The 922,746-nt window shown below is 33.6% G+C and carries 756 protein-coding genes, 7 tRNA genes, 3 pseudogenes and 1 riboswitch (2 of these 767 only partly in view); of the genes and pseudogenes, 365 read left to right on the top strand and 401 right to left on the bottom strand.

Annotated features, from left to right (window positions below):
- Positions 1-527, top strand: the final stretch of a protein-coding gene (locus ACUN3A_RS11770) for an AsmA family protein (protein WP_445551484.1). The gene continues 2,101 nt to the left of window position 1, outside the view; the window shows 527 of its 2,628 coding nt (coding positions 2,102-2,628); the start codon falls outside the window, past its left edge; the stop codon is at positions 525-527.
- Between the two features lie 75 nt (positions 528-602).
- Here the strand turns inward: ACUN3A_RS11770 and ACUN3A_RS11765 are convergent, their stop codons facing one another.
- Both ACUN3A_RS11765 and ACUN3A_RS11760 read right to left on the bottom strand, forming a co-directional pair.
- Complete coding sequence (locus ACUN3A_RS11765; RefSeq protein ID WP_445551483.1) at positions 603-1,187, bottom strand: VOC family protein; 585 nt, start codon at positions 1,185-1,187, stop codon at positions 603-605.
- Between the two features lie 67 nt (positions 1,188-1,254).
- Positions 1,255-2,049, bottom strand: a complete 795-nt coding sequence (locus tag ACUN3A_RS11760) for a DUF2797 domain-containing protein (RefSeq protein ID WP_445551482.1) — start codon at positions 2,047-2,049, stop codon at positions 1,255-1,257.
- A 252-nt stretch (positions 2,050-2,301) separates the two neighbouring features.
- On the opposite strand from ACUN3A_RS11760, the gene ACUN3A_RS11755 reads away from it, so the two are divergent.
- Positions 2,302-3,828, top strand: a complete 1,527-nt coding sequence (locus ACUN3A_RS11755) for a GH3 auxin-responsive promoter family protein (protein ID WP_445551481.1) — start codon at positions 2,302-2,304, stop codon at positions 3,826-3,828.
- A gap of 36 nt (positions 3,829-3,864) precedes the next feature.
- Here the strand turns inward: ACUN3A_RS11755 and ACUN3A_RS11750 are convergent, their stop codons facing one another.
- The 8 genes from ACUN3A_RS11750 to ACUN3A_RS11715 all read right to left on the bottom strand — a co-directional run bounded on the left by ACUN3A_RS11750 (position 3,865) and on the right by ACUN3A_RS11715 (position 10,886).
- Complete coding sequence (locus ACUN3A_RS11750) at positions 3,865-4,401, bottom strand: SRPBCC family protein (RefSeq protein WP_445551480.1); 537 nt, start codon at positions 4,399-4,401, stop codon at positions 3,865-3,867.
- Between the two features lie 12 nt (positions 4,402-4,413).
- The gene (locus ACUN3A_RS11745) at positions 4,414-4,848 is read right to left on the bottom strand and encodes a VOC family protein (protein ID WP_445551479.1); all 435 of its coding nucleotides are present in this window, start codon (positions 4,846-4,848) and stop codon (positions 4,414-4,416) included.
- A 100-nt stretch (positions 4,849-4,948) separates the two neighbouring features.
- On the bottom strand, positions 4,949-5,362 hold the full coding sequence (locus ACUN3A_RS11740) for a VOC family protein (protein WP_445551478.1): 414 nt from the start codon (positions 5,360-5,362) through the stop codon (positions 4,949-4,951).
- Between the two features lie 18 nt (positions 5,363-5,380).
- On the bottom strand, positions 5,381-5,785 hold the full coding sequence (locus ACUN3A_RS11735; RefSeq protein ID WP_445551477.1) for an SRPBCC family protein: 405 nt from the start codon (positions 5,783-5,785) through the stop codon (positions 5,381-5,383).
- A 119-nt stretch (positions 5,786-5,904) separates the two neighbouring features.
- Complete coding sequence (gene clpX, locus ACUN3A_RS11730; protein WP_445551476.1) at positions 5,905-7,137, bottom strand: ATP-dependent Clp protease ATP-binding subunit ClpX; 1,233 nt, start codon at positions 7,135-7,137, stop codon at positions 5,905-5,907.
- A gap of 78 nt (positions 7,138-7,215) precedes the next feature.
- The gene (gene clpP / locus ACUN3A_RS11725; protein ID WP_445551475.1) at positions 7,216-7,890 is read right to left on the bottom strand and encodes an ATP-dependent Clp endopeptidase proteolytic subunit ClpP; all 675 of its coding nucleotides are present in this window, start codon (positions 7,888-7,890) and stop codon (positions 7,216-7,218) included.
- A 408-nt stretch (positions 7,891-8,298) separates the two neighbouring features.
- Positions 8,299-9,624: a trigger factor gene (locus tag ACUN3A_RS11720; protein WP_445551474.1), complete on the bottom strand. Its 1,326-nt coding sequence runs from the start codon at positions 9,622-9,624 to the stop codon at positions 8,299-8,301.
- Between the two features lie 125 nt (positions 9,625-9,749).
- The gene (locus tag ACUN3A_RS11715) at positions 9,750-10,886 is read right to left on the bottom strand and encodes a glycosyltransferase 61 family protein (RefSeq protein ID WP_445551473.1); all 1,137 of its coding nucleotides are present in this window, start codon (positions 10,884-10,886) and stop codon (positions 9,750-9,752) included.
- Positions 10,887-11,592: 706 nt separating this feature from the next.
- Between ACUN3A_RS11715 and ACUN3A_RS11710 the strand changes: the two genes are divergently transcribed.
- The 3 genes from ACUN3A_RS11710 (at position 11,593) to ACUN3A_RS11700 (ending at position 13,496) form a co-directional block, all read left to right on the top strand.
- Entirely contained in the window at positions 11,593-11,964 is a 372-nt protein-coding gene (locus tag ACUN3A_RS11710) for a hypothetical protein (RefSeq protein ID WP_445551472.1), read from the top strand.
- A gap of 78 nt (positions 11,965-12,042) precedes the next feature.
- Positions 12,043-12,222: a hypothetical protein gene (locus ACUN3A_RS11705; RefSeq protein WP_445551471.1), complete on the top strand. Its 180-nt coding sequence runs from the start codon at positions 12,043-12,045 to the stop codon at positions 12,220-12,222.
- 212 nt (positions 12,223-12,434) lie between these two features.
- Entirely contained in the window at positions 12,435-13,496 is a 1,062-nt protein-coding gene (locus ACUN3A_RS11700; protein WP_445551470.1) for a TlpA family protein disulfide reductase, read from the top strand.
- A gap of 104 nt (positions 13,497-13,600) precedes the next feature.
- Here ACUN3A_RS11700 and ACUN3A_RS11695 read toward each other — a convergent pair whose 3' ends face one another.
- From ACUN3A_RS11695 to ACUN3A_RS11685, 3 genes are all read right to left on the bottom strand, one after another.
- Positions 13,601-14,425 (bottom strand): MOSC domain-containing protein, encoded by an 825-nt coding sequence (locus ACUN3A_RS11695; protein WP_445551469.1) that lies wholly within the window; start codon positions 14,423-14,425, stop codon positions 13,601-13,603.
- 224 nt (positions 14,426-14,649) lie between these two features.
- Positions 14,650-14,994 carry a phage holin family protein gene (locus ACUN3A_RS11690; RefSeq protein WP_445551468.1) on the bottom strand — a complete coding sequence of 115 codons (345 nt, stop codon included), beginning with the start codon at positions 14,992-14,994 and terminating at the stop codon, positions 14,650-14,652.
- 54 nt (positions 14,995-15,048) lie between these two features.
- The gene (locus ACUN3A_RS11685) at positions 15,049-15,810 is read right to left on the bottom strand and encodes an alpha/beta fold hydrolase (protein WP_445551467.1); all 762 of its coding nucleotides are present in this window, start codon (positions 15,808-15,810) and stop codon (positions 15,049-15,051) included.
- 204 nt (positions 15,811-16,014) lie between these two features.
- On the opposite strand from ACUN3A_RS11685, the gene ACUN3A_RS11680 reads away from it, so the two are divergent.
- A complete protein-coding gene (locus ACUN3A_RS11680) occupies positions 16,015-17,337 on the top strand; it encodes a hypothetical protein (protein ID WP_445551466.1) in 1,323 nt (440 codons plus the stop codon).
- Between the two features lie 55 nt (positions 17,338-17,392).
- Here ACUN3A_RS11680 and ACUN3A_RS11675 read toward each other — a convergent pair whose 3' ends face one another.
- From ACUN3A_RS11675 to ACUN3A_RS11665, 3 genes are all read right to left on the bottom strand, one after another.
- Positions 17,393-18,247 (bottom strand): DUF4249 domain-containing protein, encoded by an 855-nt coding sequence (locus ACUN3A_RS11675; protein ID WP_445551465.1) that lies wholly within the window; start codon positions 18,245-18,247, stop codon positions 17,393-17,395.
- A gap of 3 nt (positions 18,248-18,250) precedes the next feature.
- Positions 18,251-20,530, bottom strand: a complete 2,280-nt coding sequence (locus ACUN3A_RS11670; RefSeq protein ID WP_445551464.1) for a TonB-dependent receptor plug domain-containing protein — start codon at positions 20,528-20,530, stop codon at positions 18,251-18,253.
- Positions 20,531-20,610: 80 nt separating this feature from the next.
- On the bottom strand, positions 20,611-21,324 hold the full coding sequence (locus ACUN3A_RS11665; RefSeq protein WP_445551463.1) for a pyridoxine 5'-phosphate synthase: 714 nt from the start codon (positions 21,322-21,324) through the stop codon (positions 20,611-20,613).
- 115 nt (positions 21,325-21,439) lie between these two features.
- Between ACUN3A_RS11665 and ACUN3A_RS11660 the strand changes: the two genes are divergently transcribed.
- From ACUN3A_RS11660 to murI, 8 genes are all read left to right on the top strand, one after another.
- Positions 21,440-22,099 carry a CBS domain-containing protein gene (locus tag ACUN3A_RS11660; protein WP_445551462.1) on the top strand — a complete coding sequence of 220 codons (660 nt, stop codon included), beginning with the start codon at positions 21,440-21,442 and terminating at the stop codon, positions 22,097-22,099.
- A gap of 51 nt (positions 22,100-22,150) precedes the next feature.
- Positions 22,151-23,035, top strand: coding sequence for an NAD kinase (locus ACUN3A_RS11655; protein WP_445551461.1), 885 nt, complete (start codon positions 22,151-22,153; stop codon positions 23,033-23,035).
- 156 nt (positions 23,036-23,191) lie between these two features.
- Positions 23,192-23,869: a type IX secretion system protein PorG gene (gene porG / locus ACUN3A_RS11650; RefSeq protein WP_445551460.1), complete on the top strand. Its 678-nt coding sequence runs from the start codon at positions 23,192-23,194 to the stop codon at positions 23,867-23,869.
- 7 nt (positions 23,870-23,876) lie between these two features.
- The gene (locus ACUN3A_RS11645) at positions 23,877-24,614 is read left to right on the top strand and encodes an isoprenyl transferase (RefSeq protein WP_445551459.1); all 738 of its coding nucleotides are present in this window, start codon (positions 23,877-23,879) and stop codon (positions 24,612-24,614) included.
- Entirely contained in the window at positions 24,547-27,288 is a 2,742-nt protein-coding gene (locus ACUN3A_RS11640) for a BamA/OMP85 family outer membrane protein (protein WP_445551458.1), read from the top strand. The genes ACUN3A_RS11645 and ACUN3A_RS11640 overlap by 68 nt, the downstream gene beginning before the upstream one ends.
- Before the next feature lie 35 nt (positions 27,289-27,323).
- The gene (locus tag ACUN3A_RS11635) at positions 27,324-28,490 is read left to right on the top strand and encodes an OmpH family outer membrane protein (protein WP_445551457.1); all 1,167 of its coding nucleotides are present in this window, start codon (positions 27,324-27,326) and stop codon (positions 28,488-28,490) included.
- 37 nt (positions 28,491-28,527) lie between these two features.
- Positions 28,528-29,028, top strand: a complete 501-nt coding sequence (locus ACUN3A_RS11630) for an OmpH family outer membrane protein (RefSeq protein ID WP_445551456.1) — start codon at positions 28,528-28,530, stop codon at positions 29,026-29,028.
- A gap of 159 nt (positions 29,029-29,187) precedes the next feature.
- On the top strand, positions 29,188-29,964 hold the full coding sequence (gene murI / locus ACUN3A_RS11625; protein WP_445551455.1) for a glutamate racemase: 777 nt from the start codon (positions 29,188-29,190) through the stop codon (positions 29,962-29,964).
- 1 nt (position 29,965) lies between these two features.
- Here the strand turns inward: murI and ACUN3A_RS11620 are convergent, their stop codons facing one another.
- Complete coding sequence (locus ACUN3A_RS11620) at positions 29,966-31,204, bottom strand: aromatic hydrocarbon degradation protein (RefSeq protein WP_445551454.1); 1,239 nt, start codon at positions 31,202-31,204, stop codon at positions 29,966-29,968.
- Positions 31,205-32,527 carry a DUF4270 family protein gene (locus ACUN3A_RS11615; RefSeq protein WP_445551453.1) on the bottom strand — a complete coding sequence of 441 codons (1,323 nt, stop codon included), beginning with the start codon at positions 32,525-32,527 and terminating at the stop codon, positions 31,205-31,207.
- A 230-nt stretch (positions 32,528-32,757) separates the two neighbouring features.
- Here ACUN3A_RS11615 and ACUN3A_RS11610 point away from each other — a divergent pair, with 230 nt between their 5' ends.
- From ACUN3A_RS11610 to ACUN3A_RS11590, 5 genes are all read left to right on the top strand, one after another.
- Positions 32,758-33,621 carry a DUF6268 family outer membrane beta-barrel protein gene (locus ACUN3A_RS11610; RefSeq protein ID WP_445551452.1) on the top strand — a complete coding sequence of 288 codons (864 nt, stop codon included), beginning with the start codon at positions 32,758-32,760 and terminating at the stop codon, positions 33,619-33,621.
- A gap of 17 nt (positions 33,622-33,638) precedes the next feature.
- Positions 33,639-34,634: a kelch repeat-containing protein gene (locus ACUN3A_RS11605; protein ID WP_445551451.1), complete on the top strand. Its 996-nt coding sequence runs from the start codon at positions 33,639-33,641 to the stop codon at positions 34,632-34,634.
- Positions 34,635-34,722: 88 nt separating this feature from the next.
- Positions 34,723-34,983: a DUF4907 domain-containing protein gene (locus ACUN3A_RS11600; protein ID WP_445551450.1), complete on the top strand. Its 261-nt coding sequence runs from the start codon at positions 34,723-34,725 to the stop codon at positions 34,981-34,983.
- Positions 34,984-36,075 (top strand): sensor histidine kinase, encoded by a 1,092-nt coding sequence (locus ACUN3A_RS11595; RefSeq protein ID WP_445551449.1) that lies wholly within the window; start codon positions 34,984-34,986, stop codon positions 36,073-36,075.
- 134 nt (positions 36,076-36,209) lie between these two features.
- The gene (locus ACUN3A_RS11590) at positions 36,210-36,923 is read left to right on the top strand and encodes a LytR/AlgR family response regulator transcription factor (protein WP_445551448.1); all 714 of its coding nucleotides are present in this window, start codon (positions 36,210-36,212) and stop codon (positions 36,921-36,923) included.
- Between the two features lie 26 nt (positions 36,924-36,949).
- Here the strand turns inward: ACUN3A_RS11590 and ACUN3A_RS11585 are convergent, their stop codons facing one another.
- Positions 36,950-37,462 (bottom strand): gamma carbonic anhydrase family protein, encoded by a 513-nt coding sequence (locus tag ACUN3A_RS11585; RefSeq protein ID WP_445551447.1) that lies wholly within the window; start codon positions 37,460-37,462, stop codon positions 36,950-36,952.
- Between the two features lie 14 nt (positions 37,463-37,476).
- On the bottom strand, positions 37,477-38,472 hold the full coding sequence (locus tag ACUN3A_RS11580) for a PorP/SprF family type IX secretion system membrane protein (protein WP_445551446.1): 996 nt from the start codon (positions 38,470-38,472) through the stop codon (positions 37,477-37,479).
- Positions 38,473-38,594: 122 nt separating this feature from the next.
- On the opposite strand from ACUN3A_RS11580, the gene ACUN3A_RS11575 reads away from it, so the two are divergent.
- The 3 genes from ACUN3A_RS11575 (at position 38,595) to ACUN3A_RS11565 (ending at position 41,097) form a co-directional block, all read left to right on the top strand.
- Positions 38,595-39,488 carry a NifU family protein gene (locus ACUN3A_RS11575; RefSeq protein ID WP_445551445.1) on the top strand — a complete coding sequence of 298 codons (894 nt, stop codon included), beginning with the start codon at positions 38,595-38,597 and terminating at the stop codon, positions 39,486-39,488.
- A 198-nt stretch (positions 39,489-39,686) separates the two neighbouring features.
- Positions 39,687-40,118, top strand: coding sequence for a YtxH domain-containing protein (locus ACUN3A_RS11570; RefSeq protein ID WP_445551444.1), 432 nt, complete (start codon positions 39,687-39,689; stop codon positions 40,116-40,118).
- Positions 40,119-40,233: 115 nt separating this feature from the next.
- Positions 40,234-41,097: a mechanosensitive ion channel family protein gene (locus tag ACUN3A_RS11565; RefSeq protein ID WP_445551443.1), complete on the top strand. Its 864-nt coding sequence runs from the start codon at positions 40,234-40,236 to the stop codon at positions 41,095-41,097.
- Here ACUN3A_RS11565 and tsaB read toward each other — a convergent pair.
- The 7 genes from tsaB to ACUN3A_RS11530 form a co-directional block, all read right to left on the bottom strand.
- The gene (gene tsaB, locus ACUN3A_RS11560; protein WP_445551442.1) at positions 41,094-41,768 is read right to left on the bottom strand and encodes a tRNA (adenosine(37)-N6)-threonylcarbamoyltransferase complex dimerization subunit type 1 TsaB; all 675 of its coding nucleotides are present in this window, start codon (positions 41,766-41,768) and stop codon (positions 41,094-41,096) included. The two genes, ACUN3A_RS11565 and tsaB, sit on opposite strands and share 4 nt — an antisense overlap.
- 165 nt (positions 41,769-41,933) lie before the next feature.
- Positions 41,934-43,229, bottom strand: coding sequence for an efflux RND transporter periplasmic adaptor subunit (locus ACUN3A_RS11555; protein ID WP_445551441.1), 1,296 nt, complete (start codon positions 43,227-43,229; stop codon positions 41,934-41,936).
- Between the two features lie 6 nt (positions 43,230-43,235).
- Entirely contained in the window at positions 43,236-44,621 is a 1,386-nt protein-coding gene (locus tag ACUN3A_RS11550) for a TolC family protein (RefSeq protein ID WP_445551440.1), read from the bottom strand.
- 85 nt (positions 44,622-44,706) lie between these two features.
- Positions 44,707-45,822: an efflux RND transporter periplasmic adaptor subunit gene (locus ACUN3A_RS11545; protein WP_445551439.1), complete on the bottom strand. Its 1,116-nt coding sequence runs from the start codon at positions 45,820-45,822 to the stop codon at positions 44,707-44,709.
- A gap of 43 nt (positions 45,823-45,865) precedes the next feature.
- The gene (locus ACUN3A_RS11540; protein WP_445551438.1) at positions 45,866-47,131 is read right to left on the bottom strand and encodes an ABC transporter permease; all 1,266 of its coding nucleotides are present in this window, start codon (positions 47,129-47,131) and stop codon (positions 45,866-45,868) included.
- A 2-nt stretch (positions 47,132-47,133) separates the two neighbouring features.
- Complete coding sequence (locus ACUN3A_RS11535) at positions 47,134-48,378, bottom strand: ABC transporter permease (RefSeq protein ID WP_445551437.1); 1,245 nt, start codon at positions 48,376-48,378, stop codon at positions 47,134-47,136.
- A complete protein-coding gene (locus tag ACUN3A_RS11530) occupies positions 48,371-49,072 on the bottom strand; it encodes an ABC transporter ATP-binding protein (RefSeq protein WP_445551436.1) in 702 nt (233 codons plus the stop codon). The genes ACUN3A_RS11535 and ACUN3A_RS11530 overlap by 8 nt, the downstream gene beginning before the upstream one ends.
- A gap of 169 nt (positions 49,073-49,241) precedes the next feature.
- Here ACUN3A_RS11530 and ACUN3A_RS11525 point away from each other — a divergent pair, with 169 nt between their 5' ends.
- On the top strand, positions 49,242-50,657 hold the full coding sequence (locus ACUN3A_RS11525; RefSeq protein WP_445551435.1) for a DUF4403 family protein: 1,416 nt from the start codon (positions 49,242-49,244) through the stop codon (positions 50,655-50,657).
- 111 nt (positions 50,658-50,768) lie between these two features.
- Here ACUN3A_RS11525 and ACUN3A_RS11520 read toward each other — a convergent pair whose 3' ends face one another.
- The 31 genes from ACUN3A_RS11520 to ACUN3A_RS11370 form a co-directional block, all read right to left on the bottom strand.
- Positions 50,769-51,032 (bottom strand): hypothetical protein, encoded by a 264-nt coding sequence (locus ACUN3A_RS11520; protein ID WP_445551434.1) that lies wholly within the window; start codon positions 51,030-51,032, stop codon positions 50,769-50,771.
- Complete coding sequence (locus tag ACUN3A_RS11515; RefSeq protein WP_445551433.1) at positions 51,025-51,564, bottom strand: DUF420 domain-containing protein; 540 nt, start codon at positions 51,562-51,564, stop codon at positions 51,025-51,027. The genes ACUN3A_RS11520 and ACUN3A_RS11515 overlap by 8 nt, the downstream gene beginning before the upstream one ends.
- Before the next feature lie 35 nt (positions 51,565-51,599).
- The gene (locus ACUN3A_RS11510) at positions 51,600-52,286 is read right to left on the bottom strand and encodes an SCO family protein (RefSeq protein ID WP_445551432.1); all 687 of its coding nucleotides are present in this window, start codon (positions 52,284-52,286) and stop codon (positions 51,600-51,602) included.
- On the bottom strand, positions 52,273-52,926 hold the full coding sequence (locus ACUN3A_RS11505; protein ID WP_445551431.1) for a hypothetical protein: 654 nt from the start codon (positions 52,924-52,926) through the stop codon (positions 52,273-52,275). Before ACUN3A_RS11505 ends, ACUN3A_RS11510 begins: the two co-directional genes overlap by 14 nt.
- Positions 52,927-53,009: 83 nt before the next feature.
- Entirely contained in the window at positions 53,010-53,360 is a 351-nt protein-coding gene (locus tag ACUN3A_RS11500) for a cytochrome C oxidase subunit IV family protein (RefSeq protein WP_445551430.1), read from the bottom strand.
- A 17-nt stretch (positions 53,361-53,377) separates the two neighbouring features.
- Complete coding sequence (locus tag ACUN3A_RS11495) at positions 53,378-54,352, bottom strand: cytochrome c oxidase subunit 3 (protein WP_445551429.1); 975 nt, start codon at positions 54,350-54,352, stop codon at positions 53,378-53,380.
- A gap of 42 nt (positions 54,353-54,394) precedes the next feature.
- The gene (locus tag ACUN3A_RS11490; RefSeq protein ID WP_445551428.1) at positions 54,395-54,982 is read right to left on the bottom strand and encodes a cytochrome c oxidase subunit 3; all 588 of its coding nucleotides are present in this window, start codon (positions 54,980-54,982) and stop codon (positions 54,395-54,397) included.
- A gap of 2 nt (positions 54,983-54,984) precedes the next feature.
- A complete protein-coding gene (cyoE, locus tag ACUN3A_RS11485; protein ID WP_445551427.1) occupies positions 54,985-55,887 on the bottom strand; it encodes a heme o synthase in 903 nt (300 codons plus the stop codon).
- A 155-nt stretch (positions 55,888-56,042) separates the two neighbouring features.
- Positions 56,043-58,157, bottom strand: a complete 2,115-nt coding sequence (locus ACUN3A_RS11480) for a gliding motility protein RemB (protein ID WP_445551426.1) — start codon at positions 58,155-58,157, stop codon at positions 56,043-56,045.
- A gap of 16 nt (positions 58,158-58,173) precedes the next feature.
- A complete protein-coding gene (gene deoC / locus ACUN3A_RS11475; protein WP_445551425.1) occupies positions 58,174-58,917 on the bottom strand; it encodes a deoxyribose-phosphate aldolase in 744 nt (247 codons plus the stop codon).
- Positions 58,918-59,016: 99 nt separating this feature from the next.
- Entirely contained in the window at positions 59,017-59,271 is a 255-nt protein-coding gene (locus tag ACUN3A_RS11470; RefSeq protein ID WP_445552835.1) for a VanZ family protein, read from the bottom strand.
- 130 nt (positions 59,272-59,401) lie between these two features.
- Positions 59,402-59,782, bottom strand: coding sequence for a glycine cleavage system protein GcvH (gene gcvH / locus ACUN3A_RS11465; RefSeq protein ID WP_445551424.1), 381 nt, complete (start codon positions 59,780-59,782; stop codon positions 59,402-59,404).
- Between the two features lie 84 nt (positions 59,783-59,866).
- Positions 59,867-67,021, bottom strand: a complete 7,155-nt coding sequence (gene sov / locus ACUN3A_RS11460) for a T9SS outer membrane translocon Sov/SprA (RefSeq protein ID WP_445551423.1) — start codon at positions 67,019-67,021, stop codon at positions 59,867-59,869.
- 21 nt (positions 67,022-67,042) lie between these two features.
- Positions 67,043-67,624, bottom strand: a complete 582-nt coding sequence (gene ruvA / locus ACUN3A_RS11455; protein ID WP_445551422.1) for a Holliday junction branch migration protein RuvA — start codon at positions 67,622-67,624, stop codon at positions 67,043-67,045.
- A 148-nt stretch (positions 67,625-67,772) separates the two neighbouring features.
- Positions 67,773-70,058: an NADP-dependent malic enzyme gene (locus tag ACUN3A_RS11450; RefSeq protein ID WP_445551421.1), complete on the bottom strand. Its 2,286-nt coding sequence runs from the start codon at positions 70,056-70,058 to the stop codon at positions 67,773-67,775.
- Between the two features lie 150 nt (positions 70,059-70,208).
- Positions 70,209-70,634, bottom strand: coding sequence for a CBS domain-containing protein (locus tag ACUN3A_RS11445; RefSeq protein ID WP_445551420.1), 426 nt, complete (start codon positions 70,632-70,634; stop codon positions 70,209-70,211).
- A 112-nt stretch (positions 70,635-70,746) separates the two neighbouring features.
- Positions 70,747-72,690, bottom strand: a complete 1,944-nt coding sequence (locus tag ACUN3A_RS11440; RefSeq protein ID WP_445551419.1) for an OmpA family protein — start codon at positions 72,688-72,690, stop codon at positions 70,747-70,749.
- Positions 72,691-72,701: 11 nt separating this feature from the next.
- Positions 72,702-73,628, bottom strand: coding sequence for a PorP/SprF family type IX secretion system membrane protein (locus ACUN3A_RS11435; protein ID WP_445551418.1), 927 nt, complete (start codon positions 73,626-73,628; stop codon positions 72,702-72,704).
- A gap of 38 nt (positions 73,629-73,666) precedes the next feature.
- Complete coding sequence (locus ACUN3A_RS11430; RefSeq protein ID WP_445551417.1) at positions 73,667-95,098, bottom strand: Ig-like domain-containing protein; 21,432 nt, start codon at positions 95,096-95,098, stop codon at positions 73,667-73,669.
- A gap of 8 nt (positions 95,099-95,106) precedes the next feature.
- Positions 95,107-95,430 carry a hypothetical protein gene (locus ACUN3A_RS11425; RefSeq protein WP_445551416.1) on the bottom strand — a complete coding sequence of 108 codons (324 nt, stop codon included), beginning with the start codon at positions 95,428-95,430 and terminating at the stop codon, positions 95,107-95,109.
- A 626-nt stretch (positions 95,431-96,056) separates the two neighbouring features.
- Positions 96,057-96,980, bottom strand: coding sequence for a tRNA epoxyqueuosine(34) reductase QueG (gene queG / locus ACUN3A_RS11420; protein WP_445551415.1), 924 nt, complete (start codon positions 96,978-96,980; stop codon positions 96,057-96,059).
- Entirely contained in the window at positions 96,980-98,317 is a 1,338-nt protein-coding gene (locus ACUN3A_RS11415) for a cytochrome P450 (protein ID WP_445551414.1), read from the bottom strand. Before ACUN3A_RS11415 ends, queG begins: the two co-directional genes overlap by 1 nt.
- A gap of 17 nt (positions 98,318-98,334) precedes the next feature.
- Positions 98,335-99,357 carry a Holliday junction branch migration DNA helicase RuvB gene (gene ruvB / locus ACUN3A_RS11410; protein WP_445551413.1) on the bottom strand — a complete coding sequence of 341 codons (1,023 nt, stop codon included), beginning with the start codon at positions 99,355-99,357 and terminating at the stop codon, positions 98,335-98,337.
- A gap of 82 nt (positions 99,358-99,439) precedes the next feature.
- Positions 99,440-101,236: a cytochrome c oxidase subunit I gene (locus ACUN3A_RS11405; RefSeq protein WP_445551412.1), complete on the bottom strand. Its 1,797-nt coding sequence runs from the start codon at positions 101,234-101,236 to the stop codon at positions 99,440-99,442.
- Between the two features lie 28 nt (positions 101,237-101,264).
- Entirely contained in the window at positions 101,265-102,428 is a 1,164-nt protein-coding gene (locus tag ACUN3A_RS11400; protein WP_445551411.1) for a cytochrome c oxidase subunit II, read from the bottom strand.
- A gap of 19 nt (positions 102,429-102,447) precedes the next feature.
- The gene (locus ACUN3A_RS11395; RefSeq protein WP_445551410.1) at positions 102,448-103,803 is read right to left on the bottom strand and encodes a quinol:cytochrome C oxidoreductase; all 1,356 of its coding nucleotides are present in this window, start codon (positions 103,801-103,803) and stop codon (positions 102,448-102,450) included.
- 30 nt (positions 103,804-103,833) lie between these two features.
- Positions 103,834-104,382 (bottom strand): c-type cytochrome, encoded by a 549-nt coding sequence (locus ACUN3A_RS11390; protein ID WP_445551409.1) that lies wholly within the window; start codon positions 104,380-104,382, stop codon positions 103,834-103,836.
- Between the two features lie 8 nt (positions 104,383-104,390).
- Positions 104,391-104,915 carry a DUF3341 domain-containing protein gene (locus ACUN3A_RS11385; RefSeq protein ID WP_445551408.1) on the bottom strand — a complete coding sequence of 175 codons (525 nt, stop codon included), beginning with the start codon at positions 104,913-104,915 and terminating at the stop codon, positions 104,391-104,393.
- A complete protein-coding gene (gene nrfD / locus ACUN3A_RS11380; protein WP_445551407.1) occupies positions 104,908-106,311 on the bottom strand; it encodes an NrfD/PsrC family molybdoenzyme membrane anchor subunit in 1,404 nt (467 codons plus the stop codon). Before nrfD ends, ACUN3A_RS11385 begins: the two co-directional genes overlap by 8 nt.
- A gap of 36 nt (positions 106,312-106,347) precedes the next feature.
- Positions 106,348-109,410 (bottom strand): TAT-variant-translocated molybdopterin oxidoreductase, encoded by a 3,063-nt coding sequence (locus tag ACUN3A_RS11375; protein WP_445551406.1) that lies wholly within the window; start codon positions 109,408-109,410, stop codon positions 106,348-106,350.
- An 82-nt stretch (positions 109,411-109,492) separates the two neighbouring features.
- On the bottom strand, positions 109,493-110,830 hold the full coding sequence (locus ACUN3A_RS11370) for a c-type cytochrome (RefSeq protein WP_445551405.1): 1,338 nt from the start codon (positions 110,828-110,830) through the stop codon (positions 109,493-109,495).
- A 216-nt stretch (positions 110,831-111,046) separates the two neighbouring features.
- Between ACUN3A_RS11370 and ACUN3A_RS11365 the strand changes: the two genes are divergently transcribed.
- The gene (locus ACUN3A_RS11365; RefSeq protein ID WP_445551404.1) at positions 111,047-111,436 is read left to right on the top strand and encodes an SPOR domain-containing protein; all 390 of its coding nucleotides are present in this window, start codon (positions 111,047-111,049) and stop codon (positions 111,434-111,436) included.
- 31 nt (positions 111,437-111,467) lie between these two features.
- On the opposite strand, the gene ACUN3A_RS11360 is transcribed toward ACUN3A_RS11365, so the two are convergent.
- The 4 genes from ACUN3A_RS11360 to rimP all read right to left on the bottom strand — a co-directional run bounded on the left by ACUN3A_RS11360 (position 111,468) and on the right by rimP (position 117,258).
- A complete protein-coding gene (locus tag ACUN3A_RS11360) occupies positions 111,468-112,226 on the bottom strand; it encodes a 5'-methylthioadenosine/adenosylhomocysteine nucleosidase (RefSeq protein WP_445551403.1) in 759 nt (252 codons plus the stop codon).
- 302 nt (positions 112,227-112,528) lie between these two features.
- Positions 112,529-115,438, bottom strand: a complete 2,910-nt coding sequence (gene infB, locus ACUN3A_RS11355; protein ID WP_445551402.1) for a translation initiation factor IF-2 — start codon at positions 115,436-115,438, stop codon at positions 112,529-112,531.
- Positions 115,439-115,526: 88 nt separating this feature from the next.
- The gene (gene nusA / locus ACUN3A_RS11350; protein WP_077371500.1) at positions 115,527-116,780 is read right to left on the bottom strand and encodes a transcription termination factor NusA; all 1,254 of its coding nucleotides are present in this window, start codon (positions 116,778-116,780) and stop codon (positions 115,527-115,529) included.
- Positions 116,781-116,793: 13 nt separating this feature from the next.
- On the bottom strand, positions 116,794-117,258 hold the full coding sequence (rimP, locus tag ACUN3A_RS11345) for a ribosome assembly cofactor RimP (protein ID WP_445551401.1): 465 nt from the start codon (positions 117,256-117,258) through the stop codon (positions 116,794-116,796).
- Positions 117,259-117,429: 171 nt separating this feature from the next.
- Between rimP and ACUN3A_RS11340 the strand changes: the two genes are divergently transcribed.
- The gene (locus ACUN3A_RS11340; RefSeq protein ID WP_445551400.1) at positions 117,430-118,257 is read left to right on the top strand and encodes a universal stress protein; all 828 of its coding nucleotides are present in this window, start codon (positions 117,430-117,432) and stop codon (positions 118,255-118,257) included.
- 102 nt (positions 118,258-118,359) lie between these two features.
- Here the strand turns inward: ACUN3A_RS11340 and ACUN3A_RS11335 are convergent.
- Positions 118,360-118,430: transfer RNA gene (locus ACUN3A_RS11335), tRNA-Gln, on the bottom strand.
- 261 nt (positions 118,431-118,691) lie between these two features.
- Between ACUN3A_RS11335 and ACUN3A_RS11330 the strand changes: the two genes are divergently transcribed.
- Entirely contained in the window at positions 118,692-121,967 is a 3,276-nt protein-coding gene (locus ACUN3A_RS11330; RefSeq protein WP_445551399.1) for a glycosyltransferase family 117 protein, read from the top strand.
- Between the two features lie 193 nt (positions 121,968-122,160).
- Positions 122,161-122,799, top strand: coding sequence for a polysaccharide deacetylase family protein (locus ACUN3A_RS11325; RefSeq protein ID WP_445551398.1), 639 nt, complete (start codon positions 122,161-122,163; stop codon positions 122,797-122,799).
- 18 nt (positions 122,800-122,817) lie between these two features.
- On the opposite strand, the gene ACUN3A_RS11320 is transcribed toward ACUN3A_RS11325, so the two are convergent.
- From ACUN3A_RS11320 to ACUN3A_RS11295, 6 genes are all read right to left on the bottom strand, one after another.
- Positions 122,818-123,114, bottom strand: a complete 297-nt coding sequence (locus ACUN3A_RS11320) for a thioredoxin family protein (RefSeq protein ID WP_445551397.1) — start codon at positions 123,112-123,114, stop codon at positions 122,818-122,820.
- A 72-nt stretch (positions 123,115-123,186) separates the two neighbouring features.
- Positions 123,187-124,422: a metallophosphoesterase gene (locus ACUN3A_RS11315; RefSeq protein ID WP_445551396.1), complete on the bottom strand. Its 1,236-nt coding sequence runs from the start codon at positions 124,420-124,422 to the stop codon at positions 123,187-123,189.
- Between the two features lie 175 nt (positions 124,423-124,597).
- Positions 124,598-124,777, bottom strand: coding sequence for a hypothetical protein (locus tag ACUN3A_RS11310; RefSeq protein WP_445551395.1), 180 nt, complete (start codon positions 124,775-124,777; stop codon positions 124,598-124,600).
- Between the two features lie 103 nt (positions 124,778-124,880).
- Entirely contained in the window at positions 124,881-126,215 is a 1,335-nt protein-coding gene (locus ACUN3A_RS11305; protein ID WP_445551394.1) for a sensor histidine kinase, read from the bottom strand.
- Between the two features lie 20 nt (positions 126,216-126,235).
- Positions 126,236-126,910: a response regulator transcription factor gene (locus tag ACUN3A_RS11300; RefSeq protein WP_445551393.1), complete on the bottom strand. Its 675-nt coding sequence runs from the start codon at positions 126,908-126,910 to the stop codon at positions 126,236-126,238.
- A gap of 179 nt (positions 126,911-127,089) precedes the next feature.
- Entirely contained in the window at positions 127,090-127,281 is a 192-nt protein-coding gene (locus tag ACUN3A_RS11295) for a hypothetical protein (protein ID WP_445551392.1), read from the bottom strand.
- 334 nt (positions 127,282-127,615) lie between these two features.
- On the opposite strand from ACUN3A_RS11295, the gene ACUN3A_RS11290 reads away from it, so the two are divergent.
- Both ACUN3A_RS11290 and polA read left to right on the top strand, forming a co-directional pair.
- Positions 127,616-128,029: an energy transducer TonB gene (locus tag ACUN3A_RS11290; RefSeq protein WP_445551391.1), complete on the top strand. Its 414-nt coding sequence runs from the start codon at positions 127,616-127,618 to the stop codon at positions 128,027-128,029.
- 96 nt (positions 128,030-128,125) lie between these two features.
- Positions 128,126-130,975, top strand: coding sequence for a DNA polymerase I (gene polA / locus ACUN3A_RS11285; RefSeq protein ID WP_445551390.1), 2,850 nt, complete (start codon positions 128,126-128,128; stop codon positions 130,973-130,975).
- Between the two features lie 15 nt (positions 130,976-130,990).
- Here the strand turns inward: polA and ACUN3A_RS11280 are convergent, their stop codons facing one another.
- Both ACUN3A_RS11280 and ACUN3A_RS11275 read right to left on the bottom strand, forming a co-directional pair.
- Complete coding sequence (locus ACUN3A_RS11280) at positions 130,991-131,851, bottom strand: SGNH/GDSL hydrolase family protein (protein ID WP_445551389.1); 861 nt, start codon at positions 131,849-131,851, stop codon at positions 130,991-130,993.
- Positions 131,852-131,965: 114 nt separating this feature from the next.
- Positions 131,966-132,991: a LacI family DNA-binding transcriptional regulator gene (locus ACUN3A_RS11275; RefSeq protein ID WP_445551388.1), complete on the bottom strand. Its 1,026-nt coding sequence runs from the start codon at positions 132,989-132,991 to the stop codon at positions 131,966-131,968.
- A gap of 351 nt (positions 132,992-133,342) precedes the next feature.
- On the opposite strand from ACUN3A_RS11275, the gene rplM reads away from it, so the two are divergent.
- The 4 genes from rplM (at position 133,343) to tsf (ending at position 136,259) form a co-directional block, all read left to right on the top strand.
- A complete protein-coding gene (gene rplM, locus ACUN3A_RS11270) occupies positions 133,343-133,798 on the top strand; it encodes a 50S ribosomal protein L13 (protein ID WP_100432187.1) in 456 nt (151 codons plus the stop codon).
- Complete coding sequence (rpsI, locus tag ACUN3A_RS11265; RefSeq protein WP_100842314.1) at positions 133,798-134,184, top strand: 30S ribosomal protein S9; 387 nt, start codon at positions 133,798-133,800, stop codon at positions 134,182-134,184. Before rplM ends, rpsI begins: the two co-directional genes overlap by 1 nt.
- A 173-nt stretch (positions 134,185-134,357) precedes the next feature.
- Positions 134,358-135,152, top strand: coding sequence for a 30S ribosomal protein S2 (gene rpsB, locus ACUN3A_RS11260; protein ID WP_445551387.1), 795 nt, complete (start codon positions 134,358-134,360; stop codon positions 135,150-135,152).
- Positions 135,153-135,290: 138 nt separating this feature from the next.
- Positions 135,291-136,259 carry a translation elongation factor Ts gene (gene tsf / locus ACUN3A_RS11255; RefSeq protein ID WP_445551386.1) on the top strand — a complete coding sequence of 323 codons (969 nt, stop codon included), beginning with the start codon at positions 135,291-135,293 and terminating at the stop codon, positions 136,257-136,259.
- Positions 136,260-136,631: 372 nt separating this feature from the next.
- Here tsf and ACUN3A_RS11250 read toward each other — a convergent pair whose 3' ends face one another.
- Positions 136,632-137,879: an MFS transporter gene (locus ACUN3A_RS11250; RefSeq protein ID WP_445551385.1), complete on the bottom strand. Its 1,248-nt coding sequence runs from the start codon at positions 137,877-137,879 to the stop codon at positions 136,632-136,634.
- Positions 137,880-138,108: 229 nt separating this feature from the next.
- Between ACUN3A_RS11250 and ACUN3A_RS11245 the strand changes: the two genes are divergently transcribed.
- The 11 genes from ACUN3A_RS11245 to ACUN3A_RS11195 all read left to right on the top strand — a co-directional run bounded on the left by ACUN3A_RS11245 (position 138,109) and on the right by ACUN3A_RS11195 (position 147,894).
- The gene (locus ACUN3A_RS11245; RefSeq protein WP_445551384.1) at positions 138,109-139,167 is read left to right on the top strand and encodes a Ppx/GppA phosphatase family protein; all 1,059 of its coding nucleotides are present in this window, start codon (positions 138,109-138,111) and stop codon (positions 139,165-139,167) included.
- A gap of 220 nt (positions 139,168-139,387) precedes the next feature.
- A complete protein-coding gene (locus tag ACUN3A_RS11240) occupies positions 139,388-140,131 on the top strand; it encodes a hypothetical protein (RefSeq protein ID WP_445551383.1) in 744 nt (247 codons plus the stop codon).
- A complete protein-coding gene (locus ACUN3A_RS11235; protein ID WP_445552834.1) occupies positions 140,131-140,694 on the top strand; it encodes a DNA-3-methyladenine glycosylase I in 564 nt (187 codons plus the stop codon). The genes ACUN3A_RS11240 and ACUN3A_RS11235 overlap by 1 nt, the downstream gene beginning before the upstream one ends.
- A gap of 100 nt (positions 140,695-140,794) precedes the next feature.
- A riboswitch (TPP riboswitch) is annotated at positions 140,795-140,889 on the top strand.
- Positions 140,890-140,954: 65 nt separating this feature from the next.
- Positions 140,955-141,161 (top strand): sulfur carrier protein ThiS, encoded by a 207-nt coding sequence (thiS, locus tag ACUN3A_RS11230; protein WP_445551382.1) that lies wholly within the window; start codon positions 140,955-140,957, stop codon positions 141,159-141,161.
- Positions 141,162-141,266: 105 nt separating this feature from the next.
- Positions 141,267-143,090: a phosphomethylpyrimidine synthase ThiC gene (gene thiC / locus ACUN3A_RS11225; protein WP_445551381.1), complete on the top strand. Its 1,824-nt coding sequence runs from the start codon at positions 141,267-141,269 to the stop codon at positions 143,088-143,090.
- Between the two features lie 97 nt (positions 143,091-143,187).
- On the top strand, positions 143,188-143,799 hold the full coding sequence (locus ACUN3A_RS11220; RefSeq protein ID WP_445551380.1) for a thiamine phosphate synthase: 612 nt from the start codon (positions 143,188-143,190) through the stop codon (positions 143,797-143,799).
- Positions 143,772-144,551 carry a hydroxymethylpyrimidine/phosphomethylpyrimidine kinase gene (locus ACUN3A_RS11215; protein ID WP_445551379.1) on the top strand — a complete coding sequence of 260 codons (780 nt, stop codon included), beginning with the start codon at positions 143,772-143,774 and terminating at the stop codon, positions 144,549-144,551. The genes ACUN3A_RS11220 and ACUN3A_RS11215 overlap by 28 nt, the downstream gene beginning before the upstream one ends.
- Positions 144,544-145,182 (top strand): thiamine phosphate synthase, encoded by a 639-nt coding sequence (locus ACUN3A_RS11210; RefSeq protein WP_445551378.1) that lies wholly within the window; start codon positions 144,544-144,546, stop codon positions 145,180-145,182. Before ACUN3A_RS11215 ends, ACUN3A_RS11210 begins: the two co-directional genes overlap by 8 nt.
- A complete protein-coding gene (locus ACUN3A_RS11205; protein ID WP_445551377.1) occupies positions 145,163-145,939 on the top strand; it encodes a thiazole synthase in 777 nt (258 codons plus the stop codon). The genes ACUN3A_RS11210 and ACUN3A_RS11205 overlap by 20 nt, the downstream gene beginning before the upstream one ends.
- 96 nt (positions 145,940-146,035) lie before the next feature.
- Positions 146,036-147,157, top strand: a complete 1,122-nt coding sequence (gene thiH, locus ACUN3A_RS11200; RefSeq protein ID WP_445551376.1) for a 2-iminoacetate synthase ThiH — start codon at positions 146,036-146,038, stop codon at positions 147,155-147,157.
- A 26-nt stretch (positions 147,158-147,183) separates the two neighbouring features.
- Positions 147,184-147,894: a HesA/MoeB/ThiF family protein gene (locus tag ACUN3A_RS11195; protein WP_445551375.1), complete on the top strand. Its 711-nt coding sequence runs from the start codon at positions 147,184-147,186 to the stop codon at positions 147,892-147,894.
- 255 nt (positions 147,895-148,149) lie between these two features.
- Here ACUN3A_RS11195 and aat read toward each other — a convergent pair whose 3' ends face one another.
- The 3 genes from aat to ACUN3A_RS11180 all read right to left on the bottom strand — a co-directional run bounded on the left by aat (position 148,150) and on the right by ACUN3A_RS11180 (position 150,190).
- Positions 148,150-148,791, bottom strand: coding sequence for a leucyl/phenylalanyl-tRNA--protein transferase (aat, locus tag ACUN3A_RS11190; RefSeq protein WP_445551374.1), 642 nt, complete (start codon positions 148,789-148,791; stop codon positions 148,150-148,152).
- Between the two features lie 115 nt (positions 148,792-148,906).
- Complete coding sequence (locus ACUN3A_RS11185) at positions 148,907-149,281, bottom strand: DUF3127 domain-containing protein (RefSeq protein WP_445551373.1); 375 nt, start codon at positions 149,279-149,281, stop codon at positions 148,907-148,909.
- A gap of 21 nt (positions 149,282-149,302) precedes the next feature.
- Positions 149,303-150,190 carry a flavin reductase family protein gene (locus tag ACUN3A_RS11180; RefSeq protein ID WP_445551372.1) on the bottom strand — a complete coding sequence of 296 codons (888 nt, stop codon included), beginning with the start codon at positions 150,188-150,190 and terminating at the stop codon, positions 149,303-149,305.
- Positions 150,191-150,448: 258 nt separating this feature from the next.
- On the opposite strand from ACUN3A_RS11180, the gene ACUN3A_RS11175 reads away from it, so the two are divergent.
- Complete coding sequence (locus ACUN3A_RS11175; protein WP_445551371.1) at positions 150,449-151,594, top strand: sensor histidine kinase; 1,146 nt, start codon at positions 150,449-150,451, stop codon at positions 151,592-151,594.
- Between the two features lie 7 nt (positions 151,595-151,601).
- On the opposite strand, the gene ACUN3A_RS11170 is transcribed toward ACUN3A_RS11175, so the two are convergent.
- From ACUN3A_RS11170 to greA, 3 genes are all read right to left on the bottom strand, one after another.
- Entirely contained in the window at positions 151,602-152,714 is a 1,113-nt protein-coding gene (locus ACUN3A_RS11170) for a transglutaminase domain-containing protein (protein WP_445551370.1), read from the bottom strand.
- Between the two features lie 160 nt (positions 152,715-152,874).
- Positions 152,875-153,264, bottom strand: coding sequence for an HIT family protein (locus tag ACUN3A_RS11165; RefSeq protein WP_445551369.1), 390 nt, complete (start codon positions 153,262-153,264; stop codon positions 152,875-152,877).
- A gap of 66 nt (positions 153,265-153,330) precedes the next feature.
- The gene (gene greA, locus ACUN3A_RS11160) at positions 153,331-153,807 is read right to left on the bottom strand and encodes a transcription elongation factor GreA (RefSeq protein WP_445551368.1); all 477 of its coding nucleotides are present in this window, start codon (positions 153,805-153,807) and stop codon (positions 153,331-153,333) included.
- A gap of 166 nt (positions 153,808-153,973) precedes the next feature.
- Here greA and ACUN3A_RS11155 point away from each other — a divergent pair, with 166 nt between their 5' ends.
- The gene (locus ACUN3A_RS11155) at positions 153,974-154,396 is read left to right on the top strand and encodes a Rieske (2Fe-2S) protein (RefSeq protein WP_445551367.1); all 423 of its coding nucleotides are present in this window, start codon (positions 153,974-153,976) and stop codon (positions 154,394-154,396) included.
- Positions 154,397-154,486: 90 nt separating this feature from the next.
- Here ACUN3A_RS11155 and ACUN3A_RS11150 read toward each other — a convergent pair whose 3' ends face one another.
- From ACUN3A_RS11150 to ACUN3A_RS11125, 6 genes are all read right to left on the bottom strand, one after another.
- Positions 154,487-156,637 (bottom strand): TonB-dependent receptor, encoded by a 2,151-nt coding sequence (locus ACUN3A_RS11150; RefSeq protein WP_445551366.1) that lies wholly within the window; start codon positions 156,635-156,637, stop codon positions 154,487-154,489.
- 236 nt (positions 156,638-156,873) lie between these two features.
- Positions 156,874-157,278, bottom strand: coding sequence for an alternative ribosome rescue aminoacyl-tRNA hydrolase ArfB (arfB, locus tag ACUN3A_RS11145; RefSeq protein WP_445551365.1), 405 nt, complete (start codon positions 157,276-157,278; stop codon positions 156,874-156,876).
- A gap of 1 nt (position 157,279) precedes the next feature.
- The gene (locus ACUN3A_RS11140) at positions 157,280-159,406 is read right to left on the bottom strand and encodes a DUF4301 family protein (RefSeq protein WP_445551364.1); all 2,127 of its coding nucleotides are present in this window, start codon (positions 159,404-159,406) and stop codon (positions 157,280-157,282) included.
- Positions 159,358-159,990, bottom strand: a complete 633-nt coding sequence (gene pnuC, locus ACUN3A_RS11135) for a nicotinamide riboside transporter PnuC (protein ID WP_445551363.1) — start codon at positions 159,988-159,990, stop codon at positions 159,358-159,360. Before pnuC ends, ACUN3A_RS11140 begins: the two co-directional genes overlap by 49 nt.
- Positions 159,991-160,053: 63 nt before the next feature.
- Positions 160,054-160,773, bottom strand: coding sequence for a geranylgeranylglyceryl/heptaprenylglyceryl phosphate synthase (locus ACUN3A_RS11130; protein WP_445551362.1), 720 nt, complete (start codon positions 160,771-160,773; stop codon positions 160,054-160,056).
- Positions 160,774-160,869: 96 nt separating this feature from the next.
- The gene (locus ACUN3A_RS11125) at positions 160,870-161,502 is read right to left on the bottom strand and encodes a 4'-phosphopantetheinyl transferase family protein (protein WP_445551361.1); all 633 of its coding nucleotides are present in this window, start codon (positions 161,500-161,502) and stop codon (positions 160,870-160,872) included.
- Positions 161,503-161,755: 253 nt separating this feature from the next.
- Here ACUN3A_RS11125 and ahcY point away from each other — a divergent pair, with 253 nt between their 5' ends.
- The 4 genes from ahcY to ACUN3A_RS11105 all read left to right on the top strand — a co-directional run bounded on the left by ahcY (position 161,756) and on the right by ACUN3A_RS11105 (position 168,284).
- Entirely contained in the window at positions 161,756-163,072 is a 1,317-nt protein-coding gene (gene ahcY / locus ACUN3A_RS11120; RefSeq protein WP_445551360.1) for an adenosylhomocysteinase, read from the top strand.
- 176 nt (positions 163,073-163,248) lie between these two features.
- Positions 163,249-164,352 (top strand): fatty acid desaturase family protein, encoded by a 1,104-nt coding sequence (locus tag ACUN3A_RS11115; RefSeq protein WP_445551359.1) that lies wholly within the window; start codon positions 163,249-163,251, stop codon positions 164,350-164,352.
- Positions 164,353-164,516: 164 nt separating this feature from the next.
- Positions 164,517-166,841, top strand: coding sequence for a patatin-like phospholipase family protein (locus ACUN3A_RS11110; RefSeq protein ID WP_445551358.1), 2,325 nt, complete (start codon positions 164,517-164,519; stop codon positions 166,839-166,841).
- 165 nt (positions 166,842-167,006) lie between these two features.
- Positions 167,007-168,284: a PQQ-dependent sugar dehydrogenase gene (locus tag ACUN3A_RS11105; RefSeq protein WP_445551357.1), complete on the top strand. Its 1,278-nt coding sequence runs from the start codon at positions 167,007-167,009 to the stop codon at positions 168,282-168,284.
- Between the two features lie 62 nt (positions 168,285-168,346).
- Here the strand turns inward: ACUN3A_RS11105 and rpmA are convergent, their stop codons facing one another.
- Together rpmA and rplU are read right to left on the bottom strand one after the other, a co-directional pair.
- On the bottom strand, positions 168,347-168,607 hold the full coding sequence (gene rpmA, locus ACUN3A_RS11100; protein ID WP_100432219.1) for a 50S ribosomal protein L27: 261 nt from the start codon (positions 168,605-168,607) through the stop codon (positions 168,347-168,349).
- Between the two features lie 22 nt (positions 168,608-168,629).
- A complete protein-coding gene (gene rplU / locus ACUN3A_RS11095) occupies positions 168,630-169,055 on the bottom strand; it encodes a 50S ribosomal protein L21 (RefSeq protein WP_445551356.1) in 426 nt (141 codons plus the stop codon).
- Positions 169,056-169,328: 273 nt separating this feature from the next.
- Between rplU and ACUN3A_RS11090 the strand changes: the two genes are divergently transcribed.
- The 3 genes from ACUN3A_RS11090 (at position 169,329) to ACUN3A_RS11080 (ending at position 172,705) form a co-directional block, all read left to right on the top strand.
- A complete protein-coding gene (locus ACUN3A_RS11090; protein ID WP_445551355.1) occupies positions 169,329-170,630 on the top strand; it encodes a M16 family metallopeptidase in 1,302 nt (433 codons plus the stop codon).
- 61 nt (positions 170,631-170,691) lie between these two features.
- Positions 170,692-172,053, top strand: coding sequence for a M16 family metallopeptidase (locus ACUN3A_RS11085; RefSeq protein WP_445551354.1), 1,362 nt, complete (start codon positions 170,692-170,694; stop codon positions 172,051-172,053).
- A 61-nt stretch (positions 172,054-172,114) separates the two neighbouring features.
- Positions 172,115-172,705 (top strand): HD domain-containing protein, encoded by a 591-nt coding sequence (locus tag ACUN3A_RS11080; protein ID WP_445551353.1) that lies wholly within the window; start codon positions 172,115-172,117, stop codon positions 172,703-172,705.
- Positions 172,706-172,720: 15 nt separating this feature from the next.
- On the opposite strand, the gene ACUN3A_RS11075 is transcribed toward ACUN3A_RS11080, so the two are convergent.
- Positions 172,721-173,587: a DMT family transporter gene (locus tag ACUN3A_RS11075; protein ID WP_445551352.1), complete on the bottom strand. Its 867-nt coding sequence runs from the start codon at positions 173,585-173,587 to the stop codon at positions 172,721-172,723.
- Positions 173,588-173,687: 100 nt separating this feature from the next.
- On the opposite strand from ACUN3A_RS11075, the gene ACUN3A_RS11070 reads away from it, so the two are divergent.
- Positions 173,688-174,068 carry a heavy-metal-associated domain-containing protein gene (locus ACUN3A_RS11070; RefSeq protein ID WP_445551351.1) on the top strand — a complete coding sequence of 127 codons (381 nt, stop codon included), beginning with the start codon at positions 173,688-173,690 and terminating at the stop codon, positions 174,066-174,068.
- 155 nt (positions 174,069-174,223) lie between these two features.
- Here the strand turns inward: ACUN3A_RS11070 and gldD are convergent, their stop codons facing one another.
- From gldD to mutY, 4 genes are all read right to left on the bottom strand, one after another.
- Positions 174,224-174,787, bottom strand: a complete 564-nt coding sequence (gene gldD, locus ACUN3A_RS11065; protein WP_445551350.1) for a gliding motility lipoprotein GldD — start codon at positions 174,785-174,787, stop codon at positions 174,224-174,226.
- An 8-nt stretch (positions 174,788-174,795) separates the two neighbouring features.
- Positions 174,796-176,091, bottom strand: a complete 1,296-nt coding sequence (locus ACUN3A_RS11060) for a gliding motility-associated protein GldE (protein ID WP_445551349.1) — start codon at positions 176,089-176,091, stop codon at positions 174,796-174,798.
- A gap of 23 nt (positions 176,092-176,114) precedes the next feature.
- Positions 176,115-176,555, bottom strand: a complete 441-nt coding sequence (locus ACUN3A_RS11055; RefSeq protein ID WP_445551348.1) for a single-stranded DNA-binding protein — start codon at positions 176,553-176,555, stop codon at positions 176,115-176,117.
- A gap of 329 nt (positions 176,556-176,884) precedes the next feature.
- Positions 176,885-177,922: an A/G-specific adenine glycosylase gene (gene mutY, locus ACUN3A_RS11050; RefSeq protein WP_445552833.1), complete on the bottom strand. Its 1,038-nt coding sequence runs from the start codon at positions 177,920-177,922 to the stop codon at positions 176,885-176,887.
- Between the two features lie 133 nt (positions 177,923-178,055).
- Here mutY and ACUN3A_RS11045 point away from each other — a divergent pair, with 133 nt between their 5' ends.
- The gene (locus ACUN3A_RS11045; RefSeq protein ID WP_035634379.1) at positions 178,056-178,346 is read left to right on the top strand and encodes an HU family DNA-binding protein; all 291 of its coding nucleotides are present in this window, start codon (positions 178,056-178,058) and stop codon (positions 178,344-178,346) included.
- A 382-nt stretch (positions 178,347-178,728) separates the two neighbouring features.
- The gene (locus tag ACUN3A_RS11040) at positions 178,729-180,273 is read left to right on the top strand and encodes an Rne/Rng family ribonuclease (protein WP_445551347.1); all 1,545 of its coding nucleotides are present in this window, start codon (positions 178,729-178,731) and stop codon (positions 180,271-180,273) included.
- 234 nt (positions 180,274-180,507) lie between these two features.
- On the opposite strand, the gene ACUN3A_RS11035 is transcribed toward ACUN3A_RS11040, so the two are convergent.
- On the bottom strand, positions 180,508-181,680 hold the full coding sequence (locus tag ACUN3A_RS11035; RefSeq protein WP_445551346.1) for an MFS transporter: 1,173 nt from the start codon (positions 181,678-181,680) through the stop codon (positions 180,508-180,510).
- A gap of 107 nt (positions 181,681-181,787) precedes the next feature.
- Between ACUN3A_RS11035 and ACUN3A_RS11030 the strand changes: the two genes are divergently transcribed.
- Positions 181,788-182,621, top strand: coding sequence for an AraC family transcriptional regulator (locus tag ACUN3A_RS11030; RefSeq protein WP_445551345.1), 834 nt, complete (start codon positions 181,788-181,790; stop codon positions 182,619-182,621).
- Positions 182,622-182,628: 7 nt separating this feature from the next.
- Here the strand turns inward: ACUN3A_RS11030 and ACUN3A_RS11025 are convergent, their stop codons facing one another.
- Positions 182,629-183,072: a nucleoside deaminase gene (locus tag ACUN3A_RS11025; protein WP_445551344.1), complete on the bottom strand. Its 444-nt coding sequence runs from the start codon at positions 183,070-183,072 to the stop codon at positions 182,629-182,631.
- A 59-nt stretch (positions 183,073-183,131) separates the two neighbouring features.
- Here ACUN3A_RS11025 and ACUN3A_RS11020 point away from each other — a divergent pair, with 59 nt between their 5' ends.
- From ACUN3A_RS11020 to ACUN3A_RS11010, 3 genes are read left to right on the top strand one after another with little or no spacing between them, the layout of a single operon-like run.
- Positions 183,132-184,073: a hypothetical protein gene (locus tag ACUN3A_RS11020; protein ID WP_445551343.1), complete on the top strand. Its 942-nt coding sequence runs from the start codon at positions 183,132-183,134 to the stop codon at positions 184,071-184,073.
- Positions 184,074-184,112: 39 nt separating this feature from the next.
- The gene (locus ACUN3A_RS11015; RefSeq protein WP_445551342.1) at positions 184,113-185,894 is read left to right on the top strand and encodes a 1-deoxy-D-xylulose-5-phosphate synthase; all 1,782 of its coding nucleotides are present in this window, start codon (positions 184,113-184,115) and stop codon (positions 185,892-185,894) included.
- Positions 185,895-185,934: 40 nt separating this feature from the next.
- Positions 185,935-186,948: a DUF3078 domain-containing protein gene (locus tag ACUN3A_RS11010; RefSeq protein ID WP_445551341.1), complete on the top strand. Its 1,014-nt coding sequence runs from the start codon at positions 185,935-185,937 to the stop codon at positions 186,946-186,948.
- A 31-nt stretch (positions 186,949-186,979) separates the two neighbouring features.
- Here ACUN3A_RS11010 and ACUN3A_RS11005 read toward each other — a convergent pair whose 3' ends face one another.
- The 4 genes from ACUN3A_RS11005 to ACUN3A_RS10990 form a co-directional block, all read right to left on the bottom strand.
- Complete coding sequence (locus ACUN3A_RS11005; RefSeq protein WP_445551340.1) at positions 186,980-188,383, bottom strand: glycoside hydrolase family 140 protein; 1,404 nt, start codon at positions 188,381-188,383, stop codon at positions 186,980-186,982.
- 100 nt (positions 188,384-188,483) lie between these two features.
- Positions 188,484-189,029 (bottom strand): lysozyme inhibitor LprI family protein, encoded by a 546-nt coding sequence (locus ACUN3A_RS11000; protein WP_445551339.1) that lies wholly within the window; start codon positions 189,027-189,029, stop codon positions 188,484-188,486.
- A gap of 46 nt (positions 189,030-189,075) precedes the next feature.
- On the bottom strand, positions 189,076-190,422 hold the full coding sequence (locus ACUN3A_RS10995; protein ID WP_445551338.1) for a deoxyguanosinetriphosphate triphosphohydrolase: 1,347 nt from the start codon (positions 190,420-190,422) through the stop codon (positions 189,076-189,078).
- Positions 190,423-190,674: 252 nt separating this feature from the next.
- Positions 190,675-191,136 (bottom strand): Lrp/AsnC family transcriptional regulator, encoded by a 462-nt coding sequence (locus tag ACUN3A_RS10990; RefSeq protein ID WP_445551337.1) that lies wholly within the window; start codon positions 191,134-191,136, stop codon positions 190,675-190,677.
- A gap of 156 nt (positions 191,137-191,292) precedes the next feature.
- Here ACUN3A_RS10990 and metE point away from each other — a divergent pair, with 156 nt between their 5' ends.
- Positions 191,293-193,617, top strand: a complete 2,325-nt coding sequence (metE, locus tag ACUN3A_RS10985) for a 5-methyltetrahydropteroyltriglutamate--homocysteine S-methyltransferase (RefSeq protein WP_445551336.1) — start codon at positions 191,293-191,295, stop codon at positions 193,615-193,617.
- 132 nt (positions 193,618-193,749) lie between these two features.
- Here metE and ACUN3A_RS10980 read toward each other — a convergent pair whose 3' ends face one another.
- Together ACUN3A_RS10980 and ACUN3A_RS10975 are read right to left on the bottom strand one after the other, a co-directional pair.
- Positions 193,750-194,499: an SDR family oxidoreductase gene (locus ACUN3A_RS10980; RefSeq protein WP_445551335.1), complete on the bottom strand. Its 750-nt coding sequence runs from the start codon at positions 194,497-194,499 to the stop codon at positions 193,750-193,752.
- A 68-nt stretch (positions 194,500-194,567) separates the two neighbouring features.
- Positions 194,568-194,855 (bottom strand): ArsR/SmtB family transcription factor, encoded by a 288-nt coding sequence (locus ACUN3A_RS10975; RefSeq protein ID WP_445551334.1) that lies wholly within the window; start codon positions 194,853-194,855, stop codon positions 194,568-194,570.
- 122 nt (positions 194,856-194,977) lie between these two features.
- Between ACUN3A_RS10975 and ACUN3A_RS10970 the strand changes: the two genes are divergently transcribed.
- Positions 194,978-196,726 (top strand): ABC transporter ATP-binding protein, encoded by a 1,749-nt coding sequence (locus tag ACUN3A_RS10970; RefSeq protein WP_445551333.1) that lies wholly within the window; start codon positions 194,978-194,980, stop codon positions 196,724-196,726.
- 77 nt (positions 196,727-196,803) lie between these two features.
- On the opposite strand, the gene ACUN3A_RS10965 is transcribed toward ACUN3A_RS10970, so the two are convergent.
- From ACUN3A_RS10965 to ACUN3A_RS10945, 5 genes are all read right to left on the bottom strand, one after another.
- The gene (locus tag ACUN3A_RS10965) at positions 196,804-197,103 is read right to left on the bottom strand and encodes a type II toxin-antitoxin system RelE/ParE family toxin (RefSeq protein ID WP_445551332.1); all 300 of its coding nucleotides are present in this window, start codon (positions 197,101-197,103) and stop codon (positions 196,804-196,806) included.
- A complete protein-coding gene (locus ACUN3A_RS10960; protein ID WP_100432242.1) occupies positions 197,103-197,309 on the bottom strand; it encodes an addiction module protein in 207 nt (68 codons plus the stop codon). Before ACUN3A_RS10960 ends, ACUN3A_RS10965 begins: the two co-directional genes overlap by 1 nt.
- A 205-nt stretch (positions 197,310-197,514) precedes the next feature.
- Entirely contained in the window at positions 197,515-199,935 is a 2,421-nt protein-coding gene (locus ACUN3A_RS10955) for a ribonucleoside-diphosphate reductase subunit alpha (RefSeq protein WP_445551331.1), read from the bottom strand.
- 252 nt (positions 199,936-200,187) lie between these two features.
- A complete protein-coding gene (locus ACUN3A_RS10950; RefSeq protein WP_445551330.1) occupies positions 200,188-201,165 on the bottom strand; it encodes a ribonucleotide-diphosphate reductase subunit beta in 978 nt (325 codons plus the stop codon).
- A gap of 259 nt (positions 201,166-201,424) precedes the next feature.
- On the bottom strand, positions 201,425-201,997 hold the full coding sequence (locus tag ACUN3A_RS10945; protein WP_445551329.1) for a DUF3109 family protein: 573 nt from the start codon (positions 201,995-201,997) through the stop codon (positions 201,425-201,427).
- 275 nt (positions 201,998-202,272) lie between these two features.
- On the opposite strand from ACUN3A_RS10945, the gene ACUN3A_RS10940 reads away from it, so the two are divergent.
- The 3 genes from ACUN3A_RS10940 to ACUN3A_RS10930 all read left to right on the top strand — a co-directional run bounded on the left by ACUN3A_RS10940 (position 202,273) and on the right by ACUN3A_RS10930 (position 203,781).
- Positions 202,273-202,848: a MarC family protein gene (locus ACUN3A_RS10940; RefSeq protein ID WP_445552832.1), complete on the top strand. Its 576-nt coding sequence runs from the start codon at positions 202,273-202,275 to the stop codon at positions 202,846-202,848.
- A gap of 121 nt (positions 202,849-202,969) precedes the next feature.
- Entirely contained in the window at positions 202,970-203,173 is a 204-nt protein-coding gene (locus ACUN3A_RS10935) for a hypothetical protein (protein WP_115811113.1), read from the top strand.
- 2 nt (positions 203,174-203,175) lie between these two features.
- On the top strand, positions 203,176-203,781 hold the full coding sequence (locus ACUN3A_RS10930) for an FAD-dependent oxidoreductase (RefSeq protein WP_445551328.1): 606 nt from the start codon (positions 203,176-203,178) through the stop codon (positions 203,779-203,781).
- Between the two features lie 7 nt (positions 203,782-203,788).
- Here the strand turns inward: ACUN3A_RS10930 and ACUN3A_RS10925 are convergent, their stop codons facing one another.
- From ACUN3A_RS10925 to ACUN3A_RS10910, 4 genes are read right to left on the bottom strand one after another with little or no spacing between them, the layout of a single operon-like run.
- Positions 203,789-204,100 carry a hypothetical protein gene (locus ACUN3A_RS10925; protein WP_445551327.1) on the bottom strand — a complete coding sequence of 104 codons (312 nt, stop codon included), beginning with the start codon at positions 204,098-204,100 and terminating at the stop codon, positions 203,789-203,791.
- Between the two features lie 10 nt (positions 204,101-204,110).
- Positions 204,111-205,688, bottom strand: a complete 1,578-nt coding sequence (locus ACUN3A_RS10920; RefSeq protein ID WP_445551326.1) for a S41 family peptidase — start codon at positions 205,686-205,688, stop codon at positions 204,111-204,113.
- Positions 205,678-206,124, bottom strand: coding sequence for a deoxycytidylate deaminase (locus ACUN3A_RS10915; RefSeq protein ID WP_445551325.1), 447 nt, complete (start codon positions 206,122-206,124; stop codon positions 205,678-205,680). Before ACUN3A_RS10915 ends, ACUN3A_RS10920 begins: the two co-directional genes overlap by 11 nt.
- Positions 206,125-206,128: 4 nt before the next feature.
- The gene (locus ACUN3A_RS10910) at positions 206,129-206,722 is read right to left on the bottom strand and encodes a HupE/UreJ family protein (protein WP_445551324.1); all 594 of its coding nucleotides are present in this window, start codon (positions 206,720-206,722) and stop codon (positions 206,129-206,131) included.
- Between the two features lie 188 nt (positions 206,723-206,910).
- Here ACUN3A_RS10910 and ACUN3A_RS10905 point away from each other — a divergent pair, with 188 nt between their 5' ends.
- Positions 206,911-207,342: a TerB family tellurite resistance protein gene (locus ACUN3A_RS10905; RefSeq protein WP_445551323.1), complete on the top strand. Its 432-nt coding sequence runs from the start codon at positions 206,911-206,913 to the stop codon at positions 207,340-207,342.
- Between the two features lie 55 nt (positions 207,343-207,397).
- On the opposite strand, the gene fbp is transcribed toward ACUN3A_RS10905, so the two are convergent.
- Complete coding sequence (fbp, locus tag ACUN3A_RS10900) at positions 207,398-208,417, bottom strand: class 1 fructose-bisphosphatase (protein WP_445551322.1); 1,020 nt, start codon at positions 208,415-208,417, stop codon at positions 207,398-207,400.
- A gap of 171 nt (positions 208,418-208,588) precedes the next feature.
- Between fbp and ACUN3A_RS10895 the strand changes: the two genes are divergently transcribed.
- The 6 genes from ACUN3A_RS10895 (at position 208,589) to ACUN3A_RS10870 (ending at position 217,051) form a co-directional block, all read left to right on the top strand.
- Positions 208,589-209,068, top strand: a complete 480-nt coding sequence (locus tag ACUN3A_RS10895; protein ID WP_445551321.1) for a GNAT family N-acetyltransferase — start codon at positions 208,589-208,591, stop codon at positions 209,066-209,068.
- Between the two features lie 56 nt (positions 209,069-209,124).
- On the top strand, positions 209,125-210,381 hold the full coding sequence (locus ACUN3A_RS10890; RefSeq protein WP_445551320.1) for an aspartate kinase: 1,257 nt from the start codon (positions 209,125-209,127) through the stop codon (positions 210,379-210,381).
- Positions 210,382-210,661: 280 nt separating this feature from the next.
- The gene (locus ACUN3A_RS10885; RefSeq protein ID WP_445551319.1) at positions 210,662-214,093 is read left to right on the top strand and encodes a hypothetical protein; all 3,432 of its coding nucleotides are present in this window, start codon (positions 210,662-210,664) and stop codon (positions 214,091-214,093) included.
- Between the two features lie 64 nt (positions 214,094-214,157).
- Positions 214,158-214,862: a hypothetical protein gene (locus ACUN3A_RS10880; RefSeq protein WP_445551318.1), complete on the top strand. Its 705-nt coding sequence runs from the start codon at positions 214,158-214,160 to the stop codon at positions 214,860-214,862.
- A 224-nt stretch (positions 214,863-215,086) separates the two neighbouring features.
- Entirely contained in the window at positions 215,087-216,148 is a 1,062-nt protein-coding gene (locus ACUN3A_RS10875; RefSeq protein WP_445551317.1) for a glycosyltransferase family protein, read from the top strand.
- Positions 216,149-216,319: 171 nt separating this feature from the next.
- The gene (locus ACUN3A_RS10870) at positions 216,320-217,051 is read left to right on the top strand and encodes a DUF2490 domain-containing protein (protein ID WP_445551316.1); all 732 of its coding nucleotides are present in this window, start codon (positions 216,320-216,322) and stop codon (positions 217,049-217,051) included.
- A 123-nt stretch (positions 217,052-217,174) separates the two neighbouring features.
- Here ACUN3A_RS10870 and phoU read toward each other — a convergent pair whose 3' ends face one another.
- From phoU to ACUN3A_RS10830, 8 genes are all read right to left on the bottom strand, one after another.
- A complete protein-coding gene (phoU, locus tag ACUN3A_RS10865) occupies positions 217,175-217,852 on the bottom strand; it encodes a phosphate signaling complex protein PhoU (RefSeq protein ID WP_445551315.1) in 678 nt (225 codons plus the stop codon).
- Between the two features lie 118 nt (positions 217,853-217,970).
- Positions 217,971-218,729, bottom strand: a complete 759-nt coding sequence (gene pstB, locus ACUN3A_RS10860; RefSeq protein WP_445551314.1) for a phosphate ABC transporter ATP-binding protein PstB — start codon at positions 218,727-218,729, stop codon at positions 217,971-217,973.
- Between the two features lie 66 nt (positions 218,730-218,795).
- Entirely contained in the window at positions 218,796-219,740 is a 945-nt protein-coding gene (gene pstA / locus ACUN3A_RS10855; RefSeq protein WP_445551313.1) for a phosphate ABC transporter permease PstA, read from the bottom strand.
- A 2-nt stretch (positions 219,741-219,742) separates the two neighbouring features.
- Positions 219,743-220,948, bottom strand: a complete 1,206-nt coding sequence (gene pstC, locus ACUN3A_RS10850) for a phosphate ABC transporter permease subunit PstC (RefSeq protein ID WP_445551312.1) — start codon at positions 220,946-220,948, stop codon at positions 219,743-219,745.
- A 64-nt stretch (positions 220,949-221,012) separates the two neighbouring features.
- Entirely contained in the window at positions 221,013-221,846 is an 834-nt protein-coding gene (locus ACUN3A_RS10845) for a phosphate ABC transporter substrate-binding protein (protein WP_445551311.1), read from the bottom strand.
- A 253-nt stretch (positions 221,847-222,099) separates the two neighbouring features.
- On the bottom strand, positions 222,100-223,434 hold the full coding sequence (locus ACUN3A_RS10840; protein ID WP_445551310.1) for a porin: 1,335 nt from the start codon (positions 223,432-223,434) through the stop codon (positions 222,100-222,102).
- A 198-nt stretch (positions 223,435-223,632) separates the two neighbouring features.
- Complete coding sequence (locus ACUN3A_RS10835; protein ID WP_445552831.1) at positions 223,633-224,727, bottom strand: sensor histidine kinase; 1,095 nt, start codon at positions 224,725-224,727, stop codon at positions 223,633-223,635.
- A 70-nt stretch (positions 224,728-224,797) separates the two neighbouring features.
- Positions 224,798-225,481: a response regulator transcription factor gene (locus ACUN3A_RS10830; RefSeq protein WP_445551309.1), complete on the bottom strand. Its 684-nt coding sequence runs from the start codon at positions 225,479-225,481 to the stop codon at positions 224,798-224,800.
- 239 nt (positions 225,482-225,720) lie between these two features.
- On the opposite strand from ACUN3A_RS10830, the gene ACUN3A_RS10825 reads away from it, so the two are divergent.
- From ACUN3A_RS10825 to ACUN3A_RS10810, 4 genes are all read left to right on the top strand, one after another.
- The gene (locus ACUN3A_RS10825) at positions 225,721-228,525 is read left to right on the top strand and encodes a TonB-dependent receptor domain-containing protein (protein WP_445551308.1); all 2,805 of its coding nucleotides are present in this window, start codon (positions 225,721-225,723) and stop codon (positions 228,523-228,525) included.
- A 233-nt stretch (positions 228,526-228,758) separates the two neighbouring features.
- Positions 228,759-230,165, top strand: a complete 1,407-nt coding sequence (locus ACUN3A_RS10820; RefSeq protein WP_445551307.1) for a hypothetical protein — start codon at positions 228,759-228,761, stop codon at positions 230,163-230,165.
- Positions 230,166-230,262: 97 nt separating this feature from the next.
- Positions 230,263-230,598 carry a T9SS type A sorting domain-containing protein gene (locus ACUN3A_RS10815; RefSeq protein WP_445551306.1) on the top strand — a complete coding sequence of 112 codons (336 nt, stop codon included), beginning with the start codon at positions 230,263-230,265 and terminating at the stop codon, positions 230,596-230,598.
- A gap of 126 nt (positions 230,599-230,724) precedes the next feature.
- A complete protein-coding gene (locus ACUN3A_RS10810) occupies positions 230,725-231,705 on the top strand; it encodes a LuxE/PaaK family acyltransferase (protein ID WP_445551305.1) in 981 nt (326 codons plus the stop codon).
- Positions 231,706-231,755: 50 nt separating this feature from the next.
- Here ACUN3A_RS10810 and tyrS read toward each other — a convergent pair whose 3' ends face one another.
- Positions 231,756-233,054, bottom strand: coding sequence for a tyrosine--tRNA ligase (gene tyrS, locus ACUN3A_RS10805; RefSeq protein ID WP_445551304.1), 1,299 nt, complete (start codon positions 233,052-233,054; stop codon positions 231,756-231,758).
- Positions 233,055-233,195: 141 nt separating this feature from the next.
- On the opposite strand from tyrS, the gene ACUN3A_RS10800 reads away from it, so the two are divergent.
- Entirely contained in the window at positions 233,196-234,182 is a 987-nt protein-coding gene (locus tag ACUN3A_RS10800; protein ID WP_445551303.1) for an NAD-dependent epimerase/dehydratase family protein, read from the top strand.
- Here ACUN3A_RS10800 and ACUN3A_RS10795 read toward each other — a convergent pair.
- The 3 genes from ACUN3A_RS10795 to ACUN3A_RS10785 are packed head-to-tail and all read right to left on the bottom strand — an operon-like array spanning position 234,175 to position 236,805.
- Entirely contained in the window at positions 234,175-234,717 is a 543-nt protein-coding gene (locus tag ACUN3A_RS10795; RefSeq protein ID WP_445551302.1) for a DUF4296 domain-containing protein, read from the bottom strand. The two genes, ACUN3A_RS10800 and ACUN3A_RS10795, sit on opposite strands and share 8 nt — an antisense overlap.
- Positions 234,718-234,727: 10 nt before the next feature.
- Complete coding sequence (locus tag ACUN3A_RS10790) at positions 234,728-236,068, bottom strand: dihydroorotase (protein ID WP_445551301.1); 1,341 nt, start codon at positions 236,066-236,068, stop codon at positions 234,728-234,730.
- Between the two features lie 11 nt (positions 236,069-236,079).
- Positions 236,080-236,805 (bottom strand): polyprenol monophosphomannose synthase, encoded by a 726-nt coding sequence (locus ACUN3A_RS10785; protein WP_445551300.1) that lies wholly within the window; start codon positions 236,803-236,805, stop codon positions 236,080-236,082.
- A 101-nt stretch (positions 236,806-236,906) separates the two neighbouring features.
- On the opposite strand from ACUN3A_RS10785, the gene ACUN3A_RS10780 reads away from it, so the two are divergent.
- From ACUN3A_RS10780 to ACUN3A_RS10770, 3 genes are all read left to right on the top strand, one after another.
- Entirely contained in the window at positions 236,907-237,578 is a 672-nt protein-coding gene (locus ACUN3A_RS10780; protein ID WP_445551299.1) for a DUF4271 domain-containing protein, read from the top strand.
- 13 nt (positions 237,579-237,591) lie between these two features.
- Positions 237,592-238,341 carry a uroporphyrinogen-III synthase gene (locus ACUN3A_RS10775; RefSeq protein WP_445551298.1) on the top strand — a complete coding sequence of 250 codons (750 nt, stop codon included), beginning with the start codon at positions 237,592-237,594 and terminating at the stop codon, positions 238,339-238,341.
- A 223-nt stretch (positions 238,342-238,564) separates the two neighbouring features.
- Complete coding sequence (locus ACUN3A_RS10770; RefSeq protein ID WP_445551297.1) at positions 238,565-238,918, top strand: hypothetical protein; 354 nt, start codon at positions 238,565-238,567, stop codon at positions 238,916-238,918.
- A gap of 152 nt (positions 238,919-239,070) precedes the next feature.
- On the opposite strand, the gene ACUN3A_RS10765 is transcribed toward ACUN3A_RS10770, so the two are convergent.
- From ACUN3A_RS10765 to ACUN3A_RS10755, 3 genes are all read right to left on the bottom strand, one after another.
- On the bottom strand, positions 239,071-239,757 hold the full coding sequence (locus ACUN3A_RS10765) for a zinc metallopeptidase (protein WP_445551296.1): 687 nt from the start codon (positions 239,755-239,757) through the stop codon (positions 239,071-239,073).
- Between the two features lie 92 nt (positions 239,758-239,849).
- Positions 239,850-240,035: a hypothetical protein gene (locus tag ACUN3A_RS10760; protein ID WP_445551295.1), complete on the bottom strand. Its 186-nt coding sequence runs from the start codon at positions 240,033-240,035 to the stop codon at positions 239,850-239,852.
- 652 nt (positions 240,036-240,687) lie between these two features.
- Positions 240,688-243,732 carry a leucine--tRNA ligase gene (locus tag ACUN3A_RS10755; protein ID WP_445551294.1) on the bottom strand — a complete coding sequence of 1,015 codons (3,045 nt, stop codon included), beginning with the start codon at positions 243,730-243,732 and terminating at the stop codon, positions 240,688-240,690.
- Between the two features lie 430 nt (positions 243,733-244,162).
- On the opposite strand from ACUN3A_RS10755, the gene modA reads away from it, so the two are divergent.
- The 18 genes from modA to ACUN3A_RS10665 all read left to right on the top strand — a co-directional run bounded on the left by modA (position 244,163) and on the right by ACUN3A_RS10665 (position 263,224).
- Positions 244,163-244,936, top strand: a complete 774-nt coding sequence (gene modA, locus ACUN3A_RS10750; RefSeq protein ID WP_445551293.1) for a molybdate ABC transporter substrate-binding protein — start codon at positions 244,163-244,165, stop codon at positions 244,934-244,936.
- Positions 244,933-245,337, top strand: a complete 405-nt coding sequence (locus ACUN3A_RS10745) for a TOBE domain-containing protein (protein ID WP_445551292.1) — start codon at positions 244,933-244,935, stop codon at positions 245,335-245,337. The genes modA and ACUN3A_RS10745 overlap by 4 nt, the downstream gene beginning before the upstream one ends.
- The gene (modB, locus tag ACUN3A_RS10740; RefSeq protein ID WP_445551291.1) at positions 245,330-246,004 is read left to right on the top strand and encodes a molybdate ABC transporter permease subunit; all 675 of its coding nucleotides are present in this window, start codon (positions 245,330-245,332) and stop codon (positions 246,002-246,004) included. The genes ACUN3A_RS10745 and modB overlap by 8 nt, the downstream gene beginning before the upstream one ends.
- A complete protein-coding gene (locus ACUN3A_RS10735; protein WP_445551290.1) occupies positions 246,004-246,879 on the top strand; it encodes an ABC transporter ATP-binding protein in 876 nt (291 codons plus the stop codon). The genes modB and ACUN3A_RS10735 overlap by 1 nt, the downstream gene beginning before the upstream one ends.
- 79 nt (positions 246,880-246,958) lie before the next feature.
- Positions 246,959-247,306, top strand: coding sequence for a winged helix-turn-helix domain-containing protein (locus ACUN3A_RS10730; protein WP_445551289.1), 348 nt, complete (start codon positions 246,959-246,961; stop codon positions 247,304-247,306).
- Between the two features lie 119 nt (positions 247,307-247,425).
- On the top strand, positions 247,426-249,993 hold the full coding sequence (locus ACUN3A_RS10725) for a TonB-dependent receptor (protein WP_445551288.1): 2,568 nt from the start codon (positions 247,426-247,428) through the stop codon (positions 249,991-249,993).
- A 58-nt stretch (positions 249,994-250,051) separates the two neighbouring features.
- Positions 250,052-250,363, top strand: coding sequence for a hypothetical protein (locus tag ACUN3A_RS10720; RefSeq protein WP_445551287.1), 312 nt, complete (start codon positions 250,052-250,054; stop codon positions 250,361-250,363).
- A 340-nt stretch (positions 250,364-250,703) separates the two neighbouring features.
- On the top strand, positions 250,704-251,186 hold the full coding sequence (locus ACUN3A_RS10715) for a hypothetical protein (protein ID WP_445551286.1): 483 nt from the start codon (positions 250,704-250,706) through the stop codon (positions 251,184-251,186).
- Between the two features lie 275 nt (positions 251,187-251,461).
- A complete protein-coding gene (locus tag ACUN3A_RS10710; RefSeq protein ID WP_445551285.1) occupies positions 251,462-252,337 on the top strand; it encodes a cell division protein FtsX in 876 nt (291 codons plus the stop codon).
- Between the two features lie 50 nt (positions 252,338-252,387).
- Entirely contained in the window at positions 252,388-252,627 is a 240-nt protein-coding gene (locus ACUN3A_RS10705) for a DUF3098 domain-containing protein (RefSeq protein WP_445551284.1), read from the top strand.
- Positions 252,628-252,654: 27 nt separating this feature from the next.
- Positions 252,655-253,452: an undecaprenyl-diphosphate phosphatase gene (locus ACUN3A_RS10700; RefSeq protein WP_445551283.1), complete on the top strand. Its 798-nt coding sequence runs from the start codon at positions 252,655-252,657 to the stop codon at positions 253,450-253,452.
- Positions 253,452-254,153 carry a tRNA pseudouridine(55) synthase TruB gene (gene truB / locus ACUN3A_RS10695; protein ID WP_445551282.1) on the top strand — a complete coding sequence of 234 codons (702 nt, stop codon included), beginning with the start codon at positions 253,452-253,454 and terminating at the stop codon, positions 254,151-254,153. The genes ACUN3A_RS10700 and truB overlap by 1 nt, the downstream gene beginning before the upstream one ends.
- Before the next feature lie 701 nt (positions 254,154-254,854).
- Positions 254,855-255,640 carry a patatin-like phospholipase family protein gene (locus ACUN3A_RS10690; protein ID WP_445551281.1) on the top strand — a complete coding sequence of 262 codons (786 nt, stop codon included), beginning with the start codon at positions 254,855-254,857 and terminating at the stop codon, positions 255,638-255,640.
- Positions 255,641-255,767: 127 nt separating this feature from the next.
- Positions 255,768-256,475, top strand: coding sequence for a UMP kinase (gene pyrH, locus ACUN3A_RS10685; RefSeq protein ID WP_445551280.1), 708 nt, complete (start codon positions 255,768-255,770; stop codon positions 256,473-256,475).
- An 81-nt stretch (positions 256,476-256,556) separates the two neighbouring features.
- Entirely contained in the window at positions 256,557-257,120 is a 564-nt protein-coding gene (gene frr, locus ACUN3A_RS10680) for a ribosome recycling factor (protein ID WP_348823793.1), read from the top strand.
- Between the two features lie 278 nt (positions 257,121-257,398).
- Positions 257,399-258,655 carry a BamA/TamA family outer membrane protein gene (locus ACUN3A_RS10675; RefSeq protein WP_445551279.1) on the top strand — a complete coding sequence of 419 codons (1,257 nt, stop codon included), beginning with the start codon at positions 257,399-257,401 and terminating at the stop codon, positions 258,653-258,655.
- Between the two features lie 515 nt (positions 258,656-259,170).
- Positions 259,171-262,758, top strand: a complete 3,588-nt coding sequence (locus ACUN3A_RS10670; RefSeq protein WP_445551278.1) for a PAS domain S-box protein — start codon at positions 259,171-259,173, stop codon at positions 262,756-262,758.
- A gap of 34 nt (positions 262,759-262,792) precedes the next feature.
- On the top strand, positions 262,793-263,224 hold the full coding sequence (locus tag ACUN3A_RS10665) for a response regulator (RefSeq protein WP_445551277.1): 432 nt from the start codon (positions 262,793-262,795) through the stop codon (positions 263,222-263,224).
- 58 nt (positions 263,225-263,282) lie between these two features.
- On the opposite strand, the gene ACUN3A_RS10660 is transcribed toward ACUN3A_RS10665, so the two are convergent.
- The 4 genes from ACUN3A_RS10660 to ACUN3A_RS10645 all read right to left on the bottom strand — a co-directional run bounded on the left by ACUN3A_RS10660 (position 263,283) and on the right by ACUN3A_RS10645 (position 269,420).
- A complete protein-coding gene (locus ACUN3A_RS10660; protein ID WP_445551276.1) occupies positions 263,283-265,553 on the bottom strand; it encodes a cation:proton antiporter in 2,271 nt (756 codons plus the stop codon).
- A gap of 119 nt (positions 265,554-265,672) precedes the next feature.
- Positions 265,673-266,392 (bottom strand): LytR/AlgR family response regulator transcription factor, encoded by a 720-nt coding sequence (locus tag ACUN3A_RS10655; RefSeq protein WP_445551275.1) that lies wholly within the window; start codon positions 266,390-266,392, stop codon positions 265,673-265,675.
- Complete coding sequence (locus tag ACUN3A_RS10650; protein WP_445551274.1) at positions 266,361-267,125, bottom strand: sensor histidine kinase; 765 nt, start codon at positions 267,123-267,125, stop codon at positions 266,361-266,363. Before ACUN3A_RS10650 ends, ACUN3A_RS10655 begins: the two co-directional genes overlap by 32 nt.
- Positions 267,126-267,149: 24 nt before the next feature.
- Positions 267,150-269,420: a cation:proton antiporter gene (locus ACUN3A_RS10645; RefSeq protein ID WP_445551273.1), complete on the bottom strand. Its 2,271-nt coding sequence runs from the start codon at positions 269,418-269,420 to the stop codon at positions 267,150-267,152.
- Between the two features lie 186 nt (positions 269,421-269,606).
- Here ACUN3A_RS10645 and ACUN3A_RS10640 point away from each other — a divergent pair, with 186 nt between their 5' ends.
- From ACUN3A_RS10640 to ACUN3A_RS10620, 5 genes are all read left to right on the top strand, one after another.
- Complete coding sequence (locus ACUN3A_RS10640) at positions 269,607-272,021, top strand: efflux RND transporter permease subunit (RefSeq protein ID WP_445551272.1); 2,415 nt, start codon at positions 269,607-269,609, stop codon at positions 272,019-272,021.
- A 120-nt stretch (positions 272,022-272,141) separates the two neighbouring features.
- Positions 272,142-273,374 carry a hypothetical protein gene (locus ACUN3A_RS10635; protein ID WP_445551271.1) on the top strand — a complete coding sequence of 411 codons (1,233 nt, stop codon included), beginning with the start codon at positions 272,142-272,144 and terminating at the stop codon, positions 273,372-273,374.
- Between the two features lie 392 nt (positions 273,375-273,766).
- Entirely contained in the window at positions 273,767-275,200 is a 1,434-nt protein-coding gene (asnS, locus tag ACUN3A_RS10630; protein WP_445551270.1) for an asparagine--tRNA ligase, read from the top strand.
- Between the two features lie 71 nt (positions 275,201-275,271).
- Positions 275,272-276,735 carry an RNA polymerase factor sigma-54 gene (rpoN, locus tag ACUN3A_RS10625; protein WP_445551269.1) on the top strand — a complete coding sequence of 488 codons (1,464 nt, stop codon included), beginning with the start codon at positions 275,272-275,274 and terminating at the stop codon, positions 276,733-276,735.
- 39 nt (positions 276,736-276,774) lie between these two features.
- Positions 276,775-277,380, top strand: a complete 606-nt coding sequence (locus tag ACUN3A_RS10620; protein WP_445551268.1) for a hypothetical protein — start codon at positions 276,775-276,777, stop codon at positions 277,378-277,380.
- Here the strand turns inward: ACUN3A_RS10620 and ACUN3A_RS10615 are convergent.
- A complete protein-coding gene (locus ACUN3A_RS10615; protein WP_445551267.1) occupies positions 277,375-278,076 on the bottom strand; it encodes a porin family protein in 702 nt (233 codons plus the stop codon). The two genes, ACUN3A_RS10620 and ACUN3A_RS10615, sit on opposite strands and share 6 nt — an antisense overlap.
- Before the next feature lie 466 nt (positions 278,077-278,542).
- On the opposite strand from ACUN3A_RS10615, the gene ACUN3A_RS10610 reads away from it, so the two are divergent.
- Positions 278,543-282,205 carry a pectinesterase family protein gene (locus ACUN3A_RS10610; protein WP_445551266.1) on the top strand — a complete coding sequence of 1,221 codons (3,663 nt, stop codon included), beginning with the start codon at positions 278,543-278,545 and terminating at the stop codon, positions 282,203-282,205.
- A gap of 173 nt (positions 282,206-282,378) precedes the next feature.
- Here the strand turns inward: ACUN3A_RS10610 and ACUN3A_RS10605 are convergent, their stop codons facing one another.
- From ACUN3A_RS10605 to ACUN3A_RS10575, 7 genes are all read right to left on the bottom strand, one after another.
- Positions 282,379-283,407 (bottom strand): rod shape-determining protein, encoded by a 1,029-nt coding sequence (locus ACUN3A_RS10605; protein WP_445551265.1) that lies wholly within the window; start codon positions 283,405-283,407, stop codon positions 282,379-282,381.
- A gap of 294 nt (positions 283,408-283,701) precedes the next feature.
- The gene (locus tag ACUN3A_RS10600; RefSeq protein ID WP_445551264.1) at positions 283,702-284,622 is read right to left on the bottom strand and encodes a hypothetical protein; all 921 of its coding nucleotides are present in this window, start codon (positions 284,620-284,622) and stop codon (positions 283,702-283,704) included.
- Between the two features lie 245 nt (positions 284,623-284,867).
- Complete coding sequence (locus tag ACUN3A_RS10595) at positions 284,868-286,382, bottom strand: sialate O-acetylesterase (protein ID WP_445551263.1); 1,515 nt, start codon at positions 286,380-286,382, stop codon at positions 284,868-284,870.
- Positions 286,383-286,491: 109 nt separating this feature from the next.
- Positions 286,492-286,797 carry a hypothetical protein gene (locus ACUN3A_RS10590; protein ID WP_445551262.1) on the bottom strand — a complete coding sequence of 102 codons (306 nt, stop codon included), beginning with the start codon at positions 286,795-286,797 and terminating at the stop codon, positions 286,492-286,494.
- 361 nt (positions 286,798-287,158) lie between these two features.
- Positions 287,159-288,616 carry a sialate O-acetylesterase gene (locus ACUN3A_RS10585; protein ID WP_445551261.1) on the bottom strand — a complete coding sequence of 486 codons (1,458 nt, stop codon included), beginning with the start codon at positions 288,614-288,616 and terminating at the stop codon, positions 287,159-287,161.
- Between the two features lie 432 nt (positions 288,617-289,048).
- A tRNA-Ser gene (locus ACUN3A_RS10580) sits at positions 289,049-289,135 on the bottom strand.
- A gap of 56 nt (positions 289,136-289,191) precedes the next feature.
- Positions 289,192-290,064 carry a LysR substrate-binding domain-containing protein gene (locus tag ACUN3A_RS10575; protein WP_445551260.1) on the bottom strand — a complete coding sequence of 291 codons (873 nt, stop codon included), beginning with the start codon at positions 290,062-290,064 and terminating at the stop codon, positions 289,192-289,194.
- A gap of 90 nt (positions 290,065-290,154) precedes the next feature.
- Here ACUN3A_RS10575 and ACUN3A_RS10570 point away from each other — a divergent pair, with 90 nt between their 5' ends.
- Positions 290,155-291,387: an MFS transporter gene (locus tag ACUN3A_RS10570; protein ID WP_445551259.1), complete on the top strand. Its 1,233-nt coding sequence runs from the start codon at positions 290,155-290,157 to the stop codon at positions 291,385-291,387.
- Between the two features lie 15 nt (positions 291,388-291,402).
- Here ACUN3A_RS10570 and ACUN3A_RS10565 read toward each other — a convergent pair whose 3' ends face one another.
- The 8 genes from ACUN3A_RS10565 to ACUN3A_RS10530 all read right to left on the bottom strand — a co-directional run bounded on the left by ACUN3A_RS10565 (position 291,403) and on the right by ACUN3A_RS10530 (position 301,464).
- Positions 291,403-292,440, bottom strand: coding sequence for an asparaginase (locus ACUN3A_RS10565; RefSeq protein WP_445551258.1), 1,038 nt, complete (start codon positions 292,438-292,440; stop codon positions 291,403-291,405).
- Positions 292,424-293,566, bottom strand: a complete 1,143-nt coding sequence (locus ACUN3A_RS10560; RefSeq protein ID WP_445551257.1) for a 1-acyl-sn-glycerol-3-phosphate acyltransferase — start codon at positions 293,564-293,566, stop codon at positions 292,424-292,426. Before ACUN3A_RS10560 ends, ACUN3A_RS10565 begins: the two co-directional genes overlap by 17 nt.
- A 63-nt stretch (positions 293,567-293,629) precedes the next feature.
- The gene (locus ACUN3A_RS10555; protein WP_445551256.1) at positions 293,630-294,409 is read right to left on the bottom strand and encodes a TatD family hydrolase; all 780 of its coding nucleotides are present in this window, start codon (positions 294,407-294,409) and stop codon (positions 293,630-293,632) included.
- A 167-nt stretch (positions 294,410-294,576) separates the two neighbouring features.
- Complete coding sequence (locus tag ACUN3A_RS10550) at positions 294,577-297,753, bottom strand: efflux RND transporter permease subunit (protein WP_445551255.1); 3,177 nt, start codon at positions 297,751-297,753, stop codon at positions 294,577-294,579.
- 69 nt (positions 297,754-297,822) lie between these two features.
- Positions 297,823-298,887, bottom strand: a complete 1,065-nt coding sequence (locus ACUN3A_RS10545; protein ID WP_445551254.1) for an efflux RND transporter periplasmic adaptor subunit — start codon at positions 298,885-298,887, stop codon at positions 297,823-297,825.
- A gap of 5 nt (positions 298,888-298,892) precedes the next feature.
- Entirely contained in the window at positions 298,893-300,227 is a 1,335-nt protein-coding gene (locus tag ACUN3A_RS10540) for a TolC family protein (protein WP_445551253.1), read from the bottom strand.
- 16 nt (positions 300,228-300,243) lie between these two features.
- Positions 300,244-300,834 (bottom strand): TetR/AcrR family transcriptional regulator, encoded by a 591-nt coding sequence (locus tag ACUN3A_RS10535; RefSeq protein WP_445551252.1) that lies wholly within the window; start codon positions 300,832-300,834, stop codon positions 300,244-300,246.
- Positions 300,835-300,942: 108 nt separating this feature from the next.
- Entirely contained in the window at positions 300,943-301,464 is a 522-nt protein-coding gene (locus tag ACUN3A_RS10530) for a YceI family protein (protein ID WP_445551251.1), read from the bottom strand.
- Between the two features lie 291 nt (positions 301,465-301,755).
- Between ACUN3A_RS10530 and ACUN3A_RS10525 the strand changes: the two genes are divergently transcribed.
- Together ACUN3A_RS10525 and ACUN3A_RS10520 are read left to right on the top strand one after the other, a co-directional pair.
- Positions 301,756-302,730 (top strand): polyprenyl synthetase family protein, encoded by a 975-nt coding sequence (locus tag ACUN3A_RS10525; RefSeq protein WP_445551250.1) that lies wholly within the window; start codon positions 301,756-301,758, stop codon positions 302,728-302,730.
- 149 nt (positions 302,731-302,879) lie between these two features.
- On the top strand, positions 302,880-303,233 hold the full coding sequence (locus tag ACUN3A_RS10520; RefSeq protein ID WP_445551249.1) for a hypothetical protein: 354 nt from the start codon (positions 302,880-302,882) through the stop codon (positions 303,231-303,233).
- Positions 303,234-303,314: 81 nt separating this feature from the next.
- On the opposite strand, the gene ACUN3A_RS10515 is transcribed toward ACUN3A_RS10520, so the two are convergent.
- Positions 303,315-303,866 (bottom strand): hypothetical protein, encoded by a 552-nt coding sequence (locus ACUN3A_RS10515; RefSeq protein ID WP_445551248.1) that lies wholly within the window; start codon positions 303,864-303,866, stop codon positions 303,315-303,317.
- A gap of 116 nt (positions 303,867-303,982) precedes the next feature.
- Here ACUN3A_RS10515 and ACUN3A_RS10510 point away from each other — a divergent pair, with 116 nt between their 5' ends.
- The 4 genes from ACUN3A_RS10510 to ACUN3A_RS10495 all read left to right on the top strand — a co-directional run bounded on the left by ACUN3A_RS10510 (position 303,983) and on the right by ACUN3A_RS10495 (position 310,344).
- Complete coding sequence (locus ACUN3A_RS10510) at positions 303,983-306,754, top strand: 2-oxoglutarate dehydrogenase E1 component (protein ID WP_445551247.1); 2,772 nt, start codon at positions 303,983-303,985, stop codon at positions 306,752-306,754.
- Between the two features lie 157 nt (positions 306,755-306,911).
- On the top strand, positions 306,912-308,147 hold the full coding sequence (odhB, locus tag ACUN3A_RS10505; RefSeq protein ID WP_445551246.1) for a 2-oxoglutarate dehydrogenase complex dihydrolipoyllysine-residue succinyltransferase: 1,236 nt from the start codon (positions 306,912-306,914) through the stop codon (positions 308,145-308,147).
- Between the two features lie 86 nt (positions 308,148-308,233).
- Positions 308,234-309,019 carry a ThuA domain-containing protein gene (locus ACUN3A_RS10500; protein ID WP_445551245.1) on the top strand — a complete coding sequence of 262 codons (786 nt, stop codon included), beginning with the start codon at positions 308,234-308,236 and terminating at the stop codon, positions 309,017-309,019.
- Between the two features lie 89 nt (positions 309,020-309,108).
- Positions 309,109-310,344 carry a TCR/Tet family MFS transporter gene (locus tag ACUN3A_RS10495; protein ID WP_445551244.1) on the top strand — a complete coding sequence of 412 codons (1,236 nt, stop codon included), beginning with the start codon at positions 309,109-309,111 and terminating at the stop codon, positions 310,342-310,344.
- Here ACUN3A_RS10495 and ACUN3A_RS10490 read toward each other — a convergent pair.
- A complete protein-coding gene (locus ACUN3A_RS10490; RefSeq protein ID WP_445551243.1) occupies positions 310,319-310,756 on the bottom strand; it encodes a retropepsin-like aspartic protease in 438 nt (145 codons plus the stop codon). The two genes, ACUN3A_RS10495 and ACUN3A_RS10490, sit on opposite strands and share 26 nt — an antisense overlap.
- Positions 310,757-311,062: 306 nt before the next feature.
- Here ACUN3A_RS10490 and ACUN3A_RS10485 point away from each other — a divergent pair, with 306 nt between their 5' ends.
- Positions 311,063-311,662: a TetR/AcrR family transcriptional regulator gene (locus tag ACUN3A_RS10485; RefSeq protein ID WP_445551242.1), complete on the top strand. Its 600-nt coding sequence runs from the start codon at positions 311,063-311,065 to the stop codon at positions 311,660-311,662.
- Between the two features lie 54 nt (positions 311,663-311,716).
- On the opposite strand, the gene ACUN3A_RS10480 is transcribed toward ACUN3A_RS10485, so the two are convergent.
- The 3 genes from ACUN3A_RS10480 to ACUN3A_RS10470 all read right to left on the bottom strand — a co-directional run bounded on the left by ACUN3A_RS10480 (position 311,717) and on the right by ACUN3A_RS10470 (position 314,066).
- Positions 311,717-311,989, bottom strand: coding sequence for a DUF4242 domain-containing protein (locus tag ACUN3A_RS10480; protein ID WP_445551241.1), 273 nt, complete (start codon positions 311,987-311,989; stop codon positions 311,717-311,719).
- A 414-nt stretch (positions 311,990-312,403) separates the two neighbouring features.
- Entirely contained in the window at positions 312,404-312,763 is a 360-nt protein-coding gene (locus ACUN3A_RS10475; RefSeq protein WP_445551240.1) for a toxin-antitoxin system YwqK family antitoxin, read from the bottom strand.
- Between the two features lie 262 nt (positions 312,764-313,025).
- Positions 313,026-314,066 carry a TlpA family protein disulfide reductase gene (locus ACUN3A_RS10470; protein ID WP_445551239.1) on the bottom strand — a complete coding sequence of 347 codons (1,041 nt, stop codon included), beginning with the start codon at positions 314,064-314,066 and terminating at the stop codon, positions 313,026-313,028.
- A gap of 162 nt (positions 314,067-314,228) precedes the next feature.
- Here ACUN3A_RS10470 and aspS point away from each other — a divergent pair, with 162 nt between their 5' ends.
- The 21 genes from aspS to ACUN3A_RS10365 all read left to right on the top strand — a co-directional run bounded on the left by aspS (position 314,229) and on the right by ACUN3A_RS10365 (position 334,197).
- Positions 314,229-315,983 (top strand): aspartate--tRNA ligase, encoded by a 1,755-nt coding sequence (gene aspS, locus ACUN3A_RS10465; protein WP_445551238.1) that lies wholly within the window; start codon positions 314,229-314,231, stop codon positions 315,981-315,983.
- A gap of 110 nt (positions 315,984-316,093) precedes the next feature.
- Positions 316,094-316,288, top strand: a complete 195-nt coding sequence (locus ACUN3A_RS10460) for a cold-shock protein (protein ID WP_077378011.1) — start codon at positions 316,094-316,096, stop codon at positions 316,286-316,288.
- A gap of 233 nt (positions 316,289-316,521) precedes the next feature.
- On the top strand, positions 316,522-316,887 hold the full coding sequence (locus ACUN3A_RS10455; protein ID WP_445551237.1) for an NADH-quinone oxidoreductase subunit A: 366 nt from the start codon (positions 316,522-316,524) through the stop codon (positions 316,885-316,887).
- A 172-nt stretch (positions 316,888-317,059) separates the two neighbouring features.
- Entirely contained in the window at positions 317,060-317,608 is a 549-nt protein-coding gene (locus ACUN3A_RS10450; RefSeq protein ID WP_315148986.1) for an NADH-quinone oxidoreductase subunit B, read from the top strand.
- 4 nt (positions 317,609-317,612) lie between these two features.
- Entirely contained in the window at positions 317,613-318,146 is a 534-nt protein-coding gene (locus tag ACUN3A_RS10445; RefSeq protein WP_445551236.1) for an NADH-quinone oxidoreductase subunit C, read from the top strand.
- Between the two features lie 23 nt (positions 318,147-318,169).
- Positions 318,170-319,408 carry an NADH-quinone oxidoreductase subunit D gene (locus ACUN3A_RS10440; RefSeq protein WP_445551235.1) on the top strand — a complete coding sequence of 413 codons (1,239 nt, stop codon included), beginning with the start codon at positions 318,170-318,172 and terminating at the stop codon, positions 319,406-319,408.
- Positions 319,409-319,487: 79 nt separating this feature from the next.
- Entirely contained in the window at positions 319,488-320,018 is a 531-nt protein-coding gene (locus tag ACUN3A_RS10435; protein ID WP_445551234.1) for an NADH-quinone oxidoreductase subunit NuoE family protein, read from the top strand.
- A gap of 1 nt (position 320,019) precedes the next feature.
- On the top strand, positions 320,020-321,387 hold the full coding sequence (nuoF, locus tag ACUN3A_RS10430) for an NADH-quinone oxidoreductase subunit NuoF (RefSeq protein WP_445551233.1): 1,368 nt from the start codon (positions 320,020-320,022) through the stop codon (positions 321,385-321,387).
- 17 nt (positions 321,388-321,404) lie between these two features.
- The gene (locus tag ACUN3A_RS10425; RefSeq protein ID WP_445551232.1) at positions 321,405-322,436 is read left to right on the top strand and encodes a 2Fe-2S iron-sulfur cluster-binding protein; all 1,032 of its coding nucleotides are present in this window, start codon (positions 321,405-321,407) and stop codon (positions 322,434-322,436) included.
- 2 nt (positions 322,437-322,438) lie between these two features.
- Positions 322,439-323,491 carry an NADH-quinone oxidoreductase subunit NuoH gene (nuoH, locus tag ACUN3A_RS10420; protein WP_445551231.1) on the top strand — a complete coding sequence of 351 codons (1,053 nt, stop codon included), beginning with the start codon at positions 322,439-322,441 and terminating at the stop codon, positions 323,489-323,491.
- A 122-nt stretch (positions 323,492-323,613) separates the two neighbouring features.
- Positions 323,614-324,159 carry a NuoI/complex I 23 kDa subunit family protein gene (locus ACUN3A_RS10415; RefSeq protein ID WP_445551230.1) on the top strand — a complete coding sequence of 182 codons (546 nt, stop codon included), beginning with the start codon at positions 323,614-323,616 and terminating at the stop codon, positions 324,157-324,159.
- Complete coding sequence (locus ACUN3A_RS10410; RefSeq protein ID WP_111409550.1) at positions 324,159-324,668, top strand: NADH-quinone oxidoreductase subunit J family protein; 510 nt, start codon at positions 324,159-324,161, stop codon at positions 324,666-324,668. The genes ACUN3A_RS10415 and ACUN3A_RS10410 overlap by 1 nt, the downstream gene beginning before the upstream one ends.
- Positions 324,668-324,988, top strand: coding sequence for an NADH-quinone oxidoreductase subunit NuoK (gene nuoK / locus ACUN3A_RS10405; RefSeq protein ID WP_100432422.1), 321 nt, complete (start codon positions 324,668-324,670; stop codon positions 324,986-324,988). The genes ACUN3A_RS10410 and nuoK overlap by 1 nt, the downstream gene beginning before the upstream one ends.
- 6 nt (positions 324,989-324,994) lie before the next feature.
- On the top strand, positions 324,995-326,878 hold the full coding sequence (gene nuoL / locus ACUN3A_RS10400; protein ID WP_445551229.1) for an NADH-quinone oxidoreductase subunit L: 1,884 nt from the start codon (positions 324,995-324,997) through the stop codon (positions 326,876-326,878).
- 9 nt (positions 326,879-326,887) lie between these two features.
- Positions 326,888-328,327: a complex I subunit 4 family protein gene (locus ACUN3A_RS10395; protein WP_445551228.1), complete on the top strand. Its 1,440-nt coding sequence runs from the start codon at positions 326,888-326,890 to the stop codon at positions 328,325-328,327.
- Positions 328,328-328,478: 151 nt separating this feature from the next.
- Positions 328,479-329,849: an NADH-quinone oxidoreductase subunit N gene (locus ACUN3A_RS10390; RefSeq protein ID WP_445551227.1), complete on the top strand. Its 1,371-nt coding sequence runs from the start codon at positions 328,479-328,481 to the stop codon at positions 329,847-329,849.
- 261 nt (positions 329,850-330,110) lie between these two features.
- A complete protein-coding gene (locus ACUN3A_RS10385; protein WP_445551226.1) occupies positions 330,111-330,554 on the top strand; it encodes an ArsR/SmtB family transcription factor in 444 nt (147 codons plus the stop codon).
- 94 nt (positions 330,555-330,648) lie between these two features.
- Positions 330,649-331,365, top strand: coding sequence for a DsbA family oxidoreductase (locus tag ACUN3A_RS10380; RefSeq protein ID WP_445551225.1), 717 nt, complete (start codon positions 330,649-330,651; stop codon positions 331,363-331,365).
- Between the two features lie 10 nt (positions 331,366-331,375).
- Complete coding sequence (locus tag ACUN3A_RS10375; RefSeq protein ID WP_445551224.1) at positions 331,376-332,356, top strand: Gfo/Idh/MocA family protein; 981 nt, start codon at positions 331,376-331,378, stop codon at positions 332,354-332,356.
- 135 nt (positions 332,357-332,491) lie between these two features.
- Positions 332,492-333,766, top strand: coding sequence for a Y-family DNA polymerase (locus ACUN3A_RS10370; protein WP_445551223.1), 1,275 nt, complete (start codon positions 332,492-332,494; stop codon positions 333,764-333,766).
- A complete protein-coding gene (locus tag ACUN3A_RS10365; RefSeq protein WP_445551222.1) occupies positions 333,757-334,197 on the top strand; it encodes a LexA family protein in 441 nt (146 codons plus the stop codon). Before ACUN3A_RS10370 ends, ACUN3A_RS10365 begins: the two co-directional genes overlap by 10 nt.
- Before the next feature lie 49 nt (positions 334,198-334,246).
- Here the strand turns inward: ACUN3A_RS10365 and ACUN3A_RS10360 are convergent, their stop codons facing one another.
- From ACUN3A_RS10360 to ACUN3A_RS10330, 7 genes are all read right to left on the bottom strand, one after another.
- Positions 334,247-335,932 carry a sodium/sugar symporter gene (locus tag ACUN3A_RS10360; RefSeq protein WP_445551221.1) on the bottom strand — a complete coding sequence of 562 codons (1,686 nt, stop codon included), beginning with the start codon at positions 335,930-335,932 and terminating at the stop codon, positions 334,247-334,249.
- 286 nt (positions 335,933-336,218) lie between these two features.
- Positions 336,219-337,262 carry a UDP-glucose 4-epimerase GalE gene (gene galE, locus ACUN3A_RS10355; protein ID WP_445551220.1) on the bottom strand — a complete coding sequence of 348 codons (1,044 nt, stop codon included), beginning with the start codon at positions 337,260-337,262 and terminating at the stop codon, positions 336,219-336,221.
- Positions 337,263-337,264: 2 nt separating this feature from the next.
- The gene (locus ACUN3A_RS10350; RefSeq protein ID WP_445551219.1) at positions 337,265-338,314 is read right to left on the bottom strand and encodes a UDP-glucose--hexose-1-phosphate uridylyltransferase; all 1,050 of its coding nucleotides are present in this window, start codon (positions 338,312-338,314) and stop codon (positions 337,265-337,267) included.
- 1 nt (position 338,315) lies between these two features.
- Positions 338,316-339,485: a galactokinase gene (galK, locus tag ACUN3A_RS10345; RefSeq protein ID WP_445551218.1), complete on the bottom strand. Its 1,170-nt coding sequence runs from the start codon at positions 339,483-339,485 to the stop codon at positions 338,316-338,318.
- Positions 339,486-339,501: 16 nt separating this feature from the next.
- The gene (locus ACUN3A_RS10340) at positions 339,502-341,841 is read right to left on the bottom strand and encodes a glycoside hydrolase family 2 protein (protein ID WP_445551217.1); all 2,340 of its coding nucleotides are present in this window, start codon (positions 341,839-341,841) and stop codon (positions 339,502-339,504) included.
- A gap of 60 nt (positions 341,842-341,901) precedes the next feature.
- Complete coding sequence (locus ACUN3A_RS10335) at positions 341,902-342,945, bottom strand: glycoside hydrolase family 53 protein (RefSeq protein ID WP_445551216.1); 1,044 nt, start codon at positions 342,943-342,945, stop codon at positions 341,902-341,904.
- A gap of 14 nt (positions 342,946-342,959) precedes the next feature.
- The gene (locus ACUN3A_RS10330; protein ID WP_445551215.1) at positions 342,960-343,985 is read right to left on the bottom strand and encodes an aldose epimerase family protein; all 1,026 of its coding nucleotides are present in this window, start codon (positions 343,983-343,985) and stop codon (positions 342,960-342,962) included.
- A gap of 133 nt (positions 343,986-344,118) precedes the next feature.
- Here ACUN3A_RS10330 and ACUN3A_RS10325 point away from each other — a divergent pair, with 133 nt between their 5' ends.
- The gene (locus tag ACUN3A_RS10325) at positions 344,119-345,117 is read left to right on the top strand and encodes a GntR family transcriptional regulator (RefSeq protein ID WP_445551214.1); all 999 of its coding nucleotides are present in this window, start codon (positions 344,119-344,121) and stop codon (positions 345,115-345,117) included.
- 9 nt (positions 345,118-345,126) lie between these two features.
- On the opposite strand, the gene ACUN3A_RS10320 is transcribed toward ACUN3A_RS10325, so the two are convergent.
- Positions 345,127-345,816, bottom strand: coding sequence for an NUDIX hydrolase (locus ACUN3A_RS10320; protein WP_445551213.1), 690 nt, complete (start codon positions 345,814-345,816; stop codon positions 345,127-345,129).
- A 304-nt stretch (positions 345,817-346,120) separates the two neighbouring features.
- On the opposite strand from ACUN3A_RS10320, the gene ACUN3A_RS10315 reads away from it, so the two are divergent.
- From ACUN3A_RS10315 to ACUN3A_RS10275, 9 genes are all read left to right on the top strand, one after another.
- The gene (locus tag ACUN3A_RS10315; RefSeq protein WP_445551212.1) at positions 346,121-347,668 is read left to right on the top strand and encodes an alpha-N-arabinofuranosidase; all 1,548 of its coding nucleotides are present in this window, start codon (positions 346,121-346,123) and stop codon (positions 347,666-347,668) included.
- Between the two features lie 10 nt (positions 347,669-347,678).
- On the top strand, positions 347,679-348,671 hold the full coding sequence (locus tag ACUN3A_RS10310; protein ID WP_445551211.1) for a glycoside hydrolase family 43 protein: 993 nt from the start codon (positions 347,679-347,681) through the stop codon (positions 348,669-348,671).
- Between the two features lie 39 nt (positions 348,672-348,710).
- The gene (locus tag ACUN3A_RS10305) at positions 348,711-349,679 is read left to right on the top strand and encodes an arabinan endo-1,5-alpha-L-arabinosidase (RefSeq protein ID WP_445551210.1); all 969 of its coding nucleotides are present in this window, start codon (positions 348,711-348,713) and stop codon (positions 349,677-349,679) included.
- Between the two features lie 99 nt (positions 349,680-349,778).
- Positions 349,779-351,764: an alpha-L-arabinofuranosidase C-terminal domain-containing protein gene (locus ACUN3A_RS10300; RefSeq protein ID WP_445551209.1), complete on the top strand. Its 1,986-nt coding sequence runs from the start codon at positions 349,779-349,781 to the stop codon at positions 351,762-351,764.
- A gap of 134 nt (positions 351,765-351,898) precedes the next feature.
- Positions 351,899-353,590: a ribulokinase gene (locus ACUN3A_RS10295; RefSeq protein ID WP_445551208.1), complete on the top strand. Its 1,692-nt coding sequence runs from the start codon at positions 351,899-351,901 to the stop codon at positions 353,588-353,590.
- Positions 353,574-354,275, top strand: a complete 702-nt coding sequence (locus ACUN3A_RS10290) for an L-ribulose-5-phosphate 4-epimerase (RefSeq protein ID WP_445551207.1) — start codon at positions 353,574-353,576, stop codon at positions 354,273-354,275. Before ACUN3A_RS10295 ends, ACUN3A_RS10290 begins: the two co-directional genes overlap by 17 nt.
- Before the next feature lie 162 nt (positions 354,276-354,437).
- Positions 354,438-355,946 (top strand): L-arabinose isomerase, encoded by a 1,509-nt coding sequence (araA, locus tag ACUN3A_RS10285; protein ID WP_445551206.1) that lies wholly within the window; start codon positions 354,438-354,440, stop codon positions 355,944-355,946.
- A 415-nt stretch (positions 355,947-356,361) separates the two neighbouring features.
- Entirely contained in the window at positions 356,362-357,543 is a 1,182-nt protein-coding gene (locus tag ACUN3A_RS10280; protein ID WP_445551205.1) for an aldose epimerase family protein, read from the top strand.
- A 193-nt stretch (positions 357,544-357,736) separates the two neighbouring features.
- Positions 357,737-361,585 (top strand): T9SS type B sorting domain-containing protein, encoded by a 3,849-nt coding sequence (locus ACUN3A_RS10275; RefSeq protein WP_445551204.1) that lies wholly within the window; start codon positions 357,737-357,739, stop codon positions 361,583-361,585.
- A gap of 78 nt (positions 361,586-361,663) precedes the next feature.
- On the opposite strand, the gene ACUN3A_RS10270 is transcribed toward ACUN3A_RS10275, so the two are convergent.
- Positions 361,664-364,345, bottom strand: coding sequence for a reprolysin-like metallopeptidase (locus ACUN3A_RS10270; protein ID WP_445551203.1), 2,682 nt, complete (start codon positions 364,343-364,345; stop codon positions 361,664-361,666).
- A gap of 298 nt (positions 364,346-364,643) precedes the next feature.
- On the opposite strand from ACUN3A_RS10270, the gene ACUN3A_RS10265 reads away from it, so the two are divergent.
- The 3 genes from ACUN3A_RS10265 to bioB all read left to right on the top strand — a co-directional run bounded on the left by ACUN3A_RS10265 (position 364,644) and on the right by bioB (position 367,648).
- Positions 364,644-365,588: a bifunctional riboflavin kinase/FAD synthetase gene (locus tag ACUN3A_RS10265; protein WP_445551202.1), complete on the top strand. Its 945-nt coding sequence runs from the start codon at positions 364,644-364,646 to the stop codon at positions 365,586-365,588.
- A 438-nt stretch (positions 365,589-366,026) separates the two neighbouring features.
- The gene (locus ACUN3A_RS10260) at positions 366,027-366,464 is read left to right on the top strand and encodes a hypothetical protein (protein ID WP_445551201.1); all 438 of its coding nucleotides are present in this window, start codon (positions 366,027-366,029) and stop codon (positions 366,462-366,464) included.
- 98 nt (positions 366,465-366,562) lie between these two features.
- Positions 366,563-367,648, top strand: coding sequence for a biotin synthase BioB (gene bioB, locus ACUN3A_RS10255; RefSeq protein ID WP_445551200.1), 1,086 nt, complete (start codon positions 366,563-366,565; stop codon positions 367,646-367,648).
- 179 nt (positions 367,649-367,827) lie between these two features.
- On the opposite strand, the gene ACUN3A_RS10250 is transcribed toward bioB, so the two are convergent.
- The 7 genes from ACUN3A_RS10250 to ACUN3A_RS10220 all read right to left on the bottom strand — a co-directional run bounded on the left by ACUN3A_RS10250 (position 367,828) and on the right by ACUN3A_RS10220 (position 395,817).
- Positions 367,828-371,100, bottom strand: a complete 3,273-nt coding sequence (locus ACUN3A_RS10250; RefSeq protein WP_445551199.1) for a pectinesterase family protein — start codon at positions 371,098-371,100, stop codon at positions 367,828-367,830.
- A gap of 507 nt (positions 371,101-371,607) precedes the next feature.
- Positions 371,608-374,058, bottom strand: a complete 2,451-nt coding sequence (locus ACUN3A_RS10245) for a hypothetical protein (RefSeq protein ID WP_445551198.1) — start codon at positions 374,056-374,058, stop codon at positions 371,608-371,610.
- Positions 374,059-374,315: 257 nt separating this feature from the next.
- Positions 374,316-379,379 (bottom strand): hypothetical protein, encoded by a 5,064-nt coding sequence (locus ACUN3A_RS10240; RefSeq protein WP_445551197.1) that lies wholly within the window; start codon positions 379,377-379,379, stop codon positions 374,316-374,318.
- A 674-nt stretch (positions 379,380-380,053) separates the two neighbouring features.
- Positions 380,054-383,464, bottom strand: coding sequence for a beta strand repeat-containing protein (locus ACUN3A_RS10235; protein WP_445551196.1), 3,411 nt, complete (start codon positions 383,462-383,464; stop codon positions 380,054-380,056).
- Between the two features lie 802 nt (positions 383,465-384,266).
- Positions 384,267-390,545, bottom strand: a complete 6,279-nt coding sequence (locus tag ACUN3A_RS10230; protein ID WP_445551195.1) for a hypothetical protein — start codon at positions 390,543-390,545, stop codon at positions 384,267-384,269.
- A 468-nt stretch (positions 390,546-391,013) separates the two neighbouring features.
- The gene (locus ACUN3A_RS10225; RefSeq protein WP_445551194.1) at positions 391,014-394,415 is read right to left on the bottom strand and encodes a hypothetical protein; all 3,402 of its coding nucleotides are present in this window, start codon (positions 394,413-394,415) and stop codon (positions 391,014-391,016) included.
- 289 nt (positions 394,416-394,704) lie between these two features.
- Complete coding sequence (locus ACUN3A_RS10220) at positions 394,705-395,817, bottom strand: hypothetical protein (protein ID WP_445551193.1); 1,113 nt, start codon at positions 395,815-395,817, stop codon at positions 394,705-394,707.
- Positions 395,818-396,190: 373 nt separating this feature from the next.
- Between ACUN3A_RS10220 and ACUN3A_RS10215 the strand changes: the two genes are divergently transcribed.
- Positions 396,191-396,670 carry a regulatory protein RecX gene (locus ACUN3A_RS10215; protein WP_445551192.1) on the top strand — a complete coding sequence of 160 codons (480 nt, stop codon included), beginning with the start codon at positions 396,191-396,193 and terminating at the stop codon, positions 396,668-396,670.
- Between the two features lie 184 nt (positions 396,671-396,854).
- On the opposite strand, the gene ACUN3A_RS10210 is transcribed toward ACUN3A_RS10215, so the two are convergent.
- The 12 genes from ACUN3A_RS10210 to ACUN3A_RS10155 all read right to left on the bottom strand — a co-directional run bounded on the left by ACUN3A_RS10210 (position 396,855) and on the right by ACUN3A_RS10155 (position 410,929).
- Complete coding sequence (locus ACUN3A_RS10210) at positions 396,855-398,009, bottom strand: beta-ketoacyl synthase N-terminal-like domain-containing protein (protein ID WP_445551191.1); 1,155 nt, start codon at positions 398,007-398,009, stop codon at positions 396,855-396,857.
- Between the two features lie 459 nt (positions 398,010-398,468).
- Positions 398,469-399,740, bottom strand: a complete 1,272-nt coding sequence (bioA, locus tag ACUN3A_RS10205) for an adenosylmethionine--8-amino-7-oxononanoate transaminase (RefSeq protein WP_445551190.1) — start codon at positions 399,738-399,740, stop codon at positions 398,469-398,471.
- A gap of 86 nt (positions 399,741-399,826) precedes the next feature.
- Positions 399,827-400,447 (bottom strand): dethiobiotin synthase, encoded by a 621-nt coding sequence (gene bioD, locus ACUN3A_RS10200; protein ID WP_445551189.1) that lies wholly within the window; start codon positions 400,445-400,447, stop codon positions 399,827-399,829.
- 51 nt (positions 400,448-400,498) lie between these two features.
- Positions 400,499-400,882 (bottom strand): GxxExxY protein, encoded by a 384-nt coding sequence (locus ACUN3A_RS10195; protein ID WP_445551188.1) that lies wholly within the window; start codon positions 400,880-400,882, stop codon positions 400,499-400,501.
- 42 nt (positions 400,883-400,924) lie between these two features.
- Positions 400,925-402,097 carry an aminotransferase class I/II-fold pyridoxal phosphate-dependent enzyme gene (locus ACUN3A_RS10190; RefSeq protein ID WP_445551187.1) on the bottom strand — a complete coding sequence of 391 codons (1,173 nt, stop codon included), beginning with the start codon at positions 402,095-402,097 and terminating at the stop codon, positions 400,925-400,927.
- A 145-nt stretch (positions 402,098-402,242) separates the two neighbouring features.
- Complete coding sequence (locus ACUN3A_RS10185; protein ID WP_445551186.1) at positions 402,243-403,007, bottom strand: porin family protein; 765 nt, start codon at positions 403,005-403,007, stop codon at positions 402,243-402,245.
- 63 nt (positions 403,008-403,070) lie between these two features.
- Positions 403,071-404,192, bottom strand: coding sequence for a hypothetical protein (locus ACUN3A_RS10180; RefSeq protein WP_445551185.1), 1,122 nt, complete (start codon positions 404,190-404,192; stop codon positions 403,071-403,073).
- Positions 404,193-404,360: 168 nt separating this feature from the next.
- Positions 404,361-404,645 (bottom strand): F0F1 ATP synthase subunit epsilon, encoded by a 285-nt coding sequence (locus tag ACUN3A_RS10175; RefSeq protein ID WP_445551184.1) that lies wholly within the window; start codon positions 404,643-404,645, stop codon positions 404,361-404,363.
- Positions 404,646-404,721: 76 nt separating this feature from the next.
- Complete coding sequence (gene atpD, locus ACUN3A_RS10170; protein WP_445551183.1) at positions 404,722-406,233, bottom strand: F0F1 ATP synthase subunit beta; 1,512 nt, start codon at positions 406,231-406,233, stop codon at positions 404,722-404,724.
- A 381-nt stretch (positions 406,234-406,614) separates the two neighbouring features.
- Complete coding sequence (glmS, locus tag ACUN3A_RS10165) at positions 406,615-408,462, bottom strand: glutamine--fructose-6-phosphate transaminase (isomerizing) (RefSeq protein WP_445551182.1); 1,848 nt, start codon at positions 408,460-408,462, stop codon at positions 406,615-406,617.
- Positions 408,463-408,469: 7 nt separating this feature from the next.
- Positions 408,470-410,101 carry a DUF4270 domain-containing protein gene (locus ACUN3A_RS10160; protein ID WP_445551181.1) on the bottom strand — a complete coding sequence of 544 codons (1,632 nt, stop codon included), beginning with the start codon at positions 410,099-410,101 and terminating at the stop codon, positions 408,470-408,472.
- A 21-nt stretch (positions 410,102-410,122) separates the two neighbouring features.
- A complete protein-coding gene (locus ACUN3A_RS10155; RefSeq protein ID WP_445551180.1) occupies positions 410,123-410,929 on the bottom strand; it encodes a glycogen/starch synthase in 807 nt (268 codons plus the stop codon).
- A gap of 108 nt (positions 410,930-411,037) precedes the next feature.
- Between ACUN3A_RS10155 and panC the strand changes: the two genes are divergently transcribed.
- From panC to radA, 4 genes are all read left to right on the top strand, one after another.
- Positions 411,038-411,886 (top strand): pantoate--beta-alanine ligase, encoded by an 849-nt coding sequence (gene panC / locus ACUN3A_RS10150; RefSeq protein WP_445551179.1) that lies wholly within the window; start codon positions 411,038-411,040, stop codon positions 411,884-411,886.
- A gap of 5 nt (positions 411,887-411,891) precedes the next feature.
- Positions 411,892-412,242, top strand: coding sequence for an aspartate 1-decarboxylase (gene panD / locus ACUN3A_RS10145; protein WP_445551178.1), 351 nt, complete (start codon positions 411,892-411,894; stop codon positions 412,240-412,242).
- Between the two features lie 91 nt (positions 412,243-412,333).
- Positions 412,334-413,587 carry an alpha/beta hydrolase gene (locus ACUN3A_RS10140; RefSeq protein ID WP_445551177.1) on the top strand — a complete coding sequence of 418 codons (1,254 nt, stop codon included), beginning with the start codon at positions 412,334-412,336 and terminating at the stop codon, positions 413,585-413,587.
- 2 nt (positions 413,588-413,589) lie between these two features.
- Positions 413,590-414,951, top strand: a complete 1,362-nt coding sequence (radA, locus tag ACUN3A_RS10135) for a DNA repair protein RadA (RefSeq protein ID WP_445551176.1) — start codon at positions 413,590-413,592, stop codon at positions 414,949-414,951.
- A gap of 324 nt (positions 414,952-415,275) precedes the next feature.
- On the opposite strand, the gene ACUN3A_RS10130 is transcribed toward radA, so the two are convergent.
- The 3 genes from ACUN3A_RS10130 to ACUN3A_RS10120 form a co-directional block, all read right to left on the bottom strand.
- On the bottom strand, positions 415,276-415,680 hold the full coding sequence (locus ACUN3A_RS10130; RefSeq protein ID WP_445551175.1) for a hypothetical protein: 405 nt from the start codon (positions 415,678-415,680) through the stop codon (positions 415,276-415,278).
- 123 nt (positions 415,681-415,803) lie between these two features.
- Complete coding sequence (locus tag ACUN3A_RS10125; protein WP_445551174.1) at positions 415,804-416,568, bottom strand: LytR/AlgR family response regulator transcription factor; 765 nt, start codon at positions 416,566-416,568, stop codon at positions 415,804-415,806.
- Entirely contained in the window at positions 416,569-418,512 is a 1,944-nt protein-coding gene (locus ACUN3A_RS10120; RefSeq protein ID WP_445551173.1) for a sensor histidine kinase, read from the bottom strand.
- A gap of 279 nt (positions 418,513-418,791) precedes the next feature.
- Here ACUN3A_RS10120 and ACUN3A_RS10115 point away from each other — a divergent pair, with 279 nt between their 5' ends.
- The 3 genes from ACUN3A_RS10115 (at position 418,792) to ACUN3A_RS10105 (ending at position 423,622) form a co-directional block, all read left to right on the top strand.
- Positions 418,792-420,753 carry a transglycosylase domain-containing protein gene (locus ACUN3A_RS10115; RefSeq protein WP_445551172.1) on the top strand — a complete coding sequence of 654 codons (1,962 nt, stop codon included), beginning with the start codon at positions 418,792-418,794 and terminating at the stop codon, positions 420,751-420,753.
- A gap of 123 nt (positions 420,754-420,876) precedes the next feature.
- On the top strand, positions 420,877-422,247 hold the full coding sequence (locus ACUN3A_RS10110) for a PQQ-dependent sugar dehydrogenase (protein WP_445551171.1): 1,371 nt from the start codon (positions 420,877-420,879) through the stop codon (positions 422,245-422,247).
- A 259-nt stretch (positions 422,248-422,506) separates the two neighbouring features.
- Positions 422,507-423,622, top strand: a complete 1,116-nt coding sequence (locus tag ACUN3A_RS10105) for a toxin-antitoxin system YwqK family antitoxin (protein WP_445551170.1) — start codon at positions 422,507-422,509, stop codon at positions 423,620-423,622.
- A 72-nt stretch (positions 423,623-423,694) separates the two neighbouring features.
- Here ACUN3A_RS10105 and ACUN3A_RS10100 read toward each other — a convergent pair whose 3' ends face one another.
- The 3 genes from ACUN3A_RS10100 to ACUN3A_RS10090 form a co-directional block, all read right to left on the bottom strand.
- On the bottom strand, positions 423,695-424,732 hold the full coding sequence (locus ACUN3A_RS10100) for an NADP(H)-dependent aldo-keto reductase (protein WP_445551169.1): 1,038 nt from the start codon (positions 424,730-424,732) through the stop codon (positions 423,695-423,697).
- A 287-nt stretch (positions 424,733-425,019) separates the two neighbouring features.
- Positions 425,020-425,958: an OmpA family protein gene (locus ACUN3A_RS10095; RefSeq protein ID WP_445551168.1), complete on the bottom strand. Its 939-nt coding sequence runs from the start codon at positions 425,956-425,958 to the stop codon at positions 425,020-425,022.
- Between the two features lie 204 nt (positions 425,959-426,162).
- Entirely contained in the window at positions 426,163-426,924 is a 762-nt protein-coding gene (locus ACUN3A_RS10090) for an exodeoxyribonuclease III (RefSeq protein WP_445551167.1), read from the bottom strand.
- 199 nt (positions 426,925-427,123) lie between these two features.
- Here ACUN3A_RS10090 and ACUN3A_RS10085 point away from each other — a divergent pair, with 199 nt between their 5' ends.
- The gene (locus tag ACUN3A_RS10085; protein ID WP_445551166.1) at positions 427,124-428,938 is read left to right on the top strand and encodes a GNAT family N-acyltransferase; all 1,815 of its coding nucleotides are present in this window, start codon (positions 427,124-427,126) and stop codon (positions 428,936-428,938) included.
- A 45-nt stretch (positions 428,939-428,983) separates the two neighbouring features.
- Here ACUN3A_RS10085 and ACUN3A_RS10080 read toward each other — a convergent pair whose 3' ends face one another.
- From ACUN3A_RS10080 to ACUN3A_RS10070, 3 genes are all read right to left on the bottom strand, one after another.
- Positions 428,984-429,421: a DUF2752 domain-containing protein gene (locus ACUN3A_RS10080; RefSeq protein WP_445551165.1), complete on the bottom strand. Its 438-nt coding sequence runs from the start codon at positions 429,419-429,421 to the stop codon at positions 428,984-428,986.
- A 7-nt stretch (positions 429,422-429,428) separates the two neighbouring features.
- Positions 429,429-429,809, bottom strand: coding sequence for a DUF4234 domain-containing protein (locus ACUN3A_RS10075; protein ID WP_445551164.1), 381 nt, complete (start codon positions 429,807-429,809; stop codon positions 429,429-429,431).
- Positions 429,810-429,892: 83 nt separating this feature from the next.
- Entirely contained in the window at positions 429,893-430,843 is a 951-nt protein-coding gene (locus ACUN3A_RS10070; protein WP_445551163.1) for a 2-hydroxyacid dehydrogenase, read from the bottom strand.
- A 118-nt stretch (positions 430,844-430,961) separates the two neighbouring features.
- On the opposite strand from ACUN3A_RS10070, the gene nhaA reads away from it, so the two are divergent.
- The 12 genes from nhaA to ACUN3A_RS10010 all read left to right on the top strand — a co-directional run bounded on the left by nhaA (position 430,962) and on the right by ACUN3A_RS10010 (position 442,082).
- Positions 430,962-432,113 carry a Na+/H+ antiporter NhaA gene (gene nhaA / locus ACUN3A_RS10065; protein ID WP_445551162.1) on the top strand — a complete coding sequence of 384 codons (1,152 nt, stop codon included), beginning with the start codon at positions 430,962-430,964 and terminating at the stop codon, positions 432,111-432,113.
- A 367-nt stretch (positions 432,114-432,480) separates the two neighbouring features.
- Complete coding sequence (locus ACUN3A_RS10060; RefSeq protein WP_445551161.1) at positions 432,481-432,999, top strand: outer membrane beta-barrel protein; 519 nt, start codon at positions 432,481-432,483, stop codon at positions 432,997-432,999.
- Positions 433,000-433,272: 273 nt separating this feature from the next.
- Positions 433,273-433,974, top strand: coding sequence for a CoA transferase subunit A (locus ACUN3A_RS10055; RefSeq protein ID WP_445551160.1), 702 nt, complete (start codon positions 433,273-433,275; stop codon positions 433,972-433,974).
- Positions 433,975-434,054: 80 nt separating this feature from the next.
- Complete coding sequence (locus ACUN3A_RS10050) at positions 434,055-434,711, top strand: CoA transferase subunit B (protein ID WP_445551159.1); 657 nt, start codon at positions 434,055-434,057, stop codon at positions 434,709-434,711.
- 110 nt (positions 434,712-434,821) lie between these two features.
- Complete coding sequence (locus tag ACUN3A_RS10045; protein ID WP_445551158.1) at positions 434,822-435,445, top strand: outer membrane beta-barrel protein; 624 nt, start codon at positions 434,822-434,824, stop codon at positions 435,443-435,445.
- 187 nt (positions 435,446-435,632) lie between these two features.
- Positions 435,633-436,241, top strand: a complete 609-nt coding sequence (locus tag ACUN3A_RS10040; RefSeq protein WP_445551157.1) for an outer membrane beta-barrel protein — start codon at positions 435,633-435,635, stop codon at positions 436,239-436,241.
- 265 nt (positions 436,242-436,506) lie between these two features.
- Entirely contained in the window at positions 436,507-437,979 is a 1,473-nt protein-coding gene (locus tag ACUN3A_RS10035; protein ID WP_445551156.1) for a rhamnogalacturonidase, read from the top strand.
- A 179-nt stretch (positions 437,980-438,158) separates the two neighbouring features.
- A complete protein-coding gene (locus ACUN3A_RS10030; RefSeq protein ID WP_445551155.1) occupies positions 438,159-439,274 on the top strand; it encodes a sensor histidine kinase in 1,116 nt (371 codons plus the stop codon).
- Entirely contained in the window at positions 439,271-439,960 is a 690-nt protein-coding gene (locus tag ACUN3A_RS10025) for a LytR/AlgR family response regulator transcription factor (protein ID WP_445551154.1), read from the top strand. Before ACUN3A_RS10030 ends, ACUN3A_RS10025 begins: the two co-directional genes overlap by 4 nt.
- A gap of 119 nt (positions 439,961-440,079) precedes the next feature.
- Positions 440,080-440,832, top strand: a complete 753-nt coding sequence (locus tag ACUN3A_RS10020; RefSeq protein WP_445551153.1) for a dioxygenase family protein — start codon at positions 440,080-440,082, stop codon at positions 440,830-440,832.
- A gap of 29 nt (positions 440,833-440,861) precedes the next feature.
- Positions 440,862-441,560, top strand: a complete 699-nt coding sequence (locus ACUN3A_RS10015) for a pirin family protein (RefSeq protein ID WP_445551152.1) — start codon at positions 440,862-440,864, stop codon at positions 441,558-441,560.
- 6 nt (positions 441,561-441,566) lie between these two features.
- The gene (locus ACUN3A_RS10010; RefSeq protein ID WP_445551151.1) at positions 441,567-442,082 is read left to right on the top strand and encodes a hypothetical protein; all 516 of its coding nucleotides are present in this window, start codon (positions 441,567-441,569) and stop codon (positions 442,080-442,082) included.
- A gap of 64 nt (positions 442,083-442,146) precedes the next feature.
- Here the strand turns inward: ACUN3A_RS10010 and ACUN3A_RS10005 are convergent, their stop codons facing one another.
- The 8 genes from ACUN3A_RS10005 to ACUN3A_RS09970 all read right to left on the bottom strand — a co-directional run bounded on the left by ACUN3A_RS10005 (position 442,147) and on the right by ACUN3A_RS09970 (position 451,297).
- Complete coding sequence (locus ACUN3A_RS10005) at positions 442,147-443,748, bottom strand: fumarate hydratase (RefSeq protein ID WP_445551150.1); 1,602 nt, start codon at positions 443,746-443,748, stop codon at positions 442,147-442,149.
- A gap of 151 nt (positions 443,749-443,899) precedes the next feature.
- Positions 443,900-444,976: a BamA/TamA family outer membrane protein gene (locus tag ACUN3A_RS10000; RefSeq protein WP_445551149.1), complete on the bottom strand. Its 1,077-nt coding sequence runs from the start codon at positions 444,974-444,976 to the stop codon at positions 443,900-443,902.
- A 290-nt stretch (positions 444,977-445,266) separates the two neighbouring features.
- Positions 445,267-446,109: an FKBP-type peptidyl-prolyl cis-trans isomerase gene (locus ACUN3A_RS09995; protein ID WP_445551148.1), complete on the bottom strand. Its 843-nt coding sequence runs from the start codon at positions 446,107-446,109 to the stop codon at positions 445,267-445,269.
- A gap of 193 nt (positions 446,110-446,302) precedes the next feature.
- On the bottom strand, positions 446,303-446,776 hold the full coding sequence (locus ACUN3A_RS09990) for an FKBP-type peptidyl-prolyl cis-trans isomerase (RefSeq protein ID WP_445551147.1): 474 nt from the start codon (positions 446,774-446,776) through the stop codon (positions 446,303-446,305).
- Positions 446,777-447,253: 477 nt separating this feature from the next.
- Complete coding sequence (tnpA, locus tag ACUN3A_RS09985) at positions 447,254-447,715, bottom strand: IS200/IS605 family transposase (RefSeq protein WP_445551146.1); 462 nt, start codon at positions 447,713-447,715, stop codon at positions 447,254-447,256.
- A gap of 80 nt (positions 447,716-447,795) precedes the next feature.
- Positions 447,796-449,235 carry a nucleoside recognition domain-containing protein gene (locus ACUN3A_RS09980; protein WP_445551145.1) on the bottom strand — a complete coding sequence of 480 codons (1,440 nt, stop codon included), beginning with the start codon at positions 449,233-449,235 and terminating at the stop codon, positions 447,796-447,798.
- 266 nt (positions 449,236-449,501) lie between these two features.
- Positions 449,502-450,572, bottom strand: coding sequence for a winged helix DNA-binding domain-containing protein (locus ACUN3A_RS09975; protein ID WP_445551144.1), 1,071 nt, complete (start codon positions 450,570-450,572; stop codon positions 449,502-449,504).
- Between the two features lie 11 nt (positions 450,573-450,583).
- Positions 450,584-451,297: a 3'-5' exonuclease gene (locus ACUN3A_RS09970; RefSeq protein ID WP_445551143.1), complete on the bottom strand. Its 714-nt coding sequence runs from the start codon at positions 451,295-451,297 to the stop codon at positions 450,584-450,586.
- A gap of 418 nt (positions 451,298-451,715) precedes the next feature.
- Here ACUN3A_RS09970 and ACUN3A_RS09965 point away from each other — a divergent pair, with 418 nt between their 5' ends.
- Positions 451,716-452,519, top strand: coding sequence for a hypothetical protein (locus tag ACUN3A_RS09965; protein ID WP_445551142.1), 804 nt, complete (start codon positions 451,716-451,718; stop codon positions 452,517-452,519).
- 112 nt (positions 452,520-452,631) lie between these two features.
- Here the strand turns inward: ACUN3A_RS09965 and ACUN3A_RS09960 are convergent, their stop codons facing one another.
- Together ACUN3A_RS09960 and ACUN3A_RS09955 are read right to left on the bottom strand one after the other, a co-directional pair.
- Positions 452,632-453,117 (bottom strand): methylated-DNA--[protein]-cysteine S-methyltransferase, encoded by a 486-nt coding sequence (locus ACUN3A_RS09960; protein ID WP_445551141.1) that lies wholly within the window; start codon positions 453,115-453,117, stop codon positions 452,632-452,634.
- Complete coding sequence (locus ACUN3A_RS09955) at positions 453,110-454,000, bottom strand: LysR family transcriptional regulator (RefSeq protein WP_445551140.1); 891 nt, start codon at positions 453,998-454,000, stop codon at positions 453,110-453,112. Before ACUN3A_RS09955 ends, ACUN3A_RS09960 begins: the two co-directional genes overlap by 8 nt.
- An 88-nt stretch (positions 454,001-454,088) precedes the next feature.
- On the opposite strand from ACUN3A_RS09955, the gene ACUN3A_RS09950 reads away from it, so the two are divergent.
- Positions 454,089-454,712 carry a class I SAM-dependent methyltransferase gene (locus ACUN3A_RS09950; RefSeq protein ID WP_445551139.1) on the top strand — a complete coding sequence of 208 codons (624 nt, stop codon included), beginning with the start codon at positions 454,089-454,091 and terminating at the stop codon, positions 454,710-454,712.
- An 11-nt stretch (positions 454,713-454,723) separates the two neighbouring features.
- Positions 454,724-455,431 carry a class I SAM-dependent methyltransferase gene (locus ACUN3A_RS09945; RefSeq protein ID WP_445551138.1) on the top strand — a complete coding sequence of 236 codons (708 nt, stop codon included), beginning with the start codon at positions 454,724-454,726 and terminating at the stop codon, positions 455,429-455,431.
- 165 nt (positions 455,432-455,596) lie between these two features.
- Here ACUN3A_RS09945 and ACUN3A_RS09940 read toward each other — a convergent pair whose 3' ends face one another.
- From ACUN3A_RS09940 to ACUN3A_RS09875, 14 genes are all read right to left on the bottom strand, one after another.
- Complete coding sequence (locus tag ACUN3A_RS09940; RefSeq protein WP_445551137.1) at positions 455,597-455,980, bottom strand: c-type cytochrome; 384 nt, start codon at positions 455,978-455,980, stop codon at positions 455,597-455,599.
- A gap of 7 nt (positions 455,981-455,987) precedes the next feature.
- Positions 455,988-456,986 carry a porphobilinogen synthase gene (gene hemB / locus ACUN3A_RS09935; RefSeq protein ID WP_445551136.1) on the bottom strand — a complete coding sequence of 333 codons (999 nt, stop codon included), beginning with the start codon at positions 456,984-456,986 and terminating at the stop codon, positions 455,988-455,990.
- A 119-nt stretch (positions 456,987-457,105) separates the two neighbouring features.
- Positions 457,106-457,993: a fructose bisphosphate aldolase gene (locus ACUN3A_RS09930; protein ID WP_445552830.1), complete on the bottom strand. Its 888-nt coding sequence runs from the start codon at positions 457,991-457,993 to the stop codon at positions 457,106-457,108.
- 93 nt (positions 457,994-458,086) lie between these two features.
- Complete coding sequence (gene hemF, locus ACUN3A_RS09925; protein ID WP_445551135.1) at positions 458,087-458,989, bottom strand: oxygen-dependent coproporphyrinogen oxidase; 903 nt, start codon at positions 458,987-458,989, stop codon at positions 458,087-458,089.
- Positions 458,979-459,368 carry a hypothetical protein gene (locus ACUN3A_RS09920; protein ID WP_445551134.1) on the bottom strand — a complete coding sequence of 130 codons (390 nt, stop codon included), beginning with the start codon at positions 459,366-459,368 and terminating at the stop codon, positions 458,979-458,981. Before ACUN3A_RS09920 ends, hemF begins: the two co-directional genes overlap by 11 nt.
- A 77-nt stretch (positions 459,369-459,445) precedes the next feature.
- Complete coding sequence (gene hemE / locus ACUN3A_RS09915; RefSeq protein WP_445551133.1) at positions 459,446-460,471, bottom strand: uroporphyrinogen decarboxylase; 1,026 nt, start codon at positions 460,469-460,471, stop codon at positions 459,446-459,448.
- A gap of 83 nt (positions 460,472-460,554) precedes the next feature.
- The gene (locus tag ACUN3A_RS09910; protein ID WP_445551132.1) at positions 460,555-461,205 is read right to left on the bottom strand and encodes a uroporphyrinogen-III synthase; all 651 of its coding nucleotides are present in this window, start codon (positions 461,203-461,205) and stop codon (positions 460,555-460,557) included.
- A 16-nt stretch (positions 461,206-461,221) separates the two neighbouring features.
- Positions 461,222-462,148 carry a hydroxymethylbilane synthase gene (gene hemC / locus ACUN3A_RS09905; protein ID WP_445551131.1) on the bottom strand — a complete coding sequence of 309 codons (927 nt, stop codon included), beginning with the start codon at positions 462,146-462,148 and terminating at the stop codon, positions 461,222-461,224.
- A gap of 164 nt (positions 462,149-462,312) precedes the next feature.
- Positions 462,313-462,717 (bottom strand): GxxExxY protein, encoded by a 405-nt coding sequence (locus ACUN3A_RS09900; protein WP_445551130.1) that lies wholly within the window; start codon positions 462,715-462,717, stop codon positions 462,313-462,315.
- Between the two features lie 145 nt (positions 462,718-462,862).
- On the bottom strand, positions 462,863-464,167 hold the full coding sequence (gene hemA / locus ACUN3A_RS09895; protein ID WP_445551129.1) for a glutamyl-tRNA reductase: 1,305 nt from the start codon (positions 464,165-464,167) through the stop codon (positions 462,863-462,865).
- Between the two features lie 369 nt (positions 464,168-464,536).
- A complete protein-coding gene (locus ACUN3A_RS09890; protein WP_445551128.1) occupies positions 464,537-465,127 on the bottom strand; it encodes a hypothetical protein in 591 nt (196 codons plus the stop codon).
- A gap of 18 nt (positions 465,128-465,145) precedes the next feature.
- Positions 465,146-465,580, bottom strand: a complete 435-nt coding sequence (locus ACUN3A_RS09885; protein ID WP_445551127.1) for a hypothetical protein — start codon at positions 465,578-465,580, stop codon at positions 465,146-465,148.
- A gap of 132 nt (positions 465,581-465,712) precedes the next feature.
- Positions 465,713-466,552: a DUF5777 family beta-barrel protein gene (locus ACUN3A_RS09880; RefSeq protein ID WP_445551126.1), complete on the bottom strand. Its 840-nt coding sequence runs from the start codon at positions 466,550-466,552 to the stop codon at positions 465,713-465,715.
- Positions 466,553-466,577: 25 nt separating this feature from the next.
- The gene (locus ACUN3A_RS09875) at positions 466,578-466,967 is read right to left on the bottom strand and encodes a hypothetical protein (RefSeq protein WP_445551125.1); all 390 of its coding nucleotides are present in this window, start codon (positions 466,965-466,967) and stop codon (positions 466,578-466,580) included.
- A 156-nt stretch (positions 466,968-467,123) separates the two neighbouring features.
- On the opposite strand from ACUN3A_RS09875, the gene ACUN3A_RS09870 reads away from it, so the two are divergent.
- The 10 genes from ACUN3A_RS09870 (at position 467,124) to ACUN3A_RS09825 (ending at position 475,870) form a co-directional block, all read left to right on the top strand.
- Entirely contained in the window at positions 467,124-467,492 is a 369-nt protein-coding gene (locus ACUN3A_RS09870) for a hypothetical protein (RefSeq protein ID WP_445551124.1), read from the top strand.
- Complete coding sequence (locus tag ACUN3A_RS09865) at positions 467,489-468,040, top strand: YceI family protein (RefSeq protein ID WP_445551123.1); 552 nt, start codon at positions 467,489-467,491, stop codon at positions 468,038-468,040. Before ACUN3A_RS09870 ends, ACUN3A_RS09865 begins: the two co-directional genes overlap by 4 nt.
- 93 nt (positions 468,041-468,133) lie before the next feature.
- Complete coding sequence (locus ACUN3A_RS09860; RefSeq protein WP_445551122.1) at positions 468,134-468,676, top strand: YceI family protein; 543 nt, start codon at positions 468,134-468,136, stop codon at positions 468,674-468,676.
- Between the two features lie 136 nt (positions 468,677-468,812).
- Positions 468,813-469,679: a helix-turn-helix transcriptional regulator gene (locus tag ACUN3A_RS09855; protein ID WP_445551121.1), complete on the top strand. Its 867-nt coding sequence runs from the start codon at positions 468,813-468,815 to the stop codon at positions 469,677-469,679.
- 192 nt (positions 469,680-469,871) lie between these two features.
- Positions 469,872-470,885 (top strand): ferrochelatase, encoded by a 1,014-nt coding sequence (hemH, locus tag ACUN3A_RS09850; protein ID WP_445551120.1) that lies wholly within the window; start codon positions 469,872-469,874, stop codon positions 470,883-470,885.
- Between the two features lie 38 nt (positions 470,886-470,923).
- The gene (locus tag ACUN3A_RS09845) at positions 470,924-471,478 is read left to right on the top strand and encodes a CopD family protein (protein ID WP_445551119.1); all 555 of its coding nucleotides are present in this window, start codon (positions 470,924-470,926) and stop codon (positions 471,476-471,478) included.
- 2 nt (positions 471,479-471,480) lie between these two features.
- The gene (locus ACUN3A_RS09840; RefSeq protein ID WP_445551118.1) at positions 471,481-472,953 is read left to right on the top strand and encodes a sensor histidine kinase; all 1,473 of its coding nucleotides are present in this window, start codon (positions 471,481-471,483) and stop codon (positions 472,951-472,953) included.
- Between the two features lie 11 nt (positions 472,954-472,964).
- Positions 472,965-473,747, top strand: coding sequence for an enoyl-CoA hydratase/isomerase family protein (locus tag ACUN3A_RS09835; protein WP_445551117.1), 783 nt, complete (start codon positions 472,965-472,967; stop codon positions 473,745-473,747).
- Positions 473,748-473,767: 20 nt separating this feature from the next.
- The gene (locus ACUN3A_RS09830) at positions 473,768-475,420 is read left to right on the top strand and encodes a hypothetical protein (RefSeq protein WP_445551116.1); all 1,653 of its coding nucleotides are present in this window, start codon (positions 473,768-473,770) and stop codon (positions 475,418-475,420) included.
- A 51-nt stretch (positions 475,421-475,471) separates the two neighbouring features.
- Complete coding sequence (locus tag ACUN3A_RS09825) at positions 475,472-475,870, top strand: hypothetical protein (protein WP_445551115.1); 399 nt, start codon at positions 475,472-475,474, stop codon at positions 475,868-475,870.
- A gap of 64 nt (positions 475,871-475,934) precedes the next feature.
- On the opposite strand, the gene ACUN3A_RS09820 is transcribed toward ACUN3A_RS09825, so the two are convergent.
- The 5 genes from ACUN3A_RS09820 to ACUN3A_RS09800 all read right to left on the bottom strand — a co-directional run bounded on the left by ACUN3A_RS09820 (position 475,935) and on the right by ACUN3A_RS09800 (position 479,901).
- On the bottom strand, positions 475,935-476,417 hold the full coding sequence (locus tag ACUN3A_RS09820) for an SRPBCC family protein (RefSeq protein WP_445551114.1): 483 nt from the start codon (positions 476,415-476,417) through the stop codon (positions 475,935-475,937).
- Between the two features lie 166 nt (positions 476,418-476,583).
- Positions 476,584-477,171 (bottom strand): CBM96 family carbohydrate-binding protein, encoded by a 588-nt coding sequence (locus ACUN3A_RS09815; protein WP_445551113.1) that lies wholly within the window; start codon positions 477,169-477,171, stop codon positions 476,584-476,586.
- Between the two features lie 197 nt (positions 477,172-477,368).
- Entirely contained in the window at positions 477,369-478,022 is a 654-nt protein-coding gene (locus ACUN3A_RS09810; RefSeq protein WP_445551112.1) for an HD domain-containing protein, read from the bottom strand.
- Positions 478,023-478,166: 144 nt separating this feature from the next.
- Positions 478,167-479,153 (bottom strand): acyl-ACP desaturase, encoded by a 987-nt coding sequence (locus ACUN3A_RS09805; protein WP_445551111.1) that lies wholly within the window; start codon positions 479,151-479,153, stop codon positions 478,167-478,169.
- Positions 479,154-479,166: 13 nt separating this feature from the next.
- Entirely contained in the window at positions 479,167-479,901 is a 735-nt protein-coding gene (locus tag ACUN3A_RS09800) for a lysophospholipid acyltransferase family protein (RefSeq protein WP_445551110.1), read from the bottom strand.
- A 241-nt stretch (positions 479,902-480,142) separates the two neighbouring features.
- Between ACUN3A_RS09800 and rnpA the strand changes: the two genes are divergently transcribed.
- Both rnpA and ACUN3A_RS09790 read left to right on the top strand, forming a co-directional pair.
- Complete coding sequence (gene rnpA / locus ACUN3A_RS09795; protein ID WP_445551109.1) at positions 480,143-480,547, top strand: ribonuclease P protein component; 405 nt, start codon at positions 480,143-480,145, stop codon at positions 480,545-480,547.
- 124 nt (positions 480,548-480,671) lie between these two features.
- Entirely contained in the window at positions 480,672-482,312 is a 1,641-nt protein-coding gene (locus ACUN3A_RS09790) for a S41 family peptidase (RefSeq protein WP_445551108.1), read from the top strand.
- On the opposite strand, the gene ACUN3A_RS09785 is transcribed toward ACUN3A_RS09790, so the two are convergent.
- The 14 genes from ACUN3A_RS09785 to ACUN3A_RS09720 all read right to left on the bottom strand — a co-directional run bounded on the left by ACUN3A_RS09785 (position 482,309) and on the right by ACUN3A_RS09720 (position 521,279).
- Entirely contained in the window at positions 482,309-482,872 is a 564-nt protein-coding gene (locus ACUN3A_RS09785; protein WP_445551107.1) for a DUF4256 domain-containing protein, read from the bottom strand. The two genes, ACUN3A_RS09790 and ACUN3A_RS09785, sit on opposite strands and share 4 nt — an antisense overlap.
- 199 nt (positions 482,873-483,071) lie before the next feature.
- Positions 483,072-484,241: an FAD-dependent oxidoreductase gene (locus ACUN3A_RS09780; protein ID WP_445551106.1), complete on the bottom strand. Its 1,170-nt coding sequence runs from the start codon at positions 484,239-484,241 to the stop codon at positions 483,072-483,074.
- A 31-nt stretch (positions 484,242-484,272) separates the two neighbouring features.
- Positions 484,273-485,031, bottom strand: a complete 759-nt coding sequence (locus tag ACUN3A_RS09775; protein WP_445551105.1) for a DUF6597 domain-containing transcriptional factor — start codon at positions 485,029-485,031, stop codon at positions 484,273-484,275.
- A gap of 31 nt (positions 485,032-485,062) precedes the next feature.
- Complete coding sequence (locus ACUN3A_RS09770; RefSeq protein ID WP_445551104.1) at positions 485,063-485,509, bottom strand: GNAT family N-acetyltransferase; 447 nt, start codon at positions 485,507-485,509, stop codon at positions 485,063-485,065.
- A 59-nt stretch (positions 485,510-485,568) separates the two neighbouring features.
- A complete protein-coding gene (locus tag ACUN3A_RS09765; protein WP_445551103.1) occupies positions 485,569-486,537 on the bottom strand; it encodes a DUF4837 family protein in 969 nt (322 codons plus the stop codon).
- Between the two features lie 34 nt (positions 486,538-486,571).
- The gene (locus ACUN3A_RS09760; RefSeq protein WP_445551102.1) at positions 486,572-487,237 is read right to left on the bottom strand and encodes a 3-keto-disaccharide hydrolase; all 666 of its coding nucleotides are present in this window, start codon (positions 487,235-487,237) and stop codon (positions 486,572-486,574) included.
- Positions 487,238-487,260: 23 nt separating this feature from the next.
- On the bottom strand, positions 487,261-489,306 hold the full coding sequence (locus tag ACUN3A_RS09755; RefSeq protein WP_445551101.1) for a LysM peptidoglycan-binding domain-containing protein: 2,046 nt from the start codon (positions 489,304-489,306) through the stop codon (positions 487,261-487,263).
- A 382-nt stretch (positions 489,307-489,688) separates the two neighbouring features.
- Complete coding sequence (locus ACUN3A_RS09750) at positions 489,689-490,876, bottom strand: phosphoglycerate kinase (RefSeq protein WP_445551100.1); 1,188 nt, start codon at positions 490,874-490,876, stop codon at positions 489,689-489,691.
- Between the two features lie 333 nt (positions 490,877-491,209).
- On the bottom strand, positions 491,210-492,178 hold the full coding sequence (locus ACUN3A_RS09745; protein ID WP_445551099.1) for a PorP/SprF family type IX secretion system membrane protein: 969 nt from the start codon (positions 492,176-492,178) through the stop codon (positions 491,210-491,212).
- Between the two features lie 60 nt (positions 492,179-492,238).
- Positions 492,239-513,415, bottom strand: coding sequence for a T9SS type B sorting domain-containing protein (locus tag ACUN3A_RS09740; protein WP_445551098.1), 21,177 nt, complete (start codon positions 513,413-513,415; stop codon positions 492,239-492,241).
- A 411-nt stretch (positions 513,416-513,826) separates the two neighbouring features.
- A complete protein-coding gene (locus tag ACUN3A_RS09735; RefSeq protein ID WP_445551097.1) occupies positions 513,827-517,633 on the bottom strand; it encodes a PorP/SprF family type IX secretion system membrane protein in 3,807 nt (1,268 codons plus the stop codon).
- A 1-nt stretch (position 517,634) separates the two neighbouring features.
- Complete coding sequence (locus ACUN3A_RS09730) at positions 517,635-519,149, bottom strand: T9SS type B sorting domain-containing protein (RefSeq protein WP_445551096.1); 1,515 nt, start codon at positions 519,147-519,149, stop codon at positions 517,635-517,637.
- Positions 519,150-519,436: 287 nt separating this feature from the next.
- On the bottom strand, positions 519,437-520,726 hold the full coding sequence (locus ACUN3A_RS09725) for a hypothetical protein (protein WP_445551095.1): 1,290 nt from the start codon (positions 520,724-520,726) through the stop codon (positions 519,437-519,439).
- Positions 520,727-520,829: 103 nt separating this feature from the next.
- The gene (locus tag ACUN3A_RS09720; protein ID WP_445551094.1) at positions 520,830-521,279 is read right to left on the bottom strand and encodes a hypothetical protein; all 450 of its coding nucleotides are present in this window, start codon (positions 521,277-521,279) and stop codon (positions 520,830-520,832) included.
- 415 nt (positions 521,280-521,694) lie between these two features.
- Between ACUN3A_RS09720 and ACUN3A_RS09715 the strand changes: the two genes are divergently transcribed.
- From ACUN3A_RS09715 to recA, 4 genes are all read left to right on the top strand, one after another.
- Positions 521,695-522,828, top strand: a complete 1,134-nt coding sequence (locus tag ACUN3A_RS09715) for a DNA polymerase III subunit (protein ID WP_445551093.1) — start codon at positions 521,695-521,697, stop codon at positions 522,826-522,828.
- A 6-nt stretch (positions 522,829-522,834) separates the two neighbouring features.
- Positions 522,835-523,218, top strand: a complete 384-nt coding sequence (locus ACUN3A_RS09710) for a DoxX family protein (protein ID WP_445551092.1) — start codon at positions 522,835-522,837, stop codon at positions 523,216-523,218.
- Between the two features lie 117 nt (positions 523,219-523,335).
- A complete protein-coding gene (locus ACUN3A_RS09705) occupies positions 523,336-523,848 on the top strand; it encodes an acyl-CoA thioesterase (RefSeq protein ID WP_445551091.1) in 513 nt (170 codons plus the stop codon).
- A 377-nt stretch (positions 523,849-524,225) separates the two neighbouring features.
- Positions 524,226-525,260: a recombinase RecA gene (recA, locus tag ACUN3A_RS09700; RefSeq protein ID WP_445551090.1), complete on the top strand. Its 1,035-nt coding sequence runs from the start codon at positions 524,226-524,228 to the stop codon at positions 525,258-525,260.
- A 446-nt stretch (positions 525,261-525,706) separates the two neighbouring features.
- Here recA and ACUN3A_RS09695 read toward each other — a convergent pair whose 3' ends face one another.
- A complete protein-coding gene (locus ACUN3A_RS09695) occupies positions 525,707-526,474 on the bottom strand; it encodes a lysophospholipid acyltransferase family protein (protein ID WP_445551089.1) in 768 nt (255 codons plus the stop codon).
- 104 nt (positions 526,475-526,578) lie between these two features.
- Here ACUN3A_RS09695 and trpS point away from each other — a divergent pair, with 104 nt between their 5' ends.
- Positions 526,579-527,553: a tryptophan--tRNA ligase gene (trpS, locus tag ACUN3A_RS09690; protein WP_445551088.1), complete on the top strand. Its 975-nt coding sequence runs from the start codon at positions 526,579-526,581 to the stop codon at positions 527,551-527,553.
- A gap of 83 nt (positions 527,554-527,636) precedes the next feature.
- Here trpS and ACUN3A_RS09685 read toward each other — a convergent pair whose 3' ends face one another.
- The gene (locus ACUN3A_RS09685) at positions 527,637-528,110 is read right to left on the bottom strand and encodes an Lrp/AsnC family transcriptional regulator (RefSeq protein WP_445551087.1); all 474 of its coding nucleotides are present in this window, start codon (positions 528,108-528,110) and stop codon (positions 527,637-527,639) included.
- Between the two features lie 188 nt (positions 528,111-528,298).
- On the opposite strand from ACUN3A_RS09685, the gene ACUN3A_RS09680 reads away from it, so the two are divergent.
- The 3 genes from ACUN3A_RS09680 (at position 528,299) to ACUN3A_RS09670 (ending at position 534,344) form a co-directional block, all read left to right on the top strand.
- On the top strand, positions 528,299-529,108 hold the full coding sequence (locus ACUN3A_RS09680) for a DUF1338 domain-containing protein (protein ID WP_445551086.1): 810 nt from the start codon (positions 528,299-528,301) through the stop codon (positions 529,106-529,108).
- A 327-nt stretch (positions 529,109-529,435) separates the two neighbouring features.
- The gene (gene serA / locus ACUN3A_RS09675; protein ID WP_445551085.1) at positions 529,436-531,331 is read left to right on the top strand and encodes a phosphoglycerate dehydrogenase; all 1,896 of its coding nucleotides are present in this window, start codon (positions 529,436-529,438) and stop codon (positions 531,329-531,331) included.
- A 94-nt stretch (positions 531,332-531,425) separates the two neighbouring features.
- The gene (locus ACUN3A_RS09670) at positions 531,426-534,344 is read left to right on the top strand and encodes an FAD-binding and (Fe-S)-binding domain-containing protein (protein ID WP_445551084.1); all 2,919 of its coding nucleotides are present in this window, start codon (positions 531,426-531,428) and stop codon (positions 534,342-534,344) included.
- 180 nt (positions 534,345-534,524) lie between these two features.
- Here the strand turns inward: ACUN3A_RS09670 and ACUN3A_RS09665 are convergent, their stop codons facing one another.
- Positions 534,525-535,331: an AraC family transcriptional regulator gene (locus ACUN3A_RS09665; RefSeq protein ID WP_445551083.1), complete on the bottom strand. Its 807-nt coding sequence runs from the start codon at positions 535,329-535,331 to the stop codon at positions 534,525-534,527.
- 86 nt (positions 535,332-535,417) lie between these two features.
- Between ACUN3A_RS09665 and ACUN3A_RS09660 the strand changes: the two genes are divergently transcribed.
- From ACUN3A_RS09660 to ACUN3A_RS09650, 3 genes are all read left to right on the top strand, one after another.
- On the top strand, positions 535,418-536,623 hold the full coding sequence (locus ACUN3A_RS09660; protein WP_445551082.1) for an MFS transporter: 1,206 nt from the start codon (positions 535,418-535,420) through the stop codon (positions 536,621-536,623).
- Positions 536,624-536,809: 186 nt separating this feature from the next.
- Positions 536,810-537,547, top strand: coding sequence for an alpha/beta hydrolase (locus ACUN3A_RS09655; protein WP_445551081.1), 738 nt, complete (start codon positions 536,810-536,812; stop codon positions 537,545-537,547).
- Positions 537,537-538,016 (top strand): GyrI-like domain-containing protein, encoded by a 480-nt coding sequence (locus ACUN3A_RS09650; RefSeq protein ID WP_445551080.1) that lies wholly within the window; start codon positions 537,537-537,539, stop codon positions 538,014-538,016. Before ACUN3A_RS09655 ends, ACUN3A_RS09650 begins: the two co-directional genes overlap by 11 nt.
- A gap of 46 nt (positions 538,017-538,062) precedes the next feature.
- On the opposite strand, the gene ACUN3A_RS09645 is transcribed toward ACUN3A_RS09650, so the two are convergent.
- From ACUN3A_RS09645 to dprA, 5 genes are all read right to left on the bottom strand, one after another.
- Positions 538,063-539,028, bottom strand: a complete 966-nt coding sequence (locus ACUN3A_RS09645) for an alpha/beta hydrolase (protein ID WP_445551079.1) — start codon at positions 539,026-539,028, stop codon at positions 538,063-538,065.
- A gap of 66 nt (positions 539,029-539,094) precedes the next feature.
- Positions 539,095-540,264, bottom strand: coding sequence for a DUF1501 domain-containing protein (locus ACUN3A_RS09640; protein ID WP_445551078.1), 1,170 nt, complete (start codon positions 540,262-540,264; stop codon positions 539,095-539,097).
- Between the two features lie 97 nt (positions 540,265-540,361).
- Complete coding sequence (locus tag ACUN3A_RS09635) at positions 540,362-541,123, bottom strand: glycosyltransferase family 2 protein (protein ID WP_445551077.1); 762 nt, start codon at positions 541,121-541,123, stop codon at positions 540,362-540,364.
- 46 nt (positions 541,124-541,169) lie between these two features.
- Positions 541,170-542,564 (bottom strand): DUF1800 domain-containing protein, encoded by a 1,395-nt coding sequence (locus ACUN3A_RS09630; RefSeq protein ID WP_445551076.1) that lies wholly within the window; start codon positions 542,562-542,564, stop codon positions 541,170-541,172.
- Positions 542,565-542,731: 167 nt separating this feature from the next.
- Positions 542,732-543,832 carry a DNA-processing protein DprA gene (dprA, locus tag ACUN3A_RS09625; protein WP_445551075.1) on the bottom strand — a complete coding sequence of 367 codons (1,101 nt, stop codon included), beginning with the start codon at positions 543,830-543,832 and terminating at the stop codon, positions 542,732-542,734.
- Positions 543,833-544,046: 214 nt separating this feature from the next.
- Here dprA and ACUN3A_RS09620 point away from each other — a divergent pair, with 214 nt between their 5' ends.
- On the top strand, positions 544,047-545,030 hold the full coding sequence (locus tag ACUN3A_RS09620; protein ID WP_445551074.1) for an HU domain-containing protein: 984 nt from the start codon (positions 544,047-544,049) through the stop codon (positions 545,028-545,030).
- A gap of 302 nt (positions 545,031-545,332) precedes the next feature.
- Here the strand turns inward: ACUN3A_RS09620 and ACUN3A_RS09615 are convergent, their stop codons facing one another.
- From ACUN3A_RS09615 to serS, 10 genes are all read right to left on the bottom strand, one after another.
- Entirely contained in the window at positions 545,333-547,651 is a 2,319-nt protein-coding gene (locus ACUN3A_RS09615) for a penicillin-binding protein 1A (RefSeq protein WP_445551073.1), read from the bottom strand.
- Between the two features lie 9 nt (positions 547,652-547,660).
- Positions 547,661-548,140, bottom strand: coding sequence for a gliding motility lipoprotein GldH (locus ACUN3A_RS09610; RefSeq protein WP_445551072.1), 480 nt, complete (start codon positions 548,138-548,140; stop codon positions 547,661-547,663).
- On the bottom strand, positions 548,124-549,515 hold the full coding sequence (locus ACUN3A_RS09605) for a PSP1 domain-containing protein (protein WP_445551071.1): 1,392 nt from the start codon (positions 549,513-549,515) through the stop codon (positions 548,124-548,126). The genes ACUN3A_RS09610 and ACUN3A_RS09605 overlap by 17 nt, the downstream gene beginning before the upstream one ends.
- Before the next feature lie 183 nt (positions 549,516-549,698).
- Positions 549,699-551,060 (bottom strand): oxygen-dependent tRNA uridine(34) hydroxylase TrhO, encoded by a 1,362-nt coding sequence (trhO, locus tag ACUN3A_RS09600; RefSeq protein ID WP_445551070.1) that lies wholly within the window; start codon positions 551,058-551,060, stop codon positions 549,699-549,701.
- Between the two features lie 421 nt (positions 551,061-551,481).
- On the bottom strand, positions 551,482-552,258 hold the full coding sequence (gene proC / locus ACUN3A_RS09595; RefSeq protein WP_445551069.1) for a pyrroline-5-carboxylate reductase: 777 nt from the start codon (positions 552,256-552,258) through the stop codon (positions 551,482-551,484).
- A gap of 140 nt (positions 552,259-552,398) precedes the next feature.
- Positions 552,399-553,751, bottom strand: coding sequence for a magnesium transporter (mgtE, locus tag ACUN3A_RS09590; RefSeq protein ID WP_445551068.1), 1,353 nt, complete (start codon positions 553,749-553,751; stop codon positions 552,399-552,401).
- On the bottom strand, positions 553,738-554,520 hold the full coding sequence (gene rsmA / locus ACUN3A_RS09585; RefSeq protein WP_445551067.1) for a 16S rRNA (adenine(1518)-N(6)/adenine(1519)-N(6))-dimethyltransferase RsmA: 783 nt from the start codon (positions 554,518-554,520) through the stop codon (positions 553,738-553,740). The genes mgtE and rsmA overlap by 14 nt, the downstream gene beginning before the upstream one ends.
- A gap of 101 nt (positions 554,521-554,621) precedes the next feature.
- Positions 554,622-554,933, bottom strand: a complete 312-nt coding sequence (locus ACUN3A_RS09580; RefSeq protein ID WP_445551066.1) for a DUF4286 family protein — start codon at positions 554,931-554,933, stop codon at positions 554,622-554,624.
- 74 nt (positions 554,934-555,007) lie between these two features.
- On the bottom strand, positions 555,008-556,786 hold the full coding sequence (locus ACUN3A_RS09575) for a tetratricopeptide repeat protein (protein ID WP_445551065.1): 1,779 nt from the start codon (positions 556,784-556,786) through the stop codon (positions 555,008-555,010).
- Positions 556,787-556,904: 118 nt separating this feature from the next.
- Complete coding sequence (serS, locus tag ACUN3A_RS09570) at positions 556,905-558,176, bottom strand: serine--tRNA ligase (RefSeq protein WP_445551064.1); 1,272 nt, start codon at positions 558,174-558,176, stop codon at positions 556,905-556,907.
- 394 nt (positions 558,177-558,570) lie between these two features.
- Between serS and ACUN3A_RS09565 the strand changes: the two genes are divergently transcribed.
- Positions 558,571-559,101, top strand: a complete 531-nt coding sequence (locus ACUN3A_RS09565; protein ID WP_445551063.1) for a ferritin — start codon at positions 558,571-558,573, stop codon at positions 559,099-559,101.
- 823 nt (positions 559,102-559,924) lie between these two features.
- Entirely contained in the window at positions 559,925-560,776 is an 852-nt protein-coding gene (locus ACUN3A_RS09560; protein WP_445551062.1) for a T9SS type A sorting domain-containing protein, read from the top strand.
- Positions 560,777-560,925: 149 nt separating this feature from the next.
- Here ACUN3A_RS09560 and ACUN3A_RS09555 read toward each other — a convergent pair whose 3' ends face one another.
- Positions 560,926-561,264: a single-stranded DNA-binding protein gene (locus ACUN3A_RS09555; RefSeq protein ID WP_445551061.1), complete on the bottom strand. Its 339-nt coding sequence runs from the start codon at positions 561,262-561,264 to the stop codon at positions 560,926-560,928.
- Between the two features lie 207 nt (positions 561,265-561,471).
- On the opposite strand from ACUN3A_RS09555, the gene ACUN3A_RS09550 reads away from it, so the two are divergent.
- From ACUN3A_RS09550 to ACUN3A_RS09515, 8 genes are all read left to right on the top strand, one after another.
- On the top strand, positions 561,472-563,004 hold the full coding sequence (locus tag ACUN3A_RS09550) for a GNAT family N-acetyltransferase (protein WP_445551060.1): 1,533 nt from the start codon (positions 561,472-561,474) through the stop codon (positions 563,002-563,004).
- The gene (locus tag ACUN3A_RS09545; RefSeq protein ID WP_445551059.1) at positions 563,004-563,552 is read left to right on the top strand and encodes a YfiT family bacillithiol transferase; all 549 of its coding nucleotides are present in this window, start codon (positions 563,004-563,006) and stop codon (positions 563,550-563,552) included. Before ACUN3A_RS09550 ends, ACUN3A_RS09545 begins: the two co-directional genes overlap by 1 nt.
- Positions 563,553-563,869: 317 nt before the next feature.
- On the top strand, positions 563,870-564,217 hold the full coding sequence (locus ACUN3A_RS09540; protein WP_445551058.1) for a hypothetical protein: 348 nt from the start codon (positions 563,870-563,872) through the stop codon (positions 564,215-564,217).
- Positions 564,218-564,229: 12 nt separating this feature from the next.
- Positions 564,230-566,617, top strand: coding sequence for a M28 family peptidase (locus ACUN3A_RS09535; protein WP_445551057.1), 2,388 nt, complete (start codon positions 564,230-564,232; stop codon positions 566,615-566,617).
- 396 nt (positions 566,618-567,013) lie between these two features.
- Positions 567,014-567,502, top strand: coding sequence for a hypothetical protein (locus ACUN3A_RS09530; protein ID WP_445551056.1), 489 nt, complete (start codon positions 567,014-567,016; stop codon positions 567,500-567,502).
- 361 nt (positions 567,503-567,863) lie between these two features.
- Entirely contained in the window at positions 567,864-568,238 is a 375-nt protein-coding gene (locus tag ACUN3A_RS09525; RefSeq protein WP_445551055.1) for a transcriptional regulator, read from the top strand.
- Between the two features lie 156 nt (positions 568,239-568,394).
- Complete coding sequence (locus tag ACUN3A_RS09520; RefSeq protein WP_445551054.1) at positions 568,395-569,252, top strand: hypothetical protein; 858 nt, start codon at positions 568,395-568,397, stop codon at positions 569,250-569,252.
- 227 nt (positions 569,253-569,479) lie between these two features.
- The gene (locus tag ACUN3A_RS09515; RefSeq protein WP_445551053.1) at positions 569,480-569,812 is read left to right on the top strand and encodes a hypothetical protein; all 333 of its coding nucleotides are present in this window, start codon (positions 569,480-569,482) and stop codon (positions 569,810-569,812) included.
- A gap of 168 nt (positions 569,813-569,980) precedes the next feature.
- Here the strand turns inward: ACUN3A_RS09515 and ACUN3A_RS09510 are convergent, their stop codons facing one another.
- The 3 genes from ACUN3A_RS09510 to ACUN3A_RS09500 all read right to left on the bottom strand — a co-directional run bounded on the left by ACUN3A_RS09510 (position 569,981) and on the right by ACUN3A_RS09500 (position 573,970).
- A complete protein-coding gene (locus ACUN3A_RS09510; protein WP_445551052.1) occupies positions 569,981-571,102 on the bottom strand; it encodes a hypothetical protein in 1,122 nt (373 codons plus the stop codon).
- 248 nt (positions 571,103-571,350) lie between these two features.
- The gene (locus tag ACUN3A_RS09505; RefSeq protein WP_445551051.1) at positions 571,351-572,004 is read right to left on the bottom strand and encodes a metal-dependent transcriptional regulator; all 654 of its coding nucleotides are present in this window, start codon (positions 572,002-572,004) and stop codon (positions 571,351-571,353) included.
- Positions 572,005-572,101: 97 nt separating this feature from the next.
- A complete protein-coding gene (locus tag ACUN3A_RS09500; protein ID WP_445551050.1) occupies positions 572,102-573,970 on the bottom strand; it encodes an Nramp family divalent metal transporter in 1,869 nt (622 codons plus the stop codon).
- Positions 573,971-574,062: 92 nt separating this feature from the next.
- Between ACUN3A_RS09500 and ACUN3A_RS09495 the strand changes: the two genes are divergently transcribed.
- From ACUN3A_RS09495 to ACUN3A_RS09475, 5 genes and pseudogenes are all read left to right on the top strand, one after another.
- Positions 574,063-576,339, top strand: coding sequence for a TonB-dependent receptor (locus ACUN3A_RS09495; RefSeq protein WP_445551049.1), 2,277 nt, complete (start codon positions 574,063-574,065; stop codon positions 576,337-576,339).
- The gene (locus ACUN3A_RS09490) at positions 576,340-576,807 is read left to right on the top strand and encodes a thioredoxin family protein (protein WP_445551048.1); all 468 of its coding nucleotides are present in this window, start codon (positions 576,340-576,342) and stop codon (positions 576,805-576,807) included.
- A gap of 103 nt (positions 576,808-576,910) precedes the next feature.
- The gene (locus ACUN3A_RS09485) at positions 576,911-577,321 is read left to right on the top strand and encodes a BrxA/BrxB family bacilliredoxin (RefSeq protein WP_445551047.1); all 411 of its coding nucleotides are present in this window, start codon (positions 576,911-576,913) and stop codon (positions 577,319-577,321) included.
- Positions 577,322-577,562: 241 nt separating this feature from the next.
- Positions 577,563-578,459, top strand: a complete 897-nt coding sequence (locus ACUN3A_RS09480) for an NmrA family NAD(P)-binding protein (RefSeq protein ID WP_445551046.1) — start codon at positions 577,563-577,565, stop codon at positions 578,457-578,459.
- A 12-nt stretch (positions 578,460-578,471) separates the two neighbouring features.
- A pseudogene (locus ACUN3A_RS09475) lies at positions 578,472-579,386 on the top strand (helix-turn-helix domain-containing protein).
- Positions 579,387-579,505: 119 nt separating this feature from the next.
- Here ACUN3A_RS09475 and ACUN3A_RS09470 read toward each other — a convergent pair.
- Genes ACUN3A_RS09470 through ACUN3A_RS09460 form a run of 3 tightly spaced genes read right to left on the bottom strand, consistent with a single transcriptional unit; the run spans position 579,506 to position 585,222 of the window.
- Positions 579,506-580,873, bottom strand: coding sequence for an efflux transporter outer membrane subunit (locus ACUN3A_RS09470; protein ID WP_445551045.1), 1,368 nt, complete (start codon positions 580,871-580,873; stop codon positions 579,506-579,508).
- Positions 580,863-584,036 (bottom strand): efflux RND transporter permease subunit, encoded by a 3,174-nt coding sequence (locus ACUN3A_RS09465; protein ID WP_445551044.1) that lies wholly within the window; start codon positions 584,034-584,036, stop codon positions 580,863-580,865. The genes ACUN3A_RS09470 and ACUN3A_RS09465 overlap by 11 nt, the downstream gene beginning before the upstream one ends.
- A 37-nt stretch (positions 584,037-584,073) precedes the next feature.
- Positions 584,074-585,222, bottom strand: coding sequence for an efflux RND transporter periplasmic adaptor subunit (locus ACUN3A_RS09460; protein ID WP_445551043.1), 1,149 nt, complete (start codon positions 585,220-585,222; stop codon positions 584,074-584,076).
- A gap of 431 nt (positions 585,223-585,653) precedes the next feature.
- On the opposite strand from ACUN3A_RS09460, the gene ACUN3A_RS09455 reads away from it, so the two are divergent.
- The 4 genes from ACUN3A_RS09455 (at position 585,654) to ACUN3A_RS09440 (ending at position 591,229) form a co-directional block, all read left to right on the top strand.
- Positions 585,654-586,625: a polyphosphate kinase 2 family protein gene (locus ACUN3A_RS09455; protein ID WP_445551042.1), complete on the top strand. Its 972-nt coding sequence runs from the start codon at positions 585,654-585,656 to the stop codon at positions 586,623-586,625.
- Positions 586,626-586,635: 10 nt separating this feature from the next.
- On the top strand, positions 586,636-588,336 hold the full coding sequence (locus ACUN3A_RS09450; RefSeq protein ID WP_445551041.1) for a SulP family inorganic anion transporter: 1,701 nt from the start codon (positions 586,636-586,638) through the stop codon (positions 588,334-588,336).
- A gap of 181 nt (positions 588,337-588,517) precedes the next feature.
- Positions 588,518-589,231 carry a hypothetical protein gene (locus tag ACUN3A_RS09445; protein ID WP_445551040.1) on the top strand — a complete coding sequence of 238 codons (714 nt, stop codon included), beginning with the start codon at positions 588,518-588,520 and terminating at the stop codon, positions 589,229-589,231.
- 453 nt (positions 589,232-589,684) lie between these two features.
- Positions 589,685-591,229 carry a hypothetical protein gene (locus ACUN3A_RS09440; RefSeq protein ID WP_445551039.1) on the top strand — a complete coding sequence of 515 codons (1,545 nt, stop codon included), beginning with the start codon at positions 589,685-589,687 and terminating at the stop codon, positions 591,227-591,229.
- Positions 591,230-591,271: 42 nt separating this feature from the next.
- Here the strand turns inward: ACUN3A_RS09440 and ACUN3A_RS09435 are convergent, their stop codons facing one another.
- From ACUN3A_RS09435 to metG, 6 genes are all read right to left on the bottom strand, one after another.
- A complete protein-coding gene (locus ACUN3A_RS09435) occupies positions 591,272-592,666 on the bottom strand; it encodes a hypothetical protein (RefSeq protein ID WP_445551038.1) in 1,395 nt (464 codons plus the stop codon).
- A gap of 68 nt (positions 592,667-592,734) precedes the next feature.
- Positions 592,735-593,364 (bottom strand): CatA-like O-acetyltransferase, encoded by a 630-nt coding sequence (locus tag ACUN3A_RS09430; protein WP_445551037.1) that lies wholly within the window; start codon positions 593,362-593,364, stop codon positions 592,735-592,737.
- Between the two features lie 97 nt (positions 593,365-593,461).
- Positions 593,462-594,172, bottom strand: a complete 711-nt coding sequence (locus ACUN3A_RS09425; protein WP_445551036.1) for an HAD family hydrolase — start codon at positions 594,170-594,172, stop codon at positions 593,462-593,464.
- A 39-nt stretch (positions 594,173-594,211) separates the two neighbouring features.
- Positions 594,212-595,105, bottom strand: coding sequence for a DMT family transporter (locus tag ACUN3A_RS09420; RefSeq protein WP_445551035.1), 894 nt, complete (start codon positions 595,103-595,105; stop codon positions 594,212-594,214).
- Positions 595,106-595,179: 74 nt separating this feature from the next.
- The gene (locus tag ACUN3A_RS09415; protein WP_445551034.1) at positions 595,180-595,857 is read right to left on the bottom strand and encodes a transposase; all 678 of its coding nucleotides are present in this window, start codon (positions 595,855-595,857) and stop codon (positions 595,180-595,182) included.
- Positions 595,858-596,067: 210 nt separating this feature from the next.
- Complete coding sequence (gene metG, locus ACUN3A_RS09410) at positions 596,068-598,125, bottom strand: methionine--tRNA ligase (RefSeq protein ID WP_445551033.1); 2,058 nt, start codon at positions 598,123-598,125, stop codon at positions 596,068-596,070.
- A gap of 265 nt (positions 598,126-598,390) precedes the next feature.
- Here metG and ACUN3A_RS09405 point away from each other — a divergent pair, with 265 nt between their 5' ends.
- From ACUN3A_RS09405 to ACUN3A_RS09345, 13 genes are all read left to right on the top strand, one after another.
- Positions 598,391-598,561, top strand: coding sequence for a hypothetical protein (locus tag ACUN3A_RS09405; RefSeq protein ID WP_445551032.1), 171 nt, complete (start codon positions 598,391-598,393; stop codon positions 598,559-598,561).
- A gap of 140 nt (positions 598,562-598,701) precedes the next feature.
- The gene (locus tag ACUN3A_RS09400; protein WP_445551031.1) at positions 598,702-598,929 is read left to right on the top strand and encodes a CDGSH iron-sulfur domain-containing protein; all 228 of its coding nucleotides are present in this window, start codon (positions 598,702-598,704) and stop codon (positions 598,927-598,929) included.
- Positions 598,930-599,340: 411 nt separating this feature from the next.
- Positions 599,341-599,649, top strand: a complete 309-nt coding sequence (locus ACUN3A_RS09395; protein WP_445551030.1) for a hypothetical protein — start codon at positions 599,341-599,343, stop codon at positions 599,647-599,649.
- A gap of 83 nt (positions 599,650-599,732) precedes the next feature.
- Positions 599,733-600,227, top strand: coding sequence for a hypothetical protein (locus ACUN3A_RS09390; RefSeq protein WP_445551029.1), 495 nt, complete (start codon positions 599,733-599,735; stop codon positions 600,225-600,227).
- A gap of 131 nt (positions 600,228-600,358) precedes the next feature.
- Positions 600,359-600,778 carry a lipocalin family protein gene (locus ACUN3A_RS09385; RefSeq protein ID WP_445551028.1) on the top strand — a complete coding sequence of 140 codons (420 nt, stop codon included), beginning with the start codon at positions 600,359-600,361 and terminating at the stop codon, positions 600,776-600,778.
- Between the two features lie 165 nt (positions 600,779-600,943).
- Entirely contained in the window at positions 600,944-601,483 is a 540-nt protein-coding gene (locus ACUN3A_RS09380) for a DMP19 family protein (protein WP_445551027.1), read from the top strand.
- A 144-nt stretch (positions 601,484-601,627) separates the two neighbouring features.
- Positions 601,628-602,113, top strand: a complete 486-nt coding sequence (locus tag ACUN3A_RS09375; protein WP_445551026.1) for a YybH family protein — start codon at positions 601,628-601,630, stop codon at positions 602,111-602,113.
- Positions 602,114-602,308: 195 nt separating this feature from the next.
- A complete protein-coding gene (locus ACUN3A_RS09370; protein ID WP_445551025.1) occupies positions 602,309-603,133 on the top strand; it encodes an SDR family NAD(P)-dependent oxidoreductase in 825 nt (274 codons plus the stop codon).
- Position 603,134: 1 nt separating this feature from the next.
- The gene (locus ACUN3A_RS09365) at positions 603,135-604,067 is read left to right on the top strand and encodes a DMT family transporter (protein ID WP_445551024.1); all 933 of its coding nucleotides are present in this window, start codon (positions 603,135-603,137) and stop codon (positions 604,065-604,067) included.
- Between the two features lie 114 nt (positions 604,068-604,181).
- A complete protein-coding gene (locus ACUN3A_RS09360; protein WP_445551023.1) occupies positions 604,182-604,859 on the top strand; it encodes an SCO family protein in 678 nt (225 codons plus the stop codon).
- A gap of 58 nt (positions 604,860-604,917) precedes the next feature.
- Positions 604,918-605,157 carry a FeoA family protein gene (locus ACUN3A_RS09355; protein WP_445551022.1) on the top strand — a complete coding sequence of 80 codons (240 nt, stop codon included), beginning with the start codon at positions 604,918-604,920 and terminating at the stop codon, positions 605,155-605,157.
- A complete protein-coding gene (gene feoB, locus ACUN3A_RS09350; protein WP_445551021.1) occupies positions 605,157-607,256 on the top strand; it encodes a ferrous iron transport protein B in 2,100 nt (699 codons plus the stop codon). Before ACUN3A_RS09355 ends, feoB begins: the two co-directional genes overlap by 1 nt.
- 541 nt (positions 607,257-607,797) lie before the next feature.
- Positions 607,798-609,054: a DcaP family trimeric outer membrane transporter gene (locus tag ACUN3A_RS09345; protein ID WP_445551020.1), complete on the top strand. Its 1,257-nt coding sequence runs from the start codon at positions 607,798-607,800 to the stop codon at positions 609,052-609,054.
- 115 nt (positions 609,055-609,169) lie between these two features.
- Here the strand turns inward: ACUN3A_RS09345 and ACUN3A_RS09340 are convergent, their stop codons facing one another.
- From ACUN3A_RS09340 to ACUN3A_RS09295, 10 genes are all read right to left on the bottom strand, one after another.
- A complete protein-coding gene (locus ACUN3A_RS09340; RefSeq protein WP_445551019.1) occupies positions 609,170-609,733 on the bottom strand; it encodes a TetR/AcrR family transcriptional regulator in 564 nt (187 codons plus the stop codon).
- A gap of 74 nt (positions 609,734-609,807) precedes the next feature.
- Positions 609,808-610,887 carry a BamA/TamA family outer membrane protein gene (locus tag ACUN3A_RS09335; protein ID WP_445551018.1) on the bottom strand — a complete coding sequence of 360 codons (1,080 nt, stop codon included), beginning with the start codon at positions 610,885-610,887 and terminating at the stop codon, positions 609,808-609,810.
- Positions 610,888-611,189: 302 nt separating this feature from the next.
- Complete coding sequence (locus ACUN3A_RS09330) at positions 611,190-611,861, bottom strand: class I SAM-dependent methyltransferase (RefSeq protein ID WP_445551017.1); 672 nt, start codon at positions 611,859-611,861, stop codon at positions 611,190-611,192.
- Between the two features lie 906 nt (positions 611,862-612,767).
- Positions 612,768-613,064, bottom strand: coding sequence for a hypothetical protein (locus tag ACUN3A_RS09325; protein WP_445551016.1), 297 nt, complete (start codon positions 613,062-613,064; stop codon positions 612,768-612,770).
- A gap of 260 nt (positions 613,065-613,324) precedes the next feature.
- A complete protein-coding gene (locus ACUN3A_RS09320) occupies positions 613,325-615,598 on the bottom strand; it encodes a helix-turn-helix domain-containing protein (RefSeq protein ID WP_445551015.1) in 2,274 nt (757 codons plus the stop codon).
- A 193-nt stretch (positions 615,599-615,791) separates the two neighbouring features.
- Positions 615,792-616,352 (bottom strand): OmpH family outer membrane protein, encoded by a 561-nt coding sequence (locus ACUN3A_RS09315; protein WP_445551014.1) that lies wholly within the window; start codon positions 616,350-616,352, stop codon positions 615,792-615,794.
- Between the two features lie 174 nt (positions 616,353-616,526).
- A complete protein-coding gene (locus tag ACUN3A_RS09310) occupies positions 616,527-617,375 on the bottom strand; it encodes a class I SAM-dependent methyltransferase (RefSeq protein ID WP_445551013.1) in 849 nt (282 codons plus the stop codon).
- A 410-nt stretch (positions 617,376-617,785) separates the two neighbouring features.
- A complete protein-coding gene (gene mnmG, locus ACUN3A_RS09305) occupies positions 617,786-619,657 on the bottom strand; it encodes a tRNA uridine-5-carboxymethylaminomethyl(34) synthesis enzyme MnmG (RefSeq protein ID WP_445551012.1) in 1,872 nt (623 codons plus the stop codon).
- Between the two features lie 226 nt (positions 619,658-619,883).
- A complete protein-coding gene (ybeY, locus tag ACUN3A_RS09300) occupies positions 619,884-620,303 on the bottom strand; it encodes an rRNA maturation RNase YbeY (protein ID WP_445551011.1) in 420 nt (139 codons plus the stop codon).
- Entirely contained in the window at positions 620,300-623,635 is a 3,336-nt protein-coding gene (locus ACUN3A_RS09295; protein WP_445551010.1) for a hypothetical protein, read from the bottom strand. The genes ybeY and ACUN3A_RS09295 overlap by 4 nt, the downstream gene beginning before the upstream one ends.
- A 152-nt stretch (positions 623,636-623,787) precedes the next feature.
- Between ACUN3A_RS09295 and gltX the strand changes: the two genes are divergently transcribed.
- On the top strand, positions 623,788-625,299 hold the full coding sequence (gene gltX, locus ACUN3A_RS09290; RefSeq protein WP_445551009.1) for a glutamate--tRNA ligase: 1,512 nt from the start codon (positions 623,788-623,790) through the stop codon (positions 625,297-625,299).
- A 56-nt stretch (positions 625,300-625,355) separates the two neighbouring features.
- Here the strand turns inward: gltX and ACUN3A_RS09285 are convergent, their stop codons facing one another.
- The 4 genes from ACUN3A_RS09285 to ACUN3A_RS09270 all read right to left on the bottom strand — a co-directional run bounded on the left by ACUN3A_RS09285 (position 625,356) and on the right by ACUN3A_RS09270 (position 628,981).
- Positions 625,356-625,610, bottom strand: a complete 255-nt coding sequence (locus tag ACUN3A_RS09285; RefSeq protein WP_445551008.1) for a DUF6327 family protein — start codon at positions 625,608-625,610, stop codon at positions 625,356-625,358.
- Positions 625,611-625,612: 2 nt separating this feature from the next.
- Complete coding sequence (locus tag ACUN3A_RS09280; protein WP_445551007.1) at positions 625,613-625,963, bottom strand: competence protein; 351 nt, start codon at positions 625,961-625,963, stop codon at positions 625,613-625,615.
- Between the two features lie 10 nt (positions 625,964-625,973).
- Complete coding sequence (locus tag ACUN3A_RS09275; RefSeq protein ID WP_445551006.1) at positions 625,974-626,303, bottom strand: YtxH domain-containing protein; 330 nt, start codon at positions 626,301-626,303, stop codon at positions 625,974-625,976.
- A 557-nt stretch (positions 626,304-626,860) separates the two neighbouring features.
- Positions 626,861-628,981, bottom strand: coding sequence for a glutamine--tRNA ligase/YqeY domain fusion protein (locus ACUN3A_RS09270; RefSeq protein ID WP_445551005.1), 2,121 nt, complete (start codon positions 628,979-628,981; stop codon positions 626,861-626,863).
- Positions 628,982-629,143: 162 nt separating this feature from the next.
- Between ACUN3A_RS09270 and folB the strand changes: the two genes are divergently transcribed.
- Together folB and ACUN3A_RS09260 are read left to right on the top strand one after the other, a co-directional pair.
- On the top strand, positions 629,144-629,512 hold the full coding sequence (gene folB / locus ACUN3A_RS09265; protein WP_445551004.1) for a dihydroneopterin aldolase: 369 nt from the start codon (positions 629,144-629,146) through the stop codon (positions 629,510-629,512).
- An 85-nt stretch (positions 629,513-629,597) separates the two neighbouring features.
- A tRNA-Cys gene (locus tag ACUN3A_RS09260) sits at positions 629,598-629,668 on the top strand.
- A gap of 222 nt (positions 629,669-629,890) precedes the next feature.
- Here the strand turns inward: ACUN3A_RS09260 and ACUN3A_RS09255 are convergent.
- The 3 genes from ACUN3A_RS09255 to rnr form a co-directional block, all read right to left on the bottom strand.
- Complete coding sequence (locus tag ACUN3A_RS09255; RefSeq protein WP_445551003.1) at positions 629,891-630,568, bottom strand: LysE family translocator; 678 nt, start codon at positions 630,566-630,568, stop codon at positions 629,891-629,893.
- A 31-nt stretch (positions 630,569-630,599) separates the two neighbouring features.
- Positions 630,600-631,268, bottom strand: a complete 669-nt coding sequence (locus ACUN3A_RS09250; protein ID WP_445551002.1) for a head GIN domain-containing protein — start codon at positions 631,266-631,268, stop codon at positions 630,600-630,602.
- A gap of 113 nt (positions 631,269-631,381) precedes the next feature.
- A complete protein-coding gene (rnr, locus tag ACUN3A_RS09245; RefSeq protein WP_445551001.1) occupies positions 631,382-633,562 on the bottom strand; it encodes a ribonuclease R in 2,181 nt (726 codons plus the stop codon).
- 107 nt (positions 633,563-633,669) lie between these two features.
- Between rnr and ACUN3A_RS09240 the strand changes: the two genes are divergently transcribed.
- The 3 genes from ACUN3A_RS09240 (at position 633,670) to ACUN3A_RS09230 (ending at position 636,140) form a co-directional block, all read left to right on the top strand.
- On the top strand, positions 633,670-633,903 hold the full coding sequence (locus tag ACUN3A_RS09240; RefSeq protein WP_445551000.1) for a DUF2007 domain-containing protein: 234 nt from the start codon (positions 633,670-633,672) through the stop codon (positions 633,901-633,903).
- Positions 633,904-634,784: 881 nt separating this feature from the next.
- Positions 634,785-635,213, top strand: a complete 429-nt coding sequence (gene rpiB / locus ACUN3A_RS09235) for a ribose 5-phosphate isomerase B (RefSeq protein WP_445550999.1) — start codon at positions 634,785-634,787, stop codon at positions 635,211-635,213.
- Between the two features lie 6 nt (positions 635,214-635,219).
- Entirely contained in the window at positions 635,220-636,140 is a 921-nt protein-coding gene (locus tag ACUN3A_RS09230; protein WP_445550998.1) for a cation diffusion facilitator family transporter, read from the top strand.
- 77 nt (positions 636,141-636,217) lie between these two features.
- On the opposite strand, the gene ACUN3A_RS09225 is transcribed toward ACUN3A_RS09230, so the two are convergent.
- Positions 636,218-636,478, bottom strand: coding sequence for a DUF1294 domain-containing protein (locus tag ACUN3A_RS09225; protein WP_445550997.1), 261 nt, complete (start codon positions 636,476-636,478; stop codon positions 636,218-636,220).
- A gap of 87 nt (positions 636,479-636,565) precedes the next feature.
- Here ACUN3A_RS09225 and ACUN3A_RS09220 point away from each other — a divergent pair, with 87 nt between their 5' ends.
- Both ACUN3A_RS09220 and ACUN3A_RS09215 read left to right on the top strand, forming a co-directional pair.
- Entirely contained in the window at positions 636,566-638,689 is a 2,124-nt protein-coding gene (locus ACUN3A_RS09220; protein ID WP_445550996.1) for a Tex family protein, read from the top strand.
- Between the two features lie 96 nt (positions 638,690-638,785).
- Positions 638,786-640,053 (top strand): IS3 family transposase gene (locus ACUN3A_RS09215; RefSeq protein ID WP_445550800.1). Its coding sequence is split into 2 segments (ribosomal slippage): positions 638,786-639,125 and positions 639,125-640,053, totalling 1,269 coding nucleotides; the frame shifts between segments, so codons are not numbered across the junction.
- Positions 640,054-640,086: 33 nt separating this feature from the next.
- Here the strand turns inward: ACUN3A_RS09215 and ACUN3A_RS09210 are convergent.
- From ACUN3A_RS09210 to ACUN3A_RS09185, 6 genes are all read right to left on the bottom strand, one after another.
- Positions 640,087-641,112, bottom strand: a complete 1,026-nt coding sequence (locus ACUN3A_RS09210; RefSeq protein WP_445550995.1) for a hypothetical protein — start codon at positions 641,110-641,112, stop codon at positions 640,087-640,089.
- Positions 641,090-642,718, bottom strand: coding sequence for an FAD-dependent oxidoreductase (locus ACUN3A_RS09205; protein ID WP_445550994.1), 1,629 nt, complete (start codon positions 642,716-642,718; stop codon positions 641,090-641,092). Before ACUN3A_RS09205 ends, ACUN3A_RS09210 begins: the two co-directional genes overlap by 23 nt.
- A complete protein-coding gene (locus ACUN3A_RS09200; protein ID WP_445550993.1) occupies positions 642,693-644,213 on the bottom strand; it encodes a polyamine aminopropyltransferase in 1,521 nt (506 codons plus the stop codon). The genes ACUN3A_RS09205 and ACUN3A_RS09200 overlap by 26 nt, the downstream gene beginning before the upstream one ends.
- The gene (locus tag ACUN3A_RS09195; protein WP_445550992.1) at positions 644,206-644,421 is read right to left on the bottom strand and encodes a DUF350 domain-containing protein; all 216 of its coding nucleotides are present in this window, start codon (positions 644,419-644,421) and stop codon (positions 644,206-644,208) included. The genes ACUN3A_RS09200 and ACUN3A_RS09195 overlap by 8 nt, the downstream gene beginning before the upstream one ends.
- A gap of 209 nt (positions 644,422-644,630) precedes the next feature.
- Positions 644,631-645,830, bottom strand: a complete 1,200-nt coding sequence (locus ACUN3A_RS09190; RefSeq protein ID WP_445550991.1) for a DUF4178 domain-containing protein — start codon at positions 645,828-645,830, stop codon at positions 644,631-644,633.
- Between the two features lie 4 nt (positions 645,831-645,834).
- The gene (locus ACUN3A_RS09185) at positions 645,835-646,197 is read right to left on the bottom strand and encodes an S-adenosylmethionine decarboxylase family protein (RefSeq protein WP_445550990.1); all 363 of its coding nucleotides are present in this window, start codon (positions 646,195-646,197) and stop codon (positions 645,835-645,837) included.
- A gap of 584 nt (positions 646,198-646,781) precedes the next feature.
- Here ACUN3A_RS09185 and ACUN3A_RS09180 point away from each other — a divergent pair.
- From ACUN3A_RS09180 to ACUN3A_RS09160, 5 genes are all read left to right on the top strand, one after another.
- On the top strand, positions 646,782-647,486 hold the full coding sequence (locus ACUN3A_RS09180; RefSeq protein WP_445550989.1) for a Crp/Fnr family transcriptional regulator: 705 nt from the start codon (positions 646,782-646,784) through the stop codon (positions 647,484-647,486).
- Between the two features lie 316 nt (positions 647,487-647,802).
- On the top strand, positions 647,803-649,248 hold the full coding sequence (locus ACUN3A_RS09175) for an alginate export family protein (RefSeq protein WP_445550988.1): 1,446 nt from the start codon (positions 647,803-647,805) through the stop codon (positions 649,246-649,248).
- 28 nt (positions 649,249-649,276) lie between these two features.
- Positions 649,277-650,509, top strand: a complete 1,233-nt coding sequence (locus ACUN3A_RS09170) for a CmpA/NrtA family ABC transporter substrate-binding protein (protein WP_445550987.1) — start codon at positions 649,277-649,279, stop codon at positions 650,507-650,509.
- A 111-nt stretch (positions 650,510-650,620) separates the two neighbouring features.
- Complete coding sequence (ntrB, locus tag ACUN3A_RS09165; RefSeq protein ID WP_445550986.1) at positions 650,621-651,508, top strand: nitrate ABC transporter permease; 888 nt, start codon at positions 650,621-650,623, stop codon at positions 651,506-651,508.
- Between the two features lie 231 nt (positions 651,509-651,739).
- Complete coding sequence (locus ACUN3A_RS09160) at positions 651,740-652,546, top strand: ABC transporter ATP-binding protein (protein WP_445550985.1); 807 nt, start codon at positions 651,740-651,742, stop codon at positions 652,544-652,546.
- 294 nt (positions 652,547-652,840) lie between these two features.
- On the opposite strand, the gene ACUN3A_RS09155 is transcribed toward ACUN3A_RS09160, so the two are convergent.
- Positions 652,841-653,014, bottom strand: coding sequence for a Sec-independent protein translocase subunit TatA/TatB (locus ACUN3A_RS09155; protein WP_445550984.1), 174 nt, complete (start codon positions 653,012-653,014; stop codon positions 652,841-652,843).
- Positions 653,015-653,340: 326 nt separating this feature from the next.
- On the opposite strand from ACUN3A_RS09155, the gene ACUN3A_RS09150 reads away from it, so the two are divergent.
- Complete coding sequence (locus tag ACUN3A_RS09150; RefSeq protein ID WP_445550983.1) at positions 653,341-653,736, top strand: peptidase; 396 nt, start codon at positions 653,341-653,343, stop codon at positions 653,734-653,736.
- 129 nt (positions 653,737-653,865) lie between these two features.
- Here ACUN3A_RS09150 and ACUN3A_RS09145 read toward each other — a convergent pair whose 3' ends face one another.
- From ACUN3A_RS09145 to ACUN3A_RS09115, 7 genes are read right to left on the bottom strand one after another with little or no spacing between them, the layout of a single operon-like run.
- The gene (locus tag ACUN3A_RS09145) at positions 653,866-657,582 is read right to left on the bottom strand and encodes an Ig-like domain-containing protein (protein ID WP_445550982.1); all 3,717 of its coding nucleotides are present in this window, start codon (positions 657,580-657,582) and stop codon (positions 653,866-653,868) included.
- 28 nt (positions 657,583-657,610) lie between these two features.
- On the bottom strand, positions 657,611-657,910 hold the full coding sequence (locus ACUN3A_RS09140; protein WP_445550981.1) for a DUF6916 family protein: 300 nt from the start codon (positions 657,908-657,910) through the stop codon (positions 657,611-657,613).
- Between the two features lie 23 nt (positions 657,911-657,933).
- Positions 657,934-658,428 (bottom strand): GNAT family N-acetyltransferase, encoded by a 495-nt coding sequence (locus ACUN3A_RS09135; RefSeq protein WP_445550980.1) that lies wholly within the window; start codon positions 658,426-658,428, stop codon positions 657,934-657,936.
- A gap of 13 nt (positions 658,429-658,441) precedes the next feature.
- Positions 658,442-658,957, bottom strand: a complete 516-nt coding sequence (locus ACUN3A_RS09130; RefSeq protein ID WP_445550979.1) for a phage tail protein — start codon at positions 658,955-658,957, stop codon at positions 658,442-658,444.
- Between the two features lie 48 nt (positions 658,958-659,005).
- On the bottom strand, positions 659,006-659,512 hold the full coding sequence (locus ACUN3A_RS09125; protein ID WP_445550978.1) for a phage tail protein: 507 nt from the start codon (positions 659,510-659,512) through the stop codon (positions 659,006-659,008).
- A gap of 25 nt (positions 659,513-659,537) precedes the next feature.
- The gene (locus ACUN3A_RS09120; protein WP_445550977.1) at positions 659,538-660,047 is read right to left on the bottom strand and encodes a phage tail protein; all 510 of its coding nucleotides are present in this window, start codon (positions 660,045-660,047) and stop codon (positions 659,538-659,540) included.
- 32 nt (positions 660,048-660,079) lie between these two features.
- The gene (locus tag ACUN3A_RS09115) at positions 660,080-660,745 is read right to left on the bottom strand and encodes a hypothetical protein (RefSeq protein ID WP_445550976.1); all 666 of its coding nucleotides are present in this window, start codon (positions 660,743-660,745) and stop codon (positions 660,080-660,082) included.
- A 305-nt stretch (positions 660,746-661,050) separates the two neighbouring features.
- On the opposite strand from ACUN3A_RS09115, the gene ACUN3A_RS09110 reads away from it, so the two are divergent.
- The 5 genes from ACUN3A_RS09110 (at position 661,051) to ACUN3A_RS09090 (ending at position 667,997) form a co-directional block, all read left to right on the top strand.
- On the top strand, positions 661,051-662,538 hold the full coding sequence (locus tag ACUN3A_RS09110; RefSeq protein WP_445550975.1) for a GH3 auxin-responsive promoter family protein: 1,488 nt from the start codon (positions 661,051-661,053) through the stop codon (positions 662,536-662,538).
- A 175-nt stretch (positions 662,539-662,713) separates the two neighbouring features.
- Positions 662,714-664,393, top strand: a complete 1,680-nt coding sequence (locus tag ACUN3A_RS09105; protein ID WP_445550974.1) for a DUF6909 family protein — start codon at positions 662,714-662,716, stop codon at positions 664,391-664,393.
- 496 nt (positions 664,394-664,889) lie between these two features.
- Positions 664,890-665,873: a UDP-glucuronic acid decarboxylase family protein gene (locus ACUN3A_RS09100; RefSeq protein WP_445550973.1), complete on the top strand. Its 984-nt coding sequence runs from the start codon at positions 664,890-664,892 to the stop codon at positions 665,871-665,873.
- A complete protein-coding gene (locus ACUN3A_RS09095; RefSeq protein WP_445550972.1) occupies positions 665,873-667,225 on the top strand; it encodes an exopolysaccharide biosynthesis polyprenyl glycosylphosphotransferase in 1,353 nt (450 codons plus the stop codon). The genes ACUN3A_RS09100 and ACUN3A_RS09095 overlap by 1 nt, the downstream gene beginning before the upstream one ends.
- Positions 667,209-667,997, top strand: coding sequence for a glycosyltransferase family 2 protein (locus tag ACUN3A_RS09090; protein ID WP_445550971.1), 789 nt, complete (start codon positions 667,209-667,211; stop codon positions 667,995-667,997). Before ACUN3A_RS09095 ends, ACUN3A_RS09090 begins: the two co-directional genes overlap by 17 nt.
- 7 nt (positions 667,998-668,004) lie before the next feature.
- Here the strand turns inward: ACUN3A_RS09090 and ACUN3A_RS09085 are convergent.
- Both ACUN3A_RS09085 and ACUN3A_RS09080 read right to left on the bottom strand, forming a co-directional pair.
- Positions 668,005-668,418 (bottom strand): annotated as a pseudogene (locus ACUN3A_RS09085) (ORF6N domain-containing protein); the annotation flags it as partial.
- Positions 668,419-668,568: 150 nt separating this feature from the next.
- Positions 668,569-669,879, bottom strand: coding sequence for a phenylacetate--CoA ligase family protein (locus ACUN3A_RS09080; protein WP_445550970.1), 1,311 nt, complete (start codon positions 669,877-669,879; stop codon positions 668,569-668,571).
- Positions 669,880-670,014: 135 nt separating this feature from the next.
- On the opposite strand from ACUN3A_RS09080, the gene purD reads away from it, so the two are divergent.
- Complete coding sequence (gene purD / locus ACUN3A_RS09075; protein ID WP_445550969.1) at positions 670,015-671,289, top strand: phosphoribosylamine--glycine ligase; 1,275 nt, start codon at positions 670,015-670,017, stop codon at positions 671,287-671,289.
- Positions 671,290-671,360: 71 nt separating this feature from the next.
- Here purD and ACUN3A_RS09070 read toward each other — a convergent pair whose 3' ends face one another.
- On the bottom strand, positions 671,361-671,597 hold the full coding sequence (locus ACUN3A_RS09070; RefSeq protein ID WP_445552829.1) for a DUF6341 family protein: 237 nt from the start codon (positions 671,595-671,597) through the stop codon (positions 671,361-671,363).
- A 143-nt stretch (positions 671,598-671,740) separates the two neighbouring features.
- On the opposite strand from ACUN3A_RS09070, the gene ACUN3A_RS09065 reads away from it, so the two are divergent.
- A complete protein-coding gene (locus ACUN3A_RS09065; protein ID WP_445550968.1) occupies positions 671,741-672,670 on the top strand; it encodes a DUF6427 family protein in 930 nt (309 codons plus the stop codon).
- Here the strand turns inward: ACUN3A_RS09065 and upp are convergent.
- A complete protein-coding gene (gene upp, locus ACUN3A_RS09060; protein WP_445550967.1) occupies positions 672,665-673,318 on the bottom strand; it encodes a uracil phosphoribosyltransferase in 654 nt (217 codons plus the stop codon). The two genes, ACUN3A_RS09065 and upp, sit on opposite strands and share 6 nt — an antisense overlap.
- An 89-nt stretch (positions 673,319-673,407) precedes the next feature.
- Between upp and ACUN3A_RS09055 the strand changes: the two genes are divergently transcribed.
- Together ACUN3A_RS09055 and ACUN3A_RS09050 are read left to right on the top strand one after the other, a co-directional pair.
- Positions 673,408-674,013, top strand: coding sequence for a DUF4254 domain-containing protein (locus tag ACUN3A_RS09055; protein ID WP_445550966.1), 606 nt, complete (start codon positions 673,408-673,410; stop codon positions 674,011-674,013).
- A 211-nt stretch (positions 674,014-674,224) separates the two neighbouring features.
- Positions 674,225-675,235: a glycosyltransferase family 9 protein gene (locus ACUN3A_RS09050; protein WP_445550965.1), complete on the top strand. Its 1,011-nt coding sequence runs from the start codon at positions 674,225-674,227 to the stop codon at positions 675,233-675,235.
- Between the two features lie 144 nt (positions 675,236-675,379).
- Here the strand turns inward: ACUN3A_RS09050 and ACUN3A_RS09045 are convergent, their stop codons facing one another.
- Together ACUN3A_RS09045 and ACUN3A_RS09040 are read right to left on the bottom strand one after the other, a co-directional pair.
- Positions 675,380-675,715 carry a hypothetical protein gene (locus ACUN3A_RS09045; RefSeq protein ID WP_445550964.1) on the bottom strand — a complete coding sequence of 112 codons (336 nt, stop codon included), beginning with the start codon at positions 675,713-675,715 and terminating at the stop codon, positions 675,380-675,382.
- 287 nt (positions 675,716-676,002) lie between these two features.
- Positions 676,003-677,055: a 2Fe-2S iron-sulfur cluster-binding protein gene (locus ACUN3A_RS09040; RefSeq protein WP_445550963.1), complete on the bottom strand. Its 1,053-nt coding sequence runs from the start codon at positions 677,053-677,055 to the stop codon at positions 676,003-676,005.
- Positions 677,056-677,190: 135 nt separating this feature from the next.
- On the opposite strand from ACUN3A_RS09040, the gene ACUN3A_RS09035 reads away from it, so the two are divergent.
- From ACUN3A_RS09035 to hflX, 21 genes are all read left to right on the top strand, one after another.
- Positions 677,191-678,660, top strand: coding sequence for a DUF5687 family protein (locus tag ACUN3A_RS09035; RefSeq protein ID WP_445550962.1), 1,470 nt, complete (start codon positions 677,191-677,193; stop codon positions 678,658-678,660).
- Between the two features lie 50 nt (positions 678,661-678,710).
- Positions 678,711-679,406 (top strand): ABC transporter ATP-binding protein, encoded by a 696-nt coding sequence (locus ACUN3A_RS09030; protein ID WP_445550961.1) that lies wholly within the window; start codon positions 678,711-678,713, stop codon positions 679,404-679,406.
- Positions 679,407-679,493: 87 nt separating this feature from the next.
- Positions 679,494-682,106, top strand: a complete 2,613-nt coding sequence (porW, locus tag ACUN3A_RS09025; protein ID WP_445550960.1) for a type IX secretion system periplasmic lipoprotein PorW/SprE — start codon at positions 679,494-679,496, stop codon at positions 682,104-682,106.
- 2 nt (positions 682,107-682,108) lie between these two features.
- Positions 682,109-682,492 carry a bactofilin family protein gene (locus ACUN3A_RS09020; RefSeq protein WP_445550959.1) on the top strand — a complete coding sequence of 128 codons (384 nt, stop codon included), beginning with the start codon at positions 682,109-682,111 and terminating at the stop codon, positions 682,490-682,492.
- Positions 682,482-682,712, top strand: a complete 231-nt coding sequence (locus ACUN3A_RS09015) for an AtpZ/AtpI family protein (RefSeq protein ID WP_445550958.1) — start codon at positions 682,482-682,484, stop codon at positions 682,710-682,712. Before ACUN3A_RS09020 ends, ACUN3A_RS09015 begins: the two co-directional genes overlap by 11 nt.
- A 12-nt stretch (positions 682,713-682,724) precedes the next feature.
- A complete protein-coding gene (locus tag ACUN3A_RS09010; RefSeq protein WP_445550957.1) occupies positions 682,725-683,117 on the top strand; it encodes a DUF6168 family protein in 393 nt (130 codons plus the stop codon).
- Positions 683,118-683,239: 122 nt separating this feature from the next.
- Positions 683,240-684,394: a F0F1 ATP synthase subunit A gene (gene atpB, locus ACUN3A_RS09005; RefSeq protein WP_445550956.1), complete on the top strand. Its 1,155-nt coding sequence runs from the start codon at positions 683,240-683,242 to the stop codon at positions 684,392-684,394.
- A 103-nt stretch (positions 684,395-684,497) separates the two neighbouring features.
- Complete coding sequence (atpE, locus tag ACUN3A_RS09000) at positions 684,498-684,692, top strand: ATP synthase F0 subunit C (RefSeq protein ID WP_007808444.1); 195 nt, start codon at positions 684,498-684,500, stop codon at positions 684,690-684,692.
- Between the two features lie 120 nt (positions 684,693-684,812).
- Positions 684,813-685,313 (top strand): F0F1 ATP synthase subunit B, encoded by a 501-nt coding sequence (locus ACUN3A_RS08995; protein WP_445550955.1) that lies wholly within the window; start codon positions 684,813-684,815, stop codon positions 685,311-685,313.
- 2 nt (positions 685,314-685,315) lie between these two features.
- A complete protein-coding gene (atpH, locus tag ACUN3A_RS08990) occupies positions 685,316-685,849 on the top strand; it encodes an ATP synthase F1 subunit delta (RefSeq protein WP_445550954.1) in 534 nt (177 codons plus the stop codon).
- A 38-nt stretch (positions 685,850-685,887) separates the two neighbouring features.
- Positions 685,888-687,465, top strand: a complete 1,578-nt coding sequence (atpA, locus tag ACUN3A_RS08985; protein WP_445550953.1) for a F0F1 ATP synthase subunit alpha — start codon at positions 685,888-685,890, stop codon at positions 687,463-687,465.
- Between the two features lie 88 nt (positions 687,466-687,553).
- A complete protein-coding gene (atpG, locus tag ACUN3A_RS08980) occupies positions 687,554-688,414 on the top strand; it encodes an ATP synthase F1 subunit gamma (protein WP_445550952.1) in 861 nt (286 codons plus the stop codon).
- A gap of 569 nt (positions 688,415-688,983) precedes the next feature.
- Positions 688,984-690,453: a lipopolysaccharide biosynthesis protein gene (locus ACUN3A_RS08975; protein WP_445550951.1), complete on the top strand. Its 1,470-nt coding sequence runs from the start codon at positions 688,984-688,986 to the stop codon at positions 690,451-690,453.
- Positions 690,454-690,568: 115 nt separating this feature from the next.
- Positions 690,569-691,003 (top strand): dUTP diphosphatase, encoded by a 435-nt coding sequence (gene dut, locus ACUN3A_RS08970; RefSeq protein WP_445552828.1) that lies wholly within the window; start codon positions 690,569-690,571, stop codon positions 691,001-691,003.
- A gap of 92 nt (positions 691,004-691,095) precedes the next feature.
- On the top strand, positions 691,096-692,106 hold the full coding sequence (locus ACUN3A_RS08965) for a sugar phosphate nucleotidyltransferase (RefSeq protein WP_445550950.1): 1,011 nt from the start codon (positions 691,096-691,098) through the stop codon (positions 692,104-692,106).
- A gap of 132 nt (positions 692,107-692,238) precedes the next feature.
- Positions 692,239-693,591, top strand: a complete 1,353-nt coding sequence (locus ACUN3A_RS08960; RefSeq protein ID WP_445550949.1) for a tetratricopeptide repeat protein — start codon at positions 692,239-692,241, stop codon at positions 693,589-693,591.
- A complete protein-coding gene (locus ACUN3A_RS08955; RefSeq protein WP_445550948.1) occupies positions 693,591-694,394 on the top strand; it encodes a DUF4292 domain-containing protein in 804 nt (267 codons plus the stop codon). The genes ACUN3A_RS08960 and ACUN3A_RS08955 overlap by 1 nt, the downstream gene beginning before the upstream one ends.
- 23 nt (positions 694,395-694,417) lie before the next feature.
- The gene (locus ACUN3A_RS08950; RefSeq protein ID WP_445550947.1) at positions 694,418-695,650 is read left to right on the top strand and encodes a murein hydrolase activator EnvC family protein; all 1,233 of its coding nucleotides are present in this window, start codon (positions 694,418-694,420) and stop codon (positions 695,648-695,650) included.
- A 101-nt stretch (positions 695,651-695,751) separates the two neighbouring features.
- On the top strand, positions 695,752-697,233 hold the full coding sequence (locus tag ACUN3A_RS08945) for a murein hydrolase activator EnvC family protein (RefSeq protein WP_445550946.1): 1,482 nt from the start codon (positions 695,752-695,754) through the stop codon (positions 697,231-697,233).
- Between the two features lie 78 nt (positions 697,234-697,311).
- Entirely contained in the window at positions 697,312-698,073 is a 762-nt protein-coding gene (locus ACUN3A_RS08940) for a Bax inhibitor-1/YccA family protein (RefSeq protein WP_445550945.1), read from the top strand.
- Positions 698,074-698,365: 292 nt separating this feature from the next.
- A complete protein-coding gene (gene hflX, locus ACUN3A_RS08935; RefSeq protein WP_445550944.1) occupies positions 698,366-699,610 on the top strand; it encodes a GTPase HflX in 1,245 nt (414 codons plus the stop codon).
- A 44-nt stretch (positions 699,611-699,654) separates the two neighbouring features.
- Here the strand turns inward: hflX and ACUN3A_RS08930 are convergent, their stop codons facing one another.
- The 6 genes from ACUN3A_RS08930 to ACUN3A_RS08905 all read right to left on the bottom strand — a co-directional run bounded on the left by ACUN3A_RS08930 (position 699,655) and on the right by ACUN3A_RS08905 (position 703,777).
- The gene (locus ACUN3A_RS08930; RefSeq protein WP_445550943.1) at positions 699,655-700,584 is read right to left on the bottom strand and encodes a DUF3078 domain-containing protein; all 930 of its coding nucleotides are present in this window, start codon (positions 700,582-700,584) and stop codon (positions 699,655-699,657) included.
- Positions 700,585-700,657: 73 nt separating this feature from the next.
- Entirely contained in the window at positions 700,658-701,167 is a 510-nt protein-coding gene (locus ACUN3A_RS08925; protein ID WP_445550942.1) for a DUF2480 family protein, read from the bottom strand.
- Between the two features lie 86 nt (positions 701,168-701,253).
- On the bottom strand, positions 701,254-701,577 hold the full coding sequence (locus ACUN3A_RS08920; RefSeq protein WP_445550941.1) for an SUF system Fe-S cluster assembly protein: 324 nt from the start codon (positions 701,575-701,577) through the stop codon (positions 701,254-701,256).
- A gap of 127 nt (positions 701,578-701,704) precedes the next feature.
- Complete coding sequence (locus tag ACUN3A_RS08915; protein WP_445550940.1) at positions 701,705-702,124, bottom strand: SufE family protein; 420 nt, start codon at positions 702,122-702,124, stop codon at positions 701,705-701,707.
- Positions 702,124-702,552 (bottom strand): hypothetical protein, encoded by a 429-nt coding sequence (locus tag ACUN3A_RS08910; protein WP_445550939.1) that lies wholly within the window; start codon positions 702,550-702,552, stop codon positions 702,124-702,126. The genes ACUN3A_RS08915 and ACUN3A_RS08910 overlap by 1 nt, the downstream gene beginning before the upstream one ends.
- A gap of 10 nt (positions 702,553-702,562) precedes the next feature.
- Entirely contained in the window at positions 702,563-703,777 is a 1,215-nt protein-coding gene (locus tag ACUN3A_RS08905; RefSeq protein ID WP_445550938.1) for an aminotransferase class V-fold PLP-dependent enzyme, read from the bottom strand.
- Positions 703,778-703,961: 184 nt separating this feature from the next.
- Here ACUN3A_RS08905 and ACUN3A_RS08900 point away from each other — a divergent pair, with 184 nt between their 5' ends.
- Positions 703,962-705,311, top strand: coding sequence for a serine hydrolase domain-containing protein (locus ACUN3A_RS08900; RefSeq protein ID WP_445550937.1), 1,350 nt, complete (start codon positions 703,962-703,964; stop codon positions 705,309-705,311).
- Positions 705,312-705,410: 99 nt separating this feature from the next.
- Here ACUN3A_RS08900 and sufD read toward each other — a convergent pair whose 3' ends face one another.
- From sufD to ACUN3A_RS08875, 5 genes are all read right to left on the bottom strand, one after another.
- Positions 705,411-706,727, bottom strand: coding sequence for a Fe-S cluster assembly protein SufD (gene sufD, locus ACUN3A_RS08895; protein WP_445550936.1), 1,317 nt, complete (start codon positions 706,725-706,727; stop codon positions 705,411-705,413).
- 42 nt (positions 706,728-706,769) lie between these two features.
- A complete protein-coding gene (locus ACUN3A_RS08890) occupies positions 706,770-707,159 on the bottom strand; it encodes a four helix bundle protein (protein ID WP_445550935.1) in 390 nt (129 codons plus the stop codon).
- A gap of 63 nt (positions 707,160-707,222) precedes the next feature.
- On the bottom strand, positions 707,223-707,975 hold the full coding sequence (gene sufC / locus ACUN3A_RS08885) for a Fe-S cluster assembly ATPase SufC (protein WP_445550934.1): 753 nt from the start codon (positions 707,973-707,975) through the stop codon (positions 707,223-707,225).
- A 32-nt stretch (positions 707,976-708,007) separates the two neighbouring features.
- The gene (gene sufB, locus ACUN3A_RS08880) at positions 708,008-709,456 is read right to left on the bottom strand and encodes a Fe-S cluster assembly protein SufB (protein WP_445550933.1); all 1,449 of its coding nucleotides are present in this window, start codon (positions 709,454-709,456) and stop codon (positions 708,008-708,010) included.
- Positions 709,457-709,523: 67 nt separating this feature from the next.
- Positions 709,524-709,853: a HesB/IscA family protein gene (locus ACUN3A_RS08875; RefSeq protein ID WP_445550932.1), complete on the bottom strand. Its 330-nt coding sequence runs from the start codon at positions 709,851-709,853 to the stop codon at positions 709,524-709,526.
- Between the two features lie 172 nt (positions 709,854-710,025).
- On the opposite strand from ACUN3A_RS08875, the gene ACUN3A_RS08870 reads away from it, so the two are divergent.
- Positions 710,026-710,883 carry an MBL fold metallo-hydrolase gene (locus ACUN3A_RS08870; protein WP_445550931.1) on the top strand — a complete coding sequence of 286 codons (858 nt, stop codon included), beginning with the start codon at positions 710,026-710,028 and terminating at the stop codon, positions 710,881-710,883.
- Positions 710,884-710,976: 93 nt separating this feature from the next.
- Here the strand turns inward: ACUN3A_RS08870 and ACUN3A_RS08865 are convergent, their stop codons facing one another.
- Positions 710,977-711,657 carry a hypothetical protein gene (locus tag ACUN3A_RS08865; protein ID WP_445550930.1) on the bottom strand — a complete coding sequence of 227 codons (681 nt, stop codon included), beginning with the start codon at positions 711,655-711,657 and terminating at the stop codon, positions 710,977-710,979.
- A 2-nt stretch (positions 711,658-711,659) separates the two neighbouring features.
- Positions 711,660-713,876 carry a leucine-rich repeat domain-containing protein gene (locus tag ACUN3A_RS08860; protein ID WP_445550929.1) on the bottom strand — a complete coding sequence of 739 codons (2,217 nt, stop codon included), beginning with the start codon at positions 713,874-713,876 and terminating at the stop codon, positions 711,660-711,662.
- Positions 713,877-714,082: 206 nt separating this feature from the next.
- Here ACUN3A_RS08860 and ACUN3A_RS08855 point away from each other — a divergent pair, with 206 nt between their 5' ends.
- From ACUN3A_RS08855 to ACUN3A_RS08840, 4 genes are all read left to right on the top strand, one after another.
- Entirely contained in the window at positions 714,083-715,660 is a 1,578-nt protein-coding gene (locus ACUN3A_RS08855; protein ID WP_445550928.1) for a S8 family peptidase, read from the top strand.
- Positions 715,661-715,724: 64 nt separating this feature from the next.
- Entirely contained in the window at positions 715,725-717,602 is a 1,878-nt protein-coding gene (locus tag ACUN3A_RS08850; RefSeq protein WP_445550927.1) for a M1 family metallopeptidase, read from the top strand.
- 329 nt (positions 717,603-717,931) lie between these two features.
- Positions 717,932-718,177, top strand: coding sequence for a type II toxin-antitoxin system ParD family antitoxin (locus ACUN3A_RS08845; protein ID WP_445552827.1), 246 nt, complete (start codon positions 717,932-717,934; stop codon positions 718,175-718,177).
- A complete protein-coding gene (locus tag ACUN3A_RS08840; RefSeq protein ID WP_445550926.1) occupies positions 718,177-718,476 on the top strand; it encodes a type II toxin-antitoxin system RelE/ParE family toxin in 300 nt (99 codons plus the stop codon). Before ACUN3A_RS08845 ends, ACUN3A_RS08840 begins: the two co-directional genes overlap by 1 nt.
- 241 nt (positions 718,477-718,717) lie before the next feature.
- Here the strand turns inward: ACUN3A_RS08840 and ACUN3A_RS08835 are convergent, their stop codons facing one another.
- The 3 genes from ACUN3A_RS08835 to ACUN3A_RS08825 form a co-directional block, all read right to left on the bottom strand.
- On the bottom strand, positions 718,718-721,387 hold the full coding sequence (locus ACUN3A_RS08835) for an MGH1-like glycoside hydrolase domain-containing protein (protein ID WP_445550925.1): 2,670 nt from the start codon (positions 721,385-721,387) through the stop codon (positions 718,718-718,720).
- A gap of 219 nt (positions 721,388-721,606) precedes the next feature.
- Positions 721,607-724,066 carry a DUF4982 domain-containing protein gene (locus ACUN3A_RS08830; RefSeq protein WP_445550924.1) on the bottom strand — a complete coding sequence of 820 codons (2,460 nt, stop codon included), beginning with the start codon at positions 724,064-724,066 and terminating at the stop codon, positions 721,607-721,609.
- Between the two features lie 282 nt (positions 724,067-724,348).
- Positions 724,349-725,305, bottom strand: a complete 957-nt coding sequence (locus tag ACUN3A_RS08825; RefSeq protein ID WP_445550923.1) for an L-threonine 3-dehydrogenase — start codon at positions 725,303-725,305, stop codon at positions 724,349-724,351.
- A 223-nt stretch (positions 725,306-725,528) separates the two neighbouring features.
- On the opposite strand from ACUN3A_RS08825, the gene ACUN3A_RS08820 reads away from it, so the two are divergent.
- Both ACUN3A_RS08820 and mfd read left to right on the top strand, forming a co-directional pair.
- Positions 725,529-726,179 carry a hypothetical protein gene (locus ACUN3A_RS08820; RefSeq protein WP_445550922.1) on the top strand — a complete coding sequence of 217 codons (651 nt, stop codon included), beginning with the start codon at positions 725,529-725,531 and terminating at the stop codon, positions 726,177-726,179.
- Positions 726,176-729,547, top strand: a complete 3,372-nt coding sequence (gene mfd / locus ACUN3A_RS08815) for a transcription-repair coupling factor (protein ID WP_445550921.1) — start codon at positions 726,176-726,178, stop codon at positions 729,545-729,547. Before ACUN3A_RS08820 ends, mfd begins: the two co-directional genes overlap by 4 nt.
- Positions 729,548-729,563: 16 nt before the next feature.
- On the opposite strand, the gene ACUN3A_RS08810 is transcribed toward mfd, so the two are convergent.
- Positions 729,564-730,373: a hypothetical protein gene (locus ACUN3A_RS08810; RefSeq protein ID WP_445550920.1), complete on the bottom strand. Its 810-nt coding sequence runs from the start codon at positions 730,371-730,373 to the stop codon at positions 729,564-729,566.
- A 47-nt stretch (positions 730,374-730,420) separates the two neighbouring features.
- Here ACUN3A_RS08810 and tnpA (ACUN3A_RS08805) point away from each other — a divergent pair, with 47 nt between their 5' ends.
- A complete protein-coding gene (gene tnpA / locus ACUN3A_RS08805; RefSeq protein WP_445550919.1) occupies positions 730,421-730,858 on the top strand; it encodes an IS200/IS605 family transposase in 438 nt (145 codons plus the stop codon).
- A gap of 15 nt (positions 730,859-730,873) precedes the next feature.
- Here tnpA (ACUN3A_RS08805) and ACUN3A_RS08800 read toward each other — a convergent pair whose 3' ends face one another.
- Positions 730,874-731,188 (bottom strand): hypothetical protein, encoded by a 315-nt coding sequence (locus tag ACUN3A_RS08800; RefSeq protein ID WP_445550918.1) that lies wholly within the window; start codon positions 731,186-731,188, stop codon positions 730,874-730,876.
- Between the two features lie 163 nt (positions 731,189-731,351).
- Here ACUN3A_RS08800 and ACUN3A_RS08795 point away from each other — a divergent pair, with 163 nt between their 5' ends.
- Positions 731,352-732,281 (top strand): helix-turn-helix domain-containing protein, encoded by a 930-nt coding sequence (locus ACUN3A_RS08795; RefSeq protein WP_445550917.1) that lies wholly within the window; start codon positions 731,352-731,354, stop codon positions 732,279-732,281.
- Between the two features lie 102 nt (positions 732,282-732,383).
- Positions 732,384-733,142 (top strand): SDR family NAD(P)-dependent oxidoreductase, encoded by a 759-nt coding sequence (locus tag ACUN3A_RS08790; RefSeq protein WP_445550916.1) that lies wholly within the window; start codon positions 732,384-732,386, stop codon positions 733,140-733,142.
- 105 nt (positions 733,143-733,247) lie between these two features.
- On the opposite strand, the gene ACUN3A_RS08785 is transcribed toward ACUN3A_RS08790, so the two are convergent.
- The 6 genes from ACUN3A_RS08785 to ACUN3A_RS08760 form a co-directional block, all read right to left on the bottom strand.
- A complete protein-coding gene (locus tag ACUN3A_RS08785; RefSeq protein WP_445550915.1) occupies positions 733,248-734,642 on the bottom strand; it encodes a pectate lyase family protein in 1,395 nt (464 codons plus the stop codon).
- Between the two features lie 139 nt (positions 734,643-734,781).
- A complete protein-coding gene (locus tag ACUN3A_RS08780) occupies positions 734,782-735,498 on the bottom strand; it encodes a heterodisulfide reductase-related iron-sulfur binding cluster (RefSeq protein WP_445550914.1) in 717 nt (238 codons plus the stop codon).
- A gap of 1 nt (position 735,499) precedes the next feature.
- A complete protein-coding gene (locus ACUN3A_RS08775) occupies positions 735,500-737,611 on the bottom strand; it encodes an FAD-binding and (Fe-S)-binding domain-containing protein (RefSeq protein WP_445550913.1) in 2,112 nt (703 codons plus the stop codon).
- A 98-nt stretch (positions 737,612-737,709) separates the two neighbouring features.
- Positions 737,710-738,366: an aspartate kinase gene (locus tag ACUN3A_RS08770; protein WP_445550912.1), complete on the bottom strand. Its 657-nt coding sequence runs from the start codon at positions 738,364-738,366 to the stop codon at positions 737,710-737,712.
- Between the two features lie 106 nt (positions 738,367-738,472).
- Positions 738,473-738,832, bottom strand: coding sequence for a YraN family protein (locus ACUN3A_RS08765; protein ID WP_445550911.1), 360 nt, complete (start codon positions 738,830-738,832; stop codon positions 738,473-738,475).
- 123 nt (positions 738,833-738,955) lie between these two features.
- Positions 738,956-739,855, bottom strand: coding sequence for a S66 peptidase family protein (locus tag ACUN3A_RS08760; RefSeq protein WP_445552826.1), 900 nt, complete (start codon positions 739,853-739,855; stop codon positions 738,956-738,958).
- Positions 739,856-740,184: 329 nt separating this feature from the next.
- On the opposite strand from ACUN3A_RS08760, the gene ACUN3A_RS08755 reads away from it, so the two are divergent.
- Complete coding sequence (locus ACUN3A_RS08755; protein ID WP_445550910.1) at positions 740,185-741,300, top strand: endonuclease/exonuclease/phosphatase family protein; 1,116 nt, start codon at positions 740,185-740,187, stop codon at positions 741,298-741,300.
- A gap of 209 nt (positions 741,301-741,509) precedes the next feature.
- Here the strand turns inward: ACUN3A_RS08755 and ACUN3A_RS08750 are convergent, their stop codons facing one another.
- Complete coding sequence (locus ACUN3A_RS08750) at positions 741,510-742,460, bottom strand: MBL fold metallo-hydrolase (RefSeq protein WP_445550909.1); 951 nt, start codon at positions 742,458-742,460, stop codon at positions 741,510-741,512.
- Positions 742,461-742,918: 458 nt separating this feature from the next.
- Here ACUN3A_RS08750 and amaB point away from each other — a divergent pair, with 458 nt between their 5' ends.
- Both amaB and ACUN3A_RS08740 read left to right on the top strand, forming a co-directional pair.
- Positions 742,919-744,472 (top strand): L-piperidine-6-carboxylate dehydrogenase, encoded by a 1,554-nt coding sequence (amaB, locus tag ACUN3A_RS08745; protein WP_445550908.1) that lies wholly within the window; start codon positions 742,919-742,921, stop codon positions 744,470-744,472.
- 152 nt (positions 744,473-744,624) lie between these two features.
- Positions 744,625-745,533 carry a TlpA family protein disulfide reductase gene (locus ACUN3A_RS08740; protein WP_445550907.1) on the top strand — a complete coding sequence of 303 codons (909 nt, stop codon included), beginning with the start codon at positions 744,625-744,627 and terminating at the stop codon, positions 745,531-745,533.
- A 71-nt stretch (positions 745,534-745,604) separates the two neighbouring features.
- On the opposite strand, the gene ACUN3A_RS08735 is transcribed toward ACUN3A_RS08740, so the two are convergent.
- From ACUN3A_RS08735 to ACUN3A_RS08725, 3 genes are all read right to left on the bottom strand, one after another.
- Complete coding sequence (locus ACUN3A_RS08735; RefSeq protein ID WP_445550906.1) at positions 745,605-746,129, bottom strand: DUF6646 family protein; 525 nt, start codon at positions 746,127-746,129, stop codon at positions 745,605-745,607.
- A 46-nt stretch (positions 746,130-746,175) separates the two neighbouring features.
- Complete coding sequence (locus ACUN3A_RS08730) at positions 746,176-746,907, bottom strand: metallophosphoesterase family protein (RefSeq protein WP_445550905.1); 732 nt, start codon at positions 746,905-746,907, stop codon at positions 746,176-746,178.
- Positions 746,908-747,373: 466 nt separating this feature from the next.
- Positions 747,374-748,510: an ATP-binding protein gene (locus ACUN3A_RS08725; RefSeq protein ID WP_445550904.1), complete on the bottom strand. Its 1,137-nt coding sequence runs from the start codon at positions 748,508-748,510 to the stop codon at positions 747,374-747,376.
- Between the two features lie 455 nt (positions 748,511-748,965).
- Between ACUN3A_RS08725 and ACUN3A_RS08720 the strand changes: the two genes are divergently transcribed.
- The 9 genes from ACUN3A_RS08720 to ACUN3A_RS08680 all read left to right on the top strand — a co-directional run bounded on the left by ACUN3A_RS08720 (position 748,966) and on the right by ACUN3A_RS08680 (position 758,657).
- Positions 748,966-749,970, top strand: a complete 1,005-nt coding sequence (locus tag ACUN3A_RS08720; RefSeq protein ID WP_445550903.1) for an AAA family ATPase — start codon at positions 748,966-748,968, stop codon at positions 749,968-749,970.
- A 77-nt stretch (positions 749,971-750,047) separates the two neighbouring features.
- Entirely contained in the window at positions 750,048-750,911 is an 864-nt protein-coding gene (locus tag ACUN3A_RS08715; protein ID WP_445550902.1) for a DUF58 domain-containing protein, read from the top strand.
- Between the two features lie 84 nt (positions 750,912-750,995).
- Positions 750,996-751,355, top strand: coding sequence for a four helix bundle protein (locus ACUN3A_RS08710; protein WP_445550901.1), 360 nt, complete (start codon positions 750,996-750,998; stop codon positions 751,353-751,355).
- Between the two features lie 93 nt (positions 751,356-751,448).
- Positions 751,449-753,074 carry a hypothetical protein gene (locus ACUN3A_RS08705; protein WP_445550900.1) on the top strand — a complete coding sequence of 542 codons (1,626 nt, stop codon included), beginning with the start codon at positions 751,449-751,451 and terminating at the stop codon, positions 753,072-753,074.
- Positions 753,074-754,075, top strand: coding sequence for a vWA domain-containing protein (locus ACUN3A_RS08700; RefSeq protein ID WP_445550899.1), 1,002 nt, complete (start codon positions 753,074-753,076; stop codon positions 754,073-754,075). Before ACUN3A_RS08705 ends, ACUN3A_RS08700 begins: the two co-directional genes overlap by 1 nt.
- Positions 754,076-754,147: 72 nt before the next feature.
- Positions 754,148-755,182 (top strand): VWA domain-containing protein, encoded by a 1,035-nt coding sequence (locus ACUN3A_RS08695; protein WP_445552825.1) that lies wholly within the window; start codon positions 754,148-754,150, stop codon positions 755,180-755,182.
- A 64-nt stretch (positions 755,183-755,246) separates the two neighbouring features.
- Positions 755,247-756,023, top strand: a complete 777-nt coding sequence (locus ACUN3A_RS08690) for a tetratricopeptide repeat protein (protein WP_445550898.1) — start codon at positions 755,247-755,249, stop codon at positions 756,021-756,023.
- A gap of 91 nt (positions 756,024-756,114) precedes the next feature.
- Entirely contained in the window at positions 756,115-757,863 is a 1,749-nt protein-coding gene (locus ACUN3A_RS08685) for a BatD family protein (protein ID WP_445550897.1), read from the top strand.
- 50 nt (positions 757,864-757,913) lie between these two features.
- Positions 757,914-758,657 (top strand): tetratricopeptide repeat protein, encoded by a 744-nt coding sequence (locus ACUN3A_RS08680; RefSeq protein WP_445550896.1) that lies wholly within the window; start codon positions 757,914-757,916, stop codon positions 758,655-758,657.
- A 143-nt stretch (positions 758,658-758,800) separates the two neighbouring features.
- On the opposite strand, the gene ACUN3A_RS08675 is transcribed toward ACUN3A_RS08680, so the two are convergent.
- Positions 758,801-759,301, bottom strand: coding sequence for a CvpA family protein (locus ACUN3A_RS08675; protein ID WP_445550895.1), 501 nt, complete (start codon positions 759,299-759,301; stop codon positions 758,801-758,803).
- A gap of 162 nt (positions 759,302-759,463) precedes the next feature.
- Between ACUN3A_RS08675 and ACUN3A_RS08670 the strand changes: the two genes are divergently transcribed.
- From ACUN3A_RS08670 to ACUN3A_RS08660, 3 genes are all read left to right on the top strand, one after another.
- Positions 759,464-759,820 (top strand): hypothetical protein, encoded by a 357-nt coding sequence (locus ACUN3A_RS08670; RefSeq protein WP_445550894.1) that lies wholly within the window; start codon positions 759,464-759,466, stop codon positions 759,818-759,820.
- A 121-nt stretch (positions 759,821-759,941) separates the two neighbouring features.
- The gene (pheS, locus tag ACUN3A_RS08665; RefSeq protein WP_445550893.1) at positions 759,942-760,961 is read left to right on the top strand and encodes a phenylalanine--tRNA ligase subunit alpha; all 1,020 of its coding nucleotides are present in this window, start codon (positions 759,942-759,944) and stop codon (positions 760,959-760,961) included.
- A 145-nt stretch (positions 760,962-761,106) separates the two neighbouring features.
- The gene (locus ACUN3A_RS08660) at positions 761,107-761,514 is read left to right on the top strand and encodes a hypothetical protein (RefSeq protein WP_445550892.1); all 408 of its coding nucleotides are present in this window, start codon (positions 761,107-761,109) and stop codon (positions 761,512-761,514) included.
- Between the two features lie 148 nt (positions 761,515-761,662).
- On the opposite strand, the gene ACUN3A_RS08655 is transcribed toward ACUN3A_RS08660, so the two are convergent.
- From ACUN3A_RS08655 to ACUN3A_RS08645, 3 genes are all read right to left on the bottom strand, one after another.
- Positions 761,663-762,658 (bottom strand): NAD(P)H-dependent glycerol-3-phosphate dehydrogenase, encoded by a 996-nt coding sequence (locus tag ACUN3A_RS08655; RefSeq protein ID WP_445552824.1) that lies wholly within the window; start codon positions 762,656-762,658, stop codon positions 761,663-761,665.
- Between the two features lie 299 nt (positions 762,659-762,957).
- Positions 762,958-764,121: an iron-containing alcohol dehydrogenase gene (locus ACUN3A_RS08650; protein WP_445550891.1), complete on the bottom strand. Its 1,164-nt coding sequence runs from the start codon at positions 764,119-764,121 to the stop codon at positions 762,958-762,960.
- 131 nt (positions 764,122-764,252) lie between these two features.
- On the bottom strand, positions 764,253-765,017 hold the full coding sequence (locus ACUN3A_RS08645; protein WP_445550890.1) for a type 1 glutamine amidotransferase domain-containing protein: 765 nt from the start codon (positions 765,015-765,017) through the stop codon (positions 764,253-764,255).
- Between the two features lie 90 nt (positions 765,018-765,107).
- On the opposite strand from ACUN3A_RS08645, the gene ACUN3A_RS08640 reads away from it, so the two are divergent.
- A complete protein-coding gene (locus ACUN3A_RS08640) occupies positions 765,108-766,004 on the top strand; it encodes a LysR family transcriptional regulator (protein WP_445552823.1) in 897 nt (298 codons plus the stop codon).
- A gap of 2 nt (positions 766,005-766,006) precedes the next feature.
- Here ACUN3A_RS08640 and nadD read toward each other — a convergent pair whose 3' ends face one another.
- The 5 genes from nadD to ACUN3A_RS08615 all read right to left on the bottom strand — a co-directional run bounded on the left by nadD (position 766,007) and on the right by ACUN3A_RS08615 (position 769,526).
- Positions 766,007-766,588: a nicotinate (nicotinamide) nucleotide adenylyltransferase gene (nadD, locus tag ACUN3A_RS08635; protein WP_445550889.1), complete on the bottom strand. Its 582-nt coding sequence runs from the start codon at positions 766,586-766,588 to the stop codon at positions 766,007-766,009.
- A gap of 84 nt (positions 766,589-766,672) precedes the next feature.
- Entirely contained in the window at positions 766,673-767,245 is a 573-nt protein-coding gene (gmk, locus tag ACUN3A_RS08630) for a guanylate kinase (RefSeq protein ID WP_445550888.1), read from the bottom strand.
- A 23-nt stretch (positions 767,246-767,268) separates the two neighbouring features.
- Positions 767,269-768,129: a YicC/YloC family endoribonuclease gene (locus ACUN3A_RS08625; RefSeq protein ID WP_445550887.1), complete on the bottom strand. Its 861-nt coding sequence runs from the start codon at positions 768,127-768,129 to the stop codon at positions 767,269-767,271.
- A gap of 151 nt (positions 768,130-768,280) precedes the next feature.
- Positions 768,281-769,177: a DMT family transporter gene (locus tag ACUN3A_RS08620; RefSeq protein ID WP_445550886.1), complete on the bottom strand. Its 897-nt coding sequence runs from the start codon at positions 769,175-769,177 to the stop codon at positions 768,281-768,283.
- A complete protein-coding gene (locus tag ACUN3A_RS08615; RefSeq protein ID WP_445550885.1) occupies positions 769,170-769,526 on the bottom strand; it encodes an arsenate reductase family protein in 357 nt (118 codons plus the stop codon). Before ACUN3A_RS08615 ends, ACUN3A_RS08620 begins: the two co-directional genes overlap by 8 nt.
- A 75-nt stretch (positions 769,527-769,601) precedes the next feature.
- Between ACUN3A_RS08615 and ACUN3A_RS08610 the strand changes: the two genes are divergently transcribed.
- Entirely contained in the window at positions 769,602-770,057 is a 456-nt protein-coding gene (locus ACUN3A_RS08610; protein WP_445550884.1) for a DinB family protein, read from the top strand.
- 82 nt (positions 770,058-770,139) lie between these two features.
- Here ACUN3A_RS08610 and ACUN3A_RS08605 read toward each other — a convergent pair whose 3' ends face one another.
- Complete coding sequence (locus ACUN3A_RS08605; protein WP_445550883.1) at positions 770,140-770,925, bottom strand: THC0290_0291 family protein; 786 nt, start codon at positions 770,923-770,925, stop codon at positions 770,140-770,142.
- A 303-nt stretch (positions 770,926-771,228) separates the two neighbouring features.
- On the opposite strand from ACUN3A_RS08605, the gene gdhA reads away from it, so the two are divergent.
- The 8 genes from gdhA (at position 771,229) to ACUN3A_RS08565 (ending at position 782,213) form a co-directional block, all read left to right on the top strand.
- Positions 771,229-772,572 carry an NADP-specific glutamate dehydrogenase gene (gdhA, locus tag ACUN3A_RS08600; protein ID WP_445550882.1) on the top strand — a complete coding sequence of 448 codons (1,344 nt, stop codon included), beginning with the start codon at positions 771,229-771,231 and terminating at the stop codon, positions 772,570-772,572.
- A 438-nt stretch (positions 772,573-773,010) separates the two neighbouring features.
- Positions 773,011-775,311: a type IX secretion system anionic LPS delivery protein PorZ gene (gene porZ / locus ACUN3A_RS08595; protein ID WP_445550881.1), complete on the top strand. Its 2,301-nt coding sequence runs from the start codon at positions 773,011-773,013 to the stop codon at positions 775,309-775,311.
- A gap of 48 nt (positions 775,312-775,359) precedes the next feature.
- Positions 775,360-776,073, top strand: a complete 714-nt coding sequence (gene recO, locus ACUN3A_RS08590) for a DNA repair protein RecO (RefSeq protein ID WP_445550880.1) — start codon at positions 775,360-775,362, stop codon at positions 776,071-776,073.
- A gap of 111 nt (positions 776,074-776,184) precedes the next feature.
- The gene (locus ACUN3A_RS08585; protein WP_445550879.1) at positions 776,185-776,937 is read left to right on the top strand and encodes an SDR family oxidoreductase; all 753 of its coding nucleotides are present in this window, start codon (positions 776,185-776,187) and stop codon (positions 776,935-776,937) included.
- Between the two features lie 77 nt (positions 776,938-777,014).
- Positions 777,015-777,599, top strand: coding sequence for a TetR/AcrR family transcriptional regulator (locus ACUN3A_RS08580; RefSeq protein ID WP_445550878.1), 585 nt, complete (start codon positions 777,015-777,017; stop codon positions 777,597-777,599).
- A gap of 125 nt (positions 777,600-777,724) precedes the next feature.
- On the top strand, positions 777,725-781,135 hold the full coding sequence (gene ileS / locus ACUN3A_RS08575) for an isoleucine--tRNA ligase (protein WP_445550877.1): 3,411 nt from the start codon (positions 777,725-777,727) through the stop codon (positions 781,133-781,135).
- Between the two features lie 4 nt (positions 781,136-781,139).
- Positions 781,140-781,520 (top strand): TraR/DksA family transcriptional regulator, encoded by a 381-nt coding sequence (locus ACUN3A_RS08570; RefSeq protein WP_445550876.1) that lies wholly within the window; start codon positions 781,140-781,142, stop codon positions 781,518-781,520.
- A gap of 87 nt (positions 781,521-781,607) precedes the next feature.
- Complete coding sequence (locus tag ACUN3A_RS08565; protein ID WP_445550875.1) at positions 781,608-782,213, top strand: lipoprotein signal peptidase; 606 nt, start codon at positions 781,608-781,610, stop codon at positions 782,211-782,213.
- 116 nt (positions 782,214-782,329) lie between these two features.
- Here ACUN3A_RS08565 and ACUN3A_RS08560 read toward each other — a convergent pair whose 3' ends face one another.
- The 4 genes from ACUN3A_RS08560 to ACUN3A_RS08545 all read right to left on the bottom strand — a co-directional run bounded on the left by ACUN3A_RS08560 (position 782,330) and on the right by ACUN3A_RS08545 (position 785,495).
- Entirely contained in the window at positions 782,330-782,524 is a 195-nt protein-coding gene (locus tag ACUN3A_RS08560) for a hypothetical protein (RefSeq protein ID WP_445550874.1), read from the bottom strand.
- Positions 782,525-782,569: 45 nt separating this feature from the next.
- Positions 782,570-783,133: a 5-formyltetrahydrofolate cyclo-ligase gene (locus ACUN3A_RS08555; RefSeq protein ID WP_445550873.1), complete on the bottom strand. Its 564-nt coding sequence runs from the start codon at positions 783,131-783,133 to the stop codon at positions 782,570-782,572.
- Positions 783,134-783,194: 61 nt separating this feature from the next.
- The gene (locus ACUN3A_RS08550; protein WP_445550872.1) at positions 783,195-784,178 is read right to left on the bottom strand and encodes a succinylglutamate desuccinylase/aspartoacylase family protein; all 984 of its coding nucleotides are present in this window, start codon (positions 784,176-784,178) and stop codon (positions 783,195-783,197) included.
- Positions 784,179-784,328: 150 nt separating this feature from the next.
- Positions 784,329-785,495, bottom strand: a complete 1,167-nt coding sequence (locus tag ACUN3A_RS08545) for a hypothetical protein (RefSeq protein WP_445550871.1) — start codon at positions 785,493-785,495, stop codon at positions 784,329-784,331.
- Between the two features lie 313 nt (positions 785,496-785,808).
- Here ACUN3A_RS08545 and uvrC point away from each other — a divergent pair, with 313 nt between their 5' ends.
- The 11 genes from uvrC to ACUN3A_RS08490 all read left to right on the top strand — a co-directional run bounded on the left by uvrC (position 785,809) and on the right by ACUN3A_RS08490 (position 801,881).
- Positions 785,809-787,599, top strand: coding sequence for an excinuclease ABC subunit UvrC (gene uvrC / locus ACUN3A_RS08540; protein ID WP_445550870.1), 1,791 nt, complete (start codon positions 785,809-785,811; stop codon positions 787,597-787,599).
- Positions 787,600-787,654: 55 nt separating this feature from the next.
- The gene (locus ACUN3A_RS08535; protein WP_445550869.1) at positions 787,655-789,850 is read left to right on the top strand and encodes a patatin-like phospholipase family protein; all 2,196 of its coding nucleotides are present in this window, start codon (positions 787,655-787,657) and stop codon (positions 789,848-789,850) included.
- Between the two features lie 235 nt (positions 789,851-790,085).
- Positions 790,086-791,243, top strand: coding sequence for a homogentisate 1,2-dioxygenase (locus tag ACUN3A_RS08530; protein ID WP_445550868.1), 1,158 nt, complete (start codon positions 790,086-790,088; stop codon positions 791,241-791,243).
- 235 nt (positions 791,244-791,478) lie between these two features.
- Complete coding sequence (gene hppD / locus ACUN3A_RS08525; RefSeq protein ID WP_445550867.1) at positions 791,479-792,639, top strand: 4-hydroxyphenylpyruvate dioxygenase; 1,161 nt, start codon at positions 791,479-791,481, stop codon at positions 792,637-792,639.
- 279 nt (positions 792,640-792,918) lie between these two features.
- Positions 792,919-793,692 (top strand): DUF3108 domain-containing protein, encoded by a 774-nt coding sequence (locus ACUN3A_RS08520; protein ID WP_445550866.1) that lies wholly within the window; start codon positions 792,919-792,921, stop codon positions 793,690-793,692.
- Complete coding sequence (locus ACUN3A_RS08515; RefSeq protein WP_445550865.1) at positions 793,689-794,621, top strand: tryptophan 2,3-dioxygenase family protein; 933 nt, start codon at positions 793,689-793,691, stop codon at positions 794,619-794,621. Before ACUN3A_RS08520 ends, ACUN3A_RS08515 begins: the two co-directional genes overlap by 4 nt.
- 17 nt (positions 794,622-794,638) lie before the next feature.
- Positions 794,639-795,856: a peptidoglycan DD-metalloendopeptidase family protein gene (locus ACUN3A_RS08510; RefSeq protein WP_445550864.1), complete on the top strand. Its 1,218-nt coding sequence runs from the start codon at positions 794,639-794,641 to the stop codon at positions 795,854-795,856.
- A 133-nt stretch (positions 795,857-795,989) separates the two neighbouring features.
- Complete coding sequence (gene pgi / locus ACUN3A_RS08505) at positions 795,990-797,633, top strand: glucose-6-phosphate isomerase (protein WP_445550863.1); 1,644 nt, start codon at positions 795,990-795,992, stop codon at positions 797,631-797,633.
- A 301-nt stretch (positions 797,634-797,934) separates the two neighbouring features.
- A complete protein-coding gene (locus ACUN3A_RS08500) occupies positions 797,935-800,778 on the top strand; it encodes a TonB-dependent receptor (RefSeq protein WP_445550862.1) in 2,844 nt (947 codons plus the stop codon).
- 105 nt (positions 800,779-800,883) lie between these two features.
- Positions 800,884-801,306 carry a hypothetical protein gene (locus tag ACUN3A_RS08495; RefSeq protein ID WP_445550861.1) on the top strand — a complete coding sequence of 141 codons (423 nt, stop codon included), beginning with the start codon at positions 800,884-800,886 and terminating at the stop codon, positions 801,304-801,306.
- An 80-nt stretch (positions 801,307-801,386) separates the two neighbouring features.
- Complete coding sequence (locus ACUN3A_RS08490) at positions 801,387-801,881, top strand: septal ring lytic transglycosylase RlpA family protein (RefSeq protein ID WP_445550860.1); 495 nt, start codon at positions 801,387-801,389, stop codon at positions 801,879-801,881.
- 59 nt (positions 801,882-801,940) lie between these two features.
- On the opposite strand, the gene ACUN3A_RS08485 is transcribed toward ACUN3A_RS08490, so the two are convergent.
- Positions 801,941-802,408: a CYTH domain-containing protein gene (locus ACUN3A_RS08485; RefSeq protein WP_445550859.1), complete on the bottom strand. Its 468-nt coding sequence runs from the start codon at positions 802,406-802,408 to the stop codon at positions 801,941-801,943.
- A gap of 10 nt (positions 802,409-802,418) precedes the next feature.
- Positions 802,419-803,819 carry a tetratricopeptide repeat protein gene (locus ACUN3A_RS08480; protein ID WP_445550858.1) on the bottom strand — a complete coding sequence of 467 codons (1,401 nt, stop codon included), beginning with the start codon at positions 803,817-803,819 and terminating at the stop codon, positions 802,419-802,421.
- Between the two features lie 77 nt (positions 803,820-803,896).
- On the opposite strand from ACUN3A_RS08480, the gene dinB reads away from it, so the two are divergent.
- Positions 803,897-804,979 carry a DNA polymerase IV gene (gene dinB / locus ACUN3A_RS08475; RefSeq protein ID WP_445550857.1) on the top strand — a complete coding sequence of 361 codons (1,083 nt, stop codon included), beginning with the start codon at positions 803,897-803,899 and terminating at the stop codon, positions 804,977-804,979.
- Positions 804,980-805,065: 86 nt separating this feature from the next.
- On the opposite strand, the gene ACUN3A_RS08470 is transcribed toward dinB, so the two are convergent.
- The 5 genes from ACUN3A_RS08470 to ACUN3A_RS08450 all read right to left on the bottom strand — a co-directional run bounded on the left by ACUN3A_RS08470 (position 805,066) and on the right by ACUN3A_RS08450 (position 809,202).
- Complete coding sequence (locus tag ACUN3A_RS08470) at positions 805,066-806,013, bottom strand: transglutaminase family protein (protein ID WP_445550856.1); 948 nt, start codon at positions 806,011-806,013, stop codon at positions 805,066-805,068.
- 5 nt (positions 806,014-806,018) lie between these two features.
- Positions 806,019-806,972, bottom strand: coding sequence for an alpha-E domain-containing protein (locus ACUN3A_RS08465; protein WP_445550855.1), 954 nt, complete (start codon positions 806,970-806,972; stop codon positions 806,019-806,021).
- 132 nt (positions 806,973-807,104) lie between these two features.
- Positions 807,105-807,287: a hypothetical protein gene (locus ACUN3A_RS08460; RefSeq protein WP_445550854.1), complete on the bottom strand. Its 183-nt coding sequence runs from the start codon at positions 807,285-807,287 to the stop codon at positions 807,105-807,107.
- Between the two features lie 86 nt (positions 807,288-807,373).
- Positions 807,374-807,736: a hypothetical protein gene (locus ACUN3A_RS08455; RefSeq protein ID WP_445550853.1), complete on the bottom strand. Its 363-nt coding sequence runs from the start codon at positions 807,734-807,736 to the stop codon at positions 807,374-807,376.
- 29 nt (positions 807,737-807,765) lie between these two features.
- Positions 807,766-809,202: a circularly permuted type 2 ATP-grasp protein gene (locus tag ACUN3A_RS08450; protein WP_445550852.1), complete on the bottom strand. Its 1,437-nt coding sequence runs from the start codon at positions 809,200-809,202 to the stop codon at positions 807,766-807,768.
- A 454-nt stretch (positions 809,203-809,656) separates the two neighbouring features.
- On the opposite strand from ACUN3A_RS08450, the gene ACUN3A_RS08445 reads away from it, so the two are divergent.
- From ACUN3A_RS08445 to ACUN3A_RS08430, 4 genes are all read left to right on the top strand, one after another.
- Positions 809,657-810,469, top strand: a complete 813-nt coding sequence (locus ACUN3A_RS08445; RefSeq protein WP_445550851.1) for a helix-turn-helix domain-containing protein — start codon at positions 809,657-809,659, stop codon at positions 810,467-810,469.
- A 171-nt stretch (positions 810,470-810,640) separates the two neighbouring features.
- Positions 810,641-811,996 (top strand): TolC family protein, encoded by a 1,356-nt coding sequence (locus ACUN3A_RS08440; RefSeq protein WP_445550850.1) that lies wholly within the window; start codon positions 810,641-810,643, stop codon positions 811,994-811,996.
- 48 nt (positions 811,997-812,044) lie between these two features.
- On the top strand, positions 812,045-813,097 hold the full coding sequence (locus ACUN3A_RS08435; protein ID WP_445550849.1) for an HlyD family secretion protein: 1,053 nt from the start codon (positions 812,045-812,047) through the stop codon (positions 813,095-813,097).
- A 1-nt stretch (position 813,098) separates the two neighbouring features.
- On the top strand, positions 813,099-814,682 hold the full coding sequence (locus ACUN3A_RS08430; protein ID WP_445550848.1) for an MFS transporter: 1,584 nt from the start codon (positions 813,099-813,101) through the stop codon (positions 814,680-814,682).
- A gap of 92 nt (positions 814,683-814,774) precedes the next feature.
- Here the strand turns inward: ACUN3A_RS08430 and ACUN3A_RS08425 are convergent.
- The 3 genes from ACUN3A_RS08425 to rseP form a co-directional block, all read right to left on the bottom strand.
- Positions 814,775-814,848, bottom strand: a tRNA-Asn gene (locus ACUN3A_RS08425).
- Between the two features lie 39 nt (positions 814,849-814,887).
- Positions 814,888-814,961: transfer RNA gene (locus ACUN3A_RS08420), tRNA-Asn, on the bottom strand.
- A gap of 82 nt (positions 814,962-815,043) precedes the next feature.
- Complete coding sequence (rseP, locus tag ACUN3A_RS08415) at positions 815,044-816,387, bottom strand: RIP metalloprotease RseP (RefSeq protein WP_445550847.1); 1,344 nt, start codon at positions 816,385-816,387, stop codon at positions 815,044-815,046.
- 199 nt (positions 816,388-816,586) lie between these two features.
- On the opposite strand from rseP, the gene ACUN3A_RS08410 reads away from it, so the two are divergent.
- From ACUN3A_RS08410 to ACUN3A_RS08385, 6 genes are all read left to right on the top strand, one after another.
- Positions 816,587-817,654, top strand: coding sequence for an NADH:flavin oxidoreductase/NADH oxidase (locus tag ACUN3A_RS08410; RefSeq protein WP_445550846.1), 1,068 nt, complete (start codon positions 816,587-816,589; stop codon positions 817,652-817,654).
- A gap of 145 nt (positions 817,655-817,799) precedes the next feature.
- Positions 817,800-818,843, top strand: a complete 1,044-nt coding sequence (locus ACUN3A_RS08405) for a Gfo/Idh/MocA family oxidoreductase (protein ID WP_445550845.1) — start codon at positions 817,800-817,802, stop codon at positions 818,841-818,843.
- Positions 818,844-819,117: 274 nt separating this feature from the next.
- Positions 819,118-820,332, top strand: coding sequence for an MFS transporter (locus ACUN3A_RS08400; protein WP_445550844.1), 1,215 nt, complete (start codon positions 819,118-819,120; stop codon positions 820,330-820,332).
- A gap of 232 nt (positions 820,333-820,564) precedes the next feature.
- Positions 820,565-823,402, top strand: coding sequence for a carboxypeptidase-like regulatory domain-containing protein (locus ACUN3A_RS08395; RefSeq protein ID WP_445550843.1), 2,838 nt, complete (start codon positions 820,565-820,567; stop codon positions 823,400-823,402).
- Between the two features lie 17 nt (positions 823,403-823,419).
- A complete protein-coding gene (locus ACUN3A_RS08390; protein WP_445550842.1) occupies positions 823,420-824,766 on the top strand; it encodes a DUF5689 domain-containing protein in 1,347 nt (448 codons plus the stop codon).
- A 236-nt stretch (positions 824,767-825,002) separates the two neighbouring features.
- A complete protein-coding gene (locus tag ACUN3A_RS08385; RefSeq protein WP_445550841.1) occupies positions 825,003-826,697 on the top strand; it encodes an Ig-like domain-containing protein in 1,695 nt (564 codons plus the stop codon).
- On the opposite strand, the gene ACUN3A_RS08380 is transcribed toward ACUN3A_RS08385, so the two are convergent.
- The 4 genes from ACUN3A_RS08380 to ACUN3A_RS08365 form a co-directional block, all read right to left on the bottom strand.
- A complete protein-coding gene (locus ACUN3A_RS08380) occupies positions 826,689-827,453 on the bottom strand; it encodes an amidohydrolase (protein ID WP_445550840.1) in 765 nt (254 codons plus the stop codon). The genes ACUN3A_RS08385 and ACUN3A_RS08380 overlap by 9 nt on opposite strands.
- Positions 827,454-827,533: 80 nt before the next feature.
- Positions 827,534-828,295 carry a succinate dehydrogenase/fumarate reductase iron-sulfur subunit gene (locus ACUN3A_RS08375; protein ID WP_445550839.1) on the bottom strand — a complete coding sequence of 254 codons (762 nt, stop codon included), beginning with the start codon at positions 828,293-828,295 and terminating at the stop codon, positions 827,534-827,536.
- Positions 828,296-828,302: 7 nt separating this feature from the next.
- Positions 828,303-830,312: a fumarate reductase/succinate dehydrogenase flavoprotein subunit gene (locus ACUN3A_RS08370; protein ID WP_445550838.1), complete on the bottom strand. Its 2,010-nt coding sequence runs from the start codon at positions 830,310-830,312 to the stop codon at positions 828,303-828,305.
- Positions 830,313-830,326: 14 nt separating this feature from the next.
- The gene (locus tag ACUN3A_RS08365) at positions 830,327-830,992 is read right to left on the bottom strand and encodes a succinate dehydrogenase cytochrome b subunit (RefSeq protein ID WP_445550837.1); all 666 of its coding nucleotides are present in this window, start codon (positions 830,990-830,992) and stop codon (positions 830,327-830,329) included.
- Between the two features lie 430 nt (positions 830,993-831,422).
- Here ACUN3A_RS08365 and ACUN3A_RS08360 point away from each other — a divergent pair, with 430 nt between their 5' ends.
- From ACUN3A_RS08360 to ACUN3A_RS08350, 3 genes are all read left to right on the top strand, one after another.
- A complete protein-coding gene (locus tag ACUN3A_RS08360) occupies positions 831,423-832,784 on the top strand; it encodes a hydroxymethylglutaryl-CoA synthase family protein (protein WP_445550836.1) in 1,362 nt (453 codons plus the stop codon).
- A 445-nt stretch (positions 832,785-833,229) separates the two neighbouring features.
- Positions 833,230-834,522, top strand: a complete 1,293-nt coding sequence (locus tag ACUN3A_RS08355) for an aminopeptidase P family protein (protein WP_445550835.1) — start codon at positions 833,230-833,232, stop codon at positions 834,520-834,522.
- A 433-nt stretch (positions 834,523-834,955) separates the two neighbouring features.
- Positions 834,956-835,759, top strand: coding sequence for a TIGR00266 family protein (locus tag ACUN3A_RS08350; protein WP_445550834.1), 804 nt, complete (start codon positions 834,956-834,958; stop codon positions 835,757-835,759).
- A gap of 51 nt (positions 835,760-835,810) precedes the next feature.
- On the opposite strand, the gene ACUN3A_RS08345 is transcribed toward ACUN3A_RS08350, so the two are convergent.
- Together ACUN3A_RS08345 and ACUN3A_RS08340 are read right to left on the bottom strand one after the other, a co-directional pair.
- Complete coding sequence (locus ACUN3A_RS08345; RefSeq protein ID WP_445552822.1) at positions 835,811-836,677, bottom strand: AbiH family protein; 867 nt, start codon at positions 836,675-836,677, stop codon at positions 835,811-835,813.
- A gap of 81 nt (positions 836,678-836,758) precedes the next feature.
- Positions 836,759-836,995 (bottom strand): AbiH family protein, encoded by a 237-nt coding sequence (locus ACUN3A_RS08340; RefSeq protein ID WP_445550833.1) that lies wholly within the window; start codon positions 836,993-836,995, stop codon positions 836,759-836,761.
- 88 nt (positions 836,996-837,083) lie between these two features.
- Here ACUN3A_RS08340 and ACUN3A_RS08335 point away from each other — a divergent pair, with 88 nt between their 5' ends.
- The gene (locus ACUN3A_RS08335; protein ID WP_445550832.1) at positions 837,084-837,866 is read left to right on the top strand and encodes an alpha/beta fold hydrolase; all 783 of its coding nucleotides are present in this window, start codon (positions 837,084-837,086) and stop codon (positions 837,864-837,866) included.
- Positions 837,867-837,916: 50 nt separating this feature from the next.
- Here the strand turns inward: ACUN3A_RS08335 and ACUN3A_RS08330 are convergent, their stop codons facing one another.
- From ACUN3A_RS08330 to ACUN3A_RS08315, 4 genes are all read right to left on the bottom strand, one after another.
- Positions 837,917-840,679, bottom strand: coding sequence for a PD-(D/E)XK nuclease family protein (locus ACUN3A_RS08330; RefSeq protein WP_445550831.1), 2,763 nt, complete (start codon positions 840,677-840,679; stop codon positions 837,917-837,919).
- 63 nt (positions 840,680-840,742) lie between these two features.
- Complete coding sequence (locus ACUN3A_RS08325) at positions 840,743-842,206, bottom strand: thrombospondin type 3 repeat-containing protein (RefSeq protein ID WP_445550830.1); 1,464 nt, start codon at positions 842,204-842,206, stop codon at positions 840,743-840,745.
- Positions 842,207-842,317: 111 nt separating this feature from the next.
- The gene (gene kbl, locus ACUN3A_RS08320) at positions 842,318-843,511 is read right to left on the bottom strand and encodes a glycine C-acetyltransferase (protein WP_445550829.1); all 1,194 of its coding nucleotides are present in this window, start codon (positions 843,509-843,511) and stop codon (positions 842,318-842,320) included.
- Positions 843,512-843,590: 79 nt separating this feature from the next.
- Positions 843,591-846,767 (bottom strand): UvrD-helicase domain-containing protein, encoded by a 3,177-nt coding sequence (locus ACUN3A_RS08315; protein WP_445550828.1) that lies wholly within the window; start codon positions 846,765-846,767, stop codon positions 843,591-843,593.
- Between the two features lie 291 nt (positions 846,768-847,058).
- Here ACUN3A_RS08315 and ACUN3A_RS08310 point away from each other — a divergent pair, with 291 nt between their 5' ends.
- Entirely contained in the window at positions 847,059-847,670 is a 612-nt protein-coding gene (locus tag ACUN3A_RS08310; protein ID WP_445550827.1) for a superoxide dismutase, read from the top strand.
- A gap of 733 nt (positions 847,671-848,403) precedes the next feature.
- Here the strand turns inward: ACUN3A_RS08310 and ACUN3A_RS08305 are convergent.
- The 4 genes from ACUN3A_RS08305 to purN all read right to left on the bottom strand — a co-directional run bounded on the left by ACUN3A_RS08305 (position 848,404) and on the right by purN (position 852,502).
- The gene (locus tag ACUN3A_RS08305; RefSeq protein ID WP_445550826.1) at positions 848,404-850,302 is read right to left on the bottom strand and encodes an amidophosphoribosyltransferase; all 1,899 of its coding nucleotides are present in this window, start codon (positions 850,300-850,302) and stop codon (positions 848,404-848,406) included.
- A 141-nt stretch (positions 850,303-850,443) separates the two neighbouring features.
- Positions 850,444-851,367: a PfkB family carbohydrate kinase gene (locus tag ACUN3A_RS08300; protein WP_445550825.1), complete on the bottom strand. Its 924-nt coding sequence runs from the start codon at positions 851,365-851,367 to the stop codon at positions 850,444-850,446.
- A 75-nt stretch (positions 851,368-851,442) separates the two neighbouring features.
- Positions 851,443-851,922: a ribonuclease HI gene (rnhA, locus tag ACUN3A_RS08295; protein WP_445550824.1), complete on the bottom strand. Its 480-nt coding sequence runs from the start codon at positions 851,920-851,922 to the stop codon at positions 851,443-851,445.
- 10 nt (positions 851,923-851,932) lie between these two features.
- Positions 851,933-852,502 carry a phosphoribosylglycinamide formyltransferase gene (gene purN, locus ACUN3A_RS08290; protein WP_445550823.1) on the bottom strand — a complete coding sequence of 190 codons (570 nt, stop codon included), beginning with the start codon at positions 852,500-852,502 and terminating at the stop codon, positions 851,933-851,935.
- 176 nt (positions 852,503-852,678) lie between these two features.
- Between purN and ACUN3A_RS08285 the strand changes: the two genes are divergently transcribed.
- From ACUN3A_RS08285 to ACUN3A_RS08255, 7 genes are all read left to right on the top strand, one after another.
- Positions 852,679-852,915 carry an acyl carrier protein gene (locus tag ACUN3A_RS08285; protein ID WP_007137004.1) on the top strand — a complete coding sequence of 79 codons (237 nt, stop codon included), beginning with the start codon at positions 852,679-852,681 and terminating at the stop codon, positions 852,913-852,915.
- A 189-nt stretch (positions 852,916-853,104) separates the two neighbouring features.
- Positions 853,105-854,364, top strand: coding sequence for a beta-ketoacyl-ACP synthase II (gene fabF, locus ACUN3A_RS08280; protein ID WP_445550822.1), 1,260 nt, complete (start codon positions 853,105-853,107; stop codon positions 854,362-854,364).
- 1 nt (position 854,365) lies between these two features.
- Positions 854,366-855,106: a ribonuclease III gene (rnc, locus tag ACUN3A_RS08275; protein ID WP_445550821.1), complete on the top strand. Its 741-nt coding sequence runs from the start codon at positions 854,366-854,368 to the stop codon at positions 855,104-855,106.
- A 115-nt stretch (positions 855,107-855,221) separates the two neighbouring features.
- Positions 855,222-855,710, top strand: a complete 489-nt coding sequence (locus ACUN3A_RS08270) for an IPExxxVDY family protein (protein ID WP_445550820.1) — start codon at positions 855,222-855,224, stop codon at positions 855,708-855,710.
- Positions 855,711-855,715: 5 nt separating this feature from the next.
- Positions 855,716-857,146 carry a pyruvate kinase gene (gene pyk / locus ACUN3A_RS08265; protein ID WP_445550819.1) on the top strand — a complete coding sequence of 477 codons (1,431 nt, stop codon included), beginning with the start codon at positions 855,716-855,718 and terminating at the stop codon, positions 857,144-857,146.
- A 207-nt stretch (positions 857,147-857,353) separates the two neighbouring features.
- Positions 857,354-857,806: a 6-pyruvoyl trahydropterin synthase family protein gene (locus ACUN3A_RS08260; RefSeq protein ID WP_445550818.1), complete on the top strand. Its 453-nt coding sequence runs from the start codon at positions 857,354-857,356 to the stop codon at positions 857,804-857,806.
- Positions 857,807-857,830: 24 nt separating this feature from the next.
- Positions 857,831-858,586: a UDP-2,3-diacylglucosamine diphosphatase gene (locus ACUN3A_RS08255; protein ID WP_445550817.1), complete on the top strand. Its 756-nt coding sequence runs from the start codon at positions 857,831-857,833 to the stop codon at positions 858,584-858,586.
- A 97-nt stretch (positions 858,587-858,683) separates the two neighbouring features.
- On the opposite strand, the gene ACUN3A_RS08250 is transcribed toward ACUN3A_RS08255, so the two are convergent.
- Together ACUN3A_RS08250 and recJ are read right to left on the bottom strand one after the other, a co-directional pair.
- On the bottom strand, positions 858,684-859,949 hold the full coding sequence (locus tag ACUN3A_RS08250) for an MFS transporter (RefSeq protein WP_445550816.1): 1,266 nt from the start codon (positions 859,947-859,949) through the stop codon (positions 858,684-858,686).
- A 10-nt stretch (positions 859,950-859,959) separates the two neighbouring features.
- Positions 859,960-861,648 carry a single-stranded-DNA-specific exonuclease RecJ gene (recJ, locus tag ACUN3A_RS08245; protein WP_445550815.1) on the bottom strand — a complete coding sequence of 563 codons (1,689 nt, stop codon included), beginning with the start codon at positions 861,646-861,648 and terminating at the stop codon, positions 859,960-859,962.
- 183 nt (positions 861,649-861,831) lie between these two features.
- On the opposite strand from recJ, the gene ade reads away from it, so the two are divergent.
- Complete coding sequence (gene ade / locus ACUN3A_RS08240; RefSeq protein WP_445550814.1) at positions 861,832-863,457, top strand: adenine deaminase; 1,626 nt, start codon at positions 861,832-861,834, stop codon at positions 863,455-863,457.
- A gap of 92 nt (positions 863,458-863,549) precedes the next feature.
- Here the strand turns inward: ade and ACUN3A_RS08235 are convergent, their stop codons facing one another.
- Genes ACUN3A_RS08235 through ACUN3A_RS08225 form a run of 3 tightly spaced genes read right to left on the bottom strand, consistent with a single transcriptional unit; the run spans position 863,550 to position 865,678 of the window.
- Entirely contained in the window at positions 863,550-863,897 is a 348-nt protein-coding gene (locus ACUN3A_RS08235; RefSeq protein ID WP_445550813.1) for a HopJ type III effector protein, read from the bottom strand.
- Between the two features lie 11 nt (positions 863,898-863,908).
- Positions 863,909-864,625, bottom strand: a complete 717-nt coding sequence (gene rsmI / locus ACUN3A_RS08230; protein WP_445550812.1) for a 16S rRNA (cytidine(1402)-2'-O)-methyltransferase — start codon at positions 864,623-864,625, stop codon at positions 863,909-863,911.
- Positions 864,626-864,685: 60 nt separating this feature from the next.
- A complete protein-coding gene (locus ACUN3A_RS08225; RefSeq protein WP_445550811.1) occupies positions 864,686-865,678 on the bottom strand; it encodes a hypothetical protein in 993 nt (330 codons plus the stop codon).
- Positions 865,679-865,914: 236 nt separating this feature from the next.
- On the opposite strand from ACUN3A_RS08225, the gene ACUN3A_RS08220 reads away from it, so the two are divergent.
- Positions 865,915-866,508 carry a thymidine kinase gene (locus ACUN3A_RS08220; protein ID WP_315198270.1) on the top strand — a complete coding sequence of 198 codons (594 nt, stop codon included), beginning with the start codon at positions 865,915-865,917 and terminating at the stop codon, positions 866,506-866,508.
- A 114-nt stretch (positions 866,509-866,622) separates the two neighbouring features.
- Here ACUN3A_RS08220 and ACUN3A_RS08215 read toward each other — a convergent pair whose 3' ends face one another.
- Positions 866,623-868,107, bottom strand: a complete 1,485-nt coding sequence (locus ACUN3A_RS08215; RefSeq protein ID WP_445550810.1) for a S41 family peptidase — start codon at positions 868,105-868,107, stop codon at positions 866,623-866,625.
- 55 nt (positions 868,108-868,162) lie between these two features.
- On the opposite strand from ACUN3A_RS08215, the gene ACUN3A_RS08210 reads away from it, so the two are divergent.
- The 4 genes from ACUN3A_RS08210 (at position 868,163) to ACUN3A_RS08195 (ending at position 872,981) form a co-directional block, all read left to right on the top strand.
- Entirely contained in the window at positions 868,163-868,543 is a 381-nt protein-coding gene (locus ACUN3A_RS08210) for a hypothetical protein (RefSeq protein WP_445550809.1), read from the top strand.
- A 285-nt stretch (positions 868,544-868,828) separates the two neighbouring features.
- Positions 868,829-871,276, top strand: coding sequence for a bifunctional UDP-N-acetylmuramoyl-tripeptide:D-alanyl-D-alanine ligase/alanine racemase (locus ACUN3A_RS08205; RefSeq protein WP_445550808.1), 2,448 nt, complete (start codon positions 868,829-868,831; stop codon positions 871,274-871,276).
- A gap of 65 nt (positions 871,277-871,341) precedes the next feature.
- Positions 871,342-871,725, top strand: a complete 384-nt coding sequence (gene mscL, locus ACUN3A_RS08200; RefSeq protein ID WP_445550807.1) for a large conductance mechanosensitive channel protein MscL — start codon at positions 871,342-871,344, stop codon at positions 871,723-871,725.
- A gap of 266 nt (positions 871,726-871,991) precedes the next feature.
- On the top strand, positions 871,992-872,981 hold the full coding sequence (locus tag ACUN3A_RS08195; protein ID WP_445550806.1) for an aspartate-semialdehyde dehydrogenase: 990 nt from the start codon (positions 871,992-871,994) through the stop codon (positions 872,979-872,981).
- A gap of 61 nt (positions 872,982-873,042) precedes the next feature.
- On the opposite strand, the gene ACUN3A_RS08190 is transcribed toward ACUN3A_RS08195, so the two are convergent.
- Together ACUN3A_RS08190 and ACUN3A_RS08185 are read right to left on the bottom strand one after the other, a co-directional pair.
- Positions 873,043-873,321 (bottom strand): type II toxin-antitoxin system RelE/ParE family toxin, encoded by a 279-nt coding sequence (locus ACUN3A_RS08190; RefSeq protein ID WP_445550805.1) that lies wholly within the window; start codon positions 873,319-873,321, stop codon positions 873,043-873,045.
- The gene (locus tag ACUN3A_RS08185) at positions 873,321-873,572 is read right to left on the bottom strand and encodes a DUF2281 domain-containing protein (protein WP_445550804.1); all 252 of its coding nucleotides are present in this window, start codon (positions 873,570-873,572) and stop codon (positions 873,321-873,323) included. Before ACUN3A_RS08185 ends, ACUN3A_RS08190 begins: the two co-directional genes overlap by 1 nt.
- A 144-nt stretch (positions 873,573-873,716) precedes the next feature.
- Between ACUN3A_RS08185 and ACUN3A_RS08180 the strand changes: the two genes are divergently transcribed.
- The 3 genes from ACUN3A_RS08180 to ACUN3A_RS08170 all read left to right on the top strand — a co-directional run bounded on the left by ACUN3A_RS08180 (position 873,717) and on the right by ACUN3A_RS08170 (position 877,161).
- Positions 873,717-874,061, top strand: coding sequence for a hypothetical protein (locus tag ACUN3A_RS08180; RefSeq protein WP_445550803.1), 345 nt, complete (start codon positions 873,717-873,719; stop codon positions 874,059-874,061).
- Between the two features lie 161 nt (positions 874,062-874,222).
- On the top strand, positions 874,223-876,430 hold the full coding sequence (locus ACUN3A_RS08175) for a TonB-dependent receptor (protein ID WP_445550802.1): 2,208 nt from the start codon (positions 874,223-874,225) through the stop codon (positions 876,428-876,430).
- Positions 876,431-876,555: 125 nt separating this feature from the next.
- Positions 876,556-877,161 carry a GNAT family N-acetyltransferase gene (locus ACUN3A_RS08170; protein ID WP_445550801.1) on the top strand — a complete coding sequence of 202 codons (606 nt, stop codon included), beginning with the start codon at positions 876,556-876,558 and terminating at the stop codon, positions 877,159-877,161.
- Positions 877,162-877,216: 55 nt separating this feature from the next.
- Here ACUN3A_RS08170 and ACUN3A_RS08165 read toward each other — a convergent pair.
- The 3 genes from ACUN3A_RS08165 to ACUN3A_RS08155 all read right to left on the bottom strand — a co-directional run bounded on the left by ACUN3A_RS08165 (position 877,217) and on the right by ACUN3A_RS08155 (position 880,426).
- Positions 877,217-878,484 (bottom strand): IS3 family transposase gene (locus ACUN3A_RS08165; protein WP_445550800.1). Its coding sequence is split into 2 segments (ribosomal slippage): positions 877,217-878,145 and positions 878,145-878,484, totalling 1,269 coding nucleotides; the frame shifts between segments, so codons are not numbered across the junction.
- 85 nt (positions 878,485-878,569) lie between these two features.
- On the bottom strand, positions 878,570-879,310 hold the full coding sequence (mtgA, locus tag ACUN3A_RS08160) for a monofunctional biosynthetic peptidoglycan transglycosylase (protein WP_445550799.1): 741 nt from the start codon (positions 879,308-879,310) through the stop codon (positions 878,570-878,572).
- 3 nt (positions 879,311-879,313) lie between these two features.
- Positions 879,314-880,426 (bottom strand): NAD(P)/FAD-dependent oxidoreductase, encoded by a 1,113-nt coding sequence (locus ACUN3A_RS08155; protein ID WP_445552821.1) that lies wholly within the window; start codon positions 880,424-880,426, stop codon positions 879,314-879,316.
- Positions 880,427-880,666: 240 nt separating this feature from the next.
- Here ACUN3A_RS08155 and ACUN3A_RS08150 point away from each other — a divergent pair, with 240 nt between their 5' ends.
- The 4 genes from ACUN3A_RS08150 (at position 880,667) to ACUN3A_RS08135 (ending at position 887,002) form a co-directional block, all read left to right on the top strand.
- Positions 880,667-881,080 (top strand): hypothetical protein, encoded by a 414-nt coding sequence (locus tag ACUN3A_RS08150; RefSeq protein ID WP_445550798.1) that lies wholly within the window; start codon positions 880,667-880,669, stop codon positions 881,078-881,080.
- Between the two features lie 113 nt (positions 881,081-881,193).
- Entirely contained in the window at positions 881,194-883,095 is a 1,902-nt protein-coding gene (locus tag ACUN3A_RS08145) for an alpha/beta fold hydrolase (protein ID WP_445550797.1), read from the top strand.
- An 88-nt stretch (positions 883,096-883,183) separates the two neighbouring features.
- A complete protein-coding gene (locus ACUN3A_RS08140) occupies positions 883,184-884,380 on the top strand; it encodes a C1 family peptidase (protein ID WP_445550796.1) in 1,197 nt (398 codons plus the stop codon).
- A gap of 180 nt (positions 884,381-884,560) precedes the next feature.
- Complete coding sequence (locus ACUN3A_RS08135) at positions 884,561-887,002, top strand: ATP-binding protein (RefSeq protein ID WP_445550795.1); 2,442 nt, start codon at positions 884,561-884,563, stop codon at positions 887,000-887,002.
- Here the strand turns inward: ACUN3A_RS08135 and ACUN3A_RS08130 are convergent.
- The 9 genes from ACUN3A_RS08130 to pdxA form a co-directional block, all read right to left on the bottom strand.
- On the bottom strand, positions 886,999-888,339 hold the full coding sequence (locus tag ACUN3A_RS08130) for a sigma-54-dependent transcriptional regulator (protein WP_445550794.1): 1,341 nt from the start codon (positions 888,337-888,339) through the stop codon (positions 886,999-887,001). The genes ACUN3A_RS08135 and ACUN3A_RS08130 overlap by 4 nt on opposite strands.
- Positions 888,340-888,552: 213 nt before the next feature.
- Positions 888,553-888,849, bottom strand: a complete 297-nt coding sequence (locus ACUN3A_RS08125) for a PepSY-like domain-containing protein (protein ID WP_445550793.1) — start codon at positions 888,847-888,849, stop codon at positions 888,553-888,555.
- A 27-nt stretch (positions 888,850-888,876) separates the two neighbouring features.
- A complete protein-coding gene (locus ACUN3A_RS08120; protein ID WP_445550792.1) occupies positions 888,877-889,173 on the bottom strand; it encodes a hypothetical protein in 297 nt (98 codons plus the stop codon).
- Between the two features lie 290 nt (positions 889,174-889,463).
- Entirely contained in the window at positions 889,464-890,810 is a 1,347-nt protein-coding gene (gene accC, locus ACUN3A_RS08115; RefSeq protein ID WP_445550791.1) for an acetyl-CoA carboxylase biotin carboxylase subunit, read from the bottom strand.
- Between the two features lie 79 nt (positions 890,811-890,889).
- The gene (accB, locus tag ACUN3A_RS08110; RefSeq protein WP_445550790.1) at positions 890,890-891,369 is read right to left on the bottom strand and encodes an acetyl-CoA carboxylase biotin carboxyl carrier protein; all 480 of its coding nucleotides are present in this window, start codon (positions 891,367-891,369) and stop codon (positions 890,890-890,892) included.
- A 22-nt stretch (positions 891,370-891,391) separates the two neighbouring features.
- Entirely contained in the window at positions 891,392-892,390 is a 999-nt protein-coding gene (locus ACUN3A_RS08105) for a beta-ketoacyl-ACP synthase III (RefSeq protein WP_445550789.1), read from the bottom strand.
- Positions 892,391-892,567: 177 nt separating this feature from the next.
- Positions 892,568-892,765 carry a 50S ribosomal protein L32 gene (gene rpmF, locus ACUN3A_RS08100; protein ID WP_100432852.1) on the bottom strand — a complete coding sequence of 66 codons (198 nt, stop codon included), beginning with the start codon at positions 892,763-892,765 and terminating at the stop codon, positions 892,568-892,570.
- A 9-nt stretch (positions 892,766-892,774) separates the two neighbouring features.
- On the bottom strand, positions 892,775-893,317 hold the full coding sequence (locus ACUN3A_RS08095) for a YceD family protein (protein ID WP_445550788.1): 543 nt from the start codon (positions 893,315-893,317) through the stop codon (positions 892,775-892,777).
- A gap of 84 nt (positions 893,318-893,401) precedes the next feature.
- Positions 893,402-894,451 (bottom strand): 4-hydroxythreonine-4-phosphate dehydrogenase PdxA, encoded by a 1,050-nt coding sequence (gene pdxA, locus ACUN3A_RS08090; RefSeq protein ID WP_445552820.1) that lies wholly within the window; start codon positions 894,449-894,451, stop codon positions 893,402-893,404.
- Between the two features lie 58 nt (positions 894,452-894,509).
- Between pdxA and ACUN3A_RS08085 the strand changes: the two genes are divergently transcribed.
- The gene (locus ACUN3A_RS08085; protein WP_445550787.1) at positions 894,510-895,094 is read left to right on the top strand and encodes a riboflavin synthase; all 585 of its coding nucleotides are present in this window, start codon (positions 894,510-894,512) and stop codon (positions 895,092-895,094) included.
- An 859-nt stretch (positions 895,095-895,953) separates the two neighbouring features.
- Here the strand turns inward: ACUN3A_RS08085 and ACUN3A_RS08080 are convergent.
- From ACUN3A_RS08080 to mce, 3 genes are all read right to left on the bottom strand, one after another.
- Positions 895,954-898,578, bottom strand: a complete 2,625-nt coding sequence (locus tag ACUN3A_RS08080; RefSeq protein WP_445550786.1) for a hypothetical protein — start codon at positions 898,576-898,578, stop codon at positions 895,954-895,956.
- Positions 898,579-898,935: 357 nt separating this feature from the next.
- Positions 898,936-899,009: transfer RNA gene (locus ACUN3A_RS08075), tRNA-Ile, on the bottom strand.
- Between the two features lie 127 nt (positions 899,010-899,136).
- Positions 899,137-899,538 (bottom strand): methylmalonyl-CoA epimerase, encoded by a 402-nt coding sequence (gene mce, locus ACUN3A_RS08070; protein ID WP_445550785.1) that lies wholly within the window; start codon positions 899,536-899,538, stop codon positions 899,137-899,139.
- Between the two features lie 204 nt (positions 899,539-899,742).
- Between mce and rbfA the strand changes: the two genes are divergently transcribed.
- From rbfA to ACUN3A_RS08055, 3 genes are all read left to right on the top strand, one after another.
- Positions 899,743-900,135, top strand: a complete 393-nt coding sequence (gene rbfA, locus ACUN3A_RS08065) for a 30S ribosome-binding factor RbfA (protein ID WP_315198165.1) — start codon at positions 899,743-899,745, stop codon at positions 900,133-900,135.
- Positions 900,136-900,138: 3 nt separating this feature from the next.
- Complete coding sequence (locus ACUN3A_RS08060; RefSeq protein WP_445550784.1) at positions 900,139-901,338, top strand: ABC transporter permease; 1,200 nt, start codon at positions 900,139-900,141, stop codon at positions 901,336-901,338.
- A gap of 101 nt (positions 901,339-901,439) precedes the next feature.
- Positions 901,440-902,567, top strand: a complete 1,128-nt coding sequence (locus ACUN3A_RS08055; protein ID WP_445550783.1) for a TlpA family protein disulfide reductase — start codon at positions 901,440-901,442, stop codon at positions 902,565-902,567.
- A gap of 29 nt (positions 902,568-902,596) precedes the next feature.
- Here ACUN3A_RS08055 and ACUN3A_RS08050 read toward each other — a convergent pair.
- The 3 genes and pseudogenes from ACUN3A_RS08050 to dusB all read right to left on the bottom strand — a co-directional run.
- Positions 902,597-902,824: pseudogene (locus ACUN3A_RS08050) on the bottom strand (type II toxin-antitoxin system RelE/ParE family toxin); the annotation flags it as partial.
- Between the two features lie 63 nt (positions 902,825-902,887).
- Positions 902,888-903,121 (bottom strand): addiction module protein, encoded by a 234-nt coding sequence (locus ACUN3A_RS08045; protein WP_445550782.1) that lies wholly within the window; start codon positions 903,119-903,121, stop codon positions 902,888-902,890.
- A 63-nt stretch (positions 903,122-903,184) separates the two neighbouring features.
- The gene (dusB, locus tag ACUN3A_RS08040) at positions 903,185-904,177 is read right to left on the bottom strand and encodes a tRNA dihydrouridine synthase DusB (RefSeq protein WP_445550781.1); all 993 of its coding nucleotides are present in this window, start codon (positions 904,175-904,177) and stop codon (positions 903,185-903,187) included.
- Between the two features lie 463 nt (positions 904,178-904,640).
- Between dusB and lepA the strand changes: the two genes are divergently transcribed.
- The 4 genes from lepA (at position 904,641) to ACUN3A_RS08020 (ending at position 908,127) form a co-directional block, all read left to right on the top strand.
- Positions 904,641-906,437: a translation elongation factor 4 gene (gene lepA / locus ACUN3A_RS08035; protein ID WP_445550780.1), complete on the top strand. Its 1,797-nt coding sequence runs from the start codon at positions 904,641-904,643 to the stop codon at positions 906,435-906,437.
- A gap of 112 nt (positions 906,438-906,549) precedes the next feature.
- Positions 906,550-906,771 carry an addiction module protein gene (locus tag ACUN3A_RS08030; RefSeq protein ID WP_445550779.1) on the top strand — a complete coding sequence of 74 codons (222 nt, stop codon included), beginning with the start codon at positions 906,550-906,552 and terminating at the stop codon, positions 906,769-906,771.
- A 3-nt stretch (positions 906,772-906,774) separates the two neighbouring features.
- The gene (locus tag ACUN3A_RS08025) at positions 906,775-907,077 is read left to right on the top strand and encodes a type II toxin-antitoxin system RelE/ParE family toxin (protein WP_445550778.1); all 303 of its coding nucleotides are present in this window, start codon (positions 906,775-906,777) and stop codon (positions 907,075-907,077) included.
- 90 nt (positions 907,078-907,167) lie between these two features.
- Complete coding sequence (locus ACUN3A_RS08020; protein WP_445550777.1) at positions 907,168-908,127, top strand: helix-turn-helix transcriptional regulator; 960 nt, start codon at positions 907,168-907,170, stop codon at positions 908,125-908,127.
- A 92-nt stretch (positions 908,128-908,219) separates the two neighbouring features.
- Here ACUN3A_RS08020 and ACUN3A_RS08015 read toward each other — a convergent pair whose 3' ends face one another.
- Complete coding sequence (locus ACUN3A_RS08015; RefSeq protein WP_445550776.1) at positions 908,220-908,699, bottom strand: DinB family protein; 480 nt, start codon at positions 908,697-908,699, stop codon at positions 908,220-908,222.
- Positions 908,700-908,882: 183 nt separating this feature from the next.
- Positions 908,883-909,815, bottom strand: a complete 933-nt coding sequence (locus ACUN3A_RS08010; protein WP_445550775.1) for a 1-phosphofructokinase family hexose kinase — start codon at positions 909,813-909,815, stop codon at positions 908,883-908,885.
- A gap of 151 nt (positions 909,816-909,966) precedes the next feature.
- Between ACUN3A_RS08010 and thiL the strand changes: the two genes are divergently transcribed.
- Entirely contained in the window at positions 909,967-911,013 is a 1,047-nt protein-coding gene (thiL, locus tag ACUN3A_RS08005) for a thiamine-phosphate kinase (RefSeq protein WP_445550774.1), read from the top strand.
- A 74-nt stretch (positions 911,014-911,087) separates the two neighbouring features.
- Here thiL and ACUN3A_RS08000 read toward each other — a convergent pair whose 3' ends face one another.
- The 5 genes from ACUN3A_RS08000 to ACUN3A_RS07980 all read right to left on the bottom strand — a co-directional run bounded on the left by ACUN3A_RS08000 (position 911,088) and on the right by ACUN3A_RS07980 (position 917,009).
- Positions 911,088-911,783 (bottom strand): response regulator, encoded by a 696-nt coding sequence (locus ACUN3A_RS08000; RefSeq protein WP_445550773.1) that lies wholly within the window; start codon positions 911,781-911,783, stop codon positions 911,088-911,090.
- Positions 911,783-913,828 (bottom strand): tetratricopeptide repeat-containing sensor histidine kinase, encoded by a 2,046-nt coding sequence (locus ACUN3A_RS07995; RefSeq protein ID WP_445550772.1) that lies wholly within the window; start codon positions 913,826-913,828, stop codon positions 911,783-911,785. The genes ACUN3A_RS08000 and ACUN3A_RS07995 overlap by 1 nt, the downstream gene beginning before the upstream one ends.
- Positions 913,829-913,915: 87 nt before the next feature.
- On the bottom strand, positions 913,916-914,200 hold the full coding sequence (locus tag ACUN3A_RS07990; protein WP_445550771.1) for a hypothetical protein: 285 nt from the start codon (positions 914,198-914,200) through the stop codon (positions 913,916-913,918).
- Between the two features lie 174 nt (positions 914,201-914,374).
- Entirely contained in the window at positions 914,375-915,184 is an 810-nt protein-coding gene (locus tag ACUN3A_RS07985) for a LytR/AlgR family response regulator transcription factor (protein ID WP_445550770.1), read from the bottom strand.
- Between the two features lie 283 nt (positions 915,185-915,467).
- Positions 915,468-917,009: a glycine--tRNA ligase gene (locus ACUN3A_RS07980; protein WP_445550769.1), complete on the bottom strand. Its 1,542-nt coding sequence runs from the start codon at positions 917,007-917,009 to the stop codon at positions 915,468-915,470.
- A gap of 97 nt (positions 917,010-917,106) precedes the next feature.
- On the opposite strand from ACUN3A_RS07980, the gene ACUN3A_RS07975 reads away from it, so the two are divergent.
- Positions 917,107-917,790: a ComF family protein gene (locus tag ACUN3A_RS07975; protein ID WP_445550768.1), complete on the top strand. Its 684-nt coding sequence runs from the start codon at positions 917,107-917,109 to the stop codon at positions 917,788-917,790.
- 225 nt (positions 917,791-918,015) lie between these two features.
- Here ACUN3A_RS07975 and ACUN3A_RS07970 read toward each other — a convergent pair whose 3' ends face one another.
- From ACUN3A_RS07970 to ACUN3A_RS07955, 4 genes are read right to left on the bottom strand one after another with little or no spacing between them, the layout of a single operon-like run.
- Positions 918,016-920,277, bottom strand: a complete 2,262-nt coding sequence (locus ACUN3A_RS07970; protein WP_445550767.1) for a hypothetical protein — start codon at positions 920,275-920,277, stop codon at positions 918,016-918,018.
- Positions 920,237-921,241: a hypothetical protein gene (locus ACUN3A_RS07965; RefSeq protein WP_445550766.1), complete on the bottom strand. Its 1,005-nt coding sequence runs from the start codon at positions 921,239-921,241 to the stop codon at positions 920,237-920,239. The genes ACUN3A_RS07970 and ACUN3A_RS07965 overlap by 41 nt, the downstream gene beginning before the upstream one ends.
- A 20-nt stretch (positions 921,242-921,261) precedes the next feature.
- The gene (locus ACUN3A_RS07960; RefSeq protein ID WP_445550765.1) at positions 921,262-921,432 is read right to left on the bottom strand and encodes a hypothetical protein; all 171 of its coding nucleotides are present in this window, start codon (positions 921,430-921,432) and stop codon (positions 921,262-921,264) included.
- Positions 921,433-921,434: 2 nt separating this feature from the next.
- Positions 921,435-922,193: an enoyl-CoA hydratase/isomerase family protein gene (locus ACUN3A_RS07955; RefSeq protein ID WP_445550764.1), complete on the bottom strand. Its 759-nt coding sequence runs from the start codon at positions 922,191-922,193 to the stop codon at positions 921,435-921,437.
- Between the two features lie 128 nt (positions 922,194-922,321).
- Between ACUN3A_RS07955 and ACUN3A_RS07950 the strand changes: the two genes are divergently transcribed.
- Positions 922,322-922,395, top strand: a tRNA-Ala gene (locus ACUN3A_RS07950).
- A 129-nt stretch (positions 922,396-922,524) separates the two neighbouring features.
- Positions 922,525-922,746, top strand: the start of a protein-coding gene (locus ACUN3A_RS07945) for a prolyl oligopeptidase family serine peptidase (protein WP_445550763.1). It continues 1,905 nt past the right edge of the window; only the first 222 of its 2,127 coding nucleotides appear in the window; its start codon is at positions 922,525-922,527; the stop codon falls past the right edge of the window.

The following is a 922,746-nucleotide window of genomic DNA, read 5'->3' as shown; positions in this document are numbered from 1 at the left end:
ATTTAGATAAAGTAAACCTCAACGACATCAAAACCTATTTAACTTTTAAAGATGGTAAAGTTAATGTAAAACCATTTGACATCAAGTATCAGGATATAAAAGCCACAATTGGCGGAACGCATGGTTTTGATCAAAGCATGGATTACAACATTAAATTCAATGTTCCTGCCAAATATTTAGGTAAAGAAGCCAATGCTTTTATCGCGAAAATGTCTCCTGCTGATGCTGCTAAATTTGACAATATTCCAGTAACTGCTTTGATGACGGGTAACTTTAGCAATCCGAAAATCTCCACAGATATGAAAACGGTGATGACTAATTTGACCATGCAATTGGCCAAACAGCAATCGGATAAACTGCTTAAAAAAGGAGGTTTAGAATTGGACAAATTTCTAAACACCAATAAAAAAACAGATACTGACACAACTAAAACCAATGCCCAAAAAGAAGATATTAAGAAGAAAGCAGGCGATTTATTGAATGGTTTATTCAAGAAGAAAAAACCAGCAGAACCTGCTGCACCATAAATTGTTTAAGCCAAAAGCCGTTTCCTAATAAATTGAAACGGCTTTTAAATTTAACAATAGTTCGATTTATTCCCCCTAATTATCTTCCTCTTCTGTTGCTGTTAAACCTTCATCAATTGGTTCCCAAAGCTCAATTTTGTTTCCTTCGGAATCCATAATGTGTATAAATTTTCCATATACAAATGTTTCCATATCATCGAGAATAGTTACTCCGTTTTCTTTAAGATTTTTTACAAGCTCTTCAATATTCTGAACTCTGTAATTAATCATAAATTCTTTTTTAGATGGTACGAAGTAATCACTCCCCTTTTTAAAGGGACTCCATTGCAGTTGATTTACTTCGTCAGGATTATCAATATTTCTGGATTCAAAAGTAGAACCCCATTCATTGACATCAAGACCTAAGTTTTTAGCATACCATTCTCTGGTTTCAGCCGGATTGTCTGAAAAAAAGAAAATTCCGCCAATTCCTGTTACTTTAGGGATTGCATATTCTGTTTTATTTTTTGAACCTTCCATAACTTTTATCTTTTGTTTATTCATTATTTCATGAATACAGATTTCATACAAGAAAAATACTAAGTTATGGAAATTATCTGTTTCATCAATCGCAAAATATAAATACCCGAAAATGTCTTTAATAGTAATTTTTAACTCCATTAATTATCCAGAATTATGTAATAAATGATAATGAATAACTAAAAAACTAGCCTAATTACAACTTATTTTAAACATCAATTGACACTACATACCCCTCAAAACTTCTAATATTGAAAACTGTACCATCTTCAAAAATAAGATATTGCCCTTTGATCCCAGTTAATTTTCCTCTGAAATGAGGTGTTTTATCCAGACTTAAACTGGCTATTTTTTTGGGATAACTCAAAACCGGAAAATGCATTTCGTACAGGTCGTTTTTATCCAAATGATAAAATTCCTGAACTTCGGTTGGAATGAGAGTTTCTACTTTTAATTTCTCGGCAATTAAATCAATAGGCACAACATCGTTTTGAAGCATTTTACGCCAATTGGTTTTATCAGCATAATGATTTTTAAGCGCTACCTCGGTAATTCCTGCTAAATAACGGTTGGGTACTTCGACAATAGATATCGCCTGAGTTGCCCCCTGATCAATCCATCGCGTAGGCATTTGCGTTTTGCGGGTCACCCCTACTTTGACCTCACTCGACAAAGCCAAATAAACGATATGAGGTTGTAATTGTACTTTTTTTTCGTAGTCTAAATCTCTATCTGCAATACCAAGATGAGCCGTACTTAACTCTGGTTTCATAATCCAATCGCCTACCGCTGGGCTCGAATAGAAACAGTCGTAACAGAATCCTTGACGAAATATCTTTTTCTTTTTACCGCAATTCAAACATTGATATCCTTCAAAATTAATTTCCAGTTCTTTGTTTAATAGCTGATTCATATTCAAAAAACTGTTTTCGAAAACCAGGTAATATTGGATAGGATTTCCAAATTCGGTTTGCATTTTAGAAAGTACTCCTTGGTATGTCATTGAAATTTTTGATTGTAGATTAACGATTTTAGATTTTAAGTACCGATTCTAGAATTCAAAATTTTTAGAATCCCAAATCTAAGTCATAATCTTTATGACAAATAGAATTGTTTTTTACAAAAAAACACTATTTTTGGTACAAGAGCAAAGTTAGCATTTGTCCATCGATATTCAAATCTTAAATTTCTATCTTTTTCTACTTAGGAAAAAAATCAGAAATCTAAAATCGTTAATCTAAAATCCTAGATCTCCATGCCTTTAGCAATTATAAATTCTATCGCTTCTTGGTTCTTGAAACAAAGAATTCACCAGATTGAGCTTTTCCTAAAGTATCCTAATGAAGTTCAGGAAGAATTGCTGATGAATTTACTCCGTTCCTCTGAAGAAACGGTTTATGGTAAACAATATGATTATGCCTCGATAAAATCATACAAAACCTTTACAGAAAGAATTCCAATTTCTACCTACGAGGATCTGGAACCTTTAATAGAACGTACACGTCAAGGAGAACAAAATGTACTTTGGAGCACACCCGTAAAATGGTTTGCCAAATCTAGCGGTACCACTAACGCTAAAAGTAAATTTATACCTGTAAGCAGCGAAGCACTTGAAGATTGCCATTACAAAGGGAGTAAAGATTTATTGTGTTTGTATTTGAATAATAATGAGGAATCTGAAATGTTTGTGGGTAAAAGTTTGCGCTTGGGAGGCAGCTCGCAGATTTATGAAAATAACAATACTTTTTTTGGTGACTTATCGGCAATTTTGATTGAGAACATGCCAATTTGGGCAGAATTTAGCAGTACGCCAAGCAGTAAAATTTCTTTGATGAGTGAATGGGAAACCAAAATGAGTGCTATCATCAAAGAAACTATAAATGAAAATGTAACGAGCTTTGCAGGTGTCCCTTCCTGGATGCTTGTACTTATGAATAAAGTCCTCGAAGAAACAGGAAAAACAAACCTAATGGAGGTTTGGCCCAACTTGGAAGTATACTTCCATGGAGGTGTAAGTTTTGACCCTTATCGAGAACAATACCAAAAAATACTTCCGCAAAACGGATTCAAATACTATGAAATTTACAACGCTTCTGAAGGCTTTTTTGCTATTCAGGACTTGAATAACTCAAGTGATTTGCTGTTAATGCTGGATTATGGAATTTTTTATGAATTTATTCCGATGGATACTTTTGGAACACCAGATCAAAAAGCGATTCGATTATCGGATGTTCAATTATTCAAAAATTATGCAATGGTCATTACGACTAATGGAGGTTTATGGCGTTATTTAATAGGCGATACCGTCCGATTTACTTCTTTAAATCCGTATCGTATTCGAGTAACGGGGCGCACCAAACATCATATTAATGTTTTTGGAGAAGAATTAATGGTCGAAAATACTGATCAGGCTATCGCCAAAGCTTGTAAAATAACTCAAACTGAAGTAGTTGACTATACTGTTGCTCCCATTTTCATGAAAGGCAAAGAAAAAGGAAGTCATGAATGGATGATCGAATTTAAAAAAGAGCCAGAAGATATTGCTACTTTTCAAAAAATATTGGATGAGACTTTACAATCCTTGAACTCCGATTACGAAGCCAAGCGTTACAACAATATGACCCTTAATCCTCTAAAAATAAATGTAGCCAGAGAACGATTGTTTTATGATTGGCTTAAGGAATGTGATAAACTCGGAGGTCAGCACAAAATCCCAAGATTATCCAACAAAAGAGATTATCTCGAACAATTAAAGGAGTTGCAAAACTTGATTAAAAACTAAAAGAACGGTTCTTTATTTTATGTTAATCTTCAAATATTAAGGTTGACTTTCCAAAATCTTTTTCACGTTAGCTAAATTTTGAGCTTGGTCTTTTTTAATAAAATCTTTAAAAGCTAAAGACATTAAATTCATAGGATAATCAGCATGTCCGTAGAATTCGTTAGTGATTTTTGTTTGATTTTCAGAAATTGCTTCAACTATTGTGGCTGCTGAATCATCACCTTTCATCGGTTTTTCAAAATGAATATCTACATCAATTCTATTGGGTGTTATTTTTGTAATTTGTTGTGAACCTACACCCACATTATCATCTTCACTTACCCAAGATGATTTAGAACCTACAGTTCCATCAACTCCAGTATATTCAATTTTTACTTTTGGATCTTTCATTACCCAAACGCTGTAATTCTCTTGATTTTTAATCATTTTCACATAATCAAAAACCACTTTTTGTGGTTTATCGATTGTAGTAGAAACAGATATCGTATAATCTTTTGGAACAATTAATGCAATTATTAAAAGCAAAGCAATAATTCCAACTATTCCTATCCCTATAAATTTAAGCACTTTCATGTTTGAAGCGTTTTATTTAGCAGGATTTTCATCAAAATTAACCATCCAATGAATCCCGAATTTGTCTACAAACATTCCAAAATAAGCTCCCCAAAAGGTTTTATTCATTGGCATGAAAGGATTTCCTCCCGCAGAAAGTCCGTTGAAAATTCTATCGGCTTCATCGGTGCTTTCTGTATTAATCGAAATGGAAACATTGGAACCAAAAGCTACATCTCCACTTGATTCATTACTATCACTTCCCATCAAAATGGTATTTCCAATAGGCAAACTCACGTGCATGACTCTGTTCGCATCAGCATCTGATAATTTTGCACTATTCTCGTCGATAGGCATATCTTTAAATTTTCCGATATATGGAAATTCTCCACCAAAAACAGATTTATAAAATAGAAATGCTTCTTCGCAATTTCCATTAAAAATTAAATACGGATTAACTGCTGCCATAATTTTTTAAGTTTTTTTTTTTAATTAGTTACTAAGGTTCTAAGTATTCTCTGTTTTTTTTGGAAGTATTACTGCTAATTAAATTCTAAAGTTTTCATCATTATTGTTTAGGTAATTTACTTAAATCCATGTACAAAACATTCCAACGATGTCCGTCCAAATCAGCAAAACCGCATCCATACATCCAACCTTGATTTTCGGCAGGTTCAGAAAAAACATTACCACCTGCTTCCCGTACTTTAGCAGCAAATTCATCAACTTCTTGAACACTTTGGGCATCAATTGAAATCAATACCTCAGATCCGATTTGCGTATCTGACACTTTACTTTGAACAAAGCCCTCAAACATCTTTTCTTCAAAAAGCATGATGACAAAATCACTAACTCCAACAAACATACATGCTGATGAATCAGTTTCATGTTCTACGTTGAAGGCAAAACCAATTTTAGCAAAAAAGGCTTTCGCTTTTCCCACATCTTTTACTGGTAAATTAAGCCATATTTGTTTTACCATCACTATTGTTTTTTATATTTAAAGACATTCTGCATATTTTTTGAAATTATCCAAAATAGCTTGCCATCCTTCGCGTTGCATTTCTTCAGAATTTTCATTTTCAGGATCGAAACTTTCAATAATTTCTACACCATCCTCCAGACCAATAAAGTAAACATCTACTTTTCGATCATCACCCAATTTATACTCTATCAATGAATGATCTTCAACTTTCGTATATTCTCCTTCAAAATCGAAACTCATGGTTCCATCTTTAGAAGCCATAGTAGATTTGAATTTCCCACCCACTCTTAAATCATTTTCAGCATAAGGAGTATGCCAATCCTCTGAGGCATTATTCCATTTCATAATATGAGCTGGAGTAGTCCATAATTTCCAAACTTCTTCAAGAGGAGCTTCTACGATGCATTTAACTGTTAACATAAGCAAATTATTTTCTTATAAAATTACAAATAATCTAAAACAAAACTCTTTTTTAATCACAAAAAAACCTGCTCTATATACAGAGCAGGTTTCAGCAATATTTCTTTAATTATTAAAACTTAAGAAGCAATCTCCAAACGTTTCAATAAATTTTTGTTCAATGTTTCTTTGGCGTATTCCACATCAATTTCTAATTTTTTATCATCAGAACTTGGCAATTCATACATTGCATCAGTAAGGATAGCTTCGCACAACGAACGCAATCCACGAGCACCTAATTTGTATTCCAAGGCTTTTTCTACAATAAAATCCAATGCTTCATCAGTAATGGTAAAATCTACCTCATCCATCAAAAACAACTTTTGATACTGCTTGATTAAAGCATTCTTAGGCTTAGTCAAAATAGCACGCAACGTTTCTCTGTCTAATGGGTCCATGTGCGTTAAAACAGGCAAACGACCAATAATTTCAGGAATCAAACCAAAATCTTTGATGTCTTTTGGGATAATATATTGCAACAAATTGTCTTTATCAATATTATCTACATTTTTAGAAGTAGAATAACCCACAGCCTGACGGTTCAAACGTTTTGAAATAATACGCTCCACTCCATCAAAAGCACCACCGGCAATAAACAAAATATTCTGAGTATTTACCTCAACAAATTTTTGGTCTGGATGTTTACGTCCTCCTTTTGGTGGCACATTCACTACAGTTCCTTCCAATAATTTCAACAAAGCCTGTTGCACTCCTTCTCCTGACACATCACGAGTAATTGAAGGATTGTCGCTCTTACGGGCAATTTTATCAATTTCATCAATAAAAACAATTCCTCTTTCTGCTTTAGCAACATCATAATCGGCTGCTTGTAAAAGACGAGTCAAAATACTTTCAACATCTTCTCCCACATAACCTGCTTCAGTAAGTACAGTTGCATCGACAATAGCAAGTGGCACATCTAACATTTTAGCAATCGTTTTGGCTACCAAAGTTTTTCCTGTACCAGTTTGTCCTACCATAATAATATTACTTTTTTCAATCTCCACTTCATCGTCCAATTGCTGTTGCATCAAACGTTTGTAGTGATTGTAAACCGCAACAGACATTACTTTTTTGGTTTGCTCCTGTCCAATTACATATTGATCAAGGAAAGCTCTAATTTCTTTTGGTTTCTTTAAAATTAAATCACCAATTAGTTTAGATCCTTTATTTGTTTTTAATTCTTCCAGAACAATTCCATGCGCTTGTTCGATGCATTTATCACAAATGTGAGCATCGATTCCTGCAATCAATAAATTAGTTTCCGGTTTCTTTCTTCCGCAGAAAGAACATTGTAATACTTGTTTTGCCATTCTATTTTTGGTTGATAGTTGATGGTTGATAGTTGATGGCTTGTGCCCAACAACTATCAACTGTCAACCAATAACTATTTATCCTCTTCTTAAAACCTCATCAATCATTCCGTATTCTTTGGCTTCGTCTGCAATCATCCAGTAATCGCGCTCGCTGTCTTTGTGTACTCTATCAAAAGTTTGACCTGAATGCTGTGAAATGATATGATATAATTCATCTTTCAATTTCAACATTTCACGTAAGTTGATTTCCATATCAGTTGCAACTCCTTGTGCTCCTCCTGATGGTTGGTGAATCATTACTCTTGAATGTGGCAAAGCAGAACGTTTTCCTGCTGCACCAGCACATAAAAGAACTGCTCCCATAGAAGCGGCCATTCCAGTACAAATTGTAGCAACATCCGGTTTGATGTATTGCATCGTATCATAAATTCCTAAACCTGCATAAACACTTCCTCCAGGTGAATTCAAATAAATCTGAATGTCTTTGGAAGCATCAGCACTTTCTAAGAATAACAATTGAGCCTGAACGATATTTGCAATTTGATCATCAATTCCTGTTCCTAAGAAAATGATTCTGTCCATCATTAATCTTGAAAAAACATCCAATTGAGAAATATTCAATTGACGTTCTTCAATTATATAGGGAGTCATTCCTTTTGGGTTCATTGCCGATACTATTTTATCATAGTACATCGCATTTACTCCTTGACCTTTAATCGCAAATTTTTTGAATTCTTTTCCGTAGTCCATATTATAAAATAGTTTAAGGTTTAAAGTTTAAAAGTTTGAAAGAATTATACAAAGACCATACCTCATTTACAAATGATGTCAATATGTCTTCTTTTTTAGCCCAGATAGTAGTGAAAAGTTTTTGAAATGGATACCTATTTTTTGTTGGTAAAAAAAAGCGACCAGCGGAAGCTCTTTTTTTGCCTTACAAAAAAAGGCAGCAATGAAAAAACTTGAAACGTATAGCTGGAATAGCTCCTAAAAATAATTCAGGGTAAATTCAAACAAAAGAGCGTCAAAAAAAATTTCCTGACGCTCAAATATAAACCTTTTTAATAATTTAATATCAGTAATAAAAGCATAAAATTTAAAAAGCTTTCGGTTTTTATAACTTTCGACTTTTAAAATTTTGACTTTATATACTAAAATTTATTCTCCGTAAGAAGCTGCAATAAACTCTTCGTAAGTAACTTCTTTAGTAGTTGGGTTTGCTTTTTCTTTGAATAATTCCAATAATTTAGCTGCAACTACCTGATCAGAAAGTCTTTTTACTTCTTCTTGGTTAGATAAAACTTTAGCAACAATTCCTTGAACTTCTTCGTCAGTAGGATTTGTTTGTCCAAATTGAGCCATTTGTTGTTTGATTGCATTTGTTGTAAATGATTTCAAATCTTCAAAAGTAATTTTGATATCACTTGTAGCCATTGCTTTTCCTTCGATCAATTGGAAACGTAAACCTTTTTCAGATCTAGCGTATTCAACAATTGCTTCTTCTGGAGTTAATTGTTTTTCTCCAACAGTTTGCAACCATTTGATTAAGAATTCAGATGGCAAATCGAATTTTGTGTTTTCGATCAAAAATTCCTGAACATCAGCCAATAATTTTTGGTCAGCTTGTTGAGCGAATTGAGATTCAGCATCTTCTTTAATTTTTGCTTTCAAATCTTCTAAAGAAGCAACTTTTCCTTCTCCGAATAATTTGTCGAACAATTCTTGGTTCAATTCAGCTGGCTCAGAAACATTGATAGCGCTGATAGTGAAATCAACATCAATTGCTAAATCATGTACATTATCATGACCTACTTTCAAGTAATCCATTAATTGGTGATCGTCTTGAAATAAACCTTTAGTATTTACTGTTACAACATCTCCAACTTCTTTACCAATGAACAAATCAGCCGTAGCTTTATCTTTAAATACATCTAAAGAGAAAGTTGTTTGATTATCAATTCCATTTTCTGCATTTACAAAAGTACCCGCGATATCAGAATCAGCAGTAACTTTTTCTACAGGATTTGCATTTCCAAATTGTTTTTGGATACGTGCAACTTGACCGTCAATTAATTTATCATCAGCAGTAACAACATACTTCACGATATCATTTTTAGCTTCAAGATCCAATTCAAAACTTGGCACTAAACCAATTTCGTATTCGAAAACTAATTCTTCAGCATCCCAGTTGAAGTTTTCGTTTACTTTAGGAAGTGGAGTTCCCAAAAGATTTAATCTTTCAGATTGTACAAAACGCTCCAAAGCCAAATCAACAACTTTTTTTACTTCTTCTTGTTTAATCGCTTTACCGTATTGTTTTTCAACAAGATCTTTAGGCACAGCACCTTTTCTAAAACCTTTTACAGTTGCTAAAGGCATTTTTTCGTTTATTCTTTTTGCTACTTGTCCTTTGTAATCCATGTGAACAACTGTCATTACAATTGTTTCATTCACAGCGTCTATTGCTACTCTTTTGATATCCATCTTCTTCTTTAATTTACATTATAAAATTGGGTCGCAAAATTATGAAATTTTTGCAACCCAAACAAGTTTTTAAAGTTAATGAATTCTAAACCCCTTTTTACTAAAAATCAACAGGTTGAGATCAATCAGTAAATTATAGTTTTAGGAAGCAACTCGATGGTTCTTTCAACTTCTTCCATATCGATATAAAAACTATCTTCCTTCGGGATACCTACTACAAATCCATAATTTATATTTTCCATATCTGTTGTAATTTTAATAACACCACAAAAACGATTTGGAGGTTGCAACGTTAAAACCGACGTTCCTGGCTCAAGCACCATTAATCCATGCATTAAGTGACTGCCTTCAATACCGACAAGAACTTGCGCACCTACACAAGCAGAAATAATTTCCGCCACGCTGTGCTTGGTAACATCAACGATTCGAAATCCATATTTATCACGGAGTTGTTCGGCAATTTCAATTTCATTTAGCATGATACGTGTTTTTCCAGAATCACGCCGTAAAATAAATACTCCAGGGTGTGAAGTACCAGGAAAAATAGACAATAATTTATTTCGATTTATAGAGAATCGTTCGTGCTTACTTTTATTGTTACCCCAATCTTCATCAAATAGTATTGCATTTTTCATAAATGCGGCATTAGTTCGAATTGGATTCATCCCTAACATAGACTCATAATCAAGCATATGCGGACTTGTAAAGATGTTTGAAGTCACTGGCACTCCTTCAGATGCAGCCAATGGATACATAGTACAATCATCCGTTAACCAAAGACCAAAAAATGCATTTCCGTCATACGAATTATAAATAGAGGCGTTAGTTATTTCGGTATCTACAACAATTGGCGGAAAAAAATGCATGCGAGTTGTAAGTTGCGAACGAGGATGAAATAAAAATTGATGCAAATCTTTATAAATAGTACCATTAAGCATCCAGATATTTTGAAACTGGTAGGCACGGGTTGGTTCATGTTTTTTTTCATAACCTCCATGCATCATGGTATATGGATCATCGGTATAAGCAGTACCTGTTACACGATCTAACTGACCCTTAAGAAAATACGCCTTTGAAACAATAGTTGTATTTCCGGGTGCAATTTCCCATGACTTAACAGAAAGGCTATCCAAAACACTTCCTACACGAAACATGGGATTTGGCTTTTTTAATCCTTTAAGGTATTTAGTATATCCTATGGATGTAAATCGAACCTTTTTTTGAATTAATGATTCATCATATATTAATTGTGAATTTTCCATTCGATATCTCCTTTGCAATTAAGTTAATATTATAAGTAGGTTGTAAATTCCTTGCTAAGGTACTTTTTTTTTACATAAAGAGTCAAAATTGTACCGTTTTACAACACTCCATTAACATCATAAAATTATACCCATTACCATACAATAATATTATATAACTCTCAAAATATTTTACACTTTTCACACGTAGACAACTATGAATCAATTACAAATAACAACTTTTTCTCAATCTACTTATGAAACATAATTCATTCTGTTATGGACATTTTACCTCAAACTAAATTCACTCAATGCAATTTAAAATAAAGTGAAGTTATACTTCATACAAACTCACAAAAGTAGAAGAAAACAAAAAATCCCTTTTTATTTCACCAAAAAAACGAATAATGGGGGCATATGAGGGTGTTATACCACTACAAAGCGGGAGTAATACTCCCCAAAAAGGACAATACACCCGCCTTTTTACACCCTGTACCTACCCTTAAAAGATGGGGCTAACCCACTTTTAAGGGTAGTATTACTCCCCATAACAGGGTGTAACACCATTACTTTTAGGCACCTTACACCCCTATTTGTGGGAGGTATAAGGAGGATAATGGGATATAAAAGGACTTTTAATTATGTATAAAAATTGTTTTTATATTTGCTTTGTAGATAATTACTGAAATTTTCTGATTTACACCTAAATCATTCATAATTAAATAAATTGACAAAACATTTAAAACATCTGATTTTACTCTTTCTGGCTTTTGGCCTGATGGTGAATGACAGCATTTTAGATTCCCAATCAAATTCAGCAGAATATTATCAAGTATCCTATCTCAAGACTGAAAACAAATTCAGTCATAAGGATTCTAAATCATACCAATTCTATCAGATTCATTTATCTAAAAAAATTGTTTCTCCAATTCTTTTTCCGCACCTAAAGTTTCAAGATCTATATAATCTTCAAACTAGAGTATTTCTAAAATTGCGAATTGCATTATATCAAAACATAAGCGCAATAAAAGCTCAAGGTACTTTTTTGATTAAAACAATAACTTCAAGTAATCACGATTCCGATTTATACATAGCCTAGAAAATTCCTTTTCTAAGCATTTATGCAATTCCATGCATAATGATGATAAAAAATGTCTAATCATTTATCATTTAAAAAATGTATAAACACAATAACAAAACACGTTTAGAGAAATCTAAACAACCAACTCATTGGCTAAAAAGGAAAATCATGCTAATTATTACGGCATTTATGATAGGAATGTCAAACGGAATGAACATTGGTGATAATATGATTCTCAAAAATCAAAATCATACCGAACAGCATAAAAAAGATTGATTTAAATTTTACCGTAAATTTCGCTAAGAAAAAAACGTAAGGTTCGCTAAGCTTTGTGAACCTTGCGCTCTTTGCGGTTATTTTTTATTATGAATCAAAATTTTTATTTCGTCATAAAACATTACAATACTTTGTGAGACAAAACTTAAAACTTTTTTAAATTTATTTTACATTTGACAATACTAAAAACCAACCAAAATAAACCTACGCGAATGAAAAAAATAATTTTATTAGCATTATTCTTTCCAATACTATCTTTTGCTCAAGAGAAAAAAATATGGGCCAAATCATACCTTAACCAACAAGCTCCAAAATTAGTTGTAGGACAATGGATATCGGAGGAACCAAACATTACAGGCAAATTTATCCTAATTGATTTTTGGGCCACTTGGTGTGCTCCATGTAAACTAGCAATACCTAAACTAAATAAATTACAAAAAGAATTTAAGGATAATTTAATTGTAATCGGACTAAGTCATGAATCAAAATCTAACGTTAAAGAACAAACAAATCCCACAATTGAATATTATAGTGCTATCGATACTAAGAAAAGATTAGAAACCCTTTATGAGATAACTAACATTCCACATTGTGTCATTATTAATCCTGAAGGAGTTGTAGTATGGGAAGGCTTTCCGTTTTCACAAGAAGAAGAATTAACATCGGAAGTCATCAAAGATTTAATGGAAAAAATTGATTATTCTACCTATTCTATTGCTGAATTAAATTCTAAAAAAACAGAACTCGAATTAGAATCCAACTATGTTTTAGTAAACGATTATTTAGAGAAAATTGAAAAAGGAGACATTAGCCATATTCCATTAACAAACATCAGCAAGACAATTATAAAACGTTATTGGGATAACATACCCGAATTACAAACCTATAATAACAATTGGAAAGAGGCAAATCTTAAATTAACTGATTTTATTAAAAAACATGCTCCTGAACTAACTGAATTACTTAAGAACAAAAAAAATGGTGTAATTGATAATGAGGAGTATATTAAAGAATGTAATAAAATTTATGCAAATCTAAGAACCGATTACCCTGATGAATACCCAGTCCTTATAGAAAACAACCAATACAATCTTAAACTCATGTGGAAAGCAACTGCAAGATACATATTGGAAGATTACAGAAAGAACAAAAAAACGTTTCCTACTTCTTGGATTCCAGAAAAACAAAGAGAAATTTCAGAAAACAAGAGAAAATACAAAGTGATAAAACAACGACTAGTAGCTGTTCAAAATGAAATGAATAAAAAAGCATAACATCAAACAATACTATAAAAGATCAATTTAAATTTTACCGCAAAGAGCGCAAAGAAAAAAAAAGCAAAGCACACAAAGTTTTGTGAACCTTGCGTTCTTTGCGGTTATTTTTTATTATGACTCAAAATTTTTATTTCATCACCTACCGATACAAGTCCTAATTCAAGTCCAATTACATTTTGGCCAAACAATACTTTATTGCCGAAATTTCTATATTTCGCTAATGTTTTCAATGGATCTTTCCCTGCAATAATCCCCTTTTCCTGATCAACAGTTGTCATCACACAACGATCACAAGGTTTTACTCCAACAAACGAAAGACTTCCAATACTAAAATCTCTCCAGAAATCTTCTTCAAAAGCTACTCCATTAACAAAAACAAAATTGGGTCTAAATCTGTTTATAGGAACTTTTACTTCCAAACGCTCATTCAAATCGTCCAGTGAACTTTGTCCAATAATTAAAAAAGGGTATGCATCCGAAAAAGAAGTAATTTCATTTCCAAAAATAGCATATTTGGGATCCAGTTTCCGATGACTTTCTTCGGGCATATATACCAATCGAACCGAAAATCCCAACAGTTTTGTAAACCATTCCGTAATAACAGGACTTACTTCAAAAGCATCAATACTATCATCCCAAACGGTTACTAAAGTTTTAGCATTGTCATTCCCAAAAACAGGACGAAGTGGTATATCAATGGATTCTAAAAGTACTTTGTGAGTAATTTTTAAATTATCCCCTAAAATTTCTGGTCGAAAAAGCGCTAATTCAGGATGCTCTCTTTGTGATATAAACCGACCATAATCATCAACTAACAGCCAACGTCGATCCAATTCTAAACCACGATCAGTAACATGAGCTTCTTTTAACGAAATACCACCCAACGATTTTACAGGATACACCCAAATTTCTGAAAGTTTCAACATAATTTTATTTTTTTCAAAACTACAAAATATTCCATCTCAACATTCTTAGTGTAACCCAAAAAAAACAGCCTTATAAAAAGGCTGTTGAAAAAATTAATATTTTAAAATTCATTTATTTTATCCATTTTTCATTGAGGTCAGCAATGATTTCAAATTTAAATCAATAGTTATAGGATCTTAACTTTATTAAAGAATACATGAAAAATTATAGCTAAAAACGCAATTTATTTGTCCTTACCTACAAGAGAATAAACAACAGACTGAGATAAAGACAATATCACACTAAAAAGCATAGCTATCCAAAATGTATCTACGACAAAACCACCAACAATTTTGGTGCATAACAATATTACTAAAGCATTTATCACCAACAAGAACAATCCTAAAGTCACTATCGTAAAAGGCAAGGTTAAAAACACCATTACTGGCTTAATAAAAACATTAAGCAGCCCTAAAACAACTGCGACAACCATTGCTGTAAAAGGACCAGCAACATGAACACCTGGCAATAAATGAGCAATTCCAAAAACCAAACCCGCCGTTACAATTATTCTTACAATCAAACCCATATTATCATTTTTAAAATTTCAATAAATATAATAAAAATTTGACACTATATTCTTCTATTTTAAAAAATCACTTGCTAATTCATAGAACATTACAGGATTCTCGGCATGTAACCAATGCCCAACATTTGGAATAGTTGCGATTGTAAAACTTGGAAAATGATCTTTAATAGCATCCAAATCGCTATCAAGTATATAATTTGAATTTCCACCTCGAATAAAAAGAACAGGTTTTTCAAAAACCAAACCAGCAGCTAATTCCTTACCAATTTCTTCGATTTTTTTATTAAAAACCTCCAAATTAAATCGAAAAGCTAATTGTCCCGGCTCAAGCCAATACAAACTTTTCATCAAAAATTGTCTTGTACCAAAATCTGGAATATAATTTTTCATTATTTCTTCAACATCATTCCTGCTAGGCTTTTTAGAAAAATCTACAGCATTTAATCCTGCCAAAATATCCTGATGATGAGGAGCGTAAAATTTAGGTCCAATATCTGCAATTATCAACTTATCAACTAGATTCGGATAAGTAGCAGCCAAAAGCATCGCAGTTTTTCCTCCCATAGAATGACCAATAACATCAATCGATTCCAAACTATTCTCTTGACAATAATCATAAACATCCTGAACCATAATTTCATAACTAAAATCATCCGAATGAAAAGTGCGGCCATGATTTCGTAAATCCAATAAATGAACCTGAAAACCATCTGCTACAAATTGAGTTCCTAATGATTTCCAATTATCAGACATTCCTAAAAAACCGTGAATTATAAGTAAAGGCTTCCCAGAACCTTCTATTTTTGAGTAAAGCATATTGAATAAATTTAAAGCCGTAAAGATAAAAACTTATCTGTCAATCTATAACATAAAAAATTACTACAGAGTTTTCTTTGATTTATAATTATTAGAAAAAAGTTTACAATTTTGTGTTTTTAAAAAGAAACAAAAAAACTACCTTGCGCCTTTAAAAATCAAAATCGAAACTTTGATTTATTTAATAAATTAAAAACCTAAACTATGATTAAAAAAATTCTTTTAATGTCTTTAGTTGTTTCTCAACTAACAATCTCATGTTCAAGCGATAATAGCTCAGAAGAAAGCTTAGCAGATCAAATTGCTAGCATTACTGGACTACCTTATTCTAAATTAACTCCTGCCGAACAAAAAGTAAAACTAGAAGCAGAAGCTAATGAAATGTTAGTTCAATTAGACAAAACAAAAAATCTAAGCGCTATTGAAACATTAGAAAACTTAGACCGTTTACTTGATATTAGCGTAGTAGATATCTTTAATGGAAAAAATGATAATAAAGTAGAAGACATCATTAATGTTTCAGGTGTTTATGGTATTTATACTTGGAATAATGCTCAAAAAGTATGGGTTAAAACTGAGTCAAAAACTGAATTAACATTTATTTTCCCTGCTAAAGCAACTCAAACAACAAACAATGCATCTTTCTCTACTAAAAGTACTTCTTCTGAGGTAAAAGTTCCTGTAGAAGAAAGTTCCAACTGGCAAACAAATACTACGGTAAATGACTATTTCTTTTTACCTTCAACAGTAGATGCAACTCTAACCATTGACGGTACACAGGCAGCTACTTTTTCACAAACTGCTAAATATTCTAATGCTAATGGGACAACTCCAGAAGAATTTGGATACAAAATGAGCTTAAATGGCTATTCTTGGGAAATAAGCAGCAAAAAAGCTACTGAAAGCTCGGTTAAAGCTTTATTTTCTAATAATGGTAAAAATCTTATTGAGTTTAATTCTGGAAGCACAGCAGATATTGACAAATTATTAAGTGGCGAAGAACTTGCTCAATATAGAGGTAAAGCGAACGGATTAATAACATTGATGGACAACTTTGCAATTGTTGCTAACATGGATCTTGCTACTAACGCAACTGATGAAGCTGCTTTAGAAAAAAACAATATCCGTCCAACTCAGCCAAGTTATAATGATCCTAAAGCTGATTTTAAAGCATATTATACAGCTTTGAATGCATACGAGAAAAAACAATCAGAAAGTGCAGCAGCTACTTTCAACAAAAATATGAAGCTAATTTTAGTGTCTAAAAAAGACGGAACTAAAATTGCTGATATTGTTCAACATTCGGAAAAATCAGGAAATGATTATGTTTTTACCTTACCAGTTTGGGATGCTCAATATAAATATTGGTCATATAGTAGTAATGGAGAATCATTTTCACAACCGTATCTTGATGAAGTTTATTACTTAAAATTCAACGATGCTACTGAAGTTGAAATGGGAGCATATTTCTCTACAGGATTTGAAAAATTTCAATCAAAATTTGAAGATTTCATTAATGCCTTCTAAAATAATTCTATTTTAAAATTTTATTTAAAGCCGATTTGATATTTTCAAGTCGGCTTTATTTTTTCGCAGGTGTTTTAACCACTATAGTACTCTGACCATACCCTGCCCAAATACCGAGCGCTCCTTTTATATTAGATTTTAAACTTGTGTTAGAAGGATAAATTGGATTTTTCGCATTAACAATTTCATTTTGCCAGCTATTCCAAAAATCTAATGCGTCTTTATTTTGAGTTCTTAACTTTACATGTATCAAATCTCCATCGGTAAAATAAGGAGTATAATCAGCTTTAGGAAAAAGCAAAATTCCTCGATTAAGTTGCATCGAAATAGAAGATTCTTTAAAATTTTTATCATCTAAATTGCCATAAAATGCAGGCACAAAAACTGGCTCTACGCTATCAATTTTTGTAGCAATCTGATAAAAATTCTTTTCACTGATTGGATCATCAAATTTTACAAATACATAACCAATTGTATCAGCAGGGTTCGTTTTTATATATTCTGCGCTTATCAGAGAAACACTTTTAGGTATTGTTGTTTTTGCTTCAATTACACGATTTAGATATTCGATTTTTAACGAATATTCTTTTCCTTCCACTCCTTTTACTACTGATCCAAAATACACGAACGGAGGCACTCTGTTTTTATCATTTTTCACTCTTAAAACCTCAGACGTCTGACCATCAGAAATCGTGATTTTCGCCGAACGTATTACATGATCTAAAACACTTGTCGAGTCAATAACGTCGGTAACAGGAATACTGCTTGATAACAAAACCTGTGCAAAATCACCCTCTTCAATCCACCCTTCTACTACAATTTTAGACTCTAAAGTAGATTGTTCACTATAATTATCTTTAGAACAATTAGCCATTATAAAAGCAAACAGGAATAGAATATACTTTTTCATTTGTTAAAATTTAAATCTCCAACTTATTGAAGGCAATATTCGATATAAAAATTTCTCATCTGGCTTAACAATTATGCTGTTTTTATCTTTTTTGACATCAACATCCAAAACAACATATATGGGGTTTTTTAGATTAAAAGTATTGTAAATTGAAAAATTCAGAGCACTTTCTTTTTTATTAGTTCTAAAGAAAAAGTAATTTACAGATAAATCGGTGCGGATATAATTTGACATAGTCGCATTATTATATTCCGAATATTGCTTGACAGGATTATTGTTTATAAAATACCAAGATGTTGGCAAAGTGTAACGATTACCAGAACTAAATATTTGAGTAACCCCAAAATTCCACTTTTGATTTAAATCGTACATACCAACCAATGAAAGATTATGACGTCTATCATATTTTGCAAAATAAGTATTTCCATTATTCAGTTCGTCAAAATTTCTATCAGACCAACTCAAAGTATAACTAATCCAACCTGTAAACTTTCCGTTATTTTTTCGCAACATCATCTCTAAACCATACGCCTTTCCTTTTCCGACCAATAAATCATTTGTCAAGGTTGTAGTCTCATTAAATTGAGTTACACTATAAGGGTATTCAAGTAGATCTTTCATCCAACGATAAAAACCTCCAAAGGATGAAACTATGTTTTTGGAAAAATTCTGATTAGAACCAATCGAAAATTCATTCGATGATTGCGGCTTTATTCCATTTGAACTTGCAAACCAAAAATCTGTTGGAATCCCGACACTTGAAGTTGTTATCAAACTTAAATACTGATATTGTTTATTATAAGTTGCGTAAAAAGAATATTTATCATTGGCAGAATAATTCAAAACCATACGAGGTTGAAAATGTAAATAAGAATCTGCTTTTGATCCAGATATGTAATAATTAACTCTAAGACCTAATTCAGCATTTAAATGGTTGGTTAATTTTGGCCGGACAGTTGTAAAAACAGCTACTTCATTGGCATTAATTATACTATTTTGAGAAGTATTATTTGCTCCAGATAAATTTTCTACATCGATTTTTTGAGGCTGTAAATTATGGTAAACATATTGTAAACCACTTTCTGTTGGAATATTTTTTATTGAATAAACAACAGAATTATTAAACCCAAAATCTTTAACATAAGAAGAAACCCCAAACTCAATTGCAGCTTGCACCATATTTAAATCATTAGAATATTGGCTAAAATAGACTGAATTTGACATACTTGATTTATCTGAAAACGTTGTTAGTAAAGTTGGAGAAACAGTAAAATTATTCCACTTTAAACTCGATTCTAACCCAAAATCAGCATCTTTAATTTTAAAAACATCTGCACTCACAAAAGCATCTACAGAAAGCAGATTGTTCTTAGAGATTTGAGACAAAAAAGTCAAATTCCCATCAGAAAATCCATATTTAGTGTCTTGAATATCATTATTTTTGGAATTAACATTCATCAATGGAACAATAATTTCATCAATATATGTTTTTCTACCTGATATATAAAAACCCGTTTTCTCTGTCACAGGAACTCCGACAGTAAGTTGTGATGCCAAAATACCGACATTCCCTTGAATAGCAATTTTTTGGGGGATTTTTTTATCTGGCATTAATAAAGTAGTAGAACTCAAGCGTCCACCATATTTAGAATTAGAACTAGATTTGTCAAATTCAAATTCTTTGATATGGTCTGTATTGTAAAAAGGAAAAATGCCTAACAAATGAGACATTCCATAAATGGGAGTTCCGTTATATAATATGGCATTATGCCCGGGATCTCCTCCTCTTACATATAAATATCCATTAGCTTCACCAGAATTTTGAACACCTGGAGTAAGTTGCAAAATTTTAATAATATCTGTCGTTCCCAGTATAGTTGGTACAGCCGATAATTCTTTTAAATTAAAAGATAATTTACCTCCAGATAATGCAGTAATACCTACTTTTTTGTCATTCGCTATTACAACTTCTTTTAAAACAGAAGCTTTTTTTTCTAATAAAATTGAAATTACTGTATCTTTTAAACAATCAAAATGTACATTTTTTTCAATATACTCAAAATGATTAACAGCTATTTTGACTTGCCCTAAAGAGATTCTTTGGACAAAATTACCGAGACTATCGGTAATAACGTAATAGTGCTGATTGTTTACATCAAAAGAAACATTTGCTCCGATTACATTTTCGTTTTCAGAAGATTTTATATTTCCAGTTACGGTAACTTTTGATTGCGAATACAAACTTGAAAAGCAAAAGAAACAAAAAAAAATAATTGATTTCAACAGATAGTTTTAATAAGAAAAGTGCGAAATTAAACAATTATAACCCAATTTCATTAGGTTATAATTATTTAATTTAATTCTTACTTCAACTTTTGTAAATACATGTTTACCACATTATCTAATCCAAGATATAAAGCTTCGGCTATTAAAGCATGACCAATAGAAACCTCTAATAAACCTGGAATATTTTGTTTAAAAAACTGAATATTATCCAAACTCAAATCGTGTCCAGCATTAATTCCTAAACCTAATTCGTTAGCCAAAATTGCCGATTTTACATACGGATCAATTCCTTTTTCGTTTCCTAAACTATATTGATGTGCAAAAGCTTCGGTATACAATTCAATTCTATCCGTTCCTGTTTTTTTGGCGCCTTCTATCATTTCTGCGATTGGATCCACAAAAATGGAAGTTCTAATTCCGTTGCGCTGAAATTCCTGAATAACTTCAACCAAATAAGATTGATTTTTAACAGTGTCCCAACCCGCAGATGAAGTAATTGCTCCAATAGCATCTGGAACCAAAGTCACTTGATCTGGCTTGCATTCTAAAACTAAATCAATAAAATTATGCTGTGGATTCCCTTCAATATTATATTCTGTATATACAATCGGTTTTAAATCTCGCGCATCTTGATATCGAATGTGACGCTCATCTGGACGGGGATGAATCGTTATTCCCTGCCCTCCAAATTGCTGAATATCAGTTGCTACTTTTAATAAGTCTGGTACATTTCCGCCACGAGCATTACGCAAAGTGGCAATTTTATTTATATTAACGCTAAGTTTTGTCATTGAAACAAATAGTATTTGAATGTATTATTATTTTGAGAAGACAAAAATACAAAGTAAAAGGTAGCATATTCTGCATATTTTTGATTATTTTGCATCGATTATTGACTAACGATTTATGACAGATTTAAAAGACTACATCACGAACGACTACAAAGCGATTGATACCCAAGAAACCATTGGGGCTGTTCAAGATTTTTTTGATGATTTAACTTTTTCTCATTTTCCAATTACTGAAGAAGGAATTTTTATTGGAAGCATTGTAGCCGATGATATTGAAACTTTTGACAGTGATAAAAAAGTCACCGATTATAGATATACTTTAGAGCATTTTTTTGCAAGAACAAATATGATTTGGTTAGACGTTTTAGAAGTCTTTGCAAAAAACCATGCTAATTTGGTTCCAATTTTAGATGAGAACAATAAATATATTGGCTATTACGAAATTGAGGATGTCATTAAATTTTTCCATGAAACCACTTTTTTAAAAGAACAAGGAGCGATTATCATAGTTAACAAAAACATTTTAGATTACTCCATGAGTCAAATTTCACAAATTGTCGAAAGTAATAATGGTAAACTTTTAGGACTTTTTATTTCAAATTCAGATCTAAACTCCGTCGAAGTTACGATTAAAATCAGTAGTGGATCATTAAACGAAATCATTCAAACTTTTAGAAGATATAATTACGAAATCATTTCAGAACATGATGAAGATAATTACATCAATAATTTAAAAGAGCGTTCGGATTATTTAGATAAATATTTGAATATGTAGTTATTGAATAGAAGAATTAAATCTGCAATAACAAACACAAAATATCAAAAAATGAAAGTAGCTATTTACGGCCAATATTATTTGGTTAGCACGGAACCAATTATAAATGACATTTTTACTTTTTTCAACAATAATAATGTAGAAATGGCTATTGAATCCAATTTTCTAAACATGTTGCATGAAAAAAAACTAATTAAAAAAGAATACAAGACGTTTTCCGCACATGACGAATTAGATTCTAGTTTCGACATGCTTATTAGCATTGGTGGCGATGGTACGATGCTAAGAGCCGTAACATTAGTACGAAATTCTGGAATTCCAATATTAGGAATAAACGCTGGTAGACTTGGATTTTTAGCTACAGTACAAAAAGAAAACATTGCGGCATTTATGCAAATTGTTATTGACAAAAAATATAAAATTTCAAAAAGAACCTTATTAAGCTTAACATGTACTCCCGAAAACACAGCTATAGAAGGACTTAATTTCGCTTTGAATGAAATATCAGTAAGTAGAAAAGACACTACGTCGATGATTACTATTGACACTTATTTAAATGATGAATTTCTAAATTCGTACTGGGCTGATGGTTTAATTATTGCAACTCCAACAGGGACTACTGGATATTCCTTAAGTTGTGGCGGTCCAATTTTAACTCCAGATGTAAAAAGCCTTGTTATCACCCCAATTGCTCCTCACAATTTAAACGCTAGACCTTTGGTTGTTCCTGACACAACAGAAATCCGATTAAAAGTATCAGGTAGAGAAGAACAATATTTAGTCTCTTTAGATTCAAGAATTACAAGTGTAAAAAATGATTCTATTTTAAGCATTAAAAAAACCAATTTTGAATTAAATATGGTTGAAATCCCAGAAGAAACATTCCTTAAAACACTGAGAACTAAATTACTTTGGGGTGAAGACAGAAGAAATTAAATAAAACTACACTATACGAATTATTGTTATTTTACCGTTTACAACTATACAGATTCCTTTGCAAAAAGGAATCTTCTTTTAAAAAAAGACAGTATTCTTTAGTTGCGTATTGAATCCTATTGATAATTATTATATTTGCAGGCAATTTAAAAATTTATGAGCAAGATTTTCTTTTCATTTTTGTGCTTTTTCACCTTTAGTACCATTCATGCTCAAATTCATGAAATAGGTATTTTCGCTGGAGGCAGTAATTACATAGGAGATACAGGATCAACAACTTATATTGATCCAAATAAAGCTGCTTTTGGAATTTTATACAAATGGAATAAGAGCCCAAGACATGCTTATAGATTTTCATATACACAATCCCAAATTTCAGGAAATGACCATGATTCTAAAGAACCAGGTCGATACAACAGAGGATATCATTTTACTAATAATATAAAAGAATTATCTGCAGGATTGGAATTTAATTTTTTTGATTTTAATTTGCATCTGGAAAGACCTAAATTCACACCGTATGTATACAGTGGTTTAAGTTATTTCATGTATGACAACCTGTATGTTACATCGGGAGAAACAAAAAAAAATGGCACAAAAAACTCTATTGCTATACCAATAACTTTAGGTGTTAAAACCAATATATCAAGGAGTTTCATTTTAGCATTAGAAACGGGAGCAAGATATACATTCACAGACAATATTGACGGTAGCAATCCTAGCGATAGTAGCTTACCAAAATTTGGAAATATAAATAATAATGATTGGTACGTATTCACAGGTATGACATTGACTTATACTTTTGGAAAAAAACCATGTTACTGCGCAGATTAATATAAAGATGTTAAAAGACAAAATAAATACAAACAATGTTCCTAAACACCTAGCCATCATCATGGATGGAAACGGTCGTTGGGCGAAACAACAAGGATTTCTTAGAACAATTGGACACGAAAGTGGCTCAGAATCTTTGACAAAAATCATAGAAGAATGCTCTAATTTAGGTATTAAACACTTAACGCTTTATACTTTTTCTACCGAAAATTGGAACAGACCTAAATATGAAGTAGAAGCTTTAATGAAAGTTTTAATAAGATCCTTAAAAAAGGAGCTTAAATCAATGCTGGAAAATAACATTAAAATGAATGCTATTGGGAATATAGATAAACTCCCTTTAGCTGCTCAAAAAGTGATTTTTGATTGTATTGAAAAAACCAAAGAAAACACTAAAATGACATTGACCCTAGCTTTAAGCTACGGATCCAGAGAAGAATTAACACATCTAATAAAAGAAATAAGCAATAAAGTTAAAAATAATATAATTTCAATAGACAGTATTGACGATTCAATTATTAATGAGCATCTTTACACGCACAATTTACCTGATGTAGATTTATTAATAAGAACTGGTGGCGAACACAGAATAAGTAACTTCATGTTATGGCAAATAGCCTATGCGGAATTATACTTTACTGATGTGTTATGGCCAGATTTTAAAGAAGAAGATTTATATGAGGCTATCATTAGTTATCAAAAAAGAGAACGTCGATTTGGAAAAACAAGCGAACAAATTAAATAATTTTTTAGTGTTAAATAGAAGCATAAAACTAGTCCTTACTTTTATAATTTTAGGAACTTTCACCCAAATTAAAGCACAGGATAGAGTACCATTTGACCAAGGTAAAAAATACATATTAGGAGATGTAAAAGTAGTTGGAGATATTAGCTTCAATCCACAAACTGTAGTTACATTTGCCGGTTTGGAAAAAGGACAGGAAATAACAATTCCTGGCGAACAAATCAGTAGCTCTATAAAAAAATTAGGAAAACTTGGACTCTTTGATGAAATTGCTTTTTATATCAATCGAATAGAAAATGACAGTATTTTTCTAGACCTTAATATTAAAGAATTACCCAAAATAAGTCAAGTTAAATTCGTTGGAGTATCCAAAAGTAAAACCGAAAGTTTTATTAAAGATAATGGTCTGACTAAAGGCAAGATTGTAACCGAAAACTTAATTACGACTACCAAAAATTATATTGAGAAAAAATATAAGAAAGACGGATTTTTCAACACTAAAGTCAACATAATTACATCTAAAGATACTACTGAAATAAATCATGTAAACATGGTTGTAAAGGTAGATGTTGGCGACAAAATCAAAATATACAAAATTGATTTTGAAGGAAATAAAGAAATCCCGAGTAAAAAACTGCTAAGTTCAATGAAAAACACAAAAGTTAAGAACTCAATTAACTTTTTGAAGAGATCAAAATTCATTGAAGACAAATACCAAGAAGACCTAGAAAAAATAGTAAGTGACTATAAAAAAATTGGATATCGTGATGCCCGAATCGTAGGTGACTCTGTTGCTTACAACGAAAAAAACAATGCGATTTACATCAAAATTAAAGTTGAAGAAGGACTTAAATATTATTTTGGAGACGTTAAATTCATTGGGAATACTGTATATTCTGATGAAGGTTTAAGAAGCATGTTGGGAATCCGCAAGGGTGATGTCTACAACGGTGTACTTTTACAAGAAAGAATTGCCGACAAGTCAAAACCTGATGGAGATGACATAACCAATTTATACCAAAATAATGGATATCTATTCTCTAACATTAATGCTGTAGAGACAAAAACAACAGATAATACAATAGATTTTGAAATTCGAATTACAGAAGGACCTATTGCTTATTTCAATAAGATCACAGTAGTTGGAAATGACAAAACCAATGATAAAGTTATCTATAGAGAATTAAGAACAAAACCAGGAGAAAAATACAATAAAGCTGAACTTGTAAGAACCATAAGAGAGATTGGTCAATTAGGTTTTTTCGACCCTGAAAAAATAGATCCAAAATTCAAGAATGTAGATTCTGGAGCAGGTACAGTAGATATTGAATACAATGTTGTAGAAAAAGGAGCCAGTCAAATAGAGCTTCAAGGAGGATACGGCGGAGGTGGTTTCGTTGGTACTTTAGGATTATCTTTTAATAACTTTTCGGCAAAGAACATGTTTAACAAAGAGGCCTATCATCCACTTCCAATGGGAGATGGACAAAAAGTAGCTTTACGTTTGCAAGCGAGTTCGTATTACAGAACGTACAGTTTATCTTTTTCTGAGCCTTGGTTTGGAGGGAAAAAACCTGTTTCTTTTAGTACATCATTTGCATTTAGTCAACAGTACAGTTCTAATTATCAGACACAACAAATTGATAAATCTAAATACATTAACATTTTATCATTATCAGTAGGATTGGCAAAAAGATTAACTGTGCCAGATGATTTTTTCACCCTTTCACAGTCACTTAGATTCCAACAATACGATTTACATAATTACTATTATGGTTTATTTACATTCGCAAATGGTAGCTCAAAAAATCTATCTTACAACGTTGGTTTAACTCGTAACAGTAAAGGGGTAAATCCAATATTCCCTACTTATGGAGCTGAATTTAGTGTAACTGGTGAATTCACTCTTCCATATTCACTTTTCAACGGAATAGATTATGCTACATTAGGAGATCAAGAAAAATATAAATATATTTATTCTGGAGTATCTTATGTAGATAGCAATGATAGAGTAGTAAATTCAGGTGATTACTTGGACAAACTGCCTTCATCTGGTACTGTTGCAAACAAAGTTGATCATTATCAAGATGCAGTAGCCGACCCTGCAAAAGTAGATCAGGAAAAATACAAATGGTTAGAATACTATAAAGTTCAATTTACTGGAGATTGGTTTACTACTTTATATAAAAAACTGGTATTACGCAGTTTAGTACAATTCGGATTCTTAGGAGCTTACAATCAAGATAGAGGAGTTATTCCTTTTGAAAGATACTATTTAGGAGGAGACGGTATGGCAGGTAGTTCTATAGACGGAAGACAAAACATACAATTAAGAGGATATGAAAATGGCTCTTTAACTCCTGCAAATAGTAATGGAGATGCTTATGGAGCAACTATTTATAACAAATTCTCATTAGAATTACGTTATCCAATTACTCTAAAAGCAGCAGCCTCTATTTATGCATTAGCTTTTGCAGAAGCAGGACAATCTTATGCGTCATTATCAGATTATCAACCATTCAATTTAGCTCGTTCATCAGGAGTTGGATTAAGAGTATTTATGCCTGCTTTTGGATTATTAGGAATTGATTTTGGTTATGGATATGATGCAGTTCCAGGAGCAATACAACCAAGTGGATGGCAAACGCACTTTATAATTGGACAACAATTTTAAATAAATTTGGCTTGAAATTTCTAAAATTAAAAATTATGAGAAAAGGATTTTTATTTATAATTTTATTCTTAATTGCAATAACAATTAATGCTCAAACCAGAGGAAACAAAGTAGGTTACATTGATATGGAATACATATTACAAAATGTACCAAATTATACCGAGGCTAAAGCACAATTAGAGCAAAAAGCTAATAAATGGAAACAAGAAATTGAAGCTAAGAAATTAGAAATAAACAAACTAACTGAAGCTTTAAAAGCCGAAAAACCTTTATTAACAGCTGAATTAATAGAAGAAAGAGAAACCGAAATAAAGTTTCTTGAAACTGAAAAATTAGATTACCAACAAAAAAGATTTGGTCCAAATGGAGATTTAATAATCCAAAAAGCGGGCTTAGTAAAACCAATACAAGATCAAGTTTTTACAGCTGTTCAAGATATTGCTGAAGCTAAAAAATATGATTTTATATTTGACAAATCTTCACACTTAACTATTCTTTTTGCTGCAAAAAGATTTGATATTAGTGACCAGGTTATTCGAGTATTAAATCGAACTGAAAAAAGAGAACAATTAACTAAAAAACAGTTAAAAGAAGAACAAATAAAAGAAGAAAAAGAAGATGCTTTAGACGAAAACCCTGATCTGGCAGCAAGAGAAAAGGTAATATTAGACAAACAAGCTGCAAGGGAAAAATTAGTAGCTGACAAAAAAGCAGCCCAAGAAGAGACAAAGAGAAAATACGAAGAAAAAAGAAAACAATTATTAGCCGAAAGAGAAGCTAAAAAAAATGGCACAGTTGTTGCCCCAGCTAGTACTGACAACACAAATGCCACAACAACTGGAAATACAGACACTGCTAAAACAGCAGCTCAAAATGTTCAGGAAGAAAGAAAAAAAGCTTTAGAGGAAAGAAAGAAAAAAATTCTGGAAGAAAGAGAAGCTAAAAAGAATAGTGCCGTTTTTACGCCAACAACTGCAACTGATAACAAAAATGCTACAACAACAACTGGAAATACAGACACAGCAAAAACTGCAACTCCAGAAGTTAAGCCAGATCTTCAAGAAGAAAGAAAAAAAGCTTTAGAAGAAAGAAAGAAAAAAATTCTGGAAGAAAGAGAAGCGAATAAAAAAGCTCTTGAAGAAAAAAGATTAAAAGAAATTCAAGAGAAAGAAGCACTCAAAAAAACAAATGAAACGAAATAAATACAAACACTATTAATTATTAAACATTTTAAAAACGATGAAACAATTCAAAACTTTACTAATTGCTGCAATACTATTTATAGGAGCTAATCAAATTTCAAGCGCTCAAACTAAAGTGGCACACGTTGATGTAAGTGAAATTATGGGGAAAATGCCAGCTATTTTAGATGCTCAAAAGCAATTACAAACGTTGAGTACAACTTATGACGCTGACTACAAAAAAATGGTAGACGAATACCAAGCAAAATTAAAAAAATACGAAGCTGAATCTGCTACTGTTACAGAAGCTATAAATCAAGAACGTTCTAAAGAAGTTCAAGATATGCAAAAAAGAATTGTTGACTTTAGAGACAACGCTCAAAAAGAATTACAAAATAAAGAATCTGAAATCATGAAACCAATTATGGAAAAAGTAAAAGCTTCTATCCAAAAAGTTGGTAAAGCTAAAGGATTCCAATATGTATTTGATAGTTCAACTCTTTTACTTGCTGACGGAACTAACATTACTATTGATGTAAAAAAAGATCTAGGTTTTTAATCTAATAAAACCAATTAAAAAGCTGCTCTCTCTAAACAATTTTTAGACTGAGCAGTTTTTTTTTACGCTATAAAATGTAGTATATTTAAACTTGGAAATCCAACTATCAACAGTAGTTATAAAGTATCAATAAACAATACTCTATTTAAATTTAAAAGCATGACTAACAATAATCCTATTGGCGTTTTTGACTCTGGAATTGGAGGAACTTCTATCTGGAAGGCCATTAATGAATTATTACCAAACGAAAAAACCATTTATTTAGCAGATAGTAAAAATGCTCCCTATGGGCAAAAATCAAAAAAAGAAATCATTGCGTTAAGCATGAAAAATACTGATTTATTGATTGAAATGGGGTGCAAATTAATTGTAGTAGCTTGTAATACCGCAACAACTAATGCCATTCAGGAATTAAGAGCAAAATACGACATACCATTTATTGGCATAGAACCTGCGATAAAACCAGCAGCAACAAACTCCAGAACTCAAACAATAGGAATACTGGCCACAAAAGGAACCTTAAACAGTGAGCTTTTTAATAAAACGACAGAGAAATTCCAAGACACCAAAATTATTGAGCAAATAGGTTATGGCTTAGTTCAGTTAATTGAAGAAGGTAAAATCGAATCTTTAGAAATGACTCAATTACTCTATTCCTATCTTACCCCAATGATTGAAGCTAATATTGATTACTTAGTTTTGGGCTGCAGTCATTATCCTTATTTGATCCCGCAGATAAAAAAAATTCTCCCTGATCACATTCACATTATAGATTCTGGTGAAGCTGTAGCTAGACAAACTCAAAATATACTCAGAGAAAAAACTGGTTTTTCAGATAACAAAAAAGGAGAATCTATTTTTTACACTAATACTAATCCTAAAGTATTAACAGAAATCTTAGAAAACAAATACAAGGTCGAAGAAAAAGAGTTTTAATTTATTCCTCTTTCCTTCTAACAAACCAAACTCCATCTAGATTAAGATTTAATGTCAGTTTGTGGTAATTTTCCTGAATTAATGAATTGGTAATTTTCCCTTTACTTCCATAAGTATACGAAATAAACAAAGCAGAAGATAAGTGATCTAAAGGCAGAGAAACTCCTACAGAAAAATTCTTATCATCAATTTTATTATTGCTCACCATCAAATAACCAGAATCATAATGAGCACCCGCTGCAAATTTTATTCTATCAAAATAATTTCTGGATGTTTTTGCTTTAAGATATGATAAACCAAATGAAAACTTTTCCTGATCCGTAAAACTACCATACATGTCAGATTGATTAGTAGCGCTCCAAAAGCTTTTTTCATAATCAAAAGTTACATTCAATTTCTTCGAAAATGATTTGTTCACCCCAAATCCAATATCCAAAGGCAAATAAAAATCATCTGTATCTGATACTTTATCAGTTTCTAAATTCATAGTCCCAAAATCGTTTATAACAGTAACTGATTGTGTTTTGGATGCATTTACCCCTACAGGAGATTTTACATTCAATCCAAAAGTTAACGATGGACTCATTTTGAATTGTGAACTTAAAATAGGTCGAATACCGGTATAGCTAACTTTCTTATCGATACTTGTAACCGAATTACTAATTGAATACGTTCTCTCATCTGTTGTATTCCCAAAAAGAACGGAAGCAGAAAAAGCCAACGATAATTTATTTCCAAATTTATAGGCATATGACAGATCCAAATTATTCAATCCCCCTGTACCAATGACATCCAAATAATAATATTCATTACTCCCATCAATTATTGGGATTTTTAGTCCTGACACTTTAAAAGAAGAACTTGAATAAGGCATCATCGCAACACTAAAAGCAGATTTTTTGGTAATAGGAAAAGCAAAAGCAAAATGAGAAAACTGAACATTATTTCTATTTTCCGTTTTTAAATTACTTTGAAAAGAGGATTGAATTCCTGTTCCTCCAACTTCAAAAAAGAAATTATTGGCAGGAATATCTACCAAAGAAGCAGCATTTTTATTATTGATAAAATCATCCGAAGGTAAAGCTATTCCAGCAGCACCCAATGCTGATGTTATTCCAAAATTAGACTCGTACAAACTACCTAATCCAAAAAGCGAATAAGGCGAAGTAGCGATACTTTGACAATAAGATGCTAAAGAAGAAAAAAACATTAAAACCAAAAACGAAATATATTTTTTCATTTAATACGTTATATAATAAATTTGCAATTTTAATTTACTGTCCTTATTTATTTGGTCTCCCAAAGCAACTCGCCCAACAATTTTTGATAAAGAGGGTAAAGTAAAGAGTAAGCCACTTTTCGAATCAGACTCTTTTAGCATTTCTTTTTGCAAAAAAGCCCCCAATGATATTTGATAACCCACATTTTCACCAAACTCATCATCTGCATTAGTCAATATAGCCACTTCCGTTGTACCATTAGAATCTGCAAATACTGATTTTATTCGATTTAGTTTATCAACAACATAAACACTTAGCGTATCTGGCAAAGGGTACATTTTAGAATACGAATTTTTGGCAGGCCTCAGAATTAACTTCGCATCTACTATTGCACCTTTTTCTGAGAGGTATTTCAACTCTTTTATATTTGGAAAATCTATCCGACAAGCTATTCCTGCTCCAGATTGAATAAAGCCTGTATTAGAAGTAAGCTTACTGGATAAGTTCATTTTGGATAAAGGCAAATCTTGAATTAGTGTACCTACTCTATCCGACGAAACAGCATTAAATTGCTTACTAATATCTGAAATTGTAAAATCCATAGAATAATTATCGCTCGTACTACCAATACCTTTTGAATAATACAAACGAACCACACTAGTCATTTTAAACCCAATTACACTAGAAGAAGCGGTTGATGATGATTCTATTACAAAACCCTTTAAATAATCTGTAAAGTCTGTATAGCTTTCAATTTCATGATTCTTAAACTTATTAAAAAGCTCCTTTCCAAATACATTGTCCAATTTTATATTGATACTGTCTTTACCAATTGGTTTTGGTCTATAACTGATTGTACCCAAACTATTATAATCATACGTTAAAGCCGAACTATTATAAAAACTAGAATCATTCGTATTAGGCTTAAAATTTTTCAATACTCTATGAACATTTAAAGTCTGAACCTTTGTAGTATCAGCATAATAATAGTTATCATATCTCAAAATCATTGCTATCGAATCAAAAACATAACCTGTAGCTTCAGTATCTGAACTTTGGTTGTACAGATTAAATGTAGAAGTAGCAACTTGAAAATAACTGTCCGATTTTATTTTTCCAAAAAGCGGATCATCATAATTCCCAACTAGAATTCTGCTTTCACTTGAAGTAACCAAAGAATCCAATTTTATAGTAGACACATCAACTGTTACTGTATCTATTGAAATTACTTTGTTTTTAAGAGCTAAATAATCTGCTCCAACGACAAACTCACCTACATCAGTATCTGAATCGCAGGAAATAATAAGCAAGCCTGCAAAAATTAAAACCAAAAACTTATACATACTCCATTTTTTAAGCAAATATATAAGCACACATTCCAGCAGTCCTAACAACATATACCAATTAGCATAATCTATCCATAGAAACAAAAAAAGAATCTACAAGTTCTTATTCTGTTTCAAATCGAGATTCAACCTATTGAATCACCCGTTTGTCTATAAAATAAGGGCAAGCATATATATTCTTTTTTATTAATTGACTACACAACTACATTTGAGCCAATAATTAAATAATGAGAATACACTACTATACAGCACTATTGATTCTAATACCACTATTTAGTGTTTATGCACAAAATGGAAGTGTCATAAATTTTAATACCAAAACAGAACCAATAGATAATGGTTCAATAAAACAAACAGAAATTGGAATACTTTTTTTCAAAGAAATCAATACCTCAAATAAATTGACCAATACTTTTAAATACAAGAGCACAACAATTTCGGATGAAATAGAAACCTATCTATTAGAAAATTATAATTCTAATTATAGTAATACTCACTTTAATAGTTTTGGCAACGCTTTTCAATTTTTTCATCAATTGACAGAAAAAACAAAATTGAATCTTAGCATCGAACCTACCGTGAATTTTCAGAATACTATTAGCATTTCTGATGTGACTATTTTAGGAGGAATTGAGATTAATCAAATACTAAGCAAAAAAAACAGCATTGATATTGGAATAAAAAGAATGACCGTTTTTGGAAAGCCACAGATACTACCAACAATCTCATTGAACCATCAATTCAATAAAGACACTTATTTAAAAATTGGTTTTCCAAATTCTATACTAAGCTATTTTAGTAGTGTTCGTGATAATTTTAGTTTAACAAATGATTTTAGCGGAAGTAATTACAACCTAAATCCACCCATTATCACTGACAATGGAAGTCCTATAACTAAGGTTGGCTTTTCTCAAATGGAAACTGCATTACAATATGAAAGAAATATAGATACCTCATGGTTTGTTGGCATCAAAGGAGGATATTCTACAAACAAAGAATTTAAGTTTTCTGATAAAAATAACACATCAGAAATAAATCAATCACTAAAAAATGGAAACGTTTTTTCTATTAGCATAAAATACAAACTTTAATAAACACTATACACATTATGAAACATTTTAAAAAAGGGATATTTATTTCCACATTACTCATTAGCTTAGTTTTTATTGGATGCAGTAATGACGATGATGAGGAAATACTAGGAAACTGGGTAAAAAAATCAGCATTTGATGGACCTGCCCGATCCAGCGCAACAAGTTTTGTCATAGGCGCGTATGCCTATGTAGCCACTGGTTACACGGGAGATGAATATCTAAAAGACTTATGGGCATACAACTCGACAGGAGATTATTGGGAACAAAAAGCAGATTTCACAGGTGTTGCCAGGAGTTCAAGTTCAGGTTTTGAATTAAACGGAAAAGGCTACCTAGGCCTTGGCTATGATGGAACTAACAAATTAAAAGATTTTTACCAATACAATCCAGATACCAATTCTTGGACACAAAAAGCAGATTTTGAAGGAACTGCCCGTTATAGTGCCGTGGGTTTTCAAGTGGGCGGAAAAGCTTACTTGGGAACAGGATACGATGGTAATTATTTAAAAGATTTTTATCAATATAGCGATACGAATAATACTTGGACGCAGGTAAATGGTTTTAGCGGTAACAAAAGAAGAAATGCTACAGTATTTGTAATTAACAACATTGCCTATTTAGGAACTGGAGTAAACAGTGGTGTAAATCAAGTTGATTTTTGGGCTTTTGATCCAAACACAGATGTATGGACTAGAAAAAGAGATTTAGATGATGACGAGAGTGATCACGAAACCTATTCTATCGTAAGAGCCAACGCATCTAGTTTTTCAATTAATGGACTGGGCTATATTGCTTGTGGTTCAAGTGGAAACACCATTTGGGAATACAACCCTGGTACCGATATTTGGACTTCCAAAACAGCATTAGAAGGATCAGGAAGATCTGATGCGCTAGGGATAACCATAGACGGAGCAAGAGGATTCGTTATGTTAGGAAAATCAGGAACTTCTTATTTTGATGATGTATGGGAATTTAAACCAAAAGAAGAACAAAATGACGATGACAATTAATACCAACAACAAATTCTTCTGGAAAAAAAACCAGAAGAATTTGTCTTATATTTTAAATTTAAGCCTAATTCTATTTTTAATCGGATCAATGTTATTTGTTATTTGTCAAAAAGAACAAGACTTAAAAATTCAATCAATAAAAGTTACGGATGGTTGGGGATATCAAATTACCAACAACGATAAAATCATTATAAAACAAACCATAATACCCGTAATTCGCAACTCCAAAAGCTTTAAAACAGAAAAAGAAGCATTGGCTGTGGGGCAATTAGTTGTCAAAAAATTGAACGCTAACAATTCGCCAACAATTACAAAAAATGATTTAATTTTATTAAAAATAAAAATGTAGATGAACATCGTATTAATTAAAAATAGTGACTCCAATAAAATACTAATTCATACTATCATTTGGTGTTTTTTTATTGGCACCTCTCTAATTCAATTTTACGAAAGTCCACAACGCATTGGTATCGATTTTTATATCCAATGGATAACAGGAATAATCATATTTTACCTCAACTATAATTATCTGGTTACTTACTTTTTACTACAAAAAAAATATGGATATTATATAGGTATTATATTAGTTTTGATTACCATTTTCATGGTCTTCAGACATGAATTTTTTACTCCGGAATTTAAGGAAATGAGACGTCCAAACGACATGGATTTTTCAAGAATGCCTAATAGATTTCAAAACACTGACCATAGAATTTACAAAAGGGATCAACCTTTTTTCTTTAAAATTGTACCTGCTGTCTTTTACCTATTAATTGTAGCTATTAGTACAATTATCAAAACATTATCTGAGTTTTATGACGATCAACAAAACAAATTGATTACCGAAAACCAAAGAACGGCAACAGAATTAAACTATTTAAGAAATCAAACCAATCCTCACTTTTTATTTAATTCATTAAATAGTATTTATTCATTAGCGCATAAAAAATCTGATTTGGTTCCCGATGCCATTGTTACTTTATCCGAAATGATGCGGTATATGCTTTATGAAACCGATAATAAATCTGTTTTACTCGAAAAGGAAATCAATTACATTAAAAACTATATTGAATTACAAAAACTAAGACTTAACAACATTGAAAATATTAGTATAAACATCCATGGCAATACTAGAGATAAATTTATAGAACCCATGTTATTGATTTCATTTATTGAAAATGCATTCAAATATGGAACCGATTATAAAGGAAGTGCTTATGTGAAAATCGTAATAACAATCGTAGAAAACACGCTCACTTTTTGGATAGAAAATCAAATTGCAAACCATAAGAAAGATCCCGAAAATTCAGGAATAGGCTTGGCTAATATCAAAAATAGACTTACTTTGCTTTATCCGAACACACATCAATTGGAACTAACATCAACAGACTCAAAATATACCGTTAATTTGGTTTTACAATTAGATCAAATTCGGGCATAAACAAATACAGCATTTGTACCAATATTATAAATAAGGAAATATGAAATCGCCATTAACAACGAGTTTATTGCAAACAAGCATCAATAAATAAAGGCGATAACATATATGACTTCTAATAAATAAATTTTGCATATATGAAATGTGTTATTATAGACGACGAGCCATTAGCTGTAGATTTATTGGTAGAATTTGTTGGAAGAGTAGATTCACTCGAACTGGTGACCACATTTACCAATGCAATAGACGCTATATCGATAATTAATCAAACCGAAATTGATTTAATCTTTTTGGATATCGAAATGCCACATTTTTCTGGAATTGATTTTATTAATGCGATCGAAAAAAAACCATTAATCATATTTACAACTGCTTATTCAGATTATGCTGTCGAAGGTTTTAATCTTGGTGCGGTAGATTATTTAGTAAAGCCAATTCCTTTTAATCGATTTTTAAAAGCGGTATTACGAGCACAACAAACTTTTGCCCCAAAAAGTCTTCCTGCAACAAATCCAACAATAAATTCTCCAGAAATTGAACATGATTTTATGTTCGTACGAGCGGAATATGAAAATGTAAAAATTAATTTTACTGATATTTTATTTATCGAAGGACTAAAAGACTATGTCAAAATATATACTACTGACAATAAATACACCTTGACTTTAATAAGTTTGATAAAACTAGAAAACTTATTATCCTCCAAAGGTTTTGCAAGGATTCATCGTTCGTATATTATTAATATCAAACACGTAAAGTCCATTCAAAAAAACAAAGTATTAATAACAGATAAAAGGTTGCCAATTAGTGAAAGTTATAAGAATTCCTTTTTCGAAAAAATAAATATCTAAGCTGGAATTCAATTAAAATTTGGCTTTTACTCTTTGAACCAACTCGAATACATCACATAATTATTTGAAATGCGTTCTATTTCTCCAGCAAAATTAGACTGGTCAATATCCTTCACTTTCTTAGCTGGAACGCCAGCCCAAATGGTACCTGATTCTACAACTGTATTTTGTGTAATTACAGATCCTGCTCCTATTATTGAATTGCTCTCAATAACGCAATTATCCATAACAATAGCTCCCATGCCTATTAATACATTGTCATGAATAGTGCATCCATGTACAATGGCATTATGGCCAATAGAAACATTATTACCGATAACAGTAGGGTGTTTTTGATAGGTACAATGAACAATTGCTCCGTCTTGAATATTCACTTTATTTCCAATGGTAATAGAATTTACATCGCCACGAAGTACAGCGTTAAACCAAACACTGCATTCAGTGCCAAAAGTAACATCACCTACAATAGTAGCATTTTCAGCCACATAACAATCTTCAGGTATAATTGGTGATTTTCCGTTAACAGACTTTATTATCATACTTAAAATTATAATTAGTTAATTGCTGGACAATTACAATCGTATTTTCTAGGTCTACATGAAAAGTTGTATCCCAAAGTTATTTGATGAAATCCTGAATTACTGTACTGTACATCCCCCAACAAATGAGTATAAGTATAAGCAAACATAAACCTATCATAATTAAAACCTAAAACAGGAGTAAGATATTGTAATTTCTGGCTATTGGTTCCACTTCCATTGGTATATTGGGCTCCATCAAAACTTTTTCTATAAGACAAACCACCCCATAATTGCCCCATTTCTAAATTTTTATACGCTTTTAAATTCATATCCAAAGCACTTTCTTTTGTTTTATCTACATATTGATAAAGCAAAGATGGCTCCCATAAAACCTTATTAGCGTTACCAAAAATATAGCCCCCACTAATGATAAATTTTCTTAAATTATCACTTTCATATTCAGTATAGAGTTTTTGCCTGGTTTCTAAAACGTTTTTCACAACAGCATTTAAACTGAAATCGAATAAATTATAAGAAGCACCAATATCTAAATTAAAATAAGAGGCGTTTTCCTGTATATCTCCCAAGATAGGATCGTAATCTCCAGATTGTTGAAATTCACTTTGATCTAATTGACTTTGATTAAATCCAACATTAACCCCAAAAGACAACTGATTCAAATCAATTTCGTCTCTGGAAAACATGATATGATGCGCATAAGTAGCTTTGAAACCAAATTGCGAATGATACCCATTAACATCGTTAAAAACAATAGCTCCCAAACCCGATCTCTCTCCTACTCTACCATTATAACTTAACGTTTGAAGAGCTGGTGCGTCATCTTGACCAAACCATTGTTTTCTTGCGGTAAGCCTTAGTTTACTACAATTTGAAGCACCCGCCATAGATGGGAAAATCAAATAATAATTATCTGATAAATAGTCTGAATATACAGGTATTCCTTCCTGTGAAAAAGTATTAAAACTAATAAAAAACAGAACAATCACTAACTTGATTCTAGTATACATTTATGGAATGAGTTATAAAATTAATATCAAAAAAAATACTTTTGTTAATTTATTCATTAAAAAATCAAATATAGTTAATCGTAGAAAATAACTTTAGTAAATTTGCAAAAAATCGACGAATCATGACTAAAATATCTATAAAAGAAACACAAAACCCGACCATTATAAAATTTGAATTTCCAGATTTCATCACACAAAATGAAAGCTATGAATTTAAAAACATTGATGAAGCAAAAGCATCTCCATTAGCCCAACAACTTTTCTATTTACCATTTGTAAAAACGGTGTATATCTCTGGAAATTTTATTGCTGTTGAAAGATTTAGCATTGTAGAATGGGACGATGTAAAAGAAGCTGTTGCAGAACAAATCGAGGCGTATGTTGAGAAAGGTGGAGTTATAATTATTGCGAATGAAAACAAACCAAAAAAACAAGCAATTACTGTTTATGGTGAGTCTACTCCAAATCCAGCAGCTCTTAAATTTGTAGTAAACAAAATGATTACAAAAAATGCTGTTGAATTTAAAAATATAGATCAAAGCGCTGCATCTCCATTGGCAACCGAATTATTTAAATTCCCGTATGTTAAAGAAATATTTATTGACGAAAATTATATTTCAGTTACCAAATATGACATTAATGAATGGCAAGACATTACATTAGAATTAAGAACTTTTATCAAACAATTTATTGAAAACGGAGGAACTGTTCTTGACGAAAATTTAATTCAAACAATTGTTAAAGACGAAAAAGCTAAAGACGAATCTTTCGACTCTCTTGATGAAACTTCTCAAAAAATCATCAACATTTTAGAAGAATATGTAAAACCAGCTGTTGCTGCAGATGGGGGAAATATTCTTTTTGACTCTTATGATGAATCTTCTAAAACGGTAAAGGTAATTATGCAAGGAGCTTGTAATGGTTGTCCTTCATCAACTTTTACTTTAAAAAGTGGTATCGAAAACATGTTAAAAAGCATGTTGAATGACGAAGGAATTAAAGTTGAAGCTGTTTAATTAGTAGCACAGCAATCTGTTTTTTTAATAAAAAATCAAATTTTAAAAAACGTTTCCAATAATGGAAGCGTTTTTTTGTGCCTTCAAAGTTCTAAATCATCCGAAACACAAACAAACACTCTATGAATAGTAACTGATTTTCAGTATTTTAAATAAAAAAATCTTACATTTGGTATTCTAATCAAAAAATTGAAAGCCATGGGATTATCATCATTTTTCAAGACTCTATTTGGCTCAGCCAAAGAAACAACAAATGAATTAATAGAAAAAGCTGAAACCACTATCGAAGAAACTAAAGTAAGCACTCAGCCTTATATAGAAAAGGCAGAAGCATTTGTAGACGAAACTGTTGACAAAATTAAAGAAACAGCATCTCCTCATATCGAAAAAGCAGAAACCTTTATAGACGAAACTGTTGACAAAATTAAAGAAACGGCATCTCCTCATATTGAAAAAGCAGAAATCTTTATAGACGAAACTGTTGACAAGATCAAAGAAACAACAACCCCATACATAGAAAAAGCAGAAGAACTATTAAATGATGCTAAAGCAAAAGGATCTGAAGCCATAAACAATCTAAAAGAGAAAGCAGACTCAGACGAAGATGATGTAGAACCAAAGAAAATTTAAACTTCTTTTAACAGAACAACACACTAAATAGACTTTCTTAAAAATATTAAATTACTATTTTTGCAATTCAACTCAAAACCTTCTCCATCGAGAAGGTTTTTTATGAATTAAAAATATGATTTTAGATCCAAATTACGTAGAACGATACGCAAATTCATTAATTACAACTATTTTAGAATATTCTCCTAAAGTCATTTCTGCTTTAATTATTCTATTTATTGGTCTATATGCCATTCGAATAATCAACAGGCTTATTCGAAAAATAATGGTTAAAAGAAACTTAGACCCAACTCTTAGCAAGTTTCTCGCCGATATTTTACTTTGGGTTTTAAGAGTATTATTATTTGTTACTTTTATCGATAAATTAGGAATTGGAACCTCTTCATTTGTAGCCATTCTAGGAGCAATGGGACTTGCTGTTGGTTTATCATTACAAGGTTCACTATCTAATTTTGCTGGAGGAATGCTTATTATTCTCTTCAAACCTTTTAAAGTTGGAGACACGATCGAAGCGCAAGGAATACAGGCTACAGTTTTGGAAATACAAATTTTTGTAACCAAATTAATCACTGGAAATAATCAAACTATTTTTATTCCGAATGGTACTTTATCAAATGGAACGATAATTAATTATTCTATGCAGGGATCTCGTAGAGCCGATTTGACAATTTCAATATCATACGGAACCGACCTTAAAAAAGCAAAAGATATTATAACTAAAGCTTTGGCTGAAAACCCAAAAATATTGACTTCGCCTGCTGCTGAAGTATCGGTTAAAAATTTAACGGACAGTTCTATCCAATTAGCAGTAAGACCTTGGGCAAAAAACGAAGATTTTAGTGGTGTAGTAGCAGCAACTTTGGAAGACTGCAAATTAGCTTTTGACAATGCTGGCATTGCTTTTCAGCCGTATGTTACGGAGCTATCCAACAGTAATACTCCTTCACAACAATATAATACAGTAATAAATAAAGGCTAACTACTTTTTTTAGGAGTAGTAATTAAAAAGTCTTTCAAATAATACGGTTCAAAATAAGCGACATCTACAGTGTCGCTTATTTTGTATTTATCAAAACTCAAAGCACTCATTTCATTGGCAGAAGGGTACTTAATTTCATCCAAAAAGATAAAATTCTCTTTGGTTAAAACCATTTTACATTTCTCGTTACAATCTCCAATAAAATAGAGTTTCTCAGTAAAATTTTCAAAAGAGTTTTCCTCAATAATTTCTGCTAAAACTTCTCGTTGTTTTTCTAAATCAGCAGAAAAAACAGCACTGTACACTTCCATTCTTCGGGCATCAATCATTGGTACAATTAACCCATCAGTAATCGAAACTTTTGAAGCTAGTGTTTGCAAAGTATCGACTGCAATTAATGGTATATTTAAAGCATAACACAAACCTTTGGCCGCAGAAACTCCTATTCGCAAGCCAGTGTAAGAACCTGGTCCCTGACTCACGGCAACAGCTATTAAATCTTTCAATTGAATTCCAGCTTCATTGATAATTTCTTCAATAAAAACATGTAAACGCTCTGCATGCGAATAGCCTTCTTCAGCAATTTCTTTACACAATATAGTTTTTCCTTCTTTTGCCAAAGCAATAGAACAATTTTTGGTAGCAGTTTCAATATTGAGAATGTAGGACACTTTATTTTAGATTTTAGATTGCTGATTTTAGATTTAAAGATCGAAAACATCAAATTCATGGATATGGTTGCAAATTTACACCGAATTTTCAAAATTCCTTATAAAAAAAGCACGTCTAGAAAAATCTATACGTGCTTCGAGTTTTTATTTAAAATTAAATCTAAGTTACTTTTTCTTATCTTCTTCCTTTGGAACAAACACTTTATCCCCAGAATTCAAATCTTTAGAAACCGTTGTATAAGGTCCTGTAATTATTACTTCTCCCTTTTTTAGTCCAGTTACAACTTCGATATTTGTGTCATCTTGAATTCCCGTTTTTATAATTCTGATCTTAGCTTTATCTCCAACTTTCACAAAAATACATTCTAGTTTTTTATCACTTTTAGGAGCTACCTTTTTCTCATCCTCATCTGGACCTCCCATTTGAGAAGGCTTAACTGCTGTTGTATCTGATTTAACCACAACAGCACTAATTGGCACTTGAACCACATTCGCTTTTGTAGTTGTAATAATATCAACTGTAGCCGTCATTCCAGGGCGAAAAGGAGAATATGAAACGGGTTTTCCAACTACCAAATCCTTATACGACTCTTTCAAAATTCGAACTTTAACTTTAAAATTAGTCACTTGATCAGCAGTTAAAGTAGAACTTGCAGAATTAGAAATACTAGTCACAACTCCTTTGAATTGTTTTTTCAAATAAGCATCTACTTCTACATTCGCCAAATCACCTACTTTTATTTTTACAATGTCATTTTCGTTAACATCAACTTCGACTTCCATATTGTTTAAGTTGGCTACCCTTAAAATTTCAGTACCAGCCATTTGTTGCGTTCCCAAAACTCTTTCACCAAGTTCTACATTCAACACCGATATTGTACCATCTGCAGGAGCATAAATAACAGTTCTGCCCAAATTATCTTTAGCTTCATTTACCGATGCTGAAGCACTTTGAACATTATAATAAGCAGACTTTTTGTTCGCTTTTGCTACTTCAAAAGAAGAAACTGCCTTGTCCCAATCGGATTTAGAGATAATTCCTTTTTCAAACAAAGTCTTATTTCTTTCATAATTTGCCTTAGCCTCAGTATATGATGCATCAGATTGGCTTAAACCTGCTTTCGAACCCGATAAATTAGCCACACTTCTATTTAATCCAGAAGTATACAAATCAGGATTTATTTTTACCAATAAATCTCCTTTTTTTACTACCTGCCCTTCTTTAATAGGTAAATCTATAATTTCACCAGAAACCATCGAAGCTATTTTTACTTCAATTTCGGGTTGAATTTTACCTGTAGCCGAAACGGTTTCTACAATTGTACCCACTTCAGCATTGGTGATTTCGACTTCTTTGCCTTTATCTTTATTCCCTATAATTCCGGCTTTAGATAGTCCTATCAGCAATCCAATGACAACTACTGCTACTCCTAATATGATATAAATTGTTTTTTTTGACATAATTAACTATTTTGTGGTAATTGGGACAATTGGAATTCCAAAGTAGAATTCAAGTATTTTAATTCGGAACATGTAACTGTATTTTGTTCTAATAACATCAGATTGTGCATTTGTTAGCAAAGTCTGTGCTTGTGTAAAATCAAAAGAATTCATCAAACCAACATCATACTTTTCTTTAGCAAAATTATAAGCTTGTTGCCTTGCTTCTAAAGTCACTGTTGCGGCATCATAAGTATTTAAAGCTCCTTTCGCATCAGTAAATGCCGTGTAAATGTTGCGTTGTAAATCTAAACTTTTTTGCTCTAAATCTATTTTAGACTTCTCTAAACTTAATTTATTACGCTCCACATTATTTCTAACTGAAAATCCGTTAAAAATTGGAACATTCAATTGAAAACCAAAGTTATGTCCTTTATTATCACTAAACTGATCCAAAACAGAATGTGGCCCTGAAAAAACCGGATTTCCGTTACCATCAGTTCCAACTAATCGGTCACTGTAACTTGCACTAGTCCCAAATTGATAAAAACCTCTTAATGTAGGCTGGTAAGCACCTTTTGCAATTGACACATTTTTTTCGGCTATTTCAAGATTAGTCTGAGCTAACTTTAATTCAGTTCTAATTTCTTTGGCCTTATTATAAATTTCAGTTGGTGATACAGCCATGATGTTATATTCGTCCTTTGCATTGGTATCATCAATTACATCAAAATCTGTAAACTCTTTTAATTGTAAAAGCTGTGCTAAACTCAATTTCGAAATCAATAAATTATTCTCCGAGATAGCAATATTTTGTTTATCTGTTGCCAAAGTAGCTTTTAAATCAAACAAATCACCTTTTGGTATTGATCCTGCTTTCACCAATTCTTCAGAACGTTTAAGCCGTTTTTCATCAATCGTTAATTGTTCGTTTTTTACTTTTAAATCTTCTTTGTAAGCTAGAATTTGAAGAAAAGCATTAGCAACATTTAGCGAAATATCTTCTTGCATTTTCAACAATTGATACTTTGATGCAATAATAGATAATTCTGCTTTTCTATAGGCATTTTGATTCTGCAAACCTTTATAAATATCAACACCTGCATTAATTCCTAACGAAGAATACTGTGTTGTTTGAGTTGAAGCAATATTGGTGACTGGGTTAACGTTCAGTCCTATATTCCAAGAGTGCGAAGCATTTCCACTTACAGATGGCAAATAACTGCCTAGTGCTCCTTTTTTATCAATTGCAGCATTTTTAACATCTAACTCAGAGAGTTTTATTGTTATATTATTGTCTAATGCATAACGCACAGACTCTTCTAATGTCCATTGTTTTGATTGCGCCTGAGTCGACAAACCAAACCCAAACAGCACGGCAAAAACAAGACTATTACACTTATTTATTTTCATATATTTTGAATGAAAGCATAGTAAAAAAGATACTACACAAATTTAACATTTTTTAAAACCAGCAAAACTCTTTTATACGTTCGAATTATTTTTTCTCATCTTCCTTTTTTAAACCTTGATTCCAAACTTTAATTTTATCAGAAGCTTTAATGCCACTTTTTACTTGAACATAAATCCCATCACTTACGCCAAGTACAATATCTTTCCTTTGGAAGTTTTGACCATTTAATTGAATTTCAACGTATGGCTTTAGTGTTTTTTTATCAAATTGTACTAACGCTTCTTTTATCGCTTGTACGTTATCAGCTTTTTCTAAAATGATAGAAGCATTAGCGCTTAATCCTGCTCTAATAAATGTATTATCCCTATTGGTTAGCGTCGCTTTAATTTCAAATTGAATAGCACCATTTTCAGTTTTACCTTTAGGAGCGATATCAGTCAAGATAGCAGTGAATTTTTTATTTTCGATAGCTCCAACAGTAATTTCAATTGGCATATTTAATTTTATTTTTCCTACTTCAGATTCGTCTACCTTACCAACAAATATCATTCTTCCAACGTCTGCTACACTCGCAATAGTTGTTCCTTCATTAAAATTATTACTCTCAATTACCTGATTACCTACTTTTACCGGAACATCAAGTACCATTCCGTTTACAGTAGAACGAATCAATGTATTCGCATAATTTCCTAATCCCGAACTCGTTCCTGTCTTTACGATATCAAATCCTTGAACAGAAGCGCTATAATTTTGTTTCGCTTGATTATAAGCTAATTGCGCTGCATCAAAATCATTCGCAGAAATCACCCCTTTATCAAATAAAGTTTTTTGTCTTTGATATAATTTCTCTTGATTATCTAATGCAATTCGGGCCGTTTTTACTTGATTTTGAGAACTACTCAAATTAGAAACATTGGCAACTACTTTAATTTTTGCAATCATATCGCCAGCTTTTACAGACTCTCCAGCTTTGATATATACCGATTCAATAATTCCAGAAATATTTGGTTTGATTAAAACTTCTTCATCTGGAACGATATTTCCTGTGGCAAGCGTGCTTTTTACGATGGATTTCACTTCGACTTTATCGGTTTCAAAAACGATAGGAGATTCCTGATTTTTGGCATATAAATAATATAGTGCCCCGAAAAAAACTATTGCAATTAAAATCAATATGGTTATGGTTACTCCTTTTTTCATTTTATAAATTTTTATTCGATTATTATTATTTTGATTGATTTTATTATTCTGTTCTTAAAGCATCAATAGGTTTTACATTTATTGCTGTTTGTGCGGGGATTAATCCGGCCAATAATCCCGAACCAACTAATATTAACAAAGCAATAAAAACGACCACTAAATCTACACTTGGATTCGCAAACATCATCCCATCTGTTGGCATTGATGACAAAACTAAATTCAAAATAGCGATTAAACCAGTCGCTACAGCAATACCAAACATTCCCGAAATTATTGTAAGAAAGATTGCTTCTAATAATATCTGGGATCGAATAGCACCCGGAGTTGCTCCTAATGCTCTTCTAATTCCTATTTCTTTAGTACGTTCTTTTACGACAATAAGCATGATATTTGAAATTCCAATAATACCCGATAATAATACTAAAGTCCCAACAAAATAGGCTATAAACTTTAAAATCATAAACAAATCCTGCACTTTTTGAAACTCAGCAAATAAATCAAAATTACCCACCGCTCTCTCATCATCAGGGTTAATAATATGTCTTTCACGCATGAAAGCAAGAATTTCAGGCTTCAGTTGGGTAATTGATGCATTATCATTTGCGGTAAGCGTCATCCAGCCTACAGTATCTCCATAATTAAAAACTTGCTGAAAGGTAGTAAAGGGAACAAATATATTTTTTTGAGCTGCTTCAGCATCACCATTATTGTTTCCTTTGGATTTGTAAACTCCAACCACCAAAAAGTTGACTCCATTAACTTTGATATATGTACCAATTACCTCTTCGGCTTTCACATACAATTCATTAATGACGCCTTGCCCAATAACACCTACTTTACGTCTCAAAAGAATATCTTGTTGATTTACAAAACGTCCTTTGATGATATCCATCTGCTCTTGCTTAATCAATTCTGGATAATCCCCATAAATCGTATAAGCTCCCGTTTTTGTCCCTCTAACAACATTACTAATTCCATCAAAATCACCTAATTGATTACGAGGAGAAACATATAATAAATCAGGAAATTTTTGTTTTAAAGCTTCAACATCATTATTTTTAAAATTATAACTTCGAATTTTAGGTAATCCTTTATAAGCTTTTGATGTTTTTTGAGTCCACATAAACATGGTATTGGTAGCAATACCATCAAATCCTTTTTTCACACCATTTTCAAGACCATTTGAAGCTGCTAATAAAATCACCAAAATAAAGATACCCCAAAACACACCAAAAGCGGTAAGTAGCGTTCGAAAGGTATTGGCAGTTAAAGCCTCTAGAATTTCATTCCAATTTTCTCTATCAAACATAATTATTCGTCTCTAAGTGCTACAATCGGTCTAATTTTGGCTGCTCTATAAGCAGGAACAAATCCTGCCAAAGCACCGGCAACTACCAAAACAATTAAGGTTGATACGGCTACAGTAAAATCTACTTGTGGATTTACAAAATAATCACTTTGCGCATGAGGTCCTATTAACTCTAAAAGAGCTAACCCTGTTAACAATCCCATGAACCCAGAAATAGTCGTAATAAAAATAGACTCGTGCAAAATCATTATAATAATTGAAACTGGCGAAGCTCCAAGCGCTTTCCGAATACCAATCTCTTTAGTTCTTTCCTTTACAATAATCATCATTATATTACTCACCCCAACAACTCCTGCAATAATGGTACATATTCCGACCCACCAAAAAAACAAACGGATATAAAGATTCAAATCATAAAATTTCTTCGCATCGACTACAGTATTATTCATTCCAATAGCACTTTCATCATCAGGAGCAATTCCGTTTTTGCCTTTTAATAGTATCTTCAAATCTGTAGTGAATTTCATCGCCTCTGCTAAAGCTTCTTCATAACTAACCTTCTTTTTTAGAGTATAAGCCATATAACTAACTTTATCCCCTAACCCAAAAACCTGTTGTGCAGTAGTCAAAGGCACGAACACCCTGCTTTCTTCTCGCTCTCCACCTGGATCTGTAAAAATACCAACTACTTTAAAATTGATATTATTCACTGTGATTTGTTCTCCAATAGGGTTTTTCCCTTTGAATAAATCTAAATTAATTTTTTGACCAATGACAGCCACTTTTTCATGGTGAATTAGATCATTTGGAGTAATATACCTTCCCTCAACAACAGATACGTTTTCAATTGCCAAACCATCAGGATAAACACCACGGTATTGGTAATTCCCAGATTCCTTACCATAAACTACACTTATTCCTCTAGCAGTATATATTGAGCTGTTTTTATCGAATTGCTCTCCAAATTTTTGAACTGAAGCATCATAATCACTATTTCTAAATTGTATTTGCCTTCCCGGATTTAACCCTTTGTAAGCCTTAGTTGTTGCACCAGACCAAACCTCAATTACACCAGCGGCATCTTGTTCAAATTGTTTTTCGATTCCGTTTTGCAACCCTTTTCCAACACCTAACAAAATCACCAAAATAAAGATACCCGAAGCCACCGAGATTCCCGTCAGGAAAGTTCTCAGTTTATTCTTGGCAATAGCCTCAAATATTTCCTCCCACCGTTCTATATTAAACATAAGAAGATGCTCTTACTTGTTCTACCATTTTATCATCAATGATTAATCCGTCCTTTAACACCACATTCCTTTTGCACATTGCTGCAATATCTGGTTCGTGAGTAACAATCAAAATGGTTTTTCCTTCATCATTAATTCCTTGAATCAACTCCATTACTTCATAAGAAGTTAATGTATCCAAAGCTCCAGTTGGTTCATCTGCCAATAAGACTTTTGGATTTGAAGCCAAAGCTCTGGCAATTGCAACACGTTGTTTTTGTCCTCCCGAAAGTTCGTTTGGTAAATGATGCGAATGCGAAGCTAAACCTACTTTCTCTAAATATTTCATAGCTATCTCATTGCGTTCTTTCCTTTTCATCCCTTGATAATACAACGGAAGAGCCACATTATCCAATGCACTTTTATAATTTATTAAGTTGAAAGATTGAAAAACAAAACCAAGAAATTGATTTCGGTATTTAGAAGCAATGGTTTCGTTTAATTTTTTGATAGGCACATTATCTAAAGTATAAAGTCCTGAGTCGGCCTCATCGAGTATTCCAAGAATATTCAACAACGTAGATTTTCCAGAACCAGATGAACCCATAATTGCAACCAATTCACCCTCTTTAATACTGAAATTAATTCCTTTTAGGACATGCAATTCGGTATGCCCCATTTTGTATGATTTATGTAAGTCTTTAATTTCAATCATAATTCTATATTTTTAAACAACACTAATAATCTTCCAAAAAAAATCAATAAGAAAAGAAATATTTAACTGAATCAATTTATTACATAAGACATATTTCTGTCAAAAATGTTACACCTACATTTAAAAATATATTTGTTTGATTACATTTGCTGACAAAAAAATGTAACAAATGCTAAAATCTTTTTTATATCTAGTTATTTTCACCTCAATTCTATCATTAACGATAAGCTGTTCTTCTACTTCACAAAAAATTGAAGCCTTAAAACCAGAACCAGACGATGCTGTGCCATTAACATATCAAAGCATCCCATCCTTTATCAATTTACCCGTTAGTGTTAAATTAAAAGACATTGAAAACCAAACCAATACTTTATTAAACGGCTTGATTTATGAAGACAATAAGATTGAAGATGATAATATTGAAATTAAAATCTGGAAGCAAGCTCCAATAACTATCGTTAATGACAATGCAAAAGAAGGCGAAAAAATAAAAACTGTTTTACCATTAAAAGTTTGGGTAAAATACCGAATTGGAACCAAAACCATGGGTGTTGAGTTATACAAAAATCAGGAATTTAATCTAAACGGGGTAATCACATTATTAAGTAGTGTGAGTTTAAACAATTGGAAACTTAACTCTAAAACAAACCTAAAATCCCTAGATTGGACTGAAAGTCCAACAATGACCGTTTTTGGAAAAAATATGCCAGTGACCTACCTTATCAATCCTGCCATCAGTCTTTTTAAATCACAGATAGAAAAAAGCATTGACACAGCAATTGAAGAATCAATGGATTTTAAACCAAATGTTTTAGATGCCATTTCTAAAATAAGCACCCCTTTTGAAATGAGTCAAGAGTATAAAAGCTGGCTTAGAATTGTTCCATTAGAAGTATATTCTACAAATGCCAAACTTAAAAATGACTCCTTTTTGCTCAACATGGGGATGAAATGCAATATGGAAACATTAATTGGTAAAAAACCAGAATCAAAATTCGAAAAAAACAAAATCGTACTAAAAGCAGTAGATAAAATCCCGGAACAAATTGCTGCTAATATCGCTGCCGTTTCTACTTATCAAGAAGCCTCGAGAGTAATGACTACAAATTTCGTTGGACAAGAATTTGGGTCAGGAAGCAAAAAAGTAAAAGTTCAAAATGTTGCTATTTGGCACAAAAATGGCAAGATTGTTATCGCTTTGGATCTTTTAGGAACAGTAAATGGAACTGTCTATTTAAATGGCATTCCTCAATATAATGATACAACCAAAGAAATCTATTTTGATAAATTAGATTATATCTTGGATACCAAAAGTAGATTAATGAGAACTGCAAACTGGTTAGCCCAAGGAGTTATTTTGAGAAAAATGGAAGAAAGTTGTCGTTATTCTATCAAACAAAATCTGGATGAAGCCAAACAAAGCATGGCAGCTTACTTAAAAAATTATTCCCCTATGCCTGGAGTTTTCATTAATGGAAAAATGGACGATATTCAGTTTCAAAAAATAGAATTGACTAATCAAGCTATTATTGCTTTTATTAAAGTGAATGGAATCATCAACGTATCTATTGATGGACTGAAGTAGAGTTATCAGTGATTATAAAAAAAAATCAGTTTCTGAAAATATTTTCAGAAACTGATTTTTTTTTAATTCCAATTTGAAATTGATATTGAAATTGATTTTTGCTATTATTATTTAGGATTTCTTCTTTTTCATCCTATAAATGTAAATACCAATTAAAGCAACAAGAATATACGGAATGACCATTAAATAAACGATACCATCATTTATCGCCTCTGCTTTGACTTTATTTTCATCTCCACCTAAAGCAGCACGACACATAGCGCATTGCGCAAAAGAAGAAACAGAAAAGAATAAAGAACATAGAATGTAGAAATACACTCTTGATCTAATTCTTCCTTTTTGTATTTTGCTTTTTGTATTTTCTAAACTAAACATAATAAGGCGAAATCATTAAATACACAATTACACCAGTTACAGCAACATATAACCAAATTGGAAAAGTAATTTTCGCAATTTTTTTATGTTTATCAAATTTACTTGCTAATGCACGAACATACGTTATCAAAACCAATGGGATAATTGCGATTGACAAAATGATATGTGTAATTAAAATAAAGAAATACACATATTTCAGCGCTCCTTCACCGCCATATTTAGTAGATTCAGCAGTCATGTGATACGCTACATACATGGCTAAAAAAGCAACAGAACATCCAATAGCTGTTTTCATTAACAACTCATGACGTTTGCTATTTCCATTTTTAATTGCAATAACTCCCAAAACCAACAATATAGCTGTTATTCCATTTACCGTTGCATAAATAGGAGGCAAAAACGTTAATGGAGCCACATCAATCCCAAAATCCTTTAATTTCACTAAAAAAAGAATAGCTACTACAACAGGAATTGCGATTGACAACAACACAATCCATTTATTATATTTTTGTTCTATGGTATTATTTTCCATTATCTATTAATCTACTTTTTTATTTGTAATTCTATTTATTCTTTCAACAAAGCCTGAATATCTTGTTGAATTTCTCTGATTCCTTTTTTCTCAAGTCCGTCGTAATATAAAATAGGATTTCCATAATCATCCTTTCTACATCTGATATTACCATTTTTATCAATCAAGGCAAAAAGACCAGAATGTTCGAAACCTCCATTAACCTTACTATTTTCACCTACATAGATATTAAAACCTTTATTAGAAAGATTATAGATATATCCTTTATCACCAGTCAAGAAATTCCAATTAGCAGATTTTACACCCAGTAATTTAGCATGCTCTTTTAAAACTTCTGGAGTATCATGCACAGGATCTATAGTAATAGAAGCAATACCAAAATTTGGATTTCCAAAAAAAGTATTTTGCAATGTTACCATATTGGCATTCATTTTTGGACAAATAGAAGGACAAGTAGCGAAGAAAAATTCTAAAACATATACTTTTCCTTTATAAAAATCATTCGATACTTTTACATTATCTTGATTTGTCAGTTCAAATTTTGGAGCAGGGCCAATTTTAACTAACTTTTGATCTTCTTCTTTAGAACCGCCTACTTTATCCAAACGATCCCCTTGAACAATACTGTTATTATTTACCCTCTCAACAATTTTAGGAACTGCATAAATCCCAAAAACTAGTATGATAAAGGAAATTCCTATATATGACTTATTTTTTAACATCTAATTGTTTTGTTGCGTTATGATTCTTTTTTAGAGCTGCGCGGTACTCATAGAGGATAACCTTAAAATCATCTAACATTTCATTACTCAAATCTGCTGGATGAAAAGTACTATACCCTTCTTTATAACCTTTCTTTTCTTTTCTACCTCTTAAGTTTCTCTCTTTATCTACAATGTAAACATTAGGAGTTCCGAAATCAGCTTCCAGATTCCCTTTTAATTTTAATTGGCTATAAAACAATTTAATTTCCTCTGGAGTAGTAAAAACAAAATGCCAATTACTCACATCTGTAAAAGTTCCCAAAGCACTAAGTACACTTTTAACTTCTTCTTCAGTACCTAAAGGAGCTACAACAACAAACTGTAGATCTTTAAAATCATGATAGCGCTGGTAAATTTTTTCATTTAAGTTGAAATAATTACCTCTGTTTTTAAGAATTTCAGTGCCCGAAAAACCAAGAATCGTAATTTTATTATTTAGACTAACTTTTTCACCATTCAGAGATTTCCATTCACCAAAATCAGGAATCTTATGCGTTATTACTGGTAATTTTGTAAAGCTATTAACCCCTGAAGCGAAAAAAAGATAGGCTACGATAGGCAATACAAACAACACAAAAAGAACTATATTTTTTTTCATTATGGTATTGTATAATTTATTGTATTAAAATAAAAAAAGGCATCCGTTATAACGGACACCTTTAATATTGAATTAATATCTAGTTAAAAATTCCATTTAATAGTAGAATTTTTAAAAACCTCAAATACATAATCTCCTTCAGTCAATAAAATAAAAAGTAAATAACAAACCAAGAATATTAATGGTAAAACAACTGATCTTCTCAACCATTTATTTTCACCTTCCATGTGCATAAATGCCCATACAATATAATAAGCTTTAACTAAAGTCAAAATAATAAACAACCAGTTTAACAAACTCATTGTTAAAAAAGTATTCATATATAAAGCATCTGGTCTAATGATACCAAAAGCAACCTCAACTGTTGTGATTAAAGAAAGAAGACCGAAAACAGTCCAAATTCTTTTTGTATTAGAAACATGTTCGTGTGACATAATAATAAAATCTAAAATTAAACTAAATAGAAGAATGTGAATACAAATACCCAAACTAAGTCAACAAAGTGCCAGTACAGACCCACTTTTTCAACCATTTCATAACTACCTCTTTTCTCATAAGTTCCTAAAAGAACATTAAAGAAAATGATGATATTGATTACTATTCCTGAAAATACGTGGAAACCGTGGAAACCAGTGATAAAGAAGAAGAAATCAGCAAAAAGCTTACTTCCGTATTCATTATGAGTTAGATTAGCTCCTTCGATTACTAATTTAGCTTGATCCAAACGCACTTGAGATTCTTCTCTTGAAAGTATAATTTTCTTTTTGTCTTTATTTAGAGTTTCAATTCTAATCAAAACTTCAGGATGAGCTTTAAATCCAGCTTGAACCTCAGCAACAGTATAGTTAGGAATAGTTGATTCTTCCATAAACCATTTTCCTCTTGCTCTAGATAACTGCTCTCTTTCAACAGGCAATTTAGCTGCAAATTCTTCTAAAGCAACACGGTGTCCTTCTTTATCAACAAACTGTAGTAAACTACCTCCTGTTGTTTCAACAGCACCATATTCACCTTTGATAAAGTTTTTCCATTCCCAAGCTTGAGAACCAACGAAGATAAGTCCTCCAATAATTGTTAAAAACATATAAATGGCAACTTTATCTTTTTTCATTTGATGACCTGCATCAACGGCTAAAACCATTGTTACAGATGAAAAAATCAAAATAAAAGTCATCAATGCCACATAATACATCGGAGCTGAGACTCCGTGTAAAAACGGAAAGTGTGTAAACACCTCATCGGCCAATGGCCAAGTTTCAATAAATTTAAATCTAGAAAATCCGTAGGCTGCTAAAAATCCAGAGAACGTTAAGGCATCTGATACGATAAAAAACCACATCATTAATTTACCATAACTGGCTCCCATTGGCTCATTTCCGCCTCCCCAAGTTTTTTCACTATTTGCAGTAGTTACTGTCGCTTCCATAAAAGTTATTCGTTAAAAAGTTCCCAAATTTACGTTTTTTTCTTATTTAAAGAAATATAAAAATAAAAATAAATAAACCCACAAGAAATCAAGAAAGTGCCAGTACATCGCACCTAGTTCTATTCCAAGAGTTTGTGTTGAATTATATTTTTGTTTAAAATGATTATAAATAATAATTAGTAATGATATCATACCTCCAGCCAAGTGCAACAAATGTACAATTACTACAATATACAAAAAAGTGGTAGTAATAGAACTGGCGCTTCCAGTAAAATAATATCCATTTTCTACTATCTGACCAAAGCCAACAAATTGCATTATTACAAACAAAATACCTAAAGCCAGCGTAGCCAAAAGCAACAATGTAGTCTTACTTTGATTGTCCTTTTGAATAGCCTTTTTAGCCAAATGAAAAGTAACACTACAGCCAATAATAGCTATAGTACTAAAATAAAAACCTGACGGTAATTGAAAATTCTTCAACCAATCTGCTCTTGATTGACTTACCACATAAGCACTCGTGAGACCTGCAAACATCATTGTCATGCTCACCATTGCGAACAACAATATCAATTTGTACGATCTTGCCGTTCTCGATTTATAATCTCCGGCTGTCATTGTAACTTCCATAATTATCTTAAAAATTTATCTACTATATACACTAATTGCAATAACGTAATATACGAAACACTAACTAACATTAATGTTCGTGCGGCTTTTGCCGTTTTTATCTGATACAATCGAACTGAATAAAACAATACCCAAAGCCCAAGCAACAATACTAAAACAGCAGCAATTGGAGAAAGAAACAAATGCCCAGTACGCCCCAATGCAGGCAACAATGATGCAATTATTAACCAAACGCTGTATAAAATAATTTGCAATGATGTTCCTTTATCTTTCTTACCAGTAGGCAACATAAAGAAACCTGCTTTTTCATAATCTTCATATAAAAACCAGCCAATTGCCCAAAAATGAGGGAATTGCCAGAAAAACTGAATTAAAAACAAAGTTCCTGCTTCTATTCCAAATTCACCAGTAGCTGCAACCCAACCTAACATAAATGGAATTGCACCAGGAAAAGCTCCTACAAAAACAGCAAGTGGTGTTACGGTTTTAAGTGGTGTATAAATACTAGTATATAGAAAAATAGAAATAGCGCCAAACATGGCTGATTTTGGATTGATTGTATACAACAAAGCAATACCTAAAACAGTAAGCAGACTTGCCACAAGAAGTGCCAAACGAGGAGACATCCTTCCTGATGCTACAGGACGATTTTTTGTACGATCCATCAACGAATCTAAATCTTTTTCTATAACCTGATTGTAAGCATTCGAAGCTCCAACCATGCAATAACCTCCTATCGCTAGTTTCAATAAAACCAACCAACTAAAAGGATGTGCGCTATCAAAACCAAGAACATAACCTGCAATTGAAGAAAAGACAACACTTATGGCTAAACCAGCCTTTGTAATTGCTTTAAAATCAAAATAAATAGATTTGATGGAAATGAAATTTGGTGTTGTACTCAATGTAGATAATATTGATGTTTTTTTGAAAACTTGTGCAAAGATACAAATTAGATTCAAAAATGGTCTATGAATTTATAATTTGAAAAAATTGTTGCTTTTTTAATCCATTTTTACGGCATAATCACCAAGAAAAAAATATTTATATCCTAAAAATACTAATAATCAAAGTACCAATTAAACACATCTGACCTAAAACCAACAGTAAACCAAGTTGTCTGTTCCTTAAAAACAGTTGCTGTATTAGTTGTTGGATCAAAATTTCTATATAAAAAATTACCAAAAAATTTAAAATTAGTAGCCGGATTAACCAAATATCCTACTTGAACTTCGGATACAAAAACACTTGTTTTATTTCCTTGACCAACTTTAACCCCTTTATCATAAGGTCTGTTTGTATCATAATCTTTGTAGATATTTTGTCCATAATTATAAGTATTATCAGCAGTATCAAAATCAAAACCACGAGTTCCAACAGTAAACTTAGTATTGGCATAAAAACGGTCTTTGTTATAATAGCCTAATAAAACCAATTCCTGAAAATTACCACCCCATTGGTGCCCTAAACTTTGATTGTTATGACCATAATTTGTAATTGGCTCACTATGCGAGTACACGTAAGGACGCACATGATTAAACTCTAATTGCAAGGTCAAATTGTCTACATTAAATGCCTTATAATATTTAGCTCCTAATTGATAACCTAATTTATTCTTCCAACTACCATCTCCGGCAGCAATATCACCACTAGAAAACTCATCAATGAGAAATTGCCCATAAAGATTTACTTGATTATTCCATTTATATTTTGATGTAAATCCTAAAAGAGCATTACCACTTTTAGAAGAAGAAGAAAACTCAACAGCTCGGTAAAAAACAATAGGATTAACAAAATTGGCATCAAAACCTCTGCCATTTGTATTGGTCCAAACAACCGATTCAAATAAACCTAAATTAAATCTATTGGATATATTCCAACTCAAATAATGATTTACAACATATTTTGAAGCGTAAGTTTTATCTAGTGTAACATCGGGACGAACATCTTTCAGCCACATATAATCTACAGTATATTTTATTTTCCAAAAATTAGCATTAATCTTAAAAAAAGGATACGGACTAGCTCCATCACTTAAAAGCAAAGAACGATACCCATCACCAATAAAATTCTTACCGTACCCTAATTGCAAATCCAAAAACTTGGCAGCATTGTACGTAATATTAGCATCCGCCAAAGGAAAATCATAACCATCTGTCCCATATTGCTTAGCAATCCCTATTCCTGGAACGATAGCGGGATTACCTCCAGATGGTTTAATAGAATTAGCATAAGCATTATAATAATCAGCAAAACGCCCTTGACTCTCATAGAAAGTAGTAGTAAAATTTAAACGCGAACCTAACCCTCCTTTAACGTTAAGCGCTCGTGTATTCACATACGTGTAATCACTTGAACTTGGATTAGAAATACCTCCTTGAACATTAAACAAAAAATTCAATGCGAACCAATAATCTTCTCCCTGAATTTCGGCTAAATTTTCATTCCATGTTTTTCGTCCCCACCAACTCTTTTTGTCCTTCATCAGACTAGCATTGACTTTTTGAAAATTATAATATTTTTCAACTTCAGCATATGTATATGGTTTTGAAGCCGTATGATTATTACTTCCAACTTTATTCATTTCTGCATCAAATTCAGCATAATAACTATGCGAAAAAGGAATACTTAAATGACTTGTAAATTGAGGATTATCAAATCGCTTATAAACAATACTATCTAACTCTGTTAAACCAGCATTAATATTGATATTGTCATTTTTGATTTTTGCAGCAGCGGCAATTTCCTCCGGAGATAATAACGGAATCGCAATACTTAAATTGAACTTAGAATACGTTGGATTGCCATTATAAGTTGGCGGATCTATTGTTGGCAATTTACCAAAAACCCTTTTTGTTTCTGTTATTAACTCTTCATTACTTGAATTCACAAATAACACTTTAAACTTACCTTCAGCATCAACTTCAAAAAGCACTTTTACAATCCCTTTGTATTGATTTTGTTTCAGCTTTTCTGGCACTTGAAAATTTTGATACACAAATTGTTGCACTTCTTTATAAAAACAAGTTTCTAATTCTTGTCGCTCTAAATTTTTACAATTTGGAAAAACAGGGAATCGATCATCCGAAGATTCAGAGTGATTACTACTTGGAGTTTGCGCATTAATAGCGAATGCAGAAAAAATTAAAAGAAAAGTCAGGGCTTTTTTAATCATTTTATTTTATGTCAAATCAATATTTTGAAGATGTTTCTTCACCATTTGCAATAGCTTTTGCACCCGATGTCCCAATACGTTGTACACCAAGATCGATCATTTCTATCGCTTCTTTATAAGTTCTTACTCCACCAGCTGCTTTTACTGGAAGTGGTGAAGCGTTATTTAGCATTATAGTAATTGAAGATATTGTAGCTCCATTAGGCAAATCATTTTCAGTTTTAAAAAAACCTGTAGATGATTTCACAAAAACAGAACTATATGCTTCTGGTTTAAAATTAGCGACTACCACATTTTTAATTAATGCAGTTAGTTCGGCTATTTGTGCATCATTGAGTGCTGCTACTTCAATAATCCATTTTACAATTTTATTATTACTCAGTCCCAGTTGAGTCCCTTTCAATATTTCATCTTTAACCAGATCGATTTTACCTGCCTTAAAAGCTTCATAATTACAAACGAAATCTAATTCATCAGCACCATTCTGAATACATTCAAAAGCTTCTTCTAACTTTTTAATGATAGAAGAACTCCCTTCAGGAAAATCAATAACCGTGCCTACTAAAACCTTTGAATTCGCTTCGACAATCATTTGACTTGCTAAAGCGACTCTATCAGGACGAATCATTATCAGCTTGAAGTTTTCATCTATTGCTTCTTGAATAAATTTTTGAGCAACAGCTTCGTTCTCACTTTCGCTTAAACCTGCCTGACTATTTGTTTTTAAATAGGTCGAATCCAAATAATTTTTAATATCCATTCTCACAATTTAAAAAGTTAAAAATGCAAAATTACATTATTCAAATGAGATGACATCAAACCAACTTCAATAGAAACAAAAAACCCACCGAAGTGGGAATTAATTCTTTATTATTATTTTTAAAATATTGTACTTATTACAAATTATAACAGTTAGAACAGCTAATGATGCTCCAACCAAATTAGCTACACCATCCAAAACATCTGCGCTTCTTGTTGATGTTACTAAGCCCTGTAAAACCTCTATTGTTATCCCAAACACAAACGAAAACAAGAATGAAATCAATAAAGGTTTAAAAATAGAATCTGAATTGAACTGTTTATAAAAAAACAAAAACCAGACAAAAGTAAACACTAAATGAAAAAACGTATGAATACATTTATCTAAATTTGGAATCTCAATAACAGGAAGATCGCTTGATTTTACTAAACACAAATAAGTCACAATACCTGTCCATAATAATGCAACTAAAAAAAGAAAAAATTTAGGCACCTATAAGTTCTTTATAAGCTTCACTAGAAAGTAATTCTTCTATTTCTGAAGGATTCGAAATTTTAACTTTAATCATCCATCCGTCACCATAAGGATCTGCATTAACACTTTCTGGAGTATTTTCTAAAGTATCATTAAAAGCAATAATTTCGCCAGATAAAGGAAGAAATAAATCAGACACAGTTTTCACAGCTTCAACAGTACCAAAAACCTCATCTTTATCTAAAGATTGATCCAAAGTTTCTACCTCAACATATACAATATCTCCTAATTCTTTTTGTGCAAAATGTGTAATTCCTACTGTAGCAATATCGCCTTCAAGACTAACCCATTCGTGATCTTTCGTGTACTTTAAATTTGCTGGTATGCTCATAAAATAGTATTGATAATTAATAATTATTTATTTTGCCACAAATGTAACAATCTTATGTACAATTATGGCTCAGATTTTTAAAAATTAATTTCCAAAATTATAACGGAAAGTAAATCCTGAACTAATATTCGTTAAAGGAAAAGAAGTCGAAATAACTGGTTTAGAAAAAGAATGATTATAATAAAAAATAATCGTTAGGTTTTTACTCAATGAATAATCAGCAGTAGCATTTAAAGTCCAAATGTTTTGTCCGCCTCCTAATTGATTGTTATCATAATCCAAATAACGCACAATCGTTTGACCATCTCTATATGTCAAATCGGCCTTTATATTGATATCACTTTTTATAACACCCGTTGGATTATCTGCTAGTTTCGATGAAAAAACCACATCTTTTATTCTATACCCTAATCCAACTACATACTCTACTCCATGTACTTCAGTCAATAAATTGTTATCAAAACTCATCGATAAAGCCCTGTCTCTATTGATCTGAGTTAATATTTTAAATGAATTTTTTAATTCAAAATCCACACGCACTAACGGATTAAATTGTTCTACCAAAGTAACATTAGACATAATAATAGGTGTATAATAATTACCACTTTCATCTAAACCACCTGGATTATTAACATAATTATAATTTGATCTAAAAGAATTCACAGTATATGATGCTCTATAATTTTGCTGCAAAGAAAAACGTTTAAAAGTCTTCTTGAAAAATTCATATCGCATTAATCCATTATATTTAATAGCCCAATTGGGTATTGGAAAACTTTTAAAGATATCAAAAGAAACATTATCTGCACTATTTCCAGAATACGCTGCCAAAAACGAAGGCAATAAAACCGCCTGGCTTGAACCCGAGAAACCTAGAGGAAATCCTTTGGAATCAAGATTAGCCGGATTAGTAATATCAATTCCTCTTTCTACAGCAAGCCTATTAGCTACAACAATTCTATTATTTCTAAACTGATCAAAAGCTGTAGAATGTATTTCATTACTAGTGCTAAATGAAGTTCCTATTAATACAGTCGAGATAGAGAATATTCCATAATTATAAGGAGATCTTGAATTATAATTTCCATTGGTGACATCATATTGTTCTGAAAAATTTTCAGAATAGGAACGATCTGCCAATAAATCAATTTTAAGATCCGGAATCAACTCTATATTGGCCGAACCTTTAAAAATTTGATTTTTTACAGTCGTATAATTTTGATTGAACTCCTGATATGTTGTTAACCAGCCATTTTTAGCAGCCTCATAACGCACATCACTTTGACTACCAAAAACAAATCCTAAAGTAGGTTTTGAAGACCCAAAAAAGCCTACACTTGGCGTATATCCAGGCAACACAGTACCTTGATTTTCAGTAAACGTTAACTGAATACTTTTCACACTAGTTAATACGCCTTTTAAACCATCCATAAACGGATTTTGATTACTGATTTTTACAGGAGCTGCTTTTACAATTTTTTCTCCAGGTTTTGGAGGTCCCATAACTTTAGGAGGAGCTTTAGTTGCACCTTTAGAAATCCCAATATATTTATATAAGGTTTCCATATTTAAGGTCGTATTAAAAATACTCGATTGTGCATTTTGAACCGTATTTCCTAAATTATAAACCTGACTATCAATCGTTATATTGCTTAATGCTGTTGACGCTTTTTGCCAACTATAATCTCCTGTATATGAATAATTCGCTTTGATAAATCCTAAAACCGGAATTTTATTTAGCGGAATTTCATAATTTAAAATAAACTGTTGCATGTGAAAATTAGCTGTTCCTGGATCAAAATAACCATCCCAAATAGTTACATTATCAATAGGTACGTCATTTTCATCTAAATAATTTCTAACTAAATTTCGAGAAGCTGCCTTATAATTAATCTTTAAAGATTTTGTCAAATTAAAATTAAATCCATACTCGTAATTAAATCCAAAATTCCTTCTGTATAAAGGTTCAAAACCAATTCCAATATCTTCAACTTGTCTAAATTGCTGTTCGTTATATTGTCTTACTACATTAGTATTAAAAGTAACACTAGAAGGCAAATAATTAAAATTAAGATCACTTAAAAACTTCCAATAAGAACTTTTTTTAGTAAACTTCGCTTTCTGAAATGGCTCTATTGGCTTTGGCTGAAATGCAAAAGCATAATCCACAGTTGTTCTGGATTGTTGATCAGTATTTTGTTGAATTTCAAAATCATGACGTTCTACTTCATTATAATACTGCGAAAAAGTAAAATTTTCAACATCATAAGGCATTGGTTTTTTTACTGGGCTACGATCTTTACGTACACCAATTAAGTTAATGCTTTTACGTTTGGTATAATCAATGGCTTGTGTCAACTTCGCTTTTCTTTCAGCGTCAGTTTCAGCGTCATCCAAAACTTGTTTTAACTTAATATCTTCATAAAACGGATCATATTCAGGCGTAATAACTTCCTCTCCAATGGAATAATTAAAAGGCAAACTAACCCCCCATTTTTTAGGCAAAAATCTTCCTAAATTAATATTGGTCACCACATTATATTGTTGAATATCTTCTCGACTTCTTTCGTTTGGCCCTTGTTCAATTGTTCCAAATCCAAAATTTTTAATATTCCCCGTTAATGAAACCGTAGCTAAATCGGCAAAATTAGTATCAACATTTAATAAAGCAGCTATTCCACCTTTATTATCCATATCTGCTAAACGAAGCTCATTAAACCAAACTTCACCCTTGATATCCTGATGAGGCTCATTACTTTTTACTCCAAGCATGACATTTCGAATCAAACCTAAGTTTGGATTCCCTTTTATCCCAAGACGCAACTTAGTATCACCATCTCCTCCTTCAACATTAGGGTCGTCATCAGCGAAATAAATACCATCGGCTGGTAAACTATTCTTGTCAATTTTTAAAGATTTTAATTTCAAATTCGTTAATAATGCAAGAGATAAATTGATTTCATTATCTGATGGCCAAACTAATTCTGGACTCAAAGCCGGACAGTTTTTATCTCCAGAAGAAGGTGCATTTGTCACCTTCAAAGGAATTTCTATCTGATAAAAATCTTCAGAATAATCGGCTCCAATACGCATAAAAGCAACCAATTGATTGTCTTTTAATGCTATTTCTCCTGGTAAAGATTCAGCATGCAAAAACATTTTTAGGTTATTATATTGACGCATGTCAATATTAAAATTTTTGAAAGCACCACGACCATCCAGTGGCTCTAATCCACCTCCAGAAATTCGCATAGATAATGATTGCTCATTCTGATTGATAACCGTATTATTATTATACAATTGCTCTCTTTGTACACTTGGAGGACTTACATAATTGATAGGACATCTATTAGCGTTTTCTTCAATATTAACAGAAGCTGTTTCAAAAACAGTAGCATCATCATCTACATTTAAATCATTTGTATCCAATGAATTTGCATAACGTCTCCATTCTCCACGAATCAGATCTAAAGCTCCAAAACGAAGAGTAACTTGGTCTGTAAAATTGGTCAAAAACATCCTCATAAAACGGATAGATCTAAAATCTGCAATTTTCCCAATGGTATTTTGAGGCTGAGAAATAGGAATCTTAAACTGAATCCATCTTGCTTCTGTAGTAGCTCCATTTGCTAAAGTCACTACCGTATTACGTACATCAGATATATAATTTTCTCCAACAGTCATATTAGGCTTCATATCAATGCTATATTCGTAATATGCATTAATCGTATTCATTGTATTATCTCTATTTACGTCCTCAACATCTGGAAGTGTTGTTGACCCTCTATTTGGAGAATTTATACTTACTGTAGAATTGTTCTCTACACCGTTATATTTTTTATAGCGATCCAATACATTTCCAGTAGTATTCAAATAATAAAGATAATCATCACCTGCAGGATCAGGATCTGATGCATAATTAGTATATACTTTTGCTTCTTCCTTCGAGGAAAGTCCATCAAAACCAATATCTTGATTAACACGATTACTTTCGACATTATCAAATGCATAAATTAATGATTGTGATGCTGGTGCATTACCCCAAACTGGTGCTGGATTTGCCATAATCTGATCAGGTCCAAAACCATTTTCATATACTTTACGACCATCTTTCAAGACATCTTCGGAAATCTCCCCAAGATTAAAGTAAATTTTACCCGCATTGGTATTCGTAGTTTTTCCTTCACCTATATAAGGATCCATAACCCAGAATTGAATATACTCTACGTTACTTTGTTCGAAATTTGTTGAACTTAATGATCTTACAATACCTCCAAAATTCTCATTCGGCACATCACCTACATTTAAGTAATTATTATATGGACCACGCTCTTTTGGATAATAACTCAAATCCAATGTGCTTACAACAAGTGACTGTCCTTGTACGATATCCGTTAACGGATACAATTCTTCACTATATACTCTTCTTGTTGCATTCGTAGACAAATCATCATTTGAAATTCCTGATGGTTTTGAGGTATAAAAAACAGGATCTATAGAATACCATGATAATTTTGCTCTTTTAGAACCATAAATCAACCCATCTAAATTACCCTTAAAGTCATAAATAGTAGGTTTCGTAGCATTTTCATTGGTTGGTGTAGAAGATAGACTCCATGCATAAGGAGAACGCAAATCTATTGAAGACTGAGAACTTTCAAAATCATCAACATAAATAGTAGACTCTCCTTGAAACTTATCACCATCAGCAGCATTGGGCATCAAGTAAGCAAACTCTCCACTTACAGCAATAGAAGATGGTGCATCCGTATCTATATTAGGAAGCTTATTAACTAAACGAGTAAAAAATGGAACTTCAGAAGAAAAATTACCATGTAATCCAAAGACGCTATTATTAACAGATTCTTGTCCGTAACTCGATTTTTGGGTAAATGGCTTTTCTTTCATATTCAAAAAAGTAGCCCCGACCATAAAATTCTCTGAAATTAAATGATCTACATTCACTCCAAAAAACCTTCTAGTTTGTTGACCAAATACAGAGTTATTTTCTAATGAAATCTCAATCGGTGTATTTGAAGCTTGTAAAGAAGGATCAAGAATTTGAACTTTCCCTAATTGATAATTGACACTATAATCAACACCTTCGACCAAAACCCTACCCGCTGCAGTAACTTTTACGGAACCTAAAGGAACATTGAAAGCACCAATAGAAATTCCATCACCTCCAACAGATTTAAATTTCCCTCTTAATAAAAACTTATTCAACTCTGGATATTGAATCGCTCCCGCTTGAGTAACGCGATACATATAAGGGTTCACATATTTTTTTTGATTATCATTATAGGTGTTTACATCATTATAATCTTCTGAAGAACCTTGATTTTTTAACTTAGAAAATAACAACTCTCCAAAGGGTTCTTTGGTAGTAAAAATCATTCTTCCGTTTTGAGTATCAACCGTCATTCCTGGAATAAAATCAAAAAAACCATCTCCTCCTGCTTGCGGATCATTATTGTAATTTAATTTATCCAAATTAAGAACTTTCAATAAAGTAGTATTTTCTACTGTATTATCAGCTGTTGGATTTGCCGGAAATGAAGTCCCTGGAACTGGTGAAATATAATTTAATGGCGCTGGATTTTTATACAAGACATTTAACCTAAAATCTTCTTGAATCAGTTGGTAAGCATTTGGAATTTGATAAATATTTTTCATCATTAAATTCCAAACTGGATTACTTACATTGGTCAAACTACTCTTTAACATTTTCAAAATTAAAGTCTGAGAAACAACAGTTTGGCTTGATTGACTTCCACCAACAACTGTCGCTTCAACACCATCATTACCAAACTCTCCTACTTGATAGATTTTATCTCCAATAGAATATTGATAAGCAACCGCTAAAATTTCGTCATTTCCTAATCTTTGTTGCAATGAAATATATCCTAATTGAGCATTAAAAGTATATTCATTAGGCAACAACTTTCTAGCATTTTCTAATTTGGAATAATCTTGTCCTTCATTAACACTGATTGAAGGAGAAAAACCAGAACTTGCTGTTACAATTTCACGGATACTACTATTTAAATATCCTGCATTATTATTAATTAAAGTAGGATCATATAAGTTATTCGTATTATCTGATGGAGAATCCATAGGCTTTACGAACATTCCTGTTGAAGGATTTAACACCACTACTTTATTATCAGGCACATTAGATAATTGAGCTTCCCCTAAATCCTGTAACGCGATGATATTTCTTAAATTATTACTTGTAGAATTTACTCTATTTTGCTTATTGGTAATCCAAACTTCTAATCTTGTGATTTGAACTCTTGAATCTATAAAAGGATAATTTTTTAAAGAACCATCATACTTATCTCTAAAATATTGAGACAAGAAAAAGTGCCTGTCATTGTCATAATCTAAACCATACATTTCAAATTCCTGAACGGTTCCTCCTCCTTGTGCAGTTACACTTTTGGCCTGCGATTTTTGTTCAGAGAAAACGCCTGTAATACTAGTTTTACCAAATTGCAATTCGGTTTTTACTCCAAACAGACTTTGAGCACCTTGAATCAAGGTACTATTTAGAGGCATGCTTACATTTCCTACTTCAATTTTTCGAACAATATCGTCTTCTGCTGGAGTATATTCTAGTTTTATTAAATTTTGAAAAGCAAAAGTCGATTGTGTATCAAAATTAGCATTTACCTGAAGTCGGGTACCTACTTTCCCTAGCAAACTCATACTTATTCGTTGATTAAAATCGAACGAAGTATTGGTTCTATTTCTAGGCGAAAATGCTGGATTATCTTGTTTTGTATACAATAACCCCAAATCGATTTCGACAGATCCAGTTGGTTTTACATCGATGGTATTACTACCAAAAATAGATTCAAAAAGTCCTGACTTAATATAATATCGAGGCAATAAATCTTTTTTTGCCGCTTCACTTCCAGCTTTATTTCCATCAATTGCATCTAATTTTTTTCCAAAATACTTACTCATTGATTCTTTAAGCATCAATTTTTCGTATTCAGCTGGCGTTAAAACTATAGGATAATTGATGTTAAAATCGTCAATCGAACTATTATAAACATAAGTATTAGTTATAGGATCGTAGGTATAGGCCGATAATATACTCTTTGGGTTTGATAATTGAAGTTCACCAACATCATATCCTTTTTTAATAGTATCCTGCACTACGTCTTGCACTTGAGCCTGAGACACAAAGCCACAAAAAAACACCAATAAAAAAATGTAAATTTTATGCATATCAACTGGGCTTATGACCTCTTATAAATTTTTTAAAGCTTTTTTTATTATAGTTTCCACTGTAGCCTCTGGATCTTCTTTGACAATTTTTTCAATGACTTTTTCAGAAGTTTTTCTAACAAAACCAAGAACTTCTAAAGCAGATAACGCTTCATCTTTATTTGTATTGCTTTGTAACATTGAAACTTCATCCAAATCATATAATTTTAACACCTTCTCTTTCAAGTCGAGAATTACTCTTTGTGCTGTTTTGCTACCAATTCCTTTTATTTTTTGAATAGTCACAACATCACCAGAAGCGATCGCATTAATAATTTGTTTTGGGTCTAAAGATGAGAGCATCGTACGGGCAATACTTGCACCAATTCCAGATACTGATAATAACATTTTAAAAATCTCTCTTTCAGATTTTTCAACAAAACCAAACAAAGTATGTGCATCTTCCTTTATTTGAAGATACGTATACAATTTTATAAAATCGGCATTAGGTAATAAAGAATAGGTATGTAACGATATATTTACATGATAACCAACACCATTACAATCAATCACTACTTCGGTAGGATTTTTTTCTACTAACTTTCCTTGCAAATGTGCTATCATAAAACAATTTATCTGTCCAAATATAATAAAATTTGAGATTAAAAGACAAACACACTGTTAATAGTTGGTCAACACTTTTAACGTATAAACCAGCACATTGCATTTTTAATCTTTAAATCTCAAACTTTAATCTTTAAGTATTTTAATTCTATTTATTTTTTAATCTCAAACTTTTTTCTTGTGCATCAATAACTGCAATTGCAGCCATATTCACCATCTCCTCAACACTAGCACCTAACTGAAAAACATGGACTGGATGTTTCATTCCCATCATAATTGGTCCGATTGAGCCATTCTTATTCAGCTCTTTCATCAATTTATAAGTGATGTTACCCGATTCAAGATTTGGAAAAACCAAAGTATTCACTTTTTTTCCTGCCAACTTTGAAAAAGGAAATTTAGCCGCTAACATATCTGGATTCAAAGCAAAATCAGCTTGAACTTCTCCATCAACAATAATTTCCGGATGATGTTCATGTAAATAGGCTACAGCTTCTTTCACTTTTACAGCACTTTTATTTACCGAAGAACCAAAATTAGAATAAGAAACCATTGCTATCACTGGTTCGACTCCAAACATCTTTGCTGTATTAGCAGTCATAACCGCAATCTTTGCCAATTCCTCTGCCGTTGGATCTATATTTATTGCAGTATCTGACAAAAACATAGGTCCTCTAGCTGTCATCATAATATTAGTAGTCGCTACTAATGAAGCATGAGGCGCTTTCCCAATTACTTGCAACATTGGTTTCACAACCGAAGGGTAACTTCTAGAATATCCAGAAACTAAACCATCAGCTTCTCCAGTATTAACCATCATAGCAGCGAAATAATTTCGTTCTCTCATGAATCTCTCAGCATCATAAAACGACATTCCGTTTCTTTTTCTAGACTCCCATAAAGTAGTTGCATATCGGTTTCTTCTCTCTTTTTCTTCGTCTAGTTTTGGATCAATAATTACAATATCGTCATCAAAACCTAACTCTTCTTTTAATTCAAGAATAATTTCTTTATTTCCTAATAAAATTGGAAATCCAATACCTTCTTCAAAAACAATTTGAGCTGCCTTTAAAACATCTAATTGTTCCGCTTCGGCAAAGACAATTCTTTTAGGATCTGTTTTGGCTCTGTTTGTAATCAAACGAATCATTTTATTATCGTTACCCAAACGATCCAATAATTCTTCTCTATATTTGTCCCAATCTGTTATTGGATTTAAAGCAACACCAGATTCCATAGCTGCTTTTGCAACTGCAGGAGCAACCTCTGCAATCAATCTTGGATCAAAAGGTTTTGGAATAATATATTCTCTACCAAAACCTAATTTTGTAGCTCCATAAGCAATATTCACTTGTTCAGGCACATTTTGTTTGGCAAGTGCAGCAAGCGATTTTACAGCTGCCATTTTCATTGCTTCATTAATCTTTGTAGCACGAACATCTAATGCCCCTCTAAAAATATAAGGAAACCCAAGTACATTATTCACTTGATTAGGATGATCTGAACGGCCAGTAGCCATAATTACATCCTTACGTGTTTCGACAGCAAGATTATAACCAATTTCAGGATTTGGATTGGCCATTGCAAAAACAATAGGATTATCTGCCATTGTTAACAACATTTCAGCAGACATAATATCTCCAGTTGATAATCCTATGAAAACATCTGCCCCTTTTACTGCATCCACTAGACTAATCGAAGCTCCGTCAAAAGCATATTTTTGCTGTAAATTAGATAAACTAGGATTATCTTTAGTTAAAAGACCTTTGCTGTTGTACATCAAAATATTCTCTCTTCTTACTCCTAATAAAACGTATAAATCAGCACAAGCAATAGCTGCAGATCCAGCACCAGAAATAACCATTTTTACATCTTCGGATTTTTTATTAGCCAATTCCAGTGCATTGATTAAAGCTGCTGCTGATATAATAGCCGTCCCGTGTTGATCATCGTGCATCACAGGAATATTTAGTTCTTCAACTAATCTTCTTTCGATTTCAAATGACTCGGGCGCTTTAATATCTTCTAAATTAATTCCACCAAATGTTGGCGCAATGTTCTTTACCGTTTGAATAAATTCCTCTATATCTTTGGTTCCAATCTCTATATCAAATACATCGATATCCGAAAATATTTTAAACAAAAGACCTTTACCTTCCATTACTGGTTTTGAAGCTTCTGGTCCAATATCACCAAGACCTAAAACAGCTGTTCCGTTAGTAATTACTGCTACTAGATTACCTTTTGCAGTATATTTATAAACATTATTAACATCTTTTGCGATTTCTAAACATGGCTCTGCAACTCCTGGCGAATAAGCCAAAGATAAATCTCGTTGTGTTGCATAACTTTTGGTAGGGACTACTTGTATTTTTCCTGGAGTTGGCTTAGCGTGATACAATAACGCTTCTCTTCTTTTACTATTCTTGTCCATTTATATTGTTTTTTCAAAGGACAAAGATAACGGACTTGTACTAAAAACAGACGTCATTATCTTGTTCTTTTATTTATTTTCAGATAATATATGCCTAAAAAAAAAGCTACACAGAATATGTAGCTATTAAATAAAAATCTCAACAGACTCTTAACGTGAAATATAAGAATCCAAATGTTTGATAGTTTCCTTTTGAACTTCAATTATAGCTTTTACTACGTCCCCTATAGAGACAAGTCCAATTATTAAATCATTTTCAATCACTGGTAAATGTCTAATTCTTTTTCCACTCATTAATTCCATACAGAACTCCAAATTATCCGAAGGCTTTACGGTAATTACCTCGGTCTCCATGATTTCGTTTACGGGTGTTTTTTTTGATGATTTATCTTTTAAAACAATTTTTCTAGCATAATCTCTCTCCGATAAAATTCCTTTTAAAACTCCATCATCAATTACAAGAATAGCTCCTATGTTTTTTTCTCCCATAACCCGTAATGCTTCGAATACCGTAATGGTTGAAATTACAGAATAAACTTCAGCTCCTTTTGTTCTTAATATCTGATTTACAGTCATAATCGTTAAATTTTAGAAAGTTAAATTTAGAAAAAAAAGACATACGAAAAGCAAAACAATAAAAATATTTTATATCCTAAAACAATAATTCAAAGACCAAAGTGTTTCGACATTACTGCATCGAAACAATAATAAATTCACTTCTTCTATTAGCTTGATGCTCTTCTTCGGTACATTTTACACCATCTGCACATTGATTTACTAATTGAGATTCTCCAAATCCCTTTCCACTTAATCGAACAGAATTAATACCATTTTCTATCAACCAAGCCACAGTAGCTTTTGCTCTTCTGTCTGATAATTTTTGATTGTATTTGGCACTTTGACGACTGTCTGTATGCGAACGTACTTCGATTTTCAAACCTGGATGTTCTTGCATAACCGCTAATATTTTGGACAGTTCAAAGGCTGCATCTTTACGAATAAATGATTTATCTAAATCAAAATAAATTATCGGAATATCTAATACTTTTGCCAAATCTGTTCCTACACTTATTGGTTTGAGTCGTCGCTCTAACACTAGTGGGTACTCTTTATTTTTGCTGTAAAAATTGGTTCGAACGAAATCTTCTTTAGTTTGATATTCTTCTTTCTCACCTCGAATGTAATAGCTTTTCCCGCAATCAACAGGAAATTTATATCGTCCATTAGCATCCGTTTGTGTTACTTGAAGTGGTTTAAAATCATTATCAAACAAAGTTACCTTAGCCCCAATTAATATTTGTTTTGAATCAAAATCAGTTACAATACCTGTTAATATTGCATCACAAGTTAATTTTTCATTTTCAACAAAACGATAAATATCATCATATCCTTTTCCTCGTTCTCTATTAGAAGAAAAAAATCCATTTCGATTTTTAGTATTTATTATATAAGCAAAATCATCCTCTGTACTATTGATTGGTTCTCCTAGATTTTGAATATTATAGAAACTACCATCTTTTTCGATTTTAGCAACAAAGACATCCAATCCACCTAAACCTGGCCTTCCATCACTAGCAAAATACAAATCATTATCACTTGAAATAAAAGGAAAAGTTTCTCTGCCTTCGGTATTAATTTGTGACCCTAAATTTTCTGGAGAACCATAAGTACCGTCTTCATTAATTTTAACTTTAAACAAATCAGACTGACCGAAAGTGCCTGGCATGTCTGAAGCAAAATACAAGGTTTTTTCATCAATACTCAAAGCGGGATGGGCAACACTATAATTATTACTATTAAATGGTAATTCCTTTACATCGACCCATTGTCCATCATTATTCAATACTGCTTTATAAAGTTTTAGCAGCGTAATTTTATTTGTATCTCTTCCTCTTTTTCCTTCTAAAAAATTATTTCTGGTAAAATACATTGTCTTACCATCTTGAGTAAAAACTGGGGTTGATTCATTAAATTTTGAATTAATTTTACGTTCAAAACGCTCTGGTTTTCCCATTCCACCATCGGGTTTGATTTCTGCCCAATATAAATTTGTAAAAGATTTATTGGTCCATTTAAAGACTTTTTTAGAAACACCTCCTGTATCTCTTGCCGAAGCAAATACCAGTTTTGTTCCTAAGAAAGCACTTCCATAATCTGAAAATTCTGAATTCACCTCTGCATCTACGACTTCATAACGATTTGAATTGGCTTTAATTTCTTCTAGATAAGTTCTATTTTCGCTGAATAATTCTGCTCGTTTATCCTTTTTTGTTTTCAAGACAAACTGCTCTAACATTTGGTCTGCTTTAACGTAGTTACCCGAAGATTTTAAAGCTTGTGAATACCTATAAAAATATTCAGCTTCTTGATCTGGGTAAGAGCTAAACAGTTGATCATACCATTTTAAAGACTGTGGTAATTCTGCCTTAAAATAATAAGCATTCCCCAGTTTTTGAAACATTTTTTCATCTTGATATCCTTTTTCTGCTACTTTTTCATAATTAGTAATCGCATCTACAAAAGCATAACTATTATACTCCTTTTCGGCTTTTGACAATATTGTTTTTTGAGCAAAACCATTAACAAAGAAAAAACTTAGAAAGAGACTATAAACTATATTTTTAATTTTCATACGCATCAGTATTAGAAGAATCTTGGAGAAATAATTTTGTCGTAAGCATTAAACAATTCAAATCGCAAGAAAATCTCATGTGAACCTGAATTGTAATTCGCTAATTCGGTTGTTTCAAAATCATAACTGTATCCTATAAACCAAGATTTAGTTGCTTGAAATCCTACCATAGCACTCATAGCAGCACTCCATCTATATGCTAAACCGGCAACAAATTTTTCATTTATCATGAAATTAGTCGAAACATCAACTTGTAGAGGCGCACCTTGAACATATTTGGTTTGCAAAGAAGGTTTCAGTTTTAAATCTGGATTCAAATCAAATACATATCCTGCTATCAAATAATAATTAATTTTTTCGGTTGCAATATGACTCACTGAAGCTGACGTTGCTGATTTATCATAATGCTTAGTTTCTAATAAATTGGGAGCTGATATTCCTATGTAACTATTATCAGAATGCAAATAGAATCCAACTCCAATATTAGGCGAAAACTTATTATCTATATTATTTTCAAAGATTGAATTCCCTGGATAATAATCTAGTTTTGAAAAATCTACATCCAACAAATTGGCACTCGCTTTTAATCCAAAAGACATTTTATACTGATAATTTACCGGAATGGTATATGAAAAATCTACCGCAATATTATTCTCTACCGAAGGCCCTATTCGATCATTCACAAATGACAAACCCAAGCCCACTTTACTTTCATTAAAAGGAGTATTAATTGAGAATGAATTTGTTACCGGCGCTCCTTCCAATCCAACCCATTGTGTACGATGCAGAGCAAATACACTCAAAGCCTGTCTAGAACCTGCATAAGCTGGATTTACAACAATGGGGTTATACATATATTGTGTATACTGAGCATCTTGCTGGGCATAACTAGCAATTGTAAAAAAGATTACTACCAACCCGATTATTTTTTTCTTCATTTGTAATTTTTATTTATAACAACTTGAGGTCTATAAATCTATCTTCTATTTAAATACAAGTATCCTGATTTCTCGATATTATCAGAGTTACTATTTCTGTATTTCAAAATATAAAAATAAGTACCTACAGGTAATTCTTGTGATTTATCGACTGTCACACGTCCTTCAGATATTCCTTTAAATGCCTTGTCGTTATTATTGTAATTCTCCTTTTCAAATATCAATACACCCCAACGGTTATAAATCTCTACGGTATTCTCAGGATAACATTCTATACCTTGAATAAAGAATACTCCATTTGGACCACTTCCGTCTGGCGATACTGCATTGAATACTTTTACTATACATTCATTAAGAGATAATATTGTTGGATTATCATCAATGGCATTGAATGCATCCGATTTGTCTTCAACTATTACTCCATTTGGACTTGTTCCATAAACGGTAGCTTGATTTGATATAGTTCCTGAAGTAATATCCGATTTCTTAATAACATATTTACCTTCAAAATTAGTTGAATCTATTTCCCCAACTCCCAATGTCAATGCACTTCCAGATATTACCACACCTGGTAATGGATCTACAATATTTACATTTATTAAAGGCACATTACCAGTATTAGTCACTTCAAAACGATATGTAACTGTCTCACCATCCTGCGCATAACCATCTCCGTTTTCATCATTAAAATGAGCTGTTTTTACTATGGCAATACGTGGGCGGCTTTGTACCAATACGGTTATTGTAGCTGTACTACAATTATTCAAATTTGATTTTTCACAAATTGTGTAAGTCAAAACATAATTACCTTCTGGAATATTAGCTATGGCACTCAATAATCCATCATTAGTTATTGTGAAGTTTACATTAGGTTTAAAAGTCAATACTACATTAGTTGGATTTATTGGTAATCCATCAAAAGTATCATTCGTTAATACATCCAAAAGAGATTGAACTTTATTACTACTTCTTATTGGAATTGCTATATCATTAACTGCCGAAATACCTGGTATTGGTTTAACAACAACTGTTGCAGTCGCAGTATCACAATTACCATTATCTGCATTTTCACAAATTTGATACGTCAATTGATAAGTTCCCGCAGGAGTACCTGCTTTTACATCAATTGAACCATTACCATTTAAAGTTAAAGCACCTTTTGGATCAGGAGTTATTAGCGCAAGAGTAACATCAGACGGATTAATTGCAATAGTATTCAAAAGATCATTCTTAAATACATTTAATACATTAGTTGCTCCGTTTACTCCATCAATAGAATTTACACTATCATTTATTGCATCAATTACAAAAGTTGGTCTTGATTTACATAATGGGCTAGCTGGTGGATAGTTTACGACAACAGTTACCGTTGGATTAAGAGCAAACGTCAATGTTGCACTAGGAACAAGAGTTTCAAAACCATCTGCAGTTTGAATCCATTGATTATTTGTAAATACCCATCCTGGCCAATCTGTTCCATTACCGTTTGTATCTATTGTCGCACCTGGCCATAACACATTACCGCTTAAAGGCAAATTAGTCATTGTAGTTATTACATTATTACTACTATTAGTCCAAGTAATGGTTAAACCATTTATTGGAGTAAAGTTTACTGGAGTAGCCGTATAAGAAACATACGGAACGTCATTAATACAAACTGATTGAGCAGTAATATTCATTATTGGATTTACAACTTCAACTGTAACAATAGCAATATCACAATTTGCTGGTGTTACACCAATTTCACATAAACTATAAGTAAGTGTATAAGTATCTGCTGGTGTATTTGGCGCTAATTCTATAGTTCCATCAGGTTTTAATGTCATGTATCCTGTTGGGTCAGCAATTGTTTGTGCTATGCTAACTTGACTTAATGTTGCATTTCCACCATTATATTTATCATTATCTAATACATTTAAAACAGTAATAACTTGATTAATTCCAACTATTGGAGTTGGTTTAGTATCCGGATTAGCTTCGATTGGTGTTATCCCCACTGGAATACTGATTGTAGCCGGAGTAGCATCTACTGCACCACTATTATCAGTTGCTGTGAAAGTAAAACTATCGGTTCCGGTGAAAGTACCGCTTGGATCGTATGTTAAAGTAGCTGCCTCTGCTGGAGTTAAGATTTGGTTTACCGTAACTGGCGTTCCTGATAAAGCCAAAGTACCATGAGCGGGTAAAGTCAGTACCGTATAACTCACTATTGTTCCATCTGAATCAGTAGCTGTTAAGGCATTGATTGCCGTAGCAGTTGCCGTTGAGGCGATAGTGCTGTTAGCATCATTATTAGCCACTGGAGCGTTGTTACCCACTGGAAGGCTGATTGTAGATGGACTTGAATCTACAAGGCCATTATTATCAGTTGCCGTGAAAGTAAAACTATCGGTTCCAGTAAAGGTACCGCTTGGATCATACGTTAAAGTAGCCGCCTCTGCTGGGGTTAAGATTTGGTTTACCGTAACTGGCTTTCCTGATAAAGCCAAAATACCATTAGCTGGTAAAGTCAATACTGTATAACTCGCAATGGTTCCATCTGAATCAGTAGCTGTTAAGGCGTTGATTGCCGTAGCTCCCGCTATTGAAGCTATAGTAGCATTGGTATCATTATTAGCCACTGGCGCGTTATTGCCCACTGGAATAGTGATAGTCGCTGGTGTAGCATCTGAAGTTCCGCTGTTATCCGTTGCTGTGAAGGTAAAACTGTCGTTTCCTGTGAACAGTCCGCTTGGATCGTAGGTCAAGGCTAATGCCTGAGCTGGAGTCAATACTTGGTTTACCGTTACAGGAGTTCCCCCTAAAGCTAGAATACCATTGGCTGGCAGACTAAGTACCGTATAAGAAGCAATTGTTCCATCAGAATCTGTTGCAGTCAAGGCGTTGATTGCTGTTGCTGTTGCTGTAGATGCAATAGTAGCATTGGTATCATTATTAGCCACTGGCGCGTTATTGCCCACTGGAATAGTGATAGTCGCTGGTGTAGCATCTGAAGTTCCGCTGTTATCCGTTGCTGTGAAGGTAAAACTGTCGTTTCCTGTGAACAGTCCGCTTGGATCGTAAGTCAAGGCTAATGCCTGAGCTGGAGTCAATACTTGGTTTACTGTTACAGGAGTTCCCCCTAAAGCTAGAATTCCATTGGCTGGCAGACTAAGTACCGTATAAGAAGCAATTGTTCCATCAGAATCCGTTGCAGTCAAGGCGTTGATTGCTGTTGCTGTTGCTGTAGATGCAATAGTAGCATTGGTATCATTATTAGCCACTGGCGCGTTATTGCCCACTGGAATAGTGATAGTCGCTGGTGTAGCATCTGAAGTTCCGCTGTTATCCGTTGCTGTGAAGGTAAAACTGTCGTTTCCTGTGAACAGTCCGCTTGGATCGTAGGTCAAGGCTAATGCCTGAGCTGGAGTCAATACTTGGTTTACTGTTACAGGAGTTCCCCCTAAAGCTAGAATTCCATTGGCTGGCAGACTAAGTACCGTATAACTCGCTATCGTGCCATCAGAATCTGTTGCAGTCAAAGCGTTGATTGCTGTTGCTGTTGCAGTAGATGCAATAGTAGCATTGGTATCATTATTAGCCACTGGCGCGTTATTGCCCACTGGAATAGTGATAGTCGCTGGTGTAGCATCTGAAGTTCCGCTGTTATCCGTTGCTGTGAAGGTAAAACTGTCGTTTCCTGTGAACAGTCCGCTTGGATCGTAGGTCAAGGCTAATGCCTGAGCTGGAGTCAATACTTGGTTTACTGTTACAGGAGTTCCCCCTAAAGCTAGAATTCCATTGGCTGGCAGACTAACTACCGTATAACTCGCTATCGTGCCATCAGAATCTGTTGCAGTCAAGGCGTTGATTGCTGTTGCTGTTGCTGTAGATGCAATAGTAGCATTGGTATCATTATTAGCCACTGGCGCGTTATTGCCCACTGGAATAGTGATAGTCGCTGGTGTAGCATCTGAAGTTCCGCTGTTATCCGTTGCTGTGAAGGTAAAACTGTCGTTTCCTGTGAACAGTCCGCTTGGATCGTAGGTCAAGGCTAATGCCTGAGCTGGAGTCAAGACTTGGTTTACCGTTACTGGTGTTCCCCCTAAAGCTAGAATTCCATTGGCTGGTAAACTCACTATGGTATAACTCGCTATCGTTCCATCTGAATCTGTTGCAGTCAAGGCGTTGATAGCCGTGGCTGTTGCTGTAGATGCGATAGTAGCATTGGTATCATTATTAGCCACTGGAGCGTTGTTGCCCACTGGAATATTGATCGTCGCTGGAGTAGCATCAGAAGTACCGCTATTATCCGTTGCTGTAAAAGTAAAACTATCGTTTCCTGTAAACAAGCCGCTTGGATCGTAAGTCAAGGCTAATGCCTGAGCTGGAGTCAAGACTTGGTTTACCGTTACTGGTGTTCCCCCTAAAGCTAGAATTCCATTGGCTGGTAAACTCACTATGGTATAACTCGCTATCGTTCCATCTGAATCTGTTGCAGTCAAGGCGTTGATAGCCGTGGCTGTTGCTGTAGATGCGATAGTAGCATTGGTATCATTATTAGCCACTGGAGCGTTGTTGCCCACTGGAATATTGATCGTCGCTGGAGTAGCATCAGAAGTACCGCTATTATCCGTTGCTGTAAAAGTAAAACTATCGTTTCCTGTAAACAAGCCGCTTGGATCGTAAGTCAAGGCTAATGCCTGAGCTGGAGTCAAGACTTGGTTTACTGTTACTGGAGTTCCTGCTAAAGCTAGAATTCCATTGGCTGGTAAACTCACTATGGTATAACTCGCTATCGTTCCATCTGAATCTGTTGCAGTCAAGGCGTTGATAGCCGTGGCTGTTGCAGTGGATGCGATAGTAGCATTGGTATCATTATTAGCCACTGGAGCGTTGTTCCCCACTGGAATATTGATTGTTGCTGGAGTAGCATCAGAAGTACCGCTATTATCCGTTGCTGTAAAAGTAAAACTATCGTTTCCTGTAAACAATCCGCTTGGATCGTAGGTCAAGGCTAATGCCTGAGCTGGAGTCAATACTTGGTTTACCGTTACTGGAGTTCCTGCTAAAGCTAAGATTCCATTGGCTGGTAAACTCACTATGGTATAACTCGCTATCGTTCCATCTGAATCTGTTGCAGTCAAGGCGTTGATAGCCGTGGCTGTTGCTGTAGATGCGATAGTAGCATTGGTATCATTATTAGCCACTGGAGCGTTGTTCCCCACTGGAATATTGATCGTCGCTGGAGTAGCATCTGAAGTACCGCTATTATCCGTTGCTGTAAAAGTAAAACTATCGTTTCCTGTAAACAATCCGCTTGGATCGTAAGTCAAGGCTAATGCCTGAGCTGGAGTCAATACTTGGTTTACTGTTACAGGAGTTCCCCCTAAAGCTAGAATACCATTGGCTGGTAAACTCACTACGGTATAACTCGCTATCGTTCCATCTGAATCCGTTGCAGTCAAGGCGTTGATTGCCGTGGCTGTTGCAGTAGATGCAATAGTAGCATTGGTATCATTATTAGCCACTGGAGCGTTGTTCCCCACTGGAATATTGATTGTTGCTGGACTTGCATCTACCAGTCCATTATTATCAGTTGCCGTGAATGTAAAACTATCAGTTCCGGTAAAGGTACCGCTTGGATCATACGTTAAAGTAGCCGCCTCTGCTGGAGTTAAAATTTGATTTACCGTAACTGGCGTTCCTGATAAAGCCAAAATACCATGAGCTGGTAAAGTCACTATCGTATAACTCGCAATGGTGCCATCACTGTCGATTGCTGTTAAGGCATTGATTGCCGTAGCTCCCGCTGTGGAGGCAATAGTGTTATTAGCATCATTATTAGCCACTGGTGCGTTGTTGCCCACTGGAAGGCTGATCGTCGCTGGACTTGCATCTACCAGTCCATTATTATCAGTTGCCGTGAATGTAAAACTATCAGTTCCGGTAAAGGTACCGCTTGGATCGTACGTTAATGTAGCCGCCTCTGCTGGAGTTAAAATTTGATTTACCGTAACTGGCGTTCCTGATAAAGCCAAAATACCATGAGCTGGTAAAGTCACTATCGTATAACTCGCAATGGTGCCATCTGAATCAGTAGCTGTTAAGGCATTGATTGCCGTAGCTCCCGCTGTGGAAGCAATAGTGTTATTAGCATCATTATTAGCCACTGGTGCGTTGTTGCCCACTGGAAGGCTGATCGTCGCTGGACTTGCATCTACAAGGCCATTATTATCAGTTGCCGTGAATGTAAAACTATCAGTTCCGGTAAAGGTACCGCTTGGATCATACGTTAAAGTAGCCGCCTCTGCTGGAGTTAAAATTTGATTTACCGTAACTGGCGTTCCTGATAAAGCCAAAATACCATGAGCTGGTAAAGTCACTATCGTATAACTCGCAATGGTGCCATCTGAATCAGTAGCTGTTAAGGCATTGATTGCCGTAGCTCCCGCTGTGGAAGCGATACTAGCATTGGTATTGTTATTTGCTACTGGCGCATTGTTGCCCACTGGGATACTGATCGTCGCTGGTGTAGCATCTACTGCGCCACTATTATCAGTTGCCGTGAATGTAAAACTATCAGTTCCTGTAAATGTTCCTATTGGATCGTACGTTAAAGTGGCTGCTTCTGCTGGAGTTAACACCTGGTTTACCGTTACTGCTACTCCGCCCAAAGCTAAAGTACCATTCGCTGGTAAAGTCAGTACCGTATAACTTGCAATCGTTCCATCAGAATCCGTAGCAGTCAAGGCATTAATTCCCGTTGCTCCCGCGCTGGATGCGATAGTAGCATTGGTATCATTAGTAGCTACTGGCGGGTTGTTTACAATGATAGTTCCAGTAGCTGTAGCTGGAGGACATCCTCCAGTTGTAGTTACAGTATAATTGAAAGTTCCTGATAATGTTGGTGTACCGGTTATAGTCGCAACATTTCCTGTCCAAGATCCAGTTACACCTGTAGGTAATCCAGTGAATGTTGCACCAGTCGCACCTGTTGTAGTCAATATGATATCAGAAATAGAATTATTAATAGTAATGTTTTGATTTTCTCCTATTGCTATACTATTTAAAGGACTAATGGTCAAATTCAACACTTGGTCTGCTGTACAACCATTATTGTTGATTCTCGTTCCTGTTTGAGTAGTTGAATAAATTATTCCATTAGCTGGCCAAGTATAGTTATCTCCTGAACAGATAGTAATTGTAGTGACTATATCTGTTGGTTTTACAGTTTCTATTACCACTACAGTTGCCGTAGCAGCAGTAGTACATGGAGCCGTTGCAGCCACAGTATAAGTATACGTTCCGGCACCAGCGAGTGCTGGAGACCAGGTTCCTCCGCCTGCTGGTGTTCCCCCTAATTGGGCGAATAATTGGCCAGCTGTTACAGTGCTTCCAGAGCAGATAGTCAGTGTTCCGTTAGTTCCGGCATTAGGCTGTGCCTGTGCGCTCACCACTACAGTTGCCGTAGCAGCAGTAGTACATGGAGCCGTTGCAGCCACAGTATAAGTATACGTTCCGGCACCAGCGAGTGCTGGAGACCAGGTTCCTCCGCCTGCTGGTGTTCCCCCTAATTGGGCGAATAATTGGCCAGCTGTTACAGTGCTTCCAGAGCAGATAGTCAAAGTTCCGTTAGTTCCGGCATTAGGCTGTGCCTGTGCGCTCACCACTACAGTTGCCGTAGCAGCAGTAGTACATGGAGCCGTTGCAGCCACAGTATAAGTATACGTTCCAGCACCGGCGAGTGCTGGAGACCAGGTTCCTCCGCCTGCTGGTGTTCCCCCTAATTGGGCGAATAATTGGCCAGCTGTTACAGTGCTTCCAGAGCAGATAGTCAAAGTTCCGTTAGTTCCGGCATTAGGCTGTGCCTGTGCGCTCACCACTACAGTTGCCGTAGCAGCAGTAGTACATGGAGCCGTTGCAGCCACAGTATAAGTATACGTTCCGGCACCGGCGAGTGCTGGAGACCAGGTTCCTCCGCCTGCTGGTGTTCCCCCTAATTGGGCGAATAATTGGCCAGCTGTTACAGTGCTTCCAGAGCAGATAGTCAAAGTTCCGTTAGTTCCGGCATTAGGCTGTGCCTGTGCGCTCACCACTACAGTTGCCGTAGCAGCAGTAGTACATGGAGCCGTTGCAGCCACAGTATAAGTATACGTTCCGGCACCAGCGAGTGCTGGAGACCAGGTTCCTCCGCCTGCTGGTGTTCCCCCTAATTGGGCGAATAATTGGCCAGCTGTTACAGTGCTTCCAGAGCAGATAGTCAAAGTTCCGTTAGTTCCGGCATTAGGCTGTGCCTGTGCGCTCACCACTACAGTTGCCGTAGCAGCAGTAGTACATGGAGCCGTTGCAGCCACAGTATAAGTATACGTTCCGGCACCAGCGAGTGCTGGAGACCAGGTTCCTCCGCCTGCTGGTGTTCCCCCTAATTGGGCGAATAATTGGCCAGCTGTTACAGTGCTTCCAGAGCAGATAGTCAAAGTTCCGTTAGTTCCGGCATTAGGCTGTGCCTGTGCGCTCACCACTACAGTTGCCGTAGCAGCAGTAGTACATGGAGCCGTTGCAGCCACAGTATAAGTATACGTTCCGGCACCAGCGAGTGCTGGAGACCAGGTTCCTCCGCCTGCTGGTGTTCCCCCTAATTGGGCGAATAATTGGCCAGCTGTTACAGTGCTTCCAGAGCAGATAGTCAAAGTTCCGTTAGTTCCGGCATTAGGCTGTGCCTGTGCGCTCACCACTACAGTTGCCGTAGCAGCAGTAGTACATGGAGCCGTTGCAGCCACAGTATAAGTATACGTTCCGGCACCAGCGAGTGCTGGAGACCAGGTTCCTCCGCCTGCTGGTGTTCCCCCTAATTGGGCGAATAATTGGCCAGCTGTTACAGTGCTTCCAGAGCAGATAGTCAAAGTTCCGTTAGTTCCGGCATTAGGCTGTGCCTGTGCGCTCACCACTACAGTTGCCGTAGCAGCAGTAGTACATGGAGCCGTTGCAGCCACAGTATAAGTATACGTTCCGGCACCAGCGAGTGCTGGAGACCAGGTTCCTCCGCCTGCTGGTGTTCCCCCTAATTGGGCGAATAATTGGCCAGCTGTTACAGTGCTTCCAGAGCAGATAGTCAAAGTTCCGTTAGTTCCGGCATTAGGCTGTGCCTGTGCGCTCACCACTACAGTTGCCGTAGCAGCAGTAGTACATGGAGCCGTTGCAGCCACAGTATAAGTATACGTTCCGGCACCGGCGAGTGCTGGAGACCAGGTTCCTCCGCCTGCTGGTGTTCCCCCTAATTGGGCGAATAATTGGCCAGCTGTTACAGTGCTTCCAGAGCAGATAGTCAGTGTTCCGTTAGTTCCGGCATTAGGCTGTGCCTGTGCGCTCACCACTACAGTTGCCGTAGCAGCAGTAGTACATGGAGCCGTTGCAGCCACAGTATAAGTATACGTTCCGGCACCAGCGAGTGCTGGAGACCAGGTTCCTCCGCCTGCTGGTGTTCCCCCTAATTGGGCGAATAATTGGCCAGCTGTTACAGTGCTTCCAGAGCAGATAGTCAAAGTTCCGTTAGTTCCGGCATTAGGCTGTGCCTGTGCGCTCACCACTACAGTTGCCGTAGCAGCAGTAGTACATGGAGCCGTTGCAGCCACAGTATAAGTATACGTTCCGGCACCAGCGAGTGCTGGAGACCAGGTTCCTCCGCCTGCTGGTGTTCCCCCTAATTGGGCGAATAATTGGCCAGCTGTTACAGTGCTTCCAGAGCAGATAGTCAAAGTTCCGTTAGTTCCGGCATTAGGCTGTGCCTGTGCGCTCACCACTACAGTTGCCGTAGCAGCAGTAGTACATGGAGCCGTTGCAGCCACAGTATAAGTATACGTTCCGGCACCAGCGAGTGCTGGAGACCAGGTTCCTCCGCCTGCTGGTGTTCCCCCTAATTGGGCGAATAATTGGCCAGCTGTTACAGTGCTTCCAGAGCAGATAGTCAAAGTTCCGTTAGTTCCGGCATTAGGCTGTGCCTGTGCGCTCACCACTACAGTTGCCGTAGCAGCAGTAGTACATGGAGCCGTTGCAGCCACAGTATAAGTATACGTTCCGGCACCAGCGAGTGCTGGAGACCAGGTTCCTCCGCCTGCTGGTGTTCCCCCTAATTGGGCGAATAATTGGCCAGCTGTTACAGTGCTTCCAGAGCAGATAGTCAAAGTTCCGTTAGTTCCGGCATTAGGCTGTGCCTGTGCGCTCACCACTACAGTTGCCGTAGCAGCAGTAGTACATGGAGCCGTTGCAGCCACAGTATAAGTATACGTTCCGGCACCAGCGAGTGCTGGAGACCAGGTTCCTCCGCCTGCTGGTGTTCCCCCTAATTGGGCGAATAATTGGCCAGCTGTTATAGTGCTTCCAGAGCAGATAGTCAGTGTTCCGTTAGTTCCGGCATTAGGCTGTGCCTGTGCGCTCACCACTACAGTTGCAGTAGCAGCAGTAGTACATGGAGCCGTTGCAGCCACAGTATAAGTATACGTTCCGGCACCAGCGAGTGCTGGAGACCAGGTTCCTCCGCCTGCTGGTGTTCCCCCTAATTGGGCGAATAATTGGCCAGCTGTTACAGTGCTTCCAGAGCAGATAGTCAAAGTTCCGTTAGTTCCGGCATTAGGCTGTGCCTGTGCGCTCACCACTACAGTTGCCGTAGCAGCAGTAGTACATGGAGCCGTTGCAGCCACAGTATAAGTATACGTTCCAGCACCGGCGAGTACTGGAGACCATGTTCCTCCGCCTGCTGGTGTTCCCCCTAATTGGGCGAATAATTGGCCAGCTGTTACAGTGCTTCCAGAGCAGATAGTCAGTGTTCCGTTAGTTCCGGCATTAGGCTGTGCCTGTGCGCTCACCACTACAGTTGCCGTAGCAGCAGTAGTACATGGAGCCGTTGCAGCCACAGTATAAGTATACGTTCCGGCACCAGCGAGTACTGGAGACCATGTTCCTCCGCCTGCTGGTGTTCCCCCTAATTGGGCGAATAATTGGCCAGCTGTTACAGTGCTTCCAGAGCAGATAGTCAAAGTTCCGTTAGTTCCGGCATTAGGCTGTGCCTGTGCGCTCACCACTACAGTTGCCGTAGCAGCAGTAGTACATGGAGCCGTTGCAGCCACAGTATAAGTATACGTTCCAGCACCGGCGAGTGCTGGAGACCAGGTTCCTCCGCCTGCTGGTGTTCCCCCTAATTGGGCGAATAATTGGCCAGCTGTTACAGTGCTTCCAGAGCAGATAGTCAAAGTTCCGTTAGTTCCGGCATTAGGCTGTGCCTGTGCGCTCACCACTACAGTTGCCGTAGCAGCAGTAGTACATGGAGCCGTTGCAGCCACAGTATAAGTATACGTTCCGGCACCAGCGAGTACTGGAGACCATGTTCCTCCGCCTGCTGGTGTTCCCCCTAATTGGGCGAATAATTGGCCAGCTGTTACAGTGCTTCCAGAGCAGATAGTCAGTGTTCCGTTAGTTCCGGCATTAGGCTGTGCCTGTGCGCTCACCACTACAGTTGCCGTAGCAGCAGTAGTACATGGAGCCGTTGCAGTCACAGTATAAGTATACGTTCCGGCACCAGCGAGTGCTGGAGACCAGGTTCCTCCGCCTGCTGGTGTTCCCCCTAATTGGGCGAATAATTGGCCAGCTGTTACAGTGCTTCCAGAGCAGATAGTCAAAGTTCCGTTAGTTCCGGCATTAGGCTGTGCCTGTGCGCTCACCACTACAGTTGCCGTAGCAGCAGTAGTACATGGAGCCGTTGCAGCCACAGTATAAGTATACGTTCCGGCACCAGCGAGTGCTGGAGACCAGGTTCCTCCGCCTGCTGGTGTTCCCCCTAATTGGGCGAATAATTGGCCAGCTGTTACAGTGCTTCCAGAGCAGATAGTCAAAGTTCCGTTAGTTCCGGCATTAGGCTGTGCCTGTGCGCTCACCACTACAGTTGCCGTAGCAGCAGTAGTACATGGAGCCGTTGCAGCCACAGTATAAGTATACGTTCCGGCACCAGCGAGTGCTGGAGACCAGGTTCCTCCGCCTGCTGGTGTTCCCCCTAATTGGGCGAATAATTGGCCAGCTGTTACAGTGCTTCCAGAGCAGATAGTCAAAGTTCCGTTAGTTCCGGCATTAGGCTGTGCCTGTGCGCTCACCACTACAGTTGCCGTAGCAGCAGTAGTACATGGAGCCGTTGCAGCCACAGTATAAGTATACGTTCCAGCACCGGCGAGTGCTGGAGACCAGGTTCCTCCGCCTGCTGGTGTTCCCCCTAATTGGGCGAATAATTGGCCAGCTGTTACAGTGCTTCCAGAGCAGATAGTCAAAGTTCCGTTAGTTCCGGCATTAGGCTGTGCCTGTGCGCTCACCACTACAGTTGCCGTAGCAGCAGTAGTACATGGAGCCGTTGCAGCCACAGTATAAGTATACGTTCCGGCACCAGCGAGTGCTGGAGACCAGGTTCCTCCGCCTGCTGGTGTTCCCCCTAATTGGGCGAATAATTGGCCAGCTGTTACAGTGCTTCCAGAGCAGATAGTCAAAGTTCCGTTAGTTCCGGCATTAGGCTGTGCCTGTGCGCTCACCACTACAGTTGCCGTAGCAGCAGTAGTACATGGAGCCGTTGCAGCCACAGTATAAGTATACGTTCCGGCACCAGCGAGTGCTGGAGACCAGGTTCCTCCGCCTGCTGGTGTTCCCCCTAATTGGGCGAATAATTGGCCAGCTGTTACAGTGCTTCCAGAGCAGATAGTCAGTGTTCCGTTAGTTCCGGCATTAGGCTGTGCCTGTGCGCTCACCACTACAGTTGCCGTAGCAGCAGTAGTACATGGAGCCGTTGCAGCCACAGTATAAGTATACGTTCCGGCACCAGCGAGTGCTGGAGACCAGGTTCCTCCGCCTGCTGGTGTTCCCCCTAATTGGGCGAATAATTGGCCAGCTGTTACAGTGCTTCCAGAGCAGATAGTCAAAGTTCCGTTAGTTCCGGCATTAGGCTGTGCCTGTGCGCTCACCACTACAGTTGCCGTAGCAGCAGTAGTACATGGAGCCGTTGCAGCCACAGTATAAGTATACGTTCCGGCACCAGCGAGTACTGGAGACCAGGTTCCTCCGCCTGCTGGTGTTCCCCCTAATTGGGCGAATAATTGGCCAGCTGTTACAGTGCTTCCAGAGCAGATAGTCAAAGTTCCGTTAGTTCCGGCATTAGGCTGTGCCTGTGCGCTCACCACTACAGTTGCCGTAGCAGCAGTAGTACATGGAGCCGTTGCAGCCACAGTATAAGTATACGTTCCAGCACCGGCGAGTGCTGGAGACCAGGTTCCTCCGCCTGCTGGTGTTCCCCCTAATTGGGCGAATAATTGGCCAGCTGTTACAGTGCTTCCAGAGCAGATAGTCAAAGTTCCGTTAGTTCCGGCATTAGGCTGTGCCTGTGCGCTCACCACTACAGTTGCCGTAGCAGCAGTAGTACATGGAGCCGTTGCAGCCACAGTATAAGTATACGTTCCGGCACCAGCGAGTGCTGGAGACCAGGTTCCTCCGCCTGCTGGTGTTCCCCCTAATTGGGCGAATAATTGGCCAGCTGTTACAGTGCTTCCAGAGCAGATAGTCAAAGTTCCGTTAGTTCCGGCATTAGGCTGTGCCTGTGCGCTCACCACTACAGTTGCCGTAGCAGCAGTAGTACATGGAGCCGTTGCAGCCACAGTATAAGTATACGTTCCGGCACCAGCGAGTGCTGGAGACCAGGTTCCTCCGCCTGCTGGTGTTCCCCCTAATTGGGCGAATAATTGGCCAGCTGTTACAGTGCTTCCAGAGCAGATAGTCAAAGTTCCGTTAGTTCCGGCATTAGGCTGTGCCTGTGCGCTCACCACTACAGTTGCCGTAGCAGCAGTAGTACATGGAGCCGTTGCAGCCACAGTATAAGTATACGTTCCGGCACCAGCGAGTGCTGGAGACCAGGTTCCTCCGCCTGCTGGTGTTCCCCCTAATTGGGCGAATAATTGGCCAGCTGTTACAGTGCTTCCAGAGCAGATAGTCAAAGTTCCGTTAGTTCCGGCATTAGGCTGTGCCTGTGCGCTCACCACTACAGTTGCCGTAGCAGCAGTAGTACATGGAGCCGTTGCAGCCACAGTATAAGTATACGTTCCGGCACCAGCGAGTGCTGGAGACCAGGTTCCTCCGCCTGCTGGTGTTCCCCCTAATTGGGCGAATAATTGGCCAGCTGTTACAGTGCTTCCAGAGCAGATAGTCAAAGTTCCGTTAGTTCCGGCATTAGGCTGTGCCTGTGCGCTCACCACTACAGTTGCCGTAGCAGCAGTAGTACATGGAGCCGTTGCAGCCACAGTATAAGTATACGTTCCGGCACCAGCGAGTGCTGGAGACCAGGTTCCTCCGCCTGCTGGTGTTCCCCCTAATTGGGCGAATAATTGGCCAGCTGTTACAGTGCTTCCAGAGCAGATAGTCAAAGTTCCGTTAGTTCCGGCATTAGGCTGTGCCTGTGCGCTCACCACTACAGTTGCCGTAGCAGCAGTAGTACATGGAGCCGTTGCAGCCACAGTATAAGTATACGTTCCGGCACCAGCGAGTGCTGGAGACCAGGTTCCTCCGCCTGCTGGTGTTCCCCCTAATTGGGCGAATAATTGGCCAGCTGTTACAGTGCTTCCAGAGCAGATAGTCAAAGTTCCGTTAGTTCCGGCATTAGGCTGTGCCTGTGCGCTCACCACTACAGTTGCCGTAGCAGCAGTAGTACATGGAGCCGTTGCAGCCACAGTATAAGTATACGTTCCGGCACCAGCGAGTGCTGGAGACCAGGTTCCTCCGCCTGCTGGTGTTCCCCCTAATTGGGCGAATAATTGGCCAGCTGTTACAGTGCTTCCAGAGCAGATAGTCAAAGTTCCGTTAGTTCCGGCATTAGGCTGTGCCTGTGCGCTCACCACTACAGTTGCCGTAGCAGCAGTAGTACATGGAGCCGTTGCAGCCACAGTATAAGTATACGTTCCGGCACCAGCGAGTACTGGAGACCAGGTTCCTCCGCCTGCTGGTGTTCCCCCTAATTGGGCGAATAATTGGCCAGCTGTTACAGTGCTTCCAGAGCAGATAGTCAGTGTTCCGTTAGTTCCGGCATTAGGCTGTGCCTGTGCGCTCACCACTACAGTTGCCGTAGCAGCAGTAGTACATGGAGCCGTTGCAGCCACAGTATAAGTATACGTTCCGGCACCAGCGAGTGCTGGAGACCAGGTTCCTCCGCCTGCTGGTGTTCCCCCTAATTGGGCGAATAATTGGCCAGCTGTTACAGTGCTTCCAGAGCAGATAGTCAGTGTTCCGTTAGTTCCGGCATTAGGCTGTGCCTGTGCGCTCACCACTACAGTTGCCGTAGCAGCAGTAGTACATGGAGCCGTTGCAGCCACAGTATAAGTATACGTTCCGGCACCAGCGAGTGCTGGAGACCAGGTTCCTCCGCCTGCTGGTGTTCCCCCTAATTGGGCGAATAATTGGCCAGCTGTTACAGTGCTTCCAGAGCAGATAGTCAAAGTTCCGTTAGTTCCGGCATTAGGCTGTGCCTGTGCGCTCACCACTACAGTTGCCGTAGCAGCAGTAGTACATGGAGCCGTTGCAGCCACAGTATAAGTATACGTTCCGGCACCAGCGAGTGCTGGAGACCAGGTTCCTCCGCCTGCTGGTGTTCCCCCTAATTGGGCGAATAATTGGCCAGCTGTTACAGTGCTTCCAGAGCAGATAGTCAAAGTTCCGTTAGTTCCGGCATTAGGCTGTGCCTGTGCGCTCACCACTACAGTTGCCGTAGCAGCAGTAGTACATGGAGCCGTTGCAGCCACAGTATAAGTATACGTTCCAGCACCGGCGAGTGCTGGAGACCAGGTTCCTCCGCCTGCTGGTGTTCCCCCTAATTGGGCGAATAATTGGCCAGCTGTTACAGTGCTTCCAGAGCAGATAGTCAAAGTTCCGTTAGTTCCGGCATTAGGCTGTGCCTGTGCGCTCACCACTACAGTTGCCGTAGCAGCAGTAGTACATGGAGCCGTTGCAGCCACAGTATAAGTATACGTTCCGGCACCAGCGAGTGCTGGAGACCAGGTTCCTCCGCCTGCTGGTGTTCCCCCTAATTGGGCGAATAATTGGCCAGCTGTTACAGTGCTTCCAGAGCAGATAGTCAAAGTTCCGTTAGTTCCGGCATTAGGCTGTGCCTGTGCGCTCACCACTACAGTTGCCGTAGCAGCAGTAGTACATGGAGCCGTTGCAGCCACAGTATAAGTATACGTTCCGGCACCAGCGAGTGCTGGAGACCAGGTTCCTCCGCCTGCTGGTGTTCCCCCTAATTGGGCGAATAATTGGCCAGCTGTTACAGTGCTTCCAGAGCAGATAGTCAAAGTTCCGTTAGTTCCGGCATTAGGCTGTGCCTGTGCGCTCACCACTACAGTTGCCGTAGCAGCAGTAGTACATGGAGCCGTTGCAGCCACAGTATAAGTATACGTTCCGGCACCAGCGAGTGCTGGAGACCAGGTTCCTCCGCCTGCTGGTGTTCCCCCTAATTGGGCGAATAATTGGCCAGCTGTTACAGTGCTTCCAGAGCAGATAGTCAAAGTTCCGTTAGTTCCGGCATTAGGCTGTGCCTGTGCGCTCACCACTACAGTTGCCGTAGCAGCAGTAGTACATGGAGCCGTTGCAGCCACAGTATAAGTATACGTTCCGGCACCAGCGAGTGCTGGAGACCAGGTTCCTCCGCCTGCTGGTGTTCCCCCTAATTGGGCGAATAATTGGCCAGCTGTTACAGTGCTTCCAGAGCAGATAGTCAAAGTTCCGTTAGTTCCGGCATTAGGCTGTGCCTGTGCGCTCACCACTACAGTTGCCGTAGCAGCAGTAGTACATGGAGCCGTTGCAGCCACAGTATAAGTATACGTTCCGGCACCAGCGAGTGCTGGAGACCAGGTTCCTCCGCCTGCTGGTGTTCCCCCTAATTGGGCGAATAATTGGCCAGCTGTTACAGTGCTTCCAGAGCAGATAGTCAAAGTTCCGTTAGTTCCGGCATTAGGCTGTGCCTGTGCGCTCACCACTACAGTTGCCGTAGCAGCAGTAGTACATGGAGCCGTTGCAGCCACAGTATAAGTATACGTTCCGGCACCAGCGAGTGCTGGAGACCAGGTTCCTCCGCCTGCTGGTGTTCCCCCTAATTGGGCGAATAATTGGCCAGCTGTTACAGTGCTTCCAGAGCAGATAGTCAAAGTTCCGTTAGTTCCGGCATTAGGCTGTGCCTGTGCGCTCACCACTACAGTTGCCGTAGCAGCAGTAGTACATGGAGCCGTTGCAGCCACAGTATAAGTATACGTTCCGGCACCAGCGAGTGCTGGAGACCAGGTTCCTCCGCCTGCTGGTGTTCCCCCTAATTGGGCGAATAATTGGCCAGCTGTTACAGTGCTTCCAGAGCAGATAGTCAAAGTTCCGTTAGTTCCGGCATTAGGCTGTGCCTGTGCGCTCACCACTACAGTTGCCGTAGCAGCAGTAGTACATGGAGCCGTTGCAGCCACAGTATAAGTATACGTTCCAGCACCAGCGAGTACTGGAGACCAGGTTCCTCCGCCTGCTGGTGTTCCCCCTAATTGGGCGAATAATTGGCCAGCTGTTACAGTGCTTCCAGAGCAGATAGTCAAAGTTCCGTTAGTTCCGGCATTAGGCTGTGCCTGTGCGCTCACCACTACAGTTGCCGTAGCAGCAGTAGTACATGGAGCCGTTGCAGCCACAGTATAAGTATACGTTCCGGCACCAGCGAGTGCTGGAGACCAGGTTCCTCCGCCTGCTGGTGTTCCCCCTAATTGGGCGAATAATTGGCCAGCTGTTACAGTGCTTCCAGAGCAGATAGTCAAAGTTCCGTTAGTTCCGGCATTAGGCTGTGCCTGTGCGCTCACCACTACAGTTGCCGTAGCAGCAGTAGTACATGGAGCCGTTGCAGCCACAGTATAAGTATACGTTCCGGCACCAGCGAGTGCTGGAGACCAGGTTCCTCCGCCTGCTGGTGTTCCCCCTAATTGGGCGAATAATTGGCCAGCTGTTACAGTGCTTCCAGAGCAGATAGTCAAAGTTCCGTTAGTTCCGGCATTAGGCTGTGCCTGTGCGCTCACCACTACAGTTGCCGTAGCAGCAGTAGTACATGGAGCCGTTGCAGCCACAGTATAAGTATACGTTCCGGCACCAGCGAGTGCTGGAGACCAGGTTCCTCCGCCTGCTGGTGTTCCCCCTAATTGGGCGAATAATTGGCCAGCTGTTACAGTGCTTCCAGAGCAGATAGTCAAAGTTCCGTTAGTTCCGGCATTAGGCTGTGCCTGTGCGCTCACCACTACAGTTGCCGTAGCAGCAGTAGTACATGGAGCCGTTGCAGCCACAGTATAAGTATACGTTCCGGCACCAGCGAGTGCTGGAGACCAGGTTCCTCCGCCTGCTGGTGTTCCCCCTAATTGGGCGAATAATTGGCCAGCTGTTACAGTGCTTCCAGAGCAGATAGTCAAAGTTCCGTTAGTTCCGGCATTAGGCTGTGCCTGTGCGCTCACCACTACAGTTGCCGTAGCAGCAGTAGTACATGGAGCCGTTGCAGCCACAGTATAAGTATACGTTCCGGCACCGGCGAGTGCTGGAGACCAGGTTCCTCCGCCTGCTGGTGTTCCCCCTAATTGGGCGAATAATTGGCCAGCTGTTACAGTGCTTCCAGAGCAGATAGTCAGTGTTCCGTTAGTTCCGGCATTAGGCTGTGCCTGTGCGCTCACCACTACAGTTGCCGTAGCAGCAGTAGTACATGGAGCCGTTGCAGCCACAGTATAAGTATACGTTCCGGCACCAGCGAGTGCTGGAGACCAGGTTCCTCCGCCTGCTGGTGTTCCCCCTAATTGGGCGAATAATTGGCCAGCTGTTACAGTGCTTCCAGAGCAGATAGTCAAAGTTCCGTTAGTTCCGGCATTAGGCTGTGCCTGTGCGCTCACCACTACAGTTGCAGTAGCAGCAGTAGTACATGGAGCCGTTGCAGCCACAGTATAAGTATACGTTCCGGCACCAGCGACTGCTGGAGACCAGGTTCCTCCGCCTGCTGGTGTTCCCCCTAATTGGGCGAATAATTGGCCAGCTGTTACAGTGCTTCCAGAGCAGATAGTCAAAGTTCCGTTAGTTCCGGCATTAGGCTGTGCCTGTGCGCTCACCACTACAGTTGCAGTAGCAGCAGTAGTACATGGAGCCGTTGCAGCCACAGTATAAGTATACGTTCCGGCACCAGCGAGTGCTGGAGACCAGGTTCCTCCGCCTGCTGGTGTTCCCCCTAATTGGGCGAATAATTGGCCAGCTGTTACAGTGCTTCCAGAGCAGATAGTCAAAGTTCCGTTAGTTCCGGCATTAGGCTGTGCCTGTGCGCTCACCACTACAGTTGCCGTAGCAGCAGTAGTACATGGAGCCGTTGCAGCCACAGTATAAGTATACGTTCCGGCACCAGCGAGTGCTGGAGACCAGGTTCCTCCGCCTGCTGGTGTTCCCCCTAATTGGGCGAATAATTGGCCAGCTGTTACAGTGCTTCCAGAGCAGATAGTCAAAGTTCCGTTAGTTCCGGCATTAGGATTACTTCTCACAGTAAATGTTACATCTGAACTTCTAGCAGCACAACCACCAGTAGCAGCAATAGTATATCGTATTGTTACCGCTGTATCAGATGTTATATTGGCAGGAGTGTAGATTGTACTAGCTATCGTTCCTCCACCTGCTTGCACACTCCAGGTTCCACTTGCTGGAGTTGCTAATAAAGTTTTTGTACTACTCTCACAGATAGTAGCTGTTGAAGTAGTATTGTTTGGTGGAGTACCACTATTGTTTACTGTTATAGTTGTTGTAACTGCTATTGCACGACTACATCCTCCATTACTTACATTAGTTAAATTCAATGTGGTAGTAGGTGAGACCCCTAGTGTAGTTACAGTTACCGTACCTCCTGAACCTATAGTTGCTGAACCTGAAGTTGCTCCCGTATAAGTCACTATATCGCCTGGTGTACCCGTAATAGTGAAAACAGCATTACTTCCTGAACAAATCGGACTCGGCGAGGCCAAAGTTGGTACAGTTAATACACATAAATTAGCAGCTCTAGAAATAACAGGACCACAAACATATGTACTTACTGTAATTAAATCTCTATAATCGTAACCGCTCATTGCTAGTGTTACATTTGCAATAGTTAGAGTTAGAGTATTAGTTCCTGAATACTTACCTGTATCTGTAATATTAATCCAAGTACTCCCATTGTTAGTACTTACCTGCCATTGGTGTTGTACACTAGCTGGTACAACAGTAGTTGTAAATGTAGCAGTTCCTCCAGTTAATACAGATTGATCCGCAGGTGTTGTAGAACTTATAACAGGACCCACTGCAATTGCATTTGTATAATCGCCTGTATAAGATGCAGCCGTTACCCTACCATTTCCTGCATTTACAGCTGGAGTTCCTGTTCCATACACTCCACCGTCACTTCCATCTGCTGTTTTTAAATTATAATATTCATTCGCATCTGAACAACCATCATTATCAGAGTCTAAATCGAATTGATTTGGAATTCCATCACTATCCGTATCACATGCATCCGAAGATTGTACAAACATTTGTTGTGCTCTTTCTCCTATTGTATCGGTATCTCCACCTGTGACACCGTAAGCAAAAGTACCTGTTGTATAGGAATTATGATAAAGTGAAATTTTATACAAAGGATCTCCTACAAGAGTTGTATTTGGAACAGTGCTAGTATTAGTGGTCAAAACTGCAGCTCTATAATAATTAAATACAGCTGCACCAGGTCCATTTATACCAGATGAACCTAACGTAAATCCATTATTAGATAAGTTTGCCCCAACAACAATACTCGTTGTACTATTTGAATTTGCATAACCCGCTACATCACCATATAGATTCCCTCCTCCATTCCCATCAATATCAGCTAATGCAATCATTAAATTATTGATTGTCGATGGTGTTATAGCTCCAGTTGACGTGGTAACTGTACCTGTTGGCACAAACTGAATTGTATAAGTAACATAAGGATTAGTATTAGGAACAATATCTCTGATTACTAAATCTCCAGCGATGCTTATATTTACGGTTCCTGTTCCTACAGACTTCGTTTTTATTTCAAGAATAGCATCATATTGAACGCCTAGATAGGTAAGCGCATTAACCTTTATTAGTCTATCTCCAACAACTAAACCAGTTGTAGCGTCAATTACTGCTGGTTTTAGAGCTGAGAAATCATTAAAAGCATATGCTACAGCGCATTCAGCTATATCATTAACTCCATCATTATCATCATCTGAATCGACGGAATTAATAACACCATCGCCATCATAATCATCTGCAGGATTTGTACCTCCAACAATTTGAGCATGTGCAGAAACAACCAAAAACAATAGTAAACCTAACACTATTCTTTTTGACGTTAATAAAGATTTTAACTTTTCTGAAATAATTTTTGAATTTTGAATAATCATACTATTATTTAATTTAAAGCTATTTTATAAATTGAAAACGTCAATAACATAGTCATCTCACTATTGTTTAAATGGCTACTGGCAAAATCAATAATTTGTGTTAGGTTAAACAACGGCAATGTAATTTGGTTCGTTGTGTAATAGTTGTCTTCAATAACTTTTACATTTTCTGTTTCAGTTGGATTTGCTAAAATAAAAATCTCATTAAAACGTATAGATGTATTGGCTTTTGTTTCAAAAAGAACAAAAATTAAGACTATAAAAAATCCTTTTCTCAGAATAGTGTTAAAAAAAAGAAATGAAGTGTTTTTCAGCAGTAAAATATTTTTCATAAAAAATATAAAATGGATATTATCGAAACATCTAACTAAGATTTTATAGAGAAAATAAAATCGTATCCTTCTCACCAAAAAAAGCAAGAAAGATTAACAAGCGCATCGAAATAAAAGGATTCCATTTTAAAAACAATATTCCCTTAGTATGAACAAAGCATAATTTATCAATGCTAAACAAGGATTTCATTTTTACAGAAAATACAATACAAGAAGTTAGAAGAAAGCATTTAAGCCCTTTGAAAGTAAAATTTTGCATAGACAACTTCGATTTGGTTAGAAAAACCAAAAACTAAATATCTAAAACAAGAATCAATAACAAATAAAGATTCTTTAAAAAAGGAAAAAAGAATACTCTACAAAAGAGTTGCACCAGAATTTTAAAATCATAAAGTAAATAAATTACTTACTATAATTAAAATACAGCCTCTTAGACCTTTTATATAGGATTAAATTTCAGTAGTTTGGAATTGCGAAACTACTCAAAACTAAACAAATCCACCATGTTTATCGATTAAAAGCATATTTTACCGCTTATTAACACTATTATTTATATGAAGCACATTAAAGCACTAAACAGCAGCAACATAATGTAAGATAAATTGACAAAATAAATAATACTGTTATCACTTCAAAAAATTAACATTCCGTTTTATACCATCAAATTTAGAACGCTTAAGTGGTGAGTCCTTAAACACTTTTTTAAAAGTTTCTTCAGTAATTTCCAACCAATCTTTTTTGGACATAGAAAGCAATTCAGAATTAGCATTTAGCAATGGTTCATTATGTGGTTGTGAAAAACGATTCCACGGACAAACATCCTGACAAACATCGCAACCAAAAGCCCAATCGTTAAATTTGCCTTTCATTTCTGTTGGAATATTATCTTTAAGTTCGATAGTAAAATAAGAAATACATTTACTACCATCAACTACATAAGGAGCAACAATAGCCTGGGTAGGACAAGCATCTAAACAAGCTGTGCAAGAACCACAATGATCGGTTGTAGCGTGATCATAATCCAAATCCAAATCGATAATCAATTCAGCTATAAAATAAAAAGAGCCTACTTTTTGAGTAATTAAATTACTGTTTTTTCCAATCCAACCTAGGCCACTTTTAGCCGCCCAAGCTTTATCCAAAACGGGTGCAGAATCGACAAAAGCGCGACCAGAAACATCTCCGATATTGGATTGAATAGAAAACAATAATTCTTTCAATTTTTCTTTAATAACATAATGATAATCTTGACCGTAAGCATATTTAGAAATTTTATAAGAATCTTGATTTTGAAATTCAGAAGGGTAATAATTCAACAAAAGTGAAACTACACTTTTAGCATCCTCAACCAGTAAAGTTGGATCCAAACGTTTGTCAAAATTATTTTCCATATAGGACATTTGACCATTCATTTGTTTTTTTAACCAATTTTCTAATCGGGGTGCTTCAGCTTCTAAAAACCCGGCTTTAGATATACCGCAAGATAAAAACCCGAGACGTTTCGCTTCGGATTTAATAAATTCTGAATATCTTATTTTAGAATTAATCATTATCTTTTAGTAAATAAAACTTCAACTCCCACAGGCTTTAAAGTAACCAGCGGATTAAACAGAGCCTCTCCACTTACTGGTTTTATTTTGTATTTTTTTACTATCTTAAAAACCGTTAAACACATTTCATAAATAGCAAAACCAGTACCAATACACATCCTAGGACCACCGCCAAAAGGGTAAAAATACTGCATAGAATATTTTTTTTGTTCTCCTAAAAATCTTTCTGGGTTAAATTTTTCTGGATCTTTCCAATATTTAGGATTGCGATGCAATTCGTAAAATGAAACACCAATAAGCGTTTGCTTTTTTACATGATAAGAAGCGATAGTATCATCGACAACATTTTGCCTATCTATAATCCAAGCAGGAGGGTATAAGCGCATTGATTCATTCAAAACAGCATTGATATATGTCATTTTTTGAAGTTGCTCCACAGTATCATTGGTTTGTGATTCAATTTCACTAATCTCTTGCCATACTTTTTGTTGAATATCAGGATGTTTTGCTAAAAGATAAAGAGTAAAAGTCAATGCATTTGCAGTTGTTTCGTGACCAGCTATAAACAAAATCTTAATTTCATCTATTAGTTGTGTTACTGACATTCCCTCTCCTGTATCTTCATAACGGGTATCCATCAGAAATTGAAGCAGATCATTAGATTTTTCCTTAGAAATAACCCTTCTATCAATAATTCCTTGAATTATATTATTATTCTCTAAGGATAATTGAAAATGTTTTTTTACTTGTCCACTCAAAAAAAACCACCAACTTTTATGAGGAAGTCTAATTTCTTTGATTAAGAAATTTTGCACTTCCTCAATAATAAATTTCATTCTATGTAACTTTTCTTCAGCGATAGAAAGATGAAATAATGATTTAGCAACAACATTAAATGCTAATTGACTCATCACTGGAAAAAGATCCACTGTCTCTTCTTCTGCTAAATTGTTCAATTCAGAAACAATAATCTGTTCCATATTGACAACTAATTCATTCATCTTTTGCTTATGAAATGCGGGTTGGATTAGTCTTCTTTGTTTTAGCCAAAAATCACCATCCGATGTCAATAATCCTTTACCCAAATACTTTGACAGATATACCGTTTGAAGATTTGACTTATAATAGTTTTTATGATTTTTTTGTAATATATACTGAGCAACTTCATTATCTCTTGACAGAATCAAATGTTTTGTTCTACCAATTTTAACAGAAAAAGTATCTCCTAATTTTTCAAAATACTTTTTATGAAAAGGAATCGGATTTTTACGAATACCCTCAATATCTAAAAAGAAATTAACTATGGAAAGCTTTTCAGGATAATTATATTTCTTCATTTTAAATGATACTAATTTTAAAAAAGTCCACCTTGAATATTCGCCCTAACTTTCCCCAAATGTATATATGCCTTCTCTGTAACTTCCCTTCCTCTCGGCGTTCGCATAATAAATCCTTCTTGGATTAAAAAAGGCTCATAAACTTCTTCGACAGTCTCACTACTTTCAGATACGGCTGTGGCCAAAGTAGATAAACCAACTGGCCCTCCTTTAAATTTATCAATAATGGTATTAAGGATTTTATTATCCATTTCATCTAAACCATGTGCATCCACATTCAATGCTTTTAAGGCGTAGCGAGCAATTTCAATATCGATTGTACCATTCCCTTTAATTTGAGCAAAATCACGTACACGACGTAATAATGCATTAGCAATACGAGGTGTTCCTCTACTTCTACCAGCAATTTCAATTGCAGCTTCCATCGAGATAGGCATTTTAAAAATCATTGCACTTCGTTCGACAATAGTTGTCAAAAGCTCTTTGGTATAATATTGCAATCTAGAAGATATGCCAAAACGGGCACGCATCGGAGCTGTCAAAAGCCCAGATCGAGTCGTTGCACCAATAAGCGTAAAAGGATTTAAATTGATTTGAACTGTCCTTGCATTTGGTCCAGACTCAATCATAATATCAATCTTAAAATCTTCCATTGCAGAATATAAATATTCTTCAACGATAGGGCTTAAACGATGTATTTCATCAATAAATAAAACGTCACGCTCTTCCAGATTTGTAAGTAACCCAGCCAAATCACCTGGTTTATCCAATACAGGTCCAGAAGTAATTTTGATACCTACTTCTAATTCATTGGCCAAAATATTAGCCAAAGTTGTTTTACCTAAACCAGGAGGCCCATGAAAAAGGGTATGATCAAGAGCTTCTTTCCTTTGATTGGCAGCCGCTACAAAAACCTTAAGATTTTCCAATACTTGATCCTGACCAGCAAAATCATCAAATGACAATGGCCTTAATCTTTTTTCAATATCAAGCTCTTCAGAACTGTAATTATTACTTGTTGGATCTAAGTTTTCATTCATGCGATAAAGGTAAAAAAAGTAATCGTTCTATATAAAAAAATGCCTCTCAATAATGAAAGGCATTTATATAATTCTTGAAATTCTAGTGATGTAAAACTACTTCTCCTTCTTTCATTGGAACTGTTTGAGGTACAAAATCCTCTTCATGTCCAGGATTACTGTAATCATAAGGCCAACGGTGTACTTCAGGAATTTCTCCAGGCCAGTTACCGTGAATGTGTTCTACTGGAGTAGTCCATTCTAAAGTATTAGATTTCCATGGATTTTGAACAGCTTTCTTACCAAAGAAAATACTACTAAAGAAGTTGTATAAAAATACTAATTGGAAAGCTCCACCGATTAAAGCAAAAGTTGTAATCAAAACGTTTACATTCTGTAAATCATCGAACAATGGGAAGTTAGTATTTGTATAGTAACGTCTTGGTAAACCAGCTAGTCCAATAAAGTGCATTGGGAAAAATACTCCGTAAGCACAAACTGCAGTTACCCAAAAGTGAACATAACCTAAGTTTTTATTCAACATTCTACCAAACATTTTTGGGAACCAGTGGTAAACACCAGCAAACATTCCGTAAAGTGCAGATATACCCATCACTAAGTGAAAGTGAGCTACAACGAAATAAGTATCGTGAACATTAATATCCAATGTACTATCTCCTAAAATAATTCCAGTTAAACCTCCTGTAATGAAAGTAGAAACCAAACCAATAGAAAACAACATTGCAGGATTCATTTGAAGATTTCCTTTCCAAAGTGTCGTAATATAGTTGAAAGCTTTAACCGCAGACGGTATTGCAATCAACAATGTTGTAAAGGTAAAAACAGATCCTAAGAACGGGTTCATACCCGAAATAAACATATGGTGTCCCCAAACAATCGTTGATAAAAATGCAATCGCAATAATTGACATAATCATCGCTCTATAACCAAAGATTGGTTTACGAGAGTTTGTAGCAATAATTTCAGATGTAATACCTAAAGCAGGTAAGATTACAATATATACCTCAGGGTGACCTAAGAACCAAAACAAGTGTTCGAAAAGTACAGGAGAACCACCTTGATAATGTAAAACTTCACCAGCAATATAAATATCAGATAAGAAAAATGACGTTCCAAAACTTCTATCAAAAATCAACAACAAAGCAGCTGATAATAATACTGGGAATGAAATAACACCAATAATTGCAGTAACAAAGAAAGCCCAAATAGTAAGAGGCAATCTAGTCATAGACATCCCTTTTGTTCTTAAGTTAATAACTGTAACTACATAATTCAATGAACCCATTAAAGAAGAAGCAATGAAAATAGCCATAGAAACTAACCATAATGTCATCCCTAATCCTGAACCAGGAATCGCTTGTGGTAAAGCACTTAATGGAGGATAAATTGTCCAACCTGCAGATGCTGGTCCTGCTTCAATAAAAAGTGAAGAAACCATGATTACACTTGATAAAAAGAATAACCAATACGATATCATATTCATAAAACCAGACGCCATATCCCGTGCTCCAATTTGAAGTGGTATCAGTAAATTACTAAATGTTCCACTTAAACCGGCTGTCAACACAAAGAAAACCATTATAGTTCCATGTATTGTTACTAATGCTAAATAAATATCATTAGCCATAACACCATTTGGCGCAAATTTATCTCCTAACAAAATATTAAAAATTTTGAAAGACTGTTCTGGCCAAGCCAATTGCATTCTAAATAGCAAAGACATACTTACACCGATAACACCCATTATGATACCAGTTAACAAATATTGCTTAGCAATCATTTTATGGTCAATACTAAAAATATATTTAGTAATGAAAGTGTCTTTATGGTGGTGTTCGTGTTCGTGATCGTGTCCGTGATCGTGACCTTCTGCTGACATATATTTATACTTTAAATTTTCTTAATAATTATTTCATAGCTATTTTCACAACAGCTGCAGTATCTTTTGAAACAGCTGAATCTTTCCCTAAAGGAGCAGTAGCACCTGGAGCAGCTGGTTCAACTTTAGAAGCTTTAACTTCACTAACTAAAGTAGCTTTTTCGCTTAACCATTTTTTATAATCTTCAGGAGTATCAACTACAACTTTCATTTGCATATTATAGTGAGAAGCACCACAAATTTTATTACATAATAATAAATATTCAAAAGTGTAAGGATCTAATCCTGGCTCTCCTTTTGCAACTAATTCTAAACTTTTCTTAGATCTAATAGCATTAATATTAGCTACTTTTTCTATCATATAAGGTAAAGATTGATATTCCGCAGTAGTATAAATTGGAGTAAATGCAAACTCAGTAACCATTCCAGGAACACAATTCATTTGAGCTCTAAAATATGGAAAGTAAGCAGAATGCAATACATCTTGAGATCTCATCTTGAAATGTATTTTTTTACCTTTAGGAATATGCAACTCAGAAACAACAATATCATCTTGAGCATAAGGATCTGACAAATCAACCCCTAAAGTATTAACTCCTTCAATTAATCTAACATTTGCTTTACCTAAAACATTATCAGCACCTGCATATCTTGCTGTCCATTTAAATTGTTGAGCATATAATTCAACTACTATAGTATCATCATCCTCATCAATAAACATTATATTAGTCCAAGCATACAAACCATAAAGGATTAATCCAGCCAAAACAACAGCAGGAATAACACTCCAGATTGCTTCTAATTTATTATTATCAGCAAAATACAAGGCTTTTTTATCCTTATTACCTCTGTATTTAAAAGCAAAATAATGCAATAATACTTGAGTGATAGCCTGAACAACAAAAATTAAAACCCATGTAATATTCATTAGGCGATCAATTGTTGCACCGTGCTCAGAAGCTGGAGTATGAAGTACTAAATGTCCCCATGTATAAACTCCATATATTGTAAAAATATAGATGAATGCTAAAAAACCAAACATCAAATATCCTTGTACATTGTTATCATCATCGTTTGCAACTTGCGAATCGTCCGAAGTCGAAGAAACCTGAGTTAAATCGAATATTTTCGTCAATTGCCATATTGCAACGGCTAATAAAACTAAAACTATAATTACCAACAAACTTGTCATCTGTTTATCTCTTTAAATATTAATAATGAAAATGTTTACTCTCTTCTATATATGGATTTCTTTTTGGTAACAAAGGAGCTTTAGTTAATGCTGAGAAGACAACAAAAATAAATAATCCAAGAAAGAATAAAACGGATGCAATTTCTGAAACACCAATGAACCAACTACCTCCAACAGTACCAGGCATAATCATATTAAAGAAATCAACATAATGACCTAACAATATTACTGTACCAGCCATAACTAAAATCCAAGTGATACGTTTAAAATCAGTATTGATTAAGATTAAAACTGGGAATAAGAAATTCATAACAACAGCTCCAAAGAAAGGTAGATTATAAACTTGAATTCTCATAACAAAATAAGTAATCTCTTCAGGAATATTAGCATACCAAATTAACATGAATTGTGAAAACCATAAGTAAGTCCAAAACACACTAATACCAAACATAAATTTAGCTAAATCATGAATATGGCTAGAATTTACATTCTCTAAGTATCCTTTTGATTTCAAATAAATAGTAACCATTGTAATCATAGTAATTCCACTAACGAAGAAGCTAGCAAATACATACCATCCAAAAAGTGTACTAGACCAGTGTGGATCAATTGACATAATCCAGTCCCATGACATAATAGACTCAGAAACAATAAAGAATACTAAAAATCCAGCTGAAATATTAAAATTCTTTTTGTAGAAAGAATTATCATTAGATTCATCTTGAGCTAAACAATTTTTTCTAGAAAAATATCTATATGCATTCCAACCAGCTAAAAAGATAGCAGCTCTTACAATCCAAAAAGGGAAATTTAAATACCCCGATTTTCCAGCAATAATTGCATCATAATTCTCATGACCTTTAGTTGTAACACCTTCAATTAACCAAGCAAATAAATGATTGGCATGCAAACCACAAAGTATTAATATAATGAAAAATATAACCGACCCTACTGGTAAATAAGCGGTAATACCTTGCATAACTCTAAAAAGAACTGGAGACCAACCTGCTTGTGCCACTTGTTGAATACCATAAAAAACTAATGTTCCTAAAGAAAGCAACATAAAGAAGATACAAGCTACATATAATGCAGACCATGGTTTATTTTGCAATTGGTGTAAGACATGCTCAGCATGTTCTTTCTTCTCAGCAACCTCTTTAACCTCTGCTTGCTCTTTTGTTAATACTTCAGCATGAGCTTCAGGAGTAGTCAACTCATGATGAGCTACATGCCCTTCCTTACTTTCAGCAGCAAGAATCTTTTCAACATCTTGAATGTCTTTAGGTGCAGTTAAAAAACCATATCCAATTCCTAAAAGACCAATAGCCATTAAGATGAAAGAAAAAGTTTTTAATTTACTTGAAAATGTATACATATCTATTACGATCAGTTTGTTCAACAATTATTATTGTGCTTTAAGTTTAAGAACATAGTCAGCAACCAACCAACGTTCATGAGCACTCATTTGATTAGCATGAGAACCCATAGCATTTAAACCATAAGTTTCCACATAAAAAATACTTCCTTCAGTAATATCTCTATCTTTATAATTAGGTACACCAAGAAATTTTTCTCTTTCAACTAATTTCCCTTTACCATTACCAGCTGCACCGTGACAACTAATACAGTAAATTTCGAAAAGCTCTTTTCCTTTACCAGAATTTCTATCTAATGAATCTAATGGAGATTTTAAATTAGCTTTCGCTAATGCATATCCCTCTGGAGTATTTTCATATTCGAATGGTTCAAAACCTCTATTAACCGAACCAACGGCAGGAAGTCGTCCTTCTTTTCCATCTTTAAACACATCAACTGAAGCAGCAGCATAAGGCTCACCACTCAATGATTCGTACATATTTGGAAAATATTGATAATTAGGACTATCAGTGTTATGACATGATGAAACCATTATCATAAGACCAAATAAAAATGTTATTTTATATAAACTTTTCATATCTATAATTAATGCTTTTCAATTACTTTAACTTCTACCGCTCCAGTACCTTCGAAAAAAGAAACTAATTCTTCTTCATTATTATTAATGGCAACTTCCATTAAAAAATGATCATCAGTAGTTCTAACATCAGGGTTTTCAGCTTCTTTAAACGGCCATAATCTACTTCTCATATAAAAGGTAATAACCATTAAGTGAGCTGCAAAAAATACAGTTTCTTCAAACATAATAGGCACAAACGCTGGCATATTATCGATATAACTAAAACTTGGCTTCCCTCCGATATCCTGAGGCCAATCCTGAATCATAACAAAATCCATCAAGAAAGTTCCAAAAGACAAACCACACAAACCATAAATAAAAGCACATATTGCTAAACGCGTAGGCGCAAGTCCCATAGCTTTATCCAATCCGTGAACTGGAAATGGTGTAAATACTTCTTCAATATGATGATGAGCTGCACGTGTCTTTTTTACAGCATCCATCAAAATATCATCGTCATTATAAATGGCGTATATAACTTTATTACTCATGATGTGAATGTTTATTAGCTTCTCTTTCTTTAATATATTTTTCTCCTGTAGCTTTCAATATAGTTTTAACCTCGGCTTGTGCAATAACTGGGAATGTTCTTGCATACAATAAGAATAACACAAAGAAGAAACCTATTGTTCCGATAAAAATTCCAATATCAACAAATGTTGGAGAAAACATAGTCCATGAAGATGGTAAATAATCTCTATGCAATGAAGTCACGATAATTACAAATCTTTCAAACCACATCCCGATGTTTACCACAATCGAAATTATAAAAGAAAACATAATGCTTGTTCTTAATTTTTTGAACCACATAAACTGCGGAGAGAACACATTACAAGTCATCATTGACCAATATGCCCACCAGTAAGGTCCTGTTGCTCTGTTCAAGAAAGCGTATTGCTCATATTCTACACCAGAATACCAAGCGATAAACAACTCTGTAATATAAGCAACACCAACAATAGAACCAGTAATCATGATAATGATGTTCATCAATTCAATGTGCTGAATAGTGATGTAAGCTTCAAGATTAGAAACTTTTCTCATAATAATAAGCAAAGTATTTACCATTGCAAATCCAGAGAAAACCGCTCCAGCAACGAAGTATGGAGGAAAAATTGTAGTATGCCATCCAGGAATAACAGAAGTAGCAAAGTCCATCGATACAATAGTATGTACAGAAAGTACAAGTGGAGTTGCTAAACCAGCAAGAACTAATGAAACTTCTTCAAAACGCTGCCAATCTTTAGCTCTACCACTCCATCCAAAACTTAGTATAGAATATACTCTTTTATTGAAAGGTGTTATAGCTCTATCACGCAACATTGCAAAGTCAGGTAACAAACCAGTCCACCAGAAAACTAATGATACTGAAAGATAAGTAGAGATTGCGAATACATCCCAAAGCAATGGTGAGTTAAAGTTCACCCAAAGAGATCCAAACTGATTTGGAATTGGTAATACCCAATACGCCAACCAAGGACGCCCCATGTGTATAATTGGAAATAAACCTGCCTGAATTACAGAGAAAATGGTCATTGCCTCTGCAGAACGGTTAATCGCCATTCTCCATCGTTGACGGAATAATAAAAGTACCGCAGAGATTAGAGTTCCAGCGTGACCAATACCAACCCACCAAACGAAGTTAGTAATATCCCAAGCCCAACCAACTGTTTTATTTAATCCCCAAGTACCAATACCTGTAGACACTGTGTATATAATACAGCCTAATCCCCAAAGGAAAGCTGTTAATGCAATTGTAAATACAATCCACCATTGTTTATTTGCTTTACCTTCTATAGGTGCGGCTACATCAACAGTTATATCATGATAAGATTTATCACCTATAACTAAGGGTTTTCTAATGGCTGCTTCGTAGTGAGACGACATAATCCTTTATTTGATTCTTAATTAATAATTTTTGTACTAGGTATTTCTAACTTTAACGTGGTATACAACATTTGGTTTTGTTCCAATATGCTCTAATAAATGATAACTTCTTTCATCTTCTGCAAGTTTAGTAACTACAGCTTCTTCATCATTTACATCTCCAAATATCATTGCTCCAGTAGAACAAGCATTTGAACAAGCGGTTTGAAATTCACCATCTTTTATTGTTCTTCCTTCGTTTTTAGCTTTCAAAATTGTTGCTTGTGTCATTTGAATACACATAGAACATTTTTCCATTACTCCACGAGAACGAACATTAACATCTGGATTTAAAACCATACGCCCTAAATCATCATTCATATGATAATCAAATTCACTGTTTTTATTGTATAAGAACCAGTTAAAACGACGTACTTTATAAGGACAGTTATTAGCACAGTAACGAGTACCAACACATCTGTTATAGGCCATTTGGTTTTGACCTTGACGCCCGTGTGAAGTTGCAGCAACAGGACAAACAGTCTCACAAGGAGCATGATTACAATGTTGACACATTACAGGCTGGAAAGAAACTTGTGGATTATCTCCAGCTTTTTCCATTTCATTAAAAGTAGACAACGAACTAGATAAACCAGCTATATTCTCTTTTCTTTCATTATCACCTTCGAAAGTACTTTCAGAAGAATAATATCTATCAATACGCAACCAATGCATATCTCTACTTCTTCTTACTTCAGATTTACCAACAACAGGTACGTTATTTTCGGCATGACATGCAATTACACATGCTCCACAACCTGTACAAGCATTTAAATCAATAGAAAGATTAAAGTGATGTCCTGTAGAACGATCAAATGAACCCCATAAATCCACTGAAGTAGCAGCTACTTCTTGGTGATCTAAAGAAACTTGTGGCTTTTCATTCCACAATTCAGCATCTTTAGTATTAAAAATTTCAAGAGTAGTTTCTTTAATAATATCACCTCTACCCATTAACGTTTTCTGACCTTGAACACAAGCAAACTCATGTTCTCCTCCAGCTTTCGCAATTGTTGCTGTTTGTATATTATTGAAACCACCATATAAAGCATAGGCATTAATACCTACTTGCATTTCTTCTTTTAAAGCCGCTTTACGACCATAACCTAAAGCCATTCCAATAGTTCCAACCGCTTGACCTGGCTGAACAATTACTGGAACATTTTCAAGTTTAACTCCATTAGCAGTTAAAGTTACATAGCTACCGTTTAATCCACCGTTAGCAACGATTTCATTTGATAAACCCCATTTCTTAGCATCAGCATTAGAAACAGTAACATAATTATCCCAAGACACCCTTGTTAATGGATCTGGAAACTCTTGCAACCATGGGTTATTAGCTTGTTGACCATCACCCATACCTGTTTTAGTATACAATACTAATTCTAAACCTGCAGATTTAGCCTGAGCTAATGCATTTGCAGCACCAGTATAATCAGCAGTACCTCCAGCAGCAGCAGCTACAACACCAACATAAACACCATCATGTAAAACTTTATTCCAAGAAGAACCCGCAATTACAGAAGCAGAAAAAGCTTTCAAATAATCATAATAAGTTCCAGGAATTCCATTTATAGACAATAAAATATCTTGAAATTGTTTTGTATTAAATAATGGACGAATAGTTGGTTGAGTCAAACTATATGTTCCTTTTGTCAAAGTTAAATCTCCCCATGCCTCTAAGTAATGAGGAACTGGAGCAGCTATTGTAGACAAAGAAGCAGTTTCATCTTCTTTTAATGACAATGCAACTGAAGTTTTTACTTTTTTCAATCCTTCAACAAATAATTTACTATCCGCTAAAGTATAAACTGGATTAACTCCACTCATAATCAAAGTGTGAACACTTCCAGCATTCATATCTTTTAATAATTGAGCAACTTTTTCGTTAGATCCTTTACGTATTTGTCTAGCTCCAGAAGCACTAAAAGATTCACTTGCCAAAACCTGATTAATAGCCAAAACTAATAATTGAGCATTTTTGTCTTGAATCCCAGACACTAAAAGTCCTTTTGCTCCTGCAGCTTTTAACTGTTGAGCAGCTTTAGTAACATCTGCTTTAAATGCTGCATCTAATGAATTAGCAACAGATGAACCAGTAATTACACTATATATAAGTACTAATGCTTGTTTTTGATTAGCAGTTGACATTGCAACACGCTTATCAGCAGCAGCACCAGATAAAGTCATATTAGACTCTAATTGTATGTGTTTTGATATTTTTTTACTTCCTGTAGGACCTGATGGTATTCTACCTTTAGCATAACCAGCATCATATCCTCCACCTTGCCAATCACCAAGGAAATCAGCCCCAACAGAAACAATTACTGAAGCTTTTGAAAAATCATAATCAACTAAAGCTCTTTCTCCATAAACAGTTTCAAAAGCATCTAAAGCTTCTGAAGAAGAAACAGCATCATATATTACATGTTTAGCATTTGGATTTTTGCCAATAAAATCAGCAATCAACTTTTCAGTAGATGGACTAGCTAAAGTATTTGTTAAAAACACTACTTGCCCTCCTTTTGCCTTAGCATCAACAATACTAGATTTAATTTTTGAATCTACTGCAGACCATGAAGCGTTTTTAGCATCCAATTTAGGCTCTTTCAAACGCATACTGTCATACAATGACAATATAGAACCATGAATTCTAGCATTAGCAGAAAATTTTGCTCCAGCAATAGTATTATTATCTATTTTAATTGGACGCCCTTCACGTGTTTTTACCAAAAGGTTTGCAAAATCAAAACCATCAAAAACCGAAGTTGCATAATAATCAGCTACTCCAGGAACGATTTGTTCAGGTTGCAACACATAAGGAATTGATAAATGCACAGGGCCTTCGCATGCAGCAAGAGAAGCCGCAGCTGTACTAAAACCAACGTACTTTAAAAAGTCACGACGTGTAGTTGAAGAAGAAGACAAAGCCGCTTCATTTCCTAAAAACTCATCCGTAGGAATCTCTTCAACAAATTCGTTATTTCTAAGCGCCTCAACAATAGAACTACTTCCGTCTAGTTCTTCAACACTTTTCCAGTATTTTTTGTTTGATGACATATTATATATAAATATTAATCTTAATAATTTTTTTTTGTTCTTTCCTTTAATCTTCAATCACTTAGTGATACCAATTAAATTCTTAATAGTGACATTTTCCACACTCTAAACCACCCATTTGAGCAGCAGTAAGTTTATCAACACCATATTTTTTAGAAAGTTCTTCGTGTATTTTTTTATAATACTCATTTCCTTCCATTTTAACATCTGTTTTTCTATGGCAATTAATACACCATCCCATTGTTAAAGGAGAGAATTGTTTCATTATTTCAAATTCCTGAACTGGACCGTGACAAGTTTGACATTCGATACCAGCAACAGTAACGTGTTGAGAGTGATTAAAATACACAAAATCAGGTAAGTTATGAATACGAACCCATTTAACAGGCTCCGTTTTTCCAGTATAAGATTGTGTTGTAGCATCCCACCCCACAGCTTTATATAATTTTTGGATCTGTGCATCATAGAAAGCCTTACTGTATTCAGGTGTCGCAGTAGTTTCCGCAACCTCGCTGATGCTTTTATGACAGTTCATACAAACATTTAAAGAAGGAATTCCAGCAGTTTTACTAACTCTAGAAGCAGAGTGGCAATATTTACAATTGATTTCATTATCACCAGCATGAATTCTATGAGAGTAATGTATTGGTTGTATAGGCTGATAATTTTGATCCACACCAACCTGCATTAAAAATCCATACACTAAATACGCTCCTACAAGCAACATAAATATAGCAGATACTAAAACTAAAAATTGATTTTTAACAAAGGCTTTCCAGATAGGTAAAGTTGGCTCTTTCGAAACAACCTCAATTCCGTTTGCAGCAGCAATTTTACTCAATACTTTGTTTACTAAAACTAACATTACAATAAGTATTGCCATCACTAATGCCAAAGCACCTAAAATAACATTATTAGAAACACCAGTTTCTTGCCCTCCTGCAGTTCCAGGAACTGAAGCAGTTGGTCCAGCAGCTGCAACTTCAGCCTTTGGCTCAGAAGTATAAGCAATAATATTATCAATATCCGCTTCAGATAACTGAGGAAAAGAAGTCATTGAAACTTTATTATTTTCTTCAAAAAGCTTAACTGCAACAGGGTCACCAGATTTAATTACATCAGCACTATTATGAACCCACTTGTAAATCCAAGCCATTTCATGCTTTTCAGATACGCCTCTCAATGCAGGACCTGTAGATTTAGCATCAAGTTTGTGACATGCAGCACAATTAGCATTAAAAAGCTCTTTACCTTTTGCTGCGTCACCTCCAGAAGTTGCCGCTGGAGCCACTGCTGTTTCAGCAACTGCTGCAACTGGAGCAGCATTCTGAGCAAATGAAGTTACGGAAATACTCAACACTAATGCTAAGCTTAAAAATAATTTCCTTGAATTCGAATTATGGTTACCCACCTTTTCCATATATTAATATTGATTATCTACTAAAATCGCCCATTTCATGTCAAATAAACATGAAACTAAGCGAACCTTATTTAAAAACTTCGACAAAAATACGACTTAAGAACTATTCTCAAAACCTTAAAATAATCTTAATTATAATTTATATTTAATCTAAATAATAAAACGAATTTCCATTTCCTGTTAAAATGTTATTTTTGTAAAATAAATAATCAGATTATGAGATTTTTAAGACCAACACACCCATTATTATTGCTTCTTTTATTTTGTAATACAACAACAAAAATAGGTGCACAAAATTCAAATTTAACATTAAATGCAGACCCAAAATTCGAGCAATTACTGACAGAAAAAAGAAAATCGAACCCTAATTTGTCTTATAATGACAGATACAAAATTCAAATTTTCAATGGAATAAGCGAAAATGCAAAAAAAACGCTATCGGAATTTAAACAAGAATACAAAAATCTAGATGGGACAATTATTTTTAACACACCAAATTATAAAGTTTGGGTTGGAAATTTCAGAACTAGAATGGAAGCAGAAAGTTATCTTGTTGATATCAAAAAAAGATACAAAAATGTATTTCTAATAAAACCAAATAAATAAGATTTTTACACTATAAAAAAATTAAAACAAACTATTTCACAAGCTTCCGAATGATTTCTACACCAAATTTGGAAGCAACTTGTGAGACAAATTCTTTAAAATCTACTACAGAATCTTCATTTGCAATATCCGAAATAGTACGAATAACTACATAAGGAACATCATATTCAAAACAAACTTGCGCAACCGCAGCTCCTTCCATTTCAACACACAAAACATCTGAAAGAGCAGCCAAAAGGTTCTCCTTTTGAAGATTACTCGAAAAAAATTGATCACCACTTGCTATTTGACCAACAACAACCTTTTGTTCATACAAAGAAAACACCTCTTGCTGTTTTAACGAAAGCAAATGAATCAAACTTTTATCCGCAACTAATTTACCTATACAATCCATAGCATTATCAAGCAAATCCTTAGGCGGAAACAGCATTGTTTTCCCTAATAATGGTATTTCAAAGCGATCCATTATAGGGCGAGCATCCATATCATGCTGCACTAAACTACTCGCAATAATAACATCTCCAATATTCAAATCTCGACTAATAGCGCCTGCAACTCCAGTGAATATTAATTGAGTTATCTTGAATTCAACAATTAAATGAGTTACCGTTGTTGCTGAAGCTACTTTCCCCCAACGAGAAAAAACTACTACTACTTCAACATCATTTATTGTGCCTGTATAATAGGTACGCATTCCTTTTACTACTTCTTTTTTATCTTTAAGCAGGGAAACAATTCCGTGAATTTCTTCGGGCATTGCGCCTAATATTCCAATTCGTTTTTCATTCATTATTAAAATCATTTAAACTATTTAACTAAAAACTTAAGTTCGTTTGTAATTACAAAGAATCACTGCATCCATTTTTAGCGCTAACCATTGAATTACCTACACAATTATCTTTGCCTTTTTTCCTCAAAAATAAATTAATAAAAAGCAGAATACATATAACCAAAATATTAAATCTTGCACTTCTCCTCCTAAAATAAATAATCATACTCCACACAACATTAAATCGGCAAATAGAGATATCTAAAATTACGTAACAAAAAAAATCCCAACGAATTGGGATTTTTAAATTATATAACTAAATATTATTTCAGTTTCTTTTTGATAGCAACTTCATGGTATGCTTCAATAACATCTCTTTCTTCGATATCATTATATCCTTTTATTTGAATACCACAATCGTATCCTTTAGCAACTTCTTTCACATCGTCTTTGAAACGTTTCAATGCAAGAAGCTCACCTGTAAATACTACTACACCTTCTCTAATGATTCTGATTTTAGCATTTTTGGCAATTTTACCATCCATAACCATACAACCAGCGATAGAACCAACTTTAGAAATTTTGAATATCTCTCTAATTTCAGCTGTACCAAGAACTTCTTCTTTCATCTCTGGCGCTAACATTCCTTCCATTGCATCTTTCAAGTCATCAATAGCAGCATAAATGATAGAGTAGTAACGGATATCTATTTCTTCTTTATCAGCTAACTGTCTAGCATTTCCAGCAGGACGTACATTAAATCCGATAATGATTGCATCTGAAGCAGAAGCTAACATAACATCAGATTCTGTAATTGCTCCAACTCCTTTATGAATAATATTGATTTGAATTTCTTCAGTAGACAATTTAGAGAACGAATCAGATAATGCCTCAACAGAACCATCCACGTCACCTTTAAGAATAATGTTTAATTCTTTAAACTGACCTAAAGCAATTCTACGTCCAATTTCATCTAATGTAATATGTCTTTGTGTACGTACAGATTGTTCACGCATTAATTGAGAACGTTTAGCGGCAATTTGTTTTGCTTCTTTTTCATCTTCAAAAATATTGAACTTATCACCCGCAGTAGGTGCACCATCAAGACCTAAAACAGAAACTGGAGTTGAAGGACCTGCTACAGTAACAATATTTCCTCTCTCATCATGCATCGCTTTAATTTTACCATGATGTTTACCCGCTAACATGTAATCTCCAATTTTAAGAGTTCCGTGTTGTACTAATATAGTAGAAACATATCCTTTTCCTTTATCCAAGAAAGCTTCAACTACAGTACCTTGAGCAGATTTATTTGGATTAGATTTTAAATCTAAAATTTCAGCTTCTAATAATACTTTCTCTAATAATTCTTTAACACCCGTACCCACTTTAGCAGAAATATCATGAGATTGAATTTTTCCTCCCCAATCTTCTACCAAAAGATTCATACCAGCCAATCTTTCTTTTACTTTTTCAGGATTAGCATTCGGTTTATCAATTTTGTTGATTGCAAATATAATAGGCACCCCAGCAGCTTGTGCATGCGAAATAGCCTCTTTGGTTTGCGGCATGATATCATCATCCGCAGCAATCACAATGATTGCAATATCGGTAACTTGAGCACCACGCGCACGCATCGCAGTAAACGCCTCGTGACCTGGTGTATCTAAAAATGCGATTTTTTGACCGTTATCTAAAGTTACTCCATAAGCACCAATGTGTTGTGTAATACCTCCAGATTCACCAGCAATTACATTCTCTTTACGAATATAATCCAGTAAAGATGTTTTACCGTGATCGACGTGACCCATTACTGTAACAATAGGAGCTCTAAAAACTAAATCTTCCTCTTTATCTTCAACTACTTGAATAGCTTCCTCGATATCTACAGTAATAAACTCAACTTCATAACCAAACTCATCAGCAACAATTGTTAATGTTTCAGCATCTAATCTTTGGTTCATGGTAACCATGATACCTAGAGACATACAAGTTCCAATCACTTTAGTAATTGGCACATCCATCATTATTGCAATTTCACCTACAGTAACAAATTCAGTAACTTTAATAGTTTTACTTCCTTCGTCTAAAGCTCTTTGCTCATCATCAGATTTTTGACGGTGCGTATCTCTTTTATCTCTTCTATATTTTGCCGCTTTAGATTTACCTCCTTTACCTTGGAGTTTCTCCAAAGTTTCACGGATTTGGTTTTTAACCTCTTCCTCAGTAGGCTCAACCTTAGCAACAATTGCAGGTCTGTTTCCTTTTACAAATCCAGGTCTTGCACTTCTATTGACATTAAAACCTCCTCCTCCAGTATTCGGAGTAATTTTATTTGGATTTGGCGCTCCAGGAACTCCAGGAGTAGCTGGCGGTCTAGGCGCACCTGGCTTTGGAGCAATTCTTTTGCGTTTATTTTTATTCGCATTATTAGCACCAGCTGCTCCAGGAGCGCCAGGCTTATTAGGCGTAATTTTTGGATCTTCTTTTTTCTTTTTAGGCTTATTGAATTGAGACAAATCAATAACCTGACCAGTTAAAGTTGCACCAGAAAGTTTTTGGTATTGAGTCGTGATTGATTCTTCAACTGGAGCTTCACTTGTAGACTCTTCAACTTTTTTATCTATAACAACTTTCGGTTTTTCGACAATTTTTGGTTCCTTAAATTTAGGCTTATCTTTAACCTCGTTTTCTAAAGAAATAGGAGTTTCTTTTTCAACTTTTTCTACAGGCACTTCCTTTTTTTCAACTGCTTCAACAGTAACATTTTTAACTTCAACTTTAGAAGGTGTTTCACTTGGAGTTACATCTATAGGAGCAATTACTTTTTCAGCAACAACAGGAGCTGGAGCAGGAATTGGTTTTTTAGGATTAAGATCAATTTTCCCAACTTGAACAGGCCCAGCCAAGACAGCTTTAGCTTTAATAATTTCTTGCTGTTTTAAACGTTCCTCTTCAATTTTACGTTTGTCTTCAACTTCTTTTTCACGTTCTACACGTAAAGCTTCTTTCTCTTTCCTTTTCTCTTCACCAACTTCCTTAGAAGCTTCTTTATTCCCCTTGTCGCCTGCAAACTGACTTTGTAGGATATTAAATTCTTGTTCAGAAATTTTTGTGTTTGGATTTGACTCAATAGCAATTCCTTTATCTTTTAGATAATCCACAGCCCTTTCTAACGAAATATTTAATTCCCTTAAAACCTTGTTTATTCTAATAATTCTCTCTTCAGACATAAAATCTTTTTATTATTACCTTATTCGTTGTTCTGTTTTTATTATATAAAAACAGAAATTTATTTAACATGAGGAATTAGACAGTTTCTTAACTATCAAACTCTTCATTTAATATTCTCATTACATCTAAAATTGTTTCCTCCTCTAGATCAGTTCTTCTAACTAAGTCTTCTACATCATGTTTCAAAATACTTTTTGCAGTATCTAAACCAATTTTTGCAAATTCCTCAATAACCCATTCTTCAATTTCATCCGAAAACTCTGTCAACTCAACATCATCATCATCAGCTGTAGTTCCTGCAACATCACCTTCACGAATTACATCTAATTCATAACCTGTTAACAATCCAGCCAAACGAATGTTATGACCACCTCTACCAATTGCTTTAGAAACTTCTTCCAATTTCAAAAACACTTCAGCTCTTTTAGTTTCTTCATTAATTTTAATAGAAGAAACTTTAGCAGGACTTAAAGCTCTAGTGATATACAATTGTACATTACTAGTATAGTTAATTACGTCAATATTTTCATTTCCTAATTCACGAACGATACCATGAATACGAGAACCTTTCATACCCACACAAGCTCCTACAGGATCAATACGGTCATCATAAGAATCAACAGCTACTTTTGCTTTTTCACCAGGAATCCTTACAACATTTTTAACCATAATTAAACCGTCAAAAACTTCTGGAATTTCTTGTTCAAATAATTTTTCTAAAAACTTATCTGAAGTTCTAGACATAATAATCTGAGGCTTATTTCCTTTTAATTCAACGCTTTCAATAATTCCACGAACGTTATCTCCTTTACGGAAAAAATCAGAAGGGATTTGTTTTTCTTTTGGCAAAACAATTTCATTTCCATCATCATCTACCAAAATTACGACTCTTGGACGTACATGATGCACTTCAGCAGTATAAATATCACCAATAATATCTTTAAATTGCTTATAAAGATTCGTATTATCGTGTTCGTGTATTTTTGAAATTAAATTTTGTCTTAAAGCCAAAATCGCTCTTCTACCTAAATCTATCAATTTAACTTCTTCTGAAACTTCTTCGCCAATTTCGAAATCGGCTTCGATTTTTCTAGCTTCAGTCAATGTAATTTCCTCATTTTCAAAATCCAAATCCTCGTCGGCAACGATTACTCTTCTTCTCCAAATCTCCATATCTCCTTTATCAGGATTTATAATGATATCGAAATTATCATCTGAACCGTATTTTTTCTTCAATGCATTTCTAAATACATCTTCCAAAATTGCCATAAGCGTTACACGATCAATAAGTTTATCATCTTTAAACTCTGAAAATGAATCGATTAATGCTAAATTTTCCATGCGAATTCTTTAATTAAAATGTTACTGTAACAACTGCTTCTTTAATATCTGCGTAAGGAATCTGTAATTCTTTTTGAACTGTCTCTTTTCCCTTACCCACTTTTTTGGCTTCTCTAGCTTTCCATGACAAAATTATAAAAAGATCATTAGCTTCAACTAATTCTGCCTCAATATTTTCTTGATTGGTTTTAACTATTAACGTTCTACCAATATTTTTTTTATACTGTCTAACTAATTTTAATGGAGAACCAACTCCTACTGAAGCTACTTCTAAAGAAAAATCTTGCTCTTCCCTATCTAAGTTACCTTCAACAGCTCGACTTACATCAATACAGTCTTGCAAAACCACTCCATTATCTCCATCGATTCCAATAATAATTTTAAAACTATCCGTTATTGTCAAGTCAATTAAAAAAATAGATGGTTTTTCCTGAAGAGCCTCTTCTACTACTTGCTTTACTTTCTCTTTAAATGTCATATCTTTATAAAAAGAGGGGACATTAGTCCCCTCATTATTTAAGTTTTAATAAATAACGGTGCAAATATAGTGTTTTTTTATAAATCTAAAAAATTGATTACTATTTAAAAAAATTATATCTTTAAAGTAACCATTGAAAAATAGATTTACTCAAAATAAACCCAAATTATCATGAAAAAAATTCTAATTCCAACTGATTTTTCAGATTATGCAGACATAGCAATAGAAGTTGGCGCACAAATAGCAAAAAAAACCAATAGTGAAATTGTTTTGATTCACATGTTAGAATTACCCACCCATATGAATGATGCTATTTCAAACGAAACAAGCATTCCAGAAATCATGTTATTCAAACGCAAAGCCGACGAAACTTTAGCAGACATCAAAAACCGTCCTTATTTAGCAGGAATTAAAATTACCGAAGTTGTGAGACTTGATGGAGCTTATACTGGAATTAACAATTACACCAAACAAAACAACGACATTGATTTAATCATAATGGGATCTCATGGAGCTACTGGCATCAATGAAATTTTCGTTGGCTCAAATACCGAGAAAGTAGTTCGACAATCAGAAATTCCAGTTTTAGTAATCAAAAACAAAGCAGAAGACTTCAAAGCGACAACTATTGTTTTTGCCTCTGATTTTTCAAACGAAATCAAAAAACCTTTCAAGAAAGTATTAGAATTTACCAAATTATTTGAAGCAAAATTAAAACTAGTAATGATTTGCACACCAAATAGTTTCAAAAGTACTTCAGTGGCACGTAAAATCGTAAATGAATTCATTTCTGAATTTGACATGCCTGAATTTTCTTTTGACATATATAACGAAAACAACATCGAGAAAGGTATTATAAATTATTCAAAAGAAAACAACGGAGATATTATATCTTTTTGTACCCATGGCAGAACCGCTTTAAACCACTTTTTCTCAGGAAGCATTTCGGAAGATTTAGTAAATCATTCAGCCAAGCCTGTATTAACATTTAGAATATAAATTCAAAAACCAAAATTGAATTCAAAATTACTACGCAATTTATTGCCTAAAAAAAAGAATCCCCGTAAACGTTATGTTTGCGGGGATTTCTCATTTTGCTAGTTGGTCTACAAGGACTCGAACCTTGAAAGACTGCACCAAAAACAGTTGTGTTACCATTACACCATAGACCAGTAAGCTTGCTAACATTGCTGCTAAGCGAGTGCAAATTTAAAACAAATTCCTAGTTGTGCAAACTTTTTTTAGCTTTTTCTTCAAAAAAAATTGAAATAATTGGATTTTAAAAACCAAAACATTCTTAAACATTTGAAAAACAAAGCCTTTGCCAATTTGATTATTTTCAATAAAATTATAATAATGCAACTTCACTTTAAAAAAAAAAACATTTTCTTTGTAACACTTTTAAAAACATATAAAAAACAGAAGACTAGTATATGAAATCATTCAATTTCAACAAATGGAATACCATTACAGGTTGGTTTGCCTTTACAATCGCATTAATAACTTATACACTTACTGTTGAACCCACAATGAGTTTTTGGGATTGCGGAGAATATATCGCTACAGCCGCAAAACTAGAAGTTGGCCACCCTCCAGGAGCTCCTTTATTTCAAATGATTGGCGCTTTCTTTGCCATGTTTGCAATAGACAAAGAGCACATAGCATTTATGGTAAACATGACTTCAGTATTTTCGAGTGCCTTTACTATATTGTTTATGTTTTGGTCTTCGACTATGATTTTGAAAAAAGTCATAAGCCAATATAGTGAAATCAATGACAACAATGCTGTTGTAATACTTGGAAGTTCATTAGTAGGTTCACTTGCTTATACTTTTTCGGATAGTTTTTGGTTTAACGCTGTAGAAGCCGAAGTTTACGCAATGGCAACTTTACTAATTTCGTTATTATTATGGCTAGGTTTGCGTTGGGAACAAGACATGGATACTCCAAGAGGACATAAATGGTTATTATTAATTTCACTTGTTGTTGGATTGTCATTTGGAGTACACTTTATGGCTTTATTAACTATTCCAGCAATTGGGTTTTTATATTTTTTCAAAAACTATAAAGTAGTAACGGTCAAAAATTTTATAATTGCCAACATTGTAGTTGTATCGGTTTTACTTTTCATCTTCAAGTTACTATTACCATTAACCATGGCATTCTTTGGTAAAACTGAAGTTTTCATGGTCAATTCAATGGGATTACCTTTTAATTCAGGAACTATATTTGTAACACTGCTACTTATCGCTTTCTTCTATTTCGGCCTAAATTTTACTCGCAAAAAAGGACTAATACACTACAACACACTTATACTTTGTATTCTTTTCATCCTTATCGGATTCTCAACATGGCTGATGCTACCTATTCGCGCCAATTCTGACACTGTTATCAACGAGAACAAACCATCAGATGCCGCAGAGGTATTGGCTTATTACAATAGAGAACAATACGGAGTAAACCCATTGTTTTACGGACCTCAATATACAGAAAGTTTTGTAGGTTTAGACCCGACTACTCCTTATTTAGACAAAGCGCCTAACTACGAGAGAGACTACAAAACCGGTAAATACGTAATTGTAAACAATTACAAAAACGCCGAACAAAATACTGATGATAGTCAAAAAACAATTTTGCCAAGAATGTGGAGTTCGGAGCATATTGAAAACTATATTAATTTTACACATCCGCCTGCATTCAAAATAAATCCTGACTATCCATACGAAGAGGACTTAGCAAAATATGGTCTAGATCCGAGTAAATTAAGTGAGGAAGATTACAACAAAGCAATCGCACAGTTAAAAAATGAAACTGAAAAAACAGTAAGTGAGTTCAGACAAGCATACGCTCAAAAACAAATTGACAATGAGGGTTATGTTGCTTTTTTAAAACACTATAGCGATTATTTAATTATAGAAAAACCAACTACTGCCGACAATTTCAGCTTCATGTTTGAATACCAATTTGGCTATATGTATTGGAGATACTTAATGTGGAATTTTGTTGGAAGACAAAATGATGAACAAGGAAGATACGATTATCTTGACGGAAACTGGATAAGCGGTATTTCATTTATTGATAGCCTACACGTGGGTTCTCAAGAAAATTTACCTCAAGATGTTTTAAACAACAAAGGTAGAAACGTATATTTTTTCCTTCCATTTATCCTTGGTTTAATTGGTATCATGTATCATGCAAGCAAAGACCGAAAAAGTTTTTATGTTTTATTTGCACTTTTCCTTTTTATGGGAATAGCATTAAAAATATACCTAAATGAAAGACCATTTGAACCACGCGAAAGAGACTATGCATTAGTAGGTTCCTTTTATGTTTTTGCTATTTGGATTGGATTTGGAGTTTATTCTTTATACGATAGTTTCCATAAATATCTTTCACCAAAACTTGCTGGACCAGCTATTATAGGCGCCTCTTTATTGGCAGCCCCAATATTAATGGCTTACCAAAACTGGGATGATCACGACCGTTCTGGAAAATACACCGCTACATCAATGGCTAAGGCCTATTTAGAATCTTGTGATCCAAATGCCATTTTATTTACTATTGGAGATAACGATACCTTCCCCCTTTGGTACGCTCAAGAAATAGAAGGCATTCGTACAGACATTAAAATTGTCAACACAAGCTTATTGATGACCGATTGGTATATTGACCAAATGAAGAGAAAAGCTTACGAATCTAACGCCTTACCTATTTCATTTACACACAATGAATACGTAGGAGACAAATTAGATTATGTTGCTCATATTCCTAAAACAGAAAGTCGATGGAGTTTAAACGACTTTATTAACTTCATAAAAAACCCAAAATCAACTGTAGAGATGCAAAATGGGCAAACCATACATTTCTATCCAACTGATAAAATCAGAATCACTGTTGACAAAGCCAAAATTATTAAGAACCATGTTGTAAATCCAAAATTGAATGATTCTATTGTTCCTTATATTGATATTGATATAAAAGGAAGCGCTATCTACAAAAACAGATTGATGATGTTAGATTTAATCAACAACAACGACTGGAATCGACCTATTTATTTTAGTGGAGGAGCATTCGATGCTGAAGATTATTTGTGGATGAAAGAGTACCTTCAATTAGAAGGTATGGTTTATAAATTAGTCCCAATAAAAACTGCGTTAGACAAAGATTCAGGTCAAATGGATATGGGACGCATTGACACTGACAACATGTATGCCAAAGTAATGGCATGGGATTGGGGAAATAGTGACAGTAACAAAATTTATCATGATCCAGAAACTCGCAGAGAAAGTTTAACTTACCGAATGAATCTATCTCGATTGATGACACAATTAATCGCTGAAGGAAAATTAGACAAAGCAAAAAAAATCATCGAATTAGCGATGACAAAAATGCCTTTGGATAAATTTGGGTATTACTCATTAGTTGAACCATTCGCTAAAGGATATTATGATGTTGGTGACAAAGCAAAAGCACATGATTTATTAGAAAAACTAATGGGCAAATACAAAGACAACCTTAATTATTATGCCAAATTAGACCCTTCTGAACAATCTAATATAAGTATTGAAATCATTACAGATATCGAGCGTTATAGAAGTTTATTGACTGTTATGCAAGAGAGTAATGACATAGATTTTTACAATAGCAGCAAAAAAACTTTTAATACTTACATCGAAATATTTGCTCGTTTTGGACGTAAAAAAGAATAACCGCTTAACATAATAAGAACAAAAAAAATGTAGTGCCAAATAAAATGCACTACATTTTTTTTGTTTAAAATTGAATTTAATTAATTAAATTGTAATGTTGAATTATGAAATAAGTACATTCTTAAATTGAACATAAACATCAATTATAACTATGCAAATTTCATATTTCAATAAAAACAAATAATATGTACACATGAAACTCTATTGGATTAAGACAAATACTTTTATTAAAAAAATATTCTCCAATTATGTGTGGGAAATCCCTAATACTGAGAACAAAATCTATCTCACTTTTGATGATGGACCAACTCCAGACGTAACCGAATGGGTTTTGGAAAAATTACAAAAACAGCAAGTAAAAGCAACATTTTTTTGTATTGGGAAAAATATAGACAGCAACCCTGATCTATTCAAAAAAGTAATCAATGACGGACATGCAATAGGAAATCACACTTTTAATCATTTAAACGGTTGGAAAACTAATACAGCTGATTATCTAGAAAATGCTGCTTTATGCCAATCGGCAATCTATGAACACCAACCTGTGAACCCTAAACTATTTCGCCCTCCATACGGCAAAATAAAAACATCGCAATCAAAAAGACTACGAGAATTAGGATTTAAAATAATTATGTGGGATGTTCTGAGTGCTGATTTTGATCAAACCATAACTCCTGAAAAATGTTTAGAAAATGTAATTGAAAATGTAGTTTCTGGAAGCGTAATTATTTTTCACGACAGTGTAAAAGGATACAAAAACCTAGAATATGTACTTCCAAGATCATTACAAATCTTAAAAGACAAAGGTTTTACATTTGATACAATTCAATAAAAACAAGAAATAATCAAATTACAGCTGCTCTTGTACAATTCCAATTAAAGTATTAGCATCTAACTCGCCAGATTGCCTCCAGATCATCGCACCTTCTTTGTAAATCATCAAGGTAGGCAGGCCTTTAATACGCAAAGCATCTGCTAATTCTTGGTTTTTATCTACATCGATCATGATAACTTTTACTTTATCTCCAAGTGCAGCCGCTACATCTTTTATAACAGGATGCATCGATAGTGAAGGTTCGTTCCAATCTGTGTAAAAATCTATTAACACAGGAACTTGTGCATTTATAAGTTCTCCAAATTTTGACATAAAACCAAAATATTAAATTTCTATTAGTTTCAAAAAGAGATATTAGATTACAAATTTAGTATTTTATACCAATTATGCTAATTTTTCACCCTTTATTAGTTGAATTACCGTAATCTCGGGCATAATCCCTACCCTACCTGGGTAAGCATGAAATCCAAATCCTCTATTAACATAAACAAATCTACCTAAATTTTCATATAAACCTGCCCATTGCTTGTAAACATATTGTGCCAAACTCCATTTAAAATAACCCGGAATTTCTATACCAAATTGCATTCCGTGCGTATGCCCAGAAAGTGTTAATTGATAATGTTTCTCATCATGTTGCACTACTTCATCCCAATGACTTGGATCATGACTCATTAAGATTTTAAAATCCTCTTTTACTAAATGCTGCGAAGCTTTATTTAAATCCCCAGCCTGTTTGAAGTTACGACCCCAATTCTCTACTCCGACTAAAGCAATTTTATCTTCCCCTTTTTCAATAAAAGTATGCTCATTCAATAATAAAGTAAATCCAATTTGACCATATAAACTCTTGATATCTTCAAAATTTTTATCCTTGGCAGATTGTGATGGCCACGTAACATATTCACCATAATCATGATTCCCTAAAACTGAATACTTACCGTATTTATGCTCCTTAATTTTATTAAAAGTTTCAATCCAAGGATGCATTTCTTTAGCATGAGTATTTACAATATCCCCTGTAAACAAAATCAAATCTGAATTTTGTTCATTTACTAAATCAATAGCATGGCTAATTTTTTCGGGATTATCAAAACTACCGCTATGAACATCTGAAATTTGAGTAATGGTAAAACCATCGAAAGCATCTGGCAAATCAGGAAAATAAATTGCCTGTTTTATTACTTTGAAATTGTATTTTCCTTCAAAAATTCCATATATCAATGACATGAAAGGAACAGCAGCAAGTCCTAAACCAATTTGGCTAACGAATTTGCGTCTGGAAGGTAAAAAAGTTTCTTTACTATTATTATCAATAAAATAATTAATTGCCCCCGCTGACAATCGAAACACATCTTCTCCTAATAAAATTACTGTTACTACAATTTTTGGAACATATACCAAAAGTAATAACCCCATAGTAAACATGGTTTGCTTGGTTTGTCCAACCGAACGATCAAATTGAGTAAACGAATAAAGGATAAAAATAAAGAGTAAAAGACTAATTACTTGATACGAAATCAAAACCCATTTCAGCTTTACTAATGTTTTAACAGCCTGAAATGCATAAAGCTCAATAACAAAAAGAACAACTCCAAATAGAAATAAACGTAATATCATTATTTATACAATTTTACACAAAGAAACAACTATTGAAAATGCTAAAATCTATATTATAATAATTTTAACGCAAAAAAAGGGAGCAAATTTCTTTATCTCCCCTTTTCCCCTATTAAAACCAATAATTAAAATCGTTTTAAAATAAATCCAAGCAATGCATAAATAAAAGAATTTATTATTTTTTTGAATCTGCTGCTTCAGTTTTTGCAGGATCTACTTTTTTAGTTGCTTTTTTGTGTTCTTTCTTAGTTGCTTTAGCTTCTTTCGCAGGAGTAGTTTGAGCTGGTTCAGTTTGTGCATTTACCATAACTGTTGTTCCAAGAGCAATTGCCAATACCATCAATAATTTTTTCATGATTTTAAATTTTTAAATTAATAATTCATTTATTAATAGGTCAAATTTATTCATCGAAAATGAAGATTAAATGAAGATTTGCCCTCCCAAAAAAAATTAACTTTTAATTAGGTTTTTGACCGTTTGGAAACAACAAAACAAAAGTACTTCCTACATTAATCTCCGAAGTTAACTCAATCACAATATGATGAAATTGCACAATACTCTCAACAATCGCAAGCCCCAAACCTTGTCCTTCCTGCTCAAAATGAACCCTTGCAAATCGTTTAAAAACATTTACTTGCTGTTTCTCATTCATTCCAATACCCGAATCTGAGATTGACAAAAAATAGTTTCCTTGTAAAAAGCCGTCCTTAATTTCAATTTTACCAGATTTTTTATTGTACTTTATTGCATTGACAATTAAATTATAGAATAGAATATGCATCAATGTTTTGTTTCCAATAAAACTAAAATGATGTTCTATTTTTTTATCAAAAGACAATCCTTTATCTTCAATCCTATCTTGTAAATCAACAATCAAATTACTGATAATTTCATCAAAATTTATTGTTTCGTTGGCTTCATATTGATTGTTTTCAATTTTTGAAATCAATAATAAATTAGCAATTATCTTTTTTAATAAATCCAAAGTACTAAGGGAACTGACAATTTTATCTACAACCGAATCCTCTAAAGAAGCATTTTGAAGTAAATTCTCAAATTTGCTTTTCAGCAATGCAATGGGAGTTAATAATTCATGGGAAACGTTAGCAATAAACTGTTTTTCTTTTTTAAAAGACTCGCTAATTCTATCCATCATTTGATTAAGAACAAAATCAAGTTCCTGAAAATCCTTAGAATGCGATTTTACAGGAGTATGATCAAAAGCCTCTGGTTCATTGATATGCCGAATTTTGGTATCGATAATTTTATAAAATGGTTTTAGCAAATATTCAATATAAAAAGTATCTACCAAAAAAGTAATAACAATAATAATCGTCAAAACAATGGTAATAAAAAGACGAATTATAAATGTGAGGTCATTTATTTCACTTAAACTATTCCCTATTTCTAAAAGATAATTTTCATTTTCATACTTAAAATAATATTGAAGAATTCTATAATCATTTCGTTCTTCTTCAATTATTCGCGGCTCATTAATAAAAAGAGTTTTATCCACCACATTAGCAGTAGGAACCCGGGATAACACCAAAAATTCACTGTGCAAAGTAGAAAAGCTTGCGTACGTTTCGGAGGTATCGTTCCGAACAATAAAATCATTTATTTCTTCCTTGTCTAAATGTTCAATAAATTTCTGCTTTTTCTCTAATAAGCTTTTATTGATATGATTATAAACTACTTTTTCGACCAAAACAGGAAGCATTAACCACAAAACCAAAATCAACAACAAACGAGTTAATGCATTAAAAATAGCTAGTTGATGTTTGAATTTCATATCCTTGAATTTAAAAAAAATTAAGCGTTTATCCTATACCCAACATTGCGAACTGTTTCAAACCAATCAATTTCGGCATGTTTATCCAATTTTTTTCTAAGATTCCGAACATGTACATCAATAAAATTAGAATCCGAATTTACTTCAAGAATATCACCCCAAATATGTTCTGTTAATTGCAAACGTGTAATTACCCGATTTTTATTCAAAACTAAATATTGAAAAATATCAAATTCTTTTTTTGTTAAATTAATTGGAGCATCATTAAAACGCACTTTGTAATCTTGCAATTGCAAGCTAAATCCATGAACATCCAATTGATTGACTGTAAATCCGTGCATTCTTCTAATAATAGCAAATAAACGAGCACCTAATTCGGTTAAAGCAAAAGGCTTCGTTAAATAATCATCAGCACCCAATTGCAATCCACTTATTCTATCTTCCAACTCTCCTTGAGCGGTAATAATAACTACCGCAACTTTAGAACTTGTTTTGCGAATTTCTTTCAGGACATCAAAACCACTGCCATCAGGTAATCCCAAATCCAAAAGCATAATATCATAATCATTGCTATTGATTTCCTCTAGGGCTTCTTCGCAGTTTTTGGAAATTTTGCAGATATAACCGTTACCTGAAAGATATTCTTTTAACTCAATAGCCAATTCGGGGTTGTCTTCAACAATATGAATTTTCATAACTGCATATTAATTTAAAAATTACTCAAAATAACAACTAATGTAAAAACAAACACATTAGATTATTAAAACTTTAACTCCCTTAAATATAAAAAAGTCAGTAAATTTCTTCACTGACTTTCAAAAACAATTCCTTCTTTTTTTACTATCATTCACAAATACTAACAAAAAAACATTAATTATTTTTTTGCACTAGAACTTGGAGCTTCTGCTGTTACGGCTTTTTGTTCTTTTTTAGTCTTGTTGTTTTTGTGGTGTTTTTTGGTTGTAATTTCTTTTGCTGAAGCTGTTTTTGCATCTTTTGCTGGGAATGCATGAACCATTGCACTTGTTCCTAAAACGGCAACTAATAACATCAATAAATTTCTCATGATTTCTAATTTTTTTGAATTAATAATTTATTATTTATAGGTCAAATGTATAACTGATAAATGAAGACAAAATGAAGATTGGCTGCAGCGGTATTCTTTATGAAAATTTTAACTTCAAGTAACATTCAACCAAAGCAATTAGTTTCAATTGCTAACTATTATCCTGCAAGTTTTTTTGTTATAAAACCATTTTAATATATTTGAAAATATAAACAAAAACAAACCTTCAATCGCTTTTAAGCGCACTGCACACTATATGAAAAGAAATGATCCAAACACAAAAATTTTATTTATCGCAAAGAAAACTTCTATGTATTTTATCAAAATAACCAAAATGAAAACAACACTATTATTAATTTTAACGCTAAGCATTAATTCACTTTATTCACAATCAGACAAAACTGAAGACAAGAGTTCTGACAGCACTCAATTATCAGGCATGACTATTGAAAACAAAACAAGTAACACTAATAAAGGAGGAAATAAATTCTATAAGTACATAGCGGACAACTTCGTTCCTTCAAGTGATGAGAATTTTACTGGTGGAAAAGTTATAGTAGAATTTGTCGTTAAAACTGATGGATCAGTGAGCGTTACTCAAATAATAAATGACCTTGGTTTTGGAACTAATGAAAAGTTAATAGAAGTATTTGAAAAAAGTCCAAAATGGAAACCCGGTATAAAAGACGGGAAACCAGTTGAAGTAAAATTTAGTATGCCACTAAATATTCAAGGAAGGAAAAATTAAAAAAATATCTTTGAGGTACTATTTTCAATTATAAATTTCAGGAACAAATTCATTTTTAAAACGCAATTGTCTATTTTTACAGACTAAATTTTTTATATGTCTGCTCAAAAACGTCTTTACCTTCTCGATGCTTATGCATTAATATTTCGTGGTTATTTTGCTTTTATAAAAAACCCAAGAATCAATTCTAAAGGAATGGATACTTCGGCTATTATGGGTTTTATGAATGCATTGATGGATGTTATCAAGCGTGAGAAACCAGATCATTTAGCCGTAGCTTTTGACAAAGGCGGAAGTACTTATCGCTACGAAATGTATCAGGAATATAAAGCTAATCGTGACGAAACCCCCGAAGCCATTAAAATTGCCGTTCCCTATATTCAGGAATTATTGCGTGCTATGCACATTCCGATTATTGAAGTTGCCGGTTTTGAAGCTGATGATTTGATTGGAACTATTGCCAAACAAGCCGAAAAGGAAAACTATAAAGTTTATATGGTAACTCCAGATAAGGATTTTGCTCAATTAGTTTCCGAAAATATTTTCATGTACAAACCAGCAAGAATGGGTAACGACATAGAAATTTGGGGAATTCCAGAAGTTTTAGCAAAATTCGAAATCACTCATCCAGAACAAGTAATAGATTTTCTAGGAATGATGGGTGATGCTGCCGATAATATCCCTGGATTGCCAGGCGTTGGAGAAAAAACAGCTAAAAAATTCTTGGCAGAATACGGATCAATGGAAAATCTTTTGGCTAACACACACCAATTAAAAGGAGCAATCAAAGCCAAAATTGAAGCCAATGCCGAATTAGGTTTATTGTCTAAAAAATTAGCCACCATTCTTTTAGATTGTCCTGTACAATTTAATGAAACAGATTACGAATTATCGAAACCCGATGTCGAAAAAACCGATGCACTATTTCTAGAATTGGAATTTCGTCAAATGAAAGCGCAGTTTGACAAATTATACAATCCAACGGCAATAGAAAATGGCAATATCAATAGCAATGACAATGAAGAAAAGGCAATAAAAAAAGCTCTCGCAAAAAAATCTAACGAAGATCAATTTGATCTGTTTGGCTTTTCGGAAGAAGAAAGTGGTGAAACAAAACCCAGTTCATTTTATGCTACTTTAGAAAACACAGAACATTTTTACCAAATAATTCAAGGCGATTTTGCTGTAAAATTGCTTTTGCAAAACTTAATGAATCAAACTTCGGTTTGTTTTGATACCGAAACTACAGGAATTGATGCTTTGAATGCCGAACTAGTTGGAATGTCATTTTCTTTCGAAAAAGGAAAAGCATTTTACGTTCCGTTTCCGGAGAATCAGGAAGAAGCACAAATTTTAGCAGATAAATTCAAACCTTTTTTCGAAAATGAAACTATCGAAAAAATTGGTCAAAACGTGAAATACGATTTGAAGATCTTATCAAATTATGGTGTTCAAATCAAAGGAAAGTTATTTGACACAATGATTGCGCATTATCTGATTAATCCGGATATGCGTCACAATATGGATGTTTTATCTGAAACGTATTTAAAATATTCACCAAAATCTATTGAAGATTTAATTGGCAAAAAAGGTAAGAATCAAAAATCGATGCGTGATGTAGCTTTGGAAGACATCAAAGAATACGCCGCCGAAGATGCTGATATTACCTATCAATTGAAACAAAATTTCAGTCCAATTTTAGACAAAGCTGAAACCAAAAAATTATTTGATGAAATCGAAATTCCGTTAATACCTGTTTTGGCTGCCATGGAATTAGAAGGAATCAATTTGGATGTTCCTTTTTTACAATCAATGTCGGTTGAAATGGCTGTCGAAAGCAATGCATTGGAACAAAAAATCTATGAAACTGCTGGAGAAAAATTCAATTTGGCGTCCCCAAAACAGCTTGGCGATATTTTATTTGACAAATTAAAAATTGGCGGAGCCAAACAAAAGAAAACCAAAACTGGCCAATATGCAACTGGCGAAGAAGTTTTATCTTATTTAGCCAATGACAACGAAATTGTTCGTGATATTCTAGAATGGCGTCAAATGGTAAAACTGCAAAGCACCTATATTGATGCATTGCCTAATCAAGTTGATTCAAAAACTGGTCGCGTCCACACCGATTATATGCAGACAGTTGCAGCAACAGGACGTTTAAGTTCCAACAATCCAAACCTGCAAAACATTCCTATTCGTACCGAAAGAGGACGTTTGATTCGAAAAGCATTTATTGCCCGTGATGAAAACTACACATTAGTTTCTGCGGATTACTCTCAGATAGAATTGCGAATTATTGCGGCTTTGTCTGGCGAAGAAAATATGATTAAAGCTTTCCAAAATAACGAAGATATCCACAGAAGCACCGCTGCAAAAGTATTCAACGTTTCATTGGAAGAAGTAACCAAAGAACAGCGAAGCAATGCTAAAACTGTGAATTTCGGAATTATATACGGCGTTTCTGCTTTTGGATTAAGCAATCAAACATCGCTTTCGCGAAAAGAAAGTGCTGAGTTGATTGATGCTTATTATACTACGTATCCAAAACTAAAATCCTACATGTCTAATCAAGTTGATTTTGCCAGAGAAAACGGTTATGTACAAACAGTTTTAGGAAGAAGACGTTATTTAAAAGATATCAATTCTGCCAATATGATGGTCAAAAGTGGTGCCGAACGAAATGCAGTAAACGCACCAATTCAAGGTTCTGCTGCCGATATCATCAAAATTGCGATGATTAATATTCACAAAAAATTAGTTTCAGAAAACTGGAAAAGCAAAATGTTATTGCAGGTTCATGATGAGCTTGTGTTCGATGTTCACAACAGTGAATTAGAAAAAATCCAGCCGATGATTAAACATGAAATGGAAAATGCTTTTAAAATGGATGTTCCCTTAGATGTAGAAATTGGTTTGGGTAAAAATTGGTTAGAAGCGCATTGATTTTAGAGCCAGTGTTTAGTTTTTAGTATTCAGTTCAACAACAAAACCAGAAGGCAATGCCAACAATTTGTATTGAATAGTTTTGGCCAACCGGTAATCACCAAGGGCATTGGGATGCAGTCTATCTGTATCTTTGTCATGAAAGTATTGCGATTGTGCATCGGCCATTGGAAACAAACCACTTGTAGAATAGAGGTCAATTAACGGAACCGCCCAATAAGAAGCCGCTTGTTTTAAAATATCAACATAGGAATCGATATATAATCCTTGTCCGTTTGCATAATTTTCATCAGGCTGCACATTCTTGTCGTTAAATTTTGCATACCCTCTGTGAATGGGTGTCATAATAACAATTTGCTGCTGTGGGTAATTATTCTTCAGGTAAGACATCGCTTTATTGATACGTCCGCAAAAGGTTGAATCATTCAGGTTAGGAGTACGATATTTACGCGTTACTTCTTTTCCGTTAAAGTTTGTTTGTTTTATTGTTTCACTAAAAAATTCTCCCACTGGGATATTGTGGTTATAATCATTCGTACCTGCAAAAATCAATATTGCGTCAATACTCGTTCCTTTTTCTTCGTGCAGTTTCACAGATTGTTTGTAAATATCATTCCATTGATTTCCGCTGATGCCATATACAAAAGGTTCTATCCCCAGTAATTCATTTAAATATTCCCAATAAATACAAGTAGTTCCAACACGGCGTTTGTCTGTCATCGAATCACCAAGAAAGGCCACCTTCATCCCCTTCCATTGCGAGTTTAGTGTTTTTTCAGAATCGGTTAATTTTACTTTTGGGACGGTTTGTTGTGCAAATCCATTAAAACCAACTGTCAACAAAAGGATATAAGCAATTGTAATTATATGTTTCATATGTGTAAATGATAATTTGTTTCTTGATTTTTTACTTATAAAAATAAATCCGCTAAAAGCATTATTGCTGTTGGCGGATTTTAAATTTGAAATAAACTACTATTTAAACTTTTATTATTTAGTAGATTCTCTTTCTTTTAATTTTGTTTTGATAACAATAGTTTCATACGGTTTTTCCTCATCATCAGATTCTAATCTATCAATTAATAATCTTACCGCTTCTTCTCCAATCTCAATTCCATGCTGACTTACAGTGGTCATACTAGGAGACAATCTTCTAGAAGCTAAAATTCCATCGGCAAAACCAATGATTTTTAAATCTTTAGGGATTTTATACCCTTTCTTTACTCCAACTTTTAAAGCCGCAACAGAATCATTTTCTTCTAATGCAAAAACTCCATCTACCAGATTATTAGAATACAATTCATCAATCTTCTCAGCTAAATCATGATCAGATTCTGATTCTGTTCGAATAATAATCTTTTCATTAATTTCAATATTATTTATTCTCAAGGCATTTAAATACCCCTCAGCTCTTAATTTACCAACACTTAAATTATTTGAAGAAGAAATTAAGGCAATATTTTTACAACCTAAATCAATCAGATGTTGCGTTGCATTTTGACCTGAATCAAAATCATCAACAATCACCTTATCACATTCGACTTCATCAGTTGTTCTGTCAAACATCACAATAGGAGTTCCATCATTTATAATAGAATTAAAGTGACTGTAATCATTCAATTTTTGCGCTTCCTCAGAAATAGATAAAACAAATCCATCAATAGTCCCGTTACTCAACATTTCCATAGTATGCGCCTCTTTTTCTAAGGATTCATTAGAAATACACATAATTACATTATAACCTCTCTCATCTGCTACCTTTTCAATACCACTAAAAACTTTAGCAAAAAATGAATTTAATATATTAGGAATAATAACTCCAATGGTTTTTGTTTTTCGGTTTTTAAGATTTAAACCAATAACATTGGGTTTATAATTCTTTAACTTGGCATATTCTTTAATTCTAACTTTCGTTTGTTCGCTTATTTCAGGACTATCATTAAGTGCTTTAGAAACAGTTGATACTGAAACATTAAGTTCTTTTGCAATTTGTTTTAAAGTTGCTTTTGCTTTCATTGGAGAGTGGTGGTATATAAACCTAAATTAACAGTCTTAAAAAATTAATTTTATCCATATTTGACAATACTTTCCTCAATTTTTACTGAAAATCTAAAAAAATACGGACATATAATTCGATAAAACGGAAAAGTACAAAAAAATTGCAACATCAAAAAAAAATTCATCGAAATTATTGCAAAAGAAAGAAACACAAACTAAAACAAAATTCCGGTTCAATAAATATATATTTGATTATCAGCACCAACTCAATAAAAAAATAATCAATTAAGCTATTTGGTTTTAAAATAATTAATTGTACTTTTGCACTCCCTTTATTGGGAATGGAATGTTTAATTAAAATATATTATTGTGAACGCATTAAGCTACAAGACAATTTCAGCAACAAAAGCCAATTCTACAAAAGAATGGATTGTTGTAGACGCTGATGGTCATAACTTAGGACGTCTTGCTTCAAAAGTCGCTATGATTTTAAGAGGTAAGTACAAGCCAAGTTACACACCACACGTTGACTGTGGAGATAACGTAATTGTTATCAACTCAGAAAAAATCAACCTTACAGGTAACAAATTGGATGAAAAAACATACATCCGTCACACTGGTTACCCTGGAGGACAAAGAACTTTAACTGCTAAAGTATTGCAAGCAAAAAACCCTGCATTATTAGTAGAAAAAGCGGTAAAAGGAATGCTACCTAAAAACAAATTAGGAGCTGAACTTTTCAGAAATTTAAATGTTGTTGTAGGATCTGAGCACAAACAAGGAGCTCAAAAACCTAGAACTGTTAACCTAAACGATCTTAAGTAATGGGAGTTATTCACAAAATCGGTAGAAGAAAGACCGCTGTTGCACGTGTTTATGTTTCTGAAGGAACAGGAGTTATCGTTGTAAACAAAAAACCATTCGCAACTTATTTCCCAACTGCTACTTTACAGTACAAAGTTTTGCAACCATTGTCTATGACAGAAAATGCATCTAACTTTGACGTAAAAGTAAACGTTTATGGAGGTGGTTCAACTGGACAAGCAGAAGCTGTAAGAATGGCATTAGCACGCGTTATGTGTGAAGTAAATGCTGAAAACAGAGGGATCTTGAAGCCAGAAGGTTTATTAACTAGAGATCCAAGAATGGTTGAACGTAAGAAATTCGGTCAGAAGAAAGCTCGTAAGAGATTCCAATTCTCTAAACGTTAATATTGCCTGTCTTGTTCAATTAGGACAAGACATTCTAGAATGTATTAAAAAATTTAAAACAATGTTGTTGTTGTCCCATCGAGGTGGGAAATTAGTTTAGCATCTAAATGTATGTAGCCGAGAAATCGCCATTCCTACATTGCTAATCAACAGAACGTAAACTAGTACAAAAAATGTCAAACAAAGTAGAAGTAAAAGAATTACTAGAAGCAGGTGTTCATTTTGGACACATGACTAGAAAATGGGATCCAAATATGGCTCCTTACATTTATATGGAGCGTAATGGTATACACATTATCAATCTATATAAAACTGCAGCAAAAATTGAAGAAGCTAATGACGCTTTGAAAAAAATCGCTGCATCAGGTAGAAAAATATTATTTGTTGCTACCAAAAAACAAGCAAAAGACATCGTTGCTGACAAAGCAAAAGCTGCAAACATGCCTTACATCACTGAAAGATGGCCTGGTGGAATGCTAACTAACTTCGTAACTATTCGTAAAGCTGTTAAAAAAATGGCTACTATCGATAAAATGAAGAAAGATGGTACATTCATGACACTTTCTAAAAAAGAGCGTTTACAAGTTGATCGTCTTCGTGCTAAACTAGAGAAAAACTTAGGTTCAATCGCAGATATGTCTAGACTTCCTGCAGCATTGTTCGTAGTAGATATCAAAGCTGAACACATCGCAATAAAAGAAGCTCAAAAATTAAACATTCCAGTTTTTGCAATGGTTGATACTAACTCTGATCCACGTGAAGTAGATTATGTTATCCCTGCAAATGATGATGCTTCTAAATCAATTGATAAAATTTTATCTTTAGTAACTGCTTCAATTATCGACGGTCTTGCAAATAGAACTTCTGATAAAGAAACTGATGCTACTGAAGTTGTAGCTGAAACTGAAGCTCCTGCAGCTGAAGTTGCAGCGGTTGAAGCTGCTCCAGCTCCAGCAACTGAAGAATAAATCAAATTTTAAATTCCAATTTTAAATTCCAAATTCCCCAAAAAGATTAATAACATTATGTTAGTAATTTAATAAAATTGGAATTTGGGATTTAAAAATTGGAATTTTTACTTTTAATAACACTTAAAATAAAATATTATGTCAACTATAACTATAACAGCTGCAGACGTAAACAAATTAAGACAAACTACAGGTGCCGGAATGATGGACTGTAAAAAAGCTTTAGTTGAAGCTGAAGGAGATTTCGATAAAGCTATACAAAACCTTAGAGAAAAAGGACAAAAAGTTGCTGATAACCGTTCTGACCGTGAGTCCTCTGAAGGTGCTGCTGTTTCTTTTATCAATGCAGATAAAACTAAAGGAGCTATCATTACCTTAAACTGTGAAACAGATTTCGTAGGTAAGAATGAAACTTTCGTAGCTTTAGCTAAAGAATTAGTTGAAAAAGCGATTAACTTCTCTTCTAAAGAAGAATTCTTAGCTTCAGATTTCAACGGAATTACTGTCGCTGAAAAACTAATTGAGCAAACTGGTGTTATTGGTGAAAAAATCGAAATCGGTGGTTTTGAAATCGTAGAAGGTGCTTTCGTAGGATCTTATGTTCACGTTAACAAAATTGCTGCATTAACTGCAATTTCTGCAGCGGTTCCTAATGCTGACGTATTAACTAAAGACATCTCTATGCAAGTTGCTTCTATGGGAGCTGACACATTATCTTACAAAGATTTTGACCCTGCTTTCGTTGCCTCTGAACTTGATGCTCGTATTGCTATCATCGAAAAAGAAAATGAAGAAGCAAAACGTTTAGGAAAAACTTTGAAAAATGTTCCTAAATATATTTCTTTCTCTCAATTAACTGAAGAAGTTTTAAAACAAGCTGAAGAAGATGCTAAAGCTGAATTAAAAGCTGAAGGAAAACCAGAACAAATTTGGGATAAAATTATTCCAGGAAAAATTCTACGTTTCATCTCTGACAATACTACTTTAGATCAAGAGAAAGCCTTATTAGATCAAAACTTCATCAAAGATGATAGTAAAAAAGTTGGTGATTACGTTAAAGGATTCAACGTTGAAATTACAAATTTCAAAAGAGTTACTTTAGGATAATCTATTGATTGCAACAAACGGATTCTATTTTAGATTTCGTATACATATAAAATCCCATCTTGTTTCATTACGAGATGGGATTTTTCTTTACTAAAAATGTCTGATAATTGTTAACATAAAACAAATAAGCATATTTATCTTAGCACTAAGCGTCGAATTTCACTTATTAGAAGATATACAAAAGAGCAAAAAACAAACGATTGTTACCACCCTAAAACAACCTACACTTACATTTCCTATTTAATGGCAAATAATTCATTGCTAAACAAAAAATTAACCCATAAAAAAACAGCAGTAAACTTTTGCCTACTACTGTTTTTTAAATTGTAATTGAAAATATTGTATTCTAATTTATGATTGAAAACCAAAAAACTAAACTAATTGCTGTTCATTTTCTACAGTTACCATTGTAGCTTCTGCATTTCTCAATTCTTCTTTTTCAACCATTTTAGAAAGCCTAAAAACTAGTAATGTCCCTACTACTCCCAGACCCGTCATGAATAACCAATTTGACTCATAACCTGAATTTTGAATGATTTCCATACCTGTTTTAGCACTTAAAATATGTGCAAAACTATAACTCATAGTAAAAGCTGCCATGAACTTCCCTTCTTGCATATGTGATCTATCCATTGCGAACGAATTAGCAAACGGAAAAGTCAACATTACACCGCAAGTCATGACAAACATCATAGGAACCAAAACAGCCTCAAAAGGAAGCAACAACAACAAGAAACTAGTCGCCATTAACAACAAACCAAAAGAGATAACTTTATGATTATTTATTTTATTTCTATTCACATAATTTACAATTGGAAGTTCAAAAAGTAAAATAAGCAATCCATTTAAACTCAAAAGTAAACCACTATCAAATTCAGTCATATTGAATCGTTCTTTGTGATATAAAGGTAAAGTGGTAAAAATCTGAAAGAAAAGAATACCAGTAATCAAACAAATAACCAAATGCAGCATAAATGGTCTGTCTTTCATAACTGAAACTTTCACTTTAGGTTTATTTTCTTTAAGCACTTTAACAGGTATTTTTTTCTCTTTAACAAAAAGAACAAAAACGATTATAGCCAATATACAAGTAGCGCCATCAACGTAGAAAATATACTCATAACCTAATTGCATAATAATCAAACCTCCTAATACAGGTCCAAAAAGGAACCCTAAATTAATAGCGGCACGTGTTAATGAATAAGCACGAGCTCTATCTTCTTTTTTAGTAAAAGTTTTCAAACACACCAACATTGCTGGTCTAAACATATCTGCAACACTAGTCAGAATTAGAATACCTACACATAGCTGTTCAAAAGATGTAGCATATTGCAACAAAACAAACACTATTCCACTTGCAAACAAACTAAAGACCATGACCTTGTAAAAGCCAATTTTATCCGAAAGCTTACCACTCAGCCAAGTTCCAATTATAGAACCAATTCCAAAGAAAACCATCACCCATCCAATTTGGCTATAAGTGAAATGTAGATTTTCTTTCATATATTTTGAGAGGAATGGAATAACCATAGTACCTGCTCTGTTAATGAATGTAATTAAAGTAAGTATCCAAATCTCTTTTGGGAAACCTTTGAAATTGTTAAGGTATTTTTTTATCATAATTAATTTTTTTTGGGGCTAAAAATTTAGTTATCTTGGCAAAAATAGATTTTTTTTTGAATTATGCAACACTCAAATAGTTAAAAAACAAAACATTTTCTAAACATTCACCAAACATTTATAAAAATTAGGTGATAAACAATTTTTATAAAAAAAAATACAAAATAAAGGAATTATTCAATTTTTAATATAGATTTGTATTTATTAAAAAACCCCAAATAATTAAAATATGAGAGAAAAAATTTACTATTTGATAATTTGCCTTATTCTTTCCTATTCTACGCAAGCACAACTCTATGGAGGAATAGAAATAGGAAGTAAAGGAATCAAAATGACAGTCCTTGATGTAGAAAACATCAAAAGAAACACGTATGATGTAAAAGAATTTTGGACTGAAAACGTAGGTATCGCTACAGGTATTGGAATAGATGGTTCATTATTAGCAGAAGATATTGAAAAAGCAGGAGCTGTAGTTTACTCCAATTATAAAAAAATGCTTGCTGAATATAAAATTGAAGACAAAAACATTTTTATTGTGGCTTCATCTGGAGTTGGTTTAGCGAACAATACGAATGACTTAGTTGTAAAAATCAAAACACTTACAAATAAAAAAATAGAGATTATATCTTCCTCACTTGAAGCTAAGTTACTTTTAAGAGGTTGTATCCCACCTAAAAATTATTTAAATTCTGTGATTATAGATATTGGAGGAGGAAATACTAAAGGTGGATACGCAAAAGAAATCAATGAATCTTCTGTATTTTTCCCAATATCATGTGATTTAGGAACTGTTACATTAACAGAAATAATCAATAAAAAATGTAAACAAAAAACAGTATTTGAATTCAACGAAAACCTTTTTGACTACTTACCTACAATAAGAGAAAATTTCAAAAAGATGTACACTAGTCGCCCTGAATCTCAAGACAAAAGCAATGTTTACATCTCTGGTGGAGCTGCTTGGGCTTTTTACACTCTTTTGACTGGACTAAAAGCTGAAGAAAATTTCACACTAGTAAAATATGATGACATCTTAGGAATTAGAACTATTGCAGAGAATAACTACCAAAGATTTGTTACCAATGCTGAAACTAACGTAGAAATGCAAAAAGTATTGAAAACCTACCAACAAAAATACTTAATTTCTGCATTTAATCTTTTAGAGACTTCACTTGAAGTTATTCCTAACATACAAACTAAGAAGATTTATTTTGCTAAACAAGGTCAAATAGCTTGGTTAGTAAGTTACGTTTTCGACAGTGCTAAAGGTGTTAAACAAATTTATTAATACTTTAAATGTGTTTTTATTGAAGTATTAAATAGCTTCGAATAAAACACATTAAGAATAAAATACCCAAAAGGAGTTGTCTAATAGACAGCTCCTTTTGTTTTTACTAGAATTTTAATCAAAATAAATAGTTAAACCCATAATAATATAAATTCGTTTTATTAGATTAAAAAAATAGATTAAATTTGAATAATTGTTCCAATCTCTTAACACATTAATTATGCCGAATTTTAAAATTTTATTCACATTCATTATACTTGTAACGCTATTTAGCTGTGGCAAAAACAAAGAGAGTGAAGAACACGAATTAGAACAAAAAAAAGAGCCTAACTACGAGCAAAAGGACACAATTAATCCTGAACCACAAAGAAAGGATACCCTTCATTTGTCACCAGAAGACAGTATAAGAGCAGTCAAACAATCTATTTTAAGAAAACAAAAATTCAAAAAAAAGAAAGAAACAGAAACTGAGACTGATACTGGAAATGTGACTGGAGCTGAAACCGAAATAGAAACTGGATCCGAAACAGTAACAGTAGTTAACAACGAAAACCCAAAAGAAACCCCACAAGCCAATACCGTTAAAAAAAGAGCTGTGCCATCTTTTGTATACATTAAGAAAATACTAAATGAAAGCAAAATTGGGGAATTAATGACACAAAAAGATTTACAAAGTAAATTCTACATCCCAAAAGAAGCCATTCAATTAGTCAAAAGTGTAACCAAAATATCCGATAACGAACTCGATATCAAATGGAAATCAACTTGGATTATAGAAAAAATGTCTGATGCTAAATTTAATGATGGACGACTTAAAGTACGCTTCGAAAAAAATAAAATGTATACCTCAGGCGGTGCAATTGGAATCAAATACGAGAAAAAAATGTATACTGATTTGTATCTAATAGGACGCTCAGCTTACATTCCAACAGTTAAAGGATACTATTGGCAAATAGGAAACTAATGCAAAAACAACTCATAAGATGCGGTTGGTGCAATTCCAGCGAATTATACCAAAAATATCACGACAAAGAATGGGGAGTTCCCGTATATGAGGACACTAAGCTATTCGAATTTCTACTTCTGGAAACTTTCCAGGCAGGATTAAGTTGGATTACCATCTTAAATAAAAGAGAAAATTTTCGCAAAGCTTTTGACAATTTCGACTATAAAAAAATAGCTAACTATTCAGAAGATAAAATTCAAGATTTGCTTCAAGATTCAGGTATTATTCGAAACAAGCTTAAGGTTTATTCAGCAGTTTCCAATGCCATAGCCTTTATAAAAATTCAAGAGGAATTCGGTAGTTTTTCCAAATACATCTGGGGCTTTGTCGATGGAAAACCCATTATAAACAACCGAAAAAGCCTAAGCGAAGTACAGGCCACCACTCCCCTTTCCGATGCCATCAGCAAAGACCTAAAAAAACGTGGATTCAAATTTGTTGGCTCTACAGTTGTGTATGCCCACATGCAGGCCACCGGAATGATAGACGACCATGTAGCCGATTGTTGGAAGAGAAATTAACACAAAATCACCGTTTTAAGTTTCAAGAACACAAGTTACACCTGTAACAACTTTAAACTTTTAAATCATTAAACTTTCAAACTTTTTTAATTACATTTGCTTCACACTTTAGGGGTGTCTGCAATCGCAGGCTGAGACTTTACCCTCGAACCTGATCTAGTTCATACTAGCGTAGGAAAAAGTAAGATGACTTCTTGTCGCACATTTGTGCGTAATTGCAGCCATTCCTAAAGTATAATTACATACTAAATTCAAAAGGAATGGAGCTAAAAATCAACAATCAAACAAAACAATTTGCCACTGACAGCTTAACTGTTCAGGCACTTCTTGACTTGGAAATTCCTGAAAAACAAAACGGAATTGCCCTCGCCATTAACAATACCGTAATTCCAAAATCTGATTGGAATTTCCATCTCATCAAAGAAACCGACGATATTTTAATCATTTCAGCAACTCAAGGCGGATAAACATTTCAATTAAAAGATTGAAAGATTCAATGATTAAAATATTTATCAAACACATCTCTTCAGTCTTTCAATTTTTTAATACTTAAATCTTTCAATTAAAAAAATATGAACAACGAAGAAAAAATCTCAAGAACCCCGTTTCCAAACTCCAAAAAAGTATATATCGATGGAGAAATCCACCCGATAAAAGTCGCAATGCGCGAAATCTCCCTTGCTGACACTAAAATGTCCAATGGAAGAATAGAAAAAAATCCTTCGGTAACTGTTTACGATACTTCAGGGCCTTTCACCGACCCAAACATCGAAATTGACATCCGAAAAGGATTGCCACGCATTCGCGAACAATGGATACTAGACCGCAACGACGTAGAAGAACTAACCGAAATCTCTTCCGAATACGGAAAGTCACGCCTGAACGACGAAAAACTAAACGATTTACGTTTTGAATATTTACACAAACCAATGCGTGCCAAAAAAGGGGCCAATGTTTCTCAATTGTATTACGCTAAACAGGGCATCATCACTCCCGAAATGGAATACATCGCGATTCGTGAAAACCAACGCATCGAACAATTAAACGAGCAAACCAAAGCAATGCAGTGCCAACACAATGGACATAGCTTTGGAGCTAACACACCGAAATCTAAAATCACTGCCGAATTTGTTCGTAGTGAAGTAGCAAGAGGTCGTGCCATAATCCCAAACAACATCAACCACCCTGAAAGCGAACCGATGATTGTGGGACGCAATTTCTTGGTAAAAATTAATGCTAATATTGGAAACAGTGCTGTAACTTCAAGCATTGAAGAAGAAGTAGAAAAAGCCGTTTGGGCTTGCCGTTGGGGAGCCGATACCATTATGGATTTGTCCACAGGTAAAAACATACACGAAACTAGAGAATGGATTATTCGTAACTCACCAGTACCAATTGGAACAGTTCCCATCTACCAAGCCTTAGAAAAAGTAAACGGAATTGCCGAAGATTTAACTTGGGAAGTATTCCGTGATACCTTAATCGAACAAGCAGAACAAGGCGTTTCTTATTTCACTATTCACGCCGGAGTTTTATTACGTTACATTCATTTGACTGCAAACCGTGTTACTGGAATTGTATCTCGTGGTGGGTCAATTATGGCAAAATGGTGTTTATTTCATCATAAAGAAAATTTCCTTTACACCCACTTCGAAGAGATTTGCGAAATAATGAAACAATACGACGTTGCCTTTTCATTAGGAGATGGATTGCGTCCTGGTTCAATTGCCGATGCCAATGATGCTGCACAATTCGCAGAATTAGAAACATTGGGAGAATTAACAAAAATTGCTTGGAAACACGATGTTCAGGTATTTATTGAAGGTCCAGGTCACGTGCCAATGCACATGATTAAAGAAAATATGGACAAGCAATTGGAACATTGTGATGAAGCTCCTTTTTACACTTTAGGACCATTAACTACTGATATTGCTCCTGGTTATGACCACATTACTTCTGCCATTGGAGCAGCTATGATTGGTTGGTACGGATGCGCCATGTTGTGTTATGTAACACCAAAAGAACATTTAGGCTTACCAAATAAAAAAGACGTAAAAGACGGTGTTATTACTTATAAAATTGCCGCACATGCTGCCGATTTAGCCAAAGGTCACCCAGGTTCACAATACCGTGACAATGCCTTGAGTAAAGCCCGTTTCGAATTCCGTTGGGAAGACCAATTCAACTTATCATTAGACCCAGATACAGCTCGTGAATTTCACGATGAAACTTTGCCTGCTGATGGTGCAAAAGTGGCGCATTTCTGCTCTATGTGCGGACCAAAGTTCTGTTCGATGAAAATCTCACAGGAAATCCGTGATGTTGCCGAAGCAGAAAAAGGAATGGCAGCCAAATCGGAGGAATTTATTGAACAAGGAAAAGAAATTTATATCTAAGATGATTGAAAAAATTAAAAGATTTAAAGATTGAAAACTTTCGTGTTTAAATAATTTTTAAATCTTTTAATTCTTAAATTTTTTAATCTAAAGAAAAATGATCGTAATCACAAATCCAATTTCGATAGCTAATGAAATCGACACCATCTATTCTCTTTTTGAGAATGGATTGGGGTTGCTTCATATTCGAAAACCAGATTTTTCTGCAGCGGAAATGAGATCTTTTTTATTGGAAATAAAATCAGACTTAAGGGAACAATTGGTTTTGCACAGTCATCATCATTTAGCTTCGGCATTTGGCATCAATCGAATTCACTTTAGCGAAAGCGAAAGAAAAAAAACAGCAGCATTATTCGGAAAATCAGCATTTGAAACATATAAAACAAAAGGATTCCATTTATCGACTTCGATTCATAGAATGGATGATTTCAATGCTTTGGATAACAATTTTGAATATGCCTTTTTGAGTCCAATTTACCCGAGTATTTCCAAAGAAAATTATTCTTCAAAAACAGATTTATTCGAAGCCATTAAAAATAGGATTAATTACAAAACGAAACTAATTGCTTTAGGCGGAATTGAATCAAAAAATACAGAACAAACATTAAAAAATGGTTTTGATGACGTTGCCCTTTTAGGAACCATTTGGAACAGTAATTATCCAATAGAAAATTTTAAATTATGTCAGCAAATCGCCCTTTCGTTTTAACAATTGCAGGCTTTGACCCTTCGGCTGGAGCTGGAGTTTTAGCAGATATCAAAACCTTTGAACAGCATGGAGTATATGGTTTTGCCATTAATACTGCCAATACCATTCAAACCGAAAATGAGTTTTTCGAAATACAATGGACTGACTTGGCTTTTATTTTGAAATCTGTAAAAAAATTGTTTGAGAATTACACTATCAAAGCGGTAAAAATTGGCATTATCCCTTCATTAGACTATTTGAAAGAAATTGTTTTTACCATAAAAAAACTTTCACCAAAAACAAAAATTGTATGGGATACGGTTCTAAAATCTTCTACTAATTTTGATTTTACAATTATTGAGAACCGTCTTGATTTGACTAAAATCCTAAACCAAATTGACTTAATTACACCAAATTATAATGAAATTAAAATCATTTTCCCAAACTTCTCACCTCTGTCTTGTTTTATAAATTCACTATCACTCGTACAAAGCGGATCATGTGGCGATAGTAGTTCTGTTTTACTAAAAGGAGGTCACAATCCAAATGAAATGGGGGTTGATTATCTCTACACTGAAGATGTAATTCATCAACTTTTACCCAGAACAATTGAATGTTATGAAAAACATGGATCAGGCTGTGTCCTTTCCTCGTCCATTGTAGCCAACATAGCATTAGGACAAGACTTAAAAACAGCTTGTGAAAAAGCAAAAATATACACCGAAAACTATTTATTATCTAACTCAACTAAACTAGGATTCCATTATGTATAATAAATTACAATACATCTCTCAAGGAGAAAGCGTCGAAGAACAATTGTACAACATTCATCAGGCATTAGACAATGGATGTGATTGGATACAAATGCGATTCAAACATCAAAAGCCCAAAAAAGCCTTTGCTTTAGCCGAAGCTGTAAAATTTTTATGCGAAGAATATCTCGCTAATTTCATTATAAACGACAACGTACATTTAGCCAAACAATTTGCTGCCGATGGTGTTCATTTAGGTCTTTCGGATATGGATGTCACAGAAGCAAGAGCTATCTTAGGTAAAACCAAAATTATAGGTGCAACTGCTAATACTTTTGAAGACATAGTAAAACAAGTAAATAATGGTTGTGATTATATCGGTCTTGGTCCATTTCAATTCACCAAAACCAAAACAAATTTAAGTCCAATACTAGGTCTTGAAGGTTATCGCTCCATAATCTCTAAAATGGAACAGGCTAAAATTGACATTCCGTTGTATGCTATTGGTGGAATTACAATGCAGGACATTGACCCCCTAATAAACACAGGCATTCATGGCATTGCCGTTTCTAGCATTATTACCAAAAGCAATCACAAAATCGATTTAATCAAACAACTCAACGAAAAACTATATGGCAACGTCATTGTTTAAAATAGGAGATAAAATATTAGAGTCACGCTTATTTTTAGGAACGGGGAAATTCGGATCCAATCAACAAATGGAAGAAGCTATTTTAGCTTCAGGAAGTGAATTGGTTACTGTGGCTTTGAAGCGTATCGATTTAGAAACCGATACTGATGCAATTTTAAATCACTTAAAGCATCCTAGAATAAATTTACTACCCAATACTTCTGGAGCAAGAAATGCCAAAGAAGCTGTTTTTGCAGCACAACTAGCTAGGGAAGCTTTAGAGACCAATTGGCTAAAATTAGAAATTCATCCCGATCCAAAATATTTGATGCCAGATCCAATCGAAACTTTAAAAGCTACCGAAGAATTGGCTAAACTAGGATTTATTGTATTACCCTATATTCATGCAGACCCAGTTTTATGTAAACGTTTGGAAGATGCTGGAACATCTGCTGTGATGCCTTTGGGTTCACCAATCGGAAGTAACAAAGGCTTAAAAACTATTGATTTTTTAGAAATTATTATTGAACAAAGTAACGTCCCAGTAATTATTGACGCAGGAATTGGCTCACCATCTGATGCTGCTAAAGCAATGGAAATGGGAGCTGATGCTGTTTTGGTAAATACAGCTATAGCCGTTGCAGGAAATCCAAAATTGATGGCCGAAGCGTTTAAAGAAGCGGTAATTGCAGGAAGAAAGGCTTATGAAGCCAAACTAGGGCAGCAATATAGGCACGCAGTTGCTTCTAGTCCTTTAACTTCTTTTTTGTATGAATAGCATTTATTTAACCGCAAAGCACACAAAGACAAAACGCTAAGCCCGCAAAGCTTTGCGAACTTTGCGAAAAACTTAGCGCTCCTTGCGTTTAAAATTATGAAAACATTCAAATCCATTTTTGAACAATACGACTGGAATACTATTCAAAACAAAATATATCAAACTTCCGAAAAAGAAGTTGAAAACGCTTTGTCTAAAAACAAACGCAATCTGGATGACTTTCTGGCTTTGATTTCGCCAGCAGCCCAACCTTATTTGGAACAAATGGCACAAATAAGCCACGAACTGACCAAAAAACGTTTTGGCAAAACCATTCAAATGTATGCCCCTTTGTATTTAAGTAATGAATGTCAAAATATCTGTACCTATTGTGGTTTTAGTTTAGACAATAAAATAAAACGGAAAACCCTGAGTGAACGTGAAATTACATTAGAAGTCGAAGCCTTAAAAAAAGCAGGTTTTGATCACGTATTATTAGTTACGGGAGAAGCCAATTACACTGTAAATATTAATTATTTTCTGAATGCTATTGAACAAATCAGAAAGGATTTTTCGATAATTTCAGTTGAAGTACAACCTCTTTTGCAAGAGGAATACGAACGTTTACATGATGCTGGTGTGTATTCCGTTTTAGTGTATCAGGAAACGTATCATCAAGAAGTTTATAAAAAGTACCATACCAAAGGTAAAAAATCAAATTTTGATTTTCGATTAGATACTCCAGATAGAATTGGGAAAGCAGGAATTCATAAAATAGGTTTGGGCGTTTTATTAGGTTTGGAGGACTGGCGTACCGATAGTTTTTTCAATGCTTTGCATTTGGATTATTTACAAAAAACCTATTGGCAGACCAAATACTCCGTTTCTTTTCCAAGGCTTCGTCCTGCGGAAGGCATCATTGAACCTAATTTTATTATGAATGATAAAGATTTGGCTCAACTTATTTGTGCCTATCGATTGTGGAATGAAGATTTGGAAATATCCATTTCGACTCGAGAAAATGAGAAATTTAGAAACAATATTATTCCGCTTGGTACAACAAGCATGAGTGCTGGTTCCAAAACGAATCCTGGCGGATATGTAGTTGATCCGCAATCTTTGGAGCAATTCGAGATTAGTGATGAACGTTCTGCTTCGGAAATTGCTACACTTATTTCCAGTCGAGGATATGAACCTGTTTGGAAAGATTGGGATAGAAATTATAATTTTAGATTTTAGATTAACGATTTTAGATTGCAGATGTAATGAGTGTAATACAAGATTTTTTACGATACAACCGCCAAATGATATTGCCCGAAATTGGTGATTCAGGACAAGAGAAACTAAAAAAAGCTAAAGTTTTAGTAATAGGTGCTGGTGGTTTGGGCTGCCCTATTTTACAATATATAGCCACTGCAGGAGTCGGGGCTATTGGTATTGTAGATTTTGATAAAATAGAGATTCATAATTTGCATCGGCAAATTTTATATACTGAAGATCAAATTGGATTATCGAAAGCCAATACAGCTAAAACAACTATTGAAAAACTAAATCCGCTAATTACTGTTTTAGCTTTTGAAGAAAAATTAACTATCAATAATGCATCAGAAATTATAAGTGATTTTGATATTGTAGTTGATGGTTCGGATAATTTTACAACTCGGTATTTAGTAAATGATACTTGTGTGGCTCTAGGAAAAACTTTGGTTTATGGAAGTATCTTAGGTTTTGAAGGTCAGTTGGCAGTTTTTAATCATAAGGGGAGTAAAAATTTAAGAGATTTATTTCCAGAGCCACCAAATCCTGATGATGTACCTAATTGTAGTTTTAATGGCGTTTTAGGCACTTTGCCAGGCATGATTGGAACAATGATGGCACATGAAACTTTAAAGCTGATAATGGATTTACCAAGTCTCAAAAATGAATTAATTCTATTTAAAACTACGGAATGGGGTTTTGTGAAATTGAAGTTTTAACTTTGAGAAATGGGTCACGGATGCAACAGATATACACGGATTTTTTTATTTACTCTTCTAGATGTTTTTTGAAAAATATGAATTGGAGAATTTTAGAAGTTGGTTTTAAAATTTCTACTGTTTTTTGCCCCTGATGGAAGTGAAAAGCCCGGACTGAAAAAAACTATTTTTTCTAGGAATAAAAGAGCGACCGGCAGGAAGCTACTTTTATGGCTTTAGAAAAAAAGTTTTTTGAAGGAGGACTTGGATTAGGCTCTAAATAGTATCTTTAATAATTGACATAAATTCATTACGCTCAATTTCTATACAGCCTAAACTTTCGAGATGTTCATTGTGCACTTGGCAATCTAACAACCGATAATTTTCTTCTTTCAGTTGATTTACTAACCCAATAAAAGCAACTTTGGAAGCATTTGAAACCAACGAAAACATACTTTCTCCACAGAAAACATGTCCCAAATCAATACCATACAATCCGCCTATTAATTGGTCATTTTGCCAAACCTCAACAGATTTTGCTATTCCTAATTCATTGAGTTTGCAATAGGCTTCAATCATTTCATTGGTAATCCAGGTTCCTGTTTGTCCGTCGCGTTTTACTTGTTGACAATTGGATATAACATCTTTGAAATTTTGATTAAATGTCACTTTAAAGATATTGCGATTAAGGATGTTTCGCATGCTTTTGGAGACAATTAAGTCATCTAGAAACAACACCATTCTAGGATTGGGCGACCACCAAATAATAGGTTCCCCTTCGTTAAACCATGGGAAAATTCCGCTTTTGTAAGCTAATTGCAAACGTTCAGGAGATAAATCACCGCCTATAGCAAGAATCCCATCGCGATTAGCATGGGAAACGGGAGGGAAAAATAAATCTGATGTTAAGTAATGCATGTTCAATTTCAAAAGTCAATTTCAATGGCAAATTTAAATTCTAAATAAAAAAGAAATTCCAAATTCCAATAAATTTATAATTGGAATTTGGAATTTAAAATCTGCTTTTATTTTTTTAGAAAGGCAAATCGTCTGCTTCTTCTTCGTTTAAGTTTGTTGCTGGTGCAAAAGTTGCAGCAGCTGGCATTGGAGGTGCTTGCTGAGTTGGTGCATCGGCAACTAATCTTTCAATTCTCCAACCTTGAATACTATTAAAATATCTTGTTTCACCTTGTGGATTAATCCATTCTCTTCCTCTCAAATTGATTGAAACTTTTACAGCTTCACCAATATTATAATTGCTTAACAAATCACATTTATCTTGAGTGAACTCAACCAAAATATGTTGTGGGTATTGTTCATCAGTAGTAACAACCAATTCTCTTTTTTTGAATGCCGCACTTACTTGTTGCTCTGGATTTACAACTTTAATTTTTCCAATTACTTCCATCTTCTTTTTATTTAATTATTGTTACTTTGATTTTATTTTTTTGGCTAAAAGCACTTTCCAAGCCGAAATTACATCATTATCTAAAAGATATTTTTTGGCCTCCAAGTGCTGTTTTTCAAGGTCATCGGAGCTCAAAACTGCCTTTACAGCAAAATTTTGCTTTACAAATATACTAACTTCTTCAGTAGTAGGCAAGGCTTCTATATTACCTAACATCCCTAAATCGTTTCCATCAAAAACTGTGCTGTTTTTAACAAAATCGGGAATGGCATCTACTCCAACTCCCAGATTTGTAAGTGGTTTGGGCACTTGAAACAACCCTTGATTTGATCTAGAATACCAATTGGCCCCCAATCTCGAAACCAAATCAATTTTGTGCTGATCGATAGTTCCGTTTTCATTTAAAATGGCTTCATCAATATGAATACGAACCACTTCGCAAAGGATTAAATTTCCTGCACCACCTTCTGTCCCCAAAGGAATTATCTGAGTCACTTTGCACTCAAACTGCACAGGTGATTCTTTTACCCTGAATGGTTTTACGACATCTGAAGGAACTGGTGTTAGCCCTGATTTTAAAAATTCATCAACATCTTCGGCATATTCTGTGCTTGCCAAAGAAGTTTGCTGCACCATATCGTAATTTACCATGTTGATAACTACTTCTTTTGTGGCTTCGGCATTGATTAAAGTGTGCTTAACCGAATTGTCACGAATCCGCCTTGCGGGTGAAAAAATTAATATCGGCGGATTGGCACTGAATACATTGAAAAAACTGAAAGGCGACAAATTAGGAATCCCATTTTTACTGATAGTACTGGCAAAAGCTATGGGTCTTGGCCCAACTGCACCTTGCAAATACCCTTGTAATTTTGCGGTTTCAATGCTTTTTGGATCAATGCTAATCATAAACTTTTTATTTAGACAAAAATAACAAAATAGCAGATTAGATTCTAGGTATTTAAATAATTTTATTATGAAAGCAAATGCCGTAGCCCTGATGAAAACGACATCCTTTTGTGCCGGTGTTCGGCACAAAAGATACAGTGGACAGCAGGAATAAGCTCTTAAAATCAACCATAATCAATGCTTTGGAAATAATGATTTTTATCCCTACACAATCCGAAGTCCAATATTTCGTTATATTTATACCACAAATTTACTTTTATGAATTTTTCCGAAAATAGCAACCCCATACGTTGGATCATTATTTTAATCTCATTTTCGATAATTGCCATTATCCTTTGGAATACCTATACTTTTTTTCAAATATTCAAAAATGAAGAAAGAATAAAAATGAACCTTTGGGCTACTGCTCAAAAAACCTTAATCAACGCCAAAGAAAACACCGAAGTCGATTTACCTCTTCAAATTTTCAACAACAACACCACTATTCCATTGATTTTAACCGAAAATGACAGCATTATAAACTCGGTTAATATTGATGAAGAAATCATAAACAATAAAACTAGAGCCACTAACTATTTAAACGAATTAAAAAGCGAGAATGAGCCTATCAAAATCATTTATGCTCCTGGAAAATCACAGAATTTATATTATGGAAATTCTTCGCTGATAGGCAAACTGAAATATTACCCAATCGCTTTATCGTTAATCATTGTTTTGTGCGGGATTCTTATTTACAATTTTTACCTCAGCCACAAAATGGCCACCCAAAACAAATTGTGGGCAGGAATGGCTAAAGAAACAGCTCATCAAATAGGGACACCACTTTCATCGTTAATTGGCTGGCTGGAGATTTTAAAAATGGAGAATATTGATGAATCTATTACTCTTGAAATTGAAAAAGACATTGAACGTTTGCAGACTATTACCGACCGATTTTCTAAAATTGGTTCCGAACCTAAATTAGAATTAAAAGACGCCGTTGAAGAAACCAAACAATCATATAATTATTTGATTTCCCGTTTTTCTAACCAAATCGAATTTTCGTTTAAAGCACCTTCGAAGCCAGTAACTATTCTTTTAAACCCCACTTTGCATAGTTGGACAATAGAAAATCTGGTTAAAAACGCCATTGATGCAATGAAAGGTAGAGGAAAATTGTCGATGGAAATAGAAGAGGATAATCATCATCTAAAAATAAACGTAACCGACACTGGTAGCGGCATACCAAAAAAAGAATTCCACCGTATTTTTGAAACTGGTTTTACCACTAAAAAAAGAGGCTGGGGACTCGGTCTTTCTTTAACTAAAAGAATTGTTGAGGAATACCACAAAGGCACGATTAAAGTATTGCATTCCGAGATAGGAAAAGGGACGACAATGCAGATTATTTTAAAGAAAAACTAAAAGCAAATCAGTTTGGTTTTGAAACTGTTCCCACAATGGAATAAACCATAGTTTTTCGAATTGACTCAGGTTTAGACAAATACAAATTGACAAATTGCAACTGTTCTTCAGCTTTAGCTAAATATTTAGAAATATTATTATCAAGATTATCAAGATTAGCTTTGTTTTGATCACCAATAAATTCTATATCACAAATAGCAACTTTACATTTAGCCAATTCGTCTCTTGGTTCTTGAATCTTTTTCCTGATTTCCTTGTCCGAAACCAAAGGCTGAAACTGTCTCTTCCTGTAATTACTAAAATCAAAATAATTCTTTACAGCTTCATTATATTGTTTTTCAATTTCTTTTATTTTAGAAAGGTTCACTTCGAATTTAGCCCTATTTTCTTTATCCTTTTCATAATTTCTCCGATTCATAGCATCAATGTAAGCCATAGAAATAAACTGATTTTTCATTCCTCCTTTTTCAATTCTTTGAGACATTTCTAAATACTGATCCACTTTAGGTAAACTTTCGAACCTAGCAATTTCTGCCACGAAATCAAAACTTTTCTTAGTTTTATCATCGTCATAGACTCCATCAATAAATTCTTGATTGATAATAGGGAAATCCCGAAATTGCCATAAATAATCAAATGGCATATGGGTAACAACCATTATTTCTGGATCAACTTTAAAATGATTATTATTGAGACTTCGGGTAAATACTCCGTTTATAACATAACCAGAACCCCAAGTTGGGTCAAATAAAAACCATTTATTATCAATTCTAGCAGCATTCCATGAATGAGATAAATTATCGACTCTTTGCTTGTTCCACTTTGTATATCCATTTACCACCATCGATTTTATTCCTACCGCAGTGGCCAAATTATTAAAGATATTAGCATAATCAAAACAGTTTCCCTTTTGACTATTAAATGCTCTTATAGTTCTATCATTAAGTGTTTCATCAAATTTAACCTCAAACATATTGTCAGCATCATAACTAATAGTATGGGCTGTCCAATAAAAAACAGCACGAATTCTATCTGATTCTGTTTGAAAATTATTTTTAATATACTTAGCAATACTATCCATCGATTGATTAAAATCAGCTGGCATTTTATCCACCTTCATATCTATCAAATCGTAATTTTTTTGGACTTTTTGTTTTTTCTGAGCCAAAACAAAAAAGGAAAAGAAGCAAGTAAACAATAAAAAAACATTTCTCATAAACAGCACATATAGAAAACAAAAAAAACACCTCAAAACCATTTGTTAAGAGGTGTTTTTACAATTATAAATTACTTTTAATATCTTGAGCTAAAGCCTCAAATTCTTCTTTGCTTAAAACTACTTTTTTCTGAAAACGTATATCATCCATAGTATTTAATGGTATCAAATGAACATGTGCATGTGGCACTTCAAGACCAACTACTGACATTCCAATTCGTAAGCAAGGAACTGTTTTCTCTAATGCAATGGCCACTTTCTTAGAAAAAGCCATTAAACCAAGATATAAATCATCTTCAATGTCAAAAAACTTGTCTATTTCTTGTTTAGGAATACAAAGGGTGTGCCCTTTTGCATTCGGATTAACATCCAAAAAAGCTAAATATTTTTCATCCTCAGCAATTTTGTAACAAGGAATTTCTCCGTTTACTATTTTGGTGAATATAGAACTCATTGTTTATTTGTTTAATCGTTAATTCGCTTAACCTGTTAAACAAATTAACGGTTAAACATTTAAAAACTATTCTCTTGAAATCTCTAAAATTTCAAATTTCAAAACACCGTTAGGCACAGTAATTTCGGCAACTTCGCCTACTTTTTTGCCTAATAATCCTTTTCCAATAGGAGAAGTAACAGATATTTTACCTGTTTTCAAATCAGCTTCACTTTCGGCAACTAAGGTATATTTCATTTCCATTCCGTTAGTTTGGTTTTTGATCTTAACATGAGACAAAACTAAAACTTTAGATAGATCCAAATGTGTCTCATCTATTAACCTCGCATTAGAATGAACTTCCTCCAGTTTTGCGATTCTCATTTCTAACATTCCTTGCGCCTCTTTAGCTGCATCATATTCTGCATTTTCAGACAAATCCCCTTTGTCTCTTGCTTCTGCTATATCTTGAGATGCCTTTGGGCGCATCACGCTTTTTAAGTAATCTAATTCTTCTCTTAATTTTTTTAATCCTTCCGCTGTGTAATACGATATTGCGCTCATAATTTCATCATTTATATAAATAGAAAAAATCCCATCAGGACGGGATTTCTTTCCACAAAGATACTATATTTTTTAGTTTAGTTAACAATAATATGTTAATCCTAATAATTTCAAAGTTAAATAATTTAAATTTGTTTCACTAATACTTTATATTTAATTTTAAATAATGAAAAAATACATCTTATTAATAATTATATCTCTTTTTTTCTTGGGATGCAGCAACAGTGAGAACTCTAATAAAAACCCAAACATACCTAACTACAGTTTTTCGGTTGAGCTCAACATGAATTTGCCACTTTATTCAAAACTTAAAAGCCCAAGCAATGCCGTCTATTATTCGGATGCGGGTGCAAAAGGAATTATAGTTTTCAATACTGGCAGTGGCTATAATGCTTTTGATGCAGCATGTCCAAATCAGGCAATCAGTAGTTGTTCAACAATGACAATCAAGGGGGTTAATGCTGTTTGTGCTTGCGATAATAAAGAATACCTCTTATTTACTGGTCAAGCAATCGGAGGAGATTTGCCTTACTTCATGAAACAATATCGAGTAGAACAAAACGGGGATATAATTCGTGTTTATAATTAAGCTATTTGAGCGTAAACACAATCCTTTTAAAACCAAAAAATCCTGAAAGTTTAATAGCTCTCAGGATTTTTTTTTACAAATGAATATCTTCTAAAACTTTAGCGTAAGCCCTGCTAAAAAATTCGCTCCAGCTTGAGGATAATAATACACATAACCACCTCCATAATCTGCTCCGTTAGAAACATAATCAACATTGAATATATTATTTGCTAAAACATTAATGACAATCGATTTAAAGATTGAATTCATTTTAATTTCATAAGTAGCATTTAAGTCATTCACGAAATAATCTTTCAATTTACCACTGTTATCGTCAATATTATTCAAATATTGATCGTTAACAAATTTAGACAACCAACTCACTCTGAATGAATTTATTGGTTCAAAAGTCAAAATATTACCTGCAATAAAATCAGGTGAATACGCAATATTCGTATTCCCTAGATTAATTAAATCCCCATCATTATTTTCAGTAACAAAATCAACATTCTTATTACTACTTAAGGTAAAATTTGGAGAAATAGTCCATTGTTTTGAAAGCCTCACAGTCGCATCAACTTCCAATCCTAATCTATAACTGTCTCCACTATTTTGGCGAATAGGACTTCCCACATCATCAACACTTCCGGTTAAAACCAATTGATCTTTGTATGCCATATAATATACATTGGTGTTCAGCCTTACTTTTTCAGAAACATGTCTCCATCCCAATTCGTAATCGTTTAGCTTTTCTGGTTTTGGACTTCCATTTTCATAATCCGTTCTGTTTGGCTCACGATTAGCTCTGGCATACGAACCATATAAGGCATTTTTTTCATTAATATCGAAAGTAAGTCCAGCTTTTGGGTTAAAGAAATTGAAATTATCATTTACCAAACCAGTTTCCCAACTATTGGCTTTGTAACTTACATTTCTGTATTGTAAATCACCATAAACACTCAAGTTGTCCAACAATTGATAATTGGCTTTCGCAAAAACATTTCCATCACTTTTTGTTGAAAAATCGTCATAATAATGATCTCCAAGCTCACTTTGTGAAGCATATCTCGCCCAAATTACTTTCCCAAAATGATCTCCTTCATATTTATTCCATCCACCACCTAAAATCACATCTAGTTTTTCAGTTTTATAATTAGCCGAAAAAGTAGTTCCATAAAAATCATTATCCAACCATTTCTGACGAATTAAATCGGTTGTAGTTATTGTACCAACTGGATCTAAATTATAATCTGCCATATCTGCATCTTCCTTGTAATTCTCATAATAGCCTTTTCCTTTAGTATAATGAAAAGCTAAATTAGTTTTCCAGTTTTCGGATATTTTTTCGTTCCAATGCAATTGATAATGATCTTGTTGATAATTATCCGTTTCATTGTCATAAAAACGAATATTTCCAGCTTCATCGGTAAACATTCCTGCCGAGTTAAAGGTTCTGTCAGACTCTAAAGTTGTCGCATCAATTCCGTTCCAAGCTTGATACGTTTTTTCTTTTCCTCCAAAAGCCAACGCTTTGATTAAAGTTGTTTTCCCTACATAAGTTCCTTGTAGAAAATACGATTTCAAGTCAGAACTTGCTCTATCGATATAACCATCTGATTTCAAAGTAGACAAACGTCCTGCAATTTCGAAATGATCGTTCATCAAACCCGTACTGAATTTTACCGTATTTTTATTGGTATTAAAACTTCCGAAAGAGCTGGAAATTTCACCCGTACTTTTATTAGCATAATTATCTGTCAGCATATTCAAACTTGCACCAAAGGCACCAGCTCCGTTGGTAGAAGTTCCAACACCGCGTTGCAATTGCAAACTTTGTACTGAGGAAGCAAAATCAGGCATATTGACCCAAAAAGTACCTTGGCTTTCGGAATCATTGTATGGAATTCCGTTGATGGTAACATTTACTCTTGTTGCGTCACTTCCACGAACGCGAATACCTGAATAACCAATTCCATTCCCTGCATCTGAAGTCGTGACAACAGAAGGCAAATAATTCATTAAAGTTGGAATATCTTGTCCAAGATTTCGTTTAGCTAATTCTTCTTTACTCATATTAGAGAATGAAACTGGCGTTTTTGAATCTACGCGAATAGCCGAAACCAATACTTCGTCGAGTTGATTTACCTTAGTAGTGTCTTGTTGTTTTTCCTGTGCAATAGAGAAGAAAGACGCCAGAAGAAAGACGCCAGAAATTAGAATCTTACTTTCGTTTTGATTCTTTTTAAAAAATAAAGTGTTCATCCGTAAATGGTTTACGAATAAAAGGGGGAATTATTCTTTTGTTAAATTAAAAAATGATTTGTTTCGATTTTCAGAATGAATAATATATACTCGCTCTAAAATCTTTTCCCTTAACAGCATTACCTGTTCAGGTTCTATGGGTATAATCTCAGCTCGTTATTTAGAGCACCCCTTTGAGACAATGCAAAAGTACTATTAAAAATCACAAAAATCAATAACAAATTTCAATAAGAATGTTATTCTAAATTTGGTTTCCTACGTGATTGTTTAATCTCTGAAATATTTTTTTTGTCTTTAATTCGTTTTCGAATCACAGCTTTGGGAATTTTAGTAGGCTTTCGCTCTTTTGGAACATACAATCCTTTTTTTAAAATATCCAAAAATCGTTTCGTAACAATCTCTTTATTTTTAAGCTGACTTCGATCTTCATCACAATTCAAAATCAAAATTAATTCTGAAGTTAGCCTATGTTGTAAATTGGTTTCCAAAAGCATTTTCTCTTCATCTGAAAAAGCGATTGAATTACGCAAATCAAAAGTTAGCACAACCTTAGACGAAACTTTATTTACGTTTTGTCCACCGGCACCACTACTGCGTACAGCTTTGTATTTAACTTCAGAAAGAATCGTTTGAATTTCCATATTATAATGGTTGATGAGCTTTTTTCAATAAATCGTTTACTGTTTTTACAGGATTAAAGGTAGACAAAGGAACTTCTACGAAAACAGTTAACCAATTAGCCATAGCACCATTCCATAATCCTGGAAGTTCATAAGATTTCAAATCAACACCTCCTAAATTTTTGTGCACAATAAAACCACAATCTGCATCTACAAACTGTTTCAAATCGAACTTTTTGTTTTGATAATTTTTCAACCCACAAACTAAGTCAACTGGATTAAAATGAGTTGATTTGTTTAATAATTTCAATTGTTTACTATTCTCTAAATCAATTTGCGATGTTTCAACAATTTGCAATGTTACTTTACCATCACTTCCTTTTACCCAAAAAGGTCCACCTCCAGGTTCTCCTTCATTTTTCACCATTCCACAAACGCGAATTGGTTTATCGAGCAAATCCCTTAATTTACCAATTTGAATTTTGCTTTTGAATTTATGAAAGTCATTACTCAATTCGATATTCAATTTTTCCTTAATAAAAATCAAAATCTCCTCTATCTTTTTATCACTTATCTCTTTACTTTCTAACGCCTTCAAGTACTCAAAAGTTTGAGATTGTACCTCCAACAAAATTCCAGCCAATGCTTTTTTATAAAATGAAATTTGATGAATATCATTTTGAATCACGTTGTCTATATTCTTCACAAAAACAACATCAGCATCGATTGCATTTAAGTTCTCTATTAAAGCACCATGACCACCTGGTCGGAAAACTAACATCCCCTTTTGATCTCTAAAAGGTTTATTTGCTATATCAACTGCAATGGTATCTGTTTCCTTTTTTTGACATGAAAAACTAACTTCAATTTTGGAATTTGATTTTATTTCAATTCCCTCTTTAATTTTTTCAATGATTGCTTCAAAATGCTGTTGATGGCAATCCGAAACCGTCAAATGCAAATTTGAGAGATTATTAGATGCTGCATAAAAAGCACACTCATGTAAATGCTCTTCAATAGGTGTAACTATATTTGCTGGGTATTTATGAAAAGGAAGAATCCCTTTTGGTTTATTAGCAAAGTTAAAATACTCAGGAGACAAAAGTGTTTTTATGAAATAATAGTTTTTAAGATCATTTCTAAGTATATTAAAATTAGGATATATTTCGTGTAATTTTTTGTCTACCATTTCAAAAAAAGGAAATTTATCCATACCTACAATAAACAGAGACAATTCAGTATCCTTTTTTCTGTTAATATAAGAATTAATAGTCTCGTTTTCTGGGTCATAAGAATTCAAAAAAGTGTTTAAAAACTTAAACATTCTTGTAGCGGCACCAGAAGCTGGTACAAATTTCTCTAACTTTATTTTTGATTTATTAATAACAAAAAAATCTGCTTTTTGTTCAAATTCAACATCGGATATTTTTAGAATTCCATGTTCTAGAGTCGCTGGATTGACCAAATCAATTTTATGAATTCCTTCATTAAAAATACAAAGTTGTTTTTTTATATTTTCAAGTGGAATACCGTGTTCGTGAATTTGCAAAAAATCAACAGGAGAGAATCCCATCTGCAAAGCCATTGTCAAATCTTCTATAATAGCAACTGCCTTTTTTAAACGAGTATCTCTGTCTCCAGAAATAGTTATAAAAGGCTTTTTATTATCAATTAACGATTGTTTAAAAACTTCAAAAACACTTTCTCTTCCATTAGGACTGTCTCGTAATCCATCATCTTCCCAAGGCACGTCTATATCCGTCAGAAAAAACAAATCATACTGATGCGCACGAGCTGCTTTGTCTAATAAAGAATCGCAATAATCATAATACAATTCAGAGAATACTTTTGTCACTAACAAATTAGTATCACAAAAAAGATATCTATTTGCTATTAACACTCCTTCATTTTCAAGTTTAGTTTGTCCATAAGCAATAGGAAGCATATCGTCGATATCACAAATCCCACGACCGCTATCTAATTTTTCTTGAAGATAATCCCGAGCAAATTCGGGTACCCAAACTGTTTTATAATACTCAGCTAGTTGTGTTGCCAAAGTAGTTTTCCCAGTAGATTCTGGTCCAAAAATAGCAATTTTTATTATTGGTGAAGCTCCAGATTCTGTGAGCTGTTTAAGATTTTCTTCCATTCTAAATAACCGTAAACGGCAATAATTGTGAATACTAAATATTGAAAACTAGTAAAGGTATATCCCTTTGCAAAATAAAGCGGTATAGAGAGCACATCTCCTAAAATCCAAAACACCCAATTTTCGATTTTTCTTTTGGCCATTAACCACATTCCAACGAAAAAAATCGCGGTCAACAAGGTGTCCAAATAGGAATACCAGGTCGTAAATTTATTAAAATAAAGATACACGACAACAACAAAAACAAGAGTTAATGCAAAAATAATTACGCCAATTACCCGCTCTTTACCATTCATCGTGGAAATTGGAAATTCATCGATATTATCCTTTTTTCGAGTCCAATGATACCATCCAAAAATGCTCATTATAAAATAATATACGTTTATCATTGAATCTCCTAACAAGTTCCATTTCCAAAGTAAATAAGCATAAATAGAGGTACTAATTAGTCCTGTGGGAAAAACTAGAATATTATCTTTCTTTGCATACCAAACACTCAATAGTCCAAAAAAGATACCGATAAGTTCTAAATATACTTCATGGATAGGATACCCTTTATATTGAGCAAATAAATAATCTATCATTTAATTTGATTTAATTTAATTTGTTAGAGACGTTGCTGTTAGAGACGTTGCACTGCAACGTCTCTACATGTTTTGATTAAAAAAATTGGCATCATTTTCAAAAGCGGTTCCGATAACAACCAAGTCAGCACCAGAATCATACGCCCTTTGAATACCTTTTAAATCAATAATTCCACCGCCAACAATTAATGGAATTTCTATATTCTGAGCCACCTTTTGAATCATTTCTAGTGGAACAGCTTGTTTAGCACCACTTCCTGCTTCCAAATAAACTAATTTATTTCCTAACATTTCTCCCGCTTGTGCCGTTGCAACAGCTAAATCAAGCTTAGTTCTATCTAATGGTTTGGTTTTGCTAATGCGTTCTACAGCTGTTTCTCCTCCGCTTTCTATGAGCATATACCCTGTCGAAATAATTTCGAGTTGCGTTTTTTTTAAAAGCGGCGCTGCATCCACTTGATGTTCTATCAAATAGTCCGGATTTCGACCAGAAATCAAAGACAGGAATAAAATAGCATCGGCCTGATCTGAAATCTGAGATGGGTTCCCTGGAAAAAGCACAACAGGTAAATTTATCTTTTGCTTTAAAGCAATAACCAAATCGTCCAGAATATTATTTTGAACATGGCTTCCACCAATGAAAATATGTGTAGCAGGTGATTGATTGATTTTTTCGATTAAATACCCCAAATTATCCCAAAGAATTTTATCAGGATCTAAAAGTATGGCGAGTAATTTTCGCTTTTCCAGTTTGGATTGAAGAATTTGGGAATAGATTGTCATAGGCTTTTTGGAAAGTTGCGCAAAGTTAACGCAAAGATGCACAAAAAAACATTTTCTTTCAAGACGCAAAATTCCTACTCAAATTGAATTCAGAAATTATTTTTCGAAAGCATAGACTAAAGTAAAATTCTCAATTTCTAAATAATTCACTTCGAACTTTTTTTCCAAATTATCAAATAGAAGACAAGCGTGAGTTTGGTTTTCCATTAAAGAAAAAGGTGCTACCTGAATGTGATCTTTGAAACTGATTCCTTTTTCATTTCTAATTTTGAAAATCGCTTCTTTGGCTCCCCAAATAACTGTCAGTTTTTTGATGTATTCCTCTATAGGTTTCAATTTTAAATAATCGAATTCAGTATCAACAAACTTATCGGCAATGCGAATAATTTTTTCCCTTTGCAGCTCCATATCGATTCCAACGGTTTCATCGCTAATAATTATCGATGCAAAATTGTGAGAGTGTGTGATTGAAATGTGACGATGATCACTTAAATATGGTTTACCAAATTCATCATAATGCAAATCATAATCTGAAATCCCTACTTCTTGTATCAGCATACGAACGCACAAAAAAGCGCGTTGATGTGGTTTGGATTTCATTCCATTTAATCGAATTTGTGTTTTTTCTTTTAAAATTACTTTCTCGACTAACTCATCATAGGATTCGGTTACCTTCCAAATCAATATTTGTGTTGTGGGACTGACGTTTATAGTTTTGAATAAAGGCATTATTGAATTATAAGTTATGAGTTCATAAACTCCGTCTGTTTTTTAGCCCCGATAGAAGCGGCATCCTTTTTTCGTGCTTTTTTGCACGGAAAAAGATATAGCGGATAGCGGGATTAGCTCCTTAAAAAAATTATTTCCTTAAAATTCAAAAGATTAGAACATTAAACAAATGATAAATGTCCCCGAATACTTTTTAAATAATAAGTTATTATGTAAATTTGCAAAAAATTTTACAATTACAAATATACTATAAATGAGTACAACGACTACGCCTTATGTGGCTTTCAAAGTAAAAGACATTTCTCTAGCGGCTTGGGGAAGAAAAGAAATTGAATTGGCTGAGGCTGAAATGCCTGGTTTGATGGCGCTTCGTGCTGAATATAAAGACGAACAACCTCTTGCGGGTGCTCGTATTGCTGGATGTTTGCACATGACAATCCAAACTGCTGTTTTAATCGAAACTTTAATTGCTCTTGGTGCTGAAGTTACTTGGTCTTCTTGCAACATTTTCTCTACTCAGGATCAGGCTGCTGCTGCTATTGCTGCTGCTGGAATTTCAGTTTATGCTTGGAAAGGTCTTGACGAAGAGTCTTTTGACTGGTGTATTGAGCAAACTTTATTCTTTGGTGAAGACAGAAAACCATTGAACATGATTCTTGATGACGGTGGAGATTTGACAAATATGGTTATTGACCGTTTCCCAGAATTGGTTCCTGGAATCAAAGGATTATCTGAAGAAACTACAACTGGAGTTCACAGATTATACGAAAGAGTAAAAGCTGGAACTTTGCCAATGCCTGCAATTAACATCAATGACTCGGTTACTAAATCTAAATTTGATAACAAATACGGTTGTAAAGAATCTGCAGTTGATGCTGTTCGTCGTGCAACTGACTTGATGTTGGCTGGAAAAAGAGTTATCGTTTGTGGATATGGTGATGTTGGAAAAGGAACTGCTGCTTCTTTTAGAGGTGCTGGTTCTATTGTAACGGTTACTGAAATTGACCCTATTTGTGCTTTACAAGCTGCAATGGACGGTTATGAAGTGAAGAAATTAAACACTGTGATTGCTAATGCTGATATCATCATTACAACTACTGGAAATAAAGACATCGTTTTAGGTTCTCATTTCGAACAAATGAAAGACAAAACTGTTGTTTGTAACATCGGTCACTTTGATAACGAAATTGATATGGCTTGGTTGAACAAAAACCACGGTGCTTCAAAAATAGAAATCAAACCACAGGTTGACAAATATACTATTGCCGGAAAAGATATCATTATTCTTGCTGAAGGTCGTTTAGTAAATCTTGGTTGTGCTACAGGTCACCCAAGTTTTGTAATGAGTAACTCATTTACAAACCAAACTTTGGCTCAAATCGAGTTGTGGAAAAATAGTGCTGCTTATAACAATGACGTTTACATGTTACCAAAACATTTAGATGAAAAAGTAGCTGCTTTGCACTTAGCTAAATTAGGAGTTGAATTGGAAGTTTTACGTGATGACCAAGCGGCTTATATTGGAGTTGAAGTTCAAGGTCCATTCAAACCAGAATATTACAGATACTAAATCTATTTTAGATTTCTGAATTTAGATTTTAGATTATTTCAGAACCCTTGCAGAAATGTGAGGGTTTTTTGATTCTAATTGATAAAAAACATTCCTAATTCACTAACAGTTAACAACAAAAATTTTTTTAAAATAATTTTACGTATTAAATTTGATACAATATTAAATTATTTAATATGGACGATATTGGAAAAAGACCACAATTCCTTCGTGCCGGAAAAGATGATTTTTTCAAAAAACTGGCCAAAGAGGTTCATGAAACCGTACTGAAGGATCAAAGATTAAAATATAAAAACATTCTAAAAGCATTGGGTCTGCTTATTGTTTTTCTTATTTCTTACTCCTGTATTTTAGCATTTGGAAATAGTACTCCTCTATTATTTTCATTTTATATCGTTATGGGATTTTCAATGATTCTCATTTTTGTAAATTCTTTTCACGATGCCAGTCATGGAGCCCTTTTTGCAACCAAAAAACAAAATCGAATATTCTGCTACATTATAGATTTTTTTGGAACCAACAGCGAAATTTGGATTCAGCGCCATTTGTTATTACATCATCCCTATCCCAATATCCAAAACTGGGATTGCGACATCAAACAAAGCGACGTGGTACGCATTTTCCCTAATAGCCCTTTCTATAAATTTCACAGATACCAGCACATTTATATGTGGTTTTTATATCCATTTTACACCCTTATTTGGTTATACATTAGAGATTTTAAAGATTTTTTTGGAACGAAAGACAACTATTTAAAACGAGTTTACACTATTCCTACTATAGAATATATAAAACTTTTTATAGCAAAAGCATTCAACTTATTACAGATGCTAATTATCCCTTATTGCGTTTTAGAACAATCATTCGAAACTATTTTTACCGCTTGGATTGTAATGCACCTAACCTCAAGTTTACTGGGAGTTGTAGCACTGGTATCAACTCACGCCGATGAAACAGCTCATTTCCCATTACCTCCTTTGGATGGCAAAATGGAAGTTACATGGGCTGAACATCAACTGATGTCTACCAAAGATTTTAATGCCGGAAATCCAGTTCTTGATTTTCTTTATGGAGGATTTACACATCATGTTGCACACCATTTATTCCCTACAATTGGGCACACGTATTATCCGAAAATAACTCCAATAATTTCTAAATACGCCAAAGAAAATCAACTCACATACACTAGTAGACCCGCCTTAGAAGCCATAAAATCACATTATTTATTATTAAAAAACTCCAGTCAGGCAGAATCGATTTTCTATTCGTCGGAAATATAAACTCCAAAATAAATTAATGTTTTCATTTTAAAAATAATCCATAAAATAATGAATGAATTAAATCTCTTATTAATTATTTTAAAACATAATTTTCAATATCTTAGTATTTATAATTAGAAACCTCCTAATTATACAGTTTAACAACCAACTCAAAACAAGAAGCTTTGAAAAGAAATTTCCCCCTCCTCCTTTTATTCATTTTTTTAATAGTTACTCAAATCAATTTTGCCCAAAATAAAAAACCAAAAGTCGTATTAGTACTAAGTGGCGGTGGCGCAAAAGGAATTGCACACATTCCGCTTTTACAAAAACTCGATTCATTACACATTGTTCCCGATCTTATTGTTGGGAATAGTATGGGAAGTATTATTGGAGGTTTATATGCTATGGGCTATTCTGGAGACAGTATCGAAAAAATCACCAAAAACATCGATTGGAGCAAATTATTAGGTGGAGGTCAGTCACTAAAAACGGTAAGTGTTGAAGAAAAAAGAGAATTTCAAAGATATTTGGTCGGTATTGGGATTAAAGACGGAAAACCCAATAGCGTTAGTTCTATATTGAATGATCAGAACCTAAGGGAATACCTTTCGGAACTAACCTTTCCGGTTTACAATGTTAAAGATTTTGACAATCTTCCAATACCGTTTCGAGCTATGGCAACGGATTTGGTCGAAGGAAAAGAAGTAATTTTAAGCAAAGGTAGTTTAGCTTTTGCCATGAGATCGAGCATGTCTTTACCAGCCGTTTTTAACCCAATGACTTATGAAAAAACGGTCTTAGTCGATGGAGGAGTACTAAATAATTTTCCAACAGATATTGCCAAACAAATGGGTGCCGACATAATAATCGGGAGCGACGTAGGAGGCGGAATGGAGCCCATTGAAAAACTGAACAATTTTGCAACTGTATTAATGCAAACCAGTATGTTCCCAAGTAATATCAAAAATCCAGCAAACAGAGCACTCTGCGATATCTTGGTAGATCACCTACCAAACTTGCGTTTCTCTACTGCCGATTTTGCAGAAAGTGATGAAATCTATAAAGATGGTAAAATTGCAACAACCCAAAACCTACCTGCTTTAGTAGCTTTAGCAGAAAAATTAAAAGGATATCAACAACGAACTCATGGACTCCCAAAGATGTCCAATGAATTTATTATCGATACCATTGTTTATAAAAACATTAGCAAGGAAAACATTCCTTTGGTAATGGCTAGAGCAAACTTTAAAACAAAAACAAAATACACCACCAAAGATTTAATATCCGGCATTAATAGAGCCATGGGGACTAATCTTTTTAGCCAAATCACTTATAACTATTTTATAACAGATCAAGATAAACTAGGAATTGTATTAACTGGTTTTGAATATGCCAAAAACCAAGTCAATGCCTCTTTACATTATGATACTTATAGAGGTGTTGGACTAATTCTTAATTACACAGCCAGAAATATTCTAGCTGAATCCTCTAGACTAGTTATTACAGGCGATATTGCAGAACAACCAAAAGTGAGAATTGATTTTCAGAAAAATTTTGGAAAAAACAAAGATTGGTGGTGGGGATCTGAACTTTACGGGGCCTTTTTAAGGCAAGAAATTTTTATAGATGGCAAATCTGCAGACAATATGCTCTACAATGCTTTTGAATTCAATAATGAGATAAACAAAAATTTAAATTCATTAAAAAGCTACGTTGGGTTTGGTTTAAATTACCACTACACTAATTTAAAACCAAAATATGACACTGAATACAACCCAAATTTATTTAACATTAACAGCTATAATTTTAATGATTCAGAAATAAACCTACATTATTCCTATAATGACATGGATAAAGTTTTCTTTGCCACAAATGGAACAATTCTAAAGGCTAATATAAGCCGATCTTTATTTACAAATGCTAACATCTCATTTTCTGATTCTGACCCAACCTTAACAAGTTTTTCTAACTCAACAAACGGCTATACTAAATTTGGATTTACAGTCGAAAGAAGAGCAGTCTTAAAAAAGAAAATTACGGGAATGATCGGATTTGATTCTTATTTTATATTTCAAGACAAACTTAAAAATGATCAAGCCTCTTTTTCAGATTATGGTTATGCTGCAAAATATTTCTTAGGAGGAATTATACCAAGTTCCGGCAGTAGTCGCTTTTCATTTCCGGGACTAAATGAAGATGAGCTCAATGTTACACAATTTATGGGAATTAGGCTTGGCGTTCAAATAAATCCGACAGGAAAAATATACTTAACCCCTCATTTTAATGCTGCAACAGTTGGCTTTGGCAATTTTAACGAATATATTGACAACGCATTTAATTCAAAAGGAAATTGGGATAAAAATTTAGAAACTAGCCTTGTAATGTCAGGTGGCGCAGCTATTTCTTATCAATCAATTTTAGGTCCCATCCATTTTGATACTTCATGGATAAATAACATTGATAAACTAAGATTGTTTTTTAGCGTTGGATTTTCATTCAATCCTTAAAACTAACAAAAATTACCATTAGAAAATCTTTGAAATAATCATCCATTTGTGGATGCAAATAATACATCATACAATCCAATAATTATATAAATTATTTTCAAAATTATGATATAAGAATATCTAAACTCTTCACTAACTTCATAAGTATTTAAAATTTAGATAATTATGAAAACCATATTTCTTGTATTCATACTTGCATTGCCTTGTCTATGTATAGGACAAATCGCAACCCAAATAGATTCTCTTGGGGCACCAACCAAATCTCATGGCAACTATTCCAAAGTTATAGGATGGAAAGATGGTGAAACCCCAATTGCTCCCGCTGGATTTACTGTAACAAAATACGCAGATGGTTTTAAAAATCCACGCTGGATGTATGTAACACCAAATGGCGACATACTAGTTGCCCAAAGTAATTCCAATTACAGCTTACTCAAACAAATTGGAGCAACATTAAAAGGTGTCTGGAGATCCAATAATCTAAAACACAGCGCCGACATTATCACCCTGCTTCGAGACAGCAACAAAGACGGCGTCCCAGAATTAAGAGAAACCTTTCTTACCAAAAATAATGGTCTTAACCAACCTTTCGGAATGTTGGTAATCGGCAATTGGTTTTATGTCGCCGATACCAATGCTATTTTACGATACCCATACAAAGCTGGACAAACCAAAATAACAGATAAAGGAGAAAAAATTGTCGATCTGCCTGCAGGAAAACACAACAGGCACTGGTCTCGAAACATCATTGCCAATAGTGACAACTCCAAAATTTACATTGCTGTAGGCTCAGGATCCAATATAGCCGAAAATGGAATTGAAAACGAACTTGATAAAGCCAACATATTGGAAGTAAATCCGGACGGTTCTGATTTAAGGGTTTTTGCAGCCGGTCTTCGCAATCCGGTGGGAATGGATTGGGAACCAAAAACCAAAACACTTTGGACAGTAGTAAACGAACGTGACGGATTGGGAGACAATCTTGTTCCTGACTACTTGACCTCTGTTAAAGAAAATGCTTTTTACAGTTGGCCTTACGCCTATTTTGGTCAGCATGAAGATATAAGGGTCAAAGAAATAAAACCAGAATTAGTAAAAAAAACCATAGTTCCTGATTTTGCTTTAGGATCACATACAGCATCCCTTGGACTTGCTTTTTATACAGGAACCTCATTTCCTGAAAAATACAGAAATGGTGCTTTTATTGCTCAGCATGGCTCATGGAATCGAAAAAAGATAGCTGGTTATCAAATGATATTTGTTCCTTTTAAAAACGGAAAACCATCAGGCAAATCAGAAGAATTCCTTACCGGCTTCATTGTAGATCCTGATAAAGATATCGTTCACGGAAGACCCGTTGGTGTAATTGTAACTCCTGAGGGAGATTTATTAATGACAGACGACAAAACCAACACTATTTGGCGGGTAACTGCAACAAAATAAAAATATACAAACAAAAAACCCGCTTCTTTCGAAACGGGTTTTGCAATATCTAATCCTTATGATTATGCTTCGAATGGAAGTATAGAAACATAAGATTTATTATCTCTTTTCTTTTGGAAGTGAACAACTCCATCTACTCTTGCGTGTAGAGTGTGATCTTTACTGATGTAAACGTTTTCACCTGGATTGTGTTTTGAACCTCTTTGTCTTACGATGATGTTCCCTGCGATAGCAGCTTGTCCACCAAAAATCTTAACGCCTAAACGTTTTGATTCTGATTCTCTACCATTCTTGGAACTACCGACACCTTTCTTGTGAGCCATGACGTATTAGTTTATTTTGTTATTATTCTTGTGTATCTTCTTTTTTAGCTTTAGGAGCTTTTTTTACTTTAGGAGCTTCTGCTTCTTCAGTTGCTTCAACAGCTGCTTTTTTCGGAGCTGCTTTTTTAGCTGTTCCACCTGCAGTAATACCTTCAATTACAATTTGTGTAAGATATTGTCTGTGACCGTTTCTTTTCTTGTATCCTTTTCTTCTTTTCTTTTTGAAAACGATAACTTTATCACCTTTTAAGTGTTGTAACACTTTAGCTTCTACTGAAGCACCTTCTATAGCTGGGGCGCCTAATGTGATTGATCCGTTATCATCTACCAAATAAACTTTATCAAAAGATACTTTTGATCCTTCTTCATTTGACAAACGGTGAACGTAAACCTTTAGGTCTTTGCTAACTTTAAACTGTTGCCCTGCTATCTCTACGATTGCATACATACTGAATTGTTTTAATAATTTTTAAGGTTGCAAATATACAATTAAATATTTACCCTGCAATCCTTTGCTCAAAAAATATTTACAGTCTGTTTTCAATCATTTCATACTGTATTTTAAATAGTTATGAAATTAATTAAAATCATGGTTAATATATTGTTAATGCTCAATTTACTAATCACTCGCTAAATAAAAAAACTACTTTTGTCTTAACGAAATCAAAACAATTAGCAATAGAAAATAAGTTTATTAATCTTTGCAAAAAAAATAGCAAGAATGTTAGGTAACGCAATAACGTTAGGAGGAGTGGCTTCGGCTCAAAAAGTAGCTTTCGAAGAATATGATTTAGACAATGGACTGCATGTTATTTTACATCATGATGCTTCGGCTCCTGTTGTAATTACATCGGTTATGTATCATGTAGGTACCAAAGACGAAAATCCGGACCGCACTGGTTTTGCTCATTTTTTTGAACATTTATTATTTGAAGGCACCCAAAACATCAAAAGAGGTGAATGGTTTAAGATTGTCACTTCAAACGGAGGTACCAACAACGCCAACACCACAGATGACCGTACCTATTATTATGAAATATTCCCTTCTAACAATTTAGAATTAGGGCTATGGATGGAATCCGAAAGATTAATGCATCCGATAATCAACCAAATTGGGGTCGATACACAAAATGAAGTTGTTAAAGAAGAAAAAAGAACCAGCTACGACAATAGACCATATGGCAACATATTAGCAGCTGTAAAACAAAACATGTTCAAAAACCATCCATACCGATGGACAACCATTGGATCAATGGAACATATAGATGCGTCGACATTAGAAGAATTTCAAGCCTTCAATAAAAAATTCTACTTACCTAATAATGCCGTTTTAGTAGTTGCAGGTGATTTTGAAAAAAAACAAGCCAAAGAATGGATTGAGCAATATTTTGGACCAATTGCTAAAGGCGAAATAACTCCTAAAAAAACTTTTACAGAAGAGCCTATTACTCAAACCATCCATGCAACGTATGAAGATCCTAACATTGAAATCCCAATGTTAGTTACCAGCTACCGTACTCCTTCAATGAAGAGTAGAGACGCAAGAGTACTAGATTTAATTTCATCGTATTTAAGTGATGGAAAAAGCTCTAAACTCTATAAAAAAATAGTTGATGATAAAAAAACAGCATTACAAATTGGGGCTGTAGGTTTTAGCCAAGAAGATTATGGAATGTATATCATATATGGTTTACCAATGGGCAATTTTACAACTACTGACCTATTAAATGAAATCGACGAAGAAATTATAAAAATTCAGACTGAATTGATTTCTGAAAATGATTATCAAAAACTACAAAACAAATTTGACAATACCTTTGTAAATTCAAATTCGACAATAGAAGGAATTGCTAATAATTTAGCGACTTATCACTTATTATATAAAGACGTAAACCTAATTAATACTGAAATCGAACTGTATCATTCTATCACTCGCGAAGAGATAAGAGCCGTTGCCCAAAAATACTTAAATCCAAATCAACGTTTAGTTTTGAATTATTTACCTGCAAAAGCATCTCATTAAAGAAATTGATATCTTTAGAAAACAAGTAATAGTATCCATCCTTTTATTATAAACAGGAATTATGTCAGTACAAAATAGCGCACAACCCAAACCAGGAAAATCACCTATAATCAATATCAAAAAACCACAAACTTTCACCTTGACAAACGGCATGAAAGTATTGGTGGTAGAAAACCATAAATTACCGCGAGTTACATTTAACCTTACCTTAGACAATGCACTATTTGCTGAAGGCGACAAAAAAGGAGTAGATGAATTAACCAGCAATCTAATTGGAAATGGAAGCAAAAAAATATCCAAAACAACCTTCAATGAAGAAATAGACTTTTTGGGTGCCGACATCAATTTTAGTGCTCATGGCGCTACTGCAAATTCTCTTTCCAAATACAGTGGAAGAATTTTAGAATTATTAGCCGAAGGAGCATTACACCCTAATTTCACTCAAGAAGAATTTGACAAAGAAAAAGCCAAATTAATTGAAGGCATGAAAGCCGAAGAGAAAAGTGTAACTGCAATTGCAAATCGACTGGTTGATGCTTTGGCTTTTGGCAAAAACCATCCTTCTGGCGAATACATGACCAAAAAAACACTAAACAATATTACACTCGCCGATGTAGAAACCAATTACCACAATTATTTCGTTCCCGAAAATGCTTATTTGGTAATTGTAGGTGATGTAAAATTTACCAATGTTAAAGCAGCAGTAGAAAAACTATTTGGCACTTGGGAGAAAAGAAGCATTCCAAAAACAACATACGCCACACCAGTAAATCCTTCGAATCTACAAATTAATTTAGTAGATGTTCCAAATGCAGTTCAATCAGAAATCACCTTAGTCAACACGGTGAATTTAAAAATGAACGATCCTGACTTTTTTCCTGCGGTAATTGCAAACCAAATTCTGGGTGGCGATTTCAACAGTTATCTGAATATGAATTTACGTGAAAAAAATGCCTGGACGTATGGTGCACGATCTAATATTGGAGCTGGAAAACATACTACAAAATTCTACGCTAAATCAGCTGTAAGAAACGCAGTTACCCATAGTGCTGTAGTAGAATTTATTAAAGAAATAAAAAGAATCAGAACCGAAAAAGTAACTGACGAAGTTCTAAAAACCGTTAAAGCTGGTTATATTGGCAGATTTGTTATGCAAGTAGAAAAGCCGCAAGCCGTAGCGAGATACGCTTTGAACACAGAAACCGAAAAACTTCCTGCCGATTTTTACGAGAAATACATCCAGATCATTAATGCCGTTACTACAGATGATATATTACGTGTAGCCAACAAATATTTCTTAATAGACAATATCCGAATTGTAATCGCCGGAAAAGGATCTGAAATCGCACCTAATTTAGAAAAACTAGAAATCCCGATGTACTATTTTGATAAATATGGCAATCCTCTGGAAAAACCCGTTTAAAAAAAATATTAGTGATTAGTGGATAACAATATATAAGACAGCATTTTTAAAAAGATAAATAATGAAAGCAAACAATTTATTACAACAAATCAATTTTATCAAAGAAATAGACAAAGTCAAATATATTCAGCGCAAAACAAAGCTATTTAATAGTGACAGAAATGAAAATGACGCAGAACATAGTTGGCATTTAGCAATGATGACAATTGTTTTAGCAGAACATTCCGATGTTCCAGTTGATATTTTGAAAGTACTAAAAATGGTTCTGATACACGATATTGTTGAAATTGACGCAGGTGATACATTTCTTTACGACACTACGAAAAGCCATTCAAATACAGATGAAGAAAGAATAGCAGCAAATCGAATTTTTGGAATGTTACCGAAAGAACAAGCAGATGAATTTATTTCTATTTGGGAAGAATTTGAGGACGGACAAACCAATGAAGCAAAATTCGCTAAATCAATGGACAGATTTGAACCATTACTCCAAAACATTTCAAATAATGGCGGAACCTGGAAAGAATTTGGAGTGAGTTATGATAAAGTTTACGAAAAAAAGAAAGCAATAAAAGAAGGCTCAAGCTCCATTTGGAATTATGCCGAAAACTTATTAAACGAAGGCGTTAAAAAAGGTTTCCTGCAAAAATAAACCGTTTGCATAAACCTATTTTTTAGCCGATAAATATACCCCTATTAAAATCACAAAAGCACCAATACATTGAACAAATGTGAGCGTCTCATTATCCAAAACCCCCCAAAAGAACGCGACAATCGGAATCAAATACGTAACCGATGTAGCAAAAACAGGCGATGAAATTTGGATTAATTTAAAGAAAATAACATTTGCAATTCCAGTACCTACCACTCCTAAAATTAGAATAAACCAAAGCGAATGCTCTACTTTTTCGACATGAACAACCTCAAAAAAATCAGTAAAAAATAAAATACCCAGAGCAGGAAAAAGCAATATTAAAAAGTTCCCTGTTGTGATACTCAAAGGAGTTAGATCTGATAAATATTTTTTAATCAAATTCACGTTCGTAGCATAGCAAACAGAAGCAATCAAAACCAAAATTGCATAATAATAGTTCTGTTCCGGATGATTAACAGCTCCGTTAAAAACCAAAAGCAAACAACCCAAAAGCCCGATAATCACTCCCCAAATTTGACTTCTCTTAAAAGTAATTCCAAAAAAAGCGGCTCCCAATATCAGAGTATTCAATGGAGTCAGCGAATTTAAAATAGCCGTAATCGAACTGTCAATTTGAGTTTCGGCAATAGCAAAAAGATAAGCTGGGACAAAAGTTCCAAACAAGGAAGTCAACGCTATATATTTCCATTGATGGCGCGGTATTTTAAGCAAGCTCTTAAAACCTATTAAAAGCAAAAAAAGAGCAGCAAATATAATTCGCAAAGAACCCAATTGCAAAGCCGTCAATCCAATTAATCCCTTTTTTATCAATATAAATGAACTCCCCCAAATCAACGAAAGAATAAACAAATACACCCACTTCAACTGCTTTGACATCATAACCTCAATTTTGACGCAAAATTGTAACAAATTTGGCAACTAACACTCCTTTTTTAATTATTTTTGCGATAAAATCATTAAATCTTAAAATCTCATCATAATGAACTTCACAAAAACAATCGCAGTAATAGTGCTTTCAGGTGTATTTTTTGCAAGTTGTAAAGACAATAAAACTGAAGTAAAAGCAGAAACTGCTTCAACAGAAGCTACTACACCAAAAGTAAAAAAGGAAATTGCTACCGAAAATCTACAAACCGCAAGCTTCACTATAGAAGGAATGACTTGTGCAGTAGGTTGTGCCGCAACAATCCAGGAAGAATTAACCGCACTTGACGGAGTACAAACTGCAAAAGTTGATTTTGACAAAAAACTGGCAACCGTAACATTTGACAAAACAATACAAAATCCTGAAAATTTAACTAAAATAGTTCAAGCTACTGGTGACGGAAAGACATATAAAGTATCCAATATGAAGTCTTAAACCGACTGATTTACCAAAACAAAAAAAAGCATTCGTCATTGGCGAATGCTTTTTTTATGACGTAACACAAGTAAAAATCCGTTCTAATCTGTTCAATCCGTATAATCTATGTGCCATTTCGCGTGCTAAATACTGTTTTCAACAAGCATTTTAGATTATTTCCACTTCAAGGTTTCCATCAGGCGCTGCATATCGTTTTTAATATAACTGGCTGCTGGCATAATAGAATCGAAATTGGGTTTTGTATAAAAATAAACAGAACCTGTAACAAAATGTTTAATACTATCAGTGGCATAAAATTGAGAGTTTGTTGCCGCATTTCCATCCACTTGATAAAACATTCCGAATACTTTTTTATCTGGATTTATATAAGGCTGTTCTAATATATCATCAGCTTTGATAACATGTTCGTATGTCAATTTTTGAGCATCTCTAAGCAACTTATTAATATTACTACTCACCGGTTTATAAGTAAGATAGATAGTTGCTTTCATTTTTGGATACGTAATTGAATAACCGCACCCTTTATCTTCCTTTACAATCGCTTTAGAATTTACATCAAATTCAAAAGGGCAATTTCCTTTAAAACCAATATATTCCGCTTCGGGATAATCCAATCGTAAATAACTAGAAGGTTTTGGTAAAACATCCTTTTTACATCCAACCACAGTCAGAAAGAAAGTAAAGAACACTACTAGTATGATAATTTTTTTAAACATTTTGTATTTTATTCAATCGTTACTTTAATTTGTTTGATTCGTTTTTGATCTACTGATTCAATGACAAACGTACAGTTTTCAAAAACTATTTGTTGTCCTTTTTTAGGGTAATTTCCCAACAGCTCCAAAATAAATCCGGCCAAGGTTTCCGCCTCTCCTTTTTGTCCTTCAAATACAGCCTCATCAACATCGATAATTCTGAAGAAATCTTTTAGGTTTATTTTGCCTTCAAAAATATAGTTTTTATCATCAATTTTAGAAAAATAAACCAATGCATCATCAAATTCGTCACTAATATCGCCAACTATTTCTTCTATAACATCTTCAAGCGAAACCAATCCAGATGTACCTCCATATTCATCTACAACAACAGCCAAATGGCTTTTCATGTTTTGAAAATCTTTCAGCAAATCATCTAATTTTTTATTTTCAGGAACAAAAAAAGGTTCTCGCAATAACGTGGTCCAATCAAAAACTACATCATTAATATAAGGAAGTAAATCTTTAACAAACAAAACGCCTTCAATCTGATCTATATTGTCTCGATAAACTGGAATTCTCGAAAATCCATTTTTTATTATTTTCGGATAAATAGAAGCGAATGATTCTGTTATTTCTAAAGCAAAAACATCAATTCTTGGACTCATTACCTGTTTGGTATCTGTATTCCCAAAAGACACAATTCCTTCCAATAATTTTTGCTCATCACTAGAAGTTTCATCGGTAGATGTTAACTCTAATGCTTGTGAAAGTTGATCTATTGAGAAATTCGTTTTTTGTTTTGCCAATTTATTTTGCAAAAAAATGGTAACCTCCCGCATCGGAATACTTACAGGCGACAAGACTTTATCTAATCCAGAGATAGGATAGGCAATTAATTGGGCGAATTTTACATTATTTCGGCTAGCATATACTTTTGGCAAAACTTCCCCAAAAAGCAACAATAGAAAAGTTACTAAAATTACTTCGATTATGAATTTTAAAACAGGTGATTCTATGACTGCAAAAATATCTTTCCCTACAAAGGAAAACAAAATTACAACTCCAATATTAATAAAATTATTGGCCACGAGTAATGTCGCTAAAAGTTTTTTTGGTTTTTCTAAAAGATGGGAAATGATTTTTCCTTTCGAATTATTTTTTTGAATAGAATCCTCTAAATCTTTTTGTGATAGAGAGAATAATGCGACTTCGGCACCAGAAACTATTGCCGAAAAAAACAGCAAAATAACAATTCCGATAAAACCGAATATTAAAGTAAAGTCAACTTGAGATGCTATCTCTAAACTGGGCCCTGAGTCCAAATTGATATAAATTAGTTAAACAATTAAAACGGCAAGTCGTTGATAGGCAAACCGTTATTTCGAGGGTCAAAGTTAGTGTTTTTTGCGGATTCCGAAGAGCTTAACGGTTTATTACTTTCCGTATCTTTTTTGACATTCAAAAAAGTAAACTCAGTTACCTGTATTTCCATAGTATGTTTGGTCGTACCATCTTCGGCCTGCCATTGTCTTGATTTGATGCGCCCTTCTACATAAATCCTATCACCTTTAGAAAGGTATTTTTCGCAAATTTCAGCGGCTTTATTACGCACTACAAGAGTATGCCATTCGGTAGAAGTAATTTTCTCATTGGTCGTTTTATTGATGTAAACTTCATTAGTAGCCAATTGAAATCTCCCAATACAGTTTCCTCCGTCAAAATAATGCATTTTGACATCTTCCCCAAGATGACCTATAAGCATTACTTTATTTAATGATCCATTCATGATTGTGTGGTATTTCTACCAAAGATACGTATTTTTAAAAAACTAATATTATTTGATTTTGCAAATAATTACTAAATCCTGGCACTATATAATATAAGGAACGATTATTCATCAATTGCTACAATAGCAAAACCACAGCCTGCTTAAAAAATCATCTTTATAACTAGAATTATTTAGTATAAGATAGAATTCCTAGCCTACCGTTTGGGTGAGGGATAGAAGTAAGCTACCGAAGTAGCACGTATAGCCCGACGCTATAAAGCAATGGGGCCAAATACGCGTTCCTATAAATTGGCCCCGTTGTTTTATAGCGGCACCCCCAACTAATTTTACAATTTCTCTTCGATAAAATTATGAATCACTATCGGGAACGGGAATGTTTTGACAGCTTTGAGATCTAACCCTTTTCCGAGAGTTCCTTTTAAGGTGGCTTTCCAAAATTTAATATGCAAATGTTGGTGAGACAGTTTATGAATAATACTTTCAGAATTATATTCTAATAGACTTACGACTTTATTTTCATCAGGAAAGCAATCTTGAATTTGCTGAGCAATTGTGTCAAAATCTTCGACTTTCTCCGTTTCAATCAACGGAAACTCATATAAATTATGCCAGATTCCTTTGGCCGTACGTTTTTGAATGATAGTGTTTTCTTTTTCGTCTATACCTATTATATAATTAAAGTATCGATTTCGAACTTTGAGTTTCTTGGATTTTACAGGTAATTGATCTACAATCCCTTTTTGCAAGGCGGCGCAACTGTCATTGAACACACAAATACTGCAATTGGGATTTTTGGGAACACATTGTAGCGCACCAAATTCCATTATAGCTTGATTGAATTGCGCTGGATTGTCTTTTGGCATCAATTCAAAAGCCAAAGCAGCAAATTCCTTTTTGGCAGAAGCTTGAGCTATATCGGTTTTTATATCAAAATAACGAGATAATACTCGAAAGACGTTTCCATCGACCACAGGAACACATTCATTATAGGAAAAAGAAGCAATGGCGGCGGCGGTATATTCTCCAATTCCTTTTAGTTTTAATAAGTCAATATAATTATCAGGAAAAGCTCCTCCCATTTCGTGAGCAACTATTTGAGCGGTTTTATGCAAATTTCGAGCACGAGAATAATACCCTAATCCTTGCCAAAGTTTTAAAACTTGCTCTTCGTGTGCATTTGCTAAATCAAAAACGGTTGGAAAAGCTGTCGTAAAAGACAAAAAATAAGGCATTCCTTGCGCTACTCTTGTCTGTTGCAACATGATTTCTGACAGCCAAATTGGATACGGATTAGTTGTTTTTCGCCATGGCAAGTCTCTTTTATTTTGTAAGTACCAATCAATTAGCGTATTATAGAATTTCATCATAAAAATTTAGAAAGCAAAAGTAAATGTTTATGTAATTAAATTTTAACGATTTAGGTTGATTTATTGTTTTTTTAATTCTTATATTTGCACACTCAAAAAAATTATTACAACATAATAAAAAGGAAAGAAAATGACGAAAGCAGATATCGTAGCGAAGATTTCAGAAAAATTAGGACTTGAAAAAGGTGACGTTCAAGCAACTGTAGAGACTTTTATGAACGAAGTAAAAAACTCACTAGAAACTGGTGACAATGTTTACTTAAGAGGTTTCGGAAGTTTTATCGTTAAAACAAGAGCTGAAAAAACTGGAAGAAATATTTCCAAAAATACCACTATCAAAATACCAGCACACAACATTCCTGCTTTCAAACCTGCAAAAGTATTTGTTGAAGGAGTAAAAGTGAACAACGAAGCAAAATAACACTATTAATTAATCATAAAATCTATTAGATATGCCAAGTGGTAAAAAAAGAAAGAGACATAAGGTAGCGACGCACAAACGTAAAAAAAGAGCGAGAGCTAACCGTCACAAAAAGAAAAAGTAGTTTTAAACTACTTTTTTCTTTTTTAAACGTTCATTGAAATTGAAATTTAGTATTCAGTGGTCAGTTTTTAGTCATCAGTTTACTGCCAACTTAAAACTGCTTACTGCCAGCTAATTTTCCCCGGGTACAAAACCTGTTTAATTATTGTTTAATCCATCCTTGCTGAAAAGTTGATGGCTGGCAGTTGATAGTTGATGGATTTTCCAACAACCAACAACCAACAACCGACAACCCATAAGTACGGATAAAAATTTACAAATGAACAAAGAATTAATTATTCGTTCTAGTTCTGATTTTGTAGATTTTGCCTTATTAAAAGATGGAAAACTAATTGAATTACACAAGGAAGAAGAGAAAAGCAACTTTCAAGTAGGCGATATTTTTATTGCCAAAATAAGAAAACCCGTTGCTGGACTTAACGCTGCTTTTGTAAATGTTGGCTTCGAAAAAGATGCCTTTTTACATTATCACGATTTAGGACCTAACTTAGCTTCCCAACTGAAATTCATAAAACTTGTAAGCGCAGGTAAAATAAAAGATTTCTCCCTAAAAAACTTTCAGTTTGAAAAAGAAATAGACAAGAACGGCACAATTACAGACGTAATTAGCGCCAATCAATCTGTTTTGGTACAAGTTGTCAAAGAACCAATATCGACCAAAGGCCCAAGATTAAGCGCTGAGCTTTCTCTAGCTGGAAGATTTATTGTTTTGGTTCCGTTTTCTGATAGAGTTTCTATTTCACAAAAAATAGAAGACAAAAAAGAAAAGGAACGTTTGAAACGTCTTGTACAATCAGTCAAACCAAAAGGATTTGGTGTTATTGTTCGCACAGTAGCCGAAGGCAAAAGCACAGTAGAATTAGAAAAAGATTTGCAGAACCTGCTAAGCAGATGGAATGCAATGTGTAAAAAATTACCAACTGCTCATCATCCATCCAAAATATTAGGAGAGCTTAATAGAGCTTCTTCGATATTAAGAGATGTATTTAATGATACCTTTAGTGGTATTCAGATTGATGATGAAGAGTTGTACCAACAAACAAAGGATTATGTGCAAGAGATTGCACCATCCAAACAATCAATTGTTAAGTTCTATCAGTCTAAAGAGACACCTATTTTTGAGAAATACAATATAGAGAGACAAATCAAGACTTCCTTTGGAAAAACAGTTTCCATGAGTAAAGGAGCTTACCTTATTATCGAACACACTGAAGCTCTACACGTTATAGACGTAAACAGCGGAAACCGTTCTAATAAAGCTACCAATCAGGAAGATACTGCCATGGAAGTTAATATGATTGCAGCAGCTGAAATCGCTAGACAATTACGTCTTCGAGACATGGGCGGCATCATAGTAATTGATTTTATCGATATGTCTAATCCTGAAAATCGTAAAGTCTTGTTCGACTTCTTGAGAGAAGAAATGAGCGACGATAAAGCGAAACACAAAATCTTACCACCGAGTAAATTTGGGCTAGTCCAGATTACCAGACAAAGAGTAAGACCAGAAGTTAACATCAAAACAAGAGAAGAAGATCCAAACAATGAAAATGGTGAAATTGAAGCACCAATATTAATCATTGACAAGATAGCTTCCGATCTTGAAAGAGTTTTAAAAACCCACAATAAAGTTGTTCTTAATGTACATCCGTTTGTGGCTGCATACCTCAGTAAAGGTTTTCCATCATTGCGTTCAAAATGGTTTTTTGAACACAAAAAATGGGTGAAAATCATACCACGTGACGCTTACACGTATTTAGAATATCATTTCTACGATAAAAAAGGAAATGTTATTTCAGAATAAAAACAAAAACCGCCTTTCGTGAGATTGGCGGTTTTTTTGTGTCTTGTTTTTTTTAGGAGCTTAATCCAGCTATCCGTTACAATCTTATATGCCTAACCCCGGCATATAAGGATTTTCACTACTATCTGGGCTAGGGCATTCGTTTTCAAAACAGCATAAAAGTTATTAGCATAAAAAATCGCCTTTCTCATTAGATAAAAAAGACGATTCTATATATTAAAATAAAGCTTTTAATTAAATCTCAACCGTTTGAAGTTTTAATGTTCCTTTCTTGCGCTGCACCAACAACACAGTAAACAAAACACCCATTAACGACATTCCTATTCCAATCAAATTAGGCGATGCATAACTAAATCCCGCAATCAAAGGCAATCCTCCTAAGAAAGCTCCCAAAGCATTTCCAATATTAAATGATGCTTGTATAGCTGCCGAAGCGATCATTTCAGCACCAACTGCAATCTGAATCATCAACATTTGGATTGATGCAATAAAAGTAAACGAAATACATCCCGTTGAAAACACTAAAAACAAACTAACATAAGGGTTATAAGAAAAGAAAAACACCATTGTCAAATCTAAAGCCATTACAAAAAACAAAGTGATAAGCGTTTTCTCAGGCGGAAAAGAATCAGCTAATTTACCTCCAATAATATTTCCAACAACCATCCCTGCACCAGCCAATATCAAAATATAAGGCACACTGGCAGCATCAAAACCAGAAATATCAGTCAATAAAGGAGCAATATAACTAATCCAACAGAACAACCCTCCTACCCCAATAGCTGTTATCAGAATCACTAACCAAGCTTCAATTTTCTTAAACAATTTCATTTGCTTTTTCATTGACACTCTATCATTGGAAGGCAGATTTGGCATCCAAAAATAAAGAGAAATAAACGTAAGTATTCCAAAAAATCCAATTAGAATAAAAGTATAACGCCAGGAAAGATGATGCCCAATATAAGTTCCAATAGGCACTCCAATAAGATTAGCAATTGTTAATCCAGCAAACATAATAGATATTGCTTGAGCCTCTTTTCCTTTATCAGCAAGACGGCTGGCTACTACAGCTCCAACACCAAAAAAAGCGCCATGAGGTAATCCAGATAACAATCTAGTTAAAAAAAAGAATTCAAAATTCGGTACAACTATAGATAAAGAATTAAAGAAAGCAAGCATAGCTGCCAAAACCATAAGCGTTTTCTTTGGCGGATAATTTCGAGCCATGATAACCAACAAAGGCGCCCCAATAACCACTCCTAGCGCATAAGCCGAAATTAAATATCCTGCAATTGGAATACTAACTTTTAAATCCGAAGCGACGTCAGGTAAAATTCCCATCATCACAAACTCTGTAATTCCTATCGTTAAACCACCCAGAGAGAGTGATATCAAACTTTTTTTCATATTTCCCTAAAATAAATTAATAATCAACCTCCATTTACTTTGCAAATTTATTCATAATAACAGCGAAAAAATTGTAATTTTGCGATATAAACTTGCAACTATAGGCTATGAAAAAATTAAATCAATTTGACACTTTAGTGATTGATGAATTTGAGGAAGATAAATACCACCTACCTACACATAGTCACACCTATTACGAAATCATTTACATTATCAAAGGGAGTGGAATTCATCAATTAAATAACAACTTACTTCCGTATCAATCAGGAAATCTATTTGTGCTTTCACCAGATGATGTACATTATTTTGACATAAAAAAAACGACTCGTTTTTTCTTTATAAAATTCACCGACACCTATTTTAATTCAAATAGGAAATTGTCTTGTGATGAGTTTCTGCTCAATACTCCAGAGAACATCATGCGTGATAAATCACTCAAAGAAAATGTGTTAAAACTAGATGAAACTTGTGCGAATATTTTAAAAAATACCATTAATAATATAAGAGCTTACAATTGCAAAGCCAACATTTCGACTTCACCAATCGCATTCTACCAAATCTTATCCATTTTTGGGTTGATAAAAGAAAGTCTACAACAACAGAATATAAAAATCACAGGTTCGGGAATAGACAACGACCAAATAATCTCTTATATCCATCAAAATATCTACAAACCAAAACTGGTTCAGATTAAATCTATTGCAGAACATTTTAATATTTCTCAAAGTTATTTTGGAACTTATTTCAAGCGAAATTTTTCGATCAGCTACAGAGATTATATTAGCAAATTGAAAGTCCAATTAATCGAAAAAAGAATTTTAAACAAGCAATTATCGATGAAGCAAATTGCTTATGAATTTGGTTTTACTGATGAAAGCCATCTTTCTAATTATTTCAAAAAACAACGAAATATAAAACCTAGTGCGATAAAGAAATTATAATAAGACCTTATTTTCTTCTCGAAACAAAAAACCGTTTCATTAAATCGGCAGCTTCGTTAGCCATAACTCCTGAAACTACTGTCGTCTTTGGATGTAATTTGGTTCCCATTGTTATAAAGCCACGTTGATCATCACGAGCACCAAAAACAATTTTGGAAATTTGACTCCAGTACAAAGCCCCTGCACACATTTGACAAGGTTCAAGCGTAACGTAAAGAGTACAATCTTTCAGGTATTTCCCGCCAAGAAAATTGGCAGCAGCAGTTATAGATTGCATTTCGGCGTGAGCGGTTACATCATTGAGCAACTCGGTTAAATTATGACTACGGGCAATGACGGTATTATTAACCACAATAACGGCTCCGACGGGAATTTCGCCTTTATCAAAAGCCATTTCAGCTTCTTGCAAAGCTTTTTTCATAAAGTACTCGTCCGTAAAAATGTTTTCCATAAAACAAAAATACACTTTTGAACTAATTTTAATTACTTTTAAAATCAGAAACACATTCTATGGAAAGAAAATATAAAATCACGATTCCTGAACCCTGCCACGAAGACTGGAACAAAATGACACCAAAAGACAATGGCAAATTTTGTGGAAACTGTTCCAAAAATGTAGTCGATTTTACTAATATGTTCCCTGATGAAATTCAAAGTTATTTTCAACAGCACAACAACATTTGCGGAAGATTTAAAAATTCTCAATTAGATTCGTTGACAATTCAAATCCCAAATCGAGTGTTGTATTCGCAAAGGCACTATCATAAGATGTTTTTATTGGCTTTGTTCATAGCTATGGGTACAACTTTATTTAGTTGTTCTGATAAAAACGGAAACAAGCAAAAAATTGATAAAATTGAAGTTGTTGAAGATACCTCAGAAATAAAAAATATTACTGTTGGCGCACCATTACCTCCAAAACAGAATTCTAAAAACACTCTTCTTTCACCGCCTCCTTCATCAAAAGCAAATCAGGTAAAATTTGTAAAACCAAAAACTATAAGTAGCGGGGAAACAATAAAGCAAAATAATATTGTTTATGAAGACAATACAACATTTGGCATAATAGGAATTAGTGCGTATCCAGAATATGCAGGAGGGGAAATTCTTTTTCAAAAATATATCAAAAAAAATTTTAAGTTTACTAAAGAGTCAAAACTCCTAAATGACATATTAATTGCCACTTTTATAATTGAAAAAGACGGTAAATTAGATTCAATAAACGTTTCAAAAGATCTAGGATATGGCACAAAAGAAGAACTTGTTAGAGTATTAAGCAATACTAAAAAATGGTATCCTGGAGAAGTAAACGGAAAGAAAAGGAATTGTAAATTTCAATTATCACTTACAATAAAACCAGACACTATTAAAAAATCATTCTTTAGTACCAAAATCACTTCCAAGATTGACACTATCAAGCTTGAACGAATTACCAAATTCGAAAATGATTAATTTTAACTTTAAAACCGTAAATTTGCTTTTTATCATATAATGAAAAGCAATTTACTCGAACAAATTCATTCCCCAATTGATTTACGCTTACTTGATGAAGCTCAACTTCCTCAATTGGCTCATGAATTACGTGATTTTATTATCAATATTGTTGCGACCAAAGAAGGACATCTTGGTGCCAGCCTTGGCGTTGTAGAACTTACGATTGCTTTGCATTATGTTTTTAACACCCCCGAAGATTTATTAGTTTGGGATGTGGGTCATCAAGCTTACGGACATAAAATTTTAACCGAAAGAAGAACCATTTTTCATACCAATCGTCAATTAAACGGTATTTCAGGTTTCCCAAAAAGAAGCGAAAGCGTTTATGATACTTTTGGCGTAGGACACTCCTCTACTTCCATTTCGGCCGCATTGGGAATGGCAATTGCCTCCAATTTAAAAGGAAATTTTGAAAAACAGCATATAGCAGTTATTGGTGATGCTTCAATAGCCTCAGGAATGGCTTTTGAAGGATTAAATCACGCTGGTGTTACAGATGCTAACTTATTAGTTATTCTCAATGATAACGCCATTGGAATTGATCCGAGCGTTGGTGCTTTAAAAAACTATTTCACTGCCGTAAAAGAGGGAAAAAACCCAAGGCAAAACAACATGATTCGCTCTCTTAATTTCAATTATTCGGGTCCAATCGATGGCAATGATCTTTTTGCGGTGATAAAAGAATTGAAGCGTTTGCAAAAAATAAAAGGCCCAAAATTTTTACATCTAATTACAACAAAAGGTAAAGGGTTACAACAAGCCGAAGAAAATCAGGTAAAATACCATGCTCCAGGTAAATTTGATGCTTCGACAGGTGAAATTATTCCAAAACAAGAAGAACATTTACCTCCAAAATACCAAGATGTTTTTGGCTTAACCATTTTAGATTTAGCCAAAAAGAACGAAAAAATTGTTGGAATCACTCCAGCAATGCCTTCGGGAAGTTCTTTAAAATTCATGATGGACGCTTTCCCAAAACGTGCTTTTGATGTAGGAATTGCGGAGCAACACGCCGTAACATTATCCGCGGGTATGGCTACTCAAGGAATGATAGTCTATTGCAATATTTACTCTACTTTTTTACAAAGAGCCTATGATCAGGTTATCCACGACGTAGCTTTACAAAATTTACCTGTGATATTTTGTTTAGACAGAGCTGGTTTGGTCGGAGAAGACGGAGCAACACATCAGGGTGTTTTCGATTTGGCTTACTTGCGCTGTGTTCCAAACATGATAATTTATGCTCCTTTGAATGAAGTCGACTTACAAAATATTTTATATACTGCTCAGTCAGGATTAAATCATCCAATTGCTATTCGCTATCCACGAGGCCGAGGTGTAACTAAAAACTGGGAAACAAACTATTTCAGCAAATATGAAACTATTCCAATTGGAAAAGCAAAACTCATCAAAAATGGATCAAAAGTAGCAATTTTATCTACTGGAACTATTGGCAACAATGTTAGTTTGGCACTTGCCAAAATAGAACAGCCAGAAAATTTTGCCCATTATGACTTTGCCTTCATAAAACCATTGGATGAAACAGAATTACATACCATTTTTAAGCAATTTGAAACCATAATTACAATTGAAGATGGTTGCATAAAAGGAGGTTTTGGAAGTGGTATATTAGAATTTGCGGCCACCCATAATTATACTTCAAAAATTCAGCTTTTAGGAATTCCTGATGCATTTATTGAACAAGGATCTATCAATGAACTGCAACAATATTCGGGAATTTCCGTTGATAGTTTAGAAATAACTTTTTCAAGTTGTTGAAATTAACTATTTTGCACCCTAAAATACCACTGCTTTCGTTATGACTCCAATAAAAAATCTCTTTGTAATATTATTTTTATTTTACTCTATTTGTAGTTTCTCACAAATTAAAATAATCACCACATTAGTAGACACCACTATTACCGAAAAAACAAATCCTCAACTAACAAACGGGATTATCACGACCAAGCCAGATACTATTTCCTATTGGAAACACAAAAATATCGTAGGCCTTGATATTTCAGAGATTGCTTTTGTAAACTGGAGTGCTGGAGGAACAAGTGCTATCACTGGACTAGTTAGAGGAGAATTCAAATATGACTATAAAGACGACCTTCAAGTATGGTCAAATGAGCTTTTTTTTAGATATGGCTTGAACAAACAAGAAGGAATTGAACTTAGGAAAACGGATGATGTATTCAAAATCAATTCCACTTATGGATTAAGAACAAGCCCTAATTCAAATTGGTATCATTCGGCAAAATTCAACTTCAACACTCAATTTACTGATGGATATAAATATCCTAACATCGAAGATCCTATTTCAAAACCCTTTGCCCCTGCCTATATCTTTTTAGGGATTGGATCGGAATACATTTACAAACCCGAAAACTTTAATTTGTACTTATCTCCATTAACCTTAAAAAGTACATTGGTACTTGATCAAACATTAGCTAATTCTGGTGCTTATGGTGTAGAACCAGCCGTTTACGATGCTAATAAAAATTTAATTTCCGAAGGCAGTAAATCAAAAACAGAACTTGGTATCTTAATAACATCTTACATTGAAAAAGAAATATTTACCAATATTATTTTAAAAAACCGTCTAAATTTATACACCGATTATTTACATAATTTTGGAAATATTGATGTGGATTGGCAATGTTTTTCTTATCTGAAAGTTAATCAATATGTAAAAGCAAATGTCGGCTTCAATTTAGTTTACGATGAAGATATCGATGTGATAACAGAAAAAAATGGAGTAAAATATAATGAAGGAGCTAAAGTCCAATTAAAACAAGTATTGGGAGTTGGTGTTGAATATATATTTTAATAATCTAACTTTTTCTATTCTTTATTGAATACTAATTAGATTTTAAAATCAGTACCCAATCGTTCCCATCTTCTTTATTTCCAGAAGGCTGAAATTCTTGAGTCCCTTTATTTGCGAAAACTCCAATTTTGGTTATATCTCCATTTCGAGGGTTATACCAACTGGCTTCGACTTTCTTTCCTGCAATTTTACCCATATTGACACTCAATTTTCTGCCATTGTAGGTATAAATAAGAGCATAATTCTTTCCTCGAGTAGCTACCAAATAATCGTATTTCTCACCTTGATTGGCTACTAAAGACTGATCAGGAACACGTTCTAAATATGGAAAACCCAACATCAATTTTTTAATATAGCCCATTTGTTGAGCCCCTGGAGCGTTAATCGCTTCTGACCAAAGCACTCTGTTTCCATAAGCTGCTTTATCACCTTTTCGAAACATTTGCATAACGGCGCTATGTCCGTAAGTATAACCTGCAGCACCTGCAAAAACAGACCAATAACCATAACGTCTCACATCTTTATCCGTCCATTTGGGTTGTAAAGTATCGTGCAAACCATGTGGAATTCCTTCATAAGAAGGTTCTCCATCCAAAGTTGGTTTGATAGGTTTTAAAGTTAAATCTTTTTGAACAAATTTATAATTATCTTCTTTGAAAGAATTCTTCAATGTATCTTGATCATATGTGCGGTGCCCTGATTGAAACATATTAAACTCTAACCATCTGGCATTTTGAAAATTATCAGAAGAATCAGTACGTCCAAAAGGATGAAAAGTCATTAACTGATCCGGATTACTATTTTTAATTGTATTACCAATTATGTTCCAAATATTTTGAAATTCATTTCCTTTAGTATCTCCACCATTTAGCCAAATAACATTCGTTCTATTTTTATATCGATCGGCTAAAAACTGAGCATATTTCAGTGCTTGCTCTTCATTAACTTTTTTTCCTTTTGCAACATTTGTCCCCCAAACAGGAACCATAGCTACGTAAATTCCATTTTTTTGAGCGATATCCAAAACGTAATCGATGTGATCCCAATAGTCATATTCTACAGGATTATTAAAATCATTTCCTGGTGTAATTAAGGGTTTTGAAATATCTTCGTTAACCAAAGCAGTATCGCCATACACATTGGTCACATTTAATGTATGCAAAATCATAACCTGAGCAACATTAAATCCTTTTTCTTTTCTATCTTGAAAATAGTTTTCTACTCCTGCTCGATCTAATTTTCCAAAAAGTAACCAAGCCGTATCTCCCAACCAAAAAAATGGTTTTCCTGACTCCGTAACAAAATAATGTTGATTCTTTGAAACTTTAATTTTCGGTAAAGCTTCTATTTTTTGAGCAGATTGAGAATATCCGCTATATATCACAGACAAAAAACAAATACAAAAAGCGAATAATCTTTTGATTTTAAAATTCATTTGGTGATTTTATATTCTTTTTAAACCTTTCTCTTTGTTTTATTTATTTTAAGCCAATTAAGTATAAACATTCTCACACTTGTGTTAATGCATCTCTTTATTAATTCTTAATAACTCCGTTGTAATAATTAAAAATTTTTAATGTCCTTTCAACAACTAAAGATGAATATGAACCTACTCGGAAATTTGACTGAATTGTACCTCCTCCTGAATATTCCTCATTAGTCATAGTCCCAATTAGGTAAAGTTCAGCATCACGAAAAGCCAACCAAGCTTTTTGCGCAGTAACAAGAACCTTCTTGTCTTTAGGTTTAAGCAATTTCATAAGCTTACTGTAATACTTATTCATTAACTTATCATAAGCAGTAGTCAATTCAGCAACGGATATATTCATACCTGCTGTTGAATAATCGATTTCAATTCGTCTAGATGCTATTGACTCTATTCGAAATGTGTCTATTTTGAATTCTATTTCGTCAGCATTAAATTCTTCTTTTGAAAATTTCAGTTTTAGTTTAGGAATTTGGACTTCCACTTCTGCTTTTATTTTTTTCAAAATTTCTGGAGATATTTCTTTTAGACTATTTTGGCCGAGAACAATATTCCCTAAAAAGCAAAGAATCATTGATAAAAAAAAGTGTTTCATATAGTATAGCTTTAAAAAAACTTGTCCCTAAGATATCATTTAGAACCTAATTCGTTTTTTTGCCATTAATTGTATCGTATAACTCCAACGCATTTCCATCGGTAAGCATAGAAACAAAATGACAAATATGAAGTAATCTTTCATATAAATTCTCCTTAACCAATTGATGTTTTTCGGGCAACATTTTCAAAATTAACCCATCATAATTAGACAATTTACCATCATACTTATTATTAAAAGCGGTTATAAATTTATCGAGTAATGTTTGTATAATTTGATAACCAACAATTTCTTTTTCGACCACTTCGCGGCTTTGATAAATATTATTGACACTAATTTTTATAATATCATCCATCTGAGCTTTATATTTACTTTTATCGGTTAATGCAAAAGGGAATTCTCCTTTCATAATAGCCTCTTCATTTTCAATAAAAACTTTTACGGCATCATTAATTAAACTCCCAATAGCCAAGGCACGCAAATAACTGATTCGATCTTCCTTGGTTTCTAATGTCTTATATTTGGAAGTATCAATACTGTCTTTTACCAATTTTATCAAATATTCCAAAGCAAAATCCTCCGAAACCAAACCTAAGTTGATTCCATCTTCAAAGTCAATTATGGTGTAGCAAATATCATCTGCTGCTTCAACAAGATAAGCAAGAGGGTGTCTTTCGAAACCAATATCATCTCCTTTTTTATTAATAATCATTCCCATTTCGGAAGCTACTTCTTGAAAGAATGTCTTGTCCGTTTGGAAAAAACCGTATTTCTTGTCGGCAATATTTTTGGTTGGTTTTTTAGGTAAACTCTCTTTTGGGTATTTCATAAAAGCCCCCAAAGTTGCATAGGAAAGCCTAATACCGCCATCAACACCCGGTCGTGAACTATTTAAAACTGAAAATCCATTAGCATTCCCTTCAAAATCTATTAAATCTTGCCATTCTTTGGCAGATAATTGTTCTTTGTACTGCAATCCTTTTCCAATCGAAAAATATTCGCCAATAGCTTTTTCGCCAGAGTGTCCAAAAGGCGGATTCCCAATGTCATGAGCCAAAGATGCCGCCGCCACAATAGCTCCAAAATCATTCATTTGATAGCCATGAACTTCTTTTAAATGTAGATATTTTTCGATGATTTTTTTTCCAACCAGTCTACCCAATGAGCGTCCAACAACGGAAACCTCCAAACTGTGGGTTAGACGAGTATGAACAAAATCGGTTTTTGAAAGCGGAATCACTTGTGTTTTGTCCTGTAAACTTCTAAAAGCAGAAGAGAATATGATTCGGTCGTAATCTACTTCGAAACCTAAACGGGTATCATCTTGCTCGATTCGTAATCTTTTCCCTTTGTCTCCTTGCCTTTTTAGTGATAATAATTGTTCCCAGTTCATTGTGATATTTTGATTGAAGATTTAATGGATTTTGATTTTAGATTTAAAACAACCAAAAATACATTTTATTTTAAGATTTCCATCTAACTAAATTACTTTACAAGGCGGTTAGTTGCTCGCGCGTGAGGGATAGGAATAAGCTACCGAAGTAGCATGGATAGCCCGACCCCATTGAGGAAAGGGGCTGTATAAGCGCCACTATAAGTAAGCCCCTTTTCTCAATGGGGTCACGCCCAAATTATTTCTATTTCATTAAATAGCCAATGCTGTACTATGCTTTATTTCCCCCATAACAAAGACACTTTGGGTATTCCCGATATTCTCGATAGTGGACAATTTATTCATCACAAAATCCTGATAACTGGACATATCTTCGACCAGGATTTTCAACATAAAATCATAATCTCCGGCGATGTTGTAGCATTCTATGATTTCTGGAAGCGCCACAATGTCTTTTACAAAGTTGGCTCCAACGTTTTTGGCGTGTTCTTTTAATCGAACATTACAAAAAACGGTCATCCCTCTTTTTAATTTTTGCTTATCTAATAAAGCAACATATTTCATGATATAACCATCTCGCTCCAAACGCTTAATTCTTTCATAAACAGGAGTTGGAGTTAAGTTTATCCTGCTTGCTAACTCTTTTATATTAATATTTGAGTTGTTTTGTAGCTGATTTAGAATAGCCAAATCGGTTGCATCTATATTTTCCATAGGAATAATTACTGTTTAAGGTTCTTTTTACAATTTAATTCAGGATAAAAAACTAAAATAACAATCTAAATTAGTTCATTTTGGTTTATTAAAGCAATTATTTAAATACAAAACACCATTATTATACATTTGTTCAGCAATAAATACTGACATAAAATGAAAACAAATAACTTAGGTTACCCAAGAATTGGCAGCAACAGAGAATTAAAAAAAGCGAATGAATTGTACTGGTCTGGAAAAATCTCCGCCGAAGAATTACTAGCTGCAGGTTCCGCAATTAGAACACAAAACTGGAAATTACAAGCCGAAAATGGTATTGATTTGATTCCTTCAAATGATTTTTCACTCTATGACCAAGTATTGGATCTGACGCTTACTCTTGGTGCAATTCCTGAACGCTACACTGAATTTGCCAGAACAAACAATTCACTTGATTTGTATTTTGCTATGGCTCGTGGAGCGCAAAAAAACGGACAAGATGTAGTGGCAATGGAAATGACTAAATGGTTTGATACCAACTATCATTATATTGTTCCTGAGTTTACCAAAAATCAAAAGTTTGAATTGTTTTCTACCAAAGCAATAGCTGAGTTTATTGAAGCTAAAAACCTTGGAATCATAACTAAGCCAGTACTTATTGGACCAGTTTCGTATTTATTACTTGGAAAAGAAAAAGAAGAAGGTTTTCATAGAATAGATCTTATTCACAATTTACTTCCAGTTTATTTTGAAATTTTACAAAAACTAGAAGCTGAAGGTGCAACTTATGTTCAATTAGACGAACCTTTTTTAGCTTTAAACTTGACTAACAATGAGCGTGAAGCGATTACTTATGTTTACAATGAAATCAACAACAAATTTCCTTCTTTAAAAATAATATTAGCCAATTATTTTGATTGTTTTGGAGAAAATATCGATACAGCTTTGGCTTTGCCAGTTGATACTTTTCATTTGGATTTAGTACGTTGTTCTTTGCAATTGGATGATATTTTAGACTCGGGAAAATTGGCAAGCAATGTCAATCTATCTTTAGGAGTTGTTGATGGAAGAAATATTTGGAAAAATGATTTCAAAAAGTCATTAGCTATTATCGAAAAAGCGGTGACTGCTTTGGGAGAAAATCGAATTTTAGTTGCACCTTCTTGTTCTTTAATTCACTCTCCTTGCGATTTGGATTTAGAGACTAATGATGCAACATTGACTCCAGAGATTAAACAATGGTTGGCTTTTGCAAAACAAAAAATTAAAGAAGTTACTTTATTGAAACAATTGGCTTCTAATGAAATTGACCATGATTATTCCATCGAATTGGCAGAAAACACCTTAGCCAATCAAGACCGTAAAACCTCGAAATTAATTCATAACGAAGCGGTCAAAAACCGAGTTAAAGGAATTAAAACTGGAGATGACCAACGTCAAAACGCTTTTGCTACTCGTCGCATAAAACAAGCCGAAGCTTTACAGTTACCATTATTTCCTACTACTACTATTGGTTCGTTTCCACAAACACCTGAAGTAAGAAGCTGGAGAGCTAAATTCAAAAAAGGCGAATTAACTCAAACCGAATATGATGCTTTACTTGAAAAAGAAACGGAAGAAACCATTCGTTTTCAAGAAGAATCAGGAATTGACGTTTTGGTTCACGGAGAATTTGAGCGTAATGATATGGTGGAATATTTTGGTGAACAATTGGATGGATTTACCTTTACTAAAAATGGTTGGGTACAAAGTTATGGTAGCCGTTGTGTAAAACCTCCAGTTATTTATGGTGATGTTTCTCGTCCAACGCCTATGACTGTAAAATGGGCTGAATTTGCTCAATCATTGACTCCAAAATGGGTAAAAGGAATGCTTACCGGACCAGTAACTATCTTGCAATGGTCTTTTGTCCGTAATGATCAGCCTCGTTCTGAAACTTGTACTCAAATTGCTTTGGCAATTCGTGATGAAGTTGTTGATTTAGAAAAAGCAGGAATCAAAATCATTCAAATTGATGAGCCAGCCATTCGCGAAGGACTGCCTTTGCGAAAAGAAGAATGGGCTGATTATCTAGATTGGGCAATTAAAGCCTTTAGAAGTTCGGCCAGCGGTGTTGCTGATGACACTCAAATTCACACCCACATGTGTTACAGCGAATTCAATGATATTATTCAGAACATTGCCGATATGGATGCCGACGTAATCACCATTGAATGTTCGCGTTCGCAAATGGAATTACTGGATGCTTTTGCCGATTTTAAATTTCCAAACGAAATAGGCCCTGGTGTTTATGATATTCACTCGCCACGTGTTCCTTCCAACGAAGAAATGGTTCACTTGCTTGAAAAAGCAGCAGCTGTTATTCCAGCGAATCAATTATGGGTAAATCCTGATTGTGGTTTAAAAACGCGTCATTGGGATGAAACCAAAAAAGCGTTAATCGAGATGGTAAATGCGGCTAAAAAAATGCGTGTTGCTGCTACTCATTTAGAAACAGTTTAATATTTATTTCAAAAACCATTAAGGAAGTGTATTGCAGTTAGAGCTCATCATTCATTTGCAATCATTACTTGATGGTTATTTACAAAAAAAGGCTTCGTGATGAAGCCTTTTACATTTATTTTGAATTAATAATTATAATGTCGCTGCTCCACCATCCAATAATAGTTCGCCACCAATCATAAATTTAGAATCATCGGAAGCTAGATAAAGAAATCCTGCCGCCATTTCTTCTGAAGTTCCCAAACGTTTTGCAGGAATTCCTGATGCGAAATGTGCTTTTGTTCCGTTGGCTTCTTCTTCGGAAGCACCGCCTCTTGAAAAAATTGGTGTATCAATTGGGCCAGGAGAAAGCACATTTACACGAATATTTCTATCCAATAATTCGGCAGATAACGTTCTTGCCAATGAGCGAACCGCTGCTTTCGATGCTGAATAAGCTGCCGTTGTAGCAAACCCCTTATGAGCAACCGTAGATGCGGTAATGATAATCGAAGCACCATCATTTAGATGTGGTAATGCTTTTTGAATCGTAAAGAAAACTCCTTTGAAATTAATATCGCTGGTTTGGTCAAACATTTCTTCTGTGTAATCGGCTAAAGGTGCAGCAATGAATACGCCAGCATTTACTACCAATACATCTATTTTTCCAAAAGTATCTTTAATATTTCCGTAAGTTCTATCAATGTTATTTATGTCCGAAACATCGCTTACCAATCCAATCGAAGCGTTCCCTATTTCGAAAACTGCTTCGTCAATTGTCTTTTTATTACGGCCTGTTATCGCCACTTTTGCACCTTGTTCTGCAAATAATTTTGCTGTTGCTAATCCTATTCCGCTGTTACCTCCTGTAATTACGGCTACTTTGTTTTGTAATTTTTTCATTATTTATAGTTTGATTATTTTAAGTATTTAAATATCTAAATATTTCGATGTTTTTGATTAAAAAAAAGCTAAAGCACTAAACTGTTAATATAGTCTGCATAAGCAGTGCAAACTTCTTTGTTAACGACAAATTTCAAATTACGTCCTTCTTTATCTGCAATCAATAAATCAGCTTCTATAAGTTGCTTTATATGATGCGACATAGTAGATTGGGCCAGATTAAACTCAGCCGAAACATCACAGCATTGCACACAGCTTTCGCTATTGCTGACAATCTTCATAATCTTTAAACGATAAGGATCGCCCAAAGCTTTTGAGATTTTTTCGACTTGTTTTATGTTTAAACTTGTAATCATGAGGCAAAGATAAAAATATATTTTTAATACATCGAAATATTTCGATATATTTTCTAAATTTGCACCAACACTACTTCATCTACTAATTTTAGATTTGAATTATTTCCTTTAAAACATTCTCTATGAAAATTTTATATACCTACATCAAAACCCATAAAACGCTTTTATACATAGCGTTATTTTTGGCCACAATAAATCAATGTTTTTCGTTATTCGATTCTATAATTATTGGTAAACTGCTTAACGAATGTGGGGTCGGTGTAGCTAACTTCAATCACAATCAGCTTAGCTTTACCAAAGCAGTTATTGGTTGGCTGGCATTATCTCTTGGCGCAGCAATGGTTTCCAGAATTGCCAAAAACTTTCAGGATTATTATACCAACATCATCATTCAGCGAACAGGTGCGCAAATGTACACGGATGGAATTCAAAAAGCACTACAATTGCCTTTTCAAGATTTTGAAGACCAACGAAGCGGTGAGACTTTAGGCAAACTTCAGAAAGTAAAAATTGACTGTGAAAAATTTATTACTTTATCTATTTCATTGATTTTTCAATCAATAGTTGGTATCGTATTTGTCGTGGTTTATGCAATTAGTATTCATTGGCTTTTGGGACCTATATTTCTGGCAACCGTTCCAGTAATCGCTTTTATCAGTTCGTTTTTAGGTAAAAGAATCAAGAAAGTATCCAGAGAAATTTTAGGCGAAACAACCGCATTGGCAGGGGCTACAACCGAATCCCTACGAAATATTGAACTTGTAAAAAGCCTTGGATTAACCCAACAAGAAGTCAACAGATTAAACGCAACAACCATTAAAATCCTTGGATTAGAACTCAAAAAAGTACGCTTCATCCGTTCGTTGAGTTTCATACAAGGAACAACGGTTCATTTTATGCGAACCACTTTAGTTTTTGCACTTTATATGTTCATTTTTCATGACATCATCAAACCTGGAGATTTGATTACTTTGATGTTCTTTTCATTCTTTTTGTTTAATCCACTGCAGGAACTTGGTAATGTGATTGCAACTTATAATGAAACGAAAGCTTCGATGGATAATTTTGCTGATTTAATGAATTCCAAAAGTGAAGAAACACCAGTAAATCCTAAAACTATTGGCGCTATCAATCATTTGCGTTTTGAGAATATTTCGTTCAAACACCAAACTGCCAGTTCCTATGCCGTAAAAAATATTTCTTTTGATGCAAAAGCTGGCGAAACCATTGCTTTTGTTGGTCCGTCAGGAAGCGGAAAAACGACTTTGGTCAAAATGCTTGTCGGACTGTACAATCCTGCTGAAGGCGCTATTTTTTATAATGAGAAAAATGCCAAAGATATTGACCTTACCGAGTTGAGACAGCAATTAGGTTTTGTAACCCAAGATGCGCAATTATTCTCGGGAACAATAAAAGACAATTTACTGTTCGTAAAGCCAAATGCTACCGACGAAGAAATTAATGATGTTTTACAAAAATCGGCCTGCCAAAATTTACTGGCTCGTGCCGAGAACGGAATATACACCACTATTGGTGAAGGCGGTATTAAAGTATCGGGAGGAGAGAAACAACGTTTATCAATTGCCAGAGCATTGCTAAGAAATCCGCATTTACTGCTTTTTGACGAAGCAACATCAGCATTGGATTCGATTACCGAAGAAGAAATCACCAAAACCATTCGAAGCATATCGTCTAAGCAAGACCAAATTACGGTTTTGATTGCGCATCGTTTATCGACCATTATGCACGCTGATAAGATATTTGTTTTGGAACAAGGACAAATTATTGAACAAGGCAAACATCAAGATTTATTGGATGAAAAAGGCTTGTATTATGCGATGTGGAGACAGCAGATTGGGGAGAGAAAGTAACGAGTTTTTTTCTAATTATTTTGAATAATTTACAATTAAAAAACCCTAGTAGATTTTGATTTACTAGGGTTTGTATTTTATAATCCCAATCTTTTAGACCAGTTTTTAGGAGAACGCGAGGTATGAAAAACGCCAATAACAATAATTTCGCCCTTATCAAATCTATAATGAATCCCATAAGGGAACCGTGAAATAAATCTAACCTTTATATTTTTATATCTTTTTTGAAATACATCTGGATTTCTCAAAATAGTATCAATTCCTGCTTCTAGACAAAGTTCAAAATCATAAGAAAGCCCTATTCTTTGTTCTTCATACCAAAGAACAATATCTTCAATATCAAATAACGCTTCTTTTACGAAATGAATTTTATACACTATCGAATACTTTTTAAATGGTTTTTAACCTCATCCCAAGTATATAATTCCGTTTTCCCTTCTTCCAAATTTTTTATTCGAATATCTAATTCTCTTTTCACATCATCAGAAATTTCTAAATCATTTTTAGAAACACTGTCCCATAATTGCTCGGCAAGAACAATTTTTTCAGCATTGCTGTATTTAGACAAATTTTTAATTTCCATAACTCATTGCATTAGTATTGAATACACAAATTTAAACAAAATTAATTATGAATCAATAACTCCCTAGCCCCGATTGTAGTGGAAATCCTTTTTTGAGGCTTTTCGCCGAAAAAAAGATTGAAACAAAAAGCGGGAAATAGCTCCAAAAAAAAACAGCCATCATAATTGACAGCTGTTCTCTATATTCTTTGTTCTTTCATCCTAATTAAGACCCACACATTTCGCATTCATCTGGACCAGCATTTTTAGCTAATTCAATCATTGCTCTGTATTCTTCGGGAGTCATTTGAGCTTCCACCTCAACAGCTTCAAGAACTCTTGCTTGTTGTTTAGAATCTGGAATTACTTCCTCTTTTTTATCATTGTTTAATGTGAATTTAATCGCATCAACAGCCGCTTTTGTTCTCAAGTAGTACATTCCAGTTTTCAAACCAGATTGCCAAGCGTAGAAGTGCATAGAAGTCAATTTAGAATAATTGGCATCTTGCATAAACAAGTTCAATGATTGTGACTGATCTACAAAATATCCTCTTTGACGGGACATATCGATAATATCTTTCATAGACATTTCCCAAACAGTTTTGTACAATTCTTTCAAGTCTTGCGGAATGATATCAATATTTTGAACCGATCCGTTTTGACGCATGATTTCTTGTTTCAAGTTCTCATTCCATAATCCAAGTCTTACCAAGTCATGTAGTAAATGTTTATTCACTACAATGAATTCACCAGACAACACACGTCTTGTATAGATATTCGAAGTATATGGTTCGAATGCTTCGTTGTTACCTAAAATTTGAGAAGTTGAAGCTGTTGGCATTGGCGCAACTAATAACGAGTTACGAACACCGTTTTTAACCACTTCTTTTCTAAGCGAAGCCCAATCCCATCTTCCTGATAATTCTTCGTCTTTCATTCCCCACAAATTGTGTTGGAATTCTCCATTTGACATTGGAGAACCTTTGAAAGTAGAATAAGGCCCTTCTTCAATTGCCATTTCCATAGAGGCGGTACAAGCTGCGAAGTAAAGTGTTTCGAATATTTCTTGGTTTAATGTTTTAGCTTCATCACTTGTAAAAGGTAAACGCAACATGATAAAAGCATCAGCTAATCCCTGTACTCCAAGACCGATTGGTCTGTGACGCAAATTGGAGTTTTCAGCTTCTTTTACAGGATAGTAATTTCTGTCGATTACTCTGTTCAAGTTACGAGTCACACGTTTGGCAACATCGTATAATAATTGGTGATTGAATGCTCCGTTTTCAACAAACATTGGCAACGAAATAGACGCCAAATTACAAACAGCTACCTCATCACTTGAAGTAAATTCCATAATCTCAGTACATAAATTCGAAGAGCGAATGGTACCTAGATTTTTTTGGTTTGATTTTCTGTTAGCCGCATCTTTATACAACATATAAGGAGTTCCAGTCTCGATTTGAGATTCTAGAATTTTTTCCCATAATTCACGAGCTTTGATAGTTTTTCTACCTTTTCCTCTAAATTCATAATCAGTATATAAAGCTTCGAATTCTTCTCCATACACATCATACAAACCTGGACATTCGTTAGGACACATCAAAGTCCAAGTAGAATCTTCCTGAACACGTTTCATGAATAAATCTGAAGTCCACATTGCGAAGAATAAATCTCTTGCACGCATTTCTTCTTTACCGGTATTCTTTTTCAAATCTAAGAAGTCGAAGATATCGGCATGCCAAGTTTCGATGTAAATTGCAAAACTTCCTTTTCTTTTTCCTCCTCCTTGATCTACATAACGAGCGGTATCGTTGAAGACTCTCAACATTGGCACAATTCCGTTTGAAGTACCGTTTGTACCACGAATATAAGAACCCGTTGCGCGAACATTGTGAATAGAAAGTCCTACCCCACCCGCTGATTGCGAGATTTTTGCTGTTTGTTTTAAAGTATCATAAATACCGTCAATACTGTCATCCTGCATTGCCAAAAGGAAACAAGAAGACATTTGAGGTTTTGGAGTACCAGCATTGAACAAAGTTGGAGTTGCGTGAGTGAAATACTTTTTAGACATTAAGTCATAAGTCTCCATCACCGATTTTAAATCGTCTAAGTGAATCCCAACAGCGACACGCATCAACATGTGTTGTGGACGCTCTACGATTTTACCGTTTATTTTCAATAAATACGACCTTTCCAAGGTTTTGAAACCGAAATAATCGTAGTTAAAATCTCTTGTGTAAATAATATGAGAATCCAAAAATGCCGCATTATCCATGATTACTTTATGAACCTCTTCGGCTAATAAAGGTGATTCCTGGTTGGTTCTTGGATTGATATAATGATACATTTCATTCATCGTTTCCGAGAATGATTTTTTAGTATTTGAATGTAGATTTGATATCGCAATACGAGCAGCCAATTGTGCGTAATCCGGGTGAGCAATTGTCATAGAAGCAGCAGTTTCTGCAGCAAGATTGTCTAGCTCAGATGTAGAAACTCCATCATATAAACCTTCAATAACTCGCATAGCTACTTTAACTGGATCTACCAATTCATTCAAGCCATAACACAACTTTTTAATTCTCTCTGTAATTTTGTCAAACATTACAGGCTCTTTGTGGCCGTCTCTTTTTACTACGTACATACTCTATGATATTTATTTGTGAATGAATTATGAATTACGAACAGTAGGGATTCATAATTCACTTTTTTTACTCAGCGTCAATCCATAACGTACTTCGATACTTTGTTTCATCGCATAAAATGAAATGAAACAAAACGCCGTCATATATCCCGAAATGAATCGGGCTGAATCAACTTAGCTTTTTAGATTTGGGGGAAATCTGACAAACTACTTAATATAACTATTCTTTACTTGTTTTATTTTAACTGTATTTTAAAAATCCGCGTCAAAACTTATTTTTTGGGAATCGCCTTCAGAAACTTTAACTCCTGATTTTTGATATTCAGCAACTTTTTTCTCGAAGAAATTAGTTTTCCCTTGAAGTGAAATCATATCCATAAAATCGAATGGATTTGAAACATTGTATTCTCTATCACAACCCAATTCTACTAATAACCTGTCGGCTACAAATTCTAGATATTGTGTCATTAAACCAGCATTCATCCCAATCAAACTTACAGGAAGCGACTCGGTGATAAATTCTCTTTCTATATTCAAAGCATCAACAATGATACTTCTAATTCTTTCTTTTGGCACTTTATTAATCAAATGGTGATTATGTAAGTGTACCGCAAAATCACAGTGAACACCTTCATCACGGGAAATCAACTCATTTGAAAATGTTAAACCTGGCATTAATCCACGTTTTTTCAACCAATAAATAGAACAAAATGCTCCTGAAAAGAAAATTCCTTCTACTGCTGCAAAAGCAATTAATCTTTCAGCAAAAGAATCTGATTCAATCCATTTTAATGCCCAATCTGCTTTCTTTCTAATAGCAGGAAAAACATCTAGAGCATTAAACAATTCTGCTTTTTCAGCTTCATCTTTTACATAAGTATCAATCAAAAGAGAATAGGTTTCGCTATGAATGTTTTCCATCATAATCTGGAAACCATAGAAAAATTTCGCTTCAGCATATTGCACTTCATTCACAAAATTTTCAGCCAAATTTTCATTTACAATTCCATCAGAAGCTGCAAAAAACGCCAAGATGTGTTTTATAAAATAACGCTCATCATCACTTAACTTATTATTCCAGTCATTTAAATCTTGAGATAAATCAATTTCTTCAGCAGTCCAAAAACTAGCTTCCATTGATTTATAAAACTCCCAAATATCTTGGTGTTTGATAGGGAAAATTACAAATCGATTCTTGTTTTCTTGTAAAATTGGTTCTATTTTAGACATTTGATTTGGATGTTTATTTTGATGTTTTATAATGAAAATGAATGCGAAAATTGAATTACAAAGATTGTGAAATAATGCGGTTATTAAAAGCCAAACTTATTCACAATACCTCTTAGTTTTTAACAATGAAATAAAATTATAGTATTTTTCATTCAAATTTTATTTTATTGATTATCAAATAATTATACCTAATAAAACGATGTAGATACCCATTAAACAATGAGATTTAAAAGAAATATGGTAAATTTAAGAGTTGCTCTTACAGGCCTTTTTTTAAGTCTTCGGCAACTTTTTCAAGCTCCAAATACCAGTCGTTTCCAAAGCGACGAACAAGTGCTTCTTTGACAAATTTATAAACCGGAACTTCGAGTTCTTGCCCTAAAGAACAGGCTGCATCGCAGATATCCCATTTATCATAATTAACTGCTGCAAATTCGGTAAAATCTTTTACTCGGATTGGGTATAAATGACAAGAAACAGGTTTTTTCCAGTCAACTATTCCTTGGTTATAGGCTTGCTCTATTCCACAAAGCGCCGTTTTCCCATCAAAGATTACGTAAGCGCAGTCTTTATTATCAATTAGTGGTGTTTCAAGGTCGCCATCAGTTCCATTTACCCAAGTTCCTTGCGCTTCGATAGCCTCAATTCCTTGTTTTCTTAAAAATGGTTTTACTTTAGGATATATCTCTTCCAATATCTTTGTTTCCTCTAAACTCAATGGAGCGCCAGCATCGCCATCGACGCAACAAGCCCCTTTGCAAGCTGATAAATTACAAACAAATTCTTTTTCGAGTATATCCTCCGAGACGATGGTTTTTCCTAGTTGAAACATTTTGCAAAGGTAACTAAAGATTCAGGAAATAAAAACATCCATTTAAACTTACGCCTTTAAACAAAACAAATTAACACATTGCAACAATTTTACTTACATAAATAACAAATTCACTTTATCACTTACAACAGTAACCTATTAATTATCTGAGCATTATTTAATAAAACAAAAACTGACGATTTAACAATACAACTCTTAAGATGAAAAATATATCCGTATTTTTGAAAGTCTAAATGATTCTTACTTAATTATTCATTAAAAATTTTAATACTATGATGAATTTCAATCTAAAGGAGATAATAACCGTAAGCATGGTTCTTTTTGCTGTAATTGATATTGTAGGTTCCATTCCAATCATCGTTGGGTTGCGAGCAAAACATGGTCATATCGAATCAGAAAAAGCAGCTATAGTTGCAGGATTGATTATGATTCTTTTTTTATTTATAGGAGAAGAATTCTTGGGACTCATAGGAATCGACGTTCACTCATTTGCTGTAGCAGGATCATTTGTATTATTCTTTTTAGCATTGGAAATGATTTTAGGAATTCACCTTTATCGAGACGAGGAAGCTAGTTCGGCTTCGATAGTTCCACTAGCTTTTCCACTTATTGCAGGTGCGGGTACTATGACGACTTTACTCTCTTTACGTTCACAATTTCATACACTAAATATTGTCATTGCCATTGTACTAAATATAATACTCGTATACATTGTTTTGAAATCATCGGGTAAAATCGAGAAAATGCTAGGAAAGAACGGACTTGGAGTGATTCGTAAGACTTTTGGTGTTGTTCTTTTAGCAATAGCTGTTAAATTATTTGCTGCGAATGTTAAAGGTTTGTTTCTCTAAAATAAAAATTAATACATTTACCCACTAATATTTTAATGGTAATGATTACTTAATATCTAACCGTATCAAAAAAACGATTTATTGATTAAAAAATTACCCATAAAAGCAAATAAACTCAACTATGAAAATTTTCACTAACATCTTAGTGCTTTTAGCCGTTTCACTTCTTGTTTTTAACATCACTTTGATTGATTTTCAAAATCCATTTAAAGGAGATAGTGTAATAGCCCTTGTTGGTGTAGTCGCTTCATTTTGTGCTGTATTAATTCTTCTAATTTTTAGAATGTCTAAAAAAATAGTTGAAAAAATGAACGATAACGCATAACAATGTTTGACGTATTAATTATAGGCGGAGGCGTTTCAGGAATGTCATGTGCATTGGTATTAGGCTCTGCCAAAAACAAAGCGTTTGTTACGAATAAAAGAATTGGAATCTTTACTCATCAAAAGACTTCAGCACTACAAGAAGCACTTTTCAACAATGCTTATGGAATTGCTCCAGGGAAATTAGGCTCCGATTTACTAATCGAAAGCACTGCTAATTTATCCCAAAGCTACCCTCATATCACACAAATTCCTGAAGAAAAAGTATTAAAAATCGAAGGAAGCTACCCAGAATTTACTGTTATTACCAACAAAGACTCTTACAAAACCTGTAACGTTGTAATTGGAATTGGTTCTGCTAATACATTTGCCATCGAAGGTTTGATGCAATATGTTGAGCCTCACAAAAAAGCTTTACCCGAAAAACAAAGAATCCAACTTAAGAACATTGACCATAAAGTAACCGATGGTATTTATGTAATAGGAACTCTTGCTGGATGGAGAAGTCAATTGGCGATTGCCGCAGGAAGTGGTGCCGCTGTTGCTACCGATTTACTTACTTTATGGAATGAAGGCACACAAACTCATTCTCACGATAGTATTCGATAGATTAATTTTACTTAATCGCAATTATCTCTTTAACTTTTATATGATTTTCGGTTTCGGTTTTCCAGATTTCTCCTTTTAGCGAAACTTCTTCCCCTTCTTTAAGTAGTTTGTAATTTTGAGGACCGCCAACATTTACGATACTAATTATTGCAAAATAAACTTCATTTTTATCCGAGTTAATTTTTGCTGTATAACCGTCTTTTCCAAACTCAACAGCTATTACTTTTCCTGAGATTGTATTTTTATTTTTTATACAAGCACAAGAAATTAAAAAAACCAGAAGCATTAAAATTGCCGAAAATCGAAGTATATTTTTCATATTTATTTTTTTACTGCTTTAAATTCAAAACTGCTTTTATCATTGCATCATCTTTCAAAATCATTTGATAATAATAAATATCACCGTACAATTGTCGCGCAAATTCAGCATTGACATATCTTTTGACTAAAACTTTATAATTCTTCAAAGCAATCTCTAGTCCATTTTGAGTAAGATATTTTTGAAAAGCATTAAAATACAAATCAGATCCATTGATTTTAGTTCGAAATTGATCAAAAGTTTCTTTTGCGAAAGCATTTCTGTTTTTATCTAATTGTTCGAAAACAAAATGACCTACAATTCCAGATTGCAATAAATACGAGATATTTTCAGCTCCATGTTCAGCTTCCAAAGGCACAAAAACATCAGGAACAATCCCTCCGCCTCCATAAACGATTTTTCCTTTTTTAGTTTTAAACTTCAAGGAATCGACTACTTTTATACTATCTTTTTTATACAATTCTCCGTGTAAAAAGCGAGATTCTGATTCTTTAAAATACTCTTCATTCCCTTTGGCATACGGTTTTTGAATTGATCTACCTGTCGGCGTATAATATCTGGCAATTGTAAGTCGGACCGCTGAACCATCATTAAAATCCATTTCACGCTGAACCAAACCTTTACCAAAAGAACGTCTTCCTACAATCGTACCACGATCATTATCCTGTATTGCTCCCGCTAAAATCTCACTAGCCGAAGCACTATTTTCATTAATCAAAACAAATACCTTACCAGTTTCAAAACTGCCTTTTTCAGTAGCATACATTTCTTCGGTTGCTTCTTTTGCACTTTTGGTAAAAACAATCAACGTATTGTCTTTCAAAAACTCATCGGCAATACCAATTGCTTCTTCCATATAACCTCCACCATTATCACGAACGTCGATTACAAGAGATTTTACGCCTTGTTTTTTCAAAGTAGCCAAAGCGGTTTGAAATTCAGCATAAGTAGTTTCGGCAAAACGATTAATTTTGACATAACCAGTAGTTGCATTTAATCGTATCGCAACATCAACACTTTTCAACGGAATAATATCCCGTTTGAGTTTGATTTTCAATTTTTTGTTTTCCGATTTGCGGTAAACTGTCAATTCTATTTGAGAGCCAACTTCTCCTTTTAGCTTAGCATACAAACTGTCATTTGGCAATTTTCGCCCAAATAATTTCGTTTTATCTGCAAATAAAATACGATCTCCTGCTTTTATTCCTGCTTTAGCCGAAGGTCCATTTTTTAGAGGAGTTATAACAGCAACAGAATCTTTAAACATGTAAAAATTAATACCAATACCCACAAAATCACCTTTCATAGTTTCGGCAATTTCAGATTGTTCTTGTGGTGGAATATATACAGAATGTGGATCTAACTTTGCTAAAATATTATCAACAGTAAAGCTTACTATTGAATCAGTATTGACATCATCAACATATTCATTGTCGATGAAATCAATCAGTTTATCAAGCTTTTCTTTGGTATTTTTTTTACTAATAAAAGATTTAGAAGACGGCGAGCCAGAAAGACTACCTATAAAAATTCCAAGTGCAAAAATACATCCAATAACTATGGGTAAATATTTATTATCAAATTTCATTTTCTTCGTCTTCTAAGACGGGAATGTGCGCTACTTCTATTCCTGCCTTAATTAAAAATTGCAATCCAGAATCATCGCGATACCCATTATGATACACCACTCTTTTTATTCCAGATTGATGAATGAGTTTGCTACAATCTTTACAAGGGGAAAGCGTGATATACAAAGTAGCTCCTTCGCAGGACTGAGTAGATCTTGCTACTTTTAATATGGCATTGGCCTCGGCATGTAAAACATCCCAGCGTGTCAAACCATTTTCATCTTCACAACGATTTTCAAAACCAGATGGCGTTCCATTGTAACCATCAGAAATAATCATTCGGTCTTTTACAATAATGGCACCTACTTGTTTTCTGGTGCAATAGGACAATAAACCCCACTCGGTGGCCATTCTTAAATATGCTTTATCGTATTTATTCAATTTATTTTTTTCCATTATATTATCTTTTCCAAATTTCGTTTTCTAAAATCATAGGCAAAACCACCCCAATTATAAACGCTGACATTACCAATGCCCAATCGCGTTTTGAAAAACGAAAAACAGTTTGCACGATATATGACAAAATCAAAACTACAATAACCACCGTTATTTGAGCCGCTTCTATTCCTAATGCAAATTCGCTCATAGGCAACAATTTTGACATATTACTTCCTGCCAATATACTTTTAAAATAATTTGAGAACCCTAATCCATGAATAATACCAAAGAATAAAGTGATAATAAAAACCAGATTGACACTATCATTTTTACTGTTTTTACCAGCTGTAAATAAATTATAGAAAGCGGTTATCAGAATTGTAATTGGAATCAATAATTCGACCACATTTACTTTGACAGCAATTATTCCAAAAACCGAAAGAAACAATGCTGTAGTATGACCTAAAGTAAATACGGTTACTAAAAGCAAGATTCTTTTCCAATCATTAAATGAAAATGGAACAGATAACGCAATTAAAAATAAAACATGATCATAAGCATATATATTTAATACATGTTTCAGACCAATTTGAAAGTAAATTAAAAATTCTGACATTGCTAAAATGAATTAAAATGATAAGGGGACGTAAACTTACGATTAATTTTGAAAATGGAATATTTGATTAAAAAATCATTAATCAAAAAAACAAAAACACACATCCTTCATGTTAAAAAACGTCTAAAATGTAAAATTAGTACTTAAAAAAGAACTAACTTTATGTCAAACCTTAAATCCTAAACATTATGCCTTTTTCAGACTTATTCAACAGTGAAAACATCCAAAAGAATCGAGGTCATTTTTCAGCCATTGTCCGTATAGCCCATGCAGACGGCAATATTACAGAGCGTGAACAAAATTTTTTGGATAAATTAGCTGTAGCACTTCAAATTTCTAAAGAAGAATATGAAGAAATTTTAGCCAACCCCAATAAACATGAAATCAATGCCCCGTACTTATATGTTGACAGACTCGAAGCACTTTATAAACTAGCCCGAATTGTACATAGGGATCATCAATTGGGAGATTTACAAGAACACTTAATGGTTAAGTTTGGTTTAGCCTTAGGTTTTACTCCTAGCAATGTCAATTATATAGTAGACAAAGCACTAAAATTAGTAGACTTAGAAGTTGATGAAGAAACTTTCCTATATGAAATGAAGAATATGTATAAATAAAAAAAGCTCCCAAAAATGGGAGCTTTTTTTTGGTTGTTTTTTGGTTGGTATTGCCTTAATATTTACTCAATTTAGCTTTATGCATAAAGTCCTCAGCTTTTTCAACCATGTTTAAGCTACCGCAAAAGAAAGGCGCTCTTTCATGTAATTCTTTTGGTTGAATTTCCATTATTCTATTAAACCCATCAGAAGCTTTCCCTCCTGCTTGTTCAACAATAAAAGCCATTGGGTTGCATTCGTACAATAAACGTAATTTTCCTTTTGGAGCCTTAGAACTTGTAGGATAAATATAAATTCCTCCCTTAATCATGTTTCTATGAATATCTGAAACCAAACTTCCTATATATCTTGATGTATAAGGACGCTCCTCTTCTTCAAGCTGACAATATTTAATATAGTCTTTTACACCTTGCGGAAAGTGAACATAATTACCCTCATTAATCGAGTATATATTTCCATCTTCAGAAAATTTCATATCTGGATGCGAAAGGTAAAAAGTACCAATAGCAGGATTCAAAGTAAATCCGTTTACTCCATGACCTGTTGTATAAACAAGCATAGTCGATGTTCCATAAATCACATAACCAGCAGCTACCTGATTAACACCTGGCTGTAGAAAATCCTCCAAAGTCACAGGAGTTCCTATAGGTGTTATTCTCCTAAACACTGAAAAAATAGTTCCCACAGAAACATTTACATCGATATTAGAAGAACCATCCAATGGATCCATCAAAACAACATATTTGTTATTATGACATTTATCACTTCCTTCAACAGTAATATATTCGTCATTTTCTTCCGAAGCTATACCACAAACAATTTCACGATTGATTAAAGTTTGTATAAAAGTCTCATTGGCATACACATCCAATTTTTGTTGGTCTTCTCCTTGAATATTTTGCTCTCCAACAGCCCCAACAATATCTACTAATCCTGCTTTATTCACTTTGTAGCTAACGACTTTAGCTGCTAACCGAATTGAATTGATAATCCGAGATAATTCTCCAGATGAATACTGAAAGGCTTCCTGATTTTCAATAATAAATTCGCCTAATGTTTTGTTTCTTTCTTCCATTACGAAATCGTTGTAGTTAAATTTGAAGTCACAAATATCGGTTTTTTTGTGATAATGGAAAGAATAATACTAAGATAGTTTAGCAGTATTGTATATTTGCTACATATTCCATAAAAACAAGTTCTTAATTGCCCTTTTTTTGATAGAATTGTACAATAAAAATACGAAATCGTGAAAATACGTAAAGGCCAAAAAGAAGACATGAATGGTGTTTTGGCACTAATTCAAGAACTAGCTACATTCGAAAAAGAGCCTGATGCTGTTTTAATTACAGCAGAAGATTTGGTTCGTGATGGTTTTGGAGACAAACCACTATTTGAAGTTTTTGTTGCCGAAGTTGAAAATCAAATTGTAGGCATTGCATTGTATTATTACCGCTACTCTACTTGGAAAGGAAAAACAATCCATCTGGAAGATTTAGTTATCAAAGAAACTATGCGCGGCACAGGATTAGGTTATGCTTTGTATTCTGAAATTATCAAACAGGGACAAAAAGACAAAGTAAGAAGAATTGAATGGAATGTCTTGGACTGGAATACACCAGCAATTGATTTTTATCAAAAATCTGGAGCCAAAATATTAGACGAATGGCGCGTTGTTCAAATGGACGAAGCCGCTGTTAACTACTTTGTAGAAAATAAATTAAAATAAAATACGAACCAATTTAGAGTAAAATCTAAATTAAAAAATCTAAAATCTGAATTAAAATGAGGGTATTCAAATTTGGAGGCGCATCTGTAAAAGATGCAGCTGGAATTAAAAACGTTTATGACGTTTTGCAACAAGTGGGTTATGAAGATGTGTTGGTAATTGTTTCGGCAATGGGAAAAACAACAAATGCTCTTGAAGACGTAATCAAAAATTATTTTGACAAGTCCCCAGAATTAAATTCTTCGGTACAAGAAGTAAAAAAATACCACAATCAAATCTTATTAGATTTGTTCGAAGATGAAAAGAATGAAGTTTTCGAAGCAGTAAATACACAATTTGCTGATTTAGAATATTTCTTAGCTCACAATAAATCTCCTAATTACAATTTTGTTTACGATCAAATCGTAAGTTTTGGGGAATTAATATCTACTACTGTTTTAAGTCATTTTATGGCTTTCAAAGGAATTCAAACGCAATGGTTAGACGTTAGAAACTTTGTAAAAACTGACTCAACTTACCGTGATGCCGAAGTAGATTGGGAATTAACTCAAAAAAATATTGCCAATAATGTTAAACGTAAAATCCTAAACATTACTCAAGGGTTTTTAGGATCTGACGAAAACAATTTCACAACTACATTAGGACGTGAAGGATCGGATTATACGGCAGCGATTTTTGCTTATTGCTTAAATGCTGAAAGCGTAACAATCTGGAAAGATGTTCCTGGTGTAATGAATGCCGACCCAAGATATTTTGAAAATGCTAGTTTGCTAAATCAAATTTCATATCGTGAAGCTATTGAACTTGCCTTTTATGGTGCCTCAGTAATTCACCCAAAAACTTTACAACCGTTACAGAAAAAAGAAATTCCGTTGTACGTAAAATCTTTTATCAATCCGTTGCTAAAAGGAACTGCTGTTTCCAAAGGAGTAGATTTAGAGCCTTATTTACCTTGTTTCATTGTAAAAAGAAATCAATTATTAGTATCCTTATCTTCGATCGATTTTTCTTTTATCATGGAAGAAAACATCAGCGAAATCTTTGGTTTATTTCACCAGTTTAAACTAAAAGTAAACTTGATTCAAAACTCAGCAATTAGTTTCTCGGTATGCGTAGAAGATAAATTTGGCAATTTCAATGAATTGAATGCGATACTTTCAAAAAAATTCAAAGTAGATTTTACCGAAGACGTAACGCTATATACAATCAGACATTTTAATGAAAATGCTGCTCAAACGGTTGAACAAAACAAAACGGTTCTATTGAAACAAGTAAGTAGAGAAACGATGCAAATCGTAACTAAAGAAAGCTAGGAAACAAAGAGCAAAGTTAAAAGTTACTATTAATTCTTTTAAATACTAAAATGGAAGCGGATTATTTCGACTTCCATTTTTTTTTAGGAGCAGAAATACCAGACTTTTCAACAAACTAAAGTCCCGCTATCCGTTACAATCTTGTGTATCGAACCCCGGCACACAAGGATTTTCACTACTATCGGGGCTAAACATAAAAATCTAGTTTTTTTGATACCATTTCAAATCAGTTTAAACAAATAATAAATACTATTTTTGACACTTTAGAGTTATATTATTTATGCTTAAAAAAGTACTATTTTGGTTTGTCATTTTATTTTTTTCTGGGCTACACGCTCAGGAAATAGATTCGACTTACAGCACCAAAAAAGTAGCTTTTACACTTGATACTATCCGAATAGAATCAGTGAGTATTAATCCTAGTTTTTTCAAAATTCTGGACAACAAAAATCAAGTCATAGACAGTACTTTGTACCAGGTAAACTTCCCTAAAGGCTTTCTATTATTCAAAAATAAAAACGATTCTCCCATAGATTCTCTAACAGTTCAGTATCTAAAACTACCCGATATTTTAACCAAAGAATATAGCATATACGACAACAGTCGAATTATTGACAACGATGCTACGAATCAAAATTTATATAAAATTCAAAATCCGACAACAACTAAAAACATCCCTTTTGATGGTCTTGTAGCTGAAGGAAGTCTCTCCAGAGGTGTTTCTATTGGAAACAATCAAAACGCTGTTGTCAATTCGAATTTAGACTTTCGAATCACAGGGAAAATATCCGAAAAAGTAAGCATTAGAGCTTCGATTCAAGATACCAATATTCCTGTTCAAGAAGGAAGTTATTCCCAGCGACTCAACCAGTACGACAACATATTCATGGAACTTTTTACCGATACTTGGAATATTCGCGCTGGCGATGTTTTTATTGGCAATAAGACAACACACTTCCTTTCATTTAACAAAAAAATACAAGGATTACTAGCGACCGTCAATTTTGGAGACGAAGACAAAAAGACAACTGTTTTTGCCTCGGGTGGTCTGGTGACCGGTAATTATGCCAGCACTAACTTTAAAGGGCAAGAAGGAAATCAAGGACCTTATAAATTGGTTGGAAAAAATGGAGAATTGTATGTTTTAGTCATTATTGGTTCGGAACGCGTTTATGTCAATGGGCTTTTAGTCAAGAAAGGCCCCGAAAATGATTATATCATTGATTATAATTCGGGAGAAATTGTCTTTACTCCGCAATTCCCTATTACTTCTGAAATGCGAATTGTAATCGAATACCAATATTCTGAAAACAACTATTCTCGATTTATCACTTATGACGGCGGGAGTTTCACAGAAAAAAAATGGAGTTTTGGAGCCAACTTATATTCTGAAGCTGATTTAAAAAATCAACCCGTTCAGCAAAATCTTTCCAACGAGCAAGCTCTAATTTTGGCAGCAGCGGGAGATGATAAGAGTTTGATGGTGGCACCATCGGCCGTTATTACAACCTATGACGAAGAAAAAGTCCAGTATAAAAAAACCATTCTCGGCACAAGTTCTATTTATGAATATTCTACAGATCCCAATGACGAATTATATAATGTACAGTTTACTTTAGTTGGTCAAGCCAAAGGAAATTACATTTTAACGAATCCAACCAGCGTCGACAAAATATTCGAATATGTAGCGCCAATTAACGCAATTCCACAAGGTAATTACGAACCCGTAATTCAATTAATGGCACCTCTAAAATCACAAGTCGCTACTTTTTTTGGAAAATATAATCCTTCGGAAAAAACGGCATTAGATTTTGAATTGGCAGTTAGTAACAACGATCAAAATTTATTTTCTCCCATAGACGACAATAACAATCAAGGTTTAGCCGGCGAAATCAATGTAAAACAGCGACTATATTCCAAAAAATGGAATGTTGATGCTTTCGCCAATTTTCAAGCAGTTCAAGCCGATTTTAAACCTGTAGAAAGAATCAACAGCATTGAGTTTTATCGTGATTGGAATGTAAACTCAACTACAACAGGAGATCAAAGTTTATTAGCAACTGGTATTAATTTTAATTTAATTCCAAAAACAGATTCAACAACGGTAGCTCATATTACCTATGCTTTTGAAAAATTAGCACTGTCTCAAAATTATTCGGGAATCAAAAATAACCTCAACGCTAATATTGAATTCAAAGATTGGAATATAAAAAACAATGGCAGTTATTTAAAAAGTGATGATACACAAAACAATTCTACTTTCTTAAGGAACCTTTCACAAGTCCGTTATCAGCACAAAAATAATTGGATTGGCAGTACTATTAACTTTGAAGACAATCAAGAAAAAAATAAAGTTACTCAACAATATTCTCTGATTAGTCAACGCTTTTCGGAATTCGGAATATTCGGCGGTCACGGAGACAGCACCAAAGTTTATGTGCAATTAGGATACGCCCGAAGAGTAAATGACAGCGTACAGAACGGATTGTTGCAAAGAGTAAACACTTCAAATAGTTATAATTTTCAATCCAAATTATTAAAAACAGAAACTCGTGACATTTCTATTTTCATCAATTACAGACAATTGGATTATACAGATCCAACTTTAGAAAACACACCTTCTCTTAACTCAAAAATAGTTTATAGCGATCAATTTTTTAATAAATTGGTTCAGAGCAACACCCGTTATGAAACCAATTCCGGAACCATGCCTTTTCAAGATTACACCTATGTTGAAGTTCCCGCTGGTCAAGGAAAATACACTTGGAATGATTACAATGGCAATGGAATAAAGGATTTAGAAGAATTTGAAATTGCCCCTTTTCCAGACTTAGCAACTTATACTCGCATCTTTTTACCAAATCAAACGTATATCAAAACCAATCAAAATAGATTTTCACAATCCTTTATCATCAATCCAACAACTTGGCAAAACGCTAAATCTTACAAAAAAACCTTATCACATTTTTACAATCAGGTTTCATTTATTATGGATCGAAAAGTAAAAAATAACGAAGGGAATTTAGACTTAAATCCCTTTCAATCTTCAGATGATGCTGTTTTGGGGCTTATTAAAACGTTTTCCAATGCCTTGTCTTATAACCGAGGGAAAAAAGACAATTCTGTTACTTATACTTTTATCAAAAACGATTTGCAAAATCTGTTATCTATTGGTACCGCCAAAAATAATAATAAACTTCATCAACTGGAATATCAGCATTTATTACACAATAGTTGGCAATTTGATATGCTTGGAAAAACCACAGAAAACACTACCGAATCTAAAACTTTTCCCGAAAAAAACTATATTATCAAAGGTTATTCCTATATGCCAAAGATTAGTTATTTATTTTCGAAAGATGTGAGTTTAGATGTTTTCTATGAATATCTAAACAAAGAAAATCAAATTGGAAATTTAGATGCTTTAAAACAAAACCGATTTGGCACCGATTTTAGCTATATAAGTAATTCAAAATTTAATATCAATAGTGAAATCTCATTATACAAAAATGACTTTATAGGTAATGAATATTCTTCAGCAGGATATCAAATGTTGGAAGGTTTGCAAAAAGGACAAAACATGACTTGGCGAATATTATGCCAAATTAATTTGACTACATTTTTGAATTTAAATTTAATTTACCAAGGTCGAAAAAGCGAAACAAGCGATGCCATTCATACAGGAAGTATCGAGTTAAGAGCTTATTTTTAAACAATTAGAATATAGTTGTAAAAAAAATCAGTAAATTTAAATCTAATTTAAAATCTAAATAGCTATGAAATCACAGATTGCTTCTCCTGTTCGCCTTTTAGGCTCGGGTTACGAAAACAAAAAAAACAAACTGATAAGCTTGAGTAAAAAATTATTGTTATTAAGTCTCTTCTTTATAGCTTCAAATACTTTTTACGGTCAAACCAGCAGAACGAAAGAAAGAGCAAAATCAGAAGTAAAAAATAATGTCAATACAACAGCTAATAACAATTCGAATGTAAATGACGCCAAAGAAGCTAAAGCTAAAGTAGACAAGGCAAGCAAAGTAGCCGAAGATCCAAAAGCTGCCGCTAAAACAGGAGCAAAAAACAGCGTCAATACTAAAGTTAACAACAACTCGAATATAAATGACGCCAAAGAAGCTAAAGCTAAAGTAGACAAAGCAAGCAAAGTAGCCGAAGATCCAAAAGGAGCTGCTAAAACAGGAGCAAAAAACAGCGTCAATACTAAAGTTAACAACAATTCGAATGTAAATGACGCCAAAGAAGCTAAAGCTAAAGTGGATAAGGCAAGCAAAGTAGCCGAAGATCCAAAAGCTGCCGCTAAAAAAACAGCGACAGACAAAACAAACAGCGCAAAAAATGAAGCTGTCTCAAAAACAAAGGATAAAGTAACTGGAGAGTACAACGGAAAAAAAGTATATACTGGTCCACAAGGAGGCAAATACTATATTAATTCAAATGGAAATAAAACCTATATCCAGCAATAAAGTTATTTTTTGAATATCGCACAAAAGGCTTTCCATTATTGGCAGGCCTTTTTTGTTTACTCAATGCAATAAAGAAACTGTATGTTTGTCTTTAGCCTGATGTTATTACTTCAAATAAATAATCCTGCTAAGGTTTAAAATAATCATTTAGTAATACCTTGCAAACATTTAAAAATAACCCTTCAAGTATCTTTAGACTTACAAATAAACCGTAAGACTGACACATGAATTTAAACTCTAAAAATAAAACTATTTTGATTGCGCCCTTAAACTGGGGACTAGGTCATGCTACACGTTGCATTCCTATTATTAAAGCGTTACAAGAAAACAATTTTACTCCCATAATCGCTTCAGATGGGATTGCTCTTGAGTTACTCCGCAAAGAGTTTCCCTATTTAAAAAGCCTTGAATTACCTTCTTATCAAATTGAATATGCCAAAAACGGCAAGAACTTTAAATGGAAATTAATAAAAAGCTTACCCAAAATACTGGAAGCTATTAGCGAAGAAAAAAACACCGTAAAAAAATGGGTTAAAAAATATAAAATAGACGGAATCATATCAGATAACCGCTTAGGGGTTTTTCATAAAAAAATTCCATCTATTTTCATCACTCACCAGTTGAATGTCATGACTGGAAACACAACATGGATTACCAGCAAATTACACCAACATATCATAAAAAAATACACCGCTTGTTGGATTCCTGATGTCAATACACAATTGAATTTGACTGGAAAATTGGGTCATTTAGAGAATAATACATTAACCCTACAATATCTAGGACCACTAAGCAGAATGCACAAAATGGCATTACCCAAACAGTATGACCTTATGATTATTTTATCTGGACCTGAACCACAACGCGGAATGCTGGAAGCTCATCTAACCCAAGAAATAAAACGTTTTGACGGAAAAATAGTTTTTATAAAAGGCATCATTGAAGCTGAACAAAAAAAAGAACAAATAGGAAATGTAACCTACTATAATTTCATGAAAAGCCGGCAATTAGAGCAAACTTTTAACGAAAGCAAGCAAGTACTTTGCCGATCAGGTTATACCACAATTATGGATTTAGTCAAATTGAATAAAAAAGCTTTTTTCATACCTACTCCTGGTCAATATGAGCAAGTGTATTTGGCCGAAAAACTACAGAACGAAGGTCTAGTTCCATTTGCAACTCAAGAAGCTTTTAAAATAGAAGATCTTTCGCAGATAGATCAATTCAAAGGATTACCCCTACTAGATACAACTGTAGATTGGGAAAAGCTATTCAAGGTTTTTTAGAAGCTAAAAAAATCATTCGCCCAAAATATTGGTATATTTGTGTATAAAGCTTACCTGAAACTCCTGATAAAAACAAATATTTTTATTAATCAGAACCTCTGTATGTCTTACAAGAAGATAAATATTCTTTTTTTTATACAAAATTATAAAAATAGGCTCCATCTATTTTGCATGCTTTTTTTATGCTTCCAATCTTTTGCACAGATCGAAAAAGAAAATCAATTTACAAATGAAATTAGATTTAACCGAGTAACAGGCAATAACACTGCGATTGAATTTGACTTTGGCCACAACTATACAAGTGAGCCTAATGAAACCAATCCATTTTATAAAAGTTCACAAATATCGGGTAGGCTTTGGCTGCATTATTATGCTACAAAAAAGTGGAAACTATCTGGATTTATTTCTTACTTATATAACGAAGATGTCCCAGAAATTACTCAAAAAGAATCTCCTGAAATTCGTTTTGCAGCCCAAGGTATTTATTATTTTATCAAAAAAGATTATGTCCTTACTAATAGATTTCGAATTGAAGATCGAATTCTACAAAATGAAGATTCCTCATTCGATGTTGTTTACCGTTTTAGAGAAATGGTAAAATTAGTATATCCGATTAGTGTTGTTAAATTTGGAAAAGGCTCTTTATACGGTATTGCTTCCGAAGAAATTATTTTTAAAACCGATGGTTCTACAACTGGAGGCAATTTTTTTGACCGCAATAGACTTACTGTAGGTCTTGGGTATTCGTTTTCTGATACTTTTCAATTTGAGCTAACGTATATCAATCAATACCTGCCGCGAGACACAAATGACAAGATGTATAATACTATTTCAACCACCTTAATATTCAATGATTTAATTTCCATTTTAAGGAAGAAAAATGGAAAGATACCAACATACTAGACATAAAAAACTTATCTTTTTAAAATTATATCCAAAAAAATCGGAACAAGCTTACCTTTATTCCGATTTTTTTTTTGATAATTCTATTTTTAATTTATCCTTTAGATGTCATAAACTGCTTCATTACTCTGATAATAAATCATCTATTTTATCATGTTTGATGATTTTGGCATTGACCATAAAATAAACATATTCGGCTATATTGGTACAATGCTCCGAAATTCGTTCCAAATGTTTTAAAACTATTACCAAATTAGTACCAGAAACCACTGCTTTGGAATTGACTTTCATTTCATTGATAATATCATGAATAGCTTCATCACATTTATTTTTAATGTCTTTATTTAAAACAAATATTTCCCCAATTGTGCTTCCTTCGCGGGTAATAAAACAATTGTTCGTTTTAGCAGTAATTAATTCAACTAATTTAGAAATATCAACGATATTGAATTTTACAATCAAGTCGTGTTTTTCTTTTATGTTTTTAGCTCTTTTTACAATACTGATAGATAAATCACCAATTCGTTCAATCTCATTGCTAATTTGCATTGCCGACATAATAAAGCGCAAATCCGAAGCTACTGGTTGTTGCAAAGCAAATATACTTTGACAAATTTCATCAATTTTGACATCCAATTTATCAATTTTGCTTTCCGTTTTTTTAATAATTTTTTGTTCGGCTACTTCTGGTTCTTGCAAAAGTATTTTAACCGCTTCGCTGACTTGACCTTCTGCCAATTGCCCCATTTTTTCAATAATGCCTTTTAATTTATCTAATTCTATTTCGAAATGTGTTTTCATTTTTTTTAATTTAAAAATTGAAAGATTTTAAAATTTAAAAATTACGAGATAAATAAAAGATTTTCAATCTTTCAATTTTTTAAATCATTTAATTTTTAAATTATTTTAATTGTGCTTTTTATCCAAATCTTCCGGTAATATAATCTTCGGTTTGTTTTTGCGAAGGCTTAGTAAAAATAGAATTTGTTTTTCCCATTTCAATTAAACTGCCCATATAAAAGAAAGCGGTATGATCACTCGTTCTAGCCGCTTGTTGCATATTGTGTGTAACAATAATGATTGTGTACTTATCTTTTAATTGGTGTATTAACTCCTCAATTTTGGAAGTAGAAATAGGATCTAATGCACTTGCTGGCTCGTCCATTAAAATAATATCTGGGCTTACCGCCAATGTTCTTCCAATACAGAGCCTTTGTTGTTGTCCACCAGAAAGACCCATCGCAGAATCATCCAAACGATCTTTCAGTTCATCCCAAATAGCCGCTTGACGTAATGATGTTTCCACGATTTCATCCAATTGTGTTTTATCTTTTACGCCATTGATTCGAGGACCATACGCAATATTTTCATAAATGGATTTAGGAAAAGGATTGGACTTTTGAAAAACCATTCCAATCTTTTTTCGAATATTAACTACATCAACATTTTTATTATAGATGTCAATCCCTTCTACAAGCATTTCGCCTGTAATAGAAACATTAGGAATTAAGTCATTCATCCTATTGATACACCTCAAAAAAGTAGATTTGCCACAACCCGAAGGACCAATTAAAGCAGTCACTTTATTAGCCGGGATATCCATTGTGATTTCATTCAGCGCTTTTTTATCACCGTAGTATAATGACAAATCATTTACTTTTATTTTTATGTCTTTCATTATTTATTTTTTATCTAGTCGTTAGTGATTATTCCTTTTCACTAATGGCTATTGGCTTATCGCTAATTACTTTGCTTTTCTTCTAATTCTTGATCTAATGATTACAGCTACTATATTTAATGATAATGTTAAAACTAATAATACTAATGTGGTAGCAAATTGTATCGGCATGGTTTTTTCCACATCTGGAGATTGGGTAGACATAATATATATGTGATACCCCAAATTCATAAATTGGTCACTCAAAGAACCTGGAAGTGTTGCTAAATAATAAGCTGCTCCTGTAAATAAAATGGGAGCAACTTCTCCTGCTCCTCTACTTACAGCAAGAATAGTTCCAGTCATGATCCCAGATATAGATTCGGGCAAAATAACTTTCCAAATAGTTTGCCATTTGGTAGCTCCTAGTGCCAAACTTGCTTCTCTTAACTCACGAGGAATTGTTTTTAAAGATTCTTCGACAGAAACGATAATAACAGGCAATGTTAACAAAGACATCGTTAAACTTGCCCAAAGAATATTAGGTTGGCCCCAACGTAGTTGACCATCATTCAGAACGGTATCGGCTCCAGCTCCTATAAACTGAATAAAAAAACCAAGACCAAAAAGGCCAAATATAATAGAAGGCACCACTGCCAATGTACGTACTGAGAATCGAACAGCGGCTGCGAATTTTGAATTTTCACGTGCATATTCCGTTAAATAAAGTGCTGTAATTGTACCAAAAGGAACAGCTGCAATAGACATTACAATTACCAAAATGAAAGTCCCTATTACCGCCGGAAAAATTCCACCTTCGGTCATTCCATTAGTTGGAAAAGAAGAAATAAAATCCCATGAAAATTTAGAACGACCTTGATAAACAATAATTCCCAAAATGACAAAAAGAATGGCAATAATAAGAATCACAGCAAATTGTGTAATACCAATGAAAATTTTCCCTCTTGTTTCAGAGTTATTTTTTCTACTTGAAAAAAATTGATTTTCTGTTTGATTTAAAACTGTTTCCATAATTATTTTCCTTGAAATTTTCTCAACAATTTACCTTTTACATAAAACTCTGCCACAGCATTTAATGCAAAAGAGAAAATAAAAAGTAATGAGCCTATAAAAAATAACACACTATAATGTGTTTCTCCAAAAACAGTTTCAGCCATTTCGGAACCAATCGTTGCTGCAAACGTACGTACACTTTCAAAAGGATTAGCCGAAACTAATGCAGCATTTCCTGTTGCCATAAGAGCAATCATAGTTTCTCCAAAAACCCTTCCTATTCCTAGCAATAATGCCGCGAAAATACCTGGAGTTGCCGCTGGCAAAACCACGAAAAAAGCCGTTTGCCATTTACTAGCACCTAAAGCTAAACTCGCTTCGGTATAGGTTTTCGGCACTGCAGCCAATGCGTCTTCTGAAATCGTATAAATAATTGGAATAGCTGCCAAAGCCATTGCTACCCCGCCAATAAAGGCATTCAATCTAGAGTCGTAACCAAAAATATCCTGAAAAAAACTTGCCAAAACCATCAAAGCAAAAAAACCAATAACCACAGATGGAAACGCAGCAAGCATTTCGATAATAGGCTTAATTATTTCTTTAACTCTCTTTGATGCAAAGCAGGCCGTATATAAAGCAGCCAGTACCGCCAAAGGACCAGCGATAAGCATGGCAATAATTGTCACTTTTAAAGTCCCAATTAAAAGTCCGATCAAACCAAATCTGGGATTATCAGATACAGGAACCCACTCTGTAGTTAAAAATGTATTCCAAGTGCTATCTGCTCCTTCTTGATCTTGGGCAACAACATCTGCAGTTTCGTCTGTTGCTGGTGTCATTAAATCTTCCTTTGGAGCATCTCCATAAGATTCTGGTTTCAGTTCCTCATTAGAAACAGATTCCGTACCATAGGTTTCTGGTTTTAAATCTTCTGTTGGCTCTGCTCCATACGTTTCTGGCTTCAATTCTTTGGTATTTGCACTATAAAGTTCCGGTTTATTAACCGTTTGAGCATCAACTTCAGTTACTGCCTTAGACCCTGCTCCAAAACTGAATAAGGGTATTGACTCTTTGAAAACAAAAACAAAAATTAAAAAGATAGTCGCTATGGATAAAAAAGCAACTGATGAAATAATTTTTTCAGCAAGAAATTCAGAAATTCTAAATTGCTTCTTCAAACTTTCTTCGGTAAAAATATTTGGCTTAGGGGAAATTTGAGGATCCATCTTCTTTATTTAGAAATTCGTAAACCATAAATACCCCTCACTTTAAAATGGGGATATTATAGTATTATTTTAAAGGATAATATCCCACTTCAGCAATAAGCTCTTGTCCTTCACGACTTAAAACCCAGTCTATAAAAGCTTTTGCATCACCAGTTGGTTTTGCTTTCAGATACATATACAAATATCTTGAAATTGGATAAGTATGATTTCTAATTGTTACTTCTGATGGCAAAACTCCTTTACTATTATCATCTTTTTTAACAGCGCAATCTTTTACTCCTTCGGCATAAGCAGCACCACCATATCCAACAGAATATTTATCTTTTTTAACCGCATTTACAATAGCAGCTGTTCCTGGCAAAGTTTGACAAGAAGGAGCAAAATCAGTTTTAACCACATTCTCTTTAAAGAAAGCAAAAGTACCAGAACTGCTTTCTCTACCATATAATTTGATGGCAGCATCTGCTCCGCCTACTTCTTTCCAGTTAGTAATTTTGCCAGCGAAAATTAAACCAATTTGTTTCAAAGTTAGTGTCGAAACTGAATTTGCTTTATTCAAATAAACAGACAAACCATCCTTAGCACACGGAATTTCAACTCCCGATGAATTGTATTTTGCCTTTAATTTTTCCATTTCGGATGTTTTGATCGGGCGACTAGAATTAGCAATATCAGTTGATCCATTAATTAATGCCGCTAATCCAACCCCAGATCCTCCACCAGTAACTTGAATAGAAACTCCTGGTTTTTTCTTCATATATGCCTCAGCCCATTTCTGCGACAAAATAACCATAGTATCCGATCCCTTTATAGTAACTTTATTGATAGTTGTAAATGAAAAGCCAATAGTCATTACCACCATCAAAAGAATCGCTATCCTAAATTTTATTGCATTCATCTTAAGTATCTTTAAATTTTTAACAAAAATAAAGCTAGCACGTTAAGCCTATGTTAAGTAAGCATTATTCAATCTTTACTATTTAACTTATTTAACAATAATTTTACAATAACGAAAAAATTAAATAACCAAAATTACATTCAAAATACTAAATATCAATGTTTTAAACACTAAAACAAACACAAAACACAAAAAAACAGGCTGTTTCTCTAATTAGAAACAGCCTGTTTTTTTTGTGTTTTGTATTATAAAATTAAAAATTGATCTGCGCCTGTAATCGTAACAGATTACCTTCTTGCCTATTATTTGGAAGTTCACTGTCTTCAAATGTTCTGTCAGCAACAACCCATTCCGCTGTTAATTCAAATGCTTTCAATGGCTGCCATTCCAATCCAAACTCGTAATCTCTTACGATATAACTTCTAGCGTCTTTTTCAAATTTTTTCCCTCCATCATAATATTGAAATTTAGCAAAAGGATATAAAAAATGGTGTTTTTCTAATGATATGTCTAATTTATAATTTAAGGTTATATAACCTCCGTTCAAATCAGTAACTTGTACAGAATTAGTAAGCTTGTCATAGCGAGGACCTTTTCCAAAATTGTACTCAGTTTGAACTCCAAATGGTCTTGGATACAATACAAAAGTAGCACCAACTCTTTGATCCGTTACATATTTTCTATCAAAATTTGTTATCACCCCAGAAGATATTTCACTTGTAAAAGCCCATTTTCCAGTATAAGCTTGCAAACCTGGCTCTATAATTTGACTTCCAATAACAAAAGGATACGTTATTCTAGTTACTACGTGCAAATCTCTATTGTTTTCCGTTTTATTTACATTGGCACCATTATAAGCCCCAAACGCAAACACTCCATAATCTCCAGAACCTTTATATCCATCTTTTACAAGCATTGCAAAACGCTCTCTAATTTCACTAGGTGCCCAGTAAAAAAACATTCCTAAATCTCTTTCGTTAGGAATTCCGCTATTCAAAGCATCATTACGATCTAAAGTCAAACGATTTTGACTTGATTGCATATTTTCGAAACCGAATGGTATTTTACTTTGTCCAATTCTAACTCTATATTCCCTTTTTTTATCAAACGAAATATCAGCGTAAGCATCTCTAAGTTGAGCAAAATGATTTACCCCAGTTGATGGAGAACTTACAAAATCAGGCTGAATATAAATAAAGACATTAGGAAGCGCATATCCTGAGAAAACAAGACGGGCTCTTCTTATAAAAAAACCATTATTGGATTTTGCATCTGGCTCAGTTGAAGTTGTTCCCCAAGATTTGTCACATTGATCACAAGATACTTTATCATTAGTAGAAAATAATCCGTTGTATCTTACTTGAACATATCCTCTAAAAGAAAATTTTCTATACCACGCCTCTTTCTCCGCTTTTTCTTTATCAGTTTCTTCTTTAGCGACAACTTTCTTACTATCAATCTCTTTCGCTTTGTTAATAGAGTCTAAAACACGAATAACTTCTTTTTTAACCGCATCTTTATTTACATCTTGCGCATTTGCTATAAATGAAACACCTAACAATAAACTTGCAAATAAAATTTTTCTCATTTTTTTATGATTAATTTTTTTGCAAAGGTGATGCCGTTATGTTAAGCTATTGTTAACACAACGTTATTTAGATGATAATTTAATGTTAATAGATATTCCCCTAAAACGAATTGAAGTTTTTCTATAAGTTAAAAAGACGTAATTACTTAATTACAAATTATTTATGACTTGAATTTAATTTATTTCAAGATTACTAAATTATTCAATTCCTTTATTCTTCAAACCAAATTGATCGGTAATAAATGTCTTTTCGAGTGTAAATGAAAAGTCAGAACCAATCCCAAACTCACTTTCTACATAAATTTTTTCTTTATGCGCTTCAATGATATGCTTAACTATAGAAAGTCCTAATCCTGAACCTCCTTCGCTTCTCGAACCACTTTTATCTACTCTATAAAAACGTTCAAAAAGACGTGGTATATTATGTGCTTCTATCCCTTCTCCATTATCTGAAAAACGCACTATAACTTTTTTATTGGTTAAATTCACAATGGAAACTTCAGTCAAACCGCCTTCTTTTCCGTATTTTATGGAGTTTACGATTAGATTTTCAACCACTTGTTGAATCTTATCTTTATCACCATTTACAAAAACAGGCTTAATATTTTCATTCTCAAACGACAAAGTGATATTCTTTTTTTCTGCTTTCATTTCTAACAAATCGAAAACATTTTGAATCAGCTTAACAAGATCAAATTTGGTAAACTCAAGATTCAAATCACCCGATTCTAACTTGGTAATCATATCCAAATCTTCAACAATGTAAATTAATCTCTCAACACCTTTTTCGGCACGTTTTAAGTATTTTTTTCTAATGGTTTTATCTTCCATCGCACCATCAAGAAGTGTCGACAAATATCCTTGAACCGTAAACAATGGTGTTTTGAGCTCATGGGAAACATTTCCTAAAAATTCTCTTCGATACTCCTCACGTATCTGCAGCATTTCTATTTCTAACTTTTTATCAGTAGCAAATTTCTTCACCTCTCTGGTCAAAGTCTCCATATCTGTCGTGATAGGCTTATTGATAAAAGTAGTGGATTCTAATAAAGATACATCATCGTAGATTTTTTTTACTCTACGATAGATAAAACGTTCAACACGATATTGCAAAACGAAAAAAGAAAACATGTATACAAAAAACAGGCTAACAAAACCAAACAATAGCATTTTGCTGAATGAAGATTTATATAAAATTACAGAAAGAATCATACAAAATCCAGAAACAAACAGACTGATATACAATGCTGATTTTATAGCAAACTTGTAACTTTTTTTGAAACTAATATTCATTATTGATTTGGCAAACATTTTAGATACATTTGAAAAGACTATAAAAAACCTATCAAAAGTACCACTTATTTTAAACTTCGAACTTATACCCTACTCCTTTTATGGTTTTAAAAAGTTCATCACCAATTTTTTCACGAAGTTTTCTAATATGTACATCTATAGTCCTACCACCAACAACAACATCATTACCCCAAACTTTGTCTAGAATTTCTTCTCTTTTAAATACTTTTCCTGGTTTGGAAGCTAGTAAGTAAAACAATTCAAACTCTTTTCTAGGCAAGGCAATTTCCACATTATCCTTAACGATCTTATATTCTTCACGATTAATTTCGATACCGCCTACATTAAGAGTTTCACTATTTTGATCCTGCTCTTTTAGTCTTCTCATCAAAGCCTTCACTTTACTAACCAATAATTTTGGTTTAATCGGCTTAGTAATATAATCATCGGCACCTGCATCAAATCCGGCAACTTGTGAGTAATCTTCATTTCTAGCAGTCAAAAAGGTAATGATAACATTATTTAATTCAGGAATCTTTCTAATATTCTCACACGCTTCCATACCATCCATCTCTGGCATCATTACATCCATTATAATAAGACTAGGAAGCTCTTTTTTTGCTTTTTCAACAGCTTCTTTACCGTTTGCAGCTGTAACTATTTGGTATCCTTCTTGTGCTAAATTATAGCCCACAATTTCTAATACATCTGGTTCATCATCTACCAGAAGAATCTTGGTGTTTCTTTTCTTCATATTTAATAGCAAAAATTAAGTTTTTCTATTGTATAAACCATGTTATTAGTATACAATAACTTTTTATTGCAATGTAAAAGTAACAATAAACTATTATTAACAATATAAAAAAGACTGACTTAACCTTAATTTAATATGGTAACAATTTCATAATAATTATAACATTGATTGATAACTCATGCTTAACACAAAGACTAGAATCCTGCCATTTCTTTGCCGAAAATTAAATACAACTTAAAATGAAATTAAAATTTCTATTCTTTACACTATTTATTTGTGCTATTGGTTTCTCGCAAAATGGAACCATAACAGGTGTTTTATTAGACAAAGACTCCAACAATCAGCCATTACCATTTGCTAATGTTCAAATAAAAGGAACAAAAACTGGTGTTAATACAGATATTGATGGAAAATATACAATTACGGCCGCTCCTGGAAATTACATTATTCAATTTAGCTTTGTGGGTTATGAATCTGTAGAAGCTCCAGTAACAGTTGTTGCAAATCAAACTGCAACACTAAACAGCTCTTTGGGATCTGGAAGCTACAAACTAAAAGATGTAGTAATCAAAACCAACAGTGGTACAAGAGAAAAAGAAACTGCCTTATTATTGGAACAAAAACAAGCTGTGGTAATCAAACAAAGTATTGGTGCACAGGAAATGTCCCGTAAAGGTGTTAGTGACGTTGAAGAAGGTTTAACAAAAATCACTGGAATTACAAAAGTAGGTTCTCGTGGATTATTTGTACGTGGATTGGAAGATCGTTATAATAATTTGTTGATTAATGATCTAGCTGCACCAACTAACAATCCATTTTCAAAAATTGTTCCTTTGGATTTGTTTCCAACTAATATTGTTGGGGTAATTGATGTTTACAAAACTTTCAATCCAAACATCTATGGTGATTTTGCTGGAGGAACTTTCAATATACAAACTTCAAAAGTAAGCAAGAGCGTTACAAAATTAAATGTTGGCTTTGGTTATACAACAGCAAACAGTCTTAGCGATTTCTTGCTTTCTCAAGATGCACAAACTACAAAAGGTTTTTTTGGTTTTAATGGAAGCGAAAGACAAATTCCAGGTTTTCTTGGAGAAACTGCTACACGAAAAACATTTTCAACTAATCAAGCATTAAACTCTGTCACCAACAATAAAGGTTTTAGTGTAAGTGAAGGAAAAAGTCCATTAAACACAAGCATTAATTTACTTCATTCTGAGAAATTCAACTTGAAAAACAGTAATGTTTTTTCATATTTACTTTCTATAAACTACGATAATAATTTTGCAGTAAGAGAAGGTGTTGACAGAACTATCGATTTACAATCTTCGGGTTCAAAATATCTAAACAACTTTGTAACTACTGACTACCGATTTAAAACTACTAACTCAGCATTAGTTGGATTAAACTATAGCACTGACAGACTTAAATTATCGTTTAACACACTATATATCAGAACGACCTTAAACTCAATAAAAGATCAATTCGGTCAATCTGGTGGAACTGCAATTCAAAACACTCTTATTCGTACCAATCAATTGGAAAAAAGTGATTATTTAAACGGACAATTGCTTGGCGAATATGCTATAACAAAAGATAAAAATCAAACGATCAAAGCTGGAGCTTCCTATGCAATTACAAAATATGAGCAACCAGACAGAAAATTCTTTTCAGGTATTAAAGAAGGTGAAGACAAGATTAGTACCTCTTATGGAGGAAATAATTTCTTACGCCAGTATTTAACGGTAGATGGTAATTCATTTTATTCTGCAATGGCTGAGTATAATTTAAAATTTGGAAAAAACGACAAGCAAAACAAATTAACAGTTGGCTACAATGGTAACGGATCTCAGATGGAATCTTCATACCGTTTTGTTGCAAGTGCTGGTAATGGTTTCTCTTCAAGCATAAATAATATTGACAACCAAATAATTAACGATATTAAAGCCAAAAAAGTTGTTTTCAGCGAAAGCTCTAATGCAACTTACAAAGTTAAACTTGACGAAATGGCTAATGCTGGTTATGCAAATTTGTTTTTAAAGTTTGGAGAAAAATTTGAAGTTAATGGAGGAATTCGATTTGAAAACACAACTAAAGAAACCTACTATAGAACATTGGGGACTTTCACTGCTCCTTTCAAGACATTAAAATATGACAACTCGTATTTCTTACCTTCATTAAACCTAAAATATTTAATGACAGAAAGCAGTAATATTCGTTTTGCAGCAAGCAAAACATATACTCGACCAGTTATTATGGAATCTTTCCCTATTACTTTCATAAATCCTGACGGAACATCAACTCAAGGGAATTCAATTTTGAAAAACAGTGATAATTACAATGCGGATTTAAAATATGAATTGTTTCCAACTGCAAAAGAAATGATTGTTTTCGGACTATTTGGAAAACACCTTATCAATCCAATCGAAAAAACATTTATCTCTAATGCAACAACTGGAACAGTTACCACTTTTCTAAATTCTGACAGCGCTAATTTATTTGGTATTGAGGCTGAACTTCTACTTGGATTAGAAAGAATTGACGAAAGCCTAGCTAATTTCTCATGGGGATTTAATGCTACTTTAATGTCAACAAAAGTTACTGTAAGCCCAACATCTGAATCTATAGATGAAGATGGAGTTGTCACCGTAAAACCTTCTATCGAAACACACCAATCGAGATCATTACAAGGGGCATCAGATTGGCTAGTGAATTCAGATTTGAAATATGAATTCAATTTAAGCAAAGATTGGTCAAATACTATTTCACTGGTTTATGGTGTTTTTGGTAAAAGAATATTTGCAGTAGGAACCAATGGTCAAGATAATACTTATGAATTACCAGTACAACAATTAGATCTTGTATGGGGAAGTAAAATTTCTGAACATTTTGATGTGAAATTCACCGCAGACAACTTATTGAATCCAGTACGAAAACTTGAATTCGGAAACGATGGAACGATAAAAGTAGCTGAAGAATCATTATTAGCAAATAGCTATAAAAAAGGAATTGGGTTTTCAGTAAAACTTGGGTATACTTTCTAGAAACTGTTTCTAAAATACATAAACAATTAAAGCTCCGTATTTCGGGGCTTTTTTTATTAATGAATTCGCATTGTACTAAAACATAAAACATTAAAAACAAATTCAATACACTTAACATTTACTTGACATTAATCTTATTTTTTGATAACTCTAATGTAATGTTCTGGTAACTCGCAAGGAGAATTTTGCCTGTAAATTTGTTGAAAATAAAAAACAAAAATAATACAACAACTATGAAAACAAAATTTTTAGCTTTAGCAATGTCTTTAGGCTTATTAATCGCATCATGTAGTAGTGATGATAATTCAACAGTAGAAACAGATGAATTAACTGGTACAGAAAGTATTGTCGTAGGTGGAACTACTACCTTTTCAAGCACAACTCCAGGTGGTACTTTTACAAGTGCAACTCCTGCAGTAGCAACTGTTGATTCTAAAACTGGAGTAATAACTGGAGTATCTGTTGGAACATCTGTTATTACATATGCTGTAACAGGAAATGAAAACATAACAAGAACTGTAACTGTAACTGCAACACCTGCAGCAACAGGAGATATCAAAGGACCAATTACTGCAAACGTAACTTATCCTTACGGAAACTATAACTTAATCGGAATTGTAAAAATCAACTCTGGTGTTACAGTAACTTTTGAAGCAGGATCTACAATCACTATTGACAAAGCTAATGGAGACAATGCTTTAGTTGTATTGAATGGTGGAAAATTAATCACAAAAGGAACTGCTGACAAACCAGTTGTATTTACTGAAAAATCAAAACTTCCAGGATCTTGGGGAGGTATCATTATGTATGGTGATGCTCCTGCAAAAGTAGCTGGTGGAGGTACTACTTCAACTTCAGAAGATGGAAATAAAATTACTTATGGTGGAACAAATGCTGCTCACAATGGTGGTTCATTAGTATACACAAGAGTTGAATATGCTGGTGCAAAATTAGCTGATGGAGATAAAGAAAACAATGGTTTTACTTTCTACTCTGTAGGTACAGGAACAACTTTAGATCACTTAGTATCTTATAAAGGTGCTGATGATGGATACGAATTCTTTGGTGGAACTGTAAGTATGACAAATGCTATCTCTTATGGTAACTACGATGATGCTTTTGACTGGCAAGATGGATGGCAAGGTGCTGCTAATACAAACTGGTACGCTTACCAAACAGGTAAAGGAAACTACGGTATGGAAATAGAAGCTTCATTAAATGACAATACATTTGGACCAACAGTTACAAACATTACTCTAAAAAGAGAAGCTGGAAATGTACCAGAAGTTGGCGACAATCAAGTGGATGCTTTCCAATTCAAAAGAGAAGGAAACGGAACATATAGTAACATCATCATCGATGGTTATGGTAACTTCACAAATGCTGGTGGTACAGTTTTCAAAGGTAGCGCAGTAAGCATACTTGATGATGTAACAAATAACCACCAAGTAAAAACATCTAAAATTAAACTTACAGATGTAAAAATCACTAACACTACGAATGTTTTACCAATTGGTGCTACTGATTTAATTGTGGTTGCTTTCCCTTCTGGAACTTTCACTCAAAGTACTACTGCAACAGGTGCTAATTTAACTGCTGGTGCATGGGCTACAGTTGATGGAGTTAATTTGTTAAAATAAAACTCTTTAGTTAAATAAATATTAAAAACATCCTAAAAATTTAGGATGTTTTTTTTTGTCTGATTTTTTTTCTATCTTTACTCTTCAAAATAAGCTGATGGCAAAAAACTACTTTTATATTATACTCTTAGCGGTCATTTTTTTTACTACTGGTGCACTAGCACAAGATAGTAAACAGCCGAAAATTCAAGAAGACGTTTCAATTGAAGGGTTAAGTTTGTATCCAAATCCCGTGACTAGCGGTAAAGTTTACATCACTTCAAAAAAAGACTCAGAAAAAGAAATAATCATCTTTAATGTATTAGGAAAAAAGGTATTACAAAATATCATTAATACTCGAGAACTAAACATCTCAAATCTTTCACCAGGTGTTTATATCATAAAAATTACAGAAGAAGGAGCTACTAGCAGCAGAAAACTAATCGTTCAATAATTTCAGATAACAAAATCATAAAAGTTCCAATAATCATTGGAACTTTTTTTTGTTCTTTTTTTAAAGGATAAATACCAAAAAACAAAAAAGGCTTAAAAATATAATATCTTTGCCATCAAAAAAATCTTGATTACAACCAGCGACATATTTAGCATTTCGAGTCATAAGCAATTTGAAAAAATAGCTTTGAAAGTATTCCGTTTTCAATATGAAAATAATTTGGTTTACCAGGAATTTTGCGATTTATTAAAAACAAATCCACAAAAGGTAAAGTCACTGCATCAAATCCCTTTTTTACCGATTCAGTTTTTCAAGAGTCACCATGTTGTATCAAACAATAATCCTATTGAAACTACTTTTACAAGTAGCGGCACTACAGGCGCTATTACCAGCAAACATTTGGTGACTGACGTTTCCGTTTATGAAGAAAGCTATCGCCAAGCATTTTCTCAGTTTTATGGAAACATTGAAGATTATGTCATCTTAGCACTACTTCCGTCCTATCTTGAAAGAGAAGGTTCGTCTTTAATCCACATGGTTGAAGATTTAATACAACTTACAAACAACAGCGATAGTGGTTTTTACCTCAACAATCACGAGGAATTAATCCAAAAAATGATTGAATTAGATAAAGCAGGACAAAATGTAATTCTGATTGGAGTTACTTATGCTTTATTAGATTTAATCGAAAAAAGAACCTTCCAGCTACAACACACCATTATCATGGAAACTGGCGGCATGAAAGGCAAACGCAAAGAAATGATTCGCGAAGAATTACACGAACAGCTTTGTAGCGGATTTAGCGTTACTGCTATCCATTCTGAATACGGCATGACTGAACTACTTTCTCAATCGTATTCATTAGGAAACGGCATATTTGAATGCCCGTCTTGGATGCAAATCCACATTCGCGATACCGAAGATGCTCTTACTTATATAAACAACGGCAAAACAGGCGGAATAAACGTAATTGACCTAGCCAACATCAATTCCTGTTCGTTTATTGCTACGCAGGATTTGGGCAAAAAATATCCCAACAACTCTTTCGAGGTATTGGGACGTTTTGATAATTCGGATATTCGAGGTTGTAATTTAATGGTTATTTAAAAAAGTTGAATCGGGTATCATTCCAATTAAACTATTTACCGATTAAACAGTTAAACCACTCTAATCACAAAATAATTTTTCTTTCCGCTTTGTAATAACACAAATTCGTTATTGATTAAATCGTTTGTTGACAAAACAAAATCTTCTTTTATTTTTTCTCTATTTACAGAAATAGAATTCGCTGTTAAAGCGCGTCTTGCCTCACCATTTGATTTAAAAAAGCCTGTTTTTTCATTTAGAACAGAAACAATATCCAAACCTGATTCAATATCAGATTTACTAATTTCGGCTTGAGGAACACCATCAAAAACTTCTAAAAAAGTAGCCGAATCCAATTGCTTCAAATCTTCAGCATTTGAGTTTCCAAATAAAATATTCGATGCTTGAATTGCTTTCTCTAACTCTTCTTTTGAGTGCACAAAAATAGTCAGTTCCTCGGCTAATTTCTTTTGCAAGACTCTTAAATGTGGCGCAACTTTGTGTTCTTCAATTAAAGCATCAATTGTTTCTTTATCTAAAAAAGTAAAGATTTTGATATATTTTTCGGCATCCACATCTGTTGTATTCAACCAAAATTGGTAAAATTTATACACCGAAGTTTTATCAGCTGTTAACCATACATTTCCACCTTCGGATTTACCAAATTTAGAACCATCTGCTTTAGTAATCAAAGGACAAGTCATTGCAAACGCCTTGGCTTCTTCTCCAACATTCATTCTACGAACTAATTCAGTTCCTGTGGTGATATTTCCCCATTGGTCTGAACCTCCCATTTGCAGTAAACAATTGTATTCTTTGTGCAAATGATAAAAATCGTATCCTTGAATCAATTGGTACGTAAACTCAGTAAATGACATTCCTTCACCTTCTCCAGCTAATCTTTTCTTCACAGAATCTTTAGCCATCATATAATTTACTGTGATTCTTTTACCCACATCACGTGCAAAATTAATGAATGACAAACCTTTCATCCAATCGTAATTATTGACTAAAACAGGCGCATTCACAGTAGTATCATTAAAATCTAAAAAACGAGATAAAACACCTTTTATTCCTTCAACATTATGATTTAAAGTTGCTTCATCTAATAAATTTCTTTCATCCGATTTCCCAGAAGGATCTCCAATCATTCCTGTAGCACCACCAACTAAAGCAATAGGTTTGTGACCAAAATTTTTAAGATGAACCAGTAAGATAATCGGCACCAAACTACCAATATGCAAAGAATCTGATGTAGGATCAAATCCGATGTAAGTAGTTGTCATTTCTTTTAAAAGTTGTTCTTCTGTTCCTGGCATGATATCGTGAACTAAACCACGCCATTGTAATTCGGAAATAATATTTTTCATTTATATAATAGTCAATTTTGGGCAAAGATAAAATTTAATGTTGATTTGCTTATTTGTTTAATCGGTTAATCGTAAAAAAGTTTTACCAAATAAACACTTTAACGATTTAACGAATCAACATAAAATAATATATTTGTAAATATGATATTAGTAACAGGAGGAACAGGTTTAGTAGGAGCACATCTCTTAATTCACTTAACAGAAAAAGGTGAACGAGTTCGAGCCATTTATAGAAATCTGGAAAACATCCAAAAAACTAAATCATTATTTTCATTATACAAAAAAGACTCTCTTTTTGAAGCCATTGAATGGATACAAGCTGACATTCTTGACATTCCTACACTAGAAGATGCTTTTCAGGGAATCACACATGTGTATCACTGTGCTGCGATGATTTCATTCGACCCAAAAGACGAAAACCGCATCCGAAAAACAAATATCGAAGGCACAGCGAATATTGTAAATTTTTGTTTGGCTTACAACATTCAAAAACTTTGTCACATAAGCTCAATAGCTGCTCTTGGAGACCTGGCTGCTCACGAAACAATTATCACTGAAGAAACCGAATGGAATCCCGAAAAACTGCATAGCGATTATGCAATTTCAAAATATGGTGCTGAAATGGAAATCTGGCGTGGTCAACAAGAAGGACTTCAAGTGGTAATGATAAATCCTGGCGTTATTATCGGACCTGGTTTTTGGGATCAAGGAAGCGGTGAATTTTTTACCAAAATCAAAAATGGATTTCCTTTTTACACGAAAGGATCTACTGGTTATATTGCTGTAACCGATGTAACGACAATTATGTATCAATTAATGAAGAGTGACATACATGGAGAACGATACACATTGATTGCTCAAAATATTACTTTTGAAAATATCTTATTCTCTATAGCGGATGCTTTAAAAGTAAAAAGACCCAAATTTCACGCTACCCCTTTAATATTAAACAGTTTATCCCAATTAGACTGGGTAATTTCTACAGTTTTTAGAACAAAAAGACAACTTAGTAAAGCCACTGTAAAATCATCCTATTCCACTGATTTATATTCTAATACAAAAATAAAAAACGCCTTGAACATAACATTCACAGACGTTTTTGATTATATAAAAGAAATTGCTATTTAGTAACTTTATTTGTTTTTTTAGTCTTTGCTTTCTTTTTCTCAGCATTGACTTTAGCGATAGAATCTTTCTTTTTAAGTTTTAATTCTTTCTCTTTTTTTACCTTATTAATAGAATCTTTTTCTCTCTTAATTTTTAATTCTTTTGCTTTCTTCGCTTTTGCTTTTTTAAGTGCTAGAGCCTTTTTTTCAGCCTTTTTATTTATTAAGTCTATTGACTTTTTCTCATTTTTTAACCGATCATTAACCTCATCATACATTTTTTTATACTCTCTATAATCGGAAGCATAATAAGCATTACTCTTTACAAACTGAATACTGTCAATTTTGTATTTTTTAAAAATATATGTATTTGGATTAACACCATTAGCGTACAATATGTCTGGATTTTGATATTTTATAACATCTAAAAGAAACACATCATAAAGAATCTCTTTCATTACATTTTTTTCAATAAGATTATCTGGCTTTTCCACCAAATCCTTATTACAACTTAAAAATAAAGCAACCAAAATAAAAAGTGATAGTACTTTTTTCATCTTATATTTTTTATCGGTCGAATAACATTCTTTCTCCCGCACGAATGTCTTTTACTTTAAAACCAGAGTAAACCAACTTACCATTAACAAAAGTATGCGTAATTCTAGATTTAAAAGTATATTTTTCAAAAGGTGACCATCCGCATTTTGAAAGTATATTTTCTTTCTTCACACTCCAAGGCAACCCTGGATTGATTATAACTAAATCAGCATAATAACCTTCCTTAACAAAGCCTCTCTTTTCAATTTTGAAAATTTTAGCAGGGTTGTGACACATCTTTTCTACAATCTTTTCCACACTTATCTTACCTTGATGATGCGCTTCAAACATAGCAACAAGAGCGTGTTGTACCAATGGTCCTCCAGAAGGAGCTTGCAGGTATTTTTGTTTTTTTTCTTCTAATGTGTGAGGTGCGTGATCAGTAGCGATTACATCAATACGACCATCATTCAACGCTTCCCACAAGACTTTTCTATCATTTTCAGTTTTTACTGCTGGATTCCATTTGATAAAATTCCCTTTTGTTTCATAGTCATCATTGGTAAACCACAAGTGATGCACACAAACTTCAGCAGTAATCTTTTTTTCTTCTAGTGGAATTTTATTGGTAAACAATTCCATTTCTTTGGCAGTCGAAAGATGAAAAACATGCAATCTCGCTCCTGTTTTTTTAGCCAAAGCAATGGCTTTTGAAGAAGACAAATAACAAGCCTCTTCACTACGAATAAGATGATGAGCTGTTACAGGAACATCTTCACCATATTCTTCTTTATATTTTTCCAGATTGTTTTTGATAGTCTGCTCATCTTCACAATGAACTGCAATCAACATAGAAGTACATGAAAATATTTTTTCTAAAATTGCCTCATTGTCAACTAACATATTTCCAGTAGAAGACCCTAAAAATATTTTAATCCCAGCTACATTTTTTGGATTTGTTTTTAATACTTCTTCCAAATTATCATTGGTAGCCCCCATCATAAAAGAATAATTGGCAAAAGACTTTTCGGCAGCAATTTGATATTTTTCTTCTAAAATTTCCTGAGTAACAGCATTTGGAACAGTATTGGGCTGCTCAATGAATGAGGTTATCCCACCCGCAACAGCCGCTCTAGACTCAGATTCAATATCGCCTTTATGTGTAAGACCTGGCTCTCTAAAATGCACTTGATCATCAATAACACCTGGCATAAGATAATTTCCTTCGGCATCAATAATCATGCAGTCAGACGATTTCAGACTAATATTATCCGAAACCTCAACAATAAGATTATTCTCTACAAGAACATCTCCTTCAAAAATAACTCCTTCATTAACTATTTTAGCATTCTTAATTAAATATCTATTCATAGTATTCTCTTTTACAAACTGTTAACTATTTTTTTTAAACGCAATAAAATAACTCCAAATACGGCTTCCACTATTATAGAATTACTCATTTTAGACTGGCCTTTGGTTCTATCTGTAAAAATAATAGGCACTTCCGAAATTGCCAATTTTTTACAATAGGTACGGTATTTCATTTCAATCTGAAATGCATAACCCACAAATCTTATTTTATCTAAATTAATGGATTCGAGTACATTTCTTTTATAACAAACAAAACCTGCTGTTGCATCATGTATTTTCATTCCAGTAATCATACGAACATAAACTGACGCAAAATAAGACATTAAAACACGACTTAATGGCCAATTTACAACATTTACACCTGTCACATAACGGGAACCAATCGATAAATCGGCATCACCAAAATGACAAGCATCGTATAATTTTTCTAAATCATTTGGATTGTGAGAAAAATCAGCGTCCATTTCAAAAACAAAATCGTAATTATTTTTCAATGCCCATTTAAAACCATGAACATACGCAGTACCTAATCCTGATTTTTCGGCTCTTTTTTCTAAAAACAATCTACCTTCATACTCTTTTTGAAGCATAACCACTTTATCAGCGGTAAAATCTGGAGAGTTATCATCAATAACTAAGACATGGAAAGGTCTGTGTTGAGAGAGCACAGCCCTAATAATGCTTTCGATGTTTTCAATTTCGTTATAGGTAGGAATTATAACAATGCAATTGTTCATATTACGCGTAATTTCGATGCAAAAGTAACCTTTTTATGCCACTTGATTATTATAAAATTATAATAAATAATGTTATAAAAATCACTAATTTTGCTGTAATTATGACTGAACACGTACTTCATCCTAGAATAACAGACACCAGCGATTGGGTAACCATCCTTTTTATTATGGCTTTGGGTATTATCGCTTTGACTAAATCCATTTATGAAAATCGTTTTGAAGATTTTACGAAATTAATTTTCTCAGACAAATACACTCGAATATACAGAGACAGCAGCCACTTGATGGGTATGTTTACCATTTCGTTATTTTTTGTTCAAATAATCTCTTTTTCATTTTTTATTCAAATTTTATTATGCCATTTCGGCTATGGATCAAAAACGGATTGGGTACTATTTATTCAGATTTTCACTTTTGTTATTTACTTTATTTTATCGAAATATTTGATTGAAAAAATTATTGCTACGGCATTCCAAATAGAAGAAGTTGTCGAACAATTTAACTCTCAGAAGGTTACCTACCGAACTTATATAGGTTTATTATTACTCCCAATTGACATTCTTTTATACTATTATAATTCAATTCTAACCAACATCCCTTTGGTAGCCCTATACGGCATAGTGATTCTAAACTCTTTCCTTTACCTATTCTCGATAAAAACTTACAGAAAAGAAATTTTCAGCAAGTTGTTTTATTTTATTTTATATCTTTGCACTCTCGAAATAGCACCCTATTATTTTATGTATTATTGGTTTACAAAAGATAGCGTTTAGAAATAATTAAATTATGAAAGTGAAAACAATTTTGGTGTCACAACCAGAACCTAAAGTAGAAAATTCTCCTTACTTTGAGTTGCAACAAAAGCATAAAGTAAAAGTTGATTTCAGACCTTTTATTCATGTAGAAGGAGTAAACGCAAAAGAAATTAGACTCCAAAAAATTGATCTAAATAACTACACAGCTATTATATTAACCAGCAAAAATGGCGTAGATCATTTCTTTAGAGTAGCAGAAGAAATGCGTTATAAAATACCTGAAGGATTAAAATACTTTTGTCAATCTGAAGCAATAGCTTTTTATCTACAAAAATATGTAGTTTACAGAAAACGTAAAATCTACGTTGGACCAAAAGATTTTGCTGATTTGTCGCCTTTAATCAAAAAATACAAAGACGAAAAATTCTTGCTTCCAGCATCGGATCAATTAAATGCGGACATTCCTGTAACATTAAACGCTTTAAAAGTGGATTGGACTCCAGCTGTTTTTTACAAAACAGTTATGAGTGACTTATCAGACTTGGCCGATGTTTACTATGATGTTTTAGCATTCTTTAGCCCTACTGGAATTAAATCTTTATATAAAAACTTCCCAGATTTTGAACAAAACAATACTCGAATAGCCGTTTTTGGTAGTACTACTCAAAAAGAAGCATTGGATCACGGATTACGTGTAGACATTATGGCTCCAACACCAGGAACACCATCAATGACAATGGCTTTAGAAAAATATATTGCAGAAGTCAACAAAGCAAAATAGATATATCCAAAATCTAAATATTTTAAAAATCCAAATTCCAATTGTACTTAATTGGGATTTGGATTTTTTATTTTTAAAACAATCTCAACTGTTTTTGAATCCAAATTAAAATCGAAACTTTTATTTCCCTAGATCAATAAATTAATAACCAAATTCAATTATAATTTGAAAATTTAGTAACTTCGAAAAAGAAAAAAACTAATTTCAAAACTATCAAAAAAACATGAAAAAAATTCAACTACTCACAATACTGACCGTTATAGCAATGCTAACGGTTAATTGTAGCACTAAAAAAGGAAAATCAGATTATGTGGAAGCAAAAAAAATAAGCTACAATAACGACATCAAACCAATTATCGCTAATAGCTGTACTCCTTGTCATTTACCTCCTCAAGGAAGAAAAGAACCTCTAGAAAACTACGAACACGTAAAAGAAAATATAGATGCAATAATTGCACGAGTTAAATTACCACAAGACGACCGTAGATTCATGCCTCCTGTAAATAAAAAACCAGCTTTGACAACAGACGAAATAGCTCTTTTAGAAAAATGGCAACAACAAAATACGCCTGAATAAAGATTGTAATTAGAGAATATAACAATTAGATAATATGATAATTAGTCAATTAGATAATTTACTTTTTACCTATAAAAAAACCTGAAAGCATTTAGCTCTCAGGTTTTTTTTTAATTTTCTAATTGACTAATTAATTCATTTCTAATTAAAAATTAATTTCTCCTGCCGCCCATATAAATAGAGATATAATACAACAAAGTAGCAATTGAACCCAAAGCAGCAACTACATAGGTTCTAGCAGCCCATTTCAAAGCATCTTTTGCTCCTGCTTGTTCTTGTTGTGTTAGCATTCTTTTGTTCTCTAACCAAGCCAAAGCACGATTACTAGCATCATATTCTACTGGCAAAGTCACAATCGAAAACAAAGTTGTTGCTGCAAAAATTACAATTCCAATCAATAAAAGTGCTGGAAAGCTATTAATCATAAAGATCCCGGCAAGTAAAATCCATTGCATATAAGAAGATGCCACATTTACGATAGGCACCAACTGAGAGCGCAAAGTCAACATACTATAAGCTGTGGCGTGTTGCACAGCATGACCACATTCGTGCGCCGCAACTGCCGCTGCTGCCGCATTTCGTTGGTTGTAAACCGCCTCGCTTAAATTCACTGTTTTGTCCGCCGGATTGTAATGATCGGTCAATTGCCCTTCTACCGAAATCACTCTTACATCACGTATTCCATGATCGGCAAGCATTTTCTCAGCGATTTCGCGTCCAGACATTCCGTTTTGCAAATGCAGTTTCGAGTAAAATTCAAACTTACTCTTTAGTGTAGAACTCACTAACCAACTTGCCAGCATAATACCGCCCGCAAGAATTAAATAACTCATTCCCATATTTTGTATTTTTAATTTAAAGTTTAAAATCTACAAATACAACATCAAATTATGAACCAAAATTCAATTGTGTCATTTTGGCATTCCTAAAATTATTTACAAATCGTAATAAAGGCTATCAATTCTGCACCTTCATAATAGGTAAAAGAAACATTTATAACCTCATATCCTTCAGAAGACTTAGCATTCAGGAAAACCTCAACTTCTTTTGATAATTCTTCTTTCATACCGGAAAAACCAGCCTTTTTTTTCAAAATGTGAACTTCGTGCTTTTTCATTTTTTTTGTTTTTTATATTGGTTGTAAAAACGCAAAAAATGTTACATAAAAAAAAGCAGAACAAATAGCATTTAAGTAATTAGTGTATATCAAAATACTAACATCCAATATTATCATTCCGTAACGTCTTTTGGCACGAGTCGGAATAATACGTTTTGGGAACGCTTGAACATTATAAAGACATTATCGAAGGTCAAATTTTACGTAAAAAGTAAAGTATATTTTCAAGATTTAGATCCTCGGCAGGAGTTGAACATCATTATACAATACTAAATAGTTATAAATAATAATTAAATTGATATTTATAACTATTAAATTATTTTTTATGACAATTTAATTAATATTTTAAATACTTAAATTGATGTTTTTAACAATTAAATTGATATTCACAATAATAAAATTGATGTTCCTAATAATTTAATTATTACATTAAACAACATGAGCGTCCTTTCTCATGAAATTTATATATTTCATCGAAAAATATTATAGATATCAATGTATAGAGACGTACTGCAGTGCGTCTCTATAACATCATATTACAAACATAATCCCATAAAAAATCCCAAACCCCAATCGTTAAATTGGAATTTGGAATCTATTTTTTTGTCAATTGCTATTGACATTGAAATTGTTATTGAAATTTGATTTATTTCTATCCCACCAAATTAATAATTTTCCCTGGAACGATAATCACCTTATTGGGCGTTTTACCATCCAGTTGTTTTTGAGTTCTTTCATCTTTCATTACGATTTCCTCGATTTGTTCTTTGGTTAAATCCAAAGGCAATGTGATCGTAAAACGCATTTTTCCATTAAAAGAAACTGGGTATTCTTTCTCTGATTCTACCAAATGCTTTTCTTCAAAAACAGGAAAATCAACAGTTGAAATCGATTCTGTATTTCCTAATTGAGCCCATAACTCTTCAGCAATATGTGGTGCATAAGGCGAAATCAAAATCGCTAATGGTTCCAAAATCGCACGAGAATGACAATTTTGAGTTGACAATTCGTTCACACAAATCATAAACTGTGAAACCGAAGTATTGAAAGAGAAACTCTCGATATCCTCTGCTACTTTCTTAATAGTTTTATGCAATGATTTCAAGTTATCTTTCGTTGGTTCGTCATTGGTAACAATCAAACCATTTTCGTCAAAATACAAACGGCATAGTTTTTTCAAGAAACCAAAAACTCCCGAAATTCCTGCTGTGTTCCAAGGTTTGGCTTGTTCCAATGGCCCTAAGAACATTTCGTATAAACGCAAAGTATCAGCTCCATATTCATTACAAATATCATCCGGAGTTACTACATTGTATTTGGATTTCGACATTTTTTCGATTTCGCGACCAACGATGTATTTGTCGTTTTCGAAAAGTTCTGCATTATAATTTACATCTCTCCACGATTTAAATTTCTCAAAATCTAATTCATCTGAAGAATTTACCATTGAAACATCTACGTGTTGTTTTACTTTTTCAAATCTAAAAATATTTTTATATGATTTATTTCTATCAATTTCAGCAGAAGATATTGAATCTGGATATCTTTCTAATATCCATTTATCTAGTTCTTGATAATCATCTTTTTCAAAATTATTTTTTGAAACTAATAATAAAAATGGACTGTGTACAGATTCAGCCATAAGTTTTTTCCCCGCAGATATATCAGATGGGATATAATTACTAAATGAAACCCAATATCCATACACGAATGCACTCATCCCTAAAATCATCCCTTGATTAATCAATTTCTTGAATGGTTCTTCAGTTGGCGCAAAACCTTTGTCTTTTAAGAATTTGTTCCAAAAACGGGAATATAACAAGTGACCTGTAGCGTGTTCGCTTCCGCCAATGTATAAATCTACACTTTCCCAATAAACCAAAGCTTCTTTGCTAGCAAATTCTCCTTCATTTTTTGCATCCATATAACGCATCCAATACCAAGAACTTCCCGCCCAACCCGGCATAGTGTTCAATTCGAGAGGAAAAATTTCGAAATTATCAACCAAATCAGTATTTACAACTTCATTGTTTTTTGTATCCCAAGCCCAGATTGTTGCATTTCCCAAAGGAGGCAATCCATCTTCGGTTGGCAAATATTTTTCCACTTCTGGCAGGATGATAGGCAAATGCTGCGCATCAATCATTTGCGGTAAGCCATTCACATAATACACTGGGAAAGGCTCTCCCCAATATCTTTGGCGGGAGAAAACCGCATCACGCAAACGGTAATTGATTTTCCCTTTTCCTTGACCTATTTTTTCAAGCTCTTCAATTATTTTCTTTGTTCCTTCTTTGTATCCTAATCCATTTAAAAAATCAGAATCTACTAATTGGAAACCTTCTTTAGCTCCAAAAGCACTTTCAGAAATATCTTTATCGAAAATGTTTTTGATTTCCTGCATTCCGTTTTGCCCTTTGAAGAAATTCGCAAAAGCATAATCTCTTTCGTCACCGCAAGGAACCGCCATTACAGCACCTGTTCCGTAGCCTGCGAGAACATAATCCCCAATCCAAACAGGAATTGGTTCTTTGGTAAACGGATGCTCTGCATAAGCTCCGGTGAAAACTCCCGAAATGGTTTTTACATCCGCCATACGCTCTCTTTCGGAACGCTTGGCTGTTTTTTCGATATAGGCTTCAACTTCTGCTTTTTGTTCCGGAGTTGTGATTTGAGCCACCAATTCGTGTTCTGGTGCCAAAGTCATAAACGTAACTCCAAAAATCGTATCAGGTCTAGTTGTAAAAACTGAAATAGTTGTTGGTTGCTGGTTGTTGGTTGTTGGAACTACATTAAAAGTAACCATTGCTCCAACGGATTTTCCAATCCAGTTTCTTTGACTTTCTTTGATGCTTTCGCTCCAGTCGATATCATTCAGACCTTGCAGTAAACGCTCAGCATAAGCCGAAATTCGCATACTCCATTGCGTCATTTTTTTACGAATAACCGGGAATCCACCACGTTCTGAAACGCCGTTTACGATTTCGTCATTTGCCAAAACCGTTCCCAATCCCGGACACCAGTTCACTTCTGTTTCAGCTAAATAGGTTAAACGGTATTGCAACAAAATTTTCTCCTGCTGTTCTTTTGCGAAAGCGTTCCATTCATTTGCCGAAAAAACTTCAATATTATCGTCACAAACCGCATTTACATTCGCATTTCCTTCTGTAGAAAAAACAGAAACCAAAGTCGAAATATCCTCGGCCTTGTCTGTATTTTTATTATACCAAGAATTAAACAGTTGGATAAAAATCCATTGTGTATGCTTGTAATAATCAGGATTCGAAGTACGAACTTCACGATCCCAATCAAATGAAAATCCTATTTTGTCCAACTGCTTTCTGTACCCGGCAATCACTTTTCCTTCCTTGTCCACACCACCGTCAATATTTACGCGAGTCGTGTCCTCAGGACGCTGCCCTGTCTGAATCGCATATTGCTCAGCTGGCAATCCAAAACTATCGTACCCCATTGGGTGCAAAACATTAAATCCGCGATGTCTTTTGTATCTCGAATACACATCCGAAGCGATGTACCCTAACGGATGCCCAACGTGCAATCCCGCTCCAGATGGATAAGGAAACATATCCAAAACATAATATTTTGGTTTGTCTGAATCGTTTTTGGCAGCAAAAGTTTTATTGTCAGCCCAGTATTTTTGCCATTTGGCTTCTATTTCGTTCGGATTGTATTTCATTTCTTCAAGTTTCTAAGCATCTAAGATGCTAAGTTTCTAAGATTTTCTCTTATTTTTCAGTTGGCAAATTTACGTTTATTGTCGCTTGTTACCAAAGCAATTTTTTATTTAAAAAACCGAGTTAAATTAATTGATTTTGGAGCAGAAAGTTTTGGCTTTTCAACAAGCATTGGTCCCGCTATTCGTTACAATCTTGAGAGCCGAACCCCGGCTCACAAGGATTTTCACTTCTATCGGGGCTAGGGAGAAAGATTGTTTTTTTTTACACAATCCCTTGTTCTTTGCTCCTCTACGCCTTTGCGCGCTCAATTTCACGCTGAGACGCAGTGACGCAAAGTATACTACCAGTCATAAAAAATAAATCAAAAACGAATTACCCCTAAGTAAGAATACTTACATTTGTTAATCAAAAAACAGAAATCGACTAACGATGAATACCAAAAAATTGCTCTTCAAAACGATAATTCTGCTAATGTTATCAGCATTTAGCGTTGCCAAAGCCCAACAAAAAATCACAATCGTTGCGGCCGCTAATCTAAAAATTGCTTTAGACTCGATTGCTACCGTTTTCAAAAAAGAAAATCCAACTATTGATGCACAAGTGGCTTACGGCGCTTCGGGAAAATTATTTGAACAAATTTCGAATAGTGCTCCTTTCGATTTATTCTTTTCTGCTGATATGGATTATCCCAATGAACTCAAGAAAAAAAAGCTGACAACATCGGAAGTTAAAATGTATGCGATAGGAAAATTGGCTATTTGGAGTAAAAAAACAGATCCGAATAAAAGAAAAATAAACAGTCTTTTGGACGCCAACATCCATAAAATTTCCATTGCCAACCCAACAACGGCACCTTATGGCGAAAAAGCTACAGAAAGTTTGAAGTTCTACAAAATCTACGATAACGTAAAAAGCAAATTGGTTTTCGGCGAAAACATTACACAGACCTCTCAATTCGTTACCACAGGTGCCGCCGATATTGGAATCATAGCCTTATCATTGGTACTTACCCCAAATATGATCAAAGAAGGAGGAAAACATTATATTATTCCTCAAAAAAGTCACGCTCCTTTAGAACAAGGTTGCGTACTTTTGAAACACGCACAAGGAAATGCTAGTGCTACTAAATTTTATAACTTTATATCTTCGAAAAAAGCAGTCGCAATTTTGAAGTATTATGGTTATGACACCAAAGCAAAATGAACACACTAAACGGAAATATAACAACGATTCAATCGCATGAAGGAATTTCATTGGTGAAAGTAAATTCCAATGACACCATTTTCACTTCCATTGTTTTGGACACGCCCGAAACGGCTTCTTATCTCGAAACAGGACATTCCGTAAAAATCATTTTTAAAGAAACAGAAGTCATTATTTCTAAAGATTTCAAGCCAAACATCAGCATCCAAAACCGATTGCAATGCACCATTGAATCAATAAAAAAAGGAGTTCTGCTCAGTCAGATCAATCTGATTTTTGGTAAAACCATTATAAAATCCATCATAACAACAAATGCCTGCGAGCAATTAGAATTGAAAGAAAACGACAGCGTTTTGGCATTAATAAAAACGAACGAAGTAAGCTTATCTCCCAATGATTAATCTCGAACCCATATGGCTCACGGCAAAATTGGCTTTGATCACAACACTGATTCTTTTGGTTGTTGCCATTCCGCTCTGTTATTGGCTGACCTATAGCCGATTTCGATTCAAAACCATTGTTGAAGCTTTGATTAGTCTGCCTTTGGTTTTGCCTCCATCGGTTTTGGGATTTTATCTTTTAGTTGCTTTTAGTCCGGAAAATGCTTTTGGAAAATTTCTATCTGATTATTTCGATTTGCGATTGGTTTTTACTTTCGAAGGATTGATTCTCGCTTCTGTTTTATACAGTTTGCCTTTTATGGTAAATCCCATTTTATCAGGCTTAAAAAATCTGCCAGCTTCTTTACAGGAAGCTTCATTTACCTTAGGAAAATCAAGATTTACAACGATAACAAAAATTTTATTACCTAATATACAAGCTTCATTATTGACCGGAATCATTATGACTTTTGCGCATACAATAGGCGAATTTGGTGTGGTTTTGATGGTGGGTGGTAGCATTCCCGAAGAAACCAAAGTCGTTTCCATTGCTATTTATGAAGAAGTTGAAGCGATGAATTATCACAATGCCAATGTGTATGCTGGAATATTGTTTGCGTTCTCTTTTTCAATTTTGTTAGTCGTTCATTTAATCAATAATAAGTCCCGAAAAACAACTCTTTATTAATGATACAGTTCAATGCTTATAAAATGCTACAAACGGCTGACGGCGAATTGCCTTTGGACATCTCATTGACTTTTAACAGAGGTGAATTTCTTTCTATCTATGGAAATTCGGGAGCCGGAAAAACTACCCTTCTCCGAATATTGGCGGGACTTACTCAAGCAGAAAAAGCACACATTGAAGTAGGAAACGAAATTTGGGATGATTCTGAAAAGAAACAGCATTTACCGATTCAAAAGCGTTCCGTTGGATTTGTTTTTCAGGATTTCGCCTTGTTTCCAAATTTGACTGTAAAAGAAAATTTAGAATTTGCATTGGCTAAAAATGGATCGAATGAAATCATTTCGGAATTAATCGAATTGATGGAATTACAATCGCTACAAAACAGTAAACCACAAAACTTATCCGGTGGACAAAAACAACGCGTGGCTTTGGCAAGAGCCATTGTCCGTAAACCTAAAATCCTTTTGCTCGACGAACCACTTTCGGCTTTAGATGACGACATGCGGTTTAAACTTCAGGATTATATCTTGAGAATTCATCAAAAGTATCAATTAACCACTCTGATGATTAGCCATTCTATTCCCGAAATCTTCAAGCTATCCGACAAAGTTATCATTTTGGATAAAGGAAAAATCATTAAAGAAGGCACACCAAACGAGGTATTTGCTGAAAAAAAAATAAGCAGTAAATTCAAGTTGACAGGAGAAATAATCAGCATAACCAAAAGCGATATCGTCTATGTGATACAGGTTTTTTCTGGGAACAACATTATAAAAGTTGTCGCTACCGAAGACGAAATAAAAGATTTCAAAATAGGACAAAAAGTATTAGTAGCTTCGAAAGCATTTAATCCTATCATTCAAATTTTATCATAAAAGCAAAATACTTAATTAAATATTTTTTACATAAGTAAAAATACGTATGTTTGCAAAATGTTTTTAAAAACATAACCCTATGCCAGAAAATAAAAAATACGACATTAAAGTGAGACTTTGGATTGAAGAAGCCGAAGGTCCATTTTTAGGTATTGGAAAAATTTGGCTATTGGAAAACATCCGTAAAACAGGCTCTATCACGAATGCTGCCAAAGAAATGAAAATGGCTTATCGTCAAGCTTGGCAATTAGTCGAAGAAATGAACAAACGCGCCGAAAGTCCTTTGGTCGAAAAATTATTGGGAGGAAAAGGCGGCGGCGGAACCCGATTGACCGAAGCAGGAGAAAAAGCTATTCAGACTTTTTACGAAATAGAAAAACGCATCAACGATTTTGCTCAAAAAGAAACTCAAAATCTGAAGTTTTAAAAAATTTGCACCTCACTATTCATTTTTAAACACACTGAAATTTACTAAACAGAAAACAACTAAACTAAATTACTAACCAGCAGTATTCATTTTTAAACATACTGAAAAATTATTATTTTATGAACTTAAAATTACTTTTAATACTATTGTTATTTAGCTTCAAAGCCATAGCTCAATCAACAGTAGAAAACTTCAAAAAAGAAAAAGATACTGTCAAGACAGAAACTCTTAACGAAGTGGTTGTAACCGCTTCGCGTACCAAAGAAACATTTTTACGATCCCCAATAAGCATCGAACAATTAAAATCTACAGATGCTAAAAATTACGGTTCGCCATCCAATTTTGATGCTTTGGAAAATTTAAAAGAAGTGCAAATCATCACTCCGAGTTTAGGCTTTAAAGTCATCAACACCAGAGGTTTTGCCAACACGACCAATGTTCGATTTGCTCAATTAATAGACGGAATAGACAATCAGGCTCCACATTTAGGCGCGCCAATTGCCAATGCCCTTGGAGCCAACGACCTTGATATTGACAAAATTGAAGTGATACCAGGATCGGCTGCTGCATTATACGGAATGAATGCCATCAACGGATTAGCAAATATCCAGACAAAAAATCCATTTGAATATCAGGGAATGAGCATTCAGCAATTAACAGGTGTAAATCATACCGGAAACGCAGACCGATTTTCTCCTCAACTTTTTACCACAACCAACCTCCGTTATGCTCAGGCATTCAATTCAAAAATTGCCTTCAAAATAAATGGTTCTATCACTAATGGAACGGATTGGGTTGCTGACAACAGAACCGATTTGGCTCCAGACATCAATGCTTCGACCAATTTATATGGTAATGACAATCCCGCTTATGATGAAGTGAATGGTTACGGAAATGAATCAGCCAACAGAAAAACATTAACTTTAAAAGGTAAAAAATACGTCGTTTCGAGAACGGGTTACAGAGAAACCGACATTGCCGATTATGGTATTGAAAATTACAAATGGGACGGTGGTTTGTACTTCCGACCAAAAAAAGGACACGAATTATCAGTGACTTACAAAGGCGCTTTAATCAATACTGTTTATCAGCGTTCAAACCGTTTTAGATTAGAAGATTACAAATTAAGTCAATATGCTGTTGATTATCATACCGATATTTTTATGGTTCGCGCCTATTTGACACAGGAAAACACGGGTAACTCATACAATATGCGCTCTTTGGCTGAAAATATGGATCGTGCTTTTAAATCCGATGACAAATGGTTTGCCGATTACACAACTGCCTACAACAATGCCGTAACCAATGGATCTGCTGTCGCTGATGCTCATAAAATTGCCCGAACTACTTCCGATCAGGGAAGATTTATTCCAGGGACTGATGCGTATGAACAAAAGAAAGAAGAATTGGTCAACATTAACAATTGGGATTATGGCGCGGCACTTCGTGTAAAATCAAGTTTGATTCATTCTGAAGGTTTATTGAATTGGGATAAAGCTTTTGAAGATTTTTTCAAAAAAATGGGTGCGCAACTCTTAAGTGGTTTTGATTACAGAACGTACATTATTGTTCCTGATGGTAATTATTTTATCAATCCTGAGAATCCTGATAAAAATTTAAAATATGGAAAAACAGGTGGATTCACTCAATTGAGCAAAGATTTGTTTAGTAAAAAACTGCGTTTGAGTGCTGCTCTTCGCGCAGACAAAGCCGATTATTTTGATGTAAAATTTACACCAAGATTTACTGCGGTATTTTCTCCAAAAGAGGAAATTAACTTCAGAACTTCTTACCAAAGCGGTTACCGTTTTCCGAGTATTTTTGAAGGGTTTTCGAATGTAAACAGCGGTGGTGTAAAACGAGTTGGCGGATTGCGAATCATGTCTGATGGGATTTTTGAGAACTCGTATACCAAAGCATCTATTGATAAATTTCAAGCACAAGTAACCAGCGATATCAATACGCTTGGTTTAACACAAGCCCAAGCTATCGATAAAAACCAAACTCTGATTCAAAAAAATCCTTACACTTATTTAGAACCTGAATATGTACGCTCTTTTGAATTTGGATTTAGGGGCCTTGCTTTTAAAAAGAGTTTGTTTATTGATGCTGATTTTTATTATAACAGATACGAAAACTTTATTGCTCAGGTAGAAGCCAGTATCCCAAACACGACTGATCCTGCACAAATACCAACTGCTCTTTATGCTAAAGCTACTCAAAGCCGCTACCGTTTATGGACGAATTCTAAAAGTAAAATATACAATTACGGAAGCAGTTTAGGATTGAAATACCGAATCAACCACATGTTCACATTTTTAGGAAATACAACCTATTCGAAACTGGATCGAACTGATGACAAAGACGGTTTAGAAGATGGTTACAACACACCACAAATTATAGCAAACGGAACAGTTGTAGCCGAAAATATTTGGAAAAATCTTGGAACAAGTGTAACCTATCACCAACAAAGTAAATACGATTATGTTTCCTTCCTTGTCAGTGGTGAAGTACCGGCTTATTGGACAATGGATACACAAATCAATTATAATTTCGAAAAGCCAGGCGTTATAGCCAAACTTGGAGCAACTAATTTTCTAAACAAACCGTATTATTCTATTTTAGGTGGGCCTCAAATTGGAGCCTTTTATTATCTGTCATTAACCTGGAACATTGGTAAACTTTAACAACCAGAATGTTTTTTTAAAAATACAAAATCATTAAAAGTATAAATCAACTACCTTGATGATTAGTCACTCTATTCCCGAAATATTCAAACTATCCGACAAAGTCATCATTCTGGATAAAGGAAAAATCATCAAAGAAGGAACTCCAAATAGTGTATTCGCAGAAGAAAAAATAAGCAGTAAATTCAAATTGACAGGAGAAATAATAAGCATCACTAAAAGCGACATCGTCTATGTGATACAGGTATTTTCTGGAAATAACATTATAAAAGTAGTCGACACCGAAGACGAAATCAAAGATTTTAAAATAGGACAAAAAGTATTAGTAGCTTCGAAAGCATTTAATCCAATTTTGAGTAAATTAAAGTAAATAGATAGAACACGAATTGCACGAATTAAAATATTTTTGGAACTTTATAAAACAACAGAAATACATACTTCCAATTGACAAACCCTGCAGTGAGGAATGGAATACAATGACGGAATCCAACAAAGGGGGAATTTTGTCTGCATTGCTAAAACTGTTGTTGAATTTACTCTAATGAAAGAGTATCCTCCAAATTTGAAAAAAACATTTGATTACTCGGAATTCCTATGATATGTTATACATTTAAACATACTTTTTTTGTGCCAAAAACCAATTGTTTTACTATTTTTGAACAAAACAAACGAAGATTTTTTCACCGACTAACGTTACTTATAATTATTTTATGAAACAAAAAATACTATTTCTTTTAGCAAGTGTTATTCTTTTAATAGCCTGTTCAAGTGATAATAATTCCGAACCACAATTAACAGAAATACCACAATCCTTTCAAATGTATTACAATGGAAAATATAAAGTGTTTTCTAATCTTCGCGTTATAAAATCTGTATATAATAAAGACCAATCCAATGAATATTCAGCTTTGAATATAGTAACATGGCAAGAAAATGAATCCTTAACAGAACGCATGAGCCTATCAATAAACAAATGGAAAAATGGCAGAACAATAGTTAACGAACTTTGGTATGTTGATCCAGATGACAAAACCTACATTTATTCACCTAGTTCAAATGTTGATTTTAAAGTCGAAATTAATCCAAATACAGATGTATATGAAATAAAAGGCACACTTTATGGAATAATTTATCAAAATAGTGGGCCAAGTGAAATAAAAATAACTCAAGGTATTTTTTCTTTTAAATACTAGGTCAGTATTCATTATAGATTCCTCCATGAAGTCAATAAAGAGATTTTCGAACTGATAGTAAATTTTAGAAATATAATTTGTAATCCGTACCCGCAACGATGAAATAACACAAAATATTTTGTTCAATTCGCTTTTTTATCTACTCTTTCCTTTTTTGTCAAAGCATAATTTTATTCAGAAACCAAACTTTCTACACGAAAGTTAAAACTTTGACCGCCTTTAACTTCAAATTAAAGAATATGTTTATTATTTTTACCCCATAATTATAACAAACTATGGCTTCATCCTTTGATAAATTTCAAAAACGCAGATTACTTTCTTCTTATTTCTCGGTAGTATTGAGTATATTCTTAGTGTTATTTCTATTGGGAGTATTAGGCTTTTTCATTATAAATTCTAAAAAACTGGCTGACGATTTCAAAGAAGAAATTGCGATGACCGTATTTTTTAAGAACGAAGCCAATGATACTATTTTGAAAGCTTTTGATCAGGAACTAAAAACTGCTCGTTTTGCAAAATCGTACGTATATGTTTCTAAAGAAGTTGCTGCAAAGGAACATTCGGATATTATTGGAGAAGATTTTGTTACCTTTTTAGGAGAAAATCCTTTGCAAAACTCTTTCGATATTCACTTAAAGGCTAATTATGTAGTTAGAGACAGTATTTCTAAAATTGAATCACGTTTGCGAAAAAATGCTATGATTTCGGATATTGTTTATGATAAACAATTGGTAAATCTGGTTAATGATAACATCCAAAAAGTGAGTATGTGGATATTGATTGCAAGTGGTTTATTGACCATTATTGCTGTGTTATTGATTAATAGCTCATTGCGTCTGTCTATCTATTCTAACCGATTTATTATTAAAACAATGCAAATGGTGGGAGCTACCAAATCTTTCATTAGAAAACCATTTGTAACCCGAAGCATTAAACTCGGAATGATTGGAGCTGGTCTTGCAATTCTTGCATTATTAGGATTACTCATTTATCTTGATAATACGTACCCAGGTCTAGGAATTTTAGATGATAAATTGATTGTCGCTATTGTATTGATTAGCGTATTCGGAATCGGGGTTTTGATTACTTGGCTAAGTACATATTTTGCAACACAACGATTCTTGAATTTAAGAACAGACGATCTTTATTAATTTTAGATTGTAGATTAACGATTATAGATTTTTGATTTAAAATAAATAAAATGAACAACGAAGAAAATAAACACGAATTCCTTTTTGAAAAAGTAAATTATAAAATTCTATTAATTGGAATTGCGGTAATAGTTGTTGGATTTTTACTAATGTCTGGTGGCGGAAGTGATGATCCAAATGTATTTAATGAAGATATTTTTAATTTTAGAAGAATTCGTTTGGCACCAACTACAGTTTTAATTGGGTTTGGTATCACAATTTATGCTATTCTTAAAAATTCTAAAAAGTAGTGATTTCTCACTCTCTAAAATAAAAAAATGAATACATTACAAGCTATCGTCCTTGCTATTATTGAAGGAATTACTGAGTTTCTACCTGTTTCTTCTACAGGACATATGATTATCGCTTCCTCCTTTTTTGGAATTGCACATGATGATTTCACTAAGCTTTTCACGATTGTTATTCAGCTGGGAGCCATTTTATCAGTAGTGATTTTGTATTTCAAGCGCTTTTTTCAATCCTTTGATTTTTATTTCAAATTATTAGTTGCTTTTATTCCAGCTGTTGTTTTTGGCTTGCTTTTCAGTAAAAAAATAGATGCTTTACTCGAAAATCCTGTAACTGTTGCTGTTTCATTATTAATTGGCGGTGTTATTTTATTAAAAGTAGACGATTGGTTCAATTACCCAAATGGTTCAGAAACCACAGAGGAGATCACTTATTTACAAGCTTTCAAAATTGGAATGTTTCAATGCTTAGCAATGATTCCAGGAGTTTCTAGAAGTGGAGCTTCTATTGTTGGAGGAATGTCACAAAAACTAACACGAACTTCTGCTGCTGAATTCTCATTCTTTCTGGCTGTTCCTACTATGTTGGGAGCTACAGCCAAAAAATGTTATGATTATTACAAAGATGGTTTTGTCTTGTCTCATGACCAAATCAATTACTTAATTTTAGGAAATATAGTGGCTTTTATAGTGGCACTTTTGGCTATTAAATCATTTATTGGCTTTTTGACCAAAAACGGTTTTAAAGTTTTTGGTTACTACCGTATTATCGCTGGAATTATATTATTAGCGATTCATTATTTCGTTCATCCTTTGACTGTACTATAATGACTACCGAAGATTTTTTAAACGGTCAAATTCTGTTAATTGACAAACCTTTGCATTTTACTTCTTTCCAAGCAGTAAACAAACTCAAATATGCGTTAATTAATAAAGCAGGATTACCAAAAAAATTCAAGATTGGACATGCAGGAACGCTCGACCCATTGGCATCAGGACTATTGTTGGTTTGTACTGGCAAATTCACTAAAAAAATTTCCGAGTTACAGGGACAAGCCAAAGAATATACTGGAACTTTCTTCATTGGAGCAACAACCCCTTCCTACGATTTAGAAACCGAAATTGACCAAACTTTCGAAACTTCACATATTACCAATGACTTAATTCATGAAACGATAAAACAGTTTTTGGGAGAAATTGATCAAAAGCCTCCTATTTTTTCAGCCATAAAAAAAGACGGGGTTCGCTTATACGAACACGCTCGTGCTGGAGAAACGATAGAAATTGCTTCCCGAAAAACAACTATTCACGAATTTGAAATCACAAGAATTGCACTTCCTGAAATTGATTTTAGAGTCGTTTGCAGCAAAGGCACTTACATTCGTTCCTTAGCTTTCGATTTTGGAAAAGCTATGAATTCTGGTTCACATTTAACTGCTTTACGTAGAACCAAAATTGGTGATTTTGATGTGAAAAATGCTATTGATGTCACTCTTTTTGAGCAATCGCTAGATTTAGAATCTAAGTAATTATTGACTTTAAACTTCTAAGCCGTAGATTTATCGACAACATTAAAGTGAAAATTCAAAAAAATAGATCCGTAGATTCTAATCAAAAAAAAACACATGACAAATACCTAATTGAATTTGCGATGTGTTTTTGCTAAAATAAAAAGTAATATTACTTCATACTTTTTCCTTTAAAGTTGTTTGCTCCATTAGTTAATAATGAACCGCGCTTTCATTTCCAAACAGAAAATTTGACACGTAATCATAAGCCTTTTCAAATAAATTTTTCATAACGATGTTTTTTAAATTGTTAAACAATATTTAAAGACACCAATAAAAAAAAGTAAATCAAAATAGTAAACCTGGTTAGCAATCACTAAGTTACACTTTTTTTTCAAATAAAAAAACATAAAGCACAAAGAATTATTTATTATTCCATAAATACAATTGAAACAAAAGTTTATCATATAAAGCATAAATCCTCATCTAAAAATTACATTGGAATACAACCAAAACGTATATATTTCCAAATGTCTTAAATGATTAAAAAACGATAGTATTATTTTATTCTTGTAGCTAAAAATCAAATTAAACATTGATAATCAATTATTTGATTTAAAAACAGCAATCGAGTTCAAATTTCAAACAAATTTATAACTATCATTACGTTTAAAACGTGATAAAAATCACTCTAAAACAAACAAAATGCTTATATTTAGTATATGAACAGTAAAGCAAAATCAATAGGTTTAATTCTATCTGGAGGCGGATCAAAAGGAATCGCTCATGCAGGAGTTTTACAATTTTTGGAAGAAAAAAATATTCATCCTCATCAGGTTGCAGGCTCTAGCGCAGGTTCAATTGTTGCCGCATTATACGGTAGCGGCAAATCTCCCAAAGCCATTTTAGACTTTTTCAAATCCATTTATTTTTTTCATTGGAAACATTTTACTTTTTCGAAAGCTGGATTAATTGATTCCGAATCATTCAAAGAGTATTTTTACGATATATTCAAAGAAAGTACTTTGTCTGACCTCAAAATTCCGGTCTATATCACGGCAACCGATATGATTAAAGGAAAATCTAAGATATTTGGTCCTGAAACAAAAACAATAGATGCCATTTTAGCATCATCATCATTTCCCGGAATCATGTCTCCTTATGAAGTAGACGGCAATTTATACAGTGACGGCGGCATTCTCAATCATTTTCCAACGGATATTTTAAAAGGGAAATGCGAAACTTTAATTGGTGTTTATGTGAGTCCTATTCATAAAATTGAAGCCAAAGATTTAAACTCAATCAAATCAGTAACGGCGAGAGCTTTTGATTTACTTTCAGCGAATTCGAGTACACAAAAGTTTGACCATTGCGACTGGATAATTGAACCCGAAGCTTTATCATTATATAGCACATTTGAAACTAGCAAAATTAACATGGAAGCCATTTTTAATATTGGATACGAATCTGCTAAAGAAACATACGAAAAACTTAATTTAAATATTTAGGGAACTCTATTTTTTAAAAAAACAGAATATGTATATATTTGCACAAATTTCGCAGCATTGAACCCAAACGAGTGATGCAGATTTACTTTCGATAAATGAAAGGAAACCTTAAAAAACAAATTGACTGATGAAATACAAAAGAATCCTTCTGAAATTAAGTGGTGAAGCTCTAATGGGTGATTTACAATACGGAATTGACCCGAAACGATTGGCTGAATATGCCGATGAAATCAAGCAAATTCATGCTAAAGGAGTTGAAATCGCTATAGTAATTGGTGGAGGAAACATATTTAGAGGGGTTGCTGGAGCAAGTAAAGGAATGGATAGAGTACAAGGAGATTATATGGGAATGCTTGCCACTGTTATCAACGGGATGGCATTACAAGGTGCTCTTGAAGACAAAGGAATGAAAACTCGTTTGCAAACTGCCTTAAAAATGGAATCTATAGCAGAACCTTATATCAAAAGAAGAGCAGACCGTCACTTAGAGAAAGGAAGAATTGTAATTTTTGGAGCAGGAACTGGAAATCCTTATTTTACAACAGATACAGCTGCCGTTTTACGTGGAATAGAAATCAACGCTGATGTTATTTTAAAAGGAACTCGTGTTGATGGTGTTTATGATTGTGATCCAGAAAAAAATGCTGGAGCAATAAAATTTGACTTCATTTCTTTTGAAGATGTACTGAAAAAAGGATTGAATGTAATGGATACCACAGCATTTACTTTAAGCCAGGAAAACAAATTACCAATAGTTGTTTTTGACATGAACAAAATTGGAAATTTATTGAAAATTTGTACAGGAGAAAACATAGGAACAGTAGTGAATATATAGACATCTTGGATTATTGGATAATTAGACAAGAATAAAGAAAATCTAAAAAATCCAAAGATCTAAAATCTAAAAATCTAAATTATGACCGAAGAAATTGAATTTATATTAGATAGCACAGAAGAATCAATGACAGGTTCTATCGAGCATTTAGAAAAAGCATTTTTAAATATTCGTGCAGGAAAAGCATCACCAGCAATGTTGGGAAGTGTTTTTGTTGATTATTATGGATCTGCATCACCGCTTTCACAAGTGTCTAAAATTAGTGTGCCTGACGCAAGAACAATTACACTTCAGCCTTTTGAAAAAAACATGCTGCATCCTATCGAGAAAGCAATTATGATTGCTAATCTAGGTTTCAACCCAATGAATAATGGAGATGTGATTATCATTAGCGTTCCACCTCTTACAGAAGACCGAAGACGTGAATTGGCTAAACAAGCTAAATCAGAAGCAGAAGATGCAAAAATCGGGATTAGAAACGCTAGAAAAGATGCTAATACTGATATCAAAAAATTAGAGAAAGAAGGAACTTCGGAAGACATTTGTAAAAGTGCAGAAGAACAAGTACAAAACTTGACTAATTCTTATATTAAAAAAATTGATGAGCTTCTAGCAGTAAAAGAAGCTGAGATCATGAAAGTGTAATCTTTCGATCCAAACAATTATTAAATCTGTCTTGTTCTAAAAAACAAGACAGATTTTTTTTAGGTATTTTGCCTACTCAAAATCATAAAAAACTTGTTCAAAATGTTTTTATTAAAAAATAATTGCAATGAACACAAATTGGTTCTTAACACAAACTTGCATTTGCTAACCAAGTGTTTATGATTTTATAAAATTAAAAACCGAATCTAAAAGACAATTTTATCATTAAAAGTTGTTTCTTTATAACTTCATATAAAAAGAATGAAAATTGATTGTAAGTGAGAAATAACAACACAATTAATAAGCTTGCAATTATTTCGGCAATATCTTTTCTATTGCTGTTCTGTCAATTTTCGTTTGCACAATCCGACAACGATTCCTTAAAGTGTCCTATAAAATCTCTTCCCGAATTTTTTAGAAAAAAAGATTCTCTATTTGTTGTTAAGCCATTAAAAAATGATTTTTTACTCGTTTTACCAGTGCTTTCAGTACAACCTGCGAATGGATTCATTTATGGAGCCATAAGTCAATATACCTTTAAAGACAAACAACCTGACGACAAATATTCTACTGCTTATCTGATGGCAACTTACACCACTAAAAAGCAACTTTTGATAGATGTAAAAAACAACTTGATACTACATCACAACAAAATTTATATGGGTGGTGATTGGCGCTATTATAAATTCTCGCAGTCAAATTACGGCCTAGGATCGGATATTATTCCATCCGATGAACCTGATTTTTCGATAAGTTCAATAGCCCAGCCTATGAAATATGACTATTTCAAATTTCATCAAACCGCATCCATTTTAGTCGCCGATGATTTGTTTGTAGGAGGTGGAATCCATTTTGACGGTTATATGAATATTTTTGACCAGACTTTGGATGTTGCCAATAATCAGCTCACATATCATTATGTATACAATACATCACATGGTTTTAGCACTAATAAATATTTTGTAAAAGGAATCAGCGCCAATGTGATTTATGACTCAAGAGACAACTTAGTAAATCCCAACAACGGATTATTTGCAAATGTTAACTACAAAACGAACCTAGGAATTGAAAAAAATGGATCGCCAAGTTCCGTATTATTTACTGAACTTAAATATTATATTCCTTTAAGTAAGACAAACAAACAGCACGTTTTGGCTTTTTGGAGTTATGCCCAATTTTTAACAAAAGGAAATTTACCTTATTTAAATTTACCTGCTATTGGTGGTGATCAACAAAGCAGATCAGGAAAAGGATATACACAAGGGTTACTACGAGGACAAGATTTGTGTTATTTTGAAACAGAATATCGTTTCCCTATTACTTGTAATCAATTGTTGAGCGGAACGGTATTTGCCAACTTTACATCAACGAGCGACAGAGATCGAGATATTCAGGTTTTACAATTCATACAACCGGCATTTGGTATAGGTTTACGCCTTTTAATCGACAAAGCAACAAAAACCAACGTGATGGCTTCATATGGATGGGGTCGACACTCACAAAGTTTTTATATCAACACAGGAGAGAGTTTTTAGTGAACATCCCTTTGTCATTTGTTTATGGCTAAACTTCAAATCATTTAGTCAATTGTAATAAAATATTGCTAAAAGTCAATTTTATCCTTGATTTGAAAATTTAACCCAGAATCCTCCTCCTAATTTCTTCTCGGCAAATTTTAATCCAAAATATATTTTTGGACTGACCAATATTACCCAATCTTAATCAATTAAAGTATTCATAATTAATTACTTACAAATGTCGTCACGCATTTTAAAGTGTTCTTAGTAATTCATAAAACAATACCTACTTAACTGTTAAAAAATTCCTGTTTTTAAACTGAAAAAAGAATAAGATTATCAAACATCAAAAGTTTGGCATTAAATTTGTATCTTTTAAAAGCGAATTAAATCGATGAAATACATTTTAATAATTAATAAATAATCTTTTACTTTCAAAATAGATAATTTTAAATTTATGTAAATAGCAATTGACAGCAAGAATACTCAATGCGTGATTTTATTAAAAAAATCATTTAAAAAAATAAAATAAAATGGGCGAAAATATAAATATCGAGAATAACAACATTCCAAAATTTCTAAATTCGACAACCAAAATCGTTTTCAGTACAGTAATACTATATTTTCTAATTGCCAAATTATCCCTATTTATATTTCTCACTGAAATTAACATACTTCCCTTTTTTCCATCGATTGGTTTTGCAATTGCTGCGACGCTACTTTTGGGACGAAAAGCAGTTTTTGGAGTGGCAATAGGCTGTTTTCTATTTTCTATAAGTTTATATAAAAACGATTTTCAAAATGCCGCAACATTTGAAGAACTTATTAAACCATTAGCCATATGTATCATCAGGCCAATTATAGCTGGTCTAAATGCATTTCTTGTTTCCTATTTAAGTCAATTATGGTGCAAAACAAAATATCCTTTCGGCAACAAAAAAAATGTTCTGTTTTTTGCTTTTGCTAGTTTATTGGGAACTTTTATAAGTGTCAGTATTGGTTTTATGCCGCTTGCAATGACTTCTTATTTCTATTTGGATAATAGCATTTTAATTTGGAGCAACATGCTCAGGGGAAATGCTTTGGGCGCCATTGTATTTACTCCATTGGTCGTTTCATGGTTCTATAATACCGAAAATATCACTCAATGGACAGCTGCAAAAAAAGCAGAAAGCTGCCTTCTAATCATTTCCACCTTAACGCTATCATTATACATTTTTGAAACGCACGCCAACAACGAATCCATTTTATTCTTTTTATTGATATGGGCAGCCTCCCGATTTGGGATGAGAGTAATTACGCTTGTATCCTTAATCATTACGATCATAGCCATATATTGTACAGGACATCGAATGGGCGGATTTATTTTCAATGGTTGGGATAATGACTTTTTAATGTTACAATTGTTCTTATTTGTAAATATGGTCTCGATATTATTTTTAAAGGCAATATTACAAGAAAAGGAAAACGAAGAAAACAAATTAAAAATTAGCGAACAAGATTTAGGTTTAGAAAAAAACATCCTCAAAGCTGCCATTGAGAGTCCGAAAGGAATCAGCATTTCTTGCTTGGACACTAATTTGAACTATCTTAGTTTCAATTCGACCCACGCAAAGTATATGAAAAATGAATATGGAGTAGATATAAAAATCGGCGAAAATCATATCGAATACATTACAAAAGAAAACAGAAAAGAAGAAATCAATTCAATTTATCAAACCATTTTAAAAGGCAGCACATTTTCTGTCGAAGAAAAAGACGCTACAGGACAATATTGGACTATCTATAAATCCCCTATCAAGAATCAAGATCGAAAAATTATTGGAACAACTACAATTGTTACCAATATTACTGATTTAAAACTAAAAGAAATACAATTAGAAAAAAACAACTATTCTCTTAATGAGCGCATTAAAGAGCTACGATGCTTATTTGACATCACGAAAATAATTAGCAACAAGGCACTTTCAAAATCTGAAAAAATGGAAGCATGCGTTCAAATTATTCCAAAAGCGATGCAATTCCCTGAAATTGCTAACTGTCGAATCCAATTTGGAGAGAAGGTATTCATTTCTGACAATTATAAAGAAAATGATTGGTTTCTCAATCAAAAGATTACAGTAAATGGAGAAGAATGCGGTTGGATAGAAGTAGGCTATTTTGATGCAAAAAAACTAGAAAAAGAAAATATTTTTTTAGATGAAGAAATCAAATTATTAGAAACATTATCCGATATTATTTCTAAATCCGTGGAAACCAAAATAGCTGAAGAAAAGCTCCTAAAAAGCGAAGAAACCTATCGCGTTTTATTTGAAAACGTTCAGGATGTCTTTTTCAAAACATCAGTAAAAACAGGAGAAATAGTAGACGCCAGTCCCTCCTGCATCACTTTTAACGGAATTACAAGAGAAGAACTCATAGGTCAAAACAGATCATTTATTTATTCTGATAAAAATCAAATGCAATTGATGTTCCAAAAAATAATAACGGAACAAAAAGTCGTTGACTATTACAATGAAATAACAATAAAAGGAAAACATTATTATGTATCGATTAACGCTAAAGTTATATTCGATTCAAATGGAGAACCTGAATTTGTAATAGGTTCAATAAAGGACATTACCGAAAGAAAACTAGCCGAAGAAAACCTAAAAGTAAGTGAAGAAAAGTTCCGTGCTATGTTTGAGAATATCCAAGATATCTATTATATGCATACCCTTGACGGAAAAATATTCGAAATAAGCCCATCTGTCGAAAAACATTTCAAGTACACAAGAGAAGAAATGATTGGAAAATACACTAGTGAACTCTATTATGATTCTACAAAACAAAATGAATTCAGAGAAAAAATCACTAGAGATGGCTCTATAACCGATGAACATGTTCAATTAGCGACTGCTACAGGAGAAGCCGTATATTTTTCTGTAAACTGCAAAATAATTTATGATAAAAATGGAAAGCCTTCCCATGTTGAAGGATCAATGCGTAACATTAACGATAGAATAATCAATCAGCAAAAATTGGTAGTCGCTTCTGAAAAAATAAAAGAAAGCGAAGAAAAATTCCGTTCTATTTTCGAAAATTTTGAAGACGTTTATTTCAGAACAACTGTAGATGGAATGATTCTTGATGTAAGTCCTTCGTTTGAAAAACATTTTCTTAGACCTAGCTCACAAGCTATCGAAAGTTCGGTATTTAATTTTTATTATAACAAAGAAGACAGAGAATCATTATTGAAAAAACTGAAAGAAGAAGGACAAGTCAGAGATAGTGATATCCGATTTGTAGACGGAAATGGAAACATTGTGTTTTTCTCAGTAAATGCCCGATTAATATATGATGAAAATGGAAGACCAATCTACATTGAAAAATCTATGAGAAATGTGAATGACCGTATTGCTTTCCAAAAAGAAATGCTTGCTAAAAACAGAACCCTCGAATTTCAAAACACGGAATTAGAACAGTTTGCTTATATAGCATCACACGATTTACAAGAACCGTTAATCACTGTAATTCATTGTATACAAATGCTTCAAGAGGAAATAGGCGGGAATTTAGACGAGGACCAAAAACAGTATTTACAATTCATTAATAGCTCAACATCTCGTATGCAAATATTAGTCAAAGGATTATTGGACTACTCCAGAATTGGGAAGGAAAGAAAAACCAGCAAGATTAACTGTAATGAAATTGTTGCCAATGTCCTTGCAGATATGAACGTGAGTCTAACAGAAAGCAATGCCGATGTCAAATATGAAAACCTGCCTGTCATTGAAGGCAATACTACCGAAATGAGACAATTGTTTCAAAACATGATTAGTAATGCCAATAAGTTTAGAAAAAAAGACCAACAGCCAAAAATAAAAATAACGGCTGTAAAAGAAGAAAACAACTGGTTATTTTCCATTCAAGACAACGGAATAGGAATTGAAGCGGAAGATATGAATAAAGTTTTCGTGATTTTTAAAAGACTGAATAATCGCAGTGAATACCATGGAACTGGTATAGGACTATCACACTGCAAAAAAATAATAGAGCAACACAAAGGAAAAATTTGGGTCGAATCGAAAGTTAACGAAGGAAGCACATTCAAGTGGACATTCCCCGTAGAACAAAACTAATAGTATATAAATCAAAAACCTTACAATGCAAAAAATGGAAAATAAATTAAACAGTATCTTATTGGTTGATGATGATATTGCTACTAACTTTATCAACAAAAAAATCATACAAAAAGCCAATATAGCCGAGTATATCCAAGTAGCTTTGAATGGCAAGGAAGCTTTGGAATATCTTTGTAACCTAGGAAATTTTGAATCAGACGATAACAAATCCCCACAGCCTCAATTGATATTATTAGACATCAATATGCCGGTTATGGATGGCTGGGAATTTATAGAAGCTTATCGAAATTTGAATATCGCAAACAAAGAGAATATTATTATTGTAATGCTCAGCAGCTCATTCAACCCTGCTGATAAAGCAAAAGCAGAATCGATACCGGAAATTTCGGAGTTTAGACAAAAACCTATGAGCAAAGAAGCACTACTTAAAATTATAGCAACGAATTTCCCATTTATTGAATAACAGTTCTCAAAAACCGCATCATTCTAACCGCAAAGCTCATAGTGTTTTGTCATAAATTTTAGGGTTTAATGATGAGTACCGAAGGTGTATTATTGAGCCAGGTACTATGCGAATCTATTAACTTTTTCCAACTTTCGAGGCTAATAATCATTAAATCCTGTTGCTCTAAAAATTCTTTTTTAATTGTTCTGTCCTGCATCATCATAATATGATTGGGCGCAATTTGTTCAATAGAACGAACAGATTCCTGAATTTCTCTACTGTTTCTGATTTCTCCTACTGCATCCAAAACAGTAATTTGAGAACCATTATTATGTATTAGCTTTTGAGCAAACTCTATCAAATAATCATCTTCTTTACTGAAAATTGGCATAAATATTCGATTGACTTCTGCTAACTCCTTATCAACAAGAATTCCAACTGGCATTTTGCTATTGGCAATAATTTGTCTCGTTCTTTCATCAAAAGGAGAATTTTCAAACAATCCTTCTTTTCCAGTAATTTTATCTATAAGACGATCTGGATTAATAATTCGCGTCGTAAATCCAAGTACTTTACCAAGTAATGTTCCTTCAAAAATAGATTGCCCCAAACCAACCAATAACAAATCATATTCTCCATGATTAGCGGTCTCAGTAATTTCAGAATCAATATCGTTGGATACTTTAAACAACGTGACTATTTTTTGATTTAAATTTTCAGATTCAGAAAGAACCGGCAAAAAGATTTCCTTTTCATAATCTTTTACGTCAAAGGAATGCAGTTCCGAACTTAACGACAAATGCATGGCTGTTACAATGGTATTTCCACCTTGTTTCTTTACGAGACTGTTGGCAACTTTAAGCAGCGTTTTACCTTTATCGGCTGTAGCAAAAGAAATAAGGATTTTGAATTTACTTTTATTGCTAATTTCTTCAGGGACAATTGTAGGTTTATCTCTAAAGACATAGTTTATCAAATCCAAAGCAGGTCCTGTCATAAATGTGGTTACCAAAGCCATAATCACCATCATAGTAAAAATTTGGGTAGACAAAACTCCTAAATCATATCCAATGTTTAATACAACCAATTCCATCAAACCTCTTGTATTCATTAAGGTTCCTATAGATAAACTGTCTTTCCAACTATGACCAACAAACTTTGCCGCAAACGCACTACCGAAAAACTTACCAGCAACAGCTACCAAAATAATAATTCCAGTTATTTTCCATAAATGCGGATCATCAATCAATCCGATTTGAGTTCTTAAACCTGTAAAAACAAAGAACAAAGGAAGCAAGACAACTACAGAAACGTCTTCTATTTTTTCGATAAAAATAGAACGGAATTTATTGTTTTCAGGCATAATTGCACCTGCTAGGAAAGCTCCAAACAAAGCATGAATCCCTATCAATTCTGAAACATAAGCAGATAACAACAGCGTCAAAAAGAAAATTGCCACGACAGATTTACTCAGACTTTCTCTTGTTGAATTCAAATCACCCACTTTTTTCAAGAAAGGACGAACCACTTTTAGCATCAGCAACACATAAAATACAGCCAATACAATAACGTATAAAGAACTGGTAAACGAACCGGCTTTTACAATGGCAATTACCGCAGCCAAAATACACCATGCTGTAATATCATCGGCGGCGGCACAAGTAATTACAATTGCTCCTAATTTGGTTTTATGAATGCCGCGTTCCCGAACGATACCTGCCAAAACAGGAAATGCAGTTATACTCATCGCAATTCCCAAGAACAAACCAAATGAAAGAAACTCAACACCCTGAGGTGCAAAAGAATGATAAATAAAATATGCCAGACCTAAACCTAGTGCAAACGGTATTATGATACTCGCATGACTAATAACTACCGCATCATGCGCTTTGTTTTTAAGTGCTTTCAAATCGAGTTCCATCCCAATAACAAACATAAAAAGGATTAATCCGATTTGGCTCAAAAACTGCAAGTTGCCCAAAGAATCCTTTGGAAACAGCATGGCTGAAAATTCAGGAAAATACATTCCGATTAAAGAAGGTCCCAAAACAATACCCGCTATCATTTCACCGATTACCGTTGGCTGTCCAATTTTTCGGCAAACCCAACCAAAAAAACGAGCAACCAAAATAATAGTTACAATTTGTGCCAAAAGAATAGCCAATGGATGCTGCAAATTTTGAGTCATTGACATTAAAAAATCATTCCAATGCCCATTTTCTATATGGTGAGGTACAATATCCCTTCCAATTTCTAATGTTTTTCCTTTTAGAATAATCCAATAGATTAAACCCGAAAATCCACCTATAATAGCCAAATAAAAAAAAGTTTTTTGAATATTCTTCATATACACACTTTTAAACTAATTAATTTTCATGCAAATATGAGAACTGATTTTCGAGCAATAAAATGAATTTGAATCTAATTTTAAGGAGATGTAACAAGAGCGAAAAACTTTGTAATAAGTTAGATTTTTACTTTCGATAAAAAATCATTTCGATACGTTTCGCTTAAAACTAACACTATCGGTTTTTCGTTTTTTTCATGAATCGAAAGGGTAATTTCGTTATGATTGAAAAACTGCACTGCCTTTATCGCAATGATTTCTTTTTTATTAACTCTGCAAAAATCCAACTTAGGAAGCTGCTTTAATAAAGAATCAAAATTGATATTTTTCAACATTAAAAGACTTCCGTCTGCAAGAATAACTTCCTTGTCTCTACTATCGACAGATGCCGTTTTTATGTACTGAATCTGGTCAAAATATAATAGTGCTTTGCCTTTATCAGTATTCAGATGAATAAATTTCTTGGAATCATTTCGCTTTTGAAATCGTTCCAAAGATTTAGCGACAGCTTTTTCTAAACGTTCTTTAGTGACTGGCTTGATAACATAATCTACTGCATCAATATCAAAAGCTTCGGAAGCATAATTTTTATAGGCAGTGGTAAAAATGACCAATTTGTTTTGCAGCAGATTCGCTAAACTCAAACCATCGATTCCCGGCATTTCAATATCCGAAATGCACAAATCAAAATCGAGATTGGGAACTTCGTCCAATAATTTTTGGGGATCATTAAATGACTTTACAATTTCTAATTCGGGAATTTGTTCACAAAGCATTTTCAGATAAGTTAAACCTGGCAATTCATCATCAAGCAGTAAACATTTGATTTTTGTATTCAAGGAGATTGATTTTTAAATGCGCAATATAAATGTCATTTTCAACAAATTTATCCAATTTGAACTGATTTTTGTATATAATTTTCAATCGTTGTTCCAATGTAGTTGCGCCAATACCGCTTCGTTCTTTTTTTAAGGCTTTCTTCTCTGAAATTTTATTGGAAACCGTCAAATAGAAACAATTATCTTTAAACTCAAACAGTATCGAAATAAAGGCATCGGCACTTTGCAGATCAGCATGTTTAAATGCATTTTCTATTAAATCTATCGAAATCAGTGGTGCCAGAAGATTCTGTTCATACAGTTTTTCTCCATCATTTATCTTAGTTTTCACTTTCAATTCAAAAAGCGGACTCACTTTGATTTTATTAATTTCAATAAGATTTAAAGCAAACTGAATTTCTTCTTTTGGTGAAACGAACTTTTTTTGACTTTCATACAAAATATAATCCAAAACATTCGCCAATTTATCCAAAGCAAAATATGTTTGGTACGCATGCGATTGAATAGAGTTGAGAATATTTTTGAAAAGATGCGGATTGAGTTTGGACTCTAATGTTTCCAACTGCAGATTACCAACTTTCATTTCAAGGAAATCGAATTTTTCTTCAACCCTTTTTTTAGCTTTCCCAGATTCCAACAATCGATACACAAGATAACAAAGCACTATAATAAATACTAAAATAACAACCAGCAATACATATACAATGCTATTATTTCCTTGTGAATTATTCATTATAATTATTTTCTAATGTTTACTTTAAGGTTTAATAATCAATACCGATGGTACTCCACTCAACCACTTTGAGCTACTATCCAATAAGTCTTTCCAGCTTTCTAAACTTACAATCATTAAATCTTGTTTTTCTAAGAACTCATTGTAAAGTATCGATTCATTATTTAAAATTACATTCTTTGGAAATTTCTGTTTTAATGAACCAATAGCACTTTCAATGACAAAATTAGATTCCATATGACCATTCATGTCCAAAAAAGTAATCGTGGCATTATTGTTATAAATTATTTTTTGAGCATAATCAATCAGAAAGGAATCTTCGGAACAATATATTGGAACAAAAACGTGATTTACTTCTTTCAAATCTTTGTCAATCAATACTCCCAATGGCAATTTTACTTTCATTACAATTTGTCTGGTTCTCTCATCAAATGGAGAATTCTCAAACAATCCTTCTTTTCTGGTGAATTTTTCCAGCAATCTTTCTGGATTAATAATTCTTGACGTAAATCCAATTACTTTCCCCAATAAAGTTCCTTCAAAAATAGATTCTCCCAAACCAACCAATAAAAAGTCATAATCTCCTTGATTGGCAATATCTATAATTTCAGATTCAACATCTAATGTAGCTTTGAAAATAGTTGTAATTTCTTGTTTCAAAATAACAGCTTCTTTGACAATTGGACTAAAACTACTTTTCTCTTTATCCTCCATATTAAAAGAGTGCATTTCATCACTCAAAGACAAATGCAATACAGTAATATTCGTAGTTTCTTTTTGTTTTTTAACCAAACTATGCGCTAATCGCAACAAAGATTTTCCTTTTTCATTATTACCAAAAGAAATCAAAACTTTATATTTACTTTGATCTATTTCTTCTTCATGATCGGTAACATCGGTCGTTTTAAAAATATAATTAATTAAATCCAATGCTGGTCCTGTCATAAAAGTGGTTACCAAAGCCATAATTACCATCATCGTAAAAACTTCGGTAGTAAGTACGCCAAGAGCCAATCCAATATTCAAAACAATCAATTCCATCAATCCTCTTGTATTCATCAGAGCCCCAATAGTAAGACTATTTCTCCAGCTTTGACCAACAAATTTGGCTGCCAAAGCACTACCAAAAAACTTACCAACTACAGCAACCGTAATAATCAAACCAGTTACTTTCCACAAATAAGGTTCATTAATCAAACCTATTTCGGTACGTAATCCTGTGAATACAAAAAATAAAGGAAGTAGTAATATCACAGATACATCTTCAACTTTAGAAATAAATACGGTTCTAAATTTAGGTACATCTGGCATAATAGCCCCCATCATAAAAGCTCCAAATAATGCATGAATCCCAATCAATTCGGTAGCATACGAAGATATAATTAGCAACAGAAAAAAGATGGCAACGACAGGTTTACTCAAACTGTCTTTGGATCCATATAAATCCCCTATTCTCTTCAAAAAAGGTTTAACCAAATAAATCATCATCAGCACATAAATCACTGCTAATGAAATAATATACATCGAACTTACAAATGTCCCTGCCTTTACAATAGCAATTACAACAGCCAATAAACACCAAGCAGTAATATCATCAGCAGCAGCACAAGTGATGGCAATAGCTCCTAATTTTGTTTTATGCATACCTCTTTCCTGAACAATTCGTGCCAAAACAGGAAACGCAGTGATACTCATTGCAATTCCCATAAACAAACTAAAAGAAAGAAATTTGACACCTTCTGGAGCAAAACGATTGTAAACAAAATAAGCCAATCCAATACCTAAAGCGAACGGAATAACAATACTTGCATGACTAATAACTATAGCTTCTTTCGCCCTGTTTTTCAATACTTTGATATCGAGTTCCATACCAATTACAAACATAAAAAGTATCAATCCAATCTGACTCAAAAATTTTAAGTTTTCTAATGAATTAGCGGGAAAAAGTGCATGGAAAAATTCTGGAAAATATAGACCTAATAAAGATGGTCCAAGTGCAATTCCGGCAATAATTTCACCAATTACCGATGGTTGTCCAATTTTTTTGAAAATCCACCCAAAAAGACGGGCTACAAGAATAATCATTATAATTTGTGCCAATAAAATAGCCAATGGATCTTGAACATTATGAACCATTGAAATCAAAAAATCTCCCCAAGAACTATCGCTTGCTTTTGGATGAACAATAGTTTTATTCCCTTCCAGATGTTTCCCTTCTCTTAGTATCCAGTATATTAACGCAGTAAAACCACCTGTAACTCCAAAATAAAACAATGCATTTCTGTACTTTTTCATAAGCAACTTTTCAATAATTTCGGTATCCACCTGAAAAAAATCAAATATATATAAATTACAAGCTACAACGGTACTTTGGCATAAAATAAAAACAAAAAATTAACAATAAAATTAACAAAAAGCATTCTTAAAATCTAAGGCGATTATAGCTGTTTTAATTACCTTTGCCGAGCTTAAAAAATCGACATGATTAAATGGTTTAGTTTAGGATTTTGGGAATTAATTGCCAGAATTGTACTTAGAAATAGAATTTTAATGTTATCCATTATTGTAGTGATAACAGCTTTATTGGCAATGCAATGGAAAAACATCCATTTTACGCATACAGAAGCCAACATGTTACCCGATGACAATATCGTCAATGTAGAGTACAATGCCTTTTTAAATAAATTTGGCGAAGAAGGAAATTTGGTCATTATTGGTGTAAAAGACAAAACATTTTTTACTCCAAAAGCCTATGCAGCTTGGTCAAAATTAATGAATACTCTAAATGGTGACAAAGCTGTCGATTTAGTTATTTCCATAAATAATTTAAAAAAATTACAAAAAAATGATTCGCTTCAAAAGTTTGAATTGGTTCCTTTTGTTGACCCAAGCAAAACTACTGATGAAGCCTATCTTCAAAAAATAAAAAAAGAGCTCTTTAATGATTTGCCTTTTTACGAAGGACTTCTTTTCAATAAAAGATCAGGAACGATACGCTCTGCCATTTATTTAGACAAGAAAATTGTAAACACTCCAGCTCGAAAGGATTTTATTCTACATCAATTAGTTCCAGCTGTAGAAGCATTCGAAAAAGAAACCAAAATTGACCTTCGTGTTTCTGGAATGCCTTACATAAGAACGCTAAATTCAGAGACTATCATTAATGAAATAAGTCTTTTCATTGGCGCTTCATTATTGGTAACCTCATTACTTTTCTTTTTCTTTTTTAGAAGTTTTAGAGCTACTTTAATTTCGATAATTATTGTAATTATTGGTGTAATGTGGTCTTTTGGTTTCTTAGGATTATTAAACTATGAAATCACAGTTTTAACCGCCTTAGTTCCTTCTTTAATTATTGTAATTGGGATTCCGAATTGTATTTTCCTTACCAACAAATACCATCAGGAATATAAAATTCACCGAAATAAAGCCAAAGCACTGCAGCGAGTTACGACCAAAGTTGGTATGGCAACTCTTATGACTAATGTGACTACCGCTATTGGTTTTTTTACCTTTATTACTTCCAATAACAAATTGCTTATTGAGTTTGGAAATGTAACTTCCATTAACATTCTTGCCTTGTTCTTTTTATGTATCATTGTGATTCCAATTTTTCACAGTTACATTCCAGCACCAAAAGAACGCCATATTGAGCACTTAGATAGAGGTTATGTAAAATCATTCATGGACTGGATTTTACGAAATGTAAAAGAAAGTCGTTTTTCTATTTATGTTGTTTCGATTTCATTACTAGTAATTAGTATTATAGGAATTTACAAAATGCGTATTTCGGGTAGTATAATAGAAGATATGCCCAAAAAAGCACCCTTTTTCCAAGATATTCTTTTCTTCGAAAAAGAATTTGATGGCGTAATGCCTTTGGAAATTATGATTGACACCAAACACAAAAAAGGTGTAATGAAACTTTCTACCCTCAAGCGAATGGAGGAACTGGAAACAGCAATTGATGAAATTCCGGAATTATCAAAACCTATTTCGGTTGTTAATTTGGTCAAATACTCCAAACAAGCGTATTACAACGGAAGTCCTGAATACTATGAATTGCCTACGTCGCAGGAACAAGCTTTCATTTTATCATATGCCAAAAATGCCACCAAAAACACTAAGGGTGACTTGATGAAAAGTTATGTAGATAAAACTGGTCAATTTGCTCGAATCACAACATTTATGCGAGATGATAACGGCGGTGTAATGCCTATCGTCGAAGCTGAAATTCGTAAAAAAGCCGATAAAATTTTCCCTCCAGATCGATACAATGTAATTATCACAGGAAAAGCATTAGTGTTCCAAAAAGGAACAGGGTACTTACTGGACAATTTACTTTCGTCATTAGTTTTTGCTTTTTTTCTGACTGCTCTTTTAATTGGATTTATGTTCCGTTCATTTAAAATGATTTTGGTTTCTATAATTCCAAATTTATTGCCGCTGTTGCTAACAGCAGGAATTATGGGCTTTTTTGACATTCCATTAAAACCGTCAACGATATTGGTTTTCGGAATTGCATTTGGACTTTCGGTAGATGATACCGTTCGATTCCTGGCGCAATACCGAGAGGAATTAAAGAAAAACGACTGGAAAATACGCAAATCTGTTTATGCAACCTTTAACGATGCCGGACTGAGCATGTTCTATACTTCTATTGTATTATTCTTTGGGTTTTCGGTATTCATGCTGTCTAGTTTTGGTGGAACTATTGCCCTTGGCGGATTAGTTTCGTTGACATTGTTATTCGGAATGTTATCAAACTTGATGTTATTACCAGCATTAGTATTAACATTAAACAAAACATTAGCAAACGAACAAGAATTCATCGAATCCAAAATTAACATCACCGAACATACTGACGAGGCAATCGATGCTTTGACAAAACAGTAAATTGTTGTTTTAGAAGCTAATTCTACGATCTGTTACAATCTTTTCTAAAAATAAATCCAGCCTTAGAGCTGGATTTGTTGTTTAAATAATTTATATATTTACACATATAAACTTACAAAAATGAAAAGAACCGTAGCTCTTGTATTTTTAATGATTGGTATTAATTGCAATTCTCAAAACACAACAAATCAAAAAAAACCGATCCTTACAACTGGAAATGACTCGATTAAAATTTGTCCTTTTGAAAATAATTGTGGCTACTATAAAGGGGAAATCACTGGTGAATTCACTCATGAAAAGGCAAACGGAAAAGGCAGAGCAAATTTACAAGGTAATATTGCAGAAGGCAATTGGAAGGACAATCGTCTGGACGGCTATGGATCCTATGAAGTTAAAACAGTATGTAAATATATCGGAGAATGGAAAGACGGAAGGCTTTGCGGACAAGGTTCCATCACTTATAACAATAATTCAAAATATGTAGGTGAATGGAAAGAGCATAAATTCGATGGTAAAGGAACCATGACTTTTGAAAATGGAGCTAAATATGTCGGGGAATGGAAAGACAACAAAGTCACTGGAAGTGGTTCTTTTTACACTCCAGATGGAGTCAAACATAGTATTGAATGGAAGGATGACAAAGCAAAAGAGAAAGGATACATAACTTATATAAAAAATCCTAAAAATTCAAAAAAATTCATTCTAAAAGGCGACAAATTTACTGGTAATGGAACTATAATAAATTTATATGGGGATGTTTATACAGGCGAATTTAAAGACGGAAATACAAGTGGTCAAGGAACCAAAACTTATGGAAACGGATCGAAATATATTGGCCAATGGAAAAATGACAAACGTGACGGCAAAGGAACTTATATAAATACTAACACAGGAATAAAATATGTAGGCGATTGGAAAGAAGGGGAATTTGACGGCAAAGGAACTTATACAAATACAATCAGAGGAGAAAATTATGTTGGCGATTGGAAAGAATGGAAATTTAACGGCAAAGGAACTTATACAAATACAATCAGAGGAGAAAATTATGTTGGCGATTGGAAAGAAGGTGGAATGAGTGGTCAGGGAACTATGCTATATGGCAATAAAGACAAATATATTGGTACATGGCAAGAAGGCTATAGGACTGGACAAGGTACCTATACTTGGCAAAATGGAGATAAATATGTTGGTGAATTTAAAAGCAATAGTAAAAATGGCAAAGGAACACTTGCATACGCAAACAATGAAAAATTTGTTGGAGAATGGAAAGATGACAATGAAGAAAACGGCATCCTTTATAAAAGCAATGGACAAGTAAAATGCAGTTATAAAAATGGTGTGAAAACGGAATAAAATAATCAGCTATAATAATTTTCTTTGAATTTCCTCAAGAAATTAAATAACAAACTCCCATCTCTTCTTAGGGTTTATTAAAGCTCTTCGCATCTTCTAATAATTCCAAAAGAGCCAATTCTTTCAAAAAAGCTAATGTCTCGATATCTTTAGCCCCGATTACTTCACTATACTTTTACTTTTATAGGAACTCAGTGAACTTCGTTTGTAGTGAAAACCCTTTTTATTTTTAAAGAAAAAATAAAACGATTGTAGCGAAAAACGGGAAATAGCACCCCATATTACACCTTCTCGCAACATGACAATTAAAACAAATCGATTATATTTGTAATTCGATTGAAACACTGATTTTTCTATAATCTAAAATCAGAACTCTAAAATCTAAGATACAAATGAGACACACAAGAATTAAAGATTTACTAAACAGTACCTCGATACTTCATGAAGTAAATGCAAAAGGATGGGTAAGAACTTTTAGAAACAATCAATTTATTGCATTGAACGACGGTTCTACAATCAATAATATACAATGTGTTGTCGATTTTGAAAACACTCCAGAAGAAACATTAAAAAGAATTACAACTGGTGCTGCTGTTTCGGTTACAGGAACTTTGGTAGAAAGTAAAGGCGCTGGTCAAAAATACGAGATTCAGGTTGCAAAACTTGAAATCTTGGGAGACTCAGATCCAGAGAAATTCCCAATGCAACCTAAGAGACATTCTTTAGAATTCTTACGTGAAAATGCGCATTTAAGAGTTAGAACAAATGCTTTTGGAGCGATTATGCGTGTGCGTTCGGTTTTGTCTTTTGCTGTTCATAGTTATTTTCAGCAAAAAGGGTTTGTTTATCTAAATACACCGATCATTACAGGTGCTGACGCGGAAGGTGCTGGAGAAATGTTCCAAGTGACTTCATTGCCATTAGATAATTTACCAAAAACTGAAGAAGGTCAAATTGATTATAAAAAAGATTTCTTCGGAAAACATACTAATTTAACCGTTTCTGGACAATTAGAGGGAGAAACTTTCGCAATGGCTTTGGGTCAGATTTATACTTTTGGACCTACTTTTAGAGCCGAAAATTCAAATACTTCTCGTCACTTAGCCGAGTTTTGGATGATTGAACCCGAAGTGGCTTTTAACAATTTAAATGACAATATGGATTTGGCAGAAGATTTTATCCAATACGTGATTAAATACACTATGGAAAAATGTTCTGATGATTTAAAATTCTTAGAAGGTCGTTTATTAGAAGAAGAAAAAACAAAACCACAAGCCGAGAGAAGCGAAATGACTTTGTTAGAAAAGTTAAATTTTGTGTTGGAGAACAATTTCAAACGTGTTTCCTATACCGAAGCTATTGACATTTTAAGAGATTCTACTCCAAATAAAAGGAAAAAATTCCAATACATTATTAACGAATGGGGAGCTGATTTACAATCGGAACACGAACGTTATTTGGTCGAAAAACACTTTAAATGCCCCGTGATTTTGTTTGATTATCCAGCAAATATCAAAGCATTTTACATGCGTTTGAACGAAGATGGAAAAACAGTTCGTGCAATGGATATTCTTTTCCCAGGCATTGGAGAAATCGTTGGAGGTTCTCAAAGAGAGGAACGTTTTGATGTTTTGGTCGAAAAAATGAGAACTTTAGGAATTGACGAAGAAGAATTATGGTGGTATTTAGACACTAGACGATTCGGTTCTGCAGTTCACTCTGGTTTTGGACTGGGATTCGAAAGATTGGTGCTTTTTGTAACTGGAATGACAAACATACGTGACGTAATTCCTTTCCCAAGAACGCCACAAAATGCAGAGTTTTAATAACGAGTTGATGGTTGATGGTTGTCGGTTTTTAGCCAACAACCATCAACCAATAACCAACAACAATAAATATGCTAAAGCAATTTTTAAATCTAAAAATATCTCAAAAATTATCTCCACAACAAATTCAGTTGATGAAGTTAATTCAGTTGCCTACGCAAGCATTTGAACAGCGATTGTTGGAAGAAATGAATGAAAATCCTGCTCTGGAAGCTGGAAAAGAGGACGAATACGAAAAAGACGAGTACGATACCGAAGAATACGACGATTATGAAGATTCTGAAGCCGACAGAGTAGACGCCGAAGATATTAACATCGACGAGTATTTAAACAGTGACGATACTCCCGACTATAAAACTCAAGCCAACAATTACAGCGATGATGACGACAACAAAGAGACCCCATTTGCGGCTGCAATAAGTTTTCACCAAGACCTCATCAATCAATTAAACACTTTCATTCTGAATGATGAAGAACGTGATATTGCTGAATTTTTGGTAGGAAGCATAGATGACACGGGATATATCCGAAGAAGTACAGCTGATTTAGTAGATGATATGGCTTTTACTCAAGGGCTTTATACTTCTGAAAAACAAGTTGAATCCATCTTGCATATTATTCACGAACTAGAACCAACTGGTGTGGGAGCACGAGATTTGCAAGAATGTTTATTGCTGCAACTCAAACACAAAACGCCAACAGAATCAGTCGATTTGGCGACAGCCATTATCGAACAGCAATTTGATGCTTTTGTGAGAAAGCATTATGATAAGTTGACTCAAAAATTCAACATTTCTAGCGAACAACTTAGAAATGCCATTCATGAAATTGAAAGACTTAATCCAAAACCTGGAGGATCATTTTCTGGAAATAATAAAATCACCGAAAACATCGTTCCCGATTTTACTATTCGCATCGTTGATGGTGAATTAGAACTTTCTTTAAATGGTCGCAATGCACCTTCTTTGCATGTCTCTAAAGATTACCAGGAAATGATGCAAACCTATAAGGAATCTAAAGAGAAATCAAGCTCTCAAAAAGATGCTGTTCAATTCATTAAACAAAAATTAGACTCAGCAAAATGGTTTATTGATGCAATAAAACAACGTCAAGACACTTTGTTTGTAACGATGAATGCTATTATGCATTATCAAAAAGATTATTTATTGGATGGTGATGAAACTCGTTTAAAACCAATGATTTTAAAAGACATTGCCGACATGATTGGGCTTGACATATCGACCGTATCAAGGGTTGCCAACAGCAAGTATGTTGAAACTCCTTATGGCACAAAGCTGATAAAAGAATTCTTCTCGGAAGCAATGAAAAACGATCAAGGCGAAGAGGTATCGACAATAGAAATCAAAAGAATTTTACAAAACACCATCGAAGAGGAAGACAAAAAAAATCCGCTTCCAGATGATCTTTTGGCAGAAATACTGAAAGAAAAAGGATACCCAATTGCCCGAAGAACTATAGCCAAATACCGCGAACAGTTAGAAATCCCTGTTGCCCGTATGAGAAAAAAACTATAATTGTATTTTTAAACCTTAAACTTCTTCAAATCGTTTACATTGAAAAAAATACTTCCTATATTTTCCTATATTTTTCATCCGCTTTTCGCATCTGCACAAGCCTGTCTTTTCTATTTTTTATTCCACAACGCTGATTATACTACTGACCAAATCACTCCTTTTTTTTGGCAGATTTCAATTGTGACTATTTTGATTCCGACAGCATTATACTATTTACTACGTTTTGTCGGCAAAGTAGATTCTATAATGATTGCCGATCTGGAACAACGTAAAATTCCGCTAATCTTTCAAAGTTTTTTAATCATTTTATTGCTGCGAAAAAGCATTCCACTAGAATATTATCCCGAATTGCATTTCTTCTTCTTAGGCGCATTGTTTAGCACATTAGTTTCACTTGGTTTATTATACATCAAATTCAAAACCAGTCTGCACATGCTTACCATTTCTGCCTTAACTGTTTTTGTTTTTGGATTGAATCTCCATTTACAAACAGGAAGTGTCTATCTTGTTCCTTTTTTATTGCTTATGAATGGATTTGTAGCTTCTTCGCGTTTGGTCATGCAGGCACATACACCAAACGAATTAATCATTGGAGTTTTAGTGGGAAGTATTCCTCAAATACTATTTCTTTTTTTGTGGTTATAAAATATAGAAAATCACACCCAGACTCAAAGTATTCATAGTAATAGGTACCGAATTGAGTTGAGCAGTTGATTTAAAAAGGGAGTTCAAGCCATAATACACTTGTAGATTAAAAGCACTATATCCCATTGAAATATAGGCCCCATAAAGAAACTCCTGAAAATCTTTATTCCCTTTGATAACAATTTTTTCAGTTCCATTATCAAAAACAGATTTGTCATATAATAAATAACTGACTTTAAAACCTCCATACAATCTGAAAAACTGAAAAACCTCAGGAGTCGAATTACGCCATCTGAACTCAATCGGTACCTCTACCCTCAATTGTTCAAATCTATTTTTATCATAGCTGGATGGTAAAATTCCATACACTGGATTATCACTAGTTCCAGTAATGCTCATGTTTTGTAAATAATTATTGAAAGTGAATCCAATTCCAGGAGCAATGGCAAAAGTTCTGTTTTTGTTTAATGGAAAATCTCTAAGGAATCCAACACCAAAACCAAACGATATTTTATCTTGGGCAAGTCCATCAGGTTTTTTTACAATTGAATTGTAATTAAGTTGTGCATAAAACTGATCTTCTCTATAAAGACTATCCACCTTTATCTTTAAAGTATCTATTGAGAACGTTGTCTCTTGAGAAAACCCTCTAAAAAATGATAAAAAAAGAAAACAACCAAGAAATAATCGCATCATTAGTTTGAGAGTTTAGTGGGTAGCTAAGGATTTGAAGCCTCCAAAATAGTATTCATGTATAATAGTTTACAAATATCATAAAAAAAATGCTGACCTCATTTAAGATTAAGCGTTTTTGTTTTTGCAGAGAAGATGGGTTTACTCTTATGACGCTCCCTAAAAAGGAAAATGTCACAAATAAAATAGCTATTCTTGGGATGCTTCAATAAGAAACTTTTGTGTATAGCTATTACTGAACAGCAGAAACCGTGTCAGTATTGAAATTAATGTTTTAAAGACTCCCCTTCCACGATGATTTATTGATTTTCAAATAATTAGCACTATATCGTTTTCGCCCCTGTTTAATAGTGATTTGTCTACTGTCTTAGATTTTGCTTTTTATAGTTTTGCTTTAACAAGAAAAGTTCTCTTATAGAAATTAATTCATATGGGAAAAACATCTATTAACTAATCAAAACCAAAAAGCATGAAACAAAAATTTTTACTATTGACTTTTTTAGCTTTCTTTTCAATGCAACTGAAAGCACAGACCTACAATATCGTAGTTGCCAAAGATGGCACCGGTAATTATACCACAGTACAGGCTGCGGTCAATGCCGCTCCTTCTAATAGTTCGACCAGAACTACAATTTATATTAAAAATGGCTCTTATTATGAAGTAATTACTGTTCCTTCAAATAAAACCAATCTGACATTCATAGGAGAAAGTTCCACTGGAACAATTTTAACCTATAACAATTATTCCACCAAAATTAATCCGGCTACAGGAACAGCTTACAGAACCTCTAATTCAGCCAGTACTTTCATCAATGGCGCGGGATTTTATGCATTGAACCTTACATTCGCTAACTCATCAGGACCTGTTGGACAGGCCGTAGCTGTTCGATCTACTGCGGATAAAGCTGTTTTTAAGAATTGCCGTTTTTTAGGAGATCAGGATACTTATTATCCCCACAGCGGAAGATCTTATCATGAAAATTGCTATTTCGAAGGTACTACAGACTTTATTTTTGGAGGAGCCATCGCCTATTTTCAAAACTGCCAGCTTTACACTAAAGGAGGAAGCTCTTTAACTGCGGCTAATACCCCGTCTTATCTGGCCTATGGATATGTTTTTAACAACTGCCAGATTACTGGTTCAGGAAGTAATATTACAGATCTTGGTCGCCCATGGGGAGGATATGCATCAGTTACTTTTATGAATACCAGTATTTCCAATGCTATTAAGGCTGTAGGTTGGAATGACTGGGGTAACGCTGCCAATCAGGCTACAGCACGTTTTTCAGAATATAATAACTCAGGTGCTGGTTATGTTCCGTCTTCCAGAGTTTCATGGTCGAAAATTTTAACTGCTTCTCAAGCGGGCTCTTATACAAAACTAAATGTTTTAAAAGCAAATAATGCCAACCCTCAGGTTACTGATAACTGGAATCCAGACACTATCATTAATTCCGTTTCCCTAGCAGCTACATTGACAAAACACGGAGCGGGAGGATCTAGCCAAACGGTAGCTATAAATACTGCTATTACAGGCTTTTATTATTCATGGGAAAATGCTACTACAGTAACTGTATCCGGATTGTCATCAGGAATCAGTGCTGCTATAGATAATTCAGCCAAAACAATAACCTTCAGTGGAAAACCAACTGTAAGCGGTACTTTTAGCTATACAATTACCACAGTTGGTGGTACAACAAATACAACAAAATCAGGAACTTTCACAGTAACCGCAGCAACTCAAAAAGGTACTGCTACTCAAAAAGTCGCGGCTACTCTAGCGGCTACTTCGCCAGCATTTCCAAGTGCAGAAGGTTTTGGTAGATACACTACTGGTGGTCGTGGCGGAAGAGTAATCTACGTTACCAACTTGAATGATTCAGGGGCAGGAAGTTTAAGGGAAGCCGTTACGGCAACGGGAGCAAGAACTGTGATGTTCAAAGTATCCGGAATCATTGCGCTGAATTCAGATTTGAAAATTAGCAGTAATGACATTACCATAGCTGGTCAGACTGCCCCCGGCGATGGAATCTGTTTAAAAAATTATTCAGTAGCAATAAATGCTGATAATGTTATCATTCGATATGTTCGTTTCCGCATGGGTGACCAAGCTCAGCATGAAGGAGATGCGATAGGTTCCAGAAATCATAAAGATATTATCATTGACCACTGCTCTATGAGCTGGAGTACAGATGAATGTGCTTCATTTTATGACAATGAGAACTTCACTTTGCAGTGGTCAATGATGTCTGAAAGTTTACGTGTTTCTATTCACGATAAGGGAACTCATGGTTATGGTGGAATTTGGGGAGGAAAAAAAGCGTCATTTCATCACAATATGCTAGCTCATCATGATAGCAGAAACGCCCGTTTTTGTGGCAGCAGATACTCAGGACTTCCTAATCTTGAGCAAGTTGATTTTAGAAATAATGTTATTTATAACTGGGGTGGCAACAGTACTTATGCTGGTGAAGGAGGATCATACAACCTTACCAATAATTATTACAAAGCCGGTCCGGCAACGCCTTCGAGCATAAACGACAGAATTATATCTCCAAATGCAGATGATGGAACTAACACTCAGGCAGCAGGTGTTTGGGGTAGTTTTTACGTTAATGGAAATTATACTACAGCAAACTCGACTACTACAACCGATAATTGGAATGGAGTTGACCCTAATCCATCTTCAAAAAGTAAAACGGAGCTTCGTGTAAATACTGAATATAGCTTTGGTGAAATGACCACTCATTCAGCAGCAAATGCCTACAGCAAAGTGTTAGCGTATGTTGGAGCTAGTTTTAAACGTGATGCAGTAGATAACAGAATAGTATCAGAAGCAACTAATGGAACCTTTACTTATACGGGATCAAACGGAAGCACTAAAGGTCTGATTGATACACAATCTGATGTTGGAGGATGGCCAACTTACAATTCTACTACAGCCCCTACGGATACGGATAATGACGGAATGCCAGATAGCTGGGAAACTACTAATGGTTTGAATAGTAGTAATGCTTCTGACGGGATAACGTATACACTGAACTCAACATATACTAATCTTGAGGTTTATATTAATGGACTAGTAGCGACAATCACTGCTAATCAAAATCTAACCGGAACTGCAAACTATACAGATTCTACTGCTGCTGCAGCTACTCTTGTGAAACATGGTGCAGGTTCTTCATCTCAGACTGTAAGTTTAGGTACACCAATAGTTGGTTTTAATTATTCATGGACGAACGCCACCTCTGCTACCGCTTCAGGATTACCTGCTGGTATTACTGCAACAGTTGATGCTTCAGCAAAAACTATTACCATAAGCGGAACTCCTACACAAGCGGGAACATTCAACTTCACAGTTACTACTACTGGTGGCTCTCCAAATGCATTGGTCTCAGGTACAATTACCGTTAATGGTGTTATTTCTGAGATTACGATTAATGAAAATGGAATTGGTTTCTGCTCAGTGGATGGCACGATTGATAGTAATAATGCAGGGTTTGAAGGTGCTGGTTTTGCCAACGCAAATAATGCAATCGGGGCAGGAATTGAATGGTCTGTGAATACTTCTTCTGGAAATTACATACTTCGTTGGAAATATTCTAATGGAGGCACTACTCCTAGAACAGGTAAAGTAATAGTGGATGGCATTACATTGGCTACTGCTGACTTTAACCCTACAACTAATTGGACTACCTGGGCCGAGAATTCAAGCTCTTTGGTCACAGTAGCTCTTTCTGCGGGTAATCATATCATCCGATTGGAAGGAACAACAGCTTCAGGTTTGGCTAACATCGATAAAATAGAGATTGAAGGAATTAATCCTCTGCCGGTTAGTTGTGGCAGTACATCCAAAAATGCTTCATCTATAAATACAATTAATGTTGATGAGGTTAAGGCTGAAGTGAAAATATACCCTGTACCATTTAAAAATGAATTTTATATAGATTTGGGTACTATTGAAAAAGTTAAACGAATTTTGGTATTTAATATGCTTGGACAACAAGTTTATGCAATCAACGAAATTAACGATCCAAAAGTAAAAGTGAATATTAATGGTAGTGTAGGCATATATACAGTTAAAATAATTACTGAAAATGGTATTGTAAATAAAACCATTATCAAAGAATAAGTTTATAGCTTGAGTACTTTTTTGTATTAAACCCTATCAAAAATCTTTAGTTTCTGATAGGGTTTTTATTTTGGAAACATAAACCCAAATCAAGTTGTTAGAAAAACAAAAGACATCTCTGGAAAGACAAGCTTATGTTACCTCCTAAAAAAAATACTGCAGTAATAACAAACCTATTTTATCAATACACTTTTATATTTGGTCATGTCTTTTAAAACGATACCAGTACCTCTAACCACAGCTCTTAAAGGATCTTCTGCAATATATACGGGTAAATCTGTCTTCTGCGAAATCCTTTTGTCAAGACCTCGAAGCAATGCACCTCCTCCGGCGAGATACAGACCCGTATGATAAATATCTGCTGCCAATTCAGGTGGTGTCTGTGAAAGCGTTACCATAATAACATCTTCGATTCTTTGTATTGATTTATCCAAAGCTTTTGCTATTTCCCTATAGGTAACCAACACTTCTTTGGGCTTCCCCGTAAGCATATCTCTTCCCCGAACTGTTAAATCGTCTGGAGCATCCTCGAGTTCTTCCATTGCTGCGCCAACTTCAATTTTTATCGTTTCTGCAGAAGCTTCCCCAACATACAGATTATGATGAGTTCTCATATAGTACAATATATCGTTGGTAAAAACATCACCAGCAATTTTTATAGATGTGTCACAAATAATTCCTCCAAGGGCTATGACAGCAATTTCTGTAGTTCCTCCCCCTATATCCACTACAAGATTGCCCTTAGGCAGCATCACATCCAAACCAATTCCAATAGCAGCTGCCATAGGCTCATGAATCAAAAACACTTCTTTTCCGTTTACCCGTTCACAGGACTCCTTTACAGCTCTCTTTTCTACCGCGGTAATACCACTTGGAATACATACTACCATTCGGAGTGCAGGAGTAAAAAAATTTTTCTTTAGTCCAGGTATATTTTTTATAAACCAGCTGATCATTTTTTCTGAGGCATCAAAATCTGCAATAACCCCATCTTTAAGCGGTCGGATCGTTCTAATATTCTCGTGCGTCTTTCCCTGCATTAAACTGGCTTCTTTCCCTACGGCAATAACTTTACCATTTCTAATATCCCTAGCCACAATAGAAGGGCTGTCTACTACGATCTTTCCATCATAAATTATTAAAGTATTAGCTGTTCCTAAATCCATAGCTATTTCCACTACCATAAAATCAAATAAGCCCATAATATCTTTTTTAAATAAAACGATATTATTACGGTTTTATTCTCGATAAAATGAATTCACCGCCTGAATAGCATAGATTTATGATAATATTAGTATTTCAACTGGGCTTTAAATACCCACAGCATTTTTATCGTAAGTTTAAAAAGAACATAGCATATACACCTCTGGAATATCAAAACCTTTATTAAAGAAGAATCAATTTCTAAAGCAAAACCCCCTTTAAACTTAGCGTTTAAAGGGGGTTCATTCATTTTGACATTTAAATCAGTAGAGTTAGACTATCTTTCTTCTACATTACAAACCTAAATTAGGCAACACAAAAGATTTAGTATTGGGATGCAACCTTATCCATAAACCAGGGTTTGTATTTAATTGCAATATCGCTTCCTCTTTATTTGAACTCAGATTTGTGTTAAGTACGTTTGCATAAGTTTGGATTTTAGCAGGAGCGGAATCAGCATCAACTACAGACTGAACGACCTTTTTGGCCTGTAATATCGCTGCTGGTCCTAAAGTGAGAATATACTCCGCGGATCGACATTCCTTTTCATCACTTTCATTCACAACGCTTCCACCAGCTTTAAATTTGCTAATGTGATGCTCCAAAATACTGCTGGATATTGGAATTATCCCTGCAATATGATGACTCTTCGCTCCAGAGAAAGGTTTAATATAGGCAAGGTGTGATGCTTGATTTTCTTCTGGACCATGACCAATAAAAAATATATCCAAACCACCTAATTCTTCTAATTTAGTCAAATACTCAATAAGTGATGACTCTAAATCTTTTGTATCGGTTCGCATTGGTGTAAAGCTTTTTATTTTTTTGAAAAACGCATCACCTAAAATACGCTCAAAATCCCTAACAAAACTAAAACCATTATTCATACTCAAAGGAGCAAGTGCATCTTGAGTAAACACATTCAGCCTAGCGAGTAGCTTATCCTGTTCTGTCGACTTCGCTAACTCTCCCAGCAAACGATGTAACTCCTGAGCGCCTCTCCCTCCAAGAAGGGCAATATTAATATCACCTTCTTTTGATGCCGCGGTACTGTAAAGCTCATTTAACATTGCCTGACCAACCTCAGCTTCGGTACTAAGAATAGTGGGTGTTATGCCATAATCAGTAAAATTAAATTCTTGAGTACTATTTTGAGACAACCATACATTATTGTTGTCTTCATATCTTGTGAATTGTGAGTTATTTAAATTCATTATAATTATCTATTTATTATGTTAGGCTCATTAATCATGCACCAATCGAATCAATAAATTAATCCTTGTTAGGAACTAAGTTCCTAATTGAACTTTGATGTTTAGCTTCAAATACATTTTCGAATAATTTTATAACTCCTTTATATGAATTAAAAAACTAACGAAAAAACTTATTCAAAGTCGTTTTAATACTTGACACATATAATTACTAGTTTCCTTTTCATAGTTAATTTATTTCTTAGATATTATAAATCTTTCATTGGAATTACCCGAAAGTTATTTTCTTTTAAATATTGAAGAATTTCCTTTAATAAATCAATTGATGTAGAATAATCCGGATGTAGTATATCTGGAACGCCATGAAAGGTTAAAACCAATACATCTTCTCCTTTTAGATCCTGCAATGCTTTCATCGTACGCATTTTATATTTATCAGAAGAGATTACTGTATAACTAGGGATAGCTAGTTTTGAGTCTACATTTACTTTATAATATTCTACACCTCCAGCCCTTGCATACTGATAGCCCATTTCTTTTAAAACCCTCTGCGATATCGTATCATAACGATTCCCTGGATAAGCAAGCGATATCGGTTTTGGGATTCCAAATTCTTTACATTTTTCATCAATATAAACCACTTCTTTTTTAATATCCTCAGGGCTTAACTTAGTCAAGTTTTTATGATGCCCGGTATGATTCCCTATTTCAAAACCTTTTTTATTCAATTCGCTGATTTGCTTCCAATTCATGAATTCTTTTTCTTCACCAGGATTTTTAATTGGGAATTCGCAAACAAAGAAAGTCGCTTTAAAACCCAATTCCGATAATAGAGGAACTACATTATTATACTGTGAAATTTCGGCATCATCAAAAGTTAGCACTACAGTAGGTCTGGGTTCCTTAGAAGGTTTTTGATCTAATTTTTTTATCGTTGATGCATTAGTTGACTTTGGCTCCAACTTTTTTTTTTCAGCTGAACCAGTTGGTTTTTGTTGCAAATTTTTCATGGCAGCCGCATATCTTTTGCCGAGTTCACGCGCAGATGTCGTATCAAAATGCAAATGATCCCCTCTATCTGTCAAATCCTTGGCAGAAACTACAGCCGTGTTTTCTACTTCGGCAGGCAGTTTATTAATTTTTTCGTTGATGAAATTCTCTTTATTAAAATATCCTATTTCACCCGCAACAAACGGAAGGTTAGGTGCATTCAAATCCCTTCTTAAATTAGCAATTAACGTTTTTAGGTTTTCCAAATACGCTTCCGCTTTTTTAGCATCATTATCCGACTCTCCCTGATGCCAAAGTATTCCTTTTAAAACGCCTTTTTCCATCGCTATTTTTGCCCTTTGAATCGCTTCGTCATACGGGAAATTTTCAAAATACTTAGCCCCAGGAGACCATACTCTTATGGGAGAGCCTCCCCATGCACATGGAATAAGTCCTATTTGGGTGTTTTTTTTATCCTGAAGCATTGTTTGTGCAAAACTTATGCCTGGCCCAACCGCAGCAGCCGGTTTATCAAAATGCATTGGATCCTTGGCTGGAACCCAATTATTCGTTTTGTCTAACATCAAAATAGCATCAGATGTTATCTGGCTTTGAGCGTCAACCGTTCCGCGACCCGCCATGTTGGACTGGCCAATGAGCAGATACAACTCCATTGGCTTGCTTGAATTCGCTTTTTGACTATGGGCATTAAAACCAACGCAGCATACTAAACACGTTGCCATTTTTAATGCAGTTTTCAATTTTGTATTCATTTTTAAATATATTTTAGACCGAAGACTTTACGTTGTTTTTGCAATATTTTTTTATAAAAAACAATAAAAATCCCGTCAAAAATAACGGGACTTAAATAAATCGACCTTTTTATTTTGCTGCTGCTTTAAGTGCTTTTTGAGTTTCTTTTTGTTCAGGTGTTAAAATAGCCTGCATTTTATTTCCAACTTCTCTAATTTTTGCTTTGTCAGCATCTTTGTTATCTGGATTTTCCTTAATATCATCATACAATACTTTTTGTTCTTCCAATAAAGGTAGTATTAATTTTTGTTGCTCTGCTGTCAACGTTAATTCAGTTGTCATTTTTTCCAATTTTTTGGTTGACCATGCTGATGCTTCCTGTGCAAACCCGTTCAATCCTAAAGCCAATAAGGCTACAATAAATAGTCTTTTCATTTGTTTTTATTTTTAATTGATTTAAAATATTTTAATCGTTTATAGTTCAGAATGCCAAAATTAATTTAAGCATCTAATTTTTGAATATCAATTACTGCCATTTCATATCAAAATAAGACACCATGCATTATCATATTGTAAAACAAGTTTTTAAAAATAATTATTCTATTGAAATATTTTGAATATTCTAAATTAATTGAGTCAAATATCTATTGTTTTTGAAAAACAGAATACACTGCATTGGCTCCAAAATTTCCAAAATGAGTATTTTGTCTGCCAAAATTTTTGGTAGTACTCGAAAAGTGCATGCACGATACTGAACAAATGCTTGGATTGTGTTAATAATACTTTGGCAATTGTATTAATTATTCGTTCTGAATGGCACAGCAGGTAAACCAGCTTGGTTACATAGATTAGGAATTGCCGACTCATTCCATGCAAATCTCACCGCCACCGGATTTTTAACTTCATCAGACCGAACCACTATTTTCTCACCTTCTATTTCAGCTTTTGCCACAACGAAATTCCCATCTGCTCCAGCAATAGTAAACCAGTTAAGCGGTTGTCCGTCATTGCTTTTTAAACCACCTGCTATATTATCAAAAGAAAGTATTATTTTGTTTTTATCTACTTTAAACGATTTATAAGTGGGGCCCGAACAAACTACTTTTTTGCCATATGTTTTATTCAATGCTACCAGAGCTAATCTATGAGCAACTTCCCATTTATAAGACGGATGAATATTCGAGACATTATCCACTAAATCGCTAATTACAATCATGCCTGAATTATCAATTGAAGACAGACATTTGGTTTGAGCTTCACGAAAGAGTGCAAGCTGTTCTTCAGTATGTTTTACTTTGTCTTTTGTTCTTTTCGAATAAGCATATGGTGCAATTTGCACATAATAAAATGGCATAGCTGGGTTTTTCAACAGTGACCGGTAGGTTTCAACCAACAATTTCATCTTTTCAGGATAAGTTTGTTGATCTTCAATCATGCAATTTGACTCTCCTTGATACCAAAGCATTCCTTTTACGGCAAAAGGAACGATAGGTAAAAACATGCTTTCAAACTTTTGTCCGGGAACCATTCCGTCAATTTTAAAACTGTCTTTTTCCAAAATACTGTCTTTAAATACTTTTGAATTTAAGTAAGCAGTTTTGGGAGTCCATTCTTCAATACGGGTACCACCCCAGGAAGTAGAAATTATTCCGATTGGCACATTTAGTTCAGCGTGAATCTCTTTGGCAAAAAAATAGCCTAGAGCACTTAGCTTTCTCAAGATGGAATCATTGGCTGATGTTACCCAACCAACTGACTTTAAATCTCCATTAGTGCGTTGTTTCTCTGCAAAAATGTATCGAATCTTGTTAGATTTAGATTTTAGTTCAGCAAGTTCTTCCGTAGCCGCGTCAACACCTTTTTCAGGTGCAGTATACTTATTCAGACTTCTATCTAGTGGATATTCCATGTTCGATTGACCCGAACAAATCCACACATCGCCTATCAATATATTTTTAAGAGTGATGCTTTCTTCCCCTCCGTTGATTTCCATTAATGAAGGAATATCTGAAGCTGCGAGAGGATCAAGTGCCAGCTGCCATTTACCCTGAGCATCTGCCTTTGTTTTCTTGCTTTGCTTTTTGAATTTTACAGTAATATTTTCATAAGGCTTTGCCTTTCCCCAAATAATCACAGCTTTATCTCTCTGTAATATCATATTGTCACTAATCACTTTTGGTAACTCTATGGCTTGCACATTATAAAAACTTCCTAACAGGAATAAGCTGAAAAAAATCTTAATTCTAATTTTCATTTACCTTACTTTTTTAAATACAACTACTCTATTTTTTGGCAATGTATAACTTAAATACCAATTTTTAAATTAAAAGAATATTCCCCTGAACCCAACTCTATAATCGTTTTGTCGGCGTTTTTCGAAACCGATTTTATACCATTTTCTACTTTAGGAAGACCATTCATAGTTATAGGAACTATAAATTTTGCAGTGGTATTTGCTGGGATGCTTATTTTATATTCTACATTTTTCCCAACTATTTTCCAATTTCGAAGCTGATAAATTGATGGTGACGTGCGTTACTGAGTCGTTTTCGACAAACTGTTCTTAATGATTGATGAGAATTTCGGTCATCCCGTTAAGAACAAATACTTCGAAAGCCATAAAAACAAAAAACCTCGAAAACACTATGATTTTCGAGGTTTTGAACCCTTTTGACATTTAAATTAGCAGAAAGGAAGGGATTCGAACCCTCGATACAGTTACCCATATACTAGCTTTCCAGGCTAGCTCCTTCAACCACTCGGACACCTTTCTATTTTGGTTTGCAAATAACACAAAAAAAAACGAGTTAGAAAAACAATTTATGCTTTTTAAATGCTTTTTCTGAATTCTTCTATAAATAGTTTTACGGCTTTCTTTTGATAAGCCCCCTGAATGGTTAATATAAACGAATCTCGTTGTGTTTTTACGCCGGTAATCTGAATCGCCTTTAAGTTATCCCAATCTTTCAAAGCCTTTTCGGTAACAATTGTAGCCCAATCACTATCAGCTACCAAACGTAATAAAGCGTGAACTGCATTTAATTCTATCGAAACTTTAGGTTTCATGTTGTTCTTTAAAAACAATTCATCTAAAAATTCTCTCGAATTAAATCCACGTACAGGCAAAATAAGCGGAACATCTTCTATTTTTTTAAATGGAATTTTATCCAAATCAGCTAATGGATGTTTTTTTGAAACCGCCATCACCAACTTGGAAGTAAATAATGGAATTTTCTCAAAAGGAAGCTTTATTTCATTAGAGGAAATTACTAAAACCAAATCTAATTCGTTGTTTAATAATTTTTGCTCCAAAGGTTCTGTAGTGCCGTATTCGACCACAATTTTTAGATTTGGATACGTTTTGGCAAACGAATTGACCACCGGCAAAACTAAAAGTCCAAAAATATATGTAACTCCTATTCGCAATTCGCCGCCAATCATTTGGTTTAAATCCTCGATGGCCTGCTTTCCATTTTCTACATTCTCTATAATTTGTTTGGCGTGAATTAAAAAAACAGCGCCCGCTTCAGTTAGCTGAACTTTTTTACCAATCCTTATAAACAAAGGCATTCCAAGTTCTTCTTCCAGTTTTTTTATCTGTTGTGATAATCCGGATTGGGTTACGAAAGACAATTCGGCAGCTTTTGTAAAATGAAGAACTTCAGCCGTTTTGATAAAATATTGCAATTGATAAATCTCCATATCGATAAGTTTAATTACTCATTATCAGTAAAATTATTAATTTTTCTAATGAAATCATAATCCCGACCTTTGTAAAAAAGATTTAGAATTATGTTTAAAGCGTTAAAATCAAGAAATTTCAAACTCTTCTTCTACGGACAATCCGTATCTGTAATTGGTACTTGGTTGCAAAAAACTGCCGTTAGCTGGATGGTTTACAGTATAACTAATTCGGTATTTTTATTAGGATTAGCGACTTTTTTAAGCATGATACCTTCATTATTTTTGGCACCTTTAGCTGGAAGTATTATCGGTCGTTACAACAGACATCGTAGCATGATTGTACTACAATCATTAGCTATGTTACAAGCAGGTGCTTTAGCTTTGTTGATTTATTTAAAAATTTATAACATTACTTTTATATTGATTTTGAGTTTAATACAAGGAATCATCAATGCTTTTGATATGACTTGCCGACAAACCATGATGGTCGATATAGTCGATAATAAAGAAGATTTACCTAATGCCGTTGCACTAAATTCTACTTTAACAAATTTTGCCCGAATTGCAGGACCAGCTCTAGCAGGTATTATTTTACATCAATACGGGGATGACATTTGTTTTATAGGAAACTTTCTGAGTTATATTCCAGTGTTAACTTCCTTGGCTTTAATGAAAATTAAACCTTACACTAAAACTACCGATAAACTTAGAATGCTAGACGATTTTATTGAAGGTCTGGATTACGTTAAAAAAGAAAATCAAATGGCAAAAATGCTGTTAATGCTAACTTGTAGCAGTTTGTTTGTCATTTCATTTAATACATTAATGCCAGTTTTTGCCAAAGATATTTTTAACGGAAATGCCCAAACTTTTAGTTGGTTTGAAAGTGCAGCTGGAATTGGATCCATAATTTCTGCCATTTATTTAGCTAATTTAAAATCAGGATCAAATATTGACAACATAATGATTGGAGCGAGTATTTTACTTGGTGCAAGTATTTTAGTTCTAGCTCTATCAAACAACCTAATTTTAACCCTAATTTGTATGGTTTTAAGTGGAATTGGAATGATGGGACAAACATCTTCGATAAACATTTATGTTCAAACCAAAAGTACCTCACACATGCGCTCCCGAAGCATTAGTTATTATATGATGGCGTATCAAGGTATGATTCCTGTTGGAAGTTTAATTACTAGCTATATTTCTCACTCTGTGGGAGTAAGAACTACAGTGGCTATTCAGGGGATAATAGGTTTAATTTCTGTAATTATTTATCTATATTACAAAAAACAGCAAACAACAGAAGAGCTTGAAACCTGTCCCGTTCGCTATAAAAATTAATTTGTATTAAAAAATTTAAAGAGAAATTTCACCTCTCAGAGAAGTTTCGAAAGTATTTTTGAAGTCTTCTTGCGGTATATTTTGCCCTAATAAAAACATTAATTTGGTAATGGCAGCTTCTGTAGTAATGTCTTTACCCGAAATGATTCCTAGTTCTTTCATTGTGGTACTTGTTTCATAATGCCCCATACTCACACTTCCAACAGAACATTGAGTCACATTAACAATATGCAAACCTTTGGCAATAGCCTTTTCCAAAAGCTTTAAAAACCATTCTTCTGTTGGAGCATTTCCTGCACCATATGTTTCAAGAACTACTCCTTTTAATCCCTCAATATTTAAAATGGCAGTTAATACCTTTTCGTTTATTCCCGGAAACATTTTGATAATAGCGACATTGTTATTCAAATGAGTATGAACTTTCAAAGAATTCTCTTCATTTGAAGGTAAAAACAAGTCATAATTTATTTTTAAATGTACTCCTGATTCTACCAAAAACGAATAATTAGGAGAAATAAAAGCCCTAAAATGTTCTGCATTTATCTTGGTTGTTCTATTGCCTCGATATAATTTATATTCAAAATAAAGACAAACTTCTTTAATAAGTGGCTTTCCATTTTCCTGCAAAGAAGCAATTTGAATGGCAGTAATTAAATTTTCTTTGGCATCGGTTCTCAAATCCCCAATAGGCAATTGAGATCCAGTAAAAATGATTGGTTTAGAAAGATTTTCGAACATGAAACTCAATGCAGAAGCCGAATACGACATCGTATCCGATCCATGCAACACTACAAATCCATCAAAATTCTCATAATTACGTTCGATAATACGAGCAATTTCGACCCAATGTTCGGGATTCATATTGGAGGAATCTATTGGATTTTCAAAAGAAAAAGTGTCTATCTCACAATCCAATAATTTTAATTCTGGAATATTCTGAAGGAGCTTACTAAAATTAAACGCTTTTAGTGCCCCAGTTTCAAAATCCTTACTCATACCGATTGTTCCACCGGTATAAATCAAAAGAATTCTTGGTTTAGAGTGAGAGTGCATCAACATATTTTAATTTATTGACCACTGGATTTGCATACATATCCAAAAATCCTTGTTTAGCAATTGGATGTTCGTGATCGATTCGCAACTCTAATCTTCTCTCAAAAAGTAATTTTTCGTTTTCAGTGTATAGATGTGCAAAAGAAGTAGAATTATTTAAAATATCATACGCAATAAAATTGGTCGTCCACAACTTATAGTTACTCAAAATAGAGTCATCTATTGCTTGCGCCAAAGCTTGTACTTGCTTATTCGAAGCATCTACATTCTTGACAATTTCATCAATTTCAGTATCAAGTATGTCACCTATATGAATGTGTATTCTTTTCTTTTGTCCAATGATACCACTTAATAAAGTCATAAAATCTTCATTCTTTTCCTTGATATAAATCTCATTGTTTGCTTCTGCCAATAATTGAGGCATTTTTAAAGCATCAGTAGGATCATATTCATAAGAAATAGAAACAGGTACGATTTTTATCTTTTTAAAATAATCCATTATATTAGGCTCATCAGAACCCATAGCAATCATTTTTAAAACCCCTGGATTCGTTTCATCATTACCGTCTTTGGTTCTTCCTTCACGTTGTGCAATCCAAACGGAACGATTTTCATGCAACAGCAACTGAGCCATATATTCGGATAACAATTTGGAACTCACCAATAATTCTCTTGGTGATAATCCACGTTGCACCATGAAATTCCGATTTAATTTGGATAGCGTTTTCAAAAATGATTTTTTAACCAAATTATCACCAATAGCTGATGAAGTCATATCCAAACCATGCTCAAACAAACAAGCATTCAACAGTGAAGTGTCTAAAACAATATCTCTATGATTTGAGATAAATAGATAAGCAGTGTTTTTTTCTAACTTTTCAAAACCAGAAGTCGTTAAACCCTCTGAACTTTTCTCCAAAACCTGCTGCACTCCATGATAAATAAAGTTACATTGAAAATCACGAATAGAGTGTGTTTTTCGAAGTTGCTCTTTCCAAATTTCATCATCTACGCCTGGAAAACAAAAGTTCATCAAGGCTTTCATCATCGGATGATCAATTACTTTTATTATCCCTTCGTTTATTTCGGAATCATAAAAAGAGCGGATCGCATCAAATTTATTCATTTTGGTTTTCAATTTAGTTCGACAAAAGAACAAAAAAAATATTAAAATTACAGAAATTCGAAATTAAATACCGAATATTTCTACAGAATTGTTCGTTGTTATAGTTGCAATTTCATTAGCAGAAACAGCATATATTTGCGCCAATTTATCGGCAATATTTATCAAATAGCTGCTTTCATTGCGTTTACCCCGATATGGAATCGGAGCCAAATAAGGAGAATCTGTTTCTAGTACAATATGTTTCAAATCAATTTTATTTAGAAACTGATCGATCTTACCGTTTTTAAAAGTAACCACTCCTCCTATTCCTAATTTCATATTGAAAGATATTGCCTGCAAAGCCTGTTCATAGGTTCCAGAAAAACAATGAAAAATTCCAAATAATTCGGGTGATTTCTCTTCTTCTAAAATTTCAAATATTTCATCGAAAGCGTCACGACAGTGAATCACTATAGGAAGTCTATACTGTTTGGCTAATTGAATTTGTTTTCTAAAAGCAATTTGCTGTTCGACCAAATGTGTTTTATCCCAGTACAAATCGATACCAATTTCACCAATAGCTACAAATTTCCTCTTAGACAACTCACTTTCTACATGTTGCAATTCATCCAAATAATTATCCTTCACATAAGTAGGATGCAAACCCATCATTAAAAATACGTTATCAGGATAATTGCGTTCCAAATCATACATACTTTCGGTACAATTAGAATCAATGGCAGGAATAAAAAAACGAGAAACACCATTATCAATGGCGCGCTGCATCATTTGATTTCTATCCAAATCAAATTCTTCTGAATATAAATGAGTATGGGTATCGGTAAGGATTGTTTTTGTTTCCAAGTGTCAGATTTAATAGTGCAAAAATACTCTAAAAACAGAGCTTTACCAAAAAAAGGACTGGTAAGGATTTTACCGTCATCTACAATTATGATAAACTCAGATTATAAAGCATAAAAAAAGGACTTTCAAAAATTGAAAGTCCTTTTTTAAATTTTTAGAAAAAAGTATTAATGTGTGTGTTTCGGATTGAAACCATCTTCACTTAATTCTGCATGAACATAATCAGCCACCATTTCGGCTTCATAATCTATTTTTTCTCCTTTAGAGAATTTACGAATAATTTTTTCCATTATATCATAGATCACAGGAACTATGATTAAGGTTAAGAATAATGACGAAATCAATCCACCAATAATTACCCAAGCCAAACCATTTTTCCATTCAGCTCCAGCTCCAGATGCCAATGCAATTGGGAACATACCAAAAACCATCGCAATGGTAGTCATCAAGATCGGACGCAAACGAGCGTGATTCGCTTGAATCAAAGCATTTCTGATAGATTCTCCTGCGGCTCTTCGCTGATTGGTATAATCCACCAACATAATCGCATTCTTACACACCAGACCAATCAACATAATAATACCCAAAATGGTAAATATATTCAACGTATTATTAGTCAAAGCCAAAGCTAATAACGCTCCAATAAACGAAAGCGGAATAGCAAATAATACCACAAACGGGTGAACAAAACTATCATAAAGTCCAACCATTACAAGGTAAACTAAAATAATAGCTGCTAATAAAGCGATCCCTAAAGTACCAAAACCTTCGCTTTGATTTTCTTGATCACCTCCCCAAATATAGTTTACACCAACTGGTTTTTTAAGCTTGTCTAACTTGGCTTGCCATTGCGTTACAATTGTTCCAGTTGGAACCCCAACATTTTGACCTTGTACTGTTACCGAAGCCGATTTATCACGACGCTCCAATTGACTAGGACCTGAACCTTCAGTAATAGCTGCAAATTGAGACAATTTAATTTGTTGTCCTGCATTGTTGATGAAAATCAAATTACTCACATCGGTAATGTTTTTTCTATCAAAAGCATTGTATTTAATATTGATGTCGTACTCGTATTCACCAGCTCTAAACTTCCCATCTGTGTTACCGCTATAAGCTGTTTGCATCGTCATACCTACCGTTTGTAGCGTTAGCCCTAAAGCAGCCATTTTATCACGGTCAACTTGTACGTTGATTTCTGGATTTCCGTCTTCAACTGTTAATTTAATCTCAGTTGTACCAGGGATGCTGCGTAATTCAGCTTCAGCTAATTTAGCAAAAGCCATCGCTTCTTGAGTAGAAGGACCAGTTACAATTAATCCCAATTTTGCATTTTCGGCAGTACCCAAAATACCCACAGGAACAGTTTTTACTTTAGCTCCTACTAAAACTTTTTCCAATTTACGTTTGATTTTTGCAGCATATACAGAAGCATCATCTGAACGTTCTGATTGATCAATCATTTTTACATCAATCTCCGCTTTATATGCAGTAGCTTGTGACCCCCCCATACCTTCTGAAGTTTGACCAACTGTAGTAATTTGACTCTCTACATATTTTTCATTTTTCAAAAAGGCTTCTGCTTTTTGAGTCATAAAGTTAGATTGTTCTAATGAAGCGTCTTTTGGTAATTCGATTTGAACTAAGAACTCCCCACTATCAGAAGAGGCAAAGAATTCTCCTCCAATGAAACCACCACCAAATAAACTGAATATGGTTCCCCAAAACAAAACTAAAACTACTATAATCGTTTTAATATAATGATCTAAACACCAGTTTAACAAGTTAGAAACCCAGTTAGTAAAACGAGTTAAAAGACTTTCGAAACCTAAAATGATTCTTCCAAATACATTTTTTCCTTCGATATGTTCCAATTTTCCAAAACGAGAAGACAACCAAGGAATAATTGTAAACGAAGCCAATAATGACAATAAGGTAGATATAATTACGGTAACACAAAATTGTGTAATAATATTTGACACCAATCCAGAACTCATTGCAATAGGTAAAAATACCACCACAATTACTAATGTAATCGATGTTACTGTTCCTCCAATTTCGGCAGTACCATCATAAGAAGCACGGATACGGCTTTTTCCCATTTCCATGTGCCTGTAAATATTTTCCAATACCACAATGGCATCATCGACCAAAATACCAACTACAAGAGAAAGTCCCAATAAACTCATTAAGTTTAAAGTATATCCTAAAAGGTAAATTCCGATAAAAGTAGCAATCAACGAAGCAGGAATCGAAACCATTACAATTAATGAGTTACGAATACTGTGCAAGAAAAACAACATTACAAAGGCTACCAAAACTACGGCGATTAATAAATCGTGTAATACTGAATCAGCCGCTTCTAATGTGTAATCAGTACTATCCTTAGCAATTCTCAAAGCTAATTGATTAGTTTTATAATCTTTTTCAAGTTTTGCAATTGTTGTTTTTAAATCTGCACTTACCGCAACGGCATTCGCATCAGATTGTTTGATTACTTGTAAAATAATTGCACTTTTTTGATCTACTCTTGAGATTTTTTCAGCAATTTTTTGTGCATCTTGTACATCTGCAATATCATTTAAACGTACTTCAATTCCATTTTTTGAAGACACAACTAAGTTTCTTAATTCGTCTACATTTTTATATTTACCCGCTAAACGAATTAATATTTTTTGATTTCTAGTTTGAATGTTACCCGTTGGGAAATCCAAATTCGAAGTCAAAATAATTTGTTGTACTTGCGGAATAGAAAGTCCATAACCTTGCATTTTTACTGCATCAAGATTTACCTGAATTTCACGTTCCTGTCCACCAATAATGTTTACCTGAGCCACACCTTGCACACGTGATAAAATTGGCGCAATCTTTTTATCAATCAAATCATAAAAAGTAGCTTCATCCATTTTTCCGTTGGCACCAATAGTCATAATTGGTAAATCACTCAACGAGAATTTAGTCAATGCCGGAGTTTCGGCATCATCTGGTAAATCACTAACAAGCGCATTGATTTTACGTTGCGCATCATTCATAGAAATATCAATCTTGGCATTTGATGTCAAGGTAACCGATACAATAGATAAACTTTCGTATGACTTTGAATCAATTTTTTTGATATTTTCTAATGAAGCAATTCCGTCTTCAATCTTTTTGGTTACCGTATTTTCTACCTCACTTGGCGAAGCTCCAGGATAAATAGTAGAAATTGTAATTACGTTTTGTTCGAATTTAGGAATCAATTCATAACCCAATTGGCTATAACTGAAGAGTCCACCAAGGGTTAGTATCGTGAAGAGCACGATAACTAACGAAGGACGTTTTATGGATATTTCGGCTAATTTCATATTTTAATTTTGCTTTAGGCTTTAAGCTTTAGGCTTTAAGCTATTTTTTTATGGCTTTAAGACTTCGACTTATTTAATAATTTCTACAGCATTACCATCTTGCAAGTTAATTTGACCAGTAACAATTACATTCTCTCCATCATTTAACCCGCTGATTATTTCAACTTGATCACCTAAAATTCTTCCTGCTGTTACTTTTTTCAATCTAGCAATTCCATTTTCTACCACAAAAATTTCATTACTGCTCACACTTCCAACAAAAGCATTTCTAGGAACTACTTTTAATTCTTGTTTTTGTTTAGTACCAAAAGTTGCTGTTCCATACATACCAGCTTTAATTGCATTACTAGCATTGTTTGCAATTTCAATTTCTACAGGAAAATTTAAACTTTCGTCAGCTTTTGGAGCTATAAAAATAATTTTACCTGTAGCAACTTTATCAGGGAACACACTAGAAGTAACTGGTACAGTATTTCCTATTTTCAAACCTGCAACCTGACTTTCGTTTACTGAAACTTTCAATTTCAATTTAGAAACATCAACGATTTCAAACATTTGTGTTGGAGGCATACCTGCTAGTATAGTTCCTGGCTCAATGAATCGTTTATTGATAAATCCTTTAATTGGCGCTTTAACTTTAGTATCACCAACATTGATGTTAGCTTGTGTTAAAGATGCTTTTGCATTAGTCAATTGCAACTTAGCTTGGTCTAATTGTTGTTTAGTAACTCCACCTGTAGCATAAGCATTCTCATATCGAGCGTAGTCAGATTTAGCATTTTCATATACTGCTTTAGCATTGTTGGCGTTTATATTAACAACATCGCTTCTAACAATTACTAATGTTTGTCCAACATTTACATAATCTCCTTCATCTACTAAAACGCTGATTACTTTTCCTGATTTTTCTGCAGAGAAATTCAATTCTTGAGTTGGAGCAAAGTTACCATTAGCCACAAAGTCTAAAGAAACGTTCTCTGTTTTCACTTGTGCTACTTTCACAGAAATGGCTGCATTTTTTTCGGCAACAATATCAGTTTTGGCTTTGTTTTCGGCTTTATTCTTCGTTAAAACATAACCGATTACTCCTAAAGCGGCAATAATTATAATTATGGTCGTAATAATCTTTTTCATTTTAGTTATTTATTTAGTGTTTTTAGTTCTCCTTTTGATTTGATTAATGCTACTTCTGCTATTTTGTAATTTAAAATGGCACGAGTGTAATTGTTTTGCGCTTCAAGTGATGCATTTTGCGCATCCAATAAATCAGTTAATGATGCTAAACCTTGAAGGTAATTGTTTTTAGTATTTTTCTGAATCTCTTCAGCCAATCTCATATTTTCTTTTTGATTGGTGATGGTTACATAGTTGTTTTCAATCTGAGCTTTTGCATTTCTATAATCCAAATCAAGAGAAAGTTGCGTGTCTTTTATATCTTCTTGAACCAATCTAATATCAACATCAGCTTGTCTTACTCTAGAACGAGTTCCAAAACCAGTAAAAATTGGAACTCTCAAATTTAAACCAACTGCAGAATAATCGGACCAGTACACACCATTTTTAGGTTTTGCAAACCAAGGCATTTCAGGACCTTGACCTATATAATTATACCCTGCTACCAAAGAAAGTGTTGGATAAAGTTCTGCTTGAATGGCTTTCTTTTGAAACACTAACAATTCTTCTTGTTTCTTCAAAAGCAAAAATTCTGTCCTGTTTGCGGTGTTTGGAGCTTCTGCAAATGTTTCAGGTATGATATCGTAGATTGTTTCTGGAATTACAAATTTATTCTCAATAGGCATTCCCATATAGAATTTTAATGCGTTTTCTTGTAATTCTAATTGATTTTTTACTTGTTGGCGTTCGGTATCAATGTTAGACATTTTTACTACAATTCGATCTAAATCGGTTTTTTTAGCCAATCCATTGTCAAATTGTCCTTTTACAATATCACGAACTCTTACAGTATTCACATAATTACTGTCTAATAACACCAATCTTTCGCGTTGAACATATACTGCATAATAATTATTTGCAACTCTTTCAATAACTTGTTCTTCGGTCAATTGGTTATTGATTTGATAAAATTCACGAGTAGATTTTGCAGCTCTCAATCCAGTAAAAACTGACAAATCAAAAAGTGCTTGATTCAATGAAACACCAAGTCCTGAAGTCCAATCTTGACCAAAAGTAGCTTTTATAGAGGTTCCAGGTGCACCAAAAGCCGCTCCATCAATAATATTAGTTTGTAAAATAGGATTATAGGTTAAACTTCCATTAGCTACAATTTGAGGCAAAGCTCTAGAGCGAATTTCCTGAATTTTGTATTCACTATTTTCAATTTCTAATCTTGATTTTTTGGCATCTGCTTTATTTTCAAGAGCATAATTTATAGCATCTTTTAATGTTAGCGTTTGAATTTGTGCATTGGCCGTAATACCAATTGAACACAAAAATATAAGAATTGTTTTTTTCATTGATGATGATTATTTATTAATGTATTTTTAATTGTTTTTCTAGTTCGATGATTCCTTCTGTTGTTGCCATTGCTCTGGTATGATACTCTAAAGCTTCATATTCTAATTGCTTTGCTTCACTCTCAGAGGCCGTATTTTCATTAATATTAAAAATTAAATAGTAATAGAATTTGACATAAGCTTCTACATTCAAGTCATTACGATATAGTTTTTGTTCAATCCCTTTTTGAATATTTTGTCTAAAACAAAATTCACATTCTTCAATTTGAAATTTTAAAGTATTTTTATAAATCTCCGGATAATGCTTTTTTAATTGGAATATTGGAGAAGTATCAGAAGATTTAAATAATTCGACAAACATGCGTCTGATTTCAAAATTTTCTTCAATTGCATTGTAGTTTTTCGAAATTGCGTTATCTATAAGTTGATGTACTTCTTTATGAAGTAATTGCACACTCTCTTCAACCAGTATTTCTTTGTTGCAAAAATATTTGTAAATTGTTTTTTTAGAAATACACATTTCCCCTGCAATATCATCCATAGTAATGCTTTTAAAACCTAGTTTTAAAAACATTTCGCCTGCTTTTTCTATAATTTTATCTTTCATTTTGCGGCAACTTTTACTTCATAAAGTCTTAAACTGCTAAAACTGTTAAAGTTAATTATTAAATGAGATTATTTTATATTCTCTTTAATAAGAAAATATTATTTTTTTTTAATGCGTAAATTCTAAATTGGCAATAAGTTTAATTTCTTTACCAATTGGGGTGTATCCATTTTGCGAAAGCAAATTATAATTCAAGCCAAAATCTTTACGATTAATACTTCCTGTAATTTCAAAAGATGCTTTTTCTACACCATTGTAATTGTTGAATCCGATAAACTCAGTATCAAATTCGACTACTTTTGTAATGTTTTTGATAGTCAAAAAACCTTTTAAGAAATTGATATTTTTATTTATTTTTTGAAAAGAAGTTGATTTGAATTGAATCAAAGGAGTTTCATTTTCTTCAAATAAATCGGTAAGTTTCATTTCCTTGTTTTTTTCGTCAGAAGCATTTTTTTTGTTATTTACATTTAAGGAGAACTCTATAGAAGCATCCTCTACTTCATTATTTTGTATTGCTACATGCCCTTTAAGGTTGTTAGTGTTACCTGGCAAGTAACCTATTAAGGAATGTCTAGATTTTATTACAACGTCTGATTCATTAGAATCAATAGCCCATGCATTTTCCATAATAATTATTTTTTTAGTAATAGTATATCCTGATATTTTGTTTTTTGATTTTTTTTAAATGTACTTTGGAAACTTTGAACACCGATAAAGTTTCTTTTGTTTTGCAAATATAGAAAGGAAACTTTAAATACCAATAAAGTTTCCAATGTTTTTTTTCAATGCATATCATAAGAAAAAATTATAGTTCCATTTTTACAGTAATTTACAATTCAATAATTCACATTTGAATTGTATCTTTGAGGCTTTATATTCTAAGAAAAAATCTCCATAGAGTAAACTAGATCTCATTTTATGCACGCAATTCATCAGTATCAAGAATTTTTTATCACCTATTTAGAAAGCCAAACTATCAATAAAGAACCCAAAAATTTATACGCACCTATAGATTATATTTTGAGTTTAGGAGGAAAAAGAATAAGACCTGTATTGACATTATTGTCTGCAGAAGTTTTTGAAGCAGAATACACAAAAGCACTTCCTGCAGCTATGGCTGTGGAAGTTTTTCATAATTTTTCGCTAGTGCATGATGACATTATGGATGATGCTCCTTTGAGAAGAGGACAACAAACTGTTCATGAAAAATGGAATATCAATACTGGAATCCTTTCAGGTGACGCCATGCTAATTTTGGCATACCAATATTTTGAACAATATGAACCGATTGTCTTTAGAGACTTAGCAAAACTATTTAGCAAAACAGCTATTGAGGTTTGCGAAGGACAACAATGGGATGTGGATTTTGAAACCCGAACAGATGTTACTATCCCGGAATATCTAAAAATGATTGAATACAAAACTGCCGTTTTAGTTGCTGCAGCAATGAAAATGGGAGCAATTATCGCAAATACTTCTAGCGAAAATGCTAATTTGATTTATGATTTTGGGCTTCATTTAGGCCTAGCTTTCCAGTTACAAGATGATTATTTGGATGCTTTTGGAGATCCCGAAACTTTTGGAAAACAAGTAGGAGGTGATATTATCGAAAATAAAAAAACGTACCTATATCTAAAGGCTTTAGAATTTTCATCTAAAGAAAAAGCGACTCAATTACAAACATTATTTACTACACAATTAGATAATAATGATGATAAAATAGAAACTGCAAAGGTTATTTTCAATGAATCAGGCGCTTCAAAAGCAACACAACAAGCTATTGAAGAATACACTTTTAAGGCTTTTGAAACCTTAGAAAAAATGACAATTTCAGAAGAAAAAAAGAACATTCTTAAAACTTTTGGAGAAAATCTAATGGGAAGAACGGTTTAGATTTTTGATTTAAGATTACCGATTTTTGATTGCAGATTTTAAAACCTAAAATTGTCACTCCTTCTTTCTAATGTTATTAATTGTAAAAAGCCGATTATTTAAATTTAAATCTAAAATCTGAATTCAAAAATCATCATTCAAAAATCTCCATGTTTATAGCACCAATAAATACCGATTTATTACTTAAAGAAGCTGAGCAGGAAATGCTTTATCAGCAACTAATTCTTCAATTGAACAAAGATTTTAATCTTGCAAATGAAGGAATTGATTTCCCAATGAGCATTTTGCCTGAAGAATTAAAAATCCAACTGCACGAAAAAATATATCGAATGATTCAGTACAAATTTGCTGAATATTTGAATTTACTTTATATCATCGATGTTTCGGAAGACCAAATCAAAAAACTCGATGGCTCGGATTTAGTTATTCTCGCTGAAGATGTTGCTTTTCTCATCTTAAAAAGAGAATGGCAGAAAGTTTGGTTCAGGAATAAATACAAGTAGTTACTAAGAATCTGAGACACTAAGAGCTTGATAAAACTACCTTAGAAACTAAGCATCTCAGATTCTTAGCAACTTCAAAAATCAAAAATATGCTCTCACAAAAGGCATAAGAGCATCACCATATACATTGTCATTTTCGTCAAACAAAACATTATAGGCAAGTCCTACAGTTACATTTCCAGTTCTATAACCCGCACCCAAGAATAATGCCGTATTCCAAAAATTGTCTGTATAGCCATTTTGACCGTGATACGATTCATAGTGGTTATTGACATACGATTCATTTAAATTTATTGATAACTGAATTTGTGGAATCGGATTGATATACGTCAGAAAACTCACTCCATAAATTCCAGAATCATAATATCCTTTAGAAGAAACATAACTAGCCTGAAGACCTATACCTGTGGCCAAATACTGATTTACATTATAAATTGCACTAGGAGCGATAGAAATATCGGTATAACCACTTCCAAAACTTATCCCTAATCCACCTCCAAATTGTACTTTTTGCCAAAAAGGATTTCTCGATTGCGGCATTTGTGAGTTTTGAGCTATTACGTTTTCGCAAAACAGTACTGTAATGACTATCAAAATAATCTTAGTTACGACAGAAAACAGGTATTTTTTCATGTAGACAGGTTTTTTTAACAAATTTTTACGTAAAAGTACGTAAAAAAATAGATTTAAATAAATTGCTTTATTGTATTTTTGCCAAACTATTTAACAAAAGTATATTCAATAACATTATGGATAGGTTTTCATTTTTAAACGCGGCACATACAGAATTTTTTGCTCAATTATACGATCAATATTTAGAAAATCCAGATAGCGTAGAGCCTAGTTGGAGAAGTTTTTTTCAAGGTTTCGACTTTGGAATGACCACTTATAATGAAGAAAACCCAGTTCAACGTATAGTTGAATATATAGAGACTGGTGCTGATTGTAGTTTGGTTTCAGATAAATTACAAAAAGAATTCAATGTTTTAAAGTTAATTGACGGATACCGTGTTCGTGGACATTTGTTTACAAAAACAAATCCAGTTCGCGATCGTAGAGTTTCTTCACCATCATTAGATATTGAAAATTTTGGCTTGACAACAGCTGATTTAACAACAGTTTTTGATGCAGGTCAGGTTATTGGAATTCCTTCTGCTACTTTACAAGACATCATCGCTCGCCTTAAAGCAATATATTGTCAGCATATTGGGATTGAATATATGTATATCCGAAATCCTGGTGTTGTAAAATGGTTTCAGGATAAATTAGGAGTCAATAACAACCAACCTAATTTCTCTACTGATGAAAAGAAAAGAATCTTAAACAAATTAAATCAAGCGGTTTCCTTTGAGAACTTTTTGCATACCAAATATGTTGGTCAAAAACGTTTCTCATTAGAAGGAGGAGAATCTGTAATTCCTGCACTTGATGCTTTGATTGAAAAAGCAGCTGAAAAAGGAGTTGAGCAATTTGTAATGGGAATGGCTCACCGTGGACGTTTGAACGTTTTGGCAAATATTTTCGGAAAATCTACACAAGATATCTTTGGTGAATTTGACGGAAAAGATTACGATCAAGAGTATTTTGATGGAGACGTAAAATACCATTTAGGTCTTACAGCAGATAAAATTACTAGCACTGGTAAAAAAATAAACATCAATTTAGCACCAAATCCTTCTCACCTAGAAACAGTAGGTGCAGTAATTGAAGGTATCACAAGAGCTAAACAAGATAAATATTTCGCAGATGATTTCTCTAAAGTTTTACCAATTGCCGTACACGGTGATGCCGCAATTGCTGGGCAAGGTATCCTATACGAGATCATCCAAATGGCACAATTAGATGGATACAAAACAGGAGGAACAATTCATATCGTAATTAATAATCAAGTTGGTTTTACAACTAATTATTTAGACGCTCGTTCTTCTACTTATTGTACGGATGTTGCCAAAGTAACACTTTCTCCAGTATTACACGTAAATGCAGACGATGCTGAAGCTGTTGTACATGCAATGTCATTTGCATTAGATTATAGAATGGAGTTTGGACGTGACGTATTTATTGATTTATTAGGATATAGAAAATACGGTCATAACGAAGGTGACGAACCTCGTTTTACACAACCCGTTCTATATAAAATAATTGCTAAACATCAAAACCCTAGAGACATATATGCTGAAAAGTTATTATCTGAAGGTGTTATTGATGCCAATCATGTAAATGGTTTAGAAAAAGAATACAAAGCTGACTTAGAGCAAAATTTAGAAGCATCGCGCAAAAAGAATTTGACAATCATTACACCATTTATGCAAAATGAATGGAATGGATTTAAGCAAGTTTCTGATGATGTGATGTTGCAAAATGTAGATACTTCTTTCCCTAAAGAAACATTAGATTCGATTATAAAAACGATTTCTACTCTACCATCAGACAAAAAGTTCATCAACAAGATAACTAAAATTGTTACGGATAGAAAAACAGGATATGACAATAACACATTAGATTGGGGAACTGCAGAAGCATTAGCTTACGGTTCACTTTTGACAGAAGGATTTGATATTCGTATTTCTGGACAAGATGTTGAGCGTGGTACATTCTCTCACCGTCATGCCGTAGTTAAAGTAGAAGATTCAGAAGAAGAAGTAATCTTATTAAACGATATCGAGAACAAAAAAGGAAAATTCGGAGTATTCAATTCGTTTTTATCTGAGTACGGTGTTCTTGGTTTTGATTATGGTTATGCTTTGGCAAATCCAAATGCATTAACGATTTGGGAAGCACAATTTGGAGATTTCTCTAATGGAGCACAAATTATGATTGACCAATACATTTCTTGTGGTGAAGATAAATGGAACAACCAAAACGGTATTGTTTTATTATTACCACACGGATACGAAGGACAAGGAGCAGAACACTCTTCAGCAAGAATGGAACGTTACTTACAATTGTGCGCTAGACAAAATATGTATGTTGCCGATTGTACAACGCCAGCTAACTTCTTTCACTTGTTGAGAAGACAAATGAAAACAACTTTCCGTAAGCCTTTGGTAGTTTTCTCTCCAAAAAGTTTATTGCGTGATCCAAGATGCGTTTCAACTGTAGAAGAATTAGAAAAAGGAAGCTTCCAAGAAACTATTGATGACGAAGCAGTAAACAAAAAAGATGTGAAAACATTAGTTTTCGTTACAGGTAAATTCTACTATGATATTGTAGCTGAAAGAGAAAATAACGGAAGAAAAGATGTTGCAGTTGTTCGTGTGGAGCAATTGTTCCCTTTCCCTGCTGAGCAAATCAAAGCGATTATAGCTAAATATCCAAATGCAGATGATTATGTTTGGGCTCAAGAAGAACCTAAAAACATGGGAGCTTACAGCTTTATGTTGATGAATTTTGATTTTATCAAATGGAGACTAGCTTCATTAAAAGCATATGCAGCACCTGCTTCTGGAAGTTATACAAGAGCAAAACGCCGTCATGCAGATGCAATCAGAATGGTATTTGATAAAAATTTATTTAGATAATAAGGAGCTATTTCCTGCTGTCCACTGTATCTTTTCCTTTTTAAAGAAAAAAGAAAAAGGATGCCGTTTCCATCAGGGCTAGAAAAAAATAACAATAAACAGAAGTTGTTTTTAAAACAATTTAAAATTTAAAATTCATCATTTAAAATAATAAGACATGATTTTAGAAATGAAAGTCCCATCACCAGGGGAATCAATCAAAGAAGTAGAAATTGCAACATGGTTAGTAAAGGACGGAGATTATGTAGAAAAAGACCAAGCTATTGCTGAGGTTGATTCTGACAAAGCAACTCTAGAATTACCAGCTGAAATGAGCGGAATTATTACGCTAAAAGCAGAAGAAGGTGACGCAGTAGCAGTTGGGGCAGTAGTTTGTCTTATTGATACTGACGGAGTAAAACCATCAGGTTCAACTCCTGCAGCAGCTCCAGTAGCTGAAGCACCAAAAGCAGCACCTGCACCTGCAACGGCTCCAGCTCCAGTTGCATCAGCGCCTGCACCTGCAGCATCTTATGCAGCAGGAACTCCATCTCCAGCAGCTAAAAAAATATTAGACGAAAAAAATATCGCTCCAGCAACAGTTTCAGGAACTGGTAAAGGCGGAAGAATCACTAAAGATGACGCTGTAAATGCAGTACCTTCAATGGGAACTCCAACTGGTGGAAACCGTGGTCAAGAACGTACGAAATTATCAATGTTGCGTCGTAAAGTAGCTGAAAGATTAGTAGCTGCTAAAAACGAAACTGCAATGTTGACTACTTTCAATGAAGTTAACATGACGCCAATCAACTTGATTCGTAACGAATACAAAGATGCATTCAAAGCAAAACATGGTGGTCTTGGTTTAGGATATATGTCATTCTTTACAAAAGCAGTTACTAGAGCTTTAGAATTGTTCCCAGACGTAAACTCTATGATGGACGGTGATCACAAAATTGCTTTCGATTTTGCAGATATCTCTATCGCAGTTTCTGGACCAAAAGGATTAATGGTTCCTGTAGTTCGTAATGCTGAAAACTTAACTTTCCGTGGTGTTGAAGCGGATATCAAAAGATTAGCTTTAAAAGCACGTGATGGTCAAATCACTGTTGATGATATGACAGGTGGTACATTTACAATTACAAATGGTGGTGTATTTGGTTCTATGTTATCTACTCCAATTATCAATCCTCCTCAATCTGGAATCTTAGGAATGCACAACATTATCGAGCGTCCAATTGCTGTAAACGGTAAAGTGGAAATTCACCCAATGATGTATGTAGCACTTTCTTATGACCACAGAATCATCGACGGACGTGAGTCAGTTGGTTTCTTGGTTGCCGTAAAAGAAGCTTTAGAAAACCCATTAGAATTATTGATGGGCGGAAATGCTAAAAAAGCATTAGAATTGTAATTCATATAATTTTCAATACTAAAAATCCCAAATGATTTATTTCATTTGGGATTTTCTTTTTACATTCGAAAAATAAATAGTTAGATATGAAAATCAAGTTAATCGTACTTACCATTATTTTGGGTTTGAATTCTGTTTTTGCAAATCCACCAGTCAAAAAACGTGTTTTAGTTTATACCAAAAACGGAGAAGGATATGTGCATAAAAATATTGCCGCCAGTGTTGAGGCTTTAAAAAAAATTGGCGAAGCAAACAACTTAATTGTTGATGTTTCAGATGATCCTTCAGTAATGACTATCGATAATCTGGCAAAATACAGCTGTCTTATTTTTTCGAACACCAATAATGAAATCTTTAATTCCGAAGAACAACGACAAGCTTTTGCCGCTTATATTCATCGTGGCGGCTCTTTCGTAGGGATTCACAGTACTTCAGGATCTGAACGTTCATGGCCTTGGTTTACCGCAATGATTGGAGGAAGATTTAAAAAGCATCCTGCTTTTCAGTCTTTCGAAATTAAAGTAATTAATCCAAATCATCCTTCGACTTCGATGCTACCTGAAAAATGGATAAAAGAAGACGAATGTTATTATATGGATGAACTCAATCCTAATATCCAAGTGCTATTGGCTGCCGATTTACGAACAGTAAAGGATAGTGAAAAAGCAGTCTATCCAGGGCGCATTTTTGGAGATTATTTTCCATTGGCTTGGCACCACGAATTTGAAGGCGCCAGAGTGTTTTATACCGCTTTGGGACATGATAGCAAAGATTATGTTGATCCTATATACATTCAACATCTTACAGGCGGAATTTTATGGGCATTGGGAGAAAATCCAAAAGAAGAAAATTCAAAAAAATCAAGAAAATAGAAACCTAAAAGCACTATTACAGTTGTAAAATCTTTAGTAGTTTTCAATTTATTCAGATTTCGAAATTACAATCTAATCAATACTTATTCATGTCATCAAATAAAAAACAAGCTGCTATCAGCTTTATCTTCATCACAATGTTAATCGATATTACGGGCTGGGGAATTATCATTCCGGTTATTCCAAAATTGATTAAAGAATTAATACACGGCGATGTTAGTGAGGCAGCAAAATATGGTGGCTGGTTAACCTTTGCGTATGCAATAACCCAATTTATGTTTGCCCCTTTAATTGGTAATTTGAGTGATAAATTTGGAAGAAGACCCATCATTTTAATATCGTTATTTGCCTTTTCACTAGATTACATATTATTAGCATTTGCTCCAACAATTACTTGGCTATTTATAGGAAGAATAATTGCAGGATTAACAGGAGCAAGTATTTCAACAGCTTCGGCGTATATCGCCGATGTGAGCACACCTGAGAACAGAGCCAAAAACTTTGGAATGATTGGCGTAGCTTTTGGTCTCGGATTTATAATTGGCCCAGTTATTGGAGGTGTTTTGGGACATTATGGATCTAGAATTCCATTTTATGCGGCAGCAGTATTGTGCATACTAAATTTCATGTACGGATATTTTATTTTGCCCGAATCATTGTCCAAAGAAAATAGAAGACCAGTAAACCTAAAAAGAGCCAATCCGATTGGTGCCTTTTTAAATTTAAAAAAACACCCTTCTCTTTATGGATTATTACTTGCTTTATTTTTAATTTTTGTTGCATCCCATGCTGTAGAAAGCAATTGGAGTTACTTTACAATGTATAAATTTAGTTGGGACGAAAAAATGGTCGGAATTTCACTAGGTGTTGTTGGAATTTTAGTAAGTCTTGTTCAAGGAGGATTGATACGATGGACAAGTAAAAAATTAGGAAATGAAAAAAGTATTTACATCGGAATGACTTTATACACGATTGGAATGTTTTTGTTTGCTTTTGCTTCCGAAAGTTGGATGATGTTTCTTTTTTTGATTCCGTATTGTCTTGCAGGGATTGCTGGTCCAGCATTGCGTGCTATAATTACGGGGCACGTTTTACCGACAGAACAAGGCGAAATTCAAGGAACAATTGCGAGTTTAATGAGTGCTGCAACTATTATTGGTCCGCCAATAATGTCAAGTCTCTTTTATTATTTTACACATAAAGGCTCACCATTTGAATTTGCCGGAATGCCATTTATTCTGGGTGGTTTATTGATGATGATTAGCGGTATTGTTGCTTATTATTCATTGAAAAAATATGCTACTTCAAATACAAACAATGATTAAAATAATCAATAATCCCCTTGCCTTTCATCAAAACATCGGCACCAATAATACCATCAACAGGCTTTGCTTTATAGGAAATTAGCGCTTCGTTTACGTGCGATAAGTCAAAAATAACGAGTTCAAACCCCGAATATTTCCAACTCCCTAATTGTAGCTTATTCTGACTTGCGGTTTGTGTTAGCATACCAACTCCCCCAGCTCCGGCTGCTTTCGTCGTAGAATCTTCTGCTTTGACTTTAAAATTGGAAATGCTTTCAAATCCTATACAACTGTTAGATGCACCAGTGTCTAAAATAAATTTACCCTTAACCCCATTTATTTTAGCTTTGATTAAAAGATGTTGAGTTTTGATAACCTTAAATTTTATCTTTTTGTATTTTTCCTTTTTTAGTAATATTTGTAATTTTTCCATTTTCTAAAGAGATGAATATTCAAAGTAAATCAATTATCATTATAAAAGCTAAAAACAAGTCTTCTAATGTAATTATTAATCATGTTAAGTTTTAAAAAGTAACATTTTTCAACCACTTTGAAAAAATCTAAACTATTCGAATAGACAACTTACTGATTTTGAACATTATAAAATAACCAACTTAAAACTTATTTTGATTATAAAATTTGCTTTCTATATTTGCCTCAATAAAACATCACAAAAATTAATTTTAAAGATAGTTAAACCCAAAACTACTCAATAACCTACAAATAGTTACAAACCAAAATGAAAGAGAAAATTACATCCAAAGCTAGTGACTTGTTTTTAAAACTAGGCTTCAAAAGCGTGACTATGGATGATATTGCAAGTGAAATGTGTATTTCCAAAAAAACCATTTACAAATATTTTTGCAACAAAGAAGTATTGATAGAAAAAAGTACTGAGGAGGTCCATCAAGCACTTCATCAGGTAATAGACACCATTGTAGCCAAAAACTACAATGCAATCGAAGAGAATTTTGAGATTCGAAAAATGTTCAAAGAAATGTTTCAGGCAACTGATACTTCGCCATTATATCAATTAAAAAAACACTATCCCGAAATATATCAAAAAGTAATGTTACGCGAAACGAACAAGTGTAATACGTGCTTTAGACAAAATATAGAAAAAGGTATTGAACAAAAATTATATCGAAAAGAACTCAACATAGATGTTTATGTAAAATTCTATTATGCTTTAATTTTCACCATTAAAGAAAATACTATTTCTGAAAAAGATTCCAGAAACCTAGAATTAGAAGCATTAGAATATCACACCAGAGCCATGACAACTCCGGAAGGCATAATCGAATTGGAAAAGCAATTACTTAAAGCAAAAACAGAATAAATAAATTATTTTAACATAAGAGTAAGAGGTTCATCTACAAAATTTGTTTCAATATCACTCTGCGGTAGTAGGATCAATTATTTCAGCTACAAGACTTATTTTATTCGCGGGAAATCCCCCTTGAGTAGCATGTTCCCGTATCATTTCTTCATTCGGTGCTATATAAACACAGTAAATTTTATCCCCAGCAACATAACTGTGTTTCCACTGAATTTGAGGTCCCATGTTAATTAAAACTCCACAAGATACTTTGGATATATCTTTTAATTGTTCCAATGATAAATTCCCAGCATTAGGAATTTCTCTTTCAATAATGTACTTAGGCATAATAATCAGATAAAAATTTGATAAAAACTATCAGGTAGAAATTCTTTGCATTCTATTCTATATAAGAGTATCTCATAAAAAAACATAGAAGAAACTAGGTAAACAAATGCAATACATATAGCTTTAATTTCAAAACAATATGTGTGACTAAAATCGGCTTTTGCAGGAACACGCAAAAGCCGATTTCTTTACAGTCGCAAAGCTGACAATTAAATTATGACAACAAAACATTTAAACTAACTAATTTTAAATTTTGCTTTACACAATGCGCTGTTTTTGTATATTAAAGTTACGCCAAATTAATTAGATTAATCTAATTTTAACAAAGTTATAAGTCCAAATAATCTTCCGAAAAATAAAAAAACCCATTTTGAAGTTATCAAAATGGGTTTAATATATTTAATAAAAAATTATTTAATTGGAAGTAGCAAAAGCATCTTGTCTCCAATTTTTAATTTTTCCAACTTTATTATTTGTAAAATCTACTTCACAAAGACTATTTTTGTCAGCATTTTGAGACCAGAAAAACCATTTTCCTGTTTTTACACCAGCAACATACTCTCCTGAAGCAATTTTATCACCAGCTTCGTTATACGAAACCCAAATACCATCCAGTTTTCCGTTTACAAAATACCCTTCTTGTTGAACTTGCCCATTTTCATAAAAATAGGTCGCTTTCAATTTTTTTCCAAAAGGCTCTAAAACTGGTTTTCCATCTTGTGCGAAAATAACACCTGAGAATAGTATGGCTACTAAAACTACAAACTTTTTCATATCGTTAATTTTTAATTGTTTACATCTTATACATCAAAATTAAGAACAAAATTTACATTAAAAAAACTTTTACTTAACAATTTCGTAACATAGACAAAAGCTTAACATTGGAAATTAAAAAAGCTAGCAAAATCAACACTTTCGTATTAATCCTTTACAACCATATCTGTAGCAGTTTTAGTCAAAACACAGATTTATAAATAATTCTAAAATAAATTTACTTATTAGAAAATCACAAAAGCGACAACTTTTTTAAATAACTTTAGTTCAACAAAGCATCTAAATCCTTTATCAATTCATCCGAAGACGGCCTTGGGGCAACGGCATTAACTATTTTTCCATTGGGATCAATTAAAATAAACCTTGGAATACTGGTAACCCCATAGCTTTTTGCAAAATCTGAATTCCAAGAGTCATCTGCAAATAACTGAACTCCACCTAGATTTTTCTCTTGCACAACCTTTAACCATTTATCAAAATCATCCTCTTTATCTACAGAAATGCTCACAAAAACAATATTTTTATCATGATATTTTTCTTCTACCTTCTGCAAAAACGGAATCTCTCTCATACAAGGACCACACCAAGTTGCCCAAATATCAATATAAACATATTTACCTTTAAAACTTTCTAATTTTGTTTTAGATCCATTATAATTTCTATATTTAAAATCAGGAGAATTCTTCCCATTCATCTTAATTAATTCAGCATTTTTTAACGCTCTTTCATTATTAGCAGTGGTAGCTAACTCCATTTTTTTCGCATACGAACCTGTTATCTTAGCATATTTAACATCAGCAGCTTTTTTCATATTGGAATTCAAAGCTGGATCCAAAATATATTTATCTACTCTTTCATATTCAGATTGCTTTAATTCTTCAATTTTATTTTTAAAATTAACCTCACCATAGTTATAAATCACTTTCAGGTCATTTTTTTTTGAAGCAATTAAAGACTGTGTTAAAAAATTATTTTCACCAGAGCCAGTTCCTGAAAATACAATAGTTTTATACACATCATTCGCATCCATTTTCAATTTTAAATTATAATTACTCTTCAATAAAATTGAAACATAATTTTTACCATCAAAAAACTTATAACTTCCATCCGCAACTTTTAGCGTGTCTTTGTAAACACCATCTTTGTTTTTTATAATTTTTTTAATCATTTTATCTTGAGTTGAAATAAAAAATGGCCCTTCAGTGTTTGTTATCTCAGCTTCAAAAGTGACATAATTATTATTTTGTGCAAAAATCATGCACGAAGAAATGAATAACGTTGTCATCAAAAATATTTTTTTCATAAAAGTTGTTTTTTGTTTTTTAAGATTTCAAATATAGAGAAATTACCTATGAAATTACATCTCCTACAATAATATCACATTGCATCTTTAATCTATCGGAATAGTTTTTGTGATTAAGTTGTTTTTTGTTTTTACTTTTGCAATCTAAAAAAAATATTTTCAATGTATAGAAGTCATAATTGTGGCGAATTGAACGCCTCACATATCAATACCGAAGTAACACTTGCCGGTTGGGTTCAAAAATCAAGAGACAAAGGTTTTATGAATTGGGTCGATTTACGCGATCGTTACGGAATAACACAATTGATATTTGACGAAAGTCGTTCTATAAAAGAAGTTTTTGAAGCTGCCAAAACATTGGGTCGTGAATACGTGATCCAAGTAAAAGGAACTGTTATTGAGCGTGAAGCCAAAAACAAAAACATTCCTACAGGTGAAATCGAAATTTTGGTTACCGAACTAAACATATTAAATGCTTCGCTAACACCTCCATTTACCATTGAAGATGAAACAGACGGTGGTGAAGACATCCGAATGAAATACCGTTACTTGGACATCCGAAGAAATCCGGTTAAAAACAGTTTGCTTTTCCGTCACAAAGTGGCAATGGAAGTGCGTAAATATCTTTCGGATTTAGATTTCTGTGAAGTGGAAACTCCTTACTTAATCAAATCTACTCCAGAAGGCGCTAGAGATTTTGTTGTTCCTTCCCGCATGAACGAAGGACAATTCTATGCTTTGCCTCAATCTCCTCAAACTTTCAAACAATTATTGATGGTGGGCGGAATGGATAAATATTTCCAAATCGTGAAATGTTTCCGTGACGAGGATTTACGTGCAGACAGACAGCCTGAGTTTACACAAATTGATTGTGAAATGGCTTTTGTGGAGCAAGAAGATATATTAAATATTTTTGAAGGCTTGACTCGTCATTTATTAAAAGAAATAAAAGGCATAGATGTAGATAAATTCCCAAGAATTACCTACGAATACGCCATGAAGACATACGGAAATGACAAACCAGACATTCGTTTCGGAATGGAATTTGGTGAATTGAACGAATTTGCACAGCACAAAGAATTCCCAGTTTTCAACGCTGCAGAATTAGTAGTTGGAATCGCAGTTCCTGGAGCAGGAAACTATACTCGTAAAGAAATTGACGCTTTAATTGACTGGGTAAAACGTCCACAAGTTGGTTCGAGCGGAATGGTATATGCAAAATGCAACGAAGATGGAACTTTTAAATCATCTGTAGATAAATTCTATGATCAAGAAGATTTAACCAATTGGGCAAAAACTACAGGAGCAAAACCAGGAGACATGATTTTTGTTCTTTCAGGACCAGCAGATAAAACAAGAGCGCAACTTTCTGCTCTAAGAATGGAATTGGCAACTCGTTTGGGATTAAGAAATCCAGCTGAATTTGCACCTCTTTGGGTAGTTGATTTCCCTCTATTAGAATTTGATGAAGAAAGCGGACGTTACCACGCCATGCACCACCCATTTACATCTCCAAAACCAGAAGACATGCATTTACTAGAAACCGACCCTGGAAAAGTACGTGCCAATGCTTATGACATGGTATTGAATGGTAATGAAATTGGCGGGGGATCTATTCGTATTCACGACAAAGAAACTCAGCAATTAATGTTTAAATATTTAGGCTTTACCGAAGAAGAAGCAAAAGCACAATTTGGTTTCTTAATGGATGCTTTCCAATTTGGCGCTCCGCCTCATGGTGGTTTAGCATTTGGACTAGATCGTTTAGTAGCCATTTTAGGTGGTCAGGAGACAATTCGTGATTTTATTGCTTTCCCAAAAAATAATTCAGGAAGAGATGTAATGATTGACGCTCCGTCTGTTATCGATGAATCCCAATTAAAGGAATTACATATTAAATTAAATTCAAACAATTAGGCAAAAACACTTGAATATCAATAATTTTAGAAAAAAATTAACACCATAATGATTTTCGTATTATATTAAAGATTACATTTGCCTTATTATAAATTATTATTACTATTACAATGCGTACAGGTACAGTTAAATTTTTCAATGAATCTAAAGGTTACGGATTCATTACAGACGAAGAAACAGGAAAAGACATTTTTGTTCATGCATCAGGAATCAACGCGGAAGAATTACGCGAAGGTGACAGAGTTAGCTATGAAGAAGAAGAAGGAAGAAAAGGTAAAGTTGCAGCTAAAGTAGCAGTACTTTAGTACTTAAAATAGCTTACTGTTTTATTGCAAAAAACGTCTAAAAAACGTTTCGATTTAATCGGAACGTTTTTTTTTGTGCTTAACCCAAAAAAAGCCTGCATAATTCGTTATTTATAATCAATAAAAATTATGTTTTTAAGAAGTTATTAACACTACTTAATGAGTTACAAAACTTGTGTTTTAAATACACTAAGGCTATCTTTGTAACAAAATTTTAAGCAAAATTAAGAATTATGCAATCCGAGCAATTAAACTATATCCCAGTCTTTATGCAGCTTATTTTAGCTGTAGGATTTGTTGTAGGTATGATCATTATTTCTGGTAAATTAGGACCAAAAAGATTATCTGAGAATAAAGACAAAAACTTCGAATGCGGTATTGAATCTGTCGGAAATGCAAGAATCCCTTTTTCGGTAAAATATTTCATTGTAGCTATCTTATTTGTCCTTTTCGATGTTGAAGTAATATTCCTATATCCTTGGGCAGTGAATTTCAAGGAGTTAGGCGTTGAAGGAATGGCAAAAATGATTATCTTTATGATGTTGCTTTTAGTTGGCTTTTTCTACATCATCAAGAAGAAAGCCTTAGAATGGGAATAAATTAAGAATGCAGATTTTAGATTTTAGATTTTAGATTTTTATCCATTATAAAAATTTAAAACTTGAGATTTAAGATTTACTTTTTAAAAAGAATAAAATTGATTTTTTACAATATTGATTTTAATTTAAGATTCAAAAAATCTAAAATCTAAAATCTAAAATCTAAAATTAGATGAGTGATTCAAAAGTAAATATGGTTGCCCCGCCAGAAGGTGTTGTTGGAGAAGGATTCTTTGCCACAAAACTGAATGACGTTGTTGGATTAGCACGTGCCAATTCCCTTTGGCCTTTACCTTTTGCAACTTCTTGTTGCGGAATCGAATTTATGGCAACAATGGCTTCACATTATGACTTAGCACGTTTTGGGTCTGAAAGAGTGAGTTTCTCTCCTCGTCAAGCCGACATGCTATTAGTAATGGGAACTATTTCAAAAAAAATGGCCCCTATTTTACGTCAAGTTTACGAACAAATGGCTGAACCTAGATGGGTAATCGCTGTTGGTGCTTGCGCTTCATCTGGTGGTATTTTTGATACTTACTCTGTATTGCAGGGAATAGACAAAGTAATCCCAGTTGACGTATATGTCCCTGGCTGTCCTCCTCGTCCAGAACAAATCGTAGATGGCGTTATGAGACTACAGGAATTAGTAAAAAGCGAATCTGTAAGAAGAAGAAGTTCACCTGAGTACAAAGAATTATTGGCATCTTACAACATTCAATAAGAAAATGGCATTAGAGACAACAGAAATTCAAGACAAGTTAATCGAAAATTTTGGTTCAAAGGTTTTACAATTTAACCAAGACAGAGATATTTTCACATTCGAAGCGGATTCGGACATCATCACAGCTGTTATCCTTTTTTTAAAGAATGATCCAGATTTACGTTTTCATTTTTTAACCGATTTATGCGCCGTACATTATCCAGATAATGAAGAAAACAGACAATTTGCTGTTGTTTATCATTTACACAATTGGTACGAAAACAAACGCATCAGAATTAAGGCATTCTTAAACGGTACAACTCCAGAAATTAAAAGTTTATCAAATATTTTTTTATGTTCCAATTGGATGGAAAGAGAAACGTATGATTTCTACGGAATCAACTTCATCGGACATCCTCAATTGAAACGTATCTTGAATATGGACGAAATGATTTCTTTTCCAATGCGCAAAGAATTCCCAATGGAAGACAGCGGAAGAACGGATAAAGACGACAGGTATTTTGGTAGAACAACAATCAACCAAGAACTAAAAAAATAAATATAATTTTTCACATTAGATAAATGTCAGAACTATTATTACCACCAGAGCATCGCTATGCTAAAATAATCAAAGAGCGACATAATGAAGACGGAAGCGAGCTTTCTATTCTGAATTTAGGTCCTACCCACCCGGCAACGCATGGTATTTTCCAAAATATCCTGTTAATGGACGGTGAAAGAATTCTGGAAGCTGAACCAACTATTGGTTACATCCACAGAGCTTTTGAAAAAATTGCCGAAAATCGTCCATTTTACCAAATCACACCACTTACTGATAGAATGAACTACTGTTCTTCTCCTATCAACAATATGGGATGGTGGATGACATTAGAAAAATTATTAGATATTGAAGTTCCAAAAAGAGCGCAATACCTAAGAGTTATCATAATGGAATTGGCTCGTATTACTGATCACTTGATTTGTAATTCCATTCTAGGTGTTGATACTGGAGCTTACACTGGTTTCCTTTATGTATTCCAATTTAGAGAAAAGGTATACGAAATTTACGAAGAAATTTGCGGAGCGCGTCTTACTACTAACATGGGAAGAATTGGTGGTTTCGAAAGAGACTGGTCACCAGAAGCTTTTAGAAAACTAGATGACTTTTTAAGAGATTTCCCAATCGCTTGGAAAGAATTTGAAAACTTATTCGAAAGAAACAGAATATTTATCGATAGAACTGTAAATGTTGGAGCTATCTCTGCTGAAAAAGCAATGGCTTATGGATTTACAGGACCAAATTTACGTGCAGCCGGTGTCGATTATGATGTCCGCGTAGCACAGCCTTACAGCTCTTATGAAGACTTTGACTTTATAGTTCCAGTAGGAAAATCGGGAGACACGTACGACCGTTTTTGCGTAAGAAACGCCGAGGTTTGGGAAAGTTTAAGCATTATCCGTCAAGCATTAGACAAAATGCCGGAAGGAAATGAATACCATGCCGAAGTTCCAGAATACTATCTTCCTCCAAAAGAAGACGTATACAACAATATGGAATCATTGATATACCATTTCAAAATTGTAATGGGTGAAGTTCCTGTTCCTGTAGCAGAAATCTACCATCCTGTTGAAGGCGGAAATGGAGAAATAGGATTCTATTTAGTAACAGACGGAAGCAGAACTCCTTATAGATTGCATTTCAGAAGACCTTGCTTTATCTTTTATCAAGCTTATCCAGAGATGATTAAAGGATCAATGTTATCGGATGCGATCGTTATTTTATCAAGTTTAAATGTTATTGCTGGAGAATTAGATGCATAAAAAATTATAAATTTTGAGTTATGAATTATAAATGCCAAAACATTTAAAATTTAGAATTTAAAATTCAAAATAATACAAAATGGAACGTAAACATTACAAACAAGAAATAAATATGACTGAAGCATTGATGTCCCGCATCAATGAATTAATCAGCCATTACCCTGAAGATAAAAGAAAATCAGCTTTACTTCCCGTTTTACATGAAGTTCAAGACGCTCACGACAATTGGCTGAGCATTGAACTGCAAGATAAAGTTGCCGAAATTTTACTAATCAAGCCTGTAGAAGTATACGAAGTAGTAACTTTTTACACGATGTTTAATCAAAGGCCTATTGGTAAATATATGTTTGAATTTTGCCAAACTTCTCCTTGCTGTTTGAACGGCGTAGAGGATTTAATGGATTATACCTGTGAAAAATTAGGCGTTCCAGTTGGAGAACCTACAGCTGATGGTCTTTTTGAAGTAAGAGGAGTTGAATGTTTAGGTGCTTGCGGATATGCTCCAATGATGCAATTGGGTGATTTTTACAAAGAACATTTGAATAAAGAAAAAATCGATCAGTTAATAGCTGATTGCAAAGACGATAAAATAATATTACACGATAAATAATATGTCACAAAAAATATTATTAGATAAAATCAATATTCCAGGAATCAAAACCTACGAAGTGTATCGTCAAAACGGCGGTTATGCTTCTGTAGAAAAAGCTCTAAAAACCTTAACACCTGATGAAGTAGTTGAAGAAGTTAAAACTTCTGGATTACGTGGCCGTGGCGGTGCAGGATTCCCTGCTGGGATGAAATGGAGTTTTATTGACAAAAAATCAGGAAAACCAAGACATTTGGTTTGTAATGCTGATGAGTCTGAACCTGGAACTTTCAAAGACCGCTATTTGATGGAATACATTCCTCACTTATTAATTGAGGGAATGATTACTTCCAGTTATGCTTTAGGCGCTAACCTTTCGTATATCTACATTCGTGGAGAATATATGTGGGTTTACAAAATTTTGGAACGTGCTATCGCCGAAGCAAAAGCAGCGGGCTGGTTAGGAAAAAATATATTAGGAACTGGTTATGATTTAGATTTGTATGTACAAATCGGTGGTGGAGCCTACATTTGTGGAGAAGAAACCGCGTTAATCGAATCATTGGAAGGAAAAAGAGGAAACCCTCGTATCAAACCGCCATTTCCAGCAGTTTCAGGTCTTTGGGCTAATCCAACTGTGGTAAATAACGTAGAAACTATTGCAACTGTGCCATGGATTGTAAATAATTCGGGGGCTGATTATGCTAAAATTGGTATCGGAAGATCTACAGGAACCAAATTAATTTCAGCTTCTGGACATATCAAAAACCCAGGTGTTTATGAAATTGAATTAGGATTAAGCGTTTATGAATTCATGAACTCTGACGAATATTTGGGAGGAATGAGTTCTGACCGCCCATTGAAAGCATTTGTGCCGGGAGGAAGTTCAGTTCCAGTTTTACCAGCACATTTAATTTATAAAACTGCAGCAGGCGAAGATCGCTTGATGTCATACGAATCCTTAAGTGATGGTGGTTTTGCTACTGGATCTATGCTGGGTTCAGGAGGATTCATCGTATATAACGACACCTCTTGTATTGTTCGCAACACTTGGAATTTCTCTCGTTTCTACCACCATGAAAGCTGTGGCCAATGTACTCCTTGTAGAGAAGGGACAGGCTGGATGGAAAAAGTATTGCATAGAATTGAAAACGGACACGGACGCGAAGAAGATATCGACTTATTATTGAGTATTCAAAGCAAAATTGAAGGAAACACAATTTGTCCTCTTGGTGATGCAGCAGCTTGGCCAGTGGCCGCGGCTATTCGTCACTTTAGAGATGAGTTTGAATACCATATTCGTTTCCCGCAAAAAATAAAAAACAGAGACCATTTTGTTGCTGAACCTTTTGAAAAAGTAAAGCACTTAGTTTCTAAAGAAATAGTATAAAGAAAGAATTTCAGACAATGAAAGTAACGATAGACGGTCAAGAAATTGAAGTAGAAGCAGGAACAACGATCTTGCAGGCTGCACGTATGATTGGTGGGGAAGTTGTTCCGCCAGCGATGTGCTATTATTCTAAGCTAAAAGGAAGCGGCGGAAAATGCCGTTGTTGTTTGGTGGATGTAACCAAAGGAAGCGATGCTGACCCAAGACCAATGCCAAAACTGATGGCTTCTTGCGTAACAGGATGTCAGGACGGAATGGAAATCGCCAGCAAAGCATCTCCAAGAGTTCAGGAAGCAAGAAAATCGGTAACGGAATTTTTGTTAATCAATCACCCATTAGATTGCCCTATTTGTGATCAAGCTGGAGAATGCGATCTGCAAAACTTAAGCTTCGAACACGGAAAATCAGAATCAAGATTTATTGAAGAAAAAAGAACTTTTGAACCGGAAGATATTGGTCCAAATATTCAACTTCACATGAATCGCTGTATTTTATGTCAAAGATGTGTGCAAGTTGCAGATCAATTGACAGACGATCGTGTTCATGGAGTAATGGATCGCGGTGATCATGCTAATATTTCTACTTGTATTTCAAAAGCCATAACTAATGAGTTTTCTGGAAACATGATTGATGTGTGTCCAGTTGGTGCTTTAACTGATAAAACTTTTAGATTCAAATCTAGAGTTTGGTTCAACAAGCCTTATAACGCGCATAGAGAATGTACAACACCAGGATGTTGCGGTAAAACAACGGTTTGGATGTTTGGAGGAGAAATTCAAAGGGTAACTGGCCGTAAAGATGAGTTCCATGAAGTTGAAGAATTCATTTGTAACACTTGTCGTTTTGACAAAAAAGATGTTGCTGACTGGATTATTGAAGGACCTCGTGAATTTGAAAAAGATTCAGTTATCAATCAAAACAATTATACTCAAAAATTAGAAAAAGTAGAAATAGCTACTGAGAAAAATATTCTTTTGGGTAGAGACCAAGATCGTAAAAAAATAAGTATGGCCTCAAATCCATTGGATACTAACACTAATAAATCTTAAAAATGGATAGTACATTTGTTATAGAAAAAGGTGTGTTTATAGTAGTAATTTTTGCTCTTACTATGTTGATGGCTATGTATTCTACATGGGCAGAACGTAAAGTTGCCGCTTGGCTGCAAGACAGAGTTGGACCTAACAGGGCTGGACCTTGGGGATTGCTTCAGCCGCTTGCTGATGGAGGAAAATTATTTGCAAAAGAAGAATTTTTTCCAAATACTCCTAATAAATTTTTATTTGTTGTTGGACCAGCGATTGCAATGAGCACCGCTTTGATGACTAGTGCGGTTATTCCTTGGGGAGATAAATTACACTTATTTGGAAGAGATATTCTGCTACAAGCTACAGACGTAAATATTGCTATATTATACGTTTTTGGAGTAGTTTCATTAGGGGTTTACGGCATCATGATTGGTGGCTGGGCTTCGAATAATAAGTTCTCTTTGATGGGAGCTATTAGAGCAGCATCACAAATGGTTTCTTATGAGGTAGCAATGGGATTATCGATAATCGCTTTGACTATGATGACAGGAACTTTAAGCTTAAAAGAAATTTCAATTCAGCAATCAGAGTGGCATTGGAATGTTTTGTACCAGCCACTAACTTTCTTGATTTTCCTGATTTGTTCTTTTGCTGAATTAAACAGAACTCCATTTGACTTAGCGGAATGTGAATCGGAATTAATTGGTGGTTATCATACGGAATATTCTTCGATGAAAATGGGATTCTATTTATTTGCCGAATATGCAAATATGTTTATTTCCTCTACTATTATGGCTGTCTTGTTTTTTGGCGGATACAACTATCCAGGAATGGGATGGGCAGTAGAACATTTGGGAGTAAATATTGCAAACGTAATTGGAATGATGGCGTTGTTTGCTAAATTATGCGGTTTTATTTTCTTCATCATGTGGGTTCGCTGGACAATACCGAGATTTAGATATGATCAATTGATGCACTTGGGATGGAGAATTTTGATTCCGCTTGCTATTGCAAATATTATGATTACTGGAATTGTGCTTTTGAGAAGTGAAATTGCTGTTTATTTCGGATTTTAATAGAACCAAAACACGATGTTAACTGGGACTAGCCCTGATAGAAGCGGCATCCTTTTATTTTTTCCTTTAAAAAATAAAAGATACAGCGCATAGCAGGATTAGCTACAAATAAAAAATATAAAATGTCAATAGAAACTATATCCTTATCGGGAAGAAAAAAAATGGTCTCCAATAAAGAGATGACTTTTTTGGAACGCATGTATCTGATTGCGATTGTAAAAGGTTTAGCCATTACTATAAAGCACCTTTTTAAAAGAAAAGCAACGATTCAATATCCTGAGCAGGTTCGTGTGATGAGTCCTGTGTATCGCGGACAGCACATGCTGAAACGTGATGAACAAGGTCGTGAAAACTGTACTGCCTGCGGATTATGTGCTTTGTCTTGTCCTGCTGAAGCTATTACAATGAAAGCGGGAGAACGTAAAGCGGATGAAAAACATCTTTACAGAGAGGAAAAATATGCTGAAATATATGAAATCAATATGTTGAGATGTATTTTTTGCGGACTTTGTGAAGAAGCTTGTCCAAAAGATGCTATTTACTTGACTATTTCTAAAGAATTGGTTCCTGCTAGCTATGAAAGAGAAGATTTTATTTTTGGAAAAGACAAACTGGTTATGCCTCTAGAAATGGCAATGAAAAATACTCAACTTAAAAACGCTAACTAATGTCAACAGTACTTATTCTATTTTGCGTATTGTCTGCAATTACATTGCTAACAGCATTTTTAACTATTTTTAGCAGAAACCCTATACATAGCGCTATCTATTTAGTGATTTGTTTTTTCTCTATAGCAGGACATTATTTATTATTGAACGCCCAGTTTTTGGCCATTGTGCATATCATTGTCTATTCGGGAGCGATCATGATTTTATTACTCTTTACCATCATGTTGATGAATCTTAATGAAGCTGATGAAGTTCATAAGCCAAGATTCACACGATTGGGTGCTATTGTTTCCTTTTGTTTGGTTTGTTTGGTTTTGATAAAAATCTTTATCAACTCAAAACCTATTGTAGAATATGATTATACGGGCGAGGATTACCAATCGATAAAAGTACTCGGAAAAGCATTATTGAATGAATATATGGTTCCATTTGAATTTGCTTCCATCTTATTATTGGTCGCGATGATTGGAACTGTGTTATTGTCTAAAAAAGAAAAATTAGAAAAATAATGAACAATATTTTAACTCAAATTGGTATAGAGAACTATATCTTCCTATGTGTAACGCTTTTTTGCATTGGTATTTTTGGAGTTTTATACAGACGTAATGCGATCATTGTATTTATGTCTATTGAAATTATGCTGAACGCTGTTAACTTATTGTTTGTGGCTTTCTCAACTTACCACCAAGACACGCAAGGTCAAGTATTCGTATTTTTCTCAATGGCTGTAGCGGCTGCCGAGGTTGCGGTTGGACTGGCTATTTTAGTTTCGATATTTAGAAATATTGGATCAATTAGCATCGATAATTTAAAAAACTTAAAAGGATAAATGGCAATGGATACCAATTTAGCTTTAGTCTTACTATTAACTCCTTTTTTAGGATTTTTAATTAATATTTTCTTCGGAAAAGCTCTAGGGAAGTCGATATCAGGGATTATAGGAACACTTTCAATAGTGATTTCCTTTGCTGTTGCGATTTACTTTTTTCTTCAAATTAATCAAACCAAACAAGCTATAAACATTCAGTTATTTGATTGGATTCAGATTAGTAATTTCAATGTGAGTTTTGGTTTTTTATTGGACCAATTATCTATTTTATGGTTGCTTTTTGTAACAGGAATTGGATCATTGATTCATTTATATTCTATCAGCTACATGCATGATGATGAGAATATGCACAAGTTTTTTGCTTATTTGAATCTTTTTATCTTCTTCATGATTTCATTGGTAGTTGGAAGCAATTTATTGGTAATGTTTATTGGCTGGGAAGGAGTTGGACTTTGTTCTTACTTATTAATTGGATTTTGGCATAAAAACCAAGATTACAATGATGCTGCCAAAAAAGCTTTTATCATGAACCGTATTGGGGATTTAGGATTGCTTATCGGTATATTTATCTTAGGAAGTTTATTCTCTACATTGGATTTTGCCACTTTGAAAACTGCTATTGAAGGAGCCTCAAATGTTGATACGCTTTGGTTAAGCATTGCTGCTTTAGCTTTATTTATTGGAGCTTGCGGTAAATCCGCACAAATTCCATTATACACTTGGTTGCCTGATGCGATGGCAGGACCTACTCCGGTTTCTGCATTAATCCACGCTGCTACGATGGTTACTGCTGGTATTTTTATGGTAACTAGAATGCATTTCTTATTTGACTTAACACCAGAAATACAAACAATAATTGCCGTAGTAGGAGGTGTAACTTCATTGGTTGCCGCTACTATTGGTTTGGTTCAAACAGACATCAAAAAAGTACTGGCCTACTCTACTGTTTCCCAATTGGGTCTAATGTTTTTAGCTTTAGGTTTTGGTGCATACGAAGTAGCCGTATTTCACGTAATCACTCACGCATTCTTCAAAGCATGTTTATTCTTAGGATCTGGATCTGTGATTCACGGATTGCATGGAGAACAAGATATGCGAAAAATGGGCGGATTGAAAAAAGCAATGCCAATCACTTTTTGGACAATGCTTATTTCATCATTAGCCATTTCGGGAGTTCCTGTATTTTCAGGTTTCTTTTCTAAAGATGAAATCTTGATGACAGCTTTCCACCATAACATTCCTCTTTGGGTTGTTGGATCTGTAGCATCTATAATGACTGCTTTCTATATGTTCCGATTAATGTTCTTAACTTTCTTTAAAGAATTTAGAGGAACTGAAGAGCAAAAGCATCATTTGCATGAAAGCCCTGCTTTAATCACTTTCCCTTTAATCATATTGGCTATTTTAGCTACTATTGGAGGTGCAATCAGTTTGCCTGGCAATAGCTGGCTGAATGAATATTTAGCTCCTCTTTTTGCGAAAGCAACATCAGAAGAACATGGATTAGGAACTACCGAATATATCTTGATGGCAATTGCTGTTGTTGGCGGATTAGTTGGGATTGCAATTGCTTATGCTAAATACATTAAACAAGACCAAATACCTGATGAAGATGCTGCAATAACTGGAGTTACAAAAGTGCTTTACAACAAATACTATGTTGACGAATTATATGATTCTATTTTTGTTTCTTCTATCAACGGATTATCAAAATTCTTCAGAGACTATGTAGAAACTGGAATTTCATCTCTAGTTTTTGGATTTGGAAAAGTGACTAGCGAACTTAGTTACCAAGGTAAAAAATTGCAGAATGGAAGTGTTGGACTATACCTATTTGCTTTTGTTTTAGGCATGTGTGCCATTATTTCTTATTTATTTCTAGCTCAATAATTATATACTATGAACGTATCTCTAATATTAATCATCCTTTTAGTTGGCGCATTTGCAACTTATTTAGCTGGTGACAAGCTCGCTTCAAAAGTGGCATTATTTTTCGGGTTGGCTTCTTTGGGTTGCTCAATTGTTTTATTAAATCATTTTAATTTAGGAGAAAACATTAGCTATATAAGCCAATGGATTACTTTACCTAAAGTTTCTTTCGCATTACAAGCAGATGGTTTGTCAATAGCTATGGTTTTATTGACAACTGCCTTGACTCCTATTATAATCTTATCTTCTTTTGGCAATGATTTCAAAAATGCAAAAGCGATTTATGCTTTAATATTATTCATGTCTTTTGCAATGACAGGAACTTTCTTGGCAAGCGACGGACTTTTATATTACATCTTCTGGGAATTATCTTTGATTCCTATTTACTTTATCGCCTTGATTTGGGGCAACGGAGATGCTGAAGAACGCAAAAAAGCTGTCGTTAAATTCTTTATTTACACACTTGCAGGTTCATTATTCATGCTAGTTGCATTTATTTATATGTACCAAAAAGCAGGAAGCTTCCTAATCGAGGATTTATACAAATTAAACTTAACAGTTAACGAACAAAAATGGATTTTCACAGCATTCTTCTTAGCTTATGCTATTAAGATTCCTTTGATTCCTTTTCATACTTGGCAGGCGAATGTTTACCAAAAAGCACCAACTCTTGGAACTATGCTTTTGTCTGGGATTATGCTAAAAATGGGATTGTACAGCCTTATCCGCTGGCAATTGCCTTTGACTCCATTAGCTATTAAAGAATACATGTTTATATTCGCCGGAATTGGTATTGCAGGAGTAATTTATGGTTCTATTGTTGCGTTGAGACAAAAAGACCTAAAAAAATTATTAGCTTATTCATCTCTTGCTCACGTTGGATTAATTGCTGCCGGAACTTACACTTTAACCCTTGATGGTTTTAGAGGAGCTGTTTTACAAATGATTGCTCACGGATTTGTGGTTGTCGGTTTGTTTTTTGCTGCTGAAATCATCTTCAGAAGATACGAAACCAGATTAATTGCAGAAATGGGAGGTATCCGTTCTCAATCTCCAAAATTCACTTCTATGTTTTTGATTATGGTATTGGCTTCTGTGGCTTTACCAAGCACTTTCAACTTTATTGGAGAATTTACAGTTTTATATAGCCTTTCTCAAATCAATATTTGGTTTGCCATTTTAGGAGGAACGACTATCATTCTGGGAGCTTATTATATGCTAAAAATGTTCCAGCACTCTATGTTGGGAGAAACCAATACAAAACTATTTGCTGATGTCACTTTCTCTGAAGGTTTGACAATGGTGATCATTATTGCGGTATTGTTTTTCTTTGGAATGTATCCAAAACCAATCAACGATTTGATTACGCCAAGTCTTGAGGTTATTTTGAAAGTAATAAACAAAGCGTAGAAATTCGGTTTTAGAATGAAGATTAACGATTTCAGATATTAATCTTTCAAGTATAAAAAATAAACTATAATAAAATAAATTAGGTCAAAACGAGATTGCCATTGTTAACTTATCAGTGATAAATCTAAAATCCTAAATTAAAAAATAAAAAATGACAACATTAATAGCTATAATAGGATTAGGTATTTTATGCCTTATATTTGAAATCTTTGATTTTAGAAAAGCAATTATTCCAATAACAGTAATTGGATTATTAGCTATTCTAGGACTTACTGTTTCCGAATTTAATTCGCCTGAGAATTACTATAACAATATGATTGTTGTAAGTAAATTTTCGGTTGCATTTTCTAGCCTATTTATTGTCTTGACATTATTTTTGGTGACTTTGGGACATAATTTTTATGAAAATCATCAAAGCAAACTTTCAGATTTTATTGCTATAAAAATATTTTTATTGGCTGGAGCTGTTGCTATGGTTTCTTTTGGGAATCTTGCTATGTTCTTTTTAGGGATCGAAATATTATCTATATCTCTTTACATACTTGCTGCAAGCGACAGAACCAAAGTTAAAAGTAATGAAGCTGGTATGAAATACTTCTTGATGGGTTCATTTGCATCTGGAATTATTTTGTTTGGAATCTGTATGATTTATGGTGCGATGGGTTCATTTGATATTATTGAAATTAGTGAGATGTCACAATCCGCTGAGTTGCCAATTTGGTTTCCAATTGGAATTGTTTTACTGACTATTGGAATGCTGTTTAAAATCGCAGCAGTTCCATTCCACTTTTGGGCTCCTGATGTTTATGAAGGTTCTCCAACTCTAACGACTGCCTTGATGAGTACTTTGGCAAAAGTTGTTGCCATTGCAACTCTTTATAAATTATTATCCAGTATGCATGCCGATATCAATTACTCATTTCAGATCGTTGTCGTAGTTATTTCGATTCTTTCTATGACTGTAGGTAATATCATGGCATTAAGACAAGTCAATGTAAAACGTATGCTAGCATTCTCTGGTATATCTCATGCAGGATTTATGTTAATGACTTTATTAAGCTTATCAACTTCTGCAGGAAGCTTATTGTATTACGCTTCAGCATATTCTCTAGCTGGTATTGCTGCTTTTAGCGTTATTTTATATGTGTGCAAGAACAGAGATAATGAAGATATTGTAAATTTCCATGGTTTAGGCAAAACTAATCCATTATTGGCAGCTATCTTAACGGGATCATTGCTTTCAATGGCTGGTATTCCAATTTTTGCAGGTTTCTTTGCTAAATTGGTTTTGTTTAGTCAAACTATTCAAGCAGGTTATTTAGTGGTGATTATATTTGCTGTTATCAACTCTATTATAAGCGTTGGCTATTACTTTAAACTAATTTTAGCAATGTACACTAAAGAGCCAAACGAAGCCCGAACAGGAAAACCATTCTTGATTTATGCCGTTGCTGTTGTTGCTATTTTATTAAATATTATCATAGGATTGTTTCCTTCATTAGTTTTAGATTTATTAGCATAAAACATATTCAAATTTAAATAGTAAGGCCAGCTAGATTTTAAAATTTAGCTGGCCTTACCATTTTATAAAAAAGCAACAATTTTTAATCGATAGCTATTTCTTCTAAATTAACTCAAAACTTAAAAACTAATTTCAATTCAATAATTTCACTTTAATCTTATCAAATTTATCGAATACAAAACCTCTTTTTTAAAGAAATCATAACAAGGCTTGATATATCAAATATAATCGCTAAATTACGATATGAAATAAATGAGAGTTATGGGAACTACTAAACACTTAGATTTCGATCAAGAAACAAATGCAATCGCAGAAATCTGCAAAGCTTTGGGACATCCTACACGGATGCAAATCATGACACTATTATGGAATAAAAACAACAGAACCTGCGGTGAAATTGTTTCTTTGATTCCATTAGCTCAATCCACTATTTCCAAACATTTATTAGAATTAAAAAAAGCGGATTTATTAAATGTAAAGAATGTCGGAAAAAAAACGATCTACTCTATTGAAGTAGAAAAAATACAAATTCTCAAGAAGTACTTAACCAATTATTTATCTAACAAATTACTTTCCAAAGAAGCAGAAATTGCCATACTTCCTCCAACTCCAAAAATCAAGAAGAGAGATAAATTACATTTAAAGGATTTAAACTATCAATTTCCCAATAAAAAAAATGACTCGGCCCAAAGCAATATGGAGTAATATTATAATAAAAACTTAAAGTGTGAAGGGTACGAAATTCAATTTTGTAATTTCGTGTTTTATATTATTTGGCTATCCCAATAAAAAAATTACAATGAAAAATCAATTGAAAATACAAATCTGGTCAGATATTATGTGTCCATTTTGTTATATAGGAAAAAGAAAAATTGAAGAAGCACTTTCGCAATTCGAAAATAAAGATTCTGTTGCCATCGAATGGAAAAGCTTTCAATTGGATCCAAGTTTTGTTGCAACACCTAATGAAAACATTGCAGATCATTTGGCTGAAAAATATGGAAGAGATATTGATTGGGCACAGTCAACACTAGAAAACATGACTGAAAATGCTAAAAAATCAGGATTGGAATTTCATTTTGAAAAATCAATTTTAGCTAATTCATTAAATGCACATCGCTTAATGCATTTAGCTAAAAAATATCAGTCATCTAACGAGTTAAAAGAACAGCTTTTCAAAGCTTATTTAACCAATGGACAAAATGTAAACGATTGGGATATGCTACAAGAAATTGGAGAAAAAATAGGATTACCTATCGAAGAAATCAAAGAACTTAAAACTACTAACATCTATACAAATGAAGTTAGACAAGACCAACAAGAAGCACAAAGTCTTGGAGTAACAGGAGTTCCATTCTTTGTATTCGACAATAAATACGCTGTATCTGGAGCTCAAGCGACTGATGTCTTTTTGAAAACTTTAGAAAAAACATGGGAAGAGGGTAATTTTAATACTCCAATTCAAATACAAAACCCAACCGAAGCCAATAGTTGCGGCATAGATGGTTGCGATTAATTCCAAAAACATGACCGAAATAACCAAAACCCTACGCTGGGGAATCATAGGATGTGGCAACGTAACCGAAGTAAAAAGTGGTCCTGCCTATCAAAAAACAGCTGGCTTTACTATTGAAGCAGTAATGCGTAGAGATCCAGAAAAAGTGGCAGATTATGCAAAACGCCATGGTATTAAGAAGTATTATACAGATGCCGATGCTTTGATTAATGATCCTGAAATTGATGCTGTATATATTGCGACACCACCTGATACACATAAATTTTATGCATTAAAAGTAGCCGAAGCAGGAAAACCATGCTGTATCGAAAAACCATTGGCTCCAACCTATCAAGAATGTTTAACCATTACTGAAGCATTTGAAGCAAAAAACATTCCTGTATTTGTTGCTTATTACAGACGCACGCTCCCAAAATTTGAGCAAGTCAAAAAATGGATTGATTCAAAAACTATTGGTGACGTCAGACATATCAGATGGCATTTAAGCAAGCCCACAAGCAATCAAGATCGTTCTGGCGAATACAATTGGAGAACTGATATAAAAATCGCAACAGGAGGCTATTTTGATGATTTGGCTAGCCACGGACTAGATTTATTCATTCATTATCTTGGCCCAATAAAAGAAGTTTCAGGAATTAGCTTAAATCAACAAGGACTATATACTTCCAAAGATGCCTGTGTGGCAAACTGGATTCATGAGTCTGGCGTAACAGGAAGCGGAAGCTGGAATTTTGGAACGTTCGAACGCGAAGATGTAGTTGAAATTTATGGCAGTGAAGGGAAAATAACGTTCTCCGTATTTGAAAACGATCCTTTAGTCCTAAAAACCGCTACAGGCGAATCCACTCATAACATACCTCATCCCGAAAATATTCAATTGCATCATGTGGAGCAAATGCGTGATCAGCTGTTAGGAAACTCTAAACATCCTTCCAACGCATTCACGGCGGCACATACTAGCTGGGTAATGGATCAAATTATTGGAAACTAAATACAAAAGCTAAAAAACAGAGATAGACACAAATTAACTATCTCTGTTTTTTTTTAATTATAAGACTTATTAACAGCATCAAAAATTAACTTTCGATATCCATAAGCATACAACAGTATTCAGTAATTTTGTAACATGTATGCTTTAGTCGATTGTAATAATTTTTATGCATCTTGCGAACGTGTTTTTCAACCGAAATTCAACGGTCAACCTATTGCGATATTATCAAACAATGATGGCTGTGTGATTTCGAGAAGTAATGAAGCCAAAGCAGCTGGAGTTAAAATGGGCGTACCCGCATTTCAGATAAAGGAATTGGTTCAACAAAAAAAGGTAACTTTATTCTCCTCCAATTATGCCTTGTACGGAAATTTGAGCAATCGGGTAATGGCAATTTTAGAACAATTTACTCCAAATGTCGAAATTTACAGTATCGATGAAGCCTTCTTAAATTTTGATGGTTTAAACATTTTAGACTATCACGATTATGGTCTTCAAATGAAAAAACGGATTCATAAATGGGTTGGACTACCAGTATGCATTGGCATTGCCGAAACAAAAGCATTATCCAAAATCGCTAATAAAATCGCAAAAGAATTTCAAGACAGAACGCAAGGTATTTATGTAATCGACAGCGAGGAAAAGCGTCTTAAAGCCTTAAAATGGACCAAGATTGAAGATGTTTGGGGCATTGGCTATCGTACCATCAAAAAAGTAAAACTTCGAAAAATCAATACCGCACTCGATTTTATTCAACCGCAACACGAAGCCTGGATCAAGAAAGAAATGGGCGTTATTGGTTTACGCCTAAAATGTGAATTAGAAGGAAAGTCTGTTTTAGATTTAGAACCTATTTCAACACAAAAGAAAAGTATAGCCACTACAAGAAGCTTTCCTAAACAAATAGCCGATTTTGATTTGCTTCGGGAACGCGTAACTACTTTTGCGGCTGTTTGTGCCGAAAAGTTACGAAAACAAAATTCCTGCTGTCACACTATTATTCTGATGTTAGTAGTTGATAAACATACCGTTCAAACATCAAAATACTATTTCAATATGGCAGTAACGCTACCTTATGCTACCCATTCGACCTTAACCATTACAAACACCGTTGTGGGAATGCTAAAAAAATTGCATCAAGGCAATGAAAGTCTCAAGTTTAAAAAAGCAGGTGTTATTGTGACTGAACTTATAGACGAAAACAAAAAACAATTGCAATTATTTGATGAAGAAAATCCTAAACATTTAGCTTTAATGAAAGCAATGGACAAACTGAATCATAAAATTGGTGATACCAAAGTAAAATTAGCCAGTCAAAATTTAAAGCTGACATGGAATATGAATCAGAATCATCTTTCTCCAAAATACACTACATCCTATAAAGAAATATTGGAAATACAATGTCTATAAAAAAAGAACAAAAACTGACTTTCTTTCGTCCTGATTTTGAAAGCGAAATACAGATTCCGTACATATGTGAAGGAGTTTCTGCAGGTTTCCCCTCGCCTGCTGCTGATTTTATGGAAAACAACATTGATTTAAATAAAGAGCTAAGCGAAAATCCTCTAGCTACATTTTACATCAGAGTGAAAGGAAATTCTATGATTGATGCTGGTATCAATGACAAAGATGTATTGGTAGTGGACAGAAGTTTAGAACCGCAAAACAATAAAATTGCGATTTGTTGTATTGATGGAGAATTTACTGTAAAACGTATTCAGGTAGAAAAGGACTGTTTGTATTTAATGCCAGAAAATCCTAATTACGAACCCATAAAAGTTACCGAAGAAAACCAACTCATCATTTGGGGAATGGTAACTTATGTGATAAAAAAAATGTGAAATCAAATTTCTTCGATTTCACATTTTTTATTTTAAGAACAATTATTTATTACCAGAACTTAGCGTAAAGAGCACAAATAACCAACAAAGTAATTACAATCATAACTGTAGTTTGCGGTTTCAATTTGAACATTTCTGTATCCAATTCGAATGCTTTTGGATTCACTTTTGGTCCAGCTAAACTCACACCGATCATTAAAAGCATTGTGAATGCAAATGATAATCCCATACAAATATGGAATGGAATTTCGAAAGCTCCTTTTCCATTAGAGTAAGCAGTATACAATAATGTTTCGTTTCCGAATAATGAAGGTGCAAATTCATTGAATAAAACTGACAATAAGAAACCAGAAATTACACCAACGATAGCAGCTGTACCAGTTGTTCTTTTCCAGAACATACCAAGGAAGAACATAGCGAATACTCCAGGACTAATAAATCCTGTATATTTTTGAATATAAGTAAAACCTCCTACACCACCAATTCCTAATAAGTCATTCCAAGTAAACAAAACAGCCAAAAGCATAGCAGCAAAAATTGCATATTTTCCAATGTTTACTTGAGCATTGTCAGTAGCATCTTTTTGAATGTATTTTTTATGAACGTCTAAAGTATAAATAGTAGAAATACTGTTTACTTTACCAGCCAAAGAAGCAACAATAGCTGCTGTTAAAGCTGCAACAGATAATCCTTTTAAACCTGTAGGAAGGAAAGTTAACATTGCTGAATAAGCGCCATCTTTTCCACCAACTAATTGTGGTAAATGTCCGTTTTGGTATAAAACATAAGCAGCAATACCAGGCAACATTACGATAACAGGCATTAATAATTTTAAGAATCCTGCAAATAAAATACCTGTACGAGCCGTTTCTAAATCAGCACCTAAAGCTCTTTGAGTGATGTATTGGTTACAACCCCAATAGTTAAGGTTGATAATCCAGATACCAGCCAAATAAGCCATTAATCCTGGGAAAGTAAGGTATTTATCAATCTCTAATTGAGTAGAAGTCGCTGTAGGTCTTGGAATAATCATTTTAAAATGCTCTGGTGCTTTTTCCATTAATACTTGGAAACCAGCAATAGCATCATGACCAAAACCAAAATATTGAGCAACTGTAGTCAAGGCAATGTATGAAGTAACTAAACCTCCAATGATTAAAACAGCAACCTGAATTACATCAGTGTAAGCAACTACTTTCATACCTCCTAAAGAGATAATTAAAGCAAAAACAGCTAATCCAACCATAATAACGTGAAGGTATTCACCTCCAGCTAATCCGTTAATTGCAACAGCTCCTAAATACAAGATAGAAGTTAAGTTCACGAAAACGTATAAAAACAACCAAAAAACCGCCATAATCAAGGCCGTTGATTCGTTATATCTCGTTTTCAAAAATTGTGGCATGGTATAAATCTTGTTTTTCAAATAAACAGGAATAAACCAAACAGCCACGATAATCAAAGCGATAGCAGCAATCCACTCATAAGCAGCAACAGCGATTCCTAAAAAGAATCCTTCACCACTCATTCCGATAAATTGTTCTGCTGAAATGTTTGAAGCGATTAAAGAGGCTCCAATTGCCCACCATGTTAAAGTTCCTTCAGCCAGGAAATAGGCTTTGGCGTCGTGTTCATTTCTTTCACGCTTGCGATAAATGGTATATCCGTAAACGGAAACCGCTATAAAATAAATTATAAATACTGCGTAATCTGCAAAAGCTAAATTATTGCTCATTAGTAAATAGTTTTTTTAAAAGTTAATATAAGGGTTATTTTGTTTGTTTTAATAATCTAAAATCCAATTAATTTCGGGATACGAATATAATGCATCTTCATAAGAAAATCGAGCAATTTAATACTCAAATTAAACATAAAATAAAATATGTGTTATTATTCTATTCTTTTTTTATGAATTATTGAAGCCAAATGTAAAATAAAAATTGTTATCTGCAATATCCATAAGTGTATTTAGAACATTTATTTCGCTTATTACAAGTATCCATCATCAAATTAGCTTTTAACTATGCATTTTTAGGCTTAAAATCTGCACTGGTTCTAATCTTTTGCTCCCATTTCCAAGCACTTGCCATAGCTTCTTCCAGAGTTGAAACCGTCTTCCATCCCAAAACCGTATTTGCTTTATCGGTATTAGCATAAGCCGAAGTCACATCTCCTTCTCTACGTTCTACTATTTTATAAGGCAATTTTTTACCGCTTACTTTTTCAAACGCTGCAATTACTTCCAAAACAGAGCTTCCAGTTCCTGTACCAAGATTAAAAATTTCTAAAGGCTCAAGATTCTTTTTATTCAATAATCGCTGCAATGCAATTACGTGGGCTTTCGCTAAATCAACTACATGGATATAATCACGTACACAAGTTCCATCAACGGTTGGATAATCATTTCCATACACTGATAATTCCGCACGCAATCCCATACCTGCTTGAGTAATAAATGGCACTAAATTTTGTGGCACACCAATAGGTAATTCTCCAATTTCGGCAGATGGATGTGATCCAATAGGATTGAAATAACGAAGCAAAATAGCATTGATATCACTTACCTTAACTACATCTTCGATAATTTCTTCACCGATTTGCTTCGTATTTCCGTAAGGAGATAAAGCAGGCTGAATAGGAGTTGTTTCTGCAATAGGCATCACTTCGGCTTGACCGTAAACTGTACAAGACGAACTGAAAATAAAGTTTGCATTTTTCTTTTTCTCTAATTCTTGTAAAATATAAACCAAAGCACCTAAGTTGTTTTCATAATACAACAAAGGATTTTTCACACTTTCTCCAACAGCTTTAGAAGCGGCAAAATGGATTACTCCAGCTACGTCATCATGTTCGGCAAAGAAACTTTGAACGGCTGCTTTTTCTCTTAAATCGATACCCGAAAAAATTGGTTTTTTACCAGTAATTCGCTCAATACCTTCCAAAACTTCTATTGAAGAATTAGAAAGATTATCAATCACCACAACTTCAAAACCTTGGTTCTGTAATTCAACAACGGTGTGAGATCCAATAAAACCTAAACCACCTGTAACAACTATTTTGCTCATCTTTATTTGTTTTTATAATGAACCTCCGGTAATGCTTTTAATAATGCTGCACTTTTCTCGGGTGTAATATCTCTTTGTGCTTCTCCCATCATCTCATATCCAACCATAAATTTCTTTACCGAAGCTGAACGCAATAATGGTGGGTAAAAATGCATGTGAAATTGCCATTCTGGATGTGATTCTCCATCTGTAGGCGCTTGATGAATTCCAGAAGAATACGGAAAAGAAGTTTCAAAAAGATTATCGTATTTTATCGTTAATACCTTTAAAATTGAAGCATAAGCCGAAACTTCTTCTGATGTGAACTCTGTTATTTTTGTAATATGTCTTTTACTGATGATCATTGTTTCAAAAGGCCAAATTGCCCAAAAAGGAACTAAAGCCACGAAATGATCATTCTCAACAACTATACGCTCTTTTTGTTTCAGTTCTTCTTGAAGATAATCCAGCAAAAGGTTGCTGTTATTTTTTTCAAAATAAGCTTTCAAACTATTTTGTGTTTTCTCAACTTGCGTAGGCAAAGAAGACTGAGCCCATATTTGCCCGTGTGGATGCGGGTTGCTACATCCCATTACACTTCCTTTGTTTTCAAAAATCTGAACATGGTTAATGTAATCAACACTTCCTAAATCAGTATATTCTTTTTGCCAAGTTTTAATAATCGCTTCAATACCTGGAAGATCCATTTCTGGCAAAGTCAAATTATGCTTTGGCGAAAAACAAACTACTCTAGCAATTCCTTGTTCTGGCTGTGCTTTAAAGAATGTAGGTTTGGAATCTTCTTCAAACAAAATTGGCTCTTGTTTTACGGCTGCAAAATCATTTTCAAAAACAAAACTTGAGTCATATTTAGGATTGATTTCACCATTGGCACGAACATTTCCAGGACATAAATAACATGTAGGATCATACTCAGGAAGTTCATCCGTATGAATTTTTTCATTTTGTCCTTGCCAAGGTCTTTTAGCTCTATGTGGAGATACCAAAACCCATTCGTTAATTAATGGATTAAAACGTCTGTGTGGATCTTCGTTTATATCAAATTTTTTCATTCTAATTTGTTTTATATAATGATGTACCGTTTCCGATTTTCACATCATAAATTTTCAATTCTATATCAAAAGCTTCTTTATATAACTGAGCAAGTTTTGCTTTGATCGCTTCTACTTCATCTTTTTTAATCAAATTGATGGTACAACCTCCAAAACCGCCTCCCATTAATCGAGAACCAATTACCGCTTTTTCTTTTTTCAAAGTATCAACAATAAAATCAAGTTCGTCACAACTTACCAAATACTCTTTGGATAAACCTTCATGAGTTTCGAAAAGCAATTTCCCAAGTTCTTCGATATTTCCTTTATCTAAAGCCTCACAAGCAAGAGCAACACGATTAATTTCTTTAACTACGAAATGACATCTAACAAATACATTAGGAGACATTTTATCTTTCAAACTAATTACATGACTTTCATTACAATCTCTAAAACTGGTAATTTCTGGAAAATTAGTTTTGATGATAGCAAGTCCTTCCTCACATTCTTGTCGACGAACATTATATTCTGATGTCATTAACGAATGCTTTACATTTGAATCAAACAATATTAAAGAATAATCATTAAAATTAGCTTCATGATAGCTATAATCCAATGTTTTGCAATCAATTTTGATTACTTTATTTTCAAGTCCCATTACACTTGAAAACTGATCCATTATTCCGCAATTGATACCAACCCAGTGTTCTGCTTTTTGACCCATTAATGCAATATCAACTTTTGGAATTGATAAATCAAAAAGCTCTTTGATTCCAAAGATTGTCCCACATTCTAAAGCTGCAGAAGAAGACAAACCTGAACCAGTTGGGATATTACTGCTAAATACACAGTTAAAGCCGTCGAATGAAAATCCATTATCTTGCAATTGTTTGATTACTCCCAAGATATAATTGGTCCAAACTACTTTGCTTAATGTAATCTCGCTAGTCAAATCAACTTCAAATTCCTCATTCAAGTCAATAGCAAAGATTTTAGATTGCTTCGAATTATTTTTAGCGAAAGCGAAACAAATAATTTTATCGATTGCCGCTGGCAAAACATAACCATCGTTATAATCGATATGTTCTCCAATAATGTTTATTCTCCCTGGAGAAAGCACTATTTTTTCGGGAGCGGTACCAAATTTTTCTTGAAAAAAAGAAGTCGTTTCTTTTATTAATAAATCGTTCATTATATTTAAATTACTATTATTTAGAGATTGTTAAAGTATTCGATTTTAAAGCGACACTCGATGCTTGAACAACAATTTTCTTTTTAAGATCTTTTGTTTTCAAAACTATTGTTGCGATACCCGCTTCGGCTTTTATTGGATTCCCTCCTACTAATTCGGCATTCCCATCTGTCAACGCAAAAGTCACTTCATCAGTAGCTGTTGGAATAAGAGTTCCGTTTTTATCTACAATTTTGGCATAAACAAAAACCATATCTGGAGCTGCTGGATTTATTAATTGGCTCGAAACATCATAACTCAATTCAATTTTGGCAGCAGTTTCAGGAGTTTTTACAATATCTGAAACCACCTTTTTACCTTTGATAAATCCTTCGGCTCTTAAAGTACCGGCTGCAAATTTATTGATTTTAAAAACAAAAGGAGCATGTTTTAGTTCATCACTATTTGTATTTACCAATGGTTTTTCTTTAGCCACCAAAATATCGTTTAAATACAAAGCTACTTCATCACAATTACTGTACACTGTTACATTCAATGGAGAATTAGCAGTCCAATAATTAGCAATTTTTAGCATTGGTCCAGAAACTAATTTTTTATCTAAAGAAATATTCGCAGAACGTTGACTTTGGTAAAAATAGAAAGCAAATTTAGGTATTCTAAAAATATCACTAATACCAGAACTTTCCAGATCTGGACTATACCCTCTATTATAATCAAACATTACCCAATTGGCTTCGCCAATAGTCTGAGCACCTTTTCTGTTAGAGTTTGCCGATTCTTGAAAATTATACGCTTGTTGCAACAATCTTTGCTCACCAGCACCACGTAATTGTCTGGAACTTCTTTCTTCTTTTTTTAGATTTGAAAATTCCGTTTGATTAAAACCTGCATTTTGAGCATAATACTCCCAATCTCCATATTCTGCGATAAAGATTTTGCGGTTTGGCTTATTGTATTTTGTCCAATAATTTGGCGCTTTACCATGTTGACGAGCTGGAATAAATAAATCGTAATTAGCATTATCAACCCAACTGGCACTATAATTATGTGCAAATGGCAATTCTTCATGAAGTGTTTTAGTTGCTTCTACCATAAATTTTTCGCTCATTCTCGTCTCATTCAACGAAGCTTCCCAAAAAATAATGCTAGGATGGTTACGATCTCTTCTAGCCATATCTCGAATATCCTGATAGGCATTTTTCTGGAAAGTTTCATTTCCAAAAAATTGCCAGCCTGTCAAACTATTCATTACTAAAATTCCCAATTCATCACAGGCATTCAAAAAAGCTTCGGCATGTGGATAATGTGACATACGTACAAAATCAAAACCTGCATTTTTAATTTTTACAGCATCACGATATTGAGCTTCATCTGAAATAGCATATCCTAAATATGGATATTCCTGATGCTCGTTAGTTCCTGTTATGTATAATTTTTCATCATTTAAATAGTAACCATCGGCTTTTATTTCCGATTTTCTAATTCCAATTTTCTTCGAATAACTATCAATTGTTTTTCCATTAACAACTACTTCAACTTGTAAAGTATATAAGTTAGGGTTTGAAATAGACCATAATTTTGGATTTTTGACACTAATCTTTTGAGTAATAGCTTGGTCTGAATTAGCTTTTATTAGGATTGATTCTGATTGTGATACTGTTTTATCTCCAGCTTTATTGGATATTGTAAATTTCAATACTGCATTTTGATCAGTAGTAAATTCATTTTTCAAATCAACTTGAACTGTACCCGTTGCTTTATCTTTTGCAATAGCATCAAAATTGACATAAATTCCTCCGCTTGCTTTTTTACCAGCATGAACAGCATCAGTGATGTATAATTTATTGGTGGTAATGCAATATACATTTCTGTAAATCCCTCCATAATAGTTAAAATCCAAATCCTTCAAAGGTTTCCCTGGCAAAAAATCAGCGTTATCTTCGTTGTTGACTTTAACTTTAATTGTGTTCTCTTTTTCTGTATCAATAAAAGGAGTTGCATCTACTGTAAATGGCAAATATCCTCCTATGTGAGTTGTCACTTTTTGATCATTAATCCAAACTTCGGCTTGTTGCATTACACCTTCGAAGTAAAAAAACACTTTCTGATCCTTGGTAAAGTTCGTTTTAAACTTTTTTTGATACCATGAAGTTCCTTGAAACTGCTTGATAACTACCAAATTTTCAATTTTATTGGTGTGCGGAATAGTAACATTTTCCCAATTCGAATTTGGTTCTTCTCTTTTGAATTCCCAATCGGAACCGAAATTAAGTTTTGTTCGGCTTTGTGCTTGCGCTTCCGCAAAAGGCAAAGCGACTAACGTAAGAAATAATATGTATTTTAGAATTATTTTCATTTAATTTAAATTATGGATTTACTGCATTTTCTATTCTATTTTAAAGCTCAACTAATTAAACTATTCTTTAAACGCATCTAATGCCATTGACGGTTTCCCATCCGATTTCCAAGCACTTAATTGGTATTTGCTCCAAGATTTTTCTCCTTGAGGTTCCCAATAAATCACACCTAAACCTTTGTTGTTAGGCACCGCTTTTACCGCTTTTATAACAGCGACCAACATATTGTGTGTGTTTTGTTCCAAAGTATAATCGCCGCCAACTTCAACAATCATCACCTCTTTATTATATCGAGCTGACATATCGTTTAAATTATTAGCCAAATCTCCAATGTTTTCTTTATAATCACTTTTAATCCAAAATGGATAATAGGACATTCCGATTACATCATATTTTACATTATTCGCTTTAGCATTATCAAAGAACCATCTGAATTTTTTACTATTATTTCCTTCGTCTAAGTGAACAATCACTTTGATATTTTTATCTATCGCCTTGGTTGCATCATAGCCTTTATTAAGTAATTGAGCCAATTGATTAAAATTGTCAGTACTTCCTTCTGGCCATAACATCCCTCCAGGAATTTCATTCCCGATTTGCACCCATTCCGGAGTAACTCCTGACTGTTTTAGTGCTTTCAAAACATCTTCTGTATGAAGATAAACATCGTTTAACAATTCTGAAAAAGTATGATTTTTCCATTCCAGCGGTTTGGTTTGTTTCCCTGGATCGGCCCAAGAATCACTATAATGAAAATCAATCATAATGCGCATTCCCATTTTTTGAGCACGAACCGCCATTGCAACCGTTTCTTCTTTACTACAATGTCCGCTTGCTTTATTTTTCGAAGGATTTACCCAAACACGCAATCTTATAGTGTTGATTCCACGATCTTTCAATAATTGCAGACAATCTTTTTTACTCCCATCGGCATCATAAAACTGATAACCGGTAGCTTCCATTTGAGGTAACCAACCCACATCGGCACCCTTGGCAAAAGAATTCGCTTTAGATTTTTCAACTGTTTTAGTACCAGCACTACATGAAAAAACAAACTGAATTGCTACTAACAGGAGTGACAATAGGATTATGTTTTTCTTCATGATAGTACTTTCTATTAAAGTGATTGGAATTTAAATATACTTGTATGATTGTATTCGTCTCCTTTTTTTAGAACAGCACTTGGAAAATGTTCATGATTAGGCGCGTCTGGAAAATTTTGTGTTTCAAAACAAATACCACTTAAAGGATGATAATCTGCATTTTCTTTTCCTTTTACTTCATTAAAACAATTACCACCAACATAGATGTGAACTCCAGGCTGATCTGTGTGGACTAACATTTTTAAATTATTTTTCTTGCTAAAGAGTGAAGCCTCAAATTCACTTTTCTTAGTTACCACAAAAGTGTTATCAATTGAAGAAGGGCATTTTTTTGGTGTTAAAAAATCAAAAGGAGTATTGGTTACTTCCAAAAACCTACCAGTTGGAATGTTATCGGCAGTAGTTTCCAGTACTTGATTAGAATTTACAATCAACTCCTGATCTTTCACATCAAACAAATGACCATCCAAATTAAAATAACTGTGATTGGTTAAATTCACTACAGTATCCTCGGTAGTTTTAGCATTGAAGTGAATACTTACCTCATTTGTATCGGATAATGTATAAGTAACTTCAACAGTTAAGTTTCCTGGATAATTCTCTTCATTTGCTGGACTAGAATAACTCAACGTTATTGCTGGATTTTCTCCTTCGATTACTTTTTCAACAGTCCATACTTTTTCACTAAACCCAATAATACCTCCATGTAAAGAGTTATCACCGTTATTTTTATTTAACTGTATTTTTTTTCCATTCAAAGTAAAAGTACTATTATGAATCCTTCCAGCATATCGCCCTACAGTTGTCCCCATATAAGGAGATCCTTGAAGCTGAAACGATTTCAAGTAACCTTCCAAAGTATCAAATCCCAAAACAACATCGACAATTTCACTGTTTTTTAATGGTACTTTTAGCTCCGTAAGTGTCGCTCCGTAAGTGATTACTTTTAAGCTCATTCCATTTTTATTGGATAATTCGTAAGAGTATACTTCTTCACCATTTGGCATCAATCCAAATGATTTGCTTATAGAATTTGTCATAATTTATGAATTGCGTTTTATTTTCATTGTTTTATTATGAAATTTTGATTTCAAAAATAAAACATAATTCGACATAAACATACCAGTACCTACCAGTTTTTTGTATGTTTGCACAAAAGAACACCCCATTGTTATGAAAATCATTTCTATCCACGACAACCTTGGCATTCCAAAATACAAACAAATCATTAATTCTATTGAAAAAGCAATTGAAGAGGGGAAATTTGTAAAAGGTGATCGGCTGCCATCAATAAACAAAATCTGTTTAGAGTTTTCGCTATCCCGGGATACCGTTCTTTTAGGATATGATGAACTTAAAAAAAGAGGTATCATATTCGCAATACCAGGAAAAGGATATTATGTAAAAAGCGTAGAGATAACCATAAAGCAAAAGATATTTTTACTTTTTGACGAACTTAATATTTTCAAAGAAGACATCTACAATTCATTTTTAAAAAATATTGGAAAGAATGTTCAGGTAGATATTTTCTTCCATCATTTTAATGTTCAGGTTTTTCAAAAATTAATAAACGACAGTAATGGAAATTATACCAAATACATCATTATGCCAACTAACTTAATTGATGTGGTTGCATTTATAAAAACCCTTCCTGCAAATGATGTAATTATCTTAGATCAAACAAATGAGCAATTAAAAACCTTCCCGGCAATCTATCAAAATCACAAAAAAGACATCTTCGAAGGTCTTAATAAAGGGAAGTCAAGACTCAATAAATATAAAAAATTCATCATGATTTTCCCTGGTTTTAGAGAACCTCTAGGGATGAAAATTGGATTTGAAAATTATTGTTCAGAACACGCTATTGAACATCAAATTATTCAAGAATTTACGGATAATGAAATCACTATTGGAAGTGTTTATATTATCCCAAATGATAGAGACCTCGTTCGGGTAATTGAGAAATCCAGAGAACAAAATCTAAAACTTGGAACTGATTTCGGCATAATTTCATATAACGAAACGCCTTTAAAAAAAGTAGTATCGAATGGGATTACTACTATTTCAACAGATTTTACAGCTATGGGAAAATTGTTAGCACAAATGGTTCTTACTGGAAAAAAGGAACAAATTGAAAACAAAAGCGCCTTAATTATTAGAAACTCTTTGTAAAAAATATTCTTAAAAATTTACTGCAAAGTGATTCAAAAGTTTCGCATCGTACTTCTCTTTGTCAAAAGTATAGAGATAAGAACCTTTTCTCGAAGAAGTCATATCCTTTTCATCTAATTTTATCAAAATATCCAGCGAATTTATTTTGCTTATAAAGTTTCTTTTATCGATTTCTTTGTCCAAAATAGATTCATACAACTTCAACAACTGACTCATTTTAAATTTTTCTGGTAAGAGTTCAAAGCCAACTGGTTTCATCGAAGTTCTATAACGCAACCTTCGAATAGCATGAGCTAACATATTATCATGGTCAAAAATCAATTTTGGAACTTCAGAAACACTAAACCATTTGGCGTGGTAATTCTGAATCAATTCTGTATTATGATTTTCAATATTAATCAAAGCATAATAAGCAACAGATATCGTTCTTTCAACTGGATCACGATCAATCTCACTATACGTATAGAGCTGTTCCATATAAATATCCTGCAAGCCTGTATAGGTATTCAATATCCTAATTGCCGCAGTATCTAAAACCTCTTCCTTCTTAAGAAATCCTCCCATTAGTGACCATCTTCCTTTCTCAGGTTCAAAATCTCTTTTTATCAAAAGAATTTTCAGCCCTTCATCATCAAACCCGAAAATGATACAATCTACCGCAAGAAGAACTTTGTCTGCCGTACTATAACTATTTAGCATTTCTTATCTATTTTGTCGTAAATATAAGAACTTCCAGAAAAATAACAATCAATATTTAATGTGGCTTAAACACTAATAAAACATATTTATATTTAAATATATTTTTCTGATAATTAAGCAATTATAAATATTATCATTATTTTTACTATTTAAAAATAGCAACTTTTTCAAAATTTTACATCAAATCTTAAGATATTCATTATTTTTTGACTCTATTTTTATTAGATTAATTTGTTAGTGTTTTTTTTTTACATACATTTACAAATGTAAAATTTACACTTATAAGAAATAAGACACGGTCATTATGAAAAAAACTATCCTATTATTATTTATTCTAATTATTTGCAATCAAACAAGCTTTGCACAAAAAGAAATTACAGCAGTTACTATAAAAAATACTGAAAATGCACCAACTATAAACAAAAACATCTATGGCCACTTTGCTGAACATTTAGGACGTAGTATCTATGGTGGTTTTTTTGTAGGCGATACTTCTAAAATACCAAATACCGCAGGAGTTCGTAACGACATTATCGATGCCTTAAAAAAATTAAAAATACCAAATCTTCGTTGGCCAGGAGGTTGTTTTGCTGATACATATCACTGGAAAGATGGTATTGGCCCAAAAGAAAACAGACCTACAATCGTAAATCAATGGTGGGGTGGTACAACCGAAGACAATAGTTTTGGAACACATGATTTCCTTAATTTATGTGAAGTATTAGGCGCAGAACCTTACCTTTCTGGAAATGTAGGTAGCGGAACCGTACAGGAACTAGCAGATTGGGTACAATATTCCAACTTTGGCGGAAAAAGCCCGATGAGCGATTTGCGTAAAAAAAATGGAAGAACAGCACCTTGGAAAGTAAAATTCTGGGGAGTTGGAAATGAAGCATGGGGCTGTGGTGGTAACATGACCGCTGAATATTACTCAGGTGAATATAGAAAATTTGCCACATTCATGTCTGACTGGGAAAATACTGGTGGCCTGATGCGCATTGCATCTGGTGCAAATAGTGATAATTATAATTGGACAGAAACATTAATGAAAAACATTCCTGGGGGTATGCTAGGAGGAGTTGCCATGCACCACTATTCTGTTATCAATTGGAAGAAAAAAGGAGATGCAGTAGATTTTACCGAAGAGCAATATTTCGCCACAATGAAAGAAGCTTTGAAAATGGAAGAATTAGTTACCAAGCATGCGGCAATTATGGACAAATACGATCCAAAACAAAAAATTGCCTTAGTCGTAGACGAATGGGGAGGTTGGTATGAAGTAGAAAAAGGAACTAATCCAGGGTTTTTGTTCCAACAAAACACGATGAGAGATGCGGTTTTAGCAGGAGCAACTCTTAACATCTTTAACAACCATGCGGATAGAGTTCGTATTGCTAACTTAGCCCAGTGTGTTAATGTTTTACAAGCTGTGATTCTTACCGATAAAGCTAAAATGATTTTGACGCCTACTTACCATGTTATGCAATTATATAGTGTACATCAAGATGCAAAATTATTACCAATTACTTTAAATTCTCCTCTTTACACTTATAATGGACAAACACTTCCTGCTTTATCTATTTCGGCTTCAAAAGACAAAACGGGATTGACTCATATTTCGCTTGTAAATGTTGATTCAAAAAAAGCAAACACAGTTGAAATAGATCTTAGTGAAATTGGAATCAAATCCGTTACTGGACAAGTGATTGCTTCATCTAAAATACAAGATTACAATTCATTTGATAATCCAAACAAAATCAAACCAGTAGCTTTCAAAGATTTTGAAATAAAAAAAGGAAAACTAAGTGTTAACATCCCTCCTTTTTCGGTTATAGTGTTAGAAGGAAAATAAAGTAATGAAAATGAAAATCACAAAAATATTATTCAGTTTGAGTATTCTTACAGCTGTAGTTTCATGTAAAACTGCTACTGTAACAAATAAAACTACTGCCGAAAAACAACAACAATCGCTAAAAATAAATAACCCTATTATTACCGATAAATACACTGCAGATCCCGCAGCTATTGTTTACAAGGACATGGTTTATCTGTACACAGGTCATGATGAACCAGGAAAAGGAGTTAACTCTTATAGAATGAATGACTGGCTGGTCTATTCTTCTTCTGATATGATTAATTGGAAAGAACATCCAGTTCCTTTAAAAACTACTGATTTTGCTTGGGCAAAAGGCGATGCTTGGGCAGGGCAGGTAATTGAAAGAAATGGGAAATTTTACTGGTATGTTGCCATATCACATGGTGCAATTCACGGAAAATCGATAGGAATAGCTGTTTCCGATAGTCCTACTGGTCCATTTAAAGATGCCTTGGGAAAAGCATTAATTACCAATGATATGACTACCAAAACTAAAATCAGCTGGGATGATATTGATCCAACAGTGATTATAGATGACAAGGGTCAAGCCTATCTTTTTTGGGGAAATACTGTTTGTAATTATGTGAAACTAAAAGAAAACATGATCGAAATGGATGGTCCGATGCAAACAATAGATTTACCAAACTTTACCGAAGCACCGTGGATTCACAAACACAAAAACTGGTATTATTTATCGTATGCTTATCAATTTCCAGAAAAAATTGCTTACGCCATGAGTAAATCAATCACTGGACCATGGGAATACAAAGGGATTTTGAATGAAGTAGCGGGTAACTCAAATACAAATCATCAAGCTATAATTGATTTCAAAGGGAAGTCCTATTTTATTTATCACAATGGTTCAATCCCTACCGAGGGAGGGAGTTTTAGAAGGTCAGTATGTGTAGATCGCTTATACTACAATGAAGATGGCACTATGAAAAGAGTAATTATGACTACAGAAGGAATAACAGAATAATTACAGTTTTCAGAAAACTGAAAATGGAATAGATAAAAAATGAAATTGTATACCAAAATAAAAGCATTGTTCTTTTTCTTCCTTGTGCTAACTAGTGCATCAGCATTAGCGCAAGACATTGCCGTTCATGATCCTGTTATGATCAAACAAAAAGACACCTACTATCTATTTTGTACAGGAAAAGGAATCAATGTTTTTAGTTCCAAAGATTTAAAAAACTGGAAACAAGAACCTGCTGTATTCAAAGAGAAACCGAGTTGGGCGACTAAAGTAGTCCCTGATTTTAAGAATCACATTTGGGCACCAGATATTTCTTTTCACAACAATACCTATTATTTGTATTATTCAGTTTCGGCTTTTGGCAAAAACACTTCAGCAATTGGAGTAGCGACAAACACTACCTTAAATTCAGAAGACAATAATTATAAATGGATTGATCATGGAATTGTAATTCAATCTCACCCAAACCGAGATGAATGGAATGCCATTGACCCCAATTTAATAATTGATGAGAACAATACAGCTTGGCTTTCGTTTGGTTCATTTTGGGATGGAATAAAACTATTTAAATTAAATCCTGATTTAAAATCAATTGCAGAGCCTCAAGAATGGTATACTATTGCAAAACGCAGAAATACCGCTCTATCAGCAGCTAGTTCCGCTATTGAAGCTCCTTTTATTTTTAGAAAAAATGACTATTATTATTTATTTACTTCTTGGGATTTATGTTGCAAAGGAAAAGAAAGCACCTATAAAATTGTAGTCGGAAGATCAAAAAAAGTTACAGGCCCTTACGAAGACAAAGACGGAAATTTACTAAGCCAAGGCGGCGGAACCCTACTACTAAAAGGCGATGAAAATTATTATGGTGTAGGTCATAATAGCGTTTATACTTTTGACGGTAAAGATTATATTATCTATCATGGTTATGATGCCAAACAAAATAGCAAATCAGTACTGCAAGTAAAACAATTACAGTGGGACAAAGATTTATGGCCAACATTGTAAAGGAACTGCTTAAACTGTATTAATAATGTTAAAAAAGATTATGAAAAAATTAAATTAGTTTAAAGTCCAATTACTTTAAATCTTAAAATAACATAAAAAATGAAATCAAATTTTATCACCAAAATAACCCTTTGTGGCCTTTTGCTAAATGGAATATATTCCCATGCGCAACAAACGACTCTTGAAGTAAATACTAGCAAAACAATTACCAAAATTCAGCCAACGATGTATGGTATCTTTTTTGAAGATATCAATTTTGCTGCAGATGGAGGTTTATATGCCGAAATGGTTAAAAACAGATCTTTCGAATTTGCCATGCCTTTTATGGGGTGGTCACAACCTAACAGTAATACACATTCTTTGAATGCAAATTCGGGGATTGCAACGCCAGTTAGGACTTCACAAAACTCAAACAACCCAGATTTTTGTAGAATTCTCATTAACGATGATAAAGGATACCACATTATAAATGAAGGTTTTAGAGGAATGGGAATTAAGAAAGATGCAAAATATAATCTTTCATTAAAAGCCGCCAATCATAACAATGCCATTAAAAAAATTATCCTACAACTTATTGATAAAGACAAAAAGGTATTGGGAGAAACTGTTATTACTCCATCATCAACTGATTGGAAAGACTACTCATCTCAAATTATTGCAACTGCAACTGAAGCAAAAGCACAATTAAAAATCACTTTTGAAGGTACAGGAACCATTGATTTAGATATGATTTCATTATTTCCAGAGGAAACTTGGAATAATAGAAAAAATGGCTTGCGTAAAGATATTGTTCAATTGTTGTATGATTTGAAACCTGGATTTTTAAGATTTCCTGGTGGATGTATCGTTGAAGGAAGAACATTGGAAAACAGATACCAATGGAAAAAAACTGTTGGCGCTGTTGAAAATAGAGAAACAATGATTAACCGATGGAATCTTGAATTTAAAAACAGACAAGTGCCCGATTATTTCCAGTCTTTTGGATTAGGCTTTTTCGAATATTTCCAACTTTCAGAAGATGTAGGAGCAGAACCGCTTCCGATTTTGAGTTGTGGTATGGCTTGCCAATATAACTCTGGAGAATTAGTTCCAATTAACGAATTAGATCCTTATGTACAAGATGCTTTGGATTTGATTGAATTTGCTAATGGAGCTGAAACTACCGAATGGGGTAAATTAAGAGCAAATATGGGGCATCCAAAACCATTTAATCTAAAATATATCGGAGTAGGAAATGAACAATGGGGTCCAGAATACATCGAGAGATATAAAGTTTTTGCAGCAGCTATAAAATCCAAATATCCAAATATGATTATTGTTTCAGGATCTGGTCCTTCACCTGACGGTGCTTTTTTCGATTATGGAATGCAAGAACTTAAAAAATTAAATGCTGATATTGTCGATGAACATTATTATAAAAACCCAGAATGGTTTAAAGAAAATGCTACAAGATATGACAACTACGACAGAAAAGGACCTAAGATTTTTGCGGGTGAATATGCTGCACATCCAAAAGGTGTAGAAGATGGTCTAAAAGAGAATAATTGGTTATCTGCTCTTTCAGAATCTGCATTTATGACTGGTTTAGAACGAAATGCTGATGTTGTTCATTTAACTTCTTATGCGCCTTTAATGGCTCATGTTGATGCTTTTCAATGGGCTCCAGATATGATTTGGTTTGATAATTTAAACTCTTTTGGTACTGCTAATTATTATGTACAAAAATTATTTTCAAATAATAAAGGTACTGATGTGTTAGCTATAACTAAAGACGGAAAACCTTTAACTGGACAAAATGAATTGTATGCTACTGCTGCAAAAGATGTTGTAAAGAAAGAGTTAATTTTAAAATTAGTAAACACATCAGGTAAAGCCCAAGATGTTACCATCAACTTATCTGAAAACAATGTAAATGCTAAAGGAAAATTAATTATTTTAACTAACCAAAATTTAGAAGAATACAACACAATAGCGGAACCAACAAAAATAATTCCAACTGAACGTGATTACAAAATGAGTGGTAAAAAATCAGTTTTGAACCTTCCTGCCTATTCGTTTACCATTTTAAAATTAAAAATGAAATAACTATTTGATATATTTTAAATACAAACAATTAATAAACAAGTATTTAAATTTACAAGTCGGAATGAAATTAAGTGTTTTTTACACACTTATTAAATAATTATATTATATTTGTAGCTACCTTTAAAAGAATTGGAATGAAAAATTATGTAATAGGATTAGATTATGGCTCAGATTCTGTTCGCGCAGTATTAATTGACACTGAAAATGGACAGGAATTAGCTTCCAGCGTTTGTAATTATAAGCGATGGGCAAATAAACAATATTGTAATGCCTCAATAAATCAGTTTCGTCAACATCCATTGGATCATATCGAAGGATTAGAAACTACCATAAAATATGTAGTCGAAAACAGTAAAGTTGATCCTTCATTAATTCGAAGTATTTGTATTGACACTACAGGATCTTCACCAATCCCAGTTGCCGAAGATGGAACTCCATTGGCATTGGTCAAAGGTTTTGAAGAAAATCCAAATGCAATGATGGTTTTATGGAAAGATCATACGGCTATAAATGAAGCAAATGAAATTAATGAACTAGCTGCCAATTGGGGTGGCGAAAATTTCACTAAATACGAAGGTGGAATCTATTCCTCAGAATGGTTTTGGGCCAAAATTTTACATGTTGCCAGAGAAGACGAAGCCGTAAAAAATGCTACTCACACTTGGATGGAACATTGCGATTTAATGACCTATTTGTTAATCGACAATAAAGATTTAAAAACATTCAAAAGAAGCCGTTGTGCTGCTGGTCACAAAGCAATGTGGCACGAAGACTGGAAAGGATTACCACCAGTAGAATTTTTAAGTCAATTAGACCCGTATTTGGCAACCCTTCGTGGAAATTTATACGATGAAACCTATACTTCCGATTTAGTAGCAGGTAATTTAAGTCAAGAATGGGCAACCAAATTAGGGCTTTCTACCGATACAGTTATCGCAGTTGGAACTTTTGATGCACACTCAGGAGCTGTAGGAGCAAAAATAGACGAACACACTTTGGTTCGTGTAATGGGAACCTCAACTTGTGATATTATTGTTGACACTAAAGAATCTATCGGAACAAAAACCGTTCGTGGAATTTGCGGACAAGTAGATGGTTCTGTAATTCCAGGCTATATTGGTTTAGAAGCAGGACAATCTGCTTTTGGAGATTTATTAGCTTGGTACAAAGAATTATTATTGTGGCCAACTGAAAATTTACTAGCCTCTTCTACTCTATTGAATGAAGAACAAAAAGAACAATTGAAAGCTGAAATCAGCGACAAACTAATTATTCAATTAACTGCTGAAGCTGAAAAAATTCCATTATCCGAAAGTATTCCAGTTGCCTTAGATTGGATTAATGGACGACGAACTCCAGATGCGAATCAGGAACTTAAAAGCGCAATTTCAAACTTATCTTTAGGAACAAAAGCACCGCATGTATTCAAATCATTGGTAAATGCCATTTGTTTTGGATCTAAAAAAATCGTAGATCGTTTTGAAGAAGAAGGTGTTCGTATTGACACTGTAATTGGTATTGGTGGTGTGGCTAGAAAATCGCCATTTATCATGCAAACTTTGGCCAATGTGTTGAATAAACCAATCAAAGTAGCTTTGTCTGATCAGGCGCCTGCATTGGGAGCTGCTATTTATGCTGCCGTTGCCGCTGGAATTTATCCAAACGTAATTGAAGCGAGCCAAAAAATGGGAAGCCCATTTGAAAGTGAATATACTCCAGAAATTGAGAAAGTTGCTGCTTACAACAAATTGCTTTTGGCTTACGATCAATTAAGTATCTATGCCGATCCATCTATTAAAAAAAGAAAAAATGAGTTCACAGTATAAAGATTTAAAACAAGAATGCTACGAAGCCAACATGCAATTGAACGCCTTGAATTTGGTCGTTTATACTTTTGGTAACGTAAGTGCGGTTGACCGCGAAAAAGGAGTTTTTGCAATCAAACCAAGCGGTGTTCCTTACGAAGACCTAAAACCTGAAGATATAGTAATTGTCGATTTTGACAACAACGTTATTGAAGGAAGCTTACGTCCGTCTTCGGATACCAAAACACATGCTTATCTATACAAAAACTGGCCAAATATTGGTGGCGTTGCTCATACTCATGCTACTTATTCTGTAGCTTGGGCGCAATCACAAAGAGACATTCCAATTTTTGGAACAACACATGCTGACCACTTAACTTCAGATATTCCGTGTGCGCCACCAATGGCCGATGCACTTATTGAAGGAAATTATGAGCATAATACTGGAATTCAAATTTTGGATTGTTTCAAAGAAAAAAACCTTAATTACGAAGAAACAGAAATGGTTCTAATTGGAAATCATGGGCCTTTTGCTTGGGGAAAAAACGCCGCCAAAGCCGTTTATAACTCAAAAGTTTTGGAAGTTGTAGCAGAAATGGCTTATTTGACTTTACAAATCAATCCTAATGCTCCAAGATTAAAGGATTCCTTAATCAAAAAACATTACCTACGTAAACACGGAAAAGATTCGTATTACGGACAATAAAAATTTTGTTTAAGGTTTCAGGTTTCCTTTTTGTTTCAAGTTATTGAAAACTCAAAAAAACCTGAAACTTTAATGAAAGAAAACCAAGAAAAAATAACAACTTTATAGTTTCAGATTCCAACAACTTGAAACCTGAAACTTGAAACAAAAAATAACAAAAAAATGATTGATATATCACAAAAAGAAGTTTGGTTTGTAGTAGGAAGCCAAGAATTATACGGCCCAGAAACATTATTAAAAGTAGCAGAACATGCTAAAATCATGGGAAAAGGATTTGATGAAGCTTCTCAAATTCCAGTTAAAGTGGTTACTAAAGACACTTTGAAATCTCCTAAACAAGTATTGGATTTATGTTTAGAAGCTAATTCAAATAAAAACTGTATCGGAATTATCACTTGGATGCATACTTTTTCACCTGCCAAAATGTGGATTGGTGGTTTGAGCATTTTAAACAAACCATTGTGTCACCTACACACGCAATACAATGCTGAAATTCCATGGGCAACTATTGATATGGATTTCATGAACTTGAACCAATCGGCTCACGGAGACAGAGAATTTGGTTTTATGATGTCCAGAATGCGTAAAAAACGTAAAGTAATCGTAGGACACTGGCAAGAAGACCGCGTTTTGACAAAACTGGGAAACTGGACAAGAGTAGCTTTAGGTTGGAATGAACTGCAAAACTTAAAAGTAGCTCGTATTGGAGACAATATGCGTGAAGTTGCGGTTACAGAAGGAGATAAAGTAGAAGCGCAATTGCGTTTTGGTGTTTCTGTTAATGGTTATGATTCATCTGATGTGACTAAACATATTGAAAAAGTAACAGATGCACAATTAGCTGATTTATTAACAGTTTATGAAGCATCTTATAATTTGACTCCTTCACTTTTAGAAGGCGGAGCGCAAAGACAATCTTTGGCTGAAGCTGCAAAAATTGAATTAGGCTTAAGAGCTTTCCTTGAAGAAGGAGGTTTTGGAGCATTTACAGATACGTTTGAAAACTTAGGAGCTTGGAAACAACTTCCTGGAATTGCAACACAGCGTTTAATGGCTGATGGTTACGGTTTTGGTGGTGAAGGAGACTGGAAAACGGCTGCAATGGTGAGAGCATTAAAAGTTATGAATGTTGGTCTTGAAGGAGGAACTTCGTTCATGGAAGATTATACATACCACTTTACACCTCAAAAATCATACGTTTTAGGATCGCATATGTTGGAAATCTGTCCATCTATCGCTGACGGAAAACCATCTTGCGAAGTGCATCCATTAGGAATTGGCGGAAAAGAAGATCCAGCTCGTTTGGTATTTAATTCTCCTGCTGGTGATGCAATTAATGTTTCATTAGTAGATATGGGAACTCGTTTCAGATTAATCGTAAACGAAGTGACTGCCGTAAAACCTATGGCTGAGTTGCCAAAACTTCCGGTTGCCCGCGTATTATGGGATTGTAAACCAAACTTGGATATTGCTGCTACAGCTTGGATTCTTGCTGGTGGTGCGCACCATACAGTTTACAGTCAAGCAGTAACTACTGAATTCATGGAAGATTTTGCTGATATTGCTGGTATTGAATTATTGGTAATCGATGCGAATACAACTATCCGTAATTTCAAAGATACTATCAATGCTAATGAAGCTTATTTTCATTTGTTTCAGCATAAACTTTAATAAATTGTGAGTGGTGTATTGTAAATTGTAAATGGCAAAAAATGCCTTTAAATTCACAATACTTCTCTTTTGGAATGTTATATAAAATAGTTAGTTAAGTTGGTTTTATTTCCTGCAAGATTTTCAAACCCTTGCAGGAATTATTCCGTTAGAGTTTAAGAGTTACTACTTACTCTCTTTTGAAAATTAAATTTGTAAGTTAACAAGAGTTCGCGTGAGGGATTAAAGTGGAGCTCTTTTTTCTTTATCAATTGCCTCGGGTTTAAACCCGAGGCAATTGATAAAGAAAAAAAGCGGGAACGGAAAGCCCGACCCGGAGTTTTTACGGAGGGTCACGCCATAATCAATATTGGCAAACTGATTATTAAATTGAAATGTTTTTTATAAAATATCTAACCCAAAAAAAATAAAATATATGAATCTAGTAAAACGTTGTGTTTTTGGAATTTCCATTTTAAGTTTAGCAAGTTTAAATGTACAGTGCAAAGGAGAGAAAAAGGAAGAAGTTACTCAAGAAGCTAAAGCTACAGACTCTGTGTCTATAGTAAAAACAGAATATGGTAAAACCGAAAAAGGAGTACAAATAGACCGCTATACCTTGAAAAACCAAAAAGGTATGGAAGTCAACATCATTACGTATGGTGGTATTATTACATCGTTGAAAGTACCTAATAAAGCTGGCAAATCGGAAGAAGTGGTGATTGGTTTTAATTCATTGGAACAATACCAAAAAGCTAATCCGTATTTTGGTGCATTGATCGGAAGATATGGTAACCGAATTGCAAAAGGAAAATTTACTTTGGACGGGAAACAATATTCATTGGCCATTAACAATGAACCAAATGCTTTGCATGGTGGACCAGAAGGTTTTCATAGAGCAGTCTGGACTGCAGAAGAAGCAAAAGGTGGAGACAGCGCTTCGTTAAAACTGAAATACGTAAGCAAAGATATGGAAGAAGGTTACCCTGGAAACTTAACGGTTTTTGTAACGTATACTTTGAACAAAGACAACACTTTGGATGTGTCTTATGACGCGACAACGGATAAGAAAACGGTTGTAAACTTAACACAGCACTCGTATTTCAATTTATCAGCTGATTTCACAAAACCAATTTTAGATCATGTAATTACGATTGACTCTGACAAATTAGTTCCTGTAGATGCGACGCTTATTCCAACTGGAAAATTAACAGATGTAACTAATACTCCTTTTGATTTTAGAAAACCTACGACTGTTGGTGCAAGAATTAACAATGCTACTGACGATCAATTGAAAAAAGGATTGGGTTATGATCATTGTTGGGTATTGAATAATCAAGATAAAGGAAACCGTTTTGCTGCTTCGGCTTATGATCCAACTAGCGGAAGATTATTGGAAGTATATACCGATCAGCCTGGAATTCAATTCTACACTGGTAACTTCCTTGATGGAACTCTACCTATGAGAAATGGTGGAACTTACGCTCACAGAACTGGTTTTTGCTTGGAAACTCAACACTATCCAGATTCACCAAATCAAAAAGATTTTCCAACGACAGTCTTGAGTCCGGGAGAAAATTATAAAACAAAAACTAGTTTTAAATTTTCGGTTAAGTAATATAAAATGCAATTACCTTAAAGTTGTTACTTTTTGAATATCTATTTTTAAAAGGAAACAGTTATAAATTTTTACCTCGGATGGCTTTATGCTTCCGAGGTTTTTTCATTTAAATTTCTTAACATAATTTGTAAGTTATTTCAATATTATAGAAGTTAATTGTTATTTTTACATTAATAATTATGTTAATTTTATGTATAGAACTTTAAAAATATTATTTATTATTTTATTTTTCTCATTAGGCAGTTATGCTCAAAAAGAAACCAGTATTTGGTATTTTGGAAAAAAAGCGGGACTGAAGTTTCAGCCAGATGGCAGCGTTGTTGCTCTAACTGATGGCCAGCTAGACACACTTGAAGGTTGTGCTACTTTAGCAGACAGTAATGGCAATTTATTATTTTATACCGATGGTATTACTATTTGGAACAAAAACCATCAGATGATGCAAAACGGAACTGGCTTACTGGGACATTCGTCTGCTACACAATCAGCAACCATAGTTCCTAAACCTGGATCCTCAAATTCATTTTATGTTTTTACATTAGACGCGCTATGTAATCCAAATGGTTTTAGGTATTCTATTGTTGATATTAGCCTTGATGGAGGCCTTGGAGCTGTTACAACCGAAAAAAACATAAAAGTTTACGCACCTTCTGATGAAAAATTATCGATAGTCAAACATGCTAATAAGATTGATTATTGGGTGGTTACACATGGTTGCGGCAATAATATTTTTTATAGTTATTTACTAAGTTCACAAGGTTTAAGCGCTATCCCAGTAACATCGAATGTAGGCACTGTGGAATCTTCATTTGATTATATGGGTAACATGAAAATATCGCCGGATGGTTCTAAATTAGCGATTTGTCGGCAGCAAAACAATTTCGAATTATTCAATTTTGATAGTGCCACAGGATTAATTTCAAATCCTATAGTTTTAAGAACTCCAATCGGTAATCAATTATATACGTATGGAGTAGAATTTTCTCCAAACAGCAACATTTTATATCTTACCGTACATGGAAATTATTTAGATCAAAATAGTATAATCCAATACAATCTAAATTCAAACGATATTGCTGGTTCCGCATTTACTATTTTAACTCCCGGCATAATTCCCTATGCACTGCAGCTGGGTATTAATGGAAAAATTTATATAGCTGCAACTATTTATATAGCTGGACAAGGCTCGAAATTAAGTGTTATTAATAATCCAAATTTTTTAGGCTCAGCATGTGACCTTAATGTAAATACAGTTGACTTAGCTGGACGAATATGTCAACTGGGCTTACCCCCTTTTGTTTCATCTTTCTTCTTTAAATCAGAAATTGAAGCTACAAATTTATGTCTGACCCAAAGTACTCAATTCAAACTAAATACAGACCACATCATAACATCGATCACTTGGGATTTTGGAGATGGGAATACATCCAATGATTTAAATCCAACACATACCTACGCAAACACTGGAACTTATTCCGTTTCCGTTACGGCGATTAGTGCTGCCGATACAACTACCGAAACAAGAAAAATCATAATTTCGCCTATTCCCACTGCAACACAGCCTCAGAACATCTTAGCTTGTGATGATAACAATGACGGCTTGAATTCTTTTGATTTAACCACCCAAAACTCAGCTATTCTTAACGGGCAAGACCCTACTGTTTACGACATAAAGTATTTCGCCAGTGCTGTGGATTATGCTAATAAAATAGCTATTTCGTCTCCAAATAATTACACCAATAAAGTTCCTTATCAACAAGAAACAATTATTGCAGAGGTTTTTAACAAAGCTAATGGAGAATGTAATAGCACAACTACATTTACTATTGATGTGTTTGATACACCAAAACCGAGTACTACTATTTCTAATCTAACGATTTGCGATAACAGCAGTGCAGGAACAGATACTGACGGCAAAGTTGTTTTTGATTTAACTCAAAAAGAAACCAGTATTCTGAATGGTCAATCGGCTGCCCAATTTTTACTTTCCTATTACAAAGACGCAGGCTTAACACAGCCTATTCTAACTCCAGCTGCTTACCTGAATCAAAATCCAACTGAAACTATTTATGTAAAAGTAGCCAACAAAGACAATGTGAATTGTAGTGCAATTACTTCATTCAAAATTGATGTTTTGGCCTTGCCGGTTATTGCTAATGTGGTTGATTTAAAACAATGTGATGATAATATTGATGGCTTTAGTGTTTTTAATTTGGAAGAAGCCATCAGTAAAATAACCGTAAACGCAGCTATTGAAACAATTGCTTTTTTTAAAACGGCTTTAGATGCTCAAAACAACACCAACCCAATTCTTAATTCAACAAGTTATACCAATCAAACTGTTAGTGCTGACCAAGTATTCGTTAGAGTAACTAATACTAATGGTTGTTTTAGAATTGCTCAACTGAATCTTATTGTTTCAACAACACAGATTCCACTGGCTTTTAACAAACATTTTATACAATGTGACGATGCTGTTTTAGGCAACAATACTGATGGAATTACTTCTTTTGATTTTAGTAGTGTAACGAATCAAATTCTGAGTATATTTCCCGTTGGACAGCAATTTGACATTACCTATTATCAAAATTTAGTCGATGCTTTAGCTGAAAAAAATGCAATTACGGATATTTCGAATTATAGAAATACAAGCTCTCCAAACACACAAAATATTTACATCCGTGTCGATAGTAAATTAAATAATGATTGTCTAGGATTGGGAAGCCACATTACACTTACCGTAGAACCGATTCCAATTATACAATCGATGATACAAAACCATTGCAATGTAAATCAGAATGGAAAATATGCTTTTGACACTTCAACTATTCAAGCCAATTTATTGAATGGATTGACCAATGTCACGGTTTCTTATTTCGACCAAAACAATAACTCGCTTTCGAGTCCGTTGCCAAATCCGTTTTTAACTGGCTCTCAAACTTTAAAAGTGGTCGTTACCAACAATACCCCAACAGCTTGTTCATTTAACACCACACTACAATTTATAGTGGCTGATATACCTCAAGCTTTTCCAATTGCTCCATCATTAACAACAGTTTGCGATAATGAAGCAGATCCTATATTACAAGATGGAAAATATGCTTTTGATACTTCTGGTTTTCAAACTACAATTCTTGGAGGACAAACTGGAATGGGCGTAAACTATTTTGACAGTAATAACAACTCTCTTCCGAGTCCGTTACCTAATCCTTTTATTACCAATACCCAAACTGTAAAAGCAGAAGTTTTCAATCCTATCAATTCTACTTGTTCTGCAACAACAGTTATTCCATTTGTGGTCAATCCAGTACCAGATATTCTAATAACAGGAAATGAACTAGTGTGTAGTGACTTGCCTACTTTTACCAAAGTCATCAATGCAAGATTGCTAGACGAAACTCAAAAAAATAATTTTACCTATTCATGGACATTAGACGGAAATCCAATTCTAGGCGAAACTAATTATGATTTGACTGTTAATAAAAAAGGAATTTACAAAGTGTTGATTACTAACACTCAAGGTTGTTCCAGAACAAGGACAATTACTGTAAATGCATCAGATAAAGCAACAATAAAAATAGATATTGTTGATTTGTCTTCGGACAACAGCATAACTGTTTTGGCTACTGGAGCGGGTGATTATGTTTTTTCTCTAGACAATGAAAACGATGACTATCAAACTAATAATACATTTACTAATGTTTCTGCTGGAATACATACTGTTTATATCAAAGATTTAAATGGCTGTGGGATCGTCCCGAAAGAAGTAGCTGTTTTAGGCATCCCAAATTATTTTACACCCAATCAGGATGGATACAATGACACTTGGAACCTAAAAGGGGTAAATCCTATTTTAAATGCAAAAACCATAATTCGAATTTTTGACCGTTATGGGAAACTGATAAAACAGATTAATCCAATGGAGGATGGCTGGGATGGTACTTACATTGGTCAACAAATGCCTGCCTCAGATTATTGGTATTCTATTCAGCTAGAAGATGGCAGGGTTTTCAAAGGACATTTCGCTTTGAAGAGATAAAAAAAATGCGGTCCTTTTATAAAAAATGGGACCGCATAAAAACTATTTCTTAAACCTATAGATATTGAAAAATACAGCTTATTTAATTATAATCTTAGAACTTCCTTTACTGTCGCCATCGACAAGGGTAACAATATAAATTCCAACCTGTGCATTCGGAATCTGAACAACTTCATTGATAACACCCGTGTTTTTAATTGTTTTCTGATAAATTTTTCGTCCAGATAAATCGGTAACAAAAACCTGAATATCTTCCTTATCAGGACTTGTAAACATAACAGTAAAACTTCCTTTATTAGGATTAGGGTACAACATGAAATTTCTAATTTCATAACTAGGAATATCCAAAGTTGTATAAATACTAGAACAAATCTGAATCGATGCTGTATCTATTTTTCCGGTATCACCTGCACCTATATCTCTAAATCTTAATTTCCAAGTCCCTTGAGGATTTTCGCCATTAAAAGCTGCCAAAACACCAGCAGGAACAACCGTTTGATTAGCAGATAAACCACATTTTAATTCCGTGCCCAAATCGTCATACTTCAAAACCAAACTACCACTACTCCCTCCACAAGACTTATCAAACAACTTTACAGTAGTTCCTTTTGGACTTACCACTTCAATTTGTACATCTGAAATATAAGCATGAGTAAAAGCAACATTAAAATTAACATCTGTAATTTCACCATTAGTAGCTGGAACCACAATGGTTTTCTCTGCATAAGTTAGTGATTCTGGGATGTCATAAGGTGCCGAAAAACTATAAGTATTACAACTGGCTTCTAAACTATATCCTAAAGCAAAAGGAGTACTGTTTACTGCATAAAAAACATTGCCTGTAGGTTCGATTAAAACTCTACAGTTCTTAGCAGTAATAGCTGGAGCCATTATCACCTCTGCTCCATCATTAGGAGTATTGGATGCTAATACAATTGGAAAAGTTAATCCTCCATCTGTAGACAATTTAATATTTACATTAGCTGCTCCAGGTAACGAATTAGTTCCATTAACACTCCAATTTATAGTTTGTGCTGAACCTAAAATCCAACTACCATTTGGATCAGTCTGCGAAGTAATCGCAAATGGCCCCTTATTTCCATCAACAGTAACAATCATAGCATCTGAATTCGTTTGCGCTAAACCCGAAGCTGCATTATCTCTGGCTGTAAATACAAAATTTAATGGTCTGGATACACTAGAAACCGATTCCCATTTTGAAGATAATTGCCCTCCTAATACCCTGTTTAATGCTGGGAAATGACGACTATTATCACTAATAGGTAAAAAAGATCTAAAATTTGGCCCATTAGCTTTGGTTAGATAAGCAATACTCTTAGTGTCACTTTCTTTGCTAGTAGCAGAATCATTTTCTTCCCAACAATACGTCATTGTATCTCCATTAGGATCTGTAGCTGTACCAATCAAAACGAAAGGAGTTTCTTTTGGTATAGTATAATCAAGTCCCGCATTGACTGTTGGGGTTTGATTGCTTATTGCAACACTAACCGGACAGGTTAGAGTTGCCAAATTATCTTGAATTTGTTTAATACTAGCATATGCAAAATAATCGTCTGAGTTATTTTGAACATCATAATCAGTGATTCCTGCATAACCCATAATCGTCGAACCACTACCTGGCTCTACACTTACTCCTGTTCCCTCTACATCATATGAAAAAATATGATTTGCACCTAATTGATGTCCCATTTCGTGAGCTACATAATCAATATCAAAAGAATCTCCCTCTGGTTTTTGATTGGCTGGTGAGGTAAAACCGCTTCCTTTAGCATCAGCAACACAAACACAACCTATACAACCAGCATCACCGCCTCCACCCGAAGCTCCAAATAAATGGCCAATATCATAATTGGCATTTCCTATTACAGAGGTCAAAGTTGACTGTAACTCTGCATGCCAGGTACCTACAGTAGTATCATTACCTACTCCTACAGCAGCATTCGAATAAGGATCTGTAGCAGCATTGGTATATATAATATTTGCTTCATTAGCTATAAGTAGCAATTTTACCGAAAGATCTCTATTATAGATTCCATTTACTCTTGTCATAGTCGCATTCATTCCAGCCAATGCGTTAGCTACTGTTCCTCCAAAGTATTGAGCATATTCCCCCGTACAAGACAATGCCAATCGCAAAGTTTTATACACTCCTGTATTAGATTTTGAATCTGCTACTTTCTGAGACAAACCTTTATTTAAAGCAACATCAACTGTTTTACAGGTCATAGGTAATTCCCCTTTACTTCTACTTTTGGAAGTCGAAACCAAATAAATCGAATTATCTTCAGATAAAGGATCAATGAATTCAGAAGCGCTACCTCCTCTTAATACCATTGTTTGAACACCTTTAGGAGCAACACTAAAATTAATAGTGGCTTTAGGATCTGTAATTCCAGTTCCAGAATAGGATCTAATATTAGGATATAGAGCTTGTAAAGCTGGAACAAAATTAGAAGATTCGGTCACTAAAAACTGTTCCATTTTTCCGTCGCTATTTGGAATTACAACAGAAACTTCTTTAGTAGTTACCCCATCATTTACATGAAGTTTTTCAAGGGATTCCTTAAATTCGTCTAAATCTAAGGTATACACTCGTTTAGCATTATACAATAAAGTATCATTTTGCTTTTGAGCTGCTATTTTTCGAGAATCGCCAACTTCTTTCCATGAAGATTTGACTTGTGAAAATCCAGAAAAACTAATAATAAAAATTCCTAAACAAAAAAATAATCTATTCATATAGTGCTATTATATTAATCAAGCCATTAAACTTTGATTAGCATATTTATTATCAGTTCTTTTTATAAACCAACTATTATACTAATACTCCTAAAATTCATACACAAAATTACTCCATTTGTAATGGAATAAATAATTATTTAAAACAAAAACGCAAAATTTAGAGTTCAGAATAACATATATAACAAATTTCATAAATTAGAACACCTTTAATAATTCTAATTCATAAAAATAGAAGCTTCTAAGTGTTCTTTTAAAATAGATAGTATAAATTTGCAAAAAATTTAAAATAGTCACTTTGAAAATTTTTCATTCTATAAACGATTTCCATGTTGCTACAGGAAAAACGATAAAAAAAACGATTCTTACGTTGGGAACCTTTGACGGAGTTCATTTTGGGCATAAAAAAATTTTAGAAAAATTAACCCAAAATACTGAAAACGGCAAGTATGAAAGTTTAGTCCTTACTTTTTTTCCGCATCCTAGAATGGTCCTACAAGAGGATTCGGATATAAAAATGCTCAATACTATAGATGAAAAAATAGCGCTATTGGATCAAATTGGAATTCAAAATTTAGTCATCCATCCTTTTGATGAAAGTTTCTCCAGATTGACTGCCGAAGAATTTGTAAAGCAAGTTCTTGTGAATCAATTTCATATTCATAAAATAATAATTGGACATGATCATCGTTTTGGACGCAATAGGACTGCTAATATTGATGATTTAAAAACTTTTGGCAAACAATATGATTTTGAAGTTGAAGAAATTTCTGCTCAGGAAATAAAAGAAGTTTCGGTAAGTTCTACCAAAATAAGACATGCTCTGGATAAAGGCAATATAGCTTTGGCTAACGAATACTTGGGCTACCAATATTCCTTGACAGGCACAATAACCAAAGGCAGACAACTGGGCAGAACTATTGGATTCCCTACTGCAAATTTGAAACTGGAAGAAAACTTCAAGCTAATTCCTAAAAATGGCGTCTACATTGTTAGTAGTATTATCGACGAAAAAACAGTTTTCGGAATGATGAATATTGGGTTTAACCCAACTGTTGCTGGTAAACACCAAACCATAGAAATCAATTATTTTGATTTTAATGCCGATTTATATGATCAAAAAATCACGGTTTCTATATGGGAAAGAATCCGGGATGAACAAAGATTTGATTCAATTGATTTTTTAAAAGCACAATTAGAAAAAGACAAAAATACGGCGTTAGCATATTTCGAAAATTTATAAAACAGCTTCAAATCATCTTCATAGTTTTCTCCGATTAACCAAATAATAGGCAGAATAGATTTAATTTATTATAATTCATTCAGCAGAAAATCTGTATTATCTAGCAAAAACACCCTTTTAAGAATAAAACGCTTTACTTTTCAAAGATTTTGCAGCGTTTTTATTCAATAATTATCACACCTATTTTGACAAAAATATAGAAAAGCATATTCTATTCTCGAAATGAATTTTATACTGATTCTAACATCCCCACCTAGTTAGAATATAGAAATCACGACATTAACCCATTAACAAAATCATATTTAATTCTTTTTTAAACACAATTACTCACAACTTTTTAACAGTTTTAATTTTATATTACTATTTTTTTGTAAATTTATATCAACCTAATTGCTTACAAAAAGATACTGAATTTTTAACTTTTAAAAACCGTTTATCATGAAAGTAAAAAAAGAAATTAAAAATGGGTACTTCATTTTTATATCTATAGGAACCTATTTCCTATTAATGGAATTTTTAGGCTTATCAAATCTTTTTTATTTGAGGCTTTTTAATATTGTATTCATTGTTTATGCTGTAAATGATACTTTAAAATCGAGAATCGCTCACCATAAGCAAAATTTCTTATCAAACGCTATAGCTGCTTTAACTACTTCGGTAGTCGGCGTTTTTCTCTCCATTGTTGGATTACTGATTTACAGCTATATGAGAGGAGGCGACACTTATATAAATAAGCTATCCGAAACGTTTCTTTTCGGTGGTCATCCGTCTATCAATATGTATTGTTTTACTTTATTTTTTGAGGGAATCGCATCTTCGGTTATTGTTACTTTATTACTCATGTTATATCACAACAACAAATTTGTTGCCGATTAAGCTATCTTTCAAACAATTAACCGTAAGTCTTTTTAAATATTGTTCGTTGGTTCTTTATAACAATTTGATTACTTTTGAACCATCAAAATAAAGGATCGATGAGTATCACAAAACACAATTGGACGAAAGAAGAAATAATTGCAATTTATAATAAACCTATGATGGATTTGCTTTTTGAAGCAGCTACTATCCATAGGGAGCATCATGACCCAAATGTAGTTCAGGTATCTACTTTGGTTTCTATTAAAACTGGTGGATGTTCTGAAGATTGTGGTTATTGCCCACAAGCTGCCAGATACAATACTGGTGTTGAAGGAAATGATTTAATGTCGGTAAACCAAGTAAAAGCACAAGCTCTTAGAGCTAAATCTGGAGGCTCTTCACGTGTGTGCATGGGAGCTGCCTGGAGAAACGTAAAAGATGGTCCGGAATTCGATCAAGTTTTGGAAATGGTCCGCACCATAAACAAAATGGACATGGAAGTTTGCTGTACTCTAGGTATGATTACAGAAAACCAAGCACAACGATTAGCAGAAGCCGGTCTTTATGCTTATAATCACAACTTAGACACCTCTGAAGATTATTACAAAGAAGTTATCTCTACTCGCGGATTTGAAGATCGCTTACAAACAATTGAGAACGTTCGTAAAACCAGTGTAACAGTATGTAGCGGTGGAATTATAGGAATGGGAGAAAGCGTAGATGACAGAGCAGGAATGCTTGTAGCTCTTGCGACTTTAAATCCTCAACCTGAATCAGTACCAATAAATGCATTAGTTGCTGTAGAAGGAACTCCTATGCAAGACGAAAAGCCAGTTGAAATTTGGGAAATGATACGAATGGTTGCTACTACAAGAATCGTTATGCCAAACACTCAAGTACGCTTGTCAGCCGGAAGGATGAATATGAGTCGAGAAGGACAAGCCATGTGTTTCTTTGCTGGTGCCAACTCTATTTTTGCTGGTGATAAATTATTGACCACACCAAATCCTGACGTAAATGAAGACATGAAAATGTTTGATTTATTAGGGTTAAAACCGCAAAAACCTTTTACAAAAGTTGTTCAAAGACCAACTGTTGAAGCAGTAGATTCTAAATTCGAATCTCTAGGAGAAAAACCAAAATGGACTCGACCAAGTCACACCATTGAGAAAAATTTAGAAGCTTCGATAAAAGGAAAATAAACCTTTTTGCTCCAAATAACAAAAGCCCATTTTCAATGAGAAAATGGGCTTTTTGACTTAATAATAACAAGAACAAAACTCTTGACCCCAAATCAATTATAGTTTTAAATAATTTCCCTTAAAGAAATCAAGAAAAAAGCTTCACAAATTGCGAAACTTTTTCCAAATAAAAACTGATATTAATAAGTCATTAACTTAACTGTTTTTTGACCGTCAGTTGCTTTAACAACTACAATCCAAATCCCAGCTTTCATACTAAAATTAGCATCAGTCGCAGTTTCAAATGATTTTACTAAAGCACCATTTAAACCATAAACCGAAACTGTAGTATTTGATTTTACATTAGAAACAGTAATGTTATTTTTATTCCCATAAACAGTTACTGCAGATTCTGTTTGATATGATTTTGTACCAAGTGGATCGGCAGCTATTAAAGATGGTAATGGATCCCAACCATCAGTGCCTTTAGTAAAATTAAAAGCAGTAATAGCTGTTGTCCCATCTGACAAAGTTGGTGTTGCTAATTTAGTAGCCCAAGAAGCACGACTACTTTGATTATTAGCTCCTGAATTTTCAATAGTTCCAAACTCATACATTTTAGCAGATTGACCCGATAAAGTATCCAACCATCCAAGTGGAATAATTAGCGATTGACCTGCAAAATTAGGATTATTTGAAGTTTCAATAGTTGTGTTATAAAAAACAACTTCACTAGTATTTGCTGCCCATGGACGACCAAAGTAACCAGGTTTAGAACGGTATGCCGAAGCTGTCTCTGTGCCTGGTGCAGCAGAAGTAACATTACATTCATACATCAAATAGCCTCTTCCACTAGCTTGTTGTGCAGCAGTAATGTAACTTACATCATTATTATCTTCACTTGTATTCATCGCTAAAGCCGTTTTATAAAAAACCGCATTCATCCCTCCAAAGAGATAATCAGTTCCTCCCATCATTACACCTTTGTAAACCACAACTCTAGCACCCGTTCCTCCGTAAAAAGAATCTTGACGACCAATTACTCTGCAATTTGTCAAAACTACTTTGTCAATATTATTTGCAATAGCAATAGCTGCAGCTCTTTCAACAAAAGATTTAGCTTGAACAGCAGTACTTCCCATTATTTTGGAACGTACTCCTTTGTTTCCATCACCCAATTCTAAAACATCTTCAGATTCTTTCTTAGAAACATATTGATTATAAGAATTCTCAAAAATGATATCATTCGCTATAAAACCGTTAGCATTTACAACCACAGTTGCATTCCAATACGAACCATTAGTAGTTCCTGCACCAGCATTTGTATAAGATGAATATCCATTTTCCTTATTTACTTTCAAAACATCTGCGTGCCATTTTTGATCCGATGCCATACTATAATATTTATAACCGTGACCATAATAAGAAGTAACACGAACAGCATTAGCATTAATATCCACACCGCTATTAGACAAAGCAATACTAGGTGTAGTCGCAGCATTTTTCAAAGTAACATTTGGCTGATTGATTACTAACATTTCTTCATAATTTCCTGGATCAACCATAATAGTCACTCGGTCTGTAGCAGTACGAATCATATTAGAAACTGCAGAAAGTGCATCATTAATTGTAACGTATGTTTTACCTGTACCTACTGTAATTGTTGGAATATAAGCGATTGTTTTAACAATAGAAACATCAGTAATATAAGTTGTATATGCCGATCCCAACATGGTCAAAGTCACATATCCTGGCGCATTTCCTGGGTATAAATATTCTACTTTCTCAACAATTGCGGTACTATTTGTTGCTGTTGTAATTGGAGCACCTCCATCAACTGAAAAATTAGCCGTGTAATAATACGATATTACAACTTTGTCTCCTACAGATACCGGAATCTGTACAGTTCCACCTGTTTTAGCTAATAAATGTCCCGAAGCAATTTGATTTGATATCATACCAACTGTACCTCCAAATACCATTCCTTTATAAGCGACAGTTGAAGTTGTTATAGTTCTATCATCAAAAGACCAATTAGTTACTGGTGTAAAATTTAATGTTTTAGCAAGAGCACTTCCATTGACTATTAAATTTGAGGTTAAATCTAAATCAACCACATAGTCATCCAATCCAGAATAGGTTATTTTATATGTTCCATCTCTTAAAGTTACTGCAGAACCATAATTAAAATCATAGCTATAACCGCTTTCATTCATATTAGTAAATGTCAATTTCAATTTACCCTCTTGTGTAGCATTTAATCCTGTAGCAGTAACAGTTATAGGATAAACCGCTTTCTTCGTAAATTCAATATTTATACCAGACTGTGCTCCTACAATTTGTATTGGATTTGTAGATGAAACCCTATAATCATTAATACCTTGCCCAGAAATTGTATAATCTACACCAGCTTCTAATTTAACTGTATAATTTGACCCCGTGATAATAGGTTGCGGAACATAGATTTTATTTTTTGTTGGATCAGGAGTATATTTTAAAGATGACAACTTTGAAAGATCAGCCCCAAGTCCAACGATAGAACCACTTACATCATACAAATCAACTTTTAAAACAGAAATACCATTATAAGTAGTAGTTGTATCTGTAACATCTAATGATTCACCACTACTAACAATATAGCCGTTTGCATTAAGCAAAGTCACTTTATAAGTATATCCAGAAGCAAGATTTACATTAAATATTCCTGCCGTTACAGGAGCGGTCCAAGATTTTCCCGCAGCATTAGTAAACACAACTGAATATCCGCTAATACCTGCTGCTTGAGTTTCATCAATAGAACCTGTAATTGCTTTATAATTAGCATGTTTTCTTAAAATTCTATAACAATTAAATTTCCCACCTAAACAAGACATTTTAAAATTTCCTGCCTGTTTTGCTTGAAACTTAGCCAAAGTAACTGTAGTTCCTGATGTTACTAATGGGATTAATTCTGTTTGCAAATTAGTTGTAGTATTTACAACAGTAAGATTACTACTTGAAGCTCCAGACTCAATGCTCGCAACAACAGCCACTTCATCGTCTTCTTGTAATGTCAAAGTAAAAAATCGTGTCGTACCATTAGCAGCGGCAGAACCATTACAATAATACCTTCCAGTATAGTTAGGGTCTGTAGTCCCAAGAGTACTGTGTGCAACACAAGTAATCCCTGGATTTGTTGTATATAATCTATCGCTACCTCCTGTTGTAAGAGTTAAAACTCCTGCTGTAAGAATAAGAGGAGTTGCAGGTAATTGCAATGTAGTAGGCAAATTAATGCCTATAGCTCCAGGAACAGTAGCTGGAACAGTAACTGGATACCAACCATTTATAATATCCGCAGTCAGCAAATTATTATACAAACTTGTGTCTAATGTTGCACCTCCCAAATCCCAGACATCCGTCTTTGTTTGAGCTTGAATAAACGATATCGAACTCAACATCGTCAAAAAGAGTAAACGTAATTTTCTTTTCATTTGGTTTTTCTTTAACGGTTAATAATATATTTTAAAATTTTATATGCTTTTACGTAATCCTCTTGTTATAAGTATCCCAAATGCAGAAACAATTTTAAATACTAATTCAAATAGCACAAAATCTTCCCCTCCTAATATTTTTATCTAAATCATTCTAACATCAAAAATCCAAACTACAACTGGTTTGACTGTGTTTTCAATATCCTGCCTATTGATTAATTCTAGATTTAAAATACATTCTTGATAAAATTTACCACAACAACTATCAAATCAAAAACATGTAATCGATTACACAAAAATAGTTTTTATTTTTATATAATTCAATTAATTAACAATAAAAAATTTAATACAATAAAAAAATAATCCTTTTTCAACCATATTAACATGTTAAAACCAACAAAATCATAAATTCACAATAATATCGGTAAGTATTTATCTCAATAAAACAGCACAAAAAAACCCATCCTGAATAAACAGGATGGGTTTCTAAAAAATAATTTTATGCGATTACTTATGAAAAATAATTTCTTCACTCGCCCGTTTACCATCTTCAAATTCTGCCACAACAATCATTAATTGATTACTTACAATCAAATGGTTTATAACAAATTCATTTTTGTCCAAATTACTTTTTTCATAAAGCAAACTTCCTTTTAAATCATACAATTTTACAGAAGTCAAAACCTTATTAGCAGAATTAATTTTTATTTGTTGGTTTTCTACAGATATAACAATTCCTTTGCCTTTGGATTGAACATCAGTACCCAATTTAGAATTATCTGTATAGCGTAACACGAAGCGATTTGAAAAAACTCCTATCTCGGTTGTGAATAAATAGGGTTCGTTCTTTAAATTATGAATTTTATTAGTCATTTTGTCTTCCAAATAAATCTCCTGTTCAGTCAAAAATCCATCAATTGTATCAATACCTATTTTAAAAGTTCCTGCTATTGTGGTTTTATATCCTAATGGCACTTCATCTAAAGCATCAAATGGCAAACTACGCCCTTGTATGGTGTAATTCTTAGCATTACAAACACTGTAAAAATCAATAAAAACATTTCCGTCAAGTGTCGTACCATCATACAAATTATCAAAATCATTGGTTGCCCCTGCCATATATCCCACTAATAATTGTTTAAAAGCTCCTTGATCATTAGTTAAATTCAGCCAAACCCTATTTCTTACTATTGCCGTTATCTTCTTAGTGCTTTGTTGTTTAAAAAATTGACTGTTCATCCCGGAATCGGTAATCCGCATCGAATTGTTGAATGTAAAATTTCCTGATCTTTTGCTGTCAACAAAAAAGGATTGACCAGCTGCAATTTTCCCCAAAGGAACCATACTTAAACTACCTGAAGCCATACCTTCACCAGGCTTAGTAGCTCCCAGCAAAGTATAAGTAGCATAATCATTTGCAGCATACTCATACTGATTATTTAGCACATTTAATTCCCTCTTCTTTTTATGCGCCCAAAAGTATAAGGCTCCATTGATTATTCCCTTATTATAAATCATAAACAAATCAGCATCTATCGCCGAAGGGTATGGATTTCCTATTAAATTGCTTTTATTAACCCCTTGCGAAGCTATAGTTACAAGTCCGTTATGCGGAATTCCTTTAAACACAACATTTTGAGGCGACAAACCTCCTAAAGGTACTCTAGCAATGTATCCTTTAGCAGGAAGCATTTCGCTACTCCCCGATACTGGAGCCCAATTATCAACGAGCCAACTCCAATATTTATCACTACTAGACGACAACTGCCCCATCATTTGGCCAACTACAGGTGAACTCCAATACACATAATCAAAATCATTTACAGCAGAAGTTGTACGATTGTAAATGATTTTCCCCGTATTTATTGCTAAATCATTAATTTGAATCAAACTCGCACCGTTCTCGAAAGTAAGGTTTCCATCCATAAAATTTAAATTATTTTGGAGTTTTACAATCGCATCAGATTCAACATGAACTGCCGCTAAATCATCAATTTTACAAGAACAAGCTTCTAATAAACTGTTCACATTAAAATCGCTCGAAAACTGGACGTTCTTATTAATGTCTGGCAAACCATTAGACCAACCATTATTATAAACCGTTACTGGTGGAGATACTTCAATTGTATTAGAATTGGCACTTACTTCACAATGATTTGTTGCGCGAAGTCGCACATAATAAGAACTACCTGCTCCCAAACCTGAAATGGTTTCAACCAAAACATTTCCCAATTCCTTATTTTGATAACCTGGAACAAAATTTAAAAAATCAGGTTCTTTGGCTACATCAATAAAATAATTATTAGCTAATAATGACGCTGGCCATTGTAAATCAAAAGAAGTTGCGGTACAACTAATACTTTTTGCTGGCAATACTACTGCCTGTGGTTGAGCACAAGAAACTTTTCCATTAAAATTAAAATCATTAACACTAAAACTTCCTGTTCCTGCCAGAGCGGCAAAACCATATATTCTAAATTTAATGGGAGTTGTTACATTTTGAAAAGACATACCCGCTAAAGAAACTGTTGAAGAAATCATATAAGGAACTGCTGAACCAATATTTGAAACCATCGTAATATCTGAAGCAAAATTATCTACACTGGAACGAAAAGAAAAACGTGTGGGACCAAGCAAAGAAATTTGTCCAGTAAATTCAAAATTCTCAAAATCAATCTTTTGATCAATATTTGGTGTTATGACAAACTCAAAATAAGCATTCGGATCGAATGATAGAAGTCCCCAGCTTTTAGCGTCATATCTGTTATTAGCATCTATACCAAATAAAGCACTTCCTCTTCCAATACCCGAAGCACTGATATTAAGATTAACTACTTGATCGGCCACAAAAGGATTAACAGAATTAGGATTAGCTCCAACAATTGAGTTGCTAAATATTGATTGTCCAAAAGAAAAGACAGGATAACAAAATACTAAAATCTTCAATAATTCCTTCATATTTATTTTTATTTAAAATAAATATAAGAATTATAGTAAATATAAAATAATTTAAATAAGATAATTTCTTACTAAAAAACAAATAAACAAAAGTTTTGAATTAGTATATTAAAACATCAAGTTAAAATTACTACGATGACTTTGATTTCCGAAGATTATACAATTAGGTTTGAATCCTTTTCGAGATAGTAAATCAGATAAAAAAAACCATTCTGAATAAACAGAATGGTTTGAAAATTTATAATTTTTAGTATTCTTTAATCATGAAAAATAATTTCTTCACTTACCCATTTACCATCTTCCAATTGCACCATAACAATCAAAAACTGATTACTGGTAGCTAAATTTTCAATGCTGAATTCCTTTTGGCCTACTTTATTTTTTACATAAATTAAACTTCCTTTCAAATCATACACATTTACAGAAGATATGGTCTGATCAAAAGAGTTGATTTTTACTCGGCTATTTTTTACTGATACAATAACTCCTTTGCCGTCTTTCGCTTGAACCTCATCTGTTCCTAATGTTTTTGAGGTATCAGTATAACGCAACACAAAACGATCTGTAAAAGTTCCAATTGCCGTAGTAAACGAATAGCTTCCGCTTTTTAAATTCTGAATTTTATTGGTTATTTTGTCTTCCAAATAAATGTCTTGATTTGTAAAATCTCCATCAAAATTATCAATCGCTATAGTAAATGTTCCAGCTACAGTTGTTTTATAGCCCAATGGTATTTCATCCGTTACACTAAATGGTAAACCACGTGCCTGAATGCCATAATTCTTATCATTAGCAATACTATAAAAATCTACAAAAGTATTTCCATCAAGTGTTGTACCATCATACAAATTATCAAAATCATTAGTCGCTCCTACCATATATCCCACCAGTAATTGCTTAAAAGCACCTCCATCATTGGTTAAATTCAACCAAATCCTATCTCTATCTGAAGCAATTCCTTTCTTGGTACTCGCCTGTTTAAGAAAATGATTATTCTCTCCTGTAGTAGAAACCCTCATCGAATTATTAAATGTAAAATTTCCTGATCTTTTACTTTCAACAAAAAAGGATTGACCAGCAGCAATATTACTTGAAGGAGCTGCACTACCACTACCTGAAGCTGTACCTCCAAACAAAGTATAAAGAGCATAATCATTAGAAGCATATACATATTGATTGTTTGCACTATCATAAACTCTCGGTTTAGTGTGTGTCCAAAAATACAAAGCTCCATTAATTATTGTCTTATTATAATTTATAAACAAATCCGCATCAAGTGCTGAAGGATATGGATTCCCAATTAAATTGCTTTTATTAACTCCTTGCGAAGCTATCGTTTTGACACCATTATTTGGCGTTCCCAAAAACACAACATTTTGAGGTGAAGTACCTAAAGGCACTCTAACAATATATCCTTTAGCAGGAAGCATCACGTCTGTTGCCTTTGCCGGAGCCCAATTGTTAATAAGCCAACTCCAATATTTATCACTAGTAGGTGATAACTGTCCCAACGTACGACCTGCTACTGGCGAACTCCAATAGACATAATCATAATCGTTTACAGTAGAAGTAGTACGTTTATAAGTAATACTACCTGAATTTGTGGCTAAATCATTCTCCTGCACCAAACTCGCCCCATTCTCGAAGATCAAGGTTCCTTGTACATTCAAACCATTTTGCACTTTTAACACTTTCCCAGCAGCAACTGTAATTGTTCTGGTTCCTTTGACTTCGCAAGAACAACCTACTACATCATTCGCTATTGTAAAATCACCATCAAAAACAATATTTCTATTGCTATTACTAGTATTTGGCTCTCCATTGTCCCATGAACCCCCATTCCATTTAGTAGTCAACACAGGATTTATAGTAACAGAAACAACGGCTGAAGTACAAACTCCGTTAGAAACCTTAAAATTATAAGTAGTACCTGAGCCTGTTGCAGCTAAATCTGAAATTGTAACAGAACCACTTCCTCCTGTAGCATCGTAAATATCAACATTATCTTGATATAATGACCATAAACCTGAAGTTGGTAAATTGTTTAATAAAACACTTCCTGTTGCTGTTGCACAAGTAGGCTGCGTTAGTGTTCCACCTGTGGGAGTTGTTAGCAATGCTTTAACTGTAAAAGGCTGTGAGGCTGTTTTTGTTCCGCCACAACCTCCTGTAACTGTATAAACTATATTACAAGTCCCTGCACTAACTGCCGTAACAACTCCCGTTCCGGCTACAACCGTTGCTATTGCTGTATTATCACTAGACCAGCCGCCAGTACCACCGCCTAAAACTTGACCCGATACTGTATATGTACTTGTTCCTCCAACACATTGTGGACTTGTGCCTGCTGTAACTGTTCCTGCACTTGCTGTAGCAGTAACTGTAAAGGGTTGAGAGGCTGTTTTTGTTCCGCCACAACCTCCTGTAACGGTATAAATTATATTACAAGTTCCTGAACTAACTGCCGTAACTACACCTGTCCCAGCTATAACTGTAGCTATCGCTGTATTATCACTAGACCAGCCTCCTGTTCCACCACTTAAAATTTGACCAGAAACTGTATATGTAGTTGTTCCTCCAACACATTGTGGACTTGTACCTGCGGTAACGGTTCCTGCACTTGCTGTAGCAGTAACTGTAAAGGATTGAGAGGCTGTTTTTGTTCCGCCACAACCTCCTGTAACAGTATAAATTATATTACAAGTTCCCGAACTAACTGCCGTAACTACACCTGTCCCAGCTATAACTGTAGCTATCGCTGTATTATCACTAGACCATCCGCCTGTACCACCGCCTAAAACTTGACCAGATACCGTATATGTGGTTGTTCCTCCAACGCATTGTGGACTTGTGCCTGCTGTAACTGTTCCTGCACTTGCTGTAGTAGTAACTGTAAACGGTTTAGATGCCGTTTTTGTTCCGCCACAACCTCCTGTAACGGTATAAACTACATTACAAGTTCCTGAACTAACTGCTGTAACTACACCTGTCCCAGCTATAACTGTAGCTATCGCTGTATTATCACTAGACCAGCCTCCTGTTCCACCACTTAAAATTTGACCAGAAACTGTATATGTAGTTGTTCCTCCAACACATTGTGGACTTGTGCCTGCCGTAACTGTTCCTGCACTTGCTGTGGCTGTAACTGTAAAGGGTTGAGAGGCTGTTTTTGTTCCGCCACAACCTCCTGTAACAGTATAAATTATATTACAAGTTCCTGCGCCAACTGCTGTAACTACACCTGTGCCTGCAACAACCGTAGCTATTGCTGTATTACTACTTGTCCACCCACCTGTTCCACCGCCTAAGATTTGGCCAGATACTGTATACGTAGTTGCTCCACTAATACATTGTGGGCTGGTACCCACAGTTACTGTTCCTGCACTTGCAGCAGGTGTTACCGTAATTGTTCCCGTAGCAGCTGGACTACCACCACAACTGCCTCCTGTTAATGGAATGCTATAATTAAATGTTCCTGATGCACTAGGAGTTCCGCTAATTGTAATCGTATTAGCTGCAAAAGAGGCAGTTACTCCTGCTGGTAAATTTATTGGAGTCCCGATACCTGTAAAACCACTCGTTGTATGAGTAATAGTAGTCATTGCTGTATTAATACAAGGTGTAGGACTTGATGAAGCTGCCAAAACAGAATTAGTAACTGTTATTAAAACTACCGTTGAATAACCTTGACACCATGGAGAGGAAGTCATTTGTGAAGTGACGGCTCTAAAATAAGTACTTTGCGTCAGATTACCTATAACAGTACCTGTCAAAGTAGTAGCTGTAGAATTTATAGTTTGTTTAGGATTAAAATCGATATTGGTAGAATATTCCCAACTAGTAACCGCAGAAGTATTTCCTGTTACTACTAAATCTGCTGGTTTTGTTCCTGAACAAATGGTTTGTGATGAAGCGAGTGTGCCAGAATTTGTAGCTCCTGTTACTGTAATAGTTCCTCGATTAGAATTATTAGAAACCGCACAATAATCATAAGCTCTTATTCTATAATACAACGTTCCAGTTGGTAGAGCCGCAAAATTATAACTTCCGTTATATGTTCCCTTGAAATTGTTGAATCCAGCAACAAAATTAGTAAAACCCGTATCTGTAGCAATATCTAAGTAGTAACCAATAGCTCCTGAAACCTGATTCCAATCAAGCTGTACATAACCACAATTCCCGGCAACATCCCTTACGGTAGGAGAAGCGGTGTTGATTGCTGAATTGACATTTACATACTTATAGCCATTACCTTCACCATTTGCATAACCTGTTCCACAAGAATTTACCGCATTCACTTGAATATTACCACTTTGGTTAGATGTCCCGGTTGTCACAGTAATACTAGTTGTTCCTTGTCCTGTTGTAATTGTCCATCCAGAGGGAACATACCAAACATAACTAGTCGCCCCATTTACTGCAGCTATCGAATAAGTTTGATTTGTTAATCCTGGACATTGAGGAGTTGTACCAGTAATAAAACCAGCTGCCGACGGTGCTCCAACATAAACAGCTCTGGTAGAAATTACCCCTGATAGAGTATAACTAATTATTGAGCTTCCTGCTGCTACACCAGTTACAACACCAGAAGAATTTACCGTAGCAACTGAAGTGCTACTGCTGGACCAAGTTCCTCCAGAGGCAGTAGAAGAAAAAGTTGTAGTTCCATTAACACAAACACTTTGATTTCCAGATAATGTCCCGGCAGTATTATACCCTCCTTGTGTCATTACAGTCGAAAAAGAGGGTGAACCGCCACTACAATAAGAAATTACAGTTGAACCAATAGAAATATCTATATTATTATTACACTGTCCTGAAAGCCCACCAGTGCTAACTTGTAATTCTGCAGCTGCAGGTAGTACTAGATGAGATTTTTTATCAAAATCAATAGTTGCTTTTGGGGTTAAGTTTGGGGTTACGACAAGCGTAGTAGTTGTTAAATTGTAATTAGTATCACTATTGTTTGCATTCAAAAATAAAGTCCCACTAATTGTAACTGTGCCCATTGGCTGTGTAGTAATACCTGAAGTCCCAATAGTTATAGTGTGACTTGGCTGGATCAAAACTGCATATGTTCCTGAATTCTGCCCAGGATAACTTGTTGTTGACGTAACCCAAGCACTTCCATTATAATATTCCCAACTTTCAGGAGTTGTCCAGCTTCCAGAGGCTAAAGAACGATAATCTCCTGTAGTTTGAGCAGAAACAGTGTTTGCAAATATAAAAAAGAACAAAACCATCAGAAACAAACCAATAAATTTTGATTTTCTTGGGGCAAATTCAGTATTTTTTTCTGAATTAAAGTATTTTTTATTCATGTGGTATTTTTTTAAATCTACTATAAAAGCAATAATGTTATAACTTTTTATATATACGTTGATTTTGAAATAAAGGTTTTTGATTTGAAAAATTTAACACTTGTTAACGAAAAATATAGGCGAGTTTAAAAAACTGAACTTTAAACCACTTTTTCTTGAAAACCCATTCAAAAAAATGAAGTTCCAAAAATCATGCCTCATTAAGTTAAAAAATGTTAATTTGAGAAATTGCTGTTTGATTATTCTGTAAAAGAAACTTAACATCACCGCCAATTCCATGGGAATTCGAACAACTAACAGTCGTTGTTAAATTTTTAAAAATTGGATAAACATAAGTTGTGTATGCACTGGAAGTAATATAATTTCCCGTTAGCATAACTTGTGTAAATGCAAAAAAAGGTAAAACTAAAAAACGCAGTAAAACATTAGATCTGGATAGGATTCTAATCATATTCGGGGCTTTAGGATTAAATTTGTTTTTAAATGGACCTGAAATAAATCAGTTGGTATTGCCATAAAAAAGTTTTGCAAAGATAATACTAAAAATCAATGGTTTACAAACATATCGAAAAAAATTAATAGCTAATCAAATGTTAAATTTTAACTGTCTAATTTTTATAAAAAAATCCCTTTCTAAAACAGAATGGGATTTAAAATATCTTATTACTTTAAGGTTATTCGTGAAAAATAATTTCTTCGCTAACCCATTTACCATCTTCCAATTGCGCCATAACAATCATAAATTGATCACTAGACACTAAATCATCAATAACGAATTCATTCTTATTTACTTTATTTTTTTCATAAAGTAAGCTTCCATTCAAATCATATACTTTTAAAGAAGACAACGTCTGGTCAAAAGAATTAATCTTTATCTGGCCATTTTTTACCGATACAATAACCCCTTTACCTTTGGTTTGAGCATCATCTGTTCTCAATGTTTTGGAAATATCGGTATAACGTAGCACAAAACGATCTGTAAAAGTTCCAATTGCCGTGGTAAACGAATAGCTTCCAATTTTTAAATTTTGAATTTTATTGGTTGTTTTATCTTCTAAATAAATTTCTTGATCACTCATACCTCCATCAACTTTATCAATTGCGATAGTAAATGTTCCTGCAATTGTCGTTTTATAACCCAATGGTACTTCATCGGCTACATTAAATGGTAAACTGCGACCTTGAATCGTATACTTCTTAGTATTAGCAATACTATAAAAATCTACAAAACTATTCCCATCGAGTGTTATACCATCATACAAATTATCAAAATCATTAGTAGCTTCGGCCATATATCCTACCAATAATTGTTTGAAAGCGCCTCCATCATTGGTTAAACTTAACCAAACTCTGTCGCTTTCAGCTGCAATTCCTTTCTTAGTAATCGCTTGTTTGAGGAATTGACTATTGTTTCCTGCGGTAGAAACTCGCATCGAATTGTTGAATGTAAAATTTCCTGACCTTTTACTAACAACAAAAAAGGATTGACCTGCAGCAATATTTTTTGTAGGAGCCGCACTTCCACTGCCTGAACCTGTACCCCCAAGTAAAGTATAAACAGCATAATCATTGGCAGCATATACATATTGATTACTTGCACCATCATAAACTCTCGGTTTGGTATGTGTCCAAAAATATAAGGCTCCGTCAATTATTGTTTTATTATAAATCATAAACAAATCGGCATCTAGTGCTGATGGATATGGATTTCCAATTAAATTACTTTTATTAACTCCCTGTGAAGCTATCGTTTTAACTCCATTGTTTGGCGTCCCTAAAAACACAACATTTTGAGGTGACGTACCTAAAGGCACTCTAACAATATATCCTTTTGCAGGAAGCATCACATCAGTTGCTTTTGCGGGAGTCCAATTATCAACAAGCCAACTCCAATATTTATCGCTAGTAGGCGATAGCTGCCCTAACGTACGACCTATTACTGGCGAACTCCAATATACATAATCATAATCATTTACAGTAGAAGTAGTACGCTTATAAGTAATACTACCTGAATTTGTTGCTAAATCATTGTCTTGAACCAAACTCGCCCCATTCTCGAAAATCAAGTTTCCTTGTACGGCCAAACCATTTTGCATTTTTAACACTTTCCCAGTAGCAACTGTAACACTTACATTTGCTTTGATTTCGCAGGAACAACCAACTAAATCATTCGTTAGTGTATAATTGTCCTCAAAAACAATATTTTTATTGCTATTGCTGGTATTCGGTTCTCCATTGTCCCATAAACCACCGATCCATTTAGTAGACAATACAGGATTGACAGTAACAGAGACAACGGCTGAAGTGCAAACTCCGTTAGAAACCTTAAAATTATAAGTAGTACCTGAGCCTGCTGCTGCTAAAGCTGAAATTGTAACAGAACCGCTTCCTCCTGTGGCATCGTAAATATCAACATTATCTTGATATAATGACCATGTACCAGATGTTGGCAAATTGTTTAATAAAACACTTCCTGTTCCTGTTAAACAATTTGGCTGAGTAGTCATATTTATTGTTGGAATTGACAATAATGGATTTACTGTAACCGTTGTTGTAGCAGCACTTGATGTACCACAACCCGTAGCCGTAACGCTTATTGTAGCTGTTCCTGAAAAACTAGCTGCCCAGGTTACCGTTCCAGTGGTCCCGGTACCTGATATTGTATTTCCTGCTCCTGTGACTGACCAAGTATAACTGTTAGCATTAGTAGCTGAAGTGGTATATGTTGTATTTGAACTACCTTGACAAATGGCACTTGCAGAAGGTGTTGGTGTACTTGGAGTTCCAACAGTTGGAGTTACAGTTACTGTAGCCATTTGAACACAACCATAACTATTTTTATAACTAATTGCACTGGTTCCTGCTGTAACTGCTGTAACAACTCCCCCATTATTTACCGTTGCTACTGTTGGGGTTGCCGAAGACCAAGGCGTAGTAGCATTCGCTGTAGCGGATCCAGTTAATGTAGTAGTTGAACCAATACAAATCGATAATATTCCTGATATTGTTGGTGTAGAACTACTAACGCGAACAAAAGCTGCCGCAGAATTTAACGATCCACAATTAGGGCTGGTTGATGTAAAAACAACACGAAACCAAGTATCTTGAGTCACCGTTTGCGAAGGCAAGATAGAACCTGTGAATGCTATAGGTGTGAAGGTTACTAAATCTGTTGTTTTTTCCCATCTGGTAATGGAATAAGACGCACTTGTTGTTGAAAAAGTGATAGGTTGTGAGGATGTATTCCCACTACACAACACCTGATTGGAAGGTGTAATACTGTTTGTAGCACTACAACCCAATGAAGTTCCTGAACAGCCAGGTCCCGCACAATCACCTCCGCTGCCAAAAACCTGGCTCGAACCCTGCGTTGTTATTGATCCTGATGTATCAAACGAACCAGTACCGGTTACGTTAGCATTTGCATTCTCAGTAGCATAATTTCCATTAACAAAAACATAACCCGATACGTTAATGGTTCCTTTTTTAACAGTAAAATCTCCATTAATGATCAAAGCCCCGTTAATAGTAACAGTACTTGAACCACTCCCTGATATTGACATCGCTCCTGTTATCAATTTAGAACCCGAATTTACAGTAATCGTCATTTGATCAATAGACACCACACCACCAATTGTTGTTGTACTATTGTTTGAAATAATTAACGTTCCTGTAGCTACACTATTTGTGAGAGTATGAGTACCATTATCAGTGACATTACCATTAAAAGTATATGTTATTCCGGAACCGATAGAAATATTGACATCTAGAATTACACTACTTCCTGAAGCAACTATAACATCATCAGCTGCGGTAGGTACTACGCCTCCTATCCATGTTGATGGTGATGACCATAGCCCTCCACTTCCAGTACTGGTAATAGTAGCCGCATTGACAAATGAAACAAAAAACAATAGGACTATTGTACTTAGAAAAGATCGACTAAAATTAATCGCTCCGGGTCCATTTTTATTTGGTAACCAAAGACAATTATCCTTCTCAATTTTAGGAAACAATATAATTTCTTTTAACTTATAAATTCGAGAAGAAATAAATACTACAAAAGTTGGTATAGTTCTTTCCATCTGATTTGGGGATTTTGGGGTAATATTTCTGTAAAAACTAGAAAAACAAAAAGAACTTTAGTTCTTTGATGGGGCTCCAAAGCAACAAATGATCTGCTTTATATTTTAATTTAATGTAGAATGTAAAACATAAACTTTTACATATTAAAATTAGGTATATATTACACATTTCTCAAAATAAGCTTATGAAATAATCAAATTCTCAGATAGGTGGTAAAAAATCAATTATTTTGTAAATTTAGCCCCACAAAAAAAAATCCATAATTTTAAATCTGATGTTTTTTATAAGCATATTAAGTGATCAATTCCCTCTTTTCAAGCAACTTATATCGATTTTAAACTAAAATTGATTAAAAAGTTAGGGGCGATCCGAGCGAAACCTACAGACGAAGTTATTTCAAAGATTTACGCAGAATAATTATTTTAATTGACAGCCCTTATTCATCGTCGGGACACAACTTATAAATTCATAAAATAGTAAAAATTGCTACAATTGAATTTATAGTCGAGAATTTCAAAAGAGATTAAGCGAGAGTTTATCGAAGAAAATAAGCAAAACAACCAGGGATGAAGGTAAATTTTTGGCGTTTTCATACCATTTGAATGTATTCAAGTCTAATTATTTGTTGTCACATCGCGCGTTGTCGAGATGAAGTAGAGGTTCTCGACTGCGCTCTAACTGACAATAAGGCCATTTTATATTTCAAAATGGTATTACCAACGTCAAACGAAATCCATATTATAAAAAAATCCCATTCTAAAAAACAGAATGGGATTCAAAATATTGTGTTATTATTAAAGGTTAATCATGAAAAATAATTTCTTCAGTGACCCATTTACCATCTTCCAATTGCACCATAACAATCATAAATTGATTACTAGATACTAAATGGTCAACAACAAATTCATTTTTATTTACTTTATTTTTTTCATAAAGTAAGCTTCCTTTCAAATCATATACTTTTACAGAAGATAACGTCTGGTCAAAAGAATTGATTTTTATCTGGCTATTTTTTACCGATACTATAACCCCTTTACCTGTAGCTTGAGCATCCTCAGTTCCTAATGCTTTAGAAGTATCTGTATAGCGCAACACAAAACGATCTGTAAAAGTTCCAATTGCCGTAGTGAACGAATAACTTCCAGTTTTTAAATTCTGAATTTTATTAGTTGTTTTATCTTCTAAATAAATGGCTTGATCAGTTAAACCGCCATCAACTTTATCAATGGCTATAGTAAATGTTCCTGCAACAGTAGTTTTGTAACCCAATGGTATTTCATCGGCTGTATTAAAAGGCAACCCACGTGCCTGAATCGTATAATTTTTAGCATTTGCAATACTGTAAAAATCTACAAAGGTATTTCCATCAAGGGTTGTACCATCATACAAGTTATCAAAATCATTAGTCGCTTCTGCCATATATCCTACCAATAATTGCTTGAAAGCCCCTCCATCATTAGTCAAATTCAACCAAACCCTGTCTCTATCACTAGCAATTCCTTTCTTAGTACTCGCTTGTTTCAGAAATTGGTTGTTCTCTCCTGCAGTAGCAATTCGCATTGAATTATTGAATGTGAAATTTCCTGACCTTTTACTAATAACAAAAAAGGATTGGCCTGCAGCAATATTTCTTAAAGCGTCAACACTCCCAGCACCTCCAAGCAAAGTATAAACAGCATAATCACTAGCAGCATATATATATTGATTATTTGGGATATCAAGACTTCTCTTTACTCTGTGTGTCCAAAAATACAAGGATCCGTTAATTATGGTTTTATTATAATTCATAAACAAATCGGCGTCTATTGCTGAAGGATATGGATTTCCTATTAAATTACTTTTATTAACGCCTTGCGAAGCGATTGTTTTAACACCATTGTTAGGTACTCCTGAAAACACAACTGATATAGGTGAAGATGTAGAAATATTTCGAAAAGGCACTCTAACAATATATCCTTTAGCAGGAAGCATCACATCTGTTGCTTTTGCTGGAGTCCAATTATCAACAAGCCAACTCCAATATTTATCGCTGGTAGGAGACAACTGACCCAACGTACGATTTACTACTGGGGAACTCCAATATACATAATCATAGTCATTTACAGCAGAAGTAGTACGCTTATAAGTAATACTACCTGAATTTGTTGCTAAATCATTTACCTGAACCAAACTAGCTTCGTTCTCGAAGGTTAAAGTTCCTGTCCCTTGAACTCTAACAACATCTGTTACTGTTAGAGTATTTGTACTATTTACAGTTAAACTACTATCTGTATTTACAGTAAGTACATTTGCATAAAATTGTTCATTTGTACCTGAAATTACAGGTTTGTTCGTTACGTTTGGTATAATTACACAGTCAGTAGCTATGGGTACTGAGCTAGGAGACCAGTTTGATGCAGTATTCCAATCAGTTGTTCCACCAAGCCATGTTTTAGTAACTATTGCATTTATGGTAATTGTTGAACTAGCTGATGAAGTACAAGTTGTATTTGTATTTGAAGTAGTGACATTATATGTCCCTGCTGCAAGTCCTGAAAATATTCCAGTAGTATTTGTTACTCCAGCTACAACAGGACTTATACCTGTGACCGTATATTCAATTCCTGTTGCTGGTGCAGGATCAGAAACAGTAATAGTTCCTGTTGAAATCAAGCAACTAGGCTGAGCTGTGGCACTAGCAGTTGGTATTGTTGGTAGTGGATTGACTATTATTGTTCTTGTACCCGTTGCGGAAATACTACCACAACCACCAGTCAAAGTAACTGTATAGGTAAGTGCTGCTCCAGCAACTGTTGGTGTTCCACTTATAATAACAACATTAGCGGCCCAAGATCCAGACACACCTGTAGGCAGATTAGCAAACGTTGCTCCAGTTGCCCCCGTTGTAGTATAAGTTATATTTGTAATTGGTGTATTGACACAAACCGCTTGAGAATCTGTACCTACAGCTGAACTTAAAACTATTGTGTTATTTGAAATTACGGTTATGGTTGCAGAACCTGTTAAAGATGCTGAACAAGTTGGCGCTGCTTGATATACCGCACTTACTAAATTATAAACAAATGGTCCCGCTGTTCCTGTTGGTGCAGCTACTGTTGCTGTAGTATTAGCACCTACATTTATTGTAGTACTTATACCTCCATTTATGTTATAAGTTACCGTTATCGCATCACTAAGAGGATTCGTAAAAGTAACATTAGGCGTAGTTCCTCCCAAACAAACTGAAGTAGTTCCACTAATTGTCGCTGAAACTGTAGGACGAACTGTTATTGTCGCAGAACCTGTTAATGGTGCTGTACAAGTTGGTGCTGCTTGATATACTGCACTTACTAAATTATAAACAAATGTTCCCGCAGTTACAGTTGGCGCAGCTATAGTTGCGGTAGTGTTAGCCCCCACATTTATTGTAGTAGCTCCTGACCCATTAATATTGTAAGTTACTGTTATGGGACTACTAAGAGGATTCGTAAAAGTAACATTAGACGTAGTTCCTCCCAAACAAACTGAAGTAGTTCCACTGATTGTCGCTGTAACTGTAGGACGAACTGTAACCGCCCAAGTATTAGTTGAATTTGAAAATGTTGTATTACAAGTACCATCTTTCGCTTGACGACGATACCATGTATTAACAGTCAATCCCGTTGGAGGATCATATGTTGCACTATTACTACTGCCTATCGTTACTGGTGTTGTAAAAGCGGCATCTGTACTGCTTTGCCATTGGTAAGTAATAGTAGTATCTCCGCCACTTGCAGCTGTTGTACTTCCAATTGCCCCCGGATCACCATTGTAACAAATAGTTTCTCCAGTCGATGCGATTGTTCCAGTAGTGAAATTAGCACGAACCGTAATTGCCCAAGTATTAGTTGAATTTGAAAATATTGTATTACAAGTACCATCTTTCGCTTGACGACGATACCATGTATTAACAGTCAATCCTGTTGGAGGATCATATGTTGCACTATTACTACTGCCTATCGTTACTGGTGTTGTAAAAGCAGCATCTGTACTGCTTTGCCATTGATAAGTAATAGTAGTATCTCCACCACTTGCAGCTGTTGTACTCCCTATTAAGCCCGGATCACCATTATAACAAATGGTTTCTCCTGTCGAGGCGATTGTTCCAGAAGTAAAAACTGGTCTTACTGTTATAGTTCCCGTAGCATCTGCTGATCCTATACAAGATCCCGTTAAAGGAATAGTATAATTAAAAGTACCCGACACTGAAGGTGTACCACTAATCGTAATTGTATTCGATGCCCAAGCAGCTGTTACTCCTGTAGGCAATCCTATCGCCGTTCCTATTCCTGTTGCATTTATTGTACTATGAGTAATTGCTGTTAAAGCTGTATTAACACATAGAGTTGGTGTAGATGAAGCAACTCCTGCTACTTTACCAATCGTTAATGCAAACGTTTTACTGGCACTCGTACATCCAGCAGCAGTTTTTACAGTAATACTCCCTGTATAGGTACCTGCTGGAACATTTGATGGAATATCTAAGGTTATTGATCCGCTTGTAGAACCAGGTAAATTTCTGTTAGCAATATTAATTAAAAAACCACTAGGCGACCAAATAATACTATATGTAGTAGGAGTACCAGTGGCTGTATAGGGTAAACTAGCAGTTTGAGCTGTACCCGTAACACAAATTGAAGTAGGGTTAGTAGGTGTTACAACTACTCCATTCGTTGGAGTAGTTGCTACATTCCTAACACCACAATTACTTGACCCACATCTATTAGTATAACGAGCATAATAATTCCCAGTAGCTGTCGGATTATAAGTTGTACCCGTACCTATAACAGTACTTCCACAAGAACCAAAAAACCATTCTACGTATGTACCAGCAATTGTAGGTGCTGGAACACTTAGAGTACTATCACTACATAAAGTAGCAATAGTTGGAGCAGTTGATGCAGGGGCAGTTATTACAGGAACAATAACAATTGTTTCATCACTAAAAATTCCTGAGGTTACTGTTCTCTTATAATAAGTAGTTGCAGTAAGCGTTCCTGGTGTATAATCTCTATTTGTAGCTCCAGATATAGGTGTATAAGTACCTCCTATAGTTCCACTTTGTGACCATACAAAACTATAACTTCCTGTACCGTTACCTCCTGTCGGATCTGAACCAGTAATGATACCTGGACTATTACCACTACAAATAGGTAGGGCATAAGTAGCAACAACACTATACGTTTTTATGGTACCATTACAATAATCTCCAAAAAAATCATTAAAAGCTCCTGAAGCGGGTATAGTTACTGTAGTATTTCCTAATAATTCCGTAGTTTTTGCACGACTAGTTGGTGCATGGCAGCCTCCAATAGTAAAATTAGGGTATATACCACCTGGCGTACCATAGCTCGCAAACTTAGTATTTATAAAAACACTTCCATCTGGAGCAGTCAGTACTAGTGGTCCTGTGTTCTCTCCAACTATCCCTCCTCCTAAATCACCTGTTGCATTGTTATAAGAAGCATAATTATTATCAATTACGGAAGCAACATTGATTCTACCCGTAATTCCTGTTGTAAAATAAGCATTAGTTTTGTTTGTTGCTGTTGTTGATGCTACTGCCCCCCAAGAAGCAGAAAGCGGTCCAGTTCCGTGTAAGTAAAGCGTTGTTGCTGCATGTGTAGTAATTGCCCCTAAATTAGCTTTAACAGGTGAAATGATAGACCAAGTATTGCTTACCGTTGCAACTGCACCCAAGGTTTTGTCTCCACTTCCTGAAAGAATAAGATTATTATAGGTTAATGCGGCGGAACCCAAATTTTGAGCACCTGTTTTATTAAACTCAACTGTACTTGTCTCAGCTGTAAAAGTACTCCCTGTACCAGTTACATCACCTCCTATTTTTAATGTACTTGAACCTCCGTTTAATGTACCGCTCCCTCTACTCCAGTCTCCAGTAAATGTATGTGTCAAACCTGTACCTAAGCTCATTATACCTCCCGAACCGTTTATTGTTAAGCTAGCACCGTTTACGTTTCCTGTTAATGTAGCTGCTCCTCCTGTAGTTTTAATCATAGAAACAGCCCCTGTAGTAGTAAAGCCTGCAATGTTTTGAGTTGCAGTTCCAGATATTGTAACACCTCCTGTTGTTCCTGTAATTGTACCAGAGCCATTATTTATAAGATCTCCATTTAAAGTTAGCAAATAAGTAGACATTGCTAAACTTGTATTATTATTTAATGTTAAAGCCGCATTTGTAGCAACAGCTCCCCCTAATGTTTTTGTACCACTGCCTGATAGAGTAAGATTACTGTAAGTTGTTGATTTTACAGTTTGGACTCCAGTAGCATTGTAATTCACTATATTACCAACTGACGTTGCATCGAGAGTAGGTGTAATAGATGTCACACCAAAATTTAAAGTACCTGTATTAATTAAAGTACCTGTCCCTGCCAAGGTAGTTGAAATCGTAAGTGTACCATTATTAGTAATATCATCACTACAGGTTAAATTAGTTATCGACAATATACCATTTAAAGTCTGAGCATTGTTAGTAAATGTATGCGCTCCTGTTCCGCTATTAAATGTACCATTATTAGTAATTCCTCCTCTAAAATTTATATCCGAATTTCCAGTATTATTCCAAGTTCCTGATGAATCTATGGTAACTGAACCTCTGTAACTTTTAGTTCCCGCTGTATTATTGTGCGTTATAGTTCCTGAAATTAAAGCAGCATTATCAACCCTAAAGTTAAAAGCTCCAACTATTAAAAAACCACCCGCCTGAACAGTAATGTTAGCAATTTGTATATTAGCTGCCACTGTTATAGTATGACCATTTTGAATGATAAAAGTATCTCCACTAGCAAGAGCAGCACCATTTGTTGGTGATCCACTTGGGCTAGTAGACCATGAACTAACTGTTGCAAAATTACCCGTAGTTACTCTAGAATAATATGTTGCAGCATTCGCAAAATTCGCAAATAACACCAATAATAAAAAAGTATAAATAAATTTTATTCTAGTAACATTTTTAAATAAAAAAGACATCAACAATAATTTTATTGTTTTTGTCAAAAATGCAGTATTCCCTTCTGAATCAAAGTAATTTTTATTCATAAAGTTGGTTAGGTATTTAATTTTAATAATTTAGGGGCTAAATCGTATCCAATGGTTTTTCTTACTATTTTAAATCAATTCGTTTTTTTTGTTAAAAATTAATTTTTACATTAAAGAAAAAAAGGCTTAAAAGCGTCTTGCTTTTTTCAAAAAAATTAATCTATTTAGGTCAAAAACAATCAAATCTATAAATATAATACTAAGCTAGAACTGTTAAATATTTTGGTAAAAATAAACAATTAAAAGGTTCTTTTGTAAGTAAGACGACACATTTACTAATCAATTTTTGTTAATCAACAAAAAACATTATAATTATAGTAAAATTCTTAAAAAAATAATCCAATAGATTCTTAATGAATTTTACCCTATTATCTAATACTCTTTTTGCGCAAAACAGCCATTTAAAACAAAAAAATCCCATTCTGAATAAACAGAATGGGATTTTTAAAACTCCACTATTTTAACTAATTAATCATGAAAAACAATTTCTTGGCTCATCGAGTTGCCATCTTCGAGTTGAGTAATAACAATCATAACTTGATTACTTCCTTTTAAATTATCTATAATCAATTCATTTTTTCCTAGTTTGTTTTTTTCAAAAATCAGGCTTCCTTTCAAATCATACACTTTTACAAAAGACAAATTTTGATCAAAAGAATTGATTTTTATCTGCCCACTTTTTACCGATAGAATAACCTCTTTGCCTTTGGTTTGAACATCCTCTGTATTCAACAATTTAGAGCTATCTGCATAGCGAAGCACAAAGCGATCCGCAAATGTCCCAATTGTTGTGGTAAACGAATAGTCACCATTCTTTAAATTATAAATTGTATTAGTTATTTTATCTTCTAAATAAATCGCTTGATCGGCCAAAGACCCATCTACAGCATCAATACCAATCTTAAATATTCCTGCTATAGTAGTTCTGTAACCCAAGGGCACTTCATCTACTACATCAAAAGGCAATCCACGTGCCTGAACCGCATAATTCTTAGCATTCGCTATACTATAAAAATCTACAAAAGGATTTCCGTCAAATGTGACACCATCATATAAAGTATCAAAATCATTGGTCGCTCCTGTCATATATCCAACCAATAATTGCTTGAAAACACCTCCATCGTTGGTTAAATTCAACCAAACTCTTTCTCTTTCTATTGCCGTTGATTTCTTAGTAGGCTGCTGTTTAAAAAATTGGCTATTCATTCCTGAATCGGAAATTCGCATCGAATTGTTGAATGTGAAATTTCCTGATCTTTTGCTATCAACAAAAAAAGATTGACCCGCTGCTATTTTTCCTAATGGAGCAGCACTACCGCTAGCTGAACCTCCACCTGAACCAGTTGTTCCTAACAAAGTATAAGTAGCATAATCATTTGCCGCATACTCATATTGATTGCTTACCCCATTTAATGTTCTCCCGCTGCGATGTGTCCAAAAATACAAAGCGCCATTAATTATGGTTTTATTGTAAGTCATAAACAAATCAGCATCTATTGCTGAAGGATAAGGATTTCCTATTAAATTACTTTTATTGACCCCTTGCGAAGCTATTGTTTGAACTCCATTGTTTGGTTTTCCAACAAATTCAACATTTTGAACTTTGGGCACCGAAACTATACCTGAAGGCACTCTGGCAATATATCCTTTAGCAGGAAGCATCACGGTAGCTGCTGTTGCGGGAGCCCAATTATCAGTAAGCCAACTCCAATATTTATCACTACCAGGCGATAACTCTCCCAACTTCCTGTCTACAACTGGCGAACTCCAATATACATAATCATAGTCTTTTATGGTAGATGTAGTACGCTTATAAGTAATATTTCCAGTATTGACTGCCGTGTCATCCAGTTGCACTAAACTCGTGCCGTTTTCAAATGTTAGCGTTCCATTTCCTATGATGGTTAAACCTTTTCTAAGTTTTAAAACTGCGTTTGCATCTACTATAATATTTACACCCGCATTGACCTGACAAGAACACCCTTCTATGGAACTTGATATAGTGGTACTACCTCCATCCATAATAATTTTCTTAGAAATATCAGGATTACCATTGCCCCATGCAGACCCATTCCAGGTAGTACTAGGCATATCTGGAATAGCTACAATTACAGCTGAAGAAGATAAGCATCCAAAATTATTTCGAACCTTAAAGGTATAGCTTCCTGTGGGTAAATCTGTAACTAAAGTTGAAGATCCCGAAGTGGGTGCCGATACAACATTACCCTCAGTTCTTTCTAAAGTCCAATTCCCGCTAGGCAAACTATTGAGAACAACCGTGCCTCCAGCTGTACATGTCACACTAGTTATAGTACCCTGGACTGGTACGGATGGAATCGCATTTACGGTAAGTGCAGTCGTATTATTGGTTCCATTCTTCAAATTAACATTAACGGTATTGGTAAAAGAATACGTAACATTATAAGGGGTTATGTTTGCAGGCAATGTTGCTGTAGTATAATTTACAGAAAAAACACCTGTACTTCCTACAGTAGTTGTATTTTGAGCCACACCATTAATTGTCACACCTATAGCTTCTGCAGAAGGATAAAAACCTCCGCCAATAGCATTAATTCCACTAACTGTTCCACTAAGTGTTGTCATTGCAGTTCCAAAACAAATACTTTGGCTCACTGTTAAATTTGAAAAAACTGCCGTTGGTCGGGTATCTGTAGAAACGGTTACTGTTCCTGTAGTCGGCTGAAAATAAGCATTATCCTTATAAGCAGCAGTAGCAGTTGTAGAACCCCATACTCCATTAATTTTTTTGTAGACGCCCAGTGTAAGACTACCAGCTGCTATAGTAGTTCCACTAGCAATACTTGCTGTTGCTCCATTGATATATAAATTACCCGCAACCGAAGTAGTGTTCGAAGTAGATTTTATTCCACTGCCGCTAAACGCTAGATTATTATACGCTTTTGGAAGAACTGTCTGTGCAGCGCCATCATAATTTACTGTAGTCCCCGTCCCATTTAAAATAATAGTATTTGTTCCTAACCCTGATAAACTAAAAGGCGCTGTATTACTTAACAGCAACGTTCCTGTTTGTGCTCCTGTACTCATTGATAATGTAGAAGTAGTAGCAACCAAAAGTGCATTTGCAGTCGTAATTACCCCGTCTATATTTACAGTTCCACTTTCTATATAAAAAGAAGCATTATTACTTGCAGTTAAAACTCCTAAACTGTTCAACGTAACTCCAGCTCCTGTAATATTGAAATTTGAAATAGTAGAAGTTAATCTTGTGTTGCATAATAGTCCTATACCAGTACCTAAACCTACAACTAAAGTGTCACAATTTATCGTTCCGCCACCAGTTAAAAAAGCATCCCTATCAGATAAAACTCCAATCGCTACAGTAACAACAGTAATGGTGTCAGTAATATTTAAAGAGAATCCTGTATTCACATTTATCGTTCCGTTGCCTACAAAATTTATAAGGTTACAAGCAGCATTTGCAGTTACCGTAATTACATTTGAACCTTGAATATTAACAGTATCAACAGGACTTGGTGTACCACCTGTAGTACGATAATTTTGATTAGTAACCGTGTTTGCAGCATTTCCAACTAAAACAAGGCTGATATCACTATTAATAGAAGCTACAGTACCAATTACTACACCTAATTGAGTAGTAATTACAGAACCAACAGCTAGCTGAGTCAAAAATGAAGTGCCTACGCCTGTAACTGTAGTTAAAGCAGTTGAAGAGGTTACAGTTCCTGTTCTAGGTATATTAATAGCTGTCCAGGTGGCAACAGCATTCCAATTACCAGTAGTAGCACTGGTCACTGTTCCTGATTGTCCAAATCCATTCATTTGCAAAAAAACAATCAGTAAAAACGTATAGAGTAATTTTTGCAACATCACTTAAAACTTTTAAGTTAAAACAAAAAAAGACTAAAAGAGCTATACCAAATATAGCTTATTTTATTCAACATAAATCTTTTTATAAATAAATAGCCATATTATTTTGTATTATTAATAGTGTTATTTAAACACAAATAATAGCAGTCGGATGTAACAAAATCTAACACTATTTATCATTTTTACGGAATCGAAAAAATTAATTCGGTAAAAAACGGAATAAAAAAGAAACCGACACAATACAAATTTGAGTCGACTTCTTTATTTAGAATTAATTCACTTGCTGTCGCTATAAAATAATTTTACTGGCAATCCATTTACCGTTATTCAACTGGGTATTAACAATTAAAACTTGTCTTGCTACACCTAAATTAGGAATCACAAATTCTTTACTATTAACATTTTTTCTTTCAAACAATTGTATTTGTCCCATGCTATACACCAAAATAGTTTGTATAGGCCCCTGTTTAGAATTAATACTTATTTGATCGTTATTAACCGATACAACTAATGATTTTTGTTTGCCCTCATAAACCGTTCCTTCAATGATCGCTACAGCTGGTTCCTCAACAACAGGTTCAGTTGCAATTGGAGCCGGAACTTCTGGAACTGTCACAACAGGTACTTGAACAACTGGCTCAGTTACAATGGGTGCAGGAACTTCAGGAACTGTTACAATAGGTACTTCAACAACTGGCTCTGTTACAATTGGAGCAGGAACTTCAGGAACTGTTACAATAGGCACTTCAACAACTGGAGGAACAATTACAATAGGAGTAGGATCGATTGGATCGGGAACAGCTGCAATTGGTTCTTCTGGAATATGATTTACATAAAGCAACACAAAACGATCATTAAACCGTCCGATTGATGTTGTAAAAGTATAAGCCCCGTTTTTTAAATTATGAACCACTCCTGTGGTTTTGTCTTTCAGAAACACAGCCTGATCAACAAATAAACCATCGAAATGATCTATACTAATTTGAAATTCACCTTCAATTTTAGCTTTGTATCCCAACGGAACTTCATCAGTATCCAAAAAAGGTAAACCTCTTGCTTGTATAGTTAAATTTTGACCGTCACCAATACTGTAAAAATCAACATATGGATTCGAATCGATACTAACTCCATCATACAAATTATCCCAACCATTGGTGGCTCCGGCCATATAGCCTAACAATAATTGTTTAAAAGCTCCTCCAGAATTTGTCAAATTTAGCCAAACTCTGCTTCGCGTTATTTCAGCCGTATTCGAGCTACTAAAACTGGTAGTCGTAACACCTTCAAATTTAAAACTCTCATGACTAGCCTTGCTTGACAAAGCATTAGAATGTACCGCTTTTGCAAAAGAAACTTGTGAAATTAAAAAACACACATTCATTAAAAGTAAAAATTTTTTCATAAGAATAAAGTATTAAGATTATACCAGTATTGAATTGTTTTATGGAATGTGACAATAAAAAATCAACAAGATTTTTTGTGTTTATCAAATCAAAAATGGTGTTGAAGCGTATGATTAATTTTTCAACCTTATCAAACTTAATAAATGAATTCAAAAAAATAGAAGAAAAGCATATTTAATCGATGAAATACATCTTTTTTTTAAAACAGTATTATTAGTATTACAAATAATCGAATTAAAATTTAGAAAAAAATGGAAAATTATAACTTTTAACTGTAAAAGGATTTTGAACACTTACAATTACAAACGACAGTTTATGATTTCTTTCCAAAAGACTTACTTTTGCTATATATTAAAAAAAGGTTCATTTCGAATGAAAGAAGTATATTCCATTAAAGAAGCAATTCAAAAAATAGAACATTTTTGTGCCTATCAAGAGAGATGCCATGAAGAAGTGGTTTCTAAATTGTGGAGTATGAAATTAAATTCATCAGAGATAGACGAAGTTATTGTACATTTAATAGCGCACAACTTTCTTAATGAATCACGTTTTGCTTGTAGTTTTGCTCGCGGAAAACACCGCATTAAACATTGGGGAAAAATCCGCATTACCAATGAATTGAAAATGCGAAAAATCAATCAAACCTTGATTAATATTGCACTAAAGGAAATCGAACCCGAAGAATATATCGCCACGTTTGAAAATTTAGCCGAAAGGAATTGGAACTCCATAACTGAAAAAAATATTCTCAAAAAAAGAAAGAAATTTTGTGATTATATGCTTCGCCGAGGTTTCGAGAGCAATTTGATTTATGAAAAGGCAAAAGAATTGGAAAAAACTGATAACCAATGACAATCCTCCATTTCATTCGTCAAATTATTATCAAAAAAATGGCATACTAATCATACTGATAAAACAGATTTAGTTTTTAGCTCTAGTAGAAACAAAACCGCTCCCTAACTGACACTTTTTTAATTATCCGTGCTAATTGCTAATATCCGTATAATTCGTGCAGATCTGTGGCTAAAATGCGTCTCTAAACACTCAACAAAACACTCACCGCATTCCCGCCAAAACCAACAGCATTTACTAAAACTTTGCGAATAGGTTTCGTCTGTATTTGTGCTTCCGCAAAAGGAACTCCGATGAACTGATTATTTTGCATCATCAAAATAGCCATTTCAACACTCAAAATCCCAGATGCACCAAACGTGTGTCCAATTTTCCATTTGTTTGTAGTAAGCATTGGCAAATTTGAACCAAAAACCTTTTGAATCGCTTTATATTCAGTTAGATCGCCTGCTTTAGTTCCTGGAGCGTGCATCACAATAGCATCAACTTCAGATAAATCGATATTTTCCAAAGCCATTTTCATTGATTTCTGAAAACAAGTCGCTTCTGCCGAAATGGAAATGTTATGTTCCAATATTTCAGTAGCATATCCAATACCTTCTATATAGGCCAAAGCATTTTCTTTTTTACCAATTTCCAAACAACAAACAGCAGCTCCTTCGCCAAGAATCATAGTATTCTGCTTTTTCTCAAAATCTAAAGCCCGATTAGGGAATTCCTCTTCGCTATTAGAATAAATTTTCAAAGCCCTCATCTGACCAACAGTGAAATCGGTCAAAGGCGCTTCACTTCCGCCTACCAAAAATTTCTCTGACATCCCAGCACGAAGCCAAGCCACACCATTCAATAAAGCATGCAAAGCTGTCGAACAGGTAATAGAATGTGAAATTTCGGGACCTGAACTCTGTAAATCGTGAGCTACCCAAGAAGAAATATTTCCTAAAGTTGTTGTTGGTGAAGCCAAAGTTTGTGCTTTTCCTGATTCTAAATATTCCTGAAAGTGTTTTTCGAATAAATCAGTTGCCCCGCGGGAAGAACCTATATTTATTCCGAAAGCATCCTTAGAAGTCCAACCAGCATTTTCTACAGCTTTTCGAGAAGCTGCCATGGCATACAAAACCGATTTATCTAAAGATTTGTATTTAATATCAGATTGTTTTAAAGCTTCAACTATAGCATTTGAATTATCATCCAACTTGGCAACGAGTGTGTTTTTATGATCTAAGAAATGACTCGTAAAACAATGATTTCCGTTTTGATAATTTTCCCAAATCGTTTTCGGGTCATTACCCAATGGAGAAATAGATGCTAGTGCTGTGATAGAGATAATTTGTGACAAAATATTCAGTTCTGGTTTGACCGCAAAGGTCGCAAAGTTTTACGCAAAGTTTACAAATAATTATGCCTATTTTTTGGCTGAGCTGTGAGCATAAATGGCACACGGATGACACAGATTAAACGGATCTACACTGATTCTTTAATTAGTATGGTTTCCCTTTTTTAGTAATTCTAAGAATGTGCATTATTTTTTATCCGTGTAAATCCGTTTAATCCGTTCAATCTGTGGCTAAATATTTTGCACGCGGTTAAACCTAAACACTTTCCAAAGCACTTCCCACAACTTTATACACTTTTTGCAATTGTGCATCGGTATTTACCAAACTGTGACTATAAATAGCACACAGATTCTACTGATAAAAACAGATTTTAAATTTAAACCATATAAGGATATTTAAGCGGAAATTATTTTAAGTCATCCGTGTAAATCCGTTCAATCCGTGTCATCCGTGGCCAATGACTAAGCAATTTCCAAAGCACTTTCGACCACTTCATACACCTTTTCCAATTGTGCATCTGTAATTACATAAGGAGGCAAAATGTAAACGATATTTCCAACTGGTCTCAGAATTATTCCATTTTCAATAAAGAAATCATAGAGTCTGTTACGCAAAGTCCCGTAATAACTTGCAGAAGTTTCGGTTTTTATTTCCAATGCAAAAATCACTCCGAGTACTCTCGTAGTGGTAACCATTGGATGATTTTCAACTCGTTTTTGAAAATCTAAATGGTTTTTATTGATTCGGATTAAATTATCCTGCATTTCCTCGGTTTTCAACAAAGACAAACTCGCCAAAGCCGCTGCACAACCTGTAGGATTTGCAGTAAAAGTGTGTCCGTGAAATAATGCCTTATTGATATCTTCATCATAAAAAGCATCAAAAAGATCCTGAGTAAAAGTCGTAATCGCCATCGGAATGGTTCCTCCCGTCAAAGCTTTGGACAAGCACATCATGTCCGGTTTTTGAGTCAAATAATCACAGGCAAAAGTTTTACCCGTTTTCCCGAAACCTGTCATTACTTCATCGGCAATCGTTAAAACATTATTTACTTGACAGATTTGGATTAATTGATCCAATGCTTCGGGCTCGTACATCACCATTCCGGCCGCTCCCTGTACCAAAGGCTCAAATATAAATCCAGCACAATTATGATTTTTTATAACTTGTTTCAAAGTATCAAAACTTGCCTGCTCCTGTCCTTTCACAGGAACCGGAATCCGAACCACATCAATAAACATTCCTTGAAACGCCTGTGTATAAAATGAGATCCCGCTGGCGGCCATTGCGGCAAAAGTGTCGCCGTGAAAAGCATTTTCGAAAGCAATAACGGTTGTTCTCTTTTCGCCTTTATTGTAAAAATACTGTAAAGCCACTTTGATAGCCACTTCAACAGAAGTTGACCCATTATCGGAAAAAAATACTTTCTTTTGATTATTAGGTAAAATAGCCAATAGTTTTTCGGCCAAAATAATGGCTGGCTCATGCGTAAACCCTCCAAACAAAACATGTTCTAACGTAGTAAGCTGTTTGTAAATCGCATCGGCAATAAACTTATTGGAATGCCCATACGGATTGACCCACCAAGAAGCAATAGCGTCAATATATTCTTTATTATTTTCGTCCCAAAGCAACGCACCTTCGCCTTTAGTTATCGCGATAGGAAGTGCGGCCGTTTTGTGCTGTGTATAAGGGTGCCAAAGATACTGGCTGTCTCTTTCGATTAAACTCATTAGATTTTAGATTATTGATTAACGATTTCTGATTTTAGATTGATTTTTGAAATTGACATTGCCATTGAAATTGATTTTTGCTATTGCTATTGAAGTTCTAAAAGATTCTCTCTAAACCGATCAGCATATTCTTTAATTACGTTTTGGTCAAAATAGGGTTCCTGCTCTATTCTGCCGATACATTTAAGCCCTGTTTTATTCAAAATAATCGATTCGGTAGCTTTATTTTCATCACCTGAGAAAACAATTCCTCCAATCGCTATTTTACGATTAAGCAAGGATTCAATTGTCAATAGTGTATGATTAATACTTCCTAAGTAATGTCTGGAAACCACTATCACTTTATAATCGGGTTGTATTAAATCTATAACGCAATCCGTATCATTCAGAGGTACAAAAACGCCGCCCGCACCTTCAATGACCAGATTATTTTGTGTTTTTGGCTCTTTTACTTGTTGCAAATCAATGGTAATTCCATCTAATTGAGCTGCAAGATGAGGACTGGCTGGAGTATTTAGCAAATAGCTATTCGGATGTATTTCCGTTTTGCTATTTGAGATAAACGACTTGATTTTATGACTGTCTGAGTTGTCAACATCTCCCGCTTGAACGGGTTTCCAGTAATCGGCTTCAAGAGCCTCAACAATAATGGATGAAGCAATGGTTTTGCCCACATCGGTAGAAATTCCTGTAATAAATAGTTTCATGTTTTGGCCCACGGATAACACTGATTAAACAGATTATCACGGATTTTAAAATTACTTTTTATTGTTTGTATATATAATACGTTTGAACTCTGGATCTTCTCCAAAATTTAAGACTAATCCAACTTCGATTTCTGTTGCTTTTAAATAATTCATTAATTGAGCCACGTGGACATTCATAAGCAACTCACAAGCTTTAAGTTCAACAATGACTTTATCCTCAACGAATAAATCAGCATAATATTCACCAACTAATTGATTCTTAAAATAAACTTTTATTTGTTTTTGAGCTTCAACTTTATAACCTAAAGCTTTTAATTCAAAATACATTGCATTTTGATATACTTTCTCTAGAAAACCATAACCAAGTTGATTATAAACAGCATAATATGCTTTCAAAATTGAATCCGTAACATTTTTATAAAGTAGGTCTGCCATAATAAATCTGTGTCAATCAGTTTAATCAGTGTTATCCGTGGGCTAATATACAAAGCTACTCAACAGCGTCAACATATTAGTTATTTCCTCTTTGCTGTTATAACTATGCAGACAAAAACGCAGTCTCTCCTGCCCTTCAGGAACCGTTGGCGAAAGCACAGCTTTGACATCAAAACCATTTTGCTGTAAAGCAATAGCAACACTTTTCACCTTTTCATTTCCAGGAATAATTACACTTTGAATAGCCGATTTGCTTCGAATGAAAAGCGGACTCAAATACAGCATTTTTTTCACCTGATTAAAAAAAACAATATTATCGCGAAGTAACTCAAGAGCCTTTTTATCCTCTTCAAGATGATAATACCCCATTAAAATAGTAGCCACCGAATGAGGAGAAAGCCCTGTGGTGTAAATGAAACTTCGGGCAAAATTAACGAGATACGATTTTAACTCATCTGAACCCAAAACAACAGCTCCGTGACAGCCCAAACCTTTACCAAAAGTCATTATTCGAGCAAATATTTTATCCTGCAATTGTAAATATTGAATCAATCCTCCCCCCTTTTCTCCAAAAACTCCTAAGGCATGGGCTTCATCAACTACTAAATAAGAGTTGTGTTTCTCAGAAATGGCAACCAATTCTTCGATATTAGGACAATCTCCGTCCATAGAAAAAACAGTTTCGGTTACAATATAGATGATTGCATTTTTTTCATTGCCATTGCTATTGTCATTGCTATTGCCATTAAAATTGACAATCTTTTTTTCCAAATCCTCAAAATCATTGTGTTTGAATTTATAGGACTTGGCATTCGATAATTGAATTCCATCCCGAATGGAAGCATGGCACAATTCATCATACAAAATCAGATCGCCTTTTTGCGGAACAGCACTAAAAAAACCAACATTGGCATCATATCCCGAGTTGAACAGCAAAGCCGATTCCGATTGATGAAATTGAGCTACATAATTTTCAGTTTCGGTATATAAAGTATGATTACCAGAGATTAGCCTCGAGCCAGTCGCTCCATTATTTTTTATATTATAATTCAATAAAAATTGATGGGTGTCATTAAAAATCGCTTCCGATTTTGAAAAACCAATATAGTCATTCGAAGAAAAATCAATTAAATCATTCGGTTGCGGAAGGATGCGTAATGATTTATTTTGCCTTCGGATTTCGAGTTTATCGCTAAGATTTTTTGGAAAATTCATAAAAGCAAAGTTATAAAAACCAATTGTAACTATTCAATTTTTAGTAATTAGTCTTTAGTGATTAGCTTTTAATTGAAGCTTTCAAAATAATAAAAATGTTTTCTTTATTGAAGATGTTTTAGAGAATTGAAAATCTAAATAGAATTTATTTTTCAGGCAAAACACTTTTTTCTTCCAATGCTTTCTGCTCAGCAGCATTTTTTTCGGCCGCCCTTTTCCCAGCTTTACCTTTTCCTATAGGCAATCCAGCTGTTACATAAAGCGAGCGATTGTATTGGTTTGGACTGTCGGCACCTTTAAGAAGCGGCACCAGTCCATAGTAATATTGTAGACCGACATTCATTCCGTATTTTGTTTTTATTCGATATCCCGCACCAATTGTCAAACCAGCATCGATAACATGAATCTTGTCACGTATATTTTTTGTATACTCCACATCGTCTCCATAATAGTTTTGATGAAACACATCAGTCGCAGTAGACAATAAACCTAATTGCGTACCTGCTTTGACATATATATTATTATCAAACTTGTATTTAATCATTAAAGGAACATTAAAATAGTTTATTTTCCTCTTTATGGATCCTTCAACGAATACAGCATCCAATTTCTCATCATCCAATGAATAAACGGCAATTCCTTTCGCCCCCATTGTCGATTTTACGATAACTCCCGTGTTGAAAATCCAGGAAGGATTCTTAAGATTAAAATCAAAATAAAAACCCAAATTAAAATCGGTTCTATAATCCGAATCCAGTTTCGAAATGGTGGAAAAATTAGCACCACCCTCCAAACCAAATTCAATATTAGGAGAATTCAATTTGTCACCAAAAATTAGAGACATTAACACTTGCGATTGAGCAGAATGAAAACTAAAAAATAATGCAATGAAGAGTAAAATCTTTTTCATGTGTTGATATTTAGTAATCTTCTTAAAGCCTCAAGCTATTTTTTATTTAATAAATTATTTTAATTATAGCCCAAAGCGATATTGAACACTAGTCAAAAATTGGGTACGTGTTCCTAAAAAGCCACATTCTGCACGCAACATAAAATGCCTGTTGAATTGATATTGGGTTCCTAAAATAAAATTCCACATGTCTTTAGGCGCTTTTTCAAGAGAATATTGCACTGTAGATGTTTCAGCTGTACTCAATGCACCGTCAATACCTGTTAAAAGGTTTCCAGCAGTTTCTAATGCCCTATTTGCAGTTTCATATTTTGCTTTATTAGATGGTTTTGCCTGATCTTTACTAGATAACCCATTCCACCAATCGTCTACTTGAACTTGCCTGTCATTTACTTTGGTGAAAGCTTCATCCAATTTGGCCTGCGCACCGTCTAGTGGTAATACATCTGCTAAAGCTAAAGAACCATTTGTCCCACTTTTTAAATGTACTCTAAATGCACCTGCCCAAACCGCAAAATTTTTCTCTGGTTTATTAAGTTTAAAGGTTTTCCCTAATCTTGGACCAAAAACAAAACTCATCGCAGGTTTATCAAGAGCACTAATATCTGTCCATGCAACATTCATATCTAAGGCTAACCAACCTCCCCCAATACCAATAGTAGGAGTCATACCTAGTCCAAATGAAGTACCTTCAAAATCTGCTTTAGTATTAAAGGAAGTTATTTGAGACCAATTATTGTTGACATCTGGAATCCAAACACCAGCATCAATGTTAGTAGACATTTTTGCTTTACCAAAAATCCCATACACATTCAAAAAAGGAAACAACCAGATATCTGGTCTAATAGTGGCAGCATATCCTGATGCTTGTGCGTTATTGAAGCGTATGATTTGATCCAGATTGTACATAGGCCCATTATTGAAACCAACTTCCAAATTCTTTATAGTTAAATCAGATTCCTGCCAAAAATAGTTTACCGAAATACCCGCAGAATAAGGCAATTGAAAGCCTTTCTTAGTAGCTTTATCTCCCCATATAGGCAATGTATAAGGATATTCCGCTACCTTAAGACTATCCAGCAGCGCCTCTTGGTTTTTTCCTACCACTTTATTCGTATAGACTTGCGAGAAACCTATATTATATATTAATAAAAAAAGAAATATTAAAAATTTATTCTTTACCATTTTCTAAAATTTAAATTATCTATACTCTTAAAAACTCATAAGGTAAAGTTAAAAAAATAATCGGTCAAATCTTTTATTACCTATTATATTTTGATTACAAGAGAAAATTAAAGCATAAAAAAAGCCTGACTTTCGTCAGGCTTTTTTTTATCTAAAATTGGAATTGTCTTAATCAGCTAAAACAATTACTTTATTATCTTTTAACTCTAGAGTACCAGAGGCAATTTCTAAAGTATAATTGTTATCACTTACTTTGGTAAACAAACCTGCTTTTTCTTCATTTAATTCAAAGTTTCCAGCAGTAGTAATATTAATTGTTCCTTTTTGTAGCAATGAAACTATTGGTGCGTGGTTATTCAACATTTGAAAACGTCCATCTACTCCAGGTACAGATATAGATGTGATTTCTCCTGAAAATAATTTCGCTTCCGGTGATACTATTTCTAAAATCATAATTATTTAGTTAATAGTTGATCGTTGATGGTTGATGGTTGCTTGTAACAACTGACAACTAACAACTAACAACCAATTACGCTTCTGCCAACATTTTTTCTCCAGCCTCGATAGCTTCTTCAATAGTACCTTTAAGGTTAAAAGCAGATTCTGGCAAGTGATCTAATTCACCGTCAATAATCATGTTAAATCCTTTGATAGTATCTTTGATATCTACTAAAACACCTTTTAATCCTGTAAATTGCTCAGCAACGTGGAAAGGTTGAGATAAGAAACGTTGTACACGACGTGCTCTAGATACAGATAATTTATCCTCTTCAGAAAGCTCTTCCATACCAAGAATCGCGATGATATCTTGTAATTGTTTGTATTTTTGAAGAATTTCTTTTACTCTTTGTGCACAGTCATAATGCTCATTACCGATAATGTGAGGAGCTAAAATTCTTGAAGTAGAATCCAATGGATCTACTGCAGGATAGATACCTAACTCAGCAATTTTACGAGACAATACAGTAGTAGCATCTAAGTGAGCAAACGTTGTTGCTGGCGCCGGGTCAGTTAAATCATCCGCAGGAACGTAAACCGCCTGTACAGATGTAATAGATCCTTTGTTTGTAGAAGTAATACGCTCTTGCATAGCTCCCATCTCAGTTGCCAATGTTGGCTGGTAACCTACCGCAGATGGCATACGACCTAAAAGAGCCGAAACCTCAGAACCTGCTTGTGTAAAACGGAAGATATTATCAACGAAGAATAATACATCTTTTCCTTGGTCAGAACCTGCACCATCACGGAAATACTCAGCGATAGATAATCCAGAAAGTGCCACACGAGCACGAGCTCCTGGAGGCTCATTCATTTGTCCGAAAACGAAAGTAGCTTTAGACTCTCTCATTCCTGGCATATCTACTTTAGATAAATCCCATCCTCCATTTTCCATAGAGTGCATGAATTCCTCACCGTATTTAATAATTCCTGACTCCAACATCTCACGAAGTAAGTCATTTCCTTCACGTGTTCTTTCTCCTACTCCTGCGAATACAGAAAGTCCACCGTGACCTTTTGCAATATTGTTAATCAACTCCTGAATCAATACTGTCTTACCTACTCCAGCACCACCAAACAATCCAATTTTACCTCCTTTTGAGTAAGGCTCAATCAAATCGATTACTTTAATACCTGTAAATAAAACTTCAGAAGATGTAGATAAATCTTCAAATTTTGGAGCTTGTCTGTGGATTGAAGTTCCGTTTTCACCTGTTTTAGGTAAAGCTGGCAAACCATCAATAGCATCTCCAATTACATTAAACAAACGTCCGTAAACATCTGCTCCGATTGGCATTTGGATAGGACTTCCTGTACCAACTACTTCATAACCTCTGCTCAAACCATCTGTAGAGTCCATAGAAATGGTACGAACAGTATTTTCACCAATGTGAGATTGTACTTCAAGTACTAATAATGTACCGTCTTTTTTTGTGATTTCTAATGAATCATAAATTTTTGGAAGTTCAACATCTTTTCCGTTGAAAACTACATCGACTACTGGTCCAATGATTTGGGCAACTTTTCCTATTACTTTTGACATTGCTTATGTATTTATTAAATAGCTATTTAGGTTTATGAAATACAGACCATCGAAACTCATCGAATGGATACTTTTTTCAGAGTGCAAAGATAATTTTTTAAAATATAAAATCAATGTTTTTTTTACAAAAAAAGTTAAAATTTTAATATATTGATTTTTAAGGAGTTTCATATTCATAAAACATCTTATTTTACATTAAAAACTGAAAAACCATCACGTTTAAACAGTTTGTTTTAATATCAATTAACAATCTGAATCACTTTATCATTACAAATAATAAATTTTATTTTACTTCAAATACACAATTCTCAACCCCACACCCGATTTAATAAAACAAAAAAAGCGAGGAATCATCCTCGCTTTAGTATTTTTTTCAATTGATTACTCTACCGTAACTGATTTTGCTAAATTCCTAGGCTGATCAACATTACACCCTCTCAAAAGAGCAATATGATAAGATAGAAGTTGCAAAGGTATCGTTGTTATCAATGGTGATAAAGCATCTGATGTTTCCGGTATTTCGATAACATAATCCGCTAACTCACGAACTTGAGTATCACCCTTAGTTACAACCGCAATAATTTTACCACTTCTTGATTTTATTTCTTGTATATTACTTACAATTTTATCATAATGTCCTTGTTTTGGAGCAATTACAATAACCGGCATTAATTCATCAATTAATGCAATCGGTCCGTGTTTCATTTCAGCAGCAGGATACCCTTCAGCATGTATATATGAAATCTCTTTAAGTTTTAAAGCACCCTCAAGAGCTACTGGAAAATTATACCCACGTCCAAGGTATAAACAATTTGGAGCATCTTTAAAAACAGTTGCAATTTCTAAAGCTTTCGCATTAGTTTCTAAAGCTTCCTTCACCTTTTCAGGAATAATTTCTAATTCTTGAAGATAAGTATGAAAATCAGAATGCGATAAAGTTCCTTTAGCCTTAGCCAAACGTAAAGCTAACATAGTCAAAACAGTAATTTGAGTAGTAAATGCTTTTGTAGAAGCAACTCCAATTTCTGGTCCTGCATGAGTATAAGCACCCGCATGAGACTCTCTAGAAATAGAAGAACCAACTACGTTACACACACCAAAAACAAACGCCCCATGCTCTTTTGCTAATTTTATAGCAGCCATAGTATCTGCAGTTTCTCCTGATTGAGAAATTGCAATTACAACATCTTTACTGTTTATGATTGGATTTCTATATCTAAATTCAGATGCATATTCTACTTCAACAGGAATTCTAGCAAACTCTTCGATAACATATTCTGCTACCAAACCTGCATGCCATGAAGTTCCACAAGCTACAATTATTATTCGGTCTGCATTCAAAAATTTCTCTAGATTATCTTCTACTCCAGACAACTGAACTATTCCTTCGTTAGCGTGTAATCTCCCTCTATATGTATCTTTGATAACGCTTGGTTGCTCGTAAATTTCTTTCAACATGAAATGATCGTAGCCTCCTTTTTCAATTTGCTCTAAGTTCATTTGAAGCTCTTGAATATAAGGATCTACAATAGAGTCATCTTTAATTTTACGCACCTTCATAGATCTATGCAATCTGATGTTTGCCATTTCACCATCTTCAAGATATACTGCATTTGTAGTATACTCAATAAACGGAGAAGCATCTGAAGCGATAAAATACTCCCCTTCACCTATTCCAATAGCTAATGGACTACCAAGTCTTGCTGCTACAATTTCATCAGGGTTTTTTTTATCAAAAACGGCAATAGCATAAGCTCCTACCACTTGATTTAAAGCCACTTGAATCGCTTTTCCTAATTTTAATTTTTCATTTTTCTGAACATCTTCAATAAGATTAATCAAAACCTCAGAATCTGTATCAGAAGCAAAAGTATACCCTCTTTTTATCAACTCCGTTTTTAAAGGAGCATAATTTTCAATAATTCCATTATGAATAATCACCAAATCCCCAGAATTAGACACATGTGGATGTGAATTTACATCATTCGGCACACCATGTGTTGCCCAACGTGTATGACCAATTCCAATCGTACCATTTGTAGTAATTTCTTTTTCAGCTTTTAATTCAAGATCAGAAACCTTACCTTTAGTTTTTGATAATTTTACAGACTCACCATCATAAATCATTACCCCTGCACTATCATAGCCACGGTATTCTAATCTTTTAAGACCTTTTATTACTATAGGATAAGCTTCTCTATAACCAATGTATCCAACAATTCCACACATATTTTTCTTAATTAGCTTTTGTATAATAGACTACGAATTTCAATCTCTTTTTATAATTTTTATCATCAAATGGGATATTATTACCAAAAACAATAGCTCCTAAAGGATTCATTACCGAAGCCATTGGTGCTTTTAACGGAACCGCAGTTTTATCACGTGACGAATAAAAACTAAATTTATTAATATCTTCCGTGACAACTAAACCTAAATCTACATTCGTTGAATCAGCATATTTTACGAGATTTCTAACATGATCCGTTATCCTAAATTTATAATATAAAGCTCCGGTCGCAGTTTCTTTATCAAGAATTCCGCCAAAAACATATTTATTATTTTTAGAATTGTTTGCAGTTGAAACATCCACATAATCTGCTACTACCTGGCTGTTTTTGAAATCATACAAGAAAATTCTTTGCGGAATAGAAGCAGTACCCATTGCATCCGAATTTAAATAAAAAGTCAACTCTGCTTGGTTAACAAGACATTTATTAGTGCGTAGAATATCTAATTGATCTGCCACACCATTTGGCGCTCCACTTACACCATCAGCTCCAAATTTATCATCTCCAAATAATTTCAAAACAGACATAGATCCTTCTCCTCCTTTTAAATATAAATTAGGAACACCTTCGGCTTTAACAATATTAGTAGCTGGTTTTGTAGCATCAGTATAATTGGCATTAGTATTACTTTGATCTAATAAACTAACCGTGTTACCGCTTAATTGAATAACCAATGTTTTCTCTGTAACACCTTTATCTTCTGTATAAGTAAGTGTTATCACACCTCCTTTAAAATTAATCATTGCCATATTCGTAGCGCTGCCATCAACTTTTTCCACATCAAAAAACAACCCTTTAAAATATTCTTTAAACACTTGATTATTTGCTAAGGAAGAACTAGGGGCTTTAATTATCTTCTGTTGAAAAAAATCAGCATTCAAATTCAATGTCATTGCTGGCGCCAACCTAGTAGTAGTCTTTGTACCATCAGTAGCTGTTGTTGTCACGACACGCTCAGCAGGATTAAAAAAGAATGATCCATTTTCAGCTGCATTAGAACTATCATTTAAAAGCACTCCTTTTTTAACACCATAAAAATCAGGATACTGATTACTATAATATTTTTGAGGCTTTGAAAATTGTTCATTAGGATCTAAATCAGTCATATTATACCCAGATTCATAGACACTTAGCTTCATTTTATTTAAACTAGGATTATCAGCATTAGGTCCATAAATAGAATCCAACAAATAAGTACTACTAACACCATCTGAATTTAAAACCGTCTTAGAACTATCGTAAAAATAAGGTATACTTAATACCGCACTCTTTATTTCAGCGGTTTCACTAAAAGTTGCCCCTAATGAAGCAAGAGCAACTTGAGTTACAAAACTAGCTTTTGTTGTACCAAAAGAAGGATTGTCATAAATCCCCAAAGGATTTATCTCTAAATTATTCGATTGAATAGGCTCAATTTTTTCATTGTAAGCAACAACTGGAAATTCTCCCTTTACAATCCCAAAAGAGTTGTTAACAATAATATCTTCACCAACAACACTAAATTCTTTATCACAGGAATTAAAAAGAACAATAAAAAACAACAACAGAATTGTTTTAAAAAAAGAATTTCTAAGCATACTTATTCGTAAAAGTTTGATTTATAACAACATATTTTGATAGAATTCGGTATAAGCTACAGCAAATTCATCTTTAAATTTCAAAGGTAAAAAAGGTTTACCTGAAGACTCTATAAATTTTGTTAAACTTGGAGAAAGCCCGTCAGAGGCAATAATAACAGCATCAGAATTACGGATAGAAGTTTTCATAATATTTTCGAAATTAGGTAATTCCAACTCTGAAATTGCTTCATCTGGAACACCATCGAAACGTACTTTATTAATCATTTCTGCATCTAAAGTCCCATCAAAAGACTGGCTGTAAACTGAAGTCACAATTTTAGTATCCGAAAACAATGCTTCATTTTTATAAAAATGCTTCATGTAAACTGGCAGCATAGCAGCCATCCAACCGTGAACATGAATAATATCTGGAACCCAATTTAATTTCTTAACAGTCTCTACAACTCCTTTAGCAAAAAAGATAGCACGCTCATCATTATCAGCATACATTACCCCTTCTTCATCTGCAAACGTCGCTTTTCTCTTAAAGTACTCTTCGTTATCGATAAAATAAACTTGTATTCTTTCTTTTGGAATAGAAGCTACTTTAATAATAAGAGGCATATCCAAATCATTTACCACCAAATTCATCCCTGAAAGTCTAATCACTTCATGTAATTGGTGTCTTCTCTCGTTAATATTTCCATAGCGCGGCATAAATATTCTAATTTGCCCTCCTTGATCATTAATCATTTTTGGTACGTCGTAAGACATTAATGAAACCTCATTTTCAGCGAGATAAGGAACAACTTCAGATGATACATATAATATCCTCTTATCTTTCATAATATTAAATTGATTAATTGTTGGCAATAAAAAACATGCAAAATTACAAAATTTTATGCAGTTATGGAGTAAAATATTAAGTTTGCACTTAATTTAAACAAAACAGCCATGCAAATTTTCTATGGAAAAACGGCTTTAATGGATTACTTAAGCTCAATAAAAGCAACAAATTCCACGATTGGTTTTGTTCCAACTATGGGAGCTTTACACAAAGGACATCAGTCGTTAATGGCACAATGTACTCAAGAAAACACTATCACAGTTGTAAGTATTTTTGTAAATCCTACACAATTTAACAATCCTGAAGATTTAGAAAAATATCCTCGTACATTAGATACAGATATTATCAAAATTACTGAAATAGACCCTAATATAATTGTATTTGCTCCTACTACAGAAGACATGTATGAAGGAAAAACCTTGTCACAGCCTTTCAATTTTGATGGATTGGAAAATAAAATGGAAGGAAAATTCAGACCTGGCCATTTTGATGGAGTTGGAACTATTGTAAAACTTCTTTTCGAAATTGTACAGCCTACAAGAGCCTATTTTGGGGAAAAAGATTTTCAACAAGTTCAAATTGTAAAGAAAATGGTAGCCAAAAACCATTTGCCTGTAACTATAGTTATGTGTCCTATTTTAAGAGAAACCAACAACTTAGCTATGAGTTCTCGAAATGAACGCTTAACTTTGCAAGCTAGAAACGAAGCATCCATCATTTATAAAACATTAAAAGAAGCTAAAGAAAAATTCACAAACAATAGCGCTCAAAAGACAACCCAATGGGTTCAAAATGAGTTTGACAAGAACAAAGATTTCACTTTAGAATATTTTGAAATTGCAGATGAAGACTCATTGTCAACCTGCAATCGAAAAAATAAAAACAAAAAATACCGAGCATTTATAGCGGTTTTCATCGACAACATACGCTTAATAGACACTATTTCATTAAATTAATTACCATGCACATTCAGGTTGTAAAATCAAAAATTCACCGAGTAAGAGTTACAGGAGCTGACTTAAATTACATCGGAAGTATCACTATAGACGAAGCATTATTAGAAGCATCAAATATAATAGAAGGGGAAAAAGTATCGATCGTAAACATTAATAATGGAGAACGTTTTGACACTTATGCCATTGTTGGAGAGAGAAATTCTGGAACAATCACTTTGAATGGTCCTGCGGCACGAAAAGTACAAAGAGATGACATCATCATCATTATTTCGTATGCAACTTTAGAATTTGAAGAAGCAAAAACATTCAAACCTTGGATTGTTTTCCCTAATGAAGAAGACAACTCCTTAACATAATACTTTTACAACATCTTCTTTTTTGATACAACAAATAAATACTTATATTGCTGTACTATTTGCCTCATAAATAATTAACTCCCCTAATCGTATGAAACATTTATTAACAGCATTACTAGCCCTTTTTTCCATTTGTAGTTTCGCGCAAATAAAGACCGTCACTCTTAATTCTGAAAAACTCAAAGGAAAAAGAGACGTTTTCATCTCATTACCTGCTTCTTATGAAAAAAACCCAACCAAACAATATCCTTTATTGGTTTTATTAGATGGAGACTATTTATTAAATCCATTTATTGGCGCTTTAACTTATGGTTCTTATTGGGATGATTTACCAGAAGTAATCATTGTAGGTATTAGCCAAAATAAAAATGATCAAAGAACAATAGACTGCGGAATAGATCCAGTAACAGGATTACCTGACGGAAAAAGTATAGATTTCTTCGATTTTATTTCTCTAGAACTTATTCCAAAAGTTCAAAGCGAATTTAGAACGACCAATTTTAAAATCATTGCAGGGCATGATACTACAGCCTCTTTTTTAAATTTCTTTTTATACAAAGACAAGCCCTTATTTAACGCTTATATCTCTCTATCTCCAGAATTACATGTAAATATGGAGAATACTGTGACTGATATACTAACGTCTTCCAAACTGCCTATTTTTTATTATTTATCTACCTCTGATGGAGATGAAAGAAAAATGCACGAAAGAATTAAAAATTTTGACAATGGTTTAAAAGCAATTCAAAATCCAGATTTGAGTTACAAATTCGAAGATTTTAAAGATGCTTCCCATTATTCGCTTGTTTTACATTCGATACCATCGGCATTATACCAAATTTTCGCAGCAGCACAACCCATATCTATTCATGAATATGACACCAAAATAGTTACACTTAAAGAGGGCTATGTAGATTATTTGAAAAAGAAATACGATATTATTGAAAATTCATTTGGTCTAAAAAACCCAATTAGAATCAATGATTTTAAAGCCATAGAAGCGGCTATTTTAGAAAACAAAGATTATAACGAATTAGATGCTTTGGCTATTCTTGCTGATAAAAATTATCCAAAAAGCATGTTAGGAGATTATGAATTAGCGATCATGTTTGAAAAAAAGGGAGACAATCCAAGAGCTGTTCGTTATTATATGTCTGGATTTAATAAGGAAGAAATTGCAGATCTTACCAAAGATATGATGTTTGCTAAAGCCGAAGAATTGAAAAAAACTTTTGCTAAAAAACCAAAAATCAAAGGCAAAGTAGGGCAAGACACTTCGACAGCTGCACAAACTGAAGCGCCAACTACAGAGGCAGCACCTACTACTGAAGAAAAAAAACAATAATAATGGCCAAAGTAAAAACAACTTTTTTTTGCCAGAATTGTGGTGCGCAATATGCCAAATGGCAAGGTCAGTGCAATTCCTGTAAAGAATGGAATACTATTGCCGAGGAAATAATACAAAAAGAAGAAAAAGTAGCTTGGAAAAGTGAATCTTCTGCCACTAGTAAAGCTCCAAAACCTTTACGAATTAATGAAATTGACAGCGCCGAGGAAATTCGGCTAAATACAACAGACAACGAACTGAACAGAGTTTTAGGAGGAGGAATAGTTCCTGGCTCTTTAATCCTTTTAGGTGGAGAACCTGGTATTGGAAAAAGCACGCTGTTGCTACAAATTTCATTAAAATTACCCTATAAAACCCTTTATGTATCGGGTGAGGAAAGTCAAAAGCAAATTAAAATGCGTGCCGAACGTATCACTCCAAATGGAGATAACTGCTATATTCTTACCGAAACTAAAACGCAGAATATCTTCAAACAAATTGAAGCCATTCAGCCAGAAATTGTTATAATAGATTCGATTCAGACTCTGCATACCGATTATATTGAATCTACTGCTGGAAGTATTTCTCAAATTCGAGAAACAACTGCCGAGTTGATAAAATTTGCCAAAGAAACCAATATTCCAGTTATTTTAATTGGACATATTACCAAAGACGGAACCATTGCAGGTCCAAAAATATTGGAACACATGGTTGATACGGTACTTCAATTTGAAGGCGATCGCAACCATGTTTATCGCATTTTACGGTCGTTGAAAAACCGTTTTGGATCAACTGCCGAAATTGGAATTTACGAAATGTTAGGCAGCGGATTACGAGAAGTATCCAATCCATCCGAGATATTGATTTCGCACAAAGATGAAGAATTATCAGGAACAGCAATTGCCACCACACTCGAAGGCATGCGCCCCTTGATGATCGAAATACAATCATTGGTAAGTACTGCTGTTTATGGAACGCCCCAACGCAGCACGACAGGTTACAACGCCAAAAGACTCAATATGATTTTGGCCGTTTTGGAAAAAAGAGCAGGTTTCCGTTTAGGAGCCAAAGACGTTTTTCTGAATGTAACAGGCGGAATCTCCGTAGATGACCCTGCTATTGATTTGGCTGTAGTCGCTGCCATTTTATCCTCTAATGAAGATATTCCGGTAAACAAAGATTTTTGTTTTGCTGGCGAGGTGGGTTTATCTGGCGAAATTCGTCCTGTGAACCGTGTGGATCAACGCATTCAAGAAGCTGAAAAACTAGGATTTTCGACTATTTTTGTATCGAAATACAATAAAATTGCATTGAAAAACACAGGAATAAAAATTCAATTGGTTGCTAAAATTGAAGATGTGGCGAGTATGCTCTTTGGATAAATTTAATTTGAAAAATAATATAATGTACAAAACAGCCCTTTCCAATGGAAAGGGCTGTTTTGTTTTACGTAAAAAAGTAACGTGTTTTCGACATTTATACCATTTAGAAAATATAAAATAGCCTTATTGTCTCATCAAGCGCAGTCGAGAACCTCTATGTCATCTCGACTGCGCTCGGTGTGACAACAAATTATTATAAACAACAATTAAATTGTTATTTACAACTATTTAATTGTTTTATTAAATAGTTTAATTATCATTTATATCAATTGAATTATCGTCAATATTAATTTAATTGTTATTTATATTAATTAAATTAATGTTCTATAATCCAAATGTCTCCATTTTATCTTTTGATACTAATATTGTAGATACTGGCCAAGACGCTGAAATCGAACCATTTTTTTGTGATACTTTATATGTCACATTTGCATTTCCACTAGTTTTTTTAAACAAAAATTTTACTTGGTCAGATTTAATAACTAATTCAAATGGAGTCGTTTGATTTTTTATATTTTTTTGTCCTTTGCTATAAATGTCACTGATTAAGCAAGCATCAAATACAATAGTAATAGATGGTTTGTCTGAAATCACAGTTAGTATTAATTCATTTCCATCAATCTTGGCTGTAGTTGGGTTGTGCATTGTTTGAAATGAATAAAAACTTATAAAAGCAATAACAAATCCAATTGCAAGTAACATTTTTTCATGAATTTTAATTTTTTCCATTTTCATTTAGTTTATTTAATATTTAATTGGGCTAATTCGTTCTATTTTTTATTAAAATAAACGTACAATATATTATTCAATTGTAACGTATTTTTACATTGTAGATTTACTGAATGAAAAAAGCTAAATATCCATCCAGTTTTTAATGGTTGCATTGTAACTCCTTCCAGAAGTAATGCTCGTTTTCTTAGTATTGTTTAACCTAATCACGAAACGACTGTTAAAATACTTTTGTACTTCATCTACATAATTCCTGTTTATAATAATTGAACGATGTATCCGCATAAAATTGTCTGGCAGCTTCAACTCCAATTGTGATAAAGATTGCTCAATCAAATGATTTTCTTTATTGGTAAATACAGTAACATATTTTTCATCGGCTTCAAAATGAGTTACCTCATCCAGTTTTATAAAAATGAGTTTATCCCCTTTTTTTACTGTTATGGAGGTCATCTTTTTCTCTTCTTTTTGATGATAAAATTCTTTTAAAACCTCCAAAATAGTCGCAGAAGAAAGATTATTTTTAAAACTAGAAAGTTTATCCACAGTTTGTTGCAAACGTTCTAATCTCACGGGTTTCAACAAATAATCGATACTATTGGTTTCAAAAGCTTTCAAAGAATATTGGTCGAAAGCGGTACAGAAAATCACAATGGGTATTTTATTTAAACGTTCCAATAGTTCAAACCCGTTAAGCCCTGGCATTTCAATATCCAAAAAAATAACATCGGGTTGTAGCTGATAGATTTTTTCAACGGCTTCTATTCCATTTTTGGCTTCATCAACTACTCGAAAAGTTTCAGGAAAACTTTCCAGTAATTTGTGCAAACGCGCTCTTGCAGGCGGTTCGTCATCTATAATTAGCGTGGTGTAAGGAGCGTTTTTCATTTAAACTGTCGCAATATAAATTGTTATTTCTTTTTTGGGTTGATTGTACCAACTGATTTCAGCTTTGTCTCGATAACTAAATCGCAACAAATCATAAACCGTTTGCAAACCGTGCCCACTGACCAATCCTTCTGGAAAATCAGGACCGTTATCCTGAACCGAAATCAAAATGCCTTTGTCTTTTTTATTCACTTTCAAAACAATTTCACCTTGACCTTCAATTTTAGAAACGCCATGTTTTACAGCGTTTTCTATCAAAGGTTGAAGCATAAACATTGGAATTTCTACAGCTAATAAATCGGGTTCGACATCAATAGAGAATTTCAATCGGTCACCAAAACGGATTTGTTCAATTTCTAGATAATTTTGAATCAAACTTAATTCATCTTTCAACGTATTCACTTTTTTATTCTTTTGGTTGATACTGTGCCGAAACAAATCCGACAAAGACAAAGCCATTTTCTCCGTTTTATTAGCATCTGTATGCGCCAAACTAGCTATGGAATTCAGGGCATTATACAAAAAATGCGGATTAATCTGCGATTGCAGCGCTTTAACTTCTGCCTCGGCTTTGGCTTCTTTCAAACGGCTTAACTCTAAGTCTTTTTCTTTAACCAAAGACTCAGAAAAATGATTCAGATACAATAACAATCCTCTGCCAAATGCTAATCCAGCTGAGAAAAAAACATATGGAAACATAAATTCTACAACCCCTAATGAACCCCAATATAGCGCCCCTAACAACACCATTGGAATTACAAATACAATAAAAGTATAACTAACTTTCAGAATCAATTGATAACTCAAGCTTTCATTTCCTTTAAAACTAATTTTCTCTAAACCCCAAAGCAAAAAGGAAATTAGGGAAGCGGCTGAAACTGAAAGAACGAATTGAAATAAAATAATATTGCTACAAGTTGTAATTGAATCAAAATTCGTTAAGTAATTATAAATATTGCAAAAATTTATAAAATTTATAAACACGAAGAATGTTGGAAATAAATAATTCAGATAAGAATATTTATATTTTCTATTTTGAAAAAAACTCAAAATCAATACAAACACCAAAACACCTAAACTAATAATTATAGCGAATACTTTAATATTGTGTTCTTTTTTATTAATAAAACTGCTCGCATAATGCCACGGATAATTGGCATACATATAGGTTTTGAATTGATCTATAAAATCATCTGAATATAGTTTTTGGAGTAAAAACTTATCTAATTCATTGAAATCCGCTCGGTCAGGATCAAAATTTGAAGTTTCAAAAACTCCATTTCTGTTGTAGCAAACTGGATATAGCTTAGTGGGATCTAAATAACAAAGTGTCCGAAGAATCTCATATCGAATATATTTTTTTCTTTCTTTATATGCTGCTTTTTTATTAATATCAAATGAAATACAAATCGGTGTATAGTCATGTTCTGAAAATGGTCCAAAAATTTCTCTTTCAATAGAGCCAATTTCATTCGGAGAACTCAAAATTCCTTGAGAATCAACTAAACGATTTGTATCTGAAACTTTATTGAAATTTAACACAGTTGTAGATCCCACCAAGTCATAGAAAGAAATCTCTTTGTATTTTTTGTCATAACCATTGTGTCCTGCAATTTCCAAAGATACTCCTGCAAAATTTTTAAAATAGTCAATGGTTTTATTTGGAATTACTGTCCTTAATTCTTTAATTATTTCATTTACAACCAGACTGTCTTGCTTTGAAGCATTATCTAACGAAAAAAGTATCGGTCCTTCTCGCTTAAATACTTTTTCCATTTTTTCATCGAATAATCTGTCTTTTACATATTCCCAGTTTTTGTTTTTCGGATTAGGATTTTTGCTTTTCTCTGTTTCTATTTTTTGATCCAAAGACATATTATCTTTAGAAACAACAACAAAACTGGTAATTACCAGAATCAATATTAATACTATTAGTTTTTTCATGTTTATGGATTTGTTTAATTATTTAGCAAATGAACAAATCGAACCCATTTGAAAAAACATATTTCCGACGAACTGCAATAAGGTGATATCAACTGCTTTTTGACACCAAATTACTTTGAAATCAGGAGCAATTTATGGCATTTAAATTAATCCATAAAATAATATTCATACATCAAAATTCTAAAGAAAATCATAAAAACATTTCCTTTTGCATTATTTTCCTTTTCTTTATAAGCTAATTCCAGAAACATTTTTTTGCCTTTTTATTAAATACAATTCATGAGAACTACCAAACAAAAGATAGTCTTAGCTTCCAAAATATTCGGAGTCGTTATTGCCGTACTCTTAATTGGCTTTCTATTCTTTAGAGATGAACTTTTAGACCAAGCTATTGACAAAGCAGCTGTTACAATGAAACTGGAATACAATAGTGATTTTGCTATAAAAAAAGCCTCATTTGATGGTATTTCCGGAATAGAATTAAACGAAATCACACTTGCTCCTCACAACTTAGATACCATTTTTAAAATACAAAGAATAAAAACAAGTGTCAGTTTATGGAAATTACTAATTGGTGAAGTACAACTTGGCACTCTTGAAATAAAAAATGGTTATGTTCAATTGACCAAAAAAGGAAAGATCAAAAACTTTGGTGCATTTTTGAAAAGAGACAAAAACGAACCCAAAACAACTAAAAAAAGAGATTACGCAGAATTTGCTTATCGCATAATATCCAAAGTACTTAATTTGGTTCCAACGGATATGACACTTGAAAATTTAGTTTTCAAAATCGATGATAATGGCAAAAAAGCCACAGTAAATTTTAAAAAACTAACTCTATTCGAAACCAAATTAGAATCATCCATCGATGTTCAAACCAATACGTTTGCGCAAAAATGGAGAATTAACGGAATTGCAGATCCAAGAAATAAAAAAGGAGATCTACGATTTTTTAATATTGATACAGGAGCTATTAAAGTTCCTTATTTCGATGAACGTTACAATCTAAAAATGAGTTTTGACTCTATTCGATTCAACATTCAAAACATTGACATGAGTGGCGGCGAATTGCATTTTGATGGTTATAGCTCAATTGCCAACTTAAAAATAAACCATAAAAGAATTGCGAATAAAGATGTTAGCATCAAAAATGCACGATTTGATTATCGTTTCTTATTGGGTTCCGACTTTATTTCGATTGATAGCAGCTCTACTTTTCAATTCAATAAAATCAAATTACATCCTTACCTATCTTATAACACTGAGAAAGATACCGTTTATAAATTCAAAGTAAATATTCCAAAAATGAAAGCTCAGAACTTTATAAGTTCTCTTCCTGATGGGTTATTTACCCATTTTCAAGGTATGGAAGCCACCGGTAATTTTGATTATAAATTGGATTTTATGTTCAATAAAAACAAACCAAATACCATTGTTTTTAAAAGCAATATCAACAAAGACAATCTAAAAATTACCAAGTACGGCAATATAGATTTGGGTAAATTAAATGGAGAATTCACCTATAGAGCAATCGATAAAGGTGTATTACAGCGTCCAGTTTTTGTTGGAGCAAGCAATCCTAATTACACTCCTTTAGATCAAATATCACCTTATTTACAAAAATGTGTCCTAACGTCCGAAGACCCTTCTTTTATGTCCCACCATGGATTTATAAACGAAGCCTTCAAACAGTCGATTCTTAAAAACATACGTACCAAAAAATTCTCTCGTGGTGCAAGTACCATAAGCATGCAATTGGTTAAAAATGTATTCCTAACTAGAGAAAAAACATTATCTAGAAAACTCGAAGAGATTCTTTTGGTTTACATTATCGAAAACAATAGAATTACCAGCAAACAACGTATGCTGGAAGTATATTTCAATATTATCGAATGGGGACCAAATGTATATGGAATTGGTGAAGCTGCACAATTCTATTTCCAAAAAAGACCTGCCGACTTAAATGTAAACGAATGTTTGTACTTGGCAACAATAATTCCAAAACCAAAGAAATTCATGTGGCAGTTTGACCAACAAGGTTTACAAAAATCGTATGCAACACAGCAGCAGAAGTTCTTGAGAAATCTTATGTTCCGTCGTGGTTTATTAGTTCCTGAGGATACAGTCGGTTTATCATCATCAATAACGCTTACCGGACGTGCGCATTCGTTATTGAACATCAAAGTAAAAGATACAACTGTAGTTGATTCTTTGAAAGTAATGGAAGAGTTTGATTTTTAATTTTCTGTTAGGCATAAATAATCCAGATAAAAAAGCACTTACTTCACTAACAAACAATAAGTTATGTGTTTATACAATAGTTTTTATTTGTAAATTAGCGTTTACTTTAAAAACTAGTCGATTATGAAAATAATAGCTTTATTGTCATTCACGTTATATAGTTTTAGTTTTTCCTATTCCCAAACTATAGGACTACAATCTTTTGCGAGTGGCTTTACAAGCCCCTTAGAAATTGTAAATGCCGGCGACAGTCGTTTGTTTGTTGTCGAACAAGGTGGAATCATAAAAATTTTAAATACCGATGGGACTGTCAATTCAAGTCCTTTTTTAAATATTTCAACTCTAATAGCCAATAGCGGAGAACAGGGCTTATTAGGTCTGGCTTTTCATCCCAATTATGTCTCTAACGGCTTTTTCTACATCAACTATACAAATTTAGCTGGGAATACCGTAATTGCAAGGTACACTGTAAGTTCAGGAAATCCCAATATTGCTAATACTTCAAGCGCAAACATTCTTCTGACCATTGCCCAACCCTATACCAACCATAATGGGGGCTCCTTAAAATTTGGCCCGGATGGTTATCTCTATATTGGTATGGGAGACGGAGGTAGTGGGGGTGACCCTCAAAACAGAGCACAAAACACTAATGAATTATTAGGCAAAATGCTTAGAATAGATGTGAATTCGGGGACTCCATACGGCATTCCTGCTGATAATCCTTATGTAGGAATTGCAGGCGCCGATGAAATTTGGGCAATTGGACTTCGAAATCCTTGGAAATTCTCCTTTGACAAAACACTGGGAAATCTATGGATTGCCGACGTAGGGCAAGGTGCCATTGAAGAAATTAACACTGCTCCAGCTACACAAGCCGGATTGAACTATGGCTGGCGCTGTTACGAAGGAGATACTCCTTATAACACTACAGGCTGTCCATCGCAAGCATCTACAAAATCCCCATTAAAAACTATAAACCATTCGACTGGAGCCTGTTCCATAACTGGTGGATATGTATATAACGGAACAGTTTATCCTAATTTTAAAGGGCTGTATTTCTTTACTGATTATTGCAAACCTTTAATTGGAATGATGACTTCCGGCGGAACACTGACCTATTCCCAAGAATTTACAGGAAATAATTTTGCAACTTTTGGCGAGGATGTAAATGGAGAGTTGTACGTTGCTGCCATCAATAACGGCACTGTTTTCAAAATTATTGATACTTCGCTAGGCATCAATACTTTTGACAAAACACAATTTATAATTTATCCCAATCCGGCTAATTCCGAAATTATTGTCCAAAAATCAAGCAAAAATTATCCTACTGAAGTCACACTTTTTGATTTAGAAGGTAAAATGCTGTTGAAGAAAAAAATGGAAAACAAAGACATAAACATTGTCAAAATAGATAATTTTTCCAAAGGCTTTTATATCGTAACCGTCAAAAATGAAGAGGGTCATATGTCGAGCTATAGACTGATTATCGAATAATTTGAATGTAATGCATAAACACAAAACCCTGTCAGAGTTTTAAATTCTGACAGGGTTTTGTGTTTATTTTTATTATGATTAAGGTGCAGGATCAGGGATAATAGCCTGAATTGCATCAATTTCTTTTAAAAATTTAATCTAATAAACGACATCAATTGGGGTAGCATTTTCTTTTAGTTAAGCCTTTATAGTTTATTGAGCGTAACACTTTTTGTAGTATTTTTGGCTAAATTTTTTATTAAAAATCAGAAATCTAAAAATGAAAAAGCTATTATTATTTACCTTATTATTTTTTAACATAGCAATCCAAGCACAAAAATTCAAAACTTTTAATCATGCTGTTGAAATTGGCCCTAACGACAATTTAAAACTTTATTTAAGTTCTTTTTTTAAACTAGAAGATAATGATTGTGCCGATTATTATATGATTGCCAAATTTGACAAAGAAAAATTCTGTTTTCTAGATAGCATTAACGTCTTTTATAAAAATGACAAACTCTTTTTAAAAGGTCGTTATAAAGATGCTCAAAGAAATGGTTCTTTTACTTGGTATCATAAAAATGGAAAAGTTGCAATTACTGGAGAATATCAAATGGACAAACGTGTTGGTATTTGGCAGTTTTACTATCCAAAAGGAAATGTATATAAAAAAGTAGAATATAAAAATGGACAAGAATATTTAATAGAATTTTACGATAAAAAAGAAAATCAAAAAGTTAAAGATGGCAATGGTTTTTTTAAAGATGAACTTCCTTTAGTCCAATCAACAAATTTAAATAAAATTGAAGGAGCAGTTGTCAATGGACTGCCCGACGGCTCTTGGGAAATAGAAACTATGGGACACCAATCACTTGTGGTAGCCCCTAATTCTCCAAATCAAGCTTTCAAAAAGCAGCTTGTACCAATGAAAATGTGTACAGAGTCTTTCTCAAACGGAAAATTTACAAAAGGAATTTCTTATTCTCATGTTTCTACTATTGCAGATAGTTTCTATAGCAACAATTACCTAACTTCTTTTACGGGAAATCTTTTCGTTGAGGATTTGTCCTTAATCCGCTCCGTTTATTGTAATCCCGCTACTATGGACATCACCAATAGCAAATTTTACAATAGTATAAAACTAAATTTCAACAATTCAGAATTAAAAAATTCTGCACCAAACAATTGGTTTTTAGTAACATTGGAAATGGATAATAACCAAAAAATAAAGTCTATTGAATTGTATTCTACAGCGCCTGCTGAAATTACAAATCAATTAAAAAAGATGATACAAAACATAGAAATACCAAAAGGTAGAATTATTGTTTCAAATAGAAAGCTATACTTTCCCTTCGGTATTAAAGACCACGAAATCTATTTTCAAAAAGAAAATTAGGTTAAATTATTTAAAAAAAGCCACCAAAAAATTAAATTTATGGTGGCTTTTGTTTATTTGATGATATTTGAATTACGGTGCTGGATCAGGAATAACCGCCTGAATAGCATCAATTTCTTTTAAAATTTCTCCTGAAAGAGAAACTGTAATCGTATCAATATTCTCTTTGAGCTGTTCCATTGTAGTCGCTCCGATAATTGAACTCGTTACAAAAGACTGCTGCTGTACAAATGCCAAAGCCAATTGTGTTAATGTTAATCCGTGTTTGTGCGCTACTTTTTGGTATAGTTTGGTAGCTTCTGTTGATTTTGCACTGCTGTATCTTGCATATTGCGGAAACAAACTCAGTCTTGCATTAGGATGACTTTCCCCTGTCAAAAATTTACCTGATAAAACTCCAAAAGCCAATGGCGAATACGCCAATAATCCCACATTCTCGCGAAGGGAAACTTCGGCTGAAGCATTTTCGAAAAGACGGTTCAATAAAGAATATGGATTTTGAATGGTTTTGATTCTTGGCAAATTATGGTACTTACTCTCTTCAAGAAAACGCATCACTCCCCATGGATTTTCATTAGAAACTCCAATATGTTTGATTTTCCCCGCTTTCACTAAGCCATCTAATGTTTCCAGAACTTCATGGATATTATCTTGCCAAGCATCTTCTTGAATTTTAAGACCTCGTTGTCCAAAGCAATTGGTTTTACGTTCTGGCCAATGCAATTGATAAATATCCAAATAATCGGTTTGCAGACGCTGCAAACTCTTGTCTAAAGCATATTGAATACTAGCAGGAGAAAAATCCAGTTTGTCGCGCATGTAGCCAAAAAGTGGATTCGGTCCAGCAATTTTGGAAGCTAAAACTACTTCTTCTCTTTTTCCAGTTTTTTTGAACCAGGTACCAATGATTTTCTCAGTGCTTCCGTAGGTTTCTTCTCTGCTTGGAATAGAATACATTTCGGCCGTGTCAAAGAAATTCACTCCATTGTCGAGAGCGTAATCCATTTGGGCATGTCCTTCGGATTCTGTGTTTTGCTGTCCAAAAGTCATCGTCCCCAGACATATTTTGCTGACTTTGATATCGGTATTCGGTAAAGTGGTGTATTTCATTTTTTTAAGTGGCTAAGATTCTAAGAAACTAAGTTGCTAAGTTTTGTTTGAAAGCAAAGATAAAAATTAGTTTATCGATTATGGATTGGCTACGATTAATTTTAACTTTGATTGCGAAATGGGCCACAGATTTAACGGATCGAACAGATTTGCGCGGATTTTTTATTGTTTTTTTTAAACGCCATAGTCAGAATATGGATTTTGGGTTTAACAAAAAAGGTTCAACGTTTTCACGTGAACCTTTTCAACTTAGAATCTCAGTATCTTAGAGTCTTAGCATCTTCCTCCTAAAACTCATTCAACATTTTTGAAATTTCGTCCAATTTTGGAGTTAGAATAATTTCGATTCTACGATTTTTTGCTTTTCCTTCTGCAGATGTATTAGGTGCTAATGGAGAATATTCACTTCTTCCTGCTGCGGTAAGATTTTGTTTGTTTACTTTTTTGTTTTCACCCAAAATTGTAACAATAGCTGTAGCTCTTTTAGTTGAAAGATCCCAGTTGTCAGCAATTGGTCCAGAACCTTCATATGGATCATTATCAGTGTGTCCTTCTATCAATACAGAGATATCAGGATTATCGCCCAATACTTTACCTACTTCAACAACCGCTTTTTTACCTTCAGAACCTACGGCCCAACTTCCGGAATTGAAAAGCAATTTGTTTTCCATAGAAACATATACTTTTCCGTTTTTTTGTTCTACTGTCAAACCTTTGCCTTCAAAACCATTTAGCGCTTTAGAAAGCGTTTCTTTTAGTTTTTTCATGCTAGCTTCTTTCGCCGCGATAAGATCTTCCAATTCTTTTAAGCGTTGACTGCTTGCATTCAGTTTTTCTTGTTCTTGTGCCAAAGCTTTTGCTTTTGCATCTAGTTGTGCCAATAGATCACGATTTTTTTTCATGTTGGCCTCCAATGATTCGTTGCTATTTTTTTCTAAAGCAGCGTACGAATCCTGCATCACTTTCATTTTGTTTTTGGCAGCTTCATAATCAGCCTGAACTTTCGCTAAGTTGGCGTTGGTATCATCCAATTTGGATTGTAAAGCAGTTTTTTCGGATTCTAATTGTTTTTTGGAAGCCAAAAGAGCAGCATTCTCATCTGAAATATTTCTGTTTTCTTTTTTTAAATCGGCAAATTTGGTTTCAAGATCATTGTAGATTTTCTTGGAAACACAAGAAGTTGACAATGCTAAAACTAAAAGTCCGATGGAAATTTTTTTAATCATTTTTGTTACGTTTTATTATTTATTGTGGTATTAATCAAAAGTTCTTTAAAAACGTAAGGCCCTAGCCCCGATAGCAGTGAAAATCCTCCCGATTTTTCTTCGGGAGATTGAAACGAATAGCGGGATTAGCTCCTTAAAATTTTCATTACTTTATTATTTGCAATTGATATTGATATTGATATTGTCATTGCTATTGAAATTCTCCTATTCTATTTCTACCAAAACCGGGCAGTGATCAGAATGCACAGCATCTGGTAGTATAACGGCTCTTTTGAGTTTATGTTTTAAAGAGTCGCTCACTAAATTGTAATCGATGCGCCAACCTTTGTTATTCCCACGAGCTCCAGCGCGATAGCTCCACCATGAATATTGGTGCGGCTCGGAATTGAAATGACGAAAACTATCAACAAAACCAGATTTCATGAATTTATCCAGCCACGCTCGCTCTTCAGGTAGAAAGCCTGATACGGTTTTGTTTCGAATCGGATCGTGAATGTCAATCGCTTCATGACAAATGTTGTAATCCCCACAAATGATAAGATTAGGAATGGTTGTTTTGAGTATATCAATGTAGTTTTGAAAGTCATCCATGAACATGAACTTATGACTTAAACGATCGATATTAGTTCCCGAAGGCAAGTACAAACTCATTACAGAGCAGTCATCAAAATCGGCTCGAAGATTTCGTCCTTCAAAATCCATATGCTGAATTCCTGTTCCGTATACTATATTGTTGGGCTTAATTTTTGAAAGAATGGCAACGCCACTATAGCCTTTTTTGGTAGCTGGATAATAGTATTGATAAGGATAACCCGCAGCCGTAATGTCGGCAACAGGGATTTGTTCTTCGGTAGCTTTGATTTCCTGTAAACAAATAACATCTGGATTGGCATGTTGAAGCCATTCAATAAATCCTTTGGTGATTGCGGCACGAATTCCGTTTACGTTGTACGATATTATCTTCATTAGTTAGCTTTAGTTTTATATCCGAAATATTTTTGACTAGATTAGAAGGTTCATCTTCCCTATTTTCAATCACACCATCAGATTATTATTTTATTCTGGAATCCAAAAGTAGTAAAAAGCAGAAAGATTGATTCAAAAAAAAACATAAAAAATGGACTATTTTGCTATCTTTGCGTCTTGCTCAAAAAAGAAAAAATAAATGGGTTTAGTTACCGCGAAAGAAGTTGCAAAGACAATAAACACTGATAAGTACGGGGTTTTCGGTACTTTTTCTGGCTGGTTGTTGATGAAAGTTTTAAAGATTTCGACATTAAACAAAATATACGACAGGAACAAGCACTTAAAGGAGTTGCCGTTCTTGAATGCCATATTGGATGAGTTTCAAATTAAATTTGAAATTCCCGAAGAAGATTTTAAACGTTTACCAAAAGATGGTGCTTATATCACTATTTCGAATCATCCGCTTGGAGGAATTGATGGTATTTTGTTATTGAAATTGATGCTTGAGAGAGAACCTAATTTCAAAATTATAGCGAATTTTTTATTGCATCGTATCGATCCAATGAAACCGTATATAATGCCTGTAAATCCTTTTGAAAACCACAAAGACGCCAAGTCTAGCGTGGTAGGAATTAAGGAAACGTTACGTCATCTTAGAGATGGAAAACCTTTGGGTATGTTCCCAGCCGGAGAAGTTTCAACCTATAAAGACGGGAAATTTGTAGTTGATAAAGCTTGGGAAGAAGGTGCTATAAAAGTGATTCGAAAAGCACAAGTTCCTGTAGTTCCTATTTATTTCCATGCCAAAAACAGTCGTTTATTTTATTTTTTATCTAAAATAAGTGACACCCTTAGAACAGCGAAACTTCCTTCGGAATTACTGACTCAAAAGGACCGTATTATCAAAGTACGTGTTGGAAAACCTATTTCGGTTGCCGAACAAAATGAATACACATCTATTGAAGAATACACGGAATTCTTGAGAAAGAAAACCTATATGCTAGCCAATCCTTTTGAAAAAGAAAATAATTTTTTGAATACCGCTAGTTTAAAACCAACTAAAGCTCCAAAGAAAATTGTTACCCCAGCAAGCACCGAAAAGATGATTGCCGAGGTTGAAGCTTTGAGAACAGCAGATCTTCGCCTTTTGCAAAGCAAAAACTACGAAGTCTTTTTCGCAGAAGCCAAACACATTCCAAATATCCTTCATGAAATAGGACGTTTACGTGAAATTACTTTTAGAGAAGTAGGCGAAGGAACAAACGAATCTATTGACATCGATAAATACGATCAATATTACCGTCATCTTTTTTTGTGGGATGATGAGACCAAACAAATCGCAGGAGCATATCGCATGGGATTGGGATCAGAAATTTTTCCAAAATACGGTATTGAAGGCTTTTATTTGAATGGTTTATTCCGTTTTGAACCAGAATTACACGATATGATGAGCAAATCTATCGACATGGGTAGAGCCTTTATCATCAAAGATTACCAACAAAAGCCAATGCCTCTGTTCTTATTATGGAGAGGAATCATACACACTACTTTACATTATCCTGAACATAAATATTTATTAGGTGGTGTGAGTATTAGTAATCAATTTTCGGATTTCTCAAAATCATTGATGATTGAGTTTATGAAATCGCATTATTACGACCCATATATTGCACAATACGTTCACCCGAAAAAAGAGTTTAAGGTAAAATTAAAAGATGCAGATAAGGACTTTATTTTTGATGAAGCTGAATCTGATTTAAATAAATTTGATAAACTTATTGATGAATTAGAACCAGGGATTTTGAGACTTCCTGTACTGATTAAAAAATACATCAAACAAAACGCAAAATTGGTTGCATTTAATGTTGATCCGTTATTCAATAATGCCATAGATGGACTGATGTACATACGAATTGCAGATATTCCAGAAAGCACTATGAAACCAGTTATGGAAGAATTCCAAGCGGAATTAGAACGCAAATTGAATGATAAAGAAGAGCAAGAACAAGACTAAAATCTCACTCATACGCATAAAAAATCCCGAAAGTTTCGGGATTTTTTATTTCCAAATAGATTCTTTTAAAATAGAATCAAATGTGTGGCTTTCAACAAAATAAGTAATTCTCACTATTTGATAGCAAATCAAAAAACAAGCTAGAACGTAAGCCAATTTTTTATTATACAAAATTCCATTGAAATATTCTTTTTTGGTGATTAATTCAGTTACTAAAACAAGTATTGTTACTATACAAAAAACAACTACAAATGGTCCTAAAATATGGTAATACAAACTTTTATAGAGATCGCCTTCATAGAAATAAACTAGTGACTTTGTTATTCCGCAACCTGGACAAGGGAAACCAGTAAGCATTTTGAAAGGACATAAGGACTGATCCGTTTCAAGATGATTATTCTGATTATGCAACATTAAAAAAAATGGAATTATAAGGGTTATTAAAGCCCCTATAATTCCGAGTATTTTACGTTGTCGTTTCATTCTTTTATTAATACAGCTTATTAATTTCGCTTTGCATTATCATCGCTGCAATCATTGGAAAAACCAACCCTAAGATCAAATAAAGCAATGAATCATCTTTAACAGGCAAACCAAGTCTTCTTTGAGTAGCAGGCAAACCATCTTTTCCTGCTAAATAAAAGAAATAACCATTTATCGGATAGCAACAACCAGCAAAAATAGCTATAGGACTCGAAATAATTTCTCTTTCGGATACTGCATTCAACACTTCGGATACTTTTAAATTCCAATAGATTAAATACAGCCCACAGGTTAAAAAGCTCAAAATTAACACCACTACTGGATCTACTTTGAATATTGGAATTGGATTCTTAGGAATATTCCAAGTTTCTTCTGGTTTATTTTCCATAATTTAGAATTTGTTTGTCATTGGACTAAATTATAAAAAATATCATAAAATTCTGTTTTTTAAACAATTAAAATCTTACACACTTATTTTTTACCATACAAAGCTTTAATTTTATCCACAATCACTTGCGCCAATCGCTCATGGCTTTCATAAGTCCAGCCTGCAATGTGTGGCGTTAATATCACTTTTCGCCCATCCAATAAATACTGAAAAGCTTCTGGCGTGTTTTTGTCTTGAAAAAGATTTTCAAAAGACAGCTTCTCGTATTCCAAAACATCTAAACCAGCACCAAGTACTTTTCCCGATTCCATCGCATGAACTAAATCGGCGGTTACTATATTTTTCCCTCTTGAGGTATTAATAATCCAAATGTTTTTTGCGAAAGCATTAATAAAATCCGAATCTACCATTTTGTCCGTTTCAGGTGTCCATGGAATGTGCAAACTCAATACATCTGTTTTTTGTTGTAGTACTTCTAATGAAACCTGCCTAGCATTGGCGTCGCCCACATTTTCTTTAATATCATAACACAACACTTCGACATCAAAACCTCGAAGTTTTTTAGAAAATGCTTTTCCCATATTTCCGTATCCGATGATACCAACTGTTTTGCCGTCTAGTTCGTAACCGCGATTTTTTTCTCGGTTCCATTCACCAGAACGAATTTCGCTATCTGCTATATTCAATTTATTAAAAAGAGATAAAATCATCCCTAGAGTATGTTCACCTACCGCATTACAATTTCCTTCAGGTGCAGCAATGAGAGCCACATTTTTGGAAGTCGCATAATCGCAATCAATACTTTCTAAGCCCGCTCCTACCCTTGCTATGAATTGCAAATTGGTAGCTTTGTCCAAAAACTGTTTGTCGATTTTAAATCGGCTTCGAATAACAATGCCCTGATAATCTTGAATTTTAGCTTCAATTTCTTCTTTAGAAGAAGTAAAATCGGCATGATTTATAAAACCAGCTTGTTCCAATTGCTCCCAAAGCAAAGGATTATTGCTGTCGATATGAAGAATTTTAATGTCCATGATAGGTATAAATAAATTAAGATTTCAAAATTAATTAAAAAATTACGGTTTAGACTTTCAACCTAAATTAATTTACAAATGCTTAAATTAGCCATTCCTATTTAATCCTAATACAAAAATGAGATTAACAAATACATTTACCGAATTTTTTAAAAGTGAAAAAGCAGGCGGTATATTGCTACTTTTTGTAACCATAATTTCATTATCACTAGCTAATTCTCAAATTCAAACTGAATATATTGCTTTTTGGAACACCGAAATTGGACATCACTCCATTACTCATTGGATTAATGACGGATTAATGACCATTTTCTTTTTAATGATTGGATTAGAATTGGAACGGGAAATGTATCATGGTGAATTAGCTAATATCAAAAATGCTGCACTTCCAATTTTTGGAGCATTGGGAGGAATGATTGTACCCGCCGGGATTTTTCTAGCGTTAAATTATGGAACGATTACACAAAACGGAGCTGGAATCCCTATGGCAACCGATATTGCTTTTGCCATTGGTGTTTTATCTTTATTAGGCGACAGAATCCCAGCTTCCTTAAAAATATTTTTAACAGCTCTTGCCGTTATCGATGATTTAGGTGCAATACTTGTTATTGCTTTATTTTACACCGAAACAATTGCTTATAACAATTTGTTAATTGCTTTTGCCATAATGGGTTTCTTATTCATCTTGAATAGACGCAAAGTTCATAATTTAATCCCTTATCTAATTGGCGGTGTTTTTATTTGGTATTTTATGTTGAATTCTGGAGTACATGCAACTATAACTGGTGTTTTGCTGGCATTTGTAATTCCATTTGGAGATGGTGGAAAAAAAACCTCATCGTACCGATTACAGCACTTTTTACACAAACCAGTAGCCTTTATTATTCTCCCGTTATTTGCCATTGCCAATACCTGTATTGCTATAAACACCAACTGGCACGAAGGATTAATTCATTTAAACTCTATTGGAATCATACTTGGACTTGTTGTAGGAAAACCATTAGGAATTTTTCTTTTTTCATTTCTTGCTGTAAGCATTGGAATTTGCACACTGCCAAAAGACTTAAAATGGAAAAATATTTTGGGAGCAGGAATGCTAGGCGGAATTGGATTTACCATGTCCATTTTTATAACTTTATTGGCTTTTAAAAATGATGGTGAAGAAGTCATAACCTACTCTAAAATTGCTATTCTAATTGCTTCTTTTATATCGGGAACTTTTGGTTTTATCTGCTTAAAGCTAACTTTCAAAGCGCCAAAAAACGACTAAAAGAAAATATATAAATAAAAAAATGGTTTTTTAATTCTTTCAAAAGAACATCAAACAACAACAATCCTACGATTATATTTGGATAACGACTACACTCCAAATTAAGAAATTCTACATTCTTAGACCAATAAAAAAACTTTCATTTGAAACTCATATTGAGTTAATAATCTAAATGACAACTGTTTTTTTTCATTAAACAACCATTCAATAAAAGAGCCTTTTTAGCGAAAATCTGGAAATTATATAAATTAAAAATACAAACTTATAACGAGTATTTTAAAAGATTGAATCGCCCAAATATTTCACAACTAAACGTAAAATAAAACATAATTAAAATTATAATTTTACGTTCTAATAAAAAAAACTCATGAAAAAACTTATTTTAATTATTGCATTTGGTTTCATATCAAATGGCATTTTTGCTCAAAGTCCTTTAGAGGAGGGTGGCGTTCAACTTAACGCTGGTGTTGGATTATCTGGTTGGGGAGTCCCAGTTTATGTAGGTCTTGATTATGGAATTGCAAGAGATTGGACTCTTGGAGGTCAACTCTCATTTCAAACAGATGATGACCCTTATCATTACAACAACAATACATACCACTATAATTCATCCGCAATTGGAATTGGAGCTAATGGAAATTATCATTTCAATAGAATATTACATATGCCAAGTAAATTTGACTTCTACGCTGGAGCAAGTTTAACTTATTACATTTGGGATTATGATGATTACGATGGCAATCCACATCCAGACAATACGTCTTTAGGTCTTGGGTTACAAGTTGGTGGCCGTTATTTCTTTAATGATAGATTTGGTATCAATTTAGAACTAGGTGGAAATACAGGAACTAGCGGTGCAAAATTTGGAGTCACCGTTAAATTATAAAATGTACCAATAACTTTCTACAAAAGGGGCTGTCCAAAAGACAGTCCCTTTTTGCATAATTTAAACATACCCTATCCTTACAACGATTTATAAAAAAGTAGCTTCCTTTATTTATAAATTAGAAATAAACTAATATGATTATTTCGTTAAATTTGTTTACTAGATTTATTTTAATTGATATTGATTTATCTACAGTTAAAATAATTATACTTAACAAAAAGCAAAAAAACATCAAAAATTGTAGAAAACAGATATCGCATCAAAGTAATTACTATGATTAACAAAAAAATAAATACCGTTCAGGAAGCACTTGAAGGAGTTGAAAATGGAATGACACTTATGTTCGGTGGCTTTGGGCTTTGTGGTATACCCGAAAACTCCATTGCCGAATTAGTTCAAAAAGAAACGCAACAATTAACCTGTATTTCAAACAATGCTGGGGTTGATGATTTTGGACTAGGTTTACTTTTGCAAAAAAAACAAATCAAAAAAATGATTTCTTCTTATGTGGGAGAAAATGCCGAATTTGAACGTCAAATGCTTTCAGGAGAACTCGAAGTAGATTTAATCCCGCAAGGAACTTTAGCTGAAAGATGTCGTGCTGCTCAAGCAGGTATTCCTGCCTTTTTCACACCTGCTGGTTATGGCACTGAAATTGCCGAAGGAAAAGAGGTTCGTGAATTTAACGGTAAAATGCACATTATGGAACATGCTTTCAAAGCGGATTTTGCTATTGTAAAAGCTTGGAAAGGAGATACGGCTGGAAATCTAATTTTTAAAGGAACTGCAAGAAACTTCAATCCTTGTATGTGTGGTGCTGCCAAAATCACCGTCGCCGAAGTAGAAGAGCTGGTCGAAGCAGGAACATTAGATCCAAACCAAATCCATGTCCCTGGTATTTTGGTACAACGCATTTTTCAAGGGGAAAAATTCGAAAAAAGAATTGAACAACGTACAGTAAAACAAAGAAATTAGATAATTTAGATAATGTGACAATTAGATAATGCGTTTTAATTATCCACTTATCATATTAACTAATTGACACATTTAGAATTATGTTAACAAAAGAAGGAATCGCAAAACGAATTGCTCAAGAATTAAAAGACCGATATTTCGTAAATCTAGGCATCGGAATACCAACTTTAGTTGCAAATTATATTCCAAAAGGAATTGATATCGAATTCCAAAGCGAAAATGGAGTTTTAGGCATGGGACCTTTCCCTTTTGAAGGAGATGAAGATGCTGATATCATCAATGCAGGAAAACAAACTATAACAACCTTGCCTGGAGCTTCCTTTTTTGATTCGGCTACTAGTTTTGGAATGATCCGAGGACAACATGTTGATCTAACTATTTTGGGCGCAATGGAAGTTTCAGAGAATGGAGATATTGCCAATTGGAAAATACCAGGAAAAATGGTCAAAGGAATGGGCGGAGCCATGGACTTAGTTGCTTCAGCAGAGAATATCATTGTAGCAATGATGCATGTTAATAAAGCTGGAGAATCTAAAATTCTTAAAAAATGTACATTACCCTTAACAGGTGTTGGCTGTGTGAAAAAAGTAGTAACCGAATTAGCCGTTTTAGAAATTACTCCCCTTGGTTTTAAACTCTTAGAACGCGCTCCGGGAGTAACTGTGGAGCATATTGTAGCCTCTACCGAAGCTAGCTTAATCATAGAAGGCGAAATTCCAGAAATGACGATTGATTAGGATAACTCCATATTAAGTCTAAAAAATTTAAAGAATATTACTTAGGGTAAGATTAGTTTTATGTTTAACTTATTTAATATATTTACTACAAATAAATTAAATTTAAAAACATGAAAAAAATTTATCACCTATTATTATTTTTATTATTTACAACTATCACAATTGCTCAAGATAAAGGAGCTTTTGTAGCAAACCTTTATGGTAATTATACTTTTTCTGACAGAGTAAACTTTGATTATGGCCACGCTAACATAGAAGAAGGTTTTGAATATGGAATTGGATTAGAGTTTTTCCCTTTAAAATCCTCATCCATCGAAATTAAATATTTAAGACTAGACACCTCAATATCAGTTTATAAATCAAATGGTGACAAAATTGGCTATGATGACAAAGTAGCAATCAATTACATTCTAGTGGGTGGAAATCATTATTTTGACAAAGGAAACAAGCTAACACCATATTTAGGAGCTGGAATTGGAATAGCCATACTCGAAACCCCAAATCAAGATAATGAAACAGACTTTGCTTGTGAAATTAAAGGAGGAGTGAAAATAAAAACTGCATCGATAGTTTCTCTAAATCTTCAGGCTTCAATAAAATCAATATTTATAAATACTGACTACGGCAGTAACATTGGAGGATATTGGGTACCCAATACAGGTCCAAATTACGGAACTTCATTTCAATTTGGCTTAGGAGCTATTGTGGGATTCAATTTTAAAAAAAAGCAATAGCATTTAATTTCGTCAATGAAAAAGTAGGAAGTGTTATTTTATCAGCAAAATTAAAAAATAAGAACGACGCATAACTCCCTAACAAATAAAAGCATTCATTAGCTCAAGCCAGCATTTTTAACACATATTTTGTAATAATTTTAATTTTTTATTTATATTTGTTGTAAACTAAAAACAGACAAAAATTATGAAAAATTACAGTTTATTACTAATCGCTTTTTTATTTTCAGCAAGTATGATAGCTCAAGATAGAGGCTCAGTGGTACTTGATGTTCATGGAACTTATACATTCTCAAACAACGTTAACTTTGATTATGGTCACATTAAAGTTGGCGATGGCTTTACTTATGGTGCTGGATTAGAGTTTTTCCCTCAAAAATCAACATCTATCGAGCTTAAATATTTAAGACTAGATACTTCAATGGATATTGATGTACCAGGTGTTGCTAACGACGTTAATGGTGACGGAGCATTCAACTATATTTTAGTAGGTGGTAATCATTATTTTGACAATGGAAACAATGCGGTTCCTTACGTAGGAGGAGGTCTTGGTATGTCAATTACTGAAGGACCATTTGGAGGAAGCGACACCAACTTTGCTTGGGAAATCAAAGCTGGGGTTAAAATAAAAACTGCTTCTATTGTTTCTGTAAGTCTTCAAGCTAATCTTATATCAACAGTTGCTCCTGCAGGTACAGACACTTACTGGGGTTACTGGGGACCTGTAGCCGTACAGGATTACGCCTATTCTTATCAATTTGGACTTGGAGCTATTATCGGTTTCAATTTTAAATAATAGAAAAAAAACTTATCAAAAAGCAACTCAATCGAGTTGCTTTTTTTTTAGGCGATTAATTCTAATACAAAAGTTTATACCAAAACAGATCTTCACTACATGACGGTACAGGATAAAAAATTCATACTAAATTTGCATCTTGTCAAAAAAAAATTTTAGTATTATTATCCAAATGAAAAGCTTTACCAACTTAATCAAGTTATTTCTATTTCGCTACAAATTTTGCTGTTGCTTGTGTCTTTTTAGCTTCAGTACTATTCAGGCTATGCCAGAAACAATTTTCAATGTTAAGACATTTGGTGCCACTGGTGATAGCAAGACACTTGACACAGAAGCTATCAACAAGACCATTATTGCAGCAGTAAAAGCAGGTGGCGGTACCGTTTATTTTCCCGCTGGCACTTACCTTAGTTATTCTATTCGCCTTCAAAGCCATATTTCACTTTATTTAGATCAAGGGGCTACAATTTTGGCAGCTTCACCTTCTGGCGATATAGGTTATGACTCACCAGAACCTGCCTCAAATGATAGCTTTCAAGATTTTGGACATAGTCACTGGCATAATAGCCTAATATGGGGCGAAAATCTGGAAGACATATCAATCCTCGGACCAGGAAAAATTTATGGAAAAGGATTAACAAGAGGAGGACCTTATAAAGCCCCAATTGGAAACAAAGCTATTGCGTTAAAGCTTTGCCGAAATGTAATATTGAAAGATTTCACCATACTTTATGGCGGGCATTTTGGGATACTTGCTACTGGTGTGGACAATCTAACCATTGATAATCTTAAAATTGACACCAACCGAGATGGAATGGACATTGACTGTTGCAAAAATGTTCGCATATCTAACTGTAGTGTCAATTCTCCATGGGATGATGGTATTTGCCTCAAAAGCTCTTTTGCTCTGGGGTTCAATCGTCCAACAGAAAATGTAACCATCACCAATTGTAGCGTAAGCGGCTTTGACCGCGGCACTTTTTACAATGGTACCTACCAACGAAATGAAGCAAATTTAGTACCTGACAAAGAAGGACCTACTGGACGCATTAAGTTTGGAACAGAATCTAATGGCGGTTTTAAAAACATCACCATCAGTAATTGTGTTTTTGAATATTGCCGTGGACTGGCACTTGAAACAGTTGATGGTGCTGTATTAGAAGATGTAACGATTACCAACATCACCATGCGAGATATTATAAATTCCCCTATTTTCTTACGATTAGGAGCACGCATGCGAGCTCCAGAAGGCACACCAGTAGGCACTTTAAGACGTATCAATATTAGCAATATAAATGTGTACAATGCCGATTCGCGTTTTGCGACTCTTATCAGCGGAATTCCTGGTCATGACATTGAGGATGTTCGCCTTAGCAATATCAGCATTTGGTATCGCCCACTCGATTCTCAGGTAACCAATATTCAAAAAGAAGTACCTGAATATGAAAAAGCATATCCTGAACCACAAAAATTTGGTGTATTACCAGCCTATGGTTTTTTTATTCGCCATGCTAAAAATTTAGAATTAAATAATATCAACCTTTACTTATTAGGCAACGAAACACGTCCAGCAATGATAGTGACCGACGTAAAAGGTATAAAACTGAGAAACATAGCCGCCCAAAAAGGAAGCAATGCTGAATTACTTGTATTAAAAGATGTAAGTAATCTATCTATAAAAGATTGCAAACCATTGAAAAACAAAGAATTTAAAAAAACACGAACAAAAAGTTACTAAGTATAAAACAAAAATACCGTTTAGTTTCGACGGTATTTTTGTTTTAAAATCTTTCCTGTTTGATCTAATGACTAGAAAAGATTTTACCCTTTCTCAAACTACCTCAGTAATCCTCAATTTTACCGCAATAATTTCATCAGAAGTCTTAATAATCATACTTTTGAGAAATTAATTTCATTATGAAAAAGAATATTACCTTTTATGCAATGCATTTTTGCTTGTGTTTTGTATTTCTATTTTTACCGTATGCTTTTACTACAACTGGCAGCATTTTTAGTTTGCCTAAATTAGCAAGCAATCCACACGATAGGATTTATTTTTTCATTTATTTTTTGTTGCTGATCTTCTTCTATTTCAATTATTACATTCTAATTCCAAAAATTTATTTTAAAGAAAGACAAATTACATATGTGATTACTCTCGTTTGTTTTTTATTGTTTTTTCTTTGGATTTCGAAGGTTTTTGATACTCCAGATCATAATTTTCTTGATTTCGGAAATCAGAAACAACAATTTACAGGAGACAGGCCTCCTCCAAGACCAACGCATTTTAATCATCAAAATGTTCCTTTGCCTCACAAAATGCGACAATCAGGATTAGACAATTCGGTTCATTTTGGAGGGCCTCCTACCCAATACAATCATACTATTTTGGTTTATCTTATCGGGGTCATTTCAAGTTTATTCATTGCTATAAAAATTAGGCTTCGAAAAGTAGAAGAAGATAAAATGAAATCAGAATTGTCTTTTTTAAAAGCTCAAATTAACCCACACTTTTTATTCAATACGTTGAACAGTATCTATTCATTAGCCATAAAAAAAGATGACAAAACCGCCGATGCTGTTGTACAATTATCCGAATTGATGCGGTATATTATTACAAATGCTAATGATGATGTTATTGCTTTAGATAAAGAAATCAATTACATCAACAATTATATACAATTACAAAAAACTAGATTAGGAAATACCGTAGCTGTTGATTATACAATGGAGGGAAATGCGTTTGGGAAAGCTATTACTCCACTTATTTTAATTTCATTTATTGAAAATGCTTTCAAACACGGGGTAAATCCAAATGATAATTCCGAAATTTGTATTCGAATTACGATTGAAGGAGAGTATTTGACTTTATTCGTTTCAAATAATAAAGTACAATCTGTTCAAACTGATAGTGGTATTGGCTTACAAAACACGATAGAAAGACTTTCTCTTTTGTATCCCAATAGTCATGTTTTATCTATTAATGATAATCCAAAAAAATATCTGGTAAACTTAACAATTAAAGTAGCATGATAAAAGCGATTGCTCTTGATGATGAACCACCTGCACTGGATATTTTACAAAGTTTCTGCGAAAAAATAAACACTATTGATTTGCAGAAAACCTTTACCAAGTCGGAAGATGCATTCAAATATTTGAAAAAATACCCTGTCGATTTATTGTTTTTAGACATTAATATGCCAGCTATTTCAGGTATTGATTTCTATAAAAAGTTACCACACAAAACGATGGTAATATTCACAACTGCCTATTCTGAATATGCTGTAGAGGGATTTACATTGAGTGCCACCGATTATTTATTGAAACCTATTTCGCTTGCACGATTTGAACAAGCTGTAGAAAAAGCTTACACGCAATGGAAAACACAAAATCAAAACCCAGAACAACAATATCTTTTTATACGTGCCGATTATAGTTTGATAAAAATTTTACTTTCGGATATTTTATTCATCGAAGGACTAGATGATTATCTTAAAATCCATATTCAAAATCAAAAGACAATTGTTGCTCGAATGACATTAAAGGCCATTTTAGAAAAATTACCTGAAATAGATTTTGTAAGAGTCCATCGTTCTTTTATTGTTTCTATATCCAAAATAGAGAAGGTCAGAAATAAAATGATTCACATAAACAACGAAGAAATTCCCATAAGCGCGAGTTACGAAACCACATTTTTTGCTTTGCTCAATAAACAATAACACATCTGACCACATTTAAAACTTATTTACCTCTTAAAATCATCGCATTACCTCATAAATTATAATCCCTTTATGAGTTTAAATACTTTTACAACTGCAACCTTAAAATTGTATTTAGTATGGAAAGAAAAGAATTTTTAAGAGGATTAGGCCTAGTAGGATTGGGAGCTTTGACTATTCCTGTAATTAAAGCTTGTAGCAATGATGATGATAGTTCATCATCAACATCTGATACTACACAAGCAACTAGTACTGGAGAAACTTCTTCTAGTAGCACATGTTCCGTTACCTCATCGGAAACTGCAGGGCCATTTCCAACAAAAACCCCTGGATCATTAGTTACATCAAACATCGTCAGTGATAGAACTGGAGTTGCATTTACCATTAATATCACTATAAAAAACACTAATGCAAACTGTGCTGTATTGGCTGGAGCCATTGTAGATATTTGGCATTGTGACAAGGATGGTTATTATTCTGAGTACGGTGGAACATCTATGCAATCTGCAGACTTTACTTCGGTACATTTTTTGAGAGGAAGGCAAACTACCGATGCAAATGGTCTGGTTAAATTTAAGTCTATTTTTCCAGGATGGTATAGCGGCAGAGCGACACACATACACGTTCATGTTTACAATGCTTCGGGCACATCGTTATTAGTTACTCAAATTGCATTTCCAGAAGGTTCAGGCAGTGCTGTAGCTTTGGTAAATGCATCAAGTGCTAATGGTTATACAAAAGGACTTTCCGGATATACCTATAATGCCTCCGATAATGTATTTTCTGATGGTGTTGCCAATGAAATGTCGACCGTAACAGGAAGTGTTTCCGAAGGTTTTATTCTAACTCATACCATAAATGTGGCTGGATAAACTCTTATTTAATTTATTAGTTTCTAAAAATGATCAAACAAACACCTACACAAATTTTTAAATCCGATTTACGTGGTGTTTCTGGATCGGATGGAATTCAAAATTTATCGACTTTCAATTTTGGAAACTACCAAGATGAGTCTCGAAAACCGTTTGGCACCTTGAAAGTTTTAAACGAATTACTATTAGTGCCTTCGCAAAAGACCTTTACATTCATTGAATCCAATACTGAGGTGTTTCTTTTACCGCTTTTTGGCGGAATTGAATACAAAGACAATTTAGGCAATATTGATTTCATTAGAATTGAACAAATCAAACATATTTCTGCTCAAAAGGGAATGTCATTTAAAACCTTCAACCCTTATGAAGCAGAAGATGTAAGTTATTTAGAAATTTGGTTAGCGGCCGAAACCAATAATCTTATATCCAATTCATCTAAATTGGATTTTGGATTTTCTGAAAGAAATAAAATAAATCTGCTTTTCGAATTTTCAAATACTTTAGGCTTTATCGGTATTTATGATGGAAGAAAAGAAGGTTTTTATACATTGAAAAACCATTTAAACGGCGTTTTTCTTTTTGTAATTAACGGTGCATTTGAAATTGAAAACAGATTATTACAACAAAAAGATGGTTTGAGCTTAAAGGAAATAGAAACCGTAGAATGGGAAGCTCTCTCGGAAAATGCTATTTTATTACTTTTTGAAATTCCAATAGAAAATTTATAAAGTCCTATGTACAAAGCCAAAATACGATTAGCTTACCGAATTGTGATTGATAGCACTTCTACATTTCTTTGGGACAAATATGTTTGGGAAGATACCTTCAAAGAATATTTGATGCAACATCAGCAATTTAATTCGAAGGAAAACCCAAAAAACACCTTTAGAGAATTATTGACCGAAAACGAAAAAGCAGTTCAGCTGCATTACTTGGTGGGGATTGCCGCTCATGGTTATGTGGAGCAGCTAAAAGGAAATTTCCATAGGATTACGGATGTATTGGGAAATAATTATTTACCGTTTTCCAATTATCAATTAGACATCATTAATACGGATATTACAGACCTTTCAAAGCATAAAATTGGGATTACTTTCTATTCGCCGGTTTTAGCATTAATAGACATCATAGAAGGCAATTATTTGGTTTCAAAAAATTGTGAAGCCGTCGACGGAATGGAAACCTTAATGTATCCTGTACAACCCCATTTATCAATATGTTATTATCAAAAAACAAAAATACCACGATAATTTTAGAACGAAAAAGACCGTCAAATTTGACGGTCTTTTTTAATATAAATAAATTCTTTTTTTTCTAAAGATTCTCAAAGAAATCATTCCCTTTATCATCCGTAATAATGAAAGCTGGAAAATCTTTAATGGTAATTTTTCGAACAGCTTCCATGCCTAATTCTTCAAAATCAACAACCTCAACTGAAAGAATGTTTTCTTTAGCCAAGATCGCCGCAGGACCTCCAATAGAACCCAAATAGAATCCACCGTAAGTTTTGCAGGCGTTCATCACATCTTTGGTTCTGTTTCCTTTAGCAAGCATAACCATACTTCCCCCATTTTTTTGGAACTCTTCTACATAAACATCCATTCTTCCTGCAGTAGTTGGACCAAAACTTCCCGAAGCCATTCCTTCTGGTGTTTTTGCAGGACCCGCATAATAGATTGGATGGTTTTTAAAGTACTCTGGCATTGGTTTACCTGCATCCAATAATTCTTTAATTTTAGCGTGAGCAATATCACGAGCTACAATTAAGGTTCCGTTTAGTTTCAAACGCGTTTTGATTGGGTATTGAGACAATTTCTTAAGAATATCTGCCATTGGCTGATTCAAATCAATCTCAACTGCTTCTTCCAAATGAGGCGGAGTTTCTGGTAATAAACGTCTTGGATTTACTTCCAATTGCTCTACAAAAATTCCGTCTTTAGTAATTTTTCCTTTGATATTTCTATCTGCCGAACAAGAAACTCCCAATCCAACCGGACAAGAAGCAGCATGACGAGGCAAACGGATTACACGAACATCATGCGTAAAATATTTTCCTCCAAATTGCGCTCCAATAGCACTTTGTTGGCAAATCAATTGTACTCTTTTTTCCCATTCTAAATCACGGAAAGCCTGACCTGACATATTTCCTGTTGTTGGCAAATGATCGAAATAACCAGCCGATGCTTTTTTAACCGCAGCTAAATTTGCTTCTGCTGAAGTTCCTCCAATCACCAAAGCCAAGTGATACGGTGGACAAGCCGAAGTTCCTAAATCCATTATTTTGGCACGAATGAAAGCATCTAATGATTTTTCATTCAGTAACGATTTCGTTTGTTGGTATAAATACGTTTTGTTAGCAGAACCTCCTCCTTTTGCTAAAAACAAGAACTCGTATGAAGCTCCTTTTTTGGCATAAATATCAATTTGCGCCGGAAGATTTGAACCTGAGTTTTTTTCTTCAAACATGCTAATCGGCACAATTTGAGAATAACGAAGATTTCTTTCCTGATACGTATTAAAAATTCCTTTTGAAAGCCATTCAGCATCATCAGCTCCCGTATATACATTTTCGCCTTTTTTAGCCATTACAATCGCTGTTCCGGTGTCCTGACAAGAAGGTAATTCCCCATCGATAGCCACAACTGCATTCTGCAATAAATTATAAGCTACAAAACGGTCGTTGTCTGTCGCTTCGGGATCATCTAAAATTGCTTTTAGTTTTTCTAAATGGGAAGTTCGTAACATAAAAGAAACATCTTTCAACGCTTCCTGAGCCAATAATTCCAATCCTTTTGGATCAACAGCAAGAATTTCTCGGTCGCCAAATTGTTCCACTTTTACAAAATCGGAAGTGATTTTACGGTATTGTGTATCGTCTTTTAAAATAGGATAAGGATCCTGATATATAAAGTCCATAGTTTGTGTTTTTTAAAGAATGCCAAATATAAGAATTAAGGAGGAATTCTAATGTGATAATTAGCCGCTATTGTTCATAGATTTGTTCTAATTTATTGATAAAAAAAGTCAGAGTTAGACGAAAGAAATCCGAATTTAGCGTTAAAAGTCATTATCGATTCCATTTGTGTCCAAAAACGATATAATAACCCCAACTGTCTGGTCCTTTGGCCACATCAAGACCAGCGCGAAGACCATAAGTTCTCGCAACAAGATATCTAAAGCCTGTTCCATAATTGTAGACCGTTTTGGCTTCAGAGAAATTTTCTCCTTTTTGAAAAACTTTTCCAAGACCTCCATATGCCAAAACACTCCAGCGGGTATTCAGGTCAAAACGCTGTTCTGTTTCCGTCAGTAATGTAGCTTGGCCTTGGTAGCGATAAGCTGTAATTCCTCTCAATTTAATATATGGTAATTGATGAAAAGGTACGTCTCCATAAGCTTGTAGCCCCTCAAATCGCAATCCTGAAATCCACTTATTGGTTATTGGAAAAAAATAGTGAACAAAAACTTCTAATTTTTCAAATTTATAATCACTACCTGTCCAGTCATCGTTTAAGTAATAAGCAAGATTAGCTCTATAACCATTATCTGGAGTAAAAATGGTATTTCTTCGATCCCAGTCCAAATAAACACCCAATGAAGCAACCGTTTTTTTGAAATCTTCTGAAGTAATATTCGGAGGCAATTCGTAATCAAAATTCGGATTGATTGTCATTTTAGAATTAAAATATTCCACTCCTGCATAAAGATCGCTTAAAGTTTTCTTTGAAAGAGAAACCATAATGGGTATCGTCTTATAATTGAAATCGAATTTCTGATCATCTCCATTTTCGAATTCTTTATAATAGGCCAAATTATAATCAACGTAACCTAAAAAAATACGATATTTCAAACCGTATTTAGAAATCACTTCTTTTCTGTAGAGACCAGTAAACCAAGATTTATTTGCCGTATATGCTCCAAAAGCAGCCGTTACAGCAGGTGCAATATAATCTTTGTGCCCTATTGGGTTTTTCTGAGGCGAAATAAAGACGGGCGCCAAACCTCCACCAAATCCCCCAAGAGCCGCTTCGGTTACAAAAAACGGAATTGGTATAAAGCCTTTGGTGTTGTCAATCATAACACTGGCATCAAATTTTCCGTCAAGCGTATCTCTAAGCATTTTTTTTCGGTCGTCTTTAGTCATTTTTTGTTTGGTCTGTCCAAAACTAAGCGTTCCAAAGACCAATAAAACACTTAAACAAATTAGTTTTAATAAGTATGAATGGGATTTTTTTTTGACCATCTTTTTAAAATTTTAAAATAAAAGATTTGAAACAAAACACATTACAACAAAAATAACTTTTTTTTAGGATTGGTACTTACTATGAATCAAGGATTAAAAAAACTATTACTTTTAATTAATTTACAAAAGAACTAAAAAGCAAAAAGCCTCTCAAAATGAAAGGCTTTTGCAATACGTATTAACTTAGATTTTTAATTAACAGAAATTAGGTTAATATCAAAAATTAAAACTGAACCACCAGGAATTCCATTATAAGCATAGTCTCCATAGCCTAAACTAGATGGTACTAAAAGCTTTCCGCTTCCTCCTTCTTTAAAATACGGAATTCCTTCTGTCCATCCTTTTATTACATCTTGTAAACCAATTGAAATTCCAAGAGTTGTACTTTGATCAAAAACACTTTTGTTTGTAAAATAACCTTTATAAGCAACAATCACGTTTGAAGTTGATATAGGCTGTTTACCTGTCCCTTGATTGTCTATTACATAATATAATCCTGAGTTCGTTTTTACTGCATTTAATTGATTATCCGCAATATATTTTACAATTTCGGCATCATTTGCTGTACTATTATCTACAACCGCAGTTAATTTGATTTCATAAATCAAAACAGCACCAGCTGGAATGTTTTTTGAAATATCACCACTCCCGTAAGCCAAATGCGCTGGTACCAGAAGAATACCACTTCCTCCTTCTTTGAAGAAAGGAATTCCCTCTGTCCAACCTTTTATCATTGACTGCAAATTCACAGTAATACCAGCATCTGTACTTTGACTAAAACCTTTTTTGTCAAGAAAATAACCTTTATAAGAAACTGTTACATTTGAAATTGCTGTTGCCTGTTTTCCTGTTCCTTGTTCGTTAATTACATAATACAAACCTGTATCTGTTCTTTTGGCATCTAACTTGTTTTCGGCAATATAGGCTTTAATTTCTGTTTCGTTTTGAGTAGTATAATCAACTTGTTCATCAGAATTATTATCACTGCAAGACATAAAAAATACAGCAATAATTGTTAAGAATGAATATTTCATAGTATTAGATATTTTAGTTTTCACGGCAAATATAACTTTTTGACATTTCAATGATTAATAAGATTTTCTTAAAAAAAACTTATAAAATGACAAACAATTCTTTTTATAACAGTGAAGGAAATATTTTAGAAATCAAAAAAAGCTACAGATTCCATGAAATCTGTAGCTTTCTAATTTTATAAGTATGTTAAATCTAATTAACTGTATTTAATGTAATATCAAAAACAAGTACTGATCCTCCAGGAATAGGACCTTGTCCTTCTGGACCGTACCCTAAATCGGAAGGAATTAAGAGAATCCCTTTACCACCTTCTTTAAAGTACTGAATTCCTTCTGTCCAACCTGGAATAACATTGCGTAATGGAAAAGAAATTCCTTTTGCATCACTTTGATCAAAAACTGTTTTATTCGTAAAATAACCTTTGTAAGCAACCGTAACCTCAGAATCGGCAGTAGGTTGTTTTCCTGTTCCCGCTTCTTCAATTACATAATACAAACCAGATTCTGAGCGTTTTGCATTTAAATGATTATCGGCAATATATTTTAGAATTTCTGTTTCATTACTGGATACCGCAGATACAGGAGCAGGAGTAATATTTTCTTCTTTTTTCTTGTCGTTACATGACATAAAAAGAACAGCTATAAGAGCTAAAAAAGAATATTTCATAATTGTATTTAATTGATTAATGTAATTAACTCTAATTTTATTTAGAGTTGTTGACCTAAGTTTTTTTTACAGCTTAAAATCTAACTTAATAAACTAGTAACTAAGAATAGAATAAGTAAACCTATAGCGATGTATTTGGTGTATTTTGACATTTTTTTATTGTTTAAAATTATAATTATTGTATTTTTTTCAAAAGAATGAAAAAAATATTAAAACTCCTAGAATTATTACTACATCATTCTGTTAAAATTAATTACCAGGACAACAGATTGAAATGCGTTTTTACAATATTTATCGTTCCTACTCTCCAACGGATTAAAATCCGTTGCTACAATATAAATCGTTCCTACGGAACTTATACATTTTATAGAGCCATCGGCTCGAGACATTTTGTAGCAACGGATTTTAATCCGTTGAAAACAATCAAATCTGTTCAAATGAGAGCCATCGGCTCGAGACATATATAATTCATTGGATTCATATCAAATTTTCAAAAATATATCTTTCATTAAAAGGTATTTCAAACTTATCTAAAAATTCCAAATATTCTTCTTTGAAAGTTTGTTTCTTATGGTGTTCTTGTTGATTAGCTATATATTTATAAACAACATTAATTTGAGAATGCCCATAAGAAAACGCACCATAACCTTCCTGCCATTCAAATCTTGATTTTGTTAGATGATGGTCATTAATATATTTTGATGATTTTGCCTTTATAGTTTTCATTAATTCCGATATTGAAACTACAGGTTTAAGACCTAAAAAACAATGAACATGATCTTCAACTCCATTTACAATGATAGTTTTACAACCCGTTTCATTTATTAGATTGCCAATAACACCAAATAATGTAGATTTCCAATCATCAGTAATAACCGCTTCACGATATTTTACTGCAAAAACAACCTGAATATATACTTGATGATAGGTATTTGCCATATTGTGTCTTTTATTTTCTGTCCCTACGCCAACGGATTAAAATCCGTTGCTACAATATTTATCGTTCCTACGAAACTATTTTAAAAAAACCAGCTGGCCACGAAAATTGCCGTAATCACACAAACCACATCAACTAAAAGCATTGTTCCTAAAGCGTAGCGGGTATTTTTGATATTTACCGAACCAAAGTAAACGGCAATTACATAGAAAGTACTTTCGGCACTGCATTGAAAAATACTGCTTAATCTTCCCGTCATGGAATCGGCACCAAAAGTATTCATCGAATCTATCAAAAACCCTCTTGAACCTGCTGAACTAAAAGGTCTAAGTAATGCTACCGGTAACGCATCGGTAATTTGCTTATTCACACCCATATTCGAAAATATAAAGGCTATCCAGTTACTGATAATTTCAAATAAACCGCTGTTTCTAAATAAAGAAATCGCTACTAACATTCCCAAAACATAAGGAAAAATGGTAACTCCAGTTTTTACTCCATTATTCGCTCCAGATACAAAAGCTTCGAAAACTGTGGTTTTGGCTTCGGTAAATTTTTTCTCTTTGATAAATGAAAACACCAATGTGAATGCAATAATTGCAACCAATATTAAAGCTGAAAGATTAGAGGTGAAATAGTTTTTCCCGATTAAATCCAAATGGTTTACATACATCAATAAACCAACAATTGCAGCTATTAAAGTTATCAAAGCCACAACCAAAGAAGCACTCTTGAAATTAATTTTTTGTTTGATTCCAACAATTAAAAAAGCAGCAATCGTTCCGATAAAAGAAGTAATGATACAAGGCAACATTACATCGGCTGGATTGGTTGCATTTGCAGCAGCGCGATAGCCAATAATAGAAGTTGCAATTAATGTCAAACCTGAAGCGTGCAGACACATAAACATAATTTGAGCATCACTTGCTTTGTCTTTTTCGGGATTTATTTCTTGTAGACTTTCCATGGCCTTTAATCCAAACGGAGTTGCAGCAGAATCTAATCCTAAGAAATTAGCAGCAAAGTTCAAAGTCATATAGGAGATAGACGGATGGTCTTTTGGAATACTCGGAAACACTTTTACAAATACTGGACTCAGCAATTTAGCCAATTTTCCAGATGCTCCAGAAATGATTAAAAGCTCCATCAATCCGCAGAAAAATGCCAAATAGGCCATAAGTGGCAGAATCAAATCAAGCAACGTGCTCTTACATGTAGGCAATAAACCATCCGATTTTTGAACACCGCTGAAGATTTTTACGGTTTTATTTTTATAAACATAAGTGGTGTCTGCATTTAGCGTATCACGATTAATAATCATGGTTTGATCCGTAGCTTTCTTGATACTGTCTTTGATAAAAGCAGGAACTTGTTCAATATATTTTTCAGATATAAGAACTGGATCATCTTTTTTTCCATTTAAGACATAATCAATGGTATAGGTGTTGGCAGAAAACAAACTGACAACTATAAAAACAATTGATGAAATAAAAATAACTAACCAGAATCTACTTAATACCATAATTTATATTTTTTGTAAATGTAATAAATCAATCGGAATTGCACTATCAATAGCAATATTGAGAAAACTTCAATAATAAAATGATTTGTAAGTTGACTAATTTGAAATCTGAACCACTATAATAGCATCTATTTTAATAGACTGACTATTCAGTCAACATCTCTGATAGCTTGTAAAATATGAAAAAAAAGAATAATTACTGTAACTTCTTTCATATTATGAAATTAAAAATAATCTATACGTTGTTCTTAAAATAATAACGAAATTTATTTGATACTAATTTTTGTTTCCAGATAATTTTCAAAAGGTTTAATCGCTTTAAAAAGAGTACTTTTTTTATTTTCATCTAAGTCAGAAAAAAATTGAGTCTCTATTTTAGCGTGATCTTTTTTTATTGTCCGTTTCCAAGTTCCGATGACTTTCCCATTTTCGAGAATAATGGGTTTAAAAATTCCATTATTAGTAAATGCTTTTGACTGATGTTCTAATAAAATGGAAGCTTCACGAGTTTTATATGAAATTAAAATCTCATCAAAAGCAGGCAGAAAATGAACGCTTTCGCAAAAGTTATCAACCTCCGTAAAATTAGTTCCAAACCAATACTTTTGATTATCAATTTCTATTGAGTACAGCTCAGACTCTATTGTGTTAATAGCCAATCTAGCCGCAGTTGGCGGAAAGCCTGACCACCATGAAAAGTCGAGTAAAGTAGCTGGGCCGTGGCTTTCAAAATACCGTTTGGCTAATTTGGCTAGTGCTTCTTCTTTAGTTAAAGTTGTTTTGGGTTTCGAAACCCTTTCTTCAAGCAAAGCATAGCTAATCTGCTTACCTTTCATTTTACCATTACAAACTAGACCTTCCAATTCAGCATTCATCATAATAATAACGGGAGATAAGTCCCCAGAAGCCTTTTTAATATTAAGCTCCTGCATGATTTCGTCCCGCGTTAAATGATTGTTTCCGGACAGTAGTTTTTCGATAGATGAATTAACCTGATCCAGTTTCTTTTCATCATAACCGTGTTGTCTGGCTGATGAAGTAAAAAGACGTTTAACTTGTGCTCTGGATAAATCCAGCATCCAGTAAATATCATCAGCAGAAACAAAATGCCAGGTTGGACGCAGAATATGCGTTCGAATAATTTTACCTGAATTAATAGCCTCTTCAATTTCTTTTTCAGTAGCATTGCATCGCGAACCAATTGCCCATTTTGCCATGGCATAATCTTGCGCCTGTATTGCACCTAAATGCTGCACTATTTCTTGTGGTGTGTTCTGATTTTGTTTTAAAAGCTTTTGTGAAGCAAGCCGATAATTTGCAATTTCCTGATGTATCATTTGAAGTAAAATTACACATGAATGATCTCATCTTCAATCAATAAATCTTCTCTTCGCAAGCGAAGAAAAATTTGAGCCACAGCAATGGTATCTTTTTCGCAATAAGTGACTATTCGGTCAATATCTTTTTCTACATAAAAAACATGACCAACCTGACTTCCATCAATATCGCCTTTGGGAGAAGGAATCCCAAGCACTTTACACATTAATTTTAAAGAAGTATAATGTTTGTAATCGCCAAATTTCCATAATTCTAACGTATCTAAATGTGGAATTTCCCAAGGTTTTTTTCCAAATAAATTCAGTTTGTCAGGAATCGGAATCTGATTGATAATCATTCGGCGTGCCAAAAACGGAATATCAAATTCTTTGGCATTATGCCCGCACAAAACATGTTGTGGCCCATTGAAATGATTATTCAGCAGATTATTAAAGTCTTTCAAAAGTTTTGGCTCTTCACCAAAAAAAGAAGTCACTCTAAAGTTTCGAATATCACCTTTGATCACAAAAAAACCAACTGATATACAGACAATTTTTCCAAATTCGGCCCAAATTCCAGCTCGGTCATAAAACTCTTCGGCACTAAAATCATCTTTGCGTTGGTATTGAGTTTTTTGCTCGTACAGCACCTGAACTTCGGAATCCAAAGTATTAAAATCTTCCGCTTCTGGAACGGTTTCGATGTCAAGGAAAAGAACATTATTAAGGTTTATTTTTTCAATCATTTTTAGATATAGGTTACACTGACTTGAGCGAATTTACGCACTACAAATTGGTATTTATAAATTTAAAAGTAGTCAATTTTAATTTCTAAAAAAATAATTTACGCAAATCTGCTTTGTCAGTTCGCTATGGATCGGATTTGTAATCGTTATTTTTTTTGACTTCATAAAGTAAAAGTGTTTTGTAGTACTCAAAAACAAAAACACACCCAAACCCCTGAATAAGAACAATTAACACCTATACTAACAAGTGTATTTTATCATATTTGCAATTATTAACTAAAAAAACCAATAAATATGAAAAAACGAATTTTACAAAAAAACCAACTATCAATCTCAAAAACCAGAGATTATGAAACCTAAATCAATTAATTTAAAGAAACTTAGTATCAAAAACTCAATTAATTTAAAAATGACAACAATGAAACATCTCTTTCTAACATTTATTTTATTTTTAAGCACCTCTTTTTTCCTTTCTTGTTCAGAAGAAAAAGATCAATCAATTCAAGCTACAGAAGTTGCTAAACCTAATGAAGCTGTTGAGGCTATTACAACAACTGATCCTACAAAATCAAGAACTACGCAGAAAATAGCAAATTGTCAAAGCGCTTCTATTCATTTTCAGGAATACTGGTTAAATAACAATCAGTGGGGATCATCTAATGCTGGATCAGGAACCCAATGTGTATGGTTAGATAGTCAAAATAGTTGGGGAGCCTATGCAACACATACGGGCTCCAATTCATCTGGGATAAAAGGATATCCATCCATGGTTTTTGGAACACAAGGAAGCGTTGTTACGACAACTAAATTACCGAAAAAAATTAGTGATTTGGGAAATGTTCATACGTGGTGGACTTGGACTGCGAGTGGAAGAGCTTGGAATGCAACATATGATATATGGTTTAACAACAGTGATTATGAGCTTATGGTCTGGATGCAATGGCAAAATTCATGGCCAATGGGAAATAGTTTGGGTGTAGTTTATGCCAATGTAACCCTTTCGGGATACCAATGGAATGTCTATAAAAAAGGTAATATTTTTTCTTTTTTACTTGTAAATCAACAAGGATGGATAAGTATGGATGTTAAACCAATTATAAACTTTTGTGTGTCTAAAGGATGGATTCCAAGCACAGCATCTATGAGTAGAATTGAAGCTGGTTGGGAAATTATCGATGGCGGTACATTTGAAACTAGCTCATTTGGAATATCTCAAATATAAATAGTTTCAATCGAATTATAAAATTATCAAAAGACCCAATTGCTGTAGTAATTGGGTCTTCTTTATTAGCAAAATGAACAGAATAAAACCATATAAATTAGTTTTTGTTTACTTAGAATAAACTCTGCTGCGTTGTAGGATTTTCGAGTTCTAGTAACCACTTTTTTCGCCATAGTCCCCCTGCATAACCAGTGAGCGAACCATCAGTCCCGATAACTCGGTGACAAGGAACAGCAATCCAAAGCGGGTTTTTCCCATTGGCGGAAGCGACAGCGCGAATCGCTTTGACATCTCCTAATTTTTTAGACAATTCCAAATAGCTCATTGTTTTACCAAAAGGAATTTCAAGTAAACCTTTCCATACTTTTTGTTGAAAATCTGTTCCTTTTGGGTTGAGTTTGAAATCAAAATCGGCTCTTTTCCCTTCAAAATAATCATTGAGTTGGGAAACAGCCTCCCGTAAAATTACAGGAATTTCATTTGATATTTCTCCTTCATCCAATATTGAAATTACAGAAATACCATTTTCATCACCTGTAATTTGGGCGATTCCTAATGGTGTTTTAAAATATGCTGTAGCTTTATCGTTACTATTCATTTTCAAGTTTTTGTTGCATTAGAAATTGTATCGCTGCTTTCGAAATTTCTGATTGGCTTCCTTTTGGCGTAGCCAATAAAATATGAGTAAAAAGAAACCTCCTTTTGATTTCTACGTATTCCAATTCAGGATAATTATAGTTTTTCATAATCGCAGTTGGAACAATCGAAATACCTAAACCGTTCTTAACTAATTGGATAATCGACGAAATATTATTGGATTCATGCACCACTTTTGGCACAAAACCATATTGAGCACAAATTTGCAATAAAACATCGTAAAAATAAGGCGCATAATCTTTATTAAAAAATACAAAAGTTGCTTCTTTCAATTTTTCGAGTTCCTCTTCGGCTGTAATATTATATTTATTCCGATTAAATACAATAGAAAAACTGTCTTTGAACCATAATTGAGAATCAATTTTTGAGGAATACAAAGGCGCACGAATGATTCCAAAGTCAATTTTTCCTTCTTCCAAAGCTGCAATTTGTTTGACAGTCGGCACTTCATAAAGTCGAAAATTAACAAAAGGATATTTATCAGATAAAAATTCCAACAGCTTCGAGATATGTCCCGAAAAAGTAGAACTCACATAAGCGATTCGAAACTCCCCGCTTTTATTTTCGCTAATTTTTTTGGCAGTCAAATTAATTCGCTCCAAATTTTGAACCAATTCCTGAATTTCTTTTTGGTAATATTTTCCCGCATCAGTAAGTATTACGCGTTTGTTGTTGCGCTCAAAAAGTTGTGCCCCAATTTCGGTTTCCAATTCTTTGATTTGGCGACTCAACGGCGGTTGAGAAATAAACAACTTATCGGCAGCACGAACAAAGCTTAATTCTTCGGCTAATTTTAAGAAATATTTTAAATGACGTAATTCCATAAATACCTTTTAAGTATTAATAATTGACAAATTAAGTATTTTTAAGTCATATATAAAAATTTTAAGTTTGTAATGTAAAAAGAAATTCATGGAACAGAATTGGAAAGACAAATGGGATGAAAGATATAGTAATCAAGAGTTTGCTTATGGAGAAGCGCCTAATGAATATGTCAAAAAAAAATTAAATAAACTAAAGCCAGGAACTATTCTTTTCCCCGCAGAAGGAGAAGGTCGTAACGCGGTTTATGCGGCCAAACTTGGCTGGACTGTTTTTGCATTTGATATTAGTATTGAAGGAAAAAAGAAAGCATTACAACTTGCTCAATCTAACAATACAACGATTGACTATCAAGTTGGCGAATTAGAAACAATGCATTACGAAGAAAATCAGTTTGATGCTATTGCTCTTATTTATGCTCATTTTCCTGCTGCTGTTAAATCTCATTATCACAAGATTCTTGATACTTATTTGCGAAAAGGGGGAGTAATTATTTTTGAAGCCTTTAGCAAAAACCATCTTAATTATGTTCTAAAGGACGAAAAAGTTGGAGGTCCAAAAGATATTGAATCTTTATTCTCTATTGAAGAAATACAATTAGATTTTCCAGATTATGCTTTTGAAGAATTGGCAGAAATGGAAATTGAACTTAATGAAGGCCTATTCCACAATGGGAAAGGTTCCGTAATACGATTTGTGGGAAGAAAAAAATAAAATTTACAACTATGAAAAAGTCAACAGTAACCGAAATCAAAGAACGTTTTGATAATGATGTCGAACGTTTTGCAAATTTAGAAACAGGCCAAGTCGCCACTATGGATGCTCAAATTTCATTAGAGCTTTTAACTTCGGCAGCAAAAGCCATTAAACCAAAAGCCACAACTGTTTTGGATATTGGCTGCGGAGCTGGTAATTATACTTTGAAAATGCTTTCTAAAACACCTAATTTGAATGCAACTTTGATCGATTTGAGTCAGAATATGTTGGACAAAGCTCACGAACGTGTTACAGAAGCTACAACTGGAAAAGTCGAAACCATTCAGGGCGATATTCGTGATATACAATTGCCGCAACATCATTTTGACATCATCTTGGCGGGTGCCGTTTTGCATCATTTAAGAGAAGATGCTGATTGGGAATTTGTCTTTCAGAAATTATTTGATAGTTTAACGGTTGGAGGCTGTTTATTGATTTCGGATTTGTTGATTCAGGATCACGAGGGAGTAAATCAATTGATTTGGAATAGATATGGTGAATATTTGGCTCAACACGGAGGCGAAGAATACCAAAAGAAAGTTTTTGATTATATCGAAAAAGAAGACACACCGAGATCGATGACCTATCAATTGGATTTAATGAAAAAAGTAGGTTTTTCGAGTGTTGAAATATTACACAAAAATGCTTGCTTTGGTGCTTTTGGGGGGATTAAATAGTAACCGCAAAGTTCACAAAGGGTTTATAAAAAAGCAAAAACCATCTCTTAATCGAGATGGTTTTTTGTATCCTAAATTTTCTAGCCCCGATGGGAACGGCATCCTCTTGTGGCGGGGTTCGCCGCAAGAGATATAGTGGACAGCGGGATTAGCTCCTGAAAATTATTATTTCAAATTGGAATTTATATAAGCTTCAACAGCTTTTAATTCTTCGTCTGAAAAAGTTTTGGTGATTGCTAAATTGGCTTGCATTACAGCAAATTGTTCAGGATCGACAATCGCTTCGCTTTCGCCTTTAAGGAAATTAACCATATTTCCACTTTTCTCTTTATAGATTTTGGCAATTTCTTGAATACTTGGTCCAATCACTTTTTGATCCACTTGATGACAAGCGACGCAATTCCCTTTTCCTTCGAAAATTTCTTTTCCTAGCGCTTCTGGAGTTTGAACTTCAGTAGTCGTTTCAGTAGGTTTTCCAAATGATTCATTACTTTCTTTCTTGCAAGAAAACGCAAGAACTGCAATAGCTATTAGTGCTAGTTGTTTCATATCGTTATTATTTTTGGTTCAGGATTATAGCAGCTTCTTTGGCAAAATAAGTCGAAATTAGACTGGCTCCCGCTCTTTTGATGCACATTAATTGTTCCATCATAATTTTGTCATTGTCAAGCCATCCTCTTTCGGCAGCGGCTTTGATCATCGCATATTCTCCCGAAACATGAAAAACAGTTACCGGAACATTCACAGCATTTTTTACTTCGCGAACGATATCCAAATAGGCAATTCCAGGTTTTACCATGACCATATCGGCACCTTCTTCGACATCCCAAACGGCTTCTTTAATTGCTTCTATGCGATTGGCATAATCCATTTGGTACGTTTTTTTATCTTTTGGAACAACAACATCCGCTTCTCTTGGCGCACTGTCTAAAGCATCGCGGAAAGGACCGTAAAACGCTGATGCATATTTAGCCGAATAACTCATGATTCCCACGTTGTGGAAACCTGCAGCGTCTAATCCTTGGCGCAAGCGCAAAACGCGACCGTCCATCATATCGGATGGGGCAACGAAATCGGCACCTGCTTCAGCATGAGAAACTGCCATTTTTACCAAAGCATCGTTGGTAGAGTCGTTTTCTACATCGCCATTCGCAATAATTCCGTCGTGGCCATAAATAGAATATGGATCGAGAGCCACATCTGGCATAACAATCATTTCTGGACAAGTTGTTTTGATAGCGCGAATAGCTTGTTGCATCAATCCGTCTTTGTTCCAAGCTTCTTTACCTGTATTGTCTTTTAAATTCTCACTTACTTTTACATAGATATTTACTGCGCGAATACCTAAAGCGAATAATTCTTTGACTTCTTCCACCGTTAAATCTATCGAACGACGAAAAATTCCTGGCATCGAAGGGATTGCAACATTTACATTTTCGCCCTCTGCAATAAACATAGGAAACATAAAATCGGATGGGCTTAAAGTAGTTTCGCGAACTAATGAACGAATGGATTCGTTTACGCGTAATCTTCTACCTCTGTGTAATGGGAACATAATTATTTTAGATTTTTGATTGCTGATTTTAGATTTTTGATTGTGTAGTACTTCAGATATTCTGAAATCACAAATCGCTAATCGACAATCCAATTTATTAAAATTTTAATATTTTATTTTTATGTAATTGAAGCTGAATAAATCTCTTTAATGGTTTTACCAAGCTTGTTATTAAAATCAATATCAGACTGACCAGCAGAAAGTCCCTCAGAAAGCGCTCTGGAAAAACTTGCTATCAATCCGTGGTTTTGCGCCAGTTTAGCATTGGCTTCTTCTTCTGAATATCCTCCAGACAATGCCACAACACGCACAACATGCGGATCAGACATCAGCTCTTTGTAAAAATCATTTACTGTTGGGATAGACAATTTCAGCATCACTTTAACATCTTTATCCAGTAAACTAAGTTGTTTCTTGATTTCTTCTTTTAGAATTTCTTCTGACTTTTCTTTATCAGTGCTGTAAATATCGACTTCAGGCTCAATGATTGGGACAAGTCCTTTTTCGAAGATTTGTAGGCCAACTTTAAATTGTTGTTCCACCACTCCACGAATTCCTTCGGTATTTACTTCTTTAATAACAGAACGCATCTTAGTCCCAAAAATATTTTTTTCTACTGCTCGAGTTAGCAATTCATCCAAATTAGGAATGGGTTTCATCAACTGTACGCCATTAACAAGATCACCTAAACCTTTGTCTACTTTTAAAAACGGAACTATATTTTTCTTCTCCCACAAATAATCAGCCGTATCTTGTCCGTCAATCTTGCGATCCATGGTGTTTTCAAACAAAATAGCTCCTAATATATACTCACTGTCAAAAGCAGGACTCTTGATTATTCGGGTTCTCATTTCATGTACAAGTGTGTACATTTCTTCATCATTCGTAAAACTGTTTTCTTGCACTCCGTATTGTGCCAGCGCTTTTGGTGTACTTCCGCCACTTTGATCTAATGCTGCAATAAATCCTTGACCGGAATGCATACGATCTAATTGTGCAATGTTCATTTCTCTCTTTTCCATAATAATGAAATTTAGTTACTATAAATATTTTGCGTGTGCATCCCAAAAAACGGCTATAAAAACACTAAATAAATTACTTTAGATCCATTCTCGGGGATTTTCTAACACATTTACTAATTTCTCTTCTTCACTTCCTGCTTCCGGATGATGATCGTAAACCCATTGCACATTCGGCGGTAAGCTCATCAGGATACTTTCTATCCTTCCATTGGTTTTTAATCCAAATAAAGTGCCTTTGTCATGCACCAAGTTGAATTCTACATAACGGCCTCGACGAATTTCTTGCCACGTTCTGTTTTCGGCAGTGTATGGAAGGTTTTTTCTTTTTTCGACTATTGGAACGTAGGCTTCTAAGAAACTATTTCCAACTTCAGTAACAAAGTTAAACCAATTTTCCATTGACATCGTATCGGTTGCTTTGCAATAATCGAAAAACAAACCACCAATTCCACGGGCTTCGTTTCTGTGTGCATTCCAAAAATAAGTATCACATTGTTTTTTATATTTTGGATAAAACTCTGGATTGTGTTTGTCACAAGCGGTTTTACACGTTTGATGAAAATGTACTGCATCTTCTTCAAATAAATAATAAGGGGTTAAATCTTGTCCGCCACCAAACCATTGCTGAATCACGTTTCCATTGTCATCGTACATTTCAAAATAACGCCAATTGGCGTGAACTGTCGGTACCATTGGATTTTTTGGATGCAAAACCAAACTCAAACCGCAGGCAAAAAAATCGGCTTCTCCTACGTTGAATAACTTTTGCATTGAATCCGGCAATTTTCCGTGTACCGCCGAAATGTTGACACCGCCTTTTTCGAAAACTTTTCCGTTTTCGATTACGCGGGTTCTTCCTCCCCCACCTTCTGGGCGTTCCCAAAGATCTTCACGGAATTTGACTTGACCGTCAACAGCTTCTAATCCTGCTACTATTTGGTCTTGAAGGTTTTGTATGTATTGGTAAAATTTATTTTTCATTAGAAATTTGCTTTACAGCAGCTATTTTATTTAAAATTCCAAACGAAAAGACCTTACTTTCCTGTTGGATATAATTGTAAATCGCAATGGCTTTTTGTGAAAAATTAAACTGCCTTTCTTTGGAAATATCGACTAAAAAATCAGCAAATAATTCCAACTGATTCCAATCGAGATGAAGACGCTGTAAATGAACAATCAATTCGTCTTCCTTGAAATTATTAAGACTTTCGACAGTCATCGCTAAATCTTTTAAGTCATTTTCAAGAAGTAGAATGTCTTCTAAATTCCAAAACTTAGGCACATAAACCAATGACATCAGCTTTTTGAGCACGTTGTCAATTCGAATACTTTCTTGGTCTCGTAAGCCTTTGTTTAGCATTTTTTTATTGGTTATTGGTTGGCGGTTGATAGTTGATAGTGATTTTCCAACAACCATCAACTATCAACCGACAACTATTAGTTCCCGTATTCCTTCACCGCATCAATAAATGCTTTGGCGTGGTCTACAGGAATAGTTGGTAAAATTCCATGACCAAGGTTTACGATGTATTTATCTTTTCCGAATTCGTCAATCATTTCGTGTACCATTTTTTTGATAGTTGGAATTGGCGAAAATAAACGACTTGGATCGAAATTTCCTTGTAGAGTAATGTTTCCACCAGACAAATAACGAGCATTTCTAGGCGAACATGTCCAATCTACACCAAGTGCAGACGCTTTACTTTTTCCCATGTCGTTTAAAGCAAACCAACATCCTTTTCCGAAAACAATTACTGGAGTTACCTCAGCCAATGCTTCAATGATTTGGTTGATGTATTTCCATGAGAATTCTTGATAATCTACAGGAGACAACATTCCTCCCCAAGAATCAAAAATTTGAACAGCATCAACTCCTGCTTTTACTTTTTCTAATAAATATAAAATAGTCGTATCAGTGATTTTCTGTAATAAAGTATGAGATGCTACTGGATTAGTGAAACAAAATGCTTTGGCAGTATCAAAACTTTTAGAACCTTTTCCTTCCACAGCATAACAGAAAATTGTCCAAGGTGAACCTGCAAAACCAATCAAAGGAACCTCATCGTTCAACATTTCTTTGGTCAATTTGACTGCATCGAAAACATAACCTAAAGTTTCATTTACATCAGGAACATAAACCTGATTCACTTGTTCCATCGTACGAATTGGGTCTGGAATAATTGGTCCCAAATTGTCTTTCAATTCTACGTGAATTCCCATCGCTCTTGGCACTACCAAAATATCTGAAAACAAAATAGCAGCATCAGGTGCAATTCGACGAATGGGTTGAACGGTAATTTCAGCAGCTAATTCAGGGGTTTCACAACGCGTAAAAAAATCATATTTATCGCGTAAAGCTCTAAATTCCGGCAAATATCTTCCCGCTTGACGCATCATCCAAACTGGTGGACGTTGTACTGTTTCTCCTTTTAATGCTTTTAAAAATAGGTCGTTCTTTAACATTTTCTTTATTGCTTTAGGCTTTAAGCTCAAGGCTTTAAGCGTTTATTGTTTTTAAATTTTGCATATTGCTTAAAGCTTTCTGCTTATAGCGTTTCAATTACTGATTCAATCACATCTTCAACTGATGGTTGTTCTGCGATGACAATATTTTTAGTTTTATTTTCTAATGCTGATGCAGTGGTTTCGCCAATACAAAAACAAACTTCTTTTTTGATTGTGTTTTCTTTTAAATAACTTTCAACACCTGAAGGACTAAAAAACAAAATCGCCTCTACTGAATCCTTTATTTTATGAGGTGTTAATGTAGTTTCGTAAACTTCGATTTCATTAAATACTACTCCTGCTTCTTTTAAAGCGTTTGGTAATGTATCTCTGCGTTTATTTCCGCTAAAAAAAGTAAAGCATTCGGAGTTGTAAATCAAAGTGATGATTTCTGCTAAATCAGATGCATAACCAGTGTACGCTACTACGTCAAATCCATTTTCTGAAAGTAATATTTTGGTCTTTAACCCAACACAATATACTTTTTTAGTTTTTAGTTTTTCCAATTCTGGATGTTGTAAAACACTTTCAACCCCATTTTGACTACTAAAAATCAAACTATCGTTTATGTTTTTTAAATCAAAAGATTTGATTTTTGTTGAAATAAAATCACTTTCGATGCAATCAAAACCAGCGTCAATTAGTGCTTTTTTTTGGTATTCAGCAAGTATTTTGGTAGAGAGTATTTTCATGTTTTGGAAGACCAATTTATTTTTTTAAAGCAGCTTTTATAGAAGCCATCAATTCAGCTCCACCATTATCTAATATTTCTTTAGCACAATTGAAACCTAATTTTTTCCATTCTTCAACAGGAACAACTTTTTCGATTTCTAATTTCTGTTTTCCATCAATAGCTAACAAAATACCTTTGAAAGTAAAAGTATCTTCTAATTCACAATAAGTGGCCAATGCTCCAATAGGCGCTGTACAACCTCCTTCAAGAGTTTTTAGAAATTGTCTTTCTATATGTGTACAAACTTCTGTTTCGACATCATTAAGTTGCGAAACGGCATCTAGTGTATAATCATCATTTGCCATAGCGACAACAACCATTGCCCCTTGAGCTGGCGCTGGAATCATCCAATCCAGATCAATAAAATCGGTCGGTTTCAAGTTGATTCTTTCTAAACCTGCAGCTGCAAAAACGGCTCCACTCCAATCGTTGTCCTTTAGTTTTTGCATTCTGGAATTTACGTTTCCACGTAAATCAACGACACTATGATTTGGGTATTTATTGAGCCACATTGCTTGACGACGCAAACTTCCTGTAGCGATAGTTGCGTTTGATTCTAAAAAATCAAGATTTCCTTTATGCACCAAAATATCCAAAGTATTGGCTCTTTCCAGAACCGCCGATTGAACAATACCAATAGGCAAAGCCGTTGGCACATCTTTCATAGAATGTACAGCAATATCTACATCACCATTAATCATGGCAACATCTAATGTTTTAGTAAAAATTCCAGTGATTCCGAGTTCGTAAAGTGGTTTATCAAGAATAATATCACCTTGAGATTTTACGGCAATAATTTCGGTTTTATAGCCTAAATCGTTTAATTTTTTTTCTACGGTATGCGCTTGCCAAAGTGCTAATTCGCTATCGCGGGTTCCAATTCTGATTCTTTTTTCAGCCATTTTTTGTTTCTAAAACCAAGGTTTTTTATTTTTTCACCATTAAGATATTAAGTTAATTAAGCTAGACGTTGTAAAACATAAAGCTTAAATTGTCTCAACGATTTATAATGAAATTTTAAGCCATAAACTTAATTTTCTTAATATCTTAATGGTTCAATTTTTGTTTAATCTATCAATCTTGCAAAATAATCATTTACAAGAGGCTTCATTGATTTTGTTATATTTAAAGTGTTAAAATTAATTAATAACCCTTGAGGTCTTTGCAATAATTTCATATACGTAAGTAATTGTGCTTCGTGGATTGGCAAAAGGTTTTCTATAGCTTTTAATTCAACAACTATGCAATCATTAACAAGTAAATCAATTCTTAAATCAGATTCTAATTCAAGGTTATAATAATCTATTTTAACAACTAATTGTTGTTTAACATCGTATCCATTTTGTTCTAATTCATATTTAAGGCACTGCTCATAAATGCTCTCTAAAAGTCCCGGTCCTAAAGCTTTATGCACTTTTATCGCAAAACCTGTAATTTCATAAGCTAATTGTGTAACCTCTTTTTTTGTCATAGAACTTTTTTATTTTTCACCATTAAGATATTAAGTTTATTAAGACTGCTTTTATAAATACAAAACTTAATTTTTTTTAAATCTTAATGGTTCATTTTTTTTAGCCTCAAAACTTAATTTTCTTAATATCTTAATGGTTAAAATTTCATGACAAATTGATTTTGTATTTTTCTTCGATTTCAGAAGTAGTATTTTTTGGTGCCAATTGTCCAATTTGAAATATTTTCTCAATAAACTCAATACTTTCATCTACCGAAGTATTTTCGTCTTTCAAATGAGTAGCAAATTGATTGGTTATTTTTTGAATGATTCTAGCACTGATTAAATCAGCCTGTTCTTCATTAAAATTGGAAGTTTTTTTTCTTTGAAAAGCCAATTCACTTGCTACGATATCGCTTAATTTAGCTTTTAATGCGTGAATGGTTGGTGCGTATTTTCGACCATTCATCCAAATATTAAATTCTAATTTTATATCCTCGATAATCGCTTCGGCAGCAGGAATATGTTGCTTTCTTCTTTCTAGAGTATCGTCTGTCATTTGAGACAAATAATCCAAATGAATTAAAGTTACACCTTCAATTTGTTCAACATCCGGATTTACATTTCTTGGAATTGATAAATCCAAAATCAATAATGGTTTTTTCAAATTCAACAATGCTTTATCAATTGTTGGATTTTTAGCACCTGTAGCAACTACCAAAACATCAGTTTGTTGTAATTCTTCTTGTAAGTTGGCATAATCTTTTACAATAACATTGAGCTTTCCAGCCAATATTTCGGCTTTATTCTTCGTTCTGTTTACAAGAGTGATATGCCCGTTTTTAGTATGTTTTACTAAGTTTTCACAAGTATTTCTACCTATTTTTCCTGTTCCAAATAATAGAATATTTTTGTCTCCAATGTCTTCTACGTTTCGGATAATATATTGAACGGATGCAAACGAAACGGATGTTGCTCCAGAAGAAATTTCAGTATCTGTTTTAATTTTTTTACTCGCTTGAATTACCGAGTTTACTAAACGATCTAGAAAAGTGTTTACTAAATCTAGTGTTTTACTTTGATTGAAAGCGATTTTGATTTGGCTAATGATTTCAAAATCACCTAAAATTTGGCTATCCAAACCTGTCCCTACACGAAACATATGATTAACCGCTTCTTGATTTTTATATATGTAAGCTACTTCTCTAAATTCCTCTACAGTACCATTACTGTTGTCGCAAAGTAACTTGATTAACTCATAAGGATGATTGGCAAAACCATAAATTTCAGTTCTATTACAAGTAGAAGTGATAATTAATGATTCTATTCCTTCGGCTTTAGCTTGTTCCAATAAGGCAGATTGTGCAGTAGCATCTAAACTAAATTTTCCTCTAATTGTAGCATCTGCTTTTTTGTAACTTAAACCTAAAGCGTAAAAAGTGGTAGTTTTGGACATATTAAAATTTTCCATATTATACTTTCCTTAAAAAGTTTGACAAAATTATTACTAACTATTTTATAAAAACAACGCTAGAGGAACTTTTTATATCGCTACGGAATAAATTGATTCAAAATAGCAAATCTAAATAGTGTTTATTGCCATTTGTAATGAAATCAAGCCTTCAATACCTAGTTATGTAGATTTATTCTAAATAACCCTTTTGCTTTTGCTTTAAATTTTATGCGAAAAAATATCGCTTAGGGGGCAGAGAAGTATCCTTAAATTTATAAATCATTCACTTTCATATAAATAATTAACGAAAGTGCTGAAATTTTAAAGAAAACAACTTTTAAATAAAAAACGCTACCAAAAAAGCAGCGTTTTTTATAAACAACAAAATTATTTTTGAACGATTGGAGTTCTCAATGATTCTAAAACAGCAACAATATCAGTATAAAGTTCTGTATTTGAAGCAACACCATTTGCATTGGCAGCGGCACCAACATAACCTTCAAATTTAGTATAATCAGCACTACTGGATTTTGTTCCCATACGCTTGTTTATCGCTGGATCATGAGCGGCTACCATACTCAAACCAGAATAGGTATTTACAGCATTTGTTCCTCCGGTATTGAAAGAGAAGAAATCAGTTAAATTATCAGATAATTTAGCAATGTTTGTTGTTTGAGTACTTCCTGTTTCTGCTAAAAGTGGTGCAAAATGAGCTTGTAAATTCCCTGCTGCATTCGATTGAACATCTGCAACGATCAGTCCAATAGCTGAATTTACTACTTTACGAAAACTTAAACGCCCTTTTTCGATCATTTGTCCTGAATTATCAGGATCTGCTACCATTGCACTACCACCTAATCGATTGTATATTGATTCTTTGGCCATTGGTGCTGGATCTTCATCGTCATTGTTGCAAGATGTAAAAGTTGCCGATGCAACGATTAATACACTTAGTGTAATTTTAGAAAAATTTTTCATGATAATAAATATTAAAGGTTAATTAAAAATTTGATTTAATGATTTAGCTACTTTATAGGTAAAACTGTTTTGATCTATAGGACAAACTTCTTTATTTGCCAAATTTGCTGGCAAAATGTAACGTTGAGCATCATAATGTCCTTTGTTCATTAATTCGTTATACACTTTTTCAGAATTAGTGATTTTATTGTTGTGGAAATAAACCACCACATTTCTTTTGACAATTATTGAATCGGATGTCAATCCTTTAATAGATCTTAAATCTGCACAAATCTGTTTGGCTTTAGCAGAATCTATATTTGTTTTAAAATCGATTCTACTAACTTGTAGATTTGGACTTTCATAAACAGCAGGTTTGGCTGTAATAATATGGAAAAGCATAATGCCAATAAATAGCACGGCAACTGTTGATAATGTCCATAGCCCTCTTTTGATTATTTTTTTAGTTTTCATACCGATGATTTTAAAATTGATTTGACTTTAAAATGATATACGAGTGCTTTTTTAATTTGGTTTTATTTAAAAGGAAAAAACATCAATTTAGAATTGTTTTAAATACCGAAATCAATATCAAGTCAAATAACTTTAGAAAACTCTGGCCAGATTAAATCCAAAAAACACATCACCTTTTGACCAATCGCCCGTAGTTCTAGCCAAATATCCTGCTTCGTCAATACCTTGAGAATTGGTAAAGTGCATTTGAAAAACGTGACCTCCAGTTTCTAAATCAAACCCAATAGAAAACGGATTGTTATAAATAGAATTCGAAGCTCTATTTAAATGTGCAGCGTAATCCATATTTAACGACCAGCGTTTAGCGAATTTGTATCTCCCACCAAAACCTATAGCATATTGCGAATTATTTTGCGCTTCATTTTCGACAAAGTTTTCGTGAAAAAATGTCGGCACCAATTCTAACGACAACTTTTCAGAGAATTTTCTAGAAATCAATAATTGCGTTACATAAGTCAACCGATTCTCAAATTTTAATTCAGGATACACACTTTCCTTGAGCGTGTTGTTAATAGACAAACTGCTAAAACCAACAATGCAAACTGGAAAACCATCTTTTATTTGAGGAAACAAAGCATATTTTGCTGCAAAATCATAAGCAAATTGACTTCTGGCAGCACTTATATGAAGTCCGTTTGTTAATCCGTAAATGAATTTGATTTGAGTATTGGCATTATCCAATCCATAAAAACCCTCAAATCCATCTTGTATAGACCCAAATCGGTGCGCTACAACAAAGTACAAATCACCTTTTGCAGCCAGTTTTGTAGATTCTAGATTAACGATTTTTAGAGCTTTAAAGGCAGACGTTACTTTTTCTTTGGCAACAGGAGTGTCTATTCCAGCCAATAAATCGTCTTGAGAGTATGTCAATAAAGGAAATAAGAATAATAAGAGTAAAAGCTTTTTCATGATGTATGGTTTTGAGTTATTTTATTTAATGTGCTACTGAACTTTGGTCCATTTTAAATTCTCCCAGCAATTCATCGTATCCTAAAAAACGTCCTTTGATTTTTAGTTTTTTACCCGATGTGATGTTTTTTGGCAAACTGTCTTTGAAGGTTGCAAACACTTTTTCCCCTAAAACAATTCCTTTGCTTGCCACATCAACTGCCGATATTGTGGCTGTTAATTCAATAGTTTTATCTTGATATTTGACATAAGCCAAACTATCATTAGTCGTGAATTCTCTCTCCAATCCAGAAATAGTTACTACATAGTCAACTGTTTCTAAACTAATATCTCTGTGGGCTTTATACGTATAGAGATAAATCGGACTTGCAATTGCCACGGAAAACGAGATTCCTAGAAGTATTTTTTTTATCATGGCTAGTTTTTTGGTGTTTGAAGTATCTACGTTAAAAACAAACCTTTGGTTTTAAACTATAAATCTGCAGTCTAAAAAAACTATACCATTCATTTTACCGTATATGATTTAGAAATCCTTTTACGATTCTTTCATTTTAATTTAAAACCAATCACTATGAATGCGAAAACTCTTTTTGCCGTCTTGTCATTTTCTTCAGTCCTAGTGGGTTGTACCAATGACAATCCAAGTACGTTAATGGACGATACACCAATGATGGGCTTAACAACTTATAATCAAAATGTAAAACCCATCATTGACAACAATTGTGTAGTTTGTCACGCTGCTGTTCCTAAAAATGGAGCTCCGATGTCTTTAGTCACTTATGAGCAAGTGAAACAAGCAGTCTTAAATCGCGGATTACTGACCAGAATTTCATTAGAAAACGGAAATGGCTCCTTAATGCCTAGTGGTGGACCAAGAATGCCTCAAGCCACAATAGACATTATTATTAAATGGGAAAAAGAAGGATTATTAGAACAATGAAAAAAATCATACTCATAATCATGCTATCGTCTCCATTCATTGTCTTTTCGCAAGAAAAACTGATAACTAAATCAGGGACAATAATATTTGATGCTTCATTTCCTTCTTTTGACGAAGTCAGAGGAACCAACAGCAATGTCACTTTTGTTTTAAATCCAACAACAGGAGAAATTGCAAGCTTGGCTATAATGAAAGGGTTTCAGTTTGAAATCGCTTTGATGGAAGAACATTTCAATGAAAATTATATGGAAACGGATCAATATCCAAAAGCAATTTTTAGAGGACAAATAGAAGGATTTGATACTAACAATTTGACAGGGGAATATAAAGACTACATCATAAAAGGAAAATTGGAACTTCACGGTAAGTCTAAAGAGATAAATGCTAACGCAAGAATCAGTAAAACTGGCTCACGAATCACTATTTTTTCCAGCTTTCCTGTAAATACAAGTGATTTTAGCATCCCAATTCCTGCGCTTATTAAATACAAATTGGCTAGTAAGGTAAATATTAAAATTAGTGCTGTTTTGATACCTGACTTTAAGTAATAAAACTATAACAAGAATAACTGCTTTTTAATCATTATCAAATTACAAAACGTTCAATACCTATTGCCAGAAAAATAATTTAAAACTAAAATCATGAAAAAAATTATACTCTTAATAATGCTATGTATTTCAACTATTGGCACATCACAAGAAAAAATGATTAGCAAATCAGGTACGGTTACTTTTGAAGCTTCGGTTCCTTCTTTTGAAGAAGTTAAGGCAACCAATAATAGTGTAACTTTTGTTTTAAATCCAGTAACAGGAGAAATTGCCAGTTTGGCTATAATGAGAGGATTCCAGTTTAAAATTGCTTTGATGGAAGAACATTTCAATGAAAATTTTATTGAAAGTGACCAATATCCCAAAGCGATATTCAAAGGAAAAATTGATGCTTTTGATGTGAATAGTTTAACCGCGAATCCCAAAGATTTTATTATAAAAGGAAAGCTAGAACTTCACGGAATACCAAAAGATATAACCATTACCGCAAAAATTAGCAAAACGTCTTTAGTAATTAAAATGTCATCTAACTTCAGTGTAAACGCAAGCGACTTTAATATTGCAATACCAGCTGTTGTCAAAAACAAACTAGCCAATAAAGTTAATGTTCAAATGGCTACCAATTTTAAATATTAAAGAGACAAAACAATAAAGATTTTATAAATTTAGGAGCAAGTAAACGATAAACCATCAAAAAGATTTAATTTTGAAAGACCAATTATTCGTTTCAACAGAAACGACAATAACAATTTGAATAAAGTAAATCAACAAAATGGAGGAAGAAATAAAAATTGACGATGATTTTATTTTAATTCGTTTTCAAAATAACACCGATGAAATCATAACATTTCAACGTCCTGTTCAATTAGGCTTGATTCAGTTTCATTTTGGCTTGAAAGGAAATGCCAATTACATTTTCAATCAAGGAAATTACAACTTAAAACTCAATGAAGAGAAAGCGTTACTTTTTTATAATACTGAAAAAGAGCTGCCTTTGAATGTTGAAGTTGCTCCAAAAACATGGTTGATTTCTATATTTGTTTCCATCAAAAAATTTCACGGATTATTTACAACAGATGCTGAACATGTTCCATTCTTAAGCAAAGAAAACCAGGAAAAAAAATACTATAACGAAAGTAATATTAGTCCATCGATGGCGATTGTTTTGAATCAAATGTTTCATTACAATTTGAATCCATCTATAAAAAACTTGTATTATAAAGGCAAAGGGTACGAATTATTAAGTTTGTTTTTTAATCGAAGTGAAGATCCAAATGCCGAACAATGTCCATTTTTAGTAGATGAAGAAAATGTCTTAAAAATTAAAAAAGCCAAGGAAATCATCATCGCCAATATGGCCGAACCACCAGGTTTACAAGAATTAGCCGATCAAATTGGTTTGAATTTAAAGAAACTAAAAATGGGTTTCAAGCAAATTTATGGCGATACGGTTTATGGTTTTCTATTTGATTATAAAATGGATACTGCCCGAAAATTACTCGATAGCGGTTCCTACAATGTAAACGAAGTGGGTTTAAAAATTGGTTACAGCACTGGAAGTCATTTTATTGCTGCTTTCAAAAAGAAATTTGGAACAACTCCCAAAAAATATTTAATGTCGATTAATACTAATATTTAAAAAACTATCATTTTTAAATATTAAATCATAATAAAAAAATAACATTTATCATATTTCCAAAAAGTGAGTTTCTTTACTTTTGACGAAAATTAAAACCTATATATGAAATGAGCATAAACGTAAATTGGTAAAAACACCAATAGTTATTATGCGAATTACATTTGACCATTAAAAAACAACAAAAATCTGCAAATGAAAGGCGTATTATTAGTAAACTTAGGCTCTCCAGATAGTCCAACTCCAAAAGATGTAAAACCGTATTTAGACGAATTTTTAATGGATAAATACGTGATTGACGTTCCGTATTTGTTGCGTGCATTATTAGTTCGTGGTATTATTTTGCGAAAAAGACCTGAAGAATCAGCTCACGCTTACGCAAAAATTTGGTGGGACGAAGGTTCGCCTTTGGTAGTTCTTTCAGAAAGAATGCAGAAAAAAGTACAGCCTTTGGTAAATGTTCCTGTGGCACTGGCAATGCGTTACGGAAGTATGACTATAGAAAAAGGACTTCAGGAATTGCAAGACAAAGGAGTTACCGAAGTATTGCTTTTTCCGTTGTATCCTCAATATGCAATGGCTTCAACTTTGACGATTTTAGTGAAAGCAGAAGAAATTCGCAAGAAGAAATTTCCTCAAATGACCTTTACGGATGTTCCTGCGTTTTATAACAAACCTGATTACATTCAAAATCTGGCTAATTCAATGAAAAAGCATTTAGAAGGTTTTGATTATGACCATTTACTATTCTCTTATCATGGAATTCCAGAGCGTCACATTCGTAAAACAGACGTAACCAAATCACATTGCAAAATCGATGGTTCTTGTTGCAACACACCTTCGCCAGCACACGATTTTTGCTACCGTCATCAATGTTATGAAACGACCAAACAAGTCATAAAATTATTAGGCATTCCCGAACGTAAATACAGTTTGACTTTTCAATCCAGATTAGCTGGTGACAAATGGCTGGAACCTTATACCGATATAGAAATCAACAAAATGCCTGCGAAAGGAATTAAAAGTTTAGCAGTGGTAACGCCTGCTTTTGTTTCGGATTGTTTAGAAACATTAGAAGAAATCGCCATGCGCGCCAAAGAAGATTTTGAAGAAAATGGAGGAGAAGATTTCTTAGCAATTCCTTGTTTGAATGATGATGATGAATGGTGTGAGACAGTAGGAAATTGGATTAACGAGTGGGCTAAATAGAAAACAGAATAAAGAGTAAAGAAAAAAGACATTAATAAATGGAAGTCTACAACTACCTTAAATCCCTGCACCTCATCTTTGTTATTACTTGGTTTGCAGGTCTTTTTTATATCGTTCGTTTGTTTGTCTATCAAATTGAAGCCAACGATAAACCTTCGCCAGAAAAAGAAATTTTGCAAAAACAATACAAGATAATGACGTATCGATTATGGTACATTATTACTTGGCCAAGTGCTATTTTAGCAAGTTTTTTTGCATTTTGGATGTTGTTTTTTACTCCAATGGGAAATGCTTGGTTGCAAATGCCTTGGATGCATGTTAAACTTTGTTTTGTATTTTTATTGTATTTATATCATTTAAAGTGCCAGCAAATTTTTAGCCAATTACAAAGAGACGAAGTAAAATACACCACTAATTTTATGCGTTTGTGGAATGAAGGTGCTACAATAATATTATTTGCAGTCGTTTTTTTAGTAGTTTTAAAAAATGCCGTAAATTGGATCTACGGTGTAATCGGAATTTTTATATTTTCGATTACTATTATGCTTGGTTTTAAATTTTATAAAAGAATTAGAGAGCGAAATAAATCATAATCATGTCTAAAAGTTTTAAGATTCCGTTAATTTCATTACGTTTTAGAATCTTCCTTTCAATGGTTATATTAATCATTGCAACCTCACTTTTACTCATAACCATTTCTATTTTCCAATACAAAAATGTTGCCAAAGAATACAATCAAAGGCAAATAGAAAGTATGGAAGATTATGTAAACAAGCATATTACTTATGTGCTTTCTACGTCACCTTATCCTCTAACCAATGATAATTTAAAATTAATTTTTAAAGATAAAATCCACGAAATATCAGACATTCAAAATACTGAAATACAAATATATTCCTTAGATGGAACACTAATAAAATCGTCTAAAGAATCCTTTTCGGTAGAAGAACATTCTCCTAAAGTCTCCAAATTTATAGTTCGATTAGTCAATGCTTCCATAGAAAAAAGATTTGTTGAAGTCAATACTATCAATGGAATCAAGTATAGATCGTCTTATAGTCTTATAAAAAATAAAAAATTCAAACCTATTGCCATCCTAAAATTACCCGATATTCCAGATGATGGGTATTATGAAAAAGAACTGAACAATTTTCTGATTCACTTAGCTCAAGTCTATTTGCTAATGAATGCAATAGCCTTTGGACTGGCCTACATATTATCTTCATTCATAACCAAACCAATCTATGATTTTGCCGAAAAATTGAGAGAAACGAGTTTGAATCAGAAGAATGAAAAAATTCCATTTTCGGCGAAGATTAAAGAAATCAACATGTTATTGATTGCATACAACAGAATGATCGAAGAACTCGAAAGAAACGCTGTTGTACTGGCTCAAAACGAGCGTGATTTGGCTTGGAGAGAAATGGCCAAGCAGGTTGCTCATGAAATCAAAAATCCGCTTACGCCAATGCGCCTTACTATTCAAAGTTTTCAGCGAAAATTCAATCCTGAAGACCCTAATATCAGACCAAAACTTAATGATTTTGCAGAATCATTAATACAGCAAATAGACACGATGAGTTCGGTAGCTTCGGCTTTTTCTGATTTTGCTTCTATGCCCGCTCAACAAAACGAAATGCTGAATGTTGTTGAGGTAATAGAACTGACTTTGGATATTTTTAATGAAGATTATATCGTTTTTGAATGTTCGGAACAGGAGATTATTTCAAAAATTGACCGAACACAACTCATACGAATCATTACCAATTTGGTCAAAAATGCAACGCAATCTATTCCCGATGATCAAGAAACCAAAATGATACTGGTTACTGTAAAAAAGACAACAGACCAAGTTATTATTGCCATAAAAGACAATGGAACAGGAATAAATCCAATACATATTGAAAATATTTTTGAACCGAAATTCACAACCAAAAATAGCGGAATGGGTCTAGGTCTCGGAATTATAAAAAACATTATAGAAAACTACAACGGAACAATTACCTTTGAAACTAAATTTGGAAGAGGAACCATTTTTACAGTGACCCTACCCATTATTAACACCTAACATCAATCGAAATGAACTACGACAATCTTTTAATCTCTATTGAAGACAATATCGCAACAGTAGTTGTCAATAGACCAACCAAATTAAATGCTTTGAATATTGCAACTATAAATGATTTGCACAAAGCCTTTAAAGTATTGGGTAAAAACAAAGAAATCCAAGTTATTATACTTACAGGAAGTGGCGAAAAAGCGTTTGTTGCTGGTGCTGATATTTCAGAATTTGCACATTTCACAATTGAAGAAGGTGCGCAACTTGCTTTTCAAGGACAAGAATTACTTTTTACTTATATAGAAAATTTAAAAACGCCTGTTATTGCAGCAATAAATGGTTTTGCTTTGGGTGGCGGATTAGAATTAGCGATGGCTTGCCACATTAGAGTAGCATCTGACAATGCCAAAATGGGTCTTCCAGAAGTTTCTCTTGGTGTTATTCCTGGATATGGAGGAACACAACGTTTACCGCAATTAGTGGGTAAAGGCCGTGCTATGGAAATGATATTAACAGCCGAAATGATTACTGCCGATGAAGCCAAAAAATCTGGTTTAGTTAATCATGTAGTACCACAAACCGAATTAATTGAATTTGCAAACTCGATTGCTCAAAAAATTATAAAAAACTCTCCTTTTGCTATTGGTAGAGCGATAAAATCTATCAATGCTAATTTTGCTGAAGGTAAAAATGGTTATGAAACGGAGATAAAAAACTTCGGGCGTTGTTTTGGAACAGAGGATTTCAACGAAGGAACGAAAGCATTTTTAGAAAAAAGAAAACCTGTTTTTAAGGGGAAATAATATATCTATTTTTAACCTACATGAATAAATTAATTTTACTTTTTGCAGTTGTAATGGCTTCCTTTTCAGGTTTTGCTCAAAATATTCCTTTTAAAATTCAAAAAAGTGAGCTTTTTAAAGATGAATATAAAGAGTCACAAATAGTATTTTCTAAAGATGATGGAAATAACGGAATTTTAATAGTACGATCCTACGTAGGAAGTGGTGTTTCCACTAAAAATGGTTTTTACATAGAACATTATGATAAAAATTTAAAACTCATTAAAGAATTTGAATATGAGACAAAGCATATTTTAAGTGAAAAATCGAATGTAGTTATTGGAATCTGTTCATTCGACAATCAAATTCAAATAATTGAAATTTACCATGATTTAAAACAAAAAACATATATCTGCCAAGCAAATATTATAACAGAAGATTTTAAAATATCCAAAAAAGAATTATTTAGGTTAACAAAAGAAGAAGTAAAAAAAGTTGGTTATTTTAATTTAGAATCTGTTTTTAATGAACGAATTGGTAAACTTTGGACAAACGATAATTCTGGTGATTTAAACAGTCAAATTGATAATTCTTCCAATTTTAGTTTAAGTAATGAATTTCAAATGCCAAATGGTAATAGATCTGACATAGTAATGACAGTAAATGAAGCAAATAACGCTTTTGTTATTTCTATCGATTACAATGCTCAAAATTCAGAATATTTAAAGTTGTATTTATTTGACAATAAATTGAATAAAAAAATAGAAACTGAATTCACAAGAAACATTAAAGACAAAAAATACTTTTTTCAGAACATCCAAATCGATCCAAATGGAAGTTCAATCTATATATTAGGAAAAGCGTATTTAAACAACTCAGAGAAAAAAGAGGGTGGTAGATATTCATTTGAAATGACCAAAATTAGTTCTGAAGCTCAAAAATCTCAATTTATTGACACTAAAGAAAATTTTGTTGGCTCTTTAAAATCCATTTTTCATAATAATCAGCTTCTTTGCATTGGGTTTTATTCAGAAATCGATGATTATAAATATAAAGGAATTAGCTATTTTAAATTAGACACAAATTCTCTAGAAATTTTAAAATCAAAATACAATCCTTTTTCGGAACAATTTATGTTTGATAAATATGGAGAAGAAAAAGAGAAAGAATTGAAATATTTAACTTTTAAAAATTATTTTTTTACTAAAAATAATGAGCTATTTTTTAATGCTCAGGAAGAATATACAGTAACCACTAAACGTAATAATAGGGGCGAAATTGTAATATATTTTCCTTATGACGATATTGTCTCTGCAAAATTAAATAATGATGGTGATTTAGTTTGGGCAAGAAACATCAATAAAAGGCAAAGTCACCAAAATAGCAACAATGAAAATTTTGGATCTTATACAGCTACTATTCAAGAAGACAAACCTTGTTTTTTTATTAACTCTGGCGAAAAAATCAAAGAGTTAAAAAATCAAAGAATAGAATTCACTGACATTCCAAAGAATAAATCCAATTTAAACCTTATACGAGTAAATGAAAAAGGTGATTTCGAATATGAAAAAATCCTAGATGATGAAGAAAATGAAGTGCCATTTATGGTTGCGAAAGGTATTCCTTTGGGTAATTCCGTGTACTTCTTAGGAAAAAAAGGAAGCACAAAACAATTATTAAAAGTAACTTTGTGAGATTAAAATATCAAAATTATTATATATTCTAAAAATAAAAAACCAATCTATATGTCCTTCCAACCTGTATTTGCTGAATTCTGGGAAAAAGTAAAAGAAAGCATTGCTGATAAAACCTACGCCAAACTAACTTTGGCAAAAACTATTGGTGATACTGAGTTGAAAAATATCTATGTACGTCCTGTTCTATTGGAAAATGATGTATTTAGTCTTTCGATCATTGCTCGCTACAAAACAGAAGAAATCGAAAGTTTCCATTCATTGGAAGAAGCTTTTTTCGTTTTATCTCCGTATATGAATAATCCTTTTTTGACAGCATTATTATTCACTACAGAAAACGATATTACCTTCAAATTAAATAAAAAACGTGTTGGAAGTATTATAGAACAAGCACCAACTTTTAAGAGTGCTTCAGATGTGATTTTGGAAATGAAAGAGAAAGGACTTTAAATTTAATATGATAATTTTCAGATGGCAATATACTCAATACAGTTATCTGAAAATTGCTAAGTTTCTACTCTTTCCCGTGCTGCATGAGCTCTTTTGGAAATTTATCTAAAATAAGATTGAGATTTATATTGTGTTCCAAATATGCTTTGAGTCCAGCCAAAACGATTGTAAATCCACCTGTTGAATCTTTAATTGCTTCTAACAATTCGTCACCGGTTTTATCAAAACCATAATGTTTAATACTAACAAAAGTCGATCCGTCGCTTAGTGTTTTGAAATTAAAATCAACAAGAGTTGGCACTTCCGAAGTAAACCACTCAATAACTATTTTTTGATTCGGAATAACCTCTTTGGTCACTACTTTGGTTGAAAAATTATACATTTCCCATTCCCAAATTACTGTTTTACCTACTTCGAGTTTGTCACTGCCTTTTGTAAACCAAAAATGTTTTGTCACTTCTGGATCAACGAAAGCTTGAAAAACTTCTGAAACAGGCTTTCTAATTAGCAAATCAGCTTCTGAACATTTTAAATTACTTTCTGACATATCTGATTGGTTTTGAAAAAGTTGAAATTCTACTATCTAAAAATCTATATTTCAACATTAAATATACTAAAAGAAGTTTTATGAAACGAATTCCATAAAACTTCTTTTAAGCAACCAAACATAAAAAGTTCCAAAAGATTTTAATCAATCTTTTTCAATATTACATCTATTCAAAAGATAAATAAGCTGAATCTTTTAATGATTTTTCTTTTGTAGCCGCCATAGCACTTATAGTATTCTTAGTACTAACAAGAGCTAGAGTAATTGTGTTTTTCTTACTGTCTTTTGCCAATTTTTTAAATTCATCCGCTTTTAATTCTACTGTATACAATCCATCTTTATTAGATTGAGGAATTAATGAAACACCAAGCAAAGTTCCTAATTTTGGTGCTGAAAATGCTGTGATTTCATTTTCATTCCATGAGCTATCTTCAATAGAATAAATTTCAAGATTTAAAACGTCATTTGGTTTATCCTTACTTTGAAAAACTTTTAAATTAACATTTAAAGCTATATATACTGCTGATTTAATATTTCTAGGCAATTCGAATTTTAAAAAGGAAGTACGAGCATATTTATTACCGAGATCCGAATTCGCAATCATTAGTTTTAAAGGATCTGTTTTACCTAAAGCAGCGTTAACCGTTTCACCTCCCTGGATATAAGCATCTTCTATTACATTAATTCTTTCTTGAGCCTGAACAGATGTACCAAAAATTAACAATACAAATATTGTTTTAAATACGTTTTTCATATAAATTTATTTTAATTACGAAATTAGATTTGGAACCAAAATTAAATAAACCAATAAAAAGCAAGGAGTATAATCATCTCTATTTGGATGAAAATCTTCCTGAAAACATATTGTATTTTTTATTATTTTAAAAATTTAATAACTCAAATTGAAGCACTTAAATCCCTTCATTCAATTATTAGAATATTACTACTCACTTATAGCTCCCCATCCCATTCGGCATAAAACTGAGCTAAAAAACCTTGCATATAATTATGTCTTTTTTGGGAAATTTGTTTTCCGGTTTCGGTATTCATTTTGTCTTTTAGCAATAATAACTTTTCATAAAAATGATTGATTGTTGGCGCCTGAGTATTTTTATACTCTTCCTTGGTCATACTCAATTGTGGCGCTATTTCGGGATTATGCATCGCTCTATTTTTAAATCCGCCGTAGTTGAACGCTCTAGCAATTCCAATAGCTCCTATTGCGTCTAAACGATCCGCATCCTGAACGATATCCAATTCGATAGACGAGAATTGCTTTTCGTTATTTCCGCCTTTAAAAGAGATGTTATTGATGATTTGGATAACATGTATAATAATATCTTCTGAAACACCTTCTTTTTCCAGAAATTCACGCGCTACTTTTGGACCAACAGTTTCGTCTCCACCGTGAAATTTACTATCAGCGATATCATGAAGTAAAGCTCCGAGTTTAACGACTGTTTCATCACAGCTTTCTCCTTTTGCAATTAAAAGTGCGTTTTTATACACTCGCTGAATGTGAAACCAATCATGACCTCCTTCGGCATTGGCTAATTTTTCTTTTACAAAAAGGATGGTTTTATTTATTAGATCTGGATTACTCATTTACTGTTTTATATTTATAAAAAAAGCTGATTTTTAAAGTCTAAACCTCAAAAATCAGCAATGTTAATTTTAATATCAAAAATCAATATCAATTGCAATGTCAATTTTAAAAAAATCTAAAATCTGAGTTCTGCAATCTTAAATTTACAATCTAGCCGGTTCTACCCATTTAAATTGAAATGATTCTGTTGGAATAACCAATCTTTCTGAAATTTTCGCCATTCTAGAAGGCAATTTCATCAAGTAATCACGGGCTTTTTCTGCTTCATCAGTTAAACCACCAATTTTGTCGATTTCCCATTTTTCAACTAATTTCTGCATAATATCTACATAATCGTTGGCGGTATACACCCCAATTCGTTGTGCAGAATCAGAAAAATGTTCGAATGCGGAGCTTATTTTTTGTCCAGATTCTCTCAAGAAGTGGGCAGGCATTACAATTTTTGCTTTCATCATGTATTGAAACGCAAGCATCATTTCGCTTGGATCCAATTTAAAAATTTCGGTTACAAAATGGCTGTATGCGTGATGGTGACGCATTTCATCTCCAGCAATCATTTTGCACATTTTGGATAATTTTTTATCACCATAAGATTTAGCCAACTGCGAAACTCTGTTGTGAGATACATAAGTCGCTAATTCTTGAAAACTAGTGTACACAAAGTTTTTATATGGATCTCTTCCGGTTCCAATATCGAAACCATCACTAATTAAATGCTGTGTTGTCATTTCGATTTCACGCATGTTTACACGCCCTGACAAATACAAGTATTTATTCAGTAAATCACCATGACGATTTTCTTCACCAGTCCATTGGCGAACCCACTGAGACCATGAATTTCTACCTTCATTGTCAACACCTTCTAGTTCCATTAACCAGTTTTCGTAGGTTGGCAAGGCTTCTTCGGTAATCATATCACCCACCATCGCAACCCAGTAATCATAAGGCAAATCTTTAGAGATTTCTCTTAATTCTTTTACTTCTTCTAGAAAATTATCACTTTCTGAATTAGGCAAAAAGTCAGATGGCTGCCAAATCTGCTCCACAGGGATTAGATATTGGTCCATAAATCCCTCTACTTTATTTTCTAGAAATTGCATAACTTCTAGACGAATGTTTTTTATAGACATTATATACTAATTATTAAATTTTTATTCCGTTTACAACAGCTGATTCTGTTTTTTGCATGATCTCTTTAAACTCAAAATCTTTAACTGCAAATGATTCATGTACCACAAAGGTAATATGATTTCCTAAACCATAAGGAAAAGAGCCGTATTTTAAAAGTTTCCACGAGTTATTAATACTTATGGGAACGATATGTGCCGATGGGGCATTTTTACATAAAATTTTCAAACCTGTTTGAGCAAATTCCTTTGGTTTTCCGTTTCGGCTTCGTGTCCCTTCAGGAAAAATTACCGCCGAACGTTTATGCTGTTCAATATAATCTGCTATTTTTTTGATGGCAGGTATAGCTTGTTTCGGATCTTTTCTATCTATAACTACCGATCCTCCATGTCTCAAATTATAAGAAACACTTGGAATTCCTTTTGCTAATTCTTTTTTACTTACGAATTTGGGATGAGACCTTCTCAAAAACCAAATCATTGCAATAATATCATATAAACTTTGATGATTGGCTACAAAAATAACTGGCACTCCTTTTGGAATACTTTCTCTATTCTCAAAACTAAAAGTAGTTCCTAAAATAATAACAATTTGTAACAATACAAAGTTCAGATAATCAACGCTTTTTTTATGAGCTTGATACCCAAAAACGTTTAAACAAATCCATTGAATTGGATGAAAAATCACCAAAGTCAATAAAATTAACACCAAAACGATAAAAGATAATGGATACGAAATTAACTTCTGCATACTTTTAAATTTGCCACAAAAGTAGTAAATATATTTTTAGTCTATTTATAACTATTCCAAATTAATAAATGAAAATATACTCTTTTGAAAGACAACAATTTAAGAAATTTTTTGATATAAATAAACAAAACACAAACAAATTTTCACGCTTAATACTTATTCGGCAACATAAAAAACCATCTATTGTACGACCGCACATTAATTGTACCTTTGCTCTACAATAACGCATCTATTTTATAAAATGAATTTTACCTATCCTAAAAGCGAAAAACTAAAAAGCAAAATCACTATTGGTTTATTATTTACCGAAGGCAAATCGGTGGCAAAATATCCTTTGAGATTAGTTTACAATACTGGAACTTTTGGTAAAGAAGAAAAAATAAAAATTGGCGTTTCAGTTTCAAAAAAATACTTCAAAAAAGCAGTGGACCGTAATTATTTCAAAAGAGTATTGCGAGAAACCTATAGACTCAATAAACATTTACTAATTGACAATCTAGATCAACCATATTCTTTTATGCTATTTTACCAATGTAAAGACCGATTGACTTTTGAAGAAATCAATACTAAAACTATACAGTTATTTGAAAAATTCGCGTTGCAGATAAAGCAGTCAGATTTAAATTCAGAAAAAAAGCAACAATAAATTTTTAGCAGTCAAATTAAAATCTACATTATTTAGCTGACGTATTTTACATTTGAGGCCAATAAAATAAACCTTTGTTACATTTAATTATTATTTTAGTACAATAAAATCAATCCCTTTGAAAATGAGAACGAATTTTTTCCAAAAAAAAGTCATTATACCTGTAGTTGCATCCGCATTTTTGTTTGTGGGGGTAAGTTTCAAAGACGACTATTTTGAGATTGCCAAACAATTGGAAATTTTCACAACCATGTTCAAAGAATTGAATAAGAATTATGTGGATGAAACCACTCCAGCTGAGTTGATGAATAACGCCATCAAGGGAATGTTGAATTCTCTTGACCCTTATACCGTTTATTTTAATGAACAAGAAGTGCTTAAGTTTAAGATTAACAATACAGGGGAATATACAGGAATTGGAGCATTAATTACTCGCGAAAATGATAAATTAATTATAAAAGAACAGTATAAAAATTTTCCTGCCGATAAAGCTGGTCTCAAAGCTGGTGACGAAATCATTCAAATTGGAGACACACCATTAGCCGATTTTAAAGATGATGCTTCACAGCTTCTAAAAGGATCTAAAAACACTAAAATTGACATCAAATACATTCGCCAAGGAAAAACCTATTCGACGGTTATTGTTTTGGATGAAGTCGAAATCAAATCGGTTCCTTATTTTGCTAAGATTGATGATAAAACGGGTTACATTGTTTTAGCTCATTTCAACAAAAAAGCTTCTTCTGAAACCAGAGAAGCACTAGAACAATTAAAAAAACAAGGTGCCGAAAGAATTGTTTTGGATGTAAGAGGAAATCCTGGTGGATTATTGAACGAAGCGGTAAACATTTGCAACATTTTTGTACCTAGAAATGAAATCATTGTAACAACCAAGTCCAAAGTTGAAAAGCACAACAACACTTATAAAACCACACAAGAGCCAGTAGATACTACAATTCCTTTGGTGATTTTAGTAAATGGAAGAAGTGCATCTGCCTCAGAAATTGTTTCGGGAGCTTTGCAGGATTTAGATCGTGCTGTGATTTTAGGAAGCCGTAGTTTTGGAAAAGGATTGGTACAAAAACCAATAGATCTCACCTATGGAACTCAACTAAAAGTAACAATTTCCCGTTACTATACACCTTCAGGAAGATGTATTCAAGCTTTGGATTATGCGCATAAAGACAAAAACGGCGTGGCCACCAGAACTGATGCTAAAAACTACAACACCTTTAAAACCAGAAAAGGAAGAACCGTATATGATGGCGGTGGTGTTTTGCCAGACATCGAAATGGAAGAAACAAAAACGAGTCCTATTGCCAATGCCTTATTAAAAAACGATGGCATTTTTGATTACGCAACTAGTTATTATTACAAAAATCCAAATTTAGGAGCAAAAATCCCTGTAATCACAGATGCTGATTATACTGATTTTAAAAATTATCTAAAAACTAAGAAAATCAATTTTGATACTGAAACAGAAATAGCTTTAAAAAACACTTTGGCTACAGCCAAAAAAGAAAAATTAGATGAAGCAATTACTGCAGAGTATCAACAATTGCTTACCGCACTTCAAAAATCGGAGAATGTATTATTAGACAAAAATCAAAAGGAAATAAAAGGATTGCTTCTGGACGAAATCATCAAGCGGTACCAATACCAAGAAGGACTTTATGATTATTACATAAAGAACAATCCTGAAATCAAAAAGGCAGTTAGTATTCTGAATTCAACACCAGAATATAATTCGATTTTGAAAATTTAAACTCTAAGCGAACCTCGAAATCCTCTGGCGGCGTAATAAGAATCCGCTCCATTGTGATATATAAACACAGTTCCGTATCGGTAATCGGCAAAGATTGCACCTCCTAGGTTTCTAATATCTGCTGGTGTTGCAATCCAGCTAGATGTTTTATTGTCAAACTTCCCTAGTTGCTGTAAGTCTCTATATTGTTCTTCTGATAAAAGTTCTACACCCATTCTAGCTGCCACTTCCACGACACTATCAGTGGGTTTATTAGCTTTCCTTGCATCCAAAGCTTTTCGATCATAACAATAACTTCTTCTGCCAGAAGGACTTTCGACGGAACAATCGAAGAAAATATATTCGTCAATCTTATTATCATATCCTACAACATCTGGTTCTCCACCTGTTTCTTCCATTTCATTCAATACCCATAATTTTTCAGAATTAGCTTCTAATTTTACCTGAATATTTTTCCATTCGAGATTTTTATGGCGATCACTGTTTTTCTCAAAACGATCTTTTAATATCTTTAATAATTCTATTTTTTTCTTTTCTAACAATTCTTTTTTAGCTCCCATTGTTCCAATTTTTTTAATTATAACCGAATAAAAAATTATCGCTATTTTACGATAATATCAACATGCTTAAGGTGTTTGTAAATAAAACACTTTATAAAATTATTAACTATGCCTTAATTCAAAATTACAATAGAATTTCCAAAGTGCTATTATTTGTTACTACTCTTTGTTCCAATTCATTCCCAAAACCAATTGCTTTTTAGTTTGGCATTTGATTAAACATTTCTGTTATTTTTTTTAGTCCTTCAGGCGAGTGCATCCAATCAGTGTTATCCATTGTTTCCTTTCCAACTTCCGCAAATCTTTCGAACATTTGTTTCTCATAATGAGCTATTGCCGATTTTAAATCAATATTATCATCTTTAGTCAAACTTTCGCTTAATTGTAAAGCATCTAGCATGGCCATATTTACGCCTTCACCTGCAAAAGGAGGCATTAAATGTGCTGCATCACCAATTAATGTGATATTGGATTGTGCTTCCCAAGATTGGTTCAATGGCATGCAATACAAAGGATTTGGAACAAGATAATTTTTCTCAGCTTCGAATAATTCAAGCCAAATATTGTCCCACTTCGAGTATTCTTTCTTAAACCATTTTAAAACATGTTGATTATTTTTAAAATCTATATCATTATTTTTAATCCAATCAACATCCACATTCCAACCAGCATAAAAATCCAAACTACCATCACCTTTAGCACTTACACTCAATGTTTTTGAATCACCAAAACCCATAATTTTTCCGCCTTGTAGCAGGTCATTAATTCTAGGAGTATTCTTTTCTGCATCATAAATATTTCCCATTAATACAGTTACACCAGAATAAAAAGGCTTAATTGGAGTTACAAATGGACGAATTTTGGAATTAGCACCATCTGCGCCAATTACGATATCGGCAATGACAGTATTTCCATTTTCAAAAATAATTTTCCATTGATTATCGATTTCTTCAAGCGAAAAAACATGACTATTCCAAACAACGGTATCTTCCGATAGAGAATCTAATAAGAGATTACGCAATGGTCCACGGTCAATTTCGGGTCTGAACCATTCATCGCCAAAATCACCTTTAGCTTCATTATCATGTTCATCAAAAAAGATTTTTGCATTTTCATCAACAACACGAAGTCGGTCAGCATTAGGTCTGTAATTTGCTTTGAAAACATCCATCAAACCTGCCGCTTCCAATGCTTTTAATCCCGATTCATGATGTAAATCAAGTGTTGCGCCTTGAGCTCTTACCTCTCTATTGAAATCTCTTTCGTATACATTTACAGTAGCACCTTTATTTTGTAAAAGCCTAGCTAATGTTAATCCACCAGGGCCTCCGCCAATAATAGCAATTTTTTTATTTTTTAGTAAATTCATTTTACAGTGATTTTATAATTACAATGCAAAATTACTTCTTGGGTAAATCTAAAAATTGTACAAATCGGTCATTCTCATTCTTATTTAATTCTTTTGGTGTTAAACCAGAATGTTTTTTGACAGTTTTTATAAAATGGGCTTGGTCTGCAAAGTTAAGTTCCGGGAAAAATTTACCTTCTTTGATTTGCGGTAATGATGCTTTGAACCGCAGAATATTGCAATATTCTTTCAATGAAATCCCAATATATTTACTAAAGTAACGATTGATTTCTCGGCTTGACCAAAATGATTTCTCTGATAATTCTTTCACAGTCATTGAACCATCTGATGCATAAATGTATTCAAATAATTTACGCTTTTTATCCTCGACTTTTTTATCTTTTAGAATACTGAGCATCTTTTGAGAAATCTTCTTTACAAAATGATCAAAGTCATTTAAATCATCAATAGTAATGTTCCAAAAATTGTCAGGAAGAAATAATGGAATATTTTGTTGATCTGCAACCGATGTTTCAAGAATATATTCAACGGCAAGTAATTTGAAACTAACTGCAAAAATGGTCGTTTTTACAGCAAACAGGGTTTGCGAAGATTGCCTGTCTAAGTCCATAAGCATAGCATTCAAAGGCTCAGTCTCAGAAAAAGTAAAAAGCACATCAACTCTACCATCTGGCAAAGTAGCAATATCTTTTTCATTATCTGAATTATTGATGAGCATCCAAAAACTTCCTACAAACTCAGAAAGTTCAGGACTTGGTAATGCTGTCTTTAAAACTAACTCCTTTATCACAGCTTAGTTGTTTCAGGTTTATTTGGAAAAATTAGTTCTTAATCATTACAATATGCGGAATATCATCTTCAAGATACATTTCGCTTGATTGTACAAAACCTTGTTTCTCGTAGAATTTCTTCAAATACAATTGAGCTCCAATAGTGATTTGGCTTTCGCTAAAATGTTCAAAAACACCTTCAATGGCTCTTTGCATCAAATCATGTCCCCATTTTCGGTCTCTGTAATTAGAATCTACTGTCACTCTTCCGATGGAAGCAGTATCAAAAGAAATACCCGCTTTTAAAAGTCTTGCATGAGCAACAATTTTATCTTCATAAATTCCAAAAAGATGTAAAGCCACTTTGTCCTTCCCATCCAAATCAAGGTAGACACAGTTTTGCTCTACTACAAAGATCTTACTTCGTAATTGAAGTATATCGTATAATTCGGTTACCGTTAATGCCTCAAAAGGCTTTATTTTCCATTCTATAGACATCTGAGGAAATATTATTTGTTTTTTATAATTTAGAAAGTAAAATCATTATTTCTAAAAAATCAATTTAACTGCACACTTTTAATTATAGTCTCTAATTCATGCATGTAATCACGTTGCTCTTTTGAAGGAATGTAACAAAATCCTTCTAGAAAAATAATTCGATTATTTTTTGAATCCACAATTAAATAATTAATAAATGCACCAAACATAAAATTATCTTTCAATCGCCAAGTCCCTTTAGTTTCATACGTTAGTTTGCCATCAAGAGTGATTTTGGATTGATAAATAGGATAGGATTTATCAATATAAAAACCAGAAGTTGCATCTTTCCCTTTTATGTATAAAGCCCCTATTGAATCGTGAATTTGTATAACTTTTTCCAAAACATTGTCATTAGAATGAATAACACTTATCGGCAATTGAGTAATGAGCAAACTTGTATTCCCACTAGTAAATTCATTTTTAAGCCAAATAAAACTTGTGTTTTTTAAAGCATAAGAATAACTTTTAGGAATTTTTAAACGAAGTTGAAATTGCTTTTGAATTACTAATGGGTTGAGTAACGAATCATTTAGCAAAAGTTGATGCGATTTGATTTCTTCTTCTTGAATGCTTTTAATAATTTGTGGAGCTCTTTTCTCAATAATATCCAATATATCTGAAATGCTTTTACCAGTAATATGAATCGCATTTTGAGGCGTAGCGTATTGATTTTTATTGATCTTAAAATAATTTTCATTTCCAATTTTAACAACAATAACAGTTCTGCTTTTGGTAACAAAACCTTCCATTACATGAATTGGATACTGATTAATATCGAATTGAGGTTCTTCTTTAGACAGACCTTCTACTGGACTAGCAAATTTATTTCGGATACTATCCCCAATTATACCATTCCACAACTGATCGTCAATAACTATCGAAATAGAATTAATCTTAGCTGTTGAAGGTCTAGTACTGTTTTCATTTTTCTTAGAACAAGAAAAAAACAAGAATGTTACCAAAGAAAAAAAGAAAATTTTATTCATTGATTAGATAGTTATTCATCAAAGAAAAAAAGACTTAATTTTCGTCTTTAGAAATATTTTTTAATTTAAATTTTCTAAAATCAATTGGCGAACCCTCATAATTCAAAGAAATTTTACCTTCCGTAGAAGAAGCTTCGGTACATTGATTCACTAGCTTACCATTCAAATATTGAGTGATTTTTCCATTAAATGAGCGAATCAAAACTTGATTCCATTCCCCGTAAGGATTTTCGTTAGCACTAAATTTAGGTGAAACCACACTTGCACCCGCTTCCACTAATTTACCGTTTACTACCGCTGTTATATTATCTAAAAAAATAAAATCCCCAGTAGTATTCTCTTTCATTTGAAATTGAATTCCTTTTGGCCAGATATGATCAGGAGAATCAGTTGGTATATTGTACATCACCCCACTGTTTTTAGTAGCTGAACCTCTTTTATATTTTTCTTCTATATTCCATCTAAATTCAAGACTCAATTCGAAGTTTTTATAGCTTTTTTCAGTTATTAGATAACCAATATTCTCTCCATACATTCGAATCATATCATCACTAAAATCATAGACTTCTGATGAAATACTTTTTTGATTATTTGTTTTGGTAAAAGCATACCAGTTGTTCTTAGAGAACTTTTTATCTTGAGCAGCACATGAATTTAAAAGCAAAAGAAGCGCAAAAGCGAAGGTGGTTTTTTTTAGCATTAAGATATAATTTTAAACGAAGTCTATCCTTTTATTTTTAAACCCATACCAGGTTTTAAGTCATCAGCCGTAATGTTGTTCCATTTTTGCAAATCAGATACGGTAACGCCAGGATATTTTTTTGAAATACTGAACAATGAATCTCCTTTTTGAACTAAATAATTAGTCTCTGCATTTTTTGAAGAAGTAGTTGTTTCTTTTTTCTTGAATGAATCTACAGTAGCATAATTAGTATTAATTGCGATTTCATTTTTGGCAACAATTAAAACATTCCCAAGAGCTAGATTATTAGAGTGTAAATTGTTCCAGCTTTTTAATTCAACTATTGAAGTACCAAATTTTTTCGAAATACTCCCAAGGTTATCTCCCTTTTGAACTTCATATCTAATATCTCTCAGTTCTGGAGCAACTGGAGCTACGACGGCAACTGCTTCATTAGTTTCAACAGCAACATTACTTACTTGTATTGAAGCTCCTAATTTTATGCTTGCAGAAGTTAAATGATTCCATTCTTTAATTTCCGCTACAGTTGTATTGTATTTCTTAGCAATAGTGTTCAAGTTATCTCCTTTTTGAACTATATAGAAATTGGAAGCATTAGCAGTAATTAATGAATCCTTTTTTTCAACTGAAATTTTAGATTCTGTTGTCGCTACATTAGTATTATCCTTAACAACAATTGCCTTATTTTTATCCTGATTTGAAGCTAAAGCTATATTGGTATCAGTTTCTTTATCAGAAATAATTTTTAATGATTTACCTGCTGCTACAGAATTTCCATTAATACGGTTCCACTTTTTTAAATCAGAAATATCAACATTATTTCTGCTAGCAATATCACTTAAATTGTCACCCTTCTTGACTTTGTAATACCTGACTTTACTATTCGATGCTAAAGCTGTAGAATCTTTTATGAAAGCATTTTTCTTATTCTGATTTGTTTTTTCTTTCTTATCCAATTCGTATTGAACGTAAGCATATATTTTATCTTCATTAGAAGTAAAAACAGCGACTTTGCAAGAAGGAAGTCTTAAGTAATGATTTTTACCTTCATAACTAGGAATAACATTACGCTTGTAAGAGGGGTTTAAAGCTTGTAATTGCTCAATAGGAATATCTAATAAATTAGAAATTTGAGCAAAAGACATTTCTTTTTTCACCATTACGGTATCGGTTTCAAAATGTCTAACTAAAGCTTGTTTAGGATTGATTCCATGTTCTTTATGGTATTCATAAATGTACATAGTAGCAAGAAATGCAGGAACATAACCTTGAGTTTCTAACGGTAAGTTCTTTTTGATATTCCAAAAATTTTGTTGCCCACCAGAACGACGAATCGCCTTTGTAACATTTCCTGGGCCTGAATTATACGAAGCTAAAACTAAGTTCCAATCATTAAATATGGCAAACATATTGGTCATATACTGAGCTGCTGCTTCGGATGCCTTTAAAGGATCAGAACGTTCATCTATATAAGAATCTATATTTAAATTGTATTGTTTTCCAGTTTGGTACATGAATTGCCACAATCCTGTTGCACCTACTTTGGAAACTGCTTTTGGATTCAATGCCGATTCTACAACAGCTAAATACTTAATTTCTAAAGGAACATTTTGCTTTGCTAGCGCTTCTTCGAAAATAGGGAAATAATATTGGGCGACTGCCATTTGATTGGCGAAAGCTTTTTTTCTGTTTTTAAGGAAGGACTTTATTAAATTTTCTAAACCTTGATTGTATTCGATGTCAAAAGGAGATTTGGCATCCATTGCAGCTAATCGAGATTTTAATAATTCGGTTGGTAGCTCTTTATCAATATCTTTATCAACATTTACAGTATTTATTTCAGTAGCCCAATTATTGTAAATATCAAGAGAATTACCTATTTGGTTCATCCATAGACTATCACTTTTGACAGTACGATTGTAAGATACGAAAGAGTTTTTTATAGAATCTAAATATGAAATTGGTTTTGGTACACTTTCACCTTCTAAATTTCCAACAGCATTCTGGGAAAATCCACAAATAGTGAACATCAAAAAAAACGAAAGTGTGATATTTTTTATTTTCATAACAGTATTTTAATTTGCTATTATTCAGATTCTTAGAAATAAATTTATGCAAAATTAGAAGGTATTCTCTAAACAAAATCATAAATAATGTTAAATATACAAATAAAATCGTCGTTTAACCTAATTTATGACCATTTGTGAGGAAAAAATTTCAAAAAATGCAATTAAAAAAACCGTAAAAAGGTAAAATATTTAAAAAAAAACTTAAAATAAAACCTCAAAAAGGCTTTTAAATGAACTACTAAAAATTGATTTACAATTTGATAACGTAAAATATTGACATTTAGTATTTTATTAAATAAAAAAACCTCTAATTGCATATTTAGCAACTAGAGGTTAGTATAAAATAAATTATTTAAAACTTAATAAGATAATAAACTTCTTAGTCAAGTATAGCTGCAATTCCAGGTAAAGTTCTACCTTCTAACATTTCTAGCATAGCACCACCACCAGTAGAAACATAACTCATTTTGTCTTCAAAACCGAATTGTTTTACGGCAGCAACTGAATCTCCACCTCCTACTAATGAGAAAGCTCCATTTTCAGTAGCTTCAGCGATATAATCACCTAATGCAATAGTTCCTTTTGAAAAAGTTTCCATTTCGAAAACCCCCAAAGGACCATTCCATAAAATTGTTTTAGATGCTAAAATTACCTTTTTGAAATTTTCCAAAGATTTAGGACCTGCATCCAAACCTTGCCATCCATCAGGAATTTCTCTTACATCTACAACTTGAGTATTTGCAGTATTTGAGAAATCATCAGCAGCAATTACATCAACAGGAATGTGAATTTGAACTCCTTTTTCTTTAGCCAATCTTAAAATTTCAAGAGCTAATTCTTGTTTATCATCTTCACAGATAGATTCTCCTATTTTACCTCCTTGTGCTTTGATGAAAGTAAAAGTCATTCCACCACCAATAATCATGTGATCAACTTTATCAAGAATATTTTCAATAACTGTAATTTTAGAAGAAACTTTAGAACCTCCTAAAACTGCAACTACAGGTTTTTCACTGTTTTTTAAAACTTTATTTAAGCTTTCAATTTCTTTAGCCAATAATGTTCCGAAACATTTTTCAGTTGGGAAAAACTGTGCAATAATAGTTGTAGAAGCATGTGCTCTGTGTGCAGTACCAAAAGCATCGTTAACATAAATATCTCCAAGTGAAGCTAATTCTTTTGCAAAAGCAACATCTCCAGCTTCTTCTTCATCATGAAAACGTAAATTTTCTAATAATAATACTTGTCCTGGTTGCAAATTTTTGGCAGCTTCTTGAGCTTCAGCACCAATGCAATTGGCAGCAAATTGTACAGGCACACCTAAAATATCTGAAGTAGTTTTTAGGATATGTTTTAATGAATATTTTTCTTCTGCTCCTTTTGGTCTTCCTAGGTGTGACATTAAAATAACACTACCACCATTCGATAAAATATAATCGATAGTTGGCTTTGCAGCTTCGATACGAGTAGCATCTGTTACATTAAATTTTTCGTCTAATGGCACGTTAAAATCAACTCTTATTATTGCCTTTTTATTATTAAAATCAAAATCATTCAAAGTCTTCATGGTTCTTTTTTTTAGTTGTTTTTAAAAGAATGCCAAAGATATAACTTTTAAATAAGTATTAAATTTGATATTCCTAAAAAAATATGAAATTACCAACGAAATCGATGTAAATAGAAAATAAATATAAAGAATTTATGATGATTGAAATTAATAACCATTAGAAATACTGTATTCTCCTAGATAAAACTAAAAATCGATAACAAAATAACGAACAGATGGGACTGATAATTGAAATTCAAACTATAATAAAAGTTAATCATATCAATAAAAAACCCTATTAAATCCTTAGAAAAGGAATCAATAGGGCTTATTATTTATTATAAAAAATATTATCTAATCATGCACAGGTCCTTGGGTACATGGACAGTTGCTTAGTCCTTGCAAGAATCTGAATCCAATTGTAAAAGAATGGGTTCCAGAATTACGAGTTGCCAAATCATTGGTTAATGTTACTTGATAAGAATAACCCATTGAAAAATATCCTTTAGAAAATCCAATTATTGGACCTATTCCTAGTGGCTGACCAATCTGATCATTCAAAAAACGATAACTTGCTCCCACCCAATAATAATCTTCATATCTATTGAATTGGCGATACTTAATATTTAAATCCGTATTGGAACGTCCATCACTTTGAAATAATTGATAAAAAACAGATGGTTCTAATTCTTGTCTATCTCCAATATTAAATACATATCCTGAATACAATTGATAATTAGAAAGCAAATTAGGCTCCAGTTTTGTTGTTGTAAAATCGAGGTTTTTTTGCAAAATATTGGTAGCAGTTGCGCTTGCATAAAACCCTCTGTTACGGTAAAGAAATCCAACCTCAAAGTTATTGTTAACCGTTGAGCGATTGTCTGTTATACCTGGATCATTTGCCATAGAGGTACCATTTAAATTAGGAAGATCTATTCGAAAGGTATTATAAATATACGAAAGACCAAATGAAAGATATTGTTTAGTATAATAGTCCAAAATGATATGATGAGCAAAAGTAAGCTTCCCTCCGGCTTGTTTGGTATCTCCATTGGAATCATTATACAAAGTAAGTCCTAATCCAGATTGGTCTAATACTCTAAAATCGGCATAAAGTGCCTGACTTCTAGGAGCATCTGCAACACCAACCCACTGCTGATATCCATTAAGGTTAATTCTAAAATTATCACCAATTCCAGCATAACTGGGTGAAACGACAAACGGGTTATCAGCTAAATATTGAGTAGCTACTGGAACATTCAACTCTTGACTGTAACCTGCTGTTACAGTCAAAAGCAAAATGCTGATTAGTATTTTTTTCATTTTATTTTTTTTCATTTTAATAACTCCTCACATTATTATTCCATTCAACAAAATGCAGTATTATCGGTATAGCGTAAAGTGACCAATAAACTCACGATCATCTTGGGTATGTCTTAATTTCAAAACATACCAGTAATCACCCATTGGTAACTCAGTACCATTGTATTTACCGTCCCAAGACTGACCTGCTCCAAAAACACCCACTTCACGTCCGTAACGGTCATAGACAACAAACTTAATACCTGGATAGTTCTCTGTGTTTGTTGGTTGCCAAGTGTCATTTATACCATCACCTGTTGGAGTAAATATTGGCGGTATTATAATATCAATAAATTCAAAATATTTAGTTACAGAAAGTGAACAGCCATTAGTGTCAGTCACCGTAAAGGTATAATCACCTGATTTGAAATAAATATACTTATTGTTAGTTCCAATATCTTCACCATTTACTGAATAATGATACACACCTGATCCACCTGTTGTAGTAGCCACAATTTCATTTAATCCTACAATGTCTAATGACATAGCCAAAGGATCAACTTTATTGACATGGAAAACTGGCGTAGCATCTACACAACCATTTTTATGATGAACCATAATAAAATGATCTCCAGGAACAAGGTTAGTGAAAACATTACTTGGTTGTGTACTAGAACTATTGTCTAATGAATATTCAACATCAGCAGGGCTATTACTTGCGTCAATGGCTACAGTAATACTATTAGCAGCTGAATTATTAACACAATCATATGTAATAGTCGCAGTTGGATTTAAAGTTACTGAAGGTTTTAAACCGACAACCACTTCAAATGTACAAGTATTAGCATCTTTAATATAAACTATATGTTCACCTCCAGATAGACCACTAAATTTAACTTGGTCCTGAACGTAAATTCCATTAGGATCATCCAAAGTAGTGCTATATGGAGCAACACCTCCAGCAATAGTTATATCGAAAGCTCCTGTTTTATCACCAGCGCAAAATTCTTGAACTTCAGAACCTGGAACTACAGATGAAGTAATAACAGCTGGCTGTTTAATCTCTATAGCTGTGCCTGCAGCGATAGAATAATAGATATAACATCCATTTTGATCCTGAACGACAATTTCATATTTACCAGGTGCAAGATTTTCAAAAACACCATTATCAAAGAACTTATTTAAATTAGGCGAAATCGCATATTTAACAATTCCTGTACCAGTACCGTTGGCAGAGATAGTGATTTTACCATCATTATTACCATTACAAACAACATCAACATGTGATTCAATAGCACTTAAAGCTGTATTAGGCTCGGTAATAACTATTGGACCAGAAACTGTATTACAATCAATACCACTATTTACTCTAACATAATAAATTCCAGCAGCTATAGATGTAAAATTACCAGCTGAATTTTGTACTGCACTAGCAATTGGATTATGTGTGCTATCTAATAAAGTATAAGTATAACCACCCAAACCACCTTTGGCTTTAGCAACAACCACCCCTGTTAGATCTCCTTTACAGTTTATAACAGAGTTTACAATATCCAAATCAATAGCCAATGGTTCTAATGGATCATTTTGAATATCATTAGATACTATACTTACACAACCATTAGCATCTTTAACGTAATAGTGGAAAGTCCCATTTGGAACTGAGAAAGTAGCAGTATTACCAATCATCGCTATTGGTGACGCAAAACTAGGATCAGCACTATAAGTATAACTTCCAGTTCCTCCAGTTGCAGAAAGTGTCAATGTTGATTGAACTAAACAAGTCTGTAAAGTAGCTAAAACTAAACTAGCTTCTACTTTTGTAGGCTCGTTAATTGTAACTGGCAATGATGTAGAACTACAACTCCATCCATCAGTAACAGTAATACTATATTTTCCTGCTCCTAATCCTGTAAATATTGGAGAACTTTGAGGGCCAGAAGTAACCACTGGTGACATAGACTCATAATTTAATTTATAAGAATAATTACTTCCTTGACCACCTGAAACTCCTGTAGCAGTTATGCTAGCTGATTTATCATCTTTACAAGAAACCATCAATGTACTTGGAATAGCTGTTACTGTTATTGGTGTAGGATTATTTAAAGCTACATCTATAAAAGCAATACATCCATGCGTATCTTTTACATTTACTCTATAAATACCATTTGATAAATTAGTATAATTCGTTTGAGCAGAATAAACACTAAATGGTAAACCATTTTTAAGCACTTCGAATTGATAATCACCCAGCCATCCACCTGTAGCGGTAACCGAAATAGTACCATCGCCTGTAGCACAAGTAATCATTGTATGAGTCTCGGCAAATGCTAAAGCAGCTGTAGACTGATCGATGGTAAAACTAGTTGTTACAGCACATTTTGGACTGTTTGTTAATGTAGCTGTTACAGTGTATGAACCAGTTCTTAATCCAGATACTGTCCATGGACCTGCTGATGTAGAAGTTCCAGTAATTGGCGTTGCCAATACAGTACTCGTAATCACATAGTCGAAGATACCTGCATCATTACTTGGAACCAATTGATTATCGACAATAGTCAATTCTACTGTTCCTTCATTTGAACCATAACAAACGACATCGCTTGTTTTATTTACTTTCAATTCGAACGTATTTGGCTCATTTACATAATGAACACCTTGTATACTACATCCTGTATCTATATTTTTAACAGTAACTAAATAATTACCCACTAACAATCCTGTAAATACTCCAGTTGTATTAGTTTGGCTTGGATATAGACCTCCTTGAATTCCAGTTGTAGCATTAACATCTACCAAAGTAAATTCTAAATTTGTTGGAGTTCCACCAATACTACTCGCAGAAACGGTAACATCTTCAAGATTTGTACAGGTAATAGCGTTATTAACAGTCACATTTACTTTGTCCAAAGTTATATATGGATTTATAGTAAATGCAGTAGCCGTTGACCCTACACATCCTTTATCATCATAAACATTTACGGTATAACTACCACCTAACAAATTGGCTTCGGTATATACGTTACTTGTCCCTTTTTGAACTGGAACAGCATTTCCGTTTTTAATGAACTCATAAATAGTATAATTACCAGAACCACCTATTACACCCGCAACAGTAATAGTTGCAAAATTCATTGTGTTTGAACCTGAATTACAAGCAAATTGTACTGGAGTTGGTGTAGGAACTGTAATAACTGCTGGCTCATTCACAGTAGTTGAAGCCGTTGCCTCACAACCTTTTCCAGAAATTACCTTAACAGTATAAGTGCCTGCAATTAATCCTGTAAATACATTAGAAATTTGTGGAGTTCCTCCATTCAAGCTATACATATAAACTGGGTTGTCATTTATACCAGCTGCTGGAGTATCCAAAGTTGCTGTAATGACACCATTATTACCTAAGTTACAAGTAACATGAGTTGGTATCAAAGTTAAACCAGTAACTAATGTAGCAGGTTCAATTGTAAAATCAATTGATTGAACACAATTCGTACCTAAATCTCTCACGTAAAATTTATAAGGAATAACATTTGGAGCTAAACCAGTAAATACATTACTAGCCACATACGTTAATCCGTCCTTACTATATTCATAACTTGATGGTATTGTTCCACCAGTAGCCACTAAAGTTACTTCACCATCCGCAGCGTTACAAGTAGGAACTTTAGTAATTGAAGCTGATAAACTTAATGGTTGCAAAATAGTCACTGGAGTTGCAACTGATAGACATCCATTAGCATCTTTTACAGTAACATTATAATTTCCTGGAGCATTTACTGTAATGATATTACTAGTTTGGAAACTAACTCCGTCTAAACTGTATTGTAATGCAGAACTAAATCCAGTAGCTGTTACTGTAATATCATAAGTACCTGTTGCACTAGGACATTGTGTAGCAATAGCAGTTCCTATTGTTGGATTAGTATCTAAAATAATTGTTTGGGCATTACTAGTTGAACAACCATTGGCGTCTTTTACATATACTATCCAACTCGTATCGGCACCATTATTAGTGTCAATAGCTAATTGGTTATTTAAAATAAAAATTGTTGGAACTGGATCAGTAGCTCTAGCCACTGCGTATTTATATGGTCCAGTACCACCTGACCCTGCTACCGTTATTGTAGCATTATCGTTGTTACAATTAATATTTGTCGCAACAGATGTAGAACTTAACACTACTGGCTGACTAACCATAAAGTTAACTACATTATCAACACAACCAGAAACATTATCAGTTACAGTGAACGTATAATTACCTGCTGTAAGACCAGTATAACTAATAATATCACCATTCTGTGTAAATGTACCTGTTGGTGGCGTTAGACTAAAGTTATAACTTCCTGCAGTGATATAATTAAACACTCTAAAAGCTATAGCGCCAGTATTACCTCCATTACAAAGAACATTACTCATTAATTGAGCCGTAACCTCGATTTTTGAAGCTTCACTTACTATAATCGCTTTAATAAAACTACAGCCATTGGCATCTGTTACTTTTATAGAATATGTATCTGGAGCCAAGTTCGCAAAACTATTTGTTGCACTTGGGGCTGTTACCGCAGTAGTTGGCGAAATAATTTCATAAGTATATGGCATCACACCTCCTGTTACTGAATTTACAGTAACTGTAGCAACTGGCGTATTACAGTAAACAGGACTCGCTGTTAAATTCATATCCGTTGGCGGAGTGTATGGCACTATAATGGCAGAACCACTAGCAATACAACCGTTAGCATCATGAACCACATAATTTATAGTTTGAGGGCTACTTACTGTAAATGAATTTGAAACTTGGAAAGTTCCTCCTCCATTAAAACTGTAACTATAAGGAGCAGTTCCATCAACAGCAGTAATAGTTACTATAGCATCCCTATGTGTATTTGCAGTATCACATCCAAATGGAGTTACGGAAGCAGTAGCTGTTAATACAACTGGCTCTGTAATAACAATCGCTGGAGCAGCTACAGAGGTACAACCTTTTGCATCGGTAACTACAATTGTATAAGAACCTGCTGTTAAACCTGTATAAATTCCATTAGCATCTCCAGTATGGTTTACTACAGGACCTGATAAAGCAAAAGTATAAGGTGCAATTCCATTAGTCGGAATCACAATAAAGCTACCATCATTTCCTAATTTACAACTTACGTTTACTGGAGTTGTTGTTGTGAAAGTTGGAGTCGCTGGAGTTGTTACAGTAACAGTATTCGTAGTTACTGAACATGTAGCTCCATTACTGTCCGTTATTACAAAATGGTAGGTACCAATAGCTGATACAGAAGCCGTAAATGTCGGTCCTGCAACACCTGTAACCAAACTTCCAACAGGCGTTACACCTGAATACATTTGGTAAGAATAAGGTGCTACTCCATCTTGTATCGATACTTCAATTGAAGCATTAACTGGCGCTGCACAATACAAATCTTTGATCAATGTAGCCGTCGCTAATAATTGTTTTTCAATTTTATAATTAACAAAAGCCTCACAACCATGATCATCTTTAATTCCTAATATATAAGTACCAGGACCATTAAAAGTCGCTGTAGACGATCCAATCGCAAATCCATTTACAGTGTATGATTTGGCGCCATTGTAAGTGCTAGTTAAACCACTCAAATTAACTGTTAGAGGAGTTCCTGTAAAACATTGTGCCGTAGGAAGACTAATTGTCGGCGCTGCATCTAAAACTACTGGTGTAGTAACTTTTACAGAAATACAACCATTAGCATCTTTTACATAAACATCCCAAGATAACTTAAGAGCATTAAGATCTGTATCTACTGAAATTACTGGGTTAGAATCATACGTCGTTGGCGCAGAAGCCCCAGCTAATACAGCAGCATAAGTGTAAACGCCTGTTCCTCCCGCTACGCTACTTACTGTGATTTGAGAAACATCTTGTGAACAGAATACATGTGAAGCAGTCGTACTAAAAGTAATCGCAACTGGTGCTGTTAATGTAACTGAATCACTTTTTGAACAACCAGTAGTATTATCTGTTACTGTTACTGTATAGATTCCTGCTGTAAGTCCTGTTAAAGTAATTACATCATTAACAGTTGAGATTTGTGCCGCTGGAACAACTGGTGAAGTTATAATTGTATAATTGCCTGTAGCACTAAATCCTGTTACTGTAAATTTAGCCGAACCATTGTTATTAGTACCGTTTAATACGTTACATGAAATGTTGTTGGCCAATACACCAACTATAGCAATAGGCGTTAACGCTTTTACTGTATATAATTCCTGATACGTACAACCATTAGCATCCGTTACCTGGAAAATATAATCCCCAGCTGTTAAACCTGTGAAACTACCTGTTGAATTAGAGGTTCCAGAAGTAATATTTTGATACGTAAATGGCCCAACTCCATTTATAATATTCGTAATATTTACTGTACTGGTAGTATTCGCTAAAGGTGAACACCAAATTGCTGTACCTGTAATATCCATTTGTGTTGGCGGATTCAACGGATTCACAATAATGTTTTGAGGAACTGTACTACAACCATTAGCATCTTTTACAGAATACTTGATCGTTTGAATACTTCCATTATCATTTACTGTAAAAGTATTTACAGTATCATAAGTCAGACCGTTATCAAAACTATAATAATAGCCTGTTCCTGTTCCAGTTTGTGTACCATCATGCCCCACTACAGTAATCACTCTAGTAATACTACAAGTTGTATTTGCTGAAACTGAAGCAGTAGCCGTTAATACAACTGGTGCTGTAATAACAATAGCTGGAGCAGCTACAGAAGCACAACCTTTTGCATCGGTAACTACAATTGTATAAGAACCTGCTGTTAAACCTGTATAAATTCCATTAGCATCTCCAGTATGGTTTACTACAGGACCTGATAAAGCGAAAGTATAAGGTACAAATCCATTAACTGGGTTTACAGTAATACTTCCATCATTCCCTCCTGCACAGCTTACATTAATTTTAGATGTGCTGAAAGTTGGAGTCGTTGGAGTTGTTACAGTAACAGTATTCGTAGTTACTGAACATGTAGCTCCATTACTGTCCGTTATTACAAAATGGTAGGTACCAATAGCTGATACAGAAGCCGTAAATGTCGGTCCTGCAACACCTGCAACCAAACTTCCAACAGGCGTTACACCAGAATACATTTGGTAAGAATAAGGAGCTACACCATCTTGTATCAATACTTCAATTGAAGCATTAACTGGCGCTGCACAATACAAATCTTTGATCAATGTAGCCGTCGCTAATAATTGTTTTTCAATTTTATAATTAACAAAAGCCTCACAACCATGATCATCTTTAATTCCTAATATATAAGTACCAGGACCATTAAAAGTCGCTGTAGACGATCCAATCGCAAATCCATTTACAGTGTATGATTTGGCGCCATTGTAAGTGCTAGTTAAACCACTCAAATTAACTGTTAGAGGAGTTCCTGTAAAACATTGTGCCGTAGGAAGACTAATTGTCGGCGCTGCATCTAAAACTACTGGTGTAGTAACTTTTACAGAAATACAACCATTAGCATCTTTTACATAAACATCCCAAGATAACTTAAGAGCATTAAGATCTGTATCTACTGAAATTACTGGGTTAGAATCATACGTCGTTGGCGCAGAAGCCCCAGCTAATACAGCAGCATAAGTGTAAACGCCTGTTCCTCCCGCTACGCTACTTACTGTGATTTGAGAAACATCTTGTGAACAGAATACATGTGAAGCAGTCGTACTAAAAGTAATCGCAACTGGTGCTGTTAATGTAACTGAATCACTTTTTGAACAACCAGTAGTATTATCTGTTACTGTTACTGTATAGATTCCTGCTGTAAGTCCTGTTAAAGTAATTACATCATTAACAGTTGAGATTTGTGCCGCTGGAACAACTGGTGAAGTTATAATTGTATAATTGCCTGTAGCACTAAATCCTGTTACTGTAAATTTAGCCGAACCATTGTTATTAGTACCGTTTAATACATTACATGAAATGTTGTTGGCCAATGCACCAACTATAGCAATAGGTTTTAACGCTTTTACAGTATACAACTCTTGGTACGTACAACCATTAGCATCCGTTACCTGGAAAATATAATCCCCAGCTGTTAAACCTGTGAAACTACCTGTTGAATTAGAGGTTCCTGAAGTAATATTTTGATACGTAAATGGAGAAACTCCATTTATAATATTCGTAATATTTACTGTACTGGTAGTATTCGCTAAAGGTGAACACCAAATTGGTGTACCTGTAATATCCATTTGTGTTGGCGGATTCAAAGTATTAACTGTAATTGGATTACTAGCCACACAACCATTTGCATCCTTTACATAACCAGTAACAGTTACTGAAGAATAGGTTTCATAGGTGTTTTGACTAGAGTAATGAACTCCATCAAAACTATATTCATAAGTACCTGCGCCACCACTTCCTGTGACTGTAACTATCGCTTTTTGTGGTATGTTTCCTGTTCCGCAGGTTAATTTAGTCGTAACAGCAGCTGTAGCTACTAACGCTACTGCTGGAGCAACAATAACAGTATTATTTGTTAATGAACAACCTCTTCCTGAGTTTACTTTTACAGTATAAGTTCCTGCCAATAATCCTGTAAACACATTAGAAGATTGAGCTGCACGAATGATAGGTGCAGTAATTTCATAACTGTAATTTGGATTATTATTTGCTGCTCCCAAAATAACCGTAATACTTCCAGTGCCAGTAGTTTCACCATTACATAAAGCTGGAGTTGTAGTCGTTGTAAAAGTAACAGGAGTTGGGACACTTAAAGTAACCGAAGCTGTTGTGCTACAATTCGTAGGTGTCGCAGTATCAGTCATTGTTACTGTATAGGTACCTGCTGGTAATCCATTAAAAATATTAGAAGGTTGAACTGGACGAGTTACAGGTCCAGCAGTAATTGCATAACTATAAGAAAGAGTTCCCCCTGCTCCTGATATTGTAATTATACCATCGTTATTAGCACAAGTTGGTAATGCAGTAATGGCAGGTGTAGCCACTAATGGTGCTGCAATAGTAATTGTTTCAGTAAATGAACATCCATTGGCATCTTTTATAGTAACCGTTTGAAGACCTGAACTTAGTCCTGTAATAGTCGGATAAGGGAAAATAGCACTTTGTGGAGCACTTCCATTTACAACAATTGTATATGGAGGAATTCCAGCTGTAGTCATATCTACTTTTAGATCAAAATTACCTTCATCTGCACATTTATCTATTACAGATAAAGCAATTACAGGAGTTGGATCTTTTATTAAAACAACTACTGGAGAAGATTTAACACAACCGTAAGCATCTTTCACATGAACATAATAACTTCCCGCAACAACAGAACTGAATGTACCGTTTGTACTAGCTGTAGACCAAGAAGAATCATTTTGCAATGGAGCTGTCGCTGAAGTTGAAATTTGATAAAGATACCCAGGAGTACCATCTTTAGCCAATGCGTTTATGATTCCTAAATTGTTACAATTTTCATTTTTAATTACCGAAGCAGAGACATTCAATAGAATAGCTGATTGAGTAATATTAAAATTAGACGTTACCACACTACAGCCCACATTGGTAGCTCCAACATCTTCTTTTATTAAAACAAAATAATTACCAACTGCCAGTGCACCAAAATTGGTTATTGAAGTTATTCCTGTTGGAATCGTAACTGATACCGCTGCTCCTTTAGGTGCTAACGTAAATGCATCATATAGTTGGTAAATAATTGGTGTTGCTACTCCATAAGGATTGGTTATATCAAAACTTACCTTACCATCTGTATTTCCGGTACAAGTAATATTTTTTGGAACAACATTACTTATAGCTAAAGTTGATGACGTAGGTATTGGTGCTGCCGCAGTTTCAAAATAATAACATTTCGATACACTATCATAAACTACAAAAGTATAAGTAACACCTGGAATCAAATTAGTGAATTGGGCGTGTTTACTTCCCGTCGCATCTTCTGATAACCATGTTCCAGTAGGATAAACCATGCCTGGACCAGTATAAATTGCAAAAAAGAACGGTCCAGAACCAGTTAATGAACCCGCTAAATTAATATCAGCTTTACCACCAGTACCACACGTTGCCGAAGCATTAATAACTATAGACAAGTCATTTGGAGGCGATGCTACTAATATATTTTGAATTAATTTAGAACAACCGTTCGCATCAACTACATTAATTTGGTATAACCCAAAGTCAACTACATTAAAAGTTACAGAAGTACTTCCTGAAGCATTTAGTTCTGAAGCACTATAACCGTTTGCTCCTGTTACAAAATAATTATAAGGCCCTACACCTCCAATTACAGAGTCAATAATCACAGACCCTTTAGAAACACCTCCAGCTCCACAAGTAATTGGAATTTCATGATGAGTAACAGCTATAGGTGCATTTTGTGTAATTGTAATAGTAGCAGGAACAATATTAATACAACCTTTGCTGTCTTTTACAGTTATAGTATAAGTACCTGCAGTTAGACCAGTGAATGTGTTTGAGGATTGATAAGTTACGCCGTTTTTACTATAGGTAAAAGGTCCAATTCCTTTAGATGAGTCAATAGTAACTTCAATTATACCTGTAGCATCCCCATTACATTTAATATCTTGCTTTAGAGTTAAAGTCGTAATAACAGGATAAACAATTGGATTAACAGTTATTACATTAGAAACTTTGATACAACTATTTGCGTCAGTAATTTCGAACTGATAAGTATGTGCTATCAGTGCTGTTGGTGCTGTATAGGTAAATGAATTACCTGTGACTGGAACAACAACTGAATACGGAGCACCATCAATACTAGTTTTATAGGTAAAAGGTCCTTTACCTCCAATTAGAGTAACATTAATTAGACCATCTGGAGAAGCTGTACAATCTAAATCCTTTGTCAAAACAGCAGTAGCATTTAATACTTGATTTACTGTAACCGTTGTTGTACCTGTACAACCATTTTTATCAGTTACAGTAACTGTATAAGTTCCTGGTGCAACAGTAAATGTATCTGCAGGACTTGGTGCAACACCTGTATTAATAGTATAAGTATATGGTGCTACACCACTAGCACCTAAAGCTACAATTTTAAAGTTACTTCCTGAAACAGTACATTGACCTATTACCGAAGCTGTTACAGTTGGTTTAGGATCCATTACAATTGGCACATCTATTGGCGAAGTAATCGTACATCCTTTTGAATCCATGACCCAAACATCCCAATCTGTTGCTATTGTAGGATCTAAATTGGCAATATTTGAAGTAACATAATCTGATGATACTGGAGTAGCTCCATTTGGTACAAAAGCATATTTGTAATTTGGAGTACCACCTGTTGCATTAATAGTCACTACCGCATAAGGTGTTACACAATTAGCATGCACATTACCTGCTAAACTAGCCGACACAACAGACGCTGGTCCAGTAATAGTTATTGAAGTTGAAGCGGTACATAAGGTCGTTTCATCTGTAAAGGCAACAGCATAAGTACCTGCACTCAAACCAGACAATGTAAATGTTGAAGCGGTTTGACCTGTTACAGCTGTCCCCGCATTTACTTTATAACTATAAGTAGAAGCAAATCCGCTTATATTATAACCTATCGAACCTGTTGTATCTCCAAAACAAGCCACATCAGAAAATTTAGAAGCAGTTGCAATAATTGGTGCAACTGGTGCAATTGTTTTTGAATCTTGTTTTGAACATCCATTAGCATCCGTTACTTCAAAAATATAATTACCCGGAAGCAATCCTGTATATATACCATTGCCATCACCAGTAACATTTCCTACTGCTGATACAGGAGCTATAATCTTATAAGTAAATGGTGCAACACCTGCAACTGGAGTCAATGTAATACTTGTTGTTGTAGCATTACATGTGATTGGCGTAAGACCTGTGAAGGTAATTCCTGTTGGTGGGTTTAATTTTTTAACCGTAATGTTTTGAGAAACCGTGATACAGCCATTAACATCTTTTACTTGGTAAGCTATTACTTGATCTGAAACACCATTGTCATTAACTACATAAGTAGCAGTTGATGTAAAAGCTCCTCCATTAAAACTATAAGTATATGGTGCTGTACCATCGTGTCCTGTAACTGTAACTGTAGTTGCTGTGCTACAAGTCGTGGTCGCTGGAGCAGCAGCTGTGGCAGATAAAGCAACCGCTGGCTCTGCAATAATAACTGCTGTAGATGCAGAAGTACAACCCAAAGCATCAGTAACAACAACATTATAAGTTCCTGCTGTTAAACCTGGAGTCACAGCTGTTGTAGAAATCGGTGAGCCTCCTTTAGTTACACTAAACGTAAACGGTGCTTTTCCTGAAGTTGGCGTAATAGTAATACTTCCTGTAGCATCGCCTTTACATTTAACATCTACTTTGGTAGTGCTTAATGTTAAGACAGTCGCTTTAGTAGTAACAATTATATCTGTTGAAAATGCAGTACAAGCTGGTACTGCCGAGTCTGTCACTCTAAATCTATAGGTTCCTGCTATAGCTGTTACATAAGGACTGGTTGTCGTCGTATAAGTAGCTCCTCCATTTGATGAAACAGCATAAGTATAAGTTCCTACACCTCCATTGGCCGCTAAATTAATAGTAGTATCTGGTGTACAAGTAATATCTACTACTGGTGTAGCGGTTATTGTTAATTGTGGTGCAAGTACATAAGGGATAGAAGCCACACAACCAAATCCATCTTTTATTGTTAAAGTATAATTTCCTGGTGTTAAACTAAATGTTGGACTAGCCTGAAAGTTTGTTCCATCTTTACTATATGTAGTAGTTCCAACAGCAGTTCCTGTAATAGTAACTGCAATAGCTATTCCTGTATAACAAGGTGGTGTCTGTGGATTAATTGTTGGTCCTACTTCTGAACCAATAACAATACTTCTCTTCTCGAAACAACCATTAATATCTTTTACATAAACATCGATATTCTTTGTTAAAACAGCTGTGTCTACTGTTGTTAAAATACCATAAACCGTACTTGGTACTGTTGAAGGACTTGCAGCGTAAGCGTACGTATAACCTGGTGTTCCTCCTGACAAGGTTGGGAAACTAATAGTAGATTTAGTAGCGTTACAATTAACTTTAGTAGCGTCCAATGTGAAAGTGATTTGACTTGGAGCGCTTATGATTTGAGAAACTGCATTAGAACTACAACCTGTACTAATATCAGTAGCTGTAAAAGTATAAGTATTTACTCCTAAACCTGTTACAACTACTACATTTCCTGTTTTAGTAATTTGAGTTAGAGGAACAGCAGGAGTTAATGTATATGTGAAATTCCCAACGCTACTTGCCCCTGTTACAGTAAAAGTGGCAGTACCGTCTGTCCCACTAAAACATTTAACGTCTGTTTTTGCTCCTGCAGCTGTTATCGTTGCCGCTGGATTGATTGTTTTTGAATCTTGTTTTTTACAACCATTAGCATCCGTTACTTCAAAAATATAATTACCCGGAAGCAATCCTGTAAATATCCCACTAGTAGCACCTGAAGTATTTATCGTTGTTCCTGAAACTATAGTATAAGTAAATGGTGCAACTCCTGCAACTGGCGTCAATGTAATATTCGTAGTTGTAGCATTACATGTGATTGGCGTAAGACCTGTGAAGGTAATTCCTGTTGGTGGATTTAATTTTTTAACCGTAATGTTTTGAGAAACCGTGATACAACCATTAGCATCTTTTACTTGGTAAGCTATTACTTGATCTGAAACGCCATTGTCATTAACTACATAAGTAGCAGTTGATGTAAAAGCGCCTCCTTGGAAACTATAAGTATATGGTGCTGTACCATCGTGTCCTGTAACTGTAACTGTAGTAGCTGTGTTACAAGTCGTGGTCGCTGGAGCAGCAGCTGTGGCAGATAAAGCAACCGCTGGCTCTGCAATAATAACTGCTGTAGATGCAGAAGTACAACCCAAAGCATCAGTAATCACAACATTATAAGTTCCTGCTGTTAAACCTGGAGTCACAGCTGTTGTAGAAATCGGTGAGCCTCCTTTAGTTACACTAAACGTAAACGGTGCTTTTCCCGAAGTTGGCGTAATAGTAATACTTCCTGTAGCATCGCCTTTACATTTAACATCTACTTTGGTAGTGCTTAATGTTAAGACAGTCGCTTTAGTAGTAACAATTATATCTGTTGAAAATGCAGTACAAGCTGGTACTGCCGAGTCTGTCACTCTAAATCTATAGGTTCCTGCTGTAGCTGTTACATAAGGACTGGTTGTCGTCGTATAAGTAGCTCCTCCATTTGATGAAACAGCATAAATATAAGTTCCTACACCTCCATTGGTAGCTAAATTAATAGTAGTATTTGGTGTACAAGTAACATCTACTACTGGTGTAGCGGTTATTGTTAATTGTGGTGCAAGTACATAAGGGATAGAAGCCACACAACCAAATCCATCTTTTATTGTTAAAGTATAATTTCCTGGTGTTAAACTAAATGTTGGACTAGCCTGAAAGTTTGTTCCATCTTTACTATATGTAGTAGTTCCAACAGAAGTTCCTGTAATAGTAACTGCAATAGCTGTTCCTGCATAACAAGGTGGTGTCTGTGGATTAATTGTTGGTCCTACTTCACCTGCTATAACTACGTTTCTTTTCTCCAAACAGCCATTAGCATCTTTTACATAAACATCCCAAGACAAATCAACTCCTGAATTAGTATCAACTGTTAATATATTTCCAGGAACAAAAACAGTCGGAGCTGTAGCTAATGCTTTAACAACTGCATACGAATAATTTGGCGTACCGCCTGTTGTCGCAATAGTAATTTGTGAATTATCATAGTTACAATTTATATTCGTACCAACAGCGCTTGCAATAGCTAATGCTGCAGTTGGTTGTGTAAGTGTTATTGAAAAAGTTACAGTACAAGTAGTTTTTCTATCTGTTGCTGTGATAGTATAAACTTCTGCCGGTTGTGGATTGGTTACATTGATAGTCGTAATAGTTTCACTAACATTAGTAGCGCTCTGAATAATTACATTAGCAGCATTTCTAATTACATAATCGTATCCTCTATCTTTTACGCCATTGACAGTAAACTGAATTGTTCCTTTATCACCAAAGCATTTAATTGGTGTTAATATTAAACCTCCAGCTACAATATCTGGTGCATTTTTAACATTGTAATTTAAATCAAAACTACATCCATTTTTATCTGTAGCTCTAAAAATATAATTTCCAGGTTTAAGATCTTTAAACTCACCATCTGATACTACAGCAGAACTAAAGCCTGCTGGACCTGTAATAATTTGGTAACGAATAGGAGATATTCCACCTATCGCTTGAAACTTAACATGTGCCTCATAATCCGGACACTCTAAACCAGTATCAAACATTACATTAATACCTGTAATAGATACCTTTGAATTAATCACAACCGAGAACGGTCCTGACTGACAGCCATTACTATCTTTGACATAAGCATTTACCGTTCCTGCACCAGTAGTAGAATAAGTATTGCTTGGTGTAAAATTAGTAGTTCCAATAAAACTATATTCATAAGGCCCAGTTCCTCCAGATGGAGTAACCGTTACCACAGATGGAACAGTTCCTGTTGGACTACAACCCAAATCGGTTGCGCTAATAGTTGCAGTAACCACAGCTGGATTTACGATAATCACATCGGTCACTGCAGATTCACAACCTTTACTATCAATTACTTTAACATTATATGTTCCAGATGCTAAACCTGTAAATAGATTAGTCGTTTGAGTAGTATAAGTTGCTACTGAACTTAATTTAATTGCATAGGTATAAGCAGAAGTAAATCCATTACTAGCAGTAATGGTTATTGTTCCGTCATTAGCATTATTACAAGTAATATCAGTTTTAGCAAAAGTTAAGGTTGGAGTTGTTTTTGGAGAAACAATAATAGCATTACTAGTAGCTGGACAGCTTTTGCTATCTGTAACAGTAAACACATACGTTCCAGCAAGTGTAGCGGAATAAGGGAAAGAAGTCACCGTAGTTGGTGTTCCACCATTACGAGAAACCGTATAAGTGTAAGGCACTCCGTATCCACCTGTCACTGTTGTATTTATAGTAGCATCTGCCAAACAAGTTAAATCTTGTGTCAAAGTAGCATTCAATTGCAATTGTGTTGGAATCACAATACCAGAAATAGTAGCCGTACAATTATTACTATCCGTTACCAAAATAGTATGAGTTCCTAGCGCAACATCAGAAAAAGTATTAGTATTTATTGCTGTTGCTCCATCTAAACTATAAGTAAATGGTGAAGTTCCTCCTGATACATTAACTACTAGTTTAGCTTTATTGACAGTGTCATAACATAAATCTGAAGAGCTATCTAAAGTTGCAGTCAATGCTGGTGAAGCTGTTACGTTTACTGATACACCTGAAGTAGAAGCAGTACATAAATTAGCATCACGTACAAAAACTTTATAATTACCTGCTGCTACATTTGTAAATACTGCATTAGTACTAAAACTAAATCCAGGAATTACAGTGACACCATCTGCAGCACGCAATTCATATTGATAAGCTTGTGTTCCTCCACCACCTACAGCAGTGATAGATGCTCCAATAGAACAAGTAGCTTGTTTCGTTACACTTGCTGAAAGCGTTACTGCGGCTGGAGAACTAATAGTTTGTGGCAATGTAAACAAACAAGAACTTGCCGATAAATCATATTTTATATCTACACTATGAGAACCCGCAGATAAATTAGAAATCGTGAATGGTGAGCTAGTTTGTAATACAGGAGTTGCTCCGTCTAAAGAATAATAAAAACCTGCAGCCGCAAAATTTTGTGCAGCAATAGTAATTGTTCCATCATTTAATCCTGCACAAGTTTGGTCTGAATGCCCTGTAATTGAAGCAGCAAACGCTTGACCAGATGGCACTACAAATGGGAAATCAACTTTGGTAATACAAATTTTAGGTAATTGATATACTTGAACATCATCAATAACCGCATCGTTTCCACTATAAAGAATACTTCCTGAACGTATTTTGAAGATCAAATTGGTATTAGTCCCTGTTGGAGTTAAAGACAATGATTTCAAATTCCAAATTTCGTTATTTGCAATCGGACCAGTTGCTTGTGAAGCAACTACTGTACCTGAAGCATCAACCAACTCTATTATGAAATCAGGAACCGCAGCTGTAATAGAACTACGTATTAAATTAGCAAGATATAAATCAACTTTTACTGGTTGATTAGGTATTACATCTACAATAGGCTTACTATACAATACACCATATGGACCTGCAGCAGAACCAATGTTAACCAATAAAAATCTACCATTTGTATCAACTCCATTAGTAGTATGATCTTTAAAATGATACCAAGCTCCTGAATTATTGCCAGTTGGATCATCTGATCTCCAAAAATCATTAGTTACTGAATATTGATTATCTTCTACTGAACGAGTTCCGCACAAATAAGGAGCATTTACTCTCAAATCATTAAAACAATAAGCACTAGCAATACCAGATGTAGTCGTTGGCAAACCTGATCCGAAATCCTCTTTCAATAAATTACTATACGTTGATACACTTTGTAATTTATACTCTACTGTTATGGTATGTGAACCAGAGGGTATATTTAAGAATGTTTTAGGATCTACAGTATTTGGATTTAAAGTGCCGTCTAAATAATAATTATATGTAAATGAAATATTATTAGGATTCGTAACAGTAACCGTACTATTAGCCGTCCCATCACAATTAATAACAGGAGCTGGTGGATTAATACTAGGGGTAGCTGGTTTTGGATCAATTATAATATTTGGCATTGAGAAAATACAACCCAAAGCATCTTTAATATAAAGTGTATAATTACCTGGAATTTTATATGCTTCATTAGTTGTAACCCATGATACCTGATTATCGAAGCTGTACAAATAATAATTTGGAGCGGGAAAAGGAGTTCCGCCTTGAGGGTTTGTAATTCTTACTTTTCCTTCACCTGCTGGTCCACAACCAGCCAATTCACTTACTCCACCAGAAGCAGTTAATGCAGATGCTGGTGCTGTTAAATTAACATCAGGATTAGTATCCAAACACTCAGCCCCACTTAATGTGTATTTTAAAACTGGTGTATAAGTTCCAGCTGCTAAATTTAAAAAAGAACTACTAGACTGGAAATTAACGCCATCAATACTATAACTTAATGTGTAACCATTAGCATTGGTTACATCAAAATTAATTTCACCAGCTTTAACACCATAGCAATTGTTGTTCTTTGAAGTTACAGTATATACTGGTTTTGGATTTTGAGTGACATTTATACTAGTCGTTGTTTCACAGTTATTATAATCAATGACGTTAATTGTATATAATCCTGCTGTTAGAACTTCAACATTAGCTACTCCCTGAAAGTCAGTAGATCCATTAACATAATAATTATATGGTGTCGTACCTCCAATTGGAGTAACTGTAATTTCCCCATTTGAACAGCTTGTTAGTGGAATAGTTAATGCTGAAGTTGCTGTTAACTTTAAAGGTTCTATTATTTTTACATCTTCCGAATACGAACATCCATCTTGTGTAGTAACTTTAACCGTGTAATCCCCAGGTGACAAATTTGAAAAAGTATAATCATTTGGTGTTATTGGCCCAACAGCTGTAACTAAAGTAGCGCCTTGATAAATACTAAAATTGTATTGTGGATTTGCATCATTTGCGGCAACTCTAATAGTTCCTTTATCACCATTACATAGAGGTTGCGTAATGGTTGGAGTCACTGTAAAATCTCTTTTTCTAATTTGAATGTTAGGTACAGTAAAAATACAAGGATTAATGACTCCAATTTGTCTCACATAAACGGTATATAAAGCTGGAGTTGTTATATTATCAAAAATATTACTTGCCTGATAATTAGTCCCATCTATGCTATATTCATAACCTGTCCCTACACCACCTATTGTTATTTTTCCTAAAGTATTACAAATAATATCGTTATGCGTTTCCGTTGGTGTCAATAAATTATGATAGACATTGAAATAAAAACGATTAAAACATCCTCCTGGATAATTTAAAGTAAGTCTAAACTGAGTAAATGCACCTGATGTATTGTTTTTATCAACAGTGAAATTTGGCCCATTAGGACCTGCACTTACCCAAGTACACGAAGGACTTTCATTAGCACAATTCTTATCGATTACTGCTGCACAGCTTCCATTTACATCTAATTTTTCCCATACAATAGTAGAACCATCAGAGATATTAGTGTTAATTGCTTTAGTTGCATTAGAACCACATAAAAAGATATTTGGTAATTGTTTCCCTGCTCCACCACTTACACACGTAACAACTTCATCTGCAAATGGAATTACAGGATTCGCCATAACTGAACCGAAACGAGTAACCGTAACTACTTCTGTTATCGACAAACAGGGTGCCACAGCAGTATTATAAACATAATACGTCCCAGGATTCGTTACAGTAAGGGTTTGACTATTCCCTAAAATAGTACCACTTGTAACGCCTTTAACAAACGGTTTATCTGACCACTTGTAACTATCATATCCATTTGAAGCGGAAATAGTAACACTATTCCCACACAAAATTTCGCTCTTTGTAAAGTTACAATCATCAATTCCAACCAAAAAATTGGTCGCTTTAGGTGTTAAAATACAACCCGTATTGGTATTAACACTAGGATCATCAGAAATTACAAAAGTTGTATTTTCTTTTCCTTTATAAGTTGCATACGCTGAATTATCAATACTATTAGAACAAGCAACGCTTAGCGAATTACAATCTGGAACTACCTTAACTTTAAAACTAATTGTTTTTAAAGGATCTCCTACTTTAACAACATCCTCACTTATGTGAAAAATAATATTTCTCGTTACTGAATTATAACTTTTAACAGTAACTCCAGCAGGAAGCGGATTTAAATCCCCTGGATAATTGAATACAATATTGATTGGTAATTGGTCACGAATTGTCATAAGCGTTTTACCCGGTTTCAAAGGATCGGGATCCAAACCTATAGCATTATCATTACCTGTATTTTTAAAACCTACTTCATAGTTTAATTGTTGCCCTAATGTTACATTTTGATTACCAATATCTACACCAGCAGTATTTTTTACAATTTTGGTAAGTACAATTTTTGGCTCAATAATATCTACTGCAAAAGCATTAAAATAAAAATAATATACATCCGAAGTACTCCCTAACTTAATATTTGCCGATGTAGCACCATTTTTAATTACTCTTCCTCCCGCTTCATTTGTACCGGTTCCTGATGGATTGGGAATATTTAAAATACCTGCGTCAAAACCTAGGGTATTAGAACTTTTAGGTACTCTTGTCGTAAAAAGTTCAGGTGTGTTGGTAGCGGTATCTATAAAAGAAACCGAACTATTAAAAAAATTGTTTGTAGGTCTAATTGAAGTACCAGCATTATTAGTAGCACTAATTGTACTACCGTTAATTTGCAAATAATCTCCAGTAATATTATTATCCCCCTCTATTGCACTAAACGCATATTTTGCACGTACTGGTCCAACAGGAATTGTCTTAAATCCAGAAACAGGAATCGTTAAATTATTTGAACTATTAATTGTAGAAAAACCATCAAATGAGGTAATGTATTTAGCTGGTAAATTGGGGTCTTCATAAACCACAAATAATGACCATCCTGCTGATAGTCCTTCTGAATTGGGTTTAGGTCCAGTTAAAGATGATACATTCGCAACCGTATAATATCCTTGAGGATTTGTAAGTGCTGTCACATATGATGTTACATCAGCATAACAAGCATAAGGATTTGAATTATCATTATTAGAAGCGTTTTTAGAATAAATTAAATTTGATTTTACATTAGCAGAAGTTGGTGTGATATCAACATAAGAACCTCCTGGCACTTTAAATTTAATACTCGTAATTGGATCACTCCCTTTAACTACTGCACTCCAATACAAACCGGCATAAACAACTTTGTAACATGCTGTTTGAGAAGGAACTTTCAATTCAGCACTACTCGAATTAAATGTTGAATTATCCGAATCAATATCAACATTAACCATATCGATACTATTATTTTGAGTACCACCAGTATTGAAGTCGTTTGTTTTATGTTTACTTAGAATATTATTACCTATCAAAAGCATATCCCCTTTAATAGATTTATCGAATCTTGGAGTAAAGCCCACTTGATTTTGGCCTAAAACAACAAAACTTTGCAAAAAGAAGAAAAAAAGAAGTCCTGCGACAATTCTATTTTGAGATAAAAAATAGTTTTTTTGAAAAAAAGAGTTTTTCAAATTTTGAATTTTTTTTACATTTAAGAATCTACAGCAAACACCAAAAGAAAAATTAATTTCAGACAGCAGAGACATGCAATAAGAAAATATAGAAAAAGTAGATTTTTTCATATTTATGAGTATTAATTTCTAATTATTTTTTTATTCAATGGGGCGATTGAATAAAAAAATAATTAGAAAATTTTATAAAAAAGCTTTTTTTTAACTAAAATCAATGATTTAAAATATTTTATACTAAAGTTTATTCTTAAATCAACAAATTAAACGATTATACATTTTTAAAAATTCATTTTTAATTAAATTTTTTGAGATTTATATTACAAATAATGTCTTAAAAAGGACTAAAATTAAACATTTTAAAACAAAATCAAAATCAAATAGAAATTATTTTATTTAAATAAACTTATAAAATTATTTTTCAATTTTTACAATAACCATTTTCCCATTATACGGTTTATTTCCTTTAGCAGATAACGCTTCAGTTGCTTCTTGTATGTTGTCGAACTTGTCAGTGTAAATGAAATACTTACTTGAATTTACATCATAAAAGAAATTAACATTAGACTGTCCAGCAGCTACCGTCTTGGTCACAAAGGCATCCCTTTTAGCATTATCTGAATGAACTGCCAATATCATATAATATCCACTTTCTAAATTCTTATTGTTTTTAATAATTTGCATATTCGATTGATTGTCACCAAAATCAAAATCTTCAGCTTTCAGCGGTACACTACTTACTTTAGTAGTTGCTTTTATTTGTTTTAAAGTAGCCATATCTTGAGCTAAACGATCTTGATCATTTGAAGAAACAGCACGCTTGATTCTACGTTTTTTCTCAATCTCAGTCTCAACTTTGATTTTTTCCAATGCTATAATTAAATTTGCATTAGACTGTTCCGCCTTAACTTGTTCAGCTTTTAAATTTTCAATCGTTTTCAAATAATTTTGATTAATCAAATCATTTTTAGGAGCCTTTTTAAGTCTTTCATTATAAAGTCTATTAAACTCGGCCAAGTTATCTGCCTGAGCTTTATTCAAGTCCGCAATTTGTTTTCTAATAGATTCTAGTTCTGCATTCTCACCAGCAGTACTTTTGAACTCTACTGTTGTATTTTTCACAATTCCTTTATCACTTAAATCATTCTCTTCTCTCATGTCTTTCAGTGCTTTTTCCTTATTAGCCACAGACTGATCTAAACGACTCAACAATTGTTGTTGTCTTCTTTTTGATTCTTCAAGAACAGTTGTCAAATTATCCATTGATTTACCATATTCATCTTTAGGTGTCGCATCTGCTTTGGCTTTTGCCAAAGCTTCAACTGCAAGTTTTGCAGCGGCAGCAGCTTCAATTTTATCTTGTATTGCTTGAGCATCAGCCTTAGCTTTGGTTTCAGCAGCAAGTTTTTCGGCTGCTGCAGCATCTGCTTTAGCTTTAGCATCTGCAGCTAATTTAGCAGCAACTGCATCGGCATCAGCTTTAGCTTTTGCATCGGCAGCAAGTTTCGCAGCGATAGCAGCGTCAGCTTTGGCTCTATTATCCGCAGCTAATTTAGCAGCAAGAGCATCTGCATCAGCTTTAGCTTTTGCATCGGCAGCAAGTTTCGCAGCGATAGCAGCGTCAGCTTTGGCTTTATTATCCGCAGCTAATTTAGCAGCAAGGGCATCGGCATCAGCTTTGGCTTTGGCTTTGGCATCAGCAGCAAGTTTTGCAGCAAGAGCAGAGTCAGCCTTCGCTTTATTATCCGCAGCTAATTTAGCAGCAAGAGCATCTGCATCGGCTTTTGCTTTTGCATCAGCAGCAAGTTTTGCAGCAAGAGCAGCGTCGGCTTTGGCTTTATTATCTGCAGCTAATTTAGCAGCAACTGCATCGGCATCAGCTTTGGCTTTGGCATCAGCAGCAAGTTTTGCAGCAAGATCAGCGTCGGCTTTGGCTTTATTATCTGCAGCCAATTTAGCAGCAACTACATCGGCATCCGCTTTTGCTTTGGTATCGGCGGCAAGTTTTGCAGCAACAGCGTCAGCATCAGCTTTGGCTTTAGTATCCGCAGCAAGTTTCGCAGCAATAGCATCAGCAGCAGCTTTGGCTTTTGCATCCATAATTAATTTAGCCTGAGCATCAGCATCGGTTTTGGCTTTATTTTCAGCAGCCAATTTAGCAGAAACAGCGTCTGCATCGGCTTTAGCTTTAGTGTCTGCGGCAAGTTTCGCAGTAGCAGCGTCAGCAGCAGCTTTGGCATTTGCATCCGCAATTAATTTAGCCTGAGCATCAGCATCGGCTTTGGCTTTATTTTCAGCAGCCAATTTAGCAGCAACAGCGTCTGCATCGGCTTTAGCTTTAGTGTCTGCGGCAAGTTTCGCAGTAGCAGCGTCAGCAGCAGCTTTGGCTTTTGCATCCGCAATTAATTTAGCCTGAGCGTCAGCATCGGCTTTAACTTTGGCATCGGCAGCAAGTTTCGCAGCAGTAGCGTCAGCTTTGGCTTTATTTTCAGCAGCCAATTTAGCAGCAACAGCATCGGCATCGGCTTTAACTTTAGCATCGGCAGCAAGTTTCGCAGCAGCAGCGGCAGCTTTGGTTTTATTTTCAGCAGCCAATTTAGCAGCAACAGCATCTGCATCGGCTTTAACTTTAGCATCGGCAGCAAGTTTCGCAGCAGCTGCGTCAGCTTTGATTTTATTTTCAGCAGCCAATTTAGCAGCAACAGCATCTGCATCGGCTTTAACTTTGGCATCGGCAGCAAGTTTCGCAGCAGCAGCGTCAGCTTTGGCTTTATTTTCAGCAGCCAATTTAGCGGCCGAAGCGTCTGCATCAGCTTTAACTTTAGCATCTGCAGCAAGTTTCGCAGCAGCAGCGGCTTTGGCTTTGTTTTCAGCAGCCAATTTAGTAGCAGGTGCATCTGCATCAGCTTTAGCTTTGGCATCTGCAGCAAGTTTCGCAGCAGCAGCGTCGGCTTTAGCCTTATTTGCAGCAGCCAATTTAGCAGCCGAAGCATCAGTTCTGGCTTTGGTATCTGCAGCCAGTTTTGCAGCGGCAGCATCAGCTTTGGCTTTATTTTCAGCAGCTAACTTTTCTTTGGTATTTACTTCTGGTTTTTTATTCACGGCAGCAGCCTTAGACTTAGCATCAGCATCAGCTTTTGCTTTAATAGCAGCATCTAACTTAGCCTTATTAGCAGCAGCAATTTTAGCCCTTTCTGCATTTTTTGCATCAGCAATTGCTTTGGTTTCGGTTTTTGAAGTAGCCGCAACCTTCTTTTGAACTGGAGCAGGTTCAATTAAAGCTCCTTCCTCTTCATCATCTCCATAATCAAAATTAGAATTTTTAAACTTGTAGGCTAAAACAATTATATGAGAACCTCCTAATTGGGAAATATCACCTAGACCCACACCATAAGAATACTCAAGTGCAATTTTAGGAGTTATGTTAAGACCAAATCCTCCTGTCATACCTAATACCGAATTATAACCTGCTTGGGCCCAAATTCCTTTTGGGATGGTAAAAATCGCAGATCCAGAAAAGACTGTTTTCTCTTTATTAATCTCTGTTTTTACTAAACCAGAAAATTTACTTTTATCAAAAAAACCATAGGAATCAATATAACCTGTATACATTACATGTGCTTCAACACCTTGATTTGGGTCATCTTTCATAATTCCAGAATTGAAATTATAAGTAACCAAATTAGGCAATGAAAGACCAAAATCAAAAAAAGTAGTTCCGTAATTAATTCCTGGATTAATAGTTAATAAAGTATTAGACGGAATATTATCTAAAGAAGGATCTGGAAAATTCGAAATAACTTTTCCGCTATTAACACCACTCTTATAAGCGCTTAAATTAATACCAAAAGTCAAATTACTATCTTCTTGTAAAAGTAAATTGTGTGCAAAATTGGCAACTAGACCAGTAGTACTAAGAATTCCTTGAGTTTGTTGAAAAACACCAATACCAACTCCTTCGTTCTCTTTAAAACGACCTGAGTAACTTAATAAATAGGTTTTTGGAGCATTTTCAAATCCTGCCCATTGGGTTTTATTAAACAAAGTAATATAAGCACTTTGTTGTCTTACAAAACTGAACGTTGGGTTAATAACAAAAGAATTAAACTTTAAAGAGTTTCCAGGTGGAATAACATAAGATACAACACCGTTTTCTTGTTGAGCATAGAAAACATGAATAGAACAGCAAAAAAAGAAAACGCTTAATAAATTTTTTTTCATATTATTTCAGAAGAGTTATCGAACCCTTTTTGGCAGACTCGCCTTTTGGAGTAATTATATAATAAAAAACAGGATTGAAATTCTTAAACTCAATATCAGATTGCGGCCAACCATTAGAATTATCATAATTGTCTGTTTCAAACACTTTTTCACCTAAAGAACTTAAAATCAGGACATGAGTATTTGTATTGTTATAAATTTCTGGAACAATCCAAATATCATTAGTTCCGTCGTTATTTGGTGTCACAACATTAGAAATTTGAGGTACATTATAATTAATTACTGAACTATATTTTACTATAAAAGACATAGAACAGCCCGAGATAATCACTTTATAATTTTCAGGAGTAGTAATATCCAATGCACTTTGCGTAGCACCTAGAATGGCATTATCGTTAAGATACCATTGATAAATTGGATTTGAAACATTAGTAGTCGTAGTTAAAGCTAATGTATCTCCTTCAGCGAATGAAACTGTTTCGGCTTCAGCAACAACTTTATTTATATAAACATCCTCATAATTAGCGATAATAGTAGCCTTAGTTTTCAAATCAATTGTAGCTATTGATTTACATCCTCCAAAGTCTACCTCACAAGTGTAAACACCAGCAACATTTGTTTGATAAGTTTGACTAGTTGCCTGTGCAATTATTGCACCGTCTTTTGTCCAAACATAAGAATTACCAGCAGTCGCGGTTAAAGTGGTTTGTTCTGAAGAACAAAAAGGATTACCCGAACTTGAACTTATAGCAGCAGAAGCAACGATAGAAGAACTTGTAGCAATAACGCTCTGAGATCTAAAATTATCATCCGAACATGGTCCATAATTTAATTTAGCATGATAAACTCCAGGACTATTAATCACTAATGATTTGGTCGATTCGCCAGCGATTAAAACATCATCTTTATACCAATTGTACTTTAATTGTGGGTATTTGAGCGGGGAAGAATTTGGATCGGATTGATCTTGATACACAGTTAACGTTACACTCCCACCACTACAATAACTAATAGTTGGCTTTTTATCATTAATAAAGAAAGCTCCATTGAAAGCCTTAAAATAAACAGGTAAAGATTTGGTACTAACCGTTCCGTAAATTGTAAAACTGCTACTCAATACACCCGTACTACTCTTAACACGTAATTGATACTTATCTGAACCAACTAAGTTTGTAGGTATTGCAAAAGTCAATGTCTTATCGGTTGCTGTGTCTGGAGGTGTGCCTACTAATGGAGGCAAAGGAATAGTCGCTGTTGGAGTAGTAAAAGATCCATTAGTATCAGATAACACAACAGAAAAAGTCACACTTGGATCAAAATTTGATATTACAAATTTGGCTTGATACTCATTAAACACTTGATTAGGATCTGTCGGATGAGGACCTCCTGCACAAATCCTATCATAAGGTAATATTGTAGGGGAAATTGTTTGTGCCAACAATACTGTCATTGGAAGCATTAGGAAAACAAACAGTAAGTTACTAAAAGAAAATAAAGAGGTAATTTTGCTGTTCATACACGCAAAAATTTGTTAGTTAGAAATCAAAACGGGTATTGCATTCTATTAATATTGTTGCAAATAAACTTTATTAATAATAGCGACTTAAGAGATTGTAGCATATTACAAAAAAACTCCTGTTTTACAAATTAAATAATAATGATTTCAACCAATTATATACTTCCACTCGAATTAAAAGGAATACAAAAATAATTGAAATGAAATTTTTAATAAAAAATGAAAGCTAAACCTGCTTTTTTCAAGGTCTAACTTTCATTTTTATATTTTTAGTTTCAAATACTTATTTATTTTGTAGAAGCGGTAATTTTTGTAAGAGCTAATCTAAAATCTGGTCTTCTAGGATTTGCAAAATCGTTGAAAGTTTCAATATTTGAAGTTTTAGAATACAAATTAAAGAAAACACTATTACCGTAATAACTTTCTAAATCTTCATTATTTAAAGAACCCGCAGAAAATATATTCCCTTTACAATTATTTAGATACATTTCCTCAATTCTAATTTTCTTAAGATTTTTATCATTAATGTCTATACTAGTATCCAACAATACAGCTTTATTAAAACCAGAAATTACACTTTTACGCAATACTAAAGTTGTATTCTCTGCAACATATACCCCTTCTTTTACTAAACCAGCTTTAATATCTGCATCGATATCATCACTGTCATTTGCAAGTGTTAAATTAGTAGCTGTTACTGAAGTTTGTTTTTTTGTAAAATCTACATCTTCTTTTTTCTCATAAGATGAAACATCTAGACAACGAGAACCATTGCTATTACTAACATAAGAAGATCTAACAGCTAAGGAATTATCTATCTTAGCTTGAGTACCTAATGTGAATTTAAAATCAACACCATTACATCTGTAAGAAACCATTTTTGTCATTACTGGCTCACCACCAAGAACTTCAAAAGCATCACCAGCAGCATAGCTAACCATTATATTTTCTAAAATAGTCTTGTTACCAATTCCCCCAAGCAAAATAGCGTTAAAATTATCTGCTCCTCTAACCTTTTTTCCAGCATATTCAACTCTGACAAATTTTAAGATTCCAGAAGAGCTTGCAGAATTAGCACCACCATAAGTAGTTAATGATGGATCTAAATCATCATAATTAAAAGAAGCATAAAGACCAAATTTATTAATTGGAGCATCACCAAGAATTACAATACCTCCCCAATCACCGGCCTTTCTAAGACTTTTATTTGAAGTAAAAACAATCGGATCAGTTTCTAAACCTTCTGCAACAATTTGAGCTCCTTTAGTAATAATTAAAGTCCCTCTTGAATCGGCATCTCCAATAATTATGGTACCTGGATCTATTGTAAGTACTGCATTATTTGTAACATAGACATTACCTTGAATGATATACACATCTTTCTTAGTTAATCTTGTATTTACAGTAATATTTCCAGCTAATATTTGAGTTGCTTCACCGTAGTCAGCTTTAGTTGGCTTGAATTCTGTCCAATTATTCAACCAATTGCTTGGTCCAAAAATTCCTTTTTCTTGTTGTGCACTTACAGTAGTAATAACTGCAAGATAAACCCATACAAATAGTAATTTAGTTTTCATAGGTTTGGGGTATTAGTATTTAATTTTATTCTCCGTAGGCTAGAGATTATAACTCATTAAAGAGTTTAAGATCGGTTTTAGAAAACTAAATCTTCTAAAATTTTTATTGAGCTTCTAAATCACGTAATGATTTTAATGTTTGCTCATAAAACAAAACTGCGTTTATAAGTTGTCCTTTATCGCAAAAAGGCAACATTTTTCTTAAATATTCAACCGTGATATCTAAATATGTTTGAGTTGCTTCTTTATCCAAATCCAATGCTTTTTTATTATCACTCGTATCAGGAATACCTAAATCAGTCATAGTTACACCAGGTTTAGTAGCCAAACCAATTTTTGGCAATATTCTTACAATTACCTTCATACGCTCAATGTACAATTCTACCAATTCACCTTTTGACATAGCCTTCAAGGTTTTATCATCGTTGTAAGTACGAATAGAAGCACTTGTGCTGATAATACTTTGTGGCATATTTGGCTTTGCTTGTGCTAAACATTTTGAAGAACCTAATGCTAACATGAAAATACTGAAGAAAATAATTTTAACTTTCATAACTTGGGTTTGTTAATTAATAAAACAAAAATATACAATTAAATTGAATTTGCAAGTCCATAAAAACAAAATAAACCTTTTCTTAACCCACAAAACGACATCTATTACGCATTACATCTATCAAAATCAACACTTTATCGAATAAAATTGTATATTAAAAAAACTATAAAATTAACAAAAAATTTAACAAAAAACGAAGTTTTTACTGTCAAAACAGCAAGGTTAAAATGCAAAAATAATTCCTTCGACACAATCTTAACAAAAGTTATCAACAGTTATTAGTTAAAAACTTCAGCGCTTCAAACGGTATTTACAAAAACATTCTACAACAATACAGTTTAAAAAACAAATTCTAGAATAATAAAGTTTATAATAGAAATTTTTTGAAGCTATCATTTTCTTATATCTTTGCTACATGCAGTTTTCAAAAATTTTAGGCCAAGAATACATCAAAAATCACTTAATAAAAAGTGTCGATTTAGGCAGAATCCCACATGCTCAATTGTTTATAGGACCAGAAGGAAGCGGAACTTTACCAATGGCTATTGCTTATGCTCAATATGTTTTATGCAATTCTAAACAAGGTGAAAACGAATCTTGTGTCCTTAAATTTGAAAAAATTTCTCACCCTGATTTGCATTTTATATATCCAACAGTAACTACTGAAGAGGTAAAACAAAAACCAAAAAGCATTGATTTTATTACCGATTGGAGACAATTTATCCTGGAAAATCCTTACGGCGGGTTGTTTGATTGGTATGCCAAATTGGGAGTGCAAAACAAACAGGGGGAAATTCGCGTAGATGATGCTCAAGAAATTTTAAAATCCCTTTCTTTAAAATCCTATGAAGGCGGTCATAAGATTATGATTATTTGGATGGCCGATAAAATGAATATCGCTGCCTCCAATAAACTCCTTAAACTACTAGAAGAGCCACCTGAAAAAACGGTATTTATTCTAATTTCAGAAAATGAAGAAGATATCATTCAGACTATTAGGTCTAGATGTCAGATTACTCATTTTAATGGCTTAAGTGACCAGACAATTGCCAATGCACTTATTGAAAAAGAACAAATAGAGCTAAAAACAGCTTTAAAAATTGCACATCAATCGCAAGGGAATTTTAATAAAGCTCTTCATTTATTAAATGATGATGACGCCTCCCCATTTGAGCAATGGTTCGTCACTTGGGTTCGGGCCGCATTTAAAGCTAAAGGTAACGCCGCAGCCATACAGGACTTAATAGAATGGAGTGAACAAATTGCAACTTTGGGAAGAGAAACTCAAAAGAAATTCCTGCAGTTTTGCATCGAAATGTTTCGTCAGGCTTTATTACTCAATTATGAAGCTAAAGAACTTGTTTATATTGAAACCAAAGTAGAAAAATTCAAATTAGAGAATTTTGCACCTTTTGTAAATGGCGGCAATATTAATGACATCTTCAAAGAACTATCTGACGCGATGTATCATATAGAACGCAATGGTAATGCTAAAATAATTTTAACCGATTTATCAATAAAACTAACCCGTTTAATTCATAAAAAATAACGACCCATGAATAATATTGCTTCTATTTTAATCTTAGCATTTTTAGCTATCACCTATTTACAATCCTCATACGACAAGTTATTTCACTGGAAAGAAAACCTAGACTGGCTCAAAGAACATTTTGCTGAAACACCTTTACGCAATCAAGTTCCGCTGGCTTTGGGAAATGTTTTAGTATTAGAATTAATTTCGGGAATTTTATGTACTGTAGGTGCTATAGAACTTGTTTTAAATAGCGGCAGAGTTTATGGCTTATATGGAGGTATTTTTTCTTCTATAACACTAATTATGTTACTTTTTGGACAACGATTGGCAAAAGATTATGATGGTGCACGAACTATTGTTTTGTATTTTATTCCATCGGTTATGGCGGTGTATTGGCTGAATTAAAAAAGTCGACGAAAATTTCAATAGAAATTTCAATGGCAATAGCAATTACAATGACAACAACTCCATTAAAGAGAAATATCATAAATTAAATCGTTTACTAATTATCTAATACAAAATATGACGGCAAAACATCCTTCAGAATCCTTAACGATATTAACCGATTTGGTTTTACCGAGCGAGACCAATCCTTTGAACAACTTATTTGGAGGAGAATTATTAGCCAGAATGGATCGTGCTGCTAGTATTGCCGCAGGAAGACATTCGCGTCGCATAGGGGTTACTGCCTCTGTGAATCATGTAGCGTTCAACAAAGCTATACCACTTGGGAGCGTTGTAATTATAGAAGCCAAAGTATCAAGAGCTTTCAAAAGTTCGATGGAAATTTACATAGACGTTTGGGTAGAAGATCGTCAATCCGGAAACAGAACTAAGGCTAACGAAGCTATTTATACTTTTGTTGCTGTTGATGATACCGGGAGACCTGTAGAAGTTCCGCCAATCGTGCCTGAAACTGAATTGGAAATACAACGTTTCGATGCTGCTTTGAGAAGAAAACAATTAAGTTTAGTTCTAGCAGGAAAAATGAATCCTCATGATGCTACAGAATTAAAAGCGTTGTTTGTTGAATAATTTGATTTCTTTTAAATTTTAAATGAAGAATATCAAAAAAGCGAGCAGATTTAGACAGAAAAACAAATTTGTATAAAAAAGTGAGTTTAAATCCCTTTTGTTGCGTGAGGGATGGCAGCAAGCTACCGAAGTAGCGCGTACAGCCCGACACCGTTAAGGAAAGGGGCTCTATATACGCAAAGATAAGTAAGCCCCTTTTCTTAACGGTGTCACGCCCAAATAGCTGATAACGAACTAAATAAATAAATCGGAAATCATTTTGTTAAAAAGTCAGTTATTGTGACTTCAGAAAAAAAAAGTATTTTTACGAGCACTAAAAAATCTACACCAATTATTTTGATTAAAATATTTGGCAAATCATATAAAAGAGAAGAAAAATGAAAGAAAAAGTTGGTTCAGAAAAAGTCAGTTCAGAAAAAGAAGCTAAGTTAAAAGCATTACAACTTACTCTTGACAAATTAGATAAGACCTACGGAAAAGGAACTGTAATGAAAATGGGCGACAAAGCCATTGTAGAAGTAGAAACAATTTCATCTGGTTCATTGGGAGTTGATTTAGCATTGGGAGTTGGCGGATATCCAAAAGGAAGAATTATCGAGATATACGGACCAGAATCATCTGGTAAAACAACTTTGACTTTACACGCAATTGCTGAAGCTCAAAAAGCGGGAGGAATTGCTGCTTTTATTGATGCTGAACATGCTTTTGATAGAAATTATGCTGAAAAATTAGGAGTTGATATCGAAAACCTAATCATTTCACAACCTGATAATGGAGAACAAGCATTGGAAATTGCTGAGAACTTAATTCGTTCGGGAGCTATTGACATTGTAGTAATTGACTCGGTTGCTGCGTTGACGCCAAAAAGTGAAATTGAAGGTGAAATGGGAGATTCTAAAATGGGTCTTCATGCACGTTTAATGTCTCAAGCATTAAGAAAATTAACTGGAACAATTAGTAAAACTAACTGTACGGTATTTTTCATCAACCAGTTGAGAGAAAAAATTGGAGTAATGTTTGGAAATCCTGAAACTACTACGGGTGGTAACGCCTTGAAGTTTTACGCTTCGGTACGTTTGGATATTCGCCGTTCTACTCAAATTAAAGATGGTGATAATGTATTGGGTAACCGTACTAAAGTTAAAATCGTTAAAAACAAAGTAGCGCCACCGTTTAAAGTGGCTGAATTTGATATTATGTACGGTGAAGGTGTTTCAAAAACGGGCGAAATCTTAGATTTAGCTGTTGAATTTGAAATTATTAAAAAAGCAGGTTCATGGTTTAGCTACGGAGAAACAAAATTGGGTCAAGGTCGTGATGCTGTAAAATCATTGATTAAAGACAACCCAGAATTAGCTGATGAACTTGAAGCGAAGATTAAAAGCCATATCAAAGAATTGGCTGACGAATAAACAAAAAAAGCATACAATTTATATTACCTCCAAAAACTTAAATAGTGTTTGGAGGTTTTTTTATGAAATACTATGCCATACTATTATGATGGCACGCCTATCATTTTTGTAGGCATAGCCAATTTTTAAGATAAGCTCGCTTATGAATTTGACAGGCGCGCCTAGCATTTCGGAAAGTATATCCTTTGAAATAGATAAGCGGGCCTAACTATTTTAAAGGATCGCCTTTAATTTTGATAGCTTAGACCTTTTAATTGTTTAGGCGGACTATAATATTAGATCGGCTCGCCTACCAAAACTAAAGACGAGCCTATGAATTAAGTAGGCAAGCTTTCGGATTCATTAGGCGAGCCTACTAAATTGATAGGCGACCTCATAAAATCATATTCAATATTCTAGAAACTTAGAAACGAATAAGAACAAAAAAGTCCGCAATTGCGGACTTTTTATTTGGATTTTGAAGCATCGATATTCTGAAAATTAATTAATTCATCGAAGATTATTTTTCTAACGTGCTCACGCAACTCTTTTCTATCTATTGGTTCTCCAGTAGCGGAAACAGTTTCAATAGGAGGCAACATTTTCGCACGCATCAACCCAGGGCTTCCACTATAATAAGTATAAGACAATCTTTTTTTATTGTCAGGAAAAATAAGAGGCACTATTGGCAAATGATGATCAGCAGCTAAACGAAAAGCACCATCTTTAAAAGTATCTAATATGATAGACTCATCATGCGGAACTCCTCCTTCTGGGAAAATACAAATACTAAGACCTCTATCAATTCTTTTTTGAGCTTGTTCAAACACTTCCATTCTGCTTTTCGAAGAACTTCTATCAACTAAAATACTGGTTCTTTTGTAGAAAAATCCAAACAATGGAATTTTAGCTAATGACATTTTTCCAACAAAAACAAAAGGATTATCTACAACGGCAAGCATCAGCATGATATCGGTCATAGAAGTATGATTGGCAACAAACATGTAGCTTTTTTTACGGTCTAATTTTTGAAGTTTTTCTACTTTATAATAAAAACCCATTCCAAAAAGAACACATTTGGCCCAAATGCGCGACATTTTAAAAAAATAAGGATACCCGCTTTCTGTCAATATAGAAGCTACCAAAAATGGAAGCATAACTAGAATTGGAATAAGCATTACAACGTAAAACCAAATTCGCCAAACGGTCCAAAATATTTTTTTTATACTTTTCATAGAGCCAAAAATAAGGAAACTTGCGGAAAATTTAGCAAAAGAATTAACTTTGCGAAAAAAATAACACACTTCACCATAATCACACGAGATTTAAAAAAATAAAAATGGCAAAAATACTTACAGGCGTTCAAAGTACGGGTACACCACATTTGGGTAACTTATTAGGTGCAATTATTCCTGCAATCGAATTATCTAACAAACCAGAAAACGAATCATTCCTTTTTATAGCTGACTTGCATTCAATTACACAAATCAAAAATGGCGAAACATTAAGAGGCAATACATACAGCACTGCCTGCGCTTGGTTAGCTTGTGGTTTGGATATCGAAAAAGTGGTTTTTTACCGTCAGTCCGATGTAGCACAAACAGCTGAATTATCTTGGTATTTGAGTTGTTTCTTTCCTTTTCAACGTTTGACATTGGCACACTCTTTCAAAGACAAATCAGATCGTTTAGAAGATGTTAATGCAGGATTATTTTCGTATCCAATGCTTATGGCTGCGGATATTCTTTTATATGATGCACAATTTGTTCCTGTAGGAAAAGATCAATTGCAGCATTTGGAAATTACACGTGATGTAGCATCTCGTTTCAACCATCAAATGGGAGAAACTTTTGTCATTCCAGAAGCAAAAATTCAAGAAGACAGCATGCTTATTCCTGGAACTAATGGTGGAAAAATGAGTAAATCAGCGAATAATTTTATCAATATTTTCTTAGATGACAAAGCTTTGCGTAAGCAAATCATGAGTATTGAAACCGATAGTACTCCACTTGAGGAACCTAAAAATCCAGATACCTGCAACTGTTTTACTTTGTATAAACTATTGGCAAATGACGAGCAGATCGAAGCAATGAGAGCTAACTATTTGGGAGGAAACTATGGTTATGGTCACGCTAAACAAGCTTTGTTTGAATTGATTTTGGAGAAATTTAAAACCGAAAGAGAAAAATACAATTACTACATCAACAATCTACCAGAAGTAGATGCCTTATTGAAAAAAGGTGCTGCAAAAGCTAGCATTGTTGCCGATGGTGTTTTGGCAAGAGTAAGAGAGAAATTAGGGTTTGAAGTTTAAATAGCCTTCCAAAAGACAACACGAATTTCACTAATTTGCACGAATCTGTATGTGCAAATTAGTGAAATTCGTGCTTATAGCCCTTACTGTATCGGCAAGTTTTTCTCGAAAGCTGAGCCAAAAGAAATAAACGAATCGGTTCCCCCTACTCCTTCAATAATATGAATTTGCTCGTAGATTATTTTGCGTAATTCTTCATTATTAGCAGCCACAATCTTAATAAATAAAGCATATTTACCCGAAACCCAATGGCATTCTACTATTTCTGGAATCAATTTTAATTGTTCGGCTATCGAATAGGAAAAACGAGCTTCTTTAGTGGTTATTCCTGTGTAGGTAATCGTTTCAAAACCGTAGGCTTTGGCATTTAATTTTACCGAAAAACCAGCAATCAATCCTGACTCCTGCATTTTTTTCACTCGCAGATGGACAAGCGAATTGGACACTTTTAATTCTTTCGCCAATTCAGAATAAGGAATTCTACCATTCTCACTCAGCTTTCTGATGATTTCTTGATCTAAATAATCAGTATTTTCATTGTTTTTGGAGTTTATCATCACTTCACTATTTGGTTGAAAACTATAACTTTGACAATTCTAAAGCAAAAACGATGCTTACTGCTGTCAAAATTACACAATTTATACACAAATATGTCTATTTGTAAATAATCGAGTCTACATTATGTTAGTTCGACAGATTTCTATTTAGATTTGTGTCATTATCACAATTTAAAACACAGACAGAAATGGACAAAAATCAACTGCTTTCGAAACTATGGGAACAATATGCTGAAATAACCCCATCTGCTAAAAAAATACATACTTTATTAGAAAAAAAAGGCGAAACTATTCAAAACGATCACATTGCGATTCGTACTTTTAATGATCCACGCGTCAACATCTCGGTGTTAGAAAAAATTTTCGTAAACGTTGGATATGAAGCTCGTGGAGAATATGTTTTTGAATCTAAAAAATTATTTGCCAAACACTACGAACATACTACTGACAAAGATGCTCCAAGGATTTTTATCTCTGAATTAGAGCTAGAAAAATGTTCCGAATCATTACAAAATACGGTAAAAAAATTACTGGATGATTGCGACCCTAACGAATTTACTCATCCCCAATTAGCTTTAAACAGCACTTTTTGGAAATCAAACTCACAGGCGATATACAATTCACTTTTGGAAGAATCAGAATATGCCGCTTGGATGTATATCTATGGTTTTCGCGCCAATCATTTTACAATTAGTGTAAATGGACTGAAACATTTTCAAAAACTGGAAGAATTAAACAATTTCTTGGAAGAAAGCGGCTGGAAACTGAACGCTTCTGGTGGAAAAATAAAAGGAACTCCTGAGCAATTTTTAGAGCAATCCAGCACATTAGCCGATTTATACACCATTACCTTTGAAGAAGGTTCGATTGAAATTCCATCCTGCTATTATGAATTTGCATTACGCTATGCAATGCCAAATGGAAATTTGTACCAAGGATTTGTAGCATCATCAGCCGATAAAATTTTTGAAAGCACTGATGTAAAATTGCAAAATTAAAGACTAAAAAAATTCAATAACTTGTCAAATTCACCGTTTTTTGAGTTGCATTATGACAAGTTATTGACTTTTTAAAAAAATATTGCTCTCTTTTTGCGAAAAATCTTTATGAAAAATCCATTTCAAAATAAATAAAACAAAATTTAAAATTGCTTTTTGAAGATTAAATTTAATAAAACACAGTCAAAAAGACTATTTATAACAATAACCTCAATTATCGTTAAACGGGCTAGTATTATACCAATATATTTTCAGAATAACAATCGAGGGTTTATCTTTGTGCAAAAAATTTACAAATAATTTTTATTTGTGACAAACACTAAAAAGATGACAGAAAATCAGGAAACATTTATATTCGATTTTGACAGTACTTTTATTAAAGTCGAAGCACTAGATGTGTTATGTGAAGTAATTTACCAGGATAGTGCAGCTGGAGAGCAAATATTAAACGAAATCCAAAGGTTGACTAACCTAGGGATGGAAGGAAAGCTTTCCTTAAAAGAGTCTTTGACTAAAAGAATTCAATTATTACAAGCCAATAGAGATCACATCGGAACTGTAATTGAAGAATTAAAAAAGAAAGTGACTGCTTCGGTAATTAGAAACAGAACTTTTTTCAAACAACATTCTGACAACATCTATATCATTTCGAATGGTTTTAAAGAAATCATCATTCCAATAGTTTCGGAATATGGTATCAAACCAGAACACGTTTTGGCCAATACTTTCAAATTTGACCATGACGGTAAAATAATCGGTTTTGACGAGAAAGATGAATTGTGTGAAAACCAAGGAAAAGTAAAGAAAATAAAATCACTAAACCTTAAAGGTGAAGCGATAATGATTGGTGACGGATATACTGATTATGAAACCCTTGAAGGTGGAGCAGTATCTCAGTTTTTTGCTTTTACCGAAAATGTAAGCCGCAAAATTGTGGTAGACAAAGCGAGTCAAATTGCACCTTCATTGGACGAAATCCTTTATGAACTATCTTATAAAGCTTCTGTTTCTTATCCAAAAAACAGAATTAAAGTTTTATTATTAGAAAACATTCATCCAGATGCTGTTACAATCTTCGAGCACGAAGGTTATACGGTTGAAACGATGAAAGGTTCTTTGAATGAAGATGAATTAATCGAAAAAATCAAAGATGTTTCTATATTAGGAATTCGTTCTAAAACTCATGTTACTGCTAAAGTTTTAGAAAATGCAAAAAAATTACACGCTGTTGGAACATTCTGTATAGGAACCAATCAAGTAGATTTGAATGCTTGTAGCATGAAAGGAATTTCAGTATTCAATGCACCATATAGCAATACCAGATCAGTTGTTGAATTGGCTTTGGGACAAATTATTATGTTAGTTCGTAATACTTTTGAAAAAAGTAAATTGATGCACGAAGGTAAATGGGACAAATCGGCTACCAATAGTGTTGAAATTCGTGGTAAAAAATTAGGTTTAGTTGGATACGGAAGTATAGGATCACAACTTTCTATTGTTGCTGAAGCTTTGGGTATGAAAGTATATTTCTACGATGCCGTTGACAGATTAGCACTAGGAAACGCTAAAAAATGTACTTCATTAAAAGAATTGCTATCACTTTCAGACGTAATTTCATTACACGTTGATGGACGCGCTAGCAACAAAAATATGATTGATGCTGCTGCTTTTGAATACATGAAACCAGGAGTTATCTTTTTAAATCTTTCTAGAGGTCATGTTGTAGATATCGCAGCATTAACAGCTAATTTAAAAAGCGGAAAAATACACGGAGCTGCTGTGGATGTTTTCCCTGAAGAGCCTAAAAACAATGATGAACCTTTTGTTTCTGAATTAATCGGAATGAAAAATGTGATCTTGACACCGCATATTGGTGGAAGTACCGAAGAAGCACAAGAAGATATCGGACATTATGTTGCTAACAAAATCATTAATTACATCAATACAGGTACTACTTACGGAAGTGTAAATCTTCCTGAGATTCAATTACCTGAGCTTCAAAGTGCACACAGAATCATGCACATTCATGAAAATGTAAAAGGTATTTTGGCTCAAATCAATAACATTCTTTTAGAGTATGACAACAATATTTTGGGTCAGTATTTAAAAACGAATGAAACATTGGGTTATGTAATTACCGATATCGATAATTTCCATAATACCGATTTGGAGAAAAAATTAAAACAAATTCCGAATACCATTCGATATAGAATTCTATATTAAGATTTCAGATTGTCGATTCCTGATTTTTGATTGCTGATTTATTCGTCACAACAAATCAGCAATCGACAATCGTTAATCCTCAATCATAAATAAAATGAACCTTGAAAGTCTTGAAAAACAATTAGCTGGAAAATTATTGTACGACCACACTATGCGTACACTTTATGCCACTGATGCAAGTGCTTATAAAGAAATGCCATTGGCAGTAGCCATTCCAAAAACAAAGGAAGACATTCAAAAAATCATTGCTTTTGCCAGAGAAAACAAAAGCAGTGTAATTCCTCGTGCGGCTGGAACTTCTCTAGCAGGACAAGTAGTTGGAAATGGAATTGTGGTTGATATTTCGCAAGAATTTACCAAAATCCTTTCGGTTGATCCAGTTGAAAAATCAGCGTGGGTAGAACCTGGAGTGATTCGTGATGAATTAAACATCCATTTAAAACCATATAAATTATTCTTTGGTCCAGAAACATCAACCAGTAATCGTTGTATGATTGGTGGAATGGTGGGTAATAATGCTTGTGGTGCAAGATCTGTAATTTATGGTTCAACGCGTGAGCATTTACTTGAAATTAAAGGATTTTTAGCCGATGGAAATGAAGTTACTTTTGGAGCTTTAACCAACGCCGAATTTGAAGACAAATGCAACGGAATAAATGTTGTTAGCCCTTTGGAACAAGCTATTTATGCGCAAACCAAAGAATTATTATCATCTCCTGCCAACCGTGCATTGTTTGATGAAAATTACCCGAAAAAATCAATTCCGAGAAGAAATACAGGATACGCTTTAGATTTATTGGCAGATAGCCAGCCTTTTGGCGATCCGACCGAAAAATTTAATTTCTGCAAATTAATCGCAGGTTCTGAGGGGACTTTGTTCTTCTCGACAGCGATTAAACTGAATTTGGTTGATGCACTAAAACCTTTCGCTGGTTTGGTCTGTGTTCACCACAATAGCATCAACGAATCGTTGAAAGCCAACTTGGAAGCCTTGAAATTCAAGCCAGACAGTGTTGAATTAATCGACCATTATATCCTTGAATGTACCAAAGAAAATATTGAGCAAAGCAAAAATAGATTTTTTGTGGAGGGCGATCCACAGGCAATTTTGGTTGTTGAATTTTTAAGGGACTCGAAAGAAGAAATTGTCGAAATCGCCAAAGAAATGGAAGAGCTGATGCGTTCCAAAAACCTTGGCTACCACTTCCCGATTGTTTGGGGCGAAGACACCAATAAAGTTTGGAACCTGAGAAAAGCGGGATTAGGATTATTGTCTAATATTCCTGGCGATGCCAAAGCGGTTGCCGTTATTGAAGACACTGCTGTTGACGTAAATGATTTACCTGATTTTATCGAAGATTTTAATGCTGTTTTAAAAGAGCGAAATCTAAGTTGTGTGCACTATGCGCATGCTGCTACAGGAGAATTGCACCTTCGTCCGATTATTGACTTAAAAACCAAAGAAGGAACTGCTCTTTTTAGAACGATTGCTACCGATATTGCTCATTTAGTTAAAAAATATAAAGGTTCGCTTAGTGGAGAACACGGAGACGGAAGACTTCGTGGCGAATTTATTCCGCTGATGTTGGGTGAAGAAATCTACCAAATGTTTATCCAAGTGAAAAATACTTGGGATCCTTGGGGTATTTTCAATCCTGGAAAAGTAGTAAATACACCTCCAATGGACACCAACCTGAGATACAATCCAGATCAAGACACTCCAATGCCAGATACCTATTTTGATTTCTCTGAAAACAACGGAATCGTTCGTGCTGCGGAAATGTGTAATGGTTCTGGAGATTGTAGAAAAACAGAAAAAAGCGGTGGTACAATGTGTCCGAGTTATATGGCAACGCGTGATGAAAAACACACCACTCGCGCCAGAGCCAACATATTGAGAGAGACCATCACCAATTCGACCAAAGAGAATAAGTTTGATGACGAAGGTTTACTTGAAGTGCTAGATTTATGTTTAAGCTGTAAAGGATGTAAATCCGAATGCCCTTCAAATGTGGATATGGCTAAGCTAAAAGCAGAAACCTTACAACAATACCATGATAAAAACGGAGTGAAATTCCGTTCTAAATTAATTGGTAATACTCCAAAAATCAATCAAATATTCTCTTCATTACCGTGGTTGTATAATTTTGGAACCAAAGGAATCATAGGAAACATTGTAAAACGTTCTACTGGTTTTGCCACCGAAAGATCGTTGCCACAAATGCACAAGATTACCTTTCAGAAATGGTTCAAAAGCTACAGACAAACGGGTAATTTCATTAACGGAAAAGTCTATTTGTACAATGACGAATTCATGAATTTCAATGATGTTGAAATTGGCCAGACTGCCGTTAAATTGTTTAACCGTTTGGGTTATGACGTTGTGATTCCAGAAATCGGCTTCAGCGGAAGAACGTATCTTTCAAAAGGTATGTTGAAAGAAGCCCGTGAATTGGCAGAAAAAAATACTGAGGCTTTCGCCAAAGTAATGCCGGAAAACGCAATTTTAATCGGAATCGAACCTTCGGCAATATTGTCATTCCGTGATGAATATCCGGATTTATGTCGTGGTGACTTGAAAGCAAAAGCCAAAGCATTTTCAAGCAGAGCAATGCTAATCGAAGAATTTTTGGCTAAAGAATTGGATGAAGGACGAATCACATCTGCATCATTTACTGATAACCAAGAAAGAGTTCGTATGCACGGTCACTGTTTCCAAAAAGCGTTGTCTTCATTAGTACCATTAAAAAAAATCCTAATGTTGCCACAAAACTATACCGTACTCAATATTCCAAGCGGATGCTGCGGTATGGCTGGATCTTTTGGATATGAAAAAGAGCATTATGACATTTCGATGAAAATTGGAGAATTGGTTTTATTCCCAACCATCCGCTCAGAAGAACAAGCTACGTTGATTTCTGCTTCAGGAACGAGCTGTAGGCACCAAATTAGCGATGGAACAAGCAGAAAAGCATTTCACCCTGTTGAAATACTATTTAAGGCTTTAAAATAGTTATTTAAGATTTTCAAATAATAATTTATAATTGCAGATGTTTTAGGACATCTGCATTTTTTTTTTAATACCCAGACTAAAAAAATCTTATCACATACTAAACAAGTTAAAAAAACATACGATAAATAATATCAAAAATCAATTCATTTAATTACTACCGACTAGTGAAGAATTTTTATCTCAAAGAACTGCATTGTTTACATTATCCAAAATATAGTTAGATGGTGTTTTTCCTAAATTTTTTTTGAACATAAAAATAAAAGCACTTGTAGTTTCATACCCTAAATCATAAGCAATTTCCTTGATAGATTGTTTTTCTCCCAATCTTTTTATTGCTTCCAAAAGTTTTAATCGTGTTCTCCAATCACTGAAATTCATTCCCAATTCTTTAATAAACAAGCGAGACAAAGTTCTAGTACTCATTGAGGATAATTCTGCATAGTAATCCAGAGTGTATTTACTGCTAATGTCCTGCATTAAAAGCAAAATTATCTTTTTCAATTTTACATGATTGCTCGTGGGTAAAAAAGTAGAACTCGGCAAAATTGTTGTTAATTCATCCAAAAAAACATCTATAATTCTTCGTTCCGAAAGACTAATGCTACCAGTATTATCAAAAGAAATAATTTTGAATAAAAGTTGCTTTAGAAACACAGAAATATCAAAAGAAAAACTACATTTTGGGAGATCAGCCGTAAAGGACGGATCTATAAAAACACTATATAAATTAACATTTTTTTGAAAAGTTACCTGATGCTCCACATTACTTGGAATCCAAAGTCCCTGCAATGGGTTTACTACCCAAATTTGATTTTCAACTACTACATTCATAACACCACTCGTGGCATAAATAAGTTGTGCTCTAGGATGCGAATGGGATAAACATATTGCACCTGTAATCATTTCTGTATACCCAGTAACTGGTAAAGACGGATTTATTAAAAATCCGAAATCTACAATTGGATATGTCTGATATTCATTATTCATTGTCCAAATATAGCAATTAAGACAACACGATTTATTTTCATCTTTGTTAAATCAAAAATGATTGTCAAATAAATAAACGATTACCTATGACAAATGCTAAATTACAATCTGAAATCATTCAGAAAACAATCTATCCCATTTTATTTATAATTAGTTTTTCTCACTTTATAAATGACCTTTTGCAGGCTGTAATTCCTTCAGTTTATCCATTATTCAAAGAAAAATTTAATTTAAGTTTTGCTCAAATCGGGATGATTACTTTTACTTATCAACTTACCGCTTCTATTTTACAGCCTTTTGTTGGAATGTACACCGATAAAAAATCAAAGCCCTTTTCATTGATGATAGGAATGAGTTTTACTTTGGTTGGACTCTTTTTTGTATCGATAGCTTCTAGCTTTGCTTATTTATTACTAGCCGTTAGTTTGATCGGTATTGGTTCCTCAATCTTTCATCCAGAATCGTCCAGAGTTGCTCATTTGGCTTCGGGAGGAAAAAAAGGATTAGCCCAATCTATTTTTCAACTTGGCGGTAATGCAGGAAGTGCGGTTGGCCCTTTACTTGCTGCTTTAATTGTAATTCCACACGGACAATCTTATATCGTTTGGTTTTGTCTTATTGCACTAGTTGGTATTTTTGCTTTGTATAAAATAGCCATTTGGTATAGCAGTCATTTGGAAGAAAAAAGACAAAAAAAGACTAACGCAAATGAAATCGTCACTCATAATTTATCTAAAAAAAGAGTAGTTTTTTCGTTGGTAATCTTGCTGGTTTTAATTTTTTCTAAGTATTTCTATATGGCAAGTATTACCAGTTATTATACATTTTTCCTGATAAATAAATTTCATGTTTCTATACAAGAATCGCAAATCTATTTGTTTGCCTTTTTAGGAGCTGTAGCCGCTGGAACATTATTTGGAGGTCCTTTGGGCGATAAGTTTGGCAGAAAATATGTAATCTGGATTTCGATATTAGGAGTAGCTCCTTTTACATTGATGTTGCCTTATGTTTCTTTATTTTGGGTGGGTATTTTATCAGTAATTATTGGGCTAATACTTTCCTCAGCCTTTTCAGCAATTTTAGTTTATGCGACTGAATTATTACCGGGAAAAGTAGGCCTGGTTGCTGGTCTTTTCTTTGGTTTTGCCTTCGGAATGGGAGGTTTAGGCTCTGCTATCTTAGGAAAAATAGCGGATATAACAAGTATTGAATACGTTTTTCAAATATGCGCTTATTTACCGCTAATTGGTATTTTAACTGCTTTTTTGCCTAATATAGAAAGTAAAAAATAAATAAAGTACTTAGCTTCGTGCTAAAGAATTAAAATATTAAAAATATACTTTGTGCCTTTGCGTGCCCAATTTCACGCAAAGGCTCATAGTAACAAAGAATTGAAAGAATATAGATTTTGAAAACCTTCATAAAATACTTTCATAAAAAGATGATTATCTTTAGCACAGAATAGTTATTGAAAAAACATGACAACTAAAAAGTGGACTGTAAAAAAAAGTTTGAAGACAATTTGGATAACGGCAGGGCTAGTATTCACGCTTTGGCTGTTTTATTCTTCACAATCACATGGCATTGACGAACAGTTTTTTCATGACAGCAACACTATTAAAGTTGAAAACACAGATGATTTTTATTCATTTTCACCAAAAAAAACATTCAAAAACGTATTTATTTTTTATCCCGGCGCAATGGTCGATCCAAAAGCGTATGTGCCACTTTGCAGAAAAATTGCAGATAACAATATAAAAGTTTATTTAATCAAAATGCCATGGCGACTTGCTTCTAATGGCTACAACAAGCCCAAAGAATTAAATCTGTTTAACGACACCACTAAAACGTATATACTTTCAGGACATTCATTGGGAGCGAAAATGGCAGCACAATTTGTATTCGAAAATCCTAATTTAATAGACAAACTCATACTCATTGGCAGCTCTCATCCCAAAACTTTTTCTCTTGTTGACAGCAAAGTACCAGTCTTAAAAATTTATGGTTCAAATGACGGAGTGGCAGACGAAAAATCAATTTTGGATAATAAATCAAAACTACCAAAAACAACAAAATTTGTAAAAATAGAAGGCGGTAATCATAGTCAATTTGGCTATTATGGCTTTCAATTGGGAGATAATCAAGCAACAATTAGCAGAGAACAACAGCAAGTAGAAACTTTGAAAATTATTTTAAACTTTATAAATGAATCCTAGAATTATAAACCTAAGAGAAAAAAAATTAATTGGAAAACGACTTACAATGAGTTTTACCAATTACAAAGTGAGCGAACTTTGGAAGGATTTTATGCCAAGACGAAAACAAGTAGACAACAATTTATCCAACGATTTAATTTCGATGACAGTTTATGAGCCGACTCATTTTTTAAATTTTAGTCCAACAAATGAATTTGAAAAATGGGCAACCGTTGAAGTTTCAGACTTTGATAATGTACCGTCCAAAATGGAAACATTCACTTTGGCAGGAGGACTATATGTAGTTTTTGATTATAAAGGTTTAAATACAGATGATTCTATCTATCGCTATATTTATGGGGAATGGATCCCGAATTCGGATTATGATTTGGACAACAGACCTCATTTTGAAATTTTAGGTGATAAATACAAAAACGGTGATCCAACATCTGAAGAAGAAATTTGGATACCTATAAAACAGAAACAATAAGCTCAAGATTAAAAAAACCTTCTTGTCCTTCCTTTAGTAATAAATTTTAAAAACGGCCAGCCTTTAAAAGTTTGCTCTTGTTTGGCGTAATTGTAGCACTGGTTTTGTCTAATATACTTAAATCAGTAAACCATTCTTCACATAAATTAGTCCATAAATTGATCGATTTGGGTTTATTTTTTAGAGCAATTGAATGTCCGCCTTCAAGGAAAACATGTAAACTTCCTGAAACATTATGCTCCAACATGCCTTCATAGAAAAGAATACTATTAATAGGATTTACAACTGGATCATTTTGCGCAACAACAATAAAAGTAGGCGGAGTGCTTTCGCTAATATGCTTTTCATTTGAAAAATAATCAATATTCTGTTGTGTTGGCTTATTTCCCAAAAAATTATTCAGACTACCTTGATGCGCATATTTTCCCATGGTTATAACTGGTGAAATTAGGATCATAAAGTTCGGTTGGAAAGAGAATTGATCTACAGCATCATTAACAATCGAATAATCTTCCGAATGAGTTCCTAATGTAGTTGCTAAGTGACCTCCTGCCGAAGCTCCCATAACTCCAATCTTTGAAGGATTAATATCCCAAGCTGTTGCGTTTGATCGAATCATTTTCATGGCTCTTTGCGCATCTTGAATGGGTCCTTTTTCTCTTTCAATTAAATCCGGTGACGTTGGCAAACGATGTATTAATACAAAGGCATTTATTCCCATTGTATTCAGCCATTTAGCAAATTGAAATCCTGCAATTGCATACGTTAATTTAGCATATCCTCCCGGCGGACAAATTAACACGGCGCTTCCTGTATTTTCTTCCTTGGATGTAAAAAAAGTATAGATTCCGGGTTGAGCTACCTGAGTAATTCTTTCTCTTTCTTCGATAAGTTCTAATTTTAATCCCTTACTGTTAGGCATTTTTCCTGCTGGCCATAAAGGCAAGTATTCTTGCGACTGTATTTTGATGTTAAAAAAGAAAAGAAAAATAATCAGAGCCTTTGTCTTCATGTATTGTTATTATTTTTAATTGGTTTTATAAAGATAAACTATCTTTTAAAACATAAACTCATACTTTTAAAACAAACCTTCCAATGCTTTATTTTGTATTCCAATTTTGGTGTAATCAAAATTCAATTTGTTTTTTAAAATTGACGCGTATACACTTCTAAAATCAATTTCATGTTTTAAATCTCCACGGTCTAAATCGGCAAGATTTGGGTTATTTCCAATAATTTTTCCTCGATTATTTCCACCAATAACAAACATTGGAGCTGCTGTTCCGTGATCTGTCCCTCGTCCATTATCTTTTACACGACGCCCAAATTCTGAGAAAACAACGATAGTAACATTCTGTAATTGTTGCGATTTTTTTAAATCTTCATAGAAACTAAAAACAGCATCATTGAGTTCGGTCAATCTATTTTTATGAATAGAAAGTTGATTGTCGTGAGTATCAAAACCACCAAGCGAAGTATAATAAACTTTAGAATTCAGATTTCCTTTTATCAGTTTAGAAATCCATTCTAGGTTTTTAGCTAAACCTGTTTTTGGATAAATCACATCTGAAGGAGCTGATTTTGTTAATGCTAATTGAATATCATCTGAACCTTCTATTACAGAATTGGCTACTTTTCGAACAAAATCCAATTGTGGATTACCCGATAATTGCCCATCGTTTTCTAATTTGTTTTTAGTTTTAAATCGGTCAGGATCTTTTACAGTAATAGAATTTGGTTCATCGCCTTTCAATGCCAAATTATCAATATTATCAATGTTTATACCCGCTGTAGGTTGGTGTTCCTTGCATTGCAAATCGAGATAACGTCCAAGCCAACCATCATTAAGATATTCCTGATGGGTTGGTGCTGTCTGCCATATTTCCTGACTTCTAAAATGAGAACGCACTGGATTTGGATAGCCCACATTTTGAATAACAGATAAATCTCCATTTTGTTGCATACTCGCAAATCCTTTCAAAGCAGGATGAAATGCCATTCCTTTTCCAGAATTTAAAACCTCAGTTTTTGAAATCGCAATTATTGGACGCGAATCATAATAAAGCGCATCTTCAAACGGAATAAAAGTATTCAGTCCATCATTTCCTCCATTTAACTGAACAAAAACCACACATTGCTCGCCCAAAACCAAATTCGTTTGTGAGCCAAAAGAGTACAAAAAATCAGGTAATAGAAGTGAGCCTCCTGTAAATGTACCTGTAAGCGTTAAAAATTTTCTTCTGTCCATAATCGTAGTCTTAAAGTTGTAAAGTCATAAAGTCTAATAGAAATGGGGCTTCTGACTTTCGATTTATATTATTTTTTTTGTATCAATATCAAATACTTTAAAAATTGTGAGCTTCATTACTTTTCTGAATTTGAATTAGCTTTAAATATTTGACATATGAAAAATAGCTTTGAATATATGAAATTGTTAATCCATCCAATCCGTTTAAAAATCCTTTTTTGAAGAAATAGCATCGTATAAACGATACGGTTCCATTAATAAAAGGCTTGTACTTTCCTATTTTTACGCCTTCGTCAAAAAGTTGTTGGGCATGCCAACTTGAATATTGATTCTTCTTCGCAATAATTTGATCTAATGAATCCCAGCCATAATGCAATATGTGAACGGGAACTTTCTTTTCATTTGTTGTAACGATGGTTTGATGAACTTTAGAATCAGAAGGTCGCGCTGTTTTTTTATTAAAAAAACGCACTTTGTGATCTGGATACCAACCGGCAAAATCTATTAATTTATCTCCTAAAAAATTTTTGACACGGAAACTTAGACCATCAAAATTTCCTTTTAAATATTTTTCTGCCAAAATATAATCCTCTGCATCTTTGTCTAAAAATTCATCTGCATCCAAATTAAGAATCCAATCATTTTTACAAAATGGGAGTCCATGAGAACGTTGTGGACCATCACCAAGAAAAGTCTGTTCTATGACAATTGCCCCTTTTTCTCTAGCAATCTTAACAGTTCTGTCTTTACTGAATGAATCAACTACAATTACTTCATCGCAAACTTTAAAAAGTGCATCAATACACTTCCCAATCATTTTTTCTTCATTAAAAGTGATTACTAAGCCACTTATTTTCATACCATTCTTTTATTATTATAACTGCTTTTTCAATTGCTTTTATAAATTATATTAATTGAAATTCGGGTGTCTTTACCATAAAATTGAATAATCGCAATACAGCGTTTTCCGAGCCCTCCGTTTTACTGTCAAAATCATATTTTAATAATTGTTCAAAATCCTGTTGATCGGAAGGATCGGTTTTAAACAATAAACGGTCTTCTAGTTCGGCAATGATTTCCTTGTTATTTCCTTCTTTATTCCAATTCAGTTTTACTCTTAGTTGTCGATTTGGGTTTTGAGTCATCATTGCATTTTCATCAATTTGTTTCTTTGCTCGGATTAAATTTTTTCCGTTACAAAGTAAATCGGCAACGTTATTTCTTTGCAAAAAAACCTGCGAAGTAAGCCACGCGCTCCCTCCATCCCATCCTTTTACATTGGGCTGATTGAGTAAATCCATTCCTTGCGATTTCAAAAAATTGGTAATTAATTTTTCGTTTGGATTTTCGACATTCAGTTCATTCATCAATTGCAAAATATACTCCAGAGGGCTTTTAATCTTAGAACCTGCGTTCTTTTTAGCAAATTCTTCAGTGAAAATTTTAGTCAAAAGTGGTTTAATTTCAAAATTCTTTTTCTTGAAATAATCACCATAATAATGAACTAGTTCTTCCTTTGGGTTATCATAAATAAACCATTTTAATATTTTTCGGGTTACCAAATAAGGAATATTAGGTTGTTCAAAAATAATATCAATCATTTCATCTATTTTGAAATTACCCTTTTTACCAAAATAAATGAATTCTTCATTGTCTTCAGCTTTATCTCTGTAAATAGCACTTTCTTCTCCTATACCAAGGCCAGCAAGGCCTTTGGCTCCATTTTTTATATCCTCTTCCGAGTAATTCCCGATGCCAAGTGTGAAAAGTTCCAATAATTCCCGACTTAAATTTTCGTTGAGTTTGCCTTTTCGATTGTCTGTATTATCGAGATAACGCACAACTGCATTACTTTGAACAATTTCTTTGGTCAAGGTTTTGAAATTACCAAAAGCATTTTTTCTCAAAATTTGATTGTGTTGAAACATCCAATAGTTCACTTTCACTTTTTGAGCTGTAGCCACATAATGATTGTGCCAAAAGCAAGTCATTTTTTCGCGAAGTGGAAATTCAGCTGTCGCCATTTTATCAATCCACCAAGCTTTCATTTCTTCCGAAGTCTGTCGCTCTTTTTTTTGACTTTCTTGTTTTTGTTCTACAGTAGCATTTTTATAAAATTCTCGTTGCTGTCTAAATTCCAGACTGCTTTTTGGACTATCATCTAAAAAAGATGGAATAGTAGAATCAACAGGAAGCATAAATGAATTTTCCAGAAAAGAAGCCAATCCTTTTTGAGCAATTTTTGATGCTTCTTTATTAGAGAAACCCAAACGAAGTGACCAAAGCGTATTTTGATTCATAGCAAAAGAGTTTAAATGAATACAGTATCTTTTATTATGATTGTTATTTCTGAAAAAGGTTTAATTATATAATCATAAAAAAAACTACGTTAGTATATAACGTAGTTTTTTAAGATAAATTTTATCTCTATACATAACTCTAATTATAATTACAGAAGAAAAACAGCCTAAATCGCCTCAAACATTTTCCCAGGCAAAGGCCTTATAACTCCTTTTAATTCCATATTAAGTAATAAACCCGAAATTCGATAAATAGGAAAATCACAATGCAAAGCAATAATGTCCATCAGTTCTTTTCCTGTTTTTAGAAGGTAATCATAGACTTTTTGTTCATCATTATCTAGCGTTACGAACAATTGTTTTTGAATAGGTTTGGATTCTTGTGCAATATCCCAATTCAGATTGTATATCAAATCGGCAGCAGAAGTAAGCAAATAAGCCTTTTGAGTTTTGATCAAATTATTACAACCTAAACTGTATTTATCCGTTGTGCGTCCTGGAACGGCAAAAACATCCCGGTTGTAATCATTGGCCATATTGGCGGTGATGAGTGAACCACCTCTATCAGCAGATTCTATCACAATTGTAGCTTCGGTCATTCCTGCTACAATCCTGTTTCTTCGAACAAAATTTTCCTTATCTGGATTGGAAGCACTCCAAAACTCGGTCATAAAACCACCATTTTGTTCCATTTTTGCCATATACTTTTTATGTGCTTTGGGATAAATTTGATTCAAACCATGTGCAAGTACTCCAATAGTTTGTAAATCATATTCCATAGCCAATTGATGTGCCACAATATCTACACCATAAGCAAAACCGCTAACGATTATTGGGTTCAAAGGCGCCAAATCTTCTATTAATTTTCGACAAAACTCTGTCCCATAAGAGGTAATTTGGCGCGTACCTACGATGCTTATTATTTTTCTGTTTTTTAAATCGATATTTCCTGCTGAGAAAAGCAAAACTGGTCCATCAATACAATGTTTTAATTTATCTGGATAGTTGCTGTCCTGAAAACTAAGAGCCTCAATGTTATTTTTTTGAATGAAATCTAACTCCTGGCGCGCTTTTTCAAAAATAGATTTATCTTTAAAATTTTTAAGCAAAATGGATCCAACCCCATCAATGGAGGCAAGTTGTTGTGGCTTAGAATTCAAAACATTTTCGGCAGTTCCAAAGTGTGTAAGCAGCTTTTTGGCCATAATATCCCCTACGCCTTCAACACGCAGTAAAGCCAACAGGTAAAATAAATTTTCTTCTGACATATCTTACAATTATACAATAAATATTTGATACTGAAACTGCTTACAAATTCAAAATAATGTGATTTTAGGAAAAAAGAAGCCCAAAAAACTACATTAAAAAAGAAAACTTTAAAAAACGAAACTCTAATTTATTGATAATGTTACACATGCAGATTGTTAATAAAAATTGTGAATAAAATTTTGATAACTATTCCCGTTGCATAACTTTGTTAACATGAAAATAGAACTTTACATCGCCCAACTTTTATATCGTTATCAATGTGTAACCGTTCCAGGTTTTGGAGCTTTCTTGGCTGAAATTCAATCGGCTCAGTTAGTTGAAAACTCTCATTCTTTTTTTCCACCAAAGAAGACGATTTCTTTTAATACACATATAAAAAATAATGACGGATTATTAGCCAATCATATCGCTCAGATTGAAAAAACCTCTTATGAATATGCCGTTAGCGCTATTGAATATGAAGTTTTAAATTGGAAAAAAGCATTACAAGAAAACCGAACTTTTTTGATAAAAAATATTGGTGTACTTAGTTTGAATACTGAAAACAATATTCTTTTCACACCTAATGAACAAACTAACTATTTGACAAAATCTTTTGGACTGACTTCTTTTGTTTCACCAGCGGTGAAAAGAGAAGTAGAACTTCCAAAACCTGAAGTAGTATTAGAAAATGAAGAAGTTGAAATCGAAGAAGAAAAACCAATTTTCAATTTCGTTCCAGATACTGAAACCCCAACAAGAAATCCATATCTAAAATATGCAGCTGTATTCGTAATAGGATTAGCTGTTGCTGGATCAATTGGATATCCATTGTATCAAAACCGAATCGCATCTGAAACTATTTTGGTAGAAACAGCAGTGCAAAAAAAGGTGCAAAACAAAATTCAGGAAGCTACTTTCTTTATACAAACGCCAATACCAGCAGTTACTCTTACTTTAAAATCGGACAAAAAAGAAGTAACTAAATTACCCTACCACATTATGGCAGGTGCATTTAGAAGTGAAGCAAATGCTCAAAAAAGATACCGCCAATTAATTGCAGAAGGATTTGATGCTAGAGTTTTGGGTATCAATAAAAATGGGCTTTATCCAGTATTATACGGAAGCTATACTACTTTTGCGGAAGCAGAAAAAGAGAAAAATAAAATCACCGAAACAGATAATCCCGATGCTTGGATTTTGATTCAATCTTTATAGAATACTTTTTAATTACCAACATTCAATCTCACGAATAGAACTGAATAAAAAGTTTTATTCGTGATTTTTTATTTATAGACCACTTGCTTCCAGTTTACCGAGCTTTAGAACAACTTTTAAGCTTCATTTAACCAACATCTCATCAAAAACACAAAAGAATATTATAAAAACATTTTAAAGCCAACTAAGCGGTAAAACAAGATTATTCTAAATGAAAAAGGAGCCAAATAAACGTAATGTCTATTCTGGCTCCTTATACTATTTCAATCACACTCTAACTTATTTAAAATATAATATTTATCTTACAATGAAAACTCTTCGGTATCTTGTTCTGGAGTTGCTGTTGAGTCTTTGACCGTAGTCGCTCGCGGTGTATAGCAATCTACTTTAATAGAAAGATTAGCAGGTCTTTCGAAAGATTCTTTAGATATCGTTAAGGTTTTATCTTCATAACACTTATTCATAAAATATCCCCAGATAGGCAAAGCCATTGCAGCACCTTGTCCATAAGTAAGACTTTTGAAATGTGCCGAACGATCTTCGCAACCTACCCAAACACCTGTTACAAGATTAGGTACAATCCCCATAAACCAACCATCTGATTGATTTTGTGAAGTCCCCGTTTTTCCAGCGATTGGATTTTTAAACATATACGGATATCCTGTCCAACGTTTGTCTCCGTTTCCTCCGTTTTGAGTTCTTAATCGAGCTCCTGATCCAGTTTCGGTTACTCCTTCTAAAAGTTTAATAACAGCAAAAGCAATGTCTTTATTCAAAACATCATGAGACTCAGGAATTGGTTCATAGATTACTTCTCCACTTTTGTTCTCAATTTTAGTTAAGAATTGTGGTTTTGTATACACTCCTTGGTTGGCGAATGTACTGAAAGCAGCCACCATGTCTTCAACAGTTATTTCTACAGCTCCCAAAGCAATAGAAGGCTGAGTAACAATTTCGGATTTAACACCTAATTTGTGCGTCAATTCAATTACAGCTTCTGGTCCAACTTTGTCTATTAACTTAGCCGAAACCGTATTTATAGAGTTTGCCAATGCTTGTTTCAGCGTAACCATTCCGCGGTATTTATTATCCGAGTTTCTAGGTTCCCAGTCTTCAGTTACGTGGTGACGTCCTTTGCGAATCATAAATGGTCCATCAAGTATAGAATCACAAGGAGACATGTTCAATTGCTCAATTGCGGTAGCATAAACAAAAGGTTTGAATGTAGATCCAACTTGTCTAGCTCCTTGCCCTACGTGATCATATTGAAAATATTTATAGTTGATTCCACCAACCCAAACTTTGATATTACCTGTTTGAGGCTCCATAGACATTACTCCCGCTTGCAAAAAGTGTTTGTAATAACGAATAGAATCCAATGGCGTCATTATAGTATCTCTTTCTCCTTTCCAGGTAAAAACTGTCATTTTAGTTTTCTCACTGAATGTTTTGATGATTTCTTCGTCGCTTTTGTCTTGCTCTTTCAAAACATCCCATCTGTGAGATGATTTCATCGCCTGATTTAAAATACGTTGAGTTTCTGCTTCAGAAATATTTACAAAAGGAGCATTTTTATTGTCTTTAGATTGAATAAAAAACTCTTCTTGCATGTTGGTCATATGCGCAGTAACAGCTTCTTCGGCATAAGCCTGCATTCTTGAATCGATAGTCGTGTAGATTTTTAAACCATCTTTATAAATATCGTAGTCAGAACCATCTGGTTTTTTATTTTCTTCTGTCCATTTTTTCATGTATTCACGAAGGTACTCTCTAAAATAAGTAGCAGTCCCTTCTCTATGACTTTCAAGTTTAAAATGCAATGTGATAGGCAAGCTTTGCAATTGGATTTTTTGATCTTCGGAAATGATGTGTGCTTTTTCCATTTGATGAAGCACTACATTTCTTCTATTTTTAACTCCAACTGGATTTTTTACAGGGTTGTATAATCCCGAGTTTTTGAACATCCCAACTAAAATAGCCGATTCGTCTATAGTCAAGTCTTTTGGTGCTTTTGAAAAATAAGTTTGCGCTGCTGAACTTACCCCTACTGAATAATTACCAAAATCATAGACATTACAATACATCGCAATGATTTCGTTCTTGGTATATTGTCTTTCTAATCGAATGGCAATAATCCATTCTTTCATTTTTTGAACGATACGAAAAGGTAAAAATTTTGATCCTTCTCCATGAAATAACTGCTTCGCTAATTGTTGAGTCAAAGTACTAGCACCTCCACTTGTTCCTAAACTTGCTATCGCTCTTAATGTTCCTCTTCCGTCTATACCAGAATGCTCATAAAAACGAGCATCTTCTGTTGCAACTAAAGCCTGAACAAGGTTTTTTGGTAAATCAGAATATTTTAATTGAGAACGATTTTGCTTAAAATACTTTCCTAAAACAACCCCATCTGAAGAAATTACTTCGGTAGCTAAATTAGAATCTGGATTTTCTAAATCTTCAAATGAAGGCATAGATCCAAAAAGCCCCCATGAGGCAAACAGGAAGAATAAAGCAATAATTCCCAGTCCGTAGAAGTAAATTTTCCAAAATTTCTTGGAATAATATTTCACATCTTTATCTATATTTTTTGTCTGAGGGTTATTTTTTTTAACAGCCATAATCGAGTTTTAATCTTTATTTTCTATTCTAAAACCTATTTCAGTAATTCCATCTAAAAGAGCCACACCAGGTACTTTTCCATTTTCTCTTACTGCTTGTTTAATGTGTACTTTGTATTTTCCTCTAAAGCGAACATTCTCTTTATAATAGAGTTTGCTTTCTTTAATATCTGTAAAACCATCGCCTAACAATGTTCCATCAGGTTCTGCCATTTGATATTCTAAAGTATCTACTTTAGTATATCCATTTGGACTTTCTAATGAGACAATTAGAAAAAGATTACTGTATTTATAATTGTTGTTATCTCTTAAATTTACAAACAAATTATATCTTTTTGTTGAATCCAAAACAGGTAAATCAAAAGTAACAATACTGTCTTTGTTCCAGGCGCTTCCTACAGATTTATACTCGTCAAAAACTCTTTTTTTATCACATGAAAAAAGGAGTACTGTTACAAAAAGCAGTAAAAGACTATTCTTTATTCTCATTTTTTTTAATAATTATTGGTTTTCTAGGTTCGTCTGTTTTATTATCTGCTACAGGAGGACGATTGTTATTGTTTTTGTTGCGGTTGTTGTTTTTATTACGATTCCTATTAGCGTTATTAGCATTCGGATTCTCTTTAACCGGATTCTCTTTGTTAGTATTCGGAGTATTCGAATTGTTTGGAGTAGTGCTTTTTTGTATAGCAGCAGGTTTATTTGCATTATTTGGAACAATAGCTTTTTCTCCAGCAATTCTAGGTTTTTTATTTGGCTTTTTCTTTCTTTTTGGTTGGTCAAAACGAGTTAAACTTTCCTGCCCCATTGCATTATTAAAATTCTTTTCTGGTTCTGCAATGACTTCTACAGCATAATCTTCTAACGATGACACCTTGTTTTTTAGTTTATTCTCAGCAATAATTTCTTTGACTTGATCAATTTTTAAGACATGCCAGTTAGAAAAATTATTGGTATAAGCAAACCACATTAATCCTTTGAAAATGTCTTGTTTTTGACAAATAGCGTCTCCTTTTTCGGTACTTAATTTGGTTTCAAATTCTGGAAAATCTTTTAGAGCATCCATGTAAGTATCTAGCTCATAATTTAAACAACATTTCAATTTTCCACATTGTCCAGCCAATTTTTGTGGGTTTAAGGATAATTGTTGATAACGTGCTGCCGAAGTATTTACACTTCTAAAATCAGTTAACCAAGTAGAGCAGCATAATTCTCTACCACAAGAACCAATACCTCCTAAACGAGCAGCTTCCTGACGAAAACCTACTTGTTTCATCTCTACTCTTGTGCTGAATTCTTTAGCAAAATCTTTGATTAAAAGTCTAAAATCGACTCTGTCATTGGCAGTATAATAGAAAGTGGCTTTTGAACCGTCTCCCTGAAACTCAATATCCGAAATTTTCATTTCTAATTTTTGAGCAATAGCCAATTCACGAGCTCGTACTTTCATAGGCTCTTCTTTGTTACGGGCTACAGTCCAGATATCAATATCTTTTTGAGAAGCTTTTCGGTAAATTTTAGAAACTTCATTGCTTGTATGATTCACTCCTTTTTTCTTCATTTGAATTTTTACCAATTCTCCTGTAAGTGTCACAATTCCGATATCATGTCCTGGAGAAGCAACAGTTGCTACAATATCTCCTATGCTTAATGTTAAATTCTCGGTATTGCGGTAAAATTCTTTTCTACCGTTTTTAAAACGAACTTCCACACAATCAAAAGGAGCTTCTCCATTGGGCAAATTCATGTTCGAAAGCCAGTCAAAAACCGTTAATTTATTGCAGCTATCGGTGCCGCAAGTCCCATTATTTTTGCAACCCTTTGGTGCACCACCATCAGAAGTTGAACAACTTGTACATGCCATAATTTTATATGTAGTATTGCTATAAAAGCAATTTAAGTTCTTAAAAAGATTAATTGGTAAAGATAGTATTTTTTTGGATTATGTCACAACGGTAAAATAGGGCAAAGAATCATAAATATTCTATAAAAAAAACCATTGCAATTTTCAAATCGCAATGGTTTTTATGTAGTGTTTGTTGTTTTTTTAATCCTTTAAAATTTTATATAATTTATCAGATAATCGGATTCTAAAAGGAACTTCAAATGTAATTCTATCTCCTTTTTTTGCAACCGTATTTTCAGTTTCGTTGACGATTATTTTTCCTAAAACCAATTCTTGGTTTCCGGTTGTTGGTCCTGAAATTAAGATTGTATCACCGCTATTCAATTCGTTATTTTCGATAGTGAAAAGTCCCACTTGAGCTTTTACATAATAATGTTCCGCTTTTCCAAGTAATACTTTTTTGACTTTTATTTTTTGGCGAATATCGGTCGGTTTTTTGGCTGTAGCCAATGCAGTATCGCTCAGTTCGCCAGAATGTTTGAATTTTAAACTTTCGGATTTTCCTTTTCTGAAAACTTTATTTCCAACTTGTTTTCCTGTTCTCAATCGTACCTGATCAACCAAAGGCATGTGGATAATTTCCAGACATTCGGTAGAACAGCAGTTATCCATAGCCGCTTTACATTCGTCACATTGAATAAATAACAAATGGCAGCCATCATTTTCACAATTGGTGTGATTGTCACACGGCTTTCCGCATTGGTGACATTGTGAAACTATGTCATCTGTAATTCTTTCGCCCAAACGATTATCGAAAACAAAATTCTTTCCGATAAACTTGCTTTCCAGACCTTCTTCTTTTAGCTGTTTAGCATAATTGATAATCCCGCCTTCTAATTGAAAAACATTTTTGAAGCCTTGATGTTTGAAATAAGCACTCGCTTTTTCACAACGAATTCCTCCGGTGCAATACATCACCAGGTTTTTATCTTCTTTATGGTTTTGAAGCTGCTCGTTAATTATCGGTAAACTTTCTCTGAAAGTTTCAACATCGGGAGTGATGGCACCTTTGAAATGGCCCACTTCGCTTTCGTAGTGATTTCTAAAATCAACTACTATGGTGTTGGGGTCATCCAGGATTTCATTGAATTCCTTTGCTTTTAAGTGAACTCCAATATTGGTTACATCAAAAGTATCGTCGTTCAGACCATCAGCAACAATCTTGTGACGCACTTTGATGGTTAGTTTCAAAAAAGAGTGATCGTCCTGATCTACGGCTACATTCAAACGAATGCCTTTCATGAAATCATAGACTTCCAAAGTTTCTCTGAAGTCTTCAAAATTTTCTGCAGGAACACTCATTTGGGCATTAATTCCTTCGTGAGCAACGTAAATTCGACCCAAAGCATCGAGTGCATTCCAGGCAATAAATAAATCGTTACGAAATTGTGTGGGATCTTGAATTTTGGCATACGCATAGAAAGACAACGTAAGGCGTTGTTTACCGGCTTGATCAATCAGTTCAGCTCTTTCTTCTGCGCTTAAGGTGTTGTACAGTTGCATGCTATAAACGTTTAAGTGAGAAATATGTTGGGAACTCTAAATGGAAGAATTCGGGCGCAAAAGTACTGAATTTTTCAGATTTTCAGATGATAATTATCAGGATATTATGATTTAGTCTTTAGTGGCGTTAACAATCCAATGTGATTAAGTTAAATGATTTTAGATTAAGGATTAACGATTGTTGATTTGCTTCGCCTGTTGGCTATCACTCGAGTCAGATTTGGCGTGATTAAATAATTAGATTGTTGATTTCACAAGGCTCTTACATCAAAAATCGTTAAATTAAAGACATAGCACGTGAAGGATAGAAGCTAGCTACCGAAGTAGCTCGGATAGCCTGACAGCATAAAGAAAATGGGCCGACTCACCAGTATGATGAGTAGGCCCATTTGCTTTATGGTGGCACGCCCAAAAGGAGCTTTTAACCTTTAATTTGCTTTAATGAAGTTTTGATTCCTTTAATTAAAGAAGAACTGAAACCGTGAAGCTCCATTTCATTCAATCCCGCAATGGTACAACCTTGTGGTGTGGTAACACGGTCGATTAATTGTTCTGGATGCCCTTTTTCTTCAAGCAGCATTTCGGCAGCACCTTTAACAGTTTGTGCTGAAATAGCCAAAGCAGTTTGCCAGTCAAATCCAATTTCGATACCCGCCTGCATAGAAGCACGGATGTATCTTAAGGCAAAAGCTGTTCCACTTGCTGCAAGAACTGTTGCCGCGTCCATTAATTTTTCGTCAATGATAGGCGCTGTTCCCAAACCTTGAAAAAGTGTTACTGTTTTCTGAGCTTTTTCTTTATTATTTTCGTGAAATGCAATACAAGTCGCCGATGCGCCAAATTGGGCTGCAATATTTGGCATAATACGTACAGCACTGTGATTTTCGCCAATTTTGTTTTGTAAATTCTCGATAGAAAGTCCACTTACTGCCGAAGCAATTACTTTGTTTGAAATAACAGGCAATATTTCGGCCAAAACAGTATCAACCTGATACGGTTTGATGGTCAAAATAATAACATCTGCTTCTTGAATATTGCTCGTATTATCTCTGGTAATTGTAATTCCCAATTCTTTTAAATGAGAAATTGGCGCTAGATTACGTCTGGTTACCGTTACTTGATTATTAGTTGTAAATTTTGCTATTCCGATTGCTACAGAAGCCCCAAGGTTTCCGCCACCTATAATGTGTACTTTCATTCTGGTTTGTTTTGTTCTTTTATTAATAGTATGTTGAATCCTGAAAAAATGAGTTACAAAGTACCCGAATTATCCCAGATTTATGATTTTAAAATTTAAATAAATTCAAGATTATTTTTGAATTATTAAGCTGTTTATAATTAATAACCCAATATTAATCTGGCAATCCAAAAATAAATAATTATTCCAAAAACATCATTTGATGTAGTAATAAAAGGCCCTGTTGCTATAGCGGGATCAATTTTATTTTTGTGCAGAAAAAGAGGTACTAATGTCCCCAAAGTCGCTGCAAATAAAATTACCACCACCATTGAAATGGAAATAGCAAATCCTACCAAATATTGCTGATACATAATCGAATGATACCCCAACAAGAATAAGGAAATAATAGAGCCAGAGGTCATAGATACTTTCAATTCTTTGCTGAAATAGCTGCGGCTGTAATTTTTCAACGTTCCGTTTGCCAAACCTTGAACAACTATCGCTGAGGCTTGAACTCCAATATTTCCTGCCGTAGCAGAAAGTAACGGTACAAAAATAATCAAGGTTGAAAATTTCTCAAACATATCCTCATTGCCTTTCAATACAAACGAGGCAACAATCTCGATCACCATTGCGATAAGCAACCAAGGCAAACGTGCTTTGATTAATTCATAAACGCTATCGTTAGATTCGATATCATTTGTAATACCTGCAGCTAATTGATAATCTTTATCAGCTTCATCTTTGATTACATCAATAATATCGTCAATTGTAATTCGTCCTACCAAACGTCCCAATTCATCTACCACAGGAATGGCTTCTAAATCATATTTCTGCATGATTCTGGCTACTTCAATATCTTCGGTATCTACATTTACAGAATTCAGTTTTCGAATATAGACATCGCTAATCGCGGTTCTGGTTGAAGTCGTTAGTAAGTCTTTGAGCGATAATCTCCCTTTTAATCGATCTTCATCATCTACCACATAAATAGAATGCACTCTTGATATATTTTCGGCCTGAATACGCATTTCTTTTACGCAAGTAAGCACATTCCAATTCTCATTGACTTTCACCAATTCTTTGTGCATAATACCCCCAGCCGTATCTTCGTCATAACGCAATAACTCGACAATATCTTTGGCATGCTCAACGTCCTGCAACTCAGATATTACTTCGGCTTTTTTCTCTTTCGAAAGTTCACCAATAATATCCGCCGCATCATTCGTTTCTAATTCATCAAGTTCTTCGGCAATTTCTTTTGGCGAAAGCCTGCTTAATATATTTTCCCGTAAATCATCTTCTAATTCTAAAAGGATTTCGGCTGTTTTTTCACTATCTAATACTTTAAAAATATAAGTAGCCTCATCGAAGTCTAATTCATCTAAGACTTCGGCAATATCAGCATGGTGCATGTCATTCAATAAAACTTCAAGTTGCTCATCATTTTTAGTCTGAATGAACTCCTCTAGTTGTTTTATTAATTCTTTGCTGATTTTAAATTCCTCCATCGGCTTCAATTTTTTGGGTCAATGCTATAAACTCTTTGTAATCTAATTGTTCGGGACGAAGATTAAAAACTTCATCTTCTCTCAGACTGTCAGACAAATTTAAAGTTTTTAAACTGTTACGCAAGGTCTTTCTACGCTGTTGAAAAGCCGTTTTTACTACCGTGAAAAATAACTTTTCGCTACAAGGCAAACTATAATCTTCCTTCCTACGCATACGCATCACTCCCGATTTTACTTTTGGCGGAGGATTAAACACATTTTCGTCTACGGTAAATAAATATTCGGTATCATAAAAAGCCTTTACTAATACCGAAAGAATTCCATACGCTTTGCTTCCTTTTTTCTCGCAAATGCGTTCTGCTACTTCTTTTTGGAACATTCCTGCAAATTCTGGAATTTGATTGCGTAATTCTAATGTTTTGAAAACAATTTGCGTCGAAATATTATAGGGAAAGTTTCCAATTATGGCGAATTGTTTTCCAGCGAAAACTTCGTTGATATCATATTTCAGAAAATCCTTTGAGATGATTCTGTCTTTCAATTTATCGTAATGAACACCCAAATATTCAACCGATTCGGTATCAATTTCGATAACGTAGGTATTGATTGGTTTGTCCAATAAGTACTTGGTCAACACTCCCATTCCAGGTCCTATTTCCAGCACATCTTCATATCCTTCTAGATTTAAAGTATCGGCGATGTCTTTTGCTACGCTTTCGTCTTTTAAGAAATGTTGTCCGAGGTGTTTTTTGGCTGTTACTTTTTCCATATTGTTTTATTTAACCGCGAAGACGCTAAGCTTTTTATTTTTTTTGTAATTTACATTTTAAGAAAGTCTAGACTAAGCAAACGCCTAATTCTGAATATTTTCTAATGATCTGAAATCACTTGTAATTCGGTTCTAAAAGTCAACATTTTATCGCCAAACAATTTTTCACCTTCCTCTCTTAAATTTGGTGCATCTTCAAGATAATATCTATCCAATGTTTCCTTGCTGTCTGTAGTATATTGAACAGAATAGGTTACACCGCCCATTTCTTCTTCCACCAAAACACGGACTAAACGTGCTGAAATAAATTTGCCACACGCCAGCATTTCTGGAATGTGCTTGTGCTGCATCCAAATCATCCATTTATCGTGTACACTTTCATGTATGTTTGTGGTAACGTTGTATATTATCATTTTACTGTTTATTTGTTGATTTGTTTAATCGTTAATTCGGTTAAACAAATCAACGATTAACCGATTAAACACTTTTATAAATTCGTATCTCCTCTTAATTCCCTATATTTTCTCCTCGCATCTACAAAATAAATACTGTCCTGATGGCTGAAAATAATTTTCTCATATAAAGCCTTTGCCTTATCGGGCTGTTTCAATTGTGTGTTGTAAATATCTGCTGAGAAATACAAAGCTTCGTCTACATAAATTCCATCACTGTGATGCTCAATAATATCTTGATATTGTGCCAAAGCCAAAGTATAATCACCAAGCTTTTCATACAATCTTCCCAACCTCAACAATGTAACTCCTTCAATTTCCTCTCCTTTAAAACTTTTCAAAATCTGTTGGAACTGAGTTATAGCTTCCTGATTTCTATTTTGGTACAAAAGATAATCTCCTTTGGCAAATTGTTTCAAAGCAGTTTGAGTCGAATCGGCTACTGTATTATCATTAATCAGTAAAAAATACTCAAGTGCATCATTTGCTATTAATTGCGTACTGGCCGATTTCAATTCTTTAAACTGTTTCAAAGCCCATTCAAAATCGGTTTTAAAATAACTCGTTTTGGCAGATTTTAAACTGGCCTCATGCGACAGCACATTGTTTTGCAAGTTTTCTTGAATCTGCGAATAATATAATAACGCCTGATTGAATTTTTCTTCGGAAAGTAAAATATCAGCCAACTCCATTTTACATTGCGCTTGATCGAATGGATTCAACTGCATCTCCATAGCACGTTTAATAATGGCTTTACCTTCTGCAGGATTTCTCATTATAAAACTCGCAAAATGCGCTTGTTTCAGTTGCAAAGATAAAGTAACTGGTGTTATGCCGTATTGTTTTAACAAAACCCCGAATTGAGCATCGATAGCAGCAAAATCTTTTTCTTGTGCTTTTTCCATCCTCATTTGCAACAAATAGCTATTAGCCTGAACGAGTAAATCTACATCGGTCGTGTTTTCTAACACATAATTCATCACTTCAGTGGCAACCTCTTGATCTCCCTCTTCAATAGCCATTTGCCCTAAACTTAGAATATTAGTTAAAGATTCTGGATTTCGTTTATAAATCGCTTTCTCTTGAATAAAAGCTTTTCCAAATTCTTTTTGTTGCATATAAAACCAACTCAGAAATTGATTCCAATAAACATCTTGATTTTTTTGAACCCTTACAATCAATGCTTTCCTAAGACTTTCATTAAATTTAGAATCCCCATCTTTTGACATGTATCGTGTCAATTGATTTTGAATCATCAATGTAGCTTGTTGATTTTGAAATGCTTCATCTAAAAAATTAGCAATCATTTGATCTGTATTTCCTAATTGCCCATACAACATCGCAGTTTGATATTTAAAATCATAAGTTGGCACCATTTCACTAGCTAATAAATAGGACTTTAAAGCATATTCGAGCAATACTTTTTTTTCAAAAGAATTAGCAATTCCATACACTTCATTTGGATTTTTCCGAATCTTATCTATCGCTTCATCGTAATACTTTTTAGCTTTAGCATCATTTTTCTGCAATTGAAAATTATATCCTAAATCGACCAAAAGTGTAGACTGTTTCGACCTTGTCAATCGGTCCTGAATTTCCTTTTCAGCTGGAGCAAACTGAAGCAATTGTTGCATGCAGTCAATTTTTCGCTGAAAATAAAAAGGATTTGATGGTAAACTATTTGATAAATCCTGATAACTGACTAATGCCTTCTCAAAATCTCCTCTATCATAATAATATTGGGCTAATTGCTCATTTTGGGAAAACCCAACTAATGAAAAAAACAAGGCAATATGTAGGAAGAGTTTTTTCATTTTTAAAGCAATTCGTTTCTTGGGACAGGCAATTTTAATAAACATATAAGTCATATAAGTATGCATCAACTTTATTTTAAACTTTTTGCAATATTATTATATGACTTATATGTTAAAATTAATCTATAATATCAAACCCACAATACGGACGCAATACTTCTGGAATTACGATTCCTTCGGGAGTTTGGTAATTTTCTAAAATTCCGGCCAATACTCTTGGCAAAGCCAATGAACTTCCGTTTAATGTGTGTGCCAATTGGTTTTTTCCGTCTTTGTCTTTGAAACGCAATTTTAAACGATTCGCTTGGAAAGTCTCAAAATTAGAAACTGATGAAATTTCCAACCAACGTTCTTGCGCTGTAGAATACACTTCAAAATCATAAGTCAAAGCTGATGTGAATCCCATGTCTCCTCCACAAAGGCGTAAAATTCTGAAAGGCAATTTCAATTCCTGAAGAATGTTTTTCACATGCTCTACCATTCCGTCAAGCGCTTGGTATGAATTATCAGGATGTTCTACACGAACGATTTCTACTTTATCAAATTGATGCAAACGATTCAATCCACGAACGTGAGCGCCATAAGAACCAGCTTCACGACGGAAACATGGTGTGTAAGCGGTTCTCAATATTGGAAATTCGTTTTCGCTTACGATTACATCTCTAAAAATGTTAGTTACAGGAACCTCAGCAGTTGGAATCAAATATAAATTATCGGTAGCGTCATGATACATTTGCCCTTCTTTGTCTGGCAGTTGTCCTGTTCCATAAGCAGAAGCTTCATTTACAAAATGAGGTACCTGAACTTCCTGATATCCTGCGGCTGTATTTTTATCTAAAAAATAATTGATTAAAGCACGCTGCAAACGAGCTCCTTTTCCTTTATAAACAGGAAATCCGGCACCAGTAATCTTTACTCCCAATTCAAAATCGATGATATCATATTCTTTTACCAACTCCCAATGTGGTTTTGCGCCTTCGTGCAGAACTGGAATATTACCTTCTTCATAAACATTCAAGTTATCTTCTGCCGATTTTCCAACAGGAACAATATCAGCTGGAAGATTAGGTAACGTATATAATTTCTCTGTTAATTCATTAGCCAAAACCACAGCATTTTCAGCCAATGCTTTGCTTTTTTCTTTTAACAGAACCGTTTTTTCTTTAAGAATCGTCGCTTTCGATTTCTCACCCGCTTTCATCAACTCCCCTATATCTTTGGCTAATTTATTAGATTCGGATAAAACAGTGTCTAACTCTACTTGCGTAGCGCGACGTTTTTCATCCAATTGTACCACTTCTTCAACAACCTCTCTGGCATCCATATTTCTTTTGGCCAAAGCATTGATTACTTTCTCTTGATTCTCTCTAATAAATGCAATTTGTAACATAGTTTGATTTTTATAACTAAATAATGGAAGCAAATTTAAGGAAATGTTTGCTAAGTATAAGACAAAGTTTGTTCTCTGGTTTTATTTTAATTTTTACAGCTGAATTCCAAAATAAACAGCGAATTGATTAGGGCGTGACCCTCCGTAAAAACTACGGGTCGGGCTTTCCCTTCCCGCATTTTTATATTTGGCGAAGAAAAATCGCCAAATATAAAAGAGCTCAACTTTAATCCCTCACCAGAAAAACGAGACCAAGCCAGAAAACATTTTAACCAAATAAAAACAGTAAATTATCAATTAGAATGATACTAAATTGAACTTATTTCTTAGAATTTTAATCTAAAGAAAAGACCTTTAATCTATTTTTTTTTAATTTTACTAAAAACTAGAAATCATGTTATTAAAAAATATTGAAACCGCATTAAATAAACAAATCCGTATAGAGGCTGAATCTTCTCAAATCTACTTATCAATGTCTTGTTGGGCAGAAGTAAATGGATTGGAAGGAATCGCTCAGTTTATGTACGCTCAATCTGATGAAGAGCGTTTACACATGCTTAAGTTAATTAAGTATGTTAATGAACGTGGGGGTCACGCCCAAATTACTGATTTAAAAGCTCCAAAAACAACTTACGAAACATTCAAAGGGATGTTTGAAGAATTATACAAACACGAAATCTTTGTTTCTGATTCTATCAATGAGTTGGTACATATTACTTTTCAAGAGAAAGATTATGCAACTCACAATTTTTTGCAATGGTATGTTGCCGAGCAAATTGAAGAAGAAGCTACAGCAAAATCAATTTTAGACAAAATTAATTTAATTGGTGATGATAAAGGTGGATTATATCTTTTTGACCGTGACATTCAACAAGTAGCTGCTGCCAGTGCCGCTGCGAATGGTGGCGGTGCTTCTGTCAAATAATTAATTCAATTGCATTATACTGTATTCGTTAGACTAAAAAACTAACTCGCTCAGTATAAGACACCTCTTAATAAATACTATCCTCAAGATGCACTTTGTCTGTTTTGAGGATTTTTTTTGCTCAAAAAGTGTTAAAGTTTATTTAGAACAGATAAAAACAATATACATTTGCATTGGTTTTAAATTCTTTATACCAAAAGTTTCTATTAATTCACTACTATAATTGACCACTACTTTGAGCAAGAAAGAAAAAGAAAAGGATAAAAAGGACAAGAAGAAAAAGGATAAAAAAGAAATCCTTAAAAAACTTAAAGCGGCAGAAAGTTGCAAATCAACTTGTATGTCTAGTTGCAAAGTACCTTTAAACTGTAAATCTAGCTGTTGCGAAAAATTCAAGAAAAGCGAAAAGAAACGTTGCAGTCGTTGCCCAATGTTTGATTTACTTAAAAAAACAGCCTAATCCTAATTAACATAAAATTACAGACATAAATATTCATTTACTGTTGGTTTATAATGAACCACAGTATTAGTTAATATATTGAAAAAGAAGAGTTCCAATGATGGAACTCTTCTTTTTTTTTGCAAAATTGTACCGTCTTGAAGTAACATAACAAAAAACACTAAGCAGTACACAATAAATTAAACTTAAAAAGACTCGTAAAAGCCTTTAAACACTGTTTATTTAAAAAATTAATAACAAAAAAATGAAAAATGAAAAAAAATGAAAAAAAATGAAAAAAAAATTGCACTATTAAAAATTATAATTACTTTTATGTAATCGATTACAACGTGTAATTCCAAAAAAAAACTAAAAAATTATATCATGAAAAAAAAATTACTTTATTTAACTTCTATTGTGCTGTTTTCAGCGGCATCTATTAATGCTCAAACATGGGATTTTTCCACTGCGGCTACAACCTTAGGGACTGTCTCTTCAAACAATTCTGCAACAATTGCTCCGGATGTAACTAATACCGCTACTTCTAAAAAATTTGGACCCACTTATAATACAGGAACAGCTGCAACTATACTTGCTTCAGGTTTTCCTGGTTTAGAATTTGGCTACAAAAATTCTGGGACTACTAGTAATATTCAATTTTTAGATGCAGGGTATTTTCAAGCAGGTGGAAAAGATGTTTTTATCACCATTATAGGCTGTACTGCAGGGCAAAACATAGCTGTTCAATATTCTGCGAAGGGTGCTACAGCAGCTCCTGTTCAAGCTTTTGCAGATCCATCAGGAGCAGGAGCATCTGCAGCTGTTGTCGCATCGTTTCCATCAAATTGTACTGTTAATACAACAACAACAACTGCTACTACTTCAACAGGAACGAGTGATATCAAAGTAGTTAATCTTACAGTAACTGCTGACGGAAATGTTAACCTTGTAGCTGGTACCCCTGCATTCCGCATTTATAAAATTGTAAAAGGAGGAACTCTTGGCACAAACTCTTTCAGTAAAGAATCTGATATAACAGTTTATTCTAAAGATAACAAAGTTTTATTCTCAAACATTAAATCAAAAACTAACGTAGCTATTTACAGCTTAACTGGTTCATTAGTAAAATCAGCTGATATAAATGAAGATTCAGGTTTAGATGTAAAAAATGGTGTTTACATCGTTAAATTGCAATCAGAAGAAGGTGAAAAAACTGTAAAAGTGATTGTTCAATAATTACCTTTTACTTCTTATAGCAAATAGGCTGCCCAAAAGGACAGCCTATTTTTTTTTTGATCAATTCAGATTTACATAGATTGCCTAACTATTGCGGACATAAGCCAGCATGACAATATTGAAGATAAAGCAATTCTAAAATCTGTGAACTAAGCAGACTTCCCTAACAACATAACCTCACTAACCACAACTTCGGTGATATAGCGTTTTTCTCCGTTCTTGTCATCGTAACTACGATTAGTTAATTTACCTTCTAATGCTAGTTGGTTTCCTTTGGTTACAAACTTTTCAATGATTTCAGCAGTTTTTCCCCAAGCAACAACTCTGTGCCATTCGGTTTGTTCTACTCGTTCTCCTTTGTCATTTTTGTAACTGTCGTTTGTAGCAATATTTAAATGCGCTACTTTTCTTCCCCCGTCAAGATTTTTGATTTCTGGATCATTACCTACGTTACCGATTAACTGTACTCTGTTTTTCATTGCATTCATGGCGTGTAAATTTAAATGTTAGTGTATATATAATTAATTATTGATATTGCAATTGACATTGATATTGCTCTGTTTCATTTCGATATGGCAAAGATGTGACAACTCAAAAAAATTATTCGGTTGTAAACTATTTACTTTCGGTTGTAACTAATTGTAACCGTTTGTAAATGGAAATTTTTCGCTATATTTGATATAAATCAAAACTTTATGCAGACAAAAATCAAAAAAGTAGAATTGCGAAATCTGATGATTGAGGACTACAAAGAGTTGAAAAAATCAATGATTCAGGCTTATCCAGAAATGGAAAATCCCTACTGGAAACAGCCAGATATTGAAAATTTACTAGAACGATTTGCTGAAGGACAATTGGTTATTTTAGCTGACGGAAAAGTAGTAGGCGCCGCTTTATCGCTTATTGTAGATGAAATTCTGGTAGATAAAAACCCAAATTATGCCAAAATAACGGGGAACTACACCTTCTCCACCCACAACCCAAAAGGGGAAATATTATACGGAATTGATGTATTTATCAATCCTGACTATAGAGGACTACGATTAGGTAGGAGATTGTACGGTGCTCGCAAAGAGCTGTGCGAACAACTAAATCTAAAAGGAATTGTTTTTGCAGGAAGAATTCCAAATTATAAAAAACATGCTGATAAATTAACGCCTAAAAAATACATCGAAAAAGTTAAAAAAAAGGAAATACACGATCCTGTTCTAAATTTTCAGTTGAGTAATGATTTTCACGTGATGCGAATTATGAAAAACTATTTGGAAGGCGATCTTGATTCCAAAGACTTTGCTGTATTATTGGAATGGAATAATGTGTATTATAACGAAAGTCCACAATTAATAAATACTACAAAAAGCGTTATCAGACTTGGATTGATTCAATGGCAAATGCGTCCATTAGCTAATTTGGATGCTTTATTTGAACAGGCTGAGTTTTTTATTGATGCCGTATCGGGTTACAAAAGCGATTTTGCACTATTTCCTGAATTATTTATTGCTCCATTAATGGCGGATTATAATCATTTATCAGAACCAGAAGCCATTAGAGAATTAGCGAAATACGCAGACCCGATTCGCAAAAAATTTCAAGAATTTGCTATCTCCTATAACATCAATATCATTTCTGGAAGTATGCCTTATTTAGAAAATGGCAACTTGTACAATGTTGGTTTTCTTTGCAAAAGAGACGGAACTTCTGAGATGTATTATAAAATTCACATCACACCAAATGAAGTACTGCATTGGGGAATGAAAGGTGGTTCGCAATTTAAAACCTTTGATACTGATTGCGGAAAAATAGGAATTATGATTTGTTATGATGTTGAATTCCCAGAACTTTCCAGACTTTTGGCCAATGAAGAAATGAATATTTTATTTGTACCCTTTTTGACCGATACCCAAAGTGGTTACACAAGGGTAAGACATTGCTCTCAAGCCCGAGCTATCGAAAATGAGTGTTACGTTGCTATTGCGGGTTGTGTTGGAAATCTCCCAAAAGTGAATAACATGGATATTCAATATGCGCAAACGGCACTTTTTACACCTTCGGATTTTGCATTTCCAAGCACTGGTATAAAAGCAGAAGCTACTCCAAATACCGAAATGACATTAATTGTTGATGTAGATTTAAATTTATTGAAAGAACTCCACGAACATGGAAGTGCCCGAATCCTAAAAGACCGAAGAACCGATTTATACGAAATTAAAAGAGTAAGTAAAACATAATGGAAAACCACTTTAACCTAGAAAAATTAAGATTCCCTATTGGAGAATTTCAAAAACCAGTTACTATATCTCAAAATGATTTAAAAAACTGGATAGCAACCATTGAAAATTTTCCCAGCAAAATAAAAAAGCTAACCGAAAATCTTTCTATTGAAGAATTGAATTGGATTTACCGACCAAACGGTTGGTCTATAAAACAAGTCGTTCATCATTGTGCCGACAGTCACATCAATAGTTTTGTCCGATTTAAACTGGCGTTGACTGAAGATGTTCCCACCATAAAACCATACGAAGAAGATAAATGGGCTGAACTTGCAGATGGCAATTCAGATGTTATTTTGCCTTCTATTCAAATTATAGAAGGGGTCCATGCTCGTTGGATCATTCTTTTGAAATCCTTTGGCGAAAAGGAATTAAAAAGACAATTTACACATCCTGCAAACAAAAAGACATCTTGCTTAGACGAAACAATTGGCGTTTATGCCTGGCATTGCAACCACCATTTGGCACATATAGAACAAGCGATAGCTTATAAAGGGAAGTTTTAAGAAAAGGAATACTTACTAAATAGCCGATGGAAAGCAAAGTCTTTTCTTATCTCGCTTTTTAGCAACAAGAAAGATTGGTACCTTGATAACTGGGGTTGAATCCAATATCATTAAGTTAAGGCTTCAATTGGTCTCGCAAAGGCGCTAAGACGCAAAATACAGAATCGATTTCTTTGCGTCTTAGCGCCTTTGCGAGAGTTAGATTTTAAAAAAATTAGACAGAAATCCTTAAGTTAATAACATTGGGAGATCCCTATGTTTCCTAAAAAAGCTTTATTTTATGCTTCAAAGAATTTATAAATTATAAATAGCCGAATATGAAAACCTGTCTTGAATGCGGTGATGCAATCGTTGGTCGCGAGGATAAGAAATTCTGTAGCGATGGTTGCCGAAATGCTTATAACAATAAAATAAATAAGGATAGCACGAATTATATGCGCAATATCAATAACAAATTGCGTAAAAATTACCGAATTTTGTCGGAGCTAAATGTGGAAGGAAAATCCAAAACAACTCGATCTAAATTAATGAGCAAGGGTTTTGATTTTGAGTTTTTCACCAGTATTCTGAATACCAAATCGGGAAACACCTACTATTTCCTGTATGACCAAGGCTATATGGTTTTGGAAAATGATTACTATATGCTTGTTAAAAAAGACATTTAATACCCCTAAATAATGAAAAAAAATTACTCTTCTCTTATTGTTGCTGTTCTCATCACCGGAATTTTGACGTTTTTGTTTGCTTTCTTAACGCCTTCCTGGTCGCCAAATGAGGAAGAAAAAGTTACGGAGTTTTCGACGAGCCGAGCTTTGGAACATATTACAGCAATGACTAAAGAACCACATTATGTAGGGACTCAAAACCACGAAGTTGTAGCCAACTATATCATTAAAGAATTACAAAAACTAGGATTGGAACCTGCTATTCAGGAAGGTTTTACACTGAGTGATTGGGGCAACTTGGTAAAATCCAAAAACATCATGTGCCGTATTAAGGGAACGGCAAACGGCAAAGCCTTATTATTACTATCGCATTATGACAGTGCTCCCCATTCATTTTCTCATGGTGCGAGTGATGATGCTTCGGGCGTGGCAACGATTCTGGAAGGTGTTCGTGCTTTTTTGAATGCTAAAACCAAAAATGAAAACGACATCATCATACTATTTACAGATGCAGAAGAATTAGGTTTGAATGGCGCTGCCCTTTTTGTAACGCAACACCAATGGGCAAAACAAGTAGGATTGGTCATCAATTTTGAAGCTCGTGGTTCATCTGGACCAAGCTATATGTTGATGGAAACCAACAAAGGAAATGCAGGTTTGGTAAATGAATTTGCAAAAGCTGGTGCGAATTATCCAGTTTCAAATTCCTTGATGTATAGTGTTTACAAAATGCTGCCTAATGATACCGACTTAACGGTTTTTAGAGAGCAAGGCGATATTCAAGGATTTAATTTTGCTTTTATCGACGGACATTACAACTATCATACGCAACAGGATGATGTGGATCATTTGGACAAAAACTCTTTGAAACATCAAGGTTCTTATTTAATGCCGTTGTTAACTCATTTCGCTAATGCAAATTTGAACAGTACGGTTGCCGATAAAGATTACGTTTATTTTACGATTCCATTTACTTTTATCAGTTATCCTTTTAGTTGGGTATTTCCAATGACGCTTATCGCTTTTGGTTTACTTATTCTATTGGTCTTTTTAGGCAAAGTAAAACGCATATTGAAGCTAAAGGATATCATGAAAGGTTTCTTCCCGTTTTTGGGCGCTTTGATTGTTGCAGGATCGATTACGTATTATGGATGGCAAGGTTTACTTTTATTAAATCCACAATACAATGATTTGCTTAATGGATTTACCTACAACGGACAGGATTATATTACTGGCTTTGTATTGCTCAGCATTTCCATCTGTTTTTTCTTTTATCAAATAGCTTCGGCACGAAAAGTAACGATGAATCATTATGTGATTCCGCTAACCTTTTGGATTGTACTTAATGGATTTTTAGCAAATAGTTTGCCTGGCGCAGGATTCCTGATTATTCCAGTGTTTTTTGGTTTGCTTGCTTTTGCTATTTTTATCTTTAGCCAAAGATCCAATTGGATTATAAACCTTATTTGTGGCATCCCAGCCTTACTGATTATTGTTCCGTTTATCGAGATGTTTCCAATTGGCTTAGGATTAAAGGTATTATTTGGCAGTGCAATTTTGACTGTTTTGACCTTTGTAATTCTGTTGCCTCTTTTGGGAGATTTTCATAAAAAGGGCGTTTGGTCCTTATTATTCTTTTTAGTTGCTGTTTTGTTTTTTGCGAAAGCACAATACCAATCTGGTTATGAGTCTGGAAAAGCGAAATCGAATAGCATGGTATATCTTTATAATGCGGATAAAAACAGAGCCTATTGGACTACTTATGACACTAATCTGGATTCTTGGACAAAAGGGTATTTGGGCGAAAATCCGAAAAGTGCAAGAACGCTGAATAACTTAAAATTGTTTAGCAAATACAATTCAGAGTTTACCTATGCTTCCGAAACGCCAGTCAAAACAATAGCTAGGCCTACCATTACTTTTTTAACGGATAGTGTTATAGGTTACAAAAGGTATTTAAAAATAAAAATCACACCTAATCGCAAAGTAAATCGCTATGATATTTTTGCCGATGAAATCATGAGATTCTTCAACTTTAAAGCCAATGGCACCACTACTTTAGGTCAAAAAGGAACGGAACTAGAACGAAATGGCAAAAAACTGTTGAGTTATTATGTTATTGATAATGAACCACTGGTATTACAATTTACAATCAACAGAGCCACTATATTAGATATGGATGTTATGGAAAGTTCTTTTGATTTAATGACGAATCCTTTGTTTGCAACGACTCCAAGAGAAGATTGGATGATGCCAACTCCTTTTGTGCTAAATGATGCAGTGGTGATTACTCAGAAAATAAAACCATCTAAAGTTAGACCTATTGCTTTAAAACCCGAAAATGTAATCCAAAAAGATAGTTTGGTTATTGCTAAAGACACTTTAAAAAAAGCATACTAATACTCTAGCAAAAATTAAAGGCTGATTTAGATATATAAAATGGTCTTATTGTCAGGAGCGCAGTCGAGAACCATTATTGAATCTCGACTGCGCTCGATTTGACAAAAACAATTAGACTTCTCTATATTTCTAATTGATATTACTATGTTTTTTCTAAATGTAACTCTCGCAAAGGCGTGAAGACGCAAAGAAAACGGTTCTAAACTTTGCGACTCTGCGCCTTTGCGAGAAAAACAACGCTTAACTTAATGACATTTCTCTCGATGCGACAATAAATAATTAGATTTACCTATATTTTTTAAATGACATTAAATAAGAAAAAACTTAAATAAATATTTATTTTGTAAATAAAAACTTTAAATTAGCCTAGATAAAAATCATTAATTATTTTAGACTATGGCGAATTTAACCAACAACCGAATTAACACCGCTGCAACTACTGCACAAATCACAGCGGTAAAAACTGCATTACAAACTATTGCTACCAACCTGCCTTTTCTGGTAGGATTGACTACTGAGGAGCGTATTGCCCTGCCTGCAATAAACGTTACCAACAAAGCTTTTACCGAGGATGCTATTAATGCCGGAGTAAACAATGCTGCATTAATTCCTTCGTATGTATCGGTAACGAACATGCAAAGCGATCTATTGCTTTTTTCGCAACTGGACGAAATCATTGGCGTAACCAAGCAGTTACTCGAAAAACTGGAAGACACTCAATTACTGGCGGGCAGCGAAGCTTATACCTCAGCACTTACACTATACAAACTTTTTGGTTCCGCTTCGGAGGCAGGAGTTGCGGGGAGTGACGCGATTGTAACCCAGTTGAAACAACGCTTTGCAGGTCAGGGAGGTCCAGGTCTTCCTGCTGTGAATCCGAACTAATATTTCTAGTAGTAGCAAACAACAAAAACGCTTTCTGTATAAGAGAGCGTTTTTTTTATGTTCAGTTGGTACACTCTAATTCGATTCTGTTAGCCTTAATAACCAATAAAGTTCTCTTATTTGATAATTTTATTCTCAAATTAGAGAACTAAGTTAGCCTTTATGACCAACTTTGTTATCCTAATTAATAACTATGTTGTTATATGTATTAACTGAATTCTCAGATATTATAACCTTATTCTCAACTATACTAATTCAGTTATGCATAATGACCAACTCAATTCTCCTATTTTATAACTCTGTTGTCAAAAAGCATTATTTATATGAAAAATACTATATATTTGTTAAACGCTAACAAGTTATGACAGACATAATGGAACCCGATAAACAGTATTTGCAAAAACGAGATAATGATCCGCCAGCCTTGGGCAACTTTATCAATTGGCACATTCAGCAGAATAAAATCAAAAAGAAAAAGGTATCCGATTTTTTGGAAATACTGCCTACTACCCTTAACCGATATTTTAAGCAATCTTCCTTTCAGTTTGCGATACTATGGCGTGTTTCGCAGGTTACAGAACATAATTTCGTGATGGAACTGGGCGAAAGACTCGGCATAGCTTATGAAACCAAAACAGAAAAGCTACTCAAAGCCCAACTCGCCGAGAAAGAAAAACAAATAGAAACCCTGCAAATACAACTCGAAGTGTATAACAAGATTCATAAAGTGGGGTAAGGTCAGTGAAAATTTAAACACTGTTTATAGAAAATAATATATTTGATAAAATATAAAACGAAACAAGCCATCGTATATACAGCCAACTAGGGGTAGATTGTTACTACTTTGTAGCGAGTATGTACAAGTTACCTGCAAGCTTTTAAAACAGCGAAAATGACAACAATATTATTAGACTCAAACATTATTATTAGATATCCCAAATTTGTTGGGATAAATATGCCCGAAACAAGACTTGTCATTACAGTAGGTACCTTGATGGAACTTTATTCTGCATTAAAATCTACTGATAGCCTGCTCCATGAAATTATAGATGAAGCTCTAGAAATAGGCACTTTATTACTTGTCGAAAACAAACATAGTATTAATGACTTTCCTTCATTAAAAAAACATTTTTTAAGTGAAGGTGATTATTCGCTTTTCGGTGCAGTAGCCGAATATCGTGAAGAAGGTGATCACGTGAAAATTGCTACACTTGATGAAGTGGTGATGAAAGTGGCTTCAGAAATTCAAGTTGAAGTCTTGAGTCAAGAAGAACGTGACGCAATGTTAGAACATTTTGACCATGATAATTTTAATTCTGCAATTAAACTTGACATCCAAAATTACGAGCAAAAACAATATAAAAACTTTGCACTTAAGTTGATTTATGGAACTTTAGTTGCAGGTGTTAGCCAAATAATCTATGAAAATTTATCAATAATTATCTCCACTATAAATATATGGGGAACTATTGCTCTTACATTGCTTACTGGTTTACTCCTTTTTGTATTTCGAGAAAAACAAAGATTGAGTTATGGTGTTTTTGAACTTGTTGTTGGTGTTATTGCAATTTTGGCATTATTTAAGCCATTAGGATTTAATTATTCGAGTATAGAATTCAATTTAGAATTTAATATTAAATTACTAGGAGGACTTTATATAATGGTTCGAGGTTTAGATAATATGGTTAAAGCTGTTAAGAATACTAAAATAGGATTAATTTTAAAAACAAAATTTGGTATTGGAGAATAAACCCGATCGCTCTGATATGTATTAAATTTCCCTGTTCGATAGCGCGGTTTTGCAAACCGTGCCCACAAAGTAAATCGGCAAAACTAAAAACAGTGATAAAAAAGGATAGTAAAAACAAGCTATGCTTGACAATTGGAAAGGGCACGGATTGCAAATCCACTCTATCATACCCAACAGATTTTTTTACCTATCCAAGCGATTGACTAATAAATGATAATCAAATAAATATGAAATTAGAATTTACAAATTGGAATATTAAAATTCTTGCTAAGAAAACTCCTCTTTGGCTAAAGTTACTAAATGGCATAAATTTAATTCCAATATTAGTATGGCCAATAATTTTTTTATTTTCATTTTTCCTTCTGGATAATCCTAATATAATAATTGCTTTAGGATCTGTTATTCTTATAAATAGCTATCCATTTGTATTAATTGGTTCGTTAACTTTAAGTTTTAAACTTTATGAAAAGAATAAAATTATTCTGTCAATTATAGTTCCATTAAGCATAACTTTTATATTGATTCGAATTTTGATGAATTTCTTTAATATAAGCATTTAATATAAAGTACCCTATTGGCGATTTTGCAAACTATGCCTACTTACGAAAGCAATCAAAAAAACAAACCCTGTCAGCTTTTAAAACGCTGACAGGGTAATTTTATAAAGATAGGCTCCAATTAAACTTTTTCAAAATATTTGCTCAAAAGCGCCTTATTACAGTAAAGAATTAGCGTCTTCCTCCGCCGCCTCTAAAACCGCCGCCTCCGCCGCCACTAGAACGAAATCCGCCGCCGCCGCCGCTTGAGCGAAATCCACCACTGCTGCCGCCACTGAAACTAGAACCTGAACTAGAACGATTAGACGAAGGTCTTGAAGATGTATTCGAAGTCGAAGGTCTGCTAGAAGCAGAATTTCTACTAGCGTCACGAGTTGAAGCCGAGTTTCTGTTAGCGTCACGAGTTGAGGCAGAATTTCTGTTAGCATCTCGAGTTGAAGCCGAATTTCTATTAGCATCTCGTGTCGAAGCCGTGTTTCTATTTCCGTTATTTATATTATTTCTATTCCCACTGTTTATGTTGTTGTGCGATATATTATTTGCTCTGTTTCTGCTATTATTATTATAATTGTTGAAATTATTATTATTAATAATAACATTCGTATTATGATATCCATAACCTCCACCATGATAACCCCAATGATTGCTACGGTAAATACCAACTGCCATTACAGTCGCAAATCCAAACCATGGAGGATAAAAACCATAATAATAAGGAGGATAATAAGGAACATAAGCCGGCGAATACACATATTGTACAATTGGTGCTTGCTCGACTACAACTGTAGTGGTTGAAGCAGGAACACTAACAGTAACCGGATCGGAACCTGAATAACCAGGATTAGCAGTCACACCACCGCTTCCTTTTGGAGCAGGCTCAACAATGTAATCTTTTCCATACAATTCTTTGTCACCGACAATTTGAAGCGAAACTTTTTTGTTCTTGTCTTTGGATACCAAAATTACAGCTACATCCTGCGTTTCGGATTTGCTAATTGGATCTCTAAGAATAAATGTAAAATCATCACCGTCTTTCTTGGTATCAACTTTGATAAAATCAACTTTTTTATCATCGTTTAAATCCAAATTATTGATTTTAGTTTTTTCATCATTTAATGATTTTTCAAAGTCTTCGATAGTCTTTGATTTTTGAAAAAGGTCTAAAACAGCATATAAATCTAAATTATCACCAGGCAAACCTAATTCACCTTTAGAATCACCAGTCTGAGAAAAAGCCGTCAATCCAGACAAGCTCATAATTAATACTAAAATCGATAAAAATCTTATTTTCATAACAGTTTAATTTTTAAAATAAGTAATTTAATAAACACGTTAAAAGGGCAATTTTTTAATAGTTATTATCTAATAACTAAACAAATATAGGAAACAAAACCTAATAATTTTTAACTGGTAAGAATTATATATAACCATTAAATCAAAAATTATGCCTAAAATTAAAACTAGGTCATTCTAGTCTAAGAGAGATAAATTTTGATGTTTTCATAAATTTATGAAATACTTAAATAAAAAATCCATTCGGTTTAAATTACTTTCACAAATAAATTACTTGCTATTTTATTAGATATAACCATTTCTACACCATTCACTTTTATTTTCAGAGATAAATCAAAAGTTTCTTTAGTTAGTAGATCAATTTTAGTTCCCAAACCAATTTGCTGTTTGTCTAGGTATTTTAAGAAATCAGAAGAATTGTCTTTTACACCAACACATAATCCAGATTGATTCGCTACTAATTCTGATAGCAATTGCTTTTCTATCGCAATAATTCTGCCTTGTGCATCTGGTATTGGATCTCCATGAGGATCTTCGGTAGGATTTCCAAGAAAATCATCCAACTTATTAATAAGTTTTTCAGATTTGATGTGTTCTAATTGTTCAGCAATATCATGAACTTCATCCCATGAAAAATCAAGTTTTTCAACTAAAAAAACTTCCCATAAACGATGTTTTCTCACAATCATTTTGGCAGTAAGTTTACCATTATCAGTTAATGAAACTCCTTGGTATTTTTTATAATGTACCAAACCTTTATCTGCTAATTTTTTAAGCATATCAGTTACAGAAGATGCTTTTGTTTCCATAGTCTCAGCAATAGCATTGGTACTCACTTCGCTTTCGAGACTGGTCGTAAGATGGTATATGGCTTTTAGATAATTTTCTTCGGAGAAAGTCATTTTTTTAAAGATTCTAGGTTTAAAGATTCTGAGTTTCTAAGTGTAAAGTCATAAGAAAAAATCTTAGAAACTTAGTGACTCATAATCTCAGCAACTATTATTTAACAATTAACAAAGGTATCGAAATTTTATGACGCAATTTGTCTACGGTTGTACCAAAAATCAAATCCTTTAAACCAGTATGGCCATGTGTTCCCATTACTAAAATATCAAAATTTCCAGAATTTATAATTTCAGGTATTATTTTGTTTGGTTCTCCAAAACCTAATTCTGTTTCCATTTTGAAGCCCTTTTGCGAAAGCATTTCTTTATATTCTAATAATAATTTTTCGTCAATAGTCGTTTCGTGATCATCAACATTTTGACCATACATTAACGCTCCGACGGTTTCCACTACGTGAATTAAAGTATATTCAGCATCCATTCCTCCCAATTCAAAGGCATTGTTTATCGCTCTCTCATCAGCTGAAGAAAAATCTACTGAAATAGCGATATTCTTTTTAGAATAATTTCCCGATTTAGAAAATTGTAATTTCAAATTGTGTGGCGAATGATTTTGAATATTATGTTTTGCCTTAGTTATAAAAGGTTTAAAAACAATGTAAAGCAATAATCCCAGAAAAGAAAATGCCAACGGAACTACAGTAAGCCAAATAATGATTGGGTTTTCAGCGGTATCAAGCCATCCATCAATTTCGTCAAAAACCAATTTTGCATTAAGTGAAACAATAATTAAAGCGATAATCCATGCTGCAATTTGAGTTGTTTTAGAAATATGAAAACCGTTCATTTTAGTTTTATCACTCACAAAATGAATAAGCGGAATAATTGCAAAACCCAGTTGTAAACTCAAAATAACCTGACTTAAAATCAATAATTTTCCTGTTACACTTTCTCCATAAATTAAAATGACAACTACAGCTGGAACAATGGCGATTAATCGGGTAATTATTCTTCGAACCCAAGGCTGAATTCTTAAATTTAGATAACCTTCCATTACGATTTGACCTGCCAATGTTCCTGTTATTGTAGAACTTTGTCCTGCAGCAATCAAGGCTACGGCAAACAAAATTGGTGCCCATTTATTTCCTAAAAGTGGTTCTAAAAATTGATGTGCATCTTGGATTTCGGCTACTTCAAACATGCCATTTCTATAAAATGTAGCTGCTGCCAAAATCAAAATTGCAGCGTTTACAAAAAAAGCCATATTCAAAGCAATCGTCGAATCAATCAAATTGTATTTCAAAGCCTGCTTGATTCCTGCTGGCGTTCTGTCAAATTTTCGGGTTTGTACCAATGAAGAATGTAAGTACAAATTGTGTGGCATAACCGTTGCACCAATAATTCCAATAGCGATATATAATGCAGCAGAATTTGGCATCGAAGGAATTAAACCATAAATCACTTTATGGAGTTCTGGCTTAGCAAAAATCATTTCGAAAATGAAAGAGAATCCAATAATAGCAACTAATACGATAATAAAAGCTTCCATTTTCCGAATCCCTTTATTGATTAAAAACAACAATAAAAAAGTATCCAAAACGGTTATCAAAACTCCCTCAATAAGTGGTATATCAAACAACAAATTGATTCCAATTGCCATTCCTAAAACCTCAGCAAGGTCACAGGCTGCAATAGCAATTTCGGCCAAAAAGTATAAAATATAATTAATCGGTTTAGAATAAGTTTCTCTAGATGCTTGAGCCAAATCGCGTTGAGTTACGATTCCAAGTCTCGCGCTTAAACTTTGCAATAACAAAGCCATTAAATTACTCATCAATAAAACCCAAAGCAAAGCATAACCAAACTGACTCCCTCCTGCAATATCAGTTGCCCAATTTCCAGGATCCATATAACCCACACTCACCAAATAGGCAGGGCCAAAAAAAGCTAATATTTTTCTAAAAATTGAGGATTTGTTTTGTGTTTGGACGGATTGATTTACTTCTTCTAAAGATTTGCTCATGACTGAATTTGAATTACTAAGGCAAATATATACAAATAAATTTTGTTAATGAAATAATATTTTTAGCTTTGTCTAAAATTTAATTTAAACAAATGAAATATTTATTTTTTGCAATATTGACATTGTTAACAACACTATCTTATTCACAAGAAAACAGATCAATTACAGGAGTGATTAGAAACAAAACTACCCCACTCGAAAAAGCGATTATTGAAATAATTGGTACAAACTATTCGGCAGAAACTGACGGCGAAGGTATTTATAGCTTTCAAAACATTCCCCAAGGAGATTATAAAATACAAGTATCAATCTTTGCTTATAAGACCCAAAGAAAAAACATCACTATAAAACCAACAGAACAAATCCAATTGGATTTTCAATTGCAATCAGATGAAAATGAATTAAACGAAGTTGTTGTTTCTGGAACTTTAAAGCCCATAAAACGGTTAGAAAGTGCCGTTCCTGTAGAAGTTTACACGCCGATATTTTTCAAGAAAAACCCAACTGCAAGCATTTATGAAGCTTTGCAAAATGTAAACGGAGTGCGGCCACAACTCAACTGTGGCGTTTGTAACACCGGGGACATTCACATCAATGGACTGGAAGGTCCGTACACATCAGTAATGATTGATGGAATGCCAATTGTTAGTAGTTTATCAACTGTTTATGGATTATCCGGAATTCCGAATTCGTTGGTAGAAAGAATCGAAATTGTAAAAGGTCCCGCTTCCTCTTTATACGGAAGTGAAGCCGTTGGCGGATTAATTAATATTATTACCAAAAACCCGATTAAAGCACCTGTGTTTTCTGTCGATGTATTTACGACATCCTGGTTAGAAACTAATGCAGATTTGGGAGTGAAATTCAATATTGCTCAAAAAGCGACGTCCTTATTGGGATTAAATTATTACAACTACAGTCAAACAATCGATAACGACAACGATGGATTTACCGATGTAACGGCACAAAATAGAATTTCATTATTTAATAAATGGAATTTCGTCCGAAAACAAAACCGATTATTCACTATTGCCGTTCGCGGAATGTATGAAGATCGCTGGGGCGGTGATGTGCGTTGGGAGAAAAAATACCGCGGTGGAGATGAAATTTATGGCGAAAGTATTTATACCAAACGGGGCGAACTTTTAGGAAGCTATCAATTACCTACAACCGAAAAACTAATGCTGTCTTTTTCAGGAACCATGCATTTTCAAGACAGTCGTTACGGAACCACGTCTTATATTGCCAATCAAAAAATTGCTTTTGCACAATTGACTTGGGACAAGAAAATTCAAAATAATGATCTATTAACAGGTATTGCTTCACGTTATACCTATTATGACGACAACACTCCAACAACAGCACTTTTAAACGAAAATAGTCCAGAAAAAATGTGGCTTCCTGGAATTTTTATTCAGGATGAAATTACTTTTAGCGAAAAACATAAAATACTTTTAGGAATGCGATACGATTACAATTCCATTCACGGAAATATTTTTACACCCCGATTTGCCTATAAATGGAAAATCAATGATAACAATATCCTCCGTTTTAATACAGGAACAGGATTTAGAGTGGTCAATTTATTTACTGAAGACCATGCTGCCTTAACTGGCTCTCGCGAAGTTATTCTTGCTGAAAATTTAGATCCCGAAAAATCTGTGAATGCCAATTTGAATTACATCAAGAAAATATACTTTTCAAACGGTACTTTTTTAGGTATTGAAACCACTGCCTTTTATACTCGATTCAGCAACAAAATTATTTCCGATTATGCTACTGACCCGAACAAAATCATTTATAACAACATTGATGGTTATGCTTTGAGCCAAGGAATTAGCTGTAACGCAGACATCAATTTTACCAATGGACTAAAATTTATTCTGGGCGCCACCTATATGGATGTTTCCAATGTAGAAAACGACATCAAAACAAGACCATATCTAACCGAAAATTTTACAGCAACCTGGACTATTTCTTATAAAATTAATCCGATTGATTTGACCATTGATTACACAGGAAATTTATATAGTCCTATGAAATTACCATTATTAAGCGACACCGATCCAAGAAATCCTAATTCACCTTGGTACAGTTTACAAAACATTCAATTTACATATTCAGGCTGGAAAAATTTTGAATTATATGCCGGCATCAAAAACCTGCTTAACTTTACTCCAAAACAAAACAATCCGTTCCTGATTTCGAGAACAGAGGATCCTTTTGACAAAAATGTACAATACGACACGAATGGAAAAGTATTGGTAACACCTGACAATCCTTATGGTTTAACATTTGACACCACTTATGTTTATGGTCCCAATCAAGGCATTAGAGGTTTCTTTGGATTGCGATATAATTTATTTTAAATGAAGAAATGGCTTTACATAGCATTGATTTTCTTTTTGGTAATTCCATCTGGTTTTGCCCAATTGAAAACCTATACTTTTGAAGAAGCTGAAAAAGTAGTAAAAGAAAAGCCAAAACCATTTGTAATTTTCATCCATACTTCTTGGTGTAATTACTGTAAAATGATGGAAAATTCTACTTTCAAAAACCCTGAAATAATCAATCTTTTAAATACTAATTTTTATTTCATACCATTGGATGCTGAAAGTAAAAACGACATTCATTTCAATAATCATACATTTCAATTCAAGCCAAACGGCCAAAACACAGGTATTCATGAATTAGCAACAGCATTAGCTACTGTTAATTCTCAAGTGGTATATCCTACTCTTACTATTTTACACGCCGACTATTCTATTATTTTTCAAAAACCTTCTTTTCTAACTGCGAAAGAATTACTTATTATTCTCAAAAAAACAAAAGAATAGAATCCTTATCAAACTATAACAAAACTTTATACTGCAAATTAAGTTCTTGCAACTAAACTTTGTAACTTTGTAGCTCTAAAAATTAATTATAAAAATAAAAAATATGTATCCAGAAGAAATGGTAAAACCAATGCAAGCTGAATTAACAGCTGTAGGTTTTCAAGATTTACATAGTGCAGAAGCAGTTGATAACGCTATCAAAGCTGAAGGTACAACATTAGTAGTAGTGAATTCTGTTTGTGGTTGTGCTGCAAGAAATGCACGTCCAGGAGCGTCAATGAGTTTAAAAGGAGCTAAAAAACCAGACCACTTAATCACTGTTTTTGCAGGTGTTGACAAAGAAGCAGTTGATGCTGCAAGACAACATATGTTTCCTTTTCCTCCATCATCGCCAAGTATGGCTTTGTTCAAAAATGGTGAATTGGTTCACATGTTAGAGCGTCACCACATCGAAGGGCGTCCAGCAGAATTAATTGCTGAAAACTTACAAGATGCTTTTAACGAATATTGTTAATTCAATCTAATACCAAATAAACGTACTGCATTAGCGGTACGTTTTTGTTTATAATCCCCTCTAAAACGACTTTTTTGAATACAGAACTTCCTTTTATTGATTTTGATGTTATTGACAACAAACAACAATATCTAATCAAAGTGAAGTATGCCCTACTCTTTTTTAGACTACGATAATCGTAGATTTGGCTACAGCTATAGTTTTTTTGTTACGCAACTTTACAACATTAAAAAATAGACAAATGAAAATTATAATCACAGGTTCATTAGGGAATATCAGCAAGCCATTAATTCAAGAATTAGTACAAAAAGGACATCAGGTTACAGTAATTTCAAGTAAACTGGAAAATCAGGCAGCAATTGAAACATTAGGTGCTAAAGCAGCCATTGGTTCTGTAGAAAATAGTACGTTTTTAACGGAAACCTTTACAGGCGCTGATGCTGTATACTGCATGATTCCGCGAGCAAACTATTTTGATCCAAATCTTGATTTAGATGCTTTTACTCGAAAAATAGGAAACAATTATGCGGAAGCAATTGAGAAGTCTGGCGTAAAACGTGTTGTATTTTTGAGTAGTATTGGTGCACATTTAGAAAAAGATTCTGGTATAATTCTTCGCTATCATGAAATTGAAGCTTTTCTGAATAAACTCTCAGATGTGGGAATTACTTTTATGCGTCCTACTTCATTCTTTTACAATTTAGAAGCTTATATCCCGATCATAAAATATCAAGGAATTATCGCTGCAAATTATGGTGCTGACAAAATGATTCCGTGGGTTTCTCCATTAGATATAGCTTCAGCAATTGCTGAAGAAATTACAACTCCGCTCGACGGAAGAAAAATTCGCTATGTAGCAAGTGAAGAACTTACTGGAGAAGAAACGGCACATATTTTAGGAAACGCAATTGGTAAACCTAATTTGAAATGGGTTTTAACAACTGATCAAGAAACTTTAGTTGGCTTAATAAACATAGGTATGCAGCCTAAAATTGCTGAAGGTTTGGTAGAAATGTACGCTGCGCTTTACAACGGTTTGCTAGCTGAAGATTATTCCCGGAACAAACCTGTTATAATGAGAAAAGTAAAACTGATAGACTATGCAAAGGAATTCGCTTTGGTTTTCAATCAAAAATAAGTATCTTTTACTATGGCAAATAATCAACCGTACAGGATAAAAAGCATAAGCGAATTTCGTGAGTTTCGAGGTTTGCCAAAGCCAGAACATCCTTTAATCAGCGTTTATAATTTTGAAGAAATTAAAAAGCTTAATGACGATGAGCCAAAAAGCATTATACTTGATTTTTATTCGATTTCTCTAAAAAGGAATACAAATGCAAAAATGCGTTATGGCCAGCAGGAATATGACTTTAATGAAGGTGTAATGTTATTTATTGCGCCTGGGCAGGTTTTTTCCATAGAAGCAAGTACAAATCTAAAACACTCGGGATGGTCTTTATTAGTCCATCCTGATTTCTTGTGGAATACTCCGCTGGCGCAAAAAATCAAACAATACGAATATTTTGGATATTCTGTTCATGAAGCACTACATCTTTCAGATAAGGAAGAAGCGATGATTATTGGCATTATGAAAAATATTCAGCAAGAATATCATTCGAATATTGATAAATTCAGCCAAGATGTGATTATTGCGCAACTCGAATTATTGTTAACTTATTCTGAGCGTTTTTACAATCGCCAATTCATTGCAAGAAAAATAAGCAATCATCAAATTCTCGCACGATTAGAAAATCTTCTGGATGACTATTTTAACGAAGATTCTTTAATCAAAAAAGGATTGCCAACAGTACAATTTATCGCCGAAAATCTAAACATTTCGCCTAATTATTTAAGCGGATTATTAAAACTGCTTACAGGCCAAAGCACGCAGCAGCACATACACAATAAGCTAATCGAAAAAGCGAAAGAAAAACTTTCTACAACCGATTTATCAATAAGTGAAATTGCTTTTGAATTAGGTTTTGAGCATCAGTAGTCATTCAGCAAATTATTCAAAACAAAAACAAATATTTCCCCTTTAGAATTCAGACAATCATTTAATTGACTTAAACAGTTCCCAAAAGGAAATAAAATATTCGAAAAATGCATTTTAAATTTAACTGACTTTAAAACAAAAAACCACGCAAATTGCGTGGTTTTTTGTTTATCAATAGTATCGTCTATCTAATTCCAACCGCCACCTAAAGCTCTATACAATTGGATTGTTGAACTCAATTGGTTTTGTGTCAACTCCGAAAGGCTTAATTCTGCATCAAACAAAGATATTTCCACTTGTAAAACCTCTAAATAAGACACATAACCATTATAATATCTTGCATTCGACAGTTCCAAGTTCTTTCTGGCCGCAATAACCTGTTTGTTTCTTGCTGTCCATTCATCTTTATACGTTTTCACGTTTTGCAGCGATTGTTCAACTTCAGCAACGGCTACAAGACACGTTTTTTGGTAATTAAGTCTTGATTCTTCAGCAATTTGACGGTATATTTCTACTCTCCTTCTATTTTTACCAAAATTAAAAATCGGTCCAGCAACTGAAGCGCTGGCGTTTTGCAGATAAGAAGAGCCATCAAACAAAGAACTTACCTGACTGTTTGCAAAGCCAGCTAATGCAGCAATGTTAAACGAAGGAAAACGCATCGCTTGTGCAACACCGATTCTCTCATTAGCAGCCATATAATTTCTTTCAGCTTGATTTACATCAGGTCTGTTTTTTAATAAAATGGAAGGAATAGAAACAGGTATGTTATCCGCCACCTGAAGCTCTGTATTCGTTTTCCCTCGTTGTATCGGAACTGGAGCTTGACCAATCAAAATTGAGATAATATTTTCCTGAATGGTAATTTGTCTTTTGATAGCTGGAATAGTCGCTTCGGCAATCGCCACTTGTTGTTCGATTTGAAGCTTATCCACTTCAGAAACATAACCTGAAACAAATCTTTGATTAATGATTTCAAAACCTTTTTGTCTTGATTCTAAAGTCTTTTCTGCTATAATCAGACGATTATCAAAATCACGAAGCTGGAAATAAGCAACAGCTATATCGCTTACCAAGTTAGAAAGGATTACTTTACGACCTTCTTCACTAGCAATTAATTCATCTTGAACTGCTCTATTCTCATGACGAATTTTACCCCAAAAATCCAATTCCCATGAAAGAGAAGCTGATGCATTAGAAGGCATAAAAGCTTTTTCATTGCTATTGATTGTTGCGCTATAACCAACAGCTGGCAATAAATCGGCTTTGGTATAACCCAATTCTGCTCTGGTGCGTTCAATACGAGCCATCGCAATTCTCAAATCATAATTATTTTCCAGTCCCTTAGTGATTAGCCCTTTCAAAACATCATCATTAAAAAGATCAAACCATTTCACATTAACCACAGAAGCCAATGTATCTGCATTTGCAGAACCATGCTGAAAATTAGCTGCATTTTGATCTTCTGGCTTTTTATATTTAGGCCCTACCAAACAACCCACAGGAAGTATTGCAAGTGCAAGAATAATTATTATTACTTTAAATTTATTCATCATGTTCCGTAGTTTTTGAATCCATATTATTTTCAATTGCTACACCTTCATCCTTCTTTTTGCCGATATTTTCAATCATAACAAATAAACCTGGCACAATCAAAACTCCCAACACTGTAGCTACAAGCATTCCGCTAAATACTGCCATCCCCATTACTATACGTGCCTGAGAACCAGCTCCTGTAGCGGTAAGCAATGGAACAACACCGAGTATAAAAGCAAAAGCAGTCATCAAAATTGGGCGAAAACGTAACTTCGCTGCTACCATCGCTGATTCATACAGCGGTTTGCCTTTTTCGTATTCTTCTTTGGCAAATTCCACAATCAAAATCGCGTTTTTAGCAACAAGTCCAATCAGCAATACTAGCCCGATTTGCGCAAATACGTTGTTAACATAAGCATCACTGCCCATACGTGCCAAAAACAAGCCTAAAAACGCTCCAAATACCGCAAAAGGCGCTCCTAGCAATACGCTGAATGGCAGTTTCCAACTTTCGTACTGTGCTGCAAGAATTAAGAACACAAACACCAATGCCATTAGGAATACTGTCCCTCCTCCTGGAGAATGTTTTTCTTGATATGATAAGTTGATGTAATCGTAACTCATATCTGCCGGCAAGGTTTCTTTTGCGACTTCTTCTAAAGCATCTAGGGCTTGTGCACTACTATATCCGTCATTAGGGCTTCCTCCTATCTCAGCAGCCCTAAATAAATTAAGACGGTTAGTGAAATCAGGTCCTGTAACTTTGGTAGCTGTAACTAAAGTAGATACTGGCAACATATCCCCATTGTTGTTTCTTACGTAAATATTATTTAAATTTTCAGGACGTAAACGATCTACGGCATCCCCTTGTAAGTACACTTTATACTGGCGCCCAAAGCGATTAAAATCATTTACATAACTACCTCCCAAAAATGCTCCTAATACTTCAGTAACTCTTGAAACCGGAACTCCAAGCTTCATTGCTTTTTCGTTATCAATATCAAGTTTTATCTGTGGAGAACCAGCGTTAAAAGTGGTATAAATTCTCTTTATTTCAGGACGCTTTTGAGCCGCAGCAATAAAAGCCTGCGTTTGCTGTGCCAAATATTGTGGCGAATTACCCCCTCTATCCTGCAGCATCAAACTGAAACCTGCAGAAGCTCCCAAACCTTGAATCGCAGGAGGACCAAATGCAAATGCAGTTGCTGTAGTAATTTGAGTGGATAATTTTTTGTTCAATCGATCAACCAGTTGTTTTGCTGTTTCTGCTCTTTCTTCCCAAGGTTTTAAGGATATGAAAATAAAAGCATTATTCGGCTGATAAGAATTGGTAAGCATACTAAATCCATTGATTGTAGTATAGGATAATATCGATTCTTCTTCTTTTAAGAAGCCATCTACTTTTTTTGAAATTTCATCAGTACGTTGCAGAGATGATGCCGGAGGCAATTGTATGTTTATCAACACATAACCTTGATCCTCTTCAGGGATAAATCCAGGCGGTATTCCTTTGCCCAAAAACACTACTGCAACCAAAATTACTGCTAGCAGAATAATAATACGTGTTGCTTTTTTTGCAAAAAATGTTGCTCCAGATAAATATTTATCGGTTACTTTTTCAAAAATACGGTTGAAACCAGTAAAAAATTTGGCAAGCCAGCCTGTTTGCTCGCTAACTGGTTTTGTAGGTTTTAAAAGCATGGCACAAAGCGCCGGACTTAATGACAAAGCACTAAAAGCCGAGAAGGCAACCGAGACGGCAATGGTTATCGCAAACTGCTGATAAAAACGTCCTGTAATACCTGGCGTCATAGCAACCGGCACAAACACCGCAATCAAGATAAGAGCAATGGCTATTACTGGCCCCGAAACCTCTTTCATCGCCTGAATTGTTGCATCCTTTGGATTTTTTCCATGCTCAATGTGATGTATTACAGCCTCAACCACAACAATCGCATCATCCACAACAATACCAATCGCTAATACCAATCCTAATAACGATAAAGTATTTATAGAGAATCCTAACAATGGAAAAACCGCAATCGTTCCAATCAACGATACTGGTACCGTAATCAATGGGATCAAAGTTGCACGCCAGTTTTGAAGGAAAATAAACACTACGAGAATAACCAGCAAAACGGCTTCAAATAAAGTATGAACGATATCGTCAACCCCAGCAGTAATTGCAAGTGTGGTATCTAATGATTCTTGATAAACAATGTCTTTCGGGAATTTTTCAGACATTTTTTTCATGGCATCTTTAGCTAATTGAGCTACTTCCAAAGCATTACTTCCCGGCATTTGGAAAACCGTAATTGCAGCAGTTGCACTACCATTTCTACGTGCATTTGAACTGTAATTCTCAGTTCCCAATTCAATTCTAGAGATATCGCTTAATAATACTTCTGAACCGTCTGGCTTACTTTTTACCACAATTTTACCAAACTCATTCTCAGTAACTAAACGATCTTGAAGCGTAACACCATACGTAAAATCAGTTCCTAATGGAGTAGGCTCTGCGCCAAATTTCCCACCAGGGCTAATCATGTTTTGAGCGTTCAAGGCATTTTTAACATCATCAACAGTAATACCCAGTTTACTCATTAAGTCAGCCTTTAGCCAAACCCTCATAGAATAATCACTTCCCCCAAAAAGGGAAACTTCTCCAACTCCCTTGATACGTGCCAATTGATCTACAATGTTGATATTAGCATAGTTATTCAAAAATTTTGAATCGTACTTAGGATTGTTTGAGGTAAGAGTAAAAAGCATCATCGGGAACGACAATGATTTTTTTACAACAACCCCTTGTTGCTTTACGCTCGAAGGCATAAAAGGAGCTGACTGCGCCTGACGGTTTTGGGTAAGCATATTAGCATTATCCAAATTAGTTCCTACGTCAAAAGTTACCTCGATAGTACAAGCACCATCTGATGTATTTGTCGATTTTATGTAAAGCATTTGCTCTACTCCATTTACCTTTTGCTCAATTGGTGTTGCCACAGCCTGCTCAACATTCAAAGCGTTAGCTCCGGTAAAAGTAGTTGTGATTTTTACAACTGGTGGGTTGATATCCGGATATTGTGATATTGGTGTCTTTTGCAATGCAAGCAATCCTAGTATCACAGTTATGATACTAATTACTATTGCTACAATTGGTCTTCTAACAAAAAATTCTCCCATAAATGATGTTTCTAAATTGTTATTTGGTCATTAATGACTAATTTTCTGCTTTTCCTGGAGTCCAGTCTATAATTTTTGGAGTTATAACGCTTCCTGCTTTTAATAAGGACGTGCCGCCCATAGCTACTTTATCATTGGCTGTCAATCCCTCAGTAACTATATATGAGTCTTTGTAAGATGGACCAACTTGGATTATTTTCATATCCACTTTATTATTGTTGTCCACTACATAAACCTGGAAGATACCCTGCATTTCAATTACAGAACGCTGCGGTATTATGATTGCGTTTTTACGGACATCCGTAACTACTTTTGCTTTTACAAATTGGCCTGGACGAAGCAATCTGTCAGGATTTGCAAATGATGCCTCAAAAGTAACTGCTCCAGTTGTTGGATCTATCTGTCTGTCAGCAAAACTGATTTTTCCTGTCTGTGGATAAATAGAACCATCTGACAATTCTAATGAAACTGATTTTCCTGCTCCTACTAAAGAAGAATTTTTCTTGCTGATTTCTCTAAAGATGCGAAGGTATTCTTGCTCACTCATTGTGAAACGAACCCTTACATCGCCTAAATCAGAAATTGTATTTAAAACAGAAGCTGCTCCTGGACGCACATAGTCCCCTACTCTTACTTTTGAAATCCCTATTAATCCAGAAATTGGAGCTAAAATTCTGCAGTATCCTAATTCGATTTTTGCATTTTCCAAATTGGCTTTTGCTGCTTTTAATGACGCTTCAGAAGCATTGTATGCTGCTTTCGCCCCTATCAATTCCCTTTGGCTAACTGCGTTTATTTTTGCTAACGGAACCATCATATCATAATCTGATTTGGTTTTTGCCATTCTCGCTTGTACTTCAGCCAATGAACCTTCGGCCTCATTCAGCTTAGCTTTATATGGTAAAGGATCAATTGTGTATAACAATTCTCCTTTGGCAACCACTGCTCCTTCTTTAAAATTAAGGCTCTCAATCACACCGTCAACTCTAGGATTGATCTGAATATCTGATTGTCCAAAAGTTTGCCCCGTAAATCCAGACTCTAATCTAACATCTTGCTGCAGCACTTTTACCACTGAAATTTCAAGAGGCTTAGCTTCTGGAGCCGCTTCCTTTTTACAGGAAATCAATAAAGTAGAAAAAGCAATAACAAAAAATAATATCTTATTCTTTTTAAATTCATTCATAAAATTATCATTAAAATTAATAGAAATAAAAAACACATTAAAAGCCTTAAAATCTGGTCTAAATTACAAAAAGCCTACGAATAACTCTTAAATAATTACAAAAAAAATAATTTTACTTACCCAATTAGTCCTAAAGAACCAAAATTAATGATTTTATAGAAAAATCCCACAGTGGTTGGCACTAAGCTTCCCACATTACATAAGAAACAGATTTAAAGGTTTTTTTGACAAACTCAATTTAATTTTAAAAATACCAGTTTTGGCTTAATCGCATTAATAGAAGTACAAAGTGTTTTTTTATTAAAAATAATCCCTGTAATTGATTTTTCACTAAATTAGTTCATTATTAATTCATTAAGTTATTAATACGATAAAAAAATTATTCCTTTTCAAATAACAATAGTCTTTCATTAACATTAAATTTCGGGATCATGTCAAAATCAAATAAAAAAGAACAGAATGACTTTGAAGAAAAGCTAATAGATTTAAGCTCTTTAAGCAAAAAAGAATTAGTTCAAAAAGCTAAAAAATTTTCCAAGCAATATTGTGTTGGTGATGGAAATGGCTTTAAACTAAAAGATTATGAAACCAAAGCCAGTTTTAATTTAGGCGAGGAAGGAAAACCACTAGTAAAACAAACTTTAGAAATAGGTGTCGAAGCTTTGGCAGCTCTGCAAGATGTACTATATGCACAGGACAAATGGTCGGTACTACTTATTTTTCAGGCTATGGATGCTGCGGGCAAAGATGGAGCTATCAAACACGTCATGTCAGGCGTTAATCCGCAAGGATGCCAAGTATTTTCTTTTAAAGCTCCAAGTTCTGAGGATCTAGACCATGATTTTTTATGGCGCTGCCAAAAGCATTTACCCGAACGAGGGCGCATTGGCATTTTTAACCGTTCTTATTATGAAGAAGTTTTGGTCGTTCGCGTGCATGAACAAATTCTAAAAAGCCAAAAACTCCCAGAAAAATTATTCACCAAAGATATTTGGGAAGATCGTTTTGAAGACATTCGCAATTTTGAAAAATACTTGCATAGAAACGGAACTATTGTCATCAAGTTTTTCCTTAACGTTTCTAAAAAAGAGCAAAAAGAACGTTTTATAGAGCGTGTAGACAACCCAGATAAAAACTGGAAATTTAGTGCTGCTGATGCTAAAGAGAGAGGATATTGGAATGATTATATGGATGCCTATGAAGAATTAATAAAAAATACTTCTACCAAAAAATCACCTTGGTATGTAATTCCTGCAGATAATAAATCATATGCCCGTATTGCTGTTGCATCTGCAGTTATCACAGCATTGGAAGAGCTAGATTTAGAATATCCAAAAGTAAGTGAAGCAAAAATAGCTGAATTGCAAGAAATCAAAAGGGCATTGCTAAACGAAGAAGACTAAATCCTAAATTATGATTTCTAAATTATTTCCAATTATAAATTGGAGTAAAGAATACAAAACAGAAGACTTAAAAAAAGACTTTATTGCCGGCATTACTTTAGCCGCTTATGGAATTCCCGTATCTATGGCATACGCTACACTAGCAGGATTGCCACCACAATATGGAATTTATGGTTATCTCATTGGTGGATTATTTTATTCCCTATTAGGTACCAGCAAACAACTGGCTATTGGTCCAACATCGGCAATTTCATTATTGATTGGCACTACAATCGCTACTATGGCCAATGGCGACACACAGCGCTGGGCTGATATTGCATCGCTAACAGCTTTAGTCTTTTCGGGCTTAGCCATACTCGCTTATCTATTGAGATTGAGTAGCATTATAAATTTTATTAGCGAAACCGTTTTGGTCGGATTCAAAGCAGGTGCAGCCATAACTATTGGCTTAACACAATTACCCAAGCTTTTTGGAGTAAAAGGAGGAGGCAAAAACTTTATGGATAGTATAATTACCCTTTTTCATCAACTGCCTGATACTAACATCAGTGTTTTTCTTTTTGGCATTATCGCAATTATCATTCTACTAGTTGCAGACAAATTAGCACCAGGACGACCTGTCGCTATACTGGTTGTAATCGTATCCATTGTACTCATTTCAACAACCTCCTTAGCTTCTCATGGATTTACAACCGTTGGAGTGATTCCAACAGGATTACCTCAACTTCATTTGCCAACATTACGTATTAAAGATGTAGATGGTGTATTACCGCTAGCTTTGGCTTGTTTCTTATTATCCTATATTGAAAGTGTTTCGGCAGCAAGAACATTAGCACAAAAAAACGGATATATCATCAATGCCCGTCAAGAATTACTGGCACTTGGAGTGGCCAATGCTGCCGTTGCTTTTGGACAAGGTTATCCAGTAGCTGGTGGATTATCACAGTCTGCTGTAAACGATACTGCTGGGGCAAAAACAACAATATCCTTACTCTTTGCGTCTGGTACTATTGCCTTATGTTTATTATTTTTAACAGGGTTTCTACAAAATTTGCCTACCGTAATTTTAGCTTCCATTGTATTGGTAGCTATCCGAGGACTTTTTGATCTAGAAGAAATCAAACATCTTTATAAAATAAACAAAAAGGAATTTTACGTTGCCATGATTGCATTAATTGGTGTGCTCATTTGGGGAATATTAACTGGTGTTTTACTCGCAGCAATAATAACTTTATTACTATTAATAAAAGAAGCCTCCCGACCAAATGTTGCTTTTTTGGGGAGAATACCAAACACCAAACGCTACACAGACATAGAACGTCATCCCGACAATGAAAGTATTCAAGGAATATTACTTATTAGAATTGAATCCTCCATATTTTATTTTAATGTTGAATATATCAAAGACCAAATATGGAAAAAAATCAATAGTGAATCCGATTCGTTTAAAGCTGTAATACTGGATCTCAACTCTTCTCCACGCATTGATATTACTGGAGCACGATTTTTAAAACAACTCTTTATCGATTTGGAAGCCAAAAACATCTCCTTAAAAATTGCTGAAGCCCGCTCCGAAGTTCGGGACATCTTGCGTTCCGAAAATCTGGAGACTCTTTTGGGTCACATCAGCCGGGCAGTTTCAGTCGATGATTTAGTGGTTAATACTATCAATTCTAATTTGGAAGCGCAGACTAATAAAGAAAACAACTAATTACCTTATAATCAACACCATTTTCTCTAATAGAAGTCAAAACAAAATTTATTTTCTATAATTTATCTTTTTAAAAAATGTTTAAGAAAAGGTAAAACCTTATTTTTACTTTTTATTATTTAGAAACACCAGTCAATAATCAATTTAGATTGTGTTAGGCAATTAATTTTAAGCAGTCAAAATGGATAAAGATATATCAGCAAAGGCATTACCTCAGCATCAGATACTGAAAGCCGATTTATTTCCAGATTCCGAATCCCGTTTAGATTCTATGGAAAAGAAAGAAAATCCTATTGACGATTTAAGCATTCTTTTTAGAGATTTAACTTCCACAAAAACCAAACGAGAAAGTATCGCTCAACTCATTGAAAAATTAGATGTTGAAAAAAACGTCAGATACCAAAGAACACCAGAAGATACTTATTGCAATGTTTACGCTTATGATTTTTGCCATTTCTCTAAAGTGTATTTGCCCACGGTTTGGTGGACAGACGAATCCTTGGAAAAAATAAAGCAAGGGCAAGAAGTCAACGCCATTTTTGAAAAAACTGTGGACCGAATTTATTCAAGTGCTATACATGATTGGTTTTTAGAATGGGGAAATCATTTTGGTTGGGAAAGAATGTTTACTGTCGAAGAAATTCAAAATAAAGTCAACGCTAATGGAGGAGTTGGGATTATTTGCGCCAAAAGAAAAATAAAAGGACTCTCTGGACATATCGTTCCTGTTGTTCCAGAAACGGATTCTCATAAAGCATATAGAGAAAACGAAACGGTATTATATCCACTGCAATCACAGGCGGGAATATTAAATTACAACTATTTTTCGGAAGTTAGAAAAGATTGGTGGAATGATGAATTATATTCTTCTCATGTCTTTTATTATCACGAATAAAACAAAACAATTAATCATTTTGTAAAACATTTAGCACTGATTTACAGCTGATTTCTATTATAAAATTAATTTTAATATTATTATTTGATTTTCAACACTTTAGGCAGTTGCAAATACCATAATAATAACCTACTTTTGCAACTTGGAAAAAACAAGGATTGTAAAAGCTTTAATCAGCCTATTCATCTTCTTAAATTATTGATATAAAAGGAATTAAAAAACAACAAAAATTTTATAAGACCTTTATAAAATTTGACTTTTTATCAATCATTCAGTCGGTTCAAGTACAAAATTTCTGAGACTGAAAATATAAAACCCTGTATTTTAAGAGTAAAAGAAAATTATTTTAATGGATGTAAATCCGTTACAAACCCTTTTGTTTGATTTCAAATAAATGGCATCCGCATTTCTAAATTAAAAGTCATTAACCATAAAAAAAGAAAATTAGTATAAATGAAAGACAATCAGAACAAAAAATATTATTGGGGAATTGGATTAGAAAACGAAACCTACATGCAATTTGAAGAATCCCTTATAGTTACTGGTGAATTTATACAAGAAAAAATTGGTTTTGAAAAATACAGTATTGATTATAGAAAATGTTATAAACCCGAAAGTCTTGCCCCTTTATTAAAAAAGGCTTTTGGCTTAAATCAAAATTATACCGTGAGCCGAATGATTAATAGCCATTCGCTGGAAAAACTCGATATAAACTACCAACACAAAATGCTGTCGGCTATAAAGTCAGTAACGAATGATATTGAGATTGATGGAACAACTCCGCAGCCGCTCGAAAACCCTGAATATCTAGGAAAATCCATTATGGAACTTTTCCTTGAAGAACAGCCATACAACATTCAAAGTATGATTACCCAAAGAAATAAAACGATGGGATCTGTACATTTTGATGGTGATTCTATTGAATTTGTAACCAAATATTTTGAAAACAGAACGATTGAAGATTCTTGTAAAGAACTAAAAGCGACCAAAAAGTTATTTCTAGATACTATCAACGAATCGGCTGTATTAAATGGAAAGCTAAACTTTCCGGATTACAACAATGGCCTTAATATGTTTATGACGAATCAGGAAAATCTTGTTTTGTTTAACAATGGAACCTATCATTTTCATATTACGTTGCCTTCATTAACAGAAGATAGTAGGATTGTTGATTATAAGGATTTTGAAAAAACACATTCCAATGCTATTTATTTATTGCAATGGTTTGAGCCGTTTTTTATAGCTACGCTAGGAAGTCCTGATATTATGGGTGTGATAAGCGATAAATATAGTCTGGATAAGAAATTCACATTGGGTTCTATGCGAAACGCTATGTCACGCTATATTGGAGTTGGCACTTTTAATAAAGCGATGCCAAAAGGAAAAATTCTAACCTACAAAGTAGATGATTTTAGAAAACTGCTAAAATTTGAAAAAGAAGAAAACATCTGGTGGCGCGACCAAATTGAAGCAGATATGGAATATGAATTACTTCCAGAAGTTGGTCTCGATTTCAATCAGGAAAAAATGTACCAAAGTGGTTTTGAATTCAGAAGCTTTGATGAATTTCCTGCAACTTATTTAAACGATGTTCTTTTTTCTATTATCTTAATATGCGAGCATTCATTGAACCTGCCTAATGTCAAGTGGGGACACGACAGTGTGGCTTGGAATAATTTAGTTTTTAAAACATTAAAATTTGGTTATCTAACCGAAATTAATGAGGAAGAAAAGAACGAAGTCTTAGATTTATTACAATTATTAAACCCATCAGACAGCAATTATAACGCACTAAAAGCTGAATTTAATACCATCATAATGCTTGATGCCTTTTTCTTCAAAATTCTGGCTGTTTTGCACGATAAATACAAAGACAATAATGTTTGTTTGGATTCCATGTGCGGGAAAAAATCAAATTTTGCTCCAAAATGGGATAACTTCAACAAATACCAAACGGAAAGACATTTGCAACAAATAGGATCTTTTTGCGAGAATTAACTATTCTACAATTATGATTTAATGAGATTGATGGATTTGACACTAAAAAGTACGCTCAAATCCATCAATAAACTTACGCATGGTATATTGTTTGGTGTAACTATCATAATAACCCAAAATATAGTAGTTTTTGTAACGAATAATACTTGGCAAGGTTACTTCAAGATGTTCTTGTTCAAAGCCTGAAATAAAATCAACAGCAAGGGGATCTTGACTTTTCTTGAGATGATCTAATTTTTTATCAAATACACTTTCGAAATAGACTGTAGTTGGTACTTCACGGTACATTAAATCACCATTGAATTGATTACTACTAGTCAATGAATTTACAACATCTGTAAATTGAATAATACCTGTTCCGCCCAAAGTAATCAAAATAGAGTTAGAAGTTTTGTAAACTGTCAATCCTACGTCCAAATTCACTAATTGATTCAAAAACTTGGCGGTGTTTTTAAATTCTTTTGGCTTTTGTCCATCCAATTGTAGCATCAAAGGCGAACTTTTAAACGGAATCGTATCCGTTTTCGAAACTAGACTACTTTTGATAGTCTCTGCTGTTTTATAATCCTTTATTTCAAACAACAATTCATCAGCATTAACTTTAAGCTGATATATTTTACCTTCATGGTAATAGGAATTGGATAGACTTACATAATTTTTAGTTGACGCCTTCGAAAAATTTTTCTCCTGAATTTCAAAAGTGGCAAGATCAATATCAAATCCTTGTGTTTCATTGTCATTATGATCGAATGTGAGCAGAAATCGGTTCTTGAGGACGTATAATTTTGTTTTTTGCGCACCTTTGAATAATGGATTGAATTGACTTGTTTCTATTTTTTCAACGGGAAGAGCATCCAGAATTTGACTAAATTTTATAGCTTTATTTCTACTGTTTTTAAATCTAAAAGAAGTGAAATCCAATGTTTTTTCTTCTTTTGTCCCATTTTTAAAAACATATAATATTAACTTTTCTTCAAATTCCTTTTTTGCAAGTATATAAAAAGCGTTGTTTTCTTGAAATCGAGTAATAACAGTTTGGTTAAAAAATTGCAAATCATAATTGAGAATACTACTTGTAGATTTGGTATTCAAATCATATTGTACTGCCAGTATTTTATTCAATTCTTGGTTTGACCAATACAGCGTTGGGTTTCCTTCAGTGTTAAAACTATATCCTACGATTTGTTTGTAGCTTATATCAGGTCTTGGCAATGAATATTGATTGGACAAAAACAAAGCAGAATTGTATTTTAGAATCGTGAGGTTTTCTTTATCAGACGCAAACACAAATAAATCGTGAGTCGATATATTTTCGGCATTGATAATTTGTTTGAATTCTTTGGCTTTCTTGAGTTCCAATGGGTAAGTCGCCAAAACAGTTTGACTAAAAATCAAAGAGCTTTGGATTAGTATAAAAAAAAGAATGATTTTTTTCATGTCCTTATTGAGTATAAGATTGTTTCTGTAAGAATCAGCAAAAATTGTTCCGTTTTATATTTTAAAAATCATTGATTCATTATCTCTTGAAAATAGTCTACCATTTGTCCTACGTGCATGGCGTCCATCAATCCATGATGCACATGAATAGACATAGGCATGGTTCGTTTACCCTCTTCGGTCACCGTCATTTTGCCAAATGAAATTTTAGGACAACTATCTGGAAAAGTCATATTTCGAGCATGAGAAAGCGACGTAAAATTGAGCCAGGGAATTGCCGAAAAGTGAATGAGATTATCCTCATTAAATTCCCGTGTAAATAAGCCTGTTGTATTTTGAATGCGTTCAATTTCTATCATCGCGCTTTGTTCAAAAATTGAATAATCAGAATGATATTGTATCAAAGAAAATCCAAAAGTACCATCGGCACGACTTATGGTTGCCGATCCGTCAATTCTGTTGTAGGTATAAATATGAGTGTTTTCAATACGATATCGAAAATTTTCAAAAGCATTTACGGCTACCAACGTTTTATGCAAATAATAAATAAAGAAAGACGTTTTTAATATTTTGGATGTTGTATACGCTTTGGTGCAATCGATGTTTATGGTTACTCCAAAAAAAGGTTCCTGCATTTGCTTGAAGAAAAGGAAATGTTCCTTTCGATTCCAATTGTCCAATTCTAAAAGCGTTTTCATTTTTTAGTGTTTAAGGGGAATGTTTTAAGTCTAAAACCTAGCTAAAATACTAAATAAAAAGTATTCTAACTAGGTTCAAAATGTTTTAAAAAGCACATTACAATTCTAATAACGGTAAAACTTCGATTATTTTTTCGAATGCTTTAAAGTTTTTGTGTTCTACTTTATGATCAATTTTTTCATGCGCCCAAGTCGTGTGAAAAGGAATATGAACAGCATGTCCTCCAATGGCTAAAACAGGTAAAACATCTGATTTTAAGGAATTACCAATCATAAAAAACTCTTCGGGTTTAATCTCTAGACGTTTAATCAAATCCAAATAATCCACTTCCTGTTTGTCTGACATTACTTCGATATGGTGAAAATAATCCCCTAAACCCGAATTGTGTAATTTTCGACGCTGATCCAGTAAATCTCCTTTGGTAGCTACTACCAATTTGTATTTGCCATGCAAAGCTTCCAAAGTTTCTTCAACACCATCTAATAAAACGATGGGTTTTTCGAGTAATTCTTTTCCGTATTGAATGATTTTTTCAACAACCTCAACGGGAATCGTATTGTTCGAAATCGTCATTGCTGCTTCTATCATCGAAAGAATATATCCTTTGATTCCGTAGCCATACAATTTGAGATTGTCGATTTCAATTTTGAATAGCTCCTTCGAAATTCCTTGATGTGAAAGATAATCTTCCATCAAACCACAGAATTTTTTCTCCGTTTCTTCAAAATAGGTTTCGTTGATAAATAGAGTATCGTCGGCATCGAAGCCAATAACCTTTAAATTTTGAATTTTGCTTTTGTCTAACATATTGTAAAAATATTTTTTTCTAATGTTTGTTTTTTTCAGCTACGAATTACTACTTTTCAAGAATGTCTTCAATGAAATTGTTTTATTGTAAAAGGTAATCCTGATTCCGAAAAGTAAAATAATTCCACCGATAATCATTTGTAAAGTTATTTTTTCTTCCAAAAATAACCATGCTAATATTGAAGTAATTACTGCCTGACTTAATAAACTGAGTGAAACTCTCGTTGTACGCATGTGTTGTGTAGCATAACTAATCGAAAGCCATGCACACAATTGGCAAATTACAGCCTGTAGTACAAATACAAACCATCCAGTAGTAGAAAATCCTGTAAAAGATTCATTCAAATAATAACAAAGGATTCCTAAATAAGTGCTTGATGCCAACAAACTTATGACCATGAATGATAAAATGTCAACTTCTGAAAGCACATTTTTGCTTACCAAAAGATAAATCGAATATAGAATTCCGGACAGAACCGCAAACAGAAAAGCCTGATCAAAATTCAATTCCATAAAAAAACTAAAACCAACCAACGTTACCATTCCTAATAATGAAACAACCGTTCCGATCCAAAAGTTCGCTGCAGGTTTTGATTTTAAAAACAAAAAAGAACCAATTCCGACCCAAAGTGGAGATAAATTAGTCAATAATGATGCTTGTGTAGCGCTTGAATCCTGAATGGCGATATTCCAAACTGCCACATCAGAAGCAAATAAAATGCCGCATAAACCAGCTAAAAGTGTCAATTTTAAAGTTGGAAGTTTAAATTTTTTGGTCAAAAGCACATAAGGCAAAAGCAAAATAACCGCAAAAAACATTCTGTAAAAAGCTGAAATTAAGCCCGAAGCCAAACGCAATTTTATCAATATCGGGAAAATTGAAATGCAAAGTATTCCGCAGATTAAGGCTAATCTTGGTTTTGTGATTTTCATTTTATTAGATGGCAGTTTTGAAATTATGATGACATTAGAGTACAGCGTCTCTATGTGTATTTTGATGATGCTTTTTAATTGTAAAATTTATCTTCTTTCCAATTTGTTACATTGTTTTGTATGTAATTTTGAATTCTTTCAAACGATTCAGAACTACGGATGATATGATCGTGAAAACGTTCTTGCCATTCAAAATCAGCATGAATGTAATGTGCGTGTTTGGTTACGACCGATTTATAAGAACGCAAAATAGTTGAAATTGTCCCAGATTTTGGCGAAATTTTTGTCATGTGTTCGTTTTTTATTCCGTTACCCACCGTAGAGACGTTGCACTGCAACGTCTTTTCGTCCTGTATATAATCATCATGTGTAGAATTGTTGTGTGTAGAGACGTTGCATTGCAACGTCTTCACATCCACGGAGACGTTGCAATGCAACGTCTCTACATTGTCATCAACAACATTGGTTTTATTAATAATCAATATTCCATGAACATGATTTGGCATAACCACGTAATTCCCTAATTCAATAAATGGAAAATGTTTTGGAATTTCTGCCCAAAATGTATCCGCAATCTTTCCAATCTCATTTAATTGCATCTCATTTTCACCATTAGCAGATACAATTTCGCCAAAAAAATGTTTCTTGTTTTTAGTGCATATCGTTATAAAATAAGCCCCATTTTGACCATAATCCCAATTTTTCAATCGTGTAGAAGAAATGCGGTATTTGTTTTGGAATTTTACGTTCATATTATTTTCGTTTCCATTTTCGTAGGGACGTTGCACTGCAACGTCTCAGCTGTTGATAATAACGAATGTAATATTTTTCTATATGTTTTACAAAAACAAAATACTCACATTTAATAATATAGAGACGTTAGGTGTCTTAATCTGGTTTATTAATCTAAACAAAAGAGACGTTGCACTGCAACGTCTCTACGCATATATGATAAAAAAATTTTAATTTATCGTCACTCCATTTCCAACACCATCAGCATCAGGATTTATAAAAACTAATTTCCCTTCGGCATTGGTTGTCATTAAAATCATTCCTTGACTTTCTACACCGCGCAATGCTCTTGGTGCCAAATTCACTAAAACAGAAACACGTTTTCCAATGATATCTTCTGGTTTGAAACTCTCAGCAATACCCGAAACAATTGTGCGGACATCGATTCCAGTATCAACTTTTAAAACTAAAAGCTTGTTGGCTTTTGGCATTTTTTCCGCTTCAAGGATTGTTCCCACGCGAATATCCATTTTAGCAAAATCTTCAAACTGAATCAAATCTTTTTGAGGTTCTGCTTTTTTGTTTTCGGCAATATTAGCTGTTTTAGTCGCTTCTAGTTTGTCTATCTGTTTTTGAATTTCTTCATCTTCAATTTTAGAAAAAAGCAATTCGGCTTCACCAATTTGGTGTCCCGCAGGAATCAAATCTGATTTTGTTGCCACATCGTTCCATGTAGAGACGTTGCACTGCAAGGTCTTTATCAATTTTGCAGCAGTAAACGGTAAAAACGGTTCACATAAAACGCTCAAAGCACCAGCAATTTGCAAAGCAACATACATTTGAGTTTTTGTACGCTCTTCATCTGTCTTAATCATTTTCCAAGGCTCTTCATCGGCTAGATATTTGTTTCCAAGTCTGGCCACATTCATCATTTCGCCAAGCGCTTCACGGAAACGGTATCTTTCCAATGAACTTGAAATTACAGCTGGATACGCTTTCAATTCGGTCAAAGTAGCTTCATCAACTTCTGAAAATTCATTTGGTTGAGGCACAATTCCGTTGTAATATTTATTGGTTAAAACTACCACGCGATTAATGAAATTTCCAAAAATTGCAACCAATTCGTTGTTATTTCTCGCCTGAAAATCTTTCCAGGTAAAATCATTATCCTTAGTTTCTGGAGCGTTAGATGTCAAAGCATAACGTAAAACATCCTGCTGATTTGGAAATTCTTCCAAGTATTCGTGTAACCAAACCGCCCAGTTTTTAGAAGTCGATAATTTATTTCCTTCCAAATTCAAGAACTCATTTGCAGGCACATTGTCTGGTAAAATATAGCTCCCTTCAGCTTTTAGCATCGCTGGAAAAATCACGCAGTGAAAAACAATATTATCTTTTCCAATAAAGTGAATCAACTTAGTTCCTTTGTCTTTCCAGTAAGGCGTCCAGTCTTTTCCTTCTCTTTGAGCCCATTCTTTGGTGGACGAAATATATCCAATCGGTGCATCAAACCACACGTATAATTTTTTTCCTTCAGCACCTTCAACGGGAACATCGATTCCCCAATCCAAGTCACGGGTTACCGCACGAGGTTCTAATCCCCCATCAATCCACGATTTTACTTGTCCATAAACATTCGGTTTCCAGTCATTTTTATGTCCAACCAAAATCCATTCAGTTAAAAAATCTGAATAACGATCCAAAGGTAAAAACCAGTGTTTCGTTTCTTTAAGAATTGGAGTTTCTCCCGTAATAGTTGATTTTGGGTTGATTAAATCAGTTGCATTTAATGTTGAACCACATTTCTCACATTGATCTCCATATGCTTCTTCGTTACCACATTTTGGACAAGTACCCGTAACAAAACGGTCTGCCAAAAATTGATCTGCTTTTGCATCATACAATTGTTCGGTAACTTCTTCGATAAAGTCTCCGTTGTCGTATAATTTTTTAAAGAATTCTTGAGCCGTATCGTGATGAATCTTAGCCGAAGTTCTAGAGTAATTATCAAATGCGATTCCAAAATCCGAGAATGATTTTCTAATAATTCCGTCATATTTATCGATTACTTCCTGCGGTGTAATGCCTTCTTTCTTTGCTTTCATCGAAATAGCCACACCGTGTTCATCGCTTCCGCAAATGAACAATACATCGCGATTTTGCAAACGCAAGTAACGCGAATATATATCAGCTGGTACGTAAACCCCCGCCAAATGCCCAATGTGTATCGGTCCGTTAGTATAAGGCAAAGCCGCCGTAATCGTATATCTTTCTGGATTCTGTATCATGTTTCAATTTTATTGGGTGCAAAAATAAGCAATAGAATTGAGAGTTTAAAGGTTTTTATTAGGAGCTAATCCCGCTATTCGTTGCAATCTTTTTGTTTTTAAAGAAAAAACAAAAAGGATTTTCACTGCTATCGGGGCTAGGACATTTCGTTTTATTCAATGTGTGTTGTTTCTTTACCAGTCCACTATACTTTTGAGAGCGACGGAGAAATCACAATTAGCAATTTGTTATCTTTGCGATACAATTATTTAAAGATTAGAAATCATGGCAAAAGGACCTGAAAAAAACACGAAAAATAAGGCTTTACACACCAAATTGCTTAATCGAAAAAAAGCTAAACTTCAGGAAGAGAAAAAAGAAAAAGCATTGCTTTTGAAAGCTTTAGTTGCAAAAATCAATCAGAAAAAGAACGATAACAAATCGGATACTAAATAATCATTATTGCGTTTGAAACTGAAAAAAAATTATCTAAATAGAATTGATTTAAACTAGTGCCACAACACAAAAAAGCGTAAATCAACACTCAACCTTAAAAATATATTTTGCAACCTTTGCTCAAAAAATCAAACAATTTTATGAGCAAGACAAAACTAATCGTTAACAAAAACGGATCTATAAAAATAGAAGGTGATTTCGAAATAATGGATCCCGACGGAAAATTATACAATCTACAAGGAAGAGCCGCTTTAGGACTTTGCCGTTGTGGATTATCCTCAAACAAACCTTTTTGCGATGGTTCGCACCGTAATAACTTCGAACACGATTCAATCGCATTTGATTTACCTCCAATGAAAACAAGCTAAAATTCTGTTTTCTATTAAAACCAAAAGAAGCCCTATTTTTTATAAATACGGCTTCTTTTGGTTTATTGAAAAATTAAAAAAATAATAAGTCAAGTGTTTGTTATGTAGTTAATTAAGTTAACTTTAAATTGCTATAAATAGTAACGCCTTTTTATGGAACAGTTTACGCATATCAAATCAATTATTGGGATTATTCTCGGTTTAAGTCTAACTCATCTTATTAAAGGATCTGTGAATTTTATACAGCATCCTGGCAGAAAAAAAATCTACATTCTACACTCGCTCTGGGTGTTTTATGTTTTTTTGCTGATTATCCATTTTTGGTGGTGGGAGTTTAATCTGAAACTAATCAAGGAATGGTATTTTGGTGATTATTTTTTTATCATTTGTTATATTCTCATCTTTTACTTGATGTCTGCAATTCTTTATCCAGATGATTTGAATGATTACAGCGGCTACGAAGAGTATTTCTATTCTCGGAAAAAATGGTTTTTTTCTATTTTAGCAATCAGTTTTGGAGCTGATTTAATTGACACAGCCATTAAAGGTGGAGATTACTTTTTATACAATGAAACCGAATATTATCTGCGGATCTTCACTCACATTATTTTATGTCTATTAGCCATAAAAGTGCATAACAAAGTCTTTCATACTCTATTAGTATCATTATTTATTGTTTATGAACTTTCCTATATATTTAGATTGTTTAATATTGAATAAAACACAGTAAGAACTTAATGAACTGATAATTAGAAATAAGTTATAACTATCTTTATTTGAAACACTAACCTATAAACAAAACAATGGAATCAGAATTTAAAGAAAAACAAAAGTTTACTCAATGGTGGTTATGGTTGATTTTAATTGGAATTGCACTTTTCCAAGCGTATGGATTTTTTAAAAAGTTTATCGAAGGGAAAAATTTTGGCGATGAAATAATGTCAAACTTGGGGCAAATCATCTTTACAATACTTCCGTTTGGAATCCTATTTTTGTTTTGGTACATGAAACTAGAAACAGAAATTGATCAAAAAGAAATACGCATCAAGTTTATTCCTTTGGTAAAAAAAACATTTAATTGGGACGATGTAAAATCAGCCACAGTTATAAAGTACAAGTTTGTAGGTTACGGAATCCGATTGTTCACTTCGTATGGAACTGTCTATAATATCAAAGGAAACATGGGGTTAGCGATTGAACTAAAAAACGGAGAAAGAATAGTAGTCGGAACACAAAGACCAGAAGAATTAACCCAAATAATTAAAAATATTTATCCAAACAAAGTTGTTTTTCAATAGATTAACTAATCTATTATGGATACATTTTTAAACTCTTATAAAAAATAATGTAACTGTTTTCAAAAATTATGTAATAGTTTTCAGGCACTCTAAAGGTAATTTAGCCATTATTAATTTTAAAAAAATGAGCCATGAAAACTAGAAGCATAGTATTAGCATTAGCATTAAGTATCGGATTATTTACAGCGTCTTGTAATTCTAACGATGAAAACGAAGGAGATACAATAGCTCCAATAGAAGGAAAATGGAATATTGTCAAAGTGGGCACCAATGTGAATGGTGTAGAAACATTGGCTGATCCTCCACAAAACGTAGCTGGTTGCGACCATGATTTCCTTACCTTTAACGTGAACAATTCATTAGTTTCAGGAGATTATGATTCAACTGTTAGTAAATGTGCACTAACAACTGTGTCAGGAACTTATTCTAGACCAGACAGTAAATTAACGACTGTTATAAATGGTGTAACTACTACTTATGACATTGTTAATCTTACACTTTCTGAGTTAAAATTAAAGAATGGGAATGCTATCTCGGTTTACACTAGATAAATCTAGTCCCAAATTCTAATTTTAAATCTGCAATTTGAAACGGAAAAGACTTTAAAAAGTCATTTCCGTTTTTTTATGAATGAAAGACAATCAAAAGTAAAAATGTTGTGTTTGTATTGTTATTTTACCCGAAATTTGCAACCAAACAAGAAAACATAAACTCATATGGAATTCGGCAGAATCATTATCTCAGAAACCGCTGCAAATAGCGAAAACCCACAAGACATTATTAACTCTAATATTTCGGTAATTAACTTAATGCGCGAGGAAAAAATTGATGACGATTTGATCCATGAAGATGCCTTGATGAGTTATTATTTAGATTATTACGCATCGCAATGCACTGAAGGCAATTTTGCTCAATTTGTTTATAATTCTCATTGGAATACTGAACTAAATGAACTTATTGAAGAAGGTTTGCAATTGCTTGGTGCCAAAAAACACTTGGAATTGTTTCAACAGCAATGCAAGAAAGTGAAATTAATGAGCAGTGTTAAAAGAGAAAAATTCTTCAAAGGCAAACTTGAAGGAGTGAACCCAATTAGAGATTTGTTGAACAACGATACCTTTTTCGAAATAGAAGAAAACCTAGTGCAATTAAATGCCGATTTCTTAAAATCACATCCCGATACCGAAATTCTTACAGTAGATGAAATGTTTACGGTTTTGGAAGAATTTGTGGGACACGAGATTAAAAGAGATTAGATTTATTTTTTTGGCAAAACCCTAAAATAGGTGCGGATCCTTATAAAAATCTAATTTCTATTACAAAAACATACGCGATTACATTTTTTTATATTAAATTTATCTCTTTAAAACTCAATCTTTAAATTAGAAAAAAACACTGTTATGAAAAAGATGTTCAGTAAAGGATTAATTGTTTCGAGTGCTTTGTTATTATTAATTTCCTGCAAAAAAGAAGAACCTGTAGCTGCTGCGATTGATGTTAACCAAATCAAAGAAGAAATTCAAGCTAAGGAAAATGAGTTTGCAGATACATACAATGCAGGTGTTATGAAGAATATAGGTTATTTTGCAGATGATGCAATTACCTTTCCACAAAATAACCAACCGGTAACAGGTAAAGAAGCGATAATTCAGTATTTGAAAAGCCACATAGACACAATTTCAAAAGGGAATAAAATTTCATTTACAACTGCCGAAGTCTTTGTTGCAAAAGATGGAGAACAGGTTGTTGAAATTGGTAACTATAAGGTAGTCGATTCTACACAAGTCTTAGTAAATTCAGGAAATTATATGACGTTATTCGTTAAAAAAGACGGAAAATATTATAGCCTTAGAGACATGAGCGCTTCGGAATTGCCAAACAAATAAAAATATACCCATTATTTAAAAAAGGTTGTCAAGATTTAATTTTGACAACCTTTTTTTATTACCTAAAATGAAGTCAAACGCAGATTATATCGATTATTTTCTCCTTACTAATTTGTTTCAAATCATGCAATTCTATTGATTTCAGCCGGCATCCAAGTTTATTTTTGTTCCTTTGCCAAATAATTTAATGATAGAATGAAACAAATAAGCCTATTAGGTTGTGGTTGGCTGGGTTTGCCTTTGGCGAAAGCCTTACTTAAAGAAAATTTTTCGGTAAAAGGGTCTACTACTTCCGAAGAAAAACTTTCAAAATTAACCACAATGGGAATTAATCCATTTTTGGTGGCGCTTGACAGCAAAGGAATTACTGGTACTATAAATGATTTTCTTCACGGAAGTGAAACTTTGATCATTGATATTCCACCACAATTGAGAGGAAAAAATAGTAACGCAACAATTGTGAATGAAAAGGTATTTGTAGCCAAAATAAAAACCTTGATTCCGTATATAGAAAATTCGACAATACAAAATGTACTTTTTGTGAGTTCGACTTCTGTTTATGGTGAAACCAATGCTAGTATTACAGAAGCATCAACGCCAAAACCCGATACTGAAAGCGGTAAACAATTGCTTGAAGCCGAAATGCTATTGCAAAATAACAAACACTTTAAAACCACAATTCTGCGTTTTGGCGGACTCATTGGCGAAGACCGAAACCCAATTACTTTTTTAGCAGGAAAACAAAATATAGAAAATCCCAAAACGCCTATCAACTTTATTCATCAAGACGATTGTATTGGTGTAATCTTAAAAATTATAGCTACTGATTCTTGGAACCAAACCTTCAATGCTGTCAGTCCTTTCCATCCCACGAGAGAAAACTATTATTCACAAAAAGCAACTGAATTAAATTTACCATTACCAACGTTTGATCATTCCAAACCTTCTATTGAAAAACTCATTTTGAGCGATAAAATTAAAACTGTTTTGGGGTATACTTTTATTAAAACCAATTTATAAGTTGACATCAAAAATTAAAACTGCTATTAAAGCAAAAGTCAATTACATTGGATTACCAATTTTGGCTTTATGCTGGGTAAGTTTTTTTTGGGGCACCACTTGGTTAGCCTCCAAAGAAGGCGTAAAACACATGCCCGCATTACAACTTGCGGGAATTAGACAATTCATTGCTGGGGCACTATATTTATGTTTTTTCTTGTTTAAAAAAACATCGTGGCCCAAAGGAAAACAATGGAAAACCATTCTAATCCTTAGTTTACTCAATTTTGCATTAAGCAATGGACTCAGCACTTGGGGCGTAAAATACATCAGTAGCGGATTGGGTGCAATCATTGGAGCCATGGTTCCTTTATGGATAGTGTTTATTAGTGTTTGCAAAGGAGAGCGAATTACCCGACTGGCATTAATTGGAATTTTAATCTGTTTTGGTGGCGTTTGTGTTATTTTTTATGAGCATCTAATGGATTTTTTACAGCCTGATTTTCAATTTGGCATAATGCTTTCAATAATAGCAACCATCACTTGGGCTTTTGGTACTTTATACACCAAGAAAAAGGCAAATAGTTTCAATCCTTATTTTAGTTTGGGATTGCAAATGTTCATTTCCAGTATTTTAATTTTTGCCTTTACAGGAGCTACTGGTATTAGTATTCCTCTTTCACAAATTCCAGTGGCATCTTGGTGGGCTATAGGATATTTAGTGATTTTTGGTTCAATTCTAACCTTCATCGCGTTTATTTATGCTTTGCAAAAACTACCTACTGAATTAAGTAGTGTCTATGCTTATATAAACCCAATAGTTGCTGTACTTTTAGGCTCATTCATTTTTGGAGAACCTTTAACAATCGCTATAATATTTGGTGGAAGCGTTACTTTAATTGGATTGTATCTCATTAATTATGCGATGCGAAAAAGCAGAAGTCAAACAAAATAAGTAATAACCATTATTTAAAATTGTTTTTGATCACAAATCAAATCCATTAAAAATCAATACCGTTAAATTCTCAAAAGGTTTACTTTTTCTTTATTTTTGTACCAAATTAAAATTATGTCTTCTTTTTTCAAAAAATACAGAACTTATATCGCAGTCGTTTCCATTTTTTCTATTGTAACGTTGTATTTATTCTATTCGGCATTAAAGCCAAATAAAACATTACCCATTTATAATCCTGCTGATGTAAATCCAGAATTAGTGGACAGTACTGTTCAATACGTTAGCAAATACCATACAATTGCTGATTTTTCTTTTATCAATCAAAACGGAAAAACCATTACGCAGAAAGATTACGAAGGCAAAATCTATGTAGCCGACTTTTTCTTTACAACCTGTGGTTCGATTTGTCCAAAAATGACCACTAACTTAATCGATGTACAAAAAGCAATCAAAGACAAACCAAATGTTATGTTGCTGTCCCATACCGTTTTTCCTGAAACTGACAGTGTACCTGCCTTAAAAGCTTACGCCAAAAAGTATGGCGTTATTGATGCAAAGTGGAATTTAGTAACTGGCGACAAAAAAGAGATTTATACAATGGCTCGAAAATCATATTTAGCCGTAAAAATGGGAAAACCCGAAGAGCTATATGATATGGTACATACCGAAAATTTTGTATTGGTAGACCAAAAAAGAAGAGTACGAGGTTTTTACGATGGTACTAAAAAAGAAGAAATTCAGCGGCTAATTGAAGATATTAATTGGCTTAGCGAGAATGAAAAAAAGGAGTAACACATATAATTATAAATAAAAATGTATTTTTGCAATCTAAATTTAATCTAAATAAGCTTTGCGAACAACGATACATTCTCTCAAAAAAGGGCAAAAAGCCACGATCTTAGAATTTGACATCGATTTAATTCCATTAAAACTACTAGAAATGGGGTGTTTGCCGGGCAATGAAGTACAATTGCTTCAAATTGCTCCTCTAGGAGATCCGTTATATTTAGACATTAACGGCTCTCATGTAGCCATTCGTATTGAAACTGCTCGTGAAATTGAAGTTGAACTGATCAAAACCAACTTATAATGAGTCTCCAAAATATCAATGTTGCCCTTATTGGGAATCCAAATACAGGAAAGACTTCGGTTTTTAATCAGCTTACGGGATTAAATCAACAAGTAGGAAACTATCCTGGAATTACCGTTGAGAAAAAAATGGGTTTTTGCAAACTTCCCAACAACGTAAAAGCCAATATTCTTGATTTACCTGGAACTTATAGCTTGAACGCAAGTTCTATGGATGAAAGCGTGGTTATTGAACTTTTGCTAAATAAAAATGACAAATTATATCCAGACATTGCCGTTGTAGTAACAGATGTTGAAAATCTGAAAAGAAATTTACTGATTTATACTCAAATAAAAGACCTTGAAATTCCAACAATTTTAGTCATTAATATGGCAGATAGAATGGAAAACAAAGGTATTACGCTTGATATCCCTTACCTTGAAGAGCATCTAAAAACCAAAATTGCTTTGGTTAGTTCCCGCAAAGGTTCTGGAATTGAAGAACTAAAAAACTTAATTGTTTCCTATAAAACCATTCCGCACGAACCGTGTTTGAATGCATCAAGTATTGATCCTGCTTATTTCAAAAATTTAAAAGACGCTTTTCCAAACCAATTAGTTTATAAATTATGGCTGGTTATCACACAAGATGTTAACTTTTTGAATTTAGAACGCAATGAAATTCGAAGCACTTTTACGAAATCACATTCGGAACTAAAACGTTTACAGCAAAAAGAAACAATAAAACGGTATCAGTTCATCAATGAAGTTTTAAAAGGAGGTCTAAAAGTAGATGCTTCACAAGCAACCGATTTTAGAGCTAAATTAGATCATGTTTTAACCCATAAATTTTGGGGTTATTTTATTTTCTTAGCCATACTATTTATCATATTTCAGTCTATTTTTAGCTGGTCAACCATCCCAATGGATTTTATTGATAGCACGTTTGCATCATTAAGTAGTTGGGTTGCTGCAACATTACCAAGTGGAATTTTAACTGATTTACTTTCACAAGGAATCATTCCCGGAATTGGTGGTGTCATCATTTTTATTCCTCAAATTGCATTTTTGTTTTTGTTCATTTCCGTCCTTGAAGAAAGTGGTTATATGAGCCGTGTGGTTTTCTTGATGGACAAAATTATGCGCCGATTCGGATTATCTGGAAAAAGCGTTGTGCCTTTAATTTCAGGAACTGCTTGTGCAATTCCAGCAATTATGGCGACTCGAAATATCGAAAACTGGAAAGAGCGTTTAATTACTATTTTAGTAACTCCGTTCACCACTTGTTCTGCCAGACTTCCTGTTTACGCTATTATCATTTCATTAGTAATTCCAAATCAACGTATTTTAGGCATCTTGAATTTACAAGGATTAACACTGATGTTTCTATATGTTTTAGGATTTGCAACTGCGATTCTATCGGCTTATATCTTGAATAAAATTTTAAAACTGGATACTAAAACTTATTTCGTAGTCGAAATGCCAAGTTATAAATTGCCGTTATTAAAAAACGTTGGAATTAATGTTGTAGAAAAAACCAAAGCATTTATAGTTGGAGCTGGTAAAATCATATTAGCAATCTCTGTTATTTTATGGTTTTTAGCCTCATACGGACCGGGAAAGAAATTTAACGACGCAGAAGCCATTGTAAAAGAAACAATGATTGAAAAGCCTTTAAATAAAGTCGAATTCGAAAATGCTGTCGCTTCTCAAAAATTAGAGAATTCTTACATTGGAATTATGGGCAGGGCTATCGAACCAGTCATTTCTCCTTTAGGATATGATTGGAAAATCGGAATTGCCTTAATAAGTTCATTTGCAGCACGCGAAGTCTTTGTGGGTACACTTGCGACTATTTACAGCGTAGGCGATAGCGATAACGAAGCAACTATAAAAAGTAAAATGCAGGAAGAAGTAAATCCAATAACGGGTGAAAAGATTTTTAATTTTGCCTCTGGAATATCGTTATTACTTTTTTATGCTTTTGCCATGCAATGTGCGAGTACACTTGCTATCACCAAAAAAGAAACCAACACTTGGAAATGGCCTATGATTCAACTCACTTTTATGAGTGCTTTGGCTTATGTTGTAGCTTTGATAGCTTTTCAAATTCTAAATTAAAATATCATGATTCAGGAAATTATAGCTTTTTGTATCCTTGGTTTTGCCGTTGCTTTTTTAATTAAAAAGTACTTTTTCAAAAAGAAAAAATCTGATAAAAACTGCGGTAATGGCGATTGTGGGTGTAGTTAATCGATAACAAACCCTATTCCCAATTTTTTCGATTGTAAAGCAATAGCATAAACTTTATGTGTTGTTATGAAAATTGCTTTCTAAATCTCTGCTTCTTTTAAAATTAAAACTCAAATATTAATTTTGAAAGCTACAACTCCATTCCTTTTTTCTAAATAACTCCCGTACTCGAAAACGGACTCTTTCCTCATACATCTGTATATATAATCCTCGGTTGTTTCCCAAATTACATTCATAATCAAGTTAATAGAAATATAAACTTTAAAAACAATGTTAAAATTTTAATTACCTAAATAAATATTTTTAACAAAAAAAAGTTAAATTTGGTAATAGAAATCAATTTATCTTACGCATTTCCAGATTGCCTTTGTAATTAGATCAAATAATTTAATTTTATTCTTTAAAAATTATGAAAAAGGTAGCATATTCGGTATTGACAATAATTTTATTTTCTTCTCAAATAAAAGCTCAAGACAAAGAACCTGAAAAAACCATGGAGATTAATGGTTTTATAATGATGGATACTGGTTATGATTTTGGGAAAATGGCTCCAGATTGGTTCGACACAATGAGACCAACCAAAATTCTTGATAGTGAAGGTAACGAATACCAAAGCCAAGGGAATGTGTATTTTGGAGTCCGACAATCTACTTTGAATATAAAAAATTATTTTAATACCTCGTTAGGAGAAATAAAAACTGTTTTTGAGTTTGATTTATTCGGATCTGGGAAAAATGCTGGAGAAACCACCTTTCATTTACGTCATGCTTATGCAAAATTGGGCAAATTTTTAGTTGGCCAAACTAACAGTGTATTTGCAGACATGGAAGTATATCCAAATCTTATAGAATATATGGGACCAAATGCAGCTGTTTTCGTTCGAAACATTCAAATTCGATATACACCTATTGAAACGGACCATCAAACTTTAGCGGTTGCTCTAGAACGCCCAGGAGCTACTGGAGATAAAGGGCAATATGGCGAAGGATTTGTTTACTCATCTGTACTTGACGGTGTCGCATTTAGATTTCCAGTACCAGATCTTAGTGCTGAATATCGATACACCGATTCTTGGGGATATTTAGAATTAGCAGGAATTGTGAGAAGTATTAAATGGGAAGATACTAATACCGATGCCTATGATTTATCAGGAAGTACTGTAGGATGGGGATTAAGCTTAAGTACTAAATTACATTTAACCAAAAATATTATTTATCAAGGATCTTTTACATATGGCGCTGGAATACAAAACTATATGAATGATGCTGATGCTGATATTGGAACCAAAAGACAATATGATAATACCCTAACGCCTATCACAGGAGAAGCAATTCCGCTTCTTGGAATCGTTTCGTATTTTAATATTAATTGGAGTTCAAAATTAGGTTCTGCAATAGGTTATTCGGTTATGAATAATAAAATGACCGATGCTCAATTATCAACTGCATATAAATCAGGCCAATATGCGAGTGTGAATATATTGTATTCACCAATTAAAAATTTAATACTTGGACCAGAATTACAATGGGGAAAACGACATAATAATGATTTTGCTGGGGATCCTGTTTTCAATCTTCCTGCTGCAAAAGGAAATACTGGAGATGATGTAAAAATACAATTTTCATTAAGATATAGTTTTAATAACACCTTTTACAAAACTCATTAAAGAAAATGCTAGATTTAGCAATGATTTTTTTAATAAATATAAATAACTGATTTACAGTGATTTTTTAAATATATTAATTACAAATATCAAAAAACTGACCAATCAGTCAACTAAATTAATCTTTAATCATTATCCAAAGTAGATCAAATGTTTCGTCTATAAGCACTAATTGATTTTCTTTTGAAATTTCATTTGAAATAAAATATTCATACAAACCATTTATTTGAGCTGTAAAAAGAGAAAACAGAAACGCAACAGGCATTGGTTTTAAAAGCACTAAATCTATTGCATTTTGAATTAAAACATAAAGAGGATGTTCTTCTTGTATCATTAGATTTTTCGAAGCTTTTTTAGAATACGGTGAATTCTTAAATTGCTGTAGATATTGAAATTCTTCCGCATTATCTAAATTCCATTGTAAAGAAGCAAAAAATAACGAACGGAAAGATTCTTTTGAAACAGAGTGTGATGACAGGCTTTCAATAATAAAATCATCCAAATTTTGCATTATACTATTGTAAATACAAACAATAAGAGTCTCTTTGCTTGGAAAATAATTAAAAAGTGTTCCGTTAGCAACCCCAGCTTCTTGGGCAATTCTACTAGTTGCTGTACCGTGAAAACCGTTTTCAACAAAAAGACGAAGTGCAGTATTAATAATTATTTCATTTTTAGACATAATTTAAAGATTGACTAATCAGTCACAAATATATTAAATTAAAACTAAATTTATTTCAACATCAAATAAAATTCTTATCGCCCAAATGCTTCTCCAATTCTGAAAGTTAAACTATAATCGTCTCTACCGATTCCAGCATCAAAACCAATATTGATTTTCATTGAAGGTATAATTTTATAACGCACTCCCGCACCTACTCCCGGCAATAACTCTGTACTAAAGATATCATTAAATTTTTCTACTGCCGACGCAATACCAAGAAATCCGACAACACCAAATTTCGATTCTTTAAACATCCATCGGTATTCAGATTGAAGTGAATAAACCTGATTGCCTCTATATTTTCCTTGAGAGTATCCTCTTAAATCATCTCTACCCACAACCGACTGTCCTTGAAATGGAACATCTCCTGTACCAATTTCAGAATTAAAACGACCCAACAATACATGTCTTTGGTCTTTTTTTAAATCAAAAAATTGGGTGTAATTTATTTGAAAACGTACAAATTCACTATCACTGCCAATCCAATCACGATAAAACTGATTTTTAAAGTTCATAAAAATACCTTTGGCAGGGAATTGAATATTATCTCTATTATCCTGACTAATTACATAACCAATGTTATTCAATTTTTTTATATCAAGTGAATCATTATCGGCTGTAAAATAGGTTTTAGTATTATTATATTCGAGATAAAGACCCGCATAAAACCTTTTCCAAACGTTGTATTGTACTTGAGACATCGCCATTACAATATCATTAGAATAATCTTCATATTCACCAGCATTATTATCTGCTTCGGTATTAAAATATTGATAGTTGACATTTCCTTTAAACAAAAATGCCTTTACACGCCATTTATCTTCTTTTAAATATAGCGATTCACCAATACCTGCCAACCACGTTTTTTCAGCAGTATAAATTCCCATTGCTGTTGTACTTGAATGCGGCGAAATTGTATCCTTCTTGTTTACTCTATAATACGCTGATGTCATCGCACCAACAATAACTCCTTGAGTTCTATTATAGTTAATAAGCGGAACAGCTGCAAATCTGATTTTTTTTATAGAATCTGGTTTTGCTTGTGCAAATGTCAATTGAGTTGCAAAACAAACAACAATCAAAACGCTAAGTCGTTGAAGGCTTTTTATCATAATTTTTACTTTAAAATTTTATTCCACTATTACTAATGATTAGGTGTTGTATTAAATTCTAATAAAGCTCCAGCATTCGCAATTAAAGTATTTCGCAAATAATTATTCCTTTTTGTTAAAGATAATGTTTTTTATGTAAAAGAAAATCTCAAGTATTTAATAATCAATAAGAAAATAGAACGCTTAATAGTAGCGTATTAAAAGATAATTAAAAAAAACCGATAAGCTCAGTTCTATAACTAAAATCATGTCAATCGGTATGACAATGCGGAATGCTTTTATTATTGAAAAAGTTCTATGATCTAATCCTTTAACTTAAATAAACTGCAAACTAATATTCCACCCAAATAGTTTTCAGAATCTAATAGATAAAATCTCTGTTCACTTAAAATCCTTTCTATCTCTGGGAGTTGTTTAGTATTTAAACATGTTGTCCATCGGAAGAAAGAATATAAAACCTTTAAACCAATTTGAGTACCCCATTTCAAAAGACTATTTGTTTTCGAGATTTGAAAGTCTGTAATGTATAACAAACCTTCTGAATTTAAGTTGTCTTTGAATTTTTCGGCCAATACTTGCACGTACGCATTATCAAAAAGATCTAATAAATAATTGCAGACAATAACATCAAAGAATTGCCACTCAAAATCTTCAACACCAGCACAAATAAACGTTACACGCTTTAAAGAATTTGGCATATTCTTTTCGATTCGCTTTTTGGCATACATTATCATTTTTGGTGAAGCATCAACATAGGTAATATTAATTTCTTCATTTTGTTCTAATACTTTCTGTAAAAAAAATCCAGTCCCTCCGCCCAATATCAAAGCTGTTTTTTGTGTAGAAAGATGTGATAGAAATGCCAACTGACTTTTATTAATCCTATCGAATGAAGCAATACTTACCACTGTATCATAAACTGCTGTAATTCGATCAAATCCTTTTCCTACCTCCTTGCTATTATTATATGACACTTTTTATAATTATAAATGATGAATGTATTCAATCTACTTTTTGAATTTACTTTGCAAAATGAAACTGATTTTTAACAAAGATACCACAGATATATTATACCATTAGAAAAGTTATATTTTACAAACTCATTCTTTTTTTTGTGAATACAAAATTCAGTTCAATAGAGTTTTGCATGTTTATTTACAAGTTTTTACAAGAAATGCTTCAAACTTTTGTAAAAAATAAAACTTCACAATAAAGCTATATTCCGTTGTCAAGCCTTTGTTTTACTCAAAATTATTTTTTAGGCAATCCTATCAAAACAATCATTCTTGCATTTTATCAGATTTATCGTGTAATTTGACTGATTTGTTTCCAACGTAAACATTTTTTGTTTAAATTTATAAGTAACTTCTTATTATAAAAACATTCGGCGTTAGTATTAAATTTAAAACATGCAAAGATGAAAACTAATCAGATTTCCAACAAAGAGTATGCTTATCTAATTTACTCATACTCAAGTATCTCTACATTTTTATTATTAACTATTAGTAAAATCACAGTAAGTCTTGAAAAAGCCTTAATTTTTAATCCAATTGTATCTCAAGTAATTATTTTAAACATGATCATATTTTTCTTTTTTCTTGTATATAAAAGAAAACACGATATCGATCACAAATAAAAAACAGATTTTCTAAAATTTTAAAACAAACAATCTTTAATCAATATAGTTTCTTTTACTTTTTATTTATTTTAAAGTAAATTAAGGATTTGATTTTATAAGTATTCGAAATCTTAAAATTTATTGTAAATCAATTTATTATATCGCTAGAAAGGTTGCAGTTTATATATTTTATTGACTGCAACTTACTGGTATGAAATAAAATTCTACACTTACGTTTCTGCTAATTTTACCGATGGTAAAATCAGCAACAATCATGTAAAACACGGTCATGTACTATGACAAATGACATCCAGAGAACCACTAGAATCGATAACATATTAACGATTATAAATGTTGTGTAAAAATTTCTCTTGAAATTACTAGACTTATCAATTATTTTTTTTGAGAAAAACTTTGAAGCTATTGGAATCAGAGCAACTAACAACAACACAATAATTCCTGGATAAAAACCAGTAATTGCTATACCAACAATACTAAGCATTGCTACTGTATGGGTGAAAACCGTTGAAACCGTGGTAACAACACTAAATGTTCTCATTCGCATTTAAATAATAATTTAAGATTAATTCTGAATTTAAAATATGAAAGCATTTTTAATTACCTGTAATAAAAATTGCTTTTGACTTTAAACTGTTCAATGAACAATAGTTTTAGTTTTTACTTTTACGTGAGGGATAGAAATAAGCTACCGAAGTAGCATGGATAGCCCGACAGCATCCTGATAAAAGGGCCTATACTCGTCTAGAAAATTAGCCCTTTTATCAGGATGGTGGCACGCCCAAATAATTTTTATCTATTTTAATTAAGATTCCAACTGGCTTTGAACATACGGAGTTCTTCCCAAGTAAATTTGTCGCCATATTTTTCTTTTAATGGAGAAACCGATTCTTCTTGGTAACCTGCAAAAGCTTCAGTCAGTTCTTGTACTTTATCTTCGGACAAAACTTCGTGAATACTAATGCTTTTGGACTGAATCAATTTAGTAAGATGCGATAAAATAGTTTCCTGATTATACTTACGAATGATGGCTATTTCCTGGATTGTTTTCTTTTCTAACCACAAATCATAGGTTAGCTGAACTGTTGATTTTTTGGTTTCTTTCGTTCCGGATTTCTTTGGCGAATAGCGTTCAGCATCTTTTTCATCATCAATCAACGTGATATTCACTTTTTTGAAATCTTCAAAAACACGCTCCAGTTTAATGGTTTTGTATTCTTTGATTTCGACCGAGGTTAATTTTTCTTTAGAAATGGCTTCGCCACTAACCAAAGTAGCCACCATCAATTTGGCTTTCATCAATTGGAGAACTGCTTTGGTCTGCAAATCATCAAGTATTTGTAATTCGTCATGAAAAGCTTTGGCTTTTTTGAGTCGTTTTACTTCTTCGAGTTTCCACAGAATTTCGTACAACAATTGATCCATCGGTGCCAAAAAATAATTGACAGCTGCATTGATCCTGTCAGAAATATGGCTGAATTCTAACTGTTCACTGTGGAACAATTTGTCTAGCTGCACCAAAAATTTGGACGAAGGTTCTAGTAATTGCCACATGACTCCTGCTTGATTTTTGGCCCAGGCAGCGTGTTTAGATTTTGTAGCATTCTCTGAATCTTGGTTATAACTGAACTGATGATTGCGCCATTCTTGTGCTAGATTATTCCAATCAAAACTGTTTTTCAGATAGTTGAGGATAAAATTCTTGGTTTCTTTTTTCAAAGCATTGGCCAAGGATTCTTCTGAAGCTTTGTTCTCAGCATAATTCATTACATCCTGATCGTTTGAAATACCATTCATGCGTAGCGGAGAAAGCAAAATAAGCCCGTTTAACGAACGCAAACGCGATAATGCAACATATGCCTGTCCGGGCAAAAAAACTTGCGATACATCGAGCGCAGCTTTGTCAAAAGTCAAACCTTGGCTTTTGTGAACCGTAATAGCCCAAGCTAATTTGATCGGGTAATGCACAAAAGTACCTAAAACCTCCTCCTCAATTTCCTTAGTTAAATCGTTCACCGTATAACGAATGTTTTGCCATTCGTACCTATCAACTTCTATGGTTTTATCTTCATCGGGAAAATGTACCCATATTTCTTTACTGGTCATTGTTTTTACAATTCCCATTTTTCCATTGAAATAATTCTTTTCCTGAGACAAATCATTTTTAACAAACATAATTTGTGCACCAACTTTCAATTGCAAATTGGATTCAATAGGATATATTTTCTCTGGAAAATCGCCAGTGATTACGGGTAAAAACGTAGTATGTTTTCCTTCCAGGTCTTCTAAAGACTGAGCGTTCATTATATCCGCTTTGGCATTGTGCGTTGTCAAAGTAATATATCCCTTGTTTGACTTTAAATCAAAATTCGGTTTTACAAATTCGTTCAGCGTTTCGATGTCCACAGGTGTAATCTCGTTATTACGTAAATTATTCAAAACCGAAATGAATCTGTCATCAGTTTGGCGATAAATTTTAGATAGCTCAATGTACAAAGGCGGATATAATTGCATAACATGAGCGTGGAAGAAAAATTTTCCTTTGTAATACGTTCGAAGCACTCTCCATTCTTCGTCTCGAATGATAGGAGGTAATTGTAATAAATCTCCTATAAACAATACTTGTACACCACCAAACGGAGCAGATTTTTTTCTAACTGATTGCATCATGAAATCCATAGCATCCAGTAAATCAGCACGCAACATACTAACTTCATCGATGATAAGCAATTCCATATTTTGAATTACGGCTCGCTTTTGCCCACTCATCTTGAAATGCCTACGAAGCGTGGCTTTGGTTTCAAACTTAGTAGTATCCGAAAACTGTGGTGCAGAATTGTCAGGAATAAATCCGCCAAAAGGCAATTGAAACATTGAATGTATCGTTACACCACCAGCATTTAACGCCGCAATTCCCGTAGGCGCCACAACCACGGTATTCTTGTGAGTAGTTGCAATAATTTCTTTTAAAAGCGTAGTTTTTCCAGTTCCAGCTTTCCCTGTAAGGAAAACGGACTGCTGCGTTTGATTGATAAAGCGGAGCGCATAAACAGCGGCTTCGGAAATAGATTGCATTTGACTTTTGATTTAAATGTTCAAGGCAAAATTGTTGCCACGAATTCATGAATTGAAATTCATTCAAAGTTAGAATGAAATTTTAAAAAAGAAAATCTGTACGATTACTTTTGTCCCAGTTTATATAATTAAAACAAAAAAACCTTCAATCTCGTTCAAGATGAAGGTTTTATAAACTAATTGTTATTTAAAATTATTTTTTTGCTTCCTCAGCTTTTGGAGCTGATTTATATTTGTCATTCAATAATTTTACAATGTCTTTAGTAATATCATAAGAGTCTTTAGCATACAAAACAGAAGCTGCATCACCAGTACCGTAGATATAATCATATCCTTTTTCTTTACCGTAATCTTTGATGAATTTTTTAACTCCTTTTACAAGAGAATCCATTTCTTTTCCACTCTCTTGTTGCAATTGCATTTGCAAACCTTGTTGAGCTTGTGCCAATTGTTGCTCTCTACGTTGCAATTCTGCACCATTTTTTTGAGCCCATTCTTGACCATTTGCTTGTGCATTACGCTGAAAATTAGCTGCATCTTGCTTGAACCTATTGATTTCAGCTTCTAATTGTCTTCCTTTTTCAGCCGCTTGACCTTTGTATTTTGCTTCTAAATCTTTAGTTTCTGTATACTCTTTCATTAACTCAGCTGTATCAACATAAGCTGTTTTAAATTCATTTGCTTTTACTTCAGCTTTTTTATCACAAGAAACAAGTGATATTGAAATTGCGATAAATAATAATACTTTCTTCATTTTGGTATAATTCATTTTTTTCTGTAGATGACAAAAATATAAAAAAATAGATAGTATTGATAAAAAGTTTCTAAAATGCAGAAAATAAATACTATAAATTTTAATTATTATTTTTAATGTTTGTAATAATTTTTAACTATTACTAATTCTTTCTAAAGATTAGTTCGATATAATTTAGTTATTGCTAATGATGTAAATATGAGAAGAGTATTCTTTATTCTTCTTAGCTTTCCAGTTAGACTGTAATCCAATAAAAAAAGCTTTAATGTAGTTCATTTTACCATTTTTATATTTCTCTGAAAGCAAACTCACATAAAATGAATCAAATTTCATTGGCAATACTTTCTCTAATTTCATCTTTTCCTTAGCAAAAAGCAATTTTATAGCCTTTTTAGAGAAATGCCAAAAATGAATCGGCACATCATAAGCGGCCCAAAAATTCCCGTAATGCTTGGCATCAAACGATTTAAAATTAGGAACGGCCACTATCAAAGTACCTGTTGGTTTTAATAATCGCTTCAATTCTTTAATTTGTTCCTCTAAATTAGGAACATGTTCTAAAACATGCCACATTGAAATCACATCAAAAGACTGACTTTGTAATTCGGAAGTATTTTCTACAAAAGTTACGCCTTTGTTCTTCGCAATTGCTTTTGCTTTATCACTTGGCTCTACTCCTACTGTTTTCCACCCATCTTTTCCAGCAACTGCTAAAAATTCTCCAGTTCCTGCCCCGATATCTAAAATTGCACCTTTAGATGGCTGATGAGAATTGATTAAATCTAATTTATTTTTTAATGCAATATTTTTTACAAAATGATATGCTCTTTCAAAAAGTGATCTTTTGGAGTCAGTATGCGAAATATAATCAGCGCTTTCGTAATATTTCCCTAAAACATCCAAACTTGGTTGAGGATGTGTGATCAACATATCTAATGTTTCATCATGGTAGAGGTCGAAAGTTTCCTGAGAAACGGAATAATCTTTAACTTTTAAAAAATGCTTTTTGTGTGTAATATCCATTGGTGTTTTTAAATAAATAATTTCAGCTTCTACTAAAGACTGAAATAAAACCTTGTTATAATTTATATTCTGTTGAAACTTTACGATTCAACTCTCACTTTTCCCATTTTATTTTTACGCCCGAAAGAATTTATAAATTTTTTGAAATTTGGATATTTTGCTAAACCCAACTTTTTAAATATATTCAGAATTCCAAAGTTCAAACAACGATTGTTTTTGTTCTACAGATAAAAATGTACAATATGTAATTTTTATTTAAAAATAATTTTTCTAACAAACACAACTGTTACGGACGTAGTTTCACGTGGAACAATGAAATTCTAAAACAAAAAAATTCATCGATAAATAAGAAAATCTAGTTAGTGATCCGTAAAACGAATACTTAAAGTAAACTTCAAATATTAAAAAAATTACCTTCCCATGTAAATCAAAAGCACAGAAACATCACTTGGAGAAACTCCACTTATTCTTGAAGCTTGTGAAATAGTTACAGGACGAATTTTACTTAATTTTTGTTTTGCCTCAATTGACATTGATTTAATCTTATTGTAATCAAAATTTTCAGGAATTTTTACATCTTCCAATCGAGTAAGCTTATCAGCATTATTTCTTTCTTTTTCGATATAACCTGAATATTTAACTTGTATTTCTGCTTGTTCTAAAATCTCTTGATCTAAATTATTTTCAGCAACATACTCCTTAACCTTTTCAAATTTCATAATATCTTCCAAATCGATTTGCGGTCTGGAAAACACTTTAAACATTTTGTCACCTTGAGTAATCAATGCCGTTTCCTTCACTTCCAGAATTGGATTTGTTTCGGCAACCGAAACACTCGTCTCTTTGAAGAAAGCTACCATTTTTTCAGATTCTTTTAATTTATGCTCCATTCTTCTCAAACGTGCTTCAGAAGCCAAACCAATTTCATATGACAAAGGTGTCAATCTAAAATCGGCATTATCTTGACGCAACAAAGTTCTATACTCCGCACGAGAGGTAAACATACGATAAGGTTCTTCCGTTCCTTTCGTAATTAAATCATCAATTAAAACTCCAATATAAGCTTCATCTCTTTTCAAAATTAACGGAGCTTGTTCATGCACTTTTAAATGCGCATTAATTCCAGCCATCAAACCTTGAGACGCTGCTTCTTCATAACCTGTAGTTCCGTTTATTTGTCCGGCAAAATACAAACCTTCAACCAATTTCGTTTCCAGTGTGTGTTTCAATTGCGTTGGCGGAAAATAATCATATTCAATAGCGTAACCTGGACGAAAGAATTTTACATTCTCAAAACCTACAACAGTACGCAAAGCTTTAAATTGAATATCCTCTGGCAAAGAAGTTGAAAAACCATTTACATAAACCTCACAAGTATTCCATCCTTCCGGCTCAACAAATAACTGATGACGTTCTTTATCTGCAAAACGATTAATTTTATCTTCGATAGAAGGACAGTATCTCGGTCCCAAACTTTTTATTCTTCCATTAAACATTGGCGAACGATCAAAACCTTCTCTCAAAATATTATGCACTTCGTTTGAAGTATATGTCATGTGACACGATTTTTGAAACTCCAAAGGTTTCGTCAAATCTGAATATGAAAATTTATCTGGGCGTGCATCTCCTTTTTCTTCATTCATTTTAGAATAATCTAAAGAACGACCATCTACTCTTGGAGGAGTTCCTGTTTTCATTCTTCCGGCTTCAAAGCCGGCACGAATTAAATCTTCGGTAATTCCATACGCAGCACTTTCACCGGCACGACCACCACCAAATTGTTTTTCACCAATATGGATCAAACCATTCAAAAAAGTTCCGTTTGTCAACACAACAGATTTTGAACGAATCTCAACTCCCAAAGAAGTTTTGATTCCTTTTATCTTTCCGTTTTCGATTATCAATCCTTTTACCATCTCTTGGTAGAAATCCAAATTTGGAGTTCCTTCCAACATCATTCTCCATTCTTCTGCAAAACGCATACGATCACTTTGAACTCTTGGAGACCACATCGCAGGGCCTTTTGATTTATTCAACATCTTGAATTGAATTGCAGTTCGGTCTGAAACAATTCCGGAGTAACCTCCAAGCGCATCGATCTCACGAACAATTTGTCCTTTTGCAATTCCGCCCATCGCAGGGTTACAAGACATTTGTGCAATGTTTTGCAAACTCATCGTCACAAGTAAAGTTTTGGAACCTAAATTTGCAGCCGCAGCCGCAGCTTCAGAACCAGCGTGACCCGCTCCCACCACAATTACATCATACTCTTCTAAAAACATTTTCCTTATATATTAATCCTTTTTCAAGGAATTGTGAAATTCAAATAAAACCGTTCCGCGTGGAACAAATTCAAAAACTCAAATCAAACTATTTTAAACATGTTCCACGTGAAACATTAGAATAAAATAGAAATCTAACTAAAAATTAAACTTAAAAAAAATACCAAAAAATTTATGTTTCACGTGGAACGTATTGCTTTTTTATATAATTTTGATAGATTTATATCTACTGTTCCACGTGAAACATAGCGATTTTTTCATCTTCTTTACTACGCATTAAAGCTTCTTCTTTTTCTCCTTTGTCTTTATAACCGCAGTAATGTAAAATTCCATGAACTAAAACTCGTTTCAATTCATCATCAAAACTAGTATTGTAATCTTTTGAATTATCCAAAACTCTTTCTGTAGAAACAAAAATATCACCACTAATTTCGTTACCCATAGTGTAATCGAAACTGATAATATCCGTTAAAGTATCGTGATTAAGATATTCCAGATTAATCTTGTGAAGGTATTCATCATCACAAAAAATGTAATTAATCTCCCCTTCTGTTTTATTTTCAGAAACTATCACAGCACCTAACCAAGCCGCAATTGCATCTTCGTTCTCTAAAGTGAATTCTGATTCGTAATTAAAATTGATCATTTGTTATTAAAATATACTTGAACTTTTTGATTAAAATTCGCCCGCAAAGGTAACGATTGTCTGTTTAATATTTCGATGCTATTTAAATAATCTATAAGCTCCTTTGGCAACGGACTTGCAGTGTTATTAAATTTAGTTTTATTCGTTTCAGATTGACGTTTTGAATCTTCTCCTTGAAGACGAATTGCAGTATCTAGTTTTAATAATTCCTGCTTAATAGCAGTAGTTCTTTGTAAGCTTTCGTTATTAAATCCTTTGTTTAACAATTGTTTTTCCAATTGTTTCATCTGCTCTAGAGCATTATTACCAGCTGTACCGATACCTTTTTTATTTAACTCTTCTTGTAATGCTTCACGTAATTGTTTTTGTTCTTTATAAATATCCATCGTAGCTTTGGCATCACCTTCTCCATCTCCATCGCTATTTTGGCCTTCTCCTTTTTGGCCTTTACCTGATTCAGACCCTTTGTTTTTACTATCTCCAGGTTTCTTACCTTCACCAGGCTTATCCCCGGATTTTTCTCCTGGCTTCATTCCTTGTTTCATCTTATCTGATAGCTCACCTTGTTTCTTAATAATATCCGGTAACTGCATACCTGAACCTTTACCTGGTTTTGGCTTACCAGCGCTACTTCCTGACATTTGCATCTGCATACTATTGAGAGAATCACTTAATAAATCAGCTAATTTATTAGCTGATGAAATAGCATACTGCTGCTGAGAAACACCTCTTTGAAGTTGCGATTCTGTAAAACTTTCAAGTGATTTATCAATGTTATATTGTACGCTTGCGACTTCTTTAGTAACAGATTCAGCAATTTTTGGCTGGCGTAAAGACAATGCAAAAAGACTATCATCAATATGTCTGAACTGTAATTTTAAGTTCTGTTGTGTCTGAATGTATTTATTGAAAGAAGGAGAACCCAACCTAGAAGCTTTAAATTGGTCCATATTATCTTCTTGCGAAAATGAATATGCTAATAAATTATCTAAGATTTGACGTAACATTTTTACATCCTCTTCTATCTGATCTTTCTCAGATTCTGCCATAGCCTGATCCATTGCTTTGGACATTTCTTTCATCTTTTTAGCTGCATTCTTTTGACTAGGCTTCGCCTTTGATTGATTATTATTCTGTAAATCTGAAGCCGCTTTTTTAAGATCATCCTTAATACTTTCTTCCTTATTTAAGTCTGATGGGATATTCATAGGAGATTTTAAATCTTCATTATCTTTATTTAATTGCTTAAGTTCTTCTCTGATTTTTTCAAATTCATCAGTTAATTTCTTTTGCTCTTGAGCAAAATTCTCTTTTTCACTCTCTGCTAATTTATCTTCTTTTTGGGATAATTTATCTAGTTTATCACTTAACTGTTCTGCTTTCTTTTCTACATAATAACGCTTAGTCAACTCAACAAGCTGAGCTAAATTTTTATTTTGACTCTTACTATTCTCCTTGAATTTTTCTAACTTTTCAGAAAAATCTTCATCCTTAATTTTATCATTTAACTCATTAAGTTCGTCTAATAATTTTTTGTTTTTATCTAATTCTTTATTGGTGTTTTCAAGTCTCTTTTGCAACAATTCTTTTGTTTCGTCTTTTTTATCAACATTAGATTTATCTAAATTCTCTTTCATCTTATTGGCAAACTCTTTCATTTTATCATTTTGCTTTTGCTGCTCATTGATAAAATCATTGATTTTTTGACGATCTTTAAAATCTAAACTGTTCTTTTCCTTACCCATTTTTTGCAATTTATCCATTTCCGAAAATTGCTTGTCTTGTTTCGATAATGTTTTTTGCATGCTATTAATAGCATTATTTTGTTCTTGAAGAGAGGCATTTTGTTTCTCTTCATCAGATAAAATGTGATTAGAAAACACAGAAGAACGAGAACTTTTGAAATGATGAATAGCATCATTATCAAAAACCTCAAAATAGAATTCATAATTAGCACCTTTCATCACATCAAGATTACTAGGGAAATTAAAAACAAATTGATCGAAAGTGTCTTGCTTAATTGCAATTGTTCCACGTTTGGCAGTATCTACTTTTCCTGCTTCATAATATACAATCTGCAACTTAGACAAACCATAGTCATCAGCTAATTGACCCACAAAATAAGAGTTCCCAGCACTTAAATTAGCTGGTGCATTAGTGATATTGATAGAAGGAAACTGATCTTTTACTATATTTAACTGATAATTCAATTTTTCGAAGTTTTTCACTTCATTATTTGACGTAAATATTTGATATTCTGTATTTTGACTTACTTTTTTAGTTAAAGTAAATTGATTTTCTGATTTAGTAAACGGTGAAGATTGAAACTCATCTTTCCAAACCACATTTTGAGTAGCATTGGTATTCATAATCCAAGTAACTTGAGTTCCTTCGGGAATAATTCCGTTACCACTTCCTTTGACAACCGCATTTTTTAAATTCAGATAAGAAGGATAAACGAACTTCATTTCGAAATTAGAAATCGTAGGAACAGCAATAACTTTCAACTCATAATCTGACGAGACAACCGAGTTAGCTTCAAGATGAAATTCAGTATTAGTAAGAGGTTTGGCTATTTTAAATTGAAACTCACCAGGTTTAATCGATTCTAAAAAATAACTTTCATTACCAATAAAAATCATAACATTTTCAGGAATAACTTTTCCATCCAGTTTCACGTGTAAAGAGAAATCTTTTCCTTGCTCAGTGGTTAAATCTTTATTTAAAATCAAAAATTTAAATGGAGCTGGTGGTACAAAACTTGAATTGAAATGAACTACCCTATTCAAACTTTGTGAAATAATACTACTGTTTCCTGACAAAAAGAAAAACACAAGAAAAAGAATTGGCAAAATAGCCAATGGTAAATATTTTCTGTTAGAATTGAAATCAATTGCTTTTCCGAAAGGAATTGGTCGCAGAGAATTTGCTTTTTGTTCAATAGAAGCCAATAACAATTCTGAATTATAAACAGAACTGTCCGATTTTGAAAGTTGTAAATAATTAATTAAAGTGTCATTTACTTCAGAAAAATGATTTCCAATGATTGTTGAAGCCTGAGTATAATCGATTCCTTTTTGAAATTTAAGGATTTTAAAGATTGGAAAAAGTATAAAACGTAGTAATAAAAAAGCTTCTACTACTACAAAAAACCAAAACAAAAGAGTTCGTCCCTGTGGTTTTAACCAAAGGAAATACTCAATAAAGAGTGTAAATAAGAAATAAATTAATCCAAGGCCAATAAAAAAAAGGATACCGCGAATTAATTCATTAGTATAATACTTCTTTATAAAAGCTTCTAATTTTTGATGTATCGAATTTGATTTTTCCAAAACTACAGTATTAATATAATAACCAATAAAAGTAATAATTTTAAAGGGTATTAACAGGTAAATAAAAGATAATATTAAAGTGTTGAAGAAACACAAATTACAGTTACCAAAACGACAATTTGAAATTGTATATTTGCAAAAAATTTACAATAATGTCTAAACCAGTTCGTGTGCGTTTTGCACCAAGTCCGACAGGACCTTTACATATTGGCGGAGTACGTACCGCTTTATTTAATTATTTATTTGCTAAAAAAAATGGAGGAACTTTCTATCTACGTATTGAAGATACAGACCAAAATAGATTTGTTCCAGGAGCTGAAGAATATATAATGGAAGCTTTGGAATGGTTAGGAATCGCTCCAGAAGAAACAGTAGGGAAAAATGAAAAATTTGGACCATACAGACAGAGCGAAAGAAAACATTTGTACAAACAATATTCTGATCAATTGATTGAATCAGGAAATGCATACTATGCTTTTGATACTGCTGAAGCATTGGACGCACATAGAAAACAACACGAAGCAGAAGGCAAAACCTTTATTTATAATCATCACAATCGTGAAAAGTTAGATACTTCACTAGTTATTTCAAAAGAAGAAACTGCTAGAAGAATTGCTAATAATGAAGATTATGTAATCCGTTTTAAAACTCCGGTTAATGAAACTTTGCATTTACAAGACATCATCCGTGGAGAAGTAAAATTTGAAACAAGTCTTTTGGATGATAAAGTATTATTTAAAGGTGATGGAATGCCAACATATCACTTAGCAAATATTGTAGATGATCATTTAATGGAAACCTCACACGTAATACGTGGTGAAGAATGGTTGCCATCTATGCCTCTACACGTTATGCTATATCGTGCTTTTGGATGGGATGCACCTAAATTTGCACATTTACCATTGATATTAAAACCAATTGGCAACGGAAAATTATCTAAAAGAGATGGTGATAAAATGGGATTCCCGGTATTTCCATTAGAGTGGAAAACTGACGAAGGAGTTTCATCAGGATATAGAGAAAAAGGTTTTTTTCCAGAGACTGTTGTTAACTTCTTGGCTTTATTGGGTTGGAATGATGGAACTGAACAAGAATTGTTTTCTTTAGAAGAATTAGTTGAAAAATTTGATCTAAATAGAGTTCATAAATCAGGAGCTAAATTTGATCCTGAGAAAAATAAATGGTTTAACCATCAGTATTTAATTAAAACTGACGATACTTTATTGGCTGAAGAATTCATTAAAATTATTGAATTAAAAAACCTAAACAGATATTTCTCCTTAGCTGAAATGACTAAAATTGTTTCATTAATCAAAGAAAGAGCAGATTTTGTATCAGATTTTTGGGAAATGAGTGACTTCTTTTTTATAGCTCCAACAAGCTACGATGAAAAAGCAAGTAAGAATTGGAAACCTGAAACTCCTGCATTAATGCAAGAATTAATTTCAGTACTCGAAGAAATAAGTGATTATACTTCACTAAATATTGAAACAATCGTAAAAGATTGGATGACCAAAAATGAAATTGGAATGGGCAAAGTAATGCAACCTTTCCGATTGAGTTTGGTAGGAGCTCTTAAAGGTCCTCACCTATTCGATATTGTTGAAGTTATTGGCAAACAAGAAACTATTTCGAGATTGCAAAAAGCAATTACAACTTTATAAAACAGAAAAGCTCCTCTAAAAAAGGAGCTTTTTTTATATTTAATATTAAAAGAAACTTAAAAACCCTTTTTATTATTTAAAAAATAACTGATAACATAAGGAACTATTGTTTGCAAAATAGACCTAAAAGGATTTGGAATACTTTCTTTATAAGGAGCTAAAAATCCACTGATTATATTTTCGGGAGTAACAGCATCTCTGGTTTTTTGAATACTTAAAACTATTTTTTGATAGCTAATTTCTTTTTCTAATTTCAAGATCTCTAAATCACGATCAATAGCTGCATAAGAAGAATATTTTTTATTTTCCATAATTAATCATTAAAAAAGATTTCTGAGAATTTTTCTAAAATTGGTCCTTCTATTAGTTTGTCTTTAATTAAAAACAAAAGAAACGTAGCAATTAAATACATACCAGCAACAGAAAGAAAACCAATCGCATAACTATCAAAATAAATACCAATAGCTAAAGCTGTAGCAATAGACCCAAATAATAAAACCATACTAAAGCACAATAAAATCAAAGTAAACTTTAAAATCATCGTGGTTGATTTCATTGCAACCTTGAAACCCCACAATTTATAATAAGAAGCTGATTTTTCTAAATAAGCTTGAGCTTGATTTTGAATATCTTCTGAATTTTCCTTTATTTTATCAAATGCCATAGACTAGATTTTATTTCTGTAATTTAGCATTTTTTACTTTAAGTTCAGCTAATTTATTTTCTAAAAAAGTTATCACATCTTCAGATTTATGACTAAGGTTGGAAACAATTTTTTCATAATTGTGATCGATGTCATCTTTGCTTAAAATTCCATTGTGTTTGATTTTATCTGTCACCTCATGTAATTTATCTTCAAAATTGTGTTTCAAATCATCAAACCCATCTTTAATTTTTCCTCTAGTTTTAGAACCTTTATCCGGAGCAAATAAAATTCCAAGACCTGCTCCGATTGTTGCACCAACTAAAATTGCCACTATTGTATTTCCTGTGTTATTTGCCATGCTTATTAAATTTTTAAAAGTTACTACTTATAAATTTACAACTTTATGAACAAACATATGTTAACAAGCCGTTAAACTACAAATTAACATACTAAAAAGCGAAATAAAGGCTTTATTTGAATCCAAAAACTAAAAACGATAATTGATATAGAAACTAAAAAAAATTAGATTAAAATAGAGATATGAAAGTGGTTTTTAATCAATAATTATGATGTAAATTATTTTTAAAATAGATAATATTAATAATAAATTATTTTTATTGTTTTATAAAAACCATAGATAAAATAATTTTACAAAAAAACAGAAAAATACAACCGAAACTAAAACAGAAACAGAAAAAAGACAATTTTCAAGCAAAACTTAAAATTAAAACTCCTAATAAACGAAAATTTAAAAAAGTAACTTGATATAAACAAATTTAAAAAATGCTTTAAAATTAATTTATGTACGTCATTTTTAATAAATATTTTTTATTAAAATTTAAAAAATAATCATTAATATATATAATAAAAAAAGCGCTTTATAAAAAGCGCTTTTAATAGGTAAAATTTATATTCTTATTTATTTAAAAAAGTTTCAATAAATTCCAATTCTCTTTCTGAAGTACTTTTGGTAGGATTGGCTTTTAATTTCAAAACTTCCTCTTTAAAGGAATTTACAAAATCTAAATCATAATCTAAATTACTTAAATTTAAAATTGCTCTAGAACGGACAAAAGTAGATTCACTTCGAAGTGACATCAAATACAATTTTGTCAAATCTTCTTTATCAAAATCCGAAGATTTTAAATTAGCATATTTCAAAATCAGATTAGCAAACAGCAATGAACTTTTATTGTTGTTAATGTTTTTTCTAAAAGAATTTTGCAATAAACTATAATTAGAAATTCCAGCCAACGTCTCCCCTATTGCTTTTCTAATTGCAATACGTTCCTCTCTTGTAGCTACTTTGAAATATTTATTAATATCTTTTAGTGAATTATTAATGCTATTTTCTTCTTTTTTTCCTTTCTCTTCCCAAGCATCTTTAAGACCAACTGTCTTGTTAAATACTAATTTTGAAGTAGTTGCATCTTTATCAACAACGAAGTAACCCAAACGCTGAAATTGAAAATTTTCTCCAATTTTAGCTTCAGCTAAACTTGGTTCAACATATCCTTTAGCAATTTGTAAAGAAGCAGCATTCATAAATTCTAAGAAACTTTTCTCTTTATGACTATCTGGAGCTTCGTCTATAAATAAACGATCATACAAACGAACTTCGGCTTCAACTGCATGTGAAATAGAAACCCAATGCAATGTTCCTGCTACTTTTCTTTTACTTGCTTCTGTACCACTTCCACTTAAAGAATCCGTATCATAAGTAACTTGGATTTCAGTTATTACACCATTTTCATCTTTAGTAACACTCTCTCCTTTAATAATATATCCATTTTTAAGACGTACTTCATTACCAATACTCAAGCGGAAAAATTTAGCAGGAGCCACTTCAAGAAAATCATCTCTTTCAATATATAATTCACGAGAAAAAGGCACTTTTCTAAAACCAGCAGACTCGTCTTCTTGGTTATTTTCAGCATCTAACCACTCCTCTCCTCCTACAGGATAATTAGTAATTACCACTTTTACTGGATCTAAAACAGCCATTACTCTTGGAGCAGTTTTGTTTAAATCTTCACGTAAACAGAAGTCCAAAAGTGATACATCGATAATATTTTCACGCTTGGCAACTCCAATTACATCACAAAATTTACGAATTGCTGCTGCAGTATAACCACGTCTTCTTAGACCTGAAATAGTTGGCATTCTAGGATCATCCCAACCATTTACAATATTTTCTTGTACCAATTGCAAGAGCTTACGCTTACTCATAACGGTATAATTCAAATTCAAACGAGCAAACTCATATTGATGTGGACGCACTTGATTTTCATCATAGATTTGATCCAAAAACCAATCGTATAATTCACGGTGCATCACGAATTCTAATGTACAAATCGAATGTGAAATCTGTTCTACATAATCACTCTCACCATGTGCATAATCATACATTGGGTAAATATTCCATTCATTTCCTGTACGGTGATGATGACGGTGTAATATTCTGTACATCAAAGGATCACGCATCAGCATATTAGTAGATGTCATATCAATTTTGGCTCTCAAAACATGACTACCTTCAGGGAAATCACCGTTTTTCATACCTTCAAAAAGAGTCAAATTTTCCTCAATAGAACGATTTCTATAAGGTCCATCGACTCCTGCTTGTGTAGGCGTTCCTTTTTGAATTGCCATATCTTCAGATGATTGGCTGTCAACATAAGCTTTGCCTTTTTTAATCATAGCAACTGCCCAATCATATAATTGCTGAAAATAATCAGAAGAATATAATTCTTCTGACCAATTGAAACCTAACCATTTAAGATCTTCTTTAATAGCATCAACATATTCCTGCTCTTCTTTGGCTGGATTAGTATCATCAAAACGTAAGTTTACTGGTGCATTATACTTTAAACCTAAACCAAAATTTAAACATATTGATTTAGCATGACCAATGTGTAAATATCCATTAGGTTCTGGTGGGAAACGAAAGCGTAATTTATCTTGTGGAAAACCGTTTGCTAAACTGTCTTCTATAATTTGTTCAATAAAATGAAGTGATTTCTCTTCTGATGCCATTTTTAAAAATTTTAGCAAAGATAAATAATTGATTATAGATAACAGCCAATAACAATATAGACTTTATAGAAAAAACAATAGCCAATTTTTAATACATTTGCATCAATTATTTTACACTTATCAATAGAAAAAATACTTCATTTTACTGAAAAAAATATAAAAATGGGAACAATAAAATTAAAAAACATTCGTACTTTTTCATATCACGGATGTTTAATAGAAGAAGGAAAAATAGGTTCAGATTATAGTGTTGATTTAGAAATAAAAGCCAATTTGAAGCATTCAGCTGAGTCTGATAATTTAATAGATACTGTAGATTACGTGCATTTGAATAAGATTGTTGAAGAAGAAATGGCTATCAGATCTAATTTATTGGAACATGTAACGAAGAGAATTATTGATAGAGCATTAAAAGAAATAGAAATGATTACAAAAATTAAAGTAGGTGTTTCAAAATTAAATCCTCCTATTGGTGGTGATGTAGAAGCTGTTACCATAGAAATGGAAGAAGAACGCTATTTCAATTTGTAGTAATTGGCATAAAAAACAGAAAAAAGTTAACTTTAAACTTTTAAACTTTAAAAATTTGAGTTACTTTTGCCATCCGTTCAAGAATGGCGTCGTGGCCGAGCGGCTAGGCTGGGCTCTGCAAAAGCTCCTACTCCGGTTCGAATCCGGACGATGCCTCTAAAAGAGATACAGCAATGTATCTCTTTTTTTATGCTTATTATTAAAATTTAATAAGGATCAATCCTAAAAAAAACGGCGAGTGAGATTGCTTCGTTCCTCGCAAAGACTTAACACATGTCTTTGCGAGGAACGAAGCAATCTCACTTAAAAGGGTTAATTATTAGTACAAAAAAAGGGACTAATAATAGTCCCTTCTCCTTAAAATATTTTTATAAAAATCTATTTTTCTATTTTCTCAAATGCTTTTTTAACCATTTGTTTTTCTTCTGGAAAGCAACCTTGAATGATTAAAGCAAGACCAAAAATCATTAAAACTACACTAATTCCTCTTTTAATTTTATAAATATTAGTTGGTGTCATTTTATGTTTTAACTGCTTAGCCAAAGCTATTTTGATGCAATCAATACCCAAGTAAGTCACAATAACAGAGATAAAAAACGTAATCACTCTTGAGGTTTCCATTTCTAATTTTGGTCCTACTGAAATAATTACAGCCAGCCAAAAACCAAGAACTCCAATATTAATAATATTCAAGAAAAAACCTTTGAAAAATAGACCTAGATAATTCTTTTTTATAATCTCATTGTCAATGGTTTTGGTATTTACTCTCTTTTCTTTTTTAGTTCCTAAGAAAGAAATAAAACCATAAGCCATCATGATAAAACCTCCAAAAATAAATAAAGAAGAATTATCATTAAGACTTTGAATAAGTCTATAACTTCCTAAATAAGCAATTGTTATAAAAAAAACATCTCCTAAAACTACTCCTAAATCAAAAACAAGCGCGGCTCTAAATCCTTTAATAATACTTGTTTCAAGTAAAATAAAAAATACTGGGCCAATCATAAAACTTAATAATACTCCCCACGGAATACCTGTCAAAATATCGTTTATCATTAAAAAATGACTTTAAAAATTGGTTACAAATTTAATCTTTCTGGACAATAGTTCCACCCATAAATGTTTCTTGTCTTAATTCTTTTGGTTTACCATGAACAGTTATAGTACCTCCAGCCTTTACTTTTGCATCCACTAGAGAGCTAGCTTTTACATCAGCACTTCCACCAGCAGATAAGCTTACTGTAGTTTGAGAAGTTTCTAAATCTCCTGCTTCTAAAATCCCTCCTGAATTAATCGAAACTGATTGGGTGACTGCTTTCCCTATAATTTTAATAATTCCTCCAGAATATGCCTTTATATTTGTTTTTTCGACGTCTAATACTGCAATAATCTGAGCTCCTTCTTGTGTTGATAAATCAAGAGTAGTTTGTTTGAATATATCGGCACAATCTACATTACTTCCTTCATTGGCATCAATACTCTGAATTTTTTTGAAATATAGAGTCACTTTTGCTTCGTCACCAGACAAAATTTTTGTTAATGGCATTCTTATTTTCAAAAGACCATTCTTATTAACAATTTCTACTTTACTTTGGCTTGTTCCGGTAATTACTGCTTTAGTTTCATTTGAAGCAACTAAAGTCACCCTCAGTTTATCAAATACTTTTACATCATCAAAATCCTTAAGTTCTATAGTCGTCTGACTAAAAGAAAATTGAGATATAAGTACAAAACTTATTAAAATTACTCTTTTCATTTTTTAAAAATTAATTATTAATAAAGATTCTAAGATGCTGAATATCTAAGTTTCTAAGATTTAAAAATATAATACTCTTAGAAACTTAGTAGCTCAGTAACTATTAAAAAAGCTTATTCATTTCTTTTAATGAAATTGAAATCCAATTGTTTTTTTACTAAATCAGCATTTTTAACTTTTACATAAATCTCATCACCTAATTGTAATAAACGATTAGAATTGGCACCTACCAATGCATATTGTTTTTCATCAAATGTGTAATAATCCTCTTTTATATCGCGAGTTCTTACCATTCCTTCGCACTTATTTTCGATTATTTCTACATAGATTCCCCATTCTGTAACTCCTGAAATAACACCCAAGAATTCCTGATCCTGATGATTCTGCATGTATTTTACCTGCATGTATTTGATGGAATCTCTTTCGGCATTCGTAGCTAAACCTTCCATTGTTGAAGAATGTAAACATTTAGTTTCATAAAGTTCTTCATCAACTGATTTTCCTCCATCCAAATAAAACTGCAATAATCTATGCACCATAACATCCGGATAACGACGGATAGGAGATGTAAAATGAGAATAATAATCAAAAGCCAAACCGTAATGTCCAATGTTATCTGTCGAATATTTAGCTTTACTCATAGAACGAATCGCCAAAGTATCAATTAGATTCTGTTCTTTTTTCCCGTTTACTTCTGCCATCAAAGCATTCAATGATTTCGAAATATCTCCTTTGTTTCTGAAATCAATTTTATAACCAAACTTAGCAATCAGATTTTGCATTGCTATTAATTTATCTTCATTTGGTTCATCGTGAATTCTATAGATAAATGTTTTCTTTTGTTTACCAATGTATTCTGCCACTTTTCTATTTGCCAAAAGCATAAATTCTTCAATCAAATGATTCGCATCTTTTGAAACTTTAAAATAAACGCCTTCTGGTTCTCCTTCAGCATCCAAATTGAATTTAACTTCTACTTTATCAAAAGAAATAGCACCTTCGTTCATTCTTTTTCTTCTGAATATTTTAGCAAGCTGATCCATTTTTAATGTAGCTGCTACTATTTCATCAGAAACAACATAAGAGCTTCCAGTAATAGAAGTTTCTGCTGGAATGGTATTGTCTTTCGTCTCTATGATATATTGTGCCTCTTCGTAAGCAAAACGCTGGTCAGAGAAGATTACTGTTCTACCAAACCATTGATTTACCACTTGACATTTTTCGGTAATTTCAAAAATAGCCGAGAACGTATATTTTTCTTCTTGCGGACGCAATGAACAGGCAAAATTAGACAGCACTTCTGGTAACATTGGTACTACCCTATCCACCAAATAAACTGATGTTGCCCTTTGATAAGCTTCATCATCAAGAATAGTTCCTTCTTCCAAATAATAAGAAACATCGGCAATATGAATTCCAATTTCATAGTTACCATTTTCTAACTGTTTAAAAGACAAGGCATCATCAAAATCCTTAGCATCTTTTGGGTCAATCGTGAAAGTCAGCGTATCGCGCATATCTCGGCGCTTTGCAATTTCACTAGCTTCAATCGAAGTGTCAATTTTTTGAGCATAAGTTTCTACTTCAATAGGAAACTCTGCAGGCAAACCATATTCGGCAAGAATTGCGTGAATTTCGGTATCATGTTCTCCAGGTTTTCCAAGAACTTTTATCACTTTTCCAAAAGGACTATCGGCTCTTGCAGGCCAATCTTCAATGTGAACCAAAACAACATCTCCTTGCTCCGCCTCTCCTATTTTGTCTTTTGGAATAAAGATATCGGTGTACATTTTTGGATTGGCTGTCGAAACAAAAGAGAAATTCTTCTGAATATCAATTACTCCAACAAAATCAGTTTTAGCTCTTTCAATAATTTCAATAACCTCACCTTCAGCTCTTCTTCCGCTTCTTTTGTTATAAACATACACTTTTACGGTATCTTTATCCAAAGCATGATTCAAATTATTAGATGGAATAAAAACATCTTCTTCAAATTCTGGACAAATAAAATAGGCCGTTTTTCGACCAGTCATATCAATTTTTCCTTCGTAATACTCTCTACTTGTAGCTTTTATTAAATATTTTCCAGGTTCGGATTCTATAATTTTTTTAGAAGCTGCTAAAATTTTTAAATCTTTTATAATCTGATTACGACTTTGGGTATCGTCTAATTCTAACTTAGCTCCTATTTGCTTATAATTAAAGGCTTTATTGGCACTTTGCGATAATATTTTTATAATTTTATCTGAGAAATCTTTCTCTTTCTTTATCGGCTTTCTTAATCTTTTACTCATGTATCTTTTCTTAAAAGTCTAAAATTACAAAATTGTATTCACTATTCCTTGTTATACTATAGTTTTAAACTAATAATAACTTTACTACATTTATATAAAAATTAAAAATGAAAGACTTTAAAACGATTGCTATTTTTAATTATCCACATGAAATTGTGGTACTTAGACATATTTTGGATCAGGAAGAAATTCATTATTTTTTCGAAAACGAATACATTATTTCCATCGACCCATTGGCAAGCTTTGCTTACGGTGGCATCAAACTAAAAGTACACCTAAACGATTTTGAACAAGTGCAGGAAATACTAGACAATTTGAATACAAAACTGTACATCGTTTAAAAAATTTCCTAATTCAATAATTTTTTGGGCGTGACCACAGGGGTCGGGCTTTCCGTTCCCGCTTCCCAATGAAAAATCGGGAGAGCTCCACTTCAATCCCTCACGCAAATCCTGCAAAACAACAACAGTAGTAAAAAAAGAAAACAATTTTTGAAGAAACAGAATAGTTTTAAATTTTTTCTTTGTTTTAAAATTTCAAAGTTGTCAACATATATTAAATACAACAAAAAGAAAATTTAAATTTAAATTAATTATTTATGGTTATTATAGCTTGTTAATAGTTGCTATAAATTTCCAAAAAATTGTGTTGAAATGAAGTTTTAGGTTTTTATATTGAGTTATTAACATAGAAATTGATACTTAAATATTTAGTTTTTAGGACTTTTTTAAGATTAGTTAACAACTGTTAACAATTCAAAAATTATGTAAATTGTAAATAAGTGTATTTTATTTTTTTGTTTACAACCGTATTTAAACTATTGATAACTTTTCTAAAAATTCATCAAACTTTATTTGGTTTTTAAATATCAGTTTTGGATTACTTATTTTTTGTTTACAAACACAAAAAACTTCTAAAATTCTATCCAAAGTTATGAACAGTTTTTGTTAAATTAAGGTTAACTGAATATCAAGTACTTAGCTTTCGCTATTAACATCTTAGAAAATTAACATTTATATTACATTTTGTACATTGATTTTTAGACTGTTACAAATATATAAAGATGTTAATAAACTCTAAATTTTCTTATAATCAGGGACTTACATGCTATTTTAAAATACTCTTTTATTACCTAATTATTAATATAAAGGGAAAAACACTTTTTGTCTTATATCTAAAATAGTTTGGTTAAATTTGCAGTTCTAAATTTAATACAAAAAAAATGAAAATTTCGATAGGGAATGACCACGCAGGACCAGATTATAAAAAAGCAATTGTCCAGTATTTAGAATCAAAAGGACATGAGGTTACTAATTATGGAACAGATACAGAAGCATCTGTAGATTATCCAGATTTTGGGCATCCTGTAGCTACAGATGTTGAAGAAGGAAAAGCTGATTTTGGCATCGTAATTTGCGGAAGCGGAAACGGAATAGCAATGACTGTTAATAAACATGCTGGAGTTAGAGCTGGTTTGTGTTGGACTAAAGAAATTGCTTATTTGACCCGTTTGCATAATGATGCGAATATTGTAAGTATTCCAGCAAGATATACATCTATTCAACAAGCAATCGAAATTGTTGAAACTTTCTTAGAAACTGAATTTGAAGGAGGAAGACACCAAACTAGAGTCAATAAAATAAGCTGTTAATATATTTTGGAGCATCATCATAATCACAATCACGGTCATCACCACCCTCCAGTAGAAGGTAAAAACCTGTTGTTTTCGATTGTTTTGAATCTAGTTATTACGGTTTCACAAATTATTGGTGGTATTATTTCAGGAAGTTTAGCATTACTGTCTGATGCTTTGCATAATTTTTCGGATGTACTTTCATTGGTTTTTAGTTATGCTGCTCACAAATTATCCAGAAAAAAAGCCTCTCTAAACCAAACCTTTGGTTATAAAAGAGCTGAACTTATAGCCGCTTTTGTTAATGCAATGACATTAATAATAGTGGCTTTATTTTTAGTTTACGGAGCTGTAGAGCGTTTTTTTAATCCACAAGAAGTTCAATATGGATTAGTAATTTGGCTTTCGCTTTTAGGAATTGTTATGAATGGTCTATCTGTTTTTATGCTAAAAAATGATGCAGATAAAAACCTGAATATGAAATCGGCTTATTTGCATTTGTTTAGCGATATGTTGGCTTCGGTTGCAGTTTTAATTGGCGGTTTGTTGATGAAATATTTTCAATGGTTTTGGGTTGATAGTGTTTTAACCTTGGCAATTGCTATTTATTTAATAGTTGTTGGTTTTGATTTACTCAAAAATTCTACTCAAATGTTAATGCTTTTCACGCCGAGTCATCTTAATATAAATGATATTATTAGTGAAGTTCATAAAATTTCAGGTGTAAACAAATTGCACCACATTCACGTTTGGTATCTTAACGAAGAGGAATTACATCTTGAGGCACATCTCGATTGCTCTAATGATATAAAAATGAGTGAGTTTAATATCCTTTTAGATAAAATTGAGCATGTTTTATTAGAAAAATTTCACATCAATCACATTAATATTCAACCTGAATTTAGAAAAGAAGAGGATTCTAAAGATTTTATTGTTCAGGATTAGATTTAAAAAATATTGGATGCTTCGCATCAAAAATAATTCAAGCTCGGTCAAAAACTGAGCTTTTTTTATAATGATTTTTAATTGTTTAAATAATACCAGGCTATCAAAAATTGTATAATTACAATTAACCAAAATTTTAAAAGATAACTTTTTTTTGAAGTTTTGTGCCTGAAAGTTAGCATTCCTAATCCAGAACCGATTGTTCCTCCAAAAAAAACACAGCCTAAAAGTGTCTGTTCGGAAATTCTTCTTTTATTGTTTTGAGCTAATTTTTTGTCGTAGCCTATTAACACAAAAGCAATTATATTTAGGGCTAAAAAAGAATATAATAAAATCATAATTGGAGTTCAATTAAAATTTAAAGATAGTATTTTAGCATCTCTTTTTTTCAAAGAAAAAGATTCCTTTTTAAACAGAAATTTACAATGACCAACTTACAATTCATTTCAAAACATGTTGCGACAGCAACAATCAATATTCAAAACACGGTTCAATTACTACAGGAAGACTGCACGATTCCGTTTATTTCCCGTTATCGAAAAGACAAAACCGGAAATCTTGACGAAGTTTTTATCGAACAAATTGCTAAATATCAAAAAGAGTATGAAACGATTGTAAAACGTAAAGAAGCGATTTTGAAATCCATTCAGGAACAAAATGCTTTAATGCCGGAATTAGAAAAAAAAATCCAACAAAGTTTTGATTTACAGGAATTGGAAGATTTCTATCTGCCATATAAAAAGAAAAAAAGAACTAAAGCTGATGTGGCAAGAGAGAACGGATTGGAACCTTTGGCCAAGATAATTATGGCGCAAAGTAAAGATGATGTTGATTTCTTAGCGACACAATATCTGAATGAGAATGTAATCAATGAAGAATCGGCTCTGCAGGGAGCAAGAGATATTGTTGCCGAATGGATTAATGAAAATATCTACGTCAGAAAGCAACTCAGACGATTGTTTGAGCGCAAATCGACAATCACCACCAAAGTGGTTAAGGCAAAAAAAGAGGAGGAAGGCGCCCAGAAATTCAATCAGTATTTTGATTGGTCGGAGCCGTTGACCAAAGCGCCTTCGCATCGTTTGCTTGCTATAATGCGTGCCGAAAATGAAGGTTTTATCAAGTTCAAAGTGGATGTAGAGCTCGATGATGCTTACGATATTATAGACGAATTAATTATAAAAGGCGATAACAGTACGACGCCACACATTCAATTAGCGATTGAGGACAGTTATAAACGTTTATTAAATCCCGCGATTTCTAATGAAACATTGCAGGAAGCAAAGTCAAAAGCGGATGCCAATTCAATTCAAGTATTTGCGAATAATTTAGGGCAGTTGTTATTAGCTCCGCCATTGGGAGAAAAACGAATTTTGGCGATTGACCCTGGTTTCCGTTCAGGTTGTAAAGTGGTTTGTTTGGATGAGAAAGGGGATTTGTTGTACAATGAAACCATTTATCCGCACGCACCTCAGAATGAAACTGCTATGGCGATGAAAAAGATAAAATCGATGGTTAATGCGTATAATATTGATGCTATTTCAATAGGAAACGGAACGGCTTCTAGAGAAACGGAATTTTTCATTAAGAAAATTGCTTTTGACAAGCCTGTTCAGGTCTTCATTGTTTCAGAAGCTGGAGCCTCCGTTTATTCGGCGTCGAAGATTGCGAGAGATGAGTTTCCTAATTATGATGTTACGGTGCGTGGATCGGTTTCTATTGGGCGCAGATTATCAGATCCTTTGGCCGAGTTGGTGAAAATTGATCCAAAAGCAATTGGAGTTGGACAATATCAACACGATGTAGACCAAAATAAATTGAAAGAAGAGTTAGATTCTACGGTGATTCGCTGCGTGAATTCGGTTGGGATAAACATTAATACAGCGAGTAAACATTTGTTGAGTTATGTGAGTGGAATAGGAGAGAAGCTTGCCGAAAACATTGTGACTTATCGTTCTGAAAACGGCCCTTTTACCGACAGAAAACAACTCAAAAAAGTACCTCGTTTGGGCGACAAAGCTTATCAGCAAGGAGTAGCCTTTATCCGAATTTCGAATGCGAAGAATCCTTTGGATAATTCGGCTGTACATCCCGAAGCGTACTCCATTGTTGAAAAGATGGCCAAAGATTTGAAAATAACTGTAAACGATCTGATTGCCAATAAAGAGAAAACAGCTTTAATTAAACCCGAAAATTACATTACTCCCGATATTGGAATTTTGACCTTGAAAGACATTATTAAAGAGCTTGAAAAACCGGGATTAGACCCAAGAAAAGCAGCTACTATTTTTGAATTTGACCCGAATGTAAAATCGATAAAAGATGTTAGGACTGGCATGATTCTTCCTGGAATTGTGAATAACATTACCAATTTTGGATGTTTTGTCGATATTGGAGTTAAAGAAAGTGGGTTAGTTCATATTTCCCAACTGAAAGCCGGATTTGTGAGCGATGTTAATGAGGTTGTTAAATTACACCAACACGTTACCGTAAAAGTTGTGGAGGTGGATGAGGACAGGAAAAGAATTCAGTTGACGATGGTTTTGTAAAAAGGAAAGCCCAATTATCTTGAAAACATTCAGATAATTGGGCTTTTTATTTAAATTGTCTCGTCCTGAAAAAAGTTGACTATAATTACCTTAATTATGTCAACAGAAAGAAAAGAATTCAAAAAGCCGTTAGCTCCACAAACTTTCGGAGAGCTATTCAAAAAGCAAGTAGTAAAAGAATTTGAACAGGGATTATTTACAAAAGCGGAACTTCGCAGGCGCTATAATATTCGTGGTAACAGCTGTATACCCCGTTGGTTAAAAAAATATGGTAAATTTACCTATCAAGATAAACTAACCATTGGCCGTCCTATGAAAGATCCTCAATCTCAGCGCATCAAAGAACTTGAAGCACAATTAGCCAAGAAAGAACAAGAATTGTTGGTTTTTAAAAAGTTTATAGAAATAGCCGAACGAGAGCTAAAAGTTGAGATTGTAAAAAAGTCTGGTTCCAAGCAGTCCAAGAAATAAATCATATTTACAGGATTAGTCCTCAGGGAATATGTCGATTGTTTGGGTATAGCAAACAAGCTTATTATAAACGAAAAACACATCTGTTAAAATCAGGTTTAGACAAAGAGTGCCTAAACTCTTTAGTGATGTCAGTGCGTCAAAAACTGCCCAAAACGGGAGGTAAAAAACTATATTTTATGTTGAAAGATGATTTTAAGAAACATCAAATAAAGATAGGCAGAGATAAATTATTTGATTTTTTACGAGATGAATATTTATTAGTTCCGAAAGTTCGAAGATATTACAAGACAACCAATTCAAGACATTGGATGCGTAAATATCCAAACTTAATTAAAGAGATAGAAATCAAAAGGCCTGAGCAAATTTGGGTAGCTGATATTACTTACCTTAGAACTAAAGATAAAACACATTATTTACATCTGATAACAGATGCCTATTCGAAGAAAATTGTGGGCTATAAATTATCGGATAATTTAATGGCAGCTTCTACATTAGAAGCTTTAAAAATGGCTGTTATTAATAGAAAATACAGTAACAATCTTATACATCATTCAGACAGAGGCTTGCAGTATTGTAGCAAAGAATATACCGAATGTTTATCCAGAAACAACATTCGGATAAGCATGACGCAAAGTTATGATCCCTATGAAAATGCAATTGCAGAAAGGGTAAATGGAATTTTAAAAGAAGAGTTTGGATTATTTGAAATTTTTGAGAATGTTGAAAACTTAAAAAAGCAAGTCGAAGAATCTATTCTGTTTTACAATCAAATTAGAGTCCATTTGTCTATAAATATGCTTACTCCTAATCAAGCGCATTCTCAAAATAATATTAAACTAAAACGATGGAAAAAAATAAATCGGAACAGAAGTAATTCTGTCCCGATTTAACTAATTTTATAATATTAATCGAGTCAACCTTTTTCAGGACAACTCAAATTTATTGTTTTTCCAAATAAACCCATCCAAGAGGTAATGTGTAAATTGCGGTACCGTTAATAGCGGTACCACTAAAAAATACCAATTGGAAAAATCTTTTGCAGTGCCTGAAAATTGTTCGTTCCAAACCAAAATTTCCCAAAGATATTCTTCCGAAAAAGCAATAAAAATCAAAATGGCAAGAAAGAGCAAAAGTCCCTTGAAATGTTTGAAATAATGTAGCCAATTCAAATCTGAAACTGGTTTTTTATCGATTTCTTTCAGATAGATTAAGGCGATATATGGGATTCCATGGGAAACGACATTAAGCAAAGTAAAGATCAAATCATTATTAAAATAAACGATTCCAAAATACCAAGACAAAATTGTCCCTACAATTATTGCATTTTTTGGAATATTAAAACAATTGTTTTTCAACGCTAAATAACTAGTTCTTAGTACATAAAAAACAAGTATAAAACCATAAATCCAGCTTAGAATAGTAATTAAAAACGGATTTTGGAAACGGAAAAATTCATTTTCGACAAACCAGTTAAATTTTCTGGGTGCCGATAAAAACCAATACAGCATTGGATAAATTGTCGCGGTATAAATAACCAGATTGTCAATCCAAGCCCATTTTTTTGGTTCATTACGGGCATATAAACGCATAAAACCGTATTGCTGTCTTATGAAGTGGAAAACCGCTATATAAGCCAATACAGACCAAAAAACACCACTTCCGAAAGAAAACAGAAACATTCCGATCAAGAAACAAAGAATCGGCAATCCAATCAATAATTTTTTTCTTTTTTGAAATTCATCTGCCACAAAATAGGTCTTAAATAAAGTCGCATATACGTGGGCTACATCAATAAAAACAATCAGGAAAAGCCAAGTATAAAACGAATATTTATCTTCGATTTGATGGAGTTGATTTTGGAATAAAAACACGATGGCAACCACCAAAAAAGAAGGCGATAAAATAAACAGGCTATCCGTTTTTGGTTTATGAATCCAGGGCTGTTGCATCAATCATTGTATTTACTGCGTTAATTCCTTGGTGAAAGGCTTCTTCAAAAATTGAAATGCCTGATAAATCACTATGGGCAAAAAAGATTTTATTGGCAATGGATTGAGAGGCATCTTTTTTGGCTTCGCTATAAATAAAACCGGGTACAGGACTTATCATTCCGTGTCCTAATAAATGAATTTCAATGCTTTCTGTAAGCAATTCAATATTGGGATGTGCTATTTTTAAGTCATCAAAAACCATTTGTTTCCAATATTCTTTAGGCTTTTTATAGAATTCCCTGCGTGTTCTTTTTAAATCGGAGGAAGAAAAACTATAGTAATATGTAATTACTTTTTTATCCTGAAGCTGTTGTAAAGATTGCTGTTGATCATAGACATACCCTAGCCCTTTTGAACCATAAATTACATTGTCCCAACACAGCGGAAAACTGCCATTATCATTCAAATCTGAAACTACTAATGTCGCCAATAACCAAGGTGTGTAGTGAAAATTTGAAGCTAAATTTTTCCTGTTTTCCAAAAGATATTGGTTTACAAACTGAGGGGTCGCAAGCAAAATTTTATCAGCTGTTATGGCAATGGTAGTTTTTGTTTTATTATCAAAAACGGTTGCAACTGCTTTATTATTATTGGTTTGAATTTGGAAAACCAAGTGGTTTTTTAACGATTTTCCTTTCGCATATTTTTGCAAATGATGGGCTAATCGCGAATTTCCTTCCGGCCAAGTAAGAACAGTATCTTGTTTGTTTTCGGAAGAATTTTGTTTTCTTCCGGCAAAATAATGGATACCGGCATAAGCCGAAACGTATTCAATTCCCAAGCCAAAATCATCCTTACAGCAATAATCAATATAATTATAAAGCGGTTCGGATGTAAAATTATTGCTGTCAAACCATTGTTTCATCGTGATGGAATCAAGCTCTTTCAGTTCTTTATTTTGAGAGGATTGGGAGAGCGGAATCATAAACCAATATTTTCCTAGTTCGTCTTTTTGCGATCTAAATCCATCCATTAATTTAAAAAAATGAATTAATTCTTCATCTTCCAAAGCTGTATTACCTTCCTTTGGAACGACACCTTCCTGCCAATTATTTTTATAGAACAGACGTTCATCAGGAGCAAAGGTAAGCTGGGTTTCATCAAATTTTGGAAAGCCTTTGGAATCATAACCCAATATGATTTTTTCTTCTTCCAAAAACTGCAACAAGGCTTTATCTTCCATATTTGGCAAAGGCAAATAATGTGCGCCCAATGGATATTTAGAATATTTATTTTCACCATTGGATGAATTACCGCCCAAATGATCTTCTAATTCGACCATCAAAAAATCGGTAATTCCTTTTTTGGTCAATTGTCTGGCGGCGCTTAAACCTGTAATTCCTCCGCCAACAATTAAATAAGGAATTGAAATTTCCTTTGTAGGCTTTGGAAAATTTTTGAGGCGAAGTTTGTGCCCTAAAATATGATTGGTTCCCGATAATCGGATCATCATCGTAATTGCTTTTTCTTTACAGGCATCCAAGAAAGGAGCAATCAGTAAAGAAGCCGTTATTATTTTGAAGAAGTTTCTTCTGGAATTATTGTATTTTTCCCCATTCTTCATCGAAATAGCGTACTAAAATTTGGTTATCTAATCGATTGATTTCGATATCTTTTGAAATCATATCCTGAGAAAAATAGTTGAATTTATCAAACTGATAATTGTAAAAACGAAGCGTATTTACTTTTCGGTTTACGGTATTAAATGTGGTGCCAAAACCATTTATGGCAATGGTATAACCCCATTCGCCAAACGAAGGCACATAAGCGTGATAAGCATCCACTTGCGGAAAAGCCTGCATCACCGTTTTATTGATACACCAAAAAGATTTTGGGGCAAAATAGGGAGAAGTGGTTTGTATAACCGCAACCGCATCTGGGTTTAATAATTTTTGAACTGTGGCATAAAAGTTAAGCGAATACAATTTTCCTAAACTGTAATTGGACGGATCCGGAAAATCAATAATTACTACGTCAAATTTTTCTTGACAGTTTTTTGCCCAAATATAAGCGTCTTTGTTGAAAACACTAACTTTAGGATTGTTGAGCGAATTTTTATTAAAACCAGTCAAAATTGTATTGGTTTTAAACATTTTTGTCATGCCTTCATCCAAATCGACTAGAGTTATTTTTTTAACGTCTTTGTATTTCAATATTTCCCTGACGGCCAATCCATCGCCACCACCCAAGACCAAAACGTTGGCCACGCTTTTTGCCATCGATAGGGCAGGGTGTACCAAAGCTTCGTGATAGCGGTATTCATCAGCTGAGCTAAACTGTAAATTGTTGTTGAGGTACAGTCGATAATCACTTTTGTTATGGGTTAAAACGATTCTTTGGTAAGGAGTTGTGTTGGTATAAATGATGCTTTCCCCATACAGTTTTCCTTCTGAATAGGATAAAATTTTATCGGAGAATATGAACACCGCCAATAAAATTAAAAAAGACAATATCGCTTTGCTTCTTAAAAGGTTTATTTTTTTTAATTCTTTTTTGAGCAGATAACATAAGGCAATAGCAATGGAAACATTAATCATTCCAAAGAATAAGGAAGTGCCCATAATGCCTAGTTTTGGCACTAAAACAAGTGGAAACAGTATAGATGCTAATAATGCCCCTATGTAATCGAAAGTAAAAACATTAGAGACTAAATCTCTAAATTCGACTTTGTCTTTCAGGATGTTCATCAACAGCGGAATTTCCAACCCCACAAGACAGCCTGTTACAAAAACGAGAAAGTAAAGTATAAATTGAAAGGAATAGATGCTCTCGAACAGCAGAAATAAAATAACCGAACTTAAACCACCGATTAATCCAACCAGAATTTCAATTTCAACAAAAGTGTTGAGCAGATTCTTGGTCAGAAATTTTGAAAAATAAGAGCCAATTCCCATCGAAAAAAGATAGACTCCAATAATGAAAGAGAATTGCTTTACCGAATCGCCCAATAAATAACTGGCCAATGTACCCGCGACCAGTTCGTAAACTAATCCGCAGGTGGCAATAGTAAATACGGCAAAAAGCAGTAAGTATTCAAATTTTAAAAACTTTTTACCCATGAATTGCGGCACTAATAATCATTGACATCCCAATGATAAAGGCAGCAAAAACAATTGCTAAAGCCACATTATTGTTTTTTGAAATTTGGTCCCAAGTATTTTCGGGAGTCAATTTTTCAATGATAAAATAAGCTATCAACAGAATGACAATTCCTATAAGGGAAAAAATAATTGAAGCTAAAACGGGTTTCATAGTTAAAATATCCATAGTGTTTTGATTTTATTATTTGTGGTAAAAACGATTAATGCTTATTCTGCCATTAGAATTAGGTTTATAATTTTCGGTCGATTCGCAATCACAGATTCTACTTCCAGTTGCGTTATAATAAACAAAAAGACCATAGAAAAATATTCCTAAAAGCAGCACGAGGTAATTGGTTTTAATAAAAAGTATAATTTTTTCCATACAATTAGTTGTTATTCACTCCATCTTTTTTCTTCAAAATTTTTGTCGAGATAATACATTGCAATAACAAATACAACCATGAATATGATGACCATCCATACATTTCTTGTAGAGGGACTCGACCAAGTTGCTTGAATTTGAACCGATTTATTTTGAGTATCTTCTGTCGCTTTCATTGGTGTGATGGCCAAATGGTATTTGCTGGCAGCCACACCACATATGTTAAATTCTCTGGTTGGTCCTCCTTCTGACCAGTTTTCACCATCCGTGTATCCATGATAATATTCGATGTCTTTGCTGGTATAAATTTCTTCACCATTCCTTTCATTTATCAAAGCCACCTGCACATTGGCCCAAGAATTATCAACATTTGAATTTACCCTTATCGATAAAGGAGCAGCACTTCCATTTAAATTAAAGGAAGGAGTTATATAATCTTTATTTGTAAATTGATCAAAAGAAATTTCGGTATTCAATACATTTTGTTCGACACGGTCTTTGTTGAGATACCAATTGGTTATTAGAATTAATACACCAACAGCACAGAATGTCAAAGCTAAATTTCGAATATTGAATATAAAAGGCTGTACTTGTCCGACACCTTTTTTGGATGGTAAATTAGAGATGCCAAATGCTTTTTTAATTTCACTTTTAGAAATGTGTTTTCCTAAAAAAGCGGTTTGTTGATGACCCATTTTTTCAAATGAAAGCATCAAAGGCGGGTTGATATATTCGATTAGCTCAAATTTATCAAAAACATCAAAATCAAAAAATCCCTGAGCAGCAATTAATGTTGGATAATAATATTCGTATAGATTATAAATAATATCCTCATGTTCAGCAGTTAAAGGATGACTGCTTACTTTTTCTTCAAAAGAAATTTCGTTTAGGATAATCCAATGTCCAGCAGCTTCAGATAAATATAAATAATCGTTTTGCTTCCCTTCTAAAATATATTCAGCCCATTCAAAACCTTCATTTTCCTTGATAAGAATTCCAGTAATTTTGTATTCATTACCATAAAAAGTTCCCGTTTCTCCTAATTCTAACTTTTCATCAAAGGAATATGGTTCTCTTTTATTGTAAAATTTAAACCCCTGTTCCCGAGTGTTTCTATAAACATGGGTACAATTGGGACAAGCAAAAGAAATTGCCTCAAAATTAAAATCCAGAGTTGTTGTTGTATTGCAATTATAACAAGGAACGGTCATAATACTATCGGTTAATTTCGAAATCTTTTAAAATTTTTGCTTCAAAATACTCAATATAAGCGTTGGTAATCGCTTTTACTTTATCGGTATTATCCTGGAGATAATTGCAGAGATAAACATCCAAAGTTAATTGTTGAAATTCTGGCCATGTATGGATACAGATATGTGATTCTTTTAAACAAATAGCAATGGTAAAGCTATTATTGTCAAAATCATGTTGACTAATGCCTACTTTTTCGAGATCGAATTTTGAAATTAACTCTTCCGAAAAAGCAATAAAGTTCTCACTGGATAGTAGTTTTTCTGTTTTTTGAACCTCAAGAGTAACTAGTTTGTGTAAACCTGGGGAATAGGCATTTTGAATCATTAAGCAATTACTTTTTTTTTACTAAAGTAGTATTTTTAGTCGTATTAGGATTGTTTTTTTATTTTCCTTTTTAAAATATTTTAACTTCTTTAGAACTAGTTATTTATATAATTATCTAAATCAACATAATCTTGTTTTCTAGAGATTAATAAATAGGATGAATAAAAAGAATACGAATGTGTAGAAAACAGACTCTATTTACAGAAGTAAAAAGCTACAAAACAAATAAAGCTAAGTATTTTTACTTATACTTAAAAAATTACGAATATCTGAAAAGTAGCGTTTCTAAGTAGATGATACAATCGTTTGAGCTGTGTTTTTGAGTTTATTTATAAAAAATATGCAAAAAAGGAGTCTTTTTTCGAACAGTTTTGGTGGTTTTACAGTTTTTGTAAACTATCAATTCTTGTAGAAAACGCATATATTTACTTTGAATTAAGGCAGTTATTGAAGAATTTGTTTTGGATTTTAATATTTGATCCATATTTTTCAATAAATCTTATTGAATGGCGGCAGACCCAAATGAGTAACTATAAAAAGATTTTCGGCTGTTTTAATCACAAGAACAAGTAATAAGAATTACAATGAAAGAGAATCAAGCCATTTGCAACAGTTGCAGTAATGAAAATTGTTTTATTAAAAAACATATTCATTTGCAAAAGATGCAAAGTTACATAGAGAAGAAACATAGTTTTACGTGCAAAAAGTCGCAACAATTTATTATTGAAGGTGCGCCAATACAAGGATTGTATTTTGTTTACAAAGGAAAAGTAAAAACGGTTAAGACTGGAATTAACGGCAGGGAACAAATTGTAAGATTAACTACAAATGGTGATACCGTTGGTTTTAGAGGTTTTGGTACGAGCAAGCGATATTTGATTGGTGCGTACGCTCTGGAAGATACGGTTTTGTGTAATTTTAGTAATGAAGTGATGTTAGACATTCTTCAAAACATTCCAGAGTTTACTTTTGATATGATGCTTTTTTATGCTGAGGAGTTGAATAAGAGTGAGAATAACATCCGTAAAATTGCTCAAATGAATGTGAGAGAACGTGTAATTGATACCTTATTATATATACATAGAAAGTTTGGTCAAACGAATGAATTGATTAATCTTGATTTATCCCGAAAAGAAATAGCTGATTTTGCAGGTACTACCGAAGAACAAGTGACGCGAGTGATTTCAAGTTTGAAAAGAGAATCATTAATAAAGACGGTTGGAAAGAAAATAGGTTTGGAACAAATAAACAAAATGAAATCAGAAATAATGGAACATAAGTATATCTAAGTAGTTTTATTAGTACACTTTGATTTAAATTGACCCTTTTGGGTCTTTTTTTATGGGCATAAGTCTCATTTTTTGATTTTTGATTAAAATTTATTTTTTTATTATAGAGCCAATAAGTAGTATTTATAAAAACTAAGTATTAAATAAAGTCAATAAAATTAAGGGCTAAAAAATTAAAACTGCCAAAAGGTAGTTTTTTATCTGCTATTTGAGTTTTTATTGCTGTGCAAAAAAGTTGTTTTGTGCTGTCAAAAGCAAATACGTAAGTATAAATACGTATATATCTTTGCTTCATACTAATCAAAACAAATTAACCATGCAAAATTTGAATACTAGAATTCAAAAAAGACAATCGTCAAAAGATAGGAAAAATTCAAAATCTATTTTATTAGGACTTGCCATAGCCTTATTTGGTTATAATGCAGCCAACGCACAGTTAACAGCATCAGGACAATTTAGACCAAGAACAGAATTCAGAGACGGATACAGCACTTTGCAGTCTAAAGACATGGAAACAGCCGTATTTACTTCACAAAGAACAAGATTGAATGTTGGGTTTACAGGATATAGATTTAAATTTTTTGTAGCAGTTCAAGATGTTCGTGTTTGGGGGCAAGATGCTTCAACAATTAACAGAACAACAACAGCTGATAATAACGGAATTCAATTACATGAGGCTTGGGGTGAAATCATTTTGAATGACACGGTAAGCAGCATTCAAAATCTGTCTTTAAAAATAGGGCGTCAAGAGATTGCTTATGATGATCAAAAAGTTATGGGAGGACTTGATTGGTTACAACAAGCACGTTACCATGATGCGATTATCTTGAAGTATTTCAACAAAGGATGGACAGCCGATTTTGGAGCTGCATTTAATCAAAACAAGGAATTATTATCAGGAACAATTTATAATGGAGTTCCGCCTACAACAGCAGGTTACACCGCTGGAACCAATGCTTTAGGAACTAATTACAAATCATTAGAATATGCTTATATCGCTAAGAAGTTTTTCTTTGGAGACATTTCCTTTTTGTTCTTGAGTGATAATTTTAATAAATATACGAATGTTACTTCGGGTACTCCAGCAGTTGTTACCAAAGTAAATGAGCAAGGAATTTGGACTCGTAACACCACTGGTTTATACTATAATGTGAATGCTACTCGAAAATTGAAATTTGAAGGAAGCTTGTACCACCAATTTGGTCACGATAAAAATGGTCGAAGCTTAAGCAGTGATTTGACTTCTATCACAGCGACTTTGCAAGTGGGAAGAAAATTGTTTGTAAGTCCTGGTATTGATTATTTATCAGGAAACGACGGGACAAAATCAGTTACGGCAACTTCAGATAACAATCAATTTGATCCATTATATGGTACACCGCACAAGTTTTGGGGAAATATGGATTACTTCTACGCTTCAAGCGGTTTTGGATCACAAGGTTTGCTAAACTACTTCTTGAAAACAAAATACAACTTGAAAGATAATCTAACTCTTTTTGCTGATTTACATTGTTTTGAGGCAGGAAACACTTTGTCTAACGGGGCGGGAGGAAAACAAAACAGTTATTTGGGAACTGAACTTGATTTAAAAATGTCTTATAACATGACAAAAATGATCAATATTGAAGCTGGATATTCATTCATGCAGGCAACCAATTCTATGGCATCGGCACAAGTAAAAAATGTTGCGAACGCGAATCTAACTCCACAATGGGCGTATGTGATGGTGAATATTAAGCCAAATTTTTTAAACAAAAAGTAATTGATATCAATCTTTAAAAACAAAAAAAATGATACAGACTAAAAAATACAGTAGTACACTTTTTGCCTCCTTGATGTTGGTAATGTGTGTGGTTTTGTTCTCTTCTTTTACAACAAATCCACCAGTTGCAAATGATCCAATTAAATTAGGGTTCATTCCCTTAACAGATTGCTCACCGATTGTAATGGCCAAAGAACTGGGTTTATTCAAAAAATACGGAGTTGAGGTTATCGTAACCAAAGAAACGTCTTGGGCAAATGTTCGTGATAAAATCTTAACAGGAGAATTAGACGGAGCTCATTGTCTTTACACGATGCCTTTTTCAGTATACACAGGAGTAGGAGGAAAGGCAGGTTCTGAAATGAAAATCGCCATGATGCTTAACGTTAACGGACAAGCTATCACATTATCGAATGACTTTTGTGGAAAAGTAGGATTCAAACAAATGAACAAAGTAACACCAGTTGTTGCCGCCAAATTGAAAGCCGAAAAAGAAGTAACTTTTGCAATGACTTTCCCAGGAGGAACTCACGATTTATGGTTGAGAAACTGGATGTCATTAGCAGGTCTAAATCAAAAAGCGTTAAAAATTATTACGATTCCGCCTCCGCAAATGGTTGCCAACATGAAAGTGGGTAACATGGACGGATATTGCGTAGGTGAGCCTTGGGGAGGTGTTGCCGTAAAACAAGGAATTGGATTTACACAAATTGCTTCTCAAGATATTTGGAAAGATCATCCTGAAAAAGCATTGGTTGTTAATAAAGAATTTAGCGAAACCCGTCGCGAAGATTTAAAGAAAGTTATGAAAGCGATTCTAGAAGCTTGTATCTGGTTAGACAACCCTGCTAATCGCAAGAAAGCGGCTGCGATCATCGGGAAAGCACCTTATGTAAATGCCCCTGCCGATGTTATTGAAGCCAGACTAATGGGAGATTATAACTTAGGCTGCAACCAAGGAACTGAAGTATATGACAAAGATTATATGTTGTTTTACAAAGGAGGAACGGTAAACTATCCACGAAAATCATACGCTATCTGGGCTATGGCACAGTTTGTACGATTTGGATATTTGAAAGAAGAGCCTAATTATAAAGCAATTGCCGACAAATTGATTCTTCAAGATTTATATGAAGAAGTGGCCACAAGTATGAAAATCAAAATCCCAACAGACGATATGAAACCTTTCTCTCTTACTATGGACAAAACGGTTTTCAACCCAGCAAATCCATCCGCTTATTTAAAAGTGGTGAAACATTAGAATAAGAAGTTAAGATTCTGAGTTGCTAAGATTCTAAGTCTTTTAAAAATCTCAGAAACTTAGATTCTCAGAATCTCAGCAACTAAAAAAACAACATTAAATCAAAGCATTATGTCACATTCAACTACAGCAACAATCGAAATAAAAGTGGAAGAAAAAAACCACTCTAAGAAAAAAATTATTGGTGGATTAATTAAGAAAAAATCACTTAAAAAGGCATCACGCTATATTTTAGAAAAAGCAAAATCGATTTTATTTGCTTGTATTGGATTGGCTATTTTTTGCGGATTTTGGAGTTTATTAAGTTTTTATACAAAGGATGCTCTTCCTGGACCAACTGCAACTTTAGCAGTTTTATATGAAATGTTGAGCGACCCATTTTATGATTATGGACCAAATGATAAAGGTATTGCATTACAATTATGGGTTTCTATAAAAACCGTTTTATCAGGTTTTGCATTAGGATCTTTAGTAGCAATTCCATTTGGAATCTTGATTGGAGCCAGTTCTTTTTTTAAGAAAATCTTTTATCCAATAGTACAGTTTTTAAAACCAGTTTCGCCTTTGGCTTGGTTTCCAATTGGTTTAGTTGTTTTTAAAGATACAGGAATCGCAACTATATTTATTGTATTCATTACTTCATTGTGGTCTACATTAATTAATACCGCTTTTGGAGTGGGAACTATTCCACAAGATCACAAAAATGTGGCTAAGGCTTTTGGTTTTTCAAAATGGAGATATTTATCCAAAGTTGTTATTCCATACACATTGCCTCATATTATTACAGGTTTACGATTAAGTATAAGCGTTGCCTGGTTGGTTATCGTTGCCGGCGAAATGTTATCTGGTGGTGCAGGAATTGGATTTTTTGTATGGGATAGCTGGAATGCATTGAGTTTAGAAAAAGTAATCTCGGCGATTATTATCATCGGATTTGTGGGAATTATTTTTGATGGATTTTTTACAATGATTGAAAACAAGGTATCCTATAAAGCTTAGTGAAGCTACTAAGATACTGAGTTGCTAAGGTTCTAAGATTTTAGTAACTCAATATCTTAAAAAAACAGAATGTTGTTCTTTAGCCCCGATTGCAGCGAAAATCCTTGTGGGCAGGGGTTCAGCCCACAAGATTGTAGGGAAAAGCGGGAGGAAACTTCTTGAAAAAACAAATGTTCTGCTCCCAAAAAAACTTAGAAACTTAGAATCTCAGTAACTTAAAAACTTAAAAAGATGAGCTATTTAGAAATAAAAGACTTGGAAATCTCTTTTCCAACTCCAAAAGGAAAATACATTGCAGTAAAAGATATTAATTTGTCCATCAAAAAAGGTGAAATTATATCTATAATCGGACATTCAGGCTGTGGAAAATCAACTATTATGAATGCGATAGGAGGGATGTTAACTCCAACAGGTGGATCGGTTGTATTAGACAATCAAAACATCAAAGGTCCTGGACCTGATCGTGGAATCGTTTTTCAAAACTATTCATTATTGCCTTGGTTAACGGTTGAAAATAATATTTTTCAAGCAGTTGATTCGGTTATGAATTGTTCAACAGCCGAGAAACACGAAATCGTGACTAAGAATCTTAAAATGGTTAATTTGTTTCAACATAAAGATAAATTACCAGGGCAACTTTCGGGCGGTATGAAACAAAGAGTAGCTATTGCCAGAGCTTTTGCTATCAATCCAGGCGTTTTATTGCTGGATGAACCTTTTGGTGCATTAGACGCTTTAACAAAAGGATCAATGCAACTCGAAGTTTTAAAACTGTGGAATTTAGATAATAGAGAAAAAACTATTATAATGATTACGCATGATATCGAAGAAGCACTGTTTTTGTCAGATCGAATCGTTGTTTTGCATAACGGTCCAGCATCTACAATTCGCGAAATTGTAACAGTAAATTTGCCAAGACCAAGAAATAAAATTGAAATTGTAAAAACTCCAGAATATATTGAATTAAGAGATCATTTATTACATCTGTTAACCGATCATTTCTCAATAGAAGACATGGGTGTAGCCTATAAAAGTTAGTTAATTTTGTTTGTTTGAAAAAGGTCTTTTCTGCTTTTAAAATGCTAACCTACATTATTTTTAAAAGTAAAAGCATCAGAAATATTTGGTTGTATAAGTCTTGCTGTTTGTTATATCTTTTTTTTTAAAGGGAAAATAAAAAGGTGTCACTACTTTTAGGCTCAAAGTAAAGATAATGTTATTTACTATTGCAATCAAATTCAGATGTGAAAGACCTTTTTAAAATATAAAATTCCAAATTCCATATTTAATATGGAATTTGGAATTTTTATATTAGAAAGAATTGCTAAAAAATTATTCTTTAGTTTCTTCTTTTTTATCAGCTGGCTGATCTTCTTTGGCAGCGTTTTTAAACTCTTTAATACCACTTCCTAATCCTTTCATTAATTCTGGAATTTTTTTACCTCCAAAAAGTAATAAAACAACTGCAATTATAACAAGAATTTCTGGTAAACCTAATCTTCCCATGATTGAATATTTAACGCCGTAGCAAATTTGTAATTATATAATGGACAAAGGTATATAGAATAAATTTAGAAGCATTGATTTTGAACTATTTTTTGTTTGAGATAGCGTTAAATATTTTATAAAATTACAGCATTTGTAATACTACTACTTACATTAGGCTAGTGTTGACAATACTTTTAATCATTATATTTGTCACTTAAACACATATTATGCCAAAAAATCGATTAAAAAGGAAAAAGTTTTGGAACAAATTATTGATCAAAAACCGATTAATAATTTTAAACGAAAATACTTTTGAAGAAATTTTTTCTTTTAAATTGAATATAATGAGTGTTTTTGTTTCGCTTACTTTGGGAGCCATTTTTCTTATTTCGGTTACAACACTATTGATTGCTTTTACTCCGTTACGAGAATTTATTCCAGGCTATTCATCTTCGGAATTAAAAAAAAATGCTACAGTTCTAGCTTTAAAATCTGATTCCCTTTCGAAAGCATTAAAGAAAAACGAAATTTATATCAAATCCATTCAAAAAGTCCTGAACGGTGAATTAGAATATGCCAAATTCAACAAAGATTCTATTCTTTCAAGTACTGAAGAAACAACAGATCCAGTAGATTTGTCTCCGTCACAAAACGAAATTGAATTGAGAAAAAGAGTAAATGAGGAAGAAAAATTAGATTCCCAATCACATAAGACAACTTCCAGAAAGAAAACAAGATAATACTATTAGAAATCTGTGACATTTGAAATCTATCGGTAATTTATCTATTGAAAGTAAATCTCTTATATAAAAAAGTCCAAAATTGTAAATACAATTTTGGACTTTTAAAAATCTAATGTCTCGTTCTTATTATTTTTGAATTATAAGTTTTTGAGCTTTTATTTTACTATCGCTAATACTTTTGATAAAATAGGTTCCTTCAGATACGTTATCTAAATTCAAAGTATTCAAAATATTTTCCTGTAATTCAAATGATTTTACAGTTTTTCCTTGCTGATCTATTATAACATAGCTTCCTTCATAAGGAGTAACAATATTTACTATTCCTTTGCTTGGATTAGGGAAAATTTTAAATCCATTTGATTTTAATCCTTCAATTCCAAGAGAGTTGACTGTGATACAGTTAGAAGTTACAGTACAATTCCCTAATGTAATTTCAACCTTATAATCTCCATTAGCCTGTGGGGTAAATGATCGGTTTGTTTCGCCTGAAAGTAAAGTACTTGGACATTTATACCATTTATAAGTTGCCCCTGTTTGATTTGATGTTATAACACCTGAATTCATGGCTACTGTAGTAATAATTGATGATGATTTATTAATTGTTAAATCCAAAATTTTAGTATCACAACCCACAACTTTGGAGTAACTCCCAGAAGTATTATATGTAGTACTGGTTTCAGACCAGAAATAGCTATCACATGCAGTTATTGTTTGGGTAGATGATGTTGAAGGGGTTCCTGTAACGGTTTTTACTAACACCCTGTTACTTGTACAATAAGCAGTTTCAGAAGCTACATAATAATTTGTATTGTTAACTGTAGGGGTTGCAGTTACTGAATTTCCTGTAGCAAAACTTTGTCCTCCAGATGAGGAAGTATACCAGGTAGCAGTTGTACCTGATGGAGGTGTCGCATTTAAAGTCACAGTAGTAGATCCTAAACAAGGGATATTTTGGGTAGAAAATGTAAATGTAGGATCTGCAGGTTTAATTGATGTTGTTGTAATATTAGAGTTAACAGTTGTAAAATTAGACCCGCTTACTGATGCTTGATTTGTGACCTGACAGGTATTTGCAGGCAAAGAGGCAGCAGCATTAACCGTTGCGCTAAAAGTTATGATAGTGCTTTTTCCGGCAGGCAACGTAAATGGTCCAACAGAAAGGGTTTCTCCAGATAATGTTTTTGAAGTAATCTTTGATGTTAAAGGATTGTTTGCAGTATTATTTTGAGTTTCAGTTGTTGTAACTAATTCTTTCTCTATAGTAGGAGTAGTTACAATTTTTGAGGCTGATGGATTGTCCGGTACCAAAGCAGTTCCCGAAACAATTGTGCCTCCACCTTGTTCGTCTATAGCGGTTCTTGGTCCGGTATTGTTAGCGTTCCAAAAAGTAGTAAGAGCAACAGTTCTGTCACCACTTCCATTTGAATAAGCAGCTGTACCTTGCAAAATAACCTGACTGCTTGTTCCTAAGGACAGAACATCGAAACTGCCCGCAGCCAAACCTGTAACAGGACTGTTAGTTGTATTACCACCTATGTTTGCGGCACTTATTAAAGGACTTGTTGAGAAATTTGCAACAGCAATTACTCCAACGTGTGCGTAGGCATTTGTTACTAAACTAATGTTGTTATTTTTTATGGTGGCATCCATTCGGGCAGAACCTAATACACCATTATCATTGGCTTCAGAAACGATACCGTAGTTCGTAATGTTGGTAATGATATTGTTTAAAATTTCAGTTATATGTTTACCATTTCCATAGGCAGCAACAGAGATACCATTGCAGGATGACCCAATCGATCCACCATCAATAGCGTTGTTGTTAATTCTTCCCTTCATAGTTCCAGTTCCCTGATTTCCTATATTACAAGTGAAAGCACCATTAAAACTTGATTTTATGGTGTTGTTTATCACATTATAGTTTACGGTTGATGTTCCAGTTGCCTGTAGTTCTAAACCATTGCTGCCGGGACTTGAGAGTGCAGCATTTATAGTATTTCCATCGGCGACAAGATTTCCTCCTACCTGAATAGTATTTATTGAACTACCGCCAAAATGTAATGACAAGCCATATGTTTTAGCGTTAGAAAAATCATTTCCTTTTAAAACTAAAGTATTGTTAGAAGATCCATAACCCTGAAAAATAAAATTGCTGGCACCATTTGCTCTGTTAAAAGAATTTTTAAATTGACATCCGGTTACGGTCAAATTCAACGTAGGATTTGTAGAAAGAATACCATTGTAGGCATAAAAACCTCGTCCCCATGAATCATTAACATTTGTGTTGGTTATAGAACAGGTTCCTCCAAGGTTCAAAGCATATATACCGCCAACGTCTGGACTGCCGGTATTGCTTCCGCAACCGGTTAGCGTACTGTTTTTAAGAGAAAAAGTAGTTACATTATTTATGTTTATACCCGTTGCATTATTAGTGCCTGTAATCGAGATATTGTCTAAGTCAACTCCGGTCACCGATTTTAAATGGATGGCACCATTACAAGAAGAATTATCTACAGCTGGTGTGCTGCAAGCTCCTGATGTATTCGAATTAAGAAAAGTTATGTTTTTAAGCGTCACATTGGTACATGAAATAAATTCAGCGCCTTTGGTCGTTATGTTTTGAATAGTTCCTCCAGATCCTGCAGTAGTTCCAGTTCCGACAACTTGGAAAATTCCAGTAGCATTTGATACAGATATTCCCTTAGAACCTCCATTTGCAGAAATGCTTTTGAAAATACAATCTAATACTCCTCCAGCAGCTATATTGACAGGAATAGCCCCAGTTGAAGCAATTGTTACATCCCTTACTTTTAGAGCTCCAACACTTGTGCCTGCCATTGTTGCGGTAGTTCCTGTAAGTGTAATTCCTTCTATATCATTATTTAATTTAAGGTTTAAAACCGAAAAAGTTGGACTCGTTCCTCCAGTTGTTGGTAAAGTATTACTATAAGTCGGGACTGTAATGCCTAATATTGATGCTAAACTGGCTGTAGCTCCCTGACCAATTAATTTTTGATTGTCTGATAAAGTCAAAGTAGTACCACTGCTTCCTGTACCTGTATAAATAAAAACTGAAGCTGTTGCTGAAACTGGGACATTCTGTACGGCTTTAAAAGGACTTGCCAATGTACCGGTTCCACTTACTGCTACTGTGCTGTTTACAAAATATATTGCTGGTAAAACTGTTATGGTTGCAGTTCCCGTACTTGTTTTTCCGCTACCGCTTGTTAGGGTATACATAAAACTATCAGTACCAGAATAACCTACATTTGAATTATATGTAAAAGAACCATTTGAGGCCAAAGTTACTGCTCCGTTGGTTGGGTTTGCTAGTACAGTAACTGTTAAGGCAGTTCCGTCAGGACTAACATCATTTGTTAGAACACCTCCGGCTGCAGTTACAGTTATTCCCACATTTCCAATACTATTATAGGTATCGTTTACTGCAATTGGAGTTGCTTTTAGAGAACCAGGAACCAATGTTAAATTGGTATCCAAAATATCTTGAAAAGTAGTTCCTGTTGCATCACTTGCTCCACTATTACCTAGAGTAAGAGTAAAATCAAGTTGTGAGCCTGGTACAGCATTTCCTCCACCGTTTACAGCGACTGCGTTAGTAACAGAAATAGTTGCAGCAACAACTTTATTTACACTTGCTTTTTCTGTGGTTAAAAACAATTTGTTTTTTTTCTGGGAGGTCTTATTTACAGATTCTTTTTTAGACCCTGTTAATTGTTTTGCTAATGGAGCAACAAAGTTTTTATTAATAAAACCACTGTATGTCATTCCGAATGTTAGGAATCCGAGTAGTATTATAATAACTAAGAGTTTGTTTTTTTTCATTTTTTTCATTTAAATGAGTTAGCATTATTTAAGAAAAGACAGCTTCATATTTCATTCCAACACTATCAAAACCTAATGGAGTTAGAAAGAATTGTAAATCACCTTTTTCAGGATGTACAATTGTAAAAATTCCCTGTTCGTAATATTCATTTTTTTGATCAGTACGAAACACTATCGAAAAAGGATTTCTTTCTAAAGGCGAATAATTATTCAGTTTTGTTACTTCGATTAATTCTGCGTCTAGCTGGACTTCATCCGAAATACGAATTGTAAACACATTATTAATCAATGTATCAAAATCGTTTGAAGTTAGTAAAGCTATATCCATGCATTATATTTTGTTATTTAATTTTATTTTGGACTCCATTCCATTAAATGGTAAACACCATTTGTTTCGCTAATTTTACGGAAGCCTAATCTTTTATATAAATTCATGGCAGGATTAAAACTTTCTACATGAATGGTAACCGCCATGTTTTTTATTATTGCCTTTTTTATTATTTCAGTCAAAATTGTGTTTCCAATATTTTTTTGTCGCCAATTTGGCAATAAAGTTATATCTATAATTCGGATGCCTTTTTTTTCAAAAAAATAATCAATGTACAATCTTCCGATGACAACATTTTCTTTTTCAATTATATAGAATTTTGCTCCTATATAATTTTTTTGATAATACTCATGCTGAGCAAAAAACTGTTGCTCAATAAAATACTTTTTTTGTTCTTCGTTCCAATTCGTTCCTTTTTCTAGTTCTTCTGTACGGGTACTTCCGTATATTTCACACAAAATTGGCAAATCACTTTCGTGAATGTTGCGAAGATTAATATTCTTTATCTCTAAATCCAACTGAAATACTTAATTAACTTCTGGGAGGATAAACCCCTTGAAGTGCGAGACAAAAATTCATTGTTAAATAAGGCATCATATTATTATGCGGTAAACTACCCCCTGATGGTGCAATTGAATTCGCACCCATTGCTGTCATAGCTCCTCCTGAAGTATAAACCTTTAAAGGATTACCACGTCCTAAAATATTATTTGAAGGAGTTGTAGACTGAGAATTCAAACTGGCAACAGAAAAGTTATGATTATGTGCAGGTATTTCAGATTGAAGTAAGGAGACTGTTTCACTGCCGCCAGTTTCACCTAAATCATGTAAAGATAATCCAGGTCCTTGTCCAGGGTGCATAGGCGTTCTGCCTTGCAAATCGGGTAGTGCAAAAGTAGATTTTCCATCCCCACCATAAGTAGTACCTAGTAAAGAAAAAAGTGCCGTATTTTGAGAAAGTGGCATAAGTTGTCCATTACACATTGCCCAACCTCTTGGCGCAAAGTTGAATGGAAATATGCGTATTTCAGCAACAAATGGATCCATAATATTTTATTTTTTTATTAAAAATTTAAAAAATGTTTTTCTATTATTCTATGTTGGAGAAGGAAATATACCAAATAATGAAATAATAAAATCCACACATAAATACGGTTGAAAATTAGTATGAGGCTGACTGCCGCCAGTCGAACTTATTTCCTGAGTAGTTAACGGTATTGTCGGGCTTGTTGTCGAATATATTTTATTACCCGTAGCGGTAGCACTTAAGTAGGCATTTGCAGGACTGGCGCTATTTGCGATGTCAGTAGTAGCTAATAATGCATGGGAATGCGCCGGAATCTGCGTAGTAGTAAGTGTTACCTCTTCTACACCGCCTGTTTGGGCTAAAACGTAGGCATTACCATTGTGAATAGGAATACGGCCGCGTAAATCAGGTAATGAAAAAGTGCTTTCTCCATCACCTCCATAAGTAGTACCGATTAATTGAAACAATGTTTCATTTTCTGAAATAGGAAGCAGTTGTCCTTCACAAAACATCCATCCAGCAGGAGCAAAATTTCCCGCAAACATTCTAATTTCACCAACGTAAGGTTGTGCCATAATTGTTTTTTTTTAGAATTATAAATTAATTTTGAGAAGGAAAAATACCTTGCAGGGCGATACAAAAATTCAAAGTCAAATAAGGTTGCATATTCAAATGAGCCTGACTGCCTCCAACATTTGAAATTGAAGCAGAGTTCATAGCCACTGGGTTTTGCCCCGAAGTATTATACACCTGATTTGGAGCAGTATTCCCTAATGAATTTCCTGCGGCAGGAATGTTAGAGCTTACCGCCTGATTTGTATTGTTTAAAATATGTTGATGTATTGGCATTTCATTTATGGTGAGTGTATGAGCTTCTTCACCACCTTTTTGACCTAGTGTAAAACTGTTTCCAAAATGGATCGGAGTTCTTCCACGCAAATCAGGCAATGCAAAATTGGTTTGACCATTACCCCCAAAAGTTGTTCCTAATAAAGAAAATAAGGCTTGATTTTGATTTATAGGTAAGAGTTGTCCATTACACAATGCCCATCCTTTTGGGGCAAAATTAAAAGACATAATTCTTGTTTCAGATAAAAACGGTTCTGCCATATTGAGACTATTTTATATTAATACTTTATATTTTAGACCAAAACAGAATTTACAGAAAGACTATGTTGGGAAATTATTTCTTTTTGAAAAACGATATTTAATCCTTCTGTTACAACAATTTTTATTGAAGTTTGATTTTGACAAAGTTGTGTTTTTAAAAATACGCTACCTTTTATTGTTTCGAAACCATAAGGATTAAAGTTCTGGATGGGAGAAGGAAATAGATATTTTGATAAATCTACAGAACTGTTGGCTTTTTTCAATTCTTTCATCGCCACAGTTATTGCTTCTAAATCAAATCCTGACAATGATTTTAGTGTTTTCCATTCCCCGTTAGAGTTTTTTCCAAAACATAACAAGACATCATCTAATTTTCCAGAACCATTTACATGGAGATGCATTGGAAACATTTTTAGTTGATTGTCTTCAGAACTGTAACAAAAATTTCCAGAAGATTTGTATCCTATTTTTTCCCAACTTAAACTTGCTTTCTTATAACAAGCTAAAAGTCCTGCATCAGAAAGAATGTCGGAAAAATTAGATTTTGAGAATCGGGATAAAATATTTTTTTCTTCATTGTCTGAATCCCAAATAGAACCGTAAGTATTTTGAGCAAGAAGGGAACCTCCGCAAAAAAGAGTTGTAGTACCTACAAATCCAACATTTTTGATAAAATTTCTACGTGTTAAATCAATCATAAACAATGTTTTATTAGTAATAAAATTATGGTAAAAATAGTAAAAACACTATAAAAAATGATAAATAGTTAAATTATTGTTTTTAAAATTACAATAATCGTTAATTTTTGTCGTTAGTCGATTTTTTTTAAGAGAAAATTCTTATTATAAGTAATTGACTAGTATTATAAAAATATTTGTTTCTAATAAAAGTGTCTAGCTCATTTGTTCAAATTTGACTCATCAATAAAGGTGATTAATTGTTATATTTGCGAGTATAAACAGCTATAAATCTATATATTTCTAAAAAATAAAACCCAAAAGGAATGTCACTAAAATCGCTTGCAGCAAAAATATTTGCACAAAGAATATATAAAAAGACACAGGCGTGGGCCAACTTTCCAGTAGAAACCCAAAAGGCTGTTTTCCTAAATTTAATACAGGATTCAAAACAAACTCAATTTGGAAAGGATCATCATTTTGATCAAATAAAATCGTACGAGGATTTTTCAAAACAAGTACCTATTCGGGATTATGAAGGTTTAAAACCGTATGTTGATAGAGTCGTAAAAGGCGAAGAAAATATACTTTGGAAAGGGAAACCTCTGTATTTTGCAAAAACTTCAGGAACAACATCAGGAGCTAAGTATATTCCATTGACAAAAGAATCGATGCCGTATCATATTGAGGCGGCTCGAAATGCAATATTGCATTACATATATGAAACCCAAAATGCCAATTTTGTAAACGGAAAGATGATTTTCCTACAGGGAAGTCCTATTCTTGAAGAAAAATACGGAATAAAACTAGGGCGTTTATCAGGAATTGTAGCGCATTTTGTTCCAAAATATTTGCAAAAAAACCGATTGCCTTCTTGGGAAACCAATTGTATTGAGGATTGGGAAACCAAAGTAAATGCTGTTGTTGATGAAACTATAAACGAAGATATGACCGTGATTTCTGGAATTCCGTCATGGGTGCAGATGTATTTTGAAAAACTGCAGCAAAGAGCAGGAAAGCCCGTTGGCGAGATTTTCAAAAATTTTAATTTGTTTATTTATGGAGGTGTTAATTATGAGCCTTATAAAGCTAAATTCGAAAATCTTATTGGTCGAAAAGTAGACAGTATCGAATTATTCCCTGCCTCGGAAGGTTTTTTTGCCTACCAAGATTCCCAAAAAGAAAAAGGAATGTTGCTGTTGTTGAATTCAGGTATTTTTTATGAGTTTATAAAAAGTGAAGACTTTTTCACTGAAAATCCAAAACGATATACTATTGGTGAAGTGGAGTTGGGCGTAAACTATGTTTTGATTATTTCGACCAATGCTGGTCTTTGGGGTTACAATATTGGCGATACCGTTCAGTTTACCTCTTTAAAACCCTATCGTGTTATAGTATCGGGTAGAATTAAACATTATATTTCTGCTTTTGGAGAACATGTAATAGGAAAAGAAGTTGAACATGCATTGCGAGAAGCAATGGAGGGAACAAAGATAAGCGTCAATGAATTTACTGTTGCACCACAAATTGCAGCAATTGATGGTTTACCTTATCATGAATGGTTTATTGAATTTGAAAACGAACCGGTCGATTTTGACTCTTTTGCGGAAGCGCTAGATAATGCAATGCGAAAACAAAATATTTACTACGATGATTTGATTGTGGGAAATGTTTTGAAAAAGCTGGTTATTACGAAAGTTGCTAAAAACGGTTTTCAGGACTACATGAAATCTATTGGAAAATTGGGAGGTCAAAATAAAATTCCTAGATTATCGAATGATAGGAGTATTGTAAATTTATTAACTCATAAATAGAAATAAGATTCCCTATAATTTTCTGTTGTAATAGAAAAATTAGGTTTTTTAGATTTTTAAAAAGTGAATAATTAAGTAGGAATGATTTTCATAGCAGAATTGAATTAGTTACAATTCTATAATACTAATGAAGACAGTAAAATCCTTACATTTGAGTACATTAAAGTAGATAAGTATGAAAGACACAAAAAACATATCCAGATCCAGAGCACATGAATCATCTGCAGCCATTGAAAAAATGTACATTACGATGCGTCATCTTTTTAATAGAGGATTTTATAAACCAATGGGAGTTTCAGGAGATACTTTGAGAGAAGCTTTATTGGCTTTAAGACCCGAAATTTATGGAAATATTGGAGAAGAAAAAGTAGAATTAAATGGTCTTTTGTATGTTATAGAACGTCTTCCGATAGGAATAGAAGAATGTCGTTTTATTAATTTAACATCGGATGAAGGGTATTCTAAATCTCATTTTCAAGCCATTGTTCCGCCTAAGAGACGCCGTAATTGTTACCGCATCGATGAGGAACAAATGAATGTAGAAATCACAAGAGGGCGATCGGATATTTATGATATCTTGACGCATTTGACTTTTATTTTTATCGAATCACATAAAATTAAAAATAGAGTTGTACAAGACGAAATAGGAGAAGTTTCGCGTGATTGGATCAAACTAGAAATAGCAGTTTCTCAAACTAAAAAGTTGACTTTGGTAGAAAAGGAAAAAGCGATTTCTCATGCGGCTAATATATTGGGAAGAACGTTTGAGGAAGTTTTAGATATCTACGATGATTTTGGAACTGCTACAGCTCCAGATCGGTTTTTACATGTGATTTATTGGTTGGGAAAATTGGCTATTGCAGAAGAAATTGATAATCATAAAAGGACTATTACATTCAGTCCTGTTTTGAGAGAACGTTTGGGACATCACATTCATGGTGAAATTTGGGCAAACAATATTAAAGAAGTGCTAAAAGTCAATGAATTATTGGAAAGACCTATTCATGTGATTAGTGCCAATATGCACTCTGTGATGAATTCTATTTTTGCGACCCCTCTTTTAAAAACAAAATTCAAAGACAAATCTGATTTCTTTATTTATGAAGAATTGAGTAAATCAGGAGCCAATGAAGTTCGAAGTCAAGTAGAATCACTAGCATTAAAACAAGGGATGATTTCTTTGCCAGATACTTCGGGAACGAATATAGATGTGCAAATTTTTGATACAGCCAAAATAGATTGGTCAAAAACTGCTTTTCCAAATGCAAATTTAACAGAGAAAAAACCTGTGATTATTGTCATGGATTATGCTTTTGGAGAGCAAGCCTATGAAACCATCGATGAATTGCTAAGACCTTATAAAAAAGAAATTTTACTTCAGGTAGAATCGGTTTCTATTATGGGAAAAGCAGGAATTTTAGAAGGAGGAAAAGGAGATATTATGATTCCAAACGCACATATCAATGAAGGAACGGCTGATAATTATTTCTTCGAAAATGAATTGACTCCTCAAATGTTTCAGGGTAATGACATTGCAGTTTATGCAGGACCAATGGTTACTGTTCTTGGAACATCGTTGCAAAATAAGGACTTATTAAAGTTCTTTCATGAATCGACTTGGGCAGTAATTGGTCTTGAAATGGAAGGTTCTTATTATCAAAAAGCGATTCAAGCAGCTTCAAAAATCAGAAAAAGTGTGCCACATGATATCAAAGTCAGATATGCTTATTATGCTTCGGATAATCCACTGGAAACGGGAAGTACTTTAGCTTCTGGCGGATTAGGAACAACTGGTGTAAAGCCTACTTATTTGATTACTATTAAGATTTTGGAACAAATTTTTAATATAAAATAAATAGATAATAATTCATTAGAATCCAGGAATTGACTATTAATGATTTTTAGTAAAACTGGAGATTTATTGGTCTTAAATACAGTTTAAAAGTAGATATTTTCATAGCATTTCGTTTTGGCTTCTAAAAATATTTTACCACAGATTCACAGAGTTTAAAATCATTTTTTAATCTGTAAGTCTGTGGCAAAATTGTGTCTGTTTATCACAGTCGGACTTTTCATTTTTAATTAATTATAAATAAAAAACATTGATTTTTAAGTAGTTATTGTTTGCTTAAAGGTTGTGTTTTAAGAATAAATATTTTCTTTTTAATTATTAGTTAGAAAATTGAAAGGAAAAATATTTTAGTACATTTGCGGTTACTATAAAAAAATTAAATATAGCCTATAAAGCAAATTTATTTATATTTGAAATGTAGTATGAACATAATTGGTAGCTGATTCAATTGAAGCTGCATAAGTTCTAAATATCTCAATAAAAGAATATATATCTACATATGAAAAGAATACTTATCACTGGAGCAGCTGGATTTTTGGGCTCTCATTTATGTGACCGTTTTATCAAAGAAGGCTATCACGTAATAGGAATGGATAACCTTATTACGGGTGATTTAAAAAACATAGAACATTTGTTCAAATTAGAGCATTTTGAATTTTATCACCATGACATCACCAAGTTTGTTCATATACCAGGAAATTTAGATTATATTCTTCATTTTGCTTCACCAGCAAGTCCAATTGATTATCTCAAAATCCCAATTCAGACTTTAAAAGTTGGCTCACTTGGAACACATAATCTTTTGGGTTTAGCGAGAGTAAAAAAAGCAAGAATTCTTATTGCTTCCACATCAGAGGTATATGGAGATCCTTTGGTTCACCCTCAAACAGAGGAATATTACGGAAACGTAAATACGATTGGACCGCGAGGTGTTTATGACGAAGCCAAGCGTTTTCAAGAATCAATTACAATGGCTTACCATACTTTTCATGGTGTAGAAACTAGAATCGTTCGAATTTTTAACACCTATGGACCAAGAATGCGACTTAATGATGGACGTGTTATTCCTGCTTTTATTGGACAAGCAATTCGTGGAGAAGATTTAACAATTTTTGGAGATGGGATGCAAACTCGTTCTTTTTGCTATGTTGACGATCAGGTTGAAGGAATTTTTAGATTATTGCATTCGGATTATGTGTTTCCTGTAAATATTGGGAATCCAGATGAAATTACTATCAAGGATTTTGCTGAAGAGATTATTAAATTAACAGGGACTTCTCAAAAAGTAGTTTATCATCCATTACCAATAAACGATCCTTTGCAACGCCAACCTGATACAACCAAAGCTAAAGAATTATTAGGCTGGGAAGCTAAAGTAAGTCGTTCTGAAGGAATGAAAATTACTTACGATTATTTTAAATCCTTATCTAAGGATGAATTATCCAAAGAAGAACATAAGGATTTCTCTAATTATATCAAATAGTGAAAACAAAAACAGGAAGATACTCGGGGTATATAAGGCCTTTTTCACGTTTATTAGATTTGATTATTATCATTTTTTCTACGACGTATTTTTCGGGTATTCCTATTTTTCACGATTTTTACGCTTTTTTTATTAGTTGTGCTTGGTTTATAATTGCAGCTAATTTAGGATTTTATGAAGTCTATCGGTATACGAAAGTGATTGCCATTTTAAACTGTAGTTTAAAGCAAACTGTTGTTTTTGCTATTTGCTGTTTTGCCCTTGCTTATTTTTATCCCGAAAGATATAGTTTGACATCTATTTTATTATTTGTAACAGTATCAATAGTATTAATACTTGGTTTTAAATTATTTATCTATTTCTTACTGAGGAAATTCAGGATACTATATGGAGGAAATTCAAGAAAGGTAGTACTTATAGGAAAAGACAATAGTGTAAATCCGTTGAAATGTTTTTTTGAAGAAAATCCAGATTATGGTTACAGATTGATTAAAGTATTTGATTTAGATAACCAAATGATGGATTCTTTCAGGACAGTTTGTACTTTTATTTTGGAGAGTAATATAGACGAAATCTACTGCGCTATGGATGACTTATCTAGCAAACAAGTAGAAGATTTTATTTTCTTTGCAGATAATAATTTTAAAACGCTTAAGTTCATTCCAGATCAAAAACAATTACTTTCTTTAAATACGGTTTTCGAATATTATGATTATATTCCTATAATTTCACAACGAACGATTTCTCTGGATGATTCTTTGCATAAAGTAATTAAACGGATTTTTGATATTGTTTTTTCATTACTAATTATAATAGTTGTTTTGTCTTGGTTAATGCCCATCTTAGCAATTATTATAAGATTAGACTCTAAAGGGCCATTGTTTTTTGTGCAAAAAAGAAATGGTTTAAATAATGCAGAATTCGATTGTTTTAAATTCAGATCGATGAAAATCAATGAATTGGCAGACATTGAACAAGTTTCTAAAAACGATACTAGAATTACAAGAGTTGGTAAATTTATTAGAAAAACGAGTATTGATGAGTTACCTCAATTTTTTAATGTTTTATGGGGAGACATGTCAGTAGTGGGTCCAAGACCTCACATGGTAAGTCATACCAATATGTATGCCGAGCGAATTGATAAATTTATGGTTCGTCATGTTATTAAACCAGGAATAACTGGTTTGGCTCAGACCAAAGGATTTCGTGGAGAAGTAGAGACAGAGAATGATATTATAAATAGAGTAAGATATGATATTTTTTATATCGAAAAATGGTCATTATTATTGGATTTTAAAATTGTTTTTAATACTGTTTATAATACTGTAAAAGGAGATGAAAAAGCCTACTGATAAGGAAACGGCTTTAGTCTCTATAATAACTCCGTCCTTTAATTCTGAGAAATTTATCGCCGAAACTATTCAATCGGTACAAAATCAAACCCATCAAAATTGGGAAATGATTATTGTTGATGATTGTTCGACAGATGAAACAGCATCTATTATTGAACAGTTTGTTATAAAAGATAACAGAATTCGTTTTTTCCAACTAAAAATGAATTCAGGTGCAGGAGTTGCCAGAGAGATGGCTTTATCAAAAGCTAAAGGAGACTATATTTCTTTCTTAGATGCAGATGACCTCTGGAAGCCACGAAAACTTGAAAAACAGCTTCAATTTTTAAAAGAAAATAAAGCACCTTTTACATTCTCATTTTATGATTGTATTGATGAGGTTGGGAATTCATTAAATAAAAGGGTAGAAGCACCAAGAAATCTTTCGTATCGTCAATTGTTCTTTTGCAATTATGTTGGGAATCTTACGGGGATTTATGAAACCAATTATTTTGGTAAAATAGCGATTTCATCTACTCGAAAACGACAGGATTGGATGGTTTGGCTGACTATTTTAAAAAAAATCAGAAAAGCAAAACCCGTTCCCGAAAGTTTGGCTTTTTATCGTATTCGAAATAATTCGCTATCGGCTTCAAAAGTTGATTTATTGAAACATAATTTTGCCGTTTATAGAAGTTTTCACGGTTATAATTATGTTAGTTCTATGTTTATTATGATTGGATTTTTATTTACCCAATTGCTTATAAAACCTCGTTATATAAAGAAGGTTTAGTTTTGCATTATTTTTTGTAGCCAATTTTTGTTCTAGGCTTTTCACTTTCTTTTTTCTCCGTTAATTCATCCAGATAGGAAAAAACCAATTCGATATTTTTATCATGGTTTTCTAATTTTTTCTGAATCTGAAGAATATCGATTTTAATTTCTGTTGTGTCCAAAAGCATTTGTCTCACTTTTGTAAAAATACGCATGATTTGGATATTCGTTTGAATAGCTTTATCGCTTTTTAGAACACTTGATAACATTAAAACGCCGTGTTCGGTGAACGCAAAAGGTAATTTTCTTGTTCCTCCCCAACTTGATGTCGCAAATTGCGACTTCAAGTTGTGAAATTCAGTTTCAGTAAGTTGAAACATAAAATCCAAAGGAAATCTGGATTTATTTCTTTTTACTTGTTCGTTTAATCTTTTGCTTTCGACACCATATAGTTATGCCAGATCACGATCAAGCATGACTTTTTGATTGCGGATAAAGTATATTTTGTTAGAAATTGTTTCTTCTGAAATCAAGGAATTGTCGCTCATAATTTTTTCAATTAAAAAAAATAATATACGATTTTATTTACATTATAAAAGAGAAGTAAATTGCTTCAATTTTCCGCGATTGGTTCTTTCCAAGGCTTTTTTTCGATTAAAAGTAAAGTGTAAATTTGGTTCTAAATACAAAGCGACAGCTTGATTTATTTTTTCTATTTGTTCTTTATTCAATTCGGAATCACTAACATATTCTACTTCAAAGTGGTCTATTTTTGTTTGTTTAATGATAAATTCTTTTACGTTTCCATCGTCTTCGATGATGCTTTTGGTTACATAGTAAAACGTTAATCCGGGTGATTTTTTACCACTTGGTAGAACAGCCACATCATTGGTTCTTCCTATTAGTTTTTTGAGAATAGGTTTTTTCAAAGTGCTTTTTTCGTCCAAAATTCCAATGTCTCCGATATCATATCGAATAAATGGATGTGCTTTGTTGAAAAGAGAAGTAATCACAATTCGCCCTGAAGTTCCGTTTGGAACTGCATTATTATTTTCGTCCAAAATCTCTACAAATAAGGTTTCAGAATTGACTTGCCATTGGCCGTCTGGATTTTGAAAAGCAATTAAATCCAATTCAGAGGCTCCATACTCATTGACTATCGGAATGCCAAACTGTTTTTCTAACAGCTGTTTGTCTTGTTCAAAAAGCATTTCGGAGGTGACCATGCACACTTTTAATGTTGGACAGATTTCTCTTAAAAGAATGTTTTTCTTCTGCAAAAATTTGGCAAACAAAACTATTGATGAGGTATAGCCGTTGATATAATCGAATTTCTTGGTTTTAAAGTCTTTCAAAAAACTTTCCAGAACTTCGTCTGATAAATTGAATATCGAAAACCGATATCGATGACTCAAAAAATCTTTAAACCGTTCCTTTTTATTTCCAATATAATCTAGCGGAATTCCATAAAACCGAGCTTGGTAAGAAGAATTAAAATCAATTCTATACCAGCCGAAACGATATATATTGGATGCCCAAGTCAAAGCGTGGCAAAATTTATCTTTAGCAAATACAAAAGGATGTCCGCTGGAACCTGATGTTTTATTGAGATAAACAGATTTTTCGCTGTAACCCAAAGAAAGCCTTTCTGATAATGGTTTTTGTAAATTTGTTTTATTTAAAATTGGTAAATCTGACCAGTTTTCAAAAGAATTTGTTTGTGCCAATTCCTTGTAAAAAGGATTATTATTTAAATGAAAATTGACAATTTCTGTTTTCCTCTGTTCGATAAAATCACTAAAGTTTTCCTCTGGGATAGCAATAATTTTTTGCAATTCGGCCTTAGCTTCCTTCATTGGAAAACCACTTAATTTTAGCGTTAAATCAAATATTTTGAACATTGGCAGGGATAAATTTCTCCAAAAATAATATTTAGCTACCACTATTGAGGATTAAACGTTAACTTTTTGGGATATAATTATTTTTTACGTTCAAAACGAATTATTTTTGCACCACAACTTTTATAAAACAACACCATGAATATTTTACTATTAGGATCTGGAGGAAGAGAACATGCTTTTGCGTGGAAAATGATTCAAAGTCCGCTTTGTGACACTCTTTTTGTAGCACCAGGAAATGCAGGTACTGCTCAAATTGCAAAAAACATTGACATCAGTGCTACTGATTTTGAAGCTATAAAAGCATTGGTTATTAAAGAAAATATAGAAATGGTAGTTGTTGGACCAGAAGATCCTTTGGTAAAGGGGATTTATGACTTTTTCCTGAACGATGAGGATTTAAAAGAGATTCCAGTAATTGGACCTTCAAAATTGGGAGCGACATTAGAAGGAAGTAAAGAATTTGCCAAAGAATTTTTGATAAAACACAAAATTCCAACAGCGGCTTATGATAGTTTTACTGCCGAAACGGTTGAAAATGGATGTAAATTTCTTGAAACTTTGCAGCCTCCGTATGTATTGAAAGCAGATGGTTTGGCAGCAGGAAAAGGCGTTTTGATTATACAAGATTTGGCAGAAGCTCAATCAGAATTAAGAAACATGTTGGTTGGTCAAAAATTTGGTGCAGCAAGTTCTAAAGTAGTTATTGAAGAATTCCTTGACGGAATTGAATTAAGCTGTTTTGTATTGACTGACGGTAAAAGCTACAAAATTTTGCCAACGGCCAAAGATTACAAACGCATTGGCGAAGGAGATACAGGTTTGAACACAGGCGGAATGGGAGCGGTTTCTCCAGTTCCTTATGTTGATGCAGTTTTGATGGAAAAAATTGAAACTCGTATTGTGAAACCAACGATTGAAGGTTTTCAAAAGGATGGAATTGCCTATAAAGGGTTTGTGTTTATTGGACTTATCAATGTAAATAATGAGCCAATTGTTATTGAGTATAATGTGAGAATGGGTGATCCAGAAACTGAAGTAGTTGTTCCAAGATTAAAATCTGACTTAGTGGAATTATTTTTGGCTGTGGCCAATGAAAAACTAGACGAATTTAATCTAGAAGTGGATGAAAGAAGCGCAACGACAGTTATGATCGTGTCTGGCGGATATCCTGAAGATTTTGAAAAGGGGAAAGTGATTTCAGGACTAGAGTCTGTTACAGATTCTATCGTTTTTCATGCTGGAACCAAATTAGATAACGGCAATGTTGTAAGCAACGGAGGAAGAGTAATGGCTATTACTTCTTACGGAGACAACTTTCAGGAAGCGTTAAATAAATCATACAAAAATGTAGATCAGATACATTTTGACAAAATGAATTTCAGAAAAGATATTGGATTTGATTTAATCTAAAACAAAAAAAACACGAATTGAACAAAATAAATAAGTTCAATTCGTGTTTTGGTTTTATTAGGATTGGAGATTTATTCGTCTCCCAAGAAAGAATGAGCAGTAGTATCTTGATACTCTTCTCCGTTTTCTTTATGTAATTTCAATTGTTTAATCCAATAAACCATAGCAACTGTACAAATAATCATAAAGATCCAGTTGATAGTATTAGCACCAAACCAAGTTTTAAGTTCTAATGAACGTAAAAAGTCTAGCGGAGCGAATAAGATATTTACAAATAAGTATTGTATTCCTTCAAAAAATGATGTCATCATAACGTATCTTTTTATTTTTATTATTTTCTTTTTTGGAATTTTGAACATTAAATAAAATTCGGAAGAATCTTTTTTAATCTTACTCCATTCCTTTTTAAACAAGTATTATATTTACAGTCACAAAAGTATAAAATATCCTTATGATAACAAGTGTTTTTAAAAAATCTACACCATTTAATTTTTCTTTGGTTGTTATTTTAATGCTGGTTTTCTTTTTTCTATATCAAATCCAAGAAGTTACTTGGACTAATTCTGTTATTCTTATTCTTCAAAAAGTTGGTTTATTTCTGATTTTATTTGCAACGGTTTTTCTAAATAGTTTTATTTCTAAAAAGAACGGATTGAGTAGGGATAGTACTTACACGGCTTTTTTTACTTTTTTATACCTGATTTTTTTTCCAGATTTATTCAATAATCCTAATTTGATTTTAGCTAACTTTTTTGTGCTTTTAGCCATGAGAAGGTTGGTTTCTTTGCAAACGCTTAAAGAATCCAAAGAGAAACTTTTTGATGCTTCATTATGGATTTTTATGGCAGCTTTATTTCAGTTTTGGAGTATTTTATATATCCTATTGGTTTTCATATCGGTTATATTTCATGTTTCCAGAGATTATAGAAATTGGGTTATACCATTTATAGCTCTTTTTGCGGTATCAATTTTGTTTGTTGCCTGCTCTTTAATTTTTGATATTAATAGTATCGCATTTTTACAAAAGAGTAGCCAAATAGATTTAAGTGTCGATTATTTTACAAACAATTATCAAAACGCCGCTTTTGCAATTTACATAACCGTGGCATTATTTTTTATAATATCAATGTTTTCTACCTTATCAAATAGACCTTTGGTATTGCTATCTTCCTATAAAAAAGTCATTGCTTCATTCTTTATCGGAATTTTAGTTTTCGTTTTATCGGCCAATAAAAGTAATGAGGTCTTAGTATTTACTTTTGCACCATTGGCGATAATGACGACAGCTCATATAGAAATATCGCAGCCGAAACTGAAAGAGGAAATTGTAATATTTGTGCTTTTGGCGTGTAGTTTTTTTACTTTCTTCTCTCAGTTATAATTTAGTACCATACGAAAGATCACCAGCATCTCCCAGTCCAGGAACAATATAACTTTTATCATTAAGTTTTTCGTCTATAGAAGCAATCCAAAGATGGCAGGTATCGGGTAAATTTTGTTCCAGATAAGCAATACCTTCTGGAGCAGCAATAATTACTGCGATATGAATTTCTTTTGGAGTTCCTCTTTCCATTAGTTTATTAAAAACAGCCACTATAGATTGTCCTGTGGCTAGCATTGGGTCAACTAACAATAGATTTTTGTCATTAATATCAGCAATAGCTTCGTATTCTACTCGAATGTCAAAGAAAGCATCATTATTAGGGTGATGTCTATAGGCCGAAATAAATCCATTTTCGGCATTATCAAAGTAATTTAAAAATCCCTGATGCAAGTTCAATCCTGCTCTTAAAATGGAGCATAATACTAATTGATCTGCGATTTCAGTTGTCTTTTTAATGCCAAGAGGAGTCGAAATTTCTACTGTTTTATAATGCAAAGACTGACTCAATTCATAGGCCATAATCTCGCCAATACGTTCAATATTTCTACGAAAACGCATACTGTCTTTTTGAATAGTTACATCTCTGATTTGACTCAAAAAATGATTTAAAACACTATTTTTTTCTGATAAATTATGAATTTTCATGGATCGATTATTAGGAACTGAATTTGTGGAGTTTTTTTTACACTATAAAAGTATAAAAAGTATCTTTGTATTTCTAAAATCATTAAAATATGTTTTCACAATTAGCTTATTCAGTATTTGAACAAAGTATAAAAGATTATCATGAATTTGATAATGTAGACCAACCTATAAACAATCCTTTTCCAAAAGATAAATTCGAACATTTATTATATCTAAAAAACTGGATAGACACTGTACAATGGCATTATGAAGACATTATTCGTGATCCAAATATCGACCCAGTTGCCGCTTTGACTTTAAAAAGAAAAATCGATGCTTCAAACCAAGAACGTACAGATATGGTAGAATATATCGACAGTTATTTTCTTCAAAAATACAGTCACGTTGTGGTAAAAAACGGAGCCAAAATCAATTCTGAAAGTCCAGCTTGGGCATTCGACAGATTGTCTATTTTAGCTTTGAAAATCTATCACATGAACGAAGAAGCAACTCGTGCAGAAGCTTCACAAGATCATAGAGATAAATGTCAAGAAAAATTGAATATCCTTTTGGAACAAAGATCTGATTTGTCTACAGCGATAGAAGATTTGCTAACAGACATAGAAAATGGAGATAAATTCATGAAAGTGTACAAACAAATGAAAATGTACAATGATGATGAATTGAATCCAGTTTTGTATCAAAATAAAAAATAGTTTTTGGAGCTATTTCCAGCTTTCCATTACAATTCCTCACAAAAAAAGTATAGTTTCTATTGTTCTAAAAAGAGCTTCCGCTGGTCGCTTTTTTAGAACAAGAAACTTTACTTTTTTGCTCCGGGATTTTCATTTCAATCTGGGCTAGGGCATTCCGAAATACCAATAAATTAAACGTTTAAAATTGTCAAAAATTAAACATATAGCTGTCATGAGACTTTCCGCAATGGGAGATGTCGCCATGACGGTTCCTGTTTTACGCGCTTTGGTAAAACAGTATCCGGAAGTAAAAATCACGGTGGTTTCCAGACCTTTTTTTAAACCTTTTTTTGAAGGTATCCCTAATCTCTCCTTTTTTGCTTTCGACGAAAAAAACCGTCACAAGGGTTTTAAAGGACTGTTAAGATTGTACCAAGACCTGAAAGCGCTAGATATCGATACTTTTGCCGATTTGCACAACGTGTTACGATCAAAAGTAGTGAGTTTGCTTTTCGCTTTAAGCGGCAAAAAAAGAGCCACAGTTAATAAAGGCCGTGAAGGTAAAAAAGAATTAACCCGTGCCGAAAATAAAATTTTCAAACCACTAACCACGATGTTTGAAAGACACGCCAAAGTGTTTCAAGAACTCGGATTTCCTGTAGATTTAGCTAATCCAATATTTCCCCCAAAAGCTATTTTAGATTCTGATATTTTAAATGTAATAGGCAATTCACAGCAAAAACTAATTGGGATTGCACCTTTTGCTCAATACGATTCCAAAGTATATCCTTTGGATTTAATGCAGGAGGTTATCAATCAATTAGCTTCAACTAAAGCTCAAAAAATCCTGCTTTTTGGCGGAGGAAAAAAAGAAATTGAACTTTTAAATTCACTTTCAAAAGACAAAGAAAATGTGATTGTCGTTGCTGGAAAAATCAAGTTTCAACAAGAATTGCAACTCATTAGTAATCTCGATGTAATGCTTTCTATGGATTCTGGAAATGCACACATTGCAGCAATGTTGGGAGTAAAAGTGATCACGCTTTGGGGTGCCACACATCCGTATGCAGGATTTTCTCCTTTTAATCAACCATTAGAAAACGCCTTGGTTTCGGATAGAAATTTGTATCCAAAATTACCGACTTCGGTGTATGGAAATAAAAAAGTGGAGGGGTATGTAGATGCGATGCGAACGATTACTGTGGAGGAAATTGTTTCAAAAATCCAGACCATTCTTTCATAAGAACAGGTTAAAAATTTAAATTCTAAATTTCAATTTGAAACGATTGGAATTTTATACTGCAATTTTTCGTAATATTACAATAGTGTTGTCCCTTTTGGTTTGTCCAAAAGGGATTCTTTGTTTTTAAAAATTTCTCAAATTAATTTAAGCTACTAAGTTATATTCTCCTTTTAAATCAAGAAGATAATAGCCTATTACTTTCTTTTTATTTCTGTCTACAACAATTGCGACAAAATTGTTTTCTTTTTCAGTAGATAAAAGAATGTGCTCAAATTCCTCTGTTGAATTACGGTAAACTTTATGTACAAGTTCGTTATCTTTAATTTTTTTAGAAATGATTTTGGTAGACTTTAATCTACTTACATACGGCCAAATATTAAAATACGGAACTTCTTTTATTGTAATTTCTTCCAATTTTCCAATCATTGTTGAGTTGTACTTTTTTTCCGAAAGCAATTTAGGTGCTTTTCGGTTTTTCATTATTTTAATTATAATAAGTAAGCAAAAAAATGCTGTTATTATAAAAAGCGAAAAAAAATGTAGGTGGAGGTAGTTGTGGATTGTCATAGTATCTAGTTTTTATTAAAGATGTTTCAACTTCAATCGAGTAAATTAGAGATTTATCACATATGCCTGTCCGAAATTATGGATGTAAAAATTATTCTAATTTATTTTACTAATTTAATAAAAAAGAATCACTTTTAAAAGAAAAAGACTTCCCTTTTTAGAGAAGTCTTTAGTTATCATTAAAAACTATTTAAATTATTCTAAACATCATCATAATCTACACGGATTGTAGCTGTTGTTGGATGAGCTTGACATGTTAAAATTAAACCTTCAGCAATTTCACTTTCGGTAAGAATAGAATTTTTTCTCATCTCAGCAGCACCTTCGGTAACGCGAGCTAGACAGCTGCTACAAATTCCTCCTTGACAAGAATAAGGAGCATCAATACCTTGTTTAAGAGCCGCATCCAGAATGCTTTGTTTTTGTGACATTTCAAAACTAGTTTCTTCATCATCAACCAAAATTGTGATTTTAGAATGACCTTCTAAGGATTTGCTAATAGCTTGTTCTTGAGAAGATGAAGTGAAAAGTTCAAATTTTATAGCCGATTCTTTTACGTTTTTTTCTTTCAAAACACCAGAAACGGTATTAATCATATCTTCTGGACCACACAAATAGAATTTATCAAAATCCATAGTTGCATGTTTTGTATTCAAGGTATAATTTACAGCAGCCTTATCAATTCGTCCAAACAATGCATTTTCAACATTTACTCTGCTGTACACATAATCTATAAATAGACGGCCTACATACTGTAATTGCAAATCGTGTAATTCCTGATAAAAAATCGTTTCTTCAGGTGATTTGTTTCCATAAACAAGGGTAAATGAACTTTTTGGTTCACTTTTCAATACCGATTTTATGATGGATAGAATAGGAGTAATTCCACTTCCTGCTGCAAAAGCAATATAACTTTTTTGACGGTCACTTTCAGGTTCAAAAATAAATTTACCTTCTGGTTTTCCCACTTCAAGAGCATCGCCCGCTTTTAATTTACTATTAGCAAATTGAGAAAAAGCGCCATCTTTTACGGCTTTCACCGCAATTCGCAATTCTCCGCTTCCTGGAGCCGAACAAATAGAATAAGCACGACGAATTTCGGTATTATCTAATGTCAAGCGTAAATTAATGTATTGACCAGCTATAAAAGTATAATTAGGTTTTAATTCTTCGGGTACATTAAAAACTATGGAAACGGCATCTTTGGTTTCGCGTTTTACTTCTTTTACTATTAATTTAAGAAAATTTGGCATGAGATTGTTTTTTTGCAAAAGTAATAAAACTATTTAGGATTGAAAGAATTTGAAACACTACAACTAAGTTTCTTTTTTTAAATTGTAACATTTTCCTATTCCAAACTACTTATTTGTACAACCAAATAAAAAACCATGTTTACAAAATTTATTTATCTCGAATGGAAATCCTTTACGAGATCAGCTTCTTTCGCTTCGAGTTTAGCTATGAAAATTTTAATGGGTTTTCTGGTTCTTTATTTTGCATTAGTTTTTTTAGTATTCGGAATAGGTACGTTTTATATACTTAAGGAAATGAAACTCGATCCTTTGGCAACTGTAAATAAGTTTCTAGTCTATTATTTTTTGATGGACTTGATTATTAGGCTTTTGGTTCAGGCAATTCCAGTAATGAATATCAGACCGTTGTTGACATTACCATTTAAGAGATCGACAATTGTACATTTCTCTTTGGGAAAAACTGGGTTGTCTTTTTTTAATATAGGACATGCGTTTTTTTTTCTCCCTTTTTGTGGTGTTTTGTTATACGAAGGGTATGATCCAGTGAGTGTTATTCTTTGGGGATTAGCGCTCTTTTCATTGGTCTATTCTAATAATTTTTTAAATATCTTATTAAACAATAAAGATAATTTACTGGGAATTTTTATAGCAATTACATTGATTTTGGCTGGCTGCCAATATTATAAGCTTTTGGATATTACTAATTATACGTATCCTTTTTTCGAAGCTTTATTCCACACAAAATGGGTTTTTATACTACCGGTTTTAGTTTTAGCGGGATTGTATATTTGGGCATTTAATTATTTAAAAGGAGATTTATATCTAGATGCAGGATTGTCAGCAAAGAAAGATATTGCTAAAACCGAAAACTTAACTTGGCTAAACCAATTTGGAACATTAGGTACGTTCTTGAAGAATGACATTAAATTAATCAAAAGAAATAAGCGTTCCAGAGCTACAGTTGGTATGAGTGTAATGTTTTTGTTTTATGGTTTACTGTTTTTCTCAGGAGGGGTTGAAGCTTATGACAAACCCATAATGCATATTTTTGCGGGAATTTTTGTGTCAGGAGGATTTTTATTCACTTTTGGCCAGTTTGTACCGAGTTGGGATAGTTCGTATTATCAATTAATGATGACACAGAACATTCCATATCGGGGTTATATAAATTCAAAATGGTGGCTAATGGTTATTGCTACAGTTATTTCGACCATTTTAGCTTGCCCTTATTTGTATTTTGGATGGCAAATCTATCTTACTATTGTTGTTGGAGCTATTTATAATATTGGTGTGAATTCATATTTAGTATTGTTAGGCGGTGCTTTTATTAAAACGCCAATTGATTTATCAATGTCAAAAGCAGCGTTTGGTGACAAAAAATCTTTTAATGTCAATACGATGTTACTTTCTCTGCCTAAATTGGTTTTGCCATTAATTTTATATTGGTTGGGATCTTATTTAATGAATCCAAAACTAGGATTGGTTTTAGTCGCTTTGGCTGGATTATTAGGATTTATGTTTAGAAATGTAGTCTTTTCAATGATTGAAAAAGTTTATAAAAAGGAGAAATACAAAACCATTGAAGCCTACAAACAAAAGGCCTAGAGAAGTTGCATTGCAACGTCTAAAACTAATATCAAAAAATTACAATTACCATGATACAAGTAAATAATCTTTCCAAAAAATACAAAGAGATATCTGTACTCAATATTGAATCATTAGTAATTCCAAAAGGACAAAGTTTTGGTTTAGTAGGAAATAATGGAGCAGGGAAAACCACTTTTTTTAGTTTATTATTGGATTTAATTCAGCCAACAACAGGAAGTATTTTAAATCATGAAATTCAGGTAAATACTAGCGAAGATTGGAAAACTTTTACAGCTTCTTTTTTAGACGAAAGTTTCTTGATCGGGTATTTAACGCCCGAAGAATATTTTTATTTCATTGGAGATTTGAGAGGACAAAACAAAGCCGATGTCGATGCATTATTGCTACAACATGAGGAGTTTTTTAATGGTGAAATACTTAAAAACAAAAAATATCTACGTGATTTGTCTAAAGGAAATCAAAAGAAAGTTGGAATCATCGCGACTTTAATTGGAAATCCGGAAGTGATTATTTTAGATGAACCTTTTGCTAATTTGGATCCAACAACCGTAAATCGATTAAAAAAAATTATTAAAGAATTAGCCAATAATCCAAATGTTACTGTTTTAGTTTCAAGTCATGATTTGCAGCACACCGTTGAAGTTTGTGATCGAATTGTGGCGTTGAATAAAGGAGAAATTGTCAAAGACATGCTAACTTCTAAAGAGACCCTCCAAGAATTGGAATTGTTTTTTGCGGTTTAAATTTAGATATTTCAAAAAGAAATGTATTTTTACAAGTCATTATACTAAAAATCTTTTTATAAAGTTTAATGATTTAAACGTTTACTCTTGAAAATCACCACATCAAAATATACTTTAGCATTAATTTGTATCTCTTTCTTGATAGCTTGTTCTACCAAGAAAGACACTTTTTTGGCTAGAAATTCGCACGCTTTAAGTACTAAACTTAACATATTGTACAATGGACAAATTGCTTTAGACAAAGGTATTAAAGGTGTAAATGATAATACAGCAGAAAATTTTTGGAAGCGTTTGCCTGTCGAAAAAATGCTAATTGTCGATGATGTACCTGTAGATGGAAAAAACAAAAATGCTGATTTTGAATTGGCAGAAGCCAAAGCAACGAAAGCGATTCAAAAACATTCGATGAATATTGGCGGGCACGAAAAAAACTATCAAATAGATGAGGCTTATTTATTACTTGGAAAATCAAGATATTATGACCAACGATTTATTCCAGCCTTAGATGCATTCAATTATATTCTTTATAAGTATCCCAATAGTAGCAATATTTTTGACGCAAAAATGTGGCGTGAAAAAACAAATGTTCGTTTAGGGAATGAAGCTGTCGCTATCAAAAATATTTCAAAACTGATTAAAGACAACGAGTTAAAAAAACAACAGTTTGCCAATGCCAACGCTATCTTAGCCAGTGCTTTTTTGAGTCTGGAAGAGAAAGACAGTGCAGTAGTCAAATTAAAATTAGCCAATCAATTCACTAAAATTCATGAGGAAAAAGAGCGTTATTCTTTTTTACTAGGACAGCTGTATGAAGAGGCAGGTAAAAAGGACAGTGCTATTTATTTCTATCAAACGGTTATAGATATGAATAGAAAGGCTGAAAGAAGATTTGTGATTCAGGCTTATGCCAAAAAAGCAATACTGTCCGATTATAAAGATGCCGATTATGATTTATTTGTCAAAAAATCTAAAAAGATTATGGAAGACAGAGAAAACAGACCCTACTTGGATGTGATTTATCATAGTATTGGAATTTTTTATGATCATCATGATAATAAAGAATTGGCATTAGATTATTATAATGCTTCTTTAGAAACTAAATCTGCCGATTCTTATTTGAATGCTTCTAATTATAGAAACATTGGAAATCTATATTTCAAACATACCGAGTATATCCTCGCAGCCAAAAATTATGATAAAAGCTTGGAATTATTAGATCCAAAAACTAGAGAATATCTTCAAATCTCAAAAATTAGAAAGAATCTAGATGAAGCAATCGTTAATGAAACTATTGCCAAAAGAAATGACAGTATTATATATGTAGCAAATTTAAAAGAGCCTGAGCAAATTGTATATTATGAAAATTATATTCAAAAATTAAAAAGCGCGGATGCTCTTAAAAAAATGCTTGAAGAGAAGCAAAAAAAAATGGAGGAGAATATGTTGTTGAATGGAAGCATAGCTAATCCTAATGATGACGCCCAAAATCCAAATGGACAATCACTCAAGCCGCCAACAGATGCACCTAATATGAATCCAACAACAATTGGAAATACATTCTATTTTTACAACCCTAATACAGTGGCATACGGAAAATTAGAATTTAAAAAAGGATGGGGTAACCGGGTTCAAAATAGTTATTGGAGATTTTCATCAGCAGGAGGAGCAAATGCTACAGGCGATGCTACCGCTGCTGTAACACCAGATAATACAGTCGCCGCTGTTACACTAGTAGATGAAAAATATACAACGGACTTTTATCTGAAACAATTACCAAAATCGCAAAAAGAAATTGATAGCATTGTAAAAGAAAGAAACGCAGTGTATTATGAATTAGGAGTTATTTATAAAGAAAAATTCAAAGAATATAATTTAGCTTCTACCAAATTAGAACAGTTATTAACGTATCAACCAGAACAAAAATTAATTCTTCCTGCTAAATATAATTTGTATAAAATCTATGAAATTACGAATCCAACAAAAGCAGCAGGACTTAAACAAGAGATTGTAAGCCAATATCCGGATTCTCGATATTCACAAATTATTACCAATGCAGTTGCTAATGATGGTGTTGGTTCTGGCACTCCAGAAGGGGAGTACGATGCTTTATACCGAATGTATGAACAAGAAAATTTCGCAGCTGTTTTGCAAAAAATAGATGGTTTAATTTATCATTTTACAGGAGAACCGATTCTTCCAAAATTTGAATTGTTAAAAGCGTATACTATTGGTAAAGTATATGGATTAGAAAGATATAAAAAAGCAATACAATATGTTGCTGATAATTATACTAATACTAAAGAAGGTAAAGACGCTATAGAAATTTTAAACACACAAATTCCACTTTTGGAAAAAATGAGTTTCAGCACGGCCGACAGTAAAAATTGGAAAGTTGTTTTTAAAATTGATAAATATGACACCAAAGCTGAAGCTGCAATCGAAAGTAAAGTAGTTTTGTTTTTTGCCAATGAAAATGTAGAGATGTTAAAATACAGTTGTGATTCGTATACTGAGAAAGAAAGTTTTGTTATAATTCAAGGAATTCATTCAAAAGCGTATGCGCAATCTATAGTTACTCTTTTTGGTGAAAATGCGAAATATAAAGTCAATCAAACGGGAATTATCATTTCAAACGAAAATTATAAGATAATTCAAATCAAGAAAAATTTTGAAGAATATCTTTCATTAAAAAAACTCTAATTATGTTTGATAAAAAACCAAAATCGTACACAGATCTTTTAGGTAAAACCAACAGAATAGTTGAAGGCACTACGATACAAGGAGATATCATTTCATCAGCCGATTTCAGGTTAGATGGAGCGCTAATTGGAAATTTTACATCTAATGGAAAATTAGTAATTGGACCAGCAGGAAGTGTCAAAGGTGATATTATTTGTAATATGGCCGATATAGAAGGAAAATTCGAAGGAATTCTAAAGGTTAAGGAAATCTTGAGCATTAAAGAATCAGCCAGTATTATTGGTGAAGTCGAGATAGGAAAGCTGTCTGTAGAGCCTGGAGCAATCTTTAATGCTTCTTGCGTGATGTTTTCCAAAACCAAAGATACCACTACAAGTGTCAACTAATAAAGATCCCAGAAAGAACAACTACAATAAGTGGTTGGCCTTAATTAATATCCCAATACAAATGGGAGTTATTATTTTCTTGTTTTCCTATCTGGGAAATTGGTTGGATGAAAACCATCCAAGTCCGAAAGTATATTATGTGAAAATAATGGTCATGATTGGCGTATTTTTGGCACTTTATAATGTAATTAGGCAAGTAAACGAAATCAATAAAAAATAATAAAAATCCATAATGATTATTAAAAAGTTGTTGCCTTTTTTAACTTTGGCGGGTGTTACAGTCGGATTATACCTTATTCATAAAATGATTTTCCGTGTTTTTAGTATCAATCAAGACCAATTTCACTATTCTTTAGAAAAGCTTTATTTGTTTTTTATGGTTTTTTCAGCCATTATTTTCAAAATTTTGTTAGTAATAAGAGAACGAAGTTTTGACAATGTTGGAATGTCCTTTTTGATAGCGACTAGTGCTAAAATGGTTTTTTGTTATCTGATTTTAAGACCATTATTGCAAGTGCCTAAAGCTAGTGATCCAACTGAAAAAATAAATTTCTTCATACTATTTATTGTCTTTTTAATAATTGAAACACTTTTTACCATTCGTTTAGTTAATGAAAAGCGATAATCAACATTTTTGGTTGATGAAAATCTCAAAAAAATACTTAGTTTTTGCTTTTTAGTATTAATAAAAAATGTACCTTTGCACCAAATTTTAGAATCGTTAAAAAAATAAGATATTTAAGAGATATGGTGATTTCCAACAAAGCACTTAGATTTATTATAGCAACTTACGTTATATGTCTTCCTTTTACTAGTTTTGCAAATACTGAAACAGCTTCTGCTGATGTTCAAAACATAGAAGCTCATGAAGGTGTAGAATCAGCTCACGAAGCTCACGCAGAACCAACAGATGTAAAATCTAAGGTTAAAGCATTTGTAAAGCACCACGTTTTAGATTCTCATGAATTTTCTTTTTTTCAAGATGATGTAACGGGCGAACATTATGGTTTTCCATTGCCAATTATTCTTTTAGATAATGGACTACAAGTTTTCTCTTCTTCTAAATTCGAACATGGAGAGGCTGTTGTTGAGTCAAATGGAAATTTTTACAAATTAAATCACCACGACGGAAAAATTTACAAAACGGATGCTGCTGGTACTATAACAGAAGATGAAGCAACTGGTTTTCCAACAAACGTGCGTCCTTTAGATTTATCAATTACAAAATCAGTTTTCTCTATAATGATTGCTGCGATTTTGATGTTTGTTATTTTTTCAGGTTTGGCAAAATCATATTCTAAAAATAACGGAATCGCTTCTGGTGCTGGTCGTATTTTTGAACCAATCGTATTGTATGTACGTGACGAAATTGCAATTCCAAATATTGGAGAGAAACACTATAAGAGATATATGAGTTATTTATTGACCATCTTTTTCTTTGTATTGTTTTTAAATCTTTTTGGATTGATGCCTTTTGGTATTAATGTAACAGGAAATCTTACGATTACTTTTTCATTAGCAATCTTAACATTTTTAATCACAAACTTTACTGCTAACAAAAATTATTGGGGACACATTTTTTGGATGCCAGGTGTGCCAAAAGTTATGCGTATCGTTTTAGCTCCAATTGAATTGTTAGGAGTTTTTATTAAGCCTTTCTCTTTAATGATACGTTTGTATGCAAATATTTTTGCTGGACATATTGTATTAATGAGTATTATCGGTTTGATGTTTATTTTCAAAAGTTGGTTAGGAAGTAGTTTGTCATTTGGTTTATCATTTGCACTTTCTATTCTTGAAATATTAGTAGCGTTTTTACAAGCGTATATATTCACGATGCTATCTGCTTTGTACTTTGGTGCAGCAGTTGAAGAGCATCACCATGAGGAAGCTCATCACTAAAAATTAGATTGCTGATTTTAGATGACAGATTTTCAAAATCTAAATTCTAAAATCAATACTCTAAAATCAAAAACGAATTTTTAATTTTTAATACATATTTATTATGACAACTATTCCAAACATTATTGGTGCAGGTTTAATCGTTATCGGAGCAGGTTTAGGTATTGGTAGAATCGGTGGTTCAGCAATGGACGCTATCGCTCGTCAACCAGAAGCTTCTGGAAAAATCCAAACTGCTATGCTTATCGCTGCTGCACTTATTGAAGGTATTGGTTTTGCTGCGTTATTCGCATCTTAATTAAAACAAAAAAAACAATAGTTACAACGGTTGGTTGTAACTATTGTTTTAATTAATTGTTGAAAATTATATTAAACAGATTAAATTTTATTTTTAAATACTATTTACAATTTATAAAAAATGGAAAAGTTAATAAATCAGTTTGAGTTAGGTTTGTTTTTCTGGCAAGTATTAATATTTGTAGGGTTAATTCTTTTATTGAAAAAATTCGCTTGGAAACCAATTCTTGATGCTGTAAATGATAGAGAAGAAGGAATTAAAAATGCATTGCTTTCTGCTGAAAATGCTAGAAAAGAAATGCAAAATTTACAAGCAGATAACCAACGCATTTTACAAGAAGCAAGATTAGAGCGTGACAACATGCTTAAAGATGCTCGTGAAATGAAAGATAAAATGGTTGATGATGCAAAAACTGAAGCTCAGGCTCAAGGTCAAAAAATGATTGATCAAGCTAAAGCGGCAATTGAAAGCGAGAAAAATGCAGCTATGGCTGAATTGAAATTACACGTTTCTACTTTGTCTCTTAGCATTGCTGAAAAAATATTAAAAGAGGAACTATCTAACAAAGAAGCTCAAACTAAATTAGTTGAGAAATTGTTAGGTGATGTAAAATTGAATTAATCATGGCAAGTACTAGAGCAGCAATTCGTTATGCAACTGCAATTTTAGATTTATCCAATTCAAAAGGAGCAGCTGAAGTTGTAAATAATGACATGAAATCTATTGCTTCGACAATTAAAGGTAATGAGGAGTTGAATACATTTATTCAAAACCCAACCGTTAAAGTAGAAGTGAAAGAGAAAGCACTTTTAGAAGTTTTTGCTACTGTTGATAATGTAACCAAAGGTTTGATTCATTTGTTATTTGAAAACAAAAGATTCGAAATTCTAGATGTTATTGCAACAGAATACAGCAAATTATTTGATGTTCAGAATAATGTTGAAGTAGCAAAAGTAACAACAGCTGTTGCTATGGATGCTGCGCTTGAAGCTAAAGTATTAGCTAAAATAGCAACACTTTCTGATAAAAAAATCACGATTGAAAACACAGTAGATTCTACAATCATTGGAGGATTTATTTTAAGAATAGGTGATCAGCAGTATAACGCTTCTGTTGCCAACAGATTACAAGTATTAAAGAGAGAGTTAAGTAATTAGTTTTATTACACATTTAAGTGTCTAAATTATAAATTAAGATGGCGGAAATCAAACCTGCTGAAATATCAGCAATATTAAGAAAGCAAGTAGAAGGTTTTGAATCTGGTGCTACGCTAGAGGAAGTAGGAACAGTACTTCAAGTTGGAGATGGTATTGCTCTTATTTATGGGCTTTCAAATGTTCAATACGGTGAATTAGTTGAATTCGAAAACGGATTAGAGGCTATCGTTTTGAATCTTGAACAAGATAATGTTGGGGTTGTACTTTTAGGACCTTCAACAGGAATTAAAGAAGGATCAACTGCAAAAAGAACTCAACGTATTGCTTCTCTTAAAACAGGAGAAGGAATGGTAGGACGTGTAGTGAACACTCTTGGTTTTCCAATTGATGGAAAAGGACCAATCGGTGGTGAATTATTCGAAATGCCTTTGGAAAGAAAAGCTCCTGGAGTTATCTTCCGTCAACCAGTTACTGAACCATTACAAACAGGAGTAAAAGCAGTTGATGCTATGATTCCAGTTGGTCGTGGACAACGTGAGCTTGTTATTGGTGACCGTCAAACAGGAAAATCTACTGTTTGTATTGATACCATCTTAAATCAAAAAGAATTTTACGATGCAGGAAAACCTGTATTCTGTATATATGTTGCAATTGGGCAAAAAGCTTCAACTGTAGCAGGAATCGCAAAAATGTTAGAAGAAAAAGGTGCAATGGCTTATACAGTTATTGTTGCAGCTAATGCTTCTGATCCAGCTCCAATGCAAGTTTACGCTCCTTTCGCAGGTGCTGCAATTGGAGAATATTTCAGAGATTCTGGTCGTCCAGCTTTAATTGTTTATGATGATTTATCTAAACAAGCTGTTGCTTACCGTGAGGTTTCTCTTTTATTAAGAAGACCACCGGGACGTGAAGCATATCCTGGAGACGTTTTCTACTTACACTCTCGTTTATTAGAGCGTGCTTGTAAAGTGATTGCTGATGATGGAATTGCAAAAGACATGAATGATTTACCAGATTCATTAAAAGGAATCGTTAAAGGTGGTGGTTCATTAACAGCTTTACCAATTATCGAAACTCAAGCAGGTGACGTATCAGCATATATCCCAACAAACGTAATTTCGATTACAGATGGTCAGATTTTCTTAGATGGAGATTTGTTTAACTCAGGGGTTCGTCCAGCGATTAACGTAGGTATTTCTGTATCTCGTGTTGGAGGTAATGCTCAAATTAAATCAATGAAAAAAGTATCAGGTACTTTAAAATTAGATCAAGCACAATTCCGTGAATTGGAAGCGTTTGCTAAATTTGGTTCTGATCTTGATGCTGTTACTTTGAACGTAATTGAAAAAGGAAAAAGAAACGTTGAAATCTTGAAACAAGGTTTGAATGACCCTTATACTGTTGAAGACCAAGTTGCTATTATCTATGCTGGATCTAAAAACTTATTGAGAAATGTTCCTGTGAATAAAGTGAAAGAATTTGAGAAAGATTTCTTAGAATTCTTAAACGCAAAACACAGAGCTACTCTTGATGCTTTAAAAGCAGGGAAATTAACAGACGAAATTACTGATGTAATCGAATCTGTTGCAAAAGAAATTTCAGCGAAATATAACTAATTTTAGTTGATGGTTATTGGTTGTTAGTTTTTGGAAGTATCTGAAAAATCTAACAACCAACAACTAACAACCCACAACTATAATATAAATGGCAAATTTAAAGGAAATCCGTAATAGAATTACTTCCATTTCATCTACGATGCAAATCACATCGGCAATGAAAATGGTTTCTGCAGCAAAGCTAAAGAAAGCACAAGATGCAATCACAGCAATGCGACCTTATGCCGAAAAACTAACGGAATTATTACAAAATCTTTCAGCTTCACTTGATGGTGATGTTGGTGGTGAATTTACTACACAACGTGAAGTAAAAAAAGTTTTAATTGTTGCTATAACTTCAAATAGAGGTTTATGTGGAGCTTTTAATACGAATGTAATTAAGGAAGCTAAAATCCGTTCAGAATATTATGCAGGTAAGCAAGTAGATGTTTTTGCTATCGGTAAAAAAGGGAACGATATCTTATCTAAAACGTTAACAGTTATTGATAATCAAAGTACTATTTTTGATCATTTAACTTTTGATAATGTTGCAGCTATTGCAGAAGCATTAACTCAAAAATTTGTTTCAGGAGAATACGATAAAATTGAATTGGTTTACAATCAATTTAAAAATGCTGCAACTCAAATCGTTCAAGTTGAACAATTTTTGCCTTTAGCTCCTATTCAATCAAATAAAGTGGTATCTAATGCAGATTACATTTTTGAACCTGCAAAGGAAGAAATTGTAATGACTTTGATTCCAAAAGCATTAAAAACACAATTGTACAAAGGTATTCGTGATTCATTTGCTTCAGAGCACGGAGCACGTATGACTGCTATGCATAAGGCAACTGACAACGCAACTGATTTGAGAGATCAATTAAAATTGACTTACAATAAAGCACGTCAAGCAGCGATTACTAACGAGATTCTTGAGATCGTTGGTGGAGCTGAGGCTTTGAAAGGATAATTTACAAAATACATAAAATAGAAAAAAGAGCCATTTGGCTCTTTTTTTATGCTTTGTTTTAAAGGAACAAATAGCTTTATAAACCTTGCTCTGTTTTTTTAAAGGTAAAACTTAGCTTTCCCTTATGCTTTGTTTTAAAGGAACAAATAGCTTTATAGTCCTATGCTCTGTTTTTTTAGGGTAAAACTTAGCTTCTCCCTGTGCTTTGTTTTTAAAGGAACAAATAGCTTTATAATCCTTATGCTCTGTTTTATGGGTAAAACTTAGCTTTCCCGATGCTTTGTTTTTTTATGGGGTACAATTAGCTTTATAAACCCCTTTATCAATTTTATCTTTGACAAATTTCAGTCATTAGAATGGTTTACGCAATACCCACTTTTAGTGATTTTTTGCAATAAATTATATTGATTTTTCCGAATCGTTTCTTTTTGATTACTTTGTTTTATTATTTTAAAAATAGATTAACCTAAAGAATCAAATCACGTTTTAACTTTATTCAATTACAAAACACAAAAAATAACCAAAGAATTGGTTATTTTTGCTTTATAATAATTAACAGACAAAATACTTTGGGATTATATAAAAAGCTTCTTCAACAAACGGCCATCTACGGGCTTGCCACTGTAATACCAAGAATGTTCAGTTTCTTGTTGGTACCACTTTATACAGGATTACTGGATAAAGCGGAGTACGGAAAGGTATCGATAATATTCGCTTGGATGATTTTTTTCAATGTTATCTTGGCTTACGGAATGGAAACGGCTTTCTTTAGATTTTATAATTCTGAGAAAAATAAAGATAGTGTTGTCGAAACCACGATTATTTCTATTTTTTGGTCCACGATCCTTTTTATTTTTGTAGCGTTATTATTTCGAAATTCTTTAGCACTTTGGTCTGGAGTCGATACCCAATACATTACATATTCGATTTGGATTTTGGCATTAGATGCATTAGTTATTGTGCCATTTTCTAAGTTAAGAGCTAATCAAAGGCCAATATTTTATGCTACTATCAAAATAGGAAACGTTCTGGTCAACTTATGTTTGAATTTGTTTTTCCTGATGTTTTTGCCAAGCATATCAGTATCTCAACCAGATAGTTTTCTAAGTACTGTTTACATCGAAAACTTTCAAATAGGCTATATTTTCCTTGCCAATATCATTGCTAGCTTTCTAACATTTGTGGTTCTTTTTCCAGACTATTTTACCATAAAGTGGAAATTTGATTATGAACTTTGGAAACGAATGATGCGTTATGGATTACCCATAATGATTGCAGGAATTGCCTTTGCTATTAACGAACAATTTGATAAAATCCTTTTGGGAAAATTATTGCCTGCTAATATTGCCGAAGAACAAGTAGGAATATATTCTGCTTGTTATAAATTAGGCCTCTTTATGGTTTTATATAGAACTGCTTATACTTTAGGAATTGAGCCGTTCTTTTTTAGCCATGCTTCCAATGAAAATGCACAACAAACCTACGCTACGGTTACTAAATATTTCGTGATTTTTGGATCTTTAATTTTATTATTCGTAATCGTATTTGCCGATCTTTTAAAAGTAGTCATGATTCCAAAATCTTCCTATTGGGAAGCGATGAAAGTAGTTCCGTTAATCATTTTAGCTAATTTTTTCTTAGGGATTTATACCAATCTTTCAGTTTGGTACAAATTGATCGATAAGACTTATATTGGTGCTTATATTTCAATAGTTGGTGCGATTGTAACCTTACTATTGAATTATTTGTTAATTCCAATATACGGTTATTATGGATCGGCTATAGCGACTCTTTCTGCTTACGGAAGTATGATGTTCATCTCTTATTACCTCGGAAACAAGTATTATCCAATTCCTTATGACAAGAAAAAAATATTTGGTTACCTATTGTTATCAATTGGTTTTTCCAGTATTTCATTCTATGGATTTAATCAAAATTATTATATCGGAGTTTTACTTTTAGCAATTTTCATGGGCTTTATCTATTACAATGAAAAAGAAACGCTTTTACGAATTTTGAAACGTCCGACTAAAAACTAGAAGCTATTTCCTGCTGTTCACTGTATCTTTTCCTTTTTAAAGAAAAAAGAAAAAGGATGCCGTTTCCATCAGGGCTAGGGCAGACCGTAATCAACATATTTTATATTAAAAAATGATGACAATCAACATTATCAACAAATCACAACATGCATTGCCTAACTATGAAACCATTGCTTCTGCAGGCATGGATTTGAGAGCAAACTTAACCGAATCGATAACTTTACAACCACTAGAAAGAACCATTGTAAAAACAGGTCTTTTTATAGAATTACCAATAGGTTACGAGGCGCAAGTGCGACCAAGAAGTGGATTGGCTGCCAAAAATGGTGTCACAGTCCTTAATGCTCCAGGAACAGTCGATGCTGATTATAGAGGGGAAATAGGAGTAATTTTAGTAAATTTATCCAATAATCCATTTGTAATCGAAAACGGAGAACGTATCGCTCAACTCATTATTGCCAGACACGAACGCGCCAATTGGATTGAAGTTCAGGAATTATCCGAAACATCAAGAGGAGAAGGTGGTTTCGGGAGCACTGGAGTAAAATAAATTAATTTAATAATTTTAGAGATTTAATAATTTAAAGATTTTGATTCTAATTTTTCAGTCTTTAATTCTTACAATCTTTTAATAAAAAGTATATGAAAATAATTGTCCCAATGGCAGGACGCGGATCACGCCTTCGCCCACATACCTTAACCATACCTAAACCATTAATTCCTGTTGCAGGAAAACCAATTGTTCATAGATTAGTAGAAGATATCGCAGCAGTCTTAAATCAAGAGATTGAAGAAGTTGCTTTTGTAATTCATGAAAGTTTTGGAAAAAAAGTAGAAGAAGATTTAATTGCAATTGCAAATAAATTAGGAGCAAAAGGAACCATTTATTATCAAAACGAAGCACTTGGAACTGGTCATGCGATTATGTGCGCTAAAGATTCATTAAGTGGACCAGCAGTTATTGCTTACGCAGATACTTTAATTCGCGCCGATTTCGATTTGGATACTACTGCTGATAGTGTTATTTGGGTAAAACAAGTTGATCGCCCAGAAGCTTTTGGTGTAATCAATCTAAATGCAGCAAACGAAATAGTAGAATTGGTCGAAAAACCAAAAGAGTTTGTTTCGGACTTAGCCGTAATTGGAATCTATTATTTTAAGGATATTGCTGTATTGAGAGATGAGCTGCAATTGGTTCTGGATAACAATATCATCCACGGAGGAGAATATCAAATTAATGATGGAATAAAGCAAATGATGATGAAAGGAATGAAATTCGTTCCAGGAAAAGTAGATGAATGGATGGACTGTGGCAACAAAGATGTTACGGTAGAAACGAATTCAAGGATGCTTGGATTTCTTCATAACGATGGAGTTAATCTGGTAGATTCAAATGTTAAATTAGAAAATTCAATTATAATTCCTCCTTGTTATATTGGTGAAAATGTAATTTTAATTAACTCAACTGTTGGACCAAATGTATCATTAGGAAATAATTGTCATGTACAAAATAGTGTCATAAAAAACAGTTTGATTCAAACACATTCGCATATAAAAAATGCAGTTTTAGATAATGCAATGATTGGAAATCACGCCAGTTTTGATGGTAATTTTACCAACATAAGTATTGGAGATTACTCAGTTTTAGAATAACTTTAGAACAAATATTAAAAAATAGCAAGCAGCATTATTTAAGTTTTTATTATGCTGCTTTGTTGTTTTTTTAATTTATTTTGCGGTAGAGAACACTAATAATGATTTTGTTTTCAAACACTTCTTTTTTCAATGATAAAAAAATGGACTTCAATATTCGCTTTTTCTGTTTTGCTTAGCAATACGGTTTCAGTATTGGCACAAGGAGAACCTGAGGAAATTAAAGTGGAAGGAGACAAATTTCAAGATTATTTCTATGAATCTTTATTTCAAAAAAGCATTGAAAATTATGATAAAGCGGTAGTTGCATTAGAGCAATGTTCAAAATTGAAACCTAATGAGGCAACCATTTATTTTGAAATGGGAAAGAATTATTTGGCTGCCAAAGATTACAAAAATGCGTATTCCTCTTTTGAACATGCCACACAAATTAACCCAAATAATAAATGGTTTTGGGAAGGAATGTACGATGTGTGTTATGAAACCAAAGATTTCAATCAAGCTATAGTCATTATCAATAAAATGATTCCTTTTGATGCAGAATACAGAGAAGATTTGGTTTCGTTATATATGTTAACCAAACAATACGATAAAGCTTTGGTAGAAATTAATGATTTAAATGACAAAGTTGGAAAAACCGAAAGAAGAGAGATGTATAAAATGGAAATCTTGTCGGAAGGGAAATTTCAAAACTCAGAGGTTAGTAATTTAAAGGCACTTATCGATAAAAATCCAAAAGAAGAATCCAATTATATTGCTTTAATTTTTTTATATTATGATAATAATGAAGAAGATAAAGCAGTGGAAATTGCAAAGAAGTTAGAGAAAGAAATTCCAGAATCGGTTTGGGCACAGGTAAGTTTGTTTAAAAATTATCTCGATAAGAATGATGGATCCAATGCGGTGAAATCTATGAACATGGTTTTGGCAAGTCCAAAAATTGATTTTAAAATAAAACATAGAATGTTTAATGAATTTTTGCTTTTTTCTAATGCAAATCCTCAATTTACACCTGATTTAGATAATGCAATCGGATATTTTAAAAATGACAAAGAAATAAATGTTGCTAAGGAAATTGGTAAGTTTTATCACAATAAAAAGCAATGGGAAAAAGCCATAAAATATTATGAGCTGTCGTATAAAAACAATTCGGAAGTTGATTTGGAAACCAATTTACTTTGGCTTCAAGCCAATACCGAATTAAAACAGTTTGAACCAGTACTCAAAAAAGCCATGGCGATGATTGATGTTTATCCAGCTGAACCGCAATTTTATTATTTTGTAGGCATGGCTAATAATCAATTGCAATTTTTTAAAAAAGCTAAAGATGTTCTTGAAATGGGATTAGATTATATAGTTGAAAATAAAGATTTACTAATTAACTTCAACATACAACTTGGTGAAGCCTATAGTGGATTAGGTGATAATGCTAAGAAAGAATTATATTTTAACAAAGCCAATCAATTAATAAAAGAAAAAAAATAATGAATCGATTTTTAGTAAGACTACTTTTTGTTTGTATAATTTGCGTGAGCAGTTCATTAGTATTGGTGTCCTGTAAAGTGAAAGGAAAAGTCGTAACAGAGAGTAAAAAAGAAGATTCGAATAGCATGACAGCTGAACGAATCGTGAAAAATTATTATGCCAATAAAAGCGATTTTAAAACTTTAAATATAAAATCGAATGTAAAATATAATGATGAAAAACAATCTCAAAATTTAACAGCCGAAATCAAAATAAAAAAGGATGAACAAATTTTGGTGAGTATCCGTTTTTTAGGAATCACTATGGCAAAAGCATTAATAACACCAGCTTCGGTAAGTTATTATGAGAAATTAAACGGTACTTACTTTGAAGGAGATTTTAGTACATTAAGCAAATGGTTAGGAACTGATTTAGATTTTAAGAAAGTTCAAAATATATTAATTGGTCAGGCAATGGATGATTTAACCAAAGCAAAATATCAAGACTCATTAGTTGGTCAAGAATATAGATTGGAAGATCTTTCAAAAAGCAACATCAAGAAATATTTCTTTTTTGGTATAGATTCATTCTTATTAAATAAACAAGAGATTGCACAAACAACCGAAAACAGAAAGATTGAGGTTTTGTATTCGAATTATAAAAAATATAATGAATCCTCATTACCATCGGATATTGCCATAAATGCAGTGCAGCAAAAAGGGAAAACCGAAATTAATTTGGGATACAGTAGTATAACCGTAAATGAAGAACTTAATTTTCCATATAGTGTTCCAAATGGCTATAAAAGAATTTTAATTAAGTAAATTTGAACCAATATAATTGTAAAATGCGAAAATTTCTCTTAGGACTATTTTTTTTATGCACGACCTCCATAATTTGGGGGCAAGAGTCGCAACAAGAAAAATTAGAAAAGCGTAAAGCCGAAATTCAACAAGAAATTTTGGATAATGAAAAGTTATTACAATCGGTAAAGAAAAAAGAAAAATCTGCCGTTAATGTGATTATTTTGCAAAGTAATAAAATCAAACTCAAAGAAAAATTGATTAATACCACCGTGAAGCAAACTAAGATTCTTGGTAATGATATGTATATTAATCAATTAAAAATAAACAAGTTAAATAGAGAATTAGCGATTCTTAAGGAAGACTATGCGAAGATGATTGTCAAATCATACAAAAGCAGATCAGAGCAAAGTAGAGCTATGTTTTTATTATCCTCTGAGAGTTTTTTACAAGCATATAAAAGAGCCCAGTATATGAAACAATATACAGGATTTAGAAAAATGCAGGGGGAAGAAATCAAATCAAAAACAGATCAACTTTTGGGTTTTAATGAAAAGTTGAACGCTCAAAAAATAGAGAAGAAAAAATTATTAGCAGAAAATAATAAAGAAAAATTGTCTCTTGAAAAGGAAAAAAAGGAGCAATTAAAATTGGTAAATTCGATTAAAAAAGACAAGAAAAAAATCTCTTCCGATATTAAAAGAAAACAAACGGAGTCCAGAGCGATTGACCGTCAAATTGATCGTTTAATTCGGGAAGCTATTGCTGAGGCCAATAGGAAGGCAGCAAGTGAAAATCCAAATGCACCCGTTGCGGGCTATTCATCTGCTAGAATAGTATTAACAGCTGAGGCCAAAATATTAGCCGATAATTTTAGAGCTAATAAAGGACAACTGCCTTGGCCTGTTGAAAAAGGATTCGTGTCATTAGGATATGGAGAACAGCCACATCCCGTTTATCCAAGTCTTGTTATTCACAATAGTGGTGTAGAAATTACTACAGAACAAGGAGCTTATGCGAGAGCTGTCTTTGGTGGAGAAGTATCGAGTGTCATCGTTTTGTCTCCCGTAAATAAAGCGGTAATGATACAACATGGAGATTATTTCACGGTGTATCAAAATTTGAGTTCTGTGAATGTAAGTAAAGGTGATAAAGTTTCAATCAAACAAAATTTAGGAAAAATTAGAACTAATGGAGAAGGAAGGACAGTCTTAAAGTTCACTATTTCGCAGAACACGAGCTACAGTAACCCAGCATCTTGGTTGTATAAAATGTAGTTTTTCATAAAAGTATAAGCAGCACTATTTTATTTGTAAAATTAAATAGTGCTGTTTTTTAATAAAATCATTCATTAAGTTTGCATTATATATAATTTACGATGTTAAAATATCTTTTAAGCTTTATTTTTCTAATAACAACGGCTGTACTTTGGAGCCAAGACAATCAACAAAAAAAGTTAGAGGAACGTAAAGTTAAAATTCAACAAGAAATTCGAGAAAACGAGACAAAACTTCAAACGGTAAAGAAGAAAGAAAAAACAGCTACTAAAGCGATTGTTTTACAAAGCAATAAAATTAAACTTAAAGAAGAATTAATTGCTACTACCGAAAAACAAAAAACACTTCTTGGAAATTCAATTTCTGTTAATCAATCTCAGATAAATAAATTAGAAAAGGAACTAGAATTACTCAAGGCAGATTATGCTAAGATGATTGTTCAATCTTATAAAAGCCGTTCAGAAGAGAGTCGTGCGATGTTTTTGTTATCATCGGAGAGTTTTTTGCAAGCCTATAAAAGAGCCCAGTATATGAAACAATATGCAAATTATAGGAGAATACAAGGGCAAGAAATACAATCTAAAACCTATACTTTATATACTTTTAATGCAAAATTAGATGTTCAAAAAAGTGCCAAAGAACTACTGATAGTTGAAAATAATAAAGAACGAGAGTCTCTAGAAAAAGAAAAACAAGAACAAGAAAAATTGGTTGCCTCTTTAAAGAAAGATAAAAGTAAAATCATTGCAGACATTAAAAAGAGACAGCAAGAATCAAGAGCGATAGATAGAAAAATCGATAAATTAATTCGCGAAGCCATTGCCGAAGCTAATCGAAAAGCAGCAAGAGAGAAAGCTGCGAGAGAAAAAGTAGCAAGAGAAAAACTAGCTTTAGAAAAAGCAAAAGCAGATGCCATAGCCAAAGCGAATGCCTTGGAAAGAGCCAAAGCATTAGAAAAGAAAAAGGAAATTGAAAAAGCGAATGCCTTGGCAGCAGCAAAAGCAAAAGCTAATTCTAAACCAATTCCGAAGCCGATTCCGATTCCAAAAGAAGTCGAAAAAGCAATTGCAAAAGTGGAAACTAACGTAGAAACGGTTAAAGTACCAATTAAAGAATCTGAACCTGTTTCGAGTACTAAAATGATTTTGTCACCAGATGACAAAGTAGATTCGGATAATTTTAAAGCTAATAAAGGTAGACTACCTTGGCCTGTCGAAAGTGGGTTTATTTCTTTAGGTTATGGAGATCAATCACATCCAGTTTATAAAACGTTGGTAATACACAATAGTGGATTAGAATTCTCTACTGTTGCCGGAGCCAATGCTAGAGCTGTTTTTGGAGGAGAGGTACTTAGTGTTCAGATTATTTCTCCAGTAAATAAGTTAGTTATCTTGCAACATGGTGACTTTTTTACGATATACCAAAATCTGAGTTCGGTCAATGTAAGCAAAGGAGATAAAGTGAGTATAAAACAAGCGTTGGGTAAAATTAGAACTAATGGTGAAGGCAAAACCATATTGAAATTTATTATTAATCAAAATAATATTTATACCAATCCAAAGGCGTGGCTGTCGAGTAAATAGAAGAAAAAAATTAATAAAATTTTAAATCATCTTATCAAAATTATAATTTATATTTGATAAAATTTAAACAAGAAAATCATGAATTCGAATAACCCTTTTTTAAATAACAAAACATTTTCTACAGCTGCTTCCAGAAAAGATGAAGTGCATTATGCAACTGTTATTGATGCTAATCAAGACATGACTTTGTCTGGAACTATCAACAGAAGTTTAATTCTTTTTTTATTATTGATTGCTTCAGCAACTGTAATCTGGTGGGCTACTTTTAATGGAATGAATCCTATTGTTCCAGCTTTTGGAGGTGCAATTGTTGGATTAATTTTGGTTGTAATCTCGTCATTTAAACCTGAATATTCTCCTTATTTGGCTCCTGGATATGCGCTTTTTGAAGGTTTATTTATAGGTGGAGTTTCGGCTATTTTTGAAGTTAAATATCCAGGTATTGTGACTCAAGCGGTAGGAGCAACTTTTGTAACTTTTGCAGTTTGTCTTGGATTGTATAAATATAAAATTGTAAAAGTAACGGAGCAATTCAAATCTATTGTTATTGCTGCAACATTGGCTATTGCTACCTATTATTTAATTTCTTGGTTGTTCTCAATGTTTACTAGTTTTGTGCCGGTAGACTATGGTAATTCTATGATGAGTATTGGAATCAGTGCTTTTGTAATCATAATCGCTGCTCTTAATTTGTTCTTAGATTTTGACAGAATTGAAAAAGGAGTAGAACAAAAAATGCCAAAATATATGGAATGGTATGGTGCAATGGGATTGATGATAACGTTAGTTTGGTTGTATATTGAATTTTTAAGATTATTATCAAAACTATCTAAAAAATAGAACTAAGAATTTATTTCATATAAGAATGTCTTTCCGAAACGAAAGGCATTTTTTTTTGCGTGAGGGATTAAAGTGGAGCTCTTTTTTCTTTTCAATTGCCTCGGGTTTAAACCCGAGGCAATTGAAAAGAAAAAAAGCGGGAACGGAAAGCCCGACCCGACCTTTTTGGAGGGGCACGCCCACATGAACTTTTATGAACTTATAAAGTAAATAGGAAGACTGAACTTAATTTATAGATGATTAAAGGTATTGTAGCTTTCAAATCATTAAATTTGCATACTTATTTAGAGACATGTTAGAAAAAGAAATAATAAATTTTGAAAAAACGGCTATCGTTGGTATTGTTACGCAAAACCAAAGCGAAGAAAAGCTTAATGAATATCTTGACGAATTAGAGTTTTTGACGTTTACAGCTGGAGGAGAAGTGGTTAAACGCTTTTCGCAAAAAATGGAACGTCCCAATCCTAAAACTTTTGTGGGAACTGGAAAACTGGAAGAAATTTGTCTTTTTGTAAAAGAAAATGATATATCAACTTTGGTATTTGATGATGAGTTATCTCCGTCACAGCAAAAGAATATTTCTAAAATAATCGATTGTAAAATATTAGACAGAACCCATCTTATTCTTGATATTTTTGCTCAAAGAGCAGAGACATCGTATGCTAGAACTCAGGTAGAATTGGCACAATGTCAATATTTATTACCAAGACTTTCTGGAATGTGGACACACTTGGAACGTCAAAAAGGAGGTATTGGAATGCGTGGACCTGGAGAAACTGAGATTGAGACAGATAGACGTATTGTTCGTGATCGTATTGCATTACTTAAAGAAAAGATCAAAACTATCGATAAACAAATGGGTGTGCAACGTAGCAATCGTGGTGCGATGGTACGTGTGGCTTTGGTAGGATATACCAATGTTGGAAAATCTACTTTGATGAATGCGGTTGGTAAAAGTGATGTGTTTGTAGAAAACAAACTTTTTGCCACATTAGATACAACCGTTAGAAAAGTAGTTATTAAAAACTTGCCGTTCTTACTTTCTGATACTGTTGGGTTCATTCGAAAATTGCCTACACAATTGGTAGATTCGTTCAAGAGTACATTAGATGAAGTTCGTGAAGCTGATTTATTATTACATGTTGTTGATATTTCACATCCTGAATTTGAAGATCATATTGCATCGGTAAACCAAACTTTATTGGATATTAAGGCTCATGATAAACCAGTCATTATGGTTTTCAATAAAATTGATGCCTACAAGCATTTGACTATTGATGAGGATGATTTAATGACAGAGAAAACGCCTAGACATTTTACATTAGAAGAATGGGAGCAAACTTGGATGCACCGTTTGGGCGGGCAAAATGCTTTGTTTATTTCCGCATCTAAAAAAGAAAATTTCGAAGAGTTTAGAGAATGTGTTTACGAAGCAGTTCGGAAAATTCACATTACCCGTTTTCCATACAATAAGTTTTTATATCCAGATTATAAAGATGCCGTGGAAAAGGAAGAGAAAGAAGAAGATAATGAATAAACAAAAGACCTTTTAGTAATTGCTAAAAGGTCTTTTTATTTGTACTAAAAATTATAATTCAGACCTACACCAAATACTTCTTTGGTTTGGAATCCTGCAAAAGCATCATCATCATATATGGCTTGAAAATTAAAATTGGCCGACAATATTTTGTTGATTTTCATTACTATAATTAGATTGTAATTGATGTCAATATTTTGAGGGTCTTTTAAATAATTGGAATATAAATTTAAAAGATTTTCAGCGGTTACATTTTCCATTATTGTAAATTTATAATAAGCAGAAGCGTTGAAACCAAACTGGTACAACATACTTTTGTTTGCATCTACTCCAAAATAACTACCATCTACATAACCAGGAATCGAAGTGTAATAACTGTCTACAAAAGTAAATTTGGATGTTAATGGGGCAAAATTAAGTTTTAAATTATCGTTCTTTTTCCAATACATACCTGGACCGAATAATAAATAACCAGGAGACATAAAGTTGGTGTTTTCTTCTCTTATTTCAGCACCATTTACATCATTAGAGTATAGATATCCTTTGGTGAATTGCGTTCTAAAATTGACAAGAAATGAGTAATACCAATACCCTTTTGTTTTTTTGGCGACAATCGAATTGATTTCAAGTTGATCGTCTGTTTTCTTTTCAAAACTGGCACTTTGTGTTTGAAGCAAACCATAGGAAGCCATAATTCTGTTTTCCCATGTAAAATCATCTTTTTTGTAATCTATTTTATAATCAAGACCCAAGTTTCCAGAAAAGTTGTTTTCACCACCAGCTATCCAGTTGCTAAAGCTGGATTGGTTAAAAAGGAATGAAACTTTTCCTTTTGATTTCCAACCATTCGGGATAGTATCATCGATGGTTTTGGCGGCATCTTGTGTTTTTTTGATTAAATCTTTTTCAGCATTTTGTGCATGAAGTAATGCTGTAAGTGGAAGTAGAATGGCTAACAATATTATTTTTTTCATTGTAAGAGTATTAGTTCTAATACAAATATAACTAAAACAATAAAGTGCGAAAAATTACCGAATTAAAAAAAAATTATTTTTTAGCTGCTTTGTATAAAGGAACAGCCGAACAAGCTTCTCCATACATTATGCTTCTAGCGTAAGGTTGAAGGAATTGTGCTGCTAGTACATAAGCTCGCATTGGGACTGGTTTTTTGGAACAGCCTTTAATGATTACGGGTTTATCTTTATATGCTGTATAATCAATTGAAGGAAGTAATTCTTCGTACAGAGCCGAATCTAAATCTTCTATAGAGCCATTTATAATTTTTTTGGCATAAGGAGCTAGATGCATCGTAACTAAAATAATTGCCCATTTAGGAATGATAGCGTCTGTACTACAATGAACAGCTACATATTGATCTTGGTATTTTGACCAATCCTGATTATTAAGATGTTCTCTAAAATCTTTTTCTTTTAACAAAAAGCCATCAAAAAGCCACTGTGAAATATCGATTTGTGCTCGAATTCCAACAGGATAATAGTCTTCAAGATCAAAAACTTCTAGAATACTATTCGCTACTTTATTGATTATTTCTTCCATTTTCAAATGTTTAGTGGTCAGTATTCAGTCTTTTAGTGATCAGCTGTGAACTGAATACTAAAAGACTGAATACTGCCTACTTTTTATTAAAGCATTCCTAATTCTAATTTTGCTTCTTCACTCATTAAATCTTTACTCCATGGCGGATCAAAAGTGATTTCTACTTCAGCATCTTTGATATGCTCGATTGATTTAATTTTTTCTTCTACCTCTTTTGGTAAACTCTCCGCTACTGGACAGTTTGGAGAAGTAAGAGTCATTAATATTTTTACTTCATAATCAGTATTGACCATAACGTCATAAATCAATCCCAATTCGTAGATATCTACAGGAATCTCTGGATCGTAAATGGTTTTCAATTTTTTTACAATTGATTCTCCTAATTCTTCGGTGTTTATTTCTTGTTCCATTTTTGTATTTGTTTTTCACCTTTGAGGTGATATTTAAACAGCAAGTTTTTTTATTATTCTACCATTAAGATATTAAGTTCATAAAGATATAAACTTAATTTTCTTTAATATCTTAATGGTTTAAAGTTTATTTCTTAGCATCAAATGCCAAAGCATACATTTTAATATTTTTTATCATTGAAACCAAACCATTAGCTCTAGTTGGCGAAAGATGCTCTTTCAAACCTATTTCATCAATAAAATCTGTGTCGGCATTTAATATATCACTTGCTTTTTGGTTTGAAAAAGCGCGGATTAAAATGGCGATTATTCCTTTGGTTAAAATGGCATCACTATCGGCTGTAAAGATAATTTTATCATCATTTTGTTCTCCTTGCAACCAAACTTTGGACTGACATCCTTTAATCAAATTGTTGTCAGTTTTGAGTTCTTCTTTGATTAAAGGAAGATTTTTTCCTAAATCGATAATGTATTCATAACGTTGCATCCAATCGTCAAACATGGAAAACTCGTCTATAATTTCGTCTTGTATTTCTTTTATTGTCATTATTCTTTTTTTGAAAAGGATAGTAATGTATTTACTAAGTTCTTTATTTTTTCGGGTGGAAAACCATTATCGAAAGTCTGACTTTCATAATTTTTCCCTTTGTATGTTATTTTTAAATTGGCCATTGCTGCACCATCATGAAATCGTTTTTGAGTGGGTGCTTTTAAATTTGGAATTTCCTCCAAATCCACTTTTTGAAATTCAGTAATTAGGGCATTCCATTGTTCATCTGTTAACGAACTAGAAACCGGTTTTCCATCTCTTGTATTTGTAAATAAAACAGTTTTATTTTCTACAACAGTATTATTATAAAAACCTCTTGAATTGGCAGTATAGGCGATTTTTGCTGTACTTAAATCTAGATTATTTTGACTTTGACAGTTTTTGCCAAGTACTAGCGTTAAAAACAAAAGAGATAGAATTTTCATAATTTTTGTTTTATGACAGCATTATTTTTGCCTTTTTTACAGCATCAACCATCATGTCGATTTCTTCTTTGGTATTGTAAAAAGAAAACGATGCTCTTATCGTTCCTGGAATACAAAAGAAATTCATAATCGGCTGTGCGCAATGGTGCCCTGTTCTTACTGCAATTCCCAATTTGTCTATGATCGTTCCAATATCATACGGATGAATCCCTTCGATATTAAATGATACTACAGAAGTTTTTTCAGCTGAAGTTCCAAAAATTCTTAAGCCTTCAATTTCCAATAATCGTTTTGTGGCGTAGTCTAATAATTCCAATTCTTGTTTCTGAATGTTTTCAAAACCAATTTCATTCATATAATCAATAGCTGTTCCTAGAACAATTCCGCCTGCGATATTAGGAGTTCCAGCCTCAAATTTATGGGGTAATTCAGCGTAAGTAGTTTTCTCGAAAGTGACTTCTTTGATCATTTCACCACCACCTTGATACGGAGGTAATTTATTCAACCAAGCTTCTTTACCATATAAAATGCCAGTTCCTGTTGGGCCACACATTTTATGTCCCGAAAAAACATAGAAATCACAATCCAAAGCCTGTACGTCTGGTTTTAAATGAGGTACTGCTTGTGCACCGTCAATCAAAATAGCAGCTCCAACTTCATGCGCTTTGTCAATCATATATTTGATAGGATTGATAGTTCCCAATGCATTCGAAATATGATTAACAGTTACGATTTTTGTTTTTGGCGAAAGCAATTTATCGTATTCGCTCATTATCAATTCCCCTTCATCATTCATTGGAATGACTTTGAGAGTAGCACCTGTTTTTTCGCATAACATTTGCCAAGGCACAATATTACTGTGGTGTTCCAATGAGGATACCAATACTTCATCACCTGGTTTTAGAATAGAGGCAAATCCATTGGCTACTAGATTAATACCAAACGTAGTTCCCGAAGTAAAAAGCACCTCGTGAAGGAATTTGGCATTAATATGGTTTTGCACTTTGGCTCGGGAAATTTCATAAGCATCTGTCGCCAATTGGCTCAAAGTATGCACTCCCCTATGAATATTGGCATTTATTTCTTGATAATATTTTTCAATCGCATCGATAACCACTTGCGGTTTTTGTGAAGTGGCTCCGTTGTCAAAATATACTAAAGGCTTTCCGTTTACTTTCTGTGAAAGTATAGGAAAGTCGGCTCTTATTTTCTGAATATCTAACATTGTTTTATTTAGATTTTTTCTAAATACAAAAGTACTATAATTGATTTAGTTTTCTATGAAACATTAGTTAATAATTGCAAAAACGATTTGAATGTAAATATTGTTGCTGTTGAAATCAAAAGGAGTTTAATTGTTTGAAGCTAGTATTCTTTTTTTTACTAAATTGTTGTAATTATCTTTCATTATGGGAAAATATTTTAAAATTGGCGTACTTCTGTTTTTTCTGTCTATAGCTTATTTTGGTTTTACCAATTATCCTAAGCTTGAATTAATATCTGGTTTTTCGTCCAAAAATGTTGCTTCTGCGCACTTTATTGATAAGCGTTCGAAAAAAGATATTGAAAAAAATGATAATGACTTTGATGTTATAAGTTGGGCAAGTAGTCAAATCAATGAAGCTGAACAATCGGCAACAGCGACTGTTCTTGGTTTAAAAAAGCGAAAAGCAATTTACAGAGAAGGTTTAGGAGCCACATTAATCAATGATAATTTTGATGTTACAAAGCCTTATGAAATTCCGAAAAGAACGAAGTCAAACAATTCACTTCCTTTTCCTTATGGAGATTTAGAACCCAAAGACACTTTTTTTTCAAATGTAGATTATACCAAATTGAATCAGGCTGTTGCCAATGCTTTTGATGCTGAGGGATATAATGATAAAAAGACCCGCTCCATTTTGGTAATTTATAAAGACAAAATCATTGCCGAAAAATATGTAGAGGGTTTTACGAAACACAGTCTTATTTTGGGCTGGTCTATGACTAAAAGTGTTACAGGTACTCTTTTTGGAATACTTCAAAAACAAGGCAGATTTGACATCTATAAACCTGCTCCTATTGTTGAATGGCAAAGCGACAATCGAAAAAATATCACGACCAATGATTTATTGCACATGAATTCGGGTTTGGAATGGGAGGAGCAGTATGATAAAATTTGCGATGCGACAAAAATGCTTTTCGAAGCTGAAGATATGAGTTGGTCACAATTGATAAAACCCGCAATTTTCAAACCTAATACGCATTGGAATTATTCTTCTGGGACGACCAACTTGCTGTCAGGAATTTTGCGGAAGCAGTTCAAGACGCATCAAGAATATTTGGATTTTTGGTATTCAGCATTGATTGATAAAATCGGGATGCATTCGATGATTGTCGAAACAGATATGGTTGGAAATTATGTGGGTTCATCGTATGCGTGGGCAACAACAAGAGATTGGTCAAAATTGGGATTGCTATATTTGCACAAAGGCAATTGGAACGGAGAACAGTTATTTGACCCGAGTTGGGCAAAGTATGTTTCGACTCCCACAAATACTTCAGAGGGAAGATATGGTGCCCAATTTTGGCTTAATGCAGGAGGTAAATATCCTAGCGCACCTAAAAACATGTATTATTGCAGTGGATTTCAAGGACAAAAAATATTTATTCTTCCTTCTCAGGATATGATCATTGTACGTATGGGCTTGACAGATGATCATCAATTTGATTTTGATGGGCTGTTGAAGGGGATAGTGGGGAGTGTGAAAAAAAATTAACCGCAAAGAAACAGAAGGATAAAACTGCAAAGTGCGCAAAGTATAAATAGTATACCTTGCGCACTTTGCCTAAATTTTTGTAAACCTTGCGGTTAAAAACTATAAATCAAATCCAATTTTAACACCTAATTTATTAGCGATAATAGTGGTGATTCGTTGTTTTAATTCTGGTATTTTGATGTTTTCGATAACTGCATTCGAGAAAGCGTACATCAATAATGCTTTGGCTTCTTTCTTTGGAATTCCACGTTGTTGCATGTAGAACATAGCGGTTTCGTCAAGTTGACCAATAGTACATCCGTGAGAACATTTTACATCATCAGCAAAAATCTCCAATTGTGGTTTAGCATTAATGGTTGCTTTATCGCTCAAAAGAATATTATTGCTTTTTTGGAAAGCATTTGTTTTTTGAGCTTCTTTTTCAACATATACTTTTCCGTTGAAAACTCCTGTGGAGCGGTCATTGAAAATCCCTTTGTAATCTTGAAAACTCTCGCAATTTGGACTCGCGTGGTTCACTAATGTATAATGATCAACGTGTTGTTTTTCGCCAATAATCGTAATTCCGTTTAAGGTACTCGTCAAACGTTCTCCAAAATGGTAAAAGTTCAAATTGTTTCTGGTTAAGTTTCCTCCAAAAGAGAAAGTGTGTACTGAAACATGACTTTCTTGTTTTTGGGAAACATAAGTGTTGTCGATTAAATTGGCTTCCAGATTGTCATTTTGGATTTTGTAATAATCCACAATCGCTCTTTTTTGAGCAAAAATCTCAGTAACCGAATTAGTCAAAACTGGATTGTTGTTCAAACTTTGATGACGTTCTATGATTTGTACATGTGAATTCTCGCCAACAATAACTAAGTTTCTTGGCTGTACCAAAAGAGCAGCTTCGTTTCCTGTAGAGAAATACATGATTTCAATAGGTTTATCGGCAACTTTGCTTTTTGGGATATTGATGTAAGCTCCTTCATTTGCAAAAGCAGTATTTAACGAAGTCAAACTTTCGTCTTTACTAGCTATTTGATTGAAATAGGTATCAATAACCATTTTGTATTTTGGCTTGTTCAATGCCGATGACATTAAGCAAACATCAACTCCTTCATGAGTAGTTGAAGATAAATGGGAACTAAAAACACCGTCAACAAAAACAACTTTATAAGTGTCTATTTCGTGTAAAAAGTATTTTTTTACGTCGCTATATTGAATAGCATTTTCTGTTTTTGGAAAAACGCTAAAGTCATTTTTTAAAATGGCGCTTAACGAAGTATATTTCCAGCTTTCTTCTTTTTTGGTTGGGAAACCTTTATTTTCAAAGTTTTTTATAGCTAAAGTTCGAACGTCATGAAGTTCAGAGTGAACATCAACACGCTCTTCAAAAGCCATAAAAGACGATAGTAATTTTTCTTTTAAATCCATTGGTTTTGTTTAAGGTTTAAAGTTTAAAGTTTCAGGTTTTGCCTATTGGAACTTATTTCCTTTGAAGTCCTTCTTGTTTAGATAAGTGATAAAATTTTTAATTTTACCGCTTAAGTTTTCATAATCTTTTTTTAAAAGTTCAAATTTTTGCTCGTCTATATAGTCAAAATCGAAAACTCTGTATAATTGCGATCTTGTCTCTCCAGCAGAACCTTTTGCAATAGATAAAAATTGTCTAAATTCCATATTTCCATCTCTTTCAAATCCTTCTGCAATGTTATCCATTACAGAACCTGAAGAAGATTTAATTTGTTCCTTAAATTTAAAATCTGTTTTCAATCCAGTCTCAATAGAAATTATATGTATTTCTTTTGCCAACCGTCTTGATTCCTGCCAAATTTCTAAATCTTCAAATCTATTTATTGTAGCCATATTTTAAATTTGCTATTCAGTCTACAACTTGAAACTAAAAAAACCTGAAATTTGAAACAATTTTTAAGCTTCTTGTTCTTGTTTAATCCAGTCGTATCCTTTGTCTTCCAATTCGTGAGCAAGTGATGCATCACCAGATTTTACGATTTTTCCGTTGTAAAGAACGTGAACAAAATCAGGAACGATATAATCTAACAATCTTTGGTAGTGAGTGATTACAACTACTGCATTTTTCTCGCTTTTCAATTTGTTAACACCATTTGCAACAATTCGAAGCGCATCAATATCTAATCCAGAATCGGTTTCGTCAAGGATAGCCAATTTTGGCTCTAACATCGCCATTTGAAAAATCTCATTACGTTTTTTCTCTCCACCTGAAAATCCTTCATTTAATGAACGAGATAAAAATTTTCTGTCGATTTCCAACAATTCTGATTTTTCACGAATTAATTTCAACATTTCATTTGCTGGCATTTCTTCTTGACCTTTTGCTTTACGAGTTTCGTTGATTGCCGATCTCATAAAGTTGGTTACCGAAACACCTGGAATTTCTACAGGGTATTGAAATGAAAGGAAAACTCCTTTGTGAGCTCTTTCTTCAGGAGCTAATTCGGCAAGATCTTCTCCGTCCAAAATTACATCTCCCTCAGTTACTTCGTAGTTTTCATTTCCAGCAATTACTGCTGATAAAGTACTTTTTCCAGCACCGTTAGGTCCCATGATAGCGTGTACTTCTCCTGCTTTTATTTCAAGGTTAATTCCTTTTAATATTTCTTTGTCTCCAATAGAGGCGTGTAAATTTTTTATTGATAACATTTTTCGAATGTGTTTTATACTTTGTTTATTTTTTATCCTACTGAACCTTCAAGTGAAATTTCAAGTAATTTTTGAGCTTCAACAGCAAATTCCATTGGTAATTTGTTCAGTACATCTTTACTGAAACCATTTACGATAAGTGCAATTGCTTTTTCAGTTGGGATTCCACGTTGGTTACAGTAGAAAACTTGGTCTTCACCAATTTTACTCGTTGTAGCTTCGTGTTCTATTTTGGCAGATGGATTTTTACTTTCGATATATGGGAAAGTATGCGCTCCACAATTGTTACCCATTAATAAAGAGTCACATTGCGAAAAGTTTCTAGCATTTTCAGCTCTTGCTCCAATTTGAACCAAACCTCTATAACTATTTTGTGATTTTCCTGCAGAAATTCCTTTAGAAATTATAGTTGATTTACTGTTTTTACCTAAATGGATCATTTTGGTTCCAGTATCTGCTTGCTGATAATTATTGGTAACAGCAATAGAGTAAAATTCTCCGATTGAGTTGTCTCCTTTTAAAATAACAGATGGATATTTCCAAGTTATTGCAGATCCTGTTTCTACTTGTGTCCAAGAGATTTTAGCATTGTTCTCACACAATCCTCTTTTGGTCACAAAATTGAAAACCCCACCTTTACCTTCTTTATTTCCTGGATACCAGTTTTGAACAGTTGAATATTTTATTTCGGCACCTTCTAAAGCGATTAGTTCCACAACAGCAGCGTGCAATTGGTTTTCGTCACGAGTTGGAGCAGTACATCCTTCTAAGTACGATACATAACTACCTTCGTCAGCAACTAATAAAGTTCTTTCGAATTGTCCTGTTCCAGCTTGATTGATTCTAAAATAAGTCGATAATTCCATTGGACAACGAACGCCTTTAGGAATGTAACAAAAAGATCCGTCTGAGAAAACAGCCGAATTCAACGCTGCGTAAAAGTTGTCTTTTTGAGGAACAACAGTACCTAAATGTTTACGAACTAATTCTGGATATTCTTTGATAGCTTCGGAAATACTCATGAAGATTATTCCTTTTTCAGCTAATGTCTTTTTGAATGTAGTAGCTACCGAAACAGAATCGACTACAATATCCATAGCGACATTATTCATCATTTTTTGCTCATCAATAGAGATACCTAACTTTTTGTACATTTCTAAAAGTTCAGGATCTACATCATCCAAAGTTTTATTTGGATCTACAGCTTTTGGAGCTGAATAATACGAAATAGCTTGAAAATCTGGTTTTATATAATGAACATTTGCCCATTCTGGTTCGATCATTTCCTGCCAAGCGCGAAAAGCCTCAATGCGCCAATCGGTCATCCATTGCGGTTCGTCTTTCTTTTTAGAAATAGCGCGAACAATATCTTCGTTTAGACCAATAGGAAACGTTTCCGATTCTAATTCGGTATAAAATCCGTATTCGTATTCCTTGGTCTCTAATTCGATTTTTAAATCGTCTTCAGTGTATTTACTCATTTTTAAGTCTTAAAGTTTGAAAGTCTAAAGTTTGAAAGTCATTATATATATGTCTTTCGACTTTGGACTAAAGGGAGAATGATTCTCCACAACCACATGTTCTACTTGCATTTGGATTATTGAAAACAAATCCTTTTCCGTTTAATCCACCAGAGAATTCTAAAATCGTTCCTGCTAAGTATAGGAATGATTTTTTTTCAACGGCAATTTTTATATTGTTATCTTCAAAAACCTTATCGTTTTCACCTATATGTTTGTCAAATGTCAAATCATAAGATAATCCAGAACACCCACCAGATTTTACGCCTACTCGTACGTAATCATTGGCAGCGTCAAAACCATCTTCTTTCATCATATCGACAATTTTTTTGCTTGCAGATTCTGAAACTTGTATCATTTTATGTTGATTTTGTCTAAATTAACTGCAAAGATAGTGCATAAAAATGTTTTTCCATAATTGATAACATTTATATAACTAATGACAAAATAGAACTTTGTTATATTAGGATGGAATTAAGCCATAGGATTTAGTTAAATTGCAGTGTTTTTTTGAACTTTAAAATACTCTAATGAAACTATATCCTATAGAAACAGGCAATTTTAAACTCGACGGAGGAGCCATGTTTGGTGTGGTGCCTAAAACCATTTGGAACAAAACCAATCCAGCGGATGAGAATAATTTAATTGATATTGCCGCACGTTGTTTGTTAATTGAAGATGGTAACCGATTGATTTTGATTGATACAGGGATGGGAAACAAACAATCTGACAAGTTTTTTGGGTATTACTCGCTTTGGGGAACGCATTCTATGGATAAATCGTTGGCTAAATATGGTTTTCATCGTGATGATATTACCGACGTTTTTATGACGCATTTGCATTTTGATCATTGTGGCGGAAGCGTGCAATGGAACAAAGACAAAACAGGATATGAACCTGCTTTTAAAAATGCAAAATTCTGGAGCAACGAAAATCATTGGGAATGGGCCACAAAACCAAACGCAAGAGAAAAAGCTTCATTTCTTTCCGAAAATATTTTACCAATGCAGGAAAGCGGTCAGCTTAATTTTATTTCGAAACCCGAAGGAGATTTTGAAGTATCTAAGGAGTTGGGATTTGGAATTTTTTATGCCGATGGTCACACCGAAAAACAAATGATTCCACACATTCAATACCAAGACAAAACGATTGTTTTTTGTGCCGATTTATTGGCAACAGCTGGGCACTTGCCTTTACCTTATGTAATGGGATATGATACTAGACCCTTATTGACGATGCCAGAGAAATCAAAATTCCTAAACGCCGCTGCAGATAATAATTACTATTTGTTTTTGGAACACGATGCTCATAACGAAATTATAACGGTTGAACATACTGAAAAAGGAGTTCGATTGAAGGAGCGATTTAGATGTGAGGATGTTTTTTAGATTCAGGATAAAGTAATCTAACAAACCCCCATTTTCAAAGCACTTTGAAAATAGGGGTTTTGTTTTGAAGTAATGTCTTGAGTGTTTGGGAGTTTAGTTGGTTTTAAATTTCCATACTTGACCAACAGTTTCTCCTCCTTTATTGTCTTTAACTACTACTTTCCAAAAGTATTCTTTTGCTGTGACTAAAGGAACATCTAGCATTTTTGCCGTTATGTTTTGACTAACTTTTGCCGTTGGAGGATTTGTAGTTCCAAAATATACATCATAAGTAAGTACGTCTGTTGCATCGACATCAGTGGCATCCCATTTTAATGTTGCTGTAGCTGTTGTCAATACGGTATTTATAGTAGGATTAAGCAGATCTGGAGAAAACGGTAAATGATTGATTACAGCATCGCCCGAAGTGTAGAATTTATAAGTTGGTGAATAATTACTAGACAGCCCATTGCTGTCTGTTGCTTTTATTCTCCAATAGTAAGCCATGTTTTTTTCTAACAAAATGGATTGAGAAAGGTTTGGACCTTCAGTAGTTTTTACAATTTGCGAAAACGTATTGTCTTTTGCTATTTGTATTTGATAGATTATGGCATCTTGATTAGCATCTGTTGACTCATTCCATTGAAAAGTAACTGAATTATCTACACATAATTTATTGTCTGTTGGTGAAATTGATATAGGAATTGTTGGTGCTGAGTTTGTCTCATCATCTCCGCCACTTCCACAAGAAATATATAATAATCCAACTATTGAAAGGTATATAAAATTCTTCATTTTTAATTTTTTATGATTTTTAGATAATCAGTATTGTCTAATTGAATTTTGGCAACATAAGTCCCAGAAGGTTGGTCTACAAGTGAGAGTTGTGCTTTTTCGTTTTCGATAGTATAGGTTTTGCTTGAAATTAAATGACCGTCTAAAGAGTATAAAGTTATCACTACTTCTTTTCTAGATGTTGGCAATTCAATATCAAAATTACCCGATGTAGGATTTGGATAGGCAAAAACCGCTCCATCTAAATTAGTTATAGCTGAGGTATAAATTCCTTCACAAGCTTTGGCTGTTTTCACTTCTAGCAATTCTCCTTTTTTTGTTTCTACAGAAAAATAGGAATCAGTAGTCTTAAATTGTTCTATACCGTCTACAAAAACTGTATAAGGAGCTGTTCCTTCAGTAATTTCTACAGCCACTTTTTTGGAATCCCTAGTCGATTTTCCCGTAATAGTTGCTCCTTTTGCAATTGTAACTGTGAAGATTTGTTCAAAAGTTTCACCAGTAATAGAGATAGATACTGTGTATGTACCAGGTGTCAGATTAGGTAACTTTAAGCTATTGTTAGTAAAAGTATATGATTGACCATTTATACTAGCTTTATAAGCATAAGTTGCAGTTGCGGTAATGTTAATTTCGCCATTATTTGAGCCAAGACAGGTTTCTCCTTTTGACTCAACAGTAAAATTGTTTGAGGGTAAAGGAAGTGGGCATTCTACATTATTAAAAGTGGCAATAGCATCTTTTCTGTTTGACCAATTGGCATTAGAATAAGTTACATCATCCACAAGAATACAATATAAGTTTGGATTTCCGACAAGGTATATATTAGCATTTTTTAGCAAATTATTTTGGCCGTTTTTTAGATTTAAACTCTGAAGTTTGTTTGAAAAACAATATAAAAAATTTAGTGATGTTTTAGAAACATCCAGAGAAGTCAATTGATTAAAATGACACTCTAAATGGCTTAAAGCTATATTTTTAGAAACATTCAGAGAGGTTAATTTGTTATTGTTGCAATATAAAGTTGCTAAATAGCTATTTTTAGAAACATCAAGAGTAGTTAATTTATTACTTTCACAATTTAAATAATTTAAAATTACATTTTTAGAAACATCAAGAGTGCTCAATAGGTTATTAAAGCATATTAAACTTTCTAAAGAAACATTTATAGAAACATCAAGAACGGTTAATTGATTGCCGTAGCAATATAGAGTTCTTAAAGTTAAATTTTTAGAAACATCAAGAACGGTTAATTGGTTGGCGTAGCAATATAAATATACTAAAGAAACATTTTTAGAAAGATCAAGAGTGGTTAATTGATTGGCATAGCAAAATAAATTTACTAAAGAAACATTTTTAGAAACATCAAGTGTAGTTAATTTGTTATTATTACAATCTAAAACAGTTAAAGCTGTATTTTTAGAAACATCAAGAGTAGATAATTGGTTATCCGAGCAATTTAATGATTTTAATTGTACATTTTTAGAAAGATCAAGAGTGGTTAATTGGTTTGTGATACAATTTAGAGTAGCCAAGGCTACAAAATTCTCAATTCCTGTCAAATCTCTAATTGATGATGAATACACATTGAGTGAGGTCAAATTGTTAATGCTACTGGTCAACACTCTTCCATCAATCGTTCCGAAGTCAATCCCTTGATCAATTAAACTACGTTCAAAATTTGTATCTGGAATAAGAGTGTATTGCTCTGTTCCTTTAACATACACTTGCACATCATCAATAAAAACATTGGATGCGGTATTGTCAAAAGTAAATAAGGAAATACTAAAGTCATAGGATAAGCTTTTATCAGGTGTAAAAGTGGTTTCTTCCACAGTCCATTGGCTGTTTGTTGCAAGAATAGTACTTGAGAGTGTTATTGCGCTTCCATTTTTGCTAATATTTAAGTTTATGGGATGTTGATTGCTAGGGTATATATGCTTATATTTAAATCTTACAGTATAAGTCGTTCCAGCAACCATAGGTACTTGAATTGAAATTTTTGGAGCAAGTGTGTTGTCTAGAATTGCTAGACTAAGACTTTTGAAGCCTTCAATATAGTCATTAGCCCTGTTTAGACTTACATAATTCTCTGTTGTCCAACTGTCTAGAGTTGTGCTGTTCGTCCAGGTTTCGAATCCATTGTTTGGCACCAAATTGATTTGGGAAAATAAATTCAAAGTACAAAATGTAAATGCAATAAGTAATTTTGTTTTCATAGGTTAAACTTATTAATAAGTAGCTACACAAGATTACAAATTCCATTTTATTTCACATAATTTTTTTCAGAATATACTCATGTTTTTGTTTTTTTACAATTAAAATCTCTTTCATAAGCATTTTATCATAAAAAACCGTTAATGATTGCGTAACTTTCAATTGACTTCCACTATTTTTGAAATTGATTAGTAAAATGACAAAACAGATGAAAAAAATAAACTTAACCTCATTAGCATTACTTACCGCTTTGTCTGTATGTCTTTCGGCTAATGCACAAACAGCAACTACATATACTGCCAAAAAAGGAGCACTAAGCGAAACTGAATTACAAAGATGGTCGCATTTAGATTTGGCCAAAGACAGTATTCCAGGAATGAGCGTAGATAAAGCTTATGCCGAATTATTAAAAGGCAAGAAAGGTGTCAAAGTTATTGTTGGAATTGTAGATTCTGGTGTAGATATTGACCATGAAGATTTACAGGGAGTAATTTGGACAAATAAAAAGGAAATTGCCGGAAACGGAAAAGATGATGATAAAAATGGATACATCGATGATATTCATGGTTGGAATTTCCTAGGGAATGATGTGCATGAAACACTAGAAATGACCCGAATTGTAAAAAAAGGGGATGACGGTTCGGCGACTTATAAAACTGCTTTGGAGGCCTATACTAAAAAATACGACAAAGCGATGAAGGATAAACAGCAGGTCGATTTTTTGATGGCTACCGACAAAGCGATTCAAACCAATTTGGGTAAAGAAAACTATACTATCGAAGATTTAAATGGAATCGTTACTACAGATCCTGATTTGAGCAAAAGTAAAATGATTATGACTCGTATTTTGACCAATGCTGGACCAAAATTTAGAGATGAAATTAAAGAGTACAGCGATTACGTTTATGATCAGCTTAATTATAATTTAAATAAAGAGCTTGATAGTCGAAAAGTGGTTGGAGACAATATCGATGATATAAAAGACACTAAATACGGAAACAATACTGTTTATGGTCCAGAAAAAGAAGAAGTGCTTCATGGAACTCACGTAGCTGGAATTATTGCACAAGTAAGAGGTAACAATATTGGTGGAGACGGAGTTGCTAATAATGTAGAAATTATGGCCGTAAGAGCAGTTCCAGATGGAGATGAATATGATAAAGACATTGCATTAGCAATTCGTTATGCTGTAGATAATGGTGCCAAAGTCATTAACGGTAGTTTTGGAAAAAGTTTTTCTCCACACAAACAATGGGTTTATGATGCTATAAAATACGCCGAAAAGAAAGATGTATTATTTGTTCATGCCGCAGGTAACGATGGTCAAGATGTTGATTTACCCGAAAATGCAAATTTTCCAAATGACTCCGAAGACAATAAAAAAGAATTTGCTTCGAATGTACTTACGGTAGGAGCTTTGAATAATCAATACGGGAATAGTGTAATTGCTGAATTTTCAAATTATGGAACTTTTAATGTAGATGTTTATGCACCAGGTGATGAAATCTATGCAACTATTCCAAACAATAAATACAAATATTTACAAGGAACATCGATGGCTTCACCAAATGCTGCCGGAGTTGCTGCTTTGATTCGCTCTTATTATCCAAAATTATCTGCCAAACAAGTAAAACAAATATTGATGGATTCTGGAACACCACTTCCACCTCAAGTTCTTTTGGGCGAAAATCAAGAATCTAAACCTGCAGCTAGTTCTTCGAAATCAGCAAAAATGGTCAATGCTTATAATGCGTTATTATTGGCAGAGAAAATGACTAAAAAATAATTGTAACTTCCGATTAATCAAATGGGAGAGCCAAAAAACTCTTCCATTTTTTATTTATAATGCCATGCATAAACTACTACTTTTATTTCTATTTCTTTCCGTAAGTGTCGGTAATCTATTCGCTCAAAAAAAGGGTTATTGGCAACAACATGTCGATTACAAAATGGACGTGACTATGGATGTGAAAACCTATCTGTACAAAGGGAAACAAGAACTGGTTTATACCAACAACTCTTCAGATACCTTAAAAAAAGTGTATTACCATTTATATAACAATGCTTTTCAACCGGGAAGCGAAATGGATGCCAGACTTCAAACTATCAAAGACCCTGATGCCCGAATGGTGACAAAAACTAAAGTGGATGGAGTTGATGTAAAAGAAAGCCGAATCAAAAACCTTAAGCCGGATGAAATTGGATATCTCAAAATTTCTAATTTCAAACAAAATGGAGTTGCAGCTGTGGCTAAAGAAGTTGGAACCATTCTTGAAGTGACTTTGAGAAAGCCAATTTTACCAAAATCAAAAACAACTTTCACACTAGATTTTGAAGGTCAGGTACCTGTTCAAATTCGTCGTTCTGGTCGAAATAACGCAGAAGGAATCGAATTATCAATGACGCAATGGTATCCAAAAATAGCTGAATTTGATTTTGAAGGCTGGCATGCAGATCCTTATATTTCTAGAGAATTTCATGGTGTTTGGGGCAATTTTGATGTAAACATAACCATTGATGCAGACTATACTTTAGGAGGTTCTGGCTATTTGCAAAATCCAAACAAAATTGGTCACGGGTACCAAGATGCAGGAGTTACTGTAACCTATCCTAAAGATACAAAAACATTAACCTGGCATTTTATTGCGCCAAATGTTCACGATTTTGCATGGGGTGCCGATAAAAATTACCAACACGATATCGTAAAAGGACCTAATAATGTCGATTTGCATTTCCTTTTCAAAAACACGCCAGCAGTGGTCGAAAATTGGAGAAAAGTAGAGCCTCAGTTGGTAAAAGTGATGGATTTTTATAATAAAACCGTTGGCAATTATCCATACAAACAATATTCATTTATTCAAGGAGGAGATGGCGGAATGGAGTATGCAATGTGCACGCTAATGTTGGGTAACGGAACTCCAGATGGAATTCTAACAACCGCATCACATGAGTTGGGGCATTCTTGGTTTCAGCATATTTTGGCATCCAATGAGTCCAAACATCCCTGGATGGACGAAGGGTTTACCACTTATATTGAGGATTTAGCGTTGAACGAACTCAAAGCCAAAAAAGAAGAAAACCCATTCAAAGGAAATTATTTGGCCTATTACAAATTAGTTGAATCTGGGAAGGAGCAACCGCAAAGTACTCATGGAGATCGCTATGACGAAAACCGCCCGTATTCTATTTCTTCTTATATAAAAGGAAGTATTTTCTTGTCGCAATTGATATATGTAATTGGGCAAGACAATCTGAATAAAACGGTCAAAAGATATTACCAAGATTTCAAATTCAAACATCCATCTCCAAATGATATTAAGAGAACTGCCGAACGTGTTTCGGGGGCTAATTTAGATTGGTACTTGGTAGATTGGACGGAAACTTTAAACACCATTGATTACGGAATTAAAGAGGTTAAAGAAAACGATAATAAAACAACCATAACGCTAGAAAGAATCGGAAGAATGCCAATGCCGATTGACCTATTGGTAGAATATGTTGATGGAACTAAAGAAACTTTCTACATTCCGTTGCGTATGATGAGTTTTGAAAAAGAAAATCCAACGCCAGATATCAAAAGAACGGTGTTAAACGATTGGACTTGGGCAAACCCAATTTTCGAATTTAATATTGAAAAACCCAAAACAACTATTAAGAAAATCACCATCGATCCTAGTGGTTTAATGGCTGATATCAAACAAAATAATAATGTTTACGAATTGAAGTAAGTAACATAATTTAATAAAAAAGCCTCATTTAAAAATCTAATGTTTTAAATGAGGCTTTTTGTTTATTATCATTTGGAGGTGCCACCTTCCTGATAAATGGGCTAAAATTCTTTGCGGGTATAGGCCCATTTATCAGGAAGCTGTCGGGCTATCCGTGCTACTTTGGTAGCTTACTTCTATCCCTCACCCGGCCAGAACGGTAGTTAAAGATAGACGTTCTTAGCTGTTTTAAAGTGATTGCCTACTAAGAACGTTAGTAGTAATTTTTGTAAAAAAATCGAAAAAACTTGAACGCAATACCAATTATTGGTATCTTTGATAAAAAAATTATGGCACGAAATACATCAATATTATTAGGAGACTATTTTGAAAAATTTATCAATGAACAAATTTCTTCAGGTAAGTATAGTTCAGTAAGTGAGGTTGTTAGAACTGCTTTAAGAGTTTTTGAGCAAGAAGAAGCTAAAACAAAATCTCTAATCAATGAATTGAAAATTGGCGAAAAGAGTAATAAAATCAGAAATTTTGATCGCAATAAAAATCTTGAAATGCTAAAAGCTAATTTTCAAAAATAATGTCAAAGTATATAATTAGTGAAAAGGCATTAGAAGATATTAATAACATTTGGATTTATACGGCAGAAAATTGGTCAGTTGAACAAGCAGATAGATATTATAACTTAATTATTGACGAAATTGAATATATCGCACGTAATTTAGATATGGCTCATGACTTTGAAAAAATTAGAAAATCATATAGATATTCAAAAGTAAAATCACATTTAATTTTCTTTAAAAAAGACAATATTAATGAAATTGAAGTCGTTAGAGTTTTACACGAAAGAATGGATATTGAAAACAGATTAACAGAATAAATAAAAAAAAGCGACTGCTATTTGCACAACCTCGCCAAGGGACAAAAAGATAGGCGAGCCTATTGAAATTAGAGTCATGCCTATTCAAAAAACAGGCAGCACTTATAAAAATAAGAGCAGTGCCGTAATAAAGCAGAGTATAAAAAAACCAGACTATTTTTTAGATAGTCTGGTTTTTAAATATCAACCTAAAAAACAGTTAATTCAACTGTATCTCATTTGTAGTTTTACGTATAATTAGTTAATTTTTCAAATCTTTTTCTTCACTCAAATGTCTAATAATTTCAGCAATAAGCCCTGTCCATCCGGTTTGATGATTGGCACCTAAACCTTTTCCGGTATCTCCATCAAAATATTCAAAAAATAAGTGATTTTTATTGAAAAGAGGATCATTCTGAAACTTTTTGTATTCACCATACATTGGGATTTTTTTACTCACATCGGGAACAAATAACGCCAATAAACGTTTGGCAACACCTTCTGCAGCTTCTTGTAAATTGACCATATTCCCAGAATTATTTGGAAATTCTACTTTGAAGTCTTTCCCATAATACCCATGAAATTTTTCTAAAGAGTCCAAAATTAAATAATTCATAGGGAACCAAATCGGACCTCTCCAATTAGAATTACCGCCAAACATATCTCCAGTGGCTTCGGCTGGGGTATAATCTACCTGAATGGTTCCGCCATCATGTTTAAATTTATAGGGGTTTTCTTTGTGGTATTTAGAAAGAGAGCGTATTCCAAAATCAGACAAAAATTCTTTTTCGTCAAACATACGCTTGAGTATCATTTTCATACGATGTCCTCTAAGGGTAGAAAGCAAACGCGTTTCCCCTTTTCCAGGGTTGTACCAACTAGAAACTAAACTGGCTAAGTCAGGACGGTTTTTCAAAACCCAATCCACGCGACGTCTGAATATAGGGAGTTTTTCCAGTAAATCGGGAGTTAAAACTTCGACAGCAAATAATGGAATAAGTCCCACCATCGAACGAATTTTTAGTAATTGAGCATCTCCATTTGCTTTATGGAGCATGTCATAATAAAACTGGTCTTCTTCGTCCCAAAGACTAATATTATTGTCTCCCAATGATTGCATTGCCCCAGAAATATGAAGAAAATGCTCAAAAAATTTGGAAGCCATATCTTGATAAACAGGATTTTTTAGTGATATTTCACAGGAAATACGCAACATATTTAGGCAATACATCGCCATCCATCCGGTCCCATCAGCTTGTTCTAAATGACCTCCTGTTGGTAAATCGGCAGAACGATCGAATACCCCAATATTATCCATTCCGAGGAATCCACCACCAAAAATGTTCTTTCCGTCTTTATCTTTCAAATTCACCCACCATGTAAAGTTGAGTAGCAGTTTATGAAAAATACGTTCCAAAAACACAGTATCTCCAACGCCATTGTTGGCTTCTTTATCGATTTCATATACTTTCCAAGTGGCCCATGCATGAACAGGTGGATTCACATCCGAGAACGACCACTCATAAGCTGGAATTTGTCCGTTCGGATGCATATAATATTCGCGCAGAATAACCAATAATTGTCTTTTGGCAAAATCAGGATCCAATCGTGCCAAAGGCAAGGTATGAAAGGCAAGATCCCAAGCGGCAAACCAAGGATATTCCCATTTGTCTGGCATGGAGAGAATGTTGGAGGTATACATGTGTTTCCATGTACTATTGCGGCCTTCTTTTCGGCCAACTCCTGGTTTTGGTGTCGATGGATCGCCCTTTAACCATTCAAAAACATTGTAATAATACCATTGTTTAGTCCAAAGCATACCCGCGTATGCTTGGCGTTGAATGGATTTTAATTTTTCGTCTTTTACACCTTTTTGTATACCGTCGTAAAATTCGTCAGCATCTTCTATTCTTTTCTCGAAAATGGTATCAAAATCTTCAAAGGGGTCTTTTGGAGTAGTATTGGTAAATCTAAGGCGGTATACTTTCTTGCTATGTGCAGGAATTATATCATCATAATGAACAGATGCTTTGGTACCAGTTGCCTCTGGATTTACGCTGGTTTTTTTATTATGAATAATATAATCATTAATTCCGTCTTTAGCATAAAGAGATTGAGCAGGAGATTTATACAATTTTTCATAATTGGTTTTATTGTCGCAAAACAAAAGTTCTTTAGCATTCTCTGCATACAAATTGAAGTTACCCACCAATCGATGTTCTACTTCTATGTGTGATTTTCCAACACCCGTTAACATCGGTTTGTGTTTGTAATTTTCATAACCCCAACTCCAAGTGTTTCTAAACCAAATAGTAGGAAGTAGCGTAAACGGAGCTGCTGTTCTAGAGCGATTTTCAACCGTAATTTTGATTAAAATGTCTTGCTCATCGGCTTTGGCGTGTTCTATAGTAATATCAAAATATTCATCTTTATCAAAAACACCTGTATCGAGTAATTCGTATTCGGGTTCTAGTCGACTCCTTTTTTTGCTTTCTTCAATTAATTTTTCATAAGGAAAAACAGCATGAGGATACTTATACAGCATTTTTTGATAAGAATGCGTTGGAGTAGCATCCTGATAATAATATATTTCTTTTACATCCTCACCATGATTGGATTCGGAGGGTGTTAATCCAAATAAACGTTCTTTTAGGATACGGTCTTTGTGGTTCCAAAAAGCAAAAGCCAAACAAATATGTTGTTTATTATCTGAAATTCCAGCAATACCTTCTTCTCCCCAGCGGTATGCTTTGGAACGAGCCATGTCATGAGTAGTACTTCCCCATGCATATCCACTTTCAGAGTAATCTTCTCTAACTGTTCCCCACTGTCTTTCGCTTAAATAAGGACCCCATTTTTTCCAACCTTTGTTATCGGTTCTTAATCCTAATCGTGCTTTTTCAGCGCCTTTTCCGCTATCACTTTCTGACATACTCTTACTGATTTGATTCTTGTTGCAATTTAATTAAAACACGCGTAAAAATTCCTATAGAATCGATAAAAATCAGGAGTAATAATTAATCAAACTATTTTTAAAATTGTTTTATTTATTGAATTGCTATAAACTTCGAATTTGTTGAGATTTCTTTTATCTGATTGGATTCTGAATAAGGATTTTTATAGGTTAAAAATGTTTTAATTAAAACATAAATCACTTAACATCTACAACTATTTTTCCAGTTTTGATTCCGCTAGTTTTAGCTTCAAAAGTTAATTTTCCTGCTTTTTCACTTGCTTGTAAAATGGCGGTTAATTGTCCATTAAAAAGATGCATTTTTGGTAAATGAAAAAGATCTAAACAAGTAGGATCACCATTCGCCGAAGCTTTATAATTACCCGCCCCACTAGTACTAAATTGAATTAGACTTTGATCGGTAGGACATAATCTACCAGCTGCATCAACCATTCTCACAGTGACGTAAACCAAATCTTTTCCATCAGGCTGCATTTCAGTGCGATCTGGAATTAACTCCAGGTGATGCGCTTTTCCTGCGGTATAAATGGATTTTTCAGCGACTTTTTTTCCGTCTTTATCAAAGGCTACTACCTTAACCTCTCCTGGTTCATATTTAACATCCATCCACATCAATCGGTAACGGCTTTGTTTTGTAGCATCGTTTTTTGTTTGCTTACCATAACTTTTTCCATTTACAAATAATTCGGCTGTTGGGTAATTGGTATAAACAAAAACCGGAACGTTTTGACCTTCTTTTCCTTCCCAATTCCAATGCGGTAAAATATGCAAGGTTTCAGAATTTTTATTCCAAATACTGCGGTATAAATAATAGCGATCTTTTGGAAGACTTGCCAAATCAATGATTCCAAATAGCGAACTATGGTTAGGCCAAGCATTAATACTATATGGATTTGGTTCGCCTAAATAGTCAAAACCTGTCCATACAAATTGCCCTAATGTCCAAGTTTTGTCATCTGCCATTGCAAAATCTTCGTCGGGTAAATTAGACCAACTACAATATTCAAAATCGTAGGAAGAAGATTGGTGATCATCATAAACAGCATCTGATTTTTTCTCAACAGGGAATTTATAAATTCCACGAGAACTTACGGTTGAGGTAGTCTCAGAACCCAAAACCATGTTTTGTGATAATTTGCGGAAAGCTTCATCATATCTGTTTACACGGTAATTAAAACCAGGAATATCAATCATATTGGCAAATCCATTTTCTAAAACACAAGAAACTTGATCCATTCCGCAAGTTACTAAGCGGGAAGGGTCTTCACGGTGGCAAATGTCTTGAAGAAACTTGGCTACTTTATAACCTTCCGGACTGCATTGAGTTGGCACTTCGTTACCAATACTCCAAAGGATTACACTGGCATTATTGCGGTAATGGTGCAGCATATTGACCATATCTTTTTCTGCCCATTCTTTAAAGAAACGATGGTAGCCATTTTTACATTTGGCTTTATCCCATTCATCAAAAGGTTCTATCATCATCATAAAACCCATTTCGTCACATAAGGCTACCAATTCTGGAGCTGGCATATTGTGTGCGGTACGAATAGCATCGCAACCCATATCTTTTAGAAGTGTTAATTGACGACGCAAAGCAGCTACATTGATAGCAGTTCCTAAAGGTCCTAAATCATGATGATTGCAAACTCCTTGAAATTTACGTTGCTCGCCATTCAGAAAAAATCCTTTGTCGGCAATGAATTTGATATCTCTAACTCCAAAACGAGTGGTATAGGTATCGACTAATTGGTCTTTTAGATACACATTTGACACCGCCTGATATAAATTAGGAGATTCTGGTGACCATAAAGTAGGATTGTTTACAATGAAATTTTGAACAAATGCTTCGCCATGATTCAGTTTTCGAGTATCGTTTTTTGATGAAACTGTTTTACCGTTTTTATCAATAATTGTAGTTTCAATTCGGATTTCGGATTTATTGGGTACATTTTCTAATTTAGTTTCTAAACGTACCGAAGCATATTCTTTGGATACAAAAGGAGTCGTTAGATACGTTCCCCAAACAGGAACATGTATAGGATTAGTGATTATCAAATGGACATTGCGGTATAATCCTGCACCCGGATACCAGCGAGAAGATTGATCTTTATTCTCTAATCGAACCGAAAGCAGGTTTTTTTGACCGTCATTAGTCAATAAATCAGTAACATCAATAGTAAAGGAATTGTATCCATAAGGCCAAAAAATAGCTTCTTTGCCATTAACCGAAACATGAGCCTCACTCATAGCGCCATCAAAAACCAGACTGATGCGTTGTCCTTTTTGGTAATTTGGAATATTGAAAGAGGTTCGGTACCAACCCACGCCCATATAGGGTAAACCACCAGTTCTTCCTGTTTGTCTTTTGGCTTCTTTTTCTTCATTTTGGGTAATAGCGACTTTTTGTACGTCGTTATTTTCGTCAAATGGACCGTAGATTGCCCAATCGTGCGGTATCGTTACGGTTTCCCATTTTTGGTCTGAAAATCCTATTTGGTTCGCTTCTTTGAAATCGCCTTTTGAGAATTTCCAGTTTTTGTCTAATAAAATGGATTTTCGGATGTTTTGTGCATTACTAAAATGGAAACTTAGAATACTCAAGAGTAGTAATAGGAATGTTTTTTTATTATTCATTTGTAGCTATTTGTAGTTTTTGATTTGGAGTCGTTGCATTTTGTTATGCAGTCCTGTTAATTTCAATTTCCAGCTGTGAAATATAGTATAAAACTTTGGATTTTTATATATTTTGCTTAGGCTGGTGTAAATAGTTACATCGATGTTGTTGTGCGTGAGGGATAGAAATAAGCTACCGAAGTAGCATGGATAGCCCGACAGCATCCAGATAAAAGGGCGTATAAGCGCAAAGTGAAATAGCCCTTTTATCTGGATGGTGGCACGCCCAAATGATTTTAAAGTTTATTTTTTGTGGTATTGTGGACTTAGATTTTTTAACATTTCGATTGTCATTGTTTCCAAATTAAATTGGTGATTCCAGCCCCAGTCTTCTCTGGCGCGGCTATCGTCTATATTTGCTGGCCAGCTATCGGCGATTTTTTGGCGAAAATCGGGATTGTAGGTTACTTCGAGTTCTGGAATGTGTTTTTTGATTTCGTTAGTTATTTCGGCAGGAGTGAAACTCATTGCGGCGAGATTATAGGAAGAACGAATCTTAATTTGCTCAGCGGGTGCTTGCATGATAGTGATGGTGGCGGCAATGGCATCGTCCATGTACATCATGGGCATTTTGGTTTCGGAATTCAAAAAGCACTCATATTTTTTGTCACTTAGCGCTTTATGGTAAATGTCTACGGCATAATCGGTAGTGCCTCCGCCGGGAAGTGTCGTCCAGCTAATTAACCCTGGGTAACGAATGCTTCGAACATCGACTCCAAAATGAGTGTGATAATACTCGCACCATCTTTCGCCAGCTTGTTTGCTAATACCATATACGGTCGAAGGCTCCATGATGGTATATTGTGGTGTGTTTTCTTTGGGAGTTGTTGGTCCAAAAACAGCGATGCTAGAAGGCCAAAATACCTTTTTTATTTTTTTGGCTTTTGCTAAATTCAAAACATGAAATAGCGAATTCATATTCAGATCCCAAGCAAAGGCAGGATTTTTTTCGGCTGTTGCAGATAGTAAAGCCGCCATCAAATAGACATCGGTAATTTGATGAATTTCGACTAAATGTTCAATTTGGTTAAAATCTAAAGCATTTATTACTTCGAAAGGACCCAAATTGACAACATCGTTATTCAGTTTTCGAATATCAGAAGCAATCACGTTATCGGTTCCATAAATTGCTCTGAGTTGATGTGTTAGTTCAGTGCCTATTTGACCGCAAGCGCCTATAATTAAGATCTTTGGATTCATGATGAATGGATTTGAATAACAAAGATAACGATTTCGTTAAATATCACATTTTAATCAATAAAGTTACAAAAATCACAAAATCGTTTTTTAAATGTAGATTGTTTGTCATTTTTGGTTCTTTAAATTCAAATAAAAAGAGGTATTGATGTGAGATTGTTATTCTGATTTTGAAATTCGGTATTGTAAATTTACTTTGTAACTTTGTAGTTCAAATAATTTGGAAATGAACTATAAAGTAACGCTACTTTTTTTGGTGATTTTGATACAGTTTTCGTGTAAAAATGATAACGATAAACGCCTTGCCGATCAGTTAAAGGATATAAAAAAGAAAGAATTAATATTTACCACTATAAAAAAAGGCTGGAATTTTTTTGATTCACCAATTAATACTACTTCCGAAGCTACTATAAAAACCTGGCCAGAATGGCGAGAGTTTATGGAAGAATTGGCCAAAAAACCGAAGCAAACAATTCGCGAATATCAAAAGAAATCCAAAGCATTATCGACCAAAGTGATGGCTTTGAATACCAATATTCCTACTCAATTTGACACACCACAGATAAGAAGCAGAATAGCAACTTTGACTACACAAGTTCGAATGTTAGATTTGTATATCAATCTGACTGATATTTCGGAGAAAAAAGTGGTAAAACTGGTTGCTGAAATTAATATTGAGTTGGTTTCTTTGCAACGACAAATGGATAAAATTGTGGAGAAAGGTAAAATTCCAATGGAGGCAGGAGAATCTGAATTGTTACAAATGATTTTGGATACTACCAGAGCAATTCAAGGTGGAAGTGTAACTCCAGCAATAATACAAGATAATCCGAGTAGTACAACGAATCAAAAAAATCCAAACGGAGCACAACCTTGAGTAAAGCCACTTCTATATATTCAGTTTATGATTCTTCTCCCAAAACAGCTCAGATTGTAGCTAGTCTGCAGGGGAATAATCCAATAAAAATACATTTGGAGGGTTTGTTAGGATCTGCAACTTCATTTGTAATTCAGTCACTTTTTAAGAAATCAGAACTTCCTTTTTTGGTGGTTTTGAATAATAAAGAAGAAGCGGCGTATTATTTGAACGATTTGGAACAAATGATAGGCGAGCAGGATGTGTTGTTTTATCCGGGCTCTTTTCGTCGTCCGTACCAAATTGAAGAAACCGATAACGCCAATGTTTTACTTCGCTCTGAAGTATTGAATAGAATCAATTCTCGCAAAAAACCTGCAATCATTGTTACTTATCCTGAGGCACTTTTTGAAAAGGTGGTTACTCGTCAAAATTTGGATAAAAATACATTGAAAGTTGCCGTTGGTGATAAAATTTCGATTGATTTCCTGAATGAAGTTTTGTTTGAATACGAATTCAAAAGAGTTGATTTTATTACAGAACCAGGAGAATTCTCCGTTCGAGGAGGGATTGTCGATGTGTTTTCGTTTTCGAATGATAATCCGTATCGAATTGAATTTTTTGGTAATGAAGTGGAGAGCATCCGTAGTTTTGCCGTTGATACACAATTGTCGTTAGAGAAACAGAAAAAAATCACCATTATTCCGAATGTCGAGAATAAAGTTTTTCAGGAAAACAGAGAGAGTTTTCTAGATTATATAGCCGAAAGAACGGTTTTGTTTTTTCAGAATACCGAGAATCTTTTATACGAATTGGATAAGCAATTTGGCAAAGCCGAAGAAGCTTTTGAGAAATTATCCAAAGATATCAAACACGCGACTCCAGAACAATTATTCCTTAACCAAAAGGAATTTGTAAAAAGAGCGTTGGATTTTTCGGTTGTGGAATTCAATTCCAAGCCTGTTTTTAAAACTACCAAGAAGTTTGAATTTCATATTCAGCCACAGCCGTCGTTCAACAAGCAGTTTGATTTGTTGTTGAATAATTTGAGCGACAACCATTTTAACGGCTACCAAAATTATTTGTTTTGTTCGAATGAAGCGCAGACGAAACGTTTTCACGATATATTCGAATCTTTGGATGAAGCCAATTCGGAGAATGTCCGCAAGCAATACAAGACGATTGTTCTGCCTTTGTACCAAGGTTTCATCGATCAGGAAAATCAAATTTGCTGTTATACCGACCATCAAATTTTTGAGCGTTACCATAAATTCAGCATCAAAAATGGCTATTCGAAAAAGCAGAATTTAACCCTAAAAGAACTCACGACTTTATCCGTTGGCGATTATGTAACGCATATCGACCACGGTATCGGGAAGTTTGGAGGGTTGCAAAAAATACAGGTCGAAGGTAAAACACAGGAAGCGATTAAGCTCGTTTATGCGGATAATGACATTGTGTATGTGAGTATTCACTCGCTGCACAAGATTTCGAAATACAACGGAAAAGACGGAACACCACCGAAGATTTATAAATTAGGTTCGAATACTTGGAAGACTTTAAAACAAAAAACCAAAGCAAGGGTAAAAAATATTGCCTTCAATTTGATTCAGTTGTATGCCAAACGAAGATTGGAAAAAGGATTCCAATTTGCGCCCGACAGTTATCTGCAAAACGAGTTGGAAAGTTCGTTTATCTATGAAGACACTCCTGACCAAATCAAATCGACGCAAGAAGTCAAAGCCGATATGGAAAGCGAACGTCCGATGGATCGTTTGGTTTGCGGGGATGTAGGATTTGGTAAAACGGAAGTCGCTATTCGTGCTGCTTTCAAAGCTGTTGATAATTCAAAACAAGTGGCGATTTTGGTTCCAACGACTATTTTGGCTTACCAACACTACCGTACTTTTAGTGAAAGATTAAAAGATATGCCGGTTTCTATTGGTTATTTGAACCGTTTTAGAACTGCTAAGCAAAAAGCTGAAACCCTAAAACAATTAGCCGAAGGGAAATTGGATATTGTAATTGGAACCCACCAATTGGTCAACAAAAATGTGGTTTTCAAAGACCTTGGATTGTTGATTGTGGATGAGGAACAAAAGTTTGGAGTTAACGTAAAAGACAAACTCAAAACGATTGCTGCCAATGTTGATACGCTGACTTTGACCGCAACGCCAATACCGAGAACGTTGCAGTTTTCGTTGATGGCTGCCCGAGATTTATCGGTAATTACGACACCTCCGCCCAATAGATATCCTATAGAAACGAATGTTGTTGGGTTTAATGAAGAACTGATTCGGGATGCAATTTCGTATGAAATTCAGCGCAACGGACAGGTTTTCTTCATCAATAACCGAATCGAAAATATCAAGGAATTTGCAGGAATGATTCAGCGCTTGGTGCCAAACGCCCGAGTAGGAATTGGCCACGGACAAATGGACGGTGCAAAACTCGAGGAGTTGATGCTCGCCTTTATGAACGGAGAGTTTGATGTTTTGGTAGCGACAACCATTATCGAAAGCGGATTGGACGTTCCGAATGCGAATACCATTTTTATCAATAATGCCAATAATTTCGGTTTGTCTGATTTGCATCAAATGAGAGGTCGTGTTGGGCGAAGCAACAAAAAAGCGTTTTGTTATTTCATCTGTCCACCGTATTCACACATGACCGAAGATGCAAGAAAACGAATTCAGGCTTTGGAACAATTCAGCGAGTTAGGAAGCGGTTTGAATATTGCGATGAAAGATCTAGAAATTCGTGGTGCTGGAGATTTATTAGGGGGAGAACAAAGCGGTTTCATCAACGACATTGGTTTTGATACGTACCAAAAAATCATGAACGAGGCCATCGAGGAATTGAAGGAAAACGAATTCAAGGATTTATATCCTGAAGAAAACAATATCGAAACCAAGGAATATGTAAAAGACCTGCAAATCGACACTGATTTTGAGCTGTTGTTTTCAGATGAATACATCAATAATGTCACGGAGCGTTTGAGCTTGTATAACGAATTGGCCGATGTGAAAAATGAGGAAGAATTGGTTGTTTTCCAAAACAAACTAATCGATCGTTTTGGTCCAATGCCACCAAGAGCGCTTGCTTTAATGAACAGCATCCGCATCAAATGGATTGCAACTAGAGTGGGAATCGAAAAACTGGTAATGAAAAAAGGGAAGATGATTGGCTATTTTGTCTCCGATCAACAATCGGATTATTACCATTCGACACGTTTCCATAAAGTGATTCAGTTTGTACAAACAAATAGTAGTATTTGTGTTATGAAAGAAAAGCAAACGCCAGCTGGTTTAAGATTATTGTTGACTTTTGATAACGTGAAATCAACTAGAATTGCATTAGAGTTAATGCAGAAGTTGGGTGGCGAGTAGAGGATATTGTTTATGTTTATTTAATCAAATAATCATACTCTTTCAATCGCCCTGTTTTTCTAATTTCAAATAAATCCTCAACGTAAAAACCATAATTTACTGTGATTTTTCCATCGCTTATTTTAGTATAGGCTTCAGGGAAATTTTGTTTGATTTGTTTTTCAAATTTTTCTTCATATTCAAATTCAATTGGAGTGATGAAATTTATTTTCTCAGGTTTAAATAAGTCGGGAGAGATTGTATGAAATAATCCTTTTGGCTTTAAGGGAGATGCCCACCTACCTTCTTTTGTCATATATATATCATCAAACAAATATCTTACTTGAATTAATTCTCCTTTGTATTTCAATACATATAATAAACAATAATCGTATTCCGAAAAACTACCCTTAAAGGGAATATAATTTTGTTCCATTGGATATGAATGTGCGTAAGAGGTAAATTGAATAGTGTCTTTTTTGAAATCACCATAAATGTTTTTAATCACCAAATATTTTGCTAAAGTTCTAGAATCTAAAGAAACACCATTGCAATAACCTAAAGGAGATACCCAAGTTTTAATTTTTTTACCAATAAAAACATATAGTTTTGTTGACTTTTCCTCTTCTGAATGTGAAGGCCAAACCTCACAGGGTTCTAATTTTAGTTTAATATTAATTTTTTTCTTTTTTACTAAATCAGCAACTAAGTATTTTTTAGTTGTATGATATTGAGATTCAAAAAACAGAGAATCCGATAATTTAGCTTTTATTTCAAAATTAAGTAAGTTATCCGTACGTGTTCTATAATTTTTATTGGTCTCAGATTCGGGTTTAAAACCCTGCAATTTATTGCAGTACTTTAGTAATGCGAAAAAATCTTTACCTTTAGATTATGAGTACAGATTTAAGAAAATGTTCGCACACAGTCAGCAGATTAACCTGTCATGTTGTTTGGGTTACTAAGTATAGGTTTAAAGTTTTGAAAGGTGATGTTCAAAAGCGTTGCCGAGAGATTTTGATACAGATCTGTGAAGCAGAAGGAATTGAAATTTTAAAAGGAGTTGTTAGTTCAGACCATGTTCACATGCATATAGAATACGCTCCAAAGCATAACGTCAGCTCAATTTTAAAAAGTTTCAAAGGAAGGACTTCAAGAAAATTGCAGATGGAATTTCCTGAATTGAAGGAGCGTTATTGGGGACAACATTTTTGGGCAAGTGGTTATGGTGTTTGGAGTACTGGAAATATAACCGATAAAATGGTAAATGAATATTTGGAACATCATAGAAGAAAAGAGAATGATGATAATTCAAATTTCATTCTCGAATGAAAAAATGAGGGACTTTCAGTCCCTCGTAAAACAAACCTCTGCACTTTCAGTGCAGAGTGGTTTAGTTTTAAACAATTGTTCAAGAACTTCTAAGCTTTTATTAAATTCAAGATATGAAGTGTCTTTTCTGTTTTCAAATTTTGATTTCTCTTTCCAATTTGCATATAAGGAATGATTGTGTTTTCTTTCTTTATTAATAGTGTCATTTTTGACAATATAAACAACTCGGTCATTAAATTTTCCTGAATTAAAGGCTTTCCCTTTTACTACTACTTCTTGTGAAAATACCATTTGAAATGTTAGCAAAAACAATAAAATATATCTTTTCATTTTGTATTTATATAGATCATAAATTTACTTTTTTTGATTTTAAATTTTGTTTAAAAATGTATCTAAATAATGCTGATAAATTTTAAAGGCAATTTCTCAGTTTTATAGTCGAACAGTTTTCTCTTAAATAATCCGTATATTTGATTTTTACAAATTTATCCCAATGAAATCAAAATCCATAGACGAGTTTTACGAAGAAATATCCAGCGACAGTTTTGCCAATCCGTGCGTATTGTTGCCCAATGGTATTCAAAAAGAAATCGGACATTTCAATGTTTTTAATATCAAAGAATTGTATGAAAGACTTAAAGGGCACTGTAATATGCCTTACGACCGAAGAGCCTATTATAAAATAAGTTTAATTCGGGGCAAAAATAGAGTAGAGTATGCTGACCGTACGATTGAAATTGAAGAACATGCACTTTTGTTTGCAACGCCCAAAATCCCTTATAATTATCTTCCGCTGGATATGGAGCAGTCGGGTCATTTTTGTGTTTTCACAAGTGAGTTTTTGACCAAGGAAAAAATCGGGATGGATTTGGATAAACTGCCCATTTTCCAAACAGATGGTTATCCTGTTTTCCAATTAACAAAAGAAGAAACAAATGAAATTGATTTGATTTTCAAAAAGATACATCAGGAAATCAATTCGGATTATGTGTATAAATATGATTTGATTCGAAATTATGTGGCGGAGCTGATACATTTTGGACAAAAGTTGCAACCTGTAACCGCCTTGTATTCCAAACACAATTCGGCAGCCAGAGTTTCTTCTTTATTTGTGGAATTACTCGAAAGACAATTCCCTATTGAATCATCCCGCCAACGATTGGAATTGAAATCTGCGAAAGATTTTGCGGATCGTTTGTCCATTCATGTCAATCATCTCAATAAAGTTTTAAAAGAAAATACTGGAAAAACCACTACCGAATTAATCAGCGAACGATTGATTCAGGAATCCAAAATTTTATTAAAAGAAACCGACTGGAACATTTCGGAAATTGCCTATTCACTCGGTTTTGAAGAGTTAGCGCATTTTTCTAATTTTTTCAAAAAACAAACTACTTTGTCTCCTTTGTCATTTCGGGTTTAAATACTTTAATTTGAATTTCGCAAATTCTGGATTGATATTTACAACTGCAGAACTTTACAACTCAACTAATTTTGTCTTAAATAATTTAAAATAAAATCTATAATGGGAAATAAAATAGCTCTAGTTACAGGAGGAAGTCGCGGATTAGGAAAAAATATGGCTTTGAGTCTTGCCCAAAAAGGACTTGACATAGTGTTAACGTATCACAGTAAAAAAGCCGAAGCGGAAGAAGTTATTGCTGAAATTGAAAAATTGGGACAAAAAGCAGCAGCCATTCAACTGAATGTTGCGGAAGCAAGTAGTTTTGATTCCTTTTTTGAAAATGCAAAAACGGCTTTGCAAAACACTTTTGGTACTGATAAAATTGATTTTTTAATCAACAATGCTGGTATTGGAGTTCATGAAAGTATTGCCACAACCACCGAAAATCAATTGGACAATATGGTTAATATTCATTTCAAAGGGCCTTTTTTGTTGACTCAAAAAGCTTTAGATATATTAAATGACGGTAGCGGAATTGTAAATATTTCGTCGGGATTGACTCGTTTTTCATTCCCGGGATATGCTGCTTATGCTAGTATGAAAGGCGCAATAGAAACTTTGACTACCTATCAAGCAAAGGAATTTGGAGATCGAAAAATTCGAGTAAATGTAGTTGCTCCTGGAGCTATCGAAACTGATTTTGGAGGTGGAGCAGTTCGTGATAATGAACAGTTAAATCAATTTATTTCTTCATTAACTGCTTTGGGTAGAGTGGGTTTGCCAGATGATATTGGAAGTGTTGTTGCCTTTTTGTGTACCGATGATGCAAAATGGGTAAATGGACAACGAATCGAAGTTTCGGGAGGAATGAATTTGTAAAAAAGATAGGAGTTCACAAAGCTCTTTATCATTTTTTTGGAAACTATTTTAACAGAAAAGAGTCCCGAAATTTCGGGACTCTTTTCTGTTATTCTAAACTAAAAATTATTGTTTGATAAATTTCAAAGTAGTAGAACTTTCTCCAATTTTAACAGTACACAAATAAATACCTTTAGATAATGCTGCTACATTAACCGATAATTTATCATTAGAACTTACATTATTTTTAGAAGAAGAAAGCACTTTTCCTCCTGTAGTTGAATAAATAGTTATCGTTGCATCTCCCGAAACAACATTTGATAACTCAATATTTAAAGTAGTGTCAACAAGTGTTGGATACAATTTTACCCCAGTTAAAGTATAATCTTCTACTCCTAAATTAGGGCAACTAGTTGATATTTCTCCTGCTGCCGTAACTTGTAATGTAGCTCCTGCGCCACAACTTGTATTTGGAATATAAGTAGCTACATTAGCCACAGGCATTACGCTATAAGTATAAGTTGGTTTTGTAGCTGTTCCAACATCAAAACCTGTAACTGCCAATGGAGTTGTTCCTTTTGTACAACCATCAAATTTCACTACAGTTGTTCCGGAACCTTCGTTAACAGGGCTTGAAATAGTAGTTATTTGTTCAAAATTACTGTTTTCTACATAACAAGTGGTTCCTTGATTTCCTGCACCTAAACCAACAGCGGAAGCTCCTGAAACACTAGTTTTATAATAACAGTTTAAGACGTGCAATTCGGCATTTCTAGCTCTTGGCATTCTGGCTTTACAACCTTCTGCCCAATAGCAGTTTTTGAAGATAATACTGTACCTTCCGTCTGTTGGAAAATCAGTAATAGCAGAACCTACTAAATCTGTAAAACGGTGATCTGCAGATCCTCCCGAACCTCCAGCAGTTGGAGCTTTCAAATAAGTAAATTTACACCAAGAAATAGTTACATTATCGGCTGCTCCTTTGTTGTCAAAATTACCGTCCATTCCGTCTTGAAATTCACAGTGATCGACCCAAACATTAGTACCTTCATTAGTAAGGTTATCACGTCCGTCTACATCAAAAGCTCCTGGACCTTCAAAAATTAGGTTTCGGATAATTACATTATTAGAGCCTGGTTTTATATAAAGAGTTCCCGAATTAGCAGCTGATGTTGTAGAATCACTTGCGGATGGAGGATTAGAAGTTACTGTTATTTGAGTGTTTCTAAGTTTTGCTCCTGGCAATCCTATAATTGTTTTATTAGTCAATAATACACTCGTGTAAACACAGTCGATGGTTCCAGAAACTAAAATGACGGCATTAGTCGATGCAGTTGAATTAAGAGCTGTTTTTAATTGAGCATAGGTTGTAACCGTTACTGTATTTAATGCTGTTGGAGTTCCACCTCCCGTTGCAGATTTACCAAAACCTTCTGGTGTAGGCATGTAATAATCTTGTGCAGTAACAATACTGGAAAGACCAAGTAAAAAGAAACTTAATAATAATACAGTTTTTTTCATTTTAAAGTTAATTATTTAAAAATTTGGGAAAATAAAATGCTTAATAGATACAAAAGTAGCTATTTAATTCAATGTGTTATTGGGTTTTATGATAAAGCAAAGTAAAGATTAACATATTATTTTACTTTGTTTTAAGTTTTTATCTCGTCACTTCCTCCACCAAATAAAAAATAGATTTAAAATCAATTCCGCTTGCATTCTCTAATCCAATTTCGCAAGTTCTACTAGTAGAATAACCTTCTTTGCAGTTGGTTGGAATTTGTGCTTTTAATTCGCGTAATCCATGCTCGCGTAGTTCAGGAACTATAAAACCTCTGTCTCCAGCAAAACCACAGCAATTGCTATCAATCATAGTAACATTTTCGGCACAAAGTTGAGACAAAGCGATAAGCTGATCCATTTTTCCAATTTTTTTAACGGAACAAACAGGAAAAACGGCAACGGTATCTTTTTTGTTTTTTACAGTCAAATGAGGCATCACATGATCCAACATAAATTCAATGGGATCCACGATTTTTAAAGCTTTCGAAAATTCTTCTTTCGAATGATAAAAACAGGGACTCATATCATACAAAATAGGGTGTTTCCCATTTTCTGATGCTTTTAATAATTCCTTTTCTAATGCTTCTGATTGAGTATGATTGGCTTCAGCAAAACCTTTACTCGAAAAAGGCATACCACAACATTGACTATCTAATAATTGGGGATAAATTATAGTAAAACCAGCACGAATTAATAATTGATGTGTTAATGCAGTCAATTGAAGATCGTCTGCACCTTGAAAACTATTTTTACCCATACTTCTGTTGATGCAGGAAGGGAAGTAAACTACTTTTAAATCAGAGGTTGTATTCATTTTATGGCTGTTGATTCGTGTTTATTTTGTCGGCTCCTTTTGGCAATTCTGGAATCCATTTTGGTACTTTTTCAAAACTTATAAAATGGATGCCATTAGATAAAGTAGTCATGATTTTTGTTCCAAATAGAGAATGAGAGAAGGAAACTAATTTTAATCCAATTCTCAATAGTGTTGTAGTTCCTGCCATGTGAGAACCAATGTACGCAGCCCTTTTTTTATCACTAGAATTTAGTTCATTGGCACGCCATTCTTTTACAAATTTCCCAGTATCAATATAAACAGGACAAGCCAAAGCACAAAGGCCATCGGTGGCACAGGTTTCGTCTAGTTGATAGGTAACGTCTTTCCGGATGTCAGCCAATCGTTGCGGATCATCATTTGTTTCCTCTAATCGGCTAATTTCACGGGCAATAACAATACGTTGCCTTGGAGATAAAGTTAAACCTTCGGAAACGCAATGTGGTTCACAAAATCCACATTCCATGCATTTGTCCACAATTGCGTGGGATTCTGGCATTGGTTTTAAATTTCGGAGATGTGCTTTTGGATCCGGATTAATTATAACGTTCGGATTAATTTTATTATTAGGATCAAAAATGTTTTTGATGCGTTTCATAATTTCGTAAGCCGTTGTTCCCCATTCTTTTTCTACAAAAGGAGCCATATTTCGACCCGTTCCGTGTTCGGCTTTTAAGGAACCATCAAAGCGATCTACAACCAAAATTGCCAATTCTGACATTAATTTTTCATATCGATCAATTTCTATTTGATTCGAAAAATCTTGTGAGAAGACCAAATGCAAGTTTCCTTCTAATGCGTGACCAAAAAGATAGGCATCGTGATATTCGTATTTTTTAAATAAATCTTTCAATGCTAAACAGGCTTCCGCCAAATGAGACAAAGGGAATGCAACATCCTCTATAATAACAGAAGTTCCTGTTTTTCGCATACCACCCACAGTTGGCAACAACCCTTTTCGTGCTTTCCAATTGAAATAATATTGTTTCGGATTTGAAGTAAATTCATATTCGGAATAAGTAGGAATAGATTCAATTTCTAATCGAATTTTTAGTTGTTTGATTAGCATATTATCCAAATCATTATCCCGACATTCCACCAATAATGCGCAAGCCGATTCTGGCAATGTTTTGAAATATCCAGGCGCTTCAGGATCATTTTCTACCGAACGGATAGAATCACGATCTAATAATTCTACCGCTACAACAGGGCTTGATTTTAATAAAATGGTCGCATTACAGGCATCCTGAATACTATTGAAAATAAGTAATGAGCAGGATTTATATTTTTCATCAATAACGGTTTGAAATGTTACATTCGAAATAAACGCCAATGTTCCTTCCGAGCCCACTATCAGGTGTTTGATAATTTCAATAGGATCTTGGAAATCAACCAAAGCATTAATGCTATAACCCGTAGTATTTTTTATTTTGAATTTATTTTTAATCTTATGATAAAGTGCTTCATCATTTTTGATGGTATCTCTAAGATTTTCAATTTCTTGAATTAAAGCAGCATGATTTTTTTTGAAATCGGCAACACTATTTGCATCTGCTGTATCCAGAAGTGTTCCGTCGTACAATACGATTCGGATATCAGCTATGGTTTGGTAGGAGTTTTGAGCCGTTCCGCAACACATTCCGCTGGCGTTGTTAGCAACAATTCCACCAATCATCGCTGCTCCAATAGACGCTGGATCAGGACCGATCTTTAATCCATGAGGAGCCAACAAAATATTTGCTCGACTACCTACAATTCCAGGTTCTAATTTTACTTTTTGATTGTTGTCTAAAAGTTCAAAATTTTTCCAACCGTGTGTAGCAACAACCAAAACCGAATCGGTGATGGCTTGTCCCGACAAACTCGTTCCAGCGGCACGAAAAGTTAAAGCAATGTCAAGAATTTTGGCTTGTTTTATAATTTCGACAACCTCGGCTTCATTGTGAGCCAAAATGACAATCTGCGGAATAAGTCTATAAAAACTGGCATCTGTCCCATAAGCAAGGGTTTGCAAAGGATTGGTTAAAATACGTTTTGGATCAATGGACTTTGATAAAATGTCTTTTAACTTTTGATAAGATGGAGCCAACATAGCGATTGTATTTTATTTTGAAATGAAAGTGTAAATTTAGGTATAAATAAAAAAACGAAGCACTAAGGCTTCGTTTTCAATTATAAAAAGTTTGTTTTTTAGTTTTTCAAATCTTTGATTACTTTAAAAGCAACATCTACTTCATTTTCGCTTACTAAAATAGTAAATTCATTAGAAGTTGAAATTACCTCATTGATGATAATCCCTTCCCAAGCCAAACGTTGAAAAATGAAATAATATATTCCTGGAACTACAATATTTTCTTTAGGTAATTTAACAGTAATGGAAGCTAAATTTTCTAATTTTTGAATCAATTTTTCAGAGGCAAAATGTTTTTCTACCAGGTGATTAACACTATTACTTACTACTATATTAGTTTCATTTACTCCTTTTGATGAAGTATAAAAAATATCTGGCAATGAATTAATATCAGTAATTAAATCGGCTTGTTTGTTCAAAACGGTATCCGAAACAATGTATGTATAATCTGTTAAAGCCGAACGAACAGTGATTTCGCCTATATTTTTTATTACTTTATTGATTTTGTGGTTCAATCGAAAATCTAATTCTTCAGTCAAACGTTTTAGGGCCATTACTACAGCTCCTTGTTTTACTTCTTTCCCAAATTCACTTTCTAGTTCTGTCATGATATTTCGTGACAAAGAAGTCAAATTAATGATTCCAAGTGACAATGCATTTAGCAAAAAAGGTTTTGTTTTGATGTAATTTTCAACAATTGAGGAAACTGTTTTCATAATGTATAGTGATTTTTACGTAGTTAATACTTAGTTTTTGGATCTAAATTCTTTGCAAATATACATAAAAAACAATTTGTTACAAATATAACATTGTTAAATTTCTTTAAAAATGATAAAAAGCATCTATAAGGTGTTCAATAGCAAAGGATTTTGCTTCTTTGTGAACGGCAATAATATCAAAACGGACATCTAAGTCCAATTTTTTATTATTTACGTATGCATCTACGGCTTTTACCAAAAGTTGTATTTTTTTTGGTTTTACAAAATCTTGGGGTAAACCAAATTCAATAGACGATCTAGTCTTCACTTCTATGATGGTAAGTGTGTTTTCTATTTTGGCAATAATATCAATTTCGGCTTTTTGAAATGTCCAATTAGTGTCCAGAATAGTATACCCATTTTTTTTGAGATATTCCACCGCAAGTTCTTCTCCTAATTTACCTAGTTCGTTGTGTTCAGCCATAGAAATTTTAGATTTTTGAATGTAGATTTTAGATTAACGATTTTAGAAGTAGAAAATTAAATAAAAAGATTCAGTTTTAATTCTCAAATCTCAGTTACACAAATCTGCAATCTAAAATCATTTTTATTTTTCAAAAACCACCGTATTACAATTTTCGTTGACATCGATACTTACAGTGCTACCCATAATTAAAGCTCGATTATCATGAACGTGACCAGCAGGAAAATTATATAGAATTGGAATATTGTATTTTTGAGTTACATCTTCGACAATTTGGTTAGCATCTTTGCCCCACGGAATATCATTGTCTTTCATTTTTGTCATTCCACCCACAATAATTCCTTTGATGCTTTCGAGACAGCCATTACGTCTTAGATTCATCATCATTCGATCAATATGATACAGATATTCGTCTAAATCTTCAATAAATAAAATTTTATCGGTACAATCAATGGCTGATTTAGAACCTAACAAACTGTATAAAATAGACAAGTTTCCACCGACTAATTCACCAGTGGCTTTACCAAAACGATTCATTGGAAACGGATCTATTTGATACGATAGAGCATCACCAAACAATGCCGTTTTTAAAGATGAAATCGATTCGGGAGCTGTTCTTGCGATGCTCACAGGCATAGTCCCGTGAATGGATTTGTACCCCATAGTGTTGAGGTGATTGTGCAAAACAGTAACATCACTAAAACCTACAATCCATTTTGGGTGTTGTTTAAATTTAGTAAAATCCAATAAGTCAATCATGCGTACTGTTCCGTAACCGCCACGAGCACACCAAATTGCTTTGATTTTTGGATTGTCCATTTGTTGCTGAAAATCGGCGGCGCGTTGTTCGTCAGTTCCTGCCAATTGATTCAAATCTAATCCAATAGTACTTCCAATAACGACTTCTAGCCCCCAAGAATGTAATAAATCTATAGTGGGTTTCAAATTATCGTCGACATTTTTTCTGGCAGTTGCCACAATAGCAACGGTATCTCCTTTTTGTAAATAAGGTGGTGTAATCATAGTAGTTTGAGCTTGACAGTTTATAGATTGTAAAACAAAAATAAGCAATAGCATTGGATACAAAACAGATTGTTTTTGAATAAAAGAAAAGGTGCGGGTTTGTATGCTATACATTTAGAAAATGATTTGATTGACTACTTACTTCGAGTGAAAGCAAAGATATGTAATTCTGAATAATAGATTAAAAGTCTGTCTGGTTAATAATCTCCGTAGTATAGTATAAACTGATTTTCACCATATAGATTTACGGTTTTAAACTTTTGTCTCCGATATAATAAATGTAATAAAATTACTATATTTACAAAACATGAATTCAATTTAAAAAAATAATGACGTTCAAAAAGACCTGTTTTTATCTGTATGTATTTTTTATAATGTTTAGAAGCAATGCACAAACTAAAGCTTTTGTGATACATACGGTGGCATTTTACAATTTTGAAAACTGTTATGATACAATTAATGATCCGATGACTAATGATGAGGAATGGACGCCAACGGGAACTCAACATTGGAACAGTAAAAAGTACCATCAAAAACTAGAAAATTTAGCGCGGGTATTATCCGAAATCGGTACTGCAGAAAATCTAAATTCACCAACATTTATTGGCGGAGCCGAAATTGAAAATCAAACTGTTCTGGAAGATTTAATCAAACAACCCAAATTGATTGATAAAGACTATGGAATTGTACACTTTGATTCTCCTGACAAAAGAGGAATTGACGTGGCTTTATTGTATCAAAAGAAACAGTTTCAACCCACGAGTTTTAGCAATATTCCGTTGTACGTTTATAGAAAGGAACAAGCTATTAAAGAAGAAGTCAAAACCGAAACATCTGATAATATAGAAACCGAAGATATTATCGAAGTCAACACTAAAAATTATCGTGTTTATACCAGAGACCAATTATTAGTAACTGGTTTTTTGAATGGAGAAGAAATTCACATCATTGTTAACCATTGGCCATCACGAGCAGGTGGCGAAAAGAAATCGAGTCCATTTCGGGAAGCAGCAGGGGCTTTAAATAAAAAGATTATCGATTCTTTGCAACACATCAACCCCAATGCAAAAATTATTACGATGGGCGATTTAAACGACAGTCCTTTTAATAATAGTGTGAAAAAAGCATTAGGAGCCAAAGGAAAAATTCAAGAAGTTGAGTCTTTTGGAATTTATAATCCTTTCGAAGAAATGGCTAAAAAAGGATTAGGTACGATTGCTTTTCGTGATGCTTGGGATATTTTTGATCAAGTCATGGTTTCAGAATCATTGCTCAAAAAAGACTATAAAAGTCTTCAATATTGGAAAGCTGGAATTTACAATAAGCCTTTTCTAATTCAAAAAAATGGCAAATACAAAGGATATCCGTTGCGACATTCCCTCACCGAAATTGGTTTTAGTGACCACTTTCCAGTTTATGTTTATTTGATACGAGAGAAAAAATGACTTTTAACCGCAAGGAACGCAAAGGTTTAAAACGCAGGGGTCGCAATGCTTTGCGATTAATTTAGACGTCGGATAAATTAGCCACGGATGACACAGATTTTACAGATTTTCACGGAAGTCAAATTTTATAAAATCCGTGCTAATCTGTTTTATCCGTATAATCCGTGGCTAATAAACCATAAAGCTTACCGAACTTCGCGGTTAATGACCTACAAATCAAATCTCCTTCCCTGCTCTGGAAATACAAAGTCCACACCCAAAGCGTTATCTTTTTTCAATTGCTCTTTAATTTTCTGAATATTTTTTGTCGGTGGTTTTCTATGAGTAATGATGATTTTTAAATCCTTTAAATTTCCTTTTCCAGCAAAATCTTCCAATTTACTAAGTTCTTGCATTAAATGATTCGGAGTTAAATGTCCATATAAAGCATTATCCGGTTGTTCATTAGGAAACGAAACTTCAATAAAAATACCTTTTAGTTGTTTTTCAATAATCATTGGCGCAACAGCTTTCCATAATTCAGTTAAATCTGTGCTTTTTTCTATAGCATCTGGACCAGTATCTCCTAAATACAAAACCGCATTAGTGTCATTTTGAATTAAAAAAGCAGTACTTTCAAAAGGATTTCCATGACTTAAAGGAAACGCTTTTACGGTCATAGTAGTATTGGATATTTTAACTTCTTCTTCAAGTGGAAGCGTTTGAAAATGATATTTTTTTATTTGATAACCAGGACCTTCATCTCCAAAATTAGCCCAAGTTTTTCCATTAAAATAATGTTCTTCCATCATTTGCATGCATTTTTTTGTAGCATAAACCGTTTTGGAAGAATCGGCTGGTGAGCTAATTATTAAACCCGAAACATGGTCGAGATGCGCATGAGAAATAAAATATCCTTTAATGTATTTTCGTAAAACTTCATCGACTGAAACCGTAAAAACTTGATTTTCGATTGCTTTTTCAATTCCAGCATTTATAGTGCCCGCGTCGAGACAGATATAGTTATTGGTTTTTACAGGTGCTATCAAATAGGCCGAAAGATTGGTCTCGTCAATTCCTCCTTTAACTCCCAAAGGCACTACCTTAAAAGCTGTTTTCTGCGCAAGCATCGGTAGGGATAGTAAAAACAAAATGATAAAGTAACGAGTAATGAATTTCATGTTCAAAAGGGGATTATAATTTTTAATTTAGATTATAAAAATACTTCCTTCTTTTGTAAAGAGCGAATTTTTTTCTAAAAATTGACAAAACACAATAGAAAGCTATAATTTTACTTCAGTATAATTTTATATGGGCGTGCCCCTTCTTAAAAAACTTTGGGTTGGGCTTTTCGTTCTCGCTTTAATCCCAATGTCGTTAGTTAAGAGATTTTAGATTTAGGATTAACGATTTTTGATTTCAGATTTGTTGTTACTAAATATTAGATTGTCGATTTTACGAGGTTTTTTACATCTGAAATCAAAAATCGTTAATCAAAAATTAGCAATCATTTTATCATTTAATCCCTCACGCAAAACAGTAATGAGAGAAAAATTTAGGTTTGAATCAAATTTGATTTTAACAGTATAAAATAATATCTTTACAAAAAAATATAACAATTTTAACCAAAAAAGTTACAATGACAACAACGACAGATCAATTTGGAATGAAAGAGGCATTAGCGCAATTGGGAGTTAAAACTATAAATGAAGGAACTTCAACAGGAATTAATCATTTTTCAAACGGAGAAATTCTGGAGAGTTTTTCACCAGTTGACGGTAAATTAATTGCTTCTGTAAAAATGAGCACACCAGCAGATTATGAAAAAGTAATGCAAACTGCTACCGAAGCTTTCAAAACATTTCGATTGATACCAGCACCACAACGTGGGGAAATTGTGCGTCAGTTTGGAGAAAAATTACGTAAAAATAAAGAAGCTTTAGGCAAATTGGTTTCTTATGAAATGGGTAAATCATTGCAGGAAGGATATGGCGAAGTACAGGAAATGATAGACATCTGTGATTTTGCGGTAGGACTATCGCGCCAATTACACGGACTGACGATGCACTCGGAACGCCCAGGGCACAGAATGTATGAGCAATACCATCCTTTAGGAATTGTGGGAATCATTTCGGCTTTTAATTTTCCAGTAGCTGTTTGGGCTTGGAATACAACTCTGGCATGGATATGTGGAGATGTTTGCGTTTGGAAGCCATCTGAAAAAACACCATTGTGTGGAATTGCGTGTCAAAATATTATTGCTGAGGTAATCAGAGAAAACAACCTTCCAGAAGGGATTTCATGTTTGATTAACGGAGATTATACAATTGGACAATTATTAACTACAGATAAACGTGTGCCTTTAATTTCGGCTACGGGTTCTACTCGCATGGGTAAAATTGTAGCGCAGACTGTTGCAGGTCGTTTAGGAAAATCATTATTGGAGTTAGGCGGAAACAATGCCATTATTGTAACTCCAGATGCCGATATCAAAATGACCGTTATTGGAGCAGTTTTTGGAGCTGTAGGAACAGCGGGACAAAGATGTACTTCAACTCGTCGTTTGATTATTCACGAAAGTATTTATGATAAAGTAAAAGATGCTGTAGTATCGGCTTACGGACAATTGAGAATTGGAAATCCTTTAGACGAAAAAAATCACGTTGGGCCGTTAATTGACAAACAAGCAGTCGAAATGTATGCAAGTGCTTTAACTAAAGTTGTTGCCGAAGGAGGTAAAATCTTAGTTGAAGGAGGAGTACTTTCGGGAGAAGGATATGAAAGCGGTTGTTATGTAAAACCAGCAATTGCCGAAGCACAAAACTCTTTCGAAATTGTACAGCACGAAACTTTTGCTCCTGTTTTGTATTTGATTAAATATTCTGGAACTGTTGAGAATGCAATCGATGTTCAAAACGGAGTTGCTCAAGGTTTGTCGTCTGCGATTATGACCAATAATTTGCGTGAAGCGGAACATTTCTTATCTGCAGTAGGATCAGATTGCGGAATTGCAAACGTAAATATCGGAACTTCCGGAGCCGAAATCGGTGGCGCTTTTGGCGGAGAAAAAGAAACAGGTGGTGGAAGAGAATCCGGTTCTGATGCTTGGAAAGTTTATATGAGAAGACAAACCAATACAATCAATTATACTACAAGTTTACCATTGGCACAAGGAATAAAATTTGATTTGTAGGTAATTATTATTTCTAATTTCCTAAAAGTGGTGAATTATTAATAAAATATACGCAGTAAAAGCAAATTTAACGTAAAAACTATTTGTCTTAATTCCTTTACTAAACTCATTAGCTATCTTTGGTTTATTAAAACGAAATTTTAGGACACAACATGAAGCAATCATTATTAATTTTATTTTTCACGATAATTTTTTCAGGATCATTACACGCCCAAAATCAAAAATCGTATTTAACAAGCAAATTAATTGCTGGATGTCCGACAGAAATAGATCAGTTATTGAAACAATATGGTGGAATGGGGATAACTATTGAGAGTTATTCAAATTTGAAAACAGGAATTGACAGTATAAAAATTGTTGCTGGAATTATGATAAAACAAGGACAAAGGGACTGTTGGATTTCATCTTACATTAACAATAAATTATCAAGTTTTGAAGTAGTTAGTCTTTTAAAAAATGAATCAAATCAATTCCCTTCAAATAGAATAGACATTAGTTTGGGTAAATCTTCGAAAAAAATTTCTTTAGAGCTAATAAATAATACTTCTACTAATGAACTTCAATATCTATGGTATGACAACAAAGATCATAAAAGTAAAACAGCGACAATTATAAATGTCAATAAAGCATTAGTAAAGGACAAACCGTTTCCATCAATGCAGTTTACTTCTTTGAACGGAGATATTGTTTCTGTTAAAGATTTTATTGGTAAAATAGTTGTTGTTAATTGGTGGTCAATAGGATGTGCTCCATGCAGACAGGAAATTCCAGGATTAAACACATTGGTGGAGAAATACAAATCTAATCCCAATATTATATTTCTTGCTGTTGCTTGGAATAACAAGAATGATTTAGAATCACATCTGAAGGAACATGAATTTAAATACAAGCAGACGTTTAGTGATAAGGAAGAAATAAAAAAACTTTTCGGTAACTCCTTTCCTGTCCATATTGTAGTCAATCCGCAAGGAATAATTACTTCTTATAAATCGGGAGGATATAAGGACGTGTATAAAGAAATTGATAATGAAATAATAAAACAACAAATTGGCATGAAATAGAATTGTAAATTATTTCAAATAAAAAAGCGTCTTGATTGAACAATCAAGACGCTTTTTTTCTTCTATTGAGATTAATCCAAATTAAACGAAGCTCCTAAACTAAAAGTAACTTGATTGTTTAAATGATCGAATACGTCTTTGTCATTATTGTATTTTGCAATTGGGAATCCAAATTCTGTAAAAACACCAAATCCATCAGTAAAAAAGTAACGACCTCCAAGATGACCTCCAAAATTGCGTAATCCTAAGCTCAAACCTGGATAAATATCTAATTGATCTACGCCAATTACACTGCACAAATTTGCATTAACTCTAAATTTTGCATCAAAACGATCTTGAAATTCTGGTTTTAAGTTAGCATAAGTGTTTGTACCATAAATGCCTGAAAATTCATCTACTCCTAATAAATACGTAGCAACAAACCCGTAAGAGAAATTTTCACCAAGACCAAAATCAGCAGATGCTTGAATTCCTGAGCCTCCGTCTTGGATGTTGGCACCAATATTAATTTTTGCATCACCATTACCTTTAAAGGCCTGTTGTGCATTTGTTATTCCAATAGAAACTAAAAATAAAACGGTAATAATTTTTTTCATTTGTTGAAAATATAAATTGACAATTAATTGGCGGCAAATATAGTATTTAGATTTTATTTCGTCCTTTTTCTGTAGGATATAAACTAGGCAAGGGTTCGCTTTGCCAAAACTCTTTTGTATCAACATCTAATATCGTTAGCGGTCCTGTGAATGCGGCACTAGTGTCTATATTCCAGATATTCGCTTTTTGTACTGGAGTTGTTTTTCCAATACGTGAAACTGGAGTGTGACCAATGTAGATTTCGTTGTATAATGTAAAACGTTTTGGATAGTACGGATGATCAGATTGCATTTTTGGATCCAAAGCCAAAGCGGTTTCCCAAAGTGTTCTATCCCAATAAAATAATTTAGGGAAATATTCAAAATTCACTCCGTTCATATTAGTAAAACCAGCATGAATAAACATTCTGTTTTGTTCATCCAGATAATAATCATGTAGAGATTCAAGGAATTTTACATGCCTTTTTTTGGTTTCGTCATTAACTTTTTCATAAGCCAAAACGGTCGCTTCTCCACCATGTTGATACCATTGTTCATTATCTTTATTATCCTTGAGCCATTCTCTTAGTAATTCATCATGATTACCACGAATACAAATTACATCATGTGTTTCTTGTAACGCAATCAAGAAATCAATTACTTGAGGTGACTGGCTCCAGCCATCAACATAATCGCCTAAAAAAATGAGTTTATCATTTGTATTTACGTTTGCTCTCTCCAGAATTTGATGCAAGGCTCTCAAACCACCGTGTATGTCTCCTATTACTAATGTTCTCATTATTCACAATTTGTTCTTTTACAAAAATAGCAGAAAAGTAATATCTATTGTTTTTTTTTACAGACGGGTAATATCGTTTATAAAAAGAAATAACGTTAGAAGGCTCTTAATTATTGATAAACAATACTTTAATTATAAAGTAAGAAATAGGGGGGAAAACAAAATTTAAGTTTTTATTAAGAAAAAATCGGCCAAATTGGCGTTTATAGCCGTTGAATTTCAGGCCAATAATGTAAAAAGTAACTTAATTTTACTTACATTTGGAATTCAAAAATACAACTTTTCTAGTGATTGGTTTTTGATTGAGAATCATTATAATTTTATTAAAATTTTAAAATGAACGCACTTCTGACTTTATTGCTTTTGATGACTAATTTTGTTTGTCAGGTTATTATTGATCTGGTTACTTGGGTTTCAGGATTGTTTAGTTAATTATAAAAAAATCCTAAAGCGCAATACACTTTTATTACACATCATATTTCATTTTTCTTAAAATCCGCAAGGCTTCTTTAAAAGAAAGATAGACCTGTGTGAAAGGCTTTAATACTGTTTTGGCATCTATCAACTTTTGTTTAGCATCTTCAAAACCATTTAGGTAACAAATCATAAAGGTAGATGGTAAATGATTTAAATCTTTTCTCTCTCGTTCCGATAAATTAATGTTCTTTTCTAATTTATTCAATATTGCAATGTTAGAATTATAAATATGGAACAACATTTTCTTATTGTATTTTGGAGGATCAAAAAGAATTTTTCGGTCAATTTTATAATAGCCATTATCCTGAAAATGGATTGTTTGTTCCTCAAGAGGATAATAAGTCATTTTGCCATTCAAATCTAAAGGAACGTATTCAATAATTGTAAAACTATCTTCGTCATAGGTAATTTCAACTACATCAAGAGTTGAATAAAATAGTTTAATTTGTTCGTTAATGAGTTCAATATCTACTCGGGACAAATAGGTTTTGTTTTTGGATTCTTTGATAATTCCAGCCCAGCAAATAACAAACAATTCTTTAAAAACTTTATACTTTGGTGCCATGTCTTTATGGCGAAAATTCATAAAATCAATCACGCCGTCAAGCGTATATTTGATACTGTTTCTAGAATTATTTTCAATTCCGATAACGGTTTCTGTGTTTTGAAAGTTTTTCTCTATTTCCCCTTCCACAGGCATAGTGTTACTTCCTCTTCGAATGAAAACACTATTGGCGGGAATGGTATGTATTCCTTTTTTAAAAGAAGAAATTTTACTATTTGGTTTTATGGTTACCAGACCAATAACCTTATCCTTCGGCAGATTTGGAAAAGGCACATTTTCATATTGAATTCGGGGTGGATTTTCAAGAAAAGCGTTAACTAAATTCTGAATTCGGCTATCGTCAAAAAAATCATCCCCCACAATTTGATTGTTTTCATCTTCTACACCAACTACTATATAAGAATTGTTAGTAGGGTTAGAATTTGATAAGGCACAGATGTGTTTTAAAAATTTTCCTTTTCCTTCTCGGGTGTGCAGATTCAGCTGTCTTTTTTTATCATAAAAACTACTCTCATCATTGTGAGCTAATAGGTTTTTGATAAGGAGCCGCTTGTTAATCATTGCTAAAACAGAATAGTTTATTTTTTATAAATTCTAAATTTACTGATTTTAAACATAATAAATTCAGCAGTAATGAAATAACCAAAAATTTGATAAATGACAATTAAAATTTTAAACTTCTAAAAACGAAAATAGTTACTGTTTTTTTGCTTTCGTTAAAAACTTTTCCAATAATAAATTCTGCGATGCTTTTTAGCCAATAATAATTTTTGAAAACGGATTTTTACTCAAGCTTTAAATTTGGTTATCTCTCTTGTAATGATATGACTAATTCTATGAATTTGTTGTTAATTATTTATACTTCTTAAAAATAGATAAATACTATCATAATTCGTCCTTAAAATTGGGGGATTCGTAGAAGTTTTAACCATTTTTTAACATCTTAGGTCTAAAAAAAAATTCAATTTGCACCATCAAATAAAGACACTAAATAAAAGAGGTTTAAATATAATAATATGGAACAGAATTCAGCGACTTTAGACATTAGAGCAATCAATGAAAAAATAGAAAGAGAGAGTGCTTTTATAGATCTTCTTACTATGGAAATGAACAAAGTCATTGTGGGACAAAAACACATGATTGAGCGATTGCTAATCGGACTTTTGGGACAAGGACATATTCTTTTGGAAGGGGTTCCTGGATTGGCAAAAACATTAGCCATAAATACACTTTCACAAGCCATTCAAGGGTCATTTAGTCGAATTCAGTTTACTCCTGATTTATTGCCTGCAGATGTTATCGGAACCATGATTTATAATATTAAATCGAATGAGTTTTCTATAAAAAAAGGACCAATTTTTGCTAATTTCGTTCTTGCCGATGAGATTAACCGTGCTCCTGCCAAAGTACAATCAGCTTTGCTAGAGGCGATGCAGGAAAAACAGGTTACGATTGGTGATACAACTTTCAAATTAGATAAGCCGTTTTTAGTTTTAGCAACTCAAAACCCTATCGAGCAAGAAGGAACTTATCAATTGCCTGAAGCGCAAGTTGACCGTTTTATGTTGAAAACAGTTATCGATTATCCAAAGATGGAAGACGAGCGTTTAGTAATTCGTCAAAATCTGAAAGGAAGTTATGAAAAAGTAAATCCTGTCGTTTCTGTTGAGCAAATTTTAAGAGCACAAGAAGCAGTTCGTGAGGTTTACATGGACGAAAAAATAGAGAAATACATACTGGATATTATTTTCGCAACTCGTTATCCAGAGAAATATAAATTGGCTGATTTGAAACCTTTAATCAGTTTTGGAGCTTCTCCTCGTGGAAGTATCAATCTTGCTACGGCTGCCAAATGTTATGCTTTTATCAAACGCCGTGGATATGTAATCCCAGAAGATGTTCGCGCAGTTGTACATGATATTTTGCGTCACAGAATTGGAGTTACTTATGAAGCTGAAGCTGAAAATATTACTTCTGTAGACATCATCAATAAAATCATTAACGAAATTGAAGTACCTTAAAAGTTGATGGTTGATAGTTTGTGGTTGATGGTTTTAAACCGACAACCAACAACCAATTACCATAAACCAAATTAAAAATGGATACAAAAGAGCTTTTAAAAAAAGTACGTAAAATAGAAATTAAAACCCGAAGATTGAGTGATCACATCTTTTCGGGCGAATACCATACGTCGTTCAAAGGACGAGGGATGACTTTTAGCGAGGTTCGTCAATATCAATTTGGGGATGACATTCGTGCCATCGATTGGAACGTAACCGCCAGATACAATGAAGCTCACGTAAAAGTTTTTGAAGAAGAAAGAGAATTGACCATGATGTTAATGGTTGATATTTCTGGTTCGGAAAGTTTTGGTTCTAAAAATCAGTTTAAAAAAGAAATTGTTACCGAGATTGCCGCTACAATGGCATTTTCGGCTACTCAAAACAATGATAAAATTGGACTTATTTTATTTTCGGACCAAATTGAATTGTATATTCCGCCAAAAAAAGGAAGGTCTCACGTGCTAAGAATCATTCGTGAATTGATAGAATTTGAACCTAAAAGCTATAAAACGGATCTTGCACAAGCCTTAAAATTTTTATCAGGTACTCAAAAAAAGAAAGCGATTGTATTCGTTATTTCCGATTTTATGTCGGCCGAATATGAGCATACATTGAAGATTGCTTCCAAGAAACATGATATTACTGGTATTCGAGTGTATGATATTCGCGAAGAGAAAATGCCAAATTTAGGAATGGTTTCTATGATAGATGCAGAGACTGGCGAAACGAGACTGATTAATACAGGATCTAAATCGGTGCGAATGAATTATGAAAAGCACTATCACGATAATGTGAATTATTTTAAAGAAACTTTCAGTAAATCGGGTTCAGGAGTTGTAAATACTAGAGTGGACGAAAGTTATGTTACTAAATTATTAGGCTATTTTAAATCGAGGTAGGGATTTCAGATTTAAGATTAACGATTTTTGATTGCTGATTTTCTGGAATGAGATAAAGATTTTTTGGTAAACTAAATATATATAATGAATAAACAAGAACTTGAAAACAGATTAATAGATTTTGCAGCTACTATAATAATTTCGGCTAGTACTTTTAAAGTAAACTACGCAGGAAACCATTTAGGAGGACAAATAATTAGATCTGGAACTTCACCGGCATTAAATTATGGAGAAGCTCAAAGTGCGGAAAGCACAAAGGATTTTATTCATAAAATGGGTATTTGTTTAAAAGAATTAAGAGAAACTTTCGTGTGTTTAAGGATAGTCGAAAAAGCAAATTTAAGTTCAGATTTAAATAATTTAACGATGGCAAAGATAGAAATAAATGAGTTGATTTCTATTTTCGTATCAAGTATAAAAACGGCAAAAACAAATTTGAAATAATATATTTTCTGGATTGAAAACAATTTTTATTAGGTGGAAAATCTGAAATCAAAAATCGTTAACCTTCAATCTTCAATCAAATTTTCCAAAGAAATGTTCAAAAAACTATTAATATACTTACTGTTTTCGACTTCTATTTTTGCACAGCAAAAAGTAGTTACCAGCATCGATACCACAAAAAATAAAATTGGAGCTGAGTTTAAATTAACTTTAAAAACGTCTGTAGATACGTTATCTAAAGTTGTTTTTCCAAAATTAAAAAACATTGGAGCACTTGAGGTGATTCAGTCCTATCCAATTGATACCATCAAAAAAGACGACCGCTACGAATTAATTAAAAAGTACGGTTTGACTCAATTTGATTCGGGGAAATATACCATTCCAAGTATAAAAATTCTGATTAACAATAAAGCATATGCAACGGATTCTATCAAAGTTGAGGTTGCCAATGTTGAAGTCGATACATTAAGACAAAAAATGTATGACATTAAAGATATTGTAAAAGCCGAAGATTCATGGGGAGATTGGTGGAAATATCTTTTGGGAATACTATTGCTTTTAGGAGCAGGTGCTTTTGTTTATTGGTACCTAAAAATTCGTCAGAAGAAAAAAATAGAGGAGGAAGTTTATAAAACACCTATAGAAAGAGCAACAAGTTTACTTAATATATTAGAGAAGAAAGAGCTTTGGCAACATGGTGAAGTCAAAGAATATTATAGTGAATTGACGGATATCGCTCGAAATTATATCGAAGAAGCTATAGAAATTCCTGCAATGGAAAGTACTACTTCTGAATTGATCGATGGATTGAAAACGGCTTCTTTAAAAAAGAAAATGAAACTTTCTCAGGAAACGATAGAAAATTTATTTACCGTTTTGAAACAAGCCGATTTAGTGAAATTTGCAAAATCTAAACCATTAGAATTTGAAATTACCGAAGATAGAAATAGAATTCAAAAAGCGATTTTAACTCTTGACCAAGCTATTCCGGTTGAGGTACCAATTGAGGAAGATACTATTTTGAATGAAGCTCAAAAACAAAAACAAATTCAAATTTTACTTAGAAAAAAGAGAAATCAGCGTATTGCAATCTCAATAGGCTCTGTTCTTTTTTTACTTTTTGCTACAACAACTTATTTCATAGTAACCAAAGGGTTTGATTATGTAAAAGACAATGTGCTGGGACATCCAACCAAAGAATTGTTAGAGGGTGAATGGGTTAAAAGTGAGTATGGAAATCCAGGAGTAATAATTGAAACTCCAAAGGTTTTGAAAAGAATGGATTTGACAAAATCATTGCCAAAAGAAGGAATGGCACTTATAAAAGAGATGCAGTCTTTTGGATATGGAAGTTTGTTGGATAATTTTTATATTATGGTTTCTACTATAAAATACAAACAGGAAGGAACTCTTGATTTGTCTAAAGCTATAGAAAGTTCTTTAAAAGTATTAGAGACTCAAGGGGCACAAAATATGATTGTTAAACAGGAAGATTTTCAAACTAATAAAGGAATAACAGGAAAAAAAGGATACGGAACATTTTCTAGAATTGACAGCAATACTCAAACAAGTTCAAAATTATATTATGAAATAGTACTTTTTGGACAAGAAGGAGGATTACAACAAATAATGATTCTTCATGAAGAAGGGGACAAATATGCTACGGAATTATCAGATCGCATTTTGAATTCAGTAGAACTTAAATCAGCAAGTAACTAATGGAAAAGATAACCTTTTTAAATCCAGAATTTTTTTGGTTGTTTCTTCTGATGCCTGTTGCAATTGCTTGGCTATTTTGGAAAAGAAACCAACAAACAGCAACCCTAAAAATGAGTTCACTTCAAGGATTCAAGGGTTCGGATTCATTATTAACAAAACTAAAACCAGGATTAGATGTTTTGCGCATATTGGCATTATCATTATTAATATTTGCATTAGCTAGACCAAGAACAGTAGACATTAGCAATAAAACCAAAACTACAAAAGGGATCGATATTGTGGTAGCTGTCGATGTATCTGGTAGTATGTTGGCTAAGGATTTTAAGCCAAACAGAATGGAAGCTATAAAAAGAGTGGCTTCTGAATTCGTAGACGAAAGGCCAAATGATAGAATAGGACTGGTGGTTTATGCTTCTGAAGCTTATACAAAATCACCAGTAACAAGTGATAAAGCAGTTATTCAAGAGGCGATTCAAAGTATAAAATACGATAATGTTTTGCAGGACGGAACAGGAATTGGAATGGGATTAGCTACTGCTGTAAACCGTCTTAAAGATAGTAAGGCAAAAAGTAAAGTGGTTATTTTGTTGACAGATGGAGTTAATAATGCAGGGTTTATCGAACCAGAAACAGCATCAGATATTGCGCAACAATATGGTATAAAAGTATACACTATTGGTATTGGTACCAATGGTATGGCCGAATCTCCTTATGCAATTGGACCAAATGGACAACTGCTTTTTCAAATGATGAAAGTAGAAATTGATGAACAATTGATGAAAAACATTGCAGCAAAAACAGGAGGTAAATATTTTAGAGCAACAAGTAATGATAAATTAGCTCAAATTTATAACGAAATCAATAAACTGGAAACTACAGAAATCGAAGAATTGAAGTTCTATGATTATGACGAAAAATTCAGGTTTTTTGCTTTATTAGCAGGTTTTTTATTGTTATTGGAAATAGGTTTACGCAATACAGTATATAGGAGTTTTATATAATAAAAAGTTTTCAGTCTTGGTCAAAGTTTTAATTTGAAAACTGCGACTAAAACTGTGATTAAGAAAAATCAAATGGAATTAGACGAACGCAACTATTTATACTTACTTTTTATACTGCCTGTCTTGGTGGTACTTTTTCTATTTAATTTATATTGGAAAAGAAAAAAACAACGTGAGTTTGGTGATTTAGAAGTAATCAAAAGATTAAGTCCAGAGCGTTCTGTTTTCAAACCAACTTTGAAATTAGGAGTATTGCTATTGGCTTTGGCTATGTTAATAATTGGGTTGGTGAATCCAAAAATTGGAACCAAAGTAGAAACTGTAAAAAGAGAAGGAATAGATATTGTCTTTGCAATGGACGTTTCTAAAAGTATGCTTTGTGAGGATGTAGCACCAAGCCGTTTGGAAAAAAGTAAGCAAATTGTATCTCAGATTATTAATCAATTGGGAAGTGATAGAATTGGGATTGTCGCCTACGCAGGAAGCGCATTTCCTGTATTGCCTATTACAACTGATTATAGTGTAGCTAAAATGTTTTTGCAGAGTATGGGACCGGGAATGGTTTCTTCACAAGGGACATCGCTTGACGAGGCTATAAAATTAGCGGGAACTTATTTTGATGAAAAAAGTAAAACCAGCAAATTACTGATTATGATTTCCGATGGAGAAGATCATTCAGAAGGTGCCGAAGCCGCAGCAGAAGAAGCCAAGAAATTAGGAATGAAAATCGTTACTATTGGTCTTGGAACTGAAAAAGGAGGAACTATTCCATTAAAGAAAAACGGAATTGTAGAAAGCTATCAAAGAGATAATAGTGGTGAGGTCGTAATTACCAAATTAAATCCAAACAGTCTAACGACTATTGCCAAAATTACAGGTGGTGGTTATGTAAATGGAAACAATACTCATGACGTACTGGATTTCATCAAAGCAACATTAGATAAAATTCAAAAGACCGAATTTGAAGCAACTCAAATGGCCGACTTCCAATCGCAGTTTCAATGGTTTTTAGGTATTGGGTTTGTGTTATTATTTATAGATATTTTCCTTTTAGAAAGAAAAACCAAGTGGGTAAAAAAATTGGATTTATTTAACGAGAATAAATAAAATATTAAAATCAAAGGGAATTAACGAGTCGATTGTTGTCCAATACTTTGAATATTAAATAAAAATGAAAAATAGAATTATATACTTACTACTACTGCTTTTAACTTTTGTGGCCAATGCCCAAGTGAAAGATAAAGTTTTGCCTGAAGCAAATGAGGAATATGTAGCCAAGAATTTTGTTGATGCCGAAGCTAATTACAGAATATCAAACTCTAAATTTCCAAATAGAACAGTAGCTTCATATAATTTAGGAAATGCTATTTACAAACAAAATCAATTTTCAGAATCTAAATTCGCTTATGCAAATGCGTTGAAAAACCTAAAAACGAGATCGCAAAAGCACAAAGCTTTCCATAATTTAGGAAATGTTTTCATGAAAGAGAAAGATTATACTCAAGCAGTAGAAGCCTATAAAAATGCCTTGAGAAATGATCCCAATGATAATGAATCCCGTTATAACTATGCTTTAGCTAAAAAAATGCTAAAAGATAATCCTCCTCCAAAAGACGATAAAAAGAAGGACAAAAATAAAGATAAGGACAAGAACAAAGACAAGGATAAAGATAAAAAGGACGACAAGAAAGATCAAGATAAGAAGGATCAGGACAAGAAAGACGGAGATAAGGATAAAAAGGACGATAAGAAAGACGGAGATAAAGATAAAAAGGATGATGGTAAACCCAAAGATGATGGACAACCAAAACCAAAACCAGGAGGAATTCCAAAACAACGAATGCAAAATCTTTTGGATGCCGTAAATAATGAAGAAAAGAAAATTCAGGATAAAGTAAACGCCAATAAAGTAAAAGGAGCTCCTGTAAAAACGGAGAAAGACTGGTAGAATTCAAGTTGATTTGATTAATCGTTTATTTGTTCATTTGGAACACTTAAACGATTAAACAGTTAAACAAATAAACGATTTAAGACAAGTAATGAAACGATATTTAATTTTATTCTTATTATGTTTCCAAGGACTTTTGGCTCAAGTACAATTTGAGGCAAGAGTAAGCAAAACGACGCTTGGTCTCAACGAGAGACTTCGTATTGATTTTGTGATGAATATTGATGGCGATAATTTTGTTCAACCGTCTTTTGAAGGCTTTAGAATTATTGCTGGGCCAAGTCAGCAGGTAAGCCAATCTTGGATTAATGGGAAAACCTCTTTCGAGAAAAGTTATTCTTATTATTTATTGCCTACCCAAAAAGGGACTTTAACAATCAGACAAGCGGTTATTGAATTTAACGGTCAGATTTACAAAACTCAGCCTATAAAAATTAATGTAACTGCAGCTACAGAACAGCCTAGAGATCCAAATGATTCTCAAATTTCTGCAGATGATAATCTTTATTTAGTTGCAGACATTACAAATATGAATCCTTATGTCAATCAGCCTATTACGGTAGTTTACAAATTGTATTTAAGTTACAATATTGGGATTAATAATTTGAAAGAACTAAGCAAACCCAAATACAATAACTTTTGGAGTCAAAACATTGAAATCAAACAATTGGTTCCCGAAGAAGGCATGTTCAAAGGGGAGAAATACCGTTATGTTGTATTAAAGAAAGTAATTTTATATCCTCAGAAATCAGGAAAGCTTGTGATTGAACCTTTGGCAATGGATATTGATGTTCAATTGCCTACCAATCGTAGAGATATGTTTGGACGTATGATAGTGACCGATGGAAATAAAAGAGTATCGGCAGGAGCCAAAACTATCAATGTAAAACCATTGCCAGAAACGGGTAAACCAATAGATTTTACAGGAGCTGTTGGTAAATTTGATTTCAAGGCTATTCCTTCTAAAACTACTTTGAAAAATGGTGAAAGCTTAGATCTTGTTTTGAGCGTTACAGGTACAGGAAACCTAAAATTATTTACGTTGCCAAAACCAGAAGTGCCAAATGCATTAGAAATGTACGATGCGGTTCACAGCGAAAAAGTAAGCACACCATTGTCTGGAATGAATGGCAAAATATCAGATTCGTATACTATAGTACCACAATACAAGGGCGATTATGTTATTAAGCCAATGCATTTTTCGTATTTTGATCTAGGAACTGGAACTTATAAAACAATCAGTTCTTCGGAGATAAAAATCAATGTATTAGATGGGCCTTCACAAACAGCTGGAACACCAGCAACAGCTAGTGCTGGTAAAAATAAGATTGAACCTACGGAACAATTTAGATATATTGATTTAAGAACAAATTTGGTATCCAGTAAAGAGCCTGCTTTTTTTGGATCTAATAAATTTTACGGGTTATTGTTTTTACCATTCTTATTGCTTCCGATAATTATACTATTCAGAAAGAAAAAAGAAGCAATAGATAGTGATGTTTTTGGTAACCGAATTAAAATGAATAATAAATTGGCTAAGAAATATTTATCTGAAGCCAAAAAACAAATCAATAATAAAGAGCCGTTTTATGTGGCGCTGGAAAAAGCAATGCATAATTTCTTGAAAGCAAAATTACATATTGAAACCTCGGAAATGAGTAAAGACAATATTCGAGAATTATTATTGTCTAGAAAAGTAAATCCTCAATCCGTAAATGATTTTATTGCACTTACCGAGAATTGCGAAATTGCGAGATATGCTCCATCATCTAGCGCAACAATACAACACGATTTTGATAAAGCAGTAGCCATCATTTCTGAATTAGAAAAACAAATCTAAGTAACTAAGAGGCTAAGAATTTAAGATTCTAAGAAACTAAAAAAATTAAAATGAAAAACGTTTTTTACATACTATTATTAATCTCACAAGTTTTCTTTGCCCAAACTGGCTTTGAAAAAGGAAGTGATTTATACAAAAATGGGAAGTATGATCTTGCTGTCAAAGAGTATGAATCAGTTTTGGCAACAAATAAAGAGTCAGCCGAATTGTATTTTAATTTAGGGAATTGTTATTATAAATTGCAAAAAACAGCTCCTTCTATTTATAATTATGAGAAAGCCCTAGTTTTAGACCCAAATAATCAAGAGGCCTTAAACAATATAAAATTTGCTCAAAAAAGAACTATTGATGAAATCAAAGTAATCCCAAAAGTTGGTTTTGGAAAACTTCTTCGGGACTTTACCGGAATTTATCCATTCGACACTTGGGCTTGTATTGCTATTGGTTTTGCGGTTTTGTTTTTGATATTTTTTATAGGTTATTATTTTTCTGAAACCGGGGTTATTAAAAGACTTTTCTTTGTGGGAATGTTTATCGTTTTGCTTTTTGTTTTAATGAGTGTTTTGGCAGCTTTTTTTGAAAAAAGTCATTTTGATAACGAAAGACCAGCTATCGTTTTTGCTGAATCTGCTGATGTAAGAAGCGAACCTCAAAATGCTAGCAGTTCGATTTTTATTTTGCACGAAGGCACTAAAGTTTACGTGGAAGAAACACTAGACAATTGGAAAAAAATTCAATTAACCGATGGAACCGAAGGTTGGATTGATAGTAAAGCAATAAAAGAAGTGAAGTAATTAGTGTTCAGGTTGCAGAAAGCAGATTAAAGTTTTTAGACTGCATTCCGCGTAAATATTCAGATTAAACCACAACAGCCCATAGTTTCAACTATGGGCTGTTGTGGTTTATAACAAATTGATTACTAAAAACTGAACACTGATTACTTCCTCGCGTTATCATACCATTTCTCAATAGAAGGGAAAATAAATCCAGCTATCTTTTGAATCGGATTAAAGAAAATAGAATTATCAAGAGTTTCTTTCTTCGCTAGATAATTATGATAATTTATTTTTTGAAAAAGGGTTAGAAATATGCTGATGATCAAAATGGTCTTTAAAACTCTAAAAAAACCACCTCCAACACTATTAATCCAACCTAAAAAGGCAAAATCAGCTACATTGGTTAAGAACTTTCCAAGCATATAAATCCCAACGACCACGATAATAAAAGTAAGGATAAAAGCAAAAATCTGAATGGTATATGGGTTCCAATGCAACCAACTTGATAAAATAGTTTTCACTACAGCCGAAAATTTTATGGCAATATAAATTCCCAAAATAAGAGAAAAGAATGAAGCCATTTCGACAAAAAGACCATTTCTAATTCCTTTGTACAATGAAAAACACAATAGCCCGCCTACAACAATATCAAAAAAACTCATTTTTTTATTTTAAAATTAAAAGCGCAAAGATAAAAGAAATGTTCCTTAACCATTGTCAATTTTCAAGTTCTTATCTTTGCACAAAATAATCCGATTACATTTTTGAAAATCTGTGGAATACATCTGCGATCAAAAATCGTTAATCAAAAATCAAAAATCAAAATGTCAAGAGACACACAACTAAAAGAACGCTGGGAACGGCTTGTCGATATACTTTCCAATCAATTTTCGCAAGGTGAAGATTTAGATTTGGATGCCATCATTTATTTAATTGGAGTACAGGAACTTGGAAAAGTACACCGTGAATTCAAAAAAGACGAAAAACTCAATTTGATGCATATTGCCATTTGCAGATTATTAGAACCATACGGATTCTACGAATTCGAATTTTTTGACGAAGAAGGTTGGCCACATTACAAAGTAAAAGAGCAGTTGCCTCCTTTAAAAGCAGGTGAACAATCTGTTTTGATGAAAGAAGCAATTGTTAATTATTTTCTGGAAAGAGAAGTGATAGATTGATGATTTAATAGTATTGCTTAACGATTTATGATTTATAGGCAGATGTTTAGAAAAACTTCTAACTTCTAACTTCTAGCTTCTAACTTTTTCCTAAATTTGCACTCTCAATTACGGAATGAAAATGATAGATAAGATAAAAGAATATATTGGTGAAGCTCAAGCTTTCTCAACACAAAATCCAGCAGAACTAGAAACCTTTAGAATTAAATTCTTAGGGAGTAAAGGTTTGTTGAAAGACTTGTTTGCTGAATTCAAAAATGTTCCTAACGACCAAAAAAAGGAATTTGGACAAGTGATTAATTTACTTAAAACTTCAGCAGAAGAAAAAGTAAAATCTATCCAAGAAACTTTAGCAAGTAAAGAAGAAATTAAAGGTTTTTACGGAGATTTAACTCGTACTGCCGAGCCAACAATTATCGGTTCTCGTCATCCTATTTCATTGGTAAAAAACCAAATTATTGATGTCTTTTCAAATATAGGTTTCAATGTTTCCGAAGGACCAGAAATTGAAGACGATTGGCATAATTTCACTGCGTTAAACTTGCCTGAATACCATCCGGCACGTGATATGCAAGATACTTTTTTCATACAAACTAACCCAGATATTTTGTTGCGTACGCACACTTCATCTGTACAAGTGCGTTATATGGAAAATAATAAACCGCCAATTAGAACTATTTCTCCCGGTAGAGTTTTTAGAAATGAAGCGGTTTCTTCACGTTCTCACTGTATTTTTCATCAAGTAGAAGGATTGTATATTGACAAAGATGTTTCTTTTGCCGACTTGAAACAAACCCTTCTATATTTCACGAAAGAGATGTTCGGAAAATCAAAAATCCGTTTGCGTCCTTCGTATTTTCCATTTACTGAGCCAAGCGCCGAAGTTGATATTTATTGGGGTTTAAAAACCGAAACCGATTACCGTATCACCAAAGGAACAGGTTGGTTAGAGATTATGGGTTGCGGAATGGTAGATCCTAATGTTCTTACCAATTGCGGAATCGATCCTAACGAATACAACGGTTTTGCATTTGGAATGGGAATTGAGCGTATCGCGATGTTATTGTACCAAATTGGTGATATCCGTATGTTTTATGAAAATGACGTGCGTTTCTTAGAGCAATTCAAAGCAAGCATATAAATTATAAGGAGCTATTTCCAGCTGTCCACTGTATCTTTTCCTTTTTAAAGAAAAAAGGAAAAGGATGCCGTTTCCATCTGGGCTAGGGCATCCCGTATTCAACATATTTAGTTTAGTACAACAATCACAATAATATTCCAAAAGAATGAAATCCGACATCACCATCCCCGAAGTTGAAAACGTATTCCTTGCAGCCGTTCAAGAATGGAGCGACGATTTTATGGAAAAAGTATGGTATGCGTATTTAATAAATGACAGCGATTTTCAATTGGATAGTGTGATGGTGGTTTCTAAAGCTTTTGGAACCATTGACGGTGAAATGAAGAAAACTTCTCTTTTGCGTCACGCTTTCATGGAAGTTCCAGCTGTTTCAGTAGTTAAAATAGAGATGATTGAAAAAAGTGTATTGGCACTCAACAATGAGTTTATGGTAACTTATTTCATCGGAAACACATTATACGACAAAAAATTTATTTTCAAAGCAAATTCCATAAATGAAGAAGCCACCGAAGAAGTGCCTATTTTATTTGTAGAAGGTGTGATGGTAAAATAGTGTTCAGAGTTCAGTTTTTAGTATTCAGTACTTAGCTGAGTGAATAAATAAAAAAGGGATTTTCTTAATTAGAAAATCCCTTTTTTATTGTTGAAAATTGATGTTAGATTCAGCTGAACACTAAAAACTGAACTCTGAACACTAATTTTTAATCAAGTTCCTCAGTCAATTTTTTAAATACTGCTTTAGCTTCTTTTCCTTCATACAAAATGGCATAAACCGCATCAATAATAGGTGTACTTGCACCATAACCTTGGTTTAGTTTATAAGCACTTTTTACGGCATAATATCCTTCGGCAACCATGCTCATTTCCATTTGAGCCGATTTTACTGTATAACCTTTTCCAATCATATTCCCGAACATTCGGTTTCTCGAAAAAACAGAATAACCAGTAACCAATAAATCTCCCAAATAGGCCGAATCATTGATATTTCGTTTCATTTTATGCACTTTTTTGATGAATTTTTTCATCTCACGAATAGCATTACTCATAATAACCGATTGGAAATTATCACCATAACCCAATCCATGAGCGATACCAGCTGCTACTGCATAAATATTTTTTAACATTGCAGCATATTCAGTTCCTATAATATCATCAGAGATTTTTGCTTTGATATAGTTGCTTGATAAATTTTTGGCAACCATTGAAGCTTTGTCTGGATCACCACAAGCAATAGTTAAGTAAGAAAGTCTTTCTAGAGCTACCTCTTCAGCGTGACAAGGACCAGTAATTACACCAATATTATAGTATGGAATGTCGTATTTATAGTGAAAATGTTCGCCAACGATTAAACTGGTTTCAGGAACAATTCCTTTAATGGCTGAAAAAATAATTTTGTCTTTTAAAGAAACGGTAAGTTTTTCTAATTCAGAGTTTAAAAAAGCAGATGGAATAGCAAATATGATGTAATCAGCATAAGCAACCGCTTCATTGATATCGTTGGTAAGTTTTAGTTTTGTATTGTCAAACTCTACAGAGCTTAAGTAATTTGGATTGTGTTTGTGGTTTTTAATGTGTTCAATGGCAGCATCATTACGCATATACCATGAAATCTCAGGAAGATTTACGCACAACATTTTAGCTATAGCAGTAGCCCAGCTTCCGCCCCCAATCACTGCAAATTTTAAATTATCGGCCATTATTTTATTAAATTTCATCAAAAGTACTTAAAATTTGACCAATAATACAAATTAATTTTTTTAACCAAGCCTTTAATTTATAGGGTTTTACATTGGTTTTGGAAAAAATTTAGATATTTAATATTTTTTTTAAAACTCAGCACAATATTTATGTAATGCTTGCGTTGTAAGTCATTATAAATAAATGGTTTAGAATTTAAATATGAATATTGAGTTAGTTAGTTTTGTTTTAGTATTTTGAAAAGGCGTTCTAAAATGGGTTAAGGGAACGCCTTTTTTATGACTATTTTTTACTTTGATTAGTAACTCATTACTACAATTTTTTTTACTTTTTCTAAAGTAATATTTTGTTTTTCTCCCAATGCTTTCCAGCCTCTTTTTTCGAAACGATCGACAATAAAATCAGCTGTTTTTTCAAAGTTTTCTGCATTTTCAGAAAGTAACGTTTTCATTCCCATAGTGTGAAAGAATGCCACTGTTTTTTCAATAGCTTCAGCAGCAATTTCTTCATCAGTTCCAGTTAATTGAAACACGCGTTTTCCGTATTGTGCTAGTTTTTCTTTTTTGGTTTCAAACATTACTTTATATAGATTAGGGCCTATAATTGCTAATGTTCTGGCATGGTCAATTCCATAAAGTGCCGTCAATTCGTGACCAATCATGTGTGTTGCCCAATCACTTGGAACACCTTTTTGAATCAATCCGTTCAATGCCATCGTACAACTCCACATAAAATTGGAAGCCAAAGCATAATCAGTTGGATTTTCTACCACATCAGGACCTATTTGAATTAAGGTCTGCAAAATACCTTCTGAGATTCGGTCTTGTAAATATCCTTCGTGTACATAGGTAAGGTATTGTTCAAGGACATGAGTATAAGCATCTACAACTCCGTTTTGCAATTGTCTTTTAGGCAACGATGCAATTACGGTTGGATCACAAATTGAAAACTTAGGAAATAAGGCCGAACCTCCAAAATCAAGTTTTTCTTGAGTAGTAGCAATAGTCACCACCGAACCTGAATTCATTTCACTTCCTGTGGCTGGTAAAGTTAAAACGGTACCAAACGGAATTACTGTTGAACCTTCTTTGAAAAGAATTCTCTTTTTTAGAATGTCAATAGGATCGCCTTCAAAAGGAACGGCAGCCGAAATAAATTTCACGCCATCGATAACGCTTCCACCACCAACAGCCAGAATAAAATCAATTTTTTGTTCTCTGATTATGGCGACTGCTTTCATTAAAGTTTCAAAATGTGGATTGGCTTCAATTCCTCCAAATTCAACAATATCATATCCTTCCAGACTTTTGCGGACTTGCTCGTGAACACCATTTTTAAAAATACTTCCACCGCCATAAGCGAGAAGAATTTTGGCATTTGCTGGAATTAAAGTTGATAATTTTTCTATTTGTCCTTTTCCAAAAACCAATTTGGTAGGATTGTATAATTCGAAATTTAACATGGGTGTTTGTTTTTTATTAAAGATGCTAAGACACTAAGTTGCTAAGATTCTAAGTTTTTTGAAAGTTTATTTTCAAATATAATCTACTCAAATCTTAGCAACTTAGTTTCTCAGAATCTTAGCGTCTATTTTTATTTTTTTGAATTTAATTGCGCTAATAATTTTTCAGCAACTAGTTTTGAGGATGCTGGGTTTTGACCTGTAATTAGTAAACCATCTTCAACTGCATACGGATGCCAATCGGCTCCTTTGCTATAGATTGCTCCTTCTTTTTGCAATACATCTTCCAATAAAAAAGGAACAATTTTAGTTAATCCAACAGCTTCTTCTTCGGTGTTAGCGAAACCTGTAACTTTTTTTCCTTTTACTAAAAATTGTCCATTAACTTTTACATTTTTTAAAACAGCAGGAGCATGACATACAAAAGCTACTGGTTTTTTATGTGTATAAAATGACTCAATTAAAGCAATGGAATTTTTATCTTCAACCAAATCCCAAAGTGGTCCGTGGCCTCCAGGGTAAAAAACCGCGTCATAATCGGCTTGATTAACGTCAGCTAATTTTTTGGTGTTTTTTAGTTTTTCCAATAAAATTTTATCGGCATCAAATCGTTTTGTGTCTTCGGTTGCTGATGATGGATCGGCACTTTTTGGGTCAATTGGCGGTTGTCCTCCCTTTGGCGTAGCGATGTCAATAATCACGCCTTGATCAAGCAATGCATAGTAAGGCGCGGCTAATTCTTCTGTCCAAAATCCTGTTTTTTCTCCTGTGTTACCCAATTTGTCGTGACTGGTAACTACGAATAATACTTTTTTCATCTTTTTGTTTTTTTGTGCAGTTGCGATAAAACAACTTACAATTAATGCTAGAATTGTTAATACGGTTATTTTTTTCATGATTTATTTTATTTGAGATTACAAATTTATGACGAATATGATATTAGTAAAAATAATTTAAATTATGTTTGTGATAAATATATTTATATCATGGTCAATCTGGAATGGTACAGAACATTTAAATCAGTTTATAAAAATGGCAATTTTTCATTGGCTGCCAAAGAATTATTTATAAGTCAACCAGCTGTAAGTCAGCAAATAGTAATGTTGGAGGCACATGTAGGCTACAAGCTTTTTAATCGAAAGTCCAAAGGGGTTGAACCAACGGAATACGCTAAGTTACTCAATAATCTAATTATTGATGCCTTAGACCGATTGGAAAATGTAGAGAATGGATTTCGTGCCAAAGCTTTTAACGCTAATCGATTATTGTCTATTGGTATATCCAGACATTTAATGAGCAGTATAGGAAGCGCATTAATTTCTAAATTTGATTTTATCGATTTTACGTTTCATACTAATGACGCATTGTTCGATTTGGTGAATTCCAAAAAATTAGATTTTGCCATAGTAACCAAGAAGTTTGACACTTTTGATACGATTCAGAAAAAGGTGGGTGATATCAAGCAAGTTATTGTAGGCTCTACCAATATTGATGTTTCGAGTTTTAAACAAAACATTAAAGCCAAAGATTTTAAGACCATCGAAAATTGGTTAAATGACCAAAAATGGTACAGTCATGATGCCGGAATTCCACATATTAAATTATTTTGGTTGCATGTTTTTGCTAAAAAAAGACCGTCAATCGTGGCCAATTATATCATTCCGTCAGAATATGAAATGCTGGAAATTCTTAGCAGGAATACAGGAGTTGCCGTTACTTGGAATATCAATGCTAAAAATTTTATTCAGGAAAAGAAATTGCAGCTGATATGGAACAGCAAAGATATGCCAAGCACAGAAGTGTTTTTGTTGTCTGGTAAAAATGAAAATTTGAGTTCGTTTTTTGAGGATATTGAAACGGAGCTTAATAAAGTTTTAAGCTAATTCTATTTCCTATAAAAATTATTGTGATCAATATAATCCCAGACTTTATGGGGCAATAATGGCTGAACATTTTTACCCTTTTTGATATTGTGACGAATGTCGGTAGAGGATATTTCTACAATTGGCGCATCAATAATATGAACTTTTGGATGCGATTTTAATTCGAGATTTTCATCTTCAGAAGATATTCTTGGATAGACATAAATAGCATGATTTTCTAAAATCACCTCATAGTTTTTCCATTTATGAAGCGTTTTCAAATTGTCTTCGCCCATAATCAATGAAAACTCATAATCAGGATATTTTTCATGTAAATGAATCAAAGTATTGACCGTATAATTAGGTTGCGAAAGTTTAAACTCAATATCCGATGGTTTTATTTTTGGAAAATCTTCCGTTGCCAGATACACCATTTGCAATCGCTGATGATCATCAAGTAAAGTTGCTTTCTTTTTTAACGGATTGTGGGGTGTTACAACCATCCAAACCTGATCTAAATCGGCATGCTCCGCCATGTGATTGGCAATAATCAAGTGCCCCACATGGATGGGATTATAAGTTCCGAAATAAAGTCCGATTTTCATGAGTTTAATTGAAAGATTTAAAAATTGAAAGATTTAAAAATTATGTAAAGTGACTTTAATTTTTAAATCTTTCAATTTTTAAATTTATTTATTTACAAAATCCTTAACTAATTGATAGGCTTCTTCAAGTGCAACAGGTAAATCATAGTTTTTGATAATCACGTCAAATTGAGGTGCAGTAGCTAATTCTACGTGGGCTTTAGCAATACGCATATTGATTTTGTCTTCGGTTTCGGTAGAACGTTCTTTTAATCTTCTTTTGAGTTCATCAACACTTGGAGGTTTTACAAAAACAGCCAAAGTTTCCTCTGGGAATTTATGTTTTATACGCAAACCGCCAGCAACATCAATATCAAAAATTACGTTTTTGCCTTGAGCCCAAATGCGTTCTACTTCACTTTTTAGAGTGCCATAGAAATTATCACGATAAACTTCTTCCCATTCTACAAATTCTTCAGCTTTGATGTGGTTTTTAAAATCTTTCAAAGACATGAAGTAATAATCTTTCCCATTCACTTCTTCACCACGTGCTTCACGCGTTGCAGCTGAAATAGAGAATTCTAAATTCAAATCTTCCTGCTTTAATAAATGTCTAACGATAGTCGTTTTTCCTGAACCAGATGGTGCTGAAAAAACTATTAATTTTCCCTTTTTCATTCTTTAAATCTGAAATCTATTTTTTAAAGTACGTTTAATACTTGTTCTTTAATTTTTTCCAATTCATCTTTCATCTGAACCACTAATTTTTGCATTTGTGCGTGATTCGATTTAGATCCCATAGTGTTAATTTCACGACCCATTTCCTGAGTAATGAAACCTAGTTTTCTACCGTTAGCTTCTGTTCCTTTGATAGTTTCCAAGAAATAATCCAGGTGGTTAGTCAAACGCACTTTTTCTTCTGTAATGTCAAGTTTTTCTAAATAATAGATTAATTCTTGCTCAAAACGGTTTTCATCTACATTTACTTTCAACTCAGCAATTGCAGTTTGCAAACGATCTTTTATGGCCTGAACACGTTCTGGATCTAGTGCCAAAGCTTCATTCATATACTGACGAATATTACCAATTCTCAACTGAAACTCATTTTCCAAAGATTGTCCTTCGTCTCTGCGAAAATTTAAAATATTTTGTAACGCTTCTTCGATAGCGGTTTGGATTTGAGCCCAATCATTTTCGTCGATTTCTTCGCGCTCTATTTTCATGGTGTCAGGCATACGAACAGCCATTTTCATTAATTCAGTTTCATCAGCATCAGCATAGACATCTCTTAATTGTTTGATGTAGGCTTTTACAATAGGAACATTGACTTTGGTTGAAGTTTGCTCTGCTGTACTTTCGATAAAAATAGAAAAATCTACCTTACCTCTTTCTAGTTTCAAAGCGATTTGGTTACGTAAACCCAGTTCCATTTCGCGATACAGTGAAGGCATGCGTACATTTAAATCTAAACCTTTACTGTTTAAAGATTTTACTTCTACTGTAATTTTTTTGGTAGGTAATTGCAAAGTGGCTTTACCAAAACCAGTCATCGATTGTATCATATATTTTTCTAAAAGTGTTCAAAGATAAGAAAAAAGTGTTCAGAGGTCAGTTTTTAGTATGCAGTGATTAAGTTTAATGTATAATCTTTAGTTTTAAAAAATTAACTATAAATTTTATTATAGCATTGAATACTAAAAAACCGAATACTGTCTACTTCTTTTGTGTTACCAAATAGACGCCAATAAATATCAAAATGGCCGAAACAATTTTGACAAAAGTAAGTTCGTCTTTTCCTAAACTAATGGCAAAAATGGTTGCAAATAAAGGTTGGAGGTATACAAAAACAGCTATCGTAGTTGGCTTTAGTTCTTTCATCGTAAGTAAATTGATCAAGTAGGTCAGAAAGGTTGAGAAAATGACAACGAAGCCTATTTTTAAATAAATATCCATTGGCATTATAGCCCAATTAATGACTTGAAATTCACTCCAACCAAAAGGTAAGACCATGATAAAACCAATTAGATAAATCCATTTGGCAAAGTTAAAAGCATTGTATTTGTCCATTAATTTCTTGACGATTACCAAGTACAATCCGTAGGAAGTGGCATTGACAAAAACTAGAAAGTTTCCTAACGTAGCATTGGTGGCATTGCCAACAGATTTTCCGTAAAGGATAAGAAATGCTGTGCCAATCAAGCCCAAAACAATTCCAAAGATCTTTCGTTTTTGCATTCGCTCTTTGAGAATAATTGCCGAAAGAATAAGCACAATCATCGGTGTTGAAACCATAAGAACTGATGCCGAAATTGGGGAAGTAAGACTCAATCCTTTGAAAAAGGAAAGCATATTTAAAGCGACACCAAAAAAACCAGCAAAAATAATTCGCAAGTAATCTTTGGGTTCGATTTTCTCTTCCCGAACGGCTTTAGATTTTCTGATAAAAAGCCAAACCAACCAAAACAATATAGTTGCTCCGCCCACGCGCATGATAATAAAACCAGATGCTTCAACGTATTTTGGCATCACGTCTTTGGCAATGGTAAAAGTCATTCCGTAAATTATAGAAACAATTGTGGCAAGAATAAGTGCTAGTATTCTTTTAGACATTGGCTAATGCTAAATGAACTTGATGTATATTTTGTTGAGTGTTTCCTATATATATTTTGTCATTTATAATAAAAACAGGACGGCCCAAGAAAGTATAATGTTCCAAAATGTATTTTTTATAATCGTCCTCAGTTAGGGATTTGTTTTTTAAATCCATTGATTTATACAATTGCGCTTTTTTGCTAAACAAAGCTTCATAGCTTCCCGAAAGGCGATGCATCTCTTCTAATTCTTCTACAGTAATAGGATTCTGTTTGATGTCATGAAAAGCTAAATTATGATTTTGAGGCAGAGCTTTTATAATTTTTCGGCAGGTATCACAAGAAGCGAGGTAATATATTTTGTTCATTTTGTTGTATTTTCTAAATGCAAAGGAAAACATTTGATGTTTAAAATGTTTAATTTTATGCAAAAAATATAAATCATGCAAGACACATTTGAAGTTAACAGCACTAGTAGAAAAATGCTAAATGCTTATTTTGAAAATTATACATTAGAACAATTAAATAAAATTCCAGAAGGATTTACTAATAATTTAATTTGGAATATTGCCCATATTGTTGTGACACAACAAATATTGGTTTATAAATTATCGGGATTGCCAATGATGGTTTCTGATGAAATGGTCGAAAAATATAGAAAAGGAACTAAACCAGAACAAGATGTAACGCAAGCTGAAGCAGATGAAATTAAAACATTGTTGTTTGATACTTTGCATAAATTAGAAGTAGATTATAACAATGGTATTTTTGTAAATTATCAAGAATATCGAACATCTACTGGATTTATTTTAAAAAGTGCTGTGGGGGCCATTGAATTCAATAATTTTCATGAAGGAATACATATTGGAATTATGATGAGCATCCGAAAGTTTGTATAAAAATTTGTTTAGTGGTATAAAACTAAAAAATCCAACTTTGTAACTCAAAGTTGGATTTTTTATTAGATATAATTAATGATTTTTATTTTTCTAAATAGAAAACATATCCTATTCCAATAGACGTTAGCCAATCATTACCTTTGTTTTCTTTAAATAAATCTTTATTAGGGTTAAGTCCGTCAACCCAATCCGATCCAAAATACTGTGCTCTTAAATCCAAAACAAGGTCAGACATTCTTGTCAGCTTGTAATGAATTCCCAAATTTAGAGCTATAGAATAAACCATATTACTTTCATTAGAAAATCCATGAGGGCGTCCATCTGAGGGTACTAAATATTTTGGATAAGTAGTGATTACATTTCCAAGCTCTCCTAATTCAGAAGTAGCAGTGGCAGTATAATAATTGATTTGAGGACCAATAGCGATGTAGGGATTAAAACTACCTATTGTGTTTTCGAAATCGTGAATGTGTTTAAAGTTATATTCAAATTGAGAGCCCAAACTAACGAATTGAGTAGAACCTCGCATTGCTTTTAATTGTTTCGATGAAATCGAATTTTTTTCAACCCATTCGCCATAATGTTGCAAATAGGTTTTACTATACGAAAACTGATTTCTGATTTTAAAATGTTCTTTGAAATAGCTATTCGAATTATCATTATAAGAAAAACTCATGTAATCAATAAATGCAATTCCAAGCCCCGTATTATTATAATTGTTTCGTGTATTGTCACGTTGTCCGTAATCAGAACGAAATTGAATAGCTTCTGCTATTACACCTAAAGAATGGCTTATTCCACGTTGGGAAAAAGAACTAAAAGGTAAAGTAATTAATAGTAATAGTACAATTATTTTTAATTTATTCATAAGATTTAGTGGCATTGTCGAGACCGAACAAAGATATAAAATCTGCTAAGATAGAGTTTGTTAAAATAAAAAATAAATAACAAAAAAAATAAAATTTAAAAAAAAGGGTATATCTTTATATATTATTAGCGAAACTATATCGATTTCGTAAAAACACTACCTCATGTGTTGTATTTTTTATAAATGACTAATAAAAAGATAATTTTACTTTGATATGGTGTAAAAAAAGTTAAAATATTCTAATATGATGTATATTTGCAATACTAACGGAAGCGTTTATCAAACGTTTATAATTTAATAATCATGTCAAAAAGTATTACAGATTTTATAGAATTAGTTGCAAAAAAAAATCCTAACGAGCCGGAATTTATGCAAGCTGTTACCGAAGTTGCTGAAACAGTAATTCCTTTTATAGAAGAAAATAAAAAATATCAAAACAAAATGATCTTAGAAAGGATGGTCGAATCCGATCGTATCATTATGTTTCGAGTAGTTTGGACAGACGATAAAGGTGACACACAAGTAAATAGAGGATACCGAATTCAAATGAATTCGGCAATTGGACCATATAAAGGAGGGATTCGTTTTCATCCTTCTGTTAATTTAAGTATTTTGAAGTTTTTGGCTTTCGAACAAACCTTCAAAAACAGTTTGACTACACTACCAATGGGTGGCGGAAAAGGCGGAGCTGATTTTGATCCAAAAGGAAAATCAGATAATGAAGTAATGCGTTTTTGTCAAGCTTTCATGACTGAATTATCAAAACACATTGGTGCTGATACCGATGTGCCTGCAGGAGATATTGGTGTGGGAGGAAGAGAAGTAGGATATATGTTTGGTCAGTATAAAAGATTGAGAAACGAATTTACAGGTGTTTTAACTGGTAAAGGAATTTCTTTTGGAGGATCATTAATTCGTCCTGAAGCAACCGGTTATGGTGATGTTTATTTTGCTCAAAGTATGCTGGCTACCAAAGGAGAAAATTTCGCTGGAAAAATTGTAGTAATCTCAGGTTCTGGAAACGTAGCACAATATGCCGCTGAAAAAGCAACTCAATTAGGAGGAAAAGTAGTGACACTATCTGATTCTGTTGGATATATTTACGATGCAGACGGAATTGATGCTGAAAAATTAGCTCACGTAATGGAGATTAAAAATGAGTTACGAGGGAGAATCAGCGATTATCTTGCTAAATATCCAAATGCAAAATATATAGCAGGTAAACGCCCATGGGAAGTAAAATGTGATGTTGCTTTGCCTTGTGCGACTCAAAATGAGTTGAACGAAGACGAAGCAAAAACGTTAGTTGCCAATGGATGTATCTGTGTTGCTGAAGGAGCAAATATGCCTTCAACACCAGAAGCCGTTCACGTTTTCCATAAAGCCAAAATTTTATTCGCACCAGGAAAAGCTTCTAATGCGGGCGGAGTAGCAACTTCAGGACTTGAAATGTCACAAAACTCATTGCGTTTAAGCTGGAGTTCAGAAGAAGTGGACGAACGATTAAAAACAATCATGAAAGACATCCACGCTTCCTGTGTAAAATACGGTACCGATGCTACCGGTTTTACAGATTATGTAAGAGGAGCCAACATCGCTGGATTTGTAAAAGTAGCCGATGCTATGTTAGCACAAGGAGTAGTTTAATATCAATTATTAATTCGCAAAATTGCCTTTATTGTCATAGATAAAGGCAATTTTTGTATTTATAACATTCAGTTTTAACAGTATTTGGGCGAAACCCCATTATGAAAAGGGGGCTATTTCACATGCCGCTTATTCGCCCCCTTTCCATAATGCGGCCGGGCTATATGCGCTACTTCGGTAGCTAGCTTCTATCCCTTTCGCGAGTTACTTTAATGTAGAATACTATTTTTAACCCGAGAAAAGTTTTAATTTTCTACTTCTGGACAAAATCTAGTTTAAGGATAGTAAACCATACACAGCAGTTTCAATCATTGGAAGCTAACTGTTAATCAATTCAAGTTTCATCGCCTAATTTCTAAAATCTGAATTCTTAATACTGCAATCTAAAATCGCTATTTCTTTACTTTATACTATATTTGTGAACCAATTATCTTTTAAATGAAAAAAAGGCTTTCATATTTACTTTTTTTGTTTGCAATGCAAATCACTTTTGGTCAAACCAATTTATCTTGGCAAGGCTATTTTTCTTATACCCAAATCAAAGCAGTTTCCGAATCACCAACGGTTATATATGCCGCTTCAGAAAACGCCTTGTTTTCTAAGGATAACAATACTAATATTATAAAAACCAATACAACAGTCGATGGACTTGCTGGCGAAACTATTACGGCACTTTATTACAGTCCAACATTCCATAAAAAGATCGTTGGGTATCAAAATGGATTGTTAACGGTAATTAACGAAGCTGATGGTTCGATACTTAAAGTAGTCGATATTATCAATAAAAATTTGCCTGCCACTATAAAGCGGATCAATAATTTCATGGAGTATAACGGAATTGTTTATGTCTGTACAGATTTTGGAATCGTCCAATTCAATCTAGCTACTTCAAAATTTGGAGATACTTATTTTATTGGCGATAATGGATCCGAAATTAGAGTGTCTCAAACAGCCATTTACAACGGATTTATTTATGCAGCTAGTTCTAATGGGATTAGAAAAGCGGATATAACCAGTCCTAATTTAATCGATTTTAAGCAATGGCAAGTAAACATCGTTGGTAATTGGGCAGGTATTGTATCATTTGGAACTGACTTATATGCTGTAAATACTTCGGGTTATATTTATAAATATGATTCAGGAGCCAATATTTTTAATCCTTTTTTAGCATTGACTGAAGCTACGACCAATTTTAGATCAACCACCGATTATTTGATTATAACAACGCCAAATAGTGTATTGATTTATAATAAGCAAATGGTACTAGAACGTCAAGTAAACAAAAGTCAAGTTCTTGAGATGAATTTGAGTTCGACTTTTAGTTGTGCTACTATAATAGGCTCTACTGCTTTTATAGGGACTACTGAAAATGGATTGATTACTACACCTCTTTCAGATGTTTCTACATTCGAGAATGAAACACCGATTGGTCCTTCTCGAAATAATATTTTTGCTTTGCAAGTTACTCCGACACAGCTTTGGGCAGTTTATGGAGATTATAGTATTTCTTATAACCCCTATCCATTAGATAGTTATGGAATAAGTAAATATTCAACAGAAGGATGGCTAAATATTCCTTATGATAAGGTACTTGGTGCTAAATCCATAAGCCGAATTACAATAAATCCAAGTAATGAAAAAGAAGTATATGCGAGTTCCTTTTTTTCTGGATTGTTAAAAATAGAAGAGGATGTTCCGACGATTTTATACAATCAAACCAATAGTAGTTTAGAATCTTTAAAGCTTACTCCTCCAGATCCTAGTTATGTGGATATTAGAATTAACGGAACTGCTTTTGATAAATCAGGTAATTTATGGATTACCAATTCTAGAATTACTGATGGCTTAAAAATGTTAACTTCTAGCGGAGAGTGGAAAAGTTTCGCGATGGATAAAATTTTAGACGCACCTCGGAGTAATGATTTCAATAGAATTGTTATCGATAAATATGGAACTAAATGGATAGCAACTACTGCAAATGGAGTAGTTGGGTATAATGAAAGCAGTAATATATTCAGAAAAATTACTTTTGGTGATGCTTTAGGAAATCTACCAACACCAGATGCTCGAGCTCTTGCTGTAGATCTCAAAAATCAACTTTGGATTGGAACTATAAAAGGCTTAAGAGTTTTGTCTAATGTAAATGATTTTCAGACCGAAAGCCAATTGACAACTGAGAGTATTATAATTGTGGAAGATAATCTTGCTCAAGAATTATTGTATCAACAATCTATAAGTGACATTGAAGTTGATGGGGCTAATAATAAATGGATTGGAACTGCAGATTCTGGTGTATTTATGGTTTCTCCAAATGGGCAGGAAACTAAATATCATTTTACCACTAGTAATTCACCTTTGCCAAGTAACGTTATCAATGACATTAGTATCAATAGTACTACGGGTGAAGTTTTTATAGCTACCTCCAAAGGTTTAATTTCTTTTAAAGGAATCACCACATCGGCAAGTGATAATCTAAATAATGTATATGTATATCCTAATCCCGTTCGCCCAGAATATACTGGAATGGTTAAGATAAATGGATTGATTGACAAAGCTAACGTGAAAATAACTGACATTGCGGGGAATCTAGTCTTCGAAGCGACAACTGAAGGAGGAACTTTAGAATGGGATACCACTGCTTTTGGAAAATACAAAGTAGCATCGGGCGTGTATATGATCTTTATATCGGCTCAGGATGGAGGAGAAACCAAAGTCAAAAAAGTTATGATTATACGGTAGTTTGTTTTTAGTTTTTCTAATATGAAGCTTAAACTATAAACATAAATCATGCAAGTCAAAACCAAAGCAATCGTTATTTCAGCTTTAAAATTTCAAGAAAAAAGCTTGATTGTAAAATGTTTTACACTTTCAAATGGGTTGAAATCTTATATTGTTCGCGATGCCTTTTCCTCTAGAAAAGGGAGTTCTAAAATGGCTTATTTTCAACCTTTGACTATTATCGAAATTGAAGCCGTTCATAAAAACAAAGGAACTTTAGAAAATTTCAATGAAGTAAAAATTGCGTCCCCTTTTCATTCGATACATTCGGATATTTTTAAAAGTACAATGGTTTTATTTCTTTCCGAAATTTTGCACCATTCCATTCATGAAGAAGAGAAAAACGAATCTTTGTTTACTTTCCTTGAAACTGCTCTACATTGGTTAGATGAACACGATGAAATTTCCAATTTTCATTTGATTTTGATGCTGGAAACTACAAAATATCTTGGCTTTTATCCAGATACTTCCGAAATGGATATGCCTTTTTTCGAAATGATAGAGGGTATTTTTACTCCTTTTCAGGCTGTTAGTTCGCTCACAGAACACGAAACACAATTGTTTAAAAAACTAATTAAGCTGAAATTTGATAATAATCAAAAGATTTTTCATGTCATTGAAAGACAAATACTGCTTAAAATTTTAATCGATTACTATAGTTTTCATTTAGACGGATTCAAAAAACCCAAATCTTTGGATGTTTTAAAAGAAGTTTTCTCTTGATTTTCAAATAGTTATTGTTAACAAAACATTAACACAATTAATAACGGAACAATCGTTCCGTTATTATACATTTGTACTATCAAATTGTAATAATCATTAAAAAATAATAAAATGAACAAATTATCAAACAAAATTGCCATTGTTACTGGAGGGAATAGTGGAATTGGTTATGCAGCTGCCAAAGATTTTAAAGAAAATGGTGCAAAAGTTATAATTACTGGAAGAAATGAGCAAGCTACATTTAAAGCAGCCCAAGAATTAGGAGTAACTGGAATAGTTTCTGATCAATCCGATTTGAAATCAATTGATAGTTTAGTTGATGACGTAAAATCAAAATTTGGAAAAATTGATATCGTTTTTTTAAATGCTGGATTGGCTGCTTTTGCATCTTTAGATCAGGCGTCAGAAGAACATTATGATGCCATTATGAATGTAAATGTAAAAGGAGTTTATTTTACACTGCAAAAATTACTACCAATTTTAAATGATGGAGCTTCTGTTGTTTTAAATACATCAATCAACGCATCGGTAGGAATGCCAAATTCTAGTGTATATGCAGCAAGTAAAGCGGCTTTGCTATCTTTAAATCGCGTTTTTGCTACTGAATTAGCTCCAAGAAAAATTCGAATTAATGCTATTTCTCCTGGTCCTGTAGAAACACCACTTTATGGAAAATTAGGTTTGGGTCAAGAAGAAATTGAAGGTTTTGGAAAACTTTTGGGCGAAAAAATTCTTTTGAAACGTTTTGGGCAAGCTGAAGAAATTGCAAAATCGGTTACTTTTTTAGCTTCTTCTGACGCCTCATTTATCACTGGAACGGAATTAGTAGTTGATGGTGGTTTGACTGTTAATTCGGTAGTATAATTATTTTTTGGATTAAATTTGGAATGATTGTTCCAAATGATTAGCTTTGTATATAAATATTATACAAAGCTTTTTTTATGTCACGTACAAAGCAATTTAAGGAAGAAGAGATTCTTGATAAAGCGATTTCCCTTTTTTGGGATAAAGGATTTAATGGAGCTTCGGCACAAGACTTAGTTGATAATTTAGGGATTAGCCGTTCAAGTATTTATGATACATTTAGCGATAAGCGAACACTTTTTATAAAAGCATTGCAGCAATATCGTAAAAAAACAGGTGACGGACTTAAAGAAGTATTGGCTAATTCAAAAGATGCAAAAGCAACAATTCGTGCAATTTTTGAACAAACTATTCTAGAAACCTTACAAGCTTCAGAAAATAAAGGTTGTTTTATGGTAAATACAACGACCGAATTAGCAATTCACGATAATGAAATTGCAAAAATTGTAAACGATAATCGTAATGAAATCCAGAATTTTTTCTTTGAAGCTATTCAAAATGCTCAAGAAATCGGTGCGATATCGAAAGATAAAGACGCCTTGGCTTTGTCACGATTTATTTTTAATAGTTATTCGGGTATTCGAGTATCTGCAAGATCTTCAGGAATGGATAAAGCCACTTTGGATGATATTGTAAAAGTGACGCTTTCGGTTTTAGATTAAAATAATAAATAAACTGCGATTTGGTTTTTTGAATAGTTTTTTAGATGAAATAATTATAGAACATTTACAAATGACTATTTATCAAAATTCATTACTTTCGCACTTTGATTTTAGAAAAGGATAAAATGAGCACAAAATTTACTGAATACAAAGGACTTGACTTGCCTACAGTGGCATCCGAAGTGCTGGATTTTTGGAAGGAAAAAAATATATTTGAAAAGAGCGTAACCACTCGCGAAGGTGCTGAACCCTTTGTGTTTTTTGAAGGACCGCCTTCGGCAAATGGACTACCTGGAATTCACCACGTAATGGCACGTGCTATTAAAGATATTTTTTGCAGATATAAAACCCAAAAAGGATTTCAAGTAAAGCGTAAAGCCGGTTGGGATACGCATGGACTACCTGTAGAATTAGGTACTGAGAAAGAACTTGGAATTACCAAAGAAGATATTGGAAAAAAAATAACCGTAGAGGAGTATAACGAAGCGTGCAAGAAAACCGTTATGCGTTATACTGACGTGTGGAATGACCTGACCGAAAAAATGGGATATTGGGTAGATATGGAAGATCCATATGTAACTTACAAATCCAAATACATGGAATCGGTTTGGTGGTTATTGAAACAAATCTACAACAAGGATTTGATGTACAAAGGCTATACTATTCAGCCGTATTCTCCCAAAGCAGGAACAGGATTGTCTTCACACGAAGTAAACCAGCCGGGTTCTTACCGCGATGTTACCGATACTACGATAGTGGCTCAGTTTAAATCCAAACAAGAAAGTTTGCCTGATTTCCTTCAAGGATTTGGCGATATTCATATTTTGGCTTGGACGACAACACCTTGGACATTGCCTTCGAATACTGCTTTGACAGTTGGTCCAAAAATTGATTATGTTTTAGTAGAAACGTTCAATCAATATACTTTCCGACCGGTTAAAGTTATTTTGGCTAAGAATTTGGTTGGAAAACAATTCGGAAAAGGATTTTTTGCAAGCACTGAACCTTCTGATTTTGAAAATTTCAAAGAAGGAGACAAGAAAATTCCATATCAGATTTTAACAGAAGCCAAAGGAAATGATTTGGTTGGAATCCGTTACGAGCAATTATTGCCATTTGCATTGCCATATCAAAACCCAGAAAATGCGTTTAGAGTAATTTCAGGAGATTTTGTTACAACTGAAGATGGAACTGGAATTGTGCATACTGCTCCGACTTTTGGTGCCGATGATGCCAAAGTCGCTAAAGAAGCTACTCCAGAAGTACCGCCAATGTTAGTTTTGGACGAAAACGGAACTCCGGTTCCATTAGTAAATCTTCAAGGAAAATTCATTGATGGATTGGGAAGCTATTCTGGGAAATATGTTAAGAATGAATATTATACAGCGATAGACGGAGATGCTCCAGAACGTTCAGTTGATGTTGAAATTGCAATTCAATTAAAAGAAGAAAATAAAGCATTCAAAGTAGAGAAATACGTGCACAGTTACCCACATTGCTGGAGAACCGATACGCCTATTTTATACTATCCTTTGGATTCTTGGTTTATAAAAATTACTGAGGTTAGAGATAGAATGTTCGACCTTAACGAAACGATCAACTGGAAGCCAAAAGCAACTGGAGAAGGACGTTTTGGAAATTGGCTGAAAAATGCTAACGACTGGAATTTATCGCGTTCTCGTTTTTGGGGAATTCCATTGCCGATTTGGAGAAACGAAGAAGGCACAGAAGAAATGCTGATAGGTTCTGTTGAAGAATTATACAACGAAATTGAAAAATCAATCGCAGCAGGTTTCCAAAAAGAAAATCCTTTCAAAGGTTTTGAAATTGGAAATATGGACGAATCAAACTATGATTTAATCGATTTGCATAAAAATGTAGTAGATCAAATTACTTTGGTTTCGGCTTCTGGAAAGCCAATGAAACGCGAATCTGATTTGATTGACGTTTGGTTTGATTCTGGTGCGATGCCTTATGCACAATGGCATTACCCTTTTGAAAACAAAGAAAAAATAGACGGAAACCAAGATTTTCCAGCGAATTTCATTGCCGAAGGAGTTGATCAGACACGAGGATGGTTTTATACTTTGCACGCTATCGGAACTTTGGTTTTTGATAAAATAGCATATAAAAATGTAGTTTCAAATGGTTTGGTTTTAGACAAAAACGGACAAAAAATGTCTAAACGTCTAGGCAATGCAGCAGATCCTTTTGAAACTTTAAAAGAATACGGTCCTGACGCAACGCGCTGGTACATGATTTCAAATGCGAATCCTTGGGACAATTTAAAATTTGATTTAGAAGGAATTGCTGAGGTTCGCCGTAAGTTCTTTGGAACTTTGTATAACACGTATTCGTTCTTTAGTTTATACGCTAATATTGATGGTTTTAAATATGCTGAAGCTGAAATTCCATTAAATGAAAGACCGGAAATAGATCAATGGATTATATCTGAATTGAATACTTTGATAAAAGTTGTCGATGAAGCCTATGCGGATTATGAGCCAACCAAAGCCGCTCGTGCGATATCTGAGTTTGTACAGGAAAATCTAAGTAACTGGTACGTTCGTTTGTGTCGTCGTCGTTTTTGGAAAGGGGAATATGCACAGGATAAAATTGCGGCTTATCAAACGCTTTATACCTGTTTATTGACTATTACTAAATTGAGTGCTCCTATTGCGCCGTTCTTTATGGATGCGCTTTATAGAGACCTTACAAAGGCTACAGAAACTGAAAATTTTGAGTCAGTGCATTTAGCACAATTCCCAATTTCAGTTGAAAACTATGTTAATAAAATGTTAGAGTCGAAAATGCAGAAAGCACAAACGATCTCTTCACTAGTTTTATCACTGCGTAAAAAGGAAATGATTAAGGTGCGTCAACCACTGCAAAAGGTAATGATTCCAGTACTTGACGAGAATCAGAGACTTGAAATAGAAGCCGTTTCTGACCTTATCAAAGCCGAAGTTAACGTAAAAGAAATCGTACTTTTAGATGATGCTTCTGGTATTTTAATTAAACAGATTAAGCCGAATTTCAAAGCTTTAGGACCACGTTTTGGAAAAGATATGGGATTGATTTCCAAGGAGATACAAAATTTATCTACGGAACAAATCTCACAATTTGATAAAGAAGGCTCGCTAGCTATTGTTATTGCTGGAAATAGCGTACTTTTATCATTAGAAGACGTAGAGATATCTTCACAAGATATTGAAGGTTGGTTGGTTGCTAATTCAAATGGAATAACAGTTGCGTTAGATATTACAATCTCTCCTGAATTGAAACAAGAAGGAATTGCAAGAGAATTGGTAAACAGGATTCAAAACATCCGTAAGGAAACTGGATTTGAAGTAACCGATAAAATTAAAGTTCATTTGCAAAAAGATGAAACTTTAGAAACAGCAGTTAATGCCAATATTGACTACATAAAGTCAGAAACATTGACAGAAAGTCTTGTTTTTGAGGGTGTTGTAGAGAACGGCACGGAAATTGACTTTGATGGAATAACAACAAAAATAATAATTACAAAAAATTAGTATTATGGTAGATGAAGTAGCAAGATACTCTGACGCTGATTTGGCAGAGTTTAAGGTAATCATTCAAAATAAAATCGTAAAGGCACAGGCTGACTTAGATTTAATTAAGAGCGCCTACATGAATGACCTTAACAACGGTACGGATGATACTTCCCCGACGTTTAAAGCATTTGAAGAAGGTAGCGAAATTATGTCTAAAGAAGCTAATTCACAACTTGCCATTCGTCAAGAAAAGTTTATACGAGATTTGAAGAGTGCATTATTTAGAGTAGAAAATAAAACGTACGGTGTTTGCAGAATCACCGGAAAACTAATTGGAAAAGAAAGACTAAAAATTGTTCCTCACGCTACAATGAGCATCGAGGCAAAAAATCTACAGAGATAAAAGTCTTTATACCACAATAATTAACGCTCCTTTTGGGGCGTTTTTTTTTCTTAATTTATTACTTTTACGCCGTTAAAATTTTTATAGATGTCATTATTCAAAGCATACTTTCTTATTGTTCTTATATTATTGGTCGATCAGGTCTCTAAAATATACGTAAAAACAAATTTCATTTTAGGAGAAGAGGTTCATGTATTCAATTGGTTTCAAATTCATTTTATTGAAAATGAAGGAATGGCTTGGGGAACAAAAATCCCAGGAACTTATGGGAAATTAATCCTAACTGTTTTTAGACTTTTTGCTGTAACAGGAATTGGTTATTGGTTATGGGATGCTGTAGAAAGAAAGAAAAGCTCTAATTATCTTATTGTAGCTATAGCTTTGATATTTGCTGGAGCATTGGGAAACATCATTGATTCTGTTTTTTATGGAGTGATTTTTGATGACAGTTACCAACAACTTGCCACGATATTTACTGATAAACCTTATGGAACTTGGCTAAATGGACAAGTGGTAGATATGTTTTATTTCCCATTTATAAAAGATTATCCAATGCCAGAATGGGTTCCTTATTTTGGTGGACGCAATTTTACTTTTTTTAACGCCATCTTCAATATTGCCGATATGGCCATTTCAACAGGTGTTGGAATTTTGATCGTATTCAATAAAAAAGCATTTCATAAAACACATTAATACTGTTTTCTATTCCGCGATAAGAAGGATTCGGGAAAGAGTACAATAAAAAAGGAGCAATTCATAACGCTGAATTGCTCCTTTTTTTGTTGTCGGAATATCTGCGTTGATTCTGCTTATTTATTATGACCTGGAGCGTAATTTTTGGCGCTTTTTTCACCAGTAATTTTTTTTGCTTGCCCTGGAGGAAGTGGTTTTGATTTAGCAGAATTGTTATTTGTCCCAACTTGTACAGCACAGTTTGATAACGAAATACTGAATACTGTGGCTAAAACAACGACTGTTAATCTTGGGGCTTTGAAATTTCTCATAATTTAATTTATAGATTATATAGGAGCAAAAGTACTGCTTCTAAACTAGAATTCATAAACTCCATTAGGGCAAACACAATAATCCAATAACACATCACTCTCAAAAATATTTAAAATCGTTTCTTCAGCTTCAAAGAAAGAAAGACCAATTTTAATAGTTTCGGGTTGGCATTCTTTTAGAAATTTATCATAAAACCCTTTGCCATAACCCACACGATGTCCTTTTTTATCAAAGGCTAAAAGCGGGACAAAAACTACTTCAATTTTTTTTGATGGAACTTCAATCCCATCAATAGGTTCAGGAATGTTGTATTCGTTTTTCTTTATTTTAGTATTATCTGTCAAAAGAAAATGAGTCATCTCTCTAGTTTCAAAATCACTTTTTGAAATCACAATTTCTTTGTCTTTTCCAGACAATAAGTGGAGAATGAATTCGGTATCGACTTCTTTTTGTTCGGTAATAGGTAAAAAAATATGGAAATAAGTTTTGTCCCAAATAGGAAGTGGTAAAAGAGCATTAGCAATAGCCAGACTTTTTTCTTCTATTTCAGTATCTGTGAGTTCTTTTCGTAATAATTTATACTTCGTGCGTAATTCTTTTTTTAACATAAAAGGTTCTTTTAAATCGGTTATAAAAGTACTCAATTATAAGAAATATAATTATTAGGCTTTATTCTTCTTCTTGTTCGTCTTCTCCAGTATTCGAAAGGTGATAAATGGCATCTCCTTGATACACTATAGGAGAGTGATTCGCATTAAGGATATAACCATCATTTGGAGCCTTAATTTTGCGTTCAAATTTTCCAAAAGGATCAGTAATCATCCCTAGTGTGGTTCCTTTTTTTACAAACTGTCCAACCATATTATTATCTATTAATAAACCAGAGCATTTAGCTCTTAGCCAACCCGATTTTTCAATATAAATAGTATGTTTTTTTTGTGTCGGAGCAAACTGTTTTGGATCTAACATGTCCAAGTGTTTTAAAAGACGTTTAACTCCATCGACACCTTCTCGAGCTACTTCATGATTGATGTCTAAAGATTTTCCGCCTTCAAAAAGGAGCATCTTTACTTTTATTTTTTCACTTGCACTTCTAAAGGAGCCAGTAATATTTTTGGAAAATAAAGTAAAAGGAGCATTAAAAGCATCTGCTAGTATTTTTACTTCGGGATTATTTGGCGTAAGCCTAATTTGAGGAGCATTAAATCGACTAGCACCTCCTGCGTGAAAATCGACGGCATAATCTACAAGTGGCATGATGTCAGTTATAATATGAAAGGCAAAACGACTGGCCAACGATCCTTTTCTGCTTCCTGAAAATACACGATTCAAATCTCTTCCGTCAGGGAAATCCCTTGATCGATTGATAAAACCATAGATGTTTACAATTGGAATACAAATGATAGTTCCTTTTTTGGGTTTGTTTATTTTTTTGCTAATGAGTTGCCTTACAATTTCAATACCACTAATTTCATCTCCATGAATTCCTCCAGAAAAAAGAACGACAGGGCCTTCAATTTTGGAACGTCTTATTATAATTGGAATCGTTAGTTTAGTTGTAGTGTGTAATCGAGCAATTTCTAACTGAATGGTTTTACTTTCTCCAGGCAAAACACTTTCGCCAAAAATCACTAATGGTTTTGAGTCTCTCATGTTGTAAAAATAAAAGCTTAAATATAGAAATTATTTATTTGGTAATGAAAGGATAGTAATTTATTCGGTTTAAAGAAAACTGATATTTTCTTATTGGCAAATGGTTATTAAATGTCTTTTTTGAGATAAAGATTGAATTGCGGTATTATTCTAAAAATTGCCTATTATTTCAAACTCTTTGGTCATGTCTTTTTTCTCAGCGACTGATTTTAAAAATTGCTCCAGCTCTTTAGTCAATGGTAATTGATTTTGATTGTTCCAAAACTCTTTAGAATAACGAAATTTCGCTTCGAAAATATCTTTATCGGTGGCAAAATTGGCATTTATTTTTTCGTTTGTAGGTTTGTTTGTGACAAAATAATCCATAGTATAATCATAATAAAAAGGTTTTTCAGATTTTTTATAGACTACTAGTTCTACTTGGTTGTCAAGCTTTAAATTGCTTTGATAATATTTGCCTGATGCTGCATCTTTAGTAAATTGGGTAAATTTCTCCCATTTGGTTGTTTTGTATTTTCCTGTTGAAGATGGCAAATCTTTATAAGGAACTTTTTTAGGATCATCAATTATCGACAGGGTGTATTCAACTATCGCATAGTCTTTGCGGTTAATAATGAAATAACCTTTCAAAATTTGTCCCGATTGGTTTTTTTCATTGGTTTTAAACTGTATGTACTTAAAATCGCTATCATTAAAACGTATTTCTGTAAAATTACATTTATCAATTTTAGGAATTATATTTATAAAAAAATTTTCAAAATCAGGAAATTGAAAATTAATATTGTCTCGTTTTTCAAAAAGACTCGTTTTTCTCATATTCAAAATCTCGATTGCTAGTTTCTTTTTTTGATTTAAGCTTTGATTTTTTCGGCCATAAATATCTTGTAAAAGAATGTTGATGCTGTCTTTTTTAAATACGTTTCTCAGAAAAAAGTTCACTGTATAATTTTGAAGAAGATTGTCATTGAATTTGTCATACACCTTTTTCATATAGGCATCAGCATTGCTTACAATGACTTCTTGCAATTGAAATGCTTTGATTTCCATGAAAATAGTATCCTTGTTGTTCTTTAACTTGTCAAACGTAGTTTTGATTTCATTATAACCCAATAGTTTTAAATTGATTTCGTTTTTTTGAGAAACAAAAACAAATTTTCCTTCTGAGTTTGTGGTAGAGTTGTCACTTTCATTAGAAATAATAACATTCTCTAATGGGGCTTTGGTGTTTTTATCAACTACTATTTTGTTGATTTGAAAGTTTTGGGCGTATGAAAATGAGCAGAGGAAAAACAATTGTAATACTATTATACGTTTCATGTTTTTATTATTAGTATTGAGAACAACCTTTAGGCTTTTGCTAATTTATTAATTTTACTTGTTAAAACAATAAACAATGAATTGCCTGCTATTTTGCCGTACAGGCGAAGAAATTATTTTTTGGTATTGAGTCGCATTGGTTTGTGCAAATGTTATTCCAATAGTTTGTGCATAATGTCGTCTGTTATTTCATTAGCGTCAATTTTTATTAGACTAATGTGACATAACAGACAGTATTATTTGTAAATTTGAAAAAAGGAAGAGTTAGGATTTTTTTACCACAACAGACTAGTTTTCAGAAGATTTTTTAAAAATGACCAATCCAAATTTAGCACTACAAATACAAACCCTGCCAGATGGTCCCGGTGTATATCAATATTATGATAAGGAAGGGAAAATTTTATATGTAGGTAAAGCCAAAAATCTTAAGAAAAGAGTTTCCTCCTATTTCAATAAAATTCACGACACGGCCAAAACCAATGTGTTGGTTAAGAAAATTGTAACCATAAAACACATTGTTGTTCCCACAGAAACAGACGCACTTTTATTAGAAAACAATCTGATAAAAACACTTATGCCGCGATACAATGTTTTGTTGCGGGATGATAAAAGTTACCCTTGGATTTGCATAAAAAAAGAACCTTTTTCCCGAATATTTTCTACCCGCAGAATGGTAAAAGACGGATCCGAGTATTTTGGGCCATATACTAATTTTAAGACGGTACATACAATTCTAGATTTGATAAAAGAGTTATATCCGCTACGCACCTGCAACTATGATTTAAGCAAAAGCAATATTGATAGTGGAAAATTCAAGGTGTGTTTAGAATTTCATATTGGAAATTGCAAAGGCCCATGTGAAGGATTTGAAACATTGGAGCATTACCAAAAACAAGTTGATGCGATTCGGGAAATTCTGAAAGGAAATTTCAAGGAGAGCATGAAAGATTTCAAGCGTCTAATGTCTAGTTATGCGCAAGAAATGAAGTATGAAGAAGCTCAAAAAATAAAAGAAAAGATTGAAGTTTTAGAAAACTATCAATCACGATCCACTATAGTAAATCCCAAGATTACCAATATTGATGTTTTCTCGATTGTTTCTGACGAAAGTGCGGCTTTTGTCAATTTTTTACAAATTTCACACGGATCAATTATTCGTTCCCATACGATGGAAATCAAGAAAAAATTGGAAGAATCAGATGAAGAATTATTGGAGTTGGCGATAATTGAATTGCGGGAGCGTTTTCAGTTATTGTCCAAAGAAGTGATTGTTCCTTTTGAAGTTGATCTTGGTCCAACGATAAAGATTACTGTGCCACAATTAGGGGATAAAAAGCAAATATTAGATTTGTCCATCCGAAACGCTAAGTTTTACAGAATAGAACAACTTAAACAATTGCAAATTGTAGATCCAGATCGCCATACCAATAGGATAATGGCTCAGATGAAAAGTGATTTACGATTGCCAGTAGAACCAAGGCATATAGAATGTTTTGATAATTCGAATATACAGGGAACAAATCCCGTTGCCGCATGTGTAGTCTTCAAAGATGGTAAAGCCAGTAAAAAAGATTACAGGCATTTTAATATCAAAACGGTCGAAGGCCCTGATGATTTTGCTTCGATGGAAGAAGTTGTTTATCGTCGTTATAAAAGGTTGTTAGATGAAAACGAACCGTTACCTAATTTAATCATTATAGACGGTGGAAAAGGACAATTATCATCGGCATTAAAAAGCATTGATGCATTAGGGTTACGAGGTAAAATTGCGATTATTGGAATTGCAAAAAGATTGGAAGAGTTATTCTATCCCGGAGATTCTATCCCTTTGTATTTGGATAAAAAGTCTGAAACCTTAAAAGTCATCCAACAATTACGAAATGAAGCACATCGATTTGGAATAACATTTCATCGTGACAAAAGAAGTAAAGCGGCGCTGAATTCTTCAATAGAAAGTATTCCAGGGATTGGCGAAAAAACAATGTTGACTTTAATTCAGCATTTTAAAAGTGTTAAAAGATTAAAATTGGCAACTGAAAAAGAAATTTCTGACGTTGTAGGAGTATCAAAAGCCAAAAAAATTACCGACTTTTACAAAGCATAAAAGCATGTTTTTAAAAGAAATAGAAAAAATCAAACAATAAAGTAATTTAACCTTTATGTATAGAATACTGTTTTTTATTCTTTTATTTTTAACTGGTTTGAATTCATTTTCTCAAGACAAACACAAAAAGCCTAAAATTGGTTTGGTGTTAAGTGGAGGTGGGGCCAAAGGTTTTGCGCATATAGGAGTTTTAAATGTATTGGAGGATGCTGGAATAAAAATAGATTACATTGGTGGAACCAGTATGGGCGCAGTTGTAGGCGGACTTTATGCTATTGGCTATAATGCAAAACAAATTGATTCTATTATTAATACCACCAATTTTAGTAATGTTATTAATGATTTTATTCCTCGATCTTCTAAGAATTTTTATGAAAAACGAAATGATGAGCTCTACGCCTTAGTGCTTCCATTTAATAAATTTAGGATTGGTACGCCAGAGGCATTGTCTAAAGGAATGTATAATTTCAATTTATTGAGTCGTTTGACTTTGCCTGTTCGACATGTTCGTGATTTCAACAAATTACCTATTCCCTTTGTGTGTATTGGAACTAATATTGCTTTAGGAGAGCAGGTAGTTTTTGATAAAGGAATTTTGGCGCAAGCCATAACAGGTAGTTCTTCTTTACCTTCTATATTTTCGCCCGTAATCATTGATGATAATCTTATTATTGATGGTGGAGTGATTAATAATTATCCTATAGAAGAAGTTCGAAAAATGGGTGCTGATATTGTAATAGGAGTAGATGTTCAATCGGGATTATTGAGTAAAGATGAATTAAGAAGTGCTTCAAAAGTTTTCTTTCAAATCACCAATTTACAAATGATTGAAAGGATGAAAACAAACGCCAATCTAACAGAAGTGTATATAAAACCAGATGTTAAAAATTATGGTGTAGTATCGTTTGAAAAAGCAACTGAAATCATTAAAAAAGGGGAAGATGCTACTTTTGCAGTATATGAAAAAATAGATATTTTGGTAGATAAAGCACATCCTTATCACAAACCGAAATTAAAGGTTCAAACCGATAGTTTAACTATTGTTGATATTAAAATAAATGAACTTAAAAATTATTCTAGGGATTATATTATTGGAAAACTAAATTTCAAGCCCAAGTCTAAGATAAGTTTCAAAGATGTGGAAACAGGAATAAATAATCTGAATGCTACTCAAAATTTTAACAGTGTAAGTTATTATTTTGATAAAAATGGAGACTACGATGACTTGATTCTAACTTTAACAGAAAGCCCTGTAAAGACAAATTTAAAATTTGCTTTGCATTATGATGGTTTGTATAAAAGTGCTGTCTTAGTTAATCTCACCAATAAAAAAACGTTTTTCAAAAATGACTTTTTATCAGCCGATTTGGCTTTGGGAGATAATATAAGATATTATTTTGATTACTATATTGATAACGGTTTTCAATTGAGTTATGGTTTTAAATCTCAGCTAAATCAATTTAATAAAAACGTTCCTGTTAATGTGATAACATACAATACTTTAGCTTCAAATTCTATTAACGTTGATTATCTTAATCTGTCTAATCAGGTATATATTCAATCCTTATTTGCACAAAAATTCCTTATTGGTGTTGGATCTGAGTTTGAATATCTTGATATTTCATCAGAGACACTCGATATAGATCCAGTATTGACAAAAAGTACTTTTTTTAGTGTTTTTGGTTATATTAAGTATGATTCCTATGATAATAAATATTTCCCAAAAAAGGGTTGGTATTTTTCTGGGAACCCACAATTGTATTTATTTTCTTCAGAGGATTCTGCAAACTTCAAACCCTTTTCGATTTTAAAAGGTGAAGTGGGTATTGCTAAAACAATTTTTAAAAATGTAACGATAAAACTTCAGGCAGAAGCTGGTGCTTTCATCGGGGATAAAAGTTTGCCTTATTTTGATTTTATTTTGGGTGGATATGGATATTACAACACCAATAATTTCAAATATTTTTATGGATATGATTTTTTGAGTATCTCAGGTGATAGCTATTTAGAATCTACTATCACACTCGATTATGAAATTTTCAAAAAAAATCATCTTAATTTTTCGGCTAATTATGCCAATTTAGAGGATGATCTCTACAATTCGTTAGATTGGATTTCATTACCAAAATATTCGGGATATGCTTTGGGATATGGAATGGAAACTATTATTGGTCCAATTGAAGCAAAATACTCATGGTCACCAGAAACTTCCAAATCTTATCTTTGGTTTTCTCTTGGATTTGTTTTTTAATTTGTAATTTTAATTAATTAAAATTGAGGTATTTATAATTATAAAAACAAATAGAATGGGTTTGTTAAAGTATCTTCAATTCTTAATAAAAGAAAATCCAGAGTAAACATTCTAATTAGATAATTTGGAATGCTGTATGGAAACTAATTTTAATAGTTTTCATTTGTTATTAATGTTTCCGAACAGCTTTAATTTTCTAATTAATGCATTATCTAATTATCTAATTTAAAAAATCATGCCAATATATCATAAACTAGGAAACATTCCTCCAAAAAGACACACCCAGTTTGAAAAACCAAATGGAGGATTGTATTACGAACAACTATTTGGTACAGAAGGTTTTCATGGGAATTCTTCTCTTTCATATCATATTCACAGACCCACTCAAGTCAAAGAAATTTTAAAATCATATTCGGTCGAACCCAAAATTGCGATTGGAAAAAACATAAAATCATTATTGTTGAAAGGCTTCGAATTGAAACCCGAAGATGATTTTTTAGAAAGCCGTAAAGCCATGTTGGTTAATAGAGACTGCATCATCGGGCTGGCAGCACCCAGAAAATCATTAACCAATTATTTCTATAAAAATGCCGATGCCGATGAAATGATTTTCATACACAAAGGCAAAGGAAAACTTCGAACTATGCTTGGGAATATTCCTTTCGAATATGGAGATTATTTGATTATACCCCGCGGAATTATTTATCAAATAGAATTTGATTCCGAAGAAAATCGTTTGTTTTATGTAGAATCGCATTCGCCTTTTTATACGCCAAAAAGATATAAAAATGCATCTGGGCAACATTTGGAACATTCACCGTTTTGCGAACGTGATTTTATTTTACCGAACGAATTAGAATCACATGATGAAAAAGGAGATTTCATTATCAAAATAAAAAAAGAAGGAATGATTCATGAAATGATTTATGCTACACATCCTTTCGATGTTGTCGGCTGGGATGGCTACAATTTTCCTTATGGTTTCAGCATTCACAATTTCGAACCTATAACTGGGCGTGTGCATCAACCGCCGCCAGTGCATCAAACATTCGAAACGAGCACTTTTGTGGTTTGTTCTTTTGTTCCAAGACTGTACGATTATCATCCAAAATCCATTCCAGCACCTTACAATCATAGTAATATAGACAGTGACGAAGTGTTGTATTATGTAGATGGCGATTTTATGAGCCGCAACAATATCGAGCAAGGACATATTACACTGCACCCAAAAGGAATCCCTCACGGACCTGCACCAGGCGCAATGGAACGCAGTATCGGACACAAAGAAACTCAGGAATTAGCGGTAATGATCGATACTTTTCATCCTCTTATGGTAACCGAAGAAGCGATGGGTATTGATGATGGACAGTATTATAAATCTTGGGTGGAGTAGTCATTGCGAGGAACGAAGCAATCACATTTAGTATATGACATTTGGTATATCAATTTAAAGCAATCACATGTAATAAATTAATTAGGAGCTATTTCCTGCTATCCGTTGCAATCTTTTTTTCGGTTGAAAAAACCTCAAAAAAGGATTTTCACTGCTATCAGGGCTAGGGCTTTAGCGTAATCATCAACATTTTGGTGAATCAATTTAACGACTATTCGATTAAACAAATAAAATCATGAGTAAAGAAATAAAACCAGTAGAATACGGATTAGAAAAAATATTCGAAGGAGCGCAGGATTTCCTTCCGCTTTTAGGAACAGATTATGTCGAATTCTACGTTGGCAATGCAAAACAATCGGCGCATTATTATAAAACCGCTTTTGGTTATCAATCATTGGCATATGCAGGACTAGAAACAGGAGTAAAAGACAAAACATCTTATGTATTAAAACAAGACAAAATTCGAATTGTCTTAACTACTCCTTTAACACAAGATTCGCCTATTCACGACCATTTAAAAAAACATGGCGATGGAGTAAAAGTAGCTGCGCTTTGGGTAGAAGATGCAAGAAGTGCTTATGAAGAAACGATGAAACGCGGTGCGCGTTCTTTTATGGAGCCAACAGTGGAAAAAGATGAATTTGGCGAAGTGATTCGTTCTGGGATCTATACGTATGGTGAAACCGTTCATGTTTTTGTTGAAAGAAAAAATTACAATGGAGTTTTTCTGCCGGGATACAAAGAGTGGAAATCCGATTATAATCCGGAACCGACAGGTCTAAAATATATAGATCACATGGTAGGAAATGTAGGTTGGAACGAAATGAACACTTGGGTAAAATTCTACGAAGACGTAATGGGATTTGTAAATTTCCTTTCTTTTGATGACAAACAAATCAATACCGAATATTCAGCTTTGATGAGTAAAGTGATGTCAAACGGAAACGGAAGAATCAAATTCCCAATCAATGAACCTGCCAAAGGAAAGAAAAAATCACAAATTGAAGAATACTTAGATTTCTATGGAGGCCCAGGAATTCAGCATATCGCCATCGCTACAGACGATATTATAAAAACGGTTTCACAATTAAAAGCAAGAGGTGTGGAGTTTTTATCTTCACCACCGCATACCTATTATGAAGCAATCCCCGAACGATTGGGAGCGCACATGGAAATGATGAAAGAAGATTTGAACGAAATTGAAAAATTAGCCATTATGGTAGATGCAGACGAAGATGGTTATTTATTGCAAATTTTCACCAAACCCGTACAAGACAGACCGACTTTATTTTTTGAAATTATTCAGAGGATGGGAGCCAAAGGATTTGGTGCTGGGAACTTTAAAGCGCTTTTTGAATCTATTGAACGTGAGCAGCAATTGCGAGGAACGCTATAAAAATTACTTTTTTTTGCATTATCAAAAAAAATTATAGTTAACGAATCCTTAAAATTGCAATTGTTGTGTTAAACTTGGATTTTTATTAAAAATAACTTGATTTATACAATATCTTTGCACTCGCAAATTAGGAAGGGGTGGTTTCCTTCCGAGTTTCATATAAATTTTCATAATTTATAGTTTTTTGGTTAGTTAATAGCATAAAAACTCAGTCATTAACTTGACTGAGTTTTTTTGTTTTAATACTTTTGGAATTATTTTTATAATAGATCGAATCCAATGAAAAAAATTATAGTTTTCTTGTTAGTGATCATCACTTTAGGTTTCGATACAGAAAAGGAAGAGGCTTTTGCAGGAGCTGAATTTTTGAAATTTAGAGTGCATTATGGATTAATAAATGCAGGTTATGCATCTCTAGAAGTTAAAGATGAAACACTAAACAATCAGCCTGTTTTTCATGTTATTGGTAAAGGGTATTCTACAGGTATGACCAAATTCTTTTTTGAAGTTGAAGATGTCTATGAAAGCTATATAGACAAAGACACCAGGAATCCATACCGTTTTGTTCGGAAAATTAATGAAGGTGGCTATACCAAAAATCAAGAAGGGTTTTTTAATCAACGGACCAATAGAATTTTGGTAAAAGATTATAAACATAAAACTGAAAAAGCCTTCGATTTTCCTAATAATGCCCAAGATATTCTTTCTTCTTTTTATTATCTGCGAAATTATCCTAACATAAACAAAATCAAAGCGGGGGAATCTGTTATTATCGACATGTTTTTTGATGGAGAGATTACAAAATTTAAGTTAAAATTTATCGGGAGAGAAGATATTAAAACTAAATTTGGAGTTGTTTCTACCATGATTTTTAGACCTTTGGTGCAGTCTGGCCGTATATTTAAGGAGCAGGAAAGTTTAACAATATGGATCTCAGACGACTATAATAAGATACCTATTCGAATAAAAGCAACACTTTTGGTAGGGTCTATTAAAGCTGATTTGGAAGAATACAGGGGATTAAATAATCCGTTTAAAGTAAAGTTAAAATGACAATAAACGATACCACAGCATCAATTTTAGAAGAAATTGATCAAAAATTCCAACAGATTAATCAAAAAACGGAAACGCATCTTGAAGGATTGCTTTGGTCAAAACCAATAACATATTGGGATTATATACAAACTGATGCGTTATTGAATTTGCAAATTCAAAGAACAACATTGCCAGATGAAATGGTTTTTATCATGTATCATCAAGTCAATGAATTGCTTTTTAAAATGATACTTTGGGAAATGCATCAAATCTCCTATGCTGAAAATTTGACTACTGATTTTTTTACTGAAAGGTTAATGAGAATCAGCCGTTACTTCGATATGCTTACTACTTCTTTTGATATTATGGGTGATGGTATTGAAGTAGAACAATACATGAAATTTAGAAATACACTTACTCCAGCAAGCGGTTTTCAAAGTGCACAATATAGAATGATAGAGATTGCTTCGACAGATTTAATCAATCTTATCGATTACCGCTTTCGATCAACTATTGATAGAAACACACCTTATGAGCATGCTTTAGACCATATGTATTGGCAAGCTGCAGGAAAGGATCATCAAACTGGGGAGAAGTCTTATTTGTTGTTAGAATTTGAGCGTAAATACAAAGCGTCATTTATAACACAAATGAAAGAATACAACACGATAAATCTTTGGCAAAAATTTAAACAATTACCAGATTCTGACCGTGAAAACGAGGCATTAATAAAAGCGATGCGTCATTACGATCATACAGTAAATGTTATTTGGGTAATGGGGCATTTAAATGCAGCCAGAAAATATATAGACAACGGTAAAGGTGACGGCGAAGCTACTGGTGGAAGTGATTGGAAAAAATACATGCATCCTAAATATCAAAGAAGAATTTTCTTCCCCGAGCTTTGGAGCGAGGAAGAATTGGCTAATTGGGGAGTAGAAATATAAAAATAAAAAAAGGTAACTTGAAGCAGATAATTGTAATTGTAGTAGTGCTTTTTTCCATTATTTCCTGTAATAAAAGCGGAGATTTTGTGGAAAATCAAGTGATTCCAAAATCTAAAAAAAGTGATTTTGGATTTAAATTTTCGGATTTTAATGTTGTTCAGGATTCTGTAAAATCAGGAGACACATTTGGCAGTATTTTGCAAAATCAAAATATTGGAGACAAAAAAGTATTTGACATTGTTGCGCAAGTAAGAGATACTTTTGATGTTCGTACTATTCGAGTAAATAAACATTATACACTGCTTCGTTCTAAAAATAAAACCAATACTCTTGATGTTTTTATATACCAACCCGATGCTTTACATTATTATGTAGTTGATTTAAGAGATTCTATTGCAAAGGCTTTCAAAAAGACGAAACCATTGACCTTAAAACGCAGAACAATTGGAGGTATATTAAAAGGTTCTTTATCCGAAACGCTTGAAGGAGCCAAAGTTGAAGGAGCACTGGCTAGTAGAATTTCAAAGATTTTTGCTTGGTCTATCGATTTCTTTAAAGTTAAAAAAGGCGATCGATTTGGTCTGACTTTTACAGAGCGCTATATTAATGATTCTATTTATGATGGAGTTGATAGTTTACAAGCTGCTTTCTTCGAGTATAAAGGTAAAATTATTTATGCTTTTCCATTTGAACAAAACCCAGGTTCTGGCAGAATGGATTATTATGATGAAGATGGAAAAACGTTGAAAAATTTCTTTCTTAAAACACCAATTAAATTCAGTCATATTACCTCTCATTTTAGTTCCAATCGTTTTCATCCAGTACAACAAATATGGAAAGCTCATAAAGGAACTGATTATGCGGCGCCTTATGGAACACCAATTTCAACTACTGCAGCCGGAATTGTAGAACAAACCGGCTATACTGCTGGGAATGGAAACTTCGTAAAAGTAAAACACAATAAAGTATACTCAACTCAATATTTACACATGTCTCGCATATTAGTAAGACGAGGACAACATGTAACTCAAGGGCAAACCATTGGATTGGTGGGTAGTACAGGATTAGCAACAGGACCTCATGTTTGCTATAGATTTTGGAAAAATGGAGTTCAGGTAGATGCTTTAAGACTCAAATTACCTAACGGAGAACCTATGAGTTCAAAAAATAAGGAAAGATTTTTGAAGCAAATAGAGCCTTTAAAATTCGAATTAGATAGTGTTTCTAATCTATAAAAGGGAAGTTTAGAGTTTTTAAATCAAGTTAATTGTTCTCTTGTTTTACTATTATATTGTTATATAATTGTCTGATTTTAGTCCATTCAAACTTAATTCAGTAAGTTTGTGCAACATAAAAAACAAGAATAAAATGGCTTTAAATACTATAAACCCAACCGAAACTTTAGCTTGGAAAAAACTTCAAGCACATTATACCGAAATACAAAAGGCTTCTATGACAGCAATGTTTCAAGCCGACTCTTCAAGAACCCAAAAATTTAATTTGAAGTGGAATGATTTTTTAGTAGATTATTCTAAAAACAGAATTACTCAGGAAACAATCGATTTGTTGCTTGAATTGGCAAACGAAACAGGATTGAAAAGTGCTATTGCTGATTATTTTGGAGGAGCAATTATCAATCAAACAGAGAATAGAGCTGTTTTGCACACAGCTTTACGAGCTGACGAATCGGCTGTAATCAATGTGGATGGTGTGAATGTCGTGCCAGAAGTATATGAAGTAAAAAATAAAGTAAAAGCGTTTACAAACGAAGTTACTTCGGGGCAAAGAACTGGATATACTGGAAAACCTTTTACTGATATTGTAAATATTGGTATCGGTGGTTCTGATTTAGGACCAGTTATGGCTGTTGAAGCATTGCAATATTATAAAAATCATTTAAACGTACATTTTGCATCTAATGTTGATGGGGATCACGTAAATGAAATTATCAAAAAGTTAAATCCTGAAACTACTTTATTTGTAATTGTTTCTAAGACTTTTACGACTCAGGAAACTTTAACTAATTCTGAAACTATTAAAGCTTGGTTTTTAAAATCAGCTAAACAAGAAGATGTTGCTAAACACTTTGTGGCAGTTTCTACTAATATTCAAAAAGTAACTGAATTTGGAATTAATCCAGAAAACGTATTCCCTATGTGGGACTGGGTTGGAGGACGTTTTTCTTTATGGAGTGCTGTGGGACTTTCTATAAGTTTAGCAGTTGGTTTTGATAATTTCAATGACTTATTAAGTGGTGCCAATGAAATGGACGAGCATTTCAAATCTGCTGATTTCGACCAAAACATTCCAGTAACGCTAGCTTTATTAAGTGTTTGGTACAATAATTTCTTTGGTGCCGAGAGTGAAGCTTTAATTCCTTACACACAATATTTGCAAAAATTAGCTCCTTATTTACAACAAGGAACAATGGAAAGTAATGGTAAAAGTGTAGGTCGTGATGGAAAGCCAGTTAATTATGAAACGGGAACCATTATTTGGGGAGAACCAGGGACTAATGCACAACATGCCTTTTTTCAGTTAATTCATCAAGGAACAAAATTGATTCCTTCTGATTTTATTGGGTTTGTAAAACCTTTATATGGAGATGAAGACCATCATGATAAATTAATGTCAAACTTTTTTGCACAGACTGAAGCTTTGATGAATGGAAAGTCTCAAGAACAAGTACAGGCAGAATTTGACAAACAAGGATTAAGTGCAGAGAAAGCAAGTGTTCTTTTGCCGTTTAAAGTGTTTGCAGGAAATAAACCTACGAATACTATTTTGATTCAAAAATTGACACCAAAATCATTGGGTTCTTTGATTGCGATGTATGAGCATAAAATTTTTGTACAAGGTTTTATTTGGAATATCTTCAGTTTTGATCAATGGGGAGTTGAACTTGGAAAACAATTGGCTAATTCAATATTAGACGAAATTCATACTAAGCAAGTTAAAAACCATGATAGTTCTACTACATTTTTGTTGAATCACTATTTAGAGAATAAGTAGAATCTTACAATAGTTGAAAAATTGAAAAAGCCTAGATATTTGAAAATCTAGGCTTTTTTTATGGATGAAAATGTATATTTTTTTAAATAATTCAAAACAAAAGTATTGTTTCTTAATTTTTCATTATTATATTGTTTGTTTTTTGACTTAAATTTTAATAAAAAATTAAAAAATTAATTAATAAATATTAATATGTTTATTTAGTATGCGTGAATACTAAAATGTGTAATTTCTTAAAGTATTGTTAACATTAATTCATTGAAATGTTATAATTTTGCCAAAAATATTTAAACTAACAAGAATGAAAACAATGAAAAATTGGTTACTCTCTGGATTACTGTTTTTGATGGTTTCAACTGTATTTTCGCAAGGAAAAATTACAGGAACTATTACTGATGGGCAAGGTTCGTTACCTGGGGCAAATGTTGCTATTAAAGGTACTTCAACTAGTGTTTCGACTGGTTATGATGGTAAATTTACCATTGATTCTAATAAGAACTCTGGGCAATTGATTATTTCGTACATTGGTTTTGTAAATCAAACTGTTGATTTTACTATTTCGGAAAAAGGTACTGCTAATTTAGGTACTATAGTTTTGGTTTCTGATTCAAATCAATTGGACGAAATTGTGGTTAAGTCGTCTATTATGGACGTTGCAAAAGACAGAAAAACACCTGTTGCTGTTTCGACCATTAAAGCAAGTGAAATTCAACAAAAATTGGGAACTCAAGAATTTCCTGAAATTTTAAAAAATACGCCATCTGTATATGCAACAAAAGGTGGTGGAGGTTTTGGAGATTCAAGAATCAATATTCGTGGTTTTGATCAAAAAAACATCGCCGTGATGATTAATGGTATGCCTGTTAATGACATGGAAAACAGTTCTGTTTACTGGAGTAACTGGGCAGGTTTATCTGATGTAACTTCTGCAATGCAGGTACAAAGAGGATTAGGTTCTTCAAAATTAGCAATTTCTTCAGTAGGAGGAACAATAAATATTGTTACAAAAACTTCAGAACAAAAAGAAGGTGGTTCTATTGGTTCTACTTTTGGAAACGCAAATTATTTTAAAACTCAAGTGTCATACAATACTGGAGTTTTAGAAAATGGTCTTTCTGCTTCTATATTATACAGCCATACTATGGGAGATGGTTATATCGATGGTACAGAATTTGATGCTCATAATTATTATATTGGATTGGGATACCAAACAAAAAATAAAAAGCACGATTTTCAGTTTACATTTACTGGTGCACCACAATGGCATAACCAAAGATATTCTAATATCACTATCGCAACTTACCAAAAATATGGATCACTTGACGATCCAAACACAAAATACAATTCTGATTGGGGAATGCTTAATGGGGAAGTGTATAATATGAGAAGAAACTTTTTTCAAAAACCGGTCATGAGTTTAAACTGGGATTATGCCATAAATGAAACAACAAAACTTTCAACGGTTGTTTATGGTTCTTGGGGTCGTGGTGGCGGAAGTGCTCCTACTGGAGGTGTTAACGGTAAATTTTCTACTGATGCCTCTTTCAAAAAAGCAGATGGAACTATAGATTATGATAAAATATACGCTTACAATACAGGGAAGCCTATTCAATACTATACTGATGGTGTTCCAACTGGAGCTTTCGTTAAAAGAACTATGCTGAATGGACAGTTTGTGAACTCTGCAAATGCTGGAGCTATGGCAAACGATGCTTCTGGTTTTCCTGGAGGGGCTCCTGCTTCATCAGCTGGTATTTCAAGAATTATGTCATCAAACGAACACAACTGGTATGGTGGTGTTGTTAATTTGGACAAAAAAATTACTACAAACTTAACTTGGGATATTGGACTTGATGCAAGAACTTATTTTGGGCGTCATTATCAAAACGTAAATGATTTATTGGGTGGTAGTGTTTTTTATGACAACAAAAATGTTAATTTTCAACCACAAGGGAGATATTTAAGCGAAACATATTCTGTATCTGCTCCTTGGAATGCTTGGTCAAATTCAGACAATGTTGAGAAAATAGGATTCCATAATGACAGTAAAGTAAATTGGCTTGGAGCATTTACTCAAATGGAATATTCTAACGATAATTTGACTGCTTTCATTCAGGGTGCGGTTTCAAATCAAGCTTTTCAAAGAATAGATTCATTTATTTATAAAACTACCGATCCGCTTTCAAAAACATCTTTCGAAAATATTCTTGGAGGAAACGTAAAAGGAGGTGCAAACTACAATATTAACGAGCATCATAATGTATTTGCTAACGCAGGTTATTATTCGAAACAGCCATTCTTCAACGCGGTTTATCCAAACAATAAATCAGTTGTAAATCCAAATTTGACAAATGAGAAAATATTAGGTGTTGAAGGTGGATATGGATATCGTTCTAAAATTGTTAACGTAAATCTTAACTATTACTACACTACTTGGAAAGATAGAAATTATAGATATAATGATCCAGCAACAGCTGCAAATCCAGGCGGTTATTTTGATTTTCAAGGAATTAATGAAATGCATACCGGTGTAGAATTGGAGGCAAATTCAAGAATTACTGATAAGCTTAAAATAAACGGTATGTTCTCTTATGGGAACTGGGAGTATTCAGGGGAAGCTAAGAGTACTAAATTTGACCAAAACAATACGGTTTTAAGTTCGGGTATTTTGTATTTGGATAATGTAAAAGTTGGTGATGCGGCTCAAATGACAGCTTCTTTAGGTGCTTCTTACGAAATTTTGGAAAGAGTTACTTTAGACGCAAACTACAACTATAATAATAATTTGTATGCTTCTATTGATCCTACTAAATTCGATTCTCCAACTAATAAAGGATCTTTAGAACTTCCTTCTTACGGATTGGTTGATGCAGGAATTTCATATAAAATACTTGTAGGTAAACACAAAGACAATTCAGTGAATTTCAGATTAAATGTAAACAACGTTTTTGACGAAGTTTATATAGCTGAATCTAAATCTAACATTTTTGCTGATGATAATCTTCCTGTAGCAACTGGACAACCAGCGGGATCAAAGGGGACTTATACTTCTAATGGTTTGATTTATCGTGGTCTTGCAACTGCTAACCAAGTTTTCTTTGGATTTGGAAGAACTTGGAATTTTAGTTTACGTTTCGATTTCTAAATATTTAGAATCTAAATAAATTTTAAAAAACGGCATTGACTTTTAGTTAAATGCCGTTTTTTTATGCCCTTTTTTGTTATATTTGTTTAAATTAAAAAACTATTTATGTATTCTATTTTACAAAAATTTCATTCGGGTTGGGCTTATGTTGCACTGTTAGTACTAGTTATAGCAGTTATTAATGCCATAATAGGAATGTCTTCCAAAAAAGAATTTACCTTAAAAGACAGAAAAATTGCTTTATTTGGATTAATTGGAACACACGTTCAATTATTGATTGGTTTAATCTTATATTTTGTGTCTCCATTAGGTCTAGATTCTCTTGGACAAATGTCGGATAAAGCTTTACGTTTGACTTCATTAGAACACCCGTTAATTAATCTAATTGCTATTACTCTAATTACAATTGGTTGGTCAAAACATAAAAAATTAACAACAAGCGAATCAAAATTTAAAACTTTCTCAATATTTTACGGTTTAGGATTAGTGCTTATTTTAAGTAGAATTCCTTGGTCCTTATGGTTTTAAAACCATTTGAAAAGTCCTGAAAAGGGCTTTTTTTACCAATAAGTTTTTTGCAATTCAAAGTTTCACCTAATAAACTATAAATGAAAAAAATAATCACACTTTTATTTTTACTGGCCAACATTGGTATAGTAAGTAGTCAAAGTTCTATTATAAACAGCAAAAAATTTTCCATTAATAAAGACACTGTAAAAAAAGCTACTAAGCCAGTAGAAAAAGTTGTTGAACCAGTTGCTATCGCCCCGGATACTGTAATTGTTGAAACTGGAAAGTTTGTCCTATTCAAAAAAAATGCACATGCCTCTTATTACCATGATAAATTTAATGGTAAAAAGACGTCAAGTGGAAAGCGATTTGACAATAGTAAGTTAAGTGCAGCACATAGAAAATTCCCTTTTGGAACAAAACTTAGAATTACTAATGAAGCCAATAATAAATCGGTAATCGTAGAGGTAATCGATAGAGGTCCGTTTGCAAGAGGAAGAGAAATCGATTTGAGTAAAAAAGCTTTTATGGATATTGCTTCCAATAAAAGTAGCGGTGCAGTAATTGTAAAAATTGAGGAATTGAGAAAATAGCTTTAGTAGTTAGTCAAAAGCTAACATAAGTTATTAGTTAATGACTAATCACTCAATTATCACCATTTTTTAAAAGGATTGTTGCTTAAATACGAATTGTAATATCTTTTGTCATTGGTTACTTCTTGACCCAACCAAACAGGTTTTTCAAAGGATTCTGTTTCTGATTTCAATTCAATTTCAGCCATAATTAAGCCTTCGTTTTCGCCATAAAACTCGTCAATTTCTATAGTATGATTTCCTGATTTGACTTCAAATCTCGTTTTGTCAATCACACCTGCTTCGCATAAAAGTATTAATTTCTCGGCTTCGTTAACTGGAATTTCTTTTTCCCATTCAAAACGAGATAAACCCGAATCGTTAGAAATTCCTTTTATGGTCAAAAAGCCTTTTTCGCCTTTTATGCGCACTCGAACGGTTCTTTCGGGTACTGAACTCAAATATCCTTGTTTTATTCTGTTTTGAGCAAAAGCTTCTGCCTTAAATGCATCCGAAGTGACCAAAAATTTTCTTTCTATTTCTATCATGTGCTAAATATTATTCTTTAATTATTTTAAAAGTTTGAGGAGAATTAGTATTGAAAATTTTAAGGATATAAAAACCTGAATTTAATCGAGAAACATCAATACTGCCATCTGTAGTTTTACCACGTAAAACAGAATTGCTTTCGAAATCAAAAAATTCAAAATCGAATATTTTGAAATCATAATTATGAATAGTAATTACTGTTGTTGCAGGATTTGGATAAACAAATGCTTTGGGTTTTTCAATGACTATTTCTGTTTGTACGTTGTTACAGGCACTTTGTAATAAAGGGTCAAGGTCATTTTCATCAAAAACTAAAGCGTAATTGAGTTTTTTTGCTTTTTCGAATAATTCGCAGGCTTCATTATATTTTTTTTGATCCAAGTAAATAATACCTAAATTTTTCATTGCATACGAATTTTTATCATTGATTCGTAAAGCTTCTTTCAAGTCGGCAATTCCTTTTTCTGACTGGCCAAGTTTATGGTAGATTAAACCTCGGGTTGTTCTTAAATCCCTACCAGTCCAGCCAGTAGATCCTTTTTTGATGGCATCTTCTCTTTGAAAAGCAACATTGATGTTTTCCAATGCTTTTTCATATTCACCGGTATCAGAATATATCCTGGCAATCGATAATCTTGCGAAACCGAAATTGGGGTTTTCAGCCAATATTTTTTTCAAATAAAAAAGTGCTAAATCATCAGATTTTGTGACTTGCAAGTGATTAGCAAAATTGTATAAGATTCTCAAGTCTTTCGGCGCGGCAATCATCGCTTTGTAAAAGTAATTTGCCGCCATGTTTTTTTGTTCGAGACCTGTATAGAGATTGGCTAACAAATCATATAGATGCGCTTTGAATTTGTCAATCTTTACACTAGCGGAATCCGATGGTTTTCCTTTTGTGTTTTTTGAAAGATTGTCTAAAAGTAATTCGGTTCTTTTAATGTCATTAAGAGCTAAAGTCGTATTTCCCAAACGGTATTGTAAGTGTCCTCTTTTGTAAATATCGGATATAGTGGTTGGATTATAATTGGTTCTTGCATTTAATTCGTTCAGTGATTTCAGTGTTTCTTGTACGATTTCCTTATTAACATTGTTGAAAGGTAATTTATGATTTGTTCTGTTAATGAGTTTTCCATGAGCAAATGTCCAAGTTACAAGTTTGTCGCCTTGGTCATCAAATTGATAACTATCAGCATTTTTCAATCCTTTTTCATCATAATAAAATACCTCATTTAACTTGCCATTAGAATAATAGGTTTTGAGGCTGTCCATTAGCTTATCATCACCTCGCCACAATTCCATTTGCGTCATACCATCTTTATAATAGGTTCGGCTTACATTACCATTGTTGTTTTGACTCCAAAGTAAAACAGGAAAAAGAAATGCAGAGATAAGTAGTTTTGTATTCATTTTTGGTAGCTATTAAGATGTTAAACATAAGGTATTTTTTGCAGATTTTAAAATGATAATTTGCATAAATTTGTCTCATGTCCGAACCAACTCTCAATAGAAAAATAATTCACATCGATATGGATGCTTTCTATGCTTCGGTAGAGCAAATGGATAACCCTGAACTGCGGGGAAAACCGATTGCAGTTGGCGGTGCCGAAAATCGTGGAGTAGTTTCAGCAGCTAGTTATGAAGCTCGAAAGTTTGGAGTTCGTTCTGCTATAAGTGGAGTTTTGGCCAAAAAAAATTGTCCTGAACTTATCTTTGTAAAACCGCGTTTTGATCGATACAAAGAAATTTCCAAACAAATCCACAAGATTTTTCATGACTATACCGATTTGGTTGAGCCTCTTTCGCTAGACGAAGCTTATTTGGATGTAACCAAAAATAAAAAAGGAAATCCCAGTGCCACTTTATTGGCACAAGAAATTAGATTACGAATATTTAATGAAGTGGGTTTAACTGCTTCGGCTGGGATTTCTGTAAATAAATTTGTTGCCAAAATTGCCAGCGATTATAATAAGCCCAACGGTCAAAAAACGGTTAATCCAGATGAAGTTATTGCTTTCTTAGAGCAATTACCTATTCAAAAATTCTATGGAGTAGGGAAGGTTACTGCCGAAAAAATGTTTCAGCTTGGAATTTTTACTGGTTTAGATCTTAAAAACAGACCAATTGAATTTCTCGAAAAGCATTTTGGCAAATCTGGAGGCTTTTATTATAATGTTGTTCGTGGTATTCACAATAGTGAAGTAAAATCAAATCGAATTGCCAAATCAGTAGCTGCCGAATATACTTTTGACAGCAACCTATCTTCCGAAATATTCATGGTGGATAAACTCGATAAAATAGCAGCTGAATTGGAGCGCCGTTTAAAAAAGCATAAAATTTCTGGTAAAACAGTTACTCTTAAAATTAAATATAGCGATTTTACACAACAAACCCGCAGTAAAACTATGCCTTATTTTATTTCGGATAAAGCATTAATTTTAGAAACAGTTAAGGAGTTATTGTACCAAGAAAGAATGAAAGATTCGGTACGATTACTAGGGATTTCTTTAAGCAATTTGAATACCGAAATCAAGAAAACTATCGTCGTGCAACTCAAATTTGACTTTTAAGTTGCTGAGAGGTTAAGTTTTTTTCTTGATTCTGTTTTATTTTAGGGAGCTTATAATCTTAGATTCTCAGTAACTTAGAAACTGTTTTACTGTTGTTGCTGTTGTTGCTGCTCAATATAACTTATTTGCTCATTTATTTCTTGAGGCATTTCTTCGAGTTGAACATCATTCATTTCCTCATAATGACGACCATCTTCATATCCTATAGAAACACTGACAGATAATGTTTGTCTTGCCAATCCTTTGAAAGTACCTTTAATTAGAGTACAATCATAAAAATTTCGTCCTACAGACAGTTTCACATGGTTGTCCATGGTCCAAATATTATTGGTTGGATCAAGTCCTAGCCATCCTTGAGTTGGAGAATAAATTTCGACCCAGGCATGCGTGGCACCTTCTCCTCTGAGTCCGCTTTCATTAGGACAAACATAGCCGCTTACATATCTGGAAGGAATACCAGCAGTTCTTAAAAATTGGAGTAAAACATGTGCAAAATCTTGACAAACCCCTTTTTTTAATTCTAAAATCTCATCAATCGTTGTTTGTATATTCGTAATTCCTTTGGTGTAGGTAAAATTATTAAATATATATGCATTGCATAATTGGGCGATGGCAATAATAGAGTTGTTTTCTACATCAAATGTTGCCAAAATATCGTCGATATCCTGTTGCTTTGTGATTGTTTCAGGATAGCTAAGTCTTAATAAGGTAATGTCATTGTTTTTTTCTTCCTGTAGATCTTTTGGGGTAGTCGTTTCGATTTCTGGAATTTTGAGCGAATGGCTCACTCGAACTGTCATTCGGGATTCGATTGTCATTTCATTATGTGATGCCAGATTATTGAAATTCGCTACGCGATTGCCATAATAATCTCGAAAATACTCTATTTCTGGATCATGAGAAATTAAGAGTTGATGATCAAGAACATCTTGATCCTTAAAGTGATGTGGGAATAGTCGGATTTCGTTTATACTTTCTTTTATGGGCCAAGTGTATTGGTATTTAGTGATATGTATTATTTTAAATATTGCCATAAGATCTAAGTATAGGAGAAAAATAATTTTGAAAAATCGACAGAAAATTGATTGAGCTGTGTTTTTGTGGTTTCTAAAACCTCTTCTAATTGTTTGTTTGTCATGTGATGGTAATCTGTGTAGGCAATGTAACTTTTTAACCTTCCAAATTGATTGTACAATGTTCTGGTTTCACTTAACTCGCTGTCTTTTACAAGGCAATCTAAGTATTTATTGATTAAGTCTAAAGTAAAAATTACAGAATGAGCAAAATCTTGATTAAAAATAACATGCTCAACAATTTTTCTGTTATGTTTAATGTTGCTGTAGCTTTTTAGATATAATTCATAACCAGATAAAGAGAGCAATAGCCTTTTCCAGTACATTACATCTTCGTTTCCGTCCAAATTGTAGTTGATTGGAATGTAATATGCCTGTGTCATGGATATGGTTTGCAGGCATCGTTCGATTAGTTTTCCGATGCTAGAAAAACTCCAGCCGAGTCCTCTAGGCATAGTAACATGAAAAATACCATTGTAGAGTAATAATTCTTTATTGAGTTTGTTTACAACCTTCAATGCATCGGAGCTTTCTAGTTTTTTAGGAAGTTCTGGTGAATTCATATAGTGGTAGAGTGAATTGATGTGTTCCCAAAGTTCTTTGGTAATTTTATCTTGCGATCCTCTAGCGTTTTCACGTGCTTTTACAACCAGATTTTTAACCGAATTATGATTTTGACTATCGCAAATAATATATTTCAAAACAAAGGCGGTATCGTTTTGTACTTCTTCTATTTGGTCGTAAGTTAAATTGGTATAGTAATTTAATAGCGGTTTGTAACCTTGACAATCATCGGTTTCTTTGTCAAATGATAGGATGTAGCTTGTGTTAAGAGTAAGCAACATGCCGTCAGTTCTTTCCATATATCTATTGAGCCAGAACATTCCGTCTGCAACTCGACTTAGCATATTTGCTTTCATTTGAATCGATTTTTAAAATTGAGATAAATAACATTTGATTTTTAGAAATCGCACGATAGTATTTTCTTCTGATGTATGGTTCCAAATGGCATGATACATCAGAAGAAAATTAAAGCTGTATTCATTTTTTTTCTAGCATTTGTAAATAATCGGTTCAACTATAGTTTCGATGATGGATTCTATAATTGGATTTTGAGAATTCATGCTAATTGGCATTTCTTTTTTCATCGAATGATTTAAAATGATTGAGTTTTCTGTGTATTTGTTGAGTAAAAACATCCCGTTTGTAACTCCACTTGTCATAATTGCTTTCATAGTTATAAAATTTATTTGTTATACTTTTATTGATATCGTCTATGTTTGTTGCGAACTTGTTTTAATGACGATTTCATGGATGTTATTTAAAAATTTAAAAAGTTCAATTTGATTTTCTTTACAAATTGTATGATTTTATTTTCCGATGTAGTGGTTGTAATGGTTTCTAATTTGGGTACAGTCACCGTTTCAGTAAATTTTATTTTTGCCTTTTTTACTTTTTTCGCTTTTTTTTTACTTGGTTCTATTTCGATATTTATTCCATCGAAAGGATCAGCAAGGGGATCAAAAACAATAGTTTGTGATATTGTTACATTTGATGTTTCATCATTAGGAATTGCTTTGAATTCTGTAGGTTCTGAATGGCTTAAATGTTCTAAAACCATTTCTGGTAAGAAAGCAAATTTTGTGCTTTCGTTTTTTTCTGGGTTTGTTCGATTCTTTTCCATTTTGATTCATTTTAAAAATTAAAACGAAATTACTTTATGATCCAAGTGTCTTTACTTCCTCCTCCTTGAGACGAGTTTACGACCAATGAACCTTCGGTTAGTGCGACTCGAGTAAGTCCTCCAGGCACAATTTCTACTCCATTGGGTCCGCATAAAGCATAAGGTCTTAAATCAACATGGCGTAATTTCAATTGACCATCTATTAAGCAAGGGACTGTGCTTAGTTGAATAATCGGCTGTGCTATAAAATTTCTTGGATTGGCCAGAATGGCTATTTTTCCATTTTCAAGTTCTTCTTGGGTTGCTTTATTTCCCATAATCATTCCGTATCCGCCACTTCCATTGGTTTCTTTGATTACCATATTTTCCATATCGGCAAATACTAATTCTCTTTCATCTTTGTTTTCCATTTGGTATGTTGGAACATTTTTAAGTATAGGTTCTTCGTTAAGATAATATTTAATCATATCAGGAACATAAGCATATACCGCTTTGTCATCGGCTACTCCATTACCAACAGCGTTTACTAAAGCGACTGTTCCGTGACGATAAGCGCTTATAAGACCTGGTACACCTAGAGTACTATCTGGTTTAAAAACCAATGGATCTAAATAGTCATCATCTAAACGTCTATAAATAACATCTACTTGCTGTAAACCTGAAGTAGTTTTCATAAACACTTTGTTGTTATTGACTACTAAATCTCGTCCTTCTACAAGAGGAATTCCCATCTGTCTTGCTAAAAAAGTATGCTCATAATAGGCCGAATTATAAACACCAGGCGTAAGCAGTACTACATTAGGTTTGGATACATTTCGGGGCGAAAGTGAAATCAATATATTGTGAAATATATTTGGATAATTCCCAACAGTGTTTACTTTATTGGTAGCGAGCATATCAGGGAAAATACGTTTTGTAATTTCTCTATTTTCCAGCATGTAGCTCACACCACTAGGACATCTTAGATTGTCTTCCAGAACATAGAATTCTCCTTTTGCACCTCGAATCAAGTCAATTCCAGCAATGTGTACATGTATATTATGAGGTACTTTTATTCCGTGAACTTCCTGTATGTAATGAGGACAAGAGGCAACTAATGCAGCTGGGATTATGCCATCTTTTATAATATGCTGTCCGTTATAAACATCTTCCAGAAATAAATTCAGTGCTTTTAACCGTTGCTTAATTCCAGTTTCTACTTCGCTCCACTCGGCGCTAGTGATAATTCTCGGAATAATATCAAAGGGAAAGATTCGCTCTATTCCTTGATTGTTATCGCTATAAACGGTAAAGGTTATTCCTTGATTCATGAATAAATCCGATGCCTGTAATTGTTTATCATTTAGGCTTTCTGAATTTAGGTTTTGTAATGTGTGAAGAACCTGAGCGTAGGAATCTCTTACTCCTTCATTGGAGAACATTTCGTCCCAACCTTTTGGGTTTAATTGTGGCATCAGTTTCATCATGTTTCCCTAGTATTAAATAATCAATAATTTTATGAAATAGGGTCTATTTTACCAAGTTTCTATGCTAAGTTATTAAATTATTGTTGACGAAATCGACATTTGAGTGATTATTTTTTAATTTATGTGATTTTGTTTTTTAGTCTATCCTTTTTTAATAATTCTAATTTTTTTGAATAGATTTTTTTCCGATTTCGTATTGTTTTAATGAAATAGCATTGAATAATTGAGCAATTTTGTTTTTTGAAGTACTTTTTATTTTAATCCAAATTCTGGGTTTATGGTGATATAGTAGAATGTGTAAATGAAGAGTGTATTATAAAAAGGGAAAGTTTTTGTGATTAATGTTGAAGGTCTTTTACTTTTTCTTGGAGTTGAATAAGTCATTTTCTTCCTTATATTTATAGTTGATAAACAAAAGTATCTAAATCATTTTTCGATATTTATTAGTATTTCAATGGAAGACTCCAAGCACCAATTCGACAAATATTACATCAAAAAAGTTGATACCGATAAAAAAAGCATTTATTGCCATCATGATTTGATGGGGGAATTACTTATCCCGACACACAAACACAATAAAGCTCAATTTCTATATGCTGAGGGTGATGTTGTTTTTGTAACGACTGAAACTAAAACGTATTTTTTGCCAGCAAGACATTTCATTTGGATTCCAAGCGGAATTGAGCACAGCATTCATCCAAAGTCTGAAAATGTGATGATGCGAAATTTATATTTTCCTGTGGAGAAAGGCGAAGACACTTTTTATCAAAGCGAAGGTATTTATCCGGTGAATAATCTGTTGCTTCAAATGATGCTTTTTACCAACCAATGGAATGGCGATTTAAAAAAAAATAGTCCCAATTTTGTGATTGCAAAAGCCATAAAAGCCATATTGCCACAAATTTGTTTAACGAATTTACCATTAGAATTACCACAGCCAAAAGATGCTCGTTTAGCTAAAATCCTGCGTTATATTGAAAATAATCTCGGGGAAACGATTTTGTTTGCAGTTGTCGCAAATAAATTTGGATTTAGTGAACGCTCTTTGCATCGCTTGTTTCAAAAAGATCTCAAAATGTCATTTATTCAATATTATACTATCAGGAGAATTTTGAAAGCAATTGAACTGTTGCTTGAACGAAAGCTTTCAGTCAAAGAAGTCGCACAGCAAGTAGGCTATAGCAGTGTGCCGACTTTTAGTAATACGTTCTTTAAAATTCTCGGACAACGGCCTTCGGATTATTTGAATGGAGAAAATATTTTATAAATACGATGAATTTAATTTTTTAATATTAATCTGAATATCAATTACTTAAAGTTTTATCGTTAATTTCAAAAAACACATAATCTGTCCGAAATGAATATGTTATTGACTTTTTATGATTATCAGTCAATAAAAAAATAAAGGAACTTTGTACCATAATTTATTTATGTCGTCATGTTCTTTAAAAAACAGATTTTCACACTACAGTATTTCTTCAAAAAAACTTGTTTTACCTTGTTTTTGTTGGGATTTACTATTTTACAAGCGCAAGAATTAAAGTCGATTTCGTTAAACGAAGCGATTAAAATTGCCAAAGAGAATAACCGAAATATTCTCAAATCTCAACTCGAAGTAAAACTTTCTGAAGAAAACATCAAAGAAAATAAAAATCTTCGATTGCCTGAAATTGAATTGAGCGGTGCATATTCCAGAATTACCAATTTAACCGAGTTTAAAGGCGGTTTCTTAAAAGAAAAAGAGGTTACTCATACGATTCCTGAAATCTATGATGTTGGAACTTCTTTTAAAATGCCAATTTATGCTGGAAACAAAATCAATAATGCGATTAAAATTGCAAATCAGGAAAATCAGATTGCTCAGATAAAAAAGGAGAAAACTGAGAATGATATAGAATTGGAGGTTATTGGTACTTATTTAGGAATTTATAAAATGATGCAACTTCAAAAAATTATTGAAGAGAACATCAAAGAAGAGCAAAACCGATTAAAGGAAGTGCAGTCGATGCAAAAGCACGGAATTGTAACTAAAAATGAGGTTCTTCGAGCAGAGCTACAGCTTTCGAACCGAGAACTTGATGCATTATCCAATTCAAAAAACATCAAAATTGCGATTCATGATTTTAAAACCTTACTTCAATTGCCGGAACCTGATGAAATCACAATTGATACAACGGCAAATATTGATGAAACGCCTGGTTTAGATCCATACGAAATGTATTTAAATAACGCTTTGCAAAATGAAGAAATGCGAATTTCAAGCCAGGAACTTGCCATCAAAAAAACCGAATTAAATCTTGTCAAAGGAAATAATTATCCGAGTATTCAGTTCTTCGGGAATTATAATTTTAAATATCCAAACTATATGTTTTTCCCTCCTGACCCGTATTTATATACTTTAGGGCAAGTGGGTGTTGAAGCAAGTTTTGATCTTTCGGGATTGTATAAAAACAAAACAAAAGTTCAAAAAGTAACTACACAAATTCAATGGCAGGAAATGCAGTCTGGCATCATAAAAGATAAAGTTCAGGATGAATTGTATAAAAACCATACTCAATATCAGGAAATCATAGAAAAGTTTAAAGTGGTTGATAAAGCTTTAGAATTGGCCGATGAAAATTACCGTATTGTAAAGCTAAAATACCTGAATCAGCTGGTTTTAATCACCGAAATGGTCGATGCTGATAACGCCTTATTGCAGGCTAAATACAATAAAATTTCAACCCGAATTGATGCTGTAATGAAATATTATGAATTGCTTCACACAGCGGGAATGCTGCCAAATGGAATTTAAGACAGAAGTTAGAAAATAGAGATTAGAAATAGAAAAGATATAAAGTGTATGGTAAAGATTAAAAATGAAACTAAAGCAAATAAGTCGTTTCATATCATTATAACAATTATTGCCTCGGTTTTGGTTGCAAGCGGTATAGTATTAGGAATTTGGTTTTATGTGTTTCATAAAAACCATGAAGAAACTAATGACGCCCAAGTCGAGCAATATGTAACGCCTATTATGTCGCGTATTACGGGTTATGTTCAAGAAGTTCGTTTTGAAGAAAATCAGTTTGTGCACAAAGGAGATACTTTGGTTATAATTGATAATAGAGAATACAAATCAAAATTGAATGTGGCTTTGGCCGATGTTCAAAGTGCAAAGCAAAGTAGTATTGTTGCTGAGAAAAATGTAGCTACAACAGCAAGTACAACAATCATTGGAGAAGCGCAACTAGAGTCAGCAAAAACCAATCTTTGGAAAACCAAATTAGAATTCGACAGATATAATGCTTTGGTAAAAGAAGATGCTGCAACATCTCAGCAATTGGAAAAAGTAAAAGCAGATTACGAATCGGCACAGGCACATTATCATGAAATGCGAGACCGAATTCAGTCGGCAAATTTGAGCACGTCACAAGCTCAGGCAAATGTTCCGACAACGCAGACTGTAATTGCGTCTAAAGAAGCCGTAGCCGATAATGCAGCATTGTTTCTTTCGTACACAATAATCACGGCGCCTTATGACGGGTGGATCGGAAAACGAACTTTACAGCCGGGACAATTGGTAAAAGAAGGGCAGTCATTGCTTTCGATTGTTAGTAAAGAGAAGTGGATTACTGCCAATTTTAAAGAAACACAACTGCAGTACTTAACGGTTGGTCAGGAAGTAGAAATAAAAGCGGATGCACTAAATGATAACAAGTTTACAGGAATTATTACATCATTATCTCCTGCAAGCGGTGCGAGATTTTCTTTGCTGCCTCCGGATAACGCAACTGGAAATTTTGTAAAAATTGAACAAAGAATTCCAGTTCGAATTCAATTAAAAAATACAGATAAGCAAGCCGATTTTTTAAGAGCCGGAATGAATATAACGGTTATTGCTGAACACCATTAAAATGGAAGACAAGAGTATTTTTAAATCCTGGGTTCCCAATTGGGCAGTCATAACTGTTTTGTTTGTCTGTTTGCTGCATTCCATGATTTTGTTGGGTGTTTACAGTTCAAACGTTGCTTATGCGGCAAGTTTTTTGGATATTGAACCCGAAGATTTGCAATTTGCCATGTGCGTAACTTATGGAACTTTGCTGGCAACAATTCTTATCGAAAGCCGATTTTCGAATTACTTCCCGCCAAAAAGCTATTTAATTGCGATTTATATTCTCGTTGCAGTGACCATAGTTTCTTCTTCGTATGTGACCAATTTTTCAGTTTTTATTATCTTAAGAATTGCAGAAGGAATCCTAATGGCTCTGCCTTGTTTGATACTCAGACAATTATTAGTCGAACAGTTTGGGTCTAAAAATGGAATTATAATTGGATTTTCATTTTACTACGGATCTCTTTTATTGGCTACGCCTTTTATCATGAATATTGGCGTTTGGTTTTTGGATCATTACGATTGGAAATACATGTTATATGTTTCAGGAATGCTTCAGGTATTAAATGTCTTTTTAATAATGATAACCTTCAAAGGGCACAGAATCACAAAGAAAATTCCTTTGTATCAGGTCGATTTAACGAGTTATGTTTTGGTTCTGATTTCAATTTTAACGGGAGCTTATTTTTTTGTTTATGCTGAAAAAAAATATTGGTTTGAAACTCCAGAAATGATATGGGCTTTTATGTTATTTTTGATTACAGGTGGTTTATTTATTTTTAGACAGCGATTGTTAAAAAGACCAAGTTTTGATTTTGAGGTTTTCAGACATGCTAATTTAAGAATTGCTTTTTTGCTTTTTTTTATTTTTTACATCGCTAGAGCAACTCTAGGTCTTTGTCATAGTGCGATGTTTTCAATATGGAATTGGGATCCGGAAAGAGTTGCTGGAGTGCAATATATAAACGGACTTGGAAACGTAATCGGATTGATATTAGCCGCTTTTTTTCTAATGAAATCGATGCCTACAAAATATATTTTTATGATAGGTTTTACGCTTTTGGCGATTTTTCATTTTTGGTTTACCTTTCTTTTTGTGCCTGATGTTTCTTTATCGGATATTATTATTCCTTATGTTTTACAAGGAATAGCGGTCGGAATTCTTTTTGTGCCATTAGTTCTGTTTACAGTAACGGCGGTTCCAAAAAAATTGATGACTTCATCTGGAATTGTTGGGGTTTTAGGGCGCTTTTGGGGAAGTACAATTGGTTTTTGCATTATGCAGAATTCCACGGCTTTCTTAAAGGGAAAACATTTTTTAAAACTAAGCCAGTTTGTGACAGATAATAGCGCAGAAGCTCAGGAAACAATAACTAAAACAATGCAAAGTTTTATGTCAAAAGGATATTCTGTGGATGACTCTAATGCATTAGCCTTGAAAAAGGTTTTTAGCACAGTTGCCAAACAATCTACTTTGTTGTCAAATATGGAAATCTATACCGTTATGGGATATGTTTTGGTAGTCTTGGTTGTTTTAATTGGCTTTAATCAGCATTTAAAACAAACGCTTCACTTGTTTAAGAAAAAGATTTGGATCAGTTGATATTTAGTGATTCAAAATATGTTCTAAATAATAGAATGTTCGCAAAATGTTATAAACAAAAAAAAGACTATCATTGCTGATAGTCTTTTTTGCTCCCCCTCTTGGGCTCGAACCAAGGACCCTCTGATTAACAGTCAGATGCTCTAACCAACTGAGCTAAGGAGGAATCACCTTAAAGGTATGTATGTTTGCTAAAAAAAGTTTGCTCCCCCTCTTGGGCTCGAACCAAGGACCCTCTGATTAACAGTCAGATGCTCTAACCAACTGAGCTAAGGAGGAAGTTGTTGCTCTTTTTAGCGAGTGCAAATATAGGATTAAATTTAAATGTAGCAAACAAAAAAAGCAAAAAAAACAATCTTTTTTATTTGCCTACAATCGCTTTATAAATATCATTTCCATTAGCAAAAAGCAATAGGCTGATAAGCAATACAAAACCAACCATTTGAGCATTCTCTAAAAATTTGTCACTTGGTTTTTTGCCACTAACAATTTCAAACAATAAAAACATTACATGACCACCATCAAGTGCCGGAATAGGCAATAAATTCATCACGCCAAGCATAATTGATAAAATGGCTGTGATGCTCCAAAAAACTTCCCAGCTCCAAGAACTCGGGAAAATATTATAAATAGCCGCAAAACCGCCTACTTGTTTGTATGCTTTGGTTTCTGGGTTGAAAATCATTTTTAATTGTTTTCCATATCCAACTAATTGATCTTTTCCTTTTTCGATACCAAAAGGAATCGATTCCATAAAGCTGTATTTTTGTGTTGTGATTTTGTAGTAACCCAATTTCTCAAGAGAATCAAGACCTAAACCTCCCAATTGAACGCCTAATTTACCTTCATTGTTTACTTTTACGTTTACAGGTACTTCTTTTTGATCTCTTAAAACTAAAGCTGTAATCGTTTTGTTTTTGTTGTCTTGTAAAATGACTTTGGCTTGATCAAGGTATTTTGTAGTTTGACCATTTAAAGACAAAAGAATATCTTTTGGTTTAAGATTTTTATTTGGAGATTCATCGGCGATGTTTCCAATAACAAATGGGATACGAATGGTAGCTAACGGTTCTTTCTCTACTTTAGACAATTGATCAACAAAATCATGTGGCATTTTTATAGTTTGTTCAACGCCATTTCTTTCGATAACAACCTCTTTAGCTATCAAAACTTTACCGTTAATCTCTTTATCAAAACGGATGATTTTTTCTCCATCTACAGCAACAATTTTGTCTCCAGATTTGAATCCAGCATTAATCATGGCTTTGTTTTCTATCAAAAGACCATCTTTCATATCTGCATTTGCAATATACGAGTCACCATAAACAAAAGCCATTCCTATATATATGATGAAAGCAAGTATAAAGTTTACCGTTACACCACCCAACATGATTATCAAACGTTGCCAAGCTGGTTTAGAACGAAACTCCCAAGGCTGTGCAGGCAAAGCCATTTGTTCTTTGTCCATGCTTTCGTCAATCATACCGGATATTTTTACATAACCGCCAAGTGGTAACCAACCAATACCGTATACGGTTTCACCAATTTGTTTTTTAAATAGTGAATACTTTACATCAAAAAATAAATAAAATTTCTCAACTCTGGTTTTGAATAATTTAGCAGGGATAAAATGTCCTAATTCGTGAAGTATAATAAGTAATGATAAGCTCAATAGAAATTGAGAAAGCTTGATAATTATTTCCATTTTTTAATTTTCGGTTCTTTAATGACGGACAAAAATACTATTTTCTATTTTATAATCTGCCTAATAATATTCGGTATCTCTTTAAAACTTTGTTAATTAATCTATTTTTCATTTTTATTTTGAATGCAGTGCAATAACTTTACTAAATATAAATCATGTTTTATTACACTTTTATTTAAAACATTAATCTATTGTATTTATGCCTTCACAATTATTTTCTCCACTACAGATAAAAAGCATCTCACTTAAAAACAGAATCACAATTTCACCCATGTGCCAATATTCGGGCGAAGATGGTTTTGCCAATGATTGGCATTTAGTACATCTTGGCAGTCGTGCGACAGGCGGTGCTGGTTTAATCATTCAGGAAGCGACTGCAGTTTCTCCCGAAGGAAGAATTTCTCCAGAAGATTTGGGTTTGTGGAGTGACGAACATATCCAAAAATTGCAATCTATAACTAAATTTATTATCAGTCAAGGGGCTATTCCAGGAATACAATTGGCTCATTCTGGTAGAAAAGCTAGTGTTTCTGCACCTTGGAAGGGCAACAAAAAATTAGCCCAAAATGAAGGAGGTTGGGAAACAGTTGCTCCAAGCGCTATTGGTTATCATGATAATGAACCAGCTCCTACAGCTTTGGATAAAACGGGTATTGAAAAAGTAATAACCGATTTCAAATTAGCAACTCGAAGGGCGGTTCTTGCAGGATATCAAGTATTAGAAATTCATGGTGCTCATGGTTATTTATTGCACCAATTTTTATCACCTTTATCAAATGTAAGAACTGATGAATATGGAGGTTCTTTTGAAAATAGAATTCGTTTGATATTGGAAATTCTCAGTGCAGTACAATCGGAGTGGCCAAAAGAATTACCATTACTGGTGAGAATATCTGCCACAGATTGGGCAGAAGGGGGCTGGAATATCGAAGAATCGATTGAATTGTCGAAAATTTTAAAAGAAAAAGGAATCGATTTAATAGATGTTTCTTCAGGAGGATTGGTTTCGCACCAACAAATTCCTTTAGGGCCAAATTACCAAGTGCCTTTTGCAGAGCAAATAAAAAAAGAAGCCAAGATATTGACTGGAGCAGTTGGTTTGATTACAACCTCTCAACAAGCCGAAGATATTGTATCGAGTGGTAAAGCAGATTTAGTTTTGTTTGCTAGAGAATCGCTTAGAAATCCTAATATTGGTTTAGATTTCGCACACGAATTAGGAGTTGATGTTCAATGGCCAAAACAATACGAACGAGCTAAAAAATAAGTTTTAACCGCAAAGTGCGCAAGGTTTCGTTTTTTGAAAATCGCAAGGAACGCAAAGCTTTGCGACCTTTGCGAGATACAAATAAAAAGATGAAAATCTTGCGCACTTTGCGGTAAAAAAAATGTTAGATTTTAAAAATAAAAAAATGCAAAAAATAAAAACCGCACTTTTGTCTTACGGAATGTCTGGAAAAGTTTTCCACGCTCCTTTTCTAGAACTTCATCCAGGGTTTGAACTTTTGGGTTCATGGGAAAGAAGTAAAAAATTAATACAGGAAGATTATCCCGAAGTTATAAGTTACCCTAGTTTAGAATCTATTTTGGAGGATGAGTCGATAGATTTGGTTGTTGTAAATACGCCTATTGATTCTCATTTTGAATATGCCAAAAAAGTGTTGCTGGCTGGAAAACATGCTATTGTCGAAAAAGCATTTACTGCAAATGTTGCCGAAGCTAAGGAATTGGAAGCTTTGGCAAAAGAAAAAGGATTAAAATTAGCCGTTTTCCAAAATAGGAGATGGGACAGTGATCTTAAAACCGTGAAGAAAATTCTCGATGAAAAGTTATTAGGCGAAATCGTGGAAGCCGAGTTTCATTTTGATCGCTACAATCCGATTTTGAGTCCAAAAGCACACAAGGAAACTGTTAATTCGGGATCAGGAATTGTGAAAGATTTGGGTCCGCATTTAATTGATCAAGCCTTGTATTTGTTTGGCTTTCCAGATGCTGTTTTTGCTGATATCCGTATCACGAGAGAACATTCAGTTGTGGATGATTACTTGGATCTTTTACTATTTTATCCTGATTTGAGAGTGCGTTTGAAAGCAGGTTTTTTTGTGAAAGAACCCAATCCTTCATACGTTGTTCACGGTAAGAAAGGTTCTTTTTTAAAATCCCGTGGCGATGTGCAGGAAGATGAATTGAAATTGAATAAAAAACCAAATTTAACCACATGGGGAACGGAGCAAAATGGAAATGAAGGGTTTTTACACACCGAAATTGACGGTAAACTCATAAAAGAAAAAGTACCAACGCTTCAAGGGAATTATTACGATTATTTTGATGGTGTTTTTCAGTCAATTGTGAATGATTTACCTGAACCTGTAACGGCAAAAGACGGCGCTAATGTAATGCGGATTATAGAAGCAACTTTTCAAAGTAATGAGCAGAAGAAAGTAATCAACTTGTAAATTTTATCTAAGCTTTTAAGGATTTGAGTTTAGAAAAATCTGCCTAATCTGCGGAAATCTGCGTGCAAAAGTGTCACGCAGATTTTGTTGATTAAGCAAATCGAGTTAATAATTTTTCCGAAAAAGTTCAAACCAAATCTTTACGCTTCAAAAAGTAATAATTTGATTTAAACTTATAAACAATAACGTTGTATTATAGCAGGTTAAATAAAATACCAAAGCAGAAACATATTGATTTCGTAATTTTGCATATTCAATTTTAAATAAAAAAAGTTTGCAGTACTTCAATTTTATAGGATGGTATAAAGCCAAAGGCAAATACAAGAAAAATTATCGAGATGCAAAAGCCTCCTATTTACTTAGGATTCGTTGGGCAGTTTCGATGTTTTATTTCGCTATGGGTTTGTGTTTTGCTACTTGGGCAAGCCGAATTCCAACTATAAAATCTGCACTAAATTTAAGTGATGGTCAATTAGGAACAATTCTTTTTGCATTGCCTGTCGGACAGCTTACCATGATGTATTTTTCAGGTAAATTAGTTACCCGTTTTGGCAGTCATCGCATTTTGCCCTTAGCTATTTTGATGTATGCTGTGAGTTTAACCAATTTGGGTTTAGCTCAAAATGCATGGCAACTGGCTCTTGGATTATATGCTTTTGGAATATTTGGGAACCTAACCAATATTTCTGTAAACACACAAGGAGTCTATACTGAAGGGCTTTTCAAAAGAACCATAATGTCTTCCTTTCACGGAATGTGGAGTTTGGCAGGATTTACTGGTGCCTTGGTAGGTTTGGGAATGTTAGCATTGCAGCTCACTACATATACCCATTTCTTAATAGTGGCTTTCATCGCATTTTTATTGATTGCTTTTAACTTTAAATTTTTGATTAAGGCCAAAGAAACTATTAAGGTTGAGAAGAAAAAAGGATTCAGTAAACCGGATACTACTTTAGTTTTACTCGGAGTTATTGGTTTTTGTAGCATGGCTAGTGAAGGAATTATGTTTGATTGGAGTGGTGTGTTTTTTAAAGATATTGTCAAAGCTCCTGGTGCTTTAATCATTTTAGGATACACTTCATTTATGATTATGATGGCAAGTGGTCGTTTTTTTGGTGATAAATTGATTCATAAATATGGTCGAAAAACGGTAATGAAAATTAGTGGAATTATGATTTCATCAGGTTTTTTTACAGCGGTTGCATTTCCTTATATAATACCTTCTATGATTGCTTTTATGGTGATAGGGTTAGGAGTTTCTACCGTAGTTCCTACTTTGTATAGTATTGCAGGGAAACACCCAACGATACCAACAGGCGAAGCTTTAACTACTGTTTCAAGTGTAAGTTTCCTTGGTTTTTTGATGGGACCACCTGTTATTGGTCATATTGCCGAACTATCAAGTTTGCGCTTTTCTTTTGCTTTTATTGGAATTTTCGGTGTTCTCATTGCTTTTATGGTTGGTCGTATCAAAGCGATTAGCGAATAACTGTAGTACAATAATTATTATTTAATTTATTTAAATAGTTTTTTTCTTATATTTGTATTTAAATTTTTGTCGAAAGTTATTTCTATTCGATAGATTTTTAAAATACCACATTTAATTTTGAATGTTACATAATTTTTTTTCCAAAACTTTTTTTATTCTTTTTTAAACGAATTTAATTCTTGGGTTTGTTATGTTTTGTCATGACCTATTCCATATTGTTTACAAAATAGGTATGAAGAAATGTTTGGTAGGAATGCTTTTTTTATGGAAAGTGACTTTTGTTTTTGCTCAAAAACCAACAGGTATTAAAGGAAAAATTATTGATTCTAAAACTCAAAAACTATTAGAAAATGTAGTAGTCTCGATTGAAAACACGCAGTTGATGCAACTCACATCAAACGATGGTGTTTTTAGTTTTTATGCTGTTGCATCAGGAAATCAATTATTGCTTTTGCATAGTCAGGGTTTTAAAGATATACTGCTTTCAATTGTAATTAGCAAAGACCAAATGCTTGATTTGGGAGTAATTCCAATGGAAGACAATCAAACGGTTGAACAGCAAACGGGCTTAATCACGCTTCTTGAAAGTGATTTGAGCGATGACAACAGCGGTTCCGAAAGCACTTCGGGATTATTACAATCTTCTAGAGATGCATTTCAACAAGCGGCCGCTTTCAATTGGGGACAAGCTCGTTTTAGAATTCGAGGATTGGACAGCCAATATGCCACCACAACTATTAATGGCGTTACGATGAATAAACTCTTTGATGGCCGTTCGCAATGGGGCGATTGGAGCGGTTTGAATAATGCGGTTCGGAATCAGGAATTTACAGTTGGCTCTTTTCCTTCGGATTATGTTTTTGGCGGCATTTTAGGGACACAGCAAATCAATACTCGGGCTTCCATTTACAGACCAGGAACGATACTTTCTTTTTCGGGAACTAATACGAATTATTCATGGCGAATGACAGGAACTTATGCTTCAGGAATGAATAATAAAGGCTGGGCATTTGTAGTTTCGGCAGGAAATCGATGGGCTGAGGAAGCCTATTTTGATGGAACCAATTACAATGCTATAGCTGGTTTTATTAGTGTGGAAAAGAAAATAAACGACCATCATTCCTTAAATTTTTCTGGATTTTACACGCCCAATTCCAGAGCCAAAAACTCACCAAATACAGCAGAAGTTACTGAATTAACTAGTGAAAAGTACAATTCATATTGGGGCTGGCAAGATGGTAAAAAACGAAATGCCAGAATAAAAACCATAGAAGAACCTATCTTGATGCTGAATCATTTTTACACAATTAATGATTACACAACTTTAAATTCAAGCTTGACCTATCAATTTGGCAAAATTACCAACAGCAATATTGACTACCAAAATGCAAATAGTCCCGATCCAACTTATTATAGAAAAATGCCAAGTTATTACAGCTCACTTTATGCAAAAGATAATGGAGAGTTTTCAGGAGCATTTACACCTGATTATGAAAATGCTGAGAAAAGTGAACAACAATTTCTAGCTAATAATCAAATTGACTGGAACGCTTTATATTATGCCAATAAGTCTCCGGTTTTGGATGCGAATGGTAATATAACTGGTTATACTCCTAGTAAGAGTAATTATGTTTTGTATGAAGATCGCACAGACGACCAAACGATAACAGCCAATTCAACCTTTAATACACAAGTAAGCGAAAATCTTTATTTGACTGCAGGCGGTTATTTCAGTTATTTAAAGTCTCACAATTACCAGCAATTGACTGATTTATTGGGAGGCTTGTATTTTGATGATATTGACATGTTTTATAATGGAGATCAGGCGCAGTCAGATTTGAATAATCCCAATAGACAAGTAGTGGAAGGCGAGACTTACGGATACAATTTTAACTATCTGGCGAATAGTTTAAATCTTTTTACCAACTTTAAATTTACGTATGATAAAGTAGATTTTTATTTGGCACAAAATTTCATAAGCTCCAATTATCAAAGAGAAGGTTTGTACAAAAATGGAATTTATGCCACCAATTCTTTGGGGAAAAGTCAAAAAGTTCATTTTGATAATTTTGGTTTTAAAGGTGGAATATTGTTTAAAATTTCGGGAAGACAACAACTCAATTTTAACGGAGCGTATCTTTCCAATGCGCCAACGATCAGAAATACATTTCCTAATTCTCGTTTAAATAATTCTGTTGTAGCGGGTTTAGAAAATGAAACGATTAATAGTTTGGATGCGAGTTATTTTTTCCGGACTCCAAAATGGCAAACCCGTTTTTCTCTTTTTTACGCCAGTATAAAAAATATCACACAAACTTCTTTCTTTTATGCCGAAGGAATATTTGATGACGGAGCTGGATATGCAAATACCGATGCTTTTGTAAGTCAAACATTAACGCATTTGGATAAGCAAAATTTAGGTGCCGAGTTGAGTGTACAGCATCAATTAACTACAACAATAATGGCTAATTTTTCGGTAGCCTATGGTCAATATATTTATAATAGCAATCCCAATGTTACCATAACCAATGATGCTCAGGCTACAGCCGAAAATCCCATACCAGTATTTGATTTTGGAAAAGCAACATTAAAAAATTACCATCAGGCAGGAATGCCACAACAGGCTTATGCTTTAGGAATCGAATATAGAGATCCTAAATATTGGTGGATTGGTACCAATATTAATTATTTGGCGAATAGTTTCATAGATATTTCTCCAATTTCCAGAACAGCCACATTTTATAAAAATCCAGAAAGCGGTTTTAACTTTCCAGAAGCTTCAGAAGAAAGAGCGAGGGAATTATTGACACAAGAAGAATTTGATCCCATGACTTTATTAAATATTTCTGGAGGAAAATCATGGAAAGTAAAAGGTAAGAACATCGGTCTTTTTGCAACGCTAAATAACGTTCTAGACTTGAAGTATAAAACAGGAGGGTACGAGCAAGCGAGGAATGCCAATTTCAGACAACTCAATCAAGATGTTTCCAGTGGAACACCCAATTTTGGAAACAAATATTTTTATGGATACGGGAGAACCTATTTTGTGAATGTGTATGTCAATTTATAAATTTTAAGTAAAAGATTATGAAGCTAAAAATTAGCATTGTTATAATGGGAATTATCATGATTTTTGGTAGTTGTGCGGAGGAATTTAATGTGCCAAAATTAACATGTACTCAACCTGATTTAAAAGTAAATCGTACTGTTGAAGAGATTCGTTCTAGTACGGGTTCGATAGTAACCCAATATAAATATGATGATATTATAGAAGCTTATGTCGTTTCAAGTGATGAAGGAGGGAATTTTTTTAAGACCATTTCATTTCAAACTTTGGCAACAAAAACTGCACTATCAATAGGTTTTAGTGTTCCTGTCGATGCTTCGAATACCTATATTGATTTTAGACTAGGAAGCAAAGTATACATTAAAATGAAAGATCAGTATACAGATTTTTATTATGGCGGAATGAGGATTGGATCTATTTATGTTAACACCTATAATGAAGGAGGAGTTGGTCGAATTTCTCCAAACGATTATAAAAATGTATTAAACGCTTCTTGTACAATTTTGGAAGAGGAAAAATTCGTTCGTCCAATTTCAATACCCGATTTGTTGAATGATTCAAACATCAATACATTGGTAGAGTTATCGGGAGTGCAATTTAAGAATGATGCTGTCGGTCGTCATTATTATGAAGAATCGAATGATATTGGGGGAGGTACCAATTGGAGTTTGATGGATAAATTAGGAAATCAAGTATTATTTAGAACGAGTAGTTTTGCTGATTTCGCTGATAAAATTGTACCAAATGGAAGTGGAAAAGTTAGAGGAGTCTTGACTAAGTTTGGTTCAGATTATCAGTTATTAGCAAGGTCAGAAAATGATGTTGTGCTTACTGGAACTGCAGCAATACCTTTCTTTTTTGAAAATTTCCAAAGTGTAGAAACAAATACGAAATTAAACCTTCCAGGTTGGACAAATTTAGTCGAAAAAGGAACGAAATATTGGTTGGGAACCGTTTATGCAGGAAATGGATATGCCGAGTTTAATACGACAGGAACAACAGTAGTTTCTAATATAGCGTGGTTAATTTCTCCTAAAATAGATATGGATTTGCATACGAATGAAATGCTTGTTTTTAGAACGGCTCAACATCATTTGGATGTTGATTCTGCCTTAAATTCATTAGAAGTTTATATATCTAAAAATTTTGATGGTTTAAGTATTGCCAAAGCTACTTGGATTCCTCTTAAAGTTGTTTTACCTAATCAGGCAACACCTTGGTATCAGTTTGTAGGTTCAGGAGGAGTAAATTTATCATCGTATACAGGGAAAATAAATATCGCTTTCAAATATATAGGATCAGCTAAAGACCCCGCTTTGGATGGAGCTTTTCAAGTAGATGATATTCAGATTTTTGGAGATAAATAAAGCGGTTAATAATCAAGATTCAATGTTTTTATTTTAATAGCAGGAGTAAGATTAGTGATTAGATAATTTCAAAAAAGCTAAAGAGATAATATGAAGAGGATTGGTGCTTTTTTGAAAATGCCTGATGTTTCTGTTTCTAAAATCAATAATTAAACTTCTGTTTTTAATAAAACGGCAAAATATTTCGATTACAGTAAATATAATTGTTATTTTGTAGAATCAAATTTTAGCGCATTATGTTCCAAAAACATTTTAAATATATTCCTTTTTTGCTTTTGATTTTTTTTATAAGTTGTGCAAAAAGAGGCTCCATTACTGGTGGTTTGAAAGATACCATTGCACCTACATTAAAATCTAGTTACCCAGAAAATTATGCTACTAAATTTCATGGAAATAAAATCAAACTAACTTTTGATGAAAATGTCAAGCTTAAAAATATAAATAAGCAACTGATTATTTCACCTCCGATGAAGAATGAACCGATAATCATTCCGACTACTGCAACTAAAACGATAACGATCACCATCAACGATACTTTGGCTCCAGATACGACTTATAGTATGAATTTTGGGCAAAGTATTGAAGACAACAATGAAGGAAATCCTTTTAATCAATTTAAATATGTGTTTTCTACAGGTGATTATGTTGATTCATTAGCTCTTGGCGGAAGGGTAAAAGACGCTCATGCAAAAGAAGTAGCTTCCTTTATTTCGATTATGCTTTATGAAGCGAATGAAAAGTTTAATGATTCTACTGTCTATAAAGAAAACCCGCGTTATATTACCAATACATTAGATAGTTTAAAAACGTTTCGATTAGAGAATTTAAAAGCTGGAAAATATTTTCTAGTTGCTATGAAAGACAATAATAACAATAATAAATTCAACCCAAAATCAGATCTAATAGGATTTAATAAACAAATTGTAACAATACCGAATGACACTGTTTTTGAATTGGAATTGTTTAAGGAAGTACTACCTCTTAAAGTTAACAAACCTAGCCAGGCTTCCGGAAATAGATTAATTGTTGGTTATGAAGGGAATCCAAAAAGCAATGGAGAATTAGCCAAGCTTACTTTGAAAAATCATGATGAAATTGTCCCTGCTATAATTACTAAAATGGACAAAAAAGACTCCCTGCAGGTTTGGTTTAAACCTTTAAAAGTGGATTCGCTTTCTATGAATATAACAAAAGATAAATACACAAAAGATTATACTTTTAAAATTAAAAAACAAAAAGCGGATACTTTGAGTATTAAAGCTCTTCAGGCTGGTTCTTTGGGTTTTAGAGATCGATTTACGTTAGAATCGAGCTTGCCATTAGTCAAATTCGACAAAACTAAAATGAAACTTATAAACAAAGACTCAGTTGCAGTAGCCTTTACAACTGCCTATGATGAATTTAATCAACAATTATTTATTGATTTTAAAATCGAAGAAGGACAGAAATATGACTTCAAGATGATGCCAGGTGCCGTTACTGATTTCTTTGAAAAGCCAAATGATACTTTGTCGTTTAGAACGGCTACTAAAAATTATTCAGATTACGGAAATATTATTCTCACTTTAAAAAATGTAAAACGTTTTCCTGTTATAATCGAATTAACTGATGATAAAGGAGAGGTAGTAAAAGCAACCGAATATACTGAAGAGAAAACACAAATCGAATTTAATTTACTTGAACCAAGTATTTATGGTATTCGGGCAATTTATGACGACAATAAAAATAAAGAATGGGATACTGGAAGCTATAAAGAAAAACGTCAAGCAGAAGAGGTTGTTTATTTTTCTAAAAGTATAGATCTTCATGCTAATTTTGATTGGCAAGAGACCTTTGACCTAAGTGTTCCGTATACTCCAGAAGTCAAAAAGAAGAAATCCAAAGACGATAAAGACAATAAAAAAAGTAAATCCGATATGAGTTTATATTAGAATAAAAGAGTCTTGATCATTTAAAAAATTGAATTTTTTTCTAGCCGAAAGTAATTCCTCTTTATTTAATTCAACAATAAAAACACCTTCGGTTTCTATTGGTTCCAAGATATAATCTCCCAAGAAATCGACTACTTGGGAATGTCCATTATGTTCAAATTTGTTGTCATCTTGACCAACTCTATTAACGCCAATAGTATAACACATGTTTTCGATAGCGCGAGCTTTTAATAAAGTATCCCAAGCGGAAATTCTTTTTTCTGGCCAATTGGCAACATAAATCAATAAATCGTAATCTTCTGTATTTCTAGAAAAAACAGGAAAACGCAAATCATAACAAATCAAAGGGCAAATTTTCCAACCATTGTATTCGATAATTAATTTGTTCCTACCAGCGGTATATTCATCATCTTCACCTGCTAACGTAAACAAATGTTTTTTGTCATAAGATTGGATTTCACCTGACGGAAATACAAATAGCAATCGATTAAAGAAATTATTATTTTCTTTAATCACTAAACTTCCAGTAATGGCTGTGTTTTTGGCTTTTGCCAAAGATTGTAACCACAAAACCGTTTCGCCTTGCATCGTCTCAAAAACTGCTGATGGATCCATTGTAAAACCTGTAGTAAACATTTCGGGTAGAACTATTAAATCAATGCTTTCAGAAATGGCATTGATTTGTTCTTCGAAATAATTTCGGTTGACTTTTGGGTTTTCCCAGAATAAGGAGGATTGAATTAGCGTAATTTTCATACTATAAAATTACTCAATTTTATTAAACAAAAAACGTCCCAATTTCTCGGGACGTTTTTGATATAAACTATATTGAAGTACTATTTCAAACTTGCAGAAAGATATTCTCTGTTCATACGAGCGATGTTTTCAAGTGAAATTCCTTTAGGACATTCTACTTCACAAGCTCCGGTATTGGTACAGTTACCAAAACCTTCTTCATCCATTTGACGAACCATGTTCAATACACGGTCTGTAGCTTCGATTCTTCCTTGTGGCAATAAAGCATATTGAGAAACTTTTGCTCCAACGAATAACATAGCAGAACCGTTTTTACAAGTTGCTACACAAGCACCGCAACCAATACAAGCCGCAGCTTCAAAAGCTTTATCTGCGTCTTGTTTGTTAATAGGAGTTGCATTCGCATCGATAGTATTTCCAGAAGTATTTACTGAAACGAATCCTCCAGCTTGTTGAATTCTGTCAAAAGAAGTTCTGTCTACAATTAAATCTTTAATTACAGGGAAAGCTGCAGAACGCCAAGGTTCGATAACGATTGTATCTCCGTCGTTGAACATTCTCATGTGCAATTGGCAAGTAGTGATTCCAGTATCTGGTCCGTGTGCACGTCCATTGATATACAAAGAACACATTCCGCAGATTCCTTCACGACAATCGTGGTCAAATGCTACTGGTTCTTTTCTTTCGTTTACTAATTGTTCGTTCAATTGGTCTAGCATTTCCAAAAACGAACTTGCCGTAGAAACATCATTTAATTTGTATGCTTCCATTTTTCCTTTTTCTTTGGAGTTTTTTTGACGCCAAATTTGAAGGGTTATATTGATATTTTTTGCTGCGCTCATAATTTTTTTATTTGTAATTTCTTGCGGCTATTTTAATAAACTCGTATTTCAATTCTTCTTTGTGAAGCTCTTCATTTTTGATGTCGTATCCTTTGTATTCCCAAGCACCAACAAATTTGAAGTTTTCATCATCACGAAGTGTTTCTCCTTCGGCATCTTGGTATTCTTCACGGAAGTGACCTCCACAAGATTCTTTACGTTGCAAAGCATCCATAGCCATTAATTGTCCTAATTCGATGAAATCGGCAACACGAAGCGCTTTTTCTAATTCAGGATTCAATTCGTCTGAACTACCAGGAACATAAACTTCTTTGAAGAATTCTTCTTTTAAAGTAGCAATTTCTTCGATAGCTTCTGTTAATCCTTTTTCATTACGACCCATTCCTACTTTATTCCACATAATGTGACCTAAACGTTTGTGGAAATGATCCACAGTTTTTGATCCATTATTAGACAAGAATTTGTTGATTTGATCTTTTACACTATTTTCAGCAGCTACGAATTCTGGTAAATCTGTAGAGATTTTCCCAGTACGAATATCATCTGCCAAATAATCAGAAACTGTATAAGGCAATACAAAATATCCATCAGCCAAACCTTGCATCAAAGCCGAAGCTCCTAGACGGTTAGCTCCGTGGTCAGAGAAGTTAGCTTCTCCTGCAACGAAACAACCTGGAATAGTAGATTGTAAGTTATAATCAACCCATACACCACCCATTGTATAGTGAACCGCTGGGTAAATTTTCATTGGAGTTTCATAAGGATTCTCATCGGTGATTTTTTGGTACATAGTAAACAAGTTACCATATTTTTCCTCTAACCATTTTTTTCCTAATGTAAGAATCTCTTCTTGAGTAGGATTGTGATTTCCTTTAGCGTAAGCAGTTTGTCTTCCTTTAGATTGAACCTCTGTAGCAAAATCCAAATAAACTCCTTCGTTGGTATCGTTAGCCTCAATTCCTCTTCCTTCGTCACAAACTTCTTTTCCTGCTCTTGAAGCAACATCACGAGGAACTAAGTTTCCAAATGCTGGATATTTTCTTTCTAGGTAATAATCTCTATCTTCTTCAGCAATTTGAACTGGCTTTAATTTACCTGCTCTAATAGCTTCAGCATCTTCAATTTTCTTTGGAACCCAAATACGACCTGAGTTTCTTAACGACTCTGACATCAATGTCAATTTTGATTGATTGGTTCCGTGAACTGGAATACAAGTTGGGTGAATTTGTACGTAACAAGGATTTGCAAAATAAGCCCCTTGTTTGTGAATTTTCCAACCAGCAGTAACATTCGAACCCATTGCATTGGTAGAAAGGAAATAAACGTTTCCGTATCCTCCAGTTGCAATAATTACAGCGTGAGCAGAATGTCTTTCGATTTCACCAGTAATTAAGTTACGAGCAATGATTCCACGTGCTTTTCCATCAACTTTTACCAATTCCAACATTTCGTGACGGTTGTACATATCGATTTTTCCTAAACCGATTTGTCTTGATAAAGAAGAATAAGCTCCTAATAATAATTGTTGTCCTGTTTGTCCAGCAGCGTAAAAAGTACGTTGTACTTGCGTACCACCAAAAGAACGGTTATCTAAATTTCCTCCGTAATCACGAGCAAAAGGAACACCTTGAGCCACACATTGGTCGATGATGTTTCCAGAAACTTCAGCTAAACGGTGAACGTTTGCTTCACGTGCTCTGTAATCTCCACCTTTGATAGTATCATAAAACAAACGGAAAGTACTGTCTCCGTCATTTTGATAATTTTTTGCAGCGTTGATACCTCCTTGTGCAGCGATTGAGTGCGCACGACGTGGAGAATCTTGGTAACAAAATGCTTTTACATTATAACCCATTTCTGCAAAAGACGCCGCTGCCGAAGCACCAGCTAATCCAGTTCCTACTACGATAATATCTATTTTGGATCGGTTGTTTGGAGCAACTAATCGTAAGTGATCTTTATAATCAGTCCATTTTTGTGAAATGTGACCTTCTGGTATTTTTGAATCTAGTTTCATTATATAGATTGATATTAATTATTAAAATGATGAAATAGCGCAATAAAAATAAATCCAAAAGGAACTATTATTGCAAAAGCATAACAAATTTTATGCAAAGACTTTCCAATTTTATTATCGAATCCTACCGATTGCAATGAAGAGGTGAAACCGTGCCAAAGGTGTAATGCCAATAATATGAAAGCTATAGAATACAATCCTGTACGTACAGGGCTTTCAAATTTAGCTACCAATTCAGGATAATATCTTGTTTCATCAATTGAATTTGCTTCTACATATTTATAAACTATTTCGTGAAACCAGAAATCATACATATGTAATCCTAAAAAAGCCAACACAACCAAACCAGAAATAATCATATTTCTAGATGCCCATGAAGCATTTGCAGCACCATCGTATTTTACATACGCAACAGGTCTGGCACTTCTATTTTTCAGTTCTAGAACGAATCCCATGACGAAGTGAAAAACTACACCAGCAACCAATATCGGTTGCATAACATATTGGATTAATGGATTATAACCCATAAAATGTGACATCGCATTAAATGAATCCTTACTAAAAACGGATACGAAATTAATAAAGAAGTGCAGCGATAGAAACGAAATCAAAAAAAGTCCTGAAAGCGCCATTGCTACTTTTTTAGCTATAGACGACTTCAATATTGCAGATTTTGCCATAATGATATAAATATTTTATTTTTTTAAAAAGTCGAACAAAATTAAGTTAATTAAGAAAGAATAACAACCAAATATACAATTTTACCACGCTATTTATAATCATTTTAAAGTACTTAAAAAATACGTATGAAATACGTACAAAAATACGTAGTTTTGGTCGTTTTTATAACAAAATGCAATCGATTACATTGTTAAATGGTTTTATTTCTAAAATTTAGTCAATCAAACTCAGGTTTTGAATTTCAAAAAAGCATCAAAATTACACAACTAATTGCATTTCTTTGACAAAAGCCCAAAAAACTAACAATCTTATAATACAAAACAAGGTTTTTAAATTATTTCCTAAAAATTAAAAAACAACCATTTTATAGTCTTTAAAATATTGTATTTCCCTAAAGCAATTTTAACTTTGTCCCTTTAAATTTTATTCATGAAAACTGGAATTGACGCTATTGCATTTGATGTTGCCAAATTGCATTTACCTATAAAAACATTAGCCTTAGCTAGAAATATAGAACCTGAAAAACTTGAAAAAGGATTAGGGTTGTTAAAAATGACTTTGCCTGATACTCATCAGGACACTGTTGTGTTTGGTGCGAATGCTTTGACCAAATTAATTCAGGACAACAATATTAATTTAAATGAAGTTGCAAGAATATATGTAGGAACCGAAAGTGCTATTGACAGTTCAAAACCTATTAGTTCTTTCTTAATTTCCTTAATGGAACAAAAATTTGGGGAGAACTCTTTATCTGAATGTGATGTGGTCGATTTTACTTTCGCCTGTATTGGTGGAGTTGATGCCATGCAAAACTGTCTTGATTTTGTCCAACTTAATCCAACCAAAAAAGCAATTGTTGTTACTACTGATTTTGCCAAGTATGATTTAAATTCTACTGGCGAATATACTCAGGGAGCTGGTGCGGTTGCGATGTTGATTACTGTCAATCCGAGAATTATCACTTTCGAAAATCACTGGGGTGTTAGTACAAAAGGTGTTTTCGATTTCTTCAAACCGTACAGAACAATTTCAAAACAAGAAATTACAGGTAACGCAAACAATGAATCTTGGTTTGATAATTTGGAAAGCGAAATCGAGATCCATAAAGATCAGCCTGTTTTTGATGGTCAATATTCGAACCAATGTTATATGGACCGAACTAGAGAGGCTTATTTTTCATTCAAAAAAATAAAAAATACTTCGAATACTATTTATAATTCTTGGAAAAGCATTGTGATGCATTTACCTTATGCTTTCCAAGGCCGTAGAATGTTGTCCGAAATTTACGCTTTGGATGCTTCAACTCCTGTTATAAATGGCGAAGAAACTGCTTCGGAATACCAGAACAAACTCAAAGAAATCAGTAAATCTGATGATTACAAAACATTTGTTTCCGAAAAATTACTGCCTGCTGAATTGGCTTCTTCTTTAATTGGAAACTTATATACAGGTTCCATTTTTATGGGGTTACTTTCAACTTTGGCTCATTTTTATGACACAAAAAAAGAAATCGCAGACGAAAAATTCGGTTTCTTAGCCTACGGAAGTGGTTCTAAATCTAAAGTTTTTGAGGGTACAATTCAACCTGAATGGAAATCAGCTGTAGCGAATGTTGCTCTTTTTGAAACATTAGAAAATAGTTTTGAAATTGATTTTGAGACTTATGAAAAACTACACAAAAAGGAGCAGAAACAAAGTATTCAAGAACCTAAAAGCGAATGGGTTTTGGATAGAATAGAAACGGAAATCCCTAATTTAATCGGAGCCCGCTATTATAAATGGGTTGATTAATACTGTCTTGATAATATAAAAAGAGCCACGAACGGATTTACATCTTTCGTGGCTTTTTCATTTTGAATAGTATCTTCTTTTAAGATTTACACTAGAAAAGTTGCCACGGATTATACGGATGCAACGGATTTTACACTGATATAAAATGCGCCTTAATCAGTTTAATCTGTAGCTAATAAATCATTGCAAAAATACCAAATTTCTCTCTTTAGCCCCGATAGAAGTGGAAATCCTTTTGTGCCGGGGTTCGGCATAAAAGATTATAACGAATAGCGGGACCAATGCCAGCAAAAAATGCCAAATCTTTCTGCTTCAAAAAAATAACACTTAAACTCTTGTCTTTATTAAAAGCCCGTTATAAAAACCTTAAAAAAATCACTACAAAGACCAATTTCGTTACAAAAGTTAGTATTTTTGAAGATTCAATACCTAAAATCGTTTTAAAATGAAATATCATCAAATTGATCGTTCCCTTTTTATAAAAAATAGAGCAAAATTTATAGCTCAAATGAAGCCAAATAGTGTAGCTATTTTTAATTCAAATGATATTTATCCCGTTTCTGCAGATAGTACATTGCCATTTGCACAACATCGCGATATCTTTTATTTATCGGGTGTAGATCAAGAGGAAAGCATCTTATTACTTTTTCCAGACGCTCCTTATGAGAACCAAAGAGAAATGTTATTTCTAAAAGAAACCAGCGAGCATATTGCTATTTGGGAAGGCGAAAAACTGACTAAAGAACGCGCTTTTGAAGTTTCTGGAATTAAAACTGTTTATTGGCTACAAGATTTCGAAAAAATATTAAATGAAATCATGACGTATTCAGACATCATGTACATTAATACGAATGAACATTACCGTGCAGCTGTTGAAACAGAAACTCGTGAAGCTCGTTTTGTAAAATGGTGGAAGTCCAACTATCCAGCGCATCAAGTGGCCAAAAGCAATCCAATATTACAACGCATTCGTTCGGTTAAAGAATCTGAGGAAATAGATTTAATTCAAAACGCCTGTAATATCACCGAAAAAGGTTTTCGAAGATTGCTTTCATTTGTAAAACCAAATGTAACCGAATATGAAATCGAAGCTGAATTAATTCACGAATTCATTCGCAATAGATCCAAAGGTTTTGCCTACACACCAATTATTGCTTCGGGAAATAATGCCAATGTGTTGCATTATATAGAGAACAACCAACAATGCAAAGCTGGTGATTTGATTTTATTGGATGTTGCGGCTGAATATGCCAATTATTCTAGTGATTTAACTAGAACGATTCCAGTTTCAGGACGTTATTCTGATAGACAAAAAGCAGTTTACAATGCAGTTTTAAGAGTTAAAAACGAAGCTACCAAAATGCTTACTCCAGGAACTCTTTGGAAACAATACCATTTGGAAGTGGGTAAAATCATGACTTCGGAATTGCTTGGTTTAGGATTAATCGACAAAGCCGATGTTCAAAACGAAAACCCAGAATGGCCAGCTTACAAAAAATATTTCATGCACGGAACCTCGCACCACATGGGCTTAGACACGCACGATTATGGATTGTTGCATGAGCCGATGAAAGCCAATATGGTATTTACTGTTGAGCCGGGTATTTACATCCCTGCGGAAGGTTTTGGAATTCGATTAGAGGACAATGTTGTTGTTCAGGAAAAAGGAGAGCCTTTCAACTTAATGCGAAACATTCCGATTGAAGTGGAGGAAATCGAAAGTTTGATGAATTCATAATTTATCATTTATCATAAAATCAAAAAATGGCTTTCAGCGATGAGAGTCATTTTTTGTTATATAAAATTCAGGAAATGATAGCGATTAGTATACAAAATACCCTGCAAAGCTACCCATAACAGCCAGCAAACCTACTCCTTTATAGTAGCTATACCCCTATAAAGAAGTACTACACCTACCCATAAACACCCCTTTTACTACCTATAATGCCCCCTAAAACTCCTGTTTAATAGGTGTATACGCCATGAAAACCGGTAGTATAGCTGTGTATTAACACCAGTAATACTACCCAAAACACATAGTAAAACTACTGGTTTTACCCCCTAATACCCCTTAATGGGCACTTGTTTTCTCAATTTACAAAATTTCGCTATTCAATTGTAACATTACATACTCTCATCCGACTCATTTATAAAATAAAATACTAGAAATCATGCAAGCACACGAAATAGATTATCAGATTTTTGGAGAAGAAATGCAGTATGTGGAAATAGAACTGGATCCGCAGGAAATAGTAATTGCCGAAGCAGGCAGTTTTATGATGATGGAAAACAACATTCAGATGGAAACCATTTTTGGCGATGGTTCTCAGCAACAAGGATCAGGTTTATTTGGAAAGCTTTTGAATGCTGGAAAAAGAGTTCTTACTGGAGAAAGCTTATTCATGACAGCATTTCTGAATCAAGGAAACACCAAAAGCAAAGTTTCGTTTGCTTCACCCTATCCTGGAAAAATTCTTCCAATTGATTTAAGACAATTTCAAGGAAAGTTTATCTGTCAAAAAAGTTCGTTTTTATGTGCTGCCAAAGGTGTTTCGGTTGGAATTGAGTTCTCCCAAAAACTCGGTCGCGGCTTATTTGGAGGCGAGGGTTTCATTATGCAAAAAATTGAAGGAGACGGTATGGCTTTTGTTCATTCGGGAGGAACAATGGCCAAAAAAGAATTAGCACATGGAGAAGTTCTAAAAGTCGATACCGGCTGTATCATCGGTTTTACGAAAGATGTCGATTATGATATTGAATTCATTGGTGGAATCAAGAATTCTGTTTTTGGAGGAGAAGGTTTGTTTTATGCAACCTTACGCGGTCCCGGAACTGTTTACATACAGTCATTGCCTTTCAGTAGATTGGCGGACAGAATCATTGCATCGGCACCAAGGTCAGGTGGAAACAGTCGTGATGAAGGAAGCTTGCTTGGCGGATTGGGTAATCTTTTGGATGGTGATAATCGATTTTAAATTTTTTATAAATAGTAAATTGCTAACGGCTTTCAGAAATGGGAGCCGTTTTTATTTTAATGGAAGCTGAATTTGTGGCAATGGTTCACAAAGTGTTTTGTTAACGATTTTCTCTCTCATTAATTTCTTCTTGTTGAAATGCCTTGAAATGTTTTGAATGATTTCAGTGTAGTTGTCAGTCCCATCTTCTTTTTGATGATAAAAAACCTTTATTGATATACAATTCGGATGTTCAAAAATTGTATTAAGCATAGTTCTATCTGACAATCCGCAGGAATGTCCCATTATATAAACTTGGAATTTTTGATCGCTTTCTACAAAATCTAAAAGACTTTTATAATTTGAATTTTGTAGATATTGAAACGACTTGAAATTTCTTAAATATTCATTATCATCAATATTTTCAATCAATTTATAATCATCATCCATTTCATCTCCAAAACCAAAATTAACTTTATTAATAGGGGCGTTTAATTTACCGTGTATATAATTTATTTGTTTAGGGTATGGAAATCTAACAAAATACTCATACACAACTTGCGTATAATTAAAACTCAAAAAGTGTGTTATAAGATTATAATTTTCATTTAATTTTCCTAAAAATTCTTTAACATACAATTGATCACAATATTGAAATTCTTTTAGAAATTCTTTTTCATCAAATCGATTTGCTAATTCTGGCAATAAAATATCATTAATGAGACTATTTCGACACAAAGTAAAATCATATTGTTCATCAATTTTTTCTTTTAAATATCTTTCTAAAAGATTTTTGACTTGTTCAAATTCTTTATTTAAAATTATCGTTTGTTGCTTTTTTTCTGCAATTGTTAAAGTGCTTAATTTCACAATTGTTTTTAACTCTCTATAGTACTCATTTTCAATATCAACCCAATTTTCAGAATTTTTTTTATTAATTAATTTAAAAAAAACATTTCTGAATGCAAAAATAATACCCTGCTCATTACTACAAACAAAATTATCTATTTCATATGCATGTCAATTCCCTTTTGCATAATTTTTTAAACTCAATTTGAAATCATTAAAATTCTCAATCCGATTAGCTCCATTGTAATATCCATTATAAAAATCATGTGTAATTACCAATTTTTTATATTCCTCACTTTTACATTTATCTTTAAAATTTTTCCAAAAATCATTAATAAAATCTCTATAAGAAGTTGGTAATCCATGTGCTAAATCAAAACCGTTCCCAATAATTACAAGTCTATTCATATTTTTAAAATGCTTTCCTCAAATGTAGCATTTAGGAAATTAAAAAATTAATTTTGTAATGTAATCTATTAACATAATTCTTATTACATTGGAAACACTTCTCTACAAAAACACTCAAATTTCATACTCAGATACAGGCAAAGGAACTGCAGTAGTTTTATTGCACGGTTTTTTGGAAAACAAAACCATGTGGGATGTTTTTATTCCAGAATTAAGTAAAAAAAATCGAATCGTAACCATTGATTTATTGGGACATGGCGAAACCGAAAGTTTAGGTTATATCCAAACCATGGAAGAAAATGCCGATGTGGTTCATGAGGTTTTGTCTAAACTACGAATTCGAAAAGCCATTTTTGTGGGACATTCAATGGGAGGATATGTCGCTTTGGCTTTCGCCGAATTGTATCCAGAGAAAATGAAAGGATTGGTATTGCTTAATTCTACTTCCAAAGAAGATAGCTCCGAAAGAAAGAAAAACAGAGACCGAGCCATCAAGGCCGTCAAAAAAGATTACGAAACGTTCATCCGTTTGTCTATTGCGAATTTGTTCAGTGAAGAAAACCGAGAAATCCTTGTTAAAAAAATCGAAGCAGTAAAAATCCAAGCTTTGAAAACTCCCTTACAGGGAATCGTGGCTTCGCTTGAAGGAATGAAAACACGAAAAGACAGAGAATTTCTTTTGCATACAGAAACTTATCCAAAACTATTAATTTTAGGAAAAAAAGATCCTGTTCTTAATTATGAAGAAAACTTGGAACAAATAAAAAACACAGATGTTGAATTGGTTACTTTTCAAGATGGACACATGAGTACTATTGAAAATCAAATCGAACTACTCACTGTTTTAGCTAACTTTTTTAAGGGGATTTAACCAAAGTTCAAATTATTGCTTTTCATGCGATCCTTTCGCGTTCTTTGTGGTTATACCTTCTCCTCAAAAGGAATTGTCACATCCAATATTTCATTTAATAATAAGACAATTTGTTCCAAATAATTAGATTGGATTTCATTATTTATAATTGCAATACTCTCTTTTTCTTCTTTAAAATTGAAAGGTAAAAATCCAGATTTTAAGTTTTTAAAAGAAATAATTCCAGCTTCGATAGGTTTTTCATTGGCATTTTTCTCATACATATAGGCATACGCCAAAACCTGAATGATCTTATCGTTTTTAATATCATTCGTCAATTCTTTCCAGGATTTAAGGGTGACACTCGCTTTTTCCACTTTACCCGTTTTATAATCAATAATTCTGATTATTCCATTGCGTTCCTCAATTCTGTCAACATTTCCTTTTATTAAAACAGGGAAAGGCAAACTTAGATGTTGAACTATTCTTTCGAATGTTTTTTCTAATTCTAGGATCTTTATGGCATCTCCGTTTTTAATACTTTCCAATTCTACTTTTAAGAAGTTAAAAACATTGCGTTTTGCTACTTCAAAAGCCAAAAGATTCCTTCCTTTTTTTATTTCACCTTCTTTATAGACCAACTTGAATTGAATCAAAACTTCAGCATCAATTTTTTTGATACAATTTTGGATATCAAATTCAGAAATAAATTTATTAATAAAAGGTTCATATAAAACTCTTAAAGTCTCGTGAATTATAGTTCCTAAAGTATTTAATGCAATATTTTCCTCTACTTCTTCGACTTCGCTAATCCTTAAAATCTTTTGAAAATAAAACTGAATCGGATTTCGAATATAACTCGTTAATGCCGATGGTGAAAATCCTTTTTCGGCTATTTCTTTCAAACGCATCATCACTTTCTCCGATTTTGGAATAATCATTGGCGAATATGCGGTCTCTGGTAAAACGGCATTATAAATTTCATGATTTAGATTGTGCTTGGACTGTTTCTCAACTTCTAATTGCGTGATAAAACGGCTTTTTTCACCTGCATCCAAGCCGTCACTTTCGGTATTATATAATAAATAGATGTTTTTGGCACGTTGCAGTAAATGATAAAAGTGATAGGTGTAAATTGCATCTTTTTCTTTGAAAGTAGGTAATCCTAATTCACGCTTTACATCATATGGAATAAAAGAGTTTTGTGATTTACCTGCGGGAAATTTGCCCTCATTCATAGAAGTGATAATTACCGTTTCAAAATCCAAAACCCGGCTTTCGAGGACACCCATAATCTGCAATCCATTTAAAGGTTCTCCTTCAAAAGAGACTTCTGCCAAATCAATTACTTGTTTATAAATGGCATACAATGTCTCAATCGTGTCAATTTCTTTATGCTGTGAATAATAATTAATCAGTTTATTGATTACTTTAAAAATGGCATAAACAAAAGTTTTTGCTATTTTTTCCTCTTCATTTTCATTGTTCAAATTATTTTTAACCTTTAGCAACAAACTAGATATTATTTCCAAAACGGCAATAGATCCTTTCTCCCATTTTTGGAATACAAGCAAAAATAAATCATTGCTATTATCGTTTAATTCCAATAATTTATGATGACTGATAAAGGTATAATTGTTTTTATTGATGATCCCAACCAAAGTACTTGTGTTTGCATACGGCTCAATTAGCGGATGTGTCAATATATCCAATACATCTTTATAATAAAAGACATAGTTGCTGTTGCTTCTTGACAATGCGTTGGTGTGCATTTTAAATAATTTGGCAATCAGAATTTGGGCTGGATTGTTTTTACTAGAATATCCCATCGTAATATTCAAAGCGCCAACAGTATTTGGCAGAGAATACAACAGTGGAATCAATAAATTTTCTTCACCCAGAACGATAGCTACTTTATCAAGAGATGAATCTGGATTTTCAATGATGCACTTTTCAATAATACTTCCAGAAATTTTAGCCTGGCCTATAGTTTTTGGTGTACCAATAACTTGAATGTTTTTAGTAGTTGAGAAGTCATCAACTATCCATTCAAATGGATTTGATTTATAATGTTTCCAACTTTCTTTGAAACGGCGCAAAAATAGACCAGCATCATGATAGGGATCATTTAAAAAAGTTTGATCTGCATCCCAATAGATTTTAGCCAAATCTAAGCTTATCAGTTGTTGAATTATTTTTTCTTCAGAAGCATTCAATGCGTTAAACCCTGCAAAGACAAATTGTTTTTCTTTAATTGAATGGGAATAATTAACAATATTGCGTACTGCTTCCCGATAAATTAATCCTTGATATCCAATTCCTTTTTTTAATAGATGTTTATATAATGATTGATAGTATTTGGGGAGTAATTTCCAAAAATCAATATAGTTTTCGAGTAACTGTGTTTTATTTTCAACTTCAATTCCCCATTTTTTAATGTCTTCAATATCTTTCAGATAGGATAAAACATAATCTGAATCTAATAAATAACGGTCAATTTCATTAAAATCCTGAAGCAGAGTTTTTGCCCAATTTGCAAAAGTTTCAAAAGATTGTTGATTCTTTTTTTCAGTAATTGACAAATAGACTTCGTAAAATTCGAAAAGTAATTCTATTGGATCAATTGTTCTTATCCCTGCAATATTTTGAATAAAATCTTCAATACTAATGATTTCTGGAGAAAAAATATTCTGATCTGTTTGTTTTTTTAATGCTTCAACAAGAAAAATTTTTGCTCTTTTATTCGGTAATATAATAACTGTTTGAGTAAGTGTGTTATTATGATTAGCTAATATTGTGGTTGCGATTTTATCTAAAAAAGTAATATTTGTCATTTTATAAATATAAAAAAAGCCATTCAATTAAGAATGGCTTTTTAAAATTATTTAGAGAATCGATTACAATTTACCTTCGTATACTGTACCTACGTGTCTAATTTCTGTTCTTCTGTTAAGTGCTCTACCTTCTTTAGTTTTGTTAGTAGCAACTGGTTTAGTTGAACCAAAACCAGCTGAAGTTAAGTTAGCAGGGTTAACACCTTTTTCAATTAACTTATCCATAACAACTTTAGCTCTGTCTTCAGAAAGTTTTTGGTTTACTTTAGCGCTACCAGTACTATCTGTGTGACCTTCGATAGAGAATTTAGCATTAGGGTAGTTTTTAAGGATTTCTTTAATCGCTTCTAATCTACCATCTGTAGCTCCTTTATCTGCAGTAGCTAAAATAGCTTTTCCAGTTACGAAGTATACAGCTCTAGCTTGTACTTTAAGTTCTTGTAATACTTGCTCAGTTACTTCTGGACATCCTTTGTTACTTGCAGGACCAGGTACTGTAGGACAAGCATCTTCTTTGTCAATTACACCATCTTTATCAGAATCTAATTCAGGACATCCACCGTTTGAAGCTGGACCAGCAACTGTTGGACATTTGTCTGAAGCATCTGTTACACCATCTCCATCAGTATCAGGACAACCTTTGAATTGTTTTAAACCTGCAACAGAAGGACATGCATCATCAGGATCAGCTACACCGTCACCATCTGTATCAGCACAACCTTGGAATTCTGCTGTACCAGCAACTGTTGGACATTTGTCTGAAGCATCAGTTATACCGTCACCATCAGTATCAGGACAACCATTGAATTCTTTTAAACCTGCAACCTCTGGACAAGCGTCATCTTTATCGTAGATTCCGTCTCCATCTGTATCCTTAGCACCAAACTTGAAAGTAATACCTGCAGAAAATTGAGAATAACCAGGTTTGTCAGGCGTGTTAGTATTAGGGTAATCTCTTTCTCCAAATTCGAAAGGTTGCTTGTAAGTACCTAATAATGAAAGACCTACATTTTCTGTAAACCAAATATTTAATCCAATAGCAGGGTTAAAATTAGCATAGCTTTCATCACCTAAGAAAGTATAACCTACACCAACACCTAAGGTCGGCTCTAATACTTTAGATTTAATTAAATTCATGAAGCTATAAGAAATTGATGCGTCAACACCATAGTACATTAAGTCTCCAGGATTTACTACAGCATAATCATTAGGTCCACCTGCAGTTTTTCCAGGAACAGCCACAACATATTTATCAATTTTATTAATTGACCCAGCTATGCCAACTATAAAATTACTTCCTATGTATCTAGATACGTTGATGTAAGAAACAGAAGGAAGGATGTTCCAGTTTTCGCTTACCTTAAAAGGTGTGTGGAAAACATCCAAAAATTCGTTACCCGCACTAGATTGGTAGTCAACCGCGTTTACTCCAAAACCGATTGCCCATTTATTGTTGCTGTCTTGTGCTTGAGAACTTAATCCCATCACCATTGTCGCAGCGACTAAAAGTTTGTTAAGATGTTTCATACTTTGTTGTTTTAATTACAATTAGTTAATTTCAAACAAAAATAGGATGATTTTCTGTAACATCAAAATTATTTGTTAAATAAAACACTCCTTAAGTATAAAATTTAACAGTTATATTACAGCAAGTCTTTGTCCTACAAGTATAAAAGCATGGATTGCCTTATCTAAATGTTCTCTTGTGTGAGCTGCTGATAATTGCACTCTGATCCTTGCTTTCCCTTTTGGAACGACTGGAAAAAAGAATCCAATAACATAAATTCCTTCGTTTAAAAGCTCATTAGCCATTGTTTGCGCTAATTTTGCATCATATAACATTACAGGAACTATAGCTGAATCACCTTCTACTATATCAAAACCAGCATTTTTCATTCCTCTTTTAAAGTAATTTGTATTCCATTCTAATTGATCTCTTAGAGCAGTATCTCTTTGTAATAACTCAAACACCTTTATAGATGCACTAACAATCGCTGGAGCCAATGAATTTGAGAATAAATATGGTCTGGAACGCTGACGTAGTAATTCAATTATTTCTTTTTTTGCTGTTGTATATCCTCCCATTGCGCCTCCTAAGGCTTTTCCCAAAGTTCCTGTAATAATGTCTACACGTCCCATAACTCCTTTGGCTTCTAGAGTCCCTTTGCCTGTTGCCCCTATGAATCCTGCAGCATGGCATTCGTCAACCATAACTAATGCGTCATATTTATCAGCTAGATCACATATTTTATCTAATGGTGCTACAACTCCATCCATAGAAAACACACCATCAGTAACAATTATTTTAAAACGGGCTCCAGATTCATTTGCTTCAATCAATTGTTGTTCTAAATCTTCCATATTACTATTTTCATAGCGATAACGAGACGCTTTGCATAAACGAACACCATCTATTATGGATGCATGATTTAAACTATCTGATATAATGGCGTCGTTTTCCCCAAATAAAGGTTCAAAAACACCTCCATTTGCATCAAAAGCGGCAGCATATAATATAGTATCTTCTGTTCCATAAAAATCCGCTATCTTTTTTTCTAATGTTTTGTGAATATCTTGAGTTCCGCAAATAAAACGTACTGAAGACATTCCAAAACCATGAGTATCTAATGCATCTTTTGCGGCTTGAATAACTTCAGGATGTGAAGACAATCCTAAATAATTATTAGCACAGAAATTTAAAACCGTTTCACCTGTTGATATTGTAATTTCTGCCCCCTGTGGAGATGTGATGATTCTTTCTTTTTTGAAAATTCCGCTTTCTTCAATGGTTTGAAGTTCTGATTGTAAGTGTTGTTGGATTTTACTGTACATTATGTATAAGTTTAAAATCTATAATAGTTTTAAGAGTAAGATAGCTTTAGTTTTCTTTTTTGAATGTTTTGTTCGGCATTTACAAATGTACCACATCGATTTCGACTCCTATATAGACAAGTACTTTTTTTAGCACTTTGAAGCCCATTTTCTCTATAGCATTTTGGTAATTTTCTAATTGATATTTGTATTTTGGATTAGGAAGTCCTGTTTTATAGTCTAATATAAAAGCTTCTTTGTTCTTGTTAATTACTAATTTGTCTGGTTTAATTGTGCCATTTTCTTTCTGGATGATTATTTTTTCATTAAAAACATCATTTGCTTCATTAAAATAATCCGTCAAATCTTTATGGTTGATAATTTTTAAAATAGCTTCAGCAACAAGTTCTTTTTGAATAATTGCAATTAAACCATCTTCAATAGCTTTATTGATTGCTAAATCGACATCCTTTTTTGTTTCTACAAAAGACAATATTTCGTGAATTGTATTACCAAACTCAATCGCTTCTAATTGATGTGTTCCCCACATTAATGCTTCTCTTTGTGCTATTTTTATATTTTTAGGATTCAACACTTCCAAAACAACAGGGATTTTTTTGGTTGTATCAATATGCTTTTCACTTATGGATAATTTTGTAGAATCCCCAAATTGATATTCCGTTTGATTTTCTTCGTAAATGCCTTGGTGTATCAAATATTTTATAAAAAAGGAAGCCATATTACTTGAATATTCTCCATCCTTTTTGGGTTTAAGATTTTGAGAAATAATATACAATTGCTCTTCAGCTCTGGTTAAAGCCACATATAAGACATTAATATTGTCTAATAATTCCTCTTGCTTTTTTAAATTATAAACAGCTGAAGCTTCTTCTCCAAATTCTTCAATAGCACTACTATTATCAACTAAGACTTTTGGCATGTCAAAATCTTGATCTTCGGAATTAAGCCATAATTTATCTTTTGGTTTTCTAGTATAATCTTCGTCTGCAAAAGGCATAATCACAACAGGAAATTCCAACCCTTTTGATTTATGAATGGTCATTACACGAACGGCATTAGTACCTTCGGGAGAAGGTATGCTGAATTTTTCTGCGTTTTTATCCCAATAATTTAGAAAATCTGAAATTCCAGCTTGATTACGAACATCTCGTTCTAACACAAGATCAAGAAAATATTGAACATAAGCAGTTCCTGAAGGGAGTACACCTAGACTTGGATTGGTTTTTAGAAACTTTGAAATGATAATCTCAACAGCTTCGTACAATGATTTTTTTCTAATATTTTCAAAAGAGAGTTCTATATTGCAATTCTCAAGCCATTTCTCGAAAGCCAACTCCTCTTTTTTATCCATTCCTTCGGCTATAAAATCATGAATAGGTAATTGATTTTGCTTGTTTTGAGCTAAATATTGTAAAAAATTTGCTTTTGATTCTAAATCTGAACTGTTTTTTAAATACTTTAATATGTAAATAATTAATCGAACTTCTGTTGCATTTTGAAGCATCAAAGTTTCTGATGATAAAAGCGGAATACTTTGTTCTGTTAAATAATTAGCAATTGCAATTCCTTGACTTCTTTTTCGGGTGAGGATTACAATGTCTTTATATTCAAAACCCGATGTAATAACTTTATTTATAGTGTTTAAAGTTGCCAGAACATATTGTTCCGTTTTATCCAAAGTTTCTTCTTCATTTGCATCTTGACCATCAAATATTGGCAAAAATGAAATATTTACATAGCCTCCGACTTTATCATTTGTCTTTTGGCGACTGTGATTTTCGTATAAATCTTTATAATCGGCATTATTAAACTCATTAGACAATAATTGAAAAAACTCATTATTGAATTCAATTACTTGAGAATAACTGCGGTAATTTTTGTCTAAATGTTCTAATTTTTTGTCGGGATTGCTGAACGGATTTTGATCTTTACTCAATTCAATAAATTGCTCGGCTTTACCTCCACGCCATCTGTAAATGGATTGTTTTGGATCACCTACAATCATTAAAGTTCCTTTTTGTCCTGAATCATCTTGTCCTGAAAGCGCATTATCAATAAGCGGAATCAGATTTTGCCATTGCATTTCGGAAGTATCCTGAAATTCATCTATGAAAAAATGGCGATAACGTTCTCCCAGTCGTTCATATATAAAAGGAGCTGGTTGATTTTGTATTTCACGATGAATAATAGCATTGAACTCTGTTATTGAAAGTATATTTTGTTCGTTTTGAATTTTATCCAATTCATTACTTACCGTATTTAACAATGATAGAGGAGTAATGTTTCTTAAGAATGCTTTATAGAAATTTCGTTTTTCAAAATTCGCATATATTTCGGCCAGACTTTGTAATAAATCGGGGATTATATTTTCTATTAAAGCCCTGTCTTTTGCTGTTTTATTGATGGCAATGTCTTCGAATTCGTGAAACATTTTATTTTTTGGATTAAATTTTCCGTCAGCAATGCTTTGAAGGTGATTTGGAAAAGTACCTCGAGAAAATGATTTTAAATCAATTGCATTTGTATCTATCAATTGCAATAATGCTTGAGCTAGCGTTGCATTTTCCTTTTCTAGATCTTTGCAAACTTGTATCAGTTTTTCTTTAACAACAATAAAATCGCTTATTGATTTATCCTTAAAATGACTTATTTCATTTCGATTATTCTCATTGAGTACTAATTTTCCAGTTTCTAAAATTTCGCGTGAAATGTCCCAAGATTTATCATCGTCGGTTTTTTCTATGGTGAAATCTACTAGTAATTTGGTCAGAATATCATCTTCACCAGCTTTAGCAATAATTGCATCTACGGCTTCTACCAAGAGATTTTCGGTGTCTAAAGTGACTTCGAAAGTCATAGGTAGTCCTAAGTCGTGAGCAAAGGCACGAATAACTTTGTGTGTGAATTTATCAATAGTAGAAATATCAAATGCAGCATAATTATGAATAATATGCTTGATGATTTGTTGTGACTTGGTTTTGATTTGAATGATAGAAAGTTGTGTATCAATAGCCAAATCCTGCATTAAATCCTGTGCTTTTTTTGAAGGCTCTTCTTTTGCAAATTCAGATAAACTGCCTACGATTCTGCTTTTCATTTCGTGAACCGCTTTGTTGGTAAACGTAATGGCGAGAATATTTCGATAGGCATCATTCTTGTGTGCTGTTAGAATAATTTTAAGGTATTCTTTGACAAGAGCGTATGTTTTTCCGGAACCTGCCGAGGCATCGTAAATGGCGAAAGAAGGTCTTTCCATTTGAATTTTAGATTGTTGATTAACGATTTTAAATTTCTGATTTTACTACTTTTTACTGAAATTCCAAAAGCCCTAGCCCCGATGGAAGGGAAAATCCTTTTTATCTCGATTTTTCATCGTGATAAAAAGATTTGGAATGACAGCGGGAAATAGCTCCTAATTACTATGATTCATGCACTAAAAAGGTTCTATTATTTTACTCGATGAAATTATAACAAAATAGAATTTTCAATTCCAAAGTTAAATGTTTAAATTTGAATAATTTTTATAAATCATTTAAACAACTATATCATGGCTTTTGAATTACCACAATTACCGTATGCGTATGACGCATTAGAACCACATATTGATGCTCGTACAATGGAAATACACCATTCTAAGCACCATAACGCGTACACTACAAACTTGAATGCTGCTATCGCAGGAACAGATTTGGAAGGAAAAACTATCGAAAATATCTTGATAAACTTAGATAAAACTAATGCTGCAGTACGTAACAATGGTGGTGGTTTTTATAATCACAACTTGTTTTGGACTGTTATGACTCCAAATGGTGGTGGATTACCAACAGGTGAATTATTAGAGGCTATTGAAAGTTCTTTTGGTACTTTTGATGAATTTAAAGCAAAATTTGCTAAAGCTGGAGCTACACAATTTGGTTCAGGATGGGCTTGGTTAACAGTACAAAAAGGAGGAAAATTAGAAGTTGTAGGTACTCCTAATCAAGATAATCCATTAATGCCAGAAGTTGCTGGTAACGGTGGAACTCCAATTTTAGGAATGGACGTTTGGGAACATGCTTATTATTTGAACTATCAAAACAGAAGACCTGATTATATTGAAGCATTCTTCAGTGTAATTAACTGGACTGAAGTATCTAGACGTTTTGCTTTAGATAAATAGTTTTAGAACAGAATAGCGTTAAAATATAGAGAATAGACGGATGAACTTTAGGTTTGTTCGTCTTTTTTTTGCTTCATTTTTGAGACTTTATTCCAATAAAAAAGGTGAAATTTTACTTTCACCCTTTTTGCCCCAAATCTACCATAAACTTAACCTACTAAAAATTATGGTATTCAAATATACATTCAAATAAGCTGTTTTAAAATTATTTTCGATTAAAGGTATTTAAAATCGTTTAAAGCATAATTTACTGATATTCAATAGGTTTTGTTGTTGTTTTTTAATTATAAATGAGTTACTAGAAGTCGATTAAATTTTTAAAGTTGACTTTACTCCAATAAAAAAGGTGAAATTTTACTTTCACCCTTTTTGCCCCAAATCTACCATAAACTTAACCTACTAAAAATTATGGTATTCAAATATACATTCAAATAAACTCTTTTAAAATTATTTTCGATTAAAGGTATTTAAAATCGTTTAAAGTATAATATGCTGTTTTTCAGCATGTTTAATTGCTTTTTTTAATTGTAAAAAAGTTGTTTGAAGGAAATGAAAATTTTAAAGTTGATTTTATTCCAATAAAAAAGGTGAAATTTTACTTTCACCCTTTTTGCCCCAAATCTACCATAAACTTAACCTACTAAATTATGGCATAGCAAATATACTTTGATAATCACTAGTTTAAAAATAAACTCGTTGAACTACTTATAAAACCGATGATCGGAAAATTTCTTTAATATGCTCTCGCATCTTTACCTTCATAAAAATTCATAAAAGCTCTGTTTACTACACGATTACCTCCTGGGGTTGGGTAATCACCAGTAAAATACCAGTCACCTAAATTCTTTGGACAAGCGATATGTAAATCTTCAACAGTTTGGAAAATAATCTTCACTTCTGCATTTATATCTGGTGAACTAAGTAATTCGGAAATTTTATCTGAGATTTCTTGTGGTGTAAAAGGTTGATATATTGCTGTAACATAATTTATAACTTCGCTATCTACGAAGTTTTCTTGAGCTTTGCATTTTGCATAAACTTCATCAACAATGTGATACAGATTTCTTTCTTTTAATAACTCCAATGCGGCTTTAAAAGCAACTAGACCTTCTAATTTAGCCATATCGATTCCATAACAATCAGGGTAACGAATTTGTGGAGCCGAAGAAACAATTACAATCCTTTTTGGTTTTAAACGATCCATCATTTTGATAATACTCATCTTAAGAGTAGTACCTCTTACAATACTATCATCAATAATAACAAGGTTGTCAGTTGGTTTAATTACTCCATAAGTAACGTCATAAACGTGTGCCACTAAGTCATCACGGCTACTGTCCTCGGTGATGAAGGTTCTTAATTTAGCATCTTTTATGGCCACTTTCTCAGTACGAATTTTTACCTCCAAAAGCTCTTTTAATGTTTCTACTGTCAATGTATTACGATTGGCGATGATGTAATCGTTTTTACGTTGGTTTAAGAAATCTTGTGCTGCTTCAACCAATCCGTAAAAAGAAGTTTCGGCCGTATTTGGAATGTATGAAAAAACAGTATTGTCAGTATCGCTATCAATTGCTTCTAAGACTGCTGGTAAAATTAATTTACCTAAATTTTTTCTTTCTTGGTAAATTTCAGCATCACTTCCTCTTGAAAAATAAATACGTTCAAATGAACATGCTTTTTTAACTGTCGGAGTTAAAATTTGATTCATGCTAACATTACCATTCTTCTTGATAATCAAAGCACTTCCTGGATCAATTTCTTTTACTTTTTCAAACGGAACGTTAAAAACAGTTTGAATAACTGGTCGTTCTGAGGCTACAACCACAACTTCATCATCTTGATAGTAATAAGCTGGACGTATTCCTGCAGGATCTCTAAATACAAAACCATCACCATGACCTAAAAGCCCAGCCATAGCATATCCTCCATCTAAATTTTTAGAAGAACGAGTTAGTATTTTTGCAATATCAAGTCTTTCAGCAATAACAGGAGAAGCTTCTCTTTTAGAATACCCTTCAGCCTTACAATCTTGGTATAACTGCATTACTTCCTTATCTAGAAAATGACCAATTTTTTCCATTACTGTAACGGTGTCGGCCATTTCTTTTGGGTGTTGTCCTAATTCTATTAAGTTTTGAAAAAGTTCTTTAACATTGGTCATGTTAAAATTTCCAGCTAAAATCAAGTTCCTGTGCATCCAGTTACTTTGACGTAAAAAAGGATGTACACTTTCAATACTATTTTTACCAAAAGTTCCATAACGTACGTGTCCTAAATACAATTCTCCAACATAAGGAATGTTTGCTTTGATCTTTGTAACATCATTTGCATACTCTGGATTAGCAGCCATTTCTTCGCTTATTCTCTCATTAATTTGTTTGAAAACATCTTGTATCGGTTGTGAATGATTAGAACGAACACGGCTTATATATCTTTCACCAGGTTCTACATCCATCTTGATGCTAGCAAAACCGGCACCATCTTGACCACGATTATGCTGTTTCTCCATCATCAAATACATTTTTTGTATACCGTAGAAAGCAGTCCCGTACTTTTCTTTGTAAAATTCAAGAGGTTTTAAAAGTCTAACTAAAGCTATTCCACATTCGTGTTTTAAAGCGTCGCTCATTGTTTTGTTGTTTGTAGTTGTTGGTATTTATTGGTGTCTCTATTTTGATTTTTTAAATTAAATACGAAGCAAATTCGTACTGTAAATTTTAAATATCGACTATGCTAATTAAAAAAAGCCTCATACTGAGGCTTTAGAACATTATATTTCTATATCAAATTGGGTCAGAGATTTAAACTGTTTTAATCTTGAGACCACTTCATCTTCATTTAAATCAATCATTCTTTCAGTTCCAAATTTTTCTACACAGAAAGAAGCTAAATTCGAACCATAAATTATGGCATTTTTCATATTGTCAAAAGAAACGTTTTCACTTTGAGCAATGAATCCTGAAAATCCTCCTGCAAAAGTATCTCCTGCACCTGTTGGATCAAAAACTTCTTCTAATGGTAATGCAGGTGCAAAGAAAATTTCTTTACCATGGAACAATAAAGCTCCATGTTCTCCTTTTTTAATTACCACATATTTTGGTCCCATTGTATGGATTTTAGCTGCTGCTTTTACTAATGAATATTCACCTGAAAGTTGACGGGCTTCTTCATCATTAATAGTAATTACATCTACTCTTTTAATGATGTCTAATAATTCTGGTAAGGCACAATCCATCCAGAAATTCATAGTATCGAGAACAACTAATTTTGGTTTAGTTTCCATTTGATCCAAAACACTGCTTTGTACTAAAGGATGTAAATTACCCAACATTACAATTTCTGCGTTTTTATAATCCTGAGGTACTTTTGGTTGAAAATCAGCCAAAACATTTAGTTCTGTTACTAAAGTGTCTCTTGAATTTAGATCGTTGTGGTATAATCCACTCCAGAAAAAAGTTTTCCCACCTTTAACAACTTCGATTCCAGAAATATCAATATTTCTAGCAGTTAATAAATCTAAATATTCTTGAGGGAAATCATCACCAACTACAGAAACTATCGCTGATTTAACATTAAAAAAAGAAGCTGATATTCCTATATATGTAGCAGCTCCACCAAGAATTTTGTCTGTTTTTCCAAAAGGAGTTTCAATTGCGTCAAAAGCTACTGTTCCAACAATCAATAATTTATTCATTATATGAGTTTCGAATTAGGGTGCAAAGATAGTCCATAAGTTGCAATATTGCAAAGGATGAAGTACTCAAAGTTTTCATAAAAATTTACCCTCTTCTTTTTCATAAAAAGCATCAATAGAAAGTTGCTTTTGCATGGCTGCCATGACGGCTAATTCATCGCATCTTTCGTTTTGAGGATGATTGTTATGCCCCTTAATCCATTTGAAATCTACTTGATGTTTTTTGTAAATAAGTAAGAAACGTTTCCATAAGTCGGGATTTTTCTTTCCAGTAAAACCTTTTTTTTCCCAACCGAAAACCCATTTCTTTTGTACAGAATCTACAACATACTTAGAATCCGAGACAACTAAAACAGCTGTGTTCTCTTTTTTAAGCTTTTCTAAACCTACAATAACCGCTAATAATTCCATTCTATTATTGGTAGTATATCTAAAACCTTCATAAAATTCCTTTTTATAAGGTTTTCCTACCCACTCCATAACCACTCCATAGCCACCATTCCCAGGATTACCCTTAGCCGCTCCGTCTGTATATATATGTACCTCGTAATTCAATGGTTAGTACTTAAAGATTATTAAGAAGTAATTTTTCTATTATTTCGGGAAAATGTTTTTGCTCGAGTTCATGAATTTTTGCAGCTACCGATTCTGGTGTATCACTTTCGGAAAGAGCAACATTTTGTTGAAATATAATATTGCCTTCATCATAATTTTCATTTACATGATGAATAGTGATTCCAGTTTCAATTTCTTTATTTTCTATTACAGCTGTATGAATATACATTCCGTACATTCCTTTTCCTCCAAATTTTGGTAATAAGGCAGGGTGTATATTTATGACTGCATTTGGATAGGTTTCAATTATATCATCTGGAAATTTTAATAAAAATCCAGCTAAAACTATTAAATCCGGTTGGAATTCAGTAACATTTTGTAATACTTTTCCTGAATTTAGTTCATCTTTAGAAAAAATAACAGTAGGTACAGCCAATTTTTTTGCTTTATCCAGAACTCCTGCATTAGAATTATTTGAAAAAACTGCGACAACAGTTCCTGCTGATCTATTCTCAAAATATTTTATAATATTTTCAGCATTAGTACCCGATCCAGAAGCAAATATCAGTATTCTTTTCATAATTCTATTTTTAAAATTTATGCAAAAAAAGGAATAAAAAACCAAAATAAAGAGGTTTGAGAAATCTTTGTTGAAATAAATTTTATAATTTAGTACACATTTATTCACTAAATAGTTGTTTTAAAATAAAGTTGTTTTATTTTTGCCAACAAATTAAATTCTAAAATTAAAAGATTATGTCAGACATTGCATCAAGAGTAAAAGCGATTATCGTAGACAAATTAGGTGTTGACGAAAACGAAGTTGTAACAGAAGCAAGCTTCACTAATGATTTGGGAGCTGACTCATTAGACACTGTTGAGCTTATTATGGAATTCGAAAAAGAATTTGATATCCAAATTCCAGACGATCAAGCAGAAAACATCGCTACTGTAGGTCAAGCTATCTCTTACATCGAGGAAGCTAAAAAATAATAATTACACACCCGATTTCTGAAATTTTTTAATTTTAAATCGGGTGTTATTATTTGAAAAATTAAATTTTCGATTGTATTTCAATCAAATTATATTTACATTATAATACCCATGTCTCTTTTTAGTTACTTTTTATAGTATAGAAAGCATGGGCTTTATTTGTTAAAAGATAACAAAAATAAAAACGTTATGGTTTTAAGAAGAGTTGTTGTAACAGGCCTTGGTGCTCTTACTCCCATTGGTAATACTGTTGAGGAATTTTGGAATGGTTTAATTAATGGTGTTAGTGGTGCTGCACCAATAACCTATTTTGATGCTTCAAAGTTTAGGACAAAATTTGCCTGTGAAGTAAAAAACTTCAATGTAGAAGATTTTATTGAAAGAAAAGAGGCTAGAAAAATGGACCGTTATGCACAATACGCCATGGTTGCTTCTGATCAGGCTGTAAATGATGCTAATTTCGATTATGACAAATTAGATAAAGATAGAGTAGGTGTTATTTGGGGTTCAGGAATTGGAGGATTGGAAACTTTTCAAATAGAGGTTCTTAATTTTTCAGCAGGGGACGGTACTCCAAAGTTCAATCCTTTCTTCATACCAAAAATGATTGCTGATATAGCGGGTGGTCTTATTTCGATGAAACATGGATTTAGAGGTCCAAACTTCACAACAGTTTCTGCTTGTGCATCATCAACAAATGCTATTATTGATGCTTTCAATTACATTCGTCTTGGTCATGCTGACGTAATAGTAACTGGTGGTTCTGAAGCAGCTGTAACAATTGCAGGAATGGGAGGTTTTAATGCTATGCATGCTTTATCAACCAGAAATGATGATCCAAAAACAGCTTCAAGACCTATGGACAAAGGTAGAGACGGATTTGTACTAGGAGAAGGTGCTGGGGCATTAATCTTAGAAGAATACGAACATGCTGTAGCCCGTGGCGCAACAATATATTGCGAAATCGGAGGTGGCGGAATGTCTGCAGATGCTTATCACATTACTGCACCACATCCTGAAGGATTAGGAGCTAAAAATGTAATGTTAAACTGTTTAAGAGATGCTGGTTTAGAGCCAACGGATGTAGACGGTGTAAATATGCATGGAACTTCAACTCCACTAGGAGATATCGGGGAGTCTAAAGCAATTCTACATGTTTTTGGAGAACATGCTTATACCATGAATTTGAATTCAACAAAATCAATGACTGGTCACTTACTTGGTGCTACTGGAGCAATTGAAGCTATATCCTGTATTCTTTCTTTAAAGCACGGTATTGTTCCTCCAACAATAAATCATTTTACTGATGATGAAAATATCGACCCAAAATTAAACTTTACTTTTAACGTTGCTCAAAAAAGAGAGATGAATGTTGTTATGAGTAATACATTTGGTTTTGGTGGTCATAACGCTTGCGTTTTGGTTAAAAAATTAGATTTTAAAGCTTAAAATGCATTTTCTAAAAAAAATATTCTCAAAATCCCGTTCTCAAGAAGACGGGATTTTTTTTAATGCTATTCAATCTATTCTTGGATTTGAACCAGTAAATATAGATTATTATAAAAAAGCATTTACCCACCGCTCTTCAAACCGTATCGATATACAAGGCAATCCTATTAACTACGAGAGACTTGAGTTTTTAGGTGATGCTATGTTAAGTTCTGTGATTGCGGCCTATTTATTTAATGAAGCTCCACTTGGAGATGAAGGTTATTTAACAAAAATGCGCTCTAAGATAGTAAGTAGAGAACATTTGAATGAATTGGGTAAAGATTTAAATTTAATAGAATTTGTTGAAAGCAAAGTACCAGTACATCATTTTGGAGAAAATATACATGGTAATATATTTGAATCTTTAATTGGTGCTATTTATCTGGATAAAGGATATAATTATTGTGAAAAATTTATTCAAAAAAGTGTTGTAATTCCTTATGTAGATATTACTCGATTAGAAGGGAAAGTAATTAGTTATAAAAGTCTTGTGATAGAGTGGTGCCAAAAGGAAAAAAAACAATTTCATTTTGATATTTTTGATGACAATGGTATTGATGGGCAACGCTTATTTGGTGTTAAACTTAGTATTGATGACAAAGTCATAGCAAAAGCCAGAGCCACATCAAAAAAGAAAGCAGAAGAAAAAGCCTCACAACGAGCTTACTTTGCTTTCCAAGAAAAAATTGAAAGAAAATAGCTAAATGATTATCAAAACTACATCGTTATCGTTAATAAAATATCATAATCATAGTTAGGAAGCGTACTTTTACTAATTAAGATATATTATATTTACAGCTTATTTTTTAATGAATATGGCAATTCATAAATTAGATTTTCAAGAATTTGATGAAATAGACTATAGTCTTATCGCTATTCATACTGCATTAGAAGATTACCGATTGGCTTATTTTATTAATCAAAAACTTCATGTAAATCTGAATAAATCTGTCAAAGAAATTCAAATTACTGATAAAGAAGGGGAAGTTTATTTTTCTAGATTTCATTATTATGAAAAGAAAAAAGATATTTCTTGGGATTTAATACAAAATATAAATAAGGTCATTCAACAAAAAAATGAAGACAATCAAGGTTTGTTTACAAATTTTGATATAGAAGTAGCCAAAAAAGTGTACATGATTCCTGAATTTAAAAAAGTGAATTACTTTTTAAAAATAGAAAACAGTGAAGAAGACACCAATCTGTTGGAAATTCAAAGTGAGCTGAATTCAATAGGTCAAATAGCGACTAACTATATTGTTGATATAAATAAGATAAAATCAAAAAACAATTTAATTTTTTAAAAAAAATGCTTACAAACAAAAAGACCAAAATTGTAGCCACACTTGGGCCTGCATGTAGTACAAAAGAGATCATTAAAGACATGATTGAGGCAGGTGTAAATGTATTTAGAGTGAATTTTTCTCATGCAGACTACGAAGATGTTAAAAACAAAATCAACATTATACGCGGTATAAACGAAGAATTTGGGTACACTACTGGAATTCTTGGAGATTTACAAGGACCTAAACTTCGTGTTGGGGTTATGGAAGATGGAGTTGTTGTTAACGATGGTGATTTGATTACTTTTACAACTGCAGAAGATATATTAGGTACTTCAAAAAAGGTATTTATGAAATACCAAAATTTTCCAAATGATGTTAATCCTGGAGAAAGAATATTACTTGATGACGGAAAACTAATTTTTGAAATTGTTTCAACAGATAAAAAATCAGAAGTTGTTGCTCGTGTTATTCAAGGAGGAGAATTGAAATCTAAGAAAGGGGTAAATTTACCAAATACTAAAATTTCATTACCTGCAATGACTGAAAAAGACATTGCTGATGCTATTTTTGCAATAGAAATGAAATTAGACTGGATTGCTCTTTCTTTTGTTAAAACTCCTAGAGATTTACAAGATTTACAAGAATTAATTGCAAAACACTCTGAATATAAAATTCCAATTATTGCCAAAATCGAAATGCCAGAGGCATTAGAAAATATGGACAGAATTGTTGCTTATTGTGATGCTTTAATGGTTGCCAGAGGTGATTTAGGTGTTGAGCTTCCTGCTCATGAAGTGCCTTTAGTTCAAAAAGAATTAATTCGCAGAGCTAAAACAGCTAGAATTCCTGTAATCGTTGCAACACAAATGATGGAAACTATGATTACCAGTTTAACTCCAACTCGTGCTGAAGTAAATGACGTAGCCAACTCGGTTATGGATGGTGCTGATGCTGTAATGCTTTCTGGAGAAACAGCAACTGGAAATTACCCAGTTCAAGTTATTCAAAAAATGACTCAAATTCTTGAAGCGGTTGAAGATTCTCCACTTATTCAAGTTCCTCAAAACTCTCCACAAGTAAGAACAAATCGTTTTATAACTAAAACAATTTGTCAGAATGCAGCTCTTATGGCTAATGTTATCAAAGCAAAAGCAATTTGTACTTTGACAAATAGTGGTTATACAGCATTCCAAATTTCTGCTTGGAGACCTTCTGCTCATATTTTAGTTTTTACATCTAATAAAAGAATTTTAACCCAACTTAATTTATTATGGGGAGTTAAATCTTTTTATTATGAAAAATCAGTTAGTACAGATGATACTGTTACTGATGTAAATAATATTGTAAAAGAAAAAGGTTTTGTGAAAAAAGGAGATTTCCTAATCAATTTGGCTGCTATGCCAATTGTTGAAAAAGGAATGGTTAATACCTTAAGAATTTCTGAAATAGAATAACTTTTAGTATAATATATCTTTAAAACCGTTTTGTTTCTTCAATGATTCAAAACGGTTTTTTTTATATATAGAAGTCGGACTGGTAATATTTTGTAATTAAGAAGTATTGATTTTTTAAGGTTTATAGTGTAGGTATATTGAAAGGCTTTCTTTTAATGGCCATTTCTCATGCTAATTCATTAAATTTGCAGTCAAAATAAATCTTCAATGAGCAATATTAGAATTACCAAACAATTTAATTTTGAAACAGGTCACGCTTTATACGGCTATGATGGAAAGTGTAAAAACGTGCATGGACATAGTTATAAATTATCAGTTACCGTTATTGGAAAACCAATTACCAATCGTGATAATGTAAAGTTTGGTATGGTTATTGATTTTTCAGATTTGAAAAAAATCGTAAAAGAAGAGATAGTGGATCAATTTGATCATGCTACTGTTTTTAATGAAACTACTCCTCATATTGAATTGGCAAACGAACTAAAATCTCGTGGACATCATGTAATATTGGTAGACTATCAGCCTACTAGTGAAAATATGGTTATCGATTTTTCTCAAAGAATCATTCGTCGTTTACCTGAAAATATTAAACTTTTTTCTTTAAAATTACAAGAAACTGAATCTTCATTTGCTGAATGGTTTGCTAGTGATAATCTGTAATTAAAAAAAAACTATTTCACCTTTATGGAAATCGCTCCTAATAAAAAAATATATTTCGCTTCAGATCAGCATTTTGGAGCGCCAACTCCAGAATTGAGTTTTCCAAGAGAGCAAAAATTTGTCGCTTGGCTTGATGAGGTAAAAAAAGATGCCGAAGTTATATTTCTTCTGGGTGATTTATTTGATTTTTGGTTCGAATATAAAACAGTTGTTCCTAAAGGTTTTATTCGTGTTTTAGGCAAATTAGCCGAAATCCGCGACAGTGGAATCCCAATTTATTTCTTTGTTGGAAATCATGATTTATGGATGGCCGATTATTTTGAAACCGAATTGAATATTCCCGTTTATCACGATAATAAAGAATTTACTTTTGCTAATAAAACATTTTTAATTGGTCATGGCGACGGAAAAGGTCCTGGAGATAAAGGGTATAAACGCATGAAAAAAGTGTTTACTAATCCATTTTCAAAATGGCTATATCGTTGGCTTCATCCAGATATTGGCGTTAAATTGGCACAACATCTTTCGGTAAAAAACAAACTCATTTCAGGTTCCGAAGATGTGAAATTTTTGGGAGATGAAAATGAGTGGCTTATACTTTATGCCAAGCGCAAGTTAGAAACGAAACACTATAATTATTTTGTTTTCGGACATCGTCATTTGCCAATGATTAAATCAGTTGGTGAAAATTCAGAATACGTTAATCTAGGCGACTGGATTTCTTATTTTACTTACGGTGTTTTTGATGGAAATACTTTCGAAGTGAAAACGTTTGATTAAAAACGATTTACTTTAACGTATTTGCCTTGAGGCTCAAATTTTTTACCGCAGAGATTCGCAAATTATAAATCTGCGAAACTGCGGTTTATTTTTTTTACTAATGATTTTCGTGTTCTTCCAAATCTTTTCGTAGATCTAATTTTCTAAATTCAGGAGAAATTAATCCAGTAAAAAGTACAATAATAAGTGTCATACTACCACCAAATACTACAGCAGTAACAGTTCCCATAAGTTTTGCTGTTAATCCACTTTCAAAAGCACCTAGCTCATTGGATGACCCTACGAATATCGAATTTACAGAGGCTACACGTCCTCGCATGTGATCAGGAGTTTTAATTTGCAAAATGGTTTGTCGAATAACCATCGAGATACCATCGACTACGCCACTAAAAAATAGTGCTGCTAGCGAAATCCAAAAGCTTGTTGAAAGTCCAAATATTATAATACATACTCCAAATAAAAAGATTGCAGTTAATAGTTTCATACCTGCATTTTTATTCAAAGGAACATAAGCAGCAAAAAACATCGTTATTATCGCTCCAACTGCTGGAGCGGCTCTTAAAAAGCCAAATCCTTCTGGGCCTACTTTTAAAATATCTAAAGCAAAAATGGGTAATAAAGCGACAGCCCCTCCAAACAAAACTGCTGCCATATCGAGAGTTAAAGCGCCTAAAATGGTTTTGTTAGTGAAAACAAATTTGACTCCTTCTTTTAAACTTTGAATAACTGGTTCTCCTATTTTTGGATTTAAGATAGGTTTCTTTTCAATTTGAGTTAAAATTAATAAGGCAAAAAGAGAGCAGGCAAATACACTACACATTGACCAGTGAACACCGATTAAATGTATTGAGAAACCAGCTACTGCAGGTCCAATCACAGACCCTACCTGCCAAACTGAGCTACTCCATGTTGCTGCATTTGAATACGCTTTTTTCGGAACAATTAAAGCTAAAAGGGAAAACACTGTCGGTCCTAAAAAAGAACGAACAATACCTCCTAAGAATACTAAGAAGTAAATAACATATAAAATAGCTGTTGTTGACAATCCAGTTGTAACCACAGGCCAAGTGATTAAAAATAACCCAAGACTAATTACTGAAAACCCCAAAATACACTTGAACAAAAGCCCTTTTTTTTCATTTTGATCCACTATATGTCCTGCAAATAATGCCATTGCAATGGCTGGAATGATTTCCATTAGGCCAATAATTCCAAGTGATAAAGCGCTGTTTGTAATTCTGTAAACTTCCCATTCGATGATAACAAATTGCATTGACCATGCAAAAACCATAGCGAAACGGATCAGTAAAAAGGTGTTGAATTCTTTAAATCTCAAGGCAGCATAAGGGTCATTCTTCTTCATAAATTCTAAATTATTTAATGTCTTTTAATCGTAATTGAACGGAAACTTTATCATTCCATTCGTTTTCATCAATGCAATATAGAGCATCGAATTTTTTTTGATCGGCTGTTATGTCTTTTCTATTTCCTAGTCCAAAACCTATAGCAGTAAGACCTTCGGAGTTGTTTTGTTTTACAAACAACTTTAAATGCTCGTCTTCAGATCCTAATGTTTTGGCATAACCTGTATCTTTTATGTCTTTGCTTAAAAAAACTGGAGTCATATTTAGTGGACCAAAAGGCTCGAATTGTTTTAGAATCCGAATTAGTTTTGGAGTGATATCCGATAAATCTATTTCGCAATCAATTGATATTTCAGGAATCAACATATCTGGATGGATCGTTTCTTCTACCACTTTTTCGAAAGCATCTTTGAATGCCAAATAATTTTCTTCTAATAAAGTCATTCCCGCAGCATACATGTGTCCACCAAATTGTTCCAAATGCTCCGAACACGCTTCCAAAGCATTATACACATCAAAACCTTTTACTGATCGTGCCGATGCAGCATATTTATCACCACTTTTAGTAAAAACTAAAGTAGGGCGGTAATACGTTTCTATTAATCGAGAAGCCACAATTCCAATCACTCCTTTGTGCCAATCTTCTTGAAAAACGACAGTTGTGAATTTTTTTTCTTCCTGATTTTGAATTATTTGCTGAAGGGCTTCTTTGGTAATGTGTTTGTCAAGGTCTTTTCGATCCGAGTTGTATTGTTCAATTTCGGAAGCAAATTGTTGTGCTTGTTCAAAATTAAATTCGGTTAATAATTCTACTGCATGATTACCATGTTTAATGCGTCCTGCGGCGTTAATTCTAGGAGCAATTATAAATACGACATCGGTAATGTCGAGTGTTTTCTTCTTTACTTGATGAATTAATGCTTTAATCCCCGGTCTTGGTTGTGCATTAATAACCTGTAATCCAAAATAGGCTAAAACTCGATTTTCACCAGTCATTGGAACAATATCAGCCGCAATTGCAGTAGCTACTAAATCGAGATATAAAACTAAATCTTCAATAGTTTGCTCTCTATTACTTCCTAGGGCTTGGATGAGTTTAAAGCCGACACCGCAACCACACAATTCGTCGTAAGGATAGTGGCAATCTTCACGCTTTGGATCGAGCACGGCAATAGCTTTGGGTAAAAATTCTCCTGGTCGGTGGTGGTCACAAATGATAAAATCAATGTTTCGTTCTTTTGCGTAAGCGACATGATCAATGGATTTTATTCCACAATCCAGAGCAATAATTAACGAAAAACCATTATCGTCAGCAAAATCAATTCCTTTGAAAGAAATTCCATAACCCTCGTCATAACGGTCAGGAATATAAGTGGCAACATTTGGGTAGTAGCTTTTTAGGTAGGATGAAACCAGCGATACTGCAGTTGTTCCATCAACATCATAATCACCAAAAACAAGAATATTTTCCTGATTCTCAATAGCCTTTTCAATACGTTCTACCGCTTTATTCATGTCCTTCATTAAGAAAGGATCATGCAAATCGTCTAAAGTTGGACGGAAAAATTGTTTAGCCTGTTCATAAGTTTCAACTCCCCTTTGTATTAATAGAGTAGCTATAAATTCCTCAACGTTCAAAGCCTCCTTCAGTTGTTTTACCTTTTCTTCCGAAGGTTTTGGTTTGATGGTCCAGCGCATAAATAATTATGGTTTGAGAATTAGGATTTTTGCAATACCACAAATTTAGTTTAAAATAGCTAAATAATTTAGCCAATTATTCAATCAATTTTAATCAAAAAGTAAAATCTGAAAAGGATTCAAAGCCTAAAAAACAAAGTTTAATTTGTTACTTTTGGGTATATCTTTCAAATTCATACCAATATGCAAATTCAAGGACAAATTGTTGACATTCATAATAAACGCATTTATGCTGGTGAGGTCATTGTTGAAAATGGGAAAATTACTTCTATAATTGAGAAAGACCATAATGTGCAACATTACATTTTGCCAGGTTTTATTGATGCTCACATTCATATTGAAAGTTCGATGCTTGTTCCTTCTGAATTTGCGAAAATTGCTGTTCTTCACGGAACTGTAGCTACGATTTCTGATCCACACGAAATTGCTAATGTTCTGGGTTCGGCAGGCGTATATTACATGATTGAAAATAGTAAAAAAACACCTTTAAAATTTCATTTTGGGGCACCATCCTGTGTGCCTGCGACTTCTTTTGAAAGTGCTGGTGCTGTAATTGATTCGGATGGAATTGCAACGTTATTAGCTTCTCCGGATATTTATTATTTAGCAGAAATGATGAATTACCCTGGCGTTTTATTTGACGATGAAGAGGTATTGAAGAAAATCCAATGGGCAAAACATTTCAATAAACCAGTTGATGGACATGCGCCAGGATTAAGAGGCGAACCTATTAAAAAATACATTTCTGCAGGAATTTCTACCGATCATGAATGCTTCACTTTTGAAGAAGCCGAAGAAAAACTATCACTTGGAATGAAAGTCATTATACGTGAAGGAAGTGCTGCCAAAAACTTCGAAGCCTTAATTGATTTACTTCCTGAAAATTATGAAAACATGATGTTTTGTTCCGATGATAAACATCCTGATGATTTAATTGTAAGTCATATTAATGCCTTGTGTGCTCGTGCTGTTGCCAAAGGCGTTGACGTTTTTAAAGTTCTGCAGGCGGCCTGTGTAAATCCTGTAAATCATTACAATATTAATGTGGGATTGTTGAGAGAAAATGATGCTGCTGATTTTATCGTAGTCAAAAATTTAATTGATTTTAAAGTATTGGAAACCTATATTAATGGCGAATTAGTCGCTAAAGATGGGAATTCTTTTATAGAAGATGTTTCATTTGAAACGCCAAATAATTTCAACATCATTGCTAAGGAAATTAGTGATTTTGCAGTTGCCAGTTCAGGTTCAAAAATCAGAGTTATTGAAGCTTTAGAAGGGCAATTAATCACCAATGAAATTCATCACAAATCATTAATAGTTAATGGAGAAATAGTTTCGGATACAGAAAATGACATTCTTAAAATGGCGGTTGTCAATCGTTATGAAAATAATAAACCTGCGATTGCTTTCATCAAGAACTTTGGGTTGAAAAAAGGTGCTATCGCAAGTTCTGTGGCGCATGATTGTCATAATATTGTTGTTGTGGGAACTTCGGATGAAGAAATTTGTAACGCGGTCAATCTTATTATTAAAAATAGAGGTGGAGTTTGTGCAGTAAATGGTGTGGAAAGCAAAATATTGGCTTTGCCTGTTGCTGGAATTATGAGCGATAAAAACGGTTGGGAAACGGGAAAATTATATCAGGAAATTGATACAATGGCTAAAGAATTGGGCAGTAATTTGAAAGCTCCTTTTATGACGCTTTCTTTTATGGCTTTGCTAGTTATTCCTGATTTAAAGTTATCCGATAAAGGATTGTTCAGTGGTCATACTTTTTCTTTTGTTGACTTGGAAGTGGAGAATTAACCACATCTGATCATTGCGAGGACCGAAGCAATCCCACTAACAAGAACACAAGTTTTGAAACTTAATGCGATTGCTTCGTTCCTCACAATGACTTATGCTTTCAAAGTCAAAGCTTCTCCTTCAAATTGAATTCCATCCCATCCTAATTTTATAAAATTGCGAATGTTTTGGTGGTTTGTTCCTTCTGGATCTCCTAAAACTTCTTCAAAATAATACGCTCCAAAACAAGCTAATGTTTCTGCTTGAGATAAGTTTTGCAATTTGGCAAAAGCAAATAATTTGCAAGAACCAGAGTTTTCTCCAGCAGCATTATACTGTGTTCCATTATCGAAAGTTGTTGGAGTAAAATCGTAATTTTCTTCGATTACGGCGATAGTTTCTGGAAATGTAATGGTGTTTGGTGTTTGTTTTAGTTTGTCTAAAAAGGTATTAATGCTCATAATTTATAAATTTATTCTTCTTCTTTTTGGAATTTATTTTTCTTAGCTTCTTTTACAATTGTTTTTCCTGCAACGACTACAACAATTTCACCGCGAGGAGCTATTTTTTCAAAATGGGTCAAGACTTCGCGAGCTGTTCCGCGTACATTTTCTTCATGCAGTTTTGATAATTCTCGGCACACACAAATGGTACGTTCTTCACCAAAATAGGTGATAAACTCGGCTAATGTTTTTAATAATTTATGTGGAGAAACATACAAAATCATTGTGCGGGTTTCTTCGGCAAGTTCTAGATATCTTGTTTGTCTTCCTTTTTTTTCAGGTAGGAACCCTTCAAACACAAATTTGTCATTTGGTAAACCGCTATTTACTAGTGCTGGAACAAAAGCCGTTGCACCAGGTAAACATTCTACCGCAATTCCGTTTTCGATGCAAGCTCGGGTGAGCAAAAATCCAGGATCTGAAATCGCTGGCGTTCCTGCATCCGAGATTAAAGCAATGGTTTCTCCAGCTTTCAATCTTGAGATTAAATTTTCGGTTGTTTTGTGTTCGTTATGCATGTGATGGCTGTACATATGTGTGCCAATCTCAAAATGCTTGAGCAGTTTTCCGCTCGTTCTGGTGTCTTCAGCCAGAATTAAATCTACTTCTTTAAGAATCCTGATGGCGCGAAAAGTCATGTCTTCGAGGTTACCAATAGGAGTAGGGACTATATATAATTTTGACATTTTTCTTGCTTAAAGAGAGGATTTAAAAAATATTGATGTTTAAGAATAAAATAGCGACTCTTAAAATGATAAGAATTTCTTCTCTATGATTTCCATAAAACGGTTTTCATAATCTTCTTTTCCTTCCCAATTATTGTAATCCGGTTTTACCATTTCATCAATAAAACTTTTAGTTTCTAGAAAAGTGTCAAATGTTATCAATTGGTTGAGAACACGATTGTAATCCTCATTACTTCCGCCAAATAAATGTTTAACAAATGCAATTCGATCATTCAGACCAATAGAGATTTCTTTGACTAATTTGTCATTCAAAGTAATCGATTTGGGTTCTTCCTTCTCAAGAATTGTTTGAGTGGCAGGTGAGATAGTTTCTCTTTGAAATTCAAATGAGGGTTCGGTTTTAATAGTTTCCTGCTCTTTTCTTTTATCAGATGGAGATACTTTTACAAATTGAGGATCGGTATAATTTCCGCCAAGAAGATCATCAAAAGAGATTTGAATAGCTTCTTTTTTCTTAGGCGTTTCAGGAACTATTGGTTCGATAGCATCAACAATTGGTGCAAATGCTAATTTTTCAGAAATAATTGGTTCTTCAATTGGTGTTGGGTTTTCGATAATTTCAGCAACAATAACTTCGGGTTCTTCTATAACTGCAATTGGCTCAGGAGTAATTTCAGGTGATGAAATTTCTTCTGTTTCAATGTCGATGATGTTTTCTTCTACAGCTTCAATTTCGATAGAATTGATAGTTTCATCTTGAATTATTTCTTCAATAACTGGAGATTCTTCAATAATTGGTTCGCTGATTGCAACAGGTTTCTGAAATTCAGATATTGCTGTATTTTCAAAAGCTTCATTTATTTTCTCTACAACTTCAGCTTGACCAATAGTTGGTTTTGCTTCTCCAAAATGCTCTTCAACAAATCGTAAAACAGCTAATTTTTCATATAATTTTTGTGTTTCCAGATAAAGCTGATTGATGTCAGATTTATTTTTAAGTTGTAAAATTCTATGAGCAATGCTAATTAAATCGGCTTCTAGTTTTTTTTGCATAACTTTTGAAATTATAATGAATATGTGGCTTTATATGAAATTTTTGTTTGTTGGTAATGAGTGAGGTCGATTAAATTTCTTTTTCAATTTTATTACTGAAATAAGACCTCTCAAATTTCCGAATTGATAAAAATTATCTACTTTTGAAACGAGGTAAAATAGAAGTTTACCCAATTGATTTATTACCGATACAAAGTAATAAAAACTATTCATTTTTTAAGCTAGAAAAATACAAAATGTTTCTCGAAAACACAGTAAATCATAAAGAGCAGTTTGGTTGGATCGAAGTCATTTGCGGCTCAATGTTTTCGGGAAAAACCGAAGAACTCATTCGTAGATTAAAACGAGCTCAGTTTGCCAAACAAAAAGTAGAAATTTTTAAGCCTGCTATTGATACTCGTTATCATGACGAAATGGTAGTTTCTCACGATAGTAACGAGATTCGTTCTACGCCTGTTCCTGCTGCAGCCAATATTGCTATTTTAGCACAAGGCTGTGATGTGGTTGGGATTGATGAAGCGCAGTTTTTTGATGACGAAATTGTTACGGTTTGCAACGATCTTGCTAATCAAGGGATTCGTGTGATTGTTGCAGGTTTGGATATGGATTTCAAAGGAAATCCTTTTGGTCCTATGCCAGCTCTTATGGCTACAGCAGAGTATGTTACCAAAGTGCATGCTGTATGTACACGAACAGGAAATTTAGCCCATTACAGTTTTCGTAAAACAGATAATGATAAACTCGTTATGCTTGGCGAAACCGAAGAATATGAGCCATTGAGTCGTGCGGCTTATTATCATGCGATGCGGAAAGATGAGGAGCAGAAGTAAAAAAACAAACCCTTTCAAAATTTTAAATTTTGAAAGGGTTTGTTTTTTAATCAGTTGAATTCCTCAAGGCTCTGCTCGGGGTAATTCATTTTCTAAATTTAATTTAGTTGCTATTTATTGTTTTTTTAATCTTCTAAAATCCTCGATATACAAACCTTTGGCAGTATTTGTAGGATTGAATTCAGTAAGATTGTCAATTTTAAAAGACAAAGAGGAGTCGGTGGTTTTTGTTGTAGTTCGTAAAGTTTGGCCCGTAATTAATTCGATCGCTTTCTTTAAACAAGGATCTTTTACGTTTCCAAATTCAACCAGGTTTAAGAAAGTACTGTAAGGATTAATTTCGTAATCAGGTGTAATTTTCGCTGGATTTGCATCTTTATCTTTGTTATAATATGAAAAAGTAATAGGTTGCAATTGCCATTTGTGTTTGGTGCTTCGATTGGCATAGGACGTATAACCATAAGCAGGAGAATCGTATAGTGTGTTAGAGCCTACAAATTTGCCAACGGTTTGTTCACCTATTGTTATTACGCTAATGTATTTTTTTAGGCATTGTATGGTGAGCTCGCTGGCAGAAGCGGTTTGAAAACTTACCAACACATATATTTTTGTCAAAGCAAGGCTGTTTATACTTTCTTCTCTCTGAAAAGTTGGCTCGTTATCAACTAAGTTGAAAATTTGTACTTTTTCTGAAAGGTTTTCATAGCCATCTTCACTATTGTGTTTGTCATTGAAGTCTAAATAAATATACGGTTTATTAGTAAAACTACCGTTAATCATTTGTGCCAAAGCAACTGCCGTTTCTAATGAGCCACCTCCATTGTATCTTAAATCTAAAACCAATTCGTTAATTCCATCCGATTTCATTTTAGCGAAAGCCGTATTGAGTTCATCATTATAATCTGATTTGAAACCATTAAAAACCAGATAACCAATGTTCTTTGCTCCGTATACTTTCTTTTCGTAATAGGCAACTGGGTTTTCGTCAATTTCGGCTTTTGTTATAGTCACAGTTCCTGCTTTGTCTGTGGTTACTAAACTACTGTTTGTAAATTGCACGCTTGCTGCCAAAGTAATTGTGAGTTGCGTGTTTTCTAGTTGGTCATAATTACTTGAAGTAAGTTGGCTTCCATTTATTTTTGTAATAACGTCGCCTCTTTTCAATCCTGCCAAAGCTGATGGTGAGCCGGGTACAATGTAGTTAATTAAGGCTACTACATTTATATTGGATGCATCTTTAGGATAAATTCCATAGCTAAAACCACCCTTTTTTTCGACTTCTGCAATTTTTGAAGCATGTACTATCTCATTACTGTTTTCAATCCAAGAAAATTTATCAACAGTTCCTCTTTGATATAGGAGTGAATAAAAAAGCGCATCGGGAGTTTTTCCGTTAATAAAATTGTTATAGGCTGTGGTAGAAGCGATTTTGCTATCAGACAAATCGGCAACGTTGGGTTGCCAGTAGTACCAAGAATTCATAGCTTTCCAAACAAAATTGTTAATCTCGTCTGGCTTGGAGTCAGAATCAGAATCCTTGTTGCAAGCTGTAAAGACCAATCCTAGAAACAATGTTATAATAATATATTTTAATTTCATTATTTTTTCAATCGTTTAATTTAAGTTAGATTTGTGTAAATAAAACTATAAAAGTATGAAGAATAGTATTCCAAAAGCCGTCTTTTTATTATTTTCTTTCGGAATTTTTTTTCTTTTTTCCTGTTCCAGACAACTTTTAGATATTAAAAACCAAACGTATAAAAGTTATAACAGGACTAGTGAGAAAGGATATGTAGTTAGTTTTAAATTAAATGACACTGCTGTTATTCCTAAATCGGTTGTGATTAATGGGATTGTTCAGAATATATCCAAAGCAAATAAAATTGGTGATACTTATCAAGTAAATGTGATTGCACAAACTACCCTAATTCATAATTATCAAGTAAAATTAGATAAAAAAGAAAATGGAATTTATTTTGAGAAAAATTCCAATATATTTTTTCAACCTGTAAAGTTTAAATTAATCACCGATTAATTCTCTTTTTTAATGAAAATCAAAAGGAGTAAAAAAACTAAAATTCTGGTAATGATTCCAAAGGGATTTTTGACTTTAATAAAACTGTAAAATAAGCACTATTCCATTGCTGTTTTTTATAACTTTGATATTCGATATAAATATACAGTCATGAATTTACAGACTAGAAAAATAGCATTTGTTCAAGAATTTCTTTCTATTGAAAGTGAGGAAATAGTTTCTCGTTTGGAAAAACTACTAAACTAATTATCTCAATTATTTAATTTTCTATTTTTCAAACTTAAGATGAATTTATCCCTAAAAAAAATCACTTCAATTCTGAATGCTGCAGCAATTGGAAATACCAATGATTTAGAAATCGACACCATTTCAATCGACAGTCGTTCTTTGCAAAACAATGAAAAAACACTTTTTTTTGCTTTAGCTGGAGCCAATAACGATGCTCATAATTATATTAAAGATTTAATTGGCAAAGGAGTTCGAAATTTTGTGGTTACACATATTCCTGATGGACTTGATGGGAAAGCTAATTTTTTAATTGTTCCAAATACCTTAACGGCTTTACAGCAGATTGCATCTCATTACCGCAGTCTTTTTTCGTTTCCAATAATAGGAGTGACGGGAAGCAACGGTAAGACCATCGTAAAGGAATGGCTTAACTTTCTGTTGAGTCCAGATTACAATATTATCCGAAGTCCTAAAAGCTATAATTCTCAAGTGGGAGTTCCGTTATCGGTACTTGCCATCAATGAGAAGCACAATTTAGGAATTTTTGAAGCTGGAATTTCGACCGTTTCAGAAATGGAGAAACTTCAAAAAATCATTCAGCCGACTATTGGAATCTTAACTAATATTGGTTCGGCTCATGATGAAGGTTTTGAAAACTTGGAAGAAAAAGTAAAAGAAAAAATGCTGCTTTTCAAAGATTCGGAAGCAGTGATTTATCAAAAAAATAATAGTTCAGAACAATTTATTAGTACAAAAACAAAAGCTGTTTCTTGGTCTTTTGAAGATAAAACAGCAACTATTTTTGTGTCCAAAAAAGAACATACTCATGATCATACATCCATTGAATACACTTATAAAGGTATCGTTTCGACTTTAAAAATTCCTTTTGTAGATGATGCTTCAATAGAAAATGTGATTTCATGTCTTTTGGTTTTATTGTATTTGGAATACGACAGCAAAACGATTCAGAGCCGAATCGAATTATTGTATCCGATAGAAATGCGCTTAAAAGTAAAGAACGGAATTAATAATTGCAGTCTTATAGATGACAGTTATAGCTCCGATTTTCAGTCTTTAAAAATCGCTTTGGATTTTTTGGAGAGTCAGAAACAGCATCAGAAAAAAACAGTAATCCTTTCGGATATTTTTCAAAGCGGATTGTCTAATGAAGTATTGTATTCTAAAGTGGCCGAATTGATTATTTCTAATAAAATCAGCCGTTTTATTGGAATTGGAGAAACAATTTCAACTTTGAAAATAAAGCTTGCTAGTGCAACTTTTTATAAAGACACCAATGAGTTTTTAGCACATTTGGAATCATTGCCTTTTGAAAATGAAACCATTTTAATTAAAGGAGCAAGGTCTTTTCAATTTGAAGAAATCGTTTCGGCATTGGCGGAGAAAACGCATGAAACGATGCTGGAGATTAATCTGAATGCGATAAGCCACAACTATAATTTCTTTAAATCAAAACTGAAACCCACCACCAAAATGATGGCGATGGTAAAAGCGTTTGGTTATGGAAGCGGTGGATTTGAAATTGCAAAATTACTGGAACATCACAAAGTAGATTATCTGGGAGTGGCATTCGCAGATGAGGGAATCTCGTTAAAAACCGCAGGAATCAATTTGCCAATTATGGTTTTGAATCCCGAAAGCACAAGCTTCACTGCTATAATTCAGCACCAATTAGAGCCTGAAATTTATAGTTTAAAAGGACTGAATGCATTTTTGAAAATAGCTGAACAAAAAAAATTAAAAGACTTTCCAATACATATTAAGTTAGATACAGGAATGCATCGTTTGGGTTTTGAAGCGAATACGATTGATGATTTAATCGTCACTTTAAAAGGGAACCAAACAGTCAAAGTAAAAAGTGTTTTATCACATTTGGCCACAAGCGATGATTTGAATCACAAAGATTTTGTACAATATCAAATTAATTTATTCGAGAAATTATCTTCGAAATTAATGGACGAATTGCAGATTACTCCCATTCGTCATATTTTGAATACTTCGGGAATAAGCAATTTTCCGCAGGCACAATATGACATGGTTCGCTTAGGAATTGGACTTTATGGCGTATCCAATGATTCTGAGGAACAAAAGTATCTTGAGAATGTGGGAACTTTAAAATCCATTATTTCCCAAATCAGGACGATTCAATCTGGCGAAAGCGTTGGCTACGGAAGGCGATTTATGGCTAGTAGAGAATCAAGAATAGCTACAATTCCTATCGGTTATGCCGATGGTATTGCTCGTAGTTGGGGAAATGGCATTGGATTTGTAACCATAAAAAATAAAAAAGCCAGTATACTCGGAAGCGTTTGTATGGATATGCTGATGGTTGATGTTACCGAGATTGATTGCAGAGAAGGGGATGCGGTGGTAATTTTTGGCGAAAGCCCAACGGTTACTTACATGGCCGAACAATTAAAAACAATTCCTTATGAAATTCTTACTAGTATTTCGCAAAGGGTAAAACGTGTTTTTTACAGAGAATAATAACATTTTGTTTTCAAAATTAAGTATATTCGTAGGAGCGATTAATCAATTTAAAATGTATTTATATGGGAATGCTTTCAGAATTTAAGGCCTTTGCAATGAAAGGCAACGTAGTAGATCTTGCTATAGGGGTTATCATTGGTGGAGCTTTTGGAAAAATTATAAGTTCACTAATTGAAGATGTAATTACACCACTTTTATTGAAGCCCGCATTGGCAGCTGCTAATTTGTCAAAAATAGAAGAGCTTACTATTTTTGGTGGCGTGAAATATGGTATGTTTATTTCAGCTGTGATCAATTTTGTTATCATTGCTTTTGTATTATTTATTATTATCAAAGGTATTAATGCTGCTAAAAAGAAAGAAGCTGTTGTTGAAGCTCCGCCAGCAGGACCTACTCAGGAACAATTGCTTGCAGAAATAAGAGATTTGCTAAAAAATAGAAACTAAGCCGCTAAGTTGCTAAGATTCTAAGTTAAAAAAAAAATAGTGCTAATTCAAATCTTAGAAACTTAGCATCTGAGTATCTTAGAAACTAAAAATAAAACACACTCGCTACACTATATATTCTAACTAAACCACTCTACAAAAGGGTGGTTCTTTTATTTTGTTTGATTTATAACAATTTGTTAATTTTTGTGAAGACCCTTGTTTTGTTTTGAATATTATATACTTTTGTCCCTCAAAATAGAAATACACAATTAAAAATATATAGAATGAAAATAGCAGTTGTAGGAGCTACCGGAATGGTTGGCGAAATCATGTTGAAAGTATTAGAAGAAAGAAATTTTCCATACACAGAATTAATCCTTGTAGCTTCTGAAAGATCAGTAGGGAAAGTAATTGAATTCAAAGGGCAAAAACATACTGTAGTAGGATTGCAGACAGCTGTTGATATGAAAGCTGATATTGCTTTATTCTCTGCTGGAGGACAAACTTCATTAGACTGGGCTCCAAAATTTGCTGAAGCAGGAACTACCGTTATCGATAATTCATCAGCTTGGAGAATGGATCCAACTAAAAAATTAGTGGTTCCAGAAATTAATGCAAACCAATTGACAAAAGAAGATAAAATCATTGCAAATCCAAACTGTTCGACTATTCAAATGGTTTTGGCTTTGGCTCCATTGCACAAAAAATACAATGTAAAACGTGTGATTGTTTCTACTTACCAATCGATTACTGGAACTGGTGTGAAAGCAGTTGAACAATTCGAAAATGAAGTAAAAGGAATCAAAGGTGATATGGTTTACAAATATGAAATCAACCGCAACTGTATTCCACAATGTGATGTTTTCGAACCAAACGGATACACTAAAGAAGAGATGAAATTGGTTAAAGAAACCAAAAAAATCTTAAGTGATGACAGTATTAAAGTAACAGCTACTGCAGTTCGTGTACCAGTTGTTGGTGGACATAGCGAAGCCGTAAATGTTGAATTCAGTAATGATTTTGATGTAAACGAAGTAAGAACTATTTTAAGCCAAACGGATGGTGTAACTGTTCAAGACAATTTAGACACTTTTACGTATCCAATGCCAAAATATGCTGAGGGTAAAAACGATGTTTTCGTAGGTCGTATTCGTCGTGACGAAAGTCAAGAAAATACTTTGAACATGTGGATTGTAGCAGATAACTTGAGAAAAGGAGCAGCTACAAATACTATTCAAATTGCTGAATATTTAATTGCAGCAAAATTGGTATAATCCTTTTTTAGAATTTAATAATTTCAAAAACTACAACTTTAAACGGTTGTAGTTTTTTTGCTTAATAAATAGTTTGACTTCTAGTGTCTAGAAAAGTAATTAGGAAAATTTTATTGTTTATAGTGGAATAAACAAGAGCGTTTTGTGAGTCAATTGTACATTTTCTATATCCAAATATTTTGGACTGTGGACATAACTCATTGTTAATGCTTATTTTTTCTAATAGTGTATCTACGTTTGTCTCAAATCTTTTTATTTCTTTTAAAGTCCAGTTTTCGAAGAGATAATCAATGACTTTAAAGAAAGTTTCAAGAGAGGTTTCTGACCACACAATCTCCATTAATGCACTTTGTTTTTAATGTAATCGGCTATTTTTTGTTTAGCTTCTTTATGGGAGTAAACTCTTCCTTCTTCAATATCTTTTTTGCCATTTTCGATTAGTGAAAGTTCATCGTCCGATATTGATTCTGACCAATCCGATTGGTCATTTTTGTATTTTAAAAAATCGATATATTGATCTACTTCTTGTAAAAGATTTTCAGGAAGGGATTTGATTTTTTGGCTGATTTTTGAAATTGTTGCTGAAGACATAGCTGTAAATGTTTAGTTTTGAATTCATTTGCTAAAAATACAAATCAATGTTATTTCAAAGGTAGAATGTTTTTTTCAATTAAGTAAATTTAAATTTTAAAAAGCAATTGGTTAAACCTTTCGCTTTTCCCTACCTTTGCAACGATGAAAAGAAAACAGCTCATAATAAATCTCTCATTAGTTGTTGCGGTATTGTTCTCGATACTGTTCCAATCTTTTGATAGTATTGGGCACTTACAAGAGAAGTTTTCTGAGAAACAATGTCATCATACTTATAATTCTAGTACCGAATTTACTCATCAGCATCACAGTTTTGATCATTGTTATGTTTGTCAATTTGGGTTTAGTAGTTTTATAACACCAATAAAATATTCCTATACATTCTTCGCAGGGAATTATAATATTCCTTATTTCTTTGCAAATACCGAATCTGTTTTTTCGTTTTCGGGTAGTTTGTATTCCCATCGCGGTCCCCCAAATTGTATTTAAATAGCTCAATTCTTTGAGTTATTACGTTTTTAAAGTAAGCTATCGGCGGACAATTTTCGTTTACAGAAATTTTGTCGGTTGCTTAATTATTTACAAAATCATTTCCAGCCATTAGTTACTTTTTCAAAGTGCTTTGATTGGAAACAATACAATTTATTCAAATGAAAAAATATATAATAGTCCTATTGCTAGTGTTTAGCAGTTTTTTACAAGCACAAAATTCAATATCCGGAAAAGTAACCGATTCGAAGAACAATCCTTTAGTAGGCGTTACTGTCGATGCTACGGATACACATAAATCAACTAAGACAGATGAAAACGGAGTTTACATTTTAAGTGAATTGCCTAATGGGGATGAAACTCTAGTGTTTTCATATGTAGGTTTTGCGACTCAAAATAAAAAGGTTGTAAAAATCCAAAATGCCCAAACGCTGGATATCGTTATGGATGAAACGGCTTTTCAAATGGATGAGGTTATTGTCTCAACTCCTTTCTCCAAATTGCAATCCCAGAACGTGATGAAAGTAGATAGAGAAAGTGTCAAATCGATGCAGGAAAAAGGAAGTGCAACTTTGATAGAAGGTTTAGCTACTATTCCAGGAGTTTCACAGGTTTCTACAGGAACATCAATAGGAAAACCAGTAATCCGAGGATTAAGTGGGAATAGAGTTTTAGTTTATACACAAGGAGTTCGATTAGAAAACCAGCAGTTTGGAGACGAACACGGTTTGGGATTAAACGATGCGGGGGTCGAAAATGTTGAGGTGATAAAAGGACCAGCTTCTTTGTTATATGGTTCAGATGCGTTGGGTGGAGTTTTGTTTTTTAATCCCGAAAAATTTGCTTTAGCAAACACTTTTCAAGGAGATTTTGGACAACGGTTATTTTCAAATACTCTTGGAAGCAACACAACATTGGGCTTGAAAGCTTCAACCGATAATTGGAAATATTTGATTCGAGGAGCTTATAGTACTCATTCTGATTATCAAATTCCAGATGGCGATCGCGTGACTAATACGCGTTTTCAGGAAATGGATTTCAAAGCCGCAATTGGGTATAGCAACACTAAATTTTCGAGTGTTTTGAGATACAATTACAATAACTTGGATCTTGGAATTCCAGAAGAAGGTATCGCAGACCAAACAACCACAAAGAAAACAGAATATCCAAAACAAGGAGTTTATAATAATTTGTTTTCTTTGAATAACACTGTGTTTTTTAATAATTCAAAATTAGATGTGAATTTGGGTTATATCAGGAATGATCGAAATGAGTTTGAAGATAGCGATGTTGCAGTTTTGCACATGATTTTAAACACTTTCGATTATAATGTCAAATATTATTTACCTGCAATAGGAAAATTTGAAACAATTGTTGGTATTCAGGGAATGTCTCAGGATAATAAAAATCTTGGGGAGGAATACTTAATTCCAAATGCTACAACCAATGATTTTGGAGTTTTTGCTACAGGAATTTATGGTTGGGAATCTAATTCTTTGCAGGCAGGAATTCGGTTTGATAATAGACATTTAGTTACTGAAGAACATGGTATTGTTGATGAAGAAGGGTATTTTGAAGCACTTGATAAAAAGTATGACAGCTTTAATGCTTCATTAGGATACAAAACTAATTTTGCAACCGATTTGACTTTTCGATTGAATGCTGCGACAGGTTTCAGAGCACCAAATTTAGCTGAGTTGTCTTCTAATGGTATTCATGAGGGAACTTTTCGATATGAAATAGGAAATCCTAATTTAAAAACCGAACAAAATTTACAAACGGATTTGGATTTGGAATATAAAAGCACCCATTTTGAGTTTAGCGTTAGTGCTTTTTACAATCATATTAACGACTACATTTATACGTCACCATCTGGAGATGTGATTGATGATGTCAAAGTGTATGATTACATTCAAAATAATGCTAATTTATATGGAGGAGAAATAGCGTTACATTTTCACCCACACCCTTTGGATTGGTTGCATTTTGAAACTAGCTTTGAAACAGTGACAGGAAAATTGCAAGACGGTGGGTATTTGCCTCAAATTCCAGCAAACAATTGGAACAATACCATAAAAACAGATTTTGTAATAGGTAAATGGCTTGAAGATAGTTTTGCAACATTGAATGTTTCTACAACTTTTAAGCAAGACCAAGTTAGTGGATTTGATATTCCCTCAGATGGTTACACGCTACTGAATGTTGGTTTTGGTGGAAAAGTAAAGCTCGGGAAAACGGCTTTTGATGTAAATTTGAACGGAAATAATTTATTAAACAAAACCTATATTCCTCATTTGTCTCGACTGGCAACATCTGGAATCCCTAATATAGGAATCAATGGTGTTCTAGGAATTGCGTTTAAATTCTAAATTTTTTTGATTCTATTGTTACTTGAGCACCTTTGTGAGGTTTGGTTTTATAACAAAATCTTTCTGTTATTGAATTATTTAGAATGTCAAAATAATTATTTTGCATTTAAATAAAAGTAACAGTAATGAAAAGCGAAATATTACAATCTGAAATCATTTTAGAAAACGAAAAAGTTTTATTGATTCCTTTTGAAAATGAAAGAAATGTCGAGCTCAGATCAATTATTTTTGATGACGAAATATGGAAATACATGGGAATGTACATTCGAAATGATGTCGATTTTAAAAATTATATTAAAAGTACTTTAAAACAAAAGGCAGATGGAATATGTTATCCGTTATTGATTATTGATAAAGCAACAAATAAAGTCGCAGGAAGTACTAGATACGGATATTTAAACTACGCAAGCCAAAAATGCGAAATTGGTTGGACATGGTACGGGAAAGAATTTCAAGGAACAGGATTAAATAAAGCCTGCAAATATGAGTTGTTAAACTTTGGTTTTGAAAATATTCAATTTAGAAGAATACAATTTAGCGCCGATCTTGAAAATGAAAAATCCCAAAGAGCAATAGAAAAATTAGGTGCCTTAAAAGAAGGTCTGTTTAGAAATAATTACATTGATTCTGAAGGAAAAAGTAGAGATGATGTTTATTACAGCATTATTTTAGAAGATTGGAAAACTACTAAAAGAGAATATTTTTCTGAGTTTTCAAGTTCTAAAGTTTAATGTTCTAAATGAGTTGTCCTGAAAAAGGTTGACTCGATTAATATTATAAAATTAGTTAAATCGGGACAGAATTACTTCTGTTCCGATTTATTTTTTTCCATCGTTTTAGTTTAATATTATTTTGAGAATGCGCTTGATTAGGAGTAAGCATATTTATAGACAAATGGACTCTAATTTGATTGTAAAACAGAATAGATTCTTCGACTTGCTTTTTTAAGTTTTCAACATTCTCAAAAATTTCAAATAATCCAAACTCTTCTTTTAAAATTCCATTTACCCTTTCTGCAATTGCATTTTCATAGGGATCATAACTTTGCGTCATGCTTATCCGAATGTTGTTTCTGGATAAACATTCGGTATATTCTTTGCTACAATACTGCAAGCCTCTGTCTGAATGATGTATAAGATTGTTACTGTATTTTCTATTAATAACAGCCATTTTTAAAGCTTCTAATGTAGAAGCTGCCATTAAATTATCCGATAATTTATAGCCCACAATTTTCTTCGAATAGGCATCTGTTATCAGATGTAAATAATGTGTTTTATCTTTAGTTCTAAGGTAAGTAATATCAGCTACCCAAATTTGCTCAGGCCTTTTGATTTCTATCTCTTTAATTAAGTTTGGATATTTACGCATCCAATGTCTTGAATTGGTTGTCTTGTAATATCTTCGAACTTTCGGAACTAATAAATATTCATCTCGTAAAAAATCAAATAATTTATCTCTGCCTATCTTTATTTGATGTTTCTTAAAATCATCTTTCAACATAAAATATAGTTTTTTACCTCCCGTTTTGGGCAGTTTTTGACGCACTGACATCACTAAAGAGTTTAGGCACTCTTTGTCTAAACCTGATTTTAACAGATGTGTTTTTCGTTTATAATAAGCTTGTTTGCTATACCCAAACAATCGACATATTCCCTGAGGACTAATCCTGTAAATATGATTTATTTCTTGGACTGCTTGGAACCAGACTTTTTTACAATCTCAACTTTTAGCTCTCGTTCGGCTATTTCTATAAACTTTTTAAAAACCAACAATTCTTGTTCTTTCTTGGCTAATTGTGCTTCAAGTTCTTTGATGCGCTGAGATTGAGGATCTTTCATAGGACGGCCAATGGTTAGTTTATCTTGATAGGTAAATTTACCATATTTTTTTAACCAACGGGGTATACAGCTGTTACCACGAATATTATAGCGCCTGCGAAGTTCCGCTTTTGTAAATAATCCCTGTTCAAATTCTTTTACTACTTGCTTTTTGAATAGCTCTCCGAAAGTTTGTGGAGCTAACGGCTTTTTGAATTCTTTTCTTTCTGTTGACATAATTAAGGTAATTATAGTCAACTTTTTTCAGGACGAGACAAAAAAAAGAAAAACCCCAATAGCAAATTGTTATTGGGGTTTAATTTTAATATTCAATCTTACCGATTTGCCTCATAATCCGAACAATTTTTGTTTTTCGATTATTGATATAGGATGAGGAACTGGTGGCTTTAAATTTTCTTGGATTAGGTAAAATGGCTGCAATTCCAGCTGCTTGTTGCATAGTTAAACTAGATGCATCTTTGCGGTACCAATGTTCGGTTGCGGCATAAGCTCCGTAAACGCCATCACCCATTTCTATACTGTTGAGGTAGACTTCCATGATGCGTTGTTTACCCCAAATGAGTTCTATTAAAACGGTAAAATAGGCTTCAAGTCCTTTTCGAACGTAGCTACGGCCTTGCCAAAGAAAAACATTTTTGGCAGTTTGTTGTGATATGGTACTTCCACCTCTTACTTTTCTACCTCTTTCATTGCTTTTATAAGCTTTTTGCATGGCTATAAAATCAAAACCATTATGGGTTAAAAAAGTTCCGTCTTCGCTGGCAATTACGGCTTTTTGCAAATTCATGGAAATTTTATCGATGGGTTCCCAATTGTGGCTGAAATGATTTTCTTTGTCAGCTGCATTATTTTCGAAGTAACGAATTATCATTAAAGGAGTGAATGGAACGGGTACAAATTTAAAAAGGACTACTGAAGCTATTGAGATTCCAAAAAACCACAACAACGCTTTCAATAAAAACCATTTTACTTTGGTCATAAAACTTTCCGATTTTTTAACGGGTTTTTTGGTTGTTTTTTTTGGTGTTATTTTGGTCGCCATTTTTTATACTAAATCTGCTAATTCGGTTCCTATTAAACTGCCTATTGCTACTCCCATACCACCAAGTCGAACGCCACAGTACACGTTTTCAGACAGTTGTTCTACAATAGGTTTTTTGCTATTACCAATACCCATAATGCCACTCCAGCGGTGTTCAATTTTGACTTCTTGGTTGGGCAAAATTACTTTTTTTAATAAGTCTTCCAATTTTTTTTGCACAATTTCTGTTTGACCAAATTCGGTTGTATTTTCGGCTTTAAAATCTAGATTTCTACCACCGCCAAGCAATATTCGGTCACCAATATTTCTAAAATAATAATAACCTTTATCCAAATGGAAAGTTCCTTTTATGTCTAAATTAGGAATAGGTTCTGTAATGATAACCTGAGCTCTGGCGGGTTTTACAGCCCCTTTGGTTAGTGTGTTGGCAAAACCGTTAGAGGCAAACAATAATTTTTTGCTAGTGAAACTAAAATTACCTAAGGCAACTTCAACACTATTTTCGTTATCCCAATAGGAGGTAAGTGTTTGTTGATTCAGAATTAAAATATCTTGAGCTATGGCTTCTTTTAATAAGGCTTGCATCATATTTCCAGTGTCGATTTGAGCTTCAAAAGGATTGAAAATTAAATATTCGTTAATTCCTTCAAAACCAAAACGATCTACTTCTTTGGCAAACACATCAGCTTTAAAAAGTGGTCTTAAAATTTCATTGATAAAAGGCAATTTAGTAGAACATTCAGAAAAACTATTTTCATCCTCCTTTAAAAATAGCTCATAACCACCATAAGGTTTAAAATCTATTATGGCATCGCCAAGACGTTTCCTTAATAATTGGAGTCCGTTCCATCTTTTTTGAATGAGCTGAATGACATCTTCTTCGGTATGTGATTTTAAATCGTCTATGATTTCAGAAATGCTTCCAAAACAAGCAAATCCTGCATTTTTGGTGCTGGCACCTTGTGGCAACATTCCTTTTTCTAAAATTAATATTTTACTGGTTGGATATTTTTCGCGCAAGCGCAACGCAGCATGAAGTCCTACAATTCCACTGCCAACAATAGTGTAATCTACTTGGCTAAACCAATTTTTTAATTCCCAATAGCTTAATTGCATTTGTTTTTTTATAAAATTAAATAAATTTTCCATTTTTTGAATACTCTCTCTTTAGATAATTTAACGGAAGTTGTTGATTTGTAAAATCATATCCTCATTGTTTAATGTTTGTTATTATTTTAAAAATAATACTGTTTGGCATCATAATTGTGAGGTAAATCAATGTTTTATAGTACAGTTTTTCTTTTTTCTGAAATAAAGAAGAAGTGTAGAAAAGGAATTTAATTAATGTATTTTGTTATGTTTGAAAATATTGATGAACTCATAGAGGTAAATTTGAAATTGTTATATGCATCGAAATCCCAATTTATGATGCGGATTAACTTCAAAGATGAATATGGTTTTAATCTAAAAAATTCCAAAGGATTTGCAGAGATATTAGTAATGAAAGGGCTTGTTGTATTAGAATGCGATCAAGGATTTCGCTGTGATTTAACGGACTTTGGAAAACAAATTTATGTAAATGGCGGATGGAACAAATATTTAGAAACTGTTCAACCATTTGAGAATTGCAATGCCATAGAAAATATAGATTCTCAAGTTAAAAAAAGCAAACGATCACCAATTATGAAAATAATGTTTGTCGGTATAACCATTCTTTTGCTGAGCTTTTTTTTAATTTTAATTATATTAGAAATGACAAAGAATTCTTAATGTTTAGTATTTAAAAGCGGGTGTTTTTTTAAGCTTTTTTTATGCTTAGCTACTTGTTTTAGTTGATGATTATATTGTTATATTTGAAAACTGAATATATATTTTCAATAATTATGAAAAAAACACTCTTTTTAATGCTAACTATGATGGGTTTAACGGCAAGCGCTCAAAATGTAATGACTCCAGAATTACTTTGGAAATTAGGACGAATTTCTCCTCTTGGAATTTCAAAAGATGGCAAGAATGTTGTCTATAAAGTATCGACACCTTCAGTCGAAGAAAACAAATCGGACTCTAAATATTATACAGTCGCAATCACTGGTGGTACAGCTGTTGAAATTAAAGATACAAAAGAAGTTTTGACGGATAAAAATATCTCTCCTGACGGAAAATATTTAGTTTACAACGAAGAAGTAAAAATCGATAAGGTTTTAGGAAAAGATTATTATCCTGATTTGGATAAATCCAATGTACAAATTTATAATGGTTTAGATTATCGCCATTGGGACAGTTGGAACGAAGGGAAATTCAATCACGTTTTTTACAAAGAAAATAAGGAAGGCTCAACTGGAATTGATATCCTAAAGGGAGAAAATTTTGACAGCCCACAAAAGCCTTTTGGAGGTGATGAAGATTATATTTGGTCGCCAGACAGCAAAAATATTTTGTATGTATGCAAGAAAAAAGCAGGAACTCAATACGCACTTTCTACTGACACTAATATATATGAATACAATTTAGAATCTGGGAAAACGATTAATAGAACGGAAGGAAATTTCGGTTACGATATGGCACCTCAATTTTCGCCTTCAGGAGATTTGACTTGGTTGCAAATGAAACGCGACGGATATGAATCAGATAAAAATGATTTGATTGTGAGTTTCAAAGGAATCAAAATGAATCTAACAGCCAATTGGGATGGGACTGTAGAACAATTTATGTGGTCTAAAGATGGACGAAAAATTTATTTTATTGCTCCAATTGATGGGACAAGACAATTGTTCGAAGTTAATTTTCCAGGAATGACCAGAATTGCAATTCAGGTTCGCCAAATTACAAATGGAGATTTTGATGTAAATGATATGATTGGTTTTTCAGGAGATGATTTTATTGTCAGTAGATCAGATATGAATCATGCGAGTGAGATTTTTTCATATAATCTAAAGAAAAACAGTTGGAAACAATTGTCTAATGTGAATACAAAAACCTATGCTTCATTGCAAATGGGGAAAATTGAAAGACGTTATGTTACGACTACCGATGGTAAAAAAATGATGGTTTGGGTTGCTTTGCCTCCAAATTTTGATGCTAGTAAAAAGTATCCAACGCTATTATTTTGCCAAGGAGGACCACAAGCACCTTTGACACAATCGTATTCTTTTAGATGGAATTTCCAATTAATGGCTGCTAATGGGTATGTTGTTGTAGCACCAAACCGTCGCGGTATGCAAGGGCATGGAGTAGAGTGGAATGAGCAAATTAGTAAAGATTGGGGCGGACAAGTGATGAACGATTACCTTTCGGCTATTGATGATGTTGCCAAAGAAAGCTATGTAGATAAAACTCGTTTAGGTTGTGTTGGAGCTAGTTATGGTGGATATTCTGTGTTTTATTTAGCAGGTATTCACAAAAATAGATTCAAAACATTTATTGCTCACGATGGTGTTTTTAATACACAAAGTATGTTTGGAACTACCGAGGAAGTTTTCTTCAACAATTGGGACTTTGGCGGTCCTTATTGGGAAAAGAATAATACTGTAGCACAAAAAGCTTACAATGAATTCAATCCTATTAATTATGTTCAGAACTGGAATACACCTATTTTGATTATTCAAGGTGGAATTGATTTTAGAGTGCCAATAGGACAAGGGCAAGAAGCTTTTCAGGCAGCACAAATGAGAGGAATTAAAAGCAGATTACTTTATTTTCCTGAGGAAAACCACTGGGTTTTGCATCCTCAAAATGCTCAAATTTGGCAAAAAGAATTTTACAAATGGCTTAAAGAAACTTTGTAATCTAGGGACAGGTTAATAATTTAACAACAATTTTGTAACAATATTTGATTTTTTGTTACATATTGCGCAAAATTAATCTATTTCAGAAATGTATAAATTACCCATTAAATCGTTTTTTATTGCAACAGCTTTAGTTGTTGGGATAAATACTATGACTGCTCAAGATGGACTAGTCAATTCATTAAAAGTAAATGCTAGCGCAAAAAGTGCCGAAAGTTTCAAATTTTCGGATGTAATCAATTTAGAAAACACACCTATCAAGAATCAAGGTTCTTCGGGAACGTGTTGGAGTTATTCTACCAATTCTTTTTTAGAGTCTGAAATGATTAGACTTGGAAAACAGCCAGTAGAATTGTCTCAGGTTTTCTCAGCTCGAAATACTTATGTTGAAAAAGGAAAAAACTACGTGCGTATGCATGGAGCGGTAACCTTGGGCGATGGTGGCGAATTGCATGATGTTATCAATATGTATAAAAAATATGGAGCGGTGCCTCAATCTGTTTATACGGGTTTAAATTATGGCACTTCTAAAAACAAATTTGCAGAAATGGGCGCTTTAACAGAAGCGATGTTGGCTGCTATTGTTAAAAATCCAAATGGGGAATTGACTCCAAATTGGGAAAAAGCGTATGCAGCTGTAATTGATTCTTATTTGGGTCAAGTTCCAGAAAATTTTACATACAAAGGTAAAAACTATACGCCACAAACTTTTGCAAAAGAAGTAGTAGGGATTAATCCGGACGAATATGTTGAATTTGCCTCATATTCAAATCAGCCCTATTATGCTAAAACAATGATGATGGTTCCGGATAACTGGTCATTTGATTTGGTGTATAATATCAAAATGAATGATATGACGAACATCATTGATAATGCGTTAAAAAATGGTTACACAGTTGCTTGGGCATCTGATGTGAGTGAAAAAAGTTTTAGCTGGAAAAATGGTGTAGCGTATGTTCCTACCAAAAAGTTCGACGATATGACGGCCGAAGAGAAAGAAAACATGTTCAACGGTCCAAAGCCTGAGTTGGAAATCACTGAAGAAATTCGTCAAAAAGCTTTTGATAATTACCAAACTACTGATGATCACGCGATGCACATTGTTGGGATTGCTAAAGATCAAATGGGTAAAGAATATTATATTGTAAAAAATTCTTGGGGAACCACAAACGACTATAAAGGATATTTGTACGTGAGCAAGAACTTTGTAAAATACAAAACAACTTCATTTATGGTTAATAAAGGAGGAGTTCCAACAGAAATCAGCAAAAAAATTGGAGCTTAGTTTAAGCAATAATTTATTTTGAAAGAAGCCGTTTCGTAACTTGAAACGGCTTTTTTTATTTTTTAGACCTTAAAATTATGTAACATTTAGACGGAAATCTATATTTCTAGCTCGAGACAATTTGAATATATTGCAAAAATTCAAAAGAAATAAAGCTTATAAATCACCGTTATGTAATTTATGAAGAGTAAAAAAAGTTATACACCTATTAAAGTCCTGTTGAGTTATGTTGCTTTATTAGCATTGGTAACTGCTGTAGGTTGGTTTTTATATTCAGAAAATACGGTTTACAACAAACTGGAAGATAAAATAGCCTTCGAAAAAACTAAGATTTTAAAAGTCAGTAAGCTTTTCTCCAATATTTACAAAGCTGAAAGTTTAGGTAGAAAAACAATTCAAACGAACTCTGAAAAGGATTTTAAAAGCTATCTTATTGAAACTGATTCTTTAAAATCCAGAATTGATACATTAAAACAAATTGTCACGACAGAATATCAAAAAACTTTGTTAGACAGTGTTGCGTATTTATTATCGGAAAAAACTAAAAACATTCAACAATTAAAAGCTATAAAGAACAAAGCTGAGGATGAAGTTTCTGTAAATAATGCGATTAATGAAATTACCCGAATGGAGTCTAAACTTCGAAAATTAGTGCTTCGGGATTTTGCCAAAAACCCAGAACAATTAGGAAGTTATCAGCGAAATGTACTTCGGAAATACGTGGATTATCTCAATCAAAATATCCCAGACGATAGTACAAATACGCTTAGTAAAAAAGCTTCTGATTCTATTTTAGCCAATTCTAAAAAACTGCTAACCTCCGTAAAACTGAAAGCAGAAAAGAAAAAGGAATCGTTGAATTTTCAAGAAAATAAACTCCTCAAAAATGAAATTGCAATTTCGGAACAACTTCGAAAAGTACTTCGAATTATTGAACGAGAAATCATTATTAACTCCATAAAAAATAATACCTTAAAAGAAAAATCACTTAAAAAAGTAAATACGGTTATTACAGCATCGGCAATTATTGGTTTGATATTGACATTGTTTTTTTCCATTTTGATTGTGAGCGATTATTCGAAGTCACAATTGTATAAGAAACAATTAGAAGCTGCTAATTTTAAAACCAAGAAATTATTAAAAAGCCGGGAACAGTTGATCTCGACTGTGAGTCATGATTTAAAAACTCCGCTGAGTACGATTGTGGGTTATACGGAGCTTTTGGGCAATTCGGATGTAAATACAAAGCAGTCTTATTTCGTTAAAAACATCAAAAATTCTTCTGAATATATTACGCAATTGGTTCAGGATTTATTGGATTTTTCTCAAATTGAAGCTGGAAAAATTACAATTGAAAAAGTCCCTTTTTTACTGCCTGAAGTTATTAATGATGTAGCCAAAAATATTCAGACTGTTTACAAACAAAAAAACATTGACCTTGTTATCCATGTTGATGAAAAACTAAACAACCGAATAGTTGGGGATCCATTTCGTCTGAAACAAATCTTGAGTAATATTATTGGGAATGCCTATAAATTTACTGAAGAAGGTTTCATTAAAATCAATGCATATAAAACAACTGATGATTCTTTTTTTAGTATTTCAATTGAAGATTCTGGAATCGGAATAGCAAAAGGAAGTCAAAAATTAGTCTTTGAAGAATTTACTCAAGCAAATGATAATATCGAAAAGAAATATGGAGGAACTGGTTTGGGTTTATCTATTTGCCAAAAGATAATTGCCATTTTAGGAGGGAATTTAAAGTTAGTAAGTGAGTTTGGTAAAGGAAGTACTTTTGTAATTGAACTTCCCTTGCTTTTTGATACCAGTCTAAATGTTACTTCGGAAATTGAAAAAAGAATATTTTTAAATACTAAAAACTATACTTTCATTGTAATTGATGACGATATCAATTTACTGAATTTAACCAGTAGTGTTTTAAAACAGGAAAAACATCACGTTTTATCTTTTGATAATGCTGTTAAAGCATTAGAAGCAATTAAAACAACCCAATTTGATTTTATAATTACGGATATTCAAATGCCTGTAATGGATGGATTTTCATTTATTGAAAAATTAAAAAACTCCAACTATACAACATACAAAAATCAACCAATAATTGCACTTACTGGTCGTGGAGATTTGGAGTATTCCGTTTTTACCAAAGCAGGATTTACAACCGTACTCAAAAAACCATATTCGCCAAAAGTATTGTTGGAAACGATTCAGAATATCTTAGAAAATAATGAGCTGCCTACAGTTGATATTAATAAAAGTGAAGAGATAACATCTTCAAAATTATATTCTTTAGAGCCACTAAAAGAGTTTTTAAATAATGATAATGAAGCTTTATACGAGGTTCTAAATCAGTTTGTTGAAAGTAGTGAAGAAAACTTGGCTCATTTAGAAAATGCCATCAAAGAAAAAGACATTTTCGAAATTAATGCTATTGCACACAGAATTGCACCCATGTTCAAACAAATTGAAGCAAATGAAATAGCTACAATTCTGAATATATTAGAGAGAGATAATTTGGAAAAGTCTGACTTGGAAAATCTTTGGAATTCTTTACATACAAAAACTGATTTGCTTTTTACCGCTTTGCAAAAGGAAATAGTCTAATTGATATTGTACTGTTTCAATTTATTATAAAGTGTTTTTCTAGTTATCTTAAGTAATTTTGCTGCTTTAGATTTGTTGTTTTCTGCTTTTGACAACGCATAAACAATGGCTTCTTTTTCATTTTCTGATAACGAAAAAGTATCGTCGGAATTTTGTTGTTTTTGTACTTGAAAAAATTCTGTAGGCAATACATCGCTTTCAATATAATTGCCACGCGACAAAAGTGTTGCACGTTTTACACAGTTTTGTAATTCACGCAAATTCCCAGGCCAATTGTATTTTTGAAAAATTGTAATCACTTCAGGAGAAAATCCGATGACTTCTTTGTTTAATTGCTGATTGGCTTTTTCTAGAAAATAGTCGGCAAAAATCATTAAATCTTCTTCTCTGTCTGTTAATGAAGGTGAAAGAATAGAAAATTCATTGATTCTATGGTATAAATCTTCTCTAAAATCTCCGTTTTTAACCGCTTCACGCAAATCTTCATTAGTAGCAGTGACGATCCGAATGTCAACATTAATTTCTTTATTGCTACCAACTGGCTTTATTTTTCGCTCTTGTAGCGCTCGGAGTAATTGTATTTGATTTTCATAAGAAAGATTTCCAATTTCATCTAAAAAAAGAGTTCCTCCATTAGCCGCTTCAAAATAACCTATTTTATCATTGATTGCTCCAGTAAAAGATCCTTTAAGATGGCCGAAAAATTCACTAGCTGCTAATTCTTTCGGAATTGCTCCACAGTCAACAGCTATGAAATTATTGTTTTTTCTATTGCTTTGCTGATGAATGCTTTTTGCAATAATTTCTTTTCCTGTACCGCTTTCACCAATTATTAAAACGGACATATCAGTTGGGCTCACCAATTGAATGTGATCTAATAATTTTTTTGAAGCTACAGAAATCCCTTTTACAAATTCATTTTCTGAAGTTGCTGGTTTTTTAGTGTTTTTCTTTTCTTCTATAGGAAAATCTTCTTGTGAACCCTGCATTGCATTTGTGATAACCAATAAAACTTCATCAGGATTAAAAGGTTTTGAAATATAATCGGAAGCACCATTTTTGATGGCTTTTACGGCAGTATTCACATCCGAATATCCAGTCATAAGTATAACAGGTATTTCTGGATTTGAAGTTTTAAATTCAGTCATAAGTCCAATGCCATCAGAATCTGGTAAACGAATATCCATTAGAATCAAATCGAATGATTCTTTTTTGATTGCTATTCTGGCTTCATCAGCAGAAAAAGAAATGGTTACATCGTATGCTTTCTTTATTAGAAATTTCTCTAATAATTTGCAAAACGAAATATCATCTTCTATTAGTAATATCTTTGACATTTGGTATAAGTGACTTTTTTACTAAAATACCATTAATAAACTTGTATTTTCATAAAATTATGCAAAAAAAAAGAGATCGTTGTATAACGATCTCTTTTTAGTCAAAAACATAAATCTAATTTCCCCAATTAAATATATAATATAGTTAGTTGCCATTAACATCTGTATAAACAGTAGCTTTTGATGACCAACTGATAATTCTAATTTGTTTTTTTATTTTTTAATGACGTTTCCTGAAGCATCAGTATATACAGTATACTTTTTATCACCATTTGCGATTTCCAGCTTGTACTCATTTTTTTCGTTTTTGTACGCTTTTTCTAATTTTGTACCTGGAAAAGATTTTTCAATAGTTGATTTTACTGCTGCTGGAATTGCATCTGCAGTTACTTCAGTAAATACTTCTTGAATGTTTACTGATTGTATAATTGAGGATGTGTTTGCAGTAGTAGCAGCTTGAGTTGACATAGCGCCTAAAAGAATAGCTGCTGATAAGATTAACTTTTTCATAGTGATAGTTTTGTAATTGTTGTTTTTTTATTTTTTAATCCAAGTTCCATCTGCTTTTGCATATAGTGAACCTACTTTGTCACCTACAGTAACATCCAATTTATATTCTGATTTTTCGTTTTTGTACGCTTTAGAAAGTACCCCATCAGGATATGCTTTTTTAAGAGCATCAGTTATTGCTGTTGGAACTTCCTCTAATTTTATTTCAGTATATTCATCTGCAATAGAAATTGTTTTAACGATAGTACTTGAAATTGGAGAAGTTGAAGCGAATGAAGTTAAACCTCCCAAAACGATTGCGGCTGATAAAAATAAATTTTTCATAATGTGTTTATTTTAATTATTTAATAATTGTTTACGCTTTAGATAATGAAATAATTGTGCCATAACAGAAAAGAAGTATTCAAAACTATGTAACAGCTTATATTTAAAGGGTTTGTTTGAATCATGCTAAAATTTAAAAAACGAAAAAGTGTGTAATTTACTGTTCGGGTGTGTAAAATGTATACACAAAAACTGTTTACTTTAAAAAAATGAAACAAAAAACCCGACAGTTTTAATAAGCTGTCGGGTTAGATATATAAAAAGGCTGTCAATATTGACAGCCTTTAAAATTATTCTGGATCATTCATTTTGAAAGTATCCATAAAAGCAGTGGTGTAATCTCCTTCAATATATTTAGGATCATCCATCAATTGTCTATGGAAAGGAATGGTTGTTTTGATTCCTTCAATTACGAATTCGTCTAATGCTCTTCTCATTTTACTAATAGCTTCTTCACGAGTTTGTGCTGTAGTAATTAATTTAGCAATCATTGAATCGTAATTTGGTGGAATAGTATAACCTGAATACACGTGAGTGTCTAAACGTACTCCGTGACCACCTGGCATGTGTAATGTTGTAATTTTTCCTGGAGATGGTCTAAATTCGTTAAACGGATCTTCAGCATTGATACGACATTCAATAGCGTGTAATTGAGGTAAATAATTTTTACCAGAAATAGGCACACCAGCAGCTACTAAGATTTGCTCACGAATTAAGTCATAATCTACTACTTGTTCAGTAATAGGGTGTTCTACTTGGATACGAGTATTCATTTCCATGAAGTAGAAGTTTCTGTGTTTGTCAACTAAAAATTCAACAGTTCCAGCACCTTCGTATTTTATATATTCAGCCGCTTTTACAGCTGCTTCTCCCATTTTAGCACGTAATTCGTCTGTCATGAATGGAGAAGGAGTTTCTTCAGTCAATTTTTGGTGACGACGTTGCACAGAACAATCTCTTTCAGAAAGGTGGCAAGCTTTACCGTAAGCATCACCAACAACTTGAATTTCGATATGACGTGGTTCTTCAATTAATTTTTCAAGATACATTCCGTCATTTCCAAAAGCTGCTGCCGATTCTTGACGAGCACCTTCCCAAGCTTTTAATAAATCTTCTGGAGCCCAAACAGCTCTCATTCCTTTTCCACCACCACCAGCAGTTGCTTTTAGCATAACTGGATATCCAAATGAATTAGCTAACTCAGCAGCTTGTTCGAAAGATTCTAAAATTCCAACTGAACCTGGTACACAAGGAACTCCAGCTTCAATCATAGTCGCTTTTGCAGAAGCTTTATCTCCCATCCTGTCAATCATTTCAGGAGAAGCACCTATGAATTTGATGTTATGTTCTTGACAAATTTTCGAAAACTTTGAATTTTCAGATAGAAATCCGTAACCTGGATGAATTGCATCTGCATTTGTAATTTCTGCAGCAGCAATAATATTTGACATCTTCAAATAAGATAAGTTACTTGGTGGAGGTCCAATACAAACAGCTTCATCTGCAAATTTTACGTGTAAACTTTCGGCATCGGCAGTAGAATAAACAGCTACTGTTTTTATACCCATTTCTTTACAAGTTCGGATAACACGAAGTGCTATCTCTCCTCTATTTGCAATTAGTATTTTTTTAAACATTTTTTTTCAATTAGAATAATTAGACAATCAGATAATTAGTTTTAAATCAAATTTGCAATCTAATATCTGCAATCTAAAATTATGATGGATCTACTAAGAATAAAGGTTGGTCAAATTCTACTGGAGACATATCGTCTACCAATATTTTAACGATTTTACCAGATACTTCTGATTCAATTTCATTGAATAATTTCATCGCTTCAATTACACAAAGAACATCTCCTTTTGCAATAGATTTACCAACTTCAACAAACATAGGTTTGTCTGGAGAAGGTTTTCTATAAAAAGTTCCAATGATTGGTGATTTTATGGTAATGTAATTGTTTGTTTCAACAGGTTCAGCTACTGGAGTTGCAGCTACTGGAGCAATTTGTTGTGGAGCTACGGCTTGAGGAATTGCAGTTTGAACAGGTAACTGTTGCACATAAGTTGCTTCGCTAACGTTTCCTTCTAAAGTAGTTCTAATGGTGATTTTAACATCATCCATTTCTAATTTTACTTCTGCAACGCCTGAATTTGCTACAAATTTGATTAGATTTTGAATTTCTTTTAAATCCATAATATTTCTTTTTAGTTTTAATTTATTTTTTATCGTAAGCCCAAGTTAGGTAAATAGATCCCCAAGTAAAACCACCACCAAAAGCAGCAAAAATGATAGTATCTCCTTTTTTGAAAAGGTGTTCAAAATCGTACAATACTAAAGGTAATGTTGCTGATGTAGTATTGCCATATTTTTCAATATTCATCAATACTTTTTCATCTTCTAAGTTCATTCTATGAGCTGTAGCGTCAATAATACGTTTGTTAGCCTGATGAGGAACTAGCCAATTTACATCTTCGTTGGTTAAATTGTTTCTCTTTAAGATTAATGCGCTGGCATCGGCCATATTCGTAACAGCATATTTGAAAACAGTTTTACCATCCTGAATGATATTGTGTTTATTGTCATTTACTGTTTCGATAGTTGTTGGTTGAAGAGATCCACCTGCAGGTATTTTCAAGAAATCACGACCTACGCTATCACTTCTCAAGTATTCATCTTGCAAACCATAACCTTCATAGTTAGGCTCAAACAATACTGCTCCAGCTCCATCACCAAAAATAATACAAGTAGATCTGTCTTTATAATCGACTATAGATGACATTTTATCGGCACCTATTAATAAAACTTTTTTGTATCTTCCAGATTGGATGTATGCAGCTGCAGTTGACATTCCATAAAGAAAACTGGAACATGCAGCTTGTAAATCGTATGCGAATGCATTGGTAGCACCTATTGAAGAGGCTACGTGCGCTCCTGTTGCAGCAACTGGCATATCTGCTGTTGCAGTAGCCATTAAAACTAGATCTATTTCAAGAGGGTCAATGTTTGATTTAGCAATTAAATCTTGTGCAGCTTTTATAGCAAGAAAAGAAGTTCCTTTATCAGCATCTTTTAATATTCTTCTTTCTTTGATTCCCGTGCGTGAGGTTATCCATTCATCATTTGTGTCGACCATTGTTTCTAACACTTTGTTAGAAAGAACAAAGTCAGGAACATAACCACCAACAGCGGTAATTGCGGCTGTAATTGTACTCATTTATACGCGATTATTTATTGTCAAATGTTGCCATTTGCAAAATTTTTAAAAGTCTCTAAAATTACAATAAAAAAACCAAACTAATTATGTTAAGTTTTTCTTATTTGGGGAGGTAAATTATGAACAACAAAAAAAACTCTCACAAGTGAGAGTTCTAATATTGTTTACAAAAACGTATTAAGCAAGAGCTACGACAGATTTATCGATAACAACTTGTCCTCTGTAGTACATTTTTCCTTCATGCCAGTAAGCTCTGTGGTATAAATGTGCTTCTCCAGTAATAGGACATGTAGCGATTTGAGCTACAGTAGCTTTGTAATGTGTTCTTCTTTTGTCTCTTCTAGTTTTCGAGATTTTTCTCTTAGGATGTGCCATTTTACTATATTATTTATCCGTTAATAGTTGCTTTAATTTGTCCCAACGTGGGTCTATATTTTCTTCTTCTTTTTTTTCTTTTTTTTGCTCTTTAATTGTCAATTCTTTCAGTTTTGTCAAAGCTTCAGTGTTTAAACTACCATCCTTTACTCCAGGATGTACTCTTCTTTGTGGAATTGAAAGGATAATCATCTCATAAATATATTGAGCGATATCTATTTCAAATTCTCCAAAAGGGAGTATTAGCAACTCTTCGTTATCATTGTTAAAAGTCTCTCCAAATCGAACAATTAGTTTTAATTTTCCTTTTATAGGTAAATCAAAATCTTCTCCTGTCATGTCACAAGGGACATTGATAGTTCCTTGGTGTTTGAAGTTTAGCTCTAACAAGTTGCTTTGCTTGTCTAAAACTACATTCACTTTGATGTCTGAATTTTGAAATTCATTATAATCAAAGATTTCAAAGAACGCATTACTTATTTGATACTCAAATTTATGTTTCCCTAGCTTCAATCCTACGAAAGGAATTGTATATTCTTTTGTCTTGCTCATTTCAACAACAATTTGCCCTAAACTTCGGGAGTGCAAAGATATAAAATAAATGTAAATCTAATAATGTTATTCACCTTTTTTTGTTTATAACTGTTTTTCTTTTGTTTTTAGGGGCTTTTCGCTGATTTCAGCATATTGATTTCTTGCATTATAGATGTCTATAGCAAGATAAACGGCCTCTTTGAAAGAATTATAGTCGGCTTTATTTTTTCCAGCAATATCATAAGCAGTTCCATGATCAGGGGAAGTTCTTATTTTATTAAGTCCAGCTGTATAATTTACGCCATTACCAAAAGATAGTGTTTTGAAAGGAATCAAGCCTTGGTCATGATAAGTAGCTATAATGGCATCGTATTTTTCATATTGATTGCTTCCGAAGAAGCCATCTGCTGCAAAAGGACCAAATACTAGAGTTCCTTTTTCAAATATTTTTTTCAATGTTGGTTTTAATATAGTGTCATCTTCATTTCCTATAACACCTCCATCGCCACAATGAGGATTAAGACCAAGTACCGCAATTTTAGGTTTATTGATGCTAAAATCCTGTATTAAGGTTTGATTGATAGTTTGGATTTTTTTGATAATTAATTCTTCAGTCAAATGAGAAGCTACTTCGTTAATTGGAATATGATCTGTTAGTAAACCTACTCTTAGGTTGTCTTGAACCATTAGCATTAAAGCATCTCCTTCTAATTCCTGATTTAAATAATCGGTATGTCCTGGGAATTTAAAATCTTCAGATTGAATATTGTATTTATTTATAGGTGCGGTAACTAATACGTCTATTTCGCCATCTTTTAATGCTTTGGTAGCGGCAACAAACGATTTGATTGCATATTCTCCTATTTTTTCATCATTGGTTCCAAGGTTTAAATCAATTCCTTCTCTCCAAAGATTGAAAACATTGACCTTGCCAATTACAATTTGGTCTAGTTTATCTATGCCGTGTAAAGGAATTACGGATTCAAAATTTTTTCTGATGAATGATAATATTTTTACATTGGCAAAAATAACGGGAGTACATAATTCTAACATACGAGGATCTTCGAATGTTTTTAGAATTACTTCGCTTCCAATACCGTTTAAATCTCCTATTGAAATTCCGACGATTATATTTTCTGCTTTTTTCATAATGTTCTCTAGTTATTTATTGCTAATTTTGAAGTGCAAATTTAGTAAAATAAAATAAGAAATGTTTACAGGAATCATAGAAACCCTTGGTAGAATACATGAGATTCAAAAAGAACGTGACAACCTTCATATAACAGTCGATTCAAGTATTAGTTCTGAACTTAAAATCGATCAAAGTGTTGCTCATAACGGAATATGTTTAACGGTTGTTGCTATAAAAGACTCTTTATATACGGTTACAGCTATTGCCGAAACTATTCTTAAAACAAATATTGGCTCTTGGCAAGAAGGTGATATTGTTAACTTAGAAAGAGCGATGAAATTAGGCGATCGATTAGATGGACATATTGTACAAGGTCATGTGGATCAAACTGGAAAATGTATTGGAATAGAAGAAGCCAACGGAAGCTGGAATTTTACTTTTGAATACGACTCAATCTTTAGTAATATTACTATTGAAAAAGGTTCAATTACTGTGAATGGTGTAAGTTTGACAGTAGTGAATTCTAAAACCAATCAATTCGGAGTATCTATTATTCCGTATACTTTTGAAAACACTAATTTTAAAAGCTTTGCAGTAGGTTCGTTAATAAATCTTGAATTTGATGTGATTGGAAAATATGTTTCGAGGTTGTATAATAAGTAATATTTGTTAGTGTTTAAAATTCAGTAAAATGCTTTATCTCTTAATGATTTTTCATAATTCAAATTTTTAGTTTGGATATAATGCCATTTAGAAATATAAAAATAGTCTTATTGTCGGTTCGAGCGCAGTCGAGAACCATTATTGAATCTCGACTGCGCTCGATTTGACAAAATAAGTAGGCTTATCTTCTAATTGGTATAATAGTAAATTTCGTTAGCATTCAATCGGCAGAGGTTATGAATTAGTTTTGATTACAAATAACAGAAAGGTTATAAAACAAAAAACTCCAATTTTATATTGGAGTTTTTTGTTTCATAGTGTGTTTATGAATGGTATAGATGCCAAAAATAAGTGCTATTATGAGTACTGTGATTAGGTTGTCATTGATTGGTACACTAAATCCAAGTGGCGGATCAGGTGGTCCAGGATCTGGTGGAGGGATAACTTGTGAATAAGCTAACATGTTTAAGAATAAACATACTACAGTTATTAAGAAATGAAATTGTTTATTTTTCATTTGTAATTTTTTGTTTTTATGGATTTGGGGGTCCGTGAATTTTAGTGGCAAATGTAAAATATTTAATGAATACTCGTTAACTGAAAATCTTTTAATTTTAAAATTTTATTTTATTTGTTAAAAAAAAACATAATAGTTATAGATGTTTTCCTGTTATTGTAATGATTCTAAAATTTCTTAAAATTTGTTTTAAGCTTTTTTAAAATTTGTCTTCTAGCTAATCCCGATTAATGATTAGGTTTTTTAGGTTATAATTTTTTAAAGGTTTGAGTGCAGTTGAATAAAAGTTCTTTACAAACTAGTTCTCATTTGAAAAAACAAAACATTGAAAAATTAGTCTTATTAATTTAAAATTACTTTTCTAGTTTGCTCTACGCCGTTTTTAAATATAATTTTAACCAGTAACACTTCATTGTTAATTCTTAAATTTGAAACCTCTGCAACTGAATTGTTGATTTTGTCTTTGCTGTAAATTGTTTTTCCAGAAAGATCATAAACAACTACTTTGTCAATTGTTTCTGACTTTGCGTTTATCGAAATTACTTTGTTTTTTACGGTGATAGTTAACTCTTTTGAAGTGTTTTCAAAATCATCTACTCCTAGTGTTTTATTCGTGTATTTTAAAACGAATCTATTATTAAAAGTTCCGTCAGAACTATTAAAATTATAACCTCCTGTGCGTAAATCATAAGTGGTATTGGTTTCTTTGTCAAGTAGATAAATGGTTTGATTGTCTAAGTTTCCATCGGTGTGGTCTATGCTTATGGTAAATTTACTTTGAACGGCTGGTGTTTTTGCTAGATTAACCATATATCCTAAAGGAACTTCGTCAGTGTCTGAAAAAGGCAATGCACGACCTTGAATAACTAATTTAGAGGTGCTGTAGTTACTGTAGAAGTTTGCATAAGTGTTGGAGTTAAGGCTTACTCCATCGTACAAACGATCGAAATCATTAGTTGCGCCATCAACATAACCAATTAAAATCTGCTTAAATAAGCCTTCATTATTGGTTAGGTTTAGCCATACTCTGTTTTTTTCAGTCGTAGTTTTTTTAGTCATTTTATAAAATGTGCTATTATTAGATCCGCCAACACGCATGTCATTTGTGAAAACAATTGGATCATTCGTCCAGCCTGCTATCATAAAAGCTTGACCCGCACTGATATAATCTATATCTCCAATTGGTGTAACGGTATTGTCTACTGAAACTCCTCCTGTAATGTTGTATGGAGCATAATCAGATTGAGTGTAATTATATTGATAGGCTCCGCCAGGAACAGAACCGGTAGCTGGAGGGGTAATGTGTCTCCAAAAATAAACAGTGCCATACAAATTTATATTTGCGGAAAGAAATTTTTTAGTATCTAATGCTGATGGATAAGGATTTCCTATGAGTTTCCATGCGCCTGTTCGTGTAACAGAAATATCACCATTATTAGGTACACCTGTAAAAGTACCATCAAAATTAGCAGCAGTAGTAGTAAACGATTTAGGTGCCATTATTGCGTTTCCGAGACCTGGTATCATAATGGTTGGACCTCCAACAAAAGACCATTTGATATTATCATAATCTTGGAACCCATCTGATATCGTATTCGGGGAAAAAGCATTCATAGCCACACCTGACACAGGTGAAGACCAAAAAGTATAATCGTACAGTTTTATATTTGTTTTTCTGATGTAGGTAATGTTTCCGGTATTTACTACATAATTGTTTTGTACCAAACTTGATTTGTCTTCGAAGGTTAAGGATCCGCTTGTGACTTTAACTTCATTTGCAATAGTCATTGTTTGGCCTGTTTTAATAACAACAACAGCTCCTAAATTTATGGTGCAAGAACAACCCGAAATATCTGCTGCCGTTGCGGGATAATTTCCATTAAAAACAATTGGATCATTGATTGTCGGTGTTGATGGAAGCCAACTGGTTGTCCAAGTTTTAAGGGTTCCAGAACAAGTAGCGCCAACTTTAACTTTTCCTGTGGTACTAGCAAAGAAAGTATTATTGGTATAATCTGGAGCCGATAAAGTAGATCCCCAAGTTCCATTTTCTCGTAAAATACCTCCCAAGGTCATTGATTTTGCTGTATGAACAATAGTTGTATTCAAATTGGCTGTAACACTTGCGTCTATAGAAAGTTTATTTTTAATGTTTATTGCTGTGCCAGGAAATGTTTTAGTTCCTGAAGTAGCTAAATTTAAATTGTAATATTCGGTATTATGAATTGCTTGGTTGTTTCCTGAGTATTTTACAGTAGCATTATCACCATTTAAAGTCATGGTAGATGTCGGGGTGGCTGATAAAAGAAATGGAGACGCATTAGTTAAAATTAAAGTTTTGCTATACGAAGTACTGGGAAGGATACTTATGCCATCGCCAACGGTGGTAAGGGAAGGCATTATGAATGTTGATTCGCTATTAGCTTGATTTGTTGTTTTTATTTGGCCTCCTACTGTTATACTACCATTTTCAAAATTGAAGGAGGCGTTGTTTGTATTTGGTGAGCTATAAGTACTGTACAAATTTAAATCTGCGGTAATAGTTAAGTTTGAAATGTAGGAAATTATTCCTGTAGGTCTAGTGTTACCAGGAGTGGTGGTTGGAATTCCTACATCTATAGAGGCACAAATTAAAGTTCCGTCTCCTGCGATTGTTAACAGTCTAAGACTTGAATTTGATGACCTCACAAGAATATTTCCTGATACACTTAATGTGCTTGGAGCATAGATAATAAGCTTGCCGATGTTTGAATCTAAAGTAATCTTTGCACATTGTGTGTCAATGATAACTTCAATGGTGTGACCAGAATCTATAATGACTTCATCTGTGGCTAAAGGAACAGATCCGCCAACCCAAGTAGTACCATCTGACCATAATCCTGAATTTGCTGAAGTGATTATTGCAGCAAACCCAAAACTATGTACTAAAAGTGCTAATACTATACTAAAAAATATTTTTGTTTTCATATATCAATGGGGTAATGTTTGTATAGAAATTTTGTAGGTTATAAAAATGCATGTGCTTTTTGTTGCAAAACGCATGTTATTTTAGGTGCAAAATTACGACTCTTTTCTTGTCTCGCAATACTGTTTTTACTTATTTGTTTCTTTTCGGGGTTAATAATTTAACTGTTATAAGCTATGTATTCAAATCTATACATGATTTTTGATAGTGAAATAAGTGTGAAAAGAGTAGTGATTTTTTAGTTGAAAAGTGGACAGGATGACTATTTCTGAAAATCTCTAAATTATATAAGAAGCTTTATTTTGTCCAGTTTTTTGCGTAAAAAAAGCCTTTCAATTGCTTGAAAGGCTTGTAAACTGTGGTCCCACCTGGGCTCGAACCAGGGACCACCTGATTATGAGTCAGGTGCTCTAACCAGCTGAGCTATAGGACCGGTTAAGAGTTTGCAATATTACTACAATTTTTTTATTGCCACAAGTATTTTTTTGGTAGATTTTTGAATAATTTGGCTAACTAGCGTAATTTGTTTTAAAAAGGACTGATTATGAATTGACTAATTTTTATTTTATTTCTTGACATAATTCAATTAATACACCATTCGTATCTTTTGGATGTAAAAAAACGACCAGTTTATTATCGGCGCCTTTTTTTGGTGTTTCATTTAGAACAGTAAAACCTTCGGATTTGAGACGCTCAATTTCAGAAAGAATATCTTCTACATCAAAAGCGATATGGTGAATACCTTCCCCTTTTTTTTCAAGAAACTTGGCTATTGGACTTTCTGGTGTAGTAGCTTCTAGAAGTTCGATTTTGTTTGGTCCGTTCATAAAGAAGGATGTTTTTACGCCTTCGCTTGCTACTTCTTCATGTTTGTATGCGGGAGCCCCAAAGAGTTTTGAAAATAATAAATTGGACTCTTCCAGATTATTTACTGCGATGCCGATGTGTTCTATTTTTTTCATTATTTGTGTTTATCTTTAAAAATCGGGCTCTCGCAAAGGCGCAAGGACGCAAAGAAATCGGTTATGGATTTTGCGTCTTTGCGCCTTTGCGAGAAGAATTGAAAGTCTAATGTTTTGCTCCTTAAATCATAAAACAAATATAAAAAACTTTAGGAGTTTATGACTTTGTAAGGTGGTCTCTCAAAAAAATAGTATTTTTGCACCATGGAAACAAATAGACAGAAAAAAATAGGCGGAGTTATCCAAAAAGATTTGGTTGATATTTTGCAAGGTGAAGTGAGAAAAAATGGAATTACTAATTTGATAATTTCAGTATCCAAGGTTGTGGTGACTACAGATTTGTCTGTGGCTACGGTGCATTTAAGTGTTTTTCCTCAAGAAAAAGCAGCGGAAACTTTAGTAGGGATTAAGGCTAATTCGAGTTTGATTAAGCATGATTTATCGCAAAGAGTGCGTTTACAATTGCGTAAAGTACCTAATCTGGTTTTCTTTATTGATGATTCATTGGATTATATCGAGAAGATTGATAATGCTTTGAAAAACCAAGAAAATCCAATCGAGAATAGAGATTTGTTGGACAAACGCAGATTTCAATAAAATTTGAATTTTCCACTTTACATAGCCAAGCGATATATTTTTAGCAAAAGTTCTAATAATGCTATCAATATTATTAATCGTATCGCGAGTATGGGGGTTATTGTGGGAGCAATGGCATTGTTTGTTGTGCTCTCGGTTTTTTCGGGTCTGAAGGATTTTAGTCTTTCATTTACAAGTGATATTGATCCCGATTTTAAAGTAAGTAGTACGCTTGGTAAATCTTTTTTTGTTACACCTAAACAAGAGAAAGAGATTGCGAATATTGAAGGAGTGGCAACTTACACTAAAGTTGTTGAGGAACGAGTGTTGTTTACTTTTAATGGAAAACAAGAAGTTACTTATCTAAAAGGTGTTGATTCTACCTTTAACACCGTTAGTAATTTTAATAGAAAAATTTTCAAGGGAGAATGGTTAAAGCCTAATACTTATCAAGTTGTGGTGGGGTGGGGTACTGCTGAAAAGTTTTCAATGGGTTTGTTAGATTACAAAAATGCTTTTGAAGTGTTTGTTCCAAAACCAGGTAAGGGAGCGATTGAAAGACCTGACCAGGCATTTAATTCGGAGGAAGTTTTTCCTGTTGGTATATATGCAATTAGCGAAGATTTGGATTCTAAATATGTTTTTGCTGATTTGGGTTTGGCTCAAGAATTATTAGAATATAAAACCAATCAGATTTCTAGTATTGAAATGAGACTAAAGAAAGGTGCAGATGAGCATTTTATAATCAATAAACTCCAATCGATTTTCAATAATAAAATTACCGTAAAAAATAAGGAACAATTAAATGAGTCTTTGTATAAAATGCTTAATACCGAAAATATAGCGGTGTATTTGATATTTACTTTGGTAATTATTGTGGCACTTTTTAACTTGATTGGTGCGCTTATCATGATGATTTTGGATAAAAAAGGCAACCTAAAAACCCTTTTTAATCTTGGAACTGACATTAACGATTTGCGTAATATATTTCTGCTTCAAGGTACTTTGTTGAGTGTTTTTGGAGGGATTATTGGATTATTATTGGGTGTTGTAATTGTATTGTTACAGCAACAGTTTCAGTATATAATGATAACGCCTACACTGGCTTATCCTGTGATTTTTAATTTTGAAAATGTTTTAATCGTTATGGCAACTATTGTCACACTTGGCTTTATTGCTTCGCTGATTGCTAGTAGTAGAGTGACTAAAAAGCTGTTGGATTAAGATTTAAATCTAAGTGTTTTATATTTTTTAAAATAAATCTTACTAATCATTAAGGATAATTATTATTTTTATCACAAAATAATAATTACAAATCTTATTTAATGAAAAATCAAGATTATTCCTTTATTCTAAAATTATCCAAAAGCTACATTCTAACTTCAATCTTAGTATTGATTGCTAGCAATTGTTTTTCGCAATGGAAAACAGCTGAAGCAAACAATATTAAAGGAGATGTTACAATTTCGTATGAAGTAATTTATGATAAAGAATTGTCTTTGGAGGAAAAACAATCATCTGAATATTTAAGTGAAATTACAGTCACATTTAATAAAGATAATTTGATAGAACATAGGTTTGGCTATGATCTGAAAGCAGAAAAAAATTTTTGGCTTTTGAATTACAATATTTTGAAAGTGTATTTGTGTTCGACTTCAGGAAACAATAAAAAAGCAATTCAATATGATTTTAAAGACTCACCTGTTATCGTTGAGCCTATACTAAATATTGAGCCAAAAATAATTTTTGACTTTCCGTGTGAAAAAGCAAAGGTTATGATTAATAAAGTTCCTAAAGATATTTACTACACCAAAAAAATAGGTTTGAAATACTGCGATAAATTTAAATTAGATGGATTTCTTATAGAGTATCCTGGTTACAGCAAGACTTTAGGGCATTATACCGTTAAGGTCAAAAAAGTAGTTTACGACGATTTGCCAAAATCTTTTTACTCTCTGAGCGATTTCGATATAAAAATAGGAGAAGTGCTCCCAAGTTTATTAAATACTTCTACAACAGCTAATGAAATACGCACGAAAGATATTGGAAAAAAAGCTGTTGTATTCCAAGATTTTAATACCAAAAAAGAAAAAATTGATACTGAAAATATGCTTGGAGATGTCATTGTTTATAATTTTTGGATTGCAAGTGAATCATATGACACTGAAATTCTAAAATTAAATCAATTGAAAAAAAAATACAAAGGTAAAAACGTTCACTTTGTTGCCATTGCGCTGAATTCAGAAAATGAATTAACTCCATTCCTAAAAAAATATCCTTTTGATTATGATATTATTCCAGGAGGGAATTCAATTGCTAATAAGTTTAATGTTATATATCCCACAAATATAATTGTAGATAAAAAAGGAGTCATTCAATTTTATGAGATAGGTTATAAAACTGATATTGTAGAAAAAATGACCTCTGAAATAGATAAATATTTAGAACAATAATCCTAATTTTTGATTTTTTTAAATATCGATTATAAAATCTGAGGCAGTTTGTTAGGAATGTCTTCTTTTGAATGCCAAAAAGCCAAGATAGCAACTTCATCATTTTCCCAGATATAATAAAGTCCATAAGGAAATTTATTCAACCAAAATATTCTGATTTTAAAATAGCGACATTGGAAACTTTCGGGATTTTTTGCAATAGTATTAAAGGCTAATCGGATTTCTTTTTCTATTCGTCTAGCTAGAGTAATGTCCTTTGATGCATAATAGAAATTATATTTTCGATTTCAATCGCTACATTTGTTTTTAAAGTGAGTTTGTTATAACTCATATTTAGATTTTAAAGAATCTAAAAAGTCAAATGCATTTATTCCAGATTTAGGGTTTTCCTGATGTTCTGCTAATCGTTTGTCCAATTCCTTTTTTTGATTTTCAGATAAAGAAATAGGTTCAATTTCGTGCAACACAAAATCCTTCACTTTCTGAATGATAGAAGCGTCATTGATGTTTTGAAGTAAATCAATCAAAAAAGATTTTTCGGTCTGAACACTCATGATAAAAACTGTTTACACAAATATACTGAAAATTAGAAAACAATAACTTGGATTCTTTAAGTTTTAAACAACCTCATAACCCGCATAAGCTTCTTCGATTTCATTCAGCACTGCAAATAATTCTTCGGGACGATCTAGGGTTACTAATTTTTGTTTGAAAGTTTTAAACGAATGAATTCCTTTGAAATAATTGGTATAATGAGGACGAGTTTCAACAATTCCTAAACGTTCTCCTTTCCATTCCATAGCCCAAGTAAGGTGGTTACGAACTGCTTCGACTCTATCGGCAACGGTAGGTTTTGCTAAATGCTCTCCTGTATTAAAGAAATGTTTGATTTCGTTAAAAATCCAAGGGTAACCAATAGCAGCACGACCAATCATTATTCCATCGATACCATATTCGTTTTTATAATGCAATGCTTTTTCGGGTGAATCGATATCACCGTTCCCAAAAATAGGCATGGTGATTCTTGGGTTGTTTTTGACGCGGGCAATGTGAGACCAATCAGAGTGGCCTTTGTACATTTGGGCACGTGTTCTGGCGTGAATGCTCAAAGCAGCAACACCAATATCTTGCAAACGTTCGGCAACTTCGTCTATATTTATAGAATTGTCATCCCAACCCAAACGCGTTTTTACTGTTACGGGCAAATGAGTACTGTCAATAACAGCTTGAGTTAAACGAATCATTAAATCGACATCTTTTAAAACTCCGGCGCCTGCCCCTTTGCAAACTACTTTCTTAACGGGACAACCAAAATTGATATCTATTAAATCTGGGTTTACGGTAGAAACGATTTTTGAGGAAAGTGCCATTGCTTCTTCATCACCTCCAAAAATCTGGATTCCGACTGGACGTTCGTAATCGAAAATGTCTAATTTCATTCGGCTTTTGATGGCGTCACGAATTAATCCTTCGGAAGAAATGAATTCAGAGTACATCATATCAGCTCCATGCATTTTACACAATCTACGGAATGGCGGATCGCTCACATCCTCCATAGGTGCTAGTAATAATGGGAAATCTGGTAATTCTATGTTGCCAATCTTGATCATCTTCCTGAATTTTTTGCAAAATTACGTTTTTTAAGCGGAAAGACAAAAGAAGATATCGAAAGACCTTAATTATAAAGCCTTTAGTCAGTAAATTACGAAGTATGTATTTGATTTGTAGTGAATGATATAGAACTAAAAAATGATTCACAAATGATACGGATTGAACAGATAAACATAGATTTAACTTCGGGAAATGTGTAAAATAGTTGCAATGACTTGACAAGTAGCCTACTGAAATAAAATGTTTGTCCTGAGTTTGTAGTTGCTACGCTTTGAAACTATTGAATTTAGCGTATATTTGCAGATTAATTGTCGTAATGACGAGTTTGCGTGAGGGATAGCAGTGGAAAGCCCACAGTCCCGACTTTTTCGGGACGAGGACTTGTAGCGAATAGCCCGACCCTTGTGGTCACGCCCAAATGATTTGGCTTATTATGACATATAATATTGATATTTAGAGAAAATGAAACATATTAGAAATTTTTGCATTATTGCACATATTGATCACGGGAAAAGTACATTGGCTGACCGTTTACTTGGGGCAACTCAGACGGTTACGGCTCGTGAAGAAAAGGCGCAATTGCTGGATAATATGGACTTGGAGCGTGAACGTGGGATTACAATTAAGAGTCACGCGATACAAATGGAATACACTTACAAGGGTGAGGAATATGTCCTAAACTTGATTGATACTCCGGGACACGTGGATTTTTCGTATGAAGTTTCTCGTTCGATTGCGGCTTGTGAAGGAGCACTTTTGATTGTAGATGCGGCTCAGAGTATTCAGGCTCAGACGATTTCTAATTTATATTTGGCATTAGAGAATGACTTGGAAATTATTCCAGTTTTGAATAAAGTAGATTTACCAAGTGCCAATCCTGAGGAAGTTAGTGACGATATTATTGATTTACTGGGATGTAAATTGGAAGATATTATTCATGCTTCGGGAAAAACTGGTTTTGGTGTTGAAAATATTTTGGCAGCAATTATTGAAAAAATTCCTGCACCAAAAGGAAATAAAGACGAGCCACTTCAGGCTTTGATTTTTGATTCACATTACAATCCTTTTAGAGGAATTGAGGTTATTTTTAGAGTTGTTAATGGTGAAATCAAAAAAGGGCAAAAAATTAAATTCATGGCTACGGGCAATGAATATTTTGCTGATGAAGTAGGAACTTTGAAACTAAACCAAGTTCCGAAAAGTGTAATTTCGACAGGAGATGTTGGTTATTTGATTTCGGGGATTAAAGAAGCCAAAGAAGTAAAAGTTGGGGATACCTTGACGGATGCTAAGGTGCCAACTGTTAATATGATTACTGGTTTTGAGGATGTAAAGCCAATGGTTTTTGCCGGTATTTACCCTGTAGACACAGAAGATTATGAGGATTTGCGTGCTTCGATGGAAAAATTGCAATTGAACGATGCTTCACTTGTATTTTTACCAGAGAGTTCAGCTGCTTTAGGTTTTGGTTTCCGTTGTGGATTCTTAGGAATGTTGCACATGGAAATTGTTCAAGAGCGTTTGGAGCGTGAGTTTGATATGACTGTTATTACTACAGTTCCTAACGTTTCGTATTTGGCTTACACAAAAAAAGATCCGGAAACTGCCTTTGTAGTAAACAATCCATCTGATTTACCAGAACCTTCTAAATTGGATCGAGTAGAAGAACCTTACATCAAAGCTACTATCATTACCAAAGCTGATTTTGTTGGGAATGTAATGAGTTTGTGTATCGAAAAACGTGGAGTTATTACGAATCAAACGTATTTGACTACTGAGCGTGTTGAGTTAAACTTTGACATGCCATTGGCCGAAATTGTATTTGATTTTTATGATCGTTTGAAAACAGTTTCTAAAGGCTATGCTTCTTTTGATTACTCGCCAATTGGAATGCGTACTTCAAAATTAGTGAGACTAGATGTTCTTTTAAATGCACAATCTGTAGATGCACTTTCGGCCTTAATTCACGAAAGTAATGCTTACAACATTGGTAAAAAAATGTGTGAGAAATTACGTGAATTGATTCCAAGACAACAATTTGATATTCCGATTCAGGCTGCAATTGGTGCCAAAATCATTGCGCGTGAAACGATAAAAGCTTTGCGTAAAGACGTTACTGCCAAATGTTATGGGGGAGATATTTCTCGTAAACGTAAATTACTTGAAAAACAGAAAAAAGGTAAAAAACGTATGAGACTGGTTGGAAATGTTGAAATTCCACAAGAAGCGTTTATGGCTGTTTTGAAATTGAACGACTAGATTTTTTTCTAGAGAATAGAAGAAAGAGTAATGAATATAGAGGAAACCTGATGATGTAAAAATTGTCAGGTTTTTTTGTTTGCTGCAACTTGTTTTTACTAACTTTGTTTTTATGGAAACTATAAAATTAAATATCGATTTGAGTGTCAATCAATTGATTGAAGCTGTGAAGCAACTTTCTCCTAAGGATAGATTGAGAGTTAATGATGCTATCTGGAATGAAGATATGGAAATTCCTGTCGAACACCAACGAATTGTTTTAAACCGAATGGCAAAAGCAAAAGCAAACCCCGAAAGACTTTTAGATTGGGATGAAGTTTCTAAAACGCTTTAGGACTTGCATTTTCAATTAAAAATAGACACTGAGGCTTTGAATGACATTCAAGAAACTTTTGAATGGTATGAAATGCAATTGAAAGGATTGGGTTTACGTTATAAAACGCAAGTCAAAAAACAAATCAATTCTTTAAAAAAAGACCCTTATCTTTTTAGTATAAAATACAATGAAATTCGATGTAGGAAAATAGAAAAATTTCCTTTTTTGATTCATTACCTAATAAATGAAAACACAAAAAATGTTATTGTTTTTGCCGTTTTTCATACTTCTAGAAACCCAGAAATCTGGAAAAGAAACAAATAAGGAAAACTTCAATAACAAAAGTTGTTAGGTTTTCTATTTTGAAATGTATCTTTGAGATTCTATGCTCAAAACCTTTGTAACTTAAAAAAAATGCTCGACGAAACCCCAAAACGATTTGACCGCATTGTTGCCATTCTTATTCAACTGCAATCCAAAAAAATTGTAAAAGCACAGGAATTGGCAGATCGTTTTGATGTTAGTTTGCGAACTATTTATCGTGACATTCGAACATTAGAAGCTTCAGGAGTTCCTATTTATAGTGAAGCTGGTGTTGGTTATGCTTTAATGGAAGGCTATCGGTTACCGCCAGTAATGTTTACCCGCGAAGAAGCAAGCAGTTTTATCGCTGCGGAAAAATTAATGCAGAAATTTACAGATGCAACTCTGGGAAATCATTATGCTTCGGCGATGTACAAACTAAAAGCAGTTCTCAGAAGCGATGATAAAGATTGGGTTTCTAGTATTGAGTCGAGTGTTCTGATGCAGTCGTCAGAGAAGCTTTTTAATGATAAATCGCCGAATACTCTGGCTACTCTTTTTGAAAGTATCGCTGAAAAAACACAAGTTATTCTTTCGTATGAAGCGATTCAATCGGATGGAATTACTGTGCGAAATATTGAGCCTGTTGGTGTTTTTCACGATAATAACAATTGGTATATGTTTGGATATTGTCATTTGCGAAATGATTATCGTCAGTTTCGGGCTGATCGAATTCATGGAATCCAAAAAACGGAAATTCCTTTCTCCATAGAACACGAAGGATTGGAAACGTATTTAGATAAAAACAAAGACGTTTCTACGACTAAAATTCGGATTCTTGTAGCTAAAAAAATCGCCAAATATCTGGCGTATGAACGAAAATACCACGGCTTTGTTTCTGAAAAAGTAATAGACGATGAAATTGAAATGACTTTCATGTCTTGTGATACGCTGGAAGGATTTTCGCGCTGGTATATGATGTTTGGAGATTATGCCACGATACTGGAACCAGAAGGATTAAAAACCAGAATTCTGGAATTACTTGAAATAAACAAGCAACGACTTTTATAAAAACATTGTTTCTTTTTATAAACCATTAAGATATTAAGAAAATTAAGTTTTAGCCTTAATGAAACTTAATATCTTAATGGTAAATTCAAATTTTATCTTTCCCAGAAAAAAGGAGGTTCAATGCCTAATGCACGCAAATACACATATCCCTGACCTCGATGATGCACTTCATTATCAATAAAATATAATATGTTTTGAATAATAGGGAATTCATATTGACCAAACAATTTGAATGTTTCGTTGAAATCTTCGATGGTTAATTTCTGCCAGTTTTCATTAATTTCTGCTGTAGCTTCGTCCCATTTTTCAAGATATTGCGCTTTGAAAATTAGTTTTTCAGCACCTTCACCATAAGGTTGAATCTCTCTGTTTACGATCCCTTTTAAAGCAGGAGCTCCAATGGCTAAAAGTTCATCGGCTAATTTTGAAAAAGGTCTCATCCCACCAATTGAAAATTCAAAGAAATCTTTTTCAGGAAACAATTCTATCACACGACGTGTCAAAGCGCGGTGTCCTTGCCAGTGTTTTAATAAATCTTCGGGAGTAATAACTTGTGCTGCTAGTGTTTTCATAATTTTAAAGTTTTTGATTTTTTACTTCTTCAAAATTATTGAGGGTTGGTGACAACAGTTTGTCAGTAGTATTTTATTTTTTTTTAAAGGATAGAAAAAAAGCAAAGAAGAAAGGCAAAACCTGATGATTAAAAAAATCAGTTTTTACCTTTAAATGCCTTTATCTTTTACGGAGAGTAAATTTTATTTGTCCTTCAACCAATCGAACAATCGCTGAGCATCGGCACCTTTAAACAACTGGGTTCCTTCGTTCATTGTGGCTGCAGAACCACAGGCAACACCCCAGCGAATAACTTCTTTCAGGCTTTTGTTTTGTGAAAGAGCCCAAACCATTCCACCCACCATACTGTCTCCAGCGCCTACAGTACTTTTTTTAGCTACATTGGGAGCAGGGACAAATTCATAATTATCTTTGGTTACCAAAACGGCACCTTGAGGGCCAAGAGAAACGACTACAATTTCGGCTCCACCTTTGGCAATGATTTGTTTGGCAGCCTCGTTTACTTCTTCCATTTCCAATCTTTCTACACCAATTAATTTAGCCAGTTCGCCTACGTTGGGCTTGATTAAATAAGCACCAGTTTCTAGCACTTTTTTCAAAGCTTCCCCTGAAGTGTCGACTATTAATTTTGCGCCAGATTGTTTCGCTATTAGGGCTATTTTTTGATAAAAATCAGATGATAAACCTTCGTTTAAACTACCACTGGCAACTATGAATTTTGACTTTAAATTGATAACAGCATTTAGAAAAGCTTGTTCTTCTTCATTAGTGATTTCTCCTCCGGTAAATCCAAAACGATATTGTGAATTAGTATTTTCATCTACGGCAACAAAACTTTCTCTCGTCCAGGTTTGGATAGGAATAGCCTGAAAAGGGATAGCTTCTTTGGATACTAATTCTTCCAGCATTTTTCCTAATGGCCCTCCAGAAGTGAAAATTGCCAAAGAAGTACCTGCTAAACGTGAAATAGCTTTAGAAACATTGATTCCACCTCCACCTGCATCAAACCGAGGTTCTGAACAGCGAATTTTTTGTTCGGCAACTAAACCTTTAAAATGGGTACTTTTATCCAAAGCAGGATTTACTGTGAGCGTAATGATATCGTATGTGTTCATTATTTATAATGTTTTGAATACTAAAGGTGCGAAAAAATCATAAAAAACCATCCAATTAAGGGCAACTATTTCTTTGTATATTTGCAATCTTAAAAAATTGTAAAAATCAATAATAGCGAATGAAGTGATTGCTTCATTCTTCCCAATAATCATGATTGAAGATAAAAACCCACAACGTACTAGTATAGCTCAACTTGGTGAATTTGGTTTGATAGACCATTTAACCAAAAACTTCGAAATTACTCAACCTTCTACACTAAAAGGAATTGGAGATGATGCAGCTGTATTGGATTTTGGAACAAAAAAAGTAGTTGTTTCTACTGATTTGTTGATTGAAGGTGTACATTTTGATTTGGCTTATGTGCCTTTAAAACATTTAGGATACAAATCGGTAGTAGTTAATGTGTCAGATATTTGTGCGATGAATGCCAGACCAACACAAATTACTGTTTCTATTGCTGTATCTAATCGTTTTCCATTGGAAGCGTTAGAAGAGCTATATGAAGGAATTAACCATGCAGCGCAAGAGTATAAAGTTGATGTAATAGGAGGGGACACTACTTCTTCTCAAAAAGGATTGATTATTAGCATTACCGCTCTTGGAGAAGCTGATGAAAATGAAATTGTTTATAGAAATGGTGCCAAACAAACTGATTTATTAGTAGTAACCGGTGATATTGGAGCTGCATATATGGGATTACAGGTATTGGAAAGAGAAAAGCAAGTTTTTCAGGTTAATCCTAATTCACAACCCGATTTAGATGCTTATACGTATTTGATAGAAAGACAATTAAAACCCGAAGCCCGTAAAGACGTACGTACGTTATTACACGCTTTAGAAATAAAACCAACGGCAATGATCGATATTTCCGATGGATTGTCTTCAGAGATAATGCATTTGTGCAAACAATCAGGAGTAGGCTGTAATTTATATGAAGATAAGTTGCCAATTGATCCTCAATTTATTTCAACTTGCGAAGAGTTTAATATTGACAGCACAACTGTTGCTATCAATGGAGGAGAGGATTATGAATTACTCTTTACCATTGCAATGGATGATTTTGATAAAATAAAAGGAAATCCAAATTTCTCTATTATTGGGCACATGACACAAGAAAGCGAAGGAATACATTTGGTAACTCGTGCTAATACTAGGATACCTTTGAAAGCTAGAGGATGGGATGCTATAAGTGAATAAACGTTTTATATAGATTATTTATACTAAAAAACGATACTTATTCAGTATCGTTTTTTAGTTTTATATATGAATAGTTATAAAATAATCCCTCTGTTTTTGGCTTCTCGAATTAAATCAACATCATTTCCTGTCTCTATTTTAAATAATTCCTTGAGATTAGCTTTTCTACTTTCTATGGCATGTAAAGAAATAGGAACGTATTGAGGTATGTCTTTGGTTTTAGTTCCTTTAGAAATATGGAATAAAATTAATTTATCAAATTGATCAATTCCGTCAATATCATTATTATTTTGATTAGCCATTTTAATTACAGAATGACTATAATAAATTTCATTTTTTAATACAATATCAAAACCAAAAATCAACTCATCAAAAGTTAAATCATTTTTGATCACCAATCCGGCTGGATTTATAGTTTCGATTATATTCTTTATTTTAAGTAACTCGGTATACATGGTCAGCAAAATAATTTTGCAGTTGGGCATGTATTCCATAATTAATTTGGCCAGATCTTCGCCAGAATTTATGCCTTTTTCTTCATAAACAGGCATGCTGATGTCTAAAAAAGCAACATCAAAAGGAGTTGTCTCTGGATTTGTTACTATTTCATAGCCAGTCATACAGTCTTTACCCTGTGTAAATGTATATTCATACAAATCAGGCTTATAACGAGTGATAGCGTTTTTATACCCATCAATTATAAAAGGATGGTCATCTACAATTAAAATATTCTTTTTAATTAACTTTACTGCATTTGAATCAACTGTCATTATATTGTAGGTTTTTGTGCTTTTTTGATTGGGATTATTACTATGATAGAAGTACCTTCATTTTTTTTTGATTTTATTTCGAGAGTACCTTCACATTCTATTGTCCTTGTTTTTATGTTTTGAAGACCTATGCCTTTTTTGGTTCGATTAACATTAAATCCTACGCCATCATCACTAATTTTTAATACTAAACTGGTATTTAGCTTTTTAAATTCAACCTTTATTTTAGAGGCATTAGCGTATTTATTACAGTTTTGAAGGGCTTCTTGTAGGATACGGTATATATTAATTTTTACAGTATTATCAATAAAATCCCATTTTATAGAAAAATCTATATAAGCAAGAAACTTTGTGGCATACGTTTTTTTCTGTTCTTCAAATAAGTTGGTGACTATCGCTACGAAGTTATTAATTAATTCTGATTTTTCTCTGTTAAGATTATGTGATATTTCACGAATGTCTTGTTCAATATTTTTTAGTTCGGTTAAATAATTTAATCGCATTTCTACGCCAGACTCATCCGTAATTTTGTTTAAGCTGTCTAGATTAATTCGAACTCCAAACATTCTCCCCAAAACACCATCATGTAGTTCTCTTGCTACTCTTTTTTTCTCTTGAATACTGTTGATTTCTATAGCGTTTTGTTGATTGATTAATAAATTATAGATTTCGGCGTTGGCTTGTTGCTGTTGTTGTTTGAATAATAATTCTCGTTGTTTAACTTTTTGATTTTTAATGGTGTACAGTAATATTGCTAATATAATAAAAGATCCAAAGATTAACAAAAGTTTTTTGTTTTGCCCCTCTAAGTTGGTGTTTTCTACTTTAATTTCATCCGTTTCATATTCTATTCGAGAGAATTTTTCGCCCATTTTGCGTTCAGCTTTTTGTAAAATATCATTGATTCGGATGTATTCTTTTGAATAGGTTGAGGCATTTCTGGGATCTACAACTCCCATTGATTTGAGGGTTTCCAGTATGCTCCTTAATCGTTTAGTATTGCGCGATTGCATATATGCTTCCTTAGCATATCGAGTTGCTTTTATAGTGTCATTTTCAGAATAAAAATATTCTGCCAAGTGAATTTTATTGATAATCACACCCGATGTATTATGTAAGCTATCGCGTATTTTAAGTGCTTTATAAAACAAACCAGGGAGTTCTTTTTTATCCTTAAGTTTAAATTTTGTATAAGCCAAATTATCTAGTAGCATTGCATATAATGAAGGTTTATCTAGAAATAGATCTTTTTGTCTTAATCCCTCTTCAAAGTAATTTTTTGCTCGGTTATAATCTTTTAAATTTAAATACACAAAACCCATATTATTCAGGGAAGTTGATTTAGAATGAAATTCAATAGGTATGGATTTATCATCCAAAGCTACTAACGCCTTATTGTGAAATTCTAAGGATTTGGTGTATTCTTCTCGTTCATTGTATAAAATGCCTAAAAGATTATAGGATTCATATAATAAATCATTAGCCTTTACCTGTTTTATATTTCTTAAGGCTTTAAAGATAGCTATTTCGCTATTGAAGTATTCATTTTCAGAGAATTGTAAATTTGCTTTATTGATTTGTGTTTTTGCTAAATTGTAATTGTCATTTAGTTTGAGATACGATTTTTCTGCTTTATAATAACAATAATAAGCGCTGTCTGAAACAGATTTTTTGGCATAGTAGTCTCCTAGATAGGTATATGCTTTAGCTGTATTAACGGTGTCCTGGCTGTTTTCGGAGCGTTTCAAAATAAGTTTAGAAGTTTCAAAATAGCTATTCCAATCACCCATATTATAATAACGATTGGCTATCTTGAAAAGATTTACCTTATTAATCGAATCGTCCTTTTGATTGATTATAATATCAAAGGCTTTACGATTATATTTTTGTTTTAATTCTTGGGATAAAGTAGTTTCATTTGCTAATGACAAATATGTAGTTAGGCTATCGTCAGAAGATACAGGATTTTGTTTGGATTTGTTTTTATTAGTACAACTAATGAAAAGAATCAAAAAAAGTAATAATATGGAGTAATGTTTTCTCAACAGTAAGTTTTGTATCAAAAATACTAAAACTTTTCATATAAAAAAAGCTGTCAATTTTGACAGCTTTTTTTACACTTTGATTTATTCTTAGTCTACTTTTCTGTCATTACCAGTTGACTGACCTCCGTCGATTCCACCATTATAATCTACTTTTCTGTCATTACCTGTTGATTGTCCTCCATCGATGCTACTAATTTTCTTTCCATTATAATCTACTTTTCTGTCATTACCTGTTGATTGACCTCCATCTATATCATTAGATGTGATTACTGTATTAGCAGCAATTAAAGAAGTTGAACTTTTTGGAGAGGCGAATGAAGTTGTTGCCAATACTAAGGTAAATAATCCGATTGTTAAGATAGCTTTTTTCATGATTTAAGGGCTTTATGTTATTGTTTTTTTTTACGTTTTTGATTCCGTTTGCGTTGGAATTCTTTTGTAAAACTAAACAGTAAGCCACAATAAATAATTTAAAAACAGCTGTTTATGGTAGATGTCATTCGTTTGTTAGTGAATGAATATCAATTTTGAGTGGATGGTTATTTCTTAACTTTCGATATAATTTTCATTGGCAAATTCATTAATTATGAAGTCAATATTTGTTTTGTAAGACTTGGAAAAAGGAAGCTTTATAGTGGTCTTTTTAATGTAACACAAAGAGTTTCCTGTATGTATTCTTGAGATAAAATTTCGATTTACTATATAACTATTATGTATTCGTATAAATGGATTAGTTAAGACAGTTTCAAAATGTTTTAAGGTTTTGAAAGCTGTTATCATTTCTCCATTTTTTAAATGGATATCTGTTGAGTTGTTATCAGCTCGGAAATAGCAAATTTCATCTGAATCTATGTATCGATGGTCTCCATAAGATTTGACACACAAGATGAATGATTTTTTACTATTTCTTGATTCAATTTTTTCAAGATCCCGTTTTTCTTTAGAACTAGGATTTTGAACAAGTACTATTTCGTCTTCAGTATTTATTTTATTCAGTTTATGAACCAGTTTTACAAAATCAATTACTAACAAAGGTTTCAATAAATAATCAATGACTTCATATTTAATACAATCAAAAGCAAAATCTTTTTTATTGGTCGTAATAACAATTTTTGGTAATTCTTTTAAATACATTAATAAGCCATTGATTAATTGTAAGGATAAATTACTATTCTTATCAATAGGATCGATTTCCAAAAATATTAGCCTTGGCATATGTTTTAAAATTAAATTCACGCCATCTGCATAATTATCTGCTGAAGCAAGAAAGTTTAATTCTGAAAATTCGCTTGCAATTGTCTTTGTTTTTGAAACACTCTCCGGGTCATCATCTATAATTATGTAGGTGTAGTTCATTTTTTTGAGACATTAATTTTAATACAGTGTTTTTTTATTTTTTTAAAAGTAAAATTTTAAGTTATTAAAGCGTGTTTGTGTTTGGTATTTTTATAAAAAAATAAAGAAAACAATCAAAGTTATGAATTTTTTGTGCAAAACAATCAAAAGTATTGATAGTTTTAAGTTTTACTTTGTTGGTTGTCAAGTGCATGGTGGTGGTTTTATTGTAAAAAAAATGCTTCTCGAAAGAGAAGCATTTTTTTAATTAATGATTAAATAAATAATTGATTTACATATTTATCTACATTTTCATCAACCAATTTTTCATCGAAACTTCATTTTCGATAATAGATTTTAAATCAGCAATTGCAACACGATCTTGTTTCATCGTATCTCTATGACGAATCGTTACCGTTTGATCTTCTATAGTTTGGTGATCGACAGTGATACAGAAAGGAGTTCCTAAAGCATCTTGTCTTCTGTAACGACGGCCTACTGCATCTTTTTCATCATAAGCCACATTGAAATCCCAACGTAAATCGTCGATGATTTTGTTTGCGATTTCTGGCAATCCATCTTTTTTAACCAATGGTAAAACTGCTGCTTTTGTTGGCGCTAAAACCGCTGGTAATTTCAATACCGTTCTGGTTGAGCCATCTTCTAAAGTTTCTTCTTTCAAAGAAGTAGCGAAAACAGCCAAGAACATTCTATCCAAACCAACTGAAGTTTCAACTACGTAAGGAACATAGTTTTGATTCAATTCAGCATCAAAATACTGTAATTTTCTACCTGAAAATTCTTCATGTGCTTTCAAGTCAAAGTCAGTACGAGAGTGAATCCCTTCTAATTCTTTGAATCCAAAAGGGAAATTGAATTCGATATCAGCAGCTGCATTCGCATAGTGTGCTAATTTTTCGTGATCGTGAAAACGGTAATTCTCTTTTCCTAAGCCAAGAGATAAATGCCAGTTTAAACGGGTTGTTTTCCAATGTTCGTACCATTGCATTTCTTCACCTGGACGCACAAAAAATTGCATTTCCATTTGTTCGAATTCACGCATACGGAAAATGAATTGTCTTGCAACGATTTCGTTTCTGAAGGCTTTTCCAGTTTGGGCAATTCCAAAAGGAACTTTCATTCTTCCTGATTTTTGAACATTCAAGAAATTCACAAAAATCCCTTGAGCTGTTTCCGGACGTAAATATAAATCCATCGCAGTATCTGCAGAAGCCCCTAATTTGGTACCGAACATCAAGTTGAATTGACGTACTTCAGTCCAATTTCTAGAACCAGTTTCAGGGTCAGCAATTTCTAATTCTTCGATTAATGCTTTTACATCTTCTAAGTCACCTGCTCCCAAAGAACGTCCCATTCTTTCCAGAATTTCTCTTTCTTTAGCTAGATATTCTACAACTCTAGCGTTGGTTGTGATGAATTCCTGTTCGTTAAAAGCGTCTCCGAAACGAGCTTTCGCTTTTTCGATTTCTTTTTTCGCTTTTAGATTTAGCTTTTCAGCATAATCTTCAATCAGAACATCGGCTCTGTATCTTCGTTTGGAATCTTTGTTGTCTATTAATGGATCGTTGAAGGCATCCACGTGACCAGATGCTTTCCAAGTCGTTGGGTGCATCAATATTGCCGCGTCAAGTCCTACGATGTTATCGTTCATTTGAACCATTGATTTCCACCAATATTCGCGTATGTTCTTTTTTAATTCTACTCCGTTTTGTGCATAATCATAGACTGCACTTAAACCATCGTATATTTCGCTTGACGGAAAAATAAATCCGTATTCTTTTGCATGCGAAACTACATTCTTAAATAAATCTTCTTGTTTTGCCATAGTGGTGCAAAAATATAAAAAGGGAAATTAAAAAAAGAAAAAAAAATGAAGTTTGAAGTGGTGGTTTTCTTATTTTTATGGATAAATCAATTTTTTTATGTTTAATTCTCTCATCAATCTGTTTTTTCCAAAGGTTTGCGCTGGTTGTAAAACATTTATAGGTACTAATGAATATGTGATCTGCACGGTTTGCCGACATGAATTACCGCTGACAAACCATCATTTGAATCCTGAAAATGAAGCTTTCAAAAAGTTTTACGGTAGAATTCCAGTCGAACATGTTTCGGCATTGTTGTATTTTCATAAGAAAGGGATGGTTCAGGAAATAATACATAATTTGAAATACAAAGGGCATGAAGAAATTGGAACTGTTTTGGGAGAGTGGTATGCTTCCGATTTAAAGCATAGTGATTTTGTAAAAGAGGTAGATGTTATAATTCCAGTTCCTTTACATAAAAAGCGATTGAAAGAAAGAGGTTATAATCAGGTAACGAATTTTGGATTGGCTTTATCTGAAGATTTTAAAATCCCTATGAATGATAGCATTTTGAAACGAAAAGTATATTCTAAAACCCAATCAAAGAAAAACCTTTTGGGACGTACAGAAGGTATTGAAACGATTTTTGATGTGGCTTTCAATGAAGAAGATTCGAATAAACATTATTTACTTATTGATGATGTTTTGACTACAGGAGCGACTCTCGAAGCCTGTTCAAAAGCGTTGCTGAAAATTCCAGGAGCCAAGATTAGCATTGTTTGTATGGCAATGGCGCATTCGTAATGTATTTTGATTAAACCGGAAAATTTTGTGAGGCTGCGTGAAGGATGAAAGCCAATGCCATTATTAAGTTAAGGATTAAAAATAATTAGATTGCTGATTTTTGATTAACGATTTTTGATTTCAGATGTAAAAACTTCGTAAAATCAACAATATAATATTTAACCTGAACCAAATCTGAAATCTAAAATCGTTAATCATCAATCTAAAATCTCTTGAAACTTACATCTATTTTTGAACATAGGTTCTGAAATACCCACATTCATTGATGATTTCTTTATAATATTTGGTTTTTGAATATTTGGCTTTAATGTTTTTGAAGTTTTGCCAAGCGATAAAATTGGTCTTATCATCCTGAATGTCCCAAGAAGAAATGTTAAGCGAATAGTACTTTTTATTATAGTAATCATTACGTTCACATTTGGCAATCATGTATTGCGTTTTGGCTCTTTGTTCGTCGTTTTTAGCTGAAGCAAAGGCTTTTTCATAGTAGGCTTTCGCCAAAGAACAATTGGTAATCATGTCCCGAATGGGGTCTCTGAAAAAATCTGGAGTAGAACCAGAGCCCGCAATATTTCCTTCATAAAATAATCGGCCGTTACCAAAATGCGAGATGTTATAAAAAGCATTTCCGAGTATACCACTGTTGGTGTAGACATCTGTTTGTTTAGCAACATTGTCCTGTAATTTTTGAATGGTCATAAGGAAATCAAGCATAGTATATTTCTTCTTTTGAAGTGCTTGATGGTCGCAATCATGGCAGTCCTTAATGTTTCCGAGGAATGGATTTCCGTAAAAAACAGTGTTTTGAAGCTTCTCCGATTGTTTCATGAAAGCTATTGCTTCAGGGATTTTGTTTTCGAAAGTGGCTTTAACAGCCTGAAAATAATTGATGTCGGCCAGTTTTACCGAATAAATGGATGCGCCAATTTTTTCAATTTCGGTTTTATTGGTTTTAGATAAAAAAGCTTTCATTTCCAGAAGCTGCTTTTCATTATCATAAAAATTAGTTTCGCGATTGAAAATCTCTGTCATTACACCATTTTTTTGTGAACGATATAATGCTGCCAAATAGTTTTGACTCCAAGCCGTAGCATTTTCATAACGGAAATTCTCAATTGGGTTTTTCGGTAGTTCAAAGTATAACCACGATAAGTCCGCTAATATTGTTTTTTCATTTTCTGGATTGAGTTGGTCTATTTTGCTAAGATTGTTTACAAATCTCAACAGCCTTATTTGATTGATGGCCAAAGGAGTTTTGGGCATTTTGTTTTCGGCTTCATTGAAATTTTTGTCGGCCTGTTTAAAATTTCCATTTAGCGTTTCCAGATAGCCTGCGGCTACATTCCATAAATAAGGTTGCGCAGTTTTATTGGATTGCGCAATTTTGTTAACCAAGTTGATGGTCGATTTATGAATACTGTCTTTGGTCGTTTTTTTGTTTTGAAGAACGGTTTTGTCTTTAAATGAATGATCAATTTTGTTCTCTTGATTATTGATTAATCGAGTCAATAAATAATCGATATGAGGGTTTTTTGGTTGCAATTTATAGATTTCGGCAATGGCTTTTTCTTCGTCATTATAATAACCTCGTATCGCCCAAAGAGCTGCTTTTTCATCATCTGTTTTAGCCATTGCTAAAGATTGTTTCCAATCTTTTTCTTGTTGTGGGCGAAAACAATAAGCTGTAACAACACGCATTGTTGGGCATTTATCGAATACAATACTGTAGAGGTAATTGGATTTGGCGTACTGTTTTTGTTTGTATTCTATGCCTGCCAGATAGGATAAAGCTCTGTAATACAATGTGTTTTTCGGCTCCGATTTTTCTGTTTGGTTAAAGTAAGTAATCGCGTTTGCTTGTTGAGCACTGTAGAAATAGGCTTTGATGACAAGGAACCAATACCTATTTTTCAAGAAAGAATCTTTAGTGTCATTGTGTTTTTGCTCTAATGTTTTAATCCATTTAAGGTCGGATAGGACTTCTTTTTTTACTGTTTCATCATAATTCCATGAATCAAAATGTTGGGTAGAATAGGTTTCAACAGTTTGGGCATCATTTAAAAACAATAGAAAACTTTTGGTTTTGCTATCGTCTAGTTTTATTTTTTTATTCCATTTTTCAGAGGTTTTGCTTGGTTTTCCTTTTTTGAAGTAAACATTTAAATTAGCAACATCGGCACTGCTGGAATCGGTCAGGAAAAAGGTCAAGTCTTTTTCGTTAATTTTCCCTTCCAGATAGGTAGACCAATCTTTGATATTTTCGTTGTTGAATCTTGTAACCTGTTCGGTGTCATGACCAATTCCGTAAAAAAAATCAGAGGACAAGAATAATGGCGAATAGGACTTATCTACAAAAGTTTCGGGAGTAAAATTAGAATCAAATGACCAACCCCAATCTCCATCAGCGCAAGCATAAATAGTTCCGTAAATTAGAAGAGTTAAGGCGCTAGAAGCAATCAATAACTTCTTTAAAAATGGCTGTATCATAATTTTTTAAATTGAATTCGTCTAAATCGTAAAAGATAATTTCCTTTGGATTTTGAGTTGTATTTTCTTCGAGATCATTTGCCATTTCGAGCAAATCATTTCGTGATATTGTTTCTATTTTTATCTGATCGTTTTGTTTGTAAAAAACTCCCTCTCTAAAGTTGGAACTTTCCACCGTAAACCAATTATCTTTTGTAAGAACAAAACTACTGTTGTTTTTTAAATTATTAACATCAATTTTGTTTCTAAGACCAATTATTTTTTCATCTCTTATATGAATGCCCCACGAATATATAGGCAATGCAATGTCTATAGGCAAAGGGTAATTTTTTAGACTTGCTAAATAGCGGTTAGCAATGTTGCGATCGTATATCGAATTTAACGAATCGGGGGCAATTTTCCCCATATTGTAGTACATTAATATGCCTCGGTCTACATTTGGAATCTTTGTTTTTTTGAAATATTTTATTTGATGCAATCGTATGGTAGCTGAGAGTTTTTTATTGGAAACTTTTTTAAAAGATTCGATAAACCGCAAATAATTGTCTTTGCTTTCCAATGTCCAATCGCAATCGATTTGGATTTCCTGAATCTTAATATTATTTTTTGAATTGATCTGCTGAATAAAATTATTTGTCTTTTGAGCCAATTCCAATATGTTTAATTTTGGATCCAGCATGACTTTGTTTTTGATGTACACGACAGGAATGATTTCAAAACCCGAAGTTCTGTCCTCAAAACGGATTGGAGTTTTCGGAAACGGCTTCTGATTTTGAGGACTTAAATCAATATCAAAATACCGAATATAAAGTCTCTTAACTTGATTATTAGCTAAGCAGTTTTTTTCTTTTGGCGAAAGCCTGAAAATGGTTTTCCAATAGTAAAAAGAGATTATTGGTTTTTCTTGCTGTTGACAGGAAAAAAGGAAACAAAGGACTATTCCAAAAAGGATTGTTTTTTTCAAAAAGCGATTGTTTTTTATAGTTACTCTTTTCTGTTTTTGGCACGATTGTATGTCCAATAGGCTAATAAAACCAGTATTACAAATGGAATGTACGAACCAATTAAAACACCAATCTGATAACCTTCATCAGGTGCGTTTTTAATTTTTTCTTCAATGTTCACGCTTTGAAGTAATGGAATAAAAAGTGTCATTGTTATTTTATTAAAGCATTTTTTGTAAAATCCGAAAGAACTAATTTCCCAGAAATAGCGGCTCTTTCTTTTAATAATTTATCCCAATGAGTTGTTCCTTCCCAGAATATTTTTTTCATTTCGGAAAGAGCATTTGGATTATAACTGGCCAGTTTTTTAGAGAAAACGTCTACCTCTAAATCTAGTTCTTCTTTTGTTTGCAGCACTTTAGCATATAATCCTTTTTGCAGCGCCCAATTGGCTGTTTTCCACTCATGTGCTGCCAAGGTCATTTCGGACATTGCCATTTTGCCTATTTTTCTACTCACAGCAGGTTCAATCACAAAAGGACCAATCCCAATAGCTAATTCGGATAATTTAATACTGCTTTCCAGGGTTGCCAAAGCATAGTCACAGGCAGCAATAATACCAACACCTCCGCCGACGGCTTTTCCCTGAATGCGGCCTACAATTATTTTTTTGCATATTCGCATCGCATTGATCAAATTAGCAAATCCCGTAAAAAAGCGAGTTCCTTCTTCTAAAGTGCTTACCGCTAGTAATTCGTCAAAAGATGCACCAGCACAAAAAGTACTTGTGCCTTCACTTTTTAAAATAATTACAGAAACATCTTCGTTATCACTCAAATAAGTAAGCTCGTTAGTTAATCGGTCTAGCAATATTCTTGGAAAAGAGTTACTTGCAGGATGTCCAAACTGCACTGTAGCTATTTTGTTTTCAATGATTGTTAAGAGTGTTCCGTTTTTATCAGATGTTAACATAAGGCGTATTTTGATGTAAAGTTAAAAAAGTAACCGAAGCAAAATGGTATTATTTTTGGATTTGAAGAATAGTCATTTTGAAATTTGCATATTCCTATATTTATATCTTATATTTGCGCCATCTTATTGGGGGATTAGCTCATTTGGCTAGAGTACTTGCCTGGCAGGCAAGGGGTGACCGGTTCGAATCCGGTATTCTCCACTGATTTAAAATCAAGCACTTACATACTTTTTGTAAGTGCTTTTTTTTTTGACTGTAACTATACTGCAATATTCCCTATTTTTGTTTAGGTACTTAACCTAATTTCAAAATGAAAAAATCCTATTTCTAATGGCTGTATCTACTTCAATGGCATCTTTTGGGCAAAACCAAAAACAAACTCCAATAACTTATCCTGTAACCAAAAAAGGTGAAACAGTCGATGTGTATTTCGACACCAAAGTAAGTGATCCTTATCGTTGGCTTGAAGATGATAAATCGGCTGAAACCGGTGCTTGGGTCAAAGAACAAAACAAAGTTACTTATGATTATTTATCAAAAATTCCTTTTAGA

Source organism: Flavobacterium sp. WC2509 (genome assembly GCF_052683105.1).
This window is presented reverse-complemented; position numbering and strand designations above follow the sequence as displayed.

What these genes read in the sequence shown, in the direction of transcription:
- ACUN3A_RS11765 (WP_445551483.1), bottom strand. Translation starts at nt 1,187, where the DNA reads ATGGAGTTAAAAATTACTATTAAAGACATTTTCGGGTATTTATATTTT.
- ACUN3A_RS11760 (WP_445551482.1), bottom strand. Translation starts at nt 2,049, where the DNA reads ATGACATACCAAGGAGTACTTTCTAAAATGCAAACCGAATTTGGAAAT.
- ACUN3A_RS11755 (WP_445551481.1), top strand. Translation starts at nt 2,302, where the DNA reads ATGCCTTTAGCAATTATAAATTCTATCGCTTCTTGGTTCTTGAAACAA.
- ACUN3A_RS11750 (WP_445551480.1), bottom strand. Translation starts at nt 4,401, where the DNA reads ATGAAAGTGCTTAAATTTATAGGGATAGGAATAGTTGGAATTATTGCT.
- ACUN3A_RS11745 (WP_445551479.1), bottom strand. Translation starts at nt 4,848, where the DNA reads ATGGCAGCAGTTAATCCGTATTTAATTTTTAATGGAAATTGCGAAGAA.
- ACUN3A_RS11740 (WP_445551478.1), bottom strand. Translation starts at nt 5,362, where the DNA reads ATGGTAAAACAAATATGGCTTAATTTACCAGTAAAAGATGTGGGAAAA.
- ACUN3A_RS11735 (WP_445551477.1), bottom strand. Translation starts at nt 5,785, where the DNA reads ATGTTAACAGTTAAATGCATCGTAGAAGCTCCTCTTGAAGAAGTTTGG.
- clpX (WP_445551476.1), bottom strand. Translation starts at nt 7,137, where the DNA reads ATGGCAAAACAAGTATTACAATGTTCTTTCTGCGGAAGAAAGAAACCG.
- clpP (WP_445551475.1), bottom strand. Translation starts at nt 7,890, where the DNA reads ATGGACTACGGAAAAGAATTCAAAAAATTTGCGATTAAAGGTCAAGGA.
- ACUN3A_RS11720 (WP_445551474.1), bottom strand. Translation starts at nt 9,624, where the DNA reads ATGGATATCAAAAGAGTAGCAATAGACGCTGTGAATGAAACAATTGTA.
- ACUN3A_RS11715 (WP_445551473.1), bottom strand. Translation starts at nt 10,886, where the DNA reads ATGGAAAATTCACAATTAATATATGATGAATCATTAATTCAAAAAAAG.
- ACUN3A_RS11705 (WP_445551471.1), top strand. Translation starts at nt 12,043, where the DNA reads ATGTATAAACACAATAACAAAACACGTTTAGAGAAATCTAAACAACCA.
- ACUN3A_RS11700 (WP_445551470.1), top strand. Translation starts at nt 12,435, where the DNA reads ATGAAAAAAATAATTTTATTAGCATTATTCTTTCCAATACTATCTTTT.
- ACUN3A_RS11695 (WP_445551469.1), bottom strand. Translation starts at nt 14,425, where the DNA reads ATGTTGAAACTTTCAGAAATTTGGGTGTATCCTGTAAAATCGTTGGGT.
- ACUN3A_RS11690 (WP_445551468.1), bottom strand. Translation starts at nt 14,994, where the DNA reads ATGGGTTTGATTGTAAGAATAATTGTAACGGCGGGTTTGGTTTTTGGA.
- ACUN3A_RS11685 (WP_445551467.1), bottom strand. Translation starts at nt 15,810, where the DNA reads ATGCTTTACTCAAAAATAGAAGGTTCTGGGAAGCCTTTACTTATAATT.
- ACUN3A_RS11680 (WP_445551466.1), top strand. Translation starts at nt 16,015, where the DNA reads ATGATTAAAAAAATTCTTTTAATGTCTTTAGTTGTTTCTCAACTAACA.
- ACUN3A_RS11675 (WP_445551465.1), bottom strand. Translation starts at nt 18,247, where the DNA reads ATGAAAAAGTATATTCTATTCCTGTTTGCTTTTATAATGGCTAATTGT.
- ACUN3A_RS11665 (WP_445551463.1), bottom strand. Translation starts at nt 21,324, where the DNA reads ATGACAAAACTTAGCGTTAATATAAATAAAATTGCCACTTTGCGTAAT.
- ACUN3A_RS11660 (WP_445551462.1), top strand. Translation starts at nt 21,440, where the DNA reads ATGACAGATTTAAAAGACTACATCACGAACGACTACAAAGCGATTGAT.
- ACUN3A_RS11655 (WP_445551461.1), top strand. Translation starts at nt 22,151, where the DNA reads ATGAAAGTAGCTATTTACGGCCAATATTATTTGGTTAGCACGGAACCA.
- porG (WP_445551460.1), top strand. Translation starts at nt 23,192, where the DNA reads ATGAGCAAGATTTTCTTTTCATTTTTGTGCTTTTTCACCTTTAGTACC.
- ACUN3A_RS11645 (WP_445551459.1), top strand. Translation starts at nt 23,877, where the DNA reads ATGTTAAAAGACAAAATAAATACAAACAATGTTCCTAAACACCTAGCC.
- ACUN3A_RS11640 (WP_445551458.1), top strand. Translation starts at nt 24,547, where the DNA reads ATGAGGCTATCATTAGTTATCAAAAAAGAGAACGTCGATTTGGAAAAA.
- ACUN3A_RS11635 (WP_445551457.1), top strand. Translation starts at nt 27,324, where the DNA reads ATGAGAAAAGGATTTTTATTTATAATTTTATTCTTAATTGCAATAACA.
- ACUN3A_RS11630 (WP_445551456.1), top strand. Translation starts at nt 28,528, where the DNA reads ATGAAACAATTCAAAACTTTACTAATTGCTGCAATACTATTTATAGGA.
- murI (WP_445551455.1), top strand. Translation starts at nt 29,188, where the DNA reads ATGACTAACAATAATCCTATTGGCGTTTTTGACTCTGGAATTGGAGGA.
- ACUN3A_RS11620 (WP_445551454.1), bottom strand. Translation starts at nt 31,204, where the DNA reads ATGAAAAAATATATTTCGTTTTTGGTTTTAATGTTTTTTTCTTCTTTA.
- ACUN3A_RS11615 (WP_445551453.1), bottom strand. Translation starts at nt 32,527, where the DNA reads ATGTATAAGTTTTTGGTTTTAATTTTTGCAGGCTTGCTTATTATTTCC.
- ACUN3A_RS11610 (WP_445551452.1), top strand. Translation starts at nt 32,758, where the DNA reads ATGAGAATACACTACTATACAGCACTATTGATTCTAATACCACTATTT.
- ACUN3A_RS11605 (WP_445551451.1), top strand. Translation starts at nt 33,639, where the DNA reads ATGAAACATTTTAAAAAAGGGATATTTATTTCCACATTACTCATTAGC.
- ACUN3A_RS11600 (WP_445551450.1), top strand. Translation starts at nt 34,723, where the DNA reads ATGTTATTTGTTATTTGTCAAAAAGAACAAGACTTAAAAATTCAATCA.
- ACUN3A_RS11595 (WP_445551449.1), top strand. Translation starts at nt 34,984, where the DNA reads ATGAACATCGTATTAATTAAAAATAGTGACTCCAATAAAATACTAATT.
- ACUN3A_RS11590 (WP_445551448.1), top strand. Translation starts at nt 36,210, where the DNA reads ATGAAATGTGTTATTATAGACGACGAGCCATTAGCTGTAGATTTATTG.
- ACUN3A_RS11585 (WP_445551447.1), bottom strand. Translation starts at nt 37,462, where the DNA reads ATGATAATAAAGTCTGTTAACGGAAAATCACCAATTATACCTGAAGAT.
- ACUN3A_RS11580 (WP_445551446.1), bottom strand. Translation starts at nt 38,472, where the DNA reads ATGTATACTAGAATCAAGTTAGTGATTGTTCTGTTTTTTATTAGTTTT.
- ACUN3A_RS11575 (WP_445551445.1), top strand. Translation starts at nt 38,595, where the DNA reads ATGACTAAAATATCTATAAAAGAAACACAAAACCCGACCATTATAAAA.
- ACUN3A_RS11570 (WP_445551444.1), top strand. Translation starts at nt 39,687, where the DNA reads ATGGGATTATCATCATTTTTCAAGACTCTATTTGGCTCAGCCAAAGAA.
- ACUN3A_RS11565 (WP_445551443.1), top strand. Translation starts at nt 40,234, where the DNA reads ATGATTTTAGATCCAAATTACGTAGAACGATACGCAAATTCATTAATT.
- ACUN3A_RS11555 (WP_445551441.1), bottom strand. Translation starts at nt 43,229, where the DNA reads ATGTCAAAAAAAACAATTTATATCATATTAGGAGTAGCAGTAGTTGTC.
- ACUN3A_RS11550 (WP_445551440.1), bottom strand. Translation starts at nt 44,621, where the DNA reads ATGAAAATAAATAAGTGTAATAGTCTTGTTTTTGCCGTGCTGTTTGGG.
- ACUN3A_RS11545 (WP_445551439.1), bottom strand. Translation starts at nt 45,822, where the DNA reads ATGAAAAAAGGAGTAACCATAACCATATTGATTTTAATTGCAATAGTT.
- ACUN3A_RS11540 (WP_445551438.1), bottom strand. Translation starts at nt 47,131, where the DNA reads ATGTTTGATAGAGAAAATTGGAATGAAATTCTAGAGGCTTTAACTGCC.
- ACUN3A_RS11535 (WP_445551437.1), bottom strand. Translation starts at nt 48,378, where the DNA reads ATGTTTAATATAGAACGGTGGGAGGAAATATTTGAGGCTATTGCCAAG.
- ACUN3A_RS11530 (WP_445551436.1), bottom strand. Translation starts at nt 49,072, where the DNA reads ATGATTGAAATTAAAGACTTACATAAATCATACAAAATGGGGCATACC.
- ACUN3A_RS11525 (WP_445551435.1), top strand. Translation starts at nt 49,242, where the DNA reads ATGCTAAAATCTTTTTTATATCTAGTTATTTTCACCTCAATTCTATCA.
- ACUN3A_RS11520 (WP_445551434.1), bottom strand. Translation starts at nt 51,032, where the DNA reads ATGTTTAGTTTAGAAAATACAAAAAGCAAAATACAAAAAGGAAGAATT.
- ACUN3A_RS11515 (WP_445551433.1), bottom strand. Translation starts at nt 51,564, where the DNA reads ATGGAAAATAATACCATAGAACAAAAATATAATAAATGGATTGTGTTG.
- ACUN3A_RS11510 (WP_445551432.1), bottom strand. Translation starts at nt 52,286, where the DNA reads ATGTTAAAAAATAAGTCATATATAGGAATTTCCTTTATCATACTAGTT.
- ACUN3A_RS11505 (WP_445551431.1), bottom strand. Translation starts at nt 52,926, where the DNA reads ATGAAAAAAAATATAGTTCTTTTTGTGTTGTTTGTATTGCCTATCGTA.
- ACUN3A_RS11500 (WP_445551430.1), bottom strand. Translation starts at nt 53,360, where the DNA reads ATGTCACACGAACATGTTTCTAATACAAAAAGAATTTGGACTGTTTTC.
- ACUN3A_RS11495 (WP_445551429.1), bottom strand. Translation starts at nt 54,352, where the DNA reads ATGGAAGCGACAGTAACTACTGCAAATAGTGAAAAAACTTGGGGAGGC.
- ACUN3A_RS11490 (WP_445551428.1), bottom strand. Translation starts at nt 54,982, where the DNA reads ATGGAAGTTACAATGACAGCCGGAGATTATAAATCGAGAACGGCAAGA.
- ACUN3A_RS11480 (WP_445551426.1), bottom strand. Translation starts at nt 58,157, where the DNA reads ATGATTAAAAAAGCCCTGACTTTTCTTTTAATTTTTTCTGCATTCGCT.
- deoC (WP_445551425.1), bottom strand. Translation starts at nt 58,917, where the DNA reads ATGGATATTAAAAATTATTTGGATTCGACCTATTTAAAAACAAATAGT.
- gcvH (WP_445551424.1), bottom strand. Translation starts at nt 59,782, where the DNA reads ATGAGCATACCAGCAAATTTAAAGTACACGAAAGATCACGAATGGGTT.
- sov (WP_445551423.1), bottom strand. Translation starts at nt 67,021, where the DNA reads ATGCATAAAATTTACATTTTTTTATTGGTGTTTTTTTGTGGCTTTGTG.
- ruvA (WP_445551422.1), bottom strand. Translation starts at nt 67,624, where the DNA reads ATGATAGCACATTTGCAAGGAAAGTTAGTAGAAAAAAATCCTACCGAA.
- ACUN3A_RS11450 (WP_445551421.1), bottom strand. Translation starts at nt 70,058, where the DNA reads ATGGACAAGAATAGTAAAAGAAGAGAAGCGTTATTGTATCACGCTAAG.
- ACUN3A_RS11445 (WP_445551420.1), bottom strand. Translation starts at nt 70,634, where the DNA reads ATGACTGTAAATCAGATATTAAGAACAAAAGGAGCTGAAGTTTATTCT.
- ACUN3A_RS11440 (WP_445551419.1), bottom strand. Translation starts at nt 72,690, where the DNA reads ATGAAAATTAAAAATATAGTTTATAGTCTCTTTCTAAGTTTTTTCTTT.
- ACUN3A_RS11435 (WP_445551418.1), bottom strand. Translation starts at nt 73,628, where the DNA reads ATGAAGAAAAAAATAATCGGGTTGGTAGTAATCTTTTTTACAATTGCT.
- ACUN3A_RS11430 (WP_445551417.1), bottom strand. Translation starts at nt 95,098, where the DNA reads ATGATTATTCAAAATTCAAAAATTATTTCAGAAAAGTTAAAATCTTTA.
- ACUN3A_RS11425 (WP_445551416.1), bottom strand. Translation starts at nt 95,430, where the DNA reads ATGAAAAATATTTTACTGCTGAAAAACACTTCATTTCTTTTTTTTAAC.
- queG (WP_445551415.1), bottom strand. Translation starts at nt 96,980, where the DNA reads ATGATTAATTCTAAAATAAGATATTCAGAATTTATTAAATCCGAAGCG.
- ACUN3A_RS11415 (WP_445551414.1), bottom strand. Translation starts at nt 98,317, where the DNA reads ATGAAGAAATATAATTATCCTGAAAAGCTTTCCATAGTTAATTTCTTT.
- ruvB (WP_445551413.1), bottom strand. Translation starts at nt 99,357, where the DNA reads ATGAATGAAAACTTAGATCCAACAAGTAATAATTACAGTTCTGAAGAG.
- ACUN3A_RS11405 (WP_445551412.1), bottom strand. Translation starts at nt 101,236, where the DNA reads ATGTCAGCAGAAGGTCACGATCACGGACACGATCACGAACACGAACAC.
- ACUN3A_RS11400 (WP_445551411.1), bottom strand. Translation starts at nt 102,428, where the DNA reads ATGACAAGTTTGTTGGTAATTATAGTTTTAGTTTTATTAGCCGTTGCA.
- ACUN3A_RS11395 (WP_445551410.1), bottom strand. Translation starts at nt 103,803, where the DNA reads ATGTATACATTTTCAAGTAAATTAAAAACTTTTTCTTTCATCTTAATG.
- ACUN3A_RS11390 (WP_445551409.1), bottom strand. Translation starts at nt 104,382, where the DNA reads ATGAAAAGTTTATATAAAATAACATTTTTATTTGGTCTTATGATAATG.
- ACUN3A_RS11385 (WP_445551408.1), bottom strand. Translation starts at nt 104,915, where the DNA reads ATGAGTAATAAAGTTATATACGCCATTTATAATGACGATGATATTTTG.
- nrfD (WP_445551407.1), bottom strand. Translation starts at nt 106,311, where the DNA reads ATGTCGTCTCACTACGAAGCAGCCATTAGAAAACCCTTAGTTATAGGT.
- ACUN3A_RS11375 (WP_445551406.1), bottom strand. Translation starts at nt 109,410, where the DNA reads ATGTCATCAAACAAAAAATACTGGAAAAGTGTTGAAGAACTAGACGGA.
- ACUN3A_RS11370 (WP_445551405.1), bottom strand. Translation starts at nt 110,830, where the DNA reads ATGGAAAAGGTGGGTAACCATAATTCGAATTCAAGGAAATTATTTTTA.
- ACUN3A_RS11365 (WP_445551404.1), top strand. Translation starts at nt 111,047, where the DNA reads ATGAGATTTTTAAGACCAACACACCCATTATTATTGCTTCTTTTATTT.
- ACUN3A_RS11360 (WP_445551403.1), bottom strand. Translation starts at nt 112,226, where the DNA reads ATGAATGAAAAACGAATTGGAATATTAGGCGCAATGCCCGAAGAAATT.
- infB (WP_445551402.1), bottom strand. Translation starts at nt 115,438, where the DNA reads ATGTCTGAAGAGAGAATTATTAGAATAAACAAGGTTTTAAGGGAATTA.
- nusA (WP_077371500.1), bottom strand. Translation starts at nt 116,780, where the DNA reads ATGGAAAATTTAGCATTAATCGATTCATTTTCAGAGTTTAAAGATGAT.
- rimP (WP_445551401.1), bottom strand. Translation starts at nt 117,258, where the DNA reads ATGACATTTAAAGAGAAAGTAAAGCAAGTAGTAGAAGAGGCTCTTCAG.
- ACUN3A_RS11340 (WP_445551400.1), top strand. Translation starts at nt 117,430, where the DNA reads ATGAAAAAAATTCTAATTCCAACTGATTTTTCAGATTATGCAGACATA.
- ACUN3A_RS11330 (WP_445551399.1), top strand. Translation starts at nt 118,692, where the DNA reads ATGAAATCATTCAATTTCAACAAATGGAATACCATTACAGGTTGGTTT.
- ACUN3A_RS11325 (WP_445551398.1), top strand. Translation starts at nt 122,161, where the DNA reads ATGAAACTCTATTGGATTAAGACAAATACTTTTATTAAAAAAATATTC.
- ACUN3A_RS11320 (WP_445551397.1), bottom strand. Translation starts at nt 123,114, where the DNA reads ATGTCAAAATTTGGAGAACTTATAAATGCACAAGTTCCTGTGTTAATA.
- ACUN3A_RS11315 (WP_445551396.1), bottom strand. Translation starts at nt 124,422, where the DNA reads ATGATATTACGTTTATTTCTATTTGGAGTTGTTCTTTTTGTTATTGAG.
- ACUN3A_RS11310 (WP_445551395.1), bottom strand. Translation starts at nt 124,777, where the DNA reads ATGAAAAAATTATTGATGGTATTGGCAATTGCTCTTGGAACAACAGTT.
- ACUN3A_RS11305 (WP_445551394.1), bottom strand. Translation starts at nt 126,215, where the DNA reads ATGAAATTCAAACATCAACTAGCTATTTTTAATGCATTAACTCGTTTG.
- ACUN3A_RS11300 (WP_445551393.1), bottom strand. Translation starts at nt 126,910, where the DNA reads ATGAAAATTCATATTGTTGAAGACAACCCCGAATTGGCTATTGAGTTA.
- ACUN3A_RS11295 (WP_445551392.1), bottom strand. Translation starts at nt 127,281, where the DNA reads ATGAGAAATTTATTGATGTTATTAGTTGCCGTTTTAGGAACAAGTGCA.
- ACUN3A_RS11290 (WP_445551391.1), top strand. Translation starts at nt 127,616, where the DNA reads ATGAAAACAACACTATTATTAATTTTAACGCTAAGCATTAATTCACTT.
- polA (WP_445551390.1), top strand. Translation starts at nt 128,126, where the DNA reads ATGTCTGCTCAAAAACGTCTTTACCTTCTCGATGCTTATGCATTAATA.
- ACUN3A_RS11280 (WP_445551389.1), bottom strand. Translation starts at nt 131,851, where the DNA reads ATGAAACATATAATTACAATTGCTTATATCCTTTTGTTGACAGTTGGT.
- ACUN3A_RS11275 (WP_445551388.1), bottom strand. Translation starts at nt 132,991, where the DNA reads ATGAAAGCAAAAGCAACTTTAAAACAAATTGCAAAAGAACTTAATGTT.
- rpsI (WP_100842314.1), top strand. Translation starts at nt 133,798, where the DNA reads ATGGGAGTTATTCACAAAATCGGTAGAAGAAAGACCGCTGTTGCACGT.
- rpsB (WP_445551387.1), top strand. Translation starts at nt 134,358, where the DNA reads ATGTCAAACAAAGTAGAAGTAAAAGAATTACTAGAAGCAGGTGTTCAT.
- tsf (WP_445551386.1), top strand. Translation starts at nt 135,291, where the DNA reads ATGTCAACTATAACTATAACAGCTGCAGACGTAAACAAATTAAGACAA.
- ACUN3A_RS11250 (WP_445551385.1), bottom strand. Translation starts at nt 137,879, where the DNA reads ATGATAAAAAAATACCTTAACAATTTCAAAGGTTTCCCAAAAGAGATT.
- ACUN3A_RS11245 (WP_445551384.1), top strand. Translation starts at nt 138,109, where the DNA reads ATGAGAGAAAAAATTTACTATTTGATAATTTGCCTTATTCTTTCCTAT.
- ACUN3A_RS11240 (WP_445551383.1), top strand. Translation starts at nt 139,388, where the DNA reads ATGCCGAATTTTAAAATTTTATTCACATTCATTATACTTGTAACGCTA.
- ACUN3A_RS11235 (WP_445552834.1), top strand. Translation starts at nt 140,131, where the DNA reads ATGCAAAAACAACTCATAAGATGCGGTTGGTGCAATTCCAGCGAATTA.
- thiS (WP_445551382.1), top strand. Translation starts at nt 140,955, where the DNA reads ATGGAGCTAAAAATCAACAATCAAACAAAACAATTTGCCACTGACAGC.
- thiC (WP_445551381.1), top strand. Translation starts at nt 141,267, where the DNA reads ATGAACAACGAAGAAAAAATCTCAAGAACCCCGTTTCCAAACTCCAAA.
- ACUN3A_RS11220 (WP_445551380.1), top strand. Translation starts at nt 143,188, where the DNA reads ATGATCGTAATCACAAATCCAATTTCGATAGCTAATGAAATCGACACC.
- ACUN3A_RS11215 (WP_445551379.1), top strand. Translation starts at nt 143,772, where the DNA reads ATGTCAGCAAATCGCCCTTTCGTTTTAACAATTGCAGGCTTTGACCCT.
- ACUN3A_RS11210 (WP_445551378.1), top strand. Translation starts at nt 144,544, where the DNA reads ATGTATAATAAATTACAATACATCTCTCAAGGAGAAAGCGTCGAAGAA.
- ACUN3A_RS11205 (WP_445551377.1), top strand. Translation starts at nt 145,163, where the DNA reads ATGGCAACGTCATTGTTTAAAATAGGAGATAAAATATTAGAGTCACGC.
- thiH (WP_445551376.1), top strand. Translation starts at nt 146,036, where the DNA reads ATGAAAACATTCAAATCCATTTTTGAACAATACGACTGGAATACTATT.
- ACUN3A_RS11195 (WP_445551375.1), top strand. Translation starts at nt 147,184, where the DNA reads ATGAGTGTAATACAAGATTTTTTACGATACAACCGCCAAATGATATTG.
- aat (WP_445551374.1), bottom strand. Translation starts at nt 148,791, where the DNA reads ATGCATTACTTAACATCAGATTTATTTTTCCCTCCCGTTTCCCATGCT.
- ACUN3A_RS11185 (WP_445551373.1), bottom strand. Translation starts at nt 149,281, where the DNA reads ATGGAAGTAATTGGAAAAATTAAAGTTGTAAATCCAGAGCAACAAGTA.
- ACUN3A_RS11180 (WP_445551372.1), bottom strand. Translation starts at nt 150,190, where the DNA reads ATGATTAGCATTGATCCAAAAAGCATTGAAACCGCAAAATTACAAGGG.
- ACUN3A_RS11175 (WP_445551371.1), top strand. Translation starts at nt 150,449, where the DNA reads ATGAATTTTTCCGAAAATAGCAACCCCATACGTTGGATCATTATTTTA.
- ACUN3A_RS11170 (WP_445551370.1), bottom strand. Translation starts at nt 152,714, where the DNA reads ATGAAGGTGGATAAAATGCCAGCTGATTTTAATCAATCGATGGATAGT.
- ACUN3A_RS11165 (WP_445551369.1), bottom strand. Translation starts at nt 153,264, where the DNA reads ATGAGTTCTATATTCACCAAAATAGTAAACGGAGAAATTCCTTGTTAC.
- greA (WP_445551368.1), bottom strand. Translation starts at nt 153,807, where the DNA reads ATGAGCGCAATATCGTATTACACAGCGGAAGGATTAAAAAAATTAAGA.
- ACUN3A_RS11155 (WP_445551367.1), top strand. Translation starts at nt 153,974, where the DNA reads ATGAAAAAATACATCTTATTAATAATTATATCTCTTTTTTTCTTGGGA.
- ACUN3A_RS11150 (WP_445551366.1), bottom strand. Translation starts at nt 156,637, where the DNA reads ATGAACACTTTATTTTTTAAAAAGAATCAAAACGAAAGTAAGATTCTA.
- arfB (WP_445551365.1), bottom strand. Translation starts at nt 157,278, where the DNA reads ATGGAAATTCAAACGATTCTTTCTGAAGTTAAATACAAAGCTGTACGC.
- ACUN3A_RS11140 (WP_445551364.1), bottom strand. Translation starts at nt 159,406, where the DNA reads ATGGAAGAAAATCTTAAACAGCTCACAGAATCTGGAGCTTCACCAATA.
- pnuC (WP_445551363.1), bottom strand. Translation starts at nt 159,990, where the DNA reads ATGATAGATTATTTATTTGCTCAATATAAAGGGTATCCTATCCATGAA.
- ACUN3A_RS11130 (WP_445551362.1), bottom strand. Translation starts at nt 160,773, where the DNA reads ATGACAATCTATTCCCAAATTCTTCAATCCAAACTGGAAAAGCGAAAA.
- ACUN3A_RS11125 (WP_445551361.1), bottom strand. Translation starts at nt 161,502, where the DNA reads ATGCCTTTATTCAAAACTATAAACGTCAGTCCCACAACACAAATATTG.
- ahcY (WP_445551360.1), top strand. Translation starts at nt 161,756, where the DNA reads ATGAGTACAACGACTACGCCTTATGTGGCTTTCAAAGTAAAAGACATT.
- ACUN3A_RS11115 (WP_445551359.1), top strand. Translation starts at nt 163,249, where the DNA reads ATGGACGATATTGGAAAAAGACCACAATTCCTTCGTGCCGGAAAAGAT.
- ACUN3A_RS11105 (WP_445551357.1), top strand. Translation starts at nt 167,007, where the DNA reads ATGAAAACCATATTTCTTGTATTCATACTTGCATTGCCTTGTCTATGT.
- rpmA (WP_100432219.1), bottom strand. Translation starts at nt 168,607, where the DNA reads ATGGCTCACAAGAAAGGTGTCGGTAGTTCCAAGAATGGTAGAGAATCA.
- rplU (WP_445551356.1), bottom strand. Translation starts at nt 169,055, where the DNA reads ATGTATGCAATCGTAGAGATAGCAGGGCAACAGTTTAAAGTTAGCAAA.
- ACUN3A_RS11090 (WP_445551355.1), top strand. Translation starts at nt 169,329, where the DNA reads ATGTTAGGTAACGCAATAACGTTAGGAGGAGTGGCTTCGGCTCAAAAA.
- ACUN3A_RS11085 (WP_445551354.1), top strand. Translation starts at nt 170,692, where the DNA reads ATGTCAGTACAAAATAGCGCACAACCCAAACCAGGAAAATCACCTATA.
- ACUN3A_RS11080 (WP_445551353.1), top strand. Translation starts at nt 172,115, where the DNA reads ATGAAAGCAAACAATTTATTACAACAAATCAATTTTATCAAAGAAATA.
- ACUN3A_RS11075 (WP_445551352.1), bottom strand. Translation starts at nt 173,587, where the DNA reads ATGATGTCAAAGCAGTTGAAGTGGGTGTATTTGTTTATTCTTTCGTTG.
- ACUN3A_RS11070 (WP_445551351.1), top strand. Translation starts at nt 173,688, where the DNA reads ATGAACTTCACAAAAACAATCGCAGTAATAGTGCTTTCAGGTGTATTT.
- gldD (WP_445551350.1), bottom strand. Translation starts at nt 174,787, where the DNA reads ATGTTTAAAAAAATTATCATACTAGTAGTGTTCTTTACTTTCTTTCTG.
- ACUN3A_RS11055 (WP_445551348.1), bottom strand. Translation starts at nt 176,555, where the DNA reads ATGAATGGATCATTAAATAAAGTAATGCTTATAGGTCATCTTGGGGAA.
- mutY (WP_445552833.1), bottom strand. Translation starts at nt 177,922, where the DNA reads ATGAAATTCTATAATACGCTAATTGATTGGTACTTACAAAATAAAAGA.
- ACUN3A_RS11045 (WP_035634379.1), top strand. Translation starts at nt 178,056, where the DNA reads ATGACGAAAGCAGATATCGTAGCGAAGATTTCAGAAAAATTAGGACTT.
- ACUN3A_RS11040 (WP_445551347.1), top strand. Translation starts at nt 178,729, where the DNA reads ATGAACAAAGAATTAATTATTCGTTCTAGTTCTGATTTTGTAGATTTT.
- ACUN3A_RS11035 (WP_445551346.1), bottom strand. Translation starts at nt 181,680, where the DNA reads ATGAAAAAAAGTTTGATATCACTCTCTCTGGGTGGTTTAACGATAGGA.
- ACUN3A_RS11030 (WP_445551345.1), top strand. Translation starts at nt 181,788, where the DNA reads ATGAAAAAATTAAATCAATTTGACACTTTAGTGATTGATGAATTTGAG.
- ACUN3A_RS11025 (WP_445551344.1), bottom strand. Translation starts at nt 183,072, where the DNA reads ATGGAAAACATTTTTACGGACGAGTACTTTATGAAAAAAGCTTTGCAA.
- ACUN3A_RS11020 (WP_445551343.1), top strand. Translation starts at nt 183,132, where the DNA reads ATGGAAAGAAAATATAAAATCACGATTCCTGAACCCTGCCACGAAGAC.
- ACUN3A_RS11015 (WP_445551342.1), top strand. Translation starts at nt 184,113, where the DNA reads ATGAAAAGCAATTTACTCGAACAAATTCATTCCCCAATTGATTTACGC.
- ACUN3A_RS11010 (WP_445551341.1), top strand. Translation starts at nt 185,935, where the DNA reads ATGACTCCAATAAAAAATCTCTTTGTAATATTATTTTTATTTTACTCT.
- ACUN3A_RS11005 (WP_445551340.1), bottom strand. Translation starts at nt 188,383, where the DNA reads ATGAATTTTAAAATCAAAAGATTATTCGCTTTTTGTATTTGTTTTTTG.
- ACUN3A_RS11000 (WP_445551339.1), bottom strand. Translation starts at nt 189,029, where the DNA reads ATGAAACACTTTTTTTTATCAATGATTCTTTGCTTTTTAGGGAATATT.
- ACUN3A_RS10995 (WP_445551338.1), bottom strand. Translation starts at nt 190,422, where the DNA reads ATGAACTGGGAACAATTATTATCACTAAAAAGGCAAGGAGACAAAGGG.
- ACUN3A_RS10990 (WP_445551337.1), bottom strand. Translation starts at nt 191,136, where the DNA reads ATGGAAAATATAGATGCAACCGATTTGGCTATTCTAAATCAGCTACAA.
- metE (WP_445551336.1), top strand. Translation starts at nt 191,293, where the DNA reads ATGAAAACAAATAACTTAGGTTACCCAAGAATTGGCAGCAACAGAGAA.
- ACUN3A_RS10980 (WP_445551335.1), bottom strand. Translation starts at nt 194,499, where the DNA reads ATGAAAAAATTACAAAACAAAGTAGCCGTAATTACAGGAGGTAACAGC.
- ACUN3A_RS10975 (WP_445551334.1), bottom strand. Translation starts at nt 194,855, where the DNA reads ATGATTACAAGTTTAAACATAAAACAAGTCGAAAAAATCTCAAAAGCT.
- ACUN3A_RS10970 (WP_445551333.1), top strand. Translation starts at nt 194,978, where the DNA reads ATGAAAATTTTATATACCTACATCAAAACCCATAAAACGCTTTTATAC.
- ACUN3A_RS10960 (WP_100432242.1), bottom strand. Translation starts at nt 197,309, where the DNA reads ATGGAAATTAAAAATTTGTCTAAATACAGCAATGCTGAAAAAATTGTT.
- ACUN3A_RS10955 (WP_445551331.1), bottom strand. Translation starts at nt 199,935, where the DNA reads ATGTACGTAGTAAAAAGAGACGGCCACAAAGAGCCTGTAATGTTTGAC.
- ACUN3A_RS10950 (WP_445551330.1), bottom strand. Translation starts at nt 201,165, where the DNA reads ATGTCTAAAATAGAACCAATTTTACAAGAAAACAAGAATCGATTTGTA.
- ACUN3A_RS10945 (WP_445551329.1), bottom strand. Translation starts at nt 201,997, where the DNA reads ATGTTTCAACTAGGAAAAACCATCGTCTCGGAGGATATACTCGAAAAA.
- ACUN3A_RS10940 (WP_445552832.1), top strand. Translation starts at nt 202,273, where the DNA reads ATGAATTTCAATCTAAAGGAGATAATAACCGTAAGCATGGTTCTTTTT.
- ACUN3A_RS10935 (WP_115811113.1), top strand. Translation starts at nt 202,970, where the DNA reads ATGAAAATTTTCACTAACATCTTAGTGCTTTTAGCCGTTTCACTTCTT.
- ACUN3A_RS10930 (WP_445551328.1), top strand. Translation starts at nt 203,176, where the DNA reads ATGTTTGACGTATTAATTATAGGCGGAGGCGTTTCAGGAATGTCATGT.
- ACUN3A_RS10925 (WP_445551327.1), bottom strand. Translation starts at nt 204,100, where the DNA reads ATGAAAAATATACTTCGATTTTCGGCAATTTTAATGCTTCTGGTTTTT.
- ACUN3A_RS10920 (WP_445551326.1), bottom strand. Translation starts at nt 205,688, where the DNA reads ATGAAATTTGATAATAAATATTTACCCATAGTTATTGGATGTATTTTT.
- ACUN3A_RS10915 (WP_445551325.1), bottom strand. Translation starts at nt 206,124, where the DNA reads ATGGAAAAAAATAAATTGAATAAATACGATAAAGCATATTTAAGAATG.
- ACUN3A_RS10910 (WP_445551324.1), bottom strand. Translation starts at nt 206,722, where the DNA reads ATGTCAGAATTTTTAATTTACTTTCAAATTGGTCTGAAACATGTATTA.
- ACUN3A_RS10905 (WP_445551323.1), top strand. Translation starts at nt 206,911, where the DNA reads ATGCCTTTTTCAGACTTATTCAACAGTGAAAACATCCAAAAGAATCGA.
- fbp (WP_445551322.1), bottom strand. Translation starts at nt 208,417, where the DNA reads ATGGAAGAAAGAAACAAAACATTAGGCGAATTTATTATTGAAAATCAG.
- ACUN3A_RS10890 (WP_445551320.1), top strand. Translation starts at nt 209,125, where the DNA reads ATGAGGGTATTCAAATTTGGAGGCGCATCTGTAAAAGATGCAGCTGGA.
- ACUN3A_RS10885 (WP_445551319.1), top strand. Translation starts at nt 210,662, where the DNA reads ATGCTTAAAAAAGTACTATTTTGGTTTGTCATTTTATTTTTTTCTGGG.
- ACUN3A_RS10880 (WP_445551318.1), top strand. Translation starts at nt 214,158, where the DNA reads ATGAAATCACAGATTGCTTCTCCTGTTCGCCTTTTAGGCTCGGGTTAC.
- ACUN3A_RS10875 (WP_445551317.1), top strand. Translation starts at nt 215,087, where the DNA reads ATGAATTTAAACTCTAAAAATAAAACTATTTTGATTGCGCCCTTAAAC.
- ACUN3A_RS10870 (WP_445551316.1), top strand. Translation starts at nt 216,320, where the DNA reads ATGCTTTTTTTATGCTTCCAATCTTTTGCACAGATCGAAAAAGAAAAT.
- phoU (WP_445551315.1), bottom strand. Translation starts at nt 217,852, where the DNA reads ATGAAAACACATTTCGAAATAGAATTAGATAAATTAAAAGGCATTATT.
- pstB (WP_445551314.1), bottom strand. Translation starts at nt 218,729, where the DNA reads ATGAAAGACATAAAAATAAAAGTAAATGATTTGTCATTATACTACGGT.
- pstA (WP_445551313.1), bottom strand. Translation starts at nt 219,740, where the DNA reads ATGGAAACAGTTTTAAATCAAACAGAAAATCAATTTTTTTCAAGTAGA.
- pstC (WP_445551312.1), bottom strand. Translation starts at nt 220,948, where the DNA reads ATGGATCCTCAAATTTCCCCTAAGCCAAATATTTTTACCGAAGAAAGT.
- ACUN3A_RS10845 (WP_445551311.1), bottom strand. Translation starts at nt 221,846, where the DNA reads ATGAATGCAATAAAATTTAGGATAGCGATTCTTTTGATGGTGGTAATG.
- ACUN3A_RS10840 (WP_445551310.1), bottom strand. Translation starts at nt 223,434, where the DNA reads ATGAGAAAAATTTTATTTGCAAGTTTATTGTTAGGTGTTTCATTTATA.
- ACUN3A_RS10835 (WP_445552831.1), bottom strand. Translation starts at nt 224,727, where the DNA reads ATGAATATTAGTTTCAAAAAAAGTTACAAGTTTGCTATAAAATCAGCA.
- ACUN3A_RS10830 (WP_445551309.1), bottom strand. Translation starts at nt 225,481, where the DNA reads ATGAAGAAAAGAAACACCAAGATTCTTCTGGTAGATGATGAACCAGAT.
- ACUN3A_RS10825 (WP_445551308.1), top strand. Translation starts at nt 225,721, where the DNA reads ATGAAATTAAAATTTCTATTCTTTACACTATTTATTTGTGCTATTGGT.
- ACUN3A_RS10820 (WP_445551307.1), top strand. Translation starts at nt 228,759, where the DNA reads ATGAAAACAAAATTTTTAGCTTTAGCAATGTCTTTAGGCTTATTAATC.
- ACUN3A_RS10815 (WP_445551306.1), top strand. Translation starts at nt 230,263, where the DNA reads ATGGCAAAAAACTACTTTTATATTATACTCTTAGCGGTCATTTTTTTT.
- tyrS (WP_445551304.1), bottom strand. Translation starts at nt 233,054, where the DNA reads ATGAAAAATATTATTTCCGAATTACAATGGCGTGGTTTAGTTCACGAT.
- ACUN3A_RS10800 (WP_445551303.1), top strand. Translation starts at nt 233,196, where the DNA reads ATGATATTAGTAACAGGAGGAACAGGTTTAGTAGGAGCACATCTCTTA.
- ACUN3A_RS10795 (WP_445551302.1), bottom strand. Translation starts at nt 234,717, where the DNA reads ATGAAAAAAGTACTATCACTTTTTATTTTGGTTGCTTTATTTTTAAGT.
- ACUN3A_RS10790 (WP_445551301.1), bottom strand. Translation starts at nt 236,068, where the DNA reads ATGAATAGATATTTAATTAAGAATGCTAAAATAGTTAATGAAGGAGTT.
- ACUN3A_RS10785 (WP_445551300.1), bottom strand. Translation starts at nt 236,805, where the DNA reads ATGAACAATTGCATTGTTATAATTCCTACCTATAACGAAATTGAAAAC.
- ACUN3A_RS10780 (WP_445551299.1), top strand. Translation starts at nt 236,907, where the DNA reads ATGACTGAACACGTACTTCATCCTAGAATAACAGACACCAGCGATTGG.
- ACUN3A_RS10775 (WP_445551298.1), top strand. Translation starts at nt 237,592, where the DNA reads ATGAAAGTGAAAACAATTTTGGTGTCACAACCAGAACCTAAAGTAGAA.
- ACUN3A_RS10770 (WP_445551297.1), top strand. Translation starts at nt 238,565, where the DNA reads ATGAAAAAAATTCAACTACTCACAATACTGACCGTTATAGCAATGCTA.
- ACUN3A_RS10765 (WP_445551296.1), bottom strand. Translation starts at nt 239,757, where the DNA reads ATGGGAATGAGTTATTTAATTCTTGCGGGCGGTATTATGCTGGCAAGT.
- ACUN3A_RS10760 (WP_445551295.1), bottom strand. Translation starts at nt 240,035, where the DNA reads ATGAAAAAGCACGAAGTTCACATTTTGAAAAAAAAGGCTGGTTTTTCC.
- ACUN3A_RS10755 (WP_445551294.1), bottom strand. Translation starts at nt 243,732, where the DNA reads ATGAAATACAATCCGAACGAAATAGAAGCCAAATGGCAAAAATACTGG.
- modA (WP_445551293.1), top strand. Translation starts at nt 244,163, where the DNA reads ATGAATACCAAAAAATTGCTCTTCAAAACGATAATTCTGCTAATGTTA.
- ACUN3A_RS10745 (WP_445551292.1), top strand. Translation starts at nt 244,933, where the DNA reads ATGAACACACTAAACGGAAATATAACAACGATTCAATCGCATGAAGGA.
- modB (WP_445551291.1), top strand. Translation starts at nt 245,330, where the DNA reads ATGATTAATCTCGAACCCATATGGCTCACGGCAAAATTGGCTTTGATC.
- ACUN3A_RS10735 (WP_445551290.1), top strand. Translation starts at nt 246,004, where the DNA reads ATGATACAGTTCAATGCTTATAAAATGCTACAAACGGCTGACGGCGAA.
- ACUN3A_RS10730 (WP_445551289.1), top strand. Translation starts at nt 246,959, where the DNA reads ATGCCAGAAAATAAAAAATACGACATTAAAGTGAGACTTTGGATTGAA.
- ACUN3A_RS10725 (WP_445551288.1), top strand. Translation starts at nt 247,426, where the DNA reads ATGAACTTAAAATTACTTTTAATACTATTGTTATTTAGCTTCAAAGCC.
- ACUN3A_RS10720 (WP_445551287.1), top strand. Translation starts at nt 250,052, where the DNA reads ATGATTAGTCACTCTATTCCCGAAATATTCAAACTATCCGACAAAGTC.
- ACUN3A_RS10715 (WP_445551286.1), top strand. Translation starts at nt 250,704, where the DNA reads ATGAAACAAAAAATACTATTTCTTTTAGCAAGTGTTATTCTTTTAATA.
- ACUN3A_RS10710 (WP_445551285.1), top strand. Translation starts at nt 251,462, where the DNA reads ATGGCTTCATCCTTTGATAAATTTCAAAAACGCAGATTACTTTCTTCT.
- ACUN3A_RS10705 (WP_445551284.1), top strand. Translation starts at nt 252,388, where the DNA reads ATGAACAACGAAGAAAATAAACACGAATTCCTTTTTGAAAAAGTAAAT.
- ACUN3A_RS10700 (WP_445551283.1), top strand. Translation starts at nt 252,655, where the DNA reads ATGAATACATTACAAGCTATCGTCCTTGCTATTATTGAAGGAATTACT.
- truB (WP_445551282.1), top strand. Translation starts at nt 253,452, where the DNA reads ATGACTACCGAAGATTTTTTAAACGGTCAAATTCTGTTAATTGACAAA.
- ACUN3A_RS10690 (WP_445551281.1), top strand. Translation starts at nt 254,855, where the DNA reads ATGAACAGTAAAGCAAAATCAATAGGTTTAATTCTATCTGGAGGCGGA.
- pyrH (WP_445551280.1), top strand. Translation starts at nt 255,768, where the DNA reads ATGAAATACAAAAGAATCCTTCTGAAATTAAGTGGTGAAGCTCTAATG.
- frr (WP_348823793.1), top strand. Translation starts at nt 256,557, where the DNA reads ATGACCGAAGAAATTGAATTTATATTAGATAGCACAGAAGAATCAATG.
- ACUN3A_RS10670 (WP_445551278.1), top strand. Translation starts at nt 259,171, where the DNA reads ATGGGCGAAAATATAAATATCGAGAATAACAACATTCCAAAATTTCTA.
- ACUN3A_RS10665 (WP_445551277.1), top strand. Translation starts at nt 262,793, where the DNA reads ATGGAAAATAAATTAAACAGTATCTTATTGGTTGATGATGATATTGCT.
- ACUN3A_RS10660 (WP_445551276.1), bottom strand. Translation starts at nt 265,553, where the DNA reads ATGAAGAATATTCAAAAAACTTTTTTTTATTTGGCTATTATAGGTGGA.
- ACUN3A_RS10650 (WP_445551274.1), bottom strand. Translation starts at nt 267,125, where the DNA reads ATGAATAATTCACAAGGAAATAATAGCATTGTATATGTATTGCTGGTT.
- ACUN3A_RS10645 (WP_445551273.1), bottom strand. Translation starts at nt 269,420, where the DNA reads ATGAAAAAGTACAGAAATGCATTGTTTTATTTTGGAGTTACAGGTGGT.
- ACUN3A_RS10640 (WP_445551272.1), top strand. Translation starts at nt 269,607, where the DNA reads ATGATTAAATGGTTTAGTTTAGGATTTTGGGAATTAATTGCCAGAATT.
- ACUN3A_RS10635 (WP_445551271.1), top strand. Translation starts at nt 272,142, where the DNA reads ATGAAAAGAACCGTAGCTCTTGTATTTTTAATGATTGGTATTAATTGC.
- asnS (WP_445551270.1), top strand. Translation starts at nt 273,767, where the DNA reads ATGAGACACACAAGAATTAAAGATTTACTAAACAGTACCTCGATACTT.
- rpoN (WP_445551269.1), top strand. Translation starts at nt 275,272, where the DNA reads ATGCTAAAGCAATTTTTAAATCTAAAAATATCTCAAAAATTATCTCCA.
- ACUN3A_RS10615 (WP_445551267.1), bottom strand. Translation starts at nt 278,076, where the DNA reads ATGATGCGATTATTTCTTGGTTGTTTTCTTTTTTTATCATTTTTTAGA.
- ACUN3A_RS10610 (WP_445551266.1), top strand. Translation starts at nt 278,543, where the DNA reads ATGAAACAAAAATTTTTACTATTGACTTTTTTAGCTTTCTTTTCAATG.
- ACUN3A_RS10605 (WP_445551265.1), bottom strand. Translation starts at nt 283,407, where the DNA reads ATGGGCTTATTTGATTTTATGGTAGTGGAAATAGCTATGGATTTAGGA.
- ACUN3A_RS10600 (WP_445551264.1), bottom strand. Translation starts at nt 284,622, where the DNA reads ATGAATTTAAATAACTCACAATTCACAAGATATGAAGACAACAATAAT.
- ACUN3A_RS10595 (WP_445551263.1), bottom strand. Translation starts at nt 286,382, where the DNA reads ATGAATACAAAATTGAAAACTGCATTAAAAATGGCAACGTGTTTAGTA.
- ACUN3A_RS10590 (WP_445551262.1), bottom strand. Translation starts at nt 286,797, where the DNA reads ATGAAAAGACTATTTATTGTAGCCTTATTGGCTTTAGGATTGAACGGG.
- ACUN3A_RS10585 (WP_445551261.1), bottom strand. Translation starts at nt 288,616, where the DNA reads ATGAAAATTAGAATTAAGATTTTTTTCAGCTTATTCCTGTTAGGAAGT.
- ACUN3A_RS10575 (WP_445551260.1), bottom strand. Translation starts at nt 290,064, where the DNA reads ATGGAGATTTATCAATTGCAATATTTTATCAAAACGGCTGAAGTTCTT.
- ACUN3A_RS10570 (WP_445551259.1), top strand. Translation starts at nt 290,155, where the DNA reads ATGTTTAAAGCGTTAAAATCAAGAAATTTCAAACTCTTCTTCTACGGA.
- ACUN3A_RS10565 (WP_445551258.1), bottom strand. Translation starts at nt 292,440, where the DNA reads ATGCACTCTCACTCTAAACCAAGAATTCTTTTGATTTATACCGGTGGA.
- ACUN3A_RS10560 (WP_445551257.1), bottom strand. Translation starts at nt 293,566, where the DNA reads ATGAATAAATTTGATGCGATCCGCTCTTTTTATGATTCCGAAATAAAC.
- ACUN3A_RS10550 (WP_445551255.1), bottom strand. Translation starts at nt 297,753, where the DNA reads ATGAAATTAGCCGAAATATCCATAAAACGTCCTTCGTTAGTTATCGTG.
- ACUN3A_RS10545 (WP_445551254.1), bottom strand. Translation starts at nt 298,887, where the DNA reads ATGAAAAAGATTATTACGACCATAATTATAATTATTGCCGCTTTAGGA.
- ACUN3A_RS10540 (WP_445551253.1), bottom strand. Translation starts at nt 300,227, where the DNA reads ATGAAAAAAACAATTCTTATATTTTTGTGTTCAATTGGTATTACGGCC.
- ACUN3A_RS10535 (WP_445551252.1), bottom strand. Translation starts at nt 300,834, where the DNA reads ATGAAAGATAAAATTATAGAAAAAGCAGGCGAAATGTTTTTAAAACTA.
- ACUN3A_RS10530 (WP_445551251.1), bottom strand. Translation starts at nt 301,464, where the DNA reads ATGGAAAATGCATGGGCTATTGATTCTAATGAATCAGACGTTGTAATA.
- ACUN3A_RS10525 (WP_445551250.1), top strand. Translation starts at nt 301,756, where the DNA reads ATGCACGCAATTCATCAGTATCAAGAATTTTTTATCACCTATTTAGAA.
- ACUN3A_RS10520 (WP_445551249.1), top strand. Translation starts at nt 302,880, where the DNA reads ATGTTTATAGCACCAATAAATACCGATTTATTACTTAAAGAAGCTGAG.
- ACUN3A_RS10515 (WP_445551248.1), bottom strand. Translation starts at nt 303,866, where the DNA reads ATGAAAAAATACCTGTTTTCTGTCGTAACTAAGATTATTTTGATAGTC.
- ACUN3A_RS10510 (WP_445551247.1), top strand. Translation starts at nt 303,983, where the DNA reads ATGGATAGGTTTTCATTTTTAAACGCGGCACATACAGAATTTTTTGCT.
- odhB (WP_445551246.1), top strand. Translation starts at nt 306,912, where the DNA reads ATGATTTTAGAAATGAAAGTCCCATCACCAGGGGAATCAATCAAAGAA.
- ACUN3A_RS10500 (WP_445551245.1), top strand. Translation starts at nt 308,234, where the DNA reads ATGAAAATCAAGTTAATCGTACTTACCATTATTTTGGGTTTGAATTCT.
- ACUN3A_RS10495 (WP_445551244.1), top strand. Translation starts at nt 309,109, where the DNA reads ATGTCATCAAATAAAAAACAAGCTGCTATCAGCTTTATCTTCATCACA.
- ACUN3A_RS10490 (WP_445551243.1), bottom strand. Translation starts at nt 310,756, where the DNA reads ATGGAAAAATTACAAATATTACTAAAAAAGGAAAAATACAAAAAGATA.
- ACUN3A_RS10485 (WP_445551242.1), top strand. Translation starts at nt 311,063, where the DNA reads ATGAAAGAGAAAATTACATCCAAAGCTAGTGACTTGTTTTTAAAACTA.
- ACUN3A_RS10480 (WP_445551241.1), bottom strand. Translation starts at nt 311,989, where the DNA reads ATGCCTAAGTACATTATTGAAAGAGAAATTCCTAATGCTGGGAATTTA.
- ACUN3A_RS10475 (WP_445551240.1), bottom strand. Translation starts at nt 312,763, where the DNA reads ATGAAAAAGTTTGTAGTTTTAGTAGCCATACTATTCTCAGGTGTTATT.
- ACUN3A_RS10470 (WP_445551239.1), bottom strand. Translation starts at nt 314,066, where the DNA reads ATGAAAAAAATATTTTTGATGACAACGTTATTCATTTCTTCGTGCATG.
- aspS (WP_445551238.1), top strand. Translation starts at nt 314,229, where the DNA reads ATGTATAGAAGTCATAATTGTGGCGAATTGAACGCCTCACATATCAAT.
- ACUN3A_RS10460 (WP_077378011.1), top strand. Translation starts at nt 316,094, where the DNA reads ATGCGTACAGGTACAGTTAAATTTTTCAATGAATCTAAAGGTTACGGA.
- ACUN3A_RS10455 (WP_445551237.1), top strand. Translation starts at nt 316,522, where the DNA reads ATGCAATCCGAGCAATTAAACTATATCCCAGTCTTTATGCAGCTTATT.
- ACUN3A_RS10450 (WP_315148986.1), top strand. Translation starts at nt 317,060, where the DNA reads ATGAGTGATTCAAAAGTAAATATGGTTGCCCCGCCAGAAGGTGTTGTT.
- ACUN3A_RS10445 (WP_445551236.1), top strand. Translation starts at nt 317,613, where the DNA reads ATGGCATTAGAGACAACAGAAATTCAAGACAAGTTAATCGAAAATTTT.
- ACUN3A_RS10440 (WP_445551235.1), top strand. Translation starts at nt 318,170, where the DNA reads ATGTCAGAACTATTATTACCACCAGAGCATCGCTATGCTAAAATAATC.
- ACUN3A_RS10435 (WP_445551234.1), top strand. Translation starts at nt 319,488, where the DNA reads ATGGAACGTAAACATTACAAACAAGAAATAAATATGACTGAAGCATTG.
- nuoF (WP_445551233.1), top strand. Translation starts at nt 320,020, where the DNA reads ATGTCACAAAAAATATTATTAGATAAAATCAATATTCCAGGAATCAAA.
- ACUN3A_RS10425 (WP_445551232.1), top strand. Translation starts at nt 321,405, where the DNA reads ATGAAAGTAACGATAGACGGTCAAGAAATTGAAGTAGAAGCAGGAACA.
- nuoH (WP_445551231.1), top strand. Translation starts at nt 322,439, where the DNA reads ATGGATAGTACATTTGTTATAGAAAAAGGTGTGTTTATAGTAGTAATT.
- ACUN3A_RS10415 (WP_445551230.1), top strand. Translation starts at nt 323,614, where the DNA reads ATGTCAATAGAAACTATATCCTTATCGGGAAGAAAAAAAATGGTCTCC.
- ACUN3A_RS10410 (WP_111409550.1), top strand. Translation starts at nt 324,159, where the DNA reads ATGTCAACAGTACTTATTCTATTTTGCGTATTGTCTGCAATTACATTG.
- nuoK (WP_100432422.1), top strand. Translation starts at nt 324,668, where the DNA reads ATGAACAATATTTTAACTCAAATTGGTATAGAGAACTATATCTTCCTA.
- nuoL (WP_445551229.1), top strand. Translation starts at nt 324,995, where the DNA reads ATGGATACCAATTTAGCTTTAGTCTTACTATTAACTCCTTTTTTAGGA.
- ACUN3A_RS10395 (WP_445551228.1), top strand. Translation starts at nt 326,888, where the DNA reads ATGAACGTATCTCTAATATTAATCATCCTTTTAGTTGGCGCATTTGCA.
- ACUN3A_RS10390 (WP_445551227.1), top strand. Translation starts at nt 328,479, where the DNA reads ATGACAACATTAATAGCTATAATAGGATTAGGTATTTTATGCCTTATA.
- ACUN3A_RS10385 (WP_445551226.1), top strand. Translation starts at nt 330,111, where the DNA reads ATGGGAACTACTAAACACTTAGATTTCGATCAAGAAACAAATGCAATC.
- ACUN3A_RS10380 (WP_445551225.1), top strand. Translation starts at nt 330,649, where the DNA reads ATGAAAAATCAATTGAAAATACAAATCTGGTCAGATATTATGTGTCCA.
- ACUN3A_RS10375 (WP_445551224.1), top strand. Translation starts at nt 331,376, where the DNA reads ATGACCGAAATAACCAAAACCCTACGCTGGGGAATCATAGGATGTGGC.
- ACUN3A_RS10370 (WP_445551223.1), top strand. Translation starts at nt 332,492, where the DNA reads ATGTATGCTTTAGTCGATTGTAATAATTTTTATGCATCTTGCGAACGT.
- ACUN3A_RS10365 (WP_445551222.1), top strand. Translation starts at nt 333,757, where the DNA reads ATGTCTATAAAAAAAGAACAAAAACTGACTTTCTTTCGTCCTGATTTT.
- ACUN3A_RS10360 (WP_445551221.1), bottom strand. Translation starts at nt 335,932, where the DNA reads ATGAGCAATAATTTAGCTTTTGCAGATTACGCAGTATTTATAATTTAT.
- galE (WP_445551220.1), bottom strand. Translation starts at nt 337,262, where the DNA reads ATGAGCAAAATAGTTGTTACAGGTGGTTTAGGTTTTATTGGATCTCAC.
- ACUN3A_RS10350 (WP_445551219.1), bottom strand. Translation starts at nt 338,314, where the DNA reads ATGAAAAAATTTGATATAAACGAAGATCCACACAGACGTTTTAATCCA.
- galK (WP_445551218.1), bottom strand. Translation starts at nt 339,485, where the DNA reads ATGAACGATTTATTAATAAAAGAAACGACTTCTTTTTTTCAAGAAAAA.
- ACUN3A_RS10340 (WP_445551217.1), bottom strand. Translation starts at nt 341,841, where the DNA reads ATGAAAATAATTCTAAAATACATATTATTTCTTACGTTAGTCGCTTTG.
- ACUN3A_RS10335 (WP_445551216.1), bottom strand. Translation starts at nt 342,945, where the DNA reads ATGAAGAAAAACATAATCCTATTGTCACTCCTGTTAGTAGCAATTCAG.
- ACUN3A_RS10330 (WP_445551215.1), bottom strand. Translation starts at nt 343,985, where the DNA reads ATGACAAATTCTATAAGCAAATCATTTGGATTGATGCCAAATGGTGAA.
- ACUN3A_RS10325 (WP_445551214.1), top strand. Translation starts at nt 344,119, where the DNA reads ATGAAAATCATTTCTATCCACGACAACCTTGGCATTCCAAAATACAAA.
- ACUN3A_RS10320 (WP_445551213.1), bottom strand. Translation starts at nt 345,816, where the DNA reads ATGCTAAATAGTTATAGTACGGCAGACAAAGTTCTTCTTGCGGTAGAT.
- ACUN3A_RS10315 (WP_445551212.1), top strand. Translation starts at nt 346,121, where the DNA reads ATGAAAAAAACTATCCTATTATTATTTATTCTAATTATTTGCAATCAA.
- ACUN3A_RS10310 (WP_445551211.1), top strand. Translation starts at nt 347,679, where the DNA reads ATGAAAATCACAAAAATATTATTCAGTTTGAGTATTCTTACAGCTGTA.
- ACUN3A_RS10305 (WP_445551210.1), top strand. Translation starts at nt 348,711, where the DNA reads ATGAAATTGTATACCAAAATAAAAGCATTGTTCTTTTTCTTCCTTGTG.
- ACUN3A_RS10300 (WP_445551209.1), top strand. Translation starts at nt 349,779, where the DNA reads ATGAAATCAAATTTTATCACCAAAATAACCCTTTGTGGCCTTTTGCTA.
- ACUN3A_RS10295 (WP_445551208.1), top strand. Translation starts at nt 351,899, where the DNA reads ATGAAAAATTATGTAATAGGATTAGATTATGGCTCAGATTCTGTTCGC.
- ACUN3A_RS10290 (WP_445551207.1), top strand. Translation starts at nt 353,574, where the DNA reads ATGAGTTCACAGTATAAAGATTTAAAACAAGAATGCTACGAAGCCAAC.
- araA (WP_445551206.1), top strand. Translation starts at nt 354,438, where the DNA reads ATGATTGATATATCACAAAAAGAAGTTTGGTTTGTAGTAGGAAGCCAA.
- ACUN3A_RS10280 (WP_445551205.1), top strand. Translation starts at nt 356,362, where the DNA reads ATGAATCTAGTAAAACGTTGTGTTTTTGGAATTTCCATTTTAAGTTTA.
- ACUN3A_RS10275 (WP_445551204.1), top strand. Translation starts at nt 357,737, where the DNA reads ATGTATAGAACTTTAAAAATATTATTTATTATTTTATTTTTCTCATTA.
- ACUN3A_RS10270 (WP_445551203.1), bottom strand. Translation starts at nt 364,345, where the DNA reads ATGAATAGATTATTTTTTTGTTTAGGAATTTTTATTATTAGTTTTTCT.
- ACUN3A_RS10260 (WP_445551201.1), top strand. Translation starts at nt 366,027, where the DNA reads ATGAAAGTAAAAAAAGAAATTAAAAATGGGTACTTCATTTTTATATCT.
- bioB (WP_445551200.1), top strand. Translation starts at nt 366,563, where the DNA reads ATGAGTATCACAAAACACAATTGGACGAAAGAAGAAATAATTGCAATT.
- ACUN3A_RS10250 (WP_445551199.1), bottom strand. Translation starts at nt 371,100, where the DNA reads ATGAAAAGAAAATTACGTTTACTCTTTTTGACGATGTTGAGTTCGATA.
- ACUN3A_RS10245 (WP_445551198.1), bottom strand. Translation starts at nt 374,058, where the DNA reads ATGAAGGAATTATTGAAGATTTTAGTATTTTGTTATCCTGTCTTTTCT.
- ACUN3A_RS10240 (WP_445551197.1), bottom strand. Translation starts at nt 379,379, where the DNA reads ATGAATAAAAAATACTTTAATTCAGAAAAAAATACTGAATTTGCCCCA.
- ACUN3A_RS10235 (WP_445551196.1), bottom strand. Translation starts at nt 383,464, where the DNA reads ATGGAAAGAACTATACCAACTTTTGTAGTATTTATTTCTTCTCGAATT.
- ACUN3A_RS10230 (WP_445551195.1), bottom strand. Translation starts at nt 390,545, where the DNA reads ATGAATAAAAATTACTTTGATTCAGAAGGGAATACTGCATTTTTGACA.
- ACUN3A_RS10225 (WP_445551194.1), bottom strand. Translation starts at nt 394,415, where the DNA reads ATGTTGCAAAAATTACTCTATACGTTTTTACTGATTGTTTTTTTGCAA.
- ACUN3A_RS10220 (WP_445551193.1), bottom strand. Translation starts at nt 395,817, where the DNA reads ATGAAAAAATTTTTACTTTTAATGAATGTGTGTTTTTTAATTTCACAA.
- ACUN3A_RS10215 (WP_445551192.1), top strand. Translation starts at nt 396,191, where the DNA reads ATGAAAGAAGTATATTCCATTAAAGAAGCAATTCAAAAAATAGAACAT.
- bioA (WP_445551190.1), bottom strand. Translation starts at nt 399,740, where the DNA reads ATGAGTTTAATCGAAAGAGACAGCCAGTATCTTTGGCACCCTTATACA.
- bioD (WP_445551189.1), bottom strand. Translation starts at nt 400,447, where the DNA reads ATGAAACTATTTATTACAGGAATTTCTACCGATGTGGGCAAAACCATT.
- ACUN3A_RS10195 (WP_445551188.1), bottom strand. Translation starts at nt 400,882, where the DNA reads ATGGCAGACCTACTTTATAAAAATGTTACGGATTCAATTTTGAAAGCA.
- ACUN3A_RS10190 (WP_445551187.1), bottom strand. Translation starts at nt 402,097, where the DNA reads ATGAATTTTCCAAAAAATCTTAGCGATAAACTCGAAATCCGAAGGCAA.
- ACUN3A_RS10185 (WP_445551186.1), bottom strand. Translation starts at nt 403,007, where the DNA reads ATGAAAAAGATTTTACTCTTCATTGCATTATTTTTTAGTTTTCATTCT.
- ACUN3A_RS10180 (WP_445551185.1), bottom strand. Translation starts at nt 404,192, where the DNA reads ATGGTAAAGAATAAATTTTTAATATTTCTTTTTTTATTAATATATAAT.
- ACUN3A_RS10175 (WP_445551184.1), bottom strand. Translation starts at nt 404,645, where the DNA reads ATGATTTTAGAAATAGTATCACCGGAAGCGAAATTATTTTCAGGAGAA.
- atpD (WP_445551183.1), bottom strand. Translation starts at nt 406,233, where the DNA reads ATGTCAAAAGTAATAGGAAAAGTTGCCCAAATCATTGGACCAGTAGTC.
- glmS (WP_445551182.1), bottom strand. Translation starts at nt 408,462, where the DNA reads ATGTGTGGAATTGTTGGATACATTGGTTATAGAGAAGCTTATCCTATA.
- ACUN3A_RS10160 (WP_445551181.1), bottom strand. Translation starts at nt 410,101, where the DNA reads ATGCTTAGAAATTCTTTTTTTAAAACAATTCTGTTGTTGTTTTTTATT.
- ACUN3A_RS10155 (WP_445551180.1), bottom strand. Translation starts at nt 410,929, where the DNA reads ATGAAAGATAAGAGGATATTATATGTATCATCTGAAGTTGTTCCTTAT.
- panC (WP_445551179.1), top strand. Translation starts at nt 411,038, where the DNA reads ATGCAAATTTTCTATGGAAAAACGGCTTTAATGGATTACTTAAGCTCA.
- panD (WP_445551178.1), top strand. Translation starts at nt 411,892, where the DNA reads ATGCACATTCAGGTTGTAAAATCAAAAATTCACCGAGTAAGAGTTACA.
- ACUN3A_RS10140 (WP_445551177.1), top strand. Translation starts at nt 412,334, where the DNA reads ATGAAACATTTATTAACAGCATTACTAGCCCTTTTTTCCATTTGTAGT.
- radA (WP_445551176.1), top strand. Translation starts at nt 413,590, where the DNA reads ATGGCCAAAGTAAAAACAACTTTTTTTTGCCAGAATTGTGGTGCGCAA.
- ACUN3A_RS10130 (WP_445551175.1), bottom strand. Translation starts at nt 415,680, where the DNA reads ATGGAAAAAATTAAAATTCATGAAAAAATGTTACTTGCAATTGGATTT.
- ACUN3A_RS10125 (WP_445551174.1), bottom strand. Translation starts at nt 416,568, where the DNA reads ATGAAAAACGCTCCTTACACCACGCTAATTATAGATGACGAACCGCCT.
- ACUN3A_RS10120 (WP_445551173.1), bottom strand. Translation starts at nt 418,512, where the DNA reads ATGAAAAAACTAATAGTATTAATATTGATTCTGGTAATTACCAGTTTT.
- ACUN3A_RS10115 (WP_445551172.1), top strand. Translation starts at nt 418,792, where the DNA reads ATGAGAACTACCAAACAAAAGATAGTCTTAGCTTCCAAAATATTCGGA.
- ACUN3A_RS10110 (WP_445551171.1), top strand. Translation starts at nt 420,877, where the DNA reads ATGAAAATAATAGCTTTATTGTCATTCACGTTATATAGTTTTAGTTTT.
- ACUN3A_RS10105 (WP_445551170.1), top strand. Translation starts at nt 422,507, where the DNA reads ATGAAAAAGCTATTATTATTTACCTTATTATTTTTTAACATAGCAATC.
- ACUN3A_RS10100 (WP_445551169.1), bottom strand. Translation starts at nt 424,732, where the DNA reads ATGAAATACACCACTTTACCGAATACCGATATCAAAGTCAGCAAAATA.
- ACUN3A_RS10095 (WP_445551168.1), bottom strand. Translation starts at nt 425,958, where the DNA reads ATGATTAAAAAAATTTCCATCGGACTTTTAGTTTTAGCATTGTCAACT.
- ACUN3A_RS10090 (WP_445551167.1), bottom strand. Translation starts at nt 426,924, where the DNA reads ATGAAGATAATATCGTACAACGTAAACGGAATTCGTGCCGCAATCACC.
- ACUN3A_RS10085 (WP_445551166.1), top strand. Translation starts at nt 427,124, where the DNA reads ATGGGTTTAGTTACCGCGAAAGAAGTTGCAAAGACAATAAACACTGAT.
- ACUN3A_RS10080 (WP_445551165.1), bottom strand. Translation starts at nt 429,421, where the DNA reads ATGAAACGACAACGTAAAATACTCGGAATTATAGGGGCTTTAATAACC.
- ACUN3A_RS10075 (WP_445551164.1), bottom strand. Translation starts at nt 429,809, where the DNA reads ATGGAAAATAAACCAGAAGAAACTTGGAATATTCCTAAGAATCCAATT.
- ACUN3A_RS10070 (WP_445551163.1), bottom strand. Translation starts at nt 430,843, where the DNA reads ATGGACATTAAAATTCTTCATATCGACAGCAATAATCCTTTGCTTTGG.
- nhaA (WP_445551162.1), top strand. Translation starts at nt 430,962, where the DNA reads ATGAGATTAACAAATACATTTACCGAATTTTTTAAAAGTGAAAAAGCA.
- ACUN3A_RS10060 (WP_445551161.1), top strand. Translation starts at nt 432,481, where the DNA reads ATGAAAAAACTTATTTTAATTATTGCATTTGGTTTCATATCAAATGGC.
- ACUN3A_RS10055 (WP_445551160.1), top strand. Translation starts at nt 433,273, where the DNA reads ATGATTAACAAAAAAATAAATACCGTTCAGGAAGCACTTGAAGGAGTT.
- ACUN3A_RS10050 (WP_445551159.1), top strand. Translation starts at nt 434,055, where the DNA reads ATGTTAACAAAAGAAGGAATCGCAAAACGAATTGCTCAAGAATTAAAA.
- ACUN3A_RS10045 (WP_445551158.1), top strand. Translation starts at nt 434,822, where the DNA reads ATGAAAAAAATTTATCACCTATTATTATTTTTATTATTTACAACTATC.
- ACUN3A_RS10040 (WP_445551157.1), top strand. Translation starts at nt 435,633, where the DNA reads ATGAAAAATTACAGTTTATTACTAATCGCTTTTTTATTTTCAGCAAGT.
- ACUN3A_RS10035 (WP_445551156.1), top strand. Translation starts at nt 436,507, where the DNA reads ATGCCAGAAACAATTTTCAATGTTAAGACATTTGGTGCCACTGGTGAT.
- ACUN3A_RS10030 (WP_445551155.1), top strand. Translation starts at nt 438,159, where the DNA reads ATGAAAAAGAATATTACCTTTTATGCAATGCATTTTTGCTTGTGTTTT.
- ACUN3A_RS10025 (WP_445551154.1), top strand. Translation starts at nt 439,271, where the DNA reads ATGATAAAAGCGATTGCTCTTGATGATGAACCACCTGCACTGGATATT.
- ACUN3A_RS10020 (WP_445551153.1), top strand. Translation starts at nt 440,080, where the DNA reads ATGGAAAGAAAAGAATTTTTAAGAGGATTAGGCCTAGTAGGATTGGGA.
- ACUN3A_RS10015 (WP_445551152.1), top strand. Translation starts at nt 440,862, where the DNA reads ATGATCAAACAAACACCTACACAAATTTTTAAATCCGATTTACGTGGT.
- ACUN3A_RS10010 (WP_445551151.1), top strand. Translation starts at nt 441,567, where the DNA reads ATGTACAAAGCCAAAATACGATTAGCTTACCGAATTGTGATTGATAGC.
- ACUN3A_RS10005 (WP_445551150.1), bottom strand. Translation starts at nt 443,748, where the DNA reads ATGGACTTTATATATCAGGATCCTTATCCTATTTTAAAAGACGATACA.
- ACUN3A_RS10000 (WP_445551149.1), bottom strand. Translation starts at nt 444,976, where the DNA reads ATGACTAAAGACGACCGAAAAAAAATGCTTAGAGATACGCTTGACGGA.
- ACUN3A_RS09995 (WP_445551148.1), bottom strand. Translation starts at nt 446,109, where the DNA reads ATGAAATATTCATTCTTAACAATTATTGCTGTATTTTTTATGTCTTGC.
- ACUN3A_RS09990 (WP_445551147.1), bottom strand. Translation starts at nt 446,776, where the DNA reads ATGAAATATTCTTTTTTAGCTCTTATAGCTGTTCTTTTTATGTCATGT.
- tnpA (WP_445551146.1), bottom strand. Translation starts at nt 447,715, where the DNA reads ATGGCAAATACCTATCATCAAGTATATATTCAGGTTGTTTTTGCAGTA.
- ACUN3A_RS09980 (WP_445551145.1), bottom strand. Translation starts at nt 449,235, where the DNA reads ATGGTATTAAGTAGATTCTGGTTAGTTATTTTTATTTCATCAATTGTT.
- ACUN3A_RS09975 (WP_445551144.1), bottom strand. Translation starts at nt 450,572, where the DNA reads ATGATACATCAGGAAATTGCAAATTATCGGCTTGCTTCACAAAAGCTT.
- ACUN3A_RS09970 (WP_445551143.1), bottom strand. Translation starts at nt 451,297, where the DNA reads ATGATTGAAAAAATAAACCTTAATAATGTTCTTTTCCTTGACATCGAA.
- ACUN3A_RS09965 (WP_445551142.1), top strand. Translation starts at nt 451,716, where the DNA reads ATGAAACATCTCTTTCTAACATTTATTTTATTTTTAAGCACCTCTTTT.
- ACUN3A_RS09960 (WP_445551141.1), bottom strand. Translation starts at nt 453,117, where the DNA reads ATGAATAGTAACGATAAAGCTACAGCATATTTTAAAACACCATTAGGA.
- ACUN3A_RS09955 (WP_445551140.1), bottom strand. Translation starts at nt 454,000, where the DNA reads ATGGAATTACGTCATTTAAAATATTTCTTAAAATTAGCCGAAGAATTA.
- ACUN3A_RS09950 (WP_445551139.1), top strand. Translation starts at nt 454,089, where the DNA reads ATGGAACAGAATTGGAAAGACAAATGGGATGAAAGATATAGTAATCAA.
- ACUN3A_RS09945 (WP_445551138.1), top strand. Translation starts at nt 454,724, where the DNA reads ATGAAAAAGTCAACAGTAACCGAAATCAAAGAACGTTTTGATAATGAT.
- ACUN3A_RS09940 (WP_445551137.1), bottom strand. Translation starts at nt 455,980, where the DNA reads ATGAAACAACTAGCACTAATAGCTATTGCAGTTCTTGCGTTTTCTTGC.
- hemB (WP_445551136.1), bottom strand. Translation starts at nt 456,986, where the DNA reads ATGTTCCCATTACACAGAGGTAGAAGATTACGCGTAAACGAATCCATT.
- ACUN3A_RS09930 (WP_445552830.1), bottom strand. Translation starts at nt 457,993, where the DNA reads ATGAACATTGCACAATTAGATCGTATGCATTCCGGTCAAGGATTTATT.
- hemF (WP_445551135.1), bottom strand. Translation starts at nt 458,989, where the DNA reads ATGAAAAATAAATTTTACCAATACATACAAAACCTTCAAGACCAAATA.
- ACUN3A_RS09920 (WP_445551134.1), bottom strand. Translation starts at nt 459,368, where the DNA reads ATGCTAAACAAAGGCTTACGAGACCAAGAAAGTATTCGAATTGACAAC.
- hemE (WP_445551133.1), bottom strand. Translation starts at nt 460,471, where the DNA reads ATGTTAAAGAACGACCTATTTTTAAAAGCATTAAAAGGAGAAACAGTA.
- ACUN3A_RS09910 (WP_445551132.1), bottom strand. Translation starts at nt 461,205, where the DNA reads ATGAAAATACTCTCTACCAAAATACTTGCTGAATACCAAAAAAAAGCA.
- hemC (WP_445551131.1), bottom strand. Translation starts at nt 462,148, where the DNA reads ATGGCTGAAAAAAGAATCAGAATTGGAACCCGCGATAGCGAATTAGCA.
- ACUN3A_RS09900 (WP_445551130.1), bottom strand. Translation starts at nt 462,717, where the DNA reads ATGACAAAAAAAGAGGTTACACAATTAGCTTATGAAATTACAGGTTTT.
- hemA (WP_445551129.1), bottom strand. Translation starts at nt 464,167, where the DNA reads ATGGAAAATTTTAATATGTCCAAAACTACCACTTTTTACGCTTTAGGT.
- ACUN3A_RS09890 (WP_445551128.1), bottom strand. Translation starts at nt 465,127, where the DNA reads ATGAAAAATTTTTCTAAAATTACACTAAGTGTATTAATCGTTGCATCG.
- ACUN3A_RS09885 (WP_445551127.1), bottom strand. Translation starts at nt 465,580, where the DNA reads ATGAAAACTAAAAAAATAATCAAAAGAGGGCTATGGACATTATCAACA.
- ACUN3A_RS09880 (WP_445551126.1), bottom strand. Translation starts at nt 466,552, where the DNA reads ATGAAAAAGCTTTTACTCTTATTATTCTTATTTCCTTTATTGACATAC.
- ACUN3A_RS09875 (WP_445551125.1), bottom strand. Translation starts at nt 466,967, where the DNA reads ATGATAAAAAAAATACTTCTAGGAATCTCGTTTTCCGTGGCAATTGCA.
- ACUN3A_RS09870 (WP_445551124.1), top strand. Translation starts at nt 467,124, where the DNA reads ATGAATGCGAAAACTCTTTTTGCCGTCTTGTCATTTTCTTCAGTCCTA.
- ACUN3A_RS09865 (WP_445551123.1), top strand. Translation starts at nt 467,489, where the DNA reads ATGAAAAAAATCATACTCATAATCATGCTATCGTCTCCATTCATTGTC.
- ACUN3A_RS09860 (WP_445551122.1), top strand. Translation starts at nt 468,134, where the DNA reads ATGAAAAAAATTATACTCTTAATAATGCTATGTATTTCAACTATTGGC.
- ACUN3A_RS09855 (WP_445551121.1), top strand. Translation starts at nt 468,813, where the DNA reads ATGGAGGAAGAAATAAAAATTGACGATGATTTTATTTTAATTCGTTTT.
- hemH (WP_445551120.1), top strand. Translation starts at nt 469,872, where the DNA reads ATGAAAGGCGTATTATTAGTAAACTTAGGCTCTCCAGATAGTCCAACT.
- ACUN3A_RS09845 (WP_445551119.1), top strand. Translation starts at nt 470,924, where the DNA reads ATGGAAGTCTACAACTACCTTAAATCCCTGCACCTCATCTTTGTTATT.
- ACUN3A_RS09840 (WP_445551118.1), top strand. Translation starts at nt 471,481, where the DNA reads ATGTCTAAAAGTTTTAAGATTCCGTTAATTTCATTACGTTTTAGAATC.
- ACUN3A_RS09835 (WP_445551117.1), top strand. Translation starts at nt 472,965, where the DNA reads ATGAACTACGACAATCTTTTAATCTCTATTGAAGACAATATCGCAACA.
- ACUN3A_RS09830 (WP_445551116.1), top strand. Translation starts at nt 473,768, where the DNA reads ATGAATAAATTAATTTTACTTTTTGCAGTTGTAATGGCTTCCTTTTCA.
- ACUN3A_RS09825 (WP_445551115.1), top strand. Translation starts at nt 475,472, where the DNA reads ATGTCCTTCCAACCTGTATTTGCTGAATTCTGGGAAAAAGTAAAAGAA.
- ACUN3A_RS09820 (WP_445551114.1), bottom strand. Translation starts at nt 476,417, where the DNA reads ATGTCAGAAAGTAATTTAAAATGTTCAGAAGCTGATTTGCTAATTAGA.
- ACUN3A_RS09815 (WP_445551113.1), bottom strand. Translation starts at nt 477,171, where the DNA reads ATGAAAAACGTATTTAAAACAATATTTGTATTGTTAATTTTTGGTACA.
- ACUN3A_RS09810 (WP_445551112.1), bottom strand. Translation starts at nt 478,022, where the DNA reads ATGAGTAATCCAGATCTAATAAATAAAACCATCCTTTTTGTAAAAGAA.
- ACUN3A_RS09805 (WP_445551111.1), bottom strand. Translation starts at nt 479,153, where the DNA reads ATGTCTATAAAAAACATTCGTCTAGAAGTTATGCAATTTCTAGAAAAT.
- ACUN3A_RS09800 (WP_445551110.1), bottom strand. Translation starts at nt 479,901, where the DNA reads ATGCAGAAGTTAATTTCGTATCCATTATCTTTTATCGTTTTGGTGTTA.
- rnpA (WP_445551109.1), top strand. Translation starts at nt 480,143, where the DNA reads ATGAATTTTACCTATCCTAAAAGCGAAAAACTAAAAAGCAAAATCACT.
- ACUN3A_RS09790 (WP_445551108.1), top strand. Translation starts at nt 480,672, where the DNA reads ATGAGAACGAATTTTTTCCAAAAAAAAGTCATTATACCTGTAGTTGCA.
- ACUN3A_RS09785 (WP_445551107.1), bottom strand. Translation starts at nt 482,872, where the DNA reads ATGGGAGCTAAAAAAGAATTGTTAGAAAAGAAAAAAATAGAATTATTA.
- ACUN3A_RS09780 (WP_445551106.1), bottom strand. Translation starts at nt 484,241, where the DNA reads ATGAATTTACTAAAAAATAAAAAAATTGCTATTATTGGCGGAGGCCCT.
- ACUN3A_RS09770 (WP_445551104.1), bottom strand. Translation starts at nt 485,509, where the DNA reads ATGTCTATAGAATGGAAAATAAAGCCTTTTGAGGCATTAACGGTAACC.
- ACUN3A_RS09765 (WP_445551103.1), bottom strand. Translation starts at nt 486,537, where the DNA reads ATGAATAAAATTTTCTTTTTTTCTTTGGTAACATTCTTGTTTTTTTCT.
- ACUN3A_RS09760 (WP_445551102.1), bottom strand. Translation starts at nt 487,237, where the DNA reads ATGCTAAAAAAAACCACCTTCGCTTTTGCGCTTCTTTTGCTTTTAAAT.
- ACUN3A_RS09755 (WP_445551101.1), bottom strand. Translation starts at nt 489,306, where the DNA reads ATGAAAATAAAAAATATCACACTTTCGTTTTTTTTGATGTTCACTATT.
- ACUN3A_RS09750 (WP_445551100.1), bottom strand. Translation starts at nt 490,876, where the DNA reads ATGAAGACTTTGAATGATTTTGATTTTAATAATAAAAAGGCAATAATA.
- ACUN3A_RS09745 (WP_445551099.1), bottom strand. Translation starts at nt 492,178, where the DNA reads ATGAAAAAAATACTAATCAGCATTTTGCTTTTGACTGTAACAGCAGGT.
- ACUN3A_RS09735 (WP_445551097.1), bottom strand. Translation starts at nt 517,633, where the DNA reads ATGAAAAAAAATTTATTAAGCGTTTTCTTTTTTTGCTGTTCTATTCAT.
- ACUN3A_RS09730 (WP_445551096.1), bottom strand. Translation starts at nt 519,149, where the DNA reads ATGAACAGCAAAATTACCTCTTTATTTTCTTTTAGTAACTTACTGTTT.
- ACUN3A_RS09725 (WP_445551095.1), bottom strand. Translation starts at nt 520,726, where the DNA reads ATGAAAACTAAATTACTATTTGTATGGGTTTATCTTGCAGTTATTACT.
- ACUN3A_RS09720 (WP_445551094.1), bottom strand. Translation starts at nt 521,279, where the DNA reads ATGAAAGTTAAAATTATTTTCTTCAGTATTTTCATGTTAGCATTAGGT.
- ACUN3A_RS09715 (WP_445551093.1), top strand. Translation starts at nt 521,695, where the DNA reads ATGCAGTTTTCAAAAATTTTAGGCCAAGAATACATCAAAAATCACTTA.
- ACUN3A_RS09710 (WP_445551092.1), top strand. Translation starts at nt 522,835, where the DNA reads ATGAATAATATTGCTTCTATTTTAATCTTAGCATTTTTAGCTATCACC.
- ACUN3A_RS09705 (WP_445551091.1), top strand. Translation starts at nt 523,336, where the DNA reads ATGACGGCAAAACATCCTTCAGAATCCTTAACGATATTAACCGATTTG.
- recA (WP_445551090.1), top strand. Translation starts at nt 524,226, where the DNA reads ATGAAAGAAAAAGTTGGTTCAGAAAAAGTCAGTTCAGAAAAAGAAGCT.
- ACUN3A_RS09695 (WP_445551089.1), bottom strand. Translation starts at nt 526,474, where the DNA reads ATGAAAAGTATAAAAAAAATATTTTGGACCGTTTGGCGAATTTGGTTT.
- trpS (WP_445551088.1), top strand. Translation starts at nt 526,579, where the DNA reads ATGGCAAAAATACTTACAGGCGTTCAAAGTACGGGTACACCACATTTG.
- ACUN3A_RS09685 (WP_445551087.1), bottom strand. Translation starts at nt 528,110, where the DNA reads ATGATAAACTCCAAAAACAATGAAAATACTGATTATTTAGATCAAGAA.
- ACUN3A_RS09680 (WP_445551086.1), top strand. Translation starts at nt 528,299, where the DNA reads ATGGACAAAAATCAACTGCTTTCGAAACTATGGGAACAATATGCTGAA.
- serA (WP_445551085.1), top strand. Translation starts at nt 529,436, where the DNA reads ATGACAGAAAATCAGGAAACATTTATATTCGATTTTGACAGTACTTTT.
- ACUN3A_RS09670 (WP_445551084.1), top strand. Translation starts at nt 531,426, where the DNA reads ATGAACCTTGAAAGTCTTGAAAAACAATTAGCTGGAAAATTATTGTAC.
- ACUN3A_RS09665 (WP_445551083.1), bottom strand. Translation starts at nt 535,331, where the DNA reads ATGAATAATGAATATCAGACATATCCAATTGTAGATTTCGGATTTTTA.
- ACUN3A_RS09660 (WP_445551082.1), top strand. Translation starts at nt 535,418, where the DNA reads ATGACAAATGCTAAATTACAATCTGAAATCATTCAGAAAACAATCTAT.
- ACUN3A_RS09655 (WP_445551081.1), top strand. Translation starts at nt 536,810, where the DNA reads ATGACAACTAAAAAGTGGACTGTAAAAAAAAGTTTGAAGACAATTTGG.
- ACUN3A_RS09650 (WP_445551080.1), top strand. Translation starts at nt 537,537, where the DNA reads ATGAATCCTAGAATTATAAACCTAAGAGAAAAAAAATTAATTGGAAAA.
- ACUN3A_RS09645 (WP_445551079.1), bottom strand. Translation starts at nt 539,028, where the DNA reads ATGAAGACAAAGGCTCTGATTATTTTTCTTTTCTTTTTTAACATCAAA.
- ACUN3A_RS09640 (WP_445551078.1), bottom strand. Translation starts at nt 540,264, where the DNA reads ATGGACAGAAGAAAATTTTTAACGCTTACAGGTACATTTACAGGAGGC.
- ACUN3A_RS09635 (WP_445551077.1), bottom strand. Translation starts at nt 541,123, where the DNA reads ATGAAAATAAGTGGCTTAGTAATCACTTTTAATGAAGAAAAAATGATT.
- ACUN3A_RS09630 (WP_445551076.1), bottom strand. Translation starts at nt 542,564, where the DNA reads ATGAATCAAAATACGCTTTGGTCACTTCGTTTGGGTTTCTCTAATAAA.
- dprA (WP_445551075.1), bottom strand. Translation starts at nt 543,832, where the DNA reads ATGTCAGAAGAAAATTTATTTTACCTGTTGGCTTTACTGCGTGTTGAA.
- ACUN3A_RS09620 (WP_445551074.1), top strand. Translation starts at nt 544,047, where the DNA reads ATGAAAATAGAACTTTACATCGCCCAACTTTTATATCGTTATCAATGT.
- ACUN3A_RS09615 (WP_445551073.1), bottom strand. Translation starts at nt 547,651, where the DNA reads ATGGCTGTTAAAAAAAATAACCCTCAGACAAAAAATATAGATAAAGAT.
- ACUN3A_RS09610 (WP_445551072.1), bottom strand. Translation starts at nt 548,140, where the DNA reads ATGAGAATAAAGAATAGTCTTTTACTGCTTTTTGTAACAGTACTCCTT.
- ACUN3A_RS09605 (WP_445551071.1), bottom strand. Translation starts at nt 549,515, where the DNA reads ATGGCATGTACAAGTTGTTCAACTTCTGATGGTGGTGCACCAAAGGGT.
- trhO (WP_445551070.1), bottom strand. Translation starts at nt 551,060, where the DNA reads ATGCAACTGTACAACACCTTAAGCGCAGAAGAAAGAGCTGAACTGATT.
- proC (WP_445551069.1), bottom strand. Translation starts at nt 552,258, where the DNA reads ATGAAAGTACACATTATAGGTGGCGGAAACCTTGGGGCTTCTGTAGCA.
- mgtE (WP_445551068.1), bottom strand. Translation starts at nt 553,751, where the DNA reads ATGGAGGAATTTAAAATCAGCAAAGAATTAATAAAACAACTAGAGGAG.
- rsmA (WP_445551067.1), bottom strand. Translation starts at nt 554,520, where the DNA reads ATGGAAAAAGTAACAGCCAAAAAACACCTCGGACAACATTTCTTAAAA.
- ACUN3A_RS09580 (WP_445551066.1), bottom strand. Translation starts at nt 554,933, where the DNA reads ATGATAATATACAACGTTACCACAAACATACATGAAAGTGTACACGAT.
- ACUN3A_RS09575 (WP_445551065.1), bottom strand. Translation starts at nt 556,786, where the DNA reads ATGAAAAAACTCTTCCTACATATTGCCTTGTTTTTTTCATTAGTTGGG.
- serS (WP_445551064.1), bottom strand. Translation starts at nt 558,176, where the DNA reads ATGTTACAAATTGCATTTATTAGAGAGAATCAAGAGAAAGTAATCAAT.
- ACUN3A_RS09565 (WP_445551063.1), top strand. Translation starts at nt 558,571, where the DNA reads ATGTTATTAAAAAATATTGAAACCGCATTAAATAAACAAATCCGTATA.
- ACUN3A_RS09560 (WP_445551062.1), top strand. Translation starts at nt 559,925, where the DNA reads ATGAAAAAAAAATTACTTTATTTAACTTCTATTGTGCTGTTTTCAGCG.
- ACUN3A_RS09555 (WP_445551061.1), bottom strand. Translation starts at nt 561,264, where the DNA reads ATGAATGCAATGAAAAACAGAGTACAGTTAATCGGTAACGTAGGTAAT.
- ACUN3A_RS09550 (WP_445551060.1), top strand. Translation starts at nt 561,472, where the DNA reads ATGCAGACAAAAATCAAAAAAGTAGAATTGCGAAATCTGATGATTGAG.
- ACUN3A_RS09545 (WP_445551059.1), top strand. Translation starts at nt 563,004, where the DNA reads ATGGAAAACCACTTTAACCTAGAAAAATTAAGATTCCCTATTGGAGAA.
- ACUN3A_RS09540 (WP_445551058.1), top strand. Translation starts at nt 563,870, where the DNA reads ATGAAAACCTGTCTTGAATGCGGTGATGCAATCGTTGGTCGCGAGGAT.
- ACUN3A_RS09535 (WP_445551057.1), top strand. Translation starts at nt 564,230, where the DNA reads ATGAAAAAAAATTACTCTTCTCTTATTGTTGCTGTTCTCATCACCGGA.
- ACUN3A_RS09530 (WP_445551056.1), top strand. Translation starts at nt 567,014, where the DNA reads ATGGCGAATTTAACCAACAACCGAATTAACACCGCTGCAACTACTGCA.
- ACUN3A_RS09525 (WP_445551055.1), top strand. Translation starts at nt 567,864, where the DNA reads ATGACAGACATAATGGAACCCGATAAACAGTATTTGCAAAAACGAGAT.
- ACUN3A_RS09520 (WP_445551054.1), top strand. Translation starts at nt 568,395, where the DNA reads ATGACAACAATATTATTAGACTCAAACATTATTATTAGATATCCCAAA.
- ACUN3A_RS09515 (WP_445551053.1), top strand. Translation starts at nt 569,480, where the DNA reads ATGAAATTAGAATTTACAAATTGGAATATTAAAATTCTTGCTAAGAAA.
- ACUN3A_RS09510 (WP_445551052.1), bottom strand. Translation starts at nt 571,102, where the DNA reads ATGAAAATAAGATTTTTATCGATTTTAGTATTAATTATGAGCTTGTCT.
- ACUN3A_RS09505 (WP_445551051.1), bottom strand. Translation starts at nt 572,004, where the DNA reads ATGACTTTCTCCGAAGAAAATTATCTAAAAGCCATATACCATCTTACG.
- ACUN3A_RS09500 (WP_445551050.1), bottom strand. Translation starts at nt 573,970, where the DNA reads ATGAGCAAATCTTTAGAAGAAGTAAATCAATCCGTCCAAACACAAAAC.
- ACUN3A_RS09495 (WP_445551049.1), top strand. Translation starts at nt 574,063, where the DNA reads ATGAAATATTTATTTTTTGCAATATTGACATTGTTAACAACACTATCT.
- ACUN3A_RS09490 (WP_445551048.1), top strand. Translation starts at nt 576,340, where the DNA reads ATGAAGAAATGGCTTTACATAGCATTGATTTTCTTTTTGGTAATTCCA.
- ACUN3A_RS09485 (WP_445551047.1), top strand. Translation starts at nt 576,911, where the DNA reads ATGTATCCAGAAGAAATGGTAAAACCAATGCAAGCTGAATTAACAGCT.
- ACUN3A_RS09480 (WP_445551046.1), top strand. Translation starts at nt 577,563, where the DNA reads ATGAAAATTATAATCACAGGTTCATTAGGGAATATCAGCAAGCCATTA.
- ACUN3A_RS09470 (WP_445551045.1), bottom strand. Translation starts at nt 580,873, where the DNA reads ATGATGAATAAATTTAAAGTAATAATAATTATTCTTGCACTTGCAATA.
- ACUN3A_RS09465 (WP_445551044.1), bottom strand. Translation starts at nt 584,036, where the DNA reads ATGGGAGAATTTTTTGTTAGAAGACCAATTGTAGCAATAGTAATTAGT.
- ACUN3A_RS09460 (WP_445551043.1), bottom strand. Translation starts at nt 585,222, where the DNA reads ATGAATGAATTTAAAAAGAATAAGATATTATTTTTTGTTATTGCTTTT.
- ACUN3A_RS09455 (WP_445551042.1), top strand. Translation starts at nt 585,654, where the DNA reads ATGTCAAAATCAAATAAAAAAGAACAGAATGACTTTGAAGAAAAGCTA.
- ACUN3A_RS09450 (WP_445551041.1), top strand. Translation starts at nt 586,636, where the DNA reads ATGATTTCTAAATTATTTCCAATTATAAATTGGAGTAAAGAATACAAA.
- ACUN3A_RS09445 (WP_445551040.1), top strand. Translation starts at nt 588,518, where the DNA reads ATGGATAAAGATATATCAGCAAAGGCATTACCTCAGCATCAGATACTG.
- ACUN3A_RS09440 (WP_445551039.1), top strand. Translation starts at nt 589,685, where the DNA reads ATGAAAGACAATCAGAACAAAAAATATTATTGGGGAATTGGATTAGAA.
- ACUN3A_RS09435 (WP_445551038.1), bottom strand. Translation starts at nt 592,666, where the DNA reads ATGAAAAAAATCATTCTTTTTTTTATACTAATCCAAAGCTCTTTGATT.
- ACUN3A_RS09430 (WP_445551037.1), bottom strand. Translation starts at nt 593,364, where the DNA reads ATGAAAACGCTTTTAGAATTGGACAATTGGAATCGAAAGGAACATTTC.
- ACUN3A_RS09425 (WP_445551036.1), bottom strand. Translation starts at nt 594,172, where the DNA reads ATGTTAGACAAAAGCAAAATTCAAAATTTAAAGGTTATTGGCTTCGAT.
- ACUN3A_RS09420 (WP_445551035.1), bottom strand. Translation starts at nt 595,105, where the DNA reads ATGAAAATCACAAAACCAAGATTAGCCTTAATCTGCGGAATACTTTGC.
- ACUN3A_RS09415 (WP_445551034.1), bottom strand. Translation starts at nt 595,857, where the DNA reads ATGAACGTAAAATTCCAAAACAAATACCGCATTTCTTCTACACGATTG.
- metG (WP_445551033.1), bottom strand. Translation starts at nt 598,125, where the DNA reads ATGATACAGAATCCAGAAAGATATACGATTACGGCGGCTTTGCCTTAT.
- ACUN3A_RS09405 (WP_445551032.1), top strand. Translation starts at nt 598,391, where the DNA reads ATGGCAAAAGGACCTGAAAAAAACACGAAAAATAAGGCTTTACACACC.
- ACUN3A_RS09400 (WP_445551031.1), top strand. Translation starts at nt 598,702, where the DNA reads ATGAGCAAGACAAAACTAATCGTTAACAAAAACGGATCTATAAAAATA.
- ACUN3A_RS09395 (WP_445551030.1), top strand. Translation starts at nt 599,341, where the DNA reads ATGTCTGCAATTCTTTATCCAGATGATTTGAATGATTACAGCGGCTAC.
- ACUN3A_RS09390 (WP_445551029.1), top strand. Translation starts at nt 599,733, where the DNA reads ATGGAATCAGAATTTAAAGAAAAACAAAAGTTTACTCAATGGTGGTTA.
- ACUN3A_RS09385 (WP_445551028.1), top strand. Translation starts at nt 600,359, where the DNA reads ATGAAAACTAGAAGCATAGTATTAGCATTAGCATTAAGTATCGGATTA.
- ACUN3A_RS09380 (WP_445551027.1), top strand. Translation starts at nt 600,944, where the DNA reads ATGGAATTCGGCAGAATCATTATCTCAGAAACCGCTGCAAATAGCGAA.
- ACUN3A_RS09375 (WP_445551026.1), top strand. Translation starts at nt 601,628, where the DNA reads ATGAAAAAGATGTTCAGTAAAGGATTAATTGTTTCGAGTGCTTTGTTA.
- ACUN3A_RS09370 (WP_445551025.1), top strand. Translation starts at nt 602,309, where the DNA reads ATGAAACAAATAAGCCTATTAGGTTGTGGTTGGCTGGGTTTGCCTTTG.
- ACUN3A_RS09360 (WP_445551023.1), top strand. Translation starts at nt 604,182, where the DNA reads ATGTCTTCTTTTTTCAAAAAATACAGAACTTATATCGCAGTCGTTTCC.
- feoB (WP_445551021.1), top strand. Translation starts at nt 605,157, where the DNA reads ATGAGTCTCCAAAATATCAATGTTGCCCTTATTGGGAATCCAAATACA.
- ACUN3A_RS09345 (WP_445551020.1), top strand. Translation starts at nt 607,798, where the DNA reads ATGAAAAAGGTAGCATATTCGGTATTGACAATAATTTTATTTTCTTCT.
- ACUN3A_RS09340 (WP_445551019.1), bottom strand. Translation starts at nt 609,733, where the DNA reads ATGTCTAAAAATGAAATAATTATTAATACTGCACTTCGTCTTTTTGTT.
- ACUN3A_RS09335 (WP_445551018.1), bottom strand. Translation starts at nt 610,887, where the DNA reads ATGATAAAAAGCCTTCAACGACTTAGCGTTTTGATTGTTGTTTGTTTT.
- ACUN3A_RS09325 (WP_445551016.1), bottom strand. Translation starts at nt 613,064, where the DNA reads ATGAGAACATTTAGTGTTGTTACCACGGTTTCAACGGTTTTCACCCAT.
- ACUN3A_RS09320 (WP_445551015.1), bottom strand. Translation starts at nt 615,598, where the DNA reads ATGCAATCTATTTCCGAAGCCGCTGTTTATGCGCTCCGCTTTATCAAT.
- ACUN3A_RS09315 (WP_445551014.1), bottom strand. Translation starts at nt 616,352, where the DNA reads ATGAAGAAAGTATTATTATTTATCGCAATTTCAATATCACTTGTTTCT.
- ACUN3A_RS09310 (WP_445551013.1), bottom strand. Translation starts at nt 617,375, where the DNA reads ATGGATATTACACACAAAAAGCATTTTTTAAAAGTTAAAGATTATTCC.
- mnmG (WP_445551012.1), bottom strand. Translation starts at nt 619,657, where the DNA reads ATGTTTTTAGAAGAGTATGATGTAATTGTGGTGGGAGCGGGTCACGCT.
- ybeY (WP_445551011.1), bottom strand. Translation starts at nt 620,303, where the DNA reads ATGATCAATTTTAATTACGAATCAGAATTCACTTTAGAGAACGAAGAT.
- gltX (WP_445551009.1), top strand. Translation starts at nt 623,788, where the DNA reads ATGTCTAAACCAGTTCGTGTGCGTTTTGCACCAAGTCCGACAGGACCT.
- ACUN3A_RS09285 (WP_445551008.1), bottom strand. Translation starts at nt 625,610, where the DNA reads ATGGAAAATAAAAAATATTCTTCTTATGCAGCTATTGATCGTGATTTA.
- ACUN3A_RS09280 (WP_445551007.1), bottom strand. Translation starts at nt 625,963, where the DNA reads ATGGCATTTGATAAAATAAAGGAAAATTCAGAAGATATTCAAAATCAA.
- ACUN3A_RS09275 (WP_445551006.1), bottom strand. Translation starts at nt 626,303, where the DNA reads ATGGCAAATAACACAGGAAATACAATAGTGGCAATTTTAGTTGGTGCA.
- ACUN3A_RS09270 (WP_445551005.1), bottom strand. Translation starts at nt 628,981, where the DNA reads ATGGCATCAGAAGAGAAATCACTTCATTTTATTGAACAAATTATAGAA.
- folB (WP_445551004.1), top strand. Translation starts at nt 629,144, where the DNA reads ATGGGAACAATAAAATTAAAAAACATTCGTACTTTTTCATATCACGGA.
- ACUN3A_RS09255 (WP_445551003.1), bottom strand. Translation starts at nt 630,568, where the DNA reads ATGATAAACGATATTTTGACAGGTATTCCGTGGGGAGTATTATTAAGT.
- ACUN3A_RS09250 (WP_445551002.1), bottom strand. Translation starts at nt 631,268, where the DNA reads ATGAAAAGAGTAATTTTAATAAGTTTTGTACTTATATCTCAATTTTCT.
- rnr (WP_445551001.1), bottom strand. Translation starts at nt 633,562, where the DNA reads ATGAGTAAAAGATTAAGAAAGCCGATAAAGAAAGAGAAAGATTTCTCA.
- ACUN3A_RS09240 (WP_445551000.1), top strand. Translation starts at nt 633,670, where the DNA reads ATGAAAGACTTTAAAACGATTGCTATTTTTAATTATCCACATGAAATT.
- rpiB (WP_445550999.1), top strand. Translation starts at nt 634,785, where the DNA reads ATGAAAATTTCGATAGGGAATGACCACGCAGGACCAGATTATAAAAAA.
- ACUN3A_RS09225 (WP_445550997.1), bottom strand. Translation starts at nt 636,478, where the DNA reads ATGATTTTATTATATTCTTTTTTAGCCCTAAATATAATTGCTTTTGTG.
- ACUN3A_RS09220 (WP_445550996.1), top strand. Translation starts at nt 636,566, where the DNA reads ATGACCAACTTACAATTCATTTCAAAACATGTTGCGACAGCAACAATC.
- ACUN3A_RS09210 (WP_445550995.1), bottom strand. Translation starts at nt 641,112, where the DNA reads ATGCAACAGCCCTGGATTCATAAACCAAAAACGGATAGCCTGTTTATT.
- ACUN3A_RS09205 (WP_445550994.1), bottom strand. Translation starts at nt 642,718, where the DNA reads ATGAAGAATGGGGAAAAATACAATAATTCCAGAAGAAACTTCTTCAAA.
- ACUN3A_RS09200 (WP_445550993.1), bottom strand. Translation starts at nt 644,213, where the DNA reads ATGGGTAAAAAGTTTTTAAAATTTGAATACTTACTGCTTTTTGCCGTA.
- ACUN3A_RS09195 (WP_445550992.1), bottom strand. Translation starts at nt 644,421, where the DNA reads ATGGATATTTTAACTATGAAACCCGTTTTAGCTTCAATTATTTTTTCC.
- ACUN3A_RS09190 (WP_445550991.1), bottom strand. Translation starts at nt 645,830, where the DNA reads ATGACCGTTCCTTGTTATAATTGCAATACAACAACAACTCTGGATTTT.
- ACUN3A_RS09185 (WP_445550990.1), bottom strand. Translation starts at nt 646,197, where the DNA reads ATGATTCAAAATGCCTATTCCCCAGGTTTACACAAACTAGTTACTCTT.
- ACUN3A_RS09180 (WP_445550989.1), top strand. Translation starts at nt 646,782, where the DNA reads ATGAAAGAGAATCAAGCCATTTGCAACAGTTGCAGTAATGAAAATTGT.
- ACUN3A_RS09175 (WP_445550988.1), top strand. Translation starts at nt 647,803, where the DNA reads ATGCAAAATTTGAATACTAGAATTCAAAAAAGACAATCGTCAAAAGAT.
- ACUN3A_RS09170 (WP_445550987.1), top strand. Translation starts at nt 649,277, where the DNA reads ATGATACAGACTAAAAAATACAGTAGTACACTTTTTGCCTCCTTGATG.
- ntrB (WP_445550986.1), top strand. Translation starts at nt 650,621, where the DNA reads ATGTCACATTCAACTACAGCAACAATCGAAATAAAAGTGGAAGAAAAA.
- ACUN3A_RS09160 (WP_445550985.1), top strand. Translation starts at nt 651,740, where the DNA reads ATGAGCTATTTAGAAATAAAAGACTTGGAAATCTCTTTTCCAACTCCA.
- ACUN3A_RS09155 (WP_445550984.1), bottom strand. Translation starts at nt 653,014, where the DNA reads ATGGGAAGATTAGGTTTACCAGAAATTCTTGTTATAATTGCAGTTGTT.
- ACUN3A_RS09150 (WP_445550983.1), top strand. Translation starts at nt 653,341, where the DNA reads ATGAGTGTTTTTGTTTCGCTTACTTTGGGAGCCATTTTTCTTATTTCG.
- ACUN3A_RS09145 (WP_445550982.1), bottom strand. Translation starts at nt 657,582, where the DNA reads ATGAAAAAAAACAAACTCTTAGTTATTATAATACTACTCGGATTCCTA.
- ACUN3A_RS09140 (WP_445550981.1), bottom strand. Translation starts at nt 657,910, where the DNA reads ATGGATATAGCTTTACTAACTTCAAACGATTTTGATACATTGATTAAT.
- ACUN3A_RS09130 (WP_445550979.1), bottom strand. Translation starts at nt 658,957, where the DNA reads ATGGATCCATTTGTTGCTGAAATACGCATATTTCCATTCAACTTTGCG.
- ACUN3A_RS09125 (WP_445550978.1), bottom strand. Translation starts at nt 659,512, where the DNA reads ATGGCACAACCTTACGTTGGTGAAATTAGAATGTTTGCGGGAAATTTT.
- ACUN3A_RS09120 (WP_445550977.1), bottom strand. Translation starts at nt 660,047, where the DNA reads ATGGCAGAACCGTTTTTATCTGAAACAAGAATTATGTCTTTTAATTTT.
- ACUN3A_RS09115 (WP_445550976.1), bottom strand. Translation starts at nt 660,745, where the DNA reads ATGATTGATTTAACACGTAGAAATTTTATCAAAAATGTTGGATTTGTA.
- ACUN3A_RS09110 (WP_445550975.1), top strand. Translation starts at nt 661,051, where the DNA reads ATGTCACTAAAATCGCTTGCAGCAAAAATATTTGCACAAAGAATATAT.
- ACUN3A_RS09105 (WP_445550974.1), top strand. Translation starts at nt 662,714, where the DNA reads ATGAAAGACACAAAAAACATATCCAGATCCAGAGCACATGAATCATCT.
- ACUN3A_RS09100 (WP_445550973.1), top strand. Translation starts at nt 664,890, where the DNA reads ATGAAAAGAATACTTATCACTGGAGCAGCTGGATTTTTGGGCTCTCAT.
- ACUN3A_RS09090 (WP_445550971.1), top strand. Translation starts at nt 667,209, where the DNA reads ATGAAAAAGCCTACTGATAAGGAAACGGCTTTAGTCTCTATAATAACT.
- ACUN3A_RS09080 (WP_445550970.1), bottom strand. Translation starts at nt 669,879, where the DNA reads ATGTTCAAAATATTTGATTTAACGCTAAAATTAAGTGGTTTTCCAATG.
- purD (WP_445550969.1), top strand. Translation starts at nt 670,015, where the DNA reads ATGAATATTTTACTATTAGGATCTGGAGGAAGAGAACATGCTTTTGCG.
- ACUN3A_RS09070 (WP_445552829.1), bottom strand. Translation starts at nt 671,597, where the DNA reads ATGACATCATTTTTTGAAGGAATACAATACTTATTTGTAAATATCTTA.
- ACUN3A_RS09065 (WP_445550968.1), top strand. Translation starts at nt 671,741, where the DNA reads ATGATAACAAGTGTTTTTAAAAAATCTACACCATTTAATTTTTCTTTG.
- upp (WP_445550967.1), bottom strand. Translation starts at nt 673,318, where the DNA reads ATGAAAATTCATAATTTATCAGAAAAAAATAGTGTTTTAAATCATTTT.
- ACUN3A_RS09055 (WP_445550966.1), top strand. Translation starts at nt 673,408, where the DNA reads ATGTTTTCACAATTAGCTTATTCAGTATTTGAACAAAGTATAAAAGAT.
- ACUN3A_RS09050 (WP_445550965.1), top strand. Translation starts at nt 674,225, where the DNA reads ATGAGACTTTCCGCAATGGGAGATGTCGCCATGACGGTTCCTGTTTTA.
- ACUN3A_RS09045 (WP_445550964.1), bottom strand. Translation starts at nt 675,715, where the DNA reads ATGAAAAACCGAAAAGCACCTAAATTGCTTTCGGAAAAAAAGTACAAC.
- ACUN3A_RS09040 (WP_445550963.1), bottom strand. Translation starts at nt 677,055, where the DNA reads ATGCCAAATTTTCTTAAATTAATAGTAAAAGAAGTAAAACGCGAAACC.
- ACUN3A_RS09035 (WP_445550962.1), top strand. Translation starts at nt 677,191, where the DNA reads ATGTTTACAAAATTTATTTATCTCGAATGGAAATCCTTTACGAGATCA.
- ACUN3A_RS09030 (WP_445550961.1), top strand. Translation starts at nt 678,711, where the DNA reads ATGATACAAGTAAATAATCTTTCCAAAAAATACAAAGAGATATCTGTA.
- ACUN3A_RS09020 (WP_445550959.1), top strand. Translation starts at nt 682,109, where the DNA reads ATGTTTGATAAAAAACCAAAATCGTACACAGATCTTTTAGGTAAAACC.
- ACUN3A_RS09010 (WP_445550957.1), top strand. Translation starts at nt 682,725, where the DNA reads ATGATTATTAAAAAGTTGTTGCCTTTTTTAACTTTGGCGGGTGTTACA.
- atpB (WP_445550956.1), top strand. Translation starts at nt 683,240, where the DNA reads ATGGTGATTTCCAACAAAGCACTTAGATTTATTATAGCAACTTACGTT.
- atpE (WP_007808444.1), top strand. Translation starts at nt 684,498, where the DNA reads ATGACAACTATTCCAAACATTATTGGTGCAGGTTTAATCGTTATCGGA.
- ACUN3A_RS08995 (WP_445550955.1), top strand. Translation starts at nt 684,813, where the DNA reads ATGGAAAAGTTAATAAATCAGTTTGAGTTAGGTTTGTTTTTCTGGCAA.
- atpH (WP_445550954.1), top strand. Translation starts at nt 685,316, where the DNA reads ATGGCAAGTACTAGAGCAGCAATTCGTTATGCAACTGCAATTTTAGAT.
- atpA (WP_445550953.1), top strand. Translation starts at nt 685,888, where the DNA reads ATGGCGGAAATCAAACCTGCTGAAATATCAGCAATATTAAGAAAGCAA.
- atpG (WP_445550952.1), top strand. Translation starts at nt 687,554, where the DNA reads ATGGCAAATTTAAAGGAAATCCGTAATAGAATTACTTCCATTTCATCT.
- dut (WP_445552828.1), top strand. Translation starts at nt 690,569, where the DNA reads ATGACAATCAACATTATCAACAAATCACAACATGCATTGCCTAACTAT.
- ACUN3A_RS08965 (WP_445550950.1), top strand. Translation starts at nt 691,096, where the DNA reads ATGAAAATAATTGTCCCAATGGCAGGACGCGGATCACGCCTTCGCCCA.
- ACUN3A_RS08960 (WP_445550949.1), top strand. Translation starts at nt 692,239, where the DNA reads ATGATAAAAAAATGGACTTCAATATTCGCTTTTTCTGTTTTGCTTAGC.
- ACUN3A_RS08955 (WP_445550948.1), top strand. Translation starts at nt 693,591, where the DNA reads ATGAATCGATTTTTAGTAAGACTACTTTTTGTTTGTATAATTTGCGTG.
- ACUN3A_RS08950 (WP_445550947.1), top strand. Translation starts at nt 694,418, where the DNA reads ATGCGAAAATTTCTCTTAGGACTATTTTTTTTATGCACGACCTCCATA.
- ACUN3A_RS08945 (WP_445550946.1), top strand. Translation starts at nt 695,752, where the DNA reads ATGTTAAAATATCTTTTAAGCTTTATTTTTCTAATAACAACGGCTGTA.
- ACUN3A_RS08940 (WP_445550945.1), top strand. Translation starts at nt 697,312, where the DNA reads ATGAATTCGAATAACCCTTTTTTAAATAACAAAACATTTTCTACAGCT.
- hflX (WP_445550944.1), top strand. Translation starts at nt 698,366, where the DNA reads ATGTTAGAAAAAGAAATAATAAATTTTGAAAAAACGGCTATCGTTGGT.
- ACUN3A_RS08930 (WP_445550943.1), bottom strand. Translation starts at nt 700,584, where the DNA reads ATGAAAAAAATAATATTGTTAGCCATTCTACTTCCACTTACAGCATTA.
- ACUN3A_RS08925 (WP_445550942.1), bottom strand. Translation starts at nt 701,167, where the DNA reads ATGGAAGAAATAATCAATAAAGTAGCGAATAGTATTCTAGAAGTTTTT.
- ACUN3A_RS08920 (WP_445550941.1), bottom strand. Translation starts at nt 701,577, where the DNA reads ATGGAACAAGAAATAAACACCGAAGAATTAGGAGAATCAATTGTAAAA.
- ACUN3A_RS08915 (WP_445550940.1), bottom strand. Translation starts at nt 702,124, where the DNA reads ATGACAATAAAAGAAATACAAGACGAAATTATAGACGAGTTTTCCATG.
- ACUN3A_RS08910 (WP_445550939.1), bottom strand. Translation starts at nt 702,552, where the DNA reads ATGAAAATTCTATCTCTTTTGTTTTTAACGCTAGTACTTGGCAAAAAC.
- ACUN3A_RS08905 (WP_445550938.1), bottom strand. Translation starts at nt 703,777, where the DNA reads ATGTTAGATATTCAGAAAATAAGAGCCGACTTTCCTATACTTTCACAG.
- ACUN3A_RS08900 (WP_445550937.1), top strand. Translation starts at nt 703,962, where the DNA reads ATGGGAAAATATTTTAAAATTGGCGTACTTCTGTTTTTTCTGTCTATA.
- sufD (WP_445550936.1), bottom strand. Translation starts at nt 706,727, where the DNA reads ATGGATTTAAAAGAAAAATTACTATCGTCTTTTATGGCTTTTGAAGAG.
- ACUN3A_RS08890 (WP_445550935.1), bottom strand. Translation starts at nt 707,159, where the DNA reads ATGGCTACAATAAATAGATTTGAAGATTTAGAAATTTGGCAGGAATCA.
- sufC (WP_445550934.1), bottom strand. Translation starts at nt 707,975, where the DNA reads ATGTTATCAATAAAAAATTTACACGCCTCTATTGGAGACAAAGAAATA.
- sufB (WP_445550933.1), bottom strand. Translation starts at nt 709,456, where the DNA reads ATGAGTAAATACACTGAAGACGATTTAAAAATCGAATTAGAGACCAAG.
- ACUN3A_RS08875 (WP_445550932.1), bottom strand. Translation starts at nt 709,853, where the DNA reads ATGATACAAGTTTCAGAATCTGCAAGCAAAAAAATTGTCGATATGATG.
- ACUN3A_RS08870 (WP_445550931.1), top strand. Translation starts at nt 710,026, where the DNA reads ATGAAACTATATCCTATAGAAACAGGCAATTTTAAACTCGACGGAGGA.
- ACUN3A_RS08865 (WP_445550930.1), bottom strand. Translation starts at nt 711,657, where the DNA reads ATGAAGAATTTTATATACCTTTCAATAGTTGGATTATTATATATTTCT.
- ACUN3A_RS08860 (WP_445550929.1), bottom strand. Translation starts at nt 713,876, where the DNA reads ATGAAAACAAAATTACTTATTGCATTTACATTTTGTACTTTGAATTTA.
- ACUN3A_RS08855 (WP_445550928.1), top strand. Translation starts at nt 714,083, where the DNA reads ATGAAAAAAATAAACTTAACCTCATTAGCATTACTTACCGCTTTGTCT.
- ACUN3A_RS08850 (WP_445550927.1), top strand. Translation starts at nt 715,725, where the DNA reads ATGCATAAACTACTACTTTTATTTCTATTTCTTTCCGTAAGTGTCGGT.
- ACUN3A_RS08845 (WP_445552827.1), top strand. Translation starts at nt 717,932, where the DNA reads ATGGCACGAAATACATCAATATTATTAGGAGACTATTTTGAAAAATTT.
- ACUN3A_RS08840 (WP_445550926.1), top strand. Translation starts at nt 718,177, where the DNA reads ATGTCAAAGTATATAATTAGTGAAAAGGCATTAGAAGATATTAATAAC.
- ACUN3A_RS08835 (WP_445550925.1), bottom strand. Translation starts at nt 721,387, where the DNA reads ATGTCAGAAAGTGATAGCGGAAAAGGCGCTGAAAAAGCACGATTAGGA.
- ACUN3A_RS08830 (WP_445550924.1), bottom strand. Translation starts at nt 724,066, where the DNA reads ATGAATAATAAAAAAACATTCCTATTACTACTCTTGAGTATTCTAAGT.
- ACUN3A_RS08825 (WP_445550923.1), bottom strand. Translation starts at nt 725,305, where the DNA reads ATGAATCCAAAGATCTTAATTATAGGCGCTTGCGGTCAAATAGGCACT.
- ACUN3A_RS08820 (WP_445550922.1), top strand. Translation starts at nt 725,529, where the DNA reads ATGAACTATAAAGTAACGCTACTTTTTTTGGTGATTTTGATACAGTTT.
- tnpA (WP_445550919.1), top strand. Translation starts at nt 730,421, where the DNA reads ATGAGTACAGATTTAAGAAAATGTTCGCACACAGTCAGCAGATTAACC.
- ACUN3A_RS08800 (WP_445550918.1), bottom strand. Translation starts at nt 731,188, where the DNA reads ATGAAAAGATATATTTTATTGTTTTTGCTAACATTTCAAATGGTATTT.
- ACUN3A_RS08795 (WP_445550917.1), top strand. Translation starts at nt 731,352, where the DNA reads ATGAAATCAAAATCCATAGACGAGTTTTACGAAGAAATATCCAGCGAC.
- ACUN3A_RS08790 (WP_445550916.1), top strand. Translation starts at nt 732,384, where the DNA reads ATGGGAAATAAAATAGCTCTAGTTACAGGAGGAAGTCGCGGATTAGGA.
- ACUN3A_RS08785 (WP_445550915.1), bottom strand. Translation starts at nt 734,642, where the DNA reads ATGAAAAAAACTGTATTATTATTAAGTTTCTTTTTACTTGGTCTTTCC.
- ACUN3A_RS08780 (WP_445550914.1), bottom strand. Translation starts at nt 735,498, where the DNA reads ATGAATACAACCTCTGATTTAAAAGTAGTTTACTTCCCTTCCTGCATC.
- ACUN3A_RS08775 (WP_445550913.1), bottom strand. Translation starts at nt 737,611, where the DNA reads ATGTTGGCTCCATCTTATCAAAAGTTAAAAGACATTTTATCAAAGTCC.
- ACUN3A_RS08770 (WP_445550912.1), bottom strand. Translation starts at nt 738,366, where the DNA reads ATGAAAACAGTTTCCTCAATTGTTGAAAATTACATCAAAACAAAACCT.
- ACUN3A_RS08765 (WP_445550911.1), bottom strand. Translation starts at nt 738,832, where the DNA reads ATGGCTGAACACAACGAACTAGGTAAATTAGGAGAAGAACTTGCGGTG.
- ACUN3A_RS08760 (WP_445552826.1), bottom strand. Translation starts at nt 739,855, where the DNA reads ATGATTACACCACCTTATTTACAAAAAGGAGATACCGTTGCTATTGTG.
- ACUN3A_RS08755 (WP_445550910.1), top strand. Translation starts at nt 740,185, where the DNA reads ATGACGTTCAAAAAGACCTGTTTTTATCTGTATGTATTTTTTATAATG.
- ACUN3A_RS08750 (WP_445550909.1), bottom strand. Translation starts at nt 742,460, where the DNA reads ATGAAATTCATTACTCGTTACTTTATCATTTTGTTTTTACTATCCCTA.
- amaB (WP_445550908.1), top strand. Translation starts at nt 742,919, where the DNA reads ATGACAACAACGACAGATCAATTTGGAATGAAAGAGGCATTAGCGCAA.
- ACUN3A_RS08740 (WP_445550907.1), top strand. Translation starts at nt 744,625, where the DNA reads ATGAAGCAATCATTATTAATTTTATTTTTCACGATAATTTTTTCAGGA.
- ACUN3A_RS08735 (WP_445550906.1), bottom strand. Translation starts at nt 746,129, where the DNA reads ATGAAAAAAATTATTACCGTTTTATTTTTAGTTTCTATTGGAATAACA.
- ACUN3A_RS08730 (WP_445550905.1), bottom strand. Translation starts at nt 746,907, where the DNA reads ATGAGAACATTAGTAATAGGAGACATACACGGTGGTTTGAGAGCCTTG.
- ACUN3A_RS08725 (WP_445550904.1), bottom strand. Translation starts at nt 748,510, where the DNA reads ATGATTAACAAGCGGCTCCTTATCAAAAACCTATTAGCTCACAATGAT.
- ACUN3A_RS08720 (WP_445550903.1), top strand. Translation starts at nt 748,966, where the DNA reads ATGGAACAGAATTCAGCGACTTTAGACATTAGAGCAATCAATGAAAAA.
- ACUN3A_RS08715 (WP_445550902.1), top strand. Translation starts at nt 750,048, where the DNA reads ATGGATACAAAAGAGCTTTTAAAAAAAGTACGTAAAATAGAAATTAAA.
- ACUN3A_RS08710 (WP_445550901.1), top strand. Translation starts at nt 750,996, where the DNA reads ATGAATAAACAAGAACTTGAAAACAGATTAATAGATTTTGCAGCTACT.
- ACUN3A_RS08705 (WP_445550900.1), top strand. Translation starts at nt 751,449, where the DNA reads ATGTTCAAAAAACTATTAATATACTTACTGTTTTCGACTTCTATTTTT.
- ACUN3A_RS08700 (WP_445550899.1), top strand. Translation starts at nt 753,074, where the DNA reads ATGGAAAAGATAACCTTTTTAAATCCAGAATTTTTTTGGTTGTTTCTT.
- ACUN3A_RS08695 (WP_445552825.1), top strand. Translation starts at nt 754,148, where the DNA reads ATGGAATTAGACGAACGCAACTATTTATACTTACTTTTTATACTGCCT.
- ACUN3A_RS08690 (WP_445550898.1), top strand. Translation starts at nt 755,247, where the DNA reads ATGAAAAATAGAATTATATACTTACTACTACTGCTTTTAACTTTTGTG.
- ACUN3A_RS08685 (WP_445550897.1), top strand. Translation starts at nt 756,115, where the DNA reads ATGAAACGATATTTAATTTTATTCTTATTATGTTTCCAAGGACTTTTG.
- ACUN3A_RS08680 (WP_445550896.1), top strand. Translation starts at nt 757,914, where the DNA reads ATGAAAAACGTTTTTTACATACTATTATTAATCTCACAAGTTTTCTTT.
- ACUN3A_RS08675 (WP_445550895.1), bottom strand. Translation starts at nt 759,301, where the DNA reads ATGAGTTTTTTTGATATTGTTGTAGGCGGGCTATTGTGTTTTTCATTG.
- ACUN3A_RS08670 (WP_445550894.1), top strand. Translation starts at nt 759,464, where the DNA reads ATGTCAAGAGACACACAACTAAAAGAACGCTGGGAACGGCTTGTCGAT.
- pheS (WP_445550893.1), top strand. Translation starts at nt 759,942, where the DNA reads ATGATAGATAAGATAAAAGAATATATTGGTGAAGCTCAAGCTTTCTCA.
- ACUN3A_RS08660 (WP_445550892.1), top strand. Translation starts at nt 761,107, where the DNA reads ATGAAATCCGACATCACCATCCCCGAAGTTGAAAACGTATTCCTTGCA.
- ACUN3A_RS08655 (WP_445552824.1), bottom strand. Translation starts at nt 762,658, where the DNA reads ATGGCCGATAATTTAAAATTTGCAGTGATTGGGGGCGGAAGCTGGGCT.
- ACUN3A_RS08650 (WP_445550891.1), bottom strand. Translation starts at nt 764,121, where the DNA reads ATGTTAAATTTCGAATTATACAATCCTACCAAATTGGTTTTTGGAAAA.
- ACUN3A_RS08645 (WP_445550890.1), bottom strand. Translation starts at nt 765,017, where the DNA reads ATGAAAAAAATAACCGTATTAACAATTCTAGCATTAATTGTAAGTTGT.
- ACUN3A_RS08640 (WP_445552823.1), top strand. Translation starts at nt 765,108, where the DNA reads ATGGTCAATCTGGAATGGTACAGAACATTTAAATCAGTTTATAAAAAT.
- nadD (WP_445550889.1), bottom strand. Translation starts at nt 766,588, where the DNA reads ATGAAAATCGGACTTTATTTCGGAACTTATAATCCCATCCATGTGGGG.
- gmk (WP_445550888.1), bottom strand. Translation starts at nt 767,245, where the DNA reads ATGAAAAAGGGAAAATTAATAGTTTTTTCAGCACCATCTGGTTCAGGA.
- ACUN3A_RS08625 (WP_445550887.1), bottom strand. Translation starts at nt 768,129, where the DNA reads ATGATACAATCGATGACTGGTTTTGGTAAAGCCACTTTGCAATTACCT.
- ACUN3A_RS08620 (WP_445550886.1), bottom strand. Translation starts at nt 769,177, where the DNA reads ATGTCTAAAAGAATACTAGCACTTATTCTTGCCACAATTGTTTCTATA.
- ACUN3A_RS08615 (WP_445550885.1), bottom strand. Translation starts at nt 769,526, where the DNA reads ATGAACAAAATATATTACCTCGCTTCTTGTGATACCTGCCGAAAAATT.
- ACUN3A_RS08610 (WP_445550884.1), top strand. Translation starts at nt 769,602, where the DNA reads ATGCAAGACACATTTGAAGTTAACAGCACTAGTAGAAAAATGCTAAAT.
- ACUN3A_RS08605 (WP_445550883.1), bottom strand. Translation starts at nt 770,925, where the DNA reads ATGAATAAATTAAAAATAATTGTACTATTACTATTAATTACTTTACCT.
- gdhA (WP_445550882.1), top strand. Translation starts at nt 771,229, where the DNA reads ATGTCAAAAAGTATTACAGATTTTATAGAATTAGTTGCAAAAAAAAAT.
- porZ (WP_445550881.1), top strand. Translation starts at nt 773,011, where the DNA reads ATGAAAAAAAGGCTTTCATATTTACTTTTTTTGTTTGCAATGCAAATC.
- recO (WP_445550880.1), top strand. Translation starts at nt 775,360, where the DNA reads ATGCAAGTCAAAACCAAAGCAATCGTTATTTCAGCTTTAAAATTTCAA.
- ACUN3A_RS08585 (WP_445550879.1), top strand. Translation starts at nt 776,185, where the DNA reads ATGAACAAATTATCAAACAAAATTGCCATTGTTACTGGAGGGAATAGT.
- ACUN3A_RS08580 (WP_445550878.1), top strand. Translation starts at nt 777,015, where the DNA reads ATGTCACGTACAAAGCAATTTAAGGAAGAAGAGATTCTTGATAAAGCG.
- ileS (WP_445550877.1), top strand. Translation starts at nt 777,725, where the DNA reads ATGAGCACAAAATTTACTGAATACAAAGGACTTGACTTGCCTACAGTG.
- ACUN3A_RS08570 (WP_445550876.1), top strand. Translation starts at nt 781,140, where the DNA reads ATGGTAGATGAAGTAGCAAGATACTCTGACGCTGATTTGGCAGAGTTT.
- ACUN3A_RS08565 (WP_445550875.1), top strand. Translation starts at nt 781,608, where the DNA reads ATGTCATTATTCAAAGCATACTTTCTTATTGTTCTTATATTATTGGTC.
- ACUN3A_RS08560 (WP_445550874.1), bottom strand. Translation starts at nt 782,524, where the DNA reads ATGAGAAATTTCAAAGCCCCAAGATTAACAGTCGTTGTTTTAGCCACA.
- ACUN3A_RS08555 (WP_445550873.1), bottom strand. Translation starts at nt 783,133, where the DNA reads ATGTTAAAAAAAGAATTACGCACGAAGTATAAATTATTACGAAAAGAA.
- ACUN3A_RS08550 (WP_445550872.1), bottom strand. Translation starts at nt 784,178, where the DNA reads ATGAGAGACTCAAAACCATTAGTGATTTTTGGCGAAAGTGTTTTGCCT.
- ACUN3A_RS08545 (WP_445550871.1), bottom strand. Translation starts at nt 785,495, where the DNA reads ATGAAACGTATAATAGTATTACAATTGTTTTTCCTCTGCTCATTTTCA.
- uvrC (WP_445550870.1), top strand. Translation starts at nt 785,809, where the DNA reads ATGACCAATCCAAATTTAGCACTACAAATACAAACCCTGCCAGATGGT.
- ACUN3A_RS08535 (WP_445550869.1), top strand. Translation starts at nt 787,655, where the DNA reads ATGTATAGAATACTGTTTTTTATTCTTTTATTTTTAACTGGTTTGAAT.
- ACUN3A_RS08530 (WP_445550868.1), top strand. Translation starts at nt 790,086, where the DNA reads ATGCCAATATATCATAAACTAGGAAACATTCCTCCAAAAAGACACACC.
- hppD (WP_445550867.1), top strand. Translation starts at nt 791,479, where the DNA reads ATGAGTAAAGAAATAAAACCAGTAGAATACGGATTAGAAAAAATATTC.
- ACUN3A_RS08520 (WP_445550866.1), top strand. Translation starts at nt 792,919, where the DNA reads ATGAAAAAAATTATAGTTTTCTTGTTAGTGATCATCACTTTAGGTTTC.
- ACUN3A_RS08515 (WP_445550865.1), top strand. Translation starts at nt 793,689, where the DNA reads ATGACAATAAACGATACCACAGCATCAATTTTAGAAGAAATTGATCAA.
- pgi (WP_445550863.1), top strand. Translation starts at nt 795,990, where the DNA reads ATGGCTTTAAATACTATAAACCCAACCGAAACTTTAGCTTGGAAAAAA.
- ACUN3A_RS08500 (WP_445550862.1), top strand. Translation starts at nt 797,935, where the DNA reads ATGAAAACAATGAAAAATTGGTTACTCTCTGGATTACTGTTTTTGATG.
- ACUN3A_RS08495 (WP_445550861.1), top strand. Translation starts at nt 800,884, where the DNA reads ATGTATTCTATTTTACAAAAATTTCATTCGGGTTGGGCTTATGTTGCA.
- ACUN3A_RS08490 (WP_445550860.1), top strand. Translation starts at nt 801,387, where the DNA reads ATGAAAAAAATAATCACACTTTTATTTTTACTGGCCAACATTGGTATA.
- ACUN3A_RS08485 (WP_445550859.1), bottom strand. Translation starts at nt 802,408, where the DNA reads ATGATAGAAATAGAAAGAAAATTTTTGGTCACTTCGGATGCATTTAAG.
- ACUN3A_RS08480 (WP_445550858.1), bottom strand. Translation starts at nt 803,819, where the DNA reads ATGAATACAAAACTACTTATCTCTGCATTTCTTTTTCCTGTTTTACTT.
- dinB (WP_445550857.1), top strand. Translation starts at nt 803,897, where the DNA reads ATGTCCGAACCAACTCTCAATAGAAAAATAATTCACATCGATATGGAT.
- ACUN3A_RS08470 (WP_445550856.1), bottom strand. Translation starts at nt 806,013, where the DNA reads ATGGCAATATTTAAAATAATACATATCACTAAATACCAATACACTTGG.
- ACUN3A_RS08465 (WP_445550855.1), bottom strand. Translation starts at nt 806,972, where the DNA reads ATGAAAGCAAATATGCTAAGTCGAGTTGCAGACGGAATGTTCTGGCTC.
- ACUN3A_RS08460 (WP_445550854.1), bottom strand. Translation starts at nt 807,287, where the DNA reads ATGAAAGCAATTATGACAAGTGGAGTTACAAACGGGATGTTTTTACTC.
- ACUN3A_RS08455 (WP_445550853.1), bottom strand. Translation starts at nt 807,736, where the DNA reads ATGGAAAAGAATCGAACAAACCCAGAAAAAAACGAAAGCACAAAATTT.
- ACUN3A_RS08450 (WP_445550852.1), bottom strand. Translation starts at nt 809,202, where the DNA reads ATGATGAAACTGATGCCACAATTAAACCCAAAAGGTTGGGACGAAATG.
- ACUN3A_RS08445 (WP_445550851.1), top strand. Translation starts at nt 809,657, where the DNA reads ATGGAAGACTCCAAGCACCAATTCGACAAATATTACATCAAAAAAGTT.
- ACUN3A_RS08440 (WP_445550850.1), top strand. Translation starts at nt 810,641, where the DNA reads ATGTTCTTTAAAAAACAGATTTTCACACTACAGTATTTCTTCAAAAAA.
- ACUN3A_RS08435 (WP_445550849.1), top strand. Translation starts at nt 812,045, where the DNA reads ATGGTAAAGATTAAAAATGAAACTAAAGCAAATAAGTCGTTTCATATC.
- ACUN3A_RS08430 (WP_445550848.1), top strand. Translation starts at nt 813,099, where the DNA reads ATGGAAGACAAGAGTATTTTTAAATCCTGGGTTCCCAATTGGGCAGTC.
- rseP (WP_445550847.1), bottom strand. Translation starts at nt 816,387, where the DNA reads ATGGAAATAATTATCAAGCTTTCTCAATTTCTATTGAGCTTATCATTA.
- ACUN3A_RS08410 (WP_445550846.1), top strand. Translation starts at nt 816,587, where the DNA reads ATGCCTTCACAATTATTTTCTCCACTACAGATAAAAAGCATCTCACTT.
- ACUN3A_RS08405 (WP_445550845.1), top strand. Translation starts at nt 817,800, where the DNA reads ATGCAAAAAATAAAAACCGCACTTTTGTCTTACGGAATGTCTGGAAAA.
- ACUN3A_RS08395 (WP_445550843.1), top strand. Translation starts at nt 820,565, where the DNA reads ATGAAGAAATGTTTGGTAGGAATGCTTTTTTTATGGAAAGTGACTTTT.
- ACUN3A_RS08390 (WP_445550842.1), top strand. Translation starts at nt 823,420, where the DNA reads ATGAAGCTAAAAATTAGCATTGTTATAATGGGAATTATCATGATTTTT.
- ACUN3A_RS08385 (WP_445550841.1), top strand. Translation starts at nt 825,003, where the DNA reads ATGTTCCAAAAACATTTTAAATATATTCCTTTTTTGCTTTTGATTTTT.
- ACUN3A_RS08380 (WP_445550840.1), bottom strand. Translation starts at nt 827,453, where the DNA reads ATGAAAATTACGCTAATTCAATCCTCCTTATTCTGGGAAAACCCAAAA.
- ACUN3A_RS08375 (WP_445550839.1), bottom strand. Translation starts at nt 828,295, where the DNA reads ATGAGCGCAGCAAAAAATATCAATATAACCCTTCAAATTTGGCGTCAA.
- ACUN3A_RS08370 (WP_445550838.1), bottom strand. Translation starts at nt 830,312, where the DNA reads ATGAAACTAGATTCAAAAATACCAGAAGGTCACATTTCACAAAAATGG.
- ACUN3A_RS08365 (WP_445550837.1), bottom strand. Translation starts at nt 830,992, where the DNA reads ATGGCAAAATCTGCAATATTGAAGTCGTCTATAGCTAAAAAAGTAGCA.
- ACUN3A_RS08360 (WP_445550836.1), top strand. Translation starts at nt 831,423, where the DNA reads ATGAAAACTGGAATTGACGCTATTGCATTTGATGTTGCCAAATTGCAT.
- ACUN3A_RS08355 (WP_445550835.1), top strand. Translation starts at nt 833,230, where the DNA reads ATGAAATATCATCAAATTGATCGTTCCCTTTTTATAAAAAATAGAGCA.
- ACUN3A_RS08350 (WP_445550834.1), top strand. Translation starts at nt 834,956, where the DNA reads ATGCAAGCACACGAAATAGATTATCAGATTTTTGGAGAAGAAATGCAG.
- ACUN3A_RS08340 (WP_445550833.1), bottom strand. Translation starts at nt 836,995, where the DNA reads ATGAATAGACTTGTAATTATTGGGAACGGTTTTGATTTAGCACATGGA.
- ACUN3A_RS08330 (WP_445550831.1), bottom strand. Translation starts at nt 840,679, where the DNA reads ATGACAAATATTACTTTTTTAGATAAAATCGCAACCACAATATTAGCT.
- ACUN3A_RS08325 (WP_445550830.1), bottom strand. Translation starts at nt 842,206, where the DNA reads ATGAAACATCTTAACAAACTTTTAGTCGCTGCGACAATGGTGATGGGA.
- kbl (WP_445550829.1), bottom strand. Translation starts at nt 843,511, where the DNA reads ATGTACAGTAAAATCCAACAACACTTACAATCAGAACTTCAAACCATT.
- ACUN3A_RS08315 (WP_445550828.1), bottom strand. Translation starts at nt 846,767, where the DNA reads ATGGAAAGACCTTCTTTCGCCATTTACGATGCCTCGGCAGGTTCCGGA.
- ACUN3A_RS08310 (WP_445550827.1), top strand. Translation starts at nt 847,059, where the DNA reads ATGGCTTTTGAATTACCACAATTACCGTATGCGTATGACGCATTAGAA.
- ACUN3A_RS08305 (WP_445550826.1), bottom strand. Translation starts at nt 850,302, where the DNA reads ATGAGCGACGCTTTAAAACACGAATGTGGAATAGCTTTAGTTAGACTT.
- ACUN3A_RS08300 (WP_445550825.1), bottom strand. Translation starts at nt 851,367, where the DNA reads ATGAATAAATTATTGATTGTTGGAACAGTAGCTTTTGACGCAATTGAA.
- purN (WP_445550823.1), bottom strand. Translation starts at nt 852,502, where the DNA reads ATGAAAAGAATACTGATATTTGCTTCTGGATCGGGTACTAATGCTGAA.
- ACUN3A_RS08285 (WP_007137004.1), top strand. Translation starts at nt 852,679, where the DNA reads ATGTCAGACATTGCATCAAGAGTAAAAGCGATTATCGTAGACAAATTA.
- fabF (WP_445550822.1), top strand. Translation starts at nt 853,105, where the DNA reads ATGGTTTTAAGAAGAGTTGTTGTAACAGGCCTTGGTGCTCTTACTCCC.
- rnc (WP_445550821.1), top strand. Translation starts at nt 854,366, where the DNA reads ATGCATTTTCTAAAAAAAATATTCTCAAAATCCCGTTCTCAAGAAGAC.
- ACUN3A_RS08270 (WP_445550820.1), top strand. Translation starts at nt 855,222, where the DNA reads ATGGCAATTCATAAATTAGATTTTCAAGAATTTGATGAAATAGACTAT.
- pyk (WP_445550819.1), top strand. Translation starts at nt 855,716, where the DNA reads ATGCTTACAAACAAAAAGACCAAAATTGTAGCCACACTTGGGCCTGCA.
- ACUN3A_RS08260 (WP_445550818.1), top strand. Translation starts at nt 857,354, where the DNA reads ATGAGCAATATTAGAATTACCAAACAATTTAATTTTGAAACAGGTCAC.
- ACUN3A_RS08255 (WP_445550817.1), top strand. Translation starts at nt 857,831, where the DNA reads ATGGAAATCGCTCCTAATAAAAAAATATATTTCGCTTCAGATCAGCAT.
- ACUN3A_RS08250 (WP_445550816.1), bottom strand. Translation starts at nt 859,949, where the DNA reads ATGAAGAAGAATGACCCTTATGCTGCCTTGAGATTTAAAGAATTCAAC.
- recJ (WP_445550815.1), bottom strand. Translation starts at nt 861,648, where the DNA reads ATGCGCTGGACCATCAAACCAAAACCTTCGGAAGAAAAGGTAAAACAA.
- ade (WP_445550814.1), top strand. Translation starts at nt 861,832, where the DNA reads ATGCAAATTCAAGGACAAATTGTTGACATTCATAATAAACGCATTTAT.
- ACUN3A_RS08235 (WP_445550813.1), bottom strand. Translation starts at nt 863,897, where the DNA reads ATGAGCATTAATACCTTTTTAGACAAACTAAAACAAACACCAAACACC.
- rsmI (WP_445550812.1), bottom strand. Translation starts at nt 864,625, where the DNA reads ATGTCAAAATTATATATAGTCCCTACTCCTATTGGTAACCTCGAAGAC.
- ACUN3A_RS08225 (WP_445550811.1), bottom strand. Translation starts at nt 865,678, where the DNA reads ATGCAAAAAAAACTAGAAGCCGATTTAATTAGCATTGCTCATAGAATT.
- ACUN3A_RS08220 (WP_315198270.1), top strand. Translation starts at nt 865,915, where the DNA reads ATGTTTCTCGAAAACACAGTAAATCATAAAGAGCAGTTTGGTTGGATC.
- ACUN3A_RS08215 (WP_445550810.1), bottom strand. Translation starts at nt 868,107, where the DNA reads ATGAAATTAAAATATATTATTATAACATTGTTTCTAGGATTGGTCTTT.
- ACUN3A_RS08210 (WP_445550809.1), top strand. Translation starts at nt 868,163, where the DNA reads ATGAAGAATAGTATTCCAAAAGCCGTCTTTTTATTATTTTCTTTCGGA.
- ACUN3A_RS08205 (WP_445550808.1), top strand. Translation starts at nt 868,829, where the DNA reads ATGAATTTATCCCTAAAAAAAATCACTTCAATTCTGAATGCTGCAGCA.
- mscL (WP_445550807.1), top strand. Translation starts at nt 871,342, where the DNA reads ATGGGAATGCTTTCAGAATTTAAGGCCTTTGCAATGAAAGGCAACGTA.
- ACUN3A_RS08195 (WP_445550806.1), top strand. Translation starts at nt 871,992, where the DNA reads ATGAAAATAGCAGTTGTAGGAGCTACCGGAATGGTTGGCGAAATCATG.
- ACUN3A_RS08190 (WP_445550805.1), bottom strand. Translation starts at nt 873,321, where the DNA reads ATGGAGATTGTGTGGTCAGAAACCTCTCTTGAAACTTTCTTTAAAGTC.
- ACUN3A_RS08185 (WP_445550804.1), bottom strand. Translation starts at nt 873,572, where the DNA reads ATGTCTTCAGCAACAATTTCAAAAATCAGCCAAAAAATCAAATCCCTT.
- ACUN3A_RS08180 (WP_445550803.1), top strand. Translation starts at nt 873,717, where the DNA reads ATGAAAAGAAAACAGCTCATAATAAATCTCTCATTAGTTGTTGCGGTA.
- ACUN3A_RS08175 (WP_445550802.1), top strand. Translation starts at nt 874,223, where the DNA reads ATGAAAAAATATATAATAGTCCTATTGCTAGTGTTTAGCAGTTTTTTA.
- ACUN3A_RS08170 (WP_445550801.1), top strand. Translation starts at nt 876,556, where the DNA reads ATGAAAAGCGAAATATTACAATCTGAAATCATTTTAGAAAACGAAAAA.
- mtgA (WP_445550799.1), bottom strand. Translation starts at nt 879,310, where the DNA reads ATGGCGACCAAAATAACACCAAAAAAAACAACCAAAAAACCCGTTAAA.
- ACUN3A_RS08155 (WP_445552821.1), bottom strand. Translation starts at nt 880,426, where the DNA reads ATGCAATTAAGCTATTGGGAATTAAAAAATTGGTTTAGCCAAGTAGAT.
- ACUN3A_RS08150 (WP_445550798.1), top strand. Translation starts at nt 880,667, where the DNA reads ATGTTTGAAAATATTGATGAACTCATAGAGGTAAATTTGAAATTGTTA.
- ACUN3A_RS08145 (WP_445550797.1), top strand. Translation starts at nt 881,194, where the DNA reads ATGAAAAAAACACTCTTTTTAATGCTAACTATGATGGGTTTAACGGCA.
- ACUN3A_RS08140 (WP_445550796.1), top strand. Translation starts at nt 883,184, where the DNA reads ATGTATAAATTACCCATTAAATCGTTTTTTATTGCAACAGCTTTAGTT.
- ACUN3A_RS08135 (WP_445550795.1), top strand. Translation starts at nt 884,561, where the DNA reads ATGAAGAGTAAAAAAAGTTATACACCTATTAAAGTCCTGTTGAGTTAT.
- ACUN3A_RS08130 (WP_445550794.1), bottom strand. Translation starts at nt 888,339, where the DNA reads ATGTCAAAGATATTACTAATAGAAGATGATATTTCGTTTTGCAAATTA.
- ACUN3A_RS08125 (WP_445550793.1), bottom strand. Translation starts at nt 888,849, where the DNA reads ATGAAAAAGTTAATCTTATCAGCAGCTATTCTTTTAGGCGCTATGTCA.
- ACUN3A_RS08120 (WP_445550792.1), bottom strand. Translation starts at nt 889,173, where the DNA reads ATGAAAAATTTATTTTTATCAGCCGCAATCGTTTTGGGAGGTTTAACT.
- accC (WP_445550791.1), bottom strand. Translation starts at nt 890,810, where the DNA reads ATGTTTAAAAAAATACTAATTGCAAATAGAGGAGAGATAGCACTTCGT.
- accB (WP_445550790.1), bottom strand. Translation starts at nt 891,369, where the DNA reads ATGGATTTAAAAGAAATTCAAAATCTAATCAAATTTGTAGCAAATTCA.
- ACUN3A_RS08105 (WP_445550789.1), bottom strand. Translation starts at nt 892,390, where the DNA reads ATGAGTACAATTACAGCCGCAATTACCGCTGTTGGTGGTTATGTTCCT.
- rpmF (WP_100432852.1), bottom strand. Translation starts at nt 892,765, where the DNA reads ATGGCACATCCTAAGAGAAAAATCTCGAAAACTAGAAGAGACAAAAGA.
- ACUN3A_RS08095 (WP_445550788.1), bottom strand. Translation starts at nt 893,317, where the DNA reads ATGAGCAAGACAAAAGAATATACAATTCCTTTCGTAGGATTGAAGCTA.
- ACUN3A_RS08085 (WP_445550787.1), top strand. Translation starts at nt 894,510, where the DNA reads ATGTTTACAGGAATCATAGAAACCCTTGGTAGAATACATGAGATTCAA.
- ACUN3A_RS08080 (WP_445550786.1), bottom strand. Translation starts at nt 898,578, where the DNA reads ATGAAAACAAAAATATTTTTTAGTATAGTATTAGCACTTTTAGTACAT.
- mce (WP_445550785.1), bottom strand. Translation starts at nt 899,538, where the DNA reads ATGAAAAAAATAGAACACATCGGCATCGCAGTAAATAATCTGGAAGAG.
- rbfA (WP_315198165.1), top strand. Translation starts at nt 899,743, where the DNA reads ATGGAAACAAATAGACAGAAAAAAATAGGCGGAGTTATCCAAAAAGAT.
- ACUN3A_RS08055 (WP_445550783.1), top strand. Translation starts at nt 901,440, where the DNA reads ATGAAAAATCAAGATTATTCCTTTATTCTAAAATTATCCAAAAGCTAC.
- ACUN3A_RS08045 (WP_445550782.1), bottom strand. Translation starts at nt 903,121, where the DNA reads ATGAGTGTTCAGACCGAAAAATCTTTTTTGATTGATTTACTTCAAAAC.
- dusB (WP_445550781.1), bottom strand. Translation starts at nt 904,177, where the DNA reads ATGATCAAGATTGGCAACATAGAATTACCAGATTTCCCATTATTACTA.
- lepA (WP_445550780.1), top strand. Translation starts at nt 904,641, where the DNA reads ATGAAACATATTAGAAATTTTTGCATTATTGCACATATTGATCACGGG.
- ACUN3A_RS08030 (WP_445550779.1), top strand. Translation starts at nt 906,550, where the DNA reads ATGGAAACTATAAAATTAAATATCGATTTGAGTGTCAATCAATTGATT.
- ACUN3A_RS08020 (WP_445550777.1), top strand. Translation starts at nt 907,168, where the DNA reads ATGCTCGACGAAACCCCAAAACGATTTGACCGCATTGTTGCCATTCTT.
- ACUN3A_RS08015 (WP_445550776.1), bottom strand. Translation starts at nt 908,699, where the DNA reads ATGAAAACACTAGCAGCACAAGTTATTACTCCCGAAGATTTATTAAAA.
- ACUN3A_RS08010 (WP_445550775.1), bottom strand. Translation starts at nt 909,815, where the DNA reads ATGAACACATACGATATCATTACGCTCACAGTAAATCCTGCTTTGGAT.
- thiL (WP_445550774.1), top strand. Translation starts at nt 909,967, where the DNA reads ATGATTGAAGATAAAAACCCACAACGTACTAGTATAGCTCAACTTGGT.
- ACUN3A_RS08000 (WP_445550773.1), bottom strand. Translation starts at nt 911,783, where the DNA reads ATGACAGTTGATTCAAATGCAGTAAAGTTAATTAAAAAGAATATTTTA.
- ACUN3A_RS07990 (WP_445550771.1), bottom strand. Translation starts at nt 914,200, where the DNA reads ATGAAAAAAGCTATCTTAACAATCGGATTATTTACCTTAGTATTGGCA.
- ACUN3A_RS07985 (WP_445550770.1), bottom strand. Translation starts at nt 915,184, where the DNA reads ATGAACTACACCTACATAATTATAGATGATGACCCGGAGAGTGTTTCA.
- ACUN3A_RS07980 (WP_445550769.1), bottom strand. Translation starts at nt 917,009, where the DNA reads ATGGCAAAACAAGAAGATTTATTTAAGAATGTAGTTTCGCATGCAAAA.
- ACUN3A_RS07975 (WP_445550768.1), top strand. Translation starts at nt 917,107, where the DNA reads ATGTTTAATTCTCTCATCAATCTGTTTTTTCCAAAGGTTTGCGCTGGT.
- ACUN3A_RS07970 (WP_445550767.1), bottom strand. Translation starts at nt 920,277, where the DNA reads ATGATACAGCCATTTTTAAAGAAGTTATTGATTGCTTCTAGCGCCTTA.
- ACUN3A_RS07960 (WP_445550765.1), bottom strand. Translation starts at nt 921,432, where the DNA reads ATGACACTTTTTATTCCATTACTTCAAAGCGTGAACATTGAAGAAAAA.
- ACUN3A_RS07955 (WP_445550764.1), bottom strand. Translation starts at nt 922,193, where the DNA reads ATGTTAACATCTGATAAAAACGGAACACTCTTAACAATCATTGAAAAC.